Source organism: Paenibacillus sp. FSL F4-0236, assembly GCF_038000135.1.
Lineage (GTDB): Bacteria > Bacillota > Bacilli > Paenibacillales > Paenibacillaceae > Paenibacillus_AQ.
Genome location: NZ_JBBOBK010000001.1, coordinates 2,479,084 through 3,401,829, shown reverse-complemented (window position 1 = coordinate 3,401,829; position 922,746 = coordinate 2,479,084). Strand labels below are relative to the sequence as shown.

Annotated in this window: 828 protein-coding genes, 1 tRNA gene, 9 pseudogenes, 2 riboswitches and 2 other annotated features (2 of these 842 cut by a window edge); of the genes and pseudogenes, 662 read left to right on the top strand and 176 right to left on the bottom strand. The window is 42.3% G+C overall.

Annotation, left to right across the window (positions count from 1 at the left end; all coding sequences use genetic code 11):
* From NSQ29_RS15530 to NSQ29_RS15440, 19 genes are all read left to right on the top strand, one after another.
* Positions 1-816: the 3' portion of an NAD(P)/FAD-dependent oxidoreductase gene (locus tag NSQ29_RS15530; protein WP_042187216.1), read on the top strand. The gene continues 363 nt to the left of window position 1, outside the view; the window shows 816 of its 1,179 coding nt (coding positions 364-1,179); its start codon lies beyond the left edge, outside the window; its stop codon occupies positions 814-816.
* A 160-nt stretch (positions 817-976) separates the two neighbouring features.
* On the top strand, positions 977-1,615 hold the full coding sequence (locus tag NSQ29_RS15525; protein ID WP_339270528.1) for an SGNH/GDSL hydrolase family protein: 639 nt from the start codon (positions 977-979) through the stop codon (positions 1,613-1,615).
* 312 nt (positions 1,616-1,927) lie between these two features.
* The gene (locus NSQ29_RS15520; protein ID WP_341125507.1) at positions 1,928-2,848 is read left to right on the top strand and encodes a hypothetical protein; all 921 of its coding nucleotides are present in this window, start codon (positions 1,928-1,930) and stop codon (positions 2,846-2,848) included.
* A gap of 32 nt (positions 2,849-2,880) precedes the next feature.
* Positions 2,881-3,627 carry a type I methionyl aminopeptidase gene (gene map / locus NSQ29_RS15515; protein WP_076299489.1) on the top strand — a complete coding sequence of 249 codons (747 nt, stop codon included), beginning with the start codon at positions 2,881-2,883 and terminating at the stop codon, positions 3,625-3,627.
* A 15-nt stretch (positions 3,628-3,642) separates the two neighbouring features.
* On the top strand, positions 3,643-4,224 hold the full coding sequence (locus NSQ29_RS15510) for a DJ-1/PfpI family protein (RefSeq protein ID WP_341125506.1): 582 nt from the start codon (positions 3,643-3,645) through the stop codon (positions 4,222-4,224).
* Positions 4,225-4,248: 24 nt separating this feature from the next.
* Positions 4,249-5,073 (top strand): hypothetical protein, encoded by an 825-nt coding sequence (locus NSQ29_RS15505; RefSeq protein WP_341125505.1) that lies wholly within the window; start codon positions 4,249-4,251, stop codon positions 5,071-5,073.
* Positions 5,074-5,181: 108 nt separating this feature from the next.
* Positions 5,182-6,441 carry an MFS transporter gene (locus NSQ29_RS15500; RefSeq protein WP_341125504.1) on the top strand — a complete coding sequence of 420 codons (1,260 nt, stop codon included), beginning with the start codon at positions 5,182-5,184 and terminating at the stop codon, positions 6,439-6,441.
* Positions 6,438-7,742 (top strand): alkaline phosphatase family protein, encoded by a 1,305-nt coding sequence (locus NSQ29_RS15495; RefSeq protein ID WP_341125503.1) that lies wholly within the window; start codon positions 6,438-6,440, stop codon positions 7,740-7,742. Before NSQ29_RS15500 ends, NSQ29_RS15495 begins: the two co-directional genes overlap by 4 nt.
* 205 nt (positions 7,743-7,947) lie before the next feature.
* Positions 7,948-9,030 (top strand): nucleotidyltransferase domain-containing protein, encoded by a 1,083-nt coding sequence (locus NSQ29_RS15490; protein ID WP_042187231.1) that lies wholly within the window; start codon positions 7,948-7,950, stop codon positions 9,028-9,030.
* A gap of 227 nt (positions 9,031-9,257) precedes the next feature.
* Positions 9,258-10,133, top strand: coding sequence for a YitT family protein (locus NSQ29_RS15485; RefSeq protein ID WP_179085712.1), 876 nt, complete (start codon positions 9,258-9,260; stop codon positions 10,131-10,133).
* 122 nt (positions 10,134-10,255) lie between these two features.
* Complete coding sequence (locus NSQ29_RS15480) at positions 10,256-10,678, top strand: Rrf2 family transcriptional regulator (RefSeq protein ID WP_341125502.1); 423 nt, start codon at positions 10,256-10,258, stop codon at positions 10,676-10,678.
* A 235-nt stretch (positions 10,679-10,913) separates the two neighbouring features.
* Entirely contained in the window at positions 10,914-11,648 is a 735-nt protein-coding gene (locus tag NSQ29_RS15475) for a metallophosphoesterase family protein (protein WP_339248534.1), read from the top strand.
* 61 nt (positions 11,649-11,709) lie between these two features.
* Positions 11,710-12,294, top strand: a complete 585-nt coding sequence (locus NSQ29_RS15470) for a GNAT family N-acetyltransferase (protein ID WP_341125501.1) — start codon at positions 11,710-11,712, stop codon at positions 12,292-12,294.
* Between the two features lie 17 nt (positions 12,295-12,311).
* Complete coding sequence (locus NSQ29_RS15465) at positions 12,312-13,058, top strand: Type 1 glutamine amidotransferase-like domain-containing protein (RefSeq protein WP_341125500.1); 747 nt, start codon at positions 12,312-12,314, stop codon at positions 13,056-13,058.
* A complete protein-coding gene (locus NSQ29_RS15460) occupies positions 13,055-13,429 on the top strand; it encodes a hypothetical protein (RefSeq protein ID WP_076282983.1) in 375 nt (124 codons plus the stop codon). Before NSQ29_RS15465 ends, NSQ29_RS15460 begins: the two co-directional genes overlap by 4 nt.
* Before the next feature lie 30 nt (positions 13,430-13,459).
* A complete protein-coding gene (locus NSQ29_RS15455) occupies positions 13,460-13,792 on the top strand; it encodes a low molecular weight protein tyrosine phosphatase family protein (RefSeq protein ID WP_179086694.1) in 333 nt (110 codons plus the stop codon).
* A gap of 148 nt (positions 13,793-13,940) precedes the next feature.
* Positions 13,941-14,816, top strand: a complete 876-nt coding sequence (locus tag NSQ29_RS15450) for a VOC family protein (protein ID WP_341125499.1) — start codon at positions 13,941-13,943, stop codon at positions 14,814-14,816.
* Between the two features lie 104 nt (positions 14,817-14,920).
* Positions 14,921-15,814 (top strand): beta-1,6-N-acetylglucosaminyltransferase, encoded by an 894-nt coding sequence (locus NSQ29_RS15445; protein WP_340968930.1) that lies wholly within the window; start codon positions 14,921-14,923, stop codon positions 15,812-15,814.
* A 21-nt stretch (positions 15,815-15,835) separates the two neighbouring features.
* On the top strand, positions 15,836-16,471 hold the full coding sequence (locus tag NSQ29_RS15440; RefSeq protein WP_340968931.1) for an NAD(P)-dependent oxidoreductase: 636 nt from the start codon (positions 15,836-15,838) through the stop codon (positions 16,469-16,471).
* Between the two features lie 74 nt (positions 16,472-16,545).
* Here NSQ29_RS15440 and NSQ29_RS15435 read toward each other — a convergent pair whose 3' ends face one another.
* Entirely contained in the window at positions 16,546-17,301 is a 756-nt protein-coding gene (locus NSQ29_RS15435) for an MBL fold metallo-hydrolase (protein WP_340968932.1), read from the bottom strand.
* Positions 17,302-17,551: 250 nt separating this feature from the next.
* Here NSQ29_RS15435 and NSQ29_RS15430 point away from each other — a divergent pair, with 250 nt between their 5' ends.
* The 3 genes and pseudogenes from NSQ29_RS15430 (at position 17,552) to NSQ29_RS15420 (ending at position 21,248) form a co-directional block, all read left to right on the top strand.
* Positions 17,552-19,570 (top strand): Na+/H+ antiporter, encoded by a 2,019-nt coding sequence (locus NSQ29_RS15430; RefSeq protein ID WP_340968933.1) that lies wholly within the window; start codon positions 17,552-17,554, stop codon positions 19,568-19,570.
* 77 nt (positions 19,571-19,647) lie between these two features.
* Positions 19,648-20,015: pseudogene (locus tag NSQ29_RS15425) on the top strand (DIP1984 family protein).
* 330 nt (positions 20,016-20,345) lie between these two features.
* On the top strand, positions 20,346-21,248 hold the full coding sequence (locus tag NSQ29_RS15420) for a DegV family protein (RefSeq protein WP_341125498.1): 903 nt from the start codon (positions 20,346-20,348) through the stop codon (positions 21,246-21,248).
* An 88-nt stretch (positions 21,249-21,336) separates the two neighbouring features.
* On the opposite strand, the gene NSQ29_RS15415 is transcribed toward NSQ29_RS15420, so the two are convergent.
* From NSQ29_RS15415 to NSQ29_RS15395, 5 genes are all read right to left on the bottom strand, one after another.
* Entirely contained in the window at positions 21,337-21,762 is a 426-nt protein-coding gene (locus NSQ29_RS15415) for a threonine/serine exporter family protein (RefSeq protein WP_042126727.1), read from the bottom strand.
* A 27-nt stretch (positions 21,763-21,789) separates the two neighbouring features.
* Positions 21,790-22,554 carry a threonine/serine exporter family protein gene (locus NSQ29_RS15410; protein WP_042187254.1) on the bottom strand — a complete coding sequence of 255 codons (765 nt, stop codon included), beginning with the start codon at positions 22,552-22,554 and terminating at the stop codon, positions 21,790-21,792.
* Positions 22,555-22,681: 127 nt separating this feature from the next.
* Entirely contained in the window at positions 22,682-23,944 is a 1,263-nt protein-coding gene (locus NSQ29_RS15405) for a DNA polymerase IV (protein WP_341125497.1), read from the bottom strand.
* Between the two features lie 96 nt (positions 23,945-24,040).
* Positions 24,041-24,631 (bottom strand): YitT family protein, encoded by a 591-nt coding sequence (locus NSQ29_RS15400; RefSeq protein ID WP_339247323.1) that lies wholly within the window; start codon positions 24,629-24,631, stop codon positions 24,041-24,043.
* Between the two features lie 247 nt (positions 24,632-24,878).
* Positions 24,879-25,745 (bottom strand): helix-turn-helix transcriptional regulator, encoded by an 867-nt coding sequence (locus tag NSQ29_RS15395; RefSeq protein ID WP_341125496.1) that lies wholly within the window; start codon positions 25,743-25,745, stop codon positions 24,879-24,881.
* 133 nt (positions 25,746-25,878) lie between these two features.
* Between NSQ29_RS15395 and NSQ29_RS15390 the strand changes: the two genes are divergently transcribed.
* Both NSQ29_RS15390 and NSQ29_RS15385 read left to right on the top strand, forming a co-directional pair.
* Positions 25,879-27,843, top strand: a complete 1,965-nt coding sequence (locus tag NSQ29_RS15390; RefSeq protein WP_341125495.1) for a glycoside hydrolase family 127 protein — start codon at positions 25,879-25,881, stop codon at positions 27,841-27,843.
* A 121-nt stretch (positions 27,844-27,964) separates the two neighbouring features.
* On the top strand, positions 27,965-28,273 hold the full coding sequence (locus NSQ29_RS15385; RefSeq protein WP_042187261.1) for a hypothetical protein: 309 nt from the start codon (positions 27,965-27,967) through the stop codon (positions 28,271-28,273).
* Between the two features lie 87 nt (positions 28,274-28,360).
* Here the strand turns inward: NSQ29_RS15385 and NSQ29_RS15380 are convergent, their stop codons facing one another.
* Both NSQ29_RS15380 and NSQ29_RS15375 read right to left on the bottom strand, forming a co-directional pair.
* Positions 28,361-30,796: a GH36-type glycosyl hydrolase domain-containing protein gene (locus NSQ29_RS15380; RefSeq protein WP_341054028.1), complete on the bottom strand. Its 2,436-nt coding sequence runs from the start codon at positions 30,794-30,796 to the stop codon at positions 28,361-28,363.
* A gap of 183 nt (positions 30,797-30,979) precedes the next feature.
* A complete protein-coding gene (locus NSQ29_RS15375) occupies positions 30,980-32,035 on the bottom strand; it encodes a LacI family DNA-binding transcriptional regulator (RefSeq protein ID WP_042187264.1) in 1,056 nt (351 codons plus the stop codon).
* Positions 32,036-32,267: 232 nt separating this feature from the next.
* Between NSQ29_RS15375 and NSQ29_RS15370 the strand changes: the two genes are divergently transcribed.
* Together NSQ29_RS15370 and NSQ29_RS15365 are read left to right on the top strand one after the other, a co-directional pair.
* Positions 32,268-33,287, top strand: coding sequence for an ABC transporter substrate-binding protein (locus NSQ29_RS15370; RefSeq protein WP_341125494.1), 1,020 nt, complete (start codon positions 32,268-32,270; stop codon positions 33,285-33,287).
* Between the two features lie 115 nt (positions 33,288-33,402).
* Positions 33,403-34,998, top strand: a complete 1,596-nt coding sequence (locus NSQ29_RS15365) for a helix-turn-helix domain-containing protein (protein ID WP_341125493.1) — start codon at positions 33,403-33,405, stop codon at positions 34,996-34,998.
* 1 nt (position 34,999) lies between these two features.
* On the opposite strand, the gene NSQ29_RS15360 is transcribed toward NSQ29_RS15365, so the two are convergent.
* Positions 35,000-35,191, bottom strand: a complete 192-nt coding sequence (locus NSQ29_RS15360) for a DUF6199 family natural product biosynthesis protein (RefSeq protein WP_042187270.1) — start codon at positions 35,189-35,191, stop codon at positions 35,000-35,002.
* A gap of 552 nt (positions 35,192-35,743) precedes the next feature.
* Between NSQ29_RS15360 and NSQ29_RS15355 the strand changes: the two genes are divergently transcribed.
* Both NSQ29_RS15355 and NSQ29_RS15350 read left to right on the top strand, forming a co-directional pair.
* A complete protein-coding gene (locus tag NSQ29_RS15355) occupies positions 35,744-36,640 on the top strand; it encodes an SDR family oxidoreductase (protein ID WP_042187274.1) in 897 nt (298 codons plus the stop codon).
* Between the two features lie 267 nt (positions 36,641-36,907).
* A complete protein-coding gene (locus NSQ29_RS15350; protein ID WP_149644136.1) occupies positions 36,908-37,222 on the top strand; it encodes a hypothetical protein in 315 nt (104 codons plus the stop codon).
* Between the two features lie 208 nt (positions 37,223-37,430).
* Here the strand turns inward: NSQ29_RS15350 and NSQ29_RS31545 are convergent, their stop codons facing one another.
* From NSQ29_RS31545 to NSQ29_RS15345, 3 genes are all read right to left on the bottom strand, one after another.
* Positions 37,431-37,664, bottom strand: coding sequence for a DUF1796 family putative cysteine peptidase (locus tag NSQ29_RS31545; RefSeq protein ID WP_445739165.1), 234 nt, complete (start codon positions 37,662-37,664; stop codon positions 37,431-37,433).
* 44 nt (positions 37,665-37,708) lie between these two features.
* Positions 37,709-37,861, bottom strand: coding sequence for a DUF1796 family putative cysteine peptidase (locus NSQ29_RS31540; RefSeq protein ID WP_445739193.1), 153 nt, complete (start codon positions 37,859-37,861; stop codon positions 37,709-37,711).
* A 154-nt stretch (positions 37,862-38,015) separates the two neighbouring features.
* Complete coding sequence (locus tag NSQ29_RS15345; RefSeq protein ID WP_076299475.1) at positions 38,016-38,264, bottom strand: hypothetical protein; 249 nt, start codon at positions 38,262-38,264, stop codon at positions 38,016-38,018.
* A gap of 292 nt (positions 38,265-38,556) precedes the next feature.
* Here NSQ29_RS15345 and NSQ29_RS15340 point away from each other — a divergent pair, with 292 nt between their 5' ends.
* The 3 genes from NSQ29_RS15340 to NSQ29_RS15330 all read left to right on the top strand — a co-directional run bounded on the left by NSQ29_RS15340 (position 38,557) and on the right by NSQ29_RS15330 (position 39,828).
* Positions 38,557-39,015: an NUDIX domain-containing protein gene (locus NSQ29_RS15340; protein WP_341125492.1), complete on the top strand. Its 459-nt coding sequence runs from the start codon at positions 38,557-38,559 to the stop codon at positions 39,013-39,015.
* Between the two features lie 49 nt (positions 39,016-39,064).
* The gene (locus tag NSQ29_RS15335) at positions 39,065-39,340 is read left to right on the top strand and encodes a hypothetical protein (RefSeq protein WP_341125491.1); all 276 of its coding nucleotides are present in this window, start codon (positions 39,065-39,067) and stop codon (positions 39,338-39,340) included.
* Between the two features lie 77 nt (positions 39,341-39,417).
* A complete protein-coding gene (locus NSQ29_RS15330; RefSeq protein WP_341125490.1) occupies positions 39,418-39,828 on the top strand; it encodes a hypothetical protein in 411 nt (136 codons plus the stop codon).
* Positions 39,829-40,167: 339 nt separating this feature from the next.
* On the opposite strand, the gene NSQ29_RS15325 is transcribed toward NSQ29_RS15330, so the two are convergent.
* Complete coding sequence (locus NSQ29_RS15325; RefSeq protein ID WP_341125489.1) at positions 40,168-41,127, bottom strand: hypothetical protein; 960 nt, start codon at positions 41,125-41,127, stop codon at positions 40,168-40,170.
* A gap of 326 nt (positions 41,128-41,453) precedes the next feature.
* Between NSQ29_RS15325 and NSQ29_RS15320 the strand changes: the two genes are divergently transcribed.
* Complete coding sequence (locus NSQ29_RS15320; RefSeq protein WP_341125488.1) at positions 41,454-41,693, top strand: hypothetical protein; 240 nt, start codon at positions 41,454-41,456, stop codon at positions 41,691-41,693.
* Positions 41,694-41,786: 93 nt separating this feature from the next.
* Here NSQ29_RS15320 and NSQ29_RS15315 read toward each other — a convergent pair whose 3' ends face one another.
* Positions 41,787-41,927 carry a hypothetical protein gene (locus tag NSQ29_RS15315; RefSeq protein ID WP_156113100.1) on the bottom strand — a complete coding sequence of 47 codons (141 nt, stop codon included), beginning with the start codon at positions 41,925-41,927 and terminating at the stop codon, positions 41,787-41,789.
* 315 nt (positions 41,928-42,242) lie between these two features.
* On the opposite strand from NSQ29_RS15315, the gene NSQ29_RS15310 reads away from it, so the two are divergent.
* Positions 42,243-42,395, top strand: a complete 153-nt coding sequence (locus NSQ29_RS15310) for a hypothetical protein (RefSeq protein WP_156113101.1) — start codon at positions 42,243-42,245, stop codon at positions 42,393-42,395.
* 449 nt (positions 42,396-42,844) lie between these two features.
* On the opposite strand, the gene NSQ29_RS15305 is transcribed toward NSQ29_RS15310, so the two are convergent.
* Positions 42,845-42,916 (bottom strand) — tRNA-Val (locus NSQ29_RS15305).
* A 131-nt stretch (positions 42,917-43,047) separates the two neighbouring features.
* Complete coding sequence (locus tag NSQ29_RS15300) at positions 43,048-43,350, bottom strand: hypothetical protein (RefSeq protein WP_042187286.1); 303 nt, start codon at positions 43,348-43,350, stop codon at positions 43,048-43,050.
* 328 nt (positions 43,351-43,678) lie between these two features.
* Here NSQ29_RS15300 and NSQ29_RS15295 point away from each other — a divergent pair, with 328 nt between their 5' ends.
* The 4 genes from NSQ29_RS15295 to NSQ29_RS15280 all read left to right on the top strand — a co-directional run bounded on the left by NSQ29_RS15295 (position 43,679) and on the right by NSQ29_RS15280 (position 45,948).
* Positions 43,679-44,755 (top strand): site-2 protease family protein, encoded by a 1,077-nt coding sequence (locus tag NSQ29_RS15295; protein ID WP_341125487.1) that lies wholly within the window; start codon positions 43,679-43,681, stop codon positions 44,753-44,755.
* Between the two features lie 104 nt (positions 44,756-44,859).
* Positions 44,860-45,072: a hypothetical protein gene (locus tag NSQ29_RS15290; RefSeq protein ID WP_076282950.1), complete on the top strand. Its 213-nt coding sequence runs from the start codon at positions 44,860-44,862 to the stop codon at positions 45,070-45,072.
* 107 nt (positions 45,073-45,179) lie between these two features.
* A complete protein-coding gene (locus NSQ29_RS15285) occupies positions 45,180-45,623 on the top strand; it encodes a GNAT family N-acetyltransferase (protein WP_341125486.1) in 444 nt (147 codons plus the stop codon).
* An 85-nt stretch (positions 45,624-45,708) separates the two neighbouring features.
* Complete coding sequence (locus NSQ29_RS15280) at positions 45,709-45,948, top strand: DUF3892 domain-containing protein (RefSeq protein WP_042187294.1); 240 nt, start codon at positions 45,709-45,711, stop codon at positions 45,946-45,948.
* A 64-nt stretch (positions 45,949-46,012) separates the two neighbouring features.
* Here NSQ29_RS15280 and NSQ29_RS15275 read toward each other — a convergent pair whose 3' ends face one another.
* Positions 46,013-46,750, bottom strand: coding sequence for an MBL fold metallo-hydrolase (locus NSQ29_RS15275; protein ID WP_341125485.1), 738 nt, complete (start codon positions 46,748-46,750; stop codon positions 46,013-46,015).
* Positions 46,751-46,914: 164 nt separating this feature from the next.
* Here NSQ29_RS15275 and NSQ29_RS15270 point away from each other — a divergent pair, with 164 nt between their 5' ends.
* On the top strand, positions 46,915-47,469 hold the full coding sequence (locus NSQ29_RS15270; RefSeq protein ID WP_042187298.1) for a copper amine oxidase: 555 nt from the start codon (positions 46,915-46,917) through the stop codon (positions 47,467-47,469).
* An 80-nt stretch (positions 47,470-47,549) separates the two neighbouring features.
* On the top strand, positions 47,550-47,861 hold the full coding sequence (locus tag NSQ29_RS15265) for a DUF1292 domain-containing protein (RefSeq protein ID WP_042187300.1): 312 nt from the start codon (positions 47,550-47,552) through the stop codon (positions 47,859-47,861).
* A 130-nt stretch (positions 47,862-47,991) separates the two neighbouring features.
* On the opposite strand, the gene NSQ29_RS15260 is transcribed toward NSQ29_RS15265, so the two are convergent.
* Entirely contained in the window at positions 47,992-49,467 is a 1,476-nt protein-coding gene (locus tag NSQ29_RS15260; RefSeq protein ID WP_042126789.1) for an aminotransferase class I/II-fold pyridoxal phosphate-dependent enzyme, read from the bottom strand.
* A 96-nt stretch (positions 49,468-49,563) separates the two neighbouring features.
* Between NSQ29_RS15260 and NSQ29_RS15255 the strand changes: the two genes are divergently transcribed.
* From NSQ29_RS15255 to NSQ29_RS15240, 4 genes are all read left to right on the top strand, one after another.
* A complete protein-coding gene (locus tag NSQ29_RS15255; RefSeq protein ID WP_341125484.1) occupies positions 49,564-50,853 on the top strand; it encodes an MFS transporter in 1,290 nt (429 codons plus the stop codon).
* Between the two features lie 288 nt (positions 50,854-51,141).
* Complete coding sequence (locus NSQ29_RS15250) at positions 51,142-51,738, top strand: hypothetical protein (protein WP_042187304.1); 597 nt, start codon at positions 51,142-51,144, stop codon at positions 51,736-51,738.
* 266 nt (positions 51,739-52,004) lie between these two features.
* Positions 52,005-53,420 carry an NADP-dependent phosphogluconate dehydrogenase gene (gene gndA, locus NSQ29_RS15245; protein ID WP_042187305.1) on the top strand — a complete coding sequence of 472 codons (1,416 nt, stop codon included), beginning with the start codon at positions 52,005-52,007 and terminating at the stop codon, positions 53,418-53,420.
* A 271-nt stretch (positions 53,421-53,691) separates the two neighbouring features.
* Positions 53,692-54,240 carry a shikimate kinase gene (locus NSQ29_RS15240; protein ID WP_341125483.1) on the top strand — a complete coding sequence of 183 codons (549 nt, stop codon included), beginning with the start codon at positions 53,692-53,694 and terminating at the stop codon, positions 54,238-54,240.
* 4 nt (positions 54,241-54,244) lie between these two features.
* On the opposite strand, the gene NSQ29_RS15235 is transcribed toward NSQ29_RS15240, so the two are convergent.
* Positions 54,245-54,550 (bottom strand): rhodanese-like domain-containing protein, encoded by a 306-nt coding sequence (locus NSQ29_RS15235; RefSeq protein ID WP_042187309.1) that lies wholly within the window; start codon positions 54,548-54,550, stop codon positions 54,245-54,247.
* A 109-nt stretch (positions 54,551-54,659) separates the two neighbouring features.
* Between NSQ29_RS15235 and aroA the strand changes: the two genes are divergently transcribed.
* The 7 genes from aroA (at position 54,660) to NSQ29_RS15200 (ending at position 63,818) form a co-directional block, all read left to right on the top strand.
* The gene (gene aroA / locus NSQ29_RS15230; RefSeq protein WP_042187311.1) at positions 54,660-55,952 is read left to right on the top strand and encodes a 3-phosphoshikimate 1-carboxyvinyltransferase; all 1,293 of its coding nucleotides are present in this window, start codon (positions 54,660-54,662) and stop codon (positions 55,950-55,952) included.
* Positions 55,953-56,027: 75 nt separating this feature from the next.
* Positions 56,028-56,462 (top strand): CoA-binding protein, encoded by a 435-nt coding sequence (locus tag NSQ29_RS15225; RefSeq protein ID WP_341125482.1) that lies wholly within the window; start codon positions 56,028-56,030, stop codon positions 56,460-56,462.
* Positions 56,463-56,879: 417 nt separating this feature from the next.
* Complete coding sequence (locus NSQ29_RS15220; RefSeq protein WP_341125481.1) at positions 56,880-57,548, top strand: hypothetical protein; 669 nt, start codon at positions 56,880-56,882, stop codon at positions 57,546-57,548.
* Positions 57,549-58,067: 519 nt separating this feature from the next.
* Positions 58,068-59,954 carry a glucose PTS transporter subunit IIA gene (locus tag NSQ29_RS15215; RefSeq protein ID WP_076282943.1) on the top strand — a complete coding sequence of 629 codons (1,887 nt, stop codon included), beginning with the start codon at positions 58,068-58,070 and terminating at the stop codon, positions 59,952-59,954.
* Positions 59,951-61,720 (top strand): phosphoenolpyruvate--protein phosphotransferase, encoded by a 1,770-nt coding sequence (ptsP, locus tag NSQ29_RS15210; RefSeq protein WP_042187321.1) that lies wholly within the window; start codon positions 59,951-59,953, stop codon positions 61,718-61,720. The genes NSQ29_RS15215 and ptsP overlap by 4 nt, the downstream gene beginning before the upstream one ends.
* A gap of 174 nt (positions 61,721-61,894) precedes the next feature.
* Positions 61,895-62,425, top strand: a complete 531-nt coding sequence (locus tag NSQ29_RS15205; RefSeq protein WP_341060539.1) for a sigma-70 family RNA polymerase sigma factor — start codon at positions 61,895-61,897, stop codon at positions 62,423-62,425.
* Entirely contained in the window at positions 62,418-63,818 is a 1,401-nt protein-coding gene (locus NSQ29_RS15200) for a DUF4179 domain-containing protein (RefSeq protein WP_341125480.1), read from the top strand. The genes NSQ29_RS15205 and NSQ29_RS15200 overlap by 8 nt, the downstream gene beginning before the upstream one ends.
* Before the next feature lie 97 nt (positions 63,819-63,915).
* On the opposite strand, the gene NSQ29_RS15195 is transcribed toward NSQ29_RS15200, so the two are convergent.
* Positions 63,916-64,440: a type 1 glutamine amidotransferase domain-containing protein gene (locus NSQ29_RS15195; protein WP_341125479.1), complete on the bottom strand. Its 525-nt coding sequence runs from the start codon at positions 64,438-64,440 to the stop codon at positions 63,916-63,918.
* 206 nt (positions 64,441-64,646) lie between these two features.
* On the opposite strand from NSQ29_RS15195, the gene NSQ29_RS15190 reads away from it, so the two are divergent.
* The 3 genes from NSQ29_RS15190 to NSQ29_RS15180 all read left to right on the top strand — a co-directional run bounded on the left by NSQ29_RS15190 (position 64,647) and on the right by NSQ29_RS15180 (position 67,159).
* Positions 64,647-65,099, top strand: a complete 453-nt coding sequence (locus NSQ29_RS15190) for a hypothetical protein (RefSeq protein WP_149644167.1) — start codon at positions 64,647-64,649, stop codon at positions 65,097-65,099.
* Positions 65,100-65,363: 264 nt separating this feature from the next.
* A complete protein-coding gene (ccpA, locus tag NSQ29_RS15185) occupies positions 65,364-66,374 on the top strand; it encodes a catabolite control protein A (RefSeq protein ID WP_042187330.1) in 1,011 nt (336 codons plus the stop codon).
* Positions 66,375-66,463: 89 nt separating this feature from the next.
* The gene (locus tag NSQ29_RS15180; protein ID WP_341125478.1) at positions 66,464-67,159 is read left to right on the top strand and encodes a 5'-methylthioadenosine/adenosylhomocysteine nucleosidase; all 696 of its coding nucleotides are present in this window, start codon (positions 66,464-66,466) and stop codon (positions 67,157-67,159) included.
* Between the two features lie 7 nt (positions 67,160-67,166).
* On the opposite strand, the gene NSQ29_RS15175 is transcribed toward NSQ29_RS15180, so the two are convergent.
* A complete protein-coding gene (locus tag NSQ29_RS15175) occupies positions 67,167-67,799 on the bottom strand; it encodes a GNAT family N-acetyltransferase (protein WP_341125477.1) in 633 nt (210 codons plus the stop codon).
* 160 nt (positions 67,800-67,959) lie between these two features.
* Here NSQ29_RS15175 and acsA point away from each other — a divergent pair, with 160 nt between their 5' ends.
* Positions 67,960-69,684 (top strand): acetate--CoA ligase, encoded by a 1,725-nt coding sequence (acsA, locus tag NSQ29_RS15170; RefSeq protein WP_339247399.1) that lies wholly within the window; start codon positions 67,960-67,962, stop codon positions 69,682-69,684.
* 83 nt (positions 69,685-69,767) lie between these two features.
* Here the strand turns inward: acsA and NSQ29_RS15165 are convergent, their stop codons facing one another.
* Both NSQ29_RS15165 and rpsD read right to left on the bottom strand, forming a co-directional pair.
* Complete coding sequence (locus NSQ29_RS15165; RefSeq protein WP_341125476.1) at positions 69,768-72,680, bottom strand: transglycosylase domain-containing protein; 2,913 nt, start codon at positions 72,678-72,680, stop codon at positions 69,768-69,770.
* A 145-nt stretch (positions 72,681-72,825) separates the two neighbouring features.
* Positions 72,826-73,425, bottom strand: coding sequence for a 30S ribosomal protein S4 (gene rpsD, locus NSQ29_RS15160; RefSeq protein WP_042187338.1), 600 nt, complete (start codon positions 73,423-73,425; stop codon positions 72,826-72,828).
* 399 nt (positions 73,426-73,824) lie between these two features.
* On the opposite strand from rpsD, the gene NSQ29_RS15155 reads away from it, so the two are divergent.
* The 5 genes from NSQ29_RS15155 (at position 73,825) to NSQ29_RS15135 (ending at position 78,891) form a co-directional block, all read left to right on the top strand.
* Positions 73,825-75,819, top strand: coding sequence for a sensor domain-containing diguanylate cyclase (locus tag NSQ29_RS15155; RefSeq protein ID WP_341125475.1), 1,995 nt, complete (start codon positions 73,825-73,827; stop codon positions 75,817-75,819).
* A 133-nt stretch (positions 75,820-75,952) separates the two neighbouring features.
* Positions 75,953-76,819 carry a hypothetical protein gene (locus tag NSQ29_RS15150; RefSeq protein WP_341125474.1) on the top strand — a complete coding sequence of 289 codons (867 nt, stop codon included), beginning with the start codon at positions 75,953-75,955 and terminating at the stop codon, positions 76,817-76,819.
* Positions 76,820-76,914: 95 nt separating this feature from the next.
* Entirely contained in the window at positions 76,915-78,030 is a 1,116-nt protein-coding gene (locus tag NSQ29_RS15145) for an aminopeptidase (protein ID WP_076282932.1), read from the top strand.
* 106 nt (positions 78,031-78,136) lie between these two features.
* Positions 78,137-78,382 carry an HPr family phosphocarrier protein gene (locus NSQ29_RS15140; protein WP_042126831.1) on the top strand — a complete coding sequence of 82 codons (246 nt, stop codon included), beginning with the start codon at positions 78,137-78,139 and terminating at the stop codon, positions 78,380-78,382.
* 212 nt (positions 78,383-78,594) lie between these two features.
* On the top strand, positions 78,595-78,891 hold the full coding sequence (locus NSQ29_RS15135) for a YlaN family protein (protein ID WP_042126833.1): 297 nt from the start codon (positions 78,595-78,597) through the stop codon (positions 78,889-78,891).
* 94 nt (positions 78,892-78,985) lie between these two features.
* Here NSQ29_RS15135 and cax read toward each other — a convergent pair whose 3' ends face one another.
* Positions 78,986-80,056: a calcium/proton exchanger gene (gene cax, locus NSQ29_RS15130; RefSeq protein ID WP_341125473.1), complete on the bottom strand. Its 1,071-nt coding sequence runs from the start codon at positions 80,054-80,056 to the stop codon at positions 78,986-78,988.
* A gap of 154 nt (positions 80,057-80,210) precedes the next feature.
* Between cax and NSQ29_RS15125 the strand changes: the two genes are divergently transcribed.
* On the top strand, positions 80,211-80,576 hold the full coding sequence (locus tag NSQ29_RS15125) for an Asp23/Gls24 family envelope stress response protein (protein WP_042126837.1): 366 nt from the start codon (positions 80,211-80,213) through the stop codon (positions 80,574-80,576).
* A gap of 90 nt (positions 80,577-80,666) precedes the next feature.
* On the opposite strand, the gene ftsW is transcribed toward NSQ29_RS15125, so the two are convergent.
* Positions 80,667-81,911: a putative lipid II flippase FtsW gene (gene ftsW / locus NSQ29_RS15120; protein WP_042187350.1), complete on the bottom strand. Its 1,245-nt coding sequence runs from the start codon at positions 81,909-81,911 to the stop codon at positions 80,667-80,669.
* A complete protein-coding gene (locus tag NSQ29_RS15115) occupies positions 81,908-82,255 on the bottom strand; it encodes a YugN family protein (protein WP_042187352.1) in 348 nt (115 codons plus the stop codon). The genes ftsW and NSQ29_RS15115 overlap by 4 nt, the downstream gene beginning before the upstream one ends.
* Before the next feature lie 239 nt (positions 82,256-82,494).
* Here NSQ29_RS15115 and NSQ29_RS15110 point away from each other — a divergent pair, with 239 nt between their 5' ends.
* The 9 genes from NSQ29_RS15110 to NSQ29_RS15070 all read left to right on the top strand — a co-directional run bounded on the left by NSQ29_RS15110 (position 82,495) and on the right by NSQ29_RS15070 (position 91,388).
* On the top strand, positions 82,495-83,676 hold the full coding sequence (locus NSQ29_RS15110) for a M20 family metallopeptidase (protein WP_042193734.1): 1,182 nt from the start codon (positions 82,495-82,497) through the stop codon (positions 83,674-83,676).
* A 62-nt stretch (positions 83,677-83,738) separates the two neighbouring features.
* A complete protein-coding gene (locus NSQ29_RS15105; protein ID WP_341125472.1) occupies positions 83,739-84,170 on the top strand; it encodes a CBS domain-containing protein in 432 nt (143 codons plus the stop codon).
* Between the two features lie 217 nt (positions 84,171-84,387).
* Positions 84,388-86,100: a DNA repair helicase XPB gene (locus tag NSQ29_RS15100; protein WP_339270624.1), complete on the top strand. Its 1,713-nt coding sequence runs from the start codon at positions 84,388-84,390 to the stop codon at positions 86,098-86,100.
* On the top strand, positions 86,097-88,028 hold the full coding sequence (locus NSQ29_RS15095; RefSeq protein WP_341125471.1) for a helicase-associated domain-containing protein: 1,932 nt from the start codon (positions 86,097-86,099) through the stop codon (positions 88,026-88,028). The genes NSQ29_RS15100 and NSQ29_RS15095 overlap by 4 nt, the downstream gene beginning before the upstream one ends.
* A gap of 15 nt (positions 88,029-88,043) precedes the next feature.
* Positions 88,044-88,481: a YlbF family regulator gene (locus NSQ29_RS15090; protein WP_076282926.1), complete on the top strand. Its 438-nt coding sequence runs from the start codon at positions 88,044-88,046 to the stop codon at positions 88,479-88,481.
* A gap of 40 nt (positions 88,482-88,521) precedes the next feature.
* Positions 88,522-88,785 (top strand): YlbG family protein, encoded by a 264-nt coding sequence (locus NSQ29_RS15085; protein ID WP_042126853.1) that lies wholly within the window; start codon positions 88,522-88,524, stop codon positions 88,783-88,785.
* Positions 88,786-88,949: 164 nt separating this feature from the next.
* Positions 88,950-89,387: a hypothetical protein gene (locus NSQ29_RS15080; RefSeq protein WP_042193736.1), complete on the top strand. Its 438-nt coding sequence runs from the start codon at positions 88,950-88,952 to the stop codon at positions 89,385-89,387.
* A gap of 133 nt (positions 89,388-89,520) precedes the next feature.
* Complete coding sequence (locus NSQ29_RS15075) at positions 89,521-90,420, top strand: selenium metabolism-associated LysR family transcriptional regulator (protein ID WP_341125470.1); 900 nt, start codon at positions 89,521-89,523, stop codon at positions 90,418-90,420.
* Between the two features lie 53 nt (positions 90,421-90,473).
* Positions 90,474-91,388: a PHP domain-containing protein gene (locus NSQ29_RS15070; protein WP_339802961.1), complete on the top strand. Its 915-nt coding sequence runs from the start codon at positions 90,474-90,476 to the stop codon at positions 91,386-91,388.
* 83 nt (positions 91,389-91,471) lie between these two features.
* Here NSQ29_RS15070 and NSQ29_RS15065 read toward each other — a convergent pair whose 3' ends face one another.
* Positions 91,472-93,361 (bottom strand): Rqc2 family fibronectin-binding protein, encoded by a 1,890-nt coding sequence (locus NSQ29_RS15065; RefSeq protein ID WP_341125469.1) that lies wholly within the window; start codon positions 93,359-93,361, stop codon positions 91,472-91,474.
* A gap of 293 nt (positions 93,362-93,654) precedes the next feature.
* On the opposite strand from NSQ29_RS15065, the gene NSQ29_RS15060 reads away from it, so the two are divergent.
* From NSQ29_RS15060 to NSQ29_RS15040, 5 genes are all read left to right on the top strand, one after another.
* Positions 93,655-96,474, top strand: coding sequence for a calcium-translocating P-type ATPase, SERCA-type (locus tag NSQ29_RS15060; protein ID WP_341125468.1), 2,820 nt, complete (start codon positions 93,655-93,657; stop codon positions 96,472-96,474).
* 91 nt (positions 96,475-96,565) lie between these two features.
* Entirely contained in the window at positions 96,566-97,402 is an 837-nt protein-coding gene (dapF, locus tag NSQ29_RS15055; protein WP_149644183.1) for a diaminopimelate epimerase, read from the top strand.
* Positions 97,403-97,543: 141 nt separating this feature from the next.
* Entirely contained in the window at positions 97,544-99,205 is a 1,662-nt protein-coding gene (locus tag NSQ29_RS15050) for a spore germination protein (protein WP_341125467.1), read from the top strand.
* Positions 99,195-100,409 carry a Ger(x)C family spore germination protein gene (locus tag NSQ29_RS15045; RefSeq protein ID WP_341125466.1) on the top strand — a complete coding sequence of 405 codons (1,215 nt, stop codon included), beginning with the start codon at positions 99,195-99,197 and terminating at the stop codon, positions 100,407-100,409. Before NSQ29_RS15050 ends, NSQ29_RS15045 begins: the two co-directional genes overlap by 11 nt.
* An 18-nt stretch (positions 100,410-100,427) precedes the next feature.
* Positions 100,428-101,528, top strand: coding sequence for a GerAB/ArcD/ProY family transporter (locus NSQ29_RS15040; RefSeq protein ID WP_076299456.1), 1,101 nt, complete (start codon positions 100,428-100,430; stop codon positions 101,526-101,528).
* Here NSQ29_RS15040 and NSQ29_RS15035 read toward each other — a convergent pair.
* On the bottom strand, positions 101,501-101,758 hold the full coding sequence (locus NSQ29_RS15035) for a hypothetical protein (protein ID WP_143759425.1): 258 nt from the start codon (positions 101,756-101,758) through the stop codon (positions 101,501-101,503). The two genes, NSQ29_RS15040 and NSQ29_RS15035, sit on opposite strands and share 28 nt — an antisense overlap.
* 172 nt (positions 101,759-101,930) lie before the next feature.
* Between NSQ29_RS15035 and NSQ29_RS15030 the strand changes: the two genes are divergently transcribed.
* The 16 genes from NSQ29_RS15030 to spoVM all read left to right on the top strand — a co-directional run bounded on the left by NSQ29_RS15030 (position 101,931) and on the right by spoVM (position 119,034).
* On the top strand, positions 101,931-103,802 hold the full coding sequence (locus NSQ29_RS15030; RefSeq protein ID WP_339802978.1) for a bifunctional homocysteine S-methyltransferase/methylenetetrahydrofolate reductase: 1,872 nt from the start codon (positions 101,931-101,933) through the stop codon (positions 103,800-103,802).
* 38 nt (positions 103,803-103,840) lie between these two features.
* A complete protein-coding gene (locus NSQ29_RS15025; protein WP_042187381.1) occupies positions 103,841-104,734 on the top strand; it encodes a YicC/YloC family endoribonuclease in 894 nt (297 codons plus the stop codon).
* Between the two features lie 48 nt (positions 104,735-104,782).
* Positions 104,783-105,043 carry an extracellular matrix/biofilm regulator RemA gene (remA, locus tag NSQ29_RS15020; protein ID WP_006209218.1) on the top strand — a complete coding sequence of 87 codons (261 nt, stop codon included), beginning with the start codon at positions 104,783-104,785 and terminating at the stop codon, positions 105,041-105,043.
* A gap of 19 nt (positions 105,044-105,062) precedes the next feature.
* Positions 105,063-105,632, top strand: a complete 570-nt coding sequence (gene gmk, locus NSQ29_RS15015; protein ID WP_076299454.1) for a guanylate kinase — start codon at positions 105,063-105,065, stop codon at positions 105,630-105,632.
* Between the two features lie 52 nt (positions 105,633-105,684).
* A complete protein-coding gene (gene rpoZ, locus NSQ29_RS15010) occupies positions 105,685-105,885 on the top strand; it encodes a DNA-directed RNA polymerase subunit omega (protein WP_036686188.1) in 201 nt (66 codons plus the stop codon).
* A gap of 229 nt (positions 105,886-106,114) precedes the next feature.
* A complete protein-coding gene (gene coaBC / locus NSQ29_RS15005) occupies positions 106,115-107,350 on the top strand; it encodes a bifunctional phosphopantothenoylcysteine decarboxylase/phosphopantothenate--cysteine ligase CoaBC (RefSeq protein WP_076282915.1) in 1,236 nt (411 codons plus the stop codon).
* Entirely contained in the window at positions 107,350-109,881 is a 2,532-nt protein-coding gene (priA, locus tag NSQ29_RS15000; RefSeq protein ID WP_341125465.1) for a primosomal protein N', read from the top strand. The genes coaBC and priA overlap by 1 nt, the downstream gene beginning before the upstream one ends.
* Before the next feature lie 84 nt (positions 109,882-109,965).
* Complete coding sequence (def, locus tag NSQ29_RS14995; RefSeq protein WP_042126884.1) at positions 109,966-110,451, top strand: peptide deformylase; 486 nt, start codon at positions 109,966-109,968, stop codon at positions 110,449-110,451.
* A 4-nt stretch (positions 110,452-110,455) separates the two neighbouring features.
* Positions 110,456-111,391 carry a methionyl-tRNA formyltransferase gene (fmt, locus tag NSQ29_RS14990; protein ID WP_339802989.1) on the top strand — a complete coding sequence of 312 codons (936 nt, stop codon included), beginning with the start codon at positions 110,456-110,458 and terminating at the stop codon, positions 111,389-111,391.
* 77 nt (positions 111,392-111,468) lie between these two features.
* Positions 111,469-112,863 (top strand): 16S rRNA (cytosine(967)-C(5))-methyltransferase RsmB, encoded by a 1,395-nt coding sequence (rsmB, locus tag NSQ29_RS14985; RefSeq protein ID WP_341126772.1) that lies wholly within the window; start codon positions 111,469-111,471, stop codon positions 112,861-112,863.
* A 151-nt stretch (positions 112,864-113,014) separates the two neighbouring features.
* A complete protein-coding gene (gene rlmN, locus NSQ29_RS14980) occupies positions 113,015-114,055 on the top strand; it encodes a 23S rRNA (adenine(2503)-C(2))-methyltransferase RlmN (RefSeq protein WP_042187390.1) in 1,041 nt (346 codons plus the stop codon).
* A gap of 6 nt (positions 114,056-114,061) precedes the next feature.
* On the top strand, positions 114,062-114,835 hold the full coding sequence (locus NSQ29_RS14975; RefSeq protein WP_094868546.1) for a Stp1/IreP family PP2C-type Ser/Thr phosphatase: 774 nt from the start codon (positions 114,062-114,064) through the stop codon (positions 114,833-114,835).
* Positions 114,835-117,102 (top strand): Stk1 family PASTA domain-containing Ser/Thr kinase, encoded by a 2,268-nt coding sequence (gene pknB / locus NSQ29_RS14970; protein ID WP_341125464.1) that lies wholly within the window; start codon positions 114,835-114,837, stop codon positions 117,100-117,102. Before NSQ29_RS14975 ends, pknB begins: the two co-directional genes overlap by 1 nt.
* A gap of 100 nt (positions 117,103-117,202) precedes the next feature.
* Positions 117,203-118,108: a ribosome small subunit-dependent GTPase A gene (gene rsgA / locus NSQ29_RS14965; protein WP_042187397.1), complete on the top strand. Its 906-nt coding sequence runs from the start codon at positions 117,203-117,205 to the stop codon at positions 118,106-118,108.
* 3 nt (positions 118,109-118,111) lie between these two features.
* Entirely contained in the window at positions 118,112-118,777 is a 666-nt protein-coding gene (rpe, locus tag NSQ29_RS14960; protein WP_076282910.1) for a ribulose-phosphate 3-epimerase, read from the top strand.
* Between the two features lie 176 nt (positions 118,778-118,953).
* Positions 118,954-119,034 carry a stage V sporulation protein SpoVM gene (spoVM, locus tag NSQ29_RS14955; RefSeq protein ID WP_020431362.1) on the top strand — a complete coding sequence of 27 codons (81 nt, stop codon included), beginning with the start codon at positions 118,954-118,956 and terminating at the stop codon, positions 119,032-119,034.
* 108 nt (positions 119,035-119,142) lie between these two features.
* Here the strand turns inward: spoVM and rpmB are convergent, their stop codons facing one another.
* Entirely contained in the window at positions 119,143-119,331 is a 189-nt protein-coding gene (gene rpmB / locus NSQ29_RS14950; RefSeq protein ID WP_036686205.1) for a 50S ribosomal protein L28, read from the bottom strand.
* Positions 119,332-119,522: 191 nt separating this feature from the next.
* Between rpmB and NSQ29_RS14945 the strand changes: the two genes are divergently transcribed.
* The 4 genes from NSQ29_RS14945 (at position 119,523) to NSQ29_RS14930 (ending at position 124,670) form a co-directional block, all read left to right on the top strand.
* Positions 119,523-121,307, top strand: coding sequence for a DAK2 domain-containing protein (locus NSQ29_RS14945; RefSeq protein ID WP_341125463.1), 1,785 nt, complete (start codon positions 119,523-119,525; stop codon positions 121,305-121,307).
* Positions 121,308-121,391: 84 nt separating this feature from the next.
* On the top strand, positions 121,392-122,255 hold the full coding sequence (locus tag NSQ29_RS14940; protein WP_076282908.1) for a DegV family protein: 864 nt from the start codon (positions 121,392-121,394) through the stop codon (positions 122,253-122,255).
* A gap of 9 nt (positions 122,256-122,264) precedes the next feature.
* Complete coding sequence (gene recG, locus NSQ29_RS14935; RefSeq protein ID WP_341125462.1) at positions 122,265-124,316, top strand: ATP-dependent DNA helicase RecG; 2,052 nt, start codon at positions 122,265-122,267, stop codon at positions 124,314-124,316.
* Between the two features lie 66 nt (positions 124,317-124,382).
* Complete coding sequence (locus tag NSQ29_RS14930; protein WP_042187408.1) at positions 124,383-124,670, top strand: stage VI sporulation protein F; 288 nt, start codon at positions 124,383-124,385, stop codon at positions 124,668-124,670.
* 571 nt (positions 124,671-125,241) lie between these two features.
* Here the strand turns inward: NSQ29_RS14930 and NSQ29_RS14925 are convergent.
* Positions 125,242-126,102: a YitT family protein gene (locus tag NSQ29_RS14925; protein WP_341125461.1), complete on the bottom strand. Its 861-nt coding sequence runs from the start codon at positions 126,100-126,102 to the stop codon at positions 125,242-125,244.
* Positions 126,103-126,389: 287 nt separating this feature from the next.
* On the bottom strand, positions 126,390-126,785 hold the full coding sequence (locus tag NSQ29_RS14920; protein ID WP_341125460.1) for a hypothetical protein: 396 nt from the start codon (positions 126,783-126,785) through the stop codon (positions 126,390-126,392).
* A gap of 97 nt (positions 126,786-126,882) precedes the next feature.
* Here NSQ29_RS14920 and NSQ29_RS14915 point away from each other — a divergent pair, with 97 nt between their 5' ends.
* Together NSQ29_RS14915 and NSQ29_RS14910 are read left to right on the top strand one after the other, a co-directional pair.
* Positions 126,883-127,383, top strand: a complete 501-nt coding sequence (locus NSQ29_RS14915; RefSeq protein WP_341125459.1) for a DUF2500 domain-containing protein — start codon at positions 126,883-126,885, stop codon at positions 127,381-127,383.
* A gap of 97 nt (positions 127,384-127,480) precedes the next feature.
* Positions 127,481-130,207: a calcium-translocating P-type ATPase, SERCA-type gene (locus NSQ29_RS14910; protein WP_341125458.1), complete on the top strand. Its 2,727-nt coding sequence runs from the start codon at positions 127,481-127,483 to the stop codon at positions 130,205-130,207.
* A gap of 95 nt (positions 130,208-130,302) precedes the next feature.
* On the opposite strand, the gene NSQ29_RS14905 is transcribed toward NSQ29_RS14910, so the two are convergent.
* The gene (locus NSQ29_RS14905) at positions 130,303-131,238 is read right to left on the bottom strand and encodes a C40 family peptidase (protein ID WP_341125457.1); all 936 of its coding nucleotides are present in this window, start codon (positions 131,236-131,238) and stop codon (positions 130,303-130,305) included.
* Positions 131,239-131,562: 324 nt separating this feature from the next.
* Between NSQ29_RS14905 and NSQ29_RS14900 the strand changes: the two genes are divergently transcribed.
* The 12 genes from NSQ29_RS14900 to NSQ29_RS14845 all read left to right on the top strand — a co-directional run bounded on the left by NSQ29_RS14900 (position 131,563) and on the right by NSQ29_RS14845 (position 145,297).
* Entirely contained in the window at positions 131,563-132,633 is a 1,071-nt protein-coding gene (locus NSQ29_RS14900; RefSeq protein ID WP_341125456.1) for an ABC transporter substrate-binding protein, read from the top strand.
* A gap of 61 nt (positions 132,634-132,694) precedes the next feature.
* Entirely contained in the window at positions 132,695-133,618 is a 924-nt protein-coding gene (locus tag NSQ29_RS14895; protein WP_341125455.1) for an ABC transporter permease, read from the top strand.
* Positions 133,611-134,405, top strand: coding sequence for an ABC transporter ATP-binding protein (locus NSQ29_RS14890; RefSeq protein WP_076282899.1), 795 nt, complete (start codon positions 133,611-133,613; stop codon positions 134,403-134,405). The genes NSQ29_RS14895 and NSQ29_RS14890 overlap by 8 nt, the downstream gene beginning before the upstream one ends.
* 181 nt (positions 134,406-134,586) lie before the next feature.
* The gene (locus tag NSQ29_RS14885) at positions 134,587-136,362 is read left to right on the top strand and encodes a sensor histidine kinase (protein ID WP_341125454.1); all 1,776 of its coding nucleotides are present in this window, start codon (positions 134,587-134,589) and stop codon (positions 136,360-136,362) included.
* Positions 136,355-137,923 (top strand): response regulator transcription factor, encoded by a 1,569-nt coding sequence (locus NSQ29_RS14880; RefSeq protein ID WP_341125453.1) that lies wholly within the window; start codon positions 136,355-136,357, stop codon positions 137,921-137,923. The genes NSQ29_RS14885 and NSQ29_RS14880 overlap by 8 nt, the downstream gene beginning before the upstream one ends.
* Positions 137,924-138,043: 120 nt before the next feature.
* Positions 138,044-139,381 carry an extracellular solute-binding protein gene (locus NSQ29_RS14875; RefSeq protein WP_341125452.1) on the top strand — a complete coding sequence of 446 codons (1,338 nt, stop codon included), beginning with the start codon at positions 138,044-138,046 and terminating at the stop codon, positions 139,379-139,381.
* A gap of 142 nt (positions 139,382-139,523) precedes the next feature.
* Positions 139,524-140,444, top strand: a complete 921-nt coding sequence (locus tag NSQ29_RS14870; RefSeq protein ID WP_042132108.1) for a carbohydrate ABC transporter permease — start codon at positions 139,524-139,526, stop codon at positions 140,442-140,444.
* A 3-nt stretch (positions 140,445-140,447) separates the two neighbouring features.
* Positions 140,448-141,287 (top strand): carbohydrate ABC transporter permease, encoded by an 840-nt coding sequence (locus tag NSQ29_RS14865; protein WP_042126927.1) that lies wholly within the window; start codon positions 140,448-140,450, stop codon positions 141,285-141,287.
* A gap of 30 nt (positions 141,288-141,317) precedes the next feature.
* Entirely contained in the window at positions 141,318-142,430 is a 1,113-nt protein-coding gene (locus NSQ29_RS14860; protein ID WP_341125451.1) for a rhamnogalacturonan acetylesterase, read from the top strand.
* Between the two features lie 114 nt (positions 142,431-142,544).
* Positions 142,545-143,336: an SDR family oxidoreductase gene (locus NSQ29_RS14855; RefSeq protein WP_341125450.1), complete on the top strand. Its 792-nt coding sequence runs from the start codon at positions 142,545-142,547 to the stop codon at positions 143,334-143,336.
* Positions 143,337-143,505: 169 nt separating this feature from the next.
* Positions 143,506-144,222 (top strand): MgtC/SapB family protein, encoded by a 717-nt coding sequence (locus NSQ29_RS14850; RefSeq protein ID WP_042126933.1) that lies wholly within the window; start codon positions 143,506-143,508, stop codon positions 144,220-144,222.
* A gap of 85 nt (positions 144,223-144,307) precedes the next feature.
* A complete protein-coding gene (locus NSQ29_RS14845) occupies positions 144,308-145,297 on the top strand; it encodes an aldose 1-epimerase (protein WP_341125449.1) in 990 nt (329 codons plus the stop codon).
* A 99-nt stretch (positions 145,298-145,396) separates the two neighbouring features.
* Here NSQ29_RS14845 and thrS read toward each other — a convergent pair whose 3' ends face one another.
* Positions 145,397-147,310, bottom strand: coding sequence for a threonine--tRNA ligase (thrS, locus tag NSQ29_RS14840; RefSeq protein WP_341125448.1), 1,914 nt, complete (start codon positions 147,308-147,310; stop codon positions 145,397-145,399).
* Positions 147,311-147,783: 473 nt separating this feature from the next.
* On the opposite strand from thrS, the gene NSQ29_RS14835 reads away from it, so the two are divergent.
* Positions 147,784-148,452: a TraX family protein gene (locus NSQ29_RS14835; protein ID WP_076282892.1), complete on the top strand. Its 669-nt coding sequence runs from the start codon at positions 147,784-147,786 to the stop codon at positions 148,450-148,452.
* A 93-nt stretch (positions 148,453-148,545) separates the two neighbouring features.
* The gene (locus NSQ29_RS14830; protein ID WP_341125447.1) at positions 148,546-150,066 is read left to right on the top strand and encodes a copper amine oxidase N-terminal domain-containing protein; all 1,521 of its coding nucleotides are present in this window, start codon (positions 148,546-148,548) and stop codon (positions 150,064-150,066) included.
* Positions 150,067-150,168: 102 nt separating this feature from the next.
* On the opposite strand, the gene NSQ29_RS14825 is transcribed toward NSQ29_RS14830, so the two are convergent.
* Positions 150,169-151,584 (bottom strand): metallophosphoesterase, encoded by a 1,416-nt coding sequence (locus NSQ29_RS14825; protein WP_341125446.1) that lies wholly within the window; start codon positions 151,582-151,584, stop codon positions 150,169-150,171.
* 208 nt (positions 151,585-151,792) lie between these two features.
* Here NSQ29_RS14825 and NSQ29_RS14820 point away from each other — a divergent pair, with 208 nt between their 5' ends.
* Both NSQ29_RS14820 and NSQ29_RS14815 read left to right on the top strand, forming a co-directional pair.
* Positions 151,793-152,392 carry a nitroreductase family protein gene (locus NSQ29_RS14820; RefSeq protein ID WP_341125445.1) on the top strand — a complete coding sequence of 200 codons (600 nt, stop codon included), beginning with the start codon at positions 151,793-151,795 and terminating at the stop codon, positions 152,390-152,392.
* Between the two features lie 73 nt (positions 152,393-152,465).
* A pseudogene (locus NSQ29_RS14815) lies at positions 152,466-152,627 on the top strand (DUF2188 domain-containing protein); the annotation flags it as partial.
* Between the two features lie 109 nt (positions 152,628-152,736).
* On the opposite strand, the gene NSQ29_RS14810 reads toward NSQ29_RS14815, so the two are convergent.
* Together NSQ29_RS14810 and NSQ29_RS14805 are read right to left on the bottom strand one after the other, a co-directional pair.
* Positions 152,737-153,906 carry a peptidylprolyl isomerase gene (locus NSQ29_RS14810; RefSeq protein WP_339803027.1) on the bottom strand — a complete coding sequence of 390 codons (1,170 nt, stop codon included), beginning with the start codon at positions 153,904-153,906 and terminating at the stop codon, positions 152,737-152,739.
* A 185-nt stretch (positions 153,907-154,091) separates the two neighbouring features.
* Entirely contained in the window at positions 154,092-154,427 is a 336-nt protein-coding gene (locus NSQ29_RS14805) for a hypothetical protein (RefSeq protein WP_042126947.1), read from the bottom strand.
* A 181-nt stretch (positions 154,428-154,608) separates the two neighbouring features.
* Between NSQ29_RS14805 and NSQ29_RS14800 the strand changes: the two genes are divergently transcribed.
* Entirely contained in the window at positions 154,609-155,715 is a 1,107-nt protein-coding gene (locus NSQ29_RS14800) for a lactonase family protein (RefSeq protein WP_341125444.1), read from the top strand.
* Positions 155,716-155,839: 124 nt separating this feature from the next.
* Here NSQ29_RS14800 and hfq read toward each other — a convergent pair whose 3' ends face one another.
* Positions 155,840-156,061: an RNA chaperone Hfq gene (gene hfq, locus NSQ29_RS14795; protein ID WP_042126951.1), complete on the bottom strand. Its 222-nt coding sequence runs from the start codon at positions 156,059-156,061 to the stop codon at positions 155,840-155,842.
* 110 nt (positions 156,062-156,171) lie between these two features.
* On the opposite strand from hfq, the gene NSQ29_RS14790 reads away from it, so the two are divergent.
* Complete coding sequence (locus NSQ29_RS14790) at positions 156,172-156,813, top strand: phosphatase PAP2 family protein (RefSeq protein ID WP_339270693.1); 642 nt, start codon at positions 156,172-156,174, stop codon at positions 156,811-156,813.
* Positions 156,814-156,908: 95 nt separating this feature from the next.
* Here NSQ29_RS14790 and NSQ29_RS14785 read toward each other — a convergent pair whose 3' ends face one another.
* Entirely contained in the window at positions 156,909-157,442 is a 534-nt protein-coding gene (locus NSQ29_RS14785) for a hypothetical protein (protein WP_076282886.1), read from the bottom strand.
* A gap of 188 nt (positions 157,443-157,630) precedes the next feature.
* On the opposite strand from NSQ29_RS14785, the gene NSQ29_RS14780 reads away from it, so the two are divergent.
* From NSQ29_RS14780 to NSQ29_RS14770, 3 genes are all read left to right on the top strand, one after another.
* The gene (locus tag NSQ29_RS14780) at positions 157,631-158,677 is read left to right on the top strand and encodes an FUSC family protein (protein ID WP_042187452.1); all 1,047 of its coding nucleotides are present in this window, start codon (positions 157,631-157,633) and stop codon (positions 158,675-158,677) included.
* A 161-nt stretch (positions 158,678-158,838) separates the two neighbouring features.
* The gene (gene helD / locus NSQ29_RS14775) at positions 158,839-161,190 is read left to right on the top strand and encodes an RNA polymerase recycling motor HelD (RefSeq protein WP_341125443.1); all 2,352 of its coding nucleotides are present in this window, start codon (positions 158,839-158,841) and stop codon (positions 161,188-161,190) included.
* 134 nt (positions 161,191-161,324) lie between these two features.
* Positions 161,325-162,638 carry an MFS transporter gene (locus NSQ29_RS14770; RefSeq protein WP_341125442.1) on the top strand — a complete coding sequence of 438 codons (1,314 nt, stop codon included), beginning with the start codon at positions 161,325-161,327 and terminating at the stop codon, positions 162,636-162,638.
* A 55-nt stretch (positions 162,639-162,693) separates the two neighbouring features.
* Here NSQ29_RS14770 and fsa read toward each other — a convergent pair whose 3' ends face one another.
* The gene (fsa, locus tag NSQ29_RS14765; RefSeq protein ID WP_042126959.1) at positions 162,694-163,341 is read right to left on the bottom strand and encodes a fructose-6-phosphate aldolase; all 648 of its coding nucleotides are present in this window, start codon (positions 163,339-163,341) and stop codon (positions 162,694-162,696) included.
* Between the two features lie 235 nt (positions 163,342-163,576).
* Here fsa and NSQ29_RS14760 point away from each other — a divergent pair, with 235 nt between their 5' ends.
* From NSQ29_RS14760 to NSQ29_RS14725, 8 genes are all read left to right on the top strand, one after another.
* Positions 163,577-164,029 (top strand): hypothetical protein, encoded by a 453-nt coding sequence (locus NSQ29_RS14760; protein ID WP_341125441.1) that lies wholly within the window; start codon positions 163,577-163,579, stop codon positions 164,027-164,029.
* A 6-nt stretch (positions 164,030-164,035) separates the two neighbouring features.
* Positions 164,036-164,590 carry a GNAT family N-acetyltransferase gene (locus NSQ29_RS14755; protein WP_081382861.1) on the top strand — a complete coding sequence of 185 codons (555 nt, stop codon included), beginning with the start codon at positions 164,036-164,038 and terminating at the stop codon, positions 164,588-164,590.
* 38 nt (positions 164,591-164,628) lie between these two features.
* Positions 164,629-165,309 (top strand): ribose-5-phosphate isomerase RpiA, encoded by a 681-nt coding sequence (gene rpiA, locus NSQ29_RS14750; RefSeq protein WP_341126771.1) that lies wholly within the window; start codon positions 164,629-164,631, stop codon positions 165,307-165,309.
* Positions 165,306-165,785, top strand: coding sequence for a VanZ family protein (locus NSQ29_RS14745; RefSeq protein ID WP_339270705.1), 480 nt, complete (start codon positions 165,306-165,308; stop codon positions 165,783-165,785). Before rpiA ends, NSQ29_RS14745 begins: the two co-directional genes overlap by 4 nt.
* Positions 165,786-165,788: 3 nt before the next feature.
* Positions 165,789-166,229, top strand: a complete 441-nt coding sequence (locus tag NSQ29_RS14740; RefSeq protein ID WP_341054190.1) for a GNAT family N-acetyltransferase — start codon at positions 165,789-165,791, stop codon at positions 166,227-166,229.
* Positions 166,230-166,402: 173 nt separating this feature from the next.
* Entirely contained in the window at positions 166,403-166,858 is a 456-nt protein-coding gene (locus NSQ29_RS14735; protein ID WP_076282879.1) for a MarR family winged helix-turn-helix transcriptional regulator, read from the top strand.
* Complete coding sequence (locus tag NSQ29_RS14730) at positions 166,855-170,016, top strand: MMPL family transporter (protein ID WP_341125440.1); 3,162 nt, start codon at positions 166,855-166,857, stop codon at positions 170,014-170,016. Before NSQ29_RS14735 ends, NSQ29_RS14730 begins: the two co-directional genes overlap by 4 nt.
* A 298-nt stretch (positions 170,017-170,314) precedes the next feature.
* The gene (locus tag NSQ29_RS14725) at positions 170,315-171,703 is read left to right on the top strand and encodes a lytic polysaccharide monooxygenase (protein WP_341125439.1); all 1,389 of its coding nucleotides are present in this window, start codon (positions 170,315-170,317) and stop codon (positions 171,701-171,703) included.
* A 96-nt stretch (positions 171,704-171,799) separates the two neighbouring features.
* Here the strand turns inward: NSQ29_RS14725 and NSQ29_RS14720 are convergent, their stop codons facing one another.
* Entirely contained in the window at positions 171,800-172,471 is a 672-nt protein-coding gene (locus tag NSQ29_RS14720) for a tetratricopeptide repeat protein (RefSeq protein WP_341125438.1), read from the bottom strand.
* A gap of 192 nt (positions 172,472-172,663) precedes the next feature.
* Between NSQ29_RS14720 and NSQ29_RS14715 the strand changes: the two genes are divergently transcribed.
* The 3 genes from NSQ29_RS14715 (at position 172,664) to NSQ29_RS14705 (ending at position 175,241) form a co-directional block, all read left to right on the top strand.
* A complete protein-coding gene (locus tag NSQ29_RS14715) occupies positions 172,664-174,220 on the top strand; it encodes a stalk domain-containing protein (protein ID WP_341125437.1) in 1,557 nt (518 codons plus the stop codon).
* Positions 174,221-174,308: 88 nt separating this feature from the next.
* On the top strand, positions 174,309-174,902 hold the full coding sequence (locus tag NSQ29_RS14710; protein ID WP_076282875.1) for an LOG family protein: 594 nt from the start codon (positions 174,309-174,311) through the stop codon (positions 174,900-174,902).
* Between the two features lie 174 nt (positions 174,903-175,076).
* The gene (locus NSQ29_RS14705) at positions 175,077-175,241 is read left to right on the top strand and encodes a hypothetical protein (RefSeq protein ID WP_179085705.1); all 165 of its coding nucleotides are present in this window, start codon (positions 175,077-175,079) and stop codon (positions 175,239-175,241) included.
* Positions 175,242-175,313: 72 nt separating this feature from the next.
* Here NSQ29_RS14705 and NSQ29_RS14700 read toward each other — a convergent pair whose 3' ends face one another.
* On the bottom strand, positions 175,314-175,526 hold the full coding sequence (locus NSQ29_RS14700) for a hypothetical protein (protein ID WP_341125436.1): 213 nt from the start codon (positions 175,524-175,526) through the stop codon (positions 175,314-175,316).
* A 182-nt stretch (positions 175,527-175,708) separates the two neighbouring features.
* On the opposite strand from NSQ29_RS14700, the gene NSQ29_RS14695 reads away from it, so the two are divergent.
* The 14 genes from NSQ29_RS14695 (at position 175,709) to NSQ29_RS14630 (ending at position 190,515) form a co-directional block, all read left to right on the top strand.
* Positions 175,709-176,302: a manganese efflux pump MntP gene (locus tag NSQ29_RS14695; protein WP_341125435.1), complete on the top strand. Its 594-nt coding sequence runs from the start codon at positions 175,709-175,711 to the stop codon at positions 176,300-176,302.
* A 119-nt stretch (positions 176,303-176,421) separates the two neighbouring features.
* On the top strand, positions 176,422-177,777 hold the full coding sequence (locus tag NSQ29_RS14690) for an ABC transporter substrate-binding protein (protein WP_341054210.1): 1,356 nt from the start codon (positions 176,422-176,424) through the stop codon (positions 177,775-177,777).
* A gap of 156 nt (positions 177,778-177,933) precedes the next feature.
* The gene (locus NSQ29_RS14685; protein WP_042187483.1) at positions 177,934-178,887 is read left to right on the top strand and encodes a carbohydrate ABC transporter permease; all 954 of its coding nucleotides are present in this window, start codon (positions 177,934-177,936) and stop codon (positions 178,885-178,887) included.
* On the top strand, positions 178,884-179,747 hold the full coding sequence (locus NSQ29_RS14680; protein WP_094868591.1) for a carbohydrate ABC transporter permease: 864 nt from the start codon (positions 178,884-178,886) through the stop codon (positions 179,745-179,747). The genes NSQ29_RS14685 and NSQ29_RS14680 overlap by 4 nt, the downstream gene beginning before the upstream one ends.
* Positions 179,748-179,830: 83 nt before the next feature.
* On the top strand, positions 179,831-181,555 hold the full coding sequence (locus NSQ29_RS14675; RefSeq protein WP_341125434.1) for a sensor histidine kinase: 1,725 nt from the start codon (positions 179,831-179,833) through the stop codon (positions 181,553-181,555).
* Positions 181,556-181,588: 33 nt separating this feature from the next.
* Complete coding sequence (locus tag NSQ29_RS14670; RefSeq protein WP_341125433.1) at positions 181,589-182,935, top strand: ABC transporter substrate-binding protein; 1,347 nt, start codon at positions 181,589-181,591, stop codon at positions 182,933-182,935.
* Between the two features lie 16 nt (positions 182,936-182,951).
* The gene (locus NSQ29_RS14665) at positions 182,952-184,550 is read left to right on the top strand and encodes a response regulator (RefSeq protein ID WP_341125432.1); all 1,599 of its coding nucleotides are present in this window, start codon (positions 182,952-182,954) and stop codon (positions 184,548-184,550) included.
* Positions 184,551-184,719: 169 nt separating this feature from the next.
* Positions 184,720-185,784 carry a fatty acid desaturase gene (locus tag NSQ29_RS14660; protein ID WP_340969053.1) on the top strand — a complete coding sequence of 355 codons (1,065 nt, stop codon included), beginning with the start codon at positions 184,720-184,722 and terminating at the stop codon, positions 185,782-185,784.
* A gap of 161 nt (positions 185,785-185,945) precedes the next feature.
* Positions 185,946-187,082: a sensor histidine kinase gene (locus NSQ29_RS14655; RefSeq protein ID WP_339248543.1), complete on the top strand. Its 1,137-nt coding sequence runs from the start codon at positions 185,946-185,948 to the stop codon at positions 187,080-187,082.
* On the top strand, positions 187,082-187,684 hold the full coding sequence (locus NSQ29_RS14650) for a response regulator transcription factor (protein WP_340969055.1): 603 nt from the start codon (positions 187,082-187,084) through the stop codon (positions 187,682-187,684). Before NSQ29_RS14655 ends, NSQ29_RS14650 begins: the two co-directional genes overlap by 1 nt.
* A gap of 125 nt (positions 187,685-187,809) precedes the next feature.
* Positions 187,810-188,895 (top strand): aspartate-semialdehyde dehydrogenase, encoded by a 1,086-nt coding sequence (gene asd, locus NSQ29_RS14645; protein ID WP_076282867.1) that lies wholly within the window; start codon positions 187,810-187,812, stop codon positions 188,893-188,895.
* A gap of 116 nt (positions 188,896-189,011) precedes the next feature.
* Positions 189,012-189,410 carry a hypothetical protein gene (locus NSQ29_RS14640; RefSeq protein WP_341125431.1) on the top strand — a complete coding sequence of 133 codons (399 nt, stop codon included), beginning with the start codon at positions 189,012-189,014 and terminating at the stop codon, positions 189,408-189,410.
* Between the two features lie 115 nt (positions 189,411-189,525).
* Positions 189,526-189,708, top strand: coding sequence for a DUF3934 family protein (locus tag NSQ29_RS14635; protein ID WP_042187505.1), 183 nt, complete (start codon positions 189,526-189,528; stop codon positions 189,706-189,708).
* A gap of 114 nt (positions 189,709-189,822) precedes the next feature.
* Positions 189,823-190,515, top strand: a complete 693-nt coding sequence (locus NSQ29_RS14630) for a pseudouridine synthase (protein ID WP_339803072.1) — start codon at positions 189,823-189,825, stop codon at positions 190,513-190,515.
* Here NSQ29_RS14630 and thiE read toward each other — a convergent pair.
* The 6 genes from thiE to NSQ29_RS14600 are packed head-to-tail and all read right to left on the bottom strand — an operon-like array spanning position 190,496 to position 195,307.
* Entirely contained in the window at positions 190,496-191,152 is a 657-nt protein-coding gene (gene thiE, locus NSQ29_RS14625; RefSeq protein WP_143764012.1) for a thiamine phosphate synthase, read from the bottom strand. The two genes, NSQ29_RS14630 and thiE, sit on opposite strands and share 20 nt — an antisense overlap.
* Positions 191,142-191,969, bottom strand: a complete 828-nt coding sequence (gene thiD, locus NSQ29_RS14620) for a bifunctional hydroxymethylpyrimidine kinase/phosphomethylpyrimidine kinase (protein WP_341126770.1) — start codon at positions 191,967-191,969, stop codon at positions 191,142-191,144. Before thiD ends, thiE begins: the two co-directional genes overlap by 11 nt.
* A gap of 22 nt (positions 191,970-191,991) precedes the next feature.
* Positions 191,992-192,786: a hydroxyethylthiazole kinase gene (gene thiM / locus NSQ29_RS14615; protein WP_341125430.1), complete on the bottom strand. Its 795-nt coding sequence runs from the start codon at positions 192,784-192,786 to the stop codon at positions 191,992-191,994.
* Positions 192,787-192,826: 40 nt separating this feature from the next.
* On the bottom strand, positions 192,827-193,861 hold the full coding sequence (locus NSQ29_RS14610) for an ABC transporter substrate-binding protein (protein ID WP_341125429.1): 1,035 nt from the start codon (positions 193,859-193,861) through the stop codon (positions 192,827-192,829).
* A complete protein-coding gene (locus NSQ29_RS14605) occupies positions 193,858-194,631 on the bottom strand; it encodes an ABC transporter permease (protein ID WP_341125428.1) in 774 nt (257 codons plus the stop codon). Before NSQ29_RS14605 ends, NSQ29_RS14610 begins: the two co-directional genes overlap by 4 nt.
* On the bottom strand, positions 194,612-195,307 hold the full coding sequence (locus NSQ29_RS14600) for an ABC transporter ATP-binding protein (RefSeq protein WP_341125427.1): 696 nt from the start codon (positions 195,305-195,307) through the stop codon (positions 194,612-194,614). Before NSQ29_RS14600 ends, NSQ29_RS14605 begins: the two co-directional genes overlap by 20 nt.
* Before the next feature lie 265 nt (positions 195,308-195,572).
* A riboswitch (TPP riboswitch) is annotated at positions 195,573-195,676 on the bottom strand.
* A 223-nt stretch (positions 195,677-195,899) separates the two neighbouring features.
* Between NSQ29_RS14600 and NSQ29_RS14595 the strand changes: the two genes are divergently transcribed.
* The 3 genes from NSQ29_RS14595 to NSQ29_RS14585 are packed head-to-tail and all read left to right on the top strand — an operon-like array spanning position 195,900 to position 198,223.
* Positions 195,900-196,736 (top strand): amino acid ABC transporter substrate-binding protein, encoded by an 837-nt coding sequence (locus NSQ29_RS14595; protein ID WP_076282859.1) that lies wholly within the window; start codon positions 195,900-195,902, stop codon positions 196,734-196,736.
* A gap of 51 nt (positions 196,737-196,787) precedes the next feature.
* A complete protein-coding gene (locus NSQ29_RS14590; protein ID WP_076299420.1) occupies positions 196,788-197,456 on the top strand; it encodes an amino acid ABC transporter permease in 669 nt (222 codons plus the stop codon).
* A 14-nt stretch (positions 197,457-197,470) separates the two neighbouring features.
* Positions 197,471-198,223, top strand: coding sequence for an amino acid ABC transporter ATP-binding protein (locus NSQ29_RS14585; RefSeq protein ID WP_341125426.1), 753 nt, complete (start codon positions 197,471-197,473; stop codon positions 198,221-198,223).
* A gap of 93 nt (positions 198,224-198,316) precedes the next feature.
* Here the strand turns inward: NSQ29_RS14585 and NSQ29_RS14580 are convergent, their stop codons facing one another.
* Positions 198,317-198,979, bottom strand: a complete 663-nt coding sequence (locus NSQ29_RS14580; protein ID WP_076282857.1) for an S-layer homology domain-containing protein — start codon at positions 198,977-198,979, stop codon at positions 198,317-198,319.
* 321 nt (positions 198,980-199,300) lie between these two features.
* On the opposite strand from NSQ29_RS14580, the gene NSQ29_RS14575 reads away from it, so the two are divergent.
* Positions 199,301-199,774 (top strand): Fur family transcriptional regulator, encoded by a 474-nt coding sequence (locus NSQ29_RS14575; RefSeq protein WP_042187525.1) that lies wholly within the window; start codon positions 199,301-199,303, stop codon positions 199,772-199,774.
* A 366-nt stretch (positions 199,775-200,140) separates the two neighbouring features.
* Here NSQ29_RS14575 and NSQ29_RS14570 read toward each other — a convergent pair whose 3' ends face one another.
* On the bottom strand, positions 200,141-200,821 hold the full coding sequence (locus NSQ29_RS14570; protein ID WP_042187527.1) for a TIGR00266 family protein: 681 nt from the start codon (positions 200,819-200,821) through the stop codon (positions 200,141-200,143).
* 145 nt (positions 200,822-200,966) lie between these two features.
* On the opposite strand from NSQ29_RS14570, the gene NSQ29_RS14565 reads away from it, so the two are divergent.
* Together NSQ29_RS14565 and NSQ29_RS14560 are read left to right on the top strand one after the other, a co-directional pair.
* A complete protein-coding gene (locus NSQ29_RS14565) occupies positions 200,967-201,173 on the top strand; it encodes a hypothetical protein (RefSeq protein ID WP_341060574.1) in 207 nt (68 codons plus the stop codon).
* 61 nt (positions 201,174-201,234) lie between these two features.
* Positions 201,235-201,966 carry a class I SAM-dependent methyltransferase gene (locus tag NSQ29_RS14560; protein ID WP_341125425.1) on the top strand — a complete coding sequence of 244 codons (732 nt, stop codon included), beginning with the start codon at positions 201,235-201,237 and terminating at the stop codon, positions 201,964-201,966.
* 110 nt (positions 201,967-202,076) lie between these two features.
* On the opposite strand, the gene NSQ29_RS14555 is transcribed toward NSQ29_RS14560, so the two are convergent.
* On the bottom strand, positions 202,077-202,895 hold the full coding sequence (locus tag NSQ29_RS14555; protein WP_042187534.1) for an AraC family transcriptional regulator: 819 nt from the start codon (positions 202,893-202,895) through the stop codon (positions 202,077-202,079).
* A 320-nt stretch (positions 202,896-203,215) separates the two neighbouring features.
* On the opposite strand from NSQ29_RS14555, the gene NSQ29_RS14550 reads away from it, so the two are divergent.
* From NSQ29_RS14550 to NSQ29_RS14530, 5 genes are all read left to right on the top strand, one after another.
* Entirely contained in the window at positions 203,216-203,989 is a 774-nt protein-coding gene (locus tag NSQ29_RS14550) for a sugar phosphate isomerase/epimerase family protein (RefSeq protein WP_076282852.1), read from the top strand.
* A complete protein-coding gene (locus tag NSQ29_RS14545; RefSeq protein ID WP_042187538.1) occupies positions 203,982-205,079 on the top strand; it encodes a Gfo/Idh/MocA family protein in 1,098 nt (365 codons plus the stop codon). The genes NSQ29_RS14550 and NSQ29_RS14545 overlap by 8 nt, the downstream gene beginning before the upstream one ends.
* A 22-nt stretch (positions 205,080-205,101) precedes the next feature.
* Positions 205,102-206,178, top strand: coding sequence for a Gfo/Idh/MocA family protein (locus tag NSQ29_RS14540; RefSeq protein WP_341125424.1), 1,077 nt, complete (start codon positions 205,102-205,104; stop codon positions 206,176-206,178).
* 26 nt (positions 206,179-206,204) lie between these two features.
* A complete protein-coding gene (locus tag NSQ29_RS14535; RefSeq protein WP_341125423.1) occupies positions 206,205-207,173 on the top strand; it encodes a sugar phosphate isomerase/epimerase family protein in 969 nt (322 codons plus the stop codon).
* 97 nt (positions 207,174-207,270) lie between these two features.
* Complete coding sequence (locus NSQ29_RS14530) at positions 207,271-207,528, top strand: DUF2164 domain-containing protein (RefSeq protein WP_042187544.1); 258 nt, start codon at positions 207,271-207,273, stop codon at positions 207,526-207,528.
* A 20-nt stretch (positions 207,529-207,548) separates the two neighbouring features.
* Here NSQ29_RS14530 and fabV read toward each other — a convergent pair whose 3' ends face one another.
* Positions 207,549-208,739 carry an enoyl-ACP reductase FabV gene (gene fabV / locus NSQ29_RS14525; RefSeq protein ID WP_341125422.1) on the bottom strand — a complete coding sequence of 397 codons (1,191 nt, stop codon included), beginning with the start codon at positions 208,737-208,739 and terminating at the stop codon, positions 207,549-207,551.
* Between the two features lie 129 nt (positions 208,740-208,868).
* Between fabV and NSQ29_RS14520 the strand changes: the two genes are divergently transcribed.
* The 3 genes from NSQ29_RS14520 to NSQ29_RS14510 all read left to right on the top strand — a co-directional run bounded on the left by NSQ29_RS14520 (position 208,869) and on the right by NSQ29_RS14510 (position 213,060).
* A complete protein-coding gene (locus NSQ29_RS14520) occupies positions 208,869-209,831 on the top strand; it encodes a phosphotransferase family protein (protein ID WP_341125421.1) in 963 nt (320 codons plus the stop codon).
* A gap of 507 nt (positions 209,832-210,338) precedes the next feature.
* On the top strand, positions 210,339-211,406 hold the full coding sequence (locus NSQ29_RS14515; protein WP_042187548.1) for an ABC transporter ATP-binding protein: 1,068 nt from the start codon (positions 210,339-210,341) through the stop codon (positions 211,404-211,406).
* Positions 211,407-211,593: 187 nt separating this feature from the next.
* Positions 211,594-213,060: a glycoside hydrolase family 43 protein gene (locus NSQ29_RS14510; protein ID WP_341125420.1), complete on the top strand. Its 1,467-nt coding sequence runs from the start codon at positions 211,594-211,596 to the stop codon at positions 213,058-213,060.
* Positions 213,061-213,148: 88 nt separating this feature from the next.
* Here the strand turns inward: NSQ29_RS14510 and fabF (NSQ29_RS14505) are convergent, their stop codons facing one another.
* Positions 213,149-214,387 (bottom strand): beta-ketoacyl-ACP synthase II, encoded by a 1,239-nt coding sequence (fabF, locus tag NSQ29_RS14505; protein WP_341125419.1) that lies wholly within the window; start codon positions 214,385-214,387, stop codon positions 213,149-213,151.
* Positions 214,388-214,511: 124 nt separating this feature from the next.
* On the opposite strand from fabF (NSQ29_RS14505), the gene NSQ29_RS14500 reads away from it, so the two are divergent.
* On the top strand, positions 214,512-215,360 hold the full coding sequence (locus NSQ29_RS14500) for a helix-turn-helix transcriptional regulator (RefSeq protein ID WP_341125418.1): 849 nt from the start codon (positions 214,512-214,514) through the stop codon (positions 215,358-215,360).
* 106 nt (positions 215,361-215,466) lie between these two features.
* On the opposite strand, the gene NSQ29_RS14495 is transcribed toward NSQ29_RS14500, so the two are convergent.
* The gene (locus tag NSQ29_RS14495; RefSeq protein ID WP_341125417.1) at positions 215,467-216,636 is read right to left on the bottom strand and encodes an MFS transporter; all 1,170 of its coding nucleotides are present in this window, start codon (positions 216,634-216,636) and stop codon (positions 215,467-215,469) included.
* A gap of 186 nt (positions 216,637-216,822) precedes the next feature.
* Between NSQ29_RS14495 and NSQ29_RS14490 the strand changes: the two genes are divergently transcribed.
* Complete coding sequence (locus NSQ29_RS14490; RefSeq protein WP_076282844.1) at positions 216,823-217,239, top strand: hypothetical protein; 417 nt, start codon at positions 216,823-216,825, stop codon at positions 217,237-217,239.
* 158 nt (positions 217,240-217,397) lie between these two features.
* On the top strand, positions 217,398-218,162 hold the full coding sequence (locus tag NSQ29_RS14485) for an exodeoxyribonuclease III (protein ID WP_341126769.1): 765 nt from the start codon (positions 217,398-217,400) through the stop codon (positions 218,160-218,162).
* A gap of 66 nt (positions 218,163-218,228) precedes the next feature.
* Here the strand turns inward: NSQ29_RS14485 and NSQ29_RS14480 are convergent, their stop codons facing one another.
* Together NSQ29_RS14480 and NSQ29_RS14475 are read right to left on the bottom strand one after the other, a co-directional pair.
* Positions 218,229-219,671 carry a serine hydrolase domain-containing protein gene (locus tag NSQ29_RS14480; RefSeq protein ID WP_341125416.1) on the bottom strand — a complete coding sequence of 481 codons (1,443 nt, stop codon included), beginning with the start codon at positions 219,669-219,671 and terminating at the stop codon, positions 218,229-218,231.
* 86 nt (positions 219,672-219,757) lie between these two features.
* The gene (locus NSQ29_RS14475; protein WP_341125415.1) at positions 219,758-220,894 is read right to left on the bottom strand and encodes a VanZ family protein; all 1,137 of its coding nucleotides are present in this window, start codon (positions 220,892-220,894) and stop codon (positions 219,758-219,760) included.
* Between the two features lie 149 nt (positions 220,895-221,043).
* Here NSQ29_RS14475 and NSQ29_RS14470 point away from each other — a divergent pair, with 149 nt between their 5' ends.
* Entirely contained in the window at positions 221,044-221,391 is a 348-nt protein-coding gene (locus tag NSQ29_RS14470) for a hypothetical protein (protein WP_042187563.1), read from the top strand.
* 166 nt (positions 221,392-221,557) lie between these two features.
* Entirely contained in the window at positions 221,558-222,790 is a 1,233-nt protein-coding gene (locus tag NSQ29_RS14465; protein ID WP_042187565.1) for an aminopeptidase, read from the top strand.
* A 191-nt stretch (positions 222,791-222,981) separates the two neighbouring features.
* On the opposite strand, the gene trpS is transcribed toward NSQ29_RS14465, so the two are convergent.
* On the bottom strand, positions 222,982-223,977 hold the full coding sequence (trpS, locus tag NSQ29_RS14460; protein ID WP_341125414.1) for a tryptophan--tRNA ligase: 996 nt from the start codon (positions 223,975-223,977) through the stop codon (positions 222,982-222,984).
* Between the two features lie 102 nt (positions 223,978-224,079).
* Positions 224,080-224,363: a binding site (T-box leader), on the bottom strand.
* A gap of 201 nt (positions 224,364-224,564) precedes the next feature.
* Between trpS and NSQ29_RS14455 the strand changes: the two genes are divergently transcribed.
* A complete protein-coding gene (locus NSQ29_RS14455; RefSeq protein ID WP_076282838.1) occupies positions 224,565-224,990 on the top strand; it encodes a hypothetical protein in 426 nt (141 codons plus the stop codon).
* Between the two features lie 56 nt (positions 224,991-225,046).
* Here the strand turns inward: NSQ29_RS14455 and NSQ29_RS14450 are convergent, their stop codons facing one another.
* On the bottom strand, positions 225,047-225,415 hold the full coding sequence (locus NSQ29_RS14450; RefSeq protein ID WP_042187569.1) for a winged helix-turn-helix transcriptional regulator: 369 nt from the start codon (positions 225,413-225,415) through the stop codon (positions 225,047-225,049).
* A 224-nt stretch (positions 225,416-225,639) separates the two neighbouring features.
* Between NSQ29_RS14450 and NSQ29_RS14445 the strand changes: the two genes are divergently transcribed.
* The 3 genes from NSQ29_RS14445 (at position 225,640) to NSQ29_RS14435 (ending at position 229,048) form a co-directional block, all read left to right on the top strand.
* Complete coding sequence (locus tag NSQ29_RS14445) at positions 225,640-226,176, top strand: sigma-70 family RNA polymerase sigma factor (protein WP_076282837.1); 537 nt, start codon at positions 225,640-225,642, stop codon at positions 226,174-226,176.
* Complete coding sequence (locus tag NSQ29_RS14440; protein WP_341125413.1) at positions 226,169-227,290, top strand: DUF4179 domain-containing protein; 1,122 nt, start codon at positions 226,169-226,171, stop codon at positions 227,288-227,290. The genes NSQ29_RS14445 and NSQ29_RS14440 overlap by 8 nt, the downstream gene beginning before the upstream one ends.
* A 186-nt stretch (positions 227,291-227,476) precedes the next feature.
* The gene (locus tag NSQ29_RS14435) at positions 227,477-229,048 is read left to right on the top strand and encodes an ABC-F family ATP-binding cassette domain-containing protein (RefSeq protein WP_340969077.1); all 1,572 of its coding nucleotides are present in this window, start codon (positions 227,477-227,479) and stop codon (positions 229,046-229,048) included.
* A gap of 2 nt (positions 229,049-229,050) precedes the next feature.
* Here NSQ29_RS14435 and NSQ29_RS14430 read toward each other — a convergent pair whose 3' ends face one another.
* Positions 229,051-230,856 carry a cache domain-containing sensor histidine kinase gene (locus NSQ29_RS14430; protein ID WP_341125412.1) on the bottom strand — a complete coding sequence of 602 codons (1,806 nt, stop codon included), beginning with the start codon at positions 230,854-230,856 and terminating at the stop codon, positions 229,051-229,053.
* Positions 230,857-230,862: 6 nt separating this feature from the next.
* A complete protein-coding gene (locus NSQ29_RS14425; RefSeq protein WP_341125411.1) occupies positions 230,863-232,491 on the bottom strand; it encodes a response regulator in 1,629 nt (542 codons plus the stop codon).
* Between the two features lie 294 nt (positions 232,492-232,785).
* Here NSQ29_RS14425 and NSQ29_RS14420 point away from each other — a divergent pair, with 294 nt between their 5' ends.
* The 7 genes from NSQ29_RS14420 (at position 232,786) to NSQ29_RS14390 (ending at position 240,379) form a co-directional block, all read left to right on the top strand.
* Complete coding sequence (locus tag NSQ29_RS14420) at positions 232,786-234,177, top strand: ABC transporter substrate-binding protein (protein ID WP_341125410.1); 1,392 nt, start codon at positions 232,786-232,788, stop codon at positions 234,175-234,177.
* A 57-nt stretch (positions 234,178-234,234) separates the two neighbouring features.
* Positions 234,235-235,194: a carbohydrate ABC transporter permease gene (locus tag NSQ29_RS14415; protein ID WP_445739164.1), complete on the top strand. Its 960-nt coding sequence runs from the start codon at positions 234,235-234,237 to the stop codon at positions 235,192-235,194.
* Between the two features lie 12 nt (positions 235,195-235,206).
* A complete protein-coding gene (locus tag NSQ29_RS14410) occupies positions 235,207-236,094 on the top strand; it encodes a carbohydrate ABC transporter permease (RefSeq protein WP_341125409.1) in 888 nt (295 codons plus the stop codon).
* 59 nt (positions 236,095-236,153) lie between these two features.
* A complete protein-coding gene (locus tag NSQ29_RS14405; RefSeq protein ID WP_339270783.1) occupies positions 236,154-237,071 on the top strand; it encodes a dihydrodipicolinate synthase family protein in 918 nt (305 codons plus the stop codon).
* Between the two features lie 17 nt (positions 237,072-237,088).
* On the top strand, positions 237,089-237,760 hold the full coding sequence (locus tag NSQ29_RS14400; protein ID WP_341125408.1) for an N-acetylmannosamine-6-phosphate 2-epimerase: 672 nt from the start codon (positions 237,089-237,091) through the stop codon (positions 237,758-237,760).
* Between the two features lie 19 nt (positions 237,761-237,779).
* Positions 237,780-238,775, top strand: coding sequence for an ROK family protein (locus tag NSQ29_RS14395; RefSeq protein ID WP_341125407.1), 996 nt, complete (start codon positions 237,780-237,782; stop codon positions 238,773-238,775).
* Positions 238,776-238,972: 197 nt separating this feature from the next.
* Entirely contained in the window at positions 238,973-240,379 is a 1,407-nt protein-coding gene (locus NSQ29_RS14390; protein WP_341125406.1) for a GNAT family N-acetyltransferase, read from the top strand.
* 322 nt (positions 240,380-240,701) lie between these two features.
* On the opposite strand, the gene NSQ29_RS14385 is transcribed toward NSQ29_RS14390, so the two are convergent.
* Positions 240,702-241,238 carry a GNAT family N-acetyltransferase gene (locus NSQ29_RS14385; protein WP_149644257.1) on the bottom strand — a complete coding sequence of 179 codons (537 nt, stop codon included), beginning with the start codon at positions 241,236-241,238 and terminating at the stop codon, positions 240,702-240,704.
* A 240-nt stretch (positions 241,239-241,478) separates the two neighbouring features.
* On the opposite strand from NSQ29_RS14385, the gene NSQ29_RS14380 reads away from it, so the two are divergent.
* Positions 241,479-242,666 (top strand): stalk domain-containing protein, encoded by a 1,188-nt coding sequence (locus tag NSQ29_RS14380; RefSeq protein WP_076282829.1) that lies wholly within the window; start codon positions 241,479-241,481, stop codon positions 242,664-242,666.
* Between the two features lie 190 nt (positions 242,667-242,856).
* Entirely contained in the window at positions 242,857-243,045 is a 189-nt protein-coding gene (locus NSQ29_RS14375; protein WP_076121390.1) for a hypothetical protein, read from the top strand.
* Between the two features lie 117 nt (positions 243,046-243,162).
* Here NSQ29_RS14375 and NSQ29_RS14370 read toward each other — a convergent pair whose 3' ends face one another.
* Positions 243,163-244,452, bottom strand: a complete 1,290-nt coding sequence (locus NSQ29_RS14370) for an adenylosuccinate synthase (RefSeq protein ID WP_340969084.1) — start codon at positions 244,450-244,452, stop codon at positions 243,163-243,165.
* A 113-nt stretch (positions 244,453-244,565) separates the two neighbouring features.
* Between NSQ29_RS14370 and NSQ29_RS14365 the strand changes: the two genes are divergently transcribed.
* The 7 genes from NSQ29_RS14365 (at position 244,566) to NSQ29_RS14335 (ending at position 252,470) form a co-directional block, all read left to right on the top strand.
* Positions 244,566-245,444, top strand: a complete 879-nt coding sequence (locus NSQ29_RS14365; protein ID WP_341060596.1) for a LysR family transcriptional regulator — start codon at positions 244,566-244,568, stop codon at positions 245,442-245,444.
* A 45-nt stretch (positions 245,445-245,489) separates the two neighbouring features.
* Positions 245,490-246,725 carry a molybdopterin-dependent oxidoreductase gene (locus tag NSQ29_RS14360; RefSeq protein WP_341125405.1) on the top strand — a complete coding sequence of 412 codons (1,236 nt, stop codon included), beginning with the start codon at positions 245,490-245,492 and terminating at the stop codon, positions 246,723-246,725.
* A gap of 185 nt (positions 246,726-246,910) precedes the next feature.
* Complete coding sequence (locus NSQ29_RS14355; protein WP_341125404.1) at positions 246,911-247,696, top strand: hypothetical protein; 786 nt, start codon at positions 246,911-246,913, stop codon at positions 247,694-247,696.
* A 13-nt stretch (positions 247,697-247,709) separates the two neighbouring features.
* Positions 247,710-249,398: a vWA domain-containing protein gene (locus NSQ29_RS14350; protein ID WP_341125403.1), complete on the top strand. Its 1,689-nt coding sequence runs from the start codon at positions 247,710-247,712 to the stop codon at positions 249,396-249,398.
* A gap of 24 nt (positions 249,399-249,422) precedes the next feature.
* On the top strand, positions 249,423-250,562 hold the full coding sequence (locus tag NSQ29_RS14345) for a toxic anion resistance protein (RefSeq protein ID WP_076282825.1): 1,140 nt from the start codon (positions 249,423-249,425) through the stop codon (positions 250,560-250,562).
* A gap of 73 nt (positions 250,563-250,635) precedes the next feature.
* On the top strand, positions 250,636-251,607 hold the full coding sequence (locus NSQ29_RS14340; RefSeq protein ID WP_076282824.1) for an alpha/beta hydrolase: 972 nt from the start codon (positions 250,636-250,638) through the stop codon (positions 251,605-251,607).
* A 140-nt stretch (positions 251,608-251,747) separates the two neighbouring features.
* On the top strand, positions 251,748-252,470 hold the full coding sequence (locus tag NSQ29_RS14335; RefSeq protein WP_341125402.1) for a sensor domain-containing protein: 723 nt from the start codon (positions 251,748-251,750) through the stop codon (positions 252,468-252,470).
* Positions 252,471-252,556: 86 nt separating this feature from the next.
* On the opposite strand, the gene NSQ29_RS14330 is transcribed toward NSQ29_RS14335, so the two are convergent.
* Positions 252,557-253,345 carry a tyrosine-protein phosphatase gene (locus tag NSQ29_RS14330; protein ID WP_339247620.1) on the bottom strand — a complete coding sequence of 263 codons (789 nt, stop codon included), beginning with the start codon at positions 253,343-253,345 and terminating at the stop codon, positions 252,557-252,559.
* Between the two features lie 214 nt (positions 253,346-253,559).
* Between NSQ29_RS14330 and NSQ29_RS14325 the strand changes: the two genes are divergently transcribed.
* Positions 253,560-254,381, top strand: coding sequence for a DUF2785 domain-containing protein (locus tag NSQ29_RS14325; RefSeq protein WP_341125401.1), 822 nt, complete (start codon positions 253,560-253,562; stop codon positions 254,379-254,381).
* Positions 254,382-254,476: 95 nt separating this feature from the next.
* Positions 254,477-255,868 (top strand): alpha/beta hydrolase, encoded by a 1,392-nt coding sequence (locus NSQ29_RS14320; RefSeq protein WP_341125400.1) that lies wholly within the window; start codon positions 254,477-254,479, stop codon positions 255,866-255,868.
* A 128-nt stretch (positions 255,869-255,996) separates the two neighbouring features.
* On the opposite strand, the gene NSQ29_RS14315 is transcribed toward NSQ29_RS14320, so the two are convergent.
* Positions 255,997-256,725, bottom strand: coding sequence for an SDR family oxidoreductase (locus NSQ29_RS14315; protein ID WP_341125399.1), 729 nt, complete (start codon positions 256,723-256,725; stop codon positions 255,997-255,999).
* Positions 256,726-256,880: 155 nt separating this feature from the next.
* Here NSQ29_RS14315 and NSQ29_RS14310 point away from each other — a divergent pair, with 155 nt between their 5' ends.
* From NSQ29_RS14310 to NSQ29_RS14295, 4 genes are all read left to right on the top strand, one after another.
* The gene (locus NSQ29_RS14310; RefSeq protein ID WP_042187604.1) at positions 256,881-257,219 is read left to right on the top strand and encodes a winged helix-turn-helix transcriptional regulator; all 339 of its coding nucleotides are present in this window, start codon (positions 256,881-256,883) and stop codon (positions 257,217-257,219) included.
* Positions 257,220-257,246: 27 nt separating this feature from the next.
* Positions 257,247-257,693, top strand: a complete 447-nt coding sequence (locus tag NSQ29_RS14305; RefSeq protein WP_341125398.1) for a hypothetical protein — start codon at positions 257,247-257,249, stop codon at positions 257,691-257,693.
* Positions 257,694-257,836: 143 nt separating this feature from the next.
* The gene (locus NSQ29_RS14300) at positions 257,837-258,199 is read left to right on the top strand and encodes a BlaI/MecI/CopY family transcriptional regulator (RefSeq protein ID WP_042187606.1); all 363 of its coding nucleotides are present in this window, start codon (positions 257,837-257,839) and stop codon (positions 258,197-258,199) included.
* A gap of 2 nt (positions 258,200-258,201) precedes the next feature.
* Complete coding sequence (locus tag NSQ29_RS14295) at positions 258,202-260,271, top strand: M56 family metallopeptidase (RefSeq protein ID WP_341125397.1); 2,070 nt, start codon at positions 258,202-258,204, stop codon at positions 260,269-260,271.
* Positions 260,272-261,102: 831 nt separating this feature from the next.
* Here the strand turns inward: NSQ29_RS14295 and NSQ29_RS14290 are convergent.
* Positions 261,103-261,237, bottom strand: a complete 135-nt coding sequence (locus NSQ29_RS14290) for a hypothetical protein (protein ID WP_341125396.1) — start codon at positions 261,235-261,237, stop codon at positions 261,103-261,105.
* Positions 261,238-261,447: 210 nt separating this feature from the next.
* Here NSQ29_RS14290 and NSQ29_RS14285 point away from each other — a divergent pair, with 210 nt between their 5' ends.
* The 5 genes from NSQ29_RS14285 to NSQ29_RS14265 are packed head-to-tail and all read left to right on the top strand — an operon-like array spanning position 261,448 to position 266,105.
* Positions 261,448-262,461: an ABC transporter substrate-binding protein gene (locus NSQ29_RS14285; protein WP_341125395.1), complete on the top strand. Its 1,014-nt coding sequence runs from the start codon at positions 261,448-261,450 to the stop codon at positions 262,459-262,461.
* 13 nt (positions 262,462-262,474) lie between these two features.
* Positions 262,475-263,491: a FecCD family ABC transporter permease gene (locus NSQ29_RS14280; protein ID WP_341054298.1), complete on the top strand. Its 1,017-nt coding sequence runs from the start codon at positions 262,475-262,477 to the stop codon at positions 263,489-263,491.
* Positions 263,484-264,521 carry a FecCD family ABC transporter permease gene (locus NSQ29_RS14275; RefSeq protein ID WP_341125394.1) on the top strand — a complete coding sequence of 346 codons (1,038 nt, stop codon included), beginning with the start codon at positions 263,484-263,486 and terminating at the stop codon, positions 264,519-264,521. The genes NSQ29_RS14280 and NSQ29_RS14275 overlap by 8 nt, the downstream gene beginning before the upstream one ends.
* A gap of 19 nt (positions 264,522-264,540) precedes the next feature.
* Positions 264,541-265,341, top strand: a complete 801-nt coding sequence (locus tag NSQ29_RS14270; RefSeq protein ID WP_341125393.1) for an alpha/beta hydrolase — start codon at positions 264,541-264,543, stop codon at positions 265,339-265,341.
* A 20-nt stretch (positions 265,342-265,361) separates the two neighbouring features.
* Entirely contained in the window at positions 265,362-266,105 is a 744-nt protein-coding gene (locus tag NSQ29_RS14265; protein WP_341125392.1) for an alpha/beta hydrolase, read from the top strand.
* A 100-nt stretch (positions 266,106-266,205) separates the two neighbouring features.
* On the opposite strand, the gene NSQ29_RS14260 is transcribed toward NSQ29_RS14265, so the two are convergent.
* Both NSQ29_RS14260 and NSQ29_RS14255 read right to left on the bottom strand, forming a co-directional pair.
* Complete coding sequence (locus tag NSQ29_RS14260) at positions 266,206-266,739, bottom strand: SRPBCC domain-containing protein (RefSeq protein ID WP_341125391.1); 534 nt, start codon at positions 266,737-266,739, stop codon at positions 266,206-266,208.
* Between the two features lie 18 nt (positions 266,740-266,757).
* Complete coding sequence (locus NSQ29_RS14255; protein ID WP_341125390.1) at positions 266,758-267,090, bottom strand: ArsR/SmtB family transcription factor; 333 nt, start codon at positions 267,088-267,090, stop codon at positions 266,758-266,760.
* Between the two features lie 343 nt (positions 267,091-267,433).
* Between NSQ29_RS14255 and NSQ29_RS14250 the strand changes: the two genes are divergently transcribed.
* The 7 genes from NSQ29_RS14250 to mnhG all read left to right on the top strand — a co-directional run bounded on the left by NSQ29_RS14250 (position 267,434) and on the right by mnhG (position 274,028).
* On the top strand, positions 267,434-268,072 hold the full coding sequence (locus NSQ29_RS14250; RefSeq protein WP_231573438.1) for a universal stress protein: 639 nt from the start codon (positions 267,434-267,436) through the stop codon (positions 268,070-268,072).
* Positions 268,073-268,198: 126 nt separating this feature from the next.
* Positions 268,199-271,063 (top strand): Na+/H+ antiporter subunit A, encoded by a 2,865-nt coding sequence (locus NSQ29_RS14245; protein WP_341126767.1) that lies wholly within the window; start codon positions 268,199-268,201, stop codon positions 271,061-271,063.
* A complete protein-coding gene (locus tag NSQ29_RS14240) occupies positions 271,063-271,401 on the top strand; it encodes a Na(+)/H(+) antiporter subunit C (protein WP_042187622.1) in 339 nt (112 codons plus the stop codon). Before NSQ29_RS14245 ends, NSQ29_RS14240 begins: the two co-directional genes overlap by 1 nt.
* Entirely contained in the window at positions 271,398-272,876 is a 1,479-nt protein-coding gene (locus NSQ29_RS14235) for a Na+/H+ antiporter subunit D (protein WP_076282806.1), read from the top strand. Before NSQ29_RS14240 ends, NSQ29_RS14235 begins: the two co-directional genes overlap by 4 nt.
* Positions 272,877-272,882: 6 nt before the next feature.
* Positions 272,883-273,356: a Na+/H+ antiporter subunit E gene (locus NSQ29_RS14230; protein WP_042187625.1), complete on the top strand. Its 474-nt coding sequence runs from the start codon at positions 272,883-272,885 to the stop codon at positions 273,354-273,356.
* The gene (locus tag NSQ29_RS14225) at positions 273,356-273,649 is read left to right on the top strand and encodes a Na(+)/H(+) antiporter subunit F1 (RefSeq protein ID WP_042187626.1); all 294 of its coding nucleotides are present in this window, start codon (positions 273,356-273,358) and stop codon (positions 273,647-273,649) included. Before NSQ29_RS14230 ends, NSQ29_RS14225 begins: the two co-directional genes overlap by 1 nt.
* Positions 273,624-274,028, top strand: a complete 405-nt coding sequence (gene mnhG, locus NSQ29_RS14220; RefSeq protein ID WP_339270833.1) for a monovalent cation/H(+) antiporter subunit G — start codon at positions 273,624-273,626, stop codon at positions 274,026-274,028. The genes NSQ29_RS14225 and mnhG overlap by 26 nt, the downstream gene beginning before the upstream one ends.
* Before the next feature lie 113 nt (positions 274,029-274,141).
* Here the strand turns inward: mnhG and NSQ29_RS14215 are convergent, their stop codons facing one another.
* Positions 274,142-274,519, bottom strand: coding sequence for a PilZ domain-containing protein (locus NSQ29_RS14215; RefSeq protein WP_339270835.1), 378 nt, complete (start codon positions 274,517-274,519; stop codon positions 274,142-274,144).
* A gap of 119 nt (positions 274,520-274,638) precedes the next feature.
* Positions 274,639-275,220: a TetR/AcrR family transcriptional regulator gene (locus tag NSQ29_RS14210; RefSeq protein ID WP_339270837.1), complete on the bottom strand. Its 582-nt coding sequence runs from the start codon at positions 275,218-275,220 to the stop codon at positions 274,639-274,641.
* Between the two features lie 229 nt (positions 275,221-275,449).
* On the opposite strand from NSQ29_RS14210, the gene NSQ29_RS14205 reads away from it, so the two are divergent.
* On the top strand, positions 275,450-276,709 hold the full coding sequence (locus NSQ29_RS14205) for an MFS transporter (protein ID WP_445739163.1): 1,260 nt from the start codon (positions 275,450-275,452) through the stop codon (positions 276,707-276,709).
* A gap of 165 nt (positions 276,710-276,874) precedes the next feature.
* Here the strand turns inward: NSQ29_RS14205 and NSQ29_RS14200 are convergent, their stop codons facing one another.
* Positions 276,875-278,365, bottom strand: coding sequence for a 4-hydroxyphenylacetate 3-hydroxylase family protein (locus NSQ29_RS14200; RefSeq protein WP_341125389.1), 1,491 nt, complete (start codon positions 278,363-278,365; stop codon positions 276,875-276,877).
* A gap of 307 nt (positions 278,366-278,672) precedes the next feature.
* Here NSQ29_RS14200 and NSQ29_RS14195 point away from each other — a divergent pair, with 307 nt between their 5' ends.
* The 8 genes from NSQ29_RS14195 to NSQ29_RS14160 all read left to right on the top strand — a co-directional run bounded on the left by NSQ29_RS14195 (position 278,673) and on the right by NSQ29_RS14160 (position 285,697).
* Positions 278,673-279,050 (top strand): BlaI/MecI/CopY family transcriptional regulator, encoded by a 378-nt coding sequence (locus tag NSQ29_RS14195; RefSeq protein WP_076282800.1) that lies wholly within the window; start codon positions 278,673-278,675, stop codon positions 279,048-279,050.
* A 5-nt stretch (positions 279,051-279,055) separates the two neighbouring features.
* Complete coding sequence (locus NSQ29_RS14190; RefSeq protein ID WP_341125388.1) at positions 279,056-281,287, top strand: M56 family metallopeptidase; 2,232 nt, start codon at positions 279,056-279,058, stop codon at positions 281,285-281,287.
* Between the two features lie 229 nt (positions 281,288-281,516).
* Complete coding sequence (locus tag NSQ29_RS14185; protein WP_042187640.1) at positions 281,517-281,846, top strand: PadR family transcriptional regulator; 330 nt, start codon at positions 281,517-281,519, stop codon at positions 281,844-281,846.
* The gene (locus NSQ29_RS14180) at positions 281,839-282,192 is read left to right on the top strand and encodes a DUF1048 domain-containing protein (protein ID WP_052404266.1); all 354 of its coding nucleotides are present in this window, start codon (positions 281,839-281,841) and stop codon (positions 282,190-282,192) included. The genes NSQ29_RS14185 and NSQ29_RS14180 overlap by 8 nt, the downstream gene beginning before the upstream one ends.
* An 11-nt stretch (positions 282,193-282,203) precedes the next feature.
* On the top strand, positions 282,204-283,148 hold the full coding sequence (locus NSQ29_RS14175) for a daunorubicin resistance protein DrrA family ABC transporter ATP-binding protein (RefSeq protein WP_042187642.1): 945 nt from the start codon (positions 282,204-282,206) through the stop codon (positions 283,146-283,148).
* Positions 283,145-283,909, top strand: a complete 765-nt coding sequence (locus tag NSQ29_RS14170; protein WP_042187644.1) for an ABC transporter permease — start codon at positions 283,145-283,147, stop codon at positions 283,907-283,909. The genes NSQ29_RS14175 and NSQ29_RS14170 overlap by 4 nt, the downstream gene beginning before the upstream one ends.
* 233 nt (positions 283,910-284,142) lie before the next feature.
* A complete protein-coding gene (locus NSQ29_RS14165; protein WP_340969113.1) occupies positions 284,143-285,396 on the top strand; it encodes an MFS transporter in 1,254 nt (417 codons plus the stop codon).
* Between the two features lie 115 nt (positions 285,397-285,511).
* On the top strand, positions 285,512-285,697 hold the full coding sequence (locus NSQ29_RS14160; protein WP_042187647.1) for a hypothetical protein: 186 nt from the start codon (positions 285,512-285,514) through the stop codon (positions 285,695-285,697).
* A 23-nt stretch (positions 285,698-285,720) separates the two neighbouring features.
* Here the strand turns inward: NSQ29_RS14160 and NSQ29_RS14155 are convergent, their stop codons facing one another.
* From NSQ29_RS14155 to NSQ29_RS14135, 5 genes are all read right to left on the bottom strand, one after another.
* Positions 285,721-287,997 (bottom strand): preprotein translocase subunit SecA, encoded by a 2,277-nt coding sequence (locus NSQ29_RS14155; RefSeq protein ID WP_341125387.1) that lies wholly within the window; start codon positions 287,995-287,997, stop codon positions 285,721-285,723.
* 379 nt (positions 287,998-288,376) lie between these two features.
* Positions 288,377-289,459 carry a hypothetical protein gene (locus NSQ29_RS14150; RefSeq protein WP_076282796.1) on the bottom strand — a complete coding sequence of 361 codons (1,083 nt, stop codon included), beginning with the start codon at positions 289,457-289,459 and terminating at the stop codon, positions 288,377-288,379.
* A gap of 61 nt (positions 289,460-289,520) precedes the next feature.
* A complete protein-coding gene (locus NSQ29_RS14145) occupies positions 289,521-290,924 on the bottom strand; it encodes a sensor histidine kinase (RefSeq protein ID WP_341125386.1) in 1,404 nt (467 codons plus the stop codon).
* A 2-nt stretch (positions 290,925-290,926) separates the two neighbouring features.
* The gene (locus tag NSQ29_RS14140) at positions 290,927-291,586 is read right to left on the bottom strand and encodes a response regulator transcription factor (RefSeq protein ID WP_149644295.1); all 660 of its coding nucleotides are present in this window, start codon (positions 291,584-291,586) and stop codon (positions 290,927-290,929) included.
* A 503-nt stretch (positions 291,587-292,089) separates the two neighbouring features.
* The gene (locus NSQ29_RS14135; RefSeq protein WP_042187657.1) at positions 292,090-292,347 is read right to left on the bottom strand and encodes a hypothetical protein; all 258 of its coding nucleotides are present in this window, start codon (positions 292,345-292,347) and stop codon (positions 292,090-292,092) included.
* Positions 292,348-293,085: 738 nt separating this feature from the next.
* On the opposite strand from NSQ29_RS14135, the gene NSQ29_RS14130 reads away from it, so the two are divergent.
* Positions 293,086-293,769, top strand: coding sequence for a hypothetical protein (locus tag NSQ29_RS14130; protein ID WP_341125385.1), 684 nt, complete (start codon positions 293,086-293,088; stop codon positions 293,767-293,769).
* Positions 293,770-294,299: 530 nt separating this feature from the next.
* Here the strand turns inward: NSQ29_RS14130 and NSQ29_RS14125 are convergent.
* From NSQ29_RS14125 to NSQ29_RS14115, 3 genes are all read right to left on the bottom strand, one after another.
* Entirely contained in the window at positions 294,300-295,136 is an 837-nt protein-coding gene (locus NSQ29_RS14125) for a sulfurtransferase (protein ID WP_341125384.1), read from the bottom strand.
* A gap of 99 nt (positions 295,137-295,235) precedes the next feature.
* The gene (locus tag NSQ29_RS14120; protein ID WP_076282790.1) at positions 295,236-295,607 is read right to left on the bottom strand and encodes a hypothetical protein; all 372 of its coding nucleotides are present in this window, start codon (positions 295,605-295,607) and stop codon (positions 295,236-295,238) included.
* Positions 295,608-295,737: 130 nt separating this feature from the next.
* Entirely contained in the window at positions 295,738-296,109 is a 372-nt protein-coding gene (locus NSQ29_RS14115) for a hypothetical protein (protein ID WP_076282789.1), read from the bottom strand.
* A gap of 213 nt (positions 296,110-296,322) precedes the next feature.
* Here NSQ29_RS14115 and NSQ29_RS14110 point away from each other — a divergent pair, with 213 nt between their 5' ends.
* The 5 genes from NSQ29_RS14110 to NSQ29_RS14090 are packed head-to-tail and all read left to right on the top strand — an operon-like array spanning position 296,323 to position 299,832.
* The gene (locus NSQ29_RS14110) at positions 296,323-297,279 is read left to right on the top strand and encodes an ABC transporter ATP-binding protein (protein WP_341125383.1); all 957 of its coding nucleotides are present in this window, start codon (positions 296,323-296,325) and stop codon (positions 297,277-297,279) included.
* Complete coding sequence (locus NSQ29_RS14105; protein ID WP_341125382.1) at positions 297,272-298,018, top strand: ABC transporter permease; 747 nt, start codon at positions 297,272-297,274, stop codon at positions 298,016-298,018. Before NSQ29_RS14110 ends, NSQ29_RS14105 begins: the two co-directional genes overlap by 8 nt.
* Positions 298,019-298,020: 2 nt before the next feature.
* Complete coding sequence (locus tag NSQ29_RS14100; protein WP_341125381.1) at positions 298,021-298,395, top strand: GntR family transcriptional regulator; 375 nt, start codon at positions 298,021-298,023, stop codon at positions 298,393-298,395.
* 13 nt (positions 298,396-298,408) lie between these two features.
* On the top strand, positions 298,409-299,110 hold the full coding sequence (locus tag NSQ29_RS14095) for an ABC transporter ATP-binding protein (RefSeq protein WP_339247678.1): 702 nt from the start codon (positions 298,409-298,411) through the stop codon (positions 299,108-299,110).
* A complete protein-coding gene (locus NSQ29_RS14090; RefSeq protein WP_042187675.1) occupies positions 299,104-299,832 on the top strand; it encodes a hypothetical protein in 729 nt (242 codons plus the stop codon). The genes NSQ29_RS14095 and NSQ29_RS14090 overlap by 7 nt, the downstream gene beginning before the upstream one ends.
* A 114-nt stretch (positions 299,833-299,946) precedes the next feature.
* Here the strand turns inward: NSQ29_RS14090 and NSQ29_RS14085 are convergent, their stop codons facing one another.
* Positions 299,947-300,327, bottom strand: coding sequence for a PilZ domain-containing protein (locus NSQ29_RS14085; RefSeq protein WP_042187677.1), 381 nt, complete (start codon positions 300,325-300,327; stop codon positions 299,947-299,949).
* Between the two features lie 123 nt (positions 300,328-300,450).
* Here NSQ29_RS14085 and NSQ29_RS14080 point away from each other — a divergent pair, with 123 nt between their 5' ends.
* The 8 genes from NSQ29_RS14080 (at position 300,451) to coaD (ending at position 306,101) form a co-directional block, all read left to right on the top strand.
* On the top strand, positions 300,451-301,059 hold the full coding sequence (locus NSQ29_RS14080; RefSeq protein ID WP_076298872.1) for a pentapeptide repeat-containing protein: 609 nt from the start codon (positions 300,451-300,453) through the stop codon (positions 301,057-301,059).
* Between the two features lie 579 nt (positions 301,060-301,638).
* Entirely contained in the window at positions 301,639-302,448 is an 810-nt protein-coding gene (locus NSQ29_RS14075; RefSeq protein WP_341125380.1) for a glycoside hydrolase family 73 protein, read from the top strand.
* A 20-nt stretch (positions 302,449-302,468) separates the two neighbouring features.
* Positions 302,469-302,753 carry a holin gene (locus NSQ29_RS14070; RefSeq protein WP_149644303.1) on the top strand — a complete coding sequence of 95 codons (285 nt, stop codon included), beginning with the start codon at positions 302,469-302,471 and terminating at the stop codon, positions 302,751-302,753.
* A gap of 111 nt (positions 302,754-302,864) precedes the next feature.
* Positions 302,865-303,287, top strand: a complete 423-nt coding sequence (locus tag NSQ29_RS14065; RefSeq protein WP_042187685.1) for a hypothetical protein — start codon at positions 302,865-302,867, stop codon at positions 303,285-303,287.
* A gap of 119 nt (positions 303,288-303,406) precedes the next feature.
* A complete protein-coding gene (locus NSQ29_RS14060; protein ID WP_081389784.1) occupies positions 303,407-303,511 on the top strand; it encodes a sporulation protein YjcZ in 105 nt (34 codons plus the stop codon).
* A gap of 377 nt (positions 303,512-303,888) precedes the next feature.
* Entirely contained in the window at positions 303,889-304,344 is a 456-nt protein-coding gene (locus NSQ29_RS14055; protein ID WP_341125379.1) for a DUF6773 family protein, read from the top strand.
* A gap of 646 nt (positions 304,345-304,990) precedes the next feature.
* Positions 304,991-305,599 (top strand): 16S rRNA (guanine(966)-N(2))-methyltransferase RsmD, encoded by a 609-nt coding sequence (rsmD, locus tag NSQ29_RS14050; RefSeq protein WP_341125378.1) that lies wholly within the window; start codon positions 304,991-304,993, stop codon positions 305,597-305,599.
* Positions 305,583-306,101 (top strand): pantetheine-phosphate adenylyltransferase, encoded by a 519-nt coding sequence (gene coaD, locus NSQ29_RS14045; protein ID WP_341125377.1) that lies wholly within the window; start codon positions 305,583-305,585, stop codon positions 306,099-306,101. The genes rsmD and coaD overlap by 17 nt, the downstream gene beginning before the upstream one ends.
* Here coaD and NSQ29_RS14040 read toward each other — a convergent pair.
* Positions 306,073-307,299 (bottom strand): nucleoside recognition domain-containing protein, encoded by a 1,227-nt coding sequence (locus NSQ29_RS14040; RefSeq protein WP_341125376.1) that lies wholly within the window; start codon positions 307,297-307,299, stop codon positions 306,073-306,075. The two genes, coaD and NSQ29_RS14040, sit on opposite strands and share 29 nt — an antisense overlap.
* Positions 307,300-307,451: 152 nt before the next feature.
* Here NSQ29_RS14040 and NSQ29_RS14035 point away from each other — a divergent pair, with 152 nt between their 5' ends.
* The gene (locus NSQ29_RS14035; RefSeq protein ID WP_341125375.1) at positions 307,452-308,489 is read left to right on the top strand and encodes a SepM family pheromone-processing serine protease; all 1,038 of its coding nucleotides are present in this window, start codon (positions 307,452-307,454) and stop codon (positions 308,487-308,489) included.
* On the opposite strand, the gene NSQ29_RS14030 is transcribed toward NSQ29_RS14035, so the two are convergent.
* Positions 308,479-309,717: a nucleotidyltransferase gene (locus NSQ29_RS14030; protein ID WP_341125374.1), complete on the bottom strand. Its 1,239-nt coding sequence runs from the start codon at positions 309,715-309,717 to the stop codon at positions 308,479-308,481. The genes NSQ29_RS14035 and NSQ29_RS14030 overlap by 11 nt on opposite strands.
* Positions 309,718-309,935: 218 nt before the next feature.
* Between NSQ29_RS14030 and NSQ29_RS14025 the strand changes: the two genes are divergently transcribed.
* The 12 genes from NSQ29_RS14025 to ftsY all read left to right on the top strand — a co-directional run bounded on the left by NSQ29_RS14025 (position 309,936) and on the right by ftsY (position 322,923).
* The gene (locus NSQ29_RS14025; RefSeq protein WP_042187699.1) at positions 309,936-310,448 is read left to right on the top strand and encodes a YceD family protein; all 513 of its coding nucleotides are present in this window, start codon (positions 309,936-309,938) and stop codon (positions 310,446-310,448) included.
* A gap of 69 nt (positions 310,449-310,517) precedes the next feature.
* Complete coding sequence (gene rpmF, locus NSQ29_RS14020; protein WP_019911234.1) at positions 310,518-310,691, top strand: 50S ribosomal protein L32; 174 nt, start codon at positions 310,518-310,520, stop codon at positions 310,689-310,691.
* Between the two features lie 423 nt (positions 310,692-311,114).
* Complete coding sequence (fapR, locus tag NSQ29_RS14015) at positions 311,115-311,711, top strand: transcription factor FapR (RefSeq protein WP_042127208.1); 597 nt, start codon at positions 311,115-311,117, stop codon at positions 311,709-311,711.
* Positions 311,695-312,684, top strand: coding sequence for a phosphate acyltransferase PlsX (plsX, locus tag NSQ29_RS14010; protein ID WP_042187701.1), 990 nt, complete (start codon positions 311,695-311,697; stop codon positions 312,682-312,684). Before fapR ends, plsX begins: the two co-directional genes overlap by 17 nt.
* Positions 312,685-312,692: 8 nt before the next feature.
* On the top strand, positions 312,693-313,682 hold the full coding sequence (locus NSQ29_RS14005; protein ID WP_139328492.1) for a beta-ketoacyl-ACP synthase III: 990 nt from the start codon (positions 312,693-312,695) through the stop codon (positions 313,680-313,682).
* 37 nt (positions 313,683-313,719) lie between these two features.
* On the top strand, positions 313,720-314,643 hold the full coding sequence (gene fabD, locus NSQ29_RS14000; RefSeq protein WP_042187705.1) for an ACP S-malonyltransferase: 924 nt from the start codon (positions 313,720-313,722) through the stop codon (positions 314,641-314,643).
* A gap of 52 nt (positions 314,644-314,695) precedes the next feature.
* Entirely contained in the window at positions 314,696-315,445 is a 750-nt protein-coding gene (gene fabG, locus NSQ29_RS13995) for a 3-oxoacyl-[acyl-carrier-protein] reductase (protein WP_042187706.1), read from the top strand.
* 225 nt (positions 315,446-315,670) lie between these two features.
* Positions 315,671-315,904, top strand: a complete 234-nt coding sequence (locus NSQ29_RS13990) for an acyl carrier protein (protein ID WP_036686493.1) — start codon at positions 315,671-315,673, stop codon at positions 315,902-315,904.
* 218 nt (positions 315,905-316,122) lie between these two features.
* Complete coding sequence (gene fabF / locus NSQ29_RS13985; RefSeq protein WP_341125373.1) at positions 316,123-317,361, top strand: beta-ketoacyl-ACP synthase II; 1,239 nt, start codon at positions 316,123-316,125, stop codon at positions 317,359-317,361.
* Between the two features lie 12 nt (positions 317,362-317,373).
* On the top strand, positions 317,374-318,078 hold the full coding sequence (gene rnc / locus NSQ29_RS13980) for a ribonuclease III (RefSeq protein ID WP_042127220.1): 705 nt from the start codon (positions 317,374-317,376) through the stop codon (positions 318,076-318,078).
* Positions 318,079-318,249: 171 nt separating this feature from the next.
* Positions 318,250-321,819 (top strand): chromosome segregation protein SMC, encoded by a 3,570-nt coding sequence (gene smc, locus NSQ29_RS13975; protein ID WP_341125372.1) that lies wholly within the window; start codon positions 318,250-318,252, stop codon positions 321,817-321,819.
* Between the two features lie 105 nt (positions 321,820-321,924).
* Positions 321,925-322,923 (top strand): signal recognition particle-docking protein FtsY, encoded by a 999-nt coding sequence (ftsY, locus tag NSQ29_RS13970; protein WP_042187710.1) that lies wholly within the window; start codon positions 321,925-321,927, stop codon positions 322,921-322,923.
* Between the two features lie 127 nt (positions 322,924-323,050).
* Here the strand turns inward: ftsY and NSQ29_RS13965 are convergent, their stop codons facing one another.
* On the bottom strand, positions 323,051-323,938 hold the full coding sequence (locus NSQ29_RS13965; protein ID WP_341125371.1) for a DUF1835 domain-containing protein: 888 nt from the start codon (positions 323,936-323,938) through the stop codon (positions 323,051-323,053).
* 353 nt (positions 323,939-324,291) lie between these two features.
* Between NSQ29_RS13965 and NSQ29_RS13960 the strand changes: the two genes are divergently transcribed.
* The 4 genes from NSQ29_RS13960 to NSQ29_RS13945 all read left to right on the top strand — a co-directional run bounded on the left by NSQ29_RS13960 (position 324,292) and on the right by NSQ29_RS13945 (position 328,592).
* Complete coding sequence (locus tag NSQ29_RS13960; RefSeq protein WP_341125370.1) at positions 324,292-325,755, top strand: circularly permuted type 2 ATP-grasp protein; 1,464 nt, start codon at positions 324,292-324,294, stop codon at positions 325,753-325,755.
* A gap of 72 nt (positions 325,756-325,827) precedes the next feature.
* Positions 325,828-326,781 (top strand): alpha-E domain-containing protein, encoded by a 954-nt coding sequence (locus tag NSQ29_RS13955; RefSeq protein ID WP_076282772.1) that lies wholly within the window; start codon positions 325,828-325,830, stop codon positions 326,779-326,781.
* Positions 326,778-327,644 (top strand): transglutaminase family protein, encoded by an 867-nt coding sequence (locus NSQ29_RS13950; RefSeq protein ID WP_042187715.1) that lies wholly within the window; start codon positions 326,778-326,780, stop codon positions 327,642-327,644. Before NSQ29_RS13955 ends, NSQ29_RS13950 begins: the two co-directional genes overlap by 4 nt.
* A 138-nt stretch (positions 327,645-327,782) precedes the next feature.
* On the top strand, positions 327,783-328,592 hold the full coding sequence (locus tag NSQ29_RS13945) for an SDR family oxidoreductase (RefSeq protein ID WP_042187718.1): 810 nt from the start codon (positions 327,783-327,785) through the stop codon (positions 328,590-328,592).
* On the opposite strand, the gene NSQ29_RS13940 is transcribed toward NSQ29_RS13945, so the two are convergent.
* On the bottom strand, positions 328,581-329,060 hold the full coding sequence (locus NSQ29_RS13940; RefSeq protein WP_341125369.1) for an SRPBCC family protein: 480 nt from the start codon (positions 329,058-329,060) through the stop codon (positions 328,581-328,583). The two genes, NSQ29_RS13945 and NSQ29_RS13940, sit on opposite strands and share 12 nt — an antisense overlap.
* A 1,159-nt stretch (positions 329,061-330,219) precedes the next feature.
* Here NSQ29_RS13940 and NSQ29_RS13935 point away from each other — a divergent pair.
* Positions 330,220-330,618 (top strand): DnaJ family domain-containing protein, encoded by a 399-nt coding sequence (locus NSQ29_RS13935; RefSeq protein WP_076298881.1) that lies wholly within the window; start codon positions 330,220-330,222, stop codon positions 330,616-330,618.
* A gap of 115 nt (positions 330,619-330,733) precedes the next feature.
* Here the strand turns inward: NSQ29_RS13935 and NSQ29_RS13930 are convergent, their stop codons facing one another.
* Positions 330,734-331,153 carry a GNAT family N-acetyltransferase gene (locus tag NSQ29_RS13930; RefSeq protein WP_076298882.1) on the bottom strand — a complete coding sequence of 140 codons (420 nt, stop codon included), beginning with the start codon at positions 331,151-331,153 and terminating at the stop codon, positions 330,734-330,736.
* Between the two features lie 157 nt (positions 331,154-331,310).
* On the opposite strand from NSQ29_RS13930, the gene hrpB reads away from it, so the two are divergent.
* The 6 genes from hrpB to NSQ29_RS13900 all read left to right on the top strand — a co-directional run bounded on the left by hrpB (position 331,311) and on the right by NSQ29_RS13900 (position 337,503).
* On the top strand, positions 331,311-333,803 hold the full coding sequence (hrpB, locus tag NSQ29_RS13925; RefSeq protein ID WP_341125368.1) for an ATP-dependent helicase HrpB: 2,493 nt from the start codon (positions 331,311-331,313) through the stop codon (positions 333,801-333,803).
* Positions 333,804-333,899: 96 nt separating this feature from the next.
* Positions 333,900-334,484 (top strand): general stress protein, encoded by a 585-nt coding sequence (locus NSQ29_RS13920; RefSeq protein ID WP_042187728.1) that lies wholly within the window; start codon positions 333,900-333,902, stop codon positions 334,482-334,484.
* A 186-nt stretch (positions 334,485-334,670) separates the two neighbouring features.
* Positions 334,671-335,537, top strand: coding sequence for an NAD-dependent epimerase/dehydratase family protein (locus tag NSQ29_RS13915; protein ID WP_341125367.1), 867 nt, complete (start codon positions 334,671-334,673; stop codon positions 335,535-335,537).
* A 26-nt stretch (positions 335,538-335,563) separates the two neighbouring features.
* The gene (locus NSQ29_RS13910) at positions 335,564-335,692 is read left to right on the top strand and encodes a hypothetical protein (RefSeq protein ID WP_256716254.1); all 129 of its coding nucleotides are present in this window, start codon (positions 335,564-335,566) and stop codon (positions 335,690-335,692) included.
* A gap of 407 nt (positions 335,693-336,099) precedes the next feature.
* A complete protein-coding gene (locus tag NSQ29_RS13905) occupies positions 336,100-337,038 on the top strand; it encodes a GNAT family N-acetyltransferase (RefSeq protein WP_341125366.1) in 939 nt (312 codons plus the stop codon).
* A gap of 102 nt (positions 337,039-337,140) precedes the next feature.
* Entirely contained in the window at positions 337,141-337,503 is a 363-nt protein-coding gene (locus tag NSQ29_RS13900) for a YmaF family protein (protein WP_339270920.1), read from the top strand.
* An 88-nt stretch (positions 337,504-337,591) separates the two neighbouring features.
* Here the strand turns inward: NSQ29_RS13900 and NSQ29_RS13895 are convergent, their stop codons facing one another.
* Positions 337,592-338,482, bottom strand: coding sequence for a GNAT family N-acetyltransferase (locus tag NSQ29_RS13895; RefSeq protein ID WP_341125365.1), 891 nt, complete (start codon positions 338,480-338,482; stop codon positions 337,592-337,594).
* A 121-nt stretch (positions 338,483-338,603) separates the two neighbouring features.
* Between NSQ29_RS13895 and NSQ29_RS13890 the strand changes: the two genes are divergently transcribed.
* The 18 genes from NSQ29_RS13890 (at position 338,604) to NSQ29_RS13805 (ending at position 355,866) form a co-directional block, all read left to right on the top strand.
* A complete protein-coding gene (locus NSQ29_RS13890; RefSeq protein WP_341125364.1) occupies positions 338,604-339,179 on the top strand; it encodes a GNAT family N-acetyltransferase in 576 nt (191 codons plus the stop codon).
* Positions 339,180-339,454: 275 nt separating this feature from the next.
* Positions 339,455-340,120: a response regulator transcription factor gene (locus NSQ29_RS13885; protein ID WP_076286423.1), complete on the top strand. Its 666-nt coding sequence runs from the start codon at positions 339,455-339,457 to the stop codon at positions 340,118-340,120.
* A 3-nt stretch (positions 340,121-340,123) separates the two neighbouring features.
* A complete protein-coding gene (locus NSQ29_RS13880) occupies positions 340,124-341,530 on the top strand; it encodes a sensor histidine kinase (protein WP_341125363.1) in 1,407 nt (468 codons plus the stop codon).
* A 70-nt stretch (positions 341,531-341,600) separates the two neighbouring features.
* Entirely contained in the window at positions 341,601-342,389 is a 789-nt protein-coding gene (locus NSQ29_RS13875; protein ID WP_341125362.1) for a DUF3919 family protein, read from the top strand.
* A gap of 22 nt (positions 342,390-342,411) precedes the next feature.
* Positions 342,412-343,449, top strand: coding sequence for an ABC transporter substrate-binding protein (locus NSQ29_RS13870; RefSeq protein WP_341125361.1), 1,038 nt, complete (start codon positions 342,412-342,414; stop codon positions 343,447-343,449).
* A 91-nt stretch (positions 343,450-343,540) separates the two neighbouring features.
* Positions 343,541-345,196, top strand: a complete 1,656-nt coding sequence (locus NSQ29_RS13865; RefSeq protein WP_076286420.1) for an ABC transporter permease — start codon at positions 343,541-343,543, stop codon at positions 345,194-345,196.
* A gap of 23 nt (positions 345,197-345,219) precedes the next feature.
* Positions 345,220-346,302 carry an ABC transporter ATP-binding protein gene (locus tag NSQ29_RS13860; RefSeq protein ID WP_042187748.1) on the top strand — a complete coding sequence of 361 codons (1,083 nt, stop codon included), beginning with the start codon at positions 345,220-345,222 and terminating at the stop codon, positions 346,300-346,302.
* A 108-nt stretch (positions 346,303-346,410) separates the two neighbouring features.
* Entirely contained in the window at positions 346,411-347,427 is a 1,017-nt protein-coding gene (locus tag NSQ29_RS13855) for an extracellular solute-binding protein (protein ID WP_042187750.1), read from the top strand.
* Between the two features lie 307 nt (positions 347,428-347,734).
* Positions 347,735-348,094, top strand: a complete 360-nt coding sequence (locus NSQ29_RS13850) for a helix-turn-helix transcriptional regulator (RefSeq protein WP_042187753.1) — start codon at positions 347,735-347,737, stop codon at positions 348,092-348,094.
* A gap of 93 nt (positions 348,095-348,187) precedes the next feature.
* Positions 348,188-348,574, top strand: coding sequence for a DivIVA domain-containing protein (locus tag NSQ29_RS13845; protein WP_339271621.1), 387 nt, complete (start codon positions 348,188-348,190; stop codon positions 348,572-348,574).
* A 214-nt stretch (positions 348,575-348,788) separates the two neighbouring features.
* Positions 348,789-349,661: a PRD domain-containing protein gene (locus NSQ29_RS13840; RefSeq protein WP_042187757.1), complete on the top strand. Its 873-nt coding sequence runs from the start codon at positions 348,789-348,791 to the stop codon at positions 349,659-349,661.
* A gap of 22 nt (positions 349,662-349,683) precedes the next feature.
* Positions 349,684-350,190 carry a PTS sugar transporter subunit IIA gene (locus NSQ29_RS13835; protein WP_042187759.1) on the top strand — a complete coding sequence of 169 codons (507 nt, stop codon included), beginning with the start codon at positions 349,684-349,686 and terminating at the stop codon, positions 350,188-350,190.
* Positions 350,191-350,237: 47 nt separating this feature from the next.
* Positions 350,238-351,695 carry an N-acetylglucosamine-specific PTS transporter subunit IIBC gene (gene nagE, locus NSQ29_RS13830; protein ID WP_341125360.1) on the top strand — a complete coding sequence of 486 codons (1,458 nt, stop codon included), beginning with the start codon at positions 350,238-350,240 and terminating at the stop codon, positions 351,693-351,695.
* 146 nt (positions 351,696-351,841) lie between these two features.
* Positions 351,842-352,159, top strand: a complete 318-nt coding sequence (locus NSQ29_RS13825; protein ID WP_341125359.1) for a hypothetical protein — start codon at positions 351,842-351,844, stop codon at positions 352,157-352,159.
* 173 nt (positions 352,160-352,332) lie between these two features.
* Positions 352,333-352,851, top strand: a complete 519-nt coding sequence (locus NSQ29_RS13820; RefSeq protein ID WP_076286416.1) for a sigma-70 family RNA polymerase sigma factor — start codon at positions 352,333-352,335, stop codon at positions 352,849-352,851.
* 53 nt (positions 352,852-352,904) lie between these two features.
* Entirely contained in the window at positions 352,905-354,026 is a 1,122-nt protein-coding gene (locus NSQ29_RS13815) for a hypothetical protein (RefSeq protein WP_341125358.1), read from the top strand.
* On the top strand, positions 354,023-354,985 hold the full coding sequence (locus NSQ29_RS13810) for an ABC transporter ATP-binding protein (protein ID WP_341125357.1): 963 nt from the start codon (positions 354,023-354,025) through the stop codon (positions 354,983-354,985). Before NSQ29_RS13815 ends, NSQ29_RS13810 begins: the two co-directional genes overlap by 4 nt.
* On the top strand, positions 354,982-355,866 hold the full coding sequence (locus tag NSQ29_RS13805; protein ID WP_076298894.1) for an ABC transporter permease subunit: 885 nt from the start codon (positions 354,982-354,984) through the stop codon (positions 355,864-355,866). The genes NSQ29_RS13810 and NSQ29_RS13805 overlap by 4 nt, the downstream gene beginning before the upstream one ends.
* A 91-nt stretch (positions 355,867-355,957) precedes the next feature.
* On the opposite strand, the gene NSQ29_RS13800 is transcribed toward NSQ29_RS13805, so the two are convergent.
* Complete coding sequence (locus tag NSQ29_RS13800) at positions 355,958-356,284, bottom strand: winged helix-turn-helix transcriptional regulator (RefSeq protein WP_042127276.1); 327 nt, start codon at positions 356,282-356,284, stop codon at positions 355,958-355,960.
* A 193-nt stretch (positions 356,285-356,477) separates the two neighbouring features.
* Here NSQ29_RS13800 and NSQ29_RS13795 point away from each other — a divergent pair, with 193 nt between their 5' ends.
* The 9 genes from NSQ29_RS13795 to NSQ29_RS13755 all read left to right on the top strand — a co-directional run bounded on the left by NSQ29_RS13795 (position 356,478) and on the right by NSQ29_RS13755 (position 364,512).
* On the top strand, positions 356,478-357,257 hold the full coding sequence (locus NSQ29_RS13795; RefSeq protein WP_076298895.1) for a GTP cyclohydrolase II: 780 nt from the start codon (positions 356,478-356,480) through the stop codon (positions 357,255-357,257).
* Between the two features lie 78 nt (positions 357,258-357,335).
* Positions 357,336-358,391, top strand: coding sequence for an ABC transporter ATP-binding protein (locus tag NSQ29_RS13790; protein ID WP_042187774.1), 1,056 nt, complete (start codon positions 357,336-357,338; stop codon positions 358,389-358,391).
* A 127-nt stretch (positions 358,392-358,518) separates the two neighbouring features.
* Positions 358,519-359,268, top strand: a complete 750-nt coding sequence (locus NSQ29_RS13785; protein ID WP_042193809.1) for an ABC transporter permease — start codon at positions 358,519-358,521, stop codon at positions 359,266-359,268.
* A gap of 48 nt (positions 359,269-359,316) precedes the next feature.
* Positions 359,317-360,060 carry an ABC transporter permease gene (locus tag NSQ29_RS13780; protein ID WP_341126765.1) on the top strand — a complete coding sequence of 248 codons (744 nt, stop codon included), beginning with the start codon at positions 359,317-359,319 and terminating at the stop codon, positions 360,058-360,060.
* Positions 360,061-360,174: 114 nt separating this feature from the next.
* Entirely contained in the window at positions 360,175-360,804 is a 630-nt protein-coding gene (locus NSQ29_RS13775; RefSeq protein WP_340969180.1) for a hypothetical protein, read from the top strand.
* Positions 360,805-361,125: 321 nt separating this feature from the next.
* Positions 361,126-362,079, top strand: coding sequence for a phospho-N-acetylmuramoyl-pentapeptide-transferase (gene mraY / locus NSQ29_RS13770; protein ID WP_341125356.1), 954 nt, complete (start codon positions 361,126-361,128; stop codon positions 362,077-362,079).
* A gap of 47 nt (positions 362,080-362,126) precedes the next feature.
* On the top strand, positions 362,127-362,438 hold the full coding sequence (locus NSQ29_RS13765) for an ArsR/SmtB family transcription factor (protein WP_341125355.1): 312 nt from the start codon (positions 362,127-362,129) through the stop codon (positions 362,436-362,438).
* A gap of 82 nt (positions 362,439-362,520) precedes the next feature.
* On the top strand, positions 362,521-363,699 hold the full coding sequence (locus NSQ29_RS13760; RefSeq protein ID WP_341125354.1) for an MFS transporter: 1,179 nt from the start codon (positions 362,521-362,523) through the stop codon (positions 363,697-363,699).
* 171 nt (positions 363,700-363,870) lie between these two features.
* A complete protein-coding gene (locus NSQ29_RS13755) occupies positions 363,871-364,512 on the top strand; it encodes a thermonuclease family protein (RefSeq protein WP_341125353.1) in 642 nt (213 codons plus the stop codon).
* Between the two features lie 70 nt (positions 364,513-364,582).
* Here NSQ29_RS13755 and NSQ29_RS13750 read toward each other — a convergent pair whose 3' ends face one another.
* Positions 364,583-364,939 (bottom strand): DDE-type integrase/transposase/recombinase, encoded by a 357-nt coding sequence (locus NSQ29_RS13750; RefSeq protein ID WP_341125352.1) that lies wholly within the window; start codon positions 364,937-364,939, stop codon positions 364,583-364,585.
* 1,585 nt (positions 364,940-366,524) lie between these two features.
* On the opposite strand from NSQ29_RS13750, the gene NSQ29_RS13745 reads away from it, so the two are divergent.
* The 15 genes from NSQ29_RS13745 to NSQ29_RS13675 all read left to right on the top strand — a co-directional run bounded on the left by NSQ29_RS13745 (position 366,525) and on the right by NSQ29_RS13675 (position 383,758).
* Positions 366,525-369,734 carry a lantibiotic dehydratase gene (locus tag NSQ29_RS13745; RefSeq protein ID WP_341125351.1) on the top strand — a complete coding sequence of 1,070 codons (3,210 nt, stop codon included), beginning with the start codon at positions 366,525-366,527 and terminating at the stop codon, positions 369,732-369,734.
* Positions 369,735-370,050: 316 nt separating this feature from the next.
* On the top strand, positions 370,051-371,526 hold the full coding sequence (locus tag NSQ29_RS13740; protein ID WP_341125350.1) for an ABC transporter ATP-binding protein: 1,476 nt from the start codon (positions 370,051-370,053) through the stop codon (positions 371,524-371,526).
* Positions 371,527-371,613: 87 nt separating this feature from the next.
* A complete protein-coding gene (locus tag NSQ29_RS13735; protein WP_341125349.1) occupies positions 371,614-372,891 on the top strand; it encodes a lanthionine synthetase C family protein in 1,278 nt (425 codons plus the stop codon).
* Positions 372,892-372,949: 58 nt separating this feature from the next.
* A complete protein-coding gene (locus NSQ29_RS13730) occupies positions 372,950-374,248 on the top strand; it encodes a glycosyltransferase family 2 protein (RefSeq protein WP_341125348.1) in 1,299 nt (432 codons plus the stop codon).
* A gap of 24 nt (positions 374,249-374,272) precedes the next feature.
* Positions 374,273-375,538, top strand: a complete 1,266-nt coding sequence (locus NSQ29_RS13725) for a lanthionine synthetase LanC family protein (RefSeq protein ID WP_341125347.1) — start codon at positions 374,273-374,275, stop codon at positions 375,536-375,538.
* Positions 375,539-376,062: 524 nt separating this feature from the next.
* On the top strand, positions 376,063-376,503 hold the full coding sequence (locus NSQ29_RS13720; RefSeq protein ID WP_341126764.1) for an NUDIX hydrolase: 441 nt from the start codon (positions 376,063-376,065) through the stop codon (positions 376,501-376,503).
* A gap of 91 nt (positions 376,504-376,594) precedes the next feature.
* Positions 376,595-377,698: a PRK06851 family protein gene (locus NSQ29_RS13715; RefSeq protein ID WP_341125346.1), complete on the top strand. Its 1,104-nt coding sequence runs from the start codon at positions 376,595-376,597 to the stop codon at positions 377,696-377,698.
* Between the two features lie 41 nt (positions 377,699-377,739).
* Positions 377,740-378,588: an AzlC family ABC transporter permease gene (locus tag NSQ29_RS13710; RefSeq protein WP_341125345.1), complete on the top strand. Its 849-nt coding sequence runs from the start codon at positions 377,740-377,742 to the stop codon at positions 378,586-378,588.
* The gene (locus NSQ29_RS13705; RefSeq protein WP_341125344.1) at positions 378,585-378,896 is read left to right on the top strand and encodes an AzlD domain-containing protein; all 312 of its coding nucleotides are present in this window, start codon (positions 378,585-378,587) and stop codon (positions 378,894-378,896) included. Before NSQ29_RS13710 ends, NSQ29_RS13705 begins: the two co-directional genes overlap by 4 nt.
* Before the next feature lie 33 nt (positions 378,897-378,929).
* Positions 378,930-380,438 carry a MocR-like pyridoxine biosynthesis transcription factor PdxR gene (gene pdxR, locus NSQ29_RS13700; RefSeq protein WP_340969185.1) on the top strand — a complete coding sequence of 503 codons (1,509 nt, stop codon included), beginning with the start codon at positions 378,930-378,932 and terminating at the stop codon, positions 380,436-380,438.
* A gap of 106 nt (positions 380,439-380,544) precedes the next feature.
* A complete protein-coding gene (locus NSQ29_RS13695) occupies positions 380,545-381,519 on the top strand; it encodes an ROK family protein (RefSeq protein WP_341125343.1) in 975 nt (324 codons plus the stop codon).
* A gap of 87 nt (positions 381,520-381,606) precedes the next feature.
* Positions 381,607-381,876, top strand: coding sequence for a PQ-loop domain-containing transporter (locus NSQ29_RS13690; protein WP_076286400.1), 270 nt, complete (start codon positions 381,607-381,609; stop codon positions 381,874-381,876).
* A gap of 89 nt (positions 381,877-381,965) precedes the next feature.
* A complete protein-coding gene (locus tag NSQ29_RS13685) occupies positions 381,966-382,214 on the top strand; it encodes a GNAT family N-acetyltransferase (protein WP_341125342.1) in 249 nt (82 codons plus the stop codon).
* Between the two features lie 31 nt (positions 382,215-382,245).
* Complete coding sequence (locus NSQ29_RS13680) at positions 382,246-383,121, top strand: serine/threonine protein kinase (protein ID WP_341125341.1); 876 nt, start codon at positions 382,246-382,248, stop codon at positions 383,119-383,121.
* Positions 383,122-383,224: 103 nt separating this feature from the next.
* Complete coding sequence (locus tag NSQ29_RS13675) at positions 383,225-383,758, top strand: hypothetical protein (protein ID WP_042187799.1); 534 nt, start codon at positions 383,225-383,227, stop codon at positions 383,756-383,758.
* 3 nt (positions 383,759-383,761) lie between these two features.
* On the opposite strand, the gene NSQ29_RS13670 is transcribed toward NSQ29_RS13675, so the two are convergent.
* Positions 383,762-384,196 carry a DUF4395 domain-containing protein gene (locus tag NSQ29_RS13670; protein WP_076298904.1) on the bottom strand — a complete coding sequence of 145 codons (435 nt, stop codon included), beginning with the start codon at positions 384,194-384,196 and terminating at the stop codon, positions 383,762-383,764.
* 162 nt (positions 384,197-384,358) lie between these two features.
* Here NSQ29_RS13670 and NSQ29_RS13665 point away from each other — a divergent pair, with 162 nt between their 5' ends.
* Together NSQ29_RS13665 and NSQ29_RS13660 are read left to right on the top strand one after the other, a co-directional pair.
* The gene (locus NSQ29_RS13665) at positions 384,359-384,928 is read left to right on the top strand and encodes a TetR/AcrR family transcriptional regulator (protein ID WP_042187803.1); all 570 of its coding nucleotides are present in this window, start codon (positions 384,359-384,361) and stop codon (positions 384,926-384,928) included.
* A 49-nt stretch (positions 384,929-384,977) separates the two neighbouring features.
* Positions 384,978-386,432 (top strand): DHA2 family efflux MFS transporter permease subunit, encoded by a 1,455-nt coding sequence (locus NSQ29_RS13660; protein WP_042193817.1) that lies wholly within the window; start codon positions 384,978-384,980, stop codon positions 386,430-386,432.
* Between the two features lie 159 nt (positions 386,433-386,591).
* On the opposite strand, the gene NSQ29_RS13655 is transcribed toward NSQ29_RS13660, so the two are convergent.
* Positions 386,592-387,410 carry an SDR family oxidoreductase gene (locus NSQ29_RS13655; RefSeq protein ID WP_341125340.1) on the bottom strand — a complete coding sequence of 273 codons (819 nt, stop codon included), beginning with the start codon at positions 387,408-387,410 and terminating at the stop codon, positions 386,592-386,594.
* A gap of 58 nt (positions 387,411-387,468) precedes the next feature.
* On the bottom strand, positions 387,469-388,002 hold the full coding sequence (locus NSQ29_RS13650; protein ID WP_052404270.1) for a PadR family transcriptional regulator: 534 nt from the start codon (positions 388,000-388,002) through the stop codon (positions 387,469-387,471).
* Between the two features lie 235 nt (positions 388,003-388,237).
* Here NSQ29_RS13650 and NSQ29_RS13645 point away from each other — a divergent pair, with 235 nt between their 5' ends.
* The 4 genes from NSQ29_RS13645 (at position 388,238) to NSQ29_RS13630 (ending at position 392,578) form a co-directional block, all read left to right on the top strand.
* On the top strand, positions 388,238-389,143 hold the full coding sequence (locus NSQ29_RS13645) for a hypothetical protein (RefSeq protein WP_341125339.1): 906 nt from the start codon (positions 388,238-388,240) through the stop codon (positions 389,141-389,143).
* A gap of 50 nt (positions 389,144-389,193) precedes the next feature.
* Positions 389,194-389,958: a M15 family metallopeptidase gene (locus NSQ29_RS13640; protein ID WP_341125338.1), complete on the top strand. Its 765-nt coding sequence runs from the start codon at positions 389,194-389,196 to the stop codon at positions 389,956-389,958.
* 126 nt (positions 389,959-390,084) lie between these two features.
* On the top strand, positions 390,085-390,834 hold the full coding sequence (locus NSQ29_RS13635) for a stalk domain-containing protein (protein ID WP_341125337.1): 750 nt from the start codon (positions 390,085-390,087) through the stop codon (positions 390,832-390,834).
* A 244-nt stretch (positions 390,835-391,078) separates the two neighbouring features.
* On the top strand, positions 391,079-392,578 hold the full coding sequence (locus NSQ29_RS13630; RefSeq protein WP_042187809.1) for a DHA2 family efflux MFS transporter permease subunit: 1,500 nt from the start codon (positions 391,079-391,081) through the stop codon (positions 392,576-392,578).
* Positions 392,579-392,662: 84 nt separating this feature from the next.
* Here NSQ29_RS13630 and NSQ29_RS13625 read toward each other — a convergent pair whose 3' ends face one another.
* Positions 392,663-393,556: a DMT family transporter gene (locus NSQ29_RS13625; protein WP_341125336.1), complete on the bottom strand. Its 894-nt coding sequence runs from the start codon at positions 393,554-393,556 to the stop codon at positions 392,663-392,665.
* A gap of 129 nt (positions 393,557-393,685) precedes the next feature.
* Here NSQ29_RS13625 and NSQ29_RS13620 point away from each other — a divergent pair, with 129 nt between their 5' ends.
* The 6 genes from NSQ29_RS13620 to NSQ29_RS13595 all read left to right on the top strand — a co-directional run bounded on the left by NSQ29_RS13620 (position 393,686) and on the right by NSQ29_RS13595 (position 399,733).
* Complete coding sequence (locus NSQ29_RS13620) at positions 393,686-394,561, top strand: LysR family transcriptional regulator (RefSeq protein WP_042187813.1); 876 nt, start codon at positions 393,686-393,688, stop codon at positions 394,559-394,561.
* A gap of 110 nt (positions 394,562-394,671) precedes the next feature.
* Positions 394,672-395,772: a LacI family DNA-binding transcriptional regulator gene (locus tag NSQ29_RS13615; protein WP_341125335.1), complete on the top strand. Its 1,101-nt coding sequence runs from the start codon at positions 394,672-394,674 to the stop codon at positions 395,770-395,772.
* Position 395,773: 1 nt separating this feature from the next.
* Positions 395,774-396,934: a Gfo/Idh/MocA family protein gene (locus tag NSQ29_RS13610; protein WP_341125334.1), complete on the top strand. Its 1,161-nt coding sequence runs from the start codon at positions 395,774-395,776 to the stop codon at positions 396,932-396,934.
* 49 nt (positions 396,935-396,983) lie between these two features.
* Positions 396,984-397,706, top strand: coding sequence for a ThuA domain-containing protein (locus NSQ29_RS13605; RefSeq protein ID WP_341125333.1), 723 nt, complete (start codon positions 396,984-396,986; stop codon positions 397,704-397,706).
* Between the two features lie 20 nt (positions 397,707-397,726).
* Positions 397,727-398,830, top strand: a complete 1,104-nt coding sequence (locus NSQ29_RS13600; RefSeq protein ID WP_341125332.1) for a Gfo/Idh/MocA family protein — start codon at positions 397,727-397,729, stop codon at positions 398,828-398,830.
* Between the two features lie 75 nt (positions 398,831-398,905).
* A complete protein-coding gene (locus NSQ29_RS13595) occupies positions 398,906-399,733 on the top strand; it encodes a hypothetical protein (protein WP_341125331.1) in 828 nt (275 codons plus the stop codon).
* Between the two features lie 64 nt (positions 399,734-399,797).
* Here the strand turns inward: NSQ29_RS13595 and NSQ29_RS13590 are convergent, their stop codons facing one another.
* Positions 399,798-400,682, bottom strand: coding sequence for a helix-turn-helix domain-containing protein (locus NSQ29_RS13590; protein ID WP_341125330.1), 885 nt, complete (start codon positions 400,680-400,682; stop codon positions 399,798-399,800).
* A 123-nt stretch (positions 400,683-400,805) separates the two neighbouring features.
* Here NSQ29_RS13590 and NSQ29_RS13585 point away from each other — a divergent pair, with 123 nt between their 5' ends.
* The 4 genes from NSQ29_RS13585 (at position 400,806) to NSQ29_RS13570 (ending at position 404,030) form a co-directional block, all read left to right on the top strand.
* The gene (locus NSQ29_RS13585) at positions 400,806-401,693 is read left to right on the top strand and encodes a sugar phosphate isomerase/epimerase family protein (protein ID WP_341125329.1); all 888 of its coding nucleotides are present in this window, start codon (positions 400,806-400,808) and stop codon (positions 401,691-401,693) included.
* A gap of 18 nt (positions 401,694-401,711) precedes the next feature.
* On the top strand, positions 401,712-402,758 hold the full coding sequence (locus NSQ29_RS13580) for a Gfo/Idh/MocA family protein (protein WP_341126763.1): 1,047 nt from the start codon (positions 401,712-401,714) through the stop codon (positions 402,756-402,758).
* A gap of 78 nt (positions 402,759-402,836) precedes the next feature.
* Positions 402,837-403,532 carry an HAD family hydrolase gene (locus NSQ29_RS13575; protein WP_341125328.1) on the top strand — a complete coding sequence of 232 codons (696 nt, stop codon included), beginning with the start codon at positions 402,837-402,839 and terminating at the stop codon, positions 403,530-403,532.
* A gap of 24 nt (positions 403,533-403,556) precedes the next feature.
* Complete coding sequence (locus tag NSQ29_RS13570; protein ID WP_341125327.1) at positions 403,557-404,030, top strand: GNAT family N-acetyltransferase; 474 nt, start codon at positions 403,557-403,559, stop codon at positions 404,028-404,030.
* Between the two features lie 71 nt (positions 404,031-404,101).
* On the opposite strand, the gene NSQ29_RS13565 is transcribed toward NSQ29_RS13570, so the two are convergent.
* Complete coding sequence (locus tag NSQ29_RS13565) at positions 404,102-404,860, bottom strand: hypothetical protein (RefSeq protein WP_341125326.1); 759 nt, start codon at positions 404,858-404,860, stop codon at positions 404,102-404,104.
* Positions 404,861-404,957: 97 nt separating this feature from the next.
* Positions 404,958-405,452, bottom strand: coding sequence for a hypothetical protein (locus NSQ29_RS13560; RefSeq protein ID WP_341125325.1), 495 nt, complete (start codon positions 405,450-405,452; stop codon positions 404,958-404,960).
* 147 nt (positions 405,453-405,599) lie between these two features.
* On the opposite strand from NSQ29_RS13560, the gene NSQ29_RS13555 reads away from it, so the two are divergent.
* From NSQ29_RS13555 to NSQ29_RS13495, 13 genes are all read left to right on the top strand, one after another.
* Positions 405,600-406,586 carry a phosphotransferase enzyme family protein gene (locus NSQ29_RS13555; protein WP_341125324.1) on the top strand — a complete coding sequence of 329 codons (987 nt, stop codon included), beginning with the start codon at positions 405,600-405,602 and terminating at the stop codon, positions 406,584-406,586.
* Positions 406,583-407,344, top strand: coding sequence for a class I SAM-dependent methyltransferase (locus tag NSQ29_RS13550; RefSeq protein WP_341125323.1), 762 nt, complete (start codon positions 406,583-406,585; stop codon positions 407,342-407,344). The genes NSQ29_RS13555 and NSQ29_RS13550 overlap by 4 nt, the downstream gene beginning before the upstream one ends.
* Before the next feature lie 11 nt (positions 407,345-407,355).
* Positions 407,356-407,991, top strand: coding sequence for a pyridoxamine 5'-phosphate oxidase family protein (locus NSQ29_RS13545; protein WP_042187839.1), 636 nt, complete (start codon positions 407,356-407,358; stop codon positions 407,989-407,991).
* A gap of 20 nt (positions 407,992-408,011) precedes the next feature.
* Entirely contained in the window at positions 408,012-408,869 is an 858-nt protein-coding gene (locus NSQ29_RS13540) for a S66 family peptidase (RefSeq protein WP_339247809.1), read from the top strand.
* 69 nt (positions 408,870-408,938) lie between these two features.
* Positions 408,939-409,466, top strand: coding sequence for a ClbS/DfsB family four-helix bundle protein (locus NSQ29_RS13535; RefSeq protein WP_341126762.1), 528 nt, complete (start codon positions 408,939-408,941; stop codon positions 409,464-409,466).
* 132 nt (positions 409,467-409,598) lie between these two features.
* Complete coding sequence (locus NSQ29_RS13530; protein WP_341125322.1) at positions 409,599-410,144, top strand: TlpA family protein disulfide reductase; 546 nt, start codon at positions 409,599-409,601, stop codon at positions 410,142-410,144.
* Between the two features lie 10 nt (positions 410,145-410,154).
* Complete coding sequence (locus tag NSQ29_RS13525) at positions 410,155-410,865, top strand: hypothetical protein (RefSeq protein ID WP_341125321.1); 711 nt, start codon at positions 410,155-410,157, stop codon at positions 410,863-410,865.
* Positions 410,866-410,874: 9 nt separating this feature from the next.
* Positions 410,875-411,315, top strand: coding sequence for a hypothetical protein (locus NSQ29_RS13520; protein ID WP_341125320.1), 441 nt, complete (start codon positions 410,875-410,877; stop codon positions 411,313-411,315).
* A gap of 108 nt (positions 411,316-411,423) precedes the next feature.
* On the top strand, positions 411,424-411,831 hold the full coding sequence (locus NSQ29_RS13515) for a DUF7674 family protein (protein WP_341125319.1): 408 nt from the start codon (positions 411,424-411,426) through the stop codon (positions 411,829-411,831).
* A 26-nt stretch (positions 411,832-411,857) separates the two neighbouring features.
* Positions 411,858-412,598 (top strand): DUF5071 domain-containing protein, encoded by a 741-nt coding sequence (locus NSQ29_RS13510; RefSeq protein ID WP_341125318.1) that lies wholly within the window; start codon positions 411,858-411,860, stop codon positions 412,596-412,598.
* Between the two features lie 43 nt (positions 412,599-412,641).
* Positions 412,642-413,535: a PhzF family phenazine biosynthesis isomerase gene (locus tag NSQ29_RS13505; protein WP_341125317.1), complete on the top strand. Its 894-nt coding sequence runs from the start codon at positions 412,642-412,644 to the stop codon at positions 413,533-413,535.
* On the top strand, positions 413,526-413,960 hold the full coding sequence (locus NSQ29_RS13500; protein WP_340969226.1) for an NUDIX hydrolase: 435 nt from the start codon (positions 413,526-413,528) through the stop codon (positions 413,958-413,960). Before NSQ29_RS13505 ends, NSQ29_RS13500 begins: the two co-directional genes overlap by 10 nt.
* 33 nt (positions 413,961-413,993) lie before the next feature.
* A complete protein-coding gene (locus NSQ29_RS13495; RefSeq protein WP_042187842.1) occupies positions 413,994-414,209 on the top strand; it encodes a sulfurtransferase TusA family protein in 216 nt (71 codons plus the stop codon).
* A gap of 2 nt (positions 414,210-414,211) precedes the next feature.
* Here the strand turns inward: NSQ29_RS13495 and NSQ29_RS13490 are convergent, their stop codons facing one another.
* Positions 414,212-415,096: a LysR family transcriptional regulator gene (locus tag NSQ29_RS13490; RefSeq protein ID WP_340969229.1), complete on the bottom strand. Its 885-nt coding sequence runs from the start codon at positions 415,094-415,096 to the stop codon at positions 414,212-414,214.
* Positions 415,097-415,270: 174 nt separating this feature from the next.
* On the opposite strand from NSQ29_RS13490, the gene NSQ29_RS13485 reads away from it, so the two are divergent.
* The 9 genes from NSQ29_RS13485 to NSQ29_RS13445 all read left to right on the top strand — a co-directional run bounded on the left by NSQ29_RS13485 (position 415,271) and on the right by NSQ29_RS13445 (position 425,575).
* A complete protein-coding gene (locus NSQ29_RS13485) occupies positions 415,271-415,960 on the top strand; it encodes a YeeE/YedE thiosulfate transporter family protein (RefSeq protein ID WP_042187846.1) in 690 nt (229 codons plus the stop codon).
* A gap of 65 nt (positions 415,961-416,025) precedes the next feature.
* Positions 416,026-416,253: a sulfurtransferase TusA family protein gene (locus NSQ29_RS13480; RefSeq protein WP_036678256.1), complete on the top strand. Its 228-nt coding sequence runs from the start codon at positions 416,026-416,028 to the stop codon at positions 416,251-416,253.
* Positions 416,254-416,275: 22 nt separating this feature from the next.
* The gene (locus NSQ29_RS13475) at positions 416,276-416,836 is read left to right on the top strand and encodes a YeeE/YedE thiosulfate transporter family protein (protein WP_256716256.1); all 561 of its coding nucleotides are present in this window, start codon (positions 416,276-416,278) and stop codon (positions 416,834-416,836) included.
* Between the two features lie 82 nt (positions 416,837-416,918).
* A complete protein-coding gene (locus NSQ29_RS13470; protein WP_340969232.1) occupies positions 416,919-418,139 on the top strand; it encodes an FAD-dependent oxidoreductase in 1,221 nt (406 codons plus the stop codon).
* Positions 418,140-418,402: 263 nt separating this feature from the next.
* Positions 418,403-419,371 carry an ABC transporter permease gene (locus tag NSQ29_RS13465; protein WP_042127372.1) on the top strand — a complete coding sequence of 323 codons (969 nt, stop codon included), beginning with the start codon at positions 418,403-418,405 and terminating at the stop codon, positions 419,369-419,371.
* 29 nt (positions 419,372-419,400) lie between these two features.
* Entirely contained in the window at positions 419,401-420,297 is an 897-nt protein-coding gene (locus tag NSQ29_RS13460) for a carbohydrate ABC transporter permease (RefSeq protein ID WP_042127373.1), read from the top strand.
* Positions 420,298-420,369: 72 nt separating this feature from the next.
* Entirely contained in the window at positions 420,370-422,055 is a 1,686-nt protein-coding gene (locus NSQ29_RS13455; RefSeq protein ID WP_143759369.1) for an extracellular solute-binding protein, read from the top strand.
* A gap of 168 nt (positions 422,056-422,223) precedes the next feature.
* A complete protein-coding gene (locus NSQ29_RS13450) occupies positions 422,224-423,810 on the top strand; it encodes a response regulator transcription factor (RefSeq protein WP_340969233.1) in 1,587 nt (528 codons plus the stop codon).
* A 16-nt stretch (positions 423,811-423,826) separates the two neighbouring features.
* The gene (locus NSQ29_RS13445) at positions 423,827-425,575 is read left to right on the top strand and encodes a sensor histidine kinase (RefSeq protein ID WP_076286367.1); all 1,749 of its coding nucleotides are present in this window, start codon (positions 423,827-423,829) and stop codon (positions 425,573-425,575) included.
* Positions 425,576-425,660: 85 nt separating this feature from the next.
* Here NSQ29_RS13445 and NSQ29_RS13440 read toward each other — a convergent pair whose 3' ends face one another.
* On the bottom strand, positions 425,661-425,867 hold the full coding sequence (locus tag NSQ29_RS13440) for a DUF1657 domain-containing protein (RefSeq protein WP_036678243.1): 207 nt from the start codon (positions 425,865-425,867) through the stop codon (positions 425,661-425,663).
* A 208-nt stretch (positions 425,868-426,075) separates the two neighbouring features.
* On the opposite strand from NSQ29_RS13440, the gene NSQ29_RS13435 reads away from it, so the two are divergent.
* The 11 genes from NSQ29_RS13435 (at position 426,076) to NSQ29_RS13385 (ending at position 440,306) form a co-directional block, all read left to right on the top strand.
* Positions 426,076-426,936: a DUF421 domain-containing protein gene (locus NSQ29_RS13435; RefSeq protein WP_042187856.1), complete on the top strand. Its 861-nt coding sequence runs from the start codon at positions 426,076-426,078 to the stop codon at positions 426,934-426,936.
* 158 nt (positions 426,937-427,094) lie between these two features.
* Positions 427,095-428,537: a spore germination protein gene (locus tag NSQ29_RS13430; RefSeq protein WP_340969234.1), complete on the top strand. Its 1,443-nt coding sequence runs from the start codon at positions 427,095-427,097 to the stop codon at positions 428,535-428,537.
* Positions 428,534-429,688: a Ger(x)C family spore germination protein gene (locus NSQ29_RS13425; RefSeq protein ID WP_341125316.1), complete on the top strand. Its 1,155-nt coding sequence runs from the start codon at positions 428,534-428,536 to the stop codon at positions 429,686-429,688. The genes NSQ29_RS13430 and NSQ29_RS13425 overlap by 4 nt, the downstream gene beginning before the upstream one ends.
* 20 nt (positions 429,689-429,708) lie before the next feature.
* Positions 429,709-430,797 carry a GerAB/ArcD/ProY family transporter gene (locus NSQ29_RS13420; protein ID WP_341125315.1) on the top strand — a complete coding sequence of 363 codons (1,089 nt, stop codon included), beginning with the start codon at positions 429,709-429,711 and terminating at the stop codon, positions 430,795-430,797.
* Positions 430,798-430,936: 139 nt separating this feature from the next.
* On the top strand, positions 430,937-431,914 hold the full coding sequence (locus NSQ29_RS13415) for an AAA family ATPase (RefSeq protein ID WP_341125314.1): 978 nt from the start codon (positions 430,937-430,939) through the stop codon (positions 431,912-431,914).
* Positions 431,915-431,917: 3 nt separating this feature from the next.
* Positions 431,918-433,006, top strand: a complete 1,089-nt coding sequence (locus NSQ29_RS13410) for a DUF58 domain-containing protein (RefSeq protein WP_341125313.1) — start codon at positions 431,918-431,920, stop codon at positions 433,004-433,006.
* A complete protein-coding gene (locus tag NSQ29_RS13405; RefSeq protein ID WP_341125312.1) occupies positions 433,003-434,337 on the top strand; it encodes a hypothetical protein in 1,335 nt (444 codons plus the stop codon). The genes NSQ29_RS13410 and NSQ29_RS13405 overlap by 4 nt, the downstream gene beginning before the upstream one ends.
* A 136-nt stretch (positions 434,338-434,473) precedes the next feature.
* Positions 434,474-437,059, top strand: a complete 2,586-nt coding sequence (locus NSQ29_RS13400) for a hypothetical protein (RefSeq protein ID WP_341125311.1) — start codon at positions 434,474-434,476, stop codon at positions 437,057-437,059.
* Between the two features lie 39 nt (positions 437,060-437,098).
* The gene (locus tag NSQ29_RS13395; RefSeq protein ID WP_042187870.1) at positions 437,099-437,818 is read left to right on the top strand and encodes an ABC transporter ATP-binding protein; all 720 of its coding nucleotides are present in this window, start codon (positions 437,099-437,101) and stop codon (positions 437,816-437,818) included.
* Positions 437,808-439,187, top strand: coding sequence for an ABC transporter permease (locus NSQ29_RS13390; protein WP_341125310.1), 1,380 nt, complete (start codon positions 437,808-437,810; stop codon positions 439,185-439,187). The genes NSQ29_RS13395 and NSQ29_RS13390 overlap by 11 nt, the downstream gene beginning before the upstream one ends.
* Positions 439,188-439,217: 30 nt before the next feature.
* Positions 439,218-440,306, top strand: coding sequence for an efflux RND transporter periplasmic adaptor subunit (locus NSQ29_RS13385; RefSeq protein ID WP_341125309.1), 1,089 nt, complete (start codon positions 439,218-439,220; stop codon positions 440,304-440,306).
* Positions 440,307-440,324: 18 nt separating this feature from the next.
* Here NSQ29_RS13385 and nagZ read toward each other — a convergent pair whose 3' ends face one another.
* Positions 440,325-441,395, bottom strand: a complete 1,071-nt coding sequence (nagZ, locus tag NSQ29_RS13380) for a beta-N-acetylhexosaminidase (RefSeq protein ID WP_341125308.1) — start codon at positions 441,393-441,395, stop codon at positions 440,325-440,327.
* A gap of 49 nt (positions 441,396-441,444) precedes the next feature.
* Between nagZ and NSQ29_RS13375 the strand changes: the two genes are divergently transcribed.
* Complete coding sequence (locus tag NSQ29_RS13375) at positions 441,445-441,654, top strand: hypothetical protein (protein WP_231573442.1); 210 nt, start codon at positions 441,445-441,447, stop codon at positions 441,652-441,654.
* A 96-nt stretch (positions 441,655-441,750) separates the two neighbouring features.
* The gene (locus tag NSQ29_RS13370; RefSeq protein WP_042127399.1) at positions 441,751-442,254 is read left to right on the top strand and encodes a ferritin; all 504 of its coding nucleotides are present in this window, start codon (positions 441,751-441,753) and stop codon (positions 442,252-442,254) included.
* Between the two features lie 43 nt (positions 442,255-442,297).
* Here the strand turns inward: NSQ29_RS13370 and NSQ29_RS13365 are convergent, their stop codons facing one another.
* Positions 442,298-443,656: an outer membrane protein assembly factor BamB family protein gene (locus NSQ29_RS13365; protein ID WP_341125307.1), complete on the bottom strand. Its 1,359-nt coding sequence runs from the start codon at positions 443,654-443,656 to the stop codon at positions 442,298-442,300.
* Between the two features lie 307 nt (positions 443,657-443,963).
* Between NSQ29_RS13365 and NSQ29_RS13360 the strand changes: the two genes are divergently transcribed.
* From NSQ29_RS13360 to NSQ29_RS13340, 5 genes are all read left to right on the top strand, one after another.
* Positions 443,964-444,833 (top strand): cation diffusion facilitator family transporter, encoded by an 870-nt coding sequence (locus NSQ29_RS13360; RefSeq protein WP_042187882.1) that lies wholly within the window; start codon positions 443,964-443,966, stop codon positions 444,831-444,833.
* A 139-nt stretch (positions 444,834-444,972) separates the two neighbouring features.
* On the top strand, positions 444,973-445,383 hold the full coding sequence (locus tag NSQ29_RS13355; protein WP_081382799.1) for a bacteriohemerythrin: 411 nt from the start codon (positions 444,973-444,975) through the stop codon (positions 445,381-445,383).
* A 188-nt stretch (positions 445,384-445,571) separates the two neighbouring features.
* The gene (locus NSQ29_RS13350; protein WP_341125306.1) at positions 445,572-446,765 is read left to right on the top strand and encodes a metallophosphoesterase; all 1,194 of its coding nucleotides are present in this window, start codon (positions 445,572-445,574) and stop codon (positions 446,763-446,765) included.
* Between the two features lie 147 nt (positions 446,766-446,912).
* Positions 446,913-447,359: a MarR family winged helix-turn-helix transcriptional regulator gene (locus NSQ29_RS13345; protein WP_341125305.1), complete on the top strand. Its 447-nt coding sequence runs from the start codon at positions 446,913-446,915 to the stop codon at positions 447,357-447,359.
* 28 nt (positions 447,360-447,387) lie between these two features.
* On the top strand, positions 447,388-448,224 hold the full coding sequence (locus NSQ29_RS13340) for an SDR family oxidoreductase (RefSeq protein ID WP_341125304.1): 837 nt from the start codon (positions 447,388-447,390) through the stop codon (positions 448,222-448,224).
* Positions 448,225-448,246: 22 nt separating this feature from the next.
* Here NSQ29_RS13340 and NSQ29_RS13335 read toward each other — a convergent pair whose 3' ends face one another.
* Positions 448,247-448,720 carry a ferritin family protein gene (locus NSQ29_RS13335; protein WP_042187885.1) on the bottom strand — a complete coding sequence of 158 codons (474 nt, stop codon included), beginning with the start codon at positions 448,718-448,720 and terminating at the stop codon, positions 448,247-448,249.
* A gap of 144 nt (positions 448,721-448,864) precedes the next feature.
* Here NSQ29_RS13335 and NSQ29_RS13330 point away from each other — a divergent pair, with 144 nt between their 5' ends.
* From NSQ29_RS13330 to NSQ29_RS13315, 4 genes are all read left to right on the top strand, one after another.
* Positions 448,865-449,542, top strand: coding sequence for a response regulator transcription factor (locus NSQ29_RS13330; RefSeq protein ID WP_042187886.1), 678 nt, complete (start codon positions 448,865-448,867; stop codon positions 449,540-449,542).
* Positions 449,539-450,915, top strand: coding sequence for a sensor histidine kinase (locus tag NSQ29_RS13325; RefSeq protein WP_341125303.1), 1,377 nt, complete (start codon positions 449,539-449,541; stop codon positions 450,913-450,915). The genes NSQ29_RS13330 and NSQ29_RS13325 overlap by 4 nt, the downstream gene beginning before the upstream one ends.
* Before the next feature lie 69 nt (positions 450,916-450,984).
* Complete coding sequence (locus tag NSQ29_RS13320; RefSeq protein ID WP_042187890.1) at positions 450,985-452,103, top strand: ABC transporter permease; 1,119 nt, start codon at positions 450,985-450,987, stop codon at positions 452,101-452,103.
* Entirely contained in the window at positions 452,100-452,792 is a 693-nt protein-coding gene (locus NSQ29_RS13315; protein WP_042187892.1) for an ABC transporter ATP-binding protein, read from the top strand. Before NSQ29_RS13320 ends, NSQ29_RS13315 begins: the two co-directional genes overlap by 4 nt.
* Positions 452,793-452,858: 66 nt before the next feature.
* Here NSQ29_RS13315 and NSQ29_RS13310 read toward each other — a convergent pair whose 3' ends face one another.
* The 4 genes from NSQ29_RS13310 to NSQ29_RS13295 form a co-directional block, all read right to left on the bottom strand.
* Positions 452,859-454,019 carry an asparaginase gene (locus NSQ29_RS13310; protein WP_076286350.1) on the bottom strand — a complete coding sequence of 387 codons (1,161 nt, stop codon included), beginning with the start codon at positions 454,017-454,019 and terminating at the stop codon, positions 452,859-452,861.
* Positions 454,020-454,337: 318 nt separating this feature from the next.
* Positions 454,338-455,228, bottom strand: coding sequence for a LysR family transcriptional regulator (locus NSQ29_RS13305; protein ID WP_076285838.1), 891 nt, complete (start codon positions 455,226-455,228; stop codon positions 454,338-454,340).
* Positions 455,229-455,258: 30 nt separating this feature from the next.
* Complete coding sequence (locus tag NSQ29_RS13300) at positions 455,259-455,690, bottom strand: GNAT family N-acetyltransferase (protein WP_339247880.1); 432 nt, start codon at positions 455,688-455,690, stop codon at positions 455,259-455,261.
* A gap of 78 nt (positions 455,691-455,768) precedes the next feature.
* Complete coding sequence (locus NSQ29_RS13295; protein WP_341125302.1) at positions 455,769-456,605, bottom strand: helix-turn-helix domain-containing protein; 837 nt, start codon at positions 456,603-456,605, stop codon at positions 455,769-455,771.
* 155 nt (positions 456,606-456,760) lie between these two features.
* On the opposite strand from NSQ29_RS13295, the gene NSQ29_RS13290 reads away from it, so the two are divergent.
* The 24 genes from NSQ29_RS13290 (at position 456,761) to NSQ29_RS13175 (ending at position 474,521) form a co-directional block, all read left to right on the top strand.
* Positions 456,761-457,924 (top strand): Gfo/Idh/MocA family protein, encoded by a 1,164-nt coding sequence (locus tag NSQ29_RS13290; protein ID WP_076285835.1) that lies wholly within the window; start codon positions 456,761-456,763, stop codon positions 457,922-457,924.
* A gap of 24 nt (positions 457,925-457,948) precedes the next feature.
* On the top strand, positions 457,949-458,710 hold the full coding sequence (locus NSQ29_RS13285) for a sugar phosphate isomerase/epimerase family protein (protein ID WP_341125301.1): 762 nt from the start codon (positions 457,949-457,951) through the stop codon (positions 458,708-458,710).
* 30 nt (positions 458,711-458,740) lie between these two features.
* Positions 458,741-459,829: a Gfo/Idh/MocA family protein gene (locus NSQ29_RS13280; RefSeq protein WP_341125300.1), complete on the top strand. Its 1,089-nt coding sequence runs from the start codon at positions 458,741-458,743 to the stop codon at positions 459,827-459,829.
* Between the two features lie 30 nt (positions 459,830-459,859).
* Positions 459,860-460,861 carry a Gfo/Idh/MocA family protein gene (locus tag NSQ29_RS13275; protein WP_341125299.1) on the top strand — a complete coding sequence of 334 codons (1,002 nt, stop codon included), beginning with the start codon at positions 459,860-459,862 and terminating at the stop codon, positions 460,859-460,861.
* 207 nt (positions 460,862-461,068) lie between these two features.
* Positions 461,069-461,329 carry a hypothetical protein gene (locus tag NSQ29_RS13270; RefSeq protein ID WP_076285831.1) on the top strand — a complete coding sequence of 87 codons (261 nt, stop codon included), beginning with the start codon at positions 461,069-461,071 and terminating at the stop codon, positions 461,327-461,329.
* Positions 461,330-461,575: 246 nt separating this feature from the next.
* A complete protein-coding gene (locus NSQ29_RS13265) occupies positions 461,576-463,072 on the top strand; it encodes a malate:quinone oxidoreductase (protein WP_341125298.1) in 1,497 nt (498 codons plus the stop codon).
* A 102-nt stretch (positions 463,073-463,174) separates the two neighbouring features.
* Complete coding sequence (locus tag NSQ29_RS13260; protein ID WP_341125297.1) at positions 463,175-463,444, top strand: DUF2691 family protein; 270 nt, start codon at positions 463,175-463,177, stop codon at positions 463,442-463,444.
* A 174-nt stretch (positions 463,445-463,618) separates the two neighbouring features.
* Complete coding sequence (locus NSQ29_RS13255) at positions 463,619-464,275, top strand: CatB-related O-acetyltransferase (RefSeq protein ID WP_341125296.1); 657 nt, start codon at positions 463,619-463,621, stop codon at positions 464,273-464,275.
* A 155-nt stretch (positions 464,276-464,430) separates the two neighbouring features.
* On the top strand, positions 464,431-464,667 hold the full coding sequence (locus NSQ29_RS13250; RefSeq protein WP_076285828.1) for a DUF3977 family protein: 237 nt from the start codon (positions 464,431-464,433) through the stop codon (positions 464,665-464,667).
* 44 nt (positions 464,668-464,711) lie between these two features.
* A complete protein-coding gene (locus NSQ29_RS13245; protein ID WP_341125295.1) occupies positions 464,712-465,362 on the top strand; it encodes a uridine kinase family protein in 651 nt (216 codons plus the stop codon).
* The gene (gene pgsA, locus NSQ29_RS13240; RefSeq protein ID WP_341125294.1) at positions 465,359-465,919 is read left to right on the top strand and encodes a CDP-diacylglycerol--glycerol-3-phosphate 3-phosphatidyltransferase; all 561 of its coding nucleotides are present in this window, start codon (positions 465,359-465,361) and stop codon (positions 465,917-465,919) included. The genes NSQ29_RS13245 and pgsA overlap by 4 nt, the downstream gene beginning before the upstream one ends.
* 273 nt (positions 465,920-466,192) lie before the next feature.
* Complete coding sequence (locus NSQ29_RS13235; protein WP_042187923.1) at positions 466,193-466,603, top strand: GntR family transcriptional regulator; 411 nt, start codon at positions 466,193-466,195, stop codon at positions 466,601-466,603.
* A complete protein-coding gene (locus tag NSQ29_RS13230) occupies positions 466,600-467,286 on the top strand; it encodes an ATP-binding cassette domain-containing protein (protein WP_076285825.1) in 687 nt (228 codons plus the stop codon). Before NSQ29_RS13235 ends, NSQ29_RS13230 begins: the two co-directional genes overlap by 4 nt.
* 8 nt (positions 467,287-467,294) lie before the next feature.
* Positions 467,295-468,128, top strand: coding sequence for a hypothetical protein (locus tag NSQ29_RS13225; protein ID WP_341125293.1), 834 nt, complete (start codon positions 467,295-467,297; stop codon positions 468,126-468,128).
* A 24-nt stretch (positions 468,129-468,152) separates the two neighbouring features.
* Positions 468,153-469,352: a hypothetical protein gene (locus NSQ29_RS13220; protein WP_341060686.1), complete on the top strand. Its 1,200-nt coding sequence runs from the start codon at positions 468,153-468,155 to the stop codon at positions 469,350-469,352.
* Positions 469,353-469,570: 218 nt separating this feature from the next.
* Complete coding sequence (locus NSQ29_RS13215; protein ID WP_341125292.1) at positions 469,571-470,053, top strand: DUF2975 domain-containing protein; 483 nt, start codon at positions 469,571-469,573, stop codon at positions 470,051-470,053.
* A gap of 10 nt (positions 470,054-470,063) precedes the next feature.
* Positions 470,064-470,279: a helix-turn-helix domain-containing protein gene (locus NSQ29_RS13210; protein ID WP_042127458.1), complete on the top strand. Its 216-nt coding sequence runs from the start codon at positions 470,064-470,066 to the stop codon at positions 470,277-470,279.
* Positions 470,280-470,483: 204 nt separating this feature from the next.
* Entirely contained in the window at positions 470,484-470,957 is a 474-nt protein-coding gene (locus NSQ29_RS13205) for a DUF2975 domain-containing protein (RefSeq protein ID WP_339271072.1), read from the top strand.
* A gap of 10 nt (positions 470,958-470,967) precedes the next feature.
* Complete coding sequence (locus NSQ29_RS13200) at positions 470,968-471,174, top strand: helix-turn-helix domain-containing protein (RefSeq protein WP_341125291.1); 207 nt, start codon at positions 470,968-470,970, stop codon at positions 471,172-471,174.
* A 26-nt stretch (positions 471,175-471,200) separates the two neighbouring features.
* Positions 471,201-471,974, top strand: a complete 774-nt coding sequence (locus tag NSQ29_RS13195; RefSeq protein WP_341125290.1) for a DUF817 domain-containing protein — start codon at positions 471,201-471,203, stop codon at positions 471,972-471,974.
* Between the two features lie 67 nt (positions 471,975-472,041).
* Positions 472,042-472,446 (top strand): hypothetical protein, encoded by a 405-nt coding sequence (locus NSQ29_RS13190; RefSeq protein WP_340969271.1) that lies wholly within the window; start codon positions 472,042-472,044, stop codon positions 472,444-472,446.
* Positions 472,447-472,555: 109 nt separating this feature from the next.
* A complete protein-coding gene (locus NSQ29_RS13185; protein ID WP_042127470.1) occupies positions 472,556-472,954 on the top strand; it encodes an RrF2 family transcriptional regulator in 399 nt (132 codons plus the stop codon).
* 74 nt (positions 472,955-473,028) lie between these two features.
* A complete protein-coding gene (locus NSQ29_RS13180; RefSeq protein ID WP_341125289.1) occupies positions 473,029-473,658 on the top strand; it encodes a class I SAM-dependent methyltransferase in 630 nt (209 codons plus the stop codon).
* Between the two features lie 56 nt (positions 473,659-473,714).
* A complete protein-coding gene (locus tag NSQ29_RS13175; protein ID WP_340974835.1) occupies positions 473,715-474,521 on the top strand; it encodes a class I SAM-dependent methyltransferase in 807 nt (268 codons plus the stop codon).
* 57 nt (positions 474,522-474,578) lie between these two features.
* On the opposite strand, the gene NSQ29_RS13170 is transcribed toward NSQ29_RS13175, so the two are convergent.
* Positions 474,579-475,487, bottom strand: a complete 909-nt coding sequence (locus NSQ29_RS13170; protein WP_341125288.1) for an aldo/keto reductase — start codon at positions 475,485-475,487, stop codon at positions 474,579-474,581.
* Between the two features lie 163 nt (positions 475,488-475,650).
* On the opposite strand from NSQ29_RS13170, the gene msrA reads away from it, so the two are divergent.
* The 4 genes from msrA (at position 475,651) to NSQ29_RS13150 (ending at position 479,658) form a co-directional block, all read left to right on the top strand.
* Positions 475,651-476,163, top strand: a complete 513-nt coding sequence (gene msrA, locus NSQ29_RS13165) for a peptide-methionine (S)-S-oxide reductase MsrA (RefSeq protein ID WP_341125287.1) — start codon at positions 475,651-475,653, stop codon at positions 476,161-476,163.
* 173 nt (positions 476,164-476,336) lie between these two features.
* Complete coding sequence (locus tag NSQ29_RS13160) at positions 476,337-477,527, top strand: cell wall-binding repeat-containing protein (RefSeq protein WP_341125286.1); 1,191 nt, start codon at positions 476,337-476,339, stop codon at positions 477,525-477,527.
* Positions 477,528-477,547: 20 nt separating this feature from the next.
* Positions 477,548-478,255, top strand: coding sequence for a response regulator transcription factor (locus tag NSQ29_RS13155; RefSeq protein WP_339803615.1), 708 nt, complete (start codon positions 477,548-477,550; stop codon positions 478,253-478,255).
* A complete protein-coding gene (locus NSQ29_RS13150) occupies positions 478,252-479,658 on the top strand; it encodes a sensor histidine kinase (RefSeq protein WP_341125285.1) in 1,407 nt (468 codons plus the stop codon). Before NSQ29_RS13155 ends, NSQ29_RS13150 begins: the two co-directional genes overlap by 4 nt.
* Positions 479,659-479,718: 60 nt before the next feature.
* Here NSQ29_RS13150 and NSQ29_RS13145 read toward each other — a convergent pair whose 3' ends face one another.
* Complete coding sequence (locus tag NSQ29_RS13145; RefSeq protein WP_042187948.1) at positions 479,719-480,267, bottom strand: PadR family transcriptional regulator; 549 nt, start codon at positions 480,265-480,267, stop codon at positions 479,719-479,721.
* Positions 480,268-480,419: 152 nt separating this feature from the next.
* Between NSQ29_RS13145 and NSQ29_RS13140 the strand changes: the two genes are divergently transcribed.
* Complete coding sequence (locus tag NSQ29_RS13140; RefSeq protein ID WP_341125284.1) at positions 480,420-481,868, top strand: MDR family MFS transporter; 1,449 nt, start codon at positions 480,420-480,422, stop codon at positions 481,866-481,868.
* Between the two features lie 66 nt (positions 481,869-481,934).
* Here NSQ29_RS13140 and NSQ29_RS13135 read toward each other — a convergent pair whose 3' ends face one another.
* On the bottom strand, positions 481,935-482,429 hold the full coding sequence (locus NSQ29_RS13135; protein WP_076298958.1) for a DUF6803 family protein: 495 nt from the start codon (positions 482,427-482,429) through the stop codon (positions 481,935-481,937).
* Between the two features lie 128 nt (positions 482,430-482,557).
* On the opposite strand from NSQ29_RS13135, the gene NSQ29_RS13130 reads away from it, so the two are divergent.
* On the top strand, positions 482,558-483,238 hold the full coding sequence (locus tag NSQ29_RS13130; RefSeq protein WP_341125283.1) for an HAD family hydrolase: 681 nt from the start codon (positions 482,558-482,560) through the stop codon (positions 483,236-483,238).
* Positions 483,239-483,258: 20 nt separating this feature from the next.
* Entirely contained in the window at positions 483,259-483,831 is a 573-nt protein-coding gene (locus NSQ29_RS13125) for a GNAT family N-acetyltransferase (RefSeq protein ID WP_341125282.1), read from the top strand.
* A gap of 79 nt (positions 483,832-483,910) precedes the next feature.
* Here the strand turns inward: NSQ29_RS13125 and NSQ29_RS13120 are convergent, their stop codons facing one another.
* A complete protein-coding gene (locus NSQ29_RS13120) occupies positions 483,911-484,963 on the bottom strand; it encodes a 2,3-butanediol dehydrogenase (RefSeq protein ID WP_042187954.1) in 1,053 nt (350 codons plus the stop codon).
* A gap of 325 nt (positions 484,964-485,288) precedes the next feature.
* On the opposite strand from NSQ29_RS13120, the gene NSQ29_RS13115 reads away from it, so the two are divergent.
* The 24 genes from NSQ29_RS13115 to NSQ29_RS13000 all read left to right on the top strand — a co-directional run bounded on the left by NSQ29_RS13115 (position 485,289) and on the right by NSQ29_RS13000 (position 512,780).
* Positions 485,289-486,314 (top strand): LacI family DNA-binding transcriptional regulator, encoded by a 1,026-nt coding sequence (locus NSQ29_RS13115; RefSeq protein WP_042193856.1) that lies wholly within the window; start codon positions 485,289-485,291, stop codon positions 486,312-486,314.
* Between the two features lie 70 nt (positions 486,315-486,384).
* Positions 486,385-487,323, top strand: coding sequence for a cysteine synthase A (gene cysK, locus NSQ29_RS13110; protein WP_341125281.1), 939 nt, complete (start codon positions 486,385-486,387; stop codon positions 487,321-487,323).
* A gap of 164 nt (positions 487,324-487,487) precedes the next feature.
* Complete coding sequence (locus NSQ29_RS13105; RefSeq protein WP_341125280.1) at positions 487,488-487,850, top strand: acylphosphatase; 363 nt, start codon at positions 487,488-487,490, stop codon at positions 487,848-487,850.
* A gap of 70 nt (positions 487,851-487,920) precedes the next feature.
* A complete protein-coding gene (locus NSQ29_RS13100) occupies positions 487,921-488,433 on the top strand; it encodes a hypothetical protein (RefSeq protein ID WP_341125279.1) in 513 nt (170 codons plus the stop codon).
* A 125-nt stretch (positions 488,434-488,558) separates the two neighbouring features.
* Complete coding sequence (locus tag NSQ29_RS13095) at positions 488,559-490,118, top strand: TPM domain-containing protein (protein ID WP_341125278.1); 1,560 nt, start codon at positions 488,559-488,561, stop codon at positions 490,116-490,118.
* 174 nt (positions 490,119-490,292) lie between these two features.
* The gene (locus tag NSQ29_RS13090) at positions 490,293-491,408 is read left to right on the top strand and encodes a phosphodiester glycosidase family protein (RefSeq protein ID WP_341125277.1); all 1,116 of its coding nucleotides are present in this window, start codon (positions 490,293-490,295) and stop codon (positions 491,406-491,408) included.
* Positions 491,409-491,530: 122 nt separating this feature from the next.
* Positions 491,531-492,463, top strand: a complete 933-nt coding sequence (locus NSQ29_RS13085; RefSeq protein ID WP_042187960.1) for a LysR family transcriptional regulator — start codon at positions 491,531-491,533, stop codon at positions 492,461-492,463.
* 16 nt (positions 492,464-492,479) lie between these two features.
* Positions 492,480-493,589: a 5-methyltetrahydropteroyltriglutamate--homocysteine S-methyltransferase gene (locus tag NSQ29_RS13080; protein WP_339247953.1), complete on the top strand. Its 1,110-nt coding sequence runs from the start codon at positions 492,480-492,482 to the stop codon at positions 493,587-493,589.
* A gap of 168 nt (positions 493,590-493,757) precedes the next feature.
* Positions 493,758-494,477: a YebC/PmpR family DNA-binding transcriptional regulator gene (locus NSQ29_RS13075; RefSeq protein WP_042187963.1), complete on the top strand. Its 720-nt coding sequence runs from the start codon at positions 493,758-493,760 to the stop codon at positions 494,475-494,477.
* 7 nt (positions 494,478-494,484) lie between these two features.
* Positions 494,485-494,546: riboswitch (Fluoride riboswitch) on the top strand.
* A gap of 68 nt (positions 494,547-494,614) precedes the next feature.
* Positions 494,615-495,925, top strand: coding sequence for a voltage-gated chloride channel family protein (locus NSQ29_RS13070; RefSeq protein WP_341125276.1), 1,311 nt, complete (start codon positions 494,615-494,617; stop codon positions 495,923-495,925).
* A 444-nt stretch (positions 495,926-496,369) separates the two neighbouring features.
* Positions 496,370-497,926 (top strand): ABC-F family ATP-binding cassette domain-containing protein, encoded by a 1,557-nt coding sequence (locus NSQ29_RS13065; RefSeq protein WP_341125275.1) that lies wholly within the window; start codon positions 496,370-496,372, stop codon positions 497,924-497,926.
* A gap of 355 nt (positions 497,927-498,281) precedes the next feature.
* Positions 498,282-498,665, top strand: coding sequence for a hypothetical protein (locus NSQ29_RS13060; protein WP_339247963.1), 384 nt, complete (start codon positions 498,282-498,284; stop codon positions 498,663-498,665).
* A 793-nt stretch (positions 498,666-499,458) separates the two neighbouring features.
* Complete coding sequence (locus NSQ29_RS13055) at positions 499,459-499,620, top strand: hypothetical protein (protein WP_341125274.1); 162 nt, start codon at positions 499,459-499,461, stop codon at positions 499,618-499,620.
* Between the two features lie 74 nt (positions 499,621-499,694).
* The gene (locus NSQ29_RS13050) at positions 499,695-500,984 is read left to right on the top strand and encodes an amidase (RefSeq protein WP_341125273.1); all 1,290 of its coding nucleotides are present in this window, start codon (positions 499,695-499,697) and stop codon (positions 500,982-500,984) included.
* A gap of 148 nt (positions 500,985-501,132) precedes the next feature.
* The gene (locus NSQ29_RS13045; RefSeq protein ID WP_076285801.1) at positions 501,133-501,723 is read left to right on the top strand and encodes an RNA polymerase sigma factor; all 591 of its coding nucleotides are present in this window, start codon (positions 501,133-501,135) and stop codon (positions 501,721-501,723) included.
* Positions 501,701-503,326 (top strand): DUF4179 domain-containing protein, encoded by a 1,626-nt coding sequence (locus NSQ29_RS13040; protein WP_341125272.1) that lies wholly within the window; start codon positions 501,701-501,703, stop codon positions 503,324-503,326. Before NSQ29_RS13045 ends, NSQ29_RS13040 begins: the two co-directional genes overlap by 23 nt.
* A gap of 89 nt (positions 503,327-503,415) precedes the next feature.
* The gene (locus NSQ29_RS13035) at positions 503,416-503,643 is read left to right on the top strand and encodes a hypothetical protein (RefSeq protein ID WP_042187971.1); all 228 of its coding nucleotides are present in this window, start codon (positions 503,416-503,418) and stop codon (positions 503,641-503,643) included.
* Between the two features lie 456 nt (positions 503,644-504,099).
* Positions 504,100-505,593: an SMI1/KNR4 family protein gene (locus NSQ29_RS13030; RefSeq protein WP_341125271.1), complete on the top strand. Its 1,494-nt coding sequence runs from the start codon at positions 504,100-504,102 to the stop codon at positions 505,591-505,593.
* A gap of 384 nt (positions 505,594-505,977) precedes the next feature.
* Positions 505,978-507,429: a serine hydrolase domain-containing protein gene (locus NSQ29_RS13025; protein WP_341125270.1), complete on the top strand. Its 1,452-nt coding sequence runs from the start codon at positions 505,978-505,980 to the stop codon at positions 507,427-507,429.
* Positions 507,430-508,004: 575 nt separating this feature from the next.
* Positions 508,005-508,484, top strand: a complete 480-nt coding sequence (locus NSQ29_RS13020; RefSeq protein WP_094874831.1) for a DUF4265 domain-containing protein — start codon at positions 508,005-508,007, stop codon at positions 508,482-508,484.
* A gap of 143 nt (positions 508,485-508,627) precedes the next feature.
* On the top strand, positions 508,628-509,209 hold the full coding sequence (locus NSQ29_RS13015) for a hypothetical protein (protein ID WP_341125269.1): 582 nt from the start codon (positions 508,628-508,630) through the stop codon (positions 509,207-509,209).
* Positions 509,210-509,429: 220 nt separating this feature from the next.
* On the top strand, positions 509,430-509,948 hold the full coding sequence (locus NSQ29_RS13010; protein WP_341125268.1) for a suppressor of fused domain protein: 519 nt from the start codon (positions 509,430-509,432) through the stop codon (positions 509,946-509,948).
* Between the two features lie 382 nt (positions 509,949-510,330).
* Positions 510,331-511,491, top strand: coding sequence for an alanyl-tRNA editing protein (locus tag NSQ29_RS13005; RefSeq protein WP_341125267.1), 1,161 nt, complete (start codon positions 510,331-510,333; stop codon positions 511,489-511,491).
* 146 nt (positions 511,492-511,637) lie between these two features.
* Positions 511,638-512,780, top strand: coding sequence for a copper amine oxidase N-terminal domain-containing protein (locus tag NSQ29_RS13000; RefSeq protein WP_341125266.1), 1,143 nt, complete (start codon positions 511,638-511,640; stop codon positions 512,778-512,780).
* 69 nt (positions 512,781-512,849) lie between these two features.
* Here the strand turns inward: NSQ29_RS13000 and NSQ29_RS12995 are convergent, their stop codons facing one another.
* The gene (locus NSQ29_RS12995) at positions 512,850-513,650 is read right to left on the bottom strand and encodes a polysaccharide deacetylase family protein (RefSeq protein ID WP_341125265.1); all 801 of its coding nucleotides are present in this window, start codon (positions 513,648-513,650) and stop codon (positions 512,850-512,852) included.
* A gap of 432 nt (positions 513,651-514,082) precedes the next feature.
* Here NSQ29_RS12995 and NSQ29_RS12990 point away from each other — a divergent pair, with 432 nt between their 5' ends.
* Both NSQ29_RS12990 and NSQ29_RS12985 read left to right on the top strand, forming a co-directional pair.
* Positions 514,083-515,528, top strand: coding sequence for an ABC transporter ATP-binding protein (locus NSQ29_RS12990; RefSeq protein WP_341125264.1), 1,446 nt, complete (start codon positions 514,083-514,085; stop codon positions 515,526-515,528).
* A 14-nt stretch (positions 515,529-515,542) separates the two neighbouring features.
* On the top strand, positions 515,543-517,285 hold the full coding sequence (locus NSQ29_RS12985; RefSeq protein ID WP_340969304.1) for an ABC transporter ATP-binding protein: 1,743 nt from the start codon (positions 515,543-515,545) through the stop codon (positions 517,283-517,285).
* Between the two features lie 44 nt (positions 517,286-517,329).
* On the opposite strand, the gene NSQ29_RS12980 is transcribed toward NSQ29_RS12985, so the two are convergent.
* Complete coding sequence (locus NSQ29_RS12980) at positions 517,330-518,226, bottom strand: LysR family transcriptional regulator (protein ID WP_340969305.1); 897 nt, start codon at positions 518,224-518,226, stop codon at positions 517,330-517,332.
* Between the two features lie 133 nt (positions 518,227-518,359).
* Between NSQ29_RS12980 and NSQ29_RS12975 the strand changes: the two genes are divergently transcribed.
* The 15 genes from NSQ29_RS12975 (at position 518,360) to NSQ29_RS12905 (ending at position 532,265) form a co-directional block, all read left to right on the top strand.
* The gene (locus tag NSQ29_RS12975; RefSeq protein ID WP_339271134.1) at positions 518,360-519,583 is read left to right on the top strand and encodes an MFS transporter; all 1,224 of its coding nucleotides are present in this window, start codon (positions 518,360-518,362) and stop codon (positions 519,581-519,583) included.
* A 56-nt stretch (positions 519,584-519,639) separates the two neighbouring features.
* Entirely contained in the window at positions 519,640-520,041 is a 402-nt protein-coding gene (locus tag NSQ29_RS12970; protein ID WP_076298984.1) for an NUDIX hydrolase, read from the top strand.
* Between the two features lie 190 nt (positions 520,042-520,231).
* Positions 520,232-520,657, top strand: a complete 426-nt coding sequence (locus NSQ29_RS12965; RefSeq protein ID WP_341125263.1) for a DMT family transporter — start codon at positions 520,232-520,234, stop codon at positions 520,655-520,657.
* A 38-nt stretch (positions 520,658-520,695) separates the two neighbouring features.
* Positions 520,696-521,154 carry a DMT family transporter gene (locus tag NSQ29_RS12960; RefSeq protein WP_042187996.1) on the top strand — a complete coding sequence of 153 codons (459 nt, stop codon included), beginning with the start codon at positions 520,696-520,698 and terminating at the stop codon, positions 521,152-521,154.
* Between the two features lie 122 nt (positions 521,155-521,276).
* On the top strand, positions 521,277-521,594 hold the full coding sequence (locus NSQ29_RS12955; protein ID WP_339271137.1) for an iron-sulfur cluster biosynthesis family protein: 318 nt from the start codon (positions 521,277-521,279) through the stop codon (positions 521,592-521,594).
* 164 nt (positions 521,595-521,758) lie between these two features.
* Positions 521,759-522,106: a PadR family transcriptional regulator gene (locus NSQ29_RS12950; protein WP_371916540.1), complete on the top strand. Its 348-nt coding sequence runs from the start codon at positions 521,759-521,761 to the stop codon at positions 522,104-522,106.
* Entirely contained in the window at positions 522,087-523,298 is a 1,212-nt protein-coding gene (locus tag NSQ29_RS12945; RefSeq protein ID WP_341125262.1) for a DUF2812 domain-containing protein, read from the top strand. The genes NSQ29_RS12950 and NSQ29_RS12945 overlap by 20 nt, the downstream gene beginning before the upstream one ends.
* A 17-nt stretch (positions 523,299-523,315) precedes the next feature.
* Positions 523,316-524,059, top strand: coding sequence for a class I SAM-dependent methyltransferase (locus tag NSQ29_RS12940; protein WP_341126761.1), 744 nt, complete (start codon positions 523,316-523,318; stop codon positions 524,057-524,059).
* Between the two features lie 95 nt (positions 524,060-524,154).
* The gene (locus NSQ29_RS12935) at positions 524,155-524,955 is read left to right on the top strand and encodes a GNAT family N-acetyltransferase (protein ID WP_341125261.1); all 801 of its coding nucleotides are present in this window, start codon (positions 524,155-524,157) and stop codon (positions 524,953-524,955) included.
* Between the two features lie 169 nt (positions 524,956-525,124).
* Complete coding sequence (locus tag NSQ29_RS12930) at positions 525,125-525,808, top strand: response regulator transcription factor (RefSeq protein WP_341125260.1); 684 nt, start codon at positions 525,125-525,127, stop codon at positions 525,806-525,808.
* Position 525,809: 1 nt separating this feature from the next.
* Positions 525,810-526,811 carry a sensor histidine kinase gene (locus NSQ29_RS12925; protein WP_339248007.1) on the top strand — a complete coding sequence of 334 codons (1,002 nt, stop codon included), beginning with the start codon at positions 525,810-525,812 and terminating at the stop codon, positions 526,809-526,811.
* A 95-nt stretch (positions 526,812-526,906) separates the two neighbouring features.
* A complete protein-coding gene (locus tag NSQ29_RS12920) occupies positions 526,907-527,590 on the top strand; it encodes an ABC transporter ATP-binding protein (RefSeq protein ID WP_042127549.1) in 684 nt (227 codons plus the stop codon).
* Positions 527,587-530,190: an ABC transporter permease gene (locus NSQ29_RS12915; RefSeq protein WP_341125259.1), complete on the top strand. Its 2,604-nt coding sequence runs from the start codon at positions 527,587-527,589 to the stop codon at positions 530,188-530,190. The genes NSQ29_RS12920 and NSQ29_RS12915 overlap by 4 nt, the downstream gene beginning before the upstream one ends.
* Positions 530,191-530,414: 224 nt before the next feature.
* A complete protein-coding gene (locus NSQ29_RS12910; RefSeq protein WP_340969316.1) occupies positions 530,415-531,809 on the top strand; it encodes a protoporphyrinogen oxidase in 1,395 nt (464 codons plus the stop codon).
* Positions 531,810-531,998: 189 nt separating this feature from the next.
* Positions 531,999-532,265 (top strand): CD3324 family protein, encoded by a 267-nt coding sequence (locus NSQ29_RS12905; protein WP_042127555.1) that lies wholly within the window; start codon positions 531,999-532,001, stop codon positions 532,263-532,265.
* 70 nt (positions 532,266-532,335) lie between these two features.
* Here the strand turns inward: NSQ29_RS12905 and NSQ29_RS12900 are convergent, their stop codons facing one another.
* Together NSQ29_RS12900 and NSQ29_RS12895 are read right to left on the bottom strand one after the other, a co-directional pair.
* Complete coding sequence (locus NSQ29_RS12900; RefSeq protein ID WP_341125258.1) at positions 532,336-533,127, bottom strand: hypothetical protein; 792 nt, start codon at positions 533,125-533,127, stop codon at positions 532,336-532,338.
* Positions 533,128-533,363: 236 nt separating this feature from the next.
* Positions 533,364-534,167, bottom strand: a complete 804-nt coding sequence (locus NSQ29_RS12895) for a DUF2935 domain-containing protein (protein ID WP_149644458.1) — start codon at positions 534,165-534,167, stop codon at positions 533,364-533,366.
* A 165-nt stretch (positions 534,168-534,332) separates the two neighbouring features.
* On the opposite strand from NSQ29_RS12895, the gene NSQ29_RS12890 reads away from it, so the two are divergent.
* From NSQ29_RS12890 to NSQ29_RS12875, 4 genes are all read left to right on the top strand, one after another.
* On the top strand, positions 534,333-534,938 hold the full coding sequence (locus NSQ29_RS12890; RefSeq protein ID WP_339803731.1) for a TetR/AcrR family transcriptional regulator: 606 nt from the start codon (positions 534,333-534,335) through the stop codon (positions 534,936-534,938).
* Positions 534,939-535,082: 144 nt separating this feature from the next.
* The gene (locus tag NSQ29_RS12885; protein WP_340969320.1) at positions 535,083-536,099 is read left to right on the top strand and encodes a zinc-dependent alcohol dehydrogenase; all 1,017 of its coding nucleotides are present in this window, start codon (positions 535,083-535,085) and stop codon (positions 536,097-536,099) included.
* A 149-nt stretch (positions 536,100-536,248) separates the two neighbouring features.
* Entirely contained in the window at positions 536,249-536,782 is a 534-nt protein-coding gene (locus NSQ29_RS12880; RefSeq protein WP_341125257.1) for a GNAT family N-acetyltransferase, read from the top strand.
* Entirely contained in the window at positions 536,779-537,312 is a 534-nt protein-coding gene (locus tag NSQ29_RS12875) for a GNAT family N-acetyltransferase (protein ID WP_339248020.1), read from the top strand. Before NSQ29_RS12880 ends, NSQ29_RS12875 begins: the two co-directional genes overlap by 4 nt.
* A gap of 86 nt (positions 537,313-537,398) precedes the next feature.
* Positions 537,399-537,639: a binding site (T-box leader), on the top strand.
* Positions 537,640-537,901: 262 nt separating this feature from the next.
* Here the strand turns inward: NSQ29_RS12875 and sleB are convergent.
* The gene (gene sleB / locus NSQ29_RS12870; protein WP_445739162.1) at positions 537,902-538,543 is read right to left on the bottom strand and encodes a spore cortex-lytic enzyme; all 642 of its coding nucleotides are present in this window, start codon (positions 538,541-538,543) and stop codon (positions 537,902-537,904) included.
* Positions 538,544-538,719: 176 nt separating this feature from the next.
* On the opposite strand from sleB, the gene NSQ29_RS12865 reads away from it, so the two are divergent.
* The 6 genes from NSQ29_RS12865 (at position 538,720) to NSQ29_RS12840 (ending at position 546,047) form a co-directional block, all read left to right on the top strand.
* Positions 538,720-539,253: a YdhK family protein gene (locus tag NSQ29_RS12865; RefSeq protein ID WP_341125256.1), complete on the top strand. Its 534-nt coding sequence runs from the start codon at positions 538,720-538,722 to the stop codon at positions 539,251-539,253.
* Positions 539,254-539,456: 203 nt separating this feature from the next.
* Positions 539,457-540,443: a phosphotransferase enzyme family protein gene (locus tag NSQ29_RS12860; protein WP_341125255.1), complete on the top strand. Its 987-nt coding sequence runs from the start codon at positions 539,457-539,459 to the stop codon at positions 540,441-540,443.
* 75 nt (positions 540,444-540,518) lie between these two features.
* Positions 540,519-541,580: an AAA family ATPase gene (locus NSQ29_RS12855; RefSeq protein WP_076298997.1), complete on the top strand. Its 1,062-nt coding sequence runs from the start codon at positions 540,519-540,521 to the stop codon at positions 541,578-541,580.
* Positions 541,581-541,582: 2 nt separating this feature from the next.
* Positions 541,583-543,382 (top strand): vWA domain-containing protein, encoded by a 1,800-nt coding sequence (locus NSQ29_RS12850; protein ID WP_341125254.1) that lies wholly within the window; start codon positions 541,583-541,585, stop codon positions 543,380-543,382.
* Between the two features lie 36 nt (positions 543,383-543,418).
* Complete coding sequence (locus NSQ29_RS12845; protein ID WP_341125253.1) at positions 543,419-543,868, top strand: NUDIX hydrolase; 450 nt, start codon at positions 543,419-543,421, stop codon at positions 543,866-543,868.
* A gap of 178 nt (positions 543,869-544,046) precedes the next feature.
* On the top strand, positions 544,047-546,047 hold the full coding sequence (locus NSQ29_RS12840; protein WP_339804303.1) for an acyltransferase family protein: 2,001 nt from the start codon (positions 544,047-544,049) through the stop codon (positions 546,045-546,047).
* A 117-nt stretch (positions 546,048-546,164) separates the two neighbouring features.
* On the opposite strand, the gene NSQ29_RS12835 is transcribed toward NSQ29_RS12840, so the two are convergent.
* Complete coding sequence (locus NSQ29_RS12835) at positions 546,165-546,749, bottom strand: AAA family ATPase (RefSeq protein WP_149644600.1); 585 nt, start codon at positions 546,747-546,749, stop codon at positions 546,165-546,167.
* A gap of 230 nt (positions 546,750-546,979) precedes the next feature.
* Between NSQ29_RS12835 and NSQ29_RS12830 the strand changes: the two genes are divergently transcribed.
* Both NSQ29_RS12830 and NSQ29_RS12825 read left to right on the top strand, forming a co-directional pair.
* Complete coding sequence (locus NSQ29_RS12830; protein WP_042188035.1) at positions 546,980-548,536, top strand: ABC-F family ATP-binding cassette domain-containing protein; 1,557 nt, start codon at positions 546,980-546,982, stop codon at positions 548,534-548,536.
* An 89-nt stretch (positions 548,537-548,625) separates the two neighbouring features.
* Positions 548,626-549,723 (top strand): phosphotransferase, encoded by a 1,098-nt coding sequence (locus NSQ29_RS12825; RefSeq protein WP_341125252.1) that lies wholly within the window; start codon positions 548,626-548,628, stop codon positions 549,721-549,723.
* A 56-nt stretch (positions 549,724-549,779) separates the two neighbouring features.
* Here NSQ29_RS12825 and NSQ29_RS12820 read toward each other — a convergent pair whose 3' ends face one another.
* A complete protein-coding gene (locus NSQ29_RS12820) occupies positions 549,780-551,447 on the bottom strand; it encodes a ribonuclease J (protein ID WP_042188039.1) in 1,668 nt (555 codons plus the stop codon).
* Positions 551,448-551,572: 125 nt separating this feature from the next.
* Here NSQ29_RS12820 and NSQ29_RS12815 point away from each other — a divergent pair, with 125 nt between their 5' ends.
* From NSQ29_RS12815 to NSQ29_RS12770, 10 genes are all read left to right on the top strand, one after another.
* A complete protein-coding gene (locus NSQ29_RS12815; RefSeq protein WP_341125251.1) occupies positions 551,573-552,049 on the top strand; it encodes a GNAT family N-acetyltransferase in 477 nt (158 codons plus the stop codon).
* A 91-nt stretch (positions 552,050-552,140) separates the two neighbouring features.
* The gene (locus tag NSQ29_RS12810; protein ID WP_052404282.1) at positions 552,141-552,674 is read left to right on the top strand and encodes a TetR/AcrR family transcriptional regulator; all 534 of its coding nucleotides are present in this window, start codon (positions 552,141-552,143) and stop codon (positions 552,672-552,674) included.
* Positions 552,675-552,687: 13 nt separating this feature from the next.
* Positions 552,688-553,014 (top strand): DMT family transporter, encoded by a 327-nt coding sequence (locus NSQ29_RS12805; RefSeq protein WP_042188043.1) that lies wholly within the window; start codon positions 552,688-552,690, stop codon positions 553,012-553,014.
* Between the two features lie 17 nt (positions 553,015-553,031).
* Positions 553,032-553,382 (top strand): DMT family transporter, encoded by a 351-nt coding sequence (locus NSQ29_RS12800; protein WP_042188045.1) that lies wholly within the window; start codon positions 553,032-553,034, stop codon positions 553,380-553,382.
* 275 nt (positions 553,383-553,657) lie between these two features.
* Positions 553,658-557,581 carry a discoidin domain-containing protein gene (locus NSQ29_RS12795; protein WP_341125250.1) on the top strand — a complete coding sequence of 1,308 codons (3,924 nt, stop codon included), beginning with the start codon at positions 553,658-553,660 and terminating at the stop codon, positions 557,579-557,581.
* Between the two features lie 233 nt (positions 557,582-557,814).
* Complete coding sequence (locus NSQ29_RS12790; protein ID WP_341125249.1) at positions 557,815-558,624, top strand: alpha/beta fold hydrolase; 810 nt, start codon at positions 557,815-557,817, stop codon at positions 558,622-558,624.
* Between the two features lie 19 nt (positions 558,625-558,643).
* Complete coding sequence (locus NSQ29_RS12785; RefSeq protein WP_076285767.1) at positions 558,644-559,078, top strand: YciI family protein; 435 nt, start codon at positions 558,644-558,646, stop codon at positions 559,076-559,078.
* Complete coding sequence (locus NSQ29_RS12780; RefSeq protein ID WP_341125248.1) at positions 559,075-560,337, top strand: RNA polymerase sigma factor; 1,263 nt, start codon at positions 559,075-559,077, stop codon at positions 560,335-560,337. Before NSQ29_RS12785 ends, NSQ29_RS12780 begins: the two co-directional genes overlap by 4 nt.
* A gap of 50 nt (positions 560,338-560,387) precedes the next feature.
* Positions 560,388-560,729, top strand: coding sequence for a DUF1801 domain-containing protein (locus NSQ29_RS12775; protein ID WP_076285765.1), 342 nt, complete (start codon positions 560,388-560,390; stop codon positions 560,727-560,729).
* Between the two features lie 151 nt (positions 560,730-560,880).
* The gene (locus tag NSQ29_RS12770) at positions 560,881-561,417 is read left to right on the top strand and encodes a hypothetical protein (RefSeq protein ID WP_339248051.1); all 537 of its coding nucleotides are present in this window, start codon (positions 560,881-560,883) and stop codon (positions 561,415-561,417) included.
* 85 nt (positions 561,418-561,502) lie between these two features.
* On the opposite strand, the gene NSQ29_RS12765 is transcribed toward NSQ29_RS12770, so the two are convergent.
* Positions 561,503-561,937, bottom strand: coding sequence for a MarR family winged helix-turn-helix transcriptional regulator (locus NSQ29_RS12765; protein ID WP_339271643.1), 435 nt, complete (start codon positions 561,935-561,937; stop codon positions 561,503-561,505).
* Between the two features lie 275 nt (positions 561,938-562,212).
* Between NSQ29_RS12765 and NSQ29_RS12760 the strand changes: the two genes are divergently transcribed.
* Positions 562,213-563,748, top strand: coding sequence for an MDR family MFS transporter (locus tag NSQ29_RS12760; RefSeq protein WP_341125247.1), 1,536 nt, complete (start codon positions 562,213-562,215; stop codon positions 563,746-563,748).
* Between the two features lie 196 nt (positions 563,749-563,944).
* Positions 563,945-564,598: a hypothetical protein gene (locus NSQ29_RS12755; RefSeq protein ID WP_341125246.1), complete on the top strand. Its 654-nt coding sequence runs from the start codon at positions 563,945-563,947 to the stop codon at positions 564,596-564,598.
* Here the strand turns inward: NSQ29_RS12755 and NSQ29_RS12750 are convergent.
* Complete coding sequence (locus NSQ29_RS12750; RefSeq protein WP_341125245.1) at positions 564,589-565,674, bottom strand: helix-turn-helix transcriptional regulator; 1,086 nt, start codon at positions 565,672-565,674, stop codon at positions 564,589-564,591. The genes NSQ29_RS12755 and NSQ29_RS12750 overlap by 10 nt on opposite strands.
* 129 nt (positions 565,675-565,803) lie before the next feature.
* Between NSQ29_RS12750 and NSQ29_RS12745 the strand changes: the two genes are divergently transcribed.
* From NSQ29_RS12745 to NSQ29_RS12725, 5 genes are all read left to right on the top strand, one after another.
* Entirely contained in the window at positions 565,804-566,883 is a 1,080-nt protein-coding gene (locus tag NSQ29_RS12745; protein WP_341125244.1) for a saccharopine dehydrogenase family protein, read from the top strand.
* 191 nt (positions 566,884-567,074) lie between these two features.
* Positions 567,075-569,459 carry a polyprenyl synthetase family protein gene (locus NSQ29_RS12740; RefSeq protein WP_341125243.1) on the top strand — a complete coding sequence of 795 codons (2,385 nt, stop codon included), beginning with the start codon at positions 567,075-567,077 and terminating at the stop codon, positions 569,457-569,459.
* A gap of 146 nt (positions 569,460-569,605) precedes the next feature.
* Positions 569,606-570,421: a sugar phosphate isomerase/epimerase family protein gene (locus NSQ29_RS12735; RefSeq protein ID WP_341125242.1), complete on the top strand. Its 816-nt coding sequence runs from the start codon at positions 569,606-569,608 to the stop codon at positions 570,419-570,421.
* A 17-nt stretch (positions 570,422-570,438) separates the two neighbouring features.
* Entirely contained in the window at positions 570,439-571,512 is a 1,074-nt protein-coding gene (locus NSQ29_RS12730) for a Gfo/Idh/MocA family protein (protein ID WP_341125241.1), read from the top strand.
* A gap of 13 nt (positions 571,513-571,525) precedes the next feature.
* Positions 571,526-572,332 (top strand): alpha/beta fold hydrolase, encoded by an 807-nt coding sequence (locus tag NSQ29_RS12725; protein ID WP_341125240.1) that lies wholly within the window; start codon positions 571,526-571,528, stop codon positions 572,330-572,332.
* 50 nt (positions 572,333-572,382) lie between these two features.
* On the opposite strand, the gene NSQ29_RS12720 is transcribed toward NSQ29_RS12725, so the two are convergent.
* Entirely contained in the window at positions 572,383-573,138 is a 756-nt protein-coding gene (locus NSQ29_RS12720) for a DeoR/GlpR family DNA-binding transcription regulator (protein WP_042188080.1), read from the bottom strand.
* Positions 573,139-573,322: 184 nt separating this feature from the next.
* On the opposite strand from NSQ29_RS12720, the gene NSQ29_RS12715 reads away from it, so the two are divergent.
* The 10 genes from NSQ29_RS12715 (at position 573,323) to NSQ29_RS12670 (ending at position 585,775) form a co-directional block, all read left to right on the top strand.
* Positions 573,323-573,817: an RNA polymerase sigma factor gene (locus NSQ29_RS12715; RefSeq protein WP_341125239.1), complete on the top strand. Its 495-nt coding sequence runs from the start codon at positions 573,323-573,325 to the stop codon at positions 573,815-573,817.
* 20 nt (positions 573,818-573,837) lie between these two features.
* Positions 573,838-575,307 (top strand): DUF4179 domain-containing protein, encoded by a 1,470-nt coding sequence (locus tag NSQ29_RS12710; RefSeq protein ID WP_341125238.1) that lies wholly within the window; start codon positions 573,838-573,840, stop codon positions 575,305-575,307.
* A gap of 204 nt (positions 575,308-575,511) precedes the next feature.
* Positions 575,512-576,378, top strand: coding sequence for a carbohydrate ABC transporter permease (locus NSQ29_RS12705; RefSeq protein ID WP_341126759.1), 867 nt, complete (start codon positions 575,512-575,514; stop codon positions 576,376-576,378).
* A 58-nt stretch (positions 576,379-576,436) separates the two neighbouring features.
* Positions 576,437-577,270: a carbohydrate ABC transporter permease gene (locus tag NSQ29_RS12700; protein WP_445739192.1), complete on the top strand. Its 834-nt coding sequence runs from the start codon at positions 576,437-576,439 to the stop codon at positions 577,268-577,270.
* 20 nt (positions 577,271-577,290) lie between these two features.
* Positions 577,291-578,451: an efflux RND transporter periplasmic adaptor subunit gene (locus tag NSQ29_RS12695; protein ID WP_341125236.1), complete on the top strand. Its 1,161-nt coding sequence runs from the start codon at positions 577,291-577,293 to the stop codon at positions 578,449-578,451.
* A gap of 38 nt (positions 578,452-578,489) precedes the next feature.
* Positions 578,490-579,830 carry an ABC transporter substrate-binding protein gene (locus NSQ29_RS12690; protein ID WP_341125235.1) on the top strand — a complete coding sequence of 447 codons (1,341 nt, stop codon included), beginning with the start codon at positions 578,490-578,492 and terminating at the stop codon, positions 579,828-579,830.
* 37 nt (positions 579,831-579,867) lie between these two features.
* Positions 579,868-582,375: a hypothetical protein gene (locus NSQ29_RS12685; RefSeq protein WP_341125234.1), complete on the top strand. Its 2,508-nt coding sequence runs from the start codon at positions 579,868-579,870 to the stop codon at positions 582,373-582,375.
* A 253-nt stretch (positions 582,376-582,628) separates the two neighbouring features.
* On the top strand, positions 582,629-584,002 hold the full coding sequence (gene nhaC / locus NSQ29_RS12680) for a Na+/H+ antiporter NhaC (RefSeq protein ID WP_076299022.1): 1,374 nt from the start codon (positions 582,629-582,631) through the stop codon (positions 584,000-584,002).
* 128 nt (positions 584,003-584,130) lie between these two features.
* On the top strand, positions 584,131-585,351 hold the full coding sequence (locus NSQ29_RS12675) for a GNAT family N-acetyltransferase (RefSeq protein WP_339271215.1): 1,221 nt from the start codon (positions 584,131-584,133) through the stop codon (positions 585,349-585,351).
* 100 nt (positions 585,352-585,451) lie between these two features.
* The gene (locus tag NSQ29_RS12670) at positions 585,452-585,775 is read left to right on the top strand and encodes a hypothetical protein (RefSeq protein ID WP_076299024.1); all 324 of its coding nucleotides are present in this window, start codon (positions 585,452-585,454) and stop codon (positions 585,773-585,775) included.
* A 57-nt stretch (positions 585,776-585,832) separates the two neighbouring features.
* Here the strand turns inward: NSQ29_RS12670 and NSQ29_RS12665 are convergent, their stop codons facing one another.
* Together NSQ29_RS12665 and NSQ29_RS12660 are read right to left on the bottom strand one after the other, a co-directional pair.
* Positions 585,833-586,711 carry a deoxyribonuclease IV gene (locus NSQ29_RS12665; protein WP_341125233.1) on the bottom strand — a complete coding sequence of 293 codons (879 nt, stop codon included), beginning with the start codon at positions 586,709-586,711 and terminating at the stop codon, positions 585,833-585,835.
* A gap of 163 nt (positions 586,712-586,874) precedes the next feature.
* Entirely contained in the window at positions 586,875-587,792 is a 918-nt protein-coding gene (locus tag NSQ29_RS12660; protein ID WP_341125232.1) for a M23 family metallopeptidase, read from the bottom strand.
* Between the two features lie 308 nt (positions 587,793-588,100).
* Between NSQ29_RS12660 and NSQ29_RS12655 the strand changes: the two genes are divergently transcribed.
* From NSQ29_RS12655 to NSQ29_RS12625, 7 genes are all read left to right on the top strand, one after another.
* Positions 588,101-588,856: a response regulator transcription factor gene (locus tag NSQ29_RS12655; RefSeq protein WP_042188104.1), complete on the top strand. Its 756-nt coding sequence runs from the start codon at positions 588,101-588,103 to the stop codon at positions 588,854-588,856.
* Positions 588,853-590,604 (top strand): sensor histidine kinase, encoded by a 1,752-nt coding sequence (locus NSQ29_RS12650; RefSeq protein ID WP_341125231.1) that lies wholly within the window; start codon positions 588,853-588,855, stop codon positions 590,602-590,604. Before NSQ29_RS12655 ends, NSQ29_RS12650 begins: the two co-directional genes overlap by 4 nt.
* 183 nt (positions 590,605-590,787) lie before the next feature.
* Entirely contained in the window at positions 590,788-591,654 is an 867-nt protein-coding gene (locus tag NSQ29_RS12645) for an SDR family oxidoreductase (RefSeq protein WP_341125230.1), read from the top strand.
* A gap of 179 nt (positions 591,655-591,833) precedes the next feature.
* Positions 591,834-592,382 carry a CueP family metal-binding protein gene (locus NSQ29_RS12640; RefSeq protein ID WP_341125229.1) on the top strand — a complete coding sequence of 183 codons (549 nt, stop codon included), beginning with the start codon at positions 591,834-591,836 and terminating at the stop codon, positions 592,380-592,382.
* A gap of 283 nt (positions 592,383-592,665) precedes the next feature.
* Positions 592,666-593,166, top strand: coding sequence for a DinB family protein (locus NSQ29_RS12635; protein ID WP_076285748.1), 501 nt, complete (start codon positions 592,666-592,668; stop codon positions 593,164-593,166).
* Between the two features lie 317 nt (positions 593,167-593,483).
* Positions 593,484-594,962, top strand: coding sequence for an Lsa family ABC-F type ribosomal protection protein (locus NSQ29_RS12630; RefSeq protein ID WP_341125228.1), 1,479 nt, complete (start codon positions 593,484-593,486; stop codon positions 594,960-594,962).
* A 219-nt stretch (positions 594,963-595,181) separates the two neighbouring features.
* Positions 595,182-596,810 (top strand): response regulator transcription factor, encoded by a 1,629-nt coding sequence (locus NSQ29_RS12625; RefSeq protein WP_341125227.1) that lies wholly within the window; start codon positions 595,182-595,184, stop codon positions 596,808-596,810.
* 56 nt (positions 596,811-596,866) lie between these two features.
* Here NSQ29_RS12625 and NSQ29_RS12620 read toward each other — a convergent pair whose 3' ends face one another.
* Positions 596,867-599,596 carry an alpha-mannosidase gene (locus NSQ29_RS12620; protein ID WP_341125226.1) on the bottom strand — a complete coding sequence of 910 codons (2,730 nt, stop codon included), beginning with the start codon at positions 599,594-599,596 and terminating at the stop codon, positions 596,867-596,869.
* 131 nt (positions 599,597-599,727) lie between these two features.
* On the opposite strand from NSQ29_RS12620, the gene NSQ29_RS12615 reads away from it, so the two are divergent.
* The 7 genes from NSQ29_RS12615 to NSQ29_RS12585 all read left to right on the top strand — a co-directional run bounded on the left by NSQ29_RS12615 (position 599,728) and on the right by NSQ29_RS12585 (position 608,981).
* Positions 599,728-601,533, top strand: a complete 1,806-nt coding sequence (locus NSQ29_RS12615) for a cache domain-containing sensor histidine kinase (RefSeq protein ID WP_341125225.1) — start codon at positions 599,728-599,730, stop codon at positions 601,531-601,533.
* Positions 601,534-601,738: 205 nt separating this feature from the next.
* A complete protein-coding gene (locus NSQ29_RS12610) occupies positions 601,739-602,665 on the top strand; it encodes an ABC transporter permease (protein WP_042188121.1) in 927 nt (308 codons plus the stop codon).
* Between the two features lie 39 nt (positions 602,666-602,704).
* A complete protein-coding gene (locus NSQ29_RS12605) occupies positions 602,705-603,589 on the top strand; it encodes a carbohydrate ABC transporter permease (RefSeq protein WP_042188123.1) in 885 nt (294 codons plus the stop codon).
* A 53-nt stretch (positions 603,590-603,642) separates the two neighbouring features.
* Positions 603,643-605,205 (top strand): extracellular solute-binding protein, encoded by a 1,563-nt coding sequence (locus tag NSQ29_RS12600; RefSeq protein ID WP_341125224.1) that lies wholly within the window; start codon positions 603,643-603,645, stop codon positions 605,203-605,205.
* A gap of 300 nt (positions 605,206-605,505) precedes the next feature.
* Complete coding sequence (locus NSQ29_RS12595) at positions 605,506-606,729, top strand: enolase C-terminal domain-like protein (RefSeq protein ID WP_341125223.1); 1,224 nt, start codon at positions 605,506-605,508, stop codon at positions 606,727-606,729.
* 43 nt (positions 606,730-606,772) lie between these two features.
* Entirely contained in the window at positions 606,773-607,615 is an 843-nt protein-coding gene (locus NSQ29_RS12590) for an NAD-dependent epimerase/dehydratase family protein (RefSeq protein WP_341125222.1), read from the top strand.
* Positions 607,616-607,652: 37 nt separating this feature from the next.
* Entirely contained in the window at positions 607,653-608,981 is a 1,329-nt protein-coding gene (locus NSQ29_RS12585) for a family 43 glycosylhydrolase (RefSeq protein ID WP_341125221.1), read from the top strand.
* 243 nt (positions 608,982-609,224) lie between these two features.
* Here the strand turns inward: NSQ29_RS12585 and NSQ29_RS12580 are convergent.
* Positions 609,225-610,001, bottom strand: a pseudogene (locus NSQ29_RS12580) (MFS transporter); the annotation flags it as partial.
* 78 nt (positions 610,002-610,079) lie between these two features.
* Positions 610,080-610,220: pseudogene (locus tag NSQ29_RS12575) on the bottom strand (rhodanese-like domain-containing protein); the annotation flags it as partial.
* Positions 610,221-610,410: 190 nt separating this feature from the next.
* Here NSQ29_RS12575 and NSQ29_RS12570 point away from each other — a divergent pair.
* From NSQ29_RS12570 to NSQ29_RS12560, 3 genes are all read left to right on the top strand, one after another.
* On the top strand, positions 610,411-613,200 hold the full coding sequence (locus tag NSQ29_RS12570; RefSeq protein WP_341125220.1) for a glycoside hydrolase family 3 C-terminal domain-containing protein: 2,790 nt from the start codon (positions 610,411-610,413) through the stop codon (positions 613,198-613,200).
* Positions 613,201-613,520: 320 nt separating this feature from the next.
* Positions 613,521-615,077 (top strand): stage V sporulation protein B, encoded by a 1,557-nt coding sequence (spoVB, locus tag NSQ29_RS12565; RefSeq protein WP_341125219.1) that lies wholly within the window; start codon positions 613,521-613,523, stop codon positions 615,075-615,077.
* Positions 615,078-615,290 carry a hypothetical protein gene (locus NSQ29_RS12560; protein ID WP_341125218.1) on the top strand — a complete coding sequence of 71 codons (213 nt, stop codon included), beginning with the start codon at positions 615,078-615,080 and terminating at the stop codon, positions 615,288-615,290.
* 176 nt (positions 615,291-615,466) lie between these two features.
* Here the strand turns inward: NSQ29_RS12560 and shc are convergent, their stop codons facing one another.
* Complete coding sequence (gene shc / locus NSQ29_RS12555) at positions 615,467-617,359, bottom strand: squalene--hopene cyclase (RefSeq protein WP_341125217.1); 1,893 nt, start codon at positions 617,357-617,359, stop codon at positions 615,467-615,469.
* A gap of 128 nt (positions 617,360-617,487) precedes the next feature.
* Positions 617,488-617,934 (bottom strand): OsmC family protein, encoded by a 447-nt coding sequence (locus NSQ29_RS12550; RefSeq protein ID WP_042188137.1) that lies wholly within the window; start codon positions 617,932-617,934, stop codon positions 617,488-617,490.
* A 258-nt stretch (positions 617,935-618,192) separates the two neighbouring features.
* Between NSQ29_RS12550 and NSQ29_RS12545 the strand changes: the two genes are divergently transcribed.
* From NSQ29_RS12545 to NSQ29_RS12505, 9 genes are all read left to right on the top strand, one after another.
* Positions 618,193-619,650, top strand: coding sequence for an aldehyde dehydrogenase family protein (locus NSQ29_RS12545; RefSeq protein ID WP_341126758.1), 1,458 nt, complete (start codon positions 618,193-618,195; stop codon positions 619,648-619,650).
* A gap of 18 nt (positions 619,651-619,668) precedes the next feature.
* Complete coding sequence (locus tag NSQ29_RS12540; RefSeq protein WP_042188141.1) at positions 619,669-620,538, top strand: methyl-accepting chemotaxis protein; 870 nt, start codon at positions 619,669-619,671, stop codon at positions 620,536-620,538.
* Between the two features lie 246 nt (positions 620,539-620,784).
* Complete coding sequence (locus tag NSQ29_RS12535) at positions 620,785-621,168, top strand: hypothetical protein (protein WP_052404285.1); 384 nt, start codon at positions 620,785-620,787, stop codon at positions 621,166-621,168.
* Complete coding sequence (locus tag NSQ29_RS12530) at positions 621,155-621,640, top strand: nitroreductase family protein (protein ID WP_339271252.1); 486 nt, start codon at positions 621,155-621,157, stop codon at positions 621,638-621,640. Before NSQ29_RS12535 ends, NSQ29_RS12530 begins: the two co-directional genes overlap by 14 nt.
* Before the next feature lie 11 nt (positions 621,641-621,651).
* A complete protein-coding gene (locus NSQ29_RS12525; RefSeq protein ID WP_341125216.1) occupies positions 621,652-623,391 on the top strand; it encodes an ABC transporter ATP-binding protein in 1,740 nt (579 codons plus the stop codon).
* The gene (locus NSQ29_RS12520; protein WP_081951118.1) at positions 623,378-625,231 is read left to right on the top strand and encodes an ABC transporter ATP-binding protein; all 1,854 of its coding nucleotides are present in this window, start codon (positions 623,378-623,380) and stop codon (positions 625,229-625,231) included. The genes NSQ29_RS12525 and NSQ29_RS12520 overlap by 14 nt, the downstream gene beginning before the upstream one ends.
* 143 nt (positions 625,232-625,374) lie before the next feature.
* Positions 625,375-627,906, top strand: a complete 2,532-nt coding sequence (locus NSQ29_RS12515) for a GH39 family glycosyl hydrolase (RefSeq protein WP_341125215.1) — start codon at positions 625,375-625,377, stop codon at positions 627,904-627,906.
* A 167-nt stretch (positions 627,907-628,073) separates the two neighbouring features.
* Positions 628,074-629,387 (top strand): MFS transporter, encoded by a 1,314-nt coding sequence (locus NSQ29_RS12510; RefSeq protein ID WP_339803869.1) that lies wholly within the window; start codon positions 628,074-628,076, stop codon positions 629,385-629,387.
* Between the two features lie 36 nt (positions 629,388-629,423).
* Entirely contained in the window at positions 629,424-631,697 is a 2,274-nt protein-coding gene (locus NSQ29_RS12505) for a glycoside hydrolase family 3 protein (protein ID WP_341125214.1), read from the top strand.
* Between the two features lie 91 nt (positions 631,698-631,788).
* Here NSQ29_RS12505 and NSQ29_RS12500 read toward each other — a convergent pair whose 3' ends face one another.
* From NSQ29_RS12500 to NSQ29_RS12490, 3 genes are all read right to left on the bottom strand, one after another.
* Entirely contained in the window at positions 631,789-632,334 is a 546-nt protein-coding gene (locus NSQ29_RS12500; RefSeq protein WP_341125213.1) for a TetR/AcrR family transcriptional regulator, read from the bottom strand.
* 142 nt (positions 632,335-632,476) lie between these two features.
* The gene (locus tag NSQ29_RS12495; protein WP_341125212.1) at positions 632,477-633,613 is read right to left on the bottom strand and encodes a glycosyltransferase family 61 protein; all 1,137 of its coding nucleotides are present in this window, start codon (positions 633,611-633,613) and stop codon (positions 632,477-632,479) included.
* Positions 633,614-633,724: 111 nt separating this feature from the next.
* Entirely contained in the window at positions 633,725-634,588 is an 864-nt protein-coding gene (locus tag NSQ29_RS12490; RefSeq protein WP_341125211.1) for an AraC family transcriptional regulator, read from the bottom strand.
* A 139-nt stretch (positions 634,589-634,727) separates the two neighbouring features.
* Between NSQ29_RS12490 and NSQ29_RS12485 the strand changes: the two genes are divergently transcribed.
* Positions 634,728-636,224 carry a glycoside hydrolase family 43 protein gene (locus NSQ29_RS12485; protein WP_341125210.1) on the top strand — a complete coding sequence of 499 codons (1,497 nt, stop codon included), beginning with the start codon at positions 634,728-634,730 and terminating at the stop codon, positions 636,222-636,224.
* Positions 636,225-636,306: 82 nt separating this feature from the next.
* Here NSQ29_RS12485 and NSQ29_RS12480 read toward each other — a convergent pair whose 3' ends face one another.
* Positions 636,307-636,849 (bottom strand): RICIN domain-containing protein, encoded by a 543-nt coding sequence (locus NSQ29_RS12480; RefSeq protein ID WP_052404286.1) that lies wholly within the window; start codon positions 636,847-636,849, stop codon positions 636,307-636,309.
* 471 nt (positions 636,850-637,320) lie between these two features.
* Here NSQ29_RS12480 and NSQ29_RS12475 point away from each other — a divergent pair, with 471 nt between their 5' ends.
* Positions 637,321-638,214: a hypothetical protein gene (locus NSQ29_RS12475; protein ID WP_341125209.1), complete on the top strand. Its 894-nt coding sequence runs from the start codon at positions 637,321-637,323 to the stop codon at positions 638,212-638,214.
* 103 nt (positions 638,215-638,317) lie between these two features.
* On the opposite strand, the gene NSQ29_RS12470 is transcribed toward NSQ29_RS12475, so the two are convergent.
* A complete protein-coding gene (locus tag NSQ29_RS12470; protein WP_149644521.1) occupies positions 638,318-638,539 on the bottom strand; it encodes a DUF3955 domain-containing protein in 222 nt (73 codons plus the stop codon).
* A gap of 388 nt (positions 638,540-638,927) precedes the next feature.
* Here NSQ29_RS12470 and NSQ29_RS12465 point away from each other — a divergent pair, with 388 nt between their 5' ends.
* The 8 genes from NSQ29_RS12465 to NSQ29_RS12430 all read left to right on the top strand — a co-directional run bounded on the left by NSQ29_RS12465 (position 638,928) and on the right by NSQ29_RS12430 (position 669,022).
* Positions 638,928-640,487, top strand: a complete 1,560-nt coding sequence (locus tag NSQ29_RS12465) for a response regulator transcription factor (RefSeq protein WP_341125208.1) — start codon at positions 638,928-638,930, stop codon at positions 640,485-640,487.
* A complete protein-coding gene (locus NSQ29_RS12460) occupies positions 640,484-642,262 on the top strand; it encodes a sensor histidine kinase (RefSeq protein WP_076285728.1) in 1,779 nt (592 codons plus the stop codon). The genes NSQ29_RS12465 and NSQ29_RS12460 overlap by 4 nt, the downstream gene beginning before the upstream one ends.
* 185 nt (positions 642,263-642,447) lie before the next feature.
* Positions 642,448-643,758 (top strand): ABC transporter substrate-binding protein, encoded by a 1,311-nt coding sequence (locus tag NSQ29_RS12455; protein WP_341125207.1) that lies wholly within the window; start codon positions 642,448-642,450, stop codon positions 643,756-643,758.
* A gap of 228 nt (positions 643,759-643,986) precedes the next feature.
* Positions 643,987-644,799: a carbohydrate ABC transporter permease gene (locus NSQ29_RS12450; RefSeq protein WP_427469193.1), complete on the top strand. Its 813-nt coding sequence runs from the start codon at positions 643,987-643,989 to the stop codon at positions 644,797-644,799.
* Positions 644,799-645,620, top strand: coding sequence for a carbohydrate ABC transporter permease (locus tag NSQ29_RS12445; RefSeq protein ID WP_042188171.1), 822 nt, complete (start codon positions 644,799-644,801; stop codon positions 645,618-645,620). Before NSQ29_RS12450 ends, NSQ29_RS12445 begins: the two co-directional genes overlap by 1 nt.
* 37 nt (positions 645,621-645,657) lie before the next feature.
* Positions 645,658-648,726 carry a glycoside hydrolase family 2 TIM barrel-domain containing protein gene (locus NSQ29_RS12440; RefSeq protein WP_341125206.1) on the top strand — a complete coding sequence of 1,023 codons (3,069 nt, stop codon included), beginning with the start codon at positions 645,658-645,660 and terminating at the stop codon, positions 648,724-648,726.
* A 210-nt stretch (positions 648,727-648,936) separates the two neighbouring features.
* Positions 648,937-655,950: a discoidin domain-containing protein gene (locus NSQ29_RS12435; RefSeq protein ID WP_341125205.1), complete on the top strand. Its 7,014-nt coding sequence runs from the start codon at positions 648,937-648,939 to the stop codon at positions 655,948-655,950.
* 85 nt (positions 655,951-656,035) lie between these two features.
* Complete coding sequence (locus tag NSQ29_RS12430; protein WP_341125204.1) at positions 656,036-669,022, top strand: glycosyl hydrolase family 95 catalytic domain-containing protein; 12,987 nt, start codon at positions 656,036-656,038, stop codon at positions 669,020-669,022.
* A gap of 74 nt (positions 669,023-669,096) precedes the next feature.
* On the opposite strand, the gene NSQ29_RS12425 is transcribed toward NSQ29_RS12430, so the two are convergent.
* The 10 genes from NSQ29_RS12425 to NSQ29_RS12380 all read right to left on the bottom strand — a co-directional run bounded on the left by NSQ29_RS12425 (position 669,097) and on the right by NSQ29_RS12380 (position 682,402).
* A complete protein-coding gene (locus NSQ29_RS12425; protein ID WP_341125203.1) occupies positions 669,097-670,350 on the bottom strand; it encodes a HAMP domain-containing sensor histidine kinase in 1,254 nt (417 codons plus the stop codon).
* Positions 670,351-670,599: 249 nt separating this feature from the next.
* Positions 670,600-671,739 (bottom strand): Ger(x)C family spore germination protein, encoded by a 1,140-nt coding sequence (locus tag NSQ29_RS12420; protein WP_340969401.1) that lies wholly within the window; start codon positions 671,737-671,739, stop codon positions 670,600-670,602.
* A complete protein-coding gene (locus tag NSQ29_RS12415) occupies positions 671,736-673,187 on the bottom strand; it encodes a spore germination protein (RefSeq protein WP_341125202.1) in 1,452 nt (483 codons plus the stop codon). The genes NSQ29_RS12420 and NSQ29_RS12415 overlap by 4 nt, the downstream gene beginning before the upstream one ends.
* Positions 673,184-674,278 (bottom strand): GerAB/ArcD/ProY family transporter, encoded by a 1,095-nt coding sequence (locus tag NSQ29_RS12410; protein WP_341125201.1) that lies wholly within the window; start codon positions 674,276-674,278, stop codon positions 673,184-673,186. The genes NSQ29_RS12415 and NSQ29_RS12410 overlap by 4 nt, the downstream gene beginning before the upstream one ends.
* A gap of 124 nt (positions 674,279-674,402) precedes the next feature.
* Positions 674,403-676,154, bottom strand: a complete 1,752-nt coding sequence (locus NSQ29_RS12405; RefSeq protein ID WP_341125200.1) for an ABC transporter substrate-binding protein — start codon at positions 676,152-676,154, stop codon at positions 674,403-674,405.
* Positions 676,155-676,230: 76 nt separating this feature from the next.
* A complete protein-coding gene (locus tag NSQ29_RS12400; protein ID WP_339271292.1) occupies positions 676,231-677,133 on the bottom strand; it encodes a carbohydrate ABC transporter permease in 903 nt (300 codons plus the stop codon).
* Between the two features lie 9 nt (positions 677,134-677,142).
* The gene (locus NSQ29_RS12395) at positions 677,143-678,099 is read right to left on the bottom strand and encodes an ABC transporter permease (protein ID WP_340969408.1); all 957 of its coding nucleotides are present in this window, start codon (positions 678,097-678,099) and stop codon (positions 677,143-677,145) included.
* Positions 678,100-678,230: 131 nt separating this feature from the next.
* Complete coding sequence (locus NSQ29_RS12390; RefSeq protein ID WP_341125199.1) at positions 678,231-679,784, bottom strand: response regulator transcription factor; 1,554 nt, start codon at positions 679,782-679,784, stop codon at positions 678,231-678,233.
* Entirely contained in the window at positions 679,777-681,540 is a 1,764-nt protein-coding gene (locus NSQ29_RS12385) for a cache domain-containing sensor histidine kinase (protein ID WP_341125198.1), read from the bottom strand. Before NSQ29_RS12385 ends, NSQ29_RS12390 begins: the two co-directional genes overlap by 8 nt.
* Positions 681,541-681,850: 310 nt before the next feature.
* Positions 681,851-682,402 (bottom strand): TetR/AcrR family transcriptional regulator, encoded by a 552-nt coding sequence (locus NSQ29_RS12380; RefSeq protein ID WP_339270092.1) that lies wholly within the window; start codon positions 682,400-682,402, stop codon positions 681,851-681,853.
* Positions 682,403-682,550: 148 nt separating this feature from the next.
* On the opposite strand from NSQ29_RS12380, the gene NSQ29_RS12375 reads away from it, so the two are divergent.
* From NSQ29_RS12375 to NSQ29_RS12355, 5 genes are all read left to right on the top strand, one after another.
* On the top strand, positions 682,551-683,474 hold the full coding sequence (locus tag NSQ29_RS12375) for a ketopantoate reductase family protein (RefSeq protein WP_341125197.1): 924 nt from the start codon (positions 682,551-682,553) through the stop codon (positions 683,472-683,474).
* Between the two features lie 357 nt (positions 683,475-683,831).
* Entirely contained in the window at positions 683,832-684,467 is a 636-nt protein-coding gene (locus NSQ29_RS12370) for a glycoside hydrolase family 11 protein (RefSeq protein WP_042188200.1), read from the top strand.
* A 151-nt stretch (positions 684,468-684,618) separates the two neighbouring features.
* Positions 684,619-685,452 carry a formylglycine-generating enzyme family protein gene (locus NSQ29_RS12365; RefSeq protein ID WP_340969415.1) on the top strand — a complete coding sequence of 278 codons (834 nt, stop codon included), beginning with the start codon at positions 684,619-684,621 and terminating at the stop codon, positions 685,450-685,452.
* A gap of 312 nt (positions 685,453-685,764) precedes the next feature.
* Positions 685,765-686,892 (top strand): glycoside hydrolase family 11 protein, encoded by a 1,128-nt coding sequence (locus NSQ29_RS12360; RefSeq protein WP_341125196.1) that lies wholly within the window; start codon positions 685,765-685,767, stop codon positions 686,890-686,892.
* A 60-nt stretch (positions 686,893-686,952) separates the two neighbouring features.
* Positions 686,953-688,050 (top strand): polysaccharide deacetylase family protein, encoded by a 1,098-nt coding sequence (locus tag NSQ29_RS12355; protein ID WP_341125195.1) that lies wholly within the window; start codon positions 686,953-686,955, stop codon positions 688,048-688,050.
* Between the two features lie 104 nt (positions 688,051-688,154).
* Here the strand turns inward: NSQ29_RS12355 and NSQ29_RS12350 are convergent, their stop codons facing one another.
* Complete coding sequence (locus NSQ29_RS12350; protein WP_341125194.1) at positions 688,155-689,237, bottom strand: GntR family transcriptional regulator; 1,083 nt, start codon at positions 689,235-689,237, stop codon at positions 688,155-688,157.
* Between the two features lie 262 nt (positions 689,238-689,499).
* Between NSQ29_RS12350 and NSQ29_RS12345 the strand changes: the two genes are divergently transcribed.
* From NSQ29_RS12345 to araA, 3 genes are read left to right on the top strand one after another with little or no spacing between them, the layout of a single operon-like run.
* The gene (locus tag NSQ29_RS12345) at positions 689,500-691,107 is read left to right on the top strand and encodes a xylulokinase (RefSeq protein ID WP_341125193.1); all 1,608 of its coding nucleotides are present in this window, start codon (positions 689,500-689,502) and stop codon (positions 691,105-691,107) included.
* A gap of 16 nt (positions 691,108-691,123) precedes the next feature.
* The gene (locus NSQ29_RS12340; RefSeq protein ID WP_042188210.1) at positions 691,124-691,819 is read left to right on the top strand and encodes an L-ribulose-5-phosphate 4-epimerase; all 696 of its coding nucleotides are present in this window, start codon (positions 691,124-691,126) and stop codon (positions 691,817-691,819) included.
* 32 nt (positions 691,820-691,851) lie between these two features.
* Entirely contained in the window at positions 691,852-693,276 is a 1,425-nt protein-coding gene (gene araA, locus NSQ29_RS12335; protein WP_341125192.1) for an L-arabinose isomerase, read from the top strand.
* Between the two features lie 83 nt (positions 693,277-693,359).
* On the opposite strand, the gene NSQ29_RS12330 is transcribed toward araA, so the two are convergent.
* From NSQ29_RS12330 to NSQ29_RS12320, 3 genes are all read right to left on the bottom strand, one after another.
* Positions 693,360-694,502 (bottom strand): glycosyl hydrolase family 8, encoded by a 1,143-nt coding sequence (locus NSQ29_RS12330; protein ID WP_076286975.1) that lies wholly within the window; start codon positions 694,500-694,502, stop codon positions 693,360-693,362.
* Positions 694,503-694,551: 49 nt separating this feature from the next.
* Positions 694,552-695,526, bottom strand: coding sequence for a glycoside hydrolase family 43 protein (locus NSQ29_RS12325; protein ID WP_341125191.1), 975 nt, complete (start codon positions 695,524-695,526; stop codon positions 694,552-694,554).
* Between the two features lie 141 nt (positions 695,527-695,667).
* Positions 695,668-696,150 carry a nucleoside deaminase gene (locus tag NSQ29_RS12320; protein ID WP_341125190.1) on the bottom strand — a complete coding sequence of 161 codons (483 nt, stop codon included), beginning with the start codon at positions 696,148-696,150 and terminating at the stop codon, positions 695,668-695,670.
* A 151-nt stretch (positions 696,151-696,301) separates the two neighbouring features.
* On the opposite strand from NSQ29_RS12320, the gene NSQ29_RS12315 reads away from it, so the two are divergent.
* The 5 genes and pseudogenes from NSQ29_RS12315 (at position 696,302) to NSQ29_RS12295 (ending at position 700,052) form a co-directional block, all read left to right on the top strand.
* Positions 696,302-696,751 (top strand): OsmC family protein, encoded by a 450-nt coding sequence (locus NSQ29_RS12315; protein ID WP_341125189.1) that lies wholly within the window; start codon positions 696,302-696,304, stop codon positions 696,749-696,751.
* Positions 696,752-696,803: 52 nt separating this feature from the next.
* Positions 696,804-697,166 carry a hypothetical protein gene (locus NSQ29_RS12310; protein ID WP_341125188.1) on the top strand — a complete coding sequence of 121 codons (363 nt, stop codon included), beginning with the start codon at positions 696,804-696,806 and terminating at the stop codon, positions 697,164-697,166.
* Complete coding sequence (locus NSQ29_RS12305; RefSeq protein WP_341125187.1) at positions 697,147-698,097, top strand: LLM class flavin-dependent oxidoreductase; 951 nt, start codon at positions 697,147-697,149, stop codon at positions 698,095-698,097. The genes NSQ29_RS12310 and NSQ29_RS12305 overlap by 20 nt, the downstream gene beginning before the upstream one ends.
* 40 nt (positions 698,098-698,137) lie before the next feature.
* The gene (locus tag NSQ29_RS12300) at positions 698,138-699,166 is read left to right on the top strand and encodes an AraC family transcriptional regulator (protein WP_341125186.1); all 1,029 of its coding nucleotides are present in this window, start codon (positions 698,138-698,140) and stop codon (positions 699,164-699,166) included.
* Between the two features lie 92 nt (positions 699,167-699,258).
* Positions 699,259-700,052: pseudogene (locus tag NSQ29_RS12295) on the top strand (SDR family NAD(P)-dependent oxidoreductase).
* A 55-nt stretch (positions 700,053-700,107) separates the two neighbouring features.
* On the opposite strand, the gene NSQ29_RS12290 reads toward NSQ29_RS12295, so the two are convergent.
* On the bottom strand, positions 700,108-703,218 hold the full coding sequence (locus tag NSQ29_RS12290) for an ATP-binding protein (RefSeq protein ID WP_341125185.1): 3,111 nt from the start codon (positions 703,216-703,218) through the stop codon (positions 700,108-700,110).
* Positions 703,219-703,438: 220 nt separating this feature from the next.
* Here NSQ29_RS12290 and NSQ29_RS12285 point away from each other — a divergent pair, with 220 nt between their 5' ends.
* The 6 genes and pseudogenes from NSQ29_RS12285 to NSQ29_RS12260 all read left to right on the top strand — a co-directional run bounded on the left by NSQ29_RS12285 (position 703,439) and on the right by NSQ29_RS12260 (position 707,843).
* Positions 703,439-704,239: an aminoglycoside phosphotransferase family protein gene (locus NSQ29_RS12285; RefSeq protein ID WP_341125184.1), complete on the top strand. Its 801-nt coding sequence runs from the start codon at positions 703,439-703,441 to the stop codon at positions 704,237-704,239.
* 76 nt (positions 704,240-704,315) lie between these two features.
* The gene (locus NSQ29_RS12280; RefSeq protein WP_042188233.1) at positions 704,316-704,669 is read left to right on the top strand and encodes a VOC family protein; all 354 of its coding nucleotides are present in this window, start codon (positions 704,316-704,318) and stop codon (positions 704,667-704,669) included.
* A 256-nt stretch (positions 704,670-704,925) separates the two neighbouring features.
* On the top strand, positions 704,926-705,507 hold the full coding sequence (locus NSQ29_RS12275; RefSeq protein ID WP_339803959.1) for a TetR/AcrR family transcriptional regulator: 582 nt from the start codon (positions 704,926-704,928) through the stop codon (positions 705,505-705,507).
* 23 nt (positions 705,508-705,530) lie between these two features.
* Positions 705,531-706,154, top strand: a complete 624-nt coding sequence (locus NSQ29_RS12270; RefSeq protein WP_341125183.1) for an HXXEE domain-containing protein — start codon at positions 705,531-705,533, stop codon at positions 706,152-706,154.
* Between the two features lie 349 nt (positions 706,155-706,503).
* Positions 706,504-707,076 (top strand): NUDIX domain-containing protein, encoded by a 573-nt coding sequence (locus NSQ29_RS12265; RefSeq protein ID WP_340969436.1) that lies wholly within the window; start codon positions 706,504-706,506, stop codon positions 707,074-707,076.
* Between the two features lie 170 nt (positions 707,077-707,246).
* Positions 707,247-707,843: pseudogene (locus NSQ29_RS12260) on the top strand (tyrosine-type recombinase/integrase).
* A 129-nt stretch (positions 707,844-707,972) separates the two neighbouring features.
* Here NSQ29_RS12260 and NSQ29_RS12255 read toward each other — a convergent pair.
* Positions 707,973-708,407, bottom strand: coding sequence for a DUF3888 domain-containing protein (locus tag NSQ29_RS12255; RefSeq protein WP_341125182.1), 435 nt, complete (start codon positions 708,405-708,407; stop codon positions 707,973-707,975).
* Between the two features lie 360 nt (positions 708,408-708,767).
* Complete coding sequence (locus NSQ29_RS12250; RefSeq protein WP_341125181.1) at positions 708,768-709,523, bottom strand: VCBS repeat-containing protein; 756 nt, start codon at positions 709,521-709,523, stop codon at positions 708,768-708,770.
* A 295-nt stretch (positions 709,524-709,818) separates the two neighbouring features.
* Here NSQ29_RS12250 and NSQ29_RS12245 point away from each other — a divergent pair, with 295 nt between their 5' ends.
* The 3 genes from NSQ29_RS12245 (at position 709,819) to NSQ29_RS12235 (ending at position 711,920) form a co-directional block, all read left to right on the top strand.
* Positions 709,819-710,733, top strand: coding sequence for a phosphotransferase (locus NSQ29_RS12245; RefSeq protein WP_341125180.1), 915 nt, complete (start codon positions 709,819-709,821; stop codon positions 710,731-710,733).
* A gap of 129 nt (positions 710,734-710,862) precedes the next feature.
* Positions 710,863-711,315 (top strand): DUF6678 family protein, encoded by a 453-nt coding sequence (locus NSQ29_RS12240; protein ID WP_341125179.1) that lies wholly within the window; start codon positions 710,863-710,865, stop codon positions 711,313-711,315.
* A 146-nt stretch (positions 711,316-711,461) separates the two neighbouring features.
* Complete coding sequence (locus tag NSQ29_RS12235; RefSeq protein WP_076286185.1) at positions 711,462-711,920, top strand: NUDIX domain-containing protein; 459 nt, start codon at positions 711,462-711,464, stop codon at positions 711,918-711,920.
* Positions 711,921-712,310: 390 nt separating this feature from the next.
* Here NSQ29_RS12235 and NSQ29_RS12230 read toward each other — a convergent pair whose 3' ends face one another.
* Positions 712,311-713,009, bottom strand: a complete 699-nt coding sequence (locus NSQ29_RS12230; RefSeq protein ID WP_341125178.1) for a MerR family DNA-binding transcriptional regulator — start codon at positions 713,007-713,009, stop codon at positions 712,311-712,313.
* 157 nt (positions 713,010-713,166) lie between these two features.
* Between NSQ29_RS12230 and NSQ29_RS12225 the strand changes: the two genes are divergently transcribed.
* The 15 genes from NSQ29_RS12225 (at position 713,167) to NSQ29_RS12155 (ending at position 728,690) form a co-directional block, all read left to right on the top strand.
* Entirely contained in the window at positions 713,167-714,033 is an 867-nt protein-coding gene (locus NSQ29_RS12225; protein WP_340969443.1) for an alpha/beta fold hydrolase, read from the top strand.
* 81 nt (positions 714,034-714,114) lie between these two features.
* Positions 714,115-714,804 (top strand): hypothetical protein, encoded by a 690-nt coding sequence (locus tag NSQ29_RS12220; RefSeq protein ID WP_341125177.1) that lies wholly within the window; start codon positions 714,115-714,117, stop codon positions 714,802-714,804.
* 252 nt (positions 714,805-715,056) lie between these two features.
* Positions 715,057-715,683, top strand: coding sequence for an RNA polymerase sigma factor (locus NSQ29_RS12215; RefSeq protein WP_339271338.1), 627 nt, complete (start codon positions 715,057-715,059; stop codon positions 715,681-715,683).
* Positions 715,680-716,588 (top strand): hypothetical protein, encoded by a 909-nt coding sequence (locus NSQ29_RS12210; protein ID WP_341125176.1) that lies wholly within the window; start codon positions 715,680-715,682, stop codon positions 716,586-716,588. The genes NSQ29_RS12215 and NSQ29_RS12210 overlap by 4 nt, the downstream gene beginning before the upstream one ends.
* A gap of 194 nt (positions 716,589-716,782) precedes the next feature.
* Positions 716,783-718,111: a spore germination protein gene (locus NSQ29_RS12205; protein WP_341125175.1), complete on the top strand. Its 1,329-nt coding sequence runs from the start codon at positions 716,783-716,785 to the stop codon at positions 718,109-718,111.
* A 21-nt stretch (positions 718,112-718,132) separates the two neighbouring features.
* Positions 718,133-719,230, top strand: coding sequence for a hypothetical protein (locus NSQ29_RS12200; RefSeq protein ID WP_341125174.1), 1,098 nt, complete (start codon positions 718,133-718,135; stop codon positions 719,228-719,230).
* Positions 719,227-720,318 carry a Ger(x)C family spore germination protein gene (locus tag NSQ29_RS12195; RefSeq protein WP_339248262.1) on the top strand — a complete coding sequence of 364 codons (1,092 nt, stop codon included), beginning with the start codon at positions 719,227-719,229 and terminating at the stop codon, positions 720,316-720,318. The genes NSQ29_RS12200 and NSQ29_RS12195 overlap by 4 nt, the downstream gene beginning before the upstream one ends.
* 175 nt (positions 720,319-720,493) lie before the next feature.
* Positions 720,494-720,823, top strand: a complete 330-nt coding sequence (locus NSQ29_RS12190; protein WP_081951121.1) for an ArsR/SmtB family transcription factor — start codon at positions 720,494-720,496, stop codon at positions 720,821-720,823.
* Positions 720,823-721,239: an SRPBCC family protein gene (locus tag NSQ29_RS12185; protein ID WP_341125173.1), complete on the top strand. Its 417-nt coding sequence runs from the start codon at positions 720,823-720,825 to the stop codon at positions 721,237-721,239. Before NSQ29_RS12190 ends, NSQ29_RS12185 begins: the two co-directional genes overlap by 1 nt.
* Before the next feature lie 102 nt (positions 721,240-721,341).
* Entirely contained in the window at positions 721,342-724,509 is a 3,168-nt protein-coding gene (locus NSQ29_RS12180) for an ATP-binding cassette domain-containing protein (RefSeq protein ID WP_341125172.1), read from the top strand.
* Between the two features lie 202 nt (positions 724,510-724,711).
* Entirely contained in the window at positions 724,712-726,070 is a 1,359-nt protein-coding gene (locus tag NSQ29_RS12175; protein ID WP_341125171.1) for a right-handed parallel beta-helix repeat-containing protein, read from the top strand.
* Positions 726,067-726,624, top strand: coding sequence for a nitrous oxide reductase accessory protein NosL (locus NSQ29_RS12170; protein ID WP_339271351.1), 558 nt, complete (start codon positions 726,067-726,069; stop codon positions 726,622-726,624). Before NSQ29_RS12175 ends, NSQ29_RS12170 begins: the two co-directional genes overlap by 4 nt.
* Positions 726,624-727,445 (top strand): ABC transporter permease, encoded by an 822-nt coding sequence (locus tag NSQ29_RS12165; protein ID WP_341125170.1) that lies wholly within the window; start codon positions 726,624-726,626, stop codon positions 727,443-727,445. Before NSQ29_RS12170 ends, NSQ29_RS12165 begins: the two co-directional genes overlap by 1 nt.
* Positions 727,438-728,157 (top strand): ABC transporter ATP-binding protein, encoded by a 720-nt coding sequence (locus NSQ29_RS12160; protein WP_341125169.1) that lies wholly within the window; start codon positions 727,438-727,440, stop codon positions 728,155-728,157. The genes NSQ29_RS12165 and NSQ29_RS12160 overlap by 8 nt, the downstream gene beginning before the upstream one ends.
* Entirely contained in the window at positions 728,154-728,690 is a 537-nt protein-coding gene (locus NSQ29_RS12155; protein ID WP_341125168.1) for a redoxin domain-containing protein, read from the top strand. Before NSQ29_RS12160 ends, NSQ29_RS12155 begins: the two co-directional genes overlap by 4 nt.
* On the opposite strand, the gene NSQ29_RS12150 is transcribed toward NSQ29_RS12155, so the two are convergent.
* A complete protein-coding gene (locus NSQ29_RS12150) occupies positions 728,653-729,687 on the bottom strand; it encodes a PocR ligand-binding domain-containing protein (protein WP_339271356.1) in 1,035 nt (344 codons plus the stop codon). The genes NSQ29_RS12155 and NSQ29_RS12150 overlap by 38 nt on opposite strands.
* A 202-nt stretch (positions 729,688-729,889) precedes the next feature.
* Here NSQ29_RS12150 and NSQ29_RS12145 point away from each other — a divergent pair, with 202 nt between their 5' ends.
* The 6 genes from NSQ29_RS12145 (at position 729,890) to NSQ29_RS12120 (ending at position 736,534) form a co-directional block, all read left to right on the top strand.
* Entirely contained in the window at positions 729,890-731,026 is a 1,137-nt protein-coding gene (locus NSQ29_RS12145; protein WP_042188270.1) for a glycerol dehydrogenase, read from the top strand.
* Position 731,027: 1 nt separating this feature from the next.
* Positions 731,028-732,788, top strand: coding sequence for a dihydroxyacetone kinase subunit DhaK (gene dhaK, locus NSQ29_RS12140; protein ID WP_341125167.1), 1,761 nt, complete (start codon positions 731,028-731,030; stop codon positions 732,786-732,788).
* Positions 732,789-733,041: 253 nt separating this feature from the next.
* Entirely contained in the window at positions 733,042-734,016 is a 975-nt protein-coding gene (locus NSQ29_RS12135) for a helix-turn-helix domain-containing protein (protein WP_341125166.1), read from the top strand.
* A 130-nt stretch (positions 734,017-734,146) separates the two neighbouring features.
* Entirely contained in the window at positions 734,147-735,136 is a 990-nt protein-coding gene (locus NSQ29_RS12130) for an ABC transporter substrate-binding protein (protein WP_341125165.1), read from the top strand.
* Between the two features lie 153 nt (positions 735,137-735,289).
* A complete protein-coding gene (locus tag NSQ29_RS12125; RefSeq protein ID WP_341125164.1) occupies positions 735,290-735,493 on the top strand; it encodes a biotin transporter BioY in 204 nt (67 codons plus the stop codon).
* A 141-nt stretch (positions 735,494-735,634) separates the two neighbouring features.
* Positions 735,635-736,534, top strand: coding sequence for a glycerophosphodiester phosphodiesterase (locus NSQ29_RS12120; RefSeq protein ID WP_341125163.1), 900 nt, complete (start codon positions 735,635-735,637; stop codon positions 736,532-736,534).
* A 35-nt stretch (positions 736,535-736,569) separates the two neighbouring features.
* Here NSQ29_RS12120 and NSQ29_RS12115 read toward each other — a convergent pair whose 3' ends face one another.
* Both NSQ29_RS12115 and NSQ29_RS12110 read right to left on the bottom strand, forming a co-directional pair.
* Entirely contained in the window at positions 736,570-737,139 is a 570-nt protein-coding gene (locus tag NSQ29_RS12115) for a hypothetical protein (protein ID WP_149645621.1), read from the bottom strand.
* A 180-nt stretch (positions 737,140-737,319) separates the two neighbouring features.
* The gene (locus tag NSQ29_RS12110; RefSeq protein ID WP_042188277.1) at positions 737,320-738,189 is read right to left on the bottom strand and encodes a helix-turn-helix domain-containing protein; all 870 of its coding nucleotides are present in this window, start codon (positions 738,187-738,189) and stop codon (positions 737,320-737,322) included.
* Between the two features lie 123 nt (positions 738,190-738,312).
* Between NSQ29_RS12110 and NSQ29_RS12105 the strand changes: the two genes are divergently transcribed.
* The 4 genes from NSQ29_RS12105 (at position 738,313) to NSQ29_RS12090 (ending at position 743,298) form a co-directional block, all read left to right on the top strand.
* Entirely contained in the window at positions 738,313-739,371 is a 1,059-nt protein-coding gene (locus tag NSQ29_RS12105; protein WP_341125162.1) for a Gfo/Idh/MocA family protein, read from the top strand.
* Positions 739,368-740,225 carry a sugar phosphate isomerase/epimerase family protein gene (locus NSQ29_RS12100; protein WP_341125161.1) on the top strand — a complete coding sequence of 286 codons (858 nt, stop codon included), beginning with the start codon at positions 739,368-739,370 and terminating at the stop codon, positions 740,223-740,225. Before NSQ29_RS12105 ends, NSQ29_RS12100 begins: the two co-directional genes overlap by 4 nt.
* A gap of 25 nt (positions 740,226-740,250) precedes the next feature.
* Positions 740,251-741,144, top strand: a complete 894-nt coding sequence (locus tag NSQ29_RS12095) for a sugar phosphate isomerase/epimerase family protein (protein WP_076299742.1) — start codon at positions 740,251-740,253, stop codon at positions 741,142-741,144.
* Between the two features lie 216 nt (positions 741,145-741,360).
* Entirely contained in the window at positions 741,361-743,298 is a 1,938-nt protein-coding gene (locus NSQ29_RS12090; protein WP_341125160.1) for a hypothetical protein, read from the top strand.
* Between the two features lie 132 nt (positions 743,299-743,430).
* Here NSQ29_RS12090 and NSQ29_RS12085 read toward each other — a convergent pair whose 3' ends face one another.
* On the bottom strand, positions 743,431-743,964 hold the full coding sequence (locus NSQ29_RS12085) for a GNAT family N-acetyltransferase (protein WP_339248302.1): 534 nt from the start codon (positions 743,962-743,964) through the stop codon (positions 743,431-743,433).
* A 363-nt stretch (positions 743,965-744,327) separates the two neighbouring features.
* On the opposite strand from NSQ29_RS12085, the gene NSQ29_RS12080 reads away from it, so the two are divergent.
* The 12 genes from NSQ29_RS12080 to NSQ29_RS12025 all read left to right on the top strand — a co-directional run bounded on the left by NSQ29_RS12080 (position 744,328) and on the right by NSQ29_RS12025 (position 755,588).
* Positions 744,328-745,221, top strand: a complete 894-nt coding sequence (locus tag NSQ29_RS12080) for a LysR family transcriptional regulator (RefSeq protein ID WP_339271380.1) — start codon at positions 744,328-744,330, stop codon at positions 745,219-745,221.
* A 118-nt stretch (positions 745,222-745,339) separates the two neighbouring features.
* Entirely contained in the window at positions 745,340-745,855 is a 516-nt protein-coding gene (locus NSQ29_RS12075) for a GNAT family N-acetyltransferase (protein ID WP_341125159.1), read from the top strand.
* 4 nt (positions 745,856-745,859) lie between these two features.
* Positions 745,860-746,711, top strand: coding sequence for a transporter substrate-binding domain-containing protein (locus NSQ29_RS12070; RefSeq protein WP_341125158.1), 852 nt, complete (start codon positions 745,860-745,862; stop codon positions 746,709-746,711).
* A gap of 33 nt (positions 746,712-746,744) precedes the next feature.
* Positions 746,745-747,530, top strand: coding sequence for an amino acid ABC transporter permease (locus NSQ29_RS12065; protein WP_339271384.1), 786 nt, complete (start codon positions 746,745-746,747; stop codon positions 747,528-747,530).
* The gene (locus NSQ29_RS12060; RefSeq protein WP_339271386.1) at positions 747,527-748,237 is read left to right on the top strand and encodes an amino acid ABC transporter permease; all 711 of its coding nucleotides are present in this window, start codon (positions 747,527-747,529) and stop codon (positions 748,235-748,237) included. The genes NSQ29_RS12065 and NSQ29_RS12060 overlap by 4 nt, the downstream gene beginning before the upstream one ends.
* Entirely contained in the window at positions 748,234-748,986 is a 753-nt protein-coding gene (locus tag NSQ29_RS12055; protein WP_076286779.1) for an amino acid ABC transporter ATP-binding protein, read from the top strand. The genes NSQ29_RS12060 and NSQ29_RS12055 overlap by 4 nt, the downstream gene beginning before the upstream one ends.
* Positions 748,987-748,997: 11 nt before the next feature.
* Positions 748,998-750,014: an LLM class flavin-dependent oxidoreductase gene (locus NSQ29_RS12050; protein ID WP_341054943.1), complete on the top strand. Its 1,017-nt coding sequence runs from the start codon at positions 748,998-749,000 to the stop codon at positions 750,012-750,014.
* Positions 750,015-750,065: 51 nt separating this feature from the next.
* A complete protein-coding gene (locus NSQ29_RS12045) occupies positions 750,066-751,247 on the top strand; it encodes an amidohydrolase (protein ID WP_341125157.1) in 1,182 nt (393 codons plus the stop codon).
* Positions 751,244-752,419 carry an N-methyl-L-tryptophan oxidase gene (solA, locus tag NSQ29_RS12040; RefSeq protein ID WP_341126756.1) on the top strand — a complete coding sequence of 392 codons (1,176 nt, stop codon included), beginning with the start codon at positions 751,244-751,246 and terminating at the stop codon, positions 752,417-752,419. The genes NSQ29_RS12045 and solA overlap by 4 nt, the downstream gene beginning before the upstream one ends.
* A complete protein-coding gene (locus tag NSQ29_RS12035; protein WP_042188306.1) occupies positions 752,419-752,898 on the top strand; it encodes a DinB family protein in 480 nt (159 codons plus the stop codon). The genes solA and NSQ29_RS12035 overlap by 1 nt, the downstream gene beginning before the upstream one ends.
* A gap of 75 nt (positions 752,899-752,973) precedes the next feature.
* Entirely contained in the window at positions 752,974-754,311 is a 1,338-nt protein-coding gene (locus NSQ29_RS12030) for an LLM class flavin-dependent oxidoreductase (RefSeq protein WP_341125156.1), read from the top strand.
* Positions 754,308-755,588, top strand: coding sequence for a M20 metallopeptidase family protein (locus NSQ29_RS12025; protein WP_341125155.1), 1,281 nt, complete (start codon positions 754,308-754,310; stop codon positions 755,586-755,588). Before NSQ29_RS12030 ends, NSQ29_RS12025 begins: the two co-directional genes overlap by 4 nt.
* 47 nt (positions 755,589-755,635) lie before the next feature.
* On the opposite strand, the gene NSQ29_RS12020 is transcribed toward NSQ29_RS12025, so the two are convergent.
* Positions 755,636-756,682, bottom strand: coding sequence for a stalk domain-containing protein (locus tag NSQ29_RS12020; RefSeq protein ID WP_341125154.1), 1,047 nt, complete (start codon positions 756,680-756,682; stop codon positions 755,636-755,638).
* A gap of 244 nt (positions 756,683-756,926) precedes the next feature.
* Between NSQ29_RS12020 and NSQ29_RS12015 the strand changes: the two genes are divergently transcribed.
* Positions 756,927-757,982: an LLM class flavin-dependent oxidoreductase gene (locus tag NSQ29_RS12015; RefSeq protein WP_341125153.1), complete on the top strand. Its 1,056-nt coding sequence runs from the start codon at positions 756,927-756,929 to the stop codon at positions 757,980-757,982.
* 19 nt (positions 757,983-758,001) lie between these two features.
* Complete coding sequence (locus NSQ29_RS12010) at positions 758,002-758,568, top strand: NADPH-dependent FMN reductase (protein WP_340969490.1); 567 nt, start codon at positions 758,002-758,004, stop codon at positions 758,566-758,568.
* A gap of 64 nt (positions 758,569-758,632) precedes the next feature.
* On the opposite strand, the gene NSQ29_RS12005 is transcribed toward NSQ29_RS12010, so the two are convergent.
* Positions 758,633-759,196 (bottom strand): TetR/AcrR family transcriptional regulator, encoded by a 564-nt coding sequence (locus NSQ29_RS12005; protein WP_341126755.1) that lies wholly within the window; start codon positions 759,194-759,196, stop codon positions 758,633-758,635.
* Between the two features lie 327 nt (positions 759,197-759,523).
* Between NSQ29_RS12005 and NSQ29_RS12000 the strand changes: the two genes are divergently transcribed.
* From NSQ29_RS12000 to NSQ29_RS11990, 3 genes are read left to right on the top strand one after another with little or no spacing between them, the layout of a single operon-like run.
* Positions 759,524-760,366, top strand: coding sequence for an SDR family oxidoreductase (locus NSQ29_RS12000; RefSeq protein WP_341125152.1), 843 nt, complete (start codon positions 759,524-759,526; stop codon positions 760,364-760,366).
* 55 nt (positions 760,367-760,421) lie between these two features.
* Positions 760,422-760,817 carry a cupin domain-containing protein gene (locus NSQ29_RS11995; protein WP_076299760.1) on the top strand — a complete coding sequence of 132 codons (396 nt, stop codon included), beginning with the start codon at positions 760,422-760,424 and terminating at the stop codon, positions 760,815-760,817.
* 41 nt (positions 760,818-760,858) lie between these two features.
* A complete protein-coding gene (locus NSQ29_RS11990; protein ID WP_339271403.1) occupies positions 760,859-761,839 on the top strand; it encodes an aldo/keto reductase in 981 nt (326 codons plus the stop codon).
* 141 nt (positions 761,840-761,980) lie between these two features.
* Here the strand turns inward: NSQ29_RS11990 and NSQ29_RS11985 are convergent, their stop codons facing one another.
* Positions 761,981-762,757 carry an AraC family transcriptional regulator gene (locus NSQ29_RS11985; RefSeq protein WP_341125151.1) on the bottom strand — a complete coding sequence of 259 codons (777 nt, stop codon included), beginning with the start codon at positions 762,755-762,757 and terminating at the stop codon, positions 761,981-761,983.
* A gap of 224 nt (positions 762,758-762,981) precedes the next feature.
* Between NSQ29_RS11985 and NSQ29_RS11980 the strand changes: the two genes are divergently transcribed.
* Both NSQ29_RS11980 and NSQ29_RS11975 read left to right on the top strand, forming a co-directional pair.
* Positions 762,982-763,641 carry a ThuA domain-containing protein gene (locus NSQ29_RS11980; protein ID WP_341125150.1) on the top strand — a complete coding sequence of 220 codons (660 nt, stop codon included), beginning with the start codon at positions 762,982-762,984 and terminating at the stop codon, positions 763,639-763,641.
* Positions 763,642-763,665: 24 nt separating this feature from the next.
* Positions 763,666-764,769 carry a Gfo/Idh/MocA family protein gene (locus NSQ29_RS11975; RefSeq protein WP_340969497.1) on the top strand — a complete coding sequence of 368 codons (1,104 nt, stop codon included), beginning with the start codon at positions 763,666-763,668 and terminating at the stop codon, positions 764,767-764,769.
* A 133-nt stretch (positions 764,770-764,902) separates the two neighbouring features.
* Here NSQ29_RS11975 and NSQ29_RS11970 read toward each other — a convergent pair whose 3' ends face one another.
* Positions 764,903-765,376: a MarR family winged helix-turn-helix transcriptional regulator gene (locus tag NSQ29_RS11970; protein WP_076286766.1), complete on the bottom strand. Its 474-nt coding sequence runs from the start codon at positions 765,374-765,376 to the stop codon at positions 764,903-764,905.
* 152 nt (positions 765,377-765,528) lie between these two features.
* Here NSQ29_RS11970 and NSQ29_RS11965 point away from each other — a divergent pair, with 152 nt between their 5' ends.
* From NSQ29_RS11965 to NSQ29_RS11890, 16 genes are all read left to right on the top strand, one after another.
* Positions 765,529-766,113 carry a DUF3238 domain-containing protein gene (locus tag NSQ29_RS11965; protein WP_341125149.1) on the top strand — a complete coding sequence of 195 codons (585 nt, stop codon included), beginning with the start codon at positions 765,529-765,531 and terminating at the stop codon, positions 766,111-766,113.
* A 34-nt stretch (positions 766,114-766,147) separates the two neighbouring features.
* A complete protein-coding gene (locus NSQ29_RS11960; RefSeq protein ID WP_076299765.1) occupies positions 766,148-766,774 on the top strand; it encodes an FMN-dependent NADH-azoreductase in 627 nt (208 codons plus the stop codon).
* Positions 766,775-766,905: 131 nt separating this feature from the next.
* Positions 766,906-768,042, top strand: coding sequence for an MFS transporter (locus NSQ29_RS11955; protein WP_341125148.1), 1,137 nt, complete (start codon positions 766,906-766,908; stop codon positions 768,040-768,042).
* Between the two features lie 102 nt (positions 768,043-768,144).
* Complete coding sequence (locus tag NSQ29_RS11950; protein ID WP_341125147.1) at positions 768,145-770,604, top strand: GH39 family glycosyl hydrolase; 2,460 nt, start codon at positions 768,145-768,147, stop codon at positions 770,602-770,604.
* A 239-nt stretch (positions 770,605-770,843) separates the two neighbouring features.
* Positions 770,844-771,956, top strand: coding sequence for an alpha/beta hydrolase (locus tag NSQ29_RS11945; protein ID WP_076299768.1), 1,113 nt, complete (start codon positions 770,844-770,846; stop codon positions 771,954-771,956).
* A 230-nt stretch (positions 771,957-772,186) separates the two neighbouring features.
* Positions 772,187-774,991 carry a glycoside hydrolase family 2 TIM barrel-domain containing protein gene (locus tag NSQ29_RS11940; protein ID WP_341125146.1) on the top strand — a complete coding sequence of 935 codons (2,805 nt, stop codon included), beginning with the start codon at positions 772,187-772,189 and terminating at the stop codon, positions 774,989-774,991.
* 654 nt (positions 774,992-775,645) lie between these two features.
* Complete coding sequence (locus NSQ29_RS11935) at positions 775,646-778,291, top strand: glycoside hydrolase family 2 protein (protein ID WP_341125145.1); 2,646 nt, start codon at positions 775,646-775,648, stop codon at positions 778,289-778,291.
* Positions 778,284-780,389, top strand: coding sequence for a hypothetical protein (locus NSQ29_RS11930; protein WP_341125144.1), 2,106 nt, complete (start codon positions 778,284-778,286; stop codon positions 780,387-780,389). The genes NSQ29_RS11935 and NSQ29_RS11930 overlap by 8 nt, the downstream gene beginning before the upstream one ends.
* Positions 780,390-780,699: 310 nt before the next feature.
* Positions 780,700-781,599, top strand: coding sequence for a carbohydrate ABC transporter permease (locus NSQ29_RS11925; RefSeq protein WP_042193925.1), 900 nt, complete (start codon positions 780,700-780,702; stop codon positions 781,597-781,599).
* Between the two features lie 5 nt (positions 781,600-781,604).
* Positions 781,605-782,489, top strand: a complete 885-nt coding sequence (locus tag NSQ29_RS11920) for a carbohydrate ABC transporter permease (RefSeq protein ID WP_341125143.1) — start codon at positions 781,605-781,607, stop codon at positions 782,487-782,489.
* Between the two features lie 141 nt (positions 782,490-782,630).
* The gene (locus NSQ29_RS11915; RefSeq protein ID WP_341125142.1) at positions 782,631-784,058 is read left to right on the top strand and encodes an ABC transporter substrate-binding protein; all 1,428 of its coding nucleotides are present in this window, start codon (positions 782,631-782,633) and stop codon (positions 784,056-784,058) included.
* A 99-nt stretch (positions 784,059-784,157) separates the two neighbouring features.
* The gene (locus NSQ29_RS11910; RefSeq protein WP_341125141.1) at positions 784,158-786,605 is read left to right on the top strand and encodes an alpha-L-rhamnosidase-related protein; all 2,448 of its coding nucleotides are present in this window, start codon (positions 784,158-784,160) and stop codon (positions 786,603-786,605) included.
* 64 nt (positions 786,606-786,669) lie between these two features.
* Entirely contained in the window at positions 786,670-787,698 is a 1,029-nt protein-coding gene (locus tag NSQ29_RS11905) for a cache domain-containing protein (RefSeq protein WP_341125140.1), read from the top strand.
* A gap of 523 nt (positions 787,699-788,221) precedes the next feature.
* On the top strand, positions 788,222-788,524 hold the full coding sequence (locus NSQ29_RS11900; RefSeq protein ID WP_341125139.1) for a DinB family protein: 303 nt from the start codon (positions 788,222-788,224) through the stop codon (positions 788,522-788,524).
* A gap of 308 nt (positions 788,525-788,832) precedes the next feature.
* Positions 788,833-789,408, top strand: coding sequence for a hypothetical protein (locus NSQ29_RS11895; protein ID WP_341125138.1), 576 nt, complete (start codon positions 788,833-788,835; stop codon positions 789,406-789,408).
* A gap of 86 nt (positions 789,409-789,494) precedes the next feature.
* The gene (locus NSQ29_RS11890; RefSeq protein WP_341125137.1) at positions 789,495-789,830 is read left to right on the top strand and encodes a hypothetical protein; all 336 of its coding nucleotides are present in this window, start codon (positions 789,495-789,497) and stop codon (positions 789,828-789,830) included.
* Between the two features lie 50 nt (positions 789,831-789,880).
* Here NSQ29_RS11890 and NSQ29_RS11885 read toward each other — a convergent pair whose 3' ends face one another.
* Positions 789,881-790,054 carry a hypothetical protein gene (locus NSQ29_RS11885; RefSeq protein ID WP_341125136.1) on the bottom strand — a complete coding sequence of 58 codons (174 nt, stop codon included), beginning with the start codon at positions 790,052-790,054 and terminating at the stop codon, positions 789,881-789,883.
* Positions 790,055-790,168: 114 nt separating this feature from the next.
* On the opposite strand from NSQ29_RS11885, the gene NSQ29_RS11880 reads away from it, so the two are divergent.
* From NSQ29_RS11880 to NSQ29_RS11870, 3 genes are all read left to right on the top strand, one after another.
* Entirely contained in the window at positions 790,169-790,858 is a 690-nt protein-coding gene (locus tag NSQ29_RS11880; protein ID WP_341125135.1) for a recombinase family protein, read from the top strand.
* Between the two features lie 6 nt (positions 790,859-790,864).
* Positions 790,865-791,677 carry a zinc ribbon domain-containing protein gene (locus NSQ29_RS11875; protein WP_341125134.1) on the top strand — a complete coding sequence of 271 codons (813 nt, stop codon included), beginning with the start codon at positions 790,865-790,867 and terminating at the stop codon, positions 791,675-791,677.
* 183 nt (positions 791,678-791,860) lie between these two features.
* A complete protein-coding gene (locus NSQ29_RS11870; protein ID WP_341125133.1) occupies positions 791,861-793,900 on the top strand; it encodes a serine/threonine-protein kinase in 2,040 nt (679 codons plus the stop codon).
* Here the strand turns inward: NSQ29_RS11870 and NSQ29_RS11865 are convergent.
* Positions 793,872-794,531: a hypothetical protein gene (locus NSQ29_RS11865; RefSeq protein ID WP_341125132.1), complete on the bottom strand. Its 660-nt coding sequence runs from the start codon at positions 794,529-794,531 to the stop codon at positions 793,872-793,874. The two genes, NSQ29_RS11870 and NSQ29_RS11865, sit on opposite strands and share 29 nt — an antisense overlap.
* Before the next feature lie 104 nt (positions 794,532-794,635).
* Between NSQ29_RS11865 and NSQ29_RS11860 the strand changes: the two genes are divergently transcribed.
* The 5 genes from NSQ29_RS11860 to NSQ29_RS11840 all read left to right on the top strand — a co-directional run bounded on the left by NSQ29_RS11860 (position 794,636) and on the right by NSQ29_RS11840 (position 799,723).
* Positions 794,636-795,994 (top strand): serine/threonine-protein kinase, encoded by a 1,359-nt coding sequence (locus NSQ29_RS11860; protein ID WP_341125131.1) that lies wholly within the window; start codon positions 794,636-794,638, stop codon positions 795,992-795,994.
* 228 nt (positions 795,995-796,222) lie between these two features.
* Positions 796,223-797,812, top strand: a complete 1,590-nt coding sequence (locus NSQ29_RS11855) for a hypothetical protein (RefSeq protein ID WP_341125130.1) — start codon at positions 796,223-796,225, stop codon at positions 797,810-797,812.
* Between the two features lie 308 nt (positions 797,813-798,120).
* Complete coding sequence (locus tag NSQ29_RS11850; RefSeq protein WP_339240997.1) at positions 798,121-798,369, top strand: hypothetical protein; 249 nt, start codon at positions 798,121-798,123, stop codon at positions 798,367-798,369.
* Between the two features lie 353 nt (positions 798,370-798,722).
* Complete coding sequence (locus NSQ29_RS11845; protein ID WP_341126754.1) at positions 798,723-799,088, top strand: GNAT family N-acetyltransferase; 366 nt, start codon at positions 798,723-798,725, stop codon at positions 799,086-799,088.
* A gap of 92 nt (positions 799,089-799,180) precedes the next feature.
* Positions 799,181-799,723, top strand: a complete 543-nt coding sequence (locus tag NSQ29_RS11840; RefSeq protein WP_341125129.1) for a hypothetical protein — start codon at positions 799,181-799,183, stop codon at positions 799,721-799,723.
* Between the two features lie 269 nt (positions 799,724-799,992).
* Here NSQ29_RS11840 and NSQ29_RS11835 read toward each other — a convergent pair whose 3' ends face one another.
* The gene (locus tag NSQ29_RS11835) at positions 799,993-801,771 is read right to left on the bottom strand and encodes a histidine kinase (protein WP_081382913.1); all 1,779 of its coding nucleotides are present in this window, start codon (positions 801,769-801,771) and stop codon (positions 799,993-799,995) included.
* On the bottom strand, positions 801,752-802,993 hold the full coding sequence (locus NSQ29_RS11830; RefSeq protein WP_076283770.1) for a response regulator: 1,242 nt from the start codon (positions 802,991-802,993) through the stop codon (positions 801,752-801,754). The genes NSQ29_RS11835 and NSQ29_RS11830 overlap by 20 nt, the downstream gene beginning before the upstream one ends.
* A 307-nt stretch (positions 802,994-803,300) precedes the next feature.
* Between NSQ29_RS11830 and NSQ29_RS11825 the strand changes: the two genes are divergently transcribed.
* The 4 genes from NSQ29_RS11825 (at position 803,301) to NSQ29_RS11810 (ending at position 813,936) form a co-directional block, all read left to right on the top strand.
* On the top strand, positions 803,301-805,478 hold the full coding sequence (locus NSQ29_RS11825) for a beta-galactosidase (RefSeq protein ID WP_341125128.1): 2,178 nt from the start codon (positions 803,301-803,303) through the stop codon (positions 805,476-805,478).
* A 57-nt stretch (positions 805,479-805,535) separates the two neighbouring features.
* Positions 805,536-807,695, top strand: a complete 2,160-nt coding sequence (locus tag NSQ29_RS11820) for a GH92 family glycosyl hydrolase (protein ID WP_341126753.1) — start codon at positions 805,536-805,538, stop codon at positions 807,693-807,695.
* 204 nt (positions 807,696-807,899) lie between these two features.
* Positions 807,900-808,988, top strand: coding sequence for a peptidylprolyl isomerase (locus NSQ29_RS11815; RefSeq protein WP_341125127.1), 1,089 nt, complete (start codon positions 807,900-807,902; stop codon positions 808,986-808,988).
* 25 nt (positions 808,989-809,013) lie between these two features.
* Entirely contained in the window at positions 809,014-813,936 is a 4,923-nt protein-coding gene (locus tag NSQ29_RS11810) for an S-layer homology domain-containing protein (protein ID WP_341125126.1), read from the top strand.
* 65 nt (positions 813,937-814,001) lie between these two features.
* On the opposite strand, the gene NSQ29_RS11805 is transcribed toward NSQ29_RS11810, so the two are convergent.
* Positions 814,002-814,859 carry a class I SAM-dependent methyltransferase gene (locus tag NSQ29_RS11805; protein WP_341125125.1) on the bottom strand — a complete coding sequence of 286 codons (858 nt, stop codon included), beginning with the start codon at positions 814,857-814,859 and terminating at the stop codon, positions 814,002-814,004.
* Between the two features lie 367 nt (positions 814,860-815,226).
* Between NSQ29_RS11805 and NSQ29_RS11800 the strand changes: the two genes are divergently transcribed.
* The 5 genes from NSQ29_RS11800 (at position 815,227) to NSQ29_RS11780 (ending at position 818,890) form a co-directional block, all read left to right on the top strand.
* Positions 815,227-815,895: an NAD-dependent epimerase/dehydratase family protein gene (locus NSQ29_RS11800; RefSeq protein WP_339795773.1), complete on the top strand. Its 669-nt coding sequence runs from the start codon at positions 815,227-815,229 to the stop codon at positions 815,893-815,895.
* The gene (locus NSQ29_RS11795) at positions 815,895-816,419 is read left to right on the top strand and encodes a GNAT family N-acetyltransferase (RefSeq protein WP_341125124.1); all 525 of its coding nucleotides are present in this window, start codon (positions 815,895-815,897) and stop codon (positions 816,417-816,419) included. The genes NSQ29_RS11800 and NSQ29_RS11795 overlap by 1 nt, the downstream gene beginning before the upstream one ends.
* 291 nt (positions 816,420-816,710) lie before the next feature.
* Complete coding sequence (locus NSQ29_RS11790) at positions 816,711-817,922, top strand: MFS transporter (RefSeq protein WP_341125123.1); 1,212 nt, start codon at positions 816,711-816,713, stop codon at positions 817,920-817,922.
* A gap of 53 nt (positions 817,923-817,975) precedes the next feature.
* Complete coding sequence (locus NSQ29_RS11785) at positions 817,976-818,335, top strand: GIY-YIG nuclease family protein (protein ID WP_042188371.1); 360 nt, start codon at positions 817,976-817,978, stop codon at positions 818,333-818,335.
* Positions 818,336-818,410: 75 nt separating this feature from the next.
* Entirely contained in the window at positions 818,411-818,890 is a 480-nt protein-coding gene (locus tag NSQ29_RS11780; protein ID WP_042188373.1) for a DUF6530 family protein, read from the top strand.
* Between the two features lie 62 nt (positions 818,891-818,952).
* Here NSQ29_RS11780 and NSQ29_RS11775 read toward each other — a convergent pair whose 3' ends face one another.
* Positions 818,953-819,894 (bottom strand): AraC family transcriptional regulator, encoded by a 942-nt coding sequence (locus NSQ29_RS11775; protein WP_042188375.1) that lies wholly within the window; start codon positions 819,892-819,894, stop codon positions 818,953-818,955.
* Positions 819,895-820,045: 151 nt separating this feature from the next.
* On the opposite strand from NSQ29_RS11775, the gene NSQ29_RS11770 reads away from it, so the two are divergent.
* From NSQ29_RS11770 to NSQ29_RS11735, 8 genes and pseudogenes are all read left to right on the top strand, one after another.
* The gene (locus tag NSQ29_RS11770; protein WP_341125122.1) at positions 820,046-820,954 is read left to right on the top strand and encodes a DMT family transporter; all 909 of its coding nucleotides are present in this window, start codon (positions 820,046-820,048) and stop codon (positions 820,952-820,954) included.
* 42 nt (positions 820,955-820,996) lie between these two features.
* The gene (csaA, locus tag NSQ29_RS11765; protein WP_341125121.1) at positions 820,997-821,329 is read left to right on the top strand and encodes a chaperone CsaA; all 333 of its coding nucleotides are present in this window, start codon (positions 820,997-820,999) and stop codon (positions 821,327-821,329) included.
* Positions 821,330-821,572: 243 nt separating this feature from the next.
* Complete coding sequence (locus tag NSQ29_RS11760; protein WP_341125120.1) at positions 821,573-822,499, top strand: aminoglycoside phosphotransferase family protein; 927 nt, start codon at positions 821,573-821,575, stop codon at positions 822,497-822,499.
* 247 nt (positions 822,500-822,746) lie between these two features.
* Positions 822,747-825,398, top strand: coding sequence for an endo-beta-N-acetylglucosaminidase (locus NSQ29_RS11755; RefSeq protein WP_341125119.1), 2,652 nt, complete (start codon positions 822,747-822,749; stop codon positions 825,396-825,398).
* A gap of 233 nt (positions 825,399-825,631) precedes the next feature.
* Positions 825,632-828,244, top strand: coding sequence for a phosphoenolpyruvate synthase (ppsA, locus tag NSQ29_RS11750; protein ID WP_341125118.1), 2,613 nt, complete (start codon positions 825,632-825,634; stop codon positions 828,242-828,244).
* Positions 828,245-828,472: 228 nt separating this feature from the next.
* A complete protein-coding gene (locus tag NSQ29_RS11745; protein ID WP_042188380.1) occupies positions 828,473-828,850 on the top strand; it encodes a VOC family protein in 378 nt (125 codons plus the stop codon).
* A 163-nt stretch (positions 828,851-829,013) separates the two neighbouring features.
* Positions 829,014-829,700: pseudogene (locus NSQ29_RS11740) on the top strand (FadR/GntR family transcriptional regulator).
* Positions 829,701-829,738: 38 nt separating this feature from the next.
* A complete protein-coding gene (locus NSQ29_RS11735) occupies positions 829,739-830,521 on the top strand; it encodes an ABC transporter ATP-binding protein (protein WP_341125117.1) in 783 nt (260 codons plus the stop codon).
* A gap of 53 nt (positions 830,522-830,574) precedes the next feature.
* Here the strand turns inward: NSQ29_RS11735 and NSQ29_RS11730 are convergent, their stop codons facing one another.
* On the bottom strand, positions 830,575-831,453 hold the full coding sequence (locus NSQ29_RS11730; RefSeq protein WP_339241042.1) for an AraC family transcriptional regulator: 879 nt from the start codon (positions 831,451-831,453) through the stop codon (positions 830,575-830,577).
* Between the two features lie 210 nt (positions 831,454-831,663).
* Here NSQ29_RS11730 and NSQ29_RS11725 point away from each other — a divergent pair, with 210 nt between their 5' ends.
* Positions 831,664-834,324 (top strand): family 78 glycoside hydrolase catalytic domain, encoded by a 2,661-nt coding sequence (locus NSQ29_RS11725; RefSeq protein WP_341125116.1) that lies wholly within the window; start codon positions 831,664-831,666, stop codon positions 834,322-834,324.
* Here NSQ29_RS11725 and NSQ29_RS11720 read toward each other — a convergent pair.
* Positions 834,305-834,862, bottom strand: a complete 558-nt coding sequence (locus tag NSQ29_RS11720) for a TetR/AcrR family transcriptional regulator (RefSeq protein ID WP_076283751.1) — start codon at positions 834,860-834,862, stop codon at positions 834,305-834,307. The two genes, NSQ29_RS11725 and NSQ29_RS11720, sit on opposite strands and share 20 nt — an antisense overlap.
* A gap of 170 nt (positions 834,863-835,032) precedes the next feature.
* Here NSQ29_RS11720 and NSQ29_RS11715 point away from each other — a divergent pair, with 170 nt between their 5' ends.
* The 3 genes from NSQ29_RS11715 to NSQ29_RS11705 all read left to right on the top strand — a co-directional run bounded on the left by NSQ29_RS11715 (position 835,033) and on the right by NSQ29_RS11705 (position 838,125).
* Positions 835,033-836,547: an NAD-dependent epimerase/dehydratase family protein gene (locus NSQ29_RS11715; protein WP_341126752.1), complete on the top strand. Its 1,515-nt coding sequence runs from the start codon at positions 835,033-835,035 to the stop codon at positions 836,545-836,547.
* 177 nt (positions 836,548-836,724) lie between these two features.
* Positions 836,725-837,573 carry a sialate O-acetylesterase gene (locus NSQ29_RS11710; RefSeq protein WP_340969593.1) on the top strand — a complete coding sequence of 283 codons (849 nt, stop codon included), beginning with the start codon at positions 836,725-836,727 and terminating at the stop codon, positions 837,571-837,573.
* Positions 837,574-837,603: 30 nt separating this feature from the next.
* Positions 837,604-838,125, top strand: coding sequence for a PadR family transcriptional regulator (locus NSQ29_RS11705; protein WP_339795797.1), 522 nt, complete (start codon positions 837,604-837,606; stop codon positions 838,123-838,125).
* Positions 838,126-838,152: 27 nt separating this feature from the next.
* Here NSQ29_RS11705 and NSQ29_RS31535 read toward each other — a convergent pair whose 3' ends face one another.
* Both NSQ29_RS31535 and NSQ29_RS11700 read right to left on the bottom strand, forming a co-directional pair.
* Positions 838,153-838,473 carry a YfjL-like protein gene (locus tag NSQ29_RS31535; RefSeq protein WP_445671307.1) on the bottom strand — a complete coding sequence of 107 codons (321 nt, stop codon included), beginning with the start codon at positions 838,471-838,473 and terminating at the stop codon, positions 838,153-838,155.
* An 89-nt stretch (positions 838,474-838,562) separates the two neighbouring features.
* Positions 838,563-839,405, bottom strand: coding sequence for a copper amine oxidase N-terminal domain-containing protein (locus NSQ29_RS11700; RefSeq protein WP_340969595.1), 843 nt, complete (start codon positions 839,403-839,405; stop codon positions 838,563-838,565).
* Between the two features lie 285 nt (positions 839,406-839,690).
* On the opposite strand from NSQ29_RS11700, the gene NSQ29_RS11695 reads away from it, so the two are divergent.
* From NSQ29_RS11695 to NSQ29_RS11680, 4 genes are all read left to right on the top strand, one after another.
* A complete protein-coding gene (locus NSQ29_RS11695) occupies positions 839,691-840,374 on the top strand; it encodes a MarR family winged helix-turn-helix transcriptional regulator (protein ID WP_081382919.1) in 684 nt (227 codons plus the stop codon).
* A 242-nt stretch (positions 840,375-840,616) separates the two neighbouring features.
* The gene (locus NSQ29_RS11690; RefSeq protein ID WP_341125115.1) at positions 840,617-841,969 is read left to right on the top strand and encodes an MATE family efflux transporter; all 1,353 of its coding nucleotides are present in this window, start codon (positions 840,617-840,619) and stop codon (positions 841,967-841,969) included.
* A gap of 76 nt (positions 841,970-842,045) precedes the next feature.
* Complete coding sequence (locus tag NSQ29_RS11685; RefSeq protein WP_341125114.1) at positions 842,046-842,924, top strand: LysR family transcriptional regulator; 879 nt, start codon at positions 842,046-842,048, stop codon at positions 842,922-842,924.
* 169 nt (positions 842,925-843,093) lie between these two features.
* Complete coding sequence (locus tag NSQ29_RS11680; protein ID WP_076283745.1) at positions 843,094-843,993, top strand: NAD-dependent epimerase/dehydratase family protein; 900 nt, start codon at positions 843,094-843,096, stop codon at positions 843,991-843,993.
* A gap of 138 nt (positions 843,994-844,131) precedes the next feature.
* Here NSQ29_RS11680 and NSQ29_RS11675 read toward each other — a convergent pair whose 3' ends face one another.
* Positions 844,132-845,109 carry a biotin--[acetyl-CoA-carboxylase] ligase gene (locus tag NSQ29_RS11675; RefSeq protein WP_339264748.1) on the bottom strand — a complete coding sequence of 326 codons (978 nt, stop codon included), beginning with the start codon at positions 845,107-845,109 and terminating at the stop codon, positions 844,132-844,134.
* Positions 845,110-845,356: 247 nt separating this feature from the next.
* Here NSQ29_RS11675 and NSQ29_RS11670 point away from each other — a divergent pair, with 247 nt between their 5' ends.
* From NSQ29_RS11670 to treR, 8 genes are all read left to right on the top strand, one after another.
* Entirely contained in the window at positions 845,357-845,908 is a 552-nt protein-coding gene (locus NSQ29_RS11670) for a biotin transporter BioY (RefSeq protein ID WP_076283743.1), read from the top strand.
* 120 nt (positions 845,909-846,028) lie between these two features.
* Positions 846,029-847,462 carry a helix-turn-helix domain-containing protein gene (locus NSQ29_RS11665; RefSeq protein ID WP_341125113.1) on the top strand — a complete coding sequence of 478 codons (1,434 nt, stop codon included), beginning with the start codon at positions 846,029-846,031 and terminating at the stop codon, positions 847,460-847,462.
* A gap of 161 nt (positions 847,463-847,623) precedes the next feature.
* Complete coding sequence (gene deoD, locus NSQ29_RS11660) at positions 847,624-848,331, top strand: purine-nucleoside phosphorylase (protein ID WP_339241075.1); 708 nt, start codon at positions 847,624-847,626, stop codon at positions 848,329-848,331.
* Between the two features lie 3 nt (positions 848,332-848,334).
* Positions 848,335-849,681 carry a purine/pyrimidine permease gene (locus tag NSQ29_RS11655; RefSeq protein WP_341125112.1) on the top strand — a complete coding sequence of 449 codons (1,347 nt, stop codon included), beginning with the start codon at positions 848,335-848,337 and terminating at the stop codon, positions 849,679-849,681.
* A gap of 15 nt (positions 849,682-849,696) precedes the next feature.
* A complete protein-coding gene (locus tag NSQ29_RS11650; RefSeq protein ID WP_042188403.1) occupies positions 849,697-850,878 on the top strand; it encodes a NupC/NupG family nucleoside CNT transporter in 1,182 nt (393 codons plus the stop codon).
* Between the two features lie 310 nt (positions 850,879-851,188).
* Complete coding sequence (treC, locus tag NSQ29_RS11645; RefSeq protein ID WP_341125111.1) at positions 851,189-852,892, top strand: alpha,alpha-phosphotrehalase; 1,704 nt, start codon at positions 851,189-851,191, stop codon at positions 852,890-852,892.
* Positions 852,893-852,942: 50 nt separating this feature from the next.
* Positions 852,943-854,913 (top strand): PTS system trehalose-specific EIIBC component, encoded by a 1,971-nt coding sequence (treP, locus tag NSQ29_RS11640; RefSeq protein ID WP_341125110.1) that lies wholly within the window; start codon positions 852,943-852,945, stop codon positions 854,911-854,913.
* A 163-nt stretch (positions 854,914-855,076) separates the two neighbouring features.
* Positions 855,077-855,796 carry a trehalose operon repressor gene (gene treR / locus NSQ29_RS11635; RefSeq protein ID WP_341125109.1) on the top strand — a complete coding sequence of 240 codons (720 nt, stop codon included), beginning with the start codon at positions 855,077-855,079 and terminating at the stop codon, positions 855,794-855,796.
* Positions 855,797-855,896: 100 nt separating this feature from the next.
* Here the strand turns inward: treR and NSQ29_RS11630 are convergent, their stop codons facing one another.
* From NSQ29_RS11630 to NSQ29_RS11620, 3 genes are all read right to left on the bottom strand, one after another.
* Positions 855,897-856,631 (bottom strand): IclR family transcriptional regulator, encoded by a 735-nt coding sequence (locus NSQ29_RS11630; RefSeq protein ID WP_341125108.1) that lies wholly within the window; start codon positions 856,629-856,631, stop codon positions 855,897-855,899.
* A 289-nt stretch (positions 856,632-856,920) separates the two neighbouring features.
* On the bottom strand, positions 856,921-857,379 hold the full coding sequence (locus tag NSQ29_RS11625; protein WP_341125107.1) for a heme-binding protein: 459 nt from the start codon (positions 857,377-857,379) through the stop codon (positions 856,921-856,923).
* Positions 857,380-858,573, bottom strand: a complete 1,194-nt coding sequence (locus NSQ29_RS11620) for an MFS transporter (RefSeq protein ID WP_341125106.1) — start codon at positions 858,571-858,573, stop codon at positions 857,380-857,382.
* A gap of 238 nt (positions 858,574-858,811) precedes the next feature.
* Between NSQ29_RS11620 and NSQ29_RS11615 the strand changes: the two genes are divergently transcribed.
* The 4 genes from NSQ29_RS11615 (at position 858,812) to NSQ29_RS11600 (ending at position 860,191) form a co-directional block, all read left to right on the top strand.
* On the top strand, positions 858,812-859,081 hold the full coding sequence (locus NSQ29_RS11615) for a hypothetical protein (RefSeq protein ID WP_052404299.1): 270 nt from the start codon (positions 858,812-858,814) through the stop codon (positions 859,079-859,081).
* A gap of 71 nt (positions 859,082-859,152) precedes the next feature.
* Positions 859,153-859,341: a hypothetical protein gene (locus NSQ29_RS11610; protein WP_042188410.1), complete on the top strand. Its 189-nt coding sequence runs from the start codon at positions 859,153-859,155 to the stop codon at positions 859,339-859,341.
* Between the two features lie 426 nt (positions 859,342-859,767).
* Positions 859,768-859,833: a hypothetical protein gene (locus NSQ29_RS31530; protein WP_231573487.1), complete on the top strand. Its 66-nt coding sequence runs from the start codon at positions 859,768-859,770 to the stop codon at positions 859,831-859,833.
* 61 nt (positions 859,834-859,894) lie between these two features.
* Positions 859,895-860,191, top strand: coding sequence for a YncE family protein (locus tag NSQ29_RS11600; protein WP_339264770.1), 297 nt, complete (start codon positions 859,895-859,897; stop codon positions 860,189-860,191).
* Between the two features lie 477 nt (positions 860,192-860,668).
* Here the strand turns inward: NSQ29_RS11600 and NSQ29_RS11595 are convergent, their stop codons facing one another.
* Positions 860,669-861,334 carry a helix-turn-helix transcriptional regulator gene (locus tag NSQ29_RS11595; protein ID WP_339241098.1) on the bottom strand — a complete coding sequence of 222 codons (666 nt, stop codon included), beginning with the start codon at positions 861,332-861,334 and terminating at the stop codon, positions 860,669-860,671.
* 294 nt (positions 861,335-861,628) lie between these two features.
* Between NSQ29_RS11595 and NSQ29_RS11590 the strand changes: the two genes are divergently transcribed.
* The 6 genes from NSQ29_RS11590 (at position 861,629) to NSQ29_RS11565 (ending at position 866,816) form a co-directional block, all read left to right on the top strand.
* Positions 861,629-861,988: a HesB/IscA family protein gene (locus NSQ29_RS11590; protein ID WP_370510539.1), complete on the top strand. Its 360-nt coding sequence runs from the start codon at positions 861,629-861,631 to the stop codon at positions 861,986-861,988.
* Positions 861,989-862,011: 23 nt separating this feature from the next.
* Complete coding sequence (locus tag NSQ29_RS11585; RefSeq protein ID WP_341125105.1) at positions 862,012-862,296, top strand: HesB/YadR/YfhF family protein; 285 nt, start codon at positions 862,012-862,014, stop codon at positions 862,294-862,296.
* Positions 862,297-862,449: 153 nt separating this feature from the next.
* A complete protein-coding gene (locus NSQ29_RS11580) occupies positions 862,450-863,247 on the top strand; it encodes a helix-turn-helix domain-containing protein (protein WP_341125104.1) in 798 nt (265 codons plus the stop codon).
* Positions 863,248-863,463: 216 nt separating this feature from the next.
* Positions 863,464-864,768 carry an NtaA/DmoA family FMN-dependent monooxygenase gene (locus NSQ29_RS11575; protein WP_341125103.1) on the top strand — a complete coding sequence of 435 codons (1,305 nt, stop codon included), beginning with the start codon at positions 863,464-863,466 and terminating at the stop codon, positions 864,766-864,768.
* A 25-nt stretch (positions 864,769-864,793) separates the two neighbouring features.
* On the top strand, positions 864,794-865,840 hold the full coding sequence (locus NSQ29_RS11570) for an NAD(P)/FAD-dependent oxidoreductase (RefSeq protein ID WP_341125102.1): 1,047 nt from the start codon (positions 864,794-864,796) through the stop codon (positions 865,838-865,840).
* 28 nt (positions 865,841-865,868) lie between these two features.
* Positions 865,869-866,816: an ABC transporter substrate-binding protein gene (locus NSQ29_RS11565; protein WP_339795833.1), complete on the top strand. Its 948-nt coding sequence runs from the start codon at positions 865,869-865,871 to the stop codon at positions 866,814-866,816.
* A 161-nt stretch (positions 866,817-866,977) separates the two neighbouring features.
* Here NSQ29_RS11565 and NSQ29_RS11560 read toward each other — a convergent pair whose 3' ends face one another.
* Positions 866,978-867,553 (bottom strand): dihydrofolate reductase family protein, encoded by a 576-nt coding sequence (locus NSQ29_RS11560; RefSeq protein ID WP_341125101.1) that lies wholly within the window; start codon positions 867,551-867,553, stop codon positions 866,978-866,980.
* Between the two features lie 159 nt (positions 867,554-867,712).
* Between NSQ29_RS11560 and NSQ29_RS11555 the strand changes: the two genes are divergently transcribed.
* The 5 genes from NSQ29_RS11555 to NSQ29_RS11535 all read left to right on the top strand — a co-directional run bounded on the left by NSQ29_RS11555 (position 867,713) and on the right by NSQ29_RS11535 (position 877,539).
* Positions 867,713-869,635, top strand: coding sequence for an AraC family transcriptional regulator (locus NSQ29_RS11555; protein ID WP_341125100.1), 1,923 nt, complete (start codon positions 867,713-867,715; stop codon positions 869,633-869,635).
* Positions 869,636-870,132: 497 nt separating this feature from the next.
* Positions 870,133-871,410: a cytosine permease gene (gene codB / locus NSQ29_RS11550; RefSeq protein ID WP_339795836.1), complete on the top strand. Its 1,278-nt coding sequence runs from the start codon at positions 870,133-870,135 to the stop codon at positions 871,408-871,410.
* Positions 871,379-872,647, top strand: a complete 1,269-nt coding sequence (locus NSQ29_RS11545) for a cytosine deaminase (RefSeq protein WP_340969650.1) — start codon at positions 871,379-871,381, stop codon at positions 872,645-872,647. The genes codB and NSQ29_RS11545 overlap by 32 nt, the downstream gene beginning before the upstream one ends.
* Positions 872,648-873,023: 376 nt before the next feature.
* Positions 873,024-876,320 (top strand): chitinase N-terminal domain-containing protein, encoded by a 3,297-nt coding sequence (locus NSQ29_RS11540; protein ID WP_445739161.1) that lies wholly within the window; start codon positions 873,024-873,026, stop codon positions 876,318-876,320.
* Between the two features lie 232 nt (positions 876,321-876,552).
* Complete coding sequence (locus NSQ29_RS11535) at positions 876,553-877,539, top strand: alpha/beta fold hydrolase (RefSeq protein WP_076299815.1); 987 nt, start codon at positions 876,553-876,555, stop codon at positions 877,537-877,539.
* Between the two features lie 216 nt (positions 877,540-877,755).
* Here the strand turns inward: NSQ29_RS11535 and NSQ29_RS11530 are convergent, their stop codons facing one another.
* Positions 877,756-879,138, bottom strand: a complete 1,383-nt coding sequence (locus tag NSQ29_RS11530) for a LamG domain-containing protein (RefSeq protein WP_341125099.1) — start codon at positions 879,136-879,138, stop codon at positions 877,756-877,758.
* A gap of 495 nt (positions 879,139-879,633) precedes the next feature.
* Between NSQ29_RS11530 and NSQ29_RS11525 the strand changes: the two genes are divergently transcribed.
* Complete coding sequence (locus NSQ29_RS11525) at positions 879,634-880,197, top strand: hypothetical protein (protein ID WP_179086709.1); 564 nt, start codon at positions 879,634-879,636, stop codon at positions 880,195-880,197.
* A 100-nt stretch (positions 880,198-880,297) separates the two neighbouring features.
* On the opposite strand, the gene NSQ29_RS11520 is transcribed toward NSQ29_RS11525, so the two are convergent.
* Entirely contained in the window at positions 880,298-881,893 is a 1,596-nt protein-coding gene (locus NSQ29_RS11520) for a response regulator (protein WP_076283717.1), read from the bottom strand.
* The gene (locus tag NSQ29_RS11515; RefSeq protein WP_341125098.1) at positions 881,874-883,673 is read right to left on the bottom strand and encodes a sensor histidine kinase; all 1,800 of its coding nucleotides are present in this window, start codon (positions 883,671-883,673) and stop codon (positions 881,874-881,876) included. Before NSQ29_RS11515 ends, NSQ29_RS11520 begins: the two co-directional genes overlap by 20 nt.
* Positions 883,674-883,912: 239 nt before the next feature.
* Here NSQ29_RS11515 and NSQ29_RS11510 point away from each other — a divergent pair, with 239 nt between their 5' ends.
* The 13 genes and pseudogenes from NSQ29_RS11510 to NSQ29_RS31525 form a co-directional block, all read left to right on the top strand.
* On the top strand, positions 883,913-885,286 hold the full coding sequence (locus NSQ29_RS11510; RefSeq protein WP_076283715.1) for an ABC transporter substrate-binding protein: 1,374 nt from the start codon (positions 883,913-883,915) through the stop codon (positions 885,284-885,286).
* Positions 885,287-885,370: 84 nt separating this feature from the next.
* Positions 885,371-886,315: a carbohydrate ABC transporter permease gene (locus tag NSQ29_RS11505; RefSeq protein ID WP_076283714.1), complete on the top strand. Its 945-nt coding sequence runs from the start codon at positions 885,371-885,373 to the stop codon at positions 886,313-886,315.
* Between the two features lie 115 nt (positions 886,316-886,430).
* On the top strand, positions 886,431-887,270 hold the full coding sequence (locus tag NSQ29_RS11500) for a carbohydrate ABC transporter permease (RefSeq protein WP_076299818.1): 840 nt from the start codon (positions 886,431-886,433) through the stop codon (positions 887,268-887,270).
* A gap of 30 nt (positions 887,271-887,300) precedes the next feature.
* Entirely contained in the window at positions 887,301-888,215 is a 915-nt protein-coding gene (locus NSQ29_RS11495; protein ID WP_341125097.1) for a dihydrodipicolinate synthase family protein, read from the top strand.
* Positions 888,216-888,556: 341 nt separating this feature from the next.
* Positions 888,557-889,615 carry a glycoside hydrolase family 88/105 protein gene (locus NSQ29_RS11490; protein ID WP_341125096.1) on the top strand — a complete coding sequence of 353 codons (1,059 nt, stop codon included), beginning with the start codon at positions 888,557-888,559 and terminating at the stop codon, positions 889,613-889,615.
* The gene (locus NSQ29_RS11485; protein ID WP_076283710.1) at positions 889,608-890,411 is read left to right on the top strand and encodes a polysaccharide deacetylase family protein; all 804 of its coding nucleotides are present in this window, start codon (positions 889,608-889,610) and stop codon (positions 890,409-890,411) included. Before NSQ29_RS11490 ends, NSQ29_RS11485 begins: the two co-directional genes overlap by 8 nt.
* Positions 890,412-890,594: 183 nt before the next feature.
* Complete coding sequence (locus tag NSQ29_RS11480; protein ID WP_341125095.1) at positions 890,595-892,907, top strand: helix-turn-helix domain-containing protein; 2,313 nt, start codon at positions 890,595-890,597, stop codon at positions 892,905-892,907.
* Positions 892,908-893,108: 201 nt separating this feature from the next.
* Positions 893,109-894,083, top strand: a complete 975-nt coding sequence (locus NSQ29_RS11475; protein ID WP_341125094.1) for an ABC transporter permease — start codon at positions 893,109-893,111, stop codon at positions 894,081-894,083.
* Positions 894,084-894,126: 43 nt separating this feature from the next.
* Positions 894,127-894,978 carry a carbohydrate ABC transporter permease gene (locus NSQ29_RS11470; RefSeq protein WP_341125093.1) on the top strand — a complete coding sequence of 284 codons (852 nt, stop codon included), beginning with the start codon at positions 894,127-894,129 and terminating at the stop codon, positions 894,976-894,978.
* Positions 894,979-895,040: 62 nt separating this feature from the next.
* A complete protein-coding gene (locus NSQ29_RS11465) occupies positions 895,041-896,627 on the top strand; it encodes an extracellular solute-binding protein (protein ID WP_341125092.1) in 1,587 nt (528 codons plus the stop codon).
* An 89-nt stretch (positions 896,628-896,716) separates the two neighbouring features.
* A complete protein-coding gene (locus NSQ29_RS11460) occupies positions 896,717-898,450 on the top strand; it encodes a hypothetical protein (protein ID WP_341125091.1) in 1,734 nt (577 codons plus the stop codon).
* 178 nt (positions 898,451-898,628) lie between these two features.
* Positions 898,629-902,357 (top strand): annotated as a pseudogene (locus tag NSQ29_RS11455) (CBM96 family carbohydrate-binding protein); the annotation flags it as partial.
* Positions 902,358-902,663: 306 nt separating this feature from the next.
* Positions 902,664-903,173, top strand: a pseudogene (locus tag NSQ29_RS31525) (chitinase N-terminal domain-containing protein); the annotation flags it as partial.
* A 166-nt stretch (positions 903,174-903,339) separates the two neighbouring features.
* On the opposite strand, the gene NSQ29_RS11450 reads toward NSQ29_RS31525, so the two are convergent.
* On the bottom strand, positions 903,340-903,948 hold the full coding sequence (locus NSQ29_RS11450) for a TetR/AcrR family transcriptional regulator (RefSeq protein ID WP_341125089.1): 609 nt from the start codon (positions 903,946-903,948) through the stop codon (positions 903,340-903,342).
* Between the two features lie 106 nt (positions 903,949-904,054).
* Here NSQ29_RS11450 and NSQ29_RS11445 point away from each other — a divergent pair, with 106 nt between their 5' ends.
* The 6 genes from NSQ29_RS11445 (at position 904,055) to cydC (ending at position 913,359) form a co-directional block, all read left to right on the top strand.
* On the top strand, positions 904,055-905,902 hold the full coding sequence (locus tag NSQ29_RS11445) for a hypothetical protein (RefSeq protein WP_341125088.1): 1,848 nt from the start codon (positions 904,055-904,057) through the stop codon (positions 905,900-905,902).
* 62 nt (positions 905,903-905,964) lie between these two features.
* On the top strand, positions 905,965-906,816 hold the full coding sequence (locus NSQ29_RS11440; RefSeq protein WP_341125087.1) for a GNAT family N-acetyltransferase: 852 nt from the start codon (positions 905,965-905,967) through the stop codon (positions 906,814-906,816).
* Positions 906,817-907,356: 540 nt separating this feature from the next.
* Positions 907,357-908,721, top strand: a complete 1,365-nt coding sequence (locus tag NSQ29_RS11435; RefSeq protein ID WP_341125086.1) for a cytochrome ubiquinol oxidase subunit I — start codon at positions 907,357-907,359, stop codon at positions 908,719-908,721.
* Entirely contained in the window at positions 908,718-909,734 is a 1,017-nt protein-coding gene (locus NSQ29_RS11430) for a cytochrome d ubiquinol oxidase subunit II (protein ID WP_341125085.1), read from the top strand. Before NSQ29_RS11435 ends, NSQ29_RS11430 begins: the two co-directional genes overlap by 4 nt.
* Before the next feature lie 101 nt (positions 909,735-909,835).
* Complete coding sequence (cydD, locus tag NSQ29_RS11425; RefSeq protein ID WP_445739191.1) at positions 909,836-911,635, top strand: thiol reductant ABC exporter subunit CydD; 1,800 nt, start codon at positions 909,836-909,838, stop codon at positions 911,633-911,635.
* On the top strand, positions 911,632-913,359 hold the full coding sequence (gene cydC, locus NSQ29_RS11420) for a thiol reductant ABC exporter subunit CydC (protein WP_341125083.1): 1,728 nt from the start codon (positions 911,632-911,634) through the stop codon (positions 913,357-913,359). Before cydD ends, cydC begins: the two co-directional genes overlap by 4 nt.
* 68 nt (positions 913,360-913,427) lie before the next feature.
* Here cydC and NSQ29_RS11415 read toward each other — a convergent pair whose 3' ends face one another.
* Complete coding sequence (locus NSQ29_RS11415; protein WP_042188430.1) at positions 913,428-913,955, bottom strand: DUF1036 domain-containing protein; 528 nt, start codon at positions 913,953-913,955, stop codon at positions 913,428-913,430.
* 58 nt (positions 913,956-914,013) lie between these two features.
* Here NSQ29_RS11415 and NSQ29_RS11410 point away from each other — a divergent pair, with 58 nt between their 5' ends.
* The 3 genes from NSQ29_RS11410 (at position 914,014) to NSQ29_RS11400 (ending at position 915,923) form a co-directional block, all read left to right on the top strand.
* On the top strand, positions 914,014-914,136 hold the full coding sequence (locus NSQ29_RS11410; RefSeq protein ID WP_269321747.1) for a hypothetical protein: 123 nt from the start codon (positions 914,014-914,016) through the stop codon (positions 914,134-914,136).
* 283 nt (positions 914,137-914,419) lie between these two features.
* Positions 914,420-915,013: an RNA polymerase sigma factor gene (locus NSQ29_RS11405; protein ID WP_042188431.1), complete on the top strand. Its 594-nt coding sequence runs from the start codon at positions 914,420-914,422 to the stop codon at positions 915,011-915,013.
* A gap of 85 nt (positions 915,014-915,098) precedes the next feature.
* Positions 915,099-915,923: a hypothetical protein gene (locus tag NSQ29_RS11400; protein WP_340969689.1), complete on the top strand. Its 825-nt coding sequence runs from the start codon at positions 915,099-915,101 to the stop codon at positions 915,921-915,923.
* Between the two features lie 163 nt (positions 915,924-916,086).
* Here NSQ29_RS11400 and NSQ29_RS11395 read toward each other — a convergent pair whose 3' ends face one another.
* Complete coding sequence (locus NSQ29_RS11395) at positions 916,087-917,109, bottom strand: MBL fold metallo-hydrolase (RefSeq protein ID WP_076299837.1); 1,023 nt, start codon at positions 917,107-917,109, stop codon at positions 916,087-916,089.
* 155 nt (positions 917,110-917,264) lie between these two features.
* Between NSQ29_RS11395 and NSQ29_RS11390 the strand changes: the two genes are divergently transcribed.
* The 6 genes from NSQ29_RS11390 to NSQ29_RS11365 all read left to right on the top strand — a co-directional run.
* A complete protein-coding gene (locus NSQ29_RS11390; protein ID WP_340969691.1) occupies positions 917,265-918,275 on the top strand; it encodes a fumarylacetoacetate hydrolase family protein in 1,011 nt (336 codons plus the stop codon).
* Between the two features lie 93 nt (positions 918,276-918,368).
* Entirely contained in the window at positions 918,369-918,950 is a 582-nt protein-coding gene (locus NSQ29_RS11385) for a TetR/AcrR family transcriptional regulator (protein WP_076283687.1), read from the top strand.
* A gap of 18 nt (positions 918,951-918,968) precedes the next feature.
* Positions 918,969-919,118, top strand: a complete 150-nt coding sequence (locus NSQ29_RS11380) for a hypothetical protein (protein WP_231573272.1) — start codon at positions 918,969-918,971, stop codon at positions 919,116-919,118.
* A 350-nt stretch (positions 919,119-919,468) separates the two neighbouring features.
* Positions 919,469-920,416: an ABC transporter permease gene (locus NSQ29_RS11375; RefSeq protein WP_042188436.1), complete on the top strand. Its 948-nt coding sequence runs from the start codon at positions 919,469-919,471 to the stop codon at positions 920,414-920,416.
* A gap of 13 nt (positions 920,417-920,429) precedes the next feature.
* The gene (locus tag NSQ29_RS11370) at positions 920,430-921,299 is read left to right on the top strand and encodes a carbohydrate ABC transporter permease (RefSeq protein ID WP_313636918.1); all 870 of its coding nucleotides are present in this window, start codon (positions 920,430-920,432) and stop codon (positions 921,297-921,299) included.
* Between the two features lie 66 nt (positions 921,300-921,365).
* Positions 921,366-922,746 carry the 5' portion of an extracellular solute-binding protein gene (locus tag NSQ29_RS11365; RefSeq protein ID WP_076283685.1) on the top strand. The gene runs 206 nt beyond the window's last position, so only the first 1,381 of its 1,587 coding nucleotides appear in the window; it begins with the start codon at positions 921,366-921,368; its stop codon lies beyond the right edge, outside the window.

Here is a 922,746-nt window from a genome sequence, read left to right as displayed (position 1 = left end):
TACAGTATGGTTTTGAAATCGGCAGCAGATGCTAACAGAATTCATCGTCATATTGATGAGCGTATCCGTGAATATGCGAAGTCTAAAAATCCAGCGGATGCAAGCATCCTAATCGGTGGCGGTGGCTTAACAGGTGTTGAACTTGTTGGTGAAATCGCTGATGTGTTGCCAACACTCACTAAGAAATATGGCGTGGATCCTAAAGAAATTAAACTGATGCTGGTTGAAGCAGGTCCTAAGATTTTACCAGTATTGCCAGATGCATTGATCGAACGCGCAGTGGCAAGCTTAGAAAAACGTGGTGTTCAATTCTTGACAGGACTACCTGTTACGAATGTAGCGGATAATGTCATTGACTTGAAAGATGGTCAAAAAATTATTGCTAACACCTTCGTATGGACTGGCGGCGTACAAGGAAATCCACTGATTGGTGAGTCCGGTCTTGAAGTGAACCGTGGTCGTGCAACGGTAAATGAATTCTTGCAATCCACATCACACAAAGACGTATTCGTTGCTGGTGACAGCGCCGTTGTCTTTGCCGAAGATGGTCGTCCATATCCACCAACTGCACAAATCGCTTGGCAAATGGGCGAATTGATCGGGTACAATCTTTATGCATACTTGAAGGATAAATCATTTGAATCCTTTAGTCCGATCAACTCAGGGACGCTTGCGAGCTTAGGCCGTAAAGACGGTGTAGCCATCGTTGGTGCTAGCTCAACTCCGCTAAAAGGATTGCCTGCAACCTTGATGAAGGAAGCAAGTAATATTCGTTACTTGTCCCACATTAAAGGATTGTTTAGCTTAGCTTATTGATTGTATTTTTGGAAAACCTGCTCTTATTTGAGCAGGTTTTTTTGTTGATCTCTAGTGGTTTCTACCATGAATTGTTAATGATTGTCCTAGTACGTAGTATTCATTTTTGATATACTATATTGGCTAATATTAACAGGGGAAAATAGGGGAGGATTACGTGATGTTATTCCGACAAAACGATGTCATTCTGTTTCAAGGCGACAGCATAACGGATTGGGGTCGTAATTATGATGATGCTTCATCGCTTGGTGTAGGTTATGCATTGATGATCGCCGCTCGTCTGGGGCATTTGTATCCTGAGAAGAATCTTACGTTCTATAATCGTGGAATTAGCGGCAACCGTGCAGTAGATTTGCAGGAACGCTGGGAGAAGGATTGCCTGAATCTGAAGCCGACGTGGGTGTCCATATATATTGGGATTAACGATACTTGGCGCCGCTTTGATTCTGGTCAGGAAACAACGCCTGAACAATTTGAAGCTGCGTATCGTGACCTGATCGAACGCACGCAGCATTCGCTGGCTGCTAATTTAGTCTTAATCGAGCCATTTGTGTTGCCTGTCCCAGAAGATCGTAGAACTTGGCGCCAGGATTTGGACCCTAAAATTCACATTGTTCGTGAATTGGCACGTGAATATGGTGCATTACTTGTTCCGTTGGATGGCCTGTTTGCTGCGGCATCCGTGAAAGCAGAGCCTGCTTATTGGGCTCCGGATGGAGTACATCCATCACCTGCGGGCCATGCACTTATTGCAGAGGCTTGGCTTAAGACGGTAGGCAATTCAAGCTTAATCGTCTGATCATATCACTACATATTTACTTGATTTTATAAGACTAGAACCACTCATTAAAGGAGCAGGTTATAGTCTTTTTTTTAAAATATAAGAATTTATATGCTCCATGCTATAAATTATCCTTATATTTCTCGCTTAAACACTTCGGAAAGTCGATTTCTTTATATTTATGGACGCTGTTATAATTAGGTTATGTTTCTTTTCTTGGAGGTGGTTCGCATTAGGAAATTACTATGGGTTGTACCCTTGTTCTTGGTTGCTCTTTTAAGCGGGTGTAAGAATGATGTGGGCTTCATCAATGCAAGGTGGATCGCCGGAGTGTCTTTAACTCCTGTAACAACTAGTGATCAGAACCAAGTTGATCGACCAGAACATTTTGAGACCCTAATACTGAAGGACTCCGCTCTGATTAAGGCGCTTTCGGAGGCTATGAACAAGAGCAATAAATTATCGGGGGAGCTGGATTGGGCCCCTGAATTTAAAATGGAACTTGTTTATGGTGATGGCTACTCGAAGGATTATTACATAGCAATAGGTGATGAACCCGGTTATAAAGGAGTATTTACTACAGCTGAGAATGGTGGTCAGGGCTACTCTATTCCGGTGAAAAACGCAGATCAAATAAGACAACTCATCTATGGAACAGCAGATCAGGCGAACATAGAACAGACGGAGTCGCTGGAGTCTTCTGTTAAGGTTACAGGGCCAGTAACGATATCACATAATGATCTCTATCCCTTAACTAATAGAACTGGATTCTTGAATCTGCAGCTTTTAGATGGAACCTACAGTGAGGATTGGACAATACCAGGTCCGTTGATGGGAAGGAATTGGAGTGGCAGATTTGGGCTTGTTCTTATCGATAATCAAGGGAGAACTTTGAATAGCTTTCCACTCAGTGAACATTTTGAGGATCCCATAATATTTAATGATTTTTTTCAAATTCAGTTTGAGGACTATAATGGCGACGGCGATCCGGATTTTACGATTGGTCAGTACGGATCCAGTAACGGTTACTTCTACAAGCTATTTACGCTTAGAAAAAATAACGTTATAGAGGAATTAGGGATCAAACTCGGCTCTGATTTATTTATCAGCAGTCCAAAGGGGTATTCGATAAAGCTTGATAAAGTGGATGATCATAGCTTCAAGAGAAGTTATTACGATAATGTAGCGGGTAAACAGATGGAAGATATTTTCCAGTGGAATGGAAGTGCATTTCAGAAGTTAGACAAGTGATTCATACCAGAAGTGAGAGGAATGTGTGATAGATGACGAGTGATACCATACAAGATTTAGAAGGGCTAAAAGCCATAGGGAAAGTAGTAGGACATACCATCGCCGAGATGAAAAAGAAAGTAACTCCAGGTATGACAACAGCGGAGCTTGATAAGATTGGAGCTGAAATTCTAGCGGAATTCGGAGCATCTTCAGCCCCAATGATAACGTATAATTTTCCAGGCAGCACCTGCATCAGTGTGAATGAAGAGGTTGCTCATGGGATTCCTGGTCCTAGAGTGATTAATGCTGGTGATTTGATCAATATTGATGTATCTGCTGAACTGAATGGTTATTATGGGGACGCCGGAGTTTCGTTTCAACTACCACCTTATAATGATGACATTCTTCGACTATGCCAGAGTGCAGAGGAAACTATGATGAGCGTGATCAATCATCTGAGAGCAGGGATGAAGGTCAATGAGATTGGCAGAATGATGGAACTCGAAGCTCGGAAACGCGGCTATAGAGTGGTACGTAATCTGTGCAGCCACGGGATTGGCAAATCACTGCATGAGAAGCCTTTTGAAATCTTACCTTTCTACAATCCAAGAGTGACTACAGTGTTAAAAGAGGGACAGGTGATTACGGTTGAGCCCTTCCTTTCTACTGGAGCAGATTACGTGGAGCAGCAGTCGGATGGATGGACACTGAGTGTCGTAGACAATGGCCGGGTAGCACAGTTTGAACATACGATTATTGTGACTAAAGGTGAGCCTATTATCCTAACCAAGCCATAAGAGGAGAGTGCGAAATTGAAAATCGCCTTTATACTTTTTGATGGGATTACGTTCTTAGATTTTGCGGGGTTCTATGATGTTATTTATCGATTGGGGCAATTTGAAATCGGCAAAAATTTGTCTTGGGATATATGTGCAGCGTCGGAGGAAGTGACGGATGAGTTAGGTTTCACAGTTAAAGCTGGAAAAGTGCTGCCAGAGCTTTCGGAGTATGACATGGTATTTGTACCTGGAGGGATGGGGACACGGAAACTTCGTTATGATGAAGGTTTTGTCTCGTGGATTGCTGGTGCTCACAATGTTCCTTATAAGGTATCTGTCTGCACAGGCTCACTGCTGCTTGGGGCTGCGGGGCTGCTAGGAGGGAAGAAAGCTACTACCCATCCATCTGCCTATGAATTACTAAATCCTTACTGTGAAGAAGTTGTGGAGACCCGTATTGTGCATGATGGTAATGTGATTACAGGTGGTGGAGTTTCCACTTCCATTGATCTGGGGTTATATCTGATTTCATACTTGGCTGGAGAAGCAGCGATGAATTCGGTAAAAAAGCAGATTGATTATCCATACGAGATGCAGGGGATTGTTAGAATCTGAAGGTAAATACCGGAGGGATCAGAGATGGCTGGACAAAAAATGATGGATATGCTGTTTCAGCAATGGGTAAGCGATAAGGAGCAGTGGGTACAGCTTAGAGATTTGCTGATGAAGGAGAGCAATCTTCCCGGACCACGAGTAAATTTGGAGCTCTCAGGCAAATTTGCCGAACATTTTGCCCATCCTAAACTAACGGAAACAGACTGGGAGTTTCTTAATTCATGGGCTAATCTTACAGAGGCAGAAGCTGGGGTGAATGATCCCCGTGAGTTTCTGCCATTTTGTGCGGTTAGAGCGCTGGGCGCTTATTACAGCTACGCTGAAGAAGAACAGCAAATTATGATTCAGAGCATCATTAAGACAGCTATGAACGACTCTAGATGGAGGATGCGTGAAGCGTCTGCTATGGCGCTGCAAAGTATAGGGGAGGATGGTTTTTCTCTTGTCAGGCAGCTGATCGACATGTGGGAGAAAGGTGCGAATAGGCTTGAACAACGAGCTTTTGTAGCAGCGTTAGCGCATCCTCCTCTATTAAAAAAGAAAGAGAATACGCTTTATTGTCTTCAGTTGGCTACTCGAATTATGGAGAGTATGGGTAGTGGGGAAGTACAATATGAGAACGCTGAGCATTTTCGTGTATTATCTAAGGGACTTGAATACAGCTTAAGTGTATTTGTGGCGAGTGAACCTGAAGCGGGCTTTGCCATGCTGGAGAAATTCGCTAAGAGCCGAGATACCCGAATGATTAAGATTGTGAAGAGTAATCTTGGTAAGTCACGTTTGAGTAAAAAGTATGCTCTACAGGTTGCTGAGGTCCTTAAAAGTTTGACAATACAGGAGAGGACATGAGGATCAGCTCTCCAGTGGAATTATGAAGTGTAGTTTTACATGCATTTAACATGCCACATATGCTTAAGTGATATAACAGAAGGAACTAGGTGAAAAGGTGGCTGTTAGATGAAACTAAGTAAAGAGGAAAAATCATGGATTTTATATGACTGTGGAAATTCGGCTTATTCGATGGCGGTTACAACAGCTTTACTGCCTATTGTATTTGGGATGTTTTCGAATGTTAACAACAGCATGGATTTGGGGTATTTTAATTCCATAGCGAGTATTCTGGTGGCCATCCTTAGCCCGATTTTAGGAACGATGGCAGATTATAAGGATAAGAAAAAACGCTTCTTCATATTTTTCTCATTGATCGGCGTGATAGCTACTGCTTCGCTGGCTTTCGTTGCACCTGCGAGTGGGCAGTGGCAGTTATTGATTGTATTTTATATTTTGTCAGTCATAGGATTTGCCGGGGCCAATATTTTTTATGATTCTTTTCTGGTGGATGTAACCACGGATGAAAGGATGGATAAGGTATCCTCAAAAGGGTTTGCTTTTGGATATATCGCCAGCGTTATTCCATTCGGTATCAGCCTACTGCTGATTCTGTTTATGGGGATGGATAAATCAATCGGCTATCAGATTGGATTTATAATCACTGCCCTTTGGTGGGGACTGCTGACCATGCCTATGATCAAGGATGTGCAGCAAAGATATTACATAGAACCTGAACCCAAACCGGTCATTAATAGCTTTAAAAGACTGGGAGACACGTTTAAAAATGTCAGACAGCATAAAGTAGTATTTGTATTCTTGATCGCCTACTTTCTCTATATTGATGGGGTAGATACGATTATTAAAATGGTAGTGCCATATGCCACATCGGTACTGGGTGCGGATGCTTTTGATACCTTTACTTTACTGGGGATCTTATTAGTTATCCAGATCATCGCATTTCCGTGTGCTATCCTGTACGGTAATCTTGCCAAAAAATACTCAGCTAGAACGATGATCATCGTGGGGATTTTTACATATATCATTTCTTGTATCGCGGCTTACTTTATTACTTCAGTGTGGCATATATTTATTCTGGGAGCGCTAATTGGATCTGCCCAGGGAGGGATTCAAGCGCTTAGCAGATCTTATTATGCGAAGATTATTCCTAAGGAAAAATCCAATGAATTCTTTGGCTTTTACAATATCTTTGGCAAGTTTGCGGCGATTGTGGGTCCTGCTGTAATGTCATTAACAACTACCCTAACAGGCAACGCTAAATTTAGTATTTTAGCGATTATCCCACTATTTATTATTGGATTCTTCATATTTATAACTTTACCAAAAGAGAAGCTTGAACAAGATGAACCGAAGGGACTTATCCTATGAAGTCAAGCAAAGAACAAACGGCAATGGCCAAACATCTGATTGTCATCTCTTACGATGCCTTTTCAGAAGACCAATGGGAAATGGCCAGCAATCTTCCAAACCTATCGAAATTGATTAAGAACGGGTCGCATAGTAATCAATTAAAAAGTGTATATCCCACGCTCACTTATGTGGTACACACTACGATAGCAACCGGTGTATATCCAGATAAGCATGGTATCCACCATAACAATCCATTTCAGCCGTTTGTGAAGGAAAAGGAGCAAAGCTGGTTCTGGTTCAGAAATGCGATAAAGGTGCCCACGATTTATGATGCTGCGCGCGAGCATAACATGAGTACCGCAGGAATCCTTTGGCCGGTATCAGGGAAATCCTCAATCCAATATAATATCCCTGAAATCAGAGCCATCAACAACGAAAATCAGGCACTGAAGGTGTTAAAAAGCGGGAGCCCGTTATATTGCATTGAAATGGAGCTGAAATATGGACGGCTTCGAAAAGGAATTGAACAGCCTTATCTGGATGACTTCACGACAAAGTGTGCGATGGAAACGATTAAGCGTAAAAAGCCTAATCTTCTTATGATGCATTTGATTGATCTGGATGACGCCAAGCATGTCTACGGTACTGACAGCGATGAAGTGAAGCGGGTAATCACACGTATGGATAAGCGATTAGGTGATGTTATGCAAGCAGTGGATGAAGCCGGGATAAAGGATGACACGGTTTTTTTAGTTTTGGGTGACCATGGCCAGTTCAATGTTCGGTATAAAGTGCATTTGAACAACCTTTTGCAGGAAAAAGGGTTGATCTATGAAGAGAACGGCGAAATGAAGTGGAGAGCTTACTTTCAGTGTGGGGGCGGATCCGCTTATCTGCATATTAAAGAAGGTGATGAAGAAGCTGAACAATTAGCGTTAGCTGTTATTCAGGAATATATGGATGATGACGCTTCAGGTATAGAGGAAATATATACTAGAGAGCGGCTGAATCAACTTCATGTGGGCCCATCTACTAAATATATGCTTGAAGCTAGGAGAGGCTATTGTTTCGATGAGAGCATGGATGAACCTACGATTGTTGATTTGGACAAACAAGGGATTAAATATGCTACGCATGGCTACTCTCCCGATAAAGAGGATTATAGATGCAACTTGGTGATCTCAGGGAATAAGGTGAAAAGTGATTTTCCCATAGGGGATCTCAAAATGGTAGATATAGCTCCTACGATGGCAAAGATTTTAGGGATTGATTTTAATCCTTGTGACGGAAGACCATTAGATGAAATTTTCATTTACTAAAGTAAGCAGTGAGAAAAACATTCATAATTACTAGATAACGCGTTGGTAGAGAAGAGCCGTACTCTCGCCAGCGCGTTATTTATTTACCCAGAAGAAGGAGGAGGGTTTGTAGTTGGTATAGATTGAATATAGATAAAGTCGGAATATTTACTTGAACGATATCCATATACAATGGAATTAATATGGATTAAGAGGAGAATTGGATATGGATGCGGATATTAGACAAAAAATTCTAAATAAAAATGACAGACTTATTAGTATGGTTATTGAACGTGCTAAGAGAGATTTTCCTGATGACATTGCAATCATTGGGCTTACAGGTTCTTTCAGTACCGGAGATTTTCATGAAAAAAGCGATCTTGATCTAATTATAATTAATAACACGGCCCAAGGCTGGGGAATATCTTCGTGTTTTATTCTGGAGGATGTTGGATACGACATCTATTGTACGCCATGGGAAACAAGGATAGAAGATCAAGCGAATCTTGAGAGCCCAATGATTTCGTGTCTGATAGATTTAGAGCTGTTATATTGTGCGAAACCCGAATATCTGGAAAAGCTAAACTTATATAAACAAAGAGCTCTCGATGCTTTGGCTAAGCCTATAGGGAATGAATGTATTAGTAGAGCGAAAAAGAATATAGACATAGCAAAAAAAGAATATACGAATACATTACTTTCTGAAGATATCGGAGCAGTGAGGTATGCTTCATGCGAAGTTGTATACAATTCGGTAAATGCTCTAACACATTTGAACAATACCTATTTTAAAAGGGGACTTAAGAGATATCTGGAGGAAATAGCTACGTATCGTTATGTTCCTGATGATTTTGAAAATATATATATGGCTGTGATCGATGCGAAGACAATTATTGAAATCAGAAGTGCATCATATAGATTTTTAGAAAGCGTCAATGATTTATATAATAAAATGTATAAGGATTTTGTGATTCAGCCTATCCCTACCTATGATAATCTTGGTGGCACCTTTGAGGAATTATGGTGTAACTGCCGCAATAAGGTTATAGCAAGTGTGGAATTAAATGATAAATCTTATGCTTATTATGCAGCCATGGGCATACAAAATTTTCTTGATGAAATGACAGAATCAAGAGGAACAAAAAAGTTTGATATTATGCAGTATTTTGATTCAGATCATCTGCATTTATTTAAAGAGCAGTTCCTGCAGGTCATGGATGAATATCTGGAAGAATATAATAAGGTGGGAAGGAAAGTTGAAAGATACGATACTTTTGAGGAATTGTATAACGAATACATGAAGGTGTGATAGAGGAGATTACCAGATTACGAATTTTCGTAGTCTGGTTTTTTCATTTTTTATGGAACGATAAGATTATTTTAAGTCATATGGGTAAAATAATAGATATCATACTAGCGGCGTCTGATTTGCCAAAGTGGTGACATTTATTATAGACTGTTTTTTGTCGGCTTTTGTCCAGTGGATGTTTTTCACTTGCAGTGATATAAAAAACTAATTTGAAGTGGGGAAATGGAATGCATGGAATAAGACAGCATCAAAAATCAAATAAGCTGAAGATATTTTCAAAAGTCATATTAATTATTATAGGGGCACTTATAACTTCATATGGCCTGGAATCCGTATTAATACCTAACAATGTTTCAGATGGTGGTGTAACAGGCCTAAGTATCGTTGGCTCACAGCTGTTTGGATTACCGTTAGGGCTGCTAATTGTTATAATTAACATCCCATTTGTTTGGTTAGGATATAAGCAAATTGGTAAAAGCTTTGCTATTTATTCCATTATCGGTATTGCCTCATTAGCCATTGGTACAAGCCTTATGCACCATGTGCCAACGATTATTGAAGGAGATACATTATTAATTACTGTTGTAGGCGGGATTATTATCGGTTTTGGTATGGGTTTAGCGTTACGTAATGGTGGAGCGTTAGATGGGATCGACATGTTGGCTGTATTGCTTTCACGAAAAATACCTTTTGGGACAAGTGATCTAATCTTATTCCTAAACATGTTTGTCTTTATTGTTGTTTCAACTGCATTTGGTCTACAAGGGGCGATTCTATCCGCACTTGCTTATTTTATTGCTTCTAAAGTGATTCATATCGTTGAGGAAGGTTTGAGCGGATCTAAAACTTTCAAAATCATCACCGTTCAACCGGAAATTATGGTGGAGACGATTCGTGACCGATTGGGACGTGGGGCAACCTATACTGATGCATACGGTGGTTACTCCAATGAACAGTTCAAAGAAATTACCTGTGTAATTAACCGTCTGGAAGAAAGCAAAATCAAGGAAATCATTCATGAAATTGACCCTAACGCTTTTGTTGTAGTATATGATGTAGCAGAAGTTAAGGGTGGTAATTTCAAAAAGCATAATATTCACTAATTAAGATCCTGAAGTGCATCTCCTTAAGTGTTTGACAAATGCATAAAATGTAACTATTATTGTTGCATCTGATTAATGCACTTGTTGCTAGCCCGGTAGTATGGCAAAAGGAGGGATTTATAGTGAACATCAGCACCCGTTTTGCGGTAGCCATTCATATATTAACGTTAATCGACAGTAATAAAGAGGGTAAAAGTACCTCGGAGTGGATAGCTGGTAGTGTAAACACCAACCCTGTAGTTATCCGCCGGCTAACTAGTATGTTGCAAAAAGCAGGACTGGTAACGGCCCGCCCCGGAGTCGCAGGAGCCTCACTTTCACGTAGTAGCACTGAGATTACACTACTTCAAATTTACAAGGCAGTAAACGCGGTGGAGGAGGATTCGTTGTTCTCGGTTCATGAGCACCCTAACCCGGATTGTCCAGTCGGCAAAAATATAGCCAGCGCCATTGTGCCGGTATTCTCGCTCGCGCAAAAGGCGATGGAGAATGTCCTTCAGGAGGTTACTTTGGAGCAGATTGTGAATGAAATGCCTGAAATATAACCACTCCATATCGCAACGTAGAATGAAGACCACAACATGTGCTAACGTGATTGTGGTCTTTTTTTATTGGAAATATATGAAGAGGCTCCGAATGGCTCGGGTCAGGAGAGTAGTGACTTAAAGAAGGGAAGTAGGGCGTAATCATAGAATCTGTATTTAGAAGGCATAAAACAGATAATACTTCATATAGGGAAACTCTAATATGCTGAAGTGGAAAATGAACGGAGGATTTACAGTGGAACAAATCGCATTAATCTCAGATATTCATGGAAATATCCCGGCTTTGACAGCCGTATTAGAGGATATTAAGCAGCGTGGAATTAGCAGGATATTTTGCCTAGGTGATATTGTTGGTAAAGGACCAAATTCAGATCTAGCCGTTGATATCATTAAGAACAATTGTGAAATCAGTGTTATGGGAAACTGGGATGATTTAATGAATCAGGATGTTGATTTTGAAATGGCCCGGTGGAGTCGGAATTTGTTAGGGAAAGACCGCCTCGCTTATTTAGGTACATTACCGTTCTCGATTGAGTTTATGATGAGTGGTAAGTTTATCCGATTATTTCATGCTTCACCGCGAAGCTACTATGAACGGATTCAGCCTTGGGACGATTATGAGAAGCGGCTGTCTATGTTTGGTTGTTCTGATCTCTGCCAGGAGCAGCGACAAGCGGATATCGTAGGTTATGGGGACATTCACAATGCTTTTATACAACATTTAGAAGGGAAGACTTTATTTAATGTTGGCAGTGTGGGGAATCCTCTAGATGTCACTCAGGCATCTTATGTGATTTTGGAGGGGGAGTATGGAGGCCTGACAACAGCATCTTTTAATATACAATTTGTAAGAGTTCCTTATGATATTGAGTTAGCCATTCAACAAGCCATAGATGCAGTTATGCCAGCTACAGAGCCCTATATTCGAGAGCTTAGAACTGCGCAGTATAGAGGGAATGCGCGGGGATAGAAGATGAGCTTTCGAGCGGTAACCTTGATTCACAATATCAAAAAGTAACGGAGGGAACGAATTGAAGCTTAGTCATGTATTTGAGCAATTCCCTACTTTAGAAACCGAACAACTAACACTGAAAAAAATTGAAGTTAGTAACCTTGAAGAGGTATTTGGAATTTATAGCAATGATCAAGTGTTTGAGTACTGCGGAATTATTCCGAAACATAATAAAGATACAGTAAAGAATATGATCGGACATTTCGAACGTGATTTTAATAAAGGGTTAAGAGTGAAGTGGGGAATTTTCCGTAAAAATAATCCGTACATACTGCTAGGTATCATCGAAGCTATGGATTTTAATCAAAAAGTGGATATGGTCACGATTGGTTATTTTTTGGCGGAGTCTTATTGGGGAAAAGGGATTGCAACTCAAGCCGTTGAAACGGTGAAAAAATATTTATTTGAGACGGCAGAGGTCAATCGAATCCAAGCTGAAGTCATGCCTTTTAATGAGCGGTCCAAGCGGGTCCTTTTGAAAAGTGGCTTTCTGAAAGAGGGGACGTTAAGACAAGCCCATGTATGGTCAGGTAAAGGGCTCATTGATTTGGAGATTTACAGCATTCTTGCTGAGGAATACGGAAAGGGAGAAAATAGATCCTAGTGAAAGTAGGGGAGATTATGGGGACTATCGTGGTAATCGGTGGGGGAGAGCTAATCGATCTAGAAACGCTTGAAATGGATCGTGAAGTTGTGAAGTTAACCCAGAAAGCTAATCCGAAAGCATTATTTATTCCAACAGCTAGTAGTGATGCACCAGGTTATTGTGATACGTTCAACAAAGTGTACGGCGAGATTCTAGGATGTGAAACAAGTCATTTATTGCTTGTGAGCCAAACCTATACCCATGAAGAAATCGCAGAGTTAATTATATCCGCTGATCTGATTTATGTTGGTGGTGGTAATACCCGAAAGATGCTGGAGATTTGGAAAAATACCGGCGTAGATGCTCTTCTAAAAGAAGCGTACAACTCGGGGACTATTTTGGCAGGGCTGAGTGCAGGTTCCATTTGCTGGTTTGAATATGGGCATAGTGACTCTGAAGCGTTCGACGACCAAGGGAACTGGCAGTATATTAAGCTTGAAGCGATGGGGATTCTGCCAGGTATTCATTGTCCGCATTATAATGAGGATATTCGGGTTGAGGATTTTTCGCGTATGGTAAAAGACGGAGGTTTGCTCGGAATCGCAGTGGATAATAACTGTGCCATCATCTGCAAGGATAATGAATATAAGGTGATATCAACCAGAGAAGAAGCTAAAGCCTACCGTGTGATGGACTCGGAGCGAGGTGTTGTAGTTACGCAAATCCAAGAACACCCAAGCTACAGACCACTTCATGAAGTGTACGGTGGAGGTGATCAATGAAGTCTAATCAGATCTCAATTATCGTGGCGAGTCTTATTCTAGGGATTTCATTTATTATTGGATGTTCAATAACTAATGGCGATAAAGAGTTGGAAGTTGATCAAGACCAGACTCCATCCATAGTAACGGCAGATAAGCTTTTGATGGATATTAAAGAGACGGCCTTATACTTAAATCTGACTGAAGATCAAGTGATGAATATTATTAAAACGGAGCATGAGAATTTAAGTAGATCGGGCATTTTTGAAGGGACTATGTTCCCTTATATCAGAGTTGGTAATGAATATCTTTTTAACAAAGACTTATTGACAACATGGGTTTCGGATGCCTCCTTAAATAGGAGGGTTTATCTAAACCGACAAACGAAATAAGGTATTAATCGGATAAGGAAGGTGCTCTCTATTAAACTACTGTTTGTCTGCAGCCAGAATCGCTGGCGGAGTTTAACTGCGGAGAAGATATTTCAAGGAATTGATGGTCATGAAGTGAGATCTGCTGGAACAGAGGATCATGCCAGAATCAAACTTTCTGAAGGGCATGTGGGCTGGGCGGATGTTATTTTTGTGATGGAGAAGAAGCATGTTCGAAGAATTCAAGATAAATTCAGAGACGGTGTAATCGGCAAAAGAATAATTTGTTTGAATATATCAGATGATTATAAGTATATGGATGAAGACTTAATTGGACTTCTTGAATCCAGTGTATCTGAATATTTACAGGAATGGCACTCCTAAGGATGAGGTGTTCTTATGAATCATGTTTGGCTGTGAATCAGTCAGCATGATTTTTTTGTTGGTAATTGACAAACATATAGAAGGTAACTATACTAAAGATAGTTAATTTGTAACTGATTAAGTTACAGGAATAGTGGGAGGAAATATAATGACAACTAAAACAACACTTCATCCGGATGTAGAGATTGGTCTGGTACAAATTAGAGTAAGTAATTTAGAGCGTTCGCTCACCTTTTATCAGGACGTGGTGGGGTTAAGTGTCTTGCGGCAATCTGGCCGTGAGGTGGAAATGACTGCTGACGGTCATAATGTGTTATTGATTCTGCGGGAGATTGAGAATGCAAAAGTTCTTCGTCCGAACTCAGTGGCTGGATTGTATCATTTTGCTATCCTTGTTCCGGATCGTCCTAGCTTGGGACTCGTTGTACGCAATTTGATCGCGTCGGGAATTGAAGTGGGTCAGGGAGATCATTTGGTGAGTGAAGCACTGTATATTCAGGACCCGGATAACAACGGAATCGAAATTTATAGAGATCGTCCTAGGGATACATGGAAGTATGATGCGGAAGGGCATGTAATGATGACAACGGACCCAGTGGATGTAGATGGTTTGTTGGCGGCTTCTGAAGGTTTACAATGGAACGGGCTGCCAGCCGGAACGGTGATCGGACATGTACACTTTCATGTGGGTAATTTAACTAAGGCGAAGGAGTTCTACGTTGGTTTGCTTGGTTTTGATCTAGTAGCTAATTATGGCAGTGCGGCAATGTTTATCTCAGCAGGTGGGTATCATCACCACATTGGATTGAATATATGGGCAGGGCAAGGCGCACCTGTGGCACCTGCTGATGCAGTAGGAATTGATTATTTCACCTTACTTCTTCCGAATGAAGAGGAGCGTACGTCTGTAGTGGAGCGTGTTAAGCAGGCGGGTTACACCGTTGTTGAAGAGAATGGAGCCCCTACATTCAAAGATCCATGGAACATTGGAATCAGACTTATAGTGAAAAGTCATACGAAATAACTAATCACCCAGCGAATTCACCTTTTTCTGGATAGAAAGAACTATCCATTTTTGTCCATTTATTTTATAATATTGGAAAAAGATGGGCGGAAGGGTGAAGGTTGTTGGAATCATTCAAAATGGCGTATGTGATCCTTTGTCACAAAAATCCTGAGCAGATCAATATGCTAATCGATAGTTTAACTAATGACTCCGTCGAGTTTTTCCTACATGTCGATCAGAAGAGTGGTATTGAAGGTGATATTACTCATCGTAACGATATTCATTTTGTGAAAGAGCCTATTGATGTAAGGTGGGGGCATTACAGTCAGATTGAATGTGTTTTGAAGTGTTTTGCGCTGATCAAAGAACATGGGAAATTCAATTATATCCACATCATAAGTGGTCAGGATCTGCCCTTAGCTTCCAACGAAGTTATTCTTGATTTCTTTAAGAAGAATCAGGGGGACGAATTTGTAAAGTATCAGCAATTACCGAATACTTCTGAAACGTGGGGATGTTATGAGAGGGTGTCGGTTTATTATCCTAGATTCCTGATCTCAAGAACCAGGCGTATGGCTGCCATTAGGATGAGGTATATTAAAGCAGTAATGAACGTTCCATTCTTGCAAAGAAGGTTGGGTGTTCTGCCAAAATCGCTGTATAAAGGCTCTAACTGGATGTCTATTACAGGTGAATGTATGGAATACATCATGGAGTTTACTTCTACTTCTCCAGAGTATGTTAGATTTTTTAAGAACACATTATGTGGAGATGAAATCTTCTTCCATACGATTATTTTGAATAGTGGGTTTAAGAACAATGTACGGAGTGAAATTAAGAGGTATACAGACTGGGAAACAGGACCGGATTATCCAAGAACACTAACGATAGAAGATTATGACCGGATCACTCGTACGGGTACAGAATGCTTTTGGGGGAGAAAGTTTGATCTCGATATCGACAGAACCATCGTTCAGGATCTCCTTGATATAAATACTAAAGTAAAAACATCGTAAACATATACAGGAGGAAATAATATGAAAATCGCAGTTGTAGGAGCAAGTGGAAAAGCCGGAAGCCGAATCACTCAGGAAGCGCTAGATAGAGGCCATGAAGTTACAGCCATTGTACGGGATGCATCGAAAGTTGCAAATCGTAAGGCAAAGGTCATCGAAAAGGATATATTTGCACTTACCGCTGAAGATTTGAAGGGTTTTGATGTTGTTGTGAATGCTTTTGGAGCACCATTTGGACAAGAGTATCTGCATGTGGATGCCGGAAATGTGCTTATTGAAGCATTAAAGGATGCCCCTAATACAAGATTGATTGTAGTTGGAGGTGCGGGAAGTTTATATGTAGATGAAGCTAAGACGCTTAAAGTGGTAGATACCCCTGATTTCCCTGACTTTATCAAGCCAACGGCTACGAATCAAGGGAAGAACCTGGAGATCCTGCAAGGTACAGACTCGCTGTCTTGGACCTTCGTTAGTCCATCCGCTAATTTTGCAATTGGGACAAGAACGGGTTCTTATGTGAAAGGCAAAGATCATCTGCTTGTGAATTCCAAAGGTGAGAGCTATGTCAGCTATGAAGATTATGCGATTGCTATTGTAGATGAAATTGAACAGCCGCAGCATATTCGTGAACGGTTTACAGTTGTTTCGGAATCATAAGTGAGTATAACGAGTAAGGACTATATATAAAAAGAAAGCAGAGCCAGATAAGGGCTCTGCTTTCTTGCATCAGTCTATTCTCTTGCTTCCGCAATTTCAGCAATCCGTTTGTTTGCGTTTCCGCGATAAATTCCGCCATGATAGCAAATGACCGTTTCAATCTCATACTCGGCGAACTTTGTCAGAGAGATTAAAGCTTGCTTCATGTCAGGCGTTGCCGAAGGAGTGGGGCCGTGCAGCTCATCGCCTTGAACGGTAAGAGCATCCGCGGCAATTAGCGTACGGCTATCATGATGGTATAGACTCAGATGTCCAGGGCTATGTCCTGGTGTATGGATAATCGTAATTCCACCGGCAAGAGGCAGTATATCCCCATCCACTATGGTTCGATCTACTCTTCCTTTAGGGGGATGAGATAACACGGATAGGAAAGCGCGGCGCCATTCCTCTGGTACATGAGGGGGGATCATGGCTTCTGCCGCAGCTAAAGCTTCAGGGGTGTGTTTAAGGAGCATTCGCTCTCCTTCAATATAAGGCTGCTCGATTTCATGAGCCAGAACTGTCAGTTCTAGACATTCTTCTGACAGTAAATCAGGTAAGCTCCCGATGTGATCTAGATCTTGATGTGTGATGATTACGGTGCGCAGTTGTTCCCAAGGCACGTGGGTTTCTTTTAGAGCTTCTTTGAATTTTGGGAGCAGGCCCGGAAATCCAGTGTCTACGAGTACAGCAGAATTTTGATCCCAGAGCAGCGTGGGGTAAATCGTGTCACTCCCGCCCATAACCTGTGTTGTAATCTCTAACATTTCTATTCCACTAGCAATATGCATAAGATCCCTCCATGATTGATGATAAGAGCGATGCCGTTAGGCTAATGCATATAATACTTAAAATAAAATGTAATTTCAATAGCGTAATTTATTATTATAACATAAATAAATATTTTTGTCAATATATATCTGATGTATTTTTTGTGTAATTTCTAGGGGACATTATTGTTGAGAACTTCTATTTCTATATTTTTCCCTTACCCGAAGCTTTACGATATAATAACCAAATAAAAAAGGGAGTTGATGTGGTTTGGAGACTTTTCTAGTTGTACTCGTCCTACTGGGCCTTATCGCAATTTCCAACATCATAAACCGATTTATTCCCTTTGTGCCAATACCGTTAATTCAAATTGGTCTGGGTGTAATGGTTGTGTTAATGCCTTTGGGAATACATATGACATTGGAACCAGAGCTGTTTTTCGTATTGTTTATTGCACCGCTTTTGTTCAATGATGGGAAACGGACGCCAAGAAATGAATTATGGAACTTACGGGGTCCGATATTAATGCTGGCGCTGGGATTGGTTTTTGCTACGGTGCTTATTGCTGGATATTCGATCAACTGGATGATTCCAACGATCCCGTTAGCAGCTGCATTTGCTCTGGCAGCGATCTTGTCACCTACAGATGCAGTCGCGGTCAGCGCAATCGCTGGAAGAGTGCATCTTCCTAAGAGTATTCACCGCATTCTAGAGGGCGAATCATTAATGAATGATGCTTCCGGGCTTGTTGCCTTTAACTTTGCCATTGCTGCAGCAGTTACGGGTATGTTTTCTTTACCGAAAGCCTCCATTAGCTTTGTAATTATAGCTGCAGGTGGGTTGATCGTTGGGGCATTATTGGCTTTTCTTCTGATTCGGCTAAGCGTAATTATTCGCAGACTGGGGATGGAGGATATCACAGTGCATGTGCTACTGCAAATCCTAACTCCTTTTATTATTTATTTGATCAGTGAAGAGATAGGGGTATCTGGCATTTTGGCAGTGGTTGCAGGGGGAATTATTCATGCGGTTGAGAAGGACCGTGCCGTATCTCCGCAGTATAAGCTACAACTGGTATCCGCTAGTACATGGTCTGTTCTGCTCTATATATTGAATGGCCTGGTCTTTCTTATTCTTGGCTTATCTATTCCAGATGTTATTGAAGTGATCTACCGTGATACGGCCGTGGATAATCTTATAGTTGTAGGTTATGTATTAGCCATTACTTTGCTGCTGTTTGTACTACGGTTTGTATGGGTGTATGTGTTCTCTTTAGTAGGATCTCGTCTGCGAAAAATGGAGAAGTCATCTGTTAAATCACTGTTAATCCTCACGATCTCAGGAGTGCGTGGAGCGGTTACCTTAGCCGGTGCGTTCTCGATTCCCTTTTTTCTTGGGGATGGGTCACCATTTCCTGAGCGTGATTTAATCATCTTTATCGCCGCAGGTGTTATTCTAATGTCGCTGCTGATCGCTAGTATCTTTTTGCCAATTCTAGCAGGTAAAGAAGAGCCAGTTGCCGAATCAGGTGAGACAGGAGCCGAGCAGGCGGCCAAGTCTAAAGTTATTGCTGCCGGTTTAACCATGCTGCAAAGTATGATGACAGAAGAAAGTAAGGAATCCGCACAACCGGCTTTGAGTGAATTTAGAGAAAAGGTTTATAGTCTTAACCGTGAGGACCAATCGAATGATCCAGCACTCGAGAACTTCCGCCGACTGGGTGTTGAAGCGAGGATTGTGGGTCTGCAAGCTGAACGTAAAGAACTGAACCGATTGCTAGAGAGCAATGAGATTCCCGCCTCAGTGGCTCAGAAGCTGGGAGAATTCTTGGATCATAGTGAGGTCTTTTTAGCCAGAAGTCTAAATTCACAAATCAGAATATCGATTACCGAGATTAGACGGCTGTTTGCGGGAATGTTCTCAGGACAGAATGAAGGGGAAGCTAGCCAACAAATGCTGCAACAGGCTGAGTGTGCTAGAGAAGCGAAAATTGCCATGGCCCATGCTGCTATAGCTGCTATTAATGTCTGTAAGAATGAGAACAACCGAAGTGCGGCCGAGAAGGTTGCATGCAGTTATGAACAGTTAATTTCTCGTTTGGAGCAAGGGAAAGGCTGGACAAAGGATGGGCTTGTTGATGATCAAAAGCTTGAAATGAAGCTGAAAGCCATTCAAGAGCAGCGGGATAAGGTGCAGCAAATGTATCAGGATGGAACCATTAACCGCAAGCTAGCCGGTAAATTACGCAAGTTCGTAGATCATTTAGAGACATCGATTTGGGAGGATTAGCTGTGCTGAACACCACGGCATCTTTTCACACGAGCCTTATTCGCTAGCTATCAGAAAATTATAGGGGGAGTCCAGATCTGAAACTTGCGGAAGCGTTAGTGAATCGAAGTGATCTAACCCGTAAAATCGTGCAGCTAAAGCAGCGGCTGGAGCGAGTCGTTAAAGTTCAAGAGGGTGAGGATCCGGCTGAACAACCTGAAGCTCTTTTGCAGGAGTTAGAAAGAGCTGTGAATGAGCAGACGATTTTGATCCGAGTGATCAATCGATCGCCGATGCGCTAGCGGAACGGGACAAAATGCTACAGCTACGCAAGCTGTTTAGCGATTTGCTTGAACAGACTTCCATTACTCAGGATCGTTACAGTCGCTCGGAGGTTCGTTTTCAAAGAACGGTAGATGTCGCTCAGATTCAGAAGCAGATGGATGAGTTGAAGTTGGAAAACTGACAGATGCCGGGAACGGGGATGTTTTTGCTGTGGTTTAGCTTTTTCATAACATGAAGTGGCTCTATTAGGATAGGTATATTCGTCATATATAATGTGAAAAAATGTCGAATAATGTTGAATTAAATGGATTGAAATTTGCATGAAAGACCTGTTTTGCCTATATTAACGCTTGTTATCCTGTATAATTTACGAATACGCGGATTACTTAACCGCTGTTCAATTCTTAAGTTGATTATTCAGGATGAGCGTGTGATTCACTGGTCTGGAATTCTTGGCCCTTGTCTCCTCATTCATTCTACTATTCCTTTTTATGAGAGAGAGAAGTGACAAATGACCATGAAATCAATTGCCTGGGTAACCGACAGTACAAGTATCATAGATCCGGAGTTCGCTAAGAATAATCATGTATATATTATTCCGTTACGGATTATTATCAACAACGAATGTTATAAAGAGAATATAGATATTACGATCGATGACTTCTATGAGAAAATGCGCCAGCATGAAAAGGTAGGCAGCTCACAGCCTCCAATCGGTGAGTTTATTGAGCTATACGAACGGTTGAAGGAAGAATACGATGAAATTATTGCTGTACATCTTTCTTCAGAGCTCAGTGGCACTTACAATGCTTCGATGCAAGGCGCCGAAATAGCGGAGGCCAATGTAATTGGAATTGATGCCAAGGTTGGCGCTTATCCAATCCGAGAAATGATCATGCGCGGTATACATTGGCAGAAGAAGGGTCTTTCTGGACTAGAAATTAAAGCGAAGATTGAAAATATTATTCAGAATATGTCCTTTTACTTAATTCCTGCAAGCTTGACACAGCTTCATCGCAGTGGACGTGTTTCTGGATCACAATTTGTACTTAGCCAATTGCTGCGTATAAACTTGCTGCTTCGTTTTGACGAAGGGAAGGTCGTTGTTGTGGAGAAAATCCGTACAATGAAGAAGACGCAACAGGCGCTTTTGGAGATATTTAAACAGGATGTAGGGCTTGTTAGTGATGTATGTATCATGCATTCAAATAATTTAGAGATGGCACTCAAGCTAGAAGAGGACATAAAAGCGATGGAGCCTGACTTACGAACTGAGATTATGACCTATATTCCTGCTGTGGCTGTTCATGCGGGTGAGGGGACTGTAGGGTTGTCCTGGATCAAGAACACTAGCATCAATAGTATTCATCCGGGTGCTGCGCCTTTAGCCTTCCCTGAAGCGTTATTTGCATAGAGATGAACAAAGAAATCGCTCCTTGGGAGATGGATGGGTGACCACCATTGTACCAACAGGCGATTTCTTTTTTTGAAGAAGGATGCTGTTATTTGATTGCGCGACGACGGAACATTTGTCCAATTACATCACTTAGCACGAGTCCAGCTGCAATGGCTCCAGAGAGCATTAATGCCCGAACTGCGATTTCTACAGCCAGAGTATAGTCCTCTTCCACAAATTTACGCATAGCATCATAAGCGAGACCACCCGGAACAAGCGGGATAATACCACCTACACTAAAAATAATAACCGGCATTTTGAAGGATCGCGCAAAAAATTGGCTGACGATGCCCACTATTACACTAGCTGCAAACGTAGCTACAACAGGCCCGAACTCTACATTAAGAAGCACATACACCATCCAGCCCACCATTCCGGCAAAACCACACTGTAGTAGTGAGCGCTTAGGCGCATTAAATAGAATACAGAAGGTTGCCGCGGCGATAAAACTGGTTATAAGTTGCAAAATCATGAAGGGCTAACCTCTTTCACATGGATATTAAAATAGTGATAGTACAAGCCCGATACCTGTACCGATCGCAAATGCAGTTAGAAAGGCATCGGCTCCCTTGGATATGCCTGAGACCAGATGACCGGCCATCAGATCACGAACGGCATTAGTAATGAGTAGTCCGGGTACTAGAGGCATAACGGAGCCGATAATGATTTTGTCCATCTCTTGACCAATCCCCAGCTTTACAGAACAGAAGGCTAGAAGTCCGATCAGGAAGGAAGCAGAAAACTCTGCGAAGAATTTAGTCTGCACTAAACGATGCAGATAAATGACCGCAGCGAAGCCCAGTCCGGAAATCGGCAAGGCGGGGAGAGCATCCCACAAACTGCCTTTAAACATAACGGTGAAGCAAGCACCAGTAAGGGCGGCTGCTAAGATCTGCAGCCATACGGGATAGACAGGTGAGGCTTCATCGACTTCTCCTAATTTTGCACGAGCTTCCTCAGCTGTAATCTGACGTTCGCTTAGACGCCGAGAAATGTCATTGACCTCCGATACCTTCTGCAGATCTGTTGTTCGCTCCGCAATTCTGTATAACTTAACAGGTTCTATTCTATTTGTGGTGAACATAATAACGGTTGGCGTCACATAGCTATGTGCTCCTGGGAACCCGAGGGATCCTGCCATTCGTGTCATCGTATCTTCAACTCTGGATGTTTCTGCACCATTCTGCAGCATGATCTTGCCAGCAAGAAGACAGAGATCAACGATTTCATAATACGTAGTGTTAGTGTTGCTCGTGCTATCCAACTTCTCCGGTCCTCCTCTGGAATGTGATTATCTATGTTTACATATTTCGATTGTCGCTTCATCTACGTGAAAATAACAACCCCAATATAGCATTATAAACGATATGGTGTGTATTTTAATATAGTTTTTATTTATAGTGTCCGCCGATCTTTCCAGATCTGTCCTTAAGCTGCCCGGCATCTGTAAAAGAAGCTGCTCGCCCAATGATCGTCTCCCCATATTTATTCTTGAGGGCATCGGTCGCACGTTCGAGTTCACGATAGCGAGGGCGAGACTCAAATAGGGTTAGCTGGTACTGGCTTTCGTCAGATAGATTGGACAGGCTTAAGTGGATTCTACGCACAGGCTGACCGTCCCAGTGGAGCTTGAAGAGAGAAAGAGCTGCCTCATATACCAGCAGGGTGGCATTTGTAGGATCGCTCATTGTAGTTTGTCTTGAGAAGCCTGTGGGGTCATCAAAGCTGGCACCTTGGCAGCCGATAGACACGACTGCACCATGTACTTTCAATTTGCGGCAACGTCTACATACAAGCTCAGATAGCTCAAGAATGATAGTCTTAATATCTTGCAGCTTATAGTAATCCCTTGGAAGCGTCATTTGGTGCCCGACACTCTTGGGTGCGACTTCATAGGTGCTTGGGCTCACGGGGCTGTCATCGATGCCATTGGCTATCCGCCAATATAGCTCGGCGTCGATATCACATTTTTTGTGAAATTTCTCCCGCATGCGCCATTTTAGCTCGCTTAGCGGCATCTGTGCCAAATGTCTAATTGTCGTAATACCCATGCTTTGGAAATGGGCGGACATGCGGCGACCTACCATGAACAGCTCGCTAATAGGGAGAGGCCAGAGCACGTTCGGAAGCTCCTCGTTAGCGAGGGTGAATATACCATCCGCGTTCTTCTTGGCCCACAGGTCGCAAGCCATTTTGGCGGTAACCTTGGAATATCCAATGCCGATGCGCGCACGCACACCTGTGTTTCTACGAATTAGATCCTGAATGGCGGTAGCGATCTCCCTTGGACTGCCAAATAAGCTGAGGCTACCGCTGACATCAATAAACTGTTCATCGATAGAATAGGGCTCTACCTGGTCGCTAAACTTACGTAGAATATCTGTGATTTGAGAGGAGACATCGATATATTGCTGCATATGTGGTCTGACTACGATGACTTCGGGGCATTTTGCCAGCGCTTCCTTCAACGTCTCAGCGGTAGTAATGCCATAGGATTTGGCTATAGGGCAGGCAGCCAGCACAATACCGCTCCGTCTAGCTGGGTCTCCAGCAACGATCAGCGGCTTATTGCTGTACTGCGGATTAGAGGCTTTTTCCACAGAGGCATAGAAGCTTTGGCAATCAGATAGCATAATGACACGCTCTTTATTCATAGGTTCACACGCTCCAGGTGAGGTAGAGATACCTTATATTTTTTCTCCTTATTATAATACGAACGTATGATCGTGTGTATTCTTATTTATTTCCATTTATTTCGTCTCAAGTGTGCATAGACCCGTAGCCACGCCCCCAGAGATAATCGTGAGGATGGAGTGGAAGAAGGTTTCCTTGGAAATCAGGAGTCCTCCCGCGCCGATAATCATAAAGTCGGTCAAAAAAATGATGAATCCAAGGTTCAGCGGGACATACCTTTTTATAAATTGAGCGAGCAGATCGGTGCCCCCCGTACTTGCTTTAAACCGCAGCATAATCCCAAGTCCCGTTCCCATCAAAAAACCGCCAATAATGGCGCTAGAAATGGAACCAAACTCAAAATAATATAGAAAGTGATATTGGAAAGGACCGAGAAGCTCGATCAGAAATGATGAGATCAATAGGCCGAGTACACTGTTGTAAAAGATATCGCGTTCCTTTAACCAAGCGAGCAGAAAGATAGGAAAGCTGCAGAGAATTATAGCTACGCCAATTTTAGCGTCGGATAAATAATTAATAATGAGGGCTATCCCTATTATTCCCCCATCCAGGATTTTATATGGTACGAGAAAAAAATTAGTTCCCGTAGCAACGAGTAAGCTTCCTAAAAGAATGATAAGGTATCTTAATGGCCGCATATTTAACATCTCCACATTAAAGGCATGTCTATAAATATGCTTGTCACTTCCAAAAAATTGCAGTTGAACAAAAAAACCTGATTATGAATCAGGGTTAAAAAGTCTTATATTACATAGTGTGTGAGGGATAGCCGGTTCCTAACGCTCAAAAGACACCAAGTAACTAAGCGTAAACAATTCAGAAATGAAAGTATGAATGTTACTGTATGGAGGAATTAGCACGTGTCCAATAATCGGAGACGTGCTGCTTGTGTTTTTAACGGGAGTAACGCTTACGAAAGCGAAGCGGAGAGATTCCGATCTGCTGAGCAAATCGACGCGAGAAGTAGGCGGCGCTCTCGAAGCCGGTACGTTCTGCGATTCCAGCTATAGAAAGCTCAGTCTTAAGCAGCAATAGCTTAGCCTGTTCCAAACGGTAATCCGTCAAATACTCCATCGGAGTCAGCCCATATACTCGTTTCATGCAGCGAGTAAGGTAGTTATAGTGAAAATGCAGTGCGTCCGCTAGTGAGGCATTGGAGAGAGGCTCCGCATAATGATTACGGATATAAGTCTCCGTCTGCTCTGCGATTTCCACCGCGTGACTTTCTGAAGTATCATGCTGTGCCAGATCCATCATCCGCAGCATTTCTTCAAATATCCGTTGCTGCTGCCAAACTGCGCTGGAACGCCGGCCTGTAGACAGCTGTAATAGCATCTCGGCTTGTCCACTCCGTTCAAAAGGGTCAGGGAGGGGACCGAACTGTGGCACTCGAATGGTATACGGATAAGTAAGAAACTGCCGAAAATGTGTTTCACGGTTGATATACACGGGTCCACCCTCAGAGCTAGACCAATCTGCAAGGGTATGAAAATGAATCCATATAAATGAAGTGGTCTCATCACATGGCTTAACGGAGTAATGATAGCGATCGGGCAGCAATAGCAGTGTATGTCCCGCCGAAACCTCCCATTGATTATGGTCCTCCCCAATAAATAGACAGCCTTGTTCTACAATAAGTAGATCAAACACCCCAATATGGCTTCTATTTGGATGCTGATCCCCGGGTTGATAAACCGTGCGATTGCATTCTAGAAAATAAGGAAATGGCGGCGCAGCGAAATGTATAAATGAAAGGCCCATTTTGTAATTATCCCTCCTTTCTAAAGTGTGAAATAGTACAAAAAAGGGGTTGCTTCTGTTCGTATTTTTAATCTATTCTACCCCCTATAATTATTATTAGCGAGTATGAAATAAGGCTGAGGGGAAGATGAAGATGAACAAAATTATACAGGATCAAGAAGTTGTAAAAGATCAAACTGTTACCATTCAAGATGATTTCTGGGGCGGATACATTAGGCTGGTCCAGAACGTTGTTATCACCTATCAATATGAGGCATTGCACGATAGAGCACTGGGAGCTGAACCCAGTCATGCCATTGCTAATTTTGAGATTGCTGCGGGCCGGAAGACTGGCGAGTTTTACGGCTGGGTATTTCAAGATAGTGATGTGGCTAAGTGGCTGGAGGCTGTTGGTTATTCCTTAAGCATCACACGTGATCCTGAGCTAGAGCGTCAAGCGGATGAAGTGATTGACCTCGTTGGCGAGGCGCAGCAGGAAGATGGATACTTAAATACTTATTTTACGATAAAAGAACCGGGTAAACGCTGGACCAATTTGAACGATTGTCATGAGCTGTACTGTGCTGGACATTTCATAGAAGCTGCCGTTTCTTATTATGAAGCTACTGGCAAAAGAAAACTGCTCGACATCATGTGCCGAATGGTTGATCATATTGATTCTATGTTTGGACCGGAAGAAGGTAAAATGCAGGGCTATGATGGGCATCAGGAGATTGAACTCGCGCTCGTTAAGCTGTATCGATTGACAGGTGAGAAACGATATTTGAAGCTCAGCAGCTTTTTTATTAATGAGCGAGGTCAACAGCCGAATTTCTTAAAGAAACAATGGGATAATCTGGGGAAGATCAATTTTTTCACAGGTCGGAAGGAGGATCTTGATTTAAAATATTACCAGAGTCATCTTCCAGTAAGAGAGCAGAAGGTGGCTGTAGGCCATGCTGTACGTGCGGTTTATATGTATACTGCTATGGCTGATCTTGCCGCTATTACTGGAGATGAATCACTTCGTGAAGCATGCGAGAGACTGTGGAATAACATTACGAACAAGCAAATGTACATTACGGGCGGGATCGGCTCTACACATAGAGGGGAGGCGTTCACTTTCGATTATGATCTGCCTAACGATTCGGTGTACGCAGAGACTTGTGCCTCTATTGGGTTGATCTTTTTTGCACAGCGTATGCTGAGAATATCACCGGATGCACGTTATGCCGATGTCATGGAGCGGGCGCTTTACAACAATGTACTGGGCTCGATGGCACAGGATGGCAAGCACTATTTTTATGTGAACCCACTGGAAGTATGGCCTCAGGCATGCAGTTGCAACCCGGAGAAACATCATGTGAAGTCTGAACGTCAAGGCTGGTTTGGCTGCGCCTGCTGCCCTCCGAATGTTGCGCGTCTACTAACTTCGCTCAATCAATATATTTACACGGTTCATGGCGATACACTCTATACGAATTTGTATATTGGAAGTAATCTGAACACTAAGCTGAGTGGAACGGATGTTACGATTCAGCAAGAGTGCAACTATCCATGGAAAGGTACAGTCTCGATGAAGATCAATCCGGCAGAGGAAGCGGAGTTCGGAATTGCTTTACGGATTCCATCGTGGAGTCTAGGAATGGAGATCAGAGTCAATGGTGAAGCGCTGAACACTGCTGAGAACATCGAGCAGGGATACCTCGTTATTCGGAGAATGTGGAGAGCAGGAGACATAATCGAAGTGAATGACCCAATGGAGGCACATCGCATTTACGCTCATCCCAATTTGCGAGCAGATGCTCAAAAAGTAACGATTCAACGCGGACCGCTTGTGTATTGCCTTGAAAGTATCGATAATGGTGAGCCTTTAAGCTCTATTTCTTTAAAAGAAGACAGTGAACTCACGGCGAGTTTTGATGAGACTTTGCTTGGTGGCACTGTTGTTGTCGAGGCAGATGGACTGCGTGTTGATCAAGAGAGCTGGAGTGGTGGACTTTACAGCAGAGAGAAAGCACCCCTTCAAGCCGTTAAGGTCAAAGCTGTTCCCTATTACTTGTGGGGCAATCGTGGCAGTGGTGAAATGAAGGTATGGATTCCGGAAGGTAGTATGTGAGTTATGGGACAGGCAAAGTAATTTAAGGTTTAGGATAGCAGGGATTTACGCTTTATTGTATGCTATATTTGATCGGGACAAGGTAGCTGATCATTTTACAGAAAATATTGGAGGCATCACAATGAGCAAACGTTATCGAATTACACGAGCTATGCAAAATGATGGAGGTTCAACACAAACCATATCTTTAGAAGAGTGCAAGCAGTATTTCGCATCCAAACCTGATTTCACCTATACATCAGTTTATACAGTAGCAGGCGCCACTACGATGTCCATTGAGGGAGATTTCTTTATGTGGAGCTTTGGTGATACTACAATCCCATTTAGGCATTATCAAGGGGATATTTACGTTTCTGGAAATAATGAAGCTGTGATCCCGAGAATGCTTGAGGTTGCGAGTGATTTAAGAGCAGATGTTGTGGAAGGGTAAAAAAAAGACCCCTGAAGAGTTCAGGAGTCATCCAGCGTTAATTATAGATCCGCCCAATCGTTCAAGTGAACGGTTGAGCGGATTTTTTTAACCCAGTTCTACAACTACTTGGTGTACTGCACCGTCTCCAACTGGAGCAATGATGTTACCTTCTACAGCTGTGCCATCCAGGGTAAGACTAACTACACCTTTGGAGACATGGTTCGGGTTCTTGATTTGAATCACATAAGTATCTCCACGGAAGACACGTGTGATTTCAAAGCTATCCCATTCAGTAGGAATACAAGGATCGATCTTCAGACCATTGAAATCCGCTTGGATGCCAAGGATCGATTGAGTGATGGCTACATAGTTCCAAGCAGCAGTACCAGTCAACCAGGAGTTTTTAGCTTCCCCGTGACGAACGGCATCTTTACCTGCGATCATTTGGGAGTAGACATAAGGCTCTGTGCGGTGAATTTCGCTGATATCCTCCAGGTAAGCAGGAGCAATTTTTGCGTAAATTTCAAATGCTCTGTCGCCATGTCCAAGTACAGTTTCAGCGATCATGATCCAAGGGTTATTATGGCAGAAAATACCGGCATTTTCTTTGTAGCCCGGAGGGTACGTAGAAATTTCACCCAGGTTCAAATAGTACTTGGAATACGGTGGCTGTTGCAATACGATACCGTATTTAGTATCCAAATGCTCTTGTACGGATGATAGAGCTTTTTCAGCTTGACCATTCTCCACACCGATACCGGCCATTACGCAGATCCCTTGTGGTTCGATGAAGATTTTACCTTCTTCATTTTCTTTGGAACCGATCTTGTCGCCATAGTGATCATAAGCACGCAGGAACCAATCGCCATCGAAGCCGTGCGTCAATGTGATTTCTTTCATGTTGTCAATCTTAGCTTCTGCATCCACAGCTACATCGTTAAGTCCGCGCATCCGGCAGATTTCAGCATAGTCAGGTCCAACGAAGACGAACAGACCCGCGATAAATACAGATTCCGCAACGCGACCTTCGATGTTGGCAGTGGTTTGGAAAGATTCACCCGGCTCAGTAGAGAAGCAGTTGAGGTTCAAGCAGTCATTCCAGTCTGCGCGCCCGATCAGTGGCAAGCCGTGAGGTCCGAGATTGTTAGTCACATGCTCAAAGGAACGTTTCAAGTGCTCGAACAGCGTAGCGGTGTTATTCGGATCGCTGTCAAAAGGAACCTGCTCATCAAGAATCGAGGTATCGCCAGTTTCTTTAATGTAAGCAGCCGTTCCTAGGATCAACCAAAGCGGATCATCGTTAAAGCCGGTGCCGACTTCGTTGTTACCTTTTTTAGTGAGTGGTTGGTATTGGTGATAGGCACTGCCATCTTCAAATTGTGTAGCCGCGATATCGAGAATACGTTCTTTAGCACGTTCAGGAATTTGATGAACAAATCCGAGCAAGTCTTGGTTAGAATCACGGAAGCCCATACCACGGCCAATACCGGATTCAAAGTAGGAAGCAGAACGGGACATGTTGAAGGTAACCATACATTGATATGGATTCCAGATGTTAACCATGCGATCCAGTTTCTCGTCGCCGCTTTGGATTTGATATTTAGACAGCAGGTTATCCCAGTGAGCAGCAAGTGCAGCGAGTGCAGCGTCTACTTGTGCATCTGTAGCAAATTGCGCGATCATAGCTTCTGCTGGTTTTTTGTTGATTACATTCAAGGATTCCCATTTATCTTCTTCAGGGTTCTCGATGTAGCCGAGTACAAAGATGAAGCTTTGTTCTTCACCTGGTTCAAGCGTAATGTTAAGTGCGTGTGATCCGATAGGGGACCAGCCGCTAGCTACGGAGTTAGTAGGTTCACCTGCAACTACAGCTTGTGGGCTTTCCAGACCGTTGTACATCCCTACGAAAGCTTCACGATCAGTATCGAAACCAGCGATTTCTTTATTTACGGAGTAGAAAGCATAGTGATTTCTGCGCTCACGATATTCAGTTTTGTGATAGATAACGGAATCCTTCACTTCAACCTCACCGGTGCTGAGATTGCGTTGGAAGTTAGTCATATCATCTTGTGCATTCCAGAGACAGAACTCTGCAAAAGAGAACAGTTTCACGGATTTTTTAGCGGAGCCCGTGTTCTTCACTACAAGACGATGTACTTCTGCATTATGACCCATAGGGACAAAAGCAAGCTGGTTCACAGAAATTCCGTTCCGTTCGCCAGTAATGGAAGTGTAGCCAAGACCGTGACGGCATTCATAGAAGTCGAGATCACGTTTAACTGGCATCCAGCCTGGGGTCCAGAAATCACCATCATCATAAAGATAGTAGTAGCGGCCGCCGGTATCCAGTGGGATATTGTTATAACGGTAACGGGTCAATCTTCTGAGACGAGCATCTCTATAGAAGGTGTAGCCACCAGCTGTATTGGAAATAAGTCCGAAAAATTGCTCATTACCAAGATAGTTAATCCAAGGGTAAGGGGTTTTAGGTGTGTTAATTACATACTCTTTTCGAGTGTCGTCAAAGGTTCCGAATTTCATGTGAGAAAGTCTCCTTTCGATTGTGAACGCGCGTTTATAAGTTTCAGAAAAAATTCCCTCGAGGGAAGGGAGTTTTTTCAATGCTTTTAAGCAGGACAATTAAAGCAGTAGTTTCGATACCGAATCAAATAGCAGCTTCACGGAAAAATATGTAGATTTCTTCAGCGAAGGATTGATCTTAAGCTATTTCTTCGGCGGTTGACAGGAATCTCTCTCCACTAAACGAGCTGGAAAGCTGATCGTGCTAAACGTCGGCTGCTGTGAATCACACAGCTCGATTACTTTTTCAACTGCAGCCTTAGACATTTCATAGATTGGCAAGCGTACAGAGGTCAGCTTAGGCTGAATACGGGATGCTAGCTGAATGTCATCAAATCCAACCATGGAGAGATCTTCAGGGACAATGATTCCGTGTTCGGAGAACGCTTCCATCGCTGATATAGCCATATCATCGTTGGAGGAGAAGAAGGCCGTTGGCAAAGGTTCTCCAGAAGCAAGGAGCTTCTTAACCTCTTCGTAAGCAGTCTCTTTCAGAAAATCACCTTTCAGAATAAATCTCTCATTTACAGGCAGGCCATGTTTCTTCAGCGTATCTTCATAAGCCGTATAACGCTCTCGTCCAGAGTACGTATTCATTTGCCCACAGATGATGCCAATCTCTTGATGACCCAGAGAGATCAAATATTCAATCGCTTCTGTGGTGCCCTCGTAATCTTTGGAGTTCACAATGGCCAGATGATTGCGGTCAAGATGCTCCGACATAATCTCAGAAATATCATAATCAATTAATACGAGAGGAGAGTCGAGCCCTACCATTTCTCGGACGATATTAATATCCTTCTGAGTGCCGACAATGATACCGCCGTCAATCCGTTTTTGAAGAAAAGCTTGCTTTACCTTGATGAAATCGTCGGGAGAGTAAACTGTATGAATCAGTACATAACATCCGCGGGCATTCGAGGTGTCGACTACGGCATCAACGAATGGAGCAAAGTAATTGTTCTGATAAATTCGGGTAGTATTCTCCTTCTCGTTCATACTGATGGCGAAGAGTCCGATCGTATCGGTCTTCTTACCGGCTAAAGCCCTTGCAAAGCTGTTCGGTTCGTACTGATGTTGCTCAATCACCCGCAGCACTTTGGCCCGGGTCTCTTCAGGGACGTTGGAATAATTGTTGATCACGCGGGATACCGTACTTCGGGAAACCCCGGCCAACTTAGCTATATCTTCGCTGCGCATGTTTCCCCTCTTTTCATAAACGCGCGTTTATGAGTTTATTGTAAGCGAAAGCATTGTATAAATCAATCGTAAATAATAAGAAATTTGTGAAGAAGGGAAGAAACTAGTTAATAGTTTGTATAAGATTTTTGCAGAGAAAGTGCATTGAAAGCTATAAAAGTCATGCTACTATTGTGATAATGATTATTGAGAATGATAATCAATGAAAATATAGCATTGGAGTGAAGGGATAATGGTAAGATGGGGTCGGAAGTTTTTATGGTCAGCAGTACTTATTATGGCATTGACCGCGCTGGCGGCATGCGGAACGAATAGCAATACTACGAAAGATAATGTTGCTAAAACAGAGAATGCAGAGGAATCAACCTCAGCTAGCAGCACACCGAGCGAAGAAAGTGGAAATGCTTCGGAAGAGGTTGCAACTCGGACGATTACAGGGGAATTCGGAGATGTTGAGATTCCAGTCAACCCTAAACGGGTGGCCGGGATTTACCTTGAAGATTATTTGAAGGCATTGGGGATTACCCCGGTGGTTCAGTGGTATCATCCAAGCTGGGGCAAACAGGATTACTTAAATCTCGATGTGCCAGAATTTGATATCACCGGAAGCTTGGAAGCGTTGTTGGAGAAAGATCCTGACTTGATTATTGCGGACGGAGGCGCGGATGCGGCGAGGTATGAACAATATTCCAAGATAGCACCAACGTATCGTCTCCCTGAGGCGGCGCTGCAGGACTCAAGACAAGTGCTTACAGCGATTGCAGATGCGCTCGGTATTCCGGAGAAGGCTGAGGCTGTGCTCGCCGAGTATGATCAGAAAGTGGCAGATGGAAAAGCTAAACTGCAACAGGCTCTGGGGCAAGATAAAGTAGCAGTGATCCGGCTCAACGTAGCGGATAAGACCTTTGCTTTGTTCGGTGTTAAAAACCGTTTTATCGGTGTGATTTATTCTCAATTTGGTCTGATACCCGTACCTATGGCTGCAGAAATGACCGAATATCAATCTATTATTTCCGAAGAACTTATTCCTCAGCTCGAAGCGGATCATATCATCGTATTCCCTGACAACGGGGGCTGGGATACTGAAGGGAATCAGGAAGCGATCCAAATTCTTGATGGGCCGCTGTGGAAGAGCCTACCTGCAGTGAAGAACGGGAATGTTTATAGAATGGAACGTTCCCACTGGCAGACTGGTGCCATCACGGCCAATTCGATGAAGCTTGATGACCTGCTGGAAGCTATGGTGAAATAAATGGCAGCCGCCTTGAAGGAATAGCAAAAAGAAGGTCTATCAGCACCCTTGATAGACCTTCTTTTTTGTTTTACACTGAAGTGAATGAAAATGGTTCTCAATTGGGGGCGGGAGAATGGCAAAAGATTTGCAAGACAGCAAAAGAAGGAAGCTATTCTATAGCTTGATAAATATAGAAACCCAATCCCTGTCAGGAAGCGGACAGAGTGAGGTGTTTCAGGATCATACGCTACTCATTGTATCGGAAGGACAGGGATATGTTGAGGCTGAGTTGAGGCAGTTTCCACTGGAAAAAGGTACTGGGTTCTTGTTCGAACCAGGGTTATTAAGCAATATCAATGCCGAGGAGCGGGGGCTTAGCTTTTATCGGCTTACTTTTGAAATCATCGAAACCGGGGCAAACAGGCAGAGTGAAATAGAAGGAAGGACTAAAGAGGACATCCTTCGATCTGGGTTGTTAAGCGTTAGACCCTTTTCACAATGTAAATTACTGCTAGAGGCTATCTACAATAGCCGTAGAAGCACAGATGAGATCGAATGGTTCGCAGGCCATACGCGCTTTCAGGAGCTGCTGCTGCTAATCATGCGTGCAAATTCCTCTTTCGTTCAGGTCACGGGTGATCATGAGGCAATACAGCGTTCCATTCACTATATGGAGGAGCATTATAACCAAGCCGTAACCGTCGATCAGTTGGCTGAAGTTGCAGGTATTACACGTGCGCGTTATACACAAACATTTAAAGAGGTGACAGGGAGGGTTCCCTTGGAGCATTTGAACGGGCTTCGTATCGAAAGAGCGCAGCAGCAGCTACTGCTGACGAATGACCGTATGCATGATATCGCGGTATCCGTCGGATATAGTAATGAGTATTATTTTAATCGGCGTTTTAAAAGATCGGTGGGTGTTACTCCAGGCCAATACAGAAGCTTCCATCAGGATGGATTGAGGGTGTTTGCTCCTTTTTTGGAAGATTATCTATTGGCTCTGGATATTACGCCTGTGGCGCAATATTCTCACGCCGAGTGGGGGAAACAAGAGTACTTGGCTCTCCACGATGTGCCTGAGGTAGATATTTCGACTCGTAATTGGCAGGAGCTCTCCCGGTATACGCCCGAATTGATCTTGCTGGATAATGGCTTTCATCGTTGGCATCTGGAGGAGTGCAGCCGGATCGCTCCGTTGTTCAAGCTACCTGTTCATCAAGAGGATTGGCGTGCCACATTGTATTCCGCAGCAGCAGTCTTTGGCAGAACGGAACGTGTCCAGGAAGTGATCGACAATTATGAGCATCAGGCACAGCAAGCCAAGCAGCTGCTTACCCGGTCCGTCCATAGTCAGACCATAGCTTGTTTAAGAATCTCAGTCTACGGAATCACTCTCTATGGATGTGAGCATTTGGGGTATACAGGAAGCGTGCTTCATCATGATTTGGGCTTGCAACCCCATAGCTTGGTTCGGAAGTTGACCCGTGGAAAGAATCGGGTGAACCTGACAAAAGAAGAGCTTGCCAATCTGACTGCGGATCATTTGTTTATTACCTTTGATCAGCTTGAAGGGGGAGGACGGGAACTGCTGGATACACAACTCTGGCGCAACTTGCCTGCTGTACGTAACGGCAGCGTATATGAGGTGGATTTCATGGCCTGGATGAATTACGGCGTATTGTCGCATCAGCGTAAGATTGAGGATGTATTAAGAGCGTTAGGATAAGTCAGAAACTAGACCAGATAAAAAAGAGAACAATAAGTGCCACTATACTGCTGACGCGGGTCATTAATAAATAAGCCTCACTCGGCTCAACGTCACCTTTGACCATCCATCCGTATCTCATGTACCATCCGAATCGTGGGAAAAAGATGTTAAGTAGCGCTAACAGAACAAAGAGGAAAATAAAAAAGCCCATGATTTATCACTCCTTTATGTAATGTATACGCGAAACTGTATGGAGGGTGTCCCGATTCATGTGTGAGTTTCCATATATTTATTTAAGCTTATGCAATATAGACTGATAAAAAATGAAAATTGCTTAAGGAGCGGATAAATCGTATGGAACACACAGGTCTTTTTTTCGGAGGGGGAGTAGGTGTTTTGTTCTTTTTAATTTGGTTGATATCAATTGGCTTGGGAATCTACTTCTTCGTCCTGCTAGTAAAATTGGCACGTAGAGGAATAGCGGCTTTAGATTTATACATCTACGCTAAAAATCGTGAAATACGTACTCGTTATGAGTCGGTTCAAGACAGGTCAGAGGAAATTTAAGGCCATTAAATGTTTAATGATACTTAGAGTATGAGATACCCTAGCCACCTTAACAGGTAGTTGGGGTATTTTTTGTGGAAATATTCAGGACTATGCTATCGATGAGGTATGTTTAGCGGTGTACTGTTGTGTTTACATAAAAAAAGAGTTCGTTAAATAAAAAATGGTTTTCTAAAAATAAAGGAGGAATTGATCAATGTCTAACCAATATACGATGCAAGATCCTACCACTCAGTACACCAAGGCAGGACCTGAATTTCAACAGCAGCAACAAGAGCCGGGGCTTCAGAAGAAGATGAATCCCGTGCCTGATACAGGTGAAGATACCTATCAAGGCACCGGACGTCTGACTGGACGAAAAGCGATTGTTACAGGGGCAGACAGCGGGATAGGCCGAGCTGTTGCGATTGCTTTTGCTCGTGAAGGCGCAGATGTTGTCTTATCCTATATGCCGGAGGAAGAAGAGGATGCAAAGCAGGTTCTCAAGCTGGTGCAGGAAGCAGGACGAACCGCAATCGCCATCCCAGGTGATCTTAAGGACGAGGAGTACTGTGAACAGCTCGTCGATACCGCAGTCAAGCAGCTGGGTGGGATTGATATTTTAGCCAATGTAGCGGGCAAACAGCAATTCGTCCCCGATATTGCTGATCTTACTACGAAGCATTTTGACGATACCTTTAAAACGAATGTGTATGCCATGTTCTGGCTGTGTAAAGCGGCAGTGAAACATATGCAACCGGGTAGCACCATCATCAACACTTCTTCCATTCAAGCCTATAACCCTTCGCCCATCCTGTTGGACTACGCAACGACCAAGGCTGCGATCAATACATTCAGTAAATCTCTCGCTCAGCAAGTCGCTGATAAGGGCATTCGAGTTAATGTAGTGGCACCAGGTCCCGTATGGACACCTCTTCAGGTGGTGGGTGGGCAACCAGAGGAAGTGCTGAAGGAGTTCGGTGCGAGCACGCCACTAGGCCGTCCGGGACAGCCTGCAGAGATGGCTCCGGCGTATGTATTTCTTGCTAGCCAGGAATCGAGCTATATAAGTGGCGAAACGCTAAATGCCAATGGCGGAACTCCAACCCCATAGAATATTTAGTGGGATGTTGCTATTGTAAATACGGAAATTATTCAAAAGTACCCTACTAATTATAGCTGTGGGGTGCTTTTGTTTTTATATGGAGAAAGGTGTATTATAGAATTTAATACTTTTTATCCCATTATTTTTATAGAATATGATCTAGAACTGATCAAAAATGTCGAATACATAGATTTCCTGCGATTACCCGAGAAATATTTGAGTTGGTACAAGGTTTAGAGTTTAGTGTAGACCATAGAAAGAATTAGGAGCTGTATTATGTGTAAAAAGAAACTAGCAATACTCATTTTTTCCTTTGTTCTGATCATGGCGTGTTTTTCATCAGGAGCAGTCTTTGCGGATAAAGGAAACGGAGCTGTAATGGATAGTGGAACAAAGGAAAGGCTGATGGAAAAGTATGATCTTGTAGAGCCTGAACTTACAAATCCAAAATCACTTTGGAGCCAAAGCGATTTTGGAGTCAGTAACCCTATTGCTATATTTGTAGGTATCAGTAGGTTATATCTGAATCCATATGTTTTTGCTGCGCAAGAAATGATTAATCATTTGATTGACCGAAGCCGTCAACATTAATGACCCATGAGAGGGTCATTTTTTAATACGGAGATAAATTAATCGCTCGTTATTTGTATATCTTTCAAAATATAATCCCAGCTATCATAATCGTTCATATCATCAGGAAATTCTAACACACAAATATGATTAATATTCCAATGGATTTCTCGTACTGATGTTAATTCACGAACGGGATAAAGGATAAGGACAGTGAATTCGTTCGGTTTTAATATATCAGACAAAATCGCTGTAGCTCTACAGCCTGTTCGTATGTGGCGAACCATCTAATGAATAGAATTTTTTTACTGCTTAGTAATTTGTCCCAAAATCTCTTAATTCGTAAATCCAGCTTTGCTTTATAAGATGGATAGGTCGTAGACCAATGTTTACCCAAGGTGATAGGAAAATCATGTACAGAGACAATGTTATAAAAGGTATCCTGAATAAAATACGATTTCACTAACGCATTCTTGTTTCCATTAGGATAAGCGGGCACTCCATCCTCTAGAAAAAATGTGTCTCTTCGAGCATTTGCAGATTTGTTAACTCCATGAAATTCTGAAATCTATTTTTATAAAGTCTGTTTACATCAGTTAATGAATAAGAAATCATCCAGTCGAGAGGCATGGAGAATGTTCTCAAGTTATTTATTTGCATATTTATAGCAGGAGCACAAGACATACCTAAGCTTACGATTAAATCATAGTTCTTCTTTACATCTTGTAAGTTCATGGACTCACCTAATTTCGATCAGATTCAGGTTCTATTCAACGTTAAAAAAGAGCAGCAACTTAGCTGCCCTCTGAAAATATTAATGGCGTTGTAACAGCAAATAGCCGCTAATCCTTGAAGTTTTTTTACGAAACACAACTTTAAAACCAATGTCATTATCTAATAAACAAGCTAAGGCGGTGTCAAGTAGCCCGTTGGGTCTTAAGCTAGGTCGACAAGGCTCAGCATTTCCAATGATGCGGACAGAAATAATCCTACGTGCAGAGCCACGAACCAAAGGATTTCTGCTCCAAGTGATCAATACCAAATCAGGTTGACGAGTTGCCATTCTGATCCACCCCTTTCTATTAAGCTTCTCTATATAAAATGCACAATAGATTGTAATGTGCTAAACAGAAGCGGAGTGCTATTTTGATCAGCGGTGAGAATTAAAGAGTTACTCTTGTTTAATTTAGGTTTTCAAAATACAATAAAGTAAATTTATGGTGTGTTCGAATGGCGTAAACGTAGATGACCACAAGGGAGCATATATTCATAACACCGTACGACTGAGCAAGTATTTGATCAATGATCAAATACTTTTTTATTTTCGTTTATAAGAAGCTAAATAGGGGGACACGATGAAGATAGCGAAACCGATTAGAAAGAAGGTATACGGATTTATTTTGCAAGACAATGAAGTTGGAGAAAAGACCTTATTAGTTTATCTTAATGAACCAGAAGTACCCTTTAGATTAGTAGGTGGTAATGTCGATGCCGGGGAAACAGAAGAAGAAGCCTTATTCAGGGAAATTCAAGAAGAAAGTGGACTTAAACAATTTAAATTAGTAAAGAAAATAGGAACACAATATTATTATAAGGATTATATAGATGCAAATGTTGAAAGACATGACTACCTTCTGATTCCAGAAACAAGATTACCTGTAAAGTGGAGATTCACTGGAGAGGGTGAAGGAGAGGACTGTGGAACTGTTTTTAACTACCAGTGGATAAAACAAGATGAAATATACTTATTAGATAAAGAATTTAGAGAATATATGTCGGAAAAATACATACAAGAATTGTTCGGCAATGGATAGGAGGTAACTACCATGCTCATTAGATGATCCTTACTCTGAGGTGATAGATATGAATAATCGTAAAATCTTCTCATTTCTTCCTTTGATCATTTTTATATTTATAATATGGTACCTTTTGATGGCAAGTACATCTGCTGTTGTTAATGTAGTGTCAGTAGATAAAAGAGAAATAGTAGTACAAAATATGAGCGGTGATCAAACTACAGTCACAATCCCAAAAGGAATATTTAAGTTGATTAATATAAATGAGGAGTACTTTGTTTCCTATAATAGTAGAATAGGGCAAAAACCTTTTTTAACTTCAATAGAACCAAGTGCTAAATGATTATTGGAAGCAGATTTAACAATAGAACTTATGAATGAAACGGCTGATATATAAAGCATAAAATTGGTGGGATTACTTTGCGTGTAGTTAAGCATATCATGTTATGGTTTGTTTCGACGATTCTGTTCACGTTGGCCTCTTTTGGATTAGAGCTCTTGGAAGGAAATAAGATCAGTACGACTGAATATTACGGGTTTCAAAATATAGGATTTGTTTTTATTTTCTTAGCATTTCTTTTTTCAGCCGTTCTTTACCCAATTATAATTTTTCCTTTCTCTTGGGTTGTTCGAATGATTGCAAATCCTTTGATTAGCCGCATAATGATATTGCTTCTGAGTGGTATCGGGGGATATGTTTTCTTTTACAAGGCATACGATGAACGCTTTATACAGGAATATCATTTGAATAGTAGTATAGCTATTATCCTTTTTAGTATTGCTGGTTCCATTTATGTTTTGGTGGATTATTATCTTGATCAGAGGAGTTGAATATATGAGCTATTTTGAAAGAGTTAATAAAATATCAAACATTTTATTTTGTGTTTTTGGATTGTTTTTTATTTTGACTATAATTTTCTTTTCTACTAGCAGCTTCTCAGAAATCTTGCGTTATAATTTCACAAATGACTTAAGAGGAGCAATGATTACAGTCATTTGTTTTATGATCTCTTTATTTTCACTTGTCCTGGGCATTACTTTGAAATGTCTTGTAAAAGACTCTGATGAAACGATCCAGCTTATTGCCACAAGAATAAAGTAGTTGTTGAAATCTCAGCATGTATAAAAAATCCCTGCAACCTGGGTGGTTGGCAGGGATTTTGGTTTAATCTAAGAATTGGATAATTTATCTACCTCATCACTAAAAGCATCCAGGTACTGATTGAATATTCCTGTATCTAATTTGGTGGTAGCATCATTTGCTATAGGAGGAGTGTCTTGGATTTGCTTGTACATACGATCAATCTCACCAGAGAGCTTAGACCAGATGTTTTTAATTGAATCATATTTTGCATCCAGGTTGATGATGTAATTATCGTATTCTAATTTTGTACTCATCGCTTTTCCTAATTGTTCAATTGTAAAATCTATATCTATGGCTTCACCTGTAGAGCTAGTTCCCGAACTTGCATACCAACTGATATCAACAAATCCAACATTCCAAATATCTGAAATGACAAAATTACTAATTTCTTTAAGTGTCGCTTCAGGAGACTGTTCAGTTGTACCTGAATCAGATGTGTTATTTACAGGCTCTTTGAAGAATTTTCTCATTTCGTTAAAGGGTTCTTTATTCTTGTCATTAGACGAATATCCCCAACCAATTTTATCATCCTTAATAAAAATTATAAGTTCACTACTGGAGGACGACTTTTCACCTTGAATTAGGACGATTTTGTCTTTTCCACCATCTTTGTCCGTATAATCAGCTGATTCTATTACTGAAGCGTTCTTAAGTTTGTTATTCTCAGGTGTTTCGGTAGATTCAGCCATTTGAAAAATTGGTTGTACATCAGGAAGTATATTTTCGGATACGAACTTCTTTTTCGCTTCGATATCTGAACCATTCAGGAAAATTTCCACATAATCGAGAGCTAATTTCTCGGATTCTGAAAGTTTCTTCTCTGGCACTGGTGTTGCAGCAGCTGTTTTTAAAGAGTCAGCTGTTGCTTCAGACTGAGTAACTTCTGTAGAGGTTGTATTCTTTTCCTCAGAATTTGATTTGGAACTACCACATCCTGTAAGAAGTACAATAGTTGCAACGATACATAAAAAAGCCTTTATTTTCAATCTTATATCCCCCTAAATCTGATAGTAAATACTAATTAATTCTACCAGATATAGGAATGGTAATCTATGTATAATGAAACCATTATATTGGATATTCGTATTCCTATAAAATGATGTTGAAAGGTCGTGTGCGTGATGGATAACGGGTATTTTGTTGGATGGGGTACATTAGCATTAATAAATGCCGGGTTAGCGCAAGGTAAAAATAGGAGTGGATTAAACTGGTTTTTAATTTCTTTGCTTTGCGGCCCATTGGCTACATTTTTTCTTGTAATATCGAGTAAGCTGCAAATTCATTAGCCCATTATATTTCGGGAGGGGATTTTTTGCTGAAAGCACTAAGGCTGTTCGGTATTCTATTTAGTGCAGCAACAATCATTCTGGCAATAATATTTTTCCGAGGTCAGGATCAAGTGATCATGTCTTGGACAATGATGGGGATGTGCGGAGCTCTGATTTTTAATGGAGGAGCTACCTATTTTAAAACTAAAGATAAAATGGCTGCTCTGTCTTCGATTGTTGGGATGGTACTCTTAATATTCTCGCTTACTCAATTTCCTTTTTAATAAAATACCCCATCCACCTATAAAGGTCGGTGGGGCTTTTTTACGTTTTATCACTTTTTCAATCAAGTTATAGTAGGTTGCTGCAGGCTATGCTTATTTCTTTTTCTTCTTTGTGGGTCCAATCTGGCGCCTTACTTTATTGTTCTCATCAACCTCAATAATATAAATGTCCTTCACTGTACCGGAAAGAGTAAACCATTCACGTAGAGCATCAGCTTCAGTCATTGGTCCCAATATTCGTTTTCCCCTATAACATATAAAAAACACTCCTACTCCTTAGTGAGTTTGCGAAAATGCAATAATCCTCAAAACGATACTCATTAACGATTTTCAGTAAGTCTCATTATTTTATATTAATGCTAAATTATAGGGGATGCAATATTGAGAGATTGTTCTTGTTTAGTTCAAGTAACGTTTATATAGGGAACCATAGGCATGATGCCCCATTATGAGAGATAAACGGTTCCAGATATAATTGATAATCATTATCAATGTTTGAGATGTAATTAACTTAAATAGATTGTGTAACGGATCGGAGTGAAATGTAAGATGAAGTTGGAAGATCATATTGCCGCATGGATTTATGCAGCCGTTAATGTGCTGGATATTCGACATGCTGTGATGGAGCCTGGGGATAAGCTGCAAGGCTATATATTGATTTTTCGTATTATTCCGATATCTAATCTTTTGATAAGCAGCTAGATTTTGTAGTTGAGAAGCTAGTGTCAACATATGAAAAAAATAGAAAGCTAGATGATAAAACAGCTGTTATCCCTAATTTAAGAGGGAAATCGTATTTCGGTCTGTTTTTACTCCTAGGAATATTGCTGCTGCTTTCAGTAGCGGCTTCTTTCTCTTTTGGCTCAGATTCCATGAGCCTGAAGATGGCATGGACAGCGATAGAATTGAAAGGATTGTAAACAGGCATCCACATATTTCATGTTGCAAAAGTGGGAAGGGAATTATATATCAGTAAAGCGGAATTTAGGAATTGGTTGGAGGATAGAAGCGATGATATTTTCCCAGAGGATCACATGAACTGATACGAAAAGTAATCGCGATTCGTATCAAATTCGTATCACAGGGATTTTTAATAGAATGATAAGTGAATAGAAAACAAAAAAAGCCTTGAATATCAAGGCTTTCACATATAGGACGGATGGGGTTCGAACCCATGACCCCTACCCTGTCAAGATAGTGCTCTCCCGCTGAGCTACCGTCCTGCGACGAATTTCATAATACCATACGATAGAGTAGAATGGCAATTCTTTTTTTACAATCTATAGGGATGATAGTTTACATAGTCTTTAAAATAATAAGAAAAGGGGATGCCGCTCCATCCCCATGAGCCACGTCAGATAAAGAACGGGAGTAGAAATATGTCACTTATTCCGAAAAAAGGGATGCGTCGTGGAAAGAAGCGACGTCTTGGGAAAAAGCCAGGCCGGAAGCCAAATTGTCTATACGCCGATTCGTGTGTAGGCATTCCGTTTAAACGTTCTACCATTTCGTTGCTAGGAACCGCAAGAGTAACATAGTTTTGATCTACATGGGCAATAAAACCATCAAAGGACTGACCGTCAGTCGTTGTAATACCAACGTATTTGTTCATACAATTCCAACTGACCTGTTGATGTAAATTTGCATTTGTATCCATAAATAACCTCCTCAATTGAATAACCCTGATAACAGTCTATGGTTCGTAGCCTATAACGTTCACGGCGTTAGCCCATAGGGCAACCATAAAATTTGGGTTATTTTGTGTGAGGTGGTGGTTGTGTATTGGAGCGGAATCACTTTCTTCCCTTGAATAATAGTGAAAATTATCCATTATCTGTTTGTTTGACGTTGAAACGATTCTAAAAGTTGCGTCGTATACTTAGCCAAGTGCTTTTTTATGGAAATACTCCTTAAGCGCTTATGATAAAATGGAGGGTAATGTACAGCAGTTAGATAAAAATTGAAAGAAAAAGGAGCTTGAGATCTTGCCGCAAAATGAGCAGAAAAAGAATTCTTCCACGCCATGGAAATGGTTGGGGGGCGGGGCGGCGATGCTCCTATTTAAAGGAAAGGCGATTTTGTCTCTTCTGAAAATAGGTAAAATTGCCGGGCCGTTAATATCAATGATGATTTCAATATGGGCTTATGCTTTGATTTATCCGTGGGGGTTTGCCGTGGGCTTTGTCCTGCTCCTGCTAGTCCATGAATTAGGACATGTAATAGCAGCGAAACGGATCGGGCTTCCAGTCAGCGCTCCGCTGTTTATACCATTTTTGGGAGCTTTAATTACAATGAAGAAACAGCCGCTGGATGCCCAGACAGAAGCTTATATTGCTTTTGGAGGTCCGATCTTAGGAACCATTGGGGCTACAGCCGTTTTTGGGGCGGCTTATTACATGGATAGTCCACTTCTCTATTCCTTGGCTTACATAGGTTTTTTACTTAATCTGATCAATCTGCTGCCGATTCACCCGCTTGACGGTGGCCGTATTGCAACCGCGGTGACGCGCTGGCTGTGGCTTGTGGGGCTCGTGGGTGGTTTAGCCATCATCATCTATATGCGTTCGATCTTGTTCTTTATTATTTGGGCGTTATTTGCTTACGATCTGTATAACAAATATGTGAAGAGACGCACTAACAATCGCCTTTATTCTGTAACGAAGAGTTTCTTAATTCCAGTAGAGCCACTTAGAGATGCAGGCTACATGATTCCAGGACCAGAGCATAGAAGAGATTTACCTTTTACTACTTACAGTGATTTGGAAAGACAGCAGTATGTAGGGGTGAGATGGGATCAACTGAACTACATTGGTAGAGCTACGCTTCCGCAGCAATGCATCATTGAAAAGGTACGTATCTCGCAGCTAGAGCCTGTGACCTTAGAGAATGGGCTTCATCTTAAGATGAATTGTGATATCAGCTATTCGGTCTACGAGAACGATAAGTATTACGATGTGCCGGCTAGCTCACGCTGGAAATACGGTATCGCTTATTTTGTATTAGCTGGCTTTCTGGCAGGAATGATGTACATGGTCCATGTCGTTGGAAATGTGAATCTATAAGGGTTAGAATCGGGCAATGAAGTGATCCAATGGTTTATAAAACTCATGAACCGTCAAAGCTGTAATGAGAATAACCACAGTTGAACGGTGAAAGGAGTAAAACCATGCCTAAATTTTTGAAATGGGAAGTCGGCGTTTGTCTGCTGTTACTGATGGTTTTGGGAGGATGTTCCGAGGCGAAGCCAACAAAAGTCATGGAAATCAAAGAAATGACCAACCTAGATGGAAAGCCAAAAGGTCAGTACCCTCCATTGTCACCAGTGATGCAAGACACATACAATCGTTCAATTCCTGAAGAAGTATATTCTGCAGATTAGAGCAGCGTAGAAGACGATTTCTCATGCTCAGGCTTTTCTTTCTAGTCGAATTTTTATATAATAGACAACTATCGTTGGATACATAGAGAGAGGAGTTTGGGACTAACATGGCGGCAGAAATCTTACGGGTAACTACAGAGGAACAGCTTCAAATGGGGCTGGATATTCGTACCAAAGTATTTGTAGAGGAACAAATGGTACCGGCTGAGGAAGAAATTGATGAATACGATGTTATCGGTCCGAATGCGCACCATATTCTAATTATAGATGAAGGTGTACCTGTGGCTACGGGAAGATTGATTTATTACAAAGCAGGTACAGCCAAAATGCAGCGTATCGCCGTACTGAAAGATTATCGAGTCAAAGGATTCGGACGTGTTCTGTTGCTAGCTATGGAAGAGCTTGCTCGGGAGCTTGGACTGGAAGCTTCGATTCTTGATGCACAGTGCCAAGCTGAGAATTTCTACAAGAAGCTAGGATATGAAGTGATTTCTACGGAACCTTTTTATGACGCAGGTATTCTACATGTACGGATGCAAAAAACTCTTTAAAAATAGTGCACATAATTTACCGTTCCATGAAGCAAGCTAGGATGTGCCATATGATGGCAAATCCAAGCGCAAGGGGCGAGCTGAAGTGCCAAATAACGAACGCGAAAGTTTCGTAGCTGTACAGAAAAATGGAGACGGAGATTTAACCAGTTTCCAGACCTCTACAGGACGTGTCCTGGCGTATGACCAAGCGCTTCAAGAAGTACAGGCCGGAAATATTGCCGGAGTGAATGCTTTTAAAGGTAAAGACGGAGGAACTTATATTCGCGGCGACGCGGATGGGGATCCAACCAACAATTTGGATAATCTTCCGAGTTTCTCATAGTTCTAAAGGCAAAGACCGTACATACGTCATCGGACGTCAATGTACGGTCTTTTTTTAATCATAATCAGAGTTTATAAATTACATGCTGCTCAATAAACTCCATCTCTCCAGTAAGCCCGACGAATTGAGGTTGTTCATCGCTATAATGCATGAGCTTGATGATACGTCGAACATCTTCAGGTAATGACATTAACTCCTCCAGTGTGGTGTGAACAACACCTGATCCACCAAGCTGACAGTCATGCAGAATCATACGGATGCCGTGCTCACGGACAAGGCGTATAAGTAGATCCGGCTGAAAAGTCATGTCCGCGCTGTAGAAAATCTCATTATTTATTAGAAGGGAATAGCTATCTTTGCCAGGAATATGCGGCGTATGTATGATCTCGAGCGTAAGAGAAGGAGCGAGATTGTACGTAATTCCGGGTTTCATAGGTTTAACCTCGAAGATATCGGTCAGGGAGGCTACTGCATCTTTTTGATATAATCCACCCTTTAAGGTGTTGTTCCAAAGTGGCTCAACAAGCGTCTCAGGTAAATGTAATCTCATAGTTTTCCCGTATACGTGCTTTAGTGTAAGTGCTAGCTCTTCCAGACCTCCAACATGGTCCGCATGAATATGCGTAATTAGAGTAGCGTTTACGTCACGGAAGGATTTCCCGATGGTATGCATGGCAAGTGGGGCTGTAATCCCGCAATCAATCAGTAGGGTATAATCATCAGCTAGTAGCAAGCCATTATTGTTAAAATAGTTTTTTGCAAAAGCATTGCCAGTTCCTAGCATTTGTAGGCTCAGACTCATAAGAAAGTACCCTCCTGAAATCGCTGTTAGCTAATATATCAACTTTGAACAAGTACATAATATCATTTTTCGGAAGATGAATGAAATATTTACCTACAATTAGCGCAACTTGCTGAGACAAAGTAAGTATACATTAATAGCATGAATTATTTGGAGGGTTTCAAATGAATAGATGGAAAAAAGTCACTTTATGTGTGTTTGCTTTTTCCTTGATGGGTGGCTCCTTATTGTTCGCCGATTCTGTGAGTAAGAAAATCAGGGTATGGAACAACGGGACGGAAATTGTAGACGGCGGTTATTTGATTGATGGAAAAACATATATTCCCGCTAGAGAAGCGGGCGGGGTAGTGAATTGGGATGGATCTGGAAAAGTGACGATTCTTAAGCCTAATGTTCATATTGTTCTTTTTAAGGATAATACGGTCTTTGGTAACGTAAACGTAGGCAAGCTTAAGATTAAAATATTAACCCAAGTAGATAGCTTAACAGAAGAGGTTTCAGCTGTAAAAGTAGCCATAACGGACCCCTCTGGTAATGTTAAGGATATTCAGTCGCAGGAGCTTGAAGGCTCGCAGAAGGATAATTTCTGGTTTCCGACCTCGGAGTTTACTTATGATTTTAAAGAAACCGGCAAATATCGGGTAGGCTTCTACATGAAAGCTTCCAAAAATGCGGATTACGTTCTTGTGTCAGAAAAGGTAATTACAGCTCTTAATTAAGGGTTCTAAATTGACCTGAACTAATCTAACGTGGTAGTATACCAGATGTAGGATAATACAATTCAAAGTGAGGTATTACAATGAGCGATCACAAACATGAGCATGGTGAAGCATGCGGTTGCGGGCATGATCACGACCATGAGCACGAGGAGTTTGTGCTGACCTTGACGAACGAGCAGGGCGAAGATGTTGAAATGGTGTTGGTTGAAACTTTCGACATCGGTGAGAAACTATACGCGCTGCTGTTAGAAAAGGAAAATCCTGAAGCGGATGGCATTATTCTGCGTATGGAAGAAGAAGACGAAGAAATGGTATTGTACAATATCGAAGATGAAGAAGAATGGAAAGCTGTTGAAGAAGCTTACAACAATCTGCTTGCTCAGCAAGAATAGATTTTAGCGACTAAATTAAGCTGTTCTATTGTGTATATGACAGTTGATGTTTATATACAGAAACCCGATACTTATTATGGTATCGGGTTTCTGTATAAATGAATGAAGTTTTTTAGGGAAATAATGGATCTTAGGAAATAGGATCGGCTTCTACAATCACTTTTATGTTAGTGATGCTGCGATCTTCAGGACCTTTAACCGGAAGTCCGATCTCCACATGGTCAATAATATAATCGATGTTATCCTGAGTGATAACTTCGCCAGGGAGAAGAATAGGAATTCCAGGCGGATATACATATATAAACTCTGCAATAATGTAGCCAGCAGATTCACGGAATGGAACTAACTGCGTATCCGCATAAAAAGCGTCCCTTGGAATCAGAGCAAGCTGTGGAATTTCTGGAACCTGAACCTTAAGTTCGTAGATTTCACCCTTGCTGTAATGAATGGCGGACAACACCCGAAGTGCAGCTAATAATTTATCTACTGATTCTTGGGTATCACCTGGGGTAATAAGGCAAAGAATATTATACATGTCACTTAGTTCTACTTCGATGTTGTACTTCTCGCGCAGCCAGTTTTCGGTTTCGTATCCTGTGATCCCTAAATGGCGCACATGAATGTTGAGCTTAGTTGGGTCATGATCAAATGTAGCTTCTGTCCCAAGGATCTCTTTTCCAAAGCTGTACAGGCCTTCGATCGTATTGATCGTTTCGCGTGCGTAGTTGGACAGTCTGATGGTTCTTTCCGCCATTTCATGACCGTTCAGCGCGAGATTACGTCTTGATGTATCCAAAGACGCTAATAAAATATATGAGGTAGATGTTGTAGTCAGCATGCTCATAATGGTCTGTACCCGTTGCGGGTTAATCAGACCCGTCTTAGCATTAAGATTCAGTACCGAGCTTTGCGTCATGGAGCCGCCAAGTTTATGCACACTAGTGGCAGCTATGTCCGCTCCGGCCTGCATGGCCGATACCGGCAGATCCTCATGAAAATGAATCAGTACTCCATGTGCCTCGTCCACCAATACGGGTACACCGTAACGGTGAGCCAGGTCGACAATCGAACGCAGGTCGGCGCATACACCGAAGTACGTGGGATTGATTACTAGAACTCCTTTGGCGTCTGGATGACGCCTTAACGCTCGTTCCAGCGAACTGGTCGTTATGCCGTGATCTATCCCGAGATTCTCATCCTGAACAGGCGAGACAAACACAGGCTTGGCTCCGGAGAAGATAATGGCCGACATCACAGATTTATGAATGTTGCGCGGCACAATTATTTTATCACCCGGTGAGCAGACAGAGAGGATCATCGTCATGATGGCATTGCTCGTGCCCTGTACGCTAAAATACGTATAGTCGGCGCCGAAAGCCTTCGCAGCCAGCTTCTGAGCTTCCTGGATTACTCCAGTTGGCTGATGTAGATCATCAAGCGGTGCGATGTTGATTAGATCGATGGATAGAGCGTTATCGCCGATAAACTCACGGAATTCGGCATCGGTTCCTAGCCCCTTCTTATGCCCCGGGATATGAAATTGAACGGGATTGCCGGCGGCATGCTTTTTTAAAGCTGTGAAGAGGGGAGTACGGTGTTGATTCATTTAATGCTGTCACAACCTTTCGCGAATATTAAAATTTAAGGCAAGCATCAGTATAACAAAACAATCTACAGAATACTAGGATTTGGATGTGATAGAATGTCCACAAAAGCTGCGCAACGTACACATATCAGTTTGACGTCGCCATTTATCATGGAGATGTGGGTAATTATTTTTTTAGTTGAGTTTGTTAAAGGGTCGCTACTTGTCGCTTTGTTACCCGTATATATGGAGAATATTTTGGGTCTATCTGTTACGGTAGTAGGCTTTGCCTTTGCACTCCAGTATTTGGGGGATAATCTATTCCGCAGTCCTTCTGGCTGGGTTATGGAGCGCATAGGGTTTCGCTGGACCATGACAAGTGCCTTGCTGTTGATCCTAGTAGCTGTTGGAATGATAATATATGCCAAAACAGCAGTTACGCTCTCGATTGCCTGTCTTATTCTTGGGATCGGGACATCCCCGCTTTGGCCTTGTGTGATGACCGGAATAACGGAATTGGCGGGATCTACTAAAAGCGGCAGCAGTGGAGCAGCTATGGGTGCTGTAGAGATGGCATCGCTCGCAGGAACGGGAATCGGTCCGATTGTAGTGAATTTTTTGATGGATCAGGGTGGACAAAGCTATCGTGTAGCCTTTTTGGTCCTGCTAGGGTGTGCTGCTGTAGTAGTTGTAGTTGCGCTTTTTCTACCTAAAAGAATCTCGTCAAGTGGCACTCATGCAGTTGTAAGGGACATGCAGGGGCTCGGCGGAGCTATTGAGCGTAAAAAAATCAGTCCATTAGAAAGTATAAAAAGAACACTACATCAGGTCAGAACGACGCTTAAAGTCAGTCGCCTACTATATCCAGCCTTATTTCTTCAGGCTTTTGCCATTGGCTTGATGACGCCTGTAGTTACCTTGTTTGCACGTACGGAGCTTCATGTTAGTCCGAATCAATTTAGTCTGCTTCTGATTGCAGGTGGGGGAATTACGGTGCTTGCTCTAATTCCAGCAGGCAAGCTGGTGGACCGAATAGGAACAACTGTGTTTCTGAACATTGGCTTTTTGCTTGCCACCTTTTCCCTTGCCCTGTTCTCACAGGTACGCTGGCTCCCGCTTGCTTTTATCGCGGTGGCATTGGTCGGTATAAGCTACGCGCTTATTCTCCCGGCATGGAACGCCTTTCTGGCTAAGCAAGTGCCTAAGGGGGAACGAGGGACTGTCTGGGGGCTTTTCTTGACCTTGCAAGGCTCAGGGATGGTGGCAGGACCAGTGATATCAGGGAGACTATGGGACCATGTAGGTCACGGTGTTCCGTTTCTGATGAGTGCAATTGTTATGTTGATACTCTTTGGGCTGCATTTACTAATTGTACACAGAACGAAGTTGAAATTTAAAACTAGTTGACCTTAGATGTGAAAAGCCGCTGACAACCTGAGAATTAGTTGTCAGCGGCTTTTTTTAGGAATTAAAAGGACTAAAAGAAATAAAAAATTCAATCAGCGTTTGGAGAAAGTCTGTTGCGGGTAAAAATAGTCAATAAACCAAGTTACCGCTACATAAACTGAAGTATAAAATAAGACTAAGACGAACGCAAAAGTAACTACTACTTGAAGAGGTCCGGCAGCCATAAATAATCGGAAATTGAACAATTGTGTTGGCTTTGCAGATGTGAAGTAGTTAGGGGGGAGTGCCGTGAACAAAAACGACGAGGTGGAGTATTGTAACCTGGAGCTGCGTTTCGACAGACAGCATATCCAGGACCTGATCAAGGATTTGATTCAAAAAGGTTATTCCCTATATTGGAGCGAGAACGAACAGGTCTTTGTAATTTCGGTCCGTACGGGTCGTAAACTGGTGAAATTACGTTTTCAAAGGATCAAAGATGGCTATAAACTCGTGGGTGACTATATGATTCGTGATGCTCGCTTGTCAGAATGGATGGAGAAGTTAATTGGGGACATGCGAGGACATGCCATTGTAAAGCGCTTCCGGGACCGTCAGATTATTATTGAAAATATTTTGTTCGGCGAAGTGATTCGTCTTGTCGAAATCTCGGGTTATCAGCAGCGAGTCTTATACCAGAAGGGTCCTATGCTCACCGATGAGGAGCTGACCAAGCTCTATTATTCTGTTGAAGGAGAGGAACGAATTCGCCAGCGCCGGATTGAAGTGGATGAGCAGCTGGATCGATTAAATGATGCACTTAAGGCTGAGGATATGATTCGCGCGGAGAAATGCCGAGCTCAGCTAACCTTTTTGACGAAGGAATTGTATATGTTAGAATGGTAAACAAGGTGCCGAAATAAGTTGCTTAGGGGCACCCCGAATTTCGGGGTGTCTTAGATTTGTTTGAGAACTTGCAGACAGGGGTTCACTTCTGGTGCTAAAAACGTTAAAATAGTCATTGTGATCATTTTCGTATTGGCAATGGATTTGTCGATGAATTTGATCTTTATTCGCAGGGCAGGCTTTGCTGTCTCTGATAAAGGGTGGTATTCTTATACTGCGAGAAATGGATTTCCCAAAAATATAGGGTGCAAAGGGTGGAGGACCAGATGGCAAAACAACAAATCGGCGTTATTGGCTTGGCGGTAATGGGCAAGAATTTGGCTCTAAATATCGAAAGCAAAGGTTTTTCCGTATCCGTGTTTAACCGCTCACCGGAGAAGACACATGATCTTCTTGCTGAGGCGGAAGGTAAAAACCTCGTAGGCACATTTTCCGTTGAGGAATTTGTAGCTTCGCTGGAAACACCGCGCAAAATTCTGATCATGGTTCAAGCTGGTAAAGCTACTGATGCTACCATCGAGCAACTGTTGCCGCATCTTGATCAAGGCGACATTATTATCGACGGAGGAAATGCTTATTTCCCTGATACGGTTCGTCGCAGTAAATATCTGGAAGAAAAAGGTTTCCGCTTTGTCGGAACTGGGGTTTCTGGCGGTGAAGAAGGAGCTCTTAAAGGTCCTTCCATTATGCCTGGCGGTCAAGAAAGCGCGTATAAGCTAGTTGAACCAATCCTAACTGCAATCTCAGCTAAAGTTAACGGTGAGCCTTGCTGTACATATATCGGACCAGACGGTGCGGGACACTATGTTAAAATGGTGCACAACGGTATCGAATATGGTGATATGCAATTGATCTGTGAAGCTTACCAGCTGCTCAAAGACGTTCTAGGTCTGGATGCAAAAGAACTTCACAACATTTTCAAAGAGTGGAATAGCGGTGAGCTCGACAGCTACCTGATCGAGATTACTACAGATATTTTTGCTCAGTATGATGAAGAAACTGGTAAACCAATGGTTGACGTGATCCTTGATTCCGCTGGCCAAAAGGGAACTGGTAAATGGACAAGCCAAAGCTCATTGGATCTTGGTGTACCTTTGTCCATGATTACCGAATCCGTATTCTCACGCTTCCTCTCTGCAATGAAGGATGAGCGCGTAGAAGCAAGCAAAGTGCTTAACGGACCAGAAGCTACACCATTTGATGGTGACAAAGCTGAATTCATCGAGAACGTGCGTAAAGCATTGTTTGCAAGTAAAATCGTATCCTATGCTCAAGGTTTCGCTCAACTTCGCGTAGCTTCCGACGAATACGGTTGGGATCTGAAATATGGCGAGTTGGCTAAAATTTGGCGCGGCGGCTGCATTATCCGTTCCCGTTTCCTACAAAACATCACGGATGCTTACGAGAACAATGCAGATCTTAAGAACCTATTGCTTGATCCTTTCTTCAAGGATGTTATGGACAATTACCAATCCGCATGGCGTAAAGTTATCGCTTCAGCTGTAACGATGGGTGTTCCAGTACCTGGGTTCTCCAGCGCATTGGCTTACTATGATAGCTATCGTACAGAAAGACTGCCTGCGAACCTGCTTCAGGCACAACGCGATTACTTCGGCGCACACACGTTCAAACGTGTAGACAAAGAAGGCGTTTTCCACCACAACTGGATGTCTGCAGAATAATCTAGTTTATTACGGTTACAAGCAATAACGCCTTCGGCGTCCCTAAAGGACGGTAAGAAGCGTTTATGCGAGAAATATAAGGTTAATGTATAACATGAAACTTGTACTTTCTTATATTTTAAAAAAGTGGCCCGAATTGCTTCACCAGAAATGGGGAGGCTTTCGGGCCTTTTTTGTTGAAGTTTTGATGTGGAATTACTAAGTGAAGCAGATTGTCTAATGTTTTGACCCTGTGTTATGATATGACAAATATCGCGGTTGGAGGATAGACATGGCTGGGGATACAGAAGAATTTAAAAAGTTCAACGAAGAGCAAAGAAATAAGAACATTATTTTAGTAGGGATGATGGCAACGGGGAAGTCAACAGTAGGCGCTATTTTGGCCGAGGAACTGGGTTACGAGCTGGTTGATCTGGATCATGTCATTGTTGAAACTGAAGGCCGAAGTATTGCAGAAATTTTCGCGGAAGATGGAGAGAATTACTTTCGAAGCGTGGAAACAGCAGTACTAAAGCGTATGCTAGAGTCTGAGAATAAATTAATATCTACTGGTGGTGGCGCGGTATTGGCGCCGGGGAATACAGATTTAATGCTGAGTAAAGGGCATGTGGTTGCGCTAACGGCAACAGAAGAAGAGATTATTGCCCGCGTTAGTGGAGATCAGAATCGTCCGCTGCTCGCCGGCAATGCAGAAGAACGGGTTAGACGTATCATGGAAGACCGTCGAGAAGCTTACCTGTTCGCGCATTACACGGTCGATACAACGGGACTGACAGCGGCAGAAGTGTCGCAATATATTTTAATGCATTACCGCGGCTGAGCTTTTAAGAGAGTGTTTCATTCCATTCAATCATACCGCCGCTTAAATTTGTAGCATGATAGCCAAACTGTTGTAGATATTCGCAGACACGCTGGCTTCGAGCACCGGAACGGCAGATAAAGATCACTTTGGCATCGCTTGGAATATCCTCAGTGCGGTGTGGAATTTCTCCCATGGGGATATGCTGTGCACCGGGAATCATCCCAAAGGCAACCTCTTCGTCTTCACGAACGTCGATGAGTACAAGGTCTTCCCCTGTCTCTAGACACTGCCGCAATTCTTGCGGTGTAATTTGTGGAACATTATGCATGGTTGTGACCTCTTTTCATCAGAAGAATGGTTTAATGATAACACAAGCATGGAATACCCTGTCAAACGAGCACTACATACAACTATATCTACTAAGGAGAGTTTATATTATGGACGTTATTGTTAGGCCAACGCCATCCCTGCAAGGAGAATTTGGGGCCCTCTCTTCCAAAAACTATACCACTCGCTATTTGCTGGTTGCCGCATTGTCAGAAGGCGTAAGTACGATTTATCATCCGGCACATAGTGAAGATAGCGATGCCATCCGTCGTTGTATTGCAGATTTGGGAGCTGTACTCACAGAAGATGATGAGAAGATTGTGATTCAAGGCTTTGGACGCAAACCTAAGGATGTTAAGGAGCTTAATGTGGGGAATGCTGGAGCAGTATTACGTTTTCTAATGGCTGTAGCTGCTTTAAGCCCTGAGGTCACATTCGTAAATACGTATCCTGACTCATTGGGTAAACGTCCACATGACGACCTGATCGTATCTCTAGAACAGCTTGGTGTGAAGGTAGAGCATAATGAAGGTAAGTTGCCGATCACGATCCGCGGTGGCAAACCTGTTGGGGGTAGAATTACAGTTTCAGGTGCTGTCAGCTCCCAGTTCCTAAGTGCTCTATTATTCTTGACACCATTGCTTGAAGAAGATAGTGAAATTATTGTCCTTGATGATTTGAAATCAAAGGTTGTCGTAGGTCAGACGCTAGAAGTATTGGAGCAGGCTGGAATTGTGGTTCATGCGGCAGATGATTATATGTCCTTTAAAGTGCCAGGTCGTCAAGCCTACGCGGCTAAGACGTATACCGTTCAAGGTGACTATCCTGGCTCTGCGGCTATTCTAGCAGCAGCTGCGGTTACAAAGTCAGATGTTAAGGTACATCGACTTGTGGAACAGAGTAAGCAGGGAGAAAGAGCCATTGTTGATGTGTTGCGTATGATGGAAGTACCGCTTACTCATAAAGAGGGAACAGTTCACGTACAAGGGAACGGCGTTCTAAAAGCTGTTGAATTCGACGGAGATGCTGCAACCGATGCGGTGCTGGCTATGGTAGCTGCTGCCGTATTTGCTGAAGGCACTTCACGATTCTATAACGTTGAGAACCTTCGGTATAAGGAATGTGATCGTATAACTGATTACTTGGCAGAGTTGACTCGTGCAGGAGCCAATGTTGAGGAACGCCGCGATGAAATTATCGTTCACGGCATGCCTGAAGGCGTCGAAGGTGGTGTGACGATTAACGCGCATTACGACCACCGTGTAATTATGGCGCTGTCAGTAGTAGGTTTACGAGCGCGTAAACCACTATTGATCAAGGATGCTCACCATGTCGCTAAGTCGTATCCGCAATACTTTGATCACCTGCGTGCGCTTGGTGCGAATGTGGAGTGGGTACAATAGAAGTAAGGGGGCTAGCGAATTTAGCTTCAGTTAAATAAGGATCATAAAGTGTAACTATGGAAAGGGGCACTATGTATGAGCTTTGAGAATCCAAGCCGGGAGCAGATCGGAGATATCCTTGCTTCTGCCGGTAATATTGCTGTTGTTGGCCTGTCTGACAAAACAGACCGTACCTCCTATATGGTCGCGGGTGCTATGCAAAGTCGGGGATATCGGATCATTCCTGTAAACCCATTGGTTGATGGTGAAATACTGGGAGAAAAGTGCTATCATACGTTAGCGGAAATTCCAGAGCCGGTGGACATTGTTAATGTGTTCCGTCGAAGCGAATACTGCGCAAAGGTCGCACAGGAGGCCGCTGAAATCGGCGCACGTGTGCTTTGGCTCCAGCAGGGTATAATCAGCCAGGAAGCCGCTGAAATCGCCGCTAAGCACGGTATGACGGCGATTATGGACCGTTGTATCAAGGTCGAAGAAGCGATCACGATGCATGGGCGTACTCGGGCATAAGGTTCGTTAGTTCAACACTTTATCTGACTATTGAAAAAATGATGATCAGAGCGTGTATCAAGGGATTTCGAACGAACCGACGAGCGGGCAAACGATGAACTGACGAGCTTATGAGCTTACGAGCCGACAAACGAACCCACAACGAGAGAACAATAAACCGGCGAGCCGACAGACAAAAGAACAAACTAACAAACCAGCGAACTAAATTTTTTGACGCTTAAGTAGTTGCAAATTTAATGTTAAAGAACAGCTAAGATCAAAAGCATTGTTTGATTACGATTGGCTGCACAGACTGTGCAATTTCTAATGCAAATCACTAACTGAGCTTGTTATACTGAAGTTAGACGAAGAACGTCCTTTATCCGCATAATTTGCGGTGAAGGGCGTTTTTTTATTTTTATAGGGGAGGATACCATAATGGAATTTGAAGAAGCACATGGTATGTTCATTAACAAGCACTTGACTGAAAGATCAGGAGAAAGAAGGGGGAGGCTGGTTAGAGGGCATAATTATGCGGAGAAGTTGTTCTTGCAGAATGTATGGTGGCCATTGTTTGAGAGCCTTGATGATTTGCATCCAGAATACGAAGTGTACGACTGGAATCGTAAATCTCAGTTTCTGGACTTCGCTTTTCTTCCACAGAGCGGCGGCAGTCTCGGGATTGAGTGCGACGGGTTTCAAAATCATGTGAAGGACATGGACCGCGAGAGATTCAACTACGCAGTTAATCGGGACACTTTTCTGACCGGAATGGGGTGGAAAATGATTCATTTTTCTGTTGATGATCTTCAGCACCGCCCCGAGGTGTGCCGGATGCTTTTGCAATTGGTGCTGGCACCTCATTTGGCGCGCAAATCTGCAGGCGTGGATATTTTGTCTGAGGAGAAGGAGGTTCTGCGGTTGGCTTGGCGACTGGGTAGGGCGATCCGTCCAAAGGATGTGACCACGCATTTCAGCATTAACTTTCGAACGGCGCGCAGATTATTGCATTCGTTGAGTGAGAAGGGGCTAATAAAGCCTGTAATTACGGGAGAACGGGTTCGACAATACGAAGTGAAAGCTATGCGACCAGATCAAATATGGTAGGAGTGGGAGAATAATTGCACTATATACAACTATATCGGAAATATCTCTATTCTATTGTGGTTTAGTTGTACTTTGTACACTTATTACACACCAAAGGTTAGGAAAAGGGTGGAATTATTAAAAATAATTGCACAAAGTACACTTATATGGATTTCAGTTTTTATAGGATATAAATAGTTGTACAAAGTACAATTAACATCTTCTTTTATCATCGGCAGCAAAAGAAAGAGACTCAGTCAGCAGACAAAACTTCATTCAATAAATATAACTCATACACTTGAAGCATTATTAGAGACGCACATTCATTCAGAGTAACTTTTATCGGTTTTAACCAACTTTAGCATTGTTTGCTTTAGTGCTTTGGAATCCTGAGCCCATAGAATGGTGTTTCTAGGTGATTTTATTGTGGAGTGAGTGTGTATTTGTTTTAAATATATCCTGATCTTTTCCTTCAGTTTATTTTGACAAAAACCCCCGCAGCGCTTACCATTCAATATAGAAAGAAAGGAGAGGGTAGCCTTGAATTGGCTCGGATCATTGCAGCAATTGGGCAGAGCCATAATGCTTCCTACCATGGTATTGCCGGCGGCAGCCATTTTGCTTAGTTTGGGCAGCTTACCTTGGTCTGCATGGGGACTTTCTTCGGTATCCGAAGTGGCTACATACGCTGGGCAGGGAATCTTTTATTTTATGCCTTATTTGTTCGCTGTGGGTGTAGCATGGGGATTATCCAATCAAGCTGGAACGGCGGGTCTTGCAGCACTGGCTGGAATGTTCACTTACGACCGGATTGTTACCCATATGGGAGACGGGCTTGTACAACCTGCAACACTTATCGGAATTTTGCTGGGTATAGTTGCCGGTATCGCTCAAAACCGGTTCAAAAATATCAAGCTTCCAGAGGCGATACAGTTTTTTGGAGGTTCGCGTTTTGTTTTGCTGTTCATGGGATTGTTTTCGGCTGGCTTTGCATGGGTGATGTTAGGGATCTCTCCACTGCTGCAAAGAGGACTGGATGATCTTTTTCAAGGGATATTGCAGACAGGGGGCTTTGGCGTTTTTATTTATGGAGTGCTATATAGAGTACTAACAGCCTTCGGTCTTCACCATATTCTCAACAATGTGTTTTGGTTTCAGTTTGGAAACTTTACAACTCCTGATGGTAGCACTGTCGTTCAGGGGGATTTGCCACGTTTTTTTGCAGGCGATCCTACGGCGGGCATTTTTATGGCGGGTTTGTTTCCGATTATGATGTTCGCACTGCCAGCCATTGCTTTTGCAATTATTCAGGAAGCGCGCGAGGACTTGAAGCCTAAGATTAAAAAGACTTTTATGCGAGCGGCTTTGGTCTGTTTTCTGACCGGGGTTTCGGAGCAGATTGAATTCGCGTTTTTGTTTGCTTCTCCGTATTTATTCGCGATACATACTGTAATGTCTGGCCTCGCTATGGTACTGACCTATATGCTGGGAATTCATCACGGGTTCTCTTATTCGGCAGGAGCGATTGACTTCTTTTTGAATTTGCATCTGTCACAGAGGGCTTGGCTTTTGATTCCGATCGGTATTGGTTATGGGATTGTGTATTATAATTTGTTCCGCTGGGCGATTCGCCGTTTTCAGATCCCGACACCAGGGCGTGAAGAAGGTTCTGAACTTGGTGATTGGGCAGGCAATATCCCTTATCAGGCACCATTGATCTTGGAGGCGCTTGGTGGCAAGGAGAATATCGTACAAGTACAATCCTGTATCACTCGTTTGAGGCTAACCGTCCATAATGATCGATTTATAGATACAGGGGCGCTTAAAGGTCTTGGTTCCGCTGGGATTATCAAGCTCGGTGGCGGGAATGTCCAGGTAGTATTTGGTACGTATTCAGAGTTGATCCGCGAGGAGATTAATAAGCTAATGCTTCGTGATTTGCCTCAGGTATTGTTCAGTTCTCCGATGCAGGGTAGAATGATGCCCATTGAGGAAGTGCCGGATCACATCTTTGCAGCGAAGCTGGTGGGTGATGGAGTTGCATTTTTGCCGGAAAAAGGGGAGCTTACTTCGCCTGTATTCGGGAAGGTTATGCACGTCTATCCTACAATGCATGCCGTTGGTATTGCTACGCCGGAAGGGCTGGAGGTGCTTATGCATATAGGGATCGACACTTCGCAGCTTAAAGGACCATTTGAGGCGGTTGTAAAAGAAGGCGACAGTGTGGAACCAGGTCAATTGCTTGTTAAATTCGACCTCGCTTATTTGCGTGAGCATGCAGCTTCACTCGCTACACCAATGGTGATTACGAATCCTGATCGAGTAAAATCATGGAGCTATGCTCCATTTAAAAATGTTAAAAAGGGGCAATCTTCAGTAATGTCCGTAGTCTTACATGAAAGTAACGTTGGAGGGATAGAAGGATGATACAAGGCATAGGCGCAGCAGCAGGTGTAGCTATCGGGAAGGCCTTTGTCTTACCGAACTGGGAGTGGAGCTTACCAGACACACAAGTGAACCCAGTGGATCTAGCTAAGGAGTTTGAGCGTTTATACGAAGGTATCCGTACCTCTAAGGACGAGATTGAATTCATCAAAAAAGAATTCAGAGAAGTAGTCGGTCCGGAGGAATCCAGCATTTTTGATGCTCATCTGGCGATTTTGGATGATCCGGTGTTTATGAGCGAAATCCGGGGGATTATTGAACGCCAGTATAAGGCGGCGGAAGTGGCTGTTAAGGAAGCGATTGATCATTTTGTAGCGATGTTTGATCTGCTGGATGATGAATACATGAAGGAGCGGGCGGTGGATATCAAGGATGTCGGTAACCGTCTGTTAAAGCATCTTTTAGGTGCTCCTGAGGTCACGCTGCCATCGGATACACAGCCGTATATTCTCGTTGCGAAGGAGTTATCTCCTTCCCAGTTAGCTCACTTGAACCCAACTTATGTTCTAGGTATTGTTACTATGATGGGCGGTAAAACCTCACATTCTTCCATTATGGCTCGTGCACTAGGCATTCCGCTCGTGGCAGGTTTGGAGAATAATTTGTCTAACCCTATTCAGACCGGAGACATGCTCGTGATAGATGGAGACACGGGATCTGTGCAAATTCATCCTGATGAGGTAACGATCAATGAATATGTTTCTCTTCGGAATAAGCAACATAAAAAGAAAGAACAACTGGAATTGCTTGCTACAGTCGATGCCGTCACTAAAGATGGCGTTAACCTGAGATTGGCCGGTAATATCAGCTCCGTCAAAGAACTGAATTTAGCGCTTAAGTATGGAGCCGAGGGTGTAGGTCTATTCCGTACAGAGTTTCTTTATATGGATCGCAGTTCTTTTCCGACGGAGGATGAACAATTCGAAGTGTATAAACAGGTTGTCGAGAAGGTAGGCAGCAATATGGTTGTGATCCGTTCGCTGGATATAGGCGGGGACAAGCATCTGGATTACTTCCAGCTGCCAGAAGAGCAGAATCCGTTCCTTGGCTATCGTGCCATTCGAATCAGCTTGAATCGACAAGATATGTTCAAAACTCAGCTAACCGCCATTTTGCGGGCGAGCGCATACGGGAATGTAAAGCTAATGTTCCCTATGATATCTTCCGTGGAAGAAGTACAGGCGGCAAAAGCAGTATTGGAAGAAGTGAAGGCTGAACTGGAGCTACGGGGTATACCGTTTAATCGGAATATTCCAGTCGGTATTATGATTGAAGTTCCAGCTGCGGTTATGATTGCGGATTTACTTGCTGAGGAAGTTGACTTTTTCAGTATCGGTACGAACGATTTGGTGCAATATGTACTAGCCGTAGATCGTATGAATGAACAAATTGCGCATATGTATCATCCATATCATCCAGCGGTTCTGCGAATGATCCGTATGACTGTAGAAGCAGCCCGTAATGCAAAAATAGATATAAGTGTATGTGGTGAAATGGCGGCAGATGAGCGTTCTTTGCCACTTTGGCTGGAGCTTGGAATTAGTGATCTTAGCATGTCGCCGCAGGCACTGTTGAAGGTTAAACACCGTACCCTAAATACACTGGCTATAGATGCTACAAGGGTTGCTAAAGCTTGCTTCCATCATCGTACAAGCTCGGAAACGGAAGAAATCCTAAGTGCTTATGCTCAGAAAAGCGGAATTACGCTTGGAACGAGCGTGGAAACAAAGGAGAAAGCTTCTTCATAGTTATCAAGTGCTACATCATCAAGTCCACATCAAGGTTCGGCATTCTTGCCGGGCCTTTTTCTTTTGTATTTTATAAAAAAACAAAACCGTTTGCGCTTCGGAGCAGTCTATACATAGAGCGAGTTGCACAGGAATGATTTATGCGTGAAAGCAAGGGGGGAGGACAAAACAAGCATGGAACACATTATTAATGACGAAATGGAAATAGTCGCTACGGATGAAGACATATTTTATGAGCTGGTAGCTGAACAGAAAAGAAAGCTATACAGCATTGCTTATAGCTATTTACGAAACGAAGCGGATTCGTTGGAAGTTCTACAGGAGGCAACCTGCCGTGCATGGATTAAACGTAAAAGCTTAAAAGACTCCGAGAGATTTGCTCCATGGCTAACACGTATTCTGATCAATTGCTGTAACGATGAGTTGAAGCGCAGAAAGAGGAACGCTGTCACAGAAGCTGCTCGAAGTGATGTAGGGATCATGGAAATGAAAAGCGACCGCAGATTAGACATGGAACAGGCGTTGGAAGGGGTAAAGCCGAAGTATCGCCAGGTGCTTGTACTCAAATATTACAAGGATATGACCCTTGCAGAAATTGCAGAGGTACTGGATAAACCGGAGGGAACCGTGAAGACATGGCTCAATAAAGGTCTGAAACAGCTGCGTGACAGAATGAAACGGAAGGGGGATCTATTTTATGGCTGAGTCTGAAGAAAAGCTGCTTAACGATTATTTTCAGAGAATTGATGTCGAGGCTGAGGAGATCCCGGATGTTAAGCTGGATGCCGCGATTCGCAAGGGGATGCAGCAAGGTAGCCACAAAAGATTCTCTTTTAGAAAAAGATACGCTGTTATTACGTTGGCGGTCTTAGCTATTGCCTTATTGATTATTGTCCCATGGGTAAATCAGATGGCCAATCCTGTACGTGCGCAGTTACCACCAAAAAGCTGGGGATCGCTTGAAGTATTCCGCCCGACTATCGCTAATAATCTGACCATCACATCGGCACTTGACGCAGGGATGATGAAGGAAGTAAATATTTCTTCAGCTGAGGTGGATGGAATAAAGTGGACGGTTAATGGAATTATGGCCGATCGAAGAGGAATTGCGGTTCTGTATACAATTGAAAACAATACAGATCGGAAAATGCAGCTGTTTGGACTATCCTTGAAAAAGACTCCTGAAAGTAATATTTATCGCACAGGATACAGCGGGTTTAGCACTATTAACGCACAAGATGTTGGATCTCCTGGGACAACTCGTATGTACGAGCAAATCGTATGGGATCAATATCAGGATGAGTTGGAAGACCCGTTGAATATTTCTCTAAGGTTGCTTCCAGCACCTGATGATCCAGCTTTATCAAGCGGTGAGCTTAAATCTTTAAACATTCAGATTCCAATGGATACCAACAAGGTTTATATTCAAGGAAAAAGAGTTGATCTAAAGGATAGTCTGTCCATCGCCGGACAGCAAATTAATATGGAGAATATCTATATTGGACCTACGGGTATTTATATGCGGGAAAGATATGACCAAAAGAATACAATGAGGATATTTAATATGCTTTCACCTAAGCTTGTCATCGGAAAAGGAGAGCAACAAGAGGAGTTAATGTGGGTAAGTGGATCGAATATTTATCATAATGATAATATGAGACCTGATGATCCGATTAAGTTTGAAATTGAAGGGATTTCTGCTCTAGATCAATCTAAGCTGGAGCTTGTGATTAATACCGAAACACAGCAGATTCTGAAGGTACCGGATAGCAATCTGACGATTTCCAAACGAATGGAGAACGAAGAGCAGGGAATTCTGGTATTAGATTACTTTATTCCTAAAGAAGAGAAGGACTCGCTTAATGATAGAGGTTTTGCATTGAGCGATTATTTTGAAGATAGCTCTGGAAGCGGGCATATGATGGAAACTATCAAAAATAATTACTCAGGATATAGAGAGTTTAATGAAAGTAGTAAGGGAACTACAGTAACCTATATTTTCAATGTAGGCAAGGAAAAGCTACCCCAACCGTTGACTTTCTGGTTTAATTCTTATCCAAACAAAATCAAGGAGAAAGCGTCCATTAGAATTAAGTAAGTAGCTCCAAAGTCGAGCGAAGCAAATCAAAAGCCCTGTTCCTCAAATGGAGAAACAGGGCTTGTTTATTTTTTAACCAATATATTTGTACAGTACCCTATTCCCCAGCTAACGCATCACAAAAAGCTTTGCCATAGGGCGGCAGATCTGGCGGGCGACGAGCAGAAATAATATGTCCATCCGTAACCACAGCTTCATCTTTCCATATCGCTCCGGCATTCTCCATATCATCACGGATGCCGGGTGTGGAGGTGACGGTTACACCTTCCAGAATTTTAGCGGAAATTAATACCCAGCCTGCATGGCAGATCTGCCCAATAGGTTTCTTAGCTGCATTGAAATCCTGCACTAGCTTTAGTACGGCACTGTATCTACGGATTTTATCAGGGGCCCAGCCGCCAGGAACTAAAATCCCGTCATAATCTCCGGCATTAAGATCGTCCCAGGAGTACTCCGCTTTTGCAGGCACACCATATTTGCCGATGTATGTTTTATCTTTTTCCAAACCTACCAAGTGAACCTCAGCGCCTTCTTCTCTAACTCGGTACACGGGATACCAGAGCTCCAAATCTTCAAATTCATCGTCTACGAGTGCTATGACCTTTTTTCCAGCTAGTCTCATTTTGTTAAGCTCCTTTCGTATCACATGATCCTTCATATTCTATCAAATTTAAAATACGAAGTCATCTGAAGGGTTGTAAATTATAGACGAATTGCCAATTTAATCATTATATGCAATTAAGGAGGGTTTTAATCGAGGGAGGTCGAATATAGAAATTGAAAAGTCATACTTTGTACTTAATTCATTTCTTGCAAGAGGTGTAGAAGATGTATACAGATAACTTAATGGAGAAGTTGTGCAGCTGCGGTGGCCTCATGAACTTACATATGCATTCATTGATTTTTAATACGAGGGTGAAGATTACACATGTCCCTGTCTATACTTGTCCGAAATGTACTAGTTATGAGCCCTTGTCGTTTATTAAAGCAGATCTAGGAAAGCTAGTGAAAGAATTGAACGCGGATGTGCCAAGACAAGATTTTTCGTTTACTCAAAGAAATGAATTAGCTAGTGTCCTAAAAGAAGCTTTGACAGAGGTTATTGTCGGAGGATTTCAAGAATTAGAGTTGGCTATCCGAGAGACAATTCAGGCTAGAGTGGATATGTTACTTGATCTATACCGACTAGCTGAGGGGCTTAAAGACCAGAATTGGATGGAAGAAACTAGTCGAAGACTGTCTCAATTAACGTTCCAAACGACTAAAAACGCAAATTATTAAAACATTCTGTGAAAATAATGAAAAACTTTCACGGAATGTTGGATTTTTCACTCACTTTTTGTTACGATAGATAGAAGTTACATTATTGTGCTCGTGAATAGGGAAACCTACACTAGTCAAAAATTGTAATTAGGGGTTACGTCTTCAGCCTTGAAAGAAATTTTGAAAGGAAAATGAAGCGTTATCATTGCACAATTGTACAAAGTGTCGTATCATATTTTTAATTAGTCGAACGATAAAATTTATCGCAATGGAGAGAGTAATTTGACGGTAACCATTTACGATGTAGCTCGAGAAGCAGGCGTATCTATGGCTACGGTATCACGGGTTGTGAACAATAACCCTAACGTGAAACCGCAGACCCGGAAGAAAGTTTTTGAAGCGATTGAGCGTTTGGGATATCGTCCCAATGCCGTGGCGAGAGGACTTGCCAGTAAGAAAACGACAACCGTTGGGGTTGTCATCCCTGATATTTCAAACTCGATTTTTGCAGAAATTGCACGCGGGATTGAAGATATCGCGAACATGTATCATTACAATATCATATTGTGTAACGCGGATAAGCGTAAAGAAAAGGAAATCCGTGTCATCAATACCCTTTTGGAGAAACAGGTCGATGGTCTGCTCTTCATGGGTGGTACGGTAACCGAAGAACATATTCAAGCTTTCCAGACTTCTGCAGTTCCGATTGTCCTATGTGCTACACGGGATGAGAAGGGAACTTATCCTTCCGTTGACATCGATCATGAAACCGCTGCTTTTGATGCAGTAAATACTTTGATTCGTCACGGTCACCGAGAAATCGCAATGATCAGTGGTACACTCCAGGATCCTGCGAATGGATATGCACGTTTCCATGGTTATAAGAAGGCACTTGAACAGGCTGGAATCGAGTATCAAGAAGACTTGGTACGTATCGGTAACTACCGCTATGAATCTGGTGTCGAAGCCATGAAGTATTTCCTTGGACTCAAGAAGAAGCCAACCGCTATTTTTGCCGCAACCGACGAGATGGCTATTGGTGCAATTCACAGTATTCAGGATGAAGGCCTGAAGGTACCGGATGACTTCTCCATTATTAGTGTGGATAACATCCGTATGGCTTCGATGGTTCGTCCATTGTTGACAACTGTAGCCCAGCCTATGTATGACCTAGGTGCGGTAGCAATGAGACTTTTGACGAAACTCATGAAGAAAGAGACGGTTGAGAATCCGCGGGTTATCTTGCCTCATGAAACGATTCTCCGCCTGTCTGTTAATCATCTGAATAAGTAATTTAAGAACTAAACAGTATTTCCGTAAAAAGCTCCTTTTGGAGCTTTTTATGTTTTTTACAGAGTAAATCATCGGAGGAGGCGGTATCTTTGCCTGAAAAAATCGGATTAATTGGTGCGATGGATGAAGAGATTAAGCTATTACTAGAAAGGATGGAGAATAAGGAGACGAAGGTCAAGGCAGGAATTCATTATTACATAGGAAATATATTAGGAAAGTCTGTAGTGCTCTGTAAATCTGGGGTAGGTAAAGTGAATGCAGCAGTTACGACACAAATTCTAATTGATTCCTTTGGTGTGTCTAGTGTCTTGTTTACTGGGGTTGCTGGGGCTGTGCACCCTGAATTGAATATTGGAGATATTGTTATATCATCTACTTGTGTTCAGCATGATATGGATGCTACAGCACTTGGCTTTTCAAAAGGTGAAATACCTTATCAGGATAATTCTGTCTTTCAGGCAGACCCTTCATTGGTACTCCTTGCTGAGAGGGCGTGTAACGAGTTAGGCCAAAAGTACTTGGTCGGCAAAGTACTTTCAGGTGATCAATTCATTTCTAATGCGAAGATTGTAGCCAAATTAAGAGAGGAATTGGACGGAGCGTGCGTGGAGATGGAAGGGGCGGCGGTTGCACAAGTGTGTGTGATGAACGCCACTCCCTTTGTTATTATTCGTTCGATGTCTGATAAGTCTGACGGGTCAGCAAATGTGAGTTTTAAGGAGTTCACGGTGGAAGCCTCAGGGCGCTCACATTCTATATTAGAATATATGCTGCAGCATCTTTAATACTCGTTTAGTACATGAAGCGCTGTCTAAAGCGTACCCTGTCGAAAGTCTCCTGTGAGGACATAGGTACCTCTTGTCCAATGCGAACCATTAGGCAGTTTGCTGGATGTGAACAGATTTCGGGATCATCCGTAGCATACCAAACCATATTTACGGTTTTCATTAGCCGCTCCATCATTTGGCGATAGGCCCATACGTCCAGCCCACTGCCTTTTAAATCCCAGTGCCAGTAATACTCTGTTGTAAAGACGATACAATTCTCCAATTGCTCTTGCTCAAAAGCAGTGGAAATCAGCAGCCGGCCTAGTCCGGCTCCCCTATAATCATTACTCACCTCAATAGCTCCAAGCTCAATTAGATCCATCATTCCTCCCTGCGACCAAAGCTCCATTTCATCCGGATAATGAAAGGTTACATAGCCTATTATAGTGCCATCCTCTACAGCTGTAATTATACGTCCTTCTGGCAGGCTAGCGATCTCTACGAGAGCTTCTTGCTGTTCAATCGGCTTGCGGAAGGCATCAAGATCATGATGCATATGGAGGACTTTAAGGTCCTCTGGTGATCGGGGGCCGCTTATTGTTATTGTTCTACCTTTATATGAAAGCGTATGGGAAACAGGGATTTTACGATGCTCCATAGCTGTGCTCCTTTCGGATGATAAAATATGGAATGTAAACGTTTGCTATGTTATACTAATTCAGACATAAAAAATTCACATTCATTGCATTGACATCATTATCTAAGAGAAGAGTCTTACCCTTAAAGCTTAAATCAAACGAGTGAGGGAGGCAAGAGTGATGGGTCAAGTCCATAGCGAAATTTTGCCTGGCCGTGTGCAGAGCTCCAATATGTCTGATTACACCCAGGCAGTAGCCAATTTTAAGTGGGAGGATGTTGAACGTAACTTCTCATGGTATGACACTGGAAAGGTTAATATGGCACATGAAGCAGTGGATCGCCACGTTCAAGAAGGACGGGGAGCGGCGACGGCCCTGCTCTACAGTGATGCGGTGCGGGATGAATCCTATACATTTGCCGATCTGCAGGAACGGTCGAATCGGTTCGGAAATGTATTGCGTAAATATGGTATCGGTAAGGGAGATCGGGTATTTATTTTTATGCCTCGTCAACCGGAACTATATTTTAGTTTACTAGGTATTCTGAAGATTGGGGCAATAGCGGGCCCTCTGTTCGAAGCCTTTATGGAAACAGCAGTTAAGGACCGGCTGGAAGATAGTGGTGCGGTTGCTTTAGTTACTACACCTGAACTACTTCATCGTGTGAAGCGAGATGAGCTTCCGAATTTGCGTCATATTTTTCTAGTAGGCGGTACCTCTGATATCGAGCAAGGTAACTTAGGTTTCACTGAGGAGATGGATAACGCGTCTTCTGAGCTCGAATTGGAATGGCTTGACCTGGACGATGGCCTTATCATGCATTATACATCTGGTTCTACAGGAAAACCTAAAGGCGTTTATCATGTGCAAAGAGCAATGATTCAACATTATTATACAGGTAGAGTGGTGCTGGATCTACGTCCAGATGATATTTACTGGTGTACAGCTGATCCAGGCTGGGTGACAGGAACATCTTACGGAATATTTTCTCCCTGGTTAAATGGGGTAACGAATGTCGTGAGAGGGGGACGCTTTAGTCCTCAGGATTGGTATAAGACGATTGAACGAAATAAGGTTAGTATTTGGTACAGTGCACCTACAGCATTTCGTATGTTGATGGGGGCAGGAGAGAGTTCAATTCAGGGAATTGATTTGAGTAGCCTGCGCCATGTCCTGTCTGTTGGAGAACCGTTAAATCCTGAAGTCGTGCGATGGGGAGATAAGTTCTACAACCAGCGCATTCATGATACCTGGTGGATGACAGAGACGGGAGCGCAACTGATCTGTAATTATCCTGGAATGGATATCAAACCAGGTTCTATGGGCCGTCCGTTGCCAGGCATTGAAGCTGCGATTTTAGATGATCGAGGCAATGTTCTCCCACCATTCTCAATGGGGAATCTTGCAATACGGACGCCTTGGCCATCCATGATGAATTCGATCTGGAACAATAAGGCGAAGTATGAGGAGTATTTCCGCATTCCTGGTTGGTATATTTCTGGTGATTCTGCTTATATGGATGATGATGGGTATTTCTGGTTTCAAGGACGGATTGACGACGTTATCAACTCTTCTGGTGAGCGTATAGGACCTTTTGAAGTGGAGAGTAAATTGGTAGAGCATCCTGCTGTGGCAGAAGCGGGTGTAATTGGTAAACCAGACCTGGTGCGTGGGGAAATTATCAAGGCTTTCATTTCGCTGAGAGAAGGCTATACTCCTACAGCTGCTCTCAAAGAGGAGATCGCGGCATTTGTTAAAGCCGGACTGTCTGCGCATGCTGCGCCGAGAGAGATCGAATTTAAGGATAAACTTCCTAAGACACGATCAGGTAAAATTATGCGGCGTGTATTAAAGGCTTGGGAGCTTCATCTCCCAACTGGCGATTTATCAACGATAGAAGATTAGAATGGATCATAAAAAAACACCGTTCCCTAAAGAATTCAAGGGAACGGTGTTTTGCTGTGTGAAGTTATTCTTCGGACTACCGATTAATGGTTTCCAGTCGTATTGCCGGTTGTACCACTATTACTGTTTCCGTTACTGCTACCTTCGCCAGATGGCGTTGAAGTAGGCGTAGGTAGAATGGTTCCAGGAATCTCGATATCCTCTCCTGGGGTACTCTCAGAGCCTGTAGGAGGCGTTGTCTCCGGTTGCTGATCTGGAGTTGGTGTTGCTTCCGGAGTTGGTGTAGTGCCTCCAGCAACGCTACCAGAAGCGGTCTCATTACCTGCGACATCAACAGCACTGACATAGAATGTTGCATTGGCACTCGCAGGCGTTCCTGGCGAGAATACCTTGCTCTCGTCAGCCATAATTACAGCTTGCTTCTGGAAAGACCCTCCGTTTAAAGAACGGTATAAGCGGTATCCTACTACATCTGGAGAGCCGCTTGGGGAGAAGGTAATCACAGCTTTTCCAGTGCTGTATGAGACACTTACATTTCCAGGAGCCGAAGGCGAAGTACCGTCGTCCACACGTGGATCGACTTCAGTAGGGAAATCTGTCTTAGCATCGGTTGGCATATAATACTCCAGCGATTTATGCTCCTTCATCTTAGGGAATGCTGCCAAGAGCTCCTTAACTAATTCCTGGATCGGCTTTTCACGTTTAACGACGATTTTTTCTTTCAGGAAATCCTCCGGTGTACCTTCGAGTGGGATATAGTTGACGCCGTTGTAAGTAATATACTTTGCTTTGGAAATCCCATCGTCGCTCTCTTTAGGTACATATTTCGTATTGAAAAGATCCGTTGTAAATTTATCAGTTAGAGCCGTTGGCAGCTTACCGCTGTACGCGGAAACTGTCTTTTTGGTAATTCCTTCAGTTTGTGTGAATTTGTCTGTAACGAACAAGTCTGGCTGCTTATCAATAACAGTATTCATGACTTTAGCCCATAAGGTCTGTGCTTGTCGTTTTTGTGTATCTCCTGTAAGGGTATTAATTTGTTCCTTATAACCAACCCACATGCCAAGTGTGACATCAGGGGTGTAGCCCATGAACCAGACATCGCCATAGTTCTGAGTGGAGCCAGTCTTACCTACAATCGGAACGTCTTTAAAGTGTTTATAATCTCTTCTTACTGTGCTTGCAGTACCTTCTGTGATTACTGTACGCAGCATATCGGTCATTAGATAAGCAGTTTGCTCAGAGAATACTTGTTCAGGGTTAACCTTGTGCTGATAAACGATCTTGCCTTCCGAATCCACAATCTTCTCAATCATATAAGCATCATTAAATGCTCCCTTATTGCCAATGGCGGAATAGGCATTGGTTAATTCCTCAACGGATGTACCGTATCGAAGACCGCCTATAACCCCAGTCTGCGCTCTGTAATCATCTTCGGTGAGTGTAGTGATCCCTAGCTTTTTAGTAAAGGCCCAAGCATCCTCTATTCCGACCTTCTCGTTAAATAGTTTAAGCGCCGGTATGTTGAGGGATTTATTAAGTGCATAGCGAGCCGTAACTAAACCTTGATAGCGATTGTTAGCATTTTTAGGGATATGGAAGCCTTTCCCGCCATCCTTCAAAATGATTGGAGCATCATCTAAGATTCCAGCAGGTTGAATCAGTCCTGCATCTAAGGCAGGTAAGTATGCTGAAATCGGCTTCATCGTTGAGCCGGGTTGCCGGACCATTTGGGTTGCGTAGTTCATTTGCTCGATATTAAAATCGCGGCCCTCAATCATACCGAGAATGGCTCCGGTCTTGTTGTCGATCAATATGCCAGCCGTCTGTTCAACACCTTTTGTTTTGCTGTCCTTGGTGAAATTACTACTATCTTCGGAAATACTGTGCATTGCACTGTATACTTTCTTATCAATCGTGGTATAGACTCGGTAACCGCCGGTCATTAACTGTTGTCTTGCTTCCTCAAGAAGTACGGCATTATCACTAGAGCTATTGGTATCAGCTGTACTGTTATTCTTTTCATTTAGTGACAAAAGAATCTCAGATGCTTTACGCTCCGTCTCCATCATTAGGTATGGATATGTAGCATAGGCTTTCTTAGTGTGAGGAGCGAGAGAGCTTTTAATATCAAACTTGAGTGCTTCATCATATTGGGAGGTAGTGATCTTGTTCTCCTCTAGCATACGACGAAGTACAAGCTGTTGACGATCCATAGCCCTATTGAACGCCTTTGCATTGAATTCTCCAACGCCATTGAATGCTGAATAAGCGGATGGGAGCTGTGGAAGACCGGCCAAATACGCCGCTTGGGCAATATTCAACTTGTCTAGATCATCCAGACCGAATATACCTTTGGATGCAGCTTTAATCCCAAATACGTTATAGCCATTCGAGCCATTTCCGAACGGAACCTTGTTCAGATAAGCCGTTAAAATCTCTTGCTTTGTCAAGAAGCGCTCTAGTCTAAGTGAAAGTAGAATTTCTTTTGCTTTACGATCTTCTGTTCGATCCAGATTGAGGAATACACGTCTTGCGAGCTGTTGAGTAAGTGTACTGCCTCCGGTCTGAACGGATTCATTTAATATCTTTTGTTTGACGGCCCGTAAGGTGCCTTTGAAATCCACGCCATTATGCTCATTGAAATTATTGTCCTCTATAGCGAGAACTGCATCAATAATAATCTGGGGGATGTCGTTGTATTGAATGAGCCTTCGATCTTCTTCTGTACGAAGCTGGCCGATCGGTGCGCCATCACGGAAGTATGCGAATCCGGTGATCGCATTTTGCCCGACTTGCTGTTGAATCATTTCCTCAGAGCGAACAGGTTCATCTTTCACCATGGAAGTGACGTATCCTGCTGCTGCACCACCGACGAACAGAATGCCTATTATGCCAAGAATAAACATCCACTTAACTACAGAACCGAACCTGCTAAGCCCAGATCTGCGGGGTGAAGGCTTCTTTACGTTTTTTTTCTTGTTCTCTTGAACCATCGACGATAATTCCTCCTTTTAACGGAATTATTATAGCACAAATTGGCGATTTTGAATGCAGTCGGAGTGTTCATTACCTATTAGAATAACAAAAAGCCTCCGGATAAATCCGGAGGCTTTGGTCATACTCGCTATAAACGAGATATTAACGGTTGTAGAACTCGACGATTTGTTTCTCATCGATATCCTGGGAAAGCTCGGAACGTTCTGGCAAACGAATGTATTTACCTTCGAAAGATCCTTCAGCAGATTCCAGGTAAGCTGGAAGGTGGGAACGGTTAGCAAGAGCTTCTTTGATGGAAGCCATGCTTTGGCTTCTTTCGCGAAGACCGATAACGTCGCCCAAGCTTACACGGTAAGAAGCGATGTCGACTTTTTTGCCGTTAACAGTTACGTGTCCGTGGGATACCAACTGACGTGCACCAGCACGGGAGTTAGCAAATCCAAGACGGTAAACTAGGTTGTCCAAGCGGCTTTCAAGCAAGAACATGAAGTTTTCGCCCGCAAGACCTGGAAGCTTTTGTGCTTTAGTGAAGAGAGTTTTGAATTGTTTCTCTCCCAAACCATACATGTGACGCAGTTTTTGTTTTTCCAAAAGCTGCATTCCGTAGTTACTTACTTTTCTGCGTTGGTTAGCTCCGTGTTGTCCTGGTGGAAAAGGGCGTTTCAAGTCTTTTCCTGTACCGCTAAGGGAAATTCCCAGACGGCGGCTGAGTTTGAATTTAGGTCCGGTGTAACGTGCCATGTTATAGTAGACTCCTTTATAATTGAAATTTCAGGGTAGGGCCTATTTGCGCCGCATTTCGTATCCGTGATTAGCATTAATGGCTTCCACACTGCCAGGGAAGTTCAGCCGCTGCCCTGGCAGTAACGAAATGCGTGAGGGTGACACAACGTTACGCCCAAGTAAGACTTGTTACAGTCTTGTTCAACAATAAATATTATATGAATACAGTATATAAAGTCAAGCGCTTATTAAAAGAGTTTTTGTCAATCTTTGTCGATAGTTCTTTGGTCCTAAAAAAAAGTCCCGGAAATGATGAAAATATAATGCAATGCACAAAGAAAGGGAGTAAAATATAGTTAATTAGTTGTTACTAGGGAAGATAGTTTTCTTAATCAAGATGCAAAGGGGATCTTCGTTATGTCAGAGCAGAAAGCATACGTCCATAAAGACAGCCGTATGCTGTTACAGGACAACTTACACGCTAGTAGAGATTCCGAAGATCCCACCGCCTGGCTTAGGGAAACGGAAATAGTAACGCATGACTTCCCTTATCTAGCAAATTTGATTGCAGACAGTTTCAATGAATGGTTTGGTGGGCTCAATGCCCTTCCATTCTCTAGATCATGGGAATGGTGTGTGCTGAATTTTGAAGGTAAATATATAAACAATAGTTTGGATCAACAAGAACTATGGAGGCAGCAGTGGGAACAGGCGGCGGCTTCTAGCTTGATTTCAGAAACAATCTCTGCCGTTCCGTTAACCGTAGAAGGTAAGGATCTGAGTTTTTTTACCATACCGCTATTCACTCGCGTCGACAATAAAATTTTTGCGTTTTTGGGCTGTTCTATGCCTACGCAACAATATGAAATGGGTGGACGAGATACTGCAGAAGCTATGTCGCTGCATTACCGCACCTGTTTTTATCATAAGTTTGAACATATATTTGTAGCTGATCTTGCAAGTACCCATATTCATGCAGAACGTGAAAGCAATCGTCGTTCATTGTTATTTCAGATTGTTCAGCGGATGCATGACAATATTGATGTAGATGCTGTACTTTCGGAAGTCATTGATAGCATCTCTGCGATGTATCCTGGAGCCAGACTCGACCTGTATATGTCACAAGATCATCGCAGCACTAATCCGCAGGTCAAACCGTTACCTTTCCACATGTCCAGTGATGATGTCTGTGCCAGGGCGTTCAAGGATGGACGTGTTGCGCTGCACACTAGTGATGAAAATCACCGAAATGTAGAAATAGGGCTTCCGTTAGGTGGTAAGCAGGGGGTTTATGGGGTATTCCATATGGTGATGGATAATCCAATCTTCCCTGACGTTGATTTGCGGTTTCTCACAATGGTAGCCGATACGGCAGGGACTGCTTTTGAGAATGCCAAGCTTTATGAGCGCTCCAATCAGCTAATCCGTGAGCTTCGCATGAGTAATGAGCTTACCCAGCGTTTGAATCAAAGCTTGCGTTTAGGCGATATTTTTCAATTTGCGTTTGAAGAGCTACTTGAAATGTTTGGTGCAGATTACTGCTGTATCTTACATATGAATGAGGAAAAGGGTGGCCTAGAAGTTATTGCCTGCAACCATCCGTCATTGCAGAATGAAGTATTAGAAGTAGGGGCAGGTTTAGGTGGAAAGGTGTATTCCACAGGTGAATCACTGATCATGTCTGACTACATAGATAATCCTAAGACAACTTCCCGACTAATGAATGCTACCGGTTCGCAGTCGTTGATTGCCACGCCTCTTAGTGTGGGTGGAGAAGTGCGAGGTGCGATTATGCTGGCACATCGAGATTCTCATTATTTTTCCTATGACAACTACAGGCTATTGCAGGCGATGGCGGGGCATATTGGTCTAGCAGTAGGTAACGCCAGGCTACATGCTGAAGTTAGACGTCTTGCGAATAGAGATAGCCTAACGGGTCTCTATGCTCGTCATTATTTGGACGAAGAGATAAAAGAAAGACAGTCTACGGACTTCTGCGGTTGTTTAATTGTTGTGGATATTGATCAGTTCAAAATCGTGAATGATACCTATGGTCATCAAAAAGGCGATAAGATTCTAAAAGAGGTTAGTGAAATTGTGAAATCTTCCATCCGTCAAGGCGACATTGCTGCGAGGTGGGGTGGGGAGGAGCTCTCCGTTTATTTACCGTTAATGGGAATGCAGCAGGCGGGTTATGTAGCTGAGCGTATACGCAAACGCGTTATGGAAGAAACTGAACCTAGTGTAACGGTATCCTGCGGAATAGCGGAATGGAGCTGGATGGACGATCGAGTAAGTGTTGAGTCATTATTTTATCGAGCGGATATGGCGCTGTATAAAGCTAAGAATAACGGCCGGAACCAAGTTGTTTTTGATACCAAAGAAAATGATAGCAATATTAAGAACCCGTGAGGTAAAGTTCATGGGTTCTTTTTTTATATGCACAGTTATTCTGGCTCTAATTGCGGTATAAGGCTTGCAGGAAGAGAGAACCCTATACGTGGGTTGTACTTAAGTAAAATACTCCGAGAAAGGCCTGAGGTCCGTGAGAAAGCTATTATTACTTAAGGGAGGAGTCCCTCTAGTTCTGACACTGTATTGCCTGTTATGTAGCGGATGTAGCGTCATAAGAGACAAACCTGCGAAGGAAGATTTAAGTTTGGCGATGGCAGGGATGGCTGGAAGTGATGAGGTTGTTTTTGAAGGGGCGAATATGCTGAAACGAGGGGGAACAACAGTTCCTGAATCCTTATTGTTCTACGGAGGCACAGTGGAGGATCATAAAAAGGTCAAGCTGTACACGCTTCTTCCAGATAAATCTATGACCAAAAAAGCAGCAGCTGATGGCGTTAAAGACTTAAAGAGTAGCGCATATGCTCTGAAACCTTATTACAGTCAGTTAGAGAAAAAAGAGGGCAGATGGGAACTTCAGACTACTGAAAATTCCTCGGAGGAGGGAAATCCATTACCTGCGCTAAATCCGCTAAAGCAACTCGAGGAGCTTGAGTCCATGGAGACGAGTGTAACCGAAGAGGCTGGAGCAGGCAGAGGGACAAGTGTGCTGCGAATCGAATTGACCCCTTCAGAGGCTAGAAAGCAGCTGTCTGCTGAATTGGAAAAAGAAATGCAGAACCTTCGTCCTAAAGTCCCCGAATCCGCTGAGAACAACACAGAGGCTGATCAGGCAGTGACGAAAGCTTTGGAGAAGCTGTGGCAGAAGAAAAATAATGAGCTACAGCAAAAGCTGAAACAGGCTAATGTTGAAACGGTCTACCACCTAACGGTTGATAAGAAGCATAATCTTCCCAGAAGGCTTACCTTGAATCGAAAAGTAAGCTATTCCGGTGAAATGATGAATAAATCTGAAAATGAAACTTATGTATCTAAGGTGGATTTCACAGGTTACCGTTAATCTTTACATGGTTATGCAGGTCTTGCGCTCCATAAAGGGCGTGCTACAATAGAACAGCATGCTTATTTTTCAGACAGAGGAAGGAAGAGTACACAATGAAAGATCCCAGAATTCAAAAGCTGGCGGCAAATCTTGTAGGTTATTCCGTAGATGTTCAGCCAGGCGAGAACGTGCTTGTAGAAATGATTGGCAATGAAAGAGATTTAATCAAAGCTGTTGTTGAGGAAATCGGTAAAGCTGGCGGTCATGCTTTTGTTCAGTTGACAGATCGTACAGTCCTACGCAGCATGCTTAAATATGCAACACGTGAGAGTCTTCAGACATGGGCTGAAATTGACTTGAACCGGATGAAGCAAATGGATTGCTATATCGGCATCCGTGCAGGTGAGAATGTAAATGACCTGTCCGATGTTCCAGAAGAAAATATGAAATTGTATAATTCTTTGTATTCCCATCCAGTGCATAGTGAACAACGCGTGAAGCATACGAAGTGGGTAGTATTACGTTATCCCAATGCGAGTATGGCTCAGCTTGCAAATATTAGTACAGAAGCATTTGAGGACTTTTATTTCGAAGTGTGTAATTTGGATTACGCCAAAATGGACAAGGCTCAGGATGCATTGGCTGATCTCATGCGCAGAACAGATAAGGTACATATTTCAGGTCCTGGAACAGATCTTAAGTTCTCCATCAAAGGAATCGGTGCAGAGAAATGCTCTGGACAAAAGAATATTCCGGATGGCGAGGTTTACAGCGCTCCTGTTCGTGATTCTGTAAATGGAACGATCAGCTATAATGCACCATCCGTTTATAACGGAGTGACTTTTGAAAATATCAAATTCAAATTCGAGAACGGTAAAATTGTTGAAGCAACAAGCAATGACTCCGCTCGCTTGAATGAAATCCTGAATTCAGATGACGGCGCACGTCACATTGGAGAATTTGCCATAGGCTTTAACCCTTACATTTTGCACCCAATGAATGACATTCTGTTCGATGAGAAAATTGCAGGCAGCCTGCACTTTACACCAGGACAAGCATATGATGTTACAGATAACGGAAACCGGTCTTCCATTCACTGGGATCTTGTATTAATCCAACGTCCAGACTATGGCGGCGGGGAGATTTATTTTGACGATGTATTAATCCGTAAGGATGGAATCTTCGTGTTACCAGAACTGGAAGGTCTGAATCCTGAAAACTTGAAATAAGCTGTAAAAGTAAGAAAACACCTTGCACAAGTAAGCGGATTCAAGGTATCATAAGAAATGATTACAAATGACTTATGTTTCATAATCAAGTTGCGGAGGGATTTCTATGTCCAGTAACAATGCGGCAATCGTTGATATTGCTCAAACGGCAGGTCAGTTCAACTCTTCAATCGTTCTTCAAGCGGACAACAAGTACATTGATGTTAAGAGTATCCTTGGTTTGTTCACGACTTTGGTATCAAGCCAAAGCTACGAGCTTCATGTTCACGGAACAGATGCAGAAGAAGCTAAGAAGGCAATGAGTGAAGTTTTTGCTAAACATGGTTTGAACTTTACAGTTGTAGCTGAGTAATAGTTGTATGTAAAGACGTCCTACCGATTTACGGTGGGGCGTTTTTTCTAGAAATAGATGAGGAATTAATGGCATCCCTTATAAACAACATAGCTGCTTCTTTCAAATAAATGGTTAGTATAAACAGAATTGTTGTATTGATATCCGATTTCGACTAATATTAAGTAAAATAGTAAAAGCAGCTTAACTTTTGGACATGGGGGGGAAGAGGCATGACTTCGTCGGAATTACAGGAACAGTTTAATCTTAAAGCGATCAATCTTCTACAAGAAGATGCCGATAAAATTCAGCAACTTATTGAAGTGCAGATGGAAAATCTGGCAACACGCTACTGCCCTCTCTATGAGGAAGTGCTCGATACCCAAATGTACGGTTTCTCAAGAGAGGTCGATTTTGCGGTTAGAGCAGGTTTGGTGCCAGAGATTACCGGTAAAATGGTGCTGAGTAAGCTGGAGCGGAATTTAGCAGTGCTCTATGAGGCATTGAATAACAAAGCAAAAGAAGAATAAGTTTTGATTTATAGTATTCATAGAAACGCACATGAGGACTTTCGTCACTCATGTGCGTTTTTTTTTGAGAATTATAGAATGAATAAGGAAGTATTTATACTAGATAAAAGGAGACTCCGAGAATTAGATAAACCGTTAATAGCAAGAGACCCTCATACCAGTTGGTCGAACCATCCTGAGTGATTGATTTGGCAATAAAGACGGCGACACCAATGGCGACAATTTCGATCGTTGTAAACACAATGTCCATAGTATCACCCATGAAATAACTGGCGAAGATAAGTACAGGCGCTACAAATAGTGCAATTTGAAGACTGCTCCCGACAGCTATTTCTACTGCCGCGCCGATTTTGTTCTTCATGGCTAGCATAATGGCTGCACTATGTTCTGCGGCATTACCGATGATTGCCACGAGGAAGGCACCTACAAACAGTTCACTAAATCCAAAGCGCTCAGTTAGTGTCTCAAGCGTCCCTACCAGCCACTCACTCACAAAGGCTACCATCACCGTAGCAAGAAGTAGATAAAGGATGGATCTGTTTCTGGACCACTTAGGCGCATGCTCATGAGCCATTTCTTCCTTACCGGCTTCTGTAACGTCCTCTAGATGTTTCTTGTGCGTAATCATGGAGAAGACAAGCCAGGCCATGTACGAAACGATGAGCAGCCCAGCAACGATTAAACTCAGCACGTCTGTATCTTTTTCAGTTATGGAATGGGTATTGAAGAACATAGCCGGTACAAATAAAGCGATCACCGCTACGATCATAAGGGAACCGTTCATACCGGCAAGGGTTACGTTAAAGTTCTGTACTTTGAACTTCATCCCACCAGCGAAAATACTTAAACCTAGGACAAGCAGCAGATTGCCAATAATGGAACCGGTAAGACTGGCTTTCACCATGTCGAACAGTCCTTCCTTCACTAGGAAAAAGGCAATGATTAGCTCTGCGGCATTACCGAAGGTAGCGTTTAGGAATCCGCCTAACCGCTGTCCAGCATAATGTGCTACACTTTCTGTAGCGCGGCCCAGAAAGCCAGCCACAAACACAACGGCTACTGCAGAGAGAACGAACTGAAGCGTGTGGTCCCAATCTGCATAATGTCCTATGGCACTAAGGATAAAGGTGATTGCCAGCAAAGCTGGTGAAATCCATTTTTTCAATGTAAAGTACACTCCAATCTATGTATTCAGGATCAATTCATAATCAATATACCCAAATTATTCCTAAGTGTAAACGAGAAAGCGAGAAACTGATTTGCTTTTTAGCCTGTTTAGGAATTACAATAATTGATAATGAGTTAAGGGGGGATATGGCATGGCAGAACAACTTCAATTGGAAATGGGAAATATACGAATTTCAAATGACGTCGTCTCGAAAATTGCCGGATTGGCTGCCTTGGAGACTCCAGGTATTGCAGCCATGTCAGGTGGCCTATCAGAGGGCTGGGCAAAGCGTCTTAGTGGCAAGAACGTCCAAAAGGGCGTTACCGTTGAAGTGGGACAGCTAGAAGCAGCAGTAGACCTGCGTATTATAGTTCTCTATGAAACTCCGATACATGAAGTGTGCCGGATGCTTCAACAGAACGTACGCGAAGCTGTGGAGAGCATGACTGGACTTCATATTGTTGAAGTGAATGTCAAAGTTGAAGGCGTAGCCTTCAAGAACGATGAAATTGCTTAATGCAAAAGAGCTTGTACACAAAAAAGCAGTCCAAGATATTTAACTTGGACTGCTTTTTTATATATTCTATTACATCCGGATTTATGAATCTTACCGGGAACGAACTTGTCTAACCGTAGTTACAGATTTCGTGACTTCCTCTTTAGCTGGAAGATTAGTTTCTCTTGAAATGCTCAGCATAATTCCCATGGACAGCATACTCACAAGAAGTGAAGAACCGCCGTAGCTGATAAATGGCAAGGTTACACCAGTAAGCGGAATCGTCTTCGTTACGCCACCAATATTGACAAAGGCCTGAATGGCAATGAGGCCCATAATACCAATGCCAACTAGTGTGCCAAAGGGATCCTTACACCTTAATGCGATTAAAATACCTCGCCAGATAAAATACAGATATAACATCAGAAATAATGCCGTTCCTACAAAGCCGAATTCTTCACCAATGACGGGGAAAATAAAGTCCGTATACGGGTATTTAAGATAATCCAGCTTTTGAATGCTTTTGCCAAAGCCAGAGCCACTGACTCCACCTTGTCCGAGAGCGGTCAAAGACTGAATAATATTATATCCTTCGCCTTCAGCATCCTGATAGGGATCTATGAAAGCTTGAATACGGCCTTTTCTATAGTCCTGATTGGCGGCTACTTTGTCGGTTGCGGGGGAAAGAGAATCAATCGCTGCTTTAGCCCCCATAACAATTCCTACGCCTAGCACCAAGAGTGCAATAGAGCCAAGGATATGCTTCATGCTGGCACCGCCTGCATAAATGACAAGTCCACTGGTAGCCACGAGAATAAGGCATGAGCCCAAATCTGGCTGCATCATAATAAGTCCGGCAACTATACCCACAATGACCATTACAGGGATATATCCTGTACGGAAATCTCTAAACCGTTCACCTTTTTTGGTAATCAGTGCAGAGAGATACAGGATAATTGATATTTTGGCCAGCTCGGTAGGTTGAATCCCTAGCTTCCCGATACTTAACCAGCTCTTGGCGCCATTGATTCTTTCGGAGAAGGCTACAATTAGCAGGAGAATAACGGTGATGATGAAGATAGGGACATACCACTTTTTGAATTTGCTGTAGTGAATATTCATGGCTATAAACATAACAACGATTCCAAGTACGATCCAAATCATTTGGCGTTTCATGAAATATAGAGGGTCATTACCGAACTTCGAGCTTGCTAAGGTCAAACTGGAGCTAGCACTGAAGACCATGACTAGACCGAAACCCACAAGTAGTAGTGTTAAGATGAGTAGTTGGAAATCGGGTGTTCCTCTTTTGGGCAGGCTGACATTTTGTTTCGTCTTTCCCTTTCTGTTACTCAAGCCTCCAACAGCTGCTTTAATTCGAGAATCCGAGTAGCAGCAGTGTCCAATACTGGTTTAGGCACCGGGGAGTCATACTCCAGGCCATGGGGGAATGTTGCTTTCCCTAAGTATACGGCTTCAATTGCAAGTACGGCATCAGCTTTCTCCAGCTTCCCCTCGACAGCGCGAGTGTTGATGCGTAGAAAGTATTCGCCACCATCCTGTGGGTCTTCAATTTTGCAGTCGTAAGTGGCACGATAGTATTCCCATTGCCAGCGAATGAAGCCAGCCTTTGTCGCACTCTCGTCCAGATAGAGAAGATCACTCTTCAATCCTACGAGGCCCGTGTTCTCAAAAATCATAGCACGCATATCCCCCTTATGAAGTATAATGATGAATTCATGATCCGTTTGCTGATGTTCTACCTCATGATAGTATGTTTCTAAACGTTGTGCAAGAGTAGGCACCTCCTAACGATACCCAGTTTTTTGCGTTTCTGCTACAATAAAAGAATTATAGCCGTATACGGCTGGAACAAAGTGTACAGGACTGCTGTCGCATGCTATTGATGCGGGTTTATGAAGAAGGGGATGGAGAACGTATGAAGAGCTTAGCGGTTGATTCTCTCATGCCGGAGATCGTGGAATGGAGACGCCATTTACACCGTCATCCGGAGTTGTCTTTTCATGAAAAGGAAACGTCAGCATTTATAGCAGACAAGTTAGCAGAATTCGGCATTGAAGTTAGGAGAAGCACGTCTGGGTATGGTGTAACGGGTATATTGCGAGGACATCGGCCGGGGAAAACGGTAGTCCTTCGCGCGGATATGGATGCACTACCTATTAAAGAAGAGAATAAGAATGACTACGTTTCGCAAAATGAAGGGGTTATGCATGCCTGTGGGCATGATGGACACACTTCAATACTGCTGGGTGTAGCCTCTTACTATAGCAGCCGCCTTGAAGAGTTAGAAGGGGAGCTGCGTTTTCTTTTTCAGCCAGCGGAGGAGGTATGCCCGGGTGGTGCACAGGGGATGATTGCCGAAGGCATGCTGGAAGGCGCGGATGCGGTGTATGGTTTGCATTTGTGGACTCCGCTTCCAATGGGGACCGTGGGCAGTGCGCCAGGACCTCTTATGGCATCTGCTGATGAATTTTTCATTGATATCATCGGCCGGGGCGGACATGGCGGTATGCCGAATCGCACGATAGACAGTATTGTGGCCGGGGCGGCGCTTGTGACTCAGCTTCAGAGCATCGTAAGCCGCTCTGTGAACCCGCTGGAGCCCGCTGTTCTTAGTGTAGGAACCATTCAAGGGGGATTCGCCCAGAATGTCATTGCTGAGCATTGTCGCATTACAGGAACCGTACGGGCGTTCGACGAGGAGACCCGTTATCTGATCCGCAGCAGAATCGAAGAAATGACAGTTTCAATAGCTGGCGCATACGGTGCAGAAGCTAAGATAGACTATGTGATGGGATATCCGCCACTCGTAAATCACGAGGGCGAATACCAGCGTTTTTCCGAGGTGGCACCAGGAGCACTAGGAGAAGCTGTTCAAGTGATTCGGATGGAAAAGCTGATGCCAGCTGAGGATTTTGCCTACTATGTAAAAGAAATTCCTGGCTGCTTTATGTTCGTAGGGGCTGGAAATCCAGATAAAGATGCAGCTTACCCGCATCATCATAGCAAATTTGATTTTGACGAGGATGCTATGTTGCATGGGATGAAATTATTGATCGCTATGGCGAATTCCTGTTTGCAAGAGAAGACAATCGTATAATTTCGTTTCTTAGAGGAGAACCTATTCCATAACATGGAGATTACGTTTAGGAGGGTTCGTTCTTGAAGACAGTGAAAGAGGTTATGACGAAGGAGCCTGTAACAGTCACACTACTGGATAATGTGTATGAAGTCGCTGTTAAAATGAGAGAGCATGACACTGGATTTATACCAGTCATTGATAATGAAGACGATAAGACATTACTCGGTGTAATTACAGATCGTGATCTAGTGATTAGAGGTTACGCGGCTAAACACCCTGGATCAACAGCTGTGGAAAAGGTAATGAGTAGAGAAATTCAGACCGTCTCAGAGAATACATCTGTAGATGAGGCTGCAGAACTGATGTCGAGCTGGCAAATTCGCAGATTGGCTGTGACTAGTGGCCAGAAGCTGATAGGTGTAGTGTCCATCGGTGACTTGGCTGTGCGCAACATTTTTGCGGACGAGGCTGGAGAAGCGCTTCATGATATTTCGCAGCAGCATTTACATTAAATAGTTTGATAGGGAAGCTCATGACCGTTATGCGGGGATGAGCTTTTTCCTGTTCAAATCTAAGAAAATATAGATTTCACACTATACATTATCCTAATATTTCTCGCATAAACGCTTACCGTCCTTTTGAGACGCCGAGGGCGTTTTTGCTTGTATGAATGTAAGCAGATTACATAGCGCAGGCTTGAATAAAATTAATGATTGGGGAGGGAACGTTATGAATGAAACAGGGGCTTGCATTGTGCGAAGGGATCGGACGATTCTACTGGAATGTGCACATCCTGGTTTTGAGAAGGCTAGGAAAGAACTAGGAGCCTTTGCAGAGCTCGTAAAGAGTCCTCCGGCTTATCACACCTATAGAATCACTCCATTATCATTATGGAATGCTGCAGCGCTTAATTATACAGCTGAAACGATTATTTCGAGTCTGCATCAACTCGCGCGCTGGGGTGTTCCTGCCGGGCTGGAGGATGAGATCGCAACTCTTCTCTCTAGGTATGGAAAGCTCACCCTTCACGGTCAGGAGACTTCGAATGAGATCATTACGCTTAGGGCTGAGACAGCTGAGATTCTGAATGGACTAGTTAATGAATCAGGTCTAAAGGAGTTAGGTTTGCAGAGAATAAATCCACTAGAAAGCTCATGCCGTGCGGAGAACAGAGGGCTTTTAAAGCAAGAGCTGATGAGACTAGGCTACCCTGTGCTGGATTATGCTGGTTATCATGTCGGACAAGCTCTAAGTTTGACCTGGAAGGAGTCTCACAATCACGCAAAGGATGGAGCGAAAGGTGAAGCTTTTGGACTGCGTGAATATCAGCAGGAGGCTGTCCAGATGTTTCAAGGCATAGAAGGGCAGGGAGGCAGCGGGGTAGTTGTGTTGCCTTGTGGAGCGGGTAAGACGGTAGTGGGACTGGCCGTTCTTGAAAGTCTACAATGCGAAACACTGATCTTAACTTCAAATACAACTTCGGTAAGACAATGGGTAGATGAGCTGCTTGAGCGAACCGATTTGGCTGATGAGTCTATTGGCGAATACTCCGGTGAAAAAAGAGAAGTGCGGCCTGTTACTATAGCTACCTATCAGATATTAACGCACCGTCAATCCAAAGGCGGTCCTTTTCTCCATATGAAGCTGTTCAATGAACGCAACTGGGGTTTGATTATTTATGATGAGGTTCATCTGCTTCCAGCTCCAGTATTCCGGGCTACAGCAGATATTCAGGCTACTAGAAGACTAGGTCTCACTGCAACTCTGGTTAGAGAAGACGGGAAGGAAGGGGACGTATTCTCATTGATCGGGCCTAAACGTTATGACATGCCTTGGAAGGAGCTGGAGCAGCAGGGCTGGATTGCAGAGGTAGAATGTGTCGAGATGATCGTACCGATGAGCTCTGAGCTGAGACAGAAGTATTTGTATGCGGAAGCGAAAGAGAAATTTCGTATGGCCTCATGCAATCCTGCAAAAGCTGAGGTTATAGTCGAGCTTCTAAAAGCCCATCAGGGATCATCGGTTCTGGTTATTGGACAGTATCTCGATCAATTAATTGAACTGGCGGATAAGATCGGTGCACCTCTGATTACGGGTAAAACGAAGCAGCGAGAAAGAGATGAGTTGTATGCAGCTTTTAACGAGGGAATAATACAGGTGCTTGTTGTCTCTAAAGTAGCGAATTTTGCGGTGAATTTGCCAGATGCGTCGATTGCTATTGAGGTTTCAGGAGCTTTTGGATCCAGGCAGGAGGAGGCCCAGCGCTTGGGTCGAATCTTGCGTCCGAAGGCGGGTGAGAACAAAGCGTACTTCTATTCGCTGGTATCTGAAGATAGCCGAGAGCAGGAATTCGCTATGCGCCGCCGGATGTTTTTAACAGAACAGGGGTATGAATATGTCGTTAAAATGGTGCCGAACGGAAAGGAGCGAACGATCCATTGAACCAGCTATCAGCGGAAGCCCTAGAGGTCTTAAAGCGACTATGTGCTGCTTACGCGGCCCAACCCTTTGACGAGGGAAAAGAAGAGCGTTGGCGTCCTACGACGCTCTGCCGGGCAGAGCAAAAGCTTGCAATGAATGAACTGCGGCGCGCGGGGTTGTTAACTGCGAGGCATAAAATATTGGGGGAGAAGCTGTATCAGATTCCTGTGGAACAATTATTAGTGCTAGAACAAGAATTCTTCCCATACCAGCCTAAGTTTATTGAGGGTTATTCAGTGAATCTATCCATGGAGGCGGGTGCTGGACTGGCAGTAGATCTGTTTCGGGCCTTGCTGTTCATGGCTCGTGAAGGCTTGCCTTTGACCGCTAAGGGAATTATTCATAAAAAGAATTTAAATCGTTTAGCGGCTCAGCTTTCTTTTCAGGAAAAGCATTTAGCGGGGCTCTCTATGGGCACTCCTTCGAATGAAATGGATGCTCTGTCAGCGGCTCTTGTAGTAGATATCATGTTGTGTCTTGGGCTTATTACCAGACTGAATACAGGCTATAGACTGGACAAGGATATGCTTGGAAGTTGGTTGCAACTTCCTGAGACAAGAATGACTGACATCCTGTATGGGATTGTTATTCATCGTTTTGGAAGCATTGGGCCTGCCGATCAGCATTTTCGCTATTTAATATCCAGCAATGCTTTTGTATCAGAAAAATGGACAGCGTTGCCTGAGCTTCTGGACTGGATGGCAGATATGAATTTAACCGGAACAGTTTCCCGGAAAGAGCTGGAACAATCAAGCTTGAACTGGCTTCGTTGTCTAACAGGCTTTGGATGGTGTGAACTGGGGAGCACGCCTGAGGGTATCCAGTGTTTTCGCTGGACTGCTGCAAAACCGAAGCTAATGTACAGTAGTGAGTCCTTCCCTGATTCTGTGTCAGAGCATTCGAATGACCAGTTTATTGTGCAGCCCGATTTTGAAGTCCTGATTCCACCGGATGTTCTCTATACTGTGCGCTGGATTTTAGCTGAATGCGCTGAACTTCTGCAAACAGATACGATGTGGAGCTTCCGACTGACTCGTGAGATGCTAGTGCATGCATCAGAGCGAGGGATGCCTCCAGAAGAAGCGATAGCTTGGATTAAAGATCATGCACTGGGTGGTCTGCCATCTGTGGTAGAGCTGTCTTTAGAGCAATGGGGAAAGAGCATTGGCCGAACATCACTCTCTGAAGTGATTCTGTTGACTTGTCAGACGGAGGAGGACGGAGCGGCTATTGCAGCCCATCCGCGACTGCAAGAGAGCCTTAAACGTATCGGACCGCTTCATTTCCTTGTATCTCCGGAGTCTGTGGAGCAGATGCGTAAAGAGCTGTTCTTAGCAGGATTGGCCCCTTCTAGGATGATTGGAGGACATGAGGAAGAGGTGGATGCTGAATGGACTTCATTTCATCAAGAAGCCGAAACCGGGCAAGCGTTGTATTCACTTCCAGAACTAAATGCTGAACTAAGGCTACTCGACAGAGGGAATCCCTTTTTAAACCTACCAGTTATTTCTCCTGAGCAGGAGGAGGATATCTTATTAGGTGGAGAAAATGTGCCACAGATCTGGAGCAAGGAATGGCGCCATTATCATAGCTCAACCGCTCAGAAAGTAATGGAACAAGGGTTGAAATGGGGAATTAAGGTGCGGTTTTCCTTAAAGGACCAAATGTTAGATTTCATCCCCTCCAGAATAAAAGGTAATCCTTGGAAAGTGGCGGGACATCTGCTGTATAACGATGGTGAAACGGTTGAGGAAATAGAGCTGACCCCTGAAGACTGGAAGGAAATGAAGTTAGTAATTCCCAAAAGGCGAAGAAATTCCTCTTCTGCTGAAGCGAGTGATTATGGTATGATAGAAAAGTCTACTGAATTCGGTAGAACATTAACGTAGAAAAGAGCTGAGTTCATGAGCGTAGCGGAATTAAATACGGTCGATATGGCTGAAGTGCTGACATACGCCTATGAATTAGGCGATATGATTAATCAATCCGCCGAAGTGTCGGATTACTTATACTGGAAAGGACGGGTTGATTCGAACCCAGAAATTCAGGCCATGGTCAAACAGCTTCAAGCCAAGAAGGAGTTGTTTGAAGAAACACAGCGATTCGGACATTTTCATCCGAACTATCATTCAGCGAAGGATGAGGTTTCGGCAGTAGAAGCGGAATTGGAGAAGTTTGAAGAGGTCGCTCGTTTTAAGCAGGCGGAGAAGACTCTTGATGACATTCTGCATTCCATGTCGGAAGCGATTGCTTTTTCAGTATCGGATAGCATTAAAGTACCAAGCAATGATCCTTCCCCTAAAGGTGGATGCGGTAGCGGGGGAAAATGCTCCTGCGGATAAGCTTCCCTTAGGATTTAGAGAGAGAAAGGCGGTTTAGCTTATGTTTGCGGAACGGACAGGATACATCATTTGGGTAAGTGACGTTAAAGCGGCACGTAACCTTGAGAAATACGGAACATTACATTATGTTTCTCGGAAAATGCATTATGCAGTGATGTATGTAAATGCAGAACGTGCCGAGGAAGTTATGAAGAATGTCCGCAGACTCTCCTACGTTCGTAAGATCGAAAGATCCTATCGAAACGAAATTAAGACAGAGTATACCAGTAATGGGCCGGACAAGTCCCGTAACTACGGTATGTAATTCTTGGAGATGAACAGGTGCTTAAGTAGCACCTGTTTTTTTATGCGCAGATCTCGGGTAACCGCGGTTTCTTCCGTGCTCTGGAACTTGTACAACTTTCAGCAATGAGGTAAGATGACAACATTAAGTACATACAAAGACCCTTATGGTGGAGTGTGATGATGATGCGCAACAAAGGGACGGATTGGCCCAGTTCTTACGAGCCCTTCCACATCATGCTGAACGACTACAGGGTCGCTGACATCGTTATAACAAATCATGCGAAGAGTCGTTATTTGGACCGGATCAGTAAAGGTGTAAGCGATGACGAAGAGGTCGCCGCATGGATGTGGCAGTGCCTGATGCAGAATCGGCTCAAGCCCTTTTCAGACAGTGATTTTAACGCGTATTTAATTGACGATGACTCTGTAGTAATCGCTGAGTTCACGGAATTGATAGGTGAAAAAGATATTTCAGGTCAGCCATTATATTCTATGATCATCGTTTCGTTTCTTGGTAGAATCTCTGCGACTCCACAGTTGAGAGATTTAAAAACTTACTTTTCGCTGCTGCGCAATTCCCGCCGCACTAAGCTAACGAAGAAGAAGCGTAAACGTAAATAGTGTATAAAGAACGAACAGGAGGCATGCGGCGGTGGCTGCATGTCCTTTTTGAAAATAAGAATATATAAGCTTCATATCGTACATAATCCCTTACTTAAGTTTCTTTTATAGATAGCACAAGGAGTTGCAGAGCATGAACTTTCATCAATTACATATTTTTTATACTGTCTTAGAGCGAGGAAGCTTCTCGGCAGCGGCACAGACATTACATATGACTCAACCAGCAGTGACCATGCAAGTACAGGCGCTAGAGGATTATTTTGGAACCAAGCTCTTCAATCGTTCTACCAAAAAAATCATGCTCACCGAAGCAGGTCATACGTTAATGCCATACGCGCTGCGCAGTATCCAATTGATGCGGGAGACGGATCAAGCGATGTCGGCGTTTACGCATATGTTGGAAGGGCGCTTGCAGCTTGGGGCAAGCCTTACCATTGGGGAGTATGTGCTGCCACGGCTCTTAGGTCCTTTTGGAAAGCAATATCCGAACATTTCAATCATGATGAAGGTCATGAATACCTCGCAAATTATGGAGGAAATCCTAAAACATCAGTTGAATTTTGGTTTAATTGAAGCGTCGGTAACACATCCTGATATGGAGATTGAGCCGGTGATGGGGGATGAATTGAAGTTGATTGTGCCCCATGATCATCCGCTTGCAGAGCAGCAAGAGGTCACTTTGGAGGAGGTGCTTCAGCACCCTTTTGTCCTGCGTGAGCAGGGCTCAGGAACGCGGCGTGTGATGGAAGAGCAGCTCTTCTCGAAAGGGCTTGATCCGGGATCGATGAAAATAGTGATGGAGCTTGGTAGTACGGGTGCTGTGAAGTCGGCAGTGGAGGCGGGACTTGGGGTTACTATTATCTCAACTTCTTCTGTTAAACATGAGGTTGCGCTTGGACTACTGAAAATCGTGAATATCTCGGATGCCTCATTTAAAAGACAATTCTACGCCATTCATCTAAAATCGACATTACTGCCAATTTCTGCAGTGACGTTCTTGACTTTTTTACGTGAGCATTCGAATGATAACTAAAGTAATATGACCAGAGGCAGGAAACTTAGAAACTAGTAGTAGAGGTGATAGAAATGGAGAATGAAACTAGACTGGATGAACTGAAGGGCGACAGACCGGAGAATATTGACGCCTCACGATGCGATCTTCACACGCATACTCAAGCCTCTGATGGCATGCAGCCACCGGAGGAAAATGTACGTCTCGCTAAAGAGAAGGGACTAATCGCAGTTGCCATTACGGATCATGATACTGTGGCTGGTGTGAAGGAAGCTCTCGAAGCAGGAGAGAAGTACGGAATCACTGTTGTACCGGGTGTAGAGATCAGCACTCGTGCTGGAGGAAAAGATATTCACGTCCTTGGATACTACGTAGATCCAGCAAATGAGTTGTTTCTTTCCCGTTTGGAAGGGCTAAGAGAAACCCGGGCACTAAGGAATGAGGCGATTCTCTCAAAATTACGCGGGCTTGGGATTGAAATTACGCTTGAGACAGTTGTCGCGGGAATTGGACGGGAACTGAAGCCTGATGAGAGTATTGGTCGACCACATATTGCTGATGAGCTGGTTCGTCTTGGAGCAGCTACGGATATGAGAGATGCGTTCAATAAGTATTTAGCCGAAGGTGCAGCGGCTTACGTGTCACCCCCACGAATCACGCCCGAGGAAGCCTGTGATTGGATTATCGAGGCGGGTGGGTCCCCAGTATTGGCGCATCCAGGCCTATATGGTGACGACCAGTTAGTACGAGGGATTATGGAGCGGGGGGCTTTTAAAGGGATTGAGGTTTATCATTCGGATCACGAACCCGCTGATTCAGAGCGTTACCAAACCATGGCTGAAGAATACAGCTTAATTATAACCGGTGGCTCGGATTTTCATGGTGCCCGCCAAGGTGTTGTATTCCATGGAGATATCGGTAGTGTTACGGTTTCTGTTGAAGCGCTGGAACAGTTGAAGAAGGTTGCTGGCATGTTACGTCAAAACTAAGTTCAATCAGTTGCACATAATATACTGAAAAACGAAAACCGGCTGTCATCCACAAATGGACGACAGCTGGTTCTTTTTGTTATTTAGCTTCTCAGCGTATTTGGAAGACTCTTAATGCGATTTTCATCTGGAGTGACAAACAATGTTTTCTGATGATCATAGATCACAAATCCGGGTTTCGAGCCACTCGGTTTGCGGACATGGCGGATTAGTGTGCAGTCTACAGGCACACTGCTTGACTGCTTCGCCTGACTGAAATAAGCGGCAAGCTGGGCGGCTTCTTCCAGTGTGGCATCTCCAAATTCCTCACTACGGATGACAACGTGAGAACCAGGAATATCCTTGGTATGCAGCCAAGTATCATTAGGTGAAGCCAGTCGATTAGTGACGTATTCGTTCTGTAAATTATTTTTTCCGACATAAATGTCGATGCCTTCAGACGAGGTGAAGACCTGCAATGTGGGTCTGGTTGCTTTTTTCTTTTTCTTGCCTTTTTTGCTTCGGTCGCGAAGATATCCTTGACTTACAAGCTCGTCGCGGATCTCTTCAATGTCATTCAATGAGGCATGGGCAAGCTGTTGAAGTAAACTTTCCATGTAGGATATTTCCTCATGGGTCTTAATCAGCTGCTCATTAATGACAAGGAGGCTGTTTTTATATTTGTTGTACTTTTTAAAATAACGTTGTGCATTATCCGATGGGCTTAATAAAGGGTCGAGTGGGATGACCATTTCTGCCTGATTTTCGTCATAATAATTGACCAAAGAGGCTTCTTTATCTCCTTTGGACACGGCATGTAAGGACGCGAATAGCAATTCACCCCAAATACGATAGCGATCTGCGTCTTGCGCTTCGTCTAGATCCTTCTGTAGATTGGCAAGCTTCTTAACGTTTTTGCTACGTTCGTTGCTCAGGAAACGGATCAAATCACTTACCCGTTGCTTCACCGTATCACGTTCAGCTTTATCCCCGTAATAATCCTCCATGCACTCACTAATCGTGTTATATTGCTTCGCATCCTCACCCAGTAGAGATAACGGAATCGCGGAAAAAATCATTTTCCCTTTCGCATTCGCACCTGAAACAGGAGAGAATTCGCAATTATGGACAGGTCCCATTACAGACTGGAAGGCGTCCCATAACTTTGTTGGGAATTCTGGTGCAGATCCCTGTGTATCACCTATCGCAAGGTCATTTCTGAGACGAAGAGCAATCTCTCCGGCAACAAGTGGACTCATTCCGCTGAAGGCATGCACCATCCAGCCTACCGGGTCAGCAGATGGGGAAGGACCGCCTGAGCCGTCAGGTTTCTGCTCAACCTCTTCTTTTGTAATCAGGTTGGCGAGCTCACCTTCAATGATTTCTTCCGGTTCGGCCTCCTTCTCATCTTCTTCCAGTAGAGCGGATTCTTCAGCAGCTGAGATCAAATTGAGAAATCGTTCTTTATCGATCTCCAGAGGGTTCAGCTTGTGTTGCTGAGGAGGCTCTGTGTAAGCGACACCAGGCATTACGATCCGGTAGCTGCTGATTGATGGAGTAACATGATGAATACCGTCTATGATCGTTCCTGTGCTGAGCTCAGTAAGGATGATATTACTATGCCGTCCCATGAGCTCTATGATGATCTTTTTGGCAGAGACGTCTCCAAGCTCATCTCTAGTCTTAACATTTATGTGAATAATTCGTTCCATGCCTACCTGAGTGATGCTCTCAATAGCCCCACCTTCACAATGCTTACGCATGAGCATGCAGAACATAGGTGCTTCTGAGGGGTTTATGCTGCTTCTTTCTGTAAGGTGCAGACGCGGATATGTCGGATTAGCAGAGAGCAATAGCTTGCCGCCGCCACCGGCACCCCGCAGGTTGAAGATAAGATCGTGATTGCTCGGTTGATATATTTTGCCTATACGTGCACCTATGAATGATTGCAGTTCGTGCACGATAGCTCGGGTAACAATGCCGTCTAATGCCATGATAAAGCTCTCCTGTCGACGTGAAATGAATTTCTGAAAATATAAGAAAGTATAAGTTTCACATCATACTTTATATCTTATATTTCTTGTTTAAACGCTTACCGTCCTTATAAGAACACCGAAGACGTTTAAGCTTACCTCTCTATGATGCCATACTTTGGGACATTCGCGCAAAAGGGGAATTGGTTAGGCGGTGATATTATTGGACGACCTTGAATACACTTGGTCATGAACAGGTGGAAAAGCTGTGCGCCGCCGGAAGTCAAGAAACGACCGGGAGGGAAAGAAAAGTCATGGAACAAAACAGTTGGCACCGGCTCGGTGCAGAAGAGCTGCAGAAAATGTTCAATGTCCATCCGAGGACGGGCCTCAGTGGAGAGGATGCCGCGGAGCGACGGAAGCAAAATGGGTATAACGAGCTGTCCGAAGGAAAGACCGTATCCCCGTTTACCCTGCTGTTGAACCAGTTTAAGGATTTCATGGTGCTTGTGCTTATGGGTGCGACGCTCGTATCCGGTTTGCTTGGCGAATATTTGGATGCCATCACGATCATCGCGATTATCCTTTTAAACGGAGCCCTTGGGTTTGTTCAAGAGTTCCGCGCCGAACGTTCGCTAAGAGCTTTAAAACAGCTCTCCGCACCTTCTGCCAAAGTACTGCGTGGGGGGAACAGTGAGGTCATTCCAGCAAAGATGTTAGTACCAGGTGATATTGTCTTGCTGGAGAGTGGTGATCGAATACCCGCGGATATACGATGGCTGGATTGCAGTTCTCTATATGTGGAGGAATCTGCGCTAACTGGGGAATCGCTGCCTGTCTCGAAGCATTCGGATGTGATCCGCGCGGAGGAGATTCCGCTCGGCGATCAGAAGAATCTTGGGTTCATGGGCACAATGGTAACCAGGGGTACTGGTAAAGCTATCGTAATTCGTACGGGTATGGACACAGAGATGGGTAAGATTGCAGACCTGATCCAGAATACAGAATCTCAGGAAACTCCCCTTCAGCATCGTCTCGAGCAGTTAGGGAAAATTTTAATCTATGTATCACTAGGTTTAACTATTGTAGTTGTAGCAGCCGGTATTTTACATGGACAGCCTGCCACAGCAATGTTCTTGGCCGGGGTAAGCTTGGCGGTCGCTGCGATTCCGGAAGGGCTTCCGGCCATTGTAACCATCGCACTTGCGCTGGGCGTGCAGAGGATGATCAAACGAAAGGCCATCGTTCGTAAATTACCTTCAGTGGAAACCTTGGGCTGCGCATCCGTCATCTGTTCGGACAAGACGGGTACATTGACTCAGAATAAAATGACGGTGACCCGATTATGGACGGGCGGACGTGGCCTTGAAGTAACAGGTGAAGGTTATGCTCCGAGCGGACAGGTTCTGGAGAAAGGTAAACCGGTTGATCTCAAAAATGATCAAAGTTTAAGACGGATGCTACAGGTGGGTGCTTTGTGCAGTAATGCGGAGATTATTGAGACCTTTCCGACCGAAGTGCGAGGTAAGCGTAAAGGGAAGGATAAGGACATTGTAGTTGATAAATCTTCTGACAGCTCATCGATTTGGGAACTCAAAGGAGATCCAACGGAAGGAGCTCTAGTAGCGCTTTCAGGGAAGATGGGTTTGACTGCCCAGACGCTAGCCGTAACCTACTCCCGTGAGAAGGAATTTCCTTTTGATTCCGAGCGGAAGTTAATGTCAGTTATTATTGGTCATCCCGGAGGACGGATGGTATGTACGAAAGGCGCGCCTGATGTGCTGCTTAATCGCTGTTCGTATATGCTTTGGGAAGGCGGTGTCGTGCCTTTAACGCCAACATTGCGGCAGAAAGTACTTGATGCCAATGAGCAAATGGCTTCAGGTGCACTTCGTGTCCTAGGTATGGCTTATCGTGATATGCGTCCAAGTGAACATGTGGATAGTGAAAAGGATGCGGAGTGCCAACTTGTCTTTATCGGATTGGCTGGAATGATTGATCCGCCACGGCGTGAAGTTCGCGATGCCATTAGCGTCACACGCCGAGCAGGAATTAAGACTGTGATGATTACTGGGGACCATGGAACGACTGCAGAGGCCATTGCTCACCAATTAGGAATTCTGCAACGTGGGGGCACAGTATTAACAGGGGCTCAACTGACTCGGATGGATGATGATGAGCTGGATAAAGTATCGGATAATGTGTACGTATTCGCCCGCGTATCTCCAGAGCATAAGCTTCGTATTGTGAAGTCTTTGCAGCGCCGTGGTCATGTTGTGGCTATGACCGGAGACGGAGTCAATGATGCTCCAGCCATTAAAGCGGCAGATATAGGAATATCTATGGGGATCACCGGAACAGATGTGACCAAGGAAGCATCTTCATTAGTGTTAGGGGATGACAACTTCTCAACCATTGTTGCGGCCATTGAAGAGGGTAGAAACATCTATGAGAACATTCGTAAATTCATTCGATACCTACTTGCATCAAATGTAGGGGAAATCTTGACCATGTTCTTTGCCATGATGCTCGGTCTGCCTCTGCCATTAGTGCCTATTCAAATTTTATGGGTCAACTTGGTGACAGACGGACTGCCAGCGATGGCGCTTGGTGTTGACCAGCCTGAGAAGGACTTAATGGAGCATAAGCCACGTGGTGCAAAGGAAAATATTTTTGCCCGTCGTTTAGGGTGGAAGATCATAAGCCGTGGATTTTTAATCGGTTTATGTACGTTAGGAGCATTTTGGCTAACCTTACGTGTAGCACCAGAGAATCCAGCGCAGCTGATTCGAGCACAATCTGTAGCTTTTGCAACACTCGTTATGGCTCAGTTGATTCATGTCTTTGATTGCCGCAGTTCTCGTTCGGTGTTCCATCGAAATCCGTTCCAGAATAAGTACCTAGTTCTTGCTGTATTGTCATCCGTGATTTTGATGCTAGCTGTTATGTATATTCCATTTCTCCAACCCGTCTTTAAAACAGTGCCGCTTAATTTCCGTGAATGGTGTCTAGTATTTGTAACAGCGGGGATTCCGACCTTCTTGATGGGGGCTGGCAGTGTTTGGGGCGGTAAACGTAATCGTGGTCGTAGCGGCAGTAATTCGATGATAAAAAGTACAAAAATTTCGGCATAAAGTTAATAGTAACGCTCCATTCCTAAAGGTATACTTGTTGCAGTTAATAGCTCGTATCTAACTTAACATAACCTTTAGGAGTGGACTTTCAATGGAATTCACAAAAATGCACGGCCTAGGCAATGACTTCATCGTAGTTTTCGGCGAGCAAGAGCTACCAAGCAATGCAGCAGATCTTGCTGTAACGTTATGCAATCGATTCTTCGGAATTGGAGCGGACGGACTTGTATACATCCTTCCGTCTGAACGCGGCGATTACATGATGCGCATTATGAACTCTGATGGCTCGGAAGCAGAGCAGTGCGGAAATGCCATTCGCTGTGTATCCAAATATGTCTACGACCATGGCCTGGTAAACTCCGAGCAGATTGTTATTGAAACGATTGGTGCCGGAGAACAAAAGGTTACCTTGAATGTAAAAGACGGTGTAGTGGAAACTGTAACGGTTGATATGGGTGAACCTGTATTGTCCGGTCTTCAAATTCCGGTAGCTATTGATGCAGAACCCGTGCTCTCAGAGCGGATTGAATCGGATGGAACCGAATTTAAGTTTACTGCAGTATCTATGGGTAATCCTCATTGCGTTATTTATGTAGAAGATGCCGTATCTTTCGATCTTGCGACATGGGGACCTAAGCTAGAGGTACATCCATTGTTCCCGAGAAAGGTAAACGTCGAGTTCGCGACGGTTCTGGATCGAGGCAGAGTAGATATGCGGGTATGGGAACGCGGAGCTGGACCAACACTTGCTTGTGGGACTGGAGCTTGCGCAACTTTAGTATCTTCTGTGCTAAATGGTCTGACGGACCGAGCAGCTTGGATTAGTCTAAAGGGTGGCGATCTGTTCATTGAATGGAATGAAGAGGATAACCATGTGTATATGACAGGTCCTGCTGAGGTTGCATTCACAGGTAGTGTAGCCATTTAGAAAAATACTTAAGAAGGCAGCCCAAGAGAATCTCTTGGGCTGCCTTTTTGTGTTTCCACATCCTTGCGACTTTATGTAGCCGAATAATGGAAGGGATAACCGAGAATAATACCCCTAAGATTGAAAAAAGGGGGGGCCTTGTTGAACATAAACGGGATAAACAGAAGAAACAAATCCGCTAAGGAACAACAAGGAGCCTCAGGTCATGAAGATACTCGAATTCCGAGGCTTACCGATGATTTGGACCAAACGCTCGACCAAATAGATAATGAGTTGGGTCATAGTCCTGATCTCAAAATTCGTCAGGTAAAGATCGGAGGTGAGAGCCCCGTTCAAGCAGCAGCAATTCATCTTAATGGTCTTGTCAACAAGGAAACGGTCGATGAATTCGTAATCGGTTCGTTACTCGGAATTACAGACGAAATGCTCAAAGAGAACATCTCTGCAACAAATGATCTTAAGGAATTCGTATTGAACCGTGCTTTGGAAATAGGTCAAGCACAGCTGCAAGAGGAGTGGAATGAGGTTCTACTGGCGATCCTTTCTGGCAAAACGGTCATTCTGATTGAAGGTTATGACAGTGCAATTGTGTGTGAGACCGAGGGAGGAGAAGCTCGCTCCGTCAGCGAGCCATCCACCCAGCTAGTCGTGCGAGGCCCAAAGGATAGTTTTGTTGAATCTGTAGCTACGAACATTTCCTTGATTCGGAGAAGAATTAAGTCTTCTAAGCTAAGACTAGAACATTTAAAGATCGGAAAGGTAACTCACACAGATGTGGCCCTCATGTACATTAAAGACAATGCAGACGAGAAGTTGGTAGAAGAGGTGAGAAATCGGCTACAACAGATTAATGTCGATGCCATCATGGAATCAGGTTATATCGAAGAGCTGATTCAGGATAAAACCTTCACACCTTTTCCAACCATTAATAATAGTGAACGGCCTGACGTTGCAGCGACGAACCTATTAGAGGGTAGGGTTGTGATCATTATAGATGGCACCCCGTTTGTATTGATTTTGCCTGCGGTATTTACACTGTTTTTTCAGTCTGCCTCGGATTATGCTCAAAGGTTCGATATTACAATTCTCATGCGTCTTGTTCGATATATCAGTTTTATTGTACTAATTCTTGGGCCTTCCGTTTATATAGCGTTAACCACTTACCATTATGAGATGATTCCTACAACCCTGTTAATCAATCTATTATCACAACGTGAAAATGTACCTTTTCCTGCTTTTGTGGAGGCAATCCTGATGGAAGGAGCGTTCGAGATCATTAGAGAAGCTGGAGTAAGAATGCCGCGTGCAGTAGGACAGACAGTATCCGTTGTTGGTGCTCTTATTTTGGGACAGGCAGTAGTAGAAGCAGGAATCATCACACCGGTTATGGTTATTGTAGTAGCGCTGACAGGGATTGCGAGCTTTGCTATACCTGCTTATAACATGGCGATAGCAGGTAGAATTATCCGTTTCGGATTTTTAGTGCTGGCCGGTATGTTTGGTTTTTATGGGATTACTTTAGGCTTAATTGTTTTGCTTGCACATATGAATAGTCTGCGTTCATTCGGTGTCCCTTATCTATCCCCTATTGTGCCTATATCCTCACATGGTCAAAAAGATGCGTTCTTAAGACTGCCCTTATGGGCTTTGAGAACGGAGCGAGTTTCTACAACAAAGAGGCAAGAAGGCATTTCGGAAGGAAAGAAGATCTCAACAGGACATGAACAGAATGTTTCTCCTAAAATCCTTGAAAAATCTACTGGGGCAGAGCATCCAAAAAAAGGAGCGCAGGATGAAGAGTAATCGCACTATTTTTATTGGGGTTGTCCTGCTATGTTTATTGGTATTTCTCAGTCTTACAGGCTGTTGGGACAGTGTGGAGTTAAATAGAAGGGCAATCGTTTCTGGAGTGGCTATTGATAGAGGTCCTACAGATGAGGAAAAATATGTATTATCTTTTCAGATTATAATTGCTGACGAAATCTCTGGCGAGAACGCCAGAGGTACTTCGCCAGTCGTAGTATATAAAGGCAGTGGACGTACAATGTTTGAAGCGCTGGCTAATGCCTCGCGTCAGACTGCGCGCTTCTTGTCCTTAGGACATATCCGAGTGATCGTTATTTCGGAGAAGTTTGCTCGCGAAGGAATCAAAGATATGATGGATGTCCTAGAAAGAGAGAGTGAAACTAGGCTAAGCAGTTTTATTTTTATATCAAAGGGACAGCCGGCGGTAGATAGTATGACGACCATGACTACGTTTGGCAAAATACCCGCCAATGATCTAGTGGAGAAGCTGCAGACGACCTCTAAACAGTATGGATATAATTACCGGATGGAAGTAGACGATATAATTCGTGGTATTCAAATTCCAGGTGGTGGGCCTATCGTCAATGGGGTAATGGTAACAGGCGAATTGGACAAAAAAGATAATAACGACAGTTTGAAAAATATAGATCCTGAGGCCATTCTTAGAGTTACAGACTTCGCTGCATTTAAAGAGGACAAGCTGAAAGGCTGGCTACGAGGTGATGAAGCTATAGGCACTGCCCTGCTAAAGAATAAAATTACACAAATTCCAGTAGTGGTTTCGATTGGTGAGGATGAATATGTAGCGTTCATCGTGTATTTATCTCAGGTACATATTCATGCTGATGCGAAGGACGCGGAGCATCCGGTAATCACAATAAATATCACTGAGCAGGCAGGTTTGAAAGAATCGCCTAATGCTTTGGATTTGACAGATCCCAAGGTCTTAAATAATCTTTCGGAACTTCTAGAACAGAGTATCAATGATAAGTTACATGCAGCTGTCTCAGCAGCTCGTTCGTTAAAAAGCGATTATCTTGGATTTGGTGAAGTTGTAGAACGAGAGAATCCGCGGGGGTGGAAGCAAGTAAAAGATCATTGGGATAGCATATTTGCAACCTGTGAGATCAAGTTTAATGTGGATATAGTTATTCGGCATACCGACATGCGGAGTGATTCCTTTCAGTCCAAAAAGAAATGATAATTTAGGAGGGCAGCTATGGGAAATATAAAAATAGGACTACTTCAATTTTTCACCCTGACAGTGTTGTTTGAACTAGGGACGGCGCTGGTAGTGAATCTTGGAATGGAGTCTGATAAGGATGCTTGGATTTCCATATTGCTGGGGAATTTGATAGGATTAATTGTTTTTGCAGGATATGCCTATCTTTATAGAAAGTTTCCGAATCTGCCCCTTACGGCATATATCCGGCAACTATTTGGTAAATATGTGGGTTCGTTGATATCCATAGCTTATATCGTGATATTTCTTAATTTGGCTGGTCGTGATCTGCGAGATGGTAGCTCTATGCTAGTTATGGCTACTATGCACAGGACGCCGTTATTCATTGTAGCGATGTTAATGGTATTATCTAGTGCTTATGTATTGCATAAAGGAGTAGAAGTGCTGTCCCGAACTTCGTTGGTGTTTGCGGTGATTGTGATATTAATCGGTTTATTTTGTTCGAGCATGTTAATGTTCTCGGGCTCCATTAATTTGAACCGTTTGCTCCCTGTTTTTGAGAATGGAATTAAGCCAATTGTTTCTTCTGTTTTACATCAAAACTACATTTTCCCTTTTGGTGAAATGATCTGTTTTACTATGCTTATGCCCTATCTGAATAACGTTAAAAAAGGTCCTTGGGTAATCGCAGCGGGCATATTTGTATCAGGTATACTGTTAAGTATGACCATGGCCTTAAATATATCGGTGCTTGGTACAGATATTGTCAGGCGTTCTCCGTTCCCCTTAATGCCTACGATCAGTAAGATCTCTATCTCCGATTTTATTCAACGTGTGGATATTCTAATTGTCATGGTGCTAATAATCGGTGTTTTTTTCAAATTGTCTGTTTTTTTTGCAGCAGCACTTATTGGGATTTCAGAATTGTTCAAGATTCCTTACCGAAGAATGGTGTATCCGGTAGCTCTAATAATCCTGTTCAGTTCGATGCTGAATGCCCGAAGCTTCACAGAACATATTGAAGAGGGAGGGAAACTGCTATACACGGTCTTTCCCTTCTTTATGGTGTTGATTCCATTGCTCCTAATTATTATTACAGCGATAAGAAGTCACAGTTCCCCTCCTCGTTCTGGTTGATGCCCCGTCTTCCAGGCTAGGATATCGGGAATAATCAGGCATAGCAATAAAATACAAGCAGCGACTTTCTCAGAGGGGGTATATAGCAAGTAATTTAGAATATAACCGATATTGCCCAGACCATATCCGTACATCCAATCTCCCAAATACAGAAATAATAAGCAGAGAATGCATAAGAGTAGAATTACGGTGTATTTTCGGATCAGAAACTTTCTTGTTTTTTTCTTCACTTAAATACCCCTTTTATTGTTTTTAACGTTAGTATGAGGCTTTTAATACTTGATCATTCATACCACTGGGGGGTTGATTGCTTTTCTTATGAAAGCTTATCATCCATAGCGATTTATGTTACATTAGTATGAAACTAAAGTAGAACCTAATGTGACAGGGGAGGATCTTGCAGTGAAGCCGGATTTACGTTCCGCATGGGGAAACAAAGTATTGGTCGGAGACGGAGCGATGGGTACCTATTTATATCAGAAGGGTTTCCCTGTCGGCATTTCCTACGAAGAATTAAATTTGACCTCTCCGGGGGTTATCGAAGATGTCCATCGCAGCTATATCGATGCAGGAGCAGTGCTGCTAGAAAGCAACACCTTCTCAGCGAATTTTGACAGGCTGTCCAAATATGGTTTGGAGTCCAAGGTTGAAGAAATTAATCGCGCCGGAGTAAGAATCGCTCGTAAAGCTGCTGGAGATACAGGCTATGTATTAGGTGCTGTAGGCTCTATTCGCGCCGGTAAGCGTGCAAATCTCTCATCGACAGAGTTGAAGAGGTATTTTACACAGCAGATTACAGCTTTGTTAGAAGAAGAAGTAGACGGCGTTATGCTAGAAACCTTTTACGATGTCGAGGAACTGCATCTTGCGCTAAGAACAGTACGTAAACATAGTACTCTCCCAGTCATTTGCCAATTTGCTGTGGATGAATCGGCACGTACATTAGATGGATTGACGTTACCAGAGGCTTTCCGGATCTTAGAAGGTGATGGAGCGGATATCATCGGATTTAACTGTAATACTGGCCCAAACGGGATTAAGAGAGCACTAAAAGCGGTACAAGGCAATCTTATTCTGCCTACCTCGGTCTATCCGAATGCGGGCGTTGCGGATTATGTAGATGGAGAATATCGGTATGGAGCCTCACCGGAATATTTCGGACAAATGGCAGTTACTTTTGCAGAAATGGGTTGCAGAATTATTGGGGGCTGCTGTGGTACTACTCCTCAGCATATTGCTGAAATTTCTTCCGCATTGAAAGATTACGTACCTCAGCCACTTCCAGAACCGTCGCCTCCGACTGTGGAGCGTGTATCTCTGCAAGAGCATTTTGGCGAAGATGAGGGAAGAGATGGCAGAGAGCCGAACCTGGTTGATCTAGTAAAGGAACGCCATACGGTGATTGTTGAGCTTGATCCACCCCGTGATTTGGACATCGCCAAGTTTATGCAGGGCGCGGAAGCACTGAGAAGAGCGGGTGCGGATGCGTTGACACTCGCCGATAACTCACTGGCGGTTACACGGATGAGCAATATGGCTTTGGGCCATTTAGTGCACGCTAAAACTGGACTTCGTCCACTAGTGCATATTGCTTGTCGCGATCGTAATCTGATTGGTACTCAATCACATTTGATGGGTTTTGATGCGCTAGGAATTGATCATGTGTTAGCGGTGACTGGTGATCCAGCGAAATTCGGAGATCTTCCCGGCTCAAGTTCGGTTTACGACTTAACCTCTTTTGAGATTATTCGTATGATTAAGCAGTTAAATGATGGCATTTCCTTCTCAGGTAAACCATTGAAGCAGAAAGCAAATTTTGTTATCGGTGCTGCCTTTAACCCGAATGTGAAACATTTAGATAAGGCCGTACAGCGACTGGAGAAGAAAATTGCCTCTGGTGCAGATTATATTATGACTCAGCCTGTCTATGATCAGCAGCTTATCGTAAAGATCGCTGAGGCAACTGCACATCTGGATATTCCCGTGTTTATTGGTGTGATGCCACTGGCTAGTGGGCGTAATGCAGAGTTCCTGCATAACGAGGTTCCGGGAATCCAGCTTACGGATGATGTCCGGAATCGCATGAAGGGACTTGAAGGAGAAGCAGGAAGAGCTGAAGGGGTCGCCATCGCCAAGGAATTGCTAGATGTAGCTACAGCCCATTTTAATGGGATCTATTTAATGACACCTTTCATGTTCTATGATATGAGCGCACAGCTGATCGAGTATGTATGGGAGAAATCAGGACGTAAATTGTCCCCCTTGTTTCGCTAGTAATAATCAATTACAATAGTGTAATGGATGTGATTCCGTTGTCATTTAGCATGACCGGATACGGTCAATCGTCCCTGCAATTCGGCGGCTACAAGATTATGTTCGAAGTGAAATCGGTGAATCACCGGTACTGCGAAGTTGTACTGCGGATGCCCCGGGATTGGACGGGTTATGAGGATGTGCTGAGAAGAAAGGTTCAGCAGCACGTCAAACGGGGAAGGATAGATGTTACCATCAATAGAGAGCACGATGAGTCGTCTTCCGGACCGGTTCTGAATCGCTCTACTGTCATGACTTATCTTAAGGCAGCAGATCAGCTTAAGAACGAGTATGGTTTGTCCGGTGAGTTGACTCTACGTGATATACTTTCTATACCCGGTATTATGGAAAGCAAAGATGAGGCTGCGGGTGCCGTGTCCGCGGCCTTAGAAGACTACTCTGAAATGTTGGAGACGGGACTTGAGCAGAGTTTGCAGTCTCTGCTAGAGATGCGCGCCCGTGAAGGCAGTTTTCTAGCCGCTGATATTGAACAGCGTCTCAATCATCTCGAATCCATGCATGCTGAAATGGTCGAACTTGCACCTGTTGTAATCATTGAATATCGTGACAAGCTTCGTCATCGATTAAATGAGTTAAATGATGGGACGTTCGCTTTTGATGAGCATAAATTCGGGATGGAAATCGCTATTTTTGCAGATCGCTGTAATATTGATGAAGAGTTGACCCGGTTGTATAGTCATTTCGAACAATGCAGAACCCTCCTGAAGGGGAAAGGACCGGTAGGACGCAAGCTGGATTTTCTCATTCAGGAGATGAACCGGGAGACGAATACAATCGGATCGAAATGTAATCATTTAACACTCGTGGGTCTTGTGCTAGACATGAAAGCTGAGCTGGAGAAGATTCGCGAACAAGCGGCAAACATAGAGTAACCGGGAACAGGCAATAGCATAGAACTTTATGGGGGGAACTACCGGAACATGGCAATCAAACTTATCAACATTGGCTTTGGGAATATTGTGTCCGCCAATCGCATTATTTCCATCGTCAGTCCGGAATCTGCACCAATCAAACGCATTATCCAGGAGGCTCGAGATCGACATATGTTGATCGACGCCACCTATGGCCGACGGACTCGTGCCGTAATCATTACAGATAGTGATCATGTCATTCTGTCGGCTGTACAGCCGGAGACTGTAGCGCATCGCTTATCCAGTAAAGATGACGACAACGACGAATAACAACTAAATGGAGTGTATTATGTCAAAAGGATTGCTCATCATATTATCCGGACCTTCCGGCGTGGGTAAAGGTACTGTATGTACTGCGCTACGACCGAAGATGCCCGAACTTGTCTACTCAGTTTCTGCTACTACTCGCAGTCCGCGTGCGGGTGAGGAAGACGGCGTGAATTATTTTTTCAAAAGCAAAGAGGAGTTTTCGGCTATGATAGAAGCCGATCAACTGCTTGAATATGCGGAGTACGTAGGTAATTTTTACGGTACTCCACGTGATTTTGTAGAGAGAACTCTCAATAACGGCAAAGATATTATTCTCGAAATTGAGGTTCAGGGAGCTCTCAAAGTTAAAGAAAAATTTCCTGAAGGTATTTTTGTGTTCCTTCTTCCACCTTCTATGGATGAGCTGAAGGACCGCATACGCGGACGGGGTACGGAACATCCAGATGTGATCGATCACCGCATGACTGTAGCGGAGGATGAGATTAATCTAATGCAGCATTATGATTATGCTGTTGTAAATGATGAGATTGATCTGGCCTGTAAGAGAATAGAAAGCATTATTATCGCCGAACATTGTAAAGTTAGATAATGAATGCTGCAAGGCTGAAGGTATTACCAGTAAACTATGAAGAGGTGTCCCTGTGCTATATCCATCAATTGATGAAATGATGACCAAGGTTGACAGTAAGTATTCGCTCGTTGTAGCCGCAGCACGTCGTGCTAGACAATTGCGTGAGGGTGGCAAGACAGATGTGAAGAACCCTAGATCGCATAAATTCGTCGGTGTTGCTCTTGAAGAAATTTACGAAGATCGCATTACACTTACCCGTGGTGAAGAGTAGTCTCAAGTCTATTTAGATATGACCTTTTGTAGAAACGGATACCGCCTATTTGTTATTAGGCGATGCCGTTTCTTCTTGGGTTATGGAGCAATTATGGGTCTTTAATGAATGCTGATAGCCCAAGACCGGGCTGTTTCTGACAACCGGAAGGTTGTTATTTTTTTCTCAAAATATAAGAAGTTTAAGAAATAGATCATTCGTTGTAAGAGAAGGGAACAGGGGGGAGATCATGTTGAAGAGCTTGAAGGGGAAGACTATTTTACTTGGGATTACAGGGGGAATTGCCGCTTACAAAGCAGCAGCCCTGACCAGTAAGCTTGTCCAAAAAGGAGCCGAGGTTCATGTCATTATGACAGCTTCGGCAAAGCAGTTCATTACAGAATTAACTCTACAGTCACTGTCGAAGCAACGAGTATATAGCGATACATTCCAGGAACGGGACCCATCCTCCATCTCGCATATTGATTTGGCTGATTCGGCGGACCTTGTGATAGTAGCACCAGCAACTGCAAATATTATTGCTAAAATGGCGCACGGAATTGCGGATGATATGTTATCCACAACGTTACTCGCTACTACTGCACCTATAATGGTGGCACCGGCTATGAATGTTCATATGTATCAGCATCCCGCTGTACTTAGCAATTTGGATACCCTCGCTAAACGAGGTATTCAGTTTATTGAGCCTGGAGAAGGTCTGCTGGCATGTGGTTACGTGGGTAAAGGACGTTTAGAGGAACCAGAGACTATTGTAAGTAATGTTGAGGATTTTTTTGCGTTGCAAGAAAGTGTGAAGTCTAGTCCACTCAAGGGTAAAAAGATCGTCATCACAGCTGGTGGTACAGTAGAACGGATTGATCCGGTACGCTATATCTCCAATGATTCCTCCGGTAAGATGGGTTTTGCATTGGCACGTGCTGCACGTGCTATGGGTGCTGAGGTTACCTTGATTGCTGCGCGAACAGATGAAGCGCCTCCGCAGGACCCGGATATGAATGTCATTCGTGTTCAATCTGCACAAGAGATGTACGATGCGGTTACTGCGCAGTGGGATAGCTGCGATATCATGATCAAGGCGGCTGCTGTATCGGATTACCGGCCTAAGCAAAGTGAGCCATCCAAAATTAAAAAAAGTGGAGATACACTGACACTTGAGCTTATAAAAACAACGGATATTCTGGAAACGCTAGGTAAGAACAAAGACAAGCAGTTCTTGATCGGCTTTGCTGCGGAGACGGGAAACACAGAATTTTATGCAAAGGACAAGCTGGTCCGCAAAAACTGCGATCTCATTGTTGCAAACAATGTAGCGGCTGCAGGAGCCGGATTCGGATCGGATACGAATATTGTATCGATTTATGATGTAGATGGATTGGTGCTCGAATTGCCACAATTGTCTAAGGATGAGGTCGCTCGCCGCTTGCTGACGCTCGTGGCAGAGCGAATTACTGGAGCTTCATTATAATGGATATTGCCAAGGTCATTGTGGATGTGCCTGTACGCAGCACTGACCGGCCATTTGATTATAGTATTCCAGAATCACTAAAGTTATGGATTGAAGTGGGCAGCCGAGTAGCAGTACCGTTTGGACACCGCACGGTGCAAGGCTTTGTCGTTTCTCTGGAGTCAGGTGAAACAGTAGTGAATCCTGGTCTTAAGGCTATTCAAGAGGTGCTGGATTTGCTTCCACCTTTATCTCCTGAATTAGTTGAGCTAGCAGACTGGATGAGTAAAAAATATGCATGCAGACGAATTTCAGCCCTGCAAGCGATGCTGCCCACTGCTCTAAAAGGGAAGGCAGAACGACTGATTTCGCTAGGAGATGTGGAAGAAGAAGCAGCATTTTCTGATGATGAATTATTCCCTATGTTTGCAGATTCAGGGAATGAGGAACGACTAATTACTGAGTTTATTGGACGTAATGGCGAAGTTTCCATGAAGCAGCTCACCCGTGCATTTCCGGAGGCTGCGGAGACGGTGAAGTTCATGCTAAGACGTGGAGTTCTTGTAGAGAGCCAATCGATTAAAGATAAAATGGGCAAGAAGAAGCTGAAAGCAGTAGATCTTGCGATAGGGATCACGGCTGCTCGTGAGGCGTTGAATAAATTCCCCAAAAAGTCCGCGCGACAGAAGGAAGTACTTAGCTTTCTGATTGAAAGGGAAGCTACACTCCCAATGGCGCTTAAGGAAGTCTTGTCTGCACTTCAAGTGACGGCAAGCACCGTGAAGGGTTTAGAGGAAAAAGGCTTTATCGAAATCAGTGAAATCGAAGTCTATCGCGACCCTTATCAAGGACGTGATTTTAAGCCTACTACGCCTCTGCCACTTACAGCAGAACAAGAGATTGTATACACACGTATTTCACGAACGCTAGAAGAACAGCTCCATGAAGTTTTTCTGTTACATGGCGTTACGGGGAGTGGTAAGACAGAAATCTATTTGCAATGTATCAAACGTTGTCTGGATCAGGGTAGACAGGCCGTAGTGCTCGTCCCAGAAATCGCATTAACGCCACAGATGGTGGAGCGCTTTAAGGGGCGCTTCGGAAGTGGTGTCGCGGTAATGCATAGCCGATTATCTGTTGGCGAACGTTACGATGAGTGGCGCAAAATCCGTGAAGGAAAGGCTACGGTTGCCGTTGGCGCCCGTTCAGCGGTGTTTGCCCCGTTCTCTAACCTAGGTTTGATTATTATGGATGAAGAGCATGAAACCTCATATAAGCAGGAGGAAAATCCGAAATATCATGCCCGTGATGCAGCTATTCGCAGAGCCGAACAGTGTGGGGCAGCCGTGATTTTAGGCTCCGCCACGCCTTCGTTAGAAAGCTATCATGCTGCTAGAGCGCAGAGTGATATTCATTTTTCACCAGTCCTTCTAGAGATGCCTACCCGCGCGCTTGGTAACGAACTACCGAAGGTAAATGTCGTGGATATGCGGGAAGAGCTTAAAGAAGGTAATCGCTCAATGTTCAGTCGAAAGCTTCATGCTGCATTGGCTGAAAGACTGGAACGTGGAGAACAGACCGTGTTATTGCTTAACCGTAGAGGTTTCTCGACGTTTGTTATGTGCCGGAGTTGCGGATATGTAGCAGGCTGCCCCGAGTGTGATATTTCATTAACGTACCATAGTCGTAGTGACAATTTGCGTTGTCATTATTGTGGTCATGCTGAACCGGCACCTAAGCTTTGTCCAGAGTGTGGAAGTGAGCATATCCGGTTCTTCGGAACGGGGACGCAGCGGGTGGAAGAAGAGCTTGGTAAGTTGTTTCCTGGGATACGGGTGATTCGTATGGACGTGGATACAACGACAGAAAAAGGTTCGCATGAGAAGCTGCTGAATCAATTCAGAGACAAAAAAGCGGATGTTCTGCTAGGCACTCAGATGGTAGCAAAAGGTTTGGATTTTCCTGACGTAACTCTTGTTGGCGTAATTACAGCAGATTCAGCGTTGAACCTGCCCGATTTTCGTGCAGCGGAGAAGACCTTCCAATTGCTTACACAAGTTGCTGGAAGAGCAGGTCGGCATCAGCTTCCGGGTGAGGTCGTTGTTCAGTCCTATACACCAGAGCATTATTCTATTATTCATGCTAGCGGGCATGACTATCTCTCTTTTGTAAGGGAAGAGCTGAAGCATCGCAGAGGGCTACATTATCCGCCTTATTGCAGACTGATACTCGTTACATTATCCCATGAGCAGTTACCGCTACTACTCCGGATGGCAGAGAATTACGCTATGAATCTGCAGGGGAAGGCCAGAAATCTAAGATGGTATGGGAGTCTAGATAAGCTAACCACGGATGTACTAGATCTGTTAGGTCCAGTAGCTTCTCCAATCCCTCGCTTAAAGGGTAGATATAGATTCCAATGTATGATAAAATGGCGCGGCGCCATCGATGTGATAGGGCTTGTTCGACAAGTGGCTGAGGAGTTGGAGGATTCTGTACGGGATACAGGGCTCCAGATCAGCATTGATGTTGATCCGCAAATGTTGATGTAAATCGTTATCATGTTACAATGTAAAAAAAGAGCTAGATCAATAAACTCTAAATATAGAGATGTACAGAACGGGAAGGTGTTTTTAATGGCGATACGTATGATCGTTAAGGAACCGGATGAAGTGTTGCACAAAATAGCAAAAGAAGTAACTGTAGTTACACCTAATGTTAAAAAATTGTTAGATGATATGGCTGATACGATGTATGACGCTGAAGGTGTAGGGCTGGCAGCTCCACAAGTTGGTATTTTGAAGCGCCTAATTGTGGTGGATGCAGATGAAGAGCACGGGCTGATCAAAATGATTAATCCGGAAATCATCGGTACAGAAGGGGAGCAGCTAGGACCTGAAGGATGTCTTAGTATTCCCGGATTGAATGGTGATGTACGCCGTGCAGAGACAGTAACCGTGCGTGGTCTTAACCGTGAAGGAAAAGAAATTACCATTACCGGCAGTGGTTTACTTGCTCGGGCTTTTCAACATGAGATTGACCATCTGAACGGAGTACTGTTTACCGATATCGCTGAAAAAGTATACGAGATGACAGCTGAACGCAATGAGACTGAGGAGTGAGGATATGAAGATTGTATTCATGGGAACCCCAGCCTTTGCGGTACCAAGCTTGCAAATGCTGATGGATGAAGGTTATGAAGTTGTAGCAGTCGTCACCCAACCAGATCGACCGCAAGGACGTAAAAAGATCTTGGCTCCTTCACCAGTTAAAGAAGCCGCATTATCTCTCGGTTTACCTGTGCTCCAGCCTGAACGGATGCGCAAACCTGAGGCTGTCGCAGAGCTAGCTGCATATGAGCCTGACCTGATTGTTACAGCGGCTTATGGTCAAATTTTGCCTAAAGCTGTATTGGATTTGCCGCGTAATGGTTGTGTGAATGTTCATGGTTCACTACTTCCTAAATACCGGGGTGGCGCACCGATTCAACGTAGTATCATTAACGGTGAGAAGGTTACCGGCGTTACCTTGATGTATATGGCTGAAGGACTTGACACTGGAGATATGATCTCGCGCGTCGAGGTGGCTATCGAGGATGAGGATACTTCCGGCACGATGTTCGAGAAGCTTAGCCTTGCTGGACGTGATCTCTTGAAGTCTGAAATGCCGCGATTAGTAAACGGCCTTGTTCAAGCTTCTCCGCAAGACGACAGTCAAGCGACCTTTGCTCCTAACCTAAATCGTGAGGATGAGCGTTTGGATTGGAACGCTGGCTCACGTGATAACTATAATCGAATTCGTGGATTAGTACCTTTTTCCGGTGCGTTTACGCTTTGGAATGGAGAGACCTTCAAAGTATGGGCTTCAAAAATTCCTGCTGAGCAGAAATCAACTGATAGTGCGCCAGGAACGGTACTTTCGGTCACTGAACATGGTGTCGAGGTTAAGACAGGAGACGGAAGTCTGCTGCTAACTACGGTTCAACCTGCTGGTAAGAAAGCGATGAGTGCTGCGGATTTTAGTCGTGGCGGTGTTATGAAACCAGGGACGGTGCTAGGTTGAGCGCGGGCGGTAACGGTGCGGGCCGATCAGGAGTGAGTCATAGCTCTGGCAATAAAAATAGTAACGATCATAAAGCAGTGAGTGGTAAAAAGGGCAGTAGCGGAAATAAAGGTAAAGCTGCTACAGCTTCTGCCCGCGATATCACTCTTGATATCCTGGTTAAAGTCGAACAACAAGGGGCTTATAGCAACTTATTGCTGAACAGCAGTCTGCAGAAGTCTGCACTCAGCAGAGAAGATGCTGGACTAGTTACAGAGCTTGTCTATGGTACCATCTCTCGGATGAATACACTTGATTATGTGCTCGAGGAATTTGTTAGCAAAGGGATCGCTAAGTTGCAGCCTTGGGTGCGTAATTTACTGCGTCTAAGCTTATATCAAATTATGTACCTGGATCGCATACCATCTCATGCAGCTGTAAACGAGGCTGTTAATATAGCTAAGAAAAAGGGCCATCAAGGAATTTCGGGCATGGTTAATGGCGTGCTTCGTAGTGTGCTGCGCGCTGGAAATCTGCCGATAATACCTGATGGATTGGGTCCTGCGAAACGGATATCTATTCAGTATTCCCATCCTATATGGTTAGTGAAGCGCTGGATTACGGAGTATGGTGTTGACACTGCGGAAGCTATTTGCGCTGCTAACAATGAGCCACCCGCTGTCAGTGTACGCGTAAATACTACGATGATTAGCCGTGAAGCCCTATTGAGTCAGATGATTGAACAAGGTCTGCAAGCTTCTGCTTCTGAAGTAAGTCCTTATGGTATTGTTGTAAAAGGCGGAGGTAATCTGGCTCTTTCATCCTGGTACCGGGATGGATATCTATCTGTTCAGGATGAAAGCTCCATGCTTGTAGCTGAAGCTGTTGCACCTGAGCCTGGAATGAGAGTGCTTGATTGCTGCGCCGCGCCTGGGGGCAAAACGGCCCACATGGGCGAGTTGATGAAAGATGAAGGATCTATTTTCGCTAACGATCTGCATCCACATAAAGCTAAGCTTATCTCGGATCAAGCTGCACGGTTAGGTCTCGAAAGCGTAGTAACAGGCAGTGCAGATGCACTGGAGCTGGAGCATACCTTAGAGCATCATTCCTTCGATAGAATTCTTTTGGACGCGCCTTGCTCTGGGCTTGGTGTAATCCGCCGTAAGCCAGATCTCAAATGGCGTAAGCAGCCTGAGGATGTTGTAAGTGTAGCATCACTGCAGGGTCAGCTGCTGCAGTCGGTTTCTAAACTGTTGAAACCGGGTGGTGTTCTGGTTTATAGTACCTGTACGACTGAACAAACGGAAAATAGTGAGGTTGTAGCTGCCTTTTTGGAGCAAAATCCTGATTTCACTTCTATAACATTTGCTTCCCCGCTGTGGGGGAGATTGGAAGGTACTGCGCTGGCTGTTGGTGAGGGGATTCAGTTATTGCCACATCATTATGGCAGTGATGGGTTCTATATCTCCAAGCTTCAAAGAGTCTTGTAATATAGCAAATTTACTGACAATCGTTGTATCTTCCGCCCGCCGGGCTAACGTACGGCGGGCTATTTCTTTTACCGTCTCTGAAATTTGTGTTAAAATAGGAAGAATGAGAAATAATACGCATATCCTTATGAAAGAACAGGTGCTAATAATAATGAAACCTTTAATATATGATTTTTCTTTAGAAGAGTTACAGCAGTGGGCGAAAGATAACGGTGAGCCTGCTTTTCGTGGTGGACAGATTTTTGACTGGTTGTATGTAAAACGTGTAAGTGACTTCGAATCCATGAGCAATTTGTCTAAAGGACTTCGTCAGAAACTGAACGAGCAATTCTCCATTGCAGCGCTCACTGAGATTACTAAAATGGAATCGAAAGATGGAACAGTAAAATTCCTGTTTGGATTGCATGATGATCATGCGATCGAGACAGTTATCATGAAACATAATTATGGAAATAGCGTTTGTGTAACAACTCAAGTAGGCTGCCGAATCGGCTGTACTTTCTGCGCCTCTACGCTTGGTGGATTGAAACGTGATTTGACAGCGGGTGAAATTGTAGCTCAGGTTGTACGCTCTCAACAGATCTTGGATGAGCGGGGTGAACGTGTCAGCAGTATTGTTATCATGGGTACTGGTGAGCCGTTTGAGAACTATGATGCAACAATGAGATTCTTACGTCTTATGATTCATGAGAAAGGTTTAAATATCGGACAACGGCATATTACTGTTTCCACTAGCGGGATTGTGCCGAGCATTTATAAATTTGCAGAAGAAGATACACAAATAAATTTGGCGATTTCGATTCATGCACCTAACGACAAACTGCGTTCGAAGCTAATGCCAGTTAACCGCCGCTTTCCGTTTGATGATGTGATTGAATCTTTACGTTATTATCAAGCTAAGACGGGGCGACGGGTCAGCTTTGAGTATGCATTGATCGGCGGGGTGAATGATCAGCCGGAGCATGCTGAGGAATTAGCAGGTGTGCTTAAGAACATGCTATGCCACGTCAATTTGATTCCAGTAAACCACGTGCCAGAGCGGAAATATGTACGTACTTCACGCAATGATATCTTTGAGTTTCAACGTATTTTGGCTGACAACGGCGTGAATGTTACCATTCGCCGTGAGCAAGGCCATGATATCGCGGCCGCATGCGGACAGCTGCGTGCCAAACATATGGAGTTGGGGTGAGGATATTTGATCAGAACAGTTCATGCCAGCGATATTGGCCGAGTGCGCTCTGTCAATGAGGATTCGGTCTGGATCGGCGCGACGCGCCACGGTTATACACTCGGCATAATTGCCGATGGGATGGGTGGACATCAGGCTGGTGAAACCGCGAGCAGGCTTGCTTTGGAGACGATGAGGAATACCCTAGACGGGCTCCTGCCTGAGCTTCAGGACGAAGCACTGCGTGATGCGTTATCAGCTGCTATTTTGGAAGCTAACAGCACTGTCTTCAAGGAGGCTTCCAGCGACGATAAGTACCACAATATGGGTACTACTGTCGTTGCTGCCCTGATGAATGGTTCAAACGGATATATTGGCCATATCGGAGACAGCAGAGCCTATTTAATAAAGGACAGTGCAGCAGTTCAATTAACCGAAGATCACACGCTAGTCAATGAGCTGTTCAAGAACGGTCAGATCAGTGTGGAGGAATTAGATAATCATCCGAGACGAAATGTGCTGACGAGAGCACTTGGAACAGATGCTGAGGTGCTGGTTGATTTAGCCCCTGTTACCCTGCTACCTGGGGAACTTTTGCTTCTATGCAGTGATGGTTTAAGTAATTTTGTTAACAATGAGCATTTGGGCAAGGTAGCGGGAATACATGAGATACCGTTAGAGGAAAGAGCGGACCGCTTACTTCAGTTGGCACTGCTTGCTGGCGGCGGCGATAATATTAGCGTCGCTTTGTTAGAACATCATGGAGAGGCCGCTGTGCCCGAAACAAAGGAGTGGGATTGATGATCGGTCACGAACTGGGCGGCCGTTACCAAGTCATCGAACGGATCGGCGGAGGTGGAATGGCGCTCGTCTATAGAGCACATGACATTCTTTTAAACCGAAACGTCGCCATCAAAGTATTGCGTAATCAATTTGTTCATGACGAGGAATTTATCCGCCGTTTTAGGCGTGAGGCGCAATCAGCTGCATCTTTGTCTCATCCGAATGTGGTTAGTATTTACGATGTAGGACAAGAAGACGAAATTCATTATATTGTCATGGAATATATTGAGGGCAAGAATCTTAATGAAATTATAAAAGAACGAGCACCATTACAGGTTGACGAGTCCGTAAGGATCGCTTCACAAATCTGTGATGCACTTGATCACGCTCATCAGAATCAAATTATTCATCGGGATATTAAACCACATAATATATTGATCGGGCGCAATGGCCGGGTGAAGGTAACGGATTTCGGTATTGCTCGTGCGGTAACATCTACTACCATTACTCAGACAGGCTCTGTAGTAGGTTCCGTTCATTATTTCTCACCAGAGCATGCCAAAGGTGTCTCAACAGGAGAGAAATCCGACCTGTATTCATTAGGGATTGTACTCTATCAAATGCTTACCGGAAGTCTTCCATTCTTAGGGGAGAGTCCGATTAGCGTAGCTCTAAAGCATCTGCAAGAAGAGTTTGAAGAGCCAAGGCTCATAAATCCACTTATTCCGCAAAGCGTTGAGAATGTAATTCTAAGATCGATGCGTAAAAATCCGGAAGAGCGTTATCAGTCTGCAAAGCAAATGCTGCAGGATTTAGAAACCTGCTTGTTGCCTGAGCGCCGTAGTGAAGCAAAAGTTCTTTTTAACGATGAGGAAGACGAGGATCGAACGCGGGTAATACCAGCGATTAAACCGATCCAAAGAAGCAATGGAAATCGTAATCATCGCCACGACCGGATGGATAATGATGAAGATGATGATGACGATCCGGTACCTGTGAAAAAAGGTAAAAAACAATGGACTAAACCTGCATTATGGATTGGTTTAACTTTAGTGTTACTGCTGGCTATGGCCAGTCTCGTGTGGTACGTTAAATCCCAATTAGTTGTTCCTGAGGTATCGGTTCCTTACGTGGTCGGTAAACAGCTGGAACAAGCGAAGACTGAACTTGAGGATTTGGGGCTTGAGGTTGCTGATCCTATACTGTATGACTACAGTCCGAATTTCGAAGAAAATGTGGTCATGAAGCAAAGTAGGGAAAAGGACGCCAAAGTGAAAAAGGGAGCCTCCCTAATACTAACTGTGAATACGGCGAAACCATTAACTAAGATGCCAGATGTAACGAATTACACTTTCGACGAAGCTGTTAAAGCGCTGATGGCAAAGGGTGTACCTCAAAATCAAATTAAGAATGAACCTCTCTTCGATGAAAATACGGCGGTGGGTAAGGTTGTAAAATCAGACCCAGCCTTTGACAGCGAGTTTGATCCTGAGACGGTTTCAATCACCCTCTACGTTAGTAAAGGAGAAGAAAGTGTCACGATGCCAGACCTCATCGGTAAGACGGAGAGTGAAGCTAAGGCGCTTTTGGAAGAATCCAAACTGGTCCTCGGAGATGTAAAGGAAGAATCCAGCTTCACAGTTGATGAAGGTAAGGTAACGAAAACTTGGGCTTATGAGAAAGGTACCTCTGTTCCACCTGGAACAGCGATTACGATTTACTTAAGTACAGGTTATCCACCTGAAGCCCTGAATTATACCTTTAATGTACCAGTAGCTCCTGCACAGGATGGAAAGAAGAGCAAGATTCGAATTGAGTTCGTTGATGCGCGCAATAATGGTGAAAAACAAGATTGGGGAACGCGTACCATTGGAAAGAGCCAAGTGCTGTCCGTTAATCTAGTGCTTGCTCCGAATAAAGATGGCTCTGTTATTGTTACCCGAGATGGTGTGCTTTTAGACACTTATGTGATTCCATATATTGATGCGAAGAATGGCACGGTGCAAGAACCTGAACCACCGACGGTTCCGACTCCGCAGCCGACTCAGACACCGATAGATCCTACACCTACTGCTGAACCGACCATTGAGCCTGAGATCCTGCCTCCAAGTTCAGACAACGAAGGGTCTACTAATACTGGATCAGTCAATCAGACGGGATTCCTTACTAACAATTCGGTGAATAATGAATCGACCAATAGTGGTAACAACAAGAACAGTAATAAAAATGATGACAAGCATAATAATAAAAACAAAGACAAATCTAAAGATAAAAGCGATAACTAATCAGGGCAGAAGTGCTTGAATAGTTGTGGCAGCGAAGTGACCCGGGGATGTTCAAACTTGGGTCATTTTCGCAAAATCAGGAGAGGAAGGCTCACTATGTATGCCTGAAGGAATAATAGTAAAGGCGTTAAGCGGATATTATTACGTAAAACCGCTTCGTGAAGGATTAATTGCAACAGAGGAAGTTTCAGTTCAATGCAGAGGCCGAGGCATACTTAAGAAAAAGGGGATCGCTCCTCTTGTAGGTGACCGCGTGATCTATATGCTGACTGAGCATGGTGAAGGGATGGTGGATGAGCTTCTCCCTAGAGAATCTGAGTTAATTCGTCCACCTGTAGCGAATGTAAGCCTTGCCGTTCTATTATTTTCTGTGCGGGAGCCTGATATGAACCTGAATCTATTGGACAAGTTCCTAGTTCATATTGAGCACTCGGGACTGGAACCCTTAATCGTTCTGACCAAACAGGATTTGGCTAATGATAATGGTGAAGCCACTAAGTATGTTAAAGAGCTCTATGAGGATATTGGTTATGAAGTGATGGTTACAAGCTCAATTACAGGAGCTGGCAGTGATGAACTAAGAGAGCGGCTTACTGGTGGTATTAGTGTATTTGCCGGACAATCTGGGGTAGGGAAGTCGACCTTATTGAATCGTATTGTGCCAGGACTTAAACTGGAGACAGGTGAGATCAGCTTACGTCTGGGCCGTGGTCGTCATACTACCCGCCATGTAGAATTGATGGATATTGGCGGGGGCGGATTTGTAGCGGATACCCCTGGTTTTAGTCAGCTTGATTTTCTTGAGCTTGGGGTTGAAGAGCTCTCTACTTGTTTCCGTGAATTTGCTAACTATGCTGGGGATTGTAAATTCCGTGGTTGTAGTCATCAGCATGAACCAGGCTGCCGAGTTATCGAGGCATGGAAAGCTGGGAATATCGCTGATAGCCGGTATGAACATTACAAATTATTTTTTAATGAAATGAAAGATAAAAAGCGGAGGTACTAAGTCATGATACGAATTGCACCATCTATATTGTCTGCCGATTTCGCAAGTTTAGGTTCAGAGGTTGCAGAAGCTGAGGTCAGTGGCGGGGATTGGATCCATGTGGATGTAATGGACGGGCATTTTGTGCCGAATATAACGCTTGGTCCACCAATCGTAAAAGCGGTCTCGTTACATACCAAGCTTCCACTAGACGTTCACTTAATGATTGAGTCTCCAGAACGTTATATTTCTGATTTTGCTGCCGCAGGCGCTAGTGTGATTACTGTCCACGCTGAGGCTTGCGTTCATTTACACCGTGTGGTGCATCAGATCAAGGAATTGGGTCTTAAGGCAGGAGTAGCTATTAATCCTGGCACTCCGGCATCAGCGGTGCGTGAGGTGCTTGAGGATGTGGATATGATTCTCGTGATGACCGTCAATCCTGGTTTTGGAGGTCAAGCATTCATTCCTAACACTTTGCGCAAAATTACTCAAATTAGAGAATGGGCGAATGAAGTCAATCCAGATCTACTTATTGAAGTCGATGGTGGTGTTTCGGAAGCTACAGCGCCATTGGTTGTCAGTGCAGGGGCGGATGTTTTAGTTGCAGGAAATGCAGTTTTTGGCCGGAGTGATCGTGCTGCAGCGATCCTTGAGATTCGAGAAGCAGCCGAAGCGGCACTTCGTTAAAAAAATAGGCTATTACGACTAAAGGTATAGGCCAAGTCCTCGACGCATAAATATGGTTACATGAGCAGAAATCTCATGTAGCCTTTTTTGTTTTGGCAGGGAGGACTGCAGTACGTTACCGTTAGAACAAGAAGAAAGTCTCCTGCGTACGGCATGAATTGATGGGAGGGTAAACCATGAAATTTTACACGTTTAAGCTGCCAAGGTTTTTGGGAGGTTTTGTTAAAGCGATTTTGAACACATTTCAGAAGAGTTGATCTTGGGCTTGGAACAGAAAAGAAAACATGAAAAAAAGCACCTTACAAATGTAAAGGGTGCTTTTTGCTTCATATGAGTGATCGCTCGGTCTTTAAAATTGCAAAAGACTAAACGCGTTCAACTTTACCGGCTTTCAAAGCACGGGTGCTGACGTACACGCGTTTTGGTTTACCGTTCACGAGGATACGGACCTTCTGAACGTTAACTCCCCAAGAACGACGGTTGCGGTTATTGGCGTGAGACACGTGGTTGCCGCTGCTCGGTTTCTTGCCTGTTACTGCACATTTGCGGGACATAGATTACACCTCCTTATTCCTAACACCTGCATAAAACAATACTTATCTATAATATCACAGCAAATTTTGCTACGTCAACCGATTCAAAAACATTTATTTCTTTTAATACTTATAGTACAATGTAAATTAGTGCATTATGTCCTGTTAATCATAGAATGATTAGGCATGAAGTTAGGAAGGGGAATTCTCAATTGAGTAAGCGTTCTATAAACGGAACAGATTTTACCGCTATGGTATTGGCTGGAGCGGATAAGCTGCAACAGCATGCAGAACACGTCAATTCCCTAAATGTTTTTCCGGTTCCAGATGGAGATACCGGAACTAACATGAATTTGACGATGACCGCAGGTTCGAATGAATTGAAGAAAAATAATACAACGTCTGTCGGTCAATGTGCAGGTGTACTCTCTAAGGGCTTGTTAATGGGCGCACGGGGGAACTCCGGAGTTATTTTATCTCAATTGTTCAGAGGCTTTAGCAGATCTGCAGCTCAACATGATGAGCTAAACACACAGCAATTTGCTGCTGCATTGCAAAGCGGAGTGGACGCAGCCTATAAAGCAGTTGTAAAGCCTGTAGAAGGAACTATTCTTACAGTGGCTAAAGAGGCTGCAAGACATGCTGTCTACTATGCTCGCCGAACTACAGATGTTACAGAGCTCATGACAGAGGTATTGGCCAAAGCAAAGGAAGCCTTAGCCTATACACCGGAACAATTGCCTGTCTTGAAGCAAGTCGGTGTCGTAGACTCTGGCGGTCAAGGACTGGTCTATATTTATGAAGGGTTTCACCAGCATCTGACGAGCGGAAGCTCCGGTGTGTCTGAACCTGTAAAAGGACAACCTCAGGCACCAGTCGTGCCAACACCGGTACCGGTGTTAAAGAAACCTGAAAGCGAACTGTCTTCTGTACAGTCTTCTGCGCAATCACAGCTTTCAACAGAGGACATAGAATTTCTATATGATATGGAGTTCTTCATTAATCGCCAGTTAGGCGGTAACGTGAGAACGGACTTTGATGAGGAAACCTTTAGGAAAGCGTTGTCAGTAAATGGAGATTCCATTATTGTAATTTCGGATGATGAAACCATTAAAGTGCATGTGCATTCCAAGGCTCCAGGTGAAGTTTTGAATCTGGCACTCCTCTATGGGGAAATTACGCAGATTCATATTCTCAATATGCGTGAGCAACACCGTGACTTGTTAACTGCAGGGATGGATATTGCACCTATGCCAGATGTTTTCGCGGATATGCCGGATGAGCAGAGCCGTGTACAATCAGCTCCAGCTGAACCACCAGCAGATGATTTGGCGCCTTACGGCTTCATCGCAGTATCATCAGGCGCTGGGATTGCAGATATTTTCAAAAGCCTCGGCGTGGATGTTGTCCTAGCTGGAGGTCAGACTATGAACCCTAGCACAGAGGATTTCGTGAACGCGATTTCTTCTATATCTGCGAAGCATGTATACATTCTGCCGAATAACTCCAATATTGTTCTTGCCGCTCAGCAAGCTAAAGATCTCTTGGAGGGCGAACGTGAGATTACGGTTATTCCAAGTAAAAGCATTCCTCAAGGAATCGCTGCAGCCTTTGCGTTCCAAGAAGAGGATTCTGTGGAGACTAATTCTGGGAACATGCTAGAAGCAATCTCACAGGTCAAGTCGGGACAAGTAACAAATGCTGTCCGTGATACAAGCTTTGATGATCTGGAGATTAAATCCGGGCAATTTATCGGAATTTCGAACTCCAAAATTGTCGCTGCCGCAGATGATCTGTTAGCTGCAAGTCAGGCGTTGCTGTCCAACATGCTTGAGAATGGCGATGAAATCGTTACGATCCTTATTGGAGCAGAAACTGATTCTGAGGTCACAGATTCCTTAAGCGAGTGGCTGGAAGAGACTTACCCGAATGTGGAAGTAGAGATTCATGAGGGTGGCCAACCCCTTTATTATTATCTTTTCTCCGTAGAGCCATAGGTAGATGCTGAGGGTTCTATAACAATTCAGGAGCAACTTGCTAATTACGTAGTTGGCAAAATTATAGTATGGGGGAGATAATCCATGAATCGTACCATTATCGTCACCGACAGCACATCTGATATCCCGCCAGCAATGGCGGAAGCGTATGGCATTGAGGTCGTCCCTTTGACCTTGATGTTCGGCGAAGAGGCTTTCCGGGACAATCTGGATATGACGCCGGAGCAGTTCTATGAGCGACTTCCCCGCTCGTCACAGTTGCCGACTACTTCTCAACCCTCACCGGTTGAATACATGAATGTGTATCGAGATATTTTGGAACGTTACCCGGGAAGTCCTATCCTTTCGTTTCATATTTCTTCTGGACTAAGCGGTACGTACCAATCAGCACTATTGGCTAAATCGATGTTGGAGGAAGAGGGAGAAGGGATCACTGTAGTAGATTCTCTCTCCGCTTCTTATGGTTTTGGATTTATGGTGGTGGAAGCCGCCAGATTGGCTGCTGAAGATAAGAGTCCCGAAGCGATTCTTGAAGCTGTAGAAAGTCTGCGCCAATCTCGTAAGCTTTACTTCTTGGTAGATACACTTGAATATTTACAAAAAGGCGGGAGAATCGGAAAGGCCTCGGCCATTCTGGGAACGCTTCTTAATATTAAGCCGATCCTGTCTATTGATGCAGAAGGAATAATATATGCGGTAGAGAAAGTTAGAGGCCGTAAGAAGGCTATTGCCCGTATGATTGAATTATTTAAGAAGGATATTCAAGGTGTAGACAAAATCAATGTGGCCGTGGGTCATACGGCTGAACCGGCTTCCGGTGAAGAGTTCCTGAAAGAGCTGTCAGGACATTTTACACTAGAAGAGAAAGTGCTGACGAACGTCGGCCCTGTCGTGGGCAGCCATGTCGGAAACGGTACGTTAGCTGTATTCATTTGGCCTGCAAAATGAGGGATGAATATGACACTGTCATTAAATCAAATTGAAGTAAAAAACATAACTGGCGTGAGTGCTCAAAAGCAAAGCGAGCTTCACGCCTTTGGCGTCTTTACAGTAAAGGATTTGTTAGAGTATTATCCGTTCCGTTATGAGGATTATCGCCCGCGCTCGCTGAGTGAAACCAAACATGGGGATAAAGTGACTACAGAGGCTAAAGTGATCGGTATCCCTGTACTGCAACGTTTTGGAGGCAAGTCACGACTTAGTTGTAAAATGGTTGCGGAGCCTTGGATGTTCACAGCTACATGGTTTAATCGTCATTACGTGCGTGAGCAACTTACTGTGGGAAGAGAAATTGTACTCACAGGTAAATGGGATCAGAAGCGAAATCAAATTACAGTGACGGATTTTGAATTCCCCGATCGTGGGGAAGGGAAGACAGGGACCCTACAGCCGGTATATTCCGTCGGTGGTAAGATCACGCAGTCGTGGATCAGGAAAAGTATTAATCAGGCGCTTCAGCAGTATGGAGATCTAATTCCTGAGATACTACCACATTCTATTATGCGGCAATATGATTTTATGCCCCGTAAACGGGCGATTGCTACCATTCATAGGCCAGAGGATACGCGTGAAGGGCAGCAGGGACGCCGCAGGATGGTGTATGAGGAGTTGTTTCTGTTCCAGTTGAAGATGCAGGCATTCCGGGTACTTAATCGCGGTAGGATGGATGGTGTAGTCCATACTGTAGATAACGCAACCGTGCGCCAGTTTGTTCGCAGCTTACCTTTTGAGCTTACAGATGCTCAGAAACGAGTGGAGCTGGAGATCTTACATGATCTGCGATCACCATATTGCATGAATCGACTGCTTCAAGGTGATGTGGGTTCCGGCAAAACGGTACTAGCTGCCGTCGCGCTTTTTGCCACCGTGCGATCTGGTTTTCAGGGTGCGCTTATGGTGCCCACTGAAATTTTAGCAGAGCAGCATATACGTTCACTTACGAAGATGTTTGAGCCGTTTGGAATTACGGTTGGTCTGTTAACAGGGAGCGTAACTGGACGGAAACGTAAAGAATTGTTAGCTTCACTACAAATGGGGATGCTCGATATTGTTGTAGGAACGCATGCATTGATTCAGGAGGATGTATTTTTCCGTGATCTGGGTCTTGTAGTTACGGACGAGCAGCATCGGTTTGGTGTAAACCAGCGAGGTGTATTGCGGCGTAAAGGATATAATCCGGATGTACTTACGATGACTGCAACACCTATTCCACGTACACTTGCGATCTCTGTTTTTGGAGATATGGATGTATCCACGCTGTCGGAAAGACCGAAAGGCCGAGTGCCAATAACTAGTTATTGGGTCAAGCATGATCTCATGGATCGTGTCCTGAATCTGATTAAGCGTGAAATAGAGCTGGGACGTCAGGCTTATCTGATCTGTCCGCTCATTGAAGAATCGGAGAAACTGGATGTACAGAATGCTATAGATTTACATATTCAGATGAGCCAAGCTTTTCCTAACTATAAAGTTGGGCTTTTGCATGGAAAGATGTCTCCAGCTGAAAAAGATGAAGTGATGCGAGCATTTTACAACAATGAACTGCAACTCTTAGTATCCACAACGGTTGTAGAGGTGGGTGTAGACGTTCCTAATGCCACGTTGATGATTATTATGGATGCAGACCGGTTCGGATTATCACAGCTGCACCAGCTTCGTGGACGGGTTGGTAGAGGTCAGCATGCCTCTTATTGTGTACTAGTGGCTGATCCGAAATCTGAAATCGGGCGTGAACGAATGACTGCTATGACGGACACCGATGATGGATTTGAGATTTCGCGGAGAGATTTGGAGCTGCGTGGTCCAGGTGATTTTTTTGGAACCAAGCAGAGTGGATTACCGGAGTTTCGCTTGGCGGATATGACGGCTGACTTTGAAGTGCTGGAGCAGGCGCGTGATGATGTGGCAGAGCTGCTTAAGGATGAGAAGTTCTGGACATCTCCTGAATATGCACCTCTTCGGCATTATTTACAAGGCGAGCAAATTTTCCAAGGGGAATTAATTGACTAAGTAGGCACATCTAGCTCCTAAGCCTCATATACTGTGAAAGATTGGATATGACGGGAGGTGCTACACTTGGGTTATCAACAATTCGGAATTAGCCCTCAGCTCGTGGAACGCATCAAGCTGAAGATGAAAAACGCGACTGTCAAAGATCGTATTAAAAATATGATTAACGGCGTCTCGAAACAAGAGCTACAGGACACGGCAGTTGTTCGCAGGTTGGTACGGAATGCGTCAGGTGTACTGAACGAGAAACTGACCTCGACGCAGGAAGACCAAATTGTGAAATTTATTATCGCTCAGAAAATTGATCCAAACAACACCTTCCACTTGATCCGTTTGTGGGGAATGTTCCGTTAGGAAAGTTTGCTAGCGAGTATAGGCTAGATCTTAGGTCTAATTCTCAGCTAGCTAAAGGAGTAGAGGCTGTCTCAAAAGTAGTGAATGCTGCTTTTGAGACAGCTTTTTTTTGTGTGAACCAAGGATGAATTCTAGGGAAAAGCAGACAAACAAACACTGGCTCATTAACGTTGATTAATGAACGCCGACTGACGAATGTAGACTAACCAATAATTTTCCGGCGAAAATCCTGCAATAGTACATCTTTAGATGATACGAGGAGGGTTAAAGTATTGATTCCTGCAAATCAGCAGGAATTCTTGCGTCAGAAGAAGCTTTTGAGCTATAAATGAGGATATTCCTGTACATTTGCAGTATTTGGACTTAATAGAGCGGAAATCTGTGCAAAAAGATGTATTTTTGCAGGATTTCGCTATTCTAGCGAAAGAACCTCGGTTGATAACGCAAAAGTAGCGCTCCCCCCATACAAGGGAGAAACGCTATTTATCTTACGTGGAATAATAAAGTGTACCTTCAAACATAAGAAGACGTAATCGGCCTACTCACCATGCTCATCATACTGCCCTATTAGTTAGGATGGCAGATTACTCAATCTTTGATCACTAGCAGCTGATTTGAGCACAATTTGGCTGTCAGGATCACAATTAAGGACGATGGTCCGCAATTGATGTTCTTCCATTTTGTTGATGAGACAAAACAATGTGCTCAGCTCTCCATTTTGCCCGGAGCCTTCAGCCAGCCCAACTTCTCGATTTAATGAGTTTTCGAGCGCTTCCTGGATATCCATGCAACAATTGCTGGTAATCCATGCAGCGCGTGAATCGGATAACCCTCGGAGTGAGAATCTCACACCTTCGAAGGCCAATAAGTAAGCAATAATGGAGTACATGGCTTGCTCCCAGCCAAATAGTGTGCCTGCTATAAGCAAAATAGCACAGTTCAGAATCATGATGACGACTTCGGTTGACTTTGGCGGTCCACCACTCAGAAGTGAATATCCTTGATCACTTGCATGTTTGTTCACACCACCAAATCGGACAGATATACCGATACCGAGTCCTAAACAGATGCCACCTGCCATAGCAGCAGGTAAAGGATCACTAATCACTGCAGGAAAACGGTGTAGAGCAAGAGAAGCGATGGTCAAGCAAGCTAATCCTAGAACGGTATACAGAGCAAAGCGAAGATTCACTTGCTTTCGAGACATGAATATAAAAGGTAGATTGAATAGAAAAAGAAACAATCCCAGCCGCATTTCAGTGGTATGAGCGAATAATGCCGATAAACCTGTGATTCCACCAACTACAAGCCCATGTGGTATGAGAAATAACTCTAATCCTACTGCGGCAAGTAGTGCTCCTGCAATAACGGTTAGAACTCGGAATACTGAATTTTTACGTAATTGTTTATGTTGTGTTGTCTTAGTCTGCAATGTTTTTCCTCCTTTAGCAGGGGAAACAACTTTATTCATTTTCGTAGAGAGCGACAGCTTTTTGGGATAATTTTAGCAGCATGTCACTTCTTTAATTTATATATTGTATCCAATAATTTATAGATCCATTTTGATTCCTATGCTAGAAGTAAGTTTGCATAACAAATTTTTACCGATTCCCGGTAAATCCGATTCTCTATAATCCATGAAATTCTAGCCTGCATTTAGGTGTCTTATAATTATTTCGCTTTCTTCGAATTTTTATCAATGGAAGTTCTAAATGACCCTCAGTAACAATCATTTAAGGTAGAGATGAAATTCGCATTGCGTGATATTAGAAAGTGAGAAGTGAATTTTAACAGGTACAGTCGCAGTCGAAGCAAGAATTTATAGATCACAGGACGGAATACAAAAGAAAGCACAGGGAGTATCGCGGCTACCGCAATAGATTTAGTTCCCCACTGTTCAGTTATTTTGATGGCTCCTATTTGAGGAGTTATTTGGGGGACCGTCCTTACGGGAGCTATAAACTTTCGCTCGTAGCGTTCAATTTCGGTTGTCGTTGATTCTTGCTCCGTAGTGAATAATCCGCCAGACCAAACCGGTGGAAAAGAAAACATCATTCCCAGAATTAGGACTATACGAAGAAACCAAAGTAGTGACAAGCGCGCTATATATTGCACCGAAATAACACCTCCCAACTGTATGTAGTATAAAAAGCATACCATACCTTATCATTTGATTCCAAATTGTTTTGTGGAAAAAGTTCATTTGAAAACGATGAAAAAAAGAAACCGAACGGGAAAAATGACGTATTTCGTAGAAAAGAAGACTTTTATTATCTTGTATCAGTCAGGTGGAATGAATTTGAGCGAATGGCAGGATTTTAACGGTTTTGATAAACGAAGCTTTTTCGGAAGTTTCATTCATGAGATGCCCCTGTTTTTTAAATTATTTGCTTTGTTTATTCTAGGTGTTTTCGTTTTTATAATTTATAAATCAGTGAGAAGCTGGATAGCCAACAACGCAAGTCCCTTGATAAAAGCTAGCACTAAAGCTGTAACGAAACGGACTGAGGTATGGGGTGGATCGGGTGAATCGAGCGCACATACTAGTTATTATGTGACGTTTGAGTTTGAAGATGGTGGACGCTTGGAATTGCAGGTTAGAGATCAGGATTTTGGTCTGATTGTAGAAGGGGATCGAGGAGAACTCCTTTATCAAGGGACTAGATTCAAGAGCTTTGATCGCGTCAAGCAGACGGAACAGCTTAATTTCTAAAATTGTACATAACGTTCTAGAATCACCATGCCTTTTTTGGGTAAGACTCATATGAGAGGTTTTACCAGAATCTCAATCCCGGAAGGAGGCAATTGTCTTGAACTCAAATGATCCAAAATCGCAGGGGCAGGTACCTTTTCATACACTAAGTGAGGAAGAAGTGCTCAAAAGGCTGGAAACAAGGAAAGATGGTTTGTCTTCCGGTGAAGCCGCTAAACTTCTGGAGCAGTATGGGAAGAACGTACTTCAAGAAGCAAAAACCAAATCTCTGCTAGGAAAATTTATTGAACAATTTAAAAATGTAATGATCTTTATTTTGCTAGTGGCGGCAGTATTGTCTGGGGTTTTGGGAGAATGGACAGATACAGTCATTATTTTGTTGGTAGTCATCCTGAATGCGGTACTTGGCGTTATTCAGGAAAATAAGGCAGAGCAGGCGCTAGATGCCCTGAAAAGTATGTCCTCTCCGCATGCCAGAGTGCGACGTGGAGGTCAGGTCTCAGAGATTAAAAGTGAAGATCTCGTACCTGGGGATATCGTATTGCTGGAAGCTGGAAATGTAGTTCCGGCGGATATTAGACTGTTAGAAGCTGCTTCTTTGAAAACAGAGGAAGCCGCATTGACCGGAGAATCATTACCTTCAGAAAAGAAGATAGGTGTGCTTGAAGGAAGCGATATTGTTATCGGGGATCGCACCAATATGGCTTATATGAGCAGCAATGTAACTTACGGTAGAGCGGTTGGTGTCGTCACAGCTACAGGAATGCAGACTGAAGTCGGCAGGATTGCTGGGTTTATCTCGGAGGAAGAGAATGATGTAACACCGCTGCAAAAGAAACTGGATGAACTAGGAAAATATTTCACCTTTATTATTCTTGGTGTCTGTGTAGTCATTTTTGCCGTCGGTATATTTGAGGGTAGAGAGTTGCTGGATATGCTTCTCACCTCGATCTCACTTGCAGTAGCAGCGATTCCTGAAGGGCTGCCAGCAATTGTGACGATTATCTTGGCACTCGGAGTGCAGCGGATGGCTAAACGTAAAGCGATCATTCGCAAACTCCCCGCTGTAGAGACGCTCGGAAGCACCGAAATTATTTGCTCTGACAAGACAGGTACTTTGACTCTAAACAAGATGACTGTCGAAAAAGTGCATGTCAATGGAACTACGAAAGAAGCTGCTGAAGGTCTTGAAGGGACACCGGGTGGTGAACTATTGCTTCAGGCTATGACGCTTTGTAATGATTCCAGCATTGACGAAGGAAATTCCTCTGAAGAACCTGGAGGGAATAAAGTAGCTAAGGACCCACAAACTAAGAGTGGTAAAGCGATTATCGGGGATCCTACGGAAACAGCGTTAGTGGACTACGCGCTCAGTATAGGTACTGACAAAAGGGATTTAGAAAAGAAATTCCCACGTAAAAATGAACTGCCATTTGACTCCGATCGCAAGCTGATGACGACGATTCATGAAGTTGAGAACGGACGTTATCGTGTGTTAACGAAAGGTGCACCAGATGTGCTTTTGTCCAAATGCAGCCATATCTTCGTGGATGGAGAGATCGTTCCTTTTAATGATGAACATTCACGACATATCATGGAAAGTAATGCAATGCTTGCGAATGATGCACTGCGGGTGCTGGCATTTGCTTTCAGAGATGAACAGCAGCTACCGACTAACCTCTCCCCGGAAGCTACGGAGAAAGAACTTGTATTTATCGGTTTAGTCGGTATGATTGATCCTCCACGAGAGGAAGTACGGGATGCGGTAGCTATCTGCCGTAAAGCAGGGATTAGACCTGTAATGATTACAGGAGATCATCGAGATACCGCAGCGGCCATTGCTAAAAGATTAGGTATTATCGAAGATGAGACGGGCGTATTGACCGGCAGTGAGCTGGATAAATTCAGTGAAGAGGAATTTGCTGAGAAAGTCACTAATTATTCGGTTTATGCACGTGTATCTCCTGAACATAAAGTTCGGATCGTTAAGGCATGGAGGAAAAAAGGGAAGATTGTTGCCATGACGGGTGACGGTGTGAATGATGCTCCTGCGCTTAAATCATCAGATATCGGCGTCGGGATGGGGATCACAGGAACGGATGTAGCAAAGGGCGTCTCAGACATGGTGCTAGCAGATGATAACTTTACGACCATAGTTGTTGCTGTTGAAGAAGGACGGAAGGTTTACAGCAATATCCGTAAGGCCATCCAGTTCCTACTCTCAGCCAATCTTGGGGAAGTGCTTACGCTATTCATTGCAACCATGATCGGCTGGCGGATACTCGAGCCAATTCATATTCTGTGGATTAATCTTGTTACCGATACCCTACCGGCATTAGCTCTTGGGCTTGAGAAGGCGGGGGATGATTTGATGTCGAAGAAACCACGCAAAGCCAGCAGCAGTATCTTTGCTGGTGGCGTGGGAATCGGGATCATCTACCAGGGTATATTAGAGGCGGCGCTTACGCTGTTTGTATACCAGTGGGCACATACCCATTACAATGAGGGAATTGCGGTTACGATGGCATTCGCCACATTAGGATTGCTGCAAATTTCTCATGCATTTAACGTCAGATCCAATACGAAATCATTGTTCCAGATTGGCTGGTTCAGCAATCGGTATATGCTGTGGGCATCACTGATCTCTACACTTATGCTGGTGCTGGTGATTATCATCCCAGGACTGAATGACTGGTTTGGTGTCTCACATTTAAGCGGGTTACAGTGGGGAATTGTAATTGCTGCAGCACTGGCAATTATAGTGATTGTAGAGTTTGTAAAGCTGTTTGTACGTTTAAGTGGCAAGGGCAAGAATTGGGATTAAGAATACCGCTTTATGCTGCAACAAAGAAGCCTGAACCCTTCCATAGCGGAGGATTCAGGCTTTCTTTATAGGTGCCTTTAGTCAGTGAATGTAGGTTACAGAATGCGCTGCATATGCAGGATTACGTTGCTCCAATACCCTGAGTCGAGCTCACTGATCTGAACCCCGGGATCACCCCAGGTATGAATGAACTTTCCATCCCCAATGTAGATACCGACATGTCCGGGTATAGCATCACTTTCAAACCGACCAGGGACAGTGAAGAATATAAGATCGCCGACATCTAGTGCACTGCGTTGCACGCGAGAACCTATATTATCTTGATCCTTGGCTAGACGCGGTAAGTTTACACCGAATTGTTTGAATACATGCCTTGTAAAAGAAGAGCAATCAAATTTCTTAGTCTCTTCATAAGGCCCGGTACCAAATTCATAAGGTACACCTAAGAATTTTTTGGCATAAGTAACTAATTCCTTCTTGTCTGCTTCAGAAATGCTTTGGATGTGAAATGGTTTTGATCCATCCAGTGATTTAGCAGATGGTGTTTTTATAATAGCTTCATGGTCGGTCGGTGTGGCTATGTTGATTTCACCAGACTGAGGATTCCAACCCACCTCCGTTTGAAGAAATTTGGATAGAGCTAGCGGTGTGATATAGATTTGACCTTCTTGTCGTCTAGGTGCCTGCGGTAGTGTGATTTTCTCACCGAGGGAGAAGACTTGAGTAGAGCCAGGGCGCAGCATGTACATAACATCACTGTAGCCAATTTTGGTGTATCCACCATGAGTAGCATCATCTTTCATTCGATAGCCAAGTGAAGTAATCGCAGGTTTGAGTGGAATCCAGTACTTTCCTTGAGCATCGGTGATGGAAGACTTTTCATAATAACTTGAGGCTTGCATACCATCAGGAGTTACGGCGTTTACCTTGGGTTTTTGTGATTGTGAAGAGTAACCGCATGCGGTACTTGATAAAACGGCAGCGAGCAATACAGTAGCAGTGGATAGTAATTTTTTGTGGTTATTAGGCATATGACACGCTCCATGTTCAAACTGTAGTTTAAGTTTGTGCAGGGGGCTTTTTTTTATGTAATGAGGACCAAGGCAATCACTGTAAGACATAACCAAGTCCTTCCTATATTGGTGAGTTATGCGCTTTAAAATTTGTGATCTCTGGAAGTGGGATAAGTGATTGACGGATAAACAACCTCCATATAATATAGGTTTAATAGATTTCCATCATTATTGTGAGGTACGTGTAAGCTTATGCTTTAATGCTTTTATCGATAAAAGTGATAATGCTGAGTCGCTCACTTTGATGCACGCGTTAATAAACTAATGAAATGGGGTACTTTAATGAAAAAGAGAAACATTTTTGCAGGTTTAAGCTTATGCTTCATGCTAGTAGCTGCTGGCTGTGGCAACAATAATGCCGCTGTAAACTCAGGAAACGCAACAAACACTGGTAATACGCCAACGAATGCTGGAACCGCTGATTCCAAAACGTACAAAATCGCAATTTCGCAATACGTAGAACATCCATCACTTGATGCTACACGGGAAGGTATTCTTGCTGCTTTGAAGGATGCCGGGCTTGTTGAAGGAGAGAACCTGAAGGTTGACCTTGAGAATGCTCAAGCTGACCCAGCGAATAACTTGACCATTGCTCAAAAGATTGCTGCTGACACTAATGATTTGGTATTGGCAATTGCGACACCTTCTGCTCAATCGGTTGTTCAAGCGCTTAGCAAATCAAGTAAGGACACTCCGATACTGTTCGCAGCAGTGACTGATCCACTCGATGCAAAGATCGTAACTGATCTGGAGCACCCAGGTGGAAATGTTTCTGGTGTATCAGATACGAATCCTGAAGCTATTAATAGATTAATGCAATTCATTGCTACTCAATTTCCTAATGTGAAGAAGCTGGGCATTGTTATCAATGAAGGTGAACCGAACGCTGTAATTATGGCGGATATTGCTAAGAAAGAGCTGGATAAACATGGCATTGAGCTTGTGAAAGCAGCCATCACGAATACTTCTGAAGTGAAGCAAGCTGCTGAATCACTTGCTGGTCGTGTAGATGCATTCTACATTACTTTGGATAATACAGTAGTGAGTGCTGTTGATACCATCATTCAAACAGCTAATGATAAGAAAATTCCGTTCTTCTCCAGTGACCGGGATACCGTTGAAAAAGGCGCATTTGCAACCGTTGGCTTCAAATATTTCGACCATGGTTACCAAGTTGGACAAATGGCAGTGGACATTCTGAAGAATGGTAAAAAGCCAGCAGATATGAAAGTAACGATGCAAGAAAAGCTCGATCTTATCCTTAACCTTAAAGCCGCTGCCGCACAAGGCATAGAAGTGACGGATGCGATGAAAAAAGAAGTTACCGATCAAGCTAACAATATTATTCAATAAGACATTCTATAGGGGCGATTCCATGAGGGCGCCCCTTGATGCTTGAAAGGAGAAGACTTCTATGTATGATTCAATGCTCGGGGCTGTGGAAATGGGGTTGCTCTATGCATTTATGGCTTTAGGGGTGTATATTACTTTTCGCATTTTGGATTTTCCTGATTTGACTGTAGATGGAAGCTTTACTACTGGCGGCGCTATTGCTGCCGTTATGATTACCAATGGTTATGCACCCTGGTTAGCCACGCTTGCTGCTATTGCAGGTGGGATGCTGGCAGGAATGTGTACGGGTCTACTACATACGAAGGGCAAGATTAATGGATTGTTATCCGGGATTCTAATGATGATCGCACTTTATTCCATCAATCTGAGAATTTTTGGCGGTAAACCTAACTGGTCACTAATGGGTGATACCACGTTGTTCTCGTCCATCAATCCGCTTCTTGTTCTTCCTTTTATTGTTTTATTTGTGAAAATTCTAATGGATTTATTCTTGCGTACTGATCTTGGGCTTGCTTTAAGGGCTACCGGAGATAATGCAAGAATGATCCGTAGTCTGGGTGTAAACACAGATAACACGACAATTCTCGGCGTCAGTTTATCCAACGGAATGGTGGCACTTTCAGGTGCATTGATCACTCAGTATTCTACTTTTGCGGATTCCTCAATGGGTATAGGGATGATTGTTATCGGCTTAGCTTCGGTAATCATTGGTGAAGCCATTTTCGGTGTTGGAAATGTATTCCGTGCGACGTTGGCAGTAGTTCTGGGATCTATTGTTTACCGAATCGTAGTTGCATTAGCCTTGTATGTACCATGGTTGAGACCTTCGGATCTTAAGCTGATTACGGCGATTATCGTTATTTTCGCACTTGTATTCCCATCGATTCAGCGTTTCTTGAAGCAGAAGAATATGGCGCGTAAACGTTCGCTTGAATTAGCTGAACAAGCGCTTAGCAGCAAGAGAGGAGGCACCATCGATGCTTAAACTGGATAACGTATCTAAGCTGTTTAATCCTGGGACACCGGATGAGAAGATCGCGCTACTTGGCATTGATTTGGAGCTTCTTCCTGGTGACTTTGTTACCATTATTGGAAGCAACGGTGCTGGTAAATCAACGCTAATGAACATTATTTCTGGTGTGATGAAGCCGGATCTTGGTTCAGCAAGTATTGAAGGGAATTCGATTAGCCATTTAGCAGAATATCAGCGCAGTCGCTGGATCGGACGGGTTTTTCAGGACCCGATGGCAGGTACGGCTCCTCGGATGACGATTGAAGAAAATTTAGCGATGGCTTATAAAAGAGGGAAGAGTAGAGGATTATCGTTTGGTGTAAATGCAGCGAGACGGACGATGTTTCGTGAGGAGTTAAGTCGTCTCGGGATTGGATTGGAGAATCGTCTGCGAGCTAAGGTAGGGTTATTATCTGGTGGGGAGAGACAAGCGCTGAGTTTGCTAATGGCAACCTTTACCCAGCCGCAAATCTTGTTATTAGACGAACATACAGCGGCACTTGATCCTTCACGAGCGGAGCTGATTACTAAACTGACAGAGTCTATCGTCCGTGAGATGAAGCTGACTACGCTTATGGTTACCCATAACATGGAGCAGGCTATACGTCTTGGCAATCGTCTTATCATGATGGATAAAGGCCGTATTATCCTTGATATTGATGAAACAAGGAAAAAGGATCTTACGGTAGAACGCCTGCTGGGAGAATTTGAGACCATCAGTGGTCATAAACTGGCGGATGATCGAATGATGCTTGGTTAGTTTTGTATAGGAGTATCTTAGGCTCAGGATAGGGGCTTAAAGTGAATTCTGACTCTGGATTTCACTTTAAGTCCTTTTTGTTGTAAGTTTTCCCGAATGCTTCAATATCATTTATGATAGGATATAGTGACGATAAATATTATTCCCATAATAAGGGTTTGGAGTGAATTGGAGGATGCTTATGTTTTGGAAGAATGTTAGCGCTTACAGGAGTTCGGGTATTTTTAATAAAATGATATTGATCATTTCATTTTTGCTGCTGCTGTCCTTTCTGTTCTCTTTAACTGTCCTGCAGTATGTTTATCGAATTTATGACAAGCAAATCTATGAAAAGGCATCTGAAGTCCTGGGGATGTCATCTATCAGTATAGAGGGTACTTTGAGAGAGCTGGAACAACTTTCTTTTACAGTGGTCTCTGATGAGCAAATTCAGGAATGTCTTCGCCAGTTGCAGGATGATCCTCAACCATATGAGCGGCAGGTCCTACATAATAAAATCATTAACAGGTTAGTTGCCTTTGCAGGAGCAGAGAAATACGTTTATTCCATGATGTTGTTGGATACGAATGGCGGCGCTATGACTGCGGGTAATCGGGAAGGTGTATCACAGGATCTCCAGGATCAATTAAAGCCTCTGGCTAAGGAAGCTAGCGGTAGTATTGTGTGGTATCCCCAAGGGAATAAGAATTCACTCCTGGCTGTTCGGCAGATTAAATCTTACACCGGATCAACCTTTACGCTGGACGATTTAGGGACGTTAGTCATTCGAATTCGGATTGATCGTATTATTGCAGATAGCACTAGTAACACTTCGGATGGCGATCAGTTGATTGTTGCAGATGCGACTTCAGGGCTAGCGGTTTATCCCCAAACTCCAATGTTGCTGCCAAATGAGCTTAAAGCGGAAACGGAACGTTCCGAACTTTATCGTACGGCTAAGTATGAAGAAGGAACATATTTTATAACGAAGACTAAATCATCTTATATGGAATGGATGTATATCAATGCGACCCCCTTCAATGAGATGTTCAAACATATTACTTTTGTAAAAAAATTGGTCGTCATCATATTCGCGCTCATATTACTAATTGGATTGCTCTTAGGCTATCGATTAGCCCGAAGTATTGTACGCCCGATTTCAAAGCTGACCAAAAAAATGAAACAAATCGAAAAGGGAGATCTGGATAATCTGGAGGAACAGTCGCTAGGTGTCGTTTCACAAACTGCGCAGGACGAGGTAAGTCAGCTTAACAGAACCTTTAAAATGATGATCCGCAGAATCAGAGAACTTATCGATGAGAATTATGCGAAGCAGCTCATTATTAGAGAGACCGAGCTTAAAGCACTGCAGGCACAGATCAATCCGCATTTTTTGTACAATACACTTGAATCGATCAATTGGTTAGCGAAGATGAACAAGCAAGCTAAAATCTCAGAAATGGTAGAAGCGCTCGGCTATTTGTTTCGCAGTTCGATTGGTCTTAAAGACCCGTTGATTACGATTGAAAAAGAGCTCACCATTGTGCGCAATTATGTCATTATCCAGAAGACACGATTTGACGAGAGACTTGATTTCCAAATGGATTTTCCAGAGCATTTGCATGACGCTTTAATTCCGAAGCTGACGCTTCAGCCGTTGATCGAGAATGCGATCCGATATGCATTGGAGCCTAATATCGAGCCTTGCACGATTTCTATAACCGTAAGTGAGGAAGAACAGGGCCTTGATATTCTTGTTAGTGATAATGGGCCGGGGATGAGTGCCGAGTTCATCAAAGATTTACAGCAGGGAAGAGTTAAGACACGTGGCGAAGGCATTGGGTTAGCGAACATCGCAGAGCGTATTCAAATCGTATTTGGCCCAGAATGGGGTACAGTGATTGAAAGTGAGCCAGGTCAAGGAACGACAATACATGTACGTATACCTTATTTAAAAGGAGTGCAAGAGAATGTATAAGTTACTGCTGGTTGATGATGAACGGTTGATACTAGAAGGCATATCTCAGGTAGTGGACTGGGCACAGGCAGGAACGGAACTTGTGGGTACTGCTCGAAACGGGATAGAAGCCTTAGAGAAAATAGAGGAGCTTCGCCCTGAAATAGTGATTACTGATATTTCCATGCCCGGATTGGATGGACTAGGCTTGGTGCAGAAATGCAGTGAACGGTTTCCTGAGGTAAAGTTCATTATGTTGACGGGTTATAAGGATTTTGACTACGCTTGTATCGCTATGCAGCATGGAGTGAAGCATTATCTGCTTAAGCCGTGCAACGAGAATCAAATTCATGATGCGTTAGTTGAACTGGTAGCAGAGCTCGATGAACTTAAGGGCCGGACGGAATTTGTAAATGATATGAAGCAACGTTTTACTAAAGTTCTACCGCATGTAAAGGAACAATTTTTGAAGGAATGGATCTCTAACAAAACGTACGGGAGTCAAGATTTAGAGTATTATCAGGAGCTGCTAGGCATCGAATTAAATGACAAAGTGGTGCGTTTGATCTTGTTCAGACTGGAAGGTTCTTATGAATATGAGCAACTATTTGCTTTGCAAAATATTGCACAGGATATGCTGCAAGAAACGCTGCTTAGTACAAGGATAGGCGGATTTATTCTGACACTAATGGAAGTCGAAGGAGAGACTGCGCTGAATAGTACACTGCTTGAACGAATTTCTGATGTACGGAAAATGTTCTACAAATTTTATAAAGTGGATGTAACCATTGCGATTAGTGACGCGGACTTCATGATACATTCACGGAGATTGTATCGTCAGACTCTGCAATGTCTTAATCACTGTTTTTATATGGAAGAGGGAGGCCTGATCACAGGAAGTGATATTCCTAGTGATGAACTAAGCGGAAGAAATGACATTGAACTAGATGAAGAGCAAATCTGTCTGCTGATTAAGGCGGGCGAACAAAGTGCAGTAGAGTTTGAATTAGAGCGGTTATTTAATCTGCTAGCTGAACAGCGTGTGGATATTAATGTAACGCGATCTTATGTTTTACAATTGTATTCTGCGATGATACGTCTAGCCGTCCCTGAAGAAAGAAATAACTTTACTTCAAGTATGGTGGAACTGGCTGAGATCAGGACTTTAAGTGGTCTTAAAGCCTATGTAAAAGATGCGGCGGTTCGTCTGACAGCGATGTACGATTGTCATTTCCGCTGTCGCCAATCCTTAATCGTAGATAAAATGTTCAAAATTATTGCGGATGATTACAAGAATGCGGAGCTGTCACTTAGCTCCGTAGCTGCTGAGATGTTATATATGAATCCTGATTATCTTGGGAAAATATTTAAGAAAATCACAGGGGAGAAATTCTCTAATTACGTTACCAATTACCGGATTACTAAAGCATCGGAACACATTTTGCATAGTGGTGATGTAAGAGTATTTGAACTCGCTGAAATGTTCGGCTTTGGTGGGAATGCACAGTATTTCAGTCAAGTGTTCAAAAAAGTAACTGGGCAGACACCCACAGAATTTATGAAACCCTCTCAAGGGAACTGATTATTGAACAAACAAGACGGTTTTTTGTATTCAACAATCACTGAATATTTGAGAAGATTTATACATGAAAGCGCTACCTAAAGGGATCAGAGCCTTTATACTATTATAGGAAAAGGGGACATGAATTTGAAAAAGAGATTCGCTTTACTAGCCGTACCATTGTTGTTGTCATCGATGTTAGCTGGTTGTGGTGGAGGTAATAACAATAATAGTGCTGCCGCTACGGACTCAGCTACAAATGCTCCTTCGGAAACGAAGCCTGCAGCTACGACCTCAGCAGAACCTGTAACCCTTCGTATTGCTTGGTGGGGTGGAGATACACGGCATTCTTATACACAACAAGTGATTGATATGTATGAAGCCAAATACCCGAATGTAACGATTGAACCTGAATATGCTTCATTCGATGATTATTGGAAGAAGCTTGCCCCTCAAGCAGCAGCGAATCGACTTCCTGATATCGTTCAAATGGATATTTCTTATATTAATCAATATGGGTCTAACGGACAGCTCGAAGATTTGAAGCCTTATTTGAACTCTCAGATCCAAGTCGGCGATGTGAATGAGAACGTCCTTAGTACTGGGGTAATCAATGAGAAGCAATTCGGAATTCCATTAGGCGTTAACGTACTTGGTTTTCAATATGACCCAGAATTGCTGAAGAAGGCAGGGGTGGATTCCATTCCTGAGAACTGGACTTGGGATCAGTACAAAGAAATTGCTGCGAAAGCTAAATCAGCTGGACTGTATATCGACGGTTCTATGGCAGCTGACGTATTCTTCAACTATTATCTGCGTACAAAAGGGCTGGCACTTTATAACAATGATGGTTCAGCGCTTGGATATGAGGATGATGCCTTGTTCACTGACTTTTTCGGAATGTTGTCTGGTTTAATTAAAGATGGAGCGGTTCCATCCCAAGACAAACTGAGCCAAAACAAAGGCGTTATCGAAGAGTCTGATATTGTTAAAGGAACAGGCATCGGCGTATGGCAATGGTCGAACCAATATGTTGCTTTGCAAATCGCTGTAAATCGCCCTATGGCACTGGCACAAATGCCTGGTCCGGATATGGAAAAAGGACTCTACATGCAGCCAAGTATGTATTGGTCGGTTACTTCTAACTCAAAAGTGAAGGAAGAAGCAGCGAAGTTCGTTGATTTCTGGATTAATGATCCCGAAGCCAACAATCTAATCAAAGGCGAACGTGGTGTGCCAATTTCAAGCAAAATCAAAGAATCTGTAGCTTCACAATTAACGGATTCCGGTAAGCAAGTATTTAAATTCGTAGCTGACATGGAGCCTACTACTTCTCCAATGAGTCCGCCAGTTGGATCGCCAGAGGTAGTAGCACTCCTTACAGACCTTGCTGAACAAATGAACTTCGGCAAGATTGACCCAGCCGCCGCCGCCGCACAGTTCCGAAAAGAAGCGAACGCTATTCTCTCCAGCCGGTAATAGAAGGTAACAGATAACTATACTGCGTCTAACATGGGAAACGGCATGCCATTTGGTTAGGCGGCAGTCCGTTTCCCTTATTATTCACATAAAAAGGAGTTGGAGACCCTTGGCATCCACGAATCCCCTTCCTTCGAATCCGCTGGCTTTTAAGAAAAAGAAGCTAACAGGCCGGAGTTTACGAAGCAACCTTACAGGATATGCCTTTATCAGTCCATTCGTCATTGGCTTCCTTTGCTTCACATTGATCCCGATGATCATTTCTCTTTATCTTTCTTTTACCAAATACAATTTGTTCGCTCCACCTAAATGGATCGGATTTGATAATTACATCAAAATGTTCTCGAATGACCCGAAATATTTACATTCACTAAAGGTCACGCTGCTTTACGTATTTATTGGTGTGCCTTTACGTCTCACCTTTGCATTATTTGTGGCTATGATTCTAAATACTAAATCGCGCATGATCGGAGCCTATCGTACAACTTATTATTTACCTTCTATTATAGGTGGCAGTGTGGCGGTATCCATCATGTGGCGTAATATTTTTAGTGATACTGGAATTATTAATGGCATGCTCGGTTTTTTCGGCCTTGGTCCAGTAAGTTGGTTTGGTAATCCGAGCGCTGCGCTTATTATGTTGATCACTTTATCCGTGTGGCAATTTGGTTCATCCATGTTGATCTTTCTGGCAGGTCTAAAGAATATTCCTGGTGAAATGTACGAGGCAGCAAGTGTAGATGGAGCAGGCTTTTTCAGAAAGTTCTTTAAGATTACAATGCCCCTCCTAAGCTCAGTTATTCTGTTCAATCTAGTCATGCAGACGATCAGTGCATTTATGACCTTTGTTCCAGCTTATATTATCTCTAAAGGTGAAGGCGGACCAATGGACGGTACGATGTTGTATTCTCTATATCTATTCCGTCAGGCCTTTATGTTTAATAACATGGGTTACGCTTCAGCTATGGCGTGGGTGATGTTGTTGCTAGTCGGCATCATGACCGGAATTTTGTTCAAGACATCCAAATCGTGGGTCTTCTACGAATCGGAAGGAGGAAAATAATCCATGGCGAAAATGAAACTGAAATGGCCGCTGTATCACATTCTTATCGGTGGCCTCGCTATCATTATGCTGTATCCGATTTTGTGGATGATCATGAGCTCTTTTAAAGAGAGCCGGCTTGTATTCGTTACCGCTCAGCAGCTTCTTCCCGATCCATGGGTATGGGGGAATTATGCTAAAGGCTGGGAAGGGATTGCCGGATATTCCTTTGGTGTCTTCATAAAGAATTCATTAATTATTGTCGTTGTAGCCACTCTAGGAGCGGTGGTTTCTTCTTCACTGGTAGCCTTCGGATTTGCACGTAATAAGTTTGTAGGGCATGGCTTATGGTTCGGTATCATGATGATGACGCTTATGCTTCCTTCAGATGTAGTGCTAGTCCCGCAATATATCATCTATGCGAAATTGGAATGGCTCGATAGTATCAAGCCGATCGTGGTTCCACAGTTCTTCGGTGTTCCGTTCTTTATTTTCCTAATGCTGCAGTTTATTCGGACAATACCTGTTGAACTTGACGAAGCGGCTACGATTGATGGGTGTGGGAAATTTGGTCTGTACTTCAGAATCATTCTCCCACTCATCCGTCCATCTATGGCTACTGCAGCGATCTTTTCCTTCTATTGGCGCTGGGAAGACCTGCTTGGGCCAGTGTTGTACCTGAACTCTCCATCTAAATATACAGTTTCTATGGGGCTGAAAATGTTCCTCGACAGTGAGTCCGTGTCCAACTGGGGACCCATGTTCGCCATGTCCGTTCTTAGCTTGGCACCCGTCATGATTATTTTCTTTATCTTTCAAAAGCAGATTGTGGAAGGAATCAGCACCAGTGGTTTGAAAGGATAAAATATCTAATGAAGAAAGGTGCGGCTGAATTTGGATAGCTATCATTTTGACTTTGGGATTAAAGATACAGCGCCCGGCTACACCAAAATTCGGCCGGACTCACGATACTCTCCGGATGCGCGATTTGGTTTTACTTCAGACTCGACAGTATTCGGGCGTTCCAGGGGAGGAGCAGATCCATTAAGAAGTGATTTCTGCATTCCGCAGAAGGCTGTCTTTCTGTTAGATATTCCTGATGGGATTTACCGGATTTCTATGTTACTTGGTGACTCCTTAGCAGATACGAGTACAATAATTCGAGCAGGTGATGGTAAGTACGTATTAGACACATTGAATGTCCCGGCAGGTCAGTATATACGAGAATCATTTGCGATGCGAATCATGGGTGGTCAGCTAAAGCTCTCCTTCTCAGGTATTGCGCCTCGAATAAATGCTCTCGACATTGAGCCTGACAACGAAGCGCTCGTCTTATATTTGGCTGGTGATTCTACGGTGACCGATCAAGGAGAAGCTGGTTATCCCTATGCTGGCTGGGGCCAGTTGCTGCCTCGCTGCTTCAAAACAGGTCTTGTAGTGGATAATCGAGCCATTTCAGGACGTAGCTCCAAGAGCTTTATTGAGGAAGGGCATTTGGACAATATTTCTACTGTGCTTCGTCCCAGAGATTATATGTTCATACAGTTTGGTCATAACGATTCAAAAGGGGATGAACATAGACACACCGAACCTTTCACTACATATAAAGAATATTTGCTACGGATGATTACAGTTGCTAGGAAAGCAGGAGCCTACCCGGTACTGGTGACCGCTGTACATAGGCGGAGATTTGATCCTGCAGAAGCTATAGTAGACAGTCATGGAGAGTATTTAACGGCAATGAAAGAGTTGGCTGAGACTGAGCAGATCCCCCTAATCGATTTGGCGGAGAAGAGTCGTAAGCTTTTTGAAGCCTATGGTGTGGAAGGAACGAAGGATCTGTTCATGTGGTCCTATCCGGGAGAATATATCTTGCATCCAGTTGGCGTACAAGACAATACACATTTTCAGATTTTAGGAGCACGTCTGCTTGCTGATCTTATTGTAGAGGGCATCCGTGAAGCCGGTTTAAATGATCTCATTATCCATCTTCGGCAGGGTGAATAAAAATAATCCTTTGGGGTATTAAAGATCTATCGATTCAACTTCTGTATGCGAGGTTAAGGTTAAGGAAAGAACTTAACTGGAAGGCTTGCATGACAAGAAGGAGGATACTTAAACATGGCAGATAAGAAGCTGGAAGGTAAGGTAGCGATTGTAACAGGAGGTGGTTCCGGCATTGGAAGAGCAACTGTGCTTGAGTTCGCTCGTAACGGAGCCAAAGTTGTGTTGCTGGATAGAACTGTTGAGAACGCAGAAAAGGTTAGAAAACAAGTGGAGAAAGAAGGCGGAGAAGCTCTCGTAATTGAATGCGACGTTGCTGAACCCCCGCAAGTGGAAGCTGCCATAAACAAGGCGGTCGCGAAATGGGGTCGTCTTGATGTTGTTTTTGCAAACGCAGGGATTAATGGAGCCATGACGCCCATTGAAACGATGGATATTGAGTCTTGGGACCAGACGATTCACATCAACCTTCGTGGAACCTTCGCGACTGTTAAATATGCGATACCGCATCTAAAAGAAAGCGGTGGCAGCATCCTGATTAACAGCTCCATTAACGGAAATCGTGTATTTTCTAACATCGGTTTTTCTGCTTACAGTACGACAAAGGCAGGTCAGGTTGCTTTTATGAAAATGGCAGCATTAGAACTGGCTCAATTTCAAATTCGCGTAAATGCAATCTGTCCTGGGGCTATTAAGACCAATATAGATGACAACACTTTTCCATCCGAGGATCTCAAAGAGGTAAAGATCCCTGTCGAATTTCCGGAAGGGGATCAACCGCTAGAGGAAGGTCCTGGGCGTCCTGATCAAGTTGCAAAGCTGGCACTTTTTCTGGCCTCCGAGGATTCCGATCATATTACAGGAACTGAGATTTATTGTGACGGTGCAGAATCGTTACTCCATGGTTAAATAATCTTTCACCAAAACGGATTCTATCCTCTTCGTTATGCGGATTATATAAGCTGTCTGCGCATATACATGGAGGATAGGAGTGCCGTTTTTTTGCTGTAAAATAAAGCTAATCATAATCTCCGTTTTCCGTTATAATGGAGTATCTGTGGAGAAAGGAGAATGAACTATGGATTTTCATATTGAATCATTAATTAAGCTGCTAGTGGCCATGCTGTTCGGGCTGTTCATCGGGATTGACCGACAGATCAAGCAGAAACCGCTGGGGATTCGGACCAGTATGGTCATTAGTATTGCCTCTTGTCTTGTAACTGTAGTGTCTATTCATGCCTTTGATAAGTTTGCAGGTCCTGAGCATCCAAATATGGATCCGATGCGCCTCGCTGCTCAAATTGTCAGTGGGATAGGGTTCTTGGGGGCTGGTGTTATCCTGCGTAGAGGCGGTGATGCGATATCAGGTTTGACCTCGGCAGCACTCATCTGGACAGCTTCGGGGATTGGTATAGCTGTGGGAGCAGGATTTTATATTGAAGCAGCATATGCGGTTATTCTTCTAATGTTTGCGGTGAATTTAGTTCCTCATTTAATTCGTTCGATTGGTCCTGAAGTGCTTAACAAGCATGAAGTTTCGGTGAGAATCATCATGGAAGCTAATTTTGTCCTTACTGAAGTGATCCAAAAAATTGAGAGACCTCAGGTTAGTACCCAACGAAGTACTAGAAGTCCATCCCGGGCGATCCGCAGAATGAAAATTAAGGATTTGGAAGATGGAAGACAAATGATCGATATGGTGATCTCAGCGCCGGATAAAGATTACGCTACAGAGATTTATTATGATGTGAAGAAAATTGATCATGTCATGAGCGTTGAAGTGGAACAGCTCTAAAAAAGGGCATGTCACGTCATGACCAGATGTGGTAATCTATCAAGTAGAGACAATTATCAGACACTGGAAGGGAGAACACATTATTATGTCTATCACAGCCTATGAAGGACAATATGAAGGAGAAGCAGCCATCTGGTTGAAAGCTGGCCGTTATGAGGCAGCTATCTTACCAGGCATCGGTGGCAACTTGATTTGTTTCCGTGATACCGAAAACGGTTACCGTTTCTTGCATGAACCGGGAGCTGAGGAAATGAAAGCTTTCAAAGCAAGTCCAGGCATCCATGGTATTCCTGTATTATTTCCTCCGAATCGTTATGAAGATGGCAAATTTCCTTGGAATGGTCAAACTTATCAACTCCCAGTAAATGAAGTCGCAACAGGCAACCATTTACATGGATTTTTACATACGGCAGCTTGGGAAGTGGAAGCGTTCGGTAGCGGTAAGACCGAAAGCTTCGTAACCGTATTCATCAAAGTGGATGAGAACCATCCTTCTTATCAATACTTGCCGTTTAAATACACAATGAAACTACGGTATACCCTTGGTGAAGGTGGCTTATCTCAACAGGTACAAGTCCATAATGATGGTGATGAAGAGATGCCTTGCTTGTTGGCATTCCATACCGCGATTAATGCTCCATTCGCACCAGGTAGCACACCACAAGACTACCTTGTAAAAGCGACCATCGGTAATCGCTGGGAATTGAACGACCGTATGCTGCCGACTGGTAAATTTCAAGAGCTGGAGCCAGGTGAAGCTCAGCTTCGTGATGAAGGTGTGAATCCTTATTTCGCTTCGATGGACAACCATTACACAGCTGTAGCTCAGAATGGACGTAACCGGATGGAGCTTACCGACAGCAAAGCTGGAGTCACTTTAGTTTATGACGTTGGGACTTCATACAAGCAGTGGATGATCTGGAATAATGGTGCTTCTGAGCAGTTCTTCTGCCCAGAGCCGCAAATCAACTTGGTTAATGCACCAATGGTAGATCTGCCAGCGGATGAGATCGGCTTATTCAGTCTCAAACCAGGCGAGTATTGGGATGAAAGCAGTCGTCTGTACGTGAAATAGTGTCCCTGTGAATATTAATATGTGATCAAAAAAGGGGCTGTCTTGTTCGTAGATTTCTACGAATAGACAGCCCTTTAACGTTTAATTTGACGCAGAACTTTATTTTTTACTAACTATTTCTTCACTAATCTGCTCAATAATCTCTTGGATACTCTTTGAACCAAGATCACCCTCACCACGTTTTCTTACAGAAACACTGCCAGAGTTTTTCTCATTCTCACCGAGAACGAGCATATAGGGTGATTTTTCAAGTTGGGCTTCACGAATTTTGTAACCTAGCTTCTCATTTCGGATATCAACCTCGACACGAATGCCAGCTTGTTCTAAGGATTGTTTCACCTGAAATGCATAAGCAACGTAGTTCTCAGAGACGGGTAATAACTTCGCTTGAACGGGTGCTAGCCATAGCGGGAATGCTCCGGCATAATGCTCCGTAATAATCCCCATAAAACGATCAATCGACCCATAAACAGCGCGATGGATTACGACCGGGCGGTGCTTAAGGTTATCTTCCCCGATGTAAGTAAGATCGAATTTCTCTGGCATTTGCCAATCTAGTTGGATGGTTCCACATTGCCAGCTTCGTTTTAGCGCATCTAAGATATGGAAATCAATCTTTGGTCCGTAGAATGCGCCATCACCTTCATTCACACGATAATCGATTCCGAGATTGTCTAATACACTTTGTAAAGATTGTTCAGCTAGATCCCATAGTTCTTCTGATCCCATATAATCTGCCGGGCGAGTAGATAATTCAATCTTGTACTCAAAGCCAAACACTTGATAAATATGGTCAATCAGTGAGATTACCCGGCTTATTTCATCCTCAATCTGCTCTGGTAATACGAAGAGATGGGCATCATCCTGACAGAACGTACGAACACGCATCATCCCGTTAAGTGCCCCAGAGAACTCATGGCGATGTACTTGACCAAATTCGGCAATTCGGATAGGCAACTCTCGGTAAGAATGTAGATTATTTTTGTAGATCATCATATGACCCGGGCAGTTCATCGGTTTGAGTGCGAATTTTGTTTCGTCTACATTGGTGAAATACATATTGTCTTTGTAGTGATCCCAGTGTCCGGATTGCTCCCAAAGCCGATTGTTCATCATCAGTGGTGTACGAACTTCATCGTAATCTCTCTGTCTTTGTAATTCACGTGCGAAATTTTCAAGCTCTGTACGGATAGTCATTCCCTTGGGAAGATAGAAGGGCATACCTGGAGCTTCTTCAGAGAACATAAACAATTCCAGTTCCTTGCCGAGCTTACGGTGATCACGTTTTTTAGCTTCTTCAAGAAAGAGTAAGTGCTCTTCAAGTTGAGCTTTCTTAGGAAAAGCAGTTCCGTAAATACGTTGCAGCATTTTATTATTCGAATCTCCACGCCAGTAGGCACCTGCTACATTCAACAGCTTAAAAGCCTTGACCAAGCCAGTTGAGGGAAGATGTGGGCCTCGACAGAGATCCGAGAATTCACCTTGATCATAAATAGATAATACTGTGTCTTCCGGTAGATCACGGATAAGCTCCAGCTTTAAGGGCTCATTCATCGCTTCAAAAAGCTTGATTGCTTCAGCGCGGGGAACGACACGGCGGACAATCGGGTGATTCTCTTGAATAATTCTCGCCATCTCTTGTTCGATTGCTACAAGATCAGCCGTGGATAGAGGTGTCTCAATATCAATGTCGTAATAGAAGCCATCTTCGATTACTGGACCTATGCCGAGCTGGACACCCTTATCTCCATATATACGTTTTATGGCCTGCGCCATGATATGTGCTGTACTGTGTCTATAAATTTCCAGGCCTTCTTTGCTATCCAACGTAACAATTTCGAGCTGGCAATCATGTTCGATCGTTTGGTTTAGATCAACGGATCTTCCATCGATAATTCCAGCTACAGCATTTTTTTTCAGACTGGTACTTATGGCACCTGCTGCTTCTTTAATCGTCGTTCCTTGCAGTACCTCTCTAATTGTTCCGTTTTGCAGTGTTACCTTGATCTCCATGATTGTTAGCCTCCATTTCTCAAAAATTGTTAGTGGTGAACGCAAAAAAACGCATCTCTCCCAGAAAGGGACGAGTGCGTTCAGCTCGTGGTTCCACCCTAATTCGACCTATCACAAGGATAGGACCTCATTGGTATCCTTTAACGTGGATAAGTCGGTGCCACATACTACCGCAAAATTTAGATCTGCGGATTCAGCGTCACGGCTACAAAGGGGTAACTTCACAATCGTGTACTGGAGAAGCTTTCAGCCTAGACCTCTCTCTCTGGACAGTTCGTATAGGAAATCTTGTCTTTGATCATTGCCATATGATGTTGCTCGTTCATAGTACTCAATTGCACCCCATAAAGTCAAGAGGCAAGAAACCAGAAATTCAGTTCTCTTTTATTGCAGTCATCATTTGTGTACAGGCGAAGGAGATGAAGTACTCACTGGCGAATGTATGATATCAACTTATTTTAAGGAGGTTTGATATGCAGATTCTCGCCATGCTGACGATGCTAATCGACCATATTGGCTATATCTTTTTTCCAGAGGATATTGCTTGGAGATATGTAGGAAGAATAGCCTTTCCAATCTACTGTTACGGGCTTGTGCAGGGGCATATCCATACATCATCCAGACCGAAATACTTGTTCCGACTGCTCATTATCGCTATTATTGCTCAGATCCCATACAATTTAGCGATTAATCCTGGTGGATGGAACGTGGTGTTTACGCTTTTGTTATCCGCAACCGTATTGGTTATTTTAGATAAACTGCCTACTCCATGGCTTGGAATACCAGTCGTCATTGCAGCTATCGCGTTAATGGATTATTTCCCGATAGATTATAATGCGTACGGCCTGCTGCTAGTATTGATATTCCGTTATACGAAGTCATATTGGCTTGTTGTAGCACATTTGGCACTTAATCTATTCTACATGTTTTATAATTATTGGGTTGTGCAAATGCTTAGTATTTTACCGACACTGTTGATTGCTTTGGCGCCTGCACTTTGGGGATATTTAGAGCGTCACCGGGTACCACGCTGGGTGTGGTGGTCTTTTTATCCTGCGCATTTACTGATTTTAGCGTTATTTAAAGGCGTAATATACAATGAATGGGTTTCTATCGAATGGCGAACTTTGTTGAATCTATAGTATTTTTACAATAAGTAATACTTTGATTTACAAATGTTGCCTTTGCTGAGATAATGGATTGATTTCAAAAAATCTTAAAAAAGGAGACTTGCTATGAGGAGAATGAAAGCTAGGGCAAAATGGTTTATTCCTTTTGTCGCACTGCTGCTTGTTCTGGCCGGTTGTCAATCGGTTGGAGGTTTCGATGTTAATAAGGCATTGATCGGGGATGTCGATGTTAAATCATCAGAATCCAGCATGACGTTTTCTATGAACGCTGAACCTTCAGAAGGAATTAGCGCAGAAGATAAGGAAATGGTCGATCTCATAAATTCTTTTTCCCTGAGTATTAGCAATGCAAAGTTACAAGAGAATGGTAATGTATCTGCCAATGGAACGATCGGCTATAAACAATTGAATATTCCTTTCTCATTGTTTATGGACAAACAAACTTTAGTCTTTACGGTTGAAGGAGCAAAACAACCGTTTTACTTCCCGGTTCAAGGTTATGATGAGGTCTTTGCTGAAGTTGGATTGGATCTGACTAAAGCTGAAGATCTTAGTAAGCTGCTAACGAAGTTTGTGGTGAAGAATCTTCCTAATCCAAGCGCAATTAGCGTAACACCCGTTAGTGAGGCTGTGTATGGCCAGCAGGTGAATATGACGAAGTTACATACCGAAGTGACGGGTGATGAGCTTCCGGCATTGTTAAAAGGATTCCTGAAATCGATCTCTAAAGATACGGAAGGCTTTACAGAATTGGTTGGTGGTCTATATGACTATCTATATCCTGTGATTAAAGCTATGGACGAAAAAGCCTCCGGTGATTATGAAATTCCAGGTATTGGAGTAATTCCTCTGGGTGATAAAGAAGCTGTTGTAACTGTACTGCATGATGCAGCAAAATTGGCTGTGGATGCGTTACTGCTGGTTTATGACAATCAACTAGACAGTCTTTACAAAGCTACCCCTGAGCTTAAGACGGTTCTGAGTAAGGATACGAAGCTTGCTGTCGACATTTTTGTAGACAGTGGACTACATGTTCGTAAACAGAATGTTGATCTGAAAGTGGCGCTTCCAGGTACTGAAGATATGCCATTAAAGAGCTTCTCTCTTAAGGCTTCCAGTCAGATTTGGAACATTGGTGGTGCTGTAACGGCAGATCCAATCAGTACTGAAGGAGCACTTGATGTTTCTTCTGGTGACCTGACTCCTGGAGAGACTTTGAACAATTTTGATCCAAATTCTAACGTTTATCGTATATTGAAAGACGATCTTGGTATCACCAAGAGAACGATTGTCATCGAACCAGACGACGAATATTATTATCCGATCGTTGACAATAATACGACGTACATTCCTCTTCGGTATTTTGCAGAAGATTTAGATGCTATTGTGGAATGGGATACAGTCAATCGTGCTATTATCGTAACTGATGGTGTGTACGGTGATAAGCTGGTTTTCAAAATCGGTTCTTCCGAAGCAGTAATTAACGGTGAAAAAGTGAAGCTTGCAGAGCCTGTATTTGTTGACGAATATGGTGATGCCTATGTATCGCTGCGTCTGCTTGCTGAAGCACTTCATGCTACTGTGTATGTAGATGAAGATGGTTGGATTACTATTACACGTAAATAGTTAGTTCGATCCTCATTGGCTAAATAACACAAACAAACCCAGCTTCTAACTTCGCAGAAATGCGGGTGAAGCTGGGTTTTTTATATGAAATATGGCATCTTTTCATTGCTTCGTTAAAACCACTTCTAGGTCGACATTACTTAGCGCTTTTTCTTCAGCCATACTTTGGACATACCCTCCTAAGAAACCGTCCTGCTGTTCCTCCCAAAGCTTGTAGCCCGGCAACGCTTTTATATCCTTAGCAAAGGTACCTGCAGTTCCTGAGAAGTATCGTACATTCAGCTTGGACATTACCTTCGCCATGGATTCTTTTTCAGACTCCGTTAAAGGACTTTCCTTAAGACTATCCATAGCTTTGTCATAGGAGTTAGTAGCAAAGGCTTCTTCGGCATAAGCCTTGAAGTTTAAGAGATTGTGATCTGTAATCTGATTAGCTTCAGCCCAACCTTCTACGTTCAAAGACGTTGTTTTATAGTTTATGGTTCGCGAGACGGGATCAAAGGTCATGGCTCCATATTGATGCGGATTGACGGCCATAGCACTCGTAGCGATATCATAGATTGGCTTTGGTTCAGAGGATGCTGTATCTTGATTCGCGTCTGCTGGATCTACTTGAATGTCCTGCATATGAATATGTCCTGAGAGAACTAGATTAAGTCCATTCTTCCGTAAGGATTTTATAGCTTCCTGGCTGTTATTAAGCTTGAAGCCTGAAACAGACATAGAAGTGTGACTTAATAAATTATGATGCATCACCGTGATCACTGAAGCGTGCTCTTTGGCTGCAAGCTTAACGGATTCATCGATCCATGAAAGCGTAGAGGAAGCAATACGTCCATCGGTCTGAGGGAAATCGTATTTTTTATTATTAAGGTATTGGCTACTGTCTATCATTAGAATCCATAAGTTGGAGGCAGCCTTGACGATATAGCTTAGTGATTCCTTATCACGTGATGCAGCTTCTTTGTAGCCGAAATCCGCATACATTTTGACGAAATCCTTATCTGTAATTGAATCCGTAAGGAGCTGTTTATCTCCACTGAAGGATCTAGCCCAAGGATTAAATAAGTCGTGATTGCCTGGAATGACATAAACAGAGGTTCCTTGTTGTTCGATTCGTTTTAAATTTTCGGTTAACTTTTGATGGCTGCTGCGTTCTCCATTATTAGTTAAATCGCCACTGAGGATGATAAACGCAGGTTTTTTCTGTTCAGCGTCATAGACCAAAGCTTCAGCCATTTCATCACTGTAGGGCAGCATTTTTCCATCGCCTCCAGTGACATAGGTCTGAAAAGCCTGCCCACCATCCTGAAGATCTTTATCCAAAAAGTGAGTGTCTGTGGCGACCCAGAAAGAGACAGGTTTTAGCTCAGCTTGATCAAGTTCCACAGCGTTTAAATTAGACGATTTTGTGTCTTTACAGCCAGTTAGTGCCAAGCTAAGGAAAAAGAGCACTACACAAGAGAATATGACCGTTTTTTTATGTAGAATAAGAACTTTATCTGTTGAAAAATTCATTTATATAACCTTCCTTCTGCACTTTTGCTGCACTATTGTAGCTTATTTTTAGCCGAAATGTATATCGGAAAAGTGAAGGGGAGATGTTACTAACCGAGGCTAATTGTATATCCGACAAAATAAGTTGTGAATAGATGTTGTGTTTTCAGAAAAAAGGTGATAAGATGTACAAAAGTAAGTTACTTAAATAAATGGAGGTAGTTATTTTATGTCTAACAATTTTCTTGAAGCAGTTAAAGGAAGACGTTCCATCTATGCCATCAGTAAAGAATCCACTGTAGCCGATGCTCAAATTATTGAAATCGTTGAGCAAGCGGTTTTGCATAGCCCAACCTCATTCAACTCCCAAAGCTCCAGAGCGGTTGTTCTTTTTGGTGAACAGCATGATAAATTATGGGATATCACGACAGAAACTTTGCGCAAAATCGTTCCAGCTGAACAATTTGAAGGAACAGCGCAAAAATTAGCATCTTTCAAAGCAGGTTACGGTTCCGTTTTGTTCTTTGAAGATAAAGCGGTAGTGAAGAACCTTCAAGAAAACTTCGCATTGTATGCCGAGAACTTCCCAATTTGGTCTAACCAATCTTCAGGCATTCTGCAATTCGTAGTATGGACTGCACTTTCTGAAGCAGGTTTAGGTGCATCCCTGCAGCACTATAACCCACTGATTGATGACGAAGTGAAAGAAGCTTGGGGCATCCCGCAAGACTGGAAACTGATTGCTCAATTGCCATTTGGTAAGACAGTAACTCCAGCAGGTGAGAAACAATTCCAACCGGTGGAAGATCGCGTTAAAGTCTTTAAATAAGCTTAAGAGAGTGTTTAAAACCTCCTAGACCAGGCTAATTAATTATATAGTCCAGGTTAAGGAGGTTTTTTATATGCCGTGGAACAAAGAAGATTATCCAGATTCACTCAAGAACTTCACTGCACCTATTCGTAATAAGGCGATTGATATTGCTAATGCACTGCTAGAAGATGGATATGAAGAGGGAAGGGCGATTTCTATTGCTACCGCACAAGCGAAAGAGTGGGGAGAGAATCGTGATAAGCAGGTCCGTAAAAAAGGACATTAATTAAAAGTTCGAAAATAGAGGTACAAAAAAAGCAGGACAGCGTCTCTTAACGCTTGTCCTGCTTTTTGCAGTCATATTATTTAGCAGATTCAGTTCCTGCTTCTGCGCTTGCAGATGGCTCAGGAGAAGCTGTTGCTTCTTTTTTGGCATCCGTAAGTGAATTTGTGATTTTTGCTTTTGCAGTTGTATCTGACAACCAAGTAGTGGAAAGAGTGGAAACCTTTTGAGATACAAGCGTCTTTTTGATTTCATCTTTCTTTTCTTCCAAGGTGTAGTTTTTAGCGTCTTTGTGGTCGGTTACTTTAATGATGTGATAACCGTAATCGGATTTCACAGCACCGCTTGTTTCCCCAACTTTAAGTTTAAAGGCTACATCGGAGAATTCAGCTACCATATCTCCACGTTTGAAGAAGTCTAGATCTCCGCCATTAGCTTTGGAACCAGTGTCTGAAGATTTTTCTTTAGCAAGTTCAGCGAAATCTGCTCCATCTTTCAATTGCTTCAAAATTGCATCCGCTTCTTCTTTAGTCTCAACGAGAATGTGGGAAGCGCGAACTTGTTCTTCTTCATTGAAAGTAGCTTTATTTGCTTCATAGTAGTCTTTGATTTCTTGATCCGTTATAGTCACTTGCGGCTCAAGAATCTTACGCAGTTTTACTTGCAGCGGCATTTGCTTCTTCAAGTCATCAACGGTCATTGAGCTTTGTTGCAATGCAGCATTAAATGCAGCTTCTCCGCCGAATTGTGCTTTTAGGTCTTCTAATTCAGCATTAATGTCTTCATCAGTAACAGTTACGTTAGCTTTTTTAGCTTCTTGATCAACGAGTTCAGTAGTAATCATAGCTTGCAGTGTGCTTTCTCCGCCTGCTTCGATCAATTTATCATAAAGTTGTTCTTTAGTAATGTTAGTTCCGTTAACGCTAGCAACAGCTGTGCTGCTGTCGTCCTTTTGGAATGGAGGCTTAATCAATACAATGATGAGTGCCGCAGCCAGAACCACAGAGGCAATCATCCAGCCCTTGTTACCTTTAGGAGAAACTGGTGGAGCAGGTGGCGTCGTATTATTGTTGCTGCCGACTTTGTTCATTACTGGAACACTTTCCTCTTTTGTTGTATTCACAGGTTCTTCAGCAGCTACGATCTCCACTTCATTTACTTCATTGGTATTCTCGGTAGTGTTCAATTCTTCTTCCGGAGTACCGTTGTTTTCTAAGTTCTCATTTCCATTCAGATCTTTTTTGTCCATTATTAGTAATGACTCCCTTCAATATAGGTGTTGCTTGTCTATTTACAACTTTAACAGAAATACAGATCCTAAACCTTAAGAAAGTATAAAAAAAGATAGGATCTTTTTAAGTTTCTATTAATAAAAAGCAAAAAGCCGGAAATGGCATCGGTAACATGCCCTTCCGGCTTATGGGAATAAGATGTTTACTTCAGTCCTTTCAATAGATGACGAATACTTTCTTGTTTCCGTCTTGGGACCCGTACGTTTTTAGCGAATAGGCCCTTTTCTCCGAAATAAATGCAGTCGTCTTCGATAGAACTGATCTTGTTTAGATTGACATAACAGCCACCGTACACATGATAGTAAGTAGAATTGGATAACAATCGTTTTAATTGCTCGGCAGTCATTCTCTTTTTTATGTTGTAGTTTCTGCCGTGAAAAATGACCAAATCATGGTCCCCGACCTTAAAGAACAGAATGTCTGTTTCCACCTCGAAGTCCTCGTATACATTTCTGGCTTCCAGCAGGATGCTACTCATTCATGTTCCCCCTTTATACTTAATAAAAGACTAATGTTAGCGCTTTCATTATAGCACAATCCCTAATCATTGGAAAGCCTTATTTTTGAACTATTTGTCACACTTTTTACTTTATAGTTTGTCTTTAACGTTTAAAAATTGTAAATTATATAATAGCAATACTTTGAAGGAGGATGTAAAGATGGAAAAGCAGACTAAGTTATTGCTGTTTACGGGTTCCTATGCAAGTGCCACGGATAGCGGTGTGCAGGTATTTGAATTCGATGGCGAAGCAGGAGGTACGTTAAAATTAATCGACTCGGTTCAGGGTCTAACTAACCCCACCTTTGTTAATGTAGATGCTTCAGCCCTGCGTTTATATGCCATAGGAGAAAAGCCAAATGGTGAAGGTGGAAAAGAGGGAGAAGTCGTTACCTTTGCTATCGATGCTAAGCGTGGGAAATTGAGCGAATTGAACCGTATAGCCTCAATGCCTGCTTCAGGTAATGGTCAAACGACCACATGCCATATTTCAAGAGATCTAAGCGATGAATACATTGTTGTATGTAGTTATCATGGTGGCAGTGTAGGCTTGATCACATTAGATGAAGAAAAAGTTGCTAATCAACTGGCGGATGTCGCGATTCATTCCGGTCATGGTCCCCATCCTGAACGTCAGGATCGCCCGCATCCACATTCGGCTATTTTCAGTCCGGACGGACAGTATCTGTTTGTTTCTGATCTTGGGCTTGATATTATTCGGTCCTATAGAATCAATAGAGACTTGAACAAACTAGAAGTTCACGGAGATACTGCGCTTCATCCAGGGGCGGGACCTCGTCATTTTACTTTTCATCCAGATGGAAAGTCTGCTTATGTTATAAACGAGGTGGATTCCACGATAACATCGTTTACATATGACAGTGCTACAGGGACTCTTCACACGGTAGATACAATTTCAACTTTGCCTGAGGATTTTAAGGAAGAGAATACTTGCGCTGAAATTGCTACTTCAGTAGATGGAAGATATCTTTACGCTTCTAATCGTGGAGCGGATAACATCGCAGTGTTTGCAGTGGATAACGCTACTGCCAAGCTTACACTAATTGAATATGTATCTACTCGTGGAGGGCATCCACGACACTTCTCATTAACTCCGGATGGGGCTTATCTTATTGTTGCAAATCGTGACGCTAATAACCTGGTTGTGTTCTCTATTGAAGAGACCAGTGGTCGTCTCGTCTTTACAGGAAATACTGCCGAGGTATCTAAGCCGGTGTGTGTGAAGCCTGTGATTTTCCCTGTATAAAAGAAACTCGTTTTGAAGAGTGAATAAGACAATTTAAGAAAATAATAAAGGGAACACCGGAGATGTAGTCCGGTGTTCCCTTTATTATTGAAAATAGGATGAAGAAGTTTAATGAATGTGTGAACTATTTGAGTGAGACGGGCTTAAGAGGTACAATAGTGGATACTGCAGATTTGAAGAGCACATTCTGTCTGCCATCACCTTGACCCTGTAAAGTGATTGTGAATGCATCATACGAGGTTACGACGCCTTGCATTTTTACACCATTTGTTGTAAAAATCGTCACGGGCACCTTTGTGGAAATAAACTGATTCAACAAACGTTCCTGCAATTTTAGACTCTCCACTTTGGCAGCACTCCATCTTTTTGTATATTTATTTCTCTATAATTATAGCACGGGTTATAGCTTCTCAGGAAATGTGATCGACAGGCACAAAATTAGACACGGAGGTATTTATGCTTTATTATCAGAACTGGTCTAGAGGTTTTCGTTATTTTATAGGGTTTGCTGCTTGTTTCGTCGTTATTGCGATTCTAGTTCATATGAATAAGGTATCATCATTTGATAATTATATGATTCATTTTGTTCAATCCGCTGAATCACCTGGACTGACCACATTCGCCAAAGGACTATCTCTGATTGGTTCCTCCAAGGTAGCGATTGGTATATCTATCGTCACGATGGCACTGCTGTATTTTCTGCTGAAACATCGGCTTGAGCTAATTCTGTTCCTATGGGTTGGACTAGGCTCACAACTATTGAATACACTTATGAAGTTATGGTTTCAAAGGGAGCGTCCAAATTTCAATCGTATTGTCCAAGAGCTCGGTTATAGTTTCCCAAGTGGACATTCCATGGCAGCCTTCTCCCTGTATGGGGTAATTGCCTATTTACTGTGGCGTCATTTGCCGCGAAGAAGTGAAAGAATCCTGTTAATAATATTTGCGGTATTCATGACTGTGGGCATTGGCTGGAGTCGTATTTACCTGGGAGTTCATTATCCTAGCGACGTAATTGGTGGTTATGCTGCAAGTGGCGCGTGGCTGATGTTATCCATCAGTCTATTTGAAGCCTATAAAAAACGGATATCCTCATAAGAAATGAAGATATCCGTTTTTGTGGGGATATTTTAAAATATAAGAATATATATGTTTCACGCTATACATTATCCTTATATTTCTCGCATAAACGCTTACCGTCCTAAATAGGACACCGAAGGCGTTTTTGCTTGAGGGTTCATCACATGATGTTCCGAAGATTTATGATCTTGGAAATGACCCATTTTACTTATTTTTTTCTTCAGCATAGAAGGAAGTCCAGCCTTTAGCTTTTGAGCTTCGTCTTTTGTTAGACGTCCCTCGCTGATGGCTTGATCCAGCCGCTTACTTGCGGATTCGCTGAGCTTTTGAATATATTGATCTTCTGTCCAGCCTTTCTTTTCAAGGGCAAGCTCGGGGAGGGTTTTGCCTGTTTTAAGGCTATTGATTAGCTCCGTACGATCCATCTCAAGCAGCTTGGCTGTTTCGAAAATAATGAAATGTCCGCCGGCTCTGAATTTCCCGTCTTTCCCTGGTGGGGGTCTATGACCTTTTTCCGAAGGCCCAGAATCAGGTGCAGTGGAAGTTACATTCTCAGCTGACACGCTCCGAGTAGGAGCAAGTGCTGGAGACAGACTGAGGAAAAGAACAGCTGTGATGGTCACTAATTTTTTGATGTTGTTATTCATTCACTCACCTCGTATGTTATATGTGATAGGTACTTACTTGAATTAGTATTCCCTGAAAGCTGAAAGAATCATAAGTGAGAGCTTAAATGATCATAAAATTCATCAACTCTAGGCTTGGGTAATTAGAGGAATGAGGGATTCGTAGATGTCCATATTGCAGAGTGGGCCAATTTTTAGGGGGGATATTTTTGGCTTTTGGAGCTCGCATATTTAAAACAGGAATGGCAGTCACGCTTGCCTTGTATTTAGCCGAACTGCTACATTTTCCATCTTCTGTGGGCGCTGCGATTGCAGCAATTTTCGCGATGCAGCCATCTATTTATCGCTCTTGGCGTTATTTTCTTGATCAGCTGACAACGACTACAATGGGCGCGGTACTCGCTCTTCTGGGAGGAATGCTGTTATCCAATAGTCCAATTGCGGTTGGGTTGGTCTGCATTCTTGTCATTATGATCAGTATGAAAATTAACCGAGCGGATACTATTAGCCTGACACTCGTCACCGTTATAACAGTGATGGAGGCTTCTGGTGAATGGCAGTTCGCGCTGAATCGGTTCTTATTAACATTGACAGGGATTGTTTCTGCATTTCTAATCAATATTATAGTAGTTCCTCCGAAACCACGGAAACAGTACATCAAGCAAATTGAGAACGTCTTTGCCAGTCTTTCCTTGCTGCTAAGAACGGCTGTATCTCATGAGATGAAGGAAAGTGTGTTTCGTGATGAAAAACTTGCACTGGAGTCATCTATTAAATCTTTAGCGGATAAGTACGCTTTGTTTGAGGAAGAGCAGAAACAGCTAAAGAGGGCGAAGTACAGTCAGACTAGACAAATGGTTGTCTATAAGAACCTGTTATCTTCTTTGCAAAAGGGCTTCGATGTTCTTGAGGCTGTGGATCGGCATTATTTTCAAGCGGATCGAAGTGAAGAGACAGATGCATTGTTTGACAGTCATTTGGAGCAGTTAATCAAATATCATCAACTGATCTTGCTGAAATTTGAAGATAAACTAAAACCAAACACTAATGAATCGGAACCCTTGGGAGACGAGAATGATGGATTTTTGAATTCAACGATCCTGGGGTATAATGCGGAGAAAATAGGTCAACTACGATTGTATGTTGTAGCCGCAGCTATTTACGATTACGGATATCAATTAGAACGGCTTGATAAAGTGGCAGATCAGATGAACCGTATAGCGACTGAGGAAAAAGAAACGGATCGCGAAGCTTAAAACATAACCTTGTGATGTGCAACATATAAGCTTAAGGATTATGTTCAGGGTGAAACTTATACTTCTTATTTTGTTAACAAGTCCGGTCCCTGAGGGGCCGGATTCATCTATTAAGAGTATCCTCACTTGAAATATCAACCTTCCAAAGGGGATGAAATGTAGTGGAGAATCATGAAATTGAATGGAAAGAGGAACAGCAGCGGGTTGACGGATTGACTAGGCTTTTGTCTGCCCATATCCGGCGATTATCTGAGGAGCTCGGACTCCATCGCAGTGATGTAGTGGATATGCGGAAAGACTTCTGGGAAGAGGTGACGGTAAACTTCAGTAGTCCAGATGATTTAGGGGAAACTTCAACAAGTCTGCGCCAACAATCCCAAATCTTGAATGAACGTGAACGCCATCATTTACAGTCGAGCAAGGCTCTAAAAAAATATAAAAAGCTACTCGTCTCTCCTTACTTTGGGCGTATTGACTTTACAGAAGCACCAAATGGAGAAACGGAAAAGATTTATCTGGGGATTGGATCCTTGATGGAGGATGATGGCACCTTCTTGATCTATGACTGGCGGGCGCCTATATCGAGCTTATATTATGACGGAGCTCCTGGCCCAACAGCTTATGAGACACCTGGTGGACTTGTTTCCGGTACAATGAATCTTAAACGTCAGTTTGTGATTTCTGATGGTGTTATTGAAGTTATGTTTGATACTGGGGTAACGATCGGCGACGAGCTTTTGCAGCAAGTGCTTAGCCATAGTGCCGATGATCGAATGAAGAGTATTGTAGCTACCATCCAGAAAGAGCAAAATGCGATTATCCGCAATGACAAAAGCCGAATGCTGGTCGTTCAGGGTGCCGCAGGAAGCGGGAAAACCTCTGCAGCATTGCAGCGGGTAGCTTATCTTTTGTATAAATACCGTGAAGTTCTGCAAGCAGACCAGATGTTGTTGTTCTCGCCGAACCCGCTGTTTAATAGCTATGTTTCAACTGTGCTCCCAGAGCTAGGTGAAGAAAATATGCAACAAACCACTTTTCAGATGTATCTTGAGCATCGTTTAGGACATGAATTCCAGCTGGAAGATGTCTTTAGTCAGACGGAAAACCTATTGAATGCCCCTGATGGCCCTGAAGTGGGTATACGCAGAGAAGGCATCGCTTATAAATCATCCGTACCTTTTCTCGATGTGATTCGTCGGTATGCTACGATGCTGGAACATGAGGGCATGCTGTTCAAGCCTTTAATGTTTCAAGGTAGAGCGGTAGTCAGTAAAGAAGAAATGGAACGTCATTTCTATGCCTATGATCCCGCCATTAAGCTTGCGAACCGTGTAGACTTAATGACACGCTGGTTACTGAAGAAGATCGCTGATTTTAGCCATGAGGAAAGAAATGCTTCATGGGTTGAAGATCAAATTGAGCTATTGGACTCCAGTGATTACCATCGTGCATATCAGATGTTACGACGTAAGAAGAAAGCTACACAGGATAGTTTTGATGATTTTGATACTGAAAAAGAAGTGTTATCCCGGTATGTAGTCAGCCAACGCTTAAAACCACTGCGCGGATGGACTAAACGAGGTCGTTTTGTGGATGTTAAGGGGTTGTACAGTACGCTGTTTACTGATCGTGAGCTTATGGAACGCCTAAATGGTGTTAATTCTCTGCCGGAAATCTGGGATGAGATCTGTGAACAAACACTAAAATCTATCGCAGTGAACGAGCTTGCCTACGAAGATGCTACACCATTCCTTTATTTGAAGGAGTTAAGCCAAGGCTTCCGTATCAATACGCTGATTCGTCATGTGATTGTGGATGAAGTACAAGACTACTCACCTTTCCAATTAGAGTTCATGCGTCGTTTGTTTCCAAGGGCGAAAATGACCGTATTGGGTGATTTGAATCAGGCGATCTATGCACAAGGTGAGGTGCTCGGTGATTTGTCTAGTTTGGTAAGCATTTATGGGGAAGAGAATACAGAAGTGATCTCGTTAACCCGAAGCTATCGCTCCACTTTTGAAATTGTAGAATTTACGCGTTCAATGATTCCTGGAGGGGAAAGAATTGTGCCGTTTAATCGACGAGGAGAAGAACCTCAGCTAAGTGTGGTGTCTAGCGAGGATGAGCTTCTGAATGCAGTTGAAATGGATATCCGGAATTTGCAATCCAAGGGGTATCATTATGTGGCTGTCATTTGTAAAACAGCAGAAGAAAGCGCAAGAGTTCATGATGAACTACATAGTAGGCTGCCAGTAAGGCTCGTTACGAAAGAAACGCCGAATTTCCAGAAGGGAACATTGGTGTTACCTGCTTACTTAGCTAAAGGCGTGGAGTTTGATGCTGTCATCATCTACGATGGTTCAGCTGAACGATATGGCAGAGAAAGTGAGCGTAAATTGTTTTATACAGCTTGCACTCGAGCGATGCACTTGCTGCATATTTTTAGCCTAGGAGAACCAAACCGGTTTCTTCCTTCTGTAAAAGCGAAGACCATGATTACAAATTCGCTGTAAAGCCCCATCTTCTGATCATAAGATCGTCCTTTCGCATTGGCGGGGGGACGGTCTTTTTATATGTATGAATAAAGAGGGATGAACAAACCACAATATAGAGAGTCGTCGCAAACAATGACAAAGGTGGTCAGTTCATGAAGGAAAGAAAATGGGATCTGCTTGCACTGGCATCCATTCCACTAATTATGACCCTCGGTAACTCCATGCTGCTCCCTATTTTGCCGCAGATTTCTAAAGAACTAGGCATTAGCTCTTTTCAGGTGAGTATGCTGATTACTGTTTATGGATTGATGGCTATCGTGATGATCCCAATTGCAGGGTACCTGTCTGATGCTTATGGACGTAAAAAGGTGATTCTTCCGAGTCTGATCATTGCTGCTATTGGTGGAGCTGTGTGCGTGGTGGCGGCTTGGGTTATGAAGGGCGTTAGCGCCTATTGGGTCATTCTGGCCGGACGTTTATTACAAGGGATAGGTGCGGCTGGTGCTTTTCCTATTGTGCTGCCCTTCGTTGGTGATTTATTCAAGGAAGAAGAGGATGTAAGCAAAAGTCTGGGAATTATTGAAACCTCTAATACCTTTGGTAAAGTGCTCAGTCCGATCCTTGGAGCTTATCTTGGAATATGGCTTTGGTTTGCACCTTTTATCGCTATTCCTGTTCTATGTTTAATTTCATTTGCTTTAGTTCTTTTTCTGGTTCGAAAGCCGGAAGCGAAGGAACAACCTGAGAAACAGGGTATAAGAGAATTTTTATCCGGAATTGTGAGCATTTTGCGTGAAAAGGGACGATGGTTGTATGCTATTTTTGCCATAGGCGGTATCTGTATGTTTGTAACCTTTGGCGTTCAATTCTATTTATCGGAAATGCTGGAATCTAAATTTAATATGCATGGGGCAAATAAGGGGTTTGTGCTGGCAATACCATTAGCCTTGTTATGTCTGTCTTCATATGGAACAGGAAAGATCATTGGTCAGAACAAAACGCTAATGAAATGGCTGGGCTTTGGAGGAATGGTGTTACTTACTGCAGCAATGATCTTTGCGGGGTTCAATAAAGGTATTTATTTCTTAGTCGGGTTTATGGGCTTAGGTTGTGTTGGAATCGGGATTGTGCTTCCTTGTATGGATGCTTTGATCACGGAGGGAATTGAGAAAGAAAATAGCGGCACGATAACCGCTCTCTATAGCAGTATGAGGTTTATAGGGGTAGCCGCAGGACCGCCAGTGGTATCGCTGCTGTTAAGCAGTGGTCATTGGGTATTATTCGCTTTGATGGCTACAGTCGGCGCAATTGGTGGATTGCTGACCTTATTTGCAGTAACGCCAAGCAAGGGGAGCAAGGGAGAATCTGACGTGAAAGAAACGGAGCAGGTAGATGCGCGACTCTTGTCAAAGCGTGTTCGTCAGACTTCTGCAAGGACTTTAGATGGAAAAAAGAGCTATCCTTAAGCTGCGTTGCCGTAGCTTGCGGGATAGCCCTTTGATAAAAGAATGAAAGACAATCTTATGCTTGTGGTACGGATTCCCAATCCTTCAGGAAGCGTTCGATACCGTTATCTGTCAGCGGATGCTTCCAGAGGGTAGGCAGGAGCGAACCTGGGATGGTAGCAATGTGAGCACCAGCAAGAGCGGCTTGCTCAACATGCGCAATGTTACGGATGGATGCTGCAATAATTTCGGAAGTCATACCGTAGTTAGTTAGGATGGTCTTCAGATCCTTGATCAGCTTCATTCCGTCAACACCGATATCATCCAGACGTCCTACGAAAGGAGAAATATAAGTTGCGCCTGCTTTTGCAGCCATTAAGCCTTGAGCCGCTGAGAAGACAAGCGTTACGTTAGTTTTGATACCTTTTTTTGTAAGCTCATAACAAGCTTCCAAGCCATCTTCAGTCATAGGGAGTTTAATGACAACGTTTGGAGCCCACTCAGCAATTTCGTATGCTTCTTTAAGCATTTCTTCTGCTGTAAGTCCGATTACTTCTGCACTTACTGGACCTGGAACGATTGCTACGATTTCTTTGATAACATCTTTAAACAATCTTCCTTCTTTAGCGATGAGCGACGGGTTAGTCGTTACGCCATCCACTAATCCGAGGCGAGTAATACGTTTGATCTCTTCAATATTTCCGGTGTCCAAGAAAAACTTCATTTTAAGTTTCCTCCCTTGATTTCCATATGGATTGACAAACAATATTCATATTTTCATTATGAGACATGTCAAACGAAGTTTCAACTGTTATTTTGAATATTTCAAAATAACTTTATAGATTGAATATCGCTTACACTTGTTATAGTGTTGATAATATAGGATTGGTCTATGCAGTTATCCATGATAATATATAATCGGTATTGTTATTATGGAGTATTGGGTGGGACGTGATGAAATGTACTCGATATTAGTTATTTTGCTTGTGCTCGTGTTGTCAGTTGCCGGATTCTTGGCCTACCAGAACAGCAAATTGGTATCTAATCAGAAAAAATTAGGGACTTTATCACGCAATCCTTCACTAATGTATTCTATCTTTGACCAATCTTGCGCAGCTAGTGTGGAAGACCCAGACGTAATTCCTTTAGTTCAATACACAGTTTTTGTGGAGTCCAGCGGGCAGGCAGTTGTGAATAAGCCTTTAGCAATCATTAATCTTTGTAGAGTAAGTGCGGGTAGAGGAAATCTAGTTATCGCTGATGTCGAACGCAGTGTGCTGGAGCACATTAAATTGGCAGCCCCCTCAGATGCTTTCATTGAGCATAAAGCTTACTTACATAGGGCTGCTAACCACGCTGAAAAAGAGATGATCCTAAACTTAGAGGATGTAGTGAAATTACAATATACATAAGACAGAATGAAGAATATTGATTTTTTTGGCTGCAAGAAGGATAATACGAATTTGGATACAAGAAAAGAGGGAAATAGAGTGTCGCCCGTAACAGAAGTGAATTTTGAAGTAGTTGATCCAGAGAACGCTGATTTAAGAGAACTTATTACGTTTCTGGATGAGGAACTGAAGATGCGTTATCCGCATGAGACGATCTATGTTGTTGATTTCGAGGATCCCAAAGTAAAAGAAATGACTTTCGTAGTAGCCTACTTAAACGGAAAACCAGTGGGCTGTGGTGGGCTTCGTCCACTGGATTATATCGGAATAGAGATCGCAACGATGGAGTTGAAGCGCTTTTATGTAGATTCTAGTTATCGTAAAATGGGCATAGCTACAAATATGCTGTTATTCCTTGAAGAACAAGCATTAGCGGCGGGGTTTAAGGAGATCCGATTGGAGACCGGAATTAAGCAGCCAGAAGCGATTGCGCTTTACGTCAAGCATGGCTACCAACCGATTGATTTATTTGGACCCTACATAGGTGATCCGGATAGTCTCTGTTACGGCAAAATACTATAAAACTTTATAATGGATAACATGGGGGTATTAAAATGAGTATCAACGTTAAACAACTAGCAGCTGAAAAAGCAGTGGGATATGTAGAAGATGGAATGAAGGTAGGTCTGGGTACGGGATCAACTGCCTACTGGGCAATCCGCAAGCTCGGTGAACGCGTCAGTGAAGGCTTGAAAATTACCGCAGTAGCTACTTCACGCGCTTCCGAAGAGCAAGCACGAGAGCTGGGAATTCCACTGGTAGCTTTTGGTGATATTGATAGTCTGGACTTAACCATTGACGGAGCGGACGAGCTAGACAGCAGTCTGCAACTAATTAAAGGCGGCGGCGGCGCTTTGCTTCGTGAGAAGATTGTAGCTAGTAATAGTACCCGAATGATTGTGATTGCCGATGAAGGTAAAGTTGTAAACACGCTAGGCAAATTTCCGTTGCCGGTGGAAATCGTTCCTTTCGCCTGGGAATGGACTGTGGCAGAGCTTGCCAAACTGGGTTGCCAACCTGAATTGCGTCGCAGCGGAGAAGAGTTGTATAAGACGGATAATGGCAATTACATTGCGGACTGCCGATTTGAAGCGATAGAAGCTGCACCGAAGCTAGCACTGACTATCCAAAACATCCCGGGTGTTGTAGATCACGGCCTATTTATTGGAATTGCAGCGATGGCGATCGTAGGTAAACTTGATGGAACTATCGAAATTATTGAAGCTCAACCTAAGAATTGATTAACCGCAGACATAAAGAAACTTACCGTTCATGGCCGCTAAAAGGATTGACACGGGTAGTGCTAACTCTGTATAGTGCTACTGTTATCTATTGGATGTTTATCGGATTTGGACGTGAGGTACATACCGGAGGTCCTCTTCAGTATAATCTGGTTCCATTTCGCACGGTGTCACTTTATTTCAACTTGGATAACGGTTTATCACTTATCAATCGGCTAGTAAATCTGCTAGGAAATGTTGTAGTTTTTATTCCATTTGGTTTTCTTTCGCCATTAGTAAAGATACGTCCTGTTTCTTGGCTTAGAATCTCGCTATATGCTGTCCCTTGTATTCTGCTTTTGGAGTGCTTGCAAATGCTGCTGCATGTGGGAAGCTTCGATATTGATGATTTACTATTAAACATGCTGGGTGTGTGGACAGGCTACGGATTGTTTCGAGTGATTAGCTGTAAAAGGAACAAAGAAGGAGAAATGTGAAGAATGTTGATTGATCTTAAACCCCTCATTGGTACATCTGAGGTGAATGAGCTGCTGACCTATGCGGTCATAGATGATCCGAATGCTCTACAGCAGACTTCGTCTGAGTATAGCGAACAAGCCGGGCTAAAGTTATATGGCTGGGAAGAGGAAGAATTACTGCTTGGTCTTGTAGGCTTTGAAGAAACAGAAGATGGTTCCTTGGATATTCGGCATATTGCTGTATTGCCAGAGAACAGAGGAAAAGGTTATGCACGAGGGATGATTCTGGAGCTGCTTACTACGCGTCAGCCGCGTTATCTGGTAGCTGAAACAGAGGATGAGATTGCTGCAGATTTCTACCGTAGTCTTGGGTTCATGGTGTACAGCCTCGGCGAAAATGCAGCAGGCATTGAAACGCTGAGATGTGTTTATGAAGTAGAAGAGATCGAGGATGAGGAATAAACAATTTTTAGAAGACATACAATGGCAGGTCGAGATGAAATCTCGGCCTGTTTTTTTGTTGAGTCACCTTAAATTGTTCCTTAGAATTGTAAAGTTGACTTTTGAAATAAATGGGATTATAGTTTGACAATGAAACTGTTCTACAGTTGAACTATATTTGGAGGTAGGAAGCTTTGGAAGATGAAGTTCAGCATTGGATTAACCGTTATATGGATGCTTATATGATGGTGACTAGACAAGTAGCCGCAAGAATTAAAGATAGCATTGCTGCAGATACAACGAATGATCAGTATCAAATTCTGCGTCTGATTAATGCTCAGGAACAATGTACCTCTACATATCTAGCAGAAACTTTTTGCGTGGGTAAAAGCTCCATTACAGCAATAATCAACAGACTGGTGCAAGCGGGCATTATTGAGCGCACTCGTGACGAGAATGATCGTCGTCAGGTGTATTTATCGATGTCAGAGCATGGTAAAAGAGTATTTGAAGCAGCTGAGTCGCAAGTACATGAAGTAGTGGCCCCGTATTTGTTTCATTTTGAAAAGAAGGATATTGAGACGTTCATCATGATGTTTGAGAAACTGGCAAGTCTAATTCAGAATGATAATGGAGGGAAGAGCCAATGAAGACGATTCTAAAAGCAAGATGGGCGGTTATCGCAATCTGGCTCGCTGTAGCGGTGGTGCTAGTGATGACGGCCCCGTCTTTCTCTGATCTTGTCCGTGAGAAGGGGCAGGTTACGGTTCCAGAGGGATACCCTTCATCTAGAGCAGCAGAAATCATGAAGGAAGCGTCAAGTGACAAGGGAGGCGAATCACTCCATCAAGTAGCCCTTGTGTTCAATAACCCGAAGGGAATCGGAGCGGAAGAAACAGCAAGTATTCAACAAGGCGTTGAGAAGCTGGCTGCGAATAAGGAAGCTCTGCAGTTAGATTCCATCACCGATCCTTTTTCACAAAGTGAGCTTAAAGATACACTGATTGCCAAAGATGGCAAGACTATTATGGTGGCGTTGTCCGTAAAAGGTGAAGGAGAGGCTGTTACTGCGCTGCCAGATAAAGTGGATGAGATGCTCTCAGGTGTTAAAGCAGATCATTATTTGACCAGTGAAGGTCTGATTACAGAGGATATGATTGCAAGCTCAGAAGCAGGGCTAAAGAAGTCGGAGTATATTACAGTTGTCTTTATCCTACTTATTCTATTCGTTGTGTTTCGTTCGTTCGTAGCGCCTTTTGTACCGCTGCTGACCGTGGGTATCAGCTATATTGTATCCCAATCTGTCGTGGCTTTTTTGGTGGATCGTTATGATTTTCCTTTATCAACGTTTACTCAAATCTTTATGGTTGCGGTCATGTTCGGGATCGGTACGGATTATTGTATTCTGCTGATCAGTCGCTTTAAAGAAGAATTGATGACCGCAGAAGATACTAAAAGTGCAATCATTGCAACTTATCGAAAAGCTGGAGGAACGGTGTTCTATTCGGGCTTAGCGGTATTTGTAGGTTTTGTAGCGATTGGGTTATCGAAATTTATCCTTTATCGTTCAGCAGTAGCTGTTGCAGTTGGTATTGCAGTTATGCTATTGGCACTTGTGACGATTGTTCCATTCTTTATGGCTGTTCTAGGCAAAAAGCTATTCTGGCCCTCCCGTGGCAAGCTGGAGCATAGTGAGAGCCGTATTTGGGGATGGGCAGGTTCTTTTTCTTTAAAAAGACCGTGGGCCGCACTTCTAATCGTTGCAGTAATCGTATCCCCATTTCTAGTTACCTATAGCGGTAAGCTGTCCTTTAACAGCTTGGAGGAAATTGGCTCGGAATATGCTTCGGTAAAAGGTTTTAATATTATTTCGGAGAGCTTCGGACCAGGTGAATCGATGCCTGGCAAGGTCGTTATCAAGAATGATGATCGTATGGACAATTCAGAATATCTGGGACTTGCGGAGAAAATTAGCCGCGAGCTGGAAAAAGTGGATAGTGTAAAATCTGTTCGGAGCATGTCACGTCCAACAGGTGAGCTGATTAGTGATTTCTTGATTCCGAATCAGGTCGGTACACTTTCTGATGGACTGGACCAGAGTAACGAAGGTCTGACCAAGATTCAGACCGGCTTGTCTGAAGCTAGTAAACAGCTTAGCGATAATGCTCCTAAACTTACAGAAGCTGTTGCAGGGAGTGCTAAGCTGACAGAGGGCACAGCGGATCTCAAAGACGGAATTGTTGCTTTAGGCGCCGGGCTCACCCAGATTGAGAGCGGGATTAAGAGTGGCTCAGCGGGTGCAGGAGAGATCAAATCCGGTCTTCAGCAGGCAGCAACAAGTGCTAAACAGTTAGCAGATGCTAATGCGAAGTTACTTGAGGGCTATAAAAAAATCGGTGGAGGCTTAACCCAGCTGGATGAAGGACTCGGGCAGCTTCCGAAGCAGCTACAAGGTGTTGCAGAGGCATTAAAAGGACTGGACGGTTCCTTCGCTGGCCTAGAGAGCAGTTATCCGGAAATTGTTCAGGATGTAAATTATTTGACGATCAAAGGTACAGTAGCACAAAGTGGTACGGGTGCAGCGCAGCTAGCAGCCGGTCTTGGTCAGGTTTCAGAACAGCTTAAAGGTGCAGCTACTGGCTTAAATGAAGCGAATGCCGGTTATGCCAAAGCTGCGGCTGGGCAAACCGCGCTCGCGCAAGGTTTAGCTAAGCTTGTAGCTGGAATCGGTCAACTGCAATCTGGACTCGATCAGGCGGCAGCAGGTCAAGGACAGATCGTAGAAAAGATTCCATCTATCACAAGTGGTCTTGATCAATTGCAAGGCGGACAGAAGCAGCTTGCAGATGGTTTTGGTGAATTGACAGGTCAGATTGGAGCCTTAACCACTGGACTAAGCGATAGTGCTGATGGATTGAAGCAAATTACAAGCGGTCTGGGCTCGGCACAAGAATACTTGAATCAGATTCAAGCGGCTAAGGATGAAGAGCTGAGCGGATTCTTCGTACCGGCTGAGGCACTTAAAGCTGAAGGTATAAAGCAGGTATTTGACACGTACTTATCTGATGACCGTAAGGTGATGACATTGGACGTGGTATTCACCGAGAATCCTTACAGCTCAGAGGCTATAGATAGTGTGGGTGATATTCAAGCAGCAGTAGATCGTGCAGTTAAAGGTACGAAGCTTGAAAATGCTGAAACAGCTATTAGCGGGGTTACAAGTAGTCAAAGCGATTTGCGGAATATTTCCAATGAAGACTATACGCGTACAGTAATCTTGATGCTGAGCGGTATTTTCATCATATTAGTGTTGCTGCTTCGCTCAATCGTAATGCCGATTTACCTTATCATTTCACTTTTGATCACTTACTTTTCAGCGTTGGGCGTTACAGAGGCTATTTTCGTTAATCTTCTGCACTATGAAGGGATTACCTGGACGACGCCATTCTTTAGTTTTGTTATGCTGATTGCACTAGGTGTGGATTATAGCATTTTCTTAATGGCCCGGTTTAACGAAAATAAAACATGGGACGTAAAAGAAGCGATTCTACACGCTATGCGCAATATGGGTACAGTTATCCTTTCAGCTGTAGTTATTCTGGGTGGTACCTTCGCTTCGATGTATCCTTCTGGGGTATTGTCGATGATGCAGATTGCTACAGTGGTGCTCGTAGGATTGGCCTTGTATGCTCTAATCTTCCTGCCGTTCTTTGTCCCTGTAATGGTACGGATCTTCGGCCGAGGAAATTGGTGGCCATTTTCGGTTAAACAGAGCGGAGAAGCTAACAAGCAGGATTTAAATATGTAAATGGGACTATACCCCATTTATGAATCAGAAGTCATAACAAGTTGTTTTTTTGCAGCCAGCCACCGATATATTTATCGGTGGCTGGCTTTTTATTTGAGTAGAATGAATCGTTTCGATGGGGCATTATTAGCGGGGAGAACTACTAATCCGTTCAATTGTCATGGGTCTTTTATCCATTGACTTCTGGTTCTTTAGGTTATTGTTATTATGTTTTTAGAAAATTATAATAACACTGGATTCGTTTTCAAAGTCTCCAAATTACAACTAGAAAGCGAGATGATGAATGATGAAAGTAAGCATGAAGAACAGCAGTATCGCAAAGAAGGTTGCTCCATTTGTTATTACAGCGGGGGTTATTACCGGAGTAGGACTTATCGATACCGATAAAGCGCTAGGACACGGTTATGTATCCGAACCAGCAAGTCGTGCGAAGCTTGGTGCAGCGAATAATGTGGGTTCTGTTCAATATGAGCCTCAGAGTCTAGAGGCACCAAAGGGTTTCCCATTGGCGGGTCCTGCGGACGGGAAGATTGCATCTGCGGGTGGCATGTTCGGAGGAATTCTGGATCAACAATCAAGTGATCGCTGGATTAAGCACGATATGGTTGGCGGAGTCAATGACATCACTTGGTATCATACAGCACAACATAGAACAACAAAATGGCATTACTATATTACGAAAAAAGGTTGGAATCCTAATACGCCAATTAAACGTTCCGATTTAGAGCTTATTGGAACTTTTGAAAATGGCGGTAAACAGCCTGAGCGTTCTGTGACGCACAAAGTAAATGTCCCAACTGACCGCAGTGGATACCATGTTATTTTGGCGGTGTGGGATATTGATGATACAGCGAATGCCTTCTACCAAGTCATTGATGTGAATCTAAAGAACGGTGAATCAGGACCTGGGGTACAACCAGACACGGAGAAGCCGTCAACAGTAACGGGGTTACACACGATGAGTGTAGAATCGAGCAGTGTAGATCTTATGTGGAATGCCGCAACAGATAACGTAGGCGTAGATCATTACATGATTTATCGCGGGGATAGCGTCGGTATAGCGAAACAAATCGGAACATCCTCAACAACGAGCTTTAAAGACATTACTGTAGAAGCAGGTGAAATTTATACATATTATATTGTTGCAGTGGATCGTGCAGGAAACACGTCAGGCTCAAGTAATATTATTGTTGTTAGCACACCAAACCCGGAAGTGGTTATACCTCCAGTGGAAACACCAGATACTGTAAAGCCTTCGATGGTTGAGGGGCTGCATACCATGTCAGTGAAGCACAATAGTGTTAATCTGATGTGGAACGCCGCCCAAGATAATGTAGGTGTTGATCATTATGTTGTGTATCGAGAGGGTGTTGAATTGACCCAAACTAAGGGAACTTCCTTTACGGATTTAACGGTGCAAGCTTCCACTACGTACAATTATCATGTGAGAGCTGTAGACGCTGCTGGTAATATTTCAGACAAGAGCTCTTTGTATACAGTCACAACCCTTGTGAAACCCGTATTACCAGATGTAGCAGCTTGGAATGCAACCGGGTTGTACATTGTAGGAACAAAAGTTGAATACAAGGGTAACGTTTATGAAGCTCGAGTGACATTTAGAAGTTTCGGTGATACCAACTGGAATCCGGAGTCGGCATTATCGCTTTGGAAATTAGTGACGAACTAATAACATCGTTTACCCCCCAATTTATTATAAAAAAACGGAGATCATTTCTGATAATCAGAAGTGATCTCCGTTTTTTGGGTTAAGGAGTCGTCAAGTTTATTTCATCTTGGCGAAAAAGCTGCGCAACGCCCAACCGCGCTCCTGCCGTTTTTTATATTTAGGCAGTGAACGATAAACAGCGGTGGATTCTTCGAAAGCTCGTTTCGCATCCTCTGATCTGCCAAGCGCTTTATACATCGAGCCAGCCAGATAATACGCCTCAGAAGAAGAAGACTGGATTTCTTGATACTGAGTAACGTAATGTAATGCTTTATCATGATTCGTATGGCGGAAAGTTTCCGCTAACCAAAGATATGGCTGTCCATATCGAGCCTTACGGTTGATTTCCAGACCACGAAGCATTTGTGCTTCGCCTTCCTCCAAAGCGCCTAGCTTAAGATTCACATGTCCGAGTTCTACCCAATATTCAGCAGATTGTTCATAACGGTCCTCGATTTGCAGTAGGAGATCCTTCGCTTCCCTGTATTTATTACGTTCTGCCAAACTCCGCGCTAAATCAAATTTGGATGAAACATCATTAGGATTTAAAGAAATGGTTGTACGTAACTTGGAAATTTGACGCATTCTTTTGAAGGGCTTTGTAATGCTGGGGAAGATGCCCACATATCGCCGATCCAAGAAATACAAGATAAGAAGCAGGATGAATATAGCCAGAAAAGGGTTGCCCACTAATCTGAAGAGCAGTAAAACACCTATAAATTTAAGCATAACTTCCCTCCATAATCATTTGGTTCCGGTATTGCGATTGAAAAGAGTAGATCCAAGGCAGCGTAATTATAACATAATTCAAAGCAATCTGAATCCCGGGATTTAAAAATTATACAACTTTGAGCAGCTTAATAGCGTCTTAGTGTAAGATGAATAATAATTACAATAATATCATAAGAAGGGAAAAACAAGATGAACTTATTAGCAAGGAAGTTACAGCTGTTTAGTTTGGTTGTTTGTTCTACTTTTATGGCTGTTACGTCAGTCCCACAAGTGATAAGCGCGGATCCCTCATCCGCGAAGCTGAGTGGAATTAAGGAGATTGTTGCCACTTCTGGATTTTGGGGAGGGAGCTCCTTCGCACTGGGGACTGACGGAACCGTATGGTCTTGGGGGAGCAATGTTTTTGGACAATTTGCAAATGGAACTGCAGGTCCTGAAGGGTGGACGATTACTCCCCATAGCATAGCAGCGCTTGATCGTACGAAGCAGTTAGAGATCGGTGGAATTTATTATGTTGCGCTGAACGAAGACGGGACGGTTAAAGCTTGGGGAGATTACCGGGATAAGAATGCTATAGAAGCAGGCAATGGGGTAAGCGCTAAACAGCACAAGGTGCTGCTTCCTCAGGTTATCTCTGGGATGACCGATGTAGTCAGTATAGCTTCAGGCATGCACAATACCTTAGCTTTGAGAAAGGATGGAAGCGTACTCCAGTGGAATCCTCCAGAAATCACTGATGTAGGTTTTACAGTGTTGCCTGCTGCTACCAAGGTTCAGGGTTTAAGTGAGGTAATGTGGGTCGGTAACAGTGACTATCAGGCCGCAATTCGCACCAACGGTACTCTTTGGATTTGGAGCGCTAACCCGCAAATAGAGAATACAAAAGCGGTGAAGAAGCCGACCCCAGTCAAGGATTTATATCATGTGAAGTCCGTTTCTATGAACTGGAGGAGTATACTGGCGTTAACTGAGAATGGAAGTGTCTGGGCAACGGTTGACAGCAATAATTATAACGAAATCATGATGAAGAAGATGCCAGGTCTTACGGATATTGTATCTGTTCAGACGAAAAATGGGTTCAATCTTGTTGCCAATAAAAAAGGAGAATACTGGGTATGGAAAGCTGGCACTTTATTGCAAGGTCTGCAAAAGATCACAGTCATAAAGCCGATCTCCAAACTTACGCTGGATTTAGGTGGCTTTGTAGCTGTTAAAAAAGATGGCACCGTGTGGACTTGGAGTACCCAATCATCAACCGACAGTAAATGGGTCTTTACTAAACCTAAACAAATCAAAGGCTTGAGCAATCCGATTTCTTTTGCCACGGGGGAAAATAGTAAATATGCAGTTTTGAAGGATGGAACAGCAGTAGCTTGGGGGACGAATATGTTTGGTCAACTTGGAATCAGTGCGCTTGATTCACGTCCTTTTACTGTTTCTCCTATCTTGAAGCCTGTTACTGTAATCGTGGATGGGAAGAAGATCGACTCCGCACAGTCTGCTATATTCTTGGATGGAAGTGTAAGAGTACCGATCAGGGAAGTGGCGGAAAATCTGGGCTACACCTTCTCATGGGACGGAGATATGACGCTCTCGAAAGAAGGCAAGAAAATCATCTTTAAAGAGGGAGCCATTAAAGTAAGTTATGCATCACTTGTTCCAGCGGCAGCTTTGGCTAAGGCACTAGGTGTTACTGCAGAGTGGAATAGTAAACTGTACCAATTAACGATACAAACAAAAAGATGACTTTCATTTAACACTTATTTTAATATTCTGATGTACAATAAGTGAATTATCTCAATTGAACCATAATAACCAGTCTGGAGTGATAGGTATGGCTTTTACAATATGTGTGTTCGCCGGTTCGAATCCAGGTCTTAATTCAGAATATACAGAAATGGCTAGAGAGTTGGGTTATCATATAGCTGCACAAGGTTGTAGGCTGGTTTATGGAGGTTCAAGAAATGGCCTGATGGGACAGGTGGCAGACGGAGTGTTGGCAAATGGTGGTGAAGTCGTCGGTATCATGCCAGTGGATCTTTTTAAAGATGAAATCAGGCATTCTGGGCTAACGAATCTGATTGAGGTCTCTAGTATGCATGAACGAAAGGCCGTTATGAGCGGTATGGCTGATGCGTTTATTGCCCTGCCGGGTGGTCTCGGAACCTTTGATGAGTTATTTGAAATTCTATGCTGGATGCAGATTGGGATTCATCAGAAGCCTATAGGGCTGCTGAATATAAGAGGTTATTTTAATCCACTGTTAGCCATGATCACTCACAGTGTAAGTGAAGGGTTTGCTCCAAAAAATGCGTTGAAAATGTTAGATATGAACTCTGATCCCGAATATTTGCTTGAACTGATGAGAGGTCAAGTTGATCATAGTAATAAAGGTTTTGGGAACGCTAGATTTCCATCACAGCGTTGAGAAAATGAGCAGAAATTAAACAACCTCCAGCTGTTTTTACAGCTTGGAGGTTGTTTTCATATGAACATGTGATAAACTTGTTTCGGTCTATATGTTGCTGGGTAAGTAACTTTTAAGTAGTAGTGGTTGCTCGCCGTATTTCAGGAAATGATTACCTAAGGAGGTTAGAATTCAATGAATGTGATGGTACATAATCTTATGGCTTACAATCATCAGTTTTTTAGACCTCAGCCCGTGGTCAATCCTAAACAAGAGAGAGCTAATAAGAAGAAGCAGAGTTTTCAGGAAGTCTTGAATGAAAAAATGAAAGTGTATGGCACATACAAAAATATTAAGTAAGAGCTACTACATATGTCTGCTGAAAAAAGCCGGAACGCATTGATCCCAAGGGTCAGTGTGTTCCGGCTTTTTTTAGGGTCTAACCTCATAAAATTGGCAACTCTTACGAGCGAAATAAGTCAGATCGCTAACCCTCGACTGAATAACTACATCAGAATCGGTGAAGCGGACAACAGTGGCCCCTGAATTCACCAAATGATCGTCCTGAAATACACGAACAGGTAGTTTGCGGTCAACGGCTTCTTGGAAATCGCTGTCTGTTAGCAGCGGGCGGTTAATTGGCATAAGTATTTAACTCCTTTTGATCATTTAATGAAGTTAGAAATAAAAATAGTATACCTGTGGAAGCATGAGAAATCCAATATAAATGAAGCTGACGAACATTCTATGAGCAGCACATTTGGACAAAATTCTATACGCCCATCTCAGACATAACATAGTTATGAATGTATTAAGGGGGTCTAGATATGCATTGGCTTTCCATCATCATTATTGGGTTGGCTTCAAATTTGGATAACTTAGGAATAGGCGTTTCCTTTGGCGCTAGGTCCACAAGGATTACAACATTTTCTAATCTGATTATTGCTGTTCTGTCGATGCTGGCTACATATATCTCAATAACTTCAGGTGAGTATGTGTCAGAATATTTTTCTGAAGCGAATGGAAATGCCATTGGAGGGTGCTTGATTCTGTTTATGGGAATCTGGAGTATTAGAGCTGTGCATAAAAAACCAACTTCAAATGTAAGCATGGATATAGAGAGCAACGTCCTCAGCACATCTTCTACAGATACTGGCTATCGTCATGTTTTAAAATGGCAAGAATCGATTTGGCTTGGTGTGGCGTTGGCTATAAACTGCATTGCTACAGGCTTTGGAGCAGGGATCAGCGGCGTGAACGCAACATTCACAGCGATCTCAGTGGGTGCCTTTTCGTTTATCACTGTTGCTGCCGGAATGAAAATCGGGAATCGAATGTCCAAAACCTGGCTAGGCAAACATTCTGATCTTATCGGTGGATTGTTATTAGTAGGCATAGGTCTGTATGAAATATTGATTTAAGCTGATCTTGAGTTCGTAATTATTTCCACCATAAATCGGAAGTTTGCCTCCTCAAAAAAAGAATATAAACCCTGTACACTAAATCTTGTAAGAGAAACCTTTGAAAGGGGTACAGGGGAATGAATAAAGTAAAACACTTGGCGCTTTCGTTAGTCGCTATCATGCTTGTAGGTTCACTGGCAGCATGCGGAGGCAACAACGCCGAGAATAATGCATCGAGTAAAAATACAGGTAACAACGCAGCAAGCACAAGTGAACCTACAAAAGACGAGGGTACTGAGCCTGCTGAGAAAATCGAACTTTCTTTCTGGACACTCGGTAACGTGAACTACGAGGATCTAGCGAAAGAGTACACGAAGGAACATCCAAACGTTACGATCAAGGTTCAAAATACCGGTGACCAAACGGCTCACCATAATAATTTGACCACTGCTTTATCGGCGGGGTCGGGCGCACCAGATATTTTCCAACTTGAAATCGGTTTCATGGAGCGTTTTATCAATGCACAGGATAAATTCTATAACCTGAATGATCTCGGAGCCAAAGATATTCAAGCGAACTATCTGGATTGGAAATGGAAACAAGCCTCTTCCGTAGATGGAAGCTTCCAGCTGGGTCTTCCTACAGATATCGGTCCAACGGTTGTGTATTACAGAACAGATTTGGCTGAAGAAGCGGGATTGCCAAGTGACTCCGAGGGATTCGGCGCAGCGATTGATACTTGGGACAAGTTCGCAGCTGTAGCCAAAGCTTTCAAGGAAAAGACAGGCAAACCTTTTGTAGACCTTACTGATCTTACATTTAACGCATTACGTGACCAATCTGCGGATGAAATCTATTTCAGCAAAGCGGATGGCAGCTTTATCGGAGACACCAATCCGCAAGTTCGCAAAGCTTATGATTTCACAGTTAAAGGTATCCAAGAAGGCTGGATCAGCAATGTGATGCTCTGGTCTCCCGAATGGGGCCAAGGCATGAACGACGGATCATTTGCAGTGGTTATGGGACCTGCTTGGATGGCAGGGAATGTTAAGAGTAATGCTCCAGACTCCACTGGCAAATGGAAAATCGCGCAGCTTCCAGAAGGTGCTGGTAACTGGGGTGGTTCGTTCCTGACACTCCCTAAAGAAGGTAAGCATTCCAAAGAAGCTTATGACTTTATCGCATGGATGGATAACAAGGATAATCAACTGGAATCATTCAAAACAAAAGGTTTGATGCCTTCCATTCCAGCACTGTACGAAGATCCGGCATTCGTAGATTTCAAAGATGAATTCTTCGGTGGACAACAAACAGCTGTTGAATTTGGTAAAGCTGCTAATCGTGTAAAACCTGTATACTACGGTCCTCTTCATGACCAAACCGATACCTTCTTCAAAAATGCACTGAAAAATGTGCTGGAGAAAAAGGCTGATCCGGCTAAAGAGTGGGATGAAGCTGTAAAACAAGCGAAAACACTGGCTGAACGCAGTTAAGACTTCTAATAAAAGCACTCTATTTCTAGAAGGTCCGGATTCATGGAGAACGGTATTCTCTATGAATTCGGATTTATCTCGCATAAACGCTTAGCGTCCTTATAGAGACGCGGAAGACGTTTTTGCTTAATACGTTAGATTACCTGGAGGTGTGACATGGCTGAGCCTGTTATTTCGAGTCCGCATGCCGAGAGCAAGCGCCCGTTTTTAACTGAACAAAGAAGGAGCCGCATCACCGCTTATACTTTCATTTCTCCTTTTTTTATTCTGTTCTCGATATTTGGACTATATCCGATCTTCTTTACGATCTACCTCTCATTCTTTAAATGGGATGCCTTGAATCCTATGAAATTCGTAGGAATGAAAAATTATGAATTGGTCACAAGCGACCCTACCTTTTGGATTTCTTTTAGCAACACCTTAATTATGGGACTGCTCGGAACTGTTCCACAGATCCTATTGGCGCTTTTGATTGCCGTATTGTTGAATTCGGGGATGACTCGTTTCAAGAAAACGTTCCGTGTTCTCTTTTTCATGCCCAATATTACGTCTATCGTTGCGGTTACCCTGGTGTTTAGTACGCTGTTTGGGAACAACGGGATGATCAACTGGATGCTCAGTGGTTTAGGGCTAGATAGTGTGGCCTTCAACTCTGGCTGGTGGGGGGTCAAAATCGCGATCTCAACCATGGTGATGTGGCGCTGGACAGGGTATAATGCCATTATTTTTCTATCAGGACTTCAAAGTATTCCGACGGATTTGTATGAAGCAGCCCGTATTGATGGAGCGAACAGAAGGCAACAATTAACCTTCATTACATTGCCATTACTGAAACCGTTCATCGTATTTGTCACTTTGCTATCGACTATAGGCGCCCTGCAGCTGTTCACTGAGCCTTATGTATTCTTAGGACAATCAGGAACGGGATCTACACGCCAGGAAGGCATCACTATGGTTACCTATTTGTACAGCGAGGCATTCCGCAATGGATTTTTCGGTACAGCGGCGGCTACGGCAGTCCTGCTGTTTGTGGTCACGATTATATTTTCTGTCCTTAATATGCTGGTTTCAAGCCGCATGGGTGGAGATACAGGAGGGGGTAAAGCGTGAGTACTGTGCGTCTATTAAAAAAAGATCCGGATGATCTTGGGATTTTCGGCAAAGTAGGATTTTATCTCATTCTGATTCTTGGTGCACTCGTGTCCATCTTTCCTTTTTACTGGATGTTTGTAGTTGGCACAAATGATAGGGGCGCAGTATTCCATGTCCCCCCTTTGCTTACGGTTGGGAACCAGTTTTTTGATAATTTCCAGCGGGTTCTGGATAAAACGGATTTCTTCCAAGCCCTTGGAAACTCATTATTCGTCTCGTCTATGGTAACCATATCGGTCGTATTTTTCTGTACACTGGCTGGTTATGCTTTTGCTAAATATGAATTCCCGTTTAAAAATATTCTATTTTACTTTGTTATTGCCACTCTATTTGTACCCCAGCAGCTTGGTGTGTTACCTACTTATGTAATTATGGCCAAGCTCCACTGGATCGACTCTTTCAAGGCGCTGATTGTTCCTGCAATGGTTAATGCCTTTGGGATCTTTTGGATGCGGCAGTATATCTCTACAGCTGTACATACGGAACTGATCGAAGCTGGACGGATTGATGGCGGAGGACATTTCCGGATCTTCTGGAACATCGCCATTCCAGTTATCACTCCAGCTATGGCAACTCTAGGCATACTGAATTTTATGACCGTATGGAATGACTTCTTCTGGCCTTTGGTCGTGTTAAAGAACCAAGAACATTTTACAATACAAATCGCGCTCCAGCAGTTATTCTCCAATCGCGACGGTCTGGATTATGGAATGATCATGTCAGCTACGTTTACGGCGACCTTGCCACTGCTGATCGTCTTCCTGTTATTTAGTCGTTGGGTAATTGCAGGACTAACCTCAGGAGCTATTAAGAGCTGATTTTACTTTTAACATTTACAAGGGAATGGGCGGTTTCGTGAAGAATACTAGAGGACAGAGACAGCAGGGGGAAGGGGAATACCATGAAGCTCCGCCGTAAAATCTTGTTCGCTATTATTCTTCTCGTCTTTATTCCAGTGATTCTGATGGGGATTGTTACTTACGTTAACTTCTCTAACGCTATGGAGAAAAAATCAAGTAACTTCTACTGGGTTTCACTACTCGAAACGGATCGAAAGCTCAAATTCGCCCTTAGTGAGATCTCCTCGATCTCAAATTCTGCGATCACACAACCGGTTATTCAACAATCGCTAAAGCAGACTAACTTTGTGCTCACCTATGATCGCAAGCAGGAACTCAACAATTTACTCATTAATCACCCGATGATTACTTCATTTAGTTTATATAGTAAAGATCGGTTGCTTTATCAATACAATGCGCCGATGTCCTTTGAGGAGATGAAGAAGCAGAGCTGGTTTCATACTATGGAAAGTGCTGAGGGTCGCCCTGTATGGTCAGGACCTGGTGAGAACGGTTCGGCGTTATCGGGCCATCCGGTACTTGTGCAAGCCAGAGTAATCAAAGATTATTATTCTCTTGAAGATATAGGCTATTTGGTCGTTAATGTTAAACCTGATTTACTAGATCAGATTTTCTGGGAGGCAGCAACTCTTAAGAAGGGTGATATTCTGCTGGTGAACAAGCTGGGGAATATCGTTTTTAACAAATCCGGTGAACATATTGGGCAGCGCACGCAGTTCCCTTTTTTAGAAAATGATTATGCCAAGGAACAAAACTATTACATCGACAACTATCAGGGGGAAAAATCACTCATAACCTTCCTTCCTTCACATAATAAAGACTGGTATTTGGCAGCGATTACACCGATGAATCTAATTTCTTCGGAATCTATATCTATTCGTAATATTGCGATTATTTTGAGTACGGTTTCATTGTTATCCGCCATTTTGTTTGACCGATATTTTGTTAGAAGGCTCGTTTATAGCATTAACAGCGCGGTCAACGGGATGAAACGAGTGAAGCAGGGGATTTTTACACCTATCACTACACGATATCGTGCGGATGATGAAAGTGATTTTCTGATTGATGGCTTTAACCGGATGAGCACACAGATCAACGAATTGATTGTGCAAGTGCAGACGGAGCAGGGTCGCAAAAAGGAAGCGGAAATGAAGGCATTAATGGCGCAGATTAATCCTCATTTTATTTATAATTCACTAGAATCGATTAATTCGATGGCCGTGCTGCAAGGTAATAAAGATATTAGTAAAATGGTCATTTCACTCGGCAAGCTGCTGCGAATCAGTATTAGTCAGAATCAAGAGCTGATACCGCTGCAAATGGAGTTTGAACATGTTCGTCATTATCTGGATATTCAGAAGTTCCGTTTCGAGGATAAATTTTCGTATATTATAAATCTTCCTGAGGGTCTTAGAACGTTTATGACTCAAAAGCTGATTGTTCAGCCCATTGTAGAGAATGCATTGTACCATGCGATTGAACCGATGGAGGACCCTGGTATCATCGAAATCACAGCCTATGAAATGGGTTCGGATATGATCATTATCGTAAAAGATAACGGTCCGGGCTTCGACTTAGCCAAGATGATGAATCTATGGGATAACGAGGGAGGCGGCCAGAAGAAATATAGTGACAGTGGTGTAGGGCTTAAGAATGTTCATGAGCGCCTGAATATCAGATTCGGCAGTCCATATGGCTTACTTGTGTGTTCATCCCCTGGATTTGGTTCAACGATTCGAATCCGAATACCAAAAATACTGCCATAATCGATCATACAGAGGAAACAGGGGGAGATTGACATGAAGTGGTTATTGAAGTGGGGCTGGATGTGGATATATCTAGTGCTGATATCTGGCGCTGTTCTATTTATTACGTTAGGAGATCACGAACCGATTGAAGATAATTCACCAGAAAAAATAACGCTGACTTTCCGTCACTTCTGGATCAAAGAGCATGATCGGCCACTGTTGGCTATCTTTGAAGAGATCGTGGATAAATACCAAATTGCGCATCCGAATGTGAAAGTCAATTTTGAAGGACTAGACCAGACGATACACCGAGAACAAAAGCTGAAAAGCGAGATGGTTACTGGCACGCCACCAGATATGTTTGTCTTATTTGGTGGAGCTGAAATAGAGCCGTACGTGCGCTCCAATCGGCTGGTTGATCTGACTGATTTTGTCCGAGAGAACGGTCTAACCAATCAATTCAAGGATCTGCATCTATGGACCTTTGACAACCATATTTATGGATTGCCCATCGAAGGAAACGCTGAACCACTGTATTTCAATAAGACTATTTTCAATAAGCTTGGTCTCGGGGCGCCTACAACGCTTCAAGAACTCGATGATGTCATACTGGGGCTCAAGGCTGGAGGATATATTCCGTTTGCACTCGGGAACGAGGATCGCTGGCCTGCGGGGATCTTTGCACATTATTTAATGGATCGTTATGCTGGTTCCGAGCTGATCCAGAAGCTAATCACAGGTGAGGATCAAGCGAGCTTTCAGAATGAGTCCTATTTAAAGGCTTTTGAGCATTTGGATCAATGGATAAAAGAAGGTGCCTTTAGTCCCCAGTCTAATGATCTCTCAACTGAAAATGCAGTCGGTTTGTTTACAAGCGGCAAGGCTGCGATGTATTTAAACGGGAACTGGGATATCAATTTATTTTCTGGTAGTGCGGCTCCAGCTGATTTTCAGAATGAGGTAGGCGTTATTCCATTTCCTGCCTTGAAGCAAGGAGAGGAGCCTTCGATTGCGGGGGGATATACCATCGGCATCGGTCTTTCCTCCGAACTTAATGGAGCTAAACGGGAAGCCGCTTTGGATCTTATGAAGGCTTTTTACACGCAGGAAGTTCAGACCCGAATTGTATATGAAGGACTGAGAATTCCATCCATTCGTATTGCTTTTGATCCGGAGAAGACCGGTCCGGTATTCGCGCAAGTGATGGAAATGATGGAAGTGAACCGCAAGAGCTTTGTGCCTTACGATAACGTATTATCACCTGAAGTTAAGAAAATGTTCCTAAGTGTCATCGAAAAAATGATTAACGAAGAAATGTCTGCAGATCACGCTTTAAAGCTAGTGCAGGCATCATCGATGGAATACTGGAATCTGATCCAAAACTCAAGTGTTCAATAAGCATGGAGGTGCTGGAATGGATGAGATAGAAGAGAAATATAAAGTACTGCTCGTAGATGATGAGCCGATAATTCTTCGTAGTCTAAAAGTAGCTATTCCATGGGATGATCTCCAGATGGAAATTGTGGGAGAGGCTCGAAATGGAGAACTAGCCCTCCGCTTAATAGAAGAAACTACACCGCATATTATAATCAGCGATATCCGTATGCCTGTGATTGACGGAATCACTTTGATGAAGGAAGTATTACCAAAGAATTCTAAGCTGGTATTTATCTTTATAAGTGGTTATGGGGAGTTCGAATATGCGAGAGAAGCTTTGCGTCAGGGAGCCTTTGATTATTTGCTGAAGCCCATCGACCATGACGAACTGGTTGAAATGCTATACCGAGCGAAAACGAGGCTGGATGAGCAAAAAGAGAACGATCAGATGATGCATTCCGTTCAGATGCTGTCGATGCTAGCTCGTGAACGGATGTTTGCTGAAATTACTTTGGGAAATGCAAGGCCGCTTGAGCACCTGAAATGGCTGGAGAACAGTGAACTTGAGAGTGGATATTTCATGGCTGTTGTCCAATTGGATGATTATTCTGTGCTTACTGGGCAGTGGAGTGTGGAAGAAAAGCGGCTGTGGCTGTTTGCGATCCGTAATATTGTTGAAGAGTGGTCGCTGGAACATGGAGTACTTACAGTCTTTCCTTTTCATAACGGGGAGTGGATATTGCTCTTTCCTGGATCTTTAAGCGCGAGCAGAAGAGAACTAGGTGAACATTTAATTACAGGGATCAAAAGATACTCCAAGCTAAGCTGCTCTGTAGGAATCAGCCGCTGTACACAAGGGATTGATCAATTAAGTACGGTGTATCCATTGGCTGCGAAGGCTTTGTATCAACGTTTCTATTATGGTCTTGCCGGGGTGTATATAGATGAGGAAACAACCTTCGCAGACAATACAGAAGTGAAATATCCAAAAGAGCTGGAGACCTCGTTGATAGAGAGTATTCGTACCTTGAATAGAAACCAAATGTCATCATTGTTTGATGAGTTGGCATTATATATTGAGGCTCAAGCTATTCCTAAAGAGATAGCAGAACGTCTTCTTGTGGAAATGGTTGTTGTGTTATACAGACATTTTGAACATTTGAATCTAAATTCGGATTGGTCTCTACATGGATTACTAAGTAAGCTGCGCCATTTGGTTACCTTGAGTGAAATGATGTCTGCGTTGAAGGAAGAATTTGGGGAGCGATTGGATCAAGGTAGTAAACCTGTGAATCGGGAAGACACACGCAGTTCCATCGAGAAGACGAAACGTTATATCGAGAGTAATTACTATAAAGACTTAAGTATTGAAGAAGTATCGGAGCTTGCCGATCTTAGTGTCAGTCATTTTTGTACTTTATTTAAACAAATAACAGGCTATACCTTCTTGGAGTATGTGACTCACTGTCGAATGGAGAAGGCGAAGGATATATTGCAAAGTAGTAATGTGAAGGTATATCAGATCGCTCCATTAGTTGGTTATCAGGATCCACGATATTTTACTCAAGTCTTTAAAAAAGCTAGCGGTCAGACGCCTACGGAATATCGTGAAGAGCATACGAGGCAGGTTAATTAACGAAGAAGTACACGGATTGCATAGCAAAAGGGGGAAAATAGGGCATAAGTATGACATTTATCATACCCTTTACTTGATGTTTATGACTTATAGGATGACACTTTATCTCCTATACTTAGGATAGATAAAAAGATCCTTAGCCAGACACATCAAGGAGGAAACGATAAAGATGACTACAAAACAGACATCACAGCTCTCCAGTCTTAAAAAAAGTGTAGCCCCATATGAAAAAAACGACCGCAACGCGAGCATAAGACAGCTGATTAATACTTTAGGGCCACTTGTGCTGTTATGGGGAGGAGCTTATTTTTCTTTATCCGTTTCCTACTGGCTCACCCTTTTGTTGGCCATTCCTGCAGCAGGATTTGTAATCCGAACTTTTATTATTTTCCATGATTGTACACATGGATCGTTCTTTAAGAATCGTAGAGCGAATGACATTATCGGAACGATTACAGGTGTACTGACACTTGTTCCTTATCGGCAGTGGAAGCATAGTCATTCCATTCATCACGCCAGCTCCAGTAACCTCGATAAAAGAGGGATTGGTGACATATGGATTATGACTGTCGATGAATATGAAGCAGCTTCATCCTGGAAACGTCTGTATTACCGGATTTATCGTAATCCACTCGTGATGTTCGGTTTAGGACCTATTGCTGTTTTTATGATTCAATATCGGTTTAATGCTAAAGGCGCTAGACGTAAAGAACGGATGAATACCTATATAACAAATGTATCTATCGCAGCTCTCTACGGATTGCTTATTTGGGCGATCGGCTGGCAAGCCTTTATCATGGTGCAATTGCCAATAGCCTTTGTATCCGGTTTTCTCGGAATATGGTTGTTCTATGTTCAGCATCAGTTCGAGGATTCCTACTTCGAGAATGAATCGGAGTGGAGTTATGTTATGGCTGCAGTAGAGGGAAGCTCATATTACAAGCTACCTAAGCTATTGCAATGGATCACAGGGAACATCGGGTTCCACCATGTCCATCATTTAAGTCCAAAGGTACCCAACTATAATTTAGAAAAAGCACATAATGCAACGCCACCATTGCAAAAGGCGACGACCATAACGCTTAGCACTAGCTTGAAGGCTCTACACTTCCGTCTTTGGGATGAGGAGAATAAGTGCTTCATCAGCTTTAAAGAGGTAAAGTCGAGACTAAGCAAACCTAAGGTAGCGGGAGAAGTCCTGCAAGTTCATAAGACTAGACTCCAAGGAGAATAATAACTATAGGTTCGAACAAAATAGGAGTATAAAGAAAGGTTAGAGCCGGAGAAATCATTCGTGGCTCTAATCTTTTTCTATTTATCGTAGTGGTTCAACAGATTTTCACTGAATTTGTGCTAGAATAAGGAGAGTAATGTATGGTAAAAAGGAGAGCGGTCATGCAAAAGTGGCATCATATTTTTCATAAAAGCACAGGTCTCAGCCCTTATGTGTGGGTCGTTTTTTACATTCTACCGTTTTATTTTATATTTCGCTCCTCCTCTACCTACCAAGTAGTTTGGGGAATCTTGATGATTGCTGTATTTTTTGTTTGTTATGTGCTTTCCTTTGTTTCTAAGGGGTGGCTGGTTTATTTCTGGACGAGTGTCCAAATTATAGTTTCTATAACAATGACGCTTTTGTTCGGATATATGTATTTTGCACTTTTTCTAGCCTTTTTTATTGGGAATATACAGAATCGAGTAGGGTTCTTCACACTGTACTCTATTCATCTGCTAACTACGATCATTACAATCAATTATGAGCTGCTCTCGCGTAATTCAGTGTTTATTAGCCAGCTTCCGTTCGTCCTTGTTAGCATGATTGCAGTGATTCTTCTACCCATCACTACCTACAACCGTAACAATCAAGAGAAGCTGCAAGACCAATTGGAAGATGCCAATAAACGGATATCCGAACTCGTTAAGCTTGAAGAACGACAACGAATTTCGCGTGATCTTCATGATACATTAGGTCAGAAGCTTTCATTAATTGGTCTGAAGAGTGATTTGGCAGGAAAGCTAATCGACTCTAATCCTACCCAAGCAAAAGCAGAGATCAATGATGTTCGACAAACGGCGAGAAGTGCGCTGAAAGAGGTTCGTGAGATGGTTACACGAATGCGTGGCATTCGGCTTGAAGATGAACTGATTCATATTCAGCAGTTCCTTGCGGCTGCGGAGATTGATTATATGCTGGAGGGGAACCCGAAGCTAACAAATACCTCATTGATTACGGAGAATGTCCTCAGCATGTGTATAAAGGAAGCTGTCACTAATGTTGTGAAGCACAGCGGGGCAAAGTCTTGCTCTATTCTGATTGAACCTTCACGGACGGATCTAGTCATTAAAGTAAAAGATGATGGGACCGGTATACCTGGGAATGATCTTTATTTTAAAGGCCATGGGCTGCAAGGCATGAGAGAGCGTCTTGAATTCGTAAATGGCTGTATGGACATCGTGAGAGATAGCGGGACTACAATTGTAATTAAAGTACCCAATGCATTCAAACATCAGGAACAGGAGGTCATCCTATAATGATTAAAATTGTAATCGCTGAGGATCAACGAATGCTCCTCGGGGCGTTGGCTTCTTTGCTTGATTTAGAAGAGGATATGAAGGTCGTAGGCCGAGCAAGTAATGGGGAAGAAGCTGTTGTAATGGTTCAGCAGCTTAAACCGGATATCTGTATTATGGATATTGAGATGCCGGCAATGAGTGGTCTCGACGCTGCAGAAGCCCTGAAGACTAGCGGCTGCAAAACGATGATATTAACGACCTTTGCCCGGGCGGGATATTTCGAACGTGCGCTCAAAGCGGGTGTTCATGCTTATTTACTGAAGGACAGTCCTAGTGAAGAGCTGGCACTCTCTATCCGGAATGTTATGGCAGGCAGACGCATGTATGCACCGGAGCTGATGGATGAAGCCTACAGCGGTGAAGTGAATCCATTGACTCAGCGGGAGAAGGAAGTACTCGGCCTGATCGCCGATGGCAAAAATACGAAAGAAATTGCCAGCGAGCTGTACATTACCACTGGTACGGTACGGAACTACATTTCTGTTATCCTCGATAAGCTGGATGTGGGAAATCGGATTGAAGCGATCACTCGATTTAAGGAAAAAGGCTGGTTTAAATGAAAATATTAAATTTTTTAATGTTATTTTGATGTTAACACTCGCCAAATGTTCTCGACCCGTATATCATTAATTATCGGCCTATTATTCACAATAGGACAGTTAATCAAAAGGAAGTGTATTTTCTGATGTCAAGAAAGCTAAGAGCCGGCATAGTTGGCGGCACAGGTATGGTAGGACAACGTTTTATTGCCCTTCTAGAGAATCATCCTTGGTTTGAAGTAACTGCGATTGCTGCCAGTGCGAAATCTGCTGGGAAAACGTATGAAGAATCGGCCAAGGGCAGATGGAAGCTATCCACTCCAATGCCTGAGAACGTGAAGAATATTATGGTTCAAGATGCTTCTAAGGTAGAAGAAGTAGCTGCGGACGTAGATCTGATCTTTTGCGCAGTAGACATGAAAAAAGAAGAGATTAAAGCGCTCGAAGAAGCTTATGCTCGTACGGGTACTCCAGTTATCTCCAATAACTCAGCGCATCGTTGGACACCGGACGTGCCTATGGTTATTCCTGAGATTAACCCAGAGCATCTTGAGGTTATTGCGCAGCAAAGAAAACGTCTGGGAACTGAGACTGGTTTCATTGCGGTTAAACCTAACTGCTCCATTCAAAGTTATGTGCCTGCGCTTCATGCACTTAAAGAATTCAACCCTTCTAAAGTTGTAGTCACCACTTACCAAGCAATTTCGGGTGCGGGCAAGACTTTTGCTGACTGGCCTGAAATGCTAGACAACGTGATTCCTTACATTGGTGGCGAAGAAGAGAAGAGCGAGCAAGAGCCATTGCGCATCTGGGGAAGCGTACAAGAGGAAGGCATCGTAAAAAGTGAAGCGCCGACGATTACTTCGCAGTGTATCCGTGTGCCTGTAGCGGATGGACATATGGCTGCTGTATTTGTTTCTTTTGAGAAAAAGCCATCCAAAGAAGAGATTCTGAAACTCTGGAATAGCTTCAAAGGACGTCCTCAAGAGCTTGAACTGCCTAGCGCCCCTAAACAGTTCATTACTTATTTCGAAGAGGAGAACCGTCCACAGACCAAACTGGATCGTGATATTGAGAATGGTATGGGCGTATCGACGGGCAGACTTCGCGAAGATGCAATCTATGATTACAAATTCGTAGGTCTCTCCCATAACACCCTGCGCGGAGCAGCTGGCGGTGCTGTATTGATCGCTGAGCTTCTGAAAGCAGAAGGTTATATTCAGCCTAAATAAAATGGATGAGCTGTAAAGCTGATTCGAAATAGACACCTCATCAAAGCTTAGTCTTTGGTGGGGTGTTTTTTAATGGATTGATTTGGTAAAATAAGTTGGGGAAGGAGCTGATATACTTGTATAAATATTTATTAGCTTTTATATGGTTACCTTTAATACTATTCACAAGCGGATGTACATCATCAACTCAAGAGGTACAAGAGTATGGAGTATCTTCTATAAATGCTGAAATTCCTATTCCTAAGAAAGCAAAGGAAATCGAAGTGACAACAACTTCAAGTAACCCCAATATAAAAATAGGCGTAAAATACGAATTGGATAATATAGGGGGAGAACAAGGTCTCTATCGACCTGACCACTACTTTAATAAATTAGAGGATGCTGGCTGGGTGGAGCTGGAGGACAAGCGATTAGGGCATGTGCAATTTTTCGAAAAAGAGGGTACTGTCATTGCCATTGAAATACATGAAGATACCTTTGATATTCATGAAATGAATAAAGATGCTAAATACTAATCAGAGTATCGTTAGACGAAGCTGAGCTATTACTTAAACAGAAAGTTTGAGAGTGTGGTAAAATAGATGAAGTGTATAAACTATACGAATTCTGAATGACTGACGGAGTGATAAGATGGGTGCAAAAAGTAAAGGTGGCGGCACGGGCAGAGGTACGGGGAGTAAGGGCTGGACACGCTGGAACAAAACAGCAAAGCCAGTTAAACCTGCAAAAGGTGCTCCAACCACGGGTCCAGGCGCTAAAGATGCAAGTGGAAGCAAGGGCAATAACGTGAAAAAAAGCGGAAGCTCGAAATAGCTCCCTTGAAATCAATTATTCCTGAAGGTTAACATCTGATTTTGATCGTTAAAATCAGGTGTTTTTTTATGGATAGATGCAAGTATCAGTATCAGAAGGAAAGTAGGATTATCAGTGAGAATCGATAAATATATAAGCGAAACAGGCTTCTGTTCCAGAAGGGAAACGAAACGACTCATTGCCGCAGGGCGGATCGCTGTTAACGGCATCGTCTGTGATGCGAATATTCTTTTAGAGCCAGAGGATATCGTATGGATTGATGGAGAGCCCATAACAAGCAGTAAAGGGGAGCCGGTATACCTCGCGCTGAATAAACCGATAGGCATCACCTGTACAGCTGCGCCAAATGTAGCTGGGAATATTATAGATTTTGTAGGTTATCCCTCACGGATCTTTGCGATCGGCAGATTAGATAAACACTCGGAAGGCCTCATTTTGTTAACCAACGATGGAGATATCGTAAACAAAATGATGCGTTCCGAGAATGGGCATGAAAAAGAATATGTAGTTCATGTAGACAAGCCAATAACGTCAGAATTCATACATGCCATGTCTAGTGGTGTGGATATTCTTGGCGTCACAACAAAACCTTGTGAGGTCTCTCGGATCGCGGAATGTCAGTTTAGAATTATCCTAACTCAAGGCCTTAATCTGCAAATACGCAGAATGTGCAAGGAGTTAGGATATAGAGTACTAAAGCTAGAGCGTATAAGAATCATGAATATTACACTTGATAGTTTGGAGCGAGGACAATGGCGGCATTTGAGCGGAGAAGAGCTGAGTGAGCTTATGACCCGCTTAAATTAACTTCGTGAACAAATCCTCTGGCTGCCAAGGTGATGTCTTCAGCGCCCGCAATAGCTGAGATAACGGAGATACCGTCCGCACCCGCAGCTAGTACTGGTGCTGCATTGTGCACTGTGATCCCGCCTATGCCAACCAAAGGAATCGTAATGCCGCTGTTTCGTATTTCTTCAATAACTGATGTGCCTCGAACAGCTTGGGCATCCTCCTTGGAAGAGGTAGGATAAACAGGACCAATGCCCAGATAATCGGCTCCATCCGCTATCGCCTGCCGAGCTTCGGCGAGCGAATGAGCGGACACACCAACGATCTTATCCTCGCCAAGCAGCTGCCTAATCGCCAGCGCAGGGGTATCATCTTGTCCTACATGAATGCCGTCCGCATCAAGGGCGATGGCTAGATCAATATCGTCATTAACGATAAAAGGGACTCCGTTAGCACGACATATCTTTTGGAGCCGTCTTCCTAAATTAAATTTAACTTGGGCAGTTAATGCCCCCGTACCTTTTTCACGAAATTGGAACATCGTTATGCCTCCCGCGACCGCTTCTTTTAATACCTTGGCTGGGGCTATCCGACAATTCACACTGCCCATAATGAAATAGACTTTTAATAAATCCCGCAGTTGATCACTGTCTATTTGCTTCAAGGTTCATCCCTCGCAATCTATTCTGATATGCAAAATGATTCGTAGGTCCATGTCCAGCCCCTATGCCCAGCTCGTCTTCAATCGCCGCTTGTATAAAAGCTTTAGCTATGTGTGTTGCTTCGGGAACGGTTTTGCCCTTAGCAAGCTCGGCAGTGACTGCTGCTGAATAGGTGCAGCCTGTGCCGTGCGTGTGTCTAGTCTGAACTCGTTGACTCTCCATAAAGATGAATTCGTGACCATCATATAGGAGATCCACAACAGCCGTAGTTGAGGTATCATGCCCACCTTTTAGCACTACATAGTTAGAGCCCATGGCATGAATGAGTTTAGCCGCTTCTTTACGATCGTCTATAGTAGTGATGCTTATGTTGGTAATCATTTCAGCCTCTGGAATATTGGGTGTCGTCACTAAGGCTAGCGGGAGGAGATGATTGATTAAGGACTGAACAGCTTCTTGCTGTAGCAGCGTGGAACCCCCTTTAGCAACCATCACAGGATCAACTACAAGATTACGCCAGCTGTATTGCTGTATCTTCTCTGCTACGATACGTATGATGTCACTGTTAAAAAGCATCCCGGTCTTCACAGCATCCGGCTTCAGATCAAGTCCAATGGAATCAAGCTGCTGAATAATAGCTTCCAGTGTCAACGGATAAACGCCTTGAACTCCGAGGGTGTTCTGGGCTGTCACAGCCGTAAGAGCACTCATTCCATATACAGAAAGCTCCTGAAAGGTTTTTAGATCTGCTTGGATGCCAGCGCCACCACCGCTATCCGATCCGGCTATAGTTAAAGCTTTATATATCATCATTGTTCACTCCTTAGGGTTGTTATCTGAGTTGCTTGATTATTGATTTATCTTGGTAAGTTTCAGCTGTGACCAAGCTCAATTGATTTAGAAACTCGATTTGAAAGCTACCCGGACCTTGTCCAGTCGTTAGTTCAGCGGCGATTTCAGCAGCCACTCCATAGAAGGAGAGGGCTTCGACTGCGGCTTCAAGAGATGCTCCTTCACTTACCGCTAGAAATGCACCGACTACTGCACTTAGCAGACAACCGGTTCCCGTTACTTTCGTTAGAATAGGGTGACCGTTGCTGGCAATGTAGGTGTTATCTCCATTTGTGATGACATCGTCTTTTCCGGTGATGATAACTACACAGCCTAACTTCCGCGCGGCTGTCTCAGCCAAGACGACTACGTCGCCATCCCCTTCGCCTGCATCTACCCCTTTAATAGACCAGCTTTCACCAATGACATTGGCAACTTCAGCTACATTGCCACGTAGAGCGGTAATCTGCATCTCATTCACTAGCTTTTGAGTGACCGCTGTTCGATAAGAAGTGGCTCCCGCACCCACTGGATCAAGAACTAAGGGAACGCTGTGCTTATTCGCAGATTGTCCCGCGAGCACCATGGATTGAATGGCGTAGTCATTCAGTGTGCCGATATTTAGAACTACGGCAGATGAAAATGCGGCGATATCGACCACTTCCTCGTGAGCATCCGCCATAAAGGGGGAGGCACCGAGCGCCAAAAGACCGTTGGCTGTGAAATTGGCTACGACGATGTTGGTGATATTGTGGACCAGTGGATTGGATTCCCGTACTTTGGATAGATAACTCATGATTATTCCTCCTCAAGTTTTATTAGCGAATAGTTAATGTTTAAAGATTAATAAAAGCATCCTCAGCTTCGATGTCAGTAGACAGTAAATCATTGTCCGATAGCCACTGTCTAACCTTCTCCCAAGACGCTGGCGCTTGATATCCAAAATCTTGATCACCCGCATTCATTAGCGGTAGTAGAATCGCCAGGCTCTTCTCTTCAATTTGCTTATCGAGTGGAAAGGTCTCATCTTCGTGTGCAAGCAGCAAATTTAACGCTTTTTCCGGATTATCCTGCACAAATTGTTGTCCTTTTGTAATTGTATTTACAAACTTTTTGAAATAGGATTCAGAATTTTGTATTCCTTGATCGCTGGCGACAAGGACTAGCTCATAATAATCGGGGACTCCGTAATCCGTGGGATTGAACGAGTTCACGGGATGACCTTCTTTTTCCAAGATTAATTGTTCGTGGTTAATGAACCCTCCCATAATGGCATCCACTTGCCCCGTCGCAATCGCCGGAATAAGGTCAAAGCCTACGTCGATTAATTTGCTGGCCTTAGGGTCACCCCCATCGTTCTGGATCATCGTACGAATCATGGCTTCATAAAGAGGAATGGAAGAATACCCAATCTGTTTACCTGTGAGGTCTTTGGGACTATGAATGTCACCAGCCTGAGGTACCATTAAATGATTAAGCGGATGCCTCACAATCGCTGCAATCGAACGTACTGGAATGTTCTCACTGCGTGCCATGAGCACCTGAGGTTGATAGCTAAGCGCTAAATCGATTTGATTCGCTGCTACAAGCTTCAGTGCGTCATTGCTGTCTGCGGGCATTTGGATCTCTACGTCCAGACCTTCCTCTTGGAAATAACCATTCTGCTCAGCAGCATATAAAAAAGAGTGAACGGCATTGGGATACCAATCGAGCATAATCGTCAGCTTGTGCGTTTGTTTAATTTCGTTATTAGATGAATTAGCAGGAGGACTACTTACATTGGATGCTTTTCCGCAACTGGTGAAGATTAGGAGTGAACATATGAGAAATACGGGAATAAGCCATTTTCTTTGGAAATTAAAATCATTCATTGCTTAGATCCTCTTTTCTTTAAAAATAATGGTTCGAGCAGAGCTATCATCAGAAACAACACTACACCGAGCGCGGACAACAGAAATACAGCGGCGAACATTTCGGCACTTTGCATATTTCCGGCCATCCTTCTGCTAAAGTAACCGAGTCCTTTGCTGCCGCCGAGCCATTCGCCGATGGTTGCTCCAATCACGCAGTACACAATGGATAGCTTTAGTCCTGAGAAAAAAGAGGGCAGCGCCAGCGGGATTTGGGTTTTAGCAAGCAGTTGCCAGCGGTTTGCGCCAAATGTTAACAATAAGTCTTTGTAGGCTGGACCACTTGTACGAAGTCCGTCATATGTACTCACAACGACTGGAAAAAAAGCAGTTAGAAACACAACAGCCACTTTGCTCCACAGCGTATACCCTAACCACATAATAAAAATGGGGGATAGCGCGATTAACGGGATCGTCTGACTGATAATAAGGAACGGATAGATGGCCTTTTCAAGGGGGCGAAATAAGAACATTCCGGTGCCCAGCAGTGAACCACAGATAACCGAGAGAACAAAACCTACCAATATTTCCTGCAGTGTCGCCATTAAATGCGGTCTGAGTAATTGCCTGTGTTCGATCAATGCGATACCTATTGAAGAAGGTGCAGGTAGGATAAAGGCTGGAATCAAGTGAAGACGAACAGCTGATTCCCAGATCACAAGAATGAACAATAGCAGTAGAATGAAGGGGCCGTAATTGTTTAAATATTTTTTAAAAGGTATGGGATGCATACAGTCTCCGCTCCAACTCTTCCCGTAACGCTATAAACCGGGGTTCATAGTTCATCTTGTAATGTCTTGGCCTCGGTAAATCAACGACGATCTCCTGTAATTCGCTATGCACGCCTCCAGACAATAAATAAATCCGATCGCTTAGTAACAGCGCTTCCTCTAGATCATGGGTGATGAGCATCGCAGTTTGATCCAGCTCATCCCAAAGCTCCAACAGCCAACGGTGTATCTCACGTTTGTTCATAGCGTCGAGCGCTCCAAATGGCTCATCTAACAGCATAAGACCGGCCCCGCCGCCAGCTACAAGCGTTCGTAGAAATGCGACTCGCTGTTTCATGCCACCCGATAGCTCATGGGGATAAGCCCTCTCTACATCGGCCAAACCGAAGCGTGACAGCATTTCCCGAATGTGAGAGATCGTCTGTTGTTTACTAAACCTTGGTTTAATCTCCCAGGGCAAAAGACAGTTGTCGAGCACGGTTCTCCAAGGCAGCAGCAAATCCTGCTGAGGCATGTATGCGATCTGACCTAAGCGAGTAGAGGATGACGAGTTCGAATGAATTTTTATTTTCCCATGAGTGGGTTCGAGTAAGCCTGCTATAGTTTTGAAAAGCGTACTTTTTCCGCATCCGCTAGCCCCAATGACAGAAACAAACTCACCTTGCCTGATATCCATGGATAGATCTGCGAATACAGGGGGTTGTTCTGATTCCGGAAAAGAGTAGGTTAAGCCTTGAATGGATAGGATTGTCGTGATGATCGAACCTCCTAAAAATTTGTGAGCGTTGGCTTCTTGGAAAGCATCGTACAAAACTTGCTTCGAAAGCCTACGCTTAAGTTTTGTGATTGATTGTAAACAAATAAAGACCCATTCATTTCCGGTGGGAAATAAATGGGTCAAAAAGTTCATTCAGCATAGGAACACTAAAAATGCATGGGATGAAAATTCTGCTCCACTTCCCTCCGCTGGTATGATCCAGATCAGGTTCCAAGGGTCCGGAGCTTGAAGCTCCGTCTCAGTCGGCCGACTCCCCTAGTGAAATAACAGGTCCATATTTAATTTGTTTATAAATATACCATATCTTTCTGAGATGTAAAGAGAGGATCTTGTGAAGGATTATTCTAAGAATGGGTAATATAAGGGTAGAGATTTACCTAATATTACAATTCCGATGAATATAATCGGAAAAAATCATTGACGGTAAACATCAGCCAGTGTAGTATACAATTTACCGGATGAATTCCGGGTAAAGAGAGGGGAATTAATAATGAAAAAACTAAGTTTAACTATTCTATTGGCGTTAACCGTGGTGTTTGTAGCGGCCTGCGGCAATAATTCGAATACCGATACTTCTAAAAATTCTTCAGCTGGAACGAATGGTGGAAATACAGCCACTGCGCAAAACAGCCTGGAAGCTGTTAAAGCTAGCGGCAAATTGCGTATAGGAACAGAAGGGACGTATGCACCCTTTACTTATCATGACGCTTCGGGGAAACTGACCGGCTTTGACGTAGAAATTGCTGAGGAAGTAGCGAAGCGCCTCGGTGTTGAACCAGAATTTTTTGAGACACAGTGGGACGGTATTTTTGCTGGGATGGATGCCAAGCGTTTTGATGTTATTTTTAACGAAGTATCCATTAATGAAGATCGTAAAGTGAAATATGATTTCTCTGAACCGTATATCGTATCTAAAGCGGTATTGATAGTGAGTGAAAACAATGAGGATATCAAAACATTTGCAGATCTTAAGGGTAAAAAAGCTGGACAATCTCTAACCAGTAACCTGTCCGATATCGCCCGTGAGAACGGTGCTGAAATCGTTGCTACAGACGGTTTCAATCAAGCGATGGACCTATTGACCTCAGGCCGTATTGATGCGACTGTAAATGATGGTTTGTCTTATCTGGACCTGAAAAAGCAAAAGCCTGATGTGAAAATAAAAGTGGTAGATGAGATTCCTGACGGTTCGCAAAGCGCAGCTGTTTTCTTAAAAGGCAACGATGAGTTGGTAAAAGCAGTGAGTGATGCAATTGTTGAAATGAAGAGCGATGGCACATACTTAAAGATTTCTGAGAAATACTTTGGTGCTGACGTTTCAAAATAATACAAGGTTTCAGAAGCTAACCAGCTTGGAGCCAAAAAAGGATGTCTAAAAATGGATGACCGCAAAATACAAATTTTCTTAGATTCACTGCTACCCCTGCTAAAAGCTGGGGTGGCTTTTACCATTCCTTTGGCATTGATATCATTTGCACTGGGACTGATCTTAGCGATATTGACTGCATTAGCTCGTCTCTCCCCGTGGGTACTTCCGAAGCTGATCGCTCGCTTTTATGTATGGGTCATTCGTGGAACCCCTTTGTTGGTACAACTGTTTATTATTTTCTATGGTTTGCCGGCAGTTGGAATCGTGCTCGACCCTTTCATAGCCGCGACCATTGGATTTACGCTTAGTGTAGGAGCTTATTCATCAGAAATCATACGTGCTGCTATCCTGTCTATACATAAAGGTCAGTGGGAAGCGGCCTTCTCCGTTGGGATGACTCGTGCCCAGGCACTGCGCCGCGTTATACTGCCACAAGCTGCCCGTGTTTCTGTTCCGCCGTTATCGAATTCCTTTATTAGCTTGGTCAAAGACACTTCACTGGCAGCGACCATTACCTATACGGAGATGTTCAGAACAGCACAGCAGGTTGCTTCCACCTCCTATGAGCCACTGCTGATCTATTGCGAGGCAGGATTGTTCTATTTACTATTCTGCTCAGTGTTATCAGCACTGCAAAATTACTTGGAGAAACGACTGAGTCGTTACTCTGCGAGCTAAAGGGGGAGACAATTATGATTGAAATACTTAATTTGCATAAATCCTTCGGTGAGCTGCAGGTATTAAAGGGCATTGATCTCGAAATGGAGCACGGCAAGGTACTGGTCATTATTGGCCCATCGGGTTCAGGCAAAACAACGCTTTTACGCTGCTTTAATCTGCTTGAAGTCCCTGATCAAGGAAGCTTATCGCTCAGTGATATAAAAATTAATTTCACGGATAACAAGAAAATCCCCCAGAAGTCCATTTTGGCATTACGCCAAAAAACAGGGATGGTCTTTCAGTCCTATAATCTTTTTCCACATATGACTGCACTAGGCAACGTGATGGAGGGGCAGGTGACGGTCCAGAAACGATCCAAGGACGAAGCACGCGAACGTGCCCTTAAGTTGTTAACTAAAGTTGGCTTGGCGGACAAAGCGGATGCTTATCCGCACCAACTGTCTGGTGGCCAGCAGCAACGGGTAGCTATCGCTCGTGCCATGGCAGTAGATCCAGAGGTGCTGTTGTTCGATGAGCCTACCTCTGCGCTTGATCCTGAGTTGGTGGGGGAAGTGCTTAAGGTTATTAAACAGTTAGCGGCAGAGGGAATGACTATGGTGATAGTGACCCATGAGATGAAATTTGCTGCGGATGTGGCTGACCGGATCATTCTGATGGATGGAGGCCGTATTCTAGAGCAAGGGACTCCGCAAGAAGTTCTTGAGCATCCGCAGCATCCTCGTGCTCTGCAATTTCTGAACAGAATTAGTGGAGAAGAAGTATAGAAGAAGATCAAGACGCAAAAAAGCAGTTCAGGACTATACCTGGGCTGCTTTTTCTTGTTTACCATTCAATGTTAGTGGTGCGTCGCTTCAAGGTTAGGATTTAATACCGGTCTTCAGGAATTCCAAAGCATTATAGAGCATAATCGCAGCTTCGGCGCGAGTGATTTCACTTTTTGGATTAAACTTCCCATTGGCGTCTAAACTATTAATCTTGTATTTAAGAGAACGTTGAATGCTGCCTTGATAAGAAGGATTCAGCGCAGCATCGTCAGCGATATCTACGGGCACTATATTGATCATCGGCAGATTCCCAATGCCTTCGACCCCTTGCACTAGATAATTGGTGAACTCTTCTTTGGTCATTGTTTTGGTTGGATCAATGTCCTTAGGAAGCTCGACACGATTGTAATACGCATTGATAAAGGCTTCAGCATACCAAGCTTTATCCTTGACTTTCGTGAACAAGCCACTAGCAACAGGAGCTTTGTTGAAATCAATAGCCGCGAGACTAAGCTGGAGTCCACCCGAAATGAACTGGATCCCTTGTGCTGTTGTTACTTTGGAGCTGGGCAAGAATTGGGATTCACTAACCCCTTTGATCAAGCCTTGATTTTTTAAAGAAATAATTTTTTCTTTGCCGTTTATATTATCAATATCCTTAAAGGTATTTCCGGCTGCAAATATTTGGCCACCCAAAGAGAAGGAGAGAATCGTAACGGTTGTAATCGCGGCTAACGTTCTTTTTTTCATATTCATGGTTATTTCACCTCGTTGTATGGATAGGCCTCGTGGCCGCTATCAAATTCTTAAACGCAGAAAAATATGGAAAGGTTGCGGTCAAACCTATAATATTTCACGAAAAAGTAGATTTTGGCAGAAAAATAGGCAGGAATGGATGAAAGAACTTTGGATAAGAGAGCTGAAATGTTATAATGATGTCAGGCTCTATTCATTCGTGATTATTTTTGATATGATTATATCGTAAAGATTACTATTTACGTTTAATGTTTTGATGCATAAATGGGTGCGTCTCAGTGGATACGGATGTTAAATCATTCCGGGAAGGTAGGAGATCAAATGGATCAAATTTCAAATATCAGTCAGCTTTTTGCGGCGCAAAAATATAAATTAACGCCCCAGCGTGAGGCCATAGTGAACATATTGCTCGACAATGAGAAAGATCATCTCAGCGTAGAAGAAGTATATATGCTTGTCAAGAACAGTTATCCGCATTTAGGGCTGGCAACGGTATACCGTACACTTGAGCTCTTATGCGAGCTTCACATTGTAGAAAAGATGAACTTCGGAGATGGAGTCGCTCGTTACGATCTGCGCGGGAATGATCATTCTCACATGCATCATCATTTGATATGCAGCGTGTGCGGCAGGTTGGAGGAAATTAAGGATGACTGGCTAGTGGAGCTGGAGAAAAGAGTGGAACGTGAATACGGCTTTAACGTCACGGATCACCGCCTAGATTTCAAGGGTACTTATGACACATGTAAACGAACAGGCTGCAAAAAAGAAAAAGCAAACAAAGCGGTCTCATAATCCCGCTTTCTAATTAAAAGAAGAGGCTGCCTCGGAAGTAGTAAATGCTACTCATGGGACGGCCTCTTTTTCGGAGAGTAATTAGGGAAATACTCCCTCTAAATAACTGATAATTGGCCGATATGAATGGAAATGGGGAAATCCTCCCTATAAATCCGCGAAAAATCTATATTTCACAACAAATCAGTTGAATTATAGGGAGGATTTCCCTAATTAGTAGTCAAATACGCAGAAATTTCTGAATTATAGGGAGATATTCCTTAATTTGCAGGCAAAGCAGCGCTTCTTAAAAACCAGAGAAGCGCTACATTGCCTTTTAAACAGTTAAAGGAAATCCTACTTATGGGAAAGCCTATGTCATTTTTCTTAGCTTCGAGTGGGTACGAAGGATTTAATCCACGTTCCGAAGCTCCCAGGGTTACGGCTCTGAACGAGGATTACACCTTCTCCGCGGAATCGGCAGACAAGCGCTTCACCACTGGTTAAACTGTTCAACCAACCCGAGGCTGCTTTCTCTACCTTATAGTCCATATAATCTGGCCAAGCGACGAGATGTCCATTGTCGATAATCATCTCTTCACCAGGTGCTAAATTAATGGCGTGGATCGCTCCGAAGGAGGACAGGAATACTGTTCCTCTGCCGCTGATTTCTACAATGAAGAAGCCTTCACCAGAGAAAAGTCCGCGTGTTAAATTTTGCATTTTGGTATTTACTTGAATGCCTTCCGTACCGGCTAAGAATCCGTCCTTTTGAACTAACAGCTTATAGGATCCGTCTAATTCAATAGCTTGGATATCACCTAATGATCCAGGAGACAGTAGGACCTCACTTTGACCACGGATAGCTCTGAGTTCCTGGAAGAAGAACTTTTCACCGCTCAGCATTCTTCCCAGACCCCGCATTACGCCTCCATCAGCCGTTCCTTTTAACTCTACGTTAGGAGACATGGCAACCATTGCGCCCATCTCAGCTTTAACACTTTCGCCGGGGTCCAAATATACCTTTAACATTGCAAAAGCACCCTCGTACAAAACATCGTATTTCATCACTAAAAACCTCCGAATCTATTTAGATAAGTAAGAAAACTTGCAGTGATCTCATTGTAACGGAATTCTGGCTGCGCTCATAGTCTGTATTATGTTAAACTGTAGTTGTCTAATAGTTCATCAATGAATAGGAGAGTGGTGCCACATGGCACGAACCAAGACTCAAAAAGCCTTGTTAAAGGCAGAGCGCTCAGGTATCTGGTGCGCAGCTCAAAGTCGAAGATCCAATGGAGATTATGGCGCCATTTCACAGCATGTACGGTTAACGCCGAGCAAACAACAGCAATTGAATAAGAACAAACACAAGGAGCGGATCTTCCAAGATGATGCTCCTTTTTATTTGGCGATTTGAAAATAATGTGTCACTAAGAATATACTGATGGAAGACATTATGGATAGGAGATATATAACTGATGAAACAAAATAAATACGACGATACGAATTTCTTCTCAGCCTATAAACAAATGCCTCGTTCCATTGGTGGGCTTGAAGCAGCTGGAGAATGGCATGTATTACAACCTCTGATCCCAGACTTACATAATAAAAGTGTTCTTGATTTAGGCTGCGGATTTGGCTGGCATTGTCTATATGCACGCGAGCAGCAGGCAAACTCAGTCGTTGGCGTAGATATCTCTGAAAAAATGCTTCAAGAAGCGCGTGAAAAAACAGACGATCCAGCTATTTCTTATATCCAGATGCCGATTGAGGATATTGAATTTGCGAGCGAACAATTTGATGTGGTCATCAGTTCATTGGCCCTGCATTATGTAGAGTCCTTTGAAGCTATCTGTCGCAAGGTTCATACTTACCTTAAGCCAGGCGGTAGCTTTATATTTTCAGTGGAGCATCCCATCTTTACTTCTCGAAATGAACAGGATTGGTATGTGGATGACCAAGGCAATCGTCTTCATTGGCCTGTAGATCATTATCAGTCTGAGGGATTGCGTGAAACGACCTTCTTAACAGAAAATGTGATTAAATATCATCGTACAATTTCAACCTACTTCAATGACTTGATTGGAGCCGGGTTTGCTATCAAAGCAGTTAAGGAGCCTAAGCCTTCTGATGAAATGAGCAATGACCCTTGGATGAAGGACGAGAATCGCAGACCGATGTTCCTGATTATTTCAGCTGAAAAAGAATAATCATCTCATTAACATGACTATTGTTTTAATATAGAAACGAGGGTTATCCTCTCAGTAGTTTATCTACTATAGGGATAGCCCTATTTTTGTTGATGCAATTCACCTCTATATTATACTTGAGTTCTGCTGTGTACACGGTACTGTCTAGGGGACATGCCGAAACGACTTCGGAATACACGGTGAAAATAAGTATAGTTCGCGAAACCGCAGGTTTCTGCTACTTGCTCCAGCGGCATCGGGCTGAAGGTGATTCGTTCTCTTGCCATCTCTAGCCGGACATCATTTACATATTTGATAATACTGGTCCCGAAGGCCTCCTTAAATAAATGAACGGCACGGGAGACGGAAATATCTACATGTGCGGCCACATCCTCCAACAGAAAAGGTAAGGTTGCATGCTCCTCAACATATTGCTTCATTCGATAAGCTAGATAGCCTTTAGGCGTAATCGCTGGCTGATCTGTAATGAGTCTGTCGATTTCCATACACAGGATTTGCAGATAACAGGCAGATATCGCTGGTGAGAAATCGGAAAGACGTCTGTGCTCAAGAATCAGCTGACGAAATAAGCCGAGGAAATTCTCACTCAGTGGCACACTTAAGAGTGAGGGTCTCTGAGCACGTTCCCACCATTCAACAATCCAAGTTCCTTCACAAAAAATATGATAATCTCCGCTTTCAATCCGCGGCTTACCTACAGGATACTCTTCCTTATCAATGATTAAATAGTAAGGATCATTAGGAGCAAACAGCATGATATCGCCGCTCTCCACTGGAGTCATCACACCGTCGATCATTGCTCGGCTTCGGCCCTCTGTTTGCAGACGAATTAAATAGTTCTGATTTCCATGGCTATGTGACATATGAAAAGGTTTGCGGTGAAAGGAAAATCCAGCAGATAAAACGTGACAGGTAGTTGATTGATTCATGTGTCCTCCTTGATGTCTAGAAATGATAATCAGATTGTTCATGTTTTAATCATATTATTCATTTTATTATATACGCTTTCATATTACTATGTACCTAAGCAATAAAGAAAGAAATCGACCATCCACGCTATACGGAGTCGATATTAGCTATGCAAACAAGGATGGCAGTTGAAGGAAACTAATGGGAATCAGATTAGTCAATTCTGCAACAGCATTATTGTTCAAGTGATTGCTGCTGTTGATCTCTTTGGGGACGAGCAGCAGAAAGAAGTTTAAATGAATTAGTAAGCTAACCCTAAACCCATTGGAGTGATTAGAAAATGCTGAAGATAGGTCTGCAATTGTACACGCTTAGAGAAGAATTGGAACAGGATTTTGAAGGAACACTGCGTAAGGTAGCAGCCCTTGGATATAAAGGCGTAGAGTTTTTTCACTATTTCGGCCGCACTGCAGCAGAAGTTAAACAATTGCTAAATGAGCTTGGACTGGTTGCGCTCGGCGCACATCGTCCATATGACGCATTGTTGAATGATACAGAAGCAGAGATCTCTTACAATCTTGAGATTGGAAATCCAAATTTGATTGTTCCTTATTTGTCAGAAGAACAACGTAACTATGAAGAGGTTGCCGCGAATCTGAAGGTTATTGGAGAAAAGTGCAAAGCGGGCGGAGCAGTTCTTTTGTATCACAATCATGATTTCGAGTTAACAGATAAATATGGTGATAGTGACCGTACTGCTTTTGATGGATTGTTTGAAGAGGTGCCGGCTGACCTGTTGCAAGTGGAAATGGATACTTGCTGGGTACATCATGCAGGCTATGATCCAGTTGAATATATCAATAAATACGCAGGTCGACTGCCGATCATCCATCTAAAGGATTTGAAGAAAAAAGAAGACGGCTCTCCGGAAACTGTTGTACTAGGTGAAGGTGAAGTGAACCTTACTGCAATTTTAAATGCAGCTGTACAGGCAAATGTGGAGTGGGCGGTAGTAGAGCAGGATTTCTGTAGTCGTTCACCATTAGAAAGTGTAGAAGATAGTTTGAAATGGGTAAAAGCATACGCAAATCAAGGAGGAAAAGTTAATGTCTAATAAGTTGAGAATTGCTATTGTAGGTTGCGGTGGTATCGCAAATGGGAAACATATGCCAAGTTTGTCACGTCAGAAGGATGCTGAAATGGTAGCTTTCTGCGATATCATAGAAGAGCGTGCACAGAAAGCCGCTCAGACTTATGGCGCTGAAGGCGCTGCTGTTTATACAGATTACACTGAGCTTTTGAAAGCTGGCGGATTTGATATTGTCCATGTATGTACACCAAATGACAGTCACTCCGTGATTACTATTGCTGCATTGGAAGCAGGTAACCATGTAATGTGCGAAAAACCAATGGCTAAAACCACTGCCCAAGCACAAGAAATGTTGGATGCTGCGAAGCGTACGGGGATGAAGTTGTCTGTCGCTTACCAGAACCGTTATCGTTCGGATAGTGAATACCTTAAAGCACTCTGTGAAAACGGCGAACTAGGTGATATCTATTATGCAAAAGCAATTGCCCTTCGTCGTCGTGCGGTTCCTACTTGGGGCGTGTTCCTGGATGAAGAAAAGCAAGGCGGCGGCCCACTGATCGATATCGGTACGCATGCACTTGATCTTACTTTATGGATGATGGATAATTATAAACCACGCAGTGTTATGGGCTCGTCTTTCCATAAGCTGAGTAACCGAAAGAACGCTGGAAATGCCTTTGGTCCTTGGGATCCTGAGCAATTTAAGGTAGAAGATTCAGCTTTTGGATTTATTACCATGGAAAATGGTGCTACAATTGTACTTGAATCCAGCTGGGCACTAAATGTATCTGAGTATCGAGAAGCTCAGACGCTTCTTGCAGGTACAGAAGGTGGTGCAGATATGAAGGATGGTCTGCGCCTAAACGGTGACCGTGGTGGACGTCTGTATGAGACCAAAGTAGACTTGTCTGCTGGTGGAGTAGCGTTCTTTGATGGTGGACAGGAAAATGAATCTGATCGTGAAGCTCGCTTGTGGCTTGAGGCGGTTAGAGAAGACAAGGAACCTGTAGTTAAACCTGAGCAGGCCCTCGTTGTTACTCAAATCTTGGAAGCTATTTATGAATCTTCACGTACAGGTCGCGCTGTGTATTTTGACGGCACATCAGATAATTAATAGGGAAGTAGGAGTGGAAGTCATGAGCTCAAAGATACATTCCGTAGTCATCGTTGGCTTTGGTGGAATGGGAAGTTATCACGCGAAATTAATTAAGGAGACTAACTCCCTAGAAGTGGTAGGGACATACGATTTGCTTGAAGCACGTCGTGCGGACTCCATCAATGCTGGTTACAAGGTATATGAAAGTTATGAAGAAGTATTAGCAGATCCTGCAGTTGAGATTGTTCTTATTGCGACACCAAACGATGTACACAAAGAAATCGCTATACGTGCGCTACAAGCTGGCAAACATGTTATTTGTGAGAAGCCAGTCGCTATGTCCAAGGAAGAGCTTCAAGATATGCTGGCTGCTGCGGATGCAGTAGGACGTGTGTTCATGGTACATCAGAACAGACGTTGGGATGAGGATTTCTTAACCATCAAAAAAATGTATGATCAAGAGACCATCGGTTCTTTGTTCCAGCTTGAATCTCGCGTACACGGAGCGAATGGTATTCCAGGAGATTGGCGCCATGTCAAGGCACAAGGTGGAGGAATGCTGCTAGATTGGGGCGTTCATTTATTAGATCAGCTCTTATTTATGATCGATAGCAAAGTCATCAGTGTGAGCAGCAGTCTGAGCTTTATTCTAGGCAATGATGTAGATGATGGCTTTGAAGCCATCCTGCAATTTGAGAATGGAATTAAAGCTATCGTTGAGGTTGGGACAACTAACTTTATTACGCTGCCTAGATGGTATGTGAAGGGTATTGAAGGAACGGGTATTATAGAAGATTGGTCTTTAACTGGACGTTTAGTAACCAGAAACAATGAAGGTGAAAAGATCGAGCCTAAGCCTATACGTGCTGGTGTTGGATTAACTAAAACTATGGCGCCTCCTTCAGAAGGGGCTACGATTACAGAAGCTTTACCTCAACCTGCGGAGCTAGGCTCTAGCTTCTATGACAATTTCGCAGCCGTTATTGAGGGAACAGCTGAGCCAATCGTTAAGAATGCCGAAGTAATGCGTGTTCAGAATTTGATTGAAGCTATTTTTGAATCTGCTGAGAAGAATCAAGTAGTAAAAGACTTCGATATGTATGGTGAAGGTAAGTAAACTATTTGCAAAAGAGGTGACTTACAATGAAACTTGGAGTATTTATGGTCTTGTTTGGGGGTCGCAAGCTGGAGGATGCTCTTGATTATGTAGCGTCCAAAGGACTAAAGGCGGTAGAGATTGGTACAGGAGGGAATCCTGGTAACAGCCATTGTGATCCTAAGATGCTTCTCGAGAATGAGACAGCATTGAAAGAATTCAAACATGCTGTGGAATCCCGTGGATTGACGATCAGTGCATTGAGCTGTCACGGAAATCCCCTACACCCACAAAAAGAGCTTGCCCAGAAGGATCATGAGGACTTTGTGAACTCGGTCAAATTGGCGCAGAAGCTAGGAGTTCCAGTCGTTAATACGTTCTCTGGCTGTCCAGGTGATCATGAGGGTGCCAAGTATCCGAACTGGCCGGTAGCTCCATGGCCAAACGATTATCAAGAAATTCTGGATTGGCAATGGGAAAATAAAGTGATTCCTTACTGGACTGAATGGGGAGCCTTTGCCGCAGAGCATGATGTGAAGGTTGGTCTTGAGCTGCACGGCGGATTCTCCGTTCACACACCTGCTACTCTACTGCGGTTGAGAGAAGCTGCGGGTGAAGTAATCGGAGCTAACCTTGATCCGAGCCATATGTGGTGGCAAGGAATTGATCCGGTGCAGGCAATTCATATTTTAGGCCGCCAAGGCGCAATCCATCACTTCCACGCTAAAGATACAGTTATTGATCCAGTCAATGTCAATATGCATGGCTTAACTGATATGCAATCTTATACCAAAATGCTTGACCGTGCATGGCAGTTCCGTTCGGTTGGCTTTGGACATGATCTTAAGACTTGGGCTGATATTATGAGCGCTCTTCGTTTGGTAGGATATGATTATGTGGTCAGTATTGAGCATGAAGATGGATTGATGTCTGTTGAAGAAGGCTTCTCCAAAGCTGTAAGTAATCTTCAACAAGTATTGATTGAGGAGCCACTAGTAGAAATGTGGTGGGTTTAGATTAAGGGGTATAGATATAAGAAATGACGTGCGTAAGCACGTCATTTTTCCTGTATTAATAATCTGAATTTTAAACCATACAAATTGGAGGACGATCATGCAGCCGATAAAAATACAGAGAGAACACAAACTACAAATTACATCCAGCATTCAGGATTATTTTGAAACGGAGCTGTCTAGCGAAATTGGCCAATTAGCAAGTGAGAATCTTCTTGATTTTATGCTCAAAGAACTCTCACCTTATATTTATAATCAGGCACTGGCAGATGCCCGTAAAGTGATTGAGCAAAAGATGATTTCCATTGAAGAAGAATTGTATGCACTTGAGCAACCACTAACATCTGCTAGAAGATAGTCCGCAACATAATGTATTGTTTACCGCTGATTGGTAACCGTTACGTCTGGATCAGTCTCAGCTTCATAATCTACACCCTCAGCCTCAAATCCGAATAACTGGAAGAACTCCTGTTTGTAGCTTTCTAGATCTGTCAATTCATAGATATTGTCTGTCGTGAGTTTACCCCAGATTTGAGTCACTTGATCCTGTACATCCGGGGACATCTCCCAGTCATCGATTCGGATACGCCCTTCTTCGTCCACAGAAGTCCCTTCGATCGCATAAAGACGTTCTGCAAACAACCGATAGGTTTGCTCAATACAACCTTCATGAAGTCCTTTCTCTTTCATGACTTTGTATAACGCAGAAGTGTACAGGGGGACGACAGGAATTGCTGAGCTAGACTGTGTGACCAGTCCTTTCGTAACTGCTACATAGGCTCGACCGTCTATACTAGATAGTTCATCGTTAAGAGTGTGTGCTGTTAATTCTAGATGATCTTTTGCGCGTCCAATCGTTCCCTTCCGATATACAGACTGGGTAATCTCCGGCCCGATATATGAGAATGCGATGGTGGTGGCATGATCGGCCAAAGCTCCGGCTTGATGAAGAGCTTCAATCCAAAGCTGCCAATCGTCACCACCCATCACTCGAATGGTATCATCGATTTCTTTGTCTGTAGCAGGCTCAATAGAAATTTGACTAACTTCACCCGTATGAAAGTTTACGGTTTTATTCGTGTAGGTATCCCCTATAGGTTTAATTACGGAGTTATAAACTTCACCCGTCACAGGATCTGTTCGACGGGCAGAAGCAACGCTGTAGATGACTAGATCAACTTGTCCCAATTCACTGCGAATCAGCTGTATGGTTCTATCCTTAGTTTCTTTGGAGAAGGCATCACCGGTTACGCTGTAGGATTGAAGACCTGCTTTCTCTGCAAGTTCCTCAAAGGCTGCTGAATTGTACCATCCAGCAGAGGCTGTACGGGCTCCGTTGCTGCTGCTCTGGCGGTAGACGCCTACTGTGCTGGCTCCAGCCCCAAAGGCGGCTGTAATCCGTGAGGCGAGGCCATATCCTGTAGAGGCGCCAATGACAAGCACCTTGCGTGGTCCTTTGATCTCGGGTTGTGTCTGGATATATTCGATTTGCCGCTCTACTTGACGAGCGCAACCTTGCGGATGTGCGGTAGTACAGATAAAGCCGCGTGTTCTAGGTTTAATAATCATGTTAATCGTTTCCTCTCTTTCATGAAAAGCAGGCTAATGAGACTCGTTTGTTCTAATTTTAACAATTTTCAATCAAATGGAGAAGGATTGTTTATCCTTTGATACTTATTTCATTATGGTGGTGAGATCTTGGAGAGCTTTACTAAAACAAAATTAACGACAGAGCAACAGAATGATTTGGTAGGTGCTACTTTTGGAAGCCATGTGAGCATTCAGCGAAGTACTGAACTGACAGGTGGTTATTTTAACGCAGCATATGACCTTTTATTATCAGATGGAAGAGACATGATTCTTAAGATAGCACCGTCAGCTGAAGCAGATACCCTTAGTTACGAGCATGATATTATGTCTGTAGAGGTTGCGGCGATGCGACTGATGAAGTCAAAAGGGACAGTACCTGTGCCTGAGGTATACGCTTATGATAACAGTAAAGAAATGATTTCAAGTGAGTTTTTTTTCATGGAGAAAATAGTTGGCCAGCCCTATAATGAAATTAAGGAAGCGCTAAGCTCGCAGCAGAGAATAAGTATTGAGGAAGAGTTAGGTCGTTATTCCCGTTTAATTAATGAAATTCCTGGTGAGCGTTTCGGATTATTTAGTGCGTCCACACCAGTAAAAGGAACTTCATGGCGGGAAACTTTTAAGCATTTGATAATGAATCTGCTTGAAGATGCACGTCGTTTAAAGGTAGAAATGCCCATTCCGTTAGAAACTGTTGAGGCAGAGATCAAAAGTCACTTACATGTTATGGACGCAGTCGTTGAGCCTCGTCTAATACATTGGGATTTATGGGATGGCAATGTGTTTGTGCGAGAGGGCCGCATTGTTGCATTGATTGATTGGGAACGGGCACTTTGGGGCGATCCACTTATGGAATATTATTTTCGCTATATTGAGAATTCAGAGCATTTCTGCAGAGGTTACGGGAATAGCTTCGACAGCCCAAACGAACATGCCCGTAAAAAACTCTACGACTTATATATCGACTTAATTTACTTCATCGAGTGTTATTCGCGTAAGTACGATAGCCAAGGTCACCTTGAGTGGGCGCATGATAATCTGCTTGAGGGCTGGAAGCGGTTCATGAATTAACACATTTTTGACACAACTACAACATGAAAGATAGGGAGACTGAGCAACAGTAGGGGAGAATTCTTATATTTGAACGGCTGAGTGTACATATTGATACCGTAAGTTTGCTGTAGCCGCTGTCGATACTACGTTTGTTTCATGATCATTTATGCACAAATAGCATTGCTTACTGATGTACATGACCATGTAACTTTTGCTTTGGTTGTATTATTCGTGTATATTTTGATAGTGGGCTTTAGAATCATGGCAGTATTCCTTCCATACCATTTATTGTATTTAGCAGTACCTAGTAGTTCTTCCTTATTCTCTATTTGCGTATTTTAAAGAGGAGCTATCGCAACTATTGAGCACGCAATAATTAGATCTAGTACTAAAGTGTGAGGTTAGCCGTATTTTTTTCAGAAAAATCTTGACTAGAACCCTTAAAACTAGATAAAATAATACTTATTGCTTACAACATGCTGAGAATCATTATCATAATTGACGAGGAAATGAGAGGGTGACAAGATGGAGCGCCTTTTAGAGGTAAAAGACTTAGCGATATCATTCAAAACACACGGCGGAGAGGTACAAGCGATCCGTGGTGTTAGCTTCCATGTAGATAAAGGTGAAACTCTAGCGATTGTTGGGGAGTCAGGTTCCGGTAAAAGTGTAACCTCACAAGCGGTTATGAAGCTAGTTCCCACACCACCAGGAGAATATAAACGCGGACAGATTCTGTTCGATGGACAAGATTTGATTGGCAAGACAGAGAAGCAGATGCAGAAGATCCGCGGTAAAGAGATCGGTATGATCTTCCAAGATCCGATGACCTCTCTGAACCCAATGATGAAGGTCGGCAGACAAATTACTGAAGTGCTGCTTAAACATGAGAACATCTCCAAGGCTGATGCGAATAAACGTGGGATTGAGCTTCTCAATCTTGTAGGTATTCCTTCTCCAGAACGTCGTTTCAATCAATATCCACATGAATTCAGTGGTGGTATGCGTCAACGTGTTGTTATTGCAATGGCACTTGCTGCGAACCCTAAGCTTCTGATTGCGGATGAGCCGACTACTGCGCTCGACGTAACCATCCAAGCACAAATCCTTGATTTGATGAAGGAATTGCAGAAGAAGATTGATACGGCTATTATTTTTATCACCCATGATCTCGGGGTTGTAGCAAGAATGGCAGATCGTGTAGCTGTAATGTATGCTGGACAAATTGTTGAAATGGGAACAGCGGAAGAGATCTTCTACGATCCAAGACACCCATACACTTGGGGCTTGCTAGCTTCCATGCCAAGTCTAGAGAGCAAAGGATCTTTGCTAACAGCAATCCCTGGTACTCCTCCAGATTTGATCAAACCGCCTAAGGGCGATGCTTTCGCACTACGTTCCACTTACGCTATGCAAATCGATATGGAGAAAGAGCCTCCAATGTATAAGGTTTCGGATACCCATATGGTGAAGTCTTGGCTAATGCATCCGATGGCTCCTAAGGTGGAACCGCCGGCAGTTGTTAAGAACAGACAACGTGTGCTTAAGAATGCTTATCCAGAGCCAGTTTTGGTACAAGAAGGCGCTAATTAAAGAGATTATTTTACGTAAAATATAAAAGAAACGTCAGGCCATTTCGATGGCTTGGCGTTTTTTTATGTGTATGAATGTTCACTATTATTTAAATAAATATGAATTAATACGAACTTAGTTGAATAAAAGGATTGACTATTGTTTGTTTTCGTTTCAAAATGAAAAGGCATACATAGGAGGTATAACGATGAGAAAAGCAATTATGACTACAATGATCAGCGTTTCATTATTAGCAGTAACCGCGTGCAATGACAATTCAGCTAGTTCCAGCAACACAAATAACGTAGCTGACTCTGCGCAGCCTGTCTTCAAAAATGTATCTGTACATGATCCGTCGATCATTATGACAGATAACAAATACTATGTGTTCGGCTCTCATTTAGCATCTGCTAAATCAAATGATCTGATGTCTTGGACTCAGCTGTCCTCTGGGGTGGTAGAAGGAAACGTTCTCATTCCTAATGTCAAAGAGGAGTTTACTGAAGCATTAAAATGGGCACAGACGGATACCTTATGGGCACCCGATGTTATCCAATTGGCGGATGGCAAATACTATATGTATTACAATGCTTGTAAAGGGGATTCCCCGTTGTCTGCACTCGGCATAGCTGTGTCGGACAATATTGAGGGACCTTATAAGAATAAAGGAATCATTCTGAAGTCAGGTATGATGGGCAAGGGTGATGATGGAGAAATATATGATGCCACTCAAAAGCCGAATGTAGTAGATCCGGATGTGTTCTTTGATAAAGAAGGGAAGCTGTGGATGGTCTATGGCTCTTACTCCGGTGGTATTTTTATTATGGAACTAGATGCGAATACAGGCTTCCCGCTGCCAGATCAAGGTTATGGCAAAAAGCTTTTGGGTGCGAACCATGCTCGGATAGAAGCTCCATATATGCTGTACAGTCCGGAAACGGATTACTACTATCTGTTCCTATCCTACGGTGGTCTGGCTGCAGACGGTGGATATAACATCCGTGTAGCTCGTTCAAAGGCGCCTGATGGACCTTTCGAAGATTCTGAGGGTCAAGATATGATTAATGCACAAGGATCGCCATCCGTATTGTTCGATGATCCAGCATATGCTCCTTATGGAGTGAAGCTAATGGGGAATTTCGAATTCTTGAATACAGATGACGAGCTGCCAGTGAGTGGAGAAGGATATGTATCACCAGGTCATAACTCAGCGTTTTATGATGAAGAGAATGGCAAGTATTATCTGATCTTCCATACACGGTTCCCGAATCGTAGAGAAAAGCACGAGGTAAGAGTTCATCAGATGTTTATGAACAGTGAGGGCTGGCCGGTTGTAGCCCCGCACCGCTATGGCGGAGAGAGCATAGAGAAATACACAAAAGAGCAAATTTCAGGCGAATATAAATATGTAAACCATAACAAAGACATTACGGCTGATATCGTGCAGTCGGAGCTGATTGAATTCACTAAGAGCGGTAAGATTAAAGGAGCAGTAAAAGGGAAATGGAAGCTTATTGATGATCATACTGCTGAGCTTACCATTGACGGTTCTACTTATAATGGGGTGTTCCTGAAAGAATGGAATGAAGCAACAGCTAGTAACGTTATGACGTTTACTGCGGTTTCCAAGGAAGGTATCTCTATCTGGGGGAGCCACGTATCAACGATGGAATAATAGATTTTTTTGAAATTTGCAGTAGAAAACGGGGTTCCAATTAGTCCTGAGAATGACTAAGCTGGAACCCCGTTTTATGGATGAGTGGTCAATCTTCAAACTTTCGAATCACAATGACAGCATTATGCCCACCGAAACCAAAGGAGTTAGACATGCCTATAGTAAGATCAGATTTTCGCGCAATGTTCGGGACATAATCTAAATCACAGATGGAATCTTTGACCTCCTGATTAATGGTAGGTGGGATGATTCCTTCTTGAATGCTCTTAATTAGGGCAATGGCTTCTAGGCCACCGGCCGCCCCTAAGGCGTGTCCAGTCATGGACTTATTAGCGGTTACGGGAATCTGGTAGGCTTGATCACCGAATAACTTCTTTATCGCAAGGGTCTCAGAGCGGTCACCTACTACTGTACTCGTGGCATGAGCACTAATTACATCCACCTCTTTGGGCTGGAGATTAGCTTCATTCAGGGCCAGCTTCATCGCTTGATAAGCACCAATTCCTTCTGGATGGGTGGCGACCATATGATAGGCATCAGAGCTGGCACCATAACCGATAACCTCTCCGTGAATCTTGGCGTTTCTACGCTGCGCATGAGAAAGTGACTCCAAAATAACTATTCCGCCACCTTCACCGATAACAAATCCGTCACGTTCCCCGTCAAAAGGCCGACTCGCCTTAATCGGCTCCTCATTTCGAGTGGATAAGGAGGTGGCATTGCCGAAACTGGCTAAAGAGATTTCAGTAATGGCTGCTTCTGATCCACCAGCAATTACGATGTCGGCACCTCCATAACGGATCAACCGGAAGGCTTCACCGATTGCCGTATTTCCAATAGAGCAGGCAGTTACTGGAGACATTGTAGGACCTAAGGCTCCTAATTTAATGCTGATCATCGCCGCAGCCATATTAGAGATCATCATGGGAATTAAAGTGGGGCTGACCCGATCTGGTCCGCGGCCCTTTAGCACATTCCCTTGTTCCATCAAGGTTTGAATTCCACCAACGCCTGATCCTACATAAACCCCGAGACGTTCCTTGTCAATCTTAACAAGCTGTAGACCGGAATGTGTCCAGGCATCTTCAGCGGCTGCCAGGGCGAACTGACTAAATCTATCCATTCTGCGTGCTTCTTTACGGCCAAATCTGGCCTCCGCATCGAAATCATACACGACTCCCGCGATCTTTGTCTTAAAGTTAGAGGTATCAAATGAAGTGATTGGGGAAATACCCGACTCACCAGAAACTAGACGATCCCAGAATTGTTCTATTGTATTTCCAAGGGGCGAGATTAAGCCCATACCTGTAATAACTACGCGTTCCATAATGAACCTCCTCAAGAAGTGTATATAGGTATTTTTCCACTTATTTTATCCTATTACAAGTTATCGTTTATCATAGTATAATTTGTACTACACTAAAGAATGTAACAGAGAGGAGAGGAAGCGTATGGCTAATCAGACGAGATTGCAGGCATTATCAGATTTCTTAAAAGCACGCCGTGCTGCGATCTCACCCAGCTCTGTTGGACTGCCAGAAGGCACACGCAGGAGAACGCCTGGACTTCGCAGGGAAGAGGTTGCACAGTTAGCGGGGGTAAGCAGTACCTGGTATACGTGGCTAGAACAGGGCAGGGATATTAAAGTATCTTCGTCTGTTCTGGACTGTATTGCGACTGCCCTAAAGCTAACTAATGATGAGCGGAAATATCTTTTTGCACTAGCACTAGAGACTGGAACAGGGAACGTTCTATTTCAGCAAGAGGAATCCTCAGTAATTAGTCCTTCTCTACAGAAAATTTTACAGGAGCTTAAGACTTGTCCTACGATTATTTCAGATCGACGTTGCGGGATTGTAGGTTGGAATGAGGCTGCAGCACATGTGTTTCTAGATTTCTCTAAGTTGCCCATCGAGGAGAGAAACATGATTCGTTTGTTATTTGTTCGTAAGGAGTTCAGACGTTTAGCTGTAAATTGGGAACAATTCGTAAGTGGTTATCTATCCATCTTCAGAGCGTATTACGGACAATATGTAGAGGATCGTTGGTACGATGAATTTATTGAGGAATTAAAGGAACTGCATCCAGCGTTTAATGAAATGTGGGAACAAAGTCGTGTAAGCTCTGCTCCAGATGTGCTATTGGAATTCAGACATGCCAAAGCAGGGAAAATGTTATTTCATTTAACCTCACTACAGGTTCAAGGCAGCACTGATTTACGTTGTAGTATTTATACGCCTGCCGCGGATTCAAATACTGAAATCAAACTGAAGCAGCTTATGGAGCAGCATAAAGAATGACTAAGGTAGAAGTTCATAGAAAAGCATCTCTAGCTGAATTATCAACTAGAGTGCTGCGACCAACAGTGCATGAACTTGAAGTGTAAGACTATTGAATGCTGGAAGATTAATGAGTGGCTATATTCTTTTTATTAGCGTGTTTACTTCCAAAGATTCTGTACAATATCAATCCGAACAGCATACCGATAAATGACATCACGGAAATTGTTAAATAAAGGGCCTTACCTCCAAGGGCTTCATATAATGCTCCACCTGCATAAGAGGCGAGAATTCCTGATACACCGAAGAACAGTAACGCCAACACAGTTTGACCCGTAGCACGCCATTCCACAGGCACAATACTATATAGATACTGAATAGCTGCGGAGTAGAATACCGGGAAGGTAAGGATTTGTAGAATCTGTAGATAAGCTAATAAATGCGGATCCAAAATCCAGGCCGAAATAAAGAATCGAAGAAAATAAAAGGCTCCAGAAATCGAAATAATGATTAGCTCTTTTCCTTTGCGCAGCCACCAAAAGCTTAAGGCGAACACAATAATTTCACTCATTGCGGCGATAAAGAACGATTGACCAACTAATTCAGGACTGCCACCAAGCTCGCGAATATAAACTCCAAGGAAGGTATCGTTCATTCGTGCGGGAACGGAGCTAATAAAGATGAGCACTAGAAATAGCAGTGTTTCTTTGTTGCTAAGAAAATGCTTCAGGCTGTCAAGTGTGACCGGTTTACCGGTCACAGGAGCATCTGGCATGAACCAGCTGACTACGAAGCTTGTAAGACTAATCGCGACGAACAGCAAGGCCATCCCTTGTGAACCGAAATAACTCATCACATAACCTGTGAGTAGGGCCATAACACCGTACCCTAACGCACCGTATGTACGTATCGAACCATAACTAATTCCAGCTGCCTCAGAGATCCGGAAATTCAGGCTTTCAGCTAGCGGATCGATAGGCATTAAGAAGAAATAGAGCAGCATCGCAAAAAGAATAAGTCGCACGTAGCTGCTAGAATCGAATAAAAAGTATCCCGTCACCGCAGAGCATAACAACAGAATTAACAGCACTTTGCGGATCGTTCTTGTTTTGTCACTGATCATCCCCCATAAGGGTTGAGCAATAATGGTAACAAACCCTCCAGTACCAATAATGAATCCAATTTGCGCCGGGTTAAGACCCTGCTCCCCTAGATAGACTGGCAGAAAAGGAATAAACATAGCCAGCAACGCAAAATACAAAAAGTTAAACCCTCGTAATAGTGTTGGTGCATTCATAAGTCTCTTTACCTCACGTATTTAATGATATTTGTATAGTGTCAATTTGGTTATTGTATCACGGATGTTGAATGATTAGGATATAAATCTATGATAAAAATATACTATTCTCCCATATGATATATCCATTCAAGGTTCAGTTCATTTTCATAGAATGTTGTATAACCTTGAAAGGAAGTGTTAAGAATGGCGTCAATTATTGATTATGGTTCTACGTTTTTAACTGTTGATGGTCCAGTATTGGCGGTTGGTGTTGGTCAAGGAATAACTACTACCTCTGTATTTCTTGATCCGGCTAATCCTGCAACTTATCGTTCGAGAGTTGAGCTAAAAGCGAGTTTCGGTGTTGATAGTTTTTCATTTACAGATGATATTCGCGTAGATATTTACAGAGGTGCTACAAAAGTATACAGTAGCCCGCTCAATCGATTCTTCGAACCTGGTAACAACCTTCAGATTGTAAACGTGCTTGCTGTGGATGGTGGACTGCCGGGAACTCAAATTTATACACTGGGTGTTCTATTTGCTAATAGTAATAATGCTGGAAGTGTAATTCAAATAAAAGGCCCAATTACATTCACAGCTACAGCAATTGGTCTATAAGTTAGCTAGCGTATGAATTAACCAAAAGCTGCACCAATTCTCCGCAATGGAGAGAGGTGCGGCTTTTGCTGCTATACATATCCCGTCAGCTCACTATAGTGATATAATAACCGCAGTAATAGTACAACTAAAGCAAAATGCAAGGAGAAAAGCCGATGATAAAGCTGGTATCATGGAATGTTAATGGCCTTCGGGCATGTGTCAAAAAAGGGTTTAATGACTATTTCAAAGAAGTAGATGCGGATATCTTCTGTGTTCAAGAAACAAAGCTTCAGGAAGGGCAAATTACACTGGAGCATGGCGAAGAATACGATCAATATTGGAATTACGCAGTGAAGAAGGGCTATTCCGGTACGGCAATATTCTCTAAAATCAAGCCGATCTCTGCGAGATATGGGATGGAAGAAGATGAAGAAGCAGAAGGCCGGATCATTACATTAGAGTTCGAACATTTTTATCTGGTCAACGTCTATACGCCTAATGCCAAACGAGATCTGTCTCGATTGGCATATAGAATGGAATGGGAGGACCGTTTCCGTAATTATCTCTTAGAACTGGATAAGCGTAAACCAGTTGTTGTCTGTGGAGACCTAAATGTTGCCCATGAAGATATTGATATCAAGAATGCAAAGGCTAACCGTGGGAACTCCGGTTTTACGGATGAAGAGAGAGGGAAAATGAGTACACTGCTTGAGTCGGGCTTCATAGATACGTTCAGATATCTTCACCCGGAGCTTGAGGGAGTGTATTCATGGTGGTCTTATATGCCGAAGGTGAGAGAGCGGAATGTGGGCTGGCGAATTGATTATTTTTTAGCTTCTTCTAGACTTGCACCTAATGTAATTGATGCCCAAATTGATTGTCAGATCTTGGGTAGTGATCATTGCCCAGTCATGTTGAAGCTAGCTGATTTTTCGGAATAAAAAAAGGGATATAAGGCCGCTAAGTTCCTGCATAGGACAAAGCGGCCTTTCTATTATTAACTATACCTATTGTATTCTTCCGATAATATCATCGAATTCAAGCGGTCCCATATTCACATTAATCCGCTGCTTAAGGATAAGCATGTTCTCTAGAATATTAATATCAAGTGTAATCAAGAAAGGCATTTCAACAAATAGCAAGGACAACTGAAGTTGATCTTCTGCAGTCCAAGTAAAGCTGGACATAATCCGGTTCATGAAAGGCTCCAGGATGAGTGCAAAGCTTTCGAGCCATTGTCCTCGGCCTAATGGAATGACATTCTTTTCACCAAGTTTTGTTATTAAAGTAACTTCAGCTTCATCATTGTTGAAAGTGATAGAGATAGTAGCTAGTGAAAATTGGTTGTCATCTAGTGTATAGGTTATACCATTCAATTGATCTTCTTGAAAAGATGACCGCTGCAATTGTGGAGGGTCTATCGATAAGTTTTTTAATTGGTCTGCCAATTTGGCTACTAATGCTTGTTCTTCCAGAAGAGGGACATCTTTCATATTGGGTAATAAATGCTCCCACACTGCATTCAAAATACCTTGAATACTATTTGAAGCGGCAGTAATAGCAATTACCGCATCCTGATCAGGAAGAACAACGCAGAGTTGTCCGAATGCGCCATCGGCGCGGTAGGCTCCGTGTTGGCATCTCCAGAATTGATAACCATATCCGAGCGCCCAGTCATGATCGCCTTCGCCATTGGAAATGTGTTTGGAAGTTGCTTCATTAATCCACTGTTCAGGCAGGATTCGTTGATTATTCCAGATCCCTTTTTGTAAGTAAAGCTGGCCGAATTTAGCGATATCCTCTGTGGTTATGCTTAAGCCAAATCCCCCCGTGTTAATTCCACGTGGACAAGACTGCCAAGTTGCTCCGTGAATACCGAGCGGAGCGAACAGACGCGGTTCTAGATATTCTAGCAGTGTTTGGCCAGTAACTCGTTGAAGGATCGCGGACAGCATGTAAGTGGCGCCGGTATTATATAGGAAATGTGTACCTGGTTGTTTCTCCACTGGGACTGAGAAGAAAGCTTTAACCCAATTCCCGTCTGCACTTTTATGAAGTGTGTCCATAGTATCCACGACATGCCCGGTACCCATCATCAATAGATGTCTGATTGTCATGTTGGATAGATTGTCAGTGATAGTCGCAGGAGCCTCTTCAGGGAAGAAGGAGATGACTGAATTGTCGAGTGTGATTAGCTTTTCTGTGACCGCAATCCCGATTGCCGTTGAGGTGAAGCTTTTGCTAAGGGAAAATAGCATATGTGGAAGATCGGACTTATAAGGAGACCACCAGCCTTCAGAGACCACATACCCATGCCTAAGGATCATGAAGCTATGCAGACCTAAGCTTTGTGTCTCTACTGCATCAATAAAGCTGGATATTGCGGCTGATGATATGCCCTGCTCTTCTGGAAGACTTCTAGACAACTGCAAGCTACTTGTAGTTTCCATTCATTCATCTCCTAAATTTTGAGAATCCTTGCCTTCCTATTCTATAATAAATTCCATTGTATAAATACTATATAAAATGAAGATTTTTAATCCTCTAAAGAGCTGCTGTTGGAGGCATCGGTATGCAATCTTTTCTCAGGCCATGAAATAACATGCGAGGTTCGGCTTAATTTCTCATAGATTAGCTGGTCATCTTTTTTGAATACCTTAATGATTAAATGAATAAAGAAAACTAAATCGACCAGTAGAACAATGAGATAAGCGACCGTTCTCAATGGTGAAGATAGAAGCCCCGTCACATCAGAATCGATAACAATCGCGTGAAGTCCAAGTATTACCCAATATAACAGACCATATCGGATCATAAGCGCCCAGAAAGAAGCCCGATTACCTCTGTTCGTTACCCGAATACGTACAATCCATTTGCCTAAGGTCCGCCCACCAGTAAAAGCTGGAATCAGGATGAAGTAAATCCCTGTTACAATCCAGAAAGCACTTTTTATATCGAATCCATAAAGTACACCAAACCCAATGATCCACACCATACTATCGATGAAAAAAGCAATCCCTCTGCGGGTATAGGAGACTCTTTTGGCAGAACGATCGATATTCGTATCCAGTTGTTCTATGCGTGGCAGTAACCCGTTTATCCAGATAGAAATTCGGAATCCAAAGATCCCTCCCAGCGTGTTGGTTATAAGATCATCGACATCAAATAGACGGTAGGGATGATCAAAAAAGCCGTAGATGCCTGTAACCTGAGTGACCTCAAAAGATAACGAAAGTATGAAAGACAAGAGAATACACATTCCCCAGCGCGTTCGGAAATAGTAGCCCAGAAACAATCCAAACGGCACGGTCAAAGCGATGTTAAATATCACCTGTAAAAAAGCAGGCTCGCGCAGTAATGACCAATACGTTGAAATCTGATCAGGTATGATCTTAGAGCCATCTATAATATCTTGTATGAATTGAAGAGGGACGAGCTGCATCATACTTCCCGAAGGTGCCATATTATGTCTTGAGGAAGGCATCGGAAGCAAAACGAGAAAATAAGCGTTCATCAGATAGAGCAGCAATAAGTATAGGATTAAAGCTCTAAGCTTATGGATGTAGCCGTGTCTACGGTATTGAACGATTAGAAAAGGGAGTGTGAAGATCAATGCCGCTATAGGAAACATCATAAAGGCATAAGAAATTGGGAAAAAGTAAGAATGAAACATAAGTCACCTGCCGAATCATTGTTTTTGTGGAATAATGTAGTTTGCTGCAAACTAGCGTTCCCGGCTCATTATAAAATTTTATGATAGGGAACTCAACTTATTTATTTAGCGCTTCCGGCATACATATGTCTATAGAGGAGCGTGAAGTGATGGAGAAAAAGGTGCAGCAGTATTATCGACTGAAGCAAAAGCAAAAGGAAATTGAAAAAGAGTTAGCAGAGCTTCGGCAGGATATTCTAAGCTATTGTAGTGAGCAGGGGGCTACCGAGACTGAAATCGGAAGCTACAAAGTGAAGTTAGTGATGCAAAATCGCAAAGAATATGATGATCTCAAGTTATATGAAACCCTATCAGACCCCGAAGTGTGGCGTATGCTCTCCAAATCAGATCCCGCGAAGGTAGCAAGTTTGACCAAGCTTAACGTAATCTCTGAGGACAAGATTATGCATACCTATTCTTTAAAGACCGTAACGTTGCTGCAAGTGGATAAAAAATAAGGATTTACGTGAGCGGTTCCTTTCATGGGGGCCGCTTTATTATATCGAATCGCAACTCTTAGCATTTTGCGTTAAAATAAGAAGTGAAGCTGACCGTCTGCTGTTAAGGAGCTCCGGTGCTTTGGTGCGACAGTAAAGCAACCATAGAGATGGAGGAAGAGAATTCATGAAAGATTTTGATGTCATGTTAGAGAAATATGCGAACCTGGTTGTAAAAGTAGGGGTAAATGTACAGCCTGGACAAGTTTTGATGGTGCATGCACCTATTGAAACGGCAGAGCTTACTCGCTTGATTGTAAGTAAAGCCTATGAAGCAGGTGCTAAATATGTAATCGTTGATTGGGACGATGAAGCGACTACACGTATTCGTTACGAAAAAGCCCCAGAAGATTCCTTCGATTACTATCCACAGTGGCAAGCAGAAATGATGGAGAAGTTTGCGGAAGAGAACGGCGCCATCTTACATATTAAAGTACCAGATCCGGAATTGTTCAATGGTATTGATTCTTCCAAAGTGTCAAGAGCAGTTAAAGCGGCAGCTGTTGCTCGCAAAAACTACTCCAAATATACTCGTAATAGCAAAATTAGCTGGTCTCTCGTTAAGGCTCCAACGCGTGCTTGGGCGAACAAGGTGTTTGCTGATCTTCCAGAAGAAGAGCGAGTAGAGGCTATGTGGGAAGCGGTGTTCCAGATGAATCGTGTAGGTAGCGAGGATCCAGTTGCCGCATGGAGAGAGCATATCGGTCAATTGAAAGAAAGTCAGGATAGAATGAACGCTAAGCGTTATAAAAGCCTGCATTACCGCGCTCCGGGAACGGATCTGCATGTGGAGCTTCCAGAAGGTCATCTATGGCGTGGAGGCGGCGGAGAGAATGATAAAGGTGTGTATTTCGTGGCTAATATGCCAACGGAAGAGATCTATTCTATGCCACATCGTACAGGTGTGAATGGTACAGTTAGAAGCACACTTCCTTTGAATCTGAACGGACGTTTGGTAGAAGGCCTTTCTTTCACATTTAAAGATGGAAAAGTAGTAGCATATGAAGCTGAATCCGGACGTGAGCATCTGACTTCGCTGCTGGCAACGGATGAAGGTGCATCCTATTTAGGAGAAGTAGCTTTAGTCCAGCATGATTCTCCAATCTCTCGCTTGAACCGAATTTTCTACAATACAGGGATTGATGAGAATGCCTCCTGCCATTTCGCGTTGGGAAGTGCCTATCCTGTCAATATTGAAGGCGGCACAAAGCTTACGAATGAAGAGCTTGTCGCACGAGGTGCTAATGTCAGCTTAACGCATGTCGATTTCATGATCGGTTCGGCAGAACTGGATATTGATGGAGAACTTGCGGATGGCACGATTGAACCGGTATTCCGTAAAGGGAATTGGGTGCTGTAAGGAATACATTTAAGGTCGTAACCTCGCTTAGGGGGTTACGGCCTTTTTCTTTGATGAAAGGATTTATGTTATAGAAAGTATTTTTATGTAGAAGCGAAGATATCCATATTAAATAATATTTTCTTATAAAAACAGCCGGCGCTCTCTTCAATAGAGAGTCCGGCGTTTTTTATTGCCCTTAGAGATCAGTTTTATTTTGAAAAATAATTAAGGCCCATAGCCTCGCGTACTTCGGACATCGTTTCTTGAGCAATATCGCGGGCACGCTTAGTTCCGGATAATAAGATATCCTCAACAACCTTGGGTCTGGCAGCATAATAGGAGCGACGCTCACGCATTGGTTCAATTAGCTGGTCTAGAGCTGTCGTGATAAGCTGCTTACAGGCAGAACAGCTTATACTGCCACTTTCGCAGCTATCGTGAATTTCTGGGGCGCCATGCGAACGAACAGCACGATGATAAGCATAAATGGGACAAATATCTGGATGCCCAGGATCATTTTTATGAACACGGGCTGGATCAGTTGTGGCTTTACGGATCTTGAAGGTGATCTCTTCTTTCGTAGAGTCCAGCTCGATAGCATTGCCAAGGCTTTTACTCATTTTAGCATTGCCGTCTGTTCCTACTAGTCTTGGCGTCTCGCTGATGAGCGCTCTGGGCTCCACAAGGATGGGGCTGTACAGTTCGTTGAATCTACGTACGATTTTGCGGGTCAACTCCAGATGGGGAAGCTGGTCTTCTCCTACAGGAATAATCGTCGCTTTACAAAAGGTTATATCCGCAGCCTGGCTAACTGGATAACCTAGAAAACCATAATACAATTCATCTAAGCTGGAATTTTTCGATTCGGCTTTAATCGTGGGATTATGCCGTAAAGAATTCACAGTAACAAACATGGAGAATAGGACGGTCAGCTCAGCGATCTCAGGAACCATAGATTGAATAAATAGGGTTGCTTTATCTGGATTTATACCCGCCGATAAATAGTCCAGTGTGATTTCATTCAAGTTTTGACCTAGTAGTTGAGGGCGATCAAAGTGAGTCGTTAGGGCTTGAATATCTGCTAAAAACACAAAAGTATCATATTGCTCCTGTAGAGCCACTCGGTTCTGTAAGCTGCCCACGTAATGGCCAAGGTGCAGCTTTCCAGTCACTCGATCTCCAGTTAATACACGTTTTTTTATCATTTGAATTCCTCCTGTTTTGTTGCTTCTGACTAACATTGAGTCGCCACCACCAGCCATCATCCATGGCCATCACCTCCTTTAAATGACAAAAAAACCTCATCCAATAAGGACGAAGTTGTCGTGGTACCACCTTAAATGATCGCGCAACCAGGTTTCGTTAGTATTACGATCTTCTCTTACCGGTACGGAGAAGGTCTGAGACAATCTCGATACAGGTCCCTTGATAACGGCGGGAAACCCGGCTTTCCCTACAACATCAGCTAAGATGGTTCGGAAGAGCAACTCTAAAGGCCATTCGATCAAGCGCTGGACACCGGTTCGCAGCAGCCACCGGCTCTCTGAAGTCCATGTTCGATTGTCTACTTACCCTTTGTCTGCGTTGTTCATGATATTTTGGTAATTGTAATTCTGATGAGTGAGTTTGTCAATGGTTGGAAATTAGATGATGATACAGAGCATCTAGGTTTATATGATCTAGCAAAGTATCACTTAAATGTATATTATCATCAGCAATTAAGTCCAATCTATCATTGTTGATTCACAATATAATAATGTATAACCTTGTAATTGGAATGGAGTGATGATAAATGGCGACAAATATAAGTTATGGTTCACAGGCAAAAATTCCCTTAGACCCGTTTAATACTGTTACAACGGTTGCAGGGATTCCTGGAGCTGGAGCGGGTCTAGCCACGGCGCAAGTAAATATTAGTCCGGCTAATCCGGCCTCTTTCTCCAGCAGAGTCGAGTTAAATGGTAGTTTTAGTCTTACTGCACTTGCTAATAGCCAATTTCTTGTTTTAATCCGACGTGCTGGAGTCGATATTTATAGCTCCTTTTTTCGTTTTACTACAACTACTGATATTCAATTAAATGTTCAGTGGGTTGATGGTCCTTATATTGGAATCCACAACTATGAATTGGTAATTCAGAATGATAGCAACTTGCCTATAAATCTATTTGGACCCATATCATTCACAGCAACTGCTATAGGTGGAGATGGCGTAATTTAAGTTATGGGACAGTTAAATCGATCTGATTTAACTGTCCTTTTTTCTTGGGGTAAAATTTATTTATTTAAAATGTTGTCCTCTAAAACAGCATATTTATCGCCATATTGCTTAATGATATGTTGTTCTCCCCAATTACATAGAGAAGTCAAAATGTCGCTTAAACTATCACCATACTCACTAAGCTCATATTCCACTTTGGGTGGAACCTGATTGTATACGATCCGGTTGATAATTCCATCGGCCTCAAGTTCGCGTAGTTGCTGGGTTAACATTTTTTGAGTAATTCCGGGCATTAACTGTTTTAGTTCCGATGTTCGTTTTTTGCCATGAGTTAAATGACACAAAATTACGCATTTCCATTTTCCTCCAATTACTTCGAGTGTGGCCTCAACAGAAATATTGTATTTTTTCTTGATAGTTGTCATGATATCCTCCAATGTATAGGTACTTTTTAGTACCTATGGTACTTTTAAGTGCGTACTATTGATTATGTCCGATTTTACTAATCATAACATTTATCGTTCTTTTTTTATAGAATGTTATAATTTTAAGTGCTCAGTCCCAAAAAAGTTAATATAAAAAAAAACCGTTTCTATACCCTCCCCGTCTTAATCTATGAGAGGTTTAGGAGAGGGGGCTAAGGAAGGATATGACGATGACTAATGCAGAAATGAAGAAGGTAACGATTCTTGATTCTAGGAGCGAGACGGATTTCTACGATTCTATATTGGTACATAGAGAACAACTATACAGTATTGCCTATAGCTACTTGCGTAACCGGAATGATGCGCTTGAAGCGATGCAGGAAATGACTTGCCGGGCCTGGATCAAAAGAAAAACATTAAAGGATCCAAAAGCGTTTAAATCATGGATCATTCGGATCCTGATTTATGTCTGTATAGATGAACAAAGACGTAGAAAGCGTTCTATGCCGCTTGTAGACGAGAGAATAGGAGAGCGGATTACGCACATTGGCCATCATCGGATGGAAATGCTGTGGGCACTCGAACAGGTTAAACCCAAGTATCGCCATGTGCTGCTGCTTAAATACTACAACGATATGACCTTACATGAGATTGCTAACATACTGGATAAACCTGAAGGAACGGTCAAGACATGGCAGCATAAAGGACTCAAGCAGTTAAGAACGATCATTAAGAATCGGGGTGATTGGAACCATGAGTAGTCAGGAGGAGCTTGCCATGTTAATCGATGCTGAACGGATCCCACAGGAGCAAAAAATGGAGAGTGCAGCCGCACAAATCTATGCCATTCAAGCAGGACTCGAACTAGGTAAAAAGCGCGGAAAAAAGCTAATGTTCGCTAGAAGCGCTATGGCTGTACTGACTGCATCTGTTTTGATTGCAGGTTTACTCTTCTTCAATCCAACCCAATTGATGCCACAGCAAGCCTCTACAAGTATTGAATCAAGTGATTGGGGTGTGTTGGAACCTTTTAAGAAGCTGGCTGAATCTGATGTTGATGCCCTTACGTTAGAATCTGCTATTCGAAACGATTATGTGCAAATCGTGAATAAGAGCGCTGAGAAAAACGGATATAAGATCACTCTAAATGCTGTAATCGCTGATGAAAATAAAATTATACTGCTATATACAGGGACTACAAGTGGTGGTCAGGAAATTTACAATGTGAATAGTGTATGGCTTACAGATGCTGTGACGGGACAAAGTGTAGTGGATAAAAATGGGGGTAGAGGTGGGATGGGTTTACATGCTGTGGATAGTATTTATACATGGCTCGGAAAAACTATCTATCCACTAGATAAGGATAAAGCATTTCCAAAAGAGGTGGTGGCGAATTTTCAGATCGCTTCAGTGGATCCAGGAATGCTAGCAAAACCAAAAACGGGAACGGATCTAGCTGACATGCGCTATTCTGATCGTTTAAAGGTGAGCTTCGCTATTGATCCAAAATTCTGGGAACAAAAGACCGAGACGGTAGTTATAAATCAGCCTTTTATGATTGACGGGCATGAAGTGAATTTTGCACAAGTGGAGCTTTCTCCATTAAGTATAGTAGTCAAATATACGCTAAGTGAGGATTTAAAAACTAATTGGGAGATCAGGAATGAGTTATTTGGAAAGACCCCCAGTGAGTTGACATCGCGGGTTGGGAAGCGCGAATTGAAAAATAATTCGATTGGCGGAAGTGGCAGTGAGGATGGATTTATAAGTAACTTTAGCAGCAACGTATTGGATCAACCCAAATTCATTCGTTTGAAACTTGATGCGGGGCCTGATCGCGAGAAAGAGGAGTATATTGATATCTTGAAAAAATAAGCAGCAAGTGATGAGAGTGAGAATGTGATGGGATTCGTAATGCAGAAAAAGGTCCGCTGACAGCGACCTTTTTTTGTTTTCTAGAAGATTAAATATGATTATAAAGTCCTTTTTAAAATAGTGCTATAATAGCTCTTTGAGTGTTCTGAGCTGTATTTTGATCTATATGAACTAGGGGTGATAGATTTGAGCGTAATCCGTATGGAGAACGTAACTAAGAAATATGAGAATACTTTGATTTTTCGAGATATATATTTTCGAGTTAGCAAGGGTGAGCGGATTGGGTTAATCGGACGAAATGGTGCGGGGAAGTCTACTGTTTTTAAACTGATGATGGGAAAAGAGGAGCCAACAATAGGGAAAGTAGAGTTAGATCCCAATGTGAAGATCAGTTATTTCTCTCAATTCTCGGAGCTTTCCGGCTCCTTGTCTGTACAGCAAGAGTTAGAATTGTGCTTTGAGCAGGTAGCGCTTATCGAACAGGAGCTTAACCAAATCGGGGAACAGCTTGGACAAGTGACGGATGATGACCAGATGAATACACTTTTAGAGCGGCAAGCAGCGCTTTTTGAACAAATGGATCATTTAGATGGCTGGAATGTATCTGTAGAAATCAACACTGTTCTGACGAAGTTGGGCTTCAATGAAAGATCACGGCATCAACCTGTTGATGAGTTATCAGGAGGCTGGAGGAACCGTGCGGCACTGGCCAAAGTCTTAATTGAAATGCCCGACGTCGTATTGCTCGATGAGCCTACTAACTTTTTGGATATCGAAGGGATCGTATGGTTGGAGCAGTGGCTGCACCGTTTTAATGGGGCGATGATTCTCGTCTCCCATGACCGGCAATTTATTGACAGAGTAGTCACGCGGACAATAGAAATCGAGAATTATCATTTTCAGGAATATGAAGGCAATTACACCGACTATGTTCGTAAAAAGAAGATGCGCAAAAAGGTGCTTGATCGTCAATTCGAGTGGGAAGAAGAGCTTCTACTTATGGAGTCGGAAGCCATTGAAACCCGCGGGAACAAAAAGTCCTCGAAGGATCGTCTATCACGTAAACTGACAGATATGAAAAAGCGTGTGGAGCCTCATCCAGTGAACGTACTGATCACCGATATCTACAGCAATTTACGGTTTCCGGACAAGCTTGGTGAAGTGAAGGGAATTGGACAAAGCTATGATGGTCGGACGATATTCCAGAACATTAGCTTCGATATTCAAAAGGAAGATCGGATAGCTATTGTGGGGCCTAACGGAAGTGGGAAGTCGACGCTCATAAAGGTATTGACTGGGCAAGAAGAGCCTGAAACGGGTGGTGTGACTTGGGAACGTGGGATCAGTTACGCGTACTTCAATCAGATGTGGGACGAACTCGATGTTAAGGATACAGTCAGTCATGCCGTAAATGTGTACGGGCTGGGACTCGATGCTCCGCGGAAAAAAGTGAATAAATTTCTATCGATGCTACAATTCTCGGAAATGGATCTGAGCAAAACGATCGGCAGTCTGTCAGGTGGACAGCAGGCCAGAGTAGCGTTAGCGAAATGCCTTCTCTCTGGCGCGGCTGTTATTATTTTGGATGAGCCAACGAATCATTTAGATTTGACGAGTATTCAGGTGATGGAGCAAGCACTCATTCATTTCCCTGGAGCCGTAGTTACCGTCAGTCATGACCGCTTCTTCATCGATAAAATTGCAACGAAAATGCTTACCTTCGATCCTGAAGCAGGAATCACTGAGCAGAATGTTTAGGATTATGCTGGCAGTCGGATGATCACGGTCGTCCCTTCACCTACTTGACTGGTGATTTCAATCCCATAGGCTTCACCAAAATGAAATTGAATACGATCATGAACATTTTTTATACCAATATGATCTTCATCTAGGGTGTCTGATGGTTGAGAGAGACGAAGACGTAACTGTTTAAGTTTCTCTTCATCGATACCAATTCCGTTATCTTTAACGATAATTAGCATGTTATCCCCCGAAATCATCGAGGAGACTTCAAGGAGACCCGGTTCATTTCGACACTCCAGTCCATGGACGATAGCATTCTCAACGATGGGTTGAAGGGAAAAGTGCATGACTTTAATTATTTCGGTATTAGGTTCTAGCTGTTCAATATATTGAATTTTGTCCCCGAAACGTAATTGTTGGATTTTTACATACAGCCGGACGTGTTCAAGTTCTTCTCGCAGGGTTACGGTTATCTTTCCGGTCTGGATATGAATCCGAAACAATCTACCTACAATCCCCACCATTTCGCCAATCTCTCTTTGCCCATTAATGATAGCTTTCATTTGAATAGATTCAAGTACATTCGCAAGGAAATGTGGATTGATTTGGCTTTTAAGGGCGCCGTATTGAGCTACTTTTTGCTGTGCTTTGGCCATAGAAGATCGCTCGATATAATTTTGCAGGTCTTTCACCATTTTTCGGATTCCATTGTATAGAACACCAAACTCATCTTGACGATTACTATACAAATCCACATCAAAGTTCCCCATCCCCACCAGCTTAACCTTTCGGCTTAAAAGAATAATAGGCTTAGTGACACGCTCCGATAGGATATACATGAATAAGATCGCAGTGACAAGCGACAAGAGCGCTAATGTTAAAATGATTTTTCCGAGAAAAGTGGCTTGCTTAGTCATCTCTTTTTCATCTATATACTGTATGACCTTCCAGTTGGAATAGGGAGACGTAACAAAGTTAATGTACGAGTCTTTATCATCAAAAGTACCATAAAAGCTTCCCGTATCATTGTTCATGAAAGTATTAAGCGCCTGAGGTTCTATAGGGATAGGTTGTAAGGGTGAGGTCTCCAAGATGTCAGAGCTGTAAACACTACCGCCCTTATCGTCTAAAATAATGAATTTTCGTTTGCTATTCTCCGAGAGCTTTAAGATTTCACGTAATGAATCCAATCGGATATCGATTAACATGACGCCAATGGGCTGCTTGCTTCCTTTTTTATTAATGACTCGGGCAATAGAAATGACGGATTGTTTGGAATTGGTGCGATAGAAGGGGACATGGCTGCCAAATAGAATCACTCCGCCTTTTTTCTGCTGGGTCTGTAAATACCAATCCTCCTGGGTATAATCCTTCACATCATAATCCGCACGATTGAAATTGGCAGAGTAGAACACACGTGATCCCGAAAAAATCTGCACACTATCAACATTTTTAATCGTCATCTCAATCCCGCTGATGAAATGCTCAATCGTGTTTCCATACTGAATATTCAGGTCATTTCCGACGTCGTCTTTATGGATCGTCCAATGCTCAAGTGCGGTTTGGAGCTGGCTATCTACCTGTGCGTTCAGTGTACCTTTATCAATACTTTGAAGATATTGGTCAATGTTGAACGAGAGGTTATTAAGGATCAGATTTGAGCTGCTCTGATATTCATTTTTGACGGCTTGGTTTGAAAAGATATAGATGATTGCGGATATGATCAGGAGTGGAATGGTAATGGTCAGGATCATCAGCATGAAAATTTGACGATTGACATGTCGCATCCGGTAGCGTCTCTTTGGTTGCTCAATCTGCATCATTTTAGGTCACCAGCCTGATTGTTTTCTATAGTCTGATGGGGTCATGTTGGTGATACTTCGGAATGTTTTCACGAAATGCTTATAGCTTTTGTAACCACACATCGTACAGACATCGGTCACTAGAATCTCCGGTTTTTTTAAGCATTCCTGCGCATATTCCATACGAATTTCGGTTACAAATTTCATATAGTTCTTATCGAGTTTCCGCTTGAAGAGGCGACTTAAATAAGACGGATTATAGAAGAATCGATCTGCTACCATCTGCAGAGTCACGTCTTGATCAATATTTTCTTTAATGAAGGATTTAATATGCTCGAATATGATCACATCCTGTTGGTGGTTGTGTGTCAGTCCTTCGGTATAAACAATCCCCAAATGAATCATCCACCTGCCAAGCCAGTCAAAAAGCGTCTCAAGCGAATCAAAATCATCCACAAAGGTAAGGTTCAGGAGCTTTTCGCTGTACACACCTTCGATATGGATGTGGTTTTTATTGGCGAAGCGGATTATAACACTTATGATTTCCTGAAGAAATGCGAGCCAGTAATCAGGAGAAGAGACATCGGTTTTACTCAAAATATCTTGAGCCAGGCGGTGCATCAGCTGGAGCGTCTCTATTTCGTAAGACCTTTCGATACAAGAGATCATCCGTTTCTTATCATTCTCATTTAGTTGAATTAAGGATGGTTTCTGAGAATTTGAGTTTTCTGTCCATTGTGGCACATAGAATAACCTGCAATCTCTCATGTAAAAGCGTTGATATAACATTCGATCGGAATCGTGCAGCAAAGTATGTATTTGTGCAGGGTTCTCCGTCGTCTTACCTATAACTAAATAGAGGCCTAGATGATGTTCTAGCGTAAGCGCCTTCAGATATTGATCGATTCGTATCTGTACTTGAGTTTGAAGAGGGAAGTTGTCAGTAGAAGACGGAGATCCCAATACAATAAGACCATAGAGCTTTGTTTTAGATGAATATGTAAAAATAGAGTGCGGTGTAGAGGCATGGAGATACTCATCGACTGCGTAATGAATGAACTTTTCCGCATATTCTCTCATCCATAGGGTGGATTGCGAGCGCGTTTCTCTCATAGGAATGCCAGTCAAAACAAAGGGGAGATAAAGATAGTAGTTACTGTTGAAATTACATAGTTCATGGATAATAGCATCATCTATTACTGAATGTTCTTCCTCTAGCAACAGCTTTACAAGTTGTGCCCCTTCCAGATTAGAACGTTTTAATCTATCCTGTCGCTTTAGTTGGAGCTTGTTCATACACTCTTGTATCACTAAGAGGCTTTCCTCGTATTCCAAAGGTTTGAGCAAAAAAGCATGTACATTCCCTAGTTTAATAGCCTTCTGCGCGTATTCGAAATCGTTGAATCCTGTCAAAATGATAAATAATGTATCAGGAAGCAGATTGCGAATCTGCTCAATCATTTGAAGACCATTCATTTCGGGCATCCGGATATCGGTGATCACCAAATCGGGCTTCTCGCGTAGCGCGGTGGTCATTCCTTCTCTGCCATTCTCTGCTTCAATAATGCTGTGGACCCCAAGCTCCTCCCAAGCAAAGTAATGTTTTAAGCCCGTCCGTATTAATGGCTCATCCTCTACAATCATCAATTTATACATGAAATCCCTCCGGAAGACTAGAATTATAGTGGATCACTCGTAAGAGAATACCATTAGATGTAAGATTAAAAGGGTTACATTAAGGCGAAAAAGTGAAAAAATATAAATTCAATTGTTAATAGGTGGAATATGTAATGTATTATAACATTGAAGAAGGGTAGATTGAAGGGATATGTCAGAAATGAACCCTAAAAGTAAAAGGAGTGGGATTCTCCTGAATTTACAATTGATTTATGATTAGCGCAAGGAATGAGAGCAGTACTTTATTCCACAAAAAATAATTGGGGGTAGCACATGAAAGCAATGAAAAAAGGGCTAATGAGTATTGTTGGTGTCGCACTTTTAGGTACACAGTTAGTTGCATGTGGAAATACGAACACAGCGAATTCAGCGGTTACACCAAGTAATAATGCTGACAAGACAGAGCCCGCAGCAACTGAGGTTGCTGCTAAACCAGTAGAAATTACTTGGTGGAATTTTCCGAGCTTTCAAGCTTTAGATGGCGAAGTAGGCAAGTATGAGAAGGAAATCATTGCAGCTTTTAATGAGAAGAATCCTGAAATTAAAGTAAACCTTGAGATGATCACCTTTGAAGGCGGCCCTGAAAAACTGAATGTCGCAATTGCTTCGAATACCGCACCTGATGTGATCTATGATGCACCTGGACGGATTATCGATTGGGGTAAAAAGGATTTGCTTGCACCGCTTAACGACATGGTGACTGATGAAGTGAAGAATGATATTTCAGAAGCTTTTTGGAAGCAGTCAAGTGTAGGCGACAACATCTTTATGTACCCGATCAACACAGCGCCTTTTATGATGGCTGTTAATAAATCTATTTTTGAAAAGATTGGCGCTCTAGATTTACTACCTTTGGATAAGGAAGATAGAACTTGGACGTTTGAAGAATATAAAAAGGCGTTGGAAGCTGTAAAAGAAAAGGCACCGGACGTTATTCCTACAGGATTCTTCGCGAAGAGCCAAGCTGGAGACCAAGGCACTCGCGCTTATCTTGCTAACTTAGGTGTATCCCGATTCTTAAATGAAGATAACTCAGCAGTCGCTATCAATACTGATAATGCTGCTAAAGCGTTAGATTGGATTGTCAAAGCTACGAAAGATAAACTCAGTGTCTCTGGTGCAGCTTCACTTGCGGCTGCTGACGTGAACGATTTGTTCCTGCAAGGTAAATTGGCCTTTACACTTAACTATTCCGCTGTACTAAAAGCACAGAACGTATCTAAAAAAATGGTACAGTTCGAAGATATTCTCCTTCCATTCCCTACACTAGATGGTTCAGAACCAAAGCTTGAACCATATCTGGGCGGTATGGCTGTATTTAACAATGGGGATGAAGCTAAGATTGCAGCTTCCAAAAAGCTGATTGATTTTATTGCTAATGATCCTGTATGGGGTAAGAAAAACTTGATTCAAACAGGTGGTCTCTCGGTTCGTAATTCGATTACTGGTCTTTATGACGATCCAGAGTATAAATACGCTGAATATGCACGTAAATTTACGACAGATGCACCAACGATTGCTGATGGATATGCAGATATTCGTACGTTCTGGTTCCCTGAATTACAACGTGCTTTAACTGGAGGCGCAACCGGCAAGGAAGCTTTGGATAGTTTTGCTACAAAGGCTAACGAAGCTATTACTAAAGCAAAAGCAGCTATGAAATAAATAGTGAATGGTGTTCAAAAGAATAGAGTGCGGGAAGCACTCTATTCTTTTGAAAAAATGAAAATTTTCAAGCTACCTATAAATATCATTATTTTTCATCAGAGAAATGGGGAGAAGGTTGTGGGGACAACGGTACGCAAAATTAAAGGTTATGTGATACGTGACTGGATGATGAGTTATCTCTTCTTATTACCAGCGTTTGGATTTTTTCTTCTGTTTGTAGCCTACCCAATGATAAAAGGGGTTTATATTAGTTTCTTTGATTACTCGCTGAGAGATTTTAGTTTTATTGGTCTCGATAATTATATTTCATTATTTAAAGATGATAATTTCATGAAGTCCATGGGAAATACTTTATTACTCGTAGTGATCACCGTACCGATCGTGATTATCTTTTCACTGTTTGTCTCCATGAATATTTATAAGAAAAAAGAGTTTGCTAGATCGTTTTTCCGCGGGGTGTTCTACTTGCCAGCCGTATCTTCGGTCGTAAGTATTACAGTCGTTTGGGGCTGGATTTACCATCCCAACTACGGAATTCTGAATTATTTGACGGGTTTATTTGGAATGGAGCCTGTTTCATGGCTTGGGGATACAAGAACCGCATTACTTGCAATTATCGTGGTCTTAATAACGACTTCTGTAGGGCAACCGATCATTTTGTATGTGGCCTCCATTGGTAACATTCCTACCTCTTATATTGAAGCCGCAGAGATAGATCGAGCAACCCCTTGGCAAATTTTCCAGAAAATATTATGGCCGATGCTGATGCCAACGAACTTATATATTATCGTGATTACCACGATTAATACCTTTCAGTGTTTTGCACTGATTCAACTCCTTACCTCAGGTGGACCTGTATATAGCACTTCAACTGTTATGTATGGTGTATATGAACAAGCCTTTATGCTAGGTCATTTCGGATATGCCTCTGCAATGGGCGTCATACTCGCAATTGTAATTGGGATCATTTCAATCATTCAATTCAAATACTTTGGCAGCGATGTTGAGTATTAAGGAGGGGACATCATGAATTCTACGAATCCATTAGAACTGAAAGCACCTATTATCCAGTCTAAGAAAGTAAGCGCATGGAAAAAAGAATTAACGATTCCAAAAATAATCGCTACAATCCTATTGATTTTGGCTACATTATTTTTTATCTTTCCCTTTTACTGGGTAGTGTCGGGGGCCTTTAAACTTCAAACTGTGGCAACGACCATCCCACCGGAATGGTTTCCGTTAAAGCCGACGTTACAGAACTGGACAGAATTATTTAAGAATCCCGTAGAACGCTGGATGTTTAATAGCTTTATTATTGCTTTTGCAGAAATGGCTGCGATCTGTATTGTCTCCTCCTGCGCCGGATATGTTCTCGCAAAGAAATCGTTTCCCGGACGAGGAATTATCTTTACGATGTTTGTTGCCGCTATGGCATTGCCTAAGCAAGTTATTCTCGTTCCGCTGTTTACGATGTTAGCAGACTTTGGTTGGGTCAATACGTATAAAGGGCTTATTTTACCGGCGATTGGCTGGCCATTTGGAGTCTTTTTGATGAAACAGTTCGCGCAGACGATTCCGGGAGAGTTGATTGAAGCGGCAAAAATTGACGGCAGCTCGGAAATTCGATTGTTCGGAATGATCATTTTACCGTTATTGAAACCAGCAGTTGGTGCACTGGCTATATTCACCTTTATTACTTCATGGAACGATTATTTCAGCCAGTTAATCATGACGCGATCTACTTCGATGATGACCTTGCCACTTGGGGTTGCGACACTTCGAGGCGAATTCACAACGAACTATGGACTGCTTATGGCAGGAGCTGCGTTAGCTTCAATTCCTATGATTGCGATTTTCCTAATGTTTCAAAAGGCATTCACACAAGGGATTACGATGGGTGCTGTTAAGGGTTAAATATTCTTATAACAACGTAAATTAATGAGTTGTGACTTAAACGATGGAGGCTATTATCTATGAAATCTTATAATCTTGAAGCTTTTAAAGGCATTATTATCGCTTTGTACTCCAGTTATGATGCTGAGGGGAATATAGATAAAGAAGCGGCACGCAAATTAGCTCGTCATTATGCTTCTACAGGTGTGAAAGGGCTTTATGTTGGCGGCAGCTCAGGCGAAGGCATGCTGCAATCGGTAGAAGAGCGTAAACAAATGCTCGAAGCAGTTATAGCGGAAGTAGGAGATGAGCTTACGATCATTGCTCATGTAGGTGCTCCATCTACAAGAGACAGTGTTGAGCTAGCAGTACATGCTGAATTAGTTGGCGCACATGCGGTATCGGCTGTTCCGGCTATCTATTATCGTTTGTCTCCAGACAGTGTTGAAAGTCATTGGCAGGCGATCATTGATAGTACTTCACTTCCATTTATTATCTACCACATCCCGCAAACGACAGGCTTTCAATTATCGAAAAGCTTGTTAGTGAAGATGGCCGCGCAGGATAAAGTGATTGGCGTGAAGATTTCAGCAGAAAGTACATTTGAGCTTCAGCAGTTTAAGGCAGCAGGTGGAAATGATTTTCTTGTATTGAATGGACCAGATGAGCAGTACTTAGCTGGCCGCAGCATTGGGGCAGATGGTGGGATTGGTGGAACCTACGGGGTTATGCCCGAGCTATTTTTAAAAGTAGAACAATGTTATGGGCAAGGCGATATGGCTGAGGCGCAGAAATGGCAGTTCATTATCAATGATCTCATTGTAGAATTATTATCCTTTCCATCATTATATGGTGCATGCAAAGCAATTCTGAGTTTGCGTGGATTTGAAACGGGCCAACCGAGAATGCCACTTTTACCCATCAAGGCTTCGGATCAGGATCGGGTGGAAGCTCTCAACAATAGAATATTAGAATATATTCTTGAAGCGAAGGGATAGGGTTTATGATGACTCGAATGAGCGATATCTTTCCGATGAAAGGTCTGATCGTGTCATGTCAGGCACTTGAGCATGAGCCGCTTCATGGTGGAGATACAATGGCAAAAATGGCAAGAGCGGCGGTTCAATCAGGGGCAATTGGAATTCGGACGAATGGGGTTCCAGATATTCTAGCGATTAAAGAAGAAGTAAATGTACCGGTTATTGGACTTATTAAACGGGATATTCCCGGATCAGCCATATTTATTACGCCAACTCTGGATGAGGTGAAAGCAATCGTTTCCGCTAAAGCGGATATTGTTGCATTAGATGTTACGAATCGGGAAGGTCGCTTAGCGTCGGTTAAGCCTTTAATCGCATATGCCCATCAAATGGGTGTGCTTGTAATGGCAGATATATCGACTTTGGAGGAAGGACTGGCAGCGGAAGAATTAGGTGTAGATTTTATTGGTACAACACTTTCGGGCTATACACCATACAGCACACAACAAGAAGGACCAGATCTTGTCTTGCTGCAGCAATTATGCGAGTTCGTGAATATTCCCGTAGTTGCGGAGGGACGTATATGGACTCCGGAAGATGCGGCGAGAGCTAAGAGGGCTGGGGCATCATATGTAGTTGTAGGAAGTGCGATTACAAGGCCACAGTTGATCACTTCACGATATGTCAAAGCCGTGATCGATTGCTGAGACTTAAGGAGGCGAGTCCGTGTTAGAAGATTATGATCCTCTAAAGGAATATGCTGTAGGAGTGGATATCGGGGGAACGAAAATTAATGCTGGACTGGTTACACCACAGGGGGACGTAGTACATACTGTAAGTCTGAGCACAAAGGCTGGGTTCACGAAGACCGTGGACCGAGCTTTTCAGGCTATTCAAAGGTTAATAGAAGAAGCTACAGCCATGCATGCAGGCGTTCAGATTAAAGGGATTGGTGTAGGAACGGCAGGACAAATCGATTGGGAGGCGGGGAGTATTCGCTCAGCCTCTGAGCTTATTCCTGGATATGCTGGGACAGATTTGAAAGCGTTGCTTCAGACTCAGTTCCAGCTTCCAGTAATCGTAGATAATGACGTGAATGTACTGGCATTAACAGAGAAATATTTAGGTTCTTGTATAGGTGTAGAAGATTTTATCTGTCTTGCACTTGGAACGGGTGTAGGCGGAGCAATTATTGTAGAAGGTCGCCTTGTTCATGGTTCTTGGGGTGGGGCTGGAGAGTTAGGGCATATGTCTGTAGATTTCAAAGGGCCGACATGCGTTTGTGGTGGGAAAGGCTGCTTAGAGCACTATGCGTCAGGCACAAGCATTGCTCGTCGTATGCAGGAAAAACTAACTATACACAGCCTGCCACTTGATAACATAAACTCACGAGAAGTGATCGAGAGATGGAGGGAAGGAGACCGTCTAGCTACAGAAGTAATGGAAGAAACAATTGCTGCGCTTGGTTCAGCTATCGCTTCGTTTATTCATATTTTTAACCCAAAGGTTATTGTTATTGGTGGTGGAGTGGCTGAAGCAGGTGAGCTATTATTCGAAGGAATAAGAAGAGAAGTGGCTACGAGAACGATGCCATCGATGCTGGAAGGCGTCCGCATTGAAGCGGCCTATCGTGGCAATTTCTGTGGAATGATCGGTGCGGCATTACAGATCTGGGAGTACGGAGTCCCATCCCTTTCATCTAGTAATGAAGGCTTTATCTAAATCTCTTGATTAAATAGAATAATTTACCGATAATGTTAAAGGGGATGAGAGTAAAGGTCAAATCTTTCTGGGGTCCCTAATCCGTTTATAAGGAGTGATGATGTTTGAGTACGAACAACACCACAATGAAGTCCGAGAGAGGTCAGTATTCGTAAGGGAAGAACACCTCTCAATGACTACGGGAGGCACTATCGGAAATGATGACTTTAATGAACATGGTGAGGGGAACAGAGAACGATCTACCTGCCAAAGAGATGATCAAGTATTGGAATCATGAGCCTGGAACTATGAAGCTTGTGAGAGCAAGTAGCAATTTTATTTATACGTTTCAATGGAATAGTAAGCACTATTATTTAAGGTTTACTCACGAAGAGGATAATAGCGCAGAGAATATTCAGGCTGAACTAGATTTTATGATGTACTTATTGGAACAGGGCTATGAGACCGTGGCGCCAGTACGCTCCATGCAAGGGAAGTGGATTGAGACCCTTTTAACTGGAAATGGTAGATATCACGGGGTTGTTTTTGAACAAGCCCAAGGGGAGTACGTTCCGCTTGAAGAGATGTCGGAGCTGCAGTTCCAACATTGGGGTCAAACGCTCGCGAGATTGCATAATTTATCTGAGACTTATGCTCCGAGCACACCCGCGCGTAAAAGCTGGGTCGATTCGCTTCAATTTATTTTATCCGTATTAAGAAGACATCCCGAGGAGCATAAAGCGCTTAAGGAATATGAACGAATTGAGGCGTGGTTAAGTGAGCTCTCTTTTGGCGTAGGACATACGGGGCTGATCCATTTTGATTTTGAGACAGACAATATCTTTTATATGAAAGAGACGTCTCGATATAGTTCGATCGACTTTGATGACTCTATGTATCACTGGTTTGCGATGGATATCACATCAGCGTTAAGAGATCTATCCAAGCAGAATGATGATGAGAGCAAGAAGAACATCGATCTTTTTATTAGTGGATATAGATCTGTAAAGCGGCTGGACGATGAATATATCAAGTTATTGCCAGAATTCCAAAGGTTCTCTGACTTATATGGATTCGCTAGGTTGCTTCGAAGTTTAGAGAATTTGGACGTTTCTATTTGTCCGGAATGGGCACTACAGCTTAAAGCTAAATTAGATGCAATCTGTGATCGTATTCGGGATGGCTTTCATCCACATATTGCGCTGAAGACAATCACTGAGAATAACTGGTATGCCTGTACGCAATTAGAGGTGTCCAATGAGCAAAAAACGGTTTTTCCTGTACCAGTAGTCTATTGGTTAGCAGAATCGGCTTATTGCGGAATGACTCCGTTGGCTTTATACGCAGATGAAGAATTGGTAGGATTCTCAGTATATGCCGTAGATCCTGAGGACGGAAGTTATTGGATTATGGCTTTTATGATTGATCAGAAATATCAGAATAGAGGATTCGGTAGAACCGGAATGGATGCCTTGATTCGAACTATAAAAGCGGAACATCACTGCGACAAAATCGTTATTGGACATCGAATAGAGAACGAACGTGCTTCGAACTTATATACATCCCTTGGATTCGTTGAAGTGAGCAGGGACGAGGTTGAAGTCATACGTGAGTTGATAGTGTAAAAAGAAAAGAGGCCGTTCCAAAAGTAGTTTTTGTACTACTTGGGAGCGGCTCTTCTTGTTATCCTGTAAATGACGTTCCAAATGATGATCCGAGTGAAGTTCCAAGTGAAGTTTCAATAGAACAATTAGGGAATTTCTCCCTCTAATTCTGAGATTATTGGTTGCCAGACTTATAATTAGGGAAAACCTCCCCTAAATTCGTCTGATTTGATGAAAATCAAAGGGATTAGCCTGATTTATAGGGAGGAATTCCCTAATTTCATTCATTATTAGCGGATATCGACTTTTTATAGGGAGTTTTTCCCTAATCAGTTTTAAACCATCAAATATTAGCCCACTCCTGCTCTAAAGAGGAATAGACGATCTCGTTGCACCATTGCTGATTACAGAATCTAGTCTCCCTAAGAACCCCGTCTTTAAACATCCCTGCTCTAATCATTACTTTCTCAGATTGCATATTCTCGGCGTTGGCATAAGCAACAACCCTATGTGCATTAAGAGAGCTAAAGGCATAACCTATCAGAGACTTCACGGCTTCAGTTGCATATCCCATTTTCCAATAGTCCGGGAGTAGGACCCAACCGATTTCCCATTCTCTGATTTCTTCCCAGTTTAACTTTATGCTGACATTACCGATGGGCTTCATATCCAGCTTTGTACATATTGCAAGATCATAATATTGCCGTGGATCACTTGTTGCTTGAGACAAGATCGAAAGGAAGTCATCTTTAATTTGTTTTGCATCAGGTGCAGTGTTCTCATATTTGTAGGATAGGGGATTTTGTTCTAGTTCTTCATAAAAAGAAGAATCACTGCTTGTATAATCTCTTAAAATTAATCGGTTCGATACTATTTCCATGAATATAGCACTCCTAGTTTAAGTTTTAATTGTTCTTCAGTTGCTACCGCCTAATACGATTACAAAGACTCTGTTATACGTACACTGTAACTTCTTGTAGATCCATGTAATTTCCTTTATTTTTCATAATATTTACACATTATAAAAATATAAGCTTAACAACCTTCCATTTTTATCTACAAAAATAGTGGAATTGTGATAAAGTAATATTGGTTTATTTACTAGAGGGGGATTTTGGAAATGAAAATGATTAAATGGGGCATCACTGCAGCGCTGGCAGTATCTATGTTTGGTCCAATTCATACAGCGAAGGCAGCAGATACAAGTGTACAAGCAGAGACTACGACTCAAAACAACGATGATCTAATCTTTAAGATGGACTATACGGAGATGACCGTTGGTGACAAGGTTCCAGTGCAGATTTTTGCAAAAGGTCCAGATGGCTCATCCGAACGTGTTCCACTGTCTCAAGCAGATATGGTTATTGAGAAGCCTTACTTATTGCAAAAGCTGCCTGATGGTTCAATAAAAGCATTAGCCGTTGGCGAAACAAATGTAACCGTACGTTCAGGAGCTAATTCCAAAACGTTAAAGTTATCTATCAGTGCTGATAAGGACATCGAAACAGGTGTATTAATCAATGGCACGATGTATTTGCCTGTACAAACTACCTTTAAGAGTTTAGGTGCAACTATTCAGACGAATACAGCCACTAAGACTTTTAGTATTCGTGTAGGGGATTTGCCTATTCAGCTTCAACTGGGCAGCGATATTGCTATGGTGAATGGGAATAAGGTGAAAATGAGTGGTAAAGTGCAAACCGTGGATGGAGGAGCAGTATTCCCTGCTACCCTCTTAAAAACAGCATTGGGAGCAGTATTGGACTTTGGTGCTCATTATGAGTCTTTGAACATCAATTTCGGTAAAGCGGAGTTATTTGCGTACACAAAAAATACGTTAAAAATAGCCAAAAGAGAATCTCAAGGTGACCTCGCCAAGCTAATCGGAAAGACTTATTGGTTCAACCAGTATGATTCCGACTATAAATTCCAAAAAGCAACGATTGTTGATATTCTTGTGAACGACGATAATGAGTTTTCGATTTCTTTTCAATTGGCATCAGGTAAAATTGTGAATTCTTATGATATGGAATACGATCAGGTCACTCGCGATCTGGCAAACAAAGAGTATTTCTTTACGTCTGATCCTACCAAAATCTATAAATGGTCTAATGCGATTTGGGCCAAAATCAAGGCGGGTACAATTTCGACAGGGATGACGAAGCAGCAAGTAGAATTAAGCTGGGGCACTCCAATTGATAAATCAAGTCTATCCGGCAGTGGAATTACAGTTGAGACTTGGCAATATAGAAATTATAATTACGTAACCTTTACAAATGGTGTTGTCTCTATGATTTACACAAATTAATGTAAGGGAACTATAACTTCATTTTAAATCAAAGGACGCCTTCAGGTTCATCATCGGGCGTCCTTTTCATATATTCGAACGCCTCATCATTGATTTAGTCATAGAGCCTGTCTCTGAAGCATATCTTTTGAAAGAAGCACTTTCAGAATGAAATGTTGACTATTTATTGACCGAAATGAGGGGTTTATTCATGGCAAAGTCAAAACGTGGACATGCACTGTGGAGTTTACCATCCAGGGGTCGGGGTACTTGTCCGGTCTGTCAGAGCACACGGATCAAACTGCTTTATCCAAAAAGAAAAACGGACGGATCAGTCGTTAAGGTTTGTAAGCGTTGTGACAAGGCGCCTCAGACGAAAGTGGATGCAGTGTTGGTGTAAAAGAGTAACGCAAGGATGCCTAGTTGCAGCTATATGCATTTTGCATGTAGGTACAACTAGGCATCCTTATTTTGAAATATAAGAAAGTATAAATTTCACACTATGCTTGATATGAAATTATTTCAGCGTACGATGAATGACCTGATCACGTCTAGGTCCCACAGAAACAGTAGAAATACGTATTCCAATAGACGTTTCAATAAAGTCTACGTAACTTTTAGCTTGCTCTGGCAGCTCGTCGAAGTTTGTGATATGGGAAATATCGCAGTTCCAGCCAGATAAATACGTTATTATCGGTTTTGCTGTGTTTAACTTATTTGTTGCTGGAAACTTGTCGGTGATTTCCCCATTTTCAAGTTCATAGGCAACGCAAACCGGAATCTCATTTAAATAACCAAGAACATCCAGATTGGTCAGCACAACCTCCGTTGCACCTTGCATCAGGCAACCATAGCGTGTAGCTACTGCATCAAACCAACCCATACGTCTAGGACGACCCGTTGTTGCTCCAAATTCCCCAGCATCGCCACCTCGTGTGCGAAGTTCATCCGCTACAGGGCCTTCTAATTCAGATACAAAAGGTCCGGCACCAACACAACTGGAATATGCCTTCGTTACAGCGATAACATTCGTGATGGCAGCCGCAGGTAGACCCGCGCCGACAGGTGCGTATCCGGCAAGTGTCGATGAAGAGGTAGAGTAAGGATATATACCGTGATCAGGATCGCGCAGAGCGCCTAATTGCCCTTCAAGTAGAATCGTTTCTCCCTTTGCATAAGCTTCTTGTAGTATTTCTGTTGTATTGGCAACATATGGTGCCAATTGCGCAGCTTCCTTTTGTAACTGAGTCATTAATTCCGAGACTTGGATAGGGGCTTTCTTATATAAATGCTCCAGCAATACATTTTTTGAAGCAAGTAATTGTTCGAGACGTTTCTCAAGTCGGGCGGGATCAAACAAATCTGCAACTTGTATCCCGAGCTTCGCATATTTATCCGCGTAGAATGGCGCTATTCCTCGTTTGGTTGAACCGAACCCTTGTGACCCAAGTCGTTCCTCTTCCAGCTCATCAAACAAACGATGGATCGAAAGTACGATTTGAGCACGCTCAGACACGTACAACTTCGGCTGTGGAACCCCTCTATCTGCTAATGCTTGTAATTCCTTTACTAATACTTCTGTATCAAGAGCTGTTCCTGGTCCAATAATGTTTGTAACTGAAGGGTAAAATACACCAGAAGGCAGCATATGAAGCGAAAATTTTCCATACTGGTTAATGATAGTATGCCCAGCATTACTTCCACCTTGAAAACGAACTACATAGGATGATTGAGCGGCTAGTACATCTGTCATTTTTCCTTTGCCTTCATCTCCCCAGTTAGCTCCTACAATTGCGATTACGGTCACGTGATTACCTCCCAAGCTTGTGATTGGCTACAGCTCTAAGTATAATGCTAGATATAACATTAGAAAAATTGATATATGTAATATCTATTATAAGGTGAGGTAATGACTTGGGAATGGACATCAACTTGGAATGGTATCGCTCTTTTTATTGGGTAGCACAAACAGGCAGCTTAACTGCGGCAGCAGAACGGCTGAATATCACACAACCCGCGGTGAGTCACACGATTAAGCAATTGGAAGAAAAGATGGGCGGCCCCTTATTTTTCCGTACCTCTAGAGGGGTGGATCTAACAACAGAAGGAAAAGTACTGCTGCGATTCATTGAGCAAGCCTTTCAGAATGTGGAGATGGGTGAGCGAGCGATTGCTGAAATGAACAATTTAAATAGTGGGGAGATTCATATCGGTGCAAGTGATACCCTCTGCAAATATTACTTGTTATCTTATCTCGAGCAATATCATGAACAATATCCTAACGTACGTATTCATATTACGAATCGAACAACACCGGAAACGCTCACGCTTTTAAAAGAAGGCAAAATTGATTTCGGCATCGTAAGCTTACCGGCATCTGACAAGCAGATTGAATTTCGTAAGAGTACACGGCTCCAAGATTGTCTTGTAGGAGGCAAGGGCTTCCGTCATTTAGCGGATAATACGATGCCGCTTTCAAACATCAAGCAGTACCCATTGTTGTTTCTGGAGCCAGGAGGCAGCACTAGAAAATATATAGATGGGTTTCTTGCCTCCAATCATGTGACGATAACACCAGAGTTTGAACTAGGCAGTGTAGATCTTCTTGTTCAGTTCGCTTTGCGTGGCTTTGGTCTAGCTTTTGTTATTCGTGATTATGTAAGGGAAGAATTAAAAAGTGGGGAGCTTGTAGAAATCCCTTTAGATCCGCCATTTCCAGAGCGTAACATCGGGATAGCGACTCTTCGAGGGGTTCCACTCTCTGCTGCATCAAAGTCCTTTCTAACCTTATTGGACTAAATTATATCGGATGCGGGATCATACATATGAGGAGGAGGCTAAGCTATGAGTGATTTGCTTGGTCGGCTACGTAAGGGATACGGGAAAAAGCTGCGTGCACTTCACACCTGGAACGGCTGGATCGTCGTGATGTTGGCCTTGACTGGGCTTGTGCTAGTAGGCGGTTTCTGGCGAGGTTTCCTCGGTGAAGGCAGGGTATGGATTAAAGGCTTGCATATTGTGGTAGGAATTGCATCTATCCTTCCAGTGATCTATTATCTTCTGCTGGCCAGTAAACATTGGAAACAGCTAAAGGAAAAACCTTGGCAGCGGTTCAATGTACTTGTTGTGCTCTTCCTGTTGCTTGGGTGGTTCGTTTCTGGTGTATTGTTATGGCAGTTTCGTACGGTAGGACCGCAAGTATCTAATCTTGCATTGGTCGTTCATGATGTCCTGACTTGGATTGGACTGCCTTACATTATCTATCACTCATTGACTCGTGTGAAGTGGTTGAAGGAGCCGAATCGTCGGACCATCAAGAGCGAGGGGAGTGCTATTACAACATCTCAGAATACTCCGCAGCCAGTCTATACACGTAGAGCATTCATTCGAGGGACGATCGGTGTAGGGCTTGCCCTTACAATCGGACCCTCATTTGTAAAATGGTTAGGCAGCTCGATTGGAAACATCGGTGGCAGCGAAACGATCGATAAATTAATCGAGAATGACCGCAATCAGCTGTTGCCAGCACCGCAGCCACTGGCGGCATCGTCACCGCCTCTTGGAGGTGGGTCGCAGGGTCAATTCCGTGTTTATACTGTAACCCCTATTCCTGAGTTCACGAACGATAATTGGTCCTTTAAGTTGGATGGTCTTGTTGATCAGAGCTTTACATGGAATTGGGAGCAATTCGTTCAATTGCAACGGACGGTTCAAGTGAGTGATTTTCACTGCGTGACAGGTTGGTCCGTCTATAAGAATACCTGGGAGGGCATCAAGCTGAAGGATCTACTACAACTGGCTGGTGTGAAGTCCACTGCAAAGACAGTGAAGTTCTACTCAGGGGATGGAGTATATACAGATACCCTTACGCTGGAGCAGGCGGATATGGACGATGTTATGGTCGCAGTGATGCATGATGGGAAACCGATTCCGAGCGATCTCGGTGGACCGGTTCGGCTAATTGTCCCCAAAATGTTCGCCTACAAGTCAGTGAAGTGGCTGAACCGGATTGAACTGATCGAGGGAGAGCATACAGGATACTGGGAGCAACGAGGCTATTCGAATGACGCTTGGGTATAAATGAGTTTACTTAACCTTAATGGGCTTGGGCCTGTTAAGGTTTTTTTGTGATTAGGGATGTAATCACAGAAATATTTCCATATATATAGAAGTGAATCAACGAGGGGCAGAGATCATCTGCGGAAAATTAGTTTTTTTGTAAATAAAAGGAGTATGGTGAGTTAGTTTCTGATAAAATAAAGCAAATGATGGAAAAAGTTACCGGATCGGTTAGGGAGGTGTTTATGTTGAACGGTGCGAGATCCGTAAAGCTATTAGGACTTATAGTTGGCGTGGTGTTACTGAATATTATCGTTTTGTCACCAGGGTTATTAGGGGTCGAAATTGGGGGAGTAAGCGTTCTAGAGACTTCCTTTGGCGTGACATTAGTAGTGATCAGTCTTCTTGTTGTCCTTTATGGAAGTTATAATTTGCTGTTTAAAGCTTCGGTGGTTCCACCTGTAAAAGAGATAAAGACGCATGAGGATTATATAGCAGCGCTCACGCAATACAAAAATGTAAAGGTGCTGAAGAAGGACATTACACTGGCTTTGGATCAGGTCATTCGAATGGAAAAGAAGAAAAACACGTTAATGGTTGTCCTTGGTCAGAGATTTGAGCAGTCGGAGCTAAGCTTCAAGAAGTTTGGTGCGGTCAGTTATGAAGTAGAGAAGCTTTTCTATCTGAACATTCGAGGGATACTTAATAAGTTAAGTGTTTTTGACGCTTCGGAATTCTCCCTTTTTGCCAGTCAGCAGAGACCTGCGCAGTTCTCGGATAAATTGGTGCAGAAAAAAACAGCGCTATACAATGAATACTTGGCTTATGTAACAGGTTATCTCGGTGCAAACGAAGAGATTTTGCTGAAGTTAGATCAATTACTTCTCGAAATATCGCTTTTAGACAGTACGAATTATAAAGATGTTGAAGATATGCCTTGTATGAAGGAGATCGATGAATTGATCAAACAGACGAAATTCTATAAGCAATGAAAGGAAGATGCGAATGGCTAGGAAAGGGAGAACATTTTTAGTCCTTGGGATTATAACAGTTGTAGTTTTTGCTCTTGTGTACTTTGGGATCACCTTAACATCTAATTTAGGTAAAACCACTACTGAGGTTTCGTCAGAAGATGCAGGAAAGCGGCTGGAAAAACTTTATAAAAAAATTAACGTAAATATCGCGGAGCAAGTTAAAGGACAAATCGACCTTGATCCTGTAGCGATTGGTGATTCCTTACCGGATATTTCTAAATTCCCTATATCAGTAACCAATACAACGGATAGCTTTGTCGAAATCTTTTCATCCACAGAGAAATCAGGAACGGGTAATGATGGATGGCTTAATGAAGTGGCGACAGACTTTAATAGTTCCAATATAGAAGTGAACGGATTACCTGTTTCAGTAAAAATTCGCAATATTGCTTCAGGAACAGCGACGGATTACATAAGGTCTGGTAAATATATACCAGATGCGTTTACACCATCCAATGAGTTATGGGGTGAGATGGTAAAAGCGAACGGAATGAATACGCAGCTTATAACCAATCGTCTTATTGGTAATGTAGCCGGTATTGTCACGAATAAAACGAAATATGATGAGTTAGTAGAAAAGTATGGTTCTTTAAACGTTAAGACGATTACTGATGCTATAGCGAATAATGAATTATCTATGGGTTACACAGATCCTTTTGCCAGCTCAACAGGTTTGAACTTTCTTGTGACTGCACTTGGGACGTTTGACAGCTCTGATTTGCTTGGAGCGCAAGCGGTTCAGGGCTTTGAGAAATTCCAAGCGAATGTACCTTTTATCGCATCGACTACTTTACAAATGCGTGATGCGGCTAAAACGGGGAAGCTGGATGCTTTTGTATTAGAGTACCAAATATACGCAAATGCCCCCGAACTAAAGGGTAGTTATGTATTTACTCCTTTTGGTGTAAGGCATGACAGCCCTCTTTACGCATTAGGTGATCTTCCACAAGAGAAGCTGGACATTATTAAGAAATTCGCGGAGTTTGTTGAACAGGATAAGTATCAGCGTTTGGGTGAGGAAAAAGGTTTTAATGGACTGAATGACTATCATTCGGAGGTTAATCCAGTGGATGGCAGTCTTTTATCCTCGGCTCAAAAGCTGTGGAAGGAGAAGAAAAACGGCAATAAACCCATTGCGGCAGTATTTGTAGCTGATGTCTCAGGTAGCATGAACGGTGAGCCTTTAAATCGTTTAAAGCAATCATTATTAACAGGACAGAAATACTTAGGCAAAGATAATAGTATTGGTTTTGTTTCCTACTCTGATAACGTTACGATAAATCTTCAAATCGGCAAATATGACACGAATCAGCAGTCGATGTTTGTTGGGGCAATAGATAGTCTTCAGGCGAATGGGGGGACAGCGACTTTTGATGGAATTGTGGTGGCACTCAAAATGCTTCAAGACGAAATGAAGATAAACCCGGAAATTAAACCTTTAATCTTTGTATTAAGTGATGGAGAGACGAATGAAGGTCATTCACTGAATGATATCAGGGGCTTAATTGAAACCTACAAAATTCCGATTTACACCATTGGCTACAACGCAAATATTAAAGCACTGGAGAGCATTTCAAGTATTAATGAAGCGGCTAACATCAACGCGGATACAGACGACGTAGTCTATAAAATCGGAAACCTGCTTAATGTTCAAATGTAAGTTACAACTTTTAGGAGGGGTTCTATGTCTTTTACGATGGAAGTGGTAAGTCCGGAGAAATTGAAATCAGCGATTGAAGAACAGGTTAAACCTGAGCCACAGGAAGTAACGCAACTGAAGGAAATGGCGATAACCAATGTCTCGACGATTTTGGAGCTGGATTTAGAATCTTTGGATAAGCGAAAAGAAGTGCTGCAATCCATAGACAGCTTCGGGATGAGCACCATGAGATCGTCTTCAGACAAGAACTCTCTTTTGCAAGTTTCTGTAGGGAATTTATCAAAAACGGGGGATGAAGGCGGGCAAGTAGCTAAAGGATTAACGGAACTAAACCTCCAGTTGAAAGATTTAGACCCAAGCGCAGTGGATTTTGCCAAAAGTGGTCTTCTAGGGAAGTTCTTTAACCCATTGCGGAGTTATTTTGCGAAGTATCAAAAAGCAGATGCTGTAATCTCAGATATTATCATTTCTTTAGATAAAGGCAAAACCGTATTGAAAAATGATAACACTACATTAGAGTTTGAGCAGCAATCGCTTAGAGAGCTCACTAAAAAACTGCAGAAAGAAATTCAGCTAGGAATGCTGATGGATCAGGAGATTGAGGCTCAGCTAGATGCAGCCAAGCTACGTAATGAGTCTGAAGAAAGAGTAAAGTTCATAACGGAGGAGGTGTTGTTTCCTCTGCGGCAGCGTGTGATGGATCTGCAACAGATGCTGGTAGTAAATCAGCAGGGAATTATGGCGATTGAAGTGGTTATACGAAATAATAAAGAGCTAATTAGAGGGGTGGACAGAGCTAGAAATGTTACGGTTTCTGCCCTGAAAATCTCCGTTACGGTGGCCAGTGCACTCTATAATCAACGAATTGTTTTGAAAAAGATTGAACTCCTAAATCAAACAACCAACACGCTAATAAGCGGCACCTCAAAAATGTTGAAAGATCAGGGGGCGGCGATCCATAAGCAATCCCTAGAATCTAGCATTTCAGTCGATACATTAAAACAGGCATTTACAGATGTGCTATCCGCTTTAGATTCGATAAGTACGTATAAGCAGGAAGCTCTTCCTAAAATGCGTGAAACCATTAACCAGTTTAGAGAGCTGGCAGATAGCGGAGAACAGCAGATCGTGCGGCTCGAGAAGGGGAATAAGCTGGGCTTATAGAATAGTTTGAACAATGGAGTGCGTAGAACTTACGTACTTTTTTTGTGGAATAGCTGAAGGGGAGGTGAAGAACATGTGGAGGCGGTTTCGTAAAATGGTGTTAGGTATTCTCCTCTTACTGGTGGTGCTAATAGGAATTGGAGCCTTGTATCAATGGTATGGTTCAACACAAGACAGAAAAGCTTATAGACCTGTTGGAAAACTGTATGAGGTAGAGGGTAACAAGATGCACCTTTATACGGAAGGCGAAGGCAATATTACAGTAGTCTTCGCTTCTGGATGGGGATCGGTAAATCCGTATGCTGATTTTTATCCTTTGTATGAAGGACTAAAGCAGCACGTAAAAATTGCAGTGTATGATCGCTTCGGTTACGGCTTCAGCGATGCGACGGACAGACCACGAGATATCGATACGATTACAGACGAAATTCATGAGCTCCTTAAAGTCTCCAAACAGAAGCCACCTTATTTATTTGTCGGTCACTCACTCGGCGCTCTAGAAACGATTCGGTACGCACAGCGCTTCCCGGAGGAAGTGAAGGGGATTGTGTTTATTGATGGTGGAAGTCCAGAATATTATAAAAAAAGCCCGGAGCTAACGGTTATTCCTTGGATATATAAGGGACTCCGAACGACAGGTATTCTGCGGATGTTATATCATTTCGATGGATTCGCGGCATGGGTATCTGACCAAAGTAATGGTGATAAGCTTTTGCCTGAGGGGCTAAAGGCACTAAATCGTAAAGGTACCTTACTCAAGATTGGAAACAGGAACATGGTGAATGAGTTAGAACTAAGTCGAGAGAATGCCGAAGTCGTCATGACTGGTGGGAAGCCACTCCATATCCCCATTACCGTTTTGACGGCTGACTATTTTGGTAAGCTGGATGAAGATCGATCATGGAAGGACAGTCAAGCGGAGTTTCCCGCTTGGTCCACCTCTGGGAAGCAAATCATCGTACAGGGCAGTTCTCACTATATTCATAGTTATCAGCCGAAAGTTGTTGTAGATGAGTTGCTTCGAATGGTAGAGAAGGGGGGATAAACTAGGGCTTATAGCTGTTTCCAGTCTAAACCCATCCTAGCCTTTAGTCTGGTAAGACTCCGGTCCTAAGACTGTTTTGAGCCTTCTCTTTCTCACGTATAATGAGATTAATTGATAACGTGAGAGGAAGGACATAAGAAATGAATGATAAGTTGTATACAATGCCGATCGGAGCGGTAGATTCCATGCAGATTCCCGTAGAATCGAAATCACAATCTAAACCAGGCAAACGTCGATCAAGTCCCAAGACCTATCGGAGTATGTTGTATTTTATAATCTCTTTGCCGATTACGATTGTATATTTCGTGTTTATGGTGACAGGATTAGCATTATCGATTGCATTAACACCAATTTTCATCGGTATACCCTTGTTTTTCACAGTAGCTAAAGGGTTAGATTACATTGTGAAATTTGAGCAAGAGCTAGTAAGATCACTGTTGGATATTCCTAGACCGAGTGAAGAGCGCAGAACGGATATGAAGCAAGAGGGAGCAGGCTTCCTGCAACGCATGAAGTTAGGTTTTGATGGTGCAAAGTTTGCACGTAACATCATGCTGATTATGGGACGATTCGTATCCAGCATTATCTTCTTCTCACTAACGATAACTGTGGTAGCGGCAGCGCTAGGTCTGATTACACTACCTGTGCTGCATCAGATTTTCTTGCAAACGATGGATTTGAATATTTTGGAGAATAGTGTGTTTGCCTTATTTAATATCGACTGGACATTATCTCAGCAATATATTTCTTATGTTGTAGCGGGACTCGTCGTTGCTGTGATCGCAACTTGGGTGATTAAGTCGTTGATGGATGTACAGCGTAGAATGTTGTTTGTATCCTACGAGGAAGAACGTCAGTATTAAATGGAAAGAAGCGTAGCTCTTAAAGAGCTACGCTTCTTATACTTTTATCGCTATCTTAATGAATTAGTCCATAGCTCAATAAGTTGTTAAGCTTCTAAACAGTAGGCTTGTAGCTGCTTACGCTTATCAGCAGTCATGCCGAATTCCTGTTCGAGGAAAATTTCTACACTTTTATAACGCGCGTCAATGGCAGAGAAAATGGCTTCCATGAATTCTCTGCGTAATATAAGTGCAGCCATAACAGTATCGACTTCCTTCGGTGATAGATGCTGTGAGGCTTGCTTTTTTATCTGCTCATTCAAAGGACCAAGTGTCTGATTGGAGAGCAAATAGTCTTCTATAATCGTCTCTCTTGGAACCCCAAGTGCTAGGAATATGAATGCTGATCCTACGCCAGTGCGGTCTCTTCCACCGGCACAATGATGCAGGATACTGAATTCATCTGGAAGCATAATGGTTGCCATAAGTCGCTTAAAGGAAGGGTTATTAAAGGCCATATCCAAATACATATTAACCAAGAAGTCTGTCGTAAAATGTTCAAGGAATCCAGAACGAACCACATCTCTCATGTCTCCAGGCACCTCTTGCTTTAGCGCAGGTACACAAATGTTATTAACTCCTGGAATGACCGGATCTGGTTTTAAACGAATTTCTTCTATTCCCCGATAATCAAATATGGTCTTAATTCCAAGTGATTTAAAGAGCTTTATATCTTGATCGGTCATTCCTGTTAACTCGGCTGATCGAAAAAACAAACCGTATTTGACTCTACGGCCATCTGAGGTGGTGTATCCGCCCATATCTCGGAAATTGAGGACGCCTTTAAAGGGGAGAACACGACGCTTAGAATCTGTTGTTTCTAGTTTCTGGTTCATTTTCGTACCACCTTTAGTTGGTTATTGAATAGGCTATTCTAAAATGTAGAAAGGGTGTCGCGTAACAATAAAAGTTTGCCCTTAATACTATATATAGTACCATGATAAATGCCAACAACCCGAAAGGATAGTGTGACATTTTATAAACTAATATCTCTGTTAATTGTCGCGTTATTGCGCTGTTTACGGAAAAATTCTAGTAGGAGTGTGTAAAATGAATTTAAAAGAAAAGTTGATAGTAATAAAAGAAAATGGCTACCAAGCACCTCCCGATACATACCAGTTGATACAAGAAATGATACATAACATCGGTTCTGTGGATGCCGAGCTGCGTGATGACCTGATTTATACAATCTTATCACATTGGATTCCTGGTAATTCTCTAACTGCAAATGAACTAGAACAACTTCTTCCAGTTATTTTGGATCATAACCATTTGCATTTTAAGCTTGGTGAAACTAATACAGACGCTGTCTTTACTCGATCTTTCTCAATGCTAGTCATACCACTCGTTTTAGAGAGACATAGAGAATCACCATTTCTCTCAAGAGCGCAAATTCATCAGATAAAAGAGAAAGTATTTTACAATGTACAAGAAGAGCGAGATTACCGCGGGTATGATGAAGAAAAAGGCTGGGCTCATGCCATAGCCCATGCAGCAGATGCTTTAGACGATTTAGCTCAATGTTCCGAACTGGATAACAATGACCTCATAACGATTCTCCATTTGGTTTATGAAAAGATGATCATAACAGATCGAACTTACTCCGATGGGGAAGATGAGAGAATGGTAAGACCCATAATTAGTGTTTTAAATAGAAAAATACTTAGTCAGACTTATGTAGAGCAATGGATTCAAAGTTTTGGTGATGTGGAGAAAAATTCAGAGTTTCTTCCTGCCTTTAGACAAAAAAATAATATAAAGAACTTTCTGAAAAGTTTATACTTTCGAGTTAAGTTTTATAAAGTAGATGCCAATCTCTGCCCAACTATCGAGCATACATTATATAAAGTAGAAAAAGTATACTATTCCTAGCTGGAAGTTCACTTGTGAAAAATTGTTCATAATCCCAAATAAAACCTGTATAATAGGTTGTGAAAACGTTTGAACTATATATCAGGAGGGGTTCTATGCATTCAAGTGGATTATTTAGATGGAGCTTTTGGGGACTTGTTGTATTAATTTTATTAGCGCTTTCAGGGTGTTCTAGTAACGGAAATTTAAAAGAAATTGTTGCTACATCACCAATCCCTAATCCAACGATAAGCAATACCTCTCAGGCATCGGAGAGCCCAAACATTGGGGTTGTGGCAAAAGGTGCTGTGCACATAGATAAACTAGGTGAGCGGAGAATATTTGTTTATTTGCCTGCAGGGTATGAAACTGACAGTGAGCGATATCCTGTTGTGTATATGCACGATGGGCAGAATGTTTTCAATACAAATACCAGCTCTTTAGGCAAAGAATGGAGAGTAGAGGAGATCATTGATCAGCTCGTTGCTGATGGAACAATGGAGAAGGTTATTGTGATAGGAATCGCTTCAAGTGATGGTTCAGAACGTGGAAAGGAGTATGTCCCTTTTCCGGAGAAGTCTATTCCTACTGATGGAACGAGTGCAGCCGAATTTACCCAATATTTTATCAATACAGTTATTCCCTATGTTGATGGCGCTTATCGGACTATTCCCGATCGGGACCACCGTATGATTATGGGATCGTCATTCGGTGCTATTCAGGCATTATGGATGGGATATCAGCATCCGGAGACCTTCTCAGCGATAGGGGCTTTATCCCCTGCCACTTGGGTAAGTAATGGGCGAGTATTGGATGAGTTGGCGAAAGAGTCCGGGAAGCCTGCATTGAAGATTTGGCTCGACATGGGTGTAACCGAAGGAATGCCAATTGATCCGCTTGTGAATGTATTAAAGTCGAAGGGATTTGTATCAGGAAAGGACCTATTTTTTCAGATGGACCCTTTGGGTACGCATGAAGAGAAGTCATGGAATAGACGTGTACATAGTCCATTAATTATGTTCGCCGGGAAAGAGGCTGTACAAAAGATCAAGCTTGAAGTAAGCGACTATCTGACATTACTCGGACCGGAAGCTCTCGATGTGCGTCTTAATTTAATAGCCACTATGGATAATGGGATGGATTATACAATCCTTGACGGAGTTGGATATCAAGTTTTGAATCCTGAAGTGGGGCAGGTAGATATGGCAGGTAAAGTGAGCTTCCTGAAACCGGGATCCTTGAAAGTCAATGTTTCATTTCAAGATGTTACTGAAGAACATTTGGTTAACTATGAGCATTATGTAAAGGTATTTAAAGTTTATGTGAAATCTCTTGATGTTGACGAGAACGGGGATGAGTTCTCCATTAACCTGAAGGCCTCTGCTCGAAAAATAAATTCATCTCCTGAGTATATCAAAGCGCTAGTGAGCTCCGCTGAAAAAATCGGTATATATAAAATTAAGGAGACTCAGGAGGATGTAATTCGTATAACCTTTAATACGAAGTAGTCATAGAAATTCATATTCAAATGAGGGTAATCCCCTGGCTAATAATCAAGAAATTTCTCACCTAATTCTTTAAACTAAAAGGAGCTGACCCCTAAGTAGCATTTCCTATTTATTGAGTCAGCTATTTTTTAACGCAAAATATAACCCCCATCAGGAAATAGGGTGCTTCCCGTAGTATAGTTATTAGTCATCAAATAAATGGTTGTATGTGCTGCTTCGTCGGCATGTCCTACCCTGCCAAGGATATTCATATTCGTATATTCATCGTAAGACTTGTCTCTAGTCTCTTGTTCTGCTCCAACCCAATTAAAGTTGGTATGAATGGTGCCTGGGGAGATGACATTTACTCGAATCGGAGCTAACTCAACAGCCAATGCTTTTCCTAGACTCTCAATCGCGCCGTTACAAGCTGCATAGGAGGCACCGTCTGCAAGTGGTCGTTGACTGAATGCGCCAGACATCAGAACAATAGAGCCAGTTGGACTTATATATGGGATCGCGTATTTCACAGCATTATATTGAGGCCAGAACTTTGCATTAAAGCAGCTTTGTGCAATCTCTAAGCTTGAAGTAATCGGTCCTCTAACATAAGAGGCGCCGGGAGTGAACAAATGATCGAAGTTGCCGATTTTTTCAAAAAAAGACTTTAAATCTTCTTCATTTTGATTATCAAGCGAATGAGTTTCGGTAGATTCGGACCCTAGAATTTGTTGAGCTTTTTCTAATTTATCTTGTGAACGCCCAGCGATTATGACATATGCGCCTTGTTCAACCGCTTGTTTGGCAGTTGCGAGCCCTATTCCGGAGCTTCCTCCGATAATGACAATTCGCTGGTTTTTTAATGAAATACTGGACATTTTTATCTACTCCGTTCATAGTTAAATGGACTTTTAAGTTCTGTTTTTTATTATTAGGTATAAAAGAAATTCTGCACAGTACGCACTTTTTTCGTACTAGGTACGATTGTTCGTACTAGCTGTGAAATAGATTAACTATCGAAAGAGATGATCACATGGATTTACTGGAGCCGAGATTGGCCGGAGTGCTTACAACGCTTGATAAGATCGGTGGAAAGTGGAAGCCGCTCATTTTATTTATTTTATTGATAGATGGTACCAAACGATTTGGCGAACTTCGACGGATTATTCCAGATGTCTCTCAAGGGACATTAACTAAGCAACTACGGGAGCTTGAAGAGGATCAACTTATCGATCGTGTGATTTTTCATGAGCTTCCATTGAGGGTGGAATATAGTATTTCAGAACATGGCAAATCACTAATTACTGTTTTGGATAGCATGTGTGGCTGGGGAAGGATGCATCAGGAGTATTTAAATAATACAAACAAGTAAGGGGCGGACATTATTATAAATACTATTTTGCAGGACCCAACGGGTCAGGCCTATAAGACGCTGATACAGGTAGCTATGGAAGTGTGTGATGAATTTATTTTGGTCAAACGGGATCAGATGGAGTTAGAGCCAGAAGGATATGAACTATTGGAACGGTTACAGCCTTTTCTCAAAGAGATCGTTAAAGATGATTATTGGCCGGGAACTCGGCTTATGGGACATTATGCAGATGTTTATTATTTTAGATGTTCACCGGATGCGGTCGATATCCTACTATCCTATTCTACGAGCTTGTACTCATGGGTGCAGACTAGAGTGCCCGATGATCTTTGTTTTTTAAGTCAGGGGCGACCGTGGTTAATCAATACAGCTCATGAGCGAGAAAGCCATATTGTAACTGATGTAGAAGAGGTGCTTAACAGACTAGAAGAGAGCGGACTATTGTTCCGTGACTTATCTGTGTTTTATCCTTAATAAAGATAACAATGAGGCGATGTTTGCAAAGACATAGTCTCTTTTTTGTGCTGGGAATTTTTTGTAGACAAAACGGTCTACAAGTTGTAAACTCTAATTCAAATGGAAGGTCTAGGAATTGTAGACCAACGGGAGGCGCAAGGTTGAAGGATCTCAGACTGACCGAAATGGAAGGGAGATTTGCGGAATTAATATGGGATCATGAACCGATTCCGTCAGGGAATCTGGTGAAGTTATGTGAATCCGAGCTCAACTGGAAGAAATCTACGACGTATACGATGTTGAAAAGACTTGAGGCTAAAGAGATTTTTAAAAATGATAATGGTGTGGTAGGTTCTCTTATCAAAAAGGATGACTTTTATGCGGAGCAGAGCAAGGCGTTTGTGAAGGAAACCTTCGGCGGTTCGTTACCCAAATTTTTGGCTGCTTTCACAAAGAGCCGGAAATTAAGCGACAGCGAAATTGATGATGTTCTAAGACTAATCCATGAGCATAAGGAGGAGTAACGGTGGATCAGCTGTTTGAACTACTTTTAAACATGAGCATTACGGGAAGTTATGTGATTGTGTTTATCATCGTGGCACGGCTGTTCTTAAGAAAAGTTCCCAAAATATTCTCCTATGCCTTATGGTCTGTGGTTTTGATCCGACTCCTGTGTCCGTTCTCGATTGAGAGTATATTTAGTTTTATCCCATCTGAAGTACAGAACTCACCTCTAAATAAGCTATACACACAAACGCCTCAAATCCAAAATGTAATCAACACATCCGAGCAAGCTGTAAATAATATATCACCCGTACTTATTCCCTCTACACCTGCTGCACCAAGTGGTATAATCCCTTCGAATCCTTCAGATGCGTGGATTAACATAGGCCAATATATATGGTTGATCGGGATTGGGCTGCTGCTCATCTACAGCATTGTTGCCACTGTTCGACTTTCACGAGACTTAAGAGCCGCAACCCCTCTTTTCGAAAATATATATGAACATAACGGCATCTCCACACCTTTTGTATTCGGCTTCCTTAAGCCTAGAATATACCTTCCAAACGGTCTTTCCGATCATGAAAAAGCTTATATCATCAAACACGAGCAAGTGCACATACACAGATGCGACCACATCATAAAACTTCTCGCGTTCGTTGTTCTGTGTATACATTGGTTTAATCCAGTGGTTTGGCTTGCTTTTTATCTGATGAGTGATGATATGGAGCAGTCCTGTGACGAAAGCGTCATAAGACAGATGGGCAGTGGAATCAAAAAGGAATACTCGACCTCACTTTTGTCCTTATCTACTGGAAGACGATTTATGGGTGGTTCACCGCTTGCCTTTGGCGAGAGCAATACAAAAGGACGAATCAAAAATATTCTGAATTACAAAAAACCAGCCTTTTGGGTTGTTTTAGTCGCAATCTTAGTCGTGGTTGCGCTGTGTGTCGGACTCATAAGTAATCCGAAAAATGATCCATTAACCGTAAAGGATTATGCCGAGCAATTTATGGAGCAGAACATTACGAGCTATGAGAATAGTACAAATGTTAAGATGGTTGACAGTAAAATTACTAAGCTTGAAAAAATAGCGTCATTCGACGATCTGTTTGCAACACCCTTGGAAATTTGGAGTTTAGAATATCGCTTGAAACCGGATGATCCAGCTAAGCTGACGATGACGGAAAATGTGGTTGATGGATTTATCACCGAAGAAGGAAGCATGGGGAAACCGATACTTATTTTTTCTATTATGAATTCAACACCACAATATTTGGGCGTAATCAGGAGTGGAGAGAATGACATATCCACACCAGCCGGTCAGGAAATGGCAGTGCGTGTGTTTCTTGAAGCAAACCATCACCTTCCGCATGAAACTTATAGTGGGAAGCATATTCTAGTGAAATTCCCCTTAACGACAGGCGAAACAAGCCAACTGTTGTTATCCCAACCTGTTATTCAAGGAGATTCAGGAATTTGGAGCGTAGAACGCTGGAAGGATTCGAATGGAAATGAATATTACAATACACCTCAAACCGATGTTACGATAGCTGAATATTATGCCCGTCTGCAGACATTAGCGGATCAGGGGGAGGAGCCAGCACTACTTGATCCTTTGCAGGTCGCCATGAATTATATAAGCAATGATATTGGAATGGGTCAGCATGTTAAGCTGGATCAGCTTGTGGTGGACAATGAGGCTACAGCTGATGATTTTGCGAACACGCCCGAGAGTATATTAATAGGCTATGTTTTTAATCTTAGCCTGGAGAATCATTCCTTTGATTTTGATAACATTGAATGGCTAACAATGGAGGATTCCGCTCGCTTTAAAGGGTTGAATATTAATCCAGATGAGGATATGCCCAATGGATTTTATATCCTTAACAAATATACGTATACCGATCCATTAGAGGTTACAGAGGATACGAGATATTCTATAGTTGATGCTAATACGGGTGCTCTAAAAGAAGTAAGCAAGCAGGAGTTTATTGAATATTTCAAGCAATATACTGATTTTGTGCCCCCGTGTGTGATTACTAAAAAAGACGGATATGTCACCAGCATTGCTGAGAAATATATGCCGTAATTTATACGCTGATGAAAAAGTTGAATTTATATTTAAGCGCTGAAGAACCCGCATTTGATGCGGGTTCTTCAGCATGTGTATCGGCGCTGGCTCCTTTACGTTACTGCCGGCACATTGTATTTGGTTTTTCGCATACATTTGGCTCGTTTACGTTACTTTCGGCACATTGTATTCGATTTTTCGCATACATTTGGCTCGTTTACGTTACCTTCGGCACATTGTATTCGGTTTTTCACATACATTTGTCTTATTTACGTTACCTTCGACACATTGTATTCGGTTTTTCGCATACAGTTGGCTCGTTTACGTTACCTTCGGCACATTGTATTCGGTTTTTCGCATACAGTTGGCTTATTACGTTACTGCCGGCACATTGTATTCGGTTTTCCGCATACAGTTGGCTTATTTACGTTACCTTCGGCACATTGTATTCGGTTTTCCGCATACAGTTGGCTTATTTACGTTACCTTCGGCACATTGTATTCGGTTTTTCGCATACATTTGGCTTATTTACGTTAGCTTCGGCACATTGTATTCGGTTTTTCGCATACATTTGGCTTATTACGTTAGCGTCGGCACATTGTATTCGGTTTTTCGCATACAGTTGTCCGTAAGCTCGACTAAAACATGTATTCTAAGGATTTAAGGTCCGCTCGGTCCGTCATCCCAAAGAGGCGTGTGCTTAATTAAAAACAGGGCTCCTCATGGCCAACAGTTGAATATAGGCCCATCCCTTGAGTTCATTTCACATTTCTCCGCAATCTAGAAATTTTAAAAATTCTATTATAGCAAGCATAAACGCCTTCGGTGTTCTTAATAGGATGGTAGAGTCTAGGCCACTGGCAGACCCAACTGTTTACGAAACTTATTCCGAACTATGACAGAGAGTGCATCTAGCTCGACAAGCTCTGCCAGAGTGTACGCCTCTTGAAGACCAACCTGCATTAGATGCAGTACATGTGACACGGATGCACCGCCAGCTCCATTTCCTTTTTTAACAATTACGTCATCTGCGGAAATTTCTCCCTTTATTATGATCTGACAATTTACAAAATTTCATATATTTAAAGAAATCTATTGATAATTATTCTCATATGATTTAATATGATAACGATTCTCATTATCATTACTTTGCTATAAAGAATGATAAATAAAATATAGATGGGGAGATAGAAAATGAATCAGAAAAAAGTTTTATTAGCAGGGGTATCAGCGGTTTTAGCTTTGAGTTTGGCGGCTTGTGGTAACAATGAAAAGGATAACGCAGCTTCAAAAAGTGCAAATAATTCCGCCGTAGCAGCAGAGGGAAATGCAAACAACAAAGGAAATACGGCTCAGGAGGCGGTAGCCACTGAACAAACCATTACATATCTAGGCAAGGATTATGTAGTACCTGTAGAGATTCACAATATCGTAGCTGCAAGTCTGGAATCTATGGAAGATGCAGCAATCTTAGGAGTGAAACCTGTAGGCGTACTTGCTATAGCAAATGCCATTCCAGGTTATCTGTCAACGGAATTAGCTGGTGCATCTTTAGTGGGGGATAAATTTGCTCCAAGTAATGAGGCGATCTTGCAGCTAGATCCAGATGTTATTTTAGGGTCTTCCAAGTTTGGTGAAGATGTGTCGGGTGCGCTTAATAAAATTCAAACGATGATTCCTTATTCACATATCTCAACGAATTGGAAAGATAATCTGCTTTTACTAGGTCAATTATCCGGAAAGACCTCAGAAGCAGAAAAGATTATTAGCGATTATGAATCAAAAGCTGCTAGTGCAAAGGCTGACGTTGGAGAAAAGTTGAAAGATAAATCAATTCTAGTTATTCGTATTCGTGAGGGTAGTATGTGTGTGTATCCAGCGGGTGTTTACCTGAATCCGGTTATTTACGAAGATTTAGGTGCTACCATTCCCGAAGTAATAACAACTACTAAAGCTCAAGCTGAGCTTTCACTAGAAGCTTTAGCGGAAATTAATCCGGACTATATTTTCTTGCAGTTTGAGACTAGCGAGAATACTGATAATGCAACAGCACTTGATGATTTGCTCAAGAATCCGATCTTCAAAAGCGTAAATGCAGTCAAAAACAATCATGTCTTTGTAAATGCAATTGATCCGTTGGCGCAAGGTGGTACAGCTTGGTCTAAAGTAAGATTCCTGGATGCTGCAATTGAAAATCTCTTGAAGTAAAACCGAAGGTGCGATGAATAAGATGAATACAAAAAATTGGAAAGTTATATTGATCCTATCAACTTCTCCATTATTCATCGTATTAGCAATGGTTGTATCCGTCTTATATGGTGTTAAGGATATTGGAATAGTAACAATCTGGCAGGCGATTACACACTTCGATGCAAATAATGTGGACCACAACATTATTATGACATCTAGATTACCGCGTGTAATCGCCGCTTTATTAGTTGGAGCGGCTCTAGCTGTTTCAGGGGCGTTAATGCAAGGCGTTACACGGAATTATCTTGCATCACCATCGATTATGGGAGTAAATGACGGATCGGCATTTGTTATTACGTTGGCTATGGTGTTTTATCCTGGATTATCGAATGTTCATATGATTCTTTTATCCATGGTGGGTTCCGCTATCGGAGCGGGTTTGGTTTTCGGATTTGGCTCATTGGTCAAAAACGGCTTATCTCCAGTCAGACTAGCTATTATTGGTACTGTAATTGGTACATTTTTAAGTAGTATTGCCTCAGCAGTAGCGATGTTTTTTCAAGTCTCACAAAATGTTAGCGTTTGGTATAGCTCGAAAATACATACTGTAAATCCAGATATGCTAATATTGTCCATTCCTTTTATAATCGTTGGTCTGCTCTTGGCAGTTAGTATTTCTAAATCTGTAATGGTTGCCTCCCTAGGAGATGAAACGGCAATTAGCTTGGGTCAACGGACAAAATGGGTGAAAATCATCAGTATTTTATCTGTTGTATGTCTGACCGGGACAGCAGTGGCCTTAGTAGGTAAGATTGCCTTTGTAGGTCTAATCATTCCTCATATTACACGTTTTATCGTTGGTATCGACTATCGTTTCATCATTCCTTGCTCAGCAGTCATTGGGGCTGTTTTTTTAGCATTTTGTGATGTCTTAAGCCGGTATATTAACTTTCCGTTTGAGACGCCAATTGGCGTTGTGACAGCCTTTATTGGAATCCCGTTCTTCCTTTATTTAATTCGGGTTAAAGGGGGAGAGCAACGTGGATAGAGGCAGAATACAGTTTAGTCGCTATATATTGACGCTACTAGCTTTTATCCTGCTAACACTTGTGGCGGGGTATTTTCATCTAACGAATGGCGCTTTTGATATGTCTGTCATGGATGTGATAAAAACGCTGCTCCGAATAGATCCCAATCCTAAATTTGACCTGGTTATTTTTCAATTTCGACTACCACGGATCATTATTGCGTCGTTAGTAGGCATAGGTCTGGGGATGGCTGGAACGGTCATTCAAGGCATTACCCGAAACGGACTGGCTGATCCAGGTATCCTTGGGATTAATGCCGGTGCCGGAGCTGCCATCGTTGCATTTATGTTTTTCTTTCAGATGTCAGGGGTTACTTTTATTAAAGAAAGCTGGTTTTCGATACTAGCCATGCCTCTCTTTGGTTTTGTGGGGGGGCTTGCCGCAGTTATGGTTATCTTTATTTTCTCTTGGCGGAATGGTGCACTTGATATGCAACGTTTGATATTGACAGGGATCGCGATAAGCAGTGGTTTTGGGGCGTTGTCGTTGTATCTATCTCTAAAAATGAATGCAAGTGATTATGAAATGGCTGCGGTATGGAGTGTCGGAAGTATTTACAGCGCGAATTGGACTTATATCATAATGATCACACCTTGGGTACTGATTTTAGGATTTGTGATGTATCGAAAAAGCTATTTGCTCAATTATTTTCAATTGGAGGATTCCAGCACAAAAAGCTTGGGGATCTCCGTAGAAAAAGAAAAGCTAATCTTTCTGTTATGCAGTGTGGGGATTGTAAGTGTCTGTGTATCTGTATCCGGTTCTATAGGTTTTATAGGATTGATGGCTCCTCACATCGCCAGAAGATTAGTAGGGATTAATCACCGCTATATTATGTTATCCAGTGCAGTGGTTGGGATGTTCTTGCTTGTGATCTCGGATTATTTTGCCAAAACATTATTTCAGCCAGCAGAGTTGCCTGTGGGAATAGTCGTTTCCATTATTGGCATTCCCTATTTCTTATATTTATTAGCCAAGTCAAGAGTGTAGGGGAGAGTGAGCAGCACATATGTCAACACAAGTTGAACTCGAACGCACAGAATCATGGAAGCTAGAATCTCAGTATATGGGCTACACGTATGATATAAAGGTCTCAATTCCGAGAGAAGAGGCCCCTGAGCATGGATTTCCCGTCTATTACATGCTCGATGGTAATTCATATTTTCAATTGGGCCGGGATGTCGTGAAATTGCAGTCAAGAAATGCGCAGAAAACTTTGATTGTACCAGCTATCGTGATTGGCATTGGGCATTATGGTTCAGATGATGAGGTCTCTAAAAGAAGATTTTATGATTTCACGCCTCCTGCGAAGCAGTATGTATATCCGGATCGATTGAAAAATGCTGACATAGGACCACATGGTGGTGCTGAAAAGTTACTATCTTTTTTAGAGTTGGAATTAATGCCCCTGATCACTGAAAAATATAATATCGATCAGCATAAGCAAGTTTTGTTTGGTCACTCATTAAGCGGGTTGTTTGTCCTCTGGACGCTGTTTACTCGTGCCGAGCTATTCCAGTATTATTTGGCCTCTAGCCCCTCGATTTGGTGGAATGATCATGAAATCTTGGCGTATGCGGAGGAGTTTTATAAGAAGGGTCAAACGATAAGATCCGAGAAAAGAAAGCTATTGATCACAGTGGGCAGTGAAGAGGCGTTTATGGTCGATGATGCTAAAGGATTATTTTCGAAATTGTGTGAGTATTCTTTGCCTGATTTGCAGGTTGAGCATTACATAGCGCCAGATGAAAACCACGCGTCAGTAGTACCGACCATCATGAGCAGAGCGTTCCGTATGTTGAATTGTTAAGGAAGGGGCTATGATGCAGGATGATGTTAGGAGAACTTACTACTTTTGAACATATGGGGCGACAAATTATCGTGTATCTCCCTAAAGCATATCATTTGTTTACTGAGAGAAGCTTCCCGGCGGTTTTCTTACAGGATGGCGATTTCTTGTTCAAAGAGTCGATTGCTGATATAGAAAGGGATGTGGAGGAGGGGATTACAGAGCCGGTTATTTTTATCGGGATTGATTCTCAGCTTCGTAATGATGAATATACACCTTGGGAAATGCCTGCTCTTTTTAAGGATTGGTCCTTTGGGGGCAAGGGGGATGATTATTTGGATTACGTATATAAGGAACTGGTCCCGCATATAATTCGTTCCTTTCGCATCTCTCATGAGCCGGGCAAATTGGCATTAGGCGGTGTATCACTAGGTGGGTTAATAAGTCTGTATGCGATGTACAAGACGGAGTCTGTTTTTGATAATTTTATTTTCATATCCGCGTCTGTGTGGTTTAAAGATTTTATACATTATATGGAGACTTCAAAGTTAGATAGGGAATGCAAAGTCTATATGTATGTAGGTGAACAGGAAGGTATCCAGAAGACTAATGCACAGAAGGACATGGTGCCTAATAGTAAACGTGCTTTTGATATTTTAAAAGAGAAGATAGATGGAGCTGATCAGCGGGTGATGTTTGAGACAGATCCATTAGGCACGCATAATGACACGTTTTTTCTGCAATATTTTCCGAGTAGCCTCAGGTTCTTATTTCCCGCAAAATGAATAAAAGGACGAGCAGGATAGAGTATCCTTGCATCGTCCTATTTTTTTACATATAGGTTAGATAACCATAATTTAGTCTTGCGGTCCGAGCATATCTACTTTATTTACTCTTCAGTATATTCTCAAGATGTACGTCCAAATTATCAAAGGTTTGTGAAATACCCGGTAGCATCCCCATATCAATCACTTGTTGTAACGCTTCTGGAGAAGCGTATTTACCGGTGTTAACCAGCTTCGTTTGACCATCCAGCTCGATAAAATCTAGTTGGACTAGTGTCTCGGGCAGATCTTTTGAAATATTACCTTCGGCATCTGAGAACCCGTCCGTGTAAATAATTTGCTCTGGAATCGAAATTTCCCCATAAATCGCCTTACCCCAAGACTCCATACCGTAGAAATCTCCCTGACTCTTATCCTCGCACTTCATGCAATAATGCCAAGTACCTCCTGGACGGAAATCGACATGGCATACGGGAAGTGTCCAACCTTTTGGCCCCCACCAATGCTTCAAATGCTCAGCCTCAGAAAAAGCTTTAAAAACTAGCTCACGTGGAGCTTTAAAAATACGCTCTAATATTAGAGTGCTGCCTTCAACTTTGGATACTAGTTGGTTGGTTTGGTTAGAATTTGTCATTGGATAAATCCTCCTCGTTTACTTTTCATTATCTAATTCCTTGCTTTGTAGCTTCTGCAAATAATCATCCAGTCGATCGTAGCGTTCCTCCCACATATGACGGTAGGATTCTAACCAAGTGTCTAATTCCTTAAAAGGGTCAGGGCGGAGCTTGCAAATGCGCCGATTAGCAACAGCTTGAACTTCAATAAGGCCTGCATCACTGAGAACACGCAAATGCTTGGACGCTTGAGGCTGACGCAACTGAAGACTTTCTGCGATCTCTCCAACGGTTAGGGGATTCTCGCGTAATAGTTCAACGATCTGCATACGATTAGGCTCTGCTAAAGCACTCATTACGTTAGTATTCATAAACAATCATCACTTCGATTCATTGATTTGATTCGGATTTCATATGACGGGCCATGATGGAGCGACTCAACAGGCCTACTTCCTTGTATTTCCTGTTTGCATTTACAATATACCATTAAGTGAATATTCCTGTAAAGGGATATTTAAAATTTTCATTGTATGATAACTTCAAAAGAAGGGCATAGTACAATCATTACGTAGAAATATGTTCCATGATAACCATTAAACTTTACAAAAAACATAGGAATAGATATAATTAAGTATAACTTATCGGTTTTAGATTTACGCAAGGGGCCTAACGCCAGTAGGCTCCTTTTGTATTTCTTGGCCATGTTACAGGAGGGTGAAGGTCATACACAATGAAAAGATTATGGTTTGTGTTCATTATGGTCCGCATGGGGAGCGTTTAATCCGGCGTGGTGTGCAACTATCTGAAATAATAGGGGCCCCATTGTTTGTATTAAATGTCGATAGTTCGGACAATGATGAATATAATCAGAGCAAAGAAATGTATATGACGGTTTGGAAACGTCTTGCCGATGAAGCTGGCGCAGAATTTATCATTCGGAAACGTGAAGGCCGAAAAACAACTGATATTATTGTAGAAGTAGCTGAAAAGAATGAGGTTACACAGATCGTAATTGGACAATCTGCTCAGACTCGATGGCAGGAGCTTACCAAACGCAATTTCATCAATGAACTCATTGGTAAAATGAAAATGATGGATCTGCATGTAGTTGCCGTTCAACGGATGCGCGCCGGGCTGGAAGAAACCCATGAGGAAGGCGTAATCGCCTACCTGGTCAAAATCGGGGATGAGTATCAGCTCAGTGATGAACCTAAGGGTGAGTATTCACTTAAAGGAAAGTTCTTTCACGAATTACACACAGAATTTGAGAACGGTTTATTCAGAATTGAGCAAGAAGATGGAAAGGCTAGATATTTGCATATTTGTGATGGCACATTGACCGATTCTTTATAATCGGCGTGCCCTTATCTTCATGAGGGCCTATTATTAAGGGCCCTTCCAATCATATGATCTTTGGCTTTTGGTAAAAAAGTAAGTACTAAAGTTCACAACTTGATAAGCTCAAGTGGAAAAGGAGGACTGCCTTTGCTGCATGTAATCATACTTGTTCCGTTTCTAATGGCCTTAGTAATCGCACTTTTGACCAAGAGAGCATCCAACCTTCATAGAGGATGGCTTGTTTTCCCCGGTTCACTCGCTTTGTTTGTATATTTTTTAACCCGGATTCCTGTTATTAAGGGAGGGGATTTGGGATATGAAACCGTTTCATGGATTCCTTCCCTAGGCATTGATTTGGTTTTCCATCTGGATGGATTAAGTTTACTGTTCGCTTTGTTAATCACTGGAATGGGTAGTCTTGTAATTATCTATTCGATTTATTATCTAGACAAGCGAAAAGAAGCGTTGACCCCTTTTTATATTTATTTAATGTTGTTTATGGGAGCGATGCTTGGCGTTGTACTCTCGGATAACTTGATGGTGTTATACGGTTTTTGGGAATTAACAAGTGTATCGTCATTTCTGTTGATTGCTTTCTGGCATCGGCGGCAAAAATCGCGGTATGGTGCTCTTAAATCTATGTTGATTACCGTATTTGGTGGTTTAGCGATGTTTGCCGGCTTTTTAATGCTTTATGTAATGACAGGCACCTTTAGTATCAGGGAAATTTGGAGTGAGGTTGGCGATATTAGCGGGCATGCTTTATTTATTCCGGCGATGCTACTAATTCTCTTAGGCGCCTTCACCAAATCAGCTCAGTTCCCGTTTCATATCTGGCTGCCGGATGCCATGGAGGCACCGACACCCGTCAGCGCATATCTTCACTCGGCAACGATGGTTAAAGCTGGATTGTATCTTGTCGCCCGTTTCAGCCCTATTTTTGCGGGGCAATATGAGTGGTTCTGGGTTGTGTCAGGCGTCGGTTTGATCACCTTGATTTATGGCTCTATCCAGGCGATGAAGCAGACGGACCTGAAGGCTCTATTAGCCTATTCAACGATTAGTCAACTTGGACTGATTATGGGATTGCTAGGAATGGGATCGGCAGCGGCATTTTATGCAGGGGAAGATTCAGTCTTTTACACTGCTGCAACAACAGCGGCTATCTTTCACCTTATTAACCATGCCATCTTTAAAGGCTCTTTGTTTATGATGGTCGGTATAGTTGACCATGAGACGGGTACCCGCGACCTGCGAAAGCTGGGCGGACTGATTTCCATTATGCCGGTTACCTTTACGGTAGCGATGATCGGCAGTTTCTCCATGGCTGGTTTGCCGCCATTTTCAGGATTTTTAAGTAAAGAGATGTTTTTTACAGCTGTCCTGAATATCCGAAACTTGGATATATTCTCTATTCCCTCGTTGTTTACGCTCTTCCCGGTTTTGGCCTGGATTGCCAGCGTGTTTACTTTTGCATACAGTATGATTTTGGTATTCCACACCTTTTTCGGAAAATATCAGCCTGAGAAGCTGGACAAAAAACCGCATGAAGCCCCATTTGGACTTCTGCTTGCCCCGTGCCTGCTAGCAGTGCTGTCTATATTTATCGGTTTTTTCCCGAATATATTATCTAATACACTTATTATCCCTGCAATGAATGCTATTCACCCTATCTTGCAGACCGGGGAACCTTTTGTTGTGAATATCCATTTCTGGCACGGCTTTACACCAGAAGTATGGATGACACTTGGTGTTGTGATTCTTGGTATTACTGTATACCGAATCTATGGCCGCTTAAGTCTGGTCGATAAAGAATGGGGCAGTGGCTACACTTTAAATCAAGTCTATGACGGAGTAATCCGGCTGGTTGAGAAATTGTCTAGATGGGTGACTAGTTCTTATATGACTGGTTCCATGAGACATTATTTAATGTATATTTTTTCCTTCTTGATCGTAACGATTTGCGGTGTCGTCTGGTATTCAGATGGAATTACACTTGGTACGACTGAGTATACTCCTTTTTCTTTGTTTGAGGTTATTGCTGTAATGGTTTTGCTTCTAGGTGCTTTAGCTATTCCGTTTGTGCGTTCCAGAATAACAGCCATTTTGTTAACAGGAATGGTTGGTTATATGGTTACTTTGCTCTTTGTTCTGTTCAGAGCTCCTGATCTGGCGCTTACGCAAATGATTGTTGAAGTGGTATCTGTTACATTGTTCCTATTATGTTTCCGGCATTTGCCTAGGCTTGAAAAAGAGAAGCTCAAACCTCGTGCGCATTTCCTTAAACTAATTATTTCTATCGGGATGGGCGTAACGATGACACTGGTTGCACTTGCTGCTCTAGGCAGTAGTCCGTTCGAATCCATCTCAAAATATTATGTGGAGAATAGCTATACTTTGGGTGGCGGTAAAAATATTGTCAATGTTCTGCTCGTTGATTTCCGCGGCTTTGATACCATGTTTGAAATAACAGTACTTGGCCTTGCCTCACTTGCTATTTATTCCATGATCAAGCTGCAGTTGGATGGAGAGGGTACAGCAGCCCAACTGAAGAGGGTTGTTCCCTATAATAAGCCTCGTTATTCCCGAAGTGATGATGTGTTACTGCAAGCGGTAGCTAAAGTAGCATTCGTTATCATTCTGATATTTTCGTTGTTTTTGTTTTTTGCCGGTCATAATAATCCGGGAGGCGGATTTATTGGGGCTTTGATGGCTTCTGCAGGTTTGGTGCTACTTGCTATTACTTTTGGGATGGATATGGTTGAGAAGGTGCTGCCTATTAATTATCGTAAGTTAATTGCGATCGGGATTTCGATTGCTTTTCTTACCGGGGTTGGCTCATTTATATTCGACGTACCCTTCCTGAGCCAAACGTTTGGATATTTCCAATTGCCGCTTATGGGCAAAACAGAATTAACCACTGCAATGTTCTTTGATCTTGGTGTTTATCTAGCTGTTATTGGTGTCACTATGAATATCATACTTACGATCGGGAGGGATAACTAATGGAGCTTGTTGTTGCCTTGGCGATCGGCGTATTGTTTTCCGTAGGTGTTTATCTAGTCCTTTCCAAAAGCTTGCTACGCATCCTACTGGGTACTAATTTAATTACCCATGGTGTTCATTTACTGCTACTGACAATGTCGGGTCTCAAGACAGGTGCTCCACCTTTGCTAGGTGAAAAAGCGGAGGCGTATGTAGATCCTCTACCGCAGGCGCTCATTTTGACCTCTATTGTAATTAGTTTTGGAGTAACAGCATTCTTCATTGTTTTGGCATACCGGACTTACCGTTCGACGGGCACGGATGATGTGGAAGGAACCAAGGAGGAGAGACAACAATGAATAACTTGCTAGTGCTGCCTCTGCTGATTCCGGCCTTTACGGCAGTTATACTGATTTTTCTAAAAGAACGAGTGGATCTGCAACGTATTATCAGTGCCGTCAGTGTGTTTTTAAATATCTTGGTTTCTGGAATCATTGTGTACCAGGTAAGTACAAAGGGCATCCAGACCCTATATATGGGTGGATGGCTTCCACCTTATGGCATTGTGTTTGTTGCCGATATGTTTGCGGCCTTACTTGTGCTAGTCGGTGCTATTGTTGGTGCGGCATGTCTATTTTTTTCCTTCGCCAGCATTGGGGAAGAAAGAGAAAGGTTTTATTACTATCCGTTTTTCCATTTTCTATTAACTGGGGTATTTGGCTCCTTTCTCACCGGAGATTTGTTTAATTTGTTCGTCTGCTTTGAGGTCCTGTTAGTTGCCTCGTACGCTTTAATTGTACTTGGTGGCTCCAAAGGTCAACTGAGAGAGACGTTAAAATATGTATTAGTTAACGTGATTTCCTCTTCCTTGTTTGTAGCAACGCTTGCTTATTTATATGCCGCGACAGGAACACTGAATATGGCACATCTATCTATGCGTGTAGCAGAGGCGGGACAAGGCGGTGTAATGAACGTCATTGCGGTCCTGCTGCTGATCGTATTTTCGATAAAGGCAGGTTTGCTGCTCTTTTTCTGGCTTCCGGATTCTTATAGTGCACCACCTGTGGCTGTTAGAGCACTGTTTGGAGCATTGTTAACGAAAGTGGGATTGTATGCCATTACACGTACCTTTACATTGATTTTTATTCAAGAACCGGGACTCACCCATTCACTGATTGCCTGGATGGCGGGAGCGACGATGATCCTTGGTGCAATCGGTGCACTGGCTTACAACGATCTGGGGCGGATTTTTAATTATAATATCATCATCAGTGTTGGATTTATTGCTTTTGGGATTTCTGTCGCGACTCAGGATTCGTTAAATGGTGTAGTGTTTTATTTAATGCATGACATGGTTGCCAAAGCATTATTATTTTTCCTGGGCGGGATGATTATCTCAGCATCGGGCACCGACCGCTTAAAAGAAATGGGTGGTTTAATCCGACGCTATCCGTGGACCGGCTGGATGTTCTTCGTACTGACTTTGGCGTTGGTTGGTGTTCCACCACTTAGTGGTTTCGCTGGAAAAGTGATGATGGTACGTAGCGGATTTGGACAGAATCATGTGGCTCTGGCACTAATTGCACTTGCATCAAGTTTCATAGTGTTATATTCCTTGATCAAGGTATTCCAGCAGGTATTCTGGGGTGGCGAGAAAAGGGAAGAACAAGTCAAACCGCTTCATTATAAAGCTATGATGGCACCGGCAGCTGTTCTGTTCGCGATTGTAATTCTGATGGGTGTAGGTGCTGAGACGGTAAACGGATATGTCAGCCAAGCCGGAGCCGTACTGGCCGATCCAGCATTATACATTAACGCTGTCATGAAGGAGTAGATAACTATGGCTTTTCAACTATTATTGAATTTCATGATAGCATTCCTGTGGATGTTTCTGCACAATGATTGGACTGGGCCACGTTTCGTCATTGGTTTCCTGCTCGGTATACTCATTCTGCTCGGAATGCGACGCTTTTGGCCCAGGTTATATCTTGGAAAAGTGTGGGCGATCATTAAGCTAATCCTGTTGCTGCTGCGGGAGCTGGTCGTTTCTAGTTATGTAGTGGTAAAAGCCGTTCTAAGACCGGAGCTTAATATACGTCCAGCTATCCTCAAATATACTACAGAGCTGAAATCAGATTGGGAAGTGGCAACGTTAATCACGATGCTCTGCCTCACTCCTGGATCGGTGGTGCTTGAAGTGTCGGATGATAATCGGACATTGTATATTCACGCTATGGATGTTGATGACCCTGCACAGTTCAGAGCAAATATCCGTGATACCTTTGAGCGAGCGATACTGGAGGTGACCCGCTAATGATTCATTTTATTCTTATGCTATCCATTACCATCATGGCTTTAGCTATAGGCGTATGTGCTTGGCGTTTGGTGAAAGGACCTTCTTTACCTGACCGAGTCGCTGCACTAGATACGATTGGAATTAATCTGCTAGCAATGGTGGCCGTGTTATCTGTCTTTCTCCAAACGCAGGCTTTTATAGAAATTATTTTATTGATTGGAATTCTTTCCTTTATTGGAACGACAGCCTTTGCCAGATATATCGAAAAGGGAGTGGTGCTAGAAAATGGAAATGATCAAGACTACAGGTGAGTTGCTGTTTGCCTTGTTAATTCTTGTAGGGGCATTGCTTAGCGCCGTTAGTGCTATTGGTTTGATACGGCTACCTGATGTTTATCTAAGATCACATGCTGCCGCGAAGAGTGCCACTCTCGGTGTGTTATGTGTCTTAGTTGGGGCATTTCTATATTTTGCATTTTTTCAGAATCATATTAGTGCAAAGCTATTACTAGGAATTGTCTTTGTATTTATAACTGCACCTTTATCCGCCCACCTAACAGGTAGAGCGGCATATCGCTCCGGTGTTCCTCATTGGGATCGAAGAATTCAGGATGATTTAAAAGAGGTGCTGGAGAAAGAGCAAGTTATACCGGTAACCCCTGAACGAGATATACCTCAAGAACAAATGTAGAAGCGTTAGAAATTATCTTGATTTTCAATAACAGCAGCAAAAACTGTAACAAACCCGCGTCTACACGCGGGTTTGTTTTTTTATGAATGGAGTACTATTCTTTTGTTAACATCTCAACGAACCAATATTTTACCTTCTCCAGCGAGCCTGCGTAGCACCCTCGGAAGACACTCAATGTCTGCTTCAGGTATGTCTAATTGAATACCGTAATGGAAACAGTCCTGCTGTTCTCTATTCCATTTTAGAACTCCTTCTAAGTAAATAGATTCATCCGTAAGATTCATTTCCATACCAATCCGTACTAGGTTATTTTCTGGATTAATGTTGAGGGGTAACGATAAGTGGCAGCCTGTTCGACTAATGTTGAACAGTACAGCTCTTACAGGCTTAGAAGGAACCTGGATTCCGTTAATACTAAGAATATGAAGATCAAGGGTTACAGGTTCTTTAAGGGTATATCGAAAAGGTTCAGTTCTGCGATTAGTGTTCATATGCTCCTCCATACTTTCCCATCTACTATAAATTATCGACAGGAAAACAGGATTAGTGAAGAGTTATTAAACATATTAAAGTTTCGAAGTTACAAAAGCTGCATACCTAATTTTTGATTCTATCGTAACAATGTAAGTATTTCTTTTACAGAATTATCTACAAATGATCTTTCAGGACGGGATTTCATGATCACAGTAAGTCCAATTAATGATATGACTAGTGTCTGCGCTAAACTTTTTGCGTTAATAGTTGAATCAAGCTCACCTGAGCGCAAACCTCGATCAATCGTTTCTTGAAATATTACCGAGAGATACATCTGGTGTTCTCTTGTCAGGAGCTCAAATTTCTCATCGTGGGGTGAAAGTTCAACCATCGAATTAATGCAAAAGCATCCCCAGTTCGGATGTTGTCCATATTCTTTTGCCACTATATTTTCGAAAAAGTCACGGAATGCCTCTTTAACAGAAGAATTGTTTTGAAGCTTGTTACGAACATAGGCAGCATGAGAACTCGTATATTTCCGCAACGCAGCTTCAAATAGTCCTTTTTTATCTCCGAAGGTAGAGTAGATGCTAGGCCGCTGAATACCCATTCTTGATGTCAGGTCGCTTAAAGAGGTAGCCTCGAACCCTTTTTCCCAAAAAACTTGCATAGCTGCATCCAATGCTTTTTCCTCATCAAATTCACGTGGTCGAGCCATAGTAACTCCCTCTTTTCATATCGAACGGTATGATATTATTTTATGGTTTGAAAATTATTATGTCAATAAGAAATGAACGTATAAATAGTCGGATTCTAATTTTTGGTTGTTCTATAAGTTAATCTCTTGACAGTTATCTTTTTTTAGAGTTATATTTGTCAAACGTATTTACGTACTGATTGGTATGTAATGTATGAATTTGATAAAAGTTAATCAGGAGGCGTTATCTTTGGGGGAATCTGTTGAGGAATCGAATGCTATTATAGCGGATCAAACAGTCAAAAAAACTGAAAAAGTACGAGGAGGGCTTAGAGCGTCAGAACCAGTGCCTGTATCAATAATATCTCGTAATGTGGCACTTTTATTTTCCATCGCCTGCGGAATAGTTGTTGCTAACATTTATTATGCTCAGCCTTTACTGGACGCTATTTCGAACGAGTTTGGTATTTCTCATTCATTCGTTGGACTTGTTATTACAATCACTCAAATTTTTTATGCACTTGGACTGTTATTACTAGTGCCTCTGGGTGATCTATTAAATCGGCGTTGGCTGATCGCTGGACAGATGCTTCTATCCGTATTGGCTTTAATTGTCGTTGGTACTGCCACCAGCAGTATAGTGTTATTCATAGGTATAGCAGCGGTTGGGTTTCTAGCCGTAGTGACACAGACGCTCGTTGCATTCGCGGCAACTTTGGCTGCTCCAGCCGAACGTGGGCGTGTCGTTGGTGTTGTGACAAGTGGAATCGTAATTGGTATTCTGCTGGCGCGAACTTTCGCTGGCGTATTAATGGATTTAGCAGGTTGGCGTTCTGTCTACCTTGTTTCCGCGGTATTAACACTAATCATGGCATGTGTATTGTTTCGGGTGTTGCCACATTATGAGCATAAAAGAGAATCATTATCTTACCTACAGCTGATTCGTTCAATGTTCACGTTGTTTGCTCAGGAACGAACTCTTAGAATTCGTGCTGCACTAGGCATGATGATTTTTACCGCTTTCAGTATATTATGGACATCTCTAGTATTACCTCTCAGCGCCCCACCGTTTTCTCTTTCACATACTGCGATTGGAGCGTTTGGTCTCGCAGGTGTTGCAGGCGCGTTAGCAGCAGCGCGAGCAGGTCGCCTCGCCGATCGGGGTTTAGGGCAGAAGACCACAGGTGTAGCCTTGATTCTTTTGCTCATATCATGGTTGCCAATAAGTTATGTTCAACATTCTCTTATTGCATTAATCGTTGGTATTATCCTTCTTGATCTTGCAGTACAAGCCGTACATGTCACCAATCAGAGCATGATCCTTACTTTGCGACCTGAGGCACGCAGTAGGCTTACTGCCGGTTACATGATTTTTTATTCCATTGGCAGCGCCACTGGGTCGATCGCATCTACGAGTATCTATGTTTACTTTGGCTGGAACGGAGTGAGTTTGTTAGGTGCAATTGTGAGTGCTCTGGCTCTTCTTTTTTGGTTATTAACAAAGGAGTAACTGAAGGGATGAGTATTCGTGCTGAAAAAATTGTAACACTGATCTCGCATAATTAGGTGCGATTTCTAAGTCTTAACGCTCCAGCCAGGGCTATAGTATTTCATGTCACCTGGCCGTGGGAGCAATTCGAAAAGTTCAATTCAACATGAAAAATAAACAAAAAGCTCAATTAGAAACTACATCTGTTGTTGAATTAGGGAGGGGGTCTTCTGGTGAAATAAATTCGTGAATGATTTGACGGAAGTATTCGTGATTATCATAGCTATTGTACATACGCCAGGCCATTGTTTCTGAATTCCCAAAAAATAACCGCTCAAATTGGGTTTGGCGGCCACCGAATGCACCCGCTCCTAGTTCCCAAGCGAGCCGGAATAAGGCATTTCGATACCATGCATCCGAGACATTACCCTTCAAATACTGATGGAGATACGAACCGGCATTTGAAGTGAAGTCGGATTCAGAAGTGATCATGATGAGACCGCTTGAACTGAGATTTTGAACCATCTCAATCATTTTTGGATAAAGCTCTGAAAAGTGAATGGTTGAAGCCAGTAGTGGGCCTTTATCAGGTACGAGATATCCAAAACGATCATGGGATGCCCCTAATTCAGAAGCAAGTCTTAATGCTTTGAATGTTTCTAAAAATGTTATTATTCTGGAAATCGGCAGGAGAGTGTAGGGCTCGAGGACAGCATTTTGTTCTTCTGCCAAAGATTCTAGCACACCGAGAAAGAACTCAGTTTTAGCAATATAGCGGGTGATGATTTGGTGGGCCATATGTGTATGAAAGTGACTCTCGCTAAATAATCGGGCGCAGTAAACCTCATCGCCGTAATAAAATATTCGATCATGAGGGATAAGCACGCGGTCAAATATAACAAGCGTATCCATTTCTTCATATCTTGAACTTAACGGATGGTCGTAGGTAGATGTGGCTGCGTAACTTTCACGGCAAACAAAAGTCATCCCAGGTAAATCATTAGGCACTGCAAAGGCAAACGCAAAGGGATTGTCATCATCCACAAGAGATGGTGAAGGAGTGGGGAATACAAGCATTTCATCGCATGTAGCCCCTTGTGTTGCCATCATAAAAGCACCGGTTACAACCATCCCTTCATCATTGATTTCTACAACTTTAGCTGCAATTGAATCCTCAGTAGCATCAATTTGACCGGATATTTTACTCGCTTGAGGCTGGATGAAGGCATGGGATAATGTAATGTCATGATCTCGGCAGTAGGCATAGTAGTTCCTTAGGTTTTCAGCGTATTTCGGATTAAGATCCTCAAGGATATCGGCAGCAGTGAACAGAGACATGATCGCCGTGTTCATATAATCTGGGGAACGTCCTAAAAAACCGTGATGTCTGCTCGACCAGAGTTCAATCATTTTTCTTCGACGTTCTAAATCTTCAACACTTTTGGGCGGGAGAAAAGATAAACCAACAAGCTCTCCAGTATCAGGCGAAGGGTAGGTCATCTGTGCTAAATAACGTTCGTCACACTGCATGTTGTACATTTCGGCTTGTGTTTGTATGAGGCCTTGAAATGCAGGATGTTTGGATAAGGGTCCTTCGATACGCATTCCTTTGTACCAGATATTGATATTTTGCCGATCGATTCGTTCGATGTATTGATTACCATTTTTAATAGGCACACGTTCCACCTCTTTGGAGAGCTGTATTAATATTTTTAATGTACGTAATCATAATTCTTCTTGTACATTGTCCATACACCGAGTCAGTGAAGGGGCCAACCTTAATTTAAACTATAAAAAGAGGATATTCACAATTATTTCCCCTAATATTATGTTCTGCACTATGGATCAAGCGAATCGCAGCTGTTCGAACGGGAAGTGTTCCTCTCGTGACTTTTTAAGGTTGACAAAAACGATACTTACTTGTATATTTTTGACATTGGATTACAAGTGTAGTCATACAGTGGGAAGAAAGGCGGATAGGATTATGTCTACGGAAATTCCAAAAATCTCGGATGCCGAGTGGGAAGTAATGAAGGTGCTGTGGACTGGAGCCCCGCGCACGGCAGGAGAGATTGTTGAAGCTCTGGAGGGCAACCGGGACTGGAACCCAAAAACGGTGCGGACGCTGATTAAGCGTCTGACGGAGAAAGGGGCTATCGGTTACAACCAGACAGGAAGAGTGTATTCATATTACCCACTGGTGCGGGAAGAGGAATGCGTCCAATCGGAGACACAATCTTTTCTGAAGCGGATCTACGGTGGAACGCTGCGCCCGATGTTAGTCAACTTTTTACAGAATGAGAAGCTGTCCCGAGAAGATATTGAAGAATTGAAGAGAATTTTGGATGAGCGAAAGGACTGAGTCGCTTGCTGGAAGCTGCATACAATCTGTTCGTTAAGATATTGTCACTATCCGCTATGGCGAGCGTGCTGGCTTTGCTGATCCTGGCAACCCGTTTCTTGTTCAAGAATCGATTGAAACCGACCTGGACGTATCTTCTGTGGATACCGCTGATCGTAAGGTTAGCCGTCCCTTGGACACCGGAAAGTGCGTTCAGCATTTTTAATTTGTTTCCGCTGGAAACAGAATCAGCTCAGACTTTCTATATTCCTTCTGCGCAGCCGGATGTAGGTCCTGTGTCCGGGATGAACATTCAAGAGGTGGACTCGACCAAGGTCGCTGAAATAACAGGAACAGGAACTTCAAAGCAAGCCGAGAGACCAGATAGTATGACACCGGTGACTCCGGAAATCTACGATCCATTTGAGACATCCAATACAGGCTGGACGCCGATGCATTTGCTGGTTCTGATCTGGCTAAGCGGAGCAGTGGTAATGATAAGTCTGTCGGTTCGTGAGCAGCTGCGATTCACGGCACGGGTTCGACGGGAACCGGAGATCCGTTCCGCAGATATCCTGTGGTTGTTCGAAACGTGTCAACGAGAGATGAAGGTAAGGCGCCCAGTGAAGCTGGTAGAGACGAAGCAGATTGCCGTGCCCACACTGCTTGGTGTTATGCGCCCCAAGCTGCTGCTGCCGACATCCATGTTGCACACGCTGGAGGCAAACGAACTGCGTCATATATTTCTGCATGAGCTGGCGCATGTGAAACGTCGTGATATTTCGCTGAATCTGCTGACAGGACTGCTGCTGGCCCTGCATTGGTTCAATCCGTTGCTTTGGTATGCCGTTAGCCAAATGAAACGGGATCAAGAGGTCGCCTGTGATGCGCTGGCTTTAAAGCATCTTGCATCGGGGCACCACAAAGACTACGCACGGACTCTTCTTAAACTATTAGAAACATTGACCGATCCAATCCGAGTGGCTGGTGCAGCCGGCATTTCAAGCAGCAAGAAGGAAATGAAAAGAAGGATAACCATGATCACCAGGCATAAAAAAATCACAGCACAAAACACGGTGTTGGGGTTAACAGTAATTATGGTCTTAAGTGGCTGTACCTTGACTGGGGCAAAGCTGAGTTCTACGTCAGCCCCGGAGAAGAGTGTTGTTATCCCGTCAGCTTCTCAGACTAAAGATTCAACTGCAATCGATCCCAAAGGAACCCTATTAGCGGAGAAGAACGGAATTACTGTAACTGCAAAGCCCACGGCTGAGCATGCACTTTTGCATGAAGTCACGGTAGATGTGCGCGGTGAGGTTAACAGAACGTTTTTGTGGAATGCCGGTGAAGATGAAACGCGGCCTCCTTCCATTGAAGAAGCTGATCTTAACGGGGATGGTACTAAAGAAATCTTTATTCGTATTACTACCGGCACTGGAACAGGGCTCTCAATGAGTGAGATTCATGTGCTCCAGCCTGTCACTCTGGAAGAGCTTGTGGTAGAGGACCCGGTCAAGACGCTAAATCGGAGGGTGAAATCCTCCATTACACACCGGAATAACCACACTTACGTATCCGCTGAACTAGACGGAAAGCATTTGACTAAAGTGTATGATTACACTGAGGGGGCTTGGGGCGAGAAGATTGGATTTGGCGCCGTAGTTTCGTATGAGCTTGATGGGGACCGTATTGTAGCTCGTTTGGCAGGTGCAGCATCCATCTCTGAGTTTCCGCTTGAAGTTATTGTCGTTTACGGCAAGGAATTGACCATTGAGAGTGTACAGATGTACTATGGGTCGTTTATTTCTCCTCCGCTCAGTGAACAGGATATTAAGTCCTTGCTGGAAAAAAAGCTTCCAGCTAGCGGCTGGACTTTTGGTAAAAAAGGCGATCAATACACGATTAATTTTATGGATCCACCGAATGGCGTAGGGGAAGGCCTTAGCTATAAAATTAATCCTCTTACCGGAACGGTTCATGATACAACTTCTGGCAGTCCAGTGAGAAGCCTTGTGAATCGAGAAGCGATAGATCTGTGGAACATATCTAACGGTACGGAATACAAGAAGGAGCTGTATAAGTTACTTCAGCCAATCTTTGATACAGAAGGCTTCGAGCCAATAGATGAGGATTGGATTTCAGGCTTTATTGGAGATGGTTATTTGTTCAGTAATGTTAGGCAAGGCGGCAGGGAGTTCACGATAAAAGTGGATGTCTTCACTGGTCAATGGGAAGAAATTGCTGACCCGTATAAATAGTTTTGTCGATGTCGAAGAACCTCGTAACAATAAAGAAAGCCCGTGCCCAGCGCGGGCTTTCTTTATTGTTACTGACTTAAAGCAAATGCTTTCCACTCATACCAAATCCAGTCCCTACTGCTGTCGTATTTATTTTCAGCAATCCGCTTTTCCTCCTATTTACAATTCCACTACTCGGTGTTACTATATAGTGGTACTAAGCAATACAGAGTAGCATTGGAGGATTTAAATGGATAACCTAACAGAAATGCTGAAAGGAGTTTTGGAAGGCTGTGTACTTGAAATCATCAGCCGGAAAGAAACCTATGGGTATGAAATCGTAAAAACGCTAAATGCGCTCGGTTTCGAAGATGTTGTTGAAGGTACGGTCTACACCATCTTGATACGGTTAGAAAAAAATAAACTCGTCGATATCGAGAAAAAACCGTCCGAAATAGGACCACCAAGGAAATTTTATAGTTTAAATGAAGAGGGATGGCGGGAACTGTCCATGTTTTGGGAGAAATGGGGATATGTTTCGTCAAGACTTACCCAACTGAAGGAGGATAGCCGTGTATAAGAACATGCTCGCTAAATTTAAAGATTTACGTGAACAAAAAAAGGCTTATAAAGAGTGCGTAAAACGTTCAAAAGCGCTCCCGAACGATTACCGAGAAGTTTACAATATCGCATCGCGCTACATGCTGAATTTCTCAACTAACGATTCTAGCGTCATCAACCTGTTTCCCGAAATGCTTGACATGTTTGAGATGGGAGCTGCTGAAGGTCGAGATGTTCTGGAGATCGTAGGGAATGACGTAATGGCGTTCTGTGACGGGCTGCTCGAGGACGTTTCCGCTCAGACTTGGACAGGGAAAATGCGAGCCAAAATGAACGAGTCCATTCACAAAAAACTTGGAAGATAGGGGGGATTAGGATGACATCGAACAATTGGGCGATTGAAGTAATAGGCCTCAAAAAATCCTATAAGAACGTGGAAGTGTTGCGGGGGGTGGACTTCACTGTTCAGAAGGGTTCAACTTTTGCTCTTCTAGGGTCCAACGGTGCGGGTAAAACCACTATGATCAAAATTCTTGCCACCCTGCTCCAGCCCGACAATGGAAGCGCAAAGATTAATGGAGCCGACGTAACTAAGCAACCAGAGCAAGTACGTAAGGAGATCAGCCTGACAGGACAAAGCGTCACCGCTGACTATATCCTGACCGGACGCGAGAATCTGCGAATGATGGCCAAACTCCGCCATTTGCCCGATCCTGACAAACAAGCCGAGGAGTTATTACGTCGTTTTGACTTGCTCGATGCCGCCGATCGCCGAATCTCCACGTACTCCGGAGGGATGTGTCGGCGCTTGGATTTGGCCATGAGCTTATTGGGTAACCCTTCGGTCATTTTTCTCGATGAGCCGACCACCGGACTTGACCCGCAAGCGCGTCTTGCTATGTGGGATATGATCAAGGATTTAGCGAGATCAGGTGTCACTGTTTTTTTAACTACGCAGTATTTAGAGGAAGCTGACCATCTAGCCGATCAAATCGCGATCTTACATGAAGGTCATATCGTGGCAAGCGGCAGTCCCGCGGAGCTAAAAAATAGATTGCCTAAGGGTCATATCGAGCTTCGATTCGACAATGAAACAACGCTAAATCAAGCACAAGATCTGTTGAAGGAATTTAACGCGACTGCAGATTCGAACAATCTCACGCTCTCAGTCATTACAGACGGAAGTACGAGACAGATGATGCGACTGCTAACGAAAGCAGCGGAAGCTGACATAGAAATTGCCGAGTTTGCGCAGAAACTGCCCTCGCTTGAGGATGTTTTTCTCGCGATCGTCACTAGCAAAAAGGAGGACTCCCGATGAAATTCATTCATTTTCTAGGCGATACCGCCGTCATGAGTGGGCGTGTCATTCGCCATTCCACACGTAGCATCGACACGATTATTACCGTCATCGCCATGCCGATCATGATCATGCTGCTCTTTGTTTACATCTTTGGCGGAGCGATGAACACCGGTGATGTAAGCTATATCAATTATATTGTGCCCGGAATATTGCTCTTTTGCATTGCTAGTGGCGTGGCTTATTCTTCTCTTCGTATCAATAACGATCTCACGAAAGGCATATTCGAGCGTTTCCACTCCATGCCGATCGCAAAAGCCTCTATTCTAGGCGGTCATGTGGTTGCTTCATTAGTTTTTAACGTCATTTCCTTGCTTGCCATTTTCCTTGTTGCCTTCGGAATGGGATTTCGGCCGAAAGCGGATGTGCTCGGCTGGGTATTAGCCATTGGTATTTTGTTGCTTAGCGTACTTGCGTTTACTTGGATTGCCGTCACCTTCGGCTTGCTTGCTAAATCATTTGAAGGAGCAGGAGTATTTTCTTACATTTTGATGTTACTTTTATTCGTTAGTTCTGCCTTTGCGCCGACCGACAGCATGCCTTCGGCTATACGCGTATTCGCAGAATATCAGCCCATGACACCGCTTATCGAGAGTATTCGTTCTCTTTTACTCGGAGGAACGGCAGATAAAACTACGCTTGTGGCGGTATTATGGAGTTTAGCAATACTTGCGTTTTTCTGGGCTTCCGCAATGCGAGTGTATAAACGGAGAATGAAATAGACGTAAAAAAGAGCCGGTGGCTTCTCGAAAGAGGGGGATACCGGCTCTTTGTGTGCACAGGCTAATTATAAGATGCTGGCTGAATGGTGGGGTGAATATTTCTGTGCTATTCTAGAAATGTGATTTATATAAAATTTTTGTACATAGAATTAGAAGTACCGGATTTGGTAATTAATTTTAATAGGCGAATGGGGAATGAATGATACTTTTTAAAAATGGGGGAGTAAGTTATAGTGATACCAAACGAAGCACAAAACAAAAAACATTGGAAACGGGATATAATTATCTTTCTAAGTAGTCAAACATTTTCGTTATTCGGTTCTGCTTTAGTTCAATATGCTATTATGTGGTACGTTACGCTTACAACAAAATCAGGTATGATGATGACATTATTTATTATTTGTGGATTCATTCCTACCTTTTTATTATCACCGTTTGCAGGTGTATGGGCGGACCGTTTCAACCGGAAATATCTTATTATGATAGCAGATGCCATGATTGCCTTTGTTACACTGATTTTAGCCATTACATTTTTGCTTGGTTATGATGAGATATGGTTGTTGTTCGCCATTGCTGCAGTTCGTGCGCTCGGAGCTGGGGTTCAATCACCTGCGGTTGGGGCAATATTACCTCAAATTGTACCAGAGGATAAGCTGACGAAAGTAAATGGGATTAACGGAAGTCTTCAAGCACTAATGATGTTTGTTGCACCTATCGTTAGCGCGTCATTGCTTTCATTGGCAACAATTGAGGTCATTTTCTTTATCGATGTTATCACAGCGGCGATAGCGATCTTTACATTATCTTTCTTTTTGAAAATACCGTTGCATAAAAAAGCGACTGATAAACAAACGACAAGCTATTTGGACGATTTTAAACAGGGTTTAAGCTATATTAAAACCCACAGCTTTCTCAAAACTTTTTTCGTTTTTTTCGCCTTTTTCTTCGTATTGATGGCACCGGCTGCATTTTTAACACCGCTACAAGTGACACGCAGCTTCGGAGATGATTATTGGCGATTAACAGCCATTGAAATTGCTTTTTCTATCGGTATGATGGCTGGCGGAGCAATTATTGCTTCATGGGGCGGCTTTCGAAACAAAGTATATACGATGACTTTTGCTAGCTTAATTATGGGTGTATGTACGTTCGCTTTGGGTATTGTACCTGTTTTTTGGATCTACTTGGTTATGATGGCTATTTTCGGCGTAGCTATGCCCGTCTTTAATACACCGACAACCGTAATGCTACAAGAGAAGGTAGATCCGGATTACTTGGGACGCATATTCGGAGTCTTTGGTATGATATCGACTTCCATGATGCCAATCGGAATGCTGATATTCGGTCCGCTCGCGGATGTAATTGAGATTGAATGGCTCCTTGTTGGAACAGGGGTGTTAACTGTAATACTGTCCGTTTTCTTCATTCGAAACAAACGTTTAGTTGAAGCTGGGATGCCTTTAATACAGGAAGCATCACAAGAGTAGAATTTTACTAGAAGTGAGAACTTGAAACCCTTGTGTAGATAAAAAAAGAAGCTCTCCTAAAGTTCGATTGAACTTTATGGAAAGCTTTTCTTAATTAGAAAAAAGGAGACCGACAATGACTTATTCACAGATGTGGAACAACGCAGGAAATGAAGCTGAAATTCTCTATTTGGAACAGCAGATTATGGCCATCAAAAAAGAAATAAAACGAGCAAAAACCGCAGAACAACAGGAGATATTGGATCAAGCGAATCGCAAGCTGGCTGAATTGGAAGCGAAGCTGGATGAGCTAGAGGAGTAGGGGCTAACCGCCCCATCGTTGCATCAATATTTTGACAGTTTGAATATCGGCCTCGCAACCGTGCGAAGCCAATAAGCAAATACGGTCGTTCCGGTCCATGAGGTTCGCTTACTCTGTAAGTATTGATCGTTGATAATATAAGTCCGGGTGGAAGCAGGGCTTTTCAGACCGAACTTTTCCCACTCTGCCGGATCATTTGAACCTCCGAGCTTTTCAAGCATATTTTGTGACGCGACATTTATTTTAGAAGGAATTTGCTCGTAGGCTTCAGTGATTTGCGCATGAAATTCATCGATTGGATTGCGGCTGGCAAGGCTCTCTAAGTGAATGCCTTCACGAAGGTAAGAAACGTATGCAAGATGGTCAGCCCAGAATTCGTCGATATAAAAAAGCCGTACCCGCCGCTCCGCTGGGCTCAGCGGCTGCTCGCCTTTCAAAATTCGCAGCCGCTCCGCGTATAGAATTCGCCTCTGATCCTCCACCATATCCGAATAACAGTTCAGTTCCTTGTGGATATCGAAGTTTTGGCCCATAACAATCCGCTGAATACTTGTGATCTTGCTGCTGAGCCCCGACTCTTCAAGAGCCTCATCCTGCCTGGGAGCGCGAACAGCTTTATGGATGCCGAAGCGAAGCAGTAACTCGTCCTCCAAGCTTACATAAAAAACGGAAGCTCCCGGGTCGCCTTGGCGTCCGGAACGCCCGCGCAACTGGTCGTCGATCCGCACGCTTTCGTTCACATGGGTGGCAATTACGTACAACCCGCCTAGCTTGGCGATTACCTCCGCTTGCGCGGGGTCGACGCCGCCGAGCCGGATGTCGACCCCGCGTCCCGCCATATTTGTAGACACCGTCACTGCACCGGTTTCTCCCGCTTTGGCGATGATGTTTGCCTCTTCCGCATCGTTTTTCGCATTTAGAACATGGCAAGGTACGCCAGCAACCGCTAGTGCCTCTGCCAGCATGGCAGACTCTTCGACGCTTGACGTACCAATAAGAATTGGACGTCCCGTCCTATGGACGGATGAGATTTCTTGTACGAGTGCCATAAGTTTGGCTTCTTTATGGGTATAAATCCGGTGCAGATGGTCGATCCGGATGTTTGGCCGGTTCGGCGGAATTTGCAGCACCTGCAGCGCATAAATATCTTCGAAGTCCATTGCGGATGCATGAGCGGTAGCCGTCATTCCGCAAATCTGCGGATACAGGCTGATGAAGTGTTGAATGGTGATCGTCCCGAGAATTTTCCCGCCGGCTATGGAGTACAGCCCTTCTTTTGCCGTAAGCGCGGCTTGAAGCCCGTCCGGCAAATACCGGTTCTCCGCCACTCGGCCGGTATATTCTTCGATCAGCTCGATTTTTCCGTCCCGGACGATGTAATCGACGTCTTTCTTTAATAACGATTCTGCATGCAACGCGCAATTTAATGATGTCAGCAAGTGACTGTTATGGCTATCGTACAAATTGCCGCATCCCAGCAGCGATTCCGCTTGCGCAGCGCCTGTTTCATTTAAGTAAACGTTCCGCTGGAACTCGTCGAAGTCGTAATGCTCATCTCGCTTGAGCTGCCGAGCTACTTCTGCGAAACGAAAGCCGTCGCTCCTGGAAGAGGGAGAATCACCGCTGATGACTAGCGGCACCCGAGCTTCGTCGAGAAGCAGCGAATCCGCTTCGTCGACGATGACGTAGTGGAAAGGACGATGCACGGTATCGGCTTCGTTTAGTGCAATTGTGTCGCGCAAGTAATCGAATCCCGCTTCTTTGGCCGTAACATAGGTTATATCCTTGGCGTATGCTTCCTGTTTCTCGGACAGGCTCATGCCCGCTTGAACCGAGTTTACCGTTAATCCGAGAAAACGATAGATCGGGCCCATCCATTCCGCATCCCGTTTGGCTAAATAATCGTTAAAAGTCAGCACATGAATGCCTTTGCCAGTCAGTGCATTTAGATATGCAGGCATAACAGCAGAAAGTGTTTTTCCTTCACCGGTATGCTGCTCGATCAAGAATCTCTCGTGCAGAGCGATGGCAGCCATGATCTGGACATCGTAAGGATTTAATCCAAGCTTTCTCTTCGCTGCCTCGCATACTAACGCATAAGCAGCGATAAGCAGCTCATCCAAAGGTGTACCTGAGTTTGCTTCTTTTTGTAGCCGGAGGGATTCCGCTAGAAGCTGCCCATCGTCCCATGCTTCCAAATTCCGTTTTCTGATGAGCTGCACTTTGTCCTGATAAACTTTCAGCTTATTCTGGGTATCGCGGTCTTTGAATTTTTGCATCAATTTGACAGCTATATTCATAGAAATCTGATCTCCCCTCGGTAGAAATACGCTTAGTTTTGAACAATATTTGCGCTGATCAGTCGGTTAACAAGTTCCTGGATTCAATCTACCAAAATATTCTATTAAATGCAATTTGGACAAAGGATAGAGACTATTAAAGCGTGGATGCATCTAGGTACACTACAACTACCATCTTCGACTTCTTGTTTGCAGATTGTTTGCAAAAGAACCCAAAAAGGACTGAACAGGGATCTTACTCATCACCTAGTTCAGTCCACAAACCACTTATCCAAATGCCTCGCAGTTCTTACTCTTACTCAGTAGCCTCCTTAACTTTTTCAAGAACTGGTTATACCGATTTGAAATACAATTTCCCCTTTGTTCATCCTTAGTATCCCTATTTAGCAGCTTCTGCTTCTTCATAGATGAGGCACCGAAGAGTCTGATCTGGGTAGCGTAACTCTGCAGTATAACTGCTGCCGTCTTCGAGCAACATTTTGACCGCTACCATACCGCGCTTATTATTTACGTCAGTGTCTGTAAGGGAAGCCGTGGCGATTCTCCGGGTTTCTCCTTGTCTGTCTGTAACTATTTTTGTAGCCTCGTTAATCCAGGTTGCATCCTTTTGGATAGCGATGGCAGCTTCAGCATTGATTGGGGTTCTTGTGAGTGAAAAATTAGCTGCGGTCGTATCTACTACCGTGCGGGTGGAGGGATCAATAATTACGGTATATTGCCAAAATTCCTTACCTTGTCCTCTTAAGGTGTTGGTTTTATAAGGGGTGAATATTACCATCCAGGTCTTTTTCTTTGATAGCATGGATTCTCCTTGGCTTGCTTTTACTTCAAGCTTGGAGACGTCAGCTCCGAATATTTTTCGCACACTTGAAGCGGCCATGGCAACGGCGTCGGTCTGGCTCAAATTCCCTGTTTCTGGAGGGGTTACAATATTCCGCTTGGACAAGGCATAGGCCTCCCGGTAGAACCAGTCAATATATTGTAACAGTTCCTCGTCAGTCAATGTCCGATTCGGATACTTGAGCGTGTTTTTCTCCAAGTCAAAATAAAACTCCGCTTGTCCCGATTTTAACGGGAACAGCTGCTTGGGACGAAGGCCGTCATACACATACTGGTCTTCCAATATCAGCCTCCGGTTTATTTCATCCTCGGTCATCTCCCTTCCGATGGTGATAATTTCGTTATTGGGCTTGTCCGCAAAATCATAAATTTGCTGCATTTCTTCTTGGGTCATCAGCTGCTCTAGATCTCTGTTCACAGTAGATACCGGAGCTTCTGCTTCTACTTTTAGTACGGGTGCCTTGCTGCTGTTCAAGGTTAGATTGCCCGAGTCTTGTACTGCAGAAATGCTCTTGGCGGCGGTGGTGTTCACAAATCCTGGGACAATCATTGCGCTCACCGCCAGCACGCTTCCAGAGAACAAGAGTACAGCGAGTGTAGCGGAAATCTTGTTGTTCTTCATTTAACTTAACCTCCATTGGGATCGGATGATGATGAATCTTCCTAACCTTAATCCAAAGATGTTATAGAGTAGGAGGGCAGTTGTTATAGAGTTGTAAAAAGAGTCTGATGCTAGTTCCCTCGCCGAGGACAGAGTTTAAGGACAGTCTGGCCTTATGCGCTTCAGCAATTTGCCGACATAAGGATAATCCTAGGCCAGCGCCGCCATATTCACGTGAACGAGCCTGGTCTCCCCGATAGAAAGGTTCAAACACACGTTTAGCCATCTCTGCGGTGATTCCGGTTCCCGTATCACGGATTTCTAGCACGGCTTCTCCATCCAGCTCATAGGCCAGCATGTGGATTTCGCTGCCTTGCTTGGAGGCATGAATCGCATTCTCAACCAGATTTACCAATAATGAAGCTAGTAAATCGGGATCTCCCCAGACATTTGAAATCGTATGTTGGACATGAAATCTTATGCCAGCATCCGTCAATTTTGGGTGCTCCGTCTGTTGGATAGCTTGAAATAGTTCCGAAATATCCACCTGCTGAAGTGCCAACGGCTGATGCCGGAGGACAGACAAATCCAGCAGCTTGAAGGCCAGATTCTTGAGACGAAGGGTTTCACTAAGAATATAGCCGCCTGCAGTTTGCTGTTCTTCCTGTCCAATATTGGCCGTGGTCAGAAACTCGGCGAACCCCTGCATGCTGGTCAAAGGCGTGCGCAACTCGTGGGCCAAATTATCCACCATCCTTTGTTTCTCTTCAGCCATGTCCGAGAGTTCGGTAACCCTCTGTTCCACGGCCTCCGCCATCCGGTTGAAGTTCAAGGCCAGTTCGCCAAATTCATCTTTGCTGCGCAGCTGCACCCGTTTCGTATAGTCGCCTTCGGCGATCGTTTTGCTGGTCTCTGACAGGAGCTTTAGCGGCTTGCTTAGATGCCGGATTAGAAGATAAAGAAGTAACAGCAGAACGGGTCCCACGATCCAGTTAATCATTACAAAAAAGCGGTTCAGTTCCTGTTGCTTGTTGAAGAGCTCACTGATATCACGCTGATAGACAAGCAGCAAATGCTGGTAAGGAGCAGGAAGCTGAGTGGAGAGCTGAATAGAGCGTTCGTCTGAGGATACAGGCTGATCGCCTTTTCCTAAATTAGATTTTCCGAATTGTCCTTTTTGGGGAGGGTAAATCATTCGGTCGTTCTCCCATAGCTGTAAATAGATTCCCTGCTTACGGTAGTAATCTCCATAGGACTCAGAGACGCTGGCCAGTAGAATAGGGGTCAATGCCGTTCCCCGTGCTTGAATAGAATTAAGGTTCTCATAAATATTGTTGGCGATTAACAATTGCTCACTGGATGCTCTCTGCATTTCACTGTCCATGTTTAGCTGCCAGCTTTTTTTCATCACCATAATGACACTTACATCCAGAGCAGCAATAAAGAGAGCAAGTACCGACAGCAGAATCTTATGCCAGAATCTCATGATTAGCTCTGAACTTCCAGGCGGTAGCCTAGCTTGAAAATGGTTTTGATCCGTTCTTCCCAGCCCAGCTTTTTACGTAGCTGCCGGATGTGAACATCCACGGTGCGGGTGTCGCCCTCAAAATCATAGCCCCACGCCAATTCCAGCAGCTTTTCCCTCGACAATGCAATATTCCGGTTACGAATTAACACCTCAAGCAGCTCGAATTCTCTAACGGTCAAATCAACCGGTGTCTGATCTACTAAAACTTGCCGTTCCAGGTAACGCACCTCAACATTATCGCAAATGAAGCTGGAAGTGCCTTTTTCACCCCTGCGCAGGACTACATTGATTCTTGCCAGTAATTCAAGAATTTCAAAGGGTTTAATGATATAATCATCCGCGCCCAGCTCGAAGCCTTTAATGCGGTCAGCCAAAGAATTCTTGGCGGTGATCAAAATCACTGGAACCTGCAAATGTGCAATCCGCTGCATCACCTCAAAACCATCCAATTCCGGAAGCATAACATCCAGCAGAATCAAATCAGTCTTTTCACGCTCCAGAATTTCGAAAACCTCCGGTCCACGGTAAGCCTTGCTATATGTATGTCCAACCAGCTTGAGATTCATTGTAATTAAATCATTAATCGCTCGTTCATCTTCTACTACCAATATATTTGCCATTTCGTATTTCTCCTCCTGGTACCTTGCTCACTAAGTGCCACTTTCGTTATACACTATATACAACTAGAGGAAGGATTGTCCAGAAGGTTGATAGTTTCATCAGGCGATAATACCTAATAGGATAGAAAATTATGTGCTGAACTGTTACCTTAACAGTACAAACTTTTGTATTGGTCTTCCATCTATCATGAAAATATTTACAAATATAAATTGTTGATATCGAATACATCTGAGAAACTCCAGAGTGAGGTATACGGGCCACCTCCAGCACCGCCAGCACATACTGGCAGTCGTGACGCACAGGAGTTAGCTCTGTACTCTAATTTATACTTGGCACAGAAAAGGTTAACGTCATATAGCGATATCCTCCGGTTGCTGGATTATACGAACGTCTGGATTTTAGAGCGTTTGCTTCGGAGGCTGGCAGCGAGTTGATTGTACGTAAAAAGCTGCCCAAACTTCCTGGGCAGCCTCTCATATTCTTACGCGTACGTCTTCTGAGATCAAGCCGTTTGCGCCTCATGTTTGCGAGCTGTTACAGTGTCTTCTTTTTCCGTGGACCCGTTGTCCTGACGCTTAACTGCTTCCTCGTCTCGTACCCCATTCAGTTCATGTTCGTTCTGATGAAATTCCTTGAGTATATTCTGGTAAATATGAGCCTCTTGAAGGTTCAGTCCGTCGCGATTTTCTTTCAAAACCCAGTTCTCGACCGTTTTCTTCAAGATTTCGCTCTTCCGTTCCAGCAGTTCCGTATAACTCAATTTACTTCATCCTTTCCGGTTCATGGTTTCAAACGCCGGATGGACTTTCTTTACTTGTCATTTCGTGCGTTTAACATCACATCCGACGTAACGTTTACCATTATACAGAAAATCCTGGTCGAACCCAACGCGGACCAACCGTCCTCAGATAGGGTGAGCACTACTTAGAATGGAACGGGAGTCCTCAGCGGACCGTTTCGCAGAAGTGCGGCCGGATACTCCGGTATGCTGACAGTTGCTTCTCTTTCATATAATCGTTTAACCAGATATCAAGCACGCGCTTTTAACTTTAATCTTCCTCAAGAACGATCGTAATCCCCATACAAAACCCAATCACTCTAACTTACTACATACCGTTGTATATTCGTATATCCGGCCTTCTCCAGCGATATTACCCCGGGCGGGCAGTTGATTGAAATGGAAAGTAAACCCAAAAATAGAAAAGAAAAAATATGCCATGTGAAAATATATTAATAGTGAAAATATTAAAAGAAAAGAGGATATAAATATAAAAATAAATGGAATAGAGGGTGATAGAATTTTTGGGGGATTTTACTGGGCTTATTTATTTTGATTGATCCTGCCGATTTCCTATTGTGCATTCTAATGATAATGTGGCACACTATGTATAGATAAAACCAAACGAGGCAAAGAATGCCCCGTCTCCTTTCCTTTTGGAATAGAGGCGGGGTTTTGTATGATTAAAAAATATTTCGTTGCAGAGCGAAGGGATAGGTAATGGGTTTCGAGAGGGAGCATAATGAATGGTTATGTAATCATCTTAAACAAAGGAAGGGAGAGCGGCTCGATGCACTTAAACGCGGTCATGGTTACGGAAACCGCTTGTTTGTCGAGCGGGTGTGGTGGCCTCTAGCCGGACATTTTCACGGATTACACCCAGAATATGAAGTTAAGGACTGGCGCGGCAGATCCTATTTTGTGGATATTTTGTGGGAGATTGGAGCCACGCGTATTGCATTTGAGATCATGGACTATGGCTCACATGGAACGGATCGTAGCAAATACCGGATGGACTTGAACCGCGGGCTTTTTCTACAGTCTCAAGACTGCACGGTGCTCTATATCTCGCTGGATGAGCTAAAAGAAAATCCATCCTTCATTCTCTCCGCGCTGCGGAACATTCTCTTTTCTTATTTGTTAGCAGAAAAGTCTGCAAAGACAACCGCTGAGAGAGCCTATTCCAGAATCGAGCGCGATCTGATGCGGGCAGCCATCCGGCACCATCGAGTCCTTCGCCCGGCTGATGCCGCGAGAGAGCTGGAATTGCACACGATGACGATCATTAAATACTGTCGTCAGCTGGTGGATAAAGGAAAATTTCGCCCGGTGGCAAGAGGTTCATCTCAGCGGATCATTTACTATGAATATATTAGTACGCTACAAAGTCCAGATTTGGTTTGAAGATGAAGTCCGTCGTGAGAATGTGAATGAAAAATCGAATACAATGTGCCGCTGGCAAGCTGAACGAGCCAAATACACACGGAAAATCGAATACAATGTGCCTCCGGCAAGTTGAACGAGTCAAATGTATGCGAAAAACCGAATACAATGTGCCGCCGGCAAGTTGAACGAGCCAAATGTATGCGAAAAAGTGAATACAATGTGCCGACGGCAGGTAAACGAGCCAAAAGTATGCGAAAAACCGAACACAAAGTGCCACCGGCAAGCTGAAGGAGCCAAATGTATGCGAAAAATCGAATACAATGTGCCGCCGGTTACGTAAATGAGCCAAATGTATGCGAAAAATCGAATACAATGTGCCGACGGTAGGTAAACGAGCCAAATGTATGCGAAAAACCGAATACATGTGCCAACGGTACCATAAACGAGCCAAATATACACGAAAAATCGAATCGATATTTTTCCAGTATGGTAAATCAGGCCTCTGATTTTCAGGGAATCACAAGAATCCGCGCCGCAGGTTCTTTATTCTATTCTTCTCCTATCGCCACCGGATTCTCCTCATAAGAAATCCAATCACTCCAACTACCCGCATACAATTTCACATTCCTATACCCAGCTTTTCCGAGCGCGAGCACATTCGGGCAAGCACTTACACCTGAACCACAGTACACGATAATCTCTTGCTCAGGATCAATTTCCTCATAATGCTCTTTCAGCACCTCAGTTGATTTCCAGCGTCCTTGCTCATCCAGCACTTCTTTCCAGAACTTATTGATTGCCCCAGGAATATGACCTGCCTTCGGATCAATCGGTTCTTCCAGCCCTTCATAGCGACGGGACTCGCGGGAATCAATCAATAGTGCGCCACCGTCGTTAACTACATTTTGCACATCTTCCATGCTAACAAGCATCTTCTTCTGAACATCTGCTTCATACTGGCTAGGAATCCTAACCGCTTGATGATCACTGACGGGGAAGGATGCTTTTTTCCAAGCAGAGTAGCCTTCATCCATTACAAACACACGTTCATGTCCCAAATATTTAAGCATCCACCACAGACGGGAAGCGTAGGCACCACCTTGATCATCATAAGCAACGACAATACTATCTCTGTTAATGCCAACCTTGCTAAGAACGGTGGTTAGCTTCGAGATCTCAGGCAGTGGGTGGCGTCCACCGTGTGCGCTTACTGGAGCGGAGAGTTGTTCTTCTAGATGAAAATAGATTGCACCGGGAATATGATCTTCCGTATAGGCTTTACGCCCAGCTTCCGGATCCGTAAGTAAAAAACGGCAATCGACTATAACCAGTTCAGGTTCGTATAACCGAGCAAGCAGCCATCGGGTAGAAACGATTGGTTCCATAAAGATACCTTCTTTCTATTAATATGTATGGAGTCATTATAGCGGAAAATAAATGAGGACGCACCTTAAGCTTATAGCTTAAACTGCGTCCTCAAGTAATTAGATCAAACGATATCCTGAAGGCAAGCTACCAGTGCGCTGTATGGCGCGAACCTGTGCCGGAGTCAGCCTCTGATTGCTTGAAATGAGCGATTCGACATCTCCTCTACGGAGAAAGTCATCTAGTTCGCGAATGCTGCGGTTACCACGCAGAATTACGAAATTGTCACGGAAGCGAGAACGATCGAACAACACAAGCGTAGCGTTCGGATTCGTGGAGAAAAAGCGTAAGCTTTCTATTCCAGTAAGGACTGCATCAATATCTGCAATGCCTAGGTTGCCGCGATAGGTTCTGCGGAGCCCACGAAAGTTCTCCTCACTATATACTCTTAATCTGGGATAGATTACGGACGCTGCTTTTATGGTTACCATATTTCATCTCTCCTTGTGGATTGACTTAGCAGGTAAATCTAATAACTATTTGACCTCAGAAGATCACTTGGGAAAAAGGAGTAACCTGGGCTCTAGCACCAGATTGCTCCTTTCTTGTTGAATGGAAATGTTAGATCAGGCGATATCCCGCAGGCAAAGTGCCGCTGCTGCGGATATTGCGAATCTGTTCGAGAGTTAATCTTTGATTAGTTGAAATAATCGATTCCACATCATTACCGGAAATGAAATCGTCCAAATCACGGATGCTGCGGTTTCCACGGAGTACGCGGAAGTTCCCTCTAAACCTAGTTCTTGTGAACAGTACCAGTGTTGCGTTGCTGCTGGTAGAGAAGAAACGAAGACTCTCAATACCATCGAGGATGTTGTCCGTATTACGAATGCCTAGGTTGCCAGTATAGATTCTACTGTTACCCCTAAAGTTTTCTTCATCGTAAACAGTTAAGCGTGGATAAGTCTGGGATACATGAACTTCTTTTTTCATTTGTCATTCCTCCTTTGTCATTCCTCCTTTGTAATCTAATCTATGTTCATTTCAATTTTTGGTTTGGCAGATAGTCTAATAGAAAACCCTTATTTTGCGTAATCCATAATTTCGGGCTTTACATCAATAATATATTAGTGTACTATTCAACTATAACACCGACACATTAAAACAAACTCATCAATAATACAAAAGATGGCAGGGAGGATTACCATGAAGCAGGGAAGTGATGAACGCATGCAGGATTCAATCGTGCTGCAAATGAATGGGGTAAGCAAGATCATTAAAGGGAAATCCATTGTGGATAAGCTGACATTTGATATCCGTAAGGGAGAAATTGTTGGGCTATTGGGACCCAATGGTGCAGGGAAGACAACAACGATCCGGATGATGACGGGTCTTATACGGATGAGTGAAGGCGATGTGATCGTTCAAGGTCACAGTGTTAAGAGTGATTTTAATAAAGCTATTGGACATATTGGAGCGATTATTGAAAATCCAGAGTTCTATCCGTATATGACAGGGCTTGATAATCTAAAGCAATACCAGAGAATGACAGATAATATTGAGGCTGGAAGAATTGATGAGGTTGTGGAATTGGTAGGACTTCAGGAAGCGATGAATAAGAAAGTGAAGGCCTATTCGCTTGGTATGCGTCAACGTCTTGGGATTGCTCAGGCGTTACTGAACCGACCAAAGTTATTGATTCTAGATGAACCTACGAACGGTCTTGACCCAGCAGGCATACGAGAAATGCGTGATTATATGCGTAGGATTGCTGAGGTTGAAGGGATTTCTATTCTAATATCCAGCCACTTACTGACTGAAATTGAACAAATTTGTCACCGGGCCATCGTGATTCAGAACGGCAAATTAGTGACCGTTACAGCGATTGGTGGGGAGCAGGAGACAACTGCAGATGTGAAACTAACCATTCGTGTAGGCTCAGTAGAATCAGCAATTAACATCTTGGAAGGTCTAGAATACGCAGAGCTATTGTCTATGGATAGTGCTCGTTCTGAGGTGACAATAAATCTGCATGACAGTAAAGTGCCGGAACTAGTGTCGACTTTCAGTAATAAAGGGGTAGGTATTTACCGGATTGCAGAGAATAAACAAAGCTTAGAGGAAGATTTCTTGAAATGGACAGGAGGAAACCGAATTGCGTAGCTTTAATAATTTGGTTGTTAATGAATGGCTCAAGCTCTCGAAGAAACGTACGTTTTTTGTACCTTACCTGATATTAATTCTAATATCCATGCTATTAGGTTATATTGTTCATTCTGCCTCACCTGATATGTTTGGATCAGCTTATGACTTTTCAGCAATGATGCTGCTTTCACAAGGGATTGGGCAAGTGATTACCATTCTCGCAATCATCGGAACAGCGGGTATTGTCTCAAAAGAATATAGTCAGGGCACCATCAAATTCCTTCTAATCCGTGCGAGAAGTCGTACAGCAATACTTGCGTCCAAATATGCTGTTGTGTTGATTTACGCGTTCTCAGTGGCAGTTGTCGGCATGTTGGCGGTTTTTTCATCAGGAGCTTTATGGTTTGGCTTGAGTGGTGGTGAGGCTGGTATTCGTGAGATGTTAACCAGTATAATGTATAACTCAGTTAGTACAGTTGTATATACAACACTTGCTTTTATGATCGGGATTTTGACAACATCTACGGGTGTTACAATTGGTGCTACAATGTTTATGCTGATGATAGACAAATTGGTTATTTTTCGTGAATTTTATAAATATGTATTATTCCCCAACCTAAATTTAGCTGCTTATGAAGGTGGAGGAGCACCTATGCCTGGAATGACGCTGACCTTTTCCATAGTAATTCTAGTTTTATACACAGCTGTCTTTTTACTCATAGGCTTCTCCGTCTTTAGACGAAGGGATGTTGCTTAATCATGACAATCGAATTCGATAACAACCTGCCGATTTATATTCAGATCATGAATCACATCAAAGGAGAAATCGTCACAGGTAAGTTAAAACCAGGAGATAAAATTCTCTCGGTACGAGAGCTTGCCAATGAACTGCAAATTAATCCGAATACAGTACAAAGAACCTTTCAGGAACTGGAGCGTGAAGAAATCGTGGAGACCCGGCGTGGAATGGGAAGATACGTCACTAGTAATGAAGGAACTATTTTGACCATCAAAAAAGAAATGGCAAAGGATGTACTGGATCGTTTCATTCGTGGCATGCAGGACCTTGGTTTTCAAGGTGAAGATATTTTAGCGGCAGTTGCAGAGAGTATCCGAAACAAGGATGGAGAATAGGGGGGGAAGCAAGTTGGAAAATATACTTGAGATTCATGACGTTACAAAAAAATATAGATCTAAGCACGCCCTCCGCGGAGTATCCTTTAATCTGAGTGCGGGTAAAATCACGGGACTGCTGGGCAGTAACGGCAGCGGTAAAAGTACACTAATGAAAATCATTGCTGGGCTTGCACAGCCTACTTCCGGTCGTGTATCCATTATTGGAGGGGCTGTAGGCTTAGATAGTAAAGCAGTAGTGTCATTTATGCCCGATAAGCCGCTTACAGAATCCTGGATGAATGTTAAGGATGCTCTAAAGTTCCAAAGTGATTTCTATCCGGATTTTGATCAGACTAAGGCTTCTCGAATGTTGGAGTTTATGAAGCTAAGAGCTCAAGATAAGGTGAAAGATTTGTCCAAAGGGATGAATGAACGTCTACAGCTTACACTTGCTTTATCACGTCGAGCTAGCCTGTATTTACTGGATGAGCCAATCGGTGGTGTTGATCCAGTAGCTAGAACTAAAATTCTTAACGCGTTAGTAGAGTTTTATGAAGAGGACAGCACCATTCTCCTTTCTACTCATTTAGTATCGGATATCGAGCGGATCTTTGATGATGTGATTTTTATAAAAGAGGGAGAAATTGTGATGCATACGGCGGTAGAAGATATCCGGCTGCGCCAAGGTAAAAGCATAGACGAACTGTTCAGAGAGGTGTACGCAGAATGCTAAAGCTAGTGAAGTATGATTTTAGACGAGATAGGGATAAGTTTCTTGCTGTTTTTGTAATCACCATTCTTGTGCAGTTTGTGATAGGATTTACTGTTCAATCAGATCAAGATATGTTCATGATGAACATCACTTCCTATGCCGTAGCAGGTGTAGTGCTTCTCTTTTTTAGTCTGCGCACCTTCGGTCAGAACCTGAGATTATTCAATCGGAGGCTTGTGCCAGTACCAGTCCTGTATACCGTTCTCTCACCAGTAATGCTGTTTTTAGGGTCGTTACTCGGTTTATTTCTAGTCGCTTATATTCATTTAGCAGTAGATATTATGATGTTTTCAACTTCGTTTTTACCGGAAAAATTTTGGCTGATTTCCGCATATACAGTGCTAATTGTCTTTTGGGCTTCCGCCTACTCTATGTTGCTCGTGATGTTCTCCATGACCGTTGCAATGAGTGTGAGAGTGAAAGGAAGAGTATGGATTGGGATAGCCGTTTTTTTTGTAATACAGTATATAATTTCTTTATTAGAGTCATCGATGTTCGATCATAAAAATATCACTTTGGAAAGAGCTTTTCGATTTGAAGTGACGGATGAGGCCGCTAAATTAAATGATATTGAGATCTCTCAGTATGTTCTTGGCTTACTTCCTACCCTGTTCGAAGCTGTGATTATTACGATTCTAGTATTTGCTATTGTTAAGCTCGTTAAAAAAAGAGTGGAGTCCTAGGTACACGGTGAAATAACGCTTTTTAGAACGGAGGCAGAGCGATTCAGCTTTGTCTTCGTTTTTATGCAAAAAAAAGACGCCCTTCCATGAGAAGGGCATCTGTTATGTAGAATTCTACAGGCCCTCTACATTTAGAGAGGCTGTCCATATATCGAGTTCTCTATGTAGCTGTTCTTCTTCGTCCTCGTTCAATTTAAGTTTAACTCCATATTGGTATTGGCCGAGTCCGAACATCCAGCCCCAACGGACGCTGCCCACGAGTTGAAGCTTTTCTTCGTTTAATTGAAGATGAATTACTAGCTTTGTATCGCCCGCCGTGAATCGAAGATTCAGGGGGGTGCGCACTTTGCAGCCAGATCGGCTAAGATCGAGCAACACAGCTTCTGTTAGCTTTCCGGCACCCGGACCGCTACTACTTATTGGAACTTCAATCCAGCATTCAAGCGGCTGGTTCATTACATAGCGAAATGGTTCTTTCCTGCTGGACACATCCATAATTTCCCTCCATATCGTTTATTTGCAATTATATCGAAAGAGATTGTTGAGAACAATCTACTAAAGTGCTATTTTTAATAAGAATAAATTTATTTAATCCTAATGAAGGTGATGAGACTTAACATGTACCAATACCTTAATGAAACGTTCCAAAAACACAATTTTGACCAAGGAAGTCTACAGGACGGGGAACTAAATAACTGTACATTTGAGCAGTGTTCCTTCAAGGGAAGCTCTATGGAAGAGATGACTTCCATCGGCTGCCGATTTATAGATTGCGATTTTACTGGAGCCATGCTCAATGCATCACACCATAAAGGCTCGGCTTTTACTAACTGTAAGTTCACGGGTGCGAATCTGTTCGTATCGAAATTTGAAGATTGTAAAATGGTAGGCTCTGATTTCTCAAATGCTTATTTGGACGGGATCACACTTATCGGCGGGGACTGGTCCTACACGAACCTGAGACATACCAATCTTAGCAGACAGGATCTGCGCGGGATTCGATTTACTGAGGCCGATCTAATGGGTTGTAATTTGCAAAAAAGTGATCTTCGAGGGGCTGATCTGAGCCGTGTACAGCTGTCTCAATGCAAGCTTAAGGGGGCTGACCTACGGGATGCTATAGTTGAAGGAATTGATTTGAAAAGTTTGGATCTGCAAGGTGTTCGTATGGATATAGATCAGGCTGTACTGTTAGCACGCTCTTTTGGGGCTAAGGTAGGGAACTAGTAATAGGGGCATCAGCTGCTAATGTTGTAGCGGTTGATGCCCCTTTAGATTGTTATCAAGAAATACATATGCACATTGTATGAAACTTCTTATGTATATTTGCTTGCTTAACGGTTAACGCAGTCTTTTTCTGGGTTTGGCCCACCATTTAATCCAAAGAAAACCTTCGTCATCACGGAAAAATTTAATGCCTACCCAGCGTAAGGGTGTCCATAGTTCTCTAAAGTAATATGAAGGCATAGTCTATTAGACCCTCCTATATAGTCAATTAATACTATATGTTACGCTAGTTTTAATGAAACTTCAAGACAATTTTACTTATAATTACATATTTTGAATCTGCGAGAAGTAAATTGCTCATGTGAGCAGGACCAATAGCCCTATGTTAGTTGCATGCTTCATTTAATTCTTTTCAGCTACTTATGTCACATCTGTATTATCAAATACTAACACGCGCTCTTTGGGCGCGTGTTTTGACGTTTATTTTGAATGGAATCTAGCAATGACGCTCTATTAGTAGGGATATGCACAAGCATTTCATTATGCTCAGCATTTAATAAAAGGAGAGGAAGTGATGAAATGACGGAGACTGAGTTTATTGCGAAGATCGCAAATTTTGCTGTGAAGGACATGCAGATCAGCAAGGTTCCGGCATCGCTAACGATAGCTCAAGCGGCGCTGGAATCGGGCTTTGGCAGCAGCGGATTGACTGTTAAGGCCAACAATTTGTTTGGGATTAAAGGTAGCGGACCAGCCGGTAGTATTACTGTACAAACTACTGAATATGTTAATGGTAAAGCTGTTAAAGTAGAAGCTCTTTTTCGGGCCTATAACAACTGGGGAGAATCTGTTGCGGATCATTCCGCGTTGATTGTGAATGGTGTTTCGTGGAATCGTAATCTTTACAGCAAGGTGCTTGGTGCTAGTGGCAAGGTAGCTGCACAAGAGATTGCTGCCGCTGGTTATGCTACCGACCCAAACTATGCAGCAAAGCTAATCCAAATCATGAATACCTACAATCTGTATAAATATGATGATGAAGCCAAGGAAGGTGATGACGAAATGTCGGCAGAGGATAAACAAAGGCTGGCTAGTCTGGAAATGGAAATAAAGGAATTGCGTGCTGTTATTGTGAGCCTTACGGATAGCAAGGATACGCTTAAAACAGGTATGCAGGAACAAGGCCAGTCGATTACTAAGCTTTCAGATCGTGTGACATTAATCGAAGGCCGAGCAGTGATGAATGTACCCCCATGGGCTGAAGCGGCAGTAAAAGCCGCGAGTGCTGCAGGGCTGCTGGATACACCGTCAGGTGGCAGTTATGACTTCTATCGCATAATAACAGTGCTGAACCGTGCAGGCTTACTTGTTTCTGGTAGTGGAAAATGAAATAAGGAGGATTAAACACTATGTATAATGATGCTCTCAACAGTGTGCTTGCCTTTGCTTCCGTGCTGGCTGTTTTTGTAATGGCACTTGTACAACTTGTGAAGAATAGCGTGCAACTTCCGCGGAATATTGTACCGGTTGTTGGATTAGCTATTGGCTTGCTGGTTGGAGCAGTGGCCTATCCGTTCACTGATATGAATCTGATCCTGCGGCTTTGGGCTGGAGGGCTAGCAGGACTTTCGGCGACGGGGTTATTTGAGCTTGCTTTTAACAAAAGGGAAGGAACCAAAACAGATGATAAATAGACTCGGCCTATCAGTTATATAAAACAATCGTTTTATACAGGTATTGTGACTATGCAATCTATCGAGAACCCTAATATATTATCTTATGTCAATTATAAAGGGGGTGCAACGATGGGAACTTATCTTGATGCAAGAACGTCGCAAAATGCCAGCCTCGCCAACTCTATAGCTATTCCTATAACCGTTCTAAATACTCCACAACTGTTTGGACAGATTGGGTTGTTGACTGCTGGAGTGACAACAAATCCGCGTGTGCTGCTTAAAGGAACGATCTCTGTAACGCTTCCTTTAGCTTTAGTAGGAATCACAATTACGATTGTAAGAGGAACCTTGCCAACCGATCCGCTTATATATTCTGCTACTTCAACTTTTGGTCTAAGTATATTGGCTCCGCAAGTCATAACCTTTTCAGCAGACGATTTCTTACCTGCAATCACTCCTCAACTCACTTATACAGCATTTGTTTCTTCTAATCTTCTCGGCACAGTTCGTGTGGGTCCAGAAAGCTTTGACGGTATTTTAGTTTCTGATTAAACATTTTTACACTAACCTCGCGCAGTTGGCGGGGTTTTATTTTTAACCGTTCGCCCAATCTTCTTGGGGGGTTAATACATATCCTGTGATGTATTCTAAAATACGGAGGAGGTCTTCTCATGGGTGCAGAATTTGGTCATGTTGGTGGTGCTTTTACTTCCACAGGCGCGATTTTGGTATTGTTCATCTTATTGGTAATTATTACGAGCGCATGCATATTCTAAAGATATAAAAAAGTCTGCTTCTGGCATTCGTGCTGGAAGCAGACTTTCTTTATGATACTATTTCGATTTATGCCATGCAAAGCAAAAGTCGTTAGGATTCTACTCTCGTATTGAAGTACATAAAAAATGCTGATCGGGATTTCTTCCATTATTGTACTATTAATCATTGTCGTAACGGTAGGAAGCTTTTATTTCTATCATGTAACCACGAACGTGACTGTCTAACAAAGGGCTGCCGAAAGGTGGTCCTTTTGTGATGTATATACTCCTTAGCGAATTTATTGTGTGAGTTTGCTTTTTATTCACATTTAAATGCAATATATAAATTGCATTATGTAATAAATATATTATAATTCTGGTTATAGGGAGGGATAATAATGAAAAAAAGTAAAATGAATGATGAACGAGTTGTATCTCAAAGAAGAAAGATTCAAAGTGATGCTTATCAAATATTAGTATATTGTTTGCTGATTTCAGTACTGATTCAACAATTCATAATGAATGCTCCGTTTGAGCAATTTGCAGTCGAGTTTTTCTGTTTAATTGGTAGTGGAATATATATAACGATACGGCACTTGTCTGTTGGTGTTGATATTTGGGATTCCCGAAGAAACACAAATAAAAAGCTGCTCATAAACAGCATTATTTCAGGCGGAATTTGTGTTTCGTTGCTTATAGTTTTGGCGGGAGAAAGAAATGTATGGAGCATTATTTTAATCTTTGTATCTTTTATAATTGTTTATTTTCTTACACACCTAGTGTTACGGAATATAAACAAAAAAAGACAACAGCAAATCGATGATGAATTAGGTAGTGATGATACAGTTGAATGAAATGCGCGGACTTTTCATCCTCATCTATCTTGCCACACTCATATAACCGTAGGTCGTTTTCCATATCCAATTCAATATGAATGAGCTTTAATTTTATCAGAGGGAGTTGAATGCGCTGCTGAAAATAAGGCACGTCGCAGATCTCCGAAAGGATAAGCACGAGAGCCTATATTTCCCTATGACCGTGATCTTTGAGCCAAGAGGCAATTGCACAAATTTGGGGTATTCCTAAGGCGGCAGCATTCGCAAGCCACTGTGTGCGTTCTTCTTTCTCATTGTCCGAAACTAGTAATTTTGTATTGGTTATTCCATATATAATAATAACTTTTAATGTATTTAAACATAAATTCGGGGCCCTATCTCTAGGGCCCCTTTCATGGGAGAGGAGAAACCGGACGAAGAGCTTATGGGGAAACGTAAGCCTGCTCCGCGGTTGTCTACGACATTTGTGGTGTCGATAATTACATGATGTCCCTGGAAGCCCAGTCTTATACATAAGGAAGACTTATTTATCGGAATAGTCTTGATCTTTCCATTTTTCATATCTAGACAAATTTTTTATTTCATCGCGCAAATGTGTTACGATAGGCGTGGACTTATGCCCTTTTGGGTATAACAAACAGAGACATAGAGCGGGTGATTGACGGTGAGAGTGGTATCGGGAAGTGCAAAAGGAAGACCACTAAAAAGTGTGCCGGGAAGTGGAACAAGACCTACAACCGATAAGGTGAAGGAAGCTGTATTCAGTATGATCGGTCCATATTTTGAAGGTGGAGCGGTACTGGACTTGTTCGCAGGTACAGGTGGTTTGGGTATCGAAGCTTTAAGCAGAGGGATGGAAAGCGCCGTATTTGTAGATATGGATCCCAAGAGCATTGACACCATTCGTGCCAATTTGAAAGCGACTAATCTTGAAGCGAGTGCGCAAGTGTACCGAAATGAAGCAGGAAGAGCACTCAGTGCATTGGAGAAGCGGGGACGTGTTTTTGATTTAGTCTTTCTAGATCCTCCCTACCGATTGAAGCACGGAGATGAGCTGATGCTATCTATGGTAGAAAAAGGAATGCTGCAAGAGGACGCAATCATTGTTCTGGAGCATGAATCAAGTTATGCCTATCCTGAGGATATCCCAGGATTTTATAGGCTGCGTCAGGCCGTATACGGAGAAACGACAATTTCTATTTATCAGTATGAAGCTAATCCTTCTGTGGATAGCGAGACTGGTGAGGAGGTAGAGAATGAGTCAGCAAATTAGAAAAGAACGTGTTGCCATCTATCCAGGCACCTTTGATCCCGTGACTATGGGACATATGGATATTATTCGGCGCGCATCCAAGCAATTCGACCGTTTAATCGTAACGGTGCTTAATAATTTGAGTAAGAACCCGCTGTTTACTGTAGAAGAGCGGACAGAGCTTTTAAGACAGGCAGCAGCTGATATTCCCAATGTGGAAATCGACAGCTTTAGGGATCTATTAGTCAATTATGTTCGTCAAAAAGATGCTCAAGTCATTGTACGTGGTATTCGTACCGTAACTGACTTTGAATATGAACTGCAAAACGCATCCATCAACCATAGTCTGGATCCGGATGCGGAAACGATCTTTATGATGACTAATCCGAAATATTCCTATTTAAGCTCCAGCGTTGTAAAAGAAATTGCCCATTTTGGTGGGAATGTGTCTGACTTCGTGACGCCTGAGGTGGAACAGGCGATGAAGCTTAAATTTAATCGAGCCGATGGCGAAAAGCGCTAACGAGATAGATCGTTGCGGATAATGCCAGTAGGATGATTAGCAGAAGCGATTGCAAACTAAGCAACTGTGGAAAAGAGCTCCATATGGCAGTTACATTAATGGTTCTGTTTGGTATGGATTGTGAATCAGCGAGTGCAGGCAAAGCGGCTTCACTTATTACTAAAAGTGGTTTCCATAGTAGCAGTGTTAATAAAAAAGCATAAACGCCGTGCATCAGGCGAACGACAGCATAGGGGAGGAATCGGACATTTGCTTGTTTAAGCAACGTCAGTACCTGTAGCTGTGCGCAGAGCCCGCTCCAGCCTAGTGCAGCAGAGAGTAAGGCCAAGCCTAGTACACCTGATGCTCCGGCTCCGATGCTCGAGAGCCCTTTGCTTATAGCGTCGGCTCCTAAATGAATCTCGAGCAAGCTCGCTGGCAGAGCGGCTGGCAATACAGGAAGTACCGTAGTAATGATATTGATGACCACGGCGAACATAATCATGTAACCGCCCACAACCATCAAATTTTGTACCGCTGTAGCTACTGACTCCCCAAGAAGTCTACCGAAGCTTCGGCCATCTCTTGATCTGGCTTCAGTGGCTGCAAGTTGGACACGACTATATAAAGAAGGTCGTTTGGTATTCGTGCGTTCTTTTACAGAAGGCTGCGGATTGTCTAGCCGGCCATTTAAAAGAGCGTCTGTATAACTGGCCAAAAGTCCTGAAACCCAGTGGATAGCAAGTAGAAAGTAACCTGCTGTAGGACTATGTAGGAAAGCTACACCAATCACAATGAGCAGGGTTACTGGACTGGCGAAATGCGTAAGTGAAGCAAGACGAGCGGCTTCCTTGTCCGAAATGCTGCCCTGTTTATGAAGCTGCATTACACCTCCGGCCCCGCCGGGGAATCCAGCGGTGATTCCAAGCGCCAAAGTCCAACCACTCGCGCCAGGCAGTCGAAAGACCTTTTTCATCAATGGTTCCAGGAGCACTCCGAAACCATGCACGAAGCCCGAAGCGGTTAGCATCTCAGACAGCATCAAGAAGGGGAGAAGTGCAGGGAATACGAGTGTCCACCAGAGCTTTAACCCTTGGAGAGAAGCCTCGAAAGAGCTTTCTGGTGAGATGATGATGGCAATGGCTAACAGGATTGCGATCACCCCAGATAAAAAAGGTGTGGAGCGACTAGCTAGCCGGCGTATTTTAATATTGTTCATTTCTAGAATCACCTCTTCATAACTTAAGGCATAGCGGATGTGTTATCAATTTATGCAGAGTAGACAACCATCATGCCAAACCACTAGTCGAAGCGGTAATGAAGTTCAAACATTCATATCCTAAATGTGCCGTGGGAAAGAAGGGAAGAGTAGTGAAGCAGTTGAAGCATCGGCCGGGATTCCGTGCCACAGCTTACCTCTTTACGTTTGTAGTTATCGTGTATGTATTTGTTTTTATGAACACCCCGTACATTGTATATCAACCGGGTAGTGCCTCTGAAGTTGCCCCTATGATTAAAGTGGAAAATGCTGATCCAGCTGAAGAAGGAACCTTCATGATGACTACAGTATCTGCTAGTTACGCTAATGTGGCGTTGCTGGTCGCCTCTGTTTTTAACTCCAATTCAGAGGTTGTGCGGAAAGAAACACGGTTAGGAGATAAGTCTGAAGATGAGTATGCTGCGGAGCAGGTTTTTTATATGAACAGCTCGCAATCTTACTCCGTTCAGGCGGCCTATCATGCTGCAGGAATCCCGTATGAGGATGTTGTGGATTATTTGTATGTTTTTTCAGTTCCGGTTGCCAGTAATAAAGGACAATTCCAACCGGGTGACAGAATCATAAGTGTAGAAGGCCAGAAGGTACCCGATCCAGAAGCACTTTCTGCTTTACTTTCAACAAAAAAAATCGGTGATCAGGTCGCTGTTGTTTTACAAAGAAACGGTAAGGAAGTAAAGGAACAGGTGACACTTGTCGAGATCAATGATAAAGATGTTACTGCAGTTCGACCTGGTTTTGGAGTCACTATAGCCGCAGTTCAAAAGGTAAAACCTAAAGAACAAGGCAAAGCGGTCAGCTTTGTGGATACGAATGTTGGTGGACCTTCTGCAGGTCTGATGTTCACTATGGAGATTTACAACCGACTTACGCCTGGTGATTTAACCAAAGGTCATAGGGTTGCAGGAACGGGCACGATCGACGCTGAGGGTGTGGTAGGTGCTATCGGTGGAGTGAAGCATAAGATTGTTGCTGCAGATCGAGAAGGGGCGGAGATTTTTTTCGTTCCTGTTAAGAATTACGACGAAGCCAAAACGAAAGCTGATAAAATCGGCACATCTATGAAGTTGGTACCCGTATCGACACTGGATGAAGCACTGAAGTATATGGAGGAACTACCGGTCAAACCATGACCGGAGGTTCCAAATAATCGCGATACATATCGGTTCTGTGAGGTTCTCGAAAAGCTCCTGCGAAAGCAGACGCGGCTTGAAGGTCTCGTTCAAGTTGTGAATGGGAGCACAGTGACGGCCGCATGACGATGGGTAAGGTTGCTTTTTGTTTCATCTCTTTAAGGAGAGTTCGTCCACTTCCTCTAAAACCAAGGATTCGAATATATCCGGGCCCCTCCGCTAGTACAGAAGGGGTCATTTCTTCCTTTGTATGATTTAGCAAAATGTGTAGTAGTAGACGTTGCAGTCGTGTATGCGTATAACGCTTGCTCTTAAGGGCTTGAAGCAAACCCGAGATAGAGAATTGCTCAAGATCGGGCATAAGACGAAGGATTCTATTCTCCAAGCCTTCATTCATGTCTTGGATGGTTCGTAGCTCGGCAGCGGTACGTGTAGAGAGCAGGTGACGGAGGGGACCTCGGAAATGCTCCAATTCCAGAGGACCTCTACCTGCTGCATGCTCTCTTTCTAATATGGACACGCTATATTCCGGCATGTATGCTGCTGGGGAGCCGCCTTCTTGCAGCAGCTTGCGAATAGCAGTGGCGCTTGCGATCGATGAGCCAACTTGCAAAGGATCATGGAATCCGGCTGCCGTTCGCGGAACGGTTAGCGGCTCGATCTTGCTATTTAGCCGCTGCAAGGCGATGAGATAATGCAAGCCAAGGCTGTTATTCGGCTGGCGCAGCAGCTCGCCAGCATCGCCGGGACTCTCCTCTTCATGGAGAGTCCCTTCAAAGGCCACCGCCGCCGCTGCGCTGTACGCGGCGGGGAAGCTCGCTCCGAGCGCCATGCGGCGGCGGATCTCGCTCTGAAGTTCGCTGCTTTCCTCTGCCAGATACCTGGCCAGAGGAAGCAGCGAACCCAAAGTGCCGGCTTCGGAGCCGAAGCACAAGCTGTCCACGACCCCGGTCGCTTCCAGCAGTGCAACTGCTCCGAAGGCGAACCATTCTGCCGGCTGTACAGCATAGGCCACCGGCAGCTCAATGACGAGGTCGGCGCCCATTCGTAGCGCCATCTCTGTCCGGGCTTGCTTGCTTACCGCCGCCGGCTCTCCGCGCTGAGTGAAGGGACCGCTCATGACGACAATGGCGCGCTCAGCGCCAGATAGTCTTTTGGCTTCGGTGAAGTGATGGACATGTCCGTTATGTAATGGATTGTATTCTGCTATTATTCCAACTGTTGTCACTGCTGCTTCCCTCCGTATGTAACCATTATTTAAAATATAAGTAGAGATTAGTAGGATTAATATTTAGAAACTCAGTTCGCATATGCTGTCATTTTGATTTACACTAATAGTTATATCATAATTCTCTCCAATTCCTGAAACAATATAAAGGGAAAATGGTTGACAAAGGTATATAATACTAGGTATAATAAATTTTGTTTGTTTGGGAGTGATAAGTTATGCAGATTCACTTTCGCAAATTAGCGAATGCCGACGAACCGTTACATATTCACGATGTTGTGGATGTCAGCGAGGTAGTCAAAGGGCGCAAGGATATTCTAGCTGTTGCTCCGCTCTCAGTGGACCTTAAAGCGCTGCCCGCGGGAACCGATTGTGTGAACGTGGTGGGAAAACTGAGTGGAGATGTGGATATGTTATGTTCACGTTGTCTCACGGAGGTCAAAAGTGATTTGAACATTCCTTTTGCTGAGACTTTCAAGTGGCTTAAGCAGCCAGTTCTTCCAGATGATGACGAAGATGAGGAACTCATTTACGTCAAGGATGAGGTTGTGGATCTTATTCCTTATGTGGAAGAAAATTTCGTACTGCACTTACCGGATTCGGTATTGTGCAAGGCAGACTGTCTTGGTCTTTGTCAGAAATGCGGACAGAACTTGAACGAAGGCACCTGCAGTTGCGACAACACAGTGATCGATCCTCGACTCGCTGGGTTGAAAGACTTTTTCAAATGAAACATTACAACAAAACACATTCTGCTCTGAGGAGCAGGCTGACAGAAATATCACAAGGAGGTGGAACACATGGCAGTACCACAACGTAGAACGTCTAAAACACGCCGTGACAAACGTCGCACCCACTTTAAGTTGGTTGTGCCGGGCATGGTGAAATGCGAACAATGCGGAGAGTTGAAATTGGCTCACCACGTATGTAAAGTTTGCGGAACTTACAAAGCAAGAGAAATCATCAAACAATAGTTTCGGAATAAATAGTACTTCACTATCGGTGAAGTACTATTTTTTTTGAAATATAAGAATATATAAGTTTTACGCTATACATTATCCTTATATTTTTTGCACAAACGCTTACCGTCTATTAGGGACGCTGAGGCGTTTATGCTTATCCAAACATAAGCCGCCCAGAAGTCAATGCTTTATTTTTGGTGCGGCATGCTTTATACTACATATTAGTACCTGGTTCTAAATAATGTTTAAGGTTATTTGTCCTAATATAACAGCGGCCATTCAAGCGGCCGAATGCTTTCTTTAAAATATAAGAAAGTATAAGTTATGCACCTATACTTGATGTCTTATATTTCTCGCTTAAACGCTTATCGTCCATAAGGACGCCGAAAGCGTTTATGCTTGGCACGTGCCAGGAGGTGAGCCGCAATCGAGCGGATGTCCAAGAAAGAACGTCAGCAACAGCTGCTACATATAATCGCAGGTAATCCTTTTGTAACGGATCGGGAGTTGACTCGTCAGCTAAAAGTTAGCATTCAGACGATTCGGTTAGACCGAATGGAGCTGGGGATACCGGAACTGCGTGAACGAATGAAGCAAATGGCAGAGCACTCCTATGATCAGGTGCGCTCTTTGCCTGCGGATGAAGTCATCGGAGATATTGTGGATTTACAATTGGACAAGAGTGGGATTTCGATATTTGAGATTCGCGAAGACCATGTGTTCTCTAGAAATGGGATCGCTCGTGGTCACTATGTGTTTGCTCAAGCGAACTCGCTTGCGGTTGCCGTTATCAACGATGAAATTGCTCTGACCGCTTCAGCCGATATACGTTTTGTACGCACAGTTCAGCTAGGTGAGAAGTGTATTGCCAAAGCACAGGTGCGGTCACTCGCCGGTAGGGGTGGCAAAGCAGAGGTGGACGTATTCACCTATGTCGGAGAAGAACTAGTGTTTCAGGGCCATTTTATAGTGTATCGGTCCGCAAATGATGAACACAGTGAAGGGGGTAACCATAGTGCTGATCGCCATTGATGCCATGGGCGGGGACAACGCTCCTGAATGTAATGTCGAGGGGGCGTTGTCCGCGGCCGCGGAATGGAAAGATACGCAGATTGTGCTCGTTGGTGACGAAGCCAGATTAGAGCCACTACTCAAAGACAAGCCATCTAATCTGACAATACGTCATGCAGGAGACGTCATTGGTTCTGATGAAGAGCCGGTTAAGGCAGTTCGTCGTAAAAAAGACTCATCCATGGTTGTAGCTGGACGAATGGTGCGTGAAGGTGAAGCAGATGCTATGATTTCGTCGGGTAACACGGGTGCGCTAATGACCACAGGACTCCTCGTAGTTGGCCGGATGCAGGGAATTGAACGTCCTGCACTGGCGCCTATGATTCCAACGCTTGACGATGTTGGCGTACTGGCTCTTGATCTTGGTGCTAACATGGATGCGAAGCCTGAACATCTGGTACAATATGCGCTGATGGGCAGCATTTATCGGAGCAAGGTTCATGGTATTGCTAAGCCGCGTGTGGGACTTCTGAATGTAGGGACGGAGCCTGGAAAGGGTAATGAACTGACGAAAGAAGCTTATCCGCTGCTTGAGAACTTGCCAGGCATTCATTTTATCGGTAATGTTGAGGCACGTGACGTACTGACAGGGAATTGCGATGTGCTTGTCTGCGATGGATTTGCCGGTAATATTTTGCTAAAGTCTCTTGAGGGTACGGCGGGTGCTTTGTTCTCTTTGCTCAAGGAGCAATTTAGTCGTTCCCTGAAGACTAAACTTGGCGCGGCTATGCTGATGCCGGAGCTTAGAGCTTTAAAGGGTAAAATGGATTACAAAGAGCACGGTGGTGCACCACTACTCGGTCTTAGCGGATTGGTAGTTAAGGGCCACGGATCTTCTGACGGAAATGCAGTTAAGAATGCGGTAAGACAAGCGCGGATTGCTCTACAAGCCGATCTTGTGCCAAGTATATCCAAGGAAATTAGCGGGAAGTGAGTGACGACATGAGACAGTTGCGACCGGTTGGAATTATAGGAACTGGGAAATATGTACCTGAGAAAATATTGACAAATAGCGATCTGGAAAAAATAGTGGAGACTAACGATGAGTGGATCGTCAGTCGGACAGGCATCCGCGAGAGACATATTGCTGCGCCTCACGAGGCAACTTCTGATCTAGCGTATGAAGCAGCACTCAAGGCACTTGATTCCGCTGGAATGAAAGCCGAAGATTTGGATCTTATTATTATTGCAACAGTAACACCTGATAGTGCTTTCCCTTCTACAGCCTGTATTTTACAGGATAAGCTGGGTGCTAAAGGTGCTGCGGCTTTTGACTTGTCAGCAGCCTGCTCTGGTTTTGTATACAGCTTAGCTACTGCGGTTGGCTTTATTCAGAACGGAATGTACAACAATGCACTTATTATAGGTGCGGATACTTTATCCCGCATCACAGATTATACAGATCGCAATACTTGTGTCTTGTTTGGTGATGGAGCAGGTGCAGTTATCATTGGTGAGGTTCCGGAAGGTCGTGGTTTCCAATCCTTTGATCTGGGTGCTGAAGGCTCTGGAGGGAACTTGCTTAAGCTAGAAGCCGGCGGTTCACGCTTGCCTGCCTCTCAGCAAACCGTTGAAGATAAGAAGCATTTCATTTATATGAATGGCCGTGAAGTCTTTAAATTTGCTGTTCGTGTAATGGGCTCAGCTACAGAACGTGTGCTTACTAAAGCTGGTCTGGGTAAGGAAGATATCGATTTGTTCGTACCTCACCAAGCGAATATTCGTATCATTCAATCCGCTATGCAGCGTCTTGATTTGCCACCAGAGAAATGTGTAATCAATGTTGATAAATATGCCAATACTTCGGCTGCCTCCATTCCACTTGCGCTTGTTGAAGCGGCGGAAGAAGGACGTATGAAAGAAGGCGACACCGTCCTGATGGTTGGATTCGGCGGGGGCTTGACTTGGGGCGCATCTGTGTTGATCTGGTAATAAGCTAAGACCGTTATACGGGAAGGAGTTCATACTTATGAGTAAAATTGCATTCGTCTTTCCCGGTCAGGGAGCACAAGCAGTTGGAATGGGCAAGGATGTTTATGATGCTCTTCCAAACAGCCGTGCAGTGTTCGAGAAAGGGGATGAAGTTCTCGGATTTCCACTAAGTAAGCTGATTTTTGAAGGACCGGACAGTGAGTTGAAGCAAACGGTAAACACGCAACCAGCGCTTCTTACAGCAAGCGTAGCCTATCTTGAAGCTCTACGTGAACAAGGTTTGAAGCCGGATTATGTTGCTGGTCATAGCCTTGGTGAATACAGTGCACTAGTAGCTGCGGGTGTGTTGTCATATGAAGATGCTGTAACACTTGTACGCTTGAGAGGCCGTTTCATGGAAGAAGCTGTTCCAGGAGGACAAGGTGCAATGGCTGCAGTGCTTGGCGCAGAACGTGAAGCGCTGGCAGCATTATGCCAAACTATCTCTGAAGAGAATGGTGTTGTAGAACTGGCTAACGTTAACTGTCCAGGTCAGATCGTTGTTTCCGGATCTCAGGAAGGCGTTAATGGTGTTGTGCAGCGTGTTAAAGAAGCTGGTGGCAAGCGGGCAATTCCGCTAGAAGTAAGTGGACCTTTTCACTCTTCTATGATGAGAGCTGCTGCAGATCGTTTGGCAGAAGAGTTGAAGAAAGTAACCTTCAACACTCCAAATGTACCTGTCATCGTTAACGTCACTGCATCACCGGTAACAGATCCCGAAGAAATTCGCGAACTGCTTGTTCGTCAGGTGTATTCTCCTGTGCTTTGGCAAGACAGTATTGAATGGTTGATTGCGGATGGTGTTGACACTTTTGTTGAGATTGGTTCTGGCAGTGTTCTGGCAGGTCTGATCCGCAAAATAGATAAAACAGTCAAAGTAATCAACATTAATACACTTGAAAGTGTCCAAACTGTTTTGTAAGAAATGGTTTAACATTTTGACAACAGCATCATGATTGAAAGGGGATTAGACTATGTTCTCAGCATTGCGGGGCCAAACGGCCCTTGTAACTGGCGGCTCACGTGGCATTGGTCGTAGTATCGCGCTTGCTCTTGCAGAACACGGTGTAAAGGTGGCCGTGAACTATGCAGGAAGTGAAGCGGCGGCACAGGAGACTGTAGCCCGTATTGTCGAGCTTGGCTCGGAGGGTATTGCACTCCGTGGAGATGTCGGCAATAGTGAACAGGCCGAGAGCCTTGTGAAAGAGGTTCTTAATACCTGGGGACGTATTGACATTGTTGTCAATAATGCCGGCATTACTAGGGACAACCTGATTATGCGCATGAAAGAGGAAGAGTTCGATCAAGTGATTGAGACGAATCTGAAAGGTGTGTTTAATTGCCTTAAGGCAGCAACACGTCCGATGATGAAACAGCGCTATGGCCGAATCATTAATATTTCCTCGGTTGTGGGCGTGACAGGTAACCCTGGTCAGGCTAATTACTCTGCAGCTAAGGCTGGTGTCATCGGTTTAACGAAGGCATCGGCTCGTGAGCTTTCTTCGCGGGGCATCACCGTCAACTGTATTGCTCCTGGGTTTATTGATACAGATATGACACGTGAGCTCTCTGAAGAAGTTCGCAGTGAGCTAGAGAAGGGCATTCCACTAGCTCGCCTTGGTCGTCCTGAAGAAGTAGCTATGACAGTTGTTTTCTTAGCTTCTGAAGGCGCCGCTTATATGACCGGCCAGACACTACACGTGGATGGCGGGATGTATATGTAATTCTCCTTTGAAAATATAAGAAAGTATAAGTTTCACACTATACTTTTATCCTTATATTTCTCGCTTAAACACTTACCGTCCTTATAAGGACGCCGAAGGGGTTTATGCTTGGGAGAAATTACGCTGTTTTAAAGATGAAATGTGAGGGATCAGGAAAGCGTTTTTTGCGGTCTATGGTATTTTGACCTCATATCTCGTATAATACCAAAAGAGGAGGTGAACCGGATGTCCGATGTATTAGAGCGTGTAAAACGCATTGTCATCGACCGCTTAGGTGCCGATGAAGCTGAGGTAACATTAGAAGCGTCTTTCAAAGATGATTTAGGTGCTGATTCTCTAGATGTAGTAGAATTGGTTATGGAATTGGAAGATGAATTCGACATGGAAATCTCTGATGAAGATGCAGAGACGATTACGACCGTGGGTGAAGTTGTGAAGTACATACAATCTCATACCTAGAGTCATATGATTGAGAGTCCCGTTCCAACTTGGGCGGGGCTTCTCCTCATTTATACAGCATTAAAGATGTATTACAGGTTGCCATGTGCAGCTTCATAGGGATTATAACAGAACCGCGGAAGCTTTAAAGATGCGGTGATCGCTGTTCATATAGTAATAATTTGCAGTATATAAGTACTGAATATAATGTATACAGCCTATAGATGGGGTGATTGTGTTTGAGTCATAGAGTGGTTGTAACCGGGATGGGCGTAATTACGTCACTGGGGAAAGACTTGGAGACGTTCTGGGATAATCTGATGAGCGGTAAATCAGGTGTATCGATGGTTGAAGCGTTTGATGTCAGTGAATACACTACGCAAATTGCTTCATCAGTTAAAGACTTTGATCCTGAGGCGCTTTTTGGCCGCAAGGAAGCCCGCAAAATGGACCGTTTTGTACAATTTGCAGTGGCTGCTGGTGAAGATGCATTGAGAGACAGTGGACTTAAGATCGGTGAAGATATCGATGCTGAACGGATCGGTGTATCTGTTGGTTCGGGTATCGGTGGTCTTGGTACTTGGGAAGATAATCATAATCTGTTGCTTGAAAAAGGGCCGAAACGGGTTAGCCCGTTCTTTATCCCGATGATGATCGCTAACATGGGTTCTGGGCAGCTGTCCATTAACCTCGGTGCAAAGGGACCGAATACGACTACTGTGACGGCCTGTGCTACAGGAAGTCATTCCATTGGGGAATCATTCCGTCTGATTCAACGTGGAGACGCGGATGCTATGATCTGCGGTGGTTCGGAAGCGACCATTCGTCCAACAGGAATGGCAGGATTCTGTGCAATGAGAGCGATGTCCACTCGTAATGATGAGCCGGAGAAGGCTAGTCGGCCATTTGATGTAGATCGCGATGGTTTCGTTATGGGAGAGGGCGCTGGGATCTTGATTCTGGAATCCCTTGAACATGCTGAGAAACGTGGAGCGAAGATTTATGCTGAGGTAATTGGCTATGGTCTAAGCGCTGATGCTCACCATATGACTGAACCGGATCCAGATGGTGCAGCTCGCTGCATGAAGATGGCAATCCGTGATGCTGGTATCTCTCCTGAAGATATTGATTACATCAACGCACATGGTACTTCAACGCCTGTAGGAGATCGATCAGAAACGGCTGCTGTTAAGAAAGCATTAGGCGAACATGCCTATAAAGTAGCTATTAGCTCAACGAAATCCATGACAGGTCATCTTCTAGGCGCTGCTGGTGGAGTAGAAGCTATTATCTGCGGACTCTCTTTGCAAAAGGGCATGATTGCTCCAACGATCAATTTGGACAACCAGGACCCGGAATGTGATTTGGATTATGTACCAAATGTTCCACGTAAAGTGGATCTTGATATTGTAATGTCGAATTCGTTTGGATTCGGGGGACATAACGCAACAGTTATTCTAAAAAAATATAATCAGTAAGGGGACAGCGCGGTGAAAGGAGAACTGAAGCAGTTACAACAGCAACTTCAAATCCAATTTCACGATTCTGTGCTTCTGAAGCAGGCCTTTACCCATGCATCCTATGTGAATGAACACCGTTTCAATCAGCATCAGGACAATGAGCGTCTCGAATTTCTAGGGGATGCTGTACTGGAGCTGACGGTTTCTGAATATTTGTACAATCTGTTGCCAGATCGACCTGAAGGGGAACTGACCAAGCTACGTGCCGCTATCGTATGCGAGCCTTCGCTGGTTAAGTTCGCTGAGAGTTTAGGTTTTGGCCGTTATGTACTGCTGGGAAAAGGGGAAGAACTTACGGGCGGACGTACTCGCCCGGCCCTGCTGGCTGATGTGTTCGAATCCTTCGTGGGAGCGCTTTATCTTGACCAAGGGCTGGAAACTGTACGGTCTTTTCTTGATAATCACGTATTTCCACTTGTGGAGACGGATGGGAAACTGCAAATGCAGATGACCGATTATAAGACGGAACTGCAAGAGCTAATTCAGCAGCACAATATGGGTACGTTGGAATATCGGATCATTGAAGAACGGGGACCCGCGCATGAGCGTGAATTCGTCTCTGAAGTGTTAATGACTAACCGTTCTCTTGGTAAAGGGAGCGGCCGCTCGAAGAAGGAAGCAGAGCAGCAGGCTGCAGCAGCTGCACTGTTGCATCTGAAAGAAGATGGTGCCTGAATTTTGCATCATGTGGACAAGCGGAGGAGAGCAGCAAAGGTCTGAATACCGGCGTTTAGGCGGAGCTCAGACCGTTGCTGCTCTTTTTCGAAAGAATAGCCAAGCTTCATTTTGAAGCTATTTTAGGCGAATAAACGCTATGGTATAATGGGTCAGAGGTGATAGGCAAGTATGTTTTTGAAACGGATAGAATTAGCTGGTTTTAAATCATTTGCCGACAAAACAGAAATGGAATTTGTGCGCGGAATAACGGCCGTAGTGGGTCCGAACGGAAGCGGCAAGAGCAATATTTCTGACGGCATACGCTGGGTGCTCGGCGAACAGAGTGCTAAATCACTGCGTGGCGGCAAGATGGAAGATATTATTTTTGCCGGTAGTGACGCGCGTAAAGCTGTGAATTATGGTGAAGTATCACTTACGCTCGATAATGAGGATCACACGCTTCCACTGGATTTCAGCGAAGTTACAGTGACTCGGCGTGTTCACCGTAGTGGTGAGAGTGAATATTTAATTAATAAGCAATCCTGCAGACTGAAGGATATCACAGAGCTGTTCATGGATACCGGTATCGGGCGTGAGGCTTATTCGATTATCGGACAGGGTCGGATTGAAGAGATTCTGAGTACTCGTTCCGAGGATCGGCGAGGCATATTCGAAGAGGCATCGGGTATTGTAAAATATAAATCGCGCAAAAAAGATGCAAGTCGAAAGCTTGACGACACGGAGCAAAACTTGCTTCGTATTCACGATTTGATTAGTGAGCTTGAGGATCAGATTGGTCCCCTTAAGGATCAATCTGAGAAGGCCATTCGCTTTAAAGAGCTTCGGGAACAACTGAAGCATCAGGAAATTTCAGTCTATGTGCATCAGATTGAAGGCATTCATACAGCTTGGCAGGAAGGTAACGCTAAGCTCGAAACTTTAAAGGATGAGCAACTGGAGTTATCTACAGTTGTCTCAGCCCATGATGCCAAGCTGGAAAGCGGACGTGCTGAACTGCGCGCGTTAGAAGAACAGATCGAGAAGCAGCAAGAGCAATTGCTCCGTTATAGTGAAGCTTATGAGAAGAGCGAAGGTTACGGGGAAGTGTTGAAGGAACGCAAGCGTAATCTTGAGAGCAACCGTGAACAGTTAATGCTCACATTAGGTTCTGTAGGTGAGCGTTCTGCGGACCGACAGCGTGAGCTTGGGGATTTAGAAGCTAAGCTCGAAGCGTCCCGGCTTAAGCTTGTTGAGCTTCGGAAACAGATCGAAGCGGAAGAGGCAAGACTCGAAGGTGTCGCTGACGGTATTAGTCAGAGCCAGGAGGAGAAGCTGAAAAGTGCTCTCCTGGAGTTAATGAACCTTATGGCGAATGCACGTAACGAAATTCGTTACGCGGATCAACAGAAGGAGAACCTGGAGCGTCGTATGAGCCGCAGTGAAGAAGAAAGCGGCAAATGGACTGCACGGCATGATGAGCTGTCTGCTAACCAGAAAGGGCTAAAAGACAAGATTGCCCAGCTTGGAAAAGAACTAAGCAATCTTCGTGGTGCTTATATTACTGAAAGTGAACAACTTAGTAAACGTCAGAAGCTGATTGAAGAGACGCAATCAGGTCTGAGAAAGTGGGAACAGAAGCGGGAAGCACAAGTCTCCCGTCACGAGACCATGAAAGAAATGCAGGATGATTTCGATGGCTTTATGCTTGGGGTTAAAGAAGTTCTCAAAGGAGCTCGTAAAGGACAGCTTAACGGTGTGCATGGTGCGGTTGCTGAACTCATCTCCGTTCCTGAGAAGCTGGAAATGGCTGTTGAGACTGCGCTGGGTGCATCGCTGCAACACGTGGTTATGGATAATGAGAGCGTGTCTCGTCAAGCGATATCTTTCCTGAAGCAACGTCAATTGGGACGAGCTACTTTTCTACCACTCGATGTTATCCGGCCACGCCAAATTTCCGGTAGCGACCGAGGAATGGTGGAAGATGCTGAAGGTTTTGTTGGAATTGGTTCCGAACTCGTTGGATACGATGATAAGTATGCAAGTATTGTTGGCAGTTTGCTTGGCAATGTAGTTATTGCTGAGAGCCTGGAGCAGGCTAACCGCATCGCCGCTAGATGCCAGTATCGTTATCGTGTGGTTACGCTAGAGGGTGATGTAGTCAATGCCGGGGGCTCCATGACTGGTGGTAGCCAACATAAGAAGAACAATAGCTTACTTAGTCGTAAACGCCAGCTGGATCAGCTGAGCAGTGAGATCGAAGAGAGCGAGCGTCAAATTGTTAAGCTGAAACAAGGCATAGCCAGACTTCGTGAAGAACAGGAGAACGCTAGCGTGAAGCTAGAGGACCTGCGCCGTGATGGTGATGAGAAGAGACTGGAAGAGCAACGTGTTTCTGGCGATTTGAAGCAGCTTGAACAGGAGCTTCGGCATGTGCAGGAACAAGTGGAGAGCACAGGCGCGGAACGTAGTGGCTTTGAAAGTGAGGTCCGCACGCTTGAGGAGACTCGGAAACAAGCCTCTGCTGAGCTTGAACGTCTCGAGAAGGAAGAGAAGGAAGCTCATGAGGGTATCCGTAATGCCGAATCGGCGCGTAAAGCGAATGAATCCGCTAAGGAAGAGTTGCAAGGTAAGCTGACCAGTATGAAGGTTTCGGAAGGCAAGCTCGATCAGGAGATCTTCTCCTTGGAGGAGCAATTACGTCGTCTAAGACAAGATGCGGGTTCACAGGATAAAGAGCTGCGCCAGAATCGAAATCTGTTACATACGATCGAACAGGATTTGGCTAGTAATGCTTTGGAAACCGTGAAACAGAAAGAAGATTTGAATAGTTATCGTCTGAAGAAGGAAGAGACAGCCGGTACTTTGGATCTAGCTCGGGCGGAACGTTCAGCGTTAACCCGTAAGCTTGAGCTAGAGGAGGGCAAGACCAAGGATCAGCGTCAGGCACTTAGAGTCGTGGAGGACAAGCTGCGTTCTACTGAAGTTTCTGTGGGTCGTCTCGATGTTGAACTTGATAATATTCTTCGTAAGCTGAGTGATGATTACGAGCTAAGCTATGAACTAGCGAAGCAACGTTATCCTGTGCCCGAAGATGTGCCTGCCGCACAAGCAGATGTACAGCGTCTGAAACGCAGTATTTCTGCATTGGGCGAAGTGAACTTAGGTGCGATTGAAGAATATCAGCGTGTTCATGAGCGTTATACCTTCCTCAGTGGACAAAAAGATGACCTGGTCGAAGCCAAGACTACCCTGTATCAAGTTATCCGTGAGATGGAAGATGAAATGTCCAAACGCTTCAAACAGACCTTTGATGCGATCCGTAAACAATTCGGTACGGTATTCTCGAAGCTGTTCGGAGGCGGTCGAGCTGATCTCATGCTGCTGGATCCAGAACATATGCTTGAAACAGGTATAGATATCGTAGCCCAACCACCGGGTAAAAAGCTTCAAAACCTGCAGCTCCTATCTGGTGGGGAACGCGCCTTAACTGCGATGGCCCTCTTGTTTGCCATCCTGCAAGTGAGGCCGGTTCCGTTCTGCGTACTGGATGAGGTAGAGGCTGCGCTAGATGAAGCGAATGTCGTGCGTTTTGCACAGTATTTGCGTGAGTTCTCGGAACAAACGCAATTTATCGTCGTTACACACCGCAAAGGAACGATGGAAGAGGCGGATGTGCTCTACGGAGTGACGATGGAAGAAGGCGGAGTATCTAAGCTTGTCTCTGTACGTTTAGAGGATGAGGAAGCAGAGATCGCTTAACGGCTTGCCAAAATGGTGATTTTTTTAAGTATCTGCTTTCGAAGCGAGTTTTGTACGAAGTTAAATCAATGAAGTGTCGCTCACAAAACTTTTAGGAGGAAACAAATGAGCTTTTTCAGGAAGTTAAAAGAAAGCATTTCCGGCAAAACGGAAAGTGTAACCAAACAATTCCGCGACGGATTAGAGAAAACCCGTAAAGGCTTTGTCGAAAAGGTAGCAGACCTGATTATCCGCCGTAAAAAAATAGATGAAGAGTTCTACGAAGAGCTGGAAGAAATCTTGATTGGTGCGGACGTAGGTGTTAATACAGTAATGACACTTGTCGAGGATCTGCGCGCCGAAGTGAAGCAAAAACGAATTGAAGATGCAGCTGAGCTGCAACCCATTTTGTCCCGTAAGCTCATGGAATTGTTGCGCGGCGATGACGATAACAGCCTGAAGGAAAATCCGGATGGCATTACAGTTATCTTGTTCGTTGGGGTAAATGGAGTAGGCAAGACGACTACGATCGGTAAACTAGCACATCGTTACAAACAAGAGGGTAAAAAAGTTCTTTTGGCCGCAGGGGATACGTTCCGTGCCGGAGCGATTGAACAGCTCGAAGTTTGGGGTCAACGTGCTGGCGTAGACGTAATTAAGCAACAAGCTGGCTCTGACCCAGCCGCTGTTATGTTCGATGCTGTTCAAGCGGCTAAGCAGCGGAATGTAGATATCTTGATTTGCGATACGGCAGGCAGACTTCAGAATAAGAGCAATCTGATGGAAGAGCTCAACAAGATTTTCCGCGTTATTCAAAGAGAAATTCCTAGTGCTCCGCATGAAGTACTGATGGTGCTAGATGCGACCACAGGTCAAAATGCGCTTACTCAAGCCAAGCTATTTGGTGAAAAGAGTGGGGTGACAGGGCTCGTCTTGACGAAGCTGGATGGTACAGCTAAAGGCGGAATTGTAGTAGCCATTCGTCAGGAAATGAACTTACCAGTGAAGCTCGTAGGGCTCGGAGAAAAGATGGAAGACTTGCAGCCATTTGATTCTCAGCAGTTCGTGCATGCTCTTTTTGCCGGATTAATTGCTGAGGAAGAGTCAGAAGAATCGGAAGAGTAAGTGTAATCCATCCCTACACATGATCATAAAGAAGTCATATTTACAAGGAATGTCCTCGAAGCTATATTTAGTTTATGAGGGCATTCCTTTTTTATAAAATATTTGTTAGTTGTTAATGTAGTGACCTCTAAGGAATTCTTAAAAAGTACAAATGCATCGCGTAGGGTATCCCTTTAAATAACAGCTTTCCCTCACTAATAAGCCTCCAGAAGCGATATTCTATAAATGAGGTACTGATAAATAAATTCCACTGCCCTATAATTGCACCTACAATAAGTCCTGCATTTACGAAATGATCTCCCTGTTCATTCTTTTGCAGTTGCAGAATTAAGGATAGAATGTCTTCGTCATAGTATGTTTCGGGAGCATTCGTTAGCTGACCATTGGACCAGATTCGAAGCATATCCTCAGTGTTGCTGATTTCTTGCCACTCCAGTTCATACTGTTTTCTCTGCGCTAAGGTAAGGGGTTGCGTATTTTCGGTGTTTTTGATAATAGTTTGCACAGCTTCGTTTGGGAGCTGACCCAGGGACTGGGGAGATAAGCCCATGCTAAATTGTTCAGCAATCCCGGGAAGCTCCTCATAAGCTTCGATTGTATTTATAACATGAATAGGTTGCTTCCTCTCACTAAGAACAGAAAGGGCAAATCGTAAACCTGTCTGATCATGGGAGTTGTCTCCGCACCAAATAGTGATTTTTTTGTCCTCGGGAATTTCTTTTAAGGTCTGAATCATGGCTCCCAGTGTATGCTGGGGATTGAGATGATAACCCTGATCGGGAAATCGTTCCTGAAACCATAACTCACGGGCTTGACACCCTTCAACATTATGTAATTTGCACAGTGGTCCAGCAGAGAACGTCTCATTAAATGATAGTACTCTTATTAAATGACGACCGCCTACACGACTAAGTGCTACCTTCATCGAACCAGCTTCTGACAAGCCAAATAAAAGAAAAATATGATCCCGCCTAGCCTCTTCCTGCTCCATGGTCATAGTATATTTGTGATCCATTTGTTCACTCTCCTAACGCTCCAAATTATACCATAAAACTGAAATCACCTTCCCAGACAACTATATAAAAAATACAACATATGAAAAATTCATAATAGTAATGCTTGTCACTACTCCTGCATACAATTCAATGAAGAAACTACATTTCAGCTCCGGCAACCTATATAAGAGAGAAAGGAAGCGATTCCAAAACAAGGAAATATTCAGAGATCGCATTTCTCTGTTATATATATTGACATCGGTAATAGGATTTACGTATTATGGGAATACAAAACAATATTTTCTTGGATATTTTCAGAAATTAAAGTATGACTTGTTAGTAAAGATAACATTTATCGAAAGGAGTCGGGCTCATGTCCAAATTAGATCCTCTGCCAGGTCTGTCTCCGTATCCGCTGCAACATTTTTTCGATGAAATGTATGCAGATAAGAGAAATGTCCGGCCGCATTACAGACATGTGAATCGCATGTTTTCCGGAATGAGCTCCGAAGAGCTGCAGGGTAAGCAGAAATTGATGCAGCGCAGGATGATGGAGGAAGGAATTACTTTTACGCTATACAATCCGGCTCAGGATCATCCCATGGAGCGTACGATTCCCTTCGATATGATTCCACGCATTATTCCTAAGAATGAATGGGAGAGGCTAGAGGCTGGAATTATTCAGCGTATCACGGCTTTGAATCTGTTCATTCATGATATCTACCATGAGCAGTACATCGTAAAGGATGGAATAGTCCCAAGGCGTATGATCATCTCCAACTGTTATTTCCGGCCAGAAATGGCTGGTCTAAGGGTGCCTGGTGGAGCCTACATCACTACCTCGGGAATCGATCTGATCCGCCATCATGATGGGCAATATTATGTGCTTGAAGATAATCTACGAACGCCTTCAGGTTTTTCATATCTTTTTAAAGGCAGAACCCTTATGAATCAGTTGTTTCCTGAATTGTCCTTTGCCAGCTCCATCCGAGATGTTGATCATAGCTTGAATCGCTTCTTATCCGTTCTACGTAGTTTATCACCCTCACGAAAGTCAGATCCGGTTATAGCACTTCTTACACCTGGGGAATACAATTCTGCTTATTATGAGCATGCTTTTCTAGCACAACAGATGGGTATACATTTGGTTGAAGGACGAGATTTGGTTGCAAAGGATCACAAAATATATTTGAAAGAAATGAACGGGCTTCGCCGCGTAGATGTACTATATCGCCGTTTGGATGATGATTTCATCGATCCGTTAGCTTTTCAGCCGGATTCACTTCTAGGGGTGGCGGGTCTGATGAATGCGTATCGGGCAGGGAATGTAGCGATTGCTAATGCCCCGGGGACTGGTGTTGCTGATGATAAAGCGATGTATGTCTATGTACCGGATATGATTCGTTATTATCTGAATGAAGAACCGATTCTTGGGAATGTCCCGACCTATCTGCTAGGCAGGCCTGATGAACGTTTATATGTCCTTGAGAACCTATCTGAAATGGTTGTTAAGGAAACCTCTTTATCCGGGGGATATGGAATGTTGATCGGAAGCGAAGCTACGAAAGAAGAACTCGCTGAATTTCGAATGAAGATTATCGCAGATCCGGAGCGTTATATTGCGCAGCCGATCATGTCTCTATCTAGAGCACCGGTATTGTCAGGAGGAACAATGGCACCGAGACATATCGACCTTCGAGCTTTTGTATTAATGGGTGCTGACCGTAAGCCACATGTTATCCCTGGGGGATTGACACGGGTGGCTATGAAAGAAGGGTCTTTGGTCGTAAACTCCTCGCAAGGTGGTGGCGTAAAAGATACTTGGGTCATGGCTTGATACAACCTAGTGAGGCTTGTTGATGATTAACAAAATGCAGCATCAATTTGTTAAATAAGGGAGCGGCTGGAGATGCTGAATCGAAATGCTGAAGCTTTGTTCTGGATCGGCAGATATATTGAAAGGGCAGAGAATCATGCGCGGCTAATCAATGTTCATTATCATATCCAGCAGGAAGAGGATTTTCATGAAGAAGGACATAAATGGTCAAGGTTAATCGATGCGCTAGGCGTTCGAGGTGAATATATGCAGCAGTTCGAAACCTTTTCCGAGCAGGATGTCCTATCTTTCATCACACTTGATTTAGGCAATTCTAATTCATTATTCTCTTGCGTACATCATGCCAGAAATAATCTGCGAACACTCCGTCAGCAGCTTCCAAGTGAATTATGGGATGTTGTCAACAGCTTCAACCTATGGCTTGGTGAGCGGTCTGTTGCAGATATTATGAGCGGCCCACATCAGTTCTATCAGCAGGTTAAGGAGCGTACAGCCATGTTTCTCGGAGCAGAGCAGTCGGTAATGCTTAGAGGGAATGAGTGGCATTTCATTGAAAGCGGACGGTTTCTAGAGCGGGCAGAGAATACAACTCGTATCTTGCAGGCGGTCATTGCCTCATGCCGATTTAAGGAGCTTGACGCGGTTTATACACAGTTGCAGGCGGTGCTTAAATCCGTTAGTGGGTACCAGGCGTTTCGCCGTTATTATGCAGATGCTATGTCCCCGGAGAGCATTTTAGATTTCTTGATTGCGAATCCCAAATTTCCGCGTTCCATTCGTTTTTCTTTTCATCAGCTGGAAGAGCATTTAGCAAAGCTTGAGCTAGATCCCTCAGAGAAAGGTTCAGGTCATGAGAAGGTTATCCGGCAAGCGGGTAAGCTAAAAGCAGAACTGGATTATATGGAAAAGGAAGAAATGTCCGGCGAGCTAGTGGAAGATGTGCTTAAATCGCTGGTGATATCCTGTCAGAAACTTGGTAAAACAATGGAGGGCGCCTTTTTTCGGCGAGAAGGAGTGTCTGTATGAAGATTCAAATCAATCATACCACCACATACAGCTATCCAGAGCCGGTTACGGACAGTGTCAATGAGATCAGACTCACGCCACGCACGAATTATCGGCAATCCTGTTATCACCATGAAGTGGATATTTACCCGCCAGCCAATCTATTAACCTATGAGGATTTCTTCGGGAATCGGGTCCATGCCTATTCGGTTAATAAGCCGCATACGGAGATGGTCATCCACACTAAAGCTACTGTAGTTACACTGGATAAAGCTCAGGGGACAGATCTCCCGAGAACATCTCTTGAAGAACAAATTAGATTGTTAAATGACGAGGGATTTCAGAACCGTTATATTGAGTTTATTTTGCCGACTCGTTATACCGAGGTGACGCCTGAATTAGTGGAATTTGCCTCACAGTACCCTTTTAATGAAGCAGAGGATATGTATGAATGGATTCTTAAATTATCTGCGACGATTTATGAACAGTTCACCTATGACCCTGAGGCTACAAGTGTAAATACTACGGTAAAAAAAGCACTGAAGCTTAAACGCGGTGTATGTCAGGATTATGCTCATCTAATGATTGCTGTCTGCCGTAGTGTCGGTCTGCCTTCCAGATATGTAAGTGGATATCATTTTGTTGGTGATCTGCAAGGGAGTAATGCTAATTTTGAGCAAGCCTCTCATGCTTGGGTGGAAACTCACATTCCGGGTACAGGTTGGCTTGGTTTCGATCCGACAAATAATGTTGAGGTCAATTGGCGCTACATTAAGTTAGGTCACGGACGGGACTACAAAGATATTGTACCTGTAAAAGGTGTATATCGTGGTGGAGCGGGCACTCTGACCGTGAAAGTGGATGTGCGGAAGCTGGACAATTAGATGTATAGATCTAGATGAAACTCTCAGTTCAAGTTTTTGAACGGGGAGTTTTTTTGTGAAGATGATTCCAGTGTGCATGTATTTGGGTAATCTTGATCCATAGTACATCACTAAGAGATCTTAAGGGAGAGATTACATATGAGTCCAAACATAGCTAAGAAACAAAGATTTATTGGAAAAACTGCAATTATAACAGGAGCGGGTTCAGGCATTGGTCGGGCTACCGCCATTAAGCTGGCGAGGGAAGGTGCTAATGTAGCGCTTTTTGATTTGAATCTTGAACGTACCTCATCTTTGGCGGATAAGCTGAACAAGTTTCGCAAAGATTGCGCATTGGCCATAGAGGTAGATACTTCAGATGAAAAAGGGATGGAGGAAGCCGTTCGCAGGACTGTCGAACAATTCGGCGGCTTAGATGTAGTATTCGCTAACGCGGGAATCAATGGTGCGGTGGGACCAATAGAGGAACTGAGCCTGAGTGATTGGGAGCGCACGATGTCGGTGAACTTGACGGGGACCTTTTTGACCTTGAAATATACGATCCCTCATCTGAAGGATAAAGGGAAAGGTAGCATTATCATCACTAGCTCCATCAATGGGAATACTAGATTTGCCAGCTTTGGGTGGTCTACGTATAGTACTACCAAAGCTGGACAGGTAGCTTTTGCCAAAATGGCTGCACTTGAGCTAGCTAAGTTTAAAATTCGAGTGAATGTGATCTGCCCCGGGGCGATTGCTACCAATATAGATGAAACCACTGAAATGAACGAAGAAGTAGAAGCGATCGTCATTCCGATTGAATTTCCCGATGGTGCGCAGCCGCTAGCGGATGGGCCGGGTAAACCGGATAATGTTGCCGATCTAGTTTCTTTTTTGGCTTCCGATGAATCTATTCATATTACAGGTGCGCAAATTGTGATTGATGGAGCAGAATCCTTATTGTCCTAATTTAGAGATCGCTTCCCGGTATCGTTCATACCAAACGTTCCATTCAGCTTTTCGTGACTCCAGCGTCGTACCATCCAGAAGATGCTGGATCACGTCCAGACATACATGCCAGCCAGCTAAATCTCGGGGGGTGTGTGGCGTGAGTGTTCGGATCGTTTCATTCAAGACGAGTAAACATCCTTCTGAATTAGGATATAGCTCAAAGCGAACGGAATCTTCAGCCCACGTAAATTCAAAAACAGATTCATGTTGCAAGGCGGTAATCGTCATTTCCTCAAAGGTTCCGTCTTGCATATCAAACTTGATTAATCCACCTTCACACAGGTCTTCAACACGTAATTCAGTGAACCATAAAGCTAGCTTCTCATTCTCTGTCAAAAAGGACCAGATTTTTGATGCGGGATGTTTTAATTGACGTTCGAAACGAGCGACATAATGATCATCAGCTTTTTTGAGGTTAGCTATCATGTTATATTTCTCCTTTGGACTACTGCTGTAGTCCTTTTTTTATTGTTTAGGAAATTATACAATACAAAAAAAATGTGGATAACTCCGAAGAAAGAGGAAGGAGGGGTGAACGTGAAGAAGCAGGAGACATGAAATAAACGAGGAGTCATCCGTCAGATTCTAAAAACCGAGCGGACCTTATATCCTCCGAAATGCATGTTTTAGTCGAGCCTACGGACAAATGTATGCGAAAAACCGAATACAAATGTGCCGCCAGTAACGTAAATGAGCCAAATGTATGCGAAAAATCGAATACAATGTGCCGACGGTAACATAAACGAGCCAAATGTATGCGAAAAATCGAATACAATGTGCCGCCGGTAACGTAAACGAGCCAAAAGTATGCGAAAAACCGAATACAATGTGCCGCCGGTAACGTAAATGAGCCAGCGCTGTTATTCGCCCCAGATCACCCGGGAAGGGGCTTGTTATTAGGGAATAAGTGCAATACGGTCCGTCCCTAATATATGTGCTCATTTCATCGAAATAAAGCCATTCGGTCCGTAAGCGGAACCTCACTACGAAGGTGTATATGGATACGAGTATGGAATTACGGATGTACTCAGCTTGTAACTCTACCTCCAAGGACGACGTCAGGCATTTTTCTTGTTGAGTTGAGGCTTATTAGAACGAGTATAACAATTGTTCGCATGAAAAAAAACTATTGTACGGTTTGGTTAGGCGTCTGTAATATGTTGCGGACAGGGAGCAGAGAATGATGGTGTAGCAGAATGAATTGAATTTGCGGAATGGGGACTCTTGAGTCCTGAGCGATCTGCGGAGGCGAATATGAGGATGCGCAGACTTTTCGGACTGCATAGCTCTTATTTCCACAATTTCTATTAAAAATAGGGTGTATTTGCGTGAATAGGTGCAACTGAGTCCGATAGTGTAGCAAAATAGCCTGAAATTGCGAAATAAGGGCTCCTTAGTCCAAACGATCTGCGATGACGAGGAAGATTCATAGAACGGAGAAGGATCGCCTTTTATAAGAATGCATTGCGGCAGTTTGATGTAAATCTACAGTTATTTATGCTAAAATAGACGCAATTCTGCTTACCATACTTTTGCTTAGGCGGGATAGATCATAGTAGTGGTATTGGTGAAGGAGGCTGCGTATATGGGGATGATGTCCTGGCTGGTTGAGCAGCGGATTCAGGAATCTATGCGTAATGGGGAATTTGGAGATTTACCTGGGCATGGCAAGCCACTGGAGCTTGAGGATTTATCGGGCGTGCCCGAAGAATTACGCATGTCTTTCAAAATTATGAAGAATTCCGGGCTGGTGCCCGAGGAAGTATCTTTGCGTGCAGAATGTGTTACCCTCGAAGGGCTGCTTGCTGCCTGCCACAATAGCGGAGGCACTGAAACTAGTGAAGGCAAGGCAATCCGGGCAAAATTGTCTTTGAAAAGGCTGCGTCTGCAAGAGCTTCTGCGTGAACGAGGCTTAGATAGTAATCCTGCTTTTATGCAATACAGTGTTCAAATACATGAACAGATAATTAGGGAAGAAGAATAACGCTTATTAGGGTCCTGTTGTATGGACATGAGGATAAATAGTGTAAAATAAAGGCAGCTCTTAGTCCATAAAGAGACGAAAGAGCTGCCTTTTTGCGTGCTTCGTTTCACAAGTGTCATTTTACTTGCTTGAAATATACCCATTCTGGATCACCATCGTCTAAATTCTCAATGATTCCGCTTCTTACAAATCCTAGAGAAAGACACACTTGCTGCATGATCGTATTGGATTCATTGGTGGAAGTAAACAGCTTGGGGGTTGGAGAGTGTTCTTCAATGTAACGAATAAGTGCACCGGCAATGCCAAGACGTCTGAAATTGGGATTCACAATTACGAGCTGAATAAAACAGCATTCGAAAAAAGTGGTATCGTAACAAGCAAAACCGACAGGCTCACTGTTAATCGATGCTACAACACATTGCTCATTTAGAATATATTGTTCAATTTTAGGTTTTCGAATTTCGCTGCCAATGACCATGCTATCGATCTTGCTGAGTATAGATAAATCTGAAATAGTGGCTTTAGTTACGAGCATTTTAGAAAGTCTCCTTTTTTATAATATAAGAAAGTTATACTTGAAATGGTAAGTACAGATTGTCTTGATCTTTGAAGTTTTTTCGCACATGATGAATAGGGTTTAGACCACATCAAAGGAAATCATAACATATTATTACAAACGATGGAGAGATATAATGAAACAGCTTCCAATTATACAGGTGCTTCCAGACCTGAAACACATACTTCGCTCAACACGGGCAGCTGTTCTGATCGCAGAACCCGGTGCGGGCAAAACAACTGGAACGCCTCCGGCATTTCTGGACGAGCCATGGATGGCTGGTAAAAGCATTCTTATGCTTGAGCCTAGAAGACTTGCCGCTAGATCAGCTGCAACTTACATGGCGTCCAATCTTGGAGAAAGTGTTGGACAGACGGTAGGTTATCGGATGCGGAACGACACTAAGGTAGGCAAGAATACACGAATTGTTGTAGTGACTGAAGGTGTCTTAACGAGGATGCTTCAGAGTGATCCATCGCTAGGGGATGTGGGGCTGATTATTTTTGATGAGTTCCATGAGCGTAGTCTACATGCGGATCTGGGACTTGCTCTGGCGCTGGAAGCGCAGGCAGTGCTGCGTGATGATCTTCGGATTCTGATTATGTCAGCAACACTGGATAGTGAACGGGTCTCGGTTATGCTGGGCGATGCGCCAGTAGTTGATTGTCCGGGACGAACCTATCCGGTGGAAACTATTTATACCCCAACTACAGGGAATCTTCCGATTGAAAAATCGGCCACAGCCGCAGTGAGACATGCGCTTGCTGAACAGCCGGGAGATGTACTTGTATTCTTGCCGGGTGAACGGGAGATTCGTAGAACCCAAAATGAGTTGGAACATGGAAAACTGCCTGACGGGATAGTGCTTCGTCCTTTATACGGACAATTACCTCAGGCTATGCAGGATGATGCAGTGGCTCCATCCATAAACGACGAACGTAAAGTCGTACTAGCGACCTCCATTGCGGAGACAAGCTTGACGATCGAAGGTGTGCGAACGGTAATTGATACAGGGCTGCGTCGTACGCAGATTTTCTCTCCGCGTACGGGAATGCCAAGTCTTACGACGGTTCCGGTATCGAAAGCCTCTGCCGATCAGCGGCGAGGACGGGCCGGGCGGACAGCTCCGGGCGTATGCTACAGGCTGTGGAGTCAGGAGGAGCATAATCGCCTTCCGGATGACAATGTGCCGGAGATTATGGAGACGGATCTTGCGCAGCTCGCTTTGGAGCTGGCGCTGTGGGGCGTGCGCGATCCTGCCGCGCTAGCTTGGCTTGACACGCCGCCCGCTGCGCCTTATGCGCAGGGCACCGCGCTGCTGTGCCAGCTCGGCGCGCTGGACGCCGGCGGCGCCATCACGCCGCACGGCCGCAGCATGGCCGCGCTTGGCGCGCACCCGCGAGCCGCGCATATGCTGCTGCGCGCGGCAGAGCTTAACGCAGCACCGCTCGCCTGCCGGCTGGCGGCGTTGCTGCAAGAGCGGGACCTGTTCAAGGGTCCCGCGGCACTAGATTGCGACCTCACGCTCCGCGTAGAGGCGCTGCTCCGGTTCGAACGCTCCGCCGATACGGGCGGAGCGGACCCTGCGGCTCTGCGCGCGGTGGTGCGCGAGAGCCGCAATTTCCTGGCGCAGCTGCAAGCAGCGCCGGGCGGGACCGTGAACGACATCAGCCTCTGCGGGCTGCTTCTGTCGTTCGCCTATCCCGACCGTATCGGGCAGAAACGCGGTGATGGCGCGTTTCTGCTCTCTGCCGGTCGTGGCGTGGCCATGCGGGAAGGGCAACCGCTGGCACGATCCGCTTATATTGTGGCTGCGTCTGTTGACGATCGAGCCACACAAGGTGCAATCTTGCTGGCAGCTGAGCTTGAAGAAGGACAACTGCTTAAATATCATATAGATCACATCACAGAGGATTCTGACGTGCATTGGGATAAAGAAAGTGGAAGTGTGAAGAAACGCCGCCGAACGATGCTTGGCGCTCTTGTCTTAAAAGAAACGTCACATGAAAGACCCTCCGCAGAAGAAACAGCGAAAGTACTGCTAAGTGTAATCGCAGAGGATGGGATTGATATCTTACCGTGGGAAAAGGGACCTCTGCAGCTTCGTGAGCGGCTAATGTTTATGCACGCCTTACGTTCAGATTGGCCGGATGTCTCTGATGAAGCATTGATTGAGACGCTTGATGAATGGCTATTACCTTACATTCACGGTATGCGTAACTTGCGCGACCTTCAGCGAATCCCGTTATCCCGTGCGCTTGAGGGGTTGCTGGACTGGAATCAGCGACAGCTTCTTGAACAGGAAGCGCCGACACATATAACAGTTCCTAGTGGTTCGCGTGTGCCCGTGGACTATGCTAATCCAGCTGCTCCCGTACTGGCGGTACGATTACAAGAGATGTTTGGACAGATAGACACCCCTAGAATTGGTGGGGGAAAGGTACCTGTTTTACTTCATCTTTTGTCACCGGCAAGAAGGCCGATGCAGGTGACTTCTGACCTTGCAAGCTTTTGGCGTGGTACTTATTTTGAGGTTAAAAAGGATCTAAAAGGACGTTATCCGAAGCACTATTGGCCAGACGACCCCTTACAAGCAATTCCGACCAATCGAACACGTCCCAAGAAATAATAGGCTCCTTCGTGCACTTGAAATTTTAATTAGATGTTTTGTCTTCAGCTTACAGGGTAATTAACTAGCGAAGACAATTACTAAGGAGGGCTTCAAGTGACTAAAAAAATCGTAGGTATCTTTGATACAGAACAAGAAGCAACCAGAGCAATTGAAGGACTTCACAATCAAGGGTTTAGTAATGATGAAATATCAGTAATCACACGTGATCGCGATGAGCTAAGACATATTTCGGATGATACAGGCACAAAAGCGCCCGAGGGTGTTGCAACAGGTGCAGCTACAGGCGGCGTATTGGGTGGTGTTACCGGACTGCTAGCAGGTATCGGAGCGCTCGCAATTCCGGGGATTGGTCCTATTCTGGCAGCGGGACCTATTGTGGCAACGTTAACAGGTGTAGCCGTGGGTGCAGGTGCAGGTGGCTTAGTTGGTGGCTTGATCGGTCTTGGCATTCCTGAGGATGAGGCAAAAGAGTACGAAGGATACGTTGAAAGTGGCAAGATCCTTGTGCTAGTTGAGGATAATGGACGAGGGTATCAAGCGCATGATGTGTTCCGAGACAATCGCTCACTAAATGCGCAGCGTTACGAAGGCGTCTATAACGAAGACACTCGACTAGGTAATTCGATGGCTAACAGAGCAGACCGAACGGCTGAAGTTTACAACCGAGATAAAATTTAAAATGTTAATCGACCTACTTTTACTATAAACAATCCATTAAAGACTGCACCTCCTAGCGATAAGCTGTGAGGTGCAGTCTTTATTATACATGTGGTATGATATGGATAATAATCCAAATTATAATTGGGATTTTGAGAAGTAACTAGCAATCTTTATACTTAGAGGCTGTTCTTAAGGAGGGCTTAGATGAAGATATTTGTAGCCGGTGCAGCGGGCGTGATTGGACGGCTATTGCTACCTAAGTTATTAGAAGCGGGGCATGAGGTTGTCGGAATGACCCATAAGGAAGAAAATAGAGCATTTATTGAGAAGTGTGGAGCACAGGCAGTAATCGCGGATGTCTTCGATCGAGAGGCCATATTTGCGTCCATTCACAAAGCACAGCCAGAAGTGGTTATCCATCAGCTAACTTCACTAAGTCAGCGGAATTTCTCAGATAATTCCAGGATAAGAATAGAAGGAACACGAAATATTGTGGATGCATCCCTTGCAGCTGGCGTGGAACAAATCATTGCACAAAGTATTTCATGGGCTTATGAAGCTGGAGATGTGCCAGCTACGGAGGAAACTCCTTTAGATCTTAAGGCTTTAGAGCCTCGGAGAAGAACGATTGAAGGTATATACTCACTAGAGAAAGCAGTTGCCGAGATCCCCAATCATGTGATCTTGCGGTATGGAATGTTGTACGGCCAAGGAACATGGTTTGACACTAATGGCTATATGGCAGAGGAAATTCGTCAAGAACGAATGTCAGCGACAGATGCAGTTGTATCATTCCTACATGTGGAGGATGCAGCTAACGCAGCGGTGCTTGCTCTGAACTGGCCTTCAGGCCCTGTGAACATCGTAGACGACGAGCCTGCTAATGGATTGGATTGGTTATCAACTTATTCAGATACCATAGGTGCTCCTGCTCCTAATGTTCAAGAAGGCAGAGCAGGATGGGAACGCGGAGCCTCCAATACGAAAGCTCGAATGGATTACGAATGGAGTCCACTGTACCCGTCATGGAGGTCAGGATTTGCTCGGAGCTTGAATGTCCAGAGTGAATGAATTCAGCTACTGAAAGGAAGTGCAGTATGAGTTTACTTCTTGTGATTTTGTTCTTTATTGGTTTAATCATGATGATTAGCAATCAATATGCGATGATCAAGAAAATGGACGAAATGAATGAGTCACTAAGTGAAATTAATAATAAACTTGGCTAGCTAAAGTTGAAAAGGAGTGATGACGTGGGGGTAATAAAAAATTTCTCTCTAGTGGTCGTGAATTTAATCGCGGATCTATGGTTTGGAATCGTACGAAAACCTGAATTTTATGATAATCACACGGTTACTAGAACAAAAAGAGGGTATGTCCTATTTGTAACGTTAGCAGGTATTTTCGCTGTGGGAACCGCCATTTGGCTATGCTCTAGAATTTATTAAAAAGAAGACTGCCAATAGGCAGTTTTTTTTAATTATAAGGTTTCTCCTTATATATTGGACTTCCAGATGCAATTACACTTGCTGTAGTTTAGTAAATAATCATTATAAGTGTTTATTACCAATCATTTACTTTAAGAAGTGATACTATAGAAAATAGAAGGTGAAGTAGCAGCGAGGAGGAATTGTACATGCAATTAATGGGATGGTCTGAGGATGAAATATCGTATGAGTTAAGTAATGATTATTCAATTCGTAAGGCTGATTCGAAAGAGTGGGGAGTGTATTGCTCCATTTATTATAATATTCAATATATTGGCTTTTTTAGAGAAGATGGGTTCAATTCTGCCCAAAAGAATGCTTTTTGGATCTATCAAGGGGAGTCTAAAATAGGTGGTGTAAGGATGTCACCTAATCGGATCTATCATTTATTTGTTATTCCACCGTTTAACGATACATTTGTGGTGCTTAAACTTCTAAAAAAGCTTTTGATATATTGGTCTGACCGAACGGAGCCTATAAAAACCTTCGAGGTTCTACCGGATCAAGTTCATTTATTTGCGCGGGCAGGATTTTGGCCTGATGAGTTCAGATGTCGCTGGATGCAGCGTCCTACAGATCATTTCGAGGTGGAATGGAACGAAGAATTTAGAATTGAAAGTCCACAGATCGAAGATGATGGAAAAGGAGCTAAACGCTTTATTCTGGAAGATCAGATCGCCGAATGTAGCTATGCAAGCTTTAATGGAAGTCTCGAGGCGACTAGAAGAAAAAAATTCTCTTATGAAGATTTTATTCCAAGTGAAGAACCGAATTATACTAATGAAGCATTACTTACCGCGTCAACGCTTGTGTATGATAGGAAATCGGGACAGTTAATTGCGAATTGTCTCTTGGGTTTACAAGACGATTACGCAGCGGTTTATAGTATTGGTGTAATGCCCAGTTATAGAGGCAAAGGGTTAGCGACACTGATGATGAAAAGAGGACTAAGTCTCCTTAAAGATAAGTATCCTCTCCTTAGATTATATGTCATGGAAGGTAATGACGCGGAGTCTGTTTATACAAATCTAGGATTTGTTCCTGGAGTACAAGAGATACAGAGCATGTATATTCCTGTAATGGATTAGCAAACAAATCATAATGGTTACTTAGACACCTGCCTAGAACTTAAAATGTGTTTTCTTAATAGAATGTTGTGAAGTTCATGTTTATAGGGAGGTTCACAACAGATGGTAAAGAAAAAAGCTACTCTAAAGAAGAAAACATTATATTCTCAATATGCGCAGAAACATGTACATGAATTTGAAGGTAGTACGAAATTGGCTGAAGAAGGTGCAGATCGACATAACCATCGCTTTGCAGGTGTTACGGGGCAGGCGATTCGAGTAGGGAATAGCCATATTCATGAAATTGATCTTAGTAGAACTGATTTCTTGAACCACTTTCATAATCTGAAAAAGATAAGAACAGGCCCTGCTATTTCAGTCGGAAATGGCAAGCACGTACATTTTGTATCTGGCCAAACTACATTAAATGATGGTCATGTCCATCGATTTAATTTCGCAACATTGATTCAAGCTCCACTTGTTTAATGAATAAATCTGGTATGAAATGAAGCTCTGAAGGAATGAAAGAGCAAATAAAAAAAAGGCTGCCGGATGGCAGCCTTCTTCATTCTATCTAGGCATGTGAGGTTATGGGAAACATGAAATGTTTAGGTAGTTCTTTTAAAAATGGACGTACAAATAACGTATCCTCACTCTGGGGAATTAATGCTGACTCTATGTGATCTATGGCATAATCTGGTGTGAAATAAAAATGTATAACCTCCGTTTCAGGAGAAATAATGCTATTCAATATCGCGTTAATATCTATACTTTTAGTACTGATAATATCAAAAATATGAAGCTGATGCTCCTCATGTCTAAAGATCACTACGACGTCAGCTTCTTCAATATAGTAAAAAGAATCATGGAAAGGAAGGATAAAATAAAACAGCAGCTGATGTTCATTGTTTACAACGCTGAGTATAGAGGACACCGCTACTTTTTCTTCAGCGAATTTTTTTATCATGGTGAAATCAACGGAATTATTCATAGATAAGGGACGCACAGAGAAGATTTTAGACGTTTGATTTCTAAGATTAGAAGCGTTAATCGAAAAGCTGCTTTCTTGCATACGTTCAAATCCGAATTTAGGATAAAAGTCCAAAGCACTGTCGTTTGCAAATAAGTAAATGAAGTCATATTCATGTTCGTATTTCGCGATAATATGATCTATTAATTTCCTGGATAATCCTTGCATGCGATAATCAGGATGTGTCATTACAGTGCCAATTTGAATGGCGTTATACTCTTTTTGATTTATGAGAATCGTCATTTTGTTTATGGACGCATTTGCGATCACATGGTCCCTATCGATGTAGGAATAACAAATATACTTGTCACTCCAGCCTCCTTGTTCATACCATGGCGAGAAATCAATCCCGAAGATCGATTTAGCTAAGGCATTAAAGCTTTCTTTATATTTTTCGATATGCTTATAATCACTTACCAATTGGTAATCACTCATAAGTATGCCTCTTTTCCAAAGTGTTTTTCATAGTCACGTTTAATGGTTATATCTTACTACATGCTTATAAAGTAATGTTTATTATAAAAAAACAATCCCAATATTATTTGGAGGCTAGAAAATGAGAGAGATAGATTATAGCAATTATTACTGGAAAGATGACCAAATTAGATTGCGTTCAATACAAGAAGGGGATTGGGAAGGTTATTATACGAACCGATTCGATACTCCAGCGCGGCGACTCTTACAATGTGCAGTTGAACTACCACCCACCATTGCCGAAGCCAAAAATTTTGCGGAGACTTACGCTGAATTCTCATCCGATAGACTAATGTTTACGATCGAAGATTTGCATGGTGAAAATGTTGGCGGCGTAAATCTCAATAGCATTGACGAGAAAAATGGTACGTTCAGTATAGGTGTGCAGGTGGATAAAGATCATCGAGGTAAAGGGTATGGAACGAGAGCTATAACCATCCTCTTAAAATATGCTTTTTTCGAGCGACGGCTAAATAAATTCAATGAATGTGCGCTTGAAGGTAATGAAGGTTCTATAGGGATGTTAAAGAAAGTCGGATGCGTGCAAGAGGGCGTGCGGCGGAAAGTCATTTACACGAATGGAAGATATTATGATTTGATATTGTTCGGATTGACGAAGGAAGAATTTATGGAGAAAAACAGAGATGAGCAATCATGAGCGCAATCGCTCGATTAAGGGATTTTCGAGTGGTATAGTCCGTTCTACAAAATCCTAAATCCGTAAAACTCCCATTATGTGGGAGTTTTTTTGTGGATTTTACTTACTATACAGAGACATAAAATGTAAGTTTATAGTCAATTATTTGATTTGTATTTTTAATTGTAGATATTTGGAAAGCGTTTTCGTATTGAACGATATCCGCTATTATAAGAGGGTAACTAAAAATATGAAAGTTCAGTGTAAAATAGCATCTAAGGAAAAGAGGGCTACATATGAATATTTTAATTATTGAAGACGATCCCAGCATTCAAATGCTGCTAAAATTGAGCTTAGAGGTGGAAGGGTATCAGACGAAAGCTGTAGGAACGGTGACTAAGGCGTGGGATGAACTTGGAACATGGTCTGCCGATTTAATACTGTTAGATCTTATGTTACCTGACCGTTCCGGGTTCGAGCTTCTTCAAATGCTTCAACAACAGTATAAGTCAGTCCCGGTAATCGTGCTCACCGCTAAGAATGAAATGAATGATAAAATCCTTGGCTTTCAGTTGGGAGCAGACGATTATCTAACGAAACCTTTTGAGACAAGGGAACTTATCGAGCGCATTAAGGCAGTTATGAGACGAATGAAGATGGTGGCGCCTCCTGAAGTGATCAAGATTGGACCTATTGAAATTGATAAGAATGGACGTACTTGTAAGATAGGGGAACAATGGCTTAAGACAACTAGTAAAGAGTTTGACTTCATGTGGCTCTTATGTGCACATCCTAAGAAAGTTTTCACACGCGAAGACTTGCTTGATCAGGTCTGGGGTTATGATTATTATGGGCATACAAGATCCGTGGACATGGTGGTAAACCGTCTTCGGGAGAAAATGAAACCCAACGAGCATCTGATCGCCACTATACATGGGACAGGCTATAAGCTGGAGGTATAGAAGATGGGGCTGCGAAATAAAATGTTTATTCAGCATGCCGTTACGATTGTTATGCTGCTCACAGCGATGTTTTTTATCGTTAATTATACGCTTAACCAAAGTATGATTAAACGGGATACTCAGACGTTAAGTCAGTATTTTGGCTTGCATCGTATTGAGGCATTGAAGATTGTCAGTGATCAGAAAATTAATATAGAACAATTATTTTCAGGTAAGTACGCCCCCTTTATTGCGTCGCATTTGGCGTCAAACAGCAATTTTCAAGTACAACTATTCGCACTAGATGAGACGATTGTTGGGAGCAGCAGCGATAAAGAAAACTTACTTAAACGTAACGATATTAAGAAAGCGCTTACTGGTAATGCTGCCACAGTCATAACTGCAGGTGAAGGTACACAATATCTAATTTACTCAGTTCCCTTCTGGTATGAAGGAGAAATTGTGGGTGGATTTCGATATTTATTGGACCTCCATGAGAATTTGCAGACATTAAACCAGATGCGCACATGGTTCATCGCTGCAGCTGTAGGATGTTTAATTTTTTCGCTTATGGTCAGCTATTCATTCTCATCTTTGTTGGTGAGGCCTCTACATGCCTTGCAGCAGGCGCTTAAGCTTGTATCCATTGGCGATTTTAGCAGAAAGATACAGGCGAGTAGTCAGGATGAGGTAGGAGAATTAGCCAAGGATTTCAATCATATGTCGGATGCGCTGCAACATCATATCAAAATGTTAAAGTATGAACAGGGAAAGCAGAAAGCTTTCTACGACAACATAACTCATGAATTAAAAACACCATTAACTTCGATTATCGGGTTTTCGGATTTAATTGAAAGAATGAATAAGAAGGATGATATACAGGAATGTAATACCTATATCCGTAAAGAGAGTACTCGGTTGTTAAATATGGTTGAGGATTTGTTACAGACCTCACTGATTGGTGATGAGGCTTGGCGTATCAAGCTGGAGTGTACTGATTTAGGGGCTGTCATTATGGATAGTCTACGTATCTTAGAGCCGACCCTTCAAAAATCCGCGATTGTTACCACGCTAAAGATCTCATCTTGTGAAGTGAATTTAGATCCCAAGAGAACTCAGCAAGTTCTATTTAACGTGATTGATAACGCTATTAAGCATAGTGAATGTACAAATCTCTATATCGAGTTAACGGAGCATGGGGACTGTGGGCTGGTTCGTATCATAGATAACGGGAGAGGGATATCACAACAATTGCAAAGTATATTATTTCTACCCTCGGCAGAGAAACAGGATCGTATTATTTCAAACGAATCACATGGGTTAGGATTACCTCTATGTAAACAGTTTATGGAACTTCAAGGAGGGAGTATCGTCATTACTAGCTCGGAGAAGAAGGGGACAGAGATTCAGCTGAGATTCCCCTTAACATAACAAATGTAAGCGCTGTTACAAAACTGATACAAATTTAAAATTTTTCTGATATATGAGGAGGTTAAAGTAAGTGCCAGAGGATAAGAAAGGGCTTTCATGGTTTCGCCTCATCTTGTTACAAGTCATCATAGGCAGTCTGCTAATCGGCATGTGCGCTTACACTTTTCGAATACCTCTTGATGAAGTACATGTTGTACCTCGACAGGAGGATCAGCTTGACCGGATTGCAGGCGTTCCGATGCGCGTGGATATTACATATCCAGGCCTAGGGACGATTTCCATTGAGGATCCGAAGGAATTGCTGAAATTGAGATCTACTTTTTCCGGGTTGTTATCATCAGGAATACAGCGTCCACAACAGTTGGTTCCGAGACTTCTGTTGTCGGGAACGATGGCCTATCTGGATCAAGAAGATATTCCTTTTCAAGTGGAAACGAATGCGTTTCACTTCGGTGCAGAGTCAGTTAATTCGCTTAATGTAAGTGCAACTATCCGCAAGCTGCAAAGTACACTCATCGATAAGATGTTAACAACGTCGAGTATTGGATCTGCTGTGGAAAACAAGATTAATGATGTGTTCACACTACAGCAGGGAGTACTTACAGCTCTCACTCAGGTTGAGAGGAAGGCGTTGATATCGCAGATTCGTGCAGCAGAGCGTATTATCGATTTCAGCCATTTTGATGACTTACAACGTACACCCGATGCTCACTTTGTCATTCAGCTCACGAATGATTATCGAGTGAAAAAGCACTGGATCCATGTGGATCGTTATAACGGCGCTTACTTCGTGGTCTATGACCTTCTGGATGAGACCAATCAAAGAGTCTATTTCAAACTAAATAATGCCTCATACTGATCTTGAAGGGATGGTTTAGTCTATGGCGAGAAAGAAAAAAAACAGTAAGTCAGTCATTTTATTGTCAGTCATAGTAGTTGTGTTGGTAGCGGGGTTCTTCATGTATAAATCAGGAGTATTTGGCGGTAAAGAAATGAAAAAAATCACCGTATATTCCATTTTTCAAGAGGAAGAGGCTCGTAAAATTCTGGATAAATTCAAAGCTGAAACCGGAATTGACTATGACATCCTACGTTTGCCAAGTGGAGAAGCGGTATCACGTGTACAGAATGAAATGTCGAATCCACAAGCCGACTTTCTGATGGGAGGGCCAGCGGATTCGCACCAAGTACTGAAAGAGGCAGGTTCATTGGAAGCTTATGCTTCTCCGAATGCTTCTGACATCGCTGACAATATGAAAGACAAAGATGGCTTCTGGACAGGGTTTTATCTAAATCCAATCGCTATAGGTATTAATGAAGAACGCTGGAAAGAGAAATATGGTAGTGATCCATACCCTGAAACTTTTAAGGATTTGCTTGATCCTAAATTCAAAGGTGAAATTGGTATGTCGGATCCAGCAACATCGGGTACAGCATATACAGCAGTAGCTTCTTTAGCCCAAGTATGGGGTGATGATGAGATGTTGAACTATATCAAACAGTTGCTGCCTAACCTTAAGGAAAGACCTAAGTCTGGCATTGAGCCCATTCAGAAAGCTGCTAAAGGGGAGTATACAATTGGTGTGACTTTCCTGGGCGATCAATTGAAGATTAAATACCAAGGCAACCCAATTGTTAGTGTTGTTCCAGAAGCAGCAGGTTATGAAGTTGGAGCCTTATCCATTGTTAAGGGTGGACCTAATACAGAGGCTGCGAAGAAGCTTATGGACTATATGCTTACCAATGAACCGGGTGAGTTGTATACGCAATCTGCATACGCAGTATCCGTTAAAGCATCAGTACCGATTCCTAAAGGTGGCATTGATATTAAAACAACGAAATACAACGATACTTATGATTTGTTAAAAGCAGCATCGCAGCGTAAAGAGTTGCAAAATGCATTAAAAGATTTGAAATAAAAGAGCCAATAGGGGTATTGCATGGCTGTACCATATATGGTGACTGTAATGCCCCTCAAATTGGATGGCAGAAAGGTGGGAGTCGCCCCCTATGAAAGAAAAAAAAGGCATTGGGGAGTCGATCAACAGGCTCTTTAAAGATCCATCGTCACTCGTACTTGTACTGACTAGCTTTGCATTTCTCATTCTATTTGTTATTTATCCGCTGGTAGTCGTTGTGTTTACATCTGGATTTGATAATTGGGCAACGTTTTTTAGTAAACCCCGTTATGGAAAAGCGCTATTAAATACGGTAGTTAGCTCATCATTATCCGCTTTTACAGCAACAGTGTTTGGATTTATTTATGCGTATGCGATTCACTACAGTAACATCAGAGGAAAGAAGTTCTTTCGATTTATAGCCTTTATTCCATTATTAGCTCCTTCGGTTATGAGTGGTTTAGCATTCCTATTGCTTTTTGGACGTGGGGGAATGATCTCACAATGGTTAAATACCAACTTTAATTTTGAGCTTGATTTGTATGGATTACCGGGGCTGTGGATTGTTCAGACGATATCCTATTTTCCACTTGCCTACATGACTATAACGGGTGTGCTCCGCGCTATATCACCGAATCTGGAGATAGCAGCACAGAACCTTGGAGCTAGAGGATTTAAATTATTCAGGACGATTACGCTGAAACTTGCACTTCCAGGTGTTATTAACGCATTCTTGCTGGTAGCGATTAACTGCTTCGCTGACTTCGGGAATCCAAAGCTAATTGGTGGGAACTATTCACTTTTAGCAGTTGAAATTTACGGAGAAATTATTAATAACGAGGCAGGACTAGCTTCGGTCATGGGGATTATCTTAGTAATTCCTGCACTGATTGTATTCTGGGTTCAGAATAAGATTTTATCTAAAGGCTCCTACTCAACGATAACTGGTAAGCCGGTATCTGGTTTGAAACGGATCACTACATCTAAGAGGACAGATGCATTACTTTTCTCTTTTAACAGTTTAATCTCATTGTTCATTATTTCGATGTTTGCGATCACCATTCTTTTCGCCTTTACGAAAAACTTTGGTCGAGATAATACGTTCACACTGGATCATATTATGAAAGTTGTCTTTAGTTCATCTAGTCCAGCCGTTTTGAACAGCTTAGTGTTATCGCTAATTAGTGCGTTGCTGGCGGTGGCTCTTGCATTAGTGCTCGCCTATATAGTAGTTCGCAAACCTTTTCCAGGTAAAAAATTACTAGATTTCAGCGCGGTTCTTCCAATTGCGCTTCCAGGAACATTCGTTGGTCTTGCACTGATTGTTGCGTTTAGTAAAGGTCCGATTGTTTTGCAGGGATCTGCAGCATTGATTGTCATTGCGATGTTACTTAAACAGATGCCTGTAGGTTATCGGGGCTTGACTGCGTCTTTTAAACAAGTGGATAAATCGATCGAAGAAGCAGCCACCAATCTGGGTGCGAGTAGCCGTAAGACGCTAACAACGATTGTATTTCCAATGTTGCAAAAAACCGTCGTAGCGAACTTTGTCTATGCGTTTATGAAAAATATGAATACTTTGAGTACGATAATCTTCCTAATTACCCCTAAATGGGTTGTTGCAGCAGTATCGATCTTTAACTATGCCGAAACGGGAACCTATTATTGGGCAGCCGCTGTGGCAGTGGGTTTGATGGGTGCAACGCTTGGAACACTGGGAGTGATCAAGCTGATCTTCCGTTCCAAAGTGAAAATATTTGATTTCTAATGATTTTGAAGGGAGTGGGCACGATGGAATCCAACATACTACTAGATTTGAAAAATGTGAATAAAGTGTTCGGCAATAACCATGTCTTGAAAAATATCAACTTAAAGATTGAACGGGGGAAGTTCATCACCTTCCTTGGTCCGAGTGGTTGTGGGAAGACGACTTTATTACGTTCCATCGCGGGTTTCTATACCATCGATGATGGTGAGGTGTGGATTGACGGGAATTTGGTTAATGAATTACCTCCATATAAAAGGGGCACTCCAATGGTGTTCCAGGAATATGCCTTGTTCCCGCATATGACGGTATTTGATAATATTGCTTATGGACTAGATATTAAGAAAAGACCTGAAGCAGAAGTGCAGGAACGGGTAATGGCTGTTATGGCCCAGGTCAAATTATCCGGACTTGAAGAGCGATATCCCCATGAAATGTCTGGTGGACAACAGCAACGTGTAGCTATGGCTCGTGCCTTAGTGATGAATTCGCCGATTATTCTCCTGGATGAGCCACTAAGTAATCTAGATGCTAAATTACGTGAAGAGGTACGCGTTGAACTGCGAACAATTCAACAGGAACTTGGACTAACCGTAATATATGTAACGCATGATCAATTGGAAGCTTTGTCGATGTCAGATCAGATCGTTGTTTTTAATAAAGGAGCTATTGATCAGTACGGTACGCCGCATGAAATATATTATAAACCTCGTACACAATATGTAGCTGATTTTATTGGTTCTACCAATTTTATTGAGGCAGTAGTCATGCAAAGTAAAGAGGGTACGGCAACAGTTAGCTACGGCTTTGGAGGGGATAATGTTACTATTACTACAGATGAAAAGCTGACAGAGGGTGAGGAAGTTCTTCTGAGTGTTCGCCCCGAATCATTGCGACTAAATCATCCGGACATTAGCGGATTTAACATCATGGGAGTAGTCCAATCCTCGATGTTTCTAGGAGAAAAGGAAAGATATTTCCTTGCAGATCAATGGGGCAAAGAATGGATTGTCGATGCTTATGATATTGGTCAAAAGACTTTCGATGGTCAAGTTCGGATGAGTGCGGCAATAGACAAAATTCATATTATTAAAAAGGTTAGTCCGTAAACTGAAGTAGATGTTCCAAAAAAGGAAAACAGTCGTTTTCCTTTTTTGGCGTATCGTTTTTTATAGAACGGCGGCTATAGGCTAGTTTAGCGGGAGGAGACGTTCTAATTGAGAACAAAGGTAATTATCCTGTCATTGGTTGCGGTAACAATACTTCTTCTAATATATTTCTATCCTGGACAGAAAAGCAATCAGCCTCTCAAAGTATATGTAATTTTTCAAGAGGATGAAGCGCGTATTCTGTTGGAGAAATATAAGAAGAAGACGGGACAGTCTTATGAGCTTATTCGCATGTCTGGCGGTGAGGCAAGCTACCATTTGATGTCGATCAATAAGACAGGCATTGATGTTGTTCTCGGTGGGCCTGCTGATCTTCATGAGCAGCTCAAGAACAAAGGGAAATTAATTCGCTATTCATCACATGTTGCTGATGAGATCCCCGACATCTATAAAGATAAAATGGGCTATTGGACAGGTATATACATGGGTGCATTGGCTATTGGTGTAAATGAGCAGGTCTGGAATCAAGATCCTCAGCTTGTAGCTTTACCTCTTCCGGAACGCTACGAAGACTTATTACGTCCCGAGCTCAAGGGGAAAATTGAAATTCCGGACCCAGAAACCTCAGGTACAGGATACACATTGCTAGCCTCTCTTGCACAAGAACGTGGGGAGGAGCAAGCTCTAGCATTGGTGAGTGCTCTTAAGAAGCAGAGTTCATCAACTACATTCTCAGGAATTAGTTCTGCCCAGCGGCTTGCAGTAGGTGAAGTTGCTGCTGTTATCAGCTTTATGGGCGACCAGCTTCGATTTAAGAATTCGGGATATGCTATACAATCTTCTATTCCTCCACAAGCTGGATGGGAGATAGGTGCAGTGTCGATCTTGAAAGGTGGGAACAACGTGACTGCTGCTAAGCAGCTGGTAGATTTTGTACTGTCAACAGATGCTCAGACAGATTATATGAATTCCGCATTTTCCTTACCTGTGATGCCGAATATTAAGATCCATCCGCTATTGTCTTCTGTTAAGCTGGAAAAATTAATGATTACGTATCGATTCGATATCGCTGCTGCGAACCGAGAGGAATTACTCGCTAAATGGCATGAGGCCAATAAACGCTAAGGGATTGTTCACTCATTATTCAACGGCCATCGAGAACTTTATGGTTAAGTTCTCAATGGCCGTTATTTATTACTCGAGAAAACCAACTTTCATCATATGAAAAATTCACAATAGAAAATCACAAAATAAACAACTCTATCTAGTTACTTTCAATAAATTCATCATCTATCCCTATTAAATTTCTATACAAATCGGAAAAAGTGAACCCACTACCACATTTCAGGTTGTGAAAGTTGGAAAATAGTGCTTATACTAGAGTTATAGAAGGTAAGATTAACCAAAAAAACACAACATGAGGAGGGTTTATATGGCGTTTATGATTGCTCAACGGGCTTTTATCAAGGTGTATCTTATAACAATGGTAGAACAACATCGCGGGTATGGATACCAAATGCTTGAGGATTTACGTCGAGATTTCAAGGCACATGGATATTCCCCTCCACAGAGCGAAATTTATCGCGCGCTGCATGAGCTGGTACAGCAAGGAATTTTATATCGTACTAAACAGCTAAAAGGGAATGACCCGAAGGTGGATTTTCAAGAAATCGTCTTATACCATTTCACAACTGATGGAGAAGAGAAAGCGAAGCTATATAAGAAGCAGGTGAAGACGGATCTTGATCGCTGCTTAGGTATTTTGAACAAGGCGGTTGCGGATAACTTCTAGAACTGGAACTATAGTTATATTTTCAGGATGCTCTCACCCTGTTATAATGGTTACTGCCGGATAATTGCAGTATATACTTGGAGGTAACAAATGATGGATGAACATATGAAACGTCGATTGGACAAACAACGTAAGCTATTCAGCCAACTTGGCATCACTCTAGATGCTCTAACCATACATGAAAAAGAATTCAGTATGAAGCTTCGTGGTTACGATGCGGAGGAAGTGGATACATTTTTAGATAGCGTAATCAAGGATTATGAGCGTTTTTATGCGACAATTGCTGATCTGATGGATAAATGGCAAGAACAGCAGCTGGAGATGCGAGAATTAAAATCAGAAACCAAAGCCACAGAGGTAATTCAGGTTCCTGTACTTCGAGGCATCGACCCTAAGGATTTAGAAGAGGTCATTCTAAAACTGGAGACCAATGTCCGTCAGCTTAAAGAAAAGCTTCCCCAAATTGAAAGCTATTTATAGCTCGTGAATTTTTGAGTTCAGGAGCTGCGCTTGACATTTATAAATTTACCATTGACGAGTTAGCAGTTCATGATTTATGATATGTTCATAAATGATCATTTATATTTTAGTGGCGTGTTACCGTTAAGGGCATGAGCCAAGGATTGTCTTCATCTCGATGAGACATTTCTTGGCTTTTTTTGTTCCTAATTGACGATAATATGGGAAAGGAGTGATGAGCTTGTCGCGGGAGATCGAGCAATTTCAAGTACAGCGTGTGATTGGGAACAACGTTGTAATGGTTCAGGGAAGCAAGAACGGCAAGGAATATGTCATCATCGGTAAAGGCATTGGTTTTGCTGTGAAAGGTTCAGGTGTGATTGAAGGAAACGATCCTCGTATTGAGAAATTGTTTCGTCTAGAAGACCGCGAATCCTGGAGTCAGTATCAAATATTGCTGGAAGACATAGATCCCAAAGTGATGAGAATAACTGATGAAATAATTGCTGATATCCAAAGTCAATTTCCTGACAAATTAAACGACAAGATTTATTTGGCACTCCCGAGCCACATTCAGTTCACCATTTACCGTCTGCGCAACGGGATGGATATTATTAATCCTTTTTTACAAGAAACTAAGATGTCTTTTCCGAAGGAATTTGATATCGCTTACAAGGCATCAGAGAAGATCAATGCTGAATTTCAGGTGCAAATTCCCGAAGACGAGGTTGGATTTCTAACTTATCATGTGTACTCCGCAGTTAACAATGTATCGGTGGGTCAGTTAGTAAAAGCATCTAATATTGTAAGTGAACTTCTGGACATGATACAGCAAGAACGGAATATAACTTTTGAGCATGGCAGTATGAATCATATTCGATTAATGATCCATTTACGGTTTTCATTGGAACGTATTTTGAAGGGATCACTAATAGATAATCCTTTTGTGAAACATATTAAGAAGGAATATAAAGAAGAATACAAGTTATCTCAAAAGCTCGGTAAAGTGATGCAAAAATCTCTTGGTGTAGATATCCCGGAAGAAGAGCTGTGTTTCCTGGCGATGCACTTACACCGATTATTTCAGACTTTAGTGAAACAAAACTAACATCTTTAGAGGAGTGGAGCATATGTTTTCCAAATGGAAATCAAAAAAAGAAGAGAAACATACTGGACATACAATCGAAATCATGGCACCAATCAGCGGAGAGGCAGTTTCATTAACAGAGGTTCCGGATGAAACCTTTGCTGGTGGTCATATGGGTAGCGGAGTTGCAATCAGACCTTCTGAGGGGATCCTAAAGGCTCCTTTTGATGGCACGGTTGCTCATATCGTGAAATCGAGTCATGCAGTTATTCTGGAACATTCCTCCGGTGTGCAATTGCTGTTACATATCGGAATCGATACTGTCAGTCTTAAGGGCAACGGATTTGTCAGTCATATTGCCTCTGGAGATCAAGTGAAGGCAGGTCAAACCTTAATCGAATTTGATCTGGACGTTATTCGCGCAGCAGGCTGTGACACAATTTCACCTGTAATCGTGACTAGTACGGAGGAAACACCACCTCAAGTGAACGGACATTATGGTCAGGTTACAGCAGGACAGGATCTGATTCTTACAGTGGCTTCAAAGTAATAGGCTGATACAGCATTACTACTATTGAATCGAAAGGATGATATTTTATGTTGGGTTTTCTACAAAAATTAGGTAAGTCGCTTATGCTTCCGGTAGCAACTTTGCCTGCGGCAGGTATTCTGCAAGGGATTGGATTGCTTGATTTTGAAAAAGATTTGCATCTAGGGTCCGCAGTCGGAGGATTCCTGAACCAATATTTTGTTCCATTTCTAAACGCCGGTGCGGGTGCTATCTTCGGAAACCTTGCCTTGATCTTTGCGGTTGGTGTCGCCATTGGATTTGCCAAAGACGCCGTAGCAGCCTTGTCAGCAGTAATTGCATACATGGTACTGACCAAGATTCTGGCTGTCGTACCCCTTCAGTTCTCCTTCATCAATGATGATGTAGTGTTGAATATGGGTGTGCTTGGAGGTATATTTGCCGGTGCCTGGGCAGCATTCCTATACAAGAGATATCATAATATTAAGATGCCAGATTGGCTCGGGTTCTTTGCTGGTAAACGTTTTGTTCCAATCATTACAGCTGCATCCACGATGGTCCTTGCCGTATTAGTTGGTATGGTCTGGAGCCCTATACAAGATGTTATTAGTGATTTCGGTAACTGGGTTGTATCTTTGGGAGCAGTAGGAGCGTTCTTCTTCGGTACAGCTAACCGCTTATTGATTCCGATTGGACTTCACCACGTGCTTAATTCGATTGCTTGGTTCCAAATTGGTGACTTTACGAATGCAGCTGGTGAGTTGGTACATGGAGACTTGTATCGCTTCTTCGCTGGAGATAAAACAGCTGGGATGTTTATGACAGGCTTCTTCCCAATCATGATGTTTGCGCTTCCAGGTGCAGCACTTGCATTTATTCATACAGCTAAACCCGAAAAACGTAAAATGGTTGCTTCCATCTTCGTTGGTTCTGCCATCGCTTCTTTCTTAACAGGGATCACAGAACCCCTTGAATTCTCCTTTATGTTCTTGGCACCAGTATTGTACGTAGTGCATGCTTTACTAACTGGTTTCTCTATGGCATTAATGTATATTCTAGATGTTAAGCTTGGTTTCAGCTTCTCCGCTGGTTTGATTGACTACCTGGTGAACATGAAACTATCCACCAATGCATGGATTCTTATCCCTGTAGGTCTGTGCTTCTTCGTTCTGTACTACGTGTTATTCCGCTTTATCATCACGAAGTTCAAGCTTAAGACCCCTGGTCGTGAAGATGATGATGATGATGCGCTTGTAGCAACAACTGGAGGTAACACAACAGGTTCAGCGGCTTCTTCCAAGGCTGCTCAAATTCTTGAGCACATCGGCGGACCTTCAAACATCGAAAATATCGACGCTTGTATTACACGCCTACGTCTGATCGTTAAAGACGAAAAAGCCGTTAAAGATTCCGCTCTGAAACAACTCGGTGCTTCCGGTGTAATGAGACTTGGTCAAGGTGCTGTACAAATCGTATTTGGTCCGAAATCGGAGCAATACAAAGAGGAAATCGAGAAGTTACTATAACTTAACGTACTCCGTTTAAATTTATTAGCAAGGGCTAGTCCGCATACTAGCCCTTGTTTTTTTGTATACTTACAGGTATAAAGTGTTGCAATATACACAATACCTAGTATAATACTTGGTATAACCATACAAAGGAGTCGGTACATATGTCAGTCGACGATTATCTGGACCTTTTAAATTATGCCAAAGCAATTAACGATGGACAGTGGCAGGCTGACATCATAGAGAGCTTAAAGAATCTTAACGCAGTATCGGAAGAACCTCAGGTTCAAGAAGAAAGTGTGATAGAATTATGGTCACGGTTTGATTCCGTTAACATATTGATCATGAAGTTGTTTGAGAAGCTGCGTAAGAATGAAGAATCAGATGAAGTGTTACATTGGAAGGAACAACTGCTGGAGCTTAAGCTGGAGCGGAGTATTTTGTCCAAGAAGATTCTTAACCGATATATTCGAATTCGATAATTGGAATCAAAACAGATAGGTAAGACCAATAATGAAGACAGTTACCTTATTAATTAGGGGCTGTCTTTTTGTATGTTTTATAATGGATTATGATAATTATGAAGAATTCTGATACAAAAATGTACTGACGGTCGTCTTACTTATAGCTGCAGCTGATAAGGAGGATTTACACGATGGAAATTCCGGAATCTGAAATTTTTAAAACAATATTTTATGAACATTACCCTGTTGTCCGCCGTAAGCTTGCCGCTTTGGTACGTGATGAATCGGCGGCTGATGATTTAGCTCAAGAAGTTTTTCTGAGATTGTACCGTAATCCACCAGATGATCCAGCAGCGCTGGGTGCCTGGCTTCATAGAGTCCTAACTCGTATTGGATATGATTATTTGGACAAAAAAGCAAGGGAACGGCGACTGCAGAATAAACAAGAGCAGCTTTATGATGCTAGTGAATCTCCCCCTTCAGGTGAAGAAGTCATAATTAGTAAGCTAGATCAGGAAGATGTACACATCTGGCTGAATGAATTGCCTGAAAGAGACAGACAAGCGCTTCTTCTTCGCTACTCGGGGTACAGTTATGTGGAAATCGCGGGAGAGCTTGGAGTAAGGCCTCCAGTAGTAGGGACCCTGCTTCACCGAGCGACAGAGAAACTAAGACAAAATGCAACGAAGGCGATACCCCAGACGAAGTAGACTTTTTTCGAGGAGAAGTTAAGAAGTAATCTTTAAAATCAGGAGGTACAATAATGAATAACTATTCAGGAAAGCAAGATAAAGATAAGCAAAGTACAGACGAAGCCTGGGCCAAGCTACAGAGTAAGTTAGAGAATGAGTCTTATAATCCTCAATGGACAAAATGGAGAAAAAATACGGAAGCCCAAGTTGAGGATTCTGTTAACTTAAGTCAGCCAGAAAATCTTGAGAACCTTGAATCAGAGTCAACACCAACGGTAGTACAGGACATACTTGTAACTACCCATGATAAGAAAGTACAACGTCCGCGTCGGCTGCGTATGAACCGTCGTCGGAAGCTAGGAGTTGTAGCTGCGAGTGTAGCTGTTTTTGCAGTCATACTCGCGACCCCAATAGGAAACACAGCAATGGCATCCATTCTGAATCAGTTCAGGATGGAACAGGTTACGGTTGTTCATGAGAGTGATCTGCGTAATATTTTCACACAGGTGGCTGAAGACGGTGAACTTAATCGATCAATTAATCAATTCGGTGAGTTTACAAACGCTAGCGGGGCTTACATTGGTGAGTTGCCTGCGGATCAACTGAAGGCTACCCTAGGCTATCCAGCGAAAACCGCTGCTTTAGTGGAAGGGCATAATTCAGTTACGGTGGGTGCTTCACAAGATATCACGCTTAATCTGAAAGTGGACGAAGTGAACAAAGCCCTGAAGAAAATTGGAGCAGAACATCTGCTGCCCGAATCGATTGACGGTAAACCAATTACACTTCATATCCCGGAATTTGTGAATTACAATCTCTCATCTGACGAAACGCACTGGGCAAGTCTGTCGCAGATGAATGCACCTGTACTTAACGTTGATCCTTCTATTAAAGTGGAAGAGGCTTTGGAAGCTGTAATGAATTTCCCACTGCTCCCAGATTACTTGAAGACTAGCTTAATGCAAAGCAGGGTCTTATCCGGAGAAATCCCAATGCCGTTAATCGCTGGTGAAAATACGGAGCAAATAACTGTGGGTGACACTTTAGTTATAGTTGACAATTATGAATACAGCCGCGGTCCTGTATATCAAGCTACATGGATTCAGGATGGACAGCTATTCAATTTGTCAGGTGAGCTCTATTCGAGTAAAGAGAAGCTTATGACCAAGGTTCAGGAGTTGATTGAATCATGAGTACTGCAGCAATTGAAGCCAAGTCACTAACTAAAGAATATGATAACGGGCGCGGTTGTCGAGATGTAAGTATTACTGTAGGGAAAGGGGAAGCCTTTGGCTTCCTCGGCCCTAACGGTGCAGGTAAAAGCACCTTTGTAAAAATGCTTGTAGGACTTATTCATCCATCAAGTGGCAGTGGAACTCTGTTCGGGCATAAGATTGGTTCGCTAGAAGCTAAATCACTAATCGGTTATTTGCCCGAATTGTATCGCTATCAGGAATGGCTAACGGGTGAGGAGGTTGTGAGGCTGCATGCAAGACTATGTGGAATGCAGCGGTCTGTAGCATATAAGAGAATTCCACAACTTCTTGATGAGGTTGGAATTGGTAAGCGTGGACGTGACCGAGTGAAGCATTACTCTAAGGGAATGCAGCAAAGACTGGGTTTAGCTTGTGCACTTGTTAATGAGCCGGCTATCGTTTTTTTGGATGAGCCCTCATCGGCACTAGATCCAATCGGACGTCAGGAAGTCCGGCGTATATTACAGAATCTAAAAGAAAAAGGGGTTACGATATTTCTAAACTCTCATCTGTTAGAGGATGTTGAAGTACTTTGCGACCGAATGGCGCTACTTAATAACGGAGTTATTCTCCGGCATGGTAAAGTGTCCGAGGTGTTAAACAAGCGTATGAGCTGGCGATTTAAAGTAGGCGGCTTTGCGCCTATTTTATTGTCGTGGCTAAAAGATCAGACAGGCTTGCAGATCCGGGTGTCTTCCCATACCGAAGAATCCATAGACAGTAGTAGGGTTTGGTTGGAAGCGGAGCTGGAAAGTGAAGAGCAGGTGGGTTGGCTGAATACACTGATTATAGAACAAGGGATGACCTTATATGAAGTTTCACATCAGCAAGAACGTCTGGAAGAGTGGTTTATGAATGCTGTATCAGGACTAAGCCACAGAGGTGAACACGAATGAGAATTATAATGGGTATGACCTGGAAAGAACTGATGCGCAAAAGAGTAATGGTGCTGACATTAATTATGACCGTGGTCTTTCTTATTGGGTTTTGGTTTATTGCGGGTACGATCGGGCAAAGTTCTATGTCTCACGGATCGAGTTTTCCTAGCGGAGAAGAACTCCTTATTCGTTTTACAAATGGTTTATTTATTTTATCATTTGGATTTTTCTTCGGAGCATTTGTAATTGCTTTTTTAGCTATTTTTAGTTCGTTTTCCGCCATTTCAGGTGAGGCAGAGCAGGGAGTGATGCAAGCCTTGCTTCCAAGACCAATTCCACGCTGGAAATGGTACGCAGGTCGCTGGCTTGGTTATGTAACACTAGGAATAGGTTATGCACTTATTTTATTTGTTTCTATATTGCTAATTACGCAAGCTCATACCGCAATTCCAAGAGATGGATTAGCGTTATTTAAATCATTTTTGCTCTTTTCTTCCATCGTACCGTTGCTAATAACTGTTTCTATGCTGGGTTCAGGATTCTTCTCAGCCCTTGGGAATGGAGTCTTTATGACGATGCTTTATGGAGCAGGATGGCTAGGAGGAATGATTGACAAGGTAAGTAGTTCATTATTATCTAAGCCCGAAGCACTTAGCACTCTAAATAATATGACGGGTATAATGTCCTTACTTATGCCTGTAGATGGGTTACAGCGCAGAATGACTGCTGAACTGTTTAGCATTAACGAAATGAACGGGATGTTTAACGCTTCCAATAGTCTATTTGGGTTAGATAACTTCACCTCAGTCCCATCTAATACATTTATCGTCTATGCGATCTTCTATACACTTATCGCGTTCTTAATCGGATTGTATCGTTTTCAACGGAAAGATCTATAGTAGTTTAACAATATTTCGAAGAACTTAAAATGCCCTTTTTGTTGCCGGATTTACGGAACAAAAAGGGCTCTTCAAGTTAGTATAAGTCGGATTAATTTGTAACACCAAGCTCAATCCAGTCCGTAGACCAATTTCCAATTTCACCAAGTATAGGAGCCAACGCGGTTCCTTTTGGAGTAAGGGAGTACTCAATGCGTACTGGCATTTCTGGATATACGGTTCGTTCAATAATACCTTCGATTTCCATTTCTTTTAATCGGTCAGATAACACTTTACCACTTAGATTGGACAGACAGCTTTCTATTTCGCCAAAACGACGTGGACCTGGCATAAGCACGAAAACGATCAGCGCGACCCAACGTTTACTTAGCAAGTCTACCGCTTTTTCAAAGCGAGGACACATGTTGAAATCATTCATAATATCACCTCGACATTCATTATATCATAAACTTACATAAAGTAATTATAAATATTTAAAGATATATTATAACTTGACGAAGTTATATTACAATGATAAACTTACTTACAAATAGTTACTTATATTTTAACTAATATTCGATCCTTATGTATAGCTATAGCTATACCAGATGAAATTGAGGAAGGTGTTACACATGACAAAACCAGATATTATTTCTATCCTACAAAATAAAATTACTCGGATTCCTTTAGAAAACAGTACAAATATATTGGTTGGACCGATTACTTTACCCGTGAATTTAGACGGAGAGACTGTTACTTTTAAATGGTACAACTGGCTGAACACTACGGATGCAGAGCTTCTTGGTGATAATAGTGAAGCAACAGCCGCTTTGATTTCAAAGTTACCATCCATGAGCCTCGCAGATGGTCAGCAATCCAGTGTTTTAGTATATGGTGATTTCGAAGGCTCAGATGAAGCATTGATTCGGATGCACAGCATTTGTCATACCGGCGATATTTTTGGCAGCAAACGTTGTGATTGTGGCTTCCAACTGCATCAGTCCATGAAAATGATCGTCGAACACGGTTCAGGTGCGTTATTCTATCTTGCTAACCATGAGGGTAGAGGCATTGGACTGTTTAGCAAATCTTTAGCGTATCTTTTACAAGAAGAAGGATACGATACAGTTGAGGCTAATTTAGAACTGGGTTTTTCTGATGATTCAAGAAATTATGAAGAAGCGATCAGCGTTCTACAACAGCTACGTCAAAAACCAGTCACGTTAATTACGAACAATCCGAAGAAACTGGAAGCTCTCAAGACTGCAGGTATGAATGCTGTGAAAAGAGTAGCGCTGTGGGGAGATGTATCTTCTTTTAACGAGAAATACTTACGCACCAAAGTGGCTCGTTCAGGACATTTAGAGGCAGTGAAAGAAGCGAATCCAATTGTAGGAAGACTGGCTAAGTAAAAATTGAGGTAGTGCTTTTGCACTTCTTCAATTATAATGGGTTACTGGAACCCAACTTTAAGCTTAGTGAGGTACAATATGACTGCTATTCAAGTACAAGACTTACGCAAAACATTCAAAGTACAAAAAAACCGCGAAGGTCTCAAAGGGGCCTTCGCTGATTTGTTTAAAAGGGAGTATACGGAAGTAACTGCTGTGAAGGATATTTCCTTTTCCATTCCCGAAGGTGAGATTTGTGGTTATATCGGCGAGAACGGTGCCGGGAAATCAACCACGATCAAAATGCTCACGGGCATTCTCGTACCCACTTCAGGAAATCTTACGGTGGGTGGTTATGTTCCTTATTTGGAGCGCGAGAAATTCGTGAAGAATATCGGTGTGGTGTTTGGGCAACGCAGCCAGCTATGGTGGGACATTGGGGTCATTGAATCCTTCCAGCTGCTGCGCAAGGTATACCGGGTATCTGAACAAGACTTCAAGAAACGGCTGGATGAATTAGTCGAACGATTGCAGTTGCAAGAACTACTGAATCGTCCTGTTCGTAAGCTCAGTCTCGGTCAGCGGATGCGTTGTGAATTAGTCGCAGCATTACTTCATAACCCTTCGATTGTATTTCTGGACGAGCCAACCATTGGTTTAGATATTGTGGTGAAGTCAGAGATCCGTGAATTCCTTAAAGATATGAACCGTGAGCATGGAACAACCATACTGTTGACTACACATGATCTGCAAGATATTGAAGCCCTTTGCTCGCGGGTGATCATGCTTGACGATGGTCGAATTATTTATGACGGCGGCCTAGAAGATCTGAAACAGCGCTGGGGAACCGGACGTGAAGTTCAATTTCAATTCGGAAATGCAACGAAACGGCAATTGCTTGAGCTTTGGACTGAAGGGATGCCGGTTACTTGGTCTGCAGACAACGATCTTGGAGCATCGGTTTGGATACCGCTGGATATTAATGTATCCGATGTTTTGGGACGGGTAGTAGGGAAAGCCGACATTACTGATATCAAAATCATTGAGACGAATACGGACGATATTGTTCGCAGTATTTATCAATCCGGGTCTGCGGATAAACCAGAGAAACAAGCTGCCGCTCTGAAGGATGAAAGAGAGGCTTTACATGTCTGATAAGCTTAATGCTTCAACAGCTATGTCCTCGTCCTCAGGAGGTTCACCTTCAGGTGGTCCTCCAGAGAATAGTCGTAGATTACTATTTGGGGCGTACTTAGATTTTATACGGATCCGGTTCCTTACCATGCTTGCTTATCGGATCAACTACTACTCAGGTATTCTTATCTATTCACTGAATATTGGGGTTAACTATTTCACGTGGATGGCCATCTATGGTAATGGGGATTCACTTGGTGGCTTTACCGCAACGCAAATGACGTCTTATGTCGCTGTTTCTTGGATGGCTCGTGCGTTTTATTTTAATAATCTAGATCGTGAGATCTCTACGGATATACGAGACGGAAGTATCGCTATCCAGTTTATAAGGCCTTATAACTATGTCTTAGTCAAAATGATGCAAGGACTCGGAGAGGGAATGTTCCGCTTTCTCTTGTTTATGATTCCGGGTATGGCTATAGCGATGTTGTTGTTCCCGGTTCAATTACCGACAGCACCATCTGCTTGGGCGGGGTTTCTTGTAATGCTCTTTTTCAGCTTTTTGATTAATTCACAGATCAATATTATTACTGGGCTCTCAGCTTTCTTTGTTGAGAATAATGAGGGCATGATGCGTATGAAGCGGGTAATTGTTGATCTGTTCTCTGGTCTGATCGTGCCGATCAGTCTGTTTCCTGACTGGCTATCTTCTATACTTAAGGTGCTGCCGTTTCAGGCGATTACTTACTTGCCGGGTTCTGTATTTACAGGACGGGTGCAAGGGGTTGGGATTTGGAATGTACTGGGGATACAGATCGTTTGGTTCCTGGCCTTACTGATTCCAATTGTCTGGTTATATCATGCGGCGCGGCAGCGTCTCTTCGTGCAGGGAGGTTGAGGAAACGTGTATTACCTTGGATTATTAATTGAATACATTAAGAACTATATGAAGTCCCGGCTCACCTATCGCGCCGATTTTTGGGTAGAGGTCATATCAGATTTGCTCTTTCAGGCTACAAACTTTATCTTTATACTAGTAATTTTTATGCATACGGATAGCCTTGGCGGCTGGAAACAGAACGAAGTAGTGTTCGTCTATGGGTTCTTTATGGTGCCTTTTGGGGTGTTTAGTTGTTTTGTGAATCTATGGGGATTTAGTGAGCGTTATATCGTCAAAGGTGAGATGGACCGTATTTTGACACGTCCGGCGCATAATCTGTTCCAGATCTTTTTGGAAAATGTTGATCCACCAGCACTAATGGGCTCATTCATAGGTATTATTATTATGGCCATCAGTGGTAGTAATCTGGGTCTTCCCTTTGAATGGTGGACGATACCGGCTCTGATCATTCTCACGTTAAGTGCCGTCGCCATCTATACTGGGATTTATACAACATTGACTTCATTGTCTTTCTATTCGGATGCTCCTACGGGTATTCTTCCGTTAATGTACAACATTCAGACTTATGGCCGTTATCCGGTAACGATTTACAATCGTGCTATTCAGGTACTTCTAACTTGGATTATCCCGTTTGCATTCGTCGGGGTATATCCAGCAGCGCTCTTCCTGCAGCGTGAAGAAATGACGAGCCTGGCGCTGATGACACCTGTTGTAGGTGCGATATTCCTTGGGATTGGTCTGTTAGCTTGGAGTTATGGGGTTAGAAGATATAAGGGCGCGGGATCTTAAGCTAAGCTATTGTCTTGTTAAGTTGGAAAGGCTACCTTCGGGTAGTCTTTTTTTTCACTCCTAATTCATCAATATGCTAAAATCATTAATAACTAGAATGGGGAGGAATCATAGATGAATGTGTTAGATATTTTACCAGCACCCGAAAACTTAAAAAAACTCATGAAAATACTTGCTTCTCTAAATATTGTCCTATGTTCAGAGGAATGGCTTCGCTATCATAGTTTTGATTCTAAATTTGATAAGAATGTTTCTCTAGCATCGATCGATAATGGCTCAGGTGATCATTTGTTTATTATTTTTGCACCTCAAGGAACGATAATTAAAGGTTTTGATCATGAATCCGAAGTAAGTCCATATGCGCGCGACGAACATGAAGTTTGGCCAGGAATCTATGAAGAAGTCCCCACCTCACTATTGTCTATTCTTGAAGAAGAGGCGATAGCTAAGGATGATGTTACTTTTTGTTTTTGGCGTGAAAATAATGACTTGACGTGGAAAAAGGGGAAGGTAGAGATTCCAGCGGGGACAGAAGATGGTTCGGACTTTTTGCTAGGGACTATTTTCCGCACTGCTGAGGATTTTGTGGAATTTGCCGAAGGTTATTTTGAACTCATACTCCCCTTAGAGGTTGTTGCACAAGTTTATGAGGGTGCAGCTATTACGAAAGAGATGATTAAAGCGTTAAATCCTGATGGTGATATTGAGAAAATCCTTCAGGAATTAGCAGAGCTAGACTCTTAGGTAATTATCGATTTGAAAACAGAGAGGGATGCGAAATAAATGAAGGGCTGCCGATAGGCAGTCCTTTATTTATTGATCGGAAGTATTTCTTAATGAGGAGCGAAAATAGGAAATAAAAACAGAATACTTTCTCTTTATCAAAGTTTTATTTACATATATCATTTTACTAAAGATACAAGTGAGAGGGATAAAACTTTACATAATTCAAGCGATCTTAATAACTCTCAAATCAATTTCGTGAGTGTGAGTTAGGTTCCAGAGTAGAGTATTTGGAGTGGAAGTATTAAAATATTGTTTTTCAAAGAGGGGGCAGTTTGTTATATGTTTGGAATTATGGCTATTTCCGGCCTGTCTTTTCTTCTAGTGGCGTTATTTACGCCGTTGTTGATCTGGACACTGCACAGGCTGAGGCTAACGCAGCCAATTCGCTCCGAGTTACCAGCGGATCATCAGGCCAAACGTGGTACACCGCTTATGGCAGGGTTGGTCCTGCTTATCGGGATAGCGATCTCGTTACAGTTTCATCCCGGACCTCTAATGTTACTCTTATGCGTCACGTTTTTGTTGTTCAGCTCGGTCGGATTTCTGGATGATTTCAAAAAGGCTTTTTGGCAAAATCCGTCCGGCATCACCGGTCGCTCAAAGCTAGTGCTTCAATTTATTTTTACTGGAATCATTTTGTATGTGTTGTTCCAATCGTTCGGTCTGACGAGCGATATTGGGTTATTTCAAGGGCACTATCTGCAATTGCCTTTGTACCTTTATGTCGGAATCATTTTGCTGTTTGTGGTGGGCTCCGCAAATGCCATCAATTTTACGGACGGTCTTGATGGGCTACTGATTAATGTGGCCATTCCAACGTATTTTTTCTTTTTTATGATTTCGGACAAACCTGAAGTACAGACATTTTCCCTTGTCATGATCGGCTGTCTGCTTGGGCTTTTCCTTTATAATATTTATCCGGCAAGAGCGTTTATGGGCGATACAGGATCGTTGGCGATCGGTGGCTCCCTTTCCATTTTGGCTGTCATTGAGAAGGTCGAGCTTTTGATTCCAATTTTGTTTTTCGTCTATTTTGCGGAGCAGTTATCGGTCATATTACAAGTTTGGTACTATAAACGGACTAAGCTGCGGCTGTTCCGGATGGCTCCGATCCATTACCATTTCAGCTTAAAATATGGATGGAGCGAAAACAAAATCGTGATGATATTCGGTTTCATTTCGTGGGTATCCGTACTGATTTGCTGGTTAATTTGGAAATATCTCATGCACTAAATAAATTTCACATTTACAAATCTATAAAAGTAGATATAATGAAATGCATGGAACCTTTAGTGATATTTAAAGCTTTGTCTAACGAGACACGTAGTCAGATTATGATGTGGTTAAAAACTCCGGGGGAATTCTTTGATGAGAAGCCTTATTTACAACAAGGCCTTAGTTTTCGAACTGGAATATGCGTGGGAGATATTCAAGCTAAAGCGGGACTTGCACAGTCTGTTATCTCGAGTTATTTGTTGACAATGCAAAAAGCTGGTTTGTTGGAATCTGAGCGAATTGGGAAGTGGACGTACTATCGTCGGAACGAGAAGACAATTCAGGAATTTTCCGAGTATATTAAACAGAAACTATAAATGAGAGGAGGGAAGACTTTTTTTTGATAATACATATCTACAATTCTGTATATGTGAATATAATTGGAGGATTATTTTAAAAATGAAAAAGATTAACCCGTTGCTTATCATTATTCTGGCTTTAGGTGTATTTGGTATTATCACTACGGAAATGGGTATTATAGGTGTTCTACCGCAGATAACTCAAAAATTTAATATATCGACTTCACAGACTGGATGGCTTGTAAGTGTATTTGCTTTAGTCGTTGCCATTTCTGGTCCATTCCTAACATTACTGGCTTCTGGTATCAATCGTAAAGTTATTCTATTAACGGCTGTACTTATTTTTGCAATTTCAAATGTTGTGTACGCTTATACAACTATGTTTGAAGTAATGTTGATTTTTCGTATTATCCCTGCTATTTTTCATCCTGTCTTTTTTTCAGTTGCTCTTGTGACCGCTGCTCAACTTGTCCCACCAGAAAAGAGTACTAAAGCAGTTACAAAGGTTTTCGCCGGAATCACAGTCGGGTTTGCTTTTGGTGTGCCTTTGACTTCTTATCTTGCGGACAAAATATCATTAGAAGTTGCATTCCTGTTTGGTGCTGTTGTAAGTATAATTGCCTTTTTAGGGATACTCGCTTGGCTTCCTTCCATGCCTGTTAAAGAAAAAATGTCTTATGGCAAGCAGCTTGGTATACTACGCAAACCCCTATTATGGTTAAATATTGTGACTGTTATTTTTATTTTTGCAGCTATGTTTTCTGTATATAGTTACTTCGCTGAGTATCTTGGACAAGTAACACATATGAATGGATCATGGATTAGTATCATGTTGATGGCCTTTGGTATAGTCATGATTTTTGGGAATTTTTTATTTGGGAGCCTTTTGCATAAAAGCATTTCAAAGACCGTCATCATGTTTCCTCTGCTATATGCGGTAACTTACCTCTTCGTTTATTATCTAGGATCTTATTTCATTCCGATGGTTATTATCATAATCATTTGGGGGGCAGTGCATTCCGGCGGACTCATTGTCAGTCAAGCATGGTTAACGACCGAGGCGAAAGAAGCTCCCGAATTCGGTAACAGCTTGTTTATTTCATTCTCCAATCTTGGAATTACGATAGGGACTGCTATCGGTGGTTGGTTTATTTCTCATGCAGGAATACATCAGCTCATCTGGATCGGAATTATGTTTTCCCTGCTTGCTTTCTTATCGATCATAATCAAAATAAAAATTTCTAACTTAAACGTAACAGAAGCTAAGCTGGGTGATTAACGGAGATTATGAATTTATTAAAACAGCGACAGCCATGTATCTTATTTTTCTGATACATAGCTGTCGCTGTTTTCTATATTAAGTATTACAAACTTGTGTTTTTTACTATTTTGATTTATTTTAATTAGACCCCATGAAGCTATTACATATGTATAAGAAAGAGGTTTAACCATGAGTAAAAAGTATCTATTAAAAATCTGCTTAGCCATCACCCTCATACTCGGAACAGCTACCGCTTGCACTTTCGCCGAGCAGTCTACTTCAGATCAAGCTCCATCTATAACAACAAGTCCTAGCCCTAAATCTGATGCTACGGCAAAGAATACACAAGAGGATAACAGACGTTTATTAGATGCTAAGGTAACACGGGTAGTTGATGGTGACACCATGAAGCTGACTATCGACGTTAAAAAAGAAACAGTACGCTTGCTACTAGTCGATACCCCTGAATCCGTTAATCCGAACATTCCTGAGCCACAGCCATTTTCGATAGAAGCCTCTGATTATGCCAAAAAGATGCTTACTAATAAAGATGTGCAAATTGAACTAGATGTATCAGAACGAGATAAATATGGTCGTCTACTCTGTTATCTCTATATCGATGGCAAAATGTTTAATGAGCTTCTGCTAGAGCAGGGTTATGCACGTGTGGCATATGTATTTGCACCTAATACGAAATACGTAGATCAATTTAGAGCTATACAGGATAAAGCAAGAGAGCAGGGAATCGGCATCTGGAGTATTGAAAATTACGCGCAAAACAATGGCTTTCATGTTCCTAAGTCTTCAGCAGCTCCTAAGCCAGCACGTTAATAGGTTTCTTAGAAGGTAAACATATACAAGCAAGAACACACTAACTGATGGTTAGTGTATGTATAAGGAATTACAAAAGTGAATTTGAATTTCGGATGGTTTTGGTATAAGCATGACAATTGCCTCGGCGAGATATGCTGATTCGGACGCCAACCTTTGACAGCATATCATGGTATGCATGAGACGTGTAATGGAATTTCTGATCGCTGTGAACGATCAGTCCGGTCACGTCTTGTTGCTGAGTCCATGATTGCCGAAAGGTTCGGAGAACCAATTCATTGTCATTCTTGGCGCTCATTTGATAAGCGATAATTTCGTAATTGAACAAATCTTTAATAGCAGAGATAGAAATAGACTCTTTTCGCCTACAAGATAATGCGTAATTTTTGGTAGGGAGCGTCCGCTTTGAAATCAATATATTCTTCACGACACCCTCGTTGATCTAGTAACCCGAATTTTCTTAGCTCTCGTATTTCTCCATCCATTTCTTTACTCATTCTTGGTCTCAAATCTCAAAATGCTCCTTGATTTTTCGAGAAGTCGATCTTTCCTCTACATGTAAACGAAACGAAGGGCCTCTTATTTGATCTCATCCGAGTTTGTTTTAAACTTCTGCCCTTTAATCGCTATAAAAATGCACCCCTAGAATTTCATCGGACAAACCAGCTTCTTTGCCTCTTCAATACTCAACATGGGTAAAATAGATTGCGATTTTATATTGAGAGGCAGGCAAGATAAGCTGGTTAGTATCGCAAAGTCCTTATGCTTCGCGGCTTTCGCGAGTACTCATTCCCGCAGAGGCATCATTTCAAATCGCTTTATTAACCTATTAATTGTATCTTTAACCACGCAGTCTTGCGAAGAGCCGCTTTTTTCTAGATTCTCTTTCACTGAATCCGTAATCATTGACCAGCCGTTCGAATGTTCTTGCTGATGTATGCCGCTGCTTAACCGGTGCGGTCTTGTCATCGAGTAGTCTATAAAAGCTCGGTACGGATCCATGACTAGGCAGGTACGCCTTTGCTTACGATTATATTTCGGCATTTCAGCATCCTGTAGCATTTTAAGGACCGTTTGCCTAACGATTTTTAAGTGCTTACTTAGTTCACAGATAGCCATCGGTCAACGTAATGTCGTTTTCTTACGTACTCTTTGTATACCATCCCATACATACCCTTTTCCCCTGGTTACTGATACTAGATTCAGCATAAGGGACATGGCTCAGGGTGATCAGCTTTTACATTAGCGAACACTATGTAAGTGTACGCTTTTAGCAAATACAGCTTATTGTTCAGAGCCTATGAACTGCAAGGTCTAGAGGCCATTTTAGTTACCTGACACGCAGACCATAACGATCAAATTCCTAAGATAACGTTAGTTTAAACGTCTCTCAAAATTAAACATAGAAGTCAAGCTTCATTATTGTTTTTCTATTCAATATTTATGAGTTTCGATGGTTCTTCGAGCGCTAGAGCAACTTTGAACATATGTGTAATGAGATAATTTTTACCTAATTGAGGTCCACATCATCAGTACCAAGCTATTAATAGTTTTTACTAGTAATTTTTCCACTTTCTCTATCAAAAAGTCATCAGTCATTTACTGTAGCGGAGAAACGATATTAATCGATAATAAGCAAATTTTCAACTTTACATATTATACCTTTTCCTGACAAATATCACATACGAAAAAGATCGAAAATAGTATATTTATGATGTAATACAAAAATAAGGAAAGAAGGATGAAACATGTCTAAATTTGATGAATTTGATCTTGATCTTCAAGTTGTTAAGTCAGGGGGGACAGGAATCTCCAATTACAATGCTACAGTGGAGGGTATAGCCCCAAATTCATGGTCAACAACAAATATAACAAACTCATTAAGATGCTCTCAATGTTGTGGTGGTATCTCGTATACTGCATGTAGTCTGCAATGTTAGTAATTCATTTATCTAATTAAGTAAGAATATGTGAGCATACTTATTCTGAAATGAGTGTGCTCCTATTTTGAAATGAAAGGTGTGATTTTATTTATGAGGGGTTCATATCAATCTTGTGGTTTTTATATGCTAAGAACACCGATATTACCTATTGAATTCTATAAAAGAATTTGTTTTCCGGATGATGTAGTACTCCAGAAAGAACTAGAAAAAATAATGGAAATAAAAGAAATTAGAGAGGCAATCCAAGTAGGAAGTATAAGTTTATATAATAGATTAGATCAAATCAATGATAAAGTGTCTAGCTCAGTATTAAAGTATTTAATTAGAATGTCTACTAGGACTACACCGTATGGGTTGTTTTCTGGAATTAATATAGGGCACTTTGATACCTATTCAAGTATACAGCTTAATAATAAGAAGAAATTTAAAAAACGTATGAGACCAGATATGGAATGGCTTTATGGGGTTATTAATAATATTGGAGAAAATAGGGAATTCGTAAAATTTATTAAGGTAAAAAAAAATAGTCTAGCATACCAAATAGGGGACCGATTAGAGAACCCGTATGTAAGTAATTTTGGAATCATTAATGAAAAAGAAGGTGAATTAGCAACCTCAATACGCTGGACTAATTTACTTGAACTAGTAATGGAACATACTCAAGAATTTGTTGAAATGAGAGAATTAGTACATATAATCCTTGAAAAGTATAGCCATGTTAAGGAAGAGAAGGTCTATGAATATTTAGAAAAATTACTGAGTTATGAATATCTAATTACGAACCTTAGACCACCTTTAACAGAAGTCAATCTCTTTGAGTACGTCGTAAACCAAGTGAAAGGAATTGTGAATGCTAATGAGTTATATGATCAGCTAGAGTGTATCTCTCAGAAGATTAATGAGTATAATACACAGTCAATTGGAGATAGCATGGAATTGCTATCTGATATTATTAAGAATATGGAGAATCTATTTAAGACTACTAATTATGTACAAATAGATACAGGAATTACTACAAGTAAAAATGTACTTAATAGATCTGTTAGTGAGGATATAGAGAAATATTGCTGTATGTTACAGAAATTAGGAGTAAGTCAATTGGAAGACAATAACATAAAAGCCTATAAGGAAGAGTTTTTAGAGATCTATGGCGTAGATATGGAAGTACAACTTTTAGAACTTTTAGATGAAGGTATAGGATTAGGAGCACCAGCTGGGTATTCAAACCCTTTATCCCGTAAAAAGCATGAACCTGCACTTCCAAATGATAAGGTTAAGAGAATTGCAGAGTTTATTAAATATAAGATTATCGAAGCCAATGTAACTCATAATGATATTATCCAATTGACGGATGAGGATGTTGAAGAAATGAGTGGGGATAGTGATATACCAAAGGATGAGGAATTTTCTCCTTCAATTGAATTAAATGTCATAATATCTGCAAAGAGTTGTGAAGATGTTGATAAAGGAAAGTATTTGTTATTTATCGGACCTAACTTTGGTTCTAATAAGGCAGGAAAGACCTATGGAAGGTTTATGGATATCATCAATAAAGATGAAGCTCAGCAAATCAAATCAGAAATATATGAGAAAGAAAAGGCAGTTATTGATAATGAATATATTATGGTTGAACTATCTGAACTTTTGCAATATGGGAGAGGTAATAATGTTACGATTAATAGCAATAACATTGAGTATCAATTATGTATAGCCACCAATTCGGTTGATACGAAGAAGACAATAGATATTAAAGATTTATATGTAGGAGTATATAAAAATAAATTCTATGTAAAATCAAAGAGTTTGAATAAAAAAGTTTTGATTACGTATCACCATATGATGAACTATAAAAATGGAAGCAATATAGGGAGATTTTTAAAAGATATTTCTTCGGGCTATTACTCAAATTTACTGGACATAGCAATGATGTTTCAATTTGAGAACTTTATGCGTTTACCAAGAGTGATGTACGAAAATATCGTACTAATACCTTTATCATGGAGAATAAAAAAAGAAAATTTTGATTTGAGTTCTAATGAAAAGTTTGAAAAAGGTTTTAAAGATTGGATGAAAAAAAATAAAGTTCCTCGTTATATCTACCAAAAAGATTATGATAATAGATTGTTGTTTGATTTACATAGTCCTACTCATACTAAGGAATTGTTTAATATAATAAAAAAATCTAAAGATACAGTGCTCCTAACAGAGACAGAATTAGGACTAGATATAGATAGTCTGATTGTCAGAGATGAAAGTGCTAATAAATATAGCTGCGAAGTTGTAATTCCATTGATTCGAAAACCTATAGAAGCAGAAAAGAACTTCAAAAATAACACCATATTAGAATCTATTCAAACAAAATCTATTATTTCAAGTAATATGAATAAAATAAGTTTTCAGGCTAAACAGCGAAATTTGTTTCCAGGTGATGAAAATTGGTACTATTATAAATTTTATATAACGGAAATTCGAATAAATGAATTGCTAGGAGATTATGTTTACGACTTTTGTGAATTGTTAGTTGAAAAAAAACTAATCTCTAAATATTTCTTTATAAGATATGCTGACCCAAAAATACACATACGGTTAAGAGTTCAAGTTACAGAAGAAAATGATCATTTGGTACAGAAGTACTTTACAGAATTTCTTAAGAAATTAAATACCAAAGGTCTAGTACATTCTATGCAAACTGAAAATTATTTCAGAGAAATTGAGAGATATGGTGGGGCTGAGATAATGCAGGATGCAGAAGAATACTTCTATGCCGACAGTCAGTATGTTGGACAACTCACTAAACTTATAAGAGAGAAAGAAATAGAATATAAAGATGAGCAGATCGCTATAATAAGCATCATTTCTATAATGGAACACTTCAATGTCTCATTTGAAGATCAAGAACAATTGTTTTCAAATATTATTGATCGGACTAAATATCATAATTATTATAAAAAAAATAGAAAAGAATACATGCTTTTTGCAAATTGGGAAGAATTCTGTAGTAAGCGTGTTGGAATTAAATTACATGATTTAATACGAAAAAAACAAGAACAAACGATGAAATACAGACAAGCTGTTGATAATTTAGATCAGCATGGTAGCCTCTGTAACAGTAAAGAATCTATTCTACTAAGTATCATTCATATGTTTTGTAATAGATTTAAAGGTGATAGAGAATGGGAGAGTTTAATTATGTCATTGGTGGGACATAGTTTATATGATCTAAAATTGTTTAAAAAGGCTAAACAAAAGAAACACGTTACAGAGGGCTCCTATGTTTAAAATTAAGAATAATATTAACTTACTCAGAAGAAATTTCTTTATTTTTTTTCGAATTTGTAAACTTTTGTTAAAATCTGATTATAAATATATATTATTCAACTTATGTGCGACATTTATTTATAGTTTAGTGCCTGTTACATTAATTACAATAATGAGACGGTTAATTAATTCTCTTCAAAGTCTTGATATAGATTTACGCAGCACTCTTTATCTCGCCCTGTTTTATATACTGATTGATCTATTTAATACATTAATTACAAGAATAGATAGTTACTACGGAGAAAAGTTTACCCTCAAGTTTTCAGGGGAATTAAAGATGATGGTACTGAAGAAAACGGAGGGGTTGTCTTTAAAGCAATTTGAAGACCCTGCTATTTATAATGTTATACAACGTGCTGAGCAAGGAAGCGAAGGAAGTTTATTTAGTTATTATACAACATATATTACTGTAATACAGAAAGTTATAACGCTTGTAAGTATAACACTGGTCCTTATTATGTGGAAATGGTGGATTGTAGTAATCATTTCTATTATTCCTTTAATAATGTCTTTTAAAATGTTGCAGATTAATGAGGAGCAGTATCTCATTCGTAGAAACAGAACTGGTAAAGACAGAATGCTTTGGTACATGGGTTTTTTATTAACCAAAGATATATCCTTTAAAGAAATCAAACTTAATAATCTTAATCCTTATTTTGTGGAGAAATATAAGAGTATTTATTCCACTATAGTAAAATCTGAAATACCTCTTATAAAAAAGAGATTTAAATATAGTTTTTTGTTTGGTGTACTGGATCAAATCGTCATTGGATTTATCTTTTTAGTAATTGTACTAGATACATTTCATAAAAAGATAATGATCGGAGATACAATGGCTTATGTTAATAGTACATCCAAAGTAAAAGAAAGCATACTTGCTCTATTAAATAGTATTGTATCAATTTATAAGGAGAGTCTGTATATTAATCAGTTATTTGAGTTTTTAGATTTGTCTCCACATTATGATACACAAAGGACATACAAATTAGAGAATATTACTTCTATTGATACAAGGGATCTAAGTTATAAATATAAAGAAAATCAGAACTACGTGTTACAAAATATCAATTTATCTATTTCTAAAAATCAGATTATAGGTATTGTTGGAAGAAATGGTTCTGGGAAGACGACATTAATCAGAATTTTATCTGGATTTTATGATGATTATGAAGGTGAAGTGTTTATAAATAATGTCAACCTGAAAATTATAGATAAAAGTTCCTTCAGAAAATTAACGTCTGTACTATTTCAGGATTTCTCCAGGTATGAAATGTCCGTGAGAGACAATGTGGGAGTGGGTAATTTAAATGAAATTAATAACGATGATTTGCTTAATGAAACTATTAAAATAACAGGATTCAATAAACGATTAGATCAGGGGCTTGATTCACAATTAGGCAATTGGTTTGATGATGGGATTCAACTATCTGGTGGGGAATGGCAAAAAATAGCCATAAGCAGAGTTCTTTTAAAAGAAGCGGATTTTCTTTTATTAGATGAACCAACGGCGTCTTTGGATCCGCTATCAGAAGTAGAATTATTCCATAATATTCAGAAGACCTTATCTAAAAGAATTTCTGTAATTATCACACACAGATTATCAGACCTAGAAACAATAGCAGATGATATCATCATTCTCGACGATGGTAGAATTATTGATAAAGGGAAACATACTGATTTAATGATTAAGTCAGAAGTATATCAAAGGATGTATAATAAATCCACACACTTAGCCTATGAGACTTCTGTTTAACTACGTAATATAGCGAATAGTCTAATAGTAATGAGTCCATTGGGAGTTATCTCATTCCCCATCATGACATAAGGAGATGTTGGATGTATGGTGATAGATGTAACTATAACTGGTAAAGAAAGGAATGCTCTGTTAGAGAAAATTTTAGATAAATATATTAAACAGATTGTTAACGACAGTAAACATGATGTTCATTTGAGAGAAACAACCTCCACGCTACTTGTTCTTTCAGAGGGTTATAGTCTTTTGTCCAATAAAATAGAATTAGATGAGCTTATATACCAAAACATGTTAAATATTAAGAAGTCTCTCATAGAGAACGAATTGTATTATAGCCCATCTCTTTTTGGTGGATTGACGGAAGTTGCATTCTCTATATATGCAGTATATAAAAGTACAGGGCATTATAAGAAGTTTCTGGACAAAATTAATCAATTGTTATTAGAATGGACCGAGAATTTCCTGGGGTTTATTGATATAAAAGACAATTTGAGTGCTGATTTTTTCGATGCTATTTTTGGTGTTTCAGGTATTCTAAAGTATTTGTTATTATTTGCAGAAGAAGAACAAGTTGTTGAATTAATAAAAAGGTTGTTAAGAATGCTTGTTTATTTAAGTGGATATGAAAAAGAAGATTTAGGATTACTTCCCAGATGGTATGTAAGGAAGGATAATCTTAGAATGGAAGCAAATAAATTAAATTATCCAACTGGATCTATTAATTTGGGATTATCTCATGGTATTGCTGGTCCATTAGTTGTACTGAGCGAAGCATATAAGAAGGGAATTATCGTAGATGGACATTTAGATGCAATTCACAATATTGTAAGTGAGTATAAAAAATTCACTTACCTTATAAATGATTCTACTTATTGGCCAACTATGCTTAGCCCAGAACATTATTTGACTGATGGTAAAGATTTCAATAAAGAGATACACAGAGAAAGCTGGTGCTACGGAGCTATCAGTACGGCAAAAGTATTGTTCACTACAGGAAACTGTATTAGTGACCATGATTTAAGTGATTGGGCATTTGACATCATAGAGCAAAAAGCACAACTAGAATTAAAAGATTTATTACTAGATTCACCTACTTTGTGTCATGGATATGCAGGCGTGTTATGTATACTAAATAGTGTTTTTAATATTCGTAAGAGTGCAGCTTTACAACTAGGAATAAATAAAACTGAAAAACAAATTTTAAAAATGTATGATCAAAATTCTCAATATGGTTTTTGGGATATCGAAGGTTCAGATAAGGAAGATAGAAATACATTTCTTAATGGTTCAGCAGGTGTTATTCTGACCCTCTTATCAGCAAATGGATATGGGAATAATATTATTATGAATAAGTTAATGCTTTAATATGATTTGAGATTAATCGGAATTTTAATCTGAAATAATATAAAGGAGATGGATTCCTATGGATATTATTTACGACAGTAAGGTTATTAACTCAATCAATCCTGCAAACTATCATTTAGACTCTGACCATTTAGTATATTTAAGAGAAATGTCAGAATGCCTTACGAATATATCGATTGATATTTATAATAATTTGAAACAGAAAACAGAAGATATGAAAATCTCTGACGTTTTAAAAACAGCGGCTGCATTTAAAACACTCAAATCTGTAACTGTTTCTGCCATCATCATATGCTTTAATGAGGAAAAACTTATCCGAAGATGTATAGAAAGTATTCAACCTTGTAACTTTGATGAAATTATCGTAGTAGACACAGGATCCACAGATAACACACTACAGATATTACAATCACTTCAAGAACGAATGCATAACTTACATATATATGCTATTCAGTGGGAAGATGACTTTGCTAAAGCCAGAAATTTCGGATTGAATCTGGCAGAATCAGACTGGGTTTTTTTTATAGATGCTGATGAATATTATCTGGAGCAAGAGAAATATAACGTTAAAGAGCTTATTTCATTTTACAGTATTTATTACAATGGGAACTTATGTGTATGTCCTAATATTGTGAACTCCAATAAACATGAGTTGTATAACAATCCCAGGATTTTCAGAAAAAATTCTGGATATCAATATTATGGGAATGTTCATGAAATGCTTCGTAATAATAAAGATTCATATGAGTTTGTACCTTACATAGGATTAAACATTAAATTTGGACATGATGGTTACCTTAAAGATGTCTATTCTCACAAAAATAAAGAGAAGCGGAATATTGATTTATTAATAAAATGTATAGAATCAGAACCCGACAACCCATTGTGGAAATGTTATTTAGTGAGAGATGGTGTGAAAAAATTAAGTGCAGATTCTAAAATCCAACTTTGTAAAGATACTATTGATTTATGTGAGGGGATAGAAACTTATTTCTGTACTTATAATTATTATTGGGCTCATACATTATTGATAGATTTGTATGTGGATATGAAGGAAGTCAATAAAGCAGTTCCATTGTTAAATGAATTGAAAAAGAATACATTGGGATGGGATGAATCTGACATTTACTATAGGGAACAATTGGTTTATATGCTTAAAGTAGAAAAAGAGTTGGAGGCCAAACTAACAGAAGTGAAGAACTATAGAAAACAACATTTAAATACAAAAGGCTCTATGTTAAATACGCAAGGTTACCATTTGGATGAGTTAATTATGCGTCTGAACTACCTCAATCATAATATGGATGAATACCATCAATACAAAGATCATCTTTATCATTTGCATTACTTTGTTTAAATATCTTTGAGAGGATTGTCTATCATGCCATTGATTAAGGAAAAAGAAATTATCAATGTAATAAGTGATGATGATAAAAATAATCTCGTTAACATATTCAATGCATATTTTGAAGATATTTTACATGATGAAAGTATAACATTTACGGAATCAGTAACTAACAATATGCTTATTGGTTATGCATATAATCTTTTGGAATATTCCGATTTATGGGATGAAATAATAATGAAAAATATGCAAATTATCAGAGATGAGATTTCGAAAAACAAGTTAGGTAAAGAGGTTTTTCCGGATCCGAACTTGGTGAATACAGCATATTCTATTTTTTTTGTGTGGAAAAACACTAATTATTTTAAAAAATTCGTTTATTCTTTCAATGATTATATCGTGGATTTAACGAATACTTACATTCAATATTTTTATGAGAACAAAAAAAATATTGGATATAATTTCTTTTCCTTATCATCTGGTTTGTCGGGAATAGGAAATTATTTACTGGGATTCGAGGGTGAATATCAAGCAGTAATTGAAGAAATCCTTAAAATCCTCGTTTTCATTACTGATGAAGAGACTGGGAATACCAGTAGAATTACTAAACAAATTGATATATTTGAAAATCATTTGGACTTTGGTCTGAGAAATGGCATAGGCGGTTTTCTTTTAGTGATGGTAAAAGCTTATAACAACAACATTGTCATTCCGGGTCAAAAAAAAGCGATGCATAGTATTATTCATACATATCAGCAATACGTTGTCTATATAAATAATACTACTTACTGGCCTGGTGTATTGAAGTTAGATTCTCAGATTGATTTAAAAGATGCAGGTAATACGAAAGAAACTTGGGCTTATGGTGCCCTTGCCATCGGAAGAATTTTATATCTGGCTGGACAGTCTGTTCAAGATAACGACTTAATAGATTGGGCAAGTAACATTATGCAGAATAAAAGTCGTATGTTTCCAAATGAGTTCGGTGTAATGAATGCTTCATTATTTAACGGTTATTCAGGTTTACTTAGCATATTCGATGCAATTCATAGAAATGATTCATCTATTGAGTATTGTAATATGAGTAATGAGCTTTTGAAAAAAATTATAAATTTATGCATAAAGGACCCACAGCCTACATTTAAACTTAAAAATATACTTCTTGTTTCAGAAAGGATTACTGAGGTCGAAACTTTCGATGATTATACTTTAGGTGAAGGGAATACAGGGATAATATTATCGCTAGTATCGACTTTTTCCACTGCAAAACAAATTCTTCACCCATATTTGGGGATTTCATAATTTAGTTATTGATAATTTTGAAAATAAGGAACAAAATTCAGAATTGTATTATGAGCTAAAAATGAGTAAAATTGAACACAAAAAATACCAAGTGAAAACTATGGAGTTTTAGGCGAGCTTTAACTGAGATAGCAATTGATCAAAAGGGATGCCATTTTGTCCACATTCGTAGATGAACCGAGTGTAATCTATTATGTTTTGTCTGCGTGCCTTGCGTATCCATCGCCAAAGGAGCAAGGCTCACCTTGCCCGACCATACAAAACAAATGAGTCTAGGCGAATAATATACATAGACGTATAGAAGGAAACGCTGGATTTCTTCGACGAATCGGTGGATTATATTTAATATTGAAAAATTAAACAGGGAAAGTATAGATGGGGTTAATTTAAATAGTGTCGACGAGAGAAACGGAACATACAGTTTAGGTATAGTGATTGATAAACAGTTCCGAGGTAAAGGTCTGAGGACAAGAGCTATGGTAATTCTTCAAGAAAGGATGCTTTTTCTGGTGAGCAATTATATTATGGAGCTAAGAAAACTAGTAGGTACCAGGCCGCTTATTATGGCAGGAGCCTGTGTTTTGTTATGTAGCGAGCAGCAATTATTATTACAACGTAGAACGGACAACGGTTGCTGGGGGTTGCCAGGTGGCTCGATGGAGCTTGGGGAGACTTTGGAAGAGGTTGCTAAAAGGGAACTTTTTGAGGAGACAGGTTTACAAGCCAGAGGACTTGAATTGTTCGACATGTTTTCTGGACAAGAGCTTTATTACAAATATCCAAACGGTGATGAAGTATATAATGTAGTAGCCGCTTATCTATGTACGGAATTTGACGGTGCGCTTAAAGAAGATGGAATTGAAGTGCAAGAAGTCCGTTTTTTTAATTATGGAGAATTGCCTAGCGAGTTATCACCTCCTGATGTTCCAGTCATTAAGAGATTTATGGATCATTTTATGAAGTAAGGCCACATCTCACTTAAAGTGTCACCTTTCCCAGGGAACCATAATACGATGAAATATGAACCATGACATTAGCCCGGAAAGGTGTGCGATTATGAACGGAACAATCCTCAATTTCTTTGCTGGCGGGAATACGGCTCACGGCTTTTACAGCCTCTATGAGTCGTCATTGCAAAGTTTAACGCGTCTATATGTTTTAAAAGGAGGCCCAGGTACGGGGCAGACCAAACTGATTAGAGAAATTGGAGAGCAGTTGAATCAACAAGGTTATGAGATCTGGTTTATCCACACTGCATCAGATAACGATTCATTCGACGGTGTGATTATTCCCAAATTAAATATAGGAATTGTGGATGGAACAGCTCCGCGAGTAATAAACCCTGAACTGCCTGAAGAGTCCATCGTATTCGTAGATTTGGAGCAGGCCGCTGATCAGTTCCAGTTGTGCCAGCAGAAGTTGGAAATCGATAATTTAGTCGGAGCCATTAAACAAGAACATGAATTGGCTTATGCTGGCTTTGCTGAAGCTCTTCGCATTCATGACGAATGGGAAGCAATTTATATCGCGAAAATGGATTTTCAAGCAGCTGATGAGCTGACACAGGAGTATATTAAGCTTTTGTATGATGATCAGAAATCTGAAAAATCCAGCCGGGTAGATCATCGTTTTTTAGGTGCGGCGACGCCTAAGGGGGCCGTGGATTTTGTTCCTAATCTAACCTCAGGACTAAAAAGATATCTGGTTAAAGGACGTGCGGGCTCCGGAAAATCTACACTGTTGAAGAAAATAGCGGCTGAAGGCATCAAACGTGGTTTCGATGTTGAAATTTACCACTGTGGCTTCGATCCAAATAGCCTTGATATGATTATCGTGCGTGAGCTTGGATTTGCTATTTTTGATAGTACGGCTCCACATGAGTACTACCCTGATCGGGCAACCGACGAGATCGTCGATATGTATTCCCGCTGTATACTGCCTGGTACAGATGAAGAATATTCCGAAGCTATAGCCGGCATTAAAGAGCGATATTCGAGTACCATGAAACAATCCACACAACATCTTACAGACGCAAAAGTATTCCTAGTTGCATTAAAGCAAATCTATACTTCTACCCTGAATTTTGATCGAGTAGACCAGATTAAATCGCAGATTTTAGAGGAAATCAACGAGATTGTTGAAAGCCCACTGGAGGTTTAAACCTACATTTAAGATCGCTCTCTAGAGGGCGGTCTTTTTTTGTGAGAAAGAAATTGGTATGGTACATACGCACCAATGTGGTTATTTCCACTGGAACTGTATCCAAGTATGCTCTCTCTAGTAACAACGATAAGGGAGAGAAACTTATGAATGATCAAAAAGTAATGTTTAGAACAGGGCTAAAAGATTCTATCGCAATTGTTGCAGGATTTATCCCAGCTTGCTTTACGTTTGGATTGGTCGGTAAGGGGTTAGGTCTAGGAAGTCTGGAAGTATTCTTATTGTCAGCGCTCGTATTTGCGGGGGCTAGTCAATTTATCGGTGTAAAAATGCTTGCCGCAGGAGCAGCCGCTCCAGTGATTTTACTGCTTACTCTGATCATTAACTTAAGATATTTGTTTATCAGCTTATCCTTTGGAGGGCAGTTAAATCGTAACATCAGTGTACTAGCGAGAACTTGGATTGGCTTCAGTTTAACAGAAGAGGTATATGCCGTTAGTATGATCCCTCGAGAAGGAGTAAACCGTAAAACGGAGAATGAAAAAATGAACCAGCCATTAGGACTTCCTTATCTTCTAGGCCTACAAATCCCTCCCTATGTCGCTAACCTGATAGCAACAGCTTCGGGGATCACCCTTGCCTCCTATATCCCAGCTTTATATTTACCGGCGCTAAACACGTCATTATATGCCTTACTAATTGCACTTGTTGTACCTCAATTGAAAGGCAGCTTACGGAATATGGCTATATGTATATCAGCTGCAGGATCATCTTGGCTACTGAACCCTTTGCTGGGAAACTCTTCGATTCTTATAGCTATGTTGATCGGCATGGCAGTGGGTTCCTTAATTAAAGGGCAAGTGAAAGCGGAGAAGGGGGTATCCGTATGACTATATTAATCATCATAGGTATGGCTGTTATTACATTTTTATTTCGTTTTGTGCCTTTACTGCTTACGAACCATACGAATGGTTCTTCCAAAGTCCAAGAGCTGCTGGAGTATTTGCCCATAGCGGTTCTTAGTGCGTTAACGGTACCTGGAATCATTCAGGTAGACCCAGATGTTAATCTTGTGGGTATCGCATCAGGGACTGTCGCTGTTATACTGGTATTAATTAGAAAAATTCCGCTGCTCTACGTGATTCTAGGCTCTGTTTCCGCAGCAATACTCGTAAAAATGCTAACCCTATATTTTTAAATCAAAAGTCGGAACAGAAGGGGAGGACCTCTTATGAAGCATGATTTGCTGATCACACTCGATAAAGAACGACAGATACCATTTAGCCGTCAAATTTACGAGCAAGTTCGAAATGCTATCCATTCAGGAGCTTTAAGCGGGGGGGACCCCCTGCCTCCGTCTAGAACTTTGGCCAATCAGCTTGGAGTATCCAGAAGCGTGGTCCTTCAATCCTATGAGCTACTACAGGCAGAAGGGTATCTGGAGATGAGAAAAGGGGCGGGAACGTTTATTGCGGAGTTGACGCTGGAGGAGAAAGTTACAAAAGATTATGAGAGCCCTTACAATTTTATAACGAAGGGACCTGATATCCTTACGCTTAATCCTCCTTCTACTAGAGAAGTTGATCATTTGAACCCGGTATTTTGCGATTTTCGACATGGTGTACCTGCTTGGGATGCGTTTCCTATGGATCAATGGCAAAAAGCTCTAATGAATGCTTGCCGCCGCGCTTCACCGGATACTTTAGGCTATGGCCCTGCGGAGGGTTCACTGGGACTACGCCGAGAAATTGCTCGTTTATTACGTTCCACGCGGTCTATGCCCGTTGTTCCAGAACAAATCGTGATTACTTCTGGAGCTACCCAAGCTCTTGATATTTTATCGAGGATTTTCTTATTTAAAGGTGATCAAGTCATTGTTGAAGATCCTTCACATAGCGTTGTGCGTGAAATATTTTCTTTTGCTGGGGTAGAGGTCATACCTGTTAAAGTAGATCAAGATGGCATCTGTGTGGAAGAGATCCAGACAAACAGTGATAACGATAAAGAAGGTAATCTTAAAAAATCGCCAAAGCTAGTCTATGTTACGCCTTCTCACCAGTTTCCTTTTGGGACGACACTGTCCTTGAAACGAAGAGTTCAGCTGTTGGATTGGGCGAACGCTAATCATGCTTTTATTATTGAAGACGATTATGACAGTGAATATAGATACGAGGGTCCGAAATTATCCGCGCTTGCTGGTCTAGATGTTGAGGGTCGAGTCATTTATGTAGGCAGCTTTAGTAAAGTATTATTTCCTTCTCTGCGGATAGGTTATGTTGTGCTGCCTCCGGCTTTGCTTCAACCTTTTTTGGCCGTTAAATGGATTACAGATCGCATGTCTTCTGCTTTGGATCAGGAAGCGTTAGCTGAATTTATTCAGAATGGTCACTATGCAAGGCATGTTACACAGATGGGTAAGCTGTATGCCTCTCGTAGAGCCTGTCTCGTAAATAGCTTGAATACTGAATTTGGGAGTCGAGTGCGATATTATGGCGAGGAAGCGGGGCTGCACTTACTGATTGAGCTGGAGTCGGATGCCGAAGAGAATCGTATAGCTGAAGTGGCGCTCCGTTACGGAGTTCGTGTATATCCTGCATCCTCTTATTTTCTGGAGAGTAAACCTAAGGGACCTGTGTTTCTACTAGGCTATTCTAATCTTACTGAGAATCAGATTAAGATGGGTGTGAACAGATTGATGTTAGCCGAAGTAGAAGCGACAGTTAGTAGTAGTCATTTGTAATAGAAATATTGGAACTTTATCATATAACTTGTATGTTCCCTCTATAGTTTCAGCCTTCAGACATTCATAATGAAAGGTGAAGTTATTTCTAATTCTGGAGGTTCTTATGAAACGCTATATTATAGGAATTGATCTCGGTGGAACGAATATCAAAGCAGGAATTTACGATTTCGATTTTATAGCTGTAAAAGAAATATCTACACCTACAGAGGTAGCTAAAGGCCCGTTACATGTGCTGGAACGGATTAGAGAAGCTGTACGTTTGATTACGGTTGAAGCGGATATTTCGTTAGATTTAGTAGAAGGTATGGGAATCGGAGTGCCCGGATTACTTGATCCGGTAGCGGGCATTTCTTTTTTCTCACCTAATTTTCCGGGGTGGGAGCAAGTACATGTTGTTGACGAGATGAAGATATTTTATGATTTCCCTATTTTCATTGATAACGATGTAAGGGTTAATCTGTATGGAGAATGGCAGCAAGGTGCAGGCAGAGGTTATAACAATCTAGTTCTGATTACTTTGGGAACGGGTTTAGGATCGGGTATCGTGAACAACGGGAAAGTAATCTACGGCACGTCTTATAGCGCTGGTGAAATTGGGCACATGAATATGTACAGGAACGGACGACCTTGTAAATGTGGGAGCTCGGGCTGCTTGGGACGATATGTCTCCGCGCTTGGCATGGTGAACACTTTTAAAGAGAAGCTGAAGGAAGGCCGAACCAGCATGATTCAGACCTGGACAAATAATCAAGAAGAGCAAATTACCGCGCTAATGATATCTGAAGCCTACGAACTCGGAGACGCTCTCTCTATGGAGGTCATGCAGGAGACAGGGACTATACTTGGCTTTGGATTAGCGAATGTAGTGAATATGCTCAACCCTGATCTTATTATTGTAGGTGGGGGGATGGCAGCAGCGGGCGATAAATTGCTCCAACCTGTAAGAGAAGCTGTAAGTCAGCATGCGTTGAAGCTATCTGGCAGTAAGTGTAAAATTGTTCAAGCTTCGCTAGGGAGTCGGGCCGGAACTATTGGTGCTGCCTCTTATGCATATAGTAAGCTTAAAGAAGCAGAGTAGCTAAAAATGATTGTTAATTTAGTATGAACTGGAACCAGATGGAGCCGCCCGGAATACAACAATAATAAAATCCGTGGAGGTGCTCATATGTTTGCAATCATGCAATTAATAGGTGGGGTGATCCTGTCTTTGGGATGGATTCCTCAAATTATTCAAATCCTTAAATCAAAATCCGTAGCCGATTTAAATTTGAAGTCGTATTTACTTATGCTGCTCGGGATTAGTCTAATGGAAGCATACGCGATAAGTTTGGCGGTTACGGGAGTAGGTTTAGCTTTTTTGATTACGAATACGATGTCCTTATGTGTTGTATTGCTGGTTATTATTCTAGTGCTTAAATATCGAGCAAGATCATGATTGAAGTTAAGAAGGTAGGAAACGGAATGACGTACAGTTATCGAAAAGCCGCATCTACGGATTATGCCGCAATATGACAAGAACAAGATTTGTACTGGCTAGGAAATGTTATTGTTTCACCCGATTATAGAGGTAAGGGAGCCGCGGAGTATTTGATTCGTACCATGCTTGCTGCTGCTAAAGAGGACTTACAGCTTCAAGAGTTACATCTAGTTTGTCATAATGTGAATACTAAAGGGATGTTATTATACTCCAGATTAGGGTTTAAACCGTATGAAATTGTCAAAAGAACAGGTCCTCATGAAACAATCATCGCCGGAATCTTTATGAAAATATAGCTAACTTAGGTTAGTAAATGCGGAGGCACATTTGAGCGAAAAATATTTTACATACGAAATCGATGCAGTAACTTTTCAATTGCAAGAGCCTTGTGATTTTGCTTGGTTATCTAAACTTGGCAGGGTGTTCAAAGTGTTCGATCAACAGGATTCGGGAAATCTTTCTTTTGGTGTGGAGAAGGAGGGTCAGAAGTATTTTGTGAAATTTGCTGGTGCAAAGCCTTTGACTTACGATGGGAACCCCTCGGATGCTGTTGATAATTTGATGAAAGCTATTCCGTTATATAATGAGCTTGAATCTGAAGTGCTGATCTATCTGGTGTCACATTTTGAAGTTGGAGTGGGATATGCAGCGGTGCTTGAATGGTTTGAAGGGGAATGTTTACATTCGCATTGGCTGTTTGCGGGAGAAGCTAAGTTGAACCATCCGGAATCGCCTTTTTACCGCTATAAGCAACTATCTATTGAAAAACGTTTAGCGTCCTTAGACGTAATCTTTGCGTTTCATGAACATGTTGAGTTGCAGGGTTATGTCGCTGTCGATTTTTATGATGGAAGTATTCTTTATAATTTCGCGAACGATGAAACAAGGATTTGTGATATTGATTTTTATAGACCTAAGCCAACTGTAAATGATCTGGGAGAGAACTTTTGGGGCTCATCCAGATTCAAGTCACCGGAAGAGTTTATCTTGGGTGCACCGATTGATGAAGTTACCAATGTATTCAATATGGGCGCAACTTCATTTGTTCTTTTAGGAGGAGCCTCCGACCGGTCGTTTGCAAAATGGGAGGCGAGCGAAGCTCACTACGAGGTTGCTTTACGGGCGGTTAGCCTGGAGCGTGAGCAGCGGTATCAGAGTGTAGCGGAATTTAAATTAGCTTGGGATAGAGCAGGAATTGTTTGAGGTAGGTGGGAAATGAGAACTGCTTAAGCTGTAAGATAAGAATGATAGCCCTGCTATTGTCACATGATATGATTTATAAATAGAACAAGCAGGAGGGATTTCAATGAAAAGAGACATTCAGCATGTTCCCTACGGCTATGAGCCACCGGTTGAACAACGTAAAGGGACGTTAGTGTTTTACGATTCTTTTGAACATATAACAGATCAGGAACTTGTAATCGCGGCAAAAACGGCCACCGATCGGCGTTTCACTAAGCTAGTGCTATATCCGCTTCATGAAGAAACGGTGAGACGGATGACCAAAGAGCCGGTGAGCGCTTATTATAAGCGTGAGGACCGGCTGCATGAATGGAAGAGGGAGCAAGGACTTAGCTTCATCACGGTAGAGAGTTTGGAGGGAAAGCGAAAGAAATATACTCCGCTTGATTCTGCGCTTAGACATCTTGCAGAAATCTATCCTTCGCCGATTTTTTTGTATTTAACACCTGAGGTGGCGAATCAGTTTGCGTCTTACTCCTCTTTTGAAGAATGGATTGTAAAGATCCGCTTATTGTTGCCATCTGCACCTTCATCACTTCATCCAAGGCTACTAAAATTTCGCCATCGCTGGGATGTTGTTGGAGAAGAGAAAGATTAAGATTTAATGTGTGCTGCTCTGTTTACGTCTGTAATTGTACATTCTCCACTGATAATGGATAAAACATCCGATGCAAAATCCAAGTATCGCAACAGTGGCTGCCACTGCAACTAGCGCTGTGAAAATATAGGCAGCAATCGTCCACCCCGCGATGAAGCTGATCAGACCACCTGTGAGGCAGAAGACAGCAATCGTTTGGTTAAACTGTTGCTGTGACCAGTCTTCGAGTACATAGTGCGAACGTTCTTTTGTCAGAAACTTAGCAGCCAGTTTAATAATGGGATTATAGCCGAACAAGAGTCCGAGCAATCCGGCAAACAAGGGCAGCGCAAGAATCCAGTGCTGTCCTGTTAGCCATGTCAATATTACAGAAATGACGATAAACGCCTGATTAGTCTTTACTAATGGTCGTGGAATTCCTTTGGGCACGTCTTGCATTTTATTCACACCTTTCTTATTGGAATAATTATAGTATACGCTGAGGTTGAGGGAATGGGAAGTAGATTACTTTGAATTTAAGTAATTTATATGTTGACATATCTCTTAAAAATATGGTTTTATTATGTAGACCAATTGTTATAATGCAAAGGAAGTGTCAGCTTGTCGAACAAGCCGAATACGCGTGAGGCGATTCTGGACACCGCTTCGAAATTATTTTTTTCTCAGGGATATCATGCAACAGGACTAAATCAGATTATTAAAGACAGCGATTCACCGAAGGGATCTCTTTATTATTACTTCCCCCACGGTAAAGAAGAGCTGGCTTTAACATGCATTAACCGGACTAGTCTAACAGTCGCTCAGAAACTGAACTGTCATATGGAGAGCAGCAATAGTGCAGCTGAAGCAATGGAGGATTTTATTCTAGGCATGGCTATGGATGCAGTGGAATCTTCATTTGAGGGGATTGTTCCATTTAGTTTTTGGTTAGCGGCGGAGACCTCTTGTATTAGTGAGGAGCTGCGGACTGCATGTAAATCTGTGTTTATGGACTTGCAGGATGTGATCAAGAAACGCCTTCTGGAAGAAGGTGTGGAGAGCAACACTGCAGCCGATAAGGCTTCAGTAATAGTCTCATTATTTGAAGGAGCGCTTCTTCAGACGCTGACTTTACGGGATGAACAGCCGCTTCTCGCGGCGGCGAAGATTATCCCAGCAATACTTGGTTAGAGATAGACAATAGATAAGAACATCAGGGGGATTAAGAGTGGAAGCAACTATGCAAGGAAAGCAACAAAAGGAAGTAAAGAAGTTTAAAACCATTCCGATTCTAGTCTCTTTACTACTTGCAGGATTTATCGGAATGTTCAGTGAAACCGCACTGAATGTAGCTTTAAGTGATCTTATGAATGTCCTTCAAATTACTCCAGCAACAGCACAATGGTTGACTACGGCTTATCTGCTTACACTGGGAATTCTAGTACCGATTTCGGGTATGCTGCTTCAGTGGTTCTCGACTAGACAGTTGTTTGTTGCTGCTTTATGTTTTTCAATACTTGGAACGTTTTTAGCTGCAGTATCACCTAGTTTTGAGTTCCTATTAACAGCGCGTGTGGTACAAGCAATGGGTACAGCGCTTCTTTTACCACTTATGTTCAATACGATCCTTATTATCATTGCTCCTGAAAAACGTGGTGCCGCGATGGGGATGATAGGATTGGTTATCATGGTAGCACCAGCGATCGGTCCTACTATTGCCGGTCTTCTAATTGAAAGCCTTAGCTGGCACTGGATCTTCTGGCTGTCACTGCCATTCCTGGTGATCGCATTGATATTCGGGATCCTCTTCATGCAGAATGTAACGAAGGTTACGAAGCCGAAGATCGACATCCTCTCCATAGTGTTATCATCAATTGGGTTTGGTGGAATCGTGTTTGGTTTCAGTAGCGCCGGTGAAGAAGCTGGTTGGGGAAGTCCAAAAGTAATCATTGCTATCGTAGTAGGTGTGGTTTCACTCTTATTGTTCGGTTTGCGCCAAATGAAGATGAAGCAGCCTATGATTAATCTGCGAGCTTTTAAATATCCAATGTTCTCCATTGGTGTGGCTATGGTATTTATTTGTATGATGGTTATCCTGTCATCCATGTTGATTCTTCCAATGTATCTTCAACAGGGTCAAGGGTATACAGCGTTCAAGGCAGGCTTGCTGCTACTTCCAGGGGGGATTATTAACGGATTGATGTCCCCAATCATGGGTCGTCTGTTCGACAAATACGGTCCCAAATGGCTCGTTATTCCGGGTCTAATTATTGCAGCTACTGCTTTGTGGTTCTTCTCCAGTATTACTGTTGCTTCTACGGTTGTATTCGTAATCGTACTTCACAGTACGCTTATGATTGGTGTGTCGATGGTATTTATGCCTGCACAAACCAACGGAATTAACCAGCTGCCGTTAGAATTATATCCAGATGGTACAGCGATCATGAATACTTTGCAGCAGGTTGCTGGTGCGATCGGTACTGCATTAGCTGTCAGCATTATGTCCGCAGGTTCTAAGAGTTATTTGAAGACTGTGGCCGATCCTGCCGATCCAGCTAATATGTTGCCTGCATTCACGCAAGGTGTACAAAATGCATTTATTTTCGGAATGAGTATGGCGATTGTAGGTCTAATTCTTGCGTTCTTCGTGAAAAGAGTAGTCGTTAATCATAAAATGAATACACCAATGCATTAATCATTAAGCTTGTAAAATCCCCTTACGGTAGATAGTGGAGAAGGTTCATGTACATATGAACATACCACTGTTAATCGGAGGGGATTTTTTTAATCATAACAAGAAAGAGGGACCTCTCCCCGGTAGAATACCGAGAAGCGTCCGCTACCTAACTTCTTTTTAAGAAAAATGCTGGGCTATATTAGTCAGATACTCTGCTTCATCTGTATTTTCTTTCATATGAATGAGCATTTTTGCATCTTCTCCAACAATGTACCGGAACTGACTTGTCCCATCAGTGGCGGCTTGATATATTGTTTCCGCAACAATTTCTGGAGGCGAAGCATAGGTAGGTTGTTTTTCCATCTCACCCAATTTACCCAAAAATGCAGTAGTAAAGGGTTTATAATCCGTTAATGTATCATTAAAAAAGAACTCCATCGATCTTCCACCAAAGTCCGTCTGAATAGCACCTGGTTCAATTAACTTAACTTTAATGTTCTGTGATGCTAATTCATAAGATACGGATTCAGAAAAACCTTCAACGGCAAATTTCGTTGAATGATACAGAGACATTGTAGGAAAGGTTACTTTTCCACCCATAGAAGAGATATTGATTAGCAAACCATCTTGATTAGATCTAAAATGTGGCAATATGGCTTTAGTCATACTGATAAGACCAAACACGTTCACTTCAAACTGTCTTCTGATCTGCTCATCTGTAGCGACTTCAATAAGACCCATTGTTCCATAACCAGCATTATTGAGAAGAACGTCAATTTTACCGAACCGCTTAATCGCTTCCGCTAACGCAGGTTGAATTGTATCTGATTTCTCAACATCAAGCTGTAAAACCAATACATTATCAAGTGTAATAAGTTCATTTTCTTGTTCAGGGGAACGCATCGTGGCTACGACGTTCCATCCTCTTTCAGCAAAATGTTTTGCTGTAGTTCTCCCAATGCCAGACGAAGCACCCGTTATAAAAATTGTTTTCATTAACAATTCCTCCCAAAAGTTTTCTGAGCGTTACATTTTCACTTGGTACGTACAAAACTTACTTCGTAAGCACTAACTGCTCCATGTTTGACAACCCTTCGGCAATGATTTTGAGTTTTGCTTTATATTCTTCAATGCCAATTTGGATACAGATGATCTGTGCTGGATGCATTTCATCTTTATAAAGTGAATACTGCGCAAGTAACTGATCTAACTTATGTTGTGATTCCTCCTGTACCTGCTTCAACCAAAGAATCACCTTGTCATACCCAACAAATTCACCAAAGTATAACCTCATCATAAAATCAGATTTCTTAATACTGTCAGCCTCTAGTGGGGCTAGCAAATAGGCGTTAAAACTATCTCTTCCTTTATCCGTGATGTTTAAAAGATTCTTATTAGGCTTACCTGCCTGCTGCACATTTTCCTTAGTTATCAAACCCTCCTTTTCCATGCGAGCAAGTGTGGGATAAATCGTTCCATAACTAGAACTATAGAAATTAGAGAATACATCCTCCAATAACTGTTTTATTTCGTAACCAGTCTTCGATTCTTTCATAAGCATGCCTAAAATAACATCCTGACTGTTCAAAATAGAACCTCCTTGTTGTTTAGAAATATTTGTATATCACGCTTATAATATATCGGTTAGATATATATTGTGTCAATATATATTATTTTGATACAGGTAACTTTATCGAAATCATAAATCACTTGTTCCTTGAGGATTGTTTGGAATGGGTACTATGAACCAATTAGTTTCAGGTCATTCCCGTATGTCTAAATATTAAGTACAATTACATATATGGCAAAAGGGAGGTCATCTATTGAACTGGAAAAAATCCGGCTTGTTAAGTATTGCTATAGCCCTTGGTTCAGTGACAGGATTCAGTACTTTGGGTATAGAGCCAGTATCTGCCGCAACGGCAACGGAATCTGCAGGCGTTTATAATCAATTCCAGCAGTATGTACAGAAGCCGACATCTCTTGCTAACGCACGTAATTATTTAATTAACCATATCAAAGAAGTGGATACCTGGACAGCGACTCAGATGACACTTCAGCTCGAGAATGCACAGAAGGCACATTTATCTGTATACTCAGAAAAGGTTTTTCCGGACAAGATGCAGAAAGAGATAAACAGTGCTTTTTCCAAAAGCAAAAATCTAACCTATACCTCACTCCTTAATACGATTAAAGATGCCAACGTACGCAAAGTGTTAATTGAAGGCCGGGATAAGGGATATAAGCTGGAGACCAGTGAGGGCATGTACTATCCGGTGATGCATTATGAGGGATTTAAGATCTTTAAGCCGTATATTACGAAGGACATCGCAGCATATATTGACATCATGGCCACCGAATCTAATCAACCGAGTGTATCTGATGCAGCGATAGTAATCAGTTGGACCGAGTTAACGAATAGAGCGCTTGCAATAGAGGATTTTGTGACGAAATATCCTGCTTCTAACCGTTCAACCGCTCTTCAGAAAGAACTTCTCATTGGAACGTCTCGCTTATTGTATGGAACAAGTAATACACCTGCATATGACTATGATGAGCAAGTTATCAAACCAGAAGTAAAAAAGGCGTATGAGAATGCACTAAAAAATAGCAAAGTTGATACTAGAATTCTTTCGATTTTAGAAAAGCTACTACAATTACTTAATTCCACGAATAATAAATTCACTCCTGTAATAGAAAAATTTCTAGTTGAAACCGTAAACTCGTAATTATTAGAGTATGTAAAGACAAGACAACATCTGAGAAGAGGCTGGATTAATTGAGATTAGGATCAAAAGGAATAAGAGTTCCAGTTTTCGCAGTTGTGCTGTTGTTGTGGACAAACAGTATGTTTATGGGTAGCGCAGAAGCTGCTTATGTCGGCTCTTCAACAGACTCTGTGCTGCAGCAAATGCATATGGAGAAGAAGAACCATTTACCGCAAGGTTTTGTCTATCTGGATGAAGTGATTCCAACGGCACAATATGAGATTCGATATTACGGAGATAATAATTTTGTGGGGAAGCGGATTGATGGCTACAAGGCGCCTTTAGCGATATTCTCGCGGACAGCGGCAACAGCTTTGAAGGCTGTAAGTGAGGATTTAGCGGACAAAGGGTATATTCTTAAAATTTATGATGCTTATCGTCCGCAGACGGCGGTGAATCATTTTGTAAGATGGTCACAGAATGCCGTAGATACTAAAATGAAACAGCAATATTATCCGCGACTGGATAAACGTAATCTATTTAAACTTGGTTTTATAGCTAAAAAATCAGGCCATTCCAGAGGTAGCACCGTCGATTTAACGATCGTAAATAAAGAAACGGGAGCTGAAGTAGATATGGGAAGCCCTTTTGATTTTTTCGGAGACATCTCCTATTACGATACGTCCTTAATCAACAAGACTCAGAAAGCAAATCGGGCGATCCTCAAAGAGGCGATGGTAAAACAGGGATTTAAACCATACAGTAAAGAATGGTGGCATTTTACGCTGATCAAGGAACCTTATCCTAAACAATATTTTGACTTCAAGGTGGAATAACCTAGAACTTGAATGTCCATGTAAGAAGCGATTCACTTTTTTTGTTGAGCTTTACTACCATTAGGATTAGCAGATGCTGGAAACGCACATAATACTAATAGTCAAAAAAAGGGAGGTTTCGAACGGATGAACAAAATCGCGGTTGTTGTAGTGTTAAGTGTACTGTTATTGGTAAATGGATTTGGAGGAACTACCTCTTATACGGCTTGGGCAGATGCTAGTGAAGTAAAGGTGGTTTTGAATGGTCAGGTTCTGAAATCAGATCAATATTCAGCGTATCCTAACGGTTCTACGGTCATGCTACCTCTTAGAGAGGCATCAAGCGTTTTGAAATATCAAATCACTTATCAAAAAAGTACGGACACCATTACATTAAACGGAGTCAAACAAAAGATTGAATATAAAGTAGGAAACGACTATATTACCATTAATGATAAAGAGAAAAGAGACTTTAAGGATAATGTTGTGTTTAGGAAGGAACACTTATATGTTCCGCTCTCTTTTTTCACTAGTGTAGGACTGGTAACCTCTTATAATGCTGAAGCTAATCTAGTGGAAGTTTATGCGCCCGAGGTTACAGCAAGTGTGATAGCGGGACTGCTGAGCACTGGGCAATTTCAAGAGTTAGAGAATCGATTCTTTAGTGATGAAATGAAGCGTTCGCTTTCCACTACGGGTTTACAGAAATATTGGGCTGATTTTACTGCACGAGCTGGTACTTACCATGGGATAAAGTCTACTGAAAGTATTCAAAAAGAAAATCAAATGTCAATACAATGTGTACTTGGCTTTGCTGTAACGGATGCGTCCCTTGAGTTTGTTCTCAATAAGTCTGGTAAGATTGTTGAATTAAAAGGAAACCTTCCTTCCATTTAATCTTGAGAATAATAATGATTTAGGTTTAGAACAACAGGCTATGCGTGTGTTCCTTAAGAAGAAATTTCTTCTTGGGACCATGCATAGCCTTTTTTGTGTTTCAATAAACATTCTGAGATTGCAATGTATTTTTATTGTAAAAAAGGGTTTTATTTGTTGACTTTCACATTCATCGAAGGTAAATTAAAATTTGAAATAATTGTTAAAGCATTTAACTAAATTAGAGAAAAGAGTGGAGTACTGGATGACAAAATCAATTACTCAGAGTAGCCCGACAGAAGAACGGCCCTTCTCGCTAAGAGCGATCCTCCCCCCGCTTCTTGCTATTATCGTCGGAATGATTATGGTTATTCTGGATGGAACCGTCGTGAATGTGGCTATACCCAAACTGGTGGACTATTTTTCTTCAGATTTAAAAACGATTCAGTGGGCGATTACAGGTTACACGTTAGCTTTAGCTGCTGTAATACCGCTCGCAGGCTGGATGACAGATCGCTTCGGTTCTAAACAAGTGTTTCTGGTGACGCTCACGTTGTTCATTCTTGGCTCCATGTTATGTTCTGTGGCTCAAACTTCTTCGCAGCTTGTTATTTTTCGTGTGATCCAAGGACTTGGTGGGGGGATGGTAGCTCCTATTGGGATGGCTATGGTGTTTAAGTTAGCTCCAGCAGAACGAAGAGGATCGATTATGGGCATGCTTGGGATTCCCATGCTGCTTGCACCTGCACTTGGCCCGATATTGTCCGGATGGCTTGTTGAATATGTTAGCTGGCATTGGATCTTCCTGATTAACGTGCCGATTGGGATTGTTGGTATTATTCTTGGTGTTAAGTATTTGCCCAAGACGGAGAAGATCGGTAAAGGCAACCTCGACATACTTGGCATTATACTGGCACCGATTGCGTTTTCCATGCTAGCTTATGGAGTAAATGAAGGCGGGTCGAATAGTTGGTCATCGACTCCAGCAATCCTTGGATTATCTGTTGGGGGCGTTGCACTGATTCTATTTATAATCGTTGAGCTGCGGCATAAACAGCCTTTGCTGGATCTGCGCGTCTTTCGCTCCTCAGATTTCACCCGCGGCATTATTTTAACATGGGTCATGCAAGCCGCATTGTTTGGTTCCATGCTGTTCGTGCCGCTATACTTACAGCAGATTCGGGCTTATACACCACTAGAGACGGGGCTGATTCTGCTTCCGCAAGCTTTAGCTTGTGTAATCGGCATGCCGCTTGGTGGTAAATTGTTTGATAAGATAGGGGCACGACCGCTGGCTTTTGTGGGTCTGAGCATCATTACAGTTACCCTATTCCTACTGTCTGGGATTTCGATGACTACAAGTCTAAACACCATTATGATGTATCTTGCTTTATTAGGATTTGGGATGGGTATAGCGATGATGCCACTCAATACACATGTTCTAAATGCCGCACCGCGTGAATTGGTGAGCCGGGTCACATCGCTTACAGCAGCGGCACAGCAGGTGGTTGTGGCCTTTGCCGTAGCAGGCTTGACGGGTTATCTGACAAGTCAAATCACTGTGCATATGGGAGCATTGAAAGCAGGAAGTAATCCTTTATCGGCAGCAGTTCTAGGTTTTGATGATGTATTTTTTCTATCTGGTTGTATAGCTGTAGTCGGTGTACTTATGAGTATTATCCTGCGCAAACCAAAGCTTTCCTCGAATGATTCCTCCTCCGAAGAGAGTCAGAAAGCAGATGCAGCAATGATGATGGGACATTAATTTATACGATAATCTTAGATAATAAAAAAAGGCGTCGTTCAGCTTGTATAGCTAACAACGCTTTTTTTGTATGAGAAAATCATCCTATAGATGTTCTGGTTTCTTCTGAGCCCACCTAGGGCTGAATGTAACTTTACCGAGTATCTCCGATGCTACAATGCCTAGTAGAACAAGAGCTGCACCAGCATATCCTTGTATCGATAGCTTTTCAGCGGCGAACCAATAGCCAAACAGCGCGGCGAATACCGGCTCAAGGGAGAAGATCAGTCCGGTGCGTGTAGGTGAAGTATATTTTTGAGCAATGGGTTGTAGGATGAAGCCACAGGCACTACAGAGAATCCCAAGTGCGAGGATCGCAATCCATGCTGGTAAGGTCGAAGGAAGTGAAGGTGTCTCGAATAGCGCAGATAACACTAGAGCAAACCCTCCGGCAAAACCCAACTGTAAGATTCCAATATTCAGTGAATCACACTCTTTTACAGCCTTGCCTGTAAATAAGATCTGTACCGCATAGAACACCGCCGAAAGAATACAGAGGAAGTCACCTGGCCCAATTTTTAAGGTAGCGTTTAACGTAAGAAGTCCAATTCCAGCTATAGCGAGTACGGAGCCGAAAACCTGCGGAGGTGCGACTCTTTTTTTAAAAAGTATACGATCTAGTATCGGTACAAATATGACTGTCAGGGCTACTAAAAATCCAGCGTTGGAGGTTGTCGTAGTCTTCAGTCCGAACGTTATGCATGTGAACACACCGAGGAGTAAGAATCCGAGTAGAGCACCATATTTCAATGTTTTGATGTCAACTTTTCTTAAACGTTTGTGGAAGATCACTGTGGCTAATATAAAAGCAAGTCCGAAGCGGAGTGCAATCAGATTGAATTCGCCTAACGTGCCTAACCCCATTTTCATAAATATGTAGGAGGAACCCCAAAATAATGTTACAACTAACAGCATCAGCTCAGCTTTGAGCGGTTTCATCTCGTCATCCATCCTTCTTCATTTTCAACTCAATTTAGTATAATACGGCTCTATACATAAGGTAACTGAATGTTTATCATAGGATACATGAGTAAAACTTATGTAAATTAAAAAGGTGAGGGATAGAGGTTGAGCATCAATAAGTATGAGATTTTTCTAAAAGTTGTAGAGCTAGGTAGCTTAACAAAAGCAGCAGATGTACTGGGCTTTACGCAATCTGGAATTAGCCACACGATTAGTAGCTTGGAGATGGAGTTTGGTTTCACGTTATTAATTAGAAATAGATCTGGCGTTAAATTAACGGTAAATGGGGAGCAAGTACTACAGCCTATCCGTGAAATTCTGAAGTGGAATGAAAAATTGAAGCAGGAAGTAGCAGATATACATGGGCTAGAGGTCGGGACCATTACCATCGGTACATTCACCAGTGTATCCGTGCATTGGCTGCCAGGAATGATTAAGCAATTTCGCAGTGAGTACCCCTATATCGAAATCAGGTTGATGGAAGGTGGTTATTTAGAGGTTGAGCAATGGATCGAGGCTGGAGTCGTTGACTGTGGTTTTATTTCTCTGCCTACGCGTGAGAAGTTCGAAGTGATTCCCTTAAAAAAGGACCGGATGTTAGGAATCGTATCCAAAGAAAATCCGCTTAGTGCAGAACCTTTTCTCTCCTTATCCCAAATTGCTAAAGAGGATTTCATCATCCCGAAGGCTGGTTCAGATTATGATGTAAGGCGTGTACTGGATAAGGCGGGCATCAAACCGAATATTAAGTTCTCAGCAGGTGATGATTATGCCATTATGGCCATGGTGGAGAAGGGACTTGGAATTAGTATTTTGCCAGAGCTTGTATTAACCCGTCAGAATTATAATGTAACGATGCTTGAATTGGAAGAACGTAGTTTCAGATCACTTGGAATCGCTGTACATTCTATGAAATACGCCTCTCCCGCCACTAAAAAGTTCCTAAAGCATGTACAAGCGTGGTTGATGGGGCATCCCTGAACCTTAAGAATACACCGTTTAGAATGAGCAAAACCCCTGATTAATTCAGGGGTTTTATTATGAATGAATATCCAAAATAAGGGTTGACGAGGGAATTTGTTCATGAGAGAATGTACGCGCGTACATTTACTGAATGCGCTTTCGTAGGAGGGATTTTTATCGCCAGCCGTAAAGAGGTTGCCGAGCTTGCCGGAGTGTCAGAAGCCACAGTCTCTCGCGTGTTAAACAACGTAGGCCCGCTCAAGGAAGAAACGAAGGAACGTGTGTTGGCAGCTGCGCTCAAGCTGGGATATACCCCTAGTTCACTCGCGCAGAGCTTTGCTCGTAGAAGAAGTGGGCACCTTGGTGTAGTAATGCCTTATTTGCCAAATGCACGCTTGTTCTCCACTTATTATTTTTCAGAAATATTAAGTGGAATTGGGAGTAAGGCGGGAGAAGAGGGTTATGATCTGTTAATGCTGTTTCGAAATGCCGAAGAGAGAGTGGACTATAACGAATTGTTTAAGATGAGGAAGATTGATGCTTGTATTGTACTCGGTGCCAAAGAGGATCCAGGTGAGCTAGCCTCACTTCGACGTTTGAAGGAGGAAGGTCATCCGTTTTGCCTGATTAATCAGCATTTTGAAGGAGAGGCTTTTCACGAGGTGGATGCTGATCATGTCGAAGGAAGCTGGCAAGCGGTCAGGCACTTACTGGATCAGGGCTTTACGAGGATTGCCTTTCTAAACGGGCCAGCATCTTATTCGAACAGCCGAGATCGTTTAACTGGTTATTTGCGCGCTTTGGAGGATTCTAGCCTTCCTTTAGATGAATCACTTCTATTCGAAGGTAACTTCAGTCGTAAAAGCGGTGCTATTGCTGCCAAGAAGATGTTGCCTCTGCTGAATGAGATTGATGCCATTGTAGCGGCCAATGATCGAATGGCCATTGGATTGCAGCAAGGCCTACAGGAACTAGGCATCCCAAGAGATCGCATCCCAGCCATGGTGGGTTATGATGATTCAGATGCTGCTGAGCTTACTACACCAGCCTTAAGCAGTGTGCGTGTTCCCTTTTATGAGCTAGGAGAAATTGCTGTATCTAAGGTATTAGAATTGCACGGGAATAGTCGCTCAGAAATATCACCCCCCTCCCAAATCATCCAGATTAAATTACCGACTGAACTAGTAATACGAGCTTCATCTAAATCTAAGAAATCTGAGGAGGAATAAGATGAAACAGCTTCGCATTGGAATGATCGGTTATAAATTTATGGGTAAGGCGCACAGTAATGCTTATCGCAGTTTGCCAATGTTTTTCCCGAAAGCGCTTAAACCTGAGATGTCTGTGATTTGTGGACGGAATGCTGAAGCGCTTGCAGAGGCTGGCACTCAATTAGGATGGTCGGATTGTGTTACGGATTGGAAAGATCTAATCGCTCGTGAGGATATCGATCTTATTGATATAAATGCCCCTAGTAATGCACATAAGGAGATTGCTCTAGCAGCAGCCAAAGCTGGTAAACATATTTTTTGTGAAAAACCACTCGCACTGACCTTGGCGGATTCCCGTGAAATGCTGCAAGCCGCTGAAGATGCAGGGGTTACACATATGGTTGGTTTTAATTATCGCTTTTCACCGGCGGTTAGACTTGCTAAGAAGCTAGTAGAGAGCGGGCGGCTTGGGAAGATCTATCATTTTCGTGCTTGGTTTCTACAAGACTGGATTATTGATCCGGAGTTCCCGTTAGTGTGGAGATTGCAGAAGGAGATTGCGGGTTCAGGCTCACATGGTGATTTGGGTGCGCATCTCATTGATCTCGCACATTTCTTAGTAGGTGATGTGAAGGAAGTAATCGGTATGAGTGAGACCTTCATTAAAGAACGTCCACTTGCTGCTGAAATGACCGGATTAAGTGCCAAAGGGGATAAGGATGCTCCTAAGGGCAAGGTAACTGTAGATGATGCCACATTGTTTTTAGCCCGTTTTGATAACGGTGCCTTAGGTAGTTTTGAAGCTACAAGATTCGCAGCAGGTCATCGCTCTACCAATTCTTTTGAGATCAACGGAAGCCTTGGCAGTGTGAAATTTGATTTCGAGCGAATGAATGAACTCGATGTTTATTTAACCTCAGATGCTGAGGATGTACAGGGCTTTCGGCGTGTGCTGGCAACGGACCCTGCTCATGAATATGCGGAGGCTTGGTGGCCGCCGGGTCATACGATTGGTTTTGAACATACGTTTATTCACGAAATGTTGGAGCTTTCTAACGCGATTGAAGAAGGACGTCAGCCTGTACCTAATTTCCATGATGGAGTGAAATGCCAAGCTGTGTTAGAAGCGGTAGAACGCTCTATTGAACAGCGCCGGTGGGTCGAAATCTCTGAGATGTAATCAACAAAAATGCGTGTTTGAACAACCTCTATTAGAAGGAGTGCTGAAGATGAGAAAAGCATTGATAGTATGGGGCGGTTGGGACGGTCATGAGCCTGAACAGGTAGCTGATATATTCGCTAAGGTACTGCAAGAGGAACAGTTTGAAGTTGAGGTGTCGAATACACTTGAGGCTTTTGCCGATGCGGAGAAGCTTCTTGGACTAGATTTAATAGTTCCGGTATGGACGATGGGTACAATCGAACAGAATCTTGTGAATAATGTCTCTGCAGCTGTTCAGAACGGAACGGGTCTTGCGGGTTGCCATGGCGGGATGTGTGATTCTTTCCGAAATAATGTGGATTGGCAGTTTATGACCGGGGGGCAATGGGTAGCTCATCCCGGCAATGACGGAGTTAACTATACCGTAGAGATTCGTCAAAGCTCAAGTCCTTTGGTAGATGGAATAGAAGATTTCACCGTTTGCTCAGAGCAATATTATCTGCATGTAGATCCCGCTGTAGAAGTACTTGCAACGACTCGCTTTCCAGTTGTTGAAGGCCCACATTCCTTCAACAAAGCCGTGGATATGCCAGTAGCTTGGACCAAACGTTGGGGTCATGGCAGAGTGTATTATAATTCACTCGGACATCATGCCGATATTGTAGCTATGCCACAGGTAAAGGAAATGATGCGCAGAGGACTGCTATGGGCTGCCGAGGGTAAAGTTCGCGCACAATCCCAAATTTCAACGGTTAGAAGTAGCTATAGCGGAATGGCAGACAGTCAATAATCTCTGGGAGCGATCAACGAATGGATAAAGTCAAAGTAGGAATTATCGGATGCGGTAAAATCAGCAGCATATATATGGAGAATTGTCAGAAGTTCGAGATTCTTGATCTAGTTGCATGTGCGGACTTGGACTTGGAGAGAGCGAAGGAACAAGCCGATAAATACAATATTCCAAGCGTTTACACCACAGAGCAATTACTGAATGATCCGGAGATAGAGATCGTTATCAACCTGACGATTCCAGCTGTTCATGCGGATGTATGCCTGAAAGCTATCGAAGCGGGTAAACATGTGTACGTTGAGAAGCCACTAGCAGTGACAAGAGAAGAAGGACGCCAAGTTCTGTCTGCGGCACGAGAAAAAGGCGTGCTTGTGGGTAGCGCACCGGAAACATTCCTTGGAACTGGCATTCAGACGGCGCTCAAATTGATCGATGAGGGTGTAATTGGTCAGCCCGTTGCAGCCACCTCGTTTATGATGGGTCGTGGACATGAGCATTGGCATCCAGATCCTGAATTCTACTATGCTGCTGGAGGAGGTCCAATGTTCGATATGGGACCATACTATTTGACTGCATTGGTGCAGTTATTGGGTCCAATTCGTACGGTTAGCGGGATGACTGGAAAAGCACTAGAAGAACGTACGATTACAAGTGAGAAGAAATCGGGTAATAAAATTCCTGTTCAAATTCCAACTCACGTTGCCGGAACATTAAGATTTGAGAAGGGTGCCATTGCAACGCTGATTACAAGCTTTGATATCTTTGGCGGAAGTAATCTGCCGCATATAGAAATCTATGGAACACTTGGAACGATACAGGTTCCAGATCCAAATAACTTTGGAGGTCCAGTGAAGTACCGCCTAATGGGTGAGAATGACTGGACGGAACAGCCGCTACTACCTGGATATGATCAGAACACACGGGGGATTGGTCCAGCGGATATGGCTTATGCCATTCGGACGGGAAGAAAGCACCGTGCCAGTGGAGAATTGGCTTATCATGTACTAGAAGCGATGTGGGCATTCCATGATTCTTCAGATGCTCATTCATTCTACGAAATGAAGAGTACCTGCACCCGTCCTGAAGCTCTTCCGATTGGACTCGCTCCTTACACATTAGATTAGAGAATTCATTCTGAATCTGCAACCTATCACTTCCAATCTCCGTTTGAGAAGATAAAGAGTGAGGGAGTGACAAGGATGCGTAAGAGGCTTGGTGGCTGGATATGGATTTCAGTTGTTATTCTTTTCATAATTGGTTGTTCAGAAGATCAACAATCGAATAAGGAGCCGGCCCCAGCTACTGCAATTACTGCAACTCCAGATATCTTGCCTACTGCGAGCGCTGGAATAGAAGATCCTAGAGCTGAAAAAGTACTTTACTCCAGTGATCCTGAAGCGATTAAAGCTTTCCTATCCGCTCAGAAGATTCCTAACGGAGATATCTATCTACAGGATAATAAGATTCATATCAATATAGTGGGTTTGAACTCGCAGATTGAGCAGCGGTTTGCTCAGACTTTCGCGGCAGGTACTTATGAGCTCCATGATGTTAAATATTCGATGCAAGAGTTATTAGCTGCACAAGAGCTTTTGCATAAACAAGAACTCTATCAGAAGCTTAATCTATACGGTTCCGGTGTGGACACGATTGGTAATAAAGTAACGATCACAATTCCATCTGATTATGCTGACACGGCCATACTTGAGATAGAAAAATGGATCGCTCCGGATATGTTGACCTACGACATTTCAGAGCTAGGCGAACCACATGTAATAGGTCAAATCGTAGATATCGATACCAAACAGGCGAAGCGGATTCTCATCCTTGAACCTGGCATGGAAGATCCCTCTTACTGGTTCTCATTCAATCAGAAGTCAACAATGTTTAATGAAGCTGGAGAATCGATTAGCTTTAAGGATTTGAAGGTTGGCCAGCAGGTTGAGCTATGGAGTACCGGTATGGTGGATGAATCTTTTCCCGCGCTTGCAAGTGTGCGGAGGTTACAGCTTAATGCTACGGAATAATCCAATAGCCAGCACCGTTTGGGAGAGGCAAACGGTGCTATTTTTCGTGAATAGAGAGAATCGCCTATTTTCGAACCCCTGAAGGGGTAATCCCTTTATACTGCTTGTACAGCTTGGTAAAATAATTGGGATTGTCGCAGCCGACTCTTCCTGCAATCTCAGTCACTGTAAAATTGGTCTCGAGAAGCAATCGCTCTGCTTCATTTACTCGGCAAAGATTAACATAATCGATGAAGGTTCGACCTGTTAGCCTCTTAAAGGTTTTGCAGAAATGATATGGATTTAGATTTACGGATCTTGCGGCGCTTTCTACGGTCATTTTGTCATCGAAATGGTTCTCCATATACTCTAGTAGTGGCTTAAAACGTTCGCGATTAAAGGAGTGCCGCTCATTCGTTCTACCGGATACTTGTTCAGGTAGAAAGGTGCGAGAGAGCAGCACAAAGAGTAAATGCAGTTGATTCTTGATGACCAGTTGAAAAGCAGGTCCCTTCTGAAGTACTTCATCAACGATGGTATCCAGAAGAGAAAAATATGTGGAGCAGGTCGGAACAAGCTCTGCAGGTTTGACCGGCAGCTGATAACGATTCTCTAAATAAGGGATTACAAACTGCTCATGCTGAGGATCCTGCTTCCAATCCTTAAATAAAGAACTATGGAATACGACGGAGATAAAACGAACATGATCATCCCGCAGACTGTACCCAACATGCAATCCTCCAGAGGGAACAAACAATACCTCTCCGGCATGCAGTTCATAGGGCTTGCTGTCTATGTGAAAAATGGCGCTGCCTTCTTGCATAATGATGATTTCGAAATGCTCGTGCCAGTGTAAATACAGGATATTCTGACCGATCTTTGCGTTCTTGCATTCATTAAAAAATAATCGGAATGGATACGTTTTTTCTTCTAATTGAGGATATTCTTTAAGATCATTAGGGTAACTCATAAATCACTCAACTCCCACAAGATACGACTATATAAACACAAGATAATAAGAGTTTTAAGCTCAGAAGCAGTATATACTCGGTTTATAGCACTTACTATAAACCAATATTGGAGTGGTCACAAGATGAAGGATACAATGCGAATTGGAACATTAGTAGGCGGCGGCGACGCTGTAAGAGTGATTCCACAAATTGTAGGACATGGATTTGAATCTTTTAGCTTAACCTTCTGGCAAACAACAGGGGAAACAGATCTCGTGGAAACTGGAAAGCGTGTGCAAGAGCTTGCAGCAGAACATGACTTCGTGATCTCATCTGTTGGGATCTTCGGCAATCCTTTGACGAATACTGGTGATAATTCCGATGCAATCGCGAGCTGGGAGCGACTGATTGATCATGCTCATTTGTTCGGAACGGATATGGTATCAGGTTTTACAGGAAGGTTACCAGGGGTATCCATTGATGAATCTATTCCGAAGTTCACCGAGGTGTTTGGAGAGTTGTCCAAAAGAGCAGCGGATCGCGGTTTGCGAATTGCTTTCGAGAACTGTTCCATGGGTGGAGACTGGGGATCAGGTGACTGGAATATTGCTCACAATCCATTAGCTTGGGAGAAGATGTTCAATGCTGTGCCTGCTGATAATATAGGACTCGAATGGGAGCCATGTCATCAGATGGTCCAATTGATTGATCCGATTCCGCAGCTTCGTAAATGGACAGATAAGATCTTCCATGTACATGGTAAGGATGGCACCATCGCTTGGGATATCGTAAAAGAATATGGAATTCATGGCCCCAATCCTTATGTATGGCACCGTACTCCCGGCTTTGGAGATACGAACTGGACTGATGTTATTTCTATTTTGCGTCAGGCAGGTTATAAAGGTACGATTGATATTGAAGGCTGGCATGATCCTGTTTATCGGGATGAGCTGGAAATGATGGGACAAGTACATGCTTTAAATTATTTAAAACAATGCCGGGGCGGTAGCTTTGTACCTAATCCGCTGTAACCGTAGAGGGGGAGAATGATGACAGCACAGTACCGTGTAGCGGTTGCAGGTTGCGGAGGAATGGCTAACGCCTGGATTGAATACGCTTTATCACGTTCAGATACTCAGATTGTTGCTCTTGTAGATATACGATTGGAGTCAGCACAAGCGATGGCGGCAAAGCATGAGATTTCCTGTCTAACGTTTACTGACATTAAAGAAGCGATTCAGGCGACTGGAGCTAATCTTGTGTTTGACGTTACAGTTCCGGGAAGCCATTACAGCATTTCTAGCACTGCATTAGCACTCGGATGTAATGTGTTTAGTGAGAAACCACTGGCCGAGACTATGGAAGAGTGCACTAAGATTGTTGAGATCTCAGAAAGAACCGGAAATGCCCATTCTGTGATGCAAAATCGCCGATATGATCCGCGTATTCGTTCTTTACGCAACTTAATCGAGTCTGACACCATTGGTAGAGTAGGATACATCAGTTCTAGCTTTTTCCTCGGCGCTCATTTCGGAGGGTTCCGTGATGTCATGGAAAGTCCTCTGCTGCTGGATATGGCGATTCATACCTTTGATCAGGCCCGATTTATTAGTGGAGCCAATCCGATTTCCGTTTACTGTCAGGAGTTTAATCCTCCTGGATCATGGTATAAGGGGAATGCGTCGGCAGTGTGTATCTTTGAGATGTCGGACGGATCTGTATTTACTTATCAGGGGTCTTGGTGTGCAGAAGGTGCCTCTACCTCTTGGGAAGCAGCTTGGCGTCTGAATGGGGAAAAAGGAACTGCGATTTGGGATGGTCATGACATGCCATATGCAGAGGTAGTCGTAGCAGGAGATCAGAGTGATAAATTTATTCGTGATGTTGAGCGTGTAAATGGAGAAGCTGTTGATATGGACAAAACCTTCCATCAAGGATGTTTGGAGGAAATGTTCCTGTCCCTAGCAGAAGAGCGTTCAGCAGAGACGAATTGTAGAGATAATCGGTATAGTATGGCAATGGTATTTGGAGCGCTGGAAAGTGCTAAAACAGGTCAGAAAATTGATCTAGTAGAGTTCATGAGTACCTCAGAGTGATCAAAATCTTTTGTTAATTTTATCCAAACTTTAATGTTCATGTTATGATAGATAAGAACATTATTCGGGGAGGATATTATGTACAAAGCCATTATATTTGATCTAGATAATACATTAATAAATTATAGTACTTGTGAAATCGAAGCGATGAAAAGAACCTGTAACGATCATAATCTCTTCGTAGAAGATATTGAGGCGTGGTCTTTATTTTATGGAGAGTTTTCCGGTCATAATTTTCGCCATTGGATGAACTTTGTGGGTGGTGGTGAGGTGAAGACTATAGGAGAGGTATTGAGGTATTCTTTTAGAGACACTCTTAAACAGGAGGAACTTTTTCATAGCAAACTGTCAGATACTTATTGGGATTATTTTTGCAATTCCTGTTATTTTGAAGAAGGAGCGGAACAGATCTTAACTTCATTTAAAGATAAGTATGCTCTGGGGATTATCACCAATGGGATCAGTGAGGCACAAAGAAAAAGACTGCAAGCCGGTAAGATCTATGAAATATTCAAATCCATAATGATCTCTGATGAGGTAGGCATCCGAAAACCTGATAAAAGGATTTTTGAAATGTCTTTAATAGAACTACAGCTAAGCAATCATGAAGTGCTGTTCGTTGGGGATTCTTTACAAGATGATTACCATGGTGCTGTGAATTCTGACATTGACTTCTGCTATTACAATCGCCAGAATATAGAGGTTCCTAAAGACCTCAAGCCTAACTATATGATTAGTTCTCTTCTGGAGCTTAAAGATGTAGTGGGGTTGTAGCAATGCCAGCAAGGAGAACAAGTAATGGAAATTAGAGCTTATCAAGAATCGGATATTAGTCAGCTTATCTCATTGTTCTATGAGACAGTTCATTTCGTAAACAAACAAGACTATTCACAAGAACAGCTTAATGCTTGGGCACCTAAAGAGGAAAAGACCCTCAAACTTGATGCTTGGAGCACTTCTTTACATCAAAATATTACTTATGTAGCCGAAATTAACGGGTACATAGTTGGCTTTTCGGATATGACGTTGGAAGGACATTTGGATCGTCTTTATGTCCACAAAGATTTCCAAGGCCAAGGCGTAGCCTCTGCTCTCGTGAACAAGCTTGAAATGAAGGCGAGAGAGCTTGGTCTTCATGAAATGGATACCGAAGCAAGTATTACAGCTAGACCCTTTTTTGAACAACAGGGATACCAGCTTATGATGAAACAAAGTGTAGAACGAAAAGGAGTACTGTTAGTTAATTATCGGATGAGTAAAAAGCTAATTTAATCAAAAAAGCAGATTGCTATGGTGAGCAGTCTGCTTTTTTTATCTAATGAAGGAGGATCAATCAACAAGCTTTATTTGGATGAAGAATAACGATTTATAAAATTAGCGATTCCATTTGGAACGAATTTGTTAACTTCATTATTAAACAGGTCTGTATAGTTTGCAGTGATAACTTTACTTGGTACTAACGTCAAGTTTGAAAAATATTGCTTATACGCCTTATCATAGGCGGATTTATTCACTTCTTTTTGATTTACATAATAGCTTGGCAAATCATCCGTTTTTTCTTGATCTGGAATGTCGGCCAAGAATATCTCTTTGTCATTAAATTTGGTTCCTTGGATACTAATCTCATAAACCTGCAAATTAGAATTGTACGAACCACTGCCATCTACAAAAGCGATATAACGTAATGTTCCATCTTTTTTGTTCTTATAGAGATGCAGGCCACGATTTTCATCGCGCGGTAGAAATCCACCCATACCTACATTAAATATACCCTCTGAAATATCCTTCAGTTTTCCTTGATAATTGAATGGAATGACTTTTCCATTTTGGACGGTTAGAGCAATGTTGATGGGCTGAATGAATCGTAAAGAATACCCCTGTATAAGTTCAGGAGTACCATCAAAGTTCAAATCTACTAAAGTGAAATAATTGAAGTCACCGTCATAAGACCTATCTCTAGTAGCATCCATTAACGTTTTCTTGATATACTCAGAGTAAAGTGTCTTCCATGATTTTGCAGTTGCTTCTTTTGCTGACGCAGTAATTGGAATGCTCCCCAATAATAAAAGTAATGTTACTATGATCCATGCAGTTCGTTTCATGACTCATTAGCTCCTTATCATATTACTATGTACTGGAAATTAATATTACTATTGTTAGACAATATGTTCCAGTAATAATATGGTATATGAAGGGTGTTTAGTTATAAATCAATTTCATTAAAGCCTCCGAGTCAAAACGATCTCCTTGCACTAACCATTGACCATCCACATCAAACATAGTCAGTATTCCCTCCAAAGGGACACGTTTACTTTCTTTGTCATCCTTATCCAACAAAACAAGATCACAAGTATATTTTAACTCAACAATATTTTTCTTTTGTTCGGAAAGGGTGAACTTTAGATTATCTGGTTTTAAAGAAAGCTTTTGTTTATTAGCGATTTGAAAAGGGATAGTTGTGATTCGGCTTCCTATAGCTTTTTCGGTATAGTATTCAGTAAAGTACGGTTTCATTTCTTCATTTCGGGCTAGAATGGATTCCTCAGAAAATAAATCATCAGAAACCTTAATGGTATATTCAACATTTTTGTACTTCTCAGCGGCTTTAGTGGCATCATCCACTTCTGAACTACAGCCCATAATTAACGTTAGGGATAATAAAATCATACTCAAGATCAATGGTGATTTACGCATTCGAACACCTCCATGTAATTGATTCTGTATTATTATACTTATATTACCATACATTGGTTTCACAGCTTCAAGAAGAAAATGATTCAACTCCCTAAATATGGTATGGTGTAAATATTACTATCAAAAACCTAAAGGGATGGGATACACTTGAATTTTTTTCCTATTACATACTCACTGTTGGCAACAGACGCATTATTATTACATATTAAAGAGCATTATGAGATTCCAGAACCAGTACAGCTGCAGTATTTTCTTAGAGGCATGAACGATACATACATCTTAGAAACGGCATTGGAAAAATACATCTTTCGTGTTTATCGTGCGGATAGACGGAGTAGATCGGAGATTGATTTTGAATTAGAATTGTTGAACGATTTGCACGAAAAAGGTGTAAACGTCTCCATTCCTATTCCTCGAAAAGATGGGATCATATTTAATGAATTTTTGGTGCCTGAGGGTGTGAAGTATGGCGTTATGTTTAGTTTTGCTGTAGGAAATGAAAAGCCTATTCATGCGGTAGAAGACAGCTATTTATTTGGTCAGTCAGTTGCACAAATTCACACAGCTACGGACAACTTTAAGAGTGCACATGTAAGAGGTAAGCTTGATTTTGAACATTTAATTGAGAATCCGCTTCATACGATCAAACAGCATATGAACCATCGACAAGAGGATTATCAATTCCTGTATGACCTGGCCATACAATTAAAAGCACAGATTGAAGTACAGCTGGAAGCGGGGCTCGACTGGGGCATCTGCCATGGCGATTTGCATGGGAATACGAATGTGACTTTCACGGACGAAGGGAAATTAACTCATTATGTTTTCGATATTTGTGGTTACGGATGGAGAGCCTATGATATCGCAGAGTTTAGATTGGCAAGAGAGATTCATAGTGGCCATGATAAAGATGAAGTAGAACGGTTATGGGCAGCATTTTTAAATGGATATAAAAGTTTAAGAGATCTCAGTGACAATGATATTAGTGCTGTTCCTATGTTCGTTGCGCTTAGACAGCTTTGGTTATTTGCTTTATGTTTCAGTGAAGGTGAGCTTATCGGTGCAGCTGACTTTGACAATGGATTTATCGACAGTAAAATGGATTATTTCAGAAATTTAGAGGTGATTAAATGAATGATAAATTGGGCAGTAAAGAAGCCATAATAAGATGGGATAAATACGCAGAACTAATCTCAACTTCGTACGGCGAAAACGGGGATATCCATCGAGAAATTTTTTTGAATCCAGCTTTAATCAGTCTCATGGGTTCTGTTGAAAATAAGAAGGTGCTAGATGCAGGCTGTGGTGAAGGATATTTAAGCAGAATGTTAGCTAAGGCAGGTGCCTCAGTCACTGGCGTTGATTACTCGCAGAACATGATAACGATAGCCAAGAGTAAATCACCAGAGGAATTAAAGATAAACTTCCATCATGGCAATTGTGAAGATCTCAGCTTTCTCCAGAATGAGAGTTATGATCTCATTGTTTCTAACATGGTGATTCATGACTTATCTGATTATGAGACAGCGATTCATGAAATGTATCGGTTGTTAGTTGATGGTGGGACGTTTATATTCTCAATTCCACATCCTTGCTTTGTAACCCCTGGTAGCGGATGGGTGAAGTCGGATACTGGTGAGAAGCTTTATTGGAAAGTAGATAATTATTTTTACGAGGGCACTTATAATCAGATCTTCCCTATAGATCAAGAGGAAAAGTTTCTGATTTTTCATAGGACGTTATCCAGTTATGTAAATACGATTGTACGGGCTGGCTTTCAAATTGAAGAAATGATCGAGCCGAAGCCCTCTGCTGAAATGCTTGCGAAGTATCCGTCTTTTGAAGAGGATTTTCGTTGCAGCGATTTTTTGGTTTTTAAACTGCGAAAGTAGGAGGGAGAAAGATGAACCATAACATTTTCAAAGAAGTTATAGACTCTGAAGAAGAGTTAAGGTCAATGTATGGGTATCCCAGTGAATTGGTAAACAACAAGAGTATAACCTTCATCGATCATCATTGCCGAGATTATATATCCAAATCACCGTTACTCTTTATAGCAACAAGTGATTCAGCTGGCAATTGTGATGTATCTCCGCGTGGGGATGCTGCAGGTTTTGTATATGTGTTAGACGACAAACATTTAGTGATTCCTGAGCGACCTGGTAATCGACGGTTTGATTCTTTGCGCAACATCCTTTTAAATTCAAAAGTGGGTTTGATATTTATTATTCCCGGTCTTGAAGAAACCTTAAGAATAAATGGACATGCAAGGATTATCAAAGATCAAGAAATAATGGTTCATATGGAGGCTCAAGGTAAACTGCCGAAATTGGGCATTGCCGTTGAAGTGGAAGAGTGTTATATGCATTGCGCTAAAGCTTTTAAAAGATCACATCTATGGGATGATACGTATTGGCCATTGAAAGCAGAGCTGCCTAAACCCTCAGTAATCATTGCAGAACATGCAAAAGAGCTTGGGATTTCTCAAGAGGATGTATCAAAGGGATTAAAGGATAGCTATGAGAATCGGTTATATTAGAAATGAAAGGATTAACTAAGATGAGCAAAGCTTTAAAACTCACTCCAGGGAATAAAGTAGGACTTATCGCTTGTTCTGATGGTGTGAGAGTGGAGAACCTGCCTAAAGTAGAAGAATTAATTAGAATTCTGAACTCGGTTGGTCTAGAGGTAGCGATGTCTAACACCTTGTTTAGAAGAGATGGTTATTTCAGTGGCAATCCTAAGGAAAGAGCAACGGAGTTGAATCGTCTATTTAATAATGATGAAATTCTTGCGATTTTTGATATTTCAGGTGGGGATTCCGCGAACCAGATCTTGGAATATCTCGACTACGATAATATTCGATTGCATCCGAAGCCTTTTTTCGGAATGAGTGACTTGTCCGTTATTTTGAACGCTTTACATACACAAAGTAATTCGAAATCCTATCACTATCAGTTGATGAATCTCGTATCTTCTGATGGGGCGGAGCAGCAAGCTGCTTTCTATCGAACATTTTTCGAAGGACATAACGATCTTTACGATTTCGACTTTCATTGGGTCCGTGGGAACCAGATGAGTGGGATTGTAATTGGCGGCAATATTCGATGTTTTATGAAGCTGGCAGGAACAAGTTATTTTCCAGACCCTTCGAACAAGATTTTATTCTTAGAGAGTTTAAGTGGCAGAGCTAACAAAATCGTCTCCTTATTTGCTCAGCTTCAGCAAGCTAGAACTTTTGATAAATGTGCTGGAGTGATTCTTGGGTCGTTTACTGAGCTTGAGAGCTATAATGAATTTTCAATCGTAGAAGCGTACTTGAAGGAAATCAGCGGGATTCCTATCGTGAAGACGGACGAGATCGGGCATGGTAGTGACAGTAAGTGTATTGTTGTGGGTGAGAATATTACTTTATAAGAGCTAAAGGTGGATGATTGGTTTTCAAGGTGATTTATGTTGATAAGAGAGGAGTCAGAGAGAGTTATGATGTCCACACACGACTACCCATCTAAAGAGGTATTGAAAAATGCTATACATACTGCCTATCTATCTCTCGATCTTGAATTTGAGGGCATTGAGAATGCTCAAAAAGACACTCGTATGGAAGGCGTCGATCGTACTCCAGCAGAAATCCTTGCCTATCAATTGGGCTGGTTGAATCTTGTTATGAAATGGGATAAGGATGAAAAAGCAGGGATAACCGTTATTACACCTTCACCGGATTATAAATGGAATCAGCTTGGCGGATTATATCAATCGTTTTATCATACATATGCTGCCTACTCATTAGACGAGTTAAGATCTTTATTTCAAGAGACAGAACATCAGTGGCAGAGCTGGATTGATTCTTTAAGTGATGAAGAACTTTTTACGCAAGGCGTGCGGAAATGGACAGGAAACAATCCGAGATGGCCTATGATCAAATGGATTCATATTAATTCAGTAGCACCGTTTAAGACTTTTCGTTCTAAGATTCGTAAGTGGAAAAAGCTCAATTGTATTAGCTCAAATTAATAACCGCAGACCAAGTCATTGTCTAAGAGAAGAAATCTCTGAAACAGAGGCTTTTTTCATATACATAGAAGGAATTTAGATTAGCATTATGTGGAGGAGATGGGATTAGTGGAAGAGAATGTATAGCAGTGGATGAATAGATTAGTAAAGGACGGATTATTTTTGAAGAAAATATCTATTATTGTAAGTGCATTTATATTATTGATTGCATTAAGCTCGATTATATTTGTCGTGGTAAACAACTCTTCCAAATCCATCAGGAGTCCTGAGAACATTGAACTAAAAGAGTTGTCGAACGGTAACAAAATACAAGTGAACTTCTCGGAGAAAGCCACTGTATTCGTATTTTTTACCTCATGGTGTCCCTATTGTAATGACGACGCTCCTAAGATTGTCTCATTGTATGAGAAATATAAAAATAGAGTGAACATATACGGAATCAATTTGCTTTATCAAGATGATCTTTCTGAAGTAAAACAATATGTGGAGGATCACAACATTAATTATCCCGTTCTCCTAGATGAAACAGGCGATCTCCATAAACATTTTGGTGAACAAGCTTTTCCTGCGTTGTTTTTTATGAACTCTGATGGCAAGGTTATGGATCAAATTATTGGCTCGACTGATTTTGACGCTATTGAGAGCTCGTTTAAGATTTTCATTAAAAACTATGATTAGTGTGAGAGATATGAAATCAAAGAAACCCATAATCATCACCGCATTTCTTACCTTTTTATTTCTGATGCTAATTGTAGTCTATATGATAAATCCTCAACCTGTTAATGCAATGATGGTAGAATTTTCTAGTATGGAGAAGCAAGGTAAGCATGTTTATGTAGAACCAGATATTTCAGAGGTCACAACAACGATACTTTTGAACGATTTCGAACAATCGAGAGAGAGAGTTTCTGGGTTCTTCGAAGATTTAAAAGACAATCCAACCCTTCTTTTTGTTCAATCTCCACACGCTCTTGAGAAGTATGCTCAGAAGAATCGAACGGGCCAGACTTATTATACTTATTGGGGAAATTACATTGTTATTGGTCCAGACGGATTTAACGCGGATGTGATCGCCCATGAATTGATGCATAGTGAGTTAAGAAAGAGGTTGAAGAATAAGGATAAGGTTCCTGTGTGGTTTGATGAAGGTTTGGCTACCTTAGTTGACTATAGATATAACAGCGATAAGTTTATAAGTTTTGACAAGATAAATGAGCTAAGTAGTAGAGATGACTTTTATGAACCCTCACATGTAAAAGAAAATTATGAGATCGCCCATTCAGAAATTAATAGATGGTTTGGAATCGTTGGAAAGTCAGGTTTAGTGGGGCTTATTGATGGATTAAATAATGGAAAAGAGTTCAAAACAATCTATAAATCAATCGAATCCCAAAGCTAGGAGGTTGAGATGAAGAAATTCATTATTGTAATTCTAGCCATAATTGCTTTATTGCCATTGCATGCGGTCTCCGCGGATTGGGCCGGTTCGTTTGTTGTTTATTCAGGTGACATCTACGAAATATCAGACGATGAACTCATCCCCTCGGAAGAAATCGATAAGAAGATAGGGCATGTAACTAAATTTTCCGATGAGGAAGGTACGTACAGGGGGAATTTCTCGAATATTTATCCTAAAGGTACGCCCTACTACTCAATTATCAATACCGATCCAAAAGATTACATTGCTATTAAGACCCAAGAGGATATCTTTGTAAAAGCTTATAATAAAGGCCATTATCCCAATGATGAATTGGTTAAAAAAACGATTTGGATGTATTTCTTATTGGGGACATCGATTATCGTCTTATTAATAATTTGGATAATGAAGCGAAAGAAAGCAGTGTTGTAGCTAGAACGGCGTGGTGAAATGAGATAACTCTGTACTTGATTTTTTGTTTGTGTAATTATTTTTGCTTTTCTTTGGGTTTACGTAGAGAGAAAGGAATAAGCGATAACTATGAGTGCATGGAGAAGAATTGCCCAAGAATTGTTTTATGATCTCAGGTTTCATTTTAATCATAAAGATGATTCTATCTATTCTTTATTGGTATTTCTGCGAGATAGAATTATAGAAGCGCATAGAAATAATGATTTGTCAGAACAGGAGAAAATTTATAATTATGCGGAGTGGTGTTTTAACCAATATAAGCGAAGTCCTTATATGCATAATGCTATTTGTGTTGGCTTTTGTGAACATTTAGTTGAAGATGAAAGTACCTTGCAGGCTATTCCATATAAAGTAAAACCATATATTTTTAAAGATATACAGGGATTATTCGAATGGATGTTAAACGAGGATAAAGATCGATATATCAAGTTAGTAGAAGAATACAATAGAGTGAACAGCACTGATTTTAATAGGTGAAATTTCAAGTTCGAAGGGTGAATCTAGTGGAAGAAGTATCTAGTCTAATCAAAAAATTATCATGGGGCACACCCGAAGAGGAAAAGGAAGATGCAATTAATAAGCTACAATATATAAAGGATGAAGATCTGCATTCATTATTACAACCTATATCAAAAGACTATTGGGATGGAGCGGCTGAAACAGTCATACGTTTAGGATATCCACGTGTGAAAAGCATATTGTCGGGTTTACTTGAATGGATACAAGATATAAATTGGCCAGGTGCGGGGGAAATAGCTGTTTTTTTACTTGAAATAGGGGATCCGATGATTCCATATGTAAAAGATGTACTAAATCAACACAGCGATGATCAAGAATGGGTGTACTGGATTTTTGAAGTATTAATTAATCATTGGAATACGGTACAAGTCGTACAGATACAAGCAGAATTAATTAAGATTTCACAGGAAAAAGCCAATGACCTTTCGGCATTGAGAATCTTATTAACTCACGGTATATATGCAAAAGATGTGGTCTGTGAAATAATCCAGTGTAAAAAAGATGTCATTGCTTTTGAACTCAAGGAACTTCATGATACTCATCCTGAAATTGATTGCGAAGCTCTTAAAAAAGAATTCAATGAAATAATCATCAAGCAGCCTAATTTGATTAAATCATTTCATGAGCACAATAAAGAACGTTTTTATATATGTAATGCGATATCTAACCCCCAAGAAGTTTTAAGAGAAATAGAAATTTTTACTGCTGAGTTTCTCACTACGTGAAGTTATCAAGCTTTACTGAAATAAATTGAAAGGAGACTTATCAGTGAACAACATCAAAGTGCTTCATTATGATGCGTTTTCTCCCTATCCGAACAAAGGGAATCCTGCGGGAGTAGTGTTAGAAGCTGATCATTTAAGCGAAAGTGAAATGCAATCGATAGCTCATAAGGTAGGTTTTAACGAAACAGTTTTTGTAGTCTCATCAGATGTAGCTGATTTAAGGCTTAAGTATTTTACTCCAGGCTATGAGATCAATCTTTGTGGACATGCAACAATGGCATCTTTATTTGCTTTAAAAACAAAGGGTATTCCTGGAGAGGCTAGCTCGATAAAGATCGAAACAAACGTGGGTGTGCTACCTATCCAATTCATCATGGACAGCAATAATCACTTACTAATAAAAATGAAGCAAGATCAACCGAAGTTTATTGAATTTAACGGCGATAGAGCGAAGCTTGCGCACGCCATAGGTTTAACCCTTGACGAGATAGAAGAGGATCTGCCTATAGTTTATGGCTGTACTGGCGCATGGACTCTATTAGTCCCGATTAAGAGTATAGATAGCTTTAATAAAATGAAACCGATTAACTCGTTGTTTCCGGAGAATTTAACGGAGCTTCCAAAAGCATCTGTACACCCATTTTCACTCCAAACGCTTGATCCGCAAGCTTTAATGCATGCCAGACATTTCTCATCTCCTTATTCAGGAACCGTTGAAGATCCAGTAACAGGTACAGCATCTGGAGTCATGGGGGCTTATTATTTAAAATATATTGATCCGCATTTGGACTCGATCCAATTTGATGTGGAACAGGGATTGGAAATGGGTAGGGACGGCAAGGTGAACGTAGAAGTATATCGAAATGAATCCGGTGAAATGGATGTGTTTATTTCTGGAACTGCGGTATTTGTGGGGGAGGTAGATTTATGGAGATGATAAAATATACTCATCTTGGAGTGTATGGAGTCTTAGTGAAGAACGATAAAGTATTACTAATTAAGAAAGCAAGAGGTCCTCATACGGGGAAGTGGGACTTTCCAGGGGGTTCTATTGAGTTTGGAGAGGAGCCGTATGAGGCCCTTAAGAGGGAGTTTTGGGAAGAGACCGGAATTACAAGTTTAAAAGGATTGCTTCATGATTCCATTTCCTATACGTTAATTTATCCATACAGTGATACCCAGTTAGAAGAATTACACCATATAGGGATCATATATAATGTTTCATTGTTAGATGTGAACTTTGAGCTTAAGACCGATGGGGACGGACAAGACTCTGATGGGGCACAGTGGATAGAAATCAAACAACTAAACAACCTTGCTTTAACCCCTTTTGTGAAGAAAATAATGCTGGGTCATTATTAGAACTTTAATGATCTAAGGAATGGAGGCAGCTTCATGATTGAAATTGATTGTTTGGGTGAAATCTGCCCAGTACCAGTAATGATGTTAAAAAAACATCAAAAAGCCATTCAGAAAGGTGAAAAGGTAATGCTAGTTACTGATCATAGCTGCGCAAAAGTTTCTATCACGGATTACTGTCGTGGTTCAAATCTAAAATGTTCCATTCAAGAAGTGATTAATGGAGTATGGGAAATTACGATTGAGGTTTAGGCTCAACACAAAGTATCTATTAAAGTCTTTTCAATATATCGAACTAATTGTTTCGTATCGTTGTCACAGCGCTGATTTTGTTTCTTTATCATGTAGACATCGTTATTGACCTGGAACTGATCAATAGGAATGATCTTGAGTTGTTTACTATACAACTCTTTTTTTATGGACATATAAGGGAGAAAGGCGAGACCATGTCCTCTAATGGCAGCAAGCTTTACCGCCTCAAGAGAGTCTAGATTAAAGAGTATATTTAATTTAAGCTCGCCCATTGACACGGCATTCAAAGCTCTTTGCACACAATGAAGCTGTGAGGACCAGATTAAAGGATAATTCGGGAGCTCAGTCAATGTGATTTTATCAGGGCAAACGGTCGTATTGCTTGCCACCAACATAACTTGATCTGAAAATACCATATGTGACCTTAATTCGGATTTTGGAGAGGGACCGGAAATAAACCCGATATCACCTTCTTCAAGAAGTAAACGTTCTTCTACTAAGGACGATGCCCCTTCATTTAAAGTGATATGGCAATTGGGAAAATGTTTTTTTACCTCATACAAGGTACAAGGGAGAGCATAATTACAGACCTCCGGAATTGCATAAATAGACAGCTCTTGTTGTGTTGGCTGTAAATGATTGATTTCTGTGATCATATCATCATACAATTTACAGATTTGCTCCACGTACTTCTCCGCAATAATCCCTGCTTCGGTTAGGCTAGCGCCTTTATTACTTCTCACAAAAAGTTCAGAACCTAGGGTATTCTCCCATGATTTCAACTGCTGACTAAGTGCGGATTGGGTGATATGAGATTTCTGAGCGGCTTTAGATATACTTTTTAACGAAGCTATATCTAAAAACAATTTAAGCGTTTCCATATTCATACTTATTCCTCCTGTTGCCCGCTGTTAGTGCACACTATAGCATATATGATTACGCTCCATCTGTGCCATTAGTAACACTTATACAGCATAAAGAAAGCAGATAACCACAGCTTAAATAAGTATGTTACTATTTTCACATAGTCAATTACATAAAAACGATGGAGGTGTTAGACTATGGGGCAAACCGTAAGTCCCGAAACGAGATCTACCCGAACTAGAGCTCCTAGAAAACCTAAAAAGAGTCAGTTGCCCATCGCGTTGCTGGTCACTGCTCTCATTATTGGGTTTGGTTTTTTCCTAGACCATTCCCACGATAAAATGGTTGTCTACCTGCTTTTCGGTATTTCGTTTGGCGTTATTTTACAAAGATCACGTTTCTGCTTTACTGCATCACTTAGAGATCCCTGTATTACAGGCAGCACATCAGTTACAAGAGCGGTTCTTATTGCATTTTCTCTCGCTACGATCGGATTTACAGCCATTAAGTATCCAGCGTTCCTGGAAGGTAAACCGATTCCTGGGATGGACAATGTGGGTCAGATCAGCTTAGCTTTGATCATTGGTGCTGTATTATTCGGAATTGGCATGGTTATCGCGGGTGGATGCGCTTCGGGTACATTGATGCGTGTAGGTGAAGGATTCACGATGCAGATGCTTTCACTTGTGTTTTTTGTCATTGGTTCACTTTGGGGATCACATGATATGGGGTGGTGGAGAGCTAACGTTATAAAGGATGCACCAACTGTATTTTTACCAGACGTCTTTGGTTGGCTTGGAGCACTGGTTGTTCAGTTCCTGATTATTCTTCTGTTATACATTGCAGCTGTTAAATGGCAAGAGAAAAAGATGGGAAGCGCAGATTAGTTTAGATTATTACGTGAATATTTTCACTATTGTTATTCCAAAAAAATATAAAGGTGGTTTTTAAAATGGCTGAATTTACACTTGATTGCATGGGAGAAGCTTGTCCGGTTCCGTTAATGAGAACAGAAAAGAAAATGACTGAACTCAATGTAGGTGATGTACTAGTAGTAGCTATTGATCATAGCTGCGCAATGAAGAACGTTCCAGAATGGGCGAGAAAACAGGGACATAATGTGGAAATCGAAGAGGTTGATGATGGCGAGTGGGAAGTTGTTATTGAGAAGGTAAAATAGGATCGCTGAGTAGGAAAGGACGGTGAATGAAACGGTGAACGAATTCTGGTTGAAGATATCGTCTAACCGCTTTTACAAGCGCTTGCTCAAAGAACCGTTTACTTATGTAACTGGAGCTGTACTTCTTGCTGTGTTCGCTACAGCACATCTGGCTGTTTTCTCTAAAGGATGGGGAGTAACTAGCGCTTTTGCAGATTGGGGAGCTTGGTTGTATCGATTAGCAGGCGGAAATGTAGATCAATGGGCATATTTTAGTTCGGAAAAAGCACAAAAAACATTATCTTCCGGATTTTTGAATGATGGTGGTTCGATTCGAAATCTAGGGATAATATTAGGTGCTTTAGCAGCGACTTTGTTTGCTTCCGAATTCAAGTTGAAGAAAATTAAGTCCAAAAAGCAGGTTGTAGCAGCGGTACTTGGTGGATTACTCATGGGGTACGGAGCTAGACTGGCTAATGGATGTAATATTGGTGCATTGTTTACGGCTATAGCTTCTTTATCGCTTTCAGGATGGATATTTGGATTGTTCCTGCTGGTTGGCGCATTTATAGGCAGTAAATTATTAGCCAAATTCTTTATGTAAAAGTGAAATAGGCTGAGCTTGTAGCGCTGACGAGAGTCAGCCTATTTTATTAAGGCACAGACTCACAGGAGGGACAAAAGGAATGGAAAAGAAGACAGAACAGTATGATGTCGTCATTATCGGTGGCGGGGCTGCTGGTTTAACAGCGGGAATCTATTGTGGACGTGCAAAATTAAAGACTCTTCTCTTGGAAAAATCACTTGTAGGTGGTCTTGCCACTTATACTAATGAAATAGAAAATTATCCTGGTTTTCCTGAAGGAACGACCGGTACAGATCTTATGGGATTATTTCATAAACAAGCTAAGAAATTTGGTGTGGATTTTAAAATGACAGATGTAAAATCTGTTTCGGTAGCGGAAGATATTAAGGTAGTGGAGACCTTTCGGGTTCGTTATGAGTGCAAGGTCATTATTATAGCCAGTGGGGGAAAACCAAGAATTACCGGGGCAGCAAATGAAGATATGTTCTTATATGATAAAGGAATTTCTTTCTGTGCAACCTGTGACGCTGCAGCAAATACGGGAAAGACGGTTATGGTTGTTGGCAGTGGTGATGCAGCTATTGAAGAAGGAATGTTTCTGACCAAGTTTGCAGATAAAGTAATCGTTTCTGTTATGCATGATCATGGGAAAATGGATTGTAATGAAATTGCCAAAACGCAGGCACTAGAAAACCCTAAAATGGAATTCATGTGGAATACGGTGGTAAGTTCTTTCGAAGGTGAGGAACGTTTGAATTCCGTCGTCCTGAAAAATTTAAAATCTAATGAACTGCAAAACGTAAAGGTTGATTCATGTTTCTTATTTATTGGATATACCCCGAACACAGAAATTTTATCAGGTGTAGTTGAGTTGAATCGAAATGGATATATCCTAGTCAATGAAAAAATGGAAACAAATATACCTGGTGTGTTCGCAGCAGGCGATGTATGTGATAAGTTCCTTAAGCAAGTGGCTACAGCTGTCGGTGATGGTGCCATTGCAGGGTATGGTGCAGAGAAGTATATCTCTGAATGTGAGACCTATGAGCATCAAATTCTAAATCAAGGAAAACCATCCGTTGTTTATTTATGGAATGCAACTGATCCTTCTTGCCGGGAGCTATTACCACTCTTTGAGGCTTTTGAACAATCCCATACTGAGATCAGGGTCACAAAGGTAGATGTATATAAGTCACCCGGACTTGCTGCCAAGCTAGGAATAGATTCAGTTCCTTCTATTGTTTATCTAGATGATGGAAAGATACAAAGAGTAATTACAGACAAGATAAGTGATAACATATTGAATGCTCTAACGAATTGATGAAAAAGCCCTATGCAGATATCTCTGCATAGGGCTTTTTTAAATTATGCTTTTATTAAATTGGACGAGCTATTTCAAGAAAGTGTCAAAGTATCAATAATAGTTGTTTTGTCATATACCTTTGAAAGCGCTTAGATATTAAGATTAATTCATAAGATAGCAAATCAACGGAGGGAGAGTAGAGGAGAACCAAGGCTGCAAAAAGAGAGAAAGCCATGAAAGATGCTTTATTTATAAGAATCTAGGTTTAGGAGGACTTACATATGGCGAACGCAAGCGTCGCACCAGACAAGACATCAAGACCGAATCTCGGCAAGCATCGGACCAGCGGGATAAGACGCTTTTTTAAGCAAATAGATCTGCAGCTTATGGTATTGCCAGCACTTGTTTTAGTTTTTATTTTTGCCTATATCCCCATGTACGGTATTCTAATCGCTTTTCAAGATTACAAGTTAGGTAATAGCTTTATTAGCAGTGATTGGGTTGGATTAAAGCACTTTATTTACTTCTTTAATGCTCCTGAATTTGAAGTGGTTATGAAAAATACAATCATAATCAGCTTACTGAAGTTCTGTTTTGGATTTCCCGCACCGATTATTTTGGCGTTAATGCTGAACGAAGTTCGTAAGATGTTCTTTAAACGGGTTATTCAGACCGTTACATACTTGCCTCACTTCTTATCTTGGGTGGTTATCGGCTCGATGGTTACCTCGATGCTATCCGTTGATAATGGCAGTATAAATATGCTGCTTGAGAAATTGAGATTTATCGATGAACCGATTAACTTCCTTTCTATGACCGAATATTTCTGGGGCATTTTAGTTACAACCAATGTATGGAAGGAAATTGGATTTGCCTCGATCGTTTACTTAGCTGCCATTGCTGGTATTGATCCGCACTTATACGAAGCTGCTTCGATGGATGGTGCGAGTCGCTTTAAACAGATATATTTGATTACGTTGCCTTCCATTATGCCAGTTGTGATTATCTTTATGATTCTGGCGATCGGTAATCTGGTGAATGCAGGATTTGAAGATATTTTGATCCTTGCTTCCAATCCGGCTCTACGAGAGGTATCAGATTCAGTTGATGTATATGTTGTACGTGTCGGTATAGATAACTTCAGGTACTCCTATGCGACTGCTATCGGATTGTTCAAGGCCGTTATCAGTGTGACATTACTTACCTTTGCAAATTTCATTGCCAGAAGAGCGGGAAACAGCTTGTGGTAATGAATTACTCAATATAGGGGGACTGAATTATGAAACGTACTAACATAGGAGACCGATTGTTTATTGGATTCATATATGTATTCTTGACCTTACTGGCATTCTCCGCGTTTTATCCATTTTGGAATTCACTTGTGATTTCTTTTAATGAGGGGATGGATACTTCCAAAGGCGGAATTACTTTCTGGGTCCGTGAGTTCACGCTTGAGAATTATAAGATCGTATTTGAAGATTCTCGTTTAATGGGTGGATTCGTCATTGCAACATTGCGGACGGTAATTGGTACAGTAACAGCGATATTGGCCACTTCGATATTTGCTTATGGGATGTCGAAGCGCGAACTAATGGGTCGCAAATACTACATGATTATGTGTATCATTACAATGTATTTCGGCGGGGGACTCATTCCGTCATACATGCTTATCAGAAGTTTAGGCCTCTTCAACTCATTTTGGGTGTTTATTATTCCTGCACTTGTCAGCGTATGGAATATGATCATATTCCGGACCTTCTTCCAAGGTCTTCCGCAAGGTTTAGAGGAGTCAGCAAAGATTGATGGCTGCGGATACTGGGGAACTTTTCTCCGAATCGTACTTCCCTTGTCAGGGCCAGTAATCGCAACATTATCATTGTTCACAGCAGTCAATCACTGGAATGAGTGGTTCGTAGCGAGTATTTACATTACGAAAGAGGAGTTAATGCCGATTCAGACCATCTTGAGACAGATATTGTTCTCTAATATTGCTTCAGAACAGCTGTCTAATGTAGATGCAAGTTCCATTGCTCATATTAACTCAGCCAAGAAAATAACGTCGAAGTCATTAACGATGGCTACGATCATGGTTGCAACCATTCCGATTGTATGTGTATACCCATTCCTACAAAGATTCTTCGTTAAAGGTGTCTTGGTCGGATCATTGAAAGAGTAGGATGATAGAATGAGATGGGGTTTAGAGCGTATTGCTTTGAACATAGATTACAAATTGAAAGGGGAAAATACATTGAAGACTAAGAGAAAGATGCTTCTCGGAACGTTGTCTACCTTGCTATTGTCGACTGTGGTGGCGGGTTGTAGTGGCAACAATTCAAGCGCTCCAGCTGCAACTGCTGAACCAGTGAAAGAAGGAGGAACAGCGGTTAACACAGCAACTGAAGCTCCAGCGGCTGATTTGTATGAGTTAGGGAAAGAACCGCTTGAAGTATCATTCTACGGAAACTACGGCTGGTATCAAATGCCGAAATGGGGCAAAGATGCTGCTTCTAAATGGATTTTAGATAATTTGAAAATCAATGTCACTGGAATTAGCTCTGGCGGTAATAATGCTCAGAAGCTGCAAACGATGATTGTTGGTAATGAGCTGCCGGATATTGTATGGACTGAGAAAGGTGCTGACGTAGAGCGTCTTCGTCAAGCGGATATGCTAGTTCCTTTGGATGAATACATTGATAAATATCCAAACTTTAAAAAGTACTTAACAGCTGGACATTTGGAATTGCTTCGTTCTCCTGATGGTAAAATCTATCAGCTGCCGAATTATTATACAACACAGCCAAACGGTAATGCCGGTTATGCGATCAATAAGAAAATTTACAAAGAACTCGGTTCTCCTAAGCTAGAGACTACGGATGATTTGTATGCTTACTTAAATGCTGTTAAAGCGAAGTTCCCAGATGTTATTCCGTTTGAGACTGGCTTAGCGAAAGATGGTAACGGTATTGACCAGTTATTCTCCTCTTTTAAAGAGAATAACCTTTCGTATACTAGAATATATGCTGTACCTGATGGCGACAAAATGGCTTCCATTTACAAAGATGAAGGGTTCCGTGAGTCCGTTGTCTTTGGTGCTAAATTAATGCGTGAGAAGCTTATGACACAGGATGCGAATACCCAAACAGAAGACCAAATTAGAGAGAAAGCGATGAATGGCAAGTTCGCTGTGATTGCGACATTCGATCCGATGAAGTTGCTGGCTACTGCTGATGAAGAGATGAAGAAGAAAAATCCGGAAGATGGTTATATGTTTATTAAACCAATCTACAAACCGGGCTTGGATCAAAGTAAAATCACTCCGGGAACGTACAATCAGTTAGGCTGGAACGTGGCTACAATCACTAAAAATGCTAAAAATCCAGAAGCTGTATTCGCAATGCTTGATTGGATGACAGGTGCAGAAGGTTCAATGGTTCTGAACTGGGGCCCTCCAGGACCAGACGCTTACTGGGATGGATTTGAAGCAGATGGACTTACTCCTAAATTTAATAAAGATAAATATCTAAATGAGCCAGAAGCATTGTCTGAAATCAGCGGTAAGGCTGGTGACTTGGTTTGGGTAGGAAACACGGTTTTCTTGGATAATACGAAGAAAATGATGTTGCAAACCCTTCCAGCTGATAAGATCGACTTTAGTAACCGTTGGCAGATGGAAGTAACGTGGGCTTCACAAGGCGACTTTACGGAGTTCCTAAACTGGGATCCGGCTCCAGACAGTGAAGAAGGTATTATCAGACAAAGCGTTAGAGATATCTGGCTAACTGCTAGAGCGAAATCAATGTATGCGAAGACTGATGCAGAAGCATTAGCCATTCTTGACAAAGCACATGATGACTCCATGAAGGTTGGTTATGAGAAATTCCTTGATTATGTTACAAAAGTATGGACAGAAAACAAGAAAGCTTTAGGAAAATAATAATTAGTAATACGAAGGTTTGCTACTAGGCAAGCCTTCGTTTTTACGTTGTATTCTGATGACTCATTGTTTATAGGCTGTTAGACACATTTATGAATGGTATACTGGGAAAGAGTAATGGTAGAATTTACAGGGATAGATTTATGCATTTCAAAGGGGGACTTGTTGATGTACAACGTATTATTAGTAGACGATGAGATGCTGGATCTAGAAGGTATGAGACAATTTATTCCTTGGAATGAGCTTGGTATGGAAGTTGTAGAGGCAGCAAATAACGCGTTTACCGCGTGCGATATTTTAGATCAGCATGTTATTGATATTATCGTAAGCGATGTGAATATGCCGAATATGTCGGGCCTTGAGCTGGCTCGAATTGCTATAGAGAAAAAAAAGGATATACGCGTGATATTTGTAAGCGGTTACCAAGATTTTAGCTATGTTAAGCAAGCACTGTCACTAAAGGCGTATAGCTACGTCCTTAAGCCAATGGATGATAGTGAACTCATTGCTGCACTTCAGAAAGTAAGGCAGGATTTAGACGATGAACGTAAACGCCGTGATGTTGAAGAAGCCTATCAGCATATGATTCCAATGGCCAAAAATGATTTGTTGATTCGCTTATTTGAAGGGGAATGGGAAGGGGAAGAGGGTAGCCAGGCCGGAATGTTGTCGCTTGTGAAGTCATACGGTTTGGATAAGCTGAATTGGCCTGTTCGTGTAGCCGTCTTGGAGCTTGACTACTTCAACTGGCTTCAAGAACAGGATAATCTATCTAAACATCAAATGGCTAAGGACTTCCTTTATGAAGTGAATAGAATAGGTCAGAAGCACGGAATGCCACATTGCTACAAGGTATCGTCCTATCGGATTGCATTATTGATTAACGAACAGGAAATGGAAAAGTTCACTGAGGATATTTACGCCTCGATTCGTGCGAAGTTTCCAGTCACAATGACTGTAGGTGTAGGCAAACCAACATTTTCTATGGAACAGATTCATATCTCCTATCGACAAGCTATGGAAGCTGTGGACGGAAAAATGTTTATTGGCAAAGGCAATCTTATAATGTATGAGACCGTTAGCAGTGAACCAGGGATGATCGATGCTCGTATGTTAGATACCCGTATGGATACGTTGTTTAAAGCGGTGAAAGAGTATGAGTTAGTACTTATTTATGATGAGATCGACAAGTTATTCCGCTCTGTAAGTAGTTTAAGATCCAAATTCACTATTCATAATCTGGCAATGTATATCATTTGGAAGCTGGATCAGCAGTTAAAGGATGTTAGTGAGGATTTATTTGAAATTTTAGGTATGGAAATACATAGTTTAGATGTTTTACACCAATTCGATACGATCAGTGATATTCGTTCGTGGCTCGTACTCAAAACGTTTGAGATCTCCGAGTACCTGCGTAGTAAATCAGATTCAGTGAACCATAAATTGATTAGAGAAATCATCCAAACGATGCAGGACAGAATGAGCGATAACTTTACGCTTAAAGATATTGCGCAGCAGTTCTCTTTCTCCCCTAACTATTTGGGCTATCTATTCAAAGAAGAAACAGGGAAAACGTTCAGTGAAGTACTTACACAGCTTCGAATGGATCAAGCAGGCAAGCTTTTAAAAGATCCGACCTGCAAAATCTATGAAATCGCTAGCAAGGTAGGCTACCGGTATCTCCCTTATTTCAGCAGACAGTTCAAAGAGGCTTATGGTATGACACCTATGGAGTATCGTAAGCGCGACAAGTGATGGGGGATGATGTTCTATGAAAATACGAAGAAGACATAAGTATGTGCCGATTGGGTATAAGTTAATGCTGACGTATATGTTTTTTATTATTATCCCTATATCCTTGATAGGGTTCGTCTCTCATTCCATGTATAATGATTCATTACGCGAACATATCAATACGAATATTAAAGGAACGTTATTGCAGATTCGTGACAATATTGATTATAAAATGGACGAAGTTACTCGAATATCAACGCAATTATACAGTGATTTTGATTTTTATCGGAATCTTCGGAGTTATGAGGAAGGCTGGGAAAATTACGATCGGATGTCTAAGAAGGTGCTGCCGAAGCTTGACGTAGCTATTCAATCTACAGGTGTGAAGATAGGGATGTCGCTATTCTTAAAAAATGAATCGATCCCTGAGATCTATTCGAATTCACTTGAGGGCTATTTGGATAATAGTAGCTTTTATCATCTCTACCACATGAAACGGATTGAAGGTAAGTCCTGGTATTATGATTTTCCAACTGAAAAATACGCTGAAACTATGAAATGGTGGCAGATCGAGAGTGATGTAGAGAATAATCGCATCTCGTTGCTCCGTAGACTAATTGATACATACGAGCCTCTTAAGCCTAAAGAGATAGGATTCCTGCGGATTAATGTAAGGATTCCAGATCTATTTGACAGTGTCAATTATACGAAGATAGGAAAAGGAAGTAATTTAATTATAAAGAACGAATTTGGAAGAACGATGTATCAATCGGGTGAACTACCGGAGAACTATACTAATGAAGCCGAACTAAATAAGGATTACCTAACGATTAAAGAAACGATAATGGTTGCTAACCAAGCATGGCAATTAATCGCGCTTGTTCCGATTGCAATCCTTGAAAAGGATGCAATGAAGGTACGTTTGTTTATTATTTTAATGTGTCTCATATGCTGTGTGGTTTTTAGCTTTGTTGGCATATTTATATCCCGTTATTTTTCGATTCGGATTAATAAGTTTGTATATGTGCTTAATGCTTATCGGGAAGGTGATCTTCACAAGCGTATAAAATATCGAGGGAAGGATGAATTCTCTCAGATAGCAACCGCGCTGAATGATATGGGTGAAAATATTGATATGTTGATTAAAGAGGTATATTTGACTCAGCTCCAGAAGAAGGAAGCGGAGCTTGAAATCCTACAATCGCAAATCAACCCACATTTCCTGTACAATACTTTGTCATCTATAATTCAATTAGCAAAGTTTGGTCAAAATGAGAAGCTGCAGAAGATGGTACTGGAATTAGCGAAGTTTTATCGTTTAACGCTTAATGAAGGCCGTACGATGATTCCGGTTCCAACTGAAATTGAGCAAGCAAACGCCTATTTAGAAATCCAGAAAATTAAATATGGTGACCGCTTGGAGGTTATGTTTGATTTTGATACTGAGATCTGGCCTTATGAGACCATTAAACTGATTCTACAACCCTTTATCGAGAACGTGCTGAAGCATGCTTGGTGCGGCGATCACATTCATTTACGGATTGTAGGACGTAAGGAAGGCGATAATATTCTCTTCCGTATTATTGACGATGGTATTGGCATCAGACAAGAGCGTATTGATCAAATTTTCGATTCGAAGGGACATACAAATACAGGTTATGGCGTCCGTAATGTGGATCAACGGATTAAACTGCAATATGGACCTGAGTATGGCGTAAGTATTTTTAGTCGTGTGGGAATTGGAACATCGGTTCAGATCCTGATTCCTGCCAAAAAAAGAAAGTAAGCGGAATTGCAGTGATGATATAGAGAAGGGGTCATTAAGCTAGCGATAACTAGCTTAATGACCCCTTTGATTATTCAAGTGAAAGTTAGAAACCTTTGTATTGAGGTTCTTCTGACTCTAATTCGGTTACCCGATTTTCAACCTGTGTAACGATTTGTTGCGTTTGCTCAGCTGCATTTGTGAATAAAGTTTTTGCACTTTCGTTTTGTGTTTCAAGTGCAAATTGCTCCAAGCTCGCTTGAGCGCCTTTTAAAGAAGATAAACATGTTTTAACTTGTGAGGCTACTGTCATTAGGTTTCTCTCCTCTGTTTTAAGTTTCTAGCATGACGTTTCCTATTGTCCTCAACCGTTACTTTAGTTATGCAGGAAAAAAATAGAAGCTTTACATGTTAACCGATTTCCATAAATAAGTAGTCTAATTCAGGATTGAATGGACCTTTTTTGACAAATAATGAGTGTTACTAAACAAGTGTTGATTTAAAAAAGGAGGAAAATTGTGATGCCGGAGTGGTTGGAGGTTGTAGTACGAACACTCTTTGCTGTGGTTGTGCTTTTCTTTTTAACTAAATTACTGGGGAAGAGACAAGTATCGCAGCTTTCGTTCTTCGAGTATATTACGGGGATAACCGTCGGCAGCTTAGCCGCCTATATTTCTTTGGATACGGATAAGTATTGGCATTTAGGACTCATTGCACTGATTGTATGGGTCGCTTGTTCTTTAGGAATTGAATGGCTTCAGATGAAGAGTAAAAAAGCAAGAGACTTCATTGACTTTAAGTCCACCGTTCTTATAAAAGACGGGAAAATACTTGAAGATCATATGAAAAAGGAACGTTTAACAACAGATGAATTATTGGAAGAGCTACGTAAAAAGGATGTATTCAATATATCTGAAGTGGAATTTGCGATTATGGAGTCTGATGGAGCGATTAATGTTCTGCTTAAGAAGGAGTATCTCCCTCTATCGGCAAAAGACCTGGGTGTGAAGGTTGCCCCACAGAAAGAGTCACAAGCCGTCATTATGGATGGAAAAGTATTAGATAAACCGTTAGATACCTTAAATCTGACTCGCAGCTGGCTTGATGGAGCGCTAGAGAAAATGGGGCTAACCGTCGAGAATGTATTTCTCGCTCAAGTTGATTCTTATGGAGAGCTGACAGTCGATTTGTATGCCGACAACTTTAAAGTTCCACAGCCACAAGATAAACCACAATTATATGCGTTGCTAAAAAAATGTGAAGCGGATCTGGAAATGTTCAGTTTGTCGACAGAAAATGAAAAAGCTAAAAAAATGTACGAACAATGCTCAGAGCAATTGCAAGCATCTTTGAAAGTACTAAAGCCTTTAATCCAAAGTTGATGTGCTACAAAGCTCATACCCAAAAGCAAGAAAGAACCGATTTTTCACATCGGTTCTTTTTTTCGTATACAGCTGAATGGAGTACGAAGTATAAACCTCGTAAACAATTGGCAAACTAAGCCAGATTGGCAAGTCACAACCAAGGAGGTATACAGCCTATGTCAGGAATTCTAGAAACCATTAAAGATCAACTGGAGGGATGCAGTGATGCGGTGTATCAGTCCATTTCTGTTCATGGGCATACCTGTCTTTTGATCTATATCCCTTCCATCATCGATTCTAAGACACTTCATGAAAGTATTGCTTTGCCGCTAAAAACAGAAGCAGAAACAAAGCTGGAATGGCCGGATTTTTTAGAACGGTTAGATCAAGGAATTGTTTTTCCTATCCAATATCTCAAGGCATTTGACTTACACAAGATTGTAGATATGATCGTTGCTGGGAAAGTAGTGCTTTGTATAGAGGATCTTCCTTATGTTTATTATTTTGAAATTACCCAATATCAAAAAAGATCAGTGACCGAATCACAAAACGAACTTGTAGTGATTGGTCCTCAAGAGGCTTTCATTGAAGATATTGAAACGAATCTCTCTTTGATTCGACATAAAATTAAACATCCGGATCTAAAAACCATTCATTATTCGATTGGTAAATATACAAAAACTGATGTGTATGTGGTCTACATTGAAGGACTTTACAAAAAAGAAGTTCTTGCTGAGATAAAGCAGAAGTTAAATGAAATAGATATTGACGGAATACTAGGGATTAGTTATATATCAGAATATTTAAGGGACGGTAACCTCACGCCATTTCCGTTATTTCAATATACAGAACGTCCTGATTCGGTGGCAGCTTCTTTAATGGAAGGCCGAATCGGAATCTTACAAGATGGCACACCTACTGCAATGCTCGCTCCGACATCTTTTTTCACCATGCTGCAATCCTCTGAGGATTATTACCAAAGCTTTTATGCAGCAAGCTGGATTCGTATTGTTAGATTTCTGTTCTCAATCATATCCATGATTCTTCCATCACTTTATGTAGCGATTACAACCTTTCATCCTCAAATCATTCCACCAAACCTGTTAATTACAATTGCTTCTGCGAGAGAGAACATTCCTTTCTCAGCGCTTACCGAGGCTTTAATTATGGAGCTTACCTTTGAAGCGCTTAGAGAAGCTGGGACTAGAATTCCAAAGCCTGTAGGACAGACGGTTTCAATAATTGGGGGTATCGTTATTGGTCAGGCTGCGGTCCAAGCAGGAATTGTATCTGCTCCAATGGTTATTGTTGTTTCTATTACCGGAATTGCCACCTATATCATTCCTCATTATGAGCTAGGTCTTACTTTCCGGCTACTTCGTTTCCCGTTATTGGTTATGGGTGGAACAATGGGGCTGCTCGGGGTATATATTACAGCTTTTTTGATTTACGGACATTTAGCAAACTTAAGACCGTTAGGTGCTCCATATTTGCAACCCGTTGCCCCACTTGTGTTACAGGACTGGAAGGATACATTAGCGCGCTTCCCCTCAAACTTTATGAAGAAACGCAGCAACCTCTATACAGATAGGAATAAAAGGAGACAGAAAGAGAAATGAGAATCCTGAAGATAGGAGTGATTATAATCTTGCTCCTAAATATAACAGGTTGTTGGTCGTCGAAGGTTGAGCTGGATGAACTAACATTTGTATACGGAATGTTTATCGATAAAGGCAAAGAACCAGGGACTGTTGAAATTACGATTAATTCACCCTTGCCCAATCGTCTTAACGCAGCTGGACAACCTTCAATTGGCGGTGGAGGAGACGGTAATACTTATTCTACCGTTTCTAAGACTGCAGGAACGATTGCAGATGCTATGCTGTTAATTCAAAAAGACTTAACACGTCAGCTTAGTCTTGCTCAATTAAAAGTAATTGTCTTAGGGAAGACCTTTGCTGAACAAGGAATCAGCGAACTACTATTATGGATTGAAAGAGAACCAAGTCTTCCTCTAGGTGCTTTTGTTATGGCTAGTCCGGGAAGTGCAAAGGAGATGAATACTTTAACACCTATTTACGAGCAAATACCCTCGGATGTACTAAGGAACTTTGGATCAGAGAGATATTTGTTTTCAACTACGATTAAGGATTGCCTGTATGCAGAGGCATCCGGTGTTGGATTTGCTATAAACAATCTTTCATTTGGTAAAAAAGAAGAAATATCGAAAGATGGAAATCCGGAATTCTGGGCAGGAATCCAAGGGGCAATGCTGTTTCAAAAAGATAAGATGAAAGGAGTTCTTAAGCTTAAAGAGGGAAGGGCATTAGCTTGGGCGGCAGGCAGTCTTAAGCTGGCCGTTTACTCCGTCGACTGGGATGAGGGGAAAAGTGCCGCAAGTGTTGTATTTGTAAGCACAAAATCATCAAAAAAGATAAATAAAACGGATAAGGGTCCTGTGTTTACAGTGAATTTAAAGGGGAAAGCAAGTGTGATTTATTTAAGGGATCCTAAGAATAGGGATGCAGAGGAACTCGGCCAAATTATCATTGCGAAGCTTAAAGAAAAAGTGTCTGATAATCTTAACGAAGCTATTCGTAATACCCAAAAAGCAGGTGCCGATGTTCTGCAACTCGGATTGTTACTGGAATGGAACGATCCAAAGCAATGGAAGCAGCTTAGAGAGCGGTGGGATAATTATTATGCTCAAGAGGCTGATATTAAAGTGAAGACAGATTTTAGCATTGTGGATTTTGGAACAGCAAAATAAGACGTTTAGAGGGAGAAGTTATGCAAACATCGAAATGGCAGCTGTTCCGTTTTTTTATTATTTTCTTCAGCTCCCAAACCACTATTTTTTTGATTCCGAATCTGATTGCTAGTTCATCCTATCAAGGCTGGATTGGTTTAATAGTGGGATCTTTATTAGGGTTAATATTATTGTGGTTTACTTTTCACGTCGGTATGCTGCGACCTAATCAAGCGTGGGTTAGCTTTGGAAAAGATATCATAGGTAAATGGCCACACAAGTTCATGCTTATTTTGCTGTTATGTTGGTGTATTTATTATGCATCCTTTGATATTGAGAACTTTGTGTTATTCTTTGGTTCTAATTATTTGAGAGGAACTCCACCTCTGTTTATTCAATGTGCAATTGGGCTAGTGATTATGTACACGGCAAGTTTAGGCTTTACAACGATAGCGTATATGGCGGATGGACTTTTTCTTATTTTTTTCATCACGATGATCATTTTATTTAATTTATTTCTCCCAAATGCGGACTTCAATATGCTGCCAGCCTTCCTTCATTATCATGATCCCGGGATTGCTCTGAAGGACTCTATTGTAGTCATGTCATGGTTTGGAGAATGGATTGTCCTCTTGTTTGTTGTGCCCGATCTGAAGCTTGAAGCGAAGATGCTGAAAAGATTAATAATTACGGCGATATTTGTCTTAGTCACTGTCTTAATTGGTTGGTCGCTGACGATGATGAGTTTTGGTCCACATTTGGGTCGGGAACTGCAATATCCTTTCCTTGAATTGGTGCGCAGCGCCAAACAAGATAATCTGCTAGGTAATTCGGATCCGCTCTTAATTGGAATATGGTCTTCTTCTATGTTCATACACAGCTCTTTTCTTATCTATGTAGCCTCTAGATGTGTATCCGGCTTGTTTAATACAAAAGCTAGAAAAATGTACATTCCCTTTTTAACAATAGCTTCAATAACGATAGCTTTTTTATATTCACGACACATAGGCAGTTATTATAAACACTATAATAGTTATGCTATTGTTGTCATTTGGCTAATCGTTGAAAGCATACCGATCTATTATGCCATCACGGCTTTCTTTCGATATCGGTATAAAACTGCGAAGTAAATGAAAACAGGAGGGGAAATTTAGGTTCTGCCTTTTTAATAGGCAGGGCCTTTTCTTGTGAATTATATATTGGGTACACTTTCTGTTATGATTAAAGGACTTATTACAATAATTTCCTCAGATTGGATGGTGTATTTACATGAATCTTCAAGAAGTTACTGAACTCATCAAATCTATTAGAACCAATCTAGCTAAAGTCATTGTAGGTAAAGAAGATGGAGTAGACCTGCTATTAACCGCATTACTTGCCAATGGTCATGTTCTACTGGAGGATGTTCCGGGTACAGGTAAAACCTTGTTAGCCAAAGTCCTTGCAAAGTCTTTAGATTGTACATTTAAACGTATTCAATTTACACCAGACTTGCTGCCTTCTGATTTAAGCGGCATTAATTTTTATAATCAAAAGTCAGGTGAATTTCAGTTTAGACCAGGTCCAGTATTTGCGAATATTTTGTTGGCTGATGAAATTAACCGTGCAACACCAAGAACTCAATCCAGTCTGCTGGAATGTATGGAGGAGCGACAAATCACGATCGATGGTGTGACTCATGGCCTAGAAGCACCTTTTCTCGTTATTGCTACTCAGAATCCGATTGATAACCAAGGCACTTTTCCGTTGCCTGAAGCTCAATTAGATAGATTTCTAATGCGGATTACTACGGGGTATCCTTCATTTGACGAAGGGATTCATATTTTGCAGCGTTTCCGTGAGAATAATCCACTTGAAGAGACTTTTGCTGTGGCTGCCGCTCAAGATATACAAGCTGCGCAGCGTTTGGCTGCTTCCGTGAGTATAAGTGATGATTTGCTAGCCTATATCGTTCGGATTACGGAAGCTACTCGCAAATCTGCGGCAGTAAAACTAGGGGCGAGTCCACGTGCGAGTGGAGCATTGCTCAGATCATCTCAAGGATATGCTCTAATCCAAGGTAGATCTTTCGTTACACCAGATGATATTAAAGCCGTAGTTATTCCGGTGCTTGCCCATCGTCTACTTCTTCATCGTGGATTGGGTTCTAAAGAGGGACAGGCCGCGGAAATTGTGTTACAAGTGCTTCGTGAGGTAGAGGTGCCGACAGAACTCGTTGCATCCTTAAGAGGCGGAAAGGTGGAATGAGCTATGGATTTGCCTTGGTTCATTTTCATTACAATAGCTCTCCTGTTCCTTCTTGCCGTTATCTATGAACGGAATGGTCTGAAAGCGCTTAGTTATACTCGGTATTTTTCAACGAAGGTCGCTTATGAAGGGGATAATCTTGAGATGATCGAGGAGATCGTTAATGCGAAACTTCTGCCATTACCATGGCTTCGACTGGAATCTAGTATTGCAAGAGGCTTGGAATTTGGAAGTCAAGATAATCTCGGTATTAGCACGGGTGAAATCTACCAGAATCATATCAGCTTGTTCTTTCTTAAATCTTACCGTCATATTAAACGGCGTCATCAAGTAACTTGCGAACGGCGTGGGATATACCGTTTGGAGTCAGTCACCATGACCACTGGAGATCCCTTTGGATTGATCCGGAAAAATAAAACGTATCCTCTCCAATTAGAGTTATTAGTCTATCCTAATTTGCTGAATCTAGACGATCTTCCGCTACCGATACATAGCTGGTTGGGTGAACTTCCAGTGAAAAGATGGATCGTAGAAGATCCTTTCCTGACTGCAGGTATTCGCGAGTATAGCTCAGGAGATTCTATGGGACTTATAAACTGGAAGGCTACAGCGCGCACAGGGACTATGCAGGTACATAAGAAAGACTACACTGCGGATTCTAGACTCGTCATTTGCTTGAATATAGAGGACAGTGATTCCATGTGGAGAGCGGTAACGGATGTGGAACGTATCGAGCAAGGGATAAGATATGCAGCCACTATCGGCGAATACGCCATGCGCCATGGAATTGAGACGGGATTTATCTGTAACGGCAGATTGGATAACGGGGGCGAAAGAGATCCTGTTGAAGCAGAGCCTATGGCTGAACTGGAAGATTTGCTAGAGCTGTTAGCAAAGCTGGAGCTAGACAGAACGCTTCCTATGAGTCGATTGCTAGCCCTGCAGGCCGAGAGCGGAATAAGTGATACAGACTTTCTGATCATTAGCTGTCATAGAGGAGCAGAATTACAAGAGGCTGCTGACCTCCTATTGGTGTTGGGCAATGGTATAGAATGGCTGGATATTCCGGAACAGGGAGGAGAGAGCGCATGAAACTTCCGTTATCTGGTTACGTATGGAATACGGTCAAACTCTGGATATACTCTATCTTAGAACTATTATTAGTTTTACCTGTATGGATTCTGTTTCAGGTTTATGTACTGCCCAAGCAAGTTGAACCTATGTGGCTGACTGCCATACCACTAATATCATTAGTAGGTATTTTGCTACGAAAACAGTGTAGTGTTAGATGGAAGCAACTGCTGGCTGCTCTAATCCTTGGGACGGTGGTTGGGGCTTTGTCAGCAGGAAGTCTGTCTATCGAGAGTCTGCCTTTAGGTGTCGCAGGTTTTATATGCGCTTTTCTCGGAATGACTACTGACTCTCGAGATCAGTCCAGTAAGAAGTATTGGATAGGTATTGTAATCTATTTTGTTGCGACCATTGTCTATGGGAGAATTCCCGATTTGGAGGAAAGTGTTACACTACTGACCTGGTGCGGTAGTTTGTGTCTATTGCTCACACTATTTATTTCTAATAGTAGCTATTTACAGTATAGTTCGCTTTCTCAAGAGGGCAAAGCTTTGCCGAAAGGATTACAAAGGAATAACCGTATTTATGTCATTGGAATAGGAATTGTTGCGGCCGTGCTAGCGGCAGGAGTCGGAAAAGCTATAGGGACACTGCTATGGAATATGGTACGCTCGTTCTTCGGATGGATTAGTAATTTATTCTCTGGGTCAAGTGAGCCGCTACCTCCGCCAGTAGAACAGCCCCAAGCGAGTCCGGAACTACCTTTTGTAGGAGATGAAAAGCCTGGTCTACTAGCTGCTATATTAGATGTTGCTTTATATGTTGCTGGAGCTGTGTTATTGGGCGTTGCAGCTTATTATGGACTTCGGTGGTTGTATAGAAATGCCGGTGGGAAATTAAAGAGAGCCATGGATGCCTTGCTAGCCATGCTGCGCAGGGAACATACTCCAAAGGACAATACAACTTATCTTGATGAGGAAAAGAGTGTATTTACATGGGAGCAAACGCTTCAAGGTCTAAAGGATTTCTGGAGTACTCGCCTTACGCCAAGACATCGAAAAGACCGCTGGGAGCAGATGAATAGTGAAACGGAGCGTGTTCGCTGGTTATATCGGCGTTGGCTTCATTTGAAGCACGATCATGGTTATGAAGTTAAGAGTTATCTTACGCCGAAGGAAACAGAAGACGATATTATTAAATGGACTGCTCTTAACAAGGTTAAACATAAGGGCGAAGAACATACGGTTCATACGTCGAATTCATTGATTGAATTATATGAAAAAGTTAGATATGGAGAAGAAAATCCTTCTGCTAATGATGTGGCTGCATTGAAAGATGAATTGAAATTATAGAATAGAATATTCTTCAAATTCATGCAAATAGGAACAAATAGGTTACAAACGCTTCAAAAGTGTTACAACATGGATACAATTGGTTTTGTACTTACCACTATAATAATTCTAGCAAAATACTCGTGGAGGGAAATAAATGAGAAAGCATAGCAGTACATATGTTGTTTTACTATTAAGTACCTTTGTCATCAGTCAATTGACTGGTCATACCGCTTCAGCGGCATCCGCTAATGCTGTTCGTACCAATCCAGCTGTAGCTGCGGCGACAGTAACACCCCCTAGTAATCTGGGTTCCATTTCATTAGGAGCAAATATCAAAGCTACATTAGAAGATGTCAATATTTGGTCACAACCTGGTGGGAATATTTTAACCTATACCCTGAATTATTCAAATGGGAGCAGTAAAAACGCAAACCTAATGTATTATTTTTCGAGAGTGACGACGCCAGGGGGTTCTGTTATTCCGGGTAACCCACTGAGCGCTGACGCGACTAAGAAGAAGATTGGTGCTAAAGAAAGCTTGCGGGTTACATATTACGTCAACATAGGCAAGACCAATTCGTTAAAAGGGATTAAGATTCCCATGTATGTATGGGATTCCAAAACCAAAGGTTATTTAAAGCATGCAGGAAGTTTTACTGTACCAGCTAATTATTCCCCAACTGCTGTAAATGGAAAAAATGTTAGCACCACAATGAATGACATTCCTGTCATCGCCAAAAGTGAGTCCTTAGAGCTCTATAAATATAATGGGAAAGTTTATGCCAAGGTGGGTATAAGCCTGACCAATAAGGGCAGTAAGGTACTCAGTGATCCTGGTTATGCGGCTTATTTACTTTCTGCAGGTGGCAGTTCGTATGAATTAGCACTTGATCGTTCTCAGATTAGTTACAAGATTCAGCCGCAGGAGAAGAAGACTATCTATTATCTTGCCGAGATTCCTCCTTATATGAAGACGGATAATATGAAGCTGCAATTTACGCAAAAAGATGAAGCACTGAAGCTTGAGATCGCTAAATCCTCGTACAAGCTACCGGCAGCTACAACACCTAATTTGGTGGTAGGTAAAGGTGTGACCAAGAAAATCACCATTAATAATAATCCGATAGAAACTCAGTTAAACAACGCAAACGTATACGCTGAGAATAATAAAGGGATTTGGACCTTCCAGCTTCGAGTGAAAAATGTTGGGAAGACGGCCGTTACGTTGCCAACGTATGAGCTTGCCGTCAAATCTTCAACAGGGACAACCTTTCCGATCAATGCGAAGGGATTGAGCGGCTTAACCATAAAACCTTTGGAAGAAAAAATCATTCCACTTACCGCACAAATTCCGCTTGAGGTTGAGCAGAGTTCGCTGCAATTGCAAATGATAGAGGCTGTTTCAGCTCCAGCTAGTCCAGATACGAGCAGTACAGGCGAGGGAACAGGATCTGAAGGGAATAATGTAAGTACGGGCAATACAGCCAAGCTGACAGTACCTGTTGCTTACTACACAATTTCCTATACATTACGACCTGAGATTCAAAAAGGTGTGGAGTATAGTGCATCCAATGAATATGGTTCTTTCACTTATAACTTGCTGTCTTTACAGCGCTTTCCTTGGAAAGATGATGACATCGTTGTTGCTAGAATAAATATTAAGAATTCGCAATCGGTGGCATTAACACTTCCAGAATTAAAAGGATCTGTGCAAGTAGACAATGATGATGTGTCTTCCTCTACAGAACTGTTTATGGACAAGGAAACCTCGACGATTGCACCAGGAAAAAATGCGGAAATCTATGTATTTTCCAAAATCCCTTACACACAAGAGTTCGATAAATTAAAAGTGAACCTCTTTACAACAGTAAAAGAAGAGAAGAGCTCGTTCCTGTCGCTTAGCACGAACAGTACGATGAATGCTGTAGCGACTATTGAACGTGGGGGAAGTTATGCAATCACCGGTAAAGGCAAGAACGCTAGTGTCCAAGAGAACAAAACAATTATTTATGAAGGTCTCAATTCTAATATCGTATATACAGAGCTACTGCTTAGCAGTGAGGAAAAAAGACAAAGCAAAATGGCTCGCCTTCAGGGTTACTTTAAAACAGGAGATGGCCAGCTATTCGAAGCTACAGTGAATCAGCCAGATACTTCAGCTACACCTGGTGGTAAGCAATTAATAACGTACTGGGCAAAATTGCCTAAATCCGTTATTCCATCAGACGTAAGTATGTATCTAGGTCCAGGAATTACTGGGAATAAGCTGTCTGAACCTGGTCAGGAACCAACAGGATTCATTAACATTGCTTCATTGAGTCTAAATCCAGTTTCTACTCCACCGGAGAATAACTTGACGAAGGTTGCGCTATATCCGTACACGATGTCTGTTCTGAGTTCGGAAGGGCGATCGATGCAAGGTAGTACCACTATAGATATCGTAATGAATTACAACTTACTTCGTGACAGTAGCTATGACATGGGAACCTTCACTCATAAGCTGGTGCTCAAAATGACAGATCCATATGGTCTATCACAGGAACGAAGCTTGAACATCGGTACTGAACTTCTTGAAGGGAATTACAACTCCTATACTGCAACATTTACCAATAATATGTATAAAAACTTGTCAGGTGGCGCCTACAGAATCACACTGTATGATGAGTTCCAAGGAGAACGGATCGAGCTGGCCAGCCAGGCATATAGCATAAAGATTGATAGAACAGTAACTGAGAAGTAGGAATTCATATCTATTAATGTACGAGAAGGAGCAGCTCCAATGTTGCGAGTGGAAAATGTAACGCATTCTTTTAAGAATGGTAATGAAACGACGGCAGTCCTTCATCAAATAGATTTTTCTGTGAAAAAGGGGGAGATGGTTGCATTACTGGGGAGCTCGGGTTCCGGTAAGTCAACCATGCTCAACCTGATGGCAGGTCTGATGAAGCCTACGGAAGGCCACATTTACATTGCTGACCAAGATATTGTGAAGATGAGCGAAAACAAGCTATCTGAATTTCGTAGGAAGCATATCGGGTTTATCTTTCAAGCTTATGAACTGATTACTAGCTTGACTGTCCGTGAAAATGTTGAGTTGCCGCTTGTGTTCCAATCCGTTTCACCATCAATACGTAAGCAAAAAGCTCTGGCCTTGCTGGAAGGGGTCGGCATTCCGGATAAAGCCGACCTGTTCCCTTCACAGTTGTCTGGCGGACAGCAGCAGCGGGTCAGTATTGCACGTTCCTTGATCACAGAACCGTCCGTTATTTTCGCAGATGAACCGACCGGAAATCTGGACTCGAAGACAGAAGAGGAAATTATCAATATCCTGCTTAACCTGAACAAGAAGATGAAGACCACCTTCATCGTTGTAACACATGAGCTCAAAGTAGCAGAACAAATGCAACGGATTTTCACGCTTCAGGACGGATATATGATTACTGAGAAACAAACTTCTTCGGATACAGAACTCGAAGGGGGTAAACTCATTGAGGATTAGTGATATTTCACGTTTGGCTTGGGAGCAAGTCAAACGACGGAAAGTTGTCACAGGTCTTTGTATGGCAGGTATATCGATTGGCTGTGCTGCTATTATTGTTGCTTTAAGTATAGGAGATTCCGCGCAAAGCTATACGGAGCGGGAAATTAACCGGAATTTCAAAATGGATGAAATTACGGTGACTCCGAACAGCGGCATCCCTTCACAAGGGGGCGGAGAAGGAAAAGAAGCCTCTGCCTCTGATGCAAAGCTCGACCCCGGCAGGCTAACGGGCCAGAAGCTGAAAATTGTTCAAGGCCTGCGGCATGTTACCGCAGCAGCACCTTTTCAAGAGCTTGCCTACCTACAAATGACTACTATCGATAATAAGGTTACCGACGTACAGCTAATTGGAACCGATCTTCGACTACTAACGAAATATGACCATAAATTCAAGCAGGGTGGTCCTTCTGATTCGGTTGGTATGGCAGTACTAAACTATGGAGCAACTGTAGGATTGATTGATGTCGAGACTCGGCAGCGTCTTTTTGAACAACTGAGTACTGATCCTTACAATAATAAAATAATGGAACAGTACAACAGTTTAAGCATGCTTCCGTCGGATATGTTCAAACAACAGGTTCAATTACAATCATATGACCCTGCTTCTCAAACTGGACAGTCTCTAATCAGCTCACCCATTCAAATTGTTGGGATATTGGATAGTACTGGGAACCCTGATATGGCGATGTACGACAAGAAGATTTATGTTTCGCTAGAGACTGGTGAGCGTCTGGTGGAACAACTGAAACTAATGAATGGAACTGCTGGGCAAAAGGATGTTTACAACTCAGCCATTGTAAAAGTTGACAGTACGGACAACATCGTACAAGTGGAGAAGCTTATCCAGAAACTTACACTAAATACTAGTACGAATTTGTATCAAAAAGAGGCGATGGCTTCTACATTCAGTATGTTCAAGAAAGCAGCGCTTGGTATTGGTATATTTATTCTAATTATTGCTTCGATCTCGATCATCGTTGCGATGACCATGTCCACCCATCAGCGTCGTCGCCAGATCGGTATTATGAAGGTGCTAGGCGCCAATATGGGGCAAATCCGAAATATGTTCATTACAGAGGCGGCATTGCTCGGGATGCTTGGTGGGTTGCTCGGTATAGGCTTTTCATACTTGATTGTGTTTGGCATAAATAAGCTGATTGGTTCCACAGGAGGAATGGGGATGGGTGAGCCCTTAGTAATCACTATTCCTCTGATGACCCTTCCAATAGGGATCGCATTTGCGGTAATGACAGGCGTACTATCGGGAATTTATCCTGCGATAAGCGCGTCTAGAACGAATGCGCTCACGGCGATAAAACGGGATTAGCTATTTTTAAGTTGAAAGGAAGCAGAAGTGATGAAGAGGAGAATCAAGTGGATTGTATTGGTATTGATTATTATTGCAGCGGGTTATTTTGTATACAACAAGATGTATAAACCCGAGGCACAGCTAGAACCTGTTGAACCACCACAGGCGATAACTTTTGAAGTGACACAGGAAACCATCACCAATTCTGTTCAGGTCAAAGGGAATTCACATTATGAGCAGGAAACGCTTGTATATGCACCATATGCTTCAAAGGTAACAAAGTGGAAGGTTGAGAATGGTGGGCAAGTTAAGAAGGGGGATTTACTGTTTACCCTCGATCAGGAAGCCTTAAAGAATGAAATTGCTACACAAGAGGCGACCATTCGAAAGGCTCAGCTAGAAGCGGAACTAAATGAATTTGTTAGTCAGCAGGACGAAGAGAATGCAGCCCTTGGTACAACAGAAGCTGAACGTATAAAGGCACTTACAGCCCAAGAATCAGCAAGAATAGGGGATGAGCTTAACCAAGTAAATGCTGAAATACAGGCTCGTGAATTAAAAGAAAAGAAGGCTAAGCTAAATACAGCCCTCTACCATGCTCCTGCAACAGGTGTTTTTCTATTTGACAGTGCGAGTGAAATTCCGCAAACGGTAACAGATAATCAATACATCGGCAAAATTGTAGATATGAACAAGCTTGAATTCATAGCTCTTGTAGGTGAACAAGATGTCTTCCGTATTAAGACGGGAATGAAGGTCGATGTTAAAATGACAGCTTTAAAAGATTTAAAGCTGTCTGGAGAAGTGACTAAGGTATCTAAATTTGCTAAGACTGCTTCGGGTCAAAATACTACTGCTACTTCGGTTCCACAATTTGAAGTGGTAATCTCACTGCAACCTAACGAGCGCTTAATTGGTGGACTAAGCTTGAGCGGAGAAATCGAGACGGTTCGCAAGGAAAATGCCATCGTTGTATCCAGCATCGCAGTAATGCATGAAGGAGATCTCTCCTACGTGATGGTGGATAAAGGCAATGGGGAATATGAACGAAGAGATATCAAAGTGGGCATGGAGACGGCAGACAAAACAGAGGCCGTCTCAGGGTTAAAGGTTGGAGATGTTGTTGTGCTTCAATAGATTGAAATAGACCTAAGCCTATTTCTCAATCGTGAGTCGCCAAGATTTAATATCTTTATTTAGCTCGGTAAGGTCAGGAACCGGAATTGGCTCGTCGGATAGATTATATTTAGCTTTCAATGCTAAAATCCGATAGACGCTCTCATCAATCCGTGATTCCTGTATCTTACCTTTTTTTACATGGTCCAGAAGCGATTCTAATACCCGTTTCTCATTATCATAGCCGTGAGCGATAAGTAAGATATCACTGCCTGCATTTATAGTATCTACTGCCGCTGTGGTAAGGTCATAATTCTTCATGATAGCACCCATAGTTAGGTCATCTGTGATTACGAGTCCTTGATATTTCATGTCACCGCGAAGTAGCTCACCAATGATTTTGCTTGATAAAGATGCGGGTTTATCAGGATCAAGTTTCGGGAACAAAATATGAGCGACCATAACGGCATCGGTTCCTTCTTTTATTGCAGCTTGAAAAGGGAGCCATTCTAATTTAGCGAGTTCTTCAGCGCTCTTATTCACAATCGGCAGCTCAAGGTGGGAGTCGACGGAAGTATCTCCGTGACCAGGGAAATGTTTGACAACAGGAACAACAGCTTCGCTCTCTATACCTTTCATTTCGGCAATCCCTAGCGTACTGACTAGTTCAGCGGAGCTACCGAAGGAACGATCTCCAATTACAGGATTATCTGGATTGCTATTGATATCAAGGACGGGAGCGAAGTTCATATTAAATCCTGCTGACAATACTTCTCTAGCGAGCAGCTTGCCCATCATTTCGGTAGCGTTAGCATCCTTACGGGTACCGACCTTTCCATTAGAAGGGAAGGAAGCATACTCCTTAGGCATCCGGCTGACTTTTCCGCCCTCCTGATCGATACTCATAAATAAAGGGGCAGGGTTGCCGCTGTTGCTCTCTTTCATGGAATTAACAAGGCTGACCATACTCTTCAGATCTTGAATATTGTTCTTATAAAGGATGATTCCACCGACTTTGTCTTCGGCAATCATCCTTTTTGCTTGATCATCCAGAACGGTTCCGTCGATGCCCACAAGGAGCATTTGTCCAATTTTCTCTTCAAGGCTCATACTGGAAACCTGAACAGCAATTGGATCACTCTCTGAGGAGGGAGCTGCTGTGGAACTCGTAACAGGTGAAGATGTGGATTCGGCAGTCGGCGGATTTGTAGCGGCAGCTTGGGAGCTGTTACTGCTATTGGAGCAGCTAGTTAACAGAAGCATAGATACCATAGCAGAAGCCATTAAAAAGCTAGCAGAGGATGTAGGTTTAAGGATGTTGCGTGTAAATCTGGTCATTAGAATAGTCGTCCCTTCGTTGCTTATTTAGATGTCAGAAGGATGAATCCTTGCTGACTTAGATACACGGTGATAAGATGAACTTAAATCTTTACATATTAAAATTGAATTATGAGGTGACGGTCAAATGAAAGATGGATTAGTAAACGCACTTAATGAACAGATGAATTTCGAGTTTTATTCCGCTCATGTTTATCTAGCTATGGCAGCCTATTGTTCCGGTGAAAGTCTCGATGGATTCGCAAACTTTTTCTTAATTCAAGCAGAAGAAGAACGATTCCATGCCATGAAAATCTATAAGTTCCTTAATGATCGCGATAATCGGGCGACACTTGAAGCTCTACCAGAGCCGAAGAACGAATACTCTTCGATGCTGGATGCTTTTGAACATGCATTCGCGCATGAGCAACAAAACACGAAACGCTTCTATCATTTAGCTGACTTGGCGCTGGATGAGCGTGAACATGCAACGATCTATTTCTTGAAATGGTTTATTGACGAGCAAGTAGAAGAGGAAGCGCTCTTTAGCAACATCATTAGTAAACTGAAACGAATTGATAAAGATAGCAACGCCTTCTACATGCTGGATGCTGAATTTGCTGCACGTACTTTTACAGCTCCTGCTGAGTAAGTAAAGTTACTTAAGATCAGAAGCCTGAGAAATCAGGCTTTTTTTATTTAATTGATGAAGGCAGTTTAATAGCCAGCAGCTTATTATCCGTTCGGATGATCAGCATGCCTCCAGTTTTAAGAGAAGGGGCAAAGTTACGAGATCCTGTCTTCACGGTAAAAATAGGCTTCAACGTCAACATGTCATAAGCGTGAAATAGGCCATCTGATTGTCCGCTATAAACCACATTTCCAAAAAGATCCGTCTGAACTACAAGATTCTCACCATTATTGAGGACTACCGCCTGACCATTTCCAAGTTTGAGTGCGGATAACGTACCTGTATCATAATTGGAATATAACATTCTTTGCTGATGGATTTGGTTTAGAGGATAATCTTTCTCTTTTGCCATAGAAGTCCAGGTTTGAACTGGCTTACCTTCCGCTGAGTAATTCCAAAAATCATATTTCACAAGCTTTTTGCCCTGAAAAATATAGAAGTCATTTCCGTCCAAGAATGCGGTCCCATTTACACCACCAAATGTGAATGCTCCATCTTTATTCTCGGTATCTGTCCATTTATATAAACGTTCTCCTTTAAGTTCACCCGTTTTTACGTTGAATACAGAAACTTTAACATTACGATTCACAGCGTCATCATCCATCATTAACGTATTGGTAATGGAGTAGAGGAGGCCGTCCTTTACTGCTAGTGGCCACCATTGACGGGTATGGTCCCATAGTTTTTTTCCTGTCAGACTGTCATAAGCAGCAAGTGCGCCAGTTGTTAATGCTCCCTGTGAGAGATAACTTCGAATAACAACTCCATCCGTTTCCATAAGTTCCGATAAGTCTGTAAAGTTATTGCTCTCCTCCACAGCCTTCCATTTGATCTTCCCGCTGACCGCATCGACAGCGGCCAGTTGACTATCTTGTGTTACATAAATAGTGGAGCCTAACCGTTGTATACTGGTGGCTTTAGGTAGTGATAATGAAGCTGACCACGCTTTTTTACCTGCTTCATTAACGGCATACAGAGAGCCACTCTTAGTCAAACCATAGATAAATCCATTACTGTACGTGAACAACGGGGCTAATGCACTTCCGAATTCCCACATTTTTTTACCTGTTGTAGCATTCAATGCGACTAGTTTTTCATTCCGCTGCAAGGCAAAGACTTTCCCATTCTCGGCAAGGGCTGTAACGTTCTGCCCAGTGATTCTATCTTCTTTTAAGATGGCAAGCGGTGATGACCATACAGGTACAAGAATAGGTGCTTTGACTTCATTGTAATAGGGATTGCTTGTACTTATAACTGCTTGTTCCGCGGAAATGTCGGATAACGATCCGTTGTAAGCTATTGGGGATGCAATGCATGTAACAGCTAAAACTTTAATCATTGTCTTGTGCAAAGACTGAATCATCGTTTCACGCTCCTCAAAAATAGTGATTACTATAATTAGACATTATAAATGGCAAAAAGTTACTACTTCTGTAGAACAAGCATAAACGCCTACGGCTTTTTTTAAGGACGGTAAGCGTTTAAGCGAGAAATATAAAACTTAAAGTTGAACTAAGGCAAACTATGTTACGCTCCGCAAAACAGTTATGACCTAGCAACTCTATTTGACGGAGGGAACTATTACGCCTCTTAGCAACACTGTTTCTCTAGACCCACCCGAATCTCGGAGTGTAGTATAGAACAATACTATTCTTTGGGGGTTCTTTTTTTTGGAAAATTACAACGACATCAAACAAGGTGAAAAAGGAGCATGGCTAAGCATAGTTGCCTACATATTCCTGTCCGCCATCAAACTGTTTATTGGTACGGTCGCGGGATCTCAAGCGCTGCTTGCAGATGGCCTGAACAACAGTACTGATATTATCGCTTCTATCGCCATACTAATCGGTCTTAAGATCTCTAGGAGACCGCCGGATTCCAATCATAGCTACGGACATTTCAGAGCAGAGACCGTGGCATCCTTAATTGCTTCATTTATTATGATCGTTGTAGGGCTTCAAGTGCTGTACCAGGGCGTGAACAAATTTATTCAACCCGAACTGGAAAGTCCAGATCTTATAGCAGCCTGGACGGCAGTTTTTTGTGCTGTGATAATGATGGGCGTATATATGTATAACATTAGACTGGCCCGCTCTATTAATAGTAACGCTATGCGAGCAGTAGCACTAGATAATCGATCAGATGCTTTAGTTAGCATAGGTGCTTTTGTCGGAATTGTGGCTTCTGGATTTGGAATTCCATGGCTTGATCCGCTTACAGCGATTATTGTCGGCCTAATTATCTGCAAGACGGCATGGGATATCTTTAGTAAAGCTACACATGACTTAACGGATGGTTTTGATGCGGAAGAGCTTGAACTCATGAAAGAAACCGTTGCTGAAATTGACGGTGTGCAATCCATTAAAGATATTAAAGCTCGCATCCACGGAAATAACGTACTAGTAGATACAACTGTATTAGTAGATTCCGAGCTTAGTGTGGTGCAGAGCCATGATATTACGGAAGAAATTGAAGAACAATTGAAAGATCGGCACCAAGTTTCAAATGTGCTTGTCCACATAGAACCTGTAATGAAGTAGAAAAGGATATAAATGTGACTTTGCTTGGATGGATATGGGATTTTCCCTGTGATGTTGTTAATAGATCTTTTGTGCGGAAAGGTGGAGAATTAGTTGTATTTATCGATATGTTAATTTCAGGAAATGGAATGGTGATTTCGTGATTGAATGGAAGGATTCTTATGATATCGGTGTTGAGAAAATAGACTGTCAGCACAGACAGTTGCTGGCGAAATTGAATGAATTTTTTGATGCTTGCAGTAAGCAGCAGGGGAAAGAGAAGATCGAAGAAACGCTCAAATTCTTGAAGGAATATACCATCGAGCATTTTAGCAATGAAGAGCAATTGATGGAAGAGATCGATTTTCCTGAATTGGCGGAACATCGTAAGACGCACGCTAATTTTGTAAAAGCCGTTCTTGAATTAGAAGAAACGATTAAAACCAAGGGAGTCTCCGTTCTCTCGACGATTAAGCTTAACCGTACGTTAACCGATTGGCTTCTGAATCACATTAATAAATGCGATAAGCTAATTGGCGAATGTATGGCCACGCGTGATAGAGCAGTATAATTGAAGACCTCCAACGAAGATGCCGACGGGCATTTTCTTTTTTTTTGACTGGGAATGTGTTAAAGAATTGTAGTGCGTTATTTGATCCATTTTCCGAAGACAGCATCGTAATTTATACTGGGTTAACGGTTTGTGTTATGATTTGAGATAAGACGTATAGAGTTAGTATGGTAAAGGGGAGTGGAACGATGAAAACATTACGAATGTTAGCTTCAGGGTTTGCTATGCTGCTTATTCTGGGCCTTGTTAATTTTTACATTGGGTATCACGGTTGGCTGCTTGTCCATGAATGGTTCTCAGGTGCTTCCTCTGTTCTGTTCTGGACATTATTCCTGCTTCTTGCCTTTGCGTATGTCGTTGGAATGATACCTTGGCCTACAATAATGAAGCCGTTAGCCAGATTCTTTAAGGTGATTGGGTCGTATTATCTAGCTTGCATGGAATTCGCTATTATCATGTTGCCATTAGCTGATCTGTTATATGTGCTGCTGGGCTGGATGGGTGTCGATCGAACGCACTACGTCTCAGAAGCGGGTGGTACATTGCTAATATTACTGGTTGTTTTTCTAGTCTGGGGTTCGATCAACGCTTGGAGTACAGTAGTTCGTACCCATCCTATTCCCATTGATAAATCTATCGGAACTAGTACGCCACTTACCATCGCGGTTGCATCCGATCTGCATTTAGGAAATATCGTCGGCAATCGGCATCTCAAAAAAATGGTTGCACAAATGAATGCTATGAAGCCTGATGTGATTTTGCTGGCTGGGGATGTACTTGACGATAGTATTGAGCCTTTTATTCGCAATAGTATGAGTGAACAGCTAAAGCAGCTAAAAGCACGCCATGGTGTCTACGCAGTACTGGGCAATCACGAATATTACGGTGGTTCGATTAAGGAATATACCGATTTAATGAGTAGCATAGGCATTAAAGTCCTACAGGATGAGGTTGAAGAAGTGGCGGGAACTTATATTGTAGGTCGAAAAGATAAGACTGCCGAGACGATGGAAGCCGGAGGTAGATTAAGCGTAAACTCCTTATTGGATGGCCTCGATCTGACGCGTCCTGTGATCATGATGGATCATCAGCCTACCGGATTTGATGTCGCTGCCCAAGAAGGCGTAGATATTCTACTATCAGGTCATACGCACCGTGGACAGATTGCTCCTAATCACTGGATCACCAAACGGTTGTTCGAACTGGACTGGGGCTACCTCCGCAAGGATAAATTGCATGTCGTTGTTTCCTCTGGTTATGGGACCTGGGGACCTCCAATCCGTTTAGCCAGCCGTTCGGAGATTATTAAGCTTGAAGTGGTGTTAGAAGGGACTAAACAATACAGTGAAGAAGCCGTGTCTACAAAGACGGTGTTAATCTAAAAGAAATTTTTAATGATATGAGGCTGCCCGAATCCGTAGAATTTTTCTGCGAGCTGAGGCAGTTTCTTTTTTTTGACAATTAGTAGAGCTTGTAGTATGGTTTAAAATAGTTAAGCACTTAACTAAATTGGAGTTGAAAAATCTAAGATGGATCATTTACAACCGTTCGTATTGAATCAGCCGCTACATACTCAGGCATTTTTCACTTTAGTTGATACTACTGCAAGCTTAGTTTCTGTCTCTGATAAATATTGGCAGTCGAAAGGATTAAATGGCGCAAGAATTCGTATCCTAGTAGAAATATCTAAACAGGGCGGAACGATTTTACCTTCTACATTGGCTCACAATATTGGGGTTACCAAAGCTAATATTAGTCTGTTGCTGATACCCCTGGAGAAAGATGGTTGGATTACCCGCTCGAACCATACTCAGGATGGTAGAAAAAGCGTTATTTCAATTACGGGTGAAGGACAACGATTACTTTTGGAGCATCTTCCCGGAAATCGTCAAGCGGTCTCTGAACGTATGCAGGGTCTGGATAAACAAGAGCTTCGGCAACTCATCGTTTTATTAGAAAAGCTTAGCAATGGCTAGAAATAAATAATGTTGTGGTCTCGAAAACATGGAACAGAAAGGTTGGGGTGTTATGTCAATTATGGTTACTGGGGCTACTGGTCAATTAGGAAGTTTGATTATAGACAATCTTCTTCAGTTTGTGCCGGCAGGTGAGATTATCGCATGTGTTCGTGATCGGGAGAAAGCAAATGATCTTTTGGAAAAAGGGGTTGAGATTCGCTTTGGCGATTATGATCAGCCTGATACTCTAATTCAAGCTTTTACAGGTGTAGCAGAGCTATTATTCATCTCTAGTTCACATCCCGATGATAACGTCAGATTAAATCAACATTCTGAGGTTATTCATGCAGCATCAAAGGCAGGGGTGAAGCATTTGCTGTATACAAGCTTCGCATTTCCACCTAAAGGACAAATTCCAGCTAATCATGTTCACTTAATTACAGAGCAGATGATTCTTAAATCAGGTATTGACTATACGTTTCTACGCAACGCTTTGTATATGGATTTTGTAGATGTACTAGGGCTGAAAGAGGCGATCCAAAGCGGTGAGTTAATCACCTATCCGGGGAACTGGTTATTTAATTCGGTGACACGAAGGGATCTCGCTTTAGCTACGGCGGTCGTGCTTACAACTACAGGTCATCTTAATCAGATTTATGAATTAACCGCACCGCGCTCTTGGGACTTCAGCGAACTTGCGGAGGTATTATCCGAGCTGACAGGAAAAAGAATCGTTCATCGGCAGGATTCAAGCATTCAGCACTGGATTTATTCATTCCTTGGGAAGATAGATACAGCTTCTACTTCAAAAGATATGGAGAGACTAATGGGACGGCCTGTTACCTCTTTGAAGGAAAGTATAATCACTTTCCTTCAGGTTTAAATAATGACTCTGACTAACTCAACTATATAGTGGTTCGATCTAAAGTAAGTAAATAATTATATTTACTGGCATGTTTTAATTCATCTAATATAATCCCATAAACAGTATCGCGGTATACTCCAACAGGCAGACCAAACCATATTTTGCGATACTTTTCGACTGCAGCCAGTTCACCTTGGAGTGCTTTTTCTAAACCTTCTTCATAAGAACTGATCCGTTGATATTGTTCACTACTAATTCCAGTGATATCTTGACCCGTAATTTCTTTGAACATCCCGCGGAACATGGAGTTGTGACCCCGTTCGTCATCTCGTATTGAGGTGATGATGGAGGCTTGCTCGGAATTTGGGGCCAGTTTGATAAGTTCATCATAGAAAAGCTCATCATTTCGTTCACCTTGCACAGCTTCTTTGATTAAATTTAATGCTTGAGGAAGAGAGGTTGCCCAGATAGGTTTGAAATCAGATCTATTCTGAGATAAAGGTGTCCAATACATAGTTCTTACTACCTCCTGATTCGTTCGTTATTATTAGAGTAGTATATGTACGAATGCCCAAAATGGTCTCTTTCGGTTCTTTAGTTGTTCTAACCCTTTAAAGTTGATACTATGGGTTCATCCGTTATTCAGGGAGTGTAAACGATGAAAAAGATTTTAGTAGCAGATGATGATAGTAATATTCGTACATTATTAAAGCATGTATTGACCAGAGAAGGTTATCAAGTAATGGAGGCCAGCGATGGCCGGGACGCGATACATAAACTGAAAGAAAGCATTGCGGACTTAGCCGTTGTGGATGTGATGATGCCGCATGTGGATGGGTTGGAGCTATGCCAGCATATAAGAGAAACGTATGATATACCGATCATTTTGTTAACAGCCCGGCAACAGCTAAGTGATAAAGAACAAGGCTATCTGCGGGGGACAGATGATTATGTAACGAAACCTTTTGAGCCGGAAGAATTGTTGTTTCGAATCAAAGCTTTATTTCGGCGTTATTCCATCGCTTCGGATGATCGGATTCGTTTAAATTCACTAGTTATTGATCGTAAAAATTATGAGATCACTGATGGTGATGAAGTACTACTGTTACCGGTAAAGGAATTTGAACTGCTCGCGCAACTGGCACAATATCCAGGAAGACTGTATTCACGCAGTGAGCTGATTGAACTAGTATGGGGAATGGATTATGAAGGTGATGAACGTACGGTGGATGTACATATCAAGCGATTGCGTCAACGATTTTTGGATTATCAGAATGACTTTGTGATTCGGACGGTACGGGGAATTGGATATAAATTGGAGATGGTGAGCTCGTGAAGTCTTTGTATGTGAGAATGTGCATTCTCTTTTGCTCGGCCATTGTGGTGAGCAGCCTTCTCGGCTTCTTGGTATCTAATATTTATTATCAAGCTCAGATTAAATCGCAGAACGATGCGAAGCTTACGGGGATGGCCATTGATATCCAGCAGTTTGCAGAATCTCACCCGGAATCTATGGAGGATTACCTGCGAAGTGTAGCTGTACTGGGATATAAGATTTATTTAACCGATACAGAAGGTCAATCCCGGTTTTACGGCAAGCCATTTCGGAAAGAGGATTTAGAACCGCAACAATTAGAGAAGGTCCTGAATGGACAAGTGTATCACGGAGTTGCTGAGTTTCCTGACAGCGCATTTATTACAGGTTTTTTTGATAATCAATTACGCAATACGATAGGCGTACCCATTGAAGTAAATAATGAGACTTTTGCGTTATTCATGCGGCCGGATGCAGAGGTTCAGTTCGGTGAACTGCGCGTGTTTTTTGCTGTCATCATCGGTTTTACTGTGTTATTCAGTCTAGGATTCGTCATGATCAGCGTACTGCATGTGGTCAGACCCATTACACGTTTGACAACGGCAACTAAACGGATTTCAAAAGGTAGATATGATATTAAATTAAATACTTGGCGGCGGGATGAGATTGGCCAGTTAGCCTCACACTTTATGATTATGAGTCGTGAGCTGGAACGGACCAATCGTGCACGTCAAGAGTTTGTTGCGAATGTGTCGCATGAAATCGAATCGCCATTAACTTCTATTCAAGGATTTGCCCAAACCCTTAAAGATCCTACATTACCAGAGGATGAACGGATAGAGTACCTCAATATTATTGATCAAGAAAGCCATCGTCTATCGATGCTTAGTAAACAGCTGCTAACGTTATCTTCCCTCGATTATGATCCGAATTCCTTGCAGAAGAAACCTATAGATTTGCGTGCACAGCTTCGGCAAGTTGTACAAATCATGGAGTGGAGATTAACAGAGAAGCAATTAGCGGTTCGTTTAAGTCTTGCGGACATTAGCGTACATGGCGATTCCAATCTTTTGTATCAGGTGTGGATGAACCTCATTACTAATGCTATCAAATATACACCCGCTGAGGGATCTATTATGATTTCCGCAAAGCTTGACGAAGGGAACTGTGTAGTAACCTTTTCGGATACTGGGGATGGTATTCCTGCTGAGGAATTACCACTCATCTTTGACCGTTTTTATAAAGTCGACCGGGCACGTACACGAGAAACGCATAGTAGCGGTCTTGGGCTGGCGATTACGCAAAAAATTGTAGAGACACATAACGGAACCATAGAAGTATCCAGTACAGTTGGCAAAGGCACGACCTTTACTGTAACTCTTCCGCTTTTGTAACTCGTTATTCATACTCCGTTCATTTTCATCTTCTAAACTGTGACTATACAGATTAGAAGGAGTGGTAATATGTTTCTAGCCTTAAGAGAAATGCGACATTCTAAAGCCAGATACCTGTTAATAATGGTAATCATGTTATTGGTTTCCTTTCTTGTACTTTTCGTAACGGGGCTGGCCAGAGGATTAGCGTATGCTAATATCTCAGCAATAGAGAATATGCCGGCAAACTATTACGTGGTGCAGAAGGATGCGGATCAGACGTTTAGACGTTCTCAGTTAACGGATACGGAGCTTAATAGTGTTCGAGCAGTAGTAGGAGATAATAATGCCTCTTCACTCGCTCTACAGATGAGTACAGTGACTACGAACGATACGGATACTAAAGCAGACGTAACTTTTTTCGCAGTTGATATGAACGGTTTACTGGCTCCAAAAGTGATTGAAGGTGACAAGATTACGAATGATACGCAGGGAAGTGTCATCGTTGATCGTGACTTGGAACAGTCGGGCATTAAGATTGGTAGCACGATCCAAGATCAGGCAACTGGGAAGGAATTTAAAGTTACAGGATATGTTGAGAATAGCTCATACAGCCATACCCCAGTAGTCTATATTAACAATAAAGATTGGCAGGAAATGAGACAAGGTGTTAATCAAGGTAGTGAGGCTACATCTGGAGCGCCTTTTAATGTAATTGCGCTTAATGCAAACGCAGGGCAAGTGGATAAGATCTCTGCTAGTACGAAAAATGTGGAAGTTATTACGCAAAAAGAAGCGATCTCTAATATTCCGGGTTATTCATCAGAACAAGGTTCACTGCTTATGATGATTGCCTTCCTGTTCGTAATCGCTGGTTTTGTTCTGGCTGTATTCTTCTATGTCATTACAATTCAGAAAACAAGCCAGTTTGGCATTCTGAAAGCCATGGGTACAAAAATGTCTTACTTGGCTTGGAGCGTTGTAGGGCAGGTCATGATATTGGCTATTGCAAGTCTAAGCATTAGCTTGCTGCTAACCTTTGGAATGAATCAGGTACTACCAGACACTATGCCGTTCCAACTGGAACCTTCTACGATTCTATTAACCAGCGGCTTGTTCGTGGGGATGTCTCTTTTAGGATCACTTATTTCTGTCGCTAAAGTGGCTAAAGTAGATGCATTAGAAGCAATTGGGAGGGCTGGAGCATGAGTGCGAAATTATTGATGAAGCAAGTAACCAAGACCTACGGAGACGGCGATACAACGGTATCTGTTCTGAACAATTTGAATCTTATAGTCAATGAAGGGGAATTCGTTGCTGTCCTTGGACCTTCTGGAACAGGGAAGAGTACATTCCTATCAGCAGCGGGTGCGCTTCTTACGCCAACCAGTGGTGAAATTTTCATAGACGGAGAATCTCTTACAGATAAAAGTAAAAGTGAGCTGACTGAGCTACGATTAGAGAAGATAGGCTTTATGTTCCAAAGCGCACAGCTATTGCCTTACTTGAAGGTAGAAGAGCAGCTTCTCTTTGTAGCTAAACAGGGGAAGATGAGTTCTAAAGAAGCTAAGGAACGGGCAGCTGATTTGATGAAGCGTCTGGATATCTGGAAACGTCGAAACCATTATCCTGAGCAACTATCAGGCGGGGAGAAGCAACGTGTAGCTATCGCAAGAGCTTGGATGAATAAACCTGCAATCTTGTTTGCAGATGAACCAACAGCAAGCTTAGATTTCAAACGAGGCAGAGAAGTTGTGCAAATGATTGCTGACGAAGTAAAGAATGAGGGTAAAGCTGCTGTAATGGTCACTCATGATGAACGGATGCTCGAATGGTGTGATCGAGTGCTACATCTGGAAGATGGTCATTTGGTTGAACATGAGTTAAGCAAAATTTAGTAAAAAAACGATTCTTGCTATTTATGGCATGAATCGTTTTTTTGGTGTGTGAACAATAGTTTGTTCTTATTTATCAGCTATGGTGACTTGGCCTGAGCCATATGTGTCAAACCAGCCTTTAATCGTGTTGAAATCACTGCTGAATGACAGTGCCAGCTCTAATAGAATTCGGGCATGAGCTGCGTTCAGATTATCTCCGGCAATTATGCCATCACTTGAAGCATAGTTGGAACCGGAACCCGTACGCGTGGTAGACACGAAGATAACTCCGTTTTCCTTAATAGCTTTCGTACGAGCTTCTCCCATAGCTTTAGATACGCCGCCAGCCCCTGTGCCTGAAGTTACAATACCTTTTGCTCCATCTTGAACAAAACCTGTAATTGCCCCAGAACCGGCATCTTGATAAGCATAAGCAATTTCTACCTTAGGCATATCACTGCTCTTAATCTTTGTTAGATCGAATGGCGTTGCCCATTTGTCAGCGGTCAATAGTGCTCTGGAATTCGCTCGATAAATTCTTATATTATTCTCATCGATATATCCGAGGATTCCTAGTTGTGGAGATTCAAAAGTATCTGTACGATAGGCATTCGTCTTGGTAACCTCTCTAGCCGTATGAATCTCGTCATTTAGCATGAGCACAGTACCGTAATATTTCGTCTTTCCGCTAGCTGCTAGTTTAATAGCGTTAAATAGATTGGCCTGAGCGTCACTTCCGATAACTGTCCATGGACGCATAGAGCCAGTTACTACGACAGGTTTGGAGCTACGCACTGTAAGATCAAGGAAATATGCAATTTCCTCCATCGTATCCGTACCTGTAGTAACAACGATGCCATCTTGGGTTTCTAGTGCTTTATCTACTTTTAAGGAGAGATCGTATAGTTGTTGCATGGTATACGAGCCAGATCCTGCATTCCCAAATTGATAGCTAGTTACATCGGCGAACTTTTTAAGGTTAGGCAGTGCTTTAACCATATCTTCCATTAACAAAGTCCCGGCTTTATAGTTCTGGAAGCTGGTCTCATCCACAGATTTACCGGCAATAGTTCCACCGGTTGCTATGACTTGGACCTTTGGAAGCTTAACCGTTCCTTCAATCGTTTGGGTAACCTCAGCGGCGTAAGTGGTAGAAACGGGAAGCATTGTTGTAGCAGAGAAGAGTAGAGTGAAAGAGAGTCCTGCGGCAACAGTAGTTTTGGCGAGCATTGATTGTAATCCATTCATAGATGTAACCTCCCATTTGATTATGTATTCTCACATTCATGTTATTTTATATTACATAAACGTGATTCATGATTGGATTATATCTATGAATATATTATAATGGCAAGTTTACTGACATATTAATAAAACGCTTAAATACACTATTAATAAAGAATATCTATTGATTTCTTGTGTATGCTATGAATTTTATTATATTATTTTTAAAGTGAAATATAATATTAATGTTATATTTTATTACATAATAATAGAGGTGAATAAATAACATAATGCCGGACAATCTTTATGAGATTGACCGGCATAGTTATTAGAAATACCTGACTACTTATCTTTTCTAGAGACAAGTAGTTTTTGAATAAAGACATGGGTAGCCATGGAGGAGGAGCTTTCTTTATGGCGAATGATGGAGAATTGTCTTTCAAGATGATGTTGTCTGATGGGAAGCTCACAGATTTCACCACTTGCTAATTCTTTGCGCACAATCCATCTGGAGAGCATCGCGATTCCCAAACCGGAGGCAACAGCTTCCTTAACTCCTTGACTACTGTTGAAGACATAGGATCTTTTGACAGAAATCTCTTCTGCTTGAATGAAATGATCACTGAAAGCACGCGTTCCAGAGCCAAGCTCTCGCAGAACCCAAACCTGATTTTGTAGCATCCCTTGCTCCACAGAGACTATTTTCGACAAAGGGTGGTTGGCCGGGGAAACGATAATCATCTCGTCCTTCATGTAAGGTGTAACGATCAGATCATTCTCATGGGCTTCTCCTTCGATAAACCCAATATCCAATTCATTGGCTCTTACCCCACCAATAATTTCTTCAGTATTACCGATCGTCACCTGAAGCTTGACTTGTGGGTATTGATTTGCAAATTCCGCAAGTCTTGAGGGTAATATATACTCTCCAATCGTAAAGCTCGCACCAATATGTATACTGCCAGTAACCTCATCCTGTAGCATTTGTATTTCCTGATGAGCTTCTTCGAAGTGGGCCAATATTTGTTTGGCGTGGTTATAAAGTATTGTACCTGCTTCGGTTAATTTTACTTGTTTCGGAGATCGGTGTAGAAGCTTTGCGCCTAGTTCATTCTCAAGATTCCGGATATGTAGACTGACACCGGGTTGAGATAGATTCAGTAATTCTCCTGCTTTAGAGAAATGGCTTTGCTCAGCTACAGTAACGAATACCCGTAATGTATCAACAATCATAAAAATCCCTCTCTGAAAGTCCCAAATGTATTAAATTATCTTATCAAGTACGAACTGAGCCTTCTTCTGTGAGAATCCAATTCGTGTGTAGAACCGTACGGCATCTTCTCTAGTTTGGTTTGTACGAACTCTTAATTTGTTCACTCCAATTTGTGCTGCCCAGCGTTCACAGGCTTCAACAAGTTGTTTACCGGTTCCTACTCCGCGATGTTGCTGATCGACCACTAAACCACCAATCTCAACAAAGGGTGGAGATTCAATTAACATTCGCACACTGGCATGAATCCATCCTATTAATTGCCTATCCGACTCTGCTACATAAATAACATGATCTTTACGATTTCTGATATCTTGAAGTCTATCTGCTAGCTGTTCGATATTTAAAGGATATCCGAGCTCACTGGATAGTTTTGCAATATCTTGTGTGTCGCTAAATGAAGCTGTCCTAATATGTATGATCATCCGCCACCTTAAAAAAATGTTGTTTCATGCTGTTTTTTATTATAGTTCATCTCATTCAGAGGAACATCTCTATGTGAATTACTTCGTACTATTTCGATAAGTGGATGGGGATAGACCCATCGTCTTTTTGAAATATTTAGAGAAATGAGCCAATTCCATCCCGACTTGTTCCGCAATATCTGAAATGCTGTAATCTGTGTAAGAAAGCTGTCTTTTAGCGTGCTCCATACGTTTCAATTGAACATAGGCCATTGGAGTCACCCCCATGAATCTTTTGAAATAAGGTATAAAATAGTTCGGGTGCAGGTGGACAAGCTCTGCTAGTTCATCAATCTCTATGGTCTTATTTAGACAATTATCGATGTAATGGAGCACATGAGCCAGCTTACCATGGTCTCCGGTGTGTATGAATTGCGTCATAAAATCTGTATGACTACTGTCGCTCGATTCAAGACAAGTGGCAATGAGATTAAGCAAACAAGCCTGTGTGCGAAGGATAGATAAGACATCGTCCTTTTGAAATTGTTCGATCATCTCTACGAAAATTGCCCTTATTGAATCTGGATTAGGCGAATCACAGATGTATAATTTTTTCTCCGCATGGAATAAGGGCCATTCTCCAATGTCAGCATCAAAGTGGCAGTAATAACGGATATATGGATCATCGATAGAAGTTTCGGTAGTTTGTGTGCTCCCCGCAGGCATGATCATTATCTGACCTGGCTTCGGGTAGTAGGTAATCCCGTTTATAATTACTTTCCCCTCACCCCCATCAATAAAATAAAGCCGATTAAAAGCGGGGGTTTCCAGCGTGCGGTTCCATCCGGGATATCTATTACTAAGTTGGGCATGGGTCACAGTAACCTTGAGATTCTGCAGGAGACGTCCTGATAAGTTCCCTGAATTGTTCATCATTTAACTCCTTTAAAGCTTTTGTATCCTCATTATAACGGTTTCATTTAACTAAAACATCTTACTCAAATACAAATAGTTCTTAATTTCGATCATGTTCATGTCCTTAAATAAAGTATATCCTCTAACCATAACCATTAATAAGGAAGTGATCAGAGATGGGTACAGTTCGTTATGGGATTATTGGTATTGGAAATATGGGAACCGCACATGCGCAAAGTCTGCTGAGTGAGATTAAGGGGGCTGAGCTTACAGCCGTATGTGATATAAGAGAAGAGCGTTTGAAATGGGCTGAAGAGCAGTTACCTGAGAATGTTAGGAAATATTCTACGCCGAAGGAATTATTCGAGTCACGTATAATGGATGCGGTATTAATCTGTACTCCGCATTATGATCACCCTACACTTGCAATCGAAGCTTTTCAGCATGGTTATCATGTACTAGTGGAGAAGCCGGCAGGTGTTTATACGAAAGCTGTTCAACAGATGAACGATGCTGCAGCACAGTCTGACCGCAAATTTGGAATCATGTACAATCAGCGTACAAATCCTTTGTATCAGAAGCTGAGAGATCTTATTCAGTCTGGTGAGTTAGGTGAGATCCGCCGGACGAATTGGATTATTACCGACTGGTATAGATCGCAGAACTACTATAATTCTGGTGGCTGGCGGGCGACATGGGCGGGTGAAGGTGGCGGGGTATTGCTTAATCAAGATCCTCATCAGCTAGATTTATGGCAATGGACGACAGGCATGATGCCGAAGCGGATAAGAGCATTTTGCCACTTTGGAAAATATCGCAACATTGAGGTTGAAGATGATGTAACCGCTTATGTGGAATACGAGAATGGCGCTACAGGTCTGTTTATTACTACAACTGGAGAGGCACCGGGAACTAATCGTTTTGAAATCAATGGCGATAATGGAAAAATCGTAGTGGAAGACGGGAAGCTAACCTTTTGGCGTTTGCGTACACCGGAGCCGCAGTTCAACGCAGAGTTTACGGGAGGTTTCGGTAGTCCGGAATGTTGGAAATGTGAGATACCTGTACAAGATGGCGGAGGGGAGCAGCATAAAGGAATTCTACGGAACTTTACGAATGCCATTTTGCATGATGAGGCATTACTTGCTCCCGGGGAGGAAGGGATTAAGGGGCTAACCCTTTCAAATGCCATGTATTTATCGGCTTGGACGGACAATTGGGTGGAGCTTCCGATGGATTCGGATTTATTCTACGATAAGCTGATGGAAAAAGTAAAAAACTCGACTTTCCAAAAGGAAACCTCAGAATCTAAAACATTGAATGTTAAAGGAACTCATTAAATCGAAAGAGAGAGGTTGAATCCTATGAAACGTTCGATGATTGCGGCTCAAATGTACACATTACGTGATTATACTCAAACTGCGGAGGATTTAAGATCAACTTTTCAAAAGGTATCGGCAATGGGTTATGAGAGCATTCAGATTTCATCCATTGGACCGATTAATCCGATTCTCGTTAAAGAATATGCGGATGAAGCGGGGCTGGCTATATGTGCGACCCATGTGTCCTGGGATCGGTTAGTGAATGATCTGGATGCGCTTGCCGCAGAGCATAAGCTGTGGAATTGCAAATATATTGGACTTGGAAGTTTACCAGAAGAATTTCGTACGGGACTTGAAAGCTACCGGAACTTTGCGAAATTGATATCTGAAATTGCAATAACATTAAAAGAACAACACGGTCTGCAATTTGTTTATCATAATCATGATTTTGAATTTGAACGCTTTGAAGGTACTACTGGAATGGAAGTACTGCTCAATGAGACTGATCCTGCAGTTGGTTTCATACTTGATTTATATTGGGTGCAGGCAGGTGGCGCGAGTCCGGAAGAATGGATACGTAAAGTTGAAGGCAGAATGCAGGTTGTGCATTTAAAGGATATGGCGATAGTTGATAGGAAACAGGTTTTTGCTGAAATAGGCGAAGGAAACATGAACTATGCGGAGATCATTACTACTTGTCGTGAGACGGGTGTTGAATGGTACGTAGTGGAGCAGGATGTTTGTAGACGTGATCCTTTTGAGAGCTTAGAGATGAGTCTGCGCTATCTCATTAGCTTATTATAGAATCGATAAGAAACCATTAGGAGGATTCTGATGAATAGAATAGATGGGATGACCTATGCCCCCACATATGAAGCTAAACCTGTAGTGAAGCCAGGTGAATTCATCATCGCAGCTATTGCACTCGATCACGGTCATATTTACGGGATGTGTAATGGGCTGGTTGAGGCTGGTGCAGAGCTGAAATGGGTATATGATCCGGATGAAGAGAAAGTTAGAGCATTCATAGCCAAATATCCTGGAGTTAGGGCTGCTGAGTCTATGGATGAAATATTGGAAGATCCAGAGGTTCGCTTAGTTGCAGCGGCAGCTATTCCTTCAGAACGAGGTCCCTTAGGAAATAAGGTTATGGCTCACGGGAAGGATTATTTTACGGATAAAACCCCTTTTACAACACTTGAACAACTGGATGATGCTAGAGCTATGGTCGCAGCAACCAATCAGAAGTATATGGTTTACTATAGTGAGCGTCTTCATGTTGAAAGCGCAATCTATGCGGGACAGTTGATCCGTCAGGGGGCTATTGGTCGTGTTCTTCAAGTCATTGGATTAGGGCCGCATCGTTTAAATGCATCTAGCCGTCCGGAATGGTTTTTTGAGCGGGATAAATATGGCGGAATTCTATGCGATATTGGCAGCCACCAAATTGAACAATTTTTGTATTATACAGATTGTCAGGATGCTTCAGTTGTTCACAGTAAGGTAGCTAATTATAATCATTCGTCTTACCCTGAATTAGAGGACTTCGGTGATGCGACGCTTGTTGGGGACAATGGGGCAACCCAATACTTTCGTGTAGATTGGTTTACGCCAGACGGACTCGGAACCTGGGGAGATGGACGTACAATGATCATGGGAACTGAAGGGTACATTGAACTGCGCAAATACAGCGATATCGGGCGTTCAAATACACCGGATCATGTGTACTGGGTGAACGGGGAAGGGGAGCATTACGAACATGTAGCTGGAAAGGTTGGATTTCCGTTCTTTGGTGAACTTATCCTCGATTGTCTGAACCGGACGGAGCTGTCCATGACTCAAGCACATGTCTTCAAAGCTGCTGAACTATGTTTGAAGGCTCAAGCCCAAGCGATGAATCTAACTCCTAATCAACTGAAATAGCGAATGGAATAATGAATGGAGGTGGTAAAGATGAACAAACTTGGAGTAGCGATTATTGGCTGCGGGGCGATATTTCCTCTCCATGCTAAAGCAATATCAGCAATAAAAGATGTAAATCTACTTCTAGTTGCAGATATTGATGCTGATAAAGCTACACGAGCGGGAATAGAATATGCCTGCGATGCCACTGATGATTATAGAGAAATATTAAATGATAATCGTATTGATGTTGTTCATCTCTGTACACCTCATCATCTTCATGCAGAAATGGCTGAAGAGCTATTACGTGCGGGGAAGCACGTGTTAACTGAAAAGCCAATCGCCGTGGACCTTTCTTCAGCCATGCGCATGCTGAAAGCAGCGCAAGTGAGCTCCGGCCAGCTTGGTGTGGTGTTCCAGAATCGTTATAATGATGCTTCCGTTTATATTAAGAAGACTATAGATTCTGGTGATTTAGGGAAACTGCTTTGTATGAAAGGTGTCGTAACCTGGCATCGAAACGAAAGTTACTACAAAGATAGCAATTGGAGAGGAAGGTGGTCCACGGAAGGTGGAGGTGTTCTAATTAATCAGACCATTCATACCTTGGATTTACTACAGTGGTATGGGGGTGAGATTAAATCCGTGAAAGGAAGTATTACCACGGATGTGCTTGATGGCGTCATTGAAGTAGAAGATACTGCCCATGCTTGTATCTACTTTGCCAATAATGTTCGCGGGCTGTTTTATGGCACGAATACCTATCTTGAGAACTCTCCGGTGGAGTTGGAGCTAGTTTTTGAAGAGGGGACGCTTAACCTCCGTCGAGAGCACTTATATCTTTGGAAAGATGGGAAGGAAACCTTGGTTTGTGAGCCTATGTTCAGTCCTGCGGAAGGTAAATCGTATTGGGGGACTGGGCATAAGAGACTAATTGAGGACTTCTATGACCATATTTTCAGTGGATCAAAGTTTTGGCTGGATGGTCCTGAGGGGATAAAGGCGCTGGAACTGGTGAAGCGTATTTATAGCTCATCGCAGAGGAACAAATAAGTCATAAATATAGCGAAGGCTGTTCCATATGTAGATTTATCTACGAATGAGGCAGCTTTTTCGTGTTTAGTGACTTCCCGCATTTGGTTAAACACTAAGAAGACTACGACTTGCAGAGGAAGATGGATTTGATTAATTCTCCTTAGTGGAATAATCTAAAGTAAGTATAGGTTATTAACAGCAAGATATCTGGAGGGTGCATACAATATGGAGAAAATACTACTGAACATTAGAACGAACACCAAGCTAATTTCCATTGTGCAGACCATTGTTTTTATCTTTGTCATATTATACGTACTGATGTTTCTTTCTGGTGGATTATTCACCACCTTTTTTATTATGCTCATTGCTTGTTTTGTTAGTGTAATTGCTGCTTTACTCATGCTAATTCGAAAAAGCTTCTTATGGGCAATTGTTGATCTTGCTGCTGCGGGCGGTATGTTCATTTATTTTATTTATAATGCTTAACTGTTATTAATCCTTGCAAGAAGCGGGTTTATGGCTGTAGCATAAGTTCCTTAACCTGGAGGACTTATTTCTCTCTTTTTTGCAAGCTTTTAAATAATTTATTTTTTTCATATAATAGTAGATATTAAATTTATAAATAATTGTAATACACTCGGATAAGGGTATAATTGAGACAGAAAAGGTGTGACGCCTAAGAAGGAGCGCCCACATCCTTTCTGCAAAATTCAGGGGATAAGGATGGTAATAATGGGCAAAAGTGCAACTGAAACAGACGTCATTTTAATTGGTGCTGGAATCATGAGTGCGACTTTAGGAACACTTTTAAAAGAATTAGTGCCGGATTGGAAGATTAAAGTGTTTGAAAAGCTCGAAAATGCAGGTGAGGAAAGCTCTAATGAATGGAATAATGCAGGAACTGGACATGCGGCGCTCTGTGAGCTTAACTACACTGTCGAAAAATCCGACGGAACTGTAGATATAAGTAAAGCCATCCAAATTAATGAACAGTTTCAACTTTCAATGCAATTTTGGTCTTATTTGGTAAATCGTAAGTTGATACATAATCCTCAGGATTTTATCATGCCCTTGCCCCATATGAGTTTGGTACTAGGGGAGAAGAATGTAGCTTTTTTGAAGAGAAGATTTGAAGCGCTGTCAAAAAATCCTTTGTTCCAAGGAATGGAATTTTCCGATGACTCTAGCAAATTAATGGAATGGATACCGCTTATTATACAAAATCGTCCATCGAATGAACCTATAGCAGCAACAAAAATCGACTCAGGTACAGATGTTAACTTTGGCGCTTTAACGCGTATGTTATTTGATCACTTAAAGAGTAAGAATGTAGATCTCCATTATAAACATAGTGTAGATGGAATCAAACGTACTGGCGATGGGTCGTGGGACTTGAGAGTGAAGAACGACAGCGGTACTATTGAATACCATACTGCAAAATTTGTCTTTGTTGGTGGCGGGGGAGGAAGCTTGCATATCCTGCAAAAATCCGGTATTCCTGAAGGGAAACATATTGGCGGATTCCCGGTAAGTGGAATATTTATGGTGTGTAATAAACCAGAAGTTATAGCCCAGCATCATGCAAAAGTATACGGTAAAGCTAAGGTTGGAGCGCCTCCAATGTCTGTTCCGCATCTGGATACTAGATTTATTAACAACAAAAAATCGTTGTTATTTGGACCGTTTGCTGGCTTCTCACCAAAATTTTTAAAAACCGGTTCAATGTTTGATTTGATCACTTCTGTAAAACCGGATAATCTCCTAACGATGCTGTCGGCAGGTGCAAAGAACATGTCTTTGACCAAATACCTGATCGAGCAAGTGTTGTTATCGAAAGAAAAACGCATGGAGGAATTACGAGAGTTTATCCCGAATGCCAAAATAGAGGATTGGGATCTAGTTGTAGCAGGCCAACGCGTACAGGTAATCAAAGATACAGAGGATGGCAAAGGAATCCTTCAATTCGGTACAGAGGTAATTAGCGCCGCAGATGGTTCGATTGCAGCATTGCTTGGGGCTTCCCCAGGTGCTTCTACGGCTGTTCATGTGATGCTTGAAGTACTTAATAAATGTTTCCCTCAGCATATAAAAGAGTGGGAACCGAAAATTAAAGAAATGATTCCTTCTTATGGTCTGTCACTACTGGGAAATCCAGAGCTTTTGCATGAAGTGCACACATTAACGGCAACTACATTGGGTCTAGGTGGAAAAGAGCGAGTGCATAGTTAAGCAATGATCAATCGCTCGAAAGTATGATAATTGACAGAGATTTTCTTCAAGAAAGCCTATGGATTTCATTCATAGGTTTTTTGTTTAGTCCTGTAAGAACTTTTGGAGAATAACGAATACTATATCATCTTTGCGAACTTCAAGGCTTTTCCACAAGAGAAGGACGTAATAGATGTTCAGACCTATGAGGAGTTCTTAAATAGTGATTGCCAGCTTGTACTTTTAGTCGTCGATTGTGAATATGCTACGGTTTATTGTAAAGACCAGGGGATGCTTGAAGCACTGTGTCATAACGCAATTTCAAATGGATATGATGATGTTCAGTACATTACGAATGAGAATGACTTCAGAACAAGATTATCAGTATGGTAGAAGGAAACCGTAAGGTTGATTTGACGAACAAATCATTCATTTGTTACAATGACCCCATCAATTAGGAAAAGGATGAGGACGATGGTTCGTCGTTTGAAACGGTTTAAGAATGTCGCTACTGTATCAAGCTTCTAAGTATAAATGCTATAAATTACTTAGAAGCGAGGGAAAAGAATGAAACAACAGCTGTTTAACCACTGGTCAGAAACGAAGTATTTAAAGGATATTGTCACCAACCCAATGATTGAGGTAGGGGATTACTCGTACTACTCTGGTTATTACGATAGTCATCATTTTGAAGACGGGTGCGTCAGATATCTTTGGGGAGACGAAACGTCAAGAAAGTTATTTAACCCGATCGAAGATTTTGGGTGGCATTTAGATAAATTGATTATAGGAAATTATGTTTGTATTGCAAGTGGTGTAATTATTTTAATGGGTGGAAATCACAATCATCATCCTGAATGGATTACCGTGTATCCTTTTGTGGACCAGATTGAAACCTCTTACGAACCTAAAGGTGATACGCTCATAGAAAGTGATGCTTGGATTGGGATGAATGCAATGATTATGCCAGGTGTGAAAATAGGTGAAGGTGCTATTGTTGCGGCAGGCTCGGTTGTTGTAAAAGATGTTCCACCATATACAATAGTAGGTGGCAATCCTGCTAAAGAGATTAGAAAACGATTTACAGATCGTGAAATCGAAAAGTTAAAGGAAATGCGTTGGTTTGATTGGAAACGTGAGAAAATTGAACAAGCTACGTCTATCTTTTCAAGTTCATCGATTGATCAATTATATGAGTTTTATCTAAGAGAAATAAAATCATAACACAATCACAACAGGCTGCCGCAAATATTCGGCAGCCTGTTCTTTTATCAGTTAAGGTAGTTTAACAATAATTGTTATTTACCAGATTAATCCTAATTAGTATGATAATATGAATGGGCTCATCTAATCTCTTGGGAGGAAAGTGTGCTAGATATATGAAATATATTGAATTTGGTCTAGGCAATACATGGTTTATTAGAACCGAAACGGAGTTAGAGGATGGAAGTGAATTTGAGGAAAAAGGAATTGTGAAACCGGTAAGGTTCCATTCTCTATATATCAGGATTTGGATTGGTAAAACTGTAGTAATCCTAGACTTAAAGCAAGGTTTTAAAAAAAGTAAGAAAAGTTATAACGCGTTTAAGATTATTTTTGGTATAACAAGTCTCTAGAATGGAGGAGCATACATATAACGACAAGATGGAGGAAACTAACTATGGATAAAATATTAAATGAAATAGCCAATTTGATAAGCAGTGAGGAAAAAAGAGTTACTATTGGGATTTCGGGTCATGGTGCATCTGGAAAGACAACATTTGCCCATAATCTTTTAAAGCTTCTGGGTCATGAGAAAGTTAATTATATGAATACTGATCCCTATATTATCGGCTCTCATCTTAGAAAGTACACTGTAATCGAATATGATTATAACAATGAACGTCATCGTAATAAAATGACAGCTTGTCATCCTTCTGCTCATAATATATCTGCTCTAGAGAGAGACATCCGAATGATGCGAGATGGTTTAGATTTTTATACAATAGACACCAATTATTTAAAGAGTGGAATGATAGCTTCACAAAACAGAGTGAATATTGTAGAGGGCATGAGCGTTGCTTTTGCAGACCCGAATTTGTTTGATCTGAAGGTGTACTTATATACGGATGGAGACACTGAATTGATGAGAAGGAGTATACGTGATGTCTCTGAAAGAGGAACAGACATCAAATATTTAAGAAAATCTCATGAAGACCGTAGAATTCAATATGAGTTATTTATGCATCCTTTTCATCGAAACTTTGATATCATTATAAAAAATTCCAATGAAGGTTATATTCTTGAAAATGAATTCAGGAGGGAATTATGAATCTTGCAAATAAAGTAACAATCGCCAGAATATTATTAATCCCCATCTTTATAGTGCTTTTCTCAAAATATCCTGATTGGCCAGAGGGGATTTATTATGCAGCTATTGTTTTTTTACTCGCTTCAGCAACAGATAAACTAGATGGATATATTGCTAGGAAGTATAATCAGGTTACGAACCTTGGAAAGTTACTTGATCCATTAGCGGATAAGTTGCTCATTTCTGCTGCGTTGATTCTACTGGTAAGTCAGCAGATGTTATACGCATGGGTTGCTTTAGTTATTGTAGCGAGGGAAGTGATCATTACAGGGATTAGACTTGTTGCTGTCACTCAGAAAATAGTGTTGCAAGCTGATCGATACGGAAAAATTAAAATGGTATCGCAAGTTGTAGCAATTACTGCAGTTATGTTTACAAACCATCCATTCACCCTTTTTACGAATATACCTATCGATCAAATCCTAATCTATATTTCACTAGTCATAACTATCTATTCAGGATTTAACTACATAAGAAATAACTATCGTTTTTTAAAATTAGAAGCAGGAGCTCGATAAAAAGGTTGCTGAATAACTAATAGATAAAGGCGAATTCTCACTCCATTTCGAGTAAGAATTCGCCTTTATTTTATGTATATCCTCGTGCTTTTTACTTTAATAACGTCAATATATTTATGAGATTTACTGCAAATATACCCATTTCCCTTGCGTGTGTATGCCAAGTCTAAGCTCAAATCTGAACTATTGACACAAAAGTGTATTACACGTATAGTACATAAATAAGATGTATGAACCACTTAGTACACACACTTAGTATATGGAGTTGGTTGTATGACAGAAGAACAAAAATCAGGTGTCAGCTTTAATATTCGAGAACCGGTATATATTCAAGTTGTCCGTTACTTTAAAGAACAGATTGCTACAGGGCAAATCGGAGCAGGAGACAAGATTCCTTCACGTCGTGAACTGGCATCAGTAATGAAGATTAATGCGAACACGGCACAGAAGGCATATAAGGAAATGGAGGAACAGGGTTTGATCGTAACAGAAGGAAATTCCCCAAGTCGAATTACACAGGATCAGCAAATACTAAGCTCGATTCGTGCTGAATTAATCGAAAGTGCAGTGGATATATTCATCGGTTCCATTCGGAATATTCAAATTCCAGTTGAAGAACTGGTAGACATCATAAAGACAAAATATACATCAGAGCGATCTCCAGAGGGTGGTGACACAAGATGATCCAAGTGAATCAGATGGTGAAGAATTACGGATTCAAGAAGGTACTAAATGGCGTTAGCTTCACTGCTGCCAAGGGAGAGATCACCTGCCTGATCGGAATCAATGGTGCCGGAAAGTCAACGGTGCTGAAGTCCATCATGGGACTGACACCGTACAAAGGTGAAGTCTTAATCGATAATGCATCACTAATACCTTCGATGTATGAGAAAATGACTTTTATTCCAGATTCGTTAACGATGCCCTCCAATATGCGAATTGCTGATTGCTTCAGCTTTATGGCTGACTTTTATCGGAATTGGAACGCTGAACGTGCAGAGGAATTGCTTAAGTTCTTCCAACTGAGCTCTAAAGATCGCGTGTCTTCATTGTCGAAGGGGATGGCTGCGAAGTTAAATTTGTTGCTCGGACTTGCCTTGGATTGTGATTACATCCTAATGGACGAACCGTTTTCGGGGATTGATATGTTCAGCCGCGAGCAAATTACTGATGTGTTCACGAGTGAATTGATCGAGGATCGTGGTGTGATTATTACAACTCATGAAATTAACGATATTGAGCATTTAATTGATAAAGTGGTCTTGCTACAGCATGGGAAGGTAGAACGTGAATTCTACTGTGAAGAAGTTCGCGAGCAGGAAGGTAAGTCCATTACGGACGTAATGAGAGAGGTGTACATGAAATGAGAGCTTTTGTGAAGCTATTGAATTTTGAAATGAACCGATTTGCCAAAATATATTTTGGACTCCTGGTGCTGACAGTCGCCTTGCAACTTGTAGCAGTCACCCTCGGTGCTAATCATTGGCTGGATTCTGCGAATGAGGCAATGAGAGTGAATCAATGGACCCTTGAGCAATATCACAATGTGACTGGATATATTCAGCTAAACAGTATGATGTATGCTCGCTATAATGGACTTCTATATTTCGGACCCATATTTTTGAGCATCACAGTGTTGCTAATATATAGCTGCTTCATCTGGTACCGTGACTGGAGAGGTAAAAATACGGTAGTATATCGCCTGCTCACGTTGCCATCCAATCGGGCGAATTTGTATTTTGCCAAGCTGGTTACGATCTTGCTATTCGCATTTGGACTTGTCGCCCTGCAAATTATCCTTGTTCCACTGGAGCGTTTGATAGCACAGTCGATTCTTCCTGCTGAATTATATCGGAACATCTCGGTATTTGATTTTTTGAAGTATCCTACTGTGCTTAAAGTTCTGGTTCCGCCCTACTTTTCTGAGTTTGTACTATACTATGGACTGGGCATTATTGGCTTGATCGTCTTGTTCACAGTGATTCTAATCGAGCGGAGCTACAGACTGAAGGGGATTGGCTTTATCGTACTATATTTAGCGGTTCTGGCTGGACTAGCCTCAATACCATTTCTTATGGGTTATAGCAGTTACGATAGCTACTTCTATCCAGGTGAAATCATAGGCGCTTGTCTCGGATTAATAGTGATCATTGTTGGAGGTTCGCTGTGGTACAGCTTGTATCTATTGCGTAAGAAAATATCGGTATAATTGAAGGGGTATGGAGGTTAAGGAATGAGAAAATATATGGTTACCGCCGTTCTTGTAGTGTTCGCGGTTGTTACAATCGGGACGTATTATGTACAAGCTTCACAAGAGACACCACCTAATTATAAGCTGACGACGGTTCAAGGGGATGCTTCCCTCGTTGAAGGTATAGCTGTATACGGAAACTACATGATTAAGGATAGTACTTTTGGCATCAAACGAGCTTATATCACGACAAATGGTACAGATTATCCAGATGAAAAGTCTGCGATTAGCCAAAGTTTAAATCGAAGACCAATGAAAACGCAATTGGATCAGTGGATTGAAGAGCATCGTCAGTTCATGCGCGGTAAGACAAACACATCTGGTTTCTATGAGAATGAGGAAATGCTTGCTTATGTTAAGGCGACAGTAGATACGAAGCGATCAAATGATTCATCAGCGAAGAGAAATGCAAAGCTTAGTATTTCTGTACTCAACAAGCAGAAGAACAATACGCTTGAAATCACATCCGATATCAATGTAGATCATGATATTTCAGATATGTATGTACAAAATGTACAGCTTATTGATCAGCAGCTTGTTGCTATGGTGTTTATGAATCACAGTGCCAAAGGTTATGTATCTGAACCGCAGATACTCCGTGTCAATCTAACCACAAAAGAGATTAAGAATGAGCCGCTCGCGTTACCAGGCGGTAAATCTGTAGCGGCAGACGGGGATACTCAATATGCATGGCTAGCCAATCAAAATCTGGAGCACACTGAGCAATGGATTTTAAGGATTAGTAGAGATAATCATAGAAAGGCATATCAAGTAGATGTCAAGACAGGGCAAATCTCGCCGCTCACGTTCCAAGGGCATGAAATGTTATTGAATAATATTATGAATGCCTATGGACAGAAAATTTATTTCCTGCAAAAAGCTGTATCGAGTAAGGAAAATATAGGATTCACTGTTATTTCTTACGATCTCGTGAGTAAAGAATATGAGACTACTCTGAAGAATACAAATATAGATTTAAGTGAAAACATTACCTATGCTTTTAAACAAGACCATCTCTATATTATGGGGTATAAGAATTTCAAAGGTAATCGTCTATATGTATTCAATTTGACAAGCGGTAACCTTGAGTACGAAGGAAAAGTAATATCAACAGAGGCCGCCAAGCAGGCTGAAGATGAAGCTAACATGGATTTGAATTTTATCGATCTCGGTCAGTTCTAGAATTTTTTTAGAATAGAAAATTAGATATAAAGAGACATAAAGAGATATAAAAAGGTGACAAAGGCCGGGCTAATGACTTTTAATAGTCAATTAGCTCGGCCTTTTAGTCGTGAAATATAAAACAGTCATCAAACACTATTTTTCGATTAAAATATATTGTAAAACGATAAACTATATGTTAGATTCAATTTTGAAAATAACTTTGTGAGGTGTGTTTTATGAAACTTGGATCAACGCTTTTTTTAAGGATAGCTGTTGTTCTTATTGGACTTCCAGTTCTTGCCTTGTGTATAATTTTTGTGCCTGCGATTTCGAATTATGCAGCAGAATTATACCCTGATCAAACCTATATTAAATATCTCTTGTACATTGATTTGTATGCATCGGCGATACCTTTTTACTTTGCATTGTATCAAGCGATCAAACTGTTAGGGTTTATTGACAACAACAACGCTTTCTCAGAATTATCTGTAAAGGTATTAAAAAATATCAGGAACTGTGCAATTGCAATCAGTGGAATTTATGTAGTGGGATTGCCACTTTTCTATCTCGTCGCGGAGAGAGATGATGCCCCAGGGTTCATTGTCATTGGGGTGGTTGTGATTTTTGCTTCCATGGTGATTGCAGTGTTTGCTGCGGTGCTCCAAAAGCTTTTGAAGGAAGCTATTGATATAAAATCAGAAAATGACTTAACGGTCTGAGGAGAAAACAATGGCGATTATTATTAATATTGACGTGATGCTGGCTAAAAGAAAAATGAGCGTGACCGAGCTTTCGGAGCGGGTTGGAATAACAATGGCTAACCTGTCTATATTGAAAAATGGAAAGGCGAAAGCGGTTCGATTATCAACATTAGAGGCGATCTGCAAAGCTTTAGATTGTCAGCCTGGCGATATTTTAGAATACAAAAGTGACGAGGAGACTTAAGAAATAAATGAATAGTAGAGGCAGGGCTCTTTTCTCAATCTTTATGAGAAGGGGGCCTTTTTGATGTGCAATAATTGGAGGTGAAAAATAATAAAGGGATATATTAATGATAAAAAATAATTGTAATACAATCAAAATATATTGAATAACGATAAATTATGTGATAAATTGAATCCAGATTATTAACTTTGTGAGGTGCAGTTTATGAAACGAGAAACACTCTTTTTAAAGATAGTTGTAATTCTTATTGGACTTCCGGTTCTTGCTTTGTGTATTTTTTGGTTACCTACGATACCTAACAAGGCAGCTGGAGATTATCCGGTGTATTTGGTTTATCCCGTTCTTATAGGGGTGTATGTAACAGTGATAGCCTATTTCGTAGCTTTATATCAGGCGTTAAGACTTCTAAGCTATATTGACAAGAACAAAGCGTTCTCAGAACTATCCATTAAGGCTTTAAAAAATATAATTTACTGTGCAATCATCATCAGTATCTTATATGCGGCAGGTATGCCACTTATTTACGAAATGGCACAGGAAGCCGATGCACCAGGTCTAATCGTACTTGGACTTGTCATGACTTGTGCTCCAATTGTGATTGCGGTCTTTGCTGCTGTTCTTCAAAAGCTCTTGAAAAATGCCATAGAAATAAAATCAGAAAATGACTTAACAGTCTGAGGTGAAAATAATGGCGATTATAGTGAATATTGACGTGATGTTAGCTAAAAGAAAAATGAGCGTTACAGAGCTTACAGAAAGGGTCGGAATAACATTGGCCAATCTTTCTATATTGAAAAATGGAAAAGCAAAAGCGATTCGACTATCAACATTTGATGCGATTTGTAAAGCTTTAGAATGTCAGCCTGGAGATATTTTAGAATACCGAAAAGAGTAGCATGAGCTGGAAAGGAGAGAGCATCATTGAAATCAACAACGCAGTTTCTGCATTTTGGCTATCATCAGGCGATGAGTTGCATATTTCCTTTTGCGATCTTTGGGACTTTAGCTCTCTCTAACGTAATAGATCTGCCTTACATTTACCGATATGATGCCATTCTTATTATATTGCTTACCGTTCAATACCTTATGTACCGTACTGGATTAGAGACGCTAGATGAAATTAAAGTCATCTGTGTATTTCACATTATTGGTTTGCTGCTGGAAATTTATAAGATAAGAATGGGGTCATGGTCATACCCTGAACCCGGGCTAACCAAGGTGTTTGGAGTGCCACTGTATAGCGGGTTTATGTACGCGAGCGTCGCGAGCTATATGTGTCAAATTTGGCGTAGACTGAAAATGGATATGACGGGCTGGCCGGGACTTGCTGCTGCTGGATCGCTCGGAGCAGCTATCTATCTGAACTTTTTCACGCATCACTTCATTCCTGATTTTCGCTGGTGGCTAAAGGGGCTTGTACTCATTGTTTTTTGGAAGACTTGGATCATTTATCGGGTACGAAACACTACTTATCGGATGCCCTTGACACTGGCTTTTTTCTTAGTAGGTTTTTTTATCTGGTTAGCTGAGAATATCGCTACATTCTTTAATGCTTGGAAATACCCAGATCAGAATCAGGTATGGCATGTGGTTAGTGTCAGTAAGATCAGTTCATGGTTCCTTCTGGTCATTATTAGTGTCATTATAGTTGCTCAGCTTAAACATGTTAAAGCTAACCGTAACGCGAAAGAGTAGAGTATTGTCTTCAAAGGAAATAGTAGTACATGGAGTAAGAACAAATTAGTGATGAGGGGGAGATGAGATGGAATATACAGATTTAAAAGAATTGCAGGATGTGTTTTTCTTTGGTCTAATAGAGCCGGAGGTAAATCAACTAAGGTTATCTTTTTGTAAAAGCAAAGCTAGTGATATAGCTGAACCATTTATAGATGGTGAGAAAAGCTCTCCCATAATACAAGTTGATTTTCACTCCTATATTGCATATTCGATTAGAAATGAATTCTTTACTTCTTGGGATGATTACGAGGAATTTGACGGAAAAACATTTAGGATTTATAAGAAATCAAGGTATCTTGATTTTATTTCTAATGGAATATTCGCATCAAAGGATTTTCCAAAACCATATAAGCACTATGGGATCTGTTGTATTGACCATGTCGTTGATATTATTTCAACATCGGAACCAGTTGTAAGGGAAATTATATAGATCTGAATTTCTTTCCAGAGTATAGAAGAAAGTAGCTGATTGCACATGCTTGTCTTTTTTAACGATTAGAGTTATTATGGATTTTCAAAGTCGTTAATGGAGGTGCTGAATGAAATATTCCCAAGCGACAGACTATGCGCTTCATGCAATGCTTTATCTGGTGACGGCGGCGTCCGATAAGCCTGTAGGTGTTCAATTACTTGCTGAGAAGCTGGGTGTTTCGCAAACCTATCTGTCCAAAATGATGACCAAGCTAGTCAAGGCTGGATTGATTCAATCTGCACCCGGAGCAAACGGTGGGTATCGTCTCAGACGGAAGTCCGAAGAGATCTCTTTTCTGGATATTATCCATGCGATCGAAGGGACTGCATCTTTGTTCGAATGTAGCTTGGATCACGGTAGCGAGTGCCTGATTCAACAGGTTGTTATTGACGCTGAAAGACAGATGGAGCAGTACTTGGAGAACAAGAAAATTGCAGATTTGGCGAAAACAATGAAGACGGAGTAAAGATCCGTTCTTTTTTGAATATAATTAAAGATAATATAAGTCCGTAATGACTTTAATATAAAGGAGAATGAAATATGACGGAATTCTGGGAATCAAGCTTTATAGAAAAACAAACGATGTGGGGATTTGAACCTACAGACTCTGCGATCGCCACTAAGGACTTTTTCCTTGAGAGGAATGTTAAAGACATATTGGTACCAGGGATTGGATATGGCAGGAATGCAAAGGTTTTTATAGAGAGTGGGATAAATGTAACGGGTATTGAGATTTCTCAAACAGCAATTGATTTGGCGAGGCAAAATGGAATTGATATTAGCATTTTTCATGGTTCAGTGAATGACATGCCGTATGATAATAACCTCTATGAAGGAATATTTTGCCATGGTCTTATTCATCTGTTGAATCATCAGGAGAGAGAAAAGTTTATTCAAGATTGCTACAATCAGTTAAAGCCAGGTGGTTATATGATTTTTACAACAGTTTCGAAAAAAGCTCCTATGTTTGGAAAGGGCGAACCATTAGACAAAGATTATTTTGAGACGAAGGATGGCGTGAAAATGTTCTTTTATGATTCTGACACCATCACACAAGATTTTGAACCATATGGACTAGTTGAGTTCTCTGAAATTGACGAGCCGCACAAGGACATGATCAATAAACCGTCGATAAACTTTTTAATGGTAAAATGTAAGAAAGAACTATAGAAAAATTTCGACATATCGAAGATAATATATTTCAAAAGAAGGCAGGTGTTATGTTGATGAGCAATATTATTGATTATTACTCAAGCTTTGACGAGTGGGGCAGGCTGGATAGAGAACCTCTAGAGTTCATTATTAATCTCCATTATATCAAGAAATATATGCCATCAGCTGGGAAGGTGCTGGATAATGGCGCAGGACCCGGTAAATACGCGATGGAACTGGCTAAGCTCGGATATACAGTAACCCTTTCAGATATCACACCTAAATTAGTTGAAGTAGCAACGGAAAAGGCAGCTGAACTAGAATTAACTAAGCAATTTGACGGGTTTCATAACTTAAATGCTATTGATTTAGAAGGAATACCTAATGAGAATTATGATGTTTCATTGATGCTCGGTCCTTTGTATCATTTGCAGAAGGAAGAGGAACGAATTTTAGCAGTAAAAGAGTTGCATCGCGTGACCAAGCAAGATGGCTTAGTATTCGTGGCTTTTCAAAGTCGAATGAGAATGACCATTAATTCGTTACAATCCCCGCAGCAGTGGAAACCGAACGATAACATGAACACCATCAATGAATTCTATGAGAGCGGAATCTTTAATCATAGTGACAAGGGCCGATTTACAGGTGCTTATTATTTTAACATTGATGAGATTCAGCCTTTCATGGAAAGGAATGGATTTGAGTCGATAGATTTAATTGGTTCATCAAGTATTGCAGCCATGTTATCTGCAGAGCAGCAACAGTATTGGACTCACCAAGAGGGGGAAGAGAGCTTGATTAACTTTCTCATATCTAAAGCAAATGATCCCTCAATCTTGGGCATCTCATCCCATTTGTTATACATCGGTAAAAGAAAATAAAATTAAGAGCGTCAGTTTCTTAACTGGCGCTCTTAATTTTATAAATGACAGACAACTTTACAAATGCAGTGTGTAGCGGTTCGCATTACTCAACCCGCGGATCATTTCAATTTCCTCCGAAGACAGTGGGGCTGACTTAGCAGCCGTTACATTATTCTTCAACTGCTCCATGCTACTCGCTCCAGGAATGATAACCGCTACAGATGGATTAGCTAGAGGATAATGAAGTGCAGTTTGTGCTAAGGGGCGAGAGTGGCTCGTTTCCTGGATAAGCTGATCATGCAACTTCAGAAGCTCCTCACTGCTGTAATCTAAGTACTTCTTCTCTGCCTTACTGCGGCCGTTCTCCGAAAGGATGCCACCCGCCAAAGGACCCCGGGCAATAAGACTGATCCCATGCTCGGCCAGCAGAGGGAGGATTTCCTCCTCAGGACGTCGATCTAAAATGCTGTATTGGCTCATTACACTGACAATATTTGATTTTTTTACATATTCTCTAATGACATTAGGTCGAATAGAAGAGATCCCATAATATCGGATTAGCCCCTCTTGCTTAAGTTCTTCAAAGGCTTCAATAGTCTCATCCATCGGATCATCGATCGTTCCGCCATGCAGCTGATACAGATCGATATAATCCGTTTGGAGGCGTCTTAGGCTGTCTTTGACTGCGGATTTAATATAGGATTTTGATGGATCCCAGCTCCAGCCTTCTTGACCTGGAATTCTGCGGTTACCCACTTTTGTACTCAATATTACCTCACCACGGCGGTGTCGAATCGCCTTACCAATGATCTCTTCATTACGACCCTCATCATACAGATCGGCTGTATCTAAAAAGTTAATGCCTTGATCGAGCGCTTCATGGACGATGGAAATGGCTTTAGCCTCATCCGTACCTAAGGACATGCATCCGAGTCCTACTTCACTTACATATAAATCAGACTGACCCAAACGATTTTTATTCATAGGTTGTTCCTTTCTAATTCCGTTGTTTGTTATATTATAACGCCTTAAAGCATCGAATTCGAATGTAAATGAATGATTTCCTTTGACATTATAACCTAGAAGCATTATCGTCATAGCATATGTTATTTACTAGATGATGATGGATAGGGAGAGACTTGAACATATGGAACAAGCAATGTTTGCAGGTGGTTGCTTTTGGTGCATGGTTACACCGTTCGAGGAGTTACCAGGTATCCAAGGGATTGTATCGGGATATGCTGGAGGATTAACTGAGAACCCAACTTACGAAGAAGTCAAAACAGGAACAACAGGACATTACGAGGTGGTACAAATTACGTTTGATCCATCGCTTTTTTCATACGAGAAGCTGCTTGAATTATATTGGCCTCAGATTGATCCCACGGATGATGGTGGACAATTTCAGGATAGAGGAACACAATACCGGACAGCCATCTTTTACTATAACGAAGAACAACGTTTAGCAGCCCTTGCCTCGAAGGAGCAGGTTGCTGTGAGTGGCAGATTCTCAGGACCCGTTGTGACGGAAATCCTTCCAGCGCCAACCTTTTATCGAGCGGAAGAATATCATCAGGACTATCATCACAAGAATCCCAAGCATTATAAAGAGGATCGTGAGCAATCCGGACGGGATTCCTTTATCGCTAAACACTGGTAATTGCAGAAACGGAATTCCTAAAGTAAAAGAGCATCCTAAGTCGTTTATGGCTTACAGGTGCTCTTTTTACATCATATACAAATTTTATATATTTTAAATTCTACATACTTTCTACACATTTATAGACTAAACTACTCTAAATTAAGCGAGAAATTTAAAATGGAGGGTTTAGGATGAAAAAAATCATACCCATAGTTGCTGTAACATTGCTTCTAAGTTCAGTGTTAGCTGGCTGTCAATCGAGCAATAATGCCCCATCTGGATCAGATAAGCAAGCTTCTATATCTTCAGTGGATCAACCATGGATCGCAACAAAAAACACAACTCGTATAAACTCTTCTGACCCTACTGAGGCAGCAGTTATCGTTTCACAAACCCTATGGACTGCACAGACGAAGAACAACAGACCTTCAAGTGTAGTATTGACGGATGTAAGCAATTGGCAGATTGCCGCGGTTAGTGCGGATTTGATCCATCATCCGAATAATGGCCCTATTCTTTTTACAACTAAAGAGGGTGTCCCTGAGGCAACGTTAGCAGAGCTTAAGCGGTTGAATCCTTTAGGCGCAGAAGGTAATAATGGTGTACAAGTAGTGCTCGTCGGACCCATGGCTTCCAATGTCGAAGAACAATTAAAGACACTGGATCTGAAAGTAGACCGAATTGAAGGGGATGAGCCGGCAGCTGTAGCACAAGCCATTGATACTTATTATGCAAAAGCTTCCGGTGAACTTCCAAAGGCAGTCATTGTAGGTTCTATGGATAGTCCTGAGTACACACTGCCTGCGGTGAATTGGATCGCCCATATGCCAGAGCCGCTTCTCTATGTAACAAAAGATGAAATTCCAGACCCTACGTTTGATGCTTTGAAAGAGCGTGGTGGTTCGGCTACGATTTATATCTTAGGACCTGAAAAAGTTGTATCTACAGCAGTAGAAAAGCAATTACAGGAATTCGGCACAGTAACCCGTATAGCTGGAAAAGACATTTATGAGAATGCTATTGCTTTTGCTACTTTTAAGGACGCCAGCAACGGTTTCGGCTGGGGCATAACGACACCTGGACATAACTTGTCTTTGTTGACTACCGATTCAACGATGCTGGCGATCGCCGCTGCACCTTTTTCGCATTTAGGGAAACATGCACCGCTTATCTTTACGGAAAATGACGGGTTGCCAGATTCCGTGATGGAATATATGATGACCCTTCAACCTAAATTTCAAGAATCACCAGCAGAAGGCCCCTATAATCATGCTTGGTTAACTGGGGACATCAACGCAATAAAAGAAAGTGCCCAAAGCGAAATCGATGATATGCTGGAAATCTCACCGGCGGCAGGAGGCAATCCACATTCCGGTCATTAGGCCACGAAGAGGTGAACAACTTGAATAAGCTTCAGGTACTGATCGTTGACGATGAATGGAACATGCGGAATTTAATTCGGATTTATTTAACAAGAGAAGGAATAACGACTAGAGAAGCGTCAACGGGGCATGAGGCACTCACTTTGCTGAATCAACAGAACTTTGATCTAATTCTGCTGGATGTGATGATGCCAGATATGGATGGCTGGCAGGTCTGTAAAGCCGTTAGAGAGGTAAGCTCTGTCCCCGTTCTAATGCTAACAGCTCGCTCGGAAACTAAGGACAAGGTTCGTGGTCTCGGCATAGGCGCGGATGACTATCTCACCAAACCGTTCGAGCCAGAGGAATTAGTCGCAAGAATTTACTCTTTGGTACGGCGTTCAATGCTTACATCGACCCAACAACCTCTGAAAAAGGTTCTGAGCTACCCTGAGCTAGCGATTTACCCGGATGCTCGTGAGGTACATATTCTGGATACAGCAGTTGAGTTTACACTCAAGGAATTTGATCTGCTAACGGCCTTGGCGCAAAATGCGCACCGTGTCTTTACGAGAGAAGAACTAGTAGAGCGTTTATGGGGCAATGATTATGAGGGTGAAAACCGTGTCATCGACACACATATTAAGAATATTCGCGAGAAATTACATAAGGCGGGTCTGTCTTATAATCCTGTTCAAACGGTATGGGGATTAGGCTATAAATTTGAGATCCCAGGTAATCATCTATGAAGAATAATATTATAGGACTGAAGCTCGGGTCAGTTATTATGTCTGTTTTTTTAGTTGTTTTGCTTATTCTTGGGATAACGATAGACCGAATGTTTACCAGTTTTTATTACAACGAGATGCAAAAAGAAACTGAGGAGCTAACCTCGCATTTTATCAGAATGGCTGAATCACCGGATAGTTCAAACGAGCAGATGATGAGTACTTTTGCAGAGTTTTCGGACGTGAGTATATTTAATATTTCAAAAGACGGTAGTGTCATTCTCCATTCGGGTGTTCATGACCGCGCAGATCGTTCATTCATAAATGCTTCGGATATTAGTCGGATATTTGCCGGGAAAAGTGTGAATTTTGAGTATACAGATCCTACTGGACACAGATATTTCATCACTGGAAAACCAATTTCAAAGGGTCAAACCATCCAGTCTGCACTATATGTAATGTCCTCTACAGAGAACATGAAGCAATCCTTGGCTTCTATCCGTAATCTACTGTTGCTCGCAGGAATTGGGGCCTTTATATTGGCACTAGGGATCACGGGAATAATTAGTTTGTTGTTATCCAGGCCGCTGATCAAGATGCAGAAGGCGACTAGAAAAATTGCTGCCGGTGAATTGGAAACGAGACTTTCCATACGGAGTAACGATGAAATCGGTTTTTTGGCAGGAGCTATTAACGACCTTGCTATAGATCTGCAAAGATACAGGGACACGCGTCAGGAATTTTTAGCCAACATCTCTCATGAACTGCGGACACCCATCACCTATTTGAAAGGGTATACCAAAGTTGTAAAGGATGGACTTTATGAGACCGAAGGGGAACGAGATCTGTATTTAGATATTATCCATGAGGAAGCGCATCGGCTTGAGCATCTGGTAGAAGATTTATTTGAACTGGCAAAGATGGAAGAAGGCAAGATCTCACTTACGCTGGACTGGATAGATCTTAAGCACATGGCAGAACAAGCGGTACGCAGAGTGGAATTGAAAGCCAAAGAAAAGGGACTTCAGCTGAAGATTATGTATCATGGAGATTCGTATAGGGTTCGTGGAGATGAAAAGCGTATGGAACAAATTATGATGAACCTTCTGGAGAATGCGATCCGTTATACGGATGAAGGTGAGATTACCGTCCATGTAGATGAGGATGTCGACGGAGATACCGTTTTATTTATTGTAGAGGATACCGGAATAGGTATTCCTGAGGAAGAACTGCCCTATGTCTTTGAACGCTTTTACAGAGTTGAGAAATCACGATCCAGGCAATATGGTGGTACAGGTCTTGGACTATCCATTGTTAAAAAGCTTGTAGAATTACACGGCGGTAAGATTCGAATTACAAGTCAGCCTGGAGTTGGAACCCGATGCGAGGTAGAACTGCCTAGATTAACAAAATCCGAAAAGTAAGAGCCAAAAGAGACTTTGCGTATGTACGCGAAGTCTCTTTTTAATTGATGTCAGCTAACGCTATTTTGCTGGCTCAAGCTCTTCAAGTGCCCACTCGCAAAATTGTATAGAGCTCTCCATATCCAGCACTCGTTTCTGAATGAGTAAGTAGCGTCCAAAAGTGGTTGCTTTTAATTCACGACTCTCACTTCGTTCATCACGTAAGACTTCGTTAGCTTTCAGCAAGACCTTGTATCGTTCTAGCTCACTTTTACAAAACTCCGCTCGTTTTTGTAGAAGTTCTTTTGCCTCCTCGGGTTTGGAGAGCCATAGACTATACAGCTTAAAATGTAGCTCGTCCCGTAGGACTGGAGGCTCAGCTGGAGTTTCCACCCAATTCCGCAATTGCTCAAGTCCTGCTTCCGTAATGGAGTATTCCTTTTTATCCGGCTTATCCGATTGCTCAATGAGCTGATATGAAATGTAACCTTGCTGCTCCATGCTCATAAGAAGAGGGTAGATTTGACTATGTCCTGCTCGCCATAACGGTTTTATATTCTGTGTTAATTCATATCCAGACAACGAGTTAGCACTTAGTAAAGCAAGAAGTCCATAAGACAGTGTATTCATTACTATGAAGCCCTCCAGTTATTATAAATCCGTTTTCATTGTGATTTTTGGCGATATGTCATCATTGACATATTATCCATACGATTATAACATTATTTAAGTTGAATTATATATGTAAAAGTAGACATATAAAAAAGATGAGGAGGGGTAGCATGGACGTTAAACAAGAAAGTAAAATTCATTTTTGGCCTATAATGATTGCCATATTCTTCGGAAACTTCGTCTCTGTCTTAAGTACAACGACCATCAACATAGCTGTTCCTCTTTTAATGAATCATTTCCATTCGAACCTGAACACTATGCAATGGATGGTTACAGGTTTTATGCTAGCAACGGGAGTAACTGCACCACTTGCCGGATATCTGGGAGGCAGATTTAGCTATAAGCGACTGTATCTATTCGCTTTGATGGGATTCACCATGTTCTCCTTACTCTGTGCAATAGCTTGGAATCCAACCTCTTTGATTGTATTTCGAATGCTTCAGGGGTCTTGCAGCGGGCTGATTATGGCCTGTACGATGACGATTATATTCCAAGTGATTCCAGCTGAACGCAGACCTTTCGCCGTGAGCCTATGGTCGCTATCCGCGATGGTAGCCCCAGCCATAGGTCCGACATTTAGCGGATGGTTACTACAGTATGCTAGCTGGCACTGGTTATTTTTAATTAACATTCCCATTGGGATCATTGCTATTATTCTAACCGTAACGTTAATTCCATACTATCGAATGAATGTTCCGAAATCATTTGATATTCCTGGCTTCCTAACTGTTGTACTGGGCAGCTTATCTTTATTAACCGCATTTAGCCAAGGCAATAGCTGGGGATGGGGCTCATGGAAGACCCTATCCTTAATACTTGTGGGGATCGTACTTTTAGTTTTCTTCGTCTTGCACGAGCTGAAGGCGGAAGTACCACTGCTGAATCTGCGTGTCTTTCGAAATCGGCGTTTTACTGCCATGCTTAGTATCTATAGTTTGGTGACGATAGCAATGTATGCTGGAACTTACTTAACTCCATTGTTCTTACAAACGGTAGAAGGAGCAACAACACTTAAAACGGGGCTTATCTTATTGCCATCTTCGATTCTTCTGGCTTTACTTAGTCCAATCGTAGGTAAGATGTATCCAAAGTTTGGGCCTGTGAAGTTAATTTCTGCTGGTATTTTATTTATTTTCATCGGTTTATTTATGATGAGCCGGCTGCATACAAATGTTTCTTACAGCTTCATTATGTGGGCAATGGTTGTTCGGAATTTAGGTATTGGATTAGCTAACGTTCCGAGTAGCACAGCGTCTATGGAGGAAATTCCAGTCGAATGGTCAGGTCATGCCACATCGATCAACAACTGGGTTCGGAATGTGTTAAGCTCACTTGGGATTGCGGTGTTCACTTCTATTTTGTCCACAAGATCCATACTGCACTCTAAAGAATTGATCAGTTCAGGTGCAGGTAATGCAGATTCGATAAGATTATTATCGTTCACTATGGGTGTGAATGATGTATTCGTAGTCGGCTCTATCATCGTGTTGTTTGGATTACCACTTATGTTTTTATTGCGCAAGAAGCGTAGTGTAATTTCTGTTCAAAGTGCGGGATAACCTTCGCATCACATTAGAAAAGCAGACCAAGGGCTTAGCCTTGATCTGCTTTTTTTATATGTTAAGTTAGTGCATCATGTCGCCCATTCCACCCATGCTGCCCACAATTTCCGGATTGATCATCCCGAATATCATCGCGATATGTGCTACAACCAAGAATCCACTGATGAGTATAAAATGAAGCTTCATTTTCTGTTCATCTGTTCGTTTACGAGCGATCAGACCAAGATCTAACAAAGCTAGCGGTAATAAGAAAAGCACTCCGCTCAAATAGAAGCCTACGGCTACCACGTCAACCCATGTGTGCCACTCACCATTCACTGACAAAGGGATGAATGCGGTAGGAAACAAGTAGAGGAATACCCCTGTGAAGTACAACCCCGCCAGAATGCTACAGAATTTGTTAAAGGTCCGTAAAGAGCCTTTTAGATTTTTGGTGAACAAAATAATAAACTCTGTAACGGTGATCGTCTCAGCAAAAATCACAGGGATCGCCATAAATAAAATCAAGTTCCAAGGCTGATTATCCGCTAGCAAAGACATATAATGGGTCATGTTCATAAAATACTCCTCCGATATATAAAAATAACTTTCGTACTGATCGTATTCGAGAAGTATGTGGAAAGTATGTAGAAACGAAGGTATTATAAATACATCCATTAATATCAATTGAGGGGAGCAAGACAGCAGTGGGAAGAGGACTACAAAGTATTTTATTTGATTTGGATGGTACATTAACGGACCCTAAAGAAGGCATAACAAAAAGCGTAGAATACGCATTGAACAAATTTGATATTCAGATCGAGCATTTGGATAAACTTCTTCCTTACATAGGCCCACCTCTTTATGATTCATTTATCGAGCTGCATCAGTTCTCAGAGGAACAAGCGCAACAAGCAGTTGTATTCTACCGTGAGCGTTACAGCATAGTTGGAATGCTTGAGAATATGGTGATTGATGGTATACCGCAATTGCTGGAAGAACTCAAGAATAAAGGATTTTCATTGTATGTAGCTACCTCCAAGCCTACTGTTTTTGCAGAACAAATTCTTGAGCATTATAAACTAGATCATTATTTTGAGCATATCGGTGGTAGTAATCTAGATGGCACCCGTTCTAAAAAGAAAGATGTGATACAGTACGTACTCGATCAGAATGCTATTCTTCCGGAGGAAGCTGTGATGATTGGGGACCGAGAGCATGATATTATCGGTGCTATAGGTTGTGGAGTAGAATCTATTGGTGTGACGTTTGGTTACGGATCTAAAGAAGAACTGGAGAATGCTGGGGCAGATCATATCGCTTATCGAGTAGAAGAAATTGCGGATATCATCCAACATATATCATTAAGAGAGCGGTGTGCGAAATGATCCAACCTCGTAATTCAATCTTGGAGGGCAATACAGTCAAGCTGGTTCCAATGGATGACAGCCATGTAGAAGGGCTAGCGAGAGTATTAAGAAATCCAAACATCTGGGAATTTACTTGGCGAAAAATAACGTCGGACGAGCAGGTACAGGATTTAATCACAACCGCATTCGCAAATCAAAACAATGAATCGCAAATCCCCTTCGTCATCATTGAAAAAGCTACTGGACAAATCGTCGGTACCACTCGAATCATGCATCCGGATTTGGTTCATCGCAATGCTGAAATCGGATGTACGTGGATCTCACCTGAATATTGGAGAACGAGTGTGAATACCGAGGCTAAGTCATTACTGCTTCACTATTGTTTTGAAGAGCTAAAGCTGATTCGTGTAGAGTTTACAGTGGTGAAGACTAACTTGAGGTCACAAAGAGCGGTAGAACGATTAGGGGCTGTAAAAGAAGGGGTCCTACGCAAGCATAGAATTAGATCTGATGGTTCGATTCATGATAATGTTGTCTTTAGTATTTTGGATAACGAATGGCCATCGGTAAAAGAGAATCTGCACTATTTATTAAATGAGAAGTACTCATAATTATATAAAAGAAGCCAAGAGTCCCTCTCTTATGGAGAAGGACTCTTGCTCTATAGATCAGCCACTTGGCTGTTTATGGTTATTGTTTAGGACTTACAAGAATTTTCACTTGATTTTTTTCCTTCAAAAGCGCCTCGAACCCATGTTCAATTACTTCGTTCAATTTGATTCTTTTAGTCACCAATTTGTCCGCAGGGAAGTAACCTTGTTCCATGAGACTAATTACTGCTGGGAATACATCACGGTATCCGATGATACCAGTTAAATTACGTTCTTTAAGTACGATGTTGTTTGGAGTAATCGTAGCATCTTTTTCAAAAATACTAACGATCATGATTTGACCACTTAATTTAGTGGAATTGATAGCTTGTGTTAGAACGGGAGGGACACCTGTGACTTCAAAAGCAACATCCACGCCGCCATCGGTACGTTTTTGAATTTCTTCAACCACATCATATTGTTTAGGATCGATTACAATACCACCAAGTTCCTCAGCTTTGCTCTTACGTTCTTCTGAGAGTTCAACAACATAAATTTCAGCTGCACCGGAAGCTTTCAAAGCTTCAATCACAAGCAAACCGATAGGGCCAGCGCCAAATACTACAGCTTTATCTCCGACCTTCAATTGACTGGAACGAACAGCATGCAGAGCAACTGCAGAAGGTTCTACTAGAGCGCCTTGCTCATAGGACAAGCTGTCAGGAATTTTGTGCACCATATGTTGGTCTGCTGCAACGTATTCTGAGAATCCACCGCCGCCTCCAGCCAAACCTAGGAAGCCCATTTTTTCACAAAGATTGTATTTGCCTTGTCGACAAGCTACACATTCACCACATGCAAAAACTGGTTCAACGACAACTCGATCACCAACATTAAACTTGCTAACGCCTTGACCTACTTCAACGATTTGTCCAGAGAATTCATGTCCCATTACGACGGGCGCTTTTTCACCAGTAAGGGGATGATCTGTACCTTGGGGAATGAAAATAGGACCGGCTACATATTCGTGAAGATCGCTGCCACAAATCCCGCACCATTCTATTTTGATTTTCACTTTTCCTTCAAGTGCTGCTGGTTCTTCAATCGTTTCTAACCGTAGATCTTTGACGTTATGCCATCTTAATGCTTGCATATCATTCATCTCCTAGATTAATTAATTGATAATAAATAGTGTTTTTCTCCTGGAAAAGAGGAAACGTTTCCGAGAACAAATATGTCACATAATTTTCATATTGTCAAATTTAAATACTAAAATATTAATATCGAAAATTAGTGAAATATTTCACCTAAACTCAGCAATATCAGGATTATTAGACTATATTGTACTTGCTATAAGTGCTTTTATAAGCACATATATGTTATAATTAATACATTGGAAATACGGCTTGAATGAGACGGATTGATTTAATAATAGCTACGATTACGGAAACGATTCCGAAAATGAGGGGACTATCAACTTGGCTAATAAAAACAAAGTAACTATAGAGGATGTAGCGAAACGAGCGGGAGTAGGTATTGCTACTGTTTCAAGAGCGATTAATAATTCGGAGGGAATTAGTTCCAAGACTAAGGCATTAGTACTGCAAGTGATTGAGGAGATGGGTTTTACACCTAATACCTCTGCACAAAGTCTGAAGATTCGCCAAACGAAGCAAATCGCTCTGGCTGTTCCCGACATTCGAAATGCCATTATTCCAGATATCGCCTGGTCCGTGGAGCAAGCAGCTAAACAGGACGGCTATCGAGTCATTCAGATTAATACTTCCGGAAATCCGCGGACAGAGCTCGAAACGATTCGTGAGATCAAGAAATTACATGTTGATGGACTCATTATCATGCCTCTTGCTTATCCCAAGACTATGGTAGAGCTAATTAATAAATCGAGTGTTCCTGTCTCCATCATTAACTACGGGAAACGCATTACAGAGAATGTGAAAGCGGATATCGTAAGCCTGTCACGTTTTGAGGGCCAGCTAATCATGGAACATCTAAGCAATATTGGCCGAACTAGAATTGCTTACGCAGGAGCTCAGAAGGATCTCATTGAAGATCGTTATCTTGCCTATCAGCAGGCGTTAAATCAAGTGGATATTTCTTTGGTTTATTTTGGAGAGGATTTCTCCTTGCAAACGGGGGTACAAGCTGCAGATTATTTCTATAGCCTGACCCATATGCCAGATGCAATATATGCTGTAAATGACATGGTCGCTATAGGGATCGTAAACCGATTTAAAGAGTTAGGCGTTCGTGTTCCTGAGGATGTGGCAGTGGTAGGGGTGGATAATAACGCATGGACAACCATTACAAGTCCGCAGATTAGTTCGGTCTCGATCATGGGAAATGAAGTCGCCCGTTTGGCTACTCAGCTTCTGTTGCAACGCATTCAGGATAATATTACGGGCGACTACCAAAGAGTACAGCTTGATCCGCGTTTAATTGTGCGAGAGTCTAGTGTTTCGGTTAAGCGTAGTACGACAGGTTGAAAATCCTCTAAATCCTGTTAGACTTAATACTAAGTAAGTTGATGGGGGAATATGAAATGAGGAGATTATTATGGCTAAAATATATAAAAGCGTAACAGATTTGATTGGTAATACACCGTTATTGGAAATTTCGAAATATAGTAAATCTCAGAACGTTGAAGCAAAAATCCTTGCCAAGTTAGAATCTTTTAATCCTGGAGGTAGCGTCAAGGATCGTATAGGGTATGCGATGATCAAAGATGCTGAGGATAAAGGCTTAATTCACAAAGATTCTGTAATTATTGAGCCAACAAGTGGCAATACCGGCATTGGCCTTGCAATGGCTGCGACCAGCCTTGGGTACTCGTTGATTATCGTACTTCCGGATACGTTCAGTATTGAACGCCGTAAGGTGATGGCTGCACTTGGTGCTAAGCTTGTATTAACACCTGGAGCTGAAGGGATGAGCGGTGCTCTGAAAAAGGCGGAGGAATTGGTAGCGGAAATTCCACATGCATTCATTCCACAACAATTCAGCAACCCAGCTAACCCTGAAATTCACAGAACGACAACTGCAGAGGAAATTTGGCGGGATACTGATGGAAATGTAGATATTTTTATTGCGGGTGTTGGTTCTGGAGGCACCATATCAGGGGTTGGGGAAGCTTTGAAGGCTAAGAACCCTTCTGTACAGATCGTCGCTATCGAACCGTTTGATTCACCGGTATTATCTGGTGGCCGGCCTAGTGCGCATGGAATTCAAGGGATTGGGGCTAACTTCATTCCGGAGATTTACAATAAAGAGGTTGTTGATGAGATTTTTCAGGTGAAGAATAAAGACGCATTTAATGTAGCGCGTGAAATTGCCAAGACCGAGGGATTACTTGTAGGGATCTCGTCTGGCGCCGCGGTATATACAGCTACAGAAATTGCTAAACGTCCAGAAAATAAAGGGAAGACGATTGTGGTGATTTTGCCTGATACTGGGGAACGTTATTTAACAACTACTCTGTTTGATTTTAATGAATAGCTTGAACCAACCTATGACTTGAAGTTGATACAAATTTGGAGGCTCAGCGGAATGCTGAGTCTTTTTGTGTATTTAGTAATTAAAGAGTGATCAATTCAGCCCCTTATTTTACCAATGGCTATGGTACAATATAGCATAAATCGTAGTAGTTCTAAAAAAGGAGTATGAAACGTGTGAATGTGTTCAAAAAAGTTAGAAATAATTATGTGATTTGGCATGCAAATCGTATTCAGTTACTGGATTTTCCTTCAAGTCCTGTCGTTAGAAAGAAAGTGGTTTTTTCGGGTAGAGTTCAAAACGTAGGATTCCGTTTGGAAATATATACGATTGCTGAAAGAATGAAATTAACGGGTAGGGTACAAAATTTAAATGACGGAAGTGTAGAGGTAGAAGTACAAGGAGAAGAGCAGCGAATCTCTTTTCTAGTCCATTGCATGAAATCATTGAAACGGGCATCTGTAAAGAAAGTAACTATGAGTGATCTGCCTATTCATGAGAGTGAGAAAGATTTCACGATAGTAAAATAAGTACATATGGATTAGTAGAATTAAGAAGTAGATTATATTGCGCTAGATTAGGAAGATAGAGGAGAAAAACATGAATAGATTAATTGGGATTAAAGTTTCTCAGTTCATTCTTCTGATCATTTTAACAATCGCTTGCTTTATATATGGTATTGATATTATTGATCAATTCGATGGAAAGGTATTCAGCCACGCGGCTGTACTCTTTGGGTCCTCTTTGAGTTTTCTTTGTTTATTGATTAGTGTTGGAATAATGCTTGGATTTTTAATTGAAGGGACATCCGTGTTCAGTACAATCATTTTAATGTGGCCGTTGATACATATTGGTCTTGTAATTCTCTTATTTATTGTTGGGGCGCTGCTTTGGGAATTACTCTATGTAATAGCCCTTTATCCTTTAATATTATTGCCTATTAATTTAATTGGTGAGGGAATATCATTAGGGTTTCAGTTAAACCGATTAGTTTTTCGTAGAGATCAAAATAAATTATCAGAGTTTTTCATAAGCATATTGATTAACCTAATTATTATTATTTTCATTATTATAGCTATATCTAAACCTGAAAGTGCTAATTTCTTTATGTGAATTTGGCGGCCGGGGCTTTATGTAACATCTGATGTGTGGTTTATTGAATAGAACAAAATGGAACTATTGTGTAAACTGAGCGTAACCGATAAATAAAAGAGATTATGATAGAGCAGGAGGTACATATGAACTACAGAATTTTTAGAAAAATGCTTCTTACCACACTTGCCACCCTGATGTTAAGTGTTTTGCTTCTTCCGGTTTTAACTTCAGCAAAGACAGCTGTACCTAAGCATACTGGGTCATTTTATGTGAATGATTTTGCGAATGTGATCGACGAGAAAGCTGAGAATTACATGGTGAACTATGGAATTCGATTACATCAGGATACGGGTGCTCAAGTCGTAGTGGTGACAGTCGATTCTACAAATGGAGTTTCGATGGAAGAGTATGCAACTTCGCTATTCAATAGCTGGGGCGTAGGCTCTGCGGATAAGAATAACGGGCTTTTGCTATTGCTTTCTATAAAAGATGATGACTACTGGGCGGTACAAGGTAAGGGTATTGAGGACACGTTGCCTAACAGTAAGATTAAAGATATTCTCTCTCAATATCTTGAGCCGGATTTTGCAGCTAAAACTTATAGTAACGGTGCACGTAAAACTTATGGCGCTTTTACTCAAGCCATGGGTGGGACCTGGGTGGAAAATGTCGGCACTAAAAACTATGTATCAGATAATGCCGGTGTACTCAAAAAAGTAACAAAGGATTATTTGAATGAATCTAGCAACAGATATAAAACTACAACTGGCAGCGGAATTTATGTGGTTACTGTAAAGAACGCAGGAGATAAAACACTTCAGGATTATACCTACATGAAGTTTGCCTCCGTTGCTGCTGGCCCTAAGGATGTTATGCTCGTGCTAGACATAGGTGGAGACAACTATCATGTTCTGCAAGGGAAGGACATCGACAAGGTTCTAACTAATGATGCAATCAGCAATATTTTGGATACTGTACTTGAGCCCCAATTTGTGAAAAAAGATTACGGAACGGGAGCTACGGCAACTTCTAATGCTTTGTACAGCTTCTTATTGGCTAGAGCGGATCATTCAGTTGGAGCGACGGGAAGCACAGGAATTACGGGGAATAGTGGAGGCACTACAGCCGCCAATTCTTCCTCAACAACCACTTCAGCAAAGGAGACCAGTGTTAGTGTAGGAAAAGGCCTTCTAATTTACTTATTGATATTTGCTCCGCTCATACTGTTCGGATATGGTCTTTCACGACGCAATAAATATATTGAAATGTACGGTTTGCCATTTAATCCGTATAGCCCAAGAAATATTCGTCGGTATGGGAATTGGTACGGTCAAGCGGATTACGGTTATGGTAGACGTTGGCACAGACGTTATAATAATCACCATCATAATCACCATCATCATCATAGAAACACACCATCAAATAACACACAGTCAAGCTTCTGGGGAAACAGCGGTGGAGGCGGCTCTACTAGAGGTGGAGGAGCGGGACGATATTCCTCAAGTAACGAGAATCGTGGAGGCGGAGGTTCGAGTAGTGGCGGAGGTGCAGGTAGACATTCTTCTAGCTCTTCCAGCTCTTCCAGCAGCAGCTACTCTAACAATGATAGTGGCTCTTCCGGTGGAGGAGGTTATTCCGGCGGTGGTGGCTCATCAGGTGGTGGGGGTAGCGCCAGCAGTGGTGGCGGAGCGGGTAGACACTAAAAAGATTGAAGATGAGCAGGTTTCCGGGTTATCCGAAACCTGCTTGTTTTGTTTTAGGAGGTTACTTATTTGTTTTAGGTTGTTACTTAATAGTAACTTTTCATAAAATTTATCGTCTATGATAAAGTTAGACATTTATTTTCAAATTCCGTAATAGTCAGGGAGGAAAAAGAAGTGAGCACTTCATCATTACCTCAACGTTCCACCGTACGCAAAAAGAAGCCAACAAAAAAACGTAAGAAACGGAGCTTTTTCCGAACACTATCCAAAGTGTTTTTATTCTGCTTAATTTTGTTGATTGCTGGGGGCGGTTGGTTTTACTTTGCACCTTCGGCTAAAAATCTGCGCTATTCAATCGCTGATACACTGATTACAACACAGCACCGCTACATGGCTAAATATATTATTGGTGAGGACGGATTAAAGAACAGAGTGACTGAATATAGCGCCCAATTTGAAGAGATGGGGGTCGAAAAGGACACACATACCATCACTCCTGAACCTGAAGTAAAAGAGAAACCACTGGTCGAGATAGAAAATGTCTCAGGTACTGGATATTCCGGATATGTCATGATCGTTAATGATCCTACTAAAGTTCGTTTGGGAATTCCGGATAAGGTAGGATCAGGTGAGAAAGTAACTAGTATGGTGAAGCGCACAGGTGCTATCGCTGGAGTTAACGGTGGTGGATTCGCTGACCCCAACTGGAAAGGTAACGGATTTAAACCTATCGGTATTGTGATCTCACAAGGTAAGTTATATTACAACGGTCTCGGTGGCAAGAAATCCACGCAAATCGTAGGTCTTGATAAACAAGGGAAGATGGTTGCTGGAAATTATTCTTTAGACGAGATTAGTAAAATGGGTGTTCAGGAGGCAGTAACTTTTAGCCCTCGTTTAATCGTCAATGGAAAAGGATTGATTAAGAACGCGGCTGAAGGTTGGGGAATTGCACCAAGAACAGCGATGGGCCAGCGAGCTGACGGAGCGATTATATTTGTTATTATTGATGGAAGACAACCTACTTATAGTATTGGGGCAAATCTATACGATGTGCAGCAAATCCTTCTTAAGCATGGAGCAGTGATTGCTGCCAATTTGGATGGAGGTTCTTCTACTGTGCTGGTAAAAGACAACGAGATTATGAACAAGCCATCTTCTCAATATGGGGAACGATATTTACCTACGGCTTTTCTTGTGTTTGAGCACCCTGAGCAAGTCGATATGCCGAATATTTGGAAGGGACTTGACCCCTCCAAAATTGATGCTGCTAAGAAGCGTACACGCTAAAGCACTCTTAATACGTAAATAAGATAAGGATTATCTTGGATTGCCATATGAAAATATGCTACGATATCACCTAGCATGAAACAGAATACAGAACTAACAGGTCTGGAACAGGGGGAATAGGAGTGACGTTGCAACAACTCCGCTACGCTATCGAAATTGCAAATAGTGGCTCCATGAATGAGGCGGCAAAGAAGCTCTTTGTTTCTCAACCGAGCCTGTCCAATGCCATTAAAGAGTTAGAAAGTGAACTGGGGATTACGATTTTTGAGCGGACCAACCGTGGAATCAGTATTTCCGTTGAGGGAATGGAATTCCTGGGTTATGCCCGCCAAATTATTGAACAGACGGAGCTTATGGAGAATCGTTATACGGGGAAAAAGCGTAGTCCGATCTATTTTTCCATCTCTACACAGCACTACGCCTTTGTGGTTGACGCCTTTGTAAATCTCATGAAGCACAATGATGTCTCAGAATACAACTTTAGCTTGAGAGAGACGCAAACCTACGAGATTATCGAAGATGTACGTACCTTGCGCAGTGATTTAGGAATTCTTTATATTAACGAGAGTAACTATAAGCATATGAATAAACTGTTTAGTGATGGCAATCTGAAATTCACACCACTTTTTAATACCGATCCACATCTTTATGTTCGAACCGGACACCCGCTGGCTCATAAGGACGTCATTACACAGGATGATATTGTGCCGTTCCCTTATATCACTTTTGAACAGGGTGAGAACAATTCACTGCACTTCTCAGAGGAAATGTTAAGCTTTTCACAAATTGAGAAGAATATTAAGGTGAATGACCGAGCGACACTGACCAATTTATTAATGGGTACGGATTGCTATACGGTAGGCACAGGAATTCTGGCGTCTGATCTAAATGGTGATGGACTGAAGACGATTCCTTTTGAGAGCAATGAAGTATTTACGGTTGGCTGGATAGCGCATAAAGATCGCAGACCGAGTGTAATGGCATCTAAGTATATCGAGATTTTGAATGACCTGGTTTCAGGAAGTTATTTTGATCTAAATCATTTTTTACTATAGCAGTAGGAGGATCGGTATGATTAGACCCGTAATTGGCACCCAGAGAAATGCTCCACCCTTTCGCTACGATATCGTTGGCAGCTTCTTACGAACGGATGAGATAAAAACAGCCCGCCTCCAATATGACAATGGTGAAATCACGGGCAGTCAGCTTCATGAAATTGAGAATATTGAAATCGCCAAACTACTGGAACTGCAAAAAGAAGTGGGTTTATTGGCGGTCACAGACGGGGAATTTCGCCGTTCCTGGTGGCATCTCGATTTCTTTGTAGGGATTAAAGGAACTGAGAAGATTAACTTAAATCAAGGAAGAGCGGAAGCGGTTCAGCGCGCGGAATCTTTTCGAATCGTGGACCGGATTGCCTTTGAAGATCATCCAATGATCGACCAATTTATCGCTTTGAAACAAATGGCCGGAGACCGAATTCCGAAAATGACGATCCCTTCACCTGCTTTATTTCACTTTGTGGAGGACTTTAACGGGAATGAAGTTTACCCGGATCAAGAAACCCTATTCCAAGATATTATTGCTGTTTACCGAACTGCAATCCAAGCGTTCTATGATGCAGGCTGCCGTTACCTCCAGTTAGACGATACAACTTGGGGAACGCTGTGTAGTGGTAGACATCGGGCGCATTTACGAAGCAGAGGTACAGATCCAGATCAGTTGGCTAAGGATTATGTTAGGCTGATTAACGAGAGCATTGCCAATCGTCCAGGTGATATGACGATCGCGCTTCACGTATGCCGAGGTAATTTCCGTTCCACATGGTTCGCAGCTGGTGGTTATGAGCCTGTGGCCGAAGAACTTTTTTCGAATACTAAAGTGGATGCTTTTTTCTTGGAGTATGATAATGAGCGGGCGGGCGATTTTGAGCCCTTACGATTTATTAAAGATCAATTTGTGGTATTGGGACTAGTAACTACGAAACATGGTGGTCTTGAGAGCAAAGAGCAGCTCAAAGCGCGTATTGAAGAAGCGGCACAATATGTAGATATTGAGAAGCTTTGCTTAAGTCCTCAATGTGGGTTTGCTTCCACCGAGGAAGGAAATATCCTAACCGAAGAAGAGCAGTGGGATAAAATACGTCTCGTAATTGAAACAGCCCAAGAGGTTTGGGTATAAATAAAATAAGTTTTTAGAAGGCTCCTGTTTGATTTAGGGGCCTTTTTTATGCGTGTATTGTAACAGCTTAGAGGATTAACCTACCAGCGCACTTTACTAGAGCTATTAATCAAGGGTATAATAAGTAACAATTGTTTTTAATTCATGTTGAAAGAGAGCGGGAACAATATGGGTCGTAAGTGGAATAATATTAAGGAAAAGAAAGCCTCCAAAGACGCCAACACAAGTCGCGTCTATGCAAAGTTTGGTGTTGAGATTTATGTAGCAGCCAAGAAAGGTGAACCCGATCCAGAAGCAAACCGGGCCTTGAAGGTTGTATTAGAACGTGCAAAAACTTACAATGTACCAAAAGCCATTATTGACCGCGCAATGGATAAAGCCAAAGGCAGCGGTGATGAGAATTATGAAGAGCTTCGTTACGAAGGATTTGGACCTAACGGTTCGATGATCATCGTCGATGCACTTACGAATAACGTTAACCGTACAGCGCCTTTGATCCGTTCTACATTCAGTAAGAATGGCGGGAATATGGGTGTCAGCGGATCTGTAGCCTACATGTTTGACTCAACGGCTGTTATCGGTGTAGAAGGTAAAACTGCCGATGAAGTGATTGAGATGATGTTCGATGCAGAACTTGATGTACGTGATGTTCTAGAAGAGGATGAAGCGGTTATCGTGTACGCTGAACCTGATCAGTTCCATGCTGTACAAGAAGTGTTCAGGAATGCAGGAATCACTGAGTTTACGGTTGCTGAGCTGAACATGCTTCCACAGAACTATGTAACACTTCCTGAAGATGCACAAGCTCAATTCGAAAAATTGATTGATGCCTTAGAAGATTTAGAAGATGTTCAACAAGTGTATCATAACGTAGATTCTGAGGACTAAGAATAACATATAACAAGGCGATGGAGTTCGCCACAACCGTCTCTTCAGACTAATGACTCCTACCAGAGTGAGCTTCACTGGTAGGAGTCTGTTTTGTTGCTAGAGACTAATTTATACTGACTTTGGGAGTTGCTGTTATGAATCAATGGTCTGCACGATGGCATGAATTCGTGAAGAAAAGAAGTCATTTTGTACTTTGGAGTACATTTATCAAATGGATTGTACTCGGAAGTGTGGTTGGACTCTTATCGGGAACTGCCTCGGCTTTCTTTCTGAAAAGCTTAGACTATGTAACAGATGTACGTTTAGAGCATCCATGGCTACTTTATTTGCTGCCTCTTGGGGGAGTATTTGTTAGTTTCTTATATATGCGTTACGGAAAAAACAGCGCTAAAGGAAATAACCTTATTATAGAACAAATTCAGGATGGTACAGAGACCATTCCATTACGCATGGCACCCTTAGTATTGTTAGGAACACTGGTCACTCACTTGTTTGGTGGATCTGCCGGACGGGAGGGAACAGCTGTACAAATGGGAGGAAGCCTCGCGGAGTGGTTTGGGAAATTAATCAAAATCAGCCCGTTAGATCGCAAAATACTGTTAATGTGCGGGATTAGCGGGGGCTTCGGTTCTATTTTCGGAACACCGCTGGCTGGAACCTTATTTGGTCTAGAGGTAGTAACCATTGGACTTATTAGCCAACAGGCATTACTTCCATGTTTTGTGGCTAGCTTTATTGGTGATCTGGTCACCACTCGATTGTGGGGCGTTCATCATACTCACTATGTCGTGAATGAATTTCCAACCTTAAGTTTAATGATTATTCTAAAAGTGGTATTGGCCTCTGTAATTTTTGGTCTCGTGAGTATGCTTTTCAGTGAACTGACTCATTTACTAAAAAGAATCTTCACCGCCATGATAAGCAATCCTATGATAAAAGGTGCAGTGGGTGGTTTGATTATCATAGCGTTAGTATTCCTTGTAGGGTCCCGTGATTACTTAGGCCTCGGAATTCCATTAATCAAGGATTCTTTTGAGGGAGATGTCTCTCCTTTCGCTTTTTTATGGAAGCTGATCTTTACCGCCTTTACCTTAGGAACAGGATTTCAGGGTGGTGAGGTTACTCCGCTATTTGCGATTGGAGCCACATTAGGTAATGCTTTGGCTGGAATTTTACATGTATATGGACCGTTTCTGGCAGCTCTCGGATTCATTGCTGTCTTCTGTGGAGCTACCAGTACGCCTATCGCTTGCTTTTTAATGGGGATTGAGCTGTTCGGGTCAGAGGGGGCTGTATACATGTTCATCGCTTGTGTAGTGAGTTATTTATTCTCCGGACATAGTAGTATTTATACTTCACAGCTTATTGGTGTATCGAAGAGCCAGTTCATTTCAATTCCTCAAGGGACTAGAATAAGTAATGTTAAACGACCTCGCAAAAAATAACAACATTTCCCGTTCTAAGTTGACAAGTAACGGCATGCGTTTTAAACTGTTACCAAACGAAGGGATGGTTTAACATGATTCATGTAGAAACTGTAAAGTTATATACCAGAGGCTGCTCCGAACAATCGGATACAAACGATGAAACGTTGTCCGGAGCTTAATCGAAAAGCGAATCGCTTTTTATATCATCGAAAGATAGCTAGGTCATTTTAGTGTGATTATTCATGCTTATTTGATTGCGCCATCTTCCGATGTTAATGATTAAGAGGCTGTAGACAATTTTCGTCTACAGCCTTTTGTGTTATATTGCTCAGTTTCTACACTGACATTTATATGTTTGTGCCGTTCATTCGTGTACTGACAAGCAGAAGGCTAGCACCTAAGGGTGCAGTGTCTTCTGCTTTTTTTGCGTTCTTAATTAATTTTAGAAAAGAGGAATAGGAAATGAGTTTACTTGAGGTTTCTAATTTATCACATGCTTTTGGCGATAAGGTTCTATACAAGAATGTTTCTATGGAATTGTACAAGGGTGAGCATGTCGGTGTGGTTGGCCAGAATGGAACGGGGAAAAGTACGTTTATTAGCATTTTGACAGGCGAAGTGATCCCGGATGATGGAATGATAAAGTGGCAGCCCAATATTACAATCGGTCATCTCGATCAATATGCTGTCATGGATGGAAACCGTACGGTTCATAATTATTTAAGACAGGCTTTCTCAGAATTATATGAACTAGAACGAAAAATAAATGAGCTCTATGAAGAGTGCGCTGTTACTGGCAACGAAACGTTATTACAAAAGGCAGCAGACTACCAGGAACGATTAGAAGCGCTAGACTATTATTCGATGGAGAGCAACATCAGTAAGATGGTTACCGGTCTAGGGATCAACGCGATTGGAATCGACCGTCCCATCGAGCAGTTAAGCGGGGGGCAACGGACGAAAGTCATTCTGGCCAAGCTTTTACTTGAACAACCAGATGTGTTATTACTCGATGAACCAACCAATTATTTGGATAAGGAACATGTTAACTGGCTCGCTGAGTATCTGATTGCATTCAATCAAGCGTTCATTGTAGTGTCTCACAACTATGCCTTTCTCGATAAAATATCCACTAGTATTTGCGATATTGAGGGCGAAACGATTAAAAAATACCACGGGAAATACTCGGATTTTGTGAAGCAGAAGGAACATTTACGAGAGAGTCATATCCGGCAATATCATGCACAGCAGAAAAAAATCGAAACCACTGAGCAATTCATTCGAAAAAACGGTGCAGGTGTTAATTCCAAAATTGCCCGTGGTCGCCAGAAACAGCTGGATAGAATGGAACGAATCGCTGCTCCGACATTTGTCTCCAAAGCGTCTATTCGCTTTAAGGAGCTTCCGTGCATGTCACAAGTAGTCCTTAAAGTGGATCACTTAGTCGTAGGTTACGATAAGCCTTTGTTGCCTAAATTGAAGTTCTCCATTCGCGGTGGACAAAAGCTCGTGATTACGGGCTTCAACGGAATCGGGAAATCAACTTTACTAAAGACGTTGGTTGGAGAGATCCAAGGGATTACCGGTAGGTTTCAGTTCGCAGAACAAGTTAAAGTGGGTTATTTCGAGCAAGATTTAACTTGGGAAGACGATACAATGACACCTATTCAGGTGATTTCAGCTTATGATCCCAAACTGACTGTAAAGGAAATACGTCGCTATCTAGCGCAGTATGTTGTTAAAGATAACCTTGTAACACAGTCAATACGTACACTCAGCGGCGGAGAGCAATCTAAAGTTAAGCTGTGCCTATTACTGCTGTCAGAATATAACTTTTTAATTATGGATGAGCCGACCAATCACTTAGATGCTGAAACGAAAGATGCTTTACAGAAAGCTCTAATCCAATTTGGCGGAACTGTGATTCTTGTTTCTCATGAAGAACAATTTTATAAGGGATGGGTTGATCGTGTGCTTAACATAGGAGATGAAACCAGAAATAAAGGAGTTAAATACTAATGCAAACCATGAATGATCATTGGAAAAGAAAAATAACCCTATTTCTAACGGCTCAAACCATATCTTTATTTGGAACGTTATAGTCGTGAAAAAATGATAATGCTAGCGGATGACGTGATTGGGATCGCTACACTTATCCTCGCCGTGATGTTTTTGATGGGTTATAACAAGGAACCTTTACTCTGGATGAGGTAAATTCTGCAACTACAAATAAACTGGGAACTTTTATAACACGAGATAATAATGTTAGGGATAATTTACTTAATGAAATTGCCAACGCATACTCAAATGAGTTATAAATTTATTATGGAGACTGAATGATCAGTCTCCATCTTTCTTCAGTAAGGAGGTAGTTATGAAAAAAATTAGCATCATTTCAATTTCACTGATAATTTTATTGATTTTAATATTTGTATTAATCAGACCAACGCAAGAGATCCTTAGCGTTAGCCTTGTATCGGAAACAACGGAAATCACTTACACTGACAGTGAAAGCATTCGAATCTTCGAAGATGCTATAAGAACTGTTAAAAAAGTACGCGGGGCTGTCGATGTGGGGCCACCATCCTATCGAATGACTGTTACTTACGCTGATTCTGAGGTTGTTGATTTTAGCCTTTATATAGATCTTAAAGCTAAAAATGGCTTTCTGATTAAAAATAGCAATAGCGAAAAGATGCTGAATTTAAAAGATAAGAATGCGGTAGAGCTAGCTGATCTTTTAAGTAAAGAAAAGTGAGAATAATATTTGAGACATTCTAAAAAGATCTTAAAGATTATAGTTTTAGAAACTCAATCTAAAAAATTAATTTTTATGTTGTAAATTGCAGTTTATTGATGAAAAACTGTAAATGTGGTAAATATATTATGTTATGATTAATCAAATTTTCTATTGTCGTTAGTGATACGACAGAGTTGGATTTGTACTGGGACACACCCAGTTCATAAACATAGGGCTTATTTTGTCATGGAGACGATAGACACCTGTTTGCTGTCTATCGTCTCCATGGCTTTTTTGTACCTATTGGAGGAGATAAAGTGGATATGGTTGATATTAGTCGAGCAGCTGAGTAAGTACTTGCTGTGTTGCATTCAGAAATGCTCCCGTTACATGAATATGATGAAGTTCATATCAATGTATCGGGTAGGGTAGATATTGACGCGACGGTGCTTGTAGCCTTCACGATTATCATACTCCCAAAGGAAAAATCAAGCTTGTCCATATGCGTGTCGATAGAGATTTAGAAGGTACGACTAATAGACAATTTTTTTGGCCGCAGACTGATGTATATCTTCAGTACTTAAGCGAAAAACTTGATCTTCCCTTAATTGTTATATGGGGTTAATTAAGTTTAGAAGAGAGAATTCGGAACCGTAAAATGTTTCCAGACTCTAGCTGCTGTTTCTGCACTTCGTATATGAAAAGAGACGTTTATGCGTATTGGGTTCGTCAATTCGATAATTGCAAGATCCTATTATTGACCGGTGAACGATCTTAAGAATCTAAGGAACGATCTAAGAAACCTGTTTTCATGCTTCATTCGGCACATGCGACGAACAAAAAGAATCGCACCGGTCCGCTAGCTGATAGTATCCAAGTGGAGACAATTCTTTTACTCGCTGGTATTACAGTGATTATGTGCGCCTTGTATGCAGTGATTAAACTTCTTGCCTTAGCAAAGGACTACGATTAACATGAAGTTATCCAAAAAAATACAATCATAGCCCAGAGGGATCTTAGTTCGGTAAATTGTGGAGGGGGTTAGGTATGTATATCCATACATCTTCTTTAACACAGTTCAATAAAGGATTAGAGCCAATTGACTTATCACTCGAGCGATTCGTTAATCAGCATTTAGATCGTTATGATAAGTTAGAGCCTCACATCCATGCTTTTGTATCGGAAGAGAAAAGAACAGATAGAATCATGAGTGAAGTAGCGCTGCTAAGACAAACCTATCATGAGCTCCCAAAACCATCATTATACGGAGTTCCAGTAGGAGTTAAGGATCTAATTCATATAGACGGCTTACCCACTCGTGCCGGTTCAAATCTTCCTCCACAGGAATTAACACGTTCAGAAGGTAGTTTTATTAAAAAGCTGCGGCAAAAAGGAGTATGGTTCACAGGCAAAACGGTGACCGAAGAGTTCGCATATGCCGGGCATCTCCCAACTCGTAATCCTCATCATTTGGATCATACACCAGGCGGCTCTAGTGCAGGGTCTGCAGCGGCAGTTGCCACGGGGATGTGTCCATTTGCGATAGGCACACAAAGTTTACGTTCTGTTATGGCACCTGCTTCTTTCTGTGGTGTTGTTGGATTTAAGCCAAGCTATGGACGTATCCCTTTGGATGGTGTTCAGTTGATGTCCCCTTCAATTGATACGATGGGATTTTTTACACAGGATATGGTTAGCATGGAGCGGATCTCTTCAGAACTCATTTCGGAATGGAGGCCTTTCGAATCTAACCGTAAACCCGTGCTTGGTATTCCAGAAGGGGTATTCATGACTTTATTGGAAGAGAACGCTAAACATACTTTTTGGAGCCAGATTAAGAAGTTGGAAGAGGCGGGCTTCATCATAAAAAATGTTAAGATGCCATGGGAAGATAGTTTCATCTATGGGGATGCAATGTTGAGATTAGTACAAGGGGAAATGGCTCAAGTGCATGCTGTACGATTTGAAAAATATAAAGATTACTATGGTTCGGCGATGCGTGCTGGTATTGAATCAGGTCAAACCATCAAAGAGGAAGAACTGGAGCGATATCGTAGAGGACAAATCAAATTGAGATATGATCTACTGGATGTTCAAAAGACAGAGGGGATTGATATTTGGGTCTCGCCCGCTCAAGCAGGAACTGCTCCATTGTGGGGAACACGGACAGGATGGGCTGGAATGACGGCCATTTGGTCATACGCAGGAGCGCCAACTGTTAGCATTCCTTCAGCCACTATTCATAACATGCCATTAGGATTTCAATGTATTGGGGCTTACGGGCAGGATGAAGAGCTTATATATTGGAGTAGGCTTGTATCACTAGCACTTGGGTGAGCCTATTTGGGCTACAGATGGGGCATGTTCGAGGTTAGATAACAGAGTGGGTCTTCAATACAATTGAAGATCTACTTTTTTTGTATGAAGTGAGAGTTTTTCTGTTAGGGATCGTCTATAGAGTATCGTGCTTCAAGGAGGCTTAAGGGTGAAGGGACATGTACCGAAAGTTGAAAAAGAGGAAGAAAGGCAATGGATCCTAAACGTTCTGGATGGTCATAAGGAAGACTATTCGTATCTTGTGAATCGATATAAGAATAAAATCTATGGCCTTTTGAGAGGAATGGGGGCCGATCACCAAGACGCGCAAGACATCACTCAGGAGACTTTTATAAAAGCTTATCGTAAGCTAGCCTCACATGATTTGGATAAAAACTTTGCGGCTTGGCTGTATACGATCGCGACTAATGTACTGAAGGATCTGTGGAAAAAAACTCGTCCTATTGCGAGCTTACCAGACGATCTTGCTGAACTATCTCTTTCAGATAATCCAGAAGAAGAATTCATTCGATCGGAGCATCGCACAGAGCTGCATCAGTTAATGCAGAAGCTACCACCTAATTATCGTACGACTTTGCTGCTTCGTTATACCAATGATTTAAGCTATGAAGAAATGTGTACGCTCTTAGAGGTCCCTTTAAGTAAGATCCAAAATGACCTTTATCGTGCAAAACAACGATTGAAACATATTATGACACACCAGGAGGTGAAGAGCGATGAAGTGCTTAAGTCCATTTGAGATCGAGCAATACATCCTAAGTACACCCACCTCCCGACCATTTGAAGTTGTTGATCATATCGCTGCTTGTGCCCATTGCAATTTAATCTATCATACACTATTAGAAGAACAAGAGGAGTGGTCGCAAGCGTTGTTTGAAGAGAAGCTTCCAGATTCTTTTACTGCTCAAGTTATGGCTTCAATAGAATTCGTAGAACTAGAGAAAGTAACGGTACCTGACAGGAAGCGAAAGAATCCGAAGATACTTAAGTCACTAAGAATAGCCATGGGAGCGGCATTGTTACTGATTGTTCTGAGTACCGTGATTTTGTATTCCGTACCTTCGTTAGCGGAGACTTTACGTTCTCTTTTTGTAAAAGATAATGTGGACATTGGCCTTCTACGTGCACAAGAATTTGGGTTAGTAGAACATCCTAATATTAAGGTGAAGGATAAGGGCTATACGATAAAAATAGATGAAGCTGTAGCGGATCCTACTCGTGTGATTGTCGCTCTTCAGTTGTTCGGACCGGATGGAAAGCATGACAGACATCGCTTGGGTTTTGGTGAAGGAAATAAGATTGAAGTTAAAGATGATCAAGGAAAGGTCGTTGGAGAATTATACGATATGGGATTTACCAACGATTTTTACTATATGATTGCTAATTTCTCGGAGCCACTGCAAACCGATCAAATTATTGTCGAAGGTCATATTACTGAGTTGGGAAGCAAGAGCAGAAATATTCCTGCACTTCAAGGCGATTGGAACTTTAGTTTTTCGATGGATATGACAAAAGCGAATAAGCAAACGACCTCAACTCCACTAACGGGTAGCTACACATCTCCGGATGGTTTAACAATGACCTTGAAAAGATTAACGCATATGGTACAAGGTGTCCGTTTTGAATTTGATACGCAATTAAGTGAAGAGGCATTGAGTCGTTCTCCTGGTGAACTATGGAAGCAGCAAGGCATGAAGTTCCATTTTGAGAATAGCGCGGGAGAAGAGATTCAGAGTGTCAATCCTAGAAAATCTCCGAGTAAGAGTTTCGTAATGTCAAGTTCTTCGATTCCAGGTGATAAGCCTGGACAAATGCATTGGAGCTATACGTTTCCAACTTTACCACAGGATACACCATATACTTTCGTGTTCGATGGATATTTTGTTCCTGAGAAGGATGGTTCGAGCGTGCAATTTGAGCCTTCGAAGTTGAAGGAACATCCGATTCCCTTTGATTTTGATGGAGATGAGCTGAAGTTATTTGACTTTACAGTGGAATCGCCACCAAATACCAATAGCAATGAGAAGGAGGGTTCATTACACTTTAGTGGAAAAATCAGAAATGAGTTTATGAACAGTGAGTGGATATTTAAGGATGTCGCTGGCAAAGAGTGGCCTCTTACAGGAAGAGGTGCTTATTCTCCCCGAGGATCTGGATGGAAAGATGGATATATTGAAATTGTTGAATCACAATCAGATAACAAAAAGTATTTTTTTCAGTTCCGTGCCGCTGGTCTTACTAAAATCCCTGATCAGCTTCAATTAATACGCACCATAGTCAACCGATTGTACACCAATGTAGATTGGTCCGTTCCTATCATGGAAGCTAGCAAAAAGCAGTAAAATCAATCATTTATCTTCCGTATTGTACAAGCAGATAGGAGCTCTGTCGCATTTCATATACTATCACAATCGAAAAGAGGTGGTAGTTTATGACTGCTGCAGAGAAGAGAAGAATTCAAAGAGCTTTGAATGCTTTGCGTAAGCAAAGAGTGGTTCTGAAAGAAAGCCTTAAAAGAATTGAAGCATTGCTTTGCAGATTGCCTATTGGCAGTCGTGAAAGATTTGAATTGTTAGCAGTAAGAGATTCAATCGTAGAAGCGCTCCGACTCAATGCTATTGCTATACGAAATTTAAAAGACGTTACTTGTGCTTGTTAATTCTTTGACCTTCTGAACCTTCTGAACCTTCTGATCCTTGTATCAACGATCAAAGTAAAGCTTTTTCCTGTCACATTAGGAGGATACTGTTTTTCTTTCTTATTGATCTGACGGGTAACGATAGCTCAATAAACACGATAAGGCAGCCGGTCAGTCAATGTGATCGGCTGCCTTTATTCAGCAAAAGGTCAGGATAGTTGAAGTTCAAACGCGGGAAAAAGTATCATAAATAGAGTTTAGCCCCTAATATGACTCTTAGTTTTTTTATATGACTTAATACAACAATATTTACAAATTCATGATACGATATTGCTAAATCAGGAAATAGATGCTCCATATGTAAGATAGAATTAATTATTGATGGAACTGTTGAAGATGGTTCATAACAAAATGATTGATGATCAACCAAGGACGTTTACTGAAACTATTATGATTCTGTAGAATGGGGGCCACTATATGTCATTAGTTAATGAAAAAGAAGAGTGTTTACTGATCGAGACATTAAAATCGCATATACCAAATGTAGAGGAATTACTGAATCCAGCAGTCGAGGAATCAGAAATAAATCTTTTTGAGAGCATGATGAACTGCAAATTTCCAGAAGATTTTAGAAAGTTATACATGAATTCTAATGGAGAAGGAGAGCAGATTTTTGGCGTTATGGCTGGTCTTGGTTGGATGAACATTGAATCGATAGTAAGCAACTGGAAGTCCCTTTTGGAATCAGCATACGATATTATATCCAGCAAACCAGATATAATAAAAGATGGGAACTACAGAGAAGGCTGGATTCCTTTTGCCGAAGATGGTGGAGGCTCATATTTGGCAATTGATTTAGACCCCGGAGAAAAGGGCGTTTATGGGCAAATTATAACGATAGATCACAATTCTAGTTTTTCATATGTTATTGCGGAAAGTTTGGGACATTTCTTTGAATTTATCGATTCGAGCCTCAGAAATAGTAGTATTGGTATTAGTGAAGAAGATGATGTAATCATATTATCCCGTGAAAGTGGAAGTTTGTTGGATGATATTTTGGCTTTGACTAAAATGGATATCGAAGAGATCAGCCTTATCCCTGTAAGCGGATTTTGGGAAGAGTATTTTAAAGACGATGTTGAGAGTGGTTTTGTATCTTCAAAAACATTGAAAAAAAAGAGAATGGTATTTATTAGAGCTGATCAAGCTCAAAAATACGGAGCAATATCTTTGGATATTTTAACCCATATGGTTAATCTTAAAGAACTTATTATACATGCGGATGAAATTACTAATTTCGATGTACTTAAACGGTTGCCTTCTTTAGCAGAACTTGTGATAGGATCAGAAGCCTTTAAAGAGTCTGATTTGGAGTACTTAGTTTCTTTAGATGGGCTAAGGCAGCTAACATTAATAGGACTTCCATTAAAAGATATACATAAACTGAAAGATATAAAGAAATTAAAGAGTTTGAGATTATGTAGAATGAACTCAATTGATAGGGGATTAATAGGAACTATAAAAAATTTGAAGGAACTAAGTTTAGAAGAAATGGAGGTTGGCAACCTGCTTTATATTTCAAACCTTAGTAAGTTAATAAAACTAGAGCTCAAACAAGTGACTATACCACATTTATCATTCTTAAAAGGTTTAAAGAATCTAACGTTTTTTGAGACGGATAGCTGTGCAATAGATGAATCACATATAGAGGTTATAGGAGAATTGAAGAAATTAAAGCAATTCACTTATCCGGTTGGAGATTTAACAATACTCAAAAATTGTATGAGTCTAAAGCAGATTGGAGTAGATGCATCAAGACTTAAAGGGTTGGAGGAAATTTCAGACTGTAATATAGTCGATATAACTATATTTCATGCAACATCGAAAGAGAATGCAAAGTCCGTAGTCGCGGAGTTTAATAAATACTTTAAACTTCAGTCATATGGATGGCCGATAACATGGAAAGATTAATGAAACTTGCCTACACTGAGCCCTATCATAATAGGGCGAAATTTTTATAAAAGAAAGGAGACTAGTCATATTAGTTAGTCTCCTTTCTTTTTGCTGTTAGACCAACTTGACAGAGGTCTATATTTCGATTGGTCGAAAAATGATAAGGGCTTGGTAATACTTCATTTAATAAAAGCCTCACTGATACCTAATGAAATACTATAAAGGAAATGGAAGATGGGACAGAGGGTCTTTTTTGCGAAACAAGAAATAATATACATGGGTCTGTGAAGTTTACAATAGTAATCTAATCATTGAACGTCTAGCATTAAGTATAATGGAACGACGCATTAGGCAGATAAGGCGTACTACGGGTTGTTTATATTTTTTCGAAATGGAGAGTTTATGAAAAAGACTATTGTTTTTGTATTATCAATACTTATATTATTCTCAGGATTCGCAACACAAAGTTATGCGTCGTTGTCAGATACGCAATCTGCGGCAATACAGGCGTTGCTGGATGATGCCCGTCGTATATCAGGTGTGCCAGGAATGTCGATCTCAATACTTGCTGATGATGAAGTGTTCTACTTTTCTTCCGGGTATGCAGACCGTGAAAGTGGGTTGTCTGCAAGTGAAAATACACTATATGAGTTGGCCTCGGTCAGTAAAGCTTTTACCGGCATGGGTATTCTGCTGTTGGAGGAGCAAGGGCTGCTGTCAATGACTGACACTGTCCAAAAATATTTACCTTGGTTTACGTTAAAATATCAAGGCAAACCTGTTGATATGCAAAGCCTTACACTCAATAACTTTCTTCACCATACTAGCGGCCTAACAAATAGTAGGCATTCTCAAAATATTCCACAAGGCAATACACCAGATTTGCTGCAAAAGACTGTGGAAATGCTGGTAGATGCTGAGTTGGCGTTCCCTACCGGTGAACAGTATAGCTATGGAACCGTTAATTATGACGTATTGGGTTTGGTTATTGAGATTGTGTCAGGACAAAGCTATGAAGACTTTATGAGGGAACAGGTATTTCAGCCGTTAGGTCTTCACCAGACGTATGTTTATAAAGAAGATGCTCAAGACACCGGACAGTTGGCACAGGGCTACCGTTCTTCCTTTTTTATGACAACTCCATATAACGCACCGGATTATTCCGGGAATAAACCCGCAGGCTACATCATTTCTTGTACAAAAGATATGGCGCGTTGGATGGGCATACAGATGGGTATTGTGCAGGACATACCCGAAATATTCCATACGGTTATCGAAAAGTCACATCAGGGCGATATGTCTGTTCCGGCAGTCAACGAAATGTATTATGCAGCGGGCTGGTCGGTAAACGCCAACCAAACGATTATAGAACACCCAGGGGGCAATCCCAATTTCGGAACCGAAGTGGCCATACTGCCAAATGAACGAACAGCCGTCTGCTTGCTGACCAACGGCGCAAATATCAATAGAAGCATGGTACTAAAAGTTAAAGATATATTAAACGGCAATCTAACGCAGTCATATGAAATAAGCGGCACACAGCTTTTGGACATCATTTTATCGTCTATCACAATTATTCTTTGCCTATTGGCTGTTCTGTTCTTTATCTTAGGATTACGCAGAAGGAAAACGAATGAGCGGCAGCCAATGACAAAAAAGCGAATAATCGTAACAGCTATTTTGCTGATTGCTACGATTGCCCTGTGTATAATGTGCTGTGTATTAGATTGGTCAACGATACTTATTTGGCAAACATATAGTGTTCTTACAGCTTTGATTTCGTCGGCATTATTAACAGCAAGCATTACATGGTTTGTATACACTCACCGATATAATGCCTCGCTCCGAAAATAAGCATTTTGTTTCGCTTATTGGTAAAATGCGTATAGCGTATTTTGTTTGGTACAGCGGAAAGTAGAGTTACGAAATAGTGAGAAAGAATTGATTTAACGCCAGATTCACCTCAATATAACCATTTAAAGTTCAAGAAGAGATACCACATGAACTTTTCTTTTGTTGAATTACTTGCACAATCCTTGGTGATTCTCAATCTACATACTGGCAGTAAAGCTCAATGTTACTATACATCGGATTTGTTGGGTTTCCGTTCATTACCGGAATCTCGTTATCCGAGTATATCCGGCGTCGAAGACTTGTCTACCGCTTCCAGCACTTGACGAGGCGTTTTAGTACCTGCTATGATTTCTTGAATATCTTTCCTAGATTTGAGAAAGCAGGGCCAGCAACGCCCCAATTATTAACAAGGTACATGACATTGCCGCCTTGAAAGCATCTTGAAGTAACCCTTTTCAAAAAAAAGAGGACCCTCCTTTATTATCGACCCGTTGAATTACAAGCGATAGCGGATACATGTAGGATGTAATCTCAAATCTCATACATTAAAAGAAACAGTATTGAGGAGTATTCGTATGGAACATAAATTAACTTTAATTAATGTTTTTGCCGGCATAAATTCAGAGGAAGCAGTCTTTGAAGAGCTTCCTGCAGAATGCATAAGCGATAAAATATTCAAATTATGTGCATCTCCTGGGCTGGCTCTAGGGCTTGCGAAAGGAGATACAATAAAACTCCATCCCAATGGAGAGTTTGAATTAATAAAACATGGTGGAAATTTCTGCATTCAAATTTACAAAGAGGAGCTTGTTAAAGAAAAGATAGAGACAGCTGAATCTATAGTCAAACGAGAGCTTTCCGGTTCTTTAGATGGATTTCATAATGGCTCGCTTGCCTTCACCGCGCCCATCAGGAATGGATTTCATGCCACCAATAAGGTTTTCAATGTAATTAGAGATTTATTAGAATCGGAGTACTATTACTCTAATATTTACGAATATCCATATAACTTTGACGATGAAGAGTTAGTCAGCTGGGCTAGAGATCTGGATTAATCGCTTCAAAATATCAGTTCTCCGGCATCATACACTATCTCTGGGCCACATTTTTCAATATGATCTCCAATCCTGATCCTGAGTCAAAAAAATAACGCGTAATTATAATATACCCAAAAGCTCAAGAGTTGCAGGAGGCAGATATGGTAGATGAAAGGCATCTTGTTTATTTCAAAGAACTCCTGGAAGGAAATGCTGAAATTTCTTTTAAGGCATACCTTTCAAATAATGAAGATTCTTTGCGCAAGCAATTTTCTCCGGCGAGATTTACAAGACTGAAGTTCAAGTCAATTGATGAAATAATAAAGATTCTTGACGAAGAGAATGTATCCTACAGCATTAATGATCATGCCGTAAGAAACGAAAAATATTTAGCAACCTTTCATCTGGATGCCTTGAATGAACAAGGTAGGCTTAAGGAAGGATTCAAAGACACCCTATTCAAAGGAACTGTTCACAACTTTAAAACAAAGGGGGAAGAAGCAGTCTTAACCCTCTATAAATACATCGAATACCCTAAAAAAATCAATAGCAAAAAAAATATAGAAAAACTCCAAGACATCGAATGTTTCGCCGAATTGGAATTATCCTTAGGGGATGAAAGTCTTGGCTTATTTTTACTAAAGGCTCTAGCCTCTATTGAGCGTCAGCTTTCCGAAGTAGATGATATTGTCCTTAAAGCTCAAGAAGCAGTCATGAAGCACCATTCATCGAAAAGAGATTAATAACTTCTTAATTGGAGAGATTTGCCCTTTCAATTACTGAAATGGCAGGCCGCGAACGATGAAGGAGGACAATGATACCAGCCCAAATTCTAAACCAAAAAACCAATATTGAAAAAAGGTGATGGATGTGCAAATCAATAAAGAGTCATGCCGAGGGATCATTCTGGAATTCGACATTAGGAGAACAATTATTCTCAATTTATATATTAAAGAATGGTCTATGCCAGAATATAGAGTCATAATGACAAAACCGGAGATTGGCGTATATATTGAGTTATATTATTTTCCATCAATTGACGTTAATAATCCTGCAAGATTCGCAACAGTCGGCCTATCTAATTCCATTCGGAAAACTGGAAAACCTATTGAGAATGAATGGATGATAGCTTTAAAACCCGATTTGGGACAAGAAAACATTGATCGCATATTCTCATATTTCTGTGACATAATTGCCCATAATATTGAACATATCCAATCTTCGGAAGTACCACGAGTAATGACTGAGAGCGCACTCGCACCAGAAAATTGGACTACAAAAGCCCTTTTGATTGATGAACTAAGAGGAGAAAGTGAGGATTTAGAACAAATAAAAATAGGTGAAGAAATAATTAATGTCTTGTGGGTAGTACCAATTACCCCCAAAGAATCGCGTATAATTTTACAAGAAGGCATAGATGCTTTTGATGCTTACATAGATAATCATCACTATTCCATAATTGATCCCACTCGTCCTGATTAATAAGAGCAGTTCAATATCATTCGCACTAAACCAACCATACCCCCACATGTGGGTCCTTGGCTCGCGATCCACGTTGTGGAAATTCAAACCATGTCTACGGTGGTGCCAGAAAGTCCAAATGACACTGTGAAGCGCTTGCTCGGCTAGGGCATTATTTTCCTTGAACAGGGGTAATGGTTCTAGAGTATGACAGCGGAATTCTTGGATGAGAGTACAGGATTACTGATGTACAAGGTAGAAGACAACTGAAAGTAGAACAACAGAGTGAATTCCTTCCAAAAATCGCCGCAAGGCGTTTTTCATTGTGCAGTTTGTCTTAGAAATCCGATATGATACTATAAGCTTAATGTGCCGAAAACGTATAAAAGAGAGGGATACATATATGACCAACAAACTATACTACAATTCTACATACCTTATTGATTGGGAGACCTGTATTACTGAAACTATAGAACGTGAAGATGGACGCTATGTTGTTTTGGAGAAGACCGCTTTTTATCCGCATGGCGGTGGGCAACCTTGTGATTTAGGGACTATTGGGGATATTCCGGTACTTGATGTAATTAGTGAGGAAGATCTTGTCTTGCATAAGCTGGAACGTCTGCCTGATGATTTATCCGTCACTTGTCAAATCGATTGGAAGAGAAGATTTGATCATATGCAGCAGCATAGTGGACAACACTTGCTCTCAGCCATCTGTCTCAATTTGTACCAGTTTATGACTCTAAGCTTTCATTTGGGTGAGGATTATTGCACCATTGATATAGAAGCGCCAGAACTGTCGCCTAAACAACTTCATTCCATAGAGTGGGAGGTTAATCGGCAGATTTACCAGAACCATAGTATCCTGAGCTATTTTGTAACAGGGGGAGAGGCTTCACAGCTTAAATTGGTCAAACAACCTAAAGTGACGGAAAACATCCGGATTGTAGAAATTAAAGATGTTGAATATAACGCTTGCGGTGGTACGCATGTATCTTCAACAGGTGAGATTGGTATAATTAAGCTTCTGAAAGCGGAGAAACAAAAAGGCAATACGCGGATCTATTTTAAATGTGGATACCGTGCTTTGGAGGAGTTTAATAGCAGTCTGCAAATTGTTGGAGCACTATCTTCCAAATTCAATACGGGAAAAGATGAAATTATCGATCGCATTGAAAAATGGGAGAATGAACAAAAGCAGCTGCAAGCTGAAATTACCCTACTTAAAGAGAAGAATGATGATTATGTCGTACAGGAGCTTTTAGCACAACAAGAGGGAAAGCTGATCTCAAAAGTGTTCGAGGATAAATCGCTGAAAGATTTACAAAGTTTAGCTAACAAGCTTACCGCGAAATGCGATGTTCCGGTTTTATTGGCTAGTTCTGCTGAGAATAAGGTTGTATTTGCACAGAATGGCAGCGCGGAGATCTCCTGTGGAGCTTTTTTCAAAGAGCATCTTAGTGCCTACAATGGAAAAGGCGGAGGCAGTGATAAACTAGCGCAAGCAGGATTCCCCACATGGGGAGACGCTTTGGCGTTTTATGAGTTTGCTAGAAGTTAAGATTACTTTATAAAAGACAGAAGACCTGACTGCGGTAGTCTACCGTGGATCAGGTCTTTTTTATACGTAAAACGGAAACAAGAAACTTTTTCCAAATCCTGTCGTCTAATTACATATGACTATAGAGTCAAGGGAGACGAAAAGAAATGAATAAATGGAAGGTAACGCTAGGAATCTTGACTGTTTTGATTTTAAGTACGGGGTATGGATCGGTATCAGCCCAAGCAGAAAACCAAATTCAATTCAACTATAAAGAAATCGGAATCAGCAGTAAACAGGTGATCACGGAGAATATAACTTTTGTACCCCTGAAATCACTCGCAGATGCTATGGGGTATACATTATCTTGGGATCAACCGTCCAAAACGGCCAAACTGGTTCGTCCTGAGCGTGAGGTTAACTTCACGGCTGGTACTGTAAAGTCAAAAGTGAATGAGGCCGTGGTGACTTTAACAAAATCCCCACGTATTATAAAAGGCTCGGTGTACGTTCCATTGGTCTCAGCGGTCAGTGCACTTGGAGGTAAAGCGGGGCTTAATAAAACGGATGGGGTTATCCAAATTATAGATGAAGCTAGATTGGTTTCTGCTTCTGTAGATGGAAGATCCTATTGGATATCTCAAAAAAACGGCGATTTGTATTACCGTGCAACGGAAACTGGGAAACCAGTAATTATTGGTCGACTACCTTTTAAGGAATCTGCGTACAACTACGCTTTTGAGATTGAAAAAATGGGCAATGGTACAGACTTACTCCAGTTAACGGACAATCATTATGCCATGTTCACCGATTTCAATAGCAGTTATCAAGTATTGGTCAAAGCGGGCACTATTCTCAAGCAAATGGACTATCATTACAATAACTCGGCTTATATCCATGCACCACAAGTGCCTTCCACTCAGGTTTATATGACCGATGGGAAGAACGTTCAATATATTACTAAGGATGGCGGTTTGGGCAAGTTATTTGAGATGGAAAAGTTAACAGGAGCAACCGGAGATTTCATAGTGGAGTATGCTGCGGAAGACGTTGTGCTCGTTCGTTTATTAGATACGACACACTTATATTTAGTTTATAGCAACACCGGTGAAATCATTAATCTCTATGAAAAACTAATTACTAGTGAGGATCGTAAGGAATGGGATAGAGTAAATGATGGCAGAGATCCATATGTATTGACCAGAATGTTAGTGTTGAAGAGTCGCAAAGGGAATGTAATGACATTCACCTATACTCCAATCCTTGAGGAAAAAGCAAAAACAGTGACATTTACACTTCAATCCAAATAATTTCAATCACTTTTATGTAATAAGCAAAATGAGAGCGATGTTTAAAATCGCTCTTTTTTGCATTTTGGATCATTTCATCATCATCGTACTTCCACCTTTAATCTGAACAGGTTGATCATTTACGGATACCCAAACATCAATAGCTGAGTTGTTACGAATGACCGTTTTGTCAGCACTCATCTTCAGTGAATATAGCGCATCAACATAATCATAAATCTCTATATTGGTAGCGTACCAAATATCCGAATGTCCACCTGCTTGTTGGCAAAAGGATTCGATAAGCTCCCAATTGTTCTGCTGTGCAAATTCATAACTATGACCCCAAACATAACAGAGTCTCAGCTTTTGGGATGGCCCTTCTGTTGTAAATCGCTCCCATACGTGATGCAGATCTTCTATATGATGACAAGTTGGATGCCACTCCATGAAATTCAAAGGCATATCAAACTGGTTGGTAGAATGGACAGTTCGGCTGTATTCAATCCCAACAGACCGTAGAGGAGCAATGATTTCCTGAAAGTATGTACCGTATGGATAGGACATGCCTCGTACCGGATAATCCACTAGTTTCTCTAGTCGCTTACGGTCTTCGAACAGCTCATCGATTACCATAGGTAAAGGTAGACGCTCTAGATGTGGATGGGTAACGGAATGGGCAGATACCTCATGGTTTCTGAGCGAATGTTTAACATCAGCAGATGATAAGAATCCGGGTGTGTTTATCATTGCGCTATTTAAATGGAAAGTACCTTTAATCCCATATTGATCAAAAATCTCCGCCAAGCGAATATCGTGTTTCTGTCCGTCATCATAGCTCATGGTGAGCGCCTTGGGCAATCCGCCCGGGAATAAGTTAAATTGAAGTTTCATGAATGTACACTCCTGTTCATTTGGTCATTTCGAAAATTACCTCTTCCAATTATAAACATTAAACGTTATAATCGGTTTCCACGTCTAAACAATGAAAGTGTTTACAGAATGGAATACACTTATAAGGAGAGATGCTGCCTGCCTGACTTTCTCTATGTTGTAAAACTATTATATGTGAAAGACAGAAGAAACTCACTTTTATATTTTATCACTAACTTACTGAGTGCCCCAATCCTTTTTGCAGAATTATACACAACGAAATATGTGGTTGACCTCATTCAGAACTTCAATCCTAACACCTACCAACATATCTTGTTATTAGTAAGTTTGCTTATGGTAATGTTATATCTCGCGGGCCTTAATAGTTCTCTTCGAGCCATTGCTATCACCAATTTAACATCCACCAGTTTATATGAACTGGAACATAGCATTTTGGAAAAGACTTCTAAATTATCTACGGCACTTTTGGAGGACCCCGCTACAAAAACTAAAAGAGAAAAAGCAAAACGACTTTCCTTGATTGATCTGTTAGACCAATGGATAGGTGTGACAGTTCACCTAATAACATTAGTTGTGTTAATGGTTGTCTTATCTGTTTATGGCTTCTATATTCTGGCTTTGATTATTTTAGGGGTGCAGATTCTACAGCTTTATCTTATGAAGCGAATGTCACAGAAAGTAGAGTCCATTTCAGCGAATCAAACCTCCTCTGTGCGAATGATCAACTATTTAGTCGATTTGTTGATTAACAGAAATTCCATTCCGGAAGTAAGAATGTACAGAATGTCCTCCTATTTTTTTTCCTCAATGAAAGAGAGCTTTACGAATAACTTCAAACAAATGCACCGTAAGGTTATTTATTCTGAAACCCTCAACTTCTCCCAAAGCTTAATTATAATCTTATTAAATGGGACTACGATTGCCATTCTAGCGATTACGATCGGAAGTAGCGGACAGAGTGCTGGGCTTTTTGTGTTATTACTTCAGATATCCAGTCAATTATTCATCGTTATTCCTGCATTAACAAGAGTTTACGCGGACTTAGCGAAGAGTCGTTTACGGTACGAGGATTATACGTCTTATTTAGATTTGGAAGAGCAGGTGCTTAGAGATCAGGAGGTGAAATCCAATAGGAACACCGATCCGATGAAGGTCCAAGTTCATCAGCTGTTTTTTAGATATCCGACCAACGCTAAGAACACCCTGAGTAATATAAACATGACTATTCATCCAGGTGAACGAATTGCTTTTGTAGGTGAGAATGGTTCGGGTAAATCTACGCTTGTTAAGTTGATCTTAGGGTTGTATCCTGCAACAGCTGGAAACATCCAGTGGTTTAAAGGTGAGAATGAAGTCTTAGCGCATAACGTGACACAGGATACCAGAGTTGTTTTTCAGGATTTCATTAAGTTACAAAGACCAATTAGAGAAAACATTGCATTAGGTAATATGGCTACTATTCATGACGATTCAAGATTATTAGCCGCGATGAAAAAAGCAGAAGCCGATAATTATGGTGTTCGATTGGATACTTTAGTAGGTCCTCAGTTTGGAGGGATAGATTTGTCTGGGGGACAATGGCAAAGACTAGCGATTGCTCGAGCCTATCTCAATGACGGCGCTCTTATGATTTTTGATGAGCCGACTGCTGCCCTGGATCCTTATGCGGAACAACAGGCGTTTGATACCTTTATGAAATTAGGAGAGCAGCGGACCTCCATTATTGTGACTCACCGGCTGTATATGTCCAAATTCGTCGATAGAATTTTTCTGTTTGAGCATGGAGAAATCGTGGAAAGTGGAACGCATGAAGAATTAATGAGGGTTGATGGTAAATACAAAAAGATGTTTAATCGCCAGTCCTCTTTATATGTATAAGAAAGGAGAAATTCATGCTGAAGTCTGACATCACTAATCTTGTAATGATACTCGTGAGAATGTTTAGAAAAAGTCCGATGATCTCAACAATCACTATCATAGTCCCTATAATCAGTGGTTTATTAACTTTTTATTCTTACGCTGTCCAAGTGAATATCATTAACGGTGTGGCTCGCGGTGTTATGACGCTGCTCCCTATTCTATGGTTTGTTGTGATTCATGGCGTACAAGCTTGTTCATTAAGCATAACCAACATGATGAAGAATCGAATGAATGCGGAACTAACCCTCGCTTTTCAATCCGAATTGATAGATATTGCAAACCGGGTTGATTTTGAGGATTTTGATGATGAAGAGTTTGGAAATAAACTGCAAAGAGCTAAAAAGGTAGTTGGAGAAGATTTAGAGGGGATTACAGGTTTTTTGGTATCGAGTGTAGGAATTATCTCAGGACTAATAAGCATCATCTGGTTGTCGGCGACAAGTGGTTATTTCTTGGTCACATTCGTGGTAGCACTTATGATCGTGACTACCTTATCCATTCGATTATTTACGGAAATTAAAGTGAGAAGAACAGGAAGAGAACTCACCTTCGATGGAAGAATGGGAGACTATCTTGCTAACACTTTGGAAGACCCTAATGCGATTCGAGAAATGCGAATTTATAATTCCATCTCTTATTTTACAAATCTCTGGGCAATGCTTATGAAGAAGCAGCATAATAAAAGATTTAGCGCCAGAAAATTCGAGATCAAAACAGGGATGGTCGTGGCTATGGTCCAGACGAGTGCTATCTTTGTAGTTCTAGTGTACCTGTTAAACAAAATGGGGGAGTCTAATACAGTTACAATTGGAACAATTTCGGTGTTATTTCTGGCGCTGTTATCGAGTGGTGGTAAAATTATGAGTTTGACCTGGCCATTAAGCAAGCTTTACATCAGCAGCAGCAAATTATATGACTTAAATGAAGTACTTACATATAAGAACAGTGATTTTCGCAAAAATAACATAAATAATTCGACTGATTCTATGCTCCCAATTACCGTTTCAAATGTCTATTTTAAATACGCCAAATCGAACAAGAATGTCTTATCTAACATCAATATGACCATAGAGCCGGGTGAGAAAATAGCGATCGTCGGGGAAAATGGAGCAGGGAAATCTACGTTGATTAAAATGTTATTAGGTCAATATAGACCAAGCTCCGGAACGATTTGCTGGAAGGATCATTTAGAACCTCACGGTAAGGTGTCCGTTGTATTTCAGAATGCTGTGAAGTTTGAACTGACACTAAGAGAAAATATCCTATTGGGCGATGCGAATACACCTTCGGATGATGCTAAAATACTAAGGGTTCTAGAACAATGTGAGCTGATAGATTTGCTCCATGAATTAGGCGGATTAGATGTGAATTTGGGGCAAATAGTAGAAGGAAGCAGGCAGCTATCAGGGGGACAATGGCAAAAGCTGGCGATTGCGCGCGCGTTATACAATGATGCTGAGCTTATAGTATTCGATGAACCTACTTCTGCAATTGACCCGAATGCCGAGATGGAGATCTATACGAAATTATTAGAAATCTGCCAAGATAAAGCAGCTATTTTTATTTCACATCGCTTGGGTTGGGCGAAGAATGTTGATACGATCTATGTTATGTATCATGGAGAAATTGCTGAAGTAGGAGATCATCAAGACTTAGTACATCACAATGGCATTTATGCAAACATGTACGCTTTACAATCCTCTTGGTATAAGTAGCTTATTAGATGTGATTACGGTTGATATAAGATGGCATATTCTCCTTAACTATACTCATGAGGTTTACTAAAAAAATCCACAACAAATTTCTGAAATTGTATAGCCGCTTGTGATAAAAAGTGTTTTCTGCTCCAAGCGATGCCAAAAGTGCGCTGACAAAGCGGATCGGTTATTTTCAATTGAACGATTTCTGTGTTTTTACTTCTCCTGCTTAAGGCTAAAGGGAGAGTAAAGGTGATACCCAGCCCCATCTCAACTAAGGTTTGAACGGCACTTACTTCTTCGAGTTCGAAAGCAATTAGCGGTTCAAATCCAGCTTGACGGCAAAATGCATCTGTAATTTCACGGAAATTAGATCTAGAAGACAAAGAAATGAAATTCTCACCAGCAGCTTCAATCAAAGAAATACTCTCGCGATTGGCAAAACGATGATTCTTAGGCACACTTAAACATAATTCCTCTTCTGCTAAGGTAAACCATTCGATGTCTGGTCCGGTGACAGGTGTCGAAGATATGCAAAAATCAATCACCGCACTCTCCAGATCGTTTCTCATTTCTAATGCTGAGCCAAGCTGACGCTGAATGATCCGAACGTGCGGGTGAAGGGTAAGAAACTCTTTTAGTAAAGTGGGCAATACATACGGTAGTGTTACTGCTATAGATATTACTCCATGTTCAAGTCCAGCCATATCCGTGAGCTCATGCTGACCTTCATCCAGTTCCAGAAATGCTTGCTCCACACGACGAAGATATGTTTTTCCGAATTCGTTCAATTTTAAATTTCTGCCTTGGCGTTCGAATAAGGGAACACCTAAGGTTTTCTCTAAACGTTGGATGGAATTGCTAAGTGAGGGTTGAGATACATTTAATTCTTTGGCGGCATTAGTCATGTGCTCAAGACGAGCAACTACACGGAAATATTGAAGCTGAAGGAATTCCATAACATTGACCTCTCTTTATTCATAACTCTAATGTGATATATCCATCATATAATATGTATTTTACTTAATTAATTTTCGGTCCTATACTATTGTAACATATAAAAAGATTTAGGTAGGATGGAGAGAGTCTGCTGTGATTAGAGAGAAGATATGGACCCGGAATTTTATTGTTGTTTGTTTGAGTAGTTTTTTTATGTTTCTGACCTTTTACATTCTGGCGACTGCATTCCCGTTATACGTGAAGGAAAGCTTGCACGGGAATCAGCAGCAAATGGGGTTAGCCATTACCATCTATGTCCTCGGAGGTGTATTGATCCGTCCTTTTTCAGGACAATGGGTTGATAAATTCGGTAAAAAGAAAATGGCGGTTATTGGGCTGGTCTTATTTCTACTCGCCTGTATAGGATACTTCGGAGCTAATGGAATTGTATTGTTTCTGGTGATTCGTTTCATTCACGGTATGAGTTATGCGGTTGCCTCGACAGCGACAAGTACAATAGCTTCCACGTTAATCCCTTTCTCACGCCAAGGAGAAGGTATCGGTTATTTCAGTATGTTTATGAGCATTGCGATGGTCATTGGACCAGCTTTGGGTCTTTTTCTATGGAAAGATGAGAACATTCATGTATTGCTGTTAGGTGTATGTGTGATTGCTGCGCTTTCGCTGTTATTCACATTAGGCGTTCGTATGCCCAAAGAAGAGAAGGATACGGTTAAAGAAGCCGTTAAGGAACCTGTGAAGATGCGAAAGGGTCTTCGCTGGAGTGACGTCATTGAACCCAAAGCACTGCCCATCTCGCTTGTCGGATTTACGCTTGCGTTCTCCTATAGTTCTTTATCTGGTTTTATCGCTTCTTTTACAAAAGAAATTAACCAATCACAGCTTACCGGTTATTTTTTTGTGGCCTTTGCGATTATGATTGTGCTGTTTCGACCGCTAATCGGTAAAGTATTCGATAAATATAATGAACATATTCTCATTTATCCCGGAATTCTGATCTTCGCTGTAGGTCTGCTTAGCTTAAGTCAAGCTAAATCCGGATTCATGTTGATGTTCTCAGGCATCATTATGGGGGTTGGGTATGGCGCACTTATGCCATGCTTTCAGACGCTTGCACTTAAATTAGCCGATAAAGAACGTAGAGGAAGCGCCAATGGAACCTTTTTCTTGTTATTTGATTTGGGGTATGGAGCGGGTTCTTATATTATGGGTGTAGTTGCTTCTTATACAGATTACCGTATGATGTACGAAGTTGCAGGGTTCGTGACGCTTATCTCAGTTGCTGTATACTATTTGCTTCATCACCTTCCTCAATCTAAGCTTCGCGTTCAAAAATCTAAAGCTGACGTTGCATAAATGTATACGTTCAGCTGTATGATATAATTGTTGAAAAAAGGCATGGGGAGAACAATATGACTACAATCATTGATAAAATCGCCTGGATTCATATCGAGAATGGACAAGTCTTATGTGCGCGTTCCAAAGGGAAAGATATGTATTATTTACCTGGAGGAAAAAGAGAACCCGGAGAAACAGACGAAGAGACACTCGTGCGCGAAATCGAGGAAGAGATTTCTGTTCAGATCAAGAAAGAGACTGTCTCTTATTTTGGAACGTTTGAGGCAGAAGCTCATGGGAAAGCAGAGGGTGTTACAGTCAAAATGACCTGTTATATTGCGGATTATGAAGGGACATTAACGCCAGCGTCCGAAATCGAGGAATTATCTTGGTTAAGCTATAAGGATCGGGATCGCGTGTCGGTTGTTACCCAAATTATTTTTGATCAATTGTATGAGAAGAATTTGCTCTCATAATCAACCATATACAGCATTTGAAGTCCGTTTTAAGCCAGCAAGTTGGCTTGAGACGGTCTTTTTATTTCTATGAGCCAAAGGTCATTGTTGGGCGTTAGCAACGTTTCTTCTCATTAAGGACAGATGTCCTTTTTTAAACCCCCGATATGCTATTTAATATGGAAGAGATCGAAGTTGAGGAGAGAGAGAAATGAGAGGAATTATATTTGCATTTTTAGCGGGGGCTTGTATTACGCTACAGGGCGTGTCAAATGCTCGAATTAGTCAAGATATCGGGACTTGGCAGGCGGCTACAATTACACAATTAACAGGGTTCATCATGTCCTTTCTCATTCTTTTGTTCGTTAGAGATGGGAAAAGGGGAGGCTTTAAGCAAGTAAAACCCTTATATTTGATCGGTGGCGCTTTTGCGGCTGTTATTATTTTCAGTGAAGTAACGGCCATTCAGGAAATTGGTGTTACGTTTACGATATCCTCATTGTTGATTGCTCAGCTATGTCTGACGTTCTTAATTGATATTAAAGGCTGGTTTGGAATGGAAAAGAGAAAAATGAGACTGCCGCAGTTCATCGGCATCGGGTTGATGATCGTTGGCGTAGTGATACTGAAATTCTAATGGCCTTGCGTAAAGTCGATAAATGGAGGAGTTAAGTTATGATTATTGGTTTGATATTAGCGCTTATCGCGGGATCACTAGTGAGTCTGCAAAATATATTTAATACGAAAGTTAATGAAAAGGTTGGATCTTGGGCCACGACAACTTTAGTGTTAGGGATGGGATTCCTAGCTTCATTTATCATGAGTCTTATCGTTGAAGGAAACCGTATATTTACTTTGAGAAATATGGAGCCTTGGTATTGGATCAGTGGTTTGATCGGGGTTGGGGTAGTAATATGCCTTGTGCAAGGAACTAAGCGATTGGGCCCTACGTATGCGATTTCGATCGTATTAATCTCTCAGCTTGGGTTCGCACTGCTCTGGGATTCACTAGGCTGGTTAGGTTTGGAGAAGGTTCCTTTTACTTGGAAGCAGTTGGTCGGAGTGATTGTTATTGTTGGAGGTATTCTCGTGTTTAAGCTAGGTGGTGAACGGGAGACGCAGAAGGCGGTTTAGCCTTCCCCTCAGTCGCATGTCTGTCAAAATAGAAGTGATGGCAGTCACACGAGGATGGAAGAAAAGCAAATTATACTTTGGGAAAGTAATAGCTCAATTATAAATAAGGAGTAGATCATCCTATGTTCATACAATTGAACTCCCACACTATTGAAAAGTTAGAAAAAAGCCTTGGTGAACGACCAGGATATTTTAAATTATTCTTCGATACAGAGGGCTGTGGTTGTAATGGCGTGATCGTAATTCAGGTCATTAGTGAACCTCATGCTACAGATATTGAAGTTCAGAAAGAGCCTTTTACTTTTTTTGTTGACCGGCAACAGGAGTCTTTATTTGATGAACAGATGCGACTTGAAGCAGATGAGAATTACCCGTCATTCCGATTAAGTAGTGATTCGAGTCTGTTAGGAAGTAATATTCGTGTAAAAGATATTCGTTAGGCAGGTTGGAGCAGTTAAATGTAGAGTGTGTAGAATGGCTGATGAAGCGATTCTACACACTTTTTTTATTTTTTTCGAGCATTAATATTGTAGACTATGTCACGACGTGATATAGTCACGTTAAGACATATTTAAATGCGACGTATAAATAAAGGGAGCTGGGCATGTTGAACCCTGAGAAAGTATTGAAGAAATACGTACCCATGACTGAAACAGCATTCTATATTCTTTTATCCTTAGATGAACCACGTCATGGATATGGAATAGTGAAGCATGTGGAGAAAATCACGAAAGCGCGTCTTTTGTTAGGTTCAGGTACAGTTTATGGCACGTTAACGAAGATGCAAAAAGATGGGATGATTACTGTTTTTGCTGATGAGGAGAGAAAAACAGTTTATGAAAGAACAGACATAGGGATGCTAATTCTTGCTACGGAGATTAATAGACTTAAAGAGCTACATGAGAATGCTACAAAATATGGAGGTGACATAGATGATTATCAAAATATTTAGACCCCTTTGGAGTTATGATGTTCAGAAAACTGAAGAATGGTTAGCTTCTATGGCCCAAAAAGGCTACGAACTTATCCGAATCAACCGTTTAAATAGATATTTTTACTTTCAGCAGGGCGAACCGAAAGCAGCAAACTATCGAATCGTATTCGATAAAGTTCCCAACCAATCTCTCTCTAAGGGTCTATTAAATTTCGGATGGACGAAGGTGTTACAGAGCGGCAAATGGGTTGTGACGATGAATCGGCTGCCTTTAGAACAGATTAAAGCTCTCCCTGATCGAGAGGGAATCGTAAAGCATAACAAGAAGATCATGTATATTTTTATGGGGATATTGATTTATTTAATGGTTGCATTACTCAATGTAATTTTAATAAGTACGATAGCATTGAGTGTTTCCAAGTCTGGTCATTTTAATGTCTTCAACGGACCTTTTGGTTTTATTCCCGCTACTGCATTAGGGTTTAGCATTATCTTATGCATTTTCACCGTATATTCGCTGATCACATTAAACAAGACTAACCAAAGATTAACAGGGGAATTCATACAACCAAACAAGCAAAATGGTCAGGGGACATCCCCTCTGAAAGACAGGTTAAGTAAGAATGAAGAGAAGCGTTTGAAAAGTTCAGGTCAACTTGTTTTGAAGTGGAAGATTGGATGGATGTATTCGCCGGATCGGCTTGAAGAGTGGCTAGAGGGAATGGAAGAAAAGGGATATAATCTGTACAGCGTTGGCAAAACAGGAACTGCCTTTTATTTTAAAAAAGGGAAGCCTCGAAAGATGTGTTATTGTGCGGACTTACAAAATATTGCTGATACCAATTACTTCAACATTCATACGGATTCTGGCTGGATATGCCTGTATCATTCGAGTTCATGGAGTCAGAAATGGGTTTTATGGGGCCAAGAATATGTACCAGGTAAAGCCAAACCGCAAATATACAGCGATAAGTTAAATCAGTTGAAACTAGCTAGACGTATAGCTTTAACGTATTCTGCTATGTTCTTACCCCTCACTATTTTATATATGTATATCATTGGTTTAAATGTAAGATTATCGACTTATTCTAACCTGGATCGATTGCAGATCATAAATATGATCTTGTACGCCATCTTAATTCTAATGTTTGGATCATATGTTAGTCGGACTTGGCTATATTACAACCGACTTCGTAAACATCATCAATAATATCGTGGAGGTGTATGATGCAACAGAACATTTATGACAACCCTGAGTTTTTTCAAATGTATAAGAACTTAAGGGAGTCAAGAATTACATACAATGACTTTATTGAACAACCTGCAATAAGAGGGTTACTTCCAGACCTACAGGATTTAAATGTTCTCGATCTGGGTTGTGGTTTTGGTGAAATGGCAAACTATATGATTGATAACAATGCTTCACAGGTAACAGGTGTAGATATATCAGAGAAGATGTTAGCTATGGCAAGGAAACGACCTGAGATCCGTTATATACAGGGCTCAATGGAAGAAATCGAATTTAATCGAAATGAATTTGATTTGGTTGTAAGTTCGTTAGCTTTTCATTATGTTGAGGATTATAAAACACTCATTAGTAGGATTTCAGAATGGATTAAACCCAATGGTTACTTGGTATTCTCAACAGAGCATCCTGTTGTTTTATCAAATAAGATTCAAAGTGGGTGGGTTAAAGATTCCGATCATAATATCCTACATTGGCCCATTGATAATTATGGAGAAGAAGGTCTCAGATCACAGTTTTGGGGAATTGATGGTGTCATAAAATACCATAGAAAACTTTCAACTTTACTTAATACTTTGATCCAAAATGGACTGACTATTGAAGGAATTGTTGAACCTGAATCCAATCTTGAGGGTCTTGAGAAGATGCCCAAATTAATAAATGAAAGAAGGAGACCTTCATTTTTAATAATTAAGGCTAGAAAAACAGTTATAAGTGGACAGTAATTTTCAGTTAAGAATGAACTTTACCAACCGATGAAGGACAATTACTTTATACTTATGTATACAGCATCTGCAAGGAAAATAAGGGGAGTGTTTGTATGCATGAAATACATCATGAGGATTATTATAAAGTGAAGCCACTACTTCATGGAGAGCATATCCATCCCGAAATTCTCTCTGTGATTGAAGGCAATAATCCTGGTTGGATCTTTGTCGATCAACTTACAGCACCAAAGAGTGCGTTAGTATGGAGTCAGGGGATTGAAGGGTTTTATCTTATTGGCGATCACACCAATCAAGCCTTTATCCATGCACTGGACAGTTATGTAACAGATCATATTGTACCTAGAATGAAGGAACTCAGGATGGAACATTTCGAAGTTTCTGGTCAACATGATGAATGGAATCTGGAATTGATGTTTCCTTCTAGGAAGCTATATCCTTTTGAACAGATGGTGTTCAAGTTACTTCACAAGCCGCCTACGACGCTGACTAATGGGATTAGAACTATAAATCTTAAAATGCTGGATTGGGAGAACTCAGATCTAAAGAATATAGAATTTGTACATGAAAATATTGATTTATTCTGGTCATTGAAAGAAGACTTTGCTGAAAAAGGCTACGGATATGCTGCAGTTGAGGGATCTGAAATTATGGGGGTGTGTTATTCTAGTTTTGTTACACAGGATACACACGCAATCGGAATTGAAACCCTTCCTAAATATCAGAAACAAGGAGTGGGGACACATTTAGCGACGCTAGTAGTTGAAGATGTGCTTGCCAATGGCTTTATTCCTTACTGGGATTGTTCACTAGATAATGAAGCTTCGAAAAAATCGGCACTACGGCTAGGGTTTCAGCAGATACATCAATATAAGTGTGGTGCTTTTGCAATATAATCCTTTTAGAGACGTCTATTCCATGGAGTAGACGTTTTTATTATATTTACCGTGGAGTTGTAAATACTTTAATATGAATTGTAATTTGGTATAACTCTATAATTATGAGAGAATGATCATCGGAACGAATAGAACGATTGAATATATTATAAGGTTAGGATGATCATCCATGAAAATTTTTCTTGTCGAGGACGATAGAACGATAGCATCAGGACTTGAATATTCATTACAGCAGGATCATTTTGAAACCCTTCTATGTTATGACGCCAGCTCAGCCAAAGCGATGTTATCTGAGCGGTTATCAGAGCTCACCTTATGCATCTTTGATCTCTCACTGCCGGATGGCAGCGGTTATGAATTGTGCAAGATCGTGAAAGCGCAAAGTGATATACCGGTAATTTTTTTAACGGCGATTGATGATGAGGTCAACGTGGTGATGGGACTCGATATGGGGGCAGATGATTACATAACCAAGCCTTTTCGGATTCGGGAACTGCTATCGCGGATTAAATCCGTCTTAAGGAGATATAACAAGCAGGCTCAGACCCAATCCAATATCGAATTAGAGAATATACGGATTAACACACTTGAAGGAAAGGTTTATAAGAACTGCGATGAAGTGCTATTGACCGCATTAGAATATCGATTATTACTGATCTTTGCTAACCATGTTGGTCAGGTTCTCTCAAGAAATCAATTGTTAGAACGGATTTGGGATGTGGCAGGTGAATTCGTGAACGACAATACATTATCGGTTTACATAAAAAGACTTAGGGAAAAGTTAGAAGATAACCCCCAAGAACCCACACTGATCAAAACAGTTCGAGGGTTGGGTTACAAGGTTGGTGATTAGGATGCTTCGTAATAGAGAATTTAGATGGTTATTGTTTACGATGTGCTTGATCAGTCTTGTGGCTACAGCGGTGGCGACATTTATATCGTTAGAGGCGGTAGGGCTCATAGCTGGGACTTCAGCTTTGCTTATAGCTTGCAGTGTATTGTTTACCCGCTGGAGATATGGTGAAATTGAAAAGCTCTCAGGGTATCTACGCCAAATCAGTAGTGGGAATTATTCGCTCGATGTTCGTGATAATCAGGAAGGTGAGCTTAGTATCCTGAAGAATGACATTTATAAAGTGACGCTGATGTTATCCGAGCAGAGTGCGCAATTACAAGAAGATAAAATGAAGCTCACCAATGCGATTTCGGATATCTCTCATCAGCTCAAAACCCCGCTTACTTCCATGACTGTGATGGCAGATTTATTAAGTGATCCTGAGCTGCAAACTGAGAAGAGAATGGAGTTTACCCGGAAAATTACGATCCAACTCGAACGAATTGGCTGGCTGGTCTCCTCTTTATTAAAATTCTCCAAGATCGATGCAGGAACCATTCATTTTAAAAAAGATCTTGTTCTGGTGAACAAGCTAGTTCAAAAATCTTTGGAGCCCATGTTAATTCCAATGGATATTAAAGAACAACGGATCTTGATTGATGGAGATGATAGCACCACATTTACGGGCGATCTCAATTGGACAACTGAGGCGATCATTAATATTCTGAAAAACTGTGTAGAGCACACACCTGCTGGGGGAGAAATTTCGATTTCTTTTGCAGAAAATGCACTGTTTACGGAAATTATCATTACAGATAACGGCAAAGGAATCCCAAAGGCAGAGCTCCCCTATATCTTCAAACGATTCTATAAAGGTAAGAATGCAAGCGAAGATAGTGTAGGGATTGGACTTGCCTTGGCACAAAGCATTATCACAGGACAAAACGGAACGATCGATGTGAAGAGTGAAGTGGGAAAGGGTACACAATTTCAGATTAAATTTTATAAGCAAGTCATTTAGCACTTGTAGCTTAGTGACTAGAATGTCACTTTAGAGTCACTGGATAGTCATTGTAGACAGATATACTGATCTCATCAACAAATGGAGGTCTAACAATGGACATTTTAAAGATTGAACATCTGTCTAAAACATATGGAAAAGGCGAAACAGCGGTAAAGGCACTGGATGATGTATCTTTTTCAATTAAAAAAGGTGAATTCGTAGCGATTATCGGGCCATCTGGCTCCGGGAAATCGACCATTCTGCACTTATTAGGCGGAGTAGATAGACCGACAAGCGGCAAAGTATTCGTAGATAACACGGATATTTATGAATTGAATGAAACACAGCTGGCAATCTTTAGACGCAGACAAATTGGGCTGATTTATCAATTCTATAATCTTATACCGGTCTTAACGGTCGAAGAGAACATCACACTTCCTTTACTCCTTGATCAGCACAAGGTAGATAAGAAACAATTTGCGGATACTGTAAAGGCGTTAAATTTGGAGAATCGCTTAAACCATCTCCCAAATCAGCTCTCAGGCGGGCAACAACAGCGGGTCTCTATTGGTAGAGCGTTAATTAGTAATCCTGCAATCATGCTGGCAGATGAGCCAACCGGTAATCTGGATAGTAAGAACAGTGGTGAAATTATAGATTTATTAAAAATGTTTAATAAAACCTATAATCAAACACTGATTGTCATTACTCATGATGAACGGATTGCATTACAAGCGGATAGAGTGATTACCATTGAAGATGGAAGGATCGCCAAAGATGAGGTGATTCGTCCGTGAATATCGTAAATAAATTAACACTTAGACATTTGAAGCAAAATAAACGAAGAACATTGGTTACTATCATTGGAGTCATCATTTCTGTGGCTATGGTGACGGCTGTGGCAACGCTTGGTTTTTCATTTATGGAATTAATGAGGCAGCAGAGTATCTCAACAAATGGAGAATGGCATGTCCAATATAGAAATGTTACTAAAGCTCAGCTTAAAGCGATAGAAGCGGATGATGCAACGAAAACACTTGTCATCTCAAATGATCGTGGCTATGCCCCTTTAGAGGGGGGACAGAATGAGAACAAGCCCTATTGGTATATTAAGGAATATAATTTAGCTGGTTTTAAACAATTTCCGATTGAACTTCTGGATGGAAGACTCCCGAAGACTAACTATGAAGTAGTCATTTCTGAGGAAATTGCAAAAAACGCTAAAGTAACATACAAGATTGGTGAAACTTTAACTCTCGATGTCGGAGAGCGAGTCACTAGGGATGATAAAAATAGTGGGCAGCCCTTATCTCAGAACGAACGATTACGGACTGAAGAGGATATCCTGCTTGAAAAGATTATTCATAAAAAACCAATGAACTATACGATTGTGGGAGTGATAAAGCGTCCTACTTGGGAACCAACATGGTCTCCGGGTTATACTGCCTTAAGTTATGTGGATGAAAGCTTGATTGGAGCAGCCGAAAAAGTTACAGCGACAGTTGTGTTAAACAAGGTGGATAGCTCCATATACAAGCATGCAGAGGAATTGGCAAAAGAAAACAATATTGAGTCGATTTCTTATAATAATAGTCTGCTGCGCTATTATGGTGTGACGAATAACGATGGCTTACGTAATGCACTTCTTTCATTGTCAGTCATCGTTATGACTGTGATTATCATTGGCTCTGTTTCTTTAATCTATAATGCATTCGCGATTTCTGTCTCGGAACGTGCACGTCATTTAGGAATGCTCTCTAGCGTAGGTGCTACAAAGAGGCAGAAGCAGAATTCGGTGTTTTTTGAAGGAATGATCATCGGTTTAATTAGCATCCCTATTGGGATCCTTTGCGGAATTGCAGGAATCGGGATCACTTTTATGTTCATCAATACGATGATTCAAGATGTACTAGGGATAACTGAAAAATTAACATTGGTTGTTACACCTCTATCCCTATTCACCGCTTGTGTTGTTTCGATACTGACGATTTTTATATCCACCTATCTTCCAGCCAGAAAAGCTTCAAAGATTTCGGCAATTGATGCGATCAGACAAACAACCGATGTTAAGCTCTCTGGTAAAGCGGTGAAAACTTCCAAGTTCGTTCGCAATTTGTTTGGAATTGAAGCAGAAATTGGTTTGAAGAATTTAAAGAGAAATAAACGCAGGTACCAAGCAACCGTGTTCTCCCTTGTCATTAGTATTGTTCTGTTTTTATCCGTATCTTCGTTCACTACGAATATGAGAAAGTCGGTAGAACTCTCACAGGATGGTTTGAACTATGATATTCAAGTTTATATGGGGACTGAGGACGCTCAAAAAGTAGATCGGCTGACGAAATCGATCTCTGTCTTACCTAATATAACTGAATATAACGTGGTCAGGGAACTAAGCTTGAGTTCATGGATTGATGAAAAAGATATGGCAAAAGAATTGCAAGAAATCGTGGAGAAGGATAGCAGTATTTTAAAAAATGGGAAATATCCTTACTACATTCAGATCCATTCCCTAAATGAGCAGAGTTTGAGAACCTATGCAGAATCCGTCGGTATAAGTTATGAACAATTAACGGATCTCAATCAGATGTCAGCTATTGTGAATGATACCGTCACCTTTGAGGATGAGAAAGCCAAAAAAATTGTTGAAACCAAGGCTTTTCACTCTGAAATCGGCCAAAAGCTTGACCTTATTTATACGGATTGGGATACAAAAAAAGAGACGGATTTATCACCAGTAAAAATTGTCGCTCTAACTGATAAACGTCCAATGGGAGTACATTCAGCAATGGTTGGTGGAATAAACATCATCGTCTCTGAACAAGTCTTCGATAAACTAACAAATGGTGCGATGAGCAAAGATATTCAAAGCCGGCTTAACTTGAATAGTACAAGCCCATTAGCGACACAACAAGCCATAGAGGAAATGAAAGAGCGGAATATCTATGTTCAAAATGTGTATCAAAATAGACAAAATAGTGAGCAGATGATCATGTTAATGTCTATTTTTACCTATGGTTTTATTGCTTTGATTACATTAATATCGATTGCGAATATTTTCAATACGATATCAACTAGCATATCACTTCGTAAAAGAGAGTTTGCGATGTTGAAGTCTGTAGGGATGACGCCAAACGGTTTTAATAAAATGATTAATTATGAAAGTATCTTCTATGGGATAAAATCACTACTTTACGGGCTTCCGATTAGCATAGTCGTGATGTACTTGATTTATAGATCCATGATGAGTAGTTTCTCCTATGGATTCGCACTTCCGTGGATGAGTATCTTGTATGTCATAGTCGCTGTATTTATCATCGTTAGCTCAGCTATGCTGTACTCCAGTTCAAAAGTGAAGAAGGAAAATATTATTGATGCTTTAAAACAGGAGAATATATAAGGGTTAGCCGCGATAATCGCGGCTTTTTTAGACTTATTTGAAGGTATATATTTTTTGGGGGTCCCCGCAAAGTACTTGAGTACGCATCGAAGCCAATCCCCACTTTGTGGGGGTATTTTGTGTCATATATGACACGAACGGTATGTTATTACATATAAATCCCTATGATATAATGTATTCAATTGAAATTAACAGATTATAACTTTAGAGGCAGGTGTCAACGCTTGAGAACGGTCGTCGTGATTGGCGGGGGAATTACTGGATTGTCTACCGCTTACTATCTACAGAAATCTATACAGCATAATAAGTTGGATGTAAAAATCATTTTGGTTGAAGCCAGCGATAGACTGGGCGGCAAAATCAGAACACTTCAGCATGATGACTTCATCATGGAGTCTGGTGCTGATTCAATTGTCACTCGCAAGACAAATGTAGCACCATTGATTGAAGAATTAGGCATTCAGGATGAGGTTGTATATAACGCGACAGGAATATCATACATCTACACAGAAGGTAAGCTGAAGCAAATTCCTAAAGATGCAGTCTTTGGCATCCCTCTCAGTATTGAATCGCTTGCTACTACAGATTTGATCTCTGCTGAAGGTAAAGTTGAAGCACTTAAAGACTTCTATACTCCGAATGATCGTTTTACGAAAAACGATTCTGTAGGTGATTTTCTGGAAGCTTTCTTTGGAAAAGAACTTGTCGAGAAGCAAATATCACCTGTCCTATCAGGTGTATATTCCGGGAAATTGAGCGAACTTACCATTGCCTCGACCCTTCCTTATTTGATTGATTATAAAAATGAATATGGAAGTATTATTCAGGGATTGTCCGCGAATAAGGCTAAATTCCAGGGGAACGGCGATAAGAAGTTTATGTCTTTTAAGGGAGGCGTATCTGCTCTGATTGATGCCATGGAAGAACAGCTGTCCGATGTTGAGATCATCAAAGGGATTCGGGCAGAGCACATTGCAAAGGATGGAGAACGGTACCGGGTAACACTGGCAGATGGACGAATCTTGGAGAGCGATTTTGCCGTACTAGGAACGATGCATTCTACTGCACAAGCATTACTTCAAGACGAAGCGCTGAATGAAGATTTCAAACAGTTGTTTAACAGCTCTATGATTAGTGTGTATATAGGATTTGATATCCCTGACAGTCAACTGCCAGCGAACGGTACAGGGTTTATAACAGCCAACAGTGACGATGTTCTTTGTAATGCTTGTACGTGGACAAGTCGCAAGTGGGAGCACACGTCTGGTCAACAACGTCTGCTTGTCAGACTCTTTTATAAAAGCTCAGGACCGCATTATGAGTCCTTGATTAAGCTTTCAGAAGAGGAATTATTAAAGGTGGCGTTGAATGATATACAGACCAGTCTTGGAATTACTGGACATCCAGTTACCCACGATGTGACCAAATGGCATGATGTTATGCCAAATTACCACAAACGCCATCACGAGATTGTAGTATCCTTAGAGAAGAAGATTGCAGATCATTATCCGAATGTAATCCTTGCTGGATGTTCTTATTATGGTGTGGGTATTCCTGATTGTATTGCAAATGGAGAGAAGACAGCGGAACGCATTTTGGAACAAGTAATTACACATTAAACAAAGGAGGGCGGACAATAGTGAGAAAATTAGCGATAAGCTCTATGCAAAGTCTAGACTATAAACAACGGCGGTTGTTTGTATAGAGCGAATAAAAATTGATTTACCGCCAGTGCACTTTGCAGGGTTGTTTTTAGAATAGACTTTGCTACCTTCAAACTCAAAAAAAGTTTAAGGAGCAGAGCGACTATGAAATATGTAAATGCAGATACGATTTTTCCAAAAGAATTATTAGAGGAAATTCAGAAATATATTAATGGTGGTTTGGTGTATATCCCTAAGCCTGAAGAAGCACATGTAAAATGGGGCGAGAAGTCAGGGAGCAGAAAATACTTAAGATCTAGAAATATTGAGATTTGTTTAAGGTTTGCCGTTGGAGCAACGGTTGACCAGCTTTCGGATGAATACTGCCTATCAAGGGACAGTATTAAGAAGATTGTTTACACAAAAAAATAGCTATAATCCCAAAAAGCCACGTTAGAGGAAGCTCTGACGTGGCTTTTTGGGATTTAATTATCACTTAATCTTAAATACCGTACTTTTTCCGATATTTATCGATCCCATCTACAAACTGTCCTTCATATTTCACGCCTTCATCCATCTTTTTATTTGCTGCTTTAAAATCGTTGCTAGAGATTTTTGTTTTGTATAAGGCCTCTTTCATCATTGTCATTGCTTCCAGTTGTGTTTTTATAGCTTTTAAATAGATTTGATGCAAAGCCTGCAATTCTGGATTGGGTGCTTTAATTTTTTTTGCTTCTACTACCAGTTTAGTGTAATTAGGAAGGATCACATTATTAAACGCAGTGTAGCGTTGCTTTCTATTGGTACCCGTGTCTATTCTGTTCTTAATATATGCCTCATTGGCAATTTCGTCATATTGAATAATAGCTGCTATCTGATTAGAATAGGTTGTGAAATCTAACACTTCTTGAGGTGTTTTCATCTTTTCTTCGTAAGCAGCCTTGGATAGAACGGTAATTGGATATCTTTCTTCAGTCCAACCAGGAATGTTGAAGACTACTTCTGCAGAACCTTCTTGAACGCCTGTAACAATATAATCTGAATATCCATCCAATTCAACGGTAAGTATGGATTCATCAGAAACTTCCGGTGTCAATTTTGCATATGTAAGACTGGTCATTTCAGCTAGTAAGCGAACTTTTATTTTTGTAGTTCCACCCACAGGAATAGCATCGCTAGACAAAGTAATACTTGCCTCATTGAGTAATTTCTTATCAGCAGCAAACACAGTGGATGGCATTAATAAAGCAAAAACCATAGTACAAAGTATAAAACATTGACTAAACCTTTTCATTAGCAATCATCCTTAACGTTTGATTATGTAGTCACTCGAAGTAATCTTGTATTCCATAAAATTCCTGATTCCTCCTGAGTTTTACTATAAATTGTTTCTTCGCAAATACCAACTATTTTTTAAAAGCTTTGGGGTGGATCACCGAAACAAACGAATTCAAATATAAAGATGGATAGGGCGACAACCTGTATTTTTGATACAAGTAGTCGCCCTATCCATCCATTAAATATGTAAAGCTATACGATTTGTTTATTCATATTCAAAGAGGCTTCAAATGCATCAATAATATAGAGGAATCTTTCAGCTTCTCGAAATACATGATCCGCAAGCAGTGGATGAATGATGCTTTTTATACGACATTCTTCAATAAGATCTCGAGCGGTTTTCTTGAAATCACGGAGGGATTTAACCGAGACTTTATTCTCGTCAAGTTGTTGACTTAACAGGGGTTTGGTTTGGGATTGAGGACGCATGGAGCTAAGATCAATAGCTTGATACAACAATGTATCGAAATCATGACTGAAATTTCTCGCTTGTTCAACGAGTTGACGTTCAGAGGGGTCCAATAAATGTCCAATGAATTTGGCATGATCCGCCATTATACGTAGAAAGAACACATTTTCATTGATAATTGCGTCAGGCAAAGGATCTAACCTACCTAGATTCAATTCTTCCAGTCGATTTCGAAAATAATTGGCTTCCCTGCTGACATGATCCACTAATAAAGGGAAATTCGTACCTCCTGGAAGCTTGCATTGCAAAATTAATCCCAATATTTTCCTTTTAAAAGCCCAGATATGTGAAGCAGCACTATGAACTTCCTCATTAAACTTCCGTATAACTGCCGGATCAGAATCCACAGTAAATCCGAGGGATCTATTCTCTATGGCTTCGAATGTGGCGTAGAAATGGTTCGCTTCATTAATTAATTGCGTGTCTTCACAACGAAACCCTAATTTAAGAAAAAAAGAGTGTTCTTTCATGATTCGTGACCAGAATCTAATTTCATCAAGAGATCTCGAAACAAAAGGATCAGGCATTTTTAAAACACACCTCCCATTTTTATACAATCATAATATGCGTGAAGTTTGTACTATATCCGCAAGAATTCAGGCGAATATGCCGAAGTACACAAACGCTTACGATCTGGAACTACTGTAGTATATAATTGACTGTAGGTTCATTAACTACGAGGTGGAAGATTTATGGCAGACAAAACATACTTAGATTTACGGATAAGAAAGACAAGAAAAGCAATCCGGAATGCCTTTATAGATTTATTAACAGAGAAAGAACTGAATAAGATCTCGATCAACGCTATTACGCAAAAGGCTGAAATCAATCGAGCCACATTTTATTTACATTACAAAGATATCAATGATTTGATAGATAGTATCTTGGATGATTTATTAGCAGATTTAAAGAAAATACTCATAGATAAATTTGAAGAATCCTATAAACCAGGGGATGAACTTACCTCGCTGATTTTATTGCTTGAGCATATTGCAGAGAATTCTCATATGTATAAGGTGTTGCTTGTAACCAAAAACATTCCTTATTTCACACCGAAATTGATGGATCTGTTATATGAATTGATATTAACAACAACAGAACAACAATCGATTCAAAAAACAGAGGATTTCTTAACCGTTGATACTCCATCTGATATTGCGGCTTGGTATGGAACATCTGCTATCATTGGTACAATTTCCATGTGGCTAGGCAATGATATGCCTTATACACCTAAATATTTAGCAGAACGAATCATACAGTTAAATCCATTTATACCTGCAAATAATAAAAAGATATAGTGAATTGTTTCACTATTTAAATTTTAATTAACACATATTTATCAACTGTTGCTTTATTAACGCTTTCAGTATTATTGTAGATTGCTTAGCTCCTTAATAACTACTACCATGAAAGTAATAGATAGTATTAAGGAGTGTTAATGAATGATGAAAGTCGGCATTTATCACGGTCAAAATAGTGTGGGGATAGAAGAGCGTCCGATGCCTCAAGTAGGAGCAAAAGATGCGTTGGTTCGTATTTTAGCGGGGGGGATTTGTGGTACAGATATTAATATAGTAAAAGCAGGCTCAGAAATGGGTATCCGTTTCGGCTCAGAGTTTGGACATGAAATGTTTGGTGAAATCGTCGAATTAGGTTCTGATGTGGAAACCGATTTGAAAGTTGGCATGCGTGTAGGTGTGAATCCAATTACTGCAAAACGTGCAGGCCGTCGTTATTCGTTGGAGGTAGGAGCCTTTTCACAATATGTCTTAATTGAAGATGCAGCACTTAATTATAACCTTTATGAATTCGATGATTCCGTTTCGGCAACAGAGGCCGTATTAATGGAACCCATGAGCGTAGGCTTCCATGGCGCTTTTAGCGTACTGCCCAAACATGGAGACAAAATCGTAGTTCTTGGTGCTGGTCCTATTGGCTTATCTGCAGCTGCAGGATTAATTGGTGAAGGCATTAAAGATGTTTGCGTAGTGGATATTGACAACTGGCGTTTGGATAAAGCAAAAGAATTAGGCGCATTAACAGTTAATACGTCGACTGAAACATTAGCAGAGGGTTTAATCAAACACTTCGGCGAAGTGAACGTATACGGTGTGAGTGTACCGAATATAGATGCTTTTGTGGACGCAGCGGGCGCTCCAATATTATTTGAACAAGTGATGCAGATTGTAAAGCCACAAGTAAGAATAGCAATCATTGCCGTTTATAAAAATGAAGTACCTATAAGCCTTGCTCAAGTGATGAGTAAAGAAGTTAATATTGTTGGAGCTAGTGGATACACACATGAAGATATTGTAAAGGTAATTGAACATATTAACGACAAGAAAACGAATATCTCTACAATGGTGACACAGACTTATAAATTAGAGGATATTCAAGCCGCCTTCGATAGAGCCATTGCAGCAAAAGAAACGATCAAGGTTATTGTAGATCTAACTTAATCATCAGTTAATTATATTGGAGTTTATTTGAGTGTAAAACTCAGGTGAACTCTTTTTATTTTAGAAGAATAATGACGTTATATAAAATTTAATTCTAATTGAACATGGCATATTACTAGAGTGTGGTCGTAATTATACTGAGTATAGAAGTGAAATTAGAGAAAAAACGTGGAGGTATGATGGAAATTAATCTTGTTCCTGTAACGTTTGAAGATAAAGAGGTATTGTCTAATCTATATCAATTTTACAATTATGATTTCAGTTTATTTACAGATCAAGACGTAAACCAGCATGGGGAATTCGAGGTGAATATTGATTATTTTTGGGAAGGGGATCATCGATGGAATCCATATTTGATTGAGGTTTCAGGAAACGTAGCTGGATTTGTGGTTGTTCTTTTTGAAAACTTAGATAAAGACCCAGATCCAACTCATGTGATCTATGACTTTATGATTTTGCAGAAATACAGAAGAAATGGAATAGGTACTGCTGCCGCAATAAAAACACTTGATCTATTTAAAGAAGCTAAATGGAAACTAGCTCAAATGGAAAATAATAAATCTGCCATAGCTTTCTGGCGAAAAGTTCTTAAGGATTATACAAAAGACAACTATACAGAACGTTATTTGAGTGATCTCCAAAAATATATTCAAGCATTCGATAGAAGGGGGAGAACGAAATGAATATCACCGTAACATTAACTGACAGCACAACGAAGTTTATGATTAACAATCTCTACCCACTATACTTACACGATCTATCAGAGATATGGGGGAATCTTCCTAATCAATACGGGGTATACGAGGATAATGAAACACAGACGCTGAATGAACAGAATAAAGTCTTCGACATATGGTGGGAGAAGCCGGGGATTTTATATCCTTATTTAATAAAAGAGGATGGAATTCCTGCTGGTTTTGCATTAGTAGCCACACCACCTCATACACCACCAGGTTGTGAATTTTATTTAAACGAATTCTTTATCCTGCGGCCCTTCCGAGGTACGGGAATCGCTGAACGTGCGGCTAAGGAGGTATTTAATCTTCATATTGGAAAATGGGAGCTACAAACCAATCCCACAGCTACAAATAGGAGAGCCCAGCATTTTTGGAGAAAAACACTAAAAGAATATACTGGTAATAGCTTTCAAGAAGAATGTAAGAAGTCTTTTGATGATGAATTAAAGATGATTTTTAATTTTTGCAATGGATAAAGCTAATCAAATCGAAATGAGGGAATTATTTCTTCTATTTACTTATAGTGGATTAGGGCTTACAATTAGAAAAATTATATATCAAAACAAATGCTTTGATGGAGAAAAGTAGTTCAATACCTCTTTACAGGGAGGAAACGCCGGAGATTGAGAGCGTTTCTAGAGAAAAGGGTTGATCGAAGTTCACTCCGGAGCAGTCCCTTGAAACCATTGTTGGCAAGTAGAGGTGTAACGGTGTTAACCGTTAAATATTTAAGTGAGAACATTTCTGTTTGTTGTACAGAATAGTTCTAATTTAGGGTGGTACCGCGGCTCCTCGTCCCTTTTCGGACGAGGGGTCTTTTTGTTTCCATTTAGAAGAAATATTTGTATCCTTGTAAGGCTCGGTAGCTCAATAGTAAGCTTTCTATAAAAACAGCCTGTTTGATCACTATGGATTGAGATCTGCCTGAGGTTTGCTGCTGGTGCAACCGTCGACCAGCCCTCAGTGAATACTGTCTTTCTAAGGATAGTATTAAGAAAATCCTTTATAGTAAAAAATAGCCGGTCAACCGTAATGGTTGACCGGCTATTACATTTATTTGAAGCGTTAACTCGCAAATATATGCTTACCAATTTTTAAGTTCTGAGGACGAGTCCAGATCCATGCACTAGTAGCTGTATCTGGATTGAAATAATAGATCGAATTGTTTGTTGGGTCCCAACCTCGGACAGCATCAAGAGCAGCTAAATAGGCAGTCCGGTTTGGAGTAAGCCAATACTGTCCGTCAGATACGGCTGTAAATGCGCCTTTTTGAAATACAACGTTTTTTATATTGTTTGGAAATTGACTAGATTGTATGCGATTCATAACTACAGCACCAACTGCGACTTGTCCTTTATAAGGCTCACCGCGCGATTCACTGTAGATTACTTTCGCCAAAATATCCATTTCCTCAATATTAAGCGTGTATTTTTTTAGAGCATTCCAAGTTTTTGTACCAGTAACTCCATCGGCACTTAATCCGTAGGCCTTTTGAAATTTAGCAACGGCAGCTTTCGTTTGTGCTCCATATACACCATCTAAAGGCTGAGTATAGAAATTCAGAGTTTTTAATCGATACTGAAGATCCCACACATCTCCAGAAGAACTCCCTACGGTTAATACCGGAGCAGCACTAGCAGAACCAATCATAGAAGCCATACTTACCAGACCCAAAAGAAGCAACAAAGTGAATATTTTAGTCTTCATTGTAGTAGCCTCCTTTCTGAAAACATTATAAATAACCTTCAATAACTGAGACAACACTCATTTATTGGTAATCTAATAATCCATTTTACATTTTCGAAAATACTTCATTAGGTTTGTGATCCTATGAAATGGGTAAATGAATAATCAGAGGCACATCAACTTCGGAGGTTTTATATATGAAAAAGCAATTGTATCTATTCATAATCGTAGCCGCACTCACTCTAAGCGCATGTGGTAATGATAATAGTTATGGCAATAAGATAATGGAAAATTCCTCACACTCTAGTTCAAGTGACGTACCCGAAAATTTGAAGGTGTCAGAGAATCCTACTTTTAAAATAGGAAGTAAAGCGATTATCCAAGCGGACCATATGGAAGGTATGAAAGAGGCAACAGCAACGATAGTTGGAGCTTTTGATACCACTGCGTATATCGTTTCTTATAGGCCCGCAACAGGCGGATTTCCAGTTACAAATCATAAGTGGATTATTCATGAAGAAATCAAAAAAGCAGCCGATAAACCCTATGAATCCGGCTCAGAAGTCGTAATGGAAGCTGACCATATGAAAGATATGAAAGGTGCAACGGCTCAGATTAACGCAGCGGAACAAACCACGGTATATATGATTGATTACACACCTACTACGGGTGGAGATAAAGTGAAAAATCATAAATGGGTAACGGAAGATGAGCTTTCAGCAATAAAGTAACCAATAGAAATATAAGCTCAAAAGTAATGAAAGATGATTAAGGTAGGAACAGTCATGGACTTTGTTAAAGTTCTAGGCTGCTCCTACCTTTTTGATTGCTTCTTTTATTGGTAGTGAAGTGTTAAAATATCTTTATAAAGCACTGCTATACAAAATATACCATTTTAATTGATATTTTCTTAGAAGGTAGGAGCGTGATTGAAATGCCTAACTGGCAGGTGAAATTCGATGAAGAAATGCTTAAACAAGCTGCACAACAGATTCAAGTCTATTGGACAACGATTAAGTATATTGGTGGTTTTGAAAATGTTGTCTATAGCTTTCCAAAAGATGATCATGAATATATTTTACGTGTAACACATCATTCTCATCAGGAGCAGGAGATGGTCATCTCTGAACTTGACTTTATGGACCATCTTGCAAAGCATGGCGTGCAACTGGCTCCCCCCATTCCCTTTCAGGATGGCAGCTTGGTACAAACGTTAGTCAAAGATAAAGAAAGATTTATGATCTGTGTGATGGAGAAAGCACCAGGTGGTCATGTTAATGCTTCCGATCCCTATTGGGGAACGGAGTTTTTTGAGCAATGGGGTGAGGTAACAGGAAGAATGCATGCTTTAGCTCTGCAATATGAGCGTCCGGAGACTGTTCTGGCAAGATCACATCAGGGTAAGCTAGAGTTTGACTTTGCTAACTTTGGTACTGTTGAACATCAGCTTTTTGAAAAGTTGCTTCAAATAAATGATCGGATTAACCAGTTGCCGCGGAATCGAGAAGGCTATGTACTATGTCACCGTGATTTGCATCCAGGTAATTTCTTCGTGCATGAGGGGCAGATCACCGTGTTTGACTTTGATGATTGTGGATACGACTACATGGTGCATGATATTGCCATTGCCGTTTATTATTCGACCATCTTTGGGGATTGGCGAAAACCGGAGGTAGAGCAGAGTAGAACTTCTAGACTTGCGGCAGCCATGCTGACGTCTTTTATGAAAGGGTATAATCGAGAGTATGCACTCGACAATAAATGGCTAGAAGAGCTCCCGCTCTTTATTGAAAAGCGCCGACTGGAATTAGTGCTTTTGTTATTTCAAGAGTTTTCGGAGTCACAGCGTGAGCAGGATAGAGAGTGGCTTGCCCGTAATATTCAGGATGCCCTAAATGACAAAGCTTGTTTAGAGCTTTAATAAATCCTTTTAAGTAGTTTTTAATATATTTAGAATAGATAATGAGGATATATCATATAAAAAAGGAGCATTTATTTGAACCTAGCAACTCCTGTAACACCTATTCAACTTATGCAAGTACTTCTAAACGTTTCTGTGATCCGCCCTGTTTTTATTTGGGGGGCGCCTGGTATTGGAAAGTCTTCTCTTGTAGAAGCTTTTGCTGATCAGGTGGGTCTTCCATGTGTTTCTCTTCTGGGTTCTCAACTAGCACCGGAAGACATCATTGGGGTACCTCAAATCGTTAACGGCAAGAGCCAATTTTGTCCTCCGAAAATGATTGCTCGGGACGAACCGTATTGCTTGTTCTTAGACGAGCTTAATGCCTGTTCTCAAGAGGTGCAAAAAGCTTTTTATAGTCTTATCCACGAACGCCGCATCGGCGATTATCACCTACCTGAGGGCTCTATAGTAATAGGAGCTGGTAACCGTGCACAAGATAGTGCAATTGTTAAACCTATGTCCTCCGCGCTTATCAATCGGATGTTCCATATACAGCTAAATGTATCTTTTCAGAATTGGATCTCTTGGGCATATGAGAATAGCATTCATCCTATGGTTATTGAATATCTGGAATTGCGTCCCGATCATCTGTGGAGTGCACCTCCAAAGACTGAAGAGCCTTTCTCCACGCCACGCTCTTGGCATATGCTTAGTGATGCACTACATGAGTTTGGGGATGATATAAATGTGGATGCCGTGGGGATTTTAGCGAATGGTTCACTGACACCTTCTCACGCCACACAATTCAGGGCTTTTTATAAAAATCTAACTGGAAAATATGAACTTAATCAAATTATAGATGGTAAATCCTCATTTCCAACGGCTCCAGAAGATCGGGATCTCCTGTATTTCCTGGCGCAATCCTTGCGTGCCCAGATTATCAAAGAACTCCCTCCGATTAAAGATAACGTACGAGATGGACATCGCCAATTTGCACACACTGTTAAAAAGCTGATTAAAGACCTGTCCGTCATTAGCTTTGAAATTGCACAGCTAGTAGTTGCTAAGCAGGAGCAAAGTGATAATATTCCAGATTGGTTAATGGTTGAAATTGTACGTGATTTACCACGTCTTGCAATAAAAGAGCGGGGGTAAATATGGCTAAAAAAACAACACCAGATAATCCCGCTTTGAAAAATTTTAATGAAGCATGTTCATTAATCGCGGATCATCCTATTTTTGCACCGTTATCTGTTCGAGCTTCGATTATCCATAATGAAAATAGTCCATATCCTGAAAACGGCTGGGCAATTGTCACTAATAACGGTTATATTTACACTCATCCTAAACGGCGTGGTGAGGTTGCTGAATGGATGTACGTTTTGGCACATTGTTTTCTTCATTTAGGACTTGGGCATTTAAAGATTAAAGAGAATCAAGTGGCGTGGAACGTTGCATGTGATGTGTACATAGCAAAGTTTTTAAATGACTTGAAGCTTGGGAAAGTACCCGCAGATATGGAGTCGCGAATTGATCTTACAATTAAAGATGAACAACAGCTTTACGAGCAATTTATGATAAAAGGAATTCCGGACACCTCCAGATATTTTGGGACTGCGGGTGTTTCAAAACTGGATATGAATGTTAGAGAAACCACCAAAAGATACTGGGGAAAAGCACCGGATTGGGAAGCCTATTTTGCTTATGGGTTATCTAATGCTGTGACGAATGCAGTAAGTGTTGCTGGAGGCCATGCTAATACTATTAGTGACCCTGCACTTTCATTAACCGCTCCACAACGTGCAAAACGATGGTTTATGGACAGATATCCTTTATTAGGTGCGCTTGCCGCCGGCTTTGAGATTATAGAAGATCCAGCGATATGTCGGCGATTTGATATTTCCATAGCTGCCATTGACGTTATTGAGCGCAAAATATTTATGAACCCTGCAGCCGGACTAAACGACGAGGAGTGTATTTTCGTGATGGCGCATGAGCTTCTGCATGCGGGGCTTCAGCATCACGAGCGATGTCTTGGCCGGGATCATTATCTTTGGAATGTGGCTTGTGACTACGTAATAAATCTATGGCTAGTAGAAATGAGTGTAGGGGAGTATCCGCGAATTGGACTCTTATTAGATCCTGAGCTTAAAGGTTTATCTGCTGAAACGATTTATGATCGTATGGTCGGAGATATCCGCACTTATAAGAAACTGGCAACCTTGAGAGGGAATGGACTTGGTGACATTTTAGATAACGGTTCATCAAGTTTTTGGGATGCGAGAGAAGGACAGACGCTAGATGATTTCTGTAAAAATGCGATGCAACAAGGACTTATGTATCATGAAGAGCAAAGTCGCGGTCTTTTACCGTCAGGCCTAGTTGAAGAGATTAGAGCGCTGGGCCAGCCACCTATTAAATGGGATGTAGAGCTTGCTCGGTGGTTTGATCATTATTTTTCACCGCTTGAGAAGACCAGATCTTATTCACGAATTAGCAGACGTCAATCTTCTACGCCTGATATCCCTCGACCACAATGGGTTCATAGCGGTGCTGCAGATGATGGCCGCACTTTTGGAGTTATTTTAGATACCTCAGGCTCAATGGATAAAAAGCTTCTGGCCAAAGCATTAGGGGCCATTTCAAGTTATGCGCAGGCTCGTGATGTTCCTTTTGCACGGATTATCTTTTGTGATGCTTGTCCTTATGATGCAGGTTACATGCCCCCCGAGGCTATCGCAGATCGAGTACAAGTGAAGGGAAGAGGGGGAACGATCTTACAACCAGCTATTGATTTGATTCAACAAGCTGAGGATTTTCCGAAAAAAGGACCGCTTCTAATTATTACAGATGGTTATTGTGACAAGCTGACCATTAAAAGAGACCATGCTTATATTTTGCCCAAGGGAAATGACTTGCCTTTCTCACCCAAAGGACCTGTATTCAGAATTAATTAGGGCTTAGAATAAATTTAGAGCGAGGTAACAATGGATATGAATCCCCCCAAACATATTCTTTCCGCAGCTACCGTTGTATTCAATGATCAAAGAGAGATTTTATTAATAAAAGGTCCACGTAGAGGATGGGAGATGCCAGGCGGACAGGTTGAAGAGGAGGAGTCCCTTATAGAAGCAGCAATCAGGGAAGCCAAAGAAGAATCGGGCATTGATATAGAGATTAATAAGTTCTGCGGCGTCTTTCAAAATGTAGATCGATCTATTTGCACTACATTATTTCTGGGTAAAGCTATCGGTGGTGAGCCTGCTACTAGTTCCGAAAGCTTGGAAGTGGGTTTTTTCTCGATAGAACAAGCATTGGAAATGGTCACATGGAAAAACCTCAGACTGCGGCTGGAGTATTGTCTAAATGATGAGGTGCAGCCTTTTTACGTAGAGTTACGGGGGACAGAAGTTGAAGAAATTATTATTACACATCTGAGTTAACATAGGGAGCACAATGGACAAGTGTTTCGATCAACAAAGATTCATTTTTTTTATTTTATAACATTTTCAGTTGATTACAGAACTTTTCATACGTTTACAGCGTCTTACTTATGAACGATAAATCGACGGTAAGGACTGAAACATTATGAAAGACAACACGAAGCTTTTCAGAAATAATATGAGGAGCCAGTCTTCTATACAATCTGTAGGCGGCAGGCGTTATGTGCCAGGAATTGATGGTCTAAGGGCTTTATCAGTACTCGCTGTAATCGCATATCATTTGAATCTGAATTGGGCTGAGGGTGGACTTCTCGGCGTTGGAATATTTTTTGTAATCTCCGGATATCTCATTACTGACCAAATCATTAGCCAGTGGGAGCGGCACCGAAGGCTGAACCTTGTAGACTTTTGGGTTCGTAGGGCGCGGAGGCTGTTGCCTGCGATGGCCGTTATGCTTTTTGTGGTTGCCATATGGCTTTTAATTATAGAACCATCAAGATTGTTTGGGCTAAAGGGTGACTTTATGTCTTCCTTATTTTATTTCAATAACTGGTGGCTAATATTTCATAATGTTTCCTATTTTGAAAGCTTTGGCCCACCATCTCCTATCGGACATTTATGGTCGCTTTCTATTGAAGGACAGTTTTATATTCTATGGCCAATAGTTCTCATCATCGTGATGAAAATCGCTCGTCGGCGAGGTAAGCTTATTGCATGGATTATGGCTTGCGCAGCAGTCTCGGCTTTAGCCATGGCATTGATCTACGTACCGGGGACAGACCCAAGTAGAGTATATTATGGAACGGATACCCGCTTATTTGCGCTTCTCATTGGAGCAGCACTTGCAGTTGCTTGGCCAAGTCAGAAACTTAATGATAACGTCTCAGAACCGGCTCGGCGTGTGCTTGATATTGTAGGGGGATTAGGACTCATTCTATTGTTGGTACTTTTTAATCAGGTTAATGAGTTCGATGATTTACTTTACCGTGGTGGGTTTTTAGTGATTTCTTTGATTGCAGCTGTAGTTATTGCCGTTCTAGCTCATCCTGCTAGCCGTCTGGGATCGATCGTAGGCTGTAAACCTTTGCGTTGGATCGGGCTGCGATCATATAGCTTGTACATATGGCATTTTCCAGTCATTATCCTTAGCAGTCCGAATGTGAGTACTGAAGAAAGCAGCATGCTTCGGATCATCATTCAGGTAGCAGTAAGTTTTCTTCTAGCTGCATTGTCATATAAGTATGTGGAGGAGCCCATTCGTCGAGGTTCATTTAAAGAAACTTGGAAGAACATCAGTGTAAAACGAAGGGGGGGTCTTCGTCCAGGCTTCTTAATGGCTATTATTGCTGTGATTCTTATCCCAATCGCATGCAAAGGTTATTTGTTAAACGCTGGATCGGATACGTCTGCGATCGAATCGGCAGATTTGCAGTATGAACAACAACAGCTGCAACAGCAAGAACAACGACTGCAGCAGCAAGAACAACAAGATATGGGAAGAAAGAATGATCCCGCAGATCATAAAGCGATAGACGAAAATATAACTGATAAACCATCAATACCAGCCTTGGCAACAGCTACAACTGAACCTGAAGTGAAAAAAGCTGATACTAAGGTGGGAACTACAAATACAGAAATAGCAAAGCCTGAATCGGAAGTGGGGAAATCTGTTCCTGAAGAAAAGAAACCTGTGGCTGAGAAGAGTCAAGCTGGAACGGATGTTACGGCCATTGGAGATTCTGTCATTTTGGATGCAGCACCATACCTTTCAGAGGAATTACCTGGCATTGTCATCGAGGGAAAGATCGGTCGGCAGATGGCTAAAGCTCAGGAGGTAGTGGATCAGCTTAAAGCTCAAGGCCGGCTGGGTAAAAAGGTTATAATCGAGCTTGGGACTAACGGATCCTTTAGTTCAAAGCAATTACGTAATTTACTAGATTCATTAAGTGATGCTGAGCAGATTTTTTTGGTCAATACACGGGTTCCAAGAAAATGGGAGAATAATGTGAATCACAATATTTCAAAAGTTTCCAGTGAATATAGTAATACGACCGTAGTAGACTGGTACTCTGCAAGTGAAGGAAAAGACGATTATTTCTACCAAGATGGTGTGCATCTTAAACCAGAGGGCTCCAAGTGTTACGCCTCACTTCTTGCGAAAGCCTTGGAAAGTAAGTAAGAATTAATTGAATCTCCAAACTTTTTGATATTATATTTTAATAGACCGGCAAGAGAGTTCTCTCTTTGCCGGTCTTTTTTTTCGTAAACGAATGATCATTGAAGAGCTAATTAATTCCTAGTCGTAGATAAAATGCTCCACCACAGCCACAGTCTTAGTTATGTCTGGATCAGAATTATCGATCACTTTCACATTAGAACTTGGAAGCGGCCACTTCACACTGCGGTTTCCAAATGATTTGCGGAATTCATCCCAATGCTGGAACTTCCATTCATCTAATGGTGATTGTCGATCGTGAATTCGTGTCCGATACAATTCCTCATTGGCTAGTTCGACCAAGACAACTTTAACCTCAACATCTTGCAGCGAACGTCCGATTCGAGATAACTCACTGCTGATCCAGTCAGGGTTGGCAGCTTCTTTAGTAAATGGTCCAACCACAAATGCATCTACATTCAGGCCTATATTGTCTAGCGCTGCATCCATCGTAATCCGGTAGCCCAAATCACGGCATAATCTTTTGTAATCGGCAGAGTCTCTGTCTGCCGGGTCCAATCCGTGAAAGGTCATAATGGCGTCAGCCGCTGGACGTAATAGAATATCCATATCAAAGAAGGGTACTTTACGCCGGGAAGCGATCGCTTTAGCTAATGTCGTTTTGCCTGCCCCAGCTGGCCCTAGAAAAAATACAAGTTTGTTCATCATTGTCTCTCCTTAGAACCTCAATTCATTGCTACAGTCTATCTCTAAATATTATCATATAAAAGAAGATGAGTAATCGCCAGCGTAAAATCCTCATCTACCGTAGGTTTTGAGAACCTGAGATATTTCGCGTTACGGTCCATAATATGATATTTTTTTGCTTCTCCATTGAGTTTTTGTGTAATCCTGCTTATAATATAGCGAGAAAAATAAGAAAAAGGTGTCCATAAATGAGCATATTAAATGTAGAAGGATTAAGTCATGGTTTTGGAGATCGTGCGATCTTCAAGGATGTTTCATTCCGTCTTCTAAAAGGCGAGCATATCGGATTATTCGGCGCTAACGGCGAAGGTAAATCCACTTTTATGAATATTGTTACAGGAAAGCTTCAACCGGATGAAGGTAAGGTCGAATGGTCCAAACGGGTGCGTGTTGGCTACCTCGATCAGCATGCAGTGTTGACCAAAGGCATGACCATTCAAGATGTACTCAGAGGCGCTTTTCAATACCTCTTTGATCTTGAGCAAGAGATGAATGATATGTACGGCAGAATGGGTGACGTGTCGCCTGAAGAGTTGGAAAAGCTGCTTGAAGAAGTTGGTACGATCCAAGATACGCTTACAAATCAAGATTTCTACATGATCGATGCGAAGATACAAGAAACCGCGCGCGGTCTAGGCATCACAGATATTGGATTGGATCGTGATGTAGCTGATCTTAGTGGTGGTCAGCGTACCAAAATCCTGCTTGCGAAGCTGTTGCTTGAAAAACCAGATATTTTGCTCCTAGATGAGCCTACGAACTATCTGGATGAGCAGCATATTGAATGGCTGAGACGTTATCTTCAAGAGTATGATAATGCATTTATTCTGATCTCACATGATATGCCTTTCTTGAACAGCGTTATCAACCTGATCTACCATATGGAAAATCAAAAGCTGACCCGTTATGTGGGTGATTATGAGCAATTCCAACAGGTCTACGAAATGAGAAAACAACAGCTTGAATCTGCTTATAACCGTCAGAAACAAGAAATTGCAGAGCTGAAAGACTTCGTTGCACGTAACAAAGCCAGCGTAGCTACCCGTAACATGGCAATGTCCAGACAGAAGAAGCTCGACAAGATGGAAATCATCGAGATTGCAAAAGAGAAGCCAAAACCACAGTTTAACTTTAAAGAAGGTAAAACTGCGGGCAAGATGATCTTCGAAGCTAAAGAATTGGTTATCGGATATGACACACCGTTGTCCAGACCACTAAATTTGTTAATGGAGCGTGGACAAAAGATCGCGTTGGTCGGTGCGAACGGGATCGGTAAAACCACCTTGCTTCGCAGCATCTTAGGCGAAATCCAAGCATTGTCCGGTTCGGTAGAACGTGGATACCATCAAGAGATTGGATACTTTGAGCAAGAAATGAAAGAAGGCAATTACAAGACTTGTATCGAGGAGATCTGGGATACATTCCCATCCCTGTCACAATTCGAAGTACGTGCTGCCCTTGCCAAATGTGGACTGACCACGAAACATATCGAAAGTAAGATTGCAGTTCTAAGTGGTGGAGAAAAAGCTAAAGTGCGTCTATGTAAACTCATTAACAGTGAAACAAACATTCTCGTATTAGATGAGCCGACGAACCACTTGGATATCGATGCCAAAGATGAACTGAAACGTGCGCTGAAAGCATATAAGGGAAGCATTCTCATGATCTCTCACGAACCAGATTTTTATCAAGACATTGTCACCGATATCTGGAATTGCGAAGATTGGACAACAAAAGTATTCTAATAAGCAAATCTTTATTGAACAAGCCTATGAGGTGTTAACGAATCAGTTACGCTTTATAGGCTTTTTTATGGATAGTGGGGAGGGTCTATGTGTTAGAGAATAAAATGGATCAGCTTAACATCAGTGTTCAAAGAATTTTTGGAGAACAAGAAATAGAAATAGTCGATTTCACATGTGAGGATTTAGATTATAAAACACCTAACTTTACAACAGCGGGTATCTTTCATCTTCAGGGTATCGCACTAATTAATAACGAGCAGCTTCCATGGTCAATCATATTAAAAATCATTAAGTCTGATAGTGCAGAAAAAGAGGATCCAGCACATCACAATTACTGGCGACGAGAAGCCCTAGTCTTTGAATCTAAGATTCTGGATGAGCTTCCTAGCTCAATCCAAGCTCCTAAGTGTTATCTTGTTGAGGAGCAAGTAGATGGGACTGTATGGTTATGGATGGAACGAATTGAAGGGGAATTTGCACATACGAAGGAGCAATTTGATATTATCGCTGAACGGTTAGGCCGATTTAATGGAGCTTATCTTTCAGGAAAGAACACTCCTAATAACCAATGGATATGTAGAAGCTGGCTTAGATCATGGACTACCGCAAGTAAAATGTATGCACCTAACCCTGAAGAATATATTCATCAATTACATAGAGACAATGACCGAAGCCTTTGGGCTTGGTTCCAAGACTTCACGAAGCGGATAGACAGTAACTTGAATGCTCTCCATCGCTTGCCGCGAGTATTAGCCCATCAGGACCTCAGTCAAATGAATATGCTGTTAACTCAAAACGGAGAGTTAGTTTTGATAGACTGGCAATTTATGAGTATATCAGGTTTAGGTGAAGATCTTGGTAAAATGTTTGGCGTAAATATGAGTCTTGGTGTAATTCCTATCCATCGTTACGAGGAATTTAAAGAGTCTTTATTCCATTCGTATATCAAAGGATTAAAGGCTAGCGGATGGCAGGGGGACGAATCCCTTGCAAGATATGGTTATTGTTTAAGCACTGCTTTACGCAGTGTCTGGGAAGTGCCACAATACTTTTCTCTGAATGCTCAGCTACAATCTGACCTGTTAAACGCTAATCTTCAGGAGCGGGTTAATCGGCTAGAGCAAATCATTATTATTCATCAAAAAATGACGCTAGAAGCAGAGACATTGAAATTATGGACAACATAGTTCTTAATTCTCATTAGATATGAAAAGGGAGCCCCTATTACAGGAGCTCCTTTTTGCTACACCTCAATAATGATGGGGAGAATCATTGGACGTCGTTTCGTTTTTTCGTACAGGAATCTACTTAGGGTCTCCTTGATGGTCTGCTTGATGATATTCCACTCGCCTAGGTCAGCCTCACTCATCTTTTGAAGGGTAGAAGTTACAAGCTTGTTGATCTCCTCCATTAAAGTTTCTGAGTTACGGACATAGATGAATCCTCTGGATATGGTATCCGGCTCGTTTAATAAACGTCCATCTTCTTGGCTTAATGTAATCACTGTAATCAAAATACCGTCTGCTGACAGCTGGCGACGATCGCGAAGAACGACATTACCAATATCTCCAATCCCAAGGCCATCCACTAGGGTTTGTCCAGCTGCCACTCGGCCAGATTGGCGGACGACACCTGATGATGATTCGACGATATCTCCATTTTTCAGAATAAAGATATTATTGGGGTTAACACCAACTGCCTCTGCTAACAAGCTGTGATGATGTAGCATACGGTATTCACCATGAATCGGTATGAAATATTCAGGTTTCATCAAGGTTAACATTAACTTAAGCTCTTCTTGGCTTGCATGCCCAGATACATGAAGCTCGCTGCGTGATCCATAGATGACTTTAGCGCCAAGCACGTATAAATTATCGACGATTCTAGATACATTGCGTTCATTCCCGGGAATGGGATTAGCTGCTATCAGAACGGTGTCTCCTGCCTGGATTTCCATCTGCCTATGACTTGCGTTAGCCAGTCGCGATAACGCAGCCATGGGCTCTCCTTGACTGCCTGTACATAATACAGTTACTTGCTCTGGAGGGAGTTTGGCAGCTTCTGTAGGCTCGATCAGCATGTTATCTGGAATGCTCAAGTACCCGAGTTCCTGGGCTACTCGGACAACATTAACCATACTTCTGCCAAGTAAGGTTAATCTACGATCGGTTAAACGAGCAGCTTCAATGATCTGTTGTAGACGGTGTACATTTGAAGCAAAGGTAGAGATAAAAATTCTACGGTCAGCTTTCATGAATGCTTCTTCTATATGAGCGCCAACGAGTTTTTCAGAGGGGGTGAAGCCTGGGCGTTCTGCATTGGTACTCTCTGAGAGCAGGAACTTTACACCATTCTTCCCGATGTCAGCCATTTTATGTATATCGGGATACTGCTTATTAACAGGGGTCATGTCAAATTTGAAATCCCCTGTATGAACAACGGTCCCTTCTGGGGTATCGAATACAACACCAAGGCAATCCGGAATACTATGATTGGTATTAAAGAACGTTGTAGTAATCGCTCCTAGCTGTAAAGTAGACTCAGAATCAATGACATGAAGCTTGGTCTGACGTAATATTCCGTGTTCCCTCAGTTTATTTTCAATTAGACCTAAGGTTAACCGAGATGCGTAGATCGGAAGATTTAATTGTTTGAGTAGATACGGAATTCCTCCAATATGATCCTCATGTCCATGTGTAACTACTAATGCTCGAATCTTATCAAGATTACTTAATAAATACGTAACATCAGGAATAATGAGGTCAATCCCCAGTAGACTTTCGTCCGGAAATTTAGAACCGCAATCAATGACAATAATATCATCTGCATATTGCAGGAAATACATATTCTTACCAATTTCATTCACACCGCCTAATGCTGCAATCCAGAGCTGCTTAGCTGCCACTTTCATTAAAGTCCCTCCTTTTATAAATTCCCCTATATTATGTATGAAATCCTTTATAATTATCCTTTCATTGAGGTGGTACAATAGTATAACAATAGATTGATATTCAAAAGTTAGGGGACAGATTGATCATGAACATCAGAAGAATACATAAGAACGATAATCGTGCGATTGAACAGATTATTAGGAGCTGTCTGATTGAGTTTGGCGGGAATAGGGCAGGGCTTGCGTGGGAAGATGACAGCCTGCATCATTTATATGAGTATTACAATCATAGTGATAATCAGGCCTATTGGGTTGTAGAAGAAGATGGAAATATATTGGGCGGGTGTGGCATTGCGCCTTTCGGCAATGAGGGCGACATATGTGAGTTGCAAAAAATGTACTTATCTCAGTCTGTTAGAGGTAATGGGATAGCTTCTGAACTCCTAAATACGGCGCTGGATTTTGCCAAGCTTCATTACAATAAATGTTATTTGGAGACATTACAGAACATGCATGCGGCTAACCGTTTTTATATGAAAAACGGCTTCGAACTTTTAGATGCCCCATTAGCTGGCTCAGAGCATTTCGCATGTGATGCTTGGTATATTAAAGAGTTAATTTAATTATGGTTTAGTAAGCCTGGATTAGCAGGCTTATTTTTTATTTGACAATAAAACCGTCCAGACGGTATAGTAAATATCAGGGGTGATCAATGTGAACAGTAATTCTAAACGTAAAACTATTTTATTGGCGGCTTCCACAGTTGTTAAAAATAATGGAGTAGAGAAGCTTACGCTTGAAGCTGTGGCTAAAGAAGCCGGGGTCAGTAAGGGCGGGCTACTGCACCATTTTCCAAATAAAGAAGCTTTGATCATAGGGATGGTCGAAGATCTAACGAACCATTTTTTTACCAATGTTCAAGATAGAGCAATGAGCGAAACGGTTGAAAAAGGGAAGTGGAGTCGTGCTATTACTAAAGCCATGGATGATGATATTAAAGAGGGCAAAGAGATTGGTACCGCGCTTCTTGCTGCTCTTTTCACAAATCCAGATATTCTTAACAAATTTCAAAGTCAATATGCAACGTGGCAACAAAACATAGAGAACGATGGCATTGATCCTGTACGCTCCACTATCATTAGGTTGGCAGCAGATGGGTTATGGTATTCCGAAATGTTCGGATTAGGTGTGTTAGATGATGAATTACGCACGAAAGTCATTCAAGAATTGATAAATATGACAAAGTAAGGAGAGGTTATCTTTGAATTCATATGTATTACTTGCAACAGCGATCATCTGTGAGGTATTTGGCAGTTCAATGCTAAAAGTGTCTAACGGGTTTAAAAGGGTATTCCCATCCATTGGCGTGATCCTTGGTATGGGCTTAGCATTTTATAGTCTTTCTTTAGCGTTAAAAACAATTCCATTAGGTACAGCTTATGCGATTTGGTCAGGGGTGGGCACAGCTTTGACAGCTATAATTGGCGTAGTTATTTATAAGGAGAATTTTAATCGTAAGAAATTACTAGGTCTACTACTTATTATTGGTGGTGTAATCATTATGAAGCTCTCAGGTGGGGCTCATTAGAATTTGGAGGCTGCAGCATGAAAAGAAATGTAGGATATATTGCTCTAAGTATAGCGATTGCTAGCGAAGTCGTAGGTACTACTATGTTGAAAATGTCAGAAGGATTCACGCAATTACTCCCTTCTATAGGGGTTATTATTGGTTTTATTATTGCTTTTTATAGTTTATCCATAAGCCTTAGAGAATTACCGTTAAGCTTAGCTTATGCAATTTGGTCGGGTGTAGGTACTGTTCTAACTGCAATTGTGGGTATTGTTGTGTGGGGAGATCCATTTGGTATTCTTACTTTTGCCGGAATAGTATTAATAGTAGGAGGAGTGGTATTATTAAACTCTCCTGCCAAAGGTGAAGACAAAGTACGGGCCTGATAAATCAGGCTCTTTTTTTATTTTTAAACGGATGTCATAGATTCCATAAATCGCATAGTTTCGCGATAATGGTATCACTTACCTTTTCCGTAGAATTACATCTTATAGTTTGAGCTACTATTTATCTATAATGAGTGTGTCTGAAAGTGAAGGGAGGTTGTGGTTCTTTTTAATGTGCTCTGGATGATCTCTATTGAAAACGCTACCATTTGAGCACTCTGATAGGTTCGTGAATTTTTGAGAATCTAACATATTTAAGGAGGATTAAAATTAAAATGCGTAACAAGTATGTTGTATGGTCGCTGGTAGTATCCATGCTGATTTCAAGTTTATTCTTGGCTGCGGGCCCACTTAATTTTGTTTCAGCCTCCGGAGGACCAAACCTGACACTCGGCAAAAATGTAACTGCGAGCGGTCAATCACAAACTTATAGTCCTGACAATGTTAAAGACAGTAATCAAAGCACGTATTGGGAAAGTACGAATAATGCATTCCCGCAATGGATTCAAGTCGATTTAGGTGCAAATACGAATATTGATCAAATCGTTCTAAAGCTCCCTTCTGGTTGGGAGACGCGGACGCAAACATTGGCTGTTCAAGGTAGCACAAACGGTTCGACATTCACGAATATTGTAGGTTCTGCAAATTATGAATTCAATCCATCAGTGGCAGGGAACAGTGTTACCATCGACTTTGCCTCAACCAGTACGCGTTATGTTCGTCTGAATGTAACGAGCAACACAGGTTGGCCGGCAGCTCAGCTCTCTGAATTCGAGATTTACGGCGCTAGTGGCCCTATTCCTACTCCAACTCCATCGCCTTCCGGCACTTATGAAGCTGAATTTGCTTCACTGTCTGGAGGAGCTAAAGTGAACACGGATCATGCCGGTTACTCCGGCGCGGGCTTCGTGGATGGATATTTGACACAAGGTGCAACAACGACATTCACGGTTAACGTGCCAGCAGCAGGTAGTCGTGAGGTGACATTGAAATACGCCAATGCAAGTGGCAGTGCAAAGACAATAAGTGTCTACGTCAATGGTGCTAAAATTGGCCAGACCTCATTATCTAACTTACCAAATTGGGATTCATGGAGCACTAAAGTAGAAGTTCTTAATCTAAATGCGGGTAACAACACCATCGCATATAAATATGATGCTGGTGATTCTGGCAATGTTAACCTTGACCAAATCACTGTAGCGTCGACAACAACACCACCACCTGCAACACCTACTCCGACACCGACAGCCACACCAACACCGTTAGCAACACCAATACCAACACCAACACCAACAACAACGCCAACAACCACACCAACACCGACGGTCACACCAACAGCAACGCCGACACCAACACCAACACCAACACCAACACCTGCTCCTGGGAGTAATATTGCTGTCGGCAAGACGATTACCGCTTCTTCCAGTACACAAACGTTCGTAGCAACAAATGCGAACGATAATGACACAAGCACGTACTGGGAAGGTGGCAGCAATCCAAGTTCGCTCACCCTCGACTTAGGGGCGAACCACAACATTACGTCAATCGTTTTGAAGCTGAATCCAGCCTCTGCATGGAGTACTCGCACACAAACGATTCAGGTGCTCGGTCACAATCAAGACACGACTACCTTCGGTAATTTGGTATCAGCTCAATCGTATACGTTTAATCCAGCTTCGGGCAACACAGTAACCATCCCGGTTACGGCAACGGTTAAACGTCTGCAGTTGAATATCACTTCGAACTCTGGTGCTCCTGCTGGGCAAATCGCGGAGTTTCAAGTATTCGGTACACCAGGGGCGAACCCTGATCTAATGATAACGGGTATGTCCTGGTCACCTACTACTCCTGTCGAGACAAGTGCAATTACATTAAATGCAGTTGTTAAGAACAACGGTAATGCTAGCTCCGCAGCAACCACTGTCAACTTTTACTTAAACAATGAGCTCGTTGGATCTGCTCCAGTAGGTTTATTAACTGCAGGCGCATCAACAACAGCCTCAATGACATTAAACGCTGGAGCCAAAACCGCTGCGACCTATGCTCTCAGCGCTAAAGTAGATGAGAACAATGTGATTTTCGAGCAGAACGAAGGGAATAACAGCTATACGAACGGGGCATCTCTTGTTATCGCTCCAGTCTCCAGCTCTGACTTAGTTGGTGTGACTACCTGGACACCAAGTAATCCAGTGGCAAATAGTACAGTAGCTTTTACCGTAAATCTCAAGAATCAAGGAACCATTGCTTCTGCAAGCGGTTCTCATGGTGTTACTGTAGCTCTTAAAAACTCAGCGGGTACCACGATTCAAGCATTAAATGGATCCTATTCCGGGACCCTTGCTGCTGGAGCTTCCGTTAACGTCACGATTCCAGGGACATGGACAGCAGTCAACGGTAATTACACTGTAACCACTACTGTTGAAGTGGATGCTAATGAGGTAACAGCGAAGCAATCAAACAATATAAGCACAACTAATCTGGTGGTCTATGCTTTACGTGGTGCAAGCATGCCTTATAGTCGGTACGATACCGAAGATGCTACTCTCGGTGGTGGTGCTACGTTGAAATCAGCACCTACGTTTGATCAAGCGCTAATTGCTTCAGAAGCATCTGGTCAGCGTTATGTAGCGCTTCCTACAAACGGCTCGAACGTGGGATGGACAGTCAGACAAGGACAAGGCGGCGCGGGTGTGACTATGAGATTTACTATGCCTGACTCTTCGGATGGTATGGGACTGAATGGTTCACTTGACGTGTATGTGAATGGAGTAAAAGTCAAAACGGTATCGTTGACATCCTACTACAGCTGGCAGTATTTTTCGGGCGATATGCCTGGTGATACTCCTAGTGCTGGGCGTCCGCTCTTCCGATTTGACGAAGTCCACTGGAAATTGGATACTCCCCTTCAGCCTGGAGATATCATCCGTATTCAGAAGAACAATGGAGATAGCTTGGAGTATGGTGTTGATTTCCTCGAAATCGAACCCGTTCCTACTGCAGTCGCTCGTCCGGCGAACTCCGTGTCAGTGACAGATTATGGTGCTGTAGCAAATGATGGTCAGGATGACCTTGCAGCTTTTAAAGCAACGGTGAATGCAGCTGTTGCAGGCGGTAAGAGCATGTATATTCCTGCCGGAACATTTAATCTTAGCAGCATGTGGGAAATTGGTTCTGCCAGCAATATGATTAACAACTTTACGGTGACAGGTGCTGGAATCTGGCATACGAACCTCCAGTTTACTAATCCTAATGCGGCGGGAGGCGGTATTTCACTCCGTATTAGCGGCAAGCTAGATTTTAGTAATGTTTACATGAATTCGAATTTGCGATCCCGTTATGGACAAAATGCAATTTACAAAGGATTTATGGATAACTTTGGTACAAATTCAATTATCCATGATGTCTGGGTAGAACATTTTGAATGTGGCATGTGGGTAGGCGACTATGCTCATACACCTGCTATTTATGCCAGTGGGCTTGTGGTTGAAAACAGCCGGATTCGGAACAATCTTGCCGATGGTATCAACTACTCCCAAGGCACTAGCAATTCGATTGTTCGAAACACCAACGTAAGAAATAACGGTGACGATGGTCTTGCAGTATGGACTAGTAACACCAATGGTGCTCCGGCGGGTGTAAATAACACATTCTCCTACAACACGATTGAGAATAACTGGCGTGCAGCAGCCATAGCATTCTTTGGAGGCGGCGGTCATAAGGCTGATCACAACTACATCATCGACACTGTAGGTGGTTCTGGTATTCGTATGAACACCGTTTTCCCTGGTTACCATTTCCAGAATAATGCGGGCATTGTTTTCTCAGATACTACGATTATCACAAGTGGTACCAGTAAAGATCTGTATGGTGGAGAACGTGGAGCCATCGATTTAGAGGCATCGAATGATGCCATCAAGAACGTCACCTTTACCAACATCGATATCATCAATACACAACGCGATGCAATCCAGTTCGGTTATGGTGGTGGATTTGAGAATATCGTGTTTAACAACATCAATATTAATGGTACTGGGCTTGATGGTATTACTACTTCACGTTTCTCAGGGCCACATCAGGGTTCGGCAATCTATACCTATACAGGCAATGGTTCAGCAACGTTTAACAACCTGACGACTACGAATATCGCTAACCCCAACCTGAATTATATTCAGAGCGGTTTTAATCTGACGATTCATTAAGCGATAGTGTGAGGGAGGAGTTCTTCGGAACTTTTCCCTTTTTTTATATTGTGGATAGTGAAAATTTAAAACTTCGGAGAAGGATATTAACTTGATGAGCAAGAAATAAATGGTAGGATATAGTATTTATCTCATAAGAAATAAATTTTTAGGAATGTGTCGATTTCATCATCTTCCGTTCGTCGTTTAAATAGAAGTCCGGATATCAGACGTTAAAGCGAAGGAGAGATGAAATGCATTTAGTAACTTCAATGGACGGAACTAAGATTGCCTATGACAAAATGGGTCAAGGGCCAGCACTTATATTAGTGACAGGTGCATTTAGTTACCGAAAATTCCCAGGTCAAGTACAGTTATCTGATCTGTTGTCTGAGAATTTCACAGTCTTCAATTACGATCGACGAGGTCGTGGCGATAGCGGAGACACTCAGCCATACGCAATAGCTCGTGAGATCGAAGATCTGCAGGCTATAATTAATGCGGCCGGAGGATCGGCATATGTCTGGGGATTGTCTTCTGGAGCAGTTCTTGCTCTACAAGCAGCAGCGGATGGAGCAAATATTACAAAATTAGCTCTGCATGAGCCTCCATTTGTTGTCGATGCTTCGGATCCTAAGCCGCCCCTAGATTTCGTAATGAATGTTACTGAGCTTATTGCTACAAATCGCCGATCTGAGGCAATTAAGTATTTTATGACTAAAGGTATGGGAGCACCTGCGTTTGTTGTTAAATTGATGCGCTTAATGCCAAGTGTATGGTCTAACCTAATGGCTGTAGCGCACACTCTTCCCTATGATGCTGTTTTATTGGATGGGTATATGGACGGAAAGCCGCTTCCTGCCACCTTGTGGAGCACAGTTACCATTCCAACGCTGGTCCTCGAAGGTACGGAGAGTCCTGTTGGCTTACGGCATGGTGCTCAGGCAATAGCTAAAGTACTACCTAATGCGAAACTATTAAGTAAAAAGGGGCTAGGTCATACGAAGAAACTCAATACAAGGATCATTTCAACTGAGCTTACTGCATTCTTTATGGGAAATTAAAAATAGGAGGGATACACCTATGAGATTTATGATGATTGTTAAAGCTACCACAGATTCAGAGGCGGGAATTATGCCTAGTCAAGAACTGATTGATGCTATGCAGAAGTATAATGAGGAATTGGTGAAAGCAGGTGTGTTGCTGGCAGGCGATGGATTGCAACCGAGTTCCAGTGGTATTCGAATTTCATATCCGGAAGCTGGCGGCAAACCGAAAGTTATGGATGGTCCGTTTACAGAAGCTAAAGAAATGATCGCTGGATATACGCTGATTGAGGTCAAATCAAGAGAAGAAGCCATTGAATGGGCTTTACGTATGCCGGACCCTCATGGATTTGGACAAGGAGAGATTGAGTTAAGGCAGGTATTCGAGCCGGGGGAATTAATGGACGATCCCGAAACATTGGCGAAAGAAGTAGCACTTCGTAAACAGGTTGAGGAGCATAAGCAAACGTGAGTTTCTCCCATACGCATCGAACGATTGATACAATATGGCGAATGGAATCGGCAAAAATCATTGCGGGTTTAACGCGCATGGTACGGGACGTAGGTCTCGCAGAAGATCTTGCTCAGGACGCATTAGTAATTGCCCTTAATCGATGGCCAGAGACGGGGATTCCAGATCATCCAGGTGCTTGGCTGATGACCACCGCGAAACGGCGTGCGATTGATCTTATTCGCAGGACCAAGCTTCGAGATCAGAAATACGTAGAGGTTGCACATAGCATGGATTTATACACTGAGGTAGACATAGATGAAGCGTTAGATGAGGAGATCAGTGACGATCTCCTTCGTCTGATCTTTATGACCTGTCATCCGGTGTTGTCACAAGATGCCAGAGTAGCCCTGACCCTTCGACTGTTATGTGGATTGACGACAGATGAAATCGCACGTTCTTTTCTAGTCGCCGAATCAACGATTGCTCAGCGAATTGTTCGGGCGAAGAGAACCCTAAGTGCTAACAAGGTTCCTTTTGAGGTACCCGTTCAAGAAGAGCTTAAAGACCGTTTGTCTACGGTGCTTGAAGTCCTTTACCTAATGTTTAATGAAGGATATTCTGCAACCTCTGGAGTGGATTGGATCCGTCCGCTGTTATGCCAGGAGGCGCTGAGATTAGGACGGGTACTAGCTGAGATTAACCCTTATGAACCTGAGGTTCATGGACTGGTCGCCCTTATGGAGATTCAATCCTCGCGTTTTAGGACGAGGGTTAATAGCAAAGGGGAACCTATTCTACTAATGGATCAAAACCGGGCACAGTGGGATCAATTACTGATCCGTCGTGGCCTGGCTGCTTTAGAGCGTAGCCGAAAGCTTGGTCGTCCGCCGGGACCTTACTCGCTTCAGGCTGCGATTTCTGCTTGTCATGCACAGGCGACTACTGCAGCAGAGACAGACTGGATCCGTATTTCTGCACTGTACGAAGCGCTCTCGAGAGTCATGCCTTCGCCAATTGTCGAATTAAACCGAGCGGTCGCCATATCCATGGCGTTCGGCCCAACCTTTGGACTGCAAATTGTGGATGAGCTAAATACTGAACCATCTATGAGGGAATATCATCTGCTGCCCAGCGTTCGTGGTGATCTTCTGCTGAAGCTGGGTCGATATGATGAGGCTCGTACAGAGTTTGAACGTGCCGCATCCTTGACTGGGAATGAACGTGAAAGGATTCTTTTGCTGAATCGGGCGGCAGCGTGTAACTTAGGAACATCGTAGTTAATTCAATATTATTTTAAACCGGTACGTACATAAAGGAGAGATAAAATATGAATCAAGAAGTCATCGATTTTATTGAAGCATTAAAAGAACCATGGCAGGTGGAGTTATCTACTAATCTTCGTGAGGTTGTTCACCAAGCAATCCCAGATGTACAGGAACGAATTCAGTATAAGAAGCCTCATTTTTTGAAAAATGGTAAGTACGCAGCAGCTATTTCAACTTCGAAAGATGCAGTAAGCTTTGTTATTTTTAATACGAATGAACTTGAGTTTCCAGAAGGGATATTCGAGGGCCCTCCGGAGAGAAAAACACTGAAACTACGAAAAGGGGATACAGTGGATACGGCTCAATTAGTGGCTTGGGTTAGCCAATCCTCAGCTTCCCTTTAATTGCAAGATTCATGATGTAGGACGGTATCTCAAAGTCATTTGACTTCATGGGATATCGTCTTTTTTGGACGAATTTGGCTCCAGCAATACATAATCATTCAATAAATTGTGAAAAATACATCAAGAGCTAGCAATGAAGGGAATGAAACCCATGAAGATATTAAAACAAACTTGTTTGCTACTGCTTACGGTCCTTGCACTTAGTGCATGCTCAAGACCAGTAGCAGATAAATCCCAGCTACCACCTCCAACGGTTGTGCCAAGTGGAGCTGAAGAAAGATTTAGCCTTGAGGAACTTGCCACTTTGATTGGAAAAGAGGATGCTCAAGTTGTCCAAGCTCTCGGCAAAGGCGCACCTAATCGTAATGAAGGTACGAATTCTACTCTTTTATCCCGCGAATATAACGAGAAGATTGTGAATCACGAAGCAAATCTTCAGGTCTCCTATGATCACACTGGAAAAGTGATTGGAGAGACGATTCATTTTGAAGAAGCTACCAAGGAAAAATTAACGCAAGAGATAACGCAACAGCTTGGAGAGCTTACGACTAAGAGTGAAGGTAACACAGCAGATATAGAAAAAGAAGGCGAAGGTACAAACTTTCGTAGGGTATGGCAGACGGATAATGCCAAAATTTCTTTAATTGAATCCAATGGAAAGCTATCTATTTCCATAGATACGAAGTAACATTCGAATAATGTGAGGAAAAAAAGGACAATACCCATTGTAATTAGACAATGGGTATTGTCCTTTTTTGATGAATTATTAAGGCTTAAGAGGAAGAATTATTGTTTGTTGCGGAGCTTAGACGATGAATTTGCTCTTCCAGAACCGCACTTGCTTTGCCAACAAATTGTGTAATAAGTTCAAGCTCTTCATCCGAGTAGGTGGAAGCTAATTTAAGCATCTCGGCATGCAGGGGAAGGTAGGCATTCCCGACCTCATTATTTTCATACAAAGGGACAATAATTACCTTACGACGGTCACTGGGGTCATTTTGTCTGCGAACAAAACCGTTATTTTCAAGTCGATCAATTAATGCCGTAACACTGCCTGTAGCCAGTCCGGTTAGTTTGGACAGTTCACCAGCGGTGATGGGACCTCTTTCATGGAGGATATCTATGGATAGATAATCATTATTATATAACCCAAGTGATGCTGCCACATTTTGCTGATATAGTATCGTTCGACTTCCTAGGCCCCGCATACGCAAGGTGAAGTCTTCTTGCTGATTTTTCACTTGATTGTGTCGATCTCTTGACAAAAGAGAGCCCTCCTTTTAAAATATTTATATCTTGATAAACGAGATATTAGATAATAAAGATTCTCGATTAACGTGCGATTAATTGAATTCATTTTATCGGAATTATTAAAGTTTTGCAAAAGGTAATGCATCAAGAAGTTTAGAGAGAGGTTGGTGTGCGATCTTGTAACGATAAGATAAAATTCGAAATTAAGGAAAAGTGGAGGGAACAAAAGAGAATGGTAAAGAACTTGGAGAAGAAAAATAATGTAGGGATTATTATAGCGGCTCTATTGCTGGCCACACTTATGGCATCCATGGATAACACTATATTAGCAACTGCAATGGGAACAATCGTAGGGGATCTTGGCGGTTTTGACAAACTGATGTGGGTGACTTCTGCTTATATGATAGCTGAGATGGCAGGAATGCCGATTTTCGGAAAATTATCGGATATGTATGGCCGCAAGCGTTTCTTTATTTTCGGAATTATTGTATTTATGATCGGATCTGCTTTATGTGGTACCGCAAACTCTATAGTTCAGCTGAGTATTTATCGTGCGATTCAGGGTATTGGTGGAGGAGCACTGGTTCCAATTGCGTTCACCATCATGTTCGATGTGGTTGCTCCGGAAAAACGGGGGAAGATCGGTGGATTATTCGGAGCAGCTTATGGTATATCAAGTATTTTCGGACCTCTTATTGGCGCTTATATAGCGGATTACATTCATTGGTCTTGGGTCTTTTACATCAACTTACCTATAGGTGTTATTGCCTTCTTTTTGATTGCTTTCTTCTACAAAGAGTCTGTCGAGCATTCCAAGGAAAAGATCGATTACCTAGGTGCGTTTACACTTGTAGCTTCCATCCTATGTCTCATGTTTGCGATTGAGCTGGGTGGAAAGAAATATGCTTGGGACTCTGCTATGATTTTGGGATTGTTCTTAGCTTTTGTAGTGTTTATCGTGGGATTTATTTTTATCGAACGTCGTGCAGAAGAACCCATCATTACTTTCGGCATGTTCAAGAATCGTCTTTATTCTACGAGTAATGTTATGGCTATATTTAGTGGAGCAGCATTTATTACAGCCTCGGTGTACATTCCAATCTACATTCAAGGGGTGCTTGGCGGCTCAGCAACGAATTCGGGTCTTGTTCTACTTCCTATGATGCTCGGCTCCGTTATCACTGCAGCGGGGGGCGGATTCCTGCTCTCGAAGTTCAATTATCGTACCATCATGATATCGACGTTAATACTGCTTGTTTTAGGTATCGCCTTGCTAACCACATTAACACCTGATTCTTCACGGTTCATGGTCACCATATTTATGTTTCTAGTAGGTCTTGGAATAGGTTCTTCATTCTCTGTTCTAAGTAACGCAGCCATTCATGGATTTACAGCAAGGCAGCGTGGTTCCGCAAGTTCGACACTTAGTTTTACAAGGGAGCTTGGAATGACACTAGGCATAACAGTATTCGGTATTATCCAAAGTCATTTGTTTTCGAATAAATTAGCATCCATGTTCAGTAGCGGTGGTGCGGCACCTATAGGGGTAAATTTAAGCGATCCAAGTACTATTTTGACTCCGGATACTCGTGAGAAAATCCCTACGGAAGTACTTGATAAGATTACAGAGGGATTATCCTCATCGCTTGTTCACACTTTTGCATGGGCAATTATTCCGTCTGTTATAGCTCTACTGGCTGCATTTGTGATGAGTAAGGAAAAGTTTGATCCGGCTTCTGAATTGGGAGAGTATACGGCTTCGCATTAAAGGTTGGCTGCTTTGCAATATTAACGAATGCACTAGTGAGATGTTACATTTAAACAGATTGAGCCCTCTATTCATAGGTGCTCAGTCTATTTTTTTAAAACAATGATTTACATTATATTCCTATTGTAATATTATCAAATTTGACGATTGTAAAATTAGATGATATTAGAATTAATTGAAGGTAGGAGGATTTTTCGTGTCAATTGTAGGTATTTTAGGAGTGGTTCACGATGATGAACTTAGGCAAAAATATCATTTTTCTTTAGAGTTCATAAAGGATTTAATTTTAGAGTTTAATCCAGATATTATTTGTGGAGAAGTCCTTCCTAGTAGTTGGGAACATTATAAGAAGGACAGTAATTACCGTGGATATTGGGGAGAACCTGCAAGTGAATATTGGGATCTCATTTTTCCTTTGTGTAAAGAAGAGAATTATGAATTTGTCCCTATTGATTGGGTTGAATTGGATGTTTGGACAGATTTTGATCCTTTTAATAGCTATAAAGAAGATCAGAGAAAAGAATTGGAATATGAGTTAGAGCAATGGTTTCAAAGACAGCTTTCAACAGTGGATTCAAGTGCAATCCCCTTTAATTCATTAGAATATGACACTATTACAAGACAGAAGTATGAATGGTTAGAACGAATCAATCCGCGAGCACATCAGTTCAGATGGTTGTGTAGACATCTTATAATGATTCAACGAATCAAAAATGCCATAAAAGGCCACTCAGAGAAAAGAATCTTGTGTATTGTAGGTGCAGACCATAATCATTCGTTATATGAAGGACTAATTACAGAGAAGGACATACAACTTGTATATCCTTTATCTCGGATTACTCAAGCTTGAGCAATATTGTAGCGTGAATGCAAATACCAAATAAGTTCTCTACGGCTGCTGACATTTGCTTTGCTAAAAATGGACTTTAAATGATCCTGGACGGTGTATGCAGAAATATGCAGTGCAGAAGCCAATTCTTTAGTGGATAATCCTCGAATTACACCGTGTAATAGCTGTTGCTCACGTTCCGTCAAACCATAAGCTTCAGCAATGATGGGGAGCATGTCAGCAGGACGCGCGGGTTCGAATGAAATGGCAATTTGGTTCTGACCGTTGGAAGCCTTAAGAAGACTTGCCCGAACGACTAAATAGGGCCCCTCAGTCATACGAATGCATGCCTTCGCTATCCCCATAGATTCGGAAGGGCTGTTTAACGCTTGCGTGCTTACAGCACGGATTGGACGAGGTAGAACATGAGCCTCAATCATTTCCAATGAGCGGAGTTTGCCTAACCAGCGATCCGCTGTGGGATTGGAAGAGAGAAGAGCCAAGTCATCAGATAAAACTGCAATGCCGGAACCGTAATGATCTTCAAGCCAAGTCTCATCTCTTTCTGGAAGCTCAAGACTGAAAGCCCGCATTCTTGCTGCAATCAGAGGGATGAGCGAGGTGATCCAATCACATTCCTCTTGTAAGAATTTGGATTGATCTGCATTCCTGTACAGCGTCAAATATCCCCAACAAGATTCGCCAAGAATAAGGACTGCACGTAGTTCATCCCCAAAGCCTGCAGGAGACAAAACCTTTTGATAGCGTGCACTCCGTTCGGGTTGCTGTTTAGTTGCTTCATATATTGTAGCGACGAGGAGCTTGGTATGAACCATTTGCTCATAGGTGTTAACATCATCCTCACCGTATTCGATCTGGAACAAGTGGGGATGAATGGACTCTACATTGTCTTCAGTAACCGCACCTGTCGAAAGCAATGTCTGTGGATCAACATGAGTACAGCAGGCAGCATCAAAGGGAACTGCTTCACGTAAGAGAGACAGCAAGGAAGTACGGTAGTTGTGAGAAGAATCAGTAACCATACCTAGCTTAACGATTTGTTTCTTTATTAGAATGAATTGTTTATGGGTATTCATTGAGTAGCCCTCTAGTCCTTAATGGATTATATCGAACTCCCACATTTGTGGGATAGTGAACGGAAGCGAAATCCGTATAATTGAGAATGATTCTTAATCAACTCTATTATATAGGATGCGGTGATAATAATGCAGGAAAAAGAAGATATTGTTGTTGTTGGTGGTTATGGACATGTAGGGCGTACCATATGTGAAATATTAGAGAAGAAGTATCCAGGTAAAGTATTTGCTGCAGGGAGAAGTCTTGAAAAAGCAGAGAGGTTCAGTCAATCTACTCACGGCAGGATCAAGCCATTAGAGTTAGATATTAATAAGCCGATACCTCCACATTTACTAGATCAAGTGAAGCTAATCATTATGTGTTTGGATCAAACGAATACGGATTTTGTAAAAGCCTGCTTTCGCAGCGGTACGTATTATGTGGATGTATCAGCGAGCGGTCCGTTTTTATCTCAAATTGAGGCGTTATACGAAGAGGCTGCACGACATGGATCTAGTGCCGTTCTTAGTGTAGGGCTTGCACCCGGTATAACCAATCTTATGGCTCTTGAAGCGGAAAGACTGATAGAACAGACGGAGGAAATCGAAATCGCGATTATGCTCGGACTTGGTGATTCTCATGGTAAGGCGGCGATCGAATGGACAGTGAATAGTTTAGGAGAAAAGTTTGAAGTTAAGCAGAAGAATTGTCAGGTAGAGGTGGAGAGCTTCACCGATAGAAAGTCATATCACTTTGGTGACGATTTAGGGAGTCGCCATGCCTATCGTTTCCCATTCTCAGATCAACAGACGCTTGCCCGAACGCTCAAAGCATCGTCCATCTCCACACGATTTTGTCTGGACTCAGTTTTCGTTACTAAAATGCTGGCTATAGCCAAAAAAACAGGAGCCGTTCGTTTGTTAAAGACAAGCTGGGTGAACAGGTGGATGGTTAGTGCTATGGAGCGGCTGCATATTGGGAGCGACCAGTTCGCTATCAAGGTTGAGGCTCGTGGAAGAAATCGAGAGGGGAAGCCAATGCATGCTGATTTAATATTGCAAGGAAAGAATCAATCCATCATCACTGCAAAAGTGACAGCAGCAGTATCAAAGCTCCTCTATGATTCTTCATTTCCAGGCGGCGTTTATCATATCGAGCAGATAACAGATTTAGCATATATACAAAAGGAATTAGGATCGACGCTCTCGCTAAAGATCCAAGTAAAGTAGCATAATGCAGATTAATCTAAATAGAATAATTTGTGTATAGTTATTTTGAAAGAAGCTTGATTAGTCAAGCTTCTTTTTCGTAACCCCAAAGAGTTTTGACCGTATTAACTGATGAACATTTCATTCAGGAAGAAATTCTGTTCTTCCCTAATGGGTCATGTTAACAAAAAGAGAAGTTGAGGTCATCACCTATGAATGAAAAATTTACAGATTACGCCGATACAGGATATTCGATCGCTGAGCAGAAGGCAGCTCAGTATTTTGCATCTCTTCGTGAACAATTCAAAGAAAAAACTTATGTGTCCACCTTGATTGAAGATTTTCAATTGTGGAAGAAGAACCATATTCATCGCCGTTCATGGTTGTCCTTTTTATCAAGAGGCAAGAGGAAACCTGATTCTCAGGATTATCATAGATATCTAGGATGGCTGAATCAGACCGGTAAATTGGATGATTATTTGGATCGAAGTGTTTCCTATCTTTATATGAGAGATCTGGGGCAAGCTTTGGATTCGCCGAATACACAGCTCCGGATTAAGCGTATGGTTGCCGATATTAGAAATCAGATGATTCTTCCAGGTTCCACAAGTTCGGAGGATCAGTCAGATTTCATGAATTTCACCGGGATTTACCGTTGGGCTCAGAAGGAAGGCGTTGAAACGGCCACGATTTGGGTGATAGACAAACTTAAGCGGGTATCAGCACATCTTCCGAAGGAAATGAACCCCGAGCAAGCACAGCGTAAATTAATCAAGATCATTATTGGGGTGATTCTCCATGTGATGGAAGAGATGGACGATGACGTACCACCTGTAGAGCGATCTAAGAGGATTGGTGAAGCCATTAGACTTGGTTATTCATATGGCCTAACTTATCCATTCATTGATGATCTCCTTGATTCCAGTGTCTTAACCGACCAAGAGAAAGAACAGTATTCTCATATGATACGCACTGCGATCCTTAATAGAGTTGTACCGGAATTGGGTGAATGGTCCGGAGAGAACATGCCGTTCATTCGATTTGTACATTCGGAGCTCAAGGAGGCTTTTGAGTATATTAGAGGGTATCAGCGGGAAGAAATGCAGGATGCATTTTTCGAGCAGTCTTTTGTATTTTTCCATTCTCAGGAATTGGATCGTATGAAGGATCTTTCTAACTCTGAATACAGCAATGAAGAGCTTTTCATACCCATCATTTTAAAATCCTCTTCTTCCCGTTTAATTGTCCGATCCGTAATTAGTGCTCCAGCAGATGACGGATTTGATCAACGTACCTTTTTCTATGGGTTATATAATCAGCTGGCTGATGATTTTGCGGATATGTTTGACGATATGAAAGCGGGAGCGGTAACCCCCTATACTTATTATTTAAAATACCGTAGTCAACGTACAGATCTGATCAATCCTTTTGAATTATACTGGACGGTCATTTCCCATTTAATACACACTGTGTATCGCTCTGATCCTAAAACCCGTGAAGTAATATTAGATCGCGCCATTAATGGACTCAAGCGATGTAAAGAACGTGTAGGAAATGAGAAGTATAAAGAGATCATGGAGATTTTTGCTTCTGGTCAACCAGCGTTTAATCGGCTTGTCCAGCAGATGGTGCAGAAAGCGGACGATGTGGATTTTTTCGATAAACTGCTTCGGGATCAGTTGCTTTTGAATCTAAAAAACAGCAAGAAGGAAAAAGTGGAATTTCGAGATACGATCCAAAAGGTTCGCGATCAAATCAATAAACAATTGCTGATAGCCAAGCCAGACGGGACGCCAGAAATGAAAGAGTTGCTTATTGATGCGGCTAATTATAGTCTAGCAGGCGACGGCAAGCGGATAAGACCTATATTGACTTGGGTCATGGGTGTTAACGAATATGGTCTAGATGCATCCGCAATTGTGCCGCTTCTGAGATCTTTGGAATATATGCATACCGCTTCTCTAATCTTCGATGATCTTCCATCCCAGGATAATGCTTCAACCCGAAGAGGTCGTGCAACTCTACACGAAATGTATACTAGTTCAACGGCGGAGTTAACCGGACTATTTCTGATTCAGAAGTCGATCGAGGAACAGGCGTCACTTCATTCTTTTGATGCAAAAGCAGTGCTAGCCTTGATGCAATATTCAGCCCAAAAAGCAGAAGATACATGTATGGGTCAGGCAATGGATCTGAATTCTAAGGGAAAAGCATTGACGCTAGAGCAATTAAATATGATTTGTTTTTATAAGACCGGAATTGCATTTGAAGCTTCACTATTGATGCCAGCGATTCTGGCTCAGGTTAAGAAATCTGAAGTTCTGGCTTTGAAAAAATTTGCCTATCATGCGGGGATTGCCTTTCAGATTAAAGATGATTTGCTCGATTTGGAAGGAGATCATCATTTACTAGGTAAGCCGATAGGTCAGGATGTGGAGAATAACAATTCAACGTTTGTATCTATCCTTGGTGCTGACGGCGCAAGAAAAGAGATGTGGGAACACTACTGTCTTGCTATGGAAGCGTTAAAGGAGATCCCTCGTAATATTGCTTTTCTGAAGCATTTATTGAATTACATGATTAATCGAAATCGATAATTGTTTGTAGAGTGTTGGCATTATTGCCAGCACTTTTTTTATATTTTTTTTGCAGATTATTGTTTATTTGGTTAATTGAATTTTATTGTTTATAATCGAAATTACGTGTATGATGAAGTTGAAAATAGGTAAAGGAGGTGTAACTTGTGAAGCTAGGAATTTTCTCGAAAGTATACTTGAACTATGAACTGGAGAGCGCCTTACACAAAATCAAAGCGCAAGGCATGAGTAGCATTCAATTCAATTTTGCTAATGTAGGACTGGAAAGCTTGCCTAAAGAGATTAGTCAGGAGACCATCCATCAAATCAGAGAAGCAGTAATGAACAGTGGAGTTAGCATTGCTGTGATCTCAGGAACGTTTAATACGTTAGAGCTAAACGAGGAGAAGAAAGTTAAAAATCAGCAGTGTTTTAAAAATGTAGTTGAGGCTGCAGCTGCATTAGCTGTTCCGTATGTTTCGATTTCTACGGGTAGTTTGAACCAAGAAGATTTCTGGAGTTCTCATCCTGACAATCATACAGTGAGGGCATGGTCACTATTGCATGAAAGTCTTGCGTGGATGCTGAAAATTGCAGAAGACAACCAAGTAACGTTAATATTTGAACCTGAACAAGCCAATGTGGTGAGTACGGCAGAAGATGCTTTGAGACTATTACAAGATCTAGACACACCCTATCTTAAGGTTTTGTATGATGCAGCAAATCTAGTAACCCCACAGGATCATAAGGACCTCTTAGGTAAGATTTCAAAAACGCTAACAGCGCTGAAGGAGCACATTGCCATTGCGCATTGCAAAGATGCTTTTGTAACCGAAGAGAAGATCACTTTTGCACCGGTGGGTAAAGGAAACTTGCCCTTAAAGGAATATCTAAATGAATTAAGTAAGGTTTATGACGGTCCTGTTATTATGCATGGGTTAGCTGAGGGCGATGTAGAACATGCTTTGAATTTCTTTAACTAGAATAGGAGGACATGAATATGAACAAGGAAAATAAATTGTTGAACATCGGTGTGTTAGGTTGCGGTCAGATTTCACAAGCGGCGCATTTTGACTCTATAAGGCGTTCACGTAATGCTCACCTTTATGCAATATGCGATGTAGATGAATACTTGCTCCAAAGAATGAATGCTATCTATGAACCTGACAAGATATATACGGATTATGAACAAATGCTGGCGGACTCGAGCGTACATGCTGTAGTTATTGGGATTGCCGATCAATTTCATGTGGAGGCAGCTAAACAAGCCGTGCGTGCAGGTAAACATGTCTTGGTAGAAAAGCCTCTAGGTGTATCCATCGAAGAAGTGGAAGAATTAAAAGAGCTTGTGGATCGTACCGATCTCAAAGTGCAAGTGGGGAATATGAAGAGATTTGACCCCGGTATAGTAGCAGCTAAAGAGTTTGTGGATCATGAAATGGGTGAGATTATTGGCCTAAAAGCTTGGTATTGTGATTCCACCTATCGATATACCGTTACTGAGAATGTTCAGCCAGTGATTATATCCGGTGAAAATATAAAGAGACCTGCTGGAGATCCAAAAGCGAACAAGGAACGCTATTATATTTTAGGTCATGGAAGCCATTTGTTCGATACCGCAAGATATCTAGGTGGAAATATTGTAAGTTTGAAAGCATGGAATACGCAAAAATTCGGTGCCTATTGTTGGTTTATTACTGCGGAGTTTGAAAGCGGCTTTGTAGCTCAATTGGATTTGACCATTGCGGTTCGGATGGATTGGCATGAAGGATTCCAAATTTATGGTGAATTCGGATCAGTAGTAGGAAAGACATACAACCCGTGGACATTAAAATCAAGCGATGTAGAAATTTTCAAAGCTAGTGATAACAGCTACCATAGACCGCTTGGAGCAGATGGTCATTTTTATAGATTGCAGATTGAAGGGTTCGCAGATTCAGTTCTGCATAACAAGCCAGGTGTAGGTGCAACGATTGAAGATGGGATTGCTACGATGAGAGCGATGCTCGCTGTGGAAGAATCGGTGAAGACCGGAAATACGATTTATCTAAGTGACGTTTCTGGTCCTTTGTAAAGGAGGGGAGAATATGCCTTACTTTATCTACGAGCACATTCGATTTTATTATGAAGATGATGGAGGGGATGGAGAGCCTTTTATTTTTCTTCATGGTCTGGGCGGTGACGTTAATCAAACTTTCGGTTTAATGAAGCAATCAAATCACATCCGAAGGGTTTCACTAGATTTTCGAGGTCATGGAAAGACTGTGGCGTTCGGCCATGCGGATGATTTTTCTTTTAAACAATTCGCCGAAGATGTGATGGCTTTAGCGGAATACCTTCATATCAGTCAATTCAATATTGGGGGGATTTCCACAGGTGCTGGGGTGTCGCTTCATTTGGCATTGAGGTACCCGGATAGCGTTAAGAAGCTTATTTTGTCACGTCCAGCCTGGAAGGATAAGCCGCAAGAGACGTTGATTCGTGAAGCCTACGCCAAAGTTCATGAGGTACTGCAAGATACAGATCCTCTGACTGCCCAAAATAGATACGAAAATTCAGAGGTCTATAAATCCATAAATTCATTATCTACTTATGCGGGTGAATCCCTATTAGGGCAGTTTAAATATCCTTATGTAAAAGAAACCTCGATGAAGTTTGTGAAGCTGCCAATGGATTGTCCTAATCATGATCGTGAGGCTTGGAAGAACTTAAAGCTGCCCACATTGATCCTTGCTAGTCAACTTGATCCTATTCATCCATACACCTACGGGAGATTACTCTCAGAATATATCCCAAACGCTAAATTTATTGAGATTACTTCGAAAACGATCAGTAATAAGCAACATAATCAAGATTCCTATGAGGCTATTGAGAACTTTTTAAATGAAAGATGAGCACAAGCTTCAAAGGTGTTCATCTTTTTTTGTACAAATTTAGAAAGTATCTATACTGTAATTACGTTAACGCCGAGTTTGTTATATGTATCAACAATTTTATTGTCTACTGTACCTTCAGTGATTAAATAGTCTAACGCGGATACCTTGGCTACAAAAAAAGTGGATATTTTCTCCAGCTTTTCTTTCGTAGCTATGGCGATAACCATGGAAGATTGTTCAAAAAGTTGATTCTTAATGATGGATTCCTCATAAGAGGGAACAGTTATGCCCACCTTTGAATCCAGCGTGGATACGCCAAGGATTGTTAGATCCAAATGGATTTGCTGTATCGCTCTAAGCGTTGCGGCTCCGAATAACACTTGGTTCTTTTTATCGAGGTCGCCACCTAACAAGGTTACACTAGCTTTGGACAATCGGCACAGCGATAATGCAATAGAGGGGGAGTTGGTAATAATTCTTCCATCAAAATGCTCAGGGATGTTCTCGGCTACTTTTAAATTTGTGGACCCTCCATCAATAAAAATAACCTTTGCATTCTCAATAAGTGTGCAAGCTCGTTTAGCTAAGTCAGCTTTGGTCTGGCTATTAAATTCTACACGTGAATTGAAATCTTTCATGTCATTAATAAGGCTATGAGCACCACCATGAATTCGTTTGAGAAGTCCCAGCTTCGACAAGCTTTGTAAATCTTTTCGTATGGTATCTTCTGTTACATTTAATTCCTGTGTTAATTCTTGGACAACGACGCGGCCTTCGGTCTCTACTTTTTTTAGGATATACGCCTGTCTGTCAGCTTTTAGCACCGATCCACCTCTTTTCACAAAATGCTCTAAAGGTTGTACTTAACGTTACTATTTTACTACATATGAAATGAATTTGAAAAAAATCAATCGTTTTTACGTTCAACTCCGTCTTACTTATAGATATATGAGGTGGATGCATCTTCCTGATAGAAGATAGAGGGGGTGGTGGAAGGTGGAAAACACAATGGATGAAGTCAGAATGGTAGATTTTGCGCAAATGGATGAAGAAGATTTTTTTAGTCGTTTGTATGTGGAGCATCGAAAAATGTACGCTATTGCCTACAGTTATCTGCGAACAGAGGCAGACACGCTGGAAGTGATCCAAGAAGCTTCATGCAGGGCATGGATGAAACGCAAAAAATTAAAGGATGAACAGTCCTTCACACCTTGGCTGATCCGAATAACGATTAATTGCTGCATGGATGAGCTACGGCGCAAAAAGCGTGTGATTGTAGCGGAGAAGATGGTGGAGGAAGCGGCACAGGAAATGAAGAGTAATGACCGAATTGATCTGGAGCGTGCGATGAATCGGATAAAGCCTAGATATAGGCATGTCGTAACGCTTAAATACTATCATGACATGACCACTGCCGAAATTGCCAAAGTGCTAAAAAGACCAGAAGGTACCATTAAGACTTGGCTGCGTGAGGGACTCAAACAGCTTAGGAGCTATTTATAGCAATATTGGAGGTGAACGGGATGACAGAAAAAGAAGAACGTATTCTACATAAGAACATCGATGAAGTGCAACAAAATGTCGAAGCAATACAGGAGATGAAAATTTACAACGCCATGAGAAAAGGAATAGCAAAAGGGAAAAAACAAGAGAAACGGCGCATTTATACTACAGGAATGGGTGTCATTGCAGCTGCAGCGGTTGCGTTACTGGTTACATATTCAACAATTGGATTACCGAATAAGGGAGCGGTACAACCTTCAGTACAGTCGGCCAGCACTAAAAATACGGATAATTTCAAAGCTTATCGCTCGTTCTCAAGGTTAGAGCCTGCATTAGCCAGTGCCCTTGAGCAGAATCTCGTTGTGCCGGTCGGTCAAAGTGCGGAAAACAAAGGATACCGGATAGATGTGACAGGTGCCGTTACGGATGGACGGAAGGTTTATGTTTTATACAGTGTTCAGAACAATACGGACGAAGTAGTTATACACGCAGATTTTGAGCTTCAATTTGAAGGGATACAGGAGTCGCCTCTTCACAAAGGTGCATCATTAAGTATGCTCGCTAGTGAGAGCCGAATTCAACCCGGACAGTCTATGGATTTTATATACTCCACTAATCTTTCACCAACGGTTAAATATCCAAAGAAAGTCAACTATAATATAATTCTTACAGAAACTTCAGATAAGGCTCTCCTATCCAGTAGTAATAAGTATCGGACTAGTCTAGATGTTGCTTTCGAGCTTGATCCTGACATGCTTAAAGCACAGGAACGTATGCTGGATACAGACGGAACACTGACAGTGGACGGGCAAAAGATTAGAGTGAATCAAGTGCAGTATACTCCGCTTAGCACCTATGTGGATCTGGAATATAATCAGAATAATGATAAACAGATTTTTCAATTAATTAATCCAGTACTGATTAGTAAAAAAGGGGACACAGTTGAGAAGTTGTATTACCCCGATATCATCAATTTTGACAATTCTGAAGTCTATACGGACAACTCCATGTTCACGTTAGTGTTCAAGAATAGTAAGGGCAGCCAGCAGTCGGATTCTGTGACGTTGAAAGCATTCGGAATTTCGGCTGTCGAAAAGGATCAAATGAAAATTGTAGTGGATCTTAACAAATATCAGCTTATTGAAGCGCCCGGAACTGGACTTGAGTTAGTCACGCCAACGCCAGAGAATAACGTAGAGGAAGGAGAAATCCTCCTAAGACGTAATCTTGAGAATGCTCAATATTTAGAAGGCTCTACTAGACTTGCTGAGACTTTTACTGACGCAAAAGGGAAGGTATATAATAGAGCACCTTCCACAAGCAGCTTCAGCAGCTATACGACTTCTAAGGATGGGTCAGCCGTGAACGAGTTTGGATATAATTTTGGCGCGGAAGCGAAGAACTATCCTCAGCCATTAACGATAACGTTAGAGAAATATACAAATCCAATTATGGAGACGCAGGCTGTGGAGTTGTACTCGAAGAATTAGAAAGCAATGAATGATTAAACAAAAGATTGAATTTTATATTAACTCTTTTAGCCGTTGATAATTCTATCAACGGTTTTTCTGTGACCTCACATCTTCATTTTTTGAAATTTAAGAAATACTTAATATATACCATACTTCTTTTTAAAAAGTTTTACTTATTCTAAGTACATGAAGGAGGTTACTGAAAGAATGATAAACCCAATTATGAAGAAATGGCTCCGAAAGGATGTCTCAGCTGCAATAATGTTCCTGGCACCAAGCGGTATCGGGTTCGCGATGTTTTACCTTATACCGTTTGTTATGGGAGTATTCTATTCTTTTATGGACAGCACGATAGAGGGCCACTTTGTAGGGTTTGATAATTACCGAGAGCTGATAGATAGCGATTCTTTCCGTAAAGCAGCATCTAATACATTTTATTTTAGCGGGATAAGTGTTCCACTAATGCTTGTACTCTCGTTAGGATTAGCGATGTTATTGAATAAAAATACATATTTTCGGAATTGGCTGAGGACTGGATACGTGTTGCCGCTTGTCGTACCTGTCGCCTCCATCATTCTGATCTGGCAGATGCTCTTCGATTGGAATGGCTCGCTTAACGCCTGGCTGAACAACTTCGGTATCGATCGTGTGGATTGGATGAAGACGGATGCAGCTAGAAATGTAATCATTGTTGTTTATTTATGGAAGAACATCGGTTATAACGTGATTTTATTCTTGGCGGGATTGCAGCAAATTCCAAAGGATTATTATGAAACGGCTCAAATTGAAGGTGCTGGACGATTACGGCAGTTTCGCAGTATTACGCTTGTCTATCTAACCTCTTCGATGTTTTTTGTGGTCATCATGTCGATCATTAATTCATTCAAAGTGTTTCGAGAAACGTACTTGATCGCAGGCGAGTATCCGCATGATAGTATCTACATGCTGCAGCATTATATGAACAATATGTTCATGTCGCTCGATGTTCAGAAGCTGACTGCCGCGGCGACCTTAATGTTTGGTTGTATTTTATTGATCGTGTTGGGATTGTTTGCATTTGAACGGAGGCATAGACAATTCATGGAATAGGGGTGAAAAGGTTGTGCCAGTTGTCAAAGTGTTGCGAAAAGGGACATTAACATTCGTCATGGCTATTATTGCAGTCTTGTTATTATTCCCGATTGTGATCACATTCACAAATTCTCTTATGACAGAGAAAGAAATTGAGATCAATTATGGACCTATCGGGCAGATGAATGAGGTGATTGAAGGGAGAGAAGATCCTTTTGTGAATTTAAAATTGCTGCCGGATCAAGTGTCCTTGGACCAGTATACTAAGGTTCTCCTAGACAACCCTAAATATCTGACGATGTTCTGGAACTCAGTATTCATGGTTGTGCCCATCATTGCAGGACAAACATTTGTAGCAGCACTCGCTGCCTATGCATTCTCGAAGCTGAAATTCCGGGGACGAGATCCTTTGTTTCTTATTTATGTCCTAACGATGCTTATGCCTTTCCAAGTGACGCTAGTACCGAACTATATTATGGCGGATAGGATAGGAATATTAAATAGTTCATATGCAATTATATTGCCTGGAATTTTCGCAGCTTTTGGTGTGTTTATGCTCAGACAGTTCATGCTAGATATACCGTATGCGTATATCGAAGCAAGCAAAATGGATGGTGCTGGACATTTTCTGATTTTCTACAGGATTATTATTCCGATGATAAAACCTGGTCTGGCAGCACTCGTCATATTATTGTTCGTGGATTATTGGAATATGGTGGAGCAGCCGCTTATTTTTCTTGATGATCCGTTTAAACAGCCATTGTCAGTCTTTTTATCGAGGATCAATGAAGGCGAGCGAGGCATTGCTTTTGCCGCATCCATACTTTATATGGCTCCGATGGTGATGCTGTTTCTGTATGCGGAATCGTATTTTATTGAAGGCGTTCAATTGTCTGGTATCAAAGGTTGATTGGAGGAGAATGACGGGATATGGAGTTAGGTATAAAGCCGACTGATCGTAGACGTAAACGAAATATTCAAGTCGTCTTCATGGTTTTTATGGGATTATTGATGTTTTTTACATTGTTCAGTAACACGATACAAACTTTGACCTTGCCGAAAGTTAGAACCGAAAAACCAACAAAGGGAAATCTTTTATTTACGATTGAAGGTAGTGGGATATTGCAGCCACTTGCTGAAGTTAGACTTTCGAATACTTCCGGACTGAAGGTCGAACAAATTCTTGTGAAAGAAGGACAACGTGTAAAGAAGGGACAAAAGCTTATTATCTATGAGAGCAAAACGGCTGAGCAAGAATTGAAAGACGAAATAACAAATTTAGAAAAGCAGAAAATTGATCAACAGAATAGGCAAGATCAGTACATCCAATCCGCGCTGGAGGAGGATGAACTCAAAATCAGAAATGCAAGACGTGATATCGAAAAAGGGAAGTTAGATATCTTAGCTCAGGAGAATAAGATTAGCGGACTAAAAAATCGTCTAACAAGCGAAAAACAACTACTGTCTCCGTTCGATGGTCTGATTTCAAAATTAAATGCCGTCGAAGGGTTAATTTCAATGGGAGAACCGGATGTGATTGTATCGAACAGCAGTCGGGGTTACAGATTGGATATTATCGTGGATTCCGTGCATTTGTCCAATTTAGGGATTTCTGCTGGAGAAAAGATAGAGGTTGAGGTTGATATGAATCACGGACAAGAATCCCGGATCCTAAACGGCTCCATTGAAGAAATTGCGAATTCAGAGTCACGTACTGATAGCCCCTCTAGTAATGAGTCCGGGAAGACTCAAACCATTCCTCAAAAGAATTTGAGAATAAAAGTCGTTGATCCAGAACTTAAAGGAGGTGAACAGGCTCAGATCAAAATCGAAAAACATTCACTCCAAGAGGGATTACTCCTATCCAATGAAGCTATTCATGAGGATCGCGAAGGTTTGTTTGTCTATAAAGTTGACGAGCAGCGGGGGGCATTAGGCAATGTCTTTGTCGCTCAAAAAGTTCGTATTCACTCCAGTGAAAAAAACGAGAAAGAAACAATGATTCAATCGGATATTCTCTATGAGGAGGATTCAATTATTCTGGAAAGTAGTGAACCTCTTGAAGACGGGAACCGAGTTCGACTGCAATAAGAATTCATATAAACGAGAAAATAGTAGGAGGAAATCAAATGTTTAAAAGGTCTATTTTTGTACTATTAATGTGTGCTTTGATAATGACAACGGCATGTAATTCCGGAGGTAATGAGAAAGTGGAAAGTAAGGGGAAAACGACAACTGAAGAGGGGAAGACAATCTTGACTCTATCTCTAGCAGAATCGAGTGCATTCTATCAGGCGCTAGAGAAAAAGTTTGAAGCGAAATACCCGGATATCGACCTACAAATTAAGGCATATAAAGAAGTGGGAAATGAGTGGGGGGAGAATGGTTATGTAGAATATAAAAAAACAACGAATACAGCCCTACTCTCCGGAAAAGGTGCAGATATTTTTGATGTAAGCGCCTTTTCAATCGATGATTATGTGAGTAAAAAGTTGCTTGTGAACATGAATGATATATTTGAACAAGATAAAACGGTAAATAAGAGCGATTTAGAAATGAATGTTTTGGACGCAATGAAGGTGAACGACGGTCTATACTTCATTCCTACCGGGTTCGCTTTTAGAGCGTTCATAGGTGATGGAAATATGATTAAGAACTCAAATGTGAAGATTGACGATAAGAATTGGACTTGGAAAGAGTTTGGGGAGCAATCGAAGGAAATTATACAACAGGTTGGGAAGGACGCTAAAAACAAACTTTATGCCCTAACGGAGTACCCAGCGGAAATGACACTCCAAGAAATGGCTATTGATAATTATAATTTGTTTGTTGATAGTGAAGCGAAACAAGCGAAGTTCGACTCGCCTGATTTTTTGGAGCTGTTGGAACAAGTCAAGAAAATGTATAAAGAACAAGTTATGACTTCGGAGCCAGCGGAGATAGGTAATCAGCTTTTTAACTCCATCGTTATATGGTCACCAACAGACTTTATCGATGGTCCATATTCTTACTTTGAAAATCCGGTGTACCTTCAAAAGCCACATGCAGGTCAGACTGGTGGTATGAGAATCATTCCTTCATCTTCGCTCGCCATACAAGCCAATACTCCGGTGAAAGAAGAAGCTTATAAGTTTATGACCTTCTTGTTATCTGAAGAAGCACAGTCCTTGCAAGATAGAGAAGGATTCTCTCTGCTCCAATCAGTGAACGATAAGAATTTAAACGATGTTCAGGAAAAGGTGAAAAGTGGAGCATATAAGCTTCCATCCGGAAAAGCGGCTAAGGTTTCTGATGAAGAATTTACTAAGTTTAAAGAAATCATTCATACGGTAGATCAATATGCGGAACTGGATACTAAAGTGCTTTCTATTATTGGAGAGGAGTCCTCATCATTCTTCAGTGGACAAAAATCTGCGGAGGATGTTGCAAAGCTGATCCAGAATCGAGTAGCCACCGTTCTAAACGAATAGATGTATTGAACAGGATTTTGTATAAGGAGGGAGACTCATGCACAAACCATTAAAGACATACGCTGTAGTTCTGCTCAGTGCAATGATGTTAAGCCAACCTCTTGCAAACAGCATATACGCAGCATCGACAGGTGCTTCAACTACAGCGGTATTCACTCTTGACAAACTTGGGTCGATCGCTTTAAAAAACAATGTCAACGTGAAGCTAATAGATATGGATATTTTAGAGCAACCGAGCGGTAATATACTTATATACACACTTAGTTATAGCAATAGTAGTACCAATAGTGTAGCTCACTTAGATTATTTCTCAAGGGTTACTACAACTGGGGGGACAGTCATACAAGGTAAACCTGTCACGAGAGATGTTACTAAAAAAAATATTCCTTCAATGAGTAGTCAAATTGTAACTTACTACGTGAATATTGGAGAGTCTACAAAATTAAACGGCACCAAAGTGACCCTATTGAAGTGGGATTTCAGTAGCCAGGATTATCAGAAAAAGCTAGGCGAATTCGCCATTCCGGCAAGTTACTCAGTTGTCGTTCCTCAAGGCCAGAGCAAGAAGCTCACGCTGGATAATCTGCAAGTTGATATCAAAGCGGAAAGTATGCAAAGGCTTAAAAGGAATGGAAAAGTCTATATGAGAGTTGGCGTTAGTTACACGAATTTGGGTAAAAAAGTGCTAAGCAATTCTACTTATACTGCGTACCTGAGATCAGCTGGTGGTTCGGTGTTCGAACTTAAGCAGGAGGATGCTAGCAGCAGTTTCGATGTACAGTCCCAAGAAAAGAAGACGATTTATTATTTAACTGAAGTTCCTTCCTATATGAAGACTGAACATATGATCTTGCAATTTGCACAAGAAGATGAAGCTTTGAAAATAATGCTACCTGTTAAATCTTTTAAGCTTCCTTCAGTAACAACTCCTGACTTTGCTGTGGCTAATTATGCTGTGAAAAAGATTTCTATCAAGAATAACACGGTTGAAACACAATTGAAGAGTGCTTCCGTATATTCGGAAAATGACTTTGCGAAATGGAATCTTCAATTCCGCCTAAAGAATCTTGGGAATAAACCTGTCACGCTACCTGCATATGAGCTTACGGTTAAAGCTGCTGAAGGATTAAGTATTCCGGTAGATTCAAAAGCACTTGCGAATGTAATATTGAAACCACTTGAAGAAAAGATCGTCAGTCTCAGTGCGGATGTGCCATTAACACTTAATCAAGGTACGTTAAAGCTGGAGTGGACGGAACCCGCTGTTGATGACAAGGTTGTTTTTCCAACTGCGTTGTATAACATTCCGTATGCTCTAGAATATAATAATCTGATGGGACAAGAGTATATGGTCGAGAACAGGTACGGGAAGTTCATGGTGAAGCTTGGATCCTATCAGCGGTTGCCTTGGGATGATGGTGATCAAATCGTAACTAATATCAGCATCCGGAACACAGGCTTAACCTCAGTACAGCTACCTTCTTTAAAAGCTATAGTCAAAGCAGGAATGAGTGATCTGAGCAGTACAGCCCAGATCGTGACCACAAATTCGCAAACGTCACTAGCTCCTAATGAAGCAAAAGAGATATTTGTGATAGCGAAAGTGCCATATTCTTATAGCTTCAATCAGCTGAAAATTGTACTACAAGATACCTCTGGAGATGAAGTCACGAAGTTTCTCTCCATGTATTCAAACTCGCTAAATAATGTGATCCATACGATTGCTGCAGGTGAATCTCATCATATGAATTCGTTAGGCAAAAAAGCAGAAGTCCGTGAGCGTCGGACAACCACATATAATTCTAACAAATCTAATTTGATCTATACGGAACTGGAAATGATTAGCGAAGAACCACGCCAGTCGAAACAGGCACAGCTGGTAGCTTATTACAAAACACCTGATAACCAATTTTTCAACGCGATGGTTAGCCAATCGACAACGCCAACTAGCCCAAATGGTAAAAAATTGGTTACCATCTGGAGTAAGCTTCCCCAAGGTGTGGATACCTCTCAGCTTGTGCTATATATTGGAGAAGGGGTTGCTGACGGTAAGCTTACAGATCTAGGGGGGACATCAACTGGATTTATCAATAGTGTTAAATTAGCACTTACCCCTAAAGCAGTAATCTCACAGAATAATCTAATAAGTGTTGATCTATTCCCTTACAACCTTTCGGTTGCAAATGCAGTGGGTTACATTACTGAAGAAAGGGACACATTAGATATAGCTGTAAATTATAGCTTATCCGAACAAGAGGATTTTGAAGCAGGTGCCTATGAGCATAAGTTAGTCTTAGAGCTTATTGACCCTTACGGACAATCTATGGAGAAGACTTTGGTAATGGGGACTGATTTGCCAATGGGCAAAAATAAGTCATACACAACTTCATTTAATAGTAACCTTTACAATAAATTAAGGGGAGGAAGCTTCCGTATAAATTTATATGATGAATTTCAGGGTCATAGGATGTTGTTAGGGAGTCAGTCTTACCCGTTAAATTACGTTTCATCGGAACCGAGAACAACTAAAAACATTGACAATTAAAATTGTAGTGAGCTGGGTTAAGAACCAAGTCAAATGTGTTGGCATAATTGCCAGCACTTTTTTTATTTCTCGCCTATACTTATGAACTTTTTATGGAAATTCCTTCAATGTATGTTCTTTACATTGACTGTTCTCAGTCTTTTCGTTAAGATTACCTCTGCGCTTCAATGCCAAAAAGCAAAAAAGCTTAAAAGTGCGGAAGCGTTCGATCATTATTTTTATACCCAATACAATGTTAAGGAGCATTATTTTCATGGAAAGACAGCTTAGTTTCTCAAAAAGCATGATCATCATCGTTTTTATTTTAGCACTTCTATTTGTATCCATCTTTCTATTGAAAGCGGAGCCGCATCTACCGCTTCTCGTAACTACAATAGGCACGGCCGTCTTACTAGGAATGTTTGGTTTCTCTTGGAAGAAGATCGAATCAGCAATTATTCAAGGGATACAAACGGCCATAATGCCAATTCTTATCCTCATGCTGATTGGAATTCTGATCGCTGTGTGGATGATGAGCGGTACAGTACCGTCGCTTTTATATTATGGTATGGATTATATTAATCCGAATTATTTTGCGGTGAGCGCATTATATGTCACGATCATCGTCTCGATGTTCACTGGAAGCTCCTTCACGACAGTAAGCACCATCGGCGTTGCTTTAATGGGAATTGCAGTAACTACGGGGATTTCCCCAACTTTGGCTGCTGGAGCAATTATCAGTGGGGCTTGTTTTGGTGATAAAATGTCGCCACTTTCCGATACAACGAATTTTGCACCTGCAGTAGCGGGTATATCCTTGTTTACACATATTCGTAATATGGCATACACTACGGTGCCGGCGCTTGTTATCACCACTCTCTTTTTTCTGTTCGCTCCAAAGGGGAATTCGATCGACTTATCCTCGATTAAAGACATTAAGCTTGCGTTACAAGATGGATTCCATATTCATTGGTTAACGCTGCTATCTCCGCTAGCTGTCATCGCTTGTTCGATCAAGCGGATACCGATCCTGCCTACGTTAGTTGTTGGTATTGTCAGTGGTCTTCTTGTGACGGCTTTGATTCAGCAGCAGACTGAAATCGATGTCTGGTTTAGTGTAATGCAGAGTGGATATAACAGTAATATCGCGAATGAAATGGTTGCTTCTATCGTGAACCGCGGAGGAATGCAATCGATGATGTGGTCTGTATCTCTAATCTTAATTGCCTTATCCTTAGGTGGTTTGATTCAGCATTGCGGTGTCATTGAGGCCTTTTTCCGTAAACTCATTCAACCACTCAAGCGTAAGAGCAGCATTGTACTGATGAGCGGAGCGTCATCCATTGCGGTAAATGGCATGACGGGTGAACAGTATCTTTCGATTCTTTTGCCAGGTCAAATGTTCAAAGATGAATATAATCGCCGTGGCATTCCAGCGAAGACACTGTCCCGTACGCTAGAAGATTGCGGCACTCTCGTTAATCCATTGATTCCATGGGGTGTCAGTGGTGCCTTCTTCGCAGTGACTCTGGGTGTACCCGTGATAGAATATGCGCCGTATGCAACTTTCTTATGGTTAAGTCCATTCATCACGTTTGCTTACGCGTTGATCCCTAGATTACAAAGGAACTCATTGGGTAAAGATTAAGAAATCTCAAGATAATGGACACCTAATGCATTGATTCAACGTATATAAAGAATACTATGCGTTGAGTCAATGTGATCAAGCTAGTGATCTAAGCTTAAAAAGTGGTCAATTTATCGGAGGTAATAACAGTGAGTCGCAGTAAGTTACAGGATAGAATCAAATTAGCTAATGTCGAGACTAAGCACGCAGAACAATTTAATAATCTATTACGTTATGTATTTCAAGTGACCAATCGTGATCTGCAAATCTTTGGCTGGGAGAATCGTGAAATCACTCAGGCTAAGTTGCCAGTTCTTAAGTATGCTGATGTTGTAGGTTGGTTTGATGGAGACAAGCTCATCTCTCAGTTAGCCGTATACCCATTTCAGGTTAATATTTTTGGGCATATCTATGAGATGGGTGGATTAACGGGTGTTGGAACCTATCCCGAATATGCCAATTTAGGTTTAATGAATAAACTGATGCTTCATGCTTTAACTAAAATGCGGGATCGTAAACAATCGATATCTTATCTTTATCCGTATTCAATCCCTTATTATAGAAGAAAAGGCTGGGAAATCATCACTGATAAAATCTCATTTGAAGTTCCGGATACACAGTTGCCAAAAATGAGAAATGTCCCAGGAAATGTGGAACGTGTATCCATTGAACATCCAGATATCAAAGTGATTTATGATCAGTTTGCCGTGCAGCATCATGGGGCGATGATTCGTAATGAGTTAGCTTGGGAAGAATATTTGCGGTGGGATTTAGATGATATGACGGTAGGTATTTATTACAATAACAACGATGAACCCATGGGGTACTTGTTGTATTGGGTCGCCGAAGAAATATTTTATATCAAAGAGATGGTATACATTGTTGAAGAGGCTCGAACGGGCTTGTGGAATTTTATTAGTGCGCACTTTTCAATGATTAAGCTGGTTAAAGGGGATATTTATAAAGGAGAACCGTTGTCATTCATATTAGATGATGGGGATATTAAAGAAACGATCGCTCCATACTTTATGGCACGGATTGTAGATGTCCGTTTATTTATCGAACAGTATCCTTTTAAACGGCAGGACAAAGACTGTGAGCTCATTTTTAACTTAAGCGATCCGATGCTGGAATGGAATCGAGGGACATTTTCACTAACTGTAGATAAAGAAGGGAAGGGGACCCTGCGAGAAGGGGGATTAAATCCTTCACTCACGATTGATATTCCTACCTTAACAACCATGTTAATGGGCTATAAGCGGCCAACCTACCTGGCTCGCATCGGACGTATTCAGACGGATGATGCCACGATTCATTTGCTGGAAGGTCTGATTAGACCAGAGCATCCTTATTTCTCTGATTATTTTTAAAATATGTGAACCTTTGAAGCATACTCTAATGAGTGTGCTTTTTTGCTCTTTTTATAGTAGAATAATCTCTCAGCAACACAATATGATATGAGGTGTAAGAATGGCAATTAATTTTACTAAACCAATGATCACTAAATTACAACAAGAAATTACCGAGCTCGAAAACAAAATCAAGAGCACACAGAACAAAAAAGAAAAATCTAAATTCAAAATTAACCAATTAGAACAGGATATGAAATTTAGCAAGTCTCACACAGATTTGAGCAGTAAAATGTCGCGAATCAAAAAGCTGAATGATGAGATAAAAACCTTAAATCGTATGCAAGCTGATCTGTCAAAAGAATTAACCGCAAAGAAAAACTCGCTAAAGAAACTTCAAATGAACGAAACCGCACCTGTTACGAATGATCCTGCAAAAGGATAAATTGATTATAGTTTATAGCATAAACGCTTACCGTCCTTATAAGGACGCCGAAGGCGTTTATGCTTGTTTTATCGGCTCATCCGTTTCTCCTCGTAACAATGAAATCTCATGCTTATAGGGCGGGTTGACATATTTCTTTTCACCGATGGAGGGGGTCTCCAGGAGCTTGGGAATGGTTGTTAGCTGTGGATGGTGGACTACATATCGAAGCGCCTGAAGGCCGATATATCCATGTCCGATATTTTCGTGCCTGTCTTTTCGCGAGCCGATGATATTCTTTGAATCATTTACGTGAATGACCTTTAGGCGCTCTATTCCAATTATGCGATCAAATTGATCCAATATGCCATCAAAATCTTCCTTCACATTATAACCAGCATCGTGGATATGGCAAGTGTCCATACAAATAGACAGGCGCTCATTGTGCGTCACTCCATCAATAATAGCCGCAAGTTCCTCAAATGTAGTTCCGCATTCACTACCTTTTCCAGCCATGGTCTCTAATGAAACCTGAACATTTCGTTTATTGGCTAACACTTCGTTTAAACCTTCTACGATCCGAGAAATTCCGGCCTGTGGACCCGCACCAACATGGGACCCGGGATGAAGGACAATTTGTGTTGAGCCTAAAGCTTCCGTTCTTATAATTTCTGATTGAAGAAACTCAATACTATGTTCAAAGACCTGATTCGATTGCGTATTCCCTAAGTTAACAATAAACGGAGCATGCACAACAATATTTGAAATGCCGTTAGCTCTCATGTGAGCTTGTCCAGCTTCAACATTCAAAGCTTCAATGGGTTTGCGACGTGTATTATGAGGAGCTCCGGTATATATTAGGAAGGTGGTCGCTCCATAAGATGCTGCCTCTTCACTAGCTCGAAGGAGCATTTTTGGTCCAGTCATGGATACATGTGACCCTAGGAGTAAAGTCATCTGGTTCAACGCTTCCTTTCTTCAGAGAAAGAGACCGAAATTTAGTCACTACATGTCTATTAATATTTGTAGAAGGCCCTAATTATATGTATTTCAGCGCAGGCTAGGTTGTCTCGTCCGTCTATCTCATAAGGGAGACAACCTTACCCACCCAGAATGATCGTTATTCAGCAGCGGTGATCGTCTCGCCTTGGATCGGCTTCAATCCGTTCCCCCACCTAACAGGGATAGAACGAGAGTTGAATAAATCCACTCCGTCAGAGATCTGGAAATGTAAATGGGGCTCACTAGAGTTGCCCGAGTTACCCGTCAGCCCAATGATATCACCTTTTTTGACTTTATCGCCTGGCTTAACTGTAATCGAACCTTTTTTGAGATGTGCTAGATGGCTGAATTCACCACCGTGATCGATGACCACGTTATTGCCGGTTGCCTGGTTTGGATTCATAACACCGACAGGTTCATTATCTTTAATATCATTCATAACCGATACGATTGTACCATCTGCAGGGGCGAAGATTTTTTCCCCAAAGGCATAATAACTTTTGTTTTTTAGCGGATCACCTTTATAAGAATAGTTCTCCTTGGCCTGAATGAAATCATAGGCGTAACGCTGGATCTCTACTTCATAATGATAATTTACGAGAACATTTTCTCCGCCCCAAAATACAAACCAGTCACCTTCGAAAGGCAATGCGTATTCATGCTTACTAAGTTTTGTATCGGTTTCAGGGGAAGATGTCAGTTCTTGAATCTGGATTAATGATATGGTTCCATCCGGATCAAACATTCCGATGAGCCCTTTATTACCTGTATCACTCAACCAAGTACGTCGATCAAATCCATTAAGCTGCATATCAGATGCTTTGTTCAGTGTCTGGATATCCTTAGTGAATTCCTTAGCGGTCTCAGCTAATTCAGTTTCACTTACCTCATCCTTCAAAGGCTGACTAAAGTGGGCGTACATTTCTTTATAGTTCCCTTTAAGCAGAAAATTTGGCAGATCATCAGGCAGGAACATTATTTCGTTTGATTCTACAGCTGAACTGGATGTTTGCTCCACTTTCGCATTATTTTTCATATCCGTTTTTCCTCCTCCACAAGCTGTTAATAGTAAGGCAAGTGATCCTATTGCCAAAACTGTTTTTGCTGACATTCCCGGTATGCTGATTATTTTTTTAGAGCTTTTTTTCAAGAATATCGCCTCCCATTAGTCAAATTATAGCAAATGAGTCTTAGCTCTTCTGAAACACAGTATTAATACGATCTTAACTTTTGGTGTAGTAGACGAATACGAATTAAGCTTCTGTTAAGGTAAGTGCGATTGATAGCGTCAAGAATCATGCTATGATGATAAAAACAAGGGCTATTTGGAAAGGGAATTTCACAATGAATGAAGCATCGATTTTACTTGTAGATGATGAACAATCGCTTTTGGAGATTATGGAGACTGTATTACGCAAAGAGGGTTATTTAAATATTGATACTGCGGTGACGGGTGAAGAAGCGATAAGCGCCTGCGAAGCCAAAAAATATGATTTGATTGTATTGGATGTGATGTTGCCAGGGCGCAGTGGAATTGAAATCTGTCCTTTTATCCGGCAGACGACGGACGCACCTATCCTGTTTCTTACGGCTCGAACCTCTGATTTTGATAAGCTGACCGGATTTGCTATAGGTGGAGATGATTATATCACTAAACCCTTTAATCCACTTGAAGTTGTCGCTCGAATAAGAGCGCAGTTGCGGCGGTACTTAAGTTCACCTGCTCCATCAGATACTGATAAGATCACAGCGACAGTTCACAGCAAATCTGCGAACGTTTACGATTACGGGAGATTTAAACTGGATGAGACGGCAGGGGAGCTGCTGGTTGAGGGTGAGTCGGTCTCTTGTCCGGCACTTGTATTCCAATTGCTGCTGTTCTTATGTAAACATCCCAATCAAATATTCAGCAAAAGTGAATTATATGAAAAGGTTTGGGGTGAAGAAGCCTTAAGTGATGATAATACGGTCATGGTGCATATTCACCGTATAAGAGAGCGTATAGAAGCAGACCCATCCGATCCGAAGTTTATTGTTAATGTTAGAGGTCTTGGGTACAAACTGGTTAAAGTAGAACGTCAAGAGTTGTCTGCGCCATGAATATTAAGCGCCGGTTAACGTTAAAGTTTGTTCTTCAGCTCGCAATTACGGGCATGGTAGTACTCGCTATTTCTGCCATAACATTTACTTGGATTTTGCTGCGGTTTCTTGATATTAGTCTCTCGCGTGATTTTGCCAATGTGGGTCTTGAACAATTGGTAGAATCTTCTAAGATTGATGAGGATGGCATACATTTTTCTCCGAGTTTACTGGAGCAAGTGAAGAAAAATAAAGGCTGGCTACAAAGTCTAAATGAAGATGGGCAAGTTGAGAGTGCCTATAATACACCTAAAGATGTACCCATTCAATATGGCCCTGGCGAAGTAGTTGCTTATTGGACGGGCACTCAGCCGTTTCCTTATAATCTGGCACTATGGATTCAAGAAAAGGATGGTAAACAGCTCGCACTGGTGTATGGTGCCCCTAATGTATTAGGTCCACTATTAAAGAAAGTGAGTGAGGGGACATTCGCTGCTGCGAAAGGGGACCCAGTACTTCCTGATGAACTTGAAAAAGAAATTAAATTGGCCCAAGCTTTTGTTCAACTTATAGATTCATCAGGCAATGAAGTGGTTTCTTATAATAGACCTAATATGATACCCACTCAGTACTCCGTTCAAGAGCTTGCACTTCGCACCCTGTACAGTGAACGATATGGGTACCATGTTCTTTCGTCTTTTGATAAGGAGTCAGGTCGTACTTGGATCGTGGGAGAACCCAATATCAAAGGGACAGATCCAAGTAAAAAAGTGTGGATACCAGAGGAAGTAAAGGTCGTGATCATCGGTTCATTTGCCATGCTTATCGCTTTATTGATCGCGTTTGTGTTGCTCTCTTTATGGCAAGCTCATCGTTTCGGTGCACCTATGCTGCATATGCTCGTGTGGCTCGATTCCATCGGAAATGCCTTCTATACAGAGCCAACGGATCGTAAAGGACTTCGTCGCAGTCGAACAGCCGTGGGTAAATGGAGGAGAAGATACCGTGTTTTTGCTGATGTGATGGTTTCAATTGAGAAATTATCGGCAACCTTGAAGAGAGATCAAGTCATGCGGGAGGAGACGGAGAGCTTACGCGAAGAATGGATCGCTGGTGTTACTCATGATTTGAAAACCCCATTGTCCTCAATCACAGGATATGCTCATTTACTGGCAGAACCAAAATACGATTGGTCGAAAGAGGAAGTCCGTAAGTTTACAACGACTATGCTAGATAAATCGGCCCATATGGACATGCTGATCAGTGATCTTGCAATGACCTATCGTCTAAAGTCAGGAATTAAACCACCTGAGACGATGGAAGTTGAATTGAACACTTGGCTGCAACAAGCTCTCGAACAAGCTGCTGCCAATCCTGCCTATGGGAAGCAGCGAATAGTATTTCTGCCTGCACAAACCGAAGTTAGAGCTCAATTGTATACGCCATGGCTAGAGAGGGTTGTCAACAATTTAACTGCGAATGCGCTGCTCCACAACCCACCGGATACGACATTGACCGTTTCGCTTATTTATAAAGAAAAGGAGACCGGATTTATCATTCAATTTGCTGATGACGGCGATGGAATGGATGAAGAAACAATGATTCGGCTATTTGAACGGTATTATCGAGGAACGGATACAGCGTCTACCTCCAACGGTTCTGGGCTCGGTATGGCGATTTCTAAAGGGCTGATTGAATGTATGGGGGGCCAGATTACTGTAGAAAGTCACATAGGTAAGGGAACGGTTATTAAGTTAATATGGAGCTGATATCTTCATTCGAACCCTCGCTGTATTCCAACCGGATACCGCGAGGGTTGTTTGTATTTATTAGGTTGAGTAAAGGCTATAAAAATAAAGGAGTTGACATCTTTTTTGAATGTAACTACAATAGTTACAGGTCAACGATTATTAAGAGGATGAAATTCATCCTAATTTGAGGAGGATTTTAAAATGAAAATAGCTATAACAGGAGCAACAGGGCAATTCGGATCATTAGTGATAGAGTCTCTACTTAAAACTGTACCCGCAGGGGACCTTGTAGTTAGTGTCCGGAATCCAGATAAAGCAAGTAATCTTAAAGCGCGTGGTGTGGAAGTCCGTCATGGTGACTTTGATAAGCCGGAAACATTGGATGCTGCGTTTGCCGGTGTGGATCGACTGCTAATTGTATCTTCAGATGGAGATAACGAGACTCGGATTCGCCAACATATGGCAGCTATTGATGCAGCCGCTAAAGCTGCTGTTGGATTCATTGCCTATACAAGCGTAGGACATGCAGAGAAGAGTGAGCTGTTCCTTGCTGAAGTACACCGTGTAACCGAGGAAGCCATTCGAGCTACCGGAATTCCTTACAGTTTCCTTCGCAACAACTGGTACATGGAGAACGAGATTGGATCTATCCAAGGCGCCGTAGCAGGTGCCCCATGGGTAACTTCTGCTGGTAGTGGTAAAGTTGGCTGGGCAGCACGAGGAGATTATGCAGAAGCTGCTGCTAATGTTCTAGCTGGGGAAGGACATGAGAATTCTGTCTATGAATTGTCTGGCAAGCCTTTAACACAAGAAGAATTGACTGGAATTATAAGTGGCGTAATAGGTAAAGAAATTAAAGTGCTGCAAGTTGACGACGAAGCTTATGCGAAAATCATGGCTGAGGTTGGTGTACCAGAAGCTGCTCTGCCATTCGTTGTTGCGATTCAACGTGGTATTCGCGAAGGATGGCTGGATATTGAAAGTGACGATCTAGAGAAAGTACTGAATCGTCCAGTCACTCCGTTAGCGGATGTTATCAGTGATCTTGTAAATAGTCTACAAGCTTAAATAATACAGCAAGATTCAAGGCTTCTTCTCGGTGAATAACCAGAAGGGGCCTTTTTTTGTGCATCTTTAACATCATTGATAAAGGTTTCGTGAAGTAATAATAATGATATAATAGGAAACATATGTGAACTATTGGTGTAATGAAAATGATTGAATCGAAGAGAAGGGGATGAATATCAATGAGGACAAAAATTTGGATGGCTTCTGGTGCAGTAGTTGTTGTTGCTTTAGGGGCAGTTTTATTTGTGGGGGGTAATGATAAAAAATCACCCGCAGCAACCGATACATCTAACGTTAAACAATTAGTGCAGGAATATAGTTCAAGCAGCATGAAAGACCTCTCTGCTTCCATCACTTCAGAGCAGCTTATTGTGACCGACAGCAACAATCAATCAACCAAATATGACTTACCCAAAGATGAGTTTTTTGTTTCCATCGCACCATATGTTAAGAATACACACCCGTGTGCAACACATAGCTTGACTGGATGCCAAGGGGAATTAACAGAACAAACGTTTAATGTATATGTCGAGGACACTGCGGGCAATGTGATTGTGGATCAAACTATGAAGTCCCAATCTAACGGATTCATTGATCTTTGGTTACCTCGCGATAAGAAATATAATGTAACGATTGAACAGGATGGTGTAAAAGCGAAAGCCGCACTTTCCACTTTTAAGAGTGATAATACATGTGTAACGACCATGCAATTAGTAGAGAGTATCTAAGCATCAGAGACAGCGAAGTCACTACTTCCTCTGAAAATTCCATATCGGACCTGCCATTTAATTTATGGGAGGTTTTTTATGTATCTGTAAGAATAAGAAGGTTCTAAGGTAAAGTTTAATTATAGTTATTTTCCACCTCCTGGAAATGATATAATCTGATGGATATCAAGAGTCGAGCTTTTATAGGGAGTGTTCCTTGAAGAAGGGTATCGTCGAAAAACTCACGGGTGATTCTCTATGATAAACTTTAATTGGTACTTCATTTTTGAGAGGAGATAGAGGAATGGATAAAGATCTGATCATCGGTGATGTTTTGCAGGAGTTAGCTGGTACGCGTCGTATGCTGGAGAAGCTGACGCAGGAGCATATGACATGGAAACCACACGAAAAGTCAATGAGTCTCGGTGGGCTATCCACACATCTCGTCAATCTGCTAAACTGGCAATCAGCCATTCTTCTTCACTCGGAGTTTGATTTGGCGTCTGTGCCATATCGACGAGAAGCGCTGGAGAGCCCCGCCGCGGTTCTGCAAGAGTTCGATATGAGCGCTCGCAAGATTGAAGAATTAATTTCTGAAAGCAATGTGGAGACGCTTGGTGCGGAGTGGACACTGCGTAATGGTACAGCGGTTATCCGCCGTCAGACACGGGCAGTCGCGCTTCGTACCATCGGATTGAATCACATGATTCACCACCGGGCACAGCTTGGGGTATATTTCCGACTTCTAAATATACCAGTGCCGGGCCTTTACGGCCCCTCTGCAGATGAATTAGCGAACGCCTAATAAATGAATTTCTTAATGAGTTAAGGTTCGGAAAGTTGAAAAAAACAAATCGGCATGATAACATGGATACAAATTAATGATCGGAGTTGAAAAGTATAGTGTAGTAATTATTCTTGCGACACATGATGAATAAAACAACAAAAACGGTTTATTTCGTTTGTTTTATTTTTTGTATGCAAGAAAGTTACTACTTCTTTTCACTCGAACAATATATCCTTATCTAACTCCATTTGGGGCTAGATTTGCTGTATTTATTTGAGTCACAAGAAAGTAACTTTCTTGTGGCTTTTATTTTTTTCATACAGGAGGATACTTATATGTCATTAATAAATGTTACAAATCTAACCTTTGCCTATGAGGGCAGCTACGATAACATCTTTGAGAATGTAAACTTTCAAATCGATACTGATTGGAAATTAGGATTTACCGGAAGAAACGGTAGAGGAAAGACCACCTTTCTGAGTTTATTGCTTGGAAAATATGAATACAGCGGAAATATTTCTGTCCATGTCACTTTTGAATATTTTCCTTTTCAGGTGGATAACAAGGAGCTTAATACCATTGATGTGATCAGCGAAATTTTTCCGGATTATATTCATTGGAAATTAATGCGTGAACTTTCATTATTAAAGGTTTCTGAAGATGTGTTATATCGGCCCTTCGACTCATTGTCTAACGGAGAGCAGACGAAAGTGCTGTTAGCCACTCTCTTCATTAAGGAAAATAGCTTCCTGTTGATCGATGAACCTACCAATCATTTAGACATGACGGCAAGAAAGTTAGTCAGTGATTATCTCAATACGAAAAGTGGATATATTCTGGTCTCTCATGACAGATCTTTTCTTGATAATTGTGTAGACCATATTTTGTCTATAAATAAGACGAATATAGAAATTCAAAAAGGAAATTTTTCAAGCTGGTGGGAGAACAAAGTCAGACAAGATAACTTTGAGCTGGCAGAGGACGAGAAACTCAGAAGAGATATTAAACGCTTATCTGCTTCTTCTAAACGGACAGGCAACTGGTCACATGAAGTGGAAAAAACAAAAAACGGAACGAGAAATTCCGGCTCAAAGGTCGATAAAGGCTACATTGGACACAAAGCCGCTAAAATGATGAAACGCTCTAAAGCCATTGAGCAAAGACAAAATTCTGCGATCAACGAAAAGTCTAAGCTTCTTAAAAACATCGAAAATTCTGAGAATCTAGAGATTACACAGCTTGACTATCACAAACGTCAACTTGCTGAGCTAGACAATATTTCGATTTTTTACGGTGAAAAAAAGGTATGTTCTGACGTAAGCTTCACTATCGAGCAGGGTGAGCGTATTGCTCTGGCGGGTAAAAACGGCTCAGGTAAATCAAGTATCATCAAATTGATGTGTGGTGAGGATATAGATTTCACAGGCACTCTCACAAAGGATAATCAGCTTATCATTTCCTACGTATCCCAAGACACTTCTAATCTTCAGGGGAATCTAACGGATTATGCCAGAGACAACGGAATCGATGAAAGTCTGTTTAAATCTATTCTACGAAAGCTTGATTTTTCTAGAATCCAATTTGATAAAGACATATCCACTTACAGTGGTGGTCAAAAGAAAAAAGTACTGATTGCCAAAAGTCTTAGTGAGAAAGCTCATTTGTACATTTGGGATGAACCGCTTAATTTTATTGATGTCATTTCACGTATGCAAATTGAAGAGCTGTTGCTTGAATACACGCCAACTCTTGTTTTTGTGGAGCATGATCGGGAATTTTGCAACAATGTTGCTACGAAGATCGTTGAACTTTAATTAAAATGAAGAAATGGGGGAAGTCGACAGAGTTTATCTGTCGGCTTTTTTGTATTATTTTACAAACGCTGCACATTTAAAAAAGCAATTTAATATCCCCCTATAAAAGTTATGGATTACCTCCGTGCAATCCTAACTCGTGTCGAGTACTATGAAATTAAAGACTATAATCTCCAAAAGAAACAGTTGTACATCCAAGTGAATCAGGAGGGAGATCAGATGCTTAGTGTACTTATAGTGGATGATGAATATGAGATTCGTGAAGGATTGCGAAATCGCTTTCATTGGGAGGATTACAATATTACAGAGGTTCTTGTTGCGGATGATGGTGATGTGGCCTTACGTACGGCACTTGAGATCAGGCCCGCTCTGATTATTACAGATATCAAGATGAACCGCATGTCTGGTCTTGAATTCCTTAGCGCCTTATCTGCGGAAGAGGACTATAAGCCTGAGAAGATTATTGTAAGTGGTTATGATGATTTTGAACTGGTCAAGCAGGCCATGAAAATAGGGGTATGCGATTATATTTTGAAACCAATTAATTTGGATGAACTGGGTCAAATGGTAAATAAATCGATAGAGAACATCAATAAAAAGAAGATGGATCATCGTAACCGGCAGATGCTTAAGAATCAGGCGGTCTTCGCCATCTCCAAAATGCGTGAGGAATTATTAAAGGAAATGATTGAGCAGGTTTATGATCCTAATCTTGAAATGCGTAGATACCACCGTCTTCAAACATTGGAGCTTGAATGGATGTTGAAGGAGCCTACGATGTTGATTGTCGTTGAGGCTGATAATTTAAAAGCGATAGAGAATAAGAATCCGCATGAGAAGGAACTGATTCTATTCGGGATTAGTAATGTGTTACATCAGACGCTTGAAGAGGAATACGCCCACCCTTCTGCTCTCTATAAGGACCGTTATAACCGCTGGATTATCGTGCTGGGAAGCCTTTCGCATGAGCAGACGGATATCGCACAGGGCATGGCACAGCTCTTCATTCAAAGAATCAATGATTTTGTCAAAATCACTGCTAGTGCAGGAATGCTGACTAAACCAGGGAATACAAGAAACTTGCACCATATGTATATTGAGGCAGTGAGTGTAATGGAGCAAAAGGCGGTTTATGGGGGCAACAGATTATTCACTGAGCAAGGGCTATTTTACGACGGGGAGAGTGATAACTTGTCACTTCAGAACCCGGAAGAAATGCTTGATTTAGTTCGATATGGTTCGGATGAAGATATAACAAGAGCGATGGATACCTTTATCGAGATGATACAGTCTTGGCAGCTTACACAACTTAGAGATATCCAGCAGAAAATTTTTGAATGGCTGTTCGAAGTGTTCCGGCGAGGAGCGGAGGGAACCGTCCTTAAGAGTTGGAAAAATAATCCGATCGCAGTTTGGGAGCTGTTGGAGCAATACGATACACTGCAGGCGCTTCGTGAACAAACAGAGGTCTTTCTGCATGAGATTGCTGCCGACTTTCGAAAGCTTTCGCATACACCTAGCCAAATTGTTAGCGAAGCTGAGAAGATCTTACACCGTGATTATGCTGAAAGCCTAACGCTGCAAATTGTAGCTTCTGCGGTTCACGTAACTCCGGTTTGGCTTAGTAAGTTATTTAAGAAAGAACTGCATATGACCTTTCTTGAATACTTAACAGATATTCGCATTAAAAAGGCAAAAGAAATGCTATACGATGTGCAGTTTAAAATTTATCAAATCTCCTATCAGGTCGGCTACAAAGACCCGGTGCATTTCTCAAAGCTTTTCAAGAAACAGGTAGGCTGCACCCCTAAGGATTTCAGAAGACAGCTTGGAATTGCTGAAGAATAAAGAATCCAGGTTGCTCAGGTTCGGAAGAACCTGGCACCCTGGATCTATGCAAGTATTTATAGTGGCGTGATTCCTATAGTTACAATCCCAGCCTTACATACAGGAATCGGCTGTGTCTGAACCTCGGAGGTCATTTCTTCCATGATATTACTGTGGTATAGCAGGGAGTTTTCGCTGGTATTAATACTCAGATTAGAAGGCGTGTAAGCAAGATTGTACCAGCGTGCCATTAAATCTCCATTATCTTCATTGATTTTTAAATTGGAAAAAGCCATTTCTTTACCATCCCATGCCAGAAAACTGTGCACAGGAGGAAGAGTTCCTTCATGAATACCGGTCTGAGAAGTGGTGAAGGGAACAGCATAACGATAGGCTTCACGGTAGGCCGCGAAGCGGTTGTCACCTCCGCCATGCGGGATAAGGCTCCACTCTGCTACATTAACGCCAAGGCACTGAGCATCAGGGGTATGGAAGACGCCCCAGTCGCCAAGTTCTCCTATGGAACGAAGGAGTGTTAGGGCGATTGTACCTTCATCATCCTGCAACACCTCGTACTCATTAAGACCTTTACCGGCTGCGGTCAAGCCGCGTCCATCGGCATGTACATCCACGAACGCCTGCATATGCTGACAATTGCTTGGGTTCTCCCATTCCGGTGCAGGTATGGTTTCTCGCTCAGCGACTTCAAAGACGGAATCTGCGTAATGAAGCGCCGTCTTAATGCCAGTTGGCAGCAGAACACGTAGACGGTGATCCTTGGCGGTGTTGTCGATTCGAGTCTGCACTTGCAATGCATGACTTTCACGCTCTAGACTGATACGAGTCACAATATTTAGAGGGACAAGCTGCTGAGACCGGACCGACTTCCGCTGCCGGAACTCAACCATGGTTTCTACTTCCTGCTGTAACTGTTCATCGGCTGATGCCGGAATTTCTAGGGTGTGTCTGATTTCAAAAGCAGCTCTGTAAGGGGTATTCTCCGTTAAGCGAATCTCAGCAGGGATGCCGCGTGTAGTAATGGCTAAATCACCTTCTGGTTGTTTGAAGATGTATTCATTACCTATGTCGCCGACATCCTCGTATACACCAAGACCGCTGTACAGCTCATCGCTGCTTTTGTCGAACATAGAAAAGCTGCCGTCTTGTGCCACTAAGACTCGAATAAATTCATTCTCCATAGTGAAGTCATCGGTAATCAGTGTGTCACTTGAAGATTTCGATATCGCTGTATCCATTGCGGGAATCCAAGCAAAAGTTGCCAGTCCTAGGGCAGGAAGCGATTTTGCCTCAAAGGTTAGCCGTAATGCATGCGCCATATATGGCTGTCTAAATCTATCGTGTGGCAGCTCGTAACCGAAGCGTACCCCCAGATCTTCAACAGTGCAGTCTAATCGATCACCTTGGGAATTGACCAGGTAGCCCTCGCCATGCGTTCTGTCAGAGACTTGCTTGAACACGGCACTTGGGTCTTCACTTTGAATGAAGAAACGATGAGACCACTCAATTTCACAGGTCACAACGCTGCTGCTAGAATAGCCGCTAGTATTATAAACTACGAACGCAGTGGCGTCTTCTCCAAATTGTGCGAAGATAGAGGTGTCGACCTTAGCACTAATGAATCTGGCGCTGTCAGTTATGAGGGCTGATCCGACCTCCATGCTTTTTGCAAACCGAGTCTTCATCTCATGGTAGACTTCATCTACACTGCAGCCGCAAATACTGTCATGCGGATGGTTCTGCATAAGCGTCTTCCAGGCATATTGCATTAGACCGTGCGGATAAGCTTTGCCTAATCCATGTGCAATAGCGGCTAGCGGTTCAGCTATTTTTTCTAGAAGAGTCTGGTTCTGTTGATTAAGCTGCTTGATGTATACCCTCGCTGAAGCAGTATTTACTAGTGAGTACCAGCCGTCTGTATGTTGCCCGCGCAGCTCCCCTGTAGTAAGGGTTAGGTCATCGGGAAGCTCATTTTTAACGGCTTTTACATAATCATCATAGTTAGAATGAATGAAATCGCAGTCTGGATATAATTCACGCGCAACACGTAAAGCTTCAGAAAGATCGGTTTGGATGGGCTGGTGATCACATCCATTCATAAGCAGTAAATGTCGGGTGGAAGCATATTGTCTGGTACGTGCAAGGCGATGGTCCCAGTAGCTTTTAGCAGTATCAGGATCAACAGGAATTTCCATGCCATTGTTGTACCAATTCGCAAAGAGAATACCGAGCACTTTGGAGCCGTCAGGAGATTGCCAGATCAGCTCAGAGTAAGGAGATTCCTGATCAGAGGCATCTACCACGCGATTGTTGAAACCAGTAGCTTTCACACCCCTGCCGAAGATGGCTGTATCGATTCCAGCTTGCTGAAGAATCTGTGCAGCTTGGCCCATATTGCCAAAAGAATCCGGGAAATAGCCGATCTTAGAGATGGGACCGAATGTCCTTGCATCACGATGTCCGATTTGCAGATTGCGAACATTAGCTTCACCGCTTGTCAGAAATTCGTCTTGAAGAATATACCACGGCCCAAGAGAGAGCTTGCCAGCATCGCATAATCTTTGGATGATTTCACGCTTCTCAGGATAAACCTGCAAATAATCTTCCACTACTATGGTTTGTCCATCTAGATAAAAGCTCTTAAAATCCGGGTCGGATTCAAACGTCTCAATCAAAGAATTTATAGTTTCGATAAGCTTAACGTGATGGGCTTCATAGGGCATATACCATTCTCTATCCCAGTGAGTATGAGAGATGACATGTACAACGGTTTTACTAGCTCCAGTCAATACGATTCCTCTTTTCCATAAGATGATGAATGCTACAGCCTAATTATATAAAATGCATTTTTTGCCACAATGAGTGGATCGCAAATTATTGCGGGGATTATTGTCGACATGTAAGGATTGGGGGGATTGTTATGAATCGTTTCACTCTGCGTCTGGGCGCATCGTTAAGGAACCGTATCATATTGGTATTTTTTATGATTATTATTGTGCCTTTTCTCATCTTTGCTTACTTTGCGCATATTAAGTCTATTGAAGGCATCACGAATACGAACACTAAGATCTCACTGAGCTACCTTCAGCAAGCAGCTAAAAATTTTGAGATTTATCTTAATACACTTAATGATCAGGTCAACACTCTTATCGGCAATAAACGTGTGCAAGATCTACTGATTGATCCGCCCGCCAATCCTGTTGAAGAAGAGGATTTTACTGTAAATCTACTTACAGTGCTCTATCAGGCCACTCCACAAATCGATGCTTTCCGAGTGCGAGTATATCCAATAAATCCTTCGCTGTATCCTTCTTATATGAATACATTGGGAGAAGCGGCGAATATAACTTCAGAGGAATGGTTTACGAGGTCACAAGGGACTGTAGGTCCAATGTGGGAGTTATTTATGCCACAGCAAGGCAAATATGGCCGCCCTCTGCTAGGATATATCAAGCGTTTCTCAGGACTCTATGACCGTAAGCCCCGAGGTATGGTCGTTACAGAAGTTTCAGAGGATCATTTGAAGCGTTACTTCTCACCCACTGAGCAATTGAAGAATCAGAAGCTGCTGCTCATGAATCGTGACGGTACTATTTATTATGACTCATCATCCAATGAATGGGCCGGCACACGATTTCCTTCGAATTCGTTCATTACCCATCTTCAAAAAAATCCGGCGGGTTCACAAACGATCAAGATTGATGGACACAAATATCTTACTACTTATGTCAGCTTAGACAGTGAGCCTTGGGCGATTGTCAGTCTGACGTTATTGAAGGAACTGACTGGAACAAGTGATGAAATGACACGTCTGCTAATCATCTTTCTGTTTATTTATCTCGTCTGCTGCTTTGCCGTTGTTTTTTACATTACGGTGTATTTCACCCAGCCTATCGCACGTCTGGTAAGGCTTATGCGGAGAATGGAGGAGGGCAATTTCCAGACAGAAGCGTTGACTTCGCCAAGAACAGATGAAGTAGGCTGGTTGTATCGAGGCGTCGGAAGTCTTGTCCAGCGGATTGACGTATTGATCCAGGAAGCGTGGCGTTCCGAGCGAAAGAAGAAGGCTCTGGAGTTTCAGGTGCTCAGCCACCAGATCAACCCACATTTTCTCTATAATACGCTTGAATCTATTCGGTGGAAGGCAGAAAACCATGGCCGCAGCGACATTAGTGAAATGGTATCTGCACTGGGAAATCTACTTCGTCTCAGTCTGAATCAAGGGAAGGAGATCACCACGCTGCGGCGTGAGATTGAGCAAGTTAAAGCTTATGTGCTGATTGAACAGGCCCGAATGGGCAAAACAATCCGGATTTTATATTCCATAGATGAAGATTTGCTGGATTTTCCATTCCTTCGCCTGCTGCTACAACCTCTAGTAGAAAATGCAATCCAACATAGTGTACGGACTGACTTCGAGAAGGGGAAGATCATTGTGTCTGCGAGACGTGAAAAGGAAGATATGATCATCGAGATTGCGGATAATGGAAAAGGCATTCCACAAAGTATCATTGACGAGCTGGATTATGAAGATCCTGAGGAGGAAATGTATACAACTACTCGGAGAGGTGTGGGCTTGCGCAATGTGAACGACCGTCTGAAGCTGTATTTTGGGTCTGACTATAAGCTACAGATTCAGATCGGAGCACAAGGAGGGACCCGTATTTTATTGCGACACCCTATAAAGGTAGACGAAGAATTGTCCAAAACAGGTGAGGCCCATTAATGGCCTGACTCAATCAAATCGTTAAAAGTCTTATAAAGTAGCGATTCTCGCATCTAAGAGAATCGCTACTTTTATTTTTACACAGGAAATTGGATATCTCGTGATCAGGATAAAAATGAATCAACAAAGTGCAAGATTGACTCATAGTAAGTGCACATCCACTCTTTTACAATTAATTTATCCAAACAGCGAAAGGGAAATCGATATGAAACTAAACGGAGTGTTCAAGGAACTGTACAAAAATCGCACCTTGCTGCTCATGTTCTTACCCGTCGGGGTACTGTTCTTGCTCTTTAACTATCTACCGCTAGCTGGTCTTGTAATCGCCTTCAAGAATTTTGATTTCTCCAAAGGGATTTTTGGAAGTGATTGGATGGACCCGCTGTTCAGCAACTTTGACTATGTATTCTCTTCTCCGGTGGCATTCCGGGCCATCCGCAACACGATCCTATTAAATGCTCTCTTTATAGCAATAGGGCTCGTTTTTGAAGTTGGGTTTGCTCTCCTATTGAATGAAATGCGCAATAAGTATTTCAAACGAATTACGCAATCCTTGACCTTTTTACCGTTCTTTATCTCATGGATTGTTGTAGGTGTATTCGCTTATAATCTGATGAACTATGAGAACGGAGCGATAAATCGCTTCCTGGAGTACCTAAATCTTCAACCGATTGACTTCTATAGTAGGGCCGAGCTGTGGCCGGCAATCTTAACCATTGCTGCCCGCTGGAAAATCACTGGCTATGGCACAATTATCTATTTGGCCGCGTTAACCTCTATTGACAGTTCTTATTATGAAGCTGCTTCCATTGATGGAGCATCTAGATGGCAGCAGATCAGGTACATCAGTATTCCTATGCTGCGGCCAACGATTATCATCCTGACGCTACTAGCAGTAGGTAGAATTATGAATGCTGATTTTGGGATGTTCTACGCCATGGTAGGTGACGCTTCGCTACTCTTTCCGACCACAGATGTTATTGACACCTTTGTCTATCGAAGCCTGCGTAAATCTGGTGATATTGGGATGGCTTCCGCTGCGGGCTTTCTACAGTCCTTTGTTGCCTTCTTCTTAGTCCTTGGGAGTAATTATGCGGCACGCAAAATCGACAAAGACTCAGCGATATTCTAAAGCCAAGCTCATCTAACTTTAAGGAGGTCATCCCACACGATGTCAGCAAGAAAATTCTCTTTCAGCCAGTTTCTAATCGCTCTGGTTATCGGCCTATTCAGTCTGGCCTGCCTGTTCCCGTTCCTCATGGTGATCTCAGGCTCGCTTAGTACGGAAAAAGATATTATGCAGTACGGCTATTCTATTTGGCCGAAGACGATAACGTTTGATTCCTATCGTATTTTGCTTCTTGGCTCTAATCGAATCTTTGAAGCGTACGGAGTCAGCACATTCGTCACTGTTGTCGGAACTATTTTGTCGCTCTTCTTAACGAGCATGGGCGCTTATGTAATGGCAAGACGTTCTTTTAAATATAGGAATATTCTTTCTATCTTTGTCATCATCACCATGCTCTTCAGTGGGGGATTGGTTCCCTGGTATATCGTTATCGTTAGATACCTGCATTTGAAAGATACGATATGGGCGCTTATTCTTCCATCGCTGGGGAATGCCTTCAATATGTTTCTTATTCGAAACTTTATGCTCTCTATTCCAGAGGATCTGCATGAGTCGGCCAAAATGGACGGTGCAGGTGAATTCAGAATCTATTCTAGGCTGATCATGCCACTGGCTCTACCAGTTCTAGCGACTGTTGGCTTGTTCGTAGCTCTCGGGTATTGGAACGACTGGTTCCTCGGGTTAATGTTCGTGGATAAGCAAGAGCTTCAACCCCTGCAACTCCTTCTGCGAACATTGATCTCTAATGTCGATTTCTTGAAGAACTCTGGAAATGCGGCAGCGATGCAGCGGATTTCAGCTCAGATTCCTTCCGAGTCTATCAAAATGGCGCTAACAGTTATAACCATTGGACCTATTATTTTCTTGTATCCATTCCTGCAACGTTATTTCGTTAAAGGTCTTATGGTTGGAGCGGTTAAAGGTTAACTATGTCGACTTAAGTCGTATAGTATAAATTAAAGGTAAAAGGGGAGATTAGGATGCGCAAACGCATGGGTAGATTTCAGATCGTCCTGATAGCAATGCTATTGTTAGGACTGATTATGTCCGCATGTAGCTCGAGTGGCGGAAATACTTCGTCTAATGAAGCGAATCAAAACAAGGAGGACAACACCGGTTCTAGCACAGAACCCGCGAAAGGTGAAGATGAAGTTACACTCAAATTCTATTTCGGTGGGGACAAAAAGGCGGCCACGGACGAGGTTTGGTCCAAGATTAGTGATTACGTGAAATCCAAAGGCCTAAATGTTAAGTTCTCCGTAAATTTCATACCATTTGGCGACTTCAAGGAAAAAATGCTCGTGATGGCCGCGTCCGGGGATAACTGGGATATGAACTTTGATGGAGATTGGCTCTCCTATAAACAAATGGCTGCAAAAGGTTCTTACATGGCCTTAAATGATCTGCTCCCGAAATATGCGCCTAATCTTGAGAAGAAATATGTAGAACAAGGAACATTAGGAGCCGCAACGGTTAACGGACAAATCGTAGGACTTCCATGGACAATGAAAATGAATGAACGTAAATTTGCTGGATGGCGTTCAGATCTGGCTGAAAAAGCAGGCATTAACATCGCTCCGGATTCTATTCAAACGATTGAAGATGTCGACAATCTGCTTCGTGAGCTGAAAAAAGCTTATCCGAACGAGAAGCTTTCCCGTACTACACCACTATCTTTGTATTATATCCGCGATGAATGGGTAGATCTCAACTTCCATGGTTTAGGCTTCTATCTGAGTGATCCGAAAATTACTATTCAATCTGTTGAACAACAGCCTTTCTTCCTCGAAGCTTCTCTTTTGGCAAAGAAATGGTATGACGACAAACTGATCAACAGAGATGCCATGATTGATAAAGAAGGCGCAGAAGATCAGTGGAGAAACGGTAAATTGCTCTTTACTGTAACATCACATGAATGGGCTTATGCTGATCCAGGCTTCTCTGATGCTTCCTATAAACAAGGGATGTCGCTCATGTATCCAGACAAAAAGTATGTCAACCGTACAGCACTTGCTAATGTTGTAGCCATCAATGTAAACTCCAAGAATCCAGATCGGGTACTTCGTTTCCTTGATATGGTGGAGACTGACCAAACGCTATATGATTTGTTGCAATACGGTATCGAAGGCAAAACCTATGTCCTGAATGGTGAAGCTGCGGATTATCCGGAAGGCATGCAGTCTTCTACGAGTAATTATATGGAGTGGGGTGGACAATGGGCGTTCTGGAAACCTCAATACATGCGTCCAACAACAACTTATGCTAAAGATTTCTGGGTGAAAGAAGCCGATTTTGCTAATCAGCCGTACAATGTGAATTCCCCGATTGACGGTCTGTTTATTGCTGAAGATGCTATGAAGAATGAATTAGCTAAACGCGATCAAGCCACCGATGAGATCAGCAGACCGATTGAATACGGTATGGTGAAAGATGTTAACAAAGCTGTAGCCGATTATGTGGAGACTCAAAAGAAAAACGGACTTGATAAAATTATTACTGAAACTCAGAAACAAATAGACGCTTATCTTGCTGCCAAAAAATAAGCTGCGGAGTTACTGCATGGAAGTGGCACCAATCTGAATTCAGAAGGCATGCTGAAACGTGCGGAGACCACAGACCTACTGTATCGGATTTATAATTTGAAGTGATTATCATAAGGGTTTTTGATTAATAAAAAGGCGTCCCAAGTTGTCGTTTTACGACAGTCTGGGACGTTTTTTGTTCCATTCTATCCTATCAACAGGAAGAGGATAGAAATGCGGTGGAAAGTTTAATAACGTCCCGTTTGGATGTGTCGATGATTGCATTAAAATAAAAGCGACACAAAAGGGGATGGTGAAATCATGGCAAAAATAACAGGAGTAGAATGCATCCGCACCAGACATGATGTAAGCTGGACAATTGTGAAAGTAACGACGGATCAGGATGGATTGTATGGGATTGGTTCCGCATCAGATTTGTATAATCCTGAGGCTGTAGTTCAAGTCGTTGAACAACTGCTTGCACCACTTCTAAAGGGTCGTGATCCGGCAAATATTGAAGACCTCTGGCATCTTATGCATATGAGTGGTTATTGGAGAAACGGTGCGATTCTTAATACGGCTATCGGTGGTATTGATATGGCCTTGTGGGATATCAAAGGTAAAGAAGCGAACCTGCCAGTCTATCAGCTTCTGGGAGGTGCCTGCCGTTCGGCGGTCCCTTGTTATGGCCATGCTGGTGGCAATGATATCACAGAGCTCAAGGAAGATGTCTATAAATTCATTGAGGAAGGTTACACAGTGATTCGTGTCCAGATGGGAGGATACGGCGGCGGTGGGTTTGTCAGCGGGAAGGAAGCGAAGCTTCCTGTCCATCCTTGGAGCAGTGGTCCTGTATTTGACGAGCATGCTTATCTGAATGCCATTCCTGACATGTTCGAGAAGCTTCGTGTGGAATTTGGATCCGGCGTTCAGTTCACTCATGATGTTCATGAGCACCTCTCGCCTATACATGCGATTCAACTCTCAAAACGCTTAGAGCCTTACAGTCTTTTCTACTTAGAGGATGCAATAGCACCAGAGCAGATTGGTTGGTACCGCCAGCTTCGGCAACAGAGCGCAACACCGCAGGCTGTGGGTGAGTTATTTGTGAACCCGCAGGAATGGACAGGGCTTATGCAGGAGAAACTGATTGATTTTATTAGGGTACGAGTTTCCAAGGCAGGGGGCATCAGTGCCTGTCGTAAAATAGCCGCATTGGGTGAAATCTACGGTGTCCGCACGGCTTGGCAAGAAGGAGGAGAAAATGATCCAGTGAACCAGGCAGCTGCAGTTCATCTGGATATGGCACTCTGGAACTTCGGCATCCAGGAAATTAATCATTTCAAGCAGGAAGAATTAGAAGCTTTTCCAGGACATATCGTCAGACAAGGTGGGTACCTGTACCCCTCTGACAAACCGGGATTAGGTATTGATATCGATGAAGTGCAGGCTAAATCTCTTCTCAGAGAACAATGGAGTTCTAGTCAATATCACCGGCCTTATCCTCTGGACCGCAAAGCAGACGGAACATTGGTACGCCCTTAGATTACAGTACTAAAATAACCGCAGATCAAGGAGGTAGATTGAAATGAACACTATTGCCGTTACTGGTGGTGGGGGCAAACTTGGCTCTCAAGTAATCGGGATGCTCCAAGAGCAGAAATATGATGTTGTGTCGTTAGATAATCATCTGTCTGATCGAATTCATTGCAAGCAGATTAAAGTCGATCTGAATGATTTCGGGCAAGTGGTGGGATCGCTTGAAGGCGTAGATGCTATCATACATTTAGCTGCAATACCTGCTCCGATTCATTATCCACATTCTTATATTTATGCGAACAATACAGTGGCTGGTTATCATGTACTGGAAGCGGCTTCTCTCTTGGGTATTCGTAAAGTGATAATGGGCTCAAGTGAGTCTTCCTACGGATTTGCTTGGGCTCCACAACCCTTTTCACCGCATTATTTTCCGGTAGACGAAGACCATCCACAGCTACCGCAAGAATGTTATGGACTCTCCAAAGTCGTCAACGAGCTGACTGCTGAAATGTTTCACCGGAGAAACGGTATGCAGGTGACATCCCTACGTTTCTCTATGATTACTGGTCCTGGAGATTATCGACATCTTGCGATAGCAAAACCGGAGACGTTCAAACCTATTTTATGGAGTTATATTGATATTCGGGATGCAGTGACAGCTTGTATTGCCGCTCTTCAAGCTGAACTTAATGGAGCCATCCACCTGAACATCACTGGAGATGATACATTAAGTGACCGAACAACAGAAGAACTGCTGAAGAGCTTTTACTCTGAAGTAGGAGACTTGCGTAAGACATTCCAAGATAGAGAGGCTATTGTCAGTAATACTCTGGCGAAAAAGCTCCTGTCTTGGCAACCTAAATACTCATGGTTAAATACAGAAGTAGAATAGCAACCTATCAAAAAAGCATACTTTAGGAGGTCTTATCATGTCTAACAACAATCAAGATATAATTGTCGAATCAAAAAAGAGAACATCTTTGAATCCTGTAATTACATCCATCTATACGGCTGACCCATCAGCTCATGTCTGGAGTGATGGTAAGATTTATATTTACGCTTCCCATGATATGGATCCAGCCAGAGGCTGTGATCTTATGGACAGATACCACGTGTTTTCCTCTCAAGATATGGTGAATTGGGTGGATGAAGGTGAAATTCTTAGTTCGGACGATGTCGCTTGGGGCAGACCTGAAGGCGGTTTCATGTGGGCTCCAGACTGTGCGTACAAAAATGGAACCTACTATTTCTATTATCCTCATCCGAGTGACTCGAATTGGAATGATTCGTGGAAAATTGGGGTAGCGACAAGCAAGAAGCCAGCAAGTGATTTTACCGATCAGGGATATATTCCAGGGCTTGGTGGATTCGCTTTGATCGATCCATGTGTGTTAGTGGACGAAGATGATCGCGCTTATATGTATTACGGCGGAGGGAGTACATGTCTTGGCGGGGAACTGAATGAAGATATGTTGTCTCTGAAGAACGGGATGACTGAAATGGAGGGACTAGAAGATTTCCATGAAGCAGCCTGGGTATTCAAAAGAAACGGTCTTTACTACCTTACCTATGCGGATAACTTAGAAGACAATAATCGAATGAGATACGCAACCAGTGAGAATCCGCTTGGTCCGTGGATGTACAGAGGAATCTTTCTAGAGCCGACAGGCTGTTCAACAACTCATGGTTCTGTGGTGGAGTTCAAAGACCAATGGTATTTGTTCTATCATAATCAGGCCATTTCTGGAGAAGGCAATCTGCGTAGCGTATGTATCGATTACCTAGAGTTCAACGAAGACGGTACGATCAAGCCGGTTATTCAGACAAAAGAGGGCGTCTCATCGATTGGAACTGCACCGGAAGTAAGTCCTAATCTTAAGACATATCCGGCTGCGGATTGTATGGTTTTTGGAGGAGCAGAAATACAGAGTCTAGAATCAGGTCAACAGGTGGTGAACCACTTACAAATAGAGGGTTCCTACGTTCTTTTCAATAATATAGAGGGAGGAGAGGGCGGCAGAGCTTCCATTGAACTTCATTATGCTACGAGTGAACGTCTGGCAAAAGTGAATTTATACGTCAATGATAAGGATTACTCGCTCCTTAATGCCCTCTCCACTGGTGGAGCTCAACAATTTAGTGGCCGTACGAATATTACCGTCAATGTATTGCCGGGTGCTATTAATACGCTGAGAATCACGGGCGGTCATGGTGAAATTAGTATTATACAAATGACGATTAGCCCACTTGTGGATTGAAATGTACGCTATTTTTTAAAATAAATTACTATTAAAAGTCAAAGGTTGATCTCACATCTTTCTTGAGGTCAACCTTTGTTATTGTTATTCAAATTTCGAGACGAAAGAACGACTGGAATAAGCAATAATGCAACGAAGCCTCCACCAAGTGATAAAAGGGCGTAACTGGAATTTGCTAAAATCATACCAGATAAAGCTCCACCAGATGCTCCTGCCAACGCGATCAAGACATCTACTGATTACTGTGGCTCCAATAATAACGCCCTTTTTGTTGATAGAATCTGTATTTCCTGTTGAATGATCAGAATGACTTGGAGTGGAGCTTAGTGCCTCTGCAAGAGCTTTTGCAACAACGAGCGGATCTGGTCTAAGTAAAGCTAGAAGGATTAAACCAGCGACAATGTATGCTGCAGCAGCTAGAATGAACGGTCCGGCAAGAGCCGGGACACCAATAGATTCAGCGAACTTCCCCATTACATTAACTAAGTTTGGCCCAGCAACAGCACCAAATGTAGTTGAAACCATCGCGATGCTAATCGCTGTTGCTCGTTGAGTGGGGGCCGCCAGATCTGTACCCGCATAACGTGTCTGCAAATTAGTTGCTGTGCCTGCTCCATAGATAAGCAATGAGAACATTAAAAGTAGAATATTATTAGTTAAAGCAGAAATTACGACTCCGATTGCTCCTAATCCGCCTATTAAGAAGCCAGTAGCAAGACCAGAACGCCTTCCGAATCTTTGCGATAGATGTCCTACAAATAATGCTGCCCCAGCAGATCCTAGTGTAAATAGTGCAGCAGGAACGCCCGAGAAGCTATCGGTTCCTAACATGTTTTGAGCTAGGAGGGCGCCTACAGTGATTCCATCAGCAAGACCTGCTCCTCCAAAAAATTGCGAAATGATGACAATAAATAGTGTTTTCCGATATAATTGGTGTTGCTTTTCTGGAGAAACGAGGTAACTTTGTAACCATTCAGGGTGATTGCTAATACTTGTAGAATCACTAACTTTCGTCGACATTAGATTTTCCGCCTTTCTAGCAACACTTCTTAATCTTCTTGCTTTTGTTTTTAATTCGACTGCCTCCACGGACATTAAACAGTAAGGTCCTCTACAATAAGCGACTACATCACAATTTGAGGGTAAGTAAGCAAGCTTCTCTTCTAATTCTTCAATAGGAATAGATATAGCCCCTGGAATATGTGCCATATCATATTCTTCCTTCGGTCTTACATCCAACAGCAAAATTACTCGTTATTAAATTAGTGAAGGGTCCAAACTAAAATTATTATATTAATAAAGTTAATTATTATATATATTCCAGTTTTCCAATGTACTATAATGATATAGATGCATTGTTAGCATGTTATTAAAGGAATTGAAGATTTCAAGAAACAACCTATAGAATTGAACAACAGGAGGAAATAAGTTGAGCACACAGAATGTGGGAATTCCATTAGAAGGTTTTGCAGAATTTAGCCGGACAGTAGCCGCTGAAGGTGCGGTGCTGGTGAAGAATGATAATCAGGTACTTCCGCTTGGCGAAGGCGATAATGTTGCGATTTTTGGCAGATCCCAAGTGAATTATTATCGCAGTGGTACAGGTTCCGGCGGTAGTGTCCATGTTACTTATACGACCAATTTATTGGATGGTCTTCGCACTAAGAAGAACTTTACAGTTAACGAAGAGCTGGCTGCTGTCTATGAAAAGTGGATTGAACAGAATCCATTTGATAATGGTGGAGGCGCATGGGCTGCAGAACCTTGGCATCAGAAGGAAATGTCTTTGAGCAATGAATTGGTTTCCGAAGCTAGAAACAAATCGAATAAAGCCATTCTTGTAATTGGACGCACGGCAGGGGAAGATCAGGATAATGCTGATGCACCGGGCAGCTACCAATTAACAAATGCTGAACAGGCAATGCTGAAGCAGGTAACTACATATTTTGAGCAAACAATCGTTGTCCTGAATGTCTCCAACATTATTGATATGAACTGGATGAACGATGAAAGCTATAAATATCCAATTTCAACTGTGATTTATTCATGGCAGGGTGGTATGGAAGGCGGAAATGCGATTGCAGATGTGCTGTCTGGAGAGGTAACTCCAAGTGGTAAACTGACGGATACAATCGCTTATTCCATCAATGATTACCCATCAACACAGAATTACGGCAATGAATTTACGAACTTGTATCAGGAAGATATCTATGTAGGATATCGTTATTTCGAGACATTTTGCCCAGATAAGATTCAATTTGAATTTGGTTATGGTTTATCTTATACAACTTTTAGTATCGAGCCAGAAGAAGCCAAGTTGATTACCAAAGAAGGCGAGTCTTTCATTGAAATCGGCGTAACCGTTACCAATACAGGAACTTCCTTTGCTGGTAAAGAGGTTGTTCAGGTCTATTATGAAGCTCCGCAAGGTAAGCTTGGTAAACCAGCTAAAGCTCTGGTGTCATTCGGTAAGACGAAAGTTCTTGAACCGGGTGAAGCACAGCGCCTTACCGTGAGTTTCTCAGCTCATTCTATGGCTTCTTATGATGACGCAGGCGTAACAGGACATGCTTCTGCCTATGTTCTCGAAGAAGGAACGTACCGCTTGTATGTGGGAACTAGTGTTAAACAAGTGGTGGCAGTCGGTGTTGAGGGTAAAGACGGCTATGTCGTTGAAACTCTTCAAGTTGTGGAGCAATTGCAAGAAGCGCTCGCGCCTACAGAAAGCTTTACGAGAATGATGCCAGGTGCTCAGAAGGCGGACGGTTCGTACGAGATTGTTTATGTTGAAGTTCCTAAACGTAAAATTTCGTTGGCTGAGCGAATTGAAACTAATCTTCCAGAGACGATCTCACAAACAGGTAATAAAGGATATAAATTAAGAGACGTATATGAACAGAAGGTTAGCATGGAAGCCTTCATTGCACAGCTCAGTGATGAGGATTTGGCTGCAATTGTACGTGGTGAAGGGATGAGCAGTCCTTTAGTTACACCGGGCACGGCTTCTGCATTTGGAGGCGTAAGTGACAGTTTATTTAATCTCGGAATTCCAGTGGCTTGTACAGCTGATGGTCCTTCAGGGATTCGTATGGACAGCGGAGCAAAGGCGACTCAAGTTGCTATCGGAACGCTTCTTGCAGCTACTTGGAATGCGGATTTGGTAGAAGAGCTTTATGTTATGGAAGGGCAAGAGTTGTTAAGAAATAACGTGGATTCCTTGCTTGGACCTGGCCTTAATATCCGACGCAGTCCGCTTAATGGACGTAACTTTGAGTATTTTTCAGAAGATCCTTTGATCTCTGGGGTGTTTGCTGCTGCATGTACTCGCGGTATCTTGAAAGGCGGCTCAACCGCTACGATGAAGCATTTCGCTTGTAACAATCAGGAGAAACATCGTAGTAAAGTAAACGCCGTGGTGTCTGAACGTGCACTTCGTGAGATTTATTTGAAAGGTTTTGAAATCTCCGTGAAGCAGGGCGGTTCGAATTCTATAATGACCTCCTACAATCCAGTTAATGGACACTGGGCGGCTTCGAATTATGATTTGAACACCACGATTCTTCGTGGAGAGTGGGGCTTTAAAGGCATTGTAATGACTGACTGGTGGGCGATCATGAATGATGTAGTTAATGGTGGACCAGCAGATCGGAAATTTACAAATTGGATGGTTCGTGCACAAAACGACCTCTATATGGTTGTACCTAACTATGGTTCAGAAATTAACGGATGGAATGATAACACCATTGAGTCGTTGGAAAATGGCACGTTAACCCGTGGAGAGCTCCAACGTTCTGCCATAAACATTTGTGAGTTTATCATGAATGCACCTGTATTCTCTAGAAAACAGGAAATTGTAGAAACTGTAGAGTTCTTTAAAGCTAATCCTTCACTTACTGAAGAACAAGCTCAATCCTTATCACAGAATCCACAGGTTAAACCTGTCGTAGAAGGATCGACTAGCTTTAAAGTGGAACAGGCTGGTCAATACCGTATCCTGGTGCATATCATGTCAACGGAACCTGAGCTGGCTCAAAGTGCGTGCAATGTATCAGTGAATGATCAATTGATGACAACCATTCAAACAAATGGTACTGAAGGTCAGTGGATCAGACAAAAGCTTGTGAAAGTTGAACTCGAAGCAGGTCTTTATGATATGAAATTGGAGTTCATCAAACCAGGTTTGCAGATCGATTGGATTGAATTCAATAAAATCGACTAGGTGTCATGCATTAATGTTAGATAGATAGTAAATATAGTTCATTTCTAAAAACCGCGATATATTTCGCGGTTTTTTTGTTGTACTTATTGTTGAGGGGGTTCATATATTTCATTTCCACTGCTCCACATGAGTATGTAGGGTTGATTTCGACTCCTTTATTGGATACTAAAATATGAGGAAATTGACCGGTACACCAACTATGGTGTGTCGGGCTTTTTGCATATTATATACTTTACAAATACTTGTCAGCATGTACTTGTGTTTGTTCGAATAAGTTAGAAAGTAGGGCCAGGACAAACCATAGGTGGAGATGCGTAGAAATGGGGATGCGTAAACAAAGCTTTATTCGTGGCACGTTCATTTTAACCGTGTCGTCATTTTTTACAAAAGGGCTTGGATTTTTGAATGGCGTTTTGCTGGCACGTTTTTTAGGAGCCGAGGGGGTAGGGCTGCTTATGATTGCTCATCCACTGCTACCCTTGTTTATTACGTTGACAGAGCTGGGGCTTCCTGTTGCGATTTCAAAGCTTGTCTCAGAAGCTGAGGTTAAGCAGGATGAAGCGCGAGTAAAGCGAATTCTCACAGTATCTTTAAGTATTACGGGTACGTTGAGTATTATACTAACTTTAGTGGCTCTATTTGGCTCCAAATGGATCGCGTCGGTTTTTTTAGCCGATCAGCGGGCGTATTATGCTATGGTCGCTATTACGCCGATCATTCCAATTATCGCGATGTCAGCTGTATTGAAAGGTTATTTTCGTGGAAAACAGAATATGAACCCGCTGGCCTTTTCCGATATTATTGAGAATTTGGCGCAAATCATTGTCATTATCGGTGTTGTCAACGTTTTGCTGCCTTATGGGATTGCTTATGCAGCTGCGGGCGCTATGGCGGCTTCCGTGATCGGCGAAGGTTTTGGTTTGCTCTATTTGTTTGCTGTCTTCAAATGGGCAAATCGAGGGAAGATCAAAACCACCCCACCGCCTAGTTCAAGTTTTTCACCCAAAGGAGACAGTACGTTGAAAGATCTGCTGCGCATCGGCTTACCGATGACAGGCAGCGGATTTATTCATTCTCTCTATCATGCGTTTCTCCCATTGCTGATTACGAAAAGTCTAGTCCTGTTTGGTGTGGGGGTTGAGATGGCGACTAAGCAATTCGGACTTTTAGGGGGATATGCTCTCCCCATGTTGTTTCTCCCCAGCTTCTTCACTCAATCGTTGTCCACTGCATTAATTCCGGCGATCAGCGAAGCGAGTGTAAGCAATAATAGCAAGCTTATGCATAGTCGGATGGATATGGCTATGCGATCCGCGCTTATTGTAGGTCTTCCATGTACAATCATCCTGTACTTATGGGCTGTACCATTAACTACTTTGATCTATCATTCGCCAGAAGCGGGCGAGCTGCTAAGGTTGATTGCCCCCTTATTTTTCCTTTATTATTTTGGAGCACCACTGCAAGCGATACTGCTTGGTTTGGGGAAAGCATCAACCGTCATGTGGAACCATATTCTTACGAATATTTTTGAAGTGATTGCGATCTTTGTTCTCGGTTCTAATATTGGCATCGAAGGGGTTGCTATAGGGTTCGGACTGGGGCTTTTACTGCTGACACTGCTGAATTTTTTGTCTGTGGCAGGAACGATCGGATTTTATTTTGATTTTCGTATTGTATTCAAGGTGGGCGCGGGAGGAATTATCATGACGATTTGCGGGATGACGGCTCACGGTATACTGGAGCGAATGGACCTGGGGCAGATCATTGAACTGTCTGGAGCATTATTCGTTTCGTTGATTACCTATGCTGCAACATTGCAGTTAACTCATGCTTGGGAACGGTCACCGAAACCACCGACGATTACGCCTATTTCATGAATGGGGATATTTCGGTATCGTGCACCAAAAAGTAAATTGAGTAATGCAACCCTCTGTGTAACAGTATGGAGGCGGATGAAGGTAACGGGGATCAGCGAGGTGTTTAACTGTATTTTGTACAGCTATAAATGGATTGGTAATTTAGAAGGAAGTGTAACGGACAAAAGTATTCAACCCCCGGTTCATAACATCAGAGCAACGATTCTCCAATAACGGATGATCGCTGCTCTGATGTTTTTTACGAATTTTTGTTTGAACTGATGAATACATACCGGAGCGGGGTATTGGAAAGGGGAGCTAGATTCCCAAAAAGGACTACATAAGGCGCGATCTAGTTTTATAAGACACTTTGAGAAGTGAAGCAGGACTACGCTAGTTATTACCGAGTATTATCCTTGACCGTATTTTTTTCTAAAATGACTCAGTGTGAGTAACGGCCAGATATAGCGATAACTATGATAATTAGAATAGAAATTGCCGGGGAGACCAGCGCCTGTTGGATAAGAAGTTTTCCAATCCTCTTCATGAATAGACATGATTAATCTTTCAATCCCTTTTTCCACCGCAGCTGTTGATTTCGGCTGAATGGTGATGAGTGCGTCAAGCGCCCATGCGGTTTGGGAAGGCGTACTTTCGCCTAATGGTACATACTTCAAAAGCCGATCACTATGACAAGATTCCCCCCAACCCCCATCCGAGTTCTGTATGCTTAGGAGCCAATTCGCTCCTTTTTGCAATGTTTCATGTTCCAGTGGCAGGCCAACGGCCTGCAATCCTGTTAAGGCAGCCCATGTCCCATAGATGTAACAAACGCCCCATCTTCCGTACCATGAGCCATCCTTCTCCTGCTGCTGAATCAGCCATTTCACACCTCGCCCGATGAATTCGTTTCGCGTATCAAGCTCGGCAAAGTTCCCGAGATACTCCAAGGTGCGCCCGGTTAGATCTGCCTCCGAGGGATCAATAGCAGCAGATTTAGCCCCATCGATTGCGAGCCAAGTGAGCATTTCTTTATTGGTGTTTTTTTCAAAAGCTGGCCAGCCACCGTCTTTATTTTGCATCGATAGGACCCAGTTCAGCCCACGATTCCATGACTCTAGATAGGATGGCTGATTTATTGATAAACTTCGAATGGCTCGTAAAGCAGCGGTCGTATCATCCACATCCGGATTAATCGTATTAGATTCTGAGAAACCCCATCCCCCCGGAGTTGTATCCGGATTATGAATACTCCAATCAGCAGTTTTATGCTGTTGTCTGGTCAGCAGATACGAAGTAGCACGTTGAATCGCGAGATGATGATCAGGAATTTGTGACTCCTGTAAAGCATAAGCGATTAGAGCCGTGTCCCATATCGTAGACGGAGAGTTTTGAATTGTTGTTTTACTTTCAGAACGGCATTGCATCGAGGTAAGCCCATCTATGGCATTCGTAATCAGAGGATGCTGCTGGTCATAGTCCAGAGCCAGAAGGGCATAGACCATAAGAATTGTACTAGTTGCGTAACTGTATAGAGTCCCGTCGGATTCAATCCGCTGGAGAATAAACTGTTCTGCTTTGGTTCGGGCAACTTCGTGAATGTAGCGAGGGCTTCCAAGAAGTCTGCTTAGGCCAGTTTGAATAACGTCCTGCAGCTCATGATATCCACGGGAAGCGGGTTCAGCATCTTCAATGCGTGTGTCTATGAGATCAGATAGATCAGGAGCATTCGCTGTTGAGATCGAGAAACGTCGATCGGCCATAATAAGCATAGGCGTGAGATGCACTCTTGAATAGCCAGAGAACTCAAAATAGTTAATAGGAAAATAAGACGGGAACAACAGAACTTCTAGGGGAATCGAAGAGATTGATAAAGGCCATTTGCTCTGACCAGTAGCTGCGAGAATGACTCTGGTTAGGATGCTAGTTACTTTTCCAATTCCTCCTTTGGATTGAATATAATGCTTTGCGCGCAATATCGGCTCATCTGTCACCTTACTGTACCCAGAATAGAGAAGGGCGTAGTAGGCTTCAACCGAGGTGGATAAGTTACCATCTTTTTCATCTCTATACAATTGCCAGAATCCAGCGGATTGCTGCTCAGCAAGAATGCGATCATGTAGCTGTCGAATCAGGGCTTCATTCTGTACGTTCAAAATCCGAAAGAGAATGATGACATAGGCATCGATAACGATTCCATTCTCAAAACAAAAGTGCCAAGATCCATCTTGCTGCTGTTGATCAATCAGGAATGCCGTTAAACGCTCGATCTCATTATCTACTGTGCTCAGTATAGGATTCATTCCTTAGGTACCTCCGAGGTCCTTCATTTTTAGTATTATATGATGGATGAGAGGTTGAAATGAAAAAGGACTGTAAAGTTGCTTGATGCAACCTCACAGCCCTTGATAATATTTAGCTAATCAATCGGTTAATTTTCAATCACGATACGGTTCAGCTTAAGATTTACCGGGGCAGCAATCGTGTCACCAACAGGGCATTTGCTTTCTAAAAATTGTACGAATGCTTCGACCTTCTCGGCAGGGGATGGGGTCTTTATGTAGAATGTATATCGAATATCGGAATAGCCGGGACGGACTTCAGAACGGTTGAAAAATCCATCGAGGTCCAGATCACCTTCAACATCTACTCTGAAATCTTCAAGCTCTACCTCAAATTTGGAAGCATAAACTCGAGCCACAATAGATTGGCAGGCCCCTAAAGAAGCAAGCAAAGCTTCAACAGGATTCATTCCTGTATCCGTCCCCCCGAGATTTTGTGGTTCATCGATGACGAGCTCGAATTGTCTTGCTTTTGTAATGACTTTAACCCCATCTTGTAAATGGGCAGTTGCTTTGAAAGTTTGAACATTTGGCATTTGTCTACACTCCTTCTTCTGGACAACCCAATTATGATTAGATGTTTCGAATTTTATGTAATTCATAGTATTTTTCTGGGAATTGTTTAGATTATAGTTCTATTCTTTGTACCTTGTCAATACTTGATTTGTTTTATTGGAGGTAGATAATGTGTCGTTGAAATGACGTTTACGTGAATATGAAAATTGACTTCACAACTATCTCTATTATGTCGATAAATAGATAGATTGTTTGGTATTTATATACACTGGAGGGATATTATGAACTATTCAGAACTAGGAAAACAATTTATAGGTGGGGAATGGAGAGAAGGGAAGAGTAGTAAAACACTGACAGACATCAATCCATATAATGATGATGTAATCCATACTTTTCAAATTGCCAGCGTTGCTGACATTGACGATGCTTATCAAGCAGCTTATAAAGCAAAGCTGGAATGGGATAAGGTTAACCCGTATATTAAACGTGACATCCTTGAGAACGCTGTTAAATATATTGAAGCGAATGAGGAAGAAATTACATCCATTATTGTTAAGGAACTGGGTGGAACGAGGCTGAAGGCAGCATTTGAGATTGGTCTTGTAAAAAATATGGTAAAAGAAGCGGCAACGTTCCCACTTAGAATGGAGGGTAAGATCCTGCCTTCTACAGAGGATGGTAAGGAGAATCGGCTGTACCGCATCCCTGCAGGCGTGGTTGGGGTGATTAGTCCTTTTAACTTTCCTTTCTTCTTGTCTATGAAGTCGGTTGCTCCTGCGCTGGGTGCTGGAAATGGTGTGGTACTTAAACCACACGAGGATTCACCCATTACGGGTGGAACTCTGATCGGCAAAATTTTTGAAGAAGCAGGTGTACCGAAGGGGCTATTAAATGTTGTAGTGACGGATATAAAGGAGATTGGCGACGCGTTCGTCGAGCATCCGATTCCGAGAATCATTTCCTTCACGGGTTCGACTAAGGTTGGAAGCTATATAGGTCAACTGGCAATCAAGAACTTCAAAAAGCCGTTACTTGAGCTTGGCGGCAATAGCGCGTTCATTATCATGGAAGATGCGGATCTCGACTACGCAGTACAAGCTGCGACATTCAGCAGATTCACACATCAAGGTCAGATTTGTATGTCTGCCAACAGAATCATTGTACATAAGACGATCTATCAGGATTTTGTAAATAAATTCAAAGAGAAGGTATCTACACTTACAACAGGTGATCCGAGTGATCCACAGACCATCATTGGACCAGTCATCAACCACCGCCAAGCAGAGACACTGGAAAAGTTAATTGCTAAGGGCATAGAACAAGGCGCTGTTCCTCTGTTGCATGGTAAGATTACCGGCCGAATGGTAGAGCCTACTATCCTTATTAATGTTAAAACGGATATGGCTGTTGCACAAGAGGAGCTGTTTGGACCAGTTGTATGTATCATTCCGTTCGAAACGGATGAGGAAGCTATTGAAATTGCCAACGATACGCGTTTTGGGCTAAGCGGAGCAATTCATACTTCCAATCTTGAGCGTGGTGTAGAAATGGCTAAGAAGGTCCACACTGGAATGGTTCATGTGAATGATGTCACGATTAACGATGAGCCGATTGTAGCTTTCGGAGGAGAAAAACAGTCCGGTATAGGCCGTTTAAATGGGAAATGGAGCTTGGATGAATTTACAACGATGAAATGGATTTCAGTTAATTATGGACAAAGAAAACTCCCTTATTAAGGGTTTGGAGGATAAAACGTGAATGAGATAAATGTAGAAAAAACACAGCATGAACTGATTAATGCTTTCGTAAAAGTGGCTCCACTGCTGAATAGTCTCTATAACGATGACATTACAATTGGCATTTATGACACGGAAAAACTGATCATCAACATTCCGGGGAAAACATTCTCGCTGAATGTCAATCCTGGGGATCCACTGATGGAAGGGGATATTGTAACAAATGCGATTAGGAATGATACAGCATTATCAGCTGTCGTTCCGAAAGAGCTGTTTGGTTTTCCGCTTGCTGCACGTGCGATACCGCTTCATGACGAGCAGGGCAAGGTAATCGGTGGTATCGGTATGGGGACAAGCCTCGAGAAGGCGAATAAGCTTTTTGAAATGGCAGAGAGTTTTTCCGCTATTGTCGAACAGACAACGGCATCTATTGATGACATCAGCCAATCGGTTTCTCATCTTACCGGTCGTGTGACAGACATAACAAACCAAATGAAGGATGTTAGCTCCAGTGCTCAGCAGATCGGAAAGATTTCGACTGTGGTTAAAGAGATTTCGGATCAGAGCAACATGTTAGGACTTAACGCTTCTATTGAGGCGGCAAGAGCAGGAGAATTTGGGAGAGGGTTTTCGGTTGTTGCCGATGAAATTCGGAAGCTGGCGACGAGCTCCAAGGAAAATGTGGACCAGATTAATGGCATTTCTAAGAATATTCAGGAACTGTTGCAACGGTTAAATCATACGTTTTCTGATATTCACGCGCTTACCGGTAGTCAATCAGGAGCAATTAAAGAATTTTCTGCAACGATTCAAGAGATAAGCTTAAAAGCGGAGGAACTAGCGCAGGTTGCTGAAGAAACGCTTTTTAGAAAAGATAAAAGTCAATAAGCAATCAGCATTGATTATACATTAATAAGAATTAATAAGAAGAAATACAGTTATCTTGTATTTCTTTTCTCTCTTTAAGCCTGCGCTTTACGCGGGTTTTTTTGTTGTTTGTTGGAATTCAGAAATGAATAATGCTGATGTTACAAAATGGAAAAATAAAACTTGACAGGATTAGATCATCTCGTATACATTTGTATACATAAACGAAACGTATACATATGTATACAAAGTAAAGGAGGAGTAAATATGCGTGATGGACATTTCGGAAAACGCGGTCATAGAGAACATGGGGAACACAAAGACCGTGGAGAGCATAGAGATCGCGAGCATATGAGCAGACATGGGATGGATTCTATGGATGGTCCCCCAAAAAGTGCTCAAACTTTTCGTCGCGGCAGAGCTTTAGCATTTTTGGAAAAGCTTAATGTGAATCGAGCCACTTTACAGCGGCAGCTGCAAACACCGGAGCTGGATTCGATCAAGCAAGTGATTAGCGGTGAATTGAAGGCAACGGAAGCGATTATTGAAGAGTTTATCCATATTTTTCAGATTCATGAAGTAACGCCGGAAGATAAGACTGTTGGCGAAATTAAAAAAGAGGAGAATGATCAAAAAAATGAAAACCATTGATCTTATAAAAACCCGTAGAAGTATTAAGCAATTTAAGGCGGATTCGATTCATGAGGATGATTTATTGAATTGGCTGGAAGCAGCTAGTTATGCTCCAAACCATCGTATGAACGAACCTTGGGAACTCCTATTTATCGGGCCTGAGACTAGAGCTAAATTAAAGCATAAGACGAATTTCGGAAATGCTCCTGTAGTTCTTGCTATCTTATCTAAACCTGGTGCAACAGCGTTTGAGCGTGACGAGAATGTTATGGCTGCCGCTTGTTTCGCACAGAACTTCTTATTAGCTGCACATGAAGTGGGGGTTGGAGCCTATTGGGCTTCTTTAGGTGCTTTACCTCATAATCGTGAAATTCTAGGTGTCCCGCAAGATTACGATGTGATTGGACTATTTGGCATTGGATATCCGGAGGAAGTTCCAAATGCTAAGCCAAGAACACCGATGAAATCAAAAATCACATATTTATCTTAAAAGGTGATGGAATGTGGAAACTTAAGAGTTACTTAAGGCCATATTGGTTGTGGTCTGTGTTAGCACCACTTATGATGATGCTCGAAGTGTTTATGGATTTGCTTCAACCTACACTAATGGCGAGCATTGTGGATCATGGGATTATGACGAAAGATTTATCACATATTTATTCGACGGGATTGACCATGCTTGGAGTAGCATTTGTCGGTCTAATTGGTGGGGTGGGCTGCACCGTTTTTTCGAGCATCGCCTCACAAAATTTCGGGAATGATTTACGGATTAACCTGTTTGAACATATTCAGAAATTCTCAAACAAGAATCTGGACCAATTGAAGACGGGCTCGTTGATTACTCGTTTAACAAACGATGTGGTACAGCTACAAACCTTTGTTCAGATGATTTTGCGGAATATTCGCTCTCCATTGTTATTAATCGGCAGCTTGATAATGGCTATACGGATTAGTCCTTCACTAACCCTTATCCTTGTCGTTGCCGTGCCATTGCTGGTTGCAATATTATATGGGTTGATTCGACTTTCTTTCCCTTTGTTCGAGAAAATGCAGGTCAAATTAGACGGCGTCAACACAGTATTACAGGAAAATTTATCGGGTATCCGTGTAGTCAAAGCCTTCGTCCGTGCTAAGCATGAACAGAAACGGTTTAATACAGCTAATAAGGATTACACAGAAACTGCGATAAAAGCGGTGCGATTAATGTCGTTAAATATGCCGCTCATGATGCTTGTGCTCAATGCTAGTATCGTAGCTGTTCTTTGGTTTGGTGGGCTGCAGAGCTGGAACGGCTCGCTGCCGGTCGGTCAGCTAATCGCCTTCATTAACTATATCACCCAATTGTTGATGTCTATGCTGATGTTGAGCAATATGCTCACATTCTTCTCGCGTGCAAAGGTCTCCGCAGATCGGGAGAATGAAGTGTTTTCTACGATCAGCGAGATTACAGACGTAACCGAAGCTAAAAAAGATAAGCTACTAAACGGTCGAATTGTATTTGACAACGTTTCCTTTGCCTATGATCTTGCGGATGAGAACCTCGTGTTAGATGGCATCAATTTCACTGCTGATCCAGGTGAAACTGTAGCCATCCTTGGAGCCACAGGCGCTGGTAAATCAACCTTGGTGAGCCTCATTCCACGCCTTTACGATGTTTCTTCTGGATCAATCACAATTGATGGTTCCGACACTCGGCAAATTTCTTTGGAACACTTACGTCGCAAGATCGGTTACGTTATGCAGCAAGCCATTCTGTTCAGCGGAACAATCCGTGATAATATCCGATATGGCAGACCGGAGGCTACGGATGAAGAAGTGGAACAAGCAGCAAAAGCTGCTGAAGCGCACCATTTTATTTTAGAGCTACCACAGGGTTATGATACAGTGCTTGGCCAACGAGGCATCAACTTGTCCGGTGGGCAGAAGCAACGGCTTTCGATTGCAAGGGCGTTGTTAATACAGCCAACAATTCTCATCATGGATGACAGTACGAGTGCGCTCGATGCGGCGACTGAGTCACGAATTCGGCAAATGTTAAAAAAACGGCTGAGTAGCAGCACTAATATAATGATTGCTCAGCGTGTCACATCAGTGATTGACGCGGACCGCATCTTAATTCTAGAAAACGGCCGAATTGCTGTACAAGGTACACATGATGGTCTAATGAGTAGCAGTGAAATTTATCGAGACATCTGGAAATCACAGATGAAAGGGGAGGAGGTTCCTTATGTCAAAGCATGACAACGGCATGAACACTCCCCCTATCCATAGACCAGGCGGATTCGGACCAGGAATAGGACCGGGATCTGGCCCCGGACGCGGCGGCGCTGTGCCAATCGTGCGCGCCAAAAATCAAGCGAGCACGCTTAAACGCATCTGGACTTATTTGAATCGTCAGCGGTTCGGGTTAATCATTGTATATGTATTTACTGTGTTGAATGCACTTCTTTCATTGATCGGACCGTATCTCATCGGTAAAGCGATTGATACTGCGGTTATTCCACACGATTATCAGGGTCTTATTCGGTTTTGCATACTCCTTATTGGCATTTATGGGCTAGGCAGTGTAGTTGCCTGGGTGCAAGCATACGTCATGACATCTGTTTCGCAGAATACTGTTTTTGAGCTGCGCCGTGATCTGTTCAGCAAGTATCAGCAGCTGCCCATTAAATTTTTTGACACTCGGGCTAACGGAGAATTGATGAGCCGGGCAACTAACGATATAGAGAGTGTATCCAGCACACTCAATCAGAGTGTAACCCAATTGTTAAATAGTTTGATTACACTAAGCGGCTCCCTCGTTATTATGTTAATGCTGAACGTTCCGTTGACTGTAGTCTCATTAATCACGATCCCGCTCGTATTATTGGCTAGTCGAAAAATCATTGGTTTAAGCCGCACTTATTTTAGAAATCAGCAGCGACATTTAGGTGAACTTGGCGGGTTCATCGAAGAAACCATCAGCGGACAAAAGGTGGTCAAACAATACAGTAGGGAAGAGTCAGAAGTTAAACGATTCCGAAAAATAAGCGGAGAACTGAATAAGGTCAGCATTAAGGCACAAATCGTATCAGGATTAGTAGGACCCGTGATGAACATGATTAATAACCTTGGTTTTGCGATCATTGCCGGGGTTGGGGGCTGGATGGCTTTCCATAACATGGCTACGGTTGGTATAATCGTTAGCTTCCTTACCTATTCCAAACAGTTCGGTAGACCCATTTCTGATCTTGCTAACCAGTACAATTTAATTCAATCTGCAATCGCTGGTGCAGAGCGTGTGTTTGAGGTTTTGGAGATGCCGTCCGAATACGGGGATGAAGAAAGTGAGGATCTCCCAAGATTAACAGGGGAGGTTGTTTTTCAGGACGTTTCTTTTGCTTACAAAGCGGATTCCCCGATTCTGTCGGGCGTTACGTTTGAAGCAAAACCTGGGGAGAAAATTGCACTCGTTGGCCCAACAGGAGCAGGTAAAACAACCATCGTTAACCTGCTGATCCGATTTTATGATTTGAATGGCGGTTCCATACGAATTGATGGTCGCGACATCCGAGAGCTGGATAAAAACGCACTTCGTAGTCAACTAGGGATGGTGCTGCAAGATGCGCATGTATTCTCGGGAACGATTCGTGAGAATATTCGGTTTGGCCGACTCGATGCGACCGATCAAGAGATTGAGCAAGCGGCTCAGCTAGCCAATGCGGATGCTTTTATCAAAAGATTGCCGCATGGTTACGAGACCCTCCTCAATGCAGAAGGCAGTAATCTGAGTCATGGCCAGCGCCAGCTGTTAACGATTGCTCGCGCAATTTTAGCTGATCCTGCCATATTAATTCTTGACGAAGCAACCAGTAGTGTGGACACACGTACGGAAATGCACATTCAACAAGCAATGAAGAATTTGATGAAGGGTCGAACAAGCTTTGTAATCGCCCACAGGCTTAGTACGATCCAGGACGCCAATCGCATACTCGTGATCCAGGGTGGAGGAATTGCTGAGCAAGGAAGTCATGAGGAGCTTCTTGCGATGCAGGGCGCCTATTACGAGTTATACAATACCCAGTTCAAACGAGCGATTTAAAGAAACATTTGTATGGCTTATGAAAAAACACTGACTTGGATCAGTGTTTTTTTGTTAGAGAGGTGACCACAGACCAACGAATTGACCGCCAAAACGCTACATTGTATGCTACTACAAGATAATGTAAACAAGGAAGTGATTATGTGAGCCATTCCAGCTATGAGCAGCTTGAGACCGAAGGCAAACTACCGTTTGATGTTTCTTTACATAGTGTCAACTTCGTGCCGAATCACTGGCATATGAGTGTGGAGCTGATTTTTGTGCTGTCCGGCAATCTAGAGGTTTCGACCGGAAACCGTCAATATAGGCTTAAAGAAGGGGATATGCTACTCATTAACCAGTGTTACGTGCATGAAGTTATCGGATTAGATCAGAATATCATCGCTACCTTTCAAATCCCAACAACCTATCTTAAGCAGCATATCCACAATGTGGAGAAGATCAGCTTTGAATGTTATTCTGCTGAAGTCGGTCCTGAGAAGCAAAATGGCTTAGATAACATGCGTCAGCTCATGGCTGAAATGGTACAACTTAAGTATAAAGGCGGAGAAGCCTATGAGCTGGAGATGGAAGCACGTATGCTTGGGTTATTCTCTATTTTGGTCAAACAGTTCAAACTGCCAAATTCCGGCGAAGCGATGAATATAAAATATATGGAACGAATGATGAGCATCATCACTTATATAGATGAACATTATAAAGACCCGGTGTCGCTGCAGACAATCGCAGAACGAGAGTATTTGTCGGTGCCGTATTTGTCCAAATTTTTTAGCGAGAACATTGGGGTCAACTTCCAGACTTACTTAACCAGCATTCGTTTAAAAAATACCGTAGAAGCCCTTTTAAGAGATCAAGAGCATTCGCTTGCTGAGCTGGCACTTGAGCAGGGCTTTCCAAACGCAAAATCTTTTTACGCTGCATTCAAAAGCCGATATCATATTACACCACATGAATATCGCAAAAAATATCGGCCTCAAACTCATGCGAAACAGGAAGGTTCTGCTTCCGGCTACTTAGCATTTAATCAATCCAGCGCACTGGGCATTGTTCGGCAATTCCTCCGGCGTAGTCAGTCGCACCAGCTTGAACCCGTACATGCGGTTGTTCAGCTATCTGCGAGTATTCCATTAGACAGGATTCAGCGGCAAATCCAGCATAGCTGGAAAAATATCATTACGATTAGTAAAGCAAATGAAGGACTTCAAAGTGATGTACAAGCTCATTTGAAATATGTACAAGAGCGGTGTCCGTTTCGCTATTTGCGTTTTCATGGAATTTTTGATGATTCAATGATGGTGTACCAGGAGGATCACGAAGGGCAGGCACATTTTAATTTTCGCTTTGTAGATCAGTTGTTTGATTTTTTGTTATCGATCGGCTTGAAGCCTTTTATAGAACTGGGGTTTATGCCTTTTGATCTCGCAGCAGACAGCAGTAAACATGTGTTTTATGAAAAGAGTTACGTGAGTCCGCCTAAATCCATGGACCGCTGGTGCGAATTGGTAGATCGGTTTATTCGCCATTGTATCAATCGATATGGTCTTGAAGAGATTGAAAGCTGGAAGTTTGAATTCTGGAATGAACCGGAATATGGTTTGTTCTGGCCTGCGACGGAAGAAGTGTACAACGAATTGTATGCCCGAACGTTCGATACCCTCAAAGCCATCTCTCTGAACCTTCAGATTGGCGCTCCTGGTAGAATTATTACTCTGAACTCCAATGCGTTTTGTGAACAGTTTTTCGCTTTCTGCAAAGAACGGGGTTGTCTTCCAGACTTTATCCCGTTACATTTTTATCCGCATGAGGACATGGATGATCTGCTTAGTAAAAATTGGGAGCCTAAAGAACGATTAAGTGAAAAAGAAATATCTCCACTTACAGTAGAGGGGTTCAACAAAGTGTCCCCAAACCCCGATTATTTGAAGGAATCGCTGGAGCGTGAAATAGGGCTGCTCGCTGATTTGGGACTTAAAGGTCAAGATCTATATTTAACCGAATGGAATTCAACGGCATTTCATCGTGAACTGACCAATGACACATTATATAAAGCTGCATATATCGTAAAAAATATCATCGAAAATCTCGACAGTATCAATGGGTTCGGATATTGGGTACTGAGTGACAATATTGAAGAAACGGCGGCTTCATCCCGGATATTTCATGGTGGTCTTGGACTTATGGCTCAGTATGGAATTCCGAAAGCCGCTATGCATGCCTATGAAATGCTCGCTAAACTGGGGGATCGGCTAGTCGCACATGAAGAGGGTTATATTGTGGCGGCTGGAAGAGGTGGTTATCAGATTTTGGCTTATAATTACTGTCACTTTGATGATTTGTACGCGCTTGGTGATACTTCATTCATTACACCTACTAGTCGTTATAATGGCTTCAAAAACGAGAGGCATCTTAAAATTGAACTCACATTAACTGGATTACCATCTGGCAGATATAAGCAAGTGAACCATACGATCAGCAGGGCACATGGCAGCAGCTTTGACAAGTGGGTAGAAATGGGGGCTCCACCCGTTCTGACTGTAGAGGACACTGCTTATCTAAAAGCTGCCTCTCTTCCAGGTAGACAGATTCAGCTTCTTGAAGTAGGTGAAGAGCTTTCTGTTGTCATTAGAATGGAACCTCATAGCGTAGAGCTCATTGAGCTGACTCCATTGTTTTGAGAAAATGAGTCAATTTTTAAGCTTCATCTTGATGAATAATATTGAAACGCTTTCATTTAGATTAAAAATGAACCTAAAAGTGTGTAATTGACCACCTCTCCTCCAAGAGGTGGTTTATTTTATAATCAAATTGTAAACGTTTTCTAAAAGGACGAGGAGGAATTACAATGACTGGAGCATCGACTAAAGGGCAGGTTCACACCCCTTTTCGTAGATTGACCTTTGGTATTCTGCTTGGTTACGGCATGATGATGCTGGCACTGATGACACCTGCCACCTTGCTGCTGACCTTTAAAATGATTGAAGTGGATCCGAATGGATATACCTCTTCCTATGGACTGGTTGCAGGAATAGGTGCATTCTTTGCTCTTATCGGAAATCCGATTGGCGGTGCACTCAGTGACCGAACCCATCTTTCGTTCGGACGGCGGCGCACGTGGATTATCCTAGGTCCACTAGTTGGCTGTGCTGCGCTGGTATGTACTGGTTTCGCCAACGAGCCTTGGCAGATCATGATTAGCTGGGCAGTCGCACAATTTTTCTTCAATGTAGGGATGGCAGCCTATACAGCGCTTATTCCAGACCAAGTACCTCAGGAGAAACAAGGGACAATCTCCGGATTAATCGGTCTCACTATTCCAATCGCTATGACGGTAGGGATGATCATGATGACAGTGATGACTTCAGTTTCTTCAGAAATTAAGTGGCTTTTGCTAGGTGTAATCGGCATCATAGGTCCACTTCTCAGTACGTTGATTATTAAAGAAGGTAAAGTAGAACTTGTTCCCAAGACACATAATCAAATATCTCTGGGTAAGAAGCTGAGTACGATTTTTCCTAGTCCACGTAAATTCCCGGAATTCTCTTGGGCTTTCGTATCCAAGTTCCTGATCATGATGGGATATTGTAGCACTTTATACCTCACAGTCATGCTGGTAAACCGGATGGGACTTACGGAAGAGCTGGCCACCGCAAAGGTTGCTACGATTAATATCGTTATGTTAGTGGGTGTTGCAATTACAAGTATCTTCGGTGGGGTGTTGTCAGATAAATTTGGTAAGCAAAAACCATTCCTGATTGTTTCAGGGTTCATCATTGCTATTGGGGTTCTGTTGTTTGCCTTTGTGCCAAGTTATCCGGCCTACATTGCCGGAGCTGCAGTGATCGGATTGGGCTTTGGCTGCTTCTCAGCCGTAGATATGGCACTCGTTGCACGGATTCTTCCAAGTAAAGAGGATTCCGCCAAAGACTTCGGAATTATGAACGTAGCTAATGCGTTGCCTCAGTCCATTGTTCCAGCAATCGCTCCTGTGCTGTTAGGCATTGGCAGCTGGACCTTCTTTTACATCTTCCTTGCCGTCTGCACTATACTCGGTATGCTGGCAGTGAAGCCACTTCCAGAAGTGGGAACAGAGAAAAGAGCTCAAACTGCTGAACTAACAGCTGTCGAAGCGCAATCACAAAAAGCCAATCTGGTCTAAGAAAAAACAAACAAGAAAACAGTGGAGGGAAACCATATGAATCAGAGAGAGACTATTAACACTAAAAGCCTTCATACCATTTCTTACGTAAGCAATAAGGGCGGTCCAACCTTGGGTTATTCCCCGGATTCTGGAGTGCAGATTCTCGAGCAGGATGGACTGTTCTTCAAAGATCTGAATCGTAATGGCAAGCTGGATAAATATGAGGACTGGCGATTGACACCGCGAGAGCGGGCTGAAGATCTAGCTTCACAAATGAGTATTGAACAAATTGCTGGACTCATGCTGTATAGTCGTCATCAATCCATCCCAGCACTTAGTAGCAGTTGGTTCTCAGGAACATATAACGGTAAATCTTATGAGGAGAGCGGAGCCAAACCATGGGAGCTTACCGATGAACAATTAGCATTTCTGGCACAGGACCATCTGAGACATATTCTGGTGACCACCGTGGAGAGTCCAGAAATAGCTGCTCTGTGGAACAATCAGGTGCAGGCATTTGCAGAAGGAACCGGCCTTGGGATTCCAGCCAACAACAGCTCCGACCCACGCCACGGCTCAGATTCTAGCTCAGAGTTTAATGCTGGAGCTGGTGGGCAAATCTCCATGTGGCCGGAGACGCTGGGTCTTGCGGCAACCTTCGATCCGAAGATCACCTATCGTTTTGGGCAAGTTGCCTCACGTGAGTATCGTGCACTTGGTTTAGGGACGGCGCTATCGCCGCAAATCGATATTGCTACAGATCCACGATGGTTTCGTTTTAACGGCACTTTTGGCGAGGATTCGAAGTTATCTGCTGACATGGCAAAGGCTTATGTCGACGGCTTCCAGAGCTCGGAAGATGACAGGGAGGTTAACGAAGGCTGGGGATATGACAGCGTGAACGCTATGGTAAAACACTGGCCTGGCGGTGGTTCCGGGGAAGGCGGAAGGGACGCACATTATGCTTGCGGCAAATATGCTGTCTATCCGGGCGGTAACTTTGATGAACATCTTATTCCTTTTACAGAAGGAGCTTTTAAGCTGGATGGTCCAACCAAGCAGGCTTCAGCGGTCATGCCATACTACACAATTTCTACAGATCAAGATCAAGTGAACGGGGAGAATGTCGGAAACTCTTATAGTTCCTATCTTATTACCGATCTGCTTCGGGAAAAATACGGTTACGATGGCGTTGTGTGCACAGATTGGCTCATTACAGCAGACGAATCAGATAGTAAGGATTCCTTTCTCAGTGGTAAACCTTGGGGCGTAGAGGGTATGTCCGTCGCAGAACGGCATTACAAGCTCTTGATGGCAGGCGTTGACCAATTCGGCGGCAATAATGAGATGGAGCCCGTCCTTGAAGCATACCGAATGGGAGTAGCTGAGCATGGAGAGGTATGGATGCGGAATCGCTTTGAGCGGTCAGCTGTTCGGCTTCTACTTAATATTTTCCGTCTGGGTCTCTTCGAGAACCCGTATTTGAAGCCTGAGGAGAGCGCTCAGATTGTTGGGAATCCTGAGTTTATGCAATCAGGCTATAAAGCACAGCTGAAGTCGATCGTGCTGCTGAAGAACAAAAATCGGGTATTGCCGTTGGCAGCGAAACAAACCGTATATGTTCCGAAGCGTTATACTCCAGCAGGAAAGGATTGGTTCGGCAACCCAACGCCGGAAAAGACAGAATATCCGGTGAACCTGGATGTTGTGTCTAAATATTATCATGTGACAGATCAGCCGGAAATAGCAGACTTTGCTCTTGTCTTCATAAGCAGTCCTAAATCAGGAGTAGGCTTTAGTCAGGAAGATTCTGAGCAAGGCGGTAACGGCTATGTGCCCATTAGCTTGCAATATAGACCGTACACTGCGGAACATGCTCGGGAGCAGAGCTTAGCTGGAGATGCGCGAGATAACGATGTACTTAACCGTTCTTATAAAGGAAAAACCGTTGTTACGCATAATGAGAGCGATCTGGATCGTGTCCTGGAAGCTCGCAAGCTGATGAAAGACAAACCGGTAATTGTGTCGATGTTATTGTCCAATCCTTCGGTTGTTGCCGAATTTGAGGGAGAGGCTGATGCTATACTTGTTAATTTTGGGTTACAGGATCAAGCACTTATGGAGGTGTTAACGGGTGCCGAGGAGCCTTCGGGATTGCTCCCAGTACAAATGCCATCAGGTATGCAAACGGTAGAAGAGCAGCTGGAAGATGTGGCACATGACATGGAATGTCATGCGGATTCAGAAGGAAATGTATATGATTTTGCCTTTGGAATGAATTGGAATGGTGTTATAGAGGATGAAAGAACGAAGAATTACCGGAAATAAGAACCGTTCTGCAGAAAAATAAAAGCAAAGCACCGCCTGAAGAATTTATCAGGCGGTGCTTTGTATATCAATCGGTTTTCCGATGGCGGAGCTATAAATTTCTTTCCAACAAAGTCCCAAGTTGTTCAGCCAAGATTTGATGTGTCACAGGCTTCTCATTCTTGAACCACCATTCCACTACCCCTGCATAAGCCGATGCCACAAAACTAATCATAACCTCTTCATTTAATCCGTGGTTTATCCCTTTCGTTACATTTACTTCATGTCTAAACTCTTTTTGAAGAAAGGTTAAGAACCGATTACGGAAATAAGGGGCGCCTTTGCTCGCCAGCATCATAGAGAAAAAAGAATAATGATTATCGAAGTATTCCGTCCACTTTAACGTGGCCTCAATAAAATCTAAATCTGCTGCCGATTCGCAAAGTACTCTAAGAACTTCTATATGTTCCTCGATAAGCTTGTCTAATAAATCATATTTATCCTGATAATGAAGATAAATGGTTCCTCGGCTTACATTTGCCTTGTCGGAGAGATCCTGTATGGTAATGTCGTCAAAATTCTTCTCGGACATCAGTTCAATAACAGCTTTCTTAAGTGCTTCTTGCGATTTAAGAATCCTTCTATCCACTTTAGACAATTGAGTTTCTCCTTACTTTCAAAAAAAATGAACACTTTTATAGGACCTGTTCAGTATTGAACAAAACACACACATCGCTTTAAAAAACCAGAAACCCGCAAATTTCTCTTTAAGAAGCGTAGACAAGCTCAATGACGATAGGCTAAGTATTCAAACCTGCCAAATGCAAAATCTGCTTCAGACGATCTATATCCACATAGATATCTTCGAACCCCGGAAAACGAATAGCAGGATCTGGCCAGCCTTGACCATACATCATGTAATAATCAAGAGCGTTATGGTTGCTGATCATCCAATACGTTGGAACGACATGCTGTTCATGAACAATTTCAATAACTTGTGTTCCAGATTGACAAAAAGCCAGATTGGCCAGTCCAGCGCCATGTGCTCCCATGATTACCTTTGCCGAAGCGAATAACTGGATTTGCTGGGCAACCGTCCAATCCTCAAGATAAATAGGTTGAATGCTATATTCTTCAAGGCAGCGTATAACTTTCTCTTCATTGACTAAGCGCCTGGTGCTTGCTTTGTTTCGAGAAATATAAATACGCTCAGGTGTAGGGAGTGTTGATTCCCTATGAGGCAGCAATAATTTACGTAGCGTATCCGTGGTCCACGGGGGATAGTGGGAATTCATCATCAAAGAAGGGACAAGTAGCTGATCAGCTTCAAAGTAAGCTTCAGGATTTGTCCGGATTACTGAAGACTCTGATATACCGAGCATAGCCCAGGTTTGTTCCACAAATGGTCCATATGGATTTGGATTCATGATGATAGAGGTATAAGGAATTCCACTCGTTTTAAGCATCGCCAGCCTAGGGAGCACATCATACAACCAGTGGAAATAGTTATGGCTTCCGCAAAACGTCAACACAGCCACGGTTCCTTCTAAGTATTGAAGTTTTGGATCATTCCACCGGTGGAACACAGGGTGTTCTTCTGCTTCTAGCATTCTATTTTGAACGGCGTCATATTCCTGTGACAGATCAAAGATCAGCTTTCCCTCCGGAGATAGAACAGCACCAGATTCTCCCCATACCCTTCCACTCGAGATAGTGGCTACGTATCCGCCAAACGGCTGTAAACAATAAGGCGTCAGTGCAGGATGAATACTCGATTCAATGCTTTTAGGAGCGGTGAACTCGGCCACCTGACCGAAATCAAACGGAATAACCTGTCCACCTTCATGGATAGTTCTTTTTTGTCCCCATTCTGTTTCAAGTTCCAAGACGCTTCGGTAATATCCAGAGGGCGCTCCCCCGTTCATAGAAAAACTCATCGTTTCACCTCTTTTGACCAAGTAGAACTCCAGAAACATCATTAAGCTATTCTATGGAACAAAGAACTTAACGACACAATTCCTTCTGAAAAGGGCGAGTGAACAGTTCCTTTATAGCTTCTTCCGATAAGCCGTAGGAGACATACCGTAGGTTTTGGTGAACTGTCGTGTAAAGTAATTGCTATCGCTAAACCCGCTTTCATGTGAGATCTGAGTAATACTGAAGTTAGAATGCTTCAACAAGCTGCAAGCCCGTTCCAGACGCATTCGATGGAGATAGGAGATTGGAGTCGTCTGATAGTAAGAGCGAAAGATCCGGTTTAAGTGTCTAACAGATATCCCTGCGTGTACGGCGATTTGATCCAGCGACAACGCTTCAAGATAATGGTCTTCCATAAAAGAGAGCGACTTCGCCAAATGTATTAGATGATTATCCTGGCTGCTTTTATCCTGTTTTTCATAATGCCTTGATAAATAGACAACCAGTTCCATAAACCGTGAGACGAGCAACGTCTGATATCCTTGAAGCTTGTGGCTATATTCTTCAATCATACCGGCAATGAGTGCAGTGACAAACTCCAGCATGGGAATTGGCAAGCTTAGTTTACTTGTGTAGGCATGTTTATGACGATACAACGGTTCCAATACAAACAGCGCCTGAAAGCCGTTCGAAGTTCGCAGATCCGATCCAGCCGTCGACAGCATTTCAGGCTTGTACATAATATTACAGATCTTAAAATCCTGAGGATCTTTAAAAGCATGCGGGGTTGAACCGTTAATCACAAAAACATTCCCCTTCTTGATGAATGATTCTTCGGTATTCACAATATGCGTAGCAGTACCACTCAAGACGATTACGAGCTCTGAAAAGTCCACATGTCTATGAAGGTCAGTATCATTGTCGTGAAAGCCGTATTGAATAAAGAATGGGAATTTCTGATCTGATGTAAACCAATTCAAATAAAATTCGCTCAATTCGTAACCCTCCAAAAGCATGTCTAGATGAATGTCTATATCATGCTATTTTACGACTGGATAATCAAGGTTTATCGTTTAGCTAGTGGAGTATAATCCTTGACATAGATTCAAATGTTCAACAAAAGGAGAATGCTTCATGAAATATAACAATCCGATATTACCAGGTTTTTATCCAGATCCAAGCATTTGCAGAGTAGGCGAGGATTACTTTTTGGTAAACAGTTCATTTGCTTACTCTCCGGGAATACCCATTTGGCATAGTAAAGATTTAGTCCATTGGAAGCAGCTCGGGTATTGCTTAACACGTGATTCCCAGCTTCAATTTGATAAATCGGTCGTGTCTGGAGGGGTGTGGGCACCAACTATTCGTCATCATAATGGTCGATTCTACATGGTGACGACAAATCAGGATAGCGGTGGACATTTCTATGTTTGGACGGTGGATCCAGCAGGTGAGTGGTCGGATCCTATTTATGTGGATCAGGAAGGGATTGATCCATCCCTATTTTTTGACGATGGAAAAGTATATTTTACAAGCACTGGCACCAAGGATGGTATGGGAATCTACCAATGTGAGATTGATATTGAAACGGGCCATAAGCTGTGCCATTCTCGTTTGATATGGACAGGCAGTGGCGGTAAATTTCCTGAAGGACCACATCTTTATAAAATAAATGGCTACTATTATTTAATGTGTGCTGAAGGCGGGACAGAATATGGACACATGGAAACCATAGCAAGAAGTAAATCACCCTATGGACCCTATGAATCCTCACCCCGGAATCCCATTTTGACTCACCGGAGCTCGGATTACCCTATACAAGCTACGGGACATGGCGATCTGGTAGAAGCACAGGATGGCAGCTGGTGGGCGGTATTTCTAGGGATTCGACCAGTAGGATATCCATATCGACATCATCTTGGCAGAGAGACATTTCTTGCTCCGGTCCATTGGAGTGAAGATGGATGGCCGATGATTGGAGATCACGGTGATGTTGGATTAGAAATGGAAGCTGACACTCCACCACCGGTGCTATGGGAAGACGAGCCTGAGACCGATGATTTTAATCGATCTGATTTAGGAATGAGCTGGAATTTTATTCGCAATGCTAAAAAAGTCGATTGGTCTTTGCAGGAGCGACCAGGGTGGCTAGCATTACATGGAGCTGATGTGAGATTAAGTGAACAGGGAACGCCTGCATTTATTGGCTGTAGACAGCGTCACTTGGATTGTGAAATCTCCACTAAAATGGAATTCAACCCACTAGATGGTGATGAAGCGGGTCTTGTTGTGTTTATGGATCAGATGTATAACTACGAAATCGGACTAACCCAGGTAGAAGGTGAAAATGTGATTACGCTGCGAAGACAAGTGGGTAGCATAAGTGATGTGAAATATTCTTCTCCATTGGAAGACACAGTCGTAGAATTGAAGATTCAAGCATTACCTGAGAAATATTTGTTCTCTTATCGAGGTGCAGATCAGTTATGGCATCCACTAGGTGAAGCGGAGACACACTTGATCTCTACTGAAGTGGCAGGCGGATTTACCGGAGTGTTCTTTGGGATGTATAACTACTCTATCAACCGAACAATCGCATATTATGATTGGTTCTGCTATCAAAAGGAATAACAATCCTAAAATATGTTAAATTAAGAAATGGCGATGCTCGGGATGTTTCCCTGCACCGCCATTTCTTGTATTTGGCAATAGCTTAATTTTTTCGTATATATTCTATATACCAGTGCTGATTGTGACCGCCGTTATCACTCCATTGAATGGCCTGCGCACCGCTGGTTTTATCTTGTCCCGATATATCCAATAACTTGCCACTGGCTCGGTTTTTAATTTTATACATGTTTTTTTCACCAGTTGGAATAAGCTCCCACTGTTGGTTCCACCCGTTATTGCTCGGCCATTGTATAACACTGGCCCCATCGGATGAAGATGCTCCGTTGACATCCAATAAATCTCCGCTAGCTATGTTTCTGAAATTATAATATCCGTTTTCTGCAATTTCGAGATACCATTTTTGATACTCTGCTCCTTGATCGATGTATTGTACGATAAGCGCACCGTCTGCTTGTGAATCCGCTCCGCTGACTGACAGCACGTTATTGCTGTGTTCATTAATAATTTTGAGAGGAATTGGCACTCCAGCGTACGTCGTTGAAGTTAGTGCGAGTGATGATGCAGATACAACTAACACAAGTGCCAAAAGAGTTTTCAAACCGTACCGAATGAGAGATCGTTTCATGAAAATACACTCCTTCTTCAATTTAATTTAATTTCTTAACCTGCGGCCTGTCCAATTTAAAAACAAGCTTTATGTATTCAACTTAACCACCTCCTAAATCAGTAAATGTATTGCATGTCATTTGATAGAATCTGAAAAAGGACTCTATCCTCAAAAGTAAATAGAAAAAATATAAATAAATAATGGTTCATTTGCTAAGAATATACTTTAATTTCAAATAATGAGTCAATATGATTTTTTTCGCTATTTATATAAAAATAATACTATCAACAGCTTTAAATGAGCACTTCAAAAACCAAAAAATACTCATCCGACCATAAAAAGACACGGATACAAGTCAGTGTCTTTTTGTGGACATTTATGATATTTCACTTCTATGTTCAGTGCTAAAGGAAATATCTTCTTGTCTACTTTTTAAGATATTCTTGGTAAGGTAAGGGGATATCAATGAATAAGAGGTGATGAGTTGTAATGATTAAGAAATACTGCTTGTTCTGTGATGAGATGGTATCCATTACATCGGAAGGTGATTACGATAGATTTTTAGGCTGTAATTGTTCTCCTGACGGGTTCTATAACTTATTGAGAGACAGCTATGAGCCTATAAATTCTCTCGCGCATCCAAAGAAACGCGATATGTTTCATGTGATATCGGCTTATATACGGGAGCTGACAGATCGTGGAGAAAAGGTCAGTCTATCGGCCGACGATTTAGAATCCATTGTAAATTCCTCGAAAATTCCAGTGACGATTGAAGATAAAGGAAACCGTTTACTGCAATACTTATACAGACATTCTGAAGCCCCTGGGGAATCCGTTGTTATTCAGCCACTCTCCAGTAGCTATAACCTAACGTATTCGCCTAATCTGCAAGAACTGGTATATATCATAGATAAGCTGATTAACGAGCAGTTTATGATCAGGGAAGGCATGACTTTTAAGCTGACGGACAAGGGATGGAATGAAGCTGCCGCAATCGCAGGAGGCAAAAAATTAAAACCCTGTATCGTTCTATTGTCAGATGCGGAGGATTTGCACACGGAGTGGGTGGATAAGCTGCTTCCTAAAATCGAGCAGTTTGGTTATATACCACGGTTACTAAGGCATACGTCAATGCAAAACCTTGAACCGTATTCTTTGGTGCTTATAGAGGAGAGTAAACTGATTATCGCTGATTTAACCGGCCAATCTCCTGAAGTGTATTTTACTGCAGGATATGCGCTCGGGTTGAACATTCCAGTGATTTGGACTGTGAACAGCAGCGATGCCAATGATCTTTTTGTACAAGTGAAAAATATCCGTCCAATCGTTTGGGATACAGCTGAAGAGCTGGTAGTCTTACTCCAGCAGAAATTGAGTTTATAGAGTCCATGTCAAATTTAAAATGAACATCCAACGCAGAAGAAGCCGCGAAATATTGCGGCTTCTTTCTTTTTGCTATAAAAGTTAATGTCCTCATACAACGCTATTACGAAATCTTTTTTCTATTATTGAGGACTGACCCGAGACCTACGAATAGGAATGCTACAATACTGCAGAAAAAAAATAGGTAACTAAGCGGAATTAAGAAAAAAGCCGGCTCATGCAAGATTCCATCCGGTCCCACGCTTGAACCCACCATACGTGAGATCATTAAACTGATGATGCTTAATAATAATGGTGAAGCGGCTATTAGATATTTCTTTTTCATATGACATTCTCCTTTACTTGATAATCATATAATACACAAAAAACACTCGCGAATCAACATTAATTTATTGTAATTCGATATATCATTATTGTAAATCAAATGAATTAACTTGTGCTTGGAATTGGATTTGAAAATGGGGACTTGACCATAATTGCTGGTGAGGACTATTATTTGGTTTAAACAAATTTAAGAAGTCTCAAGGCTTTATTTGTATAGAAGGTCGCTCCAAGTCGGAAGGATTGAACTGTAACAGATAAATAGAAAACGGTTACATCCAATGCTTCGATAGTATGGAGGAACGGCGTTCTGATCATTTGTATGACTTTTTAAATTTGTTCAATCAGTGAATGAACATAATAACAGGTTGAACAGCTGCAAGGGGGCAGATATGAAACCAATATTTAAGATTATGATTGTGGATGACGAGATGCTGGTTAGACAGGGAATAAAACATCTTTTGGATTGGGAACAAGAAGGGTATCGAATCGTCGGAGAGGCCTCTAACGGTGTTGAAGCACTGAGTATGATGGATGAGCTGAATCCTCATATTATTATTACGGATATCGTAATGCCAATAATGGGCGGGGAGAAGCTAGTCAAGATCGTTAAGGAGAAGTACCCACACATTGAAGTAATCGTTTTAAGCAGCTTCAGTGAATACGATTATGTCCGTTCCACATTTCAGAGTGGGGTAGCAGATTACATCCTTAAGCCGAAGCTGGAAGCCGATTATCTGTTGTCCATCCTAAATAAAACTACAGCTAAGATGGCAGGGATGAAGATAAGCGACTCAGGGGCCGATCCAGAGGAAAAGCAGCTTTTGTTCGCGATCGAGAAGCTCATGACGGGATATGAGTCAGTGCTAGAACCTGCTTTGCTTCATTCCAAGTTTCCACACGCACAATTCGCATTTTTCGGAGCAGATATGAAGCATATTAAAGATTCTGGTGATAAGTTAACGTTCGCAAATGAAATCGAAAGAGGAATTCAAAAGTTAGCATTGGACGATGTTGTGTTTATTCGGTTAAAGTTTGTTAACGACTCGGTCATTTATTTGCTTAACGTTAATCCAGAACATTGGGACGAGCTTGTGATTGAACTCCGTTATCTGATCTCAGAAATAGAACATCGTGTGAGAGAAACACATTTTATTATCAGTCAGAGCTTCGCGCACTTCGAGAGACTTGGTGAGATTTATCGAGACAATTACTTGAAGCTTACACGATACAGTTTCTACTTGCCAGAACGAAGTCTGATTGAGAATGATCATTTGCCGGGTCTTCCGGGAGCATATCAGGAAATTGATATGGGAGAATTAATGGACCAGTTGAGACGTAAGCAATTCCAGAAGGCATTTACAGAGTTTCTTGAATATGTCCATCTGCGTTCAATGGATTATCGCATTGATATTTTCGAATTTAAATCGCTATTGGGCAACTTTATATTTAACGTAGCGACCACGCTTGGAAAAATGAAGTGTGAGATCGGAGGTCTGGAGGAGACCAAATACGACTACTTCCGAAAAATAGATGAAGCGATGTATGCAAGTGATGCTATTGCTGTTACCGAAGCATTCATTCGAGAAGTTGAGCGCACGATTGGTGAGACGAATTCATCGGTTAACCCCAATATGACAAAGCTACTCGAATATATTCAGAATCATTATGCAGATCCGATCACACTGACAGGGGTAGCTAGACAGTTCCACTTCAATGCTTCTTATTTATCGAGTTATTTTACTGCCCATAATGGAGAAGGCTTTAGTGAGTACCTGAATAAAGTCCGTTTGGAAAAAGCTATGGAATTGCTCGAGACAACAGAAAAATCAATTTCCGATATTAGCGCAAGCGTGGGATATTCAGATCAGAGTTATTTCACCAAGGTATTTAAAAAGCAGACTGGCATTTCTCCAAGCCGGTACCGGAGACGGGACGTAGAGCAGCCATGATTGGAAATTTCATTAACAATATTAGAAAGCAGGGCTTATTCCTCAAGCTGTTTCTCGTGACCCTAATTAGCATCGTAACTGTATCACTCTTGACGCTGGCTATTACAATTAGTATGTCGGAGAAATTATTTTTACAGACCTTTAGTATTACAAACGGCAAACTGCTGAATCAGATGAAGACAAACCTGGAATCGTATAACAATATTATTGCTACCGGTGCTACTATGATGGCTCAAAATGAAGCTATCCGGAACTATTTATCTAGCGGAGAGACGGATGCAGTGAATCTTGCGATCAAAACATATCACATGACAGAGGGCATGCGGGCAATCCGCTCTAACCTCAGCGCCATTGATGTTGGTATCATGATCGTGGGTGTAAATGGCAGGAGTTATTCAACAGATCCTTGGTATTGGGACATTTCTGCAGATGAACTAATGGCTCACCCAATAACGAAGGAAACCATATCCCATCCTGATCAAATCCTGTACCAGCTCGATCTAAGGGAAAATAAAGAGAACGTGAAAGAGCCTATGCTGGTAGCTTCCAAAGCTTTATTTGATCATTCGACCGGAAGAATTTATGGCACCATGTACGTAGCCATTCGTGATCGAGATTTCAAGCCCTTTTATGCTAACTTTACGAGTGAGGGTAATGACGTCGTGTTGCTGAATAAGAAGGGATTAATTGTATCCAGCAGCAAGACAGAAATGATTGGGCTCCGCGATAAAAAGCTGCTGCAAGAAGTAGAGGATGGAGGTAAAAATGGCGATTCTACCTATGTGATGGGGAATGAACGAATTGTTTTCTCGGAATACTTACCTGAATTTGATTTTTATATGGTGAACCTGATAGATAAGAACGCCGTGACCGGACAGATGGTGAATGCCAAAGCGGTGACACTGACAATCATGGCTATCGTGGCAATATCGCTTATTATTGTTTTTTTGATCACCCGAAAAATGACGAAGTCCTTGCGTGTACTCGTTAAACAGATGTCGAGTATTCCTACAGGTGATTTCGATAATCATGTAGATGTCACTAATAGTAGTTATGAAGTTAAGGAGTTAGGTAACGCCTTCAATTTTATGCTTGATTCACTTCATGATTATGTTGATAAGCTGATGGAGACTCAAAAGCAACAACGTAATGCGGAGCTGGCGGCACTCCAAATGCAGATTAACCCACATTTTTTATATAATACGCTGGCTTCTATCAAATTTCTGGTGCAGCAGGGCAATAAGGAAAAAGCAGCTGGAACGATAAATTCACTAATCTCACTCCTGCAAAATACAGTAAGCGATGTTCATTCTACCATTCCTGTTAGTCAAGAATTGGAGTCGTTGAAGCATTATGTGTATATCAATCACGTGAGATATGGTGAGAAGATCCGTGTGAATTACTTTGTGGAGCCAGAGAGCTTGGATTATCATATGCCGAAGCTAATTCTTCAACCTTTTATCGAAAATGCTTTCTTTCATGCATTCAACCTTAAAGATGAGGGAAGAATTCTCATCATGATTTCCGTGCAGGAAGAGCAACTAGTATGTGAAGTTGTAGATAACGGTGATGGAATGGATCTTGACCCGAATTTGCTGGAAGAGGAGCAGCTACCAGCTTCGAAGCACAAACGCCAACTGTTCTCGGGGATCGGTATACGGAATGTGGATGACAGAATCAAATTGTTATACGGTGAGAGATACGGGATTAATATTACAAGCAAACGGAATGAAGGTACACAAATCGTTGTTACGCTTCCATTGTTAAAAAACTAAAAATTTTACATGAATCTAAAAAAAGTACCAGAGTCGATATGAGAATCAAAATAGGACCCAATAATATCACCAAAGCTAACAAAGATACTGCCAAAGAAAACGAATACAAAATGATAAGATGGAGGCGTAGCAGAGAAAACGCTTCCATCTTTATTATTTTTCAGACTATCAAGGGGGTTTACGTAGTGAAAAAATTATTATCCGTAATGCTAGCTAGTGTGGTTCTACTGTCGGCATGTTCCACAGGTGGAACGAAAAATGAAACGAGCAACTCTGGTAACTCCGGTGCCAAAGGTAGCAGCAAGCCAAAAGAGATTACAGTTTGGGCTTGGGACCCGGCGTTTAACATTGCCGCTATGAATGTTGCCAAAGATGCTTATGCGAAAGTTAATCCGGACGTAACGGTTAATGTCGTTGAGAACGCTCAAGCTGATATCGTTCAAAAGCTGAATACGGGGCTAAACTCTGGTTCCACGAAGGGTCTTCCTAACATTGTGTTGATCGAAGATTATCGTGCACAGAGCTTCTTACAAGCTTATCCAGATTCTTTTTATGAATTGACGGATGTTGTAAAGGCTGCTGACTTTGCGGATTATAAGATTGGCCCTACCAGTGTTGACGGCAAACAATACGGTGTTCCGTTTGACTCTGGCGTAACTGGAATGTATGTACGGACAGACTATCTCGAGCAAGCAGGCTACAGCCTGGATGCATTACAGGATATCGACTGGAAGCAATATATCGAGATCGGTAAAGCTGTAAAAGAGAAAACCGGCAAAAGCATGCTAACACTTGATCCGAACGATCTAGGACTTATCCGAGTGATGATCCAATCGGCAGGCGCATGGTATACCGGAGATGATGGTCAGACTCCGACCATAGAAAGCAACCCTGCTTTGAAAGAGGCACTTGTAATGTACAAAGAAATGATGGATTCCGGTATCGTAAAAGTAATTTCAGACTGGAGTCAGTTTGTAGGTGCATTCAATGGTGGTGAAGTGGCTAGTGTACCTACAGGTAACTGGATTACACCTTCGATTAAAGCAGAAGCTTCTCAATCTGGTAAATGGGCAGTAGCTCCACTACCTAAATTAGGAGCAACAGAAGGCTCTGTTCACGCTTCCAACCTTGGAGGTAGTTCCTGGTACGTAATGAATGTAGATGGTAAAGAAGCAGCAGCTGAGTTCCTATCTAAGACTTTTGCTTCTGATGCTGAACTGTATCAGACGTTGAATACAAAAGTTGGTGTTATCGGCACCTTGAAAGCTGCGGCGAGCGGTGAAGCTTACTCAGCTGCGGATGAATTTTTCAAAGGCCAAAAGGTCGTATCAGACTTTGCAGCATGGACCGAGCAAATTCCTAACGTCAACTATGGCATGAACACTTACGCAATCGAAGACATTATGGTTGTAGCAGTACAATCTTATCTAGGTGGCAAAGATGTAGACACTGTTCTGAAAGATGCGCAGAAGCAAGCGGATACTCAAATTCGCTAATCGCACTTAGGCTGTACAACCGATGCCCTTGCTCCTTCTTCTCCTGTAAATTGGATTTATACAGAAGGATAGGTAGCAGGGGCTTTCATCTCTAATATATAAGACAGAAGGGTGCGGAGTGGAGTGGAAACTATAAAGACAGGGCTAAGCCCGCAAAAACATAAGAGCTCTAAAGGGTCACGGCAGATCCGTCTGACGGGTTGGTTATTCGTCCTTGTGCCGGTCATTATGATCAGCGTTTTCTATTTTTATCCAATGATTCAAGCTTTAATTCTATCTTTTAAGACGGGTAGAGGAAGCAATCTTCATTTTACCGGACTAGATAACTATATTCGATTGTTTAGCGATACTACTTTTCTTACTGCCGTCAAAAATACATTTATTTATTTGATTATTCAGGTTCCAGTCATGCTGGTACTAGCGCTCTTTATCGCCGTCCTGCTAAATGACGATAGACTGAAATTTAAGGGCTTTTTCAGAACGGCTATATTTCTGCCGACGGTAACCTCACTTGTAGCGTATTCCGTTGTTTTCAAGTACATGTTTGGAGCCGAAGGGATCATTAACAAATTTCTGGTGAGTCTTCATCTAATCAGCGAACCGATTCAATGGATTACTGATCCCTTCTGGGCCAAAGTTACCATCATCATTGCTATCACTTGGCGCTTTACTGGCTATAATATGATTTTCTATTTATCATCCCTGCAAAATGTAGACAAATCTATTTATGAAGCTGCTCACATAGATGGCGCTAGTGCATTTACTCAATTTTTCAAAATCACAATTCCTCTATTGAAACCGATTATCTTGTTTACGACGATAACATCGACCATTGGAACACTTCAGTTGTTTGATGAGGTGGTTAACATCACGAAAGGTGGACCCGGCAATGCAACCATGTCGATTTCCCAATATATTTACAACCTTTCCTTTGAATACACACCTGACTTTGGATACGCTGCAACCGTCTCCTACTCGATTGTTGTAATGGTACTCATTCTGACGCTGATTCAGAACAAAGTAGGGGGAGACAAGAGATAATGAAAACTAAACGCATGTTTACTTACCTGTTTCTAGTCATCGCTGCGCTGATCTCTATCTTTCCATTTATCTGGATGGTTATTAGTGCCACAAATCAGTCGGTTGATGTAACTAAAGGGACATTACTTCCGGGTACGCATCTCTTTAAGAATATAGACAATCTCTTTAGTTCAGTGGATATGTGGCAGGCTCTTTGGAACTCTGCAAAAATCTCTGTTGTTACTACTTTACTTTCACTATTGGTAGCATCGGCGGCTGGATATGGTTTTGAAATGTACCGCAGCCGTGGTAAAGATATCGTATTTAATATCTTACTAGCCTCTATGATGATTCCGTTCGCGGCAATCATGGTACCTCTATTTCAAATGTTTGCCAAAGTATCGAGTGTTGTGCCGTTCCTTGGTATCGATACAGCAGCAGCAGTTATTATGCCGACATTTACAACAGCATTCTTAATTTTCTTCTTCCGTCAAAACACAAAAATGTTTCCTAAAGAAATGATGGAAGCCGGTCGCATCGATGGTCTTTCGGAATTTGGTTTATTCTTCCGCATATATATGCCAACGATGAAATCAACTTATGCTGCCGCGGCGATTATCACCTTCCTTAACAGCTGGAACAACTATTTATGGCCTTTGATCGTATTGCAATCACCAGAAAATATGACCGTGCCATTGCTAATATCGAATCTTGGATCGGGTTATGCGCCTGACTATGGTCTGATTATGTCCGCGATTGTCATTACGACCCTGCCGACTGCCCTTGTATTTTTCATGATGCAAAAGCAATTTGTGGCTGGGATGACGGGTTCAGTTAAATAAGCTAACGATCATTTTAAAGCAGAAGGAGGAAAATTAGATGAAGCAGCAGGTTGAACGGGGCGTCGCTCCAAGTCTGGAATGGTTGTCAGACCCTTCCGTTTATGCAGTAGGCAGAATACACGCGCACTCCGATCATCGGTATTACGAGACGAAATTTGAAGCTCAAGGGCTTGGAGATATGCGTTGGCGGCATAGCCTGAACGGAAGCTGGAAATTTAGCTACGCCCACAATGCTATGGAACGACAGGCGCATTTTTATAAGGAGAACGTGTCCTGTAGAGGGTGGGATGATATTGAGGTTCCTGGACATATCCAGCTTCAGGGTTTTGGGCAGCCTCAGTACGTGAATACGATGTATCCATGGGATGGTCATGAGCATCTTAGACCTCCGATGATATCTGAGGATCACAATCCTGTAGGCAGCTATGTTAAATATTTTGAAGTGCCTGTAGGCTGGGAACAACGTCCACTGTATATCTCTTTTCAGGGAGTTGAATCCGCTTTTTATATCTGGCTAAATGGGGAGTTTATTGGCTATAGCGAGGATAGCTTTACGCCGAGTGAATTTGATCTGACACCGTACATGACGGCAGGTGAGAATAAGCTGGCGGTTGAGGTCTATCAGCGCAGTACCGGAAGTTGGTTGGAGGATCAGGATTTCTGGCGCTTCTCCGGAATCTTTCGCGATGTGTATCTATATACTGTGCCTGATGTTCACGTGCGGGATCTCCACGTTCAGACCGATCTGGATGAGAAGTTTGAGCAGGGAACGCTAACGGCTGTATTGCAGTTGATGGGTAAGCCTGCTTCGAAAGTGGTCCTTGAACTTAAGGATAAGGCAGGTAATCTTGTAGTTCGTAGTGAGACTGGAGTTTCAGGAGATTCCGTTTCGCTTACGCTTGAGGCATCAAAGGTTCATCTGTGGAGCGCAGAAGATCCTAATTTGTATACCCTTTACGTATCTGTCTTCAACGCATCCGGCGATCTTGTGGAAGTCGTGCCGCAAAAGGTTGGATTTCGAAAATTCGAGATGATCGATAAGATTATGCACTTAAATGGTAAACGTATTGTATTCAAAGGTGTCAACCGGCACGAGTTTAATTCGCGCTTCGGACGCAGTATTACGAAAGAAGATATGCTGTGGGATATAAAGACTTTGAAACAGGCGAATATCAACGCTGTACGGACGTCGCACTATCCGAATGAAACACTCTGGTATGAGCTGTGTGATGAATACGGTGTGTATGTTATTGACGAGATGAATTTAGAATCGCATGGATCATGGCAAAAAATGGGTGTTGTAGAACCGTCTTGGAACATACCGGGCAGTAAGCCTGAATGGCAGGATATCGTAATGGATCGTGCGATTTCCATGGTGGAGAGAGACAAGAACCATCCATCGATTCTGATTTGGTCCTGTGGCAACGAGTCTTTTGCCGGAGAAGTCATTCGGAACGTTGCAAATTATTTTCGTGAGAAGGATTCTACGCGTCTGGTTCATTACGAAGGGGTGTTCCATAACCGGGATTATGATGATGCGAGTGATATGGAAAGCCGGATGTATGCGAAAGCAGCAGATATCGAAATGTATCTAAAAGAAAATCCATTAAAGCCATATATTAGCTGCGAATACATGCATGCGATGGGGAATTCCGTTGGAGGATTGCATAAATACACAGAGCTAGAGCAGAAGTATCCAATGTATCAAGGTGGATTTATCTGGGATTTCATGGATCAGGTCATCGTAAAAAATGATCGATATGGCAAACCTTATATGGCTTATGGTGGAGACTTCGATGACCGTTCAACCGATTACAACTTCTCAGGAAACGGAATTGTGTATGCGGATCGCAGATGGTCTCCGAAAATGCAGGAAGTGAAATTTCTATATCAGAACGTCAAACTTTCCCCTGATTGCTATGGGGTTATCATCAGAAATGAGAACTTATTTGTTGGCTTGGATGCTTATAAATTGAACTATTGTCTGAATTATGAGGGCAAGGAATTCCATCGTGGCATTGTATTTGCCCAGGTTAAACCCGGAGAAGAAAGATATGTAGAACTTGATTTACCAGAGACTAACCTGTCTGGTGAGTATAGTTTAGATGTTTCTCTTGTGCTCAAAGAAGATTCGTTATGGGCAAGCGCTGGTTATGAAATCGCTTTTGGACAGTATGTATTTCAAGTTGAGAACAAGTCAGAAGATGAGGTTACAACACAGCCTAAGGTAAGCACTAATGTAAATGATTTTCGCGTAGTTGAAGGGGATGTAAATATTGGCGTTCACGGTCGTGACTTCTCTGTAATGTTCTCGAAGCAGGCTGGTACACTAATATCCGTCAAATATTCAGGACGGGAAATGATCTCTTCGCCGCCGGCACCGCTCTTCTGGAGAGCGATGACAGACAACGACAAGGGGGCGGGAATGCATTTCGACTCTTCCACTTGGTATGCTGCAAGCTTGAGCCGAAGAACCTTAAGCTTCGAGCTTATGGAAGAAGAGGACCGAGCGACTGTGACTTACGTGTATAAACTGAGTGTGTCAGAAGGAGTACGAGTAAGTGTAACTTACACGGTGTTCTCCGATGGGAGCATAAAGGTAAAATCAAGCTATCATGGAGAGCCGGGTTTACCGAAGTTTCCCCTTTTCGCTTTAACCTTCAAGGTGCCAGCGGATTATTACCAGCTGAATTGGTATGCGAATGGGCCAGAAGAAAATTATATTGACCGTTCGTTTGGCGCGAGATTGTGTCGCTTTCAGAATCATGCGGTGGACAATGTATCGTCCTATTTGGTACCGCAGGAATCGGGCAACCGTACAGGTGTGCGCGAAGTATCCGTAACCAACGATCTTGGTCAAGGGATTATAATATCCTCACCAGTCTCAGCCCCTGTTGAAGCCAACATATCGCCATATTCCGCAATGGAGCTGGAGAATGCGACGCATCATTATGAGCTGCCGAACATTCATCATACCGTTGTTACGATTGCCGGTCGTCAAATGGGCGTTGGCGGTGATGACAGCTGGGGAGCACCAGTTCTTGATGAATATTTAATTGATCCATCAATAGATTTGGATTTTGAATTTACAATTCGCAGAGCATAATTAGAGACGGATAGCAGTTGCCTCAATGGATAAGGTTGGGGCAACCAAATCCTATTTGTGAATGATTGAATAGTTGGTTTATACATATTTGTAATCGTTTACATTTTATGGAGGAGGTGTTTGTAATCTAAAAAATAGTTTGCAATGTTGATCGGAAGAGAGTAAAGAAGTGGTTTCTATGATTATTTTTATGAGAAGGGGGTAATCTGGATGATTACTACAGTTAAACGAAGGTTGACCATGTCTTTTCTTTCTATTTCTTTAGTCGTACCTATGTTTATGGGTTTAACAGGTCAGAAGGTAGATGCAGCGAATACTACGATTAAATTAGATCCAAACCATATGAAGCAATCTTGGGAGGGGTGGGGAACCTCACTTGCCTGGTTTGGTAATATCACTGGTGGTTGGAACGATAAAGTCAAAAATGCAATGGCTGATTCACTATATTCTCCAGACGGATTGAATTTTAATATTGCTAGATATAATATAGGCGGCGGAGAGAATCCTGCTTACAATACGATGCGCCAAGGAGGGGAAGTACCCGGATTCTCGCCATCACCTGGAGTATTTGATTGGGCGCAAGATGCTAATCAGCGTTGGTGGCTGCAGGCGGCTAAAGAACGAGGTGCCAACATTCTGGAAGCGTTCTCGAACTCTGCTCCGTATTATATGACGGAAAGCGGAAGTACGACTGGTCACTGGGATTCGGGAAAAGACAACTTGAAGCCGGATGAGTACGAGAACTTTGCTAATTATTTGACAGAAGTGGTTAAGCATTTCAAAGATGACTGGAATATTGACTTCAATTATCTATCACCAGTGAATGAACCTAGTACGAGTTACTGGGGATTCGGTGGGGGTCAAGAGGGTTCCCACTGGGATGTTGGTTCTCAAATGAAAATCATAAATACGACACGTGCTAAATTGGATGCAGCAAATCTACAATCTGTACAAATAGCTGCCATGGATGAATCTATTCTGGACACCTTTGTAAGTAACTGGAACTCTTATGATGAGACAACTAAAGCTAATGTTGGTAAAATGAATACCCACTCCTACGGTGGTTCAAAGCGAGCTGAGATCAGAAATGCCGCGAAAGCTGCAGACAAGACGTTGTGGATGTCTGAAGTGGATTTAGGTCCTTCTGGGGTTGCCCACGACCATGATGATTTCGAACCAGCACTAGCATTGGCAGAAAGAATTATGACGGACATTACTTGGCTAGAACCTACGGCGTGGATCACTTGGCAAGCGTTTGAAAGCGAGAAGAATATGCAAAAGGATAAGGAGAACATGAACTGGGGTCTCCTTCATGCAGATTTCGACACGCAAGAATGGTGGTATACGAAGAAGTATTACGCCATGCAGCAATTTAGTAAATTTATTCCGCAGGGTGCACGTTTCATAGAGGATACCGACGATAACACGTTGGCCGCTTATGATCCTTCAACTAAAAAAATTCATGTTGTATATAGAAATCCTAACGTAACCAGTCAAAATATTTCTTTAGATTTGTCACAGTTTGATACGGTCACTGGGGATGCAACGCCTTATGTTTCTTCCGCGACAGAGAATGTCGTACAAAAGGGCAAAATTCCTGTTTTGGATAAAATGCTGCAAGCTAAGGTTGGCGCGAAATCTATTACAACTTTCGTAATTGATGGAGCTTCCTTTACAAGCAACTTACTTATTCCTCAGAGCGATATGACGGTAACCGCAAGTAGTGCTCAGTCTGGTGAAGAAGCTGAAAGAACACTGGATGGGAATAATTGGACGAATTGGCATACGTCATGGGACCCTTATAATGCAGGACCGCATTCGATTACTTATGATCTTGGAGCGCAATATGATGATGTCAACAAGCTGAGCTATTTGCCTCGGCAAGATAAAGATGAGAACGGTATCGTAACGAAGTTTACCATCGAAGTGAGTTCGGATGGCGATAACTTCACACCGGTTGCGATAGGAACCTGGAAGAACGATAAATCTGAAAAAACTGCAACGTTTTCTTCGCGAAAAGCGAAGTTTGTAAGGTTAAAGGTAGATGAAAGTAATGGGTCTGGAGCGCAGTACGCATCGGCTGCAGAGATAAATATTATGAGAAAGTCCAATTTCACAGTGGATACGACTTTACTCGCTAATGCAATTTCTAGAGCAGAAGACTATATCTCAGCTAATAACGCAAATGTAAATGTATCGGAATTGCAAGATTTGGTGGATGAAGCCAAAGTTGTTCAAAAGAACACTTTAGCAACACAGGAAGAGATCACGCAAATCGTTTACAAACTGAACGTAGAATATAGCGTTTTAGGCCAAGGACTTATCCCACAAAGCCAGATGACGGCAACGTCTGACAATTCCGCATCTGAGGATGGGCCGGAGAAAACTATTGATGGCGATATTTTGACTAAATGGCATACTGCATATAACAACGAATATTCAACACTCCCGCATTCCATTACTTATAATCTAGGTAAAGCATATAACGGTATTTACAAACTTCAATATTTGCCACGACAGGATGTGGACTGGAATGGTGTAGTCACTAAGTTCGAAGTTTCTGTAAGTGACGATGGTGATAAATTCACCAAAGTAGTTGCAGAAGGAACTTGGAATGCCGATAAGACAGAGAAATCAGCAACCTTTAATGCGCAGGGTGCTAAATATGTTAGATTTACTGCACTTGAATCGAGAAGCGATGCAGGTAAGCAATATGCATCTGCTGCAGAGATCAATATTTTTAACAAGCAGGGATATAAAGTGGATTTCTCCAGCTTAGACAGCGCAATTCAAGCTGCAGAGAAGTTCAAAACAGATTCTGGGAAAGATGAGTCTTACTTCAAGAATCTGGACGCGATCCTTAGTCAAGCTAGTACTCTGCTAAATAGCGCAACAGCGACACAAGAAGAGATCGTGAAATTTGCCAGCCTTATCTTAACTGAAATATCCAATATTCAAAACAGTAATCCAAATATTAAGGGAATGAGCCTTTTCTATACACCAGAAGCCTATCACGCGAATCCAGCTAGTCTAATGGTGGATAACGATATTTCTACCTTCTACGAATCTAACTGGGACAAGAACGGACGGAAATACAAATCTGGCGATTATATCGTTATAGATCTGGGAGAGAGCGTTCCTGACGTTGGGAAGGTGCTTGTTACACCAAGACTAGACAAGGCGAATGGCCGCATCAAACAGTTCAAACTCTATTACAGCGGTGCGAACCTGAAGGATTTACCTGCTGACGCTGTCGGTACGCAAGCTTATTTGGACGAGAATTTCAAATTTGCAGCAAATGGCTCTTTTGATGACTATAGCACGAGTGTTCAATCCGCAACGTTCAAATCAGTTGAAGCTCGATATATTGCGATTCAGGCTATAACTACTGGCGGTGACGGTAACACACTCAGTTCAGCAGAAATTGCAGTTAGTCAGAAACAAACAACGACTTTTGATACTAGTAAACTACAATCAGCAATCGATCAATTGCGTACGTTGTCAGACATTAGTCCAAAAGTGGAAGCTGCGATAGAAAAGCAAATTTCAACGATCGGTGATCTTAGTGATTTAACCGAAGAAAGCATTTCGCAATACACCAGACAGATAAATGACTTATACAATCTCTATTTGACTGTAAATAACAGAAACTCCATTAAGAGCGGTGAAGTATGGTTGGATACGGAAGGCGTGCCGATTCAAGCACATGGCGGAGGCATTCTGTACAACGAGAAGAATAAGACATATTACTGGTACGGTGAAGACAAGACGGAAGGTTATCTTCCTACTGGAGTTCACGCATATTCGTCCAAAGATTTGTACAAATGGCAAAATGAAGGCATCGTATTGCCTGTCTTCAATAACCCTCAACTTGGCGAAGCTGTAGTGCCGGCTGGAAATGACCTGCCATTATATCTAGATGAAAATTCTGAAACGTACAAGAATAGCGGGGTTCCATACGATCCGTATAGGAAAGTAGAAATTAAAAGTAAAGATGAAGATTACACAGGTAACATGAAAGCGCCAAACAATACGCTCAGTAAACATAATTCACCAGCTCGAATCGCTGAGCTAAATGCGCTGTATGCGAATTATTCGAATGAAGAGAAGCAAAAGATGTATAAAGATTTCAACTGGGATAAAGTTGTCGAGCGTCCTAAAGTCGTCTACAACAAGAAGAACAACAATTATGTGATGTGGTGGCATCAAGACGGACCGATTGCTGGCGAATATTGGACAGCAGAAGGTGGTGTTGCTGTAAGCGATTCGCCGACTGGACCATTCACATATCTCGGCACATCCCGATTGCCAAATGTAGGTGATAAAGGTGGCAATGAAGGAATGCTTCGGGATATGACCTTGTATGTCGATGACGATGGTAATGAAGCGACGGATGACAAAGCCTACTTGATTTTTTCTTCCGAAGAAAATGCTACGACCATAATCATGATGTTGAACGATGATTATACTGGTCCAGCCCAGAATGAGAAGGGTGAATCCTTAGAAGGAACTCACTATGTGAGAGCATTTAAAGATTGGAGAGAAGCACCAACGATCTTTAAGCAAGACGGAGTCTATTATATGATTACGTCCGGTTTGTCCGGTTGGGATCCTAACGAAGCCCAATACCGCGTCTCCACTGAGGGAATGTTTGGACCGTGGGAAAATAAAGGAAATCCTATGGTTAATGACAATAGAAATACCTTCAGGAGCCAAAGCACGTTTGTACTGCCTTATCGGGATGGTAATGGTGTTCTGGTACCGAATAAATTTATCTTTATGGCCGATCGCTGGTACCCGAGTAATTTGAGTGATTCCAGATATGTTTGGCTTCCGATTGAACTCGATAACGAGAATCGCAGAATTGCGGTAAGTTGGCATGATGAGTGGGATACTTCTCTATTCAAGACCGGTACGACTATTAACTTCAATAGTAATGGAGGAAGTTCGATTTCTTCCTTGTATGGGGTTGAAGTCGGTACGAAAATTACTGCGCCAACAGAACCGACTCGTGATGGATTTAAATTTGTGAATTGGTATCAAGACGCAGCCTTGAATACAGTATGGGATTTTACTGTTGATACGGTTCCGGCAAATGATATTACTCTCTATGCGAAATGGGAGCCTGTAGCTGCACCAGTGATTACAAATATCATGCCAGTCAATGTAGCTACGGTGATTGGAACTCCACCAGCGCTGCCAACAGTCGTAACGGCTGTATACAGCGATGGAACAACCCAAAATAAATCAGTTGTATGGGGCGTAATTGATCCTTCACAGTATGCCGAAGCGGGTAGCTTTAGCGTGAGTGGAATGGTAGACGGCACAGTGATTCCAGCTGTTGCAAATGTAATCGTAAGTGAGGATGTTTATAGAGCACAACTTGCAGCGCGTATCGCTGATGCACGAGCCATTCATGATTTAGTCGTGGAAGGAACGGCTGTTGGTCAGTATGCAATAGGTTCGAAACAGAAACTGATGGATTCGATCATGGAGGCACAGCAAGTGCTTGACAATGATTCAGCTACACAGTCTGAGTTAGAACAAGCAACAAATGATTTGAATTCAGCAATTCAAGTATTAGAGGCTTCAAAGAATCAACATGTTAAAGTACAGTCTATCTCAATCACGAGCGTTTCGTCGTCCATTGAAGTGAAGAAAGGAACTCTGCAGTTACAAGCGGAAGTCCAACCGGCTAATGCTACGAACAAAACCGTTACGTGGGCGGTCTATGAAGCAGATGGAAAAACTATAGCGGATAAAGCAATCATCAATACAAATGGGTTGTTAACGGCTGCGAAGAACGGCGTTGTGAAAGTCGTTGCAACATCCGTTGATAACACCACTGTTTACGGAATAAAAGAGATTATGATAAGCGGTCAAAATGACAGCCCAGAGCCTACTCCAAGCCCAGGAACAAATCCAGGCAACCCAACGACATCAACGAGTCCTACACCTACACCAACGACCCCTCCTACAAAAGAAGATCCACATCGTTATGTTCCAGCAGGAAAAGAACTACAAAGTGAAACTGCACAGAACGGAACAACGAGCCTGACCATTAACATCGATAAGGAAGCTTTAGCGAAGAAGTTAGAAGCTCTTAACAAAACTACAGGAACCCCTAATCTTGACATCGAGATTCCGGGAATGAATTCATGGAATGCAGTCAATTTGCCATTGGATGTCTTGTACAACAGCTTGAAAGCAAATAAGGAAACAATCATAACACTAAGAAGCCATTTAGGCAGTTATGAACTTCCACTTGCCAATCTTAATCGTGTAGAACTTGAGAAAGCAGCTAAAGTTGCGGGTGCAACCTTAATCATTCGAATGGATAATGTGACTTCACAGCATGAGCAGAAGTTTGAACAATCCATAGTAGAAAAAGGAATGAAACGAGTAAGCGACATCATCGTGTACAAAGTCATTCTTAAATCGAATGATAAAGAAGAAGAGCTTCAACGTTTCGGAAATCCGTTTATGACACGTTTCATAAATATGGATAGCGTTATTCAAGATCCAGCGACTGCGACCGCTGTTATGTTCGATCCGGTTACGGGACAACTACGATTCGTGCCATCGGTGTTCACCGTGAAGAACGGCAAGACTGAAGTCTCGATCTTCGGACTTGCAAATGGTCTATACACCATCGTTCAGAACAAGAAGGCATTCGATGATATGATTGGACATTGGGCGCAAAAGGATGTTGAGACGCTGGCATCCAAGCTGATCATTAACGGAATGACGGAACGGACGTTTGCGCCAGCTAGTCAAGTCTCGCGTGCTCAATTTGCGGCACTACTGGTAAGAGGACTGGGGTTATCGACGGAGTCGTTAACGAATGTGTTTGCAGATGTTAATACAACTGCGTGGTATGCACAGGATGTGAACACAGCAGCGAAACTTGGTTTGGTTCAAGGCGTTGGTGAAGGTAAATTTAGTCCGGATTCACGGATTACGAGAGAGCAAATGGTCGTGATGATCATGAACGCTATTCAGCTCTTTCAAGGAGATGATAGAGCAGAAGCTCAAATGCGCACTCCATTTGCCGATCAAGCTAGTATCTCTGGTTACGCTACCCAAGCTGTAACAGAAGCAGCAAGCAAAGGATTAATCAAAGGCAAAACAGAAACAGCTTTTGCTCCGCAAGATGCAGCCACACGTGCTGAGGCAGCGGTGATGATCAAACAAGTTTTGCAATACTTGAAGTTTATGAACTAGATAAATGTTAAAAAATTGTGCTCGGCTCACACTGAACTGTGAACCGAGCACAATGATTATCAACTAGTTATATAAGGAGGAGTGAATGATCTTGATTAATATCAAACCTTTAGCTAAACGTTTGACTGTGAGCGCTTTATCATTGAGCTTAATTATTCAGAATCCTATATCAGTTCCCATAGCTAAAGCAGAACATGTAAGCGCAATCAATAGAATGTCCGATGCCCCGGAAAATAAATTGTCACTGTGGTATCGACAACCAGCATCAAATTGGGAAAGTGACGCACTTCCAATTGGCAATGGTCTTATGGGAGGAATGGTCTTTGGTGGCATCGAGCAGGAACGTATTCAATTAAATGAGAAAACGTTGTGGTCCGGCGGACCAGGCTCTTCTTTTGTCTTTAATTGGCCTTCTACAGATGAACCAACGACTTCTAACCCATATACATTCGGTAATCGTGAGGGTGGTGTAGATCATTTAGAGAGTGTCCGAGCTAAACTCCGCGAGGGGGATATCGATGGTGCTCACAAAGAAGCAAATGAGAATCTTACAGGCTTGAATGAAGGCTTAGGAAGTTATCTAACCTTTGGCGACTTGTATCTGGACTTTGAGAAGTCAGCAACAAGCAATGTAGAGAATTATCGTCGTGAGCTTGATCTTGAAGACGCGATATCTCGAGTTAAATACTCGCTGGATGGAGTAGAGTATACTCGTGAGTACTTTGTCAGCTATCCAGATAAAGTAATGGTTACACGTCTGACAGCCAATCAGCCAGGTAAGTTATCCTTGGATGTACGCCCGACAAGTGCTCATGGAGGAACCATCACGGCTAGTGGTAACAACATTAATATTAGGGGCAATGTACAAGATAACAATATGCTATATGAAGCGAACTTCCGTGTACTAAATCAAGGTGGAAAGATAACACCAGGTAACGGTATGATCCATGCAGCAAATGTAGATTCGCTAACCATTCTTACGTCATTAGGCACCAACTATGCCAACAGCTATCCTACTTATAGAGGTAATGATCCGCATAATGAGGAAGTGGCGATATTAGATGCCGCTGAGAGTAAATCTTACGAAACACTACTAGAGAACCACAAGAAGGATTATAAGTCTTTGTTTGATCGTGTGAAACTAGATTTGGGAGAGTCTAAACCTACGATTCCGACTGATGAGCTCTTAGCTACCTATTCGGGAACGAAAAGTAAAGCACTTGAGGTTTTATTTTATCAATATGGGCGATATTTGTTAATTTCATCTTCTCGTCCGGGTTCACTACCGGCCAACTTACAGGGCGTATGGAATGATTCAAATAGAGCGCCTTGGAGCAGCGACCATCATTTTAATATCAATATTCAAATGAACTATTGGCCAGCGATGGTAACGAATCTCTCGGAGACAATGACACCACTGATCGATTACATAGATTCGCTGCGTACTCCGGGGCGTATTTCTTCTGAGAAGTATTATGGCATTTCTGGCGCGTGGTCGGTTGGAGTAGCGAATAATCCATTCGGATATACTGCGCCTGGATGGGATTTTGATTGGGGCTGGTCGCCGGCATCCAATGCTTTTATAGCAAATAATATTTGGGAGAGTTATAAATTTTCTGGAGATATTGATCTACTGAAGTCACGAGTTTATCCAATTTTGAAGGAAACGGCACAATTTTGGACTAAGTTTTTAGTAGAAGACTCAGATGGAACATTGGTATCCACACCTTGTTTTTCTCCAGAACAAGGTACGATCAGCACAGGATGTGCTTACGATCAGCAGCTTGTACAAGACTTATTTACTAATTATTTGGAGGCTAGTACAACCTTAGCTGTTGATTCTGATTTTCGTGCGGAAGTCCAAAGTAAATTAAAACAAGTATCTCCAATTAAGATTGGAAAGTATGGTCAAATTCAAGAATGGAAAGAAGACATCGACGATCCTAATAACAAGCATCGTCACTTGTCTCAATTAGTTGCCTTGTATCCTGGCAAGCAAATTAACAAAAATACACCCGAGCTCATGGAAGCAGCTAAAGTGTCGTTACAGCATCGTGGAGACGAAGGTACAGGGTGGAGCAAAGCTAACAAAATTAACATGTGGGCTCGTGCGCAAGATGGTACACATGCACATACCATTCTGGAAGGTCAGCTTACCGGAAGTACATTAAATAACTTGTTCGATACGCATCCACCTTTCCAAATCGATGGCAACTTTGGTGCTACGTCCGGTATGTCTGAAATGCTGCTGCAAAGCCATTTGGATAATATTGATGTTTTGCCGGCGCTTCCTGCATCATGGCCAGAAGGAAGCTATTCAGGCTTAGTTGCCCGCGGGGGATTTGAGGTTAGTGTGAAATGGTACCATTCAAGAGCTACAAATATCAGCGTCAAATCAAACAAAGGTAATCGTGCAGTGATTGCCTATCCAAACATAGCAGGTGCAAGTGTCATAAATCAGGTTGGGGAGAAGGTAAATTATACTGTAGACAATAACAATCAAATTTCCTTCGACACACAAGTTGGAGACGTTTACTCGATTGTTTCAATTCCTCTTCAAGACGGACAAATGTATAAGATGACAATGAAGAACAGCGGTCATTTACTGGACATTGAAGGGGCATCAGAGCAAGAGCAAGCAGCAGTTATTCAAATGCCAGAATCGTTATCTAGCAGTCAGCAGTGGTATTTAGAAAGTGTAAGTGATGGCTACTACAAAATTACTAATAACACGAGTAAAAAAGTGATTGCCGTATTAGATTCGTCAAAGGATGATGGTGCGAAGCTCGTACAGCAAACCTATACATCAGACAAATCATATAATGATGAATGGCTACTCGTAGATAAAGGGAACGGTTATTATCAGTTGGTTAATCGCAATAGCGATAAAGCTCTAACGGCATCAAGCATCAGCACAGAGAATGGGACACAGCTGATCCAATCTTCAATAACCGATTCAGATGAGCAATTATTAAAAATTGATCCAGTAAGAGATTTATATGATCAGCAGAAGTTCAATCTAACGGTTCAACATAGCAATCTTCGTATGGACGTAAATGAAGATTCAAAAGCAGACGGCGCCGCAATCATACAATGGACCGCAGGTTCAGGCTGGAATCAGCAATGTATGTTTATGAAGACAGATCCAGGCTATTACAAAATTATTTCAATGAGCAGTTCAAAAGCATTGGCTGTAGAGAATGCTTCAACAGCAGATGGTGCGGGAATTATTCAAGCCACTTTCATCGGTGATACGAACTACAAAGATGAATGGTCTGTCGTAGATGTAGGTGATGGTTACTTTCAATTGAAAAACCGGGCTAGTGGCAAAGTCATTGAAATGCCCGATAACCGTTTATCAAACGGTGAACAATTCGTGCAAAATAAAGCCGGAACAGGAAATAATCAGAAGTTTGTATTTTCGTTAGATAGAACCGTGAACGACAATGCAACTGGATCAGGAAGTGATCAGTTTGTATACAGTTCAGGTTGGGACTATACTACTTCCGAAGGTGGGGCATTCAGTCGTGACAACCACTACTCTAACAAGGCGGGTTCATACGCACTTTTGCGTTTTACTGGCTCAAAGGTGCAATTGTATGGAGCTAAGAACGATAATCAGGGGATTGTTGCGTTTTCCATCGACGATGGTCCTGAACAACTGGTTGATACTTACGCCTCTTCGCGTTTAGATCAACAACTGCTTTTTGAAAGCTCGGAGATGTTGAATCAGGAGCATGTGCTCAAAATCCGGGTGACAGATCAGAAGAATGCCAATGCAAATAACACATTTATTTCAGTCGACCGTGCGGATATTCAGTCTCGTGTAGTTAAGGGCGTGAATAAATCCGAAGATTATTATAAACAAACGAAAGAAACAATTAATGGGGTTAACTATAGTGTGATAACTCTGAATTATAAAGGGGAAGACGCAGGGGATGCGGTTAGAGCAGCAATTGAGGCTGTTAAGAAGGCGCAAAAGCCTGCTATTCTAGACTTTCCGACGGATACTTATCACTTTAAAGCATCAACCGCGAATAAAGTGCAATATTTCATTTCAAATACATCAACTATCCAACAGACGCCAAGCAGCACTCGAAAGGTAGGTCTTCTATTCAAAGATATCGATGATCTTACCATTCGTGGGAATAGCTCAACCTTGTTGTTCCATGGTGTGATGACGCCTATTGCATTTGACCATGCGACAAATATCAAGGTGAATGGAATTAACATTGATTTTAACCGTCCAGTAGTTTCGGAGATGACCGTTACTGAAGTAGGCGATAACTACATGAAAGCGAGCATTCATCCGGACTCATGGTACTCTATTCAGAATAATCAATTAGTATGGTTCGGAGAAGAGAACTGGACAGAGAATGGAACTCAAAATGTACGAGTTGTGCAAGAGTATAATCCCGTCACTAAACAAACTTGGAGAGTGGCTAATCCTCTCGACAGCTCAACAAGCGCGAAGGATCTCGGTAAACGTGAGGTGCAATTCAATTTCTCTAAAAGCCCGAATGTGACGGTAGGAAACACTTTTCAGCTACGGGATACAGCTAGAAGAGAACAAGGCGCATTGATTTATCGAAGCAAAGATATTGCGTGGTCTGATGTCAATTTCTACGCTGTTCCGGGGCTGGGAATTGTCAGTCAATATAGTGAAAATGTAGCGATCGATAAGATGAGCTTTGCACCTAAGGCAGGAAGTGGACGAACAAACGCTTCGATGGCTGACTTCCTGCAAGTTTCGGGAAGCAAAGGCGATATTCAGGTGTCGAACTCCTATTTTGCTGGAGCGCAAGATGATGCCATTAATATTCATGGTACACATCTGCAGATTGTACAGATTCCGGCATCCAATCAGGTGAAGGTCCAATTTATGCATCCTGAGAGCTGGGGCTTTGATGCATTTGCCGTCGGGGATACGATGGAGTACATCAATAAATCTACTTTGCTTTCTAAGGAAAGTGCTGTGGTCACCAACGTAACACGTATTAATGATACTCAAATTCTCCTTACTCTAGATAAGACGGTACCTTCATTGATAACTGAGAATGACTATGTGGTGGAAAATGCTACATGGACACCGAAGGTTAGCATTACGAATTCTACGTTTGAAACGATTCCGACTAGAGGCATTCTCGTGACAACGCGTGGTCCTGTCCGAATCGAGAATAACACATTTAATGGTATGCAGATGAGCGCAATCCTGATCGCTGATGATGCGAGCAGCTGGTACGAATCTGGAATGGTAAAGGATGTCTTGATCCGCAACAATACGTTTAATAATAACGGGAATGCGGTGATTAGCGTTGAGCCGAGCACCTCTCTGACGAATCACGATAAGACTGTACACAGTCATATCGTGATTGACGGTAACCAGTTTAATAAACCGGACGGCAACTCTGAGATTTATGCAAAGAGTGTAGACGGCTTTACGTTTACGAACAATACCGCGAATCAAGGTGGTTTTGACCTTGCTTTGGATGCATCCAAGGATGTTACCATAGCGGGAAACAGCTTTAAAGAAAGCGATGTTGATAAAAAAATCAACTTCAATCGCATGATTCCTGGCACGGACTCCGTGGATGGAGCTCAAGGATTTGTTGTTACGCGAACGAATGATTATACACCTGACGGTTCAGAAGCAACTGAGATTCCGCAAAGTGAAATGACAGCGAAAGCTACCAGTCATCACAGCGGAGAAGAAGCGGGTAATGCCATTGACGGAGATCCCTCAACCATCTGGCATACAGAATGGGAACCTATTGCGGAGTTGCCACAATCGATAACTTTAGATCTTGGGAAACCAAGAATGATATCTAAACTAAGGTACTTACCAAGACAAAATGGGGCACAAAACGGAAATATTACATCTTATGAGCTATTAACAAGCTTGGACGGAATATCATTTACACGGTTTACAAGCGGAAGCTGGAGTGATGACAGCAATGAGAAAATTGCAACATTCGCTCCGATTACAAGCAGATACCTGAAGCTTACTGCTACTGCAGGTCATGGAGGCTATGCATCTGTGGCAGAGCTCCATGTTAGCAAAGATGCTAGTGACGTAGGGTATCAGGAATTAGTTAAGCTTATAGCGAATGCACAAAGCAAGCATGATGGCGCCGTTGAAGGAAGCAGCATAGGGCAATATCCGGCTGGTTCGAAACAAACGCTACAGGCGGCCATTAAAACAGCACAACAAGTCATTAATAGCACTTCAATCACATCACAGCAGTTACAAAAGGCTTACGATACCTTGAATACCGCGCTACAAACCTTTGAATCGCTCAAAATTAATGATTCGAATGCCAAATCTATCACGATCACAAGCACAACTAACCGTATTAACGTTAAAGGCGGAAGTCTTTCATTAGGGGCAGTCGTGCTTCCGGTTGATCAGCCAGTGACATGGAGTGTCTTTGAAGTGGATGGCACTGCAACAGATAAAGCGGTAATCAATCCATCTGGTGTGTTGACGGCTGCGAAGGATGGAAATGTAAAAGTCATTGCAACGGCGACGAATGATTCTTCTCTCTTCGGTGAAAAAGTTATTATCATCACTGGTCAAAATGATGAGAATCCATCTACTGATCCGACGAATCGTGAGGAATTAAATTTCAACATAGGTTGGTTATTCAAACGTGAAGATGTAAGAGGAGCCCAAGAGGCAAGTTTTGACGATAGCGCCTGGGAGGGAGTAAATCTGCCTCATAGTGTGCGTCTGGAGCCAAAGATCAGCGGCGGCTCTAATCAAAGCTACCAAGGCTTTGCAACGTATCGAAGACATTTCACACTCGACAATTCTTACAGCGGGAAGAAGCTATTTATAGAATTCGAAGGTGCGATGATCAACGCTGAAGTGTGGATAAACGGCACTTATCTAGGCGTCCATCACGGAGGCTACACCCCTTTTACATTCGACATCACGAAATATGTTCAATTAGAGGGGGCAACGAACGTCATTACAGTCAAGCTTGATAACAGAGATGACCCACAAACGCCACCTGGCAAGCCGCAAAGCGGTTTGGACTTTCAATATTTCGGCGGACTTTATCGAGATGTTAAACTGCATGTCATGGACAATTTACACGTTTCCGATGCTATATACGCAAATAAGGTGGCGGACGGTGGCATCTTTGTTACTTACCCAGAGGTGAGCAAAGAGGAAGCGACGGTGCAGGTGAAGACAAATATCATCAATGAATACACGAGCGCTAAGAACACCAGTGTAAAAACCACGATTGTAGACAGCAATAATCAAGTGGTTGCCACAATGGTGAGTGATCCACAGAAAATAGGAGCGGGAAGCGATCATACATTTGTCCAATCGACGACGATATCCAAACCACAGCTTTGGCATCCTGACCATCCTAATCTGTATACGGTGTATACGGCTGTGAATGATGGAGCTGCTTATGTTGATAGCTATAAGACCCGTATCGGGATTCGTCACATTCAATTTACACCTGATCAAGGTTTTCTTATCAATGGTGAAAAATTAATGTTAAATGGCGCAAATCGCCACCAAGAGTATTTGTATGTCGGTAATGCAATGCCTAACTCTGGACAGTACAGAGACGCTATGCAGCTTCGAGAAGGCGGTTTCAATAATGTGCGTACGGGTCATTATCCACAGGATCCTGCGTTCCTGGATGCGGCAGACGAGCTTGGATTGACTGTCATCGCCCCAACGCCAGGCTGGCAGTTCTTCGGAGATTCTGTCTTCCAAGAGCGTTCTTATCAAGCCATACGGGATATGGTACGCCGTGATCGAAACCATCCGAGTATTATTATGTGGGAATCCAGCTTGAATGAAACGTTCTACTCGCTGGAGTATGCACAAAACGCACATAATGCTACCCATGAAGAATATCCAGGAGATCAGACATACACATCTGCAGAATACGGATTCTTCGGAAAAGAAGTTTATGATGTGAACTACAAAGAATTAGATACAGCATTCAAACCACTCTTTACAAGGGAATGGGGAGATGATTGGTCGGAAAGCGCAACAAGTCCTACGGGATATCGATCAGTCCGCAAAGTGGGCGAAACCGACATGCTCAACTCCATCATCATGCGTCAAAAGGCGCTAAATGGTGAAGGCTACTTCGACTGGGCGGGCCTCAATGCCAATCCACGTATAGCCGGACATTCAGTTTGGAGCTTTAGCGACAACAACCGGGGTATGGATTCTGACCCGGCATATTCAGGCCTAGTGGATCTGGATCGTTATCCGAAATTTAATTATTATTTCTTCCAAAGTCAGCGTAATCCTGATGTGAAGCTAAGTGGTATCGACTCTGGACCGATGGTTTATATCGCTAATTATTGGACACCATCTTCATCTAGGAATGTTACAGTAACTAGCAATACGCAGCAAATTAAACTTTATTTGAATAATAAACTGATTGATACCCGTAGTCCTGACAGCGGATTAAAGTATGTCGCCCATCCGACATTTACTTTCAACAATGTTCCTTGGTCAGCAGGAACGTTGCGGGCTGATGGACTGATTGATGGTGAGGTCGTCGATTCTCATACCGTGAATACGCCGGGACAGGCGGATCATTTGGCGGTTGAGTACGATAAGAAGGGGAAGGAACTTGTTGCAGACGGCTCCGATCTGGTAATGGCTTATATTACGGTGCGGGACGCTAACAACAATATAGTTCCGACAAATGATGTTTCAGTTTCTTTAAACTTGAGTGGCCCAGGAGGGCTCATCGGAAATGGTGAGACACGAACCTTTGCCAATCCGGTTGCCGTGGAAGGTGGCGTTGCCGCTGCGCTTGTGAAATCTTCTCTTGTGGATGGCACTTTGAAATTAACGGCCTCAGCGAGCGGATTGCTGTCGGGAAGTGCTGAAATTACCAGTGTTCCAAATCAAAGTATGTTTGTTCCCGGTGGAAGTGATGGAGGAGACAACTGGTTTGAAGGTGAGAATGTTGCCTTAAACAAAACCGTTAGAACAAGCAGCGAGCAAAGCGAAAATCCAGGAACGAACGGAAATGATGGAGATGAGACTACTGGATGGACAGCTACAAACAGCAATTCAGATCAATGGTGGGAAGTAGATTTAGGAGAAGCCTATAACATTACGGGATCTGAAATCGTTTGGGCGAATAGTAGCTCCTATAATCAGTACAAAATTGATGTATCCGAAGATCAGGGGAACTGGACGACCATTTTGGATAAAACCAAAAATACGATAGCAACAGCACAGCAGAGGGATAAGCTTGTTGCTAATGCTCGGTATGTACGCGTAACGTTAACGGGTGTGCAAACCGGTCAGGCTAGTTTCAACGAGTTAAAAGTGTTTGGCGTAGCTCCGTTTCAAAATCAGGCGACTCAGCGCCCAGAGTTGGTAAATGTCGCATTGAATAAATCCGTCAGCGCAAGCAGTTCGTTAACTGGCAACGAAGCTTACAATGCAAACGACGGAATCAATGCCACATGGTGGGAGGCTAGTAGCAATGCCCCTGGATGGTGGCAAGTGGACCTAGGTGCCTCCTACAATTTAACAGGCAGCAAAATCCTTTGGGGAAGGGATAACATCTATTACACCTATAGAATAGAGGTTTCCTCCAACGGTAAAGAATGGTTACAAATGGCGGGCCGCTCGGCCTCAGGTCAAGATATGAGACCAGACAACTATATGGCAACTGGGGTTAGATATGTACGGGTATCCGTAGATTCACTAGCAGGGGGCAGTGGAAAAGAGAAACCAGCGATCAAGGAAATTCAAGTCTTTAGTGATCCTCAGAACGTTGCGCTTAATAAGCCCGCTACCGCAGACAGCTATCAAAGCAACAACCCAGAAGCGGCTGGTAACGATGGGAATGAAACGACTCGTTGGAGCGCGGCCGACGGAGATGTCGGACATTGGTACAAGGTAGATTTAGGGGGGATTTACGATTTATCGGGTACTCGAGTGAAGTGGGAAATGGATAATAAAAAGTATGGATATCAAATTGAGGTTTCAGAAGACGATGTAAACTGGGCATCCGCAGTAGAAAAGTCAAGCTCACAGCAAGTGCAGTTCGACTATTTCAATACGCACGCAAGGTATGTACGAATTCATGTGACGGATATGTCCGATGGTTGGGCAAGTTTTTGGGAATTTGACGTGTACGGCGCAGTTCCGATGGATACGTCGTTGATCCCGCAATCGCAAATGACAGCTACGGCAACGAGTGAAGAGACAAGTGGTGATAATAATGATGCTTCGCAAGCCATCGATGGGAACCCGGCGACAATCTGGCATACGAAGTGGGATTTGTCTAATCCGCTTCCACAGTCGATCACCCTTAATCTTGGGAATACACACGTCATTTCGAAATTAAAGTATTTGCCAAGGCAAAATGGGGCACAAAACGGAAATATTACTTCTTATGAGTTATTAACAAGCTTGGATGGAGTCAACTTCACACCGGTTACTAGCGGACGCTGGGATGATGACAGCACTGAGAAAAACGCAGAATTCACTCCGGTCGCTAGTAGATACCTAAGACTTACTGCTATCGAAGGTCATGGTGGATTGGCTTCCGCGGCAGAGCTTAACATCGTGAAGAATGAAATGGATATAGACTATCAAGACCTTGAAGTGCTTATCATGAGTGCACAAAGCATGCACGACAATGCTATTGAAGGGACTGAAGATGGCCAGTATCCAGAAGGTTCAAAACAAACATTGCAAAAAGCCATTGATCAAGCGAAGAAAGTACGCGACAGCTTATCTGTTACGCAGCAGCAATTGCAGCAAGCGGCGAATGACTTAACTGCTGCGTTGCAAGCGATGGAGGAGAGTATCAACAATCATGAGATGGTGCAATCGATCACGATTACAAGTGAATCATCAGTGATTACGACTAAGAACGGAACGCTCCAATTAGGCGCTACCGTACTTCCTACCCATGCTAATAAGTCGGTAACATGGGCTGTGTATGAAGAAGATGGCACAACAGCAACGGACAAAGCGAACATTGATCTCTCCGGTTTGCTGACGGCTGTGAAAGATGGAACCGTGAAGGTGGTCGCCACAGCAACGGATGGCTCTGGTGTTCATGATGAAATGGATATTACCATAAGTGGTCAAACGGACATTATCGATCCAGGCACTGATACTGTGAATGTTGAAACGATTAACATCACAAGCTCAGGAAATGTGTCCGCGATTACTGCTAAGAATGGAACTTTGAAACTAGGTGCTACCGTGCTACCTGCTAATGCTACGAATAAGTCAGTAACATGGGCTGTATACGAAGTGGATGGTATAACAGAAACGGATATCGCAACCATTGATGTATCCGGTTTGCTCACAGCTGTGAAAGACGGGACTGTGAAGGTGGTAGCTACAGCAGTTGATGGTTCTGGTGTCCAAGGAGACATGGTTATAACCATAAGTGGTCAAACGGACATTATCGATCCGGGTACTGAAACAGTGTATGTTGGAACGATTGACATCACTAGTGTGGGTAATGTGTCTACGATTACTGCTAAGAACGGAAGCCTGCAATTAGGCGCTATCGTGCTGCCTGATAATGCTACGAATAAGTCGGTAACATGGGCTGTATTCGAAGCTGATAGCCGAACAGCTACAGATAAAGCGACCATTGATGTTCATGGTTTGCTGACAGCTGCTAAGGATGGCATCGTAAAAGTGGTTGTAACTGCAAATGACGGCTCCGGAGTAATTGGAGAAAAATCCATAACCATTACAGGACAAAGCAATCAATCTGGTAATGAAAACGGAAATGGCAACGGTAACGATAATAGTAATACTAACAACAGCAGTGGAAACACAACTACGCCACAAGTCAAAGAAGATCCGAATCGCTATGAACTGAAAGAAACGGAACTACGGATCTCAACGCAAGACGGCCACACGTCGGTGACGGCGGTCATTGATAGCAAGCGATTGGCACAGAAATTAGCTGATCTCATGGCAGCTAAGGATCGTTCGGTTCTTCATTTTGAAATTCCAGGAGAGCATGACTTGAACGCTGTAGAGTTCCCTCTTCCAATTCTGTACAACAGTATGAAAGGAAGTAGCGAAACTATTTTCACCTTACGAAGTCATTTGGGTTCTTATGACCTTCCGCTTTCCATTCTGAATCGTGAGGATGTGGAGAAGGCTGCTAAAGATGAGGGTGCTACCTTAGTCATTCGAATCGATAATTTGACTTCACAGCAGGATCAAAAGTTCGAACATTCTAAATTAGAAAAAGGCTTGAAGCGGATAAGTGACATCATCGCATTCAAAGTCATTCTTAAATCGAATGATAAAGAAGAGGAGATCCAACATCTGGAGAATTCTTTTGTGACGCGCGTTATGTATATGAATGGTGTCATTCAAGATCCTTCGACTGCAACCGCTGTTATATTCGATCCGGTTACAGGACAAATGCGCTTCGTGCCATCGGTGTTCACTGTGAAGGACGGAAAGACTGAAGTCACAATATTCGGTCCAGCAAATGGTCTATACACCATCGTTCAGAACAAGAAAACATTCGATGACATGATGGGACATTGGGCGCAAAAGGATGTTGAGACGTTGGCATCTAAACTGATCATTAACGGAATGTCGGATCGGACGTTTGCATCAGCAGGCCAAGTTACACGTGCTCAATTTGCGGCACTACTGGTAAGAGGACTGGGGTTATCGACGGAGTCATTATCGAATGTATTTGCAGATGTTAGTGCCACGGCGTGGTATGCGGAGGACGTGAATATAGCTGCGAAACTCGGGTTGGCTCAAGGCATAGGCGAAGGGAAATTCAGCCCGAATACAATCATTACAAGAGAGCAAATGGTCGTGATGATCATGAAAACCGTTCAGCTCATTCAAGGAGATTATAGAGCAGAAGCTCAAATACGGACTCCATTTGCCGATCAGGACCAAATCTCTGATTACGCTACCCAAGCAGTAACAGAAGCGGCAAGCAAAGGATTAATCAAAGGTAAAACAGAAACAACATTTGCTCCGCAAGATGCAGCAACACGCGCTGAGGCTGCAGTGATGATTAAACAGCTTTTGCAATATTTGAAGTTTATGAATTAAGTAATATTAAATAGGCTCGGTTCAAACGATAAGTTTGAGCCGAGTTTTTTTGTTTCGTTGGAGCATCTAAGTACTCAGTCAGTTAATGGAATTGAGAGAATGAATTCAGTTCCTTCTCCTGATTTACTTCGTACATTTACATCACCGTTCATCGAACGGATCAGTTGATAAGAAAGCGTAAGTCCCAAACCGGTACCTTTGCTTTTAGTTGAAAAATAAATGCTTCCCAGTCGATCCATTTGCTCGCTGCTCATACCAACCCCATTATCAATTATTATTATTTTTGCGAATTGGGATTGACGCTCAATACGGATGCTCACAATACCTGTTGAATGAATAGTGCAAGCTTCTATCGCGTTTTTGATGAAATTTATGAATAATTGTTTGATTTCAGTAGGATTTGCAGATACATATAGTTTATCCTCCAAGGGGTGCATCTCCAAAGTAACGTTATTCATATTGGCGTACGGCGTTATGATATCTACAATTGAGTAGATTTGCTGCACAAGTTCAATTTTCTCTACCATAGAATGATTAGGTTTAGCTATCGATAAATATTCAGAAAGAATAACTTCTGTCCGCTTAATCTCTTCAAGGCAAATTTCAATATATTTCTGACTCTTTTCTCTTGTGATCGAATCATCCTTCAATAATTTTAAAAATCCCATAACGGCTGTAAGTGGATTACGGACTTCATGGGCTAGAGAGGCCGCGACATGAGCAATCGTTTCCGATCTTTCACTTTGAAGATACCTGAGATATAATTCCTTATCAGAAACTGCTTTATTAAAAAGGGAAATCAATATCCAAATTCCGAGGAAATTTTGTACTGGCATAACGAGGATATTGAACTTTAAATGCTGTATCGTGTATTGGTATTCCGTTGCAAACATAGTACCTATTGGAATAATGGAAAAGCATATCCCTGCAATGAGTGTAATAAGCTTTCGGTACTCGGAACGACGACGGTATAGATTGGATAACAATGCGGATAATGAGAAAGTGATGGAGAGAATAATTATCGCTGAAAATAGTCCCTGGCCACCTATAAGCAAGCGGTATACTAGAAACTCAACGAGAAGAAACACTCCAGTAGTTATGCCGCCATACACCATTCCGAAAAACATGATCACGTAACGAATGTCGAATATGATTCCATTTTGTACACTGACAGGAAAGGTCATCGACATAAAAAGACATATCATGCAGGTGATCGTGATAAATTGTTTTGAATAGTTAACGGCTTTGTCACGATAGTAAATGGTATAAAGGACAAAAGGGGTTAGGGCAAACAATAATTGCAGTAAAATATCCTTAACATACAGCATATTAGCCCTCCCAATAGTTTAGAAAGAATTTGATATACTGTTTATTCGTTGTGACTATGAATTCCTCCTTCTGAGGGAGCGGTGTAAAGGCACTAATCATAACTATTGAGAAGAAAGTTACATATACAGGAAGAGTTATACTGTGCGTGCGAAACCTGTCGTTTAATCATTTCAAGTAAAAAGGCTGATGAACAACTTTTAGTAATTAAAAGTTGTTCATCAGCCTTTAGTTGATCATTTCATCTGAGTTTACTCAATCTTAGATATCCCACCACTGATCAGATTCACCTTGATATCAATCTTTTCGATGCTGCTTGAATCGAGCGGTAAGATTCCTTTATCATTCAGTTTGTTCCACTCTTTTGGAAGATTACGATAGAATATTCCTGAGAGTCCATATACATCGGCATTTATTTCTAAACCTTTCAAGTAAGTTTCCCTAATCTGATCATCAATTACTTTTATTGCTTTCAGTTCAATATCTTTTCGATTAAGGTTTGCGCTCAATTCCGGAAGAGTGCCCTGCATAGACACTTTAATATCGAAGATAGGTTTGCCATGCTTCATCTTGGGTTGAATAGAGAATTTAACTTTGTTCATGACGATCACAGCAAGTACTTCTTTGTCATCTTTGATTATCAGAGGCGTTCGTTGCGTCTTTTTTTCCAGCCATCGAACCCCTAATATCTCTTTAGACTTCAGGCAACCACGAAATTGCTCATTTTGCAGAAAGCAGATCCCCGACATGCTAATGTTAGGGGAAGGTTCCTTATTACTGGTCCAGTCTGGCGCAACTTCAAGAAAAGGTAATCGAACCGTTTCGGCTTTCTCTCTCCATTTCCATATAAACTTGTACAGATACAATGGAGCGATAACCGAGCTCTGTTCATAGGTTCGCATGGGACTGTTAAGCTGCGAGTAGATCACTGACAGATCGGCGATCGACGGGGTAGTCAGCACTTCTTCCATGGGTTCCTTGGTTGCCATGGTCCAAACGGTATATCGAAATTCATAATATCGATCCCAAACGTCCAATACTTGATTGATGACGCTACCCTTCTTTAGCGCTGCTTCACTAAATACGATTGTTTTCACATTACTCCAGATAATTCTTTGTGGACTAGTGGCATATAAATTAAATATTGCCGCATCAAACGAATCTCCTTCTGCTTTCCCTATGAAAGTTTTTTGTTCTTGGCTCTGCCCGGCCTCTTTTTTCGCAATGCCACTAAAGTTAACCATTTGAATATAAACAACGACTTTGTTATCTACATAATCGACGCCTAATGTATTCACATAGATCATATGCTCAATTTCTTTTGATCCCCAACAACCTGTAAGCAGCATGGAGAGCAGAGCAGTAACAAGCATGCACCGGATCAATTTCATGATCGATCTCGTCCTTTATTTCCCGTATTGTCCGTGAACTTTCCCTTTCCCCACGGCATTCTGAAAATAACTTTATAAAAATCCTTCCAGTGAGGCGGGGATAGAGGGGAAAGATAGTAGGTGCCGAAAGAACGTAAATTGACCATAAAGAGGACCAGTGCAAGCAGACATGTCATCGTACCAAACAACCCCAGAAACCCGCTAATGATGAGAATAGCAATCCGAAGCAAACTAACAACGCTAACTAAAGACTGGTTGACCAATGTAAAGGTAGCCAATACTGAAATGGCTATTACCACAATCGTACCTGGACCTGCAATGCCGGCGCTTATGGCTGCCTGACCGATAATTAAACCTCCAACTACCGATAAGGTCTGGCCATAAGCAGTAGGTAATCTCATCCCTGCTTCCCGAAAAATCTCAAATAAAATGAGCATCACAATCGCCTCCAAGGGAGCCGGAAGAGGCACGCCTTGTCTCGAATTTACTAATGTTGCAAGCAGCGTAAAGGGGATTTGATCTTGATGAAACGTAGTAAGCGCGATCCAAAAGCCCGGCAAAAACAGGGAAAGCATAACCCCTAGGACTCTTAATAACCTAGTAAAAGCAACAAAGATATTTACCATATGTGCATCTTCCGAAGTATTCAACAAGAAGCTAAAGCTCACTGGCGCTATAATCACAGTAGGCGAACCATTCGTCAAGAGCACAAATTTGCCATGAAGCAGTGAATTCGCAGCATAGTCAGGTCTGCCCGTATATGCGAATAATGGAAAAAACGAAAATCCAGTCAGACTTTCTTCAAGCTGGGTGCTACTCACCAATCCCTGGATTTGAATGCCGGTTAGTTTTGACTTGATCTCATCTAGTACATGAGGTTTAATCGTTTCCTTGAGATATAAAAGATGAACTTCAGTCGCGGTTTGGATTCCAATACTGAATTGTTCAACAGCCAATAATTCTGTCTTAAGTCTTTTTCGAATAAGGGCAATATTGGTAAATGATTCTTCCGTAAAACCATCCTTAGGCCCTCTTGTGGACACTTCTGTATTGGGTTCTTCAGGTTGCCGTTTAGGTGGATCAGCCAATTTCACAACATAGTATTGATTTGATGGCGTAAAAAGAAGGAAAAGATCACCATTAAGCACAGTATCAATCATTGAAGCATTAATCTCTTTTGATGGAAGGGGGGTCATGTGAAACGGAACCTTTTGCATAAGATCGAGTTCATTCGATGTGAGAATAGATTCCGGGATCTTTTTTAATTCCGGGATGATATATTCTTCCACTTTGATTTCATCGCACAACCCCTTGCAATACACCAGTTGAACGGCATTGTCCGAGTCAGACAAAGAGATAGTTAGTCTCTTAATGTCTGAACTTGAACCAAATACTCGTGTGAACACATCCTCGAACGTATTGGATTCCTTTTGCTCAGGCTCTTTCATGATGTTGCTTTCCCCTTTCGTTGAGCCAAGCTAATCAGCCCAGCAATAATTACAGAAAAAGCGAGTACCCCCCATAAAGAAAAGGGAAGTACATAGTGAGCTAACATACTCAGAAAAAATTGGTCACTAAATGGAATGGCTGTGAACACTACAATAGCAAAAGATATGCTTCCAAGAACCAACATTTTCACTTTTTTGCTTTGAATTTGGAGTATATCGAGAATTAGAAACATAGTTAGAGAAATTCTCAGAAAAGCACCACTGAACCATTGATAAACGCTAAAAAAATCTAGATGCTCGATGTATCGTCCAATCGTCAGCAATCTCCATTCTTCATACGCGGGAAATCTGAGTTTATCAGCCTCATCCGGACCAAATTCAACAATTGCACCAATTATCGGACCCATGGTTAGACCTAAGATAAGCAGGATCATGATCATAAACGATAGATATGACAATCGCGATTTGATGTGATGTTGCATAAAGAAAAGCATGATGACCTCAACAAAACCTGCTCCTACGTACACGCTCCCTTTCCAAACGGGCTGCATACCGTGCTCAAGCATCGGTCTTAATAAGGAATAATCTTTATGAGTTGTATTAGAGAACATTATAAAAAAACCCAATATAATAACAAAAGGCAGCAAAATAGCAGCGGTATTCGCGAGGGAGTGAATACCTAAATAAGCATTTATCACAGAAATCAAAAGTAATACGAACGTAAGGACCAGTATAGGTGTCTCTGGGGAGAAGGTCAGATGCACCCAGTATACAGTGTCTCTAGTTGTAATCATGCATAAGACAAATAAATATAGACTAGCGACTACCGCAAGAATACGGCTCACGATAGGAGGGTAAGCTTTAGCCAGCCAAGCGAAAAGATGCTGTTTTTTGATTTTGGTAGTACTAATGTGCAGGATAAAGATCCAAACTAGCGCACAAGCCCCAGCAAGCAGCACTGAGATCCAGGCGTCACGTTTTGCCGCGTCCAATAGGATGGGGATGATAATGACATGATTTAGAAGGCCTGTACTCAGCATAATAATCATGATGGATTGAATAAACGTAATATTTGTTTTGATTTTCCTCATCCTCCTAAATAAACCGGACCCACCGTCTACCTTATAATGCCATTCTTGGAGGTGATTTATTCTGAGAATTGAGCAGTGCAAAAAGTAAAGAGCCGAGCGGATATCCGCTCGGCTCAAAGTGTTATTATTTAGCGCTCCATAAGGCAACACGATCCTGCACATATTTGGTGTAGCCTTTTTCCATTTTTTCTACTCCGGCTTTCTCCAGAGCTGCCATGTAGTCAGCCCAGATTTTATCGAAATCTGCTGGTTTGGCAAGAATGGCTTCCGGAATACGTTTCCATGTAATATCTCTCATTTTATTACCTAAAATGGTGACCTCATCTTCACCTGGAATCGCGATATTCCATGCTGCACCATAGGCCTTTTCAGTGAATTCTTCTTCTTTCGGGAATAGATCCTTCCAAGTGGTTGCCTTGTAGGCAGCTAAAGTTTCTTTCTCAACATCGCTATACCCAAGTACAAGTTGTTCCGGGAAGTTTTTAGTATAATAATTTCCACTTGCATCCTTAGCGCCGTCTCCGTAATGAACCATCATATTCCAGTAGAAGCCGATTCCTGTTTCCTTGGTGAAGGCTGTGTTGTCATTGTTGATGCGATCTTGTACATCTGTCGGAACGATCCGTTTGCCGTTCTCTACCACGTAATGCTTACCTTCAATTCCCCAGTTATTCAAGATTTGTCCTTCGTCAGAAGCGAGAAAATCCAGGAACTTAATTGTACGAATCGGATCCGGATTTGTGCTGGAGATCGAGATGCCATAACCACCCATGAAGCCGGTAGGCCAGAAGCTAGTTTCCTTGTATTCTTTCGTTAATGTTACCGGATAATGACCATAAGTTTGATCGAACTTTCCTGCCGTTTTCAACGCTTGTTGAGCATCATTATAATCCCAATCTTGATCAATCAAGCCAAGCACACGTCCTGTGGCTACTTTAGCTTTGTACTGGTCATACTTTTGCACGAAGCTCTCTTTGTCTAGCAATCCGATATCATTCATATGATTCAGCCAGCGGAAATACTCTTTCTCCTCCGGACGGCGAAAGTGGTAGATCGCCTCATGTGTCTGTTGATCTACGTAATATTCCCCGTCATCCGAACCGCCTGTCGTTGCAACAGCAGGGTTAGTGACGGAAATGTACATATGCCAATCATCCGCGTTCAGGGAGACTCCGATGTTCTTGTTGCCGTTCTCATCAGTTGGATGTTTCTCAAGATAGGCTTTAATTACATTCTCATAATCGGTGACTGTTCTGATTTCAGGGTATCCGGCTTCCTTCAAGACGCGATGTTGAAGCTCAAATCCACCGCCAGCCACGAATTTCTTCTCATCAACCGCTGCCCAGGTAGGAATGGCATAAATCGATTGGTCTTCATTCGTGTATTTTGCCCGGGCAAGGTTGTCACCAAGCACACGTTTAATATTTGGTGCATACTTGTCGATTAACTCCGTTAAATCGATGACTGCTCCAGCATCTACAAGTTTACCGATATCAGCTTTGGCAGAGATGATATCCGGATAATCACCACCAGCAGCGATTAAGGCGATTTTTTGTTGTGGATCACCTACCGCAAATTCCGCATCGAGTGTGACGCCTGTTTTCTCTGTAATCACTTTACTGATGTCGTCTTTCATATTGTTCCAGTTCGGATTTGGATCTTCAGCGAATAAGGAGAGTGTAAGCGGGCTTAAATCTTCGGCTTGTGCAGTTGCTTCCGCGGTAGCCTCAGTAGTGGCACTAACTTCATTCGATTGTTTAGTTCCTACGTTGTTATCAGCCGTTTTGTTGCTTGATCCGCTACAACCTGCCAGCACACTAATTAGTAAAGTCAAGACCATCAACATCACATGCGATTTTACTGTATTTCTTGTCATGAATAGAAACCCTCCCTTTTTCTGGTCAAAAAATGTATTGTGTATACAGGCTGAGCCTGCTTATACCATTAGCATACTAACTCTTTACTGAACCCAAAGTCATACCTTTAACAAAGTAGCGCTGCAAAAACGGATAAACGATTAGAATAGGCACTGTGACTACGATCGTGATAGCCATTTTGACTGATTCCGGAGAAATTTGTGCCATAACCTCTGTCATATTGCGACCTCGGAAATTGTCCGCATTAGTTGTCGTACTCTGTATGACCTTCATTAGCTCGAACTGGAGAGTAGTCAACGCATCCTTGGAACCATTGTAAAGATAAGTATCAAGCCATGAATTCCATTGGCCAACGGCGAGGAAGAGAGCGATGGTTGCCAGCGCAGGTTTGGTCAGCGGAAGAATAACCCGCCAATAAATTGTGAAGTCATTAGCCCCGTCCAACTTAGCGGATTCCTGCAGTGCATAGGGCAAGCCATCGATAAAGGAACGGATGACAAATACATTAAATGCGCTGACTAGACCGGGGAGGACATACACGCTAAAGGTTCCTATCATATGAAGATCTTTAATCAGGATGTAGCCAGGGATGAGACCACCTGAGACATACATCGTAAGCGCGAGAAATGTAGAGACGAACTTTCGGGCTTGGAAGTCTACCCGACTCAGAGTGAAAGCTAACATGGAGGCACTAACCAACCCAAGAATCGTGCCAATCACCGTACGTAATATAGAGATTTTGAGTCCGGTCATCAGCCCGGAATAGGCAAAGATCGTCTCATAGTTCTTAATAGTGAAGACGCGTGGATATATCGTAATTCCACCCTTAATGCTGTCTGTGGAGTCGTTAAAGGAAATTGCCAACACATTCAGAAAAGGATATAGCGTAACTATGGTCACTACTGTGATCGCAATATAGACTACCAGATCGAAAATGCGGTCCGACCATGACACGGCGGCCAGTTTTTTACTTAGCATAAGGGCCTCCTATATGATGCTTTCTTTTGTTATTTTTTTGAATATCCCGTTGGCGACAAACAGCAGAATCACACTTACCACAGAATTGAAGATATTAATGGCTGTACCGAAGGAGAAGCGGCCCATGCCAAGCCCGTAGTTCAATGCGTAGAGATCCAGCGTCTGTGAGTAGTCGCGCACCAGGTTATTGCCTAGCAGGAACTGCTTCTCGAACCCAATGCTAATTAAATGTCCGATGGAAATAATGAGCAGAATAATGATGGTTGTCTGAATACCTGGAAGTGTAATGTTTCGTACTTGCTGCAGGCGACTTGCACCGTCTACTCTTGCTGCTTCATAAAGCTCTGGACCTATACCTGAGATAGCTGCAAGGTAAATGATTGTGTTCCACCCCGTTTCCTTCCAAACATCAGAAGCTGTGACGATCCCCCAGAATAAATGACCTTTAGCCATGAATTGTATAGGTTCACTAATTAGATGAAGACTTAGCAGCAGGTCGTTTACCGCACCGTTATCGGTAGAGAGCATCTTGGTAATAATTCCGGCAGCAACCACCCAAGATACGAAGTGGGGGAGATAGGAGACTGTCTGTACAAACCGTTTCAGAAACTGAAGCCGTAGCTCGTTCAGAAGGATAGCAAAAATGATGGGAATAATGAATCCAGCCAACAAGCCCATGATGCTCATAGCGAGTGTATTGCGAAGTGCGTTAAAGAATTGATCATCCTGAAAAAGCTCTCTGAAGTACTGTAAGCCGACCCATTTTTGATCGAAAAAGGATTTCCCGGGTTTGTATTTCTGAAAAGCCATCGTCCAGCCCCATAAAGGCAAATAATTAAATACAAATGCCCAGAGCACAAATGGGAAGGCCATCATATAGAGGTATTTCTGCTGTATAAAAGTTGGCCAAAAGCGTGAAGCAGGCTTCTTCAGCTCCGGTTGAGCTTTTGAGGTAATCGCTTTCATTTATGTCCCTCCTTCGATATGCCATAATCATAATCTACAGAAAGTGAAAGAAACACCCGAATATTTTATATAAAAAACAGGGGTATATCTGTTATTTTCGTAAGCGTTTTCTGAAAAATGTTGAGTCTTTTTCAATTCTTTCTGCGGTAGTCGGAGGGAGAGACACCTTCATGCTTCTTGAATTTTTCACGAAAATAATCTACATCACTGATGCCCACTTCGTTTGCGACCTGATGGATTTTGTAGCCTTGAGTAAGCAGTTCCTTGGCCTTCTCCATGCGGACATTATCTAGATAACTGTTAAAGGAATACCCCGTGCTGTTCTTAAAAAGCTTCCCTAGATAAGCGCTACTATAACTAAATACATCCGCTAGCGTATCGAGCTTAAGATTCTTATTATAATGTCGATGGATGAGGTCCAGCATCCGCTTTAGGAAGACCTCCATATCGTCGCGGGTAATGCCTTTTGCATAATACTCAAGAAGAGTGAAGGCATAGCGCTGCAATTGAGGCAGAGAGGTATGTTTATAGATTTGTTCAATTTGCTCATCCATGTTGCTGTGCAGAGGACTCAGCTCCTTATATTGAAACGAGAGTTTGTTGAGTAGATAAGAGACGATACGCACATAACGCGATTTCACGGCCATCTCGGAATAATCGGCGGTAATCATAAGTTCTCCAGCTTCTTGAATCAGGGTGAAGAGTAACGCGCAACTGCCGGTATCCATACAAAAAAACATCCGTTCTAGAACGGACTCCAGCCTGTTCTCTATTTCCTCTGGACTAACTGTCAGCCCATTCTTTATTTTCATGGAATCCGGTCCAATCATCCCCGTCTCGTCATAGAAGAAATGCTCTTTCATCCTTGCCAGCGCCGATAGGTGGGAGACGGAGATATCCTCCAGAGAGTTCACCATATCACCTGCGGTGATGATACATTCAAGTTCATGGTCAAATACTACTTGCTGTATATTCTGGACCATTAACTTATGTACAAGTTCTTTCTGAAATGAGGGCTGAAGCAGAACCCCCAAATAAGAATCTAGCAAGAATACTATGCCCCAGTCATTTTCTTCAAAGCTTTTTGCAAGTCTCGCCTTTACGACTGTTGAAGGTCCATGATCCGCATTGTCCTGAAGTATCAGCCTAATCAGAACCACTTGATAGGAATCCCATAGTAATTCTGCTTCAAGAACGGTTGCCTCCATTATTGACGGAGTCTGCGCACTTCGATCCATTAACAAGGATTGAACTAGCATCTCCCGGTTCCATACTTTGACTGCGGCCTGTTTCTTACGATCAGTATTACGTACATCCAGCTCAATGGACAGATTCTCCAAGTATAGCTGTAGTTCATCTTCGTCTACAGGCTTGAGCAAATAGGTATCAATGCCAAAGGATAACGCTCGCTTAGCATAGTTAAAATCCGCATAGCCACTGAGGATGATGATGTGCATTTCCGGATCAAGTGCTCTCAGTTCTTCAACAAGTTCTAGACCATCTCTACCGGGCATACGGATATCTACGATCATTAAATCAGGGGAGTAAAGTTCATATTTATGTTTAGCCTCAATGGCATTTGCGGCGGAATCGATGACTTGATATCCAAGACTCTCCCAGTCTAGCAGAGCAACTAGTCCTTCACGGATCGCCAGCTCATCATCCACTATCAACACGCTATACATAAGAATCACTCCTTAATGGAATCGCAAAGCTGATTTGCGTTCCGAATCCGATTTGACTTGCTAAGGTCAGCCCAAATTGTGGACCGTAGGTCAGCTGCAGCCGCAAATGAATATTGCGCATCCCAATATTATTAGTTTCATAGTCATCATTGTTATTCAACATCTTCCTAATTTCTTGTATCCGTGTTTTTGAAATACCCACTCCATTGTCAGATACCTGAACCTTTAGATAACTGTCTTCTAAGCGGATTTCCACCCGAACCATGCCGCCTTCAATTCGATTCTCCAATCCGTGGATGACACAATTCTCTACCAGTGGCTGAATAATTAAAGGGGGAATATGAAAAGGATTCGCCTTTGGGTCCACAAGTAGCTCATAAGTGAGTCTGTCATCATAGCGGAATTTTTGGATGACTAGGTAACTGTTTACGGTTTCTAGCTCACTTTGCAGACTGATCCTCCCATTGCCGACCTCAAGGTTTTTACGCATCATTTTTCCCAGCAGTCGAACGACTTGAGAAATATCCGCTTGTCCTCTGACAAGAGCTTTCATGCGGATTGATTCTAGGGCATTGAAGAGGAAGTGAGGATTGATCTGGCTGGCCATCATCTTGAATTTAATTTCATTTTGCTTAAGCTGAGTCTCATTTTTCTGTCGATTAGATTCTTGTACCTCACTCATTAGTTCATTAATGTTCCGAACCATATGATTGAATTGTCTGGCAAGCTGACCGATTTCATCTTTACCGTCAATAACAAGCGTGGCTCCTAAATTTCCCGCAGCGACCTTAGAAATATGTTTGCTCAAATGTAGCATCCTTCCGGTGAGTAGCCGTGAGACATAGTAAATCAAGAGAATAGCCATAATCATTGCTGAAAGTATTACAATTGAAGCTAGAAAGATAATTCGGTTGGGCTCATCGACGATGCTTGCTACAGAAAAAATGGAAATGATACGCAGGCTATTCAAGCTTCCTCCGGGTTGCCAGTGATCGATCACCATTTTGAAGGGTTTGCCATCAATGGTTACATCGTGGGGACCTTGCCCTGTAGCGGATAAGGTTGCTAGGTCAATATTCGACAGTGATTTATCTTGTGTATCTACACGATTTGAGGCGACAATATTGTCGTTCTCATCCATAATAAGAGTTTCAAAAGATTCTTGGTTGAGGATCGCATTGAGCTTTTTGGTATTCACATTCACGACTAGCACACCGGTGGTTCTCGCCTTAAAAAAATTGACCTTTCGGATTAGACTTAAATAATATTGTCCATTACGGTTGTCTCGAATATAATTCCAGCAGACCAGTCCCCTTTGGGCTAGTGCAGTTTGGTACCATTGTTCCTGCGTAACACTCTCATTCGTCTGTAGAAACTCCCAGTTGTTGAGAACCGTTGGATTATCGATATATAAGCGGATACTGGAAACTTCGTTGTATAGTCGAACAAAATCACGGAAATCAGGATAGTTCCAGTAAGCTTCAACAACATCATAGACAGACTCATAACGATGATTGGCAACCTCTTCAAGCCGGCTATCATTCGATAGGCGATAAGCAATATCAAGCGGGATGTTGAGCATTTCGCCAGTCCGTTTTTTCACACGATCCACGTTGGCTGTAATCTGCTCAAGCGCATTAGCCATTGCCATATTCCGTAGTTCATTTGTAAGGAACAGCCCTACAATTAAGACCGGGATTAGAACGACACAGCCAAATGATAGAAATAACTTCGTTCTGAGTCTTAGATTATTCATAAGAGTGATGATACGAGCATACAAGACTAAGGGCCACCTCCTGCAACGGGATGTTGACGCTTACATAGAAGTATATCGTTTAACGGACTTCCATTATATGTGATCATTTAGGGATTTATTGTCTTCTGTTATGGAGTTTTGGAAAGAGGATATATTATATAAAAATCTACAAAAAAATAGAAAACCACTGATCTAGTCAACTAGATCGGTGGTTTTTTTATCCAATTGAATGGTCTCGATTTTCTTTACCGAAGAATAATTCTTAAACCAGAATGCGGACCCTTATGAGGATTTGGTTTGAATGACAGACTCATTCTTTGAAATAGGGTGTAATCCCTTTTGAATATAGGTTCTCTACTAACTTGAAAAATTCTTCTGACGATAAATCCTTTTGACGCTGGAGCCAAAGACGAAATAAAGAAAGGGCAGTTGTCAGGTAAAACTCAATGAAGTATGGCGTTAAGGATTGGTTTTGCGGAACGTTTAATTTTAATTGATCCAAAGTGATTTCTTTTTTTAAGCGTTTTAAAAAACGGGCACTTCCATAATCACCCAAAAGGGCATTAAGAACCAGGAGATGTTCTTTTTTATCCAGACAATAGAGCGTATCTTGAACTGTATCCATCGATAGCTCTTTATTTGCCAATTCTTTTTTCATTTCATTCAATAGGTCATTTTCAACAGAGTCTAACAATTCGTAAATATCAGTAAAGTATTGATAAAAGGTGCTGCGGTTATATCCTGACTTATTCGAAATTTCCTGAATCGAAATTTTCTCAATCGGCTTTTGGCTATATAACTCACAAAAAACTTCTACAAACTTTTGTTTTGTTTTCTCCGTTATTTGGGGTTGCTTTTTCATGTTTCCCTCCTACTAGCGAATTAGAATATCATCCGACAAATCATAAAAAACTGATGGTTGATCAAGGAATAATGAAGATTTATAATCACATCATACAACATGTTGTCGGATAATCAAAAGGGAACATTAATAAGTAAGGGTGGTTTATATGTCAGCAAAACAAGATAGAATTTTAATTTTTGGTGCAGGTGTCATCGGGAGCATGTACGCAATTAAGCTTCTTGAAGCAGGGTTTGACGTTAGCCTGTTTGCACATTCGAATAGATATAAATCATTAAGAGAAAATGGCCTGCAGTATACAGAAAAAGGTACAGTTAGATCGATACAAGTGAATGTCATTGATACGCTCGAAAATGACGATGTATACGATTTTATTTTCGTTACCGTTCGTTATGATCGGTCCGAAGCAGCGTTGTTAGCGCTAAAAGATAATCAAAGCAAAAATATAGTTACGATGACTAGTAATTCAATTGGATTTTCTTCGTGGCTGGATATCGTAGGGGATAGACTTTTACCAGCTTTTCCCGGCTTCGGCGGACAGATTAAAGATGGAGTATTGCATGCTCGATTTCTACCAAAGTTTATAGCGGCAACTGCATTTGGAGAAATTAATGGTGTAGTGACAGAACGCATAGAAAACCTTGCAAAATTATTTAAAACTGCAAAGCTTCCCTACGTTATTAAAAAAGATATGCAAGCGTATCTAATCACACATTCCGTATCAGACATTGCCATGTTGAGCTTTTTGCATTCTGAGAATAAGATCATTGACAAAAAAACAGCCAGAACTAGAAAGACAGCACGCAAAATAACATTCACTTTAAAAGCGTATCTAAGGGCAATACAAAAAGCTGACGTTTCAATTGATCCACCAATGCTTAAAATGGTGCTTAAATTCCCAAACTTATTTTTGGACCTTTTCTTTATGACATGGCTACGAACTAAAATGGTTAGGGATATGATGTTGCCGGATTATGCGAATAATGCTAACAATGAGATTGTGCAGCTTAGTAATGATTTAATGAAATTTTTAAGTCAACATGATATCAAATCGGAAATACATGTTCAGTAATTTTTTGTTAAAATATTATAGTATTGTGGAGGGGCTTGTAATGAACATAATTAATCTGATATATGACAAGTAAAAGGGGGACGCTAAGTCCTCTTTTTTTGTATGTTCCTTCTTTATATTTTCAATTATAACCACAAAATAACAATACTTTTTGGGGTAAAACCTTTAATTTGAACAGATTAAATTGTACGTAAGCTATGATAAACTTCTATTTGAAATCGCTTACAATTATATAAATGGAAGGATGTGGTGATCTCGGGAGTTTTACCAAACAACAAAGAAAACCACAGACGATTGCTTGGAATACTAGAGGTCAGTCAAGTAGTATGTAATCAAAAAAATCTTAGGAGGTAGATTATGTTTAAGATGAATAAGAAAATCTTGACTGTATTATTCGCAGCTACAATGAGCTTTAGCTTGTTTGCAGCAACTACAAATGCGGCGACAGATTATTGGCAAAATTGGACTGATGGTGGAGGAACAGTAAATGCTACGAATGGATCAGGTGGGAATTACAGTGTTACATGGTCAAACACTGGGAACTTTGTTGTCGGTAAAGGCTGGAATACCGGATCACCAACAAGGACAATAAACTACAATGCCGGAGTCTGGGCGCCTTCCGGTAATGGATATTTGACACTCTATGGGTGGACGAGAAACTCACTCATAGAATATTACGTCGTTGATAGCTGGGGCACTTATAGACCAACTGGAACATTTAAAGGTACCGTAACCAGTGATGGTGGCACATATGACATCTATACGACTACCCGAACCAACGCACCTTCTATTGACGGCACTGCAACTTTCACTCAGTTCTGGAGTGTAAGACAGTCGAAGAGAGCAACTGGGAGTAATGTTGCTATCACTTTTAGCAACCACGTTAACGCATGGAAGAAATATGGAATGAATTTGGGAAGTAGTTGGGCTTACCAAGTGTTAGCTACTGAGGGATATCAAAGTAGTGGGAGCTCTAACGTAACGGTGTGGTAACAGGTAAACTGTAGCCTCTTAATCGATGATAATTCTAAGGACTGCCGGTCTCACAACCGGCTTCCTTATTTATTCCAAAAGAATACTTACATACTACTAAGATCATCGTCACAACTTATTATTTTCCTATCCGTTCAAAGGAGATAAATCAATGAGAAAACTATTGAGTTTCCTATTTATAGCAACAATAGTTGTTATCAGCGCTTGTTCACAAGAAAAGCCTGAAACGAGTAATGACAATGTATTTGTAAAGGGAGGGACTTTTATAAACACAAAGTCCAACTACAATGGTGCAACCCTATCGAACTTTTATATCGGTAAATATGAGGTAACTCAAAAAGAATGGATTGAGGTAATGGAAAGTAATCCCTCAGAATTCAAGGGCGACAATTTGCCGGTTGAAATGGTTAGCTGGTATGACGTTGTTGAGTACTGTAATAAGCGGAGTATAAAAGAGGGTTTAACACCCTATTACAATATAGATAAGAATAAAATAGATACAAATAATAAGAGCGAAAACGATAATATAAAATGGACCGTAACGATCAATGAAGGTGCTAATGGTTATCGATTACCGACAGAAGCAGAGTGGGAATATGCTGCAGGTGGAGGTCAATTAAGCAAGAGTTACACCTACAGTGGAAGCAATAATACAGATGAGGTAGCATGGTATTGGAAAAACGCTGGAGACAAATACTTATCGGGAGAATGGAACTGGCCTATCATTGAAAACAACAATAATAAAACAAAATCAGTTGGTGTCAAACAGCCCAACGAGTTAGGACTTTATGATATGTCAGGGAATGTAAGGGAATGGTGTTGGAACTGGTACGGGGATAGGGGAAGCGATGTCGGTTCTTTCCGGGTTGTGAAGGGCGGCGGTTGGATCGGCAACATCACCAACAACGAAATATCTTTTCAAGGCAAGTTCGACGCAAATGGCATGGGACCTGATCAAGGCTTTCGTGTGAGTCGTGGTGAGTAAACGGCGGGAAGGTTATTCACTTTTAAGTTAAGACTCCATTTCGTAGGCAATGATAAAATGATCTAGCCAATAAGCTGTTTCCGGTACTCTACCGGAAGCAGCTTATTTAATTTCGTTTATTTCCAGCTACAAAAGATCTAAACTTTTCACGGTATAAGCTTTAGTTTATGCATATGAAAAAATTAGGACAATGTTAGAATCTAATTGTTTCCGCTTACATTAATAAATTTGGAATAAAAAGGAGGTTGATCAAACGGGTTGCACAGCATCTTAGTAAGACTAGTTGCAGTATAACCAAGAGGAGGAAAGCAAATGAAACAAAAGAGAATGCGTTTATTTTTAGTAATCATTATTTGTTTTATGCTTGCATTGCCTTCAGTAAGTGTAAATGCCGCAACAACGATCACATCTAATCAAAGTGGCACCCAAGACGGCTACTACTATGAGCTATGGAAGGATTCCGGTACCACGAGTATGACTCTTGATAGTGGAGGTACATTCAGTGCTCAGTGGAGCAACATCGGAAATGCACTGTTCCGTAAAGGTAAGAAGTTCGATGAGACCCAGACACACCAGCAAATTGGAAACATAACTGTTAACTACAGTGCCAACTACCAACCAAACGGTAATTCGTATTTATGTGTCTACGGATGGACCGTTGATCCACTAATCGAATATTACATCGTTGATAGCTGGGGGAGCTGGCGTCCGCCTGGTGGAACGTCTAAAGGTACCATTACCGTTGATGGGGGAACATATGACATATATGAGACTACCAGAGTCAACCAACCTTCAATTAAAGGCACAGCAACCTTTAAACAATATTGGAGTGTCCGGACGACCAAACGTACAAGCGGAACCATATCTGTTAGTGAACACTTTAAAGCGTGGGAGAGCAGAGGAATGTCAATGGGGAAGATGTATGAAACTTCGCTTACGGTAGAGGGTTATCAAAGTAGTGGAACAGCTACCGTGACTAGTAATACAATTACGATCGGAGGTAGCGGAGGTACGAATCCGACGCCAACGCCTTATCCGACTTCAACGCCAAACCCAACCTCCACACCAAATCCGGGCACAAGCACAAAGATAGAAGCAGAAAATATGACTAAAAGTGGTCAGTATACCTCCAATATAAGCTCACCATTCTCTGGAGTGGCTTTATACGCCAACAATGATCTAGTGAAATATACACAGAATTTTACGACCGGTACCCATAATTTTTCACTCCGCGGGGCTTCGAATAACTCTAATATGGCGAGAGTCGATTTGAAAATCGGGGGAGTGACCAAGGGCACCTTTTATTTCGGGGGAAGCAGTCCCGCCGTTTATACTCTAAACAATGTCAGTCATGGAACCGGAAATCAAGAGATCCAGCTCGTCGTAACTACTGATAACGGGACATGGGATGCTTACCTTGATTATCTGGAAATCAATTAATAAGACGTAGCGGTAATGGAAAAATTTGAAGAGGTAAAGTTGCTGGGAGGGGTAAAAAAGATGTTTAGAGCCAACGTAATAAAATGGACGGCCATTGCGTCGTTAGTCGTATTCTTATTCACAGGCTCACTGACGATGACGGGCGACAAGGCGCTCGCGGCCGATTGTTCGAACGGTTATGTAGCATTAACCTATGACGATGGCCCGAATCCTAACAATACTGTAACACTACTTAATGCACTTCAACAAAACGGCTTGCGTGCAACGTTCTTCAACCTTGGACAGAATGCCCAAAATAATCCGTCCCTAGTAAACCAGCAGAAGTCAGCAGGCATGTGGATTGGGAACCATTCCTGGTCTCATCCGCATTTGACCCAACTGTCTACCTCACAAATGTCGTCAGAAGTTACAAACACACAAACGACATTACAGTCTATAACTGGTACGGCTCCGAAGTTGTTTCGTCCGCCATATGGCGAGACTAACGCAACCTTAAAGTCCATTGAGGCCCAAAATGGTCTCACTGAAGTGTTATGGAACGTTGACTCCCAGGACTGGAATGGAGCCACTACCGCCCAGATAGTAAATGCTATGGGTACAATGCAAAATGGCGACGTGATCCTTATGCACGATCAGTACCAAACTACGGTTCAAGCGATTCCACAGATTGCACAGAATCTCAAGAACCGCGGTCTTTGTTCAGGAATGATCTCGACGAGCACAGGCAGGGCAGTCGCACCTGATGGTGGAGGCACGACACCAACTCCGACACCAACAACTACACCAAATCCAGGCACAATTACAAAAATAGAAGCTGAAAATATGACTAAAAGTGGTCAGTATACCTCCAATATAAGTTCACCATTCTCTGGAGTGGCTTTATACGCCAACAATGATTTAGTGAAATACACACAGAATTTTACGACCGGTACCCATAATTTTTCACTCCGCGGGGCTTCGAATAACTCTAATATAGCGAGAGTCGATTTGAAAATCGGGGGAGTGACCAAGGGCACCTTTTACTTCGGGGGAAGCAGTCCCGCCGTTTATACTCTAAACAATGTCAGTCATGGAACCGGAAATCAAGAGATCCAGCTCGTCGTAACAGCTGATAACGGGACATGGGATGCTTATCTTGATTATCTGGAAATCCAGTAAATATTCCAAACACGGAAATTGGAGACGGACTGCTTAATGTAGAGACAAAATGAAAAAAAGCAACCCACCAGCCATGACTGGTGGGTTGCTTTCCTTGTTACAACCTATCTCTCAACAACAGTCTCACCTTCAATTAACACAGGCTGATAATAAGTGTTGTTTGGAAGGTCTTTTTTTCCTTGTAGTTTCTTAATGACCCAATCCGCTGCATCGCGTCCCATGGCTTCTTGTGGATGTGTCAAGGTGGTTAGTTTGATGTTCGCGTTTTTGGCGATATAGGAATTGTCTTGTCCTATAATCGATAATTCCTCCGGAATAGTGATGTCCAGCTGTCTGCAGGCATGAACCACTTCCAACCCAACCTCGTCGTTATAACAAACAATAGCAGTGAGCGTATCTCTATTTTTATTCAGAAAATCCTTCAAGTCTGTAGATAACGTCTGTTTTGTCTCCGTATTGAATGAAAAAATCTGCTCAGGATAAAATCGTAATTTGGATTCTCCGAGTGCTTTAATATACCCTTTCATCCGATACTTTCCTTGTAAATCATCCATTTTTGCAATGAGCCCTATTTGGGTGTGCCCTTTAGTTATCAACTCTTTTGTTGCCAAATAGCTTGACTGCACGTCATCAAGACAAAGGTACGGCAGTTCTATTTCTTCATAAAAGGCATTAATCATTATAATCGGAATATCCTGTTCCTTAAAAGAAAGGTAGTAAGCAATATTGGGGTTATATAGATTGCTTTTCGTCGGTTCAATAATTAAACCATCTAAACCGTAGGACAGCATCATTTCAAGGGCCTTTTTTTCTTGAGCAACATCGTTATTTGTACTAGCTAATAGTAGAGAATAATTATCCTCATTTAGCCGGCTCTCGATCCCACGGATAATGGAAGGAAAGATATAGTCGGAAATATAGGTCGTGATTACACCGATCGTCTTCTTATGGGAACTCCCGCCGGTCTTCGAACGATATTGGTTGCTGACATAAGTACCAGAACCTTTTTCGCTTCGCAGGAAGCCTTCGTTGGAAAGTTCTAAAATTGCTTTTCGAACAGTCTGCCGGCTAACTTCGTACATGGACTGCAAGGCAGATTCAGTAGGGATTTGCTCACCAACATTGTAATCTCCCGAAAGGATTTTGCTTTTTATGTCATCTAATATCACTTGATACTTTGGTTTCATGTAATTCCTCTTTCCATTCTTGTTCGCTAAGTTATTCGTATATTCGGTAAATTTGTATGTACAAATTATAGCATGACTACAAAAAAAATAGAAAGGGGCTCTTTTTTTATACAGTTAAATCATTATTATCTCCATATTTGTATGTATATATAACTAATCAATTGACAAATGTACGTACAAAAAATTATACTAAAGCTGTCAATTAAGAAAGCAAACTCTTATCATGACCTTTTAAAAAAGCGCTCTCAGAGAGGTGACAAACGTGATATCGAATCGATTAAGCATCGAACAAGCGATTAATAAGGGAGAAACTTCGCTTGGTATTGAATTTGGGTCTACGCGCATTAAAGTTGTACTTATCGATCATAGCTTTCAAACGATCGCTTCTGGAAGTTACGAATGGGAAAATCAGTTGAAGGACGGTTTTTGGACGTACAACTTGGAAGATATTACCAAAGGTCTGCAAGACGCCTATCGCGAGATGAAGGAAGAAGTTGCTCAAAAATACGGAATCACCCTTCAAACGGTTGGTTCAATCGGTTTTTCTGCAATGATGCATGGATACATGGCTTTCAACGAGCACAATGAACTGCTTGTTCCATTCCGGACTTGGCGTAATGCAACTACAGGTGCGGCTGCCAAAGCATTGACCGAGCTGTTTGGGTTTAATATCCCAGAACGCTGGAGCATTGCTCATCTTTATCAGGCGATTTTGAATGAAGAAGAACATGTGCCACAGATACGTTTTGTTACGACACTAGCAGGATACATTCATTGGCTATTGACTGGAAATAAAGCACTTGGTGTTGGTGATGCATCCGGTATGTTCCCAATTGATGAAACTACAGGAAATTTTAACGCTTCCATGATACAGCAGTTTGATGAACTGGTTGCAAGCAAAGCTTATCCGTGGAAGACCAGTGATTTACTTCCTAAGGTGTATGTTGCAGGAGAGCAAGCAGGTATTTTAAGCGAAGCGGGAGCTAAAATTCTGGATCCATCGCTGCATTTACAATCAGGTATTCCGCTTAGTCCTCCAGAGGGGGATGCTGGAACCGGGATGGTTGCAACGAATAGCGTAAGAAAACGAACCGGGAATGTATCTGTAGGAACCTCTGTTTTTGCCATGATTGTATTAGAAAAAGAACTTTCCAAGGTTTATCCGGAAATTGATATGGTTACTACTCCGAACGGAAGTCCAGTGGGCATGGTTCATGCGAATAACTGTTCAAGTGACCTCAACGCCTGGCTAGGGTTATTCCGCGAATTCTATGAAGCCATGGGACACAAAGTGGATGCCAATAAATTGTACAGCGTGCTATTAAATAAAGCTTTGGAAGCAGATCCTGATGCCGGTGGATTACTAAGCTATGGTTATCTCTCAGGAGAGAATATTACTGGGTTAGAACAAGGTCGTCCGCTATTTGTCCGCTCGCCGGAGAGCAAATTCAATCTGTCCAACTTTATGCGTACACATCTATTCAGCGCCTTTGGTGCTTTGAAAATTGGAATGGACATTTTGACGAAGGAAGAGAATGTAGCCATTGATAGTATTTTAGGCCACGGCGGCTTATTTAAGACTCCTGTAGTGGGTCAAAAAATGATGGCAGCTTCAATGAATGTTCCTGTTTCCGTAATGTCGACTGCCGGTGAAGGCGGTGCATGGGGAATGGCTATTCTTGCCGCTTACATGATGAATAAAAATCAGGAAGAAAGTTTAGAAGACTTCCTCGATCAAAAAGTGTTCAAAGATGTTAAGGGTGAAGAAATTCATCCAGAGGCAACCGACATTAAAGGATTTGAAACCTTTATCGAACGTTATAAAAAGGGTCTGGCGATTGAGCAGTCCGCTGTTGACAATTTAGTGTGAAAATGGAGGTGGCAAGATGTTAGAACAACTTAAAGAAGAGGTTTTTCAAGCCAATCTGGAATTGCCGAAACAAGGACTTATTAAATATACATGGGGAAATGTGAGTGCAATTGATCGTGAAAGTGGATTATTCGTAATCAAACCTAGTGGTGTAGATTATGAAACAATGAAAGCCAGCGATATGGTAGTTGTTGATCTGGATGGCAATGTGGTTGAAGGAGATATGAGACCTTCCTCCGATACACCTACTCACGCCGTGCTTTATAAGCATTACTCCGAGATCGGGGGAATCGTGCACACGCATTCCACTTGGGCGACCATTTGGGCTCAAGCAGGACTAGATGTTCCTGTCATGGGAACGACCCATGCTGATACCTTCTATGGTTCCATTCCTTGTGCGCGTTTCTTGACGCAAGAAGAAGTCGATCGTGGTTACGAAGCGGAAACGGGTAATGTAATCATCGAGACCTTTGAACAACGTGGGATCGATATTATGGCGGTTCCTGGTGTTTTACTTAAAGGACACGGACCCTTTACTTGGGGGAAAAATGCGAAATCGGCGGTAATAAACAGCGTAGTTTTGGATGAAGTATCCAAAATGAATTTGTTTGCAAGAGAGCTGAACCATTTTGCTGAGGAGTTGCCACAACGTATTTTAGATAAACATTACTTGCGAAAACATGGAAAAGACGCTTATTACGGACAAAAATAATTAAACCACAAAATTACGAAAAGAGGATGAATATGTCAACAGCAGTAGCAAAAGAATTTTGGTTTGTCGTAGGTTCACAACATCTTTATGGCGAAGAAGCATTGGCTGAAGTTAAGGCGCATGCCCAAACGATGACAGATGCTTTGAATAAAAGCGGAGTTTTACCTTACCCACTAGTGTTACAGGATTTGGCTGTCAGCGCAGATAAAATCACAAACATCATGAAAGAAGTCAATTACCGCGATGAAGTTGCCGGTGTTATCACTTGGATGCATACCTTCTCACCTGCAAAAATGTGGATCCGCGGAACTAAAATGCTGCAAAAGCCTTTGCTACATCTAGCTACGCAATATAATGAAAGTATCCCATGGGCAACGATCGATATGGATTTCATGAATCTAAATCAAGCCGCTCATGGTGACCGTGAATATGGTTTTATTAACGCCCGTTTGAACAAACAAAACAAAGTGGTAGTAGGCTACTGGGAACGTCCTGAAGTCCAAAAGCAAATTGCAGAATGGATGGACGTAGCCGTTGCTTATAACGAAAGCTTTAATATCAAGGTCGCTCGCTTTGGTGACAATATGCGTAACGTTGGCGTAACCGAAGGAGATAAGGTTGAAGCCCAAATTCAATTTGGATGGACTGTTGACTACTTTGGTATTGGCGATCTAGTACAAATCATTAATGAAGTTAAAGAAGAAGAGATCGACGCCTTATTCGCTGAGTATTCAGAGCTGTATGAATTTGATTATGGGACTAACAGCAAAGAAGCTTGGGAAGCTAGCGTGAGAGTTCAAGCAAGCTATGAAATTGCTATTAAATGTTTCCTTGATCAAGGTGGCTACAACGCCTTCACATCGAACTTCGAAGATTTACACGGAATGAAACAACTTCCAGGACTTGCTGTTCAACGACTGATGGCACAAGGCTATGGTTTTGCTGGAGAAGGAGATTGGAAGACTGCAGCTCTCGATCGCTTGCTTAAAGTGATGAGCCATAACCAATCCACTGGCTTTATGGAAGATTACACTTATGAATTGACGGTTGGTCAAGAATCCATTCTTCAATCCCATATGCTTGAAGTAGATCCTACTTTGGCAAGCAACAAACCAAAAATTATCGTATCTCCACTGGGTATTGGTGGTAAAGACGATCCAGCACGTTTAGTATTTGACGGTAAAGCAGGAGACGGTGTGGTTGTTTCCATGGCTGACTTTGGGACTCATTACAAACTGTTGATCAATGAAGTTACTGCTTTCGAACCAACGGTTCCAGCTCCCAACCTTCCAGTAGCTCGTGTACTTTGGAATGTTAAACCTAACTTCCAAGATGGGGTTAAAGCTTGGATCGAAAATGGTGGCGGTCACCACACCGTAGTTTCATTAACGCTTACAACAGACCAAATTATTGCTTATGCAAAACTTGTAAACTTGGAATATGTAGTTATTAAATAATAGCAAAGCTTTATTACGATTAATAGGACTCCATTCTTCAAAAGGCTCGAGGAATGTAGTCCTATTTTTTTGTTCGATTTCCTTCAATAGATGCGATAATTTCCACTCAAAGCCAGTAAACTAAAAAAGTACAGACAGTTGTCATAGTAACGACGGAGTCCAGTGCGCAATGGTGTATCCCAAAACAAACGGACAAAATACTCTGCCTCCGGGCCATTAGAAGCAAGGGAAGCCATGGCATTGGTCGCCAACAGACCTGTCGGGTGCAGCGCCGGTTCGTCGAAGGGCTGTCCCTCAATGGTATACCGCCGGTAATCGGAAACTTCGATATTCCTAAAAAAGGCCTGAATCCGGTTACATTGATCGACCTGCCAGATGTCCTTTTGGAACCAAGCCCAGTCCAGACCGATATTAGCCGCTACCCGGTAAGCATCACTGAAAAAATGGCTGAAATCACCATGAGGCTGGGGTTCTGCCGGGGACCCGTTAAAATTAGCATATTCGGGAGCAAGGCCAGTTATCGGATGGCATGCAGTATGCAGATATGTGCGGCTGGCTTCCGCGGCTTCTCGCCAAAACATGTGGTCACGTTCGTCAGCCCACAAGGCGAACAAATCATAGAAATGGGGGAGATGGTAAGACGGATCACTGAAGGTGGATTCCGGTACGAATTTGATCAATTTCGTTTCCGCGTCCCACATTGAGTCGCCATCTCCTGTTTCAGTTTTATGTACACAAGCATGCAATATCGTTCGGGCCTGCTCAGAATAATTATAAGGTTCCGGACCGTTCCCCCAACGTTTTGAGGCAAAAAACAGAGCCATGGCGAAAAACTCTTCGCCGTCCGGTGCGGGTCCCTGAGAAATCCTTGTACCGTCAGGCTTGCAGTGCCAAGCAAAGTAATTGGCATAGCGACCTTCTTTGTGCTGCATAAACGTCTTTGAGAAGTTCCATAGACGATCAAACTCTTCTTTTTTATTCATTTGAACGGCCATCATCATCCCGTAGGACATTCCTTCCGACCGAACGTCTAGATTACCTGTATCCAGGATATAGCTTTTATCCTCGTCCTGCGGATAGTATATTCGTACGTTCGGATCTCCGTAAAACAAATCATTCCAAGTTTCATTGAGTTTAGCGTTGATATCATCTTCAGAAAAGCCGAGCTCCTTAAATATATTGCGATATTCCCCTGTATAAAAAGCACCTTGTTGTTTCATTGTCATCAAAAACGCCCTCCTGTGAACTACAACATGCAGTCCATTTTAATAAAAACTAAGGATGGATAGTTTGAATGGTGCCATCATCGTTGTATCTCAGCTCTGTATATTTTACAGAACGCTTGTTGTCAGCTCCACCAGACAAAGAACTGTCATGATAAAATAAATACCATTTCTCTTTAAACTGAACAATAGAATGGTGCGTTGTCCAGCCTATCACTGGAGAAAGGATTTTTCCTTGATATTCATAAGGTCCAAGCGGATCTTTACTGATAGCGTATACAATATTGTGGGTAGTACCAGTGGAATAAGAAAGATAATAATACCCGTTGTATTTATGTACCCATGGACCTTCAAAATATCTTCTCTCTTCATCTCCAGCAAGAAGCGGATTTCCGTTTGTATCGATGATGGATATTTCTCTAGGTTCACCTTCAAAGCTCAGCATATCCTCGCTCAACTCCGCTACGATAGGTCCAAGAGCTGGTGCCGTTTCAGACGGCCCCTCCGCATCCGGAACAAATGAGCCGGTTTGCCATTTTTCAAGTTGACCTCCCCAAAGACCACCAAAGTATATATACGATTTACCATCATCATCAACGAAAACAGCGGGATCAATGCTATAACTGCCGGGAATGTAGCTTGGTTCAGGTGTAAAGGGTCCGGAAGGTGACGCTGAGGTTGCAACCCCAATTCGGAAAATATCGTCATGGTCTCGGGCTGGGAAAAACAAATAGTAGGTATTGTTTTTGTATGCTGCATCCGGAGCCCACATTTGCTGTTTAGCCCATGGGACATCCTTCACATGAAGCACTTCACCGTGGTCGATACAAGGGGAGCCATCTCCATCAATAGACAGAACATGGTAATCCTCCATATTATATTGGTCACCATTGTCATTAGAGATCATTTCGTGATCCAGGTCATGTGAGGGATAAATATAAATTTTGCCTTCAAATACATGAGCGGAAGGATCCGCAGTATAAATATGAGTTACGAGAGGTTCATTGGGTTGCACAGGCTTTGTCAAATCATTTCCTCCTATAAAGTTAATCGCTTACAAAGCTAATGGTATAAGAACTTTAGGACTCTGTATATATAGCAACTATAGTTTATACCCCACAAAGTTTAGAACATAAAAAAGAACCTTTATTCAAAGGTTCTTTTTTTACTACTGTCTTTGTCCGTGGAATTGTCGATGAAGTTCCCGAACTTGTTCTGCAAGCTCCGTTACAGGGCCATCTACGACTGCACTATGGATAACTTCCTGAATGGTCAAATTACGGACAGGTGATGCTGCAATGCCTATTTCGCTTAACCACTGTGATAATTGCTGCGAAGAACTGGCATATACAATCCTTCCTAATTGAACCCAACCGTGAGCCGCCGCACACATAGGGCAATGTTCCCCGGAAGTATACACAGTTGCCTGCTTACGTTCTTCCAGTGACATATTCTGAGCTGCCCAGCGAGCTAAAGCGAATTCGGGGTGCTGAGTATGGTCACCACCGCCTACATGGTTACTGTCTTCGGCCAAGACCTCTCCATTTGCTGAGACCAGGATGGAGCCGAAAGGTTCGTCCCCAACCTCGAGTGCAATTCGGGCAAGTTCAATACAACGCTGAAGATGTTTGATATCGGTATCGTTTAACATGATGATAGAGCCTCCCGAAATTTAATTTATAGATAAATCTCACGAACAGTAGGCCTGACCCTGTTTGTTCACCGTATCCTTCTATGTTAGCATGTAAAGTATTCGATTAAAAATATGTCATGCAATTTCAAGATAGGGAGGACATCTAGAAATGAAACACCCATTTATATTAAATGCCGTATGGAACGGCGGTCGTAATAGTGAGGGAACGATTGAAGCTGGACAACTCAAGACTCAAATCTCCATTCCGAAAGAAATGGGCGGGCCAGGAGTTGGAACGAATCCGGATGAGATGCTACTGGGTGCGGCGGCAACCTGCTATCTCATTACACTAGCAGCTATGCTGGAGCGATCAGGGCTTACGACTTCCAGCCTGACGTTAACATCAGAGGCGACAGTGGATGTAACAAATAACATTTTTACATATGAAGCGATCAAACATTCACCCATCATCACACTTACCGAAGATGCGTCACAGGAAGATATTGATAAAGCAATTCGTATTGCCCATAAAGCAGAAGGCTCTTGTATGATTTCCAGAGCTGTAGCAGGAAACGTACAAATTACCACAGAGCCAACAGTGCTAACATCAAGTATGTAAGGTTAAGTTCTAAAGGAGTTATCCCTTAGGAATCAGAGAGGAGAAATTAACTTTGAACGTTGAGTTGTATAAGGATTTGATCAAGGATGAACGTGGGAATTATTACGTAGCGGTACAAAAAGAGGGCAATGAACTGACCTTGGTAAATGCAATGCTTGAGCGTTCTTATCAGGACCTGCTGGAATTTAATGAAGAGTTTAAAAAGAAAAATGCGGAATACGAGCACCAGTTCATCGGCAAAGTGATTATGGATAAGCTGCGGCATGATGTTGTGTTCGCGTCCAAAGAAGACGGCCATGGACGAATGTATAATCTGACAGCGATTGCCGGCAATTACAAGGTTACTTTTATTGATATGATTGAATTTTACCGAAACCCTCGAGTAGGACGTAGCCATGACAACGACATCCATTAAGCTTAGCGTTTTGGACCTTGTACCTGTATTTGATAATGTGGATGCAAGCTTTGCTTTAGGACAAGCGGTGGAACTGGCTCAAACAGCTGAAAGACTGGGATATACTCGTTATTGGGTTGCCGAACATCATGATATGCCGGGCTTAGCGTGTACCTCCACAGAGGTGTTTTTATCGCATATCGGAGCGAGAACACAGCATATCCGCATCGGATCGGGAGCTTTATTGCTGCCGCACTATAAGCCGTTAAAAGTAGTGGAATCTTTTCATTTGCTGGCAAGTTTATATCCGGGACGCATCGACCTTGGGTTAGGCAGGGCTCCTGGCGGTGCTGCTGAAGTAAGCTTAGCGCTGAGCGGAAATTTTCTCGAAAATGTTTGGAAAATGCCGGAACTGCTTAAGGGAGTCACCGAATTGTTGCAGGGGAACTATTCATATGAAGGACGTAAGATAACCGCCCGTCCGACTCCACCCGAATCGCCAGAGCTGTGGATGCTGGGTACAAACAAGAAAAGTGCGGCATATGCTGCCGAGTTTGGAGCAGGCTATGTGTTTGGTCAATTCATGAGCGATGTAGCTGGGGAAGAGATTTTGCAAGCTTACCGTGAAGCTTTTATCCCTTCTTCAGTTAATGCTAGCCCTCGGGCTATCGTAGCTGTTGGCGTTATTTGCGCCGAGACTGAGGAAGAAGCAGAGCGGCTAGCCTCTTCCGGTATGACATTATTTCAACACGAAGGCTCAACCGAAGAGAAATCCAAGCTTTTGGAACGTAAACTGCTGATAGGCACACCCAAAAGCATTAAAGAAAAGCTGGAACAGTTATCTCACTTGTATGGAGTTGATGAATTCATTATCGTTACTATGATTCCAAACTATGAGAAACGGCTGCATTCGTTTGAGTTGCTTGCCCGTGCTTGCTTGAATTCTAACTAGCCCTTTCTTCATGCAATGATGCTAAAGGAGGTCCACATAGATGCAGACTCATACTTCTGACTCCATTAAAATCCCTCCCGGATTTTGGGCTGGATTAATTCAATTAGGGATAACCGCTCAAGATATAGCCAGTAAAGCAAGTCTTCCCCTGAGCCTTATCACGGAGTCAGCAGTCACCACAGCCCAATATTTCGCTATCTGGCAGGCATATTCGGATCTCGTTGGAGACACTGCTGAGGGAATCATCAAGCTAGCAACCGTTTTTGAAACCACACAATATCCGCCGACCGTCTTAGCCACTTATCATGCTAAAGATTATCGCGACGCTCTAAACCGAATGGTGCGCTATAAACGAATGTGCCCTCCAGAAAGCTTGCATATCATCGAAGAGGGAGAGTTGTGTACAATCGAATTGAATTGGCAGCCTCCCGAGTATTCCGGTCCACCGCTGCTGCTTGGCCTTACACTGGCGTTTTTACTGGAGCTTGGGCGGCGGGGAACAGGTATACCTCTGACAGCACAGTTTGTAGAATTTTCACAACCCATAGGGAATTTACAGGTTCTTGAAGCTTATTTCGGCTGTCGAATTCAGATCGGTGCTGAGACTAACCGCTTAACACTACGACGAAGTGATTTGGATCTGCCCTTTATCTCGTATAACGAAGAGTTGCTAGAAATTCTGACTCCCGTTTTGGAGCGGACACTTGCTGAACAGCAGGGCAGTCGCTCAATTACTGAAAGGGTCAAATGGATCATGAAACGCAGCCTTAGCGGAGGGCAACCCGAGATTCAAACTGTTGCTAAAGAGCTAAGGATGAGTGCTCGTACCTTACAGCGGAGGCTTACTGAAGAAAATACGAGCTTCAAGCATTTGCTGACACAAGCCAGACATGAGCAGGCGCGAGCGTATTTAGCAGATCCATCTCTCGATGTTAAAGAGGTAGCTTTCTTGATCGGATATGAAGATCAGAACTCGTTCTACCGTGCCTTCCGACTTTGGGAAGGAGATACTCCTTCAAATTGGCGTGTTAAACAAGAAGTTTGGCGCAAGACACTAGGTACTGAATAATCCCGGTAAGATAGTATAAATACTAGCCGATGCTCAGTACAGTTCTTGAGAAACTGCTAATTAACTCGCCATGATTAAAGGAGAAATGAAATATGGATATGGGATTAAACAATAAGACAGCTTTAATTACAGGATCTACAAAAGGTATTGGTAAAGCTATCGCCTTTGAACTTGCCAACGAAGGCGTTAATGTACTAATAAATGGACGTAATTATGAAAAGGTAGAACAAACAGTAAATGAAATTAAAGCAAAATTTCCGGAAACTTCTCCACTGAATGCTACAGCCGATATTGTAGATATGGAGCAAAGAGAAGCTTTATTAAAAAACACTCTCATATCGATATTTTAGTTAATAATATGGGGATTTATGAACTGATGAGCTATGACGACGTTGATGATGAAATATTTGAAAAATACATCCGTACGAATGTTCTTGCTGCAAATGGATTAACAAAATTTTATTTACCAAAAATGTTAGAAAACAATTTTGGTCGCGTGATCTTTATCGCTAGTGAAGAAGCAATAATGCCGTCAGCTCAAATGCCACAGTATGCAATGACCAAATCAATGCTATTATCATTAGCAAAAAGCTTATCTAAATTAACAATCGGAACAGAAGTTACCGTCAATACTATCATGCCAGGACCAACACTCTCTGAAAACGTGCACCAAATCATTGATGGAATGTATCCAGATGAAACGTTGACCTTTTCAGAAAAAGAGAAAAAATTCATGGCTAAAAACTTACCGCAATCTGAAATACAGCGATTTATTAAACCTAATGAAATAGGTAGACTAGCAGCATTTATGAGCAGTCCCTATGCCTCTGCATTTAAAGGTTCTCCGATCCGTATGGATGGGGGCATGGTACCTACTATTTTCTAAATGTATCGATACACAAAAAGCCACTCCTTATGGAATGGCTTTTTTATTTGATATATTATTCACTGTCCTCCGGTATAACAAAGGATACCAAAGTACCTTCATCTTGTTTACTTTGAATAAAAAGACCCTGACCATACAATTGCATCAGTCTTCGATGGGTGTTAGCCAGTCCGATGCCACTTTTAGCTTTTATGGTCGGTTCCAGCAACAACACGAGCGTTCTATGATCCATACCTTGCCCATTATCCTCCACTTCGATCTTTACAGCATTGTTCAGACGTGAGATCCGAATATAAACGGTACCCCCCTGTTGACGCTTGAGCAGACCATGCTTGATAGCATTTTCTACCAAGGGTTGGATGGATAGTGGGGGTAACAGGATATTAATGTCTGGATCTACCTCCCAAACAACGGAAATTCGTTCTGCAAATCGTGTTTGTTCAATATACAAATAAGATTCTACCAGCTCTAGTTCATGAGAAAGGTTCACGAGTTCTCCGATATTTAAAAAGTCAAAGCTGATTCGCAAAAAGGAAGTAAATGCAGTGATGAGCTCTTGCATCTTTTTAGTATCCATATCACTGAGTGCCGCAATAGAGTTCAATGTATTGAACAAGAAATGGGGTTGTATCTGTGCCTGTAGATAAGCCGCTTCAATACGCACCCGTTCATTAAAAGAAATTTTCATCGCTGTTAAGGCTCGAATGCGATATTTGAGTTCAACTGCATCCACCGGTTTGGTAACATAATCATTTGCGCCGGAGTAGAATCCAGTGTAAATATCCTCAGGTTGACTGCGGGCAGTCAGCAATAGCACTGGGAGCTCATATAGGGAATAACGAGCGCGAACCTTTTGCGTTAATTCATATCCTGACATATGCGGCATCATTACATCACTAATCAGTAAATCCCAACTCTTTTTATCTAGCCAATCCAGTGCCTCTTGTGCTGAGTTCACTGTCGTAATGAGATAAGGTTCGTTTTCGAGAATGCCCTTTAGCACATTCAGATTAACAGGGTCATCATCTACCACCAAGAGATTCACCTTCGCATCTGTAAAGAGTGGCGGGATTTTGTCAGTGTGTTGATTAGTTTGTTCGGAAATCCCCCATTCAGCCATCTGCTTATAAATCTCATCTGGTGTATACGTTGTTATAGGTGCAACCTCTCTTACTATCTGTTCGCTATAGGAATCAGCAAGGGGTAGTGCAAAACTGAAAGTTGAACCTTTGCCGAGTTCAGAATGTATGCTCAAGCTGCCACCATGTAGTTCTACCAACTGCCTACTAATGCTTAGTCCCAGTCCAATTCCACGCCCGTCATTTATTCCGTGAGGGCCTTGCTCATAGGGGAGGAATACCCGCGCCATGGTCTCTTCGGTCATGCCTACTCCGGTATCTGTTACATATATAAAGAGATGAGCGTCTTTTTCCTCAGCTGAAACAGAAACAAGTCCTTGCTCGGTGTATTTGAGCGCGTTGTACACTAGATTTAATAATACTTGTACTAGTCGTTTCTCATCCGCAAGAATAGGAGGCATAGATTCTGGTATGTTCATGGATAGCCGTACCGGTTTGCCTTCAATCATATATTGAAGCATATTGATGACTCCGGGAACCACCGATTGAACCAAAATAGGCTCCTGATGCAAAATAACGCGATGCTCTTGAAGACGTACTACATCCAGTAGATCACCAAGCATATGGGACATGCGGCGGCTGATAGTAATCAGTAACTCCATATCTTGCCGGCTACTCTCGTAGAGTCTATCCTTTTCCTTCGTTATTATATTTTGCGCGATATTCATAATTCCATGAACTGGTGTTCGCAGCTCGTGAGAAGTATTGGCGAGAAACTGATCCTTGAGTTTGTCCGCTTTTTTCAGCTGCTCATTTAGCTCCATGTTCTCTTTGGCATTCTGAAAATACTTTTTAAACCAATAAGCTGAGAAGCCAACGATGGCGGCAATAATATCCACAGGATAGTAGACAATTGAATAATGGCCGTTATTATCCCACAAATTCCATAACAAATTAGAGATGATGGCTGCACCTGATATCAGTAGAAAAACAACATCTTTTTCATCTTGCCTTTTGAACAATAAGCGCCCCAAGCTATAAATTAACCAGATGAAGGGAATATACTGAAACACTTGAATGATTCCCCAGTGAATCGATGTACTGACCAAATAAGCAGGAACGATAAATATAAATAAGGTATAAAGGAATAGACACCACGTGTAAGCGCGTAACCACTTGTTGACTTCGGCACCTGAGGTGAATTTCCTGAAAACAAGCAGAATAAAAAGGTTCTGCCATAAGAAGGCGATTAAACGGATTTTTAATGACCAAGTGTAATTAATCGGCAGTAATGCTAAAACTAAATTGTCATTTCGGGCTAAAAGGATTACGGCTACAGATAATGTCATTAACCCTACAAGAAACAGGGCACGTTCTTTAGGATTAAATAAATACAGAATACAGGCATACAGCCCATGTAGTAGCAGGATGATTGCAGTAAGCATTTGAAATCCAACGGTATAAAAATTTGTCCGGTTAACCACTTCCTGAGAGCCAAAGAAAATAGGCCCACTAATACCGCCTTTATAGGGGTGATCAAAATTTGCTACCTGAATAAGTACATCTATTTCTGTCATATTTTCCGAAAAATATGATGCTGTAAATGAGGTGGTTTTTGGTGCATATGTATTGGCATCGAGAGAAACTGTCCCATTATTGAGAATAGGGATACCGTTAATTTCCACACTGGAGGCGGAATAAATTTGTTTGATCCAGAACGAGATAGGCTCCTGAAGCGGTTCTACCAAAATACGCAGACGGTAAGTCCCGTATCCATATGAAGTTGTCTGATCAGTTTCGATAGCGTGGCTCCATTTCCCAGGAACTTGAAGCGCTTGGGATTGCTTTGGGATAGTGGAAGTCTTGGATGAAACAAATTGCGAAGGATAGAAGCTCCATTCACCATCTAGCCTGAATAAGTTAGCTTTCTTCAGATCCTGGCCACGTAAATCCAGTACACCGTTGCTAATCATAGGTACATTGTTGGAAACCTTAAATATGCTGAACCAAATGCAGCGTAGGCCAAAGAGAATGCTGATAAAAAGTAGAATGATTGCTAATTTGTTTAGGATCGTATTATTTTTCATGAGAACATTATAGCAAATAATTCTAATCTAGATTCTAAAATGGATTTATTTATATATGATGAGCAAATGCAAGCAATGATCTTAAAGGACAGTATAGTTATAATTGTTCTTTCTAAACAATAACTTGTAAATATTGTTATTATTAGAGAGGGAGTTTTCATCGCTAAGAGGTCAAAAATCTGCAATAGGTAATGCACTGAAAAGAAAAGGAATGAACCTAATGCCTAAGGAAGAAGTATTAAAAGGCGGTAATGTAAATCATATAGTCCGTATGGCGAACACTGTTCGCCGCCCTATAGGTTATTGGAGTCCGAATGTTCATGAACTACTCAAACATTTGGAACAACAGGGCTATGAGGGAGCACCGAAATTCCTCGGAATCGATGATTCTGGTCGTGAAATATTGACATTTATTTCTGGAGAAGTTGCAGGGAATAATTATCCAAACCTTGAACCGTATATGTGGACGGACGAAACGCTTGTGGGTCTGGCACACCTTATACGTCGTTTCCATGATGTGACTACAGTGTTTAGGCCCAATATGGAAGACAGATGGCAGCTTAGCTATGCCGATGATGCCGAACATGAAGTGATCTGTCATAATGACGCAGCATTGTATAATGTTGTCTTTCAAAAGGAGGCTCCTGTGGCGCTCATTGATTTTGACATGGCAGGTCCAGGTCCGCGTATGTGGGACATTGCGTACACCCTTTACACATCTGTTCCACTTGCGAGTTTTGCACCTGACCATACTTCTGGAACCATAGTAGCATACCAATGTGAAATACATGACGTAGAGCGACGTCGGCGAATTCATTTGTTTTTTGAAGCTTATGGAATTCCCGTCCCAAATAATCTGCTACAGTGGATTATACAACGTTTGATAGTACTGTGTGATACGTTGAGAAATGGTGCTGCTGATGGGAATCCTGCCTTTCAGAAAATGGTTGATGAGGGTCACTTGGCCCACTATGAGAGTGAGATTAGGTTTGTAACAGATCATTTCGAAGATTGGATATAAAAATCGGATATTTCGCTCTCGGACAGGATCATTGAATAAAATTAAAAAAGTATACCATTAGAATTGAGGTCTGAGAATGAGTGTAAAACGAATTGTCACAAATATTAAAACGCAGAATGTTTCGGCAGCAAAAAGCTTTTACCAGGACGTACTCGAGCTTGATTTATTGATGGATCATGGTTGGATTGAAACATACGGCTTACTGGGGAAGGAGAACATTCAAATAAGCTTCGCATCACAGGGCGGCTCCAATACGCCTACTCCTGATCTATCGATTGAAGTTGATGATGTCGATGCAGTGTTTGAACGTATGAAGAGTGCTGGATATACGATAGAATATGGACCTGTTGATGAGCCTTGGGGTGTTCGGCGATTCTATGTCCGCGACCCATTTGGCAAACTTATCAACATCCTTGCTCATGGACATTAGATAAACGGTCACGGCGTGCAGAAATCTAGATTGTTAAACAAACTTGAAACGATAGTGGAGGAGCTTCCTATAGGGGAGCTCCTTTTATTATTAAACTAACGGGCAGGATAGTCACAATGAGACTTTGATACTTGGTTTGATTCCGGATAAATAAAGTTGCAAAAAGGAAAAATATTGCTATACTAAGTTTAAACGTTATTTTAAACGTTATTTAAAATGTTGTTTAAATCAGGGCAAATATACTTGGAGGTTGCGTATGGAGACAGACAAAAAGTTGGAAACAAAAGAGAAGATTATGCGTGCCACACTGGAGTTGACCAAACAAGAAGGCTTTGAAAGGATCACAATAAAAAAAATTGCAGAAGCCTCAAGCACGAATGTCGCTCTAGTTAACTATTACTTTGGGTCCAAAGAAAACTTGTTTAGCGAGTCCATCAAATTGATATTGAACAGCTTTCAGCATACCTTTGCCATACTTGACGATTTCTCTATATCCTCACGGGATAGATTGAGGCAATTTTTACTAGATTATTTGCAAGTGATCCGTCAATATCCCGAATTGCTCTCCAGAATCATCCTGATGGGCAATACCGTTTTCTCCTCGCAGCATGAATATGGATCATTTTTGAATCTATTGGGGTTTCCTAAGATACAAAATACTTTAAGAGAGTTAACCGATGAACAGCAGCCAGAGCACCTGATGACTATGACGATGCAGATTTTTGGAGCGCTTTTTCTACCAGCACTTATGAGTCCTATTCTAGAAACAGGAGCTTCCGTGAAGATTGCACCTATAGAGGAACAGATTGACTTGCTCTTTGCAAGATACTTTCATTAATAAACTCAGATTGAGGTGATTAAATGAATTTTTTGAGAAAATATTGGCAGGATATAGGACTATTCATTGGCATTGTTATATGCATTTATCTTCTAATGAACTGGGAAACAATACCGCGGATAAACAGCATATTATGGTTAAGCTTTGTGGCGATCCTTCTTCATCAGTTTGAGGAATACCGCTGGCCAGGGTACTTTCCAGGCATATTCAATATAGCCCTGTTTAAAAGTGAATCCCCTAACAACTATCCATTAAATAAACAGTCGGCAATGATTATTAATGTGGTCATCGCCTATGTGTTCTACTTGCTCCCTGTATTCTTCCCGTCAGTAGTATGGCTGGGGATGGCACCTGTTTTAATGGGCTTTTTCCAAATCATTTTCCATGGAGTCGTCATTAATATAAGAGCAAAAAGCATGTATAATCCAGGATTAGTCTCCGCAATTATTGTACATTTACCGGTGGGGATCTGGTACATCAACTACTTATATGAGCATCATTTAATAACCCTCTCAGACTGGATTTGGAGCGCAATTTATTTTGCCATAGCTGTTTATATTTTAATAGTGAAAGGAAATACATGGATGAAAAACAAAAACTCCATTCACAAATTTTCGCAAAAACAATTATGGTCTTTTCGTAAGTAGGTCCTCATAACCCACCAGAAGGTCCAGTTGTTATAACTCTTGATGTAAAATTAGACAGGGTTAATGTAACTAAAATTGAAGGATGATTATTTTCTCAACTAACGGGAAACGTTAGTTCAACAACACACAATGATGAGTAGGTGCTTCGTATCCTGCTCTTTTTTATTAAACTAACGGGCAGATTAGTTAAATAACAAAAACAGGAAATAACATGAAATTGGTGAATAATATTCTTATATTCCGTTCGAAAGGATGAGAAGATGTATGATTTAGATCTTCGACAATAGTTATGCCGTTCATTGCGCAAACGGAGAACTTTAGTTTAAAAATCCAGGAGCAGTTTGCTACCATGGCAGCTGCTCTTGTTAACGTTAAGCTATTGGGCAGAGTATTTCCAATATGCGCTAATATAAAATTAAATATTAGTGAGCAGAGAGGTCATCAGAATATGAGGATTGTTGTAACCGGCGGAGCGATAATAAGAGATAGCAGAGGTAGAATTTTATTGCAGCAGAGATCGGATTACGGCGATTGGGGATTGCCGGGCGGAGGAATGAATCCAGGTGAGACTATTCAAGAGACAATGATACGAGAGGTTATTGAGGAGACCGGATTATCTGTTAAGGATTGTGAATTTTATGCAGTATATAGCGGCCCTAGAATGGAATATACCTATCCTGACGGGAACAAGGTAGTATTCGTTATGTTTCTTTTTAATGCCTGGACTAATCATAATGAACTTTTATCAGAAGATGGAGATATGATAAATTTTCAGGATGATCAATTTGAATCATTGAAATTACAGTTCTGGAATATTAGCGACATCTCACTGGATCAAATAAACAGCGTCCAACGGCCTGTCTTTGAAGATTTGCTAAATGGAAATAAAAATATACTAAGATACAAAACACTAATTCGTTGAGCTAACGGGAAATGCTAGTTTAATACTGCAGGCAGATTAAAACCTCTCTCTAGAAGCAAACTAGATTTGATAGTTACTAGAAGCCAAACAGCCTTGGTCATCGAATTCGTTTTGTTCGTTCTCTTTTCCGCTATGCTTATGAAGAGACGTATCTGACTTCAAATCCTTCTTTGAAATTGAGAGAACCCAAATTAGATAAGCGCATTCCTAAGTTTTTGATTGAAGAAGATGTCATACACTTGAAAATCTCATGTCAGTCCGTCAGGGAAAGAGCACTGCTTGAGTTTCACTATAGTACCGGCTGCCGGGTTGGGGAGGTAGAAAAGATCAACATCGAAGATCTAAACTGGGAGAACTGCTCAGCAATCGTAAATGGCAAGGGATCGAAGCAAAGAGAAGTTTACGTTACGACAGAGTGCAAAGTATGGTTAAAAAAGTACCTGGCTAGCCGTGAGGATTCCTGCAAAGCCTTATTTGTTACCGATACGCATCCAACAAAACGAATGGCTATACCTACAATTAGGTGGGCAATAAAACGGCTTGCAGATCGGGGAGAACTTGAAGTGAATGTGTACCCGCATCGCTTTTGACATACATATGCATGCCAACTCCTTGATAATGGTGCTCCCTTAGACTTCATTCAAGGAATGCTCGGTCATGACAAGGCATCGACCACTCAAATATACGCGCAACTCCGAGGCGAAAGTCGGAGAGAGCTTTGTCGCCATTACAAACTAAAGGGCAGTTATGTTAAACAAGATAAGTAGAGGTTTTATGTCGCATTTGACGCAAACTGTGCAGTAAGGGAGTGCAGTGAGAAAACTCAGTCTTTCGCGGTATCTCTGAACGAAAAACAAAGTCATACTGCCGCCATGTTGATGGACTGAAGTTTCCCGTTACTTCAATAGATCTTGATAATTGGAGGGAAAGTCATTCTTATTTGGTCCTTTAAGATGTTCAAATTTTTTGAGTTCAATTCCAAATGGTGAGATCCGATATGTAAAAACATCTTCGCCGATAGGGATATGAGGGCCAATTGTTGGATGCGCATCAAGTGTGATCAAAAAATCAAAGCCACGGAAGCCATTAACCCTTTCGATTTGCTTCACATCAACAAAATAAGGATAAATATCGGGTTGAACCGGTACAGTAAATACATGTGAGTATACCTCTTCAAGTTTATTTCGCATATGCGGTAGTAATTGCAAAACAAGCATATCTTGAAGTTGTAATTCCCTTGAGTCCTCAAGCGGCTTCTCAACTGCATTGCAAAATGGACTTTGTGTTCCAACCATTGATATTAGGATTACAAAGCAAATTAATACCTTCATGAGCCATTATCCTTCTTTCATCTTAATTCACTATACAAACAAACTTAATATATCCAGTAAAGAAATGTGTATTCATTTATGTATTCTGCCGTTATCTTAAAGAAGCTTTTTCATCGAGAGTCTTAACGATTGTTACGCAGTACGAAGATATTATGTAATAAAAGAAAGCATGCTTGTTCAACTAACGGGACACTATAGCTCAATAACACCAGGACGAAGTTGCCGACATGAATTGGCAGCTTCGTTGTGCTAACGGGCAGTTTAGTTTAAGGAAAAAGTCTATTGATACATAGGAATGAATTTGATGGATTGGACGAATGTGAGCGGCTAATGCCTCTCTGAATACCATTACAGAAATGATCAGTAAAGGCTGATTAACCTCGTACCAAGTATAGCTACAGACAATCGTAAGGATGTAAATTGAGTGCCATTCCAAGTCATTAGGTTTTCGACATACCCTATTGTATCGGAGTTAGAAGTACCAATAATACGTTGAATAGCAAGTAAATCATAACCCATACTTTTTTCGTTTGTAACTATGGGATATAATGCACCTAAAGCAAGAACCTCACCTTTGATTGGTTGCTTAAGTTTACCATTTTCTTTGTAATATTGTGATAAGTAGTCATAGTCTTTATTACTAATGTCTATTGTAAACAACACGTCAAGATGAGGACTTCCTACGCTCACTTTGTAAAAATCTTCATAATTTACATTGAACTTATACTCTTTATTATATTTTTCAACATCAAACATTTCATGTAGAATGTTATTCTTGAAGGAATAAATATAAAAAGTACCATATCCGCCGCTTCCTCCAGAATCAATACTTACTAAAATGTCCTGTACATTATCCTTAGAAAAATCCCCAAGGAATAGCCTAGCACTATATCCCGCATTGTTTTGAAGATTTACCGTTGTACTTTGATTAGAAAGTCCATCTTGAATAATAAGCGTAATATTATCTGCAAAGATTCCATTGGATTTATCTCCATATAAATACACGTTATCAATTATTCCGTCCCCATTTACATCGCCTTGTTTCATATCAAGCAAAGAAATTTTTCTTAAATGAGTATAGTTACCATACGAATGCTTTTGAATTTGTTTGTACAAATTAAACATCCCCTTATCATAAGTCGAATACCCTATGCCTACAAATATGTAGGTTAATGACTATATGATTGTGTAGATGCCCATGTAGGAAATGAAAATTCATTATTGAGCAGCGTAGTTTATTAACGCTGGGCTTGCGCTGCATGGATGGCTAACGGGACACTATAGCTCAATAACACCAGGACGAAGCTGCCGACATGAATTGGCAGCTTCGTTGTGCTAACGGGCAGTTATGCGTAACTTTCAGGGAATGTAAACGTCTAAATAAAGTAAGGAACGAGGAGGCAGATATTTCATGGGAGGAACGAATGTATGGGATGCGGAGTGGGAGGTTAACGAAGAGCAGGCGCGGACGCTGATCGGCAGACAATTTTCTCAGCTGTCATCGAAGCAAGTGAAGCGATTGGGCTGGGGCTGGGACAATACGGTTTTTCTCATCGGTGATGAGTACGTGTTCCGGTTTCCAAGAAGAACGATTGCAGTTGGCTCGATTCGTATGGAAGGGAAGCTGCTGCCGAAGCTGGAGGCATATATGACCATCCCCTATCCGAAACCGTTGTTTTATGGTGAAGCAAGTGACGAATACCCGGCACCATTTCTTGGCTATGCCTACGTGCCAGGAGATTTCCCCATCGGTTTGACGGAAGAACACCGGGCTTTATCGGCAGAGACGCTGGCGAAATTTTTGCGGAGATTGCATGAGTTTCCGGTGCAGGCGGCGCTGAAGTGCGGAGTTCAGCAAGATCATCGAAGCTTGACGGACATAGCATCGCGCAAAGTGAAATTGGAGGGCTTTCTATCGAAGGTGGTTGAACACTTGTCGCCGGAGGAATCCGGTGTGATCGAAGCGTATATTAGCAGGCTGCAAACGGACCGTGTCGAGGCGGTGAATGTACTGCTACATGGCGATCTTCATTTCAAAAATATGCTTGTGAATGAGAACGGGATCGTTTCCGGCATCATTGATTGGGGCGATCTGAGCGTAGGCCATCCGGCTTGCGATTTGAGCGTTGCTTACAGCTTTTTACCACCTTACGCTCGCGGCGTGTTTTTCGAAACTTACGGAGGAGCGGACGAGGAAACGAAGCTGCTGGCGCGGCTGATCGCGGTATACATCCCCGTACTGATCTTGATGCAAGCGGTCGATGATGGGAATGAAGCGATTGCGGCAGAGGCGAAATCCAACATCATGCGAGCACTGTCGGATTAGGCTCATTATTTCTTTGCAGCTATGGGGCGATGGCTATCGGCACCATTTTGTCGTTTAAAGGCCGCGATAAGGTACGATTCGCCTTCTCTGATGCCGCTTTATGTTGTTTATTCAGGAGGTTTTTTTATTGTGGGTTATGAACTGGATTTTAAAAAAAGGGTACATGAAGTTATTACACAGAAACAATTATGTTCAGTTATGAATGACACTAAGTGGGGAAACTTACAAAGTGATGTAATAAATAAACTCCCTTTTACCCCGCCATATCAAGCTAAGTATGTATTAGATGATGTACTTTATCCAGAGAACTTTGAAACCGACGTCTGGTATTTAGGGGATTGGATAGAAGGACCTTCACCTTTTTTTTCTGTAGAATGGATACGGGTTAGACCAAGGTATCAGAAGCACAAGGGGAATCTGCTTCCTCCTGAATTAATTGACATAAGTAAAGAATTTCTTTCGATTTTACATGAATTAAGAATTCCGTATAGAGAAGAAAACAATACATTTTTCATTTATGGATACATTTCAAATACTGACTCACTTTTCAAAGGTAATCAATTAGCTAACGGGACACTATAGCACAATAACAACTGCTGCCGGCTTTATCTGAAGCCTATTAAAGTAACGGGCAGAATAATTCAACAATTCAATTCTTGAAAGGACTTTACCTTAAAAGCCTAGAATAATCAACTTATGTATTTCTACCAAGTAAGGAGCTACTATAAATGCGGATTGTTGTAACTGGCGGAGCAATTATAAGAGATAGTAAAGGAAGAATTTTATTGCAGCAAAGATCCGATTACGGAGACTGGGGATTACCAGGCGGAGGCATGAATCCAGGTGAGACTATCCAAGAGACAATGATCCGGGAAGTTATTGAGGAAACAGGATTAACTGTTACGGATTGTGAATTTTACGCTGTATATAGCGGTCCAAGGATGGAATACTCCTATCCTGATGGCAACAAGGTTGTTTTTGTTATGTTTCTTTTCAATGCCTGGACTGATTATAATCAGTATTTATCTGAGGATGGGGATGCGATAAGATATCAGGACGATCTATGCGAATCGTTGAAATTACAGTTTTGGGATATTAACGATATCTCACTGGATCAAATAAACAAAGTTCAACGACCAGTTTTTGAAGATATGCTAAACGGGAATACAAATATACTTAGATCTTAATACACCAGTTCGCTGAACTAACGGGACACGTTAGTTCAATAAACTAGCGGCTGTCTAAATAGTTCCGAGATTCTGCCGTTTACAAGGGGGCATCGTTATTGGACGATAACAGAGAGGGTGTATTCATGAATACACCCATCAGGGTGGTAACGCGAAATCAACTCCGTCCCTTAAGGGAGGAGTTTTTTGTGTTCTTATAAATGATTTTAAGAAGGATTAATTATGTTCCAAAAAATCTATGCATTCGATCGAATTCTGAGCCAGAATATGTTTATTGCTGTAAGGACTTCTTGCCGAAAGAAGGGGTATGCAGGTGCACTGGTATTTGAGTTAAGTTTTCTTCTTTTTGGGAAGATTGCTTGTTGATATCAAGTTATCAAGTTATCAAGTTTAATAGTATTTCACATATTTCATAAGCTCAGCGATCCCTAAAAACTTCTTCATTAATTGACTGTTTAATTTTTGTAACGCAAGCTCGAATGACAATTCTACTTTTTTATAGTTTTGTGTCTCTATTTCATTCAGGAGTTGTTTCATGTTCTCGATGTAATACACGGTTTTCCTTAAACTGCTGATCAGTATAATCTTTCTTAATTCCGTTATAGTATAGACCCTATAGCCGTTGTCTTTGTTTCTGTTAGAAGTAATAAGGCCTTCTTGTTCCCAATGTCGAATGGCTGAGGGCTTAACGCCTGCCATTTGTGCAACTTCACCAATAGTCATTGCATTTGTGACCTCTAAATCGTTGTATTTTGATAAATCTGCATTTCGGAACATGCGTAACACATCCTCTAACCTATGCTTTTCCGTTTGTGTATTATGCTGTTCCTGATTGATTGACCAAAGTGCATCCTCAATTTGCCGAGCTTTAATCTTTCTCATCACATCGTACACAACTGGAATCTCATATCCTTGTAAAAGTTCCCGAATCGTAATAAAAGCTTGGACATGAATGTCTGTATAACACCGGCGATTGCTAGGAGTCCTCGGGACTTCTGGAACTAAGCCTTGATCTTCATATCTTCTTAATGTAGTGGTACTTACATTTAATTTCTTAGCTATCATTGTTGGTGTATAATTATCTCCCATAATCGTCATCGCCCCAGAACATTAAAGTTAAACCTTCAAGTGCTACAACAACATTAAATCTAATTTAATTAGATATATCAAGGCTTAGTATGGGATAAACCGAAAGATTGCATGAATGTTATATGATATTTTTATAAAACAGTAAGGAGAGGATTGTTTGAAAAAAATCATACGATTAACCAACCATTCAGCAATAGAAGTAGGATTGACAGGAGGATCAGATCGTCCAACCATTATGTTACCTATCGCTAAAAAATCCGTGTACAATCAGGAGGCAGAAAATCTAAAGCTATGGGGCGTAGATCCTGAATTAGGTAAACATTTTGTTGAAGGTCTAGCGGATACGTTTCAAGTGCTTTATTTTGATTATGAAGGTCATCTCTTTCAACATCCAGTGGACAACTTAACCGTAGACCATATTGTGAAGGATCTGCTCCTCATTGCTGATGAAATGAACGTTAAGAGCTTTAGCTACTACGGTTATTCCTGGCTAGCTTTAATTGGACTACAATTGGCTATCAGAACAAATCGTCTGGAAAGCTTGGTCATGGGAGGTTTTCCGCCTTATAATGGTCCCTATCAAGAGATGCTGATTGTAACTCAAAAAACACATACCCAAGCTTTGAATAATCAAAATGAGGCAGCTGAAAAAAGCTCTATGGAAACAGAGAATCCTGATGAGATAGACTGGGACAACATCAAAGTATCAATGGATACCCGTGTAACAGCTCAATTTGTTGCCTTATACGAGAGCCTCACTGCTTTTGATGATCGTAGTATTCACCAATTGCTTAGTCTTCCAAAATTAGCTTTTGCAGGAGAAAATGATACTATCGTATATGGTGAGAATTTTGGAAATGTTACCGTTGATATTGCTGGGATATTAAAGAAGAATACGACGAAGCTGTGTGATTTAGGCTGGGATGTTGAAGTGCTAACGGGAAGCCAAATGGATCATACAAAAGCTATGCAACCAGCCATGGTAATACCATTAATTAAGCCCTGGTTTATAAAACAATTATGAATACAGACTGGACTGTAATTCGGGAGCAGTTGTACCCCAGCTGTAAATGAAAGTGAGAGGGTTACAATTAACAAGCTTATTTTGCAAGTAGCATCATCGGTTTTAGCATTTAGTTTACTCGTTGCCTGTAACCATCAACAAGTCAACTCATATACTCAGGAACAAAAACCATCAGAGGTTAGCTTATTTCCAAAAAACGATCTCATGGATTCTATTGTAATTGACGCAGTAAATGAGGATAAATCAATTCGGGCGGAACAGCAAACGGAAAAGGGAACATTATTGATGATAGCCAAAGGTAGAGAAGAACTTGGGCATTTGGTCGTATCGAGCACGATGGGACAAGAGGGTGATCAGACGTTTCAGAGTAATTACTCTATTATCTACAGACAGGGAGATCAGGACAAAGTCTTAATGGAACTACCCAATTACTTGTTTTTTCGACCATCCAGCAAAAAAATATCTTTTGAGAAGCTGAGTTTTAAAGAAGCTGAGGTTTACATCCTTACTCCTCAATATCAAACAGGTCATGGCGTGGAAGGATATATTTTCGCGATTGATAAGCAAAATGAAGATGTATTCCCATTAGAAATCGTAAAGAAGGATCAAGTCTCGAAAACACTTCTTTATTCAGAAGCTGAGCCTTTACCAAGTGTCGAAAATAATATCTTAGTAGTCCATCCACCAGTTGGAGCAGGTACACAAGAAGCAGATGCAAAAGATATCTTTTACAAATTGGATTTAAACAATAAACGGTTTGTGGCTGAATAGCATGATTTGAACAAAAAAAAAGGTCAGTTCACGAAATCGCGGAGCGTCTATGCTTCTATCATGAAGCTACAGCAATTCCTCTATAGTTTCTACTTTTAATATATTGGCCGGTGTTGCCCATTATAGGGTACACCGGCTTTTTTCATAGGAATCAAAAGGATAAGATCACACGTCATATTATTGGCATTGAATGTCGAAGCTTATGAAGACATAAAATGATTTCCCGCACTAGTACATAAGAAAAAAACTTTTTTGCAACCAAAACCCTTCTTTTCTTACTTTATAAGTGAGGCCTTAATCAAACTGAACGGAAGTGATGGAGTGGACGATAGTGAAATCATACAGCTGTACTTTGCCCGCAATGAAACAGCAATAGAAGAAACATCCAAAAAATATAGAAATTATTGTACCAAGATTGCTCATAACATTCTGTCTAATTTTGAAGACTCGGAAGAATGCGTGAACGATACCTTTCTAGGAGCGTGGGAAACGATACCGCCGAAGACGCCTGCTAAGCTCTCATCTTTTTTGGGGAGAATCACACGAAATATCGCGTTAAATAAACACGATTATTACATGGCCAAAAAGCGGAATAAAACATTCGATACGATTCTTGATGAATTAAATGATTGTTTATCCTCTCCAGACAATGTCGAAAGTCAATATGAGGAAGAACAAATCGCTGAATCCATAAGCAATTTCCTGCTGAAGATTAACGAAGATCATCGGAATATTTTTCTGAGACGTTACTGGTATTCCGATTCTTTGGCTGATATCGCAACTCGATTCTCAATAAGTGAAAGTAAAACGAAATCGGTTCTTTTTAGAACACGAAAAAAACTCCAATTATACCTTATGAAAGAGGGCTATATCCTATGAATAATAAAGATCTATTTAAGACTATTGGTTATGTAGACGGCAATCTGGTGGAAAAGGCCGACACTGCGAGGCGTACTAATAAGAGAACATATGCGAAGTGGGGAACCATGGCTGCTTGTGCTGCACTTGTGTTAGGAGTGGCCATTTATACATCTCCTCTAAAGTCATCATTAACAAATTCACCACAAATCTCGCAGCAAACCCCAGTCTCAGCGCCTACCGGAGTTCGGAAAATTTTAAATTACAACGGATTTCGTTATGCATTCGTAAGTGATGGTGCTCAGTTTAAGTTCAAAGGAATGAAGCCTGAAAAATCACTTGGTACCATAGATTTTGATATTAACCAAGAGATTGGGAAGAACAATGGAGGAGAAGTTGTAGAAAAGGATTTTTCGTCTACGTTCGCTGTTGGAGGTAAGTTATATGAGATTCCGACGTACCCATCCCAATTCCGCATCGCTGTTAAAGTTGAGGAGCATTATTATTTGGCAGAAATCGTAGCGAAGACTAACGATTCTACGATGACCGCTAAGGAATATCTGGATATGTCTAATCTAAAAGAGCATGCAAAAGATATTCATGTTCTTAATCATGTGGGAAATGACGTGTTAAAGAAAATGACAGATCATGCTTCTGTAGAGTCTATCATTGATGGGCTGTACAGCGCAAAAACAGCTGATTTAAGTAATAAAGAATACGAGGCTATTGCAGAGGCGCAATCCCAAGGAAAATCGTATCAGTTAAAGTTCAACCTCAAGGATGGAACCTATATGGGCATGTATATCATTCCTGAATTAAAAGTCGTATCTATGGGAGATGCTTACTATCATTTGCCTGACACCTTCTTTAAACAATCCGGCGAACTTTTTTCAGGGCTTAAACAAGAAGTGTTGCCACTTTATTGAGTAAAAATGTAATGCGTTGAATTGACGTGGTAATTGAAAGGCAGGGACTAAGGTGATAAACCTTGTTCCTGCCTTTTTGTTTTAGAACTAAGAGTATGAACATGGTTCCTTCAATTACCAGTATATTTACAGGTAGGATAAAACTGAGAATAAAAGGAAATGATATCAAAAACGAACTGGAGGATTGCTACATCATGATCGAAGCTTTTCAACTAATTAAGAAGCAGCTTTCTTCCTCAAGTGATATGAAGGAGGAAATCGTCCGAATTCAGAATATCGAGTTGGAAATCCTCTACTTGGACAGCGTTTGCGATGAAAAGAAAATTAAGGATGATCTGATCATCTCCATACTAAAATGCCCAGGAAAAGAGGAATTCAAGGATTATCTTACTTCTCTTCTTGACATCAGCAAACCGGAGAAGGACGAAGACATTTTACAGAAGTTGATGATTGGTCATGCCTGTATTCAAATGGGAAATGAGCTTTTCTTGTTCAGTGCGAAAAAAGTGATCAATAATCAGCTTGGGGATGCAAGCTCGGAAACAGCGATATATGGCTCGCAACGTTCATTCAGCGATGTGATTGATACAAATCTTAATTTGATTCGGAATCGTTATCCCTCCCCAAATCTTGCTTATGAGAAAAGAGAGGTTAGTGGATTACCACAGACTGAAGTTGGTTTAATTTATGACAGTCTACTAGTTGATAAGGGAGTATTGAGCGAACTTCAAACGCAGCTAGCTTCGGTCAAACCGGATGTCATTCTTTCGGCGGCACACCTTCAAAGATTACTTACTAGTCGAAAATACTCGCTTTTTCCTATATTGATGATTACGGAAAGACCAGATCGCGTCGCGTTAAATCTGAAACAAGGCAAAATCGTTATACTTGTGGAAGGTAGCCCATTCGTTCTAATCGCGCCGGCTACTTTTTATGATTTCATTTCCTCAATGGATGATACTTTTGAGCAGTTATGGGTCGGTTTTAGCCTTGTGGTACTACGTTATATCGGCATTTTCATTACTGTGTTACTTCCTGGCATTTATATTTCTCTGGTCTCTTTCAACCCTGAGTTGTTTCAAGCCCAGCTCGCTTTCTCTATTGCCGGTAGTCGTGCGGGTATCCCTTATCCGTCGTACATTGAAGTGCTTATTATGATGTTCTTAATCGATACCTTAATCGAAGCTAGTATACGGCTTCCCAAGTCGATCAGCGCAGCGGCAACAACAGTTGGTGGACTAATTCTAGGACAAGCTGCGCAGCAGGCAAATCTGGTTAGCAATATCATGATTATCGTAACTTCCGCCATTGGCATTGCCAATTTTGTCGTGCCGATTAATGCTATGAGTTTCGCATTACGGATTGTCAAATATCCTTTCATCTTGTTAGCTAGTTTATTTGGATATGTAGGTCTAATCGCAGGACTATTTTGTTTGATCCTTTACTTGAACGATTTAAAAAGCTTTGGGAAACCTTATTTAAAAGTGTTTATCGGAGAACAAGAAAAATTCGGGAAATTATAAAGGAAAGGAGGATATTTTTCCTTGAATCGATATGTTTTTTATGTTTTATGGTGTGATGGGATCACCATCACAGGTCTTTTATTATATACCCTTTTATTGAATGAACGGTTTAATGGAAGCATGCTGGCTATTGTGATAAGTGCGGTTAGCGGCATGATATTTCTTGTAACAATGACCAAGTCACTTGGTTATTTTCCAAGGAAGGGTTTGCCTGAAATCTTTCGGATGTTTTTGCCGGCAGGAGCAAGAATATCATTATTAATATTCTTTTCAATTATGACTATAACAAAAGGATGCATCATGATAGGGTACGCATCAACCTTTTTTAATTTATATCTAACAGATGTAAACACAATTACTATTATGGTATTTATTTTTCTTGCAGTATCTTGGGGAGCTACAAGGTCAAGCAAAACAATTTTAAGTACGCTTGAGATCGTTCTTTTTATTTGCATTCCTTTAATGTACTATGCATTTACAAAAGCCATCTTTAGTCAAGGAATAGAGTGGAATTCCATTAAAGCAATGGCAGATTATGCATTCATTTGGCCGAAATGGGGAACGATTACGGCTGCAAATAGTGTTTTCTCCGGATTTGTTGGCTTAATCGTATTTAATCGAGTTGTTCCCAGCAAAATCAAATGGAAATACACTCCCATTGTCCTTATTGTTAATTTGCATATATTAGTCACTGGTTTGATTATTTCCATTGGAATTCATGGCACTTACGGGGTGGGGAATTATATAGCCCCCACGTATTCTGCATTAGATTCAATTGGTATGATGTCAGGGTTATTCTCACGTACGATTATGCCTTATTTTCTCATCGTCCTTTTTTTGCTCTTAGTGTATGCGTCTGTAACCATTCATGTTGGACTTGAGCTGTTGAAAGGATGCTTCTCTATGAAATTTCAAAATAATCTTCGAAAGGAACAACTATTATCTTGGGCAATTTGTTGCCTATTTACCATTGTTACAGTAATCTACTTCAGTACATTCACTTTAAAACAAATCATAAACTATACAGTCAATTGGCTAGAGTTGCGATTTTATACCGAATTTCTGATGGTCGCGCTTGTTGCGTTGTTTGCTGTAATGAAATGGAAGCGTAAAGTATGAGAAACATTATCCTATTGGTTCTCTGCTTTACAGTGGTTATACAATCGGGTTGTGCATTCAAGGATATCGACAAACGAATATTCGTAATCGCCATCGGAGTAGATCAATCAGATGATGTAAAAAATCCATATCGCGTGACATTGAAATTAGCTTTACCTGCTCAAAAATTTGATCCTTCTGTGAATAATATTCAAATTATAAGCGAAAATTCCGAAACGATATCAGGCGCGATCGGACGAATAAGGTCAAAATCATCGAAAGATCTTAATTTTGGTCTTTTAGAAATATGTATTTTGGGTGAATCATTAGCCCATGAGAGTATCAACGAGCCACTTAATTGGCTGTCAAGAAGATTCGATATTCCGATGGAGGGGATGGTGGCATTAGGGAAGCCCAACGCGGAGACTGTTCTTAAAATGAAACCAAAATCAGAAAATTTTTCAGGTAATGCATTGTTATTAAGTCTGTCCGAATCGGGATCAATCTCATCGTTCACGGTTCCCGAACACCTTTATGATTTCTATCGTCGAACGACGGAAAAGGGCATGGACCCCTACTTGCCTATTATCGAGACCGAAAAAGAGGTATACAAAATTGATATGGTTGCTCTTTTAGACAAACATAAAATAAAAACGATTTTGACAACAGATGAAACGCGCGTCTTTAAAGAACTTCTTCATAGCTATCCTCATTTCGAAATCACCACAAAAATGGTAAGTCAACCTTTTGTCTTGGCAATTGAACAGTTGAAGAGACGTTATACGATTGATACAAACAATAAGAATAAACCAGTTATTCGTGTATCTATTCAAATGCGTGGAGTTGTAGAAGAATTCGTAAATCAGGTGTATGAAGAAAATTGGACTAAATTTGAAAAGCATGTTGAACAGGAAGAAAAGACGAAGATATCAAGCTTGCTGAAAAAGCTGCAAAAAAACGGGATAGATCCGTTCGGTTTTGGATTACTCTATAGAGCTACCCGGCATGAAGGGGATAAGGAATGGGAGCAATGGCAGTCTATTTATCCCGAAGCTGTTTTTGATGTAAATGTTAAAGTTTCTATACAGGGAACGGGAGCAATAAAATAACAAGGCACCGATATTTACGCCTTATTCCATTGAAAGATCAAATATTAAAATTTTAAGGACCTTGACACGACACCATTTGGTGTCCTATAATCAATATGACACTAAATGGTGTCCAATTGGGTGCTGATGAAGTATAATCGGTTACACTACAGGTAATATTACGGAAAAGGTGGGGGTGGTTTTGAACGATAATAGTCAAGTGAGAGATGTATATGACGCTGTTGCAGATCCAACAAGGCGAAAATTACTTCAAATCCTGGCTGATGTTGATGAATTACCCCTACATGAAATCACAGTTCATTTTGATATGGGCCGTACTGCAGTATCTAAGCACTTGTCTATTCTTAAAGAGGCTGATCTTGTAGTTGCTCGAAAGGTTGGTAGAGAAACGAGGTATCGTTTGAATGCCAATCCATTGAAAGAAATTCGGGATTGGGTATCTTTTTACGAAGGCTTCTGGAAAGAAAGAATCGATAAACTAAAACTTTTATTGGAGGAAGAATAATGAAACCAGATGTATCCTTAGATTATCAATTTACAAGCTCCATCGAGAAGGTATGGAACGCTTTAACGGATTCAGATACACTAGCAAAATGGATTTGGAGCAATGACTTTAAGCCAGTCGTAGGGCATAAATTTCAATTTCGCGCAGAGCCAAATGAATGGTGGGATGGTATTGTAGATTGCGAGGTTCTCATAGTAGATGAGCCACATACATTATCCTATACTTGGCATAGTGCCGGAGAAGGTACAACAGTTACTTGGACTTTGAGCAAAGAGGAAGATGGTAAGGTTCATCTACATCTTGCTCAGTCTGGATTTAGTGAAGAGACCAAAGCTCGCCAAGGTGCTATCGAGGGCGCTAAATATGCTTGGACGAATATGGGCAGTCAGCTTGAAAAAGTATTAGCAGAACTGTAATTTCAAGAATAGGGCGCTTTTCTGAAAATGGAAAGTGCCCTTTTTAATGGAATAAATGATGGCAATACTAAATGAAGAGAATGGAGATGAGATGATACCACTATGAAAATCAACCGATTGATTGCGAACAATATTAATAAGTTAGATGCATTATTACCTGTAGACCAATCTCTAGGGATTGCTGGTTTATCCGGATCTGGTAAAACCACCTTTTGTCAAACCATCGGCGAAGAATCCAAGAAACGTCTCGTTTCTTTATTACCAAAGGCAGAATATCAGTATTTATTCCCTAACATTATGGAGACTAATTTCAGTGCGATTCAGATGGAAGAAATGCCACTCGTACTTTTTCTAGGGAGATCATCTATTTCTTCCAATCCTCGTTCAACCATTGGCACACATACGGGTGTGTTCACAGAGATTCGAGTTGCGATTGCTGAACAATATAACCTATCGCCAGAGGTTTTTTCATTTAATAATGAATTAGGCTGGTGCCCAGATTGTAAAGGTCGCGGCACTACTAAAAATGTCGAATGTAAAAAGTGTAAGGGTAAGCGATATAATCACGAAGCTGAACAATACAAAATGGAGTTATTAGGTGAAGGCAAGAGTATCTCCGATATTAATAACTTAAGCATTGAAACCATTTTTTCTCTAGCAGAAGTTCTAAACATTAGTGAAGGTAAACAAAACATTCTAAAGAACATAATCCATATGAATATTGGTTATCTAACCTTAAATCGTATAATGGGTACCTTGTCAGGTGGAGAGTTAACACGACTTTACTTGGCAGAATTCATGGCAACCAGTGAAAATACAGTAATTATCATTGACGAAATCTCTGTGGGTCTGGATCACCAAACCCTTTTAAAAATATTAGAGCAGATAAAACAACTAGGGTTTAAGAATCAAATTTGGCTTATTGATCATTCGGATACCGTATTAGACATAACGGACGAGCAATTGTTCTTTGGACCAGGAAGTGGTAAATACGGCGGAAAAATCGTTGAAGAATCGCCACGTCCGGCGCCTATCAATGGAGAAATAAATCAGACAGCTCCAACTGAATATTATCATTTTCATGATCTTTACTGTCGTAATATTCAAATCGCCGAAATCCAGATTCCCCGTAATAGACTTGTAACGTTCACTGGGGAATCCGGCTGCGGTAAATCTACATTGGTCAATGAGTGTATGTCCAAGGATTTTGTGAAGCGATATCCCAAGGATAAGCTGGTGATTGTGGGGCAGGATCGAAATCAATCGATTACCAGCCGGTCTACGGTTGCGACTTTTCTTGATATTAAGAGAAAGCTCACAAAATATAGCGAAGAGATTGATGATATTTTTCAGCGCTCAATTGAAGATATTATTGATGAACTGCCAAATGAAGACCTCGCTCATAAACGTTTAAGTTTATTGATCAAGCTTGGGCTGGGTTATTTAACGTTGGAAAGAAAAACACAGTCTTTATCCACAGGTGAATTTCAATGTGTTCATTTAGTCTCCGAGCTATTCGCAGGTTCAAGAAACCCCAATACACTTTTCATTTTTGACGAGCCTTCCAAAGGGTTATCACAAAATATTCTAAATCAATTCATTGATAGCATTAGAGTCATTCTTCAGGACGAATCGGTCTCCATAATGATGATTGAACATAACTCGTATATGCTGGAAAACTCTGATTTTATCGTTGATTTTGGTAAAAGACAGCTTGAACCTGTTGAGCATCTAGAAGTTGTCGGTCATCAAAAATATTATCTCGAGCAAAACAGTGAAGATCATGTCGCCCCATTGCAGATTTCTTCAACACTGCGTCAACATAATGGCATTAACTATTTAAAAGAAAATCAAATTGCCTACTTTAAAAATGCGGAAAACGTTTATAAAGGTGGCATCTTAAAAAGCTTATCCTCTATGGCGCGTTTGATTTATGGTGAATACGAATCGGATACCATTGCACCTGTCATCGCCATTGATCTGGAACGCCACTTATATAGTCAATATACTTTTCTGTATGAGATTGGTGGCTTGATTAACCATATTGTAACGGCGCATCCCACCAATAAAGATACGAGTAGCTTCGATTTCTATTATCAAGACAATCATTGTCCATGCTGTAAGGGACGTCGAGTCGTTGAAAAATTTGATTTTGAAGTTGTTCTTCAGGATAAAAACGTGCCATTTTGGGATGGCTTATTACATCCAGATGCAATGGATATTCTGAAATTCTATCAATTCCCCAAAATAAAATTCATCTTTGATGAGATTAAGAATGAACTCGGACAAGATATCAGTAAGAGTTATAATGAGATGACGGATGCAGAAAAGCATACTTTTTGGTACGGATATTGGGAAAAGTCATTTTATGATAAAGCAAGCAAGGCAACGAGAACTTGGGAAGGCTTTAATTACATCATTGGGAACTACATGGTGATATCAAAAGCGATTATTAAAGAGCATATTAAACAATCCAAAATACTGATTACCTGTCCAATCTGTGAAGGAACCGTACTAAATCATCATAAGAAGCTAAAGTTTGGCGACACAGATATTCGTGAGATCATTGGACTACCTCTTGATCAAACGATCAGTACCGTTGGCAAATTACCGGTGCTTGAAAAAATGAAAGCTATTGTCGGCGGTGATATGGTTCTAACAGAGGATGTCTCTCTATTGCCTAGGGAAATACAAGTTGCTCTTAAAATGCTTGAACTTGAAGTAGCGAGCTTTGCGCACTATGAAATGGTATTACAAAATGCACTGCCATTCTGGGGCGATATTAGCGGCAGTATTGAATCTATTAGCTTGAATAATCAGATTACGATTTGTGATTTTGAGAATATCACCGAAACCAGAGAATACATCATTGATAAGTTTTTCACGAATGGAAAATACAAAAAGCTGACCTATGTTTATGAAGCGTTTGGTTACAAAAAACTGGTCACTCTAATTAATAAGATAAAAGCTAGTCAGCCATGTCCATTCTGTAAAGGAAAGAAAGTCATATCCGAAGATGGACTTCACGATGGCGTTTATAAGTTAACGATTCCATGTGTTAGTTGTTACGCAAGTGGCATTAATGATGAAGGGCGTAAAGAAATTGTCGAAGGCATTGACGTCCAGACTTGGCTTACAGGTAATGTAAGTGATGTCGTGACTGAAAGCTCAAATATTGATGCTGTAGCAGATATTCCAATTTTCAATCGTATTCGGGAGTTAAATAAACAAGAAATGATGGCCGTTTATCAATATCTTGAAAATAATTAGTTAACCTAATGAAACCGCGCTATGCGCGGTTTTTTATTATGTGGACACACTTTTGGGATAGCAAACGATGTGATATAACTCACAATTTAGACACATCTTATTAATAGGGATAGCTACATTGAGCTATAGGCATGCAACTTCCTTTTCTTTACAATTAGGCAAATGATAGATTAGAGAATGAATTACTGATAGGGGGTGAACAATGGTTATACGCAAAAGTTTCTGTCACCTCAGAGTAATGCTAATGATGTTATTCAGCCTTTTCTTAATAATCACGACCTACAGTGGGAGTGCCAGTGCAAATACTACTTCGAAAGCGATTCCACTCCAGCCGATTATTAATACGGCCCAAATCGGAGATTCGATTACTTTAGCTCCAGGTACTTACCTGGGTCCGGTTCAAATTGATAAAAGGCTGACGATTAGCGGGGAAGGAAGGGCAACACTATTAAATTCATCTCCCGATGCTGAGGTTGCAGTTATGATTCAGGCTGATGGGGTAAAGCTTCAAGGACTTAATATACAGCAGCATAACGGGGGAGAAGCAGCAGCGATTCGGGTGGAAGCCGATCAGGTAACTTTGAAAGATTTAGTCATACATACATTTGGCTTTGGCATTATGCTACGTGAGGCTGATAGTGGAGTTATAGTAAACAATAAAATCCGTTGGTTTATACCTAAAGGTGCTGCTTCGGGAAAAAGAGGTAATGGCATCGATCTCTATAACTCTCATGGTTCAGATATCAGAGAGAATGAAATCTCTTATCTCCGAGATGGCATTTATTTAGAGAAGAGTCGCAATACAAAGGTTGATCACAATCGGCTCTATCATTTACGATACGGTGTTCACTGTATGTATATCAATGGATCATCTGTTACGAACAATATTGGAGAATACAACATTACTGGCGCGATGGTGATGGGAGTGAGCGACGTTATGGTATCAGGAAACTCTTTCCGTAAACAAAATCAGAATGTTCATTCTCAAGGAATCCTGCTCTTTGACGTTCGTACCTCTCAGATTGTAAATAACCTCGTGGAAGGAAATCGGGTAGGAATCTATATGCAACAATCCTCCGACAACACTCTCCAGAATAATATGGTGCTCCGAAATTATATTGGGATTCAATTTGAGGGTTCTGAAGGCAACCGCTTTCAGAAGAATGCTTTTATTGCCAATGTGATTGAAGCACAGGCAACGGATTCTAAGAATAATAAGATGACGAGAAATTTTTGGGATTCATTCGAAGGTCTGGATGTATCGGGTGATGGCATAAGTGATCTGCCATATGCTATTAATCCATTTTATCAGCAATTAGTTACAGAAAATGCTGCTTATCAGCTCTTTTTTCAATCACCGGGCATGACATTTTTAAGCGATCTGTATACAAATGATAAAGAACAATGGTCCACCGATCCAGAGCCGCTTATGCAATTGGATTCAGTTCATGTAGATGTTGGACAAGTTAGTGAGGGGCAAGGGTCGGTGATGGTAGCCGGTTGGCTGCTTTTGTTTTTCTCTGTGATCACAATACTATATATGGGGGTATTACGGTTATGAAAAAATGGAGTTTAATGCTGATGTTGATGGTGGGTTTGTTAATTCTAGCGGCTTGTGGTTCCAAACAGTTTGAACCTTTGGCGATTAATGAAGAAGTTGATATTTGCGCGATTTGCAATATGCAGGTTAAGGACGATGCCTTTGCTACTCAGCTAACAACGAAAGACGGGAAGAATTATAAGTTTGATGATATTGGTTGTATGAATGAATGGAAGAACAAGAATGGAACCAAAAACATCGGAAAGGATTATGTCCGTGACTATAACGACAAAGAATGGGTGGAATTCAGTAAGGCAAGCTTTGTCTATGATGAGACACTACGCACACCTATGGCTTATGGAGTTATCAGCTTCAAGGATACTGCTTCTGCCGAAGCTTTTGTGAAGGAACAAGGTGTTGGCAGCGTTCTGTCAGCAAGTGATCTGTCCAAGCATGAATGGAAACAAAATACGGATATGATGCAAATGGATATGAATGGCGGAGAAGGTCATATGGACGAGCATAAGTCAGAGGAAATGGAAGGTATGACATCGGATAAAGAGATGGATATGTAATGGTTGATATCCTGCAAGTCGCACGCAGAGAGATTAAAATGGGGTTTCGAAATCCATGGGCTTATTCTTTTTTGGCATTATTTTGTGCGTTTAGTCTTGGCTTACTACTGATTAATGCACAAAATGAGATTCAAGGCTACACCGCAGTTACAGGTTCCATGCTAAGTCTGATTTTGTATCTGCTGCCGCTTATGACCTTATTTCTAGGCTCTTTTTCACTGACTTCAGAAAAGGAAGAAGGTAGCTGGCAGCTTTTATCTACTTATCCAATAGGAACGTTGTCATTTATTCTTGGCAAGTATGTGGGGCTGGCTGTCGTATTACTTACGGTTGTGGCTTTCGGCTATGGTTTAATGGGAATGATTAGTGGATTCTTGGGCATGGCCTATGATTCTACTACTTACTTTCTATTTTTGTTTTTTTCCGCAGGACTTGTTTTACTATTCTTGACCATCGCCTTGTTTATCGGTTCATTATCAAGAAACCGCTGGCAGGCGCTGACTGTTTCTGTTGCTGTGTGGTTTTTCACAGTAATAGGGTGGCCGACCTTTTTGATCGCCTTTTTAGGTTTAATGCCTTATCTCTGGATTAAGCCCTTGCTGGTCGTATTCACAATACTCAACCCAGCAGAGCTTGTTCGGTTATTCGTTGTAATTAAGCTGGGCGGAGGTTCAGTGCTGGGATTTGAATATTACCAATGGGTAGAATGGATAAATGGTTCGAAGGGTAGCTTGTTGTTTATGGTAGTCTGTCTAGTCTGGATGTTGAGCTCGATCCTGTTTGTATATTGGATATGGGAAAGGGGGCGCTCTCGTGGATAACCCCTTAGTGAATGTAAGAGGAATCTCTAAAGTTATTAAAAAGCAAACAATAGTTGAAGAGATTAGCTTTCAAATCCACACTGGGAGCATACTTGCACTATGTGGCGGTAACGGGGCTGGCAAAAGTACCGTTTTGCGAATGGTTGCCGGTATTATTCAGCCTTCGGTGGGCGAAATCTCAGTGGGTGGTTTATACTGGCACAAATCACGCAAACAATTCTCGGAACAAATTGGTTATATGCCAGATGATTATCAATTCAATCAGGGGCTGTCGGCAGAGGAAGCTCTGACTTTTTGGGCCGCTCTCCGTAGGGTACCCAATCGCAAAGCGAGAGTAAACGAAGTCCTTGGCTTAGTAGGCCTACAGGATAAACGAAATCGTCTGGTCAACACCTTTTCAAAGGGAATGCGTCAGCGTATCTTATTTGCTCAGGCATTGTTGGCCAAGCCTTCGTTGCTAATTATGGACGAACCCACAAACGGTCTTGACCCTTTTTGGATGAATGAATTCGTAGATCTACTCCAAAGAATCAAGGAAGAAGGGCATACCGTTATTTTCTCCACACACCAGTTAGAAATCGCTGATAAAATCGCTGATCAGATTGTCTTTTTAAGTCATGGAAGAAATGTTGGTTCAGGTACGACCAAAGAATTTCATGCGAAATTTGGTTCTCTGTATACAGCCTTTAATCATAGTCTGGGTCTGAAATGAGCATGCGTCGAATCATTGCTTTGCTGGTGATTATCGCAGCTGTCACGACTGTTGTATGGGTATTTAGCCATAATGAAACAAGAGATTCATCTGAGAGGATTGCTGTGGGTTCTATCGCTCCCGAATTTGAAGCTACTTCTATAGAAGGTAAAAAGGTTCGACTAAGCGATTTCCAGGGACAGATTGTGGTGCTTAACTTTTGGGCCTCCTGGTGCACGTCATGTGTGCGTGAAATGCCCCTTCTGAATGACATTCACAAATCCACTAGTTCTCAAATTGAAACCTTGTTTATTAATGTTGGTGAGTCTAAAGGGACTGTATCAGAATATCTTAACGATCACAGTTTTTCTTTTCCAGTTGTCATCGATGTTACCGGAAAAATATCTACTTCATTCGGAGTTAGTGCGCTTCCTGCTACGTTTATTATAAACGGAGAGGGAAAGATCAAAGAGGCTATATTAGGCGAAATCACAGATTTCCCCTTAATGCAACTAATCAATTCATATACATATTCCGGTATACAGCTGGAGTGAGATTCTCGAACCGTTTGAAGGTTTTAATAAAATAACCAGTATCACAAAATCCTAAATCATCGCTCACTTGATTAATAGGTGCGTCTGTGGTTTCCAGCAACTGCTTGGCCCATTCAATTTTGAGCCTGGCAACGAAGAGGGAGAAGTTCTCGCCTGTTTCTTTTGTAAATATGCGACTGAAATAACTGGGGCTGATATGACAAAGCTTGGCCATTTCTTTTAGGCTGAAATTTTCATTTTTGTGCGCATAGATGTAATCAAAGGCAGGTTGAAGCACTGCATTTGAAGAGACCAACTTTTGTGCTCCATTTTTCAATTTGGTCTCAATAAGCGCTCCTGACAACTCTTGCTGCAGAGACTGAATTTTGCGATAAGTAAGGTCTGTCTCCTCGAAAGATTCTGCTGAAGCAGATATATCGATATCTGTGGTCAGTACTCTTTTGTACAAATCAACGGTGGTACGCTTTTGAATGGCTTCTTCCACGATGTAAGTACTTAACTGTAGAAGTAGGTCCACGCATTTGGTTACTTCATCGTAGGATAGGACAGGAAGTGCTTCGTAATCCTCTTTGAGCGCTTGAAACTTCATGTTCGACTCAACATTAGGTGGCCTAGATACTATCTGCTCCAGCTGTGACACATCAGGTTCACGAAGCTTAAGCTGTCCGGCCATAATTGCACCCAAATATTGATCGTCAATAATAATTGGAATCGCGATATCGATAATGTTGAAATGGCATAAATAAATATAAGGCTTGTTCTGGCGTACAGCTTCAATGCCGGCACGAGCATCACATTTTTGACAATAAGGAGAGAGAGTAGAATCTTGGCGAACGCCTTGGCAGAAAGGCTGACAGAAGCTGTGCTTAGTCACGGGAACGCCTTTATAATCTACGGTAAGAATCGCCATTTTAGTCACGAGTGATAAAGAATCCTGCAGTTTCTCCCATTTCTTCAAATCAATTATTTCTTCTAAATTAAATCGAGATTTGGACATCGCGATATTCTCCTAGGTAAGTTATAGAAACATATTGAACATTATAGCGAATTTTTGCTCAAAAGGACAAGATAATACTATTCCTTAATAAGAAGACAAAAAAACTCGATAAGAAAACGCTTTATTCTGATCTTATTGTTTCATGCATACCGAAATAGAGCAATCTATAATAATAACTATATACAACCTAGGAGGAATGAAAATGAGAAGAGCGTTTATCAGTCCGACGAAATATGTGCAAGGTGAGAATGAACTTTTGAATTTAGGCTATTTTGTAAAAACATTCGGTGATTCTGCACTGCTCATTGCACATCCAGATGATGTTACACGTGTGAAAGATAAATTGGAGTCAACTAAACAGAAATTTAATATAACGCTTGTTGAAAGTGGCTTCCATGGGGAATGCTCAAGACAAGAAGTCGCAAGATTACAGGCTCTGGCTAAGGAACATCAATGTGCATGTACGATTGGGTTGGGTGGAGGTAAGGCGATTGATACGGCAAAATGCGTAGCAGAAGGTGAAGCATTGATTATCGTTCCAACGATAGCAGCCACTGATGCACCAACAAGCCACTCCGCGGTACTCTATACCCCAGAAGGTGAGTTTGATGATTATGCTTATTTCAAACAAAGCCCAAGTGTAGTCATGATCGATACAACAGTCATTGCCAAAGCGCCAACAAGATTTCTTGTTGCAGGGATGGGTGATGCACTCTCCACTTATTTCGAAGCAAGAGCTACAGCAAATTCTTATTCCAATGTGAATGCGGGATTGCCTTGCGGGGTTCGTGAAGGTGTTTGTGGGGAAGCTAAAGGAACGATAACCGCACTAGGTCTTGCCAAACTGTGTTATGACACTTTACTTGAAAATGGGTTCAAGGCGAAGCAGGCCTGCGATCTGAATATCGTAACTCCAGCCTTGGAGAATATCATTGAAACGAATATTTTGTTATCGGGACTAGGCTTTGAAAGTGGAGGTTTGGCTGCGATTCATGCGATCCATAATGGTTTAACAGCTTTAGAAGGAACACATCATTATTATCATGGTGAGAAGGTAGCCTTCAGTACAATTGCTCAATTGGTGCTTGAAAATGCAGACCGTACCGAATTAAGAGAAGTATTGGATTTCTGCCTGTCTATTGGGCTTCCGGTGTGCTTAGCAGATATCGGAGTGGAGCAAGTAACTTACGAAGAACTTCTTGAGGTTGCTAAAAAAGCTTGTATTGCTGAGGAATCGATTCATTCGATGCCGTTCCCAATTACAGAAGAAGCCGTAGCATCGGCGATTATGGCTGCTGACCAATTAGGCCGTCAATACAAATTAAGTAAGGAGCTTTAAGATGAAGAAAATTATGAATAAGCCGGAAACGCTAGTCCGGGAAATGTGTAATGGACTTGTCTTAGCGCATCCTGAGCTGGATTTCAACGATAAATTCAAAGTGATTTCTAAAAAAGAGATCAACACCAATAAAGTTACACTAATAAGCGGTGGCGGAAGTGGGCATGAACCAGCCCATGCCGGGTTTGTAGGCAGCGGTATGCTGGATGCAGCCGTGTGCGGTGATGTGTTCGCTTCTCCATCCCAGATTCAGGTCTACCAAGCGATCCGTAGCTCTGCTAGTAAAAAGGGAACGCTGCTTATTATTAAGAACTACAGCGGTGACATCATGAACTTTAAAAATGCGGCTCATCTCGCAAGTGAAGATGGCATACAAGTGGAATATGTCAAAGTAGACGATGACATTGCCGTTGAAGACAGTCTCTACACCGTAGGGAAACGAGGGGTGGCCGGAACTGTTCTCGTTCATAAAGTAGCCGGGGCTGCGGCAGAAGCAGGACTGTCCCTGTCGGAAGTAAAAGAAGCGGCGCAACATGCGATTGACCATGTTCGCACCATCGGCTTCGCCTTTACGTCTTGCACCGTTCCTGCCAAAGGAACCCCGACGTTTCATATCGAAGAGGATGAGATGGAATACGGTGTTGGAATTCACGGTGAGCCTGGAATTCGCAGAGAAAAAGCCGTGTCAGCGGATGAACTGGCGCAGCGAATGGTTACGTCCTTACTGAGCAACCTGCAAATGAACGATGAGTCGCAGCAAGAAGTTGCTGTTCTGATCAATGGATTTGGTGGAACACCACTGCAAGAGCTTTATTTGTTGAATAATTCTGTGATCCGTGAATTGACGGCGAAGAATAAGCAAGTGTTTAAAGTATTTGTCGGCAACTATATGACCAGCATCGATATGGCTGGCGCATCAGTATCGATTATGAAGCTGGATGAGACGCTGAAGAAATGGTTGTCTGCTCCGTGTGATACACCGGCATTGTCGGTTAAAGGTTCATTTGAGCCTGTGAAATATACGGAAGTCATCAAGGAAGAGAAAGCAGACAGCACGGTATCCTTCAAGAATAATACGGATGCTGAAGCAGCGGTAATTAAGAATAACCAGTTTTCCTTACAAAATATCGTATTTTTGATCGATCAAATGAGTGAGGTCATTATCGAGAATGAGGTACCGTTCTGCGAGCTAGACGCCCACGCCGGAGATGGTGATTTTGGGATGAGCGTAGCCAAGGGCTTTAAGCAGTTGAAAGTAGAATGGGAAGATATTCTAGCTAATCATCACAGCGATATCGGTGACTTCCTTGATGCTTGTTCATTGATCATTATGGAGCATTGTGGAGGAGCTTCCGGGCCGATCTGGGGATCGGGCTTCCGCGCTGCGAGCAAGACTGCGCAGCAGAAGCAGGAGTTATCCATTCAGGAATTTGCTAATATGATGCAAGCGGTCGTTAAAGGAATTCAAGATACGGGCGAAAGGTCTTTCGGGAGAGGTGCTGTCGTTGGTGACAAGACTTTAATTGATGCGCTTGTACCTTTTGCGGATGCCTGGACACAAAGCGCAGAACAAGGAGAAGATATAAAGCTGGCAGCTATCAAAGCTGCTGAGGCGGCAGTTCTCGGTGCCCGGAAGACTTCCGATATCGTCGCCCGTATGGGAAGAGCAGGCACAGTAGGTGAACGCAGCATTGGTTATCCGGATGCAGGAGCTTACGCGCTTGGAGTTATTTTCACAGAGCTAGCTAAATCGATGAGATAAGAGATAATATAAACTGAATCCGGATTAACAGAAATCGACACCCCCTTATCCATTAGGATGAGGGGGTGTTTGTATTTGGAATCATACGCTAACACTCCTCATAAACTGTTCGTTGCAGTTTAGCTAATGTCTCGGATATAATGATCTAAATGATAATCGTTATCATTTAATACATGAATAAAGGTGATCTCCTCATGATAAAACACTACATTGGGGTTACAGCATACTACAGATCTGCTGAGAGTATGAATTAATGACAAGAAAATCAATTCATAACATCTATAACGGGTATTTCAATGCATTGTTTGAGACTCCGGCTATAAGGGACACCACAGAGCGAATGCATTTCTCACAACCTAGTGACCATGGATACGTCGATAGGGTTATCACATCTTCCGGGATCGAAATTGTAGATAGTAATTACCGTTTCACTGAGGATCGTTTAATCCGAGTTCAATCCGAAGCAGCTATGATTGAGCTAAGCTTTTGCCTGCAGGGCAGCGGAGAAGTTCATGTAACAGGCAATAGTCACGAGTTGGTGCCCGACAGTTGTTCATTGCAGCTCATGCGAGATTTCCAAGCCGAATTTCACTATCGCAGTGCTGAACCCATCTGTTTACTGTCCATTGGTGTACCGGTAACACTGTTCGATTCGTGGATGGTAGATCAAGGATCTCCACTTACCTGCAGTTTATCCGGGCTGTTAGATACACAATCATTTCGTATGTTCCGTATGCCTATTCTTCCAGAAACCTCCCGAATATTGGTTCAATTGAGAGATTGCCCATATCATACCTCAATGCGCAGGTTATACGCAGAGGGTAAGGCATTAGAACTCCTTTCCGCATATTTGGGCGCTTTTCTTTTTGAGCAGAGTCATACTAAACGTAGCTTGCATTTATCTCGCACTGACCGGGAAAGTATTCGGAGAGCCAGAGAAATCATACTCGAGCAAATGGCAAACCCTCCATCACTCATAGAGCTTTCCAAGCTGGCGGGTATTAACGAATACAAATTAAAAGTTGGTTTTAAGGAAGAGTATGGTACGACTGTATTTGCCTATTTACGGAACAAACGTTTAGAAAAAGCATGGGAAATCATGCGTTCCGGGGAGAGTAGTGTTAGTCAAACAGCGACGATGGTAGGTTACAACAACTTTAGTCATTTTGCGGAGGCGTTTCGGAAGCAGTATGGAATAAATCCTTCTGAAATAATAAAAAAACGTTAGACAACAAATAAATATCCGCCAAACCGTTATTCAATCCCTCTATCGGTAGTTTAGCCCTATCAGCAGAGTGTATGATCGGACTTGCTAGTAGTGAGAATGATTATCAATAGATTGGAGAGGGTTGGAAAAAATGTTCAGTTTAAAACGTATCTCTTTTGTCGGAATCGCCTTATTCATGATGGTGATGTTGTACGGATGTGGGAATTCAAGGCAGGAGGCTCAAGGAGAGAACTCCCCACCTGCGGTAAAATCTGATCCCGTCGCTACGAATTCCTCCGAAACACGTACCATTAAGGACGCCAAGGGAGATGTTGAAATACCGGTAAACCCGGTTAGAATTGCTGATGTATCTGGCTCAACTGAAGAACTTTTAGTGCTTGGATATAAACCTGTGATTACCGGGAATACAGACATGGCTAATTCACTGGAAATCACACCTATTCTAAAAAAAGAACTGCCTAATGTAACGCCCGTTGGATGGTTTCAAACGGAAGTTAACTTGGAAGCGATCAGTGCAGCAAGTCCTGACTTGATACTGGCAGGGCCTACGCAAGAGAAAATCTATGATCAACTAAATATGATTGCTCCAACAGTGAGGGTTCCTTATGGCTTTAATGCTTTTAGAGAGCGGTTTGCCTTTGTTGCAGAGGTACTTGATAAGAAAACAGAAATGGATGAGTGGCTGAAGGCCTATGATCAACGTGCTCAACAACTGCATGATCAAATCACAAAGATAACTAAAGAAGAAACGTTTGCAGTAATCGAAGCTACAGAGAAAGAAATCCGGATCTATTCCCGCACAGGTATTGCAGATATGATTTTTAATGATCTTGGATTACTCATCGCGCCAGGTACACCGGAACCAGACCCATGGGGAGGAAAAGTAACAAGTCTAGAAGCACTGTCTACCTTTAATCCAGACCACATCATTTTATTATCTGATAATGACCGGAATGTTCTAGACCAAAGTAAGGTCTGGAGCAGCTTAAAAGCTGTAAAATCGAAAAATATATATCGCATGACAAGCAGACAAAATTACAATGAAGCATTCTTTGCATTAGGGAAAGAGTCATTACTGGAACAAATCGCTGAACAAATCAATGAACATATCAACAAGTAAAGCTATTCTGTTTAAAATTGTGTAGCTAAAAAACACTGATCCTAATCTGGATCAGTGTTTTTTTAGTTCGAGATTCTTCCAACTTTATGAATCTAATCAATACATTCAATTTTCCTATGAAGGGTTTCTTCATGAAAATCAAAGAATTTGTATATGCTGCATGATTCGCTGGAAGTCAGAACTTGGAAGCTGATTGTCGTAAATTTGATTTTTGGTGTAATGTTGATTAATCTGATAGGTGCGCCTATCATGGCATTGATTATGAATACTTCCATTTGGGCTAGATTAACAAGTGTTGTGATCTTTCTTCCAGGTGATATCATTAAAGCGGTTATTGCAGCCATCATTGCGATATAGCTTAGAATAATCCGCAGGTTTTACATAATTATAAATCAAGAGGAGATTTGATAGGATTATGGATGGTAATTAACTGGATATGATGTAGAAAACAGCACCAAGTAAACAACAATAAATTATTGAAAAGAAGAGGGAAGTTTTATGCAAAGGATTCAAAATTCTAAAATGTACTTTATATTTATTCACATATTTTTATTTATCTTATTGTGTACCTCAATGTATGCCTATTCTCCATGGATTCGTACTAAAGTGAAGGAAATTCTCGAGCCTGCGGACAAAGTCTATACCATTGCTCACCGTGGCGCTTCGGGATATGCTCCTGAGAATACTATACCTGCATTCGAACTAGCCATTGATATGGATACCGATTATATCGAGTTAGACATTCAGTTAACAAAGGATCGTGTTCCTGTTGTTATTCACGATGAAACTATTAATCGTACGACAAATGGAACGGGGTATGTTAAGAATTATACTTTAGAGCAGCTTTCGAAATTAGACGCTGGCTCTTGGTTTAACGAACAATATCCCATGTTTGCTAGGGATCAATATGCTGGATTACGTATTCCGACTTTAGAAGAGGTATTTGAAAGGTTTGGAAAAGAAGTGGACTATATGATTGAGATTAAAGATCCTGCTTTGAATCCGAATATCGAAACCATATTAAACGAACAAATTGAAAAATATAATCTGTCTGATCATGTTTCCGTACATTCATTTAGTGAGGCGAGTTTACGTAAGCTTCATTCGATTACCCCAGAGATCCCGCTTTATCAAATTGTTTGGTATAATATTCCGGTTTACAAAGTACCAGAGTCTTTTATCAATCGGGTGAAAACTTATGCAGTTGGTATTAGCCCTAACTTTCAAAGAATAAATTCCTCCTATGTCGCACAGGTGAAAAATTCGGGTCTAAAGGTATTTCCGTACACAGTGAATTATCAAGTGAATATGGATAAAGCCGTGGTTTGGGGCGTAGACGGGGTACATACCAACTTTCCTGACCGTTTTAATGAAGTGATTAAGAATAATAAGAAGTGAGGAAGTACGGAAACGGGAATTCAACTATCGGAAATTCATATGCCGAATACATCGATTTCAGAGACAGGATACCATGTTTTTGAATTTACGTCTTTAAAAAACACTTGAATAGTATAGGTGCCTTTTGTATTAAACGAATAAGTAAATTCGTTAGTTTTGAACCAAAAGTTTTCTTCACTTTTCTTAATTTGTTGATTGTCGATAGTTTCTGTTTTATCTGCGGGATCAGTGATCGTAAGTTTTATATCTGAAATTTCTGTTTTTAAATGATCTACTTGTAATAAGGTTGAAAAGGCAAACCGCGCAGGGCTTTTTACCTTACCGAAAATCTCTCCATTGTTATCAAGCAATACCATGTTCACATTTGGCTTGTAGATTCGAACCGTTTTACTTGTTTCATCTAAAGCGATTAAAGCAAACAAATTTTTAGAGAGCTGTTCAACAGGTAAGAGAATGTCCCTCTCGGATATTACTGCTGCCTGTTTTTGTACCACATTATTGAAATATAATGAAACTTCTGATTGGTTCGATGCGGCATAAATCATTGTTCCCGGTAGAATCATTATGCAAAGTGCTAATATAGTCAGTTTAATTATTTTTCTCAATGAAATCTCCTCCTATATTTTTGTTATGTTAATTATACCCATAAGATGGAAGATAGTTTCTTTTATGCAATTAATAAAATAAAAAAAGGTCAGTAGAGGGGATTACCCTTTCCTGACCTTTTTGATGTTAAAATTAAGGAGCGATAGCAAGTACAAGACTGCTTCCTTTGTTCACCCTAACTAGAACCCTCTCACACTGCTTGGGGGTACTTTTCTATGTTTTTTGAAAGTCCGGCTGAAATAGTAGATATCACTGAAGCCAGTTGTGGTAGCGATTTCAGAAATCGTTAACTGGGTATGCCTTAGCAAATAATCTGCACGGTCTAAACGGACAGCATTTATATATTCCGAAATCGTATGACCAGTTAATTCCTTGAAGAGACGACTGAAATGGAAGCGGCTTAGCCCTGTTAGTGCCGCAAGTTCGTCAACTTGAATGGGCTCCTGGTAATGTGTATCGATATAACGCAAAACAGGTGCGAAGCGTTCAACGGTTTGAATACGTCTTTCTTGCTCAGCCTGTGAGAGTACCGTGACGATATGTCTGCGCAATAGCAACGTTAGCAGGCGGTATAGCTCGGACTTCACGGCCAGCTCATATCCAAATTCGCGAAGTTCCAGTTCCCGAATAATCGCCAGCGCACAGTCTGTAATGTGCTGATCCCCCCGGATATGATTACGTAACAGCAGCTGGTTCTGCTGAATCGGGGCGATGAACTTGGTCTCGGCAGCGTCACTTACCGCACTATGCAGCAAAGAAGTATCTGCAATGATCGCATAATACAATAAATCAGAAGAAGCGCTCACCCCATAATGCAGCTCGTTGCTGTTCACAGCAACTAAATCACCAGCCCGTACGTTGATCGGTGTTCGTCCGCATTCAAAAACAGCCTCACCGCTTTCAATAAACAGAAACTCAAGATGCTCATGCCAATGATGTGGGAACAACAAAACTCCCTCTTGGTTGAAGCGCTGGGTATGTACTTTAATCGGAAACTCGGGATCCGGCATGTCCATGGGTTCCTGTAGATGTTTATCATAGTCCAACATTTATTGACTGCACCTCCTATAGCACAATTGTACAAATGAAACCGCAAGGTTCTGCATGGTGTTTAGGGTTGAAACCATTATAATACGAATCATAACCTATGCAAAATAAAGGAGAGAGTATTTATGGATATGATCAAAATTGGCGTAATAGGAACCGGCTCTATCTCCAGCATGCACTTAAGTGCTTATCGGAATAATCCGCAGACAATCATATATGCGGTTTGTGACCTGAATGAAGAGCGTGCACGAGCTGTTGCTACTGAGTATAACGTGGAGAACGTATACACGGATTATCGTGAATTGCTGGCTAATTCCGAAATAGATGCAGTCAGCATCTGCACATGGAACAACTCTCATGCTGAGATTAGCATCGCGGCACTTGAGGCAGGCAAGCATGTACTTGTGGAAAAGCCGCTTTGCCGCACGGTGGAAGAAGCGCTTCAGGTTCAGCAGGCAGTGGAAAAGAGCGGTAAAATTTTGCAAGTAGGCTTTGTACGACGTTATGACTCTAATGCCCAGCTACTTCAGACATTGGTGGAACAAGGAGAATTCGGTGAAATCTACTATGCGAAGGCAACGACGTTCCGGAGACTTGGTAATCCCGGCGGCTGGTTCAGTGATATTGAACGCTCCGGCGGCGGACCATTGATTGATATCGGCGTCCATGTGATCGATCTATGCTGGTATTTGATGGGCCGTCCGAATCCAGTATCAGTAAGTGCCAATACCTACCGGAAGCTCGGCAATCGTTCCAATATCAAGAACCTTTCTTTCTATAAAGCCGCTGATTACGACGCAGCGAACAATACGGTGGAAGATTTAGCAAATGCACTAATTCGTTTTGAGAATGGAGCTTCGCTGATGGTTGATGTTAGCTTTACATTGCATGCCAAAGAAGACGAGCGCTCGGTCCGTCTGTACGGTGACAAGGGTGGGTTTGAAATTGATCCTGAGATAGTCCTCGTCAAAGAACAGTCGGATACGATCGTCAATATCTATCCGCAGACCGATCATAAGGGGTTTGAGTTCAACAGTGCATTCCAGAATGAGATTAATCACTTTGCGAACAACATCAGCAACGGCTCTACACCGATTAGTCCTGTGCAGGACGGCGTTACAATCATGAAGATTCTCGGCGCGATCTATGAATCCGCTGCCAAAGGCGAAGAGGTGAAACTATGAAGCTAGGAATCAGTACCTACAGTTTGCATTCAGCTTTTTCAACGGGTGAGCTTACGCTTGAAGGAGTCATTGAGACGATCGCCGATCTGGGCGCGGAGCATGCGGAGATTGTACCCTTGGGCATCAATTTGGTTGAGAATCCTGAGCTAATTGATCAGATTGTACGAACGGCAGCAGGTCGTGGACTAGAGTTGTCTAATTATGCTATCGGGGCGAATTTTGCCGGTCTGGAGACAGCGGAAAGACAGCGTGAAGTCGAGCGGGTAAAGCGGGAAGTAGACGTCTGTGCGGCATTAGGCATTCAGCGGATGCGGCATGATGTAGCCTCGTCAAATGATCTATCTATTGCGCACTTTTTGGAAGAGCTTCCACATTTAGCTGAAGCCTGTCGAGAAATTGCCGATTATGCCGCAGGTTTGGGCATCACAACCAGTGTGGAGAATCATGGATACTTTATTCAGCACAGCGATCGTGTACAGGCGTTGGTTCACGCAGTAGGAAGAGATAACTTCCGTACAACACTCGACATTGGTAACTTCCTGTGCGCAGATGAGAATCCGCTTATTGCTGTGACTAACAATATTAAGCTTGCTTCGATGGTACATTTCAAAGATTTCTATATTCGTCCGCAGGATCGCCAGCCTGGCGAAGGCTGGTTCCAGTCTACTGGTGGGAACTGGTTGAGGGGTGCCATCGTTGGTCAAGGAGACATCGATATGCCGAGTGTCATTCGAACCGTTAAGGAAAGTGGCTACGACGGATATATCTCTGTAGAATTTGAGGGAATGGAAGAGTGCCGTAAGGGGACAAGACTTGGTTTGGAATACATCAAGCAGGTTTGGAACCAAATCTAATTCATTTTAAAGGAGAATTATTGCCATGGTTAAACCAATTATCACTAACAAAATCGGCGTTATTGTAGACAGTTTTCAGGTCGGAGTAAAAGAGGGGTTGCGCAAGGCAAAAGAAGCAGGGGCTGATGGAGTTCAGATTTATGCGGTGCAAGGTGAATTTGATCCCGCTAACCTTTCTCCTTCAGCCCGCCGTGAATGGAAGGAATACATCGCTTCACTGGGTCTCGAAATCTCTGCCCTCGTTGGAGATTTAGGCGGACATGGATTTCAGGACCCTGCACAGAATCGTGCCAAAATCGAAAAGTCCAAACGCATTATGGAGCTGGCCAAGGAGCTAGGTACAGATATCGTAACTACACATATCGGTATTGTTCCCTCTGACCACACCAGTAAAATTTATGAAACCATGCACATCGCCTGTGAGGAACTAAGCAGATACGCGCATGAGATGAATTCTTACTTTGCGATTGAGACTGGGCCAGAACCCGCTGCGCGTCTGAAGACGTTCCTCGACGGTTTGGGTTCCAAAGGGGTTTCTGTTAATTTTGACCCGGCCAACATGGTGATGGTGACTGGTGATGATCCCGTGCAAGGTGTTCATACACTAAAAGACTACATTGTACACACCCATGCTAAAGATGGTCTCAAACTTGCCGATATCGACCCGCGCGATGTTTACGGTCAATATGGTTATGAAGCACCCGCATTAGACCATGAGAAGATGGCTGAAATGGCCGAGACCGGCTCGGCGTTCCGTGAAGTTCCACTTGGAGCAGGTTCTGTCGACTGGAACAATTATCTGCAAGCGCTGAACGACATCGGTTATACAGGTTTCCTGACCATAGAACGGGAAGTTGGCACTAATCCAGAGGAAGATATCCGCCAGGCTGTGAATTTTTTAAAGGCTTTTCGGGTCTGAACATGGTAGTGATAATGATTAAATAGTTCATCCAACCTTTGGGATAAAAGAGAAGCTGCCTTACAGGAGAACATGCCTGTACGGTGGCTTTTTTTATTGCTACAAACAATGTTACTTAGTTCAGGATAAGAATCTGATCCAATTACTAATCTCATTTATTGCAACTTTATCCTCTATTTGGCGTTAAAGAAGAGAGAACATGAAGGGGGAGCCTATATGAAAAAGATAAATCTACTAGCCCTTTTAGCAGTCATTTCAGTAATCATTGTTGGATGTATCAATACAGGGAATAAGGATAAAGTGAATCAAACCCTGATCGATCTGAGCTCTGTTAATTCCATAACAATCCAGAACGATAGCGGTGAATCCATGACCATAACGGACAATAATTTAATAGAACAATTCAATGAAGCCATACATACTGCTGAGTATGACAGCGCCAAGCTTGATATTGCAGCACCTGATTATGAAGCTACTGTTGAATTGAAGAATAAAGAAAACGAAAAGTTCTCATTCTGGATTAAGGGCGAGAATAATGGTCTTTTCACCAAATCAGGACAAAATGGACATTACAAGCTGCCGGAAACAAAAAAAGTAGTTTTACTTGACTTATTTCAACCCAATGAGCAACAAGTAGAAGCCGATAATCTAAAAATTGACGAGGAAATCAAGCGAATCACAATAGCGAAATCTCTAGCACATGGTTCAGTGAGTGCTAACATAAAGGCTGAATACAAAGATCATGAAAGCATAGAAACTTTCGTCCGAGCCATCCGTACCGCTGTACAAATACCAGGAAATTTAAATACCGCAACGCCTAACTACGATATTGTTCTAATTTCAAATAATAATAAATATGCCTTTCATCTATGGATTAACGAAACAAGCGAGCAAGGCATGTTAATGAATGTGAACGAAACAAGCACAGGCTACACACTTACTAAGGAATCGACTGTCGAGTTAAAAAAGCTTATATTCTTGGAAGCAAACTTTAAGGGTCTGGAGTTTAATGCAGTACGGAGCTCAAATGGAGAACTGGTGGCTAATCCAATTGGCATAACCGAAAATAACTATCTATTAAACGGTGGGGCAGTGGTTGAATTACAAGGAATCTTATATCACACCATTCATTTTTTCTATGGCGACCATAATGCAGTTAACGCTTTACTAGCCCATGATCCTGCTACGGATGAGGTGATGGTGAAATGGAGCGATGAGCTGATCGATACCGATAACCGTTGGAACAATGCATTTATGAACAACTATAATATGCTAATCAAGTTGGACGAGGATCATCTATTATTTCTGGAATCGGATCTGACGAAAGAAGCTGGGAAATATCATTTGTCCTCTTATAATGTTGTTACAGGAGATATTGAGCGACTTCGGGAAGACTTTTGGCCGCTTTCTGATGATTCTGACTACATCTATAAATTCCAGTGGAATGCGGATGAACAAATATTATTTATGCAAAGTTACCTCGGCAATGTATGGTTGTTTGATCTGAGGAAAGGAAAGGACGATGTGCATCTTCTAAAATATCCGGTAATCCCTCACTCGACGACCGGTGCGCCATCCCTGTTTCCTTCACCAACCTTTAAGAGATTTGTACATGATGATGAGAGCGGCCAATTAACCTTTTATGATAATAAAGGAGCTTCGCTACGTACTGTGCCGTTACCACAAGAGCAATATGTACCTTCTGAGAAAATAAAGTGGAACCCGGCGGGCACGATTGCCTGGATGGATACAGCAGAGATGAACCAAAACCGAATCCATGACATCGACATCGATTATTTGAAAATAGCTCCACAAAAAATTAATTTTTATAATCAGGATGGGCTTCCCATCAGCTCTATTAAGACTGAAAGCGACCATGAAGATGCAGCTGTTGAAGTTGTAGGATGGATGGACGCTAATGTAGCTGTGATAAAATCCTATTCCGTAGAACTTTTGTACAAGGATACTATAGGGCTGAAGGTTAAGAATGTTTCTTATTATCTCTATGATGTAAAGAAGAAGAAGAAGGGGGCTAGCTTTTCGTCCATCCCCGCCAAAGCAACTGTAATTTTAGATCATCGCCTGGATGATGCTGATAATGAAGGCAATATCACTGTGAGTTTTAAAGAAATTACCTATAAAAAAGGAAATTAAATGAGCCTCGGAAGTTCGCCGCAATGATCACATAAGATCATTGGGAAGCTTCCCGAGGCTTCTTTTTTAATTTCAAGACAACGGTTAAGAAGACGTTATATTCATCGAGTAAGTCTGTCTCGAATTTTATATTTATCCTGCTGTTGTACGGACTGAGGTTAGTAGGTCTAGTTGGAAACCCTGTACCAGGGTTTCCCCGTTCATAAGATCGGTCTCATACGCCCGTTTGAAGCCTAAGCGATAGTAGAGCTTGATTGCTGAAGCCATCATTTCTGAGGTATGCAGATTTAAAGTGGTGGCTCCTAACTCACGAGATCTCCTAGCAGCTTCGTGAATTAGATGGGTTGCAACACCGAGGCCGCGAGCGGATGGGGATACGGCAAGCAGGCGTAGGATAGGGGAGTGAATGCCTAACTCTGGTTTACCGTAAGCCGTTTCCGAGGAGCTAAACAAGAGTGTGCTACCAATGATTTTCTTGTCGATTTCAGCGATGATCCGCATAATCGGGGCATCGCCATGGACAGATTCAAGAAGTGATTTCCGGTACGCTAGCCACAACGGCTCGGGCATAATTTCCGAGTATTGGTGGTAAGCGTCCAGTATCACTTCAGCGATGGCATCACGGTCATTATTCTCAGCTTCACGGATAATAATCTTTTGGGACATAATCTCGCGATCCCCTTTCAGTTAATGTATAGTTCATACGAATGAAGTCATTATAAACGATAATTCCGAGTTATATAAGGGGTATTTTATTATTTTGATAAATGAATAGAAAAGCTCTATATGAAATAAACATAACAGTCGATTATAAAGGGATTCACTATAGCTTCTGTAGTTTCGAATTTTAAATTATTAATCATTTATGAATGAAATTTTGTGAAAATCCGATTATTTTACACGGAATTTAAGTTGACAAAAAATAGGGGGGTGCATAAGATATAAACAAAATCTATAGGAAAGCATCGTTCTATTTCATTGTTTTTTCATCGGAATAGTAAAATTAATATTAGTTTAGGGGGATTAGGGATGAACATTGAAAATATTGAGGCTTTTGTCTACATTAACCATTATGGAAGCTTCAATAAAGCGGCCGAAGTCCTATATATCTCTCAGCCGACAGTTACGGCACGGATTCAATCGCTCGAAAGGGAATTGGATTGCAGAGTGTTTGATCGGTTAGGTAAGCAGATTAGCCTAACGGATAAAGGTAAGCAATTTCTTCCCTATGCCCAGCAGATTCTCCAGATCTATCAGAACGGTAAATATCAGGTTCAGGCCAAGGGGCATATTCCAAATGAACTGAGGATCGGCAGTACTGTCTCGGTATCCAATTATTTAATGCCGCATCTGATGCTTCATTTGAAGCGCAGGTATCCGCATATTACGATCAAGCTGACGACAGCTTCTACGGAAGTATTGATTGATAAGCTGAAATCGAAAGAGCTAGATCTGGCTTTTATCCGTAAGGTCGTAAATCCAGCCATTCAAGCCTTTCCTTTCTGCGAAGACCCCATTTCGCTGTATGTAGAGAAGGGGCATCGCTTAGCTAAGGCACAACGTACATCGCTGGAAGATATTCGCCAGGAGACGTTAGTCTTTTTTGAATGCGGGTCTTTGGATTGGATGCGACTGCATCGTGTATTTGAGAGCATGGAACAGCCACCGAAAATTGAATATCAGGTGGATAACCTGGAGACAGCCAAGAAGCTGGTGTTGAAAAAAGCAGGTATCTGTTTCCTTCCGGCACTTAGTGTGCAAGAGGAAGTAGCAGCTGGGACGTTAGTACGGGTGGATATTGCGGAGACGGAAGGCATCTCCTTACGTACCAGCCTGATTTCACTAAATGGGGAGAACGCTGAATTCATAGAAACTCTACTTGAACTCGGGATTGGTAAAACGGGAGATCGACTAATTGTATAGATGTATTAAAAAACTCTATTAGCGCATGGACACATGCAGTGATAAAGTTAATTGCATATAATGACGACTATTTCGATAGGAATTATAAATTTAATTTCGGAAGGATGGAGGGCTTGCGATGAGTGAGACATACAGACTGGCAGAACTGAAAGATGCGGAGATTTTGCTTGAGGTTACATATCGTGCGTATGAGCTGATTCGTGAGCTCGGGCTGCATTGGCCGGCGGCTACAGCTGACTTGGCACTTATTGAAGACAATATTGCTACGAATGAGTGTTATGTGCTTGAAGTTGATGGAACGATAGTTGCGACGATAACACTTTCAAAAGAAGAAGAGATTAAGAAGATTAGCCCACTGCCTTTTATTAAATGGTTTGCTGCTCATCCGGATTACAGTAACAGAGGTTATGGTGGAAAGCTTCTGGATTGGGTGGAAGAGCACATTATTGCTGGACAATTGGGTTCGGCTGCGGTCACGCTGGCAACGGCGAAGAAGCACCCATGGTTAGTTCAAATGTATGAACGCCGGGGATATGAACGGTTTCTAGAACTGGATCAGCAGAATGGTGACGGCATTATGTATCTGATGAAAAAAACACTCATAGATAAACCACAAATCATTCAAAGGGGATAGAACAATGAAAAAGTCCATTTCATTAGTAATTGCATCGTTATTGACACTGGCGATAGCAGGTTGCGGAAATAACAGCACGAACAGTAGTCAGAATGGAAATGCAGCCGAAGCTTCGGTAACGGCAAATGGTTCGACAAAGGTAACTAAGATCATCGTAGGCACGGGTACTGCTTTTCCGAAGGTCTGCTTCATAGATGAGAACGGCAAGCTTACAGGCTTCGATGTGGAACTGCTCAAAGAAATCGATAAGCAGCTGCCTGAATATGAATTCGAGTTTCAAACCATGGATTTCAGCAATTTACTGCTGAGTCTGGAAACTAAAAAAATCGACCTGGTTGCCCATGTCATGGAGAAAAATCCGGAGCGGGAGTTGAAATATTCTTTTAACAAAGAAGCCTATGCCCACTGGAGAAACCGCATCGTAGTGGCGAAGGATAATGATTCGATCCAATCACTGGATGATCTTAAAGGAAAAAAGGTATTAGTCGGTGCGACAAGCGCACAAGCGCAAATTCTGGAAAACTACAATAAAGAGCATGACAATGCGATTAATATCGTGTATCAGAACGGTGCAGCGAATGATACCGTCGCACAGATTAGTACTGGGCGTGTGGACGCTACGCTGGCTGCAGATTTTGTCCTGCCGATCATTGATCCGCAGAGTCAGCTAAAAGCTACGGGCGACGAGCTGTCCTCCGCGGACATTCTCTATGTTTTCCGTAAGGATGATGCCGATTCACAAAAGCTGTCAGATGCGATTGACAGTGCGATTAAAGAGCTGAAGACGGACGGAACACTGGGTAAGCTGAGCACGGAATGGCTGGGTGCGGATGTTACAGCGGATTCGGTTAAATGATTGAGCCGGTGAGCACGGGAAGGGAGGGAATATATGGGCGCACAGTTTGATATCAGTTTTGTATTTTCGTTTTTGCCTAAGTTACTAGGGACTTTAAGTACCACGCTTCTGATTGTCGCCTGTTCTCTACTGACAGGAATTATTGTCGGCTTTCTCGTAGCTCTGCCAAGACTTTATAAAGTGCCTGTGTTAAAGACCCTCTCCGAAATCTATATTTCTTTTTTTCGGGGAACTCCGATTCTTATCCAGCTCTTCTTGTTTTATTATGGTTTGCCTGAAATCATGAAGCTGGTCCATGTGGATATGACCCGAACTCCAGTACTTGTCTTTGTGATTCTGACCTACGGTCTGCATACGGGAGCATACATGTCCGAAATGATTAGGGCTTCTGTGATGGCGGTGGATAAGGGGCAGGTGGAGGCTGCATATGCTGCGGGGATGACGGGGTTTCAAGCTTTTACACGAATCGTGCTGCCCCAAGCGCTAGGTATAGCAGTTCCGGTATTCTCTAATCTAGTAATTGCACTACTGAAAGATACGTCATTAGCTTTTACCCTCGGGGTGATGGAAATGTCAGGTAAAGCTCAGACGCTTGGCAGCCTAACTCAGCATTTTATTGAAACGTATATCGCGCTTGCGCTTATCTATCTGGTCATCAGCTTTACGATTGAGAAGCTGCTGCTTGTAGCAGAACACCATCTGTTGAGGCATGAGAAACGGAATACACCGGAGAAAAATTTGTTCAAAATCAACAAAAGCTGGTCCTACCGTCGCATTATTGCAGAATTAGGAACGGGCAAAGGAGGCACCGGATTATGAAACTAGACCCATCGTTTATATGGACCGCTCTGGTGCAGATTCTGAGTGCAATTCCTACGACCTTATATATCACCTGTGTCTCTGTGTTAATTGGTTTTGTGATTGGCGTGGCTGTAGCCTTAATCCGGCTATACAGAGTTCCACTGCTCTACCCCTTGGCAGTTGGTTATGTAACTTTCATCCGAGGGACACCGATGCTGACGCATCTGCTGCTTATATATTTTGGGCTTCCTGTGCTGATTGATGGTCTGGCGGCGCATTTCGGCTGGAGCTTTAGGTCGGTTTCGATTCCGATGATCGGTTTTGCTTATATTTCGTTCTCGATTACTGCTGGAGCTTATATGTCCGAGGTCGTCCGTTCCGGTCTGCTCGCTGTGGATCGCGGTCAGCTAGAAGCAGCCCACTCTATCGGTATGACTACGCCCCAAGCACTAAAGCGGATTGTTTTTCCTCAAGCGCTGGCGGCAAGTCTGCCTAATCTTTCGAATTCAGTAATCGGTATGCTGCACGGATCTACCCTTGCTTTTACTGTTTCGGTGGTGGATATCAATGCTAAGGCACAGATAGTGGCTTCAACGAACTGGAAGTTTTTTGAGGCTTATCTGGCAGCTGCGCTGATCTTCTGGGCACTAACATTTCTGATCGAACGCGTGACGTCGGTGATTGAGAAAAGGATTAATCTGTACAATCGAGGTGGAGTAGCATGATCAAACTTGCGCAAATTTCGAAGTCATTCGGTCGGAATCAGGTATTAAACAATATAGATTTAACGGTGACGAAGGGAGAGGTTGTCGTCATTCTCGGCCCCAGTGGCTCCGGCAAAACGACTCTCTTACGCTGCGTGAATTATCTGGAGAGGCCAAGCAGCGGAGAGATCGCCATTGGCGATTTTAAAGTGAACTGCAAACATGCCCGCAAAAAGGAGATTCATCAGCTTAGGCAAAAAACGGCAATGGTATTTCAGCAGTACAATTTGTTCCGTCATAAAACCGCGCTGGAGAACGTGATGGAAGGGCTGTTAATTGTCAAAAAGCTTCCGAAGGACGAAGCGAGAAAGCGGAGTATTGCACTGCTTGAAAAGGTTGGTCTTGCCAGCAAGCTGGATGCTTACCCGAGTCAGCTGTCCGGAGGTCAGCAGCAGCGTGTAGGGATTGCCCGAGCCTTGGCGCTTGAGCCAGAGGTTATCTTATTCGACGAACCAACATCGGCTCTGGACCCTGAGCTAGTGGGTGAGGTTCTGGCTGTTATCCGAAAAATTGCCAAGGAAGGCATCACAATGATTGTAGTCACCCATGAAATGGGATTTGCTCGTGATGTGGCGAATCATGTGGTTTTTATGGACGGAGGCGTCATTGTTGAAGAAGGAACGCCGACAGAGCTGTTTAATCATCCGCGCGAAGAAAGAACGAAGCAGTTCCTGAAGCGAATCACACCTGAATTTAACTATTCCATATAGGAGGGAAAACAATGGCTATTACAATCAGCGTACTTGATCAAAGTCCGATCTATCCGGGAGAAACGCCAGAGGAAGCATTCCAGCATACCATTAAGCTGGCACAACTCTCTGAGGAGCTTGGATTTCATCGATTCTGGGTTTCCGAGCATCATGACTCTGAGCAGGTAGCCGGTTCTTCTCCAGAAGTACTCATCTCACATCTGCTGGCCAAAACAGAGCGCATCCGCATTGGCTCCGGTGGCATCATGCTCCAGCATTACAGTCCGTACAAGGTGGCGGAGAACTTCAATGTGCTGTCTACACTGGCTCCTGGCCGAGTGGATCTCGGAGTGGGACGCGCTCCCGGTGGACTCCCGCGCAGCACACAAGCGCTTCAGCAGGAAAGAACCGAATCCCCTAGCTTAACGGACAAAATCATCGAGCTGGAGAAATATGTGCATAACCGGCTCGAAGAAAACCACCCGCTGGCTGGGTTGAAGGCAGGTCCCCTTCCTGGTATTCCGCCTGAGCTGTATGTGCTTGGCGCGAGTGTAGGCAGTGCAGAGATTGCTGCTGAACTTGGATTACCTTATGTGTTCTCCCTATTTATTAATAGCGATAAGACAGTAGCGCTAGATGCTATTCGTGCTTACCGAAGCGGTTTTGTTTCTTCACAGGGCAGACAACCGCAAGCAATTATCGCTTTAGCACTAGTGGTGGCTGAGACCGAAGAGGAAGCGAAAGAACTGGCGGGCGCACATAAGTTGATTCGGATTCAGCTGGCAAGCGGGAAGAAGCTAACCGTTGGAACCCGGGAACAGGCGGAGGAGTTTGCCCGCCAGAGCAATGAAGCATACACGATTGAAGAGTTGGAACCAGAGATTACCAAAGGAACAAAGAACTCTGTACGTGAACAGCTGTTGGCACTTTCAGAGGCATCCGGTGTTGAGGAGTTCATCATAACTACGAATGTGCAGCCTTTTGACAAACGGTTCCGCTCCTTTGAGCTACTGAGCGAAGCAATCGCTGAAGTGCCGGCAGAGGCATAAGCGGGCGGATCAGGATCACACGGGAAATCGTTTAAAGGAGGGTGACTGTATATGACTAGTAAAGCTAAAGAGCTGAGTGCGGAAGCGCTTGGAGAAGAATTAATCGAGATACGCCGTCATCTGCATCGGCACCCGGAACTGTCGAACGAAGAATATGAGACAACAAAATATATTATTTCCCTGCTGGAGCGGGCAGGAGTCAGGGTCGTAGATTACGGTCTGTCTACCGGAGTGATCGCAGAAATTGGGGGCAAGCAGCCCGGTCGGGTCATCGCGCTGCGCGCAGATATCGATGCCTTGCCAATCCAGGAGGAAACTGGAGCAGCTTATGCGTCGTTGTATCCCGGCAAAATGCATGCCTGCGGACATGATTTCCATACGGCTGCCTTGATCGGTGCCGCCTATCAATTGAAGCAGCGAGAGGGTCAGTTACTAGGAACGGTACGCCTGTTGTTTCAACCGGCTGAAGAGAAGGCGCAAGGGGCACAGCGGATCATTGCTAGCGGGGCGCTAGAAGAAGTCCGGGCAGTAATCGGGCTGCATAACAAGCCGGAACTGCCAGTCGGAACGATCGGTATTACGGCGGGCCCTTTAATGGCAGCGGCTGACGGGTTTGTGATTGAAGTGCAGGGTGGCAGTTCTCATGCTGCCGTTCCAGAAGCTGGGATAGACCCGATTATAGCTGCTTCGCATATCGTGACTGCATTTCAATCCATTGTAAGTCGCAATGTCAGTCCCCTACAAAGTGCGGTGGTCAGTGTGACGCAGATTCACAGCGGAAATTCATGGAATATCATCCCCGAAAAAGCCGTGCTTGAGGGTACAATCCGTACCTTTGATGAAACGGTGCGCAGCAAAGTACTTGACCGCTTTCGGGAAGTGGCGACTGGTGTGGCAGCTGCTCTTGGAGCTAAAGCCACTGTCCGCTGGATCGAAGGGCCGCCTCCGGTCATCAACGACGCCGCCTTAGCGGCGTTAGGGGTAGAGTCGGCTGAAGCTCTTGGCTACCGAGCGGTCAAACCAGAGCTTTCACTGGCCGGAGAGGATTTTGCCTTCTATCAGCGCGTGGTACCGGGATTATTCGTCTTTATAGGTACTGAAGGAAGCCAAGAATGGCATCATCCAGCCTTCAATCTGGATGAACAGGCACTGCCTGCGGCAGCACGTTTCCTTGCGGATGCGGCTGTACGTTCCCTTGAGTACTACAATTCCGGTGGAGGTGCAGAATTATAGCTGAACATAAGAGTTACGATGTAATTATCGTAGGCGCAGGCTCGATGGGCATGAGCGCTGGTTACAATCTTGCGAGGCGCGGAGTGAAGACGCTGCTAGTGGATGCCTTCGATCCTCCACATACACAGGGCAGCCATCACGGGGAATCCCGGCTGATCCGGCATGCTTACAGCGGTGATCCCGCCTACATTGATTTAGCTTTGCGGGCAGATACACTATGGAAAGAAGCGGAACAGTTGAGCAAAACAGAACTCCTTGTCCGCTCAGGCGTGTTGAATCTCGCGGATAGCACAGTGTATTCCTTCAACGGTCGACTCGAAGAAGCGAAGAAACGGAAGGTGCTGGTCCATCATATGGATGCCGAAGAGATCCGGCGGCGCTGGCCGGCATTGAACATACCGGAATCATTCGCGGCAATGTATGAACCAGATGCCGGATATTTGTACAGCGAACGCTGTATTTCCGCCTACCGTCAGCTTGCCCTTGGACATGGTGCGGAACTGTTGACGAACACTCCAGTAGTGAATGTCACCGCTCGCGAAGGCAGCGTTACGGTTCATACGACAAATGGCGATTATCACGGAGCGGCAGTTATTCTTAGTGCCGGAGCTTGGTTTGGCAAATTGGCACCTTTTGTACATTTGCCGATTAAAGCAATCCGCAAAGTTGTGGGCTGGTTTGAGAGCTCCCCTGCTTTTGCTGCTGGTAATTTCCCTGGCTTTACGTTAGGAGCAGAGGAAGGTGGCTATTACGGATTTCCCAGCATTGATGGAGCTGGCCTGAAGATCGGCCGGCATGATACAGGGCTGGAATGGAAGCCGGGTACACAGCTTGCCCCGTTCGGCAATGAAGCCAGCGATGAGGGTGACCTCCGCAAGGTACTGGAGTCTTACATGCCCGGTGCTGCTGGTCGATTGCTAAAAGGTTCTGCATGTAAATATGAGCATACGCCTGATGAAGATTTCATTATAGACTGCCATCCGCTTCATTCCAACGTGCTGATAGCTGGAGGATTTTCGGGGCATGGTTTTAAATTTTCTAGTGTTGTGGGTGAAATACTGGCTGACGTAGCGATCGGCGGAGTTACAACTCATAACATCCAGCCTTTTTCGTTATCTCGTTTCGCACCACCGGATCATTCGCGAACAAGTCTTATATTGGAGGGGATTTAATGAGCAGAGTTCAAATCAGTGATTATCTAAGGACGTATCATCAATTAGTAAAGTCGACCGCCGGGTTAACGGAGGAACAACTGAAATGGAAGGCAGAACCCGCCAGTTGGAGTGTGACTGAGGTACTGACTCATCTGGCTGATCACAGCATCGTAGTTTCGTTCCGCATTCGTGATATTCTCGCTGCTACGACTGCACAGCTTCCAGTCTTCAATCAGGATGCTTGGGTCAGCGGTCAGTACGCCAACAGCGGCAATGCTTCCGACAATCTGGAGCTGTTCCGCAGCCTGCTTTACTATAACAGCCTTTTGTTTGAACGGCTTAGCGAAGAAGATTGGGAGAAAAGCGGAATTAATTTCAAGGGGGAGACCGTGAAAATTTCCGATATCGTGCACGGCTTCACTGGACATGTGGAGAGACATCTTGGCCAGATCGAGCGAATCAAACAGGGCGCAGCTAATGCATCGTTTGTGCAATGATTGCTTCCGAAGTCAGTTTTGCATGAAGTGAAATCAAGGAAGCTTATGCTCACAAAACTTTTAGGAGGAATGAACATGACCAAACCAAGACAACTGAAGCTGGGTGCACTGCTGCATGGGGTAGGAGGCAGCACGTCGATGTGGCGCCATCCAGATGCCAAACCAGATGCCAGTGTAAACTTTGAATTATACAAAGAGTGGGTACAGAAGGCAGAAGAAGGCAAGTTGGATCTGATCTTCATCGCAGACGGTCTGTACATTAATGAAAAGTCCATTCCTCATTTCCTTAACCGGTTTGAGCCGCTGACTATTCTTAGCGCACTCGCAGCCGTCAGCACTAACATCGGTTTAGTTGGTACCTTGTCTACCTCGTACAGTGAACCATTTACCGTAGCGCGTCAATTCGGCTCATTGGATGTAATCAGCGGCGGCCGGGCCGGCTGGAATGTGGTGACTTCACCTCTGGAAGGTTCTGCGTCAAATTACAGCAAAAAAGAGCATCCTGACCATGGCAAGCGCTACCGCATTGCCACCGAATATTTGCAGGTGACACGCGGACTATGGGATTCTTGGGAGGATGATGCGTTTGTACGAGACAAGGAATCAGGTGTATTCTTTAATCCACAAAAAATGCATACCCTGGACCATCAAGGAGAGTTCTTCTCTGTGAAGGGGCCGCTGAATATTGCTCGTTCGAAACAGGGGCAGCCTGTCGTATTTCAGGCAGGATCCTCGGAAGTCGGTAAGAATTACGCCTCCAAGGAAGCAGATGCTATCTTCACTGGACACGAAACGCTAGAAGATGCCCAAGCATTCTATAACGATGTTAAGACACGGGTAGCTTCGTTTGACCGGAATCCGGATGAAGTGCTGATCTTCCCTGGAATTGCTCCAATCATCGGTGACACGCCGGAGGAGGCAGAGCGCAAGTACCAGGAGGTTGCTGGCCTTGTAACGATTGAGAATGCACTGAACTACTTAGGCAGATTCTTCGAGCATCATGATTTCTCGCAATATCCGCTGGATGAGCCGTTCCCTGAGCTTGGCGAGTTGGGGCGCAATAGCTTTCAGAGCGGCACGGATAAAATCAAAAAGGATGCGAAGGAGAAAGGCTTGACGCTTCGACAGGTTGCCTTACAATCGGCTACCCCACGCAGCAGCTTCATTGGCACACCGGAGCAAGTAGCTGATCAGATTCAATCTTGGTTTGAGAGTGGTGGGGCAGATGGATTTATGATCGCGGCTGCCGTCCCTAACGGACTGGAGGAATTCATCGATCGGGTGGTGCCGATTCTGCAGGAGCGGGGTTTGTTCCGCACTGAATACGAAAGTGACACGTTGCGTGGAAACCTCGGCATACCGTTGCCGGAGAACCGCTATTCCAAAGCTTCTCAGCCAGCAGGGCAAATTTGACGGTTGATCCAGTATTCGCAATCCACCAAAACTCGAATATTGCGGAGATGGTGCATTACGCCGGCCAGCTGCAGGATGAAATGATTGAATACCGTCGTGATTTGCATGCCCATCCGGAGCTACTGTATGATGTCGTCCGCACTTCTAATAAAGTAGCAGAATTGTTAGAGGAGTGGGGGATCACAGTACGGAGAAATGTCGGCAAACATTTCGGAATGGGAGTGGTCGGCCTCCTGCAAGGCTTAGCAGACAATGGCAATAGTGGGCCTACTCTTCTTCTAAGGGCAGATATGGATGCCCTGCCGATACAAGAGTGCAATGAGTTGCCTTACAAGTCAGTCAATGACGGCATCATGCACGCCTGTGGCCATGATGCCCATACCGCTATGCTGTTGGGCGCTGCCCGAACCTTGGCAGCCTTCCGGGAACGATTGATGGGCACGATCATTTTCGTCTTTCAACCAGCTGAGGAAGGCGCGGTCAAGAGTCCGCTTGATGGAAGATTACTCTCAGGCGGCCGCGATCTCATTGAGGATAACGTGCTGGAAGGTGTCGACCATGCCTACGCGCTACATGTCATGCCAGAGCTTCCGGTCGGAACGCTTGGTATTCACCCTCATGATGCCATGGCAGCGTCCAGCCATTTTAAGGTGGAATTTCAGGGGATATCCGGTCATCATAGTGCTCCGCACAGAGCTGTAGATGCGATCCAGATGGCGGCACGATATATAGGAGAGATTAACGGAATGATGGCTAATCGAATCGATCCGCAGGAGGCGGCGGTGTTGGCCTTCGGAACGTTGCAGGCTGGTACTGCTGTTAATGTGATCGCTGAACACAGTGAACTAACAGGAACGTTCAGAGCGTTTACCAAGACGACGGTAGCTGCAATTACAAATGGTTTACAGCGCCATGCTTCAGCTATAGCTGAGTCTTATGGAGGGAAATACAAGCTGGAGCTGCGTGAAGGAATTGCAGTAGTGAACAATGCGGAAGCGGTGCAGCAGGTGCTTCATGCAGCCCGTGCAGTTCTAGGTGAGGATCAGGTAATACTTCTGGAGCAGCCAAGTCTGGCTGGTGAGGATTTTGGTTGGTATCTTGAAAAGGTTCCCGGTGCCTTCGCCTTTATTGGTTGCGGTAATAAGGAGAAGGGAATTGTCCATGCTATCCATCAGCCACAGTTTAATATCGATGAAGCGATGCTAGTTCATGGTGCGAGGATACTGGTTAGACTCGCAATACAGCATAATGGATCGGCCAGCGGCAAACAAAAGTAAAAGGTACCCCAATGGGATACCTTTTACTTTTGTTTAGGCTTGTCAACTCACCAGAAATACGTTTCGAATGTATAACCGTTTTTCCCAAAGAAAGTTATCTCACCGCTTGTCACTTCCTCAGGAATGTCAAAAAACATGCCTTGTTTACCCGCGATATCAAAGGTGTGAGTTACTTTCTTATCATGAACTTTGTAACTTACCTCGAAATGACTGAATTGCTTCTTAAGACCTTGATCGAACATACCGACACTAACGAGTTGTCCGCTCCTCTTCACTTGGACGTCGTCTCCATCATCCCCCATGCCTAAATCCATACTCCAGTCCAAACTCCCGTTTTTTAAACGATCGACGTATTTCAACGTAAGCGATTCTACGCCATCTTCCTCTTCGATATGTAAGAGTACAGCTGTATATTTATCAATAATCCGAGAATCCAGAACTGGGAGTCCGCTCAAAATAGCAAATTCAGTTAACTCCTGCTCTGTTATTGCCTCTCCTGAGGGATCATCCATTTCGATAGGTTTCATTCCTAGCCAATCTTCCCACTCCTCAGGAGATTCGAGTTCAGCACGAAAGTCATCATCCGTGGTAATGATCGCTGTTCTAGTTGTTACATCCCAATCAACGGAGATCCCGATTCGTTCGGCAATAGCGCGCAATGGAACCATAATATCACTGCCGGAGAGATAAGGTGTAGGACTCTTCCAATTGATCCAAACATCAGAATCCTCTATATCTTCGTTGTAATCGCTAAACATATAATCATTTTTATCCGGATAAATAGAAAGTGCTCCGTTAAAATGTGATATAAAAACATGCGGATAAGGGTTATCTATAAACTTCGAAATATCGGCTTGAATGTCGGGATGCTCAAAAAGTTGGGTTGGAACGAACGTTTTTCCCTCTATTAACGTAGGCAACTCATCTTGAAAGAAAAAGTTTATGCCATTAATTGTGACGGAGGGTTGGATCGCAGAACGTTGGATAGAATCGGATAACTTCGGTACAACCGAAGCCGATGCAAAGATCGGAGTCGAATTGGAAGCCGATAAGAAAAGAATAAGTAATACGTTCATGAAGCGGCGGTTGTGCATGAATACAAGTCTCCTTTTTTTGTTTATCACTTTAATAATCAAATCAATATCCTAAATATACCATGTGGAGATTATTATAGGGGATTCTTAGCACAAGGCTTAAATCGAGTAGTTTTTTCTTAACAGGATCATTAGTTTGACATTATGCAAGCACTTAACTATACTTATTATAGTGACTTACTTAATTATATTTAATCGACAAATCATAAATGAATTCTTACTTCTTAAAGAAAAGAGGATAATCATGGAACAATATCGGATCAATGCAGCCAACGGCTTAGAGTTTGGACTTTATACATTAGGTGATCATCTAGCGAACCCTGAAACTGGGAGCCGAATATCTGCCAAACAACGCATACGTGAAATTATTGACTTGGCTCAATTAGCGGAGCAAGCAGGAATTGATTTTTTTAGTGTAGGAGAGAGTCATCAAGAATATTTTGCTACTCAGGCGCATACCGTTGTGCTGTCAGCTATTGCACAGGCTACTAAGAAAATGAAAATAGGTAGCTCATCTACGATTATAAGCACCTCTGATCCGGTTAGGGTGTACGAAGATTTCGCTACAATTGATTTGATCTCAAATGGTCGAGCTGAAATAATAGCTGGCCGTGCCTCTAGAGTGGGGTTATATGAACTATTGGGCTATGATCTTAATGATTATGAGGAATTATTTGAAGAAAAATTCGACTTGTTATTAAAGATAAATGAAAACGAAGTTATGAATTGGAAGGGAGAATTTCGTAACCCTCTCAAAAATGCAAGAATCCTCCCCCGTCCTGAGGGAAACTTACCGATATGGAGAGCTGTAGGTGGGACTTCTGCCAGTGCGATCAAAGCAGGCATTGCAGGTGTTCCTATGTTTTTGGCCCATTTAGGGGGTCCCGCTGTCTTGTTCAAAAGATCCATTGATGCTTATCGTGAAGCTGCAAGTCAGAACGGATTCGATCCGTCGAAGCTGCCTGTAGCGACTGCTGGATTCTTTTACGCGGATGAAACGACACAGAAGGCACAAAGAGCCTATTATCCATATATAAACGAAGGAATGAAATTAACCAATGGACGTGGTTTTCCTAAACAGGCGTTTGCTCAAGGAGCCGATCCCCGCGATGTTATGAATATTGGCAGCCCACAGGAAATCATTGAAAAAATTCTATATCAACATGAACTCTTCGGCCATCAACGATATATCGCACAAATGGATTTTGGTGGCGTACCTTTTGAAAATTTAATGAAAAACATAGATTTAATTGGTTCTGAAATTCTACCAGCTATTAAAAAATATACGGCAAAAAAATAAACTCCAGGAGGTCAGAATTATGAAAATTGTAGCATTATCAGGGTCAAAGATAGGATCGAAAACCAGAATCGCTATGAATTACACAATAAATTCGTTTCATGAAAAATACAAAGATGCAGAAGTTACGCTTCTAGATCTGGCGGAGTATGATGTTCAATTCAGTGATGGTCGCAATTATCTGGAATACGAAGGGGACACCAAGTACGTAATTCAAACGATCATGGAAGCAGATGTTATCGTAATCGGAACGCCTATATTTCAAGCTTCCATCCCAGCAACACTAAAGAATATATTCGATTTAGCGCCCGAAAAAGCATTTCAACACAAGGTTGTAAGTATGCTCGTCACGGCAGGATCTTCACGTCACTATCTGGTAGCTGAGCAGCAATTGAAACCGATATTAGCCTATATGAAAGCGCAAATTGTTCAAACGTATGTATTTATAGAAGAGAAGGATTTTTATCGAAAAGAAATAGTAAATGATGATGTGCTATTCCGTATAGACCGCTTAGTGGAAGATACCTATGTACTCTCTGAGACCTATGCCAAAATTCGAGAGGCTGAAGAAGCTAAATATGGTTTCTAAGAAAGATCGAAATAGGCTAACATTTCGCAAACTAGTTACTATTTTCCAAGTCACCCTTCATCCTTTAGGATGAGGGGTTATTTGTACAATTTCGTTCCAATAAGGCTCCCAGCTGTTCTGCTAATACTTGATAGGTTACTGGTCTTTCGTTCGTAAACCACCATTCAACTACACCTACATACGAAGAAGCTACAAATTGTACGACTAAATCCTTATTTAATCCTTCGTTTTTACCCTTTGTGATATCCACTTCGTCTTTGAACTCTTCTATAAGAAATTCCAGAAAACGACTCCGGAAGAAAGGGGCTCCTTTGCTAGCTAACATCATGGAGAAAAAGGCATAGTTACTCTCAAAGTATTCCGTCCAAATCACAGACCCCGTTACAAAATCCAAATCAGAGGCTGCTTCACATCTTTCACGAAGTTCATTGATATGCTTCTCGATAAGCTTATCAAGAAGATCATACTTATCCATATAGTGAAGGTAAATAGTACCACGGCTCACGTTTGCTTTATCAGAGAGTTCCTGAAGGGTTATATCATCAAAATTTTTCACAGTCATTAGTTCAATGACTGCTGTCTTCAAGGCTTCTTGTGTTTTTAAGATTCTTCTATCGACTTTAGACAATTTACTCACCGAACTTTCTTTATTCATCAACAAAAGAGTAAGAATTCATTATATAACATACTATAACGAGCTCATCAATGGGACATCTGTTTATAAATTTATATAAAAGAATCGCGAATACGCAGTAGGAAATAAACAATTTCGATGGTTTTGTTTATTAATGTACAAATCGCATCAAATTAACAATTGGCACCAAATTTAATCCGATTATAATAATAGACATGTGATCATTATTGTAATTATGCGTATTAAATATTGGTTACAACTACTCATGTGCTAAGTATTCCAGCAGCAAAATCGGAATAAGAAGTTTAGGAGGAAATGATTATGAACAATCGCACATGGCTTATCACCGGTGTGAGCAGTGGTTTTGGTTATGAGATGACGAAACAGCTTCTTCAGAAGGGCAATAAGGTTATCGGTACTGTTCGTAACAAAAGCAAGGTCGCTGACCTCATTGAGAAGTATCCCGAAACCTTCAGTTGCGAGATTCTAGATGTGACCGATTTTCCAGCCATTCGAAATCTTGTCGATAGATCTTTTGAAAAGTTTGGACGTATCGACGTTATCATAAGCAATGCTGGTTATGGCCTTTTTGGGGCTGCAGAAGAACTCTCTGACGACGAGGTTAATCATATCATTGCCACGAATTTAACGGGGTCCATCCAGCTTATTCGTTCAGCTCTCCCGCATTTACGCACTCAGGGTGGTGGACGTATTATTCAGATCTCCTCCTATGGCGGGCAGGTCGCCTTCCCAGGAAATTCGATGTACCATGCGACCAAGTTTGGGATAGAGGGCTTTTGTGAGTCCGTTGCTCAGGAGGTTGAAGCTTTTAACATCGGTATTACATTGGTGGAGCCGGGAGGAGCCCGTACCGAGTTCCGTTATGGGAACGCACAGGTAACGAAACTCATGACAGAATACGATGGCAACCCAGCACATAACTTTTTGAACATGCTGGACGCTTCTAAGAGTTTAGCTCCTGGAGATCCAGTGCGGATGGCTGCCCGAATCATAGAAAGTGTTGAATTAGAACCGGCACCGATACGAATGATACTTGGATCTCATGCACTGGCTAGCACGATTTCGACCCTCAAAGCTCGTGTTGCCGACTATGAGAAGCAGACTGAACTGGCAGCTTCTACTGATTTTCCAGCGGGAGAGTAAGAGGATCGCAGTGCACTAATAATCATTAACTATAGGCAGAAAGTAGGAATCAACGATGAAAAATGAACAACTTAGTAGCAGCACTATTTTTCCTTTAGGGGAAAAGGTTAAAGCAAACTTTACGGGTGACGCTTATTTGCAAATGGTGTTTACAGATCCGAAGCCGCTTAATACCGCAATTGGTAATGTAACCTTTGCTCCAGGCGCACGCAATAACTGGCATGCTCATCAGGTTGGACAAGTTCTGTTAGTCACTGGTGGAAATGGCTGGTATCAGGAAGAAGGAAAACCTGCTCAATTGCTCGAAATAGGTGATGTGGTCAACATTCCAGCTAATGTGAGACATTGGCATGGCGCGACAAAGGATAGTTGGTTCGTTCATTTGGCTATGACTCCAGGCGAAACAGAATGGTTTGAAGCTGTCGAGGATGAATGGTTTGAAGCACTGTAAGAACTAAAACTCATTTAAACATAGAAATGGAGGCTTGCTTTATGGAATATATCAAATTTGGAAATACGGGAATGGACGTCTCTCGGATTTGCCTTGGTTGTATGAGCTTTGGAAAAGTGCTGCCTGGAGGGCACCAATGGGTGCTCGATGAGGAGAACAGTCGTCCTATCATTAAAAGAGCGCTTGAGCTCGGCATCAATTTTTTTGATACAGCTAATATTTACGCAAGTGGTTCCAGTGAAGAGATTATCGGACGTGCGCTTAAGGAGTATGCGAATCGGGATGAAATTGTACTTGCCACGAAGGTCTGGGGCCAGATGCGTCCAGGTCCTAATGGTGGTGGGCTTTCTCGAAAAGCTATTATGAGCGAAATAGATAACAGTTTGAAGAGACTTGGGACCGATTATGTGGATCTCTATATCATTCACCGCTGGGATTATAACACACCCATTGAAGAAACCATGGAGGCCTTGCATGATGTAGTGAAGTCTGGAAAGGCTAGATATATCGGTGCGTCTGCTATGTATGCTTGGCAATTCCAAAAAGCATTACATGTGGCCGAGAAAAATAGCTGGACTCGCTTTGTATCCATGCAAAATCACCTTAATCTCATCTACCGAGAAGAGGAAAGGGAAATGATGCCGCTTTGTCAGGATCAAAAAATTGCGGTAACTCCTTATAGTCCTCTGGCATCAGGAAGATTGATTCGCGATTGGTCGGAAACAACACGCAGATCCGAAACCGATCTCATTCAAAAATCAAAGTATGATTCAACCGCTGATGTAGATCGATTAATTGTTGAGCGAGTAGCGTCGTTAGCAGAGAAACGAGGCGTACCACGTACTCATATCGCACTTGCATGGCTGTTGCAAAAAGCTTCTGTAGCTGCTCCAATTGTGGGCGCGACGAAAATTGCTCAGCTCGAAGATTCAGTAGATGCTCTAGCGGTGAAATTATCACCTGAAGAAATTTCATTCCTTGAAGAGTTGTATGTTCCACATCCAATAGTTGGAGCTCAGTAATGAAGACTGGTTAAGCTTGTCACTTAAACGTAGACCTTTTCGCCCTCTTAGTGCATTCGAATATTAAAATAAAGCCGATGATCTAAACCAAAAGATCATCGTTTTTTTGTTTGCTTAATAAGATAACGGACCATGTATCTCTTAACGTAATTCACTTGGAGTCCGTTGTTTAATCTGTTTAAATACTCTGTTAAAGGTACGGATATTAGTGAAACCGCATTCCAGTGCGATATCTAAAATGGATTTGTCTGTGGTCAGCAGCAGCTGTTCTGCTTGGTTGACTCGGATGTTGCTAAGGTATGCAATATAGCTCATACCCGAAAGACTCTTGAAGAAGCGGGAGAAATAAAAGAGGCTCATATTGGCTTGCCTTGCGGCGTCAGCAAGTGTGATGGGATGCATGTAGTTGACGTCGAGGTATTCAAGAACCCCTTGCATAATCTTCATGTTAGTGATGCGCCTTTTATCTTTCTGTGGATTAATCTTATCCAAGGGAACATGCCGTAAAATGAGTCCGCTCCACTCGTGCAAAAGGCCAATGATTACCTGTTCATGATATTCCAGCTTCTGATTATATTCGTCCATAAGTTCCTGCAGGATCTGAGAAAGACGGTTGTTGAAACGCACTTCTTCTTCTCGTATAGCTCGTTTCTCCATAAATGGGGAAGTCAGCCTCACATTCAAAGGCCATCCACCAGGAAAGCCGATTAATGAAGGATTGAATATTACCATCATTATCTTGGAGCTGCTGTCTTTACTGTCATAGTAGTGGATGTCTCCGCTGCTGCATATAGCCATATCTCCCGCTTTCAAGATCCTCGTTTCGGAGTTAATTCCCATCCGAATTGAACCTTCAAATACATAGACTATCTCAAGATCGTTATGCCAGTGGGCTAGAAAATCAATATCATTAGACATTATTACAGTGAAGGGGAAAGTCGAATGGTAAGTTCTATTTTCGTGAAAGGCTTTCATGAGATCTCCTGTTCATGTGGTTTGAATTTTAGGTTCACCTCTAAAACTTAGCAAAAAATGACCATTCCTACAAGTGAAATGGCGAGCACACCTCTTTGATCTGGATTACAATTTCATCAGATGGACGAAAGGTTGATTACATATATAAAGGAAAAGGAGATTGCAGGATGACGAAGAAAGCATTGATTGTAAAAGGTGGATGGGATGGGCATGGACCAAATGAAGTAGCCGCAATTTTTGCTGGCATTCTAGAGGCTGAAGACTTTGAAGTTGAAGTGTCTGATACGCTGGATAGCTTCAACAGTGTAGATAAGCTTACGGATTTAAGCCTTATTGTACCAGTATGGACCATGGGAGAAATCAGTAATGATCAGGTATCCTCAGTTCTGAAGGCAGTAGCTTCTGGAGTAGGAATTGCCGGTTGTCATGGAGGGATGTGCGACTCTTTCCGTAACAATACAGAGTGGCAATTTTTGACCGGGTCACAATGGGTAGCACATCCATTTAACGATGGGGTAGAGTACGAAGTTAATATCATGCATTCTGGCTCCAGTCCCATTGTGGAGGGCATCCAAGACTTCAAGGTGAAATCGGAACAATATTATTTACATGTAGATCCTGCAGTGGATGTCTTGGCAACAACTACGTTTGTAATGAGTGAGGGTGAGCATTCAGCAAATGGTGTCATCACGATGCCCGTTGTATATACGAAGAAATGGGGAAAAGGGAAGGTTTTCTATAATTCACTTGGCCATCATGCAGACGTTTTCGATATACCGGAAGCCAAGGAACTGATGCGAAAAGGCTTTTTGTGGGCGGCTAACTAAAACTGAGATAAGGTGGGAATGATCTTGCGCAAAGTGAAGGTAGGTATAGTCGGCTGCGGTAACATCAGCAGCATTTATTTTGAAAATTTGAACGGGACTTTCGTTAATACTGAGGTTTATGCTTGTTCCGACCTGGATAAAGGTCGTGCAGAGCAAGCGGCGGAGAAATATGGCGTTCCTCATGTATGGACGACAGAACAATTACTTGCTTCGGAAGAGATTGAAATAGTCGTTAATCTAACAACGCCTAATTTTCATTTTGATGTGTGCAAGCAAGCCTTGCTAGCTGGCAAGCATGTGTATGTAGAGAAGCCCTTATCCCTTTCCCTTGAAAATGGCACTGAGCTAGTTCGTCTGGCGAAGGAAAAGAACCTGTACCTTGGCTGCGCACCAGATACTTTCCTTGGAGGCGGTCTGCAAACCTGCAGTAAGCTGATTGCGGATGGTTATATCGGGGAGCCGGTGGCAGCAACTGCCTTTATGCTTTGTCATGGACATGAAAGCTGGCATCCTGATCCAGAATTTTATTATAAAGCCGGTGGAGGACCCATGTTTGACATGGGACCCTACTATCTAACTGCGTTAGTATCTTTGCTAGGCCCAGCTAAAACAGTATGCGGCATCACTAAAACCTCCTTTGCTCATAGAACGATCACGAGCGACAAAAAGTTTGGCAAAGTCATTGATGTAGAGGTGCCCACACATGTTGCTGGAACGATTGAGTTTGACAGTGGCGCTGTGGCAACCATGATTACCAGCTTTGATGTTTGGCACAGTACTTTACCGAGGATCGAAATCTACGGATCGCAAGGAACCTTGATCGTACCGGACCCTAACAACTTTGGAGGGCCGATCCTTTTACGCCCGGCACACAGCTCGGAATTCCAAGAGATCCCACTTATCTACAATTATGCAGATAATAGTAGAGGCATAGGAGTAGCAGATATGGCACACTGCATCGACACGGGGGAGACTCCTCGTGCAAACGGAGAACTCGCCAATCACGTACTTGAGATCATGCATGCATTCCATACAAGTTCCGACTCTAAGCAATATGCTCAACTGGTAACCAGCTGCGAGCAGCCCAAGCCATTGCCGCTGGGCTTAGTCAAAGGGTATTTAGAGTAGTAATTTCCCAGAACAAATACTAAATGTATGCTGCAGATAATCAGCTTTCAAAAAGGGTAGAAGACAGATCTTTAAGTCTTCTACCCTTTTTGGTTTGATGAATCGCAGCATACACCAAATCTTCACCATACACTTACCAGACAGGTCTTGATCTCATAGTAGATTTATCTTCATTTGCTTTATATACAAGTGTTGTTAAATCATCTTTGAGCATCTGCAGTCGTTCAGTACCTATGATTTCAATCCAACGTTGCTCAATCTCAGTTAGTATTTCTTCTTTTGCTTTCACTGCTAACCAACCTCGCTCAGTCAAAACAATGATTTTTCCTCTCTTGTCAGTGGGATGATTTTCGCGAATTACATAACCACTTTTCTCAAGATAATCTACCATTTTACTTACGGCTTGCTTCGTAATTCCTAAATATTCGGCTAATTCTATACCTGTTGCTCCGTTTGGAGCAATACACTTAAACATAAAACCATGTACAGGTCTAATATCTGCAAATCCTAATTCACGCAATCTATCATGTAGTTCATTAATTGATGTACTAAAGGATAATGATAAAAGTGTTGTCAGATCCAATTCACTAAAGACTTCCTGAGTCATACATAAAACCTCCTTAAATAAAGTCAACTTAGTTGACTTTGTACGAAATACATTGTACTATGCGAAAAGTAGTCAATCAAGTTGACTATATTTTCTGTTGTGAAAGAAACAGGAATCACTGAAACAGAATTAATAAATTATGGAGGGTTCTCATGACTAATATTGTTAAAGTTAGAGCAAGTGTATTTATTCCAACACCGTGGACTGATCCTAGGAAGGATGAAGAAACAGGAAACGTAATCCATTTTGAAGGTGACTCACGTGAATTCACACCCTATGCTGTCAACGCTATGCGATCCAGAGTGGAACAAGAAGTAGTTGTAGATTTTTACAAAAAAGATATTTTCACATATGCAAATACTGGTATTACAACAGAAAAAGTCACTACTCCAGATGGTTCTGTTAATAAAAAAACAGGAAAAGCTACTACAGAAGGTATTTTGTGCACTGATATTGTGTGGGGCTCTGAAGACGTTAGGTTTCAAATGAGTGCAAGTGCTAGCAATCCATTAAATGCATTTGCACCTCCAGTTGACTATCTTTTAATAGTTCATATTCAAAAGGATGGTACTGTCAATATGCAAGGAGCACATGATGGATTTCCTTGTTTTGAATTTTATAAACAAGTGAACTTTGGAACGTTCGAACAAATTTATACACATGATTACAGAGTAACTGGTGATACTCCTGAAGCTATGGCTGGAGAAATGGAGTATAGCTTCAAAAAAATATTATAAACAACATAAGAGTGCACATCAGGAGGAACAAGGAATGACAACCGTTTTATTTGTAAAAGCAAACAATCGACCAGCAGATCAGTCGGTTAGTGTTAGATTATTCGAGGCTTTTTTAGCGAGCTATAAAGAATCACATCCAAATGACACTGTAGTAGAGCTGGATTTATACAATGAGGAATTGCCTTACGTAGGTGCAGATATGATTAACGGAACATTTAAGTCTAGTAGAGGATTAGATTTAACAGTAGAAGAAGCAAAAGCAGTAGCTGTTGCTGATAAGTATTTAGATCCATTCCTTGCAGCTGATAAAGTCGTATTTGGGTTCCCTTTATGGAATTTAACCATCCCAGCTGTACTACACACATATATTGATTACTTAAACCGCGCAGGCAAAACATTTAAATATACACCAGAAGGTCCAGTAGGGCTTATTGGAAATAAAAAAATAGTGTTATTAAACGCAAGTGGTGGTGTGTATTCTGAGGGACCAAAAGTTGATTTAGAGATGGCTGTTAAATATGTAACAAGTATGATGAACTTCTTTGGTGTGAAAAATATAGAGACTATTATCATTGAAGGGCACAGCCAATTCCCTGATAAGGCAGAAGAGATTATTGTCGCAGGGCTTGAAAAAGCTGTTAAAGTATCAAGGACGTTCTAACTAACCAAGCGTGTATCAGTCTATATAGGGCAGTACCAACACTTTTATAGCGGTGGTGCTGCTTTTTTATTCGCCTATTTCACTATTTTTGGAGATTACCTAAAGTCGATAGAAAGAAGGATTACATTACAATGGAACGTTTATGGACAAAAAACTATATCATGCTGACCCTTACAGCTTTATTACTATTTAGTGGATTTTATTTACTAATGCCAACATTGCCTATGTTTATCAAACAACTAGGTGGAAGTGAATCTCAAGTTGGATTAATAATTGGAGTGTTTACAATATCGGCAGTAATTTTCCGTCCTATTATTGGAGGATTAATGGATCGGTTTGGTCGACGTGCATTTATAATAAGCGGATTACTTTTTTTTGCTATAACCATGTATTTTTATGATTGGGTAACAGGCATTATATTTTTAGTAATATTACGTATCCTTCATGGAGTCAGCTGGGCAGTTGCTACAACTTCGATAGGAACGGCTGTGACTGATGTTATTCCACAATCTCGTCGTGGAGAAGGAATGGGATGGTATGGACTAGCAATGACATTAGGTATGGCGTTAGGACCAATCATTGGTCTTTGGGTAACAAAATCTTATTCATTTCATTACCTATTTCTTCTATGCACAGCATTAGCTTTGATTGCATTCATTCTTGGATTTGGTGCAAAAATTCCAACAGTTCAAAACACATCAAAAAAACCAATATCATTTTATGAAAAAACAGTTTTACCTATCGCTATCGTTACATTTTTCTTATCATTTACTTTTGGTGGTATTACAACTTTTTTACCACTGTTTGCGGCAAATATTGAAGTTAACACGGGTACTTTTTTCTTAGTGTATGCAGTCACACTTACAGTAATTAGACCACTTACAGGGAAGATATCCGATAAGTATGGGGAAGGGGTCATTATTGTACCTGCTCTTTTCATATTGATAGTCGCACTATTCGTCCTAACAATGACTAAAGGAATTGCTGGAGTGGTTATTACAGCTATTTTGTACGGAATTGGATTCGGATCAGCTCAACCAGCGCTTCAAGTAGCGATGATTCGATTAGCCCCACCAGCGAAAAGAGGTGTAGCGAACGCTACATTCTTTACTGCTTTTGATTTAGGAATTGGTTTAGGAGCTATACTACTTGGATTTGTTTCACAGCTTATGGGATATCGGATGGTATTTATTACTTGTGCTATATCTGGGTTTATTAGTCTGGTGCTTTTTATATTGATTGTAAAAAAGACACTAAAAACAACCTGAACCTTCGTTATCAATAAGACAGTAAACTTGATTTCATGGGTTTATATGATAGGATTTTGGATGAGGCAAGGCTCTATTAAGATAAAGAATAGGAGGTTAGGTATGCAAGAAAATACATTGATAGCCTCGGATTTCAGGTTTTCAATTAATCTCCCTGAAGACGCTATCGCTTCCTGGCATCAAGAACTTGAGGTAATGTACATCTTGCAGGGAACTGGGGTACTACAGTTGGATGACAATCAGTTTACTTATGAAGTTCAGCAGGATGACATTATTGTATTGAATAGCTACCAACTGCACGCTTTAAATATGAAAGGTTCGGGCAAGGCGCTATCGCTGTTTATCTCGCCGGCATTTTTGGCAGCTTTTTGTCCTGAGATTGAAAGTATAATTATAGAGTGTAAGTCTTTTCTATACCCTAAGGACGAACAAGCTCGCTTTAATGTAATCCGAAGTGAGTTCGCCAGTGTATTCCAGGCCTATTACAAAAACGAATCCCGTTTACCTATACTAATGCGTAGTCGTGTAGGTGTACTGCTGAACAGTCTAGTGCATACTTTTCTGGAGCAGAACAAGCAGAAGGATCCCTCCAAATCCTCAAGTAAGGAAAGATTGCGCAAAGCAACCGACTATCTCCACCGACATTATCGGGAAAATATTACTCTGAGTGGACTAGCCTCTACTATCTATTTAAGTAGCTCCTACCTGTCCCATTTATTTCAGAAACAGCTAGGCCTTACTTTTACTGCCTACCTTACAAATGTCAGACTGAGTCAGGCAGTGGCACTTCTTCGTAGTGAAAGAACGATCACGGACATCGCCTCAGAAGTTGGATTTCCAAGTACCAACGCTTTGATCGACGCCTTCAAACGGCGCTTTGGTGTTACACCAGGGCAATACCGTCTAGTAAATGAGCATGATGCGACAGATCCACAGGAGAACAGAATGGTCACAGCGGGATTTTCGACCGATTTCACTTCACTAATGCGGCATTTGCATCACAACGAGCACTCCATTGTCCAACCTCAGGTCAATGAGGGATATGATCTTCATGTGGACACTGGCCGTAAGATTCGGACGCTGAGTCATAACTGGCGGACGTTGATTAATGCAGGTTACGCCAAGGATCTGTTGAATGGCGCGGTACAGGCGCAAATACGAAAGCTGCAAAAGGAGATTGGCTTTCGCTATATGCGCTGCAAAGGTTTGTTAGACGATGACATGATGTTGTATGTCAGGAAAATGTCTGGTAGCGCAGATTATAACTTTGTTTATGTAGATGAGGTGCTGGACTTCATGCTTTCAGTGGAGTTAAAGCCTTATGTTGAATTTAGTTATATGCCTTCTGCATTAGCGAGGGAAGCCGTGTTTCCATTTAAGAGGCCAAGTATCCTTTCTATGCCTGAGCATCTAGACAAATGGCTCGACCTTGTGACTTCCCTTATTAGGCATTTCATTGATCGGTATGGGATTGAGTCCGTGCGGGAATGGAGATTTGCTCCTTTTGTGAGTCCAGAGTTTTCAGGATATGGTGTGTTTACCATGGAAGAATACTGGGTGCTTTACCGTGAAACCAGCCACGCCATCCGTGCTATCGATCCGCAGCTACATATTGTTGGTCCAGGAAGCAACATTGATTCTAGTAATTTTATCAGCGAATTCCTAGTGTCTTGCAGTAAGGGGAATTGTTTGCCCGACTCTCTGGCTCTACGTGCTTATCACAGCATCTTACCGGGTCAGGAAGACACTGGTCTTCAGCTCATGGCAGAGGATGAAGCTTTTCCACTTGCGGTAAGCGGCGATGAACAGTTTATGAAACACGCGTTACATAAGGTCAAAAAGCTGTTGCGTCAACGTGGTTTCGCTAGTCTGCCTGTAATTCTTGAAGAGTGGAGTAATAACATATGGCAGCGTGATTTGTGTAATGATACCTCCTACAAATCTGCTTTTCTTTTCAAAAATATTCTGGAGAATTACGACCACTTTGAGGCTATGGGATACTGGTCGCTCAGTGACCATATGGAGGAAATTGTTCCTTCGTCGGATCTTTTTCATGGCGGGTTTGGTTTATTCACTCGCGGAGGTTTGCCCAAAAGCTGTTATCGGGCGCTGCAATTGTTGCGTTATGCAGGAAGCGGTCTGATAGCTGAAGGTGATGGGTATTTTATAACTTCCTCGAAAGGTGAAATACAGATATTCCTATATAATTATTGTCATTATGATACTCTATATCGCTACCGTCATACCATTCACTTGACTCAAACCGAACGTTACAACGTGTTCAATATACGCAATACCCGTCAGTATCACATTCGTCTAGACGGCTTAACGACGGGTGTTTATACAGAGCGAAGGTATTCAGTAGGTCCGGCTGGGGGAAGCGCCTTTGATGAATGGTTGAATATGGGGGCACCTAAGGACATGCGTCCAGAAGAATGGTCTTATCTTGAAGGTCGGTCCCTGCCGTTATTTCAAATACGTTCGCTGCAAGTGACAGCAAATTTTGTGGTAAATGCTGTTGTACAACCACATGAGGTACAAGTGATTAGATTAACACGTTAAATAGAGAATAGTATAACAAGGATGACTTTAGTGTTGTCCTTTTTTGTTTTTTATATTGTATTTTTGCTCTCGACATCATTTTTGAAATCGCTTTCAATAATAATGATAAAAGAAGGATATAACAAAAGAAATAATGCGATATTTTTTCTGCAAACCCAAACCTATAATTGAGTTATGGCAACCAATACAAATCGCCGCAAATCATTTTACCATACAACATTTGAAAAGGAGTAATCATCATGGAACGTAAATATTCGCAACAGCTTCTTACATCGATGCTTGAAAGGCAACATGTAATTAATGAAAATGGACTGGATATCCTGATTAAGCCTATTCCTGAAACCGATGAGCCTGGTGTGCTGGATCCTCGCTTTTATCAAAGTATGGAGTCAATCCTAAAAGGTTTCAAGGGAATGCTGGTTAAGATGATGTTGAAAGGCAGCCGAAAGAAAAATATCCAAAAAAGTGCAGCTCAAATGCGCAAGATGATGAATGGCGTGAACAGCATTCCGATTACTGAAGGTGTTGATGTGAGGCATGCTACCGTTCAAAACGGTGATGTTGCTGTCCCGGTGCGAATTTACACTTCGCAGAAGAAGAGTGGAGAGTTGCAGCCAGTGTTCTATTACATCCACGGAGGCGGTTTCGTAGCAGGAGGACCCGAAGTAGTAGAGGAGATGTGCAAGCTTGTGGTTGCAAATACGGGCTGTGTATCGATTCAGGTTGATTACCGCTTAGCTCCGGAGAACCCATACCCCGCTGGGCTCGACGACTGTTATACCGTGTTGAAATGGATATATGCTCACGCCGAAGAATTTAATGGTGATCCGAATCGCATCTGTATTTCCGGTGATTCTGCAGGTGGGAATCTAGCCACGGTATGCGCAATGAAAGATCGGGATGAAGGAACGCAGATGGTAAAGGCACAGGCACTACTATATCCAAGCGTGGACGCAGCAGGTATGCAGGAACATATGCAGCGCAGAGATGTTTATGAAATATCCCCTTCTCAGGAAAAAGAAATTAGATCTATATTGGATCTGTTGAGCGGTGGTTTAGGAACTGTCGGCTTAGGTGAATATCTGGGCGTGCCCGATGATACAATCCCTCATGTGAGCCCGCTGCGAGGAGATCTGAAAGGGATGCCGCCTGTCATTATTTTGTTTGGCGAATATGACTTTCTGCGGATTGAGGATGATGCATATGCCTTAAAGCTGAAGGAGTCGGGCGTCAAAGTGAAAACGGTACGGTACAAAGGACTTTCTCACGGCTTTGCCGATCAGGTGGGGGTCACACCGCAAGCGGAAGATAGTTTGATTGAAATTGGGAATTTCATGCTGGAGAATGTGTAATAAATTATATTCAAAAGCCGCTCATTGCGGCTTTTTTTATTGTTCTGAAATTACTATTAAATCTTGTCATCAGGCACATTCATGCTCCGGCTATATTGTAAGATTAGACCTGTCGTCATTCAAATGAGTGTTAACCACTCTACTGAATTATCTGGCTTAATATGCTAAGCTTTATATAGTAGAGCATTATACTGCTATAGATCAGTGATCACCATAATAGGAGTGATATTTTGCAGACAAAGATCAACCTAGAAGGCGAATGGAAGTTGCAATTGGATGAGACAAAACAGGGACTAACCTTGCCTTTTACCGATGTTATCACACTGCCGGGAACAACGTCATACGCACGTAAAGGACCAAAGAACGAGGTAGTTTTAGTAAGCGCTCTAACCGATGAATATTTGTTTGAAGGGCAAGTCTGGTTCGCAAGAGAGGTATTCATTCCGGATGAGCTGGCCGGTAAGGCCTGCTATCTATTTTTGGAACGGACGAGACTTACGACGCTTTGGCTGGACAATACGGAGATCGGTAGCCGTAATAGTCTGAACACCCCGCATATATATGAATTGCCGAAGCTACAAGCTGGAATTCATACAATCACCGTCCGTGTGGACAATATCGATTACCCAACCAAAGGCGGACATTTGACTTCACAGGATACCCAGACCAACTGGAATGGAATTACCGGTCGTATGGAGCTTCAGTTCTATGGGGAATCGCAGCTTACAAATATCCGACTGGAGTCGAATCTGGCTGCACGTACGGTTCGTATTACAGCAATTTTGGACAGCAACAGTGAAACTACGCTTGCGGTGTCTGCCCAAAGCTTCAATAGTGAAGAGACACACGGGGTGGACGAGCGTGAGTTTCCTGTTTCACCGGGGCTTTTTTCCGTCGATTATGTGCTAGGACAAAACGCGTTGCTCTGGAGTGAAGGCGCTCCCAATCTTTATAATATAACCCTTGTTTTGAAAGACAGGGATGGACATATTACTGACCAACAGGAGCTCATCTTTGGTTTGAAGGAATTCCGAGCGGAGGGCGACAAGTTTACAATCAACGGAGAGAAAACCTTTCTCCGCGGCAAACATGACGGCCTGATCTTCCCGCTCACCGGCTATGCCCCTACTGATGTCGAGGAATGGGTAAGAATCCTTGGCATTTCCAAGTCCTACGGTATCAATCATTATCGCTTCCATACCTGCTGTCCACCGGAGGCTGCTTTTACCGCTGCGGATATGCTTGGGATCTATATGCAACCAGAACTTCCATTCTGGGGTACAATTACGGAAAAAACCGATGATGGCCATAATCAAGCAGAGCAGGATTATCTGATCAGTGAGGGTTATGCCATTCTCCAGGCCTTCGGCAATCATCCCTCCTTCGTGATGATGTCCCTTGGTAATGAGTTATGGGGCAGTAAAGCTAAAATTGATTCTTTCCTGAAGGACTATAAAGCGTTCGATAAACGGATTCTCTATACACAGGGCTCCAATAACCACCAATGGGTACCGGAAATTCTGGAACATGACGATTTCTTCAGTGGGGTACGCTTTTCCAGAGACCGACTGTTCAGAGGTTCTTATGCCATGTGTGATGCACCACTAGGACATGTACAGACTGCCTTGCCGAGTACATTGAAGGATTATGATGATCAGATCGTACCTTTGGATCTCTTGAATGGAGAGAAGATGGAAGATACAGCTGGCGGTGAGATCCAGATTCAGTATGGTACCGAAGCCAAGACCGTGAAAGCAGATGAGGCTTCCGGAGAATGGATACCGCACATTCCTGTTGTTTCGCATGAGATTGGACAATACGCAACCTATCCAAATTTTGAAGAGATCGAAAAATACAACGGACCACTCAAGGCCGAGAATTTCAAAATTTTCCGTGAACGCTTGGAAAGTAAGGGACTGGGGCATTTAGCCGCTAAATACTTTGAATGTTCAGGGCAGCTGGCCGTAGCCTGTTACAAAGAGGAACTCGAGGCGGCATTCCGCTCCCGGCGGCTTGCCGGCTTCCAGCTCTTGGATCTCCAGGATTTCAGCGGTCAGGGAACAGCATTAGTAGGTGTCCTCGACGCCTTTATGGATTCCAAAGGAATGATTAGCCCTGAGGAATGGCGAACCTTCTGTAATGATGCCGTTCTGCTGGCGAGATTTCCTAAGTATAACTATGTCTCCGGTGAACCGTTCGATGCTCATGTAGAGCTAAGCTGCTTCCGCAGCGGTTTGCCAGATACACTTGAATTACGTTGGGAACTGACTGTGGATAATGGTATTTTGGCAGAAGGTACAAGCGAGGTGAACGTTCCTGCAGGAACGAATTACATCGATATCTGCGATTTGGAAATAACGCTGCCTGTAGTTGACCGGATGAGTACAATCGTATTGTCTCTCTCGATACAGGGGACAGATATTCGTAAGAGCTACGATCTATGGATTTACCCAGAAAAGAGCGGCAATATGCTGGAAGGCATCCATGTATTCGACAAGCTGTCTAGTGATGCGCTTGCACTACTGGAGCAAGGCGAGAACGTGTTGCTGATGCCGAAACCGGAAACTCTCCAAAATGCTGTCGAGGGTTATTACTGCACAGATTTCTGGTGTTACCCAATGTTCCGCTCTATCTCAGAGAGCATGAACCGGCCAGTTCCTGTGGGTACCATGGGGCTGTTAATTGATAACAGCCATCCTGTATTCCACGAGTTCCCTACCGAGGAGTATTCAACATATCCATGGTGGAATATCGTTCAGCACTCAAAATCTATTATCATGGATGAAGCTGATCGCTGTTGGAATCCCGTGGTGCAGACCATCGACAATTTTGAAAGAAATCATAAGCTTAGTTTCCTCGTGGAATGCAGCGTAGGAGCAGGCAACTTACTAGTGTGCGCTTTAGATGCAGACAAGGTAAGCGATACGCCTGAAGGAAGACAATTCTTATCAAGCCTTGCAGGTTACATGAAATCCGCAGCATTCAAACCACAATACAAAGCAACTGTTAACGAGCTTCTTGAGTTAATCAAGTAGGGGGTTTCTAAGACTCTTCATTGTATTTCATATGGATGAACAGAACACAGGGACAGTGCTTCTTTATATACGATGGCCCGTTTAACAGCAGAGCAGCGATTCTCTAAGTCACGAGAGAACCGCTGCTCTTTTGGTGCTAGTCAGGAGGCAGACTTCAACTTCAACAGTGTAATCATCCTCTAGCTTGTGAGAGTTTCGGACTCCAGTGAACCTATTGCTCAGAAAGAAGCTCAATTACAGAGTTTTTTATGCGAATAGCGACTATAGGGTCCGTCAGCATTCCAAAAGTGTAATAATACTACGCTTAGGGTCATCTCAGTCCGATAGGTGCTACGTCGTTGCAGGAGTTCTTGAATCTCAAACCAAACAAAAAGCAAAGGAGATCCCCAGTGGCCTTTCACGGCTTGAGGGAACTCCTTTTTCGCGTTCTACAAACGGCTTGGTTCTAGAATGGTTGTTTGTATTTAGCTGCAACTGCGCAGATTAACAAACGATTTCACAGGGTTAGGGGCCTTCGAAAATGATAACCCGATGCTATCATTGGTAATGAAGCTAGATGAATAGAATTGTAAGCGCATTAACCGATGGCGCCAGAGCCGTTCTTAGTCATGAACAGCGCCAAATTAAGCAGGATTTGGGGGAACGGGAGAAGACATGAAACAAATATTATTGAACGATCTAAAGTGGGAAGTCAAAGGGTACTGGCCTTGGGTGCCGTTAAAGGGCACCAGCATGGAGCTGGGGCAGGAATTGATGGGAGTTACAGACTGGATGCCAGCTACTGTGCCGGGTGGAGTTCATTATGATCTCTACAGACAGGGCTGGATTAGCAATCCTTATGAAGAGTTGAACAGCTTAAGCTGTGAATGGGTAGAGAACCGTTGGTGGGTTTACCGCACGACTTTGAAACATCCTGAGCTGAAGGCATCCCGAGTTGAACTGGTCTTTCAGGGGCTAGACTATGAAGCAGCTGTTTACGCCGACAATATCCAGTTGGGTGAACATAAGGGAATGTTCGAGCCGGCTGTATTCGATGTTACAGATCTCCTCTCGGAGCGGGAGAGTCTGGAAATCTCAGTGCTACTGAAGCAAGCACCGGATGAAATGGGGCAAATCGGCAAAACCTCGGCCACCTTTACGCAGAAGAGCCGTTTTAATTATAAATGGGATTTCTCCACCAGGTTAGTTAACGTCGGAATCTGGGATGATGTGGTACTGAGAGTTCACCTGGATTGTTCTTGGCAAGACGTGTCGATCACTACAGATGCAGAGCTTGGTGAGAATGACGGGCAGGTGTCTGGTCGAATTTCTATTCAGGCAAGCATCAAACAGATGGCTGGTCCTGAACGTACAGGGAGGCTGACAGCGAGCATCACTTGTTCTGATCCGAAGGGGAATCCGCTGCTGGTTCAGTCGTACTCTGTTCTTGCGGGAGAAGTTGTGAACGCGGAGCTCGAAATACCTGAACCTCAGCTATGGTATCCAAACGGTTACGGAGAACAACCGCTCTACAGCCTTGAGTTGAAGCTAATGGACGAAGACGATATGGAGCTCGATACACGAAGCTTACAGACAGGCATCCGCAAACTTAATTATATCCTTAATGAAGGAAGCCCCGACAACGCGCTACCTTATACGGTTGTGATCAACGGGTGCAAGATTTATATAAAAGGGGTAAATATGACACCCTTGGATCATCTCTACGGAAATGTGACGGTCGAACAGTATCAGCAGATGATCCATCTTATGAAAGCGGCACATATCAACCTAATTCGGGTATGGGGCGGTGGAATCATTGAGAAGAAAGCGTTTTACGACTTATGTGATGTAAACGGCATTATGGTCTGGCAGGAGTTCATCCAATCGAGTTCTGGCATTGATAATATTCCATCCAAGCAGCCAGAGTTCCTGGAACTGCTGCGTAAGACGGCTTGCACCGCACTCTGCGACAAACGCAATCATGTATCACTAACGGTATGGAGCGGTGGAAATGAATTAATGAGTGAACCAAACAAGCCTTCAGACCTCAGTGATTCCAATCTGGCGATGCTAAAGGGGCTGGTAGAGCAGTATGATCCGCAGCGGCTCTTTCTGCCGACCTCGGCATCTGGTCCGGTGGAGTATATTACGGAAGCCAACGGCCAGGGGCATGATGTTCATGGCTACTGGAAGTATATGGGCAACCCCTATCACTACGAATTATATGGCAGTAACGATAATCTGCTGCATAGCGAATTTGGAGTGGACGGTCTGAGTTCTCTCAAAAGCCTAGAGAAATTTCTGAATGAAGCCAACCAGCAGCCTGTCTCGATGGAGAACAGCGCCGTATGGAGACATCACGGGGAGTGGTGGGATACGCTAAGCCGTGAAGAGGAAATGTTCGGTAGCATGAATGATTTGAAGCAGTTTTCCGCTTGCAGCCAATGGATGCAGGCTGAAGGAATCCGCTTCGTGCTGGAGGCTAACCGTCGCCGCAAATTCCGGAACAGCGGCAGCATTGTCTGGCAGTTCAACGAGCCATGGCCGAATGTGTCTTGCACCAATCTTGTAGATTATTATGGTGAAACTAAGATGGCTTACCACTGGGTGAAACAAGCCTTCCGTCCGCAGCATGCATCGCTAGATTATCGCAGCCTACTTTTAACGCCTGGTACTAGATTTCATGAAAATGTATTCGTGCATGGTGTGGATGGAGGCAAGGTAAAGGTTGATGCAGAAGTGCTAGATGCAACGGGCAGAAGCCTATATCGGCAAACCTTCGAGGCAGAAGGAGACAAAGATCGTGCTGTCTGTGTTGGGGAGTTGAATTTCAGCGTGCCTGAGCCTGAGGATCTATTATATTTTGTCAGATTGTCATTCCGGAACATTGAAGAAGAATCGCAGCAAAATTTATATGTGTTCTCTACCGCTAACCAACATCTTTATGCCCCAGCACTTGATCTTACAGGTGGCAACCTTCAGGTGCGGCAGGAAAGCTTATGGCAACCTACTGGTGTAGGAAAGATAAGTCACCAAGCTCACTTCACTCTCCATAATACTGGTAGTGAAGTACTGTTACATGTACATGCAGAGGAGAAGGGGGACCGCTACTGGATGGAAGCAGAAGAACAGTTCCTCACCCTTTTTCCAGGAGAAAAAAGGAAGGTGACGGTTACTTGCACACCGAAACTGTCGGGAGGATTTCTGGCTGGGGAGAATTACTGTAGTACCGACGGTCTGCCAGAAATTAAATTTTGCTCGTTTCTGACAGCACATGGCGATACGATACCAGCAGATGGAGGAGAAGGAATTTATGAGTAAATCATTGTGTTATGTACCGGGGAAATACGTTCCGCTAAGTTGCTTTATTCTGAGTGGTGGATCTGAACCCATTGCTCTACCCGTTACTAGGGCTGTGGCCGATTACTTAAAATTGCACAACGCAGAACTACTGCTAGCCTGCTTGCGGAGCGGTGAAGTAACTTATCACAAAGCCGGTTGGTCAACCCTGCGAGAGGATACAGTCGAGGCTGAAAAGGCGGAAGGAACCCAGAATTCAGAGGAAGGAGTGTTCGTATTGGTCAGTCCGTTACTGATCAATACGCTTCCAGTAGTGTCACACTGGGATAACAGTGCTGCTGAGGGGAAAGGCGGCTTCCGTTATGGTGGGACCGACGGCATCGGGACCCTGCGGATGGACGAAGCTGGAGAGAAGGTTGTAGCTGAGCATGTACGGCTCTATAATAACGATCCAGATAGCCCTTATGTATACAATACCGAAGATTATCAGTTCTTCGGCAGTAACGAAGGGGATAAAGAACTTAAAACCCCGCAATTTGAACGCTATATTGGTGACCGCTACAGTCTCTATGCAGTAGATGATTTAGTTGCCATCTCCTTGAGCGACCGTATCCTTAAGACCTTCGGGTATCCGGTGGTCTACCGTAATGAATCCGCTGACGATGGGGCTCTTTTAAGCAATGCGCCTGTGTTTCAGCTCATCAGCGGCAGTCTGTTAGTTACGAAGAACGGTCAGCATAGCCTTGCGTCCTATATTTTGCCGCCCAATTGGAGTGCGAAAAGTGTTAAGGGCTATCCGCTGTTATTCAACGGTTATTATGATGCCAATGAAAATACCTTCAGCACTGTAGGTCCCTCATTTCTGGAAATCATCGGAAAGACTCTAGCCAGCACAGGCAAAGGTATTGTTGGTGTTCTGTGGAACGGTGGAGGTTACATCGGCAGCCGCTCCCTGCAAAGCTCCATTTACGCCGGGATTGGTGCGGCAATTGCCAGAGGCCAAGATAGCTATGGTGGTGATGCGGAGCAGGTTGTGGCCGTGGGTGGCTCACGCGGTGGGCTGACCGCGTTGCTGGCGGGAGGCAATCCTCTAAGGCTGCCGTACCGGGTGCGGTACACATTGTGTTATGCACCTCCGCTAATTCTGAATGGGCTTACCCGTGAGTTTGCGGAAGGGGCATGCCCGTTGATCTGGCATGTGGCAGAGGTGGACACCGGTTACCGGGATATCTGGAAGAAGGACTGGCGGCATCCTCAGACCGGAAGATCAGGTATCGAGACTCTGCTACAGACACTTACGGGAGCTGGTGACTCTGCAAGTCTGCGGGAAACGACCGGACTGGAATCCGATTTCTTCTTAGACGGTCTTAAAGCGAGCGGCACTAAGCTACTGATAAACCATGGCACGCATGATGCCTTTACCCTCAGCCGATTCAGCTTTGCCTTCGCGGCCTTGGTCCGGAGTCACGGCATTCCACTTCGCCATGAGATCGGCTACCGCTTCGGGCATAACAACTGCACGGACCTTTACGAGCAGGCTGCTCTGTGTCTAAAAGCTATACTACAGGAACAGGAGCTTGAATTCACGGGGACGGTGCATTATCGCAGACGCAGTCCAGCTGTGGGCGAGTGGGAGCAGACGGAACGTTTTGTTCCGGTTCATCAGCCAGTTTTTCTGGAGGCACCGAAGTTCGTAGCGGTGGGTAGTCCAGTGGCTTGGACTCTTTATGGAGAGCCGGGAATGGAATACCGCCTAGAGCTGGGAATCCTAGATCAGCAGGCTTGGGAACAGAAGCAGCAGGTAGTCCGTAATGAGTGCATTACCCTCGCGTCCGGTGTTTTACCTGACAAACAGCATCCTCTTGAACTCTGCTCGTGGCAGGATGGGGTAAGTCAACTCGCTGACGGGCAGCATGCGGGTTATTATCTCTATGAGTTATCTTACAGGCTCAAGGGTGAACAGGACTGGAACGTAGTATCTCCATCCCGTGTGCCGCAGCCCGGCGTGGAGCCGCAGGCGGTACTCCGCATTTTGGAGGAGCAGCCCAATCCGGCGAGCGAAGCATTTCGAGCGGAAGCAGCCGTCCTATGCATTAGCTCAGGGCTAAGTGAGGCCTAAACAAAACGTCATACCATGAACATAAGCGGTGTACGACCATTCCGGTGCGTACATCGCTTTTTTTTTGAAATATAAGAAAGTATAAGGTTCATACCATACACAATCTTTTATATTTCTCGCATGATTGCTTGCCAGCAAAATAAGTAGCTTTACAAACGCTTTCGCAGGGTTACCGGATTTCGAGGTTTTGTAGGAAGCGCTATCATTTAAATATAACAACTATACAACGCCTGACCGGAGTGAATTCTTGGCTTCGGGAGGAAGGAAGGACAGGAGCATGATTGGAAAAACCACTGAACTAAATTCTTTAATGACTAAGAAAAAGAAAGGTTATCCTGTGCGGCGTCTATTTAGAGATTGGTCATCTTGGATATTAATTGTCCCTACACTGTTTGCCTTTTTCTTTTTTTCCTGGCAGCCGCTGGTCAAGGGCATTGTGCTCTCTTTTTTCAATACAGAGGGTTATAATGCCGTAAGCTTTGCCGGACTGCAGAATTACAAGGATGTGATACAGAACTCAGCATTTCAGCAGACACTGACCAACTCTTTCGTGTATGTGTTCTGGTCGCTGCTGATCGGTTTTGCTGTACCCATTATAGTCGCAGTTGTGATCAATGAGCTCAGGCATGGGAAATCGTTTTTTCGCTTTTCGGTCTTTTTTCCGAGCATGGTTCCCGGCATTGCTGCCTCGATGTTATGGATGTTTCTGTTTGAGCCTGGGAAGGGCGGCGTGCTGAATATTATGCTGAGCGCTCTGGGATTCCCGGTGCAGCAGTGGCTTCAGGACCCGGACATGACGATTATGCTGATTATTTTCACGATTACCTGGCGGAATTTCGGGGGAACGGTGCTGCTCTATCTAGCCAGTCTGCAAAGCATTAATCATGATCTGTACGAAGCGGCTTCCATCGACGGTGCGAATGTATGGCGGAGATTTAAAAGCATCACCATTCCGCAAATTTCCAGCATGATCGGATTGATGATGATTTTGCAGATCAGCGGTGTATTCCAGATTTTCAACGAGCCTCTGGTCATGACCGAGGGTGGGCCAAACAATGCTTCGATGACGTTGATGCTGCAAAGCTATTATTATGCGTTCCGAAGTTTTGAAGCAGGGCATTCCATGGCGCTGGGGGTTATTACTTTTCTTGTTCTGATGGTGCTAACTATTATTTATTTCCGGCTGGATAAGAAATTGAACAGGGAGTAGAAGCTATGAAAACAAAAGAAGCATTTGGTATTATCGGGAATATAGAATATAGATCACCTTGGGTGCGCGTTCTGTACTGGTGCATGTTCTTTCTGATGATTGTGCTTGCCGCCGTCTGTATTCTGCCTCCGGTCTGGATTATGGTTTCGAGTCTTAAAGACATCAAAGAGTTCTATGCGATCCCGCCCACCCTGATTCCTCGCTCATTCAATGTTGGCAAGCTATGGGAGACCTGGCAGGAATTTAACTTTCTCAGTTATTATCTGAATACGGCTTACTTAGCCGTCGGTTCTGTACTGTTCTGCCTTACGTTTAACGGGCTTGCAGGATATTTTTTTTCCAAGCTGAAGCCTCGAGGGAGTGCACTGCTGTTTGCTCTGATCGTGTGGACCATGATGGTTCCGAATACAGTCGGTATGGTACCGCTGTTCAAAAACCTGATTGATTTTCCACTGCTGCACTTGAATCTGACCAATACCTACTGGCCGATGTGGTTTATGGCTGCCGTGAATCCAGTGGTAATTCTGATCTTCAAGAACTTTTTTGATACCATACCACTGGCGCTGCTGGAAGCGGCCAAAATTGACGGAGCGAGCACCATCGGCATTTTTATCAGGATAATCCTCCCGCTTAGCGGACCAGTTATGGCCACAATTACGATACTAACGATGAACAGTGTCTGGCAGGACTTCTTCTGGCCTTTTATGGTGCTGAAGGATAAATCGACCTGGTCGGTCATTGTGGCGATCTATAATCTGAAAGCGACTTTGCCGCAGGACATTCAGTTTATTGCGCTGACGTTTGCGATTCTGCCGCCGATTATTCTGTTTGTTTTTTTCCAAAAGTACATTATGAACGGACAATCCATGGGCGGCAGCATTAAAGGGTAACATCACCCGATCACAAACCATTTCACAGTTTTGCCCCGTAGGGTGCTGCAGAAGGTGCGTGGTAAGATGATTTCAGATTTAAAAGAAAGCGCTTTACATGTTGTGAAGAATGCTTTAACAATAAGACTAGGGGGAATTACATTGAGAATCGAACACACCAAAAAAATTACAGCTACACTTGCGCTAACGCTGCTCCTTACGGCCGGTCTGGCTGGCTGCGGAGGCTCCAAAGAAGAGAACGCCGGAGTGAATACGGAGGAAGCGAGCAACAAACAGGTGACGATCAAGGTCAGCAACTGGCCGAAGCCGAATGAGGAAGCCAAAATTGCCCAGTATGAGCAGCTCATGGCGAAGATGAAAGCTAATTATCCAGATATCACTGTGGACAAGGATGAATGGGGTTATGATGTCAGCTCTTTCTTGCCTAAAGCGGCTAGCGGTCAGCTTCCTACGGTGTACGAAACCTTTTTTACAGAAACTAGCAAAATCATTAAGGCAAATTACGCGGCAGATATCACGGATACGATGAAAAAATATGGCTATGACAAAGCGATCAATCCAGATCTGCTGAAGATGGTGACCAAGGACGGCAAATATTACGGGATTCCGAAGGACGGCTACGTGATGGGGATGCTGTACAATATGAATCTCTTCAAGGAAGCTGGACTGCTGGACGATAAGGGCATACCAAAGTTCCCTAAAACATATGAAGAGCTAGCACAAACTGCGCAGATCATCAAGCAAAAGACCGGTAAGGTGGGAATATTCCTGCCAACCAAAAGCGGCCAGGGCGGCTGGATGTTCATGAACATTGCTTGGGCTTACGGCGCGGAATTCGAGAAACAGGTGGATGGAAAATGGCAAGCGGTGTTCAATTCTCCAGAGGCAGCGGCGGCCCTGCAATATGTGAAGGACTTGAAATGGAAATATGATGTCCTGCCGGACAATAATCTGGTGGATGTTACGAATGACATGTTCCGCATGTTCGGAACCGATCAAGTCGCTATGAGCTTCGGCATGAATGACTGGCCTCCAGTCATCCAGCAGCAGACCAAAATGTCTAAAGACAATGTGGCAATGTCCGCACTTCCAATCGGGCCCATCGGGAAGCCTGTAACCCTGCTCGGCGGTGGTCTATATATGTTCTCGCCTAATGTAACCCCTGAGCAGATTGATGCTGGATTCAAATGGCTAAAAACCTACGGCTTCACACCGGAGTCCTCAGAAGAGGCATTAACTGGTTGGGATATCGAGAAAAAGACACTGAGTGATCAGGGTCTGATCGTAGGCCCTTACGGACTACGGATTTGGACAGATGAGAAACGGATCGGTGAAGAACAGAAGATTCTCGACAAATACAACAATGTAAACTTGGATTTGTTCCGTGATTATATGGACAACGGCAGTAAAGGCATGCGGGCAGAAGAGCCGGTCAACGCTCAGGAATTGTACCAGAAGCTGGATATTGTACTGCAAACCGTCCTAACGGACAAAAACGCAGATCCACTGGAGATTTTGACTAAGGCTGCTGAAGAATTCCAACGTGATTATCTCGACAAGGTGAAATAAACACAGTCAAACGGCGGCGTCGTCCTTCTGAAGGGCGGCGATGCCGTTTCTGCGTAGATTGCGAAATCTACTCTAATTGATAAAGGAGATGTGCATTACATGGCAGCAAAAGAATGGGGAGACTGGAACGCACGCTGGATCTGGCCTTTGGTTGAGAAAGGAACAGCTAGTTGGGAACAGCAACACGAGCGAGTATATTTTCGCAAAGTGTTTGAGCTGCCAGCTGGAGCCGGGAAGGCTTATAGTCTAAACTTGGCCATTACTGCTGACAGCCGCTACAGACTCTTTGTTAACGGGCAGCGTTTATGGGCCGGTCCTTGTAAGGGTCATGGACATGTACAATATTATGAGGAATTCAGTTTAGACGACGTTTTGCAACCAGGTATAAATGTGATTGCTGTTATGGTAGTTCATTATGCAGGGACATCTCCCTTTGAGCTGGGGGAAGACGGACCTCTATCCATCTGGCGTTCGCAAAAAGGCGGCTTGCTTGTAGAAGCGGAAGTTATGAACAATGGGCAGCTTGTGCAGGAACTGAATACAGATACCTCATGGAAAAGCATTAGGGACCACAGCTACAGACTCCAGCCGTTTCCGATTATGCGCTGGATGGGCGGATTGGAAGAGGTGGAGGGGGACGTAGCGCTGCTGGATTGGACACTGCCGGAATATGACGACAGCGCCTGGTTAGCCGCAAGGATTGTACAGCCGGTGCGGGATGATTATGGCCAATTGACCCCATGGCAACTGGACAAACGTCCGATTCCGCTGCTGTATGAGCGGGAGCAGCTCTTCCTAAAGCTGATGCGGAGCAGCAGTGGTGAAGGAGATGCCCTATTTGAAAACGGGCATTGTCTGGAGCTGCGGAATGAAGCTAGTGAGGTTGCCCTGCCATTAGCAGGAATACATGTGGAAGCGGGGCAGCAGCTTTGGCTGGAGCTGGATGCAGGTGAGCTAATCACAGGTTATCCGCAGCTTAAGCTCCTTGGGGGTAAAGGTAGCCGGATCACCCTGCTTTACGCCGAGTGCTACGAAGAAGAGACTGGGGATGACGAGATCCGCCGCAAAGCTGTCCGCGATGATATGCGGGAGCATGTGTTAAGAGGCGGTTATGACAGCTACCATCCAGCCGGTTATGGCACCTCGGTGCAGATGGAATGCTATGAGCCATTCTGGTTTCGTACTTTCCGGTATGTCCGGCTGGAGGTGAATACTGGAGCTGAGCCTTTGACGATATCCGGCTTCAGTTATCGGGAGACCGGATATCCTTTGCTGCCGGAAGGAAGCTTTCATTGCAACGATGAACGATATAACCAGCTCTGGGAGCTGAGTGTCCGAACACTACAACGCTGCATGCATGAGACCTACGAGGATACGCCGTATTATGAACAGTTGCAATATACCATGGATACCAAACTAATGATGGAATTTACGTACCTGTTATCAGGAGACGACCGATTGGCACGGAGGGCAATGGAAGATTATAGGGCTTCGCAGCTGCCAAACGGCATGTTGCAAAGCCGCTACCCCTCCGTGCTGCCACAGGTCATTCCCTCCTTCTCCTTGTATTGGATCGGGATGATTCATGACCACTATAGATCCTTTGGAGATTTGGATATCGTAAATCAGTACCGACTGCCACTGTTATCTGTATTGGACTGGTTCGATCAGCGACTGACACCGCAGGGTCTGGTGGACAGAACACCTCGCCAATATTGGAATTATTTCGACTGGGTAGAAGAATGGCCACTTGGTGCACCAGACTGTACGGATGATGCACCTGCAACCGTGCTTAGCCTGATGTATGCAGCCGCGTTGGAGCAAGCGGCTGAATTACTTGCCGCCAGCGGGTGGACGCAGATTGCATCTGAGTTGCGCCAGCGCAAAGCCGCGGTCAACGCTGCGGTACTGGATTGCTGTCGCCAATCGAACAGCTTGATGTTCCGCGACAGTCCGGCGGCAACAGCGGAAATGCAGCTGAGCCAGCATACGCAGGTCTGGGCGATTTTAGCTGGCACGGTGGACGCTGTAGAGGGGGCAGCACTACTAGAGGCTACAATGGCTGACACATCACTGGCTAAACTTTCGCTGCCGATGAGCTATTATCTTTTTCGCGCGTTGGAACATTGCGGATGGTATGACCGCTCCTTCAGACTATGGGCTCGTTGGATGAAACAGCTGGATTTGAACCTCACTACACTCCCAGAAATGGACTCTGTTGGAACCAGAAGTGACTGTCACGCCTGGAGCGCGCTGCCGATCACTGAGTTCACAAGAGGGATATTGGGTGTCCGGCAAGGGATAGAGGGAATAACCATAAAGCCACATTGCGGCGAACTGCAACAGGCCAGTGGAATCGTAAGCACAAGTCTGGGTCCAATACATGTAAAATGGGAAATCCGTTCAGAAGCGGGACATAAAAGCTTCCATTTTGAAGCTAACTGGTCAGCCGGTTCGGCGATTACAATTATCTTGCCTAATCATGAAGTGCTGCTGACAGATGCAGGTTCTTTTTATAAGGAGATCGACTTTAGTCACTTTAGCTGATAGTCTGATTTCAATTGATCTTCGTTTTCGTTGATTCATACACCAGAGGGGGATGGGGAGTTATATGTTCAGATCATTCGGCCGCAACATCCGCCTTGTCCTGGTGTTGTTTATTACCGTTTACATTGCCGCTTCGAGTTTCATTTTGTACCGTACTATGGAGCATAGAAGTTTGGATATGTTGCGGCAGTTGTCCGTTCAATACACTGGCCAGCAGCATAAGAACACTCTTTTGTTCATGAACTGGCTAGAGGAGACCTCCAAGCTTATCTCCAACAATCAGGTGGTACAAAATGCGTTGAAAAAACCAGCATATGATGGAGCGATTTCTCAGATACTTGAGGGCATCCGCTCCTCTAGCAGTGACATTCTCGGCATTTATATTTGGGGTGAAGCAGGGGGGACGTACTCCTCGAGCAATGTATCCGGGCTTCTCCCCTTTACAGAGATCAAGAAAGTTCCGGGGATGGAACAATTCCTGGATAATCGGGAACAGGCTTTGCGCTGGACGGTGCTGAACCGGGAACATCTGATGAACGCGCCTTCTGATCTGCGCGACCGTCTGCTGCTTGAGGTAAAAATTCAGAATACGGAGGGGCAAATTTTAGGTCTGCTCTCGCTCGAAGTTGAGATTGACAAGCTGTACAGCTTCTACCTGTCAGGCAAGAATACGATCTACGGCGAGAATGAAGTTTATCTGCTGACAAGTAACGGAAAGCTACTGAATGCGGCGGATGTGCCCATGAAGCGACTGCAAGAAATTAGAACTGCGCTGGCTACACCAGAGAAGGATAATCCAGCTATGACGGAAGAACAAGATAGTTCTAGTAGCGGTGCTATGGATTTGTTGGAGCGTGAAACGGCCGACGGCTTGATTTTGCTCTATCCGCTGCCCGAATCGGACGAGCGGATAGTCACCTATATCTCTGCAGACGGCATGAATGCAGAGCTGCGGACATTTAAGTATTTAATGATCGGTTTAAACATCGTCGTGTTCATAGTGTTCTGGTTGCTGATTTCAATGCTTAGTGGCAGTATTGTTAATCCGCTGAAACAGTTGTATTTGAAAATTAACTCCACGATGAAAGACTAAGATTGGCAGTCGGAATGGCAACAGAATGGCAGACAGAATCTATGAAGCATTGGAATTTCAGGTTAGACGCTAAAATCTGCAAAAGGTCACTGGCTAGCAGTGCTTATATCTACTCAGACAAAGAGGTGTCCCCCAAAGCAATGAATTGGTTGCTTGTGCTTGGGACGCCTTTTGGCGTTTTTAATAGAATGAACGGGAGTAGAGGGAGATGCGATGCACAAACTAACCTATGATTCACAACATATCTCGCTCTGGCAGATTAAACTAGTGTCCAGATACACTTAATCGTCTGCTCTTAGCAAAATAGGGTTTTTTGAAAGTCTCTAAAGTGTCAGACCGGGAAAATAAAGAACTAGACTGACGAGGGCATTAAACTAACGAACAGTTAATGTCACAAGAGGGAATAGCAGGGTGATGTCGAATTATTTTGTCTGAATAGTTAGAATTTTAATATTTAGATGATATAAATTAGGAGCGTGCTCTATAATGAAGACTCTGTTCCAATACAACTAGCAGGTTCGTAATGACTGGTTCTCTTGGTGTGAAGATGTATCTGAAGATGAAATTGCTTAAAGCTCGTATTGGCAGTGTTGGAGGAATCTTAAAAACACTGTTTCACATCGTTTATTGGGAATATAGTTGGATTCACTGCGTATTGCAAGGAAAGACAGAATTTGAGCAAGAGCCCTTCGAGGCTCACAGAAGTCTGAAGCAGATACGAGATTTATCAATACAGTTTCACGCAGAAGTGGAGCCATTTGTTACGTCATGGACACCGGAGATGGAATGTAAAGAGCTGACACTTCTACGTGATAATGGTGAATAGATAACATATAAGCATGGAGAAATCATGCGTCACGTCATCGCTCACGAAATCCATCACATTGATGGGATGTTCGTGTGAATCAATTTTAAAATGCTTTCGCCATTGAATTGGCGGAGGCTTTTTGTTTGAAAGTGAAAGATTATCGTTCGTCATATTTTTCCATTTCATTGTATAATAAGAGCATAGTCTATAGGTACAATTTGATTCTCGGTAGTTCGTTTAATCGATTGTACTGCTTATATTTACGAACTTCGTGAATATTACGTTAGATGAAATCAACCAACTACAAATATTAAGGAGATTAGGAAATGGAAGATAACAGTTTGGATTGTGGTTTAACAATAAGTAATATGTCTCATGAATTATTCAATGATGCTTTATATTATAAAGAACAATCTGAAAGTTTCACGGATTTCTTTATTCAATGGAGATATAAGAGATCAGCTATTATAAGTTTCTGTGCCTCAGCAGAAGCATGGATGAGTTCTTTAATTAAATGTAATTTAAAGGATAAAACTATAAGTTCAAGAGAGCAAGAAGTATTAGACTTTATTAATGATCATAATGCAAATATGCCAATTGGGTATAGCAATGTAAGACGAAAACTTTATAATTTTATCCCAGCAGCAATAACTGGTTCTACAATAAATTGGACTACTAACCCTAATGAGATTTTCGAAAGATATATAGATCTGAGTAACATGCGAAATAATATAGTTCACTATGCTACAAAAAATGGCAGTGTAATAAGAAGTAATGAATTTTCAGAGTTGCTAGATCAAGCAGCACAGATTGTTAAAGATCTCTTTAATGAGTATGATATTTTGGGGAGCAAGGTCAAAACTCCATCTTGGTTCAAAGAACGTAATTCTAAAGAAATTTAACAACAGGTTGGAATATTCAAAGAAGGGCTGACATCATCTAACATAATATTCAAGCATCGGCTCCGTTGGAGCCTTGGTCGATTTCGATGAGGCAATTCAGCAGACGCACCCAGCATACGCTACAGCAGCATGAAGATTCGTCACAGCAGGAAGTAATATTAAATGAAGAAAATACACGAGAGTTGCAGCAAGAACTAAATGATGGCAATGAAGAGCGGCCACTTGCCATTGAAAATATTGTAAAGCCGGGAAAATTCGGAGTAACGAACAGCCAAATGATTCCAGCCATTAAGCAAACGATTATGGATGGCTCAGTCGAAAAGCTGAGGATGCTTCGTTCCATGTACCTGTATTCCTTCGAAAATTCACTAAGGTATCTGAAGAAGTCGGAGCGAGAATTCATTCAAAATAATCTGAAATAGAACAAGCCGGAGCGTGAATGGGTCATGCGCTCCGGCTTGTTTTTATTTTGTTAAGTTTTCTGACTGTCTTGCGTAGAATGATGCACTTTGGGGAGAGGTATGTCTATCTCGGCCTCGGCTTGGACAGTTTCGCTCAATATCCGGGCCACATGCTCATGAAATTGCCGCAACGCTTTGCCAGATGGCTGATTTACTTCTTTGATTACATATTCATATTTCATCATAAATTACGCCTCCATAATTTTACAGTTGTCATATTCGATGATGTGTCATCAAAAATGCTCAACATTCTATTTGGAAGGCGGCAAAATATTAACACGTTTGGAGTAGAGGAACCTATGGAAAGCAAAACAATTAAGCACGTAGCCGTCTATTTAAGAAAATCACGGGACGATGGTGAGTTTGAAGACGTTCTCTCGAAGCATAGGGATACCCTTCTGACCTTGGTCGAGAATCGAAATTGGACCTATAGGCTATATGAAGAAGTGGCCTCTGGTGAAAAGATCGAGTCCCGTAAGGAAATGCAGAAGTTACTTCGACATGTTGAAGACCAGCTTTATGACGGGGTAGTGGTCATGGATATTGACCGTTTAGGGCGTGGAGAAAATAAGGATTGGGCACTCATAAAAGATACGTTTTTGAACTCAGAGACGGTAATCATTACACCGAACAAGATATACGATCTGGAAATAGACAATGACGATGTATCATTTGATTTCATGTCTATTTTTGCCCGAATAGAGTACAAAACGATTAAGCGAAGAATGAAGCAGGGGAAAGAGGCAGGAGCCAAGAAAGGCATGTGGACAAATGGAAAGCCACCGTTTCCATACTATTATGATAAGAACATAAGGTCGGTACTGGTGGATGAAACAAAGCGTCCGATTTACCGAGCGATTGTAGAGAAATATCTTAATGGAACAAACCTTGGTCATATTGCCATTTGGTTGACGGATAACAAGATACCCACGCCATACAACATTAAGCCCGATGGAAAGAACAAGGGCTGGTCAAATATTACGGTTTAACGGTTGTTGGCAAGCGAAATCCATTTGGGTTACATTACTTATGGAAAAACCCGTTCCAAGCGTGGTCAGGTGGAGCTTGTACCCGAAGAAGAGCGGATTAAAGTCATGGGAACACATGAAAAGCTGAAAACGCCGGAAGAACATGAAGCGATCATGGAACGGCTGCTTAAGAATCGCATGTTGAATCCCAATTCAAGACGTAACATTTTTCCTTTGTCAGGCTTGCTGTATTGTGAAAAATGCGGTTCACGGATGAGATTCCGGGTGGGAGAAAACAAGAAGCAGGGACAGCACTGGAGTGCATTGTGCTATCACCAGTACAAAGATGAAAGCAAATGTGAACAGCGTGGCAAGGTAATGGATGCTGATTTTTTCAATGCTCTGTATGATCGGATTATCCAGATTGATCCAAACATTTTGCGGGAGATTGAAATGCATGGCAGTCGGTATAATGATACACGAGTGATCATCGAGGTCAAAGTGCAGGAATTGAAGAAGCAGAAGCGAGCGTTGGACAAGCTGCATGAATCTTATGAAGAGGATATGCTTACGAAGCAAGTATTTTTGGAGCGTAAAGCTATCCGGTCTAGGCAGATACAGAAACTGGAGGAAGAGTTAAAGGATTTGCGGAAGGTTATAGTAGATGAAGGGAATTATCCAACTGTGGAGCAGATATATAAACGGGTAGGTGAGTTTAGGGAGTTGTGGGACGTAGCGGTGACAAGTGAAGAGAAGAATCGGGCGTTGAAGAAGCTGGTGGAGCGGATTGTTTATGATAGAGAAGGAAATCGGATTGAACTGACGGTCTGTTATAAGTGATGGATGGTTAGTTTGGAGTCAATAGCAAACAAACCTCTGGAATATTTCTAGAGGTTTGTTTTGTACATACAATTTATATCGTCCTGGCTGCGAATGTGTGTTGAAACAAATTTTGCTTCTGTTTTTCGACAAATTGTGGTTCAATGGTACTATATGGTATTCCAAATATTGGAGGTAATGTGATTGGATAACATCAATGGATATGAAGTTGTTCGTACGCTAGGTGCAGGTAACTTTGGTACTACATATGAGGTAATGAAGAATGGTAGTAGTTTCGCATTAAAATTGATACGAGAAAACATTCTTGATAAAGAAGCTGTAAATTCAAAAAGGGTAGAAAGAGAAATTAAGATTATTAAAGCTGTCACGCATGAAAACGTTGTTAAATATGTAGATGATGGGTTTATACATGATGGCATACAGAAATATCGTTATATAGTAATGGAATATGTCCAAGGAAATACACTTGAGGCGTATATAGAACAAAATTCTCTAACTGTTTCTGAAGCATGTTCAATAGCTAAAAATATCTATTTAGGAATTGCAGCTATTCATAAAAACAATATTATTCATCGAGATCTAAAGCCCTCAAATATTATCATTACTGATGATAATTTTAACATAAAAATATTAGATTTTGGTATTTCGAAATTAATAGATGCAAGCACCCTTACCACCACCGGACAGGGAATGGGTACATTTGCTTATATGGCTCCTGAACAATTACGATCTGCTAAAGATATAGATTTTAGAGCAGATTATTATTCAGCAGCTGCAGTTTTATATGAACTAATATCTGGTGAAAAACCGTTAAAAATGAATAATCAATTAGAGGCAATTCACAAAATCTTAAATGAAGTTCCTGAATCACTTGCCTCAAAACTTCTTTCCGTTCCTATTGAAATTTCTGAACTGGTAGAGACTTTGCTAAAAAAACAACCTTTTGAAAGAAGCGTTTCTTTCGAGAGTATATTATCAATATTGGATAAGTACAAAAAACCTGGAAGTAGACATACTTCTAAAGTCACAACTATTTATTTTAATTCAAATATTGAGTTTTTACCTATGGTAATACAAAATGATGCAAAGGCCGTTGTTGAATATCATAATAGTCACAAGATACAAGGTGCTGTTTTTAATGTTCCTCAATTACTTAAGTCTGATAAAAATTATTTGAAGCTTGCACAGAGTGATAGTGATGTAAAATTAATTGTTGATCCATACACTCAGACATTAGGCTATTCAGCATTCACAACTAAATCATCGTATAAAAAGATCCCTTACTTAATAAGTCCTCTAAGGAAAGAGACACCAAAAGATTTTTTGAATGTATTTTCACTACAACAGAGAGTTAGGAAGGTTATTGATCTTCAGGAACAATACAAAGCTAGCATTTTAATATCTCCTTATCATTTTTTGGAAGATCCAAAGGATGAGTGGATAAATGTCGATTATAATGCCTATAAAGAAGGTAAGTCTTATCTTCTAAGCGCAGGTATTAATAAGAAGCTTTATTATGGTATATCATTTGAAATTGGTAAGTTTGAAGATGTCGATAATATTAAGTCTCTTGTGAATTTGGTTACCTCAGCAAATCCAGATGGGTTTTATTTGCAAATATCAGGGAATTTTGAAACAGCAAACGCAAACCACTATCTTTCTTATGCCTATCTAGTAAAAATGCTTGCTGAATCGAAGAAAGAAATAATTTTGTCTCGTGTTAATGATTTTTCTTTAGGACTAGTTGCATTAGGTGCAAATACTGTTTCCTCTGGTTTGGGACAAAGTGATAATTTCAAGAAAGAGTATCTTGAGCGTGAACAAGGGGGAGGAACAGCAAGACGTTATTATGTTGAGAAACTGATGGGATTATTTAATCAGAATATTCTACAGGATGTTTTATCTACAAATGCAGGACAAGAATGTATATGTAGTTGTGATTTTTGCCAAGCTTCCAGCAACACAAACCAGTTATATGAATTTAATAACGTAATCAAGCATCATATGTATATTAAAAATAAGCAGATGATTGAGCTGTCAATTCTGGAACCTAGGGAGAGATTGAATAGTTTTGTTACTAGGGTAAATGATGCAGTTAAGTTGACGAAAGATATTAATAAGGAGAAACGAATCAAGAACTTTGGACATTCTCATTTAGAGACATGGAGGGACATCATATTGGAAGTGTCACAGTCTAAATTAGATGAGGCTTATCAACTTTAGTACTATCTCTTGAAATAATTTCTTCAGTAACTTTATATCGCATAGCGGGGTCTAATGGTTTGTGAGGAATAGGTTTTATTATCTCCTTAACCTTAGACCCAACACTTATTAATCCTACGTTAAAATTATAGAGTTCTTTTTGATCAACCCTATGAATATACTGATCGTCAATTGCTAGATAAGATTTTTCTGCAAAACGATGATATCTAATTGCTTGAGCAATCCCCGTTTGCCAATCTTCAAGTTTAGCTTCAATCGCAATTACATTGGGACAAAATAACTTGAATTTTTCATTTCTACTATAGAAGTTTGCATTGTGTGTAATTGCACCGCTATACTCTAATCGTTTTAGGACTGAATACTTTAACTTTGATTTTGAAATGAATAAATTTGATATTAATTCATCCAGGCTGACTTTTTTTCTCTTACGGATGTAATCGAACACCCTTATATCATCAAGATCTTTTAAATATACTCCTTGTCGAGTTTCAATAAAACGTATTAAATCTGCTTGGTTTCTAATTATCAATAAATCAGAAATCCCATACCCAACTCCGACTTCTTGAATGGTGAAGTATTTATTGTAATGTTTAACTAACCTAGTTACTAATTCTTCCTCAGTCTGAAACACAAGCAGTCACCTTTTCATAAGTTTAAAATTATTATTCCCGAAGAGTATTATACAATGAATTTTTAGAATCATCTATCACTGTTGTTAAGGAGAGATCAATTTTTTTGGAAGAAAACGATATTTATAAAAATAGATTCCAAATAATTAGAAGTTTAGGTAAAGGTGGGGTGGGAGAAGTCTTCTTAGCACTGGATACTTTTACTCAACGAAAGATTGCTCTTAAAGTCTATAGTAATAGGGATAATGTTTCTACTGCAAGAATTCAGAGAGAAGTAGAGATAATATCCAAGTTGAAGCATACTAATATTCCGGTTTTGTTTGATGTAGGTTTTTTTAAAAATACATACTACTTAGTTCAAGAATTTATTGATGGAAATACATTGGAAAATGAGATCAATACAACATCAGTAACGATAAGAGAAGCGATTTCTTACTCAAAGGATATATTAAGTGCTTTATCGTATTTACATCAAAATAATATAATACATCGCGATTTAAAACCTTCAAATATTATTATAAGCAGAACAACTAAGAAAGCTGTATTATTCGATTTTGGCATTAGTAAAACTGATTCAAACTGGACAGATAATTTGACTCTAACACAACCAGGCGGTTTTATTGGAACGCCTGCTTTTATGGCACCAGAACAAATAGAAAATCAAAGTGTTACTTTCAAAGCTGATATTTACTCGCTAGGTTTGATTCTTTATAAATTATTTTCCGGAAAATTACCGTTTGATTATAAGAATATCAAGGATATCTTCTCAAGGGCTACTAAAAGTTATCAAGTCATTATTAAGAACGACACATTAATAGGATCTGAAAAACTAGAAGAGCTTATAAATCAAATGTTGTCTTTGGATCCCGATAATAGGCCTGAAATGAATGAGGTATTACAGATTATTAATATTCTTGAGACATCGAACAGTGATAGAATTCAAGATAAACTATTGGACGATTTCAAGCCCACTACTGAAGATGTCGAAGCTTTTGAGTTGAAAGTAGATGAGAAACAACATAAAAGTGGAACTGGATTTTTTTCCAATGAACAGTTACGACAGGAAGAAATATCCGCAAGTAGAGAGTTTTATAGGAACCACTTAGATTTGGATTACAAAACATTACTTTCACAAGCTAAAATTTCATTTTGGTTGTGGTTCGCCACTTTAGTGATAGGATTTTTAATTATTTTAACCGCAATAATACTATTGTTCATGGATAAGCCTCTTCAAAGTGGAGGAATGGCACTAAGTGAAGTTTTTATATATATCGTTCAAAATATATTTAAAATTAGAGAAGACCACTATAGAGAACAAGCTAATAATAAAACAAAACATCTGGAGATAGGGAACTACTGGAATCTTATAACTCAAAGTATTGATGCTATAGAAGAAAATGCTATTAAATCATCTAAATTGAACGAGCTTGTAGATAATTTGAATAGCCATATTAAGAACCAGTAAGAGTTCAAAGCAGATGATAAATTTCGTTTGAGAATAATTCATAAACTATTAAAACGTACACTTTTTTATTATTCCTGCTATTCTCCTATGCATTGGTAGAAAATGCACTTGAATAGTATTTTCTACCAATTGCCACCGTGAAGAAGTGATGACAAATCAAAAAGTGCCCTTTAGATTAACCAAGGATTCTTCAAAAGTTAAATGTAAAGTTTAAGGAGCCGTTCAAAAATGAATTATGAGAAAATTCCATCCTATAATGAATTGTTTTTTGAAGATCAATATGAATTTAAATTATCTCTCGATTTCAACAGAATAGCGTATGTATTATCTTTTCTTGGTTACTTATATACGGAGAAAGATACTATGAATAAAACATTTCTTGAGGAAAGTGTAGGCGTTAAAGGTATAGATCGTGCAATGGCAAAAGAATACTTGGAAGACAAAGTATTAATAACACAATTAGGGGTTCTTAATGCTTGGAAATTAGGTTTTAAATGTCTCAATCAAGATCCAGAGGAGAATTATTCAAGTGCAGATGTTTTATTTAATACATTATACCGAATTATTATTAAAAAACAGGAAGAGGATATAGACAAAATAGGCGATGTTAGTGTTAAAAATTCTTTAATGACAATTGGGATTTTAGATTACTTGGACAATCAGGCATCTGAATTTAAAAGATCTTTTTATATGTTTATAAGCAATAAAGATAGATTTTCAGTAGATCCGAAATATATAGGATATAAAGATTTATTTGAAAAATTTGAAAGTAAATACGGTATATCCTTAGAAGCCTATATGAAAGGATTATATGTGCTTGTATTTTATAAATGTCAGCATAACTATGAGCAACTAATAATTACGCGTAATATGACAAAGTACAATTTTGTTATTGACCCTGCTCAAATTCAAAGTCAAGAGACAAGAGATAATATAATAAAAGTCTTGGAGAATTTAAGTATTGATTTTGAGACTTCAAAGAAATGGGCTAAAGAAGCCGAATTGGAAACCTTCAATTTTAAATTATTCATGGAGAAACCCATATATAAAATTAATGAAAATTGTTATTTGCCTATTTGTAGAAAGTTTTTACAAGATCAACTATTCCATAGTCTGATTTATAAAATTAGAAATTTATATGAAGAGTCTGATATGAAGTTTTTTCATTTATTAGGTTTATTATTTGAGGATTATGCAGTTTATATTTTTGAACAAGTTATAATTCGAAGTGAAATTAAATATACAATTATTAAAGAATTTGAGTATTCTGTAGGAAAGAAAGAGCATAAATCGTCGGATTTGATTGTTTGTTGGGAAAATGATGTTTATGTATTTGAGTGTAAATCTGCAAGAGTGTTAAACAGTATTTACAAAATTTTAAATCAGAGAGAAATTGAACAATCTATTGAGAAGGTAATTAAAAAGCCCATTTCACAAGCAATTACTAGAATGAATGAAATTGTAAATCTAGGCATTAACGAAGAGTTAAATAATAAAAAAAACTATTATTTTATATCAGTTACGGTTAGTAACTTTCCAGATCATTTTTCAAATTTTGATCAACTACTTAATCAAATTAAAAGCAGTGAAATTAAAATTGCTGGTTGTTTTAATTTTAGTATCGAAGAGTATGAATTACTTTGTGATGTTTTAGTTCAAAATAATAAAGCCTTGAATTATTATTTGAATGACTATAAATATAATACCCCTGATCATTATTCATTTAAAAATTATATAAATCAATTTAATGTGAAATCAGTTGTTTTTGAGGATATCGAGAAAAAAGTTGAAGCTTTTGAAGAAAGCATAGACTTATAAAATGCTAGGGAAATTATAACAAACAAAAAAATATGAACTCTCAAAGCTATTTATATATACAGATACTTATCTTGACCCACACGCACCTCTCATTGGTCAGTTGTCTGTATGGGTGAGAGAAATTGGGCGAGAACCGATCATAGCGAATCTACTTCGTAGGTGATTGTTCAGCTAAAGTAAAATTCCATGTCACTAACGGGACACGATAGCGGAACAGAATACCGTGGCAGCTGCTCCTTTTGTTATTCAACTATTGGGCAGGATAACGCTATGGTAAGATAATGCAATAGAACACATGGGGTGAAAAAATGAGAATGTATGCTCTTCTTACAGAACCAATAGGGGATATAAGTAAGGTAATGATTTATGAATCAAAGTATCGTGTTTATGTATTTCTATTTGAAACTCATGAAAATAAGGGTGCAAATGCTGACTATTGTTATGAAACATTAGGAGAAGCAATGGAGTTCTGCAATGAGGAACTAAACATAGTTGAGGAACAGTGGGTTGTTATTAACGATCCCAAAGAAGGGGAACAACACGATATTATTTACTAAACCAGTATCCACAGCATTAAGTTAACGGGATACGTTACTTAATGAAATAGCGACAGTCTGGACTTTATTTTATAGTCCTTTGATGTCGCTGTTTCAAGTTCTAGGGGCAGTCTAAACTTATATTATAGATTCTGATGTATGCAATTAAATTGATAATGATGAATACGAATTTTTAAAAAAGAGGGATTACAATGGTTTCAATTGTTCAAATAATACTTTATGATTCTTATAAAATTCGTGACATCGATCGTTCGGAAACAATAGAATTGACGTACAAATTAAAGCACGGGGTACTTGAAGAAATAAGAACAGCACATGAAAGTCCCAGATGGACAGAAGATATCTATCTATAGATAATATCTCGATATGAATATGAACTCACCAATGGTGGTACGGCTTTTGGAGCATTTAACGGAGATAAACTGGTCGGGTTTGGTGTCTTAGCTCATAAGTTCAGGGGTTATGATAATGATAGGCTTCAGATTGACCTTATGTATGTGACACGTGAATATCGAAGAAGAGGAATCGGTAGTCTTATTATGGAATCACTGAGTACAGCAGCAGTTGAAAAAGGGGCGAAGTACTTATATATTTCGTCTACCGAGACTGAATCTGCGGTGAAGTTTTATACTAGTCATGATTCAGCCATTACATCAGAGATTGATTTGGAATTATTTGAAAAAGAACCTAATGACATTCACATGCTAAAGAAATTATAATCACCAGAATAGAGTTGGATTTTAACTAAACGGGCAGGATAGTTGAATTAATCAAGGGCATAATATTCCCAAAAAATTTGGAGGAATCGCCCTTGTTTAAATGGATTATTTCATTGATTTTAATCTTTACGCTGTCTGCTGGAATCGCATCAGCTAAGCCTACGCTTGCTTTTTCAAATGTGGGGTTGGATAAGCTGAAGAAAATTGCGGAATTCAAACTACTAGTACCGTCTCACTCTTTTAAAGGTTATAAGTTAGAAATTAAGGAACCATATCCGCTTGTTCTTGGTCAATCAGTTTCAAAAGTTAGACTTCATTTTTTTGATGAATCAGGAAAGACATATTTATTTGGAATTGAAGAACATAAGGCGGTTGGTTATAAAATAAACCGAGTTGTCACTAATTTAGATGTTCGTAACCAAACAAGTACAACAAGAACTATAGTCGAGGATTTTAAATTTAATGAACGTGAAGAGAAAATTAACATAAACGGAATCGAAGGGCGATTTGAACCATGGGCTAATCATACACCAGGAGGATACCTACGTTGGGTACAAGATGGTACTTTCATTGAATTCAACAGTGGAGATTTGACTAAAGTGGAAATGGTCGCGTTAGCAAAATCAATGAAATGATTAATTGGTTGAACTAACGATTTATGATTTCTGAGGAGCTTGCCATGGCAATGCTCCTCTTTTATTTGTTGAAGTAATGAATGGACACCCTTCCTTAGGAGATGAATTAATCAGAGGGCTTAATTCACTTTGAGAAAAGACAGAATAACTATTTACACTACTCACACGATAAAAAAGAAATCGCTCTTTATGAGAAAAGTGGAAGTACCACCTACCTCTCAAAAAAGGAACGATTTCTTTGTAATGTCCGCATTCATTAACAATCTTAGTTAATTGGGCAGCTCCTTCTTCAAGCTAATCGTAACCGTGGTGCCTTGCCCCGGAGTGCTGGAGATGCTTAGCCCATATTGAGGACCGTATTCCAGCTTGATCCGTTCGTCCACATTTCGCAACCCATATCCGCTCTGGAACAGCACATCTTCCTTAGCTTGGCTAAGTGTCGCACCGTTGGCAAAGCCGACTCCGTCATCCGTCACTGTAAAGCGAATCTCATCCTCCAGCAGCTCGCCTTTAATCCAGATTCTGCCCATGCCACGTTTTTCGCTAATGCCGTGCTTGATCGCATTCTCTGCGATAGGCTGAAGAATCAGCTTTAGAATGCGGACTTTGCGCAGCGATTCCTCAATATCGTATTCAATCTCGAATTTATTCGGGAAACGCATTTGCTCGACCGTCACAAAACTCTCCACCAAACGGATTTCTTCGTCGACAGTAACGAATTTATCGCCTTTATGCAGGCTAATCCGAAAAAAGGTCGCCAGAGAAGAAATCAGCCGCTCAATGTCGGGCTGCTTCTTCAGCCGGGCAATCCAGGCAATCGCATCTAACGTGTTGTAGAGGAAATGAGGATTGATCTGCGACTGCAGCGCAGTCAGCTCCGCCTTGCGCTGCTTCTCTTTTTCCTCATCTTTTTCAAGCATTAATTGGCTGATCCGTTCTACCATCTGATAGTAGCTGTTCTCTAGCTGGAAAATCTCATCGACCTGTGCCCGCTGCTCATAGACAGCTGCTAAGTCTTTTTTGCCAAACAGACTCAGCTTCTTCTTCAAGTTCAGTAGTGGTCGGGTGATTTTGGCCGCCAGATAAAAGGAAAGAATCAGTAGCACAATGAAGGTAACACTGGCGAAAAGAAGGGCATTTCGGTTACCCTTGGCAATTCCCTCCAGCAACTTATGGCTAGAAATCACACTGGTGAACTCCCAGCTAACACCAAGCGTTTCCAACCTAGGATTCAAAGGATAAGTAGCAATGATATAGGAATTCCCGTTATCTGACCAGGTGCGGTAGCCTTCTTTCTGACCCGGACGAAGAGGTGCGTTCTCCTCCAAAAAATTGCCCAAGAGCCGCTTGTCGGGGTGAGATATAATCCGCTCGCTGGAAGTCAGGAAGGAGTAGCCAATGCCAGTGAAACTGGAGGAATAAAGATCTGCCAAGGCGGCTTCTCTGACATAGATGATGACGACCCCGATATTTTGCCCCGTATTGAAGTTCCGGAATTGCTGTCCGAAGGGGATATAGGCATTGCCGTCCCCATCCCGTTTGATTTCACCGACAACAGGCATGCTGCTCTCCTGTATACGTTTAATGAACAAGGCTTCGGGAACCTCGAGCATCTGCTCCTTGGACTGATAAGAGTAAAGCATATTATCATTGGTGTTGATGATTACATTGCCCACCAGATCATTCTGTGCCAGCATACCGTCGATGATAGCCCCGATCCGTAATTCCTTGTCTGCTGCCGGCAGGGAATCGTTATTAATGATCTGGTAAATGTCGCTGTTCACCAGAAATCGCAGGAACAACATCTGAATGTCATCGACCATCAACTCCACACTGAGCCCAATTTGGCGTTGAGTCTGGACCACATGGCGATACAGATCCTTCTGCAGATAGGTATAGGAATAGAAGTTGAAAATAACAAGCATCAGCACCAGATGCAGAGACAATCCCACTAACAGGACAACAACAATCCGACTTTTGATCTTGAACCTCCGCATCCAAGAATCCATCCGGTTGGCCATCGTTAGCTTAACCATAGGTTTTTGCATATTCGCTCGGCGGGATGCCCGTCATCTTTTTGAAAATCTGGCTAAAGTATTTGGAGTCGGTGAAACCAACCTGATTGCCCACCTCATAGACCCGGTACATCGGATTGCGTAGCATACGTTTGGCTTCTTCAATCCGATATTCCGTCAGACATTCATAGAAAGTCTTGTTCAAATCTTTGCGGAATAGATGCATTAAATGGGTTGGACTGACGAACACAGCAGCAGCAACCATCTCCACGGTAATGTTCCCAGCATAATGCTCCCGGATAAAAGCGAGGGCGTCTCTGATTTCACGCCGGCATCGAGCTCCGGCCTCTTCCTCAGCGTACAACACGCGTTCAATACCAGACAATGCACGCTGCGCAGCAAGCACAGCCTGTTTGTATGAATCTACGATTCCGTTCCATTTTTCAGTTGGTTTGCCGATGCCAACGCTAAGAGCCTGGCCGAAGTGCTGCTGGCTCCATTCCGATAGCTGCTTACCTAATCTGCGGGCAGAATCGCCGGCAAGCTCAGGTTCATCGGTTCGGAGAATCATAACCCACTCCAGATGACTATCGCGGAATAGACAGAGCTGTTCAAAAGAATACGCTTCCAGAATAACCGCTGCTTCATCCTCCAACGCTTTGCCTACATCAGTTCCTTGAAGACCATTATCAGCAGGGAAGGCTATGGACAGCGGCAGCATAGCTTTTCCTGGTTCCAATTGCAGCTCCAGCAGCTTTATTTTGCTGGTAATGAATTCCTCACTATGCAGCTGGCCATGCAGTAAATCCTGCCAGAATTGTTTGGATATCGCGGCAATTTCCTCATTAAGCTGTGAATATCGCTTGGAGAGTTGCTTTTTCCCCAGAATTTCTTCGCCAACGCTTCGTACTGTATCTGCGAGTTCTTCTATATTAATGGGCTTCAGCAAATAGGTGGAGGCACCATAACGTAATGCAGCCTGCGCATATTGAAATTCGTCATAACCGCTAAGTACGACAATGCCTACGATCATGTCCTGCTCCCGTATTTTCTCGATAAGTTCAAGACCGTTCATATACGGCATACGGATATCGGTAATAATCACATCCGGGCGGTGCTGTAGTGCAAGCTCCAAACCCTCTTCACCATTGCTGGCTTCTCCTATGATCTCGACGTTGTATTCTGCCCAGTCTATGGTTTGGGTGATGCCCATACGGACGAGATATTCATCATCTACTATAAGCGCTTTCAACATTGGCCTCACCTCGAAGTAGTTTCTAATATGTCTTACAGTCATTATAAACATGAAACCTCTTTTAGAGGAGCGGTAATTTCTCAGTTGTCAGGATCACAAACGATTTCGCAGTATGTTCACCGGTGGCTAAGTACAAAAATGTCCGCATAGCGGAAGTTCTAAACATTTCAACAGCTTAACAAACCGTTTCATAGGATTCCATCCTAACTTTTGCAAAATGTACTGTGATAGACTTTAACCGTAAAAGAGCGGTAAGCGCTTTTATAAATACATGACATCGAAATTGAACGCTGTAGGAGGAGTACCCTTGATACAAAAATCATTTATTCCATTCGGGTTTCAATATTACCGTTCCCCAACCCCATTCCGGGATCAATGGGAGAAAGACCTAAGCAATATTGCCGGGCAGGGCTTCAATTGTGTGAAGTATTGGGTGCAGTGGCGCGCCAGCGTGTCCAAAGAAGGGATCTACCAGTTCGATGATATTCAGGAGCTGATGGATATTGCTGAACAGAATGGCTTAAAGGTCATTTTGAACGTGATTTTCGATGTGGCGCCAGCCTGGTTTTATAAAAAACATCCTGATTCCAAAATGATCACAGCAGACGGTTCCGTTCTGGAACCAAGGGCAATTAACTGCCGCCAGATTGGCGGAGCTCCTGGACCTTGTTATCACCATGCAGCTGCAGCCACGGAGAAGGCGAAATTTCTGGCGGAAACAGTGAAGACTTTCAAAGATCATCCTGCACTCTGGGTGTGGGATTTATGGAATGAGCCTGAGCTGACGACAGGGATTAAGCGCAAGCTGTCATTTGACAACCAGGTATGCTATTGCGAGCACTCAGTGCTGGCATTCCAAGAATGGCTGAAAAATAAATATATTACTCTGAAAGCTCTGAACGAATCATGGCAGCGGACTTACGGAAACTGGGAGGAAGTAGAGGCACCGCGTGGGCAAGGCGTATTCAATGATTTGGTGGACTGGCGGCTGTTCATGTCCGGTACTTTAACAGATGAGCTGCGGAGCCGGGTAGATACTGTGAAGTCACTGGATCTGCTTCATCCTGTTATGGCACATACTGTGCCAGCTCCTATTTTTAATATGATTACAGCAGGTTCAGACGACTTTAAGCTGGCTGAGCCCTGTGACCTGACAGGCAATAGCCTAGGGTCCTCAGCTTGGTCGGCTGATCTACTGATCTCTGCCGCCAAAGGCAAACCGATCATCAACTCAGAGATTCATGCGCTGCCTGGCAATACGGCGATGAAACCGCGCCAGCCGGAGCTGCGAGAAATGAAGCGGCATATTCTGACCCCGCTCGCCCGTGGCATCACGGGATATCTGTTCTGGCAGTATAGACCAGAGGTATTAGGACAGGAGGCTCCGGCTTGGGGTAGTGTGTATTTGGACGGCAGTCCAACCCCATGGTACAAGGATATGGCCCAACTAAATAAGCTTGTGCAATACAATAAGCATGAGCTTTTACAGGCAAAACGGCGTGGGGACGGGATTGCTATTCTATTCAGCCCACAGAACCAAATCGCAAACTTTGCTGCCCATGATCATTTGGACACCTATAACGATTCCCTTCAAGGCGTCCATAAACTGCTACATGATCTTAATTATAAAGTGGAATTTCTGCATGAGTCGGATGTTACGGAAAAGACATTGGACCAATACCGCTGCCTGTGGATGCCTTATCCACTGTATCTGAACCGTAAACTGTGTGACCTCCTGCGTGAGTGGGTAGAAAAGGGAGGCATATTGATTTCGGAATGCTCCTTCGGCGCCCTTCAGGCAGAGAATGGCTGTCACAGCTATACAGTTCCTGGTTACGGATTTGATGAAGTCTTTGGGGTTCGGGAGACTTGGATTCATTCTGCCGAGAATCTGGATCATAGCTATCATCAGGTAGCATTCGAATCACGGACGGCGATCCCACTCCTTAATGTAATGGAGCACAGCAAGGAAGGGGAAGCAGCCGCAGATGATAAGGCACACGGCTCCTATTACAAATCAGATATTTTGCTGCAAAGTCATGTGAAGGTCCTAGCCGAATTTGCCGAGGACAACATGCCTGTGTTGACGGCCGCCGCTTATGGCAATGGGCGTGCTGTGTGGTTCGGCACCTTGCTTGCGGCTGCCTACTGGCAGGATGGACATACCGGAACGCTCCAGTTGGTGCGAGATCTTTTACAGCAGGAATTGAAGCTACAGCCGAATGTGCAAGTAAGCGGAGGTGTCCGCGCTGATCTTTCCGAGTGGGAAGTTGAAGAAGACAGAGGTGCGTTCCTCTATGTGCATAATGAAGGGAACACGTTGACAGAAGCCAAAGTTACGCTGCCTGCCAATTATACCTCAGTAGAGCCATGGTTTGACGATGGGAATGCCAAAATTCAGCCAATAAATCCGTTTGAACCTTCAACAACTCACCTGTCTATACGGGTAGAAGCTGGAGATGTTCAAGTATTTCGATTATCTTAGCCGGCAGCAGTTAAGGTCGGAGATTATAGAGCTGGTGTAAGCCAGCCAAAGGAGTGTATCCATTTGGGTTTGTTAGATTATGTTAATCCATTACAAGGGACTAAGTCGGATTTCCGCTACTCACACGGCAATACGCTGCCGCTTACAGCGATGCCATTTGGCATGGCGGCTTGGAGCCCGCAAACCCACGAAGCAGGGGGGACCTGGTTCTTCCATCCGCACCATCGCCACCTGGAGGGCATACGACTAACTCACCAGCCCAGTCCTTGGATCGGAGATTATGGACATCTAACACTGTTGCCGCAGACTGGACCGTTATTGCTCAGTCCTGATTCGCGCTCATCTTCCTTTAAACCGGAAGAGATGCAAGTGTCCCCACACTACTTCGGTGTGTCTCTTCAACGATATCGTACCCGACTGGAGCTGACCCCTACAGAGCGCTGTGCGGTGATTAGAATAACATACGCTAAGGGGCAGCAGAACAGGCTCATAATAGCACCGCTTAAAGGCGAGTCTCAACTCACCTTTCAACCGGAGAAACGTAGGATCATCGGCTTTACAAGAGGCCATACCACCGGGGTACCCGATAATTTCGCGATGTATTTCGTCTTCCAATTCGACACAGACATTCTCATGGAGGATTCGGGAATTTTTGACGGGGAGTACCAACCTTTAGGGACGTATGAAGGAACCGGCGATAAGCTGGGCGCATACGTAGAATTAAACATACCGGAATCCGGTGTAATAGAAGTGAAATGCGGCACTTCCTTTATTAGTGGGGAGCAAGCGCAATTGAATCTCGATCGGGAGGTTGGTGGGCACAGCTTCGGAGAGATCTTGAGCAAAGCAGAGGCAGGCTGGGAAGAACGGCTGAGCCGCATCGTTGTCGAAAGCGCGGATGAAGAGAACCTCCGTACCTTTTACAGCTGTATGTACCGGATCTGCCTGTTTCCTAGAACATGGCATGAATATAACGAGCAGGACGAGCAAATTCATTACAGTCCTTTTAACGGCAGCATTTGCCGGGGTCCAATGTATTCAGATATCGGACTGTGGGATGTATACCGGACTAGCTTCCCGTTATACAGTATCCTGTTTCCATCCTTGCTCGGTGAGATCATGCAGGCTTGGACATTAGCTTACGGTGAAAGCGGTTGGCTGCCAAAATGGCTGTCACCAGGCGAACGCAGTGCCATGCCCGGCACACTGATCGATGCGGCAGCTGCGGATGCCGTGGTTAAGGGCATCGGCGGCTTCGACGTAGAGCTATTATATGAAGGTTTGCTGAAACATGCAGATCGTCCGGCTACAGACGAGAAGCTGGGTAGACGGGGGCTAGAATTTTATTTGCAGCACGGCTATCTGCCGCATGATCGTTTTCATGAAAGTGTAAGCAACACGCTGGATTATATATACGGAGACTTCTGTATAGCCCAGATAGCCAAAGCACTCGGCAAAATGGATGATTATGAGCGTTTTATGGACCGGGCGCAGAATTACAAGCTGCTGTTTGATCCAGAGGTTGGTTTTATGAGAGGCCGTAACGAGGACGGTACTTGGCAGGAAGGATTTGATCCTTTAGCGTGGGGTGATCCGTTCTGTGAAGGTGGGGCTTGGCAAGGTAGCTGGGCAGTTCCCCATGACTTCCCGGGATTAGCCAGTCTAATGGGTGGCGAGGAAGCTTTTGTTCGGCGAATGGACCAGTTAATGGCCGAGGAACCGATATTCAAAGTGGGATCTTATGGCTTGGAAATTCATGAAATGTCGGAAATGGCTGCGGCCGATTTAGGGCAGTTTGCCATCAGCAATCAGCCCAGCTTCCATATTCCTTATATTTTCGCCAGACTCGGGGCGTTGTCCAAAACACAGTACTGGGTTCGCAAAACCATAGCTAAACTATTCAACAGTGGAATGGATGGGTTGCCCGGCGACGAGGATAATGGCAGCATGGGTGCCTGGTATATTTGGAGCGCCATCGGACTGTATCCGTTAAGTCCCGGGATTCCCGAATATGTGCTAGGCAGCCCTCTATTTGATAAAGTAACGATTCGGCTTGAAAATGGGCGGCAATGGGTCATTGAAGCGCAAAACAACAGCCCTGCCAATGTGTACAGTAAATCGGTCCACTGGAACCATACGCTTTGGGAGCACCATTCTTTGCCTCATGAAGAGATTATCAAAGGCGGCGTCCTGAGCTTCAGTATGTTTTCGGGTTAGCCCCAACATAAGAGCAATGCTAAGCAGTCCGGAACATTCTGGGCTGTTTTTGTATTTATAGATGGAGCATCTTGCTCTTTTTAGGCAAATGGTGAAATGGCAAACCATTTCGCAGCATTCCCGCCTGTTTTTTCAAAGGTAACATGTCTAATATCGAAGAGAATGAAAGCGCTTAATATGAGTGCGGAGAGGAGGAATCAACTTATGACTTTAAGACTTCATTCCAAAAGAAATCGACTTATCACTATTCTGTTCGCTCTGATTGCGGGAAGCCTGCTGCTGATTGGCGCGATGAATGTGCAGGCTCCACAAGCAGAAGCACCACTTCTGACCCTTAACGGACAGGAGGTCACTGCAGCGGAGTTCAACTGGCATCTTCAAATGAATCGGGCACTGACTGCTGATTACTTTAAACAGACCTACGATGCCAACTACTCAGAGAAATTCTGGTCTACCGACTATTCCGGCGAAAAACCAATCCAAAGGTGGATAAAAGAATCCCAGACACAGCTACTGACGAAGCGGATGGAGTTGCATCTTGCTCAAGAAGCAGGGGTGGTATCGGATATCAGCTTTGAAGGTTTTCTAAAAGAAATGGAGCACGAGAATCAACGGAGGAGTCAGGCGGCAGCGAATAAGGAGGTGGTGTATGGTCCTCTTCACCTGGACGCACAGGCCTATTACAGTTATTACATGAGCAACCTTGAAGATACCACGATTGAGGCAATGCGCAGCAACGGAGGTATCGTGATTTCAGATGAACAGGTAAGGCTGGAATATGAAGCAAATCTAGCTGCTAAATATTCTCGGCCGGGAGCTATACGTCTTGAATGGGCGTCACTGCCCTTTGGTCCGGAAACAGAATACAAGGATCAGCAGGAGGCCATGGAGAAAATGGAATTGCTCCGGGCAGCAGCAACAGCAGAAATAAGATCAGACGCAGGCATCCGTCAGCAGGCAAAAGAGCTGGGTATAAACGTGGGCGAAGTCAAAATAACAAGTGCTTCCCGACGAACAGCAGCGCTGGAAAATCCTAAGGTATTGCTTGCTGCAGATCAGCTTGCACCTGGACAGATTAGTGGCTTGTTTGCTGAAAATGCGGCCATTCATCTACTTTACTGTCTATCGATAGAGGATGCAGGAGTTGAACCTTTCGATCAAGTGAAGGATGCTATCACACTTCATTTGGCGCAACAGAAGTTTAGATCCATGGTGGACGATAAGTTAGGCAAAGCTATCGCAGAATGGAATTACCCGATGGCCGAAAGACTCGCAAACCAAGCCAATCAATAAATATTCAAGGGGGAATCCTACAACAATGTTAAAAAAACTCGCAAAATCACTGCTAATGATAATGCTGATCTTCACGACAGTGTTCCCTGTAATGGGTGCTTCTGCCCATGCTGAAGAGACGTATGCCGATGATTTCTCTGCTTTGCCAGCAGCGGAGCTGCGTTCGGAGAATTGGTTGATTGACAGCAGCAATCCTCAATTCTTCGGCGGAGATGCTACGCGGTTGGTCAGGACATCCACGGATACCGGTTATGCCGTTTATTCATTAACAGGAATTCAGTCGTTTACGCTTCAGGTCTATTATTTCTCTGGCTCAACAGCCGTAATCAAGTTCTACGGATCGGGCGATGCGACAGCGTGGACGGAGCTTCCAGTCATTAATGACAGTCCCACAGCAACCGGTTCTGGTTGGTATGGAACAGTATACACGCCCGCCGGTGCACTTCCGAATGATATCAATTATCTCAAAATCGAGATCAGCGGCGACCTCGACAGCTGGCTGATGCAGCTCGGACACCTTACGCTCACCAATGTATCACTTGCACCTCAAACGATTAACGATGAGCTTGATGACGTTTCACAGCTCTATGCATTTAGTACAAATTGGTCTTTAGATACAAGCAATCCCATTTTTTTTGGTGGAGATCATTCTCGTGCAGTGAGAACAGCAGATTCGGCAGAATCACTTGTGTACCATTTGCATAATTTGCAGCATTTCATCGTCCGTCTGCATTCCTTTGCCGGGTCTAGTGGAAGCATCAAGTTCTATGGATCGGCGGATGCATCCACCTGGACAGAGATTTCAGCAATACATGAAGCTCCACAATCCACAGGAGATGCAGCTTGGACCGGGACGAATTATACCCCAGCACAAGGGATTCCTTCCGGCATTCATTATTTGAAAATCGAGCTCAGCGGCGATTCCGCACCTTGGCTGATGCAGCTAGGATCGGTCTCCTTGTCCAACCGCTTGCCTGGAGATGGAGGGAACAGCGGTGGAGACGGTGATTATTACGTCGATTCATTTGCGGGCAGCGACAACAATGATGGAAAAACACCGGAGACTGCCTGGAAGTCCTTCTCTGTAGTTAACCAGACTACCTTTGAGGCTGGAGACCGAATTTTGTTAAAGAAGGGTGGGATCTGGAACGAACAATTATATCCTAAGGGTAGCGGAACAGACGATAAACCGATAACAATCACTGCCTATGGCAGCGGAAGTAAACCGACTATCAATGGTGGAGGCATGGCCGGAGCAGCTGTATACCTGCGCAACGCCTCAAACTGGAGCATCCGGGATCTGGAGGTCACTAACTATGCTTCCGAGAGAGGAACCATTTACCGGGAAGGCATAATGGTGGAGAACGCAAACGGAGGAACTTTAAGAAATATCCGCATCCAGGATAACTATATACATGATGTATCAAGCAGCTTCCGTTATCCGACAGTTTCCGGTGCAGAAGGGGGTCCACATGCGTTCGGTGGAATCTCCGTATATGTGGGTGGAACGACGGGCACGGACAAATTTGATGGGGTATGGATCGAAGGCAACACGGTCGAACGAATTGGACGGACAGGAATTGTGGTATGGGATCAGCGTTTCAACGGAGCCGACTATGCTACGGTCAATGTTACGATCCGCGGAAATTATGTCAAACAAGCAGACAGCGACGGCATCCTCACCTTCGGTGCGGACGGAGCGTTAATTGAGCATAACATAGCAGAAGAAGGTGGGAACTACTCCGAAGAAGGCGAGTTTAACGGCTCAGCCGCAATCTGGCCGACCCGGGGCAAGAATAATATCGTGCAGTTTAATGAGTCCTTTAACACAAATAAACCAGAGGGAGATGGACAGGGCTTCAATCTGGATATCGATACTATGGACAGTGTAGTTCAATATAATTACAGCCATGGCAATAAGGGCGGATTCATGCTTTTTGTCGATGCCCGTTTAACTCCAGGAGTGCTTATCGGCTCCTCTAACAATGTAGTCAGATACAACATCAGCCAGAATGATCTGACGCATACGTTTAATTTTGCAGGCGGGGTTACGCCGGATACGCAAATCTATAACAATACGATCTATATCGGCACTGGGCAAAACACCAAAATAATCGACCATGAATGGGACGACGCGGGAAATATCAACGCTCCCTATACGTTCAGGAACAATCTGGTCTACAACCTTGGACAGGGAGGTTATAATCTGCCCGGGGAAAATGGCAGCTTCGACCACAACCTGTTGTATGGAAATCATCCAGTAAGCGAGCCGGAAAATACGAATTCCGTCACAGCGAATCCGCTCTTGGTTGCTCAGGGCAGCGGTGGAATTGGCTGGAATACAGTGGACGGTTACAAACTGAGAGAAGGTTCTCCTGCACTTGGTGCTGGTGCTATTATTGCAGATAATGGCGGTCGGGACTATTGGGGAAATGCTGTTTCAGCAGAAAATCCACCGAATATCGGAGCCTATAATGGACCCGGACTTGATCCTGCCACACTGCCTGAAGCACCTGTAGATGATCTGCGATTATATTTTCAAGGCTTAAAAATTGCTCCTCATATTACAGATGGTAGAAACGGAGGCATATCCCTTCAACTTCAGTTAACAAACAGTTCTGGAGTAGACCCTCTGAAAATTAACAAAATTTCCTGGAAAATAGGGGAAGGAAGTGGCCAACTCAGCGGTAGCGAGTCGCAACTAGCCGAAATCGCTCCGAATAACAAATTTACTTATCCAATACCCTTGCCGGGATTCTCTGAAGGTGTCAAATATCCTCTTGAGTTGACCGTTGACCTTGAAGGCTATGAGACAGTTCACCTCAAGCAAAACATAGATATTAACCGGATGAAGCATCAGTCAGACACAGGAATTCCCGCGCTGATTGATCTTGCAGACGGAACCCCTTTGTTGAGCGGGTATAACGGTGCGGATGATCTTAGCGGAACAGCGCAATTACGCTGGGACGCGGATAACATTTATTTGACCGCCGATATCCGTGATGATGTATTCAGCCATAATGCATCCGGGATTAATATTTGGCAAAATGACAGTATTCAATTCAGCCTTGCTCCCGGTGTACCGGGCGATAGCCAATCCTGGTATGAATACGGAATTTCACAGACGCCGGAGGGGCCGCAAATATACCGCTGGCTGTCCATGAAAGGTGCTGCTACTGGAGTGTTGACCAAAGGAACTCTAAGTGTAACCCGAGATGAAGCGACTAAGATTACCTCATATGCACTGGCACTACCTTGGAGTGAAGTAAGTCCAATTCGGGCAGCATTAGGCAATATCTTGAGCTTCTCGATGTTGGTTAACGATAATGATGGTGCGGGCCGAAAAGGGTATATTGAGTGGGGATCAGGCATTGGCGCTGCGAAAGATGCGACACTCTTCCGCACCTTCCAGTTTATGAATGTCGAAGATGAGGAGGAGACACAACCGATTGATAATGCTGATTTAAGCCTTTTGAGTATAGAGGGTTCAGAAGTTCCCGAGTTTGACCGGAACACACTCACCTATACAATAAATGTACCCTTTTCTAAAACAGCCGTGACTGTAACAGGGATACCTTTAGATCCGAAAGCCAAATTAACAGTAACTGGCGGAAGTGAACTAAAAGTAGGAGAAAATAGTGTTAGCATCAAAGTTACCGCCGCAAATGGAACAACAACAAAGACCTACACTTTGAAAGTGGTACGGAGTGAAGACCGCGGGGGAACAGAAACGCCTGGCAGTTCGTCCGGCAGCAATAATGGCGGTAACAATAGTAACAATGAAGGGAAAATAGTTAATCCAGTGAATATAATCTCAGCCGGCCGTATTCAGATTCAGGCTTCACCTGATGCTGAAGGAATGCGCCTTGCACAGCTTCCTACTGGAGAAATTCAAAAAGCAATGAAGGGTGTGCAAGATGGTGCATTGGCACTTGAGCTTACTAAATTAGATGCCACAGCTAAGGGAGTAACCTTTCAATTGCCCGTTACCGAACTGAAAGATAATGTTATCTCTCTTACAATAAAAGCAGGTGAAACCACCGTAACGTTCCCAATTGACAAGATGGGTAGCAATATTCCGGAGGGTTCCAAGCAGTTGGAGCTGTCCATTCATTTTGTTGATCCTTCAACCCTTTCTGTTGCATTAAAAGAGAAATGGAAAACGCATGCCGTGTACCGGATCTCCTTGATGGTAGATGGAAAGCAAATAGAAACATTAAGTCAATCTGCGGCAATGAAGATATCGTTTGGATATAAATTGAATCCAAGTGAAGCGCCGAATCAAGCCATCGTCTATTCTATTACCCGCGAGGGGCTGGCGGAAGTGGTCAAGAACTCCAAATACGTTTCAGGTACAGAGAGCATCACCTTCACAACACGGAACTTCGGATTATACGCTGCAGCGAATGGAGATATACACTTCTCTGATGTCAATTCGGACTTCGCTGCTATCCTAGAAGCGTTGGCATCTCGTGATTTGGTTCACGGCACAGGCGATGGCAAATATGAGCCTGCCCGCCAAATCACCAGAGCAGAGTTTGTTCAACTGCTAGTATCAGCGCTAGACCTTCAGGCCGATAGTAGCAGTACTTTCGAAGATGTGAGTCCAGACGCTTGGTATTACCAAGCTGTCTCAACAGCTCAGGCGCTAAAGATTGTTAACGGACGCAGCGAAGGCTTATTTGGCGCAAAAGAACCGATTACTCGCCAAGAAATGGCTGTTATTTTGTTTCGCGCTCGGAGTTTAGCTGCTCTTCAGCCGGATTACTCCAGCAAAACGGTAGTATTTGCTGATCAGAAGCAAATCGGAGCTTATGCCAGGGAAGCAGTTGAGTACCTGCAGCAGTCAGGGATAATCAATGGTTATTCCGACGGAACCTTCAGACCACTGAATCTGACCACCCGTGCGGAGGCTGCTGCTTTGATTTATAGAATTGTGGGATTGTAATCATCACAAAAGAGCTGGAGCCAAGTGTATTTGGCTCCAGCTTTTTTTCTTGCAAGTATAAAATATTATTCCTTCACGCTGGCCACACAACATATCTCATGTCCGCGACGTTCACCTTGCCATCTGGCCAAAAGAGCCATTCGTTCAACAAATGGAGTATTCGGCCCATAGTGAGGATGTGCATCGATCAATACATCCGAAACGGAGACCAGTTGCCGCGTGAATATCGAATTGATATCAAATCCAGCCTGATTGAGTAATTCACGCACATTAGCGTCCGTGTAATGATACAGGTGATCGGGTTCAATAAATAACGGTGATTCAGGTCCGTAGACTTCGTTGGTTAAAGAATGGCTGTTGGGAATACTGAAATAAATTTTCCCTTGCGTTGTCAAAAGATTACGAATATCCTTCAAAAATGAAAATGGATCGGAAATATGCTCAAGCACATGCCAGAACACTACCGCATCATAACGAGGAAGATCAGGATTTTCAGCCGAGTCATCGTCTTGGGTGCGTTTCCATTCATCTTTAACCAGATCCACACCGTATTTATATTTGGCATAGGCTCGTGACAATTGTGAGGGTTCAATGCCAACCGCTCTCCAGCCGCCATTTTCAGCAGCATGTAAAAATTCACCTGTTCCAGAACCAAACTCTAGCAATGCTCCTTTTTCTGGACTGAACATTTCCAGCAGCATTAAATTAAACAGAGCATGATCAGAATAGGTAGCTTGAGCATATTTTTCACGCATTGCAATCCATTCTGTATTATAAATATCTGCGATTAAGCCGGTTGTATCAACCTCCGCAATATTCGCTCTAAAGATAAGACCACAGTTGCTACACCGCATCAACGTAAACGAATGATACTCATGGAATACGGTAATAGCTGGAGCAGGGCCACACAAAATACATTGCATATAAAAAACACCTCCGTTAATCGTTTCACTTATTCCTCCCAGGCCAAGCTGGGGTTAGGGCATCATAGTTCAGTTGAAGGGCTTGGAGTGGGTTTCATTTCTTTCATACTATTATCAATCTGGATAGAATATGCTCGTCTCACTGATCCTAAACAAGGTCAAACTTTAATAGATTTATAGTATAGCTTTCTAGGACTTTATATTAGGTGAAGCGGAAATTGGGAATCCTTCTGTTGTTACATGATTATAAAGGATCAAGAAGCAAGCACATTGTTACAAGCCATGATTACGCCAAAAGATTGTTGGCTTCGGAAATGCCTGTTAATATTGGAAATAGAATCATCTCTTAGATTGGAGAGTCAATGATATGAAGGTCATTATTTTTGGAGCTACAGGTATGGTTGGTCAAAGCGCGTTGCGTGAATGTTTGATGGATGATAGAGTTCAAGAAATACTTACGATTGGGCGTAAAAAGACAGAGCATCAACATACAAAACTAAGACAAATTCAACTATCCAATGTAGCTGAATTATCAAGTATAGAACATGAAATCACAGGTTATGATGCATGCTTTTTCTGCCTTGGGGTTTCCTCTGCTGGTATGAAGGAAGAGGAATATAAAAGAGTAACATATGATATCGCGCTATCCGCCGGAACAACATTAGCAAGATTGAACCCTCAAATGACCTTTGTATATGTTTCTGGAAGTGGGACGGATAGTTCGGAAAAAGGACGCTCTATGTGGGCAAGAGTGAAAGGGAAGACAGAAAACGATCTGTTGAAGCTACCTTTTAAGGACGCTTATATGTTCAGACCAGGTGTAATTCTACCCCTATATGGGATACAATCCAAAACAAAAGTGTATCAGATTTTTTATGATGTGATGAAGCCACTTTATCCCATGCTAAAGAAGTTAAACAGTGTCATTACATCGGAACAATTGGGACGAGCTATGATTCTGGTAACGATTAACGGTTATCCAAGACCCAGAATAGAAAGCAATGAGCTCAAATCCATGATCAGGAGGTTAATTTAATGAACATTATCATTAGACAAGAAAAAGCTCAAGATATTAACGAAGTCTACCATGTAGTCCAAAAATCATTTGAAAATGCGGAACATTCAGATCATGATGAGCACAATTTGGTAAATAGACTAAGGAGCTCAACAAAGATTATTCCGGAGTTATCTCTTGTAGCTGAATATGAGAATAAGATCGTCGGTCATATCCTTTTTACAGAAATTCTAGTGGGTGATCATACTCTGGTTGCGCTTGCACCTGTTGCAGTACTACCAGAAATGCAAAGCAAGGGCATAGGGAAGCTACTCATTACTGAAGGCCACAAAATCGCAACACAGCTTGGATATAAAGGCTCTGTCGTTTTGGGTCATGATAAGTATTATCCGAAGTTTGGTTATAAAAAAGCTAGTCAATTTGGTATAGATGCACCTTTCGAAGTTTCAGACGATAATTTTATGGCCGTTGAGCTTATAGATGACGGTCTCTCAGATGTCCATGGCGTTGTCGAATACGCTAAAGAATTTTTTGATATTAGATAAACGTAAAAAAGTGGAGCAAATGCTACGGCAGTTGCTCCACTTTTTTATTTGTTTACAGAATCAATTAACACCTTTAAAAAAAGGATTGTGGAATATCGAGACTGAAAACGGCTTGACGAACGACACTATCCTGTATAAAATGAAGCAGTGATTTAGTAAATTAGTAAATTAGTAAATTAGTAAATAGGAGTGGTGCAATGAAAATATCAACAACGTTTAAACATAATCCTGTTGTCATGTTGGAGAGTTTTGAGAAGGTGCAAAAAATAGTAAAGGATATGGGGAATTAAAATGTTTTCTAATCGTTATGTTCGAACAATTATCCTCTCCCGTGTGTTATTGCAGCTCGGAATATGGATCCGGAATTATGCCGTCCTTCTTTATGTATCTGAATTGACGAATAATAATCCGGTAGATGTATCTCTGATATCGGTTGCCGAATTTGCACCGATCTTTCTTTTTGGTCTTATTGGTGGGACCTTTGCCGACCGATGGCGGCCGAAGAGAACCATGGTATGGAGCGATTTGTTATCTGGCTTGTCCGTTGGGGTGGTGCTGATTGCGGTCATGAATGGCGGATGGATTGCGCTTCTTATCGGATCTTTTGTATCTGCCAGCTTATCTCAATTTTCTCAGCCTTCGGCGATGAAACTGTACAAGAGACATGTGCAAGCTGAACAGCTGCAAGGCGTTATGGCGATGTCCCAAACCCTTGTCGCTGTCTTTATGGTTTTGGGACCTGTTATCGGTACGTTTATTTTTATTAAGTTTGGAATTCACGTATCTCTGATCCTGACAGCCGTTATGTTTCTGGGCTCTTCGCTTATATTGTCTTCCCTTCCTCGGGATGAAGAAGAACCGAAGTCAGGTAAAGCCAGCGGCTTCATCAAAGAGTTAACGGTTGGCTTGCGTTACATCGGATCGAGTAAACCCTTACGAACACTTAGTTTAACTTTCTCGGCGGTGGGATTGGCATCAGGACTAACTCAGCCGCTTCAGATTTTTCTTGTCATCGAAAATTTAGGTAAGGACAAACAATTTCTTCAGTGGCTTGTGATGGCTAGTGGGGCAGCCATGTTAGTAGGCGGAGCTGCAATAATCGGGATAGCCAAAAAAGTAAGGCCACAGGTATTGCTTTTGATAGGCTTACTCGTCAATGCCGTCTGTACGGTTGGAATGGGAGCTTCTAAGCAAATTTGGCTGACGATTATTTTCTTGGTGATCAGTGGTTTGTTTTACCCTTGCATTCAAGGAGGGATTCAGACACTTCTTGTGCGAAATACCGAAGGGGCCTTTATTGGCCGAGTTTCAGGAGCAATCATGCCTATTTTTATGGGAATGATGGTGGTTGGCATGTTCATTTCCGGCTACCTAAAGGATACGTTCTCCTTGATGGGCGTATTTATGGCGAGTGGTGTATTTGTGATTATTGGTGCGCTTTTTCTGCTTCCTATTGTGGTTAAGAAAAGAAGTAAAGTGGAGCTGAAATCGCTGGGAAAATGAAAATCCAACTACAATTTCCATGAATTTATTATCTACGATAAGGAGAGAAAGATATGGATATGAATAAACGCAAAGAGCTGATCGAGGAGTACAAACAAATTAAGATTTATATGGGTGTTGCTCAAATCAAAAACCAAATCAACGGCAAAATATTTATCGACAGCTATCCTAATTTGAAAAACAAATGGCTTACTCTGCAAATGCAGTTGGATTCAGGGAGATTTGCAAATGCCCAGCTCCAGAAGGATTGGAAAGAATTCGGTGCGGATGCGTTTACCTATGAGGTACTAGAACAGAAGGAGATAGATAAGGTAACTGATATGCGCTGGGAACGGAAGAAAATCTTAAAGCCATGGTTAGAGAAGTTACAGCCCTACGGAGATAAAGGTTATAACAAACCACGAATTGACTAACGATGAAATCCAAGATAAGATGAAACCGTCGTTTAGTAAATTAGTAAAATAGTAACTGGAAGGAAGAAAAAAAACATGAAAATACCTACAACTTTAAAACATAAGCCTGTTGTCGTATCGGAGAATTATGAGAAGGTTGACGGCCGAATGGCTGGAAACACAGATGCGAAAGGTCTTTCCTTAGGATTGGCGCAGTGGAATGATCGAGGAAAGGTCGATATTTCTGCTAAGGTATGGAGATATACCGGGGAAAAATGGTCCAGACAATCAGAGGAACTGCCTCTTCATCGCGTGCTTGATTTGTCCATTCTAATTTGCCGGTCGTTAGAACATTTCCGCGAAGCGTATCGATATGAGAATTTATATGACCCGGAGCAGCCCGTCATCGACAGAGTTGGCTTGCAAGGGGATGCGATGACTGTAGCGGTATGTACAGATAATGAGCGAATTAATGAAGATATTAAGCTATTTAATCAAGCTCTTAGCGATGACGATGAAATGATCGGTGAGCGTCTGAGCACGTTATCCAAAATATTAAAGGATATGGGATATTAAACAGTGAGTGGTAGTCAAACAGGGCAAAAAAGCCTTCGTGACTGCCACTTTTTTTATATAGTTTAAAACAATTCCGGCCCCCGTCCAGGAGTATCTATTGGCAAAGTATCTTGGATTTTGATTTCATTTCTTAATTTCCGGAAATCTTTAGGTGTTCTTGTTTGATGTTTTTTAAAGGACTGAATGAAGTTGTTAACATGATTAAAACCAACTCTATGGGCAATTTCAGTTACTGTATAATCAGTTGAAATTAATAGCTCCATACTTTTCTTAATCCGGTACTTTATTAAATATTCATACGGTGTGATATGAAGGGTCTTTTTGAAACTACGGGTACATTCTGAAACACTTAAATGAGCAGCATCAGAAATATCTTGCAAAGTTATATTAGTTGCGTAGTGCTGATGGATGAAAGAAAGCATGAGTTGAAGTCGTTCTTGCTGCCTTTTTACGTATTTAGCTGTGTCCTCAAAGGAGAGAGAAATATTAGATATCAAGGTTAACCAGAGTTGTACGGTTCTGATAGAAACCTCATATTCCCATCCCCATTTCTTTGGCATATCAAATCTATTCTTCAGCTCCAAAAGCATGTTTAGTACATCTCTTTGCCATTCAGCATCTCCTTTAATTACTAGAGACAGTAAGGAAGAGTTCGTATAAGGTGATACATAATTTTTTTCCATAGCACTATCTGCATAAAAGACCAACAGCTTTTCAGGAAAATTGAAACTCACATACTGACCGTCAGGAGTCAGGTGCGTCGTAACATGAAGGGCACCTTTATTGATGAAAATGGCTTGGCCATTTTTCAATTCATAATCAATACCATTCACTTGTATAACTAGTTTACCTTGAGTAACCAAAGTGATCTGAAGTTCTTCGTGCCAATGTAAGTCATTAAATCCTCGTCCTTCAGGGATAATTTTCCGAGAGTTAGCTGTGTACATAATGTATGGAAATGAAGCATCAGGAAAAAGAATGTTCTCGTGCAGCAGTTTTGACATCTAATGACGTCCCTTCTAAAATGATGATATTTATATATAATACAACGATATAATGACACAATTTAAACAATGATGATGATATTATTATATCCAATCTTGATTTTATCACTCTGTGCACAGGAAGTAGATAGAACATTTTGGAGGATTATATGTGAAATCAAATAAACCGTCATATCCGTACATTTTGCTTTTTATTAGTATTTTATCTATTTCGATCTCTTCCATCATGATAAAATTTTCAAATACTCCCACCTCTGTAGCAGGCATGTATAGATTGTTTGCTTCTGTAATTTTATTGCTTCCTTTTGTATCATGGAAAAAGCTTCGCTGTCTGGAGATGAGTAAAAAAGACTGGAGTATTGTTTTCTTAGCGGGTCTCTTTCTTGGATTACACTTCTTATTTTGGATGGAGTCTTTAGTTTATACTTCAGTTGCAAGCTCTATGGTGATATTATCATTGCAGCCTTTATTTGTAATGATTGGTTCATACTTCATCTTCAGAGAACGGGTAAATGTGGTAAACATTCTTTGTTTAGTGATTGCTCTTCTGGGTTCAATTGTTATTGCTTGGGGAGACTTTGGAGTTTCTAGAGTGGCGTTAATAGGAGATGGCTTATCATTATTAGGAACCGTTTTTGTATCAGCGTATATGCTGGCAGGACAAAAAGTAAGTCATAAAATAGGAGCAAGTTTATACAGTGTTATTGTTTTTTTCCTTGGCGGGAGCGTCTTGTTAATCTACAATTTGTCAAACGATTTCTCTTTGATAGATTATAACTCTTCGGACTGGATCTATTTCTTTTTACTCGCATTAATCCCAACTATTTTGGGACAATCTATTATTAATATGTTATTGAAATCTTTAGGTGCAACTACTATTTCTGTAGGGATTATTGGTGAGCCTGTTCTCGCCATAATACTAGCTTATCTATTCTTGGGAGAAACAATCACTAGCTTTCAATTTATAGGAGGGATGATGACTCTACTCGGCATGGGGATGTATTTCTGGGTAAAAGCCTTCAATTACACTACTGTTAAATATCAGAATCAAAGTAGATAAGCAAATAAATTAAGAAAATATCATTTAAAGGGAGAATGCTATATGGCTATTATTGATGATTTTTTGAAACTGGATATTCGTGTTGGAACAATAATTAAATCTGAATTCTTCGCCGAAGCAAAAGTTCCTGCGATCAAGCTTGAGATTGATTTTGGAGATGAGATCGGAATAAAGAAATCTAGTGCACAAATTACTAGAAGATATGTGGCTGAAAATATTACCGGAGAACAAGTAATTGCGGTAGTCAATTTTCCTCCTCGACGAATTGCAGGCTTTAAGTCAGAGGTATTAGTCCTTGGAGGTGTACCTGAAAAGGGTGATGTAATTCTTTTGAAGCCAGATATGAAACTGCCTAATGGAACACCCATAGGATGATTTTTCAGAAATATAATTAAGTCTAATACTTAACTAGTTGGTCCCCTAAAAATGTCCCCTCTGTTCAATAATGCTCAGTTGCGGATAATTCAATTATAATTGTTTTTACTATCCAGTTTATCAATACTATCTGGTAAGCTGTACGTAAATTGATCGTATTAGGAAACGAAAGGCTAAGAAAATTTTGAAGTAGTCCTCAAAGGATACAGATCTGAGACTATTCGATTTATAGGAGTTGAAGCAATGGTGATGTATGAGAAACCGAAATTGGCCATAAGTGAAATTGAAAAAGTATTAGAAAATCATCTTGGGCCTGGTTCAACTGAGATTAAACCGCTTTCTGGCGGCAACATAAGTAATGTGTTTTCATTCAACCACGAAGGGAAGGGGTATGTTGTGAAATTCAGTGATCTGGAAGGAGCATATGAAACGGAACACTATGTATCCCATTTGCTCTCAGGTCAAAGCATCCCTTTCCCCAAATGTTTGGCGTTAGGGAGAGTTAACCAGTTAACCTATTTAATTATGGAACGCATGGAAGGACGGAATCTATCTGATTTCACAGCAGAGGAACAAACTCATCAGTTGCCTGAGATTATTAGTATTTTGAAAAAAATGGCTGAAGCAGATATTGGGTCAACTAACGGCTATGGGTGGATCGCTGCTGACGGCAACGGATCCTATGTATCATGGAAAGACTTCGTCGTTGCTGTAAATGCAGAGGATCAAAGGGGAACATTCTGGGAGAACTGGCATGATCTCTTCCGTACTTCTCGCTTGGAGAGAGATGTATATGAAGAAATATACGGTCGGTTGATGGACTACGTACCCTATAATGAATCGTACAGAAGCTTTATACACGGAGATTTTCAACAGTGGAATATTTTATCCGATGGAACACGAATTACCGGCATCATCGATGGGAATTGCATGTACGGTGATTCTCTCATAGACCTTGCGATTCTCGATCGGCATATGCCGTGGAGTGATGTCATTAAGACATATCAAATCAATCAAGAGAAAGCCAGCATAAAGATACCTTATTTTAAAGAACGGCTAATGGGAGCTTATTATTTCAAGGGGCTCGACGGACTACGCTTCTATGCTAAAATGGGATGGAACGATGCTTATCAGAACACACGGCAATTTCTTTTAAATCTGAATGCTTAACGTCAGGATACATAACTTGAAATCCCAAACAAGTCCAGTATTGATTCTAAATGACATAAAAAGATTGAGAGCCCCCATTTGTTTAAATGAGGGCTCTTTTATTTATGGAGTGCTGTCTGATACTAGCTTCAGACTTACAATCTGTAATATTTGCACCTGGACTTGTCATTAATCCACTATCTAGAGCTTTGTCCAACTTGATAAAATGTAAGCGCAATCATAAAATAATCGATTGGAGGAGTACGGCATGAAAAAGATTGGTGCAGGTTTTATATTCTTATTTGTGATGTTCGTAGCATTATCCACTACTGCGTTCGCTAAACAGCCTTATTCATCCTACTGGTTTCCAGAGCAATTGCTTCAGTGGAGTCCTGCATCCGACCCGGATGCGGTATTCAACCGAAGTACAATTCCGCTGCAAGACCGCTTTGTGACAGATGGAGTCAATGCTCATGCGACAAAAGCGCCAAAAGTTATGGCTTTATCAGCACTGAACTCGGGAACAAGTGGTGTGCCATCACAGGGATCAGACAAATTTGGAGCTAATACGTTTACTTATTGGCAATATGTTGACAAGCTGGTCTATTGGGGCGGATCTGCCGGGGAAGGAATTATCGTACCACCAAGCGCTGATACGATCGACGCAGCACATAAAAATGGCGTACCGATCGTCGGAACGGTGTTCTTCCCGCCAACTGTTTATGGAGGGAAATTTGAATGGGTGAAGCAAATTCTTCAGCAGAACAGCGACGGTTCCTTTCCTGCCGCAGATAAGCTGATCCAGGTTGCGAAGTATTACGGATTTGACGGTTGGTTTATTAACCAGGAGACTGAGGGTGGAACACCAGCTGATGCCCAGAAAATGAAAGCTTTCCTAAGTTATCTAGAATCGCACAAATCTGCATCTATGCAAATCGTATGGTACGACTCCATGACCAAGGAGGGCAGTATCAGTTGGCAAAATGCGCTAAATGACAAGAATGCAATGTTCCTGCAAGACAATAATAAGAAAATAACAGACAATATGTTCCTGAACTTCTGGTGGAAAGATCTTAAAAGCTCGGCAGAGAAGGCCAAAAGTTTAGATAGAAGTCCGTATGACCTGTATGCAGGGATAGATGTTGAAGCCAAGGGCTACGATACGAATGTGAACTGGAATCTGCTGTTTCCGGATGGTCAACCTGCCGTCACTTCCCTTGGTATCTACCGTCCAGACTGGGCTTTCAACAGCGCAGAAAGCATGGAGGATTTCTTCGCACGCGAGAACAAATTCTGGGTGGGGCCAAACGGGAATCCGGGTAACACCGTGAGCGATCAGGCATGGAAAGGAATCGCGAACAATGTGGTAGAATCATCCCCTGTAAATAAGCTACCTTTCATCACCAATTTCAATACAGGAAGCGGGCAGAAATATTATGTCCGAGGGCAGCAGGTACGAGATAAGGGATGGAATAACCGGAGCCTGCAGGATATCCTGCCAACATGGCGCTGGATCGCAGACAGCAAAGGAACTTCACTTACTCCAGAGCTCGATTGGTCTGATGCGTATTACGGTGGCAGTTCAATGAAGATTTCAGGTGATCTGAGCCATAACAATGCAACGCATCTGAAGCTCTACAAGACAGACCTTAAAATCGAAGCAAGCACAAAGCTATCGGTTACTTATAAAACACTGAACAAGCCTAGCATGAAGGTAGGTCTTGCTTTTGCAGACCAACCAGATCAATTTATCTTTCTTAACGTGAAGGATAAGACAGCACCAGACTGGACTACCGAAACTTTGAATTTGACCCCATACAAAGGGAAACGAATCGTAGCATTGTCACTTTATTTTGATTCCAAGGATACGATTAATAATTATAGTATTCAAATTGGCCAGCTCTCCATCCAAAATGCCAACGACCCGATCAAAACGCTACCAGCGGTTCGCGATCTGAAGGTTACCCAATCCGATTTCCGCGATGGAATTTATGGAGATGCTAGATTAGAGTGGAAACCACTTGACCAGCAGATGAAGCAATACGAAATCTATCGAGTACTTCCTGATGGCAGTGAGGTATTATTGGGCGCAACGCCAAATCATGTGTTTTACGTTCCTGAGATGAGAAGAATAGACAAAGAAACGCTCACAGCATTAAAGGTCGTTGCAATCAATGGGAGATACGAGCAAGGTCAGGCCTCCAGCGTGAAGATCAGCTGGCCAGCTTATCCGAAGCCGATTGCAGAGTTCAAGGCTGATCGGACCTTGGTAACTCCAGGTGAAAGCGTAAACTTCACCGACCTGTCGACCGAAGTGACAGAAGAATGGTCATGGAGCTTCGAAAGCGGAAGCCCAGCTGTCAGCACATCGAAGAACCCGGTTGTAACGTTCAATCAGGAGGGCATATATAACGTGTCACTAACTGCAACCAACAGTTCGGGCCAAGACACAATTATGAAAAAGGCGCTCATTACAGTGAGTAAGGAAGCTGGTGCGGTGAGGAATTTAGCACTTGGAAAACCTGCAACAGCCGATCATGCATGTGGAGACAAAGAAGGCGCACCAAACGCAGTTGACGGTAAAGTGACGGATAATAGCAAATGGTGTGCACTTGGAAATCTGCCTCATTGGCTACAAGTCGATCTAGGAGCCGAGCATCAAATCAGCACTTTTATCATCAAGCATGCTCAGAGTGGAGGAGAATGGTCCGGGTTTAATACAAGCGATTATACCATTCAGGTGAGTAACGACGGAACGAACTGGACGGATGTTGTAAACGTGCAAGGAAACTCGGCAGCTGAGTCGACCGACGCGATTGCATTGGTGAAAGCTCGCTATGTAAAATTAATAACTCTTAAGCCCACACAAGGAGCCGATACAGCAGCACGAATTTATGAGTTTGAAGTCTATGGGTTGTAGTTCGGTTCGAACCATGGTCTTTGAATAACAAATAATAGCGGGAAACACAAAAAAAGAACCTGAATAGCTTTCAGGTTCTTTTTTATTGCATATAAAAAGACACGATGATATAATCGGATCACGACTATAAAAAATATAAAGGCATAGTTAATGCATCTTATATTATTAATATACCATGCAGCCAAAATCTTGTCAAATTTTTTTCTCATTTTAATGGTTAGGAGAGATATTGTATGAGTTCATTGGTTCTCAGTTTTCAGGAAATTGAAAAAACGCAGCTTTTTCTCGTTGGAGGAAAAGGGTTTAATTTAGCTAAATTATCAAAAATCGAAGGAATAAAAGTACCAGAAGGATTTTGTGTTACAACAGTGGGCTACCAAAAAGCCATCGAAAAGAACGAAAAGTATCATATTTTATTGGATCAACTATCCATATTAAACGTAGACGATCGAGAGCAAATTGGTGAAATCAGTAAGAAGCTTCGACAACTCCTTATGGAAGTAGAAATTCCTTCCGATGTTGTGACAGCAGTTACTCACTATCTCTCCCAACTTGGTGAAGAACAGGCTTATGCAGTACGCTCTAGTGCAACTGCTGAAGATTTACCACATGCCTCATTTGCCGGTCAACAGGACACCTATTTAAATATCATCGGAAGAGAAGCAATCATGCAGCATATCAGCAAATGTTGGGCATCTCTATTTACGGATCGCGCGGTAATCTACCGCATGCAAAATGGATTTAACCACAGACAGATATATTTATCTGTTATCGTGCAAAAGATGGTTTTCCCTCAGGCTTCAGGGATTTTATTCACAGCGGATCCGATGACTTCTAATCGAAAGCTGCTATCTATTAATGCCAGTTTTGGGCTTGGCGAAGCTCTGGTCTCTGGCTTGGTATCTGCCGATTGTTATAAAGTACAGGAAGAGGAAATCGTCGATATGATGATAGCAACCAAAAAATTGGCTATCTATGGATTAAAAGAAGGTGGAACAGAGACCCTGAAAATCGATCTCGATCTGCAAAAGACTCAAACCCTTACCGAACAACAAATTTTACAACTGGCACGTTTAGGTAGAGAGATTGAAGCTTATTTTGGTTGTCCACAAGATATCGAATGGTGTTTGGATCATGATACTTTTTATATTGTTCAGAGTCGGCCGATCACTACTTTATACCCGATCCCTGAAGTAAATGATCAAGAAAATCACGTTTACGTATCTGTCGGTCATCAACAAATGATGACGGATCCCATGAAACCACTAGGATTGTCTTTTTACCTGTTAATCACTCCTGCACCCATGCGTAAGGCCGGTGGAAGGTTGTTTGTTGATGTTACACATATGCTGGCTTCACCTGTCAGCAGAGAAAATTTCATAAATACCCTTGGGAAATCCGATCCGCTCATAAAAGACGCATTTATGACCCTAATAGAACGAGAATATATAAAATCGTTACCAGATGATAGAAAAGAACAGAGTCCCGTTAATAGCAGTAAAGATAGTTCGTCAGAAGGTTTTCAAGCATTAATCGAAAATGATCCGGCAATCGTTTCTGATTTGATTAAGAACAGTCAAAAGTCGATAGAAGAATTAAGACAAAACATCCGAACGAAATCAGGAGCAGATCTATTTGATTTTATTCTTGAAGATCTCCAGGAATTAAAGAAGTTCTTATCTGACCCACAAAGTACAAAGGTTTTTATGACTGCTATGAACGCTTCGTCATGGATTAATGAAAAAATGTACGAGTGGTTAGGTGAAAAAAACGCAGCAGATACGCTTTCTCAATCTGTTTCAAACAACATTACCTCGGAAATGGGTCTGGCGCTTTTGGATGTTGCAGATGTGATTCGTCCTTACCCGGAAATAGTTGATTATTTACAACATATAAAAGATGATAATTTTTTGAATGAACTGGTTAAGTTTGATGGTGGACAGGCAACTCAAGATGCAATCTATGCTTATCTCAACAAATTCGGAATGCGATGTGCCGGTGAAATCGATATTTCGAGAACTCGTTGGAGTGAAAAGCCGATTACACTTGTCCCCATGATTCTCAGTAATATCAAAAACTTTGAGCCTAATGCTGGCAATCGGAAATTTGAGCAAGGCCGACAGGAGGCTTTAGAAAAAGAACAAGAGTTATTAGATCGATTGAAGCAATTACCGGATGGAGAACTAAAAGCTGAAGAGACAAAACGAGTAATCAGTTTTATCCGGAATTATATCGGTTACCGTGAATATCCAAAATACGGAATGATTAACCGCTACTTCATTTATAAGCAGGCTTTACTGAAAGAAGCCGAACAACTTGTACAAGCTAGCGTTATTCATGAAAAAGAAGATATATTCTATCTCACCTTTGAAGAACTTCACGAAGTCGTACGCACAAATAAACTGGATGATCAGATCATCAGTAAACGAAAAGACGATTACAATTTTTTTGAAAAACTTACTCCGCCACGTGTAATCACATCTGATGGTGAAATTATTACAGGTGAATACAAACGAGAAAATCTGCCAGACAAAGCGATTATAGGTCTCCCTGTTTCTACCGGAGTAATAGAGGGACGAGCTCGTGTCATCTTAAACATGGAAGAGGCAGATCTGGAAGATGGCGATATATTAGTCACCGCCTTTACTGACCCTGGCTGGACATCATTGTTTGTATCTATTAAAGGCCTGGTCACCGAAGTTGGCGGACTGATGACCCATGGAGCCGTTATCGCTCGTGAATATGGCTTGCCAGCAGTTGTCGGAGTGGAATATGCCACTAAGCTGATAAAAGACGGGCAACGAATTCGTGTGAATGGAACAGAAGGTTATATTGAAATATTGTAGAGGTATATAAAAATAAAAATAATTATCGATGTTCTCTTTCGCTGATCTGAAATTCGGTTTAATGTAGGAAAAGAAAGTAAATAATATGGGCATATGGACAACCTAGTGAAACAAAGCCAACTTATATTTGCAAAAGGGGAGTTCGAATTAATATTCCTTGACGAGAATATTCGTAATAAGGTATATTGAAAAAGCAATAAATTATCCCGACTAAGGAGAGTATAACTTATGATTAATAAAATTGGACAAATTATGTTATATGTAAATAACCAAGAGGAATCCAAAAAATTCTGGACAGAAAAGCTAGGATTCGAGGTGATTTTAGACGAAACAAATGGCCCTATGAGATTTATCGAGCTTGCTCCGAAAGGTGCAGCGACTAGCATTGTTCTTCATAATAAAGAGTTGGTTGCCCAAATGAATCCTGAAATGAATCTCGGAACACCTTCTTTAATGTTCTTTTCGGATAATTTTGATCAATTGAATCGAGAGTTGAAGGACAAAAATGTTACGGTTGGAGATATTGTAGAAATTCCCGGTGGAAGAGTATTCAATTTCGCAGACGGTGAAAATAACTACTTTGCTGTAATGGAAAAAGGACAATAAAATTGAATGAACATGCAATAAGGCTATAGTTCAATAATTACGTCAGCAGCTAATCAAAATGATTAGCTGCTTTTTCATACCCATAATGACCGTTATAAACTTCAAAATCTTACTTGTTAAGTAAAGAATATCATGTTATTCTGCAAAAAGAGGAGATGATCAGATGTTTGAAAAGGGGTCGTTCCAACCCGTTCAAGCCACTAAGTTAGTGGACGATGTTGTTAATCAAATACAACAAAAAATTTCAACAGGAACAATCCTGCCAGGAGACAAATTACCTCCAGAACCTGAATTAATGCAATTATTTAATGTAGGGCGATCAACGATAAGAGAAGCAGTCCGTGTGTTAGTTCATGCTGGTTTATTGGAGAAAAAGCAGGGTTTTGGAACTTACTTAAAATCCAGTCCTATTATTCAAGAACCACTTACCCATCGTTTACTTCGTGCAGAATTGATTGAGGTCTTTGAAGCTCGAAAAATGATTGAATTAGAAATCGCAAGATTAGCAGCTCTACGGCATGATGACACTGACTTATTCAACATGCGAAAACATTTGGATACAAGAGATATGGCTCTAAAGCAGAATGATCGTGAACTGTAAACCAAATCGGATATAGAATTCCACATGGCTGTAGCAATGGCAAGTAAAAACGCTGTAATCATTGACTTATATAGAACGTTTACTCACATTTTGTCAGATGCAATGAGTAAATTAAACCGTAATTATAGTTCCCATGATCCTCAATCCGATTACCATGAACAAGTGTATGAATCTATTAAAAATGGGGATTCAGATCAAGCAGTACAATCGACACTCAAAATTTTAAATGGGACACTATCCGAGCTTTAAGTTCAATATAGACATTCATGAAGAGGAGGAATTTGGGCATGATTATATCACTCAAAAATGTATCATGGCAACGTGATACAACAATGATCTTACGCGATATGAATTGGGAAGTGAAACAAGGGCAACACTGGTGTATCGTCGGACTAAACGGTTCAGGTAAGACGACGATGCTGAACGTAGTGAACGGCTATATATGGCCGACGACTGGGCAAGTTGAAGTGTTAGACCACCGCTTTGGCGATGTGGATCTTAGAGAGTTACGGAAAAGAATCGGTTGGGTCAGCACCTCGCTGCAACAGAAGCTATACGGCCATCAGACTGCGCTGACCATCGTCCTCAGCGGAAAATTCGCAACTATCGGTTTATACGACAAGACGAATGAAGAGGATCAAAAGCAAGCCGAGGAGCTGATGGAATTTCTAGACTGCTCTTCCTTAGCCGCTCGTACATACGATACCTTGTCGCAAGGTCAGCGTCAGAAAGTCCTCATTGCACGCGCACTTATGGCCAATCCAGATCTATTGATCCTTGATGAGCCTTGCACAGGACTCGATATTTTTGCCCGAGAACAGCTGTTGCAAATGATTGAGAAGATTACGAAGCAACCCAGCGGACCAACTTTGCTGTATGTAACGCATCATATCGAGGAGATAACACCATGCTTTACACATACTTTGCTGGTGAAGAACGGAGAAATCTACAAAGGGGATGAGACAGAAAACTGCTTGCAGTCGGATGTGTTGAGTGATTTCTTTGATACCCCCGTTGAAGTTCAGGAGCATCACAATCGTAAGTGGCTTACACTTGCCGGTGATAAGTAGGATAAGCTGCCTAGCAATTGCTAGGCAGCTTTTGTTATCTTGAATGTTAGAAGCTAGTGCTCACTTCGAATAGAATTACTATATTGTCGGGGACTCATTCCTATCTTTTTTTTAAATATTTGGTGAAAAAATTTGAGGTCAGCATATCCAACTGCAGCGGCAATTTCGCTTACACTTCTATGACCTCCTGAAAGCATACGACATGCAGCATCCATTCGAATACTTTGCGTATAATCTGTAAAGCTCATTCCAGTCTGATGCTGAAAAAGGCGACTGAATTGCCGTTCGCTAAGGTTCGCTTTACTGGCGAGATCGCTAAGTTTAAGCCCATTGGCATAGTTGTAATTTATAAATGCAATCGCATCATCCACTGCCATCCATTGCGGCTTATCCCCTGACGGCGCAACAATCTGCAACCGATGTCTAAACAAGCCTGTTAATATTTGTACGACTAGAGCATCGAGTACAGCTAGATATCCTGGCGGTTTTGCCGAGAATTCACGAAACAGTTCACGAAACATTATATGGTATGCGCCATTGACATCTTTCATAGAGTACCATAGCAATTGCATGTCTGTGAAAAATTCACAAATATCTGTAGCGTGAGGAAAGGTAGCCTGAAGTTCTGATAAATACTCTACTGGAAATAAACAGTTATAAACGATGAGCGGGCGGTCTTTCATCGGGGTCTTAGGTCGAAATACATGACTGCGTCCAATGGGGATAAAAAATAACGTACCGTGCTCGACAGGAACAGCCTCATCGTCAATGTAGTGAACGCCTGCTCCTTCACTGATATAAGTAATTTCGATAAACTCATGGGAATGCGCATTCAATTCGAACGTTTCGCAAGCCCTGTTCACATAAATTGGCACACCAGGCTCGAAAAAGCTATCTCCAGACATGACAAAAGTGCTGCGTCTGATACTCATAATCGTGGCCCCTTTCAAATTGCTAAGGCTAGACATATCGTACGAAACTAATGAATGAATGTCTAGATCCACCTATAAAAATGTCTGAAATGCCCCCAATTCTAAATTCTCTCAACTCATACAATAGAAATAGCTGCCGGATCAAAGATCTATGAATACAGTTCAAAGTGTTCCGGTAGGATACTGGATGAATATAGGAGGTTGATACAAATGTCCAATTTTGAAGTTACAAATCTTAAAGTGAACTATAGAAAGAATCCGTTGGGGATTGATGATTTACATCCGCGGCTTAGTTGGTGGATCAGCACAGAAATACGGGGATTTATCCAATCAGCCTATCAAGTTCAAGTCGCAAATGATCACAAATTCTTTTCAAAAATCATATGGGATTCTGAAAAGGTAGAGTCGGATAGCAATGTGCATATTGAATACGAAGGTCCCGCCTTACAATCCCGCACCCGGTATTACTTTAGGGTTCGAGCTTGGGACGATCATGGGATAGTTTCAGAATGGAGTGAACCTGCGCACTGGGAAACGGCATTGTTATCGGTAGATGAGTGGCAGGCAAAATGGATAGCAGCACCTCCGAATCACCAAGAGAATGGGGCTGATCCTTGCGACTATATTCGTACGGAATTTTCAATCCCTGATAATGTTGTATCAGCGCGTGTGTATGCAACGTCTCTTGGGATGTACCGCTTATATATAAACGGTAAACCAGCAGATAACACGTTATTTAACCCTGGCTGGACCAGTTATAATAAACGGCTTCAATATCAGACCTATGACGTGACTTCTTTGATTGCTGCTGGCAATAACGCTCTTGGTTGCATGGTGGGAAACGGGTGGTATAAAGGATATTTAGCTTGGGAAGGAAAGAAAGACATCTTTGGTGAGGATCGTGCTGTGCTTATCCAGCTACACGTCACATTATCTGATGGTTCTGAGCAAATCATTGTATCGGATGACAACTGGCGTACTTCTATAGGTCCACTCTTGATGTCAGAATTGTATCATGGCGAAACGTATGATTCGAGGCTCGAGGTAGAAGGTTGGTCTTCTCCCGGTTTTGAGGATGTAAAGTGGCAAAAGACTATTCTCAAGGACCGTCCAGAGACTTCATTGGTTGCTCAGGAAAACGAACCGACCAGGGTTATAGAAACCATCAAGCCTATTGCAGTCATTACTACACCTAAAGGCGAACACGTGCTGGATATGGGACAAAATATGGTTGGATGGGTAAGATTTACGGTTCATGCTGAAGCTGGAACGATAATTACTTTAGAACATGCTGAGGTGTTGGACCGCGAGGGGAATTTCTACATCGGAAATTTACGATCTGCAAAGCAGACTGTTACTTATATATGCCATGGCGGGGAGGCAGAAACGTTTGAGCCGTATTTATCCTTCCAAGGATTCCGTTATGTAAAAGTGACTGGCATACCGCTAGATCAATTATTGGAACAATTTATCGGCTGCGTCATCCATACGGACTTGGAGCAAACGGGAAACTTCAACTGTTCAGATGAACTCTTGAATCAGCTTCAGCACAACATTTTATGGGGACAAAAGGGGAATTTTCTAGATATCCCGACAGATTGCCCTCAACGAGACGAAAGATTGGGATGGACGGGGGATGCTCAAGTTTTTATTCGCACGTCTGCCTACAACATGAATGTCGTTCCGTTCTTTGAAAAGTGGCTAAAGGATTTGGCCGCTGATCAAGAAGAGGACGGAAGAGTTCCGCATGTTATTCCCGATGTTCCAGCGGCAGGATACGGCTCTGCTGCTTGGGGAGACGCCGCGGTGATTTGTCCTTGGACGCTTTATCAATGTTATGGAGATATTCGTGTGTTGAAAACGCAATATCCAAGTATGAAAGCATGGGTCGAGTATATTCGGGCGCAAGGTGAAGACGAATATCTATGGAATACAGGTTTTCATTTCGGAGATTGGTTAGGTCTGGACGCCAAAGAAAACAGCTACGTCGGAGCAACACCAAAAGAGTTGATCGCTACCGCGTTCTATGCTTATTCAACGGAATTGCTAGCTAAGACAGCGGCTGTCATTGGAAAACCCGAAGATGCCTTAAAATATGAAGCATTGCATGAGAAGATTGTTCTGGCATTCCGTCAAGAGTTCGTAACGCCAAATGGTCGGGTGGCCTCACCGACACAAACTGCGTATACACTTGTCCTTATGTTTGACTTATTAGAGGAAAAGGATCGTCATCGGACGGCCAAGATGCTAGCCGACCATATCGAAGAAAATGGAGTGCACCTAACGACCGGCTTTGTGGGAACTCCCTATCTGTGTCTAGTCCTCTCTAGATTCGGTTATACGGATGTAGCCTACCAATTGGTACTGCAGAAAGAGTATCCTTCCTGGTTATATTCTGTAATCCAAGGGGCTACAACCATTTGGGAACATTGGGATGGAATAAAACAGGACGGTTCGTTCTGGAGCGATGATATGAACTCCTATAACCATTATGCTTACGGTGCTATTGGAGATTGGCTCTATCGCACTGCCGGTGGCATCGAACTATTAGAACCAGGCTACAAAAAAATACGGATCCAGCCGCAGATCGGGGAACATTTGACGTGGGTTGATGCTTCGCTTGAATCTGTCCATGGAATGATCAAGGTAACTTGGAAAAAACAAAACGAAGCTTCAGTAGAAATGCAAGTACTGATTCCATCCAATACAACAGCTGAGATTATTATTCCAACGATGAATCAGGACAGTATCTTGGAGTCTGGGACACCAATAGAACAAGTCATAGGTCTATCCAGTGTGGAACAAATGTCAGAAGGCCTTAAACTACTAGTTGGATCTGGTGATTATTACTTCAAGTTTCCGATGACTTAAACGTTAATAAGGAATGATCCGCCAAAGAGAAAATAAGTTGAGCCAATTCATCGCTTGATATAATGAAATTTTCTAATATCCATTCCTGTATAATTGCTAAGCTTCCATTAACCAAATAAGCGTAAGTAAAACGCTTCATATTTTCGGGAACGTCAAGCTGAAGGAAAGTGTCAATATTCATCAGTACTTCATTAAGCAAACGTTTTGAAAACAACTCGTTTTCATTTGATTTGAGTAGCATGATGGCAAATAAATCATCATTCTTTTTGATGTAGTCTAAGAAGGTCAATATATAAGTGATGCCATTGTCATTAGCTTCGATTTTTTCTAGATATGCATTTGTGTTATCAATAATCTCCTGCTCAACATGTTCAAGCAGATCGTATGCATTTGCATAATGCAAATAAAAGGTAGAGCGATTGATGCCTGCTGAAGCGCATAATTCTTTTACGCTGATTTGGCTTATGTTTTTTTCTTTGAGCAGGCGAATCAAGCTTTGCTTCAGCAGCAATTTGGTTAACCGTTCACGTTGATTCATTGTTGATTCACCCCCTATAAAATTTTTTTAAAACTAATGGACAGAATAACTTCGACTGTCTATATTACATCAGTTTGATAATCAACTGGTGGTTGTGAAATAGACACTGTGTCTGTATTCTGAAGGGAGACGAATGACTTGTCAATAATCTTATAATGCAGGTGAAGAATATGGTAAAGAAAAAACGAGTCATGATAACAGGTGCAGCGGGCAATATGGGTGGCGAAACATTGAAATTTCTTAGAAACGATTTAGCGAAATGCGAGCTGTTACTCTTTGATTTAGACAATTCAACCAGCCGCCAAAAGCTGAAAGAATATGAGAGACTAAGTGGCGTTAAAGTAGTCTATGGCGATTTACTAGACTGCGACCTTGTCTATGAATGTGTGAAAGATGCCGACATTGTGCTTCATATAGCAGCCTATGTATCTCCTGCTGCAGATGAGTTTCCCGAACGAACGATGCAGATTAATTATGGTTCAGCGAAGAACATCGTCGATTCCATCAAGAAAAGTGGTCGTGCCCATGTAACGCGTTTCGTAAATATCGGTACAATTGCGGAAACGGGTGACCGTATGCCGCCGATCCATTGGGGACGTGTGGGCGACCCTCTCAAACCAAGTGTTTATGACTACTATGCCGTTTCGAAAATTGCCGCCGAGCGTATGGTAATTGAATCAGGACTAAGCTATTGGGTGAGCCTCCGCCAAACAGGTATTATGGGGCCAGCGATGAGCAAGATAGAAGACCCTATTATGTTCCATAACTGTCTAGAAAATGTGCTTGAATACGTATCAGATCGGGATTCAGGACGTTTAATGCGAAACCTTTGCATCTCGGATATAGACGGAGAACTAAATGAAGGATTTTGGCAACATATTTACAACATTGGCGGGGGCGAGAGCTGTCGAGTCAGCACGCTTGAGATGTATCAGGTGCTTTATGGTAAGTTAGGTTTAACAAATCTTGATTATGTGATAGATCCTAAATGGTATGCAACACGGAATTTTCACGGACAATATTATCTGGACTCTGATAAGCTGGAGGACTATTTTCACTTTCGCCGAGATTCAATAGATTATTTCTATCAAAGCTACCTCGATAATCTAGGCGCACTTGTGCCTGTTGTGAAAGTCATCACTAAATTGCCCGGAGGTCAAAAATTGATGGGTGCGATGATTAAGCGGACGATGAAAAAGCAAGCAGTAAAAGAGCGAGGAACGATACGTTTTATCGAGGAAAATGACATTGAGAAAATAGACGCTTATTGGGGCAGCAAGAACAACTGGGAGGCGATTCCTACAAAGGTGTCTGAAATGAAGAAATTCGCGGATTGGGATAAAGTCATCAAACTTGACCACGGGTATGATGAGAATAAGCCAACATCGCAATTAAATCTTGAAGATATCAAGGGTGCTGCGAAATTTCGTGGTGGTGAATGTCTTTCAACAGATATGGAAACGGGGAATTGGACAGGCAAACTTGATTTCAAATGTGCGTTCGACCATACCTTTACGGCTAGCCCCAAGCTTATGCTAGAAGGTGGACATTTCTGCCCGCAGTGTGAGCTCGAAAGCTGGAATTACAAAGAACGTGCGAAGCGTGAACCGTTCTTTGCTCAGGTTTGGAACCCTATTCAAAGTAAGGCAGACGGACGCGAGTATATGAAATCGTATCAGAATTAGATGGTATTACCTCACTTCTGATATGTTAATACTTCATACAAAGGTTGATCTTTTTGAAGATCAGCTTTTTTGATTTCATAAAGAGGGAGAGAATAAAAGCGTATTTGTTGACAAATAGTCTAATTAGACTAATAATATAAACAGTCTAATTAGACTATTGAAGAGAGGATGAGAATAATGATCAAATCATTTCTAATGATTGGACAGTCAAATATGGCTGGACGAGGATTTATACATGAAGTACCCCCAATTAATAACGAGAGAATCCAAATGCTACGTAATGGCAGATGGCAAATGATGGCTGAACCTATTAATTATGACCGTCCTGTTTCTGGAATAAGTCTGGCAGGATCATTTACGGATGCATGGTGTCGTGAAAATGAAGAAGACATCATTGGCTTAATTCCTTGTGCTGAGGGTGGGAGCACCATTGATGAATGGGCTGTAGATGGGGCACTTTTTAAACATGCATTGCAAGAAACTAAATTTGCTATGCAAAATAGTGAATTATCGGGGATTTTATGGCATCAAGGAGAAAGTGATAGTAGTAATGGCAGCTACAAAGTCTATTATCAGAAATTACTTTTAATGGTTACGGCGCTTAGAAAAGAGTTAGATGCTCCAAATATTCCATTTATAATTGGTGGCTTAGGGGATTTTTTAGGCAAAGAAGGATTTGGGAAACATTGCACTGAATACGAGTTGATGAATCAAGAGTTACAAAAATTTGCTTTTGAACAAGATGATTGTTACTTTGTTACAGCTTCAGGTTTAACTTCTAATCCGGATGGTATTCATATCGATGCAATATCTCAAAGAAAATTTGGGTTACGATATTTTGAAGCTTTTATTAATAAGCAGCATGTACTTGAGCCGCTAATTAATGAACAGGAGTTGTTAAGTCTCCATAATGCAAGAACTCACACTAAAGCGGAAAAAATGTATATATTGAGTATGGATTTTGCTTTGGGAAAAATATCATTTAACGAATTTCAAGCCAAGTTCATACAAATCAACAATGATTAAACCTAGTTGCATTTTGACGGAGGCGTTGAGTTGATAATATTACTAATTTTAGGATTATTAAAACAAAATCCAGGGGCTCACGGTTATGAATTGTTATCCTTAATGGAAGAAAAACACTATAAATATATAGTGAATTTCACCAAAGGGTCCTTTTATTATAATCTTGGGCAATTAGTAGAGAAAAAGTATATTGTAAAAGTTGACCAAAGAGACAGCACCAGAGAGACACATAATTATAACATCACGGAATTAGGGGAAAAAGAGTTTGAAAAGTTGATGTTCAAATATGGGTCTAAGACAGACTATATAAACCTATCTTTTTATGTAGCAATGTTATTTTCAGATGAATATAAAAAAGAAGAGCTAACTAAATTAATAGAAATACAAATCGAACAAACTAAACATAAGATTTCTTTAATACAGCTATCTCTTGAGAACGATGAAAATATCACTGCTTATTTTAAAAAAATGTTAGAAAATTCACTTTCCCACCATATAGTAAATGTTCAATGGTTTGAAGGTTTGCTTGAAGATATAAAAAAAGAAAACTGATCACAGCTCAACGGTTATTCTAGTAACCTATTTGAACATACGTTTTTCTAGTTCATATAGATAAAGATCATGAATTTCTTTGTTTTCAATATCTTGACCTACAAAAAAAACTAAAGTTGGGTCACTCGCGGGATATGCATAAGTAAGGTATGTTCGGTGCATAAAATCATAGTCCATCTTTTTTAACTTGAAGTCAATTTGATACTTATCTTCTAAATAGACTTCGAATTGTTTTTTATGGGCTATGGACTTCCATGGTAATCCGAAGAATAAAAAGTATATTCCTATAAGGAATATCAAAAAAATTATTAGAATGAGCGATTTTTTACTTAGAATAGGGTGTTTCATATATTAATAACCCTCCTTGTAAAATAAGACAAAAGCGAGCCTCTAAAATCACTTTTAGGCTCGTTTTGCGTTTCGTGAATTGTATTTACTTATTTTAGAATCCTGCCCACTACTAGAATATATTTTAAATAGTCGCCATAATTGCCTGCTGTAAACTCCGTTTTCTGCTGAAATACTTGATCTTTTGTGAGGGCTGGACGAGGACGTAGTTGTTCTGTTGTTGGGTTAAGATCAGCTTCCATTTGAAAGGTATTATTAAATATAACCAAAACATGTAGATCTTCTTTACCTTTAGGCATAGAAATTCCACTAATATTTTTTGCGCTTAAATTGATATTTCCCTGTTGAAGCTTATTTTCACTTAGTTCACTCAGCGTCAAATCAAAAGTGGTTGGTAAAATTCCGTTCTGATTAGCAATTCTATCAGGAGGAATGTCCGATTCCTTAATAGACTTTACCATATTAAATCCGTTGATCGCTTCATCTTCCAAGTGCAAAATACCCGTTTGGCTATCGTGAGTTCCCCTTAAATTCATATTATCCAACAGTACACGAATAGGTAACATAAAAGATTGTTTGTATACTACTGGAACAGTATCCATTGTTTTCACTACACCATCTACTATTATCTTATTCGAATTCTCTGTTAAAATAATTTTCTTACCATTCTTTTCAATTATTGCTTGTTTTAATTCGGCATTATACGACACTGAAGCTCCTAGTAGTTCACTTACTGCACGAAGGGGAACTATTAATCTTTGTTTGCTATCAATATAAGGTTGCTTTGGATAAGTGTAGAGAATATTGTACTCATTGATTTGCAATAGAACAGGGGAGTTTATTGTAGTAGACGCTGCAAAAGATGGATACGAAGGACCAAATAATAGGGTACTCGCTAAAGTAACAGCTAAACTGAGCTTTAGTAATTTCAATCAAGTCACCTCCAGATATTTTTTAAATAAACCCGAATAAGTGTTACTGTCATAAACACCAATTATAATATCGTGCAAGCGAACTTACAGTAAGTATATGATAAAAAATGTAATAAGGATGTAAGTAATTTTGCCCGCTACATTGTTGCGGTAACAATCAACAACATACTAACGGTACCTGTAAAAAATATTTTGACATATCTAACAGGTACCGTTATAATAAAAACCAACAGGTACCGTCACAAAGATTAACAGGTACCATACAAACTTTATGGAGGATCCAATATGGACATGAATACTGAATTATATGAAAAACTCGCGAAACTGCAATGGCTGCTGCAACGACAACACTTAAAAACACATGCTGCTGTTGGCCCTATGGCCGACACATCCCGCGGGCAAGGCAGGATACTGGCATTTCTCCGGATGAAAGATGGTATCAGCACCAAAGATTTATCCTATATGCTGGACATCCGTGTATCATCCCTCAATGAATTGCTTGCAAAATTGGAAAAAGCCGAATATATCACCCGTAAGCCATCAGAAACAGACAAACGCATCATGTTGATTTACTTAACCCAAAAAGGACAAGAGGAAGAGGGGCAAGAGATAGACAGCGTCAACATATTTTCTAGCCTATCTTCAGAAGAGCAGGTTGCTTTCGGGGATTACTTAACCCGCGTAATTATGGCTTTAGAAGAAGAGCTTGGAACGGACGGAGAACGTGATGTAATGGCTATGTGGATGGAGGCTGCAAAGGAGCGTATGGGTACAGAGGAATTCGAAAAACTAATGGCCATGCGTGGACAAATGCAAAAAATGTGGGGGAATTCTAGGGACGAACGCTTTAGCGGAAGGTTCCCTGGCTTTGGCGGGGAAGGGCATCGTGATATGCGCGGATTCGGCTGGCCTTCCAGAGATGGAAGAAATTCGTCACCAGACCAGTCACATGATCCGGACGATAAGTAAGCAAAGTCTTTTCGTCAAACAGTAGCAGTGGCGTGCCTTTTACAAAGGAAAGCTGAACGGCAAAGGCGGCGCAATGACGTACTTTCTTGGAAACTGAAGAACAGTTAATTTCGCACACCAACCCCGTAAAGTCGATGTTACGGTACGGGGTTGTTTGTTGCTGCGTCATGATTCATATTCAATAAATAGTTAGAATTCTAAGTAATTTGAATACCAAATAGATGAAGAAAGTGGTGACCCACATGGATGCAGAAAACCTTCATTACTTTGAAAAAGCACCCATCTCAAAAGCCGTAGCTCACTTCGGTATACCGATGATGTTAGGCATGTCAATGAGTGTCATATATTCCATCTTGAATGCCTATTTCCTTGGCACACTGGGCAATACGGCTATGTTAACCGCACTTGCACTAACCTTGCCGTTATTCGCGATCATTATGGCGCTAGGAAACTTGATTGGCATGGGCAGTGGTACATTCATCTCCCGCTTGCTAGGGGAGAAAAAATATGATGATGTTAAGCATGTATCTTCATTCGCTTTTTACAGCAGTTTAGTTATCGGTCTTATCGTGATGGCTGTTGGCCTCCCGTTGATTGATCCAATCGTTCATGGTCTGGGAGCGACGCCCGACTCCTTCGGATTTACAAAGGACTATGTAACGATTATGCTTATTGGTTCACCATTCGTTGTATTATGCTTCACATTGGAGAATATCGTTCGCTCGGAAGGTTCAGCAATCACATCGATGATTGGGATGATTCTAAGTGTTGTCGTGAATATTATTCTCGATGCGCTAGTTATCTTCGTCTTCCATTGGGACGTGATTGGCGTTGCGACTGCTACGGTCATCTCTAACTTGGTTGCGAGCGCATTCTACGCCTACCATTTGGGTTATAAAAGCCAATTCTTAACTGTCTCTTTTAAATGGTTCAAAGCTACCAAGGATATACTGAGCAATGTATTCAAAATCGGAGTTCCCGTCTTTATTATGAGCATCTTCTTGGGTGCAATGTCACTCATATTGAACCATTTTCTAGTCGAATATGGAGATCAAGCCATAGCGGGGTTCGGAATTTCATCCCGTTTATTGCAATTACCTGAGTGTATTCTGATGGGTTTATGCGAGGGAGTCGTGCCGCTCATTGCCTTCTCTTTTACAGCGAATAAATTACGCATGAAGCATACCATCGGATTCACGATCAAAGCGATAATAGCTTTAGCTGTCGTGTTCGGCGTTATCGTCTATCTGATTTCCGACCACTTAATTGGCTTATTTACGAATGACCCGCAATTAATTGAGATGGGCAGCTACATTCTGCATGTGACATTCTTATCCTTGTTTATTACAGGAATGACTTCGTTGTTTACCGGGATCTTCCAAGCTACAGCGCAAGGAACTGCTGCATTTATAATGTCAATTATTCAAGGAGTTACTCTGATTCCTGTGTTGTATATAGCCAATCGAATGAATGGTTTCCATGGTGTGGTCTGGTCGCTCGTCATTTCGGATGCCGTTGCGTTCCTTGTTGGTGCCATCATGCTGTATGTTCTGCGGAACAAGATGCAGCCGGATTTAAATGCTTTAGCACAGTAGAATACAGAGTCTTAAGTTGATATATTAAGTTCATCTTCTAATATAAATTTTACAGTATAAAGGTGGAGCCTAGAGTATGGTTGATTTTGAATGGTATAGAAGCTTTTGCACAATATATAAGTATCAATCGATTTCTGAAGCCGCAAAAACCCGCATGATGACGCAGCCAGCCATGAGTCAGCACTTAGCCGCCTTGGAGGCGGAGGTGGGAGAAACTTTATTTATTCGGTCGACTAGAAAAATCACCCCAACAGAGCGGGGAAAGGAGTTATATTCCCAGCTCGCTCCACTTATAGAATCATTAGAGAATACGACAATGAGCTTTAAATCGGCTTCTTTGCCTACGCTGAGTGTGATCAAGCTGGGAGCGGCGCATGAGTTTTTTAGTGAAAAAATACTGCCACGGCTTCCTGAATTTAATACATGTACCATTTCGCATTTTGGAACCTCCGAGCAATTGCTAGAGCTTCTGAAGGAAGACAAGCTAGACATTCTCATTATGTCAAAAAGGTTCCAAACTCCCGGTATCGAGTATTTGAAATTAATGGATGAAGAGTTTGTTATAGTAGCTCCAAGCAATTATGAAATCCTTGAATTTGATAATCTGAAGCTTGAAGAGCAATGGCTCTCTGAACAGAAATGGATCAGCTATGGCTTGGAATTGCCGATAATAAGAAGAATTTGGAGAGAACATTTTAAGAAACGTCCTGAAATTAGACCTATTCATATCATTCCTAATTTACACATGATCCTGAAGGCAGTTGAGCTCGGGGTGGGCTTGAGTGTCATACCTACATACCTCTTGCTAAACTCGTTAAAAGAAGGCAAATCAAAAGTTGTTTTTAAGCATTTAAAAGTAAAAAACGAGTTATATATCGCTTATCAGTTAAAGAATAAGCATTTGCCTCTGATTCATGAGATCATATCTATCCTAAGAGAAAAGAAGATGGATTAGCTAGTATTATTTATAAAATAATTTATGAATAAATGATTATTTCATAATTTGTTTTATTTATGTTTTGGAGCTTACAATAAAGAAGCAGCAAAATTAATTGAGACTGGCACCACACTTTGTTTGTCGAATGGACAAGCATCAACAGCATAGATGAGGAGGAAATATTATTATGAAAGTGTTTATCACAGGAGCTTCAGGCTATATCGGCGGGTCGGTGGCTAAAGGTTTACTTGATGCCGGGCATACTGTCTTTGGTCTGGTTCGCAATCCCGATAAGGTGGAAGCATTAAGGGATATTGGTATAGAGCCTATACTCGGCACGTTGGAAGATACGGATACGCTAACGAAATATGCTAAGCTCAGCGATGCAGTAATTCACACAGCCGATTCAGATCATTTGCTGGCAGTTGAAACTTTTATAGCTGCTCTACGTGGAAGTGGAAAACCATTTTTGCATACATCGGGTTCAAGTGTGGTTGGAGATGATGCCCGTGGCGAAACGGCGAGCGAACAAATTTTTGACGAGGAAACACCATTTGTACCTATGGATATTAGGGAAAACCGCGTAGCGATAAACAACCTCGTACGCAAGGCTGGAATTGAGGATTGGGTGAGAAGCATCGTGATAGTCCCATCTATGATTTATGGTGATGCACTAGCGTTGCCTGTGGAAAGCGATCAATTGCCGCAGATTATTCGCAAGTCGAGAGAGCTGCAGGCAGGCGTTCACGTAGGTAAAGGCGTAAATCGCTGGTCTAATGTCCACATCAAAGATTTGGTACAACTGTATGTATTGGCACTTGAAAAAGCACCGTCTGCATCGTATTTCTTTGCCGAAAATGGGGAGGAATCTTATGGGGACATCGCCAAATCTGTCAGCGAGGCGTTAGGCTTTGGGGGCAAGACCATAAGCTGGCCCGCAGACGAAGCGATAGCAGAACTTGGAGACTGGGCGCGTTTTGCTATCGCCTCGAACAGCCGTGTGCGTGCCACCCATGCAAGAAATCTACTTGCTTGGGCTCCGAAGGAAGAGTCGCTGCTTAGCTGGATAAAAAATAATTTGCAATAATAAACCACTGAAAAATGATTCCTCCATGTTTAAATTTGACGATTACCACGAATAACATATACGCAAAAGAAGCCGCCTACAAGGTGGCTTCTTTTGCGAAAAACGTCATAAGCTAGCCTATCTTAAAAAGAACAATAGCTAAATTTTAACACTGACTTCTCCATTTGAAAGATATTCCTCGTCACCATTTTCATATCTGACTTTCAGATGGCAATCGTTATCGATATCAATGGCTGTTGCCTTAAGCTGTTCATTATTCTTTATCACTGTTACGGGTTTGCCAAGTGAAATTAACCGTTTTCTATATTCGGTAAGAAACAATCTGTCCGTTAATTGCTCATAATATCTCATGAAATTGTTCAGTACTTCTGCTACCAGTCGGTTGCGGAGATCACCATAAGAATTGTTTTCAGAAATTACAGTTGTTGCAATCTCGGTAAGGTCGTTAGGAAAGCCGTCGAACGGTAGCGCTACATTGATACCAATACCAAGAACGGCATAATCAAGCCAGCCGTTTTCCAGTGACACGGATGCTTCAGTAAGAATCCCACACACCTTTTTACCTTCCATGAAGACATCATTCACCCATTTAATCTGCGTTTCTTTACCGGATACGCTCTCGATGGAAAGGGCGACTGCAACAGCGGCGCAAGTGGTCAGCAGAGCGGAATCTGTTGCTGACAGCTTGGGACGCAGCAGGATACTCATATAGATACCCGTTCCCGGTGGAGAAAAGAATTTTCGGCCCATTCTCCCGCGTCCAGCGGTCTGTTCTTCGGAAAGGATCACCTTACCCTCAGCTTCTCCATTTGAGGCAAGGCTTTTTACGGCTTCATTCGTTGAAGATAGTGTCTTAAAGACTTCTAAACGTAACTTTTTCCCCTGGGTATCCAGATATTTTGAAATTGCACTTGCAGATAGGATATCTGTTTGAGGTGACATGGAATATCCTTTATTAGTTACAGCTTGTATGGAATATCCGTCTGTCTGTAACGATTTTATGGCTTTCCAGACAGCGCTGCGCGTCACGGATAACTGAACGGCTATTTCCTCGCCAGAAAAGTATTCACCCTTATTACTGTCGAGCAAGGCAAGAATATGTTCTTTTACTGTCATGAACTTAAACCTCCAAAAGTATAACTCTCCGACCAAAACCCATTGAATATAATAACATCCAACGATTGCGACTGAATACTCTAATTCTATATAACAATTGGAAAAACTCAAGCTTGGTATTTCACTCTATTGTAAACCTTTAAAAATATTATGGTTTACAATCAATAATATCTCCATTATAATTCAGCTTACTGGACGTATTTACTAACCAGAATACAATTATTTATATCCAATGGAGGTCAATTTTTTGAAGACAAAAGAACTTATTTATGCTGCATTATTCGCAGCACTTATCGCGGTGCTGGGCATGATTCCACCCATCCCCCTCGGCTTCATCCCCGTTCCGATCACTGCCCAGACGCTTGGCGTCATGTTAGCTGGATGTTTTCTGGGGAAACGAATGGGCGCCCTCAGTCTAGTCATTTTCATCATTCTGGTAGCCATTGGACTGCCTGTACTGACTGGTGGCCGCGGCGGAATCGCAGTGCTCATTGGTCCTTCTGCAGGATACATATTTAGCTTCCCTATCGCGGCCGGCCTTATCGGCTGGTATTCTGAAAAAATCTGGCCGAAGGTCCGAACTTGGAAGCTGATAGCGATCAACATAATCTTTGGTGTATTACTAGTGAGTCTGATTGGTGCACCAGTCATGGCATTAATAACCAATACGTCGATCTGGGCTGGACTTGTCGGAGCGTTAGCCTTTCTTCCGGGGGACATCATCAAAGCCGTTATAGCAGCCGTCATAACGATGCAGCTGAAAGCAATTAGCCCTATTGAAGAAAAAACACAAATATAAAGTGATGTGAAACTCGGGTAAATGAAACCCGGGTTTTTTTATTGAAAAATAATATGGTTATAGATGTGAATTTGTTTATACTATAAAAATTAAAATGAAATTGAAATAGGGTGGATAACAATGGATAAGGGATTTAATTTAGCTAGCCAACTATTAACGCTGCTTGATACGGAACAAAGATGGTTTACCTTAGCCGAAGTGGAAAAAAGTTTAAGGATCTCAGATAAGACAATACGGAAGATGGTGGAGGAAATCAGCAAGCAACTACCCTCTTCTGTAACCATTGAAGTTTCTAGAGGTAAGGGAATCGTTCTTCTACGTGATGGGCAAAGTACGATAAGTGAAGTGATTTCTTCTATGTTCAGACAAACCATTTTTTATCGGCTGATGCATTTATTGTTTACGAATGCTGGTCGAATGTCTGTGGAGGAGCTTTCTGAAGCCATGTTTATGAGTACCTCGTCTTTGAAGAAGCTGATTGTGGAATTAAATAATAATGATCTAAAAGCGTATAAGTTACGCATTAGTTACTCTACACCTGTGATCAAAGGGAATGAAATGAATATTCGGTATTTTTATTGGAATTTATATTGTGATGCGTATGAGTTTACAGGATGGCCCTTTGCGAATGTCGATTTTGCTTATATAAATCAGTTGATCACAAATATAGAGAATGAGAATAACATTGTATATTTTATCAATTCCAAAAGGAAATTGTCCTTTTTGTTGGCAATTGTAATAGAAAGAGCTGCTAAAGGAAATTGTGTAACCATCGACGAAAATGCATACCCCTGGGAAAAGGGGATGTTTTATATACCAGTGAGAGCCATAGCAGAGCGTCTTGAAGAAAAGCTGTCTATCGAATTTCCAAAGAGTGAAATATTCTTTATGCAATCCATGGTTAGTCTCAGCCAATATCATTATTATGAAGGGTCAGAGATCACTCCGATTAAAGAAGTCGAATTACACAAGGATAAAGAAGAATATCAAATGGGGAATCTGCTTCTAATGTTGTTGGCAAAGGTATACCCGAACTTGGATATGCATGAACGATTTATCTTGGAGATTTACGGGTTCTTTGACAAGTTATTAATCGAAAATGCCATTCCGGAATGGATGATGATTTCGAAAAGTCATTTAACAACATATGTAGAGCAGGAGTGCCAGCAGATTTATCAAGAAATGCAAACCTGTATGCAAACGTGGAATAAAACTTACCCTTCCGTTCTCTTCAATAATTTTCATTTAACAAAACTAACCTTAATTGTCCGTTCGAGTTTACGTTATAAGAGTAAGAGGGCTTTCTTAGTGATCGGAGAGGAATTTTCAATTCGTCATTACATAGCAGATTTGATAAAGAAGGAAATAGGGGATCAGTTGATCCTTAATACCTCCATTATGAAAGGGCTAACCGACGAGATCATGCAGCAAAATAATATTGATCTTGTCATTAGTAATATCCCGGTTGCACTAAAGACCGTGCCTGTTGTTATTATTTCTACGATCCCTTCTAAAAGAGATTTGGACAATATCCGTAAAGAATTGCTTTTATAATTTGACCAATTATTTTCCGTTACCTACGTAAGTTTTTGGTCTAGTTTGTAATGTTAAAAAACCTTATGCTCAATCTAGTTTCGAAACTGATTTTACTTGAGGGCAAGTGGAAAGCGATTTCGGTAAACCTCAGTTTACTATTAAAAGTTGGAGGAAGAACTATGAGTAGGCATTTAGGTGCAAATAAGGGAGAAATAGCAGAGCGCGTTTTGCTCCCAGGAGATCCTTTACGTGCAAAATTTGTAGCAGAACACTTTTTAGAGGGGGCTAATTGTTATAACGAAGTAAGAGGGATGTATGGATACACTGGATTATACAAGGGTGTACCGGTGTCAGTTCAGGGGACAGGGATGGGAAATCCATCGATGAGTATCTATGCTACAGAATTGATCGTCGATTATGAAGTTAAGAAATTGATTCGCATTGGTACATGTGGTGCGATGCAAAGTGAAATTAATATCCGCGATATTATAATAGCCCAAGCGGTGTCTTCAGACAGTAATATGACGGAGAAGATCTTTCATGGTTGTAATTTTGCACCTACAGCAGATTTTTCATTGTTAATGAAAGCGTATCAACAAGCACAAGCTAAAAATGCAAATGTTTTTGTTGGTAATATTTATAATTCTGATGAATTTTATCGTGAAAATTTAGATCGACTTCACAAGTTTATGGATTTTGGTGTATTAGCAGTAGAAATGGAAAGTACAGCCCTATACACTTTAGCCGCTAAATATGGTGTAAAAGCGTTATCGATTTTAACAGTCGGCAGTCAATTGCTAAGACAGGAACACCTGACTCATAAAGAAAGTGAACTATCTTTTTATGAAATGGTCGAAATAGCCCTTAACACAGTCATTGATGGCTGATTTATGGATAAGAGCAGTGTTGTTAGAAAAGAGAGTGAGAAAGAAATGAAGGTAATACTGTCAGGATTGCAGTGGATGATTTTTATGATCGCTGGTGCAATTGCTGCACCCATTGCTATCGCAGATTTATATAACTTAACACCCATAGAGACTTCCGGGCTTATCCAGAGCACAATGATTACTTTGGGGATAGCTGGATTTTTACAAGGCCTGATGGGTCATAAATTCCCTATCCATGAAGGTCCGGCAGGGTTATGGTGGAGCATTTTTACGATTTACGCAAGTTTAGTGGGGGGGCTTTATTCTTCTAACAATGGTGCTTTACAAGCTTTAAGTGGGGCAATGATCATTAGCGGTGTGTTATTTATCCTAATTTCAGCATTTAAGCTAATGGATAAAATCGCTCGTCTATTTACTCCCACCATCACTTTTATTTATTTACTTTTATTGATCTTTCAATTAAGTGGATCTTTTATGAAAGGGATGATGGGGATTACCATAGCCCACACCACGTTAGATGTTAAAGTATTCATCCTTAGTGTGATTGTGGTTTGCATTACCTTTTGGTTAGGAAAAAGTCGCTTTGTAGTACTCAGCCAGTTTTCAATAATTTTCAGTATATTGATAGGCTGCCTATTATTTATTATCTGCGGTAATATACCAGTGTTTTCTCATGCGGATACTCTATTTAAGCTACCGAAAATATTCCCATTTGGCAGACCTCAATTCGATGCTGGGACAATCACTACTGCATTTTTATTAACGCTGTTATTAATAACCAATGCAGTTGCATCGATCCGTTTGATGGAGACCGTTATGAAACAAAAGCAAGTGGATCATCATCGTTATTTGCGCGCCGGGTTTACTTCTGGAATTACGCATCTTATTAGTGGCGGTTTAGGAGCGGTCGGTTCTGTCCCTATCTCGGGAGCGGCGGGATATGTTGAACAAACAGGGATGAAGGAGCGCAGATCATTTTTAATTGGATGTTGCTTTGTGATCTCAATATCCTTATTTCCGCCAATGATGAATGTTATATCAGCGATTCCAGCTCCCATAGGCTATTCCGTTACCTTCGTCATTTTTGTGAAGATGGTCGGACTAGCGCTAATGGAATTGAAGAAGGTCATTCATGAAGAACGAACATTTATCGTTAGTGGAATTTCCCTTTTAGTGGGTGTGGGATTAATGTTTATCCCTTCATCAGCTACGGCCCATTTATCTCCGATCGTGATAGCCATTTTAAATAATGGATTAATATGCGGAAGTCTGTTGGCGATTATTTTGGAACAAGGGTTAATGTGGAAAGATGCATTTCGATATGAGGATTCCAAGAAAATTAACCGATAATTTGGAGGGCTAAAAATGCATTATCTAATTTCTATTGCTGGTTTGGTTATTGTTCTATTACTGGCATGGCTAGGAAGTAACAATAAGAAAAAGATTAAATATCGACCAATCATTGTAATGATTGCTATTCAGATCGGTTTGGGATTAATTATACTAAAAACAAGTATAGGTGAATTCTTAATTAAAGGGTTTGCCGATAGTTTTGCAAAATTACTTGGATACGCCAATGAAGGGACTGACTTTGTTTTTGGTGGGATTGCAAATGAAGGGGCCCATACATTTTTCCTTTATGTTTTGATGCCAATTGTTTTTATGTCGGCATTAATTGGGATATTGCAGCATTACAAAATTCTCCCGTTCATTATCAAGTATATTGGTTTGGTACTAAGTAAAATTAATGGCATGGGCAAATTGGAGTCTTATAATGCAGTTGCAGCCGCAATTGTAGGACAAAATGAAGTGTTTATTTCGGTGAAAAACCAGCTTGGATTATTACCAAAACATCGCTTGTATACATTATGTGCGTCTGCAATGTCGACGGTATCCATGTCAATTGTTGGTTCATATATGACGATGCTAGAACCTCGGTATGTAGTAGCTGCATTGATATTAAACCTATTTGGCGGATTTATCATTTCATCCATCATTAATCCGTATGAAGTTACACCTGAAGAAGATATTGTTGAAGTTCAGGTAGAAGAAAAACAAACGTTTTTTGAAATGCTGGGCGAATATATTATGGATGGCTTTAAAGTAGCCATAGTAGTTGGTGTAATGTTGGTTGGTTTCGTTGGGATCATTGCATTAATTAACGGGGTCTTCAGCGGAGTATTCGGTATCTCGTTTCAAGGAATTTTAGGGTATGTCTTTGCACCCATTGCCTTTCTTATCGGTGTCCCATGGCATGAAGCTGTTGATGCAGGCAGTATCATGGCGACAAAGCTTGTTGCGAATGAATTCGTTGCTATGCTTGACTTTGTTAAGATCCAAGATGGTTTAAGTGGGCGTACTACAGCCATTGTCTCGGTTTTTCTAATCTCATTTGCTAACTTTGGGTCCATTGGTACCATTGTGGGTGCAGTGAAAGGCTTAAATGAAAAACAAGGGAATATTGTGGCTCGATTTGGATTAAAACTGTTATTTGGCGCCACACTTGTAAGCGTTTTATCCGCTCTGATCATCGGTATCATTTTTTAGTTAAACTTAGCGGATTTTCGTCATCGTTATGAATTCTGCACAAGACATCTTTGTATATAAAGAGCCGCTTACTTAGCGGCTTTTTTTGTTGTGATTATAGAACAATTATTAAGATAGGAAATAGGAAAAAGAATAATTGATTATCAAATGGGTTAATTAAAGAAGAACCGCCAGTTTTTACTCTTTTTCCGAGTCAGATAGCAAAAGTATTGACAACCTGTATATACAGGTTTAAACTGTGTGAAGTGTTTGAACTTGTATATACAGGTTTAATATTTGACATAAAGTAATTCTTTTGGAGGTGTTCAACTTGAGTCAGTCCCAGTATTCGGAGTGGTGGCGCCGGTCCACGGTGTATCAGGTGTACCCGAAGAGCTTTAAGGACACTACAGGAAACGGAACAGGAGATATTAAAGGACTTATTGAAAAATTAGATTATTTGCAGCAGCTTGGAATTGATATTGTCTGGTTACAGCCGGTCTATGTCTCGCCACAACATGATAACGGTTACGATGTTGCGGATTATGAAAATATCAACCCGGATTTTGGTACGATGGAGGATTTCGACGAGTTAGTACAGGAACTGCACAGACGTGAAATGAAGCTAATGATCGATATCGTGGTTAACCATACTTCAACAGAACATGAGTGGTTCAAACAGTCCATTTCAAGCAGGAACAATCCCTATCGTGATTACTACATCTGGAAGGACCCCTCTCCGGACGGTGGCTTACCCAACAATTGGCAGTCGAAGTTCGGAGGTCCTGCCTGGCAGTTTGATGAAGCTTCGGGACAATATTATCTTACTCTCTTCGATAAAACCCAGGCGGATCTGAATTGGGAGAACGAGAAGGTACGTAGAGCAGTGAATGATATGATGCTATTCTGGGCTAAAAAGGGTGTCGACGGCTTCCGCATGGATGTAATTAATTTAATCTCCAAGGATCAACGCTTCCCTAACGATGACGGGAGTGTTCCACCGGGGGATGGACGCAAGTTCTATACTGACGGTCCACGGGTTCATGAATACATCAAAGCGATGTACGAAGAGGTATTTGGTCCGTATGAGATGGTGACGGTCGGAGAGATGTCCTCAACTACATTGGAGCATTGCATCCGATACTCGAGTCCTAAAGAGCGGGAATTTTCTATGACTTTCAATTTTCATCATTTAAAAGTTGATTATCCGAATGGACAGAAGTGGGAGCTAATGCCCTATGATTTTGAGGCGATGAAAAGCTTGTTCACAGAGTGGCAGACCGGAATGCAGAAAGGTCGGGGCTGGAACGCCTTATTTTTTAACAATCACGATCAACCGCGTGCCCTCTCCAGATTCACTGATGATAAGGTCTACCGTGTAGAGAGTGCCAAGCTGCTTGCAACAACTCTGCATGGCCTTCAGGGAACACCTTATGTGTATCAGGGGGAAGAAATCGGGATGCCAAATCCGGTATGGAAGAGCATCGACGAGTTCCGTGACATTGAGTCACTGAATATGTACCGTATTTTGTGTGAACAGGGGAAAAGCCCTGAGACTGCCCTGAGTATTCTTCAGGAACGTTCACGGGACAATTCCCGTACGCCGATGCAGTGGGATGACAGCCGAAATGCCGGATTCACCGTAGGTACTCCATGGCTGAAAGTTGATGAGCGGTATTCGGACATCAATGTGCAGAAGGAGCTAGCCAATCCCGATTCCATCTTCCATCATTACCGTAAGCTGATTGCACTACGCAAGGAGTATGGGATATTCATTGAAGGTGTATTCAAGAGACTCGATGATGGTCATCCTGAAGTGTTCGCTTACGCCAGAACAGGTGATGGAGAGGCGCTTGTAGTGGTCTCGAACTTCAGCAGTAAAGAGATTACCTTCCGCTTTGAAGATAGTCACTGGGCAGAGTTATCATCAAGTGGTAAAGACGAGCTTCTGATTGGAAATACAACAGAAACACCTGAATTAACACAAGAGCTTCAGCTTAGTCCTTATGCTTCCTACATGTGGTTAATCCGCTAACGAGGTGTACTTGAGAAGGAGCACAAATCAATTATGTAAGGAGTGAAAATATGGCTATAGACCGCAAAAATGTTGAGGATATTGTACGGGCAGTTGGGGGCAAGGAGAATATAGAGGTTGCGACACATTGTGTAACCCGGCTGAGATTCTCGCTGTATGATGAGAGCAAGGTGGATTCGGAAGCCTTGGACCGCAACGAACTAGTAAAGGGACAATTTTCTAGCCAGGGGCAGTTTCAGATCGTTATCGGACCGGGAACTGTAGATAAAGTATACGATGAAATGATTCAGATCACTGGCGGTTCTCGTTCTTCCAAAGATGAAGTGAAATCCGCTGCTGCCCGAAAACAGAATCCGCTGCAGCGTGCGATCAAGACGCTGGCTGATATATTTATTCCTATTCTTCCGGCTATCGTAACCGCAGGTTTGCTGCTTGGGATCAATAATATTTTGACCGGGCCTGGTATCTTCTTTGATAATCAGTCGCTGGTGGATGTCTATCCCGCATGGAAAGACATTGCTGCGATTATTAATACGATTGCCAGCACAGCTTTTACCTTTTTACCAGCACTTATCGGTTGGGCAGCTGTTACACGTTTCGGCGGCAGTCCTCTGCTCGGGATCGTTTTGGGTCTCATTCTCGTGCACCCAGATCTATTAAGTGCCTATAACTATGCAAGTGCTTCCACTGAGGGTACTGTTCCAACCTGGAATTTGTTCGGCTGGCATTTGGAGAAGATCGGTTATCAGGGACAAGTATTGCCAGTGCTGGTTTCGGCCTATATTCTGGCAAGGCTGGAGAAGTTCCTCAACCGCCGGGTGCATGATTCCATTAAACTGCTGGTTGTTGCGCCAGTGACTTTACTGATTACAGGTTTTCTGGCCTTCACCATTATCGGACCGGTTACGTTTGGCATTGCCAATGCCATCACCTCTGGCCTGATCTTTGTATTTGATCATTTTGCGCTCCTTGGTGGCTTAATTTACGGCGGATTCTACGCGCTTCTGGTCATCACCGGTATGCATCATACCTTCTTGGCGGTTGATGTGCAGCTCATCGGCAGCGAGGGCGGCACTTTCCTCTGGCCGATGTTAGCGTTATCCAATATTGCACAAGGTGCCGCGGCACTGGCAATGATGTTCGTAGTCAGAGAACAAAAGGCAAAAGGCTTGGCGGCTACATCTTCCATCTCTGCATTCCTCGGCGTGACGGAGCCGGCGATCTTCGGAGTGAATATCCGCTATCGTTATCCTTTCATCTTCGGGATGATCGGCTCAGGGATTGCCGGTATGCTTCTTACCGTTAATCAGGTTCGCGCTTCTTCCATTGGCGTAGGCGGGATTCCCGGCTTCCTTTCGATATTCCCGAACCAGTGGGGCGTGTTCTTCATTGGTATGCTTATTGTTCTCATTGTGCCATTTGTCGCCACTGTACTCTACGGCCGTTCTGTGGTGGGGCGTTCCGAAAAGAACTCAGCTACAAAGGCTACTAGTACTGTGAGCGAGACAGACAATTTGAACAGCCGCCCTACAGTTCAAGAGTCACAGGACTCCGTGAATATTCTGGAGCTTATCTCTCCGCTCAGTGGTACTGCAGTATCTCTAGAACAGGTGCCTGATCCTGCCTTTGCCGAGAAGCAGATGGGTGAAGGCATTGCAATCGAACCCTCTGAGGGTAAAGTATATGCACCCTTTGATGCTACAGTAGCTCATGTGATCAAGAGCAAACATGCGCTTATATTGGAGCATGCCAGTGGTGTACAAGTACTCATCCACGTTGGAATTAATACGGTGTCGCTTAAAGGCAGTGGTTTTACCACCCATAAGAATATTGGCGACAAGGTGCAGGCAGGCGAGCTTTTGCTAGAATTTGATATGGAAGCTATCCGCGCAGCAGGTTACCCGTTGATTACTCCAATCATCATTCCTGCAGGTCAGGATATGGTGGAGAAGATTGAGGAGAAGACTGGACCAGCTGCAGCTAGACAATCTAGCATCTTGACTATTCATCTCAAGGGTTGATACAGGCTATATTGGCAAAGACTTTATATTACAGAAAGACAGCCCCTGGGGGCTGTTTTTCTGTAAATATAAGAATTCATATGTTCCACGCTATAAATTTCCCTCCAATTGAATCGATGCTTCCAAAGGCATGACGTGATACAATAAAGGGCGGTGATCAAAATTGAGAGAAAATAAATATTTGCAAATTTATAATGAGTACAGCAACCAAATTCTTTCTGGACAACTGCTGCCGGGAACCAAACTGCCCTCTGAAAGTGAACTTGCTGAAGCTTACAGCACTTCACGAGAGACCGTTCGCAAAGCGCTGAACCTGCTGTTCCGTGAAGGATACATTCACAAAATTAAGGGTAGAGGCTCCTTTGTGCTTGATATGACGAGAATGGATTTCCCCGTTACCGGTCTGATTTCATTTAAAGAGATGGCCGATACACTGGGTACTGCCTCACGGACACTGGTAGAGCGGACGATAAATGAGCCGGCAGGCTCCACACTCGCCAGACATCTACAGATTCCGCCTGAAACCCTGGTTTGGAAAGTTATTCGTGCCAGAGAGATTGAAGGTGATCGGATCATTTTGGATAAGGATTATTTCCGGGCGGATATTGTTCCATTCCTAAGCGAGGAAATCGCGGAAGGCTCACTCTATGATTATCTGGAGCAGGAGTTGGGTCTTAAAATTAGTTATGCGAAGAAGCTGATATCCGTTGAGCCTTCTACTGAGGAGGATCATAGACTGCTTGATTTGAAGAGTTACACGCATATTGTAGTAGTACGAAACTATGTTTATTTGGAGAACACGGTGCTTTTCCAATATACCGAGTCCAGGCATCGACTGGATAAATTTCAGTTCGTTGATTTTGCTCGAAGAGTGAAACGTTAAGCTAAGCTTAAAGAGGGGTGTCCCAGTTTGGGATACGCCTTTTTTTCGCGTCAGATTGTGTTATTGGTGTGAATTATTGAAATTTGAATAGTTGAGCGTGTCAAAGTTGACTGGAAATCTGTGCACTGCATTCCTTCAATATTTTACTTACCGCACGGTCTCTCTTTCGGTTCAATCGTGCAGCAGGGCCGGATATAGCCAATGCAGCGATCACTTTACTATTATAAAATATAGGTGCAGCAACGCAGCGTAAACCCACTTCTGTTTCTTCATCATCAATGGCGTATCCTTGTTGACGGATTACATTAAGATGCTCTTTTAATAAATGGTTGTCGTCAAAAGTTTGCTTTGTTGCTTTGTACTGGGTAAGATGTGTAAGCATTTCTTTTAGTTGTTCATCACTTAGATGCGCCAGGATTACTTTTCCAAAGGCACTGAGATGGGCATAAGCAGAATCACCTACGTGTGTATGGCTACGGATGGCATGATTGCTCTCCACCACTTGTACTGTCATGACTTTCATACCATCTAAAATCCCAATATATGCGGTTTCGCCAAGTTCATTCGCTAATTGATGCAGGGATGGAATAACTAACCAATTAAGTCGAGTGTTAGCAGATGATGAATGGTGCCCCTTTAATTCAGAAGCTTTGTACGTGTGACCTTCTTTTTGAATAAAACCTGTCAATTCCAGCGTATAAAGCAGACGAAAAGTTGTTGACTTATTAAGGTTAAACCGGTGCATAATCTCAGTCAATCTCATGGGTTCACCTTGCTGCAGAGCGTCTAGAATGAGTAGACCTTTTTTTAGGGTTGCAACCTCATATTGATCCATTGATTCACCTCAAAACTATAATTGAATTATTGGCATACAAATAAAAACATTTAATTCCATTTTAGCTTATATAAAGTAAAATTATACTGGTTAGTTCTTTCGCCAGAGAACCTCAACGCATTTCAATGAATTAGTCTGTTCTACAAAGGGGTTATTTGGGAAACACAAAGATTACATCGAAAATGGCTCTTGATGAACTATTATGAATGAAAATGAGAGGGGTTGAGCTTTACGCCTAACCCTCTCATTTATATTAAAGTAGTTATGGTCATGACCTTAACTATGACACTTATTCGCCTTTTAAAAACAGGTGAATGCCCTCAACTGCATAAGCATGATCTAACTCGCCGGTCAAACCCCCGACTGTTACGGACCCGACAACGCCAACACCTTTGACACGGATGGGAATAGAACCACCCACTGCTTGATACTCTGACGTGGAAAGCAGGGAGTGTTCTGTGTGAGAAGCACCACTTTGGATAAAGCGTTGCTCAATGTAGGCAGAACTTCGGTTATAATGATCAACGATCCGTTTTTTGCGAAATAACCATTCGTAGTTTTCTTCCGAAGTACCATCCATTAGATGCGTAAACACGGGAACTCGGTTACGTTCAATATGCACGGCCACCGCTACTTTGTTATCTTGGGCACTCTGCACAATCCGGTTGCCAATAGCGAGTGCATCTTGATGGGTAAAACTTGTGAATTCCAATTCCTTCTCTAATAGGTCTAATGCTTTTAAATCCATTTATCCTCTCTCCTCAACATAAAGATTCTGTTTCTTATCCATTTTGTAGTTTATAGCTGCGAGTAAAAAAGCCAATCCAGCCATAATTGAACCGATCCAAGCCGTATCCATAATATACAAATGGTCTACTGCAAGCCCACCTAATGTAGAACCAGCAGCTATCCCAATATTAAATGCAGAGATGTTTAATGCAGAAGCGACATCCTTAGCAGAAGGTACCAGCTTTTCTGCAAGCATTAGAATGTAAGCCTGTACGCCGGAAGACATCATAAAAGCGAAGAAGCCCATTAATATAAGGGATAAAATGGTGAACGTCTTGTTGGGTAGCAGCCATATTTGCAACAGCAGAGCAATGCCCTGAAACAGGAATACAAATCGGAGCGACTTTACAGGATGTCCATTTGCTAATTTCCCTCCAATAATATTCCCAAATGCCACAGCAACTCCGTAAACCAACAGCAGCCATGAAATAGACGAGGCTGAGTATCCGCTAATCTCTTTAAGGATAGGAGAGATATACGTAAATAAGGCGAAGGTTCCGCCGAAACCCAGTACTGTCATTAGCAGTGCAGCGATGATACGTGGGTTGGCAATCAGACTACCAACATCTCTAAGGCTCGGTGAGTGAATTGAACGCGGAATTTTTTCCACGGCAATAATAGTGACAAACAAAGCTATTAGTCCTAATACAGCAACCACCGCAAATGACATCCGCCATCCAAATTCCTGACCGATATATGTCCCAAGGGGAACACCTAGAATGGTAGCGACGGTTAACCCGGTGAACATGATGGAGATGGCGGTGCCTTTTTTGTTAGTAGGGACCATATCTGCGGCCACTGTAGCTGCAACAGCGAAAAACACACCATGTGCAACAGCTGTAATTATCCTTGCTAAGAGCAAAATGGAATAGGTAGAAGCTAATGCTGCCAGAGCGTTCCCTGCAGTGAATACGATCATGAGGAACAGTAAATATCCTTTTTTAGGAAATTTACCTGTAATAACAACGATAATCGGGGTTCCAATAGCAAGGGCAATTGCATACCCAGACACCAGAGTCCCAGCTTGCGTAACCGATATGCCAAGATCAAAAGCTACCTCTTGCAGAATACCAACAATAACAAATTCTGTTGTTCCAATGGCAAAAGAACTTAGTGCAAGTGACATTAGTGCTATTAGGATTTTTGAATTCATACTTTCACCTCCTTTATGTAGGTCAATATTAAGAGAGAACTTGAATAAGCTCAAATAAAGAGAGAAAGTTTCTATAAAAGAAACTTTCTCTCGGTGGATACAATGATATTACCAATTAGAGTATCGAAAGGTGGTCTTTTTATTGAATGGAGCAATTATAAAATTGTCATCGACCTCCAATGTCTAGAGTTATTTATGTGGTAAAATTAGGATAAGTGAATCTTGGGAGGCGAGTAAATTGAGTCTCGATCTTGTGATGATCATTTTTCTACTGTTCTTAAATATTCCAGTATATAAAGTATTGTTTCGCGTGTTCTTTGTGGATAATGATGATTATAACGAAACGATTAGACATACTTTTACACCTAACATTGTTTCATTATTCCGAGGAGAGTATTGGAAGGATAGAATGAATACGGCAAGACTTCAGTTTTTTATTATTCTTTGCGTTGGGATCGTTGTTTTAGAATACCTTGTTTTGAATAAAGTTATTGAAATTCTTGCATAAGCACCGCTCTATTATGGAAAACTCCTGTAGTGCGAATAAACTGCATGATTCCATTTTGGGAGGATAGCATTATGACAAATCAGGATCCGCAGGAGCTTCTTAAGAGTAAACACAAGCTAGATGAGCAGAAAAGGCAGTTCACAAATTTTGCCCGAAGTGCTTCCGGTCATGGTGAAGTAGAAGCAGGCCAGGAATTCAGTAATGACCGAGTGCCTGACGATCAAAACCGCATGAAATCTGTTGAGAACAGACAAGATTGACCTTAAAAAAGCTATTAAATAAGCCGATCCTTTTCTGGATCGGCTTAAAAAATTATTATTACGTTGTAATGTGTTGTTTCAGTAGTTATCGGATGCTAGGGTATTCTAGCTTTTATTACAAAAGTTACAGGAAGCATCTTTGCTTTTATTGCAAAATCGCTTTTATCGTCCCGCGATTGCATAAATTCATTATCAGATTGCTCAGTCATTTGCTCAATGACAAATCCCACTTTAGTGAGTGCATTCACATAGGTTGATAATTTACTATCGGATCCGATTATGTTAGCGTACTTTCGTCAAGAGATACTGAATACCAAGATTCATCGAAATAACAATTTTTAAAAACTAGAATTTCATTTTCTGTATAGACACACAGGCTCCGTTAACCGCATTTATGTTTCCAATTTCAATAGCAATGATGTTTCTGTGATCAACGGAGTAACAGGTGCGGTGATAGTAGTCATCCCTGTAGGCGTGAATCCTCCGGGGTAGCCATAAACCCGTTAACCAATCGTATTTATGTTGCTAATTTGAACAGCAACAGCTATCCGTTATGGACGGAGCGGTCAATACCTCTACCAATGCTATCTATGTTGCCAACTTTAATGATAATACTGTTACTGTCATTGACGGATTAACCAACACTGTGGTGACTACCATTATTCCCGCCGGCGGTTCTCCTTTTCCAACGGGGATAGGTGTGAATTCCTTAAACAATTCTATTTATGTAGCTGAATTCAACTCGGATATTGTTACCGTCATTGACGGGGTTACGAATATGGTTACTCAGGCTGTGATTAGTGTTATTCCTGTAGGTGCACGTCCGTTCTCAATCGGTGTAAATCCGTAGGAGGCAAGGACAAAGAATTTAGTACACTCTAAATTCTGTTCTTCATATTACCGCAGGGGGTGAATTATACGATGGAAATAACATCGGCAGAAGAAATCATGATCCTGTTGTCGAGCATGGGTCGTGATTGCTGATTATACACCTTATTCCTGGGATTGGGGTATGGTATACTTCAAGATCTCGATAGTGAACATTACCATTTTGTTAGCTGAATTAGGCATCTTCTTTTTACTTTTTAAGAAGCGTGAGAAGTTACCTTTGTATGTAATCGTGCGATGGTGGCATTACTAACTATGTGTATAGGGGGAGATAGGCTGTGAGCTTGTAGATTTTCAAGGTAGTGGGAATGGACTAGTGTATTCGATAATCTGAAAAAATGAGATACTTCCCATAAATCTCATAGGCGGCTGGTTCTTTCATCCGTTGCACCGCCAGTTTTAAGATCGACGGACAAGAACATAGTCCCTTTAAAAGTCGCTAAAACGGCAGCTTATTTTGCCTAACCGTATATACACAGTTTCTTCCTCCCGCTAAAATGTACTCCCCTCGTTCAATATGAACATTATTTCCTAGAACAGTTTTAAATAGATGCAACTCATTCTTGCATAACCCGGTACACACAGCAGCAGCTTCACAGATCGGGCAATGTTTCTCAATGAATAAGAGACTGCCATCTTCCTGCTCCTTAACCTCGGCCATATAACCTTCATTTGTTCGAATCTCGGCCAGCTTCTCCAGTTTCTCTCTAACGTCTGTTGTATCACCAAGATGCTGAAGATATTGTTCTTGCATATTCTTATTTCGAACAGCCAGCAGCTTGTCCAGCCCCTCATTTCCGAAAGCTTCTTTCATGGAATTGATCAAACTGATGGATAAATCCGAATATCCGCTTGGAAAAAACCGATCAGCCGCGGGAGTTAAGATCCATAGCTTGGTGGGTCGACCCATGGGACGGGACTCTTCTTTGTTAGTTACCAACCCTTCTTCTTTCAGCGCATTCAAATGTTGACGAATAGCCATTCCAGATAGCGAAAACTGGGAGGAGAGTGCCATAACATCCATTCCCCCTTGCTGCTTTAACAGATCAATGATCGCTCTTCGGGTTTTGGTTGAGACATCCTTTTTGGTTTGATTTCGGCTCAAGGTGCACCTCCTTTTGAAGCAACTAAATCTACATCACAGACTACATTTTAAACAAAAATGTTGACAAAGTCAAAGCTGAACTGTAGCTTATACATTATAAACAAAAATGTTTACTAAGTGTCCGGATACGATGTATACATACCAATTTTCTTGGAGGTCACATTTCATGCCTTCTAATCATCAAAGCATTTTCAGCCCACGTTATTTTGTACTATCCATAGGACGTATATCAAGATAGGAAAGGGTATCCAATCTTTAGGTTTGAAAAACAAATAACCGAAGGAGGAGTTTACAATGATCATCGAGGTCAGTGATAAGGCATCAGAAAAAATCGCCGAAATCTTATTAAGTGCGAATATCCGAAATCCATTCCTTAGAGTGGGTGTTGATGAAGGGGGATGCAGTGGATTATCCTACACCCTAGTCGTAGATGAACAGCAGGCAGAAGAGGACATTGTATTAAATAAAAAGGATTTTAGTATATTGGTTCACCCGAATAGTATCCCATATATTGACGGTCTTGAAATTGACTATGAAGAGAGTGGAATGGTAGGCGGATTCACTATGAATAACCCTAATGCAAAAGCTTCATGTGGATGCGGAGCCAGTTTCAGAATGGCCAATTATCGTGGCGAAATAAAAAAATGTGATTAAACAGCAGAAAGGAGAGAAGAGGAATGATATCATTTGCAGTATCCGAAAAAGCATTGGATTCATTTAAGAATGAATGGGATTTGGAAGAGGGCCAATATGTAAGAATTTATGCAAAATATTCCGGTGGAGGCTCAGATGCCTTCACTGTTGGAATTAATGCAAGTGCTACACCGATAGATCCAGCATGGGTTCAATCCATTGGTGGATTTAATTTCTTTGTTGAAAACACTGATGTTTGGATTTTACAGGATGAACTTCTTCAAATTGATTGTAATGAAGACGGCATATTTTCAACCAAAATCTCCTGAGCATCTTCTTGGGTGCAATGTACATTAGAATATCTACTACACTTCTAGCAATTTTGCACACTATTGTCTATACTATTTTAAATAAATATCAGAATTCGATCTGATTTTAAAAGAAGCATGGTGGTAGGAAGCAGGTGCAGAACATTGATAAATTTGGACAAATTAGCAAAGGCATTTACTAAAGGTGTCTATGATATAGAAGATAGAAGCAGATTAGTCATCCAGCCCAAAAGTTTATTAAGTGAATTTACCACCGTTAAGCATGGATTTCTGTTTATCATTCGCGGGGGAGCCAGAATACGTGTGAATGGAACCGTATATGAATTACGGCCAGGGTCAGTTTTTCATGCGGCTCCAGGTATGCAAATGGACTCACAGGTAATAGGACAATCAGAGCTTGAGTATTACTCCCTTTTTTATAAATTGGATATGCCAGAAGAAATGAATTGTACTACCGAATTTGACTCTCATTTCAAGCTGGAGCCAGGAGCCAATCTAAAAATTATTGAATTACTAATCATGCTTCATCAGAATACTCATCCATCCGGAGAAATTGGAAAGCTGCGTATCAAAGAGCTGTTCTTAAGCCTGATGCATCAGGTTCTGATTGCTTGCAGTTACAGAGAGAACGACAGTTCTCCGAATCAAAGGATGGTAGACGAAGCCCTTGCATACATTAAACTCCATTATATGAATTCACTTACTCTCGGTGATTTAGCGGAACGGCATGCAATGAGTACGAACCGCTTCTCTTACTTCTTTCACAAGTACACGGGACTGCGCCCAATCGACTATGTCGTTAATTATCGCATGGAACGAGCCTGTGACTTACTCAAAGCAGGCAATTTTCCTATCCACGAGATTGCGGACCGTGTCGGTTATGACAATCCGCTGTATTTCAGCCGATTATTTAAAAAGAAATTCGGTGTTTCTCCATCTGCCTATAGATAATTAGATAATATACATATCGAGTTTCTTATACTTGAATTAAGTCTGCAGCTACTGGTGATAAACCAGAAGTGCAGATTTTTTTTATTTAGATTAAATAATGATGCATGTAGAATTTGAGATTTGTACATTTGAATTCATTTAAATTTTTGATAAACTCACCCTTGTAACTGAGAATCATTATCAGTAAATTGATTTATAAATGAAAGGCTGGTAGATATGACAGGAAACAGACAATTATGTATTGGGTTGTCCTTAAATGCAACCTGGATGAAAGGAGACGGCTGGCGGCACCCGGATAGCGGAGTCGAAAGGATGGGGTCTATCGAATATTATATTGATTTGGCAAAAATGGCGGAGAATTCTAAGCTCGATTTTCTATTCAGGGCTGATTATCTGTATGTTAGCCCGCAGATGTTAGGGGATTCCTCTAATTTCGGCAGTCCGGACCCTGCATTGTTTTTTGCAGCGATAGCCCGTGAAACCGAGCGGATCGGACTAGTGACGACGATTTCTACCACTTTTAATCCGCCTTATGTTGTAGCAAGACAGCTTCAGTCTTTACACTGGCTGAGCAATGGACGTGCCGGCTGGAATATTGTCACTTCTATTGAAGGCGCCGATAATTTCAGCGATTCACCTATGCCTTCACCGGAAGAGAGATATGCCAAGGCAAAAGAGTTCACGGATGTTGTATGCAAGCTGTGGGAGAGTTTTCCGAATGAAGCGATTGTTATCGATCGTCAGTCGGGTATGTTCTCGGATAAGGATAAAGTAACTGCTATAAATCATTCCGGTGAATTTTTCAGTGTAAAAGGACCGCTTACTTTGCCTGCTCACAGGTCAGGAACGCCTCCGCTATTTCAAGCCGGCGCTTCGGATATTGGACGGAATTTCGCTTCTTCCGTTGCAGATGCTATTTTTGCAGCAATGCCGGATATCGAATCAGGAGTGGAGCTAAGAAATGATCTGAGAAAAAGAGCGGCAGAGCAGGGACGTGATCCGGATGCCATCAGAGTTTTGCCGGGCTTATATTTTTTCCTGGCTGATACGCGCGAAGAAGCGCTTGAATTACATAAGACCGCACATGCGAATTTAAGTCTTGAGCGAAGACATGCTTCGCTTAAATCGGTGTTAGGTCTTGATTTAACCGATTATTCCATAGATAGGCGCGTAACTGCCGATTTGTTACCCGATCCAAATCAGGCCGTCCGCAGCCGGACACATGCAGAACTATTGCGGCGGTATATTATCAAAAACCAGCCTACAGTGAAAGAGATCCTGGACAGGCCAGAGGTTGTCGGATCTGCTCATTGGGTATCTGTCGGGACAGTCGAGGATGTACTGAACGATATTATTGAGCGGTTTGAAGCGGGGGCTATGGATGGCTTCATCGCCTTGCCGGGCGGTTCAGAACAATCTATGGAACTGTTTTTTGAGAAGCTGGTACCGAAGCTGGTTGAGAAAGGCTTGTTCCGAAGTGAATATACGGGGTGCACTTTTCGTGAGCATCTAGGGATATAAAAAAGAGAGTTGAGGCGATTGAACGATGCATGAAGAGGAAATGTTTGATGTTACGATTATTGGCGGCGGTCCGGCCGGATTATTTGCTGCATTTTATAGTGGACTCCGCGAAATGAAGACCAAAATCATTGAATTTCAGCCTGTACTTGGCGGCAAGGTGCATGTTTATCCGGAAAAGATGATCTGGGATGTGGGAGGCTTACAACCTATTCTTGGCTCGCAGCTTATTGAACAAATGGTTGCGCAAGGGATGACGTTCCAGCCGGAGGTTGCTTTTAATGAAAAGGTCACATCCATCTCGGAAGATGAAGCAGGTTACTTTATATTGCACACGGCCGCAAACCGGAAGCATTTCACTAGAACTGTAATATTGGCCATTGGAGGAGGCATTCTGAAGCCGATCAAGCTTGAAATCGAGGGTGCCGAAAGATTTGAAATTACAAATTTGCATTATACGGTGAAGTCACTTGCCCGCTTCAAAGAGAAGACTATTCTAATATCGGGTGGCGGACATTCTGCTGTTGACTGGGCGAACGAACTGGCCCTGATTGCCAAGAAGGTGTATTTAACGTACCGGAAAGAGAACTTAAAGGGGCATGAAGCCGATATTTCACGCTTGGCGAACAATGGCGTAGTGTGCTTATTAAATACTTCAATCGAAAAATTGATTGCCACACCGGATCACGAAAGAATAGGGACAGTACTGCTAAAAAGCAATGACAATGAAGAAGCATTTGAGCTGTCCGTTGATGAGGTCATCATTAATCACGGCTATGAACGCGACAAAGAACTACTGGTGAACAGTGAAATTAAAATTGATCTGTGGGAACATCGGATTTCAGGATCAGCAATGAGCGGGACATCCGTGCCGGGCATTTATGCGGCAGGTGATGTTCTGCATCATGAAGGGAAGCTGCACCTGATAGCGGGAGCGTTCCAGGATTCTGCAAATGCAGTAAACCAGGCCAAACAATACATCACGCCGGAGGCAAATTCGACCGGGATGGTGTCTTCGCACAATGACCTGTTCATACAGAAAAACCGTGATTTAATGAAGCATTTATACAGATAGTAATGATAACAACTCAAGGGGGAGCCAAATGAATAGACTATTTGGATGGATTGCATCCTTAATTATAATAGCAGGATTACTGGCTGGATGTTCCGAAACTTCAGTCACAACTGCACCTGAAGTCGGCAAGATCGAGGAAGCGGGATGGCCAAGAACAATTGCAGATGCCAGCGACAATGGAGTGGTGCTCAAGACACGACCTGAGCGGATAGCGGTTCTGCATCCTTTGTATTTGGACTACTTTTTCGCTCTAGATACGCCTCCAATCGCATCAACTAACGCAGCTGAAGCAATGAAAGATTTCGCTACTTTACAGCCTTATGCCGGAACTGCTGAGATTATTGATTTGGGCAATAGCAATGCGAATCTGGAAATGATCATGGATGCAAAGCCTGATGTGATTGTAACCTTCAAGGGTTCTGTTGATAGCAATTATGATGAGTTGAATAAGATTGCACCTGTCATCTTAATTGACTACACCGATACCTGGGAAAAAACGACGATGCTGTGTGCTCAGATTGTTGGAAAAGAGACGTTAGCAGAACAAGCCATTAAGGAAACACAAGAAATGATAGCCAATACGAAAAAACAGTTAAATAGTCTTGAAAATAAGACCTTTGCCTTGCTACGGGTCGATGGAAAAGCCAATTTTAATGCTCAAGGCTCTAAAAACACGATGTACTACAATCAAACTGTGGGCTTTGGGTTGTTGCCACCAAAGGGATATCCCGAGGAGGGCGGGGCTCTTTCTCTGGAGGGTCTATACAGCATGAATCCCGATTATATTATTATCCAGCATGATATGGATATCGCAAAGGCGGCCATCAAGGAGAAGGAAACTTCAAAAGCGTGGAACTCACTGGAAGCAGTAAAAAACAATCATGTTCTTATCTTTGATAATTCACTAAACAGCGCAAGTATCCTGGCTGTCCGTTTAGCTGCAGATCATTTCCTGCAATTGGCGGCTGAACAATAATTTATTATACAAAAATCCGATTGACGCTGCTGGGCGCAATCGGATTTTTGTTATTTAGATAAATATCTTGACCTGTTGTTTGGTGAAAATAAAATATTAGACTACAGCTGTTGTCGCTCCAATAACGTTCCCCGTTAGCATAATCACCTTAAGTGACAAGGTCATCTTACCGTCTGGTAAACGAGGCCTATGGCTCCAGAATCAAAGGTCTTGTTTTCGATTAGCTTAAGATTGATCTTCTCCTTGAGTCCTTGGAATAACGGCAATCCCTTACCGATCAGAACGGGAGAAACCGTAATTTTATACTCATCAATTAAATCAAGCTGCATGAGGTGGTGTGCGAACCTAGGACTGCCGAGGATGACCATATCCTTGCCTGGCTGCTGTTTGAGGTTATTGATCTCTTTCTCGACATCTTCTTTCACGAGTCTGGAATTATTCCATTCGACTTTCTCCAGCTTCGTGGAAAAAACGATTTTGGCTGTCTTTTCAATCCACTCGGCATGATTCCGTTCATGCTGCGAAGCTGATGGGTTCGAAGGCACAGATGGCCAGTAACTATGCATCATCTGATAAGTCCCACGTCCCCAAAGGACAGTGTCGGCAGTACTCAGAATTTCTTTCGCATGTTTCTCCAAATCAGCATCGTAGGAAACCCAGCCAATGTCCATTTCACCATTCGGCCCTTCTACAAAACCGTCAAGCGATGCGTGAAGAAATAGAACGAGTTTTCTCATTTTCAGTTCTCCTTTGTTCATGAGGGATATCTACATTATACATTAACTACATTTTAGCAGTTTTCTTCAGTCTAGACCTTTATTATCTTTAGACAACTGTTATTGATAATGGTTATCATTTATGATGATCATTAGACAGATAACGGAGGGGTAGTCATTATGCACATCAAAAATCAAATATTTCTTTGGGATCAAGCGACCGTCAAGTTATTGGATGTACGCCAAATTGAAATGGTTCAAGGCGAAATTCTTCAAAAATATAAGATTCCTGCCAGTATATTTTTACTTTCGGTACATGGGAGCGCTCAAGTTCAGTTAGATCAGGCCGAATTTTCTTTTACAGGATTTCAAATCCTCCATAGCGGGAAAGGGTCGACCCTCAATATTGTTCCGACAAGTAAAAAATTTGTTTACTATATCATTTACTACCGTGCATGGATTCATGAAGAGGATCCCTTCCAAATACAATATTGTTTTTCCCCTGATGCACCCATTTTACTTTATAACAAAATTCAAATGATGCATCAAAAATGGAACAAGCAAGAAGAGTGGCTCCATGTTAAATCACTGTTTTATCAATTCATTGATCAGGTTTTAAAAGAAATACATAGAAAAGAGACTGAGGTGAAACAAACAAGTGTTGCAGTCCAAGTCATCACCTATATCCAGGAATACTATGCGGAGCCAATTACATTAGATTCTCTTGCGGAAGTATTTAATTTCAGTGCTTATCATTTGTCATCATTGTTTAAAGAGTACACAGGTATGAGTCCGATTGATTACTTAATTCGTTTTCGGCTTGAACGTGCAACAGAGCTTTTAATGACAACAGAGGCTTCTGTCGGGGAAATTGCAGCAAGCGTTGGTTATAGAGACGTTTATTATTTCAGCCGAATTTTTAAGAAAAGAAAAGGTGTATCCCCTGCACATTTTAGAACAAGAGAGATACAGGCACATAAAGTTGCTGAAAGTCCATCAAACTTCCCCACATCCTCTATTTTTGAACACATCGTTCAACAGTATATTAATAATGATAATCATTATCATAATACGGAAAAAGGGGAATTACATATGTTTAAAATGACAAAATCTCAGACGACGGCAGCTTTACTGCTTTGCAGTTCTCTATTATTAGGTGCTTGCTCAAGTGGGACGGGTACTGCTACGAAGGAACAAAGTAATGGGAATGGAACCGTAAATCAAGCAACATCAGAAGAAAGTACGAACACTCGAATAGTATCAACGCCTAAGGGAGATGTGGAAGTACCAGCAGAGCCGAAAAGAGTGGCGGCTGACCAATATATGGGGCATTTATTGAAATTAGGAATTGTACCCATCGGAGCAAGAACGTTTATGCTGGATGAAGGCTGGATGGAAAAAGCGGACATACCCAAAGAAACGATCGAGAAAATTGAGGATTTAGGGGATTTTCCTTTAAATTTGGAAAAATTAACGATGCTAGATCCGGACTTAATTATCGGTTCGATCGATGAGAACATAGAACAATATGAAAAAATTGGGACCACTGTTTTTCTGCCTTATTGGGAGGGGTTAAAAACAGCAGGGCCGCTTGATAAATTTAGGAGTGTAAGCAAAATATTCGGAAAAGAAAAAGAAGCAGAAGAATGGATTACGGAATATGAACAGAAAGTAGCTGAAGCAAAGTCGAAACTTACCGGGGTTATCAAGGAAGGGGAAACCGTTTCGATTGTTCAGTTTTCACAAAAGGCCGTGTACGTCTTAGCGGCAAAGGGCGGAAATTATGGTTCTTCCACTATATACAATATGCTGCAGCTGCCTCCAACAGAAAGTGCCAAAAATATGGCAGAGGGGTTTGAATCCATTTCACTTGAAGTGCTTCCAGAATATTTAGGTGATTATGTTTTTGTATATAATGGCGATGCGGATGCAACCAATAAAGCAATGGAAAGTAACATATGGAAAGGCATCCCTGCAGTGAAAAATGGCAAAGTTTATTTGTATGGCGATAATTATCATGATGAATTCGTAATGGAGGATCCTTTTTCATTAGAGCTTCAGCTGGATACGATTGTTAATTTATTACTTGGCACTACTAAATAATTTAATAGATATGGCACATCTGAGCGAAACGGAATCCACCTCCTGAATAAATTAAATAACCGCTCCGTTTGGACTGTGGATCAGGCCGTTCCTGATAGGAAGTGGAGGAACTCCGAGAGTGAGGTTGTCCGGTACCACATAAGACTTGTACTATGAGCAAGTGCCTTGGTCGACCTCATCCACATAATAATTCCAAGCGCAGCATTCAAAAGAGGATTTATATCAATGGATATTAATGACATTGACATCTATAGGTTTTTCTAAAATAATAGAATGTAATTGAATACTGGTACCTTTAATTCAGTCCAGAGAGGCTGACAAGGACAGCGGATTTTTATAATCACGTGAGAAGCAGGGCATATTCCGTCAAGGGATGCTCTGTGTCTTAGCGCGGATTATGATGAACAAAAGAGGCTACTTGTCAGTTTGATCTGACGAGTAGCCTCTTTTGTTTCTGCTTTTTTGGTATCAGGACACTTTATACTGGGGGTATTCTGATGAGTAAACAAGATCAAGAGTTTTCGTGGCAAGCGGTGCCGAAAACGCAGAGAAATCATTTTGGAAAGACGTTCTCCGTCATGTTAGCATTCACTTTCTTTTCCGCAAGCATGTTGGCAGGGGGAACGTTAGGGGTCAGTTTGACATTCATGGAGTTCATTGGAATCGTGCTTGCCGGTAATCTGGCACTCGGCATCTATACCGGAGCACTGGCACATATCGCTGCCAAAACAGGTCTTTCCACGCATTTGCTTGCAAAATATGCGTTCGGTGAAAAAGGCTCGTACCTTCCTTCTTTCCTGCTTGGCTTCACACAGGTCGGATGGTTCGGTGTCGGTGTAGCCATGTTCGCGGTACCGGTCGCCAGAGCGATGGACTGGAATGTGTACCTTTTGATCTTCGTGTTTGGTCTCGCAATGACGGCATCAGCCATCTTCGGCATGAAGTCGCTCGTCATTCTGGGTTATATAGCAGTTCCGGCCATTGCTATTCTCGGTGGTTACTCCGTGTTCGAAGGAGTAAACACGCTGGGTGGTATGCAAGGGTTGCTCGATTACACACCAACAGAGTCGCTCACCGCAGCAGCAGCATTGACCATTTGTATCGGGTCATTCATTAGCGGCGGAACGTTGACGCCCGATTTTGCCCGGTTTGCCAGAACCTCCCGGCAGGCGGTTACTGCAACGGTCATTTCGTTCTTTTTAGGGAACTCACTTATGTTTCTCTTCGGTGCAGTCGGCGCAATGGCTTATAATTTGGCAGATATCTCGGAGGTCATGTTCTTGCAAGGATTGCTCATTCCTGCGATCATCGTACTGGGGCTGAACATCTGGACAACTAACGATAACGCACTTTACGCTTCCGGGCTGGGCTTTGCCAATATCACTAAAATTTCGAAAAAGTTTTTCGTTATCGTTAACGGCATCGTGGGTACCGTATTTGCCATGTGGATGTACAACAATTTCGTTGGTTTCCTGAATGTGCTGGGCGCGGCGATCCCGTCCATCGGCGCCATCATCATCGCAGACTATTTTATTGTGAAGCGCAGAAACTATAAACCATTTGCCGACATGACCTTCAAAAATGTAAACTGGATCGCGATGGTAGCTTGGGTTATCGGCGTGGCCTTCGCCCAGCTGGCTCCAGGAATAACACCACTTAATGCACTGATTGGAACAGCGGTTGTATACACCGTGATAATGCTGATCGTTGCTAAGAAAGAATCCAAAGAAAAGGGGAATAAAAATGATTATACAGAACGCAAAATTGCGGGGTAAAGAAGGTTTATGGAATATTGTTGTGAAAGATGGGAAGTTTGAGCTTATCACGCAATCAATGGAACTAACTGCGAATGAGGAAGTAATTGATGTTAACGGCTCACTTGTGCTGCCGCCGTTCATTGAACCTCATATTCACTTGGATACAACGTTAACAGCAGGTGAGCCGGAATGGAATTTGAGCGGAACACTGTTTGAAGGCATCCAGCGTTGGTCAGAACGCAAGGCCTTCCTGACGCATGAAGACGTCAAAACGCGTTCCAAAACTGCATTGAAGTGGCAGATCGCGCAGGGTATCCAGCATGTACGAACACATGTAGACGTTACTGATCCAAGCTTGACCGCCGTAAAAGCGATGCTTGAAGTAAAAGAAGAAATGGCACCGTTCATTGACATCCAGCTTGTCGCTTTTCCACAGGAAGGTATTCACTCCTTCCCGAACGGCGTGGAATTACTAGAAGAGTCGCTGAAAATGGGTGTTGACGTGGTGGGTGGTATTCCACACTTCGAATTCACAAGAGAATATGGCGTTGATTCGATGAAGGTTGCGTTTGACCTCGCTGAAAAATACGACCGTCTGATCGATATACATTGCGACGAAATCGATGACGAGCAATCCCGTTTCTTGGAAGTTGTAGCCAAAGAAGCTTACGAACGCGGGCTTGGCTCCCGTACGACAGCAAGCCACACGACGGCGATGGGGTCATACAATGATGCATATACGTACAAATTGTTTAGATTACTGAAGATGGCTGACCTAAATTTCGTCTCCAATCCTCTGGTTAACATCCATCTGCAAGGACGCTTTGACACTTATCCGAAAAGAAGAGGGTTAACTCGCGTCAAAGAACTGCTGGAAGCGGGACTTAATGTATGCTTCGGTCACGATGACATTTTTGATCCATGGTATCCGCTTGGCACAGGCAATATGCTTCAGGTGCTGCACATGGGTATTCATGCTTCTCAGTTGCTCGGATACGATCAAATCGTAAATTCAATCGATCTTATTACGAAAAATAGTGCAAGAACGTTGAATATCGAGGATATGTACGGCATTGAAGTAGGTAAACCTGCCAACTTCATCGTTCTTGAAGCAGAGAACGAGTATGAGACCATTCGTAAACAGGCCGGAGTACTTTATTCGTTCAAAGCCGGCCGCAAAATCGCGGAAACAAAGCCGCGGGACACTTCGATCATTCTTGAGAACGGTTCGGAGAAGATTACTTTCAATAAATAATCGAATGAAGTATGTGCTCCATCAAGCAGAGCCTACTTTTTAGCCAAAAATCCCCTCATGATAGTCAGGAATATATGAGATCACGTGATTGTGAACTCTTCCTGTATACATGGGGGGATTTTTTGTGATTCTTGTGTTTGACCATTTTTCTATTGCAGGACGTTCCGGACCCAAACTCCAGTATCACTAAGACTTTTTTCATAGCTTATTTCCAAGATTCGACCTTGTTTTCACCCACTGTATAGGCCGAAAGTATAAATTTACAACACTTTACAAAAATCTATGTTTTTCCTAATCCTTATGAGATAGCATATTAGACGAAAGCGGTGGACAATTATGGAAAAATCCACCGATCTATATCTTAAGGAGGATGAATATGAAGGAGAAGCGTTCAGGTTGGAATAAGAAGCTGCTACAAAGCATGCTGGTTGCATCTGTTGCCGTACCCCTGCATTTGTTCGCATTCGGAGCCGGCTCGGCAATATACGCTGAGGGGCCAAGCGACCCCGCCCCATTCATTGAAGCCAAAGTGGTCAACGAGCATGCAGGCCAGAAAATTCTGTTTGACAATACCCACGCGCAGACGGCCGGAGCGGCCGACTGGGTTATTGATGGCGCTTTTTCCGATTTTGGTAATGCGCTTGCGCAAGAAGGCTATTACGTCAAAGAGCTTCGTAAGACCACTCCGATTACGCTAGGCGATCTTTCCAGCTATGACGTCTTCGTCGTGGCCGAATCTAACATTCCATATAAATCCAGTGAGCAGGCAGCTATGGCGGAATACGTGGAGAACGGCGGCAGCATCTTCTTCATCGGCGATCATTACAATGCGGACCGCAATAAGAACCGCTGGGACGGCAATGAGGCATTCAACGGTTACCGCCGCGGAGCTTGGGACAACCCGGCCAAAGGCATGAGCACTGAAGAGGCCGGTTCCGCGGCAATGCAAGGCGTGGTCAGCTCCGACTGGCTGGCGGAAGAGTTCGGTGTCCGGTTCCGCTTCAATGCGCTTGGTGACATTAACGCCACCAACATCGTGGCTCCCGATCAGGCCTTCGGTATTACATCAGGAGTATCAAGTGTAGCCATGCATGCCGGCTCCACGCTGGCAATCCTCGACCCGACCCGAGCGAAGGGCATCGTCTATCTGCCGAAAACCAACAATGCTTGGGGCAACGCGGTGGACCAAGGTGTCTACAATGGCGGCGGCGTAGCGGAAGGTCCTTATGTGGCCGTGGCGAAAAAAGGTGCCGGCAAAGCCGCCTTTCTCGGCGACTCCTCCCCAGTCGAGGATGCCACGCCGAAGTATTTGCGCGAGGATACCGGTGCCAAAAAAACGACTTACGATGGCTTCAAGGAGGCTGACGATGCTGAGCTCCTGGTGAACACGGTTAACTGGCTCGCCGAACAAGAGAGCTATACGGATTTCACCAAGGTAAGTGGCCTGACGCTGGATCAGCCGACGCAGCTGCTGCCGTTCGAAGAGCCGGCGCTTTCCACTGAGCCTCAGCCAGAGCCATGGGCCGCTCCGAATGCCGGCTACAAATGGTTTGACCGCACCAGCTACAAGGCGGGCTCTTACGGCGGACCGGCAGCTACTGCAAGTGCGGTGTACAATTTCACGCACCAAACGGTGCTGCCGAACGCGCAGGATTTCCAGATTCGTGTCAGCGCAGATAATCTCCCTGCCAATACGAGCGTATCAGGCTTCCAATTGGGTATCTACCAGGTGAGTAGCGGTGCCCAGATCGCCAAGATCCAGAACAGTGACGGCACTTGGCCGAGTAGCTATGCTTACAGCGCCAACTTTAGCCTGACTTCAGACTTGAACGGCCATGCCTACAAAGATCTGACCGTACAGATCAAACCGGGCACCACGGCTGCATCCAATCTGCGTCTGCGCCAGAACGGAACGAACCTGAAGACCGAATCAGTAACGCTCGGTAACGTCCCAGCAGAACCGCTTCCGGACGAGGAAGATCCGATTCCAGCGACCGTTTCCATCGGCGAAGCCCGGACCAAGATTGTTGGATCCTTGGTGACGGTTGAGGGGATCGTAACGACTGAGCCGGGTATTTTCGGCGGGCAAACCTTTTATCTGCAGGATGAGACCGGCGGACTTTATGTCTACCAGAGCCAAAGTGGCTTCCATGCCGGCGACACGGTCAAGGTAACAGCGTCCACGGCGCTGTACAATTCGGAGCTAGAGTTGACCGAAGTTGTGCAGATCGAGAAGAGCGGCACTGCGAAGCTGCCCGAGTCCGTTGACGTGCCGGCTGTGAACGATACCAATCAAGGTCAGCTGCTCAAGCTTAAAGACGTGAAAGTGACGAATATTATCACAGCCACTCCAAGCGGTTCCTTTGAATTTGACGCCATCGCCGATGGCGGGACAAGCAATCACATCCGGGTGGATGCCCGGACGGGCATCACGAAAGACAGCTTCCCTTATGCGGAAGGACAGAAGCTCGATATTACGGGCGTAGCCGCGATCTTCAAAGACGTATACCAACTCAAGCCTAGAAGTCTCGGAGACTTCAGCATTGTGGAAGAAGTGGGGGCTCCAGTAACGACGGCAACCCTGTCGGCAAATCCGAACGCTGCCGGCTGGTTGAACCAGCCCACCGAAGTAACCCTGAAGGCCGACTCCGATACAGCTAAAGTTTATTACTCGCTGAACGGCGGTGCGGAAGCCGTATACAGCACTCCGTTGGTCGTAAGCAAAGATGGACGGCATACGCTGTCTTATCATGCGGTTTCGGGCAAGGGAAAGGCGGAAGAAACTAAGACACTGAGCCTTAATATCGACACGGTTTCACCGACAGCCGAGCTGACGGAGTCCGGTCATGCGGTCGGAGATGTGGAGGAGGAGGCCCAGCTTAAGTTTGTATTGGCTGCCGAAGATAATCTGTCTGGCGTCACCTCCAAGCAGCTTCTGCTGGATGGACAGCCCATAGCCGACGGACAGATCCTGAACGCTGCGGAGCTGGGTGCCGGGTCCCATACTGTAAACTACGTCGTGACCGATGCCGCAGGCAACACTGCCGAAAAGAGCTACACGTTCCAAATTACTGGCGGAGCGGCACTTGCAACTGACAAGCCTGGACAGCCTGTGTTGTCCTCGAATAGTGGCTACGGTTATGGACTCAGTGACGGCAACTTTACCGTCACCATGAACCTCTGGTGGGGCAATAACGCTACCAGCTACAAGCTATATGAGAATGGCACACTGATCGACTCCAAGTCTCTGAAGGATGTATCTCCTTCCGCGCAGACGGCAAGCACAGGGCTTCACGGTAAGCCGAATGGCACCTATATATACACAGTGGAGCTTACCAACAAATACGGCACAAGCAAGAGCCAGCCGCTCACGGTGACGATCCGCGATGCCGCACCGGGCAAGCCGGTCCTGACCCATGACAACTGGGACGGAGATGGCTCTTATAAAGTAACTATGAATTTGTGGTGGGGCACTAATGCCACAGAGTACCGCCTTTATGAGAACGGGCAACTGATCGACACGCAAGCGCTAAACGCCAACACGCCTTCGGCGCAGAGCGCTACGACTGAAGTCACTGGACGCGCTTCCGGCAATTATGAATACCGGGCGGAGCTGGTTAATGCAGCGGGAGAGACCATAAGTGATATCATCAAGGTAACCGTCAACAAATAATACGATGAGCGTTTTAAATCTTGTAAGAAGTATTCCAAGGTGTTGCATTCCGATTTGCTGTTGATCTAAATATGTCTCCAGGAGGTACTTATATCTTTCAGATATAACGCCTCCTTTTTGACTTGTTCATATTCCGTTCATATTGTCGTCACGATGAGTACATCTTAGTTGATTACACTTTGAATATGTCGTCAAGGCGGCACTTCAGATACAGAGACAAGGAAGGGAAGAGATGAACGTGGCAAATAAGGTAGAAATAAAAACAACTGGGACTAAGAGCCACAAGAAACGGAACCTATGGTTAAAAATAATCGGAGGTATTGTAGGGGCGCTCGTGCTGTTCATGGGCATCGTTTTTATCGTTGATGCAATCAGCGATGGGGTAGAGAAAAAGAAAATCGAATCCTATGGCCAGTATGTCAATGTGGATGGGAAAAAGATGAATGTGCTCATTCAAGGCAGCGGAGAACAAACCGTTGTACTCCTACCGGGACAAGGAACCCCGTCACCTGCACTTGATTTCAAATTGCTGATCGATGAAATTACCCCTAATTATAAAGTCGTGTTGGTCGAGCCTTTCGGTTATGGCTTGAGCGATAAAACCGAGAAGGAAAGAACGACGGAGAATATAGTAAGTGAGGTTCACGAAGCTTTGCAGCAACTGGGTTTAGACAGTTACATTCTAATGGGACATTCCATCGCGGGGCTTTACGGAGCGACCTATGTGAACACTTATCCGGATGAAGTTCTTGCTTTTGTCGGCATCGATAGCAGCGTTCCCAATCAACCCGGGATGGATGTCAAATTACCTTTGAAATCCATGCAATTTCTTCAAAAATCAGGTCTGATGAGATTGTTCCAAAAAGTGAGCGGAGATGCGTATAAATCGCTTGCATTTGATGAGCATACCAAAGAACAGATGCGTTTGATTTCGAATCAAGTCGCGACCAATCCAACGTTGATGAATGAACTGAGCCACCTCGGTTCCAATTTTAAAAATGGAGAAAAACTCACAATGCCAAAAGACTTGCCGTTGCTTCTCTTCGTTCAATCGAATAATGAGCACAATAAACAGTGGATTCCGCTTCATGAAGAGCAAGTCAAACAATCCGCACAGGGAAAAATGATCCCAATGGAAGGTTCTCATTACCTGCATCATACAAAATACAAAGAAATCGCTGAGGAATTCAAAGCTTACATGAAACAAATCCAATTGTAGTGTTTATAATTGAACTGCGGAGCCGAAATTGAAGTGCACCCTCTAGAATTTCATCGGATAAACCAGGGGGTTTATCCGATGTCTATTCTAAGGGGTGCACTTCATAATGCATTAGGGTGTTTTTGTTTGATTCCAATTCTTGTGTCACATCTGCCGATCAAGAGAGAATCAGCGCTAAGGTCCAAGTACTTGTCCTACAAGGAACTGTACACCGATTTAATCACCTACAATTTCGTTCAGTAAAAGTTCTTCCGTTAACGCATAGCGGTACAGCCGAACCTCGTCGATTAGGCCGTTCATTGTGGAGGACGAGTTATGTCCGGCGGTCAACGACAGTTTGTTCGAGATGTTACCTCCGAGCAGCGAATTATTTTCTCCAACTAATATACCGTCTACATACAGTCTCAGTCCCGTGTCCCGATCCGCTACAGCCGCGACATGATGCCAGTTGCCGTCTGTATACGTCTGCGTCGATTGTACGACATCGGCGGTGCTACCGTAATCGAGCCAGAATCGAATTGTATTGTTGCTCTCGATTCGCAGGGTATAGGAAGCGTTAGTATCCCCTTTATTTACGATGTATTTCGGCGTGCCGACAACATTGGTTCTAAACCAAGCGGTCAGGCTAAAGTCTTGATCTGTGCCGAAGTCGTACAAGCCGGAATCCGGATCACCAAGCTTGACGAATTGTCCACTTCCCGAGAATTGGACAGCTCCACCTGATTTACCTGATGAGCTGCGAGCCATGCCGTTCAAAAGCATCCCGTATTCGTAATCGCTTATATCGTTGGCTGTGATAATGCCGCTTCCCACCGTCGGTTCGTCAAAGCTCCAGCTGCCAGCGACACCACCAAGAGCAAGCATCTCATGTTCTTCTAAGACATAATTGAATAATTTAACCTCAGAAATCAGCCCCTTTAACGTCAAAGCTGAATTAGAACCAATCGTCAGGGGGAGGTTGCTAGCTATGTCGCCTCCCAGGAACGCAGACGATTGCGCGACAATCAATCCGTCGACGTACAGCCGTAGTCCGGCATCGCGGTCTGCCGCGCCAGCGACATGATGCCACTTACCGTCCGCTAAGGAAACGGCGGACTGTACTGCATCGAACGTATTCCCGTAATCGAGCAAGAATCGGAGTGAGCCGTCCGCTTCGAAGCGAAGCCAGAAGGAGCCGTTGGTATCGCCTTTGTTCACGATATATTGGATCGATCCGGTATGGCTTGTCTTGACCCATGCCGAGACAGTAAAGTCTTGCGTCGAGCCGAAGTCAAACGAGCCGTCCGCAGAATGGCTAAGGTTGACGTGATCGCCAGCTTGGGAGAAGCTCAGTGCTGGACCAAAGTGCCCATCCGCGCCCGGTACTGCACCTGAGATCGAGCCGTCGTGTCCTGCACTTGATGTATCGACGGCCGTCATCCCGGCTGTTTCGTTCAGCGGCCAGCTCCCGAGCAATGAACGGTTCCACCAGATACGCGACACGATGGTACTGTTAGGCTGGAGCGAATTCCACTCATTGCTGGTCACAATACTCAGCTCTGGCGTAACATCCAGCGTGCCAAAGTTCCCGAGCTGCGCACGGTCGGTCGTGTTCGGCATCACGTTGTGCTCTGTTTCCTTCTTAAGCCTAAGCGTTTCCGGATTCATCTTGGCCATCCATAGAGGCGCCCGATATCGGAACACATCCGAATTGACGGAATCTTGCCGAGTATAAACGAGATACAAGCCGTCCGGTCGCGTAATCCAATGCATCTGCGTATTCATGCTACCGACGATGAGAGTGCCGTCTTCCCACTGTAGATCAACGGCGGGCTGCCAGTCGATACCGTTGACGCTCTTGGTCAAACGATTATTCGTGTCATCACGGCTCGTCAGGAAGTATTCGCCGCCGAACATGGTCAGCGAAGCCTCGATACCTGAACGATTGCCGTGTACGCCGGTGTTCGGGACCGTACCGCTCATGCTTTCGTATATCAACGAGGTCCCGTCGAAGGAGGCGGTCACAACTTGCAGCGCGCCAGAGCCGGAGGTCGAATGGATCGGCCATAACACCTTGCCCGTCTGCTCGTCTATGTGTGGATAAGAGCTTCCCGCATGACCGAATACTTGTGGCCAATCAAAGAGTTGCCAATCTGCACTCCAGGCTTCGATAGTTGGGTCGAATACGGCGTATGCCGGATAGGTTTGCTTTTTGCCGAAATTGGCGTCGTACGACTGCGCCATGCCAAGCAGTATGATCTTGCCGGTTGCAGCATGATAGACAGGAACGGGATCGATGAGCATGCCCCTGTAGCCATTCGGAAGTGTCTTCCAATCGTATTGCGGGATAACGTTGTAAGGCGTCCAGTTGTCACCAAGATTAGTGCTGACCGTGTAGGCGATGTCATAAAACACGTCAGAGTGGTTGTCGTTCAAATCTTTGGATGCCGTGCACAATATCGCCGGAGTGCCATTTTGACCTTGTCCCGGCAGGGTGGCACAACGCGTATGAGACCACCAGAAATCATTGGTGCCATCATTTGCATAGATCCGTTTCGGATCGACACGGTAACCAGTAGCGGCTGCTGGCACAGCCAAAGCCGCCATAAGACAAACGAGCAGCAAACAGGAAACAGCTTGTTTCAAAAGAATCATCAGCTCCTTGGACATAAAATATAAAGCGCTTACATTAAGAATCATACCAAATCAACTCTTTCTAACCTATTGGATAGAGTCTAGATTTGGTAGATTATATTAATCTTTTGAGCGGTATGGCTGATCAATTTTGGCGATTGCGGTATTCGGTCGGTGTCAGGCCAGTCCTTTTTTTGAACAGACGGCAGAAATATTTCTCGTCTTGGTAGCCGGAGCGGAGTGCCACCTCATAGGTTTTCAGAGAGGTTTCCGCAAGTAATCGTCTCGCTTCGGCAAGCCGTATTTCGGTCAAGTAATCCGACAGGTTGATGCCTTGGACCTGCTTGAACAAAAAGCTTAGATAGACGGGCGACAAGTAGACTGCCTGTGCTGCTGTCTCCAGCGTCACATACTCCCTGAAATTATCCTCAATAAATCGCTTTGTCTTTTCCACGATAGCGTTTTTACCGACTTTGCGAAAATCGAGGGTCCGCCGCAGGAGTACATCCAGATAGCGTCGCATTTCTTCCACTAACTGCTCCAGCGTAGACGTTTCGAAGAACATCGTAATCTGACCGGCGGGAAGCAGTTCGTCGAGTGCCAGCTTCGGGTGCATGCCCATCAGCGAGTCCGCAGCTGCCACCATGTGCTGGAGTGCAATGGATTTGGTCACTTGTACAGGATAGTCGCGGCTCTTCAAATGTTGGATAAAGTCCTCTAGCCATCGGGTGAGCTGATCGGGATTACCGACTTTGAGCGCAAGTTGAAGCGCTTCATCAACTGGAGTGGAAGCTGGAAACTTCTGATTCGGTGAGACGGTATTTTCCCATTCCAGATCCTCAACGAACACGACCTGGTTTTGACCGGTATAGTATTTGTACTCCAACGCCGTCCGAGCCGATTGATAGAGATGTTTGCCCTCCGTATTGAGGCTCATCCCTTGCACCGATACCCCAATCATCACCATATAGTGAAGCGCCTCGCGCAGATTACTTACCAGTCTGCACAAATCCTCCCGAAACTGAGCCTTCTGCGACGGTGTGACATTGGCCTGCAGAATGAATCGGTTGTGCTCAGGACAAATTAAGAATTTGTCAGGCCATGCCGCAAGCGTCTCCTCAGCTATATTCATAACAGCAAAGTTCATCAACTGCTGATCTTCGTAAGAGTAGTTTTTCGGAAAGTCTGGATCTTCGTCCAACTCGATGATTGCTAGATATACGGGACCGATCCGTAGAGGGATGTGTAGGAACTCCGTTTTTTCCACGAACAGATCGTCGTTGAAGCAGGCGCCCTCCAGCAAAGAAGTAAGAAAACGGAAACGGATCAGCGGCAGATGGTCCTTAAGTTGACTTTTGAGCTTTTGCTCATCTTTCCATTGCTGTTGGATGGATAGGACAACATTCAGCAGCTGGTCGAGATCCGGTGGTTTTAGTAAATAATCCAGGGCTCCTAGCTTGAGCGCCTGCTGTGCGTACGTGAACTCGTCGTGTCCGCTCAAGATGATCGATTTAACCGGCAGCTCCCGCGCATGGATTTCCTGCAACAGCTCCAGGCCAGTTTTGCCCGGCATCCGGCAATCCAGTAACAGCAGATCGGGCTTGTCTCGCTCGATAAGCTCCAGTGCTTCATCTCCGTTATCGGCAGGCGGAAGCCAAGTAAAACCATGCTCCTCCCATGGAATAAGGGCACGAAGGGCTTGAGGTACGATGGGTTCGTCGTCAATGACCATGATTTTCATAAAGCAGCCTCCATTGGTTTTCGTCTGATATGAGCGGGATAACCAGCATAACACGCGTGCCATGCCCCAGTTCACTCTCAATACGTAGTGCGTATTCCGGCCCGAACATCATCGTCAGTCTTTCATTGACGTTACGGATGCCATAACCGGTGCCGCTGGTATCACTTTCAAGCAGAGAACTTGCCATCTCCGGGCTCATGCCGCATCCATCATCTTCGACGACGAATTCAACCCGCTGCTCGTCCAGTTTTCTTCCTTTGATCGAGAGCGTGCCGGGCTGTGCCCGCTTTGTACTAAAGGCGTGTAGAATCACGTTTTCCACCAATGGCTGCAGCAGTAGCTTCATCATATAGAAGTGAATGATGTCAGGATCGATCTCATAACAAGGAATGAATCGGTTCGGAAAGCGGGCATATTGGATATGAATATAGGCCTTGACCTGGCTCAGCTCCTGACGAATCGTATAATAATCTTTACCCTTGTTAAGAGAAAGACGGAAGAGCTCAGTCAGGGATTGCGTTACCTGGGCTGTATTATCATCACCGTTCATTTTCGATTTAAGGAAAATATAGTCCAGTGTATTGTACAGAAAGTGCGGTTCGATCTGAGTCTGAAGCGTCTTAAGTTCAATCATCTTTTGTTTTGTTTGACTAATGTACACTTTCTGAATGAGACTGTTCGTTTCCATGACCATATCATTGTACTTTTGGGTAAGCAATCCAATCTCATCTCGTGAGGTGACCTCGACATTCTGGTTGAAGTCGCCCCGTTTGAAGTTGTTCATGGAACGGAGTAACTTCTTAATCGGTTTTGTAATACTGCGCGATAGGAATACCGAGCAGAACCCGACGAGAGCGAGCAGCGATACCGATAGGGCGAGAGTTACATTTAGCATGATTCGGTGTTGGCTACGGATAATTTCCAGCGGTGTGAGACTCACAATGTTCCAAAGATATGGTTCCACGACCGTACTGGCGACGGAATAACGCTTTCCGTTAATATCATAGATCTCCGAATGCGACTTAAGTGAAAGCTGCTGCTTGAGTTTCAGATCGTCCATCAGTGTTTTTTTTAATCCGTTGTCCTGACTTTTGCTCGATACAAGATTGTAGTTGTCATCAAAAATAAAGATGTTAGACGAGCGCACAATCTCAATGTCCTGAATGATATTGCCGATAGCGTCACGATTAACACCCATAAAAAGCAAGCCGAGCTTGTTGTCCGGGTCATATAAATCGACGATCCGCCGTCCAATCATAATTTCATTGTAGCTGTGCCCGAATGTAAATAGGGGGGTGCTGTAATACGTCCAGAATGCCTCGCCGTCCCGGGAAGCAACAGCGGTGTATAGCGGCATCTCAGCGAAGTCTGAATAAGGGATGACCTGCCGGAAAAACTCGCTGAAATCGCGGTACAAAAAGCCGTTTTGGCCGTAGATAACAAGGAAGCTAACGTATTTTTTGGCGGCTTTGATGTTGTCGAGATAAGCAAGTGCGGCAGCCTGTTCAGTGTTGACCGGTCCGTTATAATCCCGGCTGAGCAAGCTTTGTAAGCTAACGTTATTCATAATGTAGGAAGTAATGTCTCCGGCGTCGTCTAGCATCAGCTTGATGTTATTGCCGATCAAGCGTACCGTCTGGGCTTGATTTTGCTCCGTTTCCTTCTCTAGAGAGGAGGTGGCGGTCCGAAACGAAAAGAAGCCGAGCGTCAGCAGCGGAATGAGGACGAGTAATACAAAGGATACGAACAGTTTCGTTTGCAGATGTCTGAATACGAACATGGAAAGCCTCCCAACAGGCGGCGCTTGATCATCCGCATAGGAAAATAATGTTATAAGCAATTTATACTGTTACATTAGCAAATCCTTTCTCTACATTCAATATGGAGGTAGAAGATCGAAACCAGTTACTTGACGAAGTCCACTAAACCTTGAAATTGCCGCATTGTTGCGTATCGAATCTGCGGGTAAGATGGGATTGTGCACAAGCAAGACAAGTCCAAACGGGAGGATGATCAGATATGCGCAGGGGGAAAAAGAGATTTGGGTTCGGCGCGGTGGTTGTTGCACTGTCGCTGTTAGCGAGCGGATGCGGAACATCTGGCGGGAATAACGCGGCAGAGAATGGAAAGAACAGCCAGCCGCCATCGACGGCGGCAAGCGGAGAGGCCATCGACTGGAACACAGTCAAGGCTGACATCCGGTTCGTCTATCCGGGAACTTCGGAGGCGGAGAAAGAGCTGGCTGAACAGTTCAAGGCGAGAATGAAGGAAAAATATCCGAACGTCAATATCGAGTACATGTATCTGTCGTGGGCCGATATGGAGAAAAAACTATCCGTCATGTTAAATTCGGGGGACGTCCCGGATCTCACACAAACGCAAGACATCACCAATTTGGTTCGATTGAACGGCTTGGAAGACTTGACCCCCTATTTTGAGCAAGAAGGCGAGCATTTGAAGAAGGACGATTTTCTGCCGGGTACGATGGAATATGCCCAAGAGGACGGCAAACTGTACGCTGTACCGAATCTAGCGAACTCCTTCACGATGATCGTCAATGAGAAAATGCTGAACGAAGCAGGCATGAAGCTGGAGGACTTGCAAACGTGGGAGGATGTTGAGAAAGCAGCCAAGGCGATGACGAAAGACGGCAAGTACGGTTTCGGCTATCCGCTTGGAACAGCCCGGTTCGCATTCCGTGTGCCGTTCACGGCCGCATATAGCAATAATCTGCTGCTGAGCGATACGTCAGCTGAGAGCAAAAACAAATACCTGGAAACGCTTCAGCATTTCAAAAATCTGGAGCCTTATCAGCCGAAAGCGCATCTGACCTGGGGGTACCCGGAAATGTTTCGCGCATATAGCAATGGCGAGGTTGGCATGATTGCGGCGGGAACGTTCTTTACAGCCAATGTATACAGCATTAACCCAGACATCGTCAATGTCTCCCGTACGATTGCGTATCCGAAGGGGCCTTCAGGCACATCAGCCAAAGCGCCGGTATCGAACGTCGGTATCGCGATGTTCAAGGACAGTAAAAACAAGGAAGTCGCCTGGAGACTCATTCAGGAATGGTCATCCCAGGAATTCAACAGCACGGCAGCGTCCGTCGTCAACGTGACGGCGATCAAGAGTACAAGCCTCGATGAAATTATCAAGAAGTCAGAAAAAATTTATCCAAAAGCGATAGAGGGACACAAGACGATGCTGAACGACTTCAGCAAGCTGCTGGATGAATCCGGCGTTCCGATGGACAAAATTCCGGGACAAAGCGAGATGGAAGTCATCGTTCAGGAACAGATGGCCAAGCTGCTTAACAACAAAGTGACGGTAGAAGAGGCATATGCCTCCATCAAAGACGGCATTGACAAAATCAAGGCAAAACTGGAATAGGCCAGACTCCGTTGGAGCTGCATGCCGAGCCATTGCAGCTTCACAGGATGTTATGGGACCGGTGAAGGAAAGGAAGCGTAAGAAATGTCCGACATACTGAGGCTAGATAGGCAGGATCCGCCGCTCAACCGACAGCGGGGACGCGTTTCGGCGTTTTTTCGGGAATTCGGCTTCGGGTATTTTTTGCTGGCGCCCGTCGTCCTTTATATTGTGGTATTTCAATTTTATCCGCTTGTGGAAACGATCCGGCTGAGCTTGTACGACTATTCGCTCATCTCCGGACGTGGCATGTCATTCAACGGCTTCGGCAATTACAAGGAGCTGCTCGTGAATGACGGAGCTTTCTGGCAAATTTTCTGGAACAGCTTCATCTGGGTTCTGGGTTCCACTGCCCTTCAATTCGCGATTGCAATACCCGCCGCAATTATTCTGTTCAGCAAGATACGGTTCAGAGGGTTGTGGCGTGGATTGATGATGGTTCCATGGGTATCGCCAGTCGTCATTATCGGCATTGTCTGGAAGTGGATTTACGACGGTCATTACGGACTATTCAATCATTATTTAAAAATGTTTCACTTGATTTCGGAAAATATCGTCTGGCTTGGAGATGAACAACTGGTCTGGCCCGCACTGCTGCTAACGTCGGCGTGGAAGGGATTCCCCTATATTACGCTGATGATGCTATCTGGACTCACGGGCATCTCCCAAGAAATGATTGAGGCGGCGCATATGGATGGGGCTTCCGCGTGGCAGAGGTTTACCCGGATTACGCTGCCAATGCTCAAGCCGATCATGTACGTGACCGGGCTTGTCAGTATTGTCTCCTCCTGGACCAAATTCGAAATGATATGGGCGCTGACGAACGGTGGACCGGGCTATTCGACCAGTATTTTGCCGACGTATTTATATACGAATTCATTCGTTTACTTCGATCTCGGCAAAGGTTCGGCCATCGCTACGCTGTCGATGGCGATAGTATTGATTCTCGTCGGTATCTACTCGCGTCTGTTCGGCCGAAACCTAGAATAGGCATCAGAGGAACGATATTATACCCGATTAAAACGATGTTCTAACGAGTCTTGGTCCTGCTTGTACTATGCAGGATAGTACCACTAACAACGATGCATGATTCGAGGTGCGACTTATGAAAGAGTCTTTTGCTCAAAGAACGGCAAATTATGTCTGGCTGGCGCTGTTGATGGTATTCACGCTGCTGCCGTTCGCTTGGTTGATCGTCACGACGCTGAAGTCGGACACGGAAATGTTCTCAACGATTCCGACCTGGATCGTGGACAATTTGACTTGGGATCATTACAGATGGGCGCTTGGCGATGTAGGATTTCAGCTGCCCCGACTGCTGCTCAATTCAATTATCGTATGCGGTATCACCGCACTGGTTACAGGAGCCATCGCCTGCATTAGCGGCTATGGTCTGGCCCGTTATAAGGTACCCGGCGTTAGCCTGGTCGTCGTGCTAATCGTGCTGGCCCAGATGATTCAGGGTCCGTTGATCATGATTCCCTGGTACAAAATAGCGGCAGCGTTTTCACTGCTGAATACGAAAGCGATTTTGGTCTTAATTTACGGGACACTGACGATACCTGTTGGTGTGTGGATTATGAGCGGGTTTTTCCGTACCATACCGCCCGAGCTGGAGGAAGCAGCGGCGATTGACGGATCAGGCAAGTGGCGGACGCTGTTCACAGTCATTATTCCGCTTAGTTTGCCGGGGTTGGTTTCAATCACACTATATGCATTTATTCTCGGATGGAACGACTACCAGTACTCGCTCATTTTAACCAGCTCTATCGACGCAAAGACCGTTCAGGTCGGCATCGCCGAATTGATGGAAAGCATGGGTTCGACCAACTGGGGCGGATTGCTCGCAAGCGGGGTTATCGTTATTTTACCGATTATCGTCATTTTCGCATTTATTCAGAAATATTTGATCGAGGGAATGACCGCAGGGAGCGTAAAGGGTTGATAGTTTTTTTAAAAAAAGGAGCCGATAGAGATGACTAATTCTTATGATTTCAAAGGCGTGTATACCGCGCTTATTACGCCGATGCACGATGACGGTAGTATTGATCATGAGTCACTTGCCCGTCTAGTTCGACATTTGCAAAGCCAGCGCGTTAAAGGGTTTTATGTAGGCGGAAGTACTGGTGAGGGCTTCATCCTGGATACGGTGGAGAGGCAAGAGGTGCTGGAGACAGTCGTCCGCGCGGCGGAGGGGAAGTCAACGATCATTGCCCACGTCGGAGCCATAGGTACGGAAGCTTCGATCGAGTTGGCGCGTCATGCCGAACGGCAGGGCGTCGATGCGATGTCGGCAGTGGTGCCGTTTTATTACAAGACGACAGTTGAACAGATCAAGGAACACTATATTGCAATTATGGCCGCTGTCCCGCTGCCGATGCTTATCTATCATTACCCGGGAGCGACAGGCGTCCAATTATCGATGGATTTCTACGAAGAGATGGCCCAGTATCCCCAATGCATCGGCGTCAAATTCACATCCCTCAACCTGTTCGAGATGCAGCAAATTCGTGCCCGCTGCGGAGACCGCTTTCTAATCTTTAACGGACATGATGAGGTGTATGCGGCTGGCGCGCTCACTGGAGCCGACGGCGCTATAGGCAGCACCTATAATATGATGGCTCCGTTATTCGTTCAGATGTATCAAGAAGCGGAACATGGGAACTGGTCAAGTCTTTCAGAACTGCAGGGCGAGGCGAATGAGGTCATTGCGAATATGGTGTCTTTCGATGTGATCCCTTATGAGAAGTATATTTGCTATGCACAGGGCATTATCCGCTCGTACAGAGCAAGGCAGCCGCTAAAGCAACTGACGGAGGTAGAGACAGCGGCAATCCGAACGTTTTATGAAAAAAGTGCTGTTTTGAAGGTATCGGCTTATCAAGTGTAATAAATTGATGATGACAATGGAGCCAGGATGTAAAGAATACATGCGATCGGCGCAACTAGCAGCTTGCCCTCACCTTCCAGGCAAAAATATCTTGTTTTGTCCAATAAACCTGTCACGGAAAAACAAACCCATGATATGCGCTTCTGTTCCAAAAGGAATGATGCGCAGTAAGTGAATATTACCATGTGTTATTCCAATGCTCTCTTGCTATTTTGGAAATTCCCCAAAAAACCTGAACATTTACTCAAGTTTTGAGGGGGGGGATATCCTTTACATTTACAATAGAGCCTTTTGAAAGGGAACAACAAAAGTATGATTCTTGTTCAGGGGAGAGGGTCTAGATGTTGGGAAAAGATGAACTAGCTGAACTAGCGGATCGCGTCTATCATCGGATGATCGATAAGACGACGAATGATTGGGGAATGGGTATCGATAGCTGGGATTGGGTTCCGGGCGTCGGCGTCATTTCAATTCTGGCTTACGGCAAATTAATGAACAATCATGAAGCCATCGAATATTTGCTTCAATGGACGGCTCGAAATAAACAATTGAGTGAGCAAGTGAATGTCATCAATTCCATGGCGCCGTATGCGATCTTCCCGGATTTGTATCGGCTGGGAGGCGAACATTGGTACATGGATACCGCGCTCAATGTCGGGGATTGGATGCTAACGGAAGCACCACGCACGCGGGAAGGTACTTTTGAGCATACAGTCACGGAGAATGTTCAGTTTTCCGAACAAGTGTGGGCGGACAGCTTATTTATGACCGTACTCTTTCTGGCTCGACTTGCAAAGCTAACTGGTGATCGCAAATACGCGATAGAAGCGGAATTCCAACTACTTGGCCATTTACGTGTGCTTCAGGATCCGTCAACGGGTGTATTGTTCCATGGCTGGAATTATGAGGAGAAGAATCATATGTCCTCCGCTCGTTGGACGCGTGCGAATGCATGGGTCATCCTCGCAATTCCTTGGATTGCGGAGGAGATTGGTACCACGACGCCATTTTCAGATGAGATTGTAGAACGATACCAGCGGCTTGCAGCAGGAATACGGCATTTCCAAGGGGTATCTGGCATGTGGAGTACCGTCATGGATCAATCCGAATTTTATAAGGAGACATCCGGGAGCGCAGGCATCGCGGCGGGTTGGTTAGCTGGTATGCGATTAGGTTGGCTGGATGATTCATACAAGAAAGCCATTAATCTGGCATTGTATGGCGTTATAGATCGGATTGACCCTGACGGTACAGTACAAGGGGTATCCGGAGGAACGCCAGTGATGCCGAGCATTGCGGCCTATGATGAAATTCCGTGCATTCCGACCCTGTATGGCCAAGGGCTAACTCTTATTCTGTTATCACTCGCACACGCAGATTGTGGAAAATTCTATGCCTAATGTACAACTGACGTTCCCTGAGGGGAAACATAAGGTACTCACGATGAGTTATGATGACGGAAGATCAGCCGATAGACGATTGTTGCACTTATTCAATCAATATGGCATTAAAGGAACTTTCCATTTAAATTCAGGCCTGGCCGGACATCACGAACGAATTCCTTTGGAAGAAGTCAAGGATCTGTACAAAGGCCATGAAATCGCGGTGCATACGGTTACGCATCCGACACTAACACGATGTTCAAGGGAGCAAATCGTTGGTGAGATAATTGAAGACAGGAAGTCTATAGAACGAGTCACAGGCTACCCGATCAGAGGGTTTTCCTATCCCAACGGTTCATTCAACCGCCAGATCCAAGAGATGCTCCCACACCTCGGGATCGAATATGCCAGAAACGTCCTAAGTCATGGGAATTTTCACCTGCCAGATGATTACTTCGCGTGGAACCCGACCTGTCACCACAACCAAAACCTTCTTGCGTTGACCGAGACATTCAAGCAGCTTGGTCGAAGACAGCATCTTTATTTGATGTATATCTGGGGACACAGCTACGAGTTCGATCAAGACAGTAATTGGGAACTAATCGAGAGCTTTTGTGAATCGGTTAGTGGTCGTGAGGATATATGGTACGCGACGAACATCGAAATCGTAGATTACATGCGAATCTATCAGAGCCTACGATTTTCTGCTGCGATGGATCTTGTATACAATCCCTCTTATCATTCGATATGGCTGGAAGTGAATGGTGAAGTCATTGAAGTGAAAGGCGGAAGTCAAATAATACTGGTACGGTAATCTGACCACGCAAACAACGAATTCGTAATCAAGATAGATTCCCTTTTGTCCATCAAGGCTCTTAACTAGAGAGAAACGATGGAACAGGAGGGAGTTTTTCTATTTCTAGAATTTTAAAGAGTGATATAGGAATTCACGACGAAATGAATGACATCCAATCATCTGCTGAGGGAGGGATATGTTATGCGCTTAAGTATTTCGGGGAAAGTTATGATGATTTATGGATCGATCTTTATCATCGTTATTATCCTTACCTTTAGCTTGTCTTATTTCGGGATGGTAGGACGTCTGCGTAGCGATTTGAAAGATACACATATTGCGCTACTCAAGCAGATCGACGATAAGATCGAACTCGTGTTTCGCTCAACAGAGAAAGATTTGCTGAATTTATCTGAACAACTTGAATACGTGTATTTCATGTATGACAGTTACGATGATGTCTCACAGAAGTATGCGAATTTCTTCGGTTTATCGAACAAATTGAAAACGATGGTTCATGCCAACAATCAATTTTCCTCCGTCTTTATTTACTCGAATACGAGCGGTGATGTATTAACGGATAAAGCTTATATCAACAAAAACGAGTCAGAAGATCATTGGTTAGGAAGTTATCTAGATATGGATGGTTATACGAAGTGGATCGCGACGCACAAGATATGGGATGGGGAGAAAATTCAGGATGTCGTCACATTAATCCGACCCTATCCGCTAATTAGTAGTCCGGCTTACCGGAAAGGTCTTGTAGCTGTCAATATTAATGAAGAGGTACTCTACCGCATGATTAGCGATGTGTTCGATGGCAATCAAGAAGGAATACATACGTTCATCATCGATGACAAAGGGAACATCGTGACGCATGATGACAAATCACAATTATATAAGAATATGACAGACATTCCTTACATCAACCGGATACTAGGTGAGAAGGGGAGTGGGCAATTCGCAGTCGAATGGAATGGAGGCAAGCAGTCCATCTTCTATACGAAGTCCAATTATACGGGTTGGAGAATTGTAAGCATTATTCCTGAGACTCAGTTGTACCATCCATTAGCATCGATTCGAAATCTTATGATCGGGATTGTTGTCTTGATGGTCGTACTCGCATTATCCGTGCTGTTCTACGTGAACCGTCGAACCTTTAGACCGCTGGATCGCTTGGCAAATAAAATGACTGGCGCATTCAAACCAATGAAGCCGGAGCACGCCGCCAGACTTGATTATTTAGAGACGGTATTTGATCAAATGTTCATGGATCGCGAGCAGTTGGAGCAGCGAGTTCGGGACTCCAAGCCGATCCTGAAATGGAGAATCGTGATGGATATGTTAGCGGGTTATCGAACTGAGTATTCGTCCGTAAGCATCCAGTTAGAATTTACTGGGTTTCCATTGCATCCGAGCATGTTTGTCGTCTGTACAGCTGAGATTGAGAAAGAAGGCAGTATGAGCTCCAAGGATGAGACGCTATATACCTATGTGTTCTGTAATGTCGCCGAAGAGTTGATCAATATGGAGACCGCCGGCATTGCAATCGATTTAGGTTCAGGTAGATCTGCCATTATTTTTAGCTTCGCAGAAGGAGATGTGGAACAGAACCATTTGCATGCCCTAACGATTCTTGAACTCATTCTGGACATTATGAAGCATCAGTTCGGACTATGCGTAACGGCAGGGGTAGGTAGATGTTATTTCGATATGAAGGATATTCCGACATCGTATGAGCAATCACAAAAAGCACTGCAATATCGCATGGTGTTCGGCAGCCATGCCGTTATCTCATTTGAAGATTTGATCGGCTCAGATAATCAATATTATTACCGGCTCATTAAAATGACAGAGCGCATTATTGAAGCGCTTAGGCACACGGAGATCGAGAAAATCAGGATAACTGTTGCACTCTTATACCAGGAGGCGATTGGGAACAGTCTGTCCCCGGAACTCATCCGGCATTTATCCTATGAGCTGGTGATAAAATCGTTGCAGGCCATTGCTGCGACAGGCATTGAAACAGACGAAGTACTAGATAGCATGGGCAATCTACACGAACGAATGAACCGTTGTCATGATTGGAAGGTACTGGAGCAGATCGTGCTGGACGTGCTTACGCAGATAGCAAGCAAAGTAAAAGAGAAGCGGGAGCAGCGGGGCAGTAATAAATTGATCGAGGCCATGTTGATCTATATCGAGGAGCATTATAGAGAAAGCGAATTTTCACTTGCACAGTTGGCTGATCAGTTTGAGCTCACTCCTACGTACATCAGCAAATTGTTCAAAGAGCATACCGAGAAGAACTTCATTGATTACTTGATTGAGACACGGATTAAAGCTGCTGTTGGTTTGCTCATAGATAAGAATCGCAAAATCAACGATATTGCCGAAGAGGTTGGGTATAACAATACTCGAAGCTTTTTACGGGCATTTAAGAAATATACAGGCATGACGCCTTCGGAACATCGGGATTGGATGCTAGATACGAATGCCGAAATCACCGTGGAATAAGATTTTTACGAAACTCATCACAAAAAAATGAACGAAGCATAAAAAATGCGACCCGACATCTTGTAAGAAAAGTCACTCATAGCATAAGGCGTCTCTTTCCGGGTTAAGGCTTCTTATCCTACAATTTGAATCGTAGCACTCATCAGTCGCATGTCTTCATGCGAAAGGGTGAGGCGAGATGATGTGAAAGGATGAGAACATATGAAGGGGAGGTTAGCGACAGCGAAATCGCAGGCCGGATCGCATGTAGTACGAAGCGGAACACACAGGCGGTCGATCTGGAGTAGAATGCTGCAGGACAAACATTTATATCTTATGCTTGTGCCTGTCATCGGATTTTATTTTCTGTTTAAATACGTGCCCATTGTCGGAGAGGTCATTGCTTTTAAAAATTACAGATTCTCGGACGGTATATTCGGCAGCGCTTGGGTTGGATTCAAACATTTTCAAATGATTTTCGCAAGCTCAGATTTTTGGAGGATTCTAAGAAACACGCTTGTTCTTAACTTGTATAGTCTGGTGTTCGGCTTTCCTGTTCCGATACTACTAGCTCTCTTATTAAATGAAGTACGTCGTAACTGGTATAAGCGGATCGTGCAAAATATGCTGTACATTCCCCACTTTATGTCGTGGGCAGTGCTAGGGAGCATTGTTATTGCTGCGTTATCGCCGAGTACGGGAATCGTGAACCTTCTATTGAAGAAAATAACCGGCGGGGAAAGCATCTATTTTATGGCAGATTCGTTCTGGTGGCCTATTGCCTATACCCTTGCAGGGATTTGGCGAGAAGCTGGTTGGGGAACCATTCTTTATCTGGCGGCCATGGCTTCGATTGATCCTCAGCTCTATGAAGCAGCTAAAATCGACGGCGCCGCCAAACTGCGGCAAATCTGGCATATCACATTGCCCGGCATTCGCGGTACTATAGCCATTTTGCTCGTTCTCCGAATGGGACAAATGATGGATGTCGGATTGGAGCAGACCCTTGTTCTCCAGAATAATTCCGTACTGGATGTGGCCGATGTCATTAGTACGTATGTGTATAGGGTAGGGCTTCAGAACATGAACTACAGCTACACGACGGCCATCGGTTTGTTTCAATCCATCATTGGTGTCATTCTTATTCTCAGCGTCAATCGACTGATCCGACTTTTCGGGGAACGGGGGTTGTGGTGATCCAATGATACGAACCGAAAAAAGACTCTTAAATAAACTCGCAATGGTAAGCGCTTACGCAATCCTAGGTGTTATTTCGTTGTTAACCTTATTCCCCTTCTGGTACGAAATCGTGGCTTCTTTCAGCAGCAGCAGGGCAATTACGTCCGGTGAAGTGTTCTTGTGGCCAATTGAATTCAATACCGTTGCTTATGGTCGGCTATTCGATGATGGACAGCTCATCAAAGCGCTGGGAAATACCGTCGTCGTTACGATCATCGGAACACTATTAAACGTAGTAATGACGATTATGGCAGCATACCCGCTCTCAAGGAAGAGATTGGTGGGAAGAAGCGTATTGCTGATGTTCATTACAATTTCCATGCTCTTTGTGGCTGGGTTGATTCCAAACTTTATTTTGATTAAGTCGCTTGGGCTTATGAATTCATATTGGTCGGTATGGCTTCCAGGCTTGATCAGTACGTATAACATGTTCGTGATGAAGACGTTTATGGAAGGCTTGCCGGAGGAAATTGAGGAGTCGGCATCCATCGATGGCGCGGGCGACTGGCGGATCCTTTTACAAATTTATTTGCCGCTGTGCAAGCCGATTTTGGCGGCGTTGTCTCTGTTCTACGCTGTCAGCTGGTGGAACAGTTATTTCAACGTGATGCTGTATATCACAGAATCAACGAAGCTGACCGTTATGGTCAAGCTATATCAGATGATTAGTCTGGTGGACAGTAACTTATTGAACAACATGGGGGGAAATGAGGCGTTGGAGCAGGTACTCCTGACACCAGAGGCGCTGAAGGCGGCTGCCGTCGTCATCGTTGTCACGCCGATCTTATGTATGTATCCATTCCTACAAAAGCATTTCGTTAAAGGTGTACTTATTGGGTCGGTCAAGGGTTGACGACTGATATCACAGGGCTGAAGGCTCTTGATATAGTTCAATAGGAAAAAGGGGATGAAACGATGAAGAAGCTGAAACAAGCCATGATGACCATGATGGTGATCACGATGTCCGTGACGATGCTGGCCGCATGCAGCTCGAACAAAACTGTATCAGAGAAACCGGTTAATTCATCGGGCACAGCTACCACAGTAAATGAGGAAAACAAGAAAGAAATCAGCATTTCGATGTTTGATCGTGGGAAAGTGCCGACAGAGGAAGGGACGTATGAGAATAATCGCTGGACGAAGTGGATCAATGAGAAATCACCCGTCCATGTGAAATGGGTTCCTATTGCGCGGAATCAAGCACAGCCGAAGTTGAATGCACTCATCGCCGCTGGGGAAGCACCTGATCTAATCTGGGAATACGATCGGAATTACATCAGTCAGTTGGCAAATCAAGGCGCAATCCAACCGATTGGCGATTATATCTACAAATATAGTACGACGTACAAAGCGTATCTAGAGAAGCATCCTGAGCTACTGCCCTACTTGAATTTTAACGGAAAAATTTATGCGGTGTCGTTCGCACGGGAAACGCTTGCCAACCACGGGATGTGGATACGTCAAGACTGGTTGGATAAGCTTGGACTGAAAGCGCCGACAAACGTGGAAGAGTTCATCGATGTTGCCCGAAAATTCAAGGAGGGGGATCCGGATGGTAATGGTCAAGCAGACACCGTACCGATCGCATTAAGCGTGAGTTCCAACTCGATTGATCAAGCTTTCTTTTTTACTAGCGAGAACCAATGGTACGTCGAGGATGACAAACTGCAATTCGGCAGAACGCTAGATCGGTATGTGGATACGTTAACCTTCCAGAAGCAGCTCTTCGACGAAGGATTAATCGACAAGGAATATATCACGGATACGAATTTCCAGCGCTCAGGTCAACTGCTGACGACAGGCAAAGCTGGCATCTACCTTGCCAACTGGGATATCGAAGAGTTGAATAATAACTTAATAAAAAATGATCCCACAGCAAAGCTAGTTCCATTGGAGTCGATCAGCAGCAAATATGGCAAAAACGGATTGTATCAAGAGGCACCGCCGAGCGTATTCACCGCGTTCAATAGCAAAATGAATGAAGATCAGATTAAATCAGCAATTCAATTTATCGATTGGATGCTGCAGGATGGTTGGGAACCGCTCAGGTATGGCGAAGAAGGCGTCCACTTTAACATGGTCGACGGCGTCCGGCAGAAAACCGACCCGGATAAATTCAAGAATGAAGTTGCCTATGCTTCTGAATATGCGATCATGCTCGATAATGTGTTACGTCCAGAGACGTTCCTCGCTATGGCGGCCGAGGATGAGCAGTCACAAAATTATGCCAAAGAGAAGGGTAAGTCGCTTGAACTGGTCATGAAAAATAAATACCGCAGAGATATCGCTTTTAATCCTGATTTCCCGGAATTGACCCAATTAATCGCGACATTTAATCCGATCGCACAACAGATTGAAGCGAAGGTTGTGACCGGCGGAAACTCGATGACGCCTGCACAAGGTCTGAACGAGTTACAGAAAGAATGGAAGCGTCTTGGCGGCGACAATGTGGAGAGGCTCGCGCAAGCGTGGTATGACGCAAACAAAGATAATCTGAATTAGAACGCTGTTGAAACACTCGGTAGGTATACTTCTGATTGCCTAAAGGATCAGAAGTATACCGTAACCAGGTAAAGCTAAGGAGGAAAAACATGTCGAGCACGCAATTCAGCAGAATACACGAAGAGGAAACCCAGTGGCTTCCCTTCCTCAAGAAATCATTGGAACCCAAACATGTGAATTACAATGGTGAGATCAAGTTGCTTCGCACACCGTTTACGAGTCCAGGGTATCATACGAAGCTTAGAAATGTAGAAAATGTTCACCCCATCCGGGAGTCTCTGGATTATGCCCTGGCCATTCTGGATTGCCATGAAGATACTTATAAAGATCGGGCGTTCGAAATACTGCGAACGATTCTATCCCTTCAGGATCAGCAGCCGGATTCGCCTACCTTCGGAATATGGTCATGGTACTTTGAGGAGCCCCTGTCCATGATGTCACCGCCGGATTGGAACTGGGCTGATTTCATCGGGAGGCGACTACTGCAAGTGTTGATACGTCATAGCAACCGACTTCCGGGCGATCTTGAGCAATTAACAAGCCAGGCGATCTCCCATAGCTGCGAAGCCATCATCAAAAGAAATGTCGGACCTGATTACACGAATATTGCGATTATGGGGGCATTCGTTACATTGATTGCAGGCGAACGCTTAAAGAACCGCACCTATTTCGAGTATGGCTTGGAACGACTCACGCGCCTATACGATTATTCTATGCAGACCGGCGCATTCCTCGAATATAATAGCCCGGCGTACAGTACGGTAGCCATTCTGGAACTATCCGCACTTGTGATGTATTCGAATACAGCAGAGGCCAAGCGGTTGGCGAACGAGATGTTAGAGGCGACCTGGCTGATGGTTGCCGAGCATTTCCACCCGATGCTGAAGCAATGGTCCGGACCCCACGCCCGTTCATACCAGACATTCCTAAGTAATTCGCATCTCTCATTCCTTCAGATGGCCTGTAAAGGTGACGTGTCATTTGTAAGCAATGACGAATTCGTATATGGACTGGAATGGTATGCGCAAGGCATCGTCTGTCCGGAGCGGCTGTATGGACTGTTCACCAGTATTGTTGAGCGGGAACTGAGGCAGGATTTGCCTCCTTATCACGAGTTCCGGACGCGGAAGGCTTATACGTACATGACTTCTGAGTTCACGCTTGGCACGTTCAATCATAATGTGATGTGGAAGCAGTGCCGAAATCTGCTGGGTTACGTTCACACCGGAAATCAGGGGCGAAGTTATATCCAGCTTCGGGTGCTGCATGACGGTTACGACTTCTGTTCGGCGGTGTATACAAGTGTACAGGAGCAAGCTTCCGTACTATATGGCATCCAATTCGCTCTGGACGGCGGAGATACACATGTGAATTTGGATCCTATCCACGGTCGAATGACGGCGTCAGATCTGCGAATCCGGCTTGAAATTGGCAGTACTGGTGATGTACCTGCATGGAAACAGATCGGCAAAGATGCATTCCAAACGTATCTTGGAGAGATGACGTTATCGGTCAAGGCTTTATATGGCGCGATGGATGAATTCAGTGTGTTTCATTGGGAATTGGACGAAGAGGGTCCGATTGTTAGCTTGGATTACGTCCTCTACAAAGGAGAACCTTCGATGATTGACTTCCATGCGATGAAGGAAGCGTTGTTCATGTTTGCATTGACGCTTTGCGGACCGGACGAGGATTCCGACAGAAGGTCGTCGCTCTCTATCTCGGAACATGAAGTTCAAACATCGTTGGAGTCGCCTGACCAATCGCTAACATTGAAGCTAGCGAAGAAGCCATCCGAACGGGTCGTATTATTTCATAATTAACAAATAAGGAGGACGTAAGTTCTGAAGTTTGTGAACGTGAAATCAAGTAGATTAACAATAAATAATTGAGGTGAGAAGGGTGTTCAATAAGAGCTCAACGAAAGCCTCCAATCGTATCTTGGGGTTAACATTGTCGTTAGCCTTGCTTCATAGTCTTGTACTGCCATGGCCTGCACCGATGTTCGTAACGTCATCTATCGCCTCTGCTAATACTGCTCCCACGGTTGTCCAGTTGAATCCGCTCGAAGATACCTATGTCAATGCTGGAGGGAATGCGAGTAAAAATTATGGGACCTCTAATCAGCTCATTGTCAAAAATTATAACGCGGATATTAATTTAAATCGGCAAACGTATTTAAAATTCGATCTTAGCTCCATTACCGGAGAGATTGGCACGGCCAAAATAAAGGTATATGCCATTGATACAGAGAATTCGACGATCGGCGTTCAAGCGTATGGCATGGAGGACGACACCTGGGAAGAGCAGTCAGTGACCTGGAACAATAAACCTGACATCAATCATTATTTGTCCTCCGCTAATGTCGGTAAGACGGCAAGCTGGCAAGAATGGGATGTAACGGCCTTTGTCAAACAGCAAAAGGCTGCAGACGGTATAGCAAGCCTAGCATTGATACAGCAGGCGGCGCAAGGCCATTCGGTCTCTATCAACAGCAGGGAGAACATCGTCAACCAGCCCTACCTGGAGATTTCTTCCAATAGGACGAATGCAAATGCACCGAGTTGGCAAGGTGGTGGAGTACTGAGCGTCACCAATATAACGGAGTCTGGTCTACAGCTCGAATGGTCCACAGCAACCGACCCAGTTGGCGTGACCGGTTATACGGTGTATCGAAATGGTAGCATCTTAGGGACGGTGAATGGAACAACGACTTCTTACACCGTATCGGGATTGCAGCTCGGTCAGAATTATACGTTCAAAGTGGAAGCCGGAAACGCCCAGAATCAATGGAGCAATGATGGTCCGTATGTTACAGCAGCGACACCAACGACGAAGCTGATCCAGACCCGTCCAGGGAATGTCTATACGAACAGTGAGCCGATTCAGTTCAAAGTCCGAACGGCGAGGCCATCTGTCGCATGGTCTGTTTACGATTATCAAGGAGCATTTGTATCGGAAGGCGTGGCACCAACGGTTCATAACGAAGCCATATGGACTGTTCCACATTCCACGTATGGATATTTCACACTGCATGTCAGAGCCGATCTTGCAGGGAGCGATCCTGTATTAATTAAAACACCATTCACTGTACTTGCCACTCGTGATGCAACGGGAAATGAACATGCTCCGTTCGGAGTATCGACTCATTTGCATCGTTTTCCACAGGCCATGACTCCTGATATCGTGAAGCTGATGAAGGATGCCGGCATCCGCATGGTGCGGGGCGGCTATGAGTGGCCTGGCATCGAGCGACAGCAGGGGAACTACACCTTTACCCCTCAGCCGGACTATTACATGAATATGCTAGATTCAGACGATTTTGATTTCCTTTATGTATCCGGATACACTAACCCCAATTACGACAATAACAGTACCCCTTATACAGATGCCGGGCGGACAGGATTCGCCAATTATATGAAGGCTTACGTCGATCATTACCAAGGCCAGATGGATGCCGTTGAAGTATACAACGAATTTTATGGCAGCTTCGGAGATCGCGGCAATGGGCCAGCCGATTCCAAACCAGAATTCTATTATCCACTCTTAAAGAAAACGTATGAGACGATCAAACCTATGTACCCTGAACTGCCTGTTCTTGGCACATCGACAGTAGGTAATCTCAAATGGATTGAAGATGTGCTTAAGCTGGGCGGCATGTCATATATGGATGGGTTCTCGATTCATCCCTATCTATATCCCGGTACGCCGGAAGGGTATGAAACCCAGATTGCTGATTTGAAAAATTTGATTCTGAAGTACAACAACGGAAATCTGAAGCCGATCTGGATTAATGAGACCGGATGGCCAACCCAGCTTGATGCCCGCGGCGTGGATGAGAAGACCCAAGCCAATTATTTGCTTCGCGCTTATGTCGTTGCAATCGCAAATGGTGTGGATCAGGTTGTATGGTACGACCTGATCAATGACGGGATCCAAAATATTAATGAAGATAACTTCGGCCTTTTGCGAAATCCGAACGATCCGTTAGGGAGCCTTACGCCAAAGCCCGCTTATACGAGTTTTGCGACTATGACAAGGATACTGAACAACGTACAGTTCGTTGCGCGGGATGTCACGGAAGAAGATATTCGAAGCTATACGTTCGATAAAAATGGTGAACCGGTTCGTGTCTTATGGACAACAAGCACATCGACGCCAGTCGTCATACGTACGCCGAGTCCGATTCAGATCACGGATATGATGGGAAATACGCACACATACACGCCGTATAATGGCAACGTATTTGTGACATTAAGCAATGAACCCTTTTATGTGGCAGGAGAGGTTAGAGGTATTGAGAAGGATTCCACATTTACGTTAACAAGTAAGTCATCACACGTAGGTGATTCGATGGCACTCGCCCTTGAGACGGATAACAAGATGTCCGATGACTTTGATTTCAATCTAGTTGTAGAAGGACAGCACTATTCGGTGTCTACACCTAGCGGTCAGAAAACGACGGAAACAATCAGCGTGCCGAGTGGTAACGAACCGGGTACTCGTCTTATTACAGGCGTATTGATGAATGGGAGCGAGAGAGTCGGCCTGTTGAGAAGTTCGGCATCGACACTTCCATCGTATAACGTTCAGGTACGACCTACTCTTAATGAATCGGATAGCAGCAAAGCACTTATGGTTACAATTAAGAACGAATCCACAACCAAGCCGATTCAGATTAATAAAGTGGAATGGAGATTCGGAACCCAATCCGGATCGGAGGTTCTGAATGTTTCGGTTCCAGCTGATGCATCTACCTCCGTGAAATTCCCCCTATCTGCCATTAGCCTTGGTGTTAGTAGTACAATTAAAGTGACAGTTAATGTCGATGGTTTTGATCCGTATACCTACACGGGATCTGCCGAATTTAATCCTGTGCCCCTTAGGTCTGTTGCAGTAGATGGAGTGCTGGATCCGGACACGGCAGCCAGCGCATCTCCGATCGATCTGTCGAAGGGTACGGTCAAAATGACAGGCTATCAAGGTGCAGGAGATTTAAGCGGAAATGTCTGGATCAGTTACGATACAAACCAACTCTATCTATCTGCGAAAGTAAAGGACAATGTGCATTATTCTTCTTTCCTGGGTGCCGATATTTGGAACAACGACAGCATTCAGTTTGCCATTGCGAATGGCCTTCCGGGTGAAGAACCGTATTGGTACGAAATCGGAATTTCTCAAACACCTGATGGTCCGCAAATATACAGTTGGAATGCCCCTCCGGGCGTGATTAAAGGACCCATCACCAAAGGTCAGCTAGCTATTACAAGAGATCAAGAGCAGAATACGATCTACGAACTATCTCTCCCTTGGTCGGAAGTCGCACCGATTAAGCCGGAGAAGAACGGGAACATCAGCTTCTCGTTGCTTGTTAATGACAATGACGGATCCGGCAGAAAAGGGTTCATTGAATGGGGAGGAGGAATCGGCGACGGGAAGTTATCTTCCAAGTTTCGTTCCATGCAGTGGATTGTTACTGACATGACCCCTCCGACGACGATCGCTTCACTCGAAGGGACGGAACGTAACGGTTGGTATATGAGCAGCGTACAAGCGACACTGAGCGCAACCGATGACAAGTCCGGTGTAGCATCCGTGGTATACAGTTTAGATGGCGGGAAAATATGGCTGCCGTACACGATTCCACTGACTTTTGAACAAGACGGTATGTATACCCTACTGTATCGATCGATGGATCGAGCAGGAAATGTGGAGGCAAACCAGAAAATCACCTTCCGCATAGACAAGACTACACCAACGGCATCAATTGTATACAGCACTACGGAACCGACCAAACAAGAGGTCATCGCTACAATGACGGCAAGTGAGCCGGTTACGATAACGAACAATGAGGGAGCAGATAGCTATACGTTTAAGGAGAATGGCATCTTCACATTCGAATTCGTTGATGCAGCAGGGAACACGGGTACGGCGAAAGCGGAGGTAAGCAACATCGTGGCGAATGCTTCTGGGGGTCCCGGTAAACCCGAACTATCAAGCAATAACGGCCATGATACAGGCTTAATGGACGGAACTTATGACGTAAAGATGAACATGTGGTGGGGAAACAACGGTACGACTTACAAATTATATGAGAATGATGCACTCATCGATACACAAACACTCAAAGACGCATCACCTCAAGCCCAATCCACAGTCACCTCCGTGACGTACAAGGCAAACGGTACGTACCGCTATTTCGCTGAACTGACAAATGCATTCGGTACCACGCGAAGCAACATACTAACTGTGCGCGTGACCGATGCTGATCCAGGCCAACCAGTTCTCTCACATGATAACTGGAATGGGGATGGAACCTTCAAAGTGAGCATGAACATGTGGTGGGGAACAAATGGGTCGTCGTACCGGCTTTATGAGAACGGCGTGCTCATCGATACCCAGACGCTCACCAATAAGACACCTCAAGCGCAATCGGCAGTAACGGAGATCCGTGATCTACCGGCGGGCACGTATGAATATCGATGCGAGCTTGTGAACGAAGCTGGAGTGACATCGAGTAATACGATCACCGTGTACGTGCAATAATCCTTAGCCGTTAAATCACAAAGACGCCAATACATCACGTGGTATTGGCGTCTTCAACATGTTGAGCATTCGGGCTTCTGCCGCAGCTGCATATTGCTAGATGATTAGGCTTGAAACGTTCACCCATCAATTGATGAGTGAACGTTTTTTTGCTGATAATCCCCCCTTATTCCTTGGACATCGGAGTATGGTACACTTCAAGACAAATCATGGTCATCTCATCAATGGATTTTGCAAAGTCGGATTGTATCCATTTGAGGAGAACATTATAGAGGGCCCCCGCTTTAAAGTATATTCGATACACATTTTCATCGCTTTTGTCGTGAGCAGTAGAGAGCATCATTTCATTCAAGCAATCCAGAATCACATCATCAAACTTTGCGCTTTGAAGTGCTTTGTAGATGTTCCGCTGCTGAAAAACAACTTCAAAAAGCACTCTGATAAATTTTTGAGGTTCCTTAGCTTTGCCTGTTAATTCATTTGTGTAAGGTAAGAGTTTTTGATTAATTTCGAAAATAAGCGAATCGACCAAATCCACCAGGATCTCTTGCTTGGAGGAATAGTTGTTGTAATAGGCCGTTCGAGAGACCCCTGCACGCTTCACAATATCGGTGATGGTGATTTTGTTAAAAGGCTGTTCCTGGATCAAGTAGACTAATGCCGTGCAGATGGCTTCTCTTGTCAAACGGTTGGTTTCTTTATTGGAACGATGCTGAGAGGTATTCGGACTGTATAATTCATGATTTGAGATGACATTTCCCCTCCGTTTGTACATTCTGGTGTTCATTTTATTGTTTTACATGAGTCTTTTCAATATGCTAAAACCATAAGGCATTACAAATGTAATGTCAAAATAGGAGTAGATACAATAGGAGGGCGTCATGTTAGAGAACTTATATAGACGATTGTCAGCGGGGCTGCTTTTGATCCTAGCACTTTGTGCTACGGTATTTATTGGTAAAGAAACGGTAATCTCGACAGTGACCATTATCCTTTTGTTAGCGGAATTAGGCATCTCCTTTTTACTTTTAAAGAAGCGTGAGAAGTTACATGTAGTGTTAATTAGTGCGATGGTGGGAGAAGGGTTGTTCTTACTAACAAGAGAGTTTTGGCTGCTTGCGCTTTCTATCTTGCTGCTGATCGTAGCGGGCATATGGAGAGGACTCTTTGGACAAAAGGTGCGCAGTAGAGTCACTCCATTGATAGTGGTTCGTAAAGTGTTAATCAGCATTGCTGCTCTTATCGTTACTGTACTTTGTGGTATTGGAATCTATGCAAAACCTATTACAATACCTGTGGCATTACCAACTGATGCGGCTGTGATGATCGATGAACGTAAATTGGATTCTGCAGCAGTGATGCTGAAGGATATTGAAGTAATGAATTCTTTTGGAAGCCGTACAACTGGATCTGAGGGTCATAATCAATTTATTTCATGGCTGGAGCAACAGGTAACAGATATGGGGCTGAAAGTTTATCGTGATCACTATACTTTTGACCGATGGGAAGAAAAGAGCAGCTCTTTAATGATTGATCAGCAGTCAATTCATGTCTCTTCAGCTTTTCCTTATTCCGGGGAAACTGACGAAAATGGGGTAACAGGGGAGCTGGTATATACGAAGCGTGGTGAGTATGACCAGGCCAGCGGAAAAATTGCTGTCATTGAAATCGAGAATTTCAGAAATTTCCCAAGTGGGATCGTTATGAACATGCGGGATTCCTCTCCAATGGAAAGCCAAATTGCCCCAAATGAAGGCGATCTAGTCCTCACTACAGCTTTAAAAGAAGCTAAATTGGAGCAAGCGAAGGGAATGGGTGTGAAAGCTGTTGTTGTTGTCTGGAAAGGGGTATCCGACGATAAGGTTGAAAAGCAGTATGTGCCTTTTACTACCGATTATGCTGGAATTCCTGCGATCTGGGTCAATGAAACGGAAGGGAAAAAGGTGATCAATGCAGCCCAGAAGCACAAAGAAGGTACGGTTATTTTAGAAGCGGAAATACAAAAAAATGCTCCAACAGAATCCTTTTATGTGAAAATTGACGGGAAAAATAAAGATGAAGCGATTATCATAAATACCCATACGGATGGGATAAATGTGGTGGAGGAAAATGGTGCTGTGGGCATGCTGTCCATGATTCGTTACTTACAGCAGGAGCAGCCGGAACGTACGATGATTTTCGCCTTTGTGACAGGCCATTTTAGATTACCGGATTTCAAAGGATCTTCTCAGGCGACTTCCACTTGGATGGAGGGGCATCGAGAACTCTGGGATGGCAAGAAAGGCCATATAAAAGCTGTAGCTGGAATTACGGTTGAGCATTTAGGCAGTATGGAGTGGAAGGACGATGATACGGGTCACTATAGACCAACTGGAAAAATGAGTACAGAATATACCTATGCGGGCAATGAAATGATGGCGGCCATTTGGCTGAAGGCTATTGAAAACACCGACGGCACACGTACTGTATTATTACGTGGACATAACAAGTTTGAGTTTGGAGAGAGTCAGCCTTTATTTGAAGCAGGGGTACCGGTGATTGGCTTCATTCCAATGCCCGACTATCTGCTTGTGGATAGTGAAGATAGAGAGATGGGCAAATTTGATGCAAAGCTCATGAATACACAAATTATATCGTTACTGAAGGCGGTCAAGATAGTGGACGGAACGGAGACGACTAAGCTTGGAAAGTCAGATGGGTATTCTTTTTTCTATGGCCGTACTAAATGATGAATTGGAGATTGGCTGATGATTAAGAACTTAGTACCAAAAGAAAAGGAGAAAAAAACTACATGTTGATCAAAAGTGTTAAGGATCTTGAATTACAAGAGTTTACAACTTGCTTTAACGAAGCCTTCTCCGATTATGTAATTCCATTTCATGTTTCTTCGGAGAATTTAGCTGATAAATTTGCAGGTGCGGGAGTTAATTATCAGATGTCGTTTGGTGCTTTTGATCAAGAGAAGCTGGTTGCATTTGTTATGCATGGCATCGGGGATCGTAACGGCGAAAGTACTGCATTTAATACTGGTACAGGAGTCGTTCCTTTATATAGAGGGAGACGGCTAGTCGAACAAATTTATCGTCATGCTCTTCCCATCCTTAAAGAAGCTCATATTCAAAAGTGTTTGCTTGAAGTGATTCAAACGAATGATAAAGCTATAAAAGCGTATACCGCCATAGGATTTGAAATTCATAGAGAATTGGCTTGTTTCAAGGGGCGTATTGATGTCACCCTTCCGGACGATCATAGACATACACTCATTACTATGGTTCGACTGGAAGAATTCGATTGGACATCGGTACATTCTTATTGGAATTTTGAACCTTCCTGGGAACAATCTGTTCATGCAATTTTACGAAATCCGCATTTATACGATGTGGTCACGATAAGGGAAGAGAATAAGATTTGTGGATACGCGGTAATAAAATCGGCCAACGGAGCAGTTGTACAGTTCGGTATTTTGCGAGAAGAAAGAAACCAGGGATTTGGGCGTTCCTTATTTCATTGGATGGGAGAGAGACATTCTATCATCACCGTCAATAATGTAGACAAAAGAGATACAAATTCTATACGTTTCCTTCAAAGTGTTGGTCTTGACGTATACATCGAGCAATATGAAATGGAGAAAGATTTGTCATGACGAAGATGACATTAGCTTTAATTCAAAAACACTGATGATTTGAGTCAGTGTTTTTTTTGTTGCAGAAGGGGGTATAAATTAGAGGTTAAAATGAGGAAATATTGTTTTTTTCTAACATCGAAGTAGGAGGAGACTTGTGAAATCATATATACGCTATTGAATCAATAGCTCTTTTGGGTTCTTTTTATGTTATTCACTGAGTTGTCAGAAAGATTTGACCCTTTCTTGAACATTTAGGGATTAAGAGATATCTGTGATTGAATTACTTGCAATTTAAGATAAGATGATTTTAATCATTAGGTCACGTTATTAATTTGACTGCTCAGTATCAGGTAAATCAGGCTCGCCAACTCTTGCTTTGTGAAATTTTTCTCTTTTTACATAGCAAAGAACGAGGAACGTCATACTAAAACGAACAGGCAAAGATGTCGCTGAGCCCTGCTAAACCTGATATTGAATGCAGCCCCAGAATTAGCCGGCCTAATCATAAGCATCAAGTTATGACGAAAAATGAACAGCGTTTGAAGGGAGCAGTAAAGAATGGCAATTGATACGGTGCTATGGAGCAGGCTGGTGACAGGCTTGACTCTCGGGTTCCACGTTATTTTTGCGACGATTGGCGTCGGTATACCGCTAATGATCGCTATTGCAGAGTTCATCGGGATCCGCAAAAAGGATCCCCATTATACACTTATGGCAAAGAGATGGTCTCGGGGATTTGTCATTTCTGTAGCGGTTGGTGTCGTGACCGGTACAGCCATATCACTACAATTAGCCCTGGTATGGCCGAATTTTATGAAACTGGCTGGGAATGTTATTGCACTTCCGTTATTCATGGAAGTGTTCGCGTTCTTTTTTGAGGCCATCTTCCTGGGCATTTATTTGTATACGTGGGATCGGTTTAAAAATCCGTATATCCATTGGCTGTTGACGATTCCGATTGTCGCCGGGGCAGGCATGTCTGCCGTTTTTATTACGACGGTGAACGGATTCATGAACCAGCCTGGAGGCTTTGTCATGGAAGCGGGCCAATTCACAGCGATTGACCCGGTGCAAGCGATGCTGAATACGGCGACGTTCTCCAAGGTATTCCATGTATTAAGCTCGGCCTATTTGACAGGAGCTGCCTTGTTAGCCGGGATTGCAGCCTTTGCGATGCTGAGAAAAGGAGTGTCCGCATACCACAAAAAATCCTTGAATCTCATGATGGCGGTCGTTTTGCTGTTCAGCTTGCTGAACACATTAGCTGGTGATGTGTCCGCCAAGTTTTTGGCCGAGCATCAGCCAGAGAAGCTTGCAGCGGCAGAGTGGCATTTTGAGACGGGTAGCGGTGTGGACTTGGTTCTAATGGGATGGCTGAATGCAGAGCATGAAGTGATAGGGGCTCTTCATTTGCCGAAAGTGCTCAGCTTCCTGGCCTTTGGAGACTTTAATGCGGAGGTAACGGGGCTGGAGGAATTCCCCAAGGAAGAATGGCCACCGCTTCTTGTTCATTACCTGTTTGATTTAATGGCTGGAATCGGATTTGCTCTGCTCGCGATTTCGGTCCTGTACTTCCTGTTTGTGTTCTGGAAAAAACGAAATGTGCTTAACAAGTGGATGCTTGGCATCATCGCACTGATCGCACCGCTCGCTTTTCTAGCTGTAGAGCTGGGCTGGTTTTATGCAGAGGTTGGGCGACAGCCGTGGATTATCCGCGGATATATGCGTGTAGAGGAGGCTGCCACGACTTCACCGAATGTAAGAATTATATTCTTCGCCTTATTACTCTTGTACATCGTACTCGGCACTATGTGTGTAATCGTGCTAAGACGTTTGTTCAACAATAATCCGGCAGAAGCTGAGATGGAGAAATGGATGAAGGAACATCCTAATCAATCTGTGGAAAAGGGGGGCACTGAATGATGAGTTACGAAATAATTGGCATCTCGGTGCTCTGGCTGTTCTTGTACGGCTATTTAATTATAGCTTCCATTGATTTTGGAGCAGGATTCTTCGCCTTTTATGCCCGTTTGACGAAGCAGGATCATCTCATTAATCGTCTGATTTCCCGTTATTTATCACCCGTTTGGGAGATCACAAATGTGTTTTTCATCTTTTTCTATATTGGCATCGTCGGATTTTTTCCGGACACAGCCTATTATTATGGCTCTGCGCTGCTTGTTCCGGGAAGTATTGCAGTTATTCTTCTTGCGATTCGCGGTTCGTTCTACGCTTTTGAAAATTATGGTTCCAAAAAAAACATAGTATATCTTTTTTTGTACGGAGCTACAGGTCTGCTTATTCCGGCTTCGTTGTCAGTGGCACTTACTTTGTCTGAAGGCGGCTTTATTGTGAAACAGACTGAGACGGTTTCTCTGGATTACTGGGCGCTGTTTACCAATCCGTTATCGTGGAGCATCGTTGGACTGGCAATCGTGTCCGTTTTGTTCATAAGCGGCTCATTTCTGACTTTTTACGCATCTCGTGCAGAGGATCATTCCGCGTTGAAGCTGATGCGGAACTACGCCCTGTTTTGGAGCACACCGACGATAATTCTCGCACTGACAGCATTTATCTATTTGGGTCAACACAATGAGCGGCATTTTCAAAATATGATGGATTTATGGTGGCTCTTGGCACTTTCCGTTGCTTTCTTCATGATCGCGATGTGGCTGTTATATAACGGACGCCGTTACGGATTAGCTTTCATATGCATCATGCTGCAATTTTTCTGTGCCTTTTTCGCTTATGGGATTGGGCAATACCCTTATATTCTCGATCCGTATATCACGATTCAGAGCAGTGCAACTTCACCAGCAATGGGCTTAGCCTTAGTTGTTGTGTTTATCGGCGGTCTGTGCCTGTTGATCCCATCCCTTATTCTGGTCTTCAAGCTCTTCCTGTTTGATGCGGATTATGTAAAAGGGAAAAAATAAAGCTAATTGATCCATTACGGCGTGTATGAGGTTTCTCTACAAGCCTATATATAAAGGAGGTGTGATCTGTGCCGAGGAAATCCAGTCTGATTTCTCAACAAATGTCTTCACAAAGGAAAAACCTGGCCCTCCTCGCGATCCTTTCGCTCGGGCTGGGTACAGCTATTGTGAGTCAGGCTGGACTGCTTGCTGAAGCAGTCCAACGGATTTTTGTGGAGAGAGCTTCATTTTCATCGGTTATCCTGTTGCTAGGCATTCTTCTGGCTGTTATGGCTGTACGCACATTGTTGTCATATGGAAACGGTAAAGTTGGCTTGCGAATGGCTGCCACTGCCAAGACAAATATGCGCGCAGCCGTGCTGCAAAACTTAACCCATGCTTCCATGCCTTCAACCCTTCGTGGACAGACGGGAGGGAAGGTCAGTATTGCTCTGGATGCTGTGGATGAGGCTGATAGTTATTTCAGTCAGTACATGCCGCGTATGATGGAAGCTGCTATCATCCCGATTCTGATTTTGGTCGTTACATTTATCCAACATGCCAACACAGGTTTCATTCTATTATTTACAGCTCCATTCATCCCGCTATTCATGATTTTGGTAGGGCTGAAAACGAAGAACAAATCCGAAGAAAAATATGCGCAGCTGGCCGAGTTTTCAGGTACGTTTCTGGATTCTCTTCAAGGGCTGGTGACGTTAAAAATATTTGGACGGGCACACCGTCAGCAACAGAAAATTGAACACAGTAGCCTTAGTTACCGTGATGCCACAATGGGCATTTTGAAGATTGCGTTTACGAATACCTTCATGCTGGAATCGATCGTGATGCTAAGCATTGGCATTGTCGCTCTTGAACTGGCCATCCAATTACTTGTTTTCAAATCTATGACGTTCCACACCGCCTTTCTCGTGTTGTTGCTCGTTCCCGAGTTTTACAACCTGTTAAAGAATACGGGAACGGCCTTTCACAGTGGCCGGACAAGTATGGGTGCGGTTCGTAAGGTGGAACAGATGCTTGAAGAACCGGCAGGGGAGAGCAGGGACGCGAATAGCATTGAAGGAGCATTAACAACCGATGGAATTAACGAGATCGACAGCATGGATAGGGTCGACAGGAGAAGCAAATTAGAAATTGGAAATTCCAATGATCTTTCAGTACCGCCACCCATGGAAATAGATCATCTTCAGTTTCAATATGCTCCAGATTCATTCAAGCTTGAGACGGGTCGGATCCAGTTTAAACCGGGAGAACATATTGCGATTGTAGGTAAAAGTGGTTCCGGTAAAACGACTTTGCTCCATCTCATTGCCGGTCTGCTGAAACCAGAATCTGGAACGCTTCTGGTGAATGGAAGTCCACTCTCGCAATACGATGAAACCGAATGGTTCGAACATGTTAGCTACATTACACAGCATCCGTATATTTTTGCAGGCACATTTTCTGAAAATATTGCGATTGGTGCTCGTGGGAGCATCTCCAGGGCAGAAATTGAGCGGGCGGGGGAGGAAGCAGGGCTCACTGCGCTTACAGCCCAATTGGAGCATGGATTTGATACCTTTGTTGGTGAAGGAGGCAGGGGACTGTCTGGTGGGGAAAAGCAGCGGCTTGCCTTAGCACGCGCTTTTTTGAAGCGTCCTGCTATCATTTTGTTTGATGAACCCACAGTTGGACTGGATTTGTACACCGAGCGGGTACTGCAACGCTCCATAGCCAAACTGGCAAAAACGGCTACGATGATTACGGTGGCTCACCGATTATATACGATTCAACAAGCCGACAAGATTTTGTTTATGGACAATGGAGTGTTGGTGGACTCCGGACGGCATGAAGAGCTTCTGGGTCGCCTGCCTCAATATGCCGAGATGATTGATGTAGAGCGGAAAGGGGGGATATCCTCATGAATGAACTGGCCGTTCTGTCAAAGGCGATGATTCAGGAGCGTAAGGATATCATTCTTTCGATTTTGGGTGGATTTATCGCCGGCATAGCCGGTGTGGCACTCTTTTCTGCGAGCGGGTATCTAATTTCGCAAACGGTATTTGCGCCACCGCTTTATACTTTAATTGTACTCACCTCGATGGTCAAACTGCTTGGTCTGCTTCGGGCGGCGAGTCGTTATGGAGAACGCTTATATTCTCACCGGGCGACATTCTCCATGCTTAGCCGTTTACGTACATCCTTTTTTGCCAAGCTTATTCCTTTAACGCCTGGTATATTGAACAAAAATCGAAGCGGGGATCTGCTTGCGCGGATCGTTGGGGATGTCGAAAGTTTACAAAATTATTTCTTGCGAGTCGCTTATCCTCCGATCATGGTCGTCATGGTGTTTTTGGCTACGGTGCTGTTTACTTCTACCTTTTCGATCTGGATTGCCGTTTTGTTTGTACTAGGTATGCTGATAACGGCATTCGTTGTACCAGGAATTGTGTTACTCGGGCAGCGGAGAATACATGGACGCGTTCGTGAGCAGAGGGCGCAGCTATCTACGGAAGTTACCGAAGTGTTGTACGGTTTCCGGGATTTGAAAGTATACGGTCAATTGGCACAACGGGAGGAACAGCTTCAGCACGCTTCCGCTGTATTGGCAACTGAACAGCAACGAGCAGCCGGGCACTTGTTGCGCGGGCAATCGATGCACACTTTTGTTACGTTTCTCGTTTCCTGGGGAGTGCTGACGCTCGGCGCCTATTTAATTATGGAAGGAGCGCTTGCAGGCGTATTTCTTGCCATGTTGGTCATGGCATCCCAAACCGTATTTGAAGAAGCGACGGCTATGGCCACATTACCCGCGTATAAAGAGGACAGCGAACACGCAGCCAAACGACTGACGGAAACAGTTCAGACCTTTGATGAGCAGTCCTCGCAGCCAAGTGGCACATTGTCTGTTGATCATGCTGTTACGATGGAACTATCCGATGTTACGTTTCAATATGATGGGGAGTGGAGACCGGCGCTCAGGGATGTGTCCCTGCACATTATACCTGGCTCCAAAACGTCGATTGTCGGGCCGAGTGGGTCAGGAAAATCAACAATTATCGAATTGCTGCTCAAACTGCGAACACCAACGGCTGGAGATATACGATTAAACGGTACTTCGGTGAAGGAACTGGATGAGACGAGCATTTGGCAAACGGCTAATGTAGTGTTTCAGCAAAGTCATTTTTTCCGGGGAACGATCCGGGACAACCTGCTGCTGAATGGAGAAGAACATACTGACGAACAATTGTTGGATGTGCTAGCTAAAATGCAGCTGCCCGATACATCGTTGACCGATATGGTGTATGAAAAAGGAGAGAATCTGTCAGACGGCGAGAAGCAGCGGTTGGCTCTGGCGCGAGCGATGCTCCGCAAAGGACGGGTATGGCTTCTGGACGAACCAACTTCATCGCTGGATTATGTGACAGAGCATCACGTTTTGAAGCATCTCTACGCACAGGCGGCTAATGATACGCTTCTCTTGATTTGTCATCGGCTAACCGGATTGGAAGAGATGGACCGAATTGTGGTCATGGACCAAGGCAAGGTAGTCGAAACGGGTTCCTATTCGGAGTTGATGGGGCAAAAAGGCTATTTTTATGAGATGAAACAAATCGAACAGCAAATGATCGGAGAAGTTGGAGTGTGAAGATTTGAAAAGTAGAAACAGTCTTGAACTGAATAGGAAAGCCCAAGACTGTTTCTGCATTTTTACGTCTAACGTTTCGAGATAGATTTTCTGCCAGCAGCAGGCCGTACAACTCGAAGACCTTTAATAGGAGAGGTACTCCGGCCAACATTCTTATTTTTACCAGGAACTGCCGTGTTGACATTTAAAAACTTAGATTGACTTTGAGTATTACTAGATACAATATTAACTGTGTAATTTCTGAAGTTACCAATACTGATTTTTCTCAATCCTAGCCTTCTACAAAGCGGAGCATCACAGTAACCTGCGCCACCACAAAGTTTGAAAGCATTTTGCGGTAGAGTAAGATAGTTAACACCTGACCATACAAGACTCCTATCTGTAGATTCAGCATAGTAATATATCTCTCGATTGTTGACTGCCCCACTCAATACCTCTACCGTTTGACCTGGATTTATTGTGTACCAACCTACCGCTTCATACCAGCTGGGCCAAGGTATCAAGGGGTTAGAGCCCTGATTACAGCTTGCAGAGGAGTAATATGCGAAGGCAACATATACAGTTAAACTCGTATTGTTACGAAAACTAAGTCCCATTGCATTCAGCTCCCTTCTTGTTAATAGAATAAAGTATGCAGTTTAATAGGAGAAGGAAATGGACATCAAGAGAAACAATTTCGAATCGATTGGGCTGCTCATGAGTAAACTGACGATCTGGATTTATGAAGTGCTAAGAACTACTTATTACAGTTTCATTTCACCAATCGTACCTAGATGAATATCTAAAACAAAATACTGATTAATTCCTTGCGGTGTCCCGAAAGCCATTTTATGGCTGTTTAGGGCACCTTTCGTTTTTTATATAAGATTTAGGTAAACACCAAAATTCGTTTTTTCTTTGAATCTACTACAGAAAATGAGGTGATACAAAGTTATGATATTCCTAAGGTTTATCATGGCATACTCTTTGAAGTAATTAGCTATGGCTTAATACATAAACAATTGCTGTCACATTTTGGGTCGAGCTCTTCGTTGTATAGAGTGAAAGGGGGGGAGACAGCTTGAATGATACGGAGTTAAGTCAGATCATTGCAGATGTGTTGGATGGGGACACAGAAAAATTCGAAAAAATCATGGAGGTTTATCAAAAACCGATTTTTCTCTACTGTTATCATATGCTGGGCAATTACGCCGAAGCCGAGGATAACGCACAGGAAGTATTTTTGAAGACATTCCGCACCTTGAAGAAATATACCCAATATCAAATAGATTTTGGCGCCTGGGTATACAAGATTGCCTACCATCAATGTATCGACATCATCCGTAAGCGAAAGTTGGTGAAATATTTGCCTTTCTTTTACCAGGATGAGAAAGAAAATAATGAAGTCGACTTGCATATTGAAGCCAACTATTTTGATGAATCCGTACATCAAGCCATGGCAAAATTATCGGCGGAAGAGCGTAATTTGTTAATCTTACGTTGTGTCGAGGATAAAAGCTACCAGGAGATCGGATTGATTCTCGGCAAAAACAGTGCCAGCCTTCGTAAAAAATACGAACGTGCATCTGCAAAATTTCGAAAGTATTATGCTCAAGTGAAGGGAGTGGGAGTGTATGAATATGGACAGGGATCGGGATTTGAAAAGACTGTTTGATGACCCGCGCATTCCCGACGCCGACTTGACAGGAAAAGTAATGAGAATATTACATGCTAAGCCAAAAGAAAAGGAGAGGTTTTTTATGAAATATAAAGTTGTTTTGACTGCGTGTGTAGGGATGATGTTAATGGCCTCCACAGGTTATGCGGCAGTTCAATATCATTCTTTGACGAATAAGGATGGCGAAGTCGTATATGAGACTAAATCGACGAAAGATTACGGAAAAGCAGAATCGAAAGATGAGATAGAGCGTTACAAGGCATTTTATGAACTTAAGGATAAGGTGCTAAAGAACGGGGAAGCTGGGCTGTTCTATATGGTTGCCAATAATCCGAATCATGAAACAATTCTTGGAACGAAGGTGACTATCTTCCAAGATCTTTCTCAATTGAGAGATAAGATTACGGATAAATCCATTAAGATCGCAGACAAAGTCAATGGAAATTATACATTCCAAAAGGCGGACGTAATCTTTAAAAATGCTCAGGAAGTGAATCCTCCTTCTTCGGAAGAAAAAAAGAAAATGGCAGAAAAGCTGAGAAAGCAGGCGGAAGAATCCAATCAGGGATATGCCATGATGCCGGTTGAAATGACAGATCAGTTTTTCCTTCTCTTTGCTACGTATCAAAATGGCGAAGATAAAATCGGGGTTAATATCACTAATCTGAGTGGAAAGAGCGATCCTACAATGTATATTGACGAGAAGGTTGAATTTAAGCAGGAGAAGGTTCAAGTGAAGGGAGTAGAAATGCTGCATACAGAATTTGCTCCTTCGCAGACGCACGAGCTGAAATGGGTATACGAGAGCCCAGACAAAAAGGTGAAATACGCCTATACTTTACGTGGAGACATAAATAAAGTAAGCAAAGAAACTTTGATGAAAATTGCAAAAGGCTATTTGGAATAATAAATATTAAAACAACGGGAATCTTCTCCAAATCTAGTTGGGGTTGATCATAATCGGTTCTAAGCGCCCATTTAATTCCGTTGAACAATTCAAAAAAACGGCCGCTGTTCGCATCGTTTGCGACAGGGCCGTTTTTTGTTTTTCATAGGTTAGCTGTAAATTGCTATTCTTGCCAAACACTCATAGGGTCCCATGGCTTGATCTGATTGCCATATTTTCCAGCCAAAAAAGCTTTCATGTCTTCCAGCTTAGCAGGCACTTCGTTCCAAATTGGAAAGGGGGGTAACCCTCGTTTGCTTTTCAATAGGATATCCACTGTAACATACAAGCGTTCTGGCTGAATCCAATGAAGGAAGCGGGAAATATCAATTTGCTTGGTCAGGGACAAGGCATCAATTTCGTCATTGTAATGCTTGTTGAACTCGCTGATCAAGTTCAGGAGGTAGTCTCTCTGCTCCTTCACGAAGTCCAGGCCGCAGATGGCGCCATGTCCTGGAATAACGATTTCGGGTTTAATTTCATCAATAATGCGGTCAAGCACTTTAACCCAATTGTGGGTTCCCTCTTCGCTGTATGCCGTACACCCGTTAAACACGACATCGCCGGCGAACAGCACTTTTTCTTTAGGCATCCACAGCAGCAAGTCACTGTCAGAGTGGGCCGGAGCTACGTTGTAAATCATAACTTCCGTATCGCCAAGACGGATGTTGATATCGTCCTTTATCTCAATATTCGGGAGCACCCATTCTACGCCTTCCAGGTCGAATCCTTCAAATTCTGCTGCAAAAAACCGCTCGCCCGAAGTCGATTCCGGAGAATCCTTTCCTCTTCTGATGACGTTATCCATCCAGGCGATATTTTCGGTGAGACGCTCTCTGGACGCTTCCTTGTGCATAATAATGCAAGCATCTTCAAACACTTTGTTTCCCCAGGCATGATCACTGTTATAGTGCGAGTTCACCACATATGCGGGAGAGCCACCGTTACTTACTTCCTTAAAAGCCTCCCGCATTTCCCGTGCATGGAACAAATCGAAGAACGTGTCATACACCAGCCCTTCACCCTTGTTGATGAACCCGGCATTGGCCCAACTGATCCCGCGATACGGCGAAATACCGGCAAAGACGCCATCTGCGACTTCAAAAAATTTAACGCGAGGTTTTTGGATAATACGTCCATACTTCATGAAAATTCTCCTTTGCGTATATGTTTTTGGGGTAAAGCATGCCTTTATTATAGAGAGTGGAAAACATAATTGCAAGCATGTACTTGCATGCATTTGCTCCATGTAATATGATGTAACAGAACAACATCACACTACATGTATGGAGGCGCTGCAACATGAAGCTAGTAACCTTTCAAACCAAAATATCCCAGGAACCTTTGTTTGGGCTTGTAATTAACGAGAAATTTGTCGTGTCTTTTGCCGCAATCATGAAAAAGCAGGGAACATTCGTTGACAGTCTTGAAAGTATGGACAGCTATCTTCATTATTTGCCGGCAAGTTATGATGCCGCTAAGGAAATGATGCAATATGCTGTCGAACAGTTGCATCAATTCAATGAAAATGAAATCAGCCCGATTGCAGCGGTAAACCTGCTACCGCCGGTTCCGAATCCGGCTGCGCTTATCGATTTCGGGCTGACGCCAAGACATCTGAGAAATGCTGGCGTAAATCTGCTGCAAAGAGAATATACAGGGCCGGAAAGAGAAGAGCTTACACGTAAAATTTCCGAAAAATTCCAGCAAGATCTGAATAAAGTAACTTTCAGTTATTATAAGTGTAACCATAATGCATTAATTGGCGATGGGGATACGATTCATTGGCCTTCGTACTCTTCCTACCTGGATATCGAGCCGGAGCTGGCCTTTGTTACAGGGAAGGGGAACTGCATTGCAGGTTATGTTATTTTTAACGACAGTACTGTCCGAGATGTGCAGTGGCCGGATTTCCAGGCGATGACCGGACCGACGCGCTGCAAAGATTTCGATCGAAGCAAAGGAATAGGACCATTTCTGGTAACGCCGGATGAAATCGACAACCCGCTGGCACTGGATGTGGATGTACGCATCGGGGAGAGACTGCACTGGAAGGGAAGCACATCCGAGTATTCTGCACACCCTGCAAAAGTGATGGAGGAGGTTCTCAAAGTTTTCACGCCACTCCCGGGCACAATTATAGGAATGGGGACGATACCGGATTGCTGCGCAATCGAGACCGAAGAATGGCTGTTGCCCTCTGACCGAATCCAGATTACATTTGATAAATTAGGCACGCTCACGCAATTGGTGCCTGATCATGTCAAGATTACGGAACCAAGCCGCTGGGAAAAAAGAAGTGATTTGCCTTAAAAAAAACGTTTATCAAAATGATGAACCCCGACCCTGCTGCATATGCAAAACTTGTAGTAGAATAGGATTAACATATGCAAAAGGAGAAGTACAATGCAAACTTCAGACAGAATCATTGAAGCCGCGACACAGCTCATCAAAAAGAATGGCTATCGGGGAGTAAGCACCAAAGCCATTGCAACGGAAGCTAAAGTCAATGAATCTACGATTTTTCGGCAATTTGGAAGCAAGCAAGGCATATTGGAAGCCATCATTGAAAGACATTCGGATATCCCGCAATTTGAGAAGCTGTTAAAAGAGGACGCGACCGATAATCCGGAAGTTGATCTGCTGAATGTAAGCCAGCAGTACCGTATGTTTTTCCATAAAAATGCGGACATCATTTTGATTGGCATCCGCGACAAAGGAATGCTTCCCGAATTAGACAGAGTGCTAGCCGATCCGCCGGCGAAGCTTCACTCCTTGCTGGTTGAATATTTTCAACGCTTGCAGAATAAAAAAGTTATAGCCAGACAGGATGAGCGTCTTGTCGCAATGTCTTTTCTCTCGATGTGCTACGGATTTCAGATGAGCGAGCTGATTCACCGGCAATATCAATCCCAACTCGTCACCGAGGAAGAGTTCTACAAGCACAGTGTCTCATTGTTTGTTAAAGGAATTTTGGCTCAGTCATAAGCACTATTGATTTATTTAATGAGAAGTCTAAACTTACGAGAACGGGCTGAAGCTGGAAACTCGGTGTTACTATCCATTCATCTAATGGAAGAGCATGCAGCGACGGTTGATGATGTGATGATTATTAAGCATGGAACAATCGTTGCTGATGGAACATTGGAGAAGTAAAAGGTAATCCTTCCACGCTGGAGGAAGCCTTTTTTGCTCATGAATGTAGTTTTTAGTAATGGAAAATAAAATACGTGGATGCATTATATAAAAAACATGTCTCATTGAATTAAGCCCAATTTTTTCTAGGGCTTTTTTTGTTTGGGACCTCAGGATTGTATTTGGTCTATACTCAAACTTTCGAGTCAGAGTTATTGTACAGCTTTAAATCAAGACAATCATGCCTATTGTATTGGAATTATCCAAGGCTGTACTTACTTAAAATCTTATAAGAAATTCTTGAAATCACAGAAATTTATTCGGGTAGTGGGATGCTATTATACAAATATAAATAAAGACGAGGTGATGATATGCAAGCAAAATTGGCAGCGGACGCCATTCCCCTCACCAAAAAGCGAAATTCATGGATAAGAACGATAAAAAAGTATAAAGTGATGTACGCTCTCTTGTTCCCGGCATTACTTTACTTTGCCGTTTTCAAATACGTTCCTATGGCGGGAATCATTATTGCTTTTAAAAACTATAACCTAGCATTGGGACTATGGGATAGTCCATGGGTGGGATTTAGAAATTTTACAGATTTTATGAACGGCGTTTATTTCTGGGACATCATGAGAAATACGATAATCATATCGCTGTATAAGCTATTGTTCGGTTTCTCAGCTCCTATCATACTTGCTTTGCTGCTCAATGAAGTTTATACCCAATGGTTTAAGAAAATCGTACAAACGATCACTTATTTACCCCACTTTCTATCATGGGTCATTGTTTATGGAATGATGGTGGCATTATTAGCCCCAGGGGATGGTCTTTTTAACATGATTTTGAAGGAAGCTGGAGTTGAACCCATCTCATTCCTAACGGAACCTGCCTGGGGCAGACTGCTGATCATCTTATCTGAAATATGGAAGGATATTGGATGGGGAGCGATATTGTACCTTGCAGCACTAGCAGGAATCGATCCAAGCTTATATGAAGCGGCTAGAATTGATGGCGCTTCCAAATGGAGACAGCTATGGCATGTAACACTTCCCGGCATTCGAGGCGTGATGATTCTGATGCTGATCCTTAAATTAAGCCATATTCTGGATGCTGGTTTTGACCAAATATTCATGTTTGCCAACAGCTTTAATCAGGAGAAGATCGACATTATCGACACATGGGTATACCGTGAAGGGCTCGAGCGACTTAAGATTGGCTTGGCTACTGCTGTGGGATTGTTTAAAGCGGTCATCGGATTTGTTTTAGTGTTGGCAGCGAATAAGCTCGCCAAAAAATTCGATGGGCAAATTTGGTGAGGTGGTTATCAATATGATCAATTTGACAATCGGAGAGAAAGTCTGGCAAGCAGTCGTTTATTTTATTCTTATTTTGCTAGCTCTACTTTGCTTACTACCCTTTCTATATGTGGTTGCTGTTTCAGTGACGCCAGAATCGGAAGTGTTAAGAAGAGGAATTGTTATTATACCAGAAACCTTTACCTTTCTAGCCTATAAAGAAGTATTCATTTCTCATGGTATCGGGCAGGCGTATAAAATTACATTGTTTCGAACAATAGTAGGAACTGCTCTCAATGTGTTCTTTACGGTAATTGCGGCATACCCGTTATCCAAAAAATATTTGCCGGGTCGAAGCCCATTTTTACTATTCATTGTCTTTACCATGATGTTTGGGGGAGGATTAATTCCGACTTATTTACTAGTCCGCTCTCTGGGATTGCTAAACAGTCCATGGGTATTGATTATTCCAAATCTCATTAGTGCATTTAATCTGGTGATCATTAAAGGCTTTTTCGAGCAATTGCCTGCTGAAATCGAGGAATCGGCGAGGGTAGACGGTGCAAGTGAGCTTCAGTCGTTATGGCGGATCATTTTACCCTTGTCCTTGCCCGTCCTTTCCACAATTTCCTTATTTTACGCAGTCGGGCATTGGAATAGTTATTTCGACGCTATTGTTTATATCAATGATTCCAACTTAATGCCGCTTCAAGTGATCTTGCGCAACATCCTGCTTAACGTCGCAACACAAAGTGCTGATTCGCTTGCCAATACCGGAGCTGTTAGTACGTTCGCTATACAAATGGCAGCAGTTGTTGTGACTACAGTTCCGATTTTGATCGTTTACCCATTTATGCAAAAGCATTTTACCAAAGGTGTACTCTTGGGATCTGTTAAAGGTTAAAAAGAAATTCCAACCTGAGTTGTTACGGGGAAACCGTGATAATATAGAAGCAAAGGAGAGGTCATTATGCAACGTAAAGCGATTACATTTGCTATTCTGACAGCAATGGTCGGTGTGGGAACGGTATTGTCAGGATGTGGGGACAAAAAAGAGGTTACATCGTCAGCTACGGGTAATTCACAAGGCCAGTCTAGTCCCTTTGAAAAAAAATTGAAAATTTCGATGTTTAACCAAGGCACTTTCAATGCTGCTGCTCCGATTCCTCCCCGTGAAGAAGATATCCAACGACAAATGTTGGAGAAAGCAGTAAATATCGACTTGGAAATGATGATTCCTCAATCAGGTCAAGCAACGACTAAATTAAATACGCTCATTGCTGGAGGAGATATTCCAGATTTGATTTTCTTGAAAAGCCGGGCTGATCTCGCGCAATATTATGACCAAGGCGTTCTTGCGGATTTGACACCGTATCTGGATCAATTTCCTGAATTACAGAAACGTTTTAGCAACGACTCCTGGGAGGCGATGTCCTATCAAGGAAAAACCATTGGGGTTCCAGGTTATGATAATGTAAATGGTATCAGTCGAAGCTTCTTCATTCGCAATGATTGGCTGAAAAAGCTGAATATGGAAGTGCCAACGACACCTGACGAGTTATTCGAAGTTATGAAAGCCTTTACAGAGAAAGACCCGGACGGTAATGGCAAAAACGATACTTACGGATTCATAGGCGGCATGAATAAAGAAGGGAATCTGCAAACCTACGGCTTCGATAGTTTAATGTGGATGTTTGGCGTCAATCCTCCATCAGCCATTGATGTGAAAGACAATGAACCGGTGTTCCTGTATACCGACCCAAAAATGAAAGAGGCGCTCGCTTATATCAATAAAATGATGGAAGCCAAAGTTGTAGATCCAGACTGGGTGACGATGAATACTCCCGATTTGTTGGACCAAAAGTTATTTAAGGGTAAAGTTGGCTTCATGATAAGAGATGCACGCAGGCTGGAACCGGATTATCAGCAGAAAATGAAAGAAATCAGTGGAGAGGTACCGGAATGGATCGTCATTCCTCCAATGATAGGTCCTTATGGTGATCAAATTGTAGAGAGAAAATCGTTCCAAGGCAATTCATGGGCCATATCCAAGAAAGCGGATAAGGACAAAATCATTCGGATCTTATCCATGCTGAATTATCTCTTTACGGACAAAGAAGCATATCCGAATTTTGCATACGGAATTAAAGGGATTCATTGGGATTTAGTGGACGGCAAGATCAAGAATAAAACCTCCGAATTATCAAAGGAAATGAAAGAAAAGTACCTATGGGTTGACCATTATAGAATGCCGCGTCGTGGTGATGATGCTGAGTACTTCAGCTTCCAGAATCCTAAGACGGCAGAAGCTTTTGAGAACAATCAGAAGTACGTGGCGCCTACTTTGCCCG

Excerpts from the sequence above, each read along its gene's own strand:
- NSQ29_RS13190 (WP_340969271.1), top strand. The coding sequence starts at position 472,042 with ATGGAATATACAGATTTAAAAGAATTGCAGGATGTGTTTTTCTTTGGT.
- NSQ29_RS11815 (WP_341125127.1), top strand. The coding sequence starts at position 807,900 with ATGACTTTAAGACTTCATTCCAAAAGAAATCGACTTATCACTATTCTG.
- NSQ29_RS13460 (WP_042127373.1), top strand. The coding sequence starts at position 419,401 with ATGAAACGTACTAACATAGGAGACCGATTGTTTATTGGATTCATATAT.
- NSQ29_RS12985 (WP_340969304.1), top strand. The coding sequence starts at position 515,543 with ATGCTGAAGTCTGACATCACTAATCTTGTAATGATACTCGTGAGAATG.
- NSQ29_RS14240 (WP_042187622.1), top strand. The coding sequence starts at position 271,063 with ATGGAGCTTGTTGTTGCCTTGGCGATCGGCGTATTGTTTTCCGTAGGT.
- ftsY (WP_042187710.1), top strand. The coding sequence starts at position 321,925 with ATGAGCTTTTTCAGGAAGTTAAAAGAAAGCATTTCCGGCAAAACGGAA.
- NSQ29_RS13870 (WP_341125361.1), top strand. The coding sequence starts at position 342,412 with ATGGCGAGAAAGAAAAAAAACAGTAAGTCAGTCATTTTATTGTCAGTC.
- NSQ29_RS12525 (WP_341125216.1), top strand. The coding sequence starts at position 621,652 with ATGTGGAAACTTAAGAGTTACTTAAGGCCATATTGGTTGTGGTCTGTG.
- NSQ29_RS15385 (WP_042187261.1), top strand. The coding sequence starts at position 27,965 with ATGAGCAAACGTTATCGAATTACACGAGCTATGCAAAATGATGGAGGT.
- NSQ29_RS11980 (WP_341125150.1), top strand. The coding sequence starts at position 762,982 with ATGACGAAGAAAGCATTGATTGTAAAAGGTGGATGGGATGGGCATGGA.
- NSQ29_RS13890 (WP_341125364.1), top strand. The coding sequence starts at position 338,604 with ATGAGAGAGATAGATTATAGCAATTATTACTGGAAAGATGACCAAATT.
- recG (WP_341125462.1), top strand. The coding sequence starts at position 122,265 with ATGACACTGTCATTAAATCAAATTGAAGTAAAAAACATAACTGGCGTG.
- rpsD (WP_042187338.1), bottom strand. The coding sequence starts at position 73,425 with ATGGCACGTTACACCGGACCTAAATTCAAACTCAGCCGCCGTCTGGGA.
- NSQ29_RS12785 (WP_076285767.1), top strand. The coding sequence starts at position 558,644 with ATGAGATTTATGATGATTGTTAAAGCTACCACAGATTCAGAGGCGGGA.
- NSQ29_RS14915 (WP_341125459.1), top strand. The coding sequence starts at position 126,883 with ATGAAAAAAAGAAACCGAACGGGAAAAATGACGTATTTCGTAGAAAAG.
- NSQ29_RS15440 (WP_340968931.1), top strand. The coding sequence starts at position 15,836 with ATGAAAATCGCAGTTGTAGGAGCAAGTGGAAAAGCCGGAAGCCGAATC.
- NSQ29_RS14605 (WP_341125428.1), bottom strand. The coding sequence starts at position 194,631 with ATGCATCCCATACCTTTTAAAAAATATTTAAACAATTACGGCCCCTTC.
- NSQ29_RS13520 (WP_341125320.1), top strand. The coding sequence starts at position 410,875 with ATGAAGAAATTCATTATTGTAATTCTAGCCATAATTGCTTTATTGCCA.
- NSQ29_RS14195 (WP_076282800.1), top strand. The coding sequence starts at position 278,673 with ATGTCTACGGAAATTCCAAAAATCTCGGATGCCGAGTGGGAAGTAATG.
- NSQ29_RS12730 (WP_341125241.1), top strand. The coding sequence starts at position 570,439 with ATGAACAAGGAAAATAAATTGTTGAACATCGGTGTGTTAGGTTGCGGT.
- NSQ29_RS12210 (WP_341125176.1), top strand. The coding sequence starts at position 715,680 with ATGAATAATAAAGATCTATTTAAGACTATTGGTTATGTAGACGGCAAT.
- araA (WP_341125192.1), top strand. The coding sequence starts at position 691,852 with ATGTCAACAGCAGTAGCAAAAGAATTTTGGTTTGTCGTAGGTTCACAA.
- NSQ29_RS11565 (WP_339795833.1), top strand. The coding sequence starts at position 865,869 with ATGAATAGACTATTTGGATGGATTGCATCCTTAATTATAATAGCAGGA.
- spoVB (WP_341125219.1), top strand. The coding sequence starts at position 613,521 with ATGGGGATGCGTAAACAAAGCTTTATTCGTGGCACGTTCATTTTAACC.
- NSQ29_RS13735 (WP_341125349.1), top strand. The coding sequence starts at position 371,614 with ATGGTGATAGATGTAACTATAACTGGTAAAGAAAGGAATGCTCTGTTA.
- NSQ29_RS14110 (WP_341125383.1), top strand. The coding sequence starts at position 296,323 with ATGAAGCAGGGAAGTGATGAACGCATGCAGGATTCAATCGTGCTGCAA.
- NSQ29_RS13310 (WP_076286350.1), bottom strand. The coding sequence starts at position 454,019 with ATGAATGGATTACAATCAATGCTCGCCAAAACTACTGTTGCCGCAGGA.
- NSQ29_RS14895 (WP_341125455.1), top strand. The coding sequence starts at position 132,695 with ATGTATGATTCAATGCTCGGGGCTGTGGAAATGGGGTTGCTCTATGCA.
- NSQ29_RS12245 (WP_341125180.1), top strand. The coding sequence starts at position 709,819 with ATGGGAGGAACGAATGTATGGGATGCGGAGTGGGAGGTTAACGAAGAG.
- NSQ29_RS12110 (WP_042188277.1), bottom strand. The coding sequence starts at position 738,189 with ATGTTGGACTATGATAAACATCTACAGGAACCCATGGACATGCCGGAT.
- NSQ29_RS15300 (WP_042187286.1), bottom strand. The coding sequence starts at position 43,350 with ATGGATACAAATGCAAATTTACATCAACAGGTCAGTTGGAATTGTATG.
- NSQ29_RS14600 (WP_341125427.1), bottom strand. The coding sequence starts at position 195,307 with ATGGATATCAGGCAAGGTGAGTTTGTTTCTGTCATTGGGGCTAGCGGA.
- NSQ29_RS11850 (WP_339240997.1), top strand. The coding sequence starts at position 798,121 with ATGAGAATGTATGCTCTTCTTACAGAACCAATAGGGGATATAAGTAAG.
- NSQ29_RS14335 (WP_341125402.1), top strand. The coding sequence starts at position 251,748 with ATGAATGATAAGTTGTATACAATGCCGATCGGAGCGGTAGATTCCATG.
- NSQ29_RS14510 (WP_341125420.1), top strand. The coding sequence starts at position 211,594 with ATGAGAAAAGCAATTATGACTACAATGATCAGCGTTTCATTATTAGCA.
- NSQ29_RS12120 (WP_341125163.1), top strand. The coding sequence starts at position 735,635 with ATGCAAAGGATTCAAAATTCTAAAATGTACTTTATATTTATTCACATA.
- NSQ29_RS13835 (WP_042187759.1), top strand. The coding sequence starts at position 349,684 with ATGTTTTCCAAATGGAAATCAAAAAAAGAAGAGAAACATACTGGACAT.
- NSQ29_RS15255 (WP_341125484.1), top strand. The coding sequence starts at position 49,564 with ATGTCCACAAAAGCTGCGCAACGTACACATATCAGTTTGACGTCGCCA.
- NSQ29_RS11655 (WP_341125112.1), top strand. The coding sequence starts at position 848,335 with ATGGATAAGAGCAGTGTTGTTAGAAAAGAGAGTGAGAAAGAAATGAAG.
- NSQ29_RS14255 (WP_341125390.1), bottom strand. The coding sequence starts at position 267,090 with ATGAATACTAACGTAATGAGTGCTTTAGCAGAGCCTAATCGTATGCAG.
- NSQ29_RS13655 (WP_341125340.1), bottom strand. The coding sequence starts at position 387,410 with ATGAAAACAATTTTTATAACGGGTGCTTCGTCTGGCATTGGGAGAACT.
- NSQ29_RS12610 (WP_042188121.1), top strand. The coding sequence starts at position 601,739 with ATGAAACTAAACGGAGTGTTCAAGGAACTGTACAAAAATCGCACCTTG.
- NSQ29_RS15405 (WP_341125497.1), bottom strand. The coding sequence starts at position 23,944 with ATGAATAAAGAGCGTGTCATTATGCTATCTGATTGCCAAAGCTTCTAT.
- NSQ29_RS15080 (WP_042193736.1), top strand. The coding sequence starts at position 88,950 with ATGCGCAACAAAGGGACGGATTGGCCCAGTTCTTACGAGCCCTTCCAC.
- NSQ29_RS11485 (WP_076283710.1), top strand. The coding sequence starts at position 889,608 with ATGCCTAATGTACAACTGACGTTCCCTGAGGGGAAACATAAGGTACTC.
- NSQ29_RS14185 (WP_042187640.1), top strand. The coding sequence starts at position 281,517 with ATGGATAACCTAACAGAAATGCTGAAAGGAGTTTTGGAAGGCTGTGTA.
- NSQ29_RS12690 (WP_341125235.1), top strand. The coding sequence starts at position 578,490 with ATGTTTAAAAGGTCTATTTTTGTACTATTAATGTGTGCTTTGATAATG.
- NSQ29_RS12130 (WP_341125165.1), top strand. The coding sequence starts at position 734,147 with ATGTTCAGTTTAAAACGTATCTCTTTTGTCGGAATCGCCTTATTCATG.
- NSQ29_RS11735 (WP_341125117.1), top strand. The coding sequence starts at position 829,739 with ATGATTATATCACTCAAAAATGTATCATGGCAACGTGATACAACAATG.
- NSQ29_RS15360 (WP_042187270.1), bottom strand. The coding sequence starts at position 35,191 with ATGGGCTTTTTTATTTTCCTCTTTGTTCTGTTAGCGCTACTTAACATC.
- NSQ29_RS14085 (WP_042187677.1), bottom strand. The coding sequence starts at position 300,327 with ATGGATGTGTCCAGCAGGAAAGAACCATTTCGCTATGTAATGAACCAG.
- fabG (WP_042187706.1), top strand. The coding sequence starts at position 314,696 with ATGTTCTCAGCATTGCGGGGCCAAACGGCCCTTGTAACTGGCGGCTCA.
- NSQ29_RS11685 (WP_341125114.1), top strand. The coding sequence starts at position 842,046 with ATGGTTGATTTTGAATGGTATAGAAGCTTTTGCACAATATATAAGTAT.
- NSQ29_RS12350 (WP_341125194.1), bottom strand. The coding sequence starts at position 689,237 with ATGAAACCAAAGTATCAAGTGATATTAGATGACATAAAAAGCAAAATC.
- spoVM (WP_020431362.1), top strand. The coding sequence starts at position 118,954 with ATGAAATTTTACACGTTTAAGCTGCCAAGGTTTTTGGGAGGTTTTGTT.
- NSQ29_RS14540 (WP_341125424.1), top strand. The coding sequence starts at position 205,102 with ATGAGCTCAAAGATACATTCCGTAGTCATCGTTGGCTTTGGTGGAATG.
- NSQ29_RS12125 (WP_341125164.1), top strand. The coding sequence starts at position 735,290 with ATGCTGCATGATTCGCTGGAAGTCAGAACTTGGAAGCTGATTGTCGTA.
- NSQ29_RS15040 (WP_076299456.1), top strand. The coding sequence starts at position 100,428 with ATGGGAAATATAAAAATAGGACTACTTCAATTTTTCACCCTGACAGTG.
- NSQ29_RS11410 (WP_269321747.1), top strand. The coding sequence starts at position 914,014 with ATGGACATCAAGAGAAACAATTTCGAATCGATTGGGCTGCTCATGAGT.
- NSQ29_RS12480 (WP_052404286.1), bottom strand. The coding sequence starts at position 636,849 with ATGAAACGATCTCTCATTCGGTACGGTTTGAAAACTCTTTTGGCACTT.
- NSQ29_RS14790 (WP_339270693.1), top strand. The coding sequence starts at position 156,172 with ATGCTTTATTATCAGAACTGGTCTAGAGGTTTTCGTTATTTTATAGGG.
- NSQ29_RS11775 (WP_042188375.1), bottom strand. The coding sequence starts at position 819,894 with ATGTCAAAACTGCTGCACGAGAACATTCTTTTTCCTGATGCTTCATTT.
- NSQ29_RS14115 (WP_076282789.1), bottom strand. The coding sequence starts at position 296,109 with ATGAAAAAAGAAGTTCATGTATCCCAGACTTATCCACGCTTAACTGTT.
- NSQ29_RS11545 (WP_340969650.1), top strand. The coding sequence starts at position 871,379 with ATGATTATACAGAACGCAAAATTGCGGGGTAAAGAAGGTTTATGGAAT.
- mraY (WP_341125356.1), top strand. The coding sequence starts at position 361,126 with ATGTTTGGAATTATGGCTATTTCCGGCCTGTCTTTTCTTCTAGTGGCG.
- NSQ29_RS14530 (WP_042187544.1), top strand. The coding sequence starts at position 207,271 with ATGCAGCCGATAAAAATACAGAGAGAACACAAACTACAAATTACATCC.
- NSQ29_RS13340 (WP_341125304.1), top strand. The coding sequence starts at position 447,388 with ATGGAACAGAAAGGTTGGGGTGTTATGTCAATTATGGTTACTGGGGCT.
- NSQ29_RS13005 (WP_341125267.1), top strand. The coding sequence starts at position 510,331 with ATGACCAACAAACTATACTACAATTCTACATACCTTATTGATTGGGAG.
- NSQ29_RS14575 (WP_042187525.1), top strand. The coding sequence starts at position 199,301 with ATGGATCAAATTTCAAATATCAGTCAGCTTTTTGCGGCGCAAAAATAT.
- NSQ29_RS14075 (WP_341125380.1), top strand. The coding sequence starts at position 301,639 with ATGACGGAGACTGAGTTTATTGCGAAGATCGCAAATTTTGCTGTGAAG.
- NSQ29_RS11585 (WP_341125105.1), top strand. The coding sequence starts at position 862,012 with ATGATATCATTTGCAGTATCCGAAAAAGCATTGGATTCATTTAAGAAT.
- NSQ29_RS12875 (WP_339248020.1), top strand. The coding sequence starts at position 536,779 with ATGAATATCACCGTAACATTAACTGACAGCACAACGAAGTTTATGATT.
- NSQ29_RS14845 (WP_341125449.1), top strand. The coding sequence starts at position 144,308 with ATGTCTATCACAGCCTATGAAGGACAATATGAAGGAGAAGCAGCCATC.
- NSQ29_RS12995 (WP_341125265.1), bottom strand. The coding sequence starts at position 513,650 with ATGAAACTTCAATTTAACTTATTCCCGGGCGGATTGCCCAAGGCGCTC.
- NSQ29_RS15060 (WP_341125468.1), top strand. The coding sequence starts at position 93,655 with ATGGAACAAAACAGTTGGCACCGGCTCGGTGCAGAAGAGCTGCAGAAA.
- NSQ29_RS15380 (WP_341054028.1), bottom strand. The coding sequence starts at position 30,796 with ATGAAATTCGGAACCTTTGACGACACTCGAAAAGAGTATGTAATTAAC.
- NSQ29_RS14855 (WP_341125450.1), top strand. The coding sequence starts at position 142,545 with ATGGCAGATAAGAAGCTGGAAGGTAAGGTAGCGATTGTAACAGGAGGT.
- NSQ29_RS13570 (WP_341125327.1), top strand. The coding sequence starts at position 403,557 with ATGGAAATTAGAGCTTATCAAGAATCGGATATTAGTCAGCTTATCTCA.
- NSQ29_RS12615 (WP_341125225.1), top strand. The coding sequence starts at position 599,728 with ATGAATCGTTTCACTCTGCGTCTGGGCGCATCGTTAAGGAACCGTATC.
- NSQ29_RS13820 (WP_076286416.1), top strand. The coding sequence starts at position 352,333 with ATGGAAATTCCGGAATCTGAAATTTTTAAAACAATATTTTATGAACAT.
- NSQ29_RS13065 (WP_341125275.1), top strand. The coding sequence starts at position 496,370 with ATGAGTTTACTTGAGGTTTCTAATTTATCACATGCTTTTGGCGATAAG.
- NSQ29_RS11385 (WP_076283687.1), top strand. The coding sequence starts at position 918,369 with ATGCAAACTTCAGACAGAATCATTGAAGCCGCGACACAGCTCATCAAA.
- NSQ29_RS14570 (WP_042187527.1), bottom strand. The coding sequence starts at position 200,821 with ATGAAATACGATGTTTTGTACGAGGGTGCTTTTGCAATGTTAAAGGTA.
- NSQ29_RS15340 (WP_341125492.1), top strand. The coding sequence starts at position 38,557 with ATGAAGATAGCGAAACCGATTAGAAAGAAGGTATACGGATTTATTTTG.
- NSQ29_RS12095 (WP_076299742.1), top strand. The coding sequence starts at position 740,251 with ATGGTTAAACCAATTATCACTAACAAAATCGGCGTTATTGTAGACAGT.
- NSQ29_RS14125 (WP_341125384.1), bottom strand. The coding sequence starts at position 295,136 with ATGGAACCAATCGTTTCTACCCGATGGCTGCTTGCTCGGTTATACGAA.
- NSQ29_RS12475 (WP_341125209.1), top strand. The coding sequence starts at position 637,321 with ATGATTAAGAAATACTGCTTGTTCTGTGATGAGATGGTATCCATTACA.
- NSQ29_RS13265 (WP_341125298.1), top strand. The coding sequence starts at position 461,576 with ATGGGCAAAAGTGCAACTGAAACAGACGTCATTTTAATTGGTGCTGGA.
- NSQ29_RS14455 (WP_076282838.1), top strand. The coding sequence starts at position 224,565 with ATGGCGACAAATATAAGTTATGGTTCACAGGCAAAAATTCCCTTAGAC.
- NSQ29_RS14400 (WP_341125408.1), top strand. The coding sequence starts at position 237,089 with ATGAGCGATATCTTTCCGATGAAAGGTCTGATCGTGTCATGTCAGGCA.
- NSQ29_RS11535 (WP_076299815.1), top strand. The coding sequence starts at position 876,553 with ATGAACGTGGCAAATAAGGTAGAAATAAAAACAACTGGGACTAAGAGC.
- NSQ29_RS11900 (WP_341125139.1), top strand. The coding sequence starts at position 788,222 with ATGACTGGTTCTCTTGGTGTGAAGATGTATCTGAAGATGAAATTGCTT.
- NSQ29_RS13140 (WP_341125284.1), top strand. The coding sequence starts at position 480,420 with ATGGACGTTAAACAAGAAAGTAAAATTCATTTTTGGCCTATAATGATT.
- NSQ29_RS11800 (WP_339795773.1), top strand. The coding sequence starts at position 815,227 with ATGAAGGTCATTATTTTTGGAGCTACAGGTATGGTTGGTCAAAGCGCG.
- NSQ29_RS14410 (WP_341125409.1), top strand. The coding sequence starts at position 235,207 with ATGAATTCTACGAATCCATTAGAACTGAAAGCACCTATTATCCAGTCT.
- NSQ29_RS13910 (WP_256716254.1), top strand. The coding sequence starts at position 335,564 with ATGAGTTTACTTCTTGTGATTTTGTTCTTTATTGGTTTAATCATGATG.
- NSQ29_RS15465 (WP_341125500.1), top strand. The coding sequence starts at position 12,312 with ATGGGGACTATCGTGGTAATCGGTGGGGGAGAGCTAATCGATCTAGAA.
- deoD (WP_339241075.1), top strand. The coding sequence starts at position 847,624 with ATGAGTAGGCATTTAGGTGCAAATAAGGGAGAAATAGCAGAGCGCGTT.
- NSQ29_RS14635 (WP_042187505.1), top strand. The coding sequence starts at position 189,526 with ATGGGTGCAAAAAGTAAAGGTGGCGGCACGGGCAGAGGTACGGGGAGT.
- NSQ29_RS14130 (WP_341125385.1), top strand. The coding sequence starts at position 293,086 with ATGGGTTTCGAGAGGGAGCATAATGAATGGTTATGTAATCATCTTAAA.
- NSQ29_RS12055 (WP_076286779.1), top strand. The coding sequence starts at position 748,234 with ATGATCAAACTTGCGCAAATTTCGAAGTCATTCGGTCGGAATCAGGTA.
- NSQ29_RS14430 (WP_341125412.1), bottom strand. The coding sequence starts at position 230,856 with ATGATGCAGATTGAGCAACCAAAGAGACGCTACCGGATGCGACATGTC.
- NSQ29_RS15435 (WP_340968932.1), bottom strand. The coding sequence starts at position 17,301 with ATGCATATTGCTAGTGGAATAGAAATGTTAGAGATTACAACACAGGTT.
- NSQ29_RS13300 (WP_339247880.1), bottom strand. The coding sequence starts at position 455,690 with ATGATCATACATATTAGGACAGCTTCATTTAGCGACACACAAGATATT.
- acsA (WP_339247399.1), top strand. The coding sequence starts at position 67,960 with ATGGGTCAAGTCCATAGCGAAATTTTGCCTGGCCGTGTGCAGAGCTCC.
- NSQ29_RS14325 (WP_341125401.1), top strand. The coding sequence starts at position 253,560 with ATGAATTTAAAAGAAAAGTTGATAGTAATAAAAGAAAATGGCTACCAA.
- NSQ29_RS13790 (WP_042187774.1), top strand. The coding sequence starts at position 357,336 with ATGACTGCTATTCAAGTACAAGACTTACGCAAAACATTCAAAGTACAA.
- NSQ29_RS13960 (WP_341125370.1), top strand. The coding sequence starts at position 324,292 with ATGTCCAAATTAGATCCTCTGCCAGGTCTGTCTCCGTATCCGCTGCAA.
- NSQ29_RS11970 (WP_076286766.1), bottom strand. The coding sequence starts at position 765,376 with ATGACTCAGGAAGTCTTTAGTGAATTGGATCTGACAACACTTTTATCA.
- NSQ29_RS15395 (WP_341125496.1), bottom strand. The coding sequence starts at position 25,745 with ATGGGCCTTTCATTTATACATTTCGCTGCGCCGCCATTTCCTTATTTT.
- NSQ29_RS12635 (WP_076285748.1), top strand. The coding sequence starts at position 592,666 with ATGGATAAAGATCTGATCATCGGTGATGTTTTGCAGGAGTTAGCTGGT.
- NSQ29_RS12365 (WP_340969415.1), top strand. The coding sequence starts at position 684,619 with ATGAGAAAACTATTGAGTTTCCTATTTATAGCAACAATAGTTGTTATC.
- NSQ29_RS12415 (WP_341125202.1), bottom strand. The coding sequence starts at position 673,187 with ATGAAAGAGCCTGAGCAAAAGGAATCCAATACGTTCGAGGATGTGTTC.
- NSQ29_RS11715 (WP_341126752.1), top strand. The coding sequence starts at position 835,033 with ATGGTAAAGAAAAAACGAGTCATGATAACAGGTGCAGCGGGCAATATG.
- NSQ29_RS13120 (WP_042187954.1), bottom strand. The coding sequence starts at position 484,963 with ATGCAAGCATTAAGATGGCATAACGTCAAAGATCTACGGTTAGAAACG.
- NSQ29_RS11450 (WP_341125089.1), bottom strand. The coding sequence starts at position 903,948 with ATGTACAAACGGAGGGGAAATGTCATCTCAAATCATGAATTATACAGT.
- NSQ29_RS14665 (WP_341125432.1), top strand. The coding sequence starts at position 182,952 with ATGGATGAGATAGAAGAGAAATATAAAGTACTGCTCGTAGATGATGAG.
- NSQ29_RS13315 (WP_042187892.1), top strand. The coding sequence starts at position 452,100 with ATGAGTGCGAAATTATTGATGAAGCAAGTAACCAAGACCTACGGAGAC.
- NSQ29_RS12000 (WP_341125152.1), top strand. The coding sequence starts at position 759,524 with ATGAACAATCGCACATGGCTTATCACCGGTGTGAGCAGTGGTTTTGGT.
- NSQ29_RS12425 (WP_341125203.1), bottom strand. The coding sequence starts at position 670,350 with ATGCTGTATGTTAAGGATATTTTACTGCAATTATTGTTTGCCCTAACC.
- NSQ29_RS14210 (WP_339270837.1), bottom strand. The coding sequence starts at position 275,220 with ATGGCTCGACCACGTGAATTTGATGAGGAAAAAGCATTGGATGCAGCT.
- NSQ29_RS11600 (WP_339264770.1), top strand. The coding sequence starts at position 859,895 with ATGGACGGAGCGGTCAATACCTCTACCAATGCTATCTATGTTGCCAAC.
- NSQ29_RS11470 (WP_341125093.1), top strand. The coding sequence starts at position 894,127 with ATGGTAAGCGCTTACGCAATCCTAGGTGTTATTTCGTTGTTAACCTTA.
- NSQ29_RS12035 (WP_042188306.1), top strand. The coding sequence starts at position 752,419 with ATGAGCAGAGTTCAAATCAGTGATTATCTAAGGACGTATCATCAATTA.
- NSQ29_RS13025 (WP_341125270.1), top strand. The coding sequence starts at position 505,978 with ATGAAAAAGACTATTGTTTTTGTATTATCAATACTTATATTATTCTCA.
- NSQ29_RS13745 (WP_341125351.1), top strand. The coding sequence starts at position 366,525 with ATGAAAGGTGTGATTTTATTTATGAGGGGTTCATATCAATCTTGTGGT.
- def (WP_042126884.1), top strand. The coding sequence starts at position 109,966 with ATGGCGATACGTATGATCGTTAAGGAACCGGATGAAGTGTTGCACAAA.
- NSQ29_RS11690 (WP_341125115.1), top strand. The coding sequence starts at position 840,617 with ATGGATGCAGAAAACCTTCATTACTTTGAAAAAGCACCCATCTCAAAA.
- NSQ29_RS12595 (WP_341125223.1), top strand. The coding sequence starts at position 605,506 with ATGGCAAAAATAACAGGAGTAGAATGCATCCGCACCAGACATGATGTA.
- NSQ29_RS11935 (WP_341125145.1), top strand. The coding sequence starts at position 775,646 with ATGAAACAAATATTATTGAACGATCTAAAGTGGGAAGTCAAAGGGTAC.
- NSQ29_RS14365 (WP_341060596.1), top strand. The coding sequence starts at position 244,566 with ATGGACATCAACTTGGAATGGTATCGCTCTTTTTATTGGGTAGCACAA.
- NSQ29_RS13405 (WP_341125312.1), top strand. The coding sequence starts at position 433,003 with ATGAAACTTCCGTTATCTGGTTACGTATGGAATACGGTCAAACTCTGG.
- NSQ29_RS14425 (WP_341125411.1), bottom strand. The coding sequence starts at position 232,491 with ATGTATAAATTGATGATTGTAGAGGATGAGCCATTAATACGGACGGGC.
- NSQ29_RS11610 (WP_042188410.1), top strand. The coding sequence starts at position 859,153 with ATGACAAATCAGGATCCGCAGGAGCTTCTTAAGAGTAAACACAAGCTA.
- NSQ29_RS12320 (WP_341125190.1), bottom strand. The coding sequence starts at position 696,150 with ATGTTAAACGATACCGATATCAAACATCTTCAGCGTTGTATTGAACTT.
- remA (WP_006209218.1), top strand. The coding sequence starts at position 104,783 with ATGGCAATCAAACTTATCAACATTGGCTTTGGGAATATTGTGTCCGCC.
- NSQ29_RS11830 (WP_076283770.1), bottom strand. The coding sequence starts at position 802,993 with ATGTTGAAAGCGCTTATAGTAGATGATGAATATCTCGTCCGTATGGGC.
- NSQ29_RS12020 (WP_341125154.1), bottom strand. The coding sequence starts at position 756,682 with ATGCACAACCGCCGCTTCATGAACGTATTACTTATTCTTTTCTTATCG.
- NSQ29_RS13495 (WP_042187842.1), top strand. The coding sequence starts at position 413,994 with ATGATTGAAATTGATTGTTTGGGTGAAATCTGCCCAGTACCAGTAATG.
- NSQ29_RS13720 (WP_341126764.1), top strand. The coding sequence starts at position 376,063 with ATGGAGCTAAGAAAACTAGTAGGTACCAGGCCGCTTATTATGGCAGGA.
- nhaC (WP_076299022.1), top strand. The coding sequence starts at position 582,629 with ATGGAAAGACAGCTTAGTTTCTCAAAAAGCATGATCATCATCGTTTTT.
- NSQ29_RS12920 (WP_042127549.1), top strand. The coding sequence starts at position 526,907 with ATGGACATTTTAAAGATTGAACATCTGTCTAAAACATATGGAAAAGGC.
- NSQ29_RS14055 (WP_341125379.1), top strand. The coding sequence starts at position 303,889 with ATGAAAAAAAGTAAAATGAATGATGAACGAGTTGTATCTCAAAGAAGA.
- NSQ29_RS14495 (WP_341125417.1), bottom strand. The coding sequence starts at position 216,636 with ATGAATGCACCAACACTATTACGAGGGTTTAACTTTTTGTATTTTGCG.
- NSQ29_RS11680 (WP_076283745.1), top strand. The coding sequence starts at position 843,094 with ATGAAAGTGTTTATCACAGGAGCTTCAGGCTATATCGGCGGGTCGGTG.
- NSQ29_RS14725 (WP_341125439.1), top strand. The coding sequence starts at position 170,315 with ATGAAGAACAGCAGTATCGCAAAGAAGGTTGCTCCATTTGTTATTACA.
- NSQ29_RS13725 (WP_341125347.1), top strand. The coding sequence starts at position 374,273 with ATGCCATTGATTAAGGAAAAAGAAATTATCAATGTAATAAGTGATGAT.
- NSQ29_RS14755 (WP_081382861.1), top strand. The coding sequence starts at position 164,036 with ATGAAGAATATTGATTTTTTTGGCTGCAAGAAGGATAATACGAATTTG.
- NSQ29_RS12150 (WP_339271356.1), bottom strand. The coding sequence starts at position 729,687 with ATGTCCAAATCTCGATTTAATTTAGAAGAAATAATTGATTTGAAGAAA.
- NSQ29_RS11400 (WP_340969689.1), top strand. The coding sequence starts at position 915,099 with ATGAAATATAAAGTTGTTTTGACTGCGTGTGTAGGGATGATGTTAATG.
- NSQ29_RS11370 (WP_313636918.1), top strand. The coding sequence starts at position 920,430 with ATGATCAATTTGACAATCGGAGAGAAAGTCTGGCAAGCAGTCGTTTAT.
- NSQ29_RS13080 (WP_339247953.1), top strand. The coding sequence starts at position 492,480 with ATGATTAGACCCGTAATTGGCACCCAGAGAAATGCTCCACCCTTTCGC.
- NSQ29_RS11495 (WP_341125097.1), top strand. The coding sequence starts at position 887,301 with ATGACTAATTCTTATGATTTCAAAGGCGTGTATACCGCGCTTATTACG.
- NSQ29_RS15205 (WP_341060539.1), top strand. The coding sequence starts at position 61,895 with ATGGAACACATTATTAATGACGAAATGGAAATAGTCGCTACGGATGAA.
- NSQ29_RS11790 (WP_341125123.1), top strand. The coding sequence starts at position 816,711 with ATGTTTTCTAATCGTTATGTTCGAACAATTATCCTCTCCCGTGTGTTA.
- cydC (WP_341125083.1), top strand. The coding sequence starts at position 911,632 with ATGAATGAACTGGCCGTTCTGTCAAAGGCGATGATTCAGGAGCGTAAG.
- NSQ29_RS12090 (WP_341125160.1), top strand. The coding sequence starts at position 741,361 with ATGAAAAAGATAAATCTACTAGCCCTTTTAGCAGTCATTTCAGTAATC.
- NSQ29_RS12835 (WP_149644600.1), bottom strand. The coding sequence starts at position 546,749 with ATGAACAAACTTGTATTTTTTCTAGGGCCAGCTGGGGCAGGCAAAACG.
- NSQ29_RS11965 (WP_341125149.1), top strand. The coding sequence starts at position 765,529 with ATGACTAATATTGTTAAAGTTAGAGCAAGTGTATTTATTCCAACACCG.
- NSQ29_RS13965 (WP_341125371.1), bottom strand. The coding sequence starts at position 323,938 with ATGGATCACAAATATACTATGACCATGGAGCAGGAAGAGGCTAGGCGG.
- NSQ29_RS13365 (WP_341125307.1), bottom strand. The coding sequence starts at position 443,656 with ATGATTCAGTCTTTGCACAAGACAATGATTAAAGTTTTAGCTGTTACA.
- NSQ29_RS12385 (WP_341125198.1), bottom strand. The coding sequence starts at position 681,540 with ATGAATAATCTAAGACTCAGAACGAAGTTATTTCTATCATTTGGCTGT.
- shc (WP_341125217.1), bottom strand. The coding sequence starts at position 617,359 with ATGAATCCTATACTGAGCACAGTAGATAATGAGATCGAGCGTTTAACG.
- NSQ29_RS11395 (WP_076299837.1), bottom strand. The coding sequence starts at position 917,109 with ATGAAGTATGGACGTATTATCCAAAAACCTCGCGTTAAATTTTTTGAA.
- NSQ29_RS12660 (WP_341125232.1), bottom strand. The coding sequence starts at position 587,792 with ATGAAAAATAATGCGAAAGTGGAGCAAACATCCAGTTCAGCTGTAGAA.
- NSQ29_RS13825 (WP_341125359.1), top strand. The coding sequence starts at position 351,842 with ATGTCAGTCGACGATTATCTGGACCTTTTAAATTATGCCAAAGCAATT.
- NSQ29_RS11885 (WP_341125136.1), bottom strand. The coding sequence starts at position 790,054 with ATGATGAAATATGAATATGTAATCAAAGAAGTAAATCAGCCATCTGGC.
- msrA (WP_341125287.1), top strand. The coding sequence starts at position 475,651 with ATGGAACAAGCAATGTTTGCAGGTGGTTGCTTTTGGTGCATGGTTACA.
- NSQ29_RS11520 (WP_076283717.1), bottom strand. The coding sequence starts at position 881,893 with ATGAAAATCATGGTCATTGACGACGAACCCATCGTACCTCAAGCCCTT.
- NSQ29_RS14500 (WP_341125418.1), top strand. The coding sequence starts at position 214,512 with ATGGCTAATCAGACGAGATTGCAGGCATTATCAGATTTCTTAAAAGCA.
- nagE (WP_341125360.1), top strand. The coding sequence starts at position 350,238 with ATGTTGGGTTTTCTACAAAAATTAGGTAAGTCGCTTATGCTTCCGGTA.
- NSQ29_RS11695 (WP_081382919.1), top strand. The coding sequence starts at position 839,691 with ATGGACATGAATACTGAATTATATGAAAAACTCGCGAAACTGCAATGG.
- NSQ29_RS14585 (WP_341125426.1), top strand. The coding sequence starts at position 197,471 with ATGATTGAAATACTTAATTTGCATAAATCCTTCGGTGAGCTGCAGGTA.
- NSQ29_RS11515 (WP_341125098.1), bottom strand. The coding sequence starts at position 883,673 with ATGTTCGTATTCAGACATCTGCAAACGAAACTGTTCGTATCCTTTGTA.
- NSQ29_RS13810 (WP_341125357.1), top strand. The coding sequence starts at position 354,023 with ATGAGTACTGCAGCAATTGAAGCCAAGTCACTAACTAAAGAATATGAT.
- NSQ29_RS12450 (WP_427469193.1), top strand. The coding sequence starts at position 643,987 with ATGATCAGCGTTTTCTATTTTTATCCAATGATTCAAGCTTTAATTCTA.
- NSQ29_RS13350 (WP_341125306.1), top strand. The coding sequence starts at position 445,572 with ATGAAAACATTACGAATGTTAGCTTCAGGGTTTGCTATGCTGCTTATT.
- NSQ29_RS11995 (WP_076299760.1), top strand. The coding sequence starts at position 760,422 with ATGAAAAATGAACAACTTAGTAGCAGCACTATTTTTCCTTTAGGGGAA.
- NSQ29_RS14595 (WP_076282859.1), top strand. The coding sequence starts at position 195,900 with ATGAAAAAACTAAGTTTAACTATTCTATTGGCGTTAACCGTGGTGTTT.
- NSQ29_RS11805 (WP_341125125.1), bottom strand. The coding sequence starts at position 814,859 with ATGCAATGTATTTTGTGTGGCCCTGCTCCAGCTATTACCGTATTCCAT.
- NSQ29_RS12905 (WP_042127555.1), top strand. The coding sequence starts at position 531,999 with ATGAAATATGTAAATGCAGATACGATTTTTCCAAAAGAATTATTAGAG.
- NSQ29_RS13185 (WP_042127470.1), top strand. The coding sequence starts at position 472,556 with ATGAAATATTCCCAAGCGACAGACTATGCGCTTCATGCAATGCTTTAT.
- ppsA (WP_341125118.1), top strand. The coding sequence starts at position 825,632 with ATGAGTTCATTGGTTCTCAGTTTTCAGGAAATTGAAAAAACGCAGCTT.
- NSQ29_RS14260 (WP_341125391.1), bottom strand. The coding sequence starts at position 266,739 with ATGACAAATTCTAACCAAACCAACCAACTAGTATCCAAAGTTGAAGGC.
- NSQ29_RS13635 (WP_341125337.1), top strand. The coding sequence starts at position 390,085 with ATGAACAAAATCGCGGTTGTTGTAGTGTTAAGTGTACTGTTATTGGTA.
- hrpB (WP_341125368.1), top strand. The coding sequence starts at position 331,311 with ATGAAACAGCTTCCAATTATACAGGTGCTTCCAGACCTGAAACACATA.
- NSQ29_RS13760 (WP_341125354.1), top strand. The coding sequence starts at position 362,521 with ATGAAAAAGATTAACCCGTTGCTTATCATTATTCTGGCTTTAGGTGTA.
- NSQ29_RS13515 (WP_341125319.1), top strand. The coding sequence starts at position 411,424 with ATGAGTGCATGGAGAAGAATTGCCCAAGAATTGTTTTATGATCTCAGG.
- NSQ29_RS14820 (WP_341125445.1), top strand. The coding sequence starts at position 151,793 with ATGTCTAACAATTTTCTTGAAGCAGTTAAAGGAAGACGTTCCATCTAT.
- NSQ29_RS14940 (WP_076282908.1), top strand. The coding sequence starts at position 121,392 with ATGAATCGTACCATTATCGTCACCGACAGCACATCTGATATCCCGCCA.
- NSQ29_RS12700 (WP_445739192.1), top strand. The coding sequence starts at position 576,437 with ATGGCTATTATTGCAGTCTTGTTATTATTCCCGATTGTGATCACATTC.
- rpmF (WP_019911234.1), top strand. The coding sequence starts at position 310,518 with ATGGCAGTACCACAACGTAGAACGTCTAAAACACGCCGTGACAAACGT.
- NSQ29_RS15345 (WP_076299475.1), bottom strand. The coding sequence starts at position 38,264 with ATGGCAACTCGTCAACCTGATTTGGTATTGATCACTTGGAGCAGAAAT.
- NSQ29_RS13105 (WP_341125280.1), top strand. The coding sequence starts at position 487,488 with ATGAAACGTGTGAATGTGTTCAAAAAAGTTAGAAATAATTATGTGATT.
- NSQ29_RS13780 (WP_341126765.1), top strand. The coding sequence starts at position 359,317 with ATGAAGTCCCGGCTCACCTATCGCGCCGATTTTTGGGTAGAGGTCATA.
- NSQ29_RS11445 (WP_341125088.1), top strand. The coding sequence starts at position 904,055 with ATGTTAGAGAACTTATATAGACGATTGTCAGCGGGGCTGCTTTTGATC.
- NSQ29_RS12695 (WP_341125236.1), top strand. The coding sequence starts at position 577,291 with ATGGAGTTAGGTATAAAGCCGACTGATCGTAGACGTAAACGAAATATT.
- NSQ29_RS14825 (WP_341125446.1), bottom strand. The coding sequence starts at position 151,584 with ATGAATTTTTCAACAGATAAAGTTCTTATTCTACATAAAAAAACGGTC.
- NSQ29_RS14675 (WP_341125434.1), top strand. The coding sequence starts at position 179,831 with ATGAAGCTCCGCCGTAAAATCTTGTTCGCTATTATTCTTCTCGTCTTT.
- NSQ29_RS14800 (WP_341125444.1), top strand. The coding sequence starts at position 154,609 with ATGGAAAAGCAGACTAAGTTATTGCTGTTTACGGGTTCCTATGCAAGT.
- NSQ29_RS12405 (WP_341125200.1), bottom strand. The coding sequence starts at position 676,154 with ATGACAAGAAATACAGTAAAATCGCATGTGATGTTGATGGTCTTGACT.
- NSQ29_RS12175 (WP_341125171.1), top strand. The coding sequence starts at position 724,712 with ATGGTTATACGCAAAAGTTTCTGTCACCTCAGAGTAATGCTAATGATG.
- NSQ29_RS11540 (WP_445739161.1), top strand. The coding sequence starts at position 873,024 with ATGAAGGAGAAGCGTTCAGGTTGGAATAAGAAGCTGCTACAAAGCATG.
- NSQ29_RS12085 (WP_339248302.1), bottom strand. The coding sequence starts at position 743,964 with ATGTCCCAAAAGATTATTATCCGTGAAGCTGAGAATAATGACCGTGAT.
- NSQ29_RS14145 (WP_341125386.1), bottom strand. The coding sequence starts at position 290,924 with ATGAGATTCTGGCATAAGATTCTGCTGTCGGTACTTGCTCTCTTTATT.
- NSQ29_RS13695 (WP_341125343.1), top strand. The coding sequence starts at position 380,545 with ATGAAACGCTATATTATAGGAATTGATCTCGGTGGAACGAATATCAAA.
- NSQ29_RS11625 (WP_341125107.1), bottom strand. The coding sequence starts at position 857,379 with ATGGATTTAAAAGCATTAGACCTATTAGAGAAGGAATTGGAATTCACA.
- NSQ29_RS14215 (WP_339270835.1), bottom strand. The coding sequence starts at position 274,519 with ATGAACACTAATCGCAGAACTGAACCTTTTCGATATACCCTTAAAGAA.
- NSQ29_RS15485 (WP_179085712.1), top strand. The coding sequence starts at position 9,258 with ATGCATGGAATAAGACAGCATCAAAAATCAAATAAGCTGAAGATATTT.
- mnhG (WP_339270833.1), top strand. The coding sequence starts at position 273,624 with ATGGAAATGATCAAGACTACAGGTGAGTTGCTGTTTGCCTTGTTAATT.
- NSQ29_RS12715 (WP_341125239.1), top strand. The coding sequence starts at position 573,323 with ATGGATGAAGTCAGAATGGTAGATTTTGCGCAAATGGATGAAGAAGAT.
- NSQ29_RS12820 (WP_042188039.1), bottom strand. The coding sequence starts at position 551,447 with ATGAAAGTGGCAGCTAAGCAGCTCTGGATTGCAGCATTAGGCGGTGTG.
- thiM (WP_341125430.1), bottom strand. The coding sequence starts at position 192,786 with ATGAGTTATCTATCCAAAGTACGGGAATCCAATCCACTGGTCCACAAT.
- NSQ29_RS13525 (WP_341125321.1), top strand. The coding sequence starts at position 410,155 with ATGAAATCAAAGAAACCCATAATCATCACCGCATTTCTTACCTTTTTA.
- NSQ29_RS11745 (WP_042188380.1), top strand. The coding sequence starts at position 828,473 with ATGATTAATAAAATTGGACAAATTATGTTATATGTAAATAACCAAGAG.
- NSQ29_RS12885 (WP_340969320.1), top strand. The coding sequence starts at position 535,083 with ATGATGAAAGTCGGCATTTATCACGGTCAAAATAGTGTGGGGATAGAA.
- NSQ29_RS13270 (WP_076285831.1), top strand. The coding sequence starts at position 461,069 with ATGGAGAAAATACTACTGAACATTAGAACGAACACCAAGCTAATTTCC.
- pgsA (WP_341125294.1), top strand. The coding sequence starts at position 465,359 with ATGAATCTTGCAAATAAAGTAACAATCGCCAGAATATTATTAATCCCC.
- NSQ29_RS14565 (WP_341060574.1), top strand. The coding sequence starts at position 200,967 with ATGGCACGAACCAAGACTCAAAAAGCCTTGTTAAAGGCAGAGCGCTCA.
- NSQ29_RS12390 (WP_341125199.1), bottom strand. The coding sequence starts at position 679,784 with ATGTATAGCGTGTTGATAGTGGATGATGAGCTGGCGATCCGTGAAGGA.
- NSQ29_RS14360 (WP_341125405.1), top strand. The coding sequence starts at position 245,490 with ATGAGTGATTTGCTTGGTCGGCTACGTAAGGGATACGGGAAAAAGCTG.
- NSQ29_RS13370 (WP_042127399.1), top strand. The coding sequence starts at position 441,751 with ATGAAAGATGGATTAGTAAACGCACTTAATGAACAGATGAATTTCGAG.
- NSQ29_RS12740 (WP_341125243.1), top strand. The coding sequence starts at position 567,075 with ATGAATGAAAAATTTACAGATTACGCCGATACAGGATATTCGATCGCT.
- NSQ29_RS15365 (WP_341125493.1), top strand. The coding sequence starts at position 33,403 with ATGGCAAAAGATTTGCAAGACAGCAAAAGAAGGAAGCTATTCTATAGC.
- NSQ29_RS14420 (WP_341125410.1), top strand. The coding sequence starts at position 232,786 with ATGAAAGCAATGAAAAAAGGGCTAATGAGTATTGTTGGTGTCGCACTT.
- NSQ29_RS15235 (WP_042187309.1), bottom strand. The coding sequence starts at position 54,550 with ATGCATAATGTTCCACAAATTACACCGCAAGAATTGCGGCAGTGTCTA.
- NSQ29_RS12330 (WP_076286975.1), bottom strand. The coding sequence starts at position 694,502 with ATGACAATGAAACAACAAGGTGCTTTTTATACAGGGGAATATCGCAAT.
- NSQ29_RS12505 (WP_341125214.1), top strand. The coding sequence starts at position 629,424 with ATGAATCAGAGAGAGACTATTAACACTAAAAGCCTTCATACCATTTCT.
- NSQ29_RS14320 (WP_341125400.1), top strand. The coding sequence starts at position 254,477 with ATGCATTCAAGTGGATTATTTAGATGGAGCTTTTGGGGACTTGTTGTA.
- NSQ29_RS12510 (WP_339803869.1), top strand. The coding sequence starts at position 628,074 with ATGACTGGAGCATCGACTAAAGGGCAGGTTCACACCCCTTTTCGTAGA.
- NSQ29_RS13805 (WP_076298894.1), top strand. The coding sequence starts at position 354,982 with ATGAGAATTATAATGGGTATGACCTGGAAAGAACTGATGCGCAAAAGA.
- NSQ29_RS11415 (WP_042188430.1), bottom strand. The coding sequence starts at position 913,955 with ATGGGACTTAGTTTTCGTAACAATACGAGTTTAACTGTATATGTTGCC.
- NSQ29_RS13590 (WP_341125330.1), bottom strand. The coding sequence starts at position 400,682 with ATGAGTTACCCTAATGATCTTAAAGAATATCCTCAATTAGAAGAAAAA.
- NSQ29_RS13055 (WP_341125274.1), top strand. The coding sequence starts at position 499,459 with ATGCTTCATTCGGCACATGCGACGAACAAAAAGAATCGCACCGGTCCG.
- NSQ29_RS12980 (WP_340969305.1), bottom strand. The coding sequence starts at position 518,226 with ATGGAATTCCTTCAGCTTCAATATTTCCGTGTAGTTGCTCGTCTTGAG.
- NSQ29_RS12445 (WP_042188171.1), top strand. The coding sequence starts at position 644,799 with ATGAAAACTAAACGCATGTTTACTTACCTGTTTCTAGTCATCGCTGCG.
- NSQ29_RS15525 (WP_339270528.1), top strand. The coding sequence starts at position 977 with ATGTTATTCCGACAAAACGATGTCATTCTGTTTCAAGGCGACAGCATA.
- NSQ29_RS14865 (WP_042126927.1), top strand. The coding sequence starts at position 140,448 with ATGGCGAAAATGAAACTGAAATGGCCGCTGTATCACATTCTTATCGGT.
- NSQ29_RS13565 (WP_341125326.1), bottom strand. The coding sequence starts at position 404,860 with ATGAAACGAACTGCATGGATCATAGTAACATTACTTTTATTATTGGGG.
- NSQ29_RS13135 (WP_076298958.1), bottom strand. The coding sequence starts at position 482,429 with ATGAACATGACCCATTATATGTCTTTGCTAGCGGATAATCAGCCTTGG.
- NSQ29_RS14805 (WP_042126947.1), bottom strand. The coding sequence starts at position 154,427 with ATGAGTAGCATCCTGCTGGAAGCCAGAAATGTATACGAGGACTTCGAG.
- NSQ29_RS15500 (WP_341125504.1), top strand. The coding sequence starts at position 5,182 with ATGAAACTAAGTAAAGAGGAAAAATCATGGATTTTATATGACTGTGGA.
- NSQ29_RS12435 (WP_341125205.1), top strand. The coding sequence starts at position 648,937 with ATGATTACTACAGTTAAACGAAGGTTGACCATGTCTTTTCTTTCTATT.
- NSQ29_RS13050 (WP_341125273.1), top strand. The coding sequence starts at position 499,695 with ATGTATATCCATACATCTTCTTTAACACAGTTCAATAAAGGATTAGAG.
- NSQ29_RS13160 (WP_341125286.1), top strand. The coding sequence starts at position 476,337 with ATGAAAAAAATCATACCCATAGTTGCTGTAACATTGCTTCTAAGTTCA.
- NSQ29_RS12105 (WP_341125162.1), top strand. The coding sequence starts at position 738,313 with ATGGATATGATCAAAATTGGCGTAATAGGAACCGGCTCTATCTCCAGC.
- NSQ29_RS13320 (WP_042187890.1), top strand. The coding sequence starts at position 450,985 with ATGTTTCTAGCCTTAAGAGAAATGCGACATTCTAAAGCCAGATACCTG.
- NSQ29_RS13395 (WP_042187870.1), top strand. The coding sequence starts at position 437,099 with ATGTTGCGAGTGGAAAATGTAACGCATTCTTTTAAGAATGGTAATGAA.
- NSQ29_RS14480 (WP_341125416.1), bottom strand. The coding sequence starts at position 219,671 with ATGGAAACTACAAGTAGCTTGCAGTTGTCTAGAAGTCTTCCAGAAGAG.
- NSQ29_RS13755 (WP_341125353.1), top strand. The coding sequence starts at position 363,871 with ATGAGTAAAAAGTATCTATTAAAAATCTGCTTAGCCATCACCCTCATA.
- NSQ29_RS12600 (WP_341125224.1), top strand. The coding sequence starts at position 603,643 with ATGCGCAAACGCATGGGTAGATTTCAGATCGTCCTGATAGCAATGCTA.
- NSQ29_RS11930 (WP_341125144.1), top strand. The coding sequence starts at position 778,284 with ATGAGTAAATCATTGTGTTATGTACCGGGGAAATACGTTCCGCTAAGT.
- NSQ29_RS13840 (WP_042187757.1), top strand. The coding sequence starts at position 348,789 with ATGAGCTTGTCGCGGGAGATCGAGCAATTTCAAGTACAGCGTGTGATT.
- fmt (WP_339802989.1), top strand. The coding sequence starts at position 110,456 with ATGAAGATTGTATTCATGGGAACCCCAGCCTTTGCGGTACCAAGCTTG.
- NSQ29_RS12665 (WP_341125233.1), bottom strand. The coding sequence starts at position 586,711 with ATGACTTTACTCCTAGGGTCACATGTATCCATGACTGGACCAAAAATG.
- NSQ29_RS13010 (WP_341125268.1), top strand. The coding sequence starts at position 509,430 with ATGCCAGAATATAGAGTCATAATGACAAAACCGGAGATTGGCGTATAT.
- NSQ29_RS14655 (WP_339248543.1), top strand. The coding sequence starts at position 185,946 with ATGCAAAAGTGGCATCATATTTTTCATAAAAGCACAGGTCTCAGCCCT.
- NSQ29_RS12535 (WP_052404285.1), top strand. The coding sequence starts at position 620,785 with ATGCGTGATGGACATTTCGGAAAACGCGGTCATAGAGAACATGGGGAA.
- NSQ29_RS12640 (WP_341125229.1), top strand. The coding sequence starts at position 591,834 with ATGAGGACAAAAATTTGGATGGCTTCTGGTGCAGTAGTTGTTGTTGCT.
- NSQ29_RS13535 (WP_341126762.1), top strand. The coding sequence starts at position 408,939 with ATGTCCACACACGACTACCCATCTAAAGAGGTATTGAAAAATGCTATA.
- NSQ29_RS12530 (WP_339271252.1), top strand. The coding sequence starts at position 621,155 with ATGAAAACCATTGATCTTATAAAAACCCGTAGAAGTATTAAGCAATTT.
- NSQ29_RS14545 (WP_042187538.1), top strand. The coding sequence starts at position 203,982 with ATGTCTAATAAGTTGAGAATTGCTATTGTAGGTTGCGGTGGTATCGCA.
- NSQ29_RS13425 (WP_341125316.1), top strand. The coding sequence starts at position 428,534 with ATGAGAATCCTGAAGATAGGAGTGATTATAATCTTGCTCCTAAATATA.
- NSQ29_RS11835 (WP_081382913.1), bottom strand. The coding sequence starts at position 801,771 with ATGCAAAAACCTATGGTTAAGCTAACGATGGCCAACCGGATGGATTCT.
- NSQ29_RS12470 (WP_149644521.1), bottom strand. The coding sequence starts at position 638,539 with ATGAAAAAGAAATATCTAATAGCCGCTTCACCATTATTATTAAGCATC.
- NSQ29_RS11755 (WP_341125119.1), top strand. The coding sequence starts at position 822,747 with ATGAAAAAGATTGGTGCAGGTTTTATATTCTTATTTGTGATGTTCGTA.
- NSQ29_RS15140 (WP_042126831.1), top strand. The coding sequence starts at position 78,137 with ATGTCCAGTAACAATGCGGCAATCGTTGATATTGCTCAAACGGCAGGT.
- NSQ29_RS13940 (WP_341125369.1), bottom strand. The coding sequence starts at position 329,060 with ATGATAGCTAACCTCAAAAAAGCTGATGATCATTATGTCGCTCGTTTC.
- NSQ29_RS12265 (WP_340969436.1), top strand. The coding sequence starts at position 706,504 with ATGGCAGCTGCTCTTGTTAACGTTAAGCTATTGGGCAGAGTATTTCCA.
- NSQ29_RS12270 (WP_341125183.1), top strand. The coding sequence starts at position 705,531 with ATGAATTTTTTGAGAAAATATTGGCAGGATATAGGACTATTCATTGGC.
- rsgA (WP_042187397.1), top strand. The coding sequence starts at position 117,203 with ATGCCTGAAGGAATAATAGTAAAGGCGTTAAGCGGATATTATTACGTA.
- NSQ29_RS15165 (WP_341125476.1), bottom strand. The coding sequence starts at position 72,680 with ATGGTTCAAGAGAACAAGAAAAAAAACGTAAAGAAGCCTTCACCCCGC.
- NSQ29_RS13330 (WP_042187886.1), top strand. The coding sequence starts at position 448,865 with ATGAAAAAGATTTTAGTAGCAGATGATGATAGTAATATTCGTACATTA.
- NSQ29_RS13345 (WP_341125305.1), top strand. The coding sequence starts at position 446,913 with ATGGATCATTTACAACCGTTCGTATTGAATCAGCCGCTACATACTCAG.
- NSQ29_RS11955 (WP_341125148.1), top strand. The coding sequence starts at position 766,906 with ATGGAACGTTTATGGACAAAAAACTATATCATGCTGACCCTTACAGCT.
- NSQ29_RS12830 (WP_042188035.1), top strand. The coding sequence starts at position 546,980 with ATGAGCATATTAAATGTAGAAGGATTAAGTCATGGTTTTGGAGATCGT.
- NSQ29_RS11960 (WP_076299765.1), top strand. The coding sequence starts at position 766,148 with ATGACAACCGTTTTATTTGTAAAAGCAAACAATCGACCAGCAGATCAG.
- NSQ29_RS12955 (WP_339271137.1), top strand. The coding sequence starts at position 521,277 with ATGTTCATACAATTGAACTCCCACACTATTGAAAAGTTAGAAAAAAGC.
- NSQ29_RS15375 (WP_042187264.1), bottom strand. The coding sequence starts at position 32,035 with ATGCGCAGCGAAGATATAGCTAAGTTGGCCGGGGTTTCCCGAAGTACG.
- NSQ29_RS15400 (WP_339247323.1), bottom strand. The coding sequence starts at position 24,631 with ATGTTAAATATGCGGCCATTAAGATACCTTATCATTCTTTTAGGAAGC.
- NSQ29_RS14100 (WP_341125381.1), top strand. The coding sequence starts at position 298,021 with ATGACAATCGAATTCGATAACAACCTGCCGATTTATATTCAGATCATG.
- NSQ29_RS12355 (WP_341125195.1), top strand. The coding sequence starts at position 686,953 with ATGTTTAGAGCCAACGTAATAAAATGGACGGCCATTGCGTCGTTAGTC.
- NSQ29_RS13705 (WP_341125344.1), top strand. The coding sequence starts at position 378,585 with ATGACTATATTAATCATCATAGGTATGGCTGTTATTACATTTTTATTT.
- NSQ29_RS15260 (WP_042126789.1), bottom strand. The coding sequence starts at position 49,467 with ATGAATCAACACCGTACTCCCCTCTTCACAGCTTTAAAAAAGCATGCC.
- NSQ29_RS13035 (WP_042187971.1), top strand. The coding sequence starts at position 503,416 with ATGACTGCTGCAGAGAAGAGAAGAATTCAAAGAGCTTTGAATGCTTTG.
- NSQ29_RS12180 (WP_341125172.1), top strand. The coding sequence starts at position 721,342 with ATGAAAATCAACCGATTGATTGCGAACAATATTAATAAGTTAGATGCA.
- NSQ29_RS13020 (WP_094874831.1), top strand. The coding sequence starts at position 508,005 with ATGGAACATAAATTAACTTTAATTAATGTTTTTGCCGGCATAAATTCA.
- NSQ29_RS14650 (WP_340969055.1), top strand. The coding sequence starts at position 187,082 with ATGATTAAAATTGTAATCGCTGAGGATCAACGAATGCTCCTCGGGGCG.
- NSQ29_RS13430 (WP_340969234.1), top strand. The coding sequence starts at position 427,095 with ATGTCAGGAATTCTAGAAACCATTAAAGATCAACTGGAGGGATGCAGT.
- NSQ29_RS14905 (WP_341125457.1), bottom strand. The coding sequence starts at position 131,238 with ATGCCTAATAACCACAAAAAATTACTATCCACTGCTACTGTATTGCTC.
- dhaK (WP_341125167.1), top strand. The coding sequence starts at position 731,028 with ATGAAGAAAATTATGAATAAGCCGGAAACGCTAGTCCGGGAAATGTGT.
- NSQ29_RS12305 (WP_341125187.1), top strand. The coding sequence starts at position 697,147 with ATGACAACGACATCCATTAAGCTTAGCGTTTTGGACCTTGTACCTGTA.
- NSQ29_RS12865 (WP_341125256.1), top strand. The coding sequence starts at position 538,720 with ATGAAAAAGCAATTGTATCTATTCATAATCGTAGCCGCACTCACTCTA.
- NSQ29_RS15155 (WP_341125475.1), top strand. The coding sequence starts at position 73,825 with ATGTCAGAGCAGAAAGCATACGTCCATAAAGACAGCCGTATGCTGTTA.
- NSQ29_RS12560 (WP_341125218.1), top strand. The coding sequence starts at position 615,078 with ATGGGGATATTTCGGTATCGTGCACCAAAAAGTAAATTGAGTAATGCA.
- NSQ29_RS11760 (WP_341125120.1), top strand. The coding sequence starts at position 821,573 with ATGGTGATGTATGAGAAACCGAAATTGGCCATAAGTGAAATTGAAAAA.
- NSQ29_RS12280 (WP_042188233.1), top strand. The coding sequence starts at position 704,316 with ATGAGTGTAAAACGAATTGTCACAAATATTAAAACGCAGAATGTTTCG.
- NSQ29_RS14850 (WP_042126933.1), top strand. The coding sequence starts at position 143,506 with ATGGATTTTCATATTGAATCATTAATTAAGCTGCTAGTGGCCATGCTG.
- NSQ29_RS14475 (WP_341125415.1), bottom strand. The coding sequence starts at position 220,894 with ATGTTTCATTCTTACTTTTTCCCAATTTCTTATGCCTTTATGATGTTT.
- NSQ29_RS13500 (WP_340969226.1), top strand. The coding sequence starts at position 413,526 with ATGGAGATGATAAAATATACTCATCTTGGAGTGTATGGAGTCTTAGTG.
- NSQ29_RS13915 (WP_341125367.1), top strand. The coding sequence starts at position 334,671 with ATGAAGATATTTGTAGCCGGTGCAGCGGGCGTGATTGGACGGCTATTG.
- NSQ29_RS12650 (WP_341125231.1), top strand. The coding sequence starts at position 588,853 with ATGAATATTAAGCGCCGGTTAACGTTAAAGTTTGTTCTTCAGCTCGCA.
- NSQ29_RS11390 (WP_340969691.1), top strand. The coding sequence starts at position 917,265 with ATGAAGCTAGTAACCTTTCAAACCAAAATATCCCAGGAACCTTTGTTT.
- NSQ29_RS14390 (WP_341125406.1), top strand. The coding sequence starts at position 238,973 with ATGATGACTTTAATGAACATGGTGAGGGGAACAGAGAACGATCTACCT.
- NSQ29_RS13440 (WP_036678243.1), bottom strand. The coding sequence starts at position 425,867 with ATGACAGTAGCCTCACAAGTTAAAACATGTTTATCTTCTTTAAAAGGC.
- NSQ29_RS12590 (WP_341125222.1), top strand. The coding sequence starts at position 606,773 with ATGAACACTATTGCCGTTACTGGTGGTGGGGGCAAACTTGGCTCTCAA.
- NSQ29_RS14315 (WP_341125399.1), bottom strand. The coding sequence starts at position 256,725 with ATGTCCAGTATTTCATTAAAAAACCAGCGAATTGTCATTATCGGAGGA.
- NSQ29_RS12930 (WP_341125260.1), top strand. The coding sequence starts at position 525,125 with ATGAAAATTTTTCTTGTCGAGGACGATAGAACGATAGCATCAGGACTT.
- coaD (WP_341125377.1), top strand. The coding sequence starts at position 305,583 with ATGAGTCAGCAAATTAGAAAAGAACGTGTTGCCATCTATCCAGGCACC.
- NSQ29_RS15100 (WP_339270624.1), top strand. The coding sequence starts at position 84,388 with ATGAATGAAACAGGGGCTTGCATTGTGCGAAGGGATCGGACGATTCTA.
- NSQ29_RS12065 (WP_339271384.1), top strand. The coding sequence starts at position 746,745 with ATGGGCGCACAGTTTGATATCAGTTTTGTATTTTCGTTTTTGCCTAAG.
- NSQ29_RS13305 (WP_076285838.1), bottom strand. The coding sequence starts at position 455,228 with ATGATTGTTGATACATTACGGGTATTCGTTACTGTAGCTGAGCAAAGC.
- NSQ29_RS13795 (WP_076298895.1), top strand. The coding sequence starts at position 356,478 with ATGACAAAACCAGATATTATTTCTATCCTACAAAATAAAATTACTCGG.
- NSQ29_RS15275 (WP_341125485.1), bottom strand. The coding sequence starts at position 46,750 with ATGAGTCTGAGCCTACAAATGCTAGGAACTGGCAATGCTTTTGCAAAA.
- ptsP (WP_042187321.1), top strand. The coding sequence starts at position 59,951 with ATGATACAAGGCATAGGCGCAGCAGCAGGTGTAGCTATCGGGAAGGCC.
- rpe (WP_076282910.1), top strand. The coding sequence starts at position 118,112 with ATGATACGAATTGCACCATCTATATTGTCTGCCGATTTCGCAAGTTTA.
- NSQ29_RS11710 (WP_340969593.1), top strand. The coding sequence starts at position 836,725 with ATGATCAAATCATTTCTAATGATTGGACAGTCAAATATGGCTGGACGA.
- NSQ29_RS13040 (WP_341125272.1), top strand. The coding sequence starts at position 501,701 with ATGAAGTGCTTAAGTCCATTTGAGATCGAGCAATACATCCTAAGTACA.
- NSQ29_RS12185 (WP_341125173.1), top strand. The coding sequence starts at position 720,823 with ATGAAACCAGATGTATCCTTAGATTATCAATTTACAAGCTCCATCGAG.
- NSQ29_RS11725 (WP_341125116.1), top strand. The coding sequence starts at position 831,664 with ATGTCCAATTTTGAAGTTACAAATCTTAAAGTGAACTATAGAAAGAAT.
- NSQ29_RS12845 (WP_341125253.1), top strand. The coding sequence starts at position 543,419 with ATGAATCCCCCCAAACATATTCTTTCCGCAGCTACCGTTGTATTCAAT.
- treP (WP_341125110.1), top strand. The coding sequence starts at position 852,943 with ATGGCTATAGACCGCAAAAATGTTGAGGATATTGTACGGGCAGTTGGG.
- NSQ29_RS13070 (WP_341125276.1), top strand. The coding sequence starts at position 494,615 with ATGAATCAATGGTCTGCACGATGGCATGAATTCGTGAAGAAAAGAAGT.
- NSQ29_RS14695 (WP_341125435.1), top strand. The coding sequence starts at position 175,709 with ATGCATTGGCTTTCCATCATCATTATTGGGTTGGCTTCAAATTTGGAT.
- NSQ29_RS14340 (WP_076282824.1), top strand. The coding sequence starts at position 250,636 with ATGTGGAGGCGGTTTCGTAAAATGGTGTTAGGTATTCTCCTCTTACTG.
- NSQ29_RS31535 (WP_445671307.1), bottom strand. The coding sequence starts at position 838,473 with ATGAAACACCCTATTCTAAGTAAAAAATCGCTCATTCTAATAATTTTT.
- NSQ29_RS12375 (WP_341125197.1), top strand. The coding sequence starts at position 682,551 with ATGTCAGCAAAACAAGATAGAATTTTAATTTTTGGTGCAGGTGTCATC.
- NSQ29_RS11510 (WP_076283715.1), top strand. The coding sequence starts at position 883,913 with ATGCGCAGGGGGAAAAAGAGATTTGGGTTCGGCGCGGTGGTTGTTGCA.
- NSQ29_RS12960 (WP_042187996.1), top strand. The coding sequence starts at position 520,696 with ATGATTATTGGTTTGATATTAGCGCTTATCGCGGGATCACTAGTGAGT.
- NSQ29_RS14550 (WP_076282852.1), top strand. The coding sequence starts at position 203,216 with ATGCTGAAGATAGGTCTGCAATTGTACACGCTTAGAGAAGAATTGGAA.
- NSQ29_RS14685 (WP_042187483.1), top strand. The coding sequence starts at position 177,934 with ATGGCTGAGCCTGTTATTTCGAGTCCGCATGCCGAGAGCAAGCGCCCG.
- NSQ29_RS13285 (WP_341125301.1), top strand. The coding sequence starts at position 457,949 with ATGAAACGTTCGATGATTGCGGCTCAAATGTACACATTACGTGATTAT.
- NSQ29_RS12080 (WP_339271380.1), top strand. The coding sequence starts at position 744,328 with ATGAACATTGAAAATATTGAGGCTTTTGTCTACATTAACCATTATGGA.
- NSQ29_RS14560 (WP_341125425.1), top strand. The coding sequence starts at position 201,235 with ATGAAACAAAATAAATACGACGATACGAATTTCTTCTCAGCCTATAAA.
- NSQ29_RS14235 (WP_076282806.1), top strand. The coding sequence starts at position 271,398 with ATGAATAACTTGCTAGTGCTGCCTCTGCTGATTCCGGCCTTTACGGCA.
- NSQ29_RS13670 (WP_076298904.1), bottom strand. The coding sequence starts at position 384,196 with ATGCAAGACGTGCCCAAAGGAATTCCACGACCATTAGTAAAGACTAAT.
- NSQ29_RS15490 (WP_042187231.1), top strand. The coding sequence starts at position 7,948 with ATGGATGCGGATATTAGACAAAAAATTCTAAATAAAAATGACAGACTT.
- NSQ29_RS14140 (WP_149644295.1), bottom strand. The coding sequence starts at position 291,586 with ATGGCAAATATATTGGTAGTAGAAGATGAACGAGCGATTAATGATTTA.
- NSQ29_RS12370 (WP_042188200.1), top strand. The coding sequence starts at position 683,832 with ATGTTTAAGATGAATAAGAAAATCTTGACTGTATTATTCGCAGCTACA.
- NSQ29_RS15090 (WP_076282926.1), top strand. The coding sequence starts at position 88,044 with ATGAGCGTAGCGGAATTAAATACGGTCGATATGGCTGAAGTGCTGACA.
- NSQ29_RS12155 (WP_341125168.1), top strand. The coding sequence starts at position 728,154 with ATGAGCATGCGTCGAATCATTGCTTTGCTGGTGATTATCGCAGCTGTC.
- NSQ29_RS12420 (WP_340969401.1), bottom strand. The coding sequence starts at position 671,739 with ATGAAATTGATCCGGTGCATGCTTGTTACTGCTCTGCTCTCCATGCTG.
- NSQ29_RS15415 (WP_042126727.1), bottom strand. The coding sequence starts at position 21,762 with ATGATTTTGCAACTTATAACCAGTTTTATCGCCGCGGCAACCTTCTGT.
- NSQ29_RS14355 (WP_341125404.1), top strand. The coding sequence starts at position 246,911 with ATGATGGAAAAAGTTACCGGATCGGTTAGGGAGGTGTTTATGTTGAAC.
- NSQ29_RS14120 (WP_076282790.1), bottom strand. The coding sequence starts at position 295,607 with ATGGTAACCATAAAAGCAGCGTCCGTAATCTATCCCAGATTAAGAGTA.
- NSQ29_RS12950 (WP_371916540.1), top strand. The coding sequence starts at position 521,759 with ATGTTGAACCCTGAGAAAGTATTGAAGAAATACGTACCCATGACTGAA.
- NSQ29_RS14515 (WP_042187548.1), top strand. The coding sequence starts at position 210,339 with ATGGAGCGCCTTTTAGAGGTAAAAGACTTAGCGATATCATTCAAAACA.
- NSQ29_RS14310 (WP_042187604.1), top strand. The coding sequence starts at position 256,881 with ATGGATTTACTGGAGCCGAGATTGGCCGGAGTGCTTACAACGCTTGAT.
- NSQ29_RS11570 (WP_341125102.1), top strand. The coding sequence starts at position 864,794 with ATGCATGAAGAGGAAATGTTTGATGTTACGATTATTGGCGGCGGTCCG.
- NSQ29_RS13445 (WP_076286367.1), top strand. The coding sequence starts at position 423,827 with ATGAAAATACGAAGAAGACATAAGTATGTGCCGATTGGGTATAAGTTA.
- NSQ29_RS15370 (WP_341125494.1), top strand. The coding sequence starts at position 32,268 with ATGGTAAGATGGGGTCGGAAGTTTTTATGGTCAGCAGTACTTATTATG.
- NSQ29_RS14440 (WP_341125413.1), top strand. The coding sequence starts at position 226,169 with ATGAGTAGTCAGGAGGAGCTTGCCATGTTAATCGATGCTGAACGGATC.
- NSQ29_RS14875 (WP_341125452.1), top strand. The coding sequence starts at position 138,044 with ATGAATTTGAAAAAGAGATTCGCTTTACTAGCCGTACCATTGTTGTTG.
- NSQ29_RS13275 (WP_341125299.1), top strand. The coding sequence starts at position 459,860 with ATGAACAAACTTGGAGTAGCGATTATTGGCTGCGGGGCGATATTTCCT.
- NSQ29_RS15290 (WP_076282950.1), top strand. The coding sequence starts at position 44,860 with ATGCCTAAATTTTTGAAATGGGAAGTCGGCGTTTGTCTGCTGTTACTG.
- NSQ29_RS11480 (WP_341125095.1), top strand. The coding sequence starts at position 890,595 with ATGCGCTTAAGTATTTCGGGGAAAGTTATGATGATTTATGGATCGATC.
- NSQ29_RS11905 (WP_341125140.1), top strand. The coding sequence starts at position 786,670 with ATGTTCAGATCATTCGGCCGCAACATCCGCCTTGTCCTGGTGTTGTTT.
- NSQ29_RS11910 (WP_341125141.1), top strand. The coding sequence starts at position 784,158 with ATGGCAGCAAAAGAATGGGGAGACTGGAACGCACGCTGGATCTGGCCT.
- NSQ29_RS13630 (WP_042187809.1), top strand. The coding sequence starts at position 391,079 with ATGACAAAATCAATTACTCAGAGTAGCCCGACAGAAGAACGGCCCTTC.
- NSQ29_RS12585 (WP_341125221.1), top strand. The coding sequence starts at position 607,653 with ATGTCTAACAACAATCAAGATATAATTGTCGAATCAAAAAAGAGAACA.
- NSQ29_RS13180 (WP_341125289.1), top strand. The coding sequence starts at position 473,029 with ATGACGGAATTCTGGGAATCAAGCTTTATAGAAAAACAAACGATGTGG.
- NSQ29_RS15270 (WP_042187298.1), top strand. The coding sequence starts at position 46,915 with ATGAATAGATGGAAAAAAGTCACTTTATGTGTGTTTGCTTTTTCCTTG.
- NSQ29_RS12815 (WP_341125251.1), top strand. The coding sequence starts at position 551,573 with ATGAACATCAGAAGAATACATAAGAACGATAATCGTGCGATTGAACAG.
- NSQ29_RS11460 (WP_341125091.1), top strand. The coding sequence starts at position 896,717 with ATGTCGAGCACGCAATTCAGCAGAATACACGAAGAGGAAACCCAGTGG.
- NSQ29_RS12410 (WP_341125201.1), bottom strand. The coding sequence starts at position 674,278 with ATGAGGAAAATCAAAACAAATATTACGTTTATTCAATCCATCATGATT.
- NSQ29_RS14445 (WP_076282837.1), top strand. The coding sequence starts at position 225,640 with ATGACGATGACTAATGCAGAAATGAAGAAGGTAACGATTCTTGATTCT.
- NSQ29_RS14065 (WP_042187685.1), top strand. The coding sequence starts at position 302,865 with ATGGGAACTTATCTTGATGCAAGAACGTCGCAAAATGCCAGCCTCGCC.
- NSQ29_RS13385 (WP_341125309.1), top strand. The coding sequence starts at position 439,218 with ATGAAGAGGAGAATCAAGTGGATTGTATTGGTATTGATTATTATTGCA.
- NSQ29_RS15285 (WP_341125486.1), top strand. The coding sequence starts at position 45,180 with ATGGCGGCAGAAATCTTACGGGTAACTACAGAGGAACAGCTTCAAATG.
- NSQ29_RS13250 (WP_076285828.1), top strand. The coding sequence starts at position 464,431 with ATGAAATATATTGAATTTGGTCTAGGCAATACATGGTTTATTAGAACC.
- NSQ29_RS13935 (WP_076298881.1), top strand. The coding sequence starts at position 330,220 with ATGGGGATGATGTCCTGGCTGGTTGAGCAGCGGATTCAGGAATCTATG.
- NSQ29_RS12850 (WP_341125254.1), top strand. The coding sequence starts at position 541,583 with ATGGCTAAAAAAACAACACCAGATAATCCCGCTTTGAAAAATTTTAAT.
- aroA (WP_042187311.1), top strand. The coding sequence starts at position 54,660 with ATGGACGTTATTGTTAGGCCAACGCCATCCCTGCAAGGAGAATTTGGG.
- fabV (WP_341125422.1), bottom strand. The coding sequence starts at position 208,739 with ATGATTATTAAACCTAGAACACGCGGCTTTATCTGTACTACCGCACAT.
- NSQ29_RS13715 (WP_341125346.1), top strand. The coding sequence starts at position 376,595 with ATGAACGGAACAATCCTCAATTTCTTTGCTGGCGGGAATACGGCTCAC.
- NSQ29_RS12145 (WP_042188270.1), top strand. The coding sequence starts at position 729,890 with ATGAGAAGAGCGTTTATCAGTCCGACGAAATATGTGCAAGGTGAGAAT.
- NSQ29_RS11555 (WP_341125100.1), top strand. The coding sequence starts at position 867,713 with ATGCACATCAAAAATCAAATATTTCTTTGGGATCAAGCGACCGTCAAG.
- NSQ29_RS13600 (WP_341125332.1), top strand. The coding sequence starts at position 397,727 with ATGGATAAAGTCAAAGTAGGAATTATCGGATGCGGTAAAATCAGCAGC.
- NSQ29_RS12645 (WP_341125230.1), top strand. The coding sequence starts at position 590,788 with ATGAAAATAGCTATAACAGGAGCAACAGGGCAATTCGGATCATTAGTG.
- NSQ29_RS13470 (WP_340969232.1), top strand. The coding sequence starts at position 416,919 with ATGGAAAAGAAGACAGAACAGTATGATGTCGTCATTATCGGTGGCGGG.
- NSQ29_RS15195 (WP_341125479.1), bottom strand. The coding sequence starts at position 64,440 with ATGAGACTAGCTGGAAAAAAGGTCATAGCACTCGTAGACGATGAATTT.
- NSQ29_RS12275 (WP_339803959.1), top strand. The coding sequence starts at position 704,926 with ATGGAGACAGACAAAAAGTTGGAAACAAAAGAGAAGATTATGCGTGCC.
- NSQ29_RS14005 (WP_139328492.1), top strand. The coding sequence starts at position 312,693 with ATGAGACAGTTGCGACCGGTTGGAATTATAGGAACTGGGAAATATGTA.
- NSQ29_RS14760 (WP_341125441.1), top strand. The coding sequence starts at position 163,577 with ATGTACTCGATATTAGTTATTTTGCTTGTGCTCGTGTTGTCAGTTGCC.
- NSQ29_RS14810 (WP_339803027.1), bottom strand. The coding sequence starts at position 153,906 with ATGGACAAAAAAGATCTGAATGGAAATGAGAACTTAGAAAACAACGGT.
- NSQ29_RS14490 (WP_076282844.1), top strand. The coding sequence starts at position 216,823 with ATGGCGTCAATTATTGATTATGGTTCTACGTTTTTAACTGTTGATGGT.
- NSQ29_RS13955 (WP_076282772.1), top strand. The coding sequence starts at position 325,828 with ATGCTGAATCGAAATGCTGAAGCTTTGTTCTGGATCGGCAGATATATT.
- NSQ29_RS12340 (WP_042188210.1), top strand. The coding sequence starts at position 691,124 with ATGTTAGAACAACTTAAAGAAGAGGTTTTTCAAGCCAATCTGGAATTG.
- NSQ29_RS13290 (WP_076285835.1), top strand. The coding sequence starts at position 456,761 with ATGGGTACAGTTCGTTATGGGATTATTGGTATTGGAAATATGGGAACC.
- NSQ29_RS12795 (WP_341125250.1), top strand. The coding sequence starts at position 553,658 with ATGCGTAACAAGTATGTTGTATGGTCGCTGGTAGTATCCATGCTGATT.
- NSQ29_RS12630 (WP_341125228.1), top strand. The coding sequence starts at position 593,484 with ATGTCATTAATAAATGTTACAAATCTAACCTTTGCCTATGAGGGCAGC.
- NSQ29_RS15355 (WP_042187274.1), top strand. The coding sequence starts at position 35,744 with ATGTCTAACCAATATACGATGCAAGATCCTACCACTCAGTACACCAAG.
- NSQ29_RS14170 (WP_042187644.1), top strand. The coding sequence starts at position 283,145 with ATGAAATTCATTCATTTTCTAGGCGATACCGCCGTCATGAGTGGGCGT.
- NSQ29_RS13255 (WP_341125296.1), top strand. The coding sequence starts at position 463,619 with ATGAAACAACAGCTGTTTAACCACTGGTCAGAAACGAAGTATTTAAAG.
- NSQ29_RS13800 (WP_042127276.1), bottom strand. The coding sequence starts at position 356,284 with ATGAATGATTTCAACATGTGTCCTCGCTTTGAAAAAGCGGTAGACTTG.
- NSQ29_RS13550 (WP_341125323.1), top strand. The coding sequence starts at position 406,583 with ATGAATGATAAATTGGGCAGTAAAGAAGCCATAATAAGATGGGATAAA.
- NSQ29_RS14770 (WP_341125442.1), top strand. The coding sequence starts at position 161,325 with ATGAAGGAAAGAAAATGGGATCTGCTTGCACTGGCATCCATTCCACTA.
- thiD (WP_341126770.1), bottom strand. The coding sequence starts at position 191,969 with ATGATATATAAAGCTTTAACTATAGCCGGATCGGATAGCGGTGGTGGC.
- NSQ29_RS13860 (WP_042187748.1), top strand. The coding sequence starts at position 345,220 with ATGGAATCCAACATACTACTAGATTTGAAAAATGTGAATAAAGTGTTC.
- NSQ29_RS13420 (WP_341125315.1), top strand. The coding sequence starts at position 429,709 with ATGCAAACATCGAAATGGCAGCTGTTCCGTTTTTTTATTATTTTCTTC.
- NSQ29_RS13785 (WP_042193809.1), top strand. The coding sequence starts at position 358,519 with ATGCTTGCTTATCGGATCAACTACTACTCAGGTATTCTTATCTATTCA.
- NSQ29_RS15125 (WP_042126837.1), top strand. The coding sequence starts at position 80,211 with ATGGCAGAACAACTTCAATTGGAAATGGGAAATATACGAATTTCAAAT.
- NSQ29_RS14535 (WP_341125423.1), top strand. The coding sequence starts at position 206,205 with ATGAAACTTGGAGTATTTATGGTCTTGTTTGGGGGTCGCAAGCTGGAG.
- NSQ29_RS11675 (WP_339264748.1), bottom strand. The coding sequence starts at position 845,109 with ATGACAGTAAAAGAACATATTCTTGCCTTGCTCGACAGTAATAAGGGT.
- NSQ29_RS12060 (WP_339271386.1), top strand. The coding sequence starts at position 747,527 with ATGAAACTAGACCCATCGTTTATATGGACCGCTCTGGTGCAGATTCTG.
- NSQ29_RS13465 (WP_042127372.1), top strand. The coding sequence starts at position 418,403 with ATGGCGAACGCAAGCGTCGCACCAGACAAGACATCAAGACCGAATCTC.
- NSQ29_RS12195 (WP_339248262.1), top strand. The coding sequence starts at position 719,227 with ATGAGAAACATTATCCTATTGGTTCTCTGCTTTACAGTGGTTATACAA.
- NSQ29_RS11620 (WP_341125106.1), bottom strand. The coding sequence starts at position 858,573 with ATGAATTCAAAAATCCTAATAGCACTAATGTCACTTGCACTAAGTTCT.
- NSQ29_RS15420 (WP_341125498.1), top strand. The coding sequence starts at position 20,346 with ATGACCATGAAATCAATTGCCTGGGTAACCGACAGTACAAGTATCATA.
- NSQ29_RS15110 (WP_042193734.1), top strand. The coding sequence starts at position 82,495 with ATGAAGAGCTTAGCGGTTGATTCTCTCATGCCGGAGATCGTGGAATGG.
- NSQ29_RS14580 (WP_076282857.1), bottom strand. The coding sequence starts at position 198,979 with ATGAATATGAAAAAAAGAACGTTAGCCGCGATTACAACCGTTACGATT.
- NSQ29_RS14350 (WP_341125403.1), top strand. The coding sequence starts at position 247,710 with ATGGCTAGGAAAGGGAGAACATTTTTAGTCCTTGGGATTATAACAGTT.
- NSQ29_RS13410 (WP_341125313.1), top strand. The coding sequence starts at position 431,918 with ATGGATTTGCCTTGGTTCATTTTCATTACAATAGCTCTCCTGTTCCTT.
- NSQ29_RS13775 (WP_340969180.1), top strand. The coding sequence starts at position 360,175 with ATGAATGTGTTAGATATTTTACCAGCACCCGAAAACTTAAAAAAACTC.
- NSQ29_RS12935 (WP_341125261.1), top strand. The coding sequence starts at position 524,155 with ATGCATGAAATACATCATGAGGATTATTATAAAGTGAAGCCACTACTT.
- NSQ29_RS13095 (WP_341125278.1), top strand. The coding sequence starts at position 488,559 with ATGAACTACAGAATTTTTAGAAAAATGCTTCTTACCACACTTGCCACC.
- NSQ29_RS13060 (WP_339247963.1), top strand. The coding sequence starts at position 498,282 with ATGAAAAAAATTAGCATCATTTCAATTTCACTGATAATTTTATTGATT.
- gndA (WP_042187305.1), top strand. The coding sequence starts at position 52,005 with ATGGCAAAACAACAAATCGGCGTTATTGGCTTGGCGGTAATGGGCAAG.
- NSQ29_RS14230 (WP_042187625.1), top strand. The coding sequence starts at position 272,883 with ATGGCTTTTCAACTATTATTGAATTTCATGATAGCATTCCTGTGGATG.
- NSQ29_RS15085 (WP_042126853.1), top strand. The coding sequence starts at position 88,522 with ATGTTTGCGGAACGGACAGGATACATCATTTGGGTAAGTGACGTTAAA.
- NSQ29_RS12075 (WP_341125159.1), top strand. The coding sequence starts at position 745,340 with ATGAGTGAGACATACAGACTGGCAGAACTGAAAGATGCGGAGATTTTG.
- NSQ29_RS14175 (WP_042187642.1), top strand. The coding sequence starts at position 282,204 with ATGACATCGAACAATTGGGCGATTGAAGTAATAGGCCTCAAAAAATCC.
- NSQ29_RS12440 (WP_341125206.1), top strand. The coding sequence starts at position 645,658 with ATGAAGCAGCAGGTTGAACGGGGCGTCGCTCCAAGTCTGGAATGGTTG.
- NSQ29_RS12705 (WP_341126759.1), top strand. The coding sequence starts at position 575,512 with ATGAAGAAATGGCTCCGAAAGGATGTCTCAGCTGCAATAATGTTCCTG.
- NSQ29_RS12655 (WP_042188104.1), top strand. The coding sequence starts at position 588,101 with ATGAATGAAGCATCGATTTTACTTGTAGATGATGAACAATCGCTTTTG.
- NSQ29_RS15220 (WP_341125481.1), top strand. The coding sequence starts at position 56,880 with ATGGAATTTGAAGAAGCACATGGTATGTTCATTAACAAGCACTTGACT.
- coaBC (WP_076282915.1), top strand. The coding sequence starts at position 106,115 with ATGTTGAAGAGCTTGAAGGGGAAGACTATTTTACTTGGGATTACAGGG.
- NSQ29_RS12485 (WP_341125210.1), top strand. The coding sequence starts at position 634,728 with ATGAAATATAACAATCCGATATTACCAGGTTTTTATCCAGATCCAAGC.
- NSQ29_RS14225 (WP_042187626.1), top strand. The coding sequence starts at position 273,356 with ATGATTCATTTTATTCTTATGCTATCCATTACCATCATGGCTTTAGCT.
- nagZ (WP_341125308.1), bottom strand. The coding sequence starts at position 441,395 with ATGAGCCTTGAAGAGAAAATTGGACAAATGCTCCTTGTGGGCATCGAC.
- NSQ29_RS15065 (WP_341125469.1), bottom strand. The coding sequence starts at position 93,361 with ATGGCATTAGACGGCATTGTTACCCGAGCTATCGTGCACGAACTGCAA.
- NSQ29_RS11730 (WP_339241042.1), bottom strand. The coding sequence starts at position 831,453 with ATGAGTATCAGACGCAGCACTTTTGTCATGTCTGGAGATAGCTTTTTC.
- NSQ29_RS11380 (WP_231573272.1), top strand. The coding sequence starts at position 918,969 with ATGAGAAGTCTAAACTTACGAGAACGGGCTGAAGCTGGAAACTCGGTG.
- NSQ29_RS12465 (WP_341125208.1), top strand. The coding sequence starts at position 638,928 with ATGAAACCAATATTTAAGATTATGATTGTGGATGACGAGATGCTGGTT.
- NSQ29_RS13335 (WP_042187885.1), bottom strand. The coding sequence starts at position 448,720 with ATGTATTGGACACCTTTATCTCAGAATAGATCTGATTTCAAACCTATC.
- NSQ29_RS14710 (WP_076282875.1), top strand. The coding sequence starts at position 174,309 with ATGGCTTTTACAATATGTGTGTTCGCCGGTTCGAATCCAGGTCTTAAT.
- NSQ29_RS15495 (WP_341125503.1), top strand. The coding sequence starts at position 6,438 with ATGAAGTCAAGCAAAGAACAAACGGCAATGGCCAAACATCTGATTGTC.
- NSQ29_RS13850 (WP_042187753.1), top strand. The coding sequence starts at position 347,735 with ATGGCGTTTATGATTGCTCAACGGGCTTTTATCAAGGTGTATCTTATA.
- NSQ29_RS11950 (WP_341125147.1), top strand. The coding sequence starts at position 768,145 with ATGCAAGAAAATACATTGATAGCCTCGGATTTCAGGTTTTCAATTAAT.
- NSQ29_RS12070 (WP_341125158.1), top strand. The coding sequence starts at position 745,860 with ATGAAAAAGTCCATTTCATTAGTAATTGCATCGTTATTGACACTGGCG.
- NSQ29_RS15115 (WP_042187352.1), bottom strand. The coding sequence starts at position 82,255 with ATGATTTTTGAGAACACGGGCCTCGTAGGATTGAAGAGTGATCTTCTC.
- NSQ29_RS14025 (WP_042187699.1), top strand. The coding sequence starts at position 309,936 with ATGCAGATTCACTTTCGCAAATTAGCGAATGCCGACGAACCGTTACAT.
- NSQ29_RS11855 (WP_341125130.1), top strand. The coding sequence starts at position 796,223 with ATGAATTATGAGAAAATTCCATCCTATAATGAATTGTTTTTTGAAGAT.
- NSQ29_RS12775 (WP_076285765.1), top strand. The coding sequence starts at position 560,388 with ATGAATCAAGAAGTCATCGATTTTATTGAAGCATTAAAAGAACCATGG.
- NSQ29_RS11890 (WP_341125137.1), top strand. The coding sequence starts at position 789,495 with ATGAGGCAATTCAGCAGACGCACCCAGCATACGCTACAGCAGCATGAA.
- NSQ29_RS15265 (WP_042187300.1), top strand. The coding sequence starts at position 47,550 with ATGAGCGATCACAAACATGAGCATGGTGAAGCATGCGGTTGCGGGCAT.
- NSQ29_RS12205 (WP_341125175.1), top strand. The coding sequence starts at position 716,783 with ATGATCGAAGCTTTTCAACTAATTAAGAAGCAGCTTTCTTCCTCAAGT.
- NSQ29_RS13400 (WP_341125311.1), top strand. The coding sequence starts at position 434,474 with ATGAGAAAGCATAGCAGTACATATGTTGTTTTACTATTAAGTACCTTT.
- NSQ29_RS15335 (WP_341125491.1), top strand. The coding sequence starts at position 39,065 with ATGAATAATCGTAAAATCTTCTCATTTCTTCCTTTGATCATTTTTATA.
- NSQ29_RS14090 (WP_042187675.1), top strand. The coding sequence starts at position 299,104 with ATGCTAAAGCTAGTGAAGTATGATTTTAGACGAGATAGGGATAAGTTT.
- NSQ29_RS13930 (WP_076298882.1), bottom strand. The coding sequence starts at position 331,153 with ATGCTCGTAACTAAAGCCACTATTTCAGATTTATCTATACTCAGCAAG.
- NSQ29_RS13530 (WP_341125322.1), top strand. The coding sequence starts at position 409,599 with ATGAATAGATTAGTAAAGGACGGATTATTTTTGAAGAAAATATCTATT.
- NSQ29_RS14880 (WP_341125453.1), top strand. The coding sequence starts at position 136,355 with ATGTATAAGTTACTGCTGGTTGATGATGAACGGTTGATACTAGAAGGC.
- NSQ29_RS13235 (WP_042187923.1), top strand. The coding sequence starts at position 466,193 with ATGACAGAAGAACAAAAATCAGGTGTCAGCTTTAATATTCGAGAACCG.
- NSQ29_RS12290 (WP_341125185.1), bottom strand. The coding sequence starts at position 703,218 with ATGAAAAATAATACGATCCTAAACAAATTAGCAATCATTCTACTTTTT.
- NSQ29_RS12890 (WP_339803731.1), top strand. The coding sequence starts at position 534,333 with ATGGCAGACAAAACATACTTAGATTTACGGATAAGAAAGACAAGAAAA.
- NSQ29_RS15200 (WP_341125480.1), top strand. The coding sequence starts at position 62,418 with ATGGCTGAGTCTGAAGAAAAGCTGCTTAACGATTATTTTCAGAGAATT.
- NSQ29_RS14450 (WP_042187569.1), bottom strand. The coding sequence starts at position 225,415 with ATGACAACTATCAAGAAAAAATACAATATTTCTGTTGAGGCCACACTC.
- dapF (WP_149644183.1), top strand. The coding sequence starts at position 96,566 with ATGGAATTCACAAAAATGCACGGCCTAGGCAATGACTTCATCGTAGTT.
- NSQ29_RS11665 (WP_341125113.1), top strand. The coding sequence starts at position 846,029 with ATGGATAAGGGATTTAATTTAGCTAGCCAACTATTAACGCTGCTTGAT.
- NSQ29_RS13230 (WP_076285825.1), top strand. The coding sequence starts at position 466,600 with ATGATCCAAGTGAATCAGATGGTGAAGAATTACGGATTCAAGAAGGTA.
- NSQ29_RS12235 (WP_076286185.1), top strand. The coding sequence starts at position 711,462 with ATGCGGATTGTTGTAACTGGCGGAGCAATTATAAGAGATAGTAAAGGA.
- NSQ29_RS15460 (WP_076282983.1), top strand. The coding sequence starts at position 13,055 with ATGAAGTCTAATCAGATCTCAATTATCGTGGCGAGTCTTATTCTAGGG.
- NSQ29_RS14900 (WP_341125456.1), top strand. The coding sequence starts at position 131,563 with ATGAAAAAGAGAAACATTTTTGCAGGTTTAAGCTTATGCTTCATGCTA.
- NSQ29_RS13740 (WP_341125350.1), top strand. The coding sequence starts at position 370,051 with ATGATGGTACTGAAGAAAACGGAGGGGTTGTCTTTAAAGCAATTTGAA.
- NSQ29_RS15145 (WP_076282932.1), top strand. The coding sequence starts at position 76,915 with ATGAAAGATCCCAGAATTCAAAAGCTGGCGGCAAATCTTGTAGGTTAT.
- NSQ29_RS13215 (WP_341125292.1), top strand. The coding sequence starts at position 469,571 with ATGAAACTTGGATCAACGCTTTTTTTAAGGATAGCTGTTGTTCTTATT.
- NSQ29_RS11925 (WP_042193925.1), top strand. The coding sequence starts at position 780,700 with ATGACTAAGAAAAAGAAAGGTTATCCTGTGCGGCGTCTATTTAGAGAT.
- NSQ29_RS11530 (WP_341125099.1), bottom strand. The coding sequence starts at position 879,138 with ATGCCGAACACGACCGACCGTGCGCAGCTCGGGAACTTTGGCACGCTG.
- NSQ29_RS13585 (WP_341125329.1), top strand. The coding sequence starts at position 400,806 with ATGAAGGATACAATGCGAATTGGAACATTAGTAGGCGGCGGCGACGCT.
- NSQ29_RS15310 (WP_156113101.1), top strand. The coding sequence starts at position 42,243 with ATGAAGTTGGAAGATCATATTGCCGCATGGATTTATGCAGCCGTTAAT.
- NSQ29_RS12945 (WP_341125262.1), top strand. The coding sequence starts at position 522,087 with ATGATTATCAAAATATTTAGACCCCTTTGGAGTTATGATGTTCAGAAA.
- NSQ29_RS12625 (WP_341125227.1), top strand. The coding sequence starts at position 595,182 with ATGCTTAGTGTACTTATAGTGGATGATGAATATGAGATTCGTGAAGGA.
- NSQ29_RS13175 (WP_340974835.1), top strand. The coding sequence starts at position 473,715 with ATGAGCAATATTATTGATTATTACTCAAGCTTTGACGAGTGGGGCAGG.
- NSQ29_RS12460 (WP_076285728.1), top strand. The coding sequence starts at position 640,484 with ATGATTGGAAATTTCATTAACAATATTAGAAAGCAGGGCTTATTCCTC.
- gmk (WP_076299454.1), top strand. The coding sequence starts at position 105,063 with ATGTCAAAAGGATTGCTCATCATATTATCCGGACCTTCCGGCGTGGGT.
- NSQ29_RS14700 (WP_341125436.1), bottom strand. The coding sequence starts at position 175,526 with ATGCCAATTAACCGCCCGCTGCTAACAGACAGCGATTTCCAAGAAGCC.
- NSQ29_RS13895 (WP_341125365.1), bottom strand. The coding sequence starts at position 338,482 with ATGAGTGATTACCAATTGGTAAGTGATTATAAGCATATCGAAAAATAT.
- asd (WP_076282867.1), top strand. The coding sequence starts at position 187,810 with ATGTCAAGAAAGCTAAGAGCCGGCATAGTTGGCGGCACAGGTATGGTA.
- NSQ29_RS12670 (WP_076299024.1), top strand. The coding sequence starts at position 585,452 with ATGGCAATTAATTTTACTAAACCAATGATCACTAAATTACAACAAGAA.
- NSQ29_RS12315 (WP_341125189.1), top strand. The coding sequence starts at position 696,302 with ATGAAACACCCATTTATATTAAATGCCGTATGGAACGGCGGTCGTAAT.
- NSQ29_RS13545 (WP_042187839.1), top strand. The coding sequence starts at position 407,356 with ATGAACCATAACATTTTCAAAGAAGTTATAGACTCTGAAGAAGAGTTA.
- NSQ29_RS12170 (WP_339271351.1), top strand. The coding sequence starts at position 726,067 with ATGAAAAAATGGAGTTTAATGCTGATGTTGATGGTGGGTTTGTTAATT.
- NSQ29_RS13210 (WP_042127458.1), top strand. The coding sequence starts at position 470,064 with ATGGCGATTATTATTAATATTGACGTGATGCTGGCTAAAAGAAAAATG.
- NSQ29_RS12255 (WP_341125182.1), bottom strand. The coding sequence starts at position 708,407 with ATGAAGGTATTAATTTGCTTTGTAATCCTAATATCAATGGTTGGAACA.
- NSQ29_RS11560 (WP_341125101.1), bottom strand. The coding sequence starts at position 867,553 with ATGAGAAAACTCGTTCTATTTCTTCACGCATCGCTTGACGGTTTTGTA.
- NSQ29_RS11720 (WP_076283751.1), bottom strand. The coding sequence starts at position 834,862 with ATGAATCAACGTGAACGGTTAACCAAATTGCTGCTGAAGCAAAGCTTG.
- NSQ29_RS13885 (WP_076286423.1), top strand. The coding sequence starts at position 339,455 with ATGAATATTTTAATTATTGAAGACGATCCCAGCATTCAAATGCTGCTA.
- NSQ29_RS11920 (WP_341125143.1), top strand. The coding sequence starts at position 781,605 with ATGAAAACAAAAGAAGCATTTGGTATTATCGGGAATATAGAATATAGA.
- NSQ29_RS11985 (WP_341125151.1), bottom strand. The coding sequence starts at position 762,757 with ATGTCTAATGATATTGATTTTCTAGCCCACTGGCATAACGATCTTGAG.
- NSQ29_RS12030 (WP_341125156.1), top strand. The coding sequence starts at position 752,974 with ATGACCAAACCAAGACAACTGAAGCTGGGTGCACTGCTGCATGGGGTA.
- NSQ29_RS14080 (WP_076298872.1), top strand. The coding sequence starts at position 300,451 with ATGTACCAATACCTTAATGAAACGTTCCAAAAACACAATTTTGACCAA.
- NSQ29_RS15450 (WP_341125499.1), top strand. The coding sequence starts at position 13,941 with ATGACAACTAAAACAACACTTCATCCGGATGTAGAGATTGGTCTGGTA.
- NSQ29_RS12100 (WP_341125161.1), top strand. The coding sequence starts at position 739,368 with ATGAAGCTAGGAATCAGTACCTACAGTTTGCATTCAGCTTTTTCAACG.
- NSQ29_RS13145 (WP_042187948.1), bottom strand. The coding sequence starts at position 480,267 with ATGAATACACTGTCTTATGGACTTCTTGCTTTACTAAGTGCTAACTCG.
- NSQ29_RS14885 (WP_341125454.1), top strand. The coding sequence starts at position 134,587 with ATGTTTTGGAAGAATGTTAGCGCTTACAGGAGTTCGGGTATTTTTAAT.
- NSQ29_RS14610 (WP_341125429.1), bottom strand. The coding sequence starts at position 193,861 with ATGAATGATTTTAATTTCCAAAGAAAATGGCTTATTCCCGTATTTCTC.
- NSQ29_RS15190 (WP_149644167.1), top strand. The coding sequence starts at position 64,647 with ATGTATACAGATAACTTAATGGAGAAGTTGTGCAGCTGCGGTGGCCTC.
- NSQ29_RS13815 (WP_341125358.1), top strand. The coding sequence starts at position 352,905 with ATGAATAACTATTCAGGAAAGCAAGATAAAGATAAGCAAAGTACAGAC.
- NSQ29_RS14160 (WP_042187647.1), top strand. The coding sequence starts at position 285,512 with ATGACTTATTCACAGATGTGGAACAACGCAGGAAATGAAGCTGAAATT.
- codB (WP_339795836.1), top strand. The coding sequence starts at position 870,133 with ATGAGTAAACAAGATCAAGAGTTTTCGTGGCAAGCGGTGCCGAAAACG.
- NSQ29_RS13900 (WP_339270920.1), top strand. The coding sequence starts at position 337,141 with ATGGTAAAGAAAAAAGCTACTCTAAAGAAGAAAACATTATATTCTCAA.
- NSQ29_RS14465 (WP_042187565.1), top strand. The coding sequence starts at position 221,558 with ATGAAAGATTTTGATGTCATGTTAGAGAAATATGCGAACCTGGTTGTA.
- NSQ29_RS13540 (WP_339247809.1), top strand. The coding sequence starts at position 408,012 with ATGAGCAAAGCTTTAAAACTCACTCCAGGGAATAAAGTAGGACTTATC.
- fsa (WP_042126959.1), bottom strand. The coding sequence starts at position 163,341 with ATGAAGTTTTTCTTGGACACCGGAAATATTGAAGAGATCAAACGTATT.
- NSQ29_RS14070 (WP_149644303.1), top strand. The coding sequence starts at position 302,469 with ATGTATAATGATGCTCTCAACAGTGTGCTTGCCTTTGCTTCCGTGCTG.
- NSQ29_RS13000 (WP_341125266.1), top strand. The coding sequence starts at position 511,638 with ATGAATAAATGGAAGGTAACGCTAGGAATCTTGACTGTTTTGATTTTA.
- NSQ29_RS11375 (WP_042188436.1), top strand. The coding sequence starts at position 919,469 with ATGCAAGCAAAATTGGCAGCGGACGCCATTCCCCTCACCAAAAAGCGA.
- NSQ29_RS15070 (WP_339802961.1), top strand. The coding sequence starts at position 90,474 with ATGGAGAATGAAACTAGACTGGATGAACTGAAGGGCGACAGACCGGAG.
- NSQ29_RS14890 (WP_076282899.1), top strand. The coding sequence starts at position 133,611 with ATGCTTAAACTGGATAACGTATCTAAGCTGTTTAATCCTGGGACACCG.
- NSQ29_RS13880 (WP_341125363.1), top strand. The coding sequence starts at position 340,124 with ATGGGGCTGCGAAATAAAATGTTTATTCAGCATGCCGTTACGATTGTT.
- NSQ29_RS12360 (WP_341125196.1), top strand. The coding sequence starts at position 685,765 with ATGAAACAAAAGAGAATGCGTTTATTTTTAGTAATCATTATTTGTTTT.
- NSQ29_RS15390 (WP_341125495.1), top strand. The coding sequence starts at position 25,879 with ATGAACAAAATTATACAGGATCAAGAAGTTGTAAAAGATCAAACTGTT.
- NSQ29_RS11500 (WP_076299818.1), top strand. The coding sequence starts at position 886,431 with ATGAAAGAGTCTTTTGCTCAAAGAACGGCAAATTATGTCTGGCTGGCG.
- NSQ29_RS14040 (WP_341125376.1), bottom strand. The coding sequence starts at position 307,299 with ATGAACAATATTAAAATACGCCGGCTAGCTAGTCGCTCCACACCTTTT.
- csaA (WP_341125121.1), top strand. The coding sequence starts at position 820,997 with ATGGCTATTATTGATGATTTTTTGAAACTGGATATTCGTGTTGGAACA.
- sleB (WP_445739162.1), bottom strand. The coding sequence starts at position 538,543 with ATGAAGACTAAAATATTCACTTTGTTGCTTCTTTTGGGTCTGGTAAGT.
- NSQ29_RS13605 (WP_341125333.1), top strand. The coding sequence starts at position 396,984 with ATGAGAAAAGCATTGATAGTATGGGGCGGTTGGGACGGTCATGAGCCT.
- NSQ29_RS12860 (WP_341125255.1), top strand. The coding sequence starts at position 539,457 with ATGCCTAACTGGCAGGTGAAATTCGATGAAGAAATGCTTAAACAAGCT.
- NSQ29_RS12900 (WP_341125258.1), bottom strand. The coding sequence starts at position 533,127 with ATGAAAAGGTTTAGTCAATGTTTTATACTTTGTACTATGGTTTTTGCT.
- NSQ29_RS11785 (WP_042188371.1), top strand. The coding sequence starts at position 817,976 with ATGGATATGAATAAACGCAAAGAGCTGATCGAGGAGTACAAACAAATT.
- NSQ29_RS11465 (WP_341125092.1), top strand. The coding sequence starts at position 895,041 with ATGAAGAAGCTGAAACAAGCCATGATGACCATGATGGTGATCACGATG.
- priA (WP_341125465.1), top strand. The coding sequence starts at position 107,350 with ATGGATATTGCCAAGGTCATTGTGGATGTGCCTGTACGCAGCACTGAC.
- NSQ29_RS15175 (WP_341125477.1), bottom strand. The coding sequence starts at position 67,799 with ATGGAGCATCGTAAAATCCCTGTTTCCCATACGCTTTCATATAAAGGT.
- NSQ29_RS13595 (WP_341125331.1), top strand. The coding sequence starts at position 398,906 with ATGCGTAAGAGGCTTGGTGGCTGGATATGGATTTCAGTTGTTATTCTT.
- NSQ29_RS15225 (WP_341125482.1), top strand. The coding sequence starts at position 56,028 with ATGAGCTTTGAGAATCCAAGCCGGGAGCAGATCGGAGATATCCTTGCT.
- NSQ29_RS11795 (WP_341125124.1), top strand. The coding sequence starts at position 815,895 with ATGAACATTATCATTAGACAAGAAAAAGCTCAAGATATTAACGAAGTC.
- NSQ29_RS13905 (WP_341125366.1), top strand. The coding sequence starts at position 336,100 with ATGCAATTAATGGGATGGTCTGAGGATGAAATATCGTATGAGTTAAGT.
- NSQ29_RS13200 (WP_341125291.1), top strand. The coding sequence starts at position 470,968 with ATGGCGATTATAGTGAATATTGACGTGATGTTAGCTAAAAGAAAAATG.
- NSQ29_RS13845 (WP_339271621.1), top strand. The coding sequence starts at position 348,188 with ATGGATGAACATATGAAACGTCGATTGGACAAACAACGTAAGCTATTC.
- NSQ29_RS12300 (WP_341125186.1), top strand. The coding sequence starts at position 698,138 with ATGCAGACTCATACTTCTGACTCCATTAAAATCCCTCCCGGATTTTGG.
- NSQ29_RS15350 (WP_149644136.1), top strand. The coding sequence starts at position 36,908 with ATGTGTAAAAAGAAACTAGCAATACTCATTTTTTCCTTTGTTCTGATC.
- NSQ29_RS12800 (WP_042188045.1), top strand. The coding sequence starts at position 553,032 with ATGAAAAGAAATGTAGGATATATTGCTCTAAGTATAGCGATTGCTAGC.
- NSQ29_RS12400 (WP_339271292.1), bottom strand. The coding sequence starts at position 677,133 with ATGCTAAGTAAAAAACTGGCCGCCGTGTCATGGTCGGACCGCATTTTC.
- NSQ29_RS12015 (WP_341125153.1), top strand. The coding sequence starts at position 756,927 with ATGGAACAATATCGGATCAATGCAGCCAACGGCTTAGAGTTTGGACTT.
- NSQ29_RS14670 (WP_341125433.1), top strand. The coding sequence starts at position 181,589 with ATGAAGTGGTTATTGAAGTGGGGCTGGATGTGGATATATCTAGTGCTG.
- NSQ29_RS13100 (WP_341125279.1), top strand. The coding sequence starts at position 487,921 with ATGAATAGATTAATTGGGATTAAAGTTTCTCAGTTCATTCTTCTGATC.
- NSQ29_RS13730 (WP_341125348.1), top strand. The coding sequence starts at position 372,950 with ATGGATATTATTTACGACAGTAAGGTTATTAACTCAATCAATCCTGCA.
- NSQ29_RS13075 (WP_042187963.1), top strand. The coding sequence starts at position 493,758 with ATGGGTCGTAAGTGGAATAATATTAAGGAAAAGAAAGCCTCCAAAGAC.
- NSQ29_RS14690 (WP_341054210.1), top strand. The coding sequence starts at position 176,422 with ATGAATAAAGTAAAACACTTGGCGCTTTCGTTAGTCGCTATCATGCTT.
- NSQ29_RS13490 (WP_340969229.1), bottom strand. The coding sequence starts at position 415,096 with ATGAATATGGAAACGCTTAAATTGTTTTTAGATATAGCTTCGTTAAAA.
- NSQ29_RS11630 (WP_341125108.1), bottom strand. The coding sequence starts at position 856,631 with ATGGATCAATATGAGGTTGCAACCCTAAAAAAAGGTCTACTCATTCTA.
- NSQ29_RS12045 (WP_341125157.1), top strand. The coding sequence starts at position 750,066 with ATGACTAGTAAAGCTAAAGAGCTGAGTGCGGAAGCGCTTGGAGAAGAA.
- NSQ29_RS13560 (WP_341125325.1), bottom strand. The coding sequence starts at position 405,452 with ATGCGTAAATCACCATTGATCTTGAGTATGATTTTATTATCCCTAACG.
- NSQ29_RS14705 (WP_179085705.1), top strand. The coding sequence starts at position 175,077 with ATGAATGTGATGGTACATAATCTTATGGCTTACAATCATCAGTTTTTT.
- NSQ29_RS13945 (WP_042187718.1), top strand. The coding sequence starts at position 327,783 with ATGAGTCCAAACATAGCTAAGAAACAAAGATTTATTGGAAAAACTGCA.
- rlmN (WP_042187390.1), top strand. The coding sequence starts at position 113,015 with ATGAAACCTTTAATATATGATTTTTCTTTAGAAGAGTTACAGCAGTGG.
- NSQ29_RS12430 (WP_341125204.1), top strand. The coding sequence starts at position 656,036 with ATGATCTTGATTAATATCAAACCTTTAGCTAAACGTTTGACTGTGAGC.
- NSQ29_RS11435 (WP_341125086.1), top strand. The coding sequence starts at position 907,357 with ATGGCAATTGATACGGTGCTATGGAGCAGGCTGGTGACAGGCTTGACT.
- NSQ29_RS13415 (WP_341125314.1), top strand. The coding sequence starts at position 430,937 with ATGAATCTTCAAGAAGTTACTGAACTCATCAAATCTATTAGAACCAAT.
- NSQ29_RS15135 (WP_042126833.1), top strand. The coding sequence starts at position 78,595 with ATGACTTCGTCGGAATTACAGGAACAGTTTAATCTTAAAGCGATCAAT.
- NSQ29_RS14155 (WP_341125387.1), bottom strand. The coding sequence starts at position 287,997 with ATGAATATAGCTGTCAAATTGATGCAAAAATTCAAAGACCGCGATACC.
- NSQ29_RS14330 (WP_339247620.1), bottom strand. The coding sequence starts at position 253,345 with ATGAACCAGAAACTAGAAACAACAGATTCTAAGCGTCGTGTTCTCCCC.
- cydD (WP_445739191.1), top strand. The coding sequence starts at position 909,836 with ATGTCTTCACAAAGGAAAAACCTGGCCCTCCTCGCGATCCTTTCGCTC.
- NSQ29_RS14060 (WP_081389784.1), top strand. The coding sequence starts at position 303,407 with ATGGGTGCAGAATTTGGTCATGTTGGTGGTGCTTTTACTTCCACAGGC.
- NSQ29_RS11490 (WP_341125096.1), top strand. The coding sequence starts at position 888,557 with ATGTTGGGAAAAGATGAACTAGCTGAACTAGCGGATCGCGTCTATCAT.
- NSQ29_RS13950 (WP_042187715.1), top strand. The coding sequence starts at position 326,778 with ATGAAGATTCAAATCAATCATACCACCACATACAGCTATCCAGAGCCG.
- NSQ29_RS11895 (WP_341125138.1), top strand. The coding sequence starts at position 788,833 with ATGGAAGATAACAGTTTGGATTGTGGTTTAACAATAAGTAATATGTCT.
- NSQ29_RS15045 (WP_341125466.1), top strand. The coding sequence starts at position 99,195 with ATGAAGAGTAATCGCACTATTTTTATTGGGGTTGTCCTGCTATGTTTA.
- NSQ29_RS12710 (WP_341125238.1), top strand. The coding sequence starts at position 573,838 with ATGACAGAAAAAGAAGAACGTATTCTACATAAGAACATCGATGAAGTG.
- pdxR (WP_340969185.1), top strand. The coding sequence starts at position 378,930 with ATGAAGCATGATTTGCTGATCACACTCGATAAAGAACGACAGATACCA.
- NSQ29_RS13690 (WP_076286400.1), top strand. The coding sequence starts at position 381,607 with ATGTTTGCAATCATGCAATTAATAGGTGGGGTGATCCTGTCTTTGGGA.
- NSQ29_RS13610 (WP_341125334.1), top strand. The coding sequence starts at position 395,774 with ATGAAACAGCTTCGCATTGGAATGATCGGTTATAAATTTATGGGTAAG.
- cysK (WP_341125281.1), top strand. The coding sequence starts at position 486,385 with ATGGCTAAAATATATAAAAGCGTAACAGATTTGATTGGTAATACACCG.
- NSQ29_RS14720 (WP_341125438.1), bottom strand. The coding sequence starts at position 172,471 with ATGCTTAAATTTATAGGTGTTTTACTGCTCTTCAGATTAGTGGGCAAC.
- NSQ29_RS13205 (WP_339271072.1), top strand. The coding sequence starts at position 470,484 with ATGAAACGAGAAACACTCTTTTTAAAGATAGTTGTAATTCTTATTGGA.
- NSQ29_RS13625 (WP_341125336.1), bottom strand. The coding sequence starts at position 393,556 with ATGAAACCGCTCAAAGCTGAGCTGATGCTGTTAGTTGTAACATTATTT.
- NSQ29_RS14830 (WP_341125447.1), top strand. The coding sequence starts at position 148,546 with ATGAGGAGAATGAAAGCTAGGGCAAAATGGTTTATTCCTTTTGTCGCA.
- NSQ29_RS12970 (WP_076298984.1), top strand. The coding sequence starts at position 519,640 with ATGACTACAATCATTGATAAAATCGCCTGGATTCATATCGAGAATGGA.
- NSQ29_RS14715 (WP_341125437.1), top strand. The coding sequence starts at position 172,664 with ATGAACTTATTAGCAAGGAAGTTACAGCTGTTTAGTTTGGTTGTTTGT.
- pknB (WP_341125464.1), top strand. The coding sequence starts at position 114,835 with ATGATCGGTCACGAACTGGGCGGCCGTTACCAAGTCATCGAACGGATC.
- NSQ29_RS13170 (WP_341125288.1), bottom strand. The coding sequence starts at position 475,487 with ATGAATAAAAATCGTTTGGGTCAGTCTGATTTATATGTAAGTGAAGTA.
- NSQ29_RS11525 (WP_179086709.1), top strand. The coding sequence starts at position 879,634 with ATGACCGAATACTTGTGGCCAATCAAAGAGTTGCCAATCTGCACTCCA.
- map (WP_076299489.1), top strand. The coding sequence starts at position 2,881 with ATGACGAGTGATACCATACAAGATTTAGAAGGGCTAAAAGCCATAGGG.
- NSQ29_RS14740 (WP_341054190.1), top strand. The coding sequence starts at position 165,789 with ATGTTGATTGATCTTAAACCCCTCATTGGTACATCTGAGGTGAATGAG.
- NSQ29_RS14280 (WP_341054298.1), top strand. The coding sequence starts at position 262,475 with ATGAATAAGATGAATACAAAAAATTGGAAAGTTATATTGATCCTATCA.
- NSQ29_RS13015 (WP_341125269.1), top strand. The coding sequence starts at position 508,628 with ATGGTAGATGAAAGGCATCTTGTTTATTTCAAAGAACTCCTGGAAGGA.
- thrS (WP_341125448.1), bottom strand. The coding sequence starts at position 147,310 with ATGGAGATCAAGGTAACACTGCAAAACGGAACAATTAGAGAGGTACTG.
- NSQ29_RS12760 (WP_341125247.1), top strand. The coding sequence starts at position 562,213 with ATGGTAAAGAACTTGGAGAAGAAAAATAATGTAGGGATTATTATAGCG.
- NSQ29_RS11440 (WP_341125087.1), top strand. The coding sequence starts at position 905,965 with ATGTTGATCAAAAGTGTTAAGGATCTTGAATTACAAGAGTTTACAACT.
- NSQ29_RS14345 (WP_076282825.1), top strand. The coding sequence starts at position 249,423 with ATGTCTTTTACGATGGAAGTGGTAAGTCCGGAGAAATTGAAATCAGCG.
- NSQ29_RS12895 (WP_149644458.1), bottom strand. The coding sequence starts at position 534,167 with ATGCCTGATCCTTTTGTTTCGAGATCTCTTGATGAAATTAGATTCTGG.
- NSQ29_RS14405 (WP_339270783.1), top strand. The coding sequence starts at position 236,154 with ATGAAATCTTATAATCTTGAAGCTTTTAAAGGCATTATTATCGCTTTG.
- NSQ29_RS12050 (WP_341054943.1), top strand. The coding sequence starts at position 748,998 with ATGGCTATTACAATCAGCGTACTTGATCAAAGTCCGATCTATCCGGGA.
- NSQ29_RS14835 (WP_076282892.1), top strand. The coding sequence starts at position 147,784 with ATGCAGATTCTCGCCATGCTGACGATGCTAATCGACCATATTGGCTAT.
- NSQ29_RS12940 (WP_341126761.1), top strand. The coding sequence starts at position 523,316 with ATGCAACAGAACATTTATGACAACCCTGAGTTTTTTCAAATGTATAAG.
- NSQ29_RS12230 (WP_341125178.1), bottom strand. The coding sequence starts at position 713,009 with ATGGGAGATAATTATACACCAACAATGATAGCTAAGAAATTAAATGTA.
- NSQ29_RS11575 (WP_341125103.1), top strand. The coding sequence starts at position 863,464 with ATGACAGGAAACAGACAATTATGTATTGGGTTGTCCTTAAATGCAACC.
- NSQ29_RS11990 (WP_339271403.1), top strand. The coding sequence starts at position 760,859 with ATGGAATATATCAAATTTGGAAATACGGGAATGGACGTCTCTCGGATT.
- NSQ29_RS14785 (WP_076282886.1), bottom strand. The coding sequence starts at position 157,442 with ATGAATAACAACATCAAAAAATTAGTGACCATCACAGCTGTTCTTTTC.
- NSQ29_RS14285 (WP_341125395.1), top strand. The coding sequence starts at position 261,448 with ATGAATCAGAAAAAAGTTTTATTAGCAGGGGTATCAGCGGTTTTAGCT.
- NSQ29_RS12840 (WP_339804303.1), top strand. The coding sequence starts at position 544,047 with ATGAGGAGCCAGTCTTCTATACAATCTGTAGGCGGCAGGCGTTATGTG.
- NSQ29_RS13435 (WP_042187856.1), top strand. The coding sequence starts at position 426,076 with ATGCCGGAGTGGTTGGAGGTTGTAGTACGAACACTCTTTGCTGTGGTT.
- NSQ29_RS12790 (WP_341125249.1), top strand. The coding sequence starts at position 557,815 with ATGCATTTAGTAACTTCAATGGACGGAACTAAGATTGCCTATGACAAA.
- rpmB (WP_036686205.1), bottom strand. The coding sequence starts at position 119,331 with ATGTCCCGCAAATGTGCAGTAACAGGCAAGAAACCGAGCAGCGGCAAC.
- NSQ29_RS14375 (WP_076121390.1), top strand. The coding sequence starts at position 242,857 with ATGGCAAAGTCAAAACGTGGACATGCACTGTGGAGTTTACCATCCAGG.
- NSQ29_RS13245 (WP_341125295.1), top strand. The coding sequence starts at position 464,712 with ATGGATAAAATATTAAATGAAATAGCCAATTTGATAAGCAGTGAGGAA.
- NSQ29_RS12925 (WP_339248007.1), top strand. The coding sequence starts at position 525,810 with ATGCTTCGTAATAGAGAATTTAGATGGTTATTGTTTACGATGTGCTTG.
- NSQ29_RS14270 (WP_341125393.1), top strand. The coding sequence starts at position 264,541 with ATGTCAACACAAGTTGAACTCGAACGCACAGAATCATGGAAGCTAGAA.
- NSQ29_RS12550 (WP_042188137.1), bottom strand. The coding sequence starts at position 617,934 with ATGCCAAATGTTCAAACTTTCAAAGCAACTGCCCATTTACAAGATGGG.
- NSQ29_RS13480 (WP_036678256.1), top strand. The coding sequence starts at position 416,026 with ATGGCTGAATTTACACTTGATTGCATGGGAGAAGCTTGTCCGGTTCCG.
- NSQ29_RS12380 (WP_339270092.1), bottom strand. The coding sequence starts at position 682,402 with ATGAAAAAGCAACCCCAAATAACGGAGAAAACAAAACAAAAGTTTGTA.
- NSQ29_RS11505 (WP_076283714.1), top strand. The coding sequence starts at position 885,371 with ATGTCCGACATACTGAGGCTAGATAGGCAGGATCCGCCGCTCAACCGA.
- NSQ29_RS13485 (WP_042187846.1), top strand. The coding sequence starts at position 415,271 with ATGGGGCAAACCGTAAGTCCCGAAACGAGATCTACCCGAACTAGAGCT.
- NSQ29_RS14730 (WP_341125440.1), top strand. The coding sequence starts at position 166,855 with ATGAAGACGATTCTAAAAGCAAGATGGGCGGTTATCGCAATCTGGCTC.
- NSQ29_RS31540 (WP_445739193.1), bottom strand. The coding sequence starts at position 37,861 with ATGCAAATAAATAACTTGAGAACATTCTCCATGCCTCTCGACTGGATG.
- fapR (WP_042127208.1), top strand. The coding sequence starts at position 311,115 with ATGTCCAAGAAAGAACGTCAGCAACAGCTGCTACATATAATCGCAGGT.
- NSQ29_RS14590 (WP_076299420.1), top strand. The coding sequence starts at position 196,788 with ATGGATGACCGCAAAATACAAATTTTCTTAGATTCACTGCTACCCCTG.
- NSQ29_RS12010 (WP_340969490.1), top strand. The coding sequence starts at position 758,002 with ATGAAAATTGTAGCATTATCAGGGTCAAAGATAGGATCGAAAACCAGA.
- NSQ29_RS12685 (WP_341125234.1), top strand. The coding sequence starts at position 579,868 with ATGCACAAACCATTAAAGACATACGCTGTAGTTCTGCTCAGTGCAATG.
- NSQ29_RS13580 (WP_341126763.1), top strand. The coding sequence starts at position 401,712 with ATGACAGCACAGTACCGTGTAGCGGTTGCAGGTTGCGGAGGAATGGCT.
- NSQ29_RS14380 (WP_076282829.1), top strand. The coding sequence starts at position 241,479 with ATGAAAATGATTAAATGGGGCATCACTGCAGCGCTGGCAGTATCTATG.
- NSQ29_RS13150 (WP_341125285.1), top strand. The coding sequence starts at position 478,252 with ATGAAGAATAATATTATAGGACTGAAGCTCGGGTCAGTTATTATGTCT.
- NSQ29_RS14265 (WP_341125392.1), top strand. The coding sequence starts at position 265,362 with ATGATGTTAGGAGAACTTACTACTTTTGAACATATGGGGCGACAAATT.
- NSQ29_RS14660 (WP_340969053.1), top strand. The coding sequence starts at position 184,720 with ATGACTACAAAACAGACATCACAGCTCTCCAGTCTTAAAAAAAGTGTA.
- NSQ29_RS13660 (WP_042193817.1), top strand. The coding sequence starts at position 384,978 with ATGCAAGGAAAGCAACAAAAGGAAGTAAAGAAGTTTAAAACCATTCCG.
- NSQ29_RS14555 (WP_042187534.1), bottom strand. The coding sequence starts at position 202,895 with ATGAATCAATCAACTACCTGTCACGTTTTATCTGCTGGATTTTCCTTT.
- NSQ29_RS14470 (WP_042187563.1), top strand. The coding sequence starts at position 221,044 with ATGGAGAAAAAGGTGCAGCAGTATTATCGACTGAAGCAAAAGCAAAAG.
- NSQ29_RS14385 (WP_149644257.1), bottom strand. The coding sequence starts at position 241,238 with ATGGAAATAGTATCGAACCGATTAATTTTAAGAGATTATACAAGCAGT.
- NSQ29_RS13030 (WP_341125271.1), top strand. The coding sequence starts at position 504,100 with ATGTCATTAGTTAATGAAAAAGAAGAGTGTTTACTGATCGAGACATTA.
- NSQ29_RS13575 (WP_341125328.1), top strand. The coding sequence starts at position 402,837 with ATGTACAAAGCCATTATATTTGATCTAGATAATACATTAATAAATTAT.
- NSQ29_RS12395 (WP_340969408.1), bottom strand. The coding sequence starts at position 678,099 with ATGAAAGCGATTACCTCAAAAGCTCAACCGGAGCTGAAGAAGCCTGCT.
- NSQ29_RS13675 (WP_042187799.1), top strand. The coding sequence starts at position 383,225 with ATGAAAAGAGACATTCAGCATGTTCCCTACGGCTATGAGCCACCGGTT.
- NSQ29_RS13615 (WP_341125335.1), top strand. The coding sequence starts at position 394,672 with ATGTACGCGCGTACATTTACTGAATGCGCTTTCGTAGGAGGGATTTTT.
- NSQ29_RS11650 (WP_042188403.1), top strand. The coding sequence starts at position 849,697 with ATGCATTATCTAATTTCTATTGCTGGTTTGGTTATTGTTCTATTACTG.
- NSQ29_RS12605 (WP_042188123.1), top strand. The coding sequence starts at position 602,705 with ATGTCAGCAAGAAAATTCTCTTTCAGCCAGTTTCTAATCGCTCTGGTT.
- NSQ29_RS14415 (WP_445739164.1), top strand. The coding sequence starts at position 234,235 with ATGAAAATTTTCAAGCTACCTATAAATATCATTATTTTTCATCAGAGA.
- NSQ29_RS12285 (WP_341125184.1), top strand. The coding sequence starts at position 703,439 with ATGCCTAAGGAAGAAGTATTAAAAGGCGGTAATGTAAATCATATAGTC.
- NSQ29_RS11430 (WP_341125085.1), top strand. The coding sequence starts at position 908,718 with ATGATGAGTTACGAAATAATTGGCATCTCGGTGCTCTGGCTGTTCTTG.
- NSQ29_RS12520 (WP_081951118.1), top strand. The coding sequence starts at position 623,378 with ATGTCAAAGCATGACAACGGCATGAACACTCCCCCTATCCATAGACCA.
- NSQ29_RS11780 (WP_042188373.1), top strand. The coding sequence starts at position 818,411 with ATGAAAATACCTACAACTTTAAAACATAAGCCTGTTGTCGTATCGGAG.
- NSQ29_RS12135 (WP_341125166.1), top strand. The coding sequence starts at position 733,042 with ATGACAAGAAAATCAATTCATAACATCTATAACGGGTATTTCAATGCA.
- NSQ29_RS13450 (WP_340969233.1), top strand. The coding sequence starts at position 422,224 with ATGTACAACGTATTATTAGTAGACGATGAGATGCTGGATCTAGAAGGT.
- NSQ29_RS12765 (WP_339271643.1), bottom strand. The coding sequence starts at position 561,937 with ATGCGGGGCCTAGGAAGTCGAACGATACTATATCAGCAAAATGTGGCA.
- NSQ29_RS13220 (WP_341060686.1), top strand. The coding sequence starts at position 468,153 with ATGAGAAAATATATGGTTACCGCCGTTCTTGTAGTGTTCGCGGTTGTT.
- NSQ29_RS11880 (WP_341125135.1), top strand. The coding sequence starts at position 790,169 with ATGGAAAGCAAAACAATTAAGCACGTAGCCGTCTATTTAAGAAAATCA.
- smc (WP_341125372.1), top strand. The coding sequence starts at position 318,250 with ATGTTTTTGAAACGGATAGAATTAGCTGGTTTTAAATCATTTGCCGAC.
- NSQ29_RS12725 (WP_341125240.1), top strand. The coding sequence starts at position 571,526 with ATGCCTTACTTTATCTACGAGCACATTCGATTTTATTATGAAGATGAT.
- NSQ29_RS13865 (WP_076286420.1), top strand. The coding sequence starts at position 343,541 with ATGAAAGAAAAAAAAGGCATTGGGGAGTCGATCAACAGGCTCTTTAAA.
- NSQ29_RS12965 (WP_341125263.1), top strand. The coding sequence starts at position 520,232 with ATGAGAGGAATTATATTTGCATTTTTAGCGGGGGCTTGTATTACGCTA.
- NSQ29_RS14150 (WP_076282796.1), bottom strand. The coding sequence starts at position 289,459 with ATGAAGAACAACAAGATTTCCGCTACACTCGCTGTACTCTTGTTCTCT.
- NSQ29_RS11810 (WP_341125126.1), top strand. The coding sequence starts at position 809,014 with ATGTTAAAAAAACTCGCAAAATCACTGCTAATGATAATGCTGATCTTC.
- fabD (WP_042187705.1), top strand. The coding sequence starts at position 313,720 with ATGAGTAAAATTGCATTCGTCTTTCCCGGTCAGGGAGCACAAGCAGTT.
- NSQ29_RS15075 (WP_341125470.1), top strand. The coding sequence starts at position 89,521 with ATGAACTTTCATCAATTACATATTTTTTATACTGTCTTAGAGCGAGGA.
- NSQ29_RS12495 (WP_341125212.1), bottom strand. The coding sequence starts at position 633,613 with ATGAGTTTTTCTATGAACGGGGGAGCGCCCTCTGGATATTACCGAAGC.
- NSQ29_RS13295 (WP_341125302.1), bottom strand. The coding sequence starts at position 456,605 with ATGATGAACAATTCAGGGAACTTATCAGGACGTCTCCTGCAGAATCTC.
- NSQ29_RS12165 (WP_341125170.1), top strand. The coding sequence starts at position 726,624 with ATGGTTGATATCCTGCAAGTCGCACGCAGAGAGATTAAAATGGGGTTT.
- NSQ29_RS15240 (WP_341125483.1), top strand. The coding sequence starts at position 53,692 with ATGGCTGGGGATACAGAAGAATTTAAAAAGTTCAACGAAGAGCAAAGA.
- NSQ29_RS11475 (WP_341125094.1), top strand. The coding sequence starts at position 893,109 with ATGAAGGGGAGGTTAGCGACAGCGAAATCGCAGGCCGGATCGCATGTA.
- NSQ29_RS13280 (WP_341125300.1), top strand. The coding sequence starts at position 458,741 with ATGAATAGAATAGATGGGATGACCTATGCCCCCACATATGAAGCTAAA.
- NSQ29_RS12745 (WP_341125244.1), top strand. The coding sequence starts at position 565,804 with ATGCAGGAAAAAGAAGATATTGTTGTTGTTGGTGGTTATGGACATGTA.
- NSQ29_RS12770 (WP_339248051.1), top strand. The coding sequence starts at position 560,881 with ATGAAGATATTAAAACAAACTTGTTTGCTACTGCTTACGGTCCTTGCA.
- NSQ29_RS13765 (WP_341125355.1), top strand. The coding sequence starts at position 362,127 with ATGGAACCTTTAGTGATATTTAAAGCTTTGTCTAACGAGACACGTAGT.
- NSQ29_RS15505 (WP_341125505.1), top strand. The coding sequence starts at position 4,249 with ATGGCTGGACAAAAAATGATGGATATGCTGTTTCAGCAATGGGTAAGC.
- trpS (WP_341125414.1), bottom strand. The coding sequence starts at position 223,977 with ATGATAAAAAAACGTGTATTAACTGGAGATCGAGTGACTGGAAAGCTG.
- NSQ29_RS13990 (WP_036686493.1), top strand. The coding sequence starts at position 315,671 with ATGTCCGATGTATTAGAGCGTGTAAAACGCATTGTCATCGACCGCTTA.
- NSQ29_RS11945 (WP_076299768.1), top strand. The coding sequence starts at position 770,844 with ATGGAACGTAAATATTCGCAACAGCTTCTTACATCGATGCTTGAAAGG.
- fabF (WP_341125419.1), bottom strand. The coding sequence starts at position 214,387 with ATGGAACGCGTAGTTATTACAGGTATGGGCTTAATCTCGCCCCTTGGA.
- NSQ29_RS11590 (WP_370510539.1), top strand. The coding sequence starts at position 861,629 with ATGATCATCGAGGTCAGTGATAAGGCATCAGAAAAAATCGCCGAAATC.
- NSQ29_RS12750 (WP_341125245.1), bottom strand. The coding sequence starts at position 565,674 with ATGAATACCCATAAACAATTCATTCTAATAAAGAAACAAATCGTTAAG.